The sequence below is a fragment of the Nocardia sp. CA-145437 genome, from assembly GCF_050956485.1.
Lineage (GTDB): Bacteria > Actinomycetota > Actinomycetes > Mycobacteriales > Mycobacteriaceae > Nocardia.
Window position 1 is genome coordinate 112,354 of sequence record NZ_CP191204.1, and the last position, 922,746, is coordinate 1,035,099.

Here is a 922,746-nt window from a genome sequence, read left to right on the forward strand (position 1 = left end):
GTGATGGGCGAGGTGGTGGACCGCTCCATCTTCATGTGGACCGCGGCCCCCAATGTCGAATACGACCACGACTTCGCCAAGAACCCGCTGCGCGACCGCGACAACTCCAAGCTGCTGCACCGGCGTATCGACGTCGACTTCAACGGCTGGTGGACCTGCGTCATCCCGCGCCAGGTGGCCGAGGAGATCGGGCAGCCGCTGCCGCTGTTCCTCAAGTGGGACGACGCCGAATACGGTTTGCGCGCAAGGGAACACGGCTACCCGACGGTCACCCTGCCGGGTGCCGCGGTGTGGCACATGGCCTGGTCCGACAAGGACGACGCCATCGACTGGCAGGCCTACTTCCACCTGCGCAACCGCCTGGTCGTCGCCTCGTTGCACCTGCCCAACGACGGCCGCCCGATGGTGGTCAACACCGTCAAGGCCACCTTGAAACACCTGCTGTGCCTGGAGTATTCGACGGTCGCCATCCAGAACGAGGCGATCCGCGACTACCTCGCCGGACCGGAGAAGCTGTTCGAGCTGCTGCCGACCGCGCTCGGCAAGGTGCACGCCATGCGCAAGGAATACCCGGACGCGGTCGTGGTGCCGTCCTCCACCGAACTGCCCCTGGCCTCGCGGGCCGAGGTCGGCGCGGTCGGCGAGCCGGGCAACCCGATCGCCAAGGTGGTGCGCCTCGGCAAGGGCGTGCTGCACAACTTCCGCAAGGCCAACCCGAAGCATCACGACACCCCGCAGCTGAACGTGCCGACCCTGGACGCGCGCTGGTTCCTGCTCTCGCAGGTCGACGGAGTCACCGTCACCACCGCCGACGGCCGCGGCGTCGTCTACCGTAAGCGGGATCCGCGCAAGGCCAAGGAGCTTTTCACCGAGGCCATGCGCCTGCGGAAGGAGCTGGCCGAGCGCTTCCCGGAGGTGCGCGAGCAGTATCGTCGCGCGCACGCGCATCTCACCAGCCAGGCCGCGTGGGAGAACGTCTTCGGTATCGACGCTTCCGCCGCCCAGACGAGGAATGAGCCCAAATGACGGCTGCACAGCCAGCTTCCGGCGTGGACCGCGGACTGCACGCGGTCCCGGACGCGCCGGCGACTCCGGCCGCACCCCCGGCCGAGGTCAAGATTCTCAACCTGGTGCAGGGCACCATCGGACAGAACCCGGCGGTCGTGAAGGCCGCCCGCGGCATGTCCCATTTCGGTGAGCACTCGCTGGGCTGGATCGGCATCGCCGCGGTCGGTGCGCTGGTCGACAAGCCGCGCCGCCGCCAGTGGGCCGGGGTCGCGGTCGGCGCGTTCGGCGCGCACGCCGCGTCGGTGGTGATCAAGCGGGTGGTCCGCCGCCCCCGTCCGAACGATCCGTCCGTGCAGGTCAACGTGTCGACGCCGTCGAAGCTCAGCTTCCCGTCCTCGCACGCCACCTCGACCACCGCGGCGGCTGTGTTGCTCGGCCGACTGACCGGGCTACCCTTGCCTGCGGTGCTCGTCCCGCCGATGCTGCTCTCGCGGGTGGTCCTCGGTGTGCATTACCCCTCCGACGTGCTGGCGGGTTCCGCGCTGGGCGCAGCATCAGCCGCCGCCGTGCTCGCCGCCGAAAAGAGACTCGCGAAGTGACCGCCCAGGAAGAAGCCATCGTTGACATGAGCGAAGAGCCGACCAGCACCGACCTAGCAGAGGCGGTCGTCAAGGGACCGCCGAAGACGTTGGGCGGCGGCTTGATCAAGGCCATGCGCCCGCGTCAGTGGATCAAGAACGTGCTGGTCCTGGCCGCGCCGCTGGCGGCGGGCAAGACCGCTGCCGGTCAACTGGTGATCGGTGACGCCTCGGTGCTCGGGCACGTGGCCCTGGCCTTCGTGGTGTTCTGCATGGCCGCGTCGGGCATCTACCTGGTCAATGACGCCATGGATGTGGAGGCCGACCGGGCCCACCCGACCAAGCGCTTCCGGCCCATCGCGGCCGGTGTGGTGCCGGTGAATCTGGCCTATGCGCTCTCGGCGGTGCTGCTGATCGGCTCGATCGTGCTGTCCTTCGCGGCGAATTGGCATCTGGCCGTGGTGATGGCGGTCTACGTCGGCATTCAGCTGGCCTACTGCTTCGGTCTCAAGCACCAGGCGGTGCTGGACATCTGCATCGTGTCGTCGGGCTTCGTGCTGCGCGCGGTCGCCGGTGGTGTGTCCTCGGATATCCGTCTGTCGCAGTGGTTCCTACTGATCATGGCGTTCGGCTCGCTGTTCATGGCGGCCGGAAAGCGTTACGCCGAACTGAAGCTCGCGCTCGACACCGGCGCGAAGATCCGCAAGTCGCTGGAGTACTACACGCCTACCTACCTGCGTTTCGTCTGGACCCTGTCGGCCACCGCGGTCGTCGTGTTCTACGGTCTGTGGGCGTTCGAGCAGGATCGCGCCAAGGACACCATCTGGTTCGCCATCTCGATGATTCCGTTCGTCATCGCCATCATGCGGTACGCGGTGGATGTCGACGGCGGCGAAGCGGGTGAGCCGGAAGAGATCGTCCTGGGGGACCGGGTTCTCCAGTTACTCGCACTCGCCTTGATCGGAGCTCTGGGTGTCGCTGTCTATCTCACCTGACGTGGTAGAGGGAGAAGAGCGAGAGACGGGCGCGCCGACGGCACAATTGCCGGTCGGTCGCGCCCGTCGGCGTGCGGATGACTCCGCGCGCGGTGCCTCGCGACTATCCCGAGCCACGTTCATCGGTGGGATCGCACTGACCGCGACACTGTTCGCGGCCGGTGCGTGGCAGCGGCGCTGGATCGCCGACGACGGCCTGATCGTTCTCCGCACGGTGCGAAACCTGCTGGCGGGCAACGGTCCGGTCTTCAATGTCGACGAACGCGTCGAGGCCAATACCAGCACCGCCTGGACCTACATCGTCTACTTCTTCAGTTGGCTGACCCAGGCCCGGCTGGAATACGTGGTGCTCGGGATCGCGCTCACACTGTCGGTGCTGGCCATCGTGTTCGCGATGCTCGGCACCGCCCGGCTGTGGGGCGGAACGGGTTCCGCGCTGCTGCTTCCCGCGGGCGTGCTGGTCTACATCGCCCTGCCCCCGGCGCGCGACTACGCCACCTCCGGACTGGAGTCCTGCCTCGTCATCTTCTGGCTGGCGGTGCTCTGGTGGGGGATGGTGCGCTGGAGTCAGGCCGAGAAGGTGCGCCCCGCGGGCTTTCTCGCACTCGTCTTCTTCGCCGGATTGGCCCCGCTGATCCGCCCGGAGATGACACTGGTCGGCGCGCTCGCGCTGCTCATGCTGTTCTGCGCCCCGGTGCCCGAGACCCGCTTGCGGCCCTGGCTGTTCCGGGTGCTGATCGTGGCGGTCGCGGGTCTGCTGCCCGTGGCGTACCAGATCTGGCGGATGGGCTACTACGGCCTGCCCTACCCGAACACCGCGGTGGCCAAGGACGCCGGCGGCGCGAAGTGGGGCCAGGGTCTGGCGTATCTCTGGGATCTGGTCGGGCCGTACTGGCTGTGGTTGCCGCTGCTGGTGCTGCTGGTGGCCGGTGTGGTGGTCGGGCGGCAGCGCCGCGACCAGCTCTCCGGGTCCGATCCCGCGGGCGAATCCCGGAAACCCGGATGGCGCGGGCGGATTGACAGTTTCAGCCACTGGCTGCGGACCCCCGCCGCGGTGGTCACGCTCATGCTGGGCAGCGGATTCGTGCTCACCGTCTACGAGATCCGGGTCGGCGGCGACTTCATGCACGGTCGCATGCTGCTGCCGCAGGTGTTCTGCCTGATCCTGCCTGTCGCGGTGCTGCCGCTGCGGCTGCCGCGCACGGTGGCGGCGGGCGCGACCGGAATGCGCCGCATGGACTGGGCTTTCGTGATCGTGCTGGCCGCGTTCGCCGGAACCACGGGGTGGGCGCTGTTCGCGGCCGACACCACCGCCATCACGACCGGCACCAAGATCCGGGCCAACGGCATCGTGGACGAGCGCATCTACTACGTGCTCAACACCGGCCACGATCACCCGATCCGCGCCGAGGACTACCTGGACTATCCGCGCATTCGCGCCATGGTCCGGGACATCGGGAATTCGCCGGACGGCGCGCTGCTGCTCAGCTCGCCCTCGTTCACGAACTGGTATCTGGTGCCCGCGCCGGTCCCCGAGGGCAATCAGGAGCACGTGGTGTTCTTCCTGAATCTCGGCATGACCAGCATGAACGTGCCGCTGAACGTCCGGGTCATCGATCAGATGGGCCTGGCGTATCCGCTTGCCTCGCACACCGATCGGCTGACCGACGGCCGCATCGGCCATGACAAGAACCTCTACTCCGACTGGGTGGTCGTGGACACCGGCATGGTGGACAAGCATCCGTGGATGCCGTGGTTCCTGGACGAGAAGTGGACCACCCAGGCGCGAACGGCGCTGTCCTGCCCCGCCACCCAGGACATGCTGGCCTCGGTGCGCGGGCCGCTGACCTTCGACCGCTGGCGGCACAACGTGGTGCAGTCGCTCGATTTCGCCAAGTACCGGATCGATCGGGTCCCGAAGTACGAGATCCAGCGCTGCGGATTGGTCGACCCGACCGAGCCGCCGAAGTAACCGGACCACATGGCAGCCCCGTATCCCTCGCGGATACGGGGCTGCTTTGCGCTGGATAGCAATTAGTTTGGGCGTTTTGTCACGAACTGAAGATGAAATTTGAAATTCTGTCTCAATTAGGTAACGCCTGGTGGGGGGTTCCGCGATACGCTACTCGGCAGGCCGCTGCGGGTGATCTTCCTATGTGTCACAGCGGATGTCATGAGTTTGGAAGGGCCGGAACAACACGATGCCTAGCGCTGCCACCACTGTGCGTGGGAAACGGGGAACTCGACCGCGGCGAGCGTGGTTCACGAGGGCGACATTCGGCCTGGCCATGGCGCTGATGCTGCCGTTCGGCGCGTCGGTCGCCGGCACCGGCGGCACCGCGCAGGCGGCTCTGAATCCGGCCGGTTTCGATTTCTACGTGGATTCCGCGATGGGCCCGATCAAGTCGCGCGTCTTCCGCGCCAATGACGGCAACACCAATCGCGTGGTCTACCTGCTCGACGGCATGCGCGCCCGCGAGGACCTCAACGGCTGGGAGATCGAGACCAACGTCGCCCAGGCGTTGATGGACGCCAATATCAATGTGGTGATGCCGGTCGGCGGCGCGTCCAGCTTCTACGCCGACTGGACCCAGCCCAGCACCTTCCTGGGCATGAAGCCCGGCACCGCGCCGGGCGACGTGACCGGTTCCGGCGCCTCGTCGGTGTTCTCGGGTGGTCCGGGCAAGTCCTACACCTACAAGTGGGAAACCTTCATCACCAGCGACCTGCGCAACGCGCTGCGGGATCGGCTGGGCTTCAGTCCGAACCGCAACGGCGTGGTCGGCGTGTCCATGAGCGGCAGTGCCGCGCTCATGCTGGCGGCCTTCCACCCGGACCAGTTCAGTTACGCCAGTTCGAATTCGGGTGTGCCGAATATGAGCACGCCCGGCATGCGGGCGGCGATCCGCGCCGCGATGCTGGACTGCGGCGGTTACAACGTGGATGCCCTGGCTTCGTCGGAGGCCAAATGGCAGCACCTCGATCCGGCCGTGTTCGCAACGCGGTTGAAGGCCAACAACACCCGGCTGTGGATCTCCGCGGCGAGCGCCATTCCGGGTGGCGGTGACATCTCCGCGATGGCGACCAAGGAGGGCATGGGCATCGAGGCGGTGGCGCTGGCGAGCACCCGGATGTTCCAGGCCCGCTTGGCCGTTGTCGGTCTCGGCAATGTCGCCTACGACTTCCCGCCCACGGGCATCCACAACTGGCACACCTGGGAGCCGCAACTCATCAAGCAATTGCCCGATCTCTCCTCACACATCGGGTGACGAGCCGAGTTTTGTCTCGAGTCCTGTATTAATGAGCAGCTCAGGGCACATTTCCGGAAAGATGTGGCGCCCGTCACTTCTGTCACAAACCGATAACGAACAGTTCGCTAACGCACGATAGGCTCCCCGAGACCTTCCGCCGGGCGATGACCGAACCGGCGGGATTGCACGGAATGAACAGGACACGAAAGGCCGGACGAAGGCATGCGAGGCGAGTGGGTTAGACGTCCAGTGATGGGCGGCGGATGGTTGAAACGATCGGCACTCGGGCTCGCCGCGGCCCTCATGGTTCCCCTGGGCGCGTCGGTGGCCGGAGTCAGCGGCGTCGCGCACGCCGCCTTCAACCCCTCCGGGTTCGACTTCTGGGTCGACTCGGCCAGCATGGGCCCGGTCAAGACCCGTGTCTTCCGTGCCGCTGACGGCAACACCTCGCGGGTCGTCTACGCCCTCGACGGCATGCGTGCCACCCAGATCCTCAACGGCTGGGAGAACGACACCGAGGTCGTCCGCGCGCTGACCGCCGCGAACATCAACGTGGTCATGCCGGTCGGCGGCGAGTCCAGCTTCTACGCCGACTGGGCCGAGCCCAGCTCCATCCTCGGCATCGGCGGCGGCAGCGGCTCGGCCGGTTCCTCCTCGGGTTCCGCCTCGGGCTCGCAGTCGGGTTCCGGCGCGTTCGGCCTGTTCGCCGGCGGCCCCGGCAAGAGCTACCGCTACACCTGGGAAACCTTCATCACTCAGGACCTGCGCAACGCGCTGCGGGACCGGCTGGGCTTCAACCCCAACCGCAACGGCGTGTTCGGCCTGTCCATGGGTGGTTCGGGCGCGCTGACCCTGGCCGCCTACCACCCGGACCAGTTCAGCTACGCGGGCTCGTTCTCCGGCTACCTGAATGTCTCCGCGCCGGGCATGCGTGAGGCCATCCGCGTCGCCATGATCGACGCCGGCGGCTACAACGTGGACTCGATGGCCCCGCCGTGGGGTCAGCAGTGGCTGCGCATGGACCCGTTCGTGTTCGCGCCGCGCCTGATCGCCAACAACACCCGCCTGTGGATCTCCGCCGCCAGCGCCATCCCGGCCGCCGGCGACGTCTCCGGCGTCATGTCGGTGATCCAGGGCATGCCGCTGGAGGCGCTCGCGCTCGCCAACACCCGGGCCTTCCAGGTCCGGATGGCCACCCTGGGCGCGCAGAACGTCACCTACGACTTCCCGGCCAGCGGTGTGCACAACTGGCGGAACTGGGAGGCCGAGGTCTACCGCATGATCCCGGACCTCTCCAACAACATCGGCTAGAAAACCGCGCTCAGCGCGTAAAGTCCCCCGGGCGTAGGTCAAGATCTGGACTCGCCCGGGGGACTCGTGCGTCGACACGCCCGACACGCCGACGCGGACGTCCGATACTTGAGCAGTTTCGAAGAGAAGATCGTTCTGCTGGATCGTCTGTGCTCCGATGAGAGGCTGGGTCGATGCTGGTGCGTGGCTTCAAACGAACTGTGCTGGGTATCGCGACGGCGATGCTGCTGCCATTAGGCGCCGGGGTGGTCGTCTCCCCGCCCGCATCAGCCGGATTCAATCCGTCGGGATTCGACTTCTGGGTCGATTCTCCCGAGATGGGCCCGATCAAGTCCCGGATCTTCCGCGCCGCCGACGGCAATACCAACCGCGTCGTCTACGTGCTCGACGGCGAACGCGCCCAGGGCGACCTGAACGGCTGGGAGATCAACACCAATGTCGCCGAGGTTCTGCAGGGCTGGAACATCAATGTGGTGATGCCGGTCGGCGGCCAGTCCAGCTTCTACGCGGACTGGGATTCACCCAGTTCGTTCTTCGGCCTGCGGCCCGGCAGCGGCTCGTCCGCGGCGAATTCCGGATCCGGCATGACCGAGGCGCTGGGTGGCGGTGAGGGCAAGAGCTACCGCTACACCTGGGAATCGCTGCTCACCAATCAGCTGCGCTGGGCATTGCGGGATCGCCTGGGCTTCAATCCGAATCGCAATGGCGTGTTCGGATTGTCGATGGGCGGCAGTGCCGCGCTCACCTTGTCGGCGTACCACGCCGACCAATTCAGTTTCGCCGGATCATTCTCCGGTTATCTGAACATTTCCGCGCCGGGTATGCGCGAGGGCATTCGCGCGGCCATGATCGACGCCGGCGGTTACAACGTCGACTGCATGGCGCCGCCGTGGGGTCCGCAGTGGTTGCGCATGGATCCCTTCGTCTTCGCGCCCACCCTGATCGCGAACAACACTCGCGTCTGGGTCTCGGCCGGCAGCGGCCTGCCGATGCAGCAGGACCTCCAGATTCCGTTCGGCGCGGCCGCCGACCGCATCGTCCGCGGCACCCCGCTGGAGGCGTTGGCGCTGGCCAATACCCGCGCGTTCCAGGTCCGCATGATGACGCTCGGCGCGAGCAACGTGGTCTACGACTTCCCGCCCGCCGGACTGCACGCCTGGACCAACTGGCAGGACGACGCGTACCGGATGATTCCGGACATGTCGGCGAATATCGGCTGACGTCCGAAATCCGCGCCACCGCAACACGGTTCGACACGAGTTCGCCCGATGTTCGATCAGCGGCATGAGACCGAGTCTCATGCCGCTGTTTTGTTGTGCCTGGTCGGAGCGCCTCGGAGGCATTGCCCGGCACATCGGAGAGATTGCCGGCCAGCGGGATTGGGGGGCTGTCGATTACCGGCTGAGCTGTTGTCATAGGAATGGCGAATAGACAGGTGAGTGACACAAGTCACTGGTACCGAATCGCTGTTTGCGCATAGGCGAAATGCGAGTTCGTGTACGCATCGGATGCGCTTCCCGTCAGTGCCGCGACACTCGGGAGTCGGCGTGTTTCTCATTGTGCCGAAAGATCATTCGGTCCTGTTGCCGAGAGTGGGCTCCGTGACATATTGTCACGCGGAACCAATCTGATGAGGTTGTCGGGGATCTCGCTGTCCGGTGATGTCGCGGCCGATGTCGGCTGCACTCATGGGGCGGGTTGGCCGTCAGCAGCGAAGTAGCCGGAGTAAAAGAAAGCAGGATTCATGAGGTTCGGCAGGAACGGGGGGAGTACTGCGGCGCGTCCGACACGCGGTGCGGGTACATGGATGAGGCGGACGCTGGTCGCATCGGTCGCCGCTCTCGCACTGCCGGTGGTGGTGGGCGGCGCTCCGGCGCAGGCCCTGCCCGCTCATGGCATCACCCACCGGATGAACCCGGGCGCCACCGAGGACCTGATGGTTCCCTCGAGCATGGGCCCGATCAAGGTCCAGGTCCAGTGGGCCCGCAACGGCGGCAACGGCGCGCTCTACATGCTCGACGGCATGGCCGCGCGTGACGACCGCAACGCGTGGAGCTTCGAGACCAACGCCAATCAGCAGTTCTCGAACGACGACATCACCCTGGTGATGCCGGTCGGTGGTCAGTCCAGCTTCTACACCGACTGGCTGGCCCCGAGTAACACCAACGGCCAGAAGTTCACCTACAAGTGGGAGACCTTCCTGACCAAGGAGCTGCCCGCCTTCCTCGAGGGCTACGGCGTCTCCCGCACCAACAACGCGGTCGTCGGTCTGTCGATGAGCGGTGGCGCCGCGCTCGCGCTGGCCGCCTTCCACCGCGACCAGTTCAAGTGGGCCGGCTCGTACTCCGGCGCGCTGAACGTCTCCGCCCCCGGTATGCGGGAGGCCCTGCGCGTGGCCGTCCTGCGCTGGGGCGCCTACAACATCGACTCGATGGCGCCGCCGTGGAGCCCGCAGTGGCTGCGCATGGACCCGTTCGTGTTCGCCCCGCAGCTGCGTGGCCTGCCGATGCGTATCTCGGCCGGTGGCGCGCTGCCCGGTGAGTTCGACCGGCCGGCCAATGTCGGCGCGGTGTTCGACACCGGCGTCGGTATGGGCATCGAGGCGGTCTGCCTGCTCAACACCCGCTCGTTCCAGGCCCGCCTGGCGCAGCTGGGCATCCCGGCGGACTTCGACTTCCCGGCCACCGGCACCCACTCCTGGAAGTACTGGGAGGCCGAGCTGTGGAAGTCCCGCATCGGCATCCTGCAGGCGCTGCACGCGATCTGATCTTCCGATAGCCCGAATGCCGGTCACCCCTCGGGGTGACCGGCATTCGCCGTTTCCCGGACGGGTTCGAAAGCTAATGTGGCACAGGTGGTATCGCGACGACGGCGCTCGTGCCGGATCAGGGGGACGGTCGCCATCGCGGCGGCCGTCGCGATAGTGCTCACCGGCGCTCCGGCCGCCGCGGAGCCGGCGCCCGCCGCGGCGCCCGTCATCAGTCAGGTCACCCCGCTGGGCGCGAGACGTGTTGCGCTGTGGGTGGATTCGCCCGCCATGCACGGGCGGGTGCAGGTACAGCTGTTGCTGCCGCGCGATTGGGACGCGCGGCCCGCCGCCAAGTTCCCGGTGCTGTTCCTGCTGGACGGAACGCGGGCCGGCGATCAGGAGAGCGGATGGACGAAAGAGGCTGGGGCACAGTCGTTCTACGCTGACAAGAACGTGGTGGTCGCCCTGCCCGTCGGTGGCGCGGCGAGCTACTACACCGACTGGAGACAGGCTTCGGAAGGCAAGACCAATCGGTGGGAAACGTTCCTCACCAAGGAATTACCGCCGCTCCTCGAACGCGACTGGCGCACCACCGATGTGCGCGGCATCGCTGGACTGTCGATGGGTGGTTCGGCCGCCATGACGCTGGCCGCGCGGAACAAGGGCTTCGCGCGTTTCGCGGCCTCGTTCTCCGGGCTGCTCACGGCCACGACTATCGGTATGCCGCAGGCGATCCAGCTCGCGCAGCGGGCGGCGGGGGAGAACAACGCCGACTTCATGTGGGGGCCGCCGGGCGCCGCGGAGTGGTCCGCGCACGATCCCTATGAACTGGCCGAACGACTCAAGGGCGTCAGCCTCTACATCTCCAGCGGCAGTGGGTCCGGGGGTGTCCGGGGTGGCGCCACGATCCCCGGCGTGAGTACCGACTGGTCGGGTACGGCGCTGGAGATCCTGGCGCGCATGTCATCCCGGCAATTCGCCGCGAAACTCGACAAATTGAGCATTCCGGTCTCGGTGAACTACCGGGCGGCCGGCACCCACGCTTGGCCGTACTGGGATTTCGAGATGCGACAGTCCTGGCCGCAGGTCGCGGCCGCGCTCGGCGTGGAGCAGTGATCGAAATACACGCCTGCTGAACGGGATACCCGCCGGTTCCCTCCGATACCTCCGAGCCGACTGTAGAGTGCACCGTTGTCCGTGACTCCCGTCACGTCGGTGTGGTTCCCCCTGCGGTTCAGGAGATCGATCTCTATGGCAGTACAGGGCGCTTCGTCATGCCCACAGCACGGTTCGGTTCGGCTCACCACGCGCGCTCGCGTCCGGAGGTTCTGGCGGCGCGCCCTGGTCACGGCCCTGGCGGTGGCCGCGCTCCCGGCATTGGCCGGGCCCGCGGCCGCCATGCCCACGCACCCGGTGCATCGCACTCCCGAGGGCGGATTCGAGGAGCTGTACGTGCCCTCGAGCATGGGCCCGATCAAGGTTCAGGTGCAGTGGGCGCGGCACGGCGGCAACGCCGCGCTGTACCTGCTCGACGGGCTTCGTGCCCGAAATGACTTCAATGCCTGGACTTTCGAGACGGATGCCTTGAAACAGTTCGCCGAGGACAACGTCACCCTGGTGATGCCGGTCGGCGGTCAGTCCAGCTTCTATACGGACTGGCGCGCGCCCTCCTCGACCAACGGGCAGAAGCTCACCTACAAGTGGGAGACCTTCCTGACCGAGGAGCTGCCGGCGTTCCTCGAGGGCTACGGCGTCTCCCGCACCAACAACGCGGTGGCCGGACTGTCCATGGGCGGCTCGGCGGCACTGGCGCTGGCCGCCTACCACCGCGACCAGTTCAAACACGCGTCCTCGTTCTCGGGCTACCTGAACATTTCCGCGCCCGGTATGCGGGAGGCGATCCGGATCGCCATGCTCGACGCGGGCCGTTTCGACGTGGATTCGATGGCGTGGCCGTGGAGTCCGCAGTGGCTGCGCATGGACCCGTTCGTATTCGCGCCGCAGCTGCGCAACCTGCCGCTGTACATCTCCGCCTCGTGGGGCGTGCTCGGCCCGCACGACAATCCGGACTCGGCGATCGGCACGTTCAACACCGTGAATGCCGTTGCGCTGGAGTCCTTGTCGATGGTGAACACCATGTCGTTCATCGGCCGCATGGAACAGCTGGGCATCGACGCGCACTACAACCTGCCGGTTCAGGGCACCCACTCCTGGGGCTACTGGCAGGACCAGCTGGCCGACGCCCGGCCCGACATCCTGGCCGCGCTGGGGGCTTGACGCTCGGCCCGGACCGGCAACTGGGCGTTTGCTGCGGAACGGCAGATTTGCGTGTGTCCTACCGGAACTCACACGGTTCCGGAGGTACAACACTAATGTGGCTGGAGTTGTCCGTGGGATCAGAACAGGGCGCATGCGTAGGATGGCATGCGCCATGGCAGCGGTATTTCCGCTGGCAGCTGGCACTTTCTTAGTGCCGGGGGCGGCAAGCGCCGCCCCCGAGGCCCCGGCTCCGGCGGCCTCGGTCCAGAAGATGAACTGGCTGAACGACCACCGGGTCAACGTGTGGGTGAACTCCCCCGCGACCGGTTCCCCACTGCAGATTCAGCTTTTGCTGCCGCGTGACTGGAACACCAAACCGGACGCCAAATTCCCGGTCGTCTACATGCTCGACGGCCTGCGCGCGACCGACGACGAGAACGGCTGGACCAAGGACGCGGGTGCGGCCGGCTTCTACGCCGACAAGAACGCCCTGGTGGTGCTGCCCATCGGCGGCCAGTCCAGCTTCTACGCCGACTGGCTGGCCCCCGACAACGGCCACAACTACCAGTGGGAGACCTTCCTGGTGAAGGAACTCCCGCCGCTGCTGGAGAACCAGTTCCGGGCCACCGATGTGCGTGCGGTGGAGGGCCTCTCGATGGGCGGCACCGCCGCCATGATGCTGGCCGCGCGCAATCCGGGCTGGGTCCGCTCGGCGTCCTCCTACTCCGGATTCCTCACCCTGACCTCGCTGGGCATGCCGCAGGCGGTCAACTTCGCCATGCACGACGCGGGCGGCTTCGACTCGTCGAAGATGTTCGGTCCGCCCTCCAGTGCCGCGTGGAAGGAACACGACCCCTACGAGCAGGCCGAGAAGCTCAAGGGCACCGCGCTGTACGTCTCCAGCGGCAACGGCGTCGCGGGCGCCACCGACCCGCTGTCCGACATTCCCGGCATCAGCACCAACTACGCGGGCCTCGGGCTCGAGGTGCTGTCGCGGCTGAGCACCCAGAACTTCGTGGCCAAGCTCAACAAGCTGAACATCCCGGTCTCGGTGAACTACCGCCCCTCCGGCACCCACACCTGGCCGTATTGGGACTTCGAGATGCGTCAGGCCTGGCCGCAGACCGCGGCCGCGCTCGGCGTGGACTCCACCCCGCCCAACTGCAGGACCGGCGGCGCGATCGCCCCGGTGGTGCAGGGCAACAACTGGCTCGGCGACTGCCTGACCGGCGAATACCCGATGACCGGTGGCGTCGGCCAGGACTTCCGCGGCGGCCGGGTGATGTTCTCCCAAGGCACCGGCGCACAGCCGGTCGCGGGCGCGATCGGCGGCAGCTACGCCGGACTGGACGGCGCGAGCGGCGCTCTCGGCTTCCCGACCGGCGGCGAGGGCGGGCTGCCCGACGGCCGCGGCCGGGTGCAGCACTTCCAGAACGGATCCATCTACTGGACCCCGCAGACCGGGGCCCAGGCGGTGCGCGGCGCGATCCTCGGCGAATGGGCCCGGCAGGGCTTCGAGCAAGGCCCCGCGGGCTACCCGAACGGGCAGGAGGCGCGCACGCCCCAGAAGGACGGCGTGGTCCAGAGTTTCGAGAACGGACCGGTGTACTTCACCGCCAAGACCGGCGCGCACCTGGTGCAGGGCCTGATCCTGGGCAAATACTCCCAGCTCGGATTCGAGAGCGGCCCTTACGGTTTCCCGACCAGCGGTGAGCAGGGGCTGCGCGACTTCGGCCGCTACAGCGCCTTCGAGGGCGGCAATATCTACTGGAGCCCGCTCTCGGGCGCCTGGGGCGTGCGCACCGGCCAGATCATGGACGCCTGGGGCGCAACCGGATTCGAGAACGGACCGCTCGGCTTCCCGATCTCCGACGAGGGGCAGTCCCCGGGCGGCCTGCAGCAGACCTTCCAGGGCGGCACCATCACCATCCGCGACGGGCGCGCCGTCGCGGCCACCTTCGACGGGCGGCCCATCGCCATCCCCGGCAGCGAGGCCCCCAAACCCGACCCGGCCCCGGCGGCGGCTCCGGCCGCCACCCCGGCTCCGGCTCCCGCGAACGCCCCGGTTCCGTCCCCGGCCGAGGTTCCCGTCCCGGCGGCGGCCGCACCTGCCCCCGCGGCGCCCGCCCCCGCTCCGGCGGCAGCCGCCCCCGCGCCGGCTCCGGCTCCGGCCGCCGCTCCGGCTCCGGCCGGGGTCCCCGCGGCGGTCCCGGCTCCGGCGGCGGCTCCCGTCCCGGCCCTGGAACCCACTCCGGCCGAGCCGCCGGCCCCGGCGCCCATCCCCGCGCTGGGCCCTGAAGTCCGTCCCAACTGAGACTTTTCCGACGAACAGGCCCTAATCGGCCCTAAGAAACGGATGAGGGTCCGTTGTGGTTCGGGCTCCGCGTCCGGGTTGCGGCTAGCCTGGGGGCGACCTTTGCCCTTGGACAGAAATAGGATGCGAATAGATGCACGGAACCCGTGGAAAGGTATTCGGCGTGGTGGCCGCCCTCGCCGCCGCCGGCCTGCTCGCCGCGTGCGGTAGCAACGACTCGACCGCCAAGAGCACTCCCACGCTGAGCGCCACCAAGACCACGGCCGCCGCCTCCGGTGCCGCCACGCCGTCGGCCGACCAGCAGGCCCCCTCGGCCGCGCCCGACGGCGGGACCTCCGAGCGCCCGGACCCGATCCCGAGCCAGTTCCTGACCACGCCGCCCGGGTCCCCGGCGCTGACGGACAAGGAGAAGGGCTTCCTCGAGGAGCTGAAGAAGGCCGGCATCACCCCGGGCTCCTCGGACATCGCCATCACCGCGGCGAATCTGGTCTGCCAGGGCAAGGCGGAGAACGCGCCGCAGGACCAGATCATCACGTACGTGACCGCCATCGCCGGCTCCGACCCGGCCTTCGATCCGGCCAAGATGTCGGTCGAGCAGGCGGGTAAGACCTACTACGACGTCGCCACGAAGAGCTACTGCAACAAGTGACGACACGACGCCGAAACGGACGACGCCGGACCCGGCCCGTAGGTTGCCTGCTCCTCGCCATCGCCGCGATCGTGATCGTGGTCGTGGTGGCGCTGCTGCTGTGGTACCTGCTGGCCGGCCGGCTGCGGCTGCCCGGCCCCAAGCCGCCGGGACCCACCCGTCCGAGTTCGCAGCCGGCCGCCTGTCCGGATGTGCTGCTGCTGTCCATTCCGGGCACCTGGGAGTCGAACGCCACCGACGACCCCTACAGTCCGACCGCGAACCCGGCGTCGCTGATGTTGAACATCTCCAACCCGATTCGGGCCAAGTTCCCGAACGAACGGCTCGAGGTCTACACCGTTCCCTACGTCGCCCAGTTCTCGAATCCGGTCGCCATTCCGCCGGACGGGCAGGCGTCGTACAACAACAGCCGGTCCGAGGGCGCCAAGCGGGCTTCGGAGAAGCTGGCCAAGACCCACGCCGACTGCCCGCTCACCACCTTCGTGCTGGCGGGCTTCTCGCAGGGCGCGGTGATCGCGGGTGACGTGGCCGCGCAGATCGGCGCGGGCAAGGGCCCGGTGCCCGAGGACCTGGTGCTGGGTGTGACCACCATCGCCGACGGCCGCCGCGATATCGGCGACCCGGGCGAGGCCACGGCCATCGGACCGTCCCCGGCGGGCGTCGGCGCGGAGATCGCGCTGCGGGGGCTGAACGTGCCGGGCATCACCATGACCGGACCGCGCGGCGGCTTCGGCAAGCTGTCCGACCGGGCCTTCACCATCTGCGCCGCAGGCGATTTGATCTGTGATTCGCCTCGGCAGGCGCTCAACCCCGGGAACATCCTCGGCAGCCTGAACATCCTGGTCAAAGCCGCGGGCAACCCGGTCCACAGCCTGTACAACGGCTACCAGGTGGACGACAACGGGACCACCGCCACCCAGTGGACGGTGAACTGGGCCTCCGGTCTCATCGAAAACGCCCCGCACCCAGCGCATACGTGAGTGAATGGTGACCCCCACCGACCAACCCCCCAGTTTGGGGGTCACCCGGTAAAGTGCTCCGGGTTGCGACACTGCCGAGACCCGGTGGGTGCGGCAACTCACATCCCTGTCCTAGTTGTGTCCTATCCGGGGCGCTCCCCACCCATTTGGAGGCATTCGCGCCGGTGAAGCCATAGTCCAGTGGTGTGAGCTGGGAGATGTTCGGCCGCTCCGAAGCATGGCCGGATCGCTCCTCTGTAACATGTCCCTGGCTCGAGAACATCTAGCCAATAGACGGTCACCGCGCAGACCGCAACGAAATTCTGCAGGTTGTCTCTCATGGAGCTCCCGCGGGCGAACACAGTCGGGGCCTCACAGGTAACAGCGGCAAGCAGCCGTTCCATGCCGCGTGTGCCTCGGAGGAGAAGAAGGAATGGACGAGACTTTCGACGATTACCTCGACGAAACGGGGAACATCACGATTCCCGAGGGACGTACCCTCGTCGACTACGTCGAGATGCACACTGCGGGCAATGACGCGAACGACCTTGCCTACCGCTACATCGACTACTCACGCGAGCGCGACGGTGAGTATCAGGACCTCACTTGGAGCCAGTTCGGCACCCGGCTGCGCGCGGTGGCCGCCCGACTGCAGCAGGTGACCAAGCGGGGCGATCGGGTCGCGATCCTGGCCCCGCAGGGCCTGGATTACGTCATCTCCTTCTTCGCGGCGATCTACGCGGGCACCATCTCGGTGCCGCTGTTCGATCCGGACGAGCCGGGCCACACCGACCGGCTGCACGCCGTTCTCGGTGACTGCACGCCGTCGGCGATCCTCACCGCGAGCTCCTCCGCCGCCGGTGTGCGGCAGTTCTTCCGCGCGCTGCCCGCGGCCCAGCGCCCGCGCATCATCGCGGTCGACGCCATCCCCGATAGTGTCGGTGAGTCCTGGATCCGCCCCGACATCCGCGTGGACGACATCGCCTACCTGCAGTACACCTCCGGCTCCACCCGCGTGCCGGCCGGTGTCGAGATCACCCACCGCGGTGTCGGCACCAATGTGCTGCAGATGGTGAACGCGCTGGATCTGAACGAGAACTCGCGCGGTGTGACCTGGCTGCCGCTCTACCACGACATGGGTCTGCTGACGGTGATCCTGCCCGCCGTGGGCGGCAAGTACATCACCATCATGTCCCCGGCCTCCTTCGTGCGCCGCCCCTCGCGCTGGATCAACGAGCTGGCCGCGGTCTCCGACGGCGCCGGAACCTTCGCCGCCGCACCGAACTTCGCGTTCGAGCACGCCGCCGTGCGCGGTCTGCCCAAGGCGGGCGAGTCGCTGGACCTGTCCAACGTGCTCGGCCTGATCAACGGCTCCGAGCCGGTGACCACCACTTCTATGAAGAAGTTCAACGAGGCGTTCGCCCCGTACGGCCTGCCCAAGACCGCCATCAAGCCGTGCTACGGCATGGCCGAGGCCACCCTGTTCGTGTCGGCCACCCGGCACGAGGACGAGGCCAAGGTCATCTATGTGGACCGCACCGAGCTCAACGCCGGTCGCGTGGTGAAGGTCGAGCAGGGCACCGAGAACGCCATCGCCCAGGTCTCCTGTGGTTACGTCTCGCTGTCGCAGTGGGGCGCCATCGTGGACCCGGAGACCGTCGACGATCCCGAGGGCGCGCGTGAGCTCCCCGAGGGTCAGGTCGGCGAGATCTGGTTGCACGGCAACAACATCGGCATCGGCTACTGGGGCCGCGCCGAGGAGACCCAGAAGACCTTCCGGAACCGCCTCACCAACCGCCTGCCCGAGGGCAGCAACGCCGGCGACGTCCCGCTGGACGGCAACTGGCTGCGCACCGGTGACTACGGCGTCTACGTGGACGGCGAGCTGTACATCACCGGCCGCGTCAAGGACCTGGTCATCGTGGACGGCCGCAACCACTACCCGCAGGATCTCGAGTACTCCGCCGAGGAGGCCTCGACCATGCTGCGTGCCGGTTTCATCGCCGCCTTCGCGGTGCCGGCCAACCAGCTGCCCGCCGAGGTCTTCGCGCAGGACAGCCACTCCGGTCTGAGCTACGACGCCGACGATGCCAGCGAACAGCTGGTGATCGTGGCCGAGCGCGGCCCGGGTGCGGGCAAGGCCGATCCGGGTCCGATCGCGGACGCGGTCCGCGCGGCCATCTCCACCCGGCACGGTGTCACCGCACGTGACATCCTCCTCGTGCCCGCCGGGTCGATTCCGCGCACCTCCAGCGGCAAGATCGCGCGTCGGGCCTGCAAGGCGGAGTACATCGGCGGGACGCTGCGGGGTGGTTACAAACAGCAGGCATTCCCCGATGCACCAGACGAGGAGTGAGACGACAGTCTCATAGTTGGATGGCGCGAGCCGATAAGGTTCGCGCCATTCATGCATGAAAACACCGCCGCGCACCGTAAGCAGACAGGTAGCTTGAGGAACTGATGGCTGAGAACGAGGGCACGGACCCCACCCAGACGACCGGTGAAGCGTCGACGCCGGATGCCGCGAAGAAACCCGCGGTGACCGACATGTCGGTGGCGGACCTGCGGGAGTGGTTGCGCCGCTGGGTCGCCGACGCGACCGGGCAGCCGATCGACAACATCACCGTGGACCGGCCGATGGAGGAATTCGGCCTGGCGTCCCGTGACGCTCTCGCGCTGGGCGGCGACATCGAGGAGCTCACCGGGGTCGTGCTGAACGCGACCATCGTGTACCAGCACCCGACCATCGGTTCGTTGGCGGAACGAATCATCAACGGGGAACCCGACCTTCCGGCCGACGCGGCCGACGACTCGTTCTACACCCAGGGCTTCCAGCCCGGCGAAGCGCACGACATCGCGATCGTCGGCTTGTCCACCCGTCTGCCGGGTGCGGGTGATACACCCGAATCCACCTGGGAATTCCTGATCAACCGCGGCGACGCCATCCGCGACCTACCCGAGGGCCGCTGGTCGGAGTTCCTGACCGATCCCCGCGTCGCGGAGCAGGTCGCCAACTCGAACGTCAAGGGTGGTTACCTCGACCAGTCCGTTCTCAAGAGCTTCGACGCCGAGTTCTTCGCCACCTCGCCGGTCGAGGTCGAGCGGATGGATCCGCAGCAGCGGCTCGCGCTCGAGCTGACCTGGGAGGCGCTCGAGCACGCCAGGATTCCCGCCAACACGCTCAAGGGTGAGCAGGTCGGCGTCTTCATCGGCTCCACCGGCAACGAGTTCGGCATCATCGCCGGCATGGCGGCCGGGAACGTCGATCCGGGCACGCCGCTCTCCGCTGAGGGCTACGTCATCATGGGTGCGGTTTCGGCCATCATCCCGAACCGCGTCTCCTACTTCTTCGACTTCCGTGGCCCGTCGGTGGCCGTCGACACCGCGTGCTCGTCGTCGCTGGTCGCGGTGCATCAGGCCGTCCGGGCGCTCCGCGGTGGTGAGGCCGATGTGGCGCTGGCCGGCGGCGTGAACGTGCTGCTGTCCCCGGCCGCGACGCTCGCTTTCGACGCCAATGGCGGTGTGTCGAAAGACGGTCACATCAAGGCGTTCTCATCGGACGCCGATGGCATGGTGCGTTCCGAGGGCGCCGGTCTCGTGGTCCTCAAGCGCCTGGCTGACGCCGAGCGCGACGGCGACACCATCTACGCGGTCGTCAAGGGCTCCGCGATCAACAGCGACGGCCGTTCCAACGGCCTGCTGGCTCCCAACCCGGACGCCCAGGCCGAGGTGCTGCGCCGGGCCTACCGCGATGCCGGGATCCTGCCGTCCATGGTCGATTACCTCGAGGCGCACGGCACCGGTACTCCGATCGGTGACCCGATCGAGGCGGATGCGCTCGGCCGGGTCCTGGGCCGGGGCCGCGAGGCGGACAAGCCCTTGCTGCTGGGTTCCGCCAAGACCAATTTCGGTCACCTCGAGGCCGCCGCGGGCGCGGCGAGCCTCGCCAAGGTGATCATGGCGTTGCAGCACAACGTCATTCCGCCGCACATCAACTACGCCGGTCCGAGCCCCTTCATTCCGTTCGACCAGGCGCACCTGAAGATCACCGATCAGGCGACCGAGTTCCCGCGCTACAGCGGTAAGGCCACGATCGGCATCAACGGCTTCGGTTTCGGTGGCACCAACGCGCACGTGGTCGTCCAGGAGTACATCCCGGCCACCACCGCGACCGAGGCGCCGGAGACCGCCGATCTCGACAACGAGACCACCGGCGTGATCTCCGAGGCCGAGGCCATCGTGGAAGCCACTGCGCCGGAACCGGAGTGGGGCAATCGCGAAGAGCCGATGCCGCTCATCATTCCGGTGTCGGGCTACCTACCGTCGCGCCGCAAGCGCGCCGCGAAGGATCTGGCCGACTGGCTGGAATCCGACGCGGGGCAGGCGACTCCGCTCGAGGATGTGGCCCGGGTGCTGGCCAAGCGCAACCACGGCCGCTCCCGCGGTGTGGTCGTCGCCAAGACCCACGAGGAAGCCATCGCGGGCCTGCGCGCCATTGCCGAAGGCAAGCCCGGCAACAGCGTCTACACCGCCGATTCCCCGGCCGCCCGTGGCGCGCTCTGGGTGATGGCCGGTTTCGGTGCGCAGCACCGGAAGATGGGCAAGCAGCTCTACCAGGAGAATTCGATCTTCCGCAAGGCCGTCGACCAGGTCGACGAGCTGGTGGTGGACGAGGCCGGGTACTCGGTTCGGGAGATGATCCTGGACGACGAGCAGGACTGGGACATCGGCACCGGTCAGGTCGGCACCTTCACCATTCAGGTGGGTCTGGCCTCGGTGCTGCGCGCGCACGGCGCCGAGCCCGAGGGCGTGGTCGGTCACTCGCAGGGTGAGGTTGCGGGAGCGTACATTTCGGGCGGTCTGCCGCTCGAGGACGCGGTCCGGGTGATCTGCGCGCGTTCGCGGCTGATGGCCGAGGGCGAGGCCATGATCACCGACGATCAGGTCCGCAACATGGCCCTGGTGGAGTACTCCGCCGAGGACATCGCCAGGCTGCAGGAGACCGAGTTCCCCGACATCGAGGTCGCGGTCTACGCCGCCCCCACCAACACGGTGATCGGCGGCATGCCGGACCAGGTGCACGCGATCGTGGCGCGTGCCGAGTCGGAGGGCAAGTTCGCCCGCGTGCTGCAGACCCGCGGCGCGGGTCACACCTCGCAGATGGACATGCTGCTGGGTGAGCTTGCCGCGGAACTGGCCGGCATCGAGCCCACCAAGCTCAAGCGCGACCTGTACTCCACCGTGCACGCGGCGGCCGTCTACCGCGGCGGCAACCCGCCGGTGCACGACGTGGACTACTGGGTCATGAACATGCGTGGCTCGGTGTACTTCACCAATGCCATCCGCCAGGCCGTGGACAACGGCATCACCACCTACCTCGAGCTGGCCCCGAACTCGGTGGCGCTCATGCAGGTGATGGGCACCACCTTCGCGGCGGGCGTGCACAACGCCGCGCTCATCCCGACGCTCAAGCGTAAGGAGGACGAGGTCGCCGGTGTGGTCTCCGCGCTGGCGCAGCTGTACGTGCAGGGTCACAAGGTGGACCTGGCCTCGCTGCTGCCCGCCGGTGATTTCGCCGCCGTACCGCGCACCGCGTTCCTGCGTAAGGAGTACTGGCCCAGGGTGACCGGCGGCTTCGGCGGCTCGGGCAACGCCGGGGTCCCGGGTGCGCACGTGTCGTTGCCGGACGGCCGCCACGTCTGGGAGGTGCAGGCCTCGGCCGTCACCGATCTGGCGGCGCTGGTGAATGCCGCTGCCGCGCAGGTGCTCTCGGATGTCACCGTCGGCGCCTCGCTCGCACACGAGGCGATTCCGGCCGATGGCACCCTGACCACGACGCTCACCCCGCATCCGGGCGGCGCGTCGGTGTCGGTGCACGCCAACGCCGGCAACGCCTTCCGTCCGCTCTTCGACGCCGTCGTCACCTCCGGCGCCCCGCTGCCGGAATCGGCTGTGGCGCAGCCGGCCGTGGCCGTCGAGTCGGCTCCGTCAGTTGAGGTTGCCGAGGCGGCCGGTGAGCGCTGGGATCCCAACGGCACCCAGACCATCGAGGCGCGCCTGGCCATCATCGTGGCCGAGTCCATGGGTTACGCGGTCGAGGACCTGCCCATGGAGATCCCGCTCATGGAGCTGGGCCTGGACTCGCTGATGGCCATGCGCATCAAGAACCGCGTCGAGTACGAGTTCGACATCCCGCAGCTGCAGATCCAGGCGGTGCGTGACGCCAGTCTGCTCGAGGTGGGCAAGGTGCTGCGCTACGCCATCGAGCACCGCGAGCAGCTCGAGGACATCGCCGCCCGTCAGGCGGCCGGTGAGGACATCGCCGTCGACGCCGACTTCGTCTCCGCCGCCCGGGCCGCCATGGCCGCGGGCCAGGATCCGGCCGCGCTGCTGCCGAAGACCGAGACCACCTCGCCGGTGGCCGAGGCCGAAGCGATCGTCGCGGAACCTGTTGTCGCCGATCACGAGGCGTCCGCGCCGATCGCCGAGACCGACGGCGACAATGTGCCCCCGCGCAACGGCGAGGAGCGTCTCGCGTTCGCGACCTGGGCGCTGGTGACCGGCAAGACCGCGGGCGGCATCTTCAACCAGCTCCCCGCGATCGATGACGACACCCTGGCGAAACTGGTGGCGCGCCTGTCGGAGCGGGTCAAGGCCGAGGTCGACCCGGAGCTGGTGAAGGCGTGCAAGACCATCGAGGACCTGTCCCGCGTGGTCGTCGAGTACCAGGGCAAGAGCTCGGATCTGGACGGTTTCGTGCGCACGCTGCGCGCGAAGGAAGCCGGTTCGGACGCGGTGCCGGTCTTCGTGTTCCACGCCTCGGGCGGTAACACGCTGGTGTACGAGCCGCTGCTCAACCGGCTCCCGGCCGGTACCCCGATGTTCGGTCTGGAGCGCGTCGAGGGCACCATCGAAGAGCGTGCGCGCCAGTACATTCCGGAGATCCGCAAGAAGCAGCCGGAGGGCCCGTACATCTTCTACGGCTGGTCGCTGGGCGCGGTGTTCGCGTTGAAGGTCGCCGAGATCATGCGGGCCGAGGGCTCGGATGTGCGCGAGGTCGGCCTGATCGATCTGGCGCTGCCGGTGGAGCCGTTCGACGATTCGGCCGCGGAGCGGGTGGAGCGGATTCGCCGCTACCAGACCTTCGCGCAGAAGAACTACGGCTTCCTGGGCGAGCTCGATCAGGAACAGCTCGAGGAGCTGGCCGCGGCGTCGGACGCCGAGCAGATCGACATCATCATGGAGCTGCTGAAGTTCGCCGGGGTCGACATTCCGGGCGGCGTCATCGAGCACCAGCGCACCTCGTGGATCGACAGCAAAGAACTGGAGAAGATCGAGCCGACCAAGTACGACGGTCACGTCACCCTGTACCTGGCTGATCGATACCACGATGGAATGATCGAGCTGGAGCCGCGTTTCGCCGATCGCCGGCCGAACGGCGGCTGGTCCGAGCACATTCCGAATCTGGAGATCATCCACATCCCGGGCGATCACATCCAGATCATCGATGAGCCCCGGATCTCCACCATCGGCGCCGATCTCGCCAAAAAACTTGCGGAGATCGACACCACCGGGAAATAGCACCACCGTGACGCCGGTTCTGCGAAAGTAGGTTTTTGCCGAGAGGAGTCCAGTGAGCACCACCGCCGAAAAACTCGCCGACCTTCGACTCAAGCTCGACATCGCGAGGGAACCGGCGGGTGATGCGGGAATCGCCAAGCGGGCGCGGAAGTCCATTCCTTCCGCCCGCGACCGCATCGATATGCTGCTGGACTCCGGAACTTTCGTGGAAATCGGTGCGCTGGTGCGCAATCCGGGTGACAAGAAGGCGCTCTACGGCGACGGCGTGGTCACCGGGCACGGCCTGGTGGACGGCCGCCCGGTGGCGGTCTTCTCGCACGACCAGACCGTGTACGGCGGTTCGGTCGGCGAGATGTTCGGCCGCAAGGTCGCGGGCATCATGGAATTCGCGGCCAAGGTGGGCTGCCCGGTGGTCGGCATCAACGACTCCGGCGGCGCCCGCGTGCAGGAGGCGGTGACCTCGCTGGCCTGGTACGCGGAGCTGGGCAGACGCCAGGAACCGTTGTCCGGCTTGGTGCCCCAGATCTCGATGATTCTGGGCAGCTGCGCGGGCGGCGCGGTGTACGCGCCGATCAATACCGACGTCGTGGTCGCCACCGAAGAGGCGTACATGTTCGTCACCGGTCCCAAGGTGATTCGCGAGGTCACCGGCGAGGATGTCAGTCTCGAGGAGCTGGGCGGCGCGAATTCCCAAGCGCAGTACGGCAATATCCACCACGTGGCCCGGGACGAGAAGGCCGCGTTCGAGTGGGTGCGTGACTACCTGAGCTACCTGCCCTCCAGCTGCCAGGAGGTGCCGCCGGTGGTGAATCCCGGTCTGGAGCCGGAGATCACGGAGTCGGACCGGGAACTCGAGGCCATCGTGCCCGACGCCGACAATGCCGGCTACGACATGCACGAGATCCTGCTGCGCATCTTCGACGACGGCGCCTTCCACGAATTCGGTGAATCCGCGGGCCGCAATGTGATCTGCGGTTTCGCGCGGGTCGACGGACGCAGTGTCGGCGTGGTCGCCAATCAGCCCCTGGTCTACGCGGGTGCGCTCGACGCCCGGGCCTCGGACAAGGCCGCACACTTCGTGCGGCTCTGCGACGCCTTCGAGATTCCGCTGGTCTTCGTGGTGGATACGCCGGGCTTCCTACCCGGTGTGGAGCAGGAGAAGATCGGCGTCATCAAGCGGGGTGGCCGGTTCATCTTCTCGTTCGTGGAGGCGACGGTCCCGAAGGTGACCGTGGTGATCCGCAAGTCCTACGGCGGCGGGTACGCGGTGATGGGTTCCAAGCAGCTGGGCGCGGATGTGAATCTGGCCTGGCCGACGGCGCGGATCGCGGTCATGGGCGCGGAGAGCGCGGTGTCGCTGATCGGTGCGAAGACCTTGGCGGCGGCGCCGGAGGATCAGCGTGCCGCCATACGCCAGCAGATGATCGATTTCTACAACGCGACGGTGGCGACGCCGTGGGTGGCGGCCGAGCGCGGCTATATCGACGCGGTCATCGAGCCGTCGAGTACCCGGCTGGAAATCCGGCGGGCGTTGCACTTGCTCAAGGACAAGAGAATTCCTCGCAACCCGCGTAAGCATCACCTGCTTCCGTTGTAGATTCCGAAACCGTTGCGGGTCGCTCCCGTGTGTGAAAAGCTCGCATTTCATTTTGAAATGCGAGCCTTGGGAGCGAAGCACTAATGGCTACCCGTCGAATTCGGCAACTCATCATCGGTGGCGCGGCCACCGCCGCCACCGCCGCCGCGATCATGACCGCGCCGGCCGCGTCCGCACAGACCTACGGCATCATCTTCCCCGGCGGCCTGGCGCACGTCGGCACCACGTACAACCTGACCGTGCACGTCGCCGCCCCGAACGCGGGCACCCAGGTGGGCTTCTGGGTGCTGAACCCGGGCAGCAGCACGGTCGTCAGCCTCGGCACCGTTCCGGTCGACTCCTCCGGCAACGCCGTGCTGGCGTGGTCCCCGACCGCGGCCGGCACGTACTCCTTCACCGCCAACGACGATCTGACCGTCGGCCCCAACGGCGGCTCGACCCTGGGTGTCCAGGCCACGGCCGTCCCCGAGGGCAGCATGGGCGGCACCGGCAGCTTCAGCGCGATCCCGGTCATCGGCGGGCCGCTGGTGGCCCTGATGAAGCTGATGGGCCTGGTCTAGGCGGCTCGCCGATTGCGCTGAATCTATCGGCTGTAAGGCATGAATGTGAGAGCCTTCAGCTATGAGTACCTCACCGCTGGCGCTACTCGAAGGCGGGCCGGAAGGCCTCGAAACACGGATCGTTCGGATCACTCCACCGGGAGTCGAACTGCGGGTCGCGTACGGGAACGGGTACGAGCGTTTCAAAGTGACGTCACGGTGGCAGGACACTCCGGACGGCAGTCTGCCCGTCTACGAGTGGGTCGCCCACGTCGACGCCGAGAAGTAGCCGCCGGAACTCGATCGCCGTACGACATGGCAGTGGCCGCCCGCTTCGTCGCGGGCGGCCACCGAATGCCTGACGCCTCGGGTCAGAAGACCCGCATCTTGCCCGGTGACCAGAACCCGGAGCGGTTCACCACGTGGGTGTCGATCTGCGCGGGCTTGGGGAAGTCGCCCTTGCCCGGATCGGCCGGGTTCGAGTAGTACGGCACGTACTGCTCCAGCGAACCCCAGTCGCGGTCGTAGTTGTCCTTCAGGTACGTCGGAACCGTCTTCGACGACGCGAGCATCTGCGCCCAGCCGAGCGGGCCACCGAATTCCTGCGCCTGCCAGGTGTTCGTGGAACTGATCGCGAGCGGGCGATCCGGCAGGATGCGGTACCCGGGGGCCGCGTCGACCACGCCGTTGTGGTGGTCGAACGGGTGCTGGCACGGGAACTGCAGGCCCACCGCCCAGTCCAGCAGGATCGGCTGGGTCCGGCCCAGGTAGCTGTCGAGCGACACCAGCTTGGGCACCCGCGGCGGCGTGAACGCCAGCCACTGATCACCGATCAGGATCGGGTCGTTGGCCCGGATGCGCACCACATTGGCGTCGTCGGACAGCGCCGAGAACGGGATGCGCAGATTCCGCCAGGACGGGGCCGGGCCGATGTCGAGCGGCCGGTAGGCCCGGATCTCACCGAGGCTGCCGTCCGGATTCCGGTGCGCGTACTCCAGGAAGATGTCCTGGCCGTAGGTCATATTTCCGGTGTCGTCGAACGACATCGCGCGCCCGGCTGCCGAGATGACGATCAGCGGGGAGTCGTCCGAACGCTGCGGCAGCTGGTACCAGCTCGAGGTGAGCGAGGCGGGCTGCTGCACGCCGTCCTGGTAACTGCCCATCACCGGGGTGGTGGCCGGGTCCAGGCCGAACGGCAGCGCCACGGTCGATCCGTTGACGCCCTGCGCGCCCTTGCCGCCGCCGGTGCCCGCGTTCTGGCCCTCCTCGAAGGCCGGGCCGACGGTCTGGGTGGAGGTGTTGCCGGTACCCGGCTTCACCTCGACGGCGTCCGCGTCGAGCTTGGCGGCGACCCCGTTGGGGGCGAAGCCGACGGGGTTCTCCCCGGCCAGCGGGTCGCCGTTCAGCGGCGGGTGGGCGGGATCGATGATCGGAGTCAGGTTGCCGCTGTTGACATTGCCCTCGACGAGCACGTCATTGGCCAGGCCGCAGGTCTTGCCGGTGACCGCGTCGATGTTCGAGCGGGCCAGCGAGTAGGCCGGGTACTGCTGCACCGCGCCCTTGAGCAGCGACACCACCTCGAAGATCACCATGAGCGCGGCGACCACGGTGAGCGGAATCGCGGCGAACCTGCGGATCCGCTTGCCGCGCTGAGTCTTCCCGGTCGCCATCGGCTTGGCGTAGCCCTCGCGCAGCGACTGCCACGCCACCACCGCCAGTGCCAGCCCGAACAGCATGAGCATCAGGGTGTTGGACTGGAAGCCGTGCAGGGAGACGGTCTTGTCGTACCACGGCACGCCGTAGCTGGAGACGTACCAGTAGCCGTTGATGCCGGAGAAGGCGACGGCGAGGGTGAACAGCAGCCCGGCCAGGAAGACCGAGCGGTTCTTGCGGGACCGCAGGGCGGTGGCGGACACCGCGACCGCGGTCACCGCTGCCAGCGAGCCCGCGATGCCCGCGTACGAACCGAAGTGGTGGGTCCACTTGGTCGGGTTGAACATCATGAAGAAGATGGTTCCGAAGACCACGCCCATGAGCCGCCAGGTCGGCGCGCTCGCGATGCCCGGCACCTGTCGCCGGCGCAGCAGCACCAGCATGGTGGTCATCAGGCACAGGATCATGAGCAGGAACGCGAAGCGGCGGGCCAGCGAGCCGTCCACCGTCTCGACGAACAGGTAGTAGTAGCGCAGATAGTCCTTGTACCAGGCCAGATTCGGTCCGGTCACCTGTCGCACCCGGTTGGCCTCCATGATCCCGGCGAAGGTCTGATCGGCGAAAACCGCCACCAGCACCAGGGTTCCGGCCGCCGCGATGGGGGCCAGCAGCGCCACGTCTCCGAACTGCTTGCGCCGCCGCACCACGATGGCGACCAGCGGCCGGATGCCGGCGAGCAGGGCCGCCACACACATCAGACCGGTCGGCGCCGCCGCCAGCGTGAACGCCGCCACCAGGACCGCGACCGCGGCGGGCAGCAGTCGCGAGGTCGCGATGGCCCGCTCGATGGAGACCCAGGTCAGCAGCGCGCCCAGGGCCACGATCGGCTCCGAGCGCAGGCCGTTGTCGTAGGGCAGCCAGAAGGCCAGGAACACCAGGCCGCCGGTCCAGAGCGCGACCTTGGAACGCGCCACCGCATTGCCCAGGCGCGGCACCACCTCGCGGCTGATCACCAGCCAGCACAGGATTCCGCAGAGCAGCGCGGGAATTCGCACCCACGGGCTGGCGGTGGAGATCTCGGCGAAGGCCTGGATGACGTAGTAGTACCAGCCGAACGGCGCTTCGGGCACGCCGTACCAACGGAAGTAGTTGGCCAGGTAGCCGGCGTGCGGGGCCGCCCGCACCATGGTCAGGATGTAGCCGTCGTCGGAGGTGTTGGCGCCCACGAAATGCCACAGCAGCAGGGTGCCGATGATGCCGCCGTCCGCCCACGTCGGCTTCAGCCAGTGCGCGGGCAGGATGCGCCGGTGCCCGCGGCCGTCGCTGGTGTCCAGCACCGCGAGCGCGCCCATGGCCAGCAGGGTGAGCAGCACGGCGGCGATGATCGCGACCAGCTTGATCAGCGTCGGCGAGGACGAGTACCGGGAGTCCACCGTCATGTGGAACGAAAGGCCCTCCGGGACGCCGCCTTTCATATCGGTGAAGACGCCCACCACCTGCGGCCGCAGGTCGCCCAGCAGCCGGCCCTCGATCGGCACGGTGACCAGTTCCCGGCCGCCGTCGGGGGTGGTCTTCTCGACCGTGCGGGTGACGCCCTCGAAGACCGCGTAGGTCTCCTTGCTGTCGGAGGTGATGACGAGCTTCGAGCACTCGTTCATCTCCGCGCGGGTGGCGGTGGCCACCACGGCATTCCGATCCAGCACGTCGACGCTGTCGCCGGAGACGCGGACGAACATGGCCTCCAGGTCCGCGCTCTTGCCCTGCGGCGGTGCCGTTGCCAGCAGGATGCCGCCGCGCGGATCCAATTGCCCGACCGCGGAACAGGGGATGGTGACGTTCACGTCGATCGGCACCTGCGACACCAGGGCCGCCTGCACCGGATCCAGCGAACCGCGTTGCGGCCAGCTCACCTCCGCCTGGGTCTGCTGCACCGGCAGGAACGGCGTCGCCAGCGCGAACAGCGCCCCGAGCAGGCCCGCGACGATCGCTATCAGCTTCGCTACCCGGTAATCACGCGGGTTCGCGGGGTCGGTCGCCGGAGGGTTCGGCTTCGTGAGCACTGCGGAGGCGTCTGGCACGGTTGCTGATCGTAGCTCCCCCGCCTCTCCGAGACTTGGCGCACGGCTTGGGAGCCGTTGCCGGATTCGCACGCGTGCCGGCGGTCGTGTGCCAACCCGATTCTGGACGTACCCGACGAGTTACCCTCGGCTCACGAAATCGGTTGTCACCTTCTATTTCGCCTTGATCGGTGAGTCCTTGGCCAGACCGGACCGCGTTTCGGCGGTCACGTCCAGGGTCGGGCGTGAATTCGCGTTCGGGGCATACGGGGTGAACTTCTCGAGGGCGCCCCAGTCCCGTCGCCAGTCGTGGTTCAGGTACGACGGCCGGGTCTCGGACTGCAACAGCAGACCGGTCCAGCCGAGCGGCCCGCCGCCGATATCGTCCTGCCAGGCATTGGAGGCGTCCTGGCCCACGCGGTCGGGCAGGATGCGCCATTCGGGCACCTCGGCCACGCCGTCGTGGTGGTCGAACGGGCGCTGGCACGGGAACGCGAGGCCCACGTGCCAGTCCTCGAGCACCGGGGCCTGATCGCCGACAAGGGAATTCAGCGTCCGCAGCTCGGGCAGCCGGGGCGGGGTGACCGCCAGCCACTGGCGCGGGGTGAGGTCGGCATCGTTGAGGACCAGGCGAATCGCGTTCGCGCCCGCGGGGATCTGGTCCAGCGGGATGCGCAGATTGCGCCAGGACGGGTTCGGGCCGATGTCGATGGGCCGGATCTGGCCGACCTCGCGGACCTCGCCCGCGGCGTCGCGGGTGCCGTACTCGACGATCAGGTCCTGTCCATAGGTCTGGACGCCGTCCTTGTCGAAGGACTTGACGCGGCCCGCCGCGGTCACCACCAGCACCTGGTAGGCCGGGTTGTCGCGCACGGCGTTCAGCTTCTCGGCGTTGTACCACTGGGTGGTGAGCTTCGAAACCTGCTGCTCGCCATCGGTGTAGCTGCCCAGTACGGGGGTCTTGGCCGGATCCAGGCCGAAGGGCAGGGCGACCGAGCTGCCGTTGATACCGGCCTGCTCGCTCTTGCCGCCGCCGGTGCCGGCCCCGGTGGTCTTGGAGGTCTTGTTGCCGGACTTGTCGTTCACCGAGTTGGCGCCGCCGGTGACGGTCTCCTCGGCGTCCGCGGTGAGGTCGGTGGCCACGCCGTTGGGGGTGAACCCGGTGTTCTGCGCGGCCAGGCCGTCGGCGTCGGAGCCGGTCCACGGGTGCAGCAACGACCCCGCGGTGTCGGTCTCCACCAGCACCTCGTTGGCCAGGGCGCACGAATCGCCCTTCAGCGCGCGCAGATTCGACTGGGCGATGGAGTAGGCCGGGTACTGGCCGGCGGCCGCCTTGGCCAGCGACAACACCTCGAACAGCACCAGTACGGCCGCCGCGATGGTGAGCGGCATGCTGGCGAACTTGTCGAAGCCGCGCACCGGCCGCGGCGTCGTGTACGGCTCCCGGAAGTGCTGGTAGGCCGCGATCAGCAGGCACAGCACCGCCAGTCCCAGGAACAGGGTGGAGAAGCCCTTGCCCGCGACCAGCGGGGCCTTGTCGAACCACGGCACGCCGTAGCTGGACACGTACCACCAGCCGTTGGATCCGGTGAAGGTCATGGCCAGCAGGAAGAACACCGCCGCCGTGAACAGCGTCCGGTTGCGCGGCGAGCGAATCCCGTTGACCCCCACCGCGACCGCGGCCAGCGCCGCCAGCGATCCGGCCAGGCCCGCGTACACGCCGAAATGGTGGGTCCACTTGGTGGGCGTGAACATCATCAGGAACAGCGACATGAACACGATGCCCAGCACCCGCGCCGACGGACCGCGCGAGGTGCCCGGGATGCGGCCGTTCTTGCGCAGCATCACCATCACGCACACGCCCAGGCTCAGCAGCATGGCGAGGATGCCGAATCGGCGGGCCAGCGAGCCGTCGGGGGAGAGCATGAGCAGCGAGTCCCAGCGGGTGCGCTCGTCGAACCAGGCCACATTGGGGCCGATCAGGGTGCGCACCCGGGTGGCCTCCATGACCGAGGCCAGGGTCTGATCACCGAAAACGACCACCAGCACCAGGGTTCCGGCCGCGATGCCGGGCGCGAGCAACGCGCCGTAGCGCAGCAGCCACGAACCGCGCTGCTGCCCGGCACGTGTGATGATCACCATCAGCACCGGCCGCGCGCCCGCGATCAGGGCCGCGATGCAAATCAGGCCGGTCGGCCCGGCGGCCAGTGAGAAGGCCGCGATCAGCACGCCGACGGCCGCGGGCAGCAGCCGCCCGGTGGCGATGGCGCGTTCGATGGAGCACCAGGTCAGCAGCGCGCCCGCAGCGATCAGCGGTTCCGGTCGCAGACCGTTGTCGTAGGGCATCCAGGCGGCCAGGAACACCAGGCCCGCGGTCCAGATCGCGACCTGGTCGCGGCGCACCCGGGAGCCCAAGCGCGGCAGCACTTCCCGGCTGATCACCAGCCAGCACACGATGCCGGCCAGCAGCGCGGGCAGCCGCATCCACGGGCTGGAATCACTGATCCGGGTCATCCAGGCCAGTACCTCGTACGGCCACCCGAAGGGCGCCTCGGCGACCCCGAACCAGCGGTAGTAGTTGGCCATGTAACCCGAATACTTCGAGGCCCGGGCCATATTCAGGATGTAGCCGTCATCGGAGGTGTTGGCCCCGATGAAGTGCCACACCACCAGAGTGCCCAGCACCGCGACATCGGCGAGCCGCACCCGCCACCAGTGCGCGGGCAGGAAGCGGCGCGGCTTGCGGCCGTCGGCGGTGTCGAGCAGGTGCAGCGCGTACAGCGACAGCAGGGTGAACAGCACCGCGCCGATGGTCGCCAGCCGTTTGAGCCAGGTCGGGCTGGAGGTGAAGCGCGCGTCGATCCGCACGGTGGCGGAGGCGTTCCCGAGCTGCTCCCGCTTCAGATCGGTGAACAGGCCCACCACCTGCGGCCGGGTGTCGCCGCCGACGGTGCCGACGAACGGCGTCCCGTCCTTGCGCGCGACACCGGTGAATTCCACCCGGGTCTGGGTGGCGTCCGAGCGCACGGTCACGGCGCCGCAGTCGCCGATCTCCGCGACGGGCGCGGACAGCAGCGGAATCAACCGCACGAGCACCGAGAGCACGGGCCCCTTGCCGGGTTCGTCGGTGACCTTGACGACCAGGCCCTTGGTCTCGGCCTGCCCGGAGGCGGCGGGCACCGTCGAGAACAGCGTCCCGCTCGGCGACTCCCGCAGCACCTGGCACGGCAGTGTCACATCGAGGCTCAACGGCACATAGGAGACCAGGGGCGCGGCCACGTCGGCCGTATCCCCTTGCGGCCAATGCAGAGTGGGCCGGTCCTGCTGCACCGGCAGGATCGGTGTGATCACCGCCAGCAGGAATCCGAGAAGACCGGACACCAGGGCGAGGATGCGGATGCGGTGGAACGCTCGGGAGTCTGCGCGCACGAAGAACGACTCTATGATGGTTGTTATCCGAACTGGGCGTGGGGCCGGGCCGGAAGACAAGAGGAATCATGACCGAGCTGCGACCTGGCGAAGTTCTCGCCGGGTATGTGATCGCGCGGCGGGTCGGGGCCGGGGGATCGGGCGTGGTCTACGCGGCCCGGCATCCGCGGTTACCCCGGCTCACGGCTCTGAAGATCTTGAAACGTGACGAGGTCGCCGAAGACGACGAGGTGTGGCGGCGTTTCGAGCGTGAGGCCGATATCGCGGCGCATTTCGACCATCCCAATATCGTGCAGATCTACGACCGCGGCGTCGCCGAGGACCGGTTCTGGATCTCCATGCAGTTCGTGGACGGCGCGGATGCCGGTGAGCTGCATCATATTTCGCCGGAGCGGGCATTGAGCATCGGCGGTGAGATCGGGGCGGCGCTGGATTACGCGCACGGCAAGGGCGTGCTGCACCGGGATGTGAAGCCGTCCAATATCCTCATCGCCGATCCCGAGAGCGGCCGCCCGGAGCGGGCGCTGCTCACCGACTTCGGTATCGCCCGGCTGCGCGACGAGACCACCAAGCTCACCCATACCGGAAATATCTCCGCCACTTTCGCTTTCGCATCACCGGAGCAGGTGAGTGGGAAACCGGTCGGTCCGCGATCTGATCAATACTCGCTGGCCTGTACGCTTTTCGTGCTGCTCACCGACCAGCGGCCCTTCACCGCCGACAATCCGCTGGCCTGGGTGCACGCCCACACGCAGGAGAAGCCGCGGCGGCTGAGCGAACTGAACCCGGCGCTCCCGGAAGCCCTGGACGACGTGTTCGACCGCGCCCTGGCCAAGGACCCGGAGGACCGCTTCGACAGCTGCGTGGATTTCGCCTATGCCGCCACCGAGGCGTACTACTCCGATCCGGCCCTGGCCGTCACCGCCCGTGCGCGCCTGTTGCATCCGCCGCCTCAGAGCATCGGAAAGCGAAGACGGAAACCGCTGTGGCACGGCCGGTTACAGCGGCGTGTGCTGATTCCGGCCGCCGTCGCCGCGGTGACCGCGGCGGGCGTGGGATTCGCGCTCGACCACGGCAACTCGCCATCTCCGCCGACCGCGCGGGGAATGGTGCCCGACCGGTTCGTGGGCACCTGGCTGGCCACCGAGGGCCAGACCAACTACCGGCTCACCGTGCAACAGGCCAAGATCGGCGACCCGGTGCTCTCCAACCGGGTGGACGGCGTGCTGCCCAACGGGTTTCCGTTCCACTGCGAATTCTCCGCCCCGCTCGACCAGGTGCCCGGCGACGGCGACCGGCTCATCATCGGCACCTCCGAGATCGTGGTGCGCGAGCCCTCCAACGCCTGCCGCGCCAACGGGCCGACCACCCTCACCCTGCTGCCCGACGGGCGGGTCAGCCGCAAAACCGATGTGAGCGGCCTGATCACGTACACCAGCGCCGACACCCTGATCTCCTCCTGGGGCCGCGAGGACGCCGCCATCGCCCGCGCCTTCCCCAGCCTGATCGGTCAGCTCGCCGCCAACGGCACCGCGGTCGGCTGGCAGGGCGGGTCCTGCCGTCCCAAGGATCCCGGCCCGGACGAGGCGGTCCAGGGCGCGCACCGGGTGCGCTGCAATGCCGAGGACGCCACCGGTCAGCCGCGCTTCGACTTCCTCGACTTCGACACCCGCCCGGGCAAATCCGTGGCCGCGCTGTTCTTCGGCGGCAATGCCCGCGTCACCCCGGTAACGCATCAGGACGTAGCGGGTGATCTCACCGTCACCACGGCGGCCTCGGTGGATCCGGCCGTCACCCGGGACAGCGAGAGCCAGCACGCGCTGGCCGCGGTCTCCTTCCCCGACGGCGATCCGCGGTCGCGTTTCGTCATGGTGCTGCACTGGCCCGGGCACACGGTGAACAACCTCCTGACCGACTGGCTCGACCGGGCTCCACTGAAGTAGCAGGGCTCCACTGACGTAGGTAGGTGCGCGATCATGGCCGATCCGAAGCCGGGCGAGGAGATCGCCGGATATGTCATCGAACGCTGGATCGGGGCCGGGGGATCGGGCACCGTCTTCGCCGCCCGACATCCCCGGCTACCCCGCCTGGCCGCCCTCAAGGTGTTCAACCGCGACGAGGTGGACGCCGACACCGAGGGCTGGCGGCGCTTCGAACGCGAGGCCGACATCACCGCCCGCTTCGACCATCCGAACATCGTGTCGGTCTACGACCGCGGCGTGGACGCCGGAAGACTGTGGATCGCCATGCAATTCGTGGCCGGCCCCGACGCCGACGGGCTCACCGGCCTGGCCCCCGAACGGGCGCTGCGCATCGGCGACGGCATCGCCTCGGCCCTCGACTACGCGCACGGCCAGGGCGTGCTGCACCGGGATGTGAAGCCCTCCAACATCCTGCTCTCCCCGGCCGCCGACGGCCGCCCCGAACGCGCCCTGCTCACCGATTTCGGCATCGCGCGCCTGCGTGACGAGACCACCCACGTCACCAAGACCGGCGACATCTCCGCCACCTTCGCCTTCGCGTCCCCCGAACAGGTCTCGGGCCGCTACCTCGACCCGCGCACCGACCAATACTCGTTGGCCTGCACCCTTTTCGTGCTCCTCACCGGCACCCGCCCGTTCCTCGCCACCGACCTGGCGGGCTGGATCTACGCCCACACCAGCACTCCGCCCCTGCACGTCACCCAGCTCCGCCCGGACCTGTCCGCGGCCTTCGACCCCGTCTTCGACCGCGCCCTGGCCAAACACCCGGACGAGAGATTCCCCAGCTGCGCCGATTTCACCGACGCCGCCTGGCACGCCTGGCAGACGGGTTCCGCCCGGACCGTCCTGAACCCGGCCGCGGCTGCCCCGAACACCCCACCGCCCGGCTTCGTCACCGACCCGTCCATCCTGCGCTCCCCCCGCACCGACCCCACCCTGCTCCGCTCCTCCCGCACCGACCCCACCGCCCTCGCCGGCGGCTACCGCACCAATCCTGGCGCACCGGCCTACGGCGTCGCCTACGGCGCGCGCACCGGATCCTTCGAAGACGCCGCGCCCCACCGGCATCGAGCCCCCGAACCCGTCCCGGTGTCGACGGGGGTGAGCCGCGGCGTGGTCACCGGCCTCTTGGCCGTGCTGGCCGCCGCCGTGATCGGAGGCAGCGCCATCCTCGTCACCATGAACCTCGAAAGCCACGGAAGATCTACCGGCACACCGCTGTCCGCCGCGGTCCCCACCGTCGCCTCGGCCGCCCCCACCGCCCTCACGACGGTTGCCGCCACCCCACCCGCCCCTGCGGGCCGCGTCCCCTCCGCCTTCGTCGGCGACTGGTCCGGCACCAGCACCGCCAACGCCGACCGCTACCGCCTCTCCATCCGCCAGGGCAACCTCGACGACGTGGTCGTCACCTCGACCGTCCTCCGAGACAACCGCCCCATCTGCGTCTTCGACTACCGCCTCCTCGGCGTCCCCGGCACCGCCGACATCACCGTGGGCGCGGGCAACCTGGTCACCGGCGACGCCGACGGCTGCCTGGTCCAAGGCACCCACGAACTCGTCCTCACCGACGGCCGCATCACCCGCGCCCTCTCCCGCAGCGGCGCCGTCACCTACACCCGCAGCAACTGAGCACCGAAAAGTCCTTGGCGGCACGCTGGTTCGCTCCGGCGCGAATCACGCCGGAGCAACCTACTACACCGAGGTGAGCACGCCGCCGACCCGCTGACGCGGGGTCAGTGCAGGAGGCCGCGGACGTCCCACAGCCAGACGCCGTCGACGTACTTGGCGGGGAAGCCGAGGAGCTGGTCCAGGGTCAGGCGGAGGGTGTCGGCGTTGTCGGTGGGGGGCAGGACGACGACGTCGGCTCGCCAGTAGCGGAGGTCGACCAGGGCGCGGATGCGGTCGGATTCGTCGATCGACGGAATCTTGTTGGACTGCTGGGCTTTCGTCAGCAGGGTTGCGGTGGGGCGGTCGTCGGGGCCGTAGCGGCCCTTCTTGGAGGAGCCGGTGGGGCCGACGAAATAGCCTCCGGCGAGGGGGAATTCGAAGCCGGAGTCGACCTGCCAGCGCAAGGCGCGGGCGTCGGGGGCGGTGGGCGGCGGGGCGATCACCACGGAGCCGCCCGAAACGTAGTGGCGCACCGTTCCGTCGGTGAAGAACGCGGGCGTGGGGGCGCGCTGGACCACCGGCAGGACGGTGGGCGTGAGCGGCAGCAAGGCGAAGACCAGGGCGGCGAACAGGGCCAGCGGGCGCCAGTCGGTGGCGGAGACGCTCCAGTAGTCCAGGGCGCGCTGGGTGGCCAGGACCAGCACCACCGCGATGGCGGGGATGGCGGCCATGGTGAAGCGGGACTCCAGGACCGAATTCAGCAGCGGCACATGGTCGAGCCACTTCCACGGCAGCACGATGCCGGTGTCGCCGAGGCCGATGGTGGCCGAGGCGCCCAGCGACAGGATCGTGAACAGGGCGATCACCGCGGCGGCGGCCCGCACCGCGCGTTCCCGCCACATGAGCGCGACGGCCACCGACACCACGATCCACAGCGGCCAGCCGAAGTACGAGTTCTCCTCGGTCGCGTTGATGGCCACGTTCTGGCCGTGCGAGAACAAGCCGCCCAGGGACTCGGACGGGAACTGGAACAGCGCCTTCAGGTCGTTCTTCATCGGCCCGTGGTCGATGGAACGGTAGGACTGCGGCCCGAAGAACTGCCACCACAGCGGAATATCGGTCAGCGCCACCGTGATCAGCGCCGCCAGCAGCACCGGCGGGGCCAGGCTGCGCACCATCCGCAGCCCGGCCTTCGGGGCGTGCAGGTGGTAGACCAGCGCGAAGAGACCGAACGCGAGCGCGAAGATGAGCAGCGGCTCCTCACCGAGCGCGATCTGCATCGCCACCAGCAGGCCCAGCACGAAGGCGTCCTTGTTGCGGCGACCGCGGGTCACCTCGGTGCCCGCGGCCGCGCGCCGCGCCATCCGAATCACCTTCAGGGCGATCACCGGCAGCAGCGCCAGCAGCACGAAATTCGGGTGGGCGTTGGCGTGCGAGATCATGGCGGGCGCGAACCCGCAGAACAGGCCGCCCACGGCCGCAGCGAATTTGGACGAGACCAGCTCGCGGGAGAACAGCCAGTACCAGGCGAACGCGGTGCCGCACAGGCCCAGCGTGAGGACCAGCACGAACGTGACCGTCGGGCCGAACAGCAGCGTGACCGGGGTGAGCGGCACCCCGACTCCGAACATGGCGGTATTGGCCATCATGTTCACGCCGTCGGGATAGTTCTGCAGCGTGGTGCCCAGCGGATTGTGCAGATGCGAGACATCGTGGGCGGTGACCGCGAAGAACCACTCCCACATGGTCTGGTCCTGGCCGCTCTTGATCAGGTAGCCGCGGTCGGCGTGCATCCACTGACCGGACAGCACCAGCACCGCCAGCGACAGGTACGCGCCCGCGACGAACAGATCGGCCCGTGCCAGGCGTAGCCGTGCGGCCGTACGCTGCGTGCGAGTCAGGTTGGGATTGGCCGTATTCGGCGTGACGCGGTCGAGAACCGCCACCGCCGAGTCCGTTTCGTTCCCCCGATCGGTTTCCCGCCCCTGTGCCAACGCATAACTCCTTGTGCCTTGCAATCAGCGGCCCACGCTACAGCTTCCGGCTGAGATTGCACGGGCAAGTCGAGAAGTTATCCACAGAATCGGACAGTTATCCCCAGGTTCCGCCTCATTTTTGGGGATAAGTGATCCTTGTCTCGCCCGATCTCTCAGACACGCACGACGAGGGTGAACGGCCCGATATCGGTGATGCGGTAGTGCCCGTCATCGAACAATGCCTTGGGCAGCGTAACCGTGATGCGCTTCACATTCGGATCGTTCGGATAGACGTCCTGGGACAGCCGCAGCGAGTAGCCGTCGCCGGAACGCCGGAACAGGAACGCGTCCGGCGCCCGCCACGGGCAGTGCTCGAGCGCGTCGGTCAGCTCCCGCGGCGTCTTCAGCGTGCTCCAGCGCTGGATCTCGGCGGTGCGCGCCGCGAAGTCGGCCAGCGGGTTCGCGTAATGCGAAGTGAGCGCCTGGAATCCGAAGTACGGGTAGATCGCCAGGAAGCTGGTGTCCGCGGTCAGCACCACGCTGCCGTCGCGCGGCCGCCCGGTCTGCTCCAGCAGTTTCGCGTCGATTTCGCGGTAGTAGGAAACCGCCGACGGAGCCCGCTTGTCGGCGCGATCCCCATGGCCGTCGGTATCGGTGTAGGCCGTGGTGATCTCGGTGGCCAGCACCGTCGGAATGCCCTGGCTGAACCCGATCGCCCCGGCCAGCGCCACCGCGGCCGCCGCGATCCGGAACCGGCTCGGCTCGTTCAGTGCCTGATAGACCGCCCGCGCCCCCTCGGCGAACGCGAACACACCTGCCGCCGACAGCAGCGCCAGCAGCGGCGACTCCAGCCGGAACGACAGCAGGGTGGTCCCGGCCGCCGTCGCGGCCATGGACAGCAGGCACCACAGGTAGATGGCGACCACGCCGATGCCCAGCGCCTGCGCGCGCCGCGAACTGCCCGCGCGCAGCACCAGCCAGATGGTTCCGGCCAGGCAGAACACACCCAGCAAATCGAACTCGGTCATCGGCAGCGGCAGCCGCGAACCCGTCTCGGGGAGGTAGTGGAACGCGGAGCCGGAGCCCAGAGATGCCTTGCCGGACAGGAACTTCAGTAGGAACGGGGTCCAGACTGCGAGTGCCAGCACGCCCGCGATGGCACCGATTCCGATGAGCCGGACCAGGATCGGCCAGATGGCCCGCCAGGTGTGCTGCGATCGGATGGCGAGCCCCGCGGCGACGACGGCCATCAGGCACACCGCGAAGACCGCGACACCGAAGTAGAGGCTGTAGAAGGTGGCTCCGAGGCCGAGGAACAGCCCGGTCCCCACCACAGCGCCCCAGCCGCCCGCGGTCGTCTCCGTGTCCTCGCCGGTCTCGGCGGGCCGGTACAGCGCGCCCCAAGCCAGTACCAGCGCGGGTCCCAGCAACAGCGTGAGCACCGCGCTATAGGCCTCGGGCGCACCGTAGGCCAGGGTCACCGCGGTGGTCGCGGCGGCGACAGCGACCGCCCAATCCGCGCGAATCAACTTGGACCACAGCACCAGGGCGACCGCCGAGGCGACCGCCAGACCGATGATCGCGAAGGGCTTGAACGCCTCCCACCCGGCCATGCCGGTCAGGCTCGCGAACCGGCCGCCCAGCCAGAACCAGCCCGCCGGATAGAACGGCGGCAGTTCGGCGTAGTTCATATCGCGCAGCGCCGCGCTGTCGGTCAGCCGTGTCAGATACTGCGTCCGGAACTCCTGGTCCACGGACATGCCGAACAGGTACAGCTTGGTCGCGGCCAGCGGCATCCCGAGCGTCACGGTCACGAAGGCCGAAAGTCCGCCCCAGGACAGCAGTTTCGCGACCCGCCCCCACGTGCGCAGGCGCAGCAACACGACCGCGACCACCAGCATGGCCAGTGCGGCCACCTGCCCGACGGTGGTGAGCGCCCGGGTCACGTTGGAGGAGTTGAACGCCGGCCAGTGCACGACCGAGAACGCCTCGAGCCCGATCGCGGCCACCACGGCCGCCACCACGGCGGCGAGCACGGCCTCCCCGGCCGCACTACCGGCCTGCCGCGCCAGCACCGCCGCTCGCCCGCTCGCCCGCTCGCTCATCCGCACCAGCCCTCCGCATTCGTGTCATGGACCGCCGGTCAGCCTAGCCAGTGCCGCGTGCGCGGACCTCTCGCCGGGGCCGACCCGCCGGAAATGAAAAACGCCGCACCCCGGGACCGGAATGCGGCGTTGATCGCAAACTCGCCTAGATGGGCAGCTTGCGGAAGATCGGACGCGGCACGTGCCGCAGGATCATCATGACGTAGCGGAAAACGCCGGGGGCCCAGACGATTTCCTTGCCCTTCTCCGAGGCGGACACCGCGAGCAGCGCGACGTCTTCCTTGTTCACGGTGAGGCCGTTCTCCTTGGCGTGCGCGGAGAGCCGGGTACGCACCATGCCGGGGCGGATGACCGTGACGCGCGGGCCGAACGGGGCGATCGCCTCGCCCAGGCCCAGGTAGAAACCGTCCAGGCCGGCCTTGGTGGAGCCGTAGACGAAGTTGAAGCGGCGCACCCGCTCACCGGCGACCGAGGACATGGCCAGGATGCGGCCGAAGCCCTGCGCCTTCATCTTCTCGCCGAGCAGCACACCCACCGACACCGCGGCGGTGTAGTTGATCTCGGCCATCATGACGGCCTTGCGCTGGTCCTGCCAGAAGATCTCGCCGTCGCCGTCGATGCCGAACGCGACGATGGCCACGTCGATATCGCTGGTGGCCCAGGCCGCGTCGATCACGGCCGGGTGGCTGCCGGTGTCGAGCGCGTCGAAGTCGACGATCTGGACCTCGGAGGCCCCGGCCGCCTTCATCTGCGACACGGCGTCCTCGCGCAGCGGGTCACCCGGCAGGGCCGCCAGGACGACGCGCGCGGGGCCCTTCTTCAGGTACTCGGCGCAGATCGCCAAGCCGATCTCCGAGGTGCCGCCCAGCAGCAGAATGGACTGCGGGTTGCCTACCGCATTGATCACTGAAGCTCCAGCCTTCTCGCCATATCGGACATGAAAACGCCTGTGGGGTCGACGCTCCGGCGGATCTTGATCCACTCGTCGATCCGGGGGTACATCTTGTGGAAGGTCTCCGCGTCGGTGCGCGAATCCTTGGCAGTGTAGAGGCGCCCGCCGAATTCCAGGACGCGGCGGTCCAGTTCGCGCACGAAGTCGTTGAGACCCGGGCGGACGGGGAAGTCGACGCAGATGTTCCAGCCCTCCATGGGGAAGCTCAGCGGCGCCGGGTTGCCCGGACCAAAGAACTTCAGCACATTGAGCGCCGAATGGTGCCCGGAGCGCTGGATATCGATGATGATCTTGGTGAATTCGTCCAGCGCCTCGGGCGGCAGCACGAACTGGTACTGAATGAATCCGGCGGAGCCATAGGCCCGATTCCACTCCGAGACCACGTCGAGCATGTGGTAGAACTGCGTCAAGTTCATGATCTTGCCGGTGTAATTGCCGCCGAGCGCGTAATACGCCTCGCCGACCATGCCGAGCGTGAACTTGTTCGCCGCGAAATTCGGGAAGATATCCGGCACCGTCAGCAGATTCGGCGCATCGAACTTCAGCGGGTTCTTCCGCAGCTTCTTCGGCAGCTCGTCCAGCTTCGCCAGCCGCCCGCGAGACACATTGGCGCGGCCCAGCTTCGGCGGCGCGCTGATCGCGTCGAACCAGGTGGAGGAGTAGGTGTAGTTCTCCTCCGAGCCGTCCTTGTGGACCGCGATGGTCTCTTCCAGACCGGTGGTCTTGATGCCGTCGGAGATGAAGTAGGCCGTCTCGGTCGGCGTCATCTCGATGGTCGCGCGCAGGATGATGCCGGTCAGCCCGTTGCCGCCGACGGTCGCCCAGAACAGCTTGGCGTTCTTCTTCGGCCCGATGGTCTGCACCTTGCCGTCGGCGGTGAGCAGATCGATGGACCGCACGTGGTTGCCGAAGCTGCCCGCGCTGTGGTGATTCTTACCGTGGATGTCGGAGCCGATGGCGCCGCCCACGGTGACCTGCCGGGTGCCCGGGAGCACCGGAACCCACAGGCCGAACGGCAGCGCCGCCTTCATCAGCTGGTCGAGGGACACGCCCGCGTCCACGTCCACCAGCCGGGAGTCCCGGTCGATGCGGTGGATGCGGTTGAGCGCGGTCATGTCGACGACCAGGCCGCCGGCGTTCTGCGCGTGATCGCCGTAGGAGCGGCCCAGGCCGCGGGCGATGACGCCGCGACGCAGGTGCGCGGGCTTCGAGTCGTTGTCCTCCGCGACCATGGCGACCGCCTTGGCGATCAGTTCCGGGTCGCTGGTGGAGAGCACTTCCGAGGTGGTGGCCGCGGTGCGTCCCCAACCGGTCAAGCGCCGGGTCTGCGTCGGCAGGTCGAACGAACCCTGCTGTGACACGGTGCCCTCTTTTTCTTTGCCGACTACGGGGCTGTCACCGTTCGAGCTGGGCTCGGCGGCGGCCTCGGTAGTGGTCTGAGCTTTCGTGGACATCGGCATAGAGGCTACAGGCATAACCGTTCCGAGGCTTGTGTCCGATGTCGCGGGCATTAGTCTTCTGCGTTGTGACCGCGGAACCCCATCTGCCCCTCCCGCCCGAGCTGCCCCTCGTCGACGAACCGGGTGGCACGGATGTCGATCTCAAGACGCAGATCATTCGCTTCCTGGCGACGGGCATCTTTTCCGCGGTGGTGGACTTCGGCCTGTACACCCTGCTTTTCACGGTGGTGGGCCTGCCCCTGCCGGTGGCCAAGTCGATCAGCTTCATCGCGGGGACCACGACGGCGTACCTGATCAACCGGCGCTGGACCTTCCAGGCCGAGCCGAATCGCAAGCGGTTCCTGGCGGTGATCGCCCTGTACGCGTTGACCTTCGCCTTGCAGGTGGGGATCAACCAGCTCTGCTATTACGCGCTGCCGGACGCCTGGTGGCGGATCGCCCTGGCGTTCTGTGTGGCGCAGGGCACCGCCACCGTGATCAACTTCATCGTCCAGCGCGCGGTGATCTTCAAGATCAAATAGGCGCGGTTCAGGATTCGACGAGGGCGCTGGTCTCTTCCTTGGCGCGGAAGTAGTCGCCGCCCTTGGCGCGCACATTGTCGGTGCCCCACTGCCGGGCCTCCCGCCGCGCGGGCACCAGGTGCGGGATGTGCTTGCGGCAGTGGATGTAGGCCTCCTCCACATCCACCACCACCCAGCGCTCGGGCATGCGGCCGCGGGACTCGGCGGGCAGATCCGGGACGCAGCGGCGCATGAGCGCGTCGTCCACGATGCGGGCGGTGCCGTTGACGTGCAGGCCGATCAGGTCCTGCACGAAGTCGATCATCAGAATGCCGACGTGCGGGTTCTCGAGCACATTGCCGAGGCTGGCCATCACGCCGTTACCGCGGTATTCGGGATAGGCGACGGTGCGTTCGTCGATCACGTGCAGGAACCCGGGATTGCCGGCGCGGAAACTGGCATCGCATTCGCCGTGCTTGTCGGCGGTGGCGATGAAGGCCATATCCATCCGGCGGATGAAATCGATCATCTGGGTATTGAGCCGATCCCGTACCTGATCGGAGTAAAAGCGCTCTGCTCGGTCCTCGGTGCCGTACCGATCCTGCAGTTCCCGCTCGCCGTCGCTGCCGTTTCTGACCCCGGGCATCGTGCGCCCCCTTTGGTAGCTGAAATACCGGATGGAAGAGGCTCGGCCACGAACTACGGCCACCCGAAATCCTATACGGTTTAACTATTTTCGTGTGGCGAATGCGTGAACCGGCATATCTGACCTGGTAGGGGTGCTTCGACTGATGCCGGACAAACCTTCCCGATGCGAGGATCCTCCCGGATGAAACTGCTCACAAGGGACCTTCGTCCCTTAGCTGTGGGGATGCTGCCGGTCATTTCCGGGGTGTGGGTATGCGAGATCCCCAGGGGGCGCGGGGATTTCGCATTCCTGTTTTGTCCATTTTGCAGACCTTCGCGCCGGGTTCGATCGTTTTCATCCCCCTAGCTGGCGCTGATCTTCGGTCCTCGAAACATAAATACCGAAAGGTCTTTTCGAAACGGCTCCGGAATCAGGCCCGCGTGAGCGTCACCGGCACCCCGTTGAACACCGCGTTCCCCGACGGGACATCCACCAGCGAATCATCGGTCAGCACATTGGCGTTCACCCCGGCATGGGTCCGGGCGACCGCCTGCGCGCTGTCCTCGTGTCCCCAGCCGTGCGGCAGGCTCACCACCCCCGGCATGATGTCCTCGGTCGGCTCCAGCTCCACGGTCACCGTGCCCGCCGCCGACTTCACCACGGCCCGCCCGTCCAGCCCCAGCCGCGTCGCGTCCTCGGGATGGATGTGCAGCGTGCACCGGTTCGACCCGCCCACCAACGGCGGAACATTGTGCAGCCAGCTGTTGTTGGAGCGCAGCTGTCGCCGCCCCACCAGCACCATCTCCGGCCGCCGGTCCTCCGCGCGCGCCCGCAGCCGGGCCACGTCGGCCAGCAGTTGCGCGGGCGCGAGCTCCACCTTCCGGGAGGCCGTCCGCAGCGCGCCGGGCAGCCGCGGGCGCAGCGGGCCGAGGTCGATGCCGTGCGGATTGTCCAGCAGTACTTGCAGATTCATCCGACCCGCCCAGTTCTCGGTCGAGTCCCCGGAATCGGGATCGCCCGAAGCGGGCGGCGCCGTGGGCGCGTTCGCCGCGGCCGCCCACTCGCCGAACGGGCCCAGCCGCAGCATCAGGTCCAGCCGCTGCTCGGTGGTGTTCGACCCGAGCAGTTCCCCGCGCCGATCCGCCATCCCGGCCTTGTGCAGGGTCCCGGCGATCACGATCTCGTCGACCACGGTGAGCGGATCCAGCCCCGGTTGGGGCTCCTGCCCGGACACCGCGAGCGCCAGCCGGGCCATCACCTCGGCCTCGGACAGCTCGTCCTCGCCGAGCGGCGCCACCGGCGGCGAGTAGCGGGCGTAGTTCCGCACCGCGAAATTGAGCAGCGCGAAGTCGTAGTGCGGGGACTGTGTGACGCGCGGAGGCGGCAGGATCACGTCCGCGTGCCGGGTGGTCTCGTTGAGGTACCGATCGACGCTCACCATGAATTCCAGGCCCTCGAAAGCGGCATCCAGGCGCGCGCCACTGGGTGCGGACAGCACCGGATTGCCGGCCACCGTCACCATGGCCCGGATCTGCCCCTCCCCGGGCGTCAGGATCTCGTCGGCCAGCGTCGCCACCGGCAGTTCGCCCATGGCCTCGGGCAGCCCGCGCACCCGGCTGCCCCAGCGCCCGGTCCGGAACGGCCGCGACCGCACGATGCCCAGCGCGGCGCCGGTCGCGAACATGGCTCCGCCGGGCGAATCCAGATTGCCGGTCAGCACATTGACCACGTCCACCAGCCACTGCGTGACCGTCCCGAACTCGGCGGTGCAAGTCCCGATCCGGGCGTAGACGGCGGCGGTGGGCGCGGCGGCCAGTTCCCGGGCCAGCCGCACGATGGTCTCGGCGGGCACCCCGGTGCGCGCGGCGACCAGCTCCGGCGGGAAACCCGCCGCGGCGGCGCGGATCTCGTCGAGCCCGTTCACCTCGACCCGGACGTCGGTCAGGTCCTCCGCGAACAGCGTGTGCACGATCCCGAACAGCAGGTAGGCGTCGCTGCCCGGTCGCACGAACAGATGCTCGTCGGCCAGCTTGGCCGTGCGGGTACGGCGCGGATCCACCACCACGAACCGGCCGCCGCGCTGCCGCAGCGCCTTCAATCGACCCGGGAAATCCGGTGCGGTGCACAGGGATCCGTTGGACTCCAGCGGATTCGCGCCCAGCATCAGCAGATAGTCGGTCCGGTCCAGGTCGGGCACCGCCACGGTGAGCGGGTCGCCGAACATGAGCCCGCTCGACACCTGCTTGGGCATCTGGTCGGCGGTGCTGGCGGAGAACAGGCTGCGGGTGGCCAGGGCCCGGATCAGCAGCGGCACGTACAGCGCACCGGCCACGGTGTGTGCGTTGGGGTTGCCGAGGTACAGGCCCACCGCCTGATTGCCGTACGCGGCCGACACCTGCGGCAGCCGTTCCCGGATCACCCCGAAGGCCTCGTCCCAGCTGGTGGCCCGCCAGGTATCGGTGGCGCGATCGCGAATCATGGGCCGGGTGAGCCGGTCCGGGTCGCCGTCCAGGTGGCCGAGCGTCGCGCCCTTGGGGCAGACGAAGCCTTTGCTGAAGGGGTCGGCGTGATCACCGCGCACCGACACGATGCGGTCGCTGCCGTCGAGGGTGAGTTCGAGTCCGCACACCGCTTCGCAGAGCGGGCAGGTGCGCAGCGCGGTCCGGGGGCTGTCCGTGACGTGGGTCATACCCAATGATCGCCCGGCGGCGGATCGGGCGAAACACCTGCGGCGGACGAATCGCGATGGGGGAGCAGGCAATCGCGAGACCTGGGCTGATGCCCGTTAACTCTCAATTCGCAACGTTCGGACCCGGATACGGCGAAACCCGCGAGCGCCGGGGAGCACTCGCGGGTTTCGAGTCGTTCGTGGAGCCGGTGTCAGGAGGCGATACGAGTCGCCTGCGGCCGGGCTCCTTTGGCGGCGGCGCGGACGCCCGCGGCGATGGCGACCACCGGCGGGATCCAGCGGGCCTCGTGCGGGGCGACGCCCCAGCAGGCCGCACCGGCGGACAGCTTGCTCGGCGGCAGCGGGATGCCCGCGCCGTCGGAGTAGACGACCACGCCGGCCTCGCGCAGCGCCTCGATGGCACGTGCGGCCTTGGCCAGGCCGGTGACGAGGTGGATCTCGCGGCGCTCGGCGCCCGGGATCTCGATGACCGGGCCGGTCAGGTCGTTGGCCCGCAGGTAGCGGCGCACGAACGCGGCGGTGTCGCCGGTGACCTCGATGCCCGCGATGTTCTCGTCGGTGACCAGGCAGACGCCATTGGCGGTTTCGGCGACCGTCCAGCCGCGCTGGATGTAGTCCTGCGCAGATTCCGCAACGGCTGACGAAAACGTCGTACGCACTGGTTTCTCCATTCCCCGGTAGATCTAGTTCCTGCTCTGGTGGCGTATCGGAGCGGGGGGTTCGGGGCGTTACACACCCTTTTTCACCTCGAGTCCGGTTCTGTTGCAGAACGTCGTTTGTCCAGTCCGCTTCGGCCGGAACGTGGCCGTGGCTCATCTGAGACACCCGGTTGCCGGACCGGCTCTCGCCTGCGACGACGCGTCAAGGGCGCTATCGCTCGGTTCGGAGCCCGTCATCAGCCGCCGGCGTGACGTGTTCTACAACACACTCTCTCGTCGCGCGGGCCTCCGGCGTTACCGGAGACACTGAATCGGCCGAAACCGGACACACTGAATCGGCCGAACGGGTCTGCGGGAGAGGAGATCGTCGGCATGGCCGAACAGCCGGGGGAGTCGGAACTCGAGGAGCTCGAGAAGCTCGAGGAGCTCATCGAGGAAGGCCGCTGGGCCGCCTTCAAGGAGGCCGCCACCCGTCGCATGTCCCGGCGGCTCGCCGAGGGTGAGGACGCCGAGGAGCCGGTCGAACCCTTCGCCAGCCCAGGAGCTTTCGGCGCGTGGTGCGTGGATGCCGCCCGCGCCCTGCTGGACCTGCAGTTTCACCGCGCCGCCACCCGCACTCTGCTGCCGCTGGCGTACCTGCTGGGCTTGGCGGGCGCTTTCGCGATCCCGATCGTGGGAACCGTAGGGCTCTGGCGAATCTCGGCGTGGCTGGGAATCGTGTTCGCGGTGGTGTTCGCGGTGCCGTTGGGCCTGGTGATCGCCGCGGTGGTGCGCCTGCTACTGGAGTTCGTGCTCAACGCGTCCCGGCTGGCGGCGCGGGTCGAGCATATTTCCGATATGGCCGACGATCTGTTCCAGGCGTTGTCGGATGTGGCGGAACCTGTCAATCAGCTGTCCAAAGATGTTCAGGCAGTGCAATTCTGGCGCTTCCGTCGGCGGTCTTCCCGGAAGTAGCCTGAGTAGCGGCCCGTTATGTCTCCGCCCAGAGCGCGTCACGCGTCCATGGATCGCTGAGTTTTCCTGTGCAACAATGCGATCGCAACACTGGTATAGGGGGACTAATGGCTCTACCGCAGGGGATTACCGGATCGACCGTGCCGCGCCGCCAGCTCGGCCGACACCTGCGCGACCTGCGAAATCGCGCGCGCATGACGACCCGGGTGGCGGCGCAGCGACTGGAATGGTCCGAGGCCAAGATCTGGCGCATCGAAACCGGTCAGACGTCGCTGCGCAGCCTGGATGTCGAGGCCATGTGCCGGATCTACGGCGCGCCGGAGGACGCCATCGAACCGCTCACCGCGCTGGCCCGCGAGACCAAGGCCCGCGGCTGGTGGACCGAGTTCAGCGATGTGATCGACGAGGGCTACGAGGTCTACATCGGGCTCGAGGAAGCCGCCGGAAAGCTGATCAGCTACGAGAACGAGCTGGTTCCCGGGCTGCTGCAGACCGAGCAGTACTACCGCGCGGTGCTGGCGGGGGCCTACCCCGGCATCTCGCCCGAGCAGCTGGACCGCCGCGTCCGGGTGCGGACCGCGCGCCAATCCCTGCTCACCCGTGCCGATTCGCCGCTGCAGCTGGACGTGGTGATCTCCGAGGCCGTGCTGTGGCACCGCGTCGGCGGTGACGAGGTGACCCGCGGCCAGCTCGACCGGCTGCACAAGCTCGGTGAGCTGCCCAATGTCCGGCTGCGCCTGTTGCGCGCCGAGTGCGGCTACCACAACGGCATGGACGCGGGCCGCTTCGTGCTGCTCGAATTCCCCACCGCCGCAGGCGAACCCACCGAACCGCCGGTGGTGTACGTGGAATCGCTGACCGGGTCCTCGTATCTCGACAAGGAGCCCGAGGTGGCCCGCTACCGCGAAGCCTTCGCCTCGGTGAGTTCCATTGCGGTGGACGCGCTTCCGATCATCGAGTCGGTGCGCGCGGCGCTCTAGGGCGCGGGGTCTCTAGCCCAGAGTCTGGGCCAGCACCGCACGGTGCGTGGGCGCGGCCTGCTTGTGCAGTTCGCGCCCTTTTTCCGTCACGCAGACGAAGATCGCGCGGCGATCGTTCGTGCACAGCGTGCGATCCACCAGGCCGTCGCGTTCCAGTCGCGCCACGGTGCGCGAGAGCGCGCTCTGGCTGAGGTAGATGTCATTGGCCAGATCGCTCATCTTGTAGCTGTCGCTGCCGGTTTCGATGAGGCGGTCCAGGGTCTCGAATTCGCTGAGCCCGATGTGGTGGCGGCCCTGCAGTTCCTTCTCCAGGGCGCACGAGGTGGACGCGTGCCGGGCCAGCAGCTCGCGCCACTCACCCACCAGCCCCGACGTCTCGAAAGACGTTGTCACAGGCCGGTCGACGGGCACTGTCGGCTTCGGCATGGGGGTCATCCTAGTCGCTTCGGCAAAATCATGCCACCGCATTAAATGCTTGTGCATTTGATGCGTGTGCATGTACCGTCCTCTCTCGTGACTTCCACCGAGATCCGCCCCGCAGTGAGCGCCGCGGCCGACACCACGCAGTGGACCGCCCGGCTCTGGGGCATGCTCATCACCCTGTGCATCGTGCTGTTCCTCGACGGCCTCGACGTCTCGATGATCGGCGTCGCGTTGCCCTCGATCGGCACCGAACTCGACATCCAAACCTCCACCCTGCAGTGGCTGGTCAGCGGTTATGTGCTCGGCTACGGCGGCCTGCTGCTGCTCGGCGGCCGCACCGCCGACCTGCTGGGCCGTCGCAAGGTCTTCCTGATCGCCCTCGCCGTCTTCGCCCTGGCCTCGCTGGCCGGCGCGCTGGTGAGCTCGCCGGCGCTGCTCATCCTGACCCGCTTCGTGAAGGGCCTGGCCGCCGCGTTCACCGCGCCCACCGGCCTGTCCATCATCACCACGAACTTCCCGGAGGGACCGGCCCGCAACAAGGCGCTGTCCATCTACACCGTCTTCGGCGCGGGCGGTTACTCCATGGGCCTGCTGTTCGGCGGCCTGATGACCGGGCTCGGCTGGCGCTGGACCTTCCTGCTGCCCGTCCCGATCGCGCTCGCCGCCCTGGCCGCCGCCTACGTCCTGGTCCCCAAGGACAAGCCCGCCGAAGAGGGCGGCCACGACCTGCTCGGCGCGCTGCTGTCCACCGCCACCATGCTGCTGCTGGTCTACACCGTCGTCTCCGCGCCCGCCGCGGGCTGGGCCTCGGTCCGCACGATCGGCTCGTTCGTCGCGGTCGCCGTGCTCGCCGCCGCCTTCGTCTACGTCGAGAACAAGGTGCGCTACCCGCTCGTGCGCCTGGGCATCCTGCGCAAGGGCACCTTGGTCCGGGCCAGCCTGGCCATCATCGCGGTCGGCGGCTCGTACTTCAGCTGGCAGTTCATCACCACCCTGTACCTGCAGGACACCCTCGGCTGGTCGCCGCTGAAGCTGGCGCTCGCGCTGCTGCCGGTCGGTCTGCTGGTGGTCGCCTCGGCTTTCGTCTCCGACAAGCTGGTCGACCGCTTCGGCACCGGCCCGATCATCGCGATCACCATGGTGATCATGGGCATCGGCTACCTGCTGTACCTGCGCATCGACACCGCGCCGGACTACCTCACGGTGCTGCTGCCCGCGGTGCTGCTGGTCGGCATCGGCTGGGTCGGCTTCCCGGCCATCAACATTCAGGCCACCAGCGGTATCGACGACGACGAACAGGGCCTGGCGGCCGGTGTGCTGCAGACCGCCATGCAGGTCGGCGCGGCCATCGTGCTCGCGGTGACCACCGCCATCGTCACCTCGTCGGTGCCCAGCCACCCGACCCCGGCCAGCATGCTCGACACCTACCGGCCGGGCCTGCAGTTCGCCGCGGGCGTCGCCATCGTCGGCGCCCTGGTCGCGCTCACCGCCTTCCTGCCGAAGGTCCGGGCTCGCCGGGCGGACCGCGACGCGGAGGTCGAACTGGTCGGCTGACGCTCGTGGTGACTCCGCCCGCAGCTCACACGGGCGGAGTCGTCAAAGAAATCGGGGCGCATCGCATGACGCGATGCGCCCCGATGACGTATTGACCGGCGACGGCTCTCAGCCGTGCGCTGAAGTTCCGGGGAGGCGGGAGAGCTCCGCCAGGCGCGGAGCCGCGGCGTCCTTGTCGGAGCGGACGAAGGTGAGCGGTTCGCCGTTGCGGCCCACGGCCGGCCAGGCGATGGCCAGGTCCGGGTCGAAAGCGTCCAGGTCCCGGTCGAATTCGGGGGAGTACTCGAGCGAGCACAGGTAGTTCACCGTGGAGCCGTCCTCCAACGACAGCAGCGCGTGCCCCAGGCCCTCGGCCAGGAACACCGACTTGCGCTCCACATCGTCGATCACCACCGCGTCCCAGGTCCCGAAGGTCGGGGAGTCGCGGCGCAGGTCGACCACCACGTCCAGGAACGCGCCGCGCACGCAGGTCACGTATTTGGCCTGGCCGGGCGGGGTCTCGGTGTAGTGGATGCCGCGCAGCACGCCCGCCGCCGACGTGGAGATGTTGACCTGCAGCAGATCGAAGGGCCGGCCCGTCGCCTTCTCGAACTCCGAGGCCTTGAACGACTCGTAGAAGACGCCGCGGTCGTCTCCGTGCAGCCGGGGGGTGAACTCCCACGCACCCGGCACCGACAGTTCCCGAATCCGCATGCCTACTCCCAGGTTCGCCCGTGGCCCAGCAGGTCCATCAGGTACTTTCCATAGCCCGAGCGCACCAGGGGTTCGGCCAGCCGGGCGAGTTGATCGTCGTCGATGAAGCCGAGCCGCCAGGCCACTTCTTCCGGCACGCCGATCTTCAGACCCTGGCGTTCCTCGATGGTGCGCACGTAGTTGGCCGCGTCCAGCAGGGAGTCGAAGGTGCCGGTGTCGAGCCAGGCGGTGCCGCGGGCCAGCACCTGCACGTGCAGGCGGCCCTGCTCCAGGTAGGCGCGGTTGACGTCGGTGATCTCGTATTCGCCGCGGTCGGAGGGCTTCAGGTCGCGGGCGATGGCGAGCACGTCGTTGTCGTAGAAGTACAGCCCCGGGATGGCGTAGTTGGAGCGCGGGCGGGCCGGCTTCTCCTCGATGGAAATGGCCCGGCCGTCGGCGAATTCGACCACGCCGTATGCGGTGGGGTCGGAGACCCGGTAGGCGAAGACCGCGCCGCCGTCGAGGTTGTGGAAGGTCTGCAGCTGGGTGCCCAGGCCGGGTCCATGGAAGATGTTGTCGCCCAGCACCAGTGCCGCGCTGTCGTTGCCGATGTGATCGGCGCCGAGGACGAAGGCGCGGGCCAGGCCGTCGGGCTCGGGCTGCACCACATAGGAGATGTTCACCCCGAAGCGGCTGCCGTCGCCGAGCAGCCGGGTGAAGGCGTCCGCGTCCTCGGGGGTGGTGATCACCAGGATGTCCCGGATCCCCGCCAGCATGAGGGTGGACAGGGGGTAGTACACCATCGGTTTGTCGTACACCGGGACCAGCTGTTTGCTCACCCCGCGCGTGATCGGGTGCAACCGCGATCCGGTGCCCCCGGCCAGGATGATTCCGCGCATGTCACGACAGTCTGCCAGTTCTGCCGCGAACCGTGGCGGTCAGGTTCCGACTGGACCTCAGATCGATCACGCCCGTTTACCGGTGGACGAATTCGGCGATAAATGTTGCGTAGGTCACGTTCCCATGGTGTTCTGAAACAACGCTATGTGAGATGTCAGCGCCGACTCTCCGCGCGCCGGGTGCCGAGCCAGCCAATCGGTCCTTCCGGTCGAACGGCTCGGCGCGCCAACAACGAGGTAGGTGCGCGATGGCATTGCCCCATGACGGGACCGCTGCGGCCCGCGACGAAGTCGAGAACCCGGACCGTATCAGCGCCGCCGCGCGCACCCTGACCGCATTCTCCCGTACCGTGATCCGGCCCGCCGGCGACCGCGCGACGGTCACCGTGGGCTCGATGCCGGTCGTCAGCACCGTGATCAACAGCCTCGCCAAACTGCGCCCCAGCCCACGCGGCGTGGAACGGGAGGAAGTGCGGCTCAAGGGCTTCCGCATCGAGATCGTGCGGCCCGCCGGGGCGAGCAAGTCACTGCGCGACGGCGCGGTGCTGTACATGCACGGCGGCGGCTTCTTCCTGTGCGGACTCGACACCCACCGCCCGGTGGTCGCGTCCCTCGCCCGGCGCACCGGACTGCCGGTGGTCAGCGTGGAATACCGGCAGCTGCCCAAGACCGACATCTCCGGATCCGTCGACGACTGCCTCACCGCCTACACATGGCTGCTGGCACACGGGGTTCCGGCCGGCCGGGTGGTGTTCGCGGGCGACTCCGCCGGCGGCTACATGACCTTCGCGACCGCCCTGCGCGCCCGCGATACCGGACTCCCGGTTCCCGCCGGCCTGGTCGGGCTGAGCCCCGCCCTGGACCTGGACTGCACCGAGAAGCGCGCCCACCCCAACTATCACCGCGACGCGCTGATTCCCTTGTCCGCCTTGGAATCCGTGGTGAAGATCGGCGCGGAGGTCGACGGCCGCCTGGATCCCCGGATGTCGCCGGTCAACAATGTGCTCGCGGGCCTGCCGCCCGCCCTGCTCATCGTCGCCGAGGACGAGGTGCTGCGCCGCGACAGCGAGGTGATGGCGCAGCGGATGGCCCAGTCGGGTGTGCCCGCCACGCTGGAGATCTGGCGCGGCCAGGTGCACGCGTTCCCGGCCATCTTCCCCAACATGCCCGAGAGCCGGGCCGCGCTGGCGCACGTCGCGCGGTTCGTCCGCGAACGCGTCGAATCCGGAAGCATCGCCCGCACCGCGTGAATCGGTGATGCGCACATCGTGATTCGATGATGTGGGGCTCGGGGCCGCGGGCCTCGGGTCCCACATCCCCGGACAACGCGAAACCCCCGCCCGGATGATCCGGGCGGGGGTTTCGACGTACAGCGCGCAGCTACTCGGCCGGAGCCGACGTATTACTTGGCCGGAGCCGGGGAGATGTGCGGGCCGTTGATGGTGGTGAAGTACTGGATCGCGGCGGCGATGGCGACCGGCGCGGTGATCAGCAGCTGACCGGCGATGGTGCCCAGGAAGCCGATGGTCGAGGCGCCGACGAGGCAGCCGATGACCGGGCCGGCGCCGAACAGCGCGGCCAGCGGGGCGGAAGCCAGACCGGCGACACCGAAGCCGAGGACGCAGCCGACGGCCGCGGCGCCCAGGCCACCGACCAGGGTCGCCACGGTGGCGCCCAGCGCGATGGTGTCCTTCATGCGGTTCCAGGCGGCCTGCTCACGGTCGTAGTCCGACTTCCAGGGAGCCTGGTCCTCGTACGGCAGGGCGACGTCCTTCACGTTCTGCGGCGTGTAGGTCGCGTGGTCCATGTCGTACTGCGGGGTGAGGGTCGCGGTGTGGTCGGAGATCTCCGCCGCGATCGGGAAGGTGAAGTCGTCCACCTGCAGCTTCAGCGGCATGCCGGCGACGATGTTGCCGTTGGCGGCCTTGATAACGAAGTTGCCGTTCTCGACAGCCATCGAGCCCGCGTCGGTACGGATGATGGTGTTGGTCTCGGAGGTGGTGGCGGTGTAGTTGATCGCACCGGCCTCCTCGGCGGGGGCGGCGTTCACGGTGCCGGCGGTGACGGCCATGGCAGCGGACACCAGCGCCGCGGTGGCGGCGAATTTCCTCATCAGCATTTGTTGAAACCTCATCGAAGAGCTCGGGGGGACAACACGAATCGAAATGGAGGACAGCTAACGAGCGGTGAACCCGTTGTGACCGTTCGTTCAAATTCTGTTCACCAAGTCGATCGCGCGGTTCGTAAGGTAGGGGAAAAGTGCTGCGTAGGAAAGGTTTTCGCGCAGATATACGATTGCCGCAACCGCCCCCTCAGCACGTCCTTGTGACGAAGGTCACACGCGTCTTTGGTGAAGTCGTGACCTTACGAACCCGAATGTCACGGTCGGAGCACCGAATTGCGAAATGTAGACCGAGCGGCCCTCTTTCAATTAAGTGCATTTGTTTCAACGGGATGACCGATTCCGCGCACGCGGGTCGCCCCCCGGGTGTAAGGGATGGCAACTTCCCGGACCCACCGCCGAGGTGCGCCGCGGCCGTCGTAGTGTTTCGGTGTGCGATTGCTCGTAACCGGCGGGGCCGGCTTCATCGGCGCGAACTTCGTTCACCAGACGGTGACGCGGCGCGCGGGTGTCCATGTCACCGTGCTGGACAAACTCACCTATGCGGGCAACCGCGCCTCACTCGACCCGGTCGCGGACCGAATCGAGTTCGTGCACGGCGACATCGCCGATGCCGCGCTGGTGGATCGCCTGGTCGGGGGTGTGGACGCGGTGGTGCATTTCGCCGCCGAATCACACAACGACAATTCGCTGGCCGACCCGTGGCCCTTTGTCCAGACCAATATCGTCGGCACCTATTCGCTGCTCCAGGCCGTGCGCCGTCACCAGGTGCGCTATCACCACATCTCGACCGACGAGGTGTACGGCGACCTGGAACTCGACGATCCGGCGGCATTCGATCAGAACACGCCCTACAACCCGTCGAGTCCCTATTCGGCCACCAAGGCCTCCAGCGACATGCTGGTGCGCGCCTGGGCGCGTTCCTTCGGTGTGCGGGCCACAATCTCCAACTGCTCCAACAACTATGGTCCCTACCAGCATGTGGAGAAGTTCATCCCGCGGCAGATCACCAATCTGATCGACGGCGTCCGGCCCCGGCTCTACGGCGCCGGACATCAGGTGCGGGACTGGATCCACGTGGACGACCACAACAGCGCGGTCTGGGAAATCCTGGAGCGCGGGCGAATCGGCCAGACCTATTTGATCGGCGCCGACGGCGAACGCGACAACAAGTCCGTGGTGGAGCTGATCCTGGAGGCCTTCGGCCGCGCCGCGGACGATTTCGATCACGTCACCGATCGCCCCGGCCACGACCTGCGCTACGCCATCGACGCCTCGCTGCTACGCACCGAGCTGGGCTGGGAACCCGAGTACCGGGACTTCCGCAAGGGCCTGGAAGCCACCATCGACTGGTATCGGGACAACGAATCCTGGTGGCGGCCACAGAAGGCCGCGACCGAATCCGCGTACGCCGACGCGGGCGAAAAGGTGATCTAGACCGGTCCTGACCGACCCGAAACAGCAACGCCGGGGCAATTCGCCCCGGCGTTGATCGTTGCAGGTCACGGATGTTTCGGGTCAGCCCCAGACCAGAGTGGAGTACTTCACCACGGCCGCGATCAGCGCCACCGACGTCGCCGTCACCACGGTGAACGCCGCCGCCCGCGCCGGCACCCGGCCCGCCGCGTCGGCGAGCCGCAAGGGCACCCAGCGCAACAGCACCGCCAGGCCCAGCACCGCGAGCGGCACGAAGTAGCGGCCCTGCACGCCGTCGATGATGAAGTAGCCGACCGGCGTGAAGGACATGTACAGCGTCACGTAGATCATGGCCACGCTGGCCGCGATGGTCAGCAGCACCAGCCAGGTCCGCTTGCGGTCCGCGCCGGTCGGCGAGAAGCGCTCGGCCGCACCGAGGCTCATACCGAAGGCCAGCAGCGCCGCCAGGATGGTGAGGGCGGGCACCTCCACGTAGGAGAAGCCGAGCTCACCGAAGAACTGGGTGAACCAGTGCTGGTCGCGGCGGGCGATGCTGTCGCCGAAGATCCGCAGGAAGTGGAACGGATCGCTGAGGATGCCGTGCAGCTGATCGCCGGGGCGCACCGTGCCCCACTGCTTCTCGGGCCGCATCAGGCTCATGCCGTCACCGGTCGGGGCCGCGATCTTCATCCAGCCCGCGAAGGACACCGCGCCGAGCCCGGCGGCCGCCCACGGCAGCACCCGCTGCCACACCGCGACCCGCTCATCCGCTCCGTCCTGGACAACTCGGCCGAAACCGAAGCGGCGGGCCGGGATCAGCACGGTGAGCATGGCGATCAGCACGTAGGTCGGCTTGCAGACCGGCAGCAGCACGGTGGTGGCCAGCGCGGCCACCGTCTCCGGCTTGCTCAGTCGCTCACCGAGGAACAGCGCCTTCACCACCAGCGCCGACACCAGCATGGCGAGCGCGTTGGTGACGGTGTCCGCGGTGACGGTCCCCGCCTGGAACAGCGCGATGGGCAGCACCGCGACGGTGAAGGCCAGCCACTGCACCCGGTGCCCGCGCAGCACCCGCAGCGCGAATCCCACGATCAGCAGGTAGGCGAGCAGTCCGGCCCAGCGGGTGGCCAGCACCATGCCGCCGACGTTCAGGTCGAGGGCCTCGGCGATCCGGATCCCGGCCGCGGGCGGCAGGTACGGGATCGGGGAGTAGGCCGCGGTATTGGTGAACCACACCGGGGTGGTGTCGGCCGAGACAGCGGCCGAGCCGAGCTGGTCATAGACGTGCGGGTCCAGGACCATGGGGTCCGGCTCGTCCGGGTTGTCCTGGTAGTCGGTGAAGGCGTAGCTCATCAGCGCGTCGATGCTGACCGGCACGTCGCCGCCCCAGGCCGGGCCGCGGTCGTCGTGGATCTTCTGCGGCAGGAGCCCGCCGTGCGCGATCTGATAGGCGCGGCCGAACTGGGTGATCTCGTCGTGGCCCCAGAACGGGGGCGTGAGCACCGACCACACCGCGCCGAAGACGCCCGCGATGAGCACGAAAGCCACGGCGGCCGAACCGAATCGGCGTTCGACGCCGATCGCGGCGCGACGCAGCCCGGCGGTCTTCGACTCGGGCCGCGCGGCCGTGGCCTCGGGTTCGGCCGGGATCTTCTCGGGTGCCGCGATGGTGGTGCTCTCCGTCATCGAACCGAACCGCCGGAGTGGCCGCCGGGTTCGGACTCGCCGACCGCGGCGTACCGCAGGTACATCAGGCGCGCCGCCTCGTGCCGGGAGCGGCGGATGCCGTCCAGGATCAGGCCGGCGGTCCAGGCCAGGCTGCCGAGCAGCAGCAGGGTGAAACCGAGGAACAGGGTCGGGAAGCGCGGGACCTGGTGGGTCTCGTAGAACTCGATCACTATCGGCGTGATGAGCACCAGCGAGACCAGCCAGGACAGCGTGCCGAACAGGCCGTAGAAGGCGACCGGCCGCTCGTGCCGGGCCAGGCCGACGATCAGGCGCAGGATCTTGAAGCCGTCGCTGTAGGTGCGCAGCTTGGATTCGCTGCCCGCGGGCCGGTCCCGGAAGCCGACCGGCACGGCGGTCTGCGGGACGCCCAGGTGCTGCGAGTGCACGGTCAGTTCGGTCTCGATCTCGAACTCGCGCGACACCGCGGGGAACGACTTCACGAAGCGGCGGGAGAAGACCCGGTAGCCGCTGAGCATGTCCTCGACGTTCTCGCCGAACACCTTGCCGACCACGCCGTTGAGCACCTTGTTGCCGGTCTCGTGCCCGGCCCGGTACGCCGACCCGGCCTCGACCTCGCGGCGTACGCCCAGCACGTGGTCGTAGGGGCCCGCGAGCAGGGTGCGGATCATCTCCGGCGCGGCGGCGGCGTCGTAGGTGTCGTCGCCGTCGACCATCAGGTAGACATCGGCCTCGATATCGGCGAAAGCGCGGCGCACCACATTGCCCTTGCCCTTGCGGTTCTCGGTGCGCACGATCGCCCCGGCCGCGCGCGCCTTATCGGCCGTGGCGTCGGTGCTCAGGTTGTCGTAGACGTAGACGACTATGCCCGGGACGGCGGCCTGCAGGTCGGTGACGACCTTCGCGACGGCGGCCTCTTCGTTGTGACACGGCACGATGGCGGCTATACGAAGCTCGGTGGAGTCCACCCGGTCAATCCTCTGATCGGAGGCGAATATGAACACCGGGGAGGGTACCCGACCGTCACAGATATATGGGTGCTGCGGGGTTGGGGTACCGTCGGCCGGTGTCTGCGAACGAGTCCACGGCGGTCAGCGTGTCGTCGCCGAATGCTTCCCTGACCGGGAAGGTCCGGGCCCTGCTGCAGCGCGGCGGAGCCTTCCTGGTGGTCGGCGCGATCGGCTTCGTGGTCGACGCGGGCACCTACAACCTGCTGGTCTTCCTGGGCGATGAGGGGCCGTTGTTCCGCCTCCCGCTGGTCGCCAAGATCATCGCGATCGGGGTGGCCACGGTGGTCACCTATTTCGGCAACAAGTGGTGGACCTACTCCGATCACGACGGCGATACCGGGGCCCGGCACATCCTGACCTATGCCGCGCTGAATGTGATGGCCATCGGACTGCAATTGGGCTGTCTCGGCTTCTCCCGCTACGTGCTGGGACTGGACAGTCCATTGGCGGACAACGTTTCCGGCACGCTGATCGGTCAGGCCGTCGCCATGGGCTTCCGATTCTGGGCCTACGGGAAATTCGTCTTCACCAATCCGGCCTCGGGAACGAATAAGGCCTGACACTGATATTGTCGGGCCGCCGAGCGTGACAGTGGCGGTGCGACCACGTCGGATGAGCCGGTGTCTAAGTATTCAAAGGATGTCGAGGGATTCATGGATGCGTCGGCTGGGCAGGCCGTGACCGAAACCGAGGATCGGAAGGAGACCGGGGAGGCCCCCGTCTCCCTGCGCGCGGAACACGCCGCGCCGGATCGGCTGGTGCTGGCCCGCGGGATCTTCACCGGTCCCGCCACCAAGATCAGCGACGACCTGTACGCGGTGGCCAAGGGCAAGGTCACCCGGGAACGGCGGACCCTGCGCCTGGAGAAGGGCGCGTCGGTCAACACCAATACCTATTTCGGGCGCTTCGCCGCCGCCTACTGGCAGCGCTGGACCACGGTCACCGAGGTCGAGGTGGGCCTGACCCTCGAGGTGACCGGCAAGGTGCGGGTGCGGCTGGCCGCCTCCGACATCGCCGGACACCGCCGGGTGGTGGACACCGCCGTGGTCGAGGAGACCGGCCGGGTGACGCTGCTCGCCCCGCTGGACATGTACGTCGACGGCGGCGCGATCTGGCTGGAGATCGAGGCGCTCGGCGGTGAGGCCGTGATCACCGATCTGGAGTGGACCGCGGCCGCGCCCGAGCGGGTGCGCCCGGTGGCCATCGCCATCTGCACCTTCAACCGGGCCCAGGACTGCGCGAATACCGTTGCGGCACTGGCCTCCGACGCGACCGTGCTGTCGCTCATCGACGCCGTGTACGTGGTCGACCAGGGCACCGACCTGGTGCAGGACCAGGCGCTGTTCACCGAGACCCAGCCCAAGTTCGGCGACAAGCTGCGCTACATCCGGCAGCCCAACCTCGGCGGCGCGGGCGGGTTCACCCGCGGCCTCTACGAGGTGTCGGGCGCCAACGAGCACGCCGACGTCATCCTCATGGACGACGACATCCTGTGCGAGCCGGAAACGGTGTTGCGGCTCAACGCCTTCGCCAATCTGACCGTGGAACCCACCCTGGTGGGCGCGCAGATGCTGTTCCTGTTCAACCCCGACTTCCTCAATGTCGGTGCGGAAGAGACGAATCTGGGCAAGCTGCGCCACGGCCAGAAGGTGGCCAAGGCGCTGCGCAACACCTCCATGCTGAAGAAGCACCAGGAACGCCGCGTCGACGCCGGCTACCAGGCCTGGTGGACCTGCCTGATCCCGGCCGAGGTGGTCAAGAAGATCGGGCTGCCGGTGCCGATCTTCTTCCAGTGGGACGACGTGGAATACGGTCTGCGCGCGCGGGAGAACGGTTTCGTCACCGTCACGCTGCCCAATGCCGCCGTGTGGCACGCCGACTTCTACTGGAAGGACTTCGACGACTGGGCGCGCTACTTCTCCTCGCGCAACTCGCTCATCGTGTCCTCCCTGCACCACGACCTGGACGGCAAGGCGATCACCCGCCAGCTGTTCCGTGAGATCGCCGAGTACCTGGTCGGCATGCAGTACGGCCTGGCGCACACCACCCTGCAGGGCATCGAGGACTACCTGAAGGGCCCGGAGACGCTGCGCGACGGCGGCATCGAGGCGCTGGCCAAGGCCCGCGGCTCCCGCTCCGACTACCCGGAGACCGCCAAGCATCCCGCGGCCACCTCCCCGGTTCCCAACGCCCACCTGCACGTCCGCCGTGCGGGCGGCGAGCCCAGCCACCCGCTGCTGGTGCTCTACAAGCGCGCGCTCAACCAGTGGACCGGCCGCGTCATCCCGGGCCCCGTCGCGGTCACCCGCGAGGACGCCCACTGGTGGCACGTCGGCCTGTTCAACCACGTGGTCGTCACCGATGCCTCGCAGTCTGGTGTCCGAGTTCGCGTGCGCGACAAGGAAACCGCCCGCCGTCTGCTGATCCGCACCTACCGGGTGCTGCGTCAGCTCCGCAAGGAGCTGCCGGACCTGCAGCGCCGCTGGCGGGGTTCGATGCCGGAGCTGACCAGTCGAGAGAACTGGGAACGCCTCTACGGAATCGACAAGACTGCTTGATATTCGGCTGAGCATGGCCCGGGACATCCTGTCCCGGGCCATGTTTCATTTCCGCGACGGGTATTCCGCCTGTCCGCCGATCCGGCTCGCCGAGTCAGGGCGCGGTGAGCAGTGTGCGGGCGGCGGCGGCGAGGTCGGCTTCCAGCCACTCCGGGAGTTCGGGGTCGTGGGCGTGGCGGCGCAGCGCGGCGTAGGGGAGGTCCACGACCGCGCGGCTGACGGCGTCGATCTCGCGGGGCCCGGCGCTGCCGTAGAGGCCGTTCGCGATGCGATCGAGCTGCGCGAACAGGGGTTCGTTCATCCGGGCCAGGCGATCGCGGAACTCGGTGTCGGGCGCGCCGTCGAGCAGGTCGCGCGGCCGCAGGTTGAGCAGCAGTTTGGCGTCGTCGGGGCAGTCCCGGCCGAAGCCCACCGCGGCGGAGGTCATGCCGACCGCCGCCGCGAGCGGATCCGCCGCAGCGGCGGCGGCCAGCACCCGGGACTGGAACCGGTCCAGCGCCCGGATCCAGGCCTCGGTGAGCACGCCGTTGCGGTTGCCGAACCGGTGGTAGAGCGTGCCCACGGGTGCGCCGCTGGCCTCGGCGATGGCGGCGACGCTCGCCGCGCGGGGGCCGTCGCGCAGCACCAGTGCGCGCGCTGCGTCGAGGATCACGTCGGTGTCGTGCTTGCGGGGAGGCGCCATGAACTAGTACGTTCCTTCTATATGGAGCGTTTGCCCTATATCGATGAGCATTCCAGGGTAATCAATGCCGATCGCGCCGGCACGTGGACCGCACTACTGCGCACGACCTGCGAAAACCCTGACGATCTCAACACACTGCCCCGTGGTTTCGTGCTCGACGAGGCCGATCCGCCGCACCGATTGGCCGCCAAGGGCCGGCACTGGTTCTCCCGCTACCGCCTGACCTTCGTCCTCGACGAGGTCGACCCCACCCACACCCGTCTCACCGCGATCAGCCATGCCGCCTTCCCCGGCATCCACGGCCGGATCTATCGGGCTCTGGTCATCGGCACCCGGATGCATCGCCTGGTGGTCCGCGACATGCTGCGCCGGATCTCGGTCGCCGCGGGGCGGCCCGCATGAGTCTCCCCGGGCAGCGGTGGGGCGCCACCGACGCCGAGCTGTCCGCACGCATGCCTTGTGACGCGGAGCTTTCCGGCTCCGTGGTGATCTGCGATCGGGCCGTTCCGGTGGACGCGCCCGCACCGTTGGTCTTCGCCTGGCTCTGTCAGCTGCGCGCGGCCCCGTACAGCTACGACCTGCTCGACAACTTCGGCCACCGCAGCCCCCGGCTGCGCGATCCGGAACTCACCGAACTCGCGCTCGGTCAGCGTTTCATGTCGCTCTTCGAACTGACCGACTTCACGCCTGACGAGCAGATCACGTTGCGGGCCAAGGGCGTAGCGGTCACCTATGCGGTGCGCCCCGAGGCCGGTGCGGGCAGTCGCCTGCACGCGCGCGTTCGATTCCGGGGTCCCGCCTGGCCGCTGGCGCTACCGGTCTTCGGCGATTTCCTGATGATGCGCAAGCAATTGCTCACCCTGAAGGCACTCGCCGAGCGCGAGGCCGTCGCGCCCGGCTGAGATCAGAGGAACAGGTCGGTGGTGAGGGGGCCGTCGCCCGGAGTGACGCGGTACTTGTCCAGGTCGGTGATGCCGTGTGCCGCAAGGACTTCGTCGTCGATGAAGAAGTTTCCCGTGGTGTCCTTGGCGGGGGAGGTGAGGACCAGGTAGGCGGCGTCGGCGTAGATGTCGGGGGTGCGGGAGGTGGAGACCATCTCCTCGCCGCCGAGCAGGTTCTTGACGGCCGCGGTGGCGATGGTGGTGCGCGGCCACAGGGAGTTCACGCCGATGCCGTACTTGCGCAGCTCCTCGCTCAAACCCAGTGTGGTGAGCGACATTCCGTACTTGGCGATGGTGTAGCCGAGGGCCATGCCCGCCCACTTGGGGTCCAGGTTCAGGGGTGGGGACAGCGTCAGGATGTGCGGATTGCGCCCGGCCTGGGCGGAATCCTTCAGCGCCGGGATGCTGAGTTTGGAGAGCAGGAAGCTGCCGCGGCAGTTGATGTCCTGCATGAGGTCGTACTTCTTCATGGGCAGGAACTCGGTGGGGGAGATGTCGATGGCCGAGGCGTTGTTCACCACCATGTCGATGCCGCCGAACCGCTCCTGCGTCTGCCGTACCGCGTCCGCGACGGCCTCGTCATCGCGCACGTCGCCGAGGTATTTGAGGACGGTGCCGCCCGCGGTCTCCAGTTCGGCGGCCGCGGTGTGAATGGTGCCGGGCAGTTTCGGATGCGGCACATCGGTTTTCGCGATGAGGGTGATGTTCGCGCCGTCCGCGGCTGCCCGCTTGGCGATCTCGAGCCCGATTCCGCGACTGCCACCCGACATGATCATGGTCCGACCCGCCAGCGGCTTCTGTGCTCCGGTCATGGATCCACTCCTCTTCTGCTGTTGTCGCCCTGAATCCGATCATCCGCGCCTCACCGGGCCGGCGGGCCGGAACTCTCGCATCTCGGGCAGTAGTGCTGGCACTACCGAGCACCCGGCCGCCGACACGACCGCGATCCGGGTGCTCGGGGCATGGGCCGCACCCGTACGCGTCTTTACCCTCGAAAGGGCCGGAAAACCCGGCCTGAACAGGAGGAATGTCTTCCATGAGCGGATTGCGGCGGCCACGCGGGCGGGCTCTGCTGGCCGGTGTCGGGGTCCTGGCCGTCCTCGCGGCCCAGGCGTGCGGCACCGACCCCGGGAGCGGCGAACCCGCTCGCAAGGAGATCTACCGCACCATCACCCACGCCCTCGACGGCGTGGTCCGCGGCGGCTTCCCGGGCGCGCAGGTCGTGTTCGACGGACCGGACGGTCATCACGTGCTCACCGCGGGCGTGGGTGACCTGGGCACCGGCGCACCGATCCCCGAGGATGCGCGGGTGCGGATCGGCAGCAACACCAAGACCTTCGTCGCCACCGTGGTGCTGCAGCTGGTCGGCGAGGGCACGGTCGAACTGGACGCTCCGATAGAGCGCTATCTACCGGGCGTGGTACGAGGCAACGGCAATGACGGCAACCGCGTGACGGTCCGGCAGTTGCTGCAGCACACCAGCGGCCTGCCCGAGTATCTGGCGGGCCGCGACCCCGCCGCGCCCGGGTCCGGGCAATTGACCGCCGATTCCGATCAACTCCGCCGGTCCCACTACGAACCGGCGGACCTGGTCCGCATCGCCATGGCCATGCCACCGCAATTCGAGCCCGGCGCGCGCTCGGTCTACACGAACACCAACTACATCCTGCTCGGCATGTTGATCCAGCAGGTCACCGGCCGCCCGGCCGCCGCCGAGGTCGAGCGCCGCATCCTGGAGCCGCTGGGCCTGCGCGACACCTACTTCCCGGACTCGCGCGAGACCGGGATCCGGGGACCGCATCCGCGCGGATACCATGAAATCGACGGCCGCCGAGAGGACTTCACCGAGCTGGACCCGTCCTGGGCCGACACCGCGGGCGCGATGATCGCCACGCCCGCCGACCTGAACCGCTTCTTCACCGCCCTGCTCGCCGGGAAACTGCTGCCCGCCGCCCAATTGGCGGAAATGAAGCGGACCGTCCCCTGGGATCGGGGCGAACCCGGTTCCGGCTACGGGCTCGGACTGATCCACCATGCGAGCTCGTGCGGCAAGGAGGTGTGGGGTCACGGCGGCAGCATTCCCGGCTTCGGCACCCACACCGGCGTGGCCGCCGACGGCACCGCCGTGGTGGTCACCGTCAATCAGCTCCTGGCCGACCGGGCCGCTTCCGAGGTCGTGACCAAGGTCTTCGACTCCGCCTTCTGCTCATGAGAGGAACCTCCGTGCGTTTTCGCGAGATCGCCCGCACTCGACGGGGCTTGGCCGCACTGGCGGTGACTGGGCTGGCGGCGGGAGCCGCGCTCACCGCGGCCGCCGTCACCGAGCCTCCTGCGGCCGCGGCGCCCCTGGACCGCTACTACCACCAGCAGCTGGACTGGAAATCGTGCGATATTCCGGAACTCGACGGTATGGGCGGGCAGTGCGCCGACATCACCGTGCCGCTGAATTACGCCGAGCCGCAGGGCCGTACGACCACCGTCGCCCTCTCCCGCATCCCCGCCACCGACCCGGCGCGACGGCGCGGCGTCGTGCTGTCGAATCCGGGCGGTCCCGGTGGCGCGGGCCTGGACTACTTCGTGGATACCAGCAAGGCCCTGACTCCCGAGGTCCGCGCCCGCTACGACCTCATCGGCATGGATCCCCGCGGCGTGGGCCGGTCCGACGCCGTGAACTGCCACTGGCCGACCGGCTTCGGATTGCAGTTCGCGGGAGTCGACGCCAAGGGTTTCGCCGAATCCGTCGCGAGCCAGTCCGATCTGGCGGCACGGTGCGCGGCCGCCGAGGGAGATCGGCTGCCGCACATGACGACTCGCAATACCGCCCGCGACATGGACGTCATCCGCACCGTGCTCGGTGAAAGCCGGATCAACTACGTGGGCACCTCGTACGGCACCTACCTGGGTGCGGTGTACATGCAGATGTTTCCGGACCGGTCCGACCGCATGGTGCTCGACGGCAGTGTCGACCCCGACCGCTACGGCGTGGTCGGCATGGTGCAGGACATGGGCGCACCTAATGAGGCCGCGCTCGACGCCTGGGCGGCCTGGACCGCCGAACGCGACGGTGAATACCACCTCGGCGCGACCGCGGCCGCCGTCCGTGACCTGGTCCAGCGGCTCATCGCGCGCGCCGCGACCCAGCCCATCCGGATCGGCGACTTCGACGTCGACGCGCACTCCCTGCCCCTGGTGCTCTACATCGCCTTCGACTCCCCGCAGAACTACGGCCGTGCCGCACAACAGATCCGGGAACTGGCCGACGCCGCCGACGGGCAGCGGGTCGAGCCGGACGAGAACCTGGCGGGCAGCCTGGCCGTGATACTGCGCGCCCAGCCGCGCGACATGTCACCGTCGATGGCGGTGCTCTGCGGAGATGTCGGCGCGCCCCGCGATCCGGCCTGGTACTGGCGCAACCTCGAGGCCTCGCGCGCCACCCAGCCGGTCTTCGGGGCACTGGCGAACAACATCACGCCGTGCGCGTTCTGGGCCCCGCCCGTCGAATCACCCACGGCCATCGCCAATGCGATGCCGAGCCTGATCGTCCAGGCCACCGGTGACACCCGCACCAGCTATGGCGGCGCGCTCGCCATGCACCGGGCGCTGACCGGCTCCCGCATGGTGACATTGCAGGACGTCGGCATCCATTCGATCCTCGGCCGCTACCCGAACGCCTGCGTCTACGACGCCGTGAACACCTACCTGGCGGACGGCGTCCTGCCCGCCACCGACCTCACCTGCCGCGACGAGTGATCAGCCGGCGTTCAGATAGGCGAGGACGGCCAGCACCCGCCGGTGCCCCACCTCGTCGGCGAACAGCCCCAGCTTGGCGAAGATGCTCCGAATGTGTTTGAGCACAGCGCCTTCGGTGACCACGAGGCGCTCGGCGATCGTGGCATTGTCGAGCCCCTCGGCCATGAGCGCCAGCACCTCCCGCTCGCGCGGGGTGAGGGCCGCCAGCGGGTCGTCGGTCTTGCGCCGCACCAGCAGTTGGGAGATCACCTCGGGATCCATGGCGGTCCCGCCCTCGGCGACCCGGCGCAGCGAATCCAGGAAGCGATCCACCTTCCCGACCCGCTCCTTGAGCAGATAGCCGATCCCGCCCGCCCCATCGCCGAGCAGTTCGGCGGCGTAGCTGTCCTCGACCCAGGCCGACAGCACCAGTACCGGCAGGCCGGGATGAATCTGCCTGGCGCGCACCGCTGCCCGCAGCCCGTCATCGGTGTAGGTGGGCGGCATCCGCACATCCACCACCACCGCGTCGGGCCGGTCGGCGGCGACCACCCGCAGGAAATCGTCGGCATTGTCGACCGCCGCGACCACGTCGATACCGGCGGTCTTCAACAACAGCGCCAGTCCCTCGCGCAGCAGCGCGTCGTCCTCGGCGATCACCACCCGCATGACGCCACCACCTCGTTTACCGGTTCCTTCACGATCCGCACGGCAGCTCCACGCGCACCAGGGTGGGCCCGCCCGGCGGGCTGCTCAGCAGCATCCGGCCGTCCAGCGCCTCGGCCCGCCGCCGGATTCCGGCCAGCCCGCCACCCGCGATCTCGATCGCCGAGCCGATCCCGTCGTCCCGGACCTCGACGACCAACACCTCGGCGGTACCCCCGAGGCCGACTCGGAGCTGCCGGGCCCCGGAGTGTTTGGTCGCATTGGTCAGTGCTTCCGCGATCACGAAGTACGCGGCCCCTTCGACCGCGGCGGGCCGTCGCCGGAATCGAGTGCCCGCGGCCGGGATCGGATCCTGGCCCCGCTGTGCGGCGGCGCGCGGCTCCTCCCCGTCGATATCGAGTGCGCACGGGATCGGCGAGCGGGCGGCCAGCGCCGAAACGGCGCTCGCCAGACCACGATCCGCGAGCACCGGCGGATAGATGCCCCGCACGACGTCCCGCAGTTCGGCGAGTGCGGCCTCCGCGGTGTCCTGTGCCTTGCGCACCAGCTCCCCCGCCGCACCCGGATCGCGTTGCCGCAGTTGGTCCGCCAGTCCGAGCTGCATGATCACCGCGGCGATTCGCGCCTGCGCACCGTCGTGCAGATCCCGTTCGATGCGTCGCAGTTCCGCCCCGTGCGCGTCCAGGGCGGCCGCGCGCGTGGCGGTGAGTTCGGCGACCCGGACCGCCAGCTCGGCCCGCGGGGACCCGAGTAATGTCCGCGCCAGCAGCGCCTGCCAGCGGGCCACGGCGGGAATCTGGAGCACCAAGGCGGCCAAGGGAATCGCGATGAGGGCACTGAGCGCGGCCAGCGGCCACGAATCCACGACGAAACCGAAGCTCTCGACGGTGCCCGGCGGCACGATCCGCCAATACGCCGGTATCGCGAGCTGATTCAGGAAGCCCCAGGGCAGTCCGATCGAGAACAGCGCGACCACCATGCCGGGCACCCCGTGCACGCACAGCCAGGCGATATCCCGCGCGTTTGCCGGATCCTGGAAGGAGGTCGCCAGCCGCTGCTGGAGCCCGCCCGTCATCGGCCGGTAGGCCACCGTGATCGGCGCGCCCAGTCGTTTTCCGGCCCGCCGCCGCTCGAACCCGGTCAGCGGCCGGATCAGCCGCAGGAATTCGGGAATCGCGGGAATGCCGACGCCGATCAGACTGGTGGCCGCCACCAGCAGCACACCGACCGTCGCAAGGACGGCCGCGGCTCCCGTAGCGCCACCGATCAGCAGGTAGCCGATGCTCCCCGGCAGCGCCCGCAGCCGATCCGCCGTCCACCGTCGCGCGCTCGGAACGGCGGCGCCGGAATCACCATCGCCCCGGGCATCCACCGCCGCGCCGCCGGCCCGGCGATCCGGGCCGTGCTCCGGCATCGGGTCGGCAGTCATGCCACCAACCTACTGGCTGTGCAATGGGCACAGTCGGGGCCTTCCGCCGGGTATTGTCCGGCGCCGACCTGGCCGGATTCGGCGCGCCGCGTTGGTTCACTCCGGCGCGCCGCTTCCGGGCCCGGTCAGCGTTGCTTGCCGCCGCGTTCCTTGTACATCCGGCGCTGGCTCTTGTTGATGTCCTTCCACACCTTCTTGCGCTCGGCCTGCAACCGGGCGTCGGTGCGGGAGGCCAGCCAGTCGTTCTCCCGGCTCAGCTTGCGGAAGCTGTCCAGGCGCCGCTGCGGCAGCTCACCGGATGCGATGGCCGCCAGCACCGCGCACCCCGGTTCGGTGCGGTGGTCACAGTCGGCGAACCGGCACAGTCCGGCCAGGGATTCGACGTCGCTGAAGGTGCGGCCCAGACCTGTCGCGGCATCCCAGAGACCGACCGACCGCAGGCCCGGCGTATCGATGAGCGTGCCGCCACCGGGCAGCGGCCGCAGTTCGCGGTGCACGGTGGTGTGCCGGCCGCGCTTGTCGCCTTCGCGGACCGCCTGGGTCGCGAAGACATCCGCGCCGAGCAGGGCGTTGGCGAGCGTGGACTTGCCCGCACCCGAGGGGCCGATCAGGGCGACGGTGCCGGACAGCAGGGAGGTCAGCACATCCATGCCGACACCGCCGGAAGCGCTGACCGCCAGCACGGTCACGCCGGGCGCGGCGGCCCGGACGTCCTCGATCGGAATATCGTGGGCCAGATCGGCTTTGGTGAGCACCACCACCGGTTGGGCGCCGGATTCCCAGGCCAGCGCGAGCAGCCGCTCGATGCGCCCGAGATCGACGTCCCCGTCACCGGCGGTGCACACCAGCACGGTGTCCACGTTCGCGGCCAGCACCTGGTGGGCGGATTTGGCGCGGGACTCGGGCTGCCCGGAGACCGCCGCCCGGACGATCGCGGTCCGGCGCGGCAGCAGGGCTCGCACCGTGCGCCCGCGGTCGATGGCCACCCAGTCGCCGGTGCACAATCCGCTGACCTCGGAATCCGAGCGCGGAAGCTGTGCGCGGACCACCGCGGCCGTCAAACGGCTCTGGTAGTCGGCGGTGGGCAGTGGGGCGGCGATATCGCATTCACTGCGATCCATGCGAATCACGCGGGCGGGAATCAGGTCCTCGCCCAGTAGCGGCAGGTAGTCGGCGGCCAGGGCGGAGTTCCAGCCGTAGGGGGAGAGCAGGTCGAGATCGACCGTAGACATGTGGAGTCCTTCGACGGGCCGAGCCCGGATCATGGACTCAGCGAGGGGAATTCGAGGTGGAGGCGCGCACCGCGCGCGTGAACGCGGGCACGGCAATCCGCACAGTCGTCGTCACGAAACTCCACCTCCCATCTCTCCTCATGCCGTCACCGAGGCGACCGCTCCCAACAAGAACGGGGACAAGCTTGGCAGCCTGTCCCCGTTGTGCGCAACGTATTTTCTCGCCCGGTCCTTCGGGGTTTACCCGGAGAGTCCGAGAGTTGGACTCACCTACGACGAGGGCTTGTCGAACTGCTCCCGGCGGCCCATCCGCTGCAGGCGTAGCCACTCCATCAGCCCGGCCGGGTCCTTCTGCTGCACCAGGAAGAACCACCCGAAGCGGGCGACCTCCTGCGGCAACAGCTTTCGCATGCCCGGCTGAGCCATCAGGTAGCCGCGGTTGCGGTAGGTGAAGTGCCGCTTGACCGGATCGTCCGGGTACTGGGTGTGCATGCGCCCGCCCAGGATCGGCTTGAACTCGGCCGAGCCGTTCGGGTGCAGGTAGGCGGTCTGCAGGCAGGTGCCGAAGGGCAGCCCGGACCGCACCAGCCGCCGGTGCACCTCCACTTCGTCACCGCGCACGAACAGCCGCAGGTCCGGCACGCCGATCTTGTCGACGGCCGTCGCGGACACCAGCGCGCCATTGAACAGCGAGGCGATGCCGGGCAGGAAGTCCTCGTCGCCCAGCTCGGACCGCAGTCGCCGCCACACCACGCCGCGCCGCAGCGGGAAGGCCAGCCGGTCCGGGTCGTCGATATCGGCCACCACCGGCGACACCTCGACCAGCGAGTGCCGTTCGGCGCAGTCGAAGAGGGTGGCGAGCACGTCGGGGCCCTCGGGCCGGCCGTCGTCGTCGGCCAGCCAGACCCAGTCGGCGCCCATGGTGAGCGCGTGCAGCATGCCGAGCGCGAAACCGCCCGCGCCGCCCAGATTGTGTTCCGAACCCAGGTAGGTGGATTCGATGGGCTGCTGCTTCACCAGCTCGCCCACCTCGGCCTCGTTGCCGTTGTCGACCACGATCAGATGGTCGACCGGACGGGTCTGGCTGCTCAGCACCTTCAGCGATTCGGCGAGCAGTTCCCGGCGTTTGTGCGTGACCACGATGGCGACGATGCGGGCCTCGTCGCCGTAAAGGGGGGTGGATGGCTCACTCATGCGGGGTTCCGTTCCGGTTCACGTTCACGTTCCAGATCCCGCAGCACCTGCGCCACGTGATCACCCGCCTCCGGGCCCTCGTAGGCCCGCACCACGTCCTCGATGCCGCCCTGCATGCGCACCTGTCCGTGATCGATCCACATGGCGCGGTCGCACAACTGGGCCAGGAACTCATTGGAATGGCTGGCGAAGACGAGAATGCCAGAGCGCGAGACCAATTCCTGCAGACGCACCCGCGCCTTCTTCATGAATTCCGCGTCGACCGCGCCGATGCCCTCGTCGAGCAGCAGGATCTCCGGATCGATGGAGGTCACCACGCCCATCGCCAGACGCACCCGCATACCGGTCGAGTAGGTGCGCAGCGGCATCGCCAAATAGTCGCCCAGCTCGGTGAATTCGGCGATCTCGTCGATCTTGGACAGCATCTGCTTGCGGGTCTGCCCGAGGAACAGGCCGCGAATGATGATGTTGTCGTAGCCGGAGACCTCGGGGTCCATGCCCACGCCGAGATCGAAGACCGGCGCCACCCGGCCGCGAATCCGCGCGCTGCCGCGGGTCGGTTCGTAGATGCCCGAGAGCAACCGCAGCAGTGTCGATTTGCCCGCGCCGTTGTGGCCGACCAAGCCGACGCGATCGCCCTCCTTCAGCGACAGCGAGATATCCCGCAGCGCCTCCACGACCACCACATCGGATTGGTTGCGTCCGATGGCCCCACCGGCCGAACCCAGTACCGCCTTCTTCAGCGACCGGGATTTGGCGTCGAAGATGGGGAATTCCACCCACGCGTTCTGGGTCTCGATACTCACATGGTCGGTCATTGAGCCTTCACACCCAGTAGGGGACTCGGGAACGGAACTTTTTCATAGCCAGTATCGCGACTATCCAGCCGACGACGGTGATCGCCACCACCACAATCCAGCTGCGCAGGTGGATCGGGTCGCCCAGCAGGGGAGCGCGCACGATTTCCAGGTAGTGGAAGGTCGGCACCAGTTCGGCCAGCTTGGCCCGATCGCTGGCGGTGCCCGACAGCGCCGAGGTCTTCCACATGACCGGGGTGAGCACGAACAACATCAGGGTGGTGCTGCCCAGGATCGGCGCCAGATCCCGATAGCGGGTGCTGAAGATGCCGAACACGATCGTCACCCAGATGGCATTGAGGAACAGCAGCACCAGGGCCGGAATCGCCAGCAGCGCCGACCAGTGCAGATGCCGCCAGATCCCGAACGCGGGCACCATCACCGCGTAGATGATCAGGTTGTGGGCGAAGAACAGGAACTGCCGCCACACCAAGCGGTACACGTGCACGCTCAGCGCCGACGGCAGCTGTTTGATCAAGCCCTCATTCGCGATGAAGACATCCGAGCCTTCGAGAATGCTGGCATTGATCACATTCCAGACGATCAATCCCACTGTCACGTACGGCAGATACGAACTCAGCGACTGCCCGAACAGTGTGGCATAGAGCACGCCCATCGCGGCGGCCTGCAAACCGGTGGCGATGGTGATCCAGAACGGGCCCAGCACCGAGCGCCGGTACCGCTGCTTGATGTCCTGCCACCCCAATGCCAGCCATAGTTCACGCTGGGAGAACCCGTCGCGAAAATCCTTGAAGGCGCGACCGAAGGACTGGGAGTCCGACACCAGCGGCACTATTTCAGTGTCCGGGCGCACGTCGGTCTTCGCCGAGTCAGGGGGAGCAGCAGCAGGCACAGCACCCGACCCTATCTAATGGCAAACGCTTTGCGCGCAGAACCTGCCGCCGACCGCGTTGTATCGGCGGCAGGACGGGCTGTCAGAGGTATTGACCGCCGCCGGAACCCTGCTGTCCGCGGGGGTCGCCGTGGCTCATGCCGGGCGGGAGGGCCTGGCGCATCTGCTCGAGTTGGGCGCGGGCCGCCATCTGCTGGGCGAACAGGGCGGTCTGGATGCCGTGGAAGAGGCCCTCCAGCCAGCCGACCAGCTGGGCCTGGGCGATGCGCAGTTCCGCGTCGGAGGGGATGGTCTCGTCGGTGAAGGGCAGGGCCAGCCGCTCCAGCTCCTCGCGGAGTTCGGGGGCGAGGCCGGTTTCCAGTTCCCGGATGGAGGTGCGGTGGATCTCGCGCAGCCGGGTGCGGGAGGCGTCGTCCAGCGGCGCGTGCCGGACCTCCTCGAGCAGCTGCTTGATCATGGTGCCGATGCGCATGACCTTCGCGGGCTGCTCCACCATGTCGGCGAGCGACTCCTCCTTCTCCTGGGAGTCGTCCAGAATGCCCGAATTATCATCACCGACAACCTGTCCGGTGATCTCCACCGGCTCGCCGCCGATCTGGGCCGCCGCCGGGATGAACAGTGGCTTCCCTTCGGGCCCGATCACGACAATGTTCTCCGGAACCCCATCGGATTGCGTCATGTCTCCCATCCTGCCCAATCCGTACCGAACCCGCTAAGTCACACCCCAACCCGCGAGCATCTGGCGCCGCAGGTGTAACTCCCGCCCCGTGTGAAACGAAGCCGTGGATAGACCGGACAGCGACGTCCCGTCCAGTTTGTTCGGTAGATGCTGGTCGTCCCTTTCTGGGCGGACGCTTCCATCCCTACCGTTACCCAGTCGTGCCCTCTCCCTTTAGAGTGGCCAGCATGACTTACGACGTCGCACGGGTGCGGGGCCTGATTCCGTCCCTGGGCGACGGCTGGATCCATCTAGACCCTCAAGCGGGCATGCTGGTCCCGGATTCGGTATCCCGGGCCGTCTCAACGGGTTTCCGGACCTCCGCGTTCTCGCACTCCAATCGGCACGGCGCGGCCAAGCGCAGCGCCGCGATCCTGGAGGCCGCGCGCGAGGCCGTCGCCGACCTGGTCGGCGGAGATCCGGCGGGCGTCGTGCTCGGCCCGGATCGCGCGGTCCTGCTGGCCTGGCTGGCCGAATCGCTGAGCTCCCGGCTGGGTCTGGGCACCGGGATCGTGCTGTCGCGCCTGGATGACGAGGCGAATGTCGCGCCCTGGCTGCGCATCGCGAATCGCTATGGCGCGCACGTGCGCTGGGCCGAGGTCGAGATCGAGACCTGCGAGATGCCGGCCTGGCAGTTCGAGGAGCTCATCGGGCCCACCGCCCGGCTGGTCGCGCTGACCGCCGCCTCGCCCATCGTGGGCTCCGCGCCCGCGGTCCGGGTGGCCGCGGACCGCGTGCACGAGGTCGGCGGCCTGCTGGTCGCCGACTGCTTCGGCGCCGCGCCCTACGCGCTCATCGACATCGACGAACTCAACGCCGACGTGATCGCCCTGAGCGCACCGGCCTGGGGCGGCCCGCAGATCGGCGCGCTGGTCTTCCGCGACCCGGCCTTCCTGGACCGGATTCCGTCCATGTCGCTGAATCCCTATGCCAAGGGCGCGGAACGGCTCGAGGTGGGCGGCCACCAGTACGCGCTGCTGGCCGGGCTCACCACCTCCATCGACTACCTGGCCTCGCTGGACGAACGCGCCACCGGCACCCGCCGCGAACGCCTGGAGATGTCGATCACCTCGCTGCAGGACTATCACGACCAGCTCTTCGAGCATCTGATGGCGGTGCTGGACACCATCCCGAATCTGACCGTGATCGGCCGCGCCTCCACCCGCATCCCGACGGTGAGCTTCACCATCGCGGGCATGCAGGCGGAGAAGGTCTCCGCCAAGCTGGCCGACGCCCGCATCGGCACGCTGAGCGGCTCCCACGGCGGCAGCCGCCTGCTCGACGCCCTGGGCGTCAATGACGAGGGCGGCGCGGTGACCATCGGACTCGCGCCCTACACAACGACTTTCGAGATCGACCAGCTCGGCCGCGCGCTGGCCGCCCTCGACACCTAGGATCGTGCGGCCACCCAGGCCCTAGACCTCGCGGATCTGCAGGATCACCTTGCCGACGGTCTGCTCGGAGTCCAGCAGCCGGTGCGCCCGCGCCACCTCGGTCACCGGAACCTCGGCCGACACCACCGGCGCCACGGTGCCGTCGGAGATCAACGGCCACAGGTGGCGGCGCAGTTCGGTGATGATCTCCGCCTTCGACCCGCGCCCGTGCTCGGGACGGCGGCGCAGATTGGTGGCGTGCACCGAGCCCCGCTTGCCCAGCAGCACGCCCAGATTCAATTCCGCCTGCACGCCGCCCTGCATGCCGATCACCACCAGATGCCCGTCCTCGGCGAGCGCGTCGACATTGCGCTTCAGATAGGACGCGCCCATATTGTCGAGAATGATGTCGGCGCCCGGATATTCGCTGTGCAGCGTGGTCACGAAATCGTGCTCGCGGTAATTGATCAGTACCGTCGCGCCCAATTCCGCGCACCGGTCCAGCTTGAACTGCGATCCGGCCGTCACCGCCACCCGTGCGCCCAGCGCCCGCGCCACCTGGATGGCGTGCGTGCCGATACCGCTGCCGCCGCCGTGAATCAGCAGCAAGTGCCCGCTGTGCAGGCCCGCGGTCATCACCAGGTTGGACCACACGGTGGCCGCCGCCTCCGGCAGCGCGGCCGCGGCGGCCACGTCCAGGCCGTCGGGTACCGGCAGCAGTTGCGAGGCGGGCGCGTTCACCCGTTCGGCGTAACCGCCGCCGGCCAGCAGCGCGCACACCTGATCGCCGGGACGCCAATCCCGTACGCCGGGACCGACTTCCGCGACGGTCCCGGAGACCTCCAGCCCCAGGATCTCGCTCGCGCCGGTCGGCGGGGGATACAGGCCCTGCCGTTGCAGCAGGTCCGCGCGGTTCACCCCCGCCGCCGTCACATCGATCGCCACTTCGCCCGGTCCGGGCGCGGGCAGGTCGTCCACCTGCGCCCATTTCATGACCTCTGGCCCACCGAAACCGTCGAGTGTCACCGCATACATGAAAACGAGCCTACGACCGAGCCGCACCGATTACTGTCAGGCCACCCTCGGGCGCGGTACAGCATCCTCTCAGCTTCGACCGGCACCGTGTGTGTGGAGGGATTCGAAAGGAGATTCCATGATCACCACCCTGACCGTTCTCGGCGGCATGGTCATCCTGGCCGCCATGGCGATGTCCGGCTTCGTCGCCCACGACGCCCCGCGCGCCCTGGTCCGCGTCCGAAACCGCCGATAGTCCCCGAGTACTTTCGACCCCCTACGCGGCCGGGTCGAAAGTACTAGCGTTCCGGGGCATGAGCAGTTTCGTCGACTTCCAGAACGAGATCTATCTCGCCGGTCTGGCGGGCGCTGTCCCGGCGCTCCCGATGACCGCGGTGGGCCTGGAAGAGCGGGCTCGGGAAGAGCTGGATCCGGCGGCCTTCGCTTATGTGGCGGGCAGCGCGTCCTCCGAACGCACCGCGCACGCCAATCTCACCGCCTTCGAGAAGTACCGGCTGCTGCCGCGTGTGCTGCGCGGCGCGAGCGGGCCCGGCGCGCGTGACCACTCGGTCGAGGTGCTCGGAACCCGTTTGGCCGCACCGATTCTCACCGCGCCGGTCGGCGTGCTGGGTCTGTTGCGCGAGCGCGGCGAGACCCTGGTCGCCGACGTCACCAAGGAACTGGGCATCGGCATGTGCCTGTCCACCGCCGCCTCCTCCACCATCGAGGAGGTCGGCGCCCGGGCCGGGGCCTGGTGGTATCAGCTGTACTGGCCCAATGACACGGAGCTGGCCCGCTCCTTCGTCGAACGCGCCGAGAAGGCCGGCGCCAAGGCCATCGTCGTCACCGCCGACACCCCCGCGCTGGGCTGGCGGCCCCGCGATCTCCGGCACGGCCACCTGCCGTTCCTGCACGGCCAGGGCATCGCCAACTACCTGTCCGACCCGGTCTTCCGGGCCAAGCTGAGCGCCCCGCCGGAGGAGAGCGAGGAGGCGCTGCGCGCGGCCGTGCTCACCTGGTCCGGGCTGTTCGGCAATCACGCGCTGCGCCCGGCGGACCTCGCCCGCCTGCGGGACTGGACCGAACTGCCGATCGCCGTGAAGGGCATCCTGCACCCCGACGACGCCCGCCAGGTGGTGGACGCGGGCGCGGACGCGGTGATCGTGAGCAATCACGGCGGCCGGCAGGTCGACGGGGCGATCGGCGCGCTGGACGCGCTGCCGACCATCGTGGCCACCGTCGGCGATCGCGCGGACGTGCTCTTCGACTCCGGTATTCGCACCGGGTCCGACGTCATGATCGCGCTGTCCCTGGGCGCCAAGGCCGTCCTCTACGGCCGCCCCTGGGTGTACGGCCTGGGCCTGGCGGGCGCGGACGGCGTGCGCCACGCGCTGCGCTGCCTGCTCGCGGATTTCGATGCGGCCATGGGGCTTTCGGGCTGCCGCGGTCCGCACGAGCTGAGCCGCACCATGATCTCGTCCTACCGCGTTTAGCCCGCGCGCGCGGAGGAATCCTGCGGGGGGAAACCGCGCGGGACCGCCGAGCTGAGGAGGGGCGATCACACGCCGTCACAACAATGAGCCGGTGGCCGCGGCCGCGGGCCGGAATACGCTCGAACCGAGGTGGCTCACCCCGGAGCAGCAGCGTGCCTGGCGCGCCTACATGGACGGCAGCCAGCGCCTCATGTCCGACCTCAACCGGCAGCTGCAACGCGACTGCGATCTGTCCCTGGCCGAGTACCGCATTCTGACCAAACTCTCCGAGGCCCCCGGCCGCGCCCTGCGCATGAGTGACCTGGCAGACGGCGTGCTGTCCTCCCGCAGCCGCCTCACCCACCAGGTCCGCCGCATGGAGGCGCAGCGCATGGTCCGCCGCATCGCCTGCGAGGACGACGGCCGCGGTGTGCTGGCCCAGCTCACCGACGAGGGCCTGTGCCGCCTGCGGACCGCCGCGCCCGCCCACGTCGCCGCGGTCCGCCGGTTCTTCGTGGACCTGCTCACCCCGCAGCAGCTGGCCGCGGTGGCCGCGGCCCTGGACCTGGTGAATCTGGCCGCCGACCACCGCGCCGACACCAGGTCGGCCGCCGATCCGGAGTGATCGGCTACGCGGATCTGGAAGCGGCAGGCCGACCGCACGCGCCATCAGTTACCATCAGTCCGCTTGGAAGCGTGGCAGAGCGGCCGAATGCACTCGCCTTGAAAGCGAGCGTTGTGAAAGCAACCGGGGGTTCAAATCCCTCCGCTTCCGCGTGAAGATGCTGGCGGCCAAGGGATTTCAGACCCCTTGGCCGTCGGCATTTCGCATTACCGGGCGGGGAGGTTCGCGAGCCAGTCGCGGATGATCGGGTCGGTGACCTCGGGGTGGGTGAACGGCACCGAGTGGGCCGCGCCCAGCCCCTCGATGGTCTCGACCCGGGTCGGACCGCCCAGCTGCGCGGCCAGTTCCTCGGTCTGGCGGCGGCTGTGGATCTGATCCTGCACCCCGTGCATCAGCAGCGCGGGCGCGGTGATGTCCTTGACCAGGTCGACGATGGACTCACGATCGATGAGGCAGCGTCCGGCCTGCTCGAGCCGACGCCGATCGGAGGCGTTCCACTTGTCGAGCCAGTAGCGGCGCTGTTCGCGGGTGCCGCCGATCATCTGCACCGCGATCGGGGTGGCGATGGGCTCCAGCGGGACGTCGCCCAGGATCCACTGGTTCATGATGATCATCTCGAAGCCAACGGATTCCGCGTCGTCGTAGGCGTCCGCCCGGGTGCCGATCAGGATCAGGCCGCGCACCCGCGCGGGCTGCAGCAGCGCCATGCGCAGGCCGATCCAGCCGCCCTGCAGCAGGCCGCCCACGACCAGCCGGTCCAGGCCGAGGTGATCGATGACAGCCCATGCGTCCCAGGCCAATCGCCAGTTGTCGAACGGCTCGGCCGGGTCCTCGGTGTGGCCGTGGCCGCGCGCGTCGATGGTGACGACCCGGTAGTCCGGGGCCAGCGACGCCTCCTGGGCGGCCCACATCTCGGTGTCCTGGAAGAAGCCGTGCATCAGCAGCACCGCCGGGCCGTCGCCGCCGGTGTCGCGATAGTGGATCTTCGCCCCGTCTTCGGTCGTCACGAACGGCATGCGGCGGCGCCCCCTGTCAGGTCTTCGGTTGCGCCGGTGTGGATTCGAGGCGCGTGCCGACCCTAACAGGAACGTGTTCTAGATGAAGCGCGCGATCGTCGCCGGATCGGTGGCGAACTCCAGGAACGCGTCGTTCTCGTGCGGATCGCCCGCCGTGACGCGCACGCCGTCCGCGCCGTAGGGCCGGATGATGACCCCCGCCTCGGTGCTGGCCGCCCCGTATTCGGCGCTGCGGTCGCCCAGCGGCAGCCAGACGAAGTTGGCGTGACTCACCGGCACCCGGTAGCCCGCCGCCAGCAGCGCGGCGCGCATGCGATCCCGTTCGGCCACAACCGCATCGGTGCGCTCGATCAGCTCCGGCCGCGCCTCCAACGACGCGATGGCCGCCGCCTGCGCCACCCGGCTCACGCTGAACGGGATGTGCACCTTCATCAGCGCGGTGATCACCTCGGGCGCGCCGACCGCGTAGCCGACGCGCAGCCCCGCGAGGCCGTACGCCTTCGAAAACGTGCGCAGCACCAGCACATTCGGGCGCGTGCGGCCCAGTTCGACGCCGTCCGGGAAGTCCACGGCGGGCATCCGCACGTACTCGAAATACGCCTCGTCCAGCACCACCAGGACGTCGGAGGGCACCGTGTCGAGGAACTCCACGAGCTCGGCCCGGCCGCGCGCGGTGCCGGTCGGATTGTTCGGGTTGCACACGAACACCACGCGGGTTTTCGGGGTGATCGCCGCCGCCAAAGCGTCCAGGTCGTGGGTGAATTCATCGTCCAGCGGCACCTGCACCGCCTTCGCGCCCGCCACCTGGGTGACGATCGGGTACGCCTCGAACGAGCGCCACGCGAACAGCACCTCGTCGTCGGGGTTGCGGCAGGTGATCTGCACCAGCTCCTGGCACAGCGCGACGCTGCCGCACCCGGCCGCCACGTTCTCCAGCTCCACGCCCAGGAAATCCGCGATGGCGCCGCGCAATTCGATGGCGTGGTTGTCCGGGTACCGGTTGGACAGCTCGACCGCCTCGGCAATGGCCTTGGTCACCGACGGCAGCGGCGGGAAGGTGGTCTCGTTGCTGGCCAGCTTCACCGCGCCGGGGTGGGTCTTGCCGGCGACGTACGCGGGGATGGCATCGAGGTCCGGGCGAATGTGCGCGCTCACCCCTCCACCCTATGTGCAGTGCCGGCGGGGTCGCCCGGGGGTGTCGTCCGGTTTGCGCGAATGCCGGCCGGGGTTCGCTCGCCCACCCCGAGCCGGGCTCGAATCGCGCTCGGCTGGAGTGTCTCCGGCCCTCCTGACCGGCGGAAAGATTTATCCCGTTTTTACCTAGCACAACTACAGTGGCCCTATGTCGGGCATCTATCGAGAACTGGCCCCTGTGCACGACACCACCGCGATAGCGCTGACCGTGCTCGAACCCGAGGGACACACGCGCGGCGGCATCGTGGTGTTGCACGAATCACGTGAATTCACCGAGCCATTGCTGGAACTCATGCGAGCGCTCGCCGCCGACGGCTGGACCGTCATCGCCCCCGACCTGTTCCACCGCCCCGCCAACGGCAGCCTCGTCGACCGCGTCTTCGGCGACGACCTCTTCGCCGACTTCGACGCCTGCTTCGAGTGGCTCACCGGACACGGCGTCTTCCGCGACTGCATCGGCGTCCTCGGCTTCGACTCCGCCGGCACCGCCGCCGCCCTGGTCGCCACCAACCGCCGCGTCGGCGCGGCCGTCAGCGTCGCCGCCCCCGGCATCGAAACGCCCCTCACCGAGCAGGCCGTCGCCCTGCTCGCCGCCGCGCCCGCCTTCCAGGCCCCTTGGCTAGGCCTGTTCGGCGAGGACGACCCGCGCACGCCGCCCGATCAGGTGGACCGCCTGCGCGAGGCCGCCGCCCGCGCCGACGTCGCCACCCTGGTGGTCACCTACCCCGGTCTCCACCACCGCCCCGACCAACCCGGCTTCGACCCCACCGCCCTCGACGACGTCTCCGTGCTCGACGCACAGACCAGAATCTACGAATGGTTCGACTCGCACCTACGCTGACCAGCCGATTTGGCCTATTGGTCACCCGCTGTGTAATCTTCTGTCCCGGCGGTTCGAAAGGAACCGGCGCCCTCGAAGAGGGGCACCAGGAGGCGTGCCAGAGCGGCCGAATGGGACTCACTGCTAATGAGTTGTCCCTTCACGGGGACCGGAGGTTCAAATCCTCTCGCCTCCGCCACTGCCCGGTACGCCGGGTGGACATTTGAATAGACATGCGCCCGTAGCTCAACGGATAGAGCATCTGACTACGGATCAGAAGGTTAGGGGTTCGAATCCCTTCGGGCGCACAAACAAAGGCCCCACACCAAACGGTGTGGGGCCTTTGGCTTTTGGCGGATGCGGCTACTTCCAGGCGGCGAGGGCGGGGAGGTCGCCGGTGAGGTCGGCGCCGGGGGCGCGGCCGATGAGCCAAGCGGCCAGGGATGCGGCGGGGCCGCTGATCTCGGGGCCCTGAGTGCCCACTGCGCCGGTGTAGCCGGTGTCGGTGGCGATGACCGTGAAGCCCGCTCCGTCGGTGGGCTTCACCTCCCTCAGGGACTCGGCGAGCAGGCGGGTGGTGAAGTCCTCGGGCCAGTCGGCGGGGGTGTAGCCGATGTTCAGGTCGACGTGGTGGATCTCCACCTCCAGCAGGCGCATCCAGATGACGCGGGTCGCGGGGATCTCGCCGCCCATGCGGTTGCGGACGGTGGCGGTCCAGCGGTCGGCGGGCATGACGCGGGCCAGGGCGAGCCAGCGTTCGGCGGAGGCGGTGAGGTCCTCGAGTTGGTCGCGCAGCGCGCGCGGCGCACCGGCCTCGATGTCGGATTCGCGGAGGTATTGGCTTGCGTACTGCGGGGTTTCGATGCCGGTGCGGGCCCACAGCAGCAGGTTGACCAGGCTGTCGGCATTGCGGGAGAGGTGCGCGAGCACGTGGCCGCGGGTCCAGCCGGGCAGGAGGGAGGGGTCGACGAGGTCGGCGTCGCTCAGCGCGGCGACCGCGGGGAGCAGGCGCTCGGTCGCGGCGGCGACGGTGTCGAGCTGGGCGGCGGTGTCGGCGAGGTGCGCGTCGCTGGTCACGGTCCGACCCTAACCGCTGCGGGCGGTCAGCGGCCGGACGAGCGCACGGTGCGCCGGTGCCGGGACGGCGTCCCGGAATCGCGTTCGGCCACAACGATTTGCACGGCCAGCGCCACCAGCCACAGGGACATGGCCCCGACCTGGATGCGCTGCGCGATGCCCAGGCCGTAGTTGCCGGGCAGGTTGTCGGCGATCAGCATCCACGCCGTCACCACCGAGCCGACGATCAGAATCCACAAGCCGGTGTGCCGCAGGATCGGCCAGCGCCGGTACTTGAACGCGGCCACCGTGAACGCGATCATCGCGATGTAGATCGAGAAGACGGCCAGGGTGCTGGTCAGCGCGTGAATCTGGTGCAGCTGCGGGAACAGTCCGGTATCCACATAGCGTTTGGGCGCGCCCGGCTCGTCGGGCACGATCGGCCACTGCGCGTCCGCGATGGTCGCCGCGCCGAAGCAGGCCAGCGCCACCCAGCCGATGGTGGAGTAGAGCCGCCGCGAGAACAGCAGCACGCCGCCCAGCCCCGCCACCACCAGCAGCGAGCCGGAGACGGTGTCACCGGTGGTGAAGACCCAGCGGAACGGTGCGCCCTTCTCGGCCAGCTGGCTGAGGAAGGTGTTGGTCGGGTTGCTCTGGATGGGCAGGATGAATTCCAGGACCCAGGAGGAGTAGCCGAGTCCGGCGACCGCGATCAAGATCGCGATGAACCATCGCAGTACCCGTCGCCATCGCGGCTGGAGCACGGTCGTGCTCGGAGCCGCCTCGGCTAGTTTCTGCTCGGTTGGCATCACCGCGCTCGCTTTCGCTGGCCTCGCTCACTCGTACTGCCCTGCCCGGCAGTTTTCGATTCGCCCGGACTGGTCGGCTGGTCCGGTTGCTACGTCCATTGTCGCCCATTGGTTAACACAGACGTCACACGCCGCGCGACAACGCGGTCATCACCAGGTCGGTAGCCGATTCGGCGGCCTCGTGCTCCCACACCCGCACCACGGTCCAGCCCGCCGCCGCCAGGCGGGCATCGGTGTCGCGGTCGCGCGCCACATTCCCCGCCAGCTTCTCGGACCACCATTCGGCGTTGTTCTTCGGGCGAGTCGCATGCGTCGGACAGCTGTGCCAGAAGCACCCGTCCACATAGACCGCCACCTTCCGCCGCGGGAACACGATGTCCGCCCGCCGCCGTAGTCCCGGCAGCGGCGCCCGGTCCACGAAGTAGCGCTCGCCGCGCCGATGCAATTCCCGCCGCAGGGCCAGCTCCGGCTTCGTCCCCACGCGGCGCTGCTTGGCCATCCGGGCGCTGGTCGCCGCGTCGGTGACCGGCCGCGCATCCGTCATGCGGCCATCCTTGCCGCGCCGGACCAGGCCGGCAAGGTTCACGCGGCCTTGACGGGAGCGCCTCCCATGCGCTCGAGATGGTTCTCGACGTCGTCGAGGAAGCCCTCGGGGAAGCGCAGCGAACCCATCTGGGTGCGGCGCAGGAATCCGGCGGTCGCCCGGGCCGAGAGCAGCCGGGGATCGTCGAGGAACCAGCGCAGGTCCTCGTACGGCGCGTGAACCGGCCAGGTGGACACCGGAACCCGCCGCACCTCCCCGCGATGCCCCCAGGCCGCTGTCGGCCAGCTGCGGCGGGTCAGCGGTTCGCCGTCGGGGACCGGGTCGTCGGCGGGGTCGGTGACGCGCCCGGCGATCCACTCGGCCATGCGCACGCTCACCGCGTTGCCGACCAGCTTCCAGCGATGCCCGGGACGCACGCCCGGGACCTCCAGCGCCGGAGTCGTCCAGTCGCGGTCGAAGCCCTGCAACCGTTCCCCGTCGGTGATGCCCGGCGTCACCAGTTCCCCCGACGGCAGCCGGACAGCGGGCGGGCTGGCGATGCCCAGGCCCGAACCGCCCTTCAGGGTGGGCACCGCGTTCACCGCCCAGCCCAGTCCCCGGTTGCCCTCGGTCCAGTAGAAGCCGCACGGATCGTGCGCCGGATCGCCGACCTCCCGCGGGCCCGCGTCGGTCCCGAACAGGATGGGCCGCGGATCCTCGGTGCGGGAAGCCAGCATCAGCACCCGCTCCCGCCGCTGCGGCAGCCCGAACGCGCGCGCGTCCACCACCCGGTAGGCCCAGGTGTAGCCGAGTTCGGTGAGGGCGTCGGTGATGTGGCGCATGGCCGCGCCGCCGCCGAGTTGCAGCATGAACGGCACGTTCTCGATCAGTAGCCAGCGCGGCCCCCGCTTGCGCTTGACCAGCCGGAACACCTCGTCCACCAAACCCGAACGGGAGCCGGTGATTCCGGCCGTGCGCCCGGCCTGGGACAGGTCCTGGCATGGGAATCCGGCCGCCACCAGCTCGATCCCGGACGGCAGCGCGCGCAGCTTGGTCACGTCCGAATGTAGTGGCACGCCGGGGAAATGCGCCGCCAGCACGGCCTGCGCGCCCGAATCGATCTCGCAGAGCAGTTCACTGCGCCACCCGTGGGCCGCGAGCCCGAGTTCCAGCCCACCGATGCCGGCGAACAGGCCGACCATCCGCGCGCCCGTCACAACAGTCCCTTTCACCCCGGAGTCCCCGTGCCGCAGAGCACGTTACTCGAGTCCCCTCATCGACACCGAGCGCAACGCCCGGCGGAGCCGGACATCCAGAGCCGGTCGCTATCATTCGGGCGATCGGTCAGCGGGCGCCGGCGTGCGGAAACGCCGAGAACCGCTCCGCACCATTGCATGTTGATCACGATGTCCGGTCATGGGAGTGATACCGGCCGGGGATCTCGGACGAACCGGGGCCTGCAACTACGGTTATAGGCGTGACGGATAACGGGAGTGAGGACGCCAAGCCGGTGGCGCCGCGGTGGCCGGCCATTCTCACCTGGCGCGCACACAACGCCTCACGCATGGAATCGGTGCGGGTGGTGGTGAGCGGCAACCGGATTCGCGCCGCGGGCCGGATCATCGCCGGCGACTGCGCGGACCATCCCGCGTTCAGCGCCTCCTACGACCTGGTCACCGATGAATCCGGGGTCACCAAGCGGCTGTCGCTGCGCAGCACGCTGGCCACCGGCGAACGCCACGCCTCGATCGCGCGCGACGAGGAGGACTACTGGCTGATCGACGCCGGAAACACCCATGTGCGCTCCACCTTCGGCGGGGCGCTGGACGTGGACGTGGTGCTGAGCCCGTTCTTCAACACGCTCCCGATCCGCCGCTACGGGCTGGCCCGGGCGAGCGAGGACGTGCAGGTTCCGGTCGTCTACGTGCGGCTACCGGACCTGCTGGTGCAGGAAGCCAGCCTCACGTACAGCAGCGGGCCGGACGGCATCCACGTGCTGTCCCCGGTGTCCTCGGCGACCGTCACCGTCGACCAGGACGGATTTCTCCTCGACTATCCGGGCCTGGCCGAACGGATCTGATCCCGGTCAGTCGAGGGACGTGAGAACGCCGCCGGCGCGCCCGGCGTCGATGAGCTTGGTGAGCCAGTTGCGCTCGCCCAGACTGATGTCGGTGATCGGCCAGCGCTCGTTGTCCTCGTAGTCGGTGCGGGCGTCGTGACCGGCCTCGGTCAGTTCGGTGATGGTGCCGTCGCCGCGCAGGCTGTCGCGGGCCTGGGTGAGCACCTCGAGGGTGTCGTCGAGGACGTCCAGCAGGGCGGCGGCATTGGGTTCGCAGATGGCGCGGACCAGTTCGGGGGAGGTGGCGGCGACGCGAGTGCCGTCGCGGAAGGAACCCGCCGCGAGGCCGAGCGCCAGCGGGCCGCCGTTGGCGCCTTCGATGGCGAGGGCCTCGGCGAGCACGTGGGGTAGGTGCGAGATGCGGGCGACCGCGCGGTCGTGCTCCACCGCCAGCACCGGGACCACCACCGCGCCGCAGTCCAGGGCGAGCTGGGCGACGCGCCGGAAGTTGTCGGCGTGCACGCCCGGGTCCACACTGACCGCCCAGGCGGCGTTCTTGAACAGGTCGGGAGTGGATGCGGCCCAACCGGATTCGCTGGTCCCGGCCATCGGGTGACCGCCCACGTAGCGGGCGCCCAGTTCGTGGCGTTGCACGGCGGCCGCGACCGGGGCCTTCACGCTCACCACGTCGGTGAGCACGCAGTCGGGTGCGAAGGTCTTCACATCGGAGAGCACCGCGTCGATGGCGGGCATGGGCACGCCGACCACGATCAGCGCGTCGCGTTCGGCGGCGCGCGACAGCACCGCCTCCACGTCGCTGATCACGTCGTAGCCGTCCATCCGCGCGGCCTTGGCGCCGACCTCGGACCGGTTGTAGCCGAAGGCCTCGTAGCCGCCGGCGGCGGCGGCCCGCAGGACCGAACCGCCGATCAAACCGGTACCCAGGACGCAGACAGCTGGTTTCGAAGTGCCCGTCATGCGATCAGATTCGCATACGACTTCAACATTTCCCCCGAAGCGGACTACCGTTGCGCGCATGGCAGCACAACGCTCGAGCACGAACAGGGCGGCGTCGGACGACTTCGACGACGTGGAAGGGTTCGCGGTGGCCGTTGTCCGTGAGGAAGCCAACTGGAAGGTGACGTCGCTGAGCGACGCGTCCCTGACCAGTTTGTCCGCGGCCGAAGACGAGTTGCGCGCGCTGCGCAGTTCCGGCGCGGTGTTCGGCCTGATCGACGTCGACGACGAGTTCTTCATCATCCTGCGCCCCGGCCCGACGGGTAGCCGCATCCTGATCTCGGACGCCACCGCTGCCATCGACTACGACATCGCGGTCGACGTACTCGAGGAACTCAATGTCGAGGTCCCCGACATCGACCCCGACGAGATCGACGACGTCGAACCGTGGGAAGAGGGCGACCTCGGCGTCCTCTCCGACCTCGGCCTGCCCGAGCCGGTGCTGGCGGTCATCCTCGCCGAGACCGACCTGTACCCCGACGAGCAGCTCGGCATGATCGCCCAGCGACTCGGCTTCGCCAACGAGTTCTCGGCGGTCCTGGACAAGCTCCCGCGTTGACCGGCTCGCTCGCCGCCGATGAGGCGATGATGCGAGCCGCCATCGCCGCCGCGGCCGCGGCCGACCCGCGCGACGTCCCCGTCGGCGCGGTCGTCTTCGACGCCGACGGCCGCGAACTCGCGCGCGCCGCCAACGCCCGGGAAGCCCTGGGCGATCCCACCGCCCACGCCGAAGTCCTCGCCCTGCGCGCCGCCGCCCGGGTCCACGGCGACGGCTGGCGACTCGAGGGCGCCACCCTCGCCGTCACCCTCGAGCCCTGCACCATGTGCGCCGGCGCCCTGGTCCTGTCCCGGGTCTCCCGCGTCGTCTTCGGCGCCTGGGAACCCAAGACCGGCGCCGTCGGCTCCCTGTGGGACGTGGTCCGTGACCGACGTCTCAATCACCGCCCCCAAGTCCGCGCCGGCGTCCTCGAACCCGAATGCGCCGCTCTCCTGGACTCTTTCTTCCAATCCCACCGCCCCTAGCCTCCTCTCCAGCCGATTTCGGTTTCCGCATGGTCCTCCTGTAAAGTCACCACCGGTGGCGTGTCCGAGCGGCCTAAGGAGCACGCCTCGAAAGCGTGTGAGGGGTAACCCCCCTCCGAGGGTTCAAATCCCTCCGCCACCGCTGAGGAGCCCCTCACCTGTTCACGCAGGCGAGGGGCTTCTTCTATTTATCCGAACCAAAAGGTTTGCTTAAGGCTTGGCTCGCAGGATTGCTTGCAACGCAGAACTTTCCGTGCGAACGAGCAGCCTGGAGGCTTCGATGTCCTACCCGCACAATCAGCCTGGTCAGGCCTACTGGTATCCCGCGCAGCAGGTGCCGCCTCGGGTGGACAGCGCCGCCGGGGTTCTCGCGGGGGTTGCGGCCCTCGGGTTCGGGTTGCTCACCGCGTTGGGAAGTGCTGCGCAGTACCACCTGTGGTGGAGCTATTCGGATGAGATGCGGAAGCTCATGGGTGTGCTGCCGTCGATGGTGTGCGGCCCGATCGCTGCCTTGCTGCTGATCCCCGGCGGCATCTTGCTGCTGCGTCGTACGGCGGTAGGCCGAGTCCTGGTCATTCTCGGCTTCGTTCCGCTCTTCGCCGAACAGGTGCTCGAGTGGCAGAAGCATGTGCCTGCGAGCCCCTTCGTACTGGCCTGGTCGCTCGGCCTCATGGCCCTCTATCTGGGAGTGGTCATCCTCGCCGCCCTACCCTCCGTCACCCGCTGGATCGACGCCCGCTGAATGAATAGGTAGTCCTATCTGTCGGCGCCTACCGGAAATGCGCCAATTAAGTTAAGGGGCAAGGACATTCGGCATGAAGTTGTTTTGAATGACTGCGCTTCAATTTGTCGGTGGGGTGTTGTAACTTCGCGCATGGACGTCGATCGTTAGGGCGTCGAATGAACGAAGGGGTCAGTATGGAGAACACTCGGATTCGGCGGGCGGGCATCGGGATTGCCGCCTTCGCCGCGGTGGCGGCGGGGATCGCGGGGGTGCCGGCGGCATCGGCTGATGCCGTGCAGTGCCCGCAGGGGGTGTGGCCGCAGGTGTCGAGTTCGACGTTGTATGCGGGGCAGACGTATACCTTGACCGCGCCGGCCTGTAGTGGCGCGACCACCGCGTGGTTCTCGGTCTTCTCGAAGACCCAGAACAAGTGGCTGGACCCGCAGAACGTTTCGATGACGTTGAGCCAGAGTGGCGGGAACGCCGTGTTCACGGCGTCGTGGACCCCGACTCAGACCGGTGGCAACGAGATCCACGTGATCGAGCAGAGTGACACCACCACTTTCGTGTCCAACCCGAACACGGTGAACGTGGATACGGCTCCGAGCACCGGAACCGATACGGGCAGTGCCGGTTCCATTCCAGTCATCGGCGGCTTGCTGAAACTGCTCGGATTCTGAACCGAACGGCGAGAGATGTGAGTCCCGCGCTGGGAAACGGTGCGGGGCTTTTCTTTTCAGGGGCGGAGGCCGTCGAGGAGGAGGTCGAGGACTCGGTTGACGGCGGTGGGGTAGGGCTCGTCGGGGGTGGCGTAGATCTGGAGGGTCATCAGGCGGCCGATGTCGGCGGGGGTGACGTCGGGGCGGAGGGTGCCGTCGGCGTGGGCTCGGGTGGTCAGGCTGTCGATGCGGTCGGTGATGGTGGCGCGGACTTCGGTGAGGGTGGGGTCGGCCTTGATGTCGGCGTGGAGGGTGGGTTCGATGGCGGCGGCGAGGGCGCCGAGGCGGAGTTCGGCGCAGGCTCGGAGGAGGCGGGTGAGGGCTTCGAAGGGGGTGGGGGCCTCGCGTTCGGCGGTGGCGGCCAGGTCGGAGAGGGCCGAGAGGTAGGAGTGGGCGGCGGCGGTGATGAGGGCGCCGCGGTCGGGGAATCGGCGGTAGAGGGTGCCGACGCCTACGCCGGCGGCGTCGGCGATGTCCTTCATGGAGACGTTGGCGCCCTGCTCCCGGAAGACGAGCTGGGCGGCGGCCAGGATCTGGTCGCGGTTGTTACGGGCGTCGGACCTGAGCTCGGCCGTTGTCCTCACCTCCGGCAATAAGTGGACGAAATTCTTCCGGTTACTGTACCGTCTGAAAAGTGGACGAAAATCGTCCACTTCGGATGGAGGTGATGACGATGAGCAAGGCTGTGCTGATCTCCGGGGCGGGGATCGCGGGGGCGACGCTCGCGTATTGGCTGGGGCGCAACGGGTTCGATGTGACCGTGGTCGAGCGGGCGCGCGGACAGCGGTCGAGCGGGAACCCGATCGACGTGAAGGGGCCCGCGGTCGAGGTGGTCGAAGCCATGGGGGTGATGCCCGCGCTGCGGGCGGTGGCGTCGGCCGTGGATCGGATGAGCTTCGTGGACGAGACCGGCAGGAAGCGGTCGGGGTTGCGGCTCAGCGCTTTTCAAGGTGGGGCGGGGGATCGGGAGGTGGAGGTCGCTCGGGCGGATCTGGCGGGCATCCTGCTCGAGTCGGCTCGCGACAAGGCCGAAGTCCGCTGGGGAGAGTCGATTTCGGCGATCACGCGGGATGCGGGCGGGGTGGATGTCCGCTTCGAGAGCGGCGGCACCGGCCGCTACGACTATGTGATCGGAGCCGACGGCCTGCATTCGAACGTCCGGCGGCTGGTCTTCGGCGACGAGGCCCGATTCCTTCGCCACCTGGGCATGTACGCCACCACCCTGCCCGTCGACCGGGTCTTCGACGACGACCGTGCGGTGGTCATGTTCAACCGGCCGGGCCGCGCGATCACCGTCCACCCGTCCAAGGGGAAAGCCGTGGCCGCCTTCATGTTCCGGCGGCCCGCTGTTCCCGGCTTCGACCACCGTGACCTCGCGCAACACAAACGCCTGGTCGCCGCCGCCTTCACCGGCCGCACCGGCATCTTCACCGAGCTCCTCGATCGACTCCAGGCCGCCGACGACATCTACTTCGACTCGGTGAGCCGAATCAGCCTGCCGCACTGGTCGATCGGCCGCGTCGCCCTGCTCGGCGACGCCGGATCCTCGCTCTCCCTGTTCGGCGACGGCTCCACCCTCGCCATCGCGGGTGCGCACACCCTGGCCGAGGAACTCATCCGCACACCCGATGACCCCCGGCAGGCTCTGGTGGCCTACGAGCGCCGCCACCGCAAGCTCGTCGAACCCAAGCAGCGCGGCTTCCGCGCGGCCGCCGCCCTCATGGTTCCCGGCACCGCCGCCGGCATCGCGCTCCGCAACGCTGCCGTCCGCTTCCTGCGCTGACGAACAAGGCGTGCAAACGAACTCGGCCCCCACCCGGAATCCGGGTGGGGGCCGAGCGTGCAACGCGTCGATCAGCCGATCGTGGCGTGTTCCTTCGTCTCGGCGGGGACGGTGGACTGCTTCAGCTCGGTGAGCTTGGCGCCCTCCACGTCGATGTCGGGGAGGATGCGGTCCAGCCACTTGGGGATCCACCACGCCGAGTCGCCCAGCAGGGCGAGCAGCGACGGGATGAGCACCATGCGGACGATGAAGGCGTCGAAGAAGACGCCCGCCGCCATGGCGAAGCCCATGGACTTGGCCACCACATTGTCCTGCAGCATGAATGCGCTGAAGACCGAGATCATGATGATGGCCGCGGAGGTCACGACGCGGGCGCCGTGGTGGTAGCCGCTGATCATGGCTTCCTTGGCGGACTTGCCGTGCACGTATTCCTCACGCATGCGGGTCACAAGGAACACCTGGTAGTCCATGGCGAGACCGAATACCAAGCCGATCAACATGATCGGCAGGAAGCTGACCAGCGGGTGCGGTTCGACCAGGCCGAACTTGCCGTCCTGGAAGATGAGCACGGTCGCGCCGAAGGTGGCCGCCATGGAGAGCAGGAAGCCGAGCGCGGCGGTCAGCGGGACCAGGATCGAGCGGAACACCAAGAGCAGCAGGATGAATGCCGCGCCGGCCACGATCGCCAGATACGGGATGATCTTGACGAGCAGTGCCTGCGACACATCCGCGAAGATCGCGGTGGTGCCGGTGATGCCGTATTCCATGCCGTACTGGGACTTCAGCTCGGACTCCGCGTTGCGGGCGTCCTTGACCAGGTCCTTGGTCTCCTTGTTGTTCGGCCCGGCGTGCGGGACGCCGGTGAACATCGCGGCCTGACCGTCCTGGCTGTGCTGGGCCACCGTCAGGTAGTCCATGCCCGGGTAGTGGGCCAGCTTGTCGCGCAACGCGTTCAGCGCCTCGGTCCGCTGGTTCTCCGGGGTCTTGCTGAGGTCGACCACCACCATCAGCGTGCCGTTCGAGCCTTCGCCGAAGCCCTCGGTCTGCAGGTCGTACGCCTTGCGGATGGTGCTGTCGTGCGGCATCGAGTCGCCGCCGGGCAGACCCAGCTGCAGATTCACCGCGGGGGCGGCGAGCAGACCGAGCAGCACCACGGAGATGCCGAGGGTCAGCGCGGGCGCCTTGCCGATGAGACGGGCGAAACGCTGGCCGTTGGTGACCGACGAGTCGTCCTCGGGATCGTGCTGGGCGACCAGCGGCAGCTTCGGCTTGAACAGGAAGCGGCCGAACGCGCCCATGAGCGCGGGCATCAGGGTGACGGCCACCAGCACCGCCATGGCGGCGGAGACGGCGCCGAAGATACCCATCGAGGTGAGGAAGCTGACCTTCACGAAGGTGAGACCGGCCAGCGCGATGATGACGGTCAGACCGGCGAAGATGACGGCCGAGCCCGCGGTGCCGACCGCGGTGCCCGCGGCCTCCTCCGGCGAATTCGACACGGCCAGTTCGTGTTTGTACCGGGAGACGATGAACATGGCGTAGTCGATGGACAGCGCCAGGCCGATCATGGAGGCCAGGATCGGGGTGAAGGTCGGCACGGTCAGCCAGTGGGTGCCGAACATGATGACGGAGATGGCGGTGCCGACACCGACCAGCGCGGTGAGGATCGGCACGAAGGCCGCCACGATCGCGCCGAACGCGATCACCATGACCACCAGCGCCACCGCGATGCCGATCATCTCCGAGGCGCCGCTGGAGCCGCCCGGATCCTGGGTGATGGAACCGATGAGTTCGACCTGCAGGCCGGCCGCGCGCGCGTCGTCACCGACGTTGTAGGCGGCGTCACGGTCTGCCGCGGTGAGGTCGGAGTACTTCGGGATCGTGTACTTGACCTGCATGGTCGCGACCGAGTCCGGGTGCTCCTTGTTCAGCACGTTCAGCGGTGCGCTCGAGCAGTTCGCGGCGAAGGCCGGGTTGGAGCGGTCGGCGGCGAGGCAGTCGATTCCAGCGCGCTCACCGATCTTCTTGGTGATCTCGACCGGGTTCATCAGCGGCGCGGACTTGTCGATGATGTCGAGTGCGCCGAGCTTGGTGACGAAGGCCTGCAGCGCGGCCGCGTTGCCGGGGTCGGTCAGCTTCTGACCGTTCGGCGCGGCGATCACATAGGTGCCGTTGACGGCATTCTGGTCGAAGCCGGCGGAGGCGCCCGGGAAGTGCTCGTCGAGGATCTTGGTGGCCCGCTCGGACGGCAGGTCCGGCATGGTGAAGGAGTCCTGGAACGGTTTGGCCAGCGAACCGCCGACGCCACCGATCACGAACAACGCGGCGATCCACGCCGCGATGACGATCCATTTACGGCGGAAGGCGAACTTCCCCCACCGATAGAGGTATACGGACACGAGGGGTCTCCTGGGCGATGGTTTGTGCGGGCTGAACAGGGGTGCTGGTGTGCGAGCGCGTAGACAACACTGCCGCCGGGAGCTGTCGGCTCCCCGCCTTCACGAAACGAAATCTGCCTACCGTGCGGTAGGTAGACTACCGAGGAGTTAAGCGGAGGAACAACCTCGACTCTAGGTGGCGTTGATCGCATTCAGAGCACGGGTGAGAGGATGAAAGCATGGGTGGCCAGAACGGTTCCGGGACCGTTGTCGCAGGTAGAAGCACTAAAGGCGCGATCCGTGACGCCGCTCTGCAGTTATTCGCCAGCAAAGGGTTCGACCACAGCAGTTTGCGCGAGGTCGCCGATGCGGTGGGAATCACAAAAGCCTCGCTCTACTATCACTATGCCTCGAAGGTCGATCTTCTGGTAGCGATCATCGAGCCGATGTTCGACGAAGTGCGGGATCAGGTCGCGAGCCTCGACAACCTGCCCGCAACTCCCGACAACGTCCGAGCGGTGATTCGCGAGCGCCTGCACTCCACCCTGGCCAACCGTCAGGTGGGCGCGCTGTGCATGCGCGACACGGTCGCCATCGTCAACGCGCTCGGCAATCGCTACCCCGACATGATCGAGTTGCATCACCGCATGTGCCGGTGGATGGCGGGACCCGATCCGGACGCCGACACCCTGTTGCGCGCCGCCGCGACCATGCAGGTGCTCAGCACCGCGATGATGACCCAGGAGATCGTCCCGGACATGGATGTCGACCACGTCGAGACGACCTTGCTGAATGCCGCACTCGGTGTGCTGTATCCAGCGCGATAGGGTTTTCACACCACCGGTCCGATATCAGGAGTTTCCGTGCACATCACCGCGAAGGTCGATTACGCGGTGCGCACCCTCGTCGAAATCGCGAAGGGGCAACCGGATTCGGTGAAGGCCGACGCGATCGTCGCCGCCCAGGACATTCCGCCGAAGGTGCTGGAATCGGTGGTCGCGGATCTGCGCAAGGGCGATCTGGTGATCAGCCGCCGCGGTCCGGACGGCGGTTACCGGCTGGCCCGCCCGGCCGCCGAGATCAGCATCGCGAATGTGATTCGCGCCGTGGAGGGCCCGCTGGCCTCGGTGCGCGGACAGCGGCCGGAGGACGTCAGCTACACGGGCGCGGCCGAACCGCTGCAGCGGGTGTGGATCGGGCTGCGGGTGAACATCCGTTCCGTCCTCGAGCGCGTCACCATCGCCGATATCGCCCATGACCTGCTCCCGTCCTTCCTGGACGAACTGCTGCACGACCCGGACGCCTGGACCCGCCGCCCCCGCCCGGCGGGTGGCGCGGTCGCGACCACACCCGCCCAGCCCACCGCGGGCGAGTGGCGTGATCTGGATCAACCCGACATCTAGGCAGATGGCGGTAGCCTGCCAAGCATCATGTTGATCCGACTTCTACGCACCTCCATGCGGCCCTACCGCAATCAGTTGGCGGGGGTCGTCGTGCTCCAGCTGATCTCGGTCATCGCCATGCTGTATCTGCCCACTCTGAACGCCGACATCATCGACCGGGGTGTCACCAAGGGCGATATCGGCTACATCTGGTCCACCGGCGGCTGGATGCTGCTGGTGACCGCCATCCAGATCGTCGCCCAGGCCGCCTCGGTCTATCTGGGCGCCCAGGCCGCCATGGGCGCGGGCCGCGATATGCGCGCGGCCCTGCTGCACCGGGTGGGCACCTTCTCCGCGCGGGAGGTCGGCGTGTTCGGCGCGCCGTCGCTGATCACCCGCAATACCAATGACATCGGCCAGGTACAGCTGCTGGTGCTGATGAGCGCGACCATCCTGGTGATGGCCCCGATCATGTGCATCGGCGGCATCTTCATGGCGTTGCGCGAGAGCATGCAGCTGTCGTGGCTGCTGTTGATCGCGGTGCCCGCGCTGGCGCTGTCGATGGGCTTCATCATCACCCGTATGGTGCCCGGCTTCCGGCGCATGCAGGACCGCATCGACGCGGTGAACCGGGTGCTGCGCGAGCAGATCACCGGTATCCGCGTAGTGCGGGCGTTCGTGCGGGAACGTCAGGAGACCTGGCGGTTCGGTGTCGCGAACAGCGAGCTGACCGAGCAGTCGCTCTATGTCGGTAAGTACATGGCCCTGATGTTCCCGATGGTCATGCTGATCTCGAACGTCACCACGGTCGGCGTCATCTGGTTCGGCGGCCACTCGATCGACAACGGGGACATGCAGATCGGCACGCTCACCGCGATGCTGGCCTACATCATGCAGATCCTGATGGCGGTCATGATGGCCTCCTTCCTGGCCATGATGGCCCCGCGCGCCGCGGTCTCGGCCGAGCGGATCAGCGCCGTCCTCGACACCGAGTCCTCGGTGTCGGAGCCGCGGCTGCCGCAGGCGTTCACGGACGACCCGGGCAAGGTGGACCTGCGGTTCGCCGAGTTCAAGTTCCCGGGCGCGGAGAAGCCGGTGCTGAAAGCCATCCGCTTCCAGACGGAGCCGGGTACCACCACCGCCATCGTCGGCGCGACCGGCGCGGGCAAGACCACCCTGATCAACCTGATCCCGCGGCTCATCGACGTCACCGACGGCGCGGTCCACGTGGGCGGCACCGATGTCCGGGAGCTGCAACTGGAGACGCTGCGCACCGAGATCGGCCTGGTCCCGCAGAAGGCGTACCTGTTCTCCGGCACCGTCGCCTCGAATCTGCGCTACGGCAAGCCGGACGCCACCGATGAGGAACTCTGGCACGCGCTGGAGATCGCGCAGGCCGCCGACTTCGTGCGCGAGATGCCGCAGGGCCTGGAAACGCCTGTGGCGCAAGGCGGTACGACCGTCTCCGGCGGGCAGCGACAGCGTCTGGCGATCGCCCGCGCGCTGGTGCGCAAGCCGCGCATCTACCTGTTCGACGACTGCTTCTCCGCCCTGGACGTCGCCACCGACATGCGGGTGCGCGAGGCTCTGAAGCCGGAGACCGTCAACGCGTCGGTCATCATTGTGGCGCAACGGATCTCGACCATCCGTGACGCCGATCAGATCGTGGTGCTGGAGGACGGCGCGATGGCCGGCATCGGCACCCACGACCAGTTGCTGCTCGACTGCAACGAATACCGCGAGATCGTGGAATCGCAGTTCAGCGCGGAGGAGGTGCGATGAGGCCCGGAGCCCCCAATCCCGGTGCGCCGGATGCGAAGGCGAAATCCTTCGGCCCGTCGCTGAAGCGCCTGCTGCGCATGCTCGCGCCGGATCGGGCCTATCTGATCGTGGTGTTCGTGCTGGCGGTCGGCTCGGTGGTGCTCAACACCCTGGGTCCGCAGATCCTCGGCAAGGCCACCAACCTCATCTTCGACGGCGTGGTCGGCAAGCAGCTGCCCGCCGGGCAGAGCAAGGACGAACTGGTCGACGGCCTGCGCGCGGGCGGCAACACCACCTTCGCCGACATGCTCGCCAGCATGGACGTGATCCCCGGCACCGGAATCGATTTCACCGCCGTGGGGCAGGTGCTGGCCTGGGTGCTGGCGCTCTACATCGGTTCCGCGCTGTTCGGCTGGCTGCAGGCGCAGCTGCTGATCGTGGTGCTCAACCGCACCGTGAAGCGGATGCGCGCGCAGATCGAGGAGAAGATCCACCGGCTGCCGCTGCGCTACTTCGACTCCATGCCGCGCGGCGACGTGCTCTCGCGCGTCACCAATGACGTCGACAATGTGGCACAGACGCTGCAGCAGACCATGTCGCAGCTGATCATCAACGTGCTGTCGGTGATCGGCATCCTGATCATGATGTTCTGGATCTCCTGGATCCTGGCCCTGATCGCGCTGCTCACCGTGCCGCTGGCGGTCATCGTGACCGCGCAGATCGCCAAGCGCTCCAAGCCGCACTTCGTGGACCAGTGGAAGTTCACCGGCGAGGTGAACGCTCAGGTCGAGGAGGCCTTCACCGGCCACGAGGTGGTCAGCGCCTTCGGTCGCGTGCGCGAGGTGGGGGAGAAGTTCGACGAGACCAACGAGAAGCTCTACGACTCCTCGTTCAAGTCGCAGTTCATCTCCGGGCTGATCATGCCCGCCATCATGTTCCTCGGGAACCTGAACTACGTGCTGATCGCCGTGGTCGGCGGTCTGCGGGTGGCGTCGGGTCAGCTGTCGCTGGGCGAGGTGCAGGCGTTCATCCAGTACTCGCGCGGATTCACCCAGCCGCTCACCCAGATCGGTTCGATGATGAACCTGCTGCAGTCGGGTGTGGCGTCGGCGGAACGGATCTTCGAGATCCTGGACGCCGAGGAGCAGTCGCCGGACCCGGATCCGGAGGACTCGCGGCCGCTGGAGCGCGGGCGGGTCGCCTTCGAGGACGTGTCCTTCCGCTACGAGCCGGAGACCCCGGTCATCGAGAACCTCTCGCTGGTCGCCGAGCCCGGGCACGTGGTGGCCATCGTCGGGCCGACCGGCGCGGGCAAGACCACCCTGGTCAACCTGCTCATGCGGTTCTACGAGGTGGATACCGGCGCCATCACCATCGACGGCGTCGACATCACCGCCATCACCCGAGACCACCTGCGCTCGCGCATGGGCATGGTGCTGCAGGACACCTGGCTGTTCGGCGGCACCATCCGCGAGAACATCGCCTACGGCAATCCGAACGCCTCCGAGGAGGACATCCTCGAGGCCGCCCGCGCCGCCTACGTGGACCGGTTCGTGCACGCGCTCCCGATGGGCTACGACACGGTCATCGACGAGGAGGGCTCCGGCGTCAGCGCCGGTGAGAAGCAGCTCATCACGATCGCCCGCGCGTTCCTGGCCAAGCCGTCCATCCTGATCCTGGACGAGGCCACCAGCTCGGTCGACACCCGCACCGAGCTGCTGGTGCAGCACGCCATGGCGGCGCTGCGCCGGGATCGCACGAGTTTCGTGATCGCGCACCGGCTTTCGACGATCCGCGACGCCGACACCATCGTGGTGATGGAGAAGGGCAAGATCGTCGAACAGGGCACGCACGAGAAGCTGCTCGCCGCCCGCGGCTTCTACCACCGGCTCTACAACGCCCAGTTCGCCGCCGCCCTCACCGACGGCGAGGGCAACAATGTGGACGATCCGGAGCCGGACGCGGTCGCGCTCACCAAATGACCCGACGCTCCACCGGCTCGGCCCGCACACGAAGGTGTGTGGGCCGGGCCACTTTCGTGGAGCGAAGAAAATCACTCGGCTGACGAAGTGAGAGGATAGCTCGGTGTCTGCTGCCTCCGAGTTCTCGTTCAAGGTCGGTGCCCGCCTGGAAGGGCGGCACGGCAGGACCGGTGTGATCAGCACGCCACATGGCGATATTGCGACACCCGCCTTCATTCCCGTCGGGACCAAGGCCACGGTCAAGGCCGTACTGCCGGAGACCATGAAGGAACTCGGCTCGCAGGCGCTGCTGGCCAACGCCTACCACCTCTACCTGCAGCCCGGCCCGGACATCGTGGACGAGGCCGGGGGCGTGGCGGAGTTCATGAACTGGCACGGCCCGACGTTCACCGACTCCGGCGGCTTCCAGGTCATGTCGCTGGGTGTCGGCTTCAAGAAGGTGCTGGCCATGGAATCGGTCGGCGTGCAGGACGACGACGTGATCGCCAAGGGCAAGGAGCGGCTGGCGCACGTCGACGATGACGGCGTCACCTTCCGCTCCCACCTGGACGGCTCCAAGCACCGGTTCACCCCCGAGGTGTCGATGGGCATCCAGCATCAGCTGGGCGCGGACGTCATGATGGCCTTCGACGAGCTCACCACGCTCATGAACACCCGTGGCTACCAGGAGGAATCGCTGGAGCGTACGCGGCTGTGGGCCAAACGCTGCCTCGACGAGCACGAGCGGCTCACCGAGGCGCGCTCGCATCGGCCGTATCAGGCGCTGTTCGGCGTGATCCAGGGCGCGCAGTACGAAGACCTGCGCCGCAAGGCCTGTCGCGACCTCGAGGAGTTGCGGGGCGCGGCCGGAACGGGATTCGACGGCTACGGCATCGGCGGGGCGCTGGAGAAGCACAATCTGGGCACCATCGTCGGCTGGTGCTGCGACGAACTGCCCGAGGGCAAGCCCCGGCACCTGCTCGGCATCAGCGAGCCGGAGGACATCTTCACCGCGGTGGAGAACGGCGCGGACACCTTCGACTGCGTGAATCCCTCACGCGTGGCGCGCAATGCGGCGCTGTACACCGACGAGGGCCGGTTCAATATCAATACCGCCCGGTTCAAGCGCGACTTCACGCCCATCGACGAGACCTGCGACTGCTACACCTGCGCGCACTACACACGCGCCTACATCCATCACCTGTTCAAGGCGAAGGAGATGCTCGCCTCGACGTTGTGCACCATCCACAACGAGCGATTCACGGTGCGTCTGGTGGATCGTGTCCGCGAGAGCATCGACGGCGGCTACTTCGACGAATATCAGGCGGAATTCCTGGGCCGCTGGCGCGGCCGCATCAAAGCCCCTGGGCAATAAGGGAATTCGACACGGCCGCGAGCTTCGGAGGGTCGGTCCGCGTCACTCGTAGATGGCCGAGCGCTCGCGCGGTCGGTAGGAGGGTTCGCGCTTCTTCAGGAAGGCGATGCAGCGGTAGCTGATCGGCAGCACGCACGCCTCGACGAGGGTCTTCCAGAGGAAGCCGACGATCACGTAGTTGACGAAGTCGCCCCAGGTATTGATGCCGATGGCGGTCGCCGCGATCGAGCAGAACACGAGCGTGTCACCGAACTCGCCCGCGACGGTGGAGCCGAGCAGTCGCGCCCACAGATGCTTCTCCTTGGTGCGCTCCTTGATCAGCACCAGCGTGCTGGAGTTCAGGAACTGGCCCACGAAGTAGCCGGTGATCCCGGCCAGCGCCAACTGCGGGGTATTGCCGAGCACGTCCCCGAAGGAGGTCGAGTTCTGCTGCAGGTCTCCGGTGGGCAGTTTGATGACGATCTGGAAGCAGACGATCATCAGCAGCAGCGCCGCGAACCCGTAGTAGACGGTGCGGCGGGTGGCCCGGAAGCCGTACACCTCGCTGAGGATGTCGCCGATGACGTAGGCGATCGGGAAAAGGAAGAACGCGCCGTCCATGGTGATCGGCAGGATGGTCAGCGGGCCCAGGGAGAAGTGCTGTCCGGAGAAGAACTGGACGCCCTTGGCGACGCACACGTTGGAAATCAGCAGGACAGCGGTGAAGGCCACCGCCACCGGCGTGAAATATCCCCCCGCCGCGTCCGCGAATGCGGCGTGTTGCGGCGTGGGGTGTCCAGATCGGTCGGTTTCGACCGTTTCGATATCACTCACGCTCGAAGTATCCCCTGCCTCGACCGCGGGGTATGGATAGCTGGGGTGCCCTAGGCTGGACGAATGACGAATCCTGGCGATTCCGACGAGTGGTGGAAGCAGTACGGCGGTGAGGGCGTCGCGCCCGAGACTCCGCCCGCGGCGCCGCAGCAATCGACGCCGCCTCCGCCTGGCTACACCTCCGCGCCGCAGTATCAGCAGCCGCCGCTGACCCCGCCGCCGCAGCCGGTGTATCCGAGCTATCCGCCGCCGCAGGCGAATCCGACGCCGGGCTATCCGGGCGCGGGTCAGCAACCCACGCCGCAGCCCCCGGGCTACGGCGGCTACCCGGGCTATCAGCCCTACGGGTACGCGGCGCCGACGCAGCAGACCAGTTCACTGGCCATCGCGTCGCTGGTGGTGTCGATCATCGGCATCCCGGCCATGTTCTTCTGCGCCTTTCTACCGGTGGTCTCGATCGTCGGACTGGTGCTGGGGATCGTCGCGTTCAACCAGCTCAAGACGAACGGGCAGCAGGGCCGCGGCCTGGCGCTCGGCGGCATCTGGGTCGGTGCGGCCGGGACGGTGCTGGGGCTGGGCGGGTTCCTGATCTTTCTCATCGCCAGCGCGACGGGCTCCAGCTGACCGACCGGCGCGGTGCGCGAATGATGTGGTGCACCAACGACAATGGGGCGCATCCGGAGAGGATGCGCCCCATTGCGTTCAGCGGAGGGAAGAGCCTCAGCCCTTCAGCACCTGGGTGCCGCCGGCGAACTGGTCGTGCCAGCCCTGCTTGGTCGGGCTCTGCTCGATGGTGATGGCGATGTAGATCGCCATGCCGAGGCCGACCAGCGTGCCCAGGCACGGGACCAGCTGCACGATCATGAACAGGTTGCGCTTGGCGGAGGTGGCCGGGTCCAGCGGCGCGCCGCCGGGGCCGACGACCCGCAGGTTCAGGATCTTCTTGCCCAGCGTCTGGCCGCCCTGCTGGGTCTCCATGAAGATGAAGTAGCCGAAGTAGATGACCGGGACCAGCACGCTCCACAGCCACGCGATGCTGCTGGGCAGCACCGCCTGGATGATGCCCGCCGGAATGCCGATGATCAGGCCGTCGATGATGCGGGCCGCGAAGCGGGTCCACAGGTCACCGGGCTGCGAGCCGCCGAAACCGCCGCCGAAACCGGGCTGGCCGCCGTCCGGGTAGGGCTGGTAGGCAGGCTGGCCGTACGGCTGCTGCTGGCCGTAGGCGTCGGACTGACCGAACGGCTGCTGCGGCTGCTGGCCGTACTGCGGCGGCTGCTGTTGCTGCTGGCCGTACGGGTCGGGCTGCTGCCCGTAGGGCTGCTGGCCGTAAGGCTGCTGCGGCTGCTGGCCGTAGGGGTCGGACTGCCCGTAGGGCTGCTGCTGACCGTACGGCTGCTGTGGCTGCTGCGGCTGGCCGTAAGGCTGCTGCGGCTGCCCGTACGGCTGGCCGCCCGGATACTGGTTGGGGTCGTACCCACCGCTCGTCATTGTTCCGCCGTCCTCGTCGATTTCGTTCGGGATCTGGTCGAGTGCGTACGTTACGGACACCAGCTGGGTTGCAACAACCCGTCGGGGTCGAGTCTCCAGGGTTCTTTGGGGAGGTTTTCCGGCCGGAATCGTTCCAGGACATCGGCCGGCGTGATTGCGCCTTCGTAGCCGAGCGACGCCGCGAGCGCGCTCAGCACGTGTCGCGGGGATTCGCCGAGGGCTGTCCGATCGCGCAGGGTGACCGCCCCGTCGCGCTTGGCGAGCCGTTGCCCGGAGGTGTTGAGCACCAACGGGACGTGGGCGTATGCGGGGACGGGCAGGCCGAGCAAGGTGGCCAGATACGCCTGCCGCGGCGTGGAGGGCAGCAGGTCGTCGCCGCGCACCACCTGGTCGATGCCCTGGTCGGCGTCGTCCACCACGACGGCGAGGTTGTAGGCGGGGGTGCCGTCGCCGCGCCGCAGCACCAGATCGTCCACGGCGCCGCGGTATTCGCCGAGCAGGAGGTCGGTGACGGTGAATTCGGTGCGGTCGGCGCGCAGGCGCAGCGCGGCGGGGCGGCCCTCGTCACGCCGACGCTGCTTCTCCTGCTCGGTGAGGTTGCGGCAGTTGCCGGGGTACGCGCCCATCGGGCCGTGCGGCGCGGTCACCGCCTGCTGTATTTCCCTACGCGTGCAGAAACACTCGTAGGTCAGGTCCGCCTCGGTGAGGCGTGCGATGGCCGTCTCGTGGAGGGCGAGGCGCTGCGACTGCCACACCACCGGCGGGTCCCAGTCCAGGCCGATGGCGGCCAGGTCCTCGAGTTGTCGTTCGGCCGCACCCTTTTTGACGCGGTCCAGATCCTCCACCCGCATGAGGAATTCGCGTCCGGTGGAGCGGGCGAAGAGCCAGGCCAGCAGTGCGGTGCGGAGGTTGCCCAGATGGAGATCGCCGGACGGGCTGGGCGCGAAGCGACCGGCCCCGGGCCGCCGCCCGGGGTGGGCGGCCGTTGCTGGGGCGGGGTCGGTCGGCATGTCTGTCGATGGTAGTTCGCATCCTTCGCAGCGCGGCCGACCCTTCCTTTCTTGCCGGTGCGCCTATCGAGTGCGGCGGGACAAGGGGATTGCGAATTCAGTGGGGGATTGTGAGCCGAGCTCGAAGGTCCGTGTCGGAGATGGGTTTTCCCTGCTCAATGGCCATGAGCAAGGTATGTGCACGGTCCACCAGGCCAGGCGAGTCGATGCCGTAGGGCGCGGATCCGTAGGCGGAGAGGCGTTCGGACGCCCGTTCCAGCAGAGTGCGCGCTCCCTTGGGGTTTCCCCGCTGAATGTGGGTGAGTCCAACGGCAAATTGCGCGAGGCCCTGCCATAGCGACTTCTCCGCGAACGGGCCGTTCTTCCAGGCGGCCTCCAGTACCTCGTGCGCGTTGAAAGCCAGGCCCTCGTCCAGCAGACGTTGGGCATAGTCGAGGGTTTCGGCCGGCGGCAGGTCCAGGTCATCGGGAATGCGGGGAATGCCGGGGCTACCGAAAGGGAGGGGTCGCCCAAAACGGTCACGAGGACGGGCATTCCGGGCACGGCCGTCGTCGTCACGGTCCCGTCCGGCGTCCTCCGGTGACTGCTGGGGCATGGTCCCCATGATTCCCCATGCCCCGCGTGCGCCGGTCCACCCGGGGTACCCGAGGCGTGAGCGAAGGAATTCTCGTGTTTGAAATTCAATAGCCTCAAACCGGGGCTAATTTCTTGCAAATAATTTGCTGGCTAACCTTGCCGCAAATTTGCTGATTGAAAACGAAAGAATGCGATCTCCTAATGACGAACCCTGCTAGGGTTTAGCGCGGGAACGGCCATCGGGGGCGCATTCCCGTCGTGACGTGCAGAGATAGGTTGTACGGAGCGTTTGCGTGCGATCTACGGCGGCCCCGAGGATTCGTGATTTCGAGCGATCCCGCGGTCGCCAAGATCGATGCCAGCAGGATTCCAAGCTTGACGCAGAAAAGGAGCTAGTACCGTGAAGGTGGATTTCACCGGCGCCGTTTGGCGCAAGAGCAAACACAGCGGCCCCAACGGCAACTGCGTGGAGGTCGCTTTTCTCCGCGACGGCAATGTCGCGGTCCGGGACACCAAGGACCGCGGCACCGGGCCGATCCTGGCTTTCACGCCGGGCGAGTGGGATGCCTTCGTAGCGGGCGTTTCCGACGGAGAGTTCAAGCGGGCCTGATCGCACAGCCTGCGGGTGGCCTGCCGCGGCCCCACCGGGAGAAACCAGAAGCCCCCGAGTCCCGGAGACTCGGGGGCTTCACTTTTGCTGAAGGCCGTCGCAGCGGAGCGGTCAGGTGGAGCGCTGCCCGTTGCCGGAGTGCCCGTTGCCCGCGGCGTTCTCCTGCGCCCGCCGCAGCACCGCCAGCTGGGCGTGCTCGGCCGCGTGGTCGTTGGCGGCGTTGAGTTCGCGTTCCTCCGGGGGATCGGCCCAGAAGAACGCGCCTGTGCCGGGACGCCCCGCGAGGCCGAGTTGGTTCATCTTCCGGGGGACGCGGGCGCCCTGATACTCCAGGGGGATCGGATGGCCGTGCTCGTCGACCGGGCCCAGCGGCTGGTGCACTTCGATGTACTCGCCGTGCGGAAGTCGCCGCACCACACCGGTTTCGATGCCGTGCTCGAGCACGCTGCGGTCGGCGCGCTGTAGTCCGATGCACAGCCGGTAGGCCGCGGCGTAGGCCAGCGCCGGGACGGTCAGCAGGCCGATGCGGAAGGCCCAGGTGGTGGCGTTGAGCGAGATGTCGAACTTGAAGGCGATGATGTCGTTGACGCAGGCCAGGGTGAGGATCAGGTAGAAGCTCAGCGACATGGCCCCGATGGCGGTGCGCACCGGGACGTCGCGCGGGCGCTGCAGCAGGTTGTGCCGGGCCCGATCGCCGGTGAGCCGCTTCTCGATCCACGGGTAGGCGATGATCAGCGTGAAGATCAGCGGCATGAACAGCGCCACCGAGAACGCGCCGGGGATGGTGTGCCCGAACGGGTACGCCTCCCAGGCCGGGAACAGGCGCAGGAACCCGTCGGTCCACATCATGTAGAAGTCGGGTTGGGTGCCGGCCGAGACCTGGGAAGGGTTGTAGGGCCCCAGATTCCAGATCGGATTGATCTGCAGCAGTCCGCCCATGAGCGCGAGCGCGCCCAGGGTGAAGGCGAAGAACGCGCCCTGGTCCAGCGAGAAGACCGGCACGATGCGGGTGCCGATCACGTTCTTCTCGCTGCGTCCGGGCCCCGGGTACTGGGTGTGCTTCTGATACCAGACCAGCGCGATGTGAACGACGATGAGCGCCAGCATGATTCCGGGCAGCAGCAGCACGTGCGCGATGTAGAGGCGCGGAATGATGATGGTGCCGGGGAAGTCTCCGCCGAACATGAGCCAGTGCAGCCAGGTGCCGATGACCGGACTGCCCAGGGTGATCCCGGCGAAGGCGGCGCGCAGGCCGGTGCCGGAGAGCAGGTCGTCGGGCAGTGAGTAGCCGAAGAAGCCCTCGAACATGGCCATGATCAACAGCAGCGCGCCGATGACCCAGTTGGCCTCGCGGGGTTTGCGGAAGGCGCCGGTGAAGAAGACCCGGCACATGTGAACGATCATCGACGCGGTGAACAGCAGCGCGGCCCAGTGGTGCACCTGGCGTACGAACAATCCGCCGCGTACGTCGAACGAGAGGTTGAGCGCGGTCTCGTAGGCCCGCGACATGGTGACCCCGCGCAGCGGCTGATAGGAGCCGTTGTAGGTGACGTCACCCATGGAGGGGTCGAAATACAAGGTCAAATAGACGCCGGACAGCAGCAGGATGATGAAGCTGTACAGCGCGATTTCACCGAGCAGGAACGACCAGTGAGTCGGAAATACCTTGTTGATCGATCGTTTCAGGAATGCGGCACCCTGGTACCGCTGATCCATCTCATCGGCTTGTTTCCCAAGTCGACCGGCGATCTTGTTGGTGGTTGCCATAGCGGTCACCCCGCCCCCGGGACAGTGCCAGTGCTTCTACTACAAACGGTAGCACTACCGTCTCCGCAGCGCATCGGGTTTTCGTTATGGTCATCGGGTGAATTCCCTGGCCGCCCGGGACGCCACCATGTACTGGCTGTCCGCGCGCACCCGTAACGATCTGTTTCTGCTCTACTGCTTCACCGACACGGGGTGCGACGCCGAGCGGCTGCGGACGGCCGTCGCGAACCGGGTGGTCCACATCCCGGATTTGCTGGTCCACGTGCTGGACGCTCCCGCGAATATTGCGTATCCGATGTGGGCGACTTGCGAATTCACCACCGATCAGTTCACCGACCACGATCTCGGCGACGCCACCTGGGCGACGCTCACCGACGAACTCGGCACCCTGCTCGGCACCGGTGTGCGAGCGAATGAACGCCCCTGGCGACTGCATGTCTTCCGGAACGTCCGGGACGTCCCGGGATTCGCTGGCGGGGAGTCCGCCCTCGTAGCGGTGCTGCAGCTGTCCCACGCCCTGGCCGACGGGCGTCGCGCCGCCGCCATCGCCCGCGCGCTCTTCGGTGCGGGCGGCGTTCCGACGGCATCCGGGCCGCGTCCTTCGGCCCCGTTCCTCCGCCGTTCCCTGCCCCGCCGCCTGCGCGACACGGCGACCAGCGCCTCCGCCACGGCTCTCGCTCTGCCCGCCATCCCGATCGGCATGGCGCGCACCGTGATTCGCGGCCTGGCCGCCGTCCGCGCCCAGCGCGGCCTGGCGGATCTCACCGCCGCCGGGGAACTCCCGCCCCCGGCCTTCGATGTCGAACCGACCCTCCTGAACGGCACCGGCGCACCCCCGGAAACGCATATCGTGCGCATGCTGGTGTGCGACAAGACCCGCCTGCGCACCCCGGACCATTCGGTCACGGTGGTCGCCCTCACCGCCATCTCCTTCGCTCTCGAACGCTATCTCCGCGACCACGACGCGGCCGTCGCCGAACTCCGCGCCCAGGTGCCCATGGCGGTCGCCGCGCCCGGAACCGACGGCCCGGGCCGTCCCGCCCGCAATGCCTACCGCGACCTCTCGGTCGATCTGTCCCTCGCCGAACCCCTGCCGCGCGCCCGCGCCGACCGCATCGCCGCCGACCTGACCGCCCGCCGCACCCGCGCCGCCCACCCCCTCCAGTACGCGCCGGACGCGGTGACCGCAGTCCTGCCCGCGCCGATCCTCCACCGCGATGTAGCCAAGGTGCCGATCGATCTACTCCCCGAACGAGTTTCGGGTCACACCGTGGTTTCCAGCGTCGACCGCGGTCCCGCGGATCTCGAGTTCGGTGGCGGTGCGGTGCGTTTCACCGCGGGATTCCCGGCCCTGGGCGCGGTCATGCACGTCACCCACGGCGTCACCGGTCTCGGCGACACCGTCACCGTCTCCGTGCACGCCGACCCCGCTGTGATCCCGGGTCCGGACCGCTACTCGGAGCTGCTGGAATCCGCTCTGGACGAGGTCGCGCGCGCATTGCGCTGAACCGCGAATGCGAAAGCCCCCGGCGGACCGAGTCCGGCGGGGGCCTTCGATGCGGAGTTCGGTGGAGAGTTACACCATTCCGTTGATCAGCGGATGCTCGGACAAGCTATCGGGTGCACCCCACTGGGTATGGGTGAGTGCTTCGAAAACACAGATCAACAATAGTTTTCGCGCGCGATGGCCGGAGTGGCCTTCGGATTCGCCACCGACGTCCTGGATTCGCATACCGACCGCCGGGTTGCGGCGCGGTGCGGGTTCCGACAACATCCAGAACATTTCGGGTCCCATCAATGTCGAACGCCCGCCCGTCTCGCTGAACCACCGACCGGAGTAGTCGATCATCAGATCGGTGAATGATTCGACGTTACCGAATGCTTCGGTGAACTGAGTCATCGCACCCGATCGATCCAGACTGTTCTGGATGATCGAAGCCAGCCGGATCGCGATCTCCCGGAACTGATCTACTCCCTGGTCCTGCCACATGTTCATCGCCATACTTCGCTCCAGAAGGGTCGGTGGGGCACTACATTTGCGCAGCGGTCATGTAGAACTGGCGCCGTTCGTCGGCGTCCAGCGGGACGGGCCTGGGCTGGGTGCTGACGCCGGTGGTCTGCCCCAGGGAATATCCGGGTGCCGCGGATTCCAGTGGGTAGAGCCTCGGCTGAGCCGCGGGATAGGGGTCCTTGGCGCGCCCCGTCTCCGCCCAGTCGAACGCCGCATCGTAGAGCTCGGGTGCGGACTCCGGTTCGTCGTGCTCGGCCGCGCCGACTACGTCCTCGAGCTCGTCCTCGAGCTCGGACACCTCGATCTCGTGCTCGAGGCCGGAGGCCTCCAGCTCGGCCGCGTGTTCCGCCGCGACCTGCTTGCCGCGTTCCCAGAGCATCAATGTGAGGTGCACGGCGAACAGCATTGTCAGCGGCATTCCGGCGTAAAGGCACATCGGCACAACGCTGCCGCCGATCTCGTGGGCGTACTGGATATTCCCAGCGATCGAGACGAGGGTCGAGAGAGCGAACAAGGCGGTCGAGTACCACCAGCCGACGCTCCATTGCCGGAATGCGGCGGTGGCGATGATCGAGGCGATCACCAAGCCATCGATGGCGATCGGCACATTCGAGGCGAGATCGGGCGGAACCAGATTACGCACCGAGAGTTGGTGCAACGCGGCAAAAGACATCTGAAATGACTTGACTGCCACCACTGACGTCACCAACAGTGAAGCATGGGCCAGCCGGGGTCTGAACGAACTCAGTCGACGGAGAGTGCCTCCCGTCCCGCGTGACGGGGATACTCGCACTTCGCCATTCGTAGATCCTGCGGTAGTCATCGTCACCATGGCGGCGAGGGTACCGCGCAGTTGGTCGTCGATTGCGCATCGTCTTGTTTTCAGATGCGGTAGGGTCCCGAGTTCTTATCTACGGCCATTGGAATTGGCGAACTATTGCCTGAAATCCCCTCTACCGCAACATGTCACGACTGGCCACATTGTTCTGAAGCGCTGTAATCATCAGTCTATGGGTGTTTCGTGGTGAATATCCGTAATGTCACCATCCAAAAGCGAACGCTCCCAGACGATTGCGGCACCATGACCCACACGACGTTCGGCATCGAACGTCTCGGCATCGGCGATCGGCCGGTTTCGTCGGACGAGGCATCGACCGTGATCGACATGGGCCTGTGGCGCTCGACCCGACCACCCGAGCTGATCCACTTCTCAACCGAGTCCGGAGATTGCATCGACCGGCGGCGTCAGAGTCGTGACGTAGCTAACACCCTGATCGACCGGCCTCCCGAACGAGTCTCGGGTCACATGCGTCAAAACCAGACGTCGACCTCGGCCTCGTCGACCTCGAGCTCGGGGGTGGACCGGTCCGTTTCGCCGCTGCCTGGACCCGCTGGAATCCGCCCTGGACGAGGTGGTCTGCGCATCGCGCCGAGCCGGATCGGGCCCGGATATGCGGAAGGCCCCGGCCGGACTGAGTCCGGCCGGGGCCTTCGAAGCGGAGGATAGGGGATTTGAACCCCTGAGGGCTGTTAACCCAACCCGCGTTCCAGGCGAGCGCCATAGGCCACTAGGCGAATCCTCCGCCGAGCAATATACCGGGTACACCCCTGGTAGAAGCAAATGCAGTGGTCGGCGGCTACTTCTTCTTCAGATTGTTGAGCGCTTTCTGGGCCTGCTCCTTGCATACCTGGGCGATCTCGTCCTTGCTGACGCTCTGGCCCTTGCCCATGCGCAGGCGGATGTTGACCTTCACCGAGGCGTTGTCGTCCTTGACCGCGACCGTGTAGTCGGTGGTGGTGAACGAGGAGTAGTCGTCGACCTTGGCCGCCCAGTAGCCGGCCTCGCCGATGCCGTTCACGTCACCGGCGGTGCGGCCGCTGCCGGTGGTGCCGGTGTCGCTGGTCTTCCAGATGTCGTATTCGGGGCGGTTGTAGGCGCTCGACGAGCCGCTCAGCAGCGAGACGTTGAGGGTGAGGTCGGCGGTGTTGGCGATCGCGTACTTGTCGGTCTTGGAGGTTTCCTCGTTGCCGGCCCGGCAGTCGAAGCGGCCGCCCGAGTAGTCGGTGGGCTTGGTCTCGGAGTGCTCAGGGGTGCCCTTGGAGTTGGCGGCCCACTTGTTGAGCACCGAGGTATCGATCACGGTGCAGCCGTTGGTGATGCCCTCCATGGAGTACTTCCCGGCGGCCTTCTTCTTGTCCCCGCCCAGCGGCGACGGGCTGTCGCTGCCGCTGAGCGCGACCACGCCGATCACCGCGCCGACGATCACCACCAGGCCGATCACCCCGCCGATGATCCAACCGGTCTTGTTGCCGCCTGAGCGCGGCGGCTGCGCCGAATAGCCGTAGCCCCCCTGGCCCGGCGGCGGGACCGGGGGCTGGGCGAACTGCTGCTGCGGGAAGCCGCCGGACAGCGGCTGGCCGTAGGCGTCGGTCATGGGCTGCGGGTAGCCGGGCATCGGCTGCTGCGGGTAGCCGGGCGCGGACTGCCCGGTCGGAAGGGGCTGTGCGGGTGGCGTGTACGGGGGCATGCCGCCGGCGGCGTAGTTGAGCATCGTCGGGTCCGCACCCTGAACCGGCTGGCCCTCCCCGGCGGCGGGCGCGGTGGCCCACCATTGCGCGGTCTCCTGGGCTTTCTGCGGATCGTGCGGCGCACCGGCTCCTGGATCGGAACTCGTCATATCGTCTCTACCCCTCCGGAAAATCGCGGGCGACCCCGCATATCGCAGGCATCGTATCGACCCCGGGCGGCGGCGGGCGCGGTGAGCCGCTACACTGGCCGACGGATCCAGCGCGGCGCGCATCCTGTGAACTCCCCCAGGGCCGGAAGGCAGCAAGGGTCAACGGGCTCTGCCGGGTGCGCTGGGTCCCCTTTCTTTTTCCGGCCCGGTCGTGCGGGTGACGGAAGTACAGATATCCCTGCCGAATCGGATACGCCGCCTAGTAACCTGGGCGGTTGGGTTCGCGGTGCGCGTAACCCTGGACATATCCCACGCCATTGGAAGGGCGCTCAGATGCCTCGGCAGACGCAATTCGGTTTGATGAGCCATGCGGAACTCGTGACGGAACACGAGACGCAGACCGCGAACTACGCGAAGCTCAAGACCGAGAAGCTGACGCTGGACATTACGAGGGGTAAGCCCTCGCCCGAGCAGCTGGACCTCTCGCAGGGACTCCTCGAGCTGCCGGGCGCCGCCGACTACCGTGACGCCAACGGCACCGACGTCCGCAATTACGGTGGCCTGCACGGCCTGCCGGAGCTGCGCGCGATCTTCGGCGAACTGCTCGGCATCCCCGTGTCGAATCTGCTGGCCGGCAACAACGCCAGCCTGGAGATGATGCACGACCTGCTGGTGTTCGCCATGCTGTACGGCACCGCGGATTCGGAGCGCCGCTGGGCGGACGAGCCGGTGCTCAAGTTCCTGTGCCCGGTACCGGGTTACGACCGGCACTTCGCGATCACCGAGTCGCTCGGCTTCGAGATGATCCCGATCCCGATGAAGAACGACGGCCCCGACACCCACCTGATCGCGGAGCTGGTCGCGTCCGACCCCAGCATCAAGGGTCTGTGGGCGGTGCCCAACTACTCCAACCCGACCGGCGTCACGTTCTCCGAAGCCGTTACCCGCGAACTGGTTTCGATGCCGACCGCGGCTCCGGACTTCCGCCTGTTCTGGGACAACGCCTACGCGGTGCACCCGCTCACCGACACCGCCGAGCCGGTGCTCGACGTGCTGGGTATGGCCGCCGCGGCCGGCAACCCGAACCGCCCGTTCGTGCTGGCCTCCACCTCGAAGATCACCTTCGCGGGTTCGGGCGTCAGCTTCTTCGGCTCCTCCACCGCGAACGTGGAGTGGTACCTGAAGCACCTGGGCAAGAAGACCATCGGCCCGGACAAGGTGAACCAGCTGCGGCACCTGCGCTTCTTCGGCGACGCCGAGGGCGTACGGGAGCACATGCAGAAGCACCGGGCCGTCCTGGAGCCGAAATTCAAACTGGTGCTGCGGATTCTGGAGGACCGGCTGGGCGCGTCGAAGGTCGCGTCCTGGACCGAGCCCAAGGGCGGCTACTTCATCAGCCTCGACGTGCTGGAGGGCACCGCCAGCAAGGTGGTGGCGCTGGCCAAGGACGCGGGCATCGCGCTCACCCCGGCCGGTTCGTCCTACCCGTACGGAAAGGACCCGGAGGACAAGAACATTCGCATCGCGCCCAGCTTCCCGTCCCTCGGTGAACTGGAGAAGGCGATGGACGGCCTGGCCACCTGCGTCCTCCTGGCCGCCTCCGAAAAGCTGATGAGCCTGTAGAGCCGACGAAAAAGCGGCGCGTACCCGGAAGGGTGCGCGCCGCTTGCGTTCTCGGTCAGTTCGGCTTGTGCGCCAGCACCGCGAAGATGGTCACCGACAGGTGGATGTCGCCGCTGGCGGCGCCGGCCTCCAGGTCGGCGAGCAACCGATCGCGCTGGGGCTCGCTGATCGCGCCCCGCGCCACCGCCCGATCCGCGACCCGGGCGACCAGTGCGCCCGCCCCGACGCTGCGGTCCTGGATCAGGGCGTGCGAGCCGATGTCGTCGACGACCAGTCCGGCCGCGGCCAGCTGCCCCGACAGGCGGCGGCCCGCGAACGGGTTGGTGGTGCCCGCGATCATGGTCTCGATCACCTCGTGCACCACGTGCCGGTCGCCCGGGTGCACGATGGCCGAGCCCCAGTCGGTGTCCATCACCACGACCCGGCCGCCGGGCCGCAGCACGCGGGCGATCTCCCCGACCGCGCGGGCAGGAGCGGTGAGGTGCTGGAAGACGCGTTCACACAGGGCCACGTCGAAGCTCTCGCTGCCGACGGGCAGGCCGTAGGCGTCGCCGCTGACGAAGGTGGCGGTGGAGCCGGCCTGGGCGGCGCGGCGTTCGGCGGCGGCCAGCAGGTTCGGGTCGGGTTCGACGCCGAGCGCGGTGCCGGTCGGCCCGACCAGCTCGGCCAGGGTCAGCACTTCCGACCCGGTGCCGGAGCCGATGTCGACGGCGCTCTCGCCGGGGCGGGTGGCCAGGGCCTCGTGGGCCCAGGTCCGCAGGCGCCGGATACCCGGCAGCGCTGCCTGTAGATCGTGGACGTCGACGAGCTGGTCCTGTCCGTCACGGTCGAAGCGGTCCGGTCGCAGTCCTGAGTCCGCACCAGGTTGCGGCACGGTTCGCACTGAAGAATTAGCCATGGTGTCGGGCATAGGCCGAGCCTAGTCGTGACCCGCGTCACCGCAACGCAAGATGAATGGGATGATCGATGCATGGTGAGCCGCACGCTGTGTATTGCGCAGGAATCCGATGCCGACGAGCTGCTTTCGACCGATGATTTCGCCCTGTTGGTCGGGATGATGCTCGATCAGCAGTTTCCGATGGAACACGCATTCCGTGGGCCGTGGAAACTGGCCGACCGCATGGGCGGCTTCGATATCCATCGGATCGCCGCCGCCGATCCCGCGGAATTCGAGGAGCTGGCCGCCACCCCGCCGGCCATTCACCGCTACGGCCGTTCCATGGGACGACGGGTCCAGGAGCTGGCCCAGTACATTCTGGACAACTACGGCGGCAATACCGCGGGCCTGTGGACCGACGGCGATCCGGACGGCAAGGAAGTCCTGAAGCGGCTCAAGAAACTGCCCGGCTTCGGTGACCAGAAGGCCCGGATCTTCCTCGCCCTGCTGGGCAAACAGCGTGGTCTGGCCGCCGCCGGCTGGCGCGAGGCGGCCGGCGCGTACGGCGAGGACGGCTCCCGCCGCTCGGTCGCCGACGTCACCGACGCCGAATCCCTCACCCAGGTGCGGGAATTCAAGAAGCAGGCCAAGGCCGCCGCCAAGGCGAAGTAATCTCCCTCACTTCCACGGCATCGAATCAAGCTGGTTTTTAACCTCCAGTTTCACAGGGGGTTCACAGATGCTTGCCGCCGACAGTTCAGTTCTCGGCAGTGGAAGCAGTAAAGAAAATGAAGATGAGGGAATTCGCCGGGATCGCGGCATTGCTGGTCGCGGCGACGGGGGTCACCGCCGGCACCGCGTACGCCGGTCCGGCCAAGGCCGACGACGGCACGATCAACTACACGTCCCAGGTCACCGAGCAGGGCAACACGGTGGTCAGCACCGACGCCGGCTCGCTGGTCGTCGAGGACGGTGCGCTGAAGGTCAAGGCGGCGAATGGAACCACCGTCGCCGGCACCGAATTGAAGTTCCGGATCGACGATTTCGAGTTCCCGATCGCGGCGCAGATCAGCGACCGCACCGCCACCCTGACGCCGCAGGCCGATCTGGCGCACGCGGTGTACAAGCCGGTCGCGCTGCCCTACGAGGATCAGGCGCCGTGGAAGACCCAGTACGACCGTGAGCTGGCCGCCTGGAATCGCCTGACCAGCACCATCTCCGCGGGCGCGACCATCGGCACCGTGGTCGGCGGCCTCGGCGGCGCGGCGCTCGGCTGCGTCCTGGGCGGCGTCGCCTTCGCGACGGCGACGGCCCCGCTGGCCACGCTGTTCGGCGTCGGACCGCTGGCGGGCTGCTTGATCGGAGCCAGCACGGTCGGCTTCCTGGGCACGATCGGCGGTCAGTTGTTCGTCACCGCACCGATCGCGATTGCGGCTGCAGTGCAGTACTTCACGACTATCAACCAGCCGTTTTCCGCGCCCAAGTAGGCATTTTCGGCAACCGATGGGCAAAGGTTCACCGCGCTGGAACCCCACTGCCATGTGGCGTTTGTGAAGGCCGGTTTCCATCACTGGGCCCCGGGGACACACCTGACCTTGTTTCCCGGGGCGCACCGCTCATCTCAAGAGGGATTTTCGAACACATGCGTCTCAAGAACTTCACCGCGGTTTCCGCGCTGGTCATCGCCGCTCTGGGCGTCACCGCCGGCACCGTGAACGCCGCGCCCGCCGCCGATAACAACGGCGTGATCAACTACACCGCCACCAACTCCGAGACCAACACCATCATCCGCACGGATGCCGGTTCCATGGTCGTCGAGAACGGCAACTTCGTCATCAAGGCCGCCAACGGCAATGTCGTCGCCGGCATGCCGCTGAAGGTGCGCGTGGACGATTTCGAGTTCCCGATCGCCGCGGAGATCTCGGACCACACCGCGACCCTGACCCCGCAGTACGACATGGACCACGCCACCTACGCGCCGGTCGCCAAGGATGTCGCCCTCCCCTACGAGGACCAGGCTCCGTGGAAGTCGGACTACGACCGTGAGCAGGCCGCCTGGAACCGCATGAAGGACACCATCTCCCTGGGTGCCACCGTGGCGACCCTGGTCGGTGGCCTGGGCGCCGCGGCCGTCGGCTGCGTCCTCGGCTTCGGCGTCGCCGGTCTGGCCTCGGCCCCGCTGGCTGCCCTGTTCGGCGCGGGCCCGGTCATCGGCTGCCTCGTGGGCGCGGCCACCGTCGGCTTCCTGGGCACCATCGCGGGTCAGCTGCTGATCACCGCGCCGGTCGCCATCGCCGCCGCGATCCAGTACTTCACCACCATCAACCAGCCGCACATCACCGCTCCGGCTCCGGCCAAGTAATACGCGGTCCGAGTTAAGAGCAAGGGGCGCAACAGGCATCAGCGATCACCTCATCGGGACAGCCCGCTCGGCCATTCGGCCGGGCGGGTTTCGCAATTCGGGAGTGTTCACCGTCTGAGCACCCGTGCGACATATTTCGTTCGCGTCGGCCCGTTTCGATCATGCGGTCCAACTACGCGGACTGCCTGATGAGGAAAACCGAGAAATGCGCTTCAAGACTTTCGCCGCGACCGCGGCCCTGGTGTCCGCTGCCCTGGGCGTCACCGCCGGTACCGTCAACGCCGCTCCGGCCGCCGACAACGGCGTGATCAATTACACCGCAACCACTTCCGAGACCAATAGCGTCATCCGGACCGACTCCGGCTCGCTGGTCGTCGAGAACGGTGTCTTCAAGATCAAGGCCGTGGACGGCACCGTCGTGGCCGGTATGCCGCTGAACTTCCGCGTGGACGACTTCGAGTTCCCGATCGCCGCGGAGATCGCCGACCACACCGCGACCCTCACCCCGCAGTACGACATGGACCACGCGACCTACAAGCCGGTCGCCGAGGCCAAGGACGTCAACCTGCCCTACGAGGACCAGGCTCCGTGGAAGTCGGACTACGACCGTGAGCAGGCCGCCTGGAACCGTATGAAGGACACCATCTCGCTGGGCGCCACCGTCGGCACTCTGGTCGGTGGCCTCGGCGGCGCGGCCGTCGGTTGCGCCATGGGCGCGGTCGTCTTCGCCGCCGCGACGGCCCCGCTGGCCACGATGTTCGGTGTCGGCCCACTGGCCGGCTGCTTCATCGGCGCGAGCACCGTCGGCTTCCTGGGCACCATCGCGGGCAACCTGCTCGTGACCGCCCCGGTCGCGATCGCCTCCGCCTACAACTACTTCGTCACCATCAACCAGCCGCACCTGGTCGCGCCGAAGTAAGTCGCACAGCAGCACCCCGAAACCCCGTCCGGCGCCCGCCGGGCGGGGTTCGTCGTTGTAATCGGCGTGAGCCCAATCCTGTCGCCGCGCCGCGGCCGATGCTGGAGTGGATCGATGGGTGACCTGACCTCGATTCACGGCGCGGCAGCCGCGCTCACTCCGGTCGACGGGACCGATCTCCGGAAGACCTTCGCGCACTTCCCCAGCGGTGTGGTGGCGCTCTGCGCCCGGCTCGGCGGAACACCGCACGGGCTGGTGGCCAGCACTTTCGTGCCGGTATCGCTGGATCCGCCCCTGGTGTCGGTGTGCATTCAATACTCGTCGGAGACCTGGCCGCGGCTGGAGCAGGCGAGCCGATTGGGATTGAGTCTGCTCAGCAGCGACCAGGAGAGCGCGGCGCGCGGTCTGAGCTCCAAGCGTGGAGACCGGTTCCGGGATGTGGAGCTGCGGGGCGGGAACGGCAACGCCGCGTTCGTGGCGGGGGCGACGGCCTGGCTGGAAACCTCGGTGTACGAGCAGGTTCCGGCGGGCGATCACGCCGTGGTGCTGCTGCGGGTGCACCGGGTGAGCGTCCGCCCGGAGTCGGAGCCCCTGGTCTTCCATCGCAGTGATTTCCGCGCGCTTTCCGGGAAATCAGTTGAGGTGCAATTGAATTCAGCCTGAGCCGGACCGGCGACAGGGGGTGCCGGGCTTCGTATCGTCATTGTCCATGAGCACCCTGGCGGTATCCGCGCAGACGGTGGCGGCCACCGGAGCCGAGGACGGAGATCTGCCCGTCGTCCGCACCCGCCACCCCTGGCGCTGGGTCACGGGGGTGGTCGCCCTGGTGCTGGTCGCGCAGTTCGCGCACGGTCTGATCACCAATCCGGGCTGGGACTGGGGCACGTTCGCGCGGTACATCACCGCGAAATCGGTGTTGTCGGCGCTGAAAGTGACTCTGGAACTGACTTTCTGGGGCACCCTGCTCGGGTTCTTCCTCGGCGTCTGGCTGGCTGTCGGCCGCCTGTCGACGAATCCGGTGCTGAAGGCGATCGCGTGGACCTATGTCTGGGCGTTCCGCTCGATTCCGCTGATCGTGCAGCTGCTGTTCTGGTTCAACCTCGCTTATCTGTACAAAACGCTGTCGCTGGGAATTCCCTTCGGCCCCGAGTTCGTGCGTTTTCAGACCAATGGCGTGATCAGCGGATTCAGTGCGGCCGTCATCGGTTTGGCGCTGCATCAGGCGGCGTATTCGGCGGAGATCATCCGGGCCGGCATCATCTCGGTGGACGCCGGGCAATGGGAGGCGGCGCGGTCGCTCGGGCTGCCGTGGCGGCGGCAGTTCTTCACTATCGTCGGGCCGCAGGCCATGCGCGGAATTCTGCCGAATGCCGCCAATGAGGTGATCAGTCTCTTCAAGGGCACCTCGATCGTCTCGACCATGGCGATCGCCGAGCTGTTCTATCAGGTCCAGGTGATCTACGGCCGCAACGGCCGCGTGGTGCCGATGCTGATGGTGGCAACCGCCTGGTACATCCTGCTGACCACGGTGCTCAGCGTCATTCAGTTCTATATCGAGCGGCGCTTCGCGAGAGGGACCGGCGATGAGTGACTACGCGATCGAATTGCGCGGCATCCGAAAGTCATTCGGCCGCACCGAGGTGTTGTCCGGCATCGATCTGACGGTCCGTCCCGGCGAGGTCACGGTCATCCTGGGCCCGTCGGGTTCGGGCAAGTCCACCTTGCTGCGCACCATCAATCACCTCGAACAGGTGGACGCCGGCACCGTGCGCGTGGGCGGCGAGCTGGTCGGTTACCGCCGCAAGGGTCGCAAGCTCTACGAACTGCGCGAGCGCGACATTCTGCGGCAGCGGGCGCGCATCGGTTTCGTGTTCCAGAACTTCAATCTCTTTCCGCACCTGACGGTCCGGGAGAACGTCGCGCTGGCGCCGGTGGCCGCCCAGCGGCGCGCCAAGGCCGAGGTGAACACCGAGGCGCTCGACCTGCTGTCGCGAGTCGGGTTGGCGGACAAGGCCGACGAGTACCCGAGCCGACTGTCCGGCGGGCAACGGCAGCGGGTCGCCATCGCGCGGGCGCTGGCGCTGCGGCCGGAGGTGGTGCTGTTCGACGAGCCCACCTCGGCGCTGGATCCGGAGCTGGTCGGCGAGGTGCTCGAGGTGATCCGGGATCTCGCGCGCGCCGGCTCGACCCTGGTGATCGTCACCCACGAGATCGGTTTCGCCCGCGAGGTCGCCGACACCGTGGTGCTGATGGACGCCGGCCGCATCGTCGAGCAGGGCCCGCCCGCGCAGGTGCTCGATGCCCCGACCCATCCGCGCACCAAAGCCTTTCTCGCACACGTCCTCTGACCGATCGACCACGAAGGAACCTCCCATGCCTCAGGCGCACCGTCGCAGACGGATCACCGCACTCGCCGCACTCACCGTGCTCGGCCTGTTCGCGGCGAGCGCCTGTGGCAAGGACGGCGACACTGACGCTCCCGCCTCCAATACCGTCAACGGACTGAGCTACGACCTGTCCCCGGCGCAGTCCGGCCGGGTGCACGCCGCCAAGGTGGACGCTCTCGCGGCGCAGCTGCCCGCCGCCGTGCGGGATCGCGGGACGCTGGTGGTGACCGGATCGGTGGGTGCGACACCGCCGCTGCGCTTCTACGCCACCGACGACCGCACCCCCATCGGTTCCGACACCGACATCTCCTACCTGCTCGCCGACCTACTCGGCCTGAAAGTGGAGACCCGCATCGGGGACTGGGCGCAGAACTTCGTGAAGGTCGACTCGGGTGAGGCGGACGTCTTCATCAGCAATGTCACCGTCACCGAGGAGCGCAAGGAGAAGTACGACTTCGCCACCTACCGCCTGGACAATATCGCGTTGGAAGTGCCCAAGGACGCGACCTGGACCTATCAGGACCGGAAGTCGCTGGCGGGCAAGACGATCGGCGTCGGAACCGCCACCAACCAGGAGCAGCTGCTGGTGAAGTGGAACGAGGACAATATCGCCGCGGGCCTGCCCAAGATCGATCTCGCCTACTACGAGAAGACCAGCGACTACTACCTGGCGCTGTCCTCGGGCCGATTGGACGGCTACCTCGGCCCCAACCCGTCGGCGCAGTATCACGCCGCCTCCGCCGGCCAGACCAAGGTGGTCACCACCCTCTCCGGCGCGGGTGACGCGCTCCAGGCCGAGATCGGGGTCCTCACCAAGAAGGACAACGGTCTGGCCGGTCCGCTGCGGGCCGCCATCCAGTACGCCATCGACAACGGGCTCTACAAGCAGGTGCTGGACCGCTGGGGTCTGGGCGGAGAGGCCGTGCCGCAGTCGCGGATCAATCCGCCCGGACTGCCCAAGAAGAAGGGATGAGCATGTCGCGCAGGGTTTTCCATGTCGGGCAACACGATCCCCTGGCCGCGCCGCTGCTGGCGGAGCTCGCCATCGAGTACAGCAGCCGGTACGGCGGGACGCCGGGGGAGGTGCACGCGGATCTGACCGGGTATTCGGCCAGTCACTTCGCTCCTCCACAGGGCGACCTGTTGATAGTTGTGGATAACGGGGAAACGGTGGCGGGCGGCGCGTTCCAGCGGTACGACGCCGAGACCGCCGAGCTCAAGCGGATCTGGACCGCCGCCGAGCACCGGCGAAAAGGGCTGGGGCGCTTCGTGCTCGATCAGCTGGAGGCCGAGATCGCGCGGCGCGGCTACACGCGCATCTATTTGACCACCGGGCCGCGTCAGCCGGAGGCCGTCGCCCTGTACACGGCGGCCGGATACACCGCGCTGCCGCGTGATGTTCGCAAGGAAGTCGGCTACGTGCACCCATTCGAGAAGTTCCTCGACGCCGGAGAGCAGGCGATTCCGGCATGAAATTCCTGCTGCTGACCTTGATCACCCACACACCGGACCCGGTGACCGGCGGTACCGAGTCGCCGCGGCAGCGGTTGCGGCGGGTCGTCGACAGCGCGCGTCTGGCCGAGGAGCTCGGTTACGACGGTTTCGCGGTGGGGGAGCGGCACGAGGATCCGTTCATCTCCGCGGCCCCGCCGGTGGTGCTCAGCCACCTCGCGGCAGTCACCTCGCGGCTGGCGCTGTTCACCGGGGTCACCACGCTCAGCCTGCTGGATCCGGTGCGCGCCTTCGAGGACTATTCGACGCTGGACAATCTGTCCGACGGCCGGCTGGAACTGATCATCGGGAAGGGCAACGGCGCGGCGCAGGCCAAGCTGTTCCACGTCACCACCGACGACCAGTGGGATCGCAATCGCGAAGGCTACGAACTGTTCCGGAAGCTGTGGGACAGCGACAGCGTCACCTGGTCGGGCCGGTTCCGGCCCGCGCTGACCGAGGCCAAGGCGCTGCCCCGGCCGTTGCAGCCGCGGCTGCGCATCTGGCACGGCAGCGCCACCAGTCGTGAATCCGCGGATTACGCGGCACTGCACGGTGATCCGCTGTTCTCCGCGAACGTCACGTACCCGATCGAGCCGTACGCCGAACTGATCGACCACTACCGGGAACGCTGGGCGGCTTACGGCCATGACCCGGCCGAGGCGCTGGTGGGCGCGGGCACGGCGGGGTTCCTGGTGACCCGGACCTCGCAGGAGGCGCTCGACCGGTATCGGCCGGTCTTCGAGGCGCGGCAGGCGGTGGCGCGGAAGTTCGACGTGCCCATCGTGTTCGCCTCCGTCGAGGACTTCGCGGCCCGGTCCTCGGCGCTCATCGGCAGCCCGCAGCAGGTGCTGGACAAGGTGAGCCGCTATCACGAGCGATTCGGCCACGAGGTCATCCACCTCAGCGCGGACGCGGACGGCCGGACCGAGGCCGAGCACCGCGACAGCCTCGAACTGTTCCAGGCCGAGGTCGCCCCTGAACTGCGCCGCCGCATTCCGAGCCGGCCGCTCGGCGCCGACCGTTACCCCGTTGGAGATCCCCGATGACCCGTTCCCTGCTCGCGCGCACCACCCGCCCCGTGGCCCTGGCGGGAGTGTTCGCCGCCGCCGTCACGCTCGCCGGGTGCGGCGGCGGGGACGCCGCCACCGGCAGCGGTGAGCCGGCGGGTCCGCCGCAGGCGGGCGGCACCCTCCGCTACGGCCTGTCATCGGCCCCGACCTGCTCCGATCCCGCGCAGTCGTCGACCAATCAGACGATCTACGTGACCCGGCAGGTGGTGGACTCGCTGGTCGATCAAGACCCGGAGACCGGTCAGCTGAAGCCGTGGCTGGCCGACACCTGGACCGTCTCCCCGGATGCCAGGTCGTTCACCTTCCATCTGCGCGACGGCGTCACCTTCAGCGACGGCACCCCGCTCACCGCGGACTCGGTGCGCCGGAACTTCGATTCGATCGTCGCGCTCGGCGGCGCGAAGGCGCCGCTGGCCGCGAGCTACCTGGCCGGGTACGCGGGCAGTACGGTGCTGGATCCGCGCACCGTGCGGGTGGACTTCGCCGGGCCGAACGCCCAGTTCCTGCAGGCGACCTCGACCCCGCAGCTGGGCATCCAGTCCGAGGCTGTCGGCAGCGGCCCGTTCACCTACGCCGAGTGGAAGCAGAACGCCTCCGCCACCCTGGCCAAGCGGGCCGGGTACGCCTGGGGCTCCGCGGTTTTCGCCAGTCAGGGCGAGGCGCAGCTGGACAAGATCGTGTTCACCGTGGTCCCCGAATCCGGGGTGCGCACCGGCAGCCTCGCCTCCGGCCAGCTCGACGCGATCAGTGACGCGCTGCCGCAGGATGTGGCGCAGATCGAGGGCGGCGGCGGTCGCGTGCAGTTCACCGCCAACCCGGGCGTCCCGTTCGGCTTGCAGGCCAATGTGACCCGGGGCGTGCTGCGCGATCCGGCGGTCCGGGCCGCGCTGCTGCCCGCCATCAACCGCAAGGAACTGGTGGACACCGTGCTCGGGCCGCAGTTCAAGCCGGCCAGCAGCGTGCTCGCCTCCAAAACCCCCGGCTACGTGGATCTTTCGGCCCGGGTGAAGTTCGACCCGGACGCCGCGAAGAAGCAGCTCGACCAGGCGGGCTGGGTGCCGGGCGCGGACGGCATCCGGGTCAAGGACGGGCAGCGGCTGAGCGCGGGCGTCATCTTCGCCCCCGTGTTCTCGGCCAATCAGGCCATTCTCGAGCTGACCCAGCAGCAGCTGCGGGTGGTCGGCTTCGACCTGCGGCTGGAACCGTCGTCGGTGGCGGAATCGACGGTGCGCCAGAACACCAAGGACTTCGACTTCAACTACTACAACTCGACCCGCGCCGACGGCGACATCCTGCGCACCACCTTCGCCGTCGACCAGCGCAACCTGAACGCTCGCGGCCCCGCCGAACCCCTCGACGCCCTGCTCGCCCAACAGTTGTCGGCCACCGATCCGGCCGCGCGCGCCCGCATCATCGGCGACGCCCAGACCGCGGTCCTCGACCAGGGCCTGTGGATCCCGACCATCGAACTCTCGCAGGCCATCGGCGTCGGCAAGGCGGTGGCCGGGGTGAAGTTCGAGGCCTCGGCGCGACTGCAGTTCCACGACACCTGGCTGGCGCGGTAAACCCATGGGCCGCTACGTGATCGGACGGGTGCTGCAGGCGATCGGCGTGCTGTGGGCGGCGTTCACGCTGTCCTTCGCCGGGCTGTACCTGCTGCCCGGCGACCCGGTGGCGCTGGCGGCCGACGCGGCCACCGGCACGCCCGTCGACGCCGCGGCGATCGCGGAGATGCGGGCCCGCTACGGTCTCGACCAGTCGTTGTGGGCCCAGTACTGGACGGCCTTGTCGCACGCGGTGCGCGGCGATCTCGGTCACTCCATCTCCACCGGTCAGACCGTCACCGGGGCGCTGGGCGACGCCCTGCCCTCGACCCTGGCGCTGGCGGCGATCGGGCTGCTGCTGGCCGTGGCGGCCGGTGGGGCGCTGGCCCTGGCGGCCGCGTACACCGAGCGTCCCCGGTTGCGCGGGCTGCTCACCTCGCTGCCCGCGGTCGGGGCCTCGATGCCGGGCTTCTGGGTGGGATTGCTGCTCCTGCAGCTGTTCTCGTTCCGCTTGAAGCTGGTGCCCGCGTTCGGCGGCGCCGGATTCGGCGGGACCATCCTGCCCGCGATCACCCTGGCCATCCCGGTGGGGGCGGTCATCGCCCAGGTCCTCCACGCGAGCCTGGTCGCGACCTGGCGGCAGCCGTTCGTCGAGGTCGCCTTCGCCAAGGGTGCGTCCCGCTGGTGGGTGCAGCTGCGCCACGTCCTGCGCCCGGCCGCCGCCCCCGCGCTGACCGTGTCGGGATTGTGGACCGGCACCGTACTGGCCGGGGCGGTCGTCACCGAGACGGTGTTCTCCCGCCCGGGCATCGGCCGACTGGCGCAGGAATCGGTCCTGCGCCAGGACATCCCGGTGGTCCAGGGCATCGTCGTGTTCGCCGCCCTCGCCTTCGTGACCGTCAATCTGCTGGTCGATCTCGCCTACCCCCTGCTCGACCCCCGTGTGGTGCACCGGAACTCGACGAAGGAGCGTGCTCATGCCTGACCGTTCGCCGACCCCGCCCCGGCATGTGATCCGCGATCTGCGCGCGCGGCTGCGCGGCTGCTCGCGCGGACCGCGATCGACGCTGCGGGTCATCACTCTGACCCACCCCCTGCTGGATCCGGGCATCGCCTTCTGGGACGCGGATGACGAGTGGTCCGATGTCTGACCTGGCACTCCGACCCGAGTCCGACCGGACGTTCCGCCGCGAGGCCATCGCCGGCGGGACGGCCGCCGCGTCGTGGGCGCGGCGCAATCCGGGAACCGTCGCGGCGGGCGCGGTCGTCGCGCTGGTGTGCGCCTGGGCCGTCGCCCCGGCCGTGTTCGCGAGCGGCGATCCCCTGCGCGGCGTGCCCGCGCAGAAGCTGCGCGGCCCCAGCCTCCAGCACTGGTTCGGCACCGACAATCTCGGGCGCGACCTCTACACCCGGGTGGTGCACGGCGCGGCACTGTCGTTGAGCGCGACCGTGTTCGCGGTGCTGATCGGGCTGGTGACCGGTGCCTTGATCGGGCTGGTCGCGGGTGCGGCGGGCGGCGTGGTCGACACCGCGATCATGCGCGCGGTCGATGTGGTGCTCTCGATTCCCGACATGCTGCTCGCCCTGGCCACCATCACCGTGCTGGGGCTGGGCACCCGCAATGTGGCCATCGCCGTGGGGATCTCGCTGATCGCCAGGTTCGCCCGGGTGATGCGCGGCGAGGTACTGCGGGTGCGCAATGCGCCCTACGTGGAGGCCGCGTTCGCGTCCGGTGTGCACTGGCACATCGTGTTGTTCCGCCACATCCTGCGCAATGCGTACGGGCCGGTGGCGTCCTTGGCCGCCGTCGACTTCGGGGTGGTGACCCTGTTCGTGGCGTCGCTGAGCTTCCTCGGCTACGGCGCGGTGCCGCCCACTCCGGAATGGGGCTCGCTGGTGTCGGAGGGCCGCGGCTACCTGGCCACCGCGTGGTGGCTGACCACCCTGCCGGGGCTGGTCATCGTCGTGCTGGTGCTGTCCACCCAGCGGATCGCCCGCGCCATGCAGAAGGAGGCCCGATGACCGAGCTGTTGAACATCGAGGGGCTACAGGTCGAGTATCGGGGTCGCGGCGGCGCGACACCCGCCGTGCGCGGTGTCTCGCTCGAGATCCGGCGCGGGGAGACGCTCGCGCTGGTGGGTGAATCGGGTTCGGGCAAATCCACTCTCGCGCACGCGGTGATCGGGCTGCTCCACGGCGGCGTGATCACCGGCGGGGCGATCACCTTCGACGGGGAGCGGATCGACCGGGCGTCGCCGCGTGCGCTGCAACGGATTCGCGGCGCGCGCATCGGGCTCGTCCCTCAGGATCCGGGCACCTCGCTCAATCCGGTGCTGCGCATCGGACGGCAGGTGGGCGAGGTATTGCGCGTCCACGACCGGGCCGATCGCCGCACCGCCGACCTCGCGGCAATCGAGATCCTCGACCAGGCTGGGCTGGATCGTCCCGCGTTGCGGGCGCGCCAGTATCCCCAGGACCTGTCGGGCGGACAGCGGCAGCGGGTACTGATCGGGATCGCGCTGGCCTGCGGGCCCGAACTGGTGATCGCCGATGAGCCGACCAGCGCGCTCGATGTCACCGTGCAGCGCCGCATTCTCGATCTACTGGCCGCGCGGACCACGGAATCGGGGACGGCGGTGCTGCTCATCACCCACGACCTGGCGGTCGCGGCCGAACGGGCGGACCGCATCGCGGTGATGCGGGACGGCCTGATCGTCGAGACCGGCACGGCGGCAGAGGTATTGGGCAATCCGCGACACGAGTACACACGGCGGTTGATCGCCGCCGTCCCGAGCCTCGGTGCGGATCAGCCCGCGCGTCCGGTTCGCGAACACGGGACCCCGCTGCTGGCCGCGACCGGTCTGCGCAAGTCCTTCCGTGTCACCAGGGATTTCACCGTCGACGCGGTGAACGACGTGTCCTTGGAGGTCCATCGTGGTGAAACCCTGGCCGTGGTAGGCGAATCCGGTTCGGGCAAGTCGACCACGGCCCGCATCGTCGCCCGGCTGACCCCGCCCGACGCGGGCGCCGTCACCTTCGACGGGCAGGACGTCACCGCCCTGCGCGGTTCGGACCTGCGGGCGCTGCGCCGTCGCGTCCAGGTCGTCTACCAGAACCCGTACGTCTCGCTGAACCCGAAGCTGACGGTCGGACGGATCGTGGCGGAACCCTTGCAGGCGTTCGGTATCGGCGATCGGCGCGGCCGTCGCGCCGCGGTGGCCGAACTGCTGGATCAGGTCGCGCTGCCCGCCGCCTTCCTGGATCGGCGCCCGGCGGAGTTGTCCGGCGGGCAGCGGCAGCGGGTCGCCATCGCCCGCGCGCTGGCCCCGCGCCCCGAACTGGTCGTGCTCGACGAACCGGTCTCGGCCCTGGACGTCTCGGTGCAGGCGCAGATCCTCGACCTGCTCGAACGACTCCAGAGCGAACTGGACCTGGCCTACCTGTTCATTTCCCACGACCTGGCCGTGGTCCGTCGCCTGGCCGACCGTGTCGCCGTCATGCGCCAGGGCGGTGTCGTCGAAATCGGCGCGACCGCCGAGGTTTTCGACCGACCGCGACACGCCTACACCCGTGAACTGCTCGCGGCCGTCCCCCGGGCGGCCACCCCCGATCACCCGCTACCGCTCGAAAGGACAGCCTGATGCCGCATCCGACTCCGCTGCTGCTGGGCCTGGAACTGTCCGGCACCGGCGCGCACCCCGCCTCCTGGCGGCGCGCCGACTCCCGCGCCGAGGACCTCTTCGACGCCCGGTACTGGGTGGACGCGCTGCGCGCCGCCGAGGACGCGGGAATCGAGCTGGCGTTCCTGCCGGACTCCTTCACCCTGCAATCCGCCGGGGCCATCGGCCGCCTGGACGCGGTGGCGGTGGCCGCGCGCGCCGCCGCCGAGACCCGGCGCATCGGCCTGATCCCGCAGGCCTCGGTCACCCACACCGAGCCCTTCCACCTCTCCAAAGCCATTGCCAGCCTGGACTTCGCGGCCGCGGGCCGGGCGGGCTGGGAGGTATCCGTCGGGGCGGGGGAGGCGCGGCTGTTCGGCCGCAAACCCGAACAGGACGACCGCTCCCGCTGGGAGGAGGCGGACGAGGCGGTCGAGGTGGTGACCCGGCTGTGGGACAGCTGGGAGGACGACGCCGAGATCCGCGACCAGGCCACCGGCCGGTTCATCGACCGCGACCGGCTGCACTACATCGACTTCGCGGGTGAGCACTTCTCGGTGAAGGGACCGTCCATCACCCCGCGTCCGCCGCAGGGGCAGCCGCCGGTCGCGGTGCGCGCCGCCGACCCGCACAGCACCCGGGTCGCCGTGCACCGCGCCGACCTGATCCGGATCGCCGCACCGGATCTCGCGACCGCCGCCGCCACCCGCTCCGAACTGCGGTCCGCCATCGCCGCCGCCGGACGCGACCCGAACCGGGTGCGGGTGCTGCTCGACCTCGACATCCATCTCGCCGACACCGCGGACGCCGCCGCCCTCGCGGTCGCCGAACTGGAGGACTGGAGCGCCTCGCCCGCCCCGGCCACCGTCTTCCATATCGGCACCCCCGCGGAACTGCGCGACATCCTGCGCCGCATCGAAACCGACTGCGCCGCTGACGGCGTGGTGCTACGCCCGCTGGCGCTCGCCGCCGCCCTGCCGCAGCTGCAAGCCCTCACCCCCACCCTGCGCGAGCGGCTGGGGCTGCCCCGGCCCGCCGGCCGCTACGCCCACGCCTGAGGAGTCACCGCCATGCCGGATCATCGGATACGCAAGCAGATTCACCTGGCCGCCCACTTCCCGGGCGTCAACCACCACACCGTCTGGACGGACCCGGACTCGGGCAGCCAGATCGACTTCGACTCCTTCGTGCACCTGGCCCGCACCGCCGAACGCGGCCTGTTCGACTTCTTCTTCCTCGCCGAGGGGCTGCGGCTGCGCGAACACCGCGACCGCATCCACGACCTGGACGTGGTCGGCAGGCCCGACACCTTCACGGTGCTCAACGCGCTGGCGGCCGTCACCACCCGCCTCGGGCTGGCCGGGACGATCAACACCACCTTCAACGAACCGTTCGAACTGGCAAAGCAATTCGCCTCGCTGGACCACCTGTCCGGCGGCCGCGCGGCGTGGAACGCCGTGACCTCCTCGGACGCCTTCACCGGCGAGAACTTCCGACGCGGCGGCTACCTGGAGCACGCCAAGCGCTACACCCGCGCACACGAGGTGGTCGAGGCCACCCGCGCGCTGTGGGACAGCTGGCCCGCCGACACCCTCGTGATCGACCGGGAGCGCGGCGTTTTCGCCCAGCCCGTTCCGCAGGCCCGGATCAGCAGCGACCAGTTCGAGATCGAAGGCCAGTTCGTCCTGCCCCGTGGCCCGCAGGGCTACCCGGTGCAGATCCAGGCGGGCGACTCCGACGAAGGCCGCGAATTCGCCGCCGCCAAGGCCGATGTCATCTTCAGCGCGCACGGCGAACTCGAGGACGGGCAGCGCTTCTACCGCGACGTGAAGGACCGGCTCGCCAAGTACGGCCGGGCCCGCGACGACCTGAAGATCCTGCCCGCCGCCGCCTTCGTGCTCGGCGACACCGCCGAGGACGCCGCCGAACGCGCCCGGTACATCCGGCGGCAGCAGGTGACGCCGCAGACCGCCATCGCCTTCCTCGAACAGGTCTGGGGCCGTGACCTTTCCGCCTACGATCCCGACGGCCCGCTGCCCGACATCGACCCGGTGGACGACGCGACCATCACCCGCGGGCGGGTGCGCCACGCCCGTGACCCGCTCGCCGTCGCCGAGGCCTGGCGGGCCAAGGCCGCCGCCGAGCAGCTCTCCATCCGCGACCTCATCATCGCCACCACCGCCCGCCAGCAGTTCGTCGGCACGCCCCGGCAGGTGGCCGCCGAGATCGACCGCTACGTGCAATCCGATGCCGCGGACGGGTTCGTCCTGGTCCCGCATCTGACCCCGGCCGGGCTCGACGAGTTCGTCGACAAGGTCGTCCCGGAGTTGCAGTCCCTGGGCAGCTTCCGCACCGAGTACACCGGCGCGACCCTGCGTGAACACCTGGGCCTGCGCCACCCCCATCACGGCACCGAAGGAGTACGCGCCTCATGACCGCCATCGAAACCACCTACGACCAGCAATGGGCCGCCTTCCGCGCCGAACGCGCCGCCTGGGCGCGCCAACCCCTGGGCTGGCTCAGCCTCACCGGGCTGCACTGGCTGGGGGCCGACCCGGAGACGGTCGACGGGCTGCCCGGCCGGTGGCACGCGGACAGCGAGAACGTCTATGTCACGGTCGATTCGGAACAGTCCGAGCTGTTGCTGGACGGGGTGGCGCTGAGCGGCGAGGCCGCGATCACGCCCGGCGAGGGAGCGCCGGGTCTCCGGGTCCACACCGGTGACCGCATCATCGAGGTGATCCGGCGGACCGGGCGGTTCGCGCTGCGCGTGCACGATCCGGCCGCGCCGGCCCTGGCGGCATTCACCGAGATCCCCGTCTACGAACCGCGGCAGCGGTGGATCGTGACCGGCTATTTCGAGCCCTTCGCGCAGACCCGGGTCGTCACCACCGGCGCGGTCGTGGAGGGTCTGGAGCATCACCACACCGCCACCGGCACAGTCACTTTCGACCTGGACGGCGAGCGGCGCGAACTGGTGGTGTTCGGCAGCGAGGCCCTCGGCCTGCACGTGCTGTTCACCGACGCCACCAGCGGCGTCACCACCTACGGCGGCGCGCGGCGACTGGATCTGTCCCGGCCCGCGGCGGACGGCAGCCTGCTGCTCGACTTCAATCGCGCGGTCAACCTGCCCTGCGCCTTCACCGACTACGCGACCTGCCCGATCGCCCCGGCGGAGAACCGGCTGCCGCTGGCCGTCGAAGCGGGCGAACAGGATCCGCGGCGGGGGCGGTCGCTGTGACCATTCCGCTCTCGGTGCTGGACCTGTCGCCGATCAGCGCGGGCTCGACGCCCCGCCAGGCCCTCCGCAATACCGTCGACCTGGCCCGGCAGGCGGAAAGGCTGGGCTACCACCGGTTCTGGGTCGCGGAGCATCACTTCGTGCGGGTCGCGAGCTCCGCGCCGACGACGCTCATCGGACTGATCGCCGCGGCCACCGACACCATCCGCGTCGGTTCGGCGGCCGTGCAGCTCGGGCATCACACCTCGATCTCCGTCGTGGAGGCCTTCGGCACCATCGACGCTCTCTACCCGGGCCGGTTGGACCTGGGGCTGGGTCGCTCGGGGCAGCGTGCCGAACAGCTGCGATCCGCGGGCGTGCCACCGGTGCCCGCCCCACCGCGGCCCACCGAGGTCCGCGACGGCGTGGTGCTCCCGCCGCCGTTCTACCCCGGTCAGCTGCTCGACTTCACCAGGGTGAAGGCGGCTTTGGAGACCCTGCACCTTCCGGGTTCGCGGCCGCTGCCGTACACCGAGCAGGTCGAGGAGATTCTCGCGCTGCTCGACGGCAGCTTCGTGACCGACGACGGTGTGGAACTGCGCGCCGTCCCGGGTGCGGGCGCGGAGGTGCAGCCGTGGCTGTTCGGCAGCAGCGGCGGCGAAAGCGCGCAACTGGCAGGGCGATTCGGGCTGCCGTTCGCGGCGAACTACCACGTGTCGCCGGGCACCATCGTCGAGACCATGGAGGCGTACCGGGCGGCGTTCCGGCCCTCGGCCCGCTTCCCGCTGCCCTACCTGGTGGTGTCCGCCGATGTACTGGTCGCCGAGGACGACGCCACCGCCCGGCACCTGGCCTCCAGCTACGGGCACTGGGTGTACTCCATCCGCAGCGGCGCGGGAGCGGCCGACTACCTCGATCCCGATACCGCGCCCGCCTTGTCGGGTCCGCAGCAGCGGCTGGTCGACGATCGGGTGACCACCCAGTTGGTGGGTTCCCCGGCCACCGTCGCCGAACGCCTCGACGCCTTGCGCAAGCTGACGGGCGCGGACGAAATCCTGGTCACCAGTGTGGCTTTCGACCACGAGGACCGGGTGCGGTCGCACCGCCTGCTGGCGCGTGAGTGGGGGCTGACCCCGCAGGCACGCGCCGCCTGAGACCACCGCCGCCCGCCCGGAAGGGGACTCCGGGGCGGGTGGCGGTACCCCGCACCGCGCGCACAGGGCCTCGCGCGTGGGGCGGGACCCGGGGCCGGGCCGGATCGTGGACCATCCGGCCCGGCCTCCCGGGCGCGAACCGAGGTTCGACGGATTCAGGCCGCGGCGAACGCCGGCGCGGCGGCCGTTTCGCGATGTCCGGCCGCCCGCAAGACCTGCAACACACCCTGATTGGCGTCGATCAGCTCGCGCTCGCACGCCTCACCGTCCGCGCCGGCAAGCTCCTCCTCGTGCGCTTGCACGGTCAGGTTCCAGCGGTAGCGAAGCGCCGCGATCAGTCCGCCCGGGTCGCCGAATACCGTGGCGTGTTCCGGGCGCCAGGGCAACTCGCCGTCTCGTCGGCGTTCGATCTCCGCGGCCACATCGTGCAGTGCCCGCCACCATGCGTGTGTGCTGTCCCAACTCATTGCTCTCACCTCGATCGATTGTCGATGCCGTCACGATCGCCGGGCTGTGACCGACTCTCCAGATCAGAATCGGTCCGGGCCGCGTCGGACCGCTATTGGGGGAATCACGTACTTCCGGGCACCGGTGGAGTACGCGTAGGCTCCGACAGTGACGCCCAGCGATTGGGAGTTCTCTCCTCCGCTGAACAATCTCCCGACGCCGCTGTCGAGCTTCGTCGGACGTCACGCCGATCTCGCGAAGATCCGGGACCTTTTCCAGACCTATCGATTCATCACCATCACGGGGCCGGGTGGCGCCGGTAAGAGTCGGCTCGCGCTCGAGGTGGCGCTGGCGCGCAGCGATGATTTCGTGGACGGCTGCTGGCTGGTCGAACTCGCCTCGATCACCGATCCCGCGCTGGTGCCGCATGCGATCGCCGGGGCCGTGGGGGTTCCGGAGCACCGCCGGCGTTCCCTCACCGATTCCCTGGCGGTCCGTCTCGAAGCGTCGGCCGCGCTGATCGTGCTCGACAATTGCGAACACGTCGTCGAGTCCGTAGCGAACGTGGTGACAGAGTTGCTGGGGCGCTGCGGCCTGTTGCGGATTCTGGCCACGAGCCGGGAACTCGTCGAGATACCGGGTGAGGGCGTTGTGCGAGTCGGGGGACTCGCGCTGCCGTCAGCGACCGGCGATCAGGATCTCGCGGTCGTGACCGGGACGGAAAGCGTCGCGCTGTTCTTCGAGCGGGCTCGAGCGGTGCAGCCGAACCTGACGATGACCGCGGCGACCGCTGCCGGGGCCGCGCGGATCTGTCGCTATCTCGACGGCCTTCCCCTGGCGATCGAGCTGGCGGCATCGAGAGCCGCATCGCTCGACGTCGAGCGGATCGCGGCCTATCTGGACGACCGGTTCGGGCTGCTGACCGGTGGAAACAGAGCCGTCATCCGGCACCATCGCACACTCGTCGCCACCATGGACTGGAGTTACCGACTGCTGAGTCCCGCAGAGCGGACATTGTTCGACCGACTCGCGATCTTCGCGGGCAGCTTCGGAATCGAGGAGGTGGACGGAGTCGGCTGCGCACGGTCCGACGGGGACTGCGCGGGACTCCTCGCTGGTCTCGTCTCGAAATCGCTGGTCTCGTTCGACCCCGCCGCGGGACCGGTGCCCTATCGCCTGCTGGAGACGGTGAAGAGCTACGGCCGCGCGCATCTGCGCGAATCGGGGGACCTGGGCGAACTGCGGAACGTCCACGCGTCCTACTTTCGCGATCTCGCCGAGCGCGCCGGCGCCGCGTTCCGGACCTACGCGGAACACGCGTGGGCGAACCGGTTGGAGGCCCAGCACCCCGACCTGCGTGCGGCGCTGTCCCACAGCATCGAGTCCGGCGATGCCGACACCGCGATCCGGCTCGCCGGCGCGCTGCCGCACTTCTGGCAGCTGCACGGTCATTTCCAGGAGGGCTTGCGGTGGCTCGCGGCAGCCCTCGCGATATCCGGTGAGGTCGACGAGTGGTTCACCGCCTGGGCCCACGTCGGGGTCGGTGACCTGGCGATGATCCATGGCGACCGGGCGGCCGCGGCGGCGGCGCTCGATGTCTCGGCGGCGACCTTCCGAGGGCTCGACGACGATCGTGGTCTTGCGCGCGCACTGCAATATCGAGGTCTCACAGCAGCGTTCGGCGACGATCTGGCCCCTGCCGAGAGGCTGATCCTCGAGTCCCTGGCGCTCATCACGGCGGCCGGTGAGACCGGGGGGCCGGCCCACGGTTGGGGCCTGGTCATGCTCGCGGGCGTCGAACTCGGGAAGGAAGACTATGTCGCGGCCGCCCGCGATGCCGAGGCGGCCGACCGGATCATGCGGGTGATCGGGGATCGTGAGGCCCTGGGCTGGGCGGCCCTGATTCGTGCGGTCGCGGCGTGGCGCACCGATCGGATCGACGAGGCCACGACCGAGGCGCGGGTCTGCCTGGTCGCCTTCCTCGATGCCGGCGGGCTGTACGGAGCCAGCGTCGGTCTGATGGTGGCGTCCGCCGTCGCGTTGAGCGGTTCCCGGCTCACGCGCATGGCCGAATTGCTCGGCGCCGCCGAGGCTCTCGCCGCCACGATCGGCGCCATGACGGTTCCGTTCGGAATACGGTGGCTGACAGAGACATTCGGCAACGCGGTCGCCACGCTCGGCCCCGCGGCCTTCGCGGAACATCGCCGGATCGGTGCGGATCGGGTGCGATCCGACACCGCCGGATACCTCGCCGAGGTCCTCGACGATCTCGACGTCTCGATTCCACACCGAGCCGGCAAGCCGCTGCTCACCAGGCGTGAGCGTGAGGTGGCGGCGCTGGTGGCGCGCGGCCGGACGAACCGCCAGATAGCCCGGGCGCTGGGGATTTCCGAGCGGACGGCCGAGGTGCACGTGCACAACATCGCGGGCAAGCTCGGGGCGAGCGGCCGTGCCGAGGTCGCCGTATGGTTCGCCACCGATCACGCCCTACGGGGCGGGGAATCGACGTAAGTCCCCGCCGGGATCACCCGGCGGGGACTTCGTGTTCGGTGGGCTAGCGGGTCCGCGTGGCGCGGCGCATGGCCGAGAGCGGGTCGGCGTAGAACGCGCTCACCGAGGTGACCGCCGCCGCGAATTCCTGCACCCGGCCGCCGAATCGGCTGATCCGGAGATCCGCCGCGGGCAGCGTGGTCGACTCGGCGAAGGCCTTGGCGACCCGCTCCATGCCCGGCCGCCAGCCGGTGAACGCCTGGCCGCCCAGCACCACCCGGTCCGGGTTGAACATGTCACGCACCAGAGCCGCTGTGCGGCCGAGGATTTCGGCCCGCTCGATGAGCAGGTCGCGAGCATCGGCATTGCCCGCGTCGGCGGCTCGGTACAGATCGGTGACGGCCGGGCGGCGCGGGGCCTCCGGCTTGGGCAGGATGCCCTTGCGCACGGCGCGCTCCAGCAGGGCGCGCTCACCGATGGTGGCCTCCAAGCAGCCGCGCCGACCGCAGGTGCAATCGGCGTCGGAGCCGGTCGGAAGATGCGCGATGGAGCCCGGGCCATTGGCGGGGGTGTGCACGCGATCGTGCAGAGTGACTGCGACACCGGCGGTTTCGCGGGCGTACACGAACAGGCTGCTACCGGGCCGGTTCTCCTCGGCCGGGTCGCGCGGGGTGAGCAGCAGCTCCGCCGCGGCCATCGCCTCGACGTGCGCGGACACCGAGACCGGCAGGTCCAGCACGCTGCTGAAGACCGCCGCCACCGGCGCGGCCTGCCAGCCCAGGCGAGGATGGTCGACGACCCCGGCCGCCGGATCCACCCGACCGGCCAGCGCGACGCCGGTCCACAACGGCCGCCGCCGGGGCAGCCGGTCCAGGAAGGCCTTGGCGCTGCGGGCCACTATGGTCAGCGCCGCGTCCTGACCTGTTTGGGGCGTGGCGATCTCGAGCCCGCCGAGGATGCGGCCGGACAGGTCCGCGGCCACGATGCGGGTCACGGTGAAGCCGATGTGCACGCCCAGGGTCACGTACGAGTCGGTGTCGACCTCGAACGGCACCCGGGGACGGCCCACCGCGCCGGACGCGGTCAGATCGGCGCGCTCACGCAGCAGCCCGGCCGTAAGCAGCGCGGACACTTGGCGATTCACGGTGGCGATGCTCAGACCCGTGGTCTGTGCGGCGACATCGCGGAAGATCGGGCCGCGGGTGGCGGCACGCAGCACGGCGGCCGCCGGGTTGTCGGTGATCCGCAACTCCGGGGGCACGGCCGGGCGCGCCGGGGCGGGGCGCGCGGTCGCGGTGGAGACGGCGGTATGGGTGCGGTCGAGCGTGGGGCTGGACACTGTGTCGAATCCTTGCTGCGGTCCACCCGGTCGACGGGTGGACGAATGCCTACATGAAGGTTTCAGCGGGTGCAGCGAGGAACCCGGACGACGACCGGCGGAAATGCCTGGTTATCGGGGTCAGAACTCGACTGCGCGACGGCAGGGACAACACAGTTCCCGTTGCCGCGGCAGCCGAACGCCCAGCGCGACGGTCACGTACGTGACCCGCGGCGCGGAAGAAGGGCGACTGGCAGACATAGGATCAAAGTATCATTCCGATCACGGAGAACGGAAGGCAAGCGCGATCCTCCCGGCAGTCCCGGGCCTGTCGCGGCGCGTCGGTGCGAAACCCTCCTGGCAACCTCCGTAGCTACCGAATCTTTTGCGGCGGTTGATATTTCAAGCCATCCGCGGCACGGATCGGATCGGGATCGACGAGTGGCGCACGCCACATTCTCTTCTCATCTCTCGAGAAGCAGCCCGAATCCCACCCCACTCGAGTCCGCTGTCGCGCACACGCATTCCGCTCACTGTGATTCCAAGGCGCGCGCTCCCGGAGCGGGTGGCGCAATACCCCGAATCGACCGCATTCCGGCAGGCCGCGCGCTCGGGCCGGCGGCGCAGAACCGCATCGCCGGCACCGGGGCGCGGTGAGCGGCCCGGGCGGCCCCATTTTCGCCGCTACAGTTCTGAAACCGCAGGTCAACGGCGTGGAAAGGAGTCGATGTGTCACCGGAACCGGTACCGCTGCGCGCCCCCGAACGCCGGGCGGATCGCGCCCGACACGTGGCCGACGTGTTGCGTCAGCAGATCCACGCGGGCGCCTTCGACAACGCGCTGCCCGCCGAAGCGGCGCTGTCCGTGGAATTCGGCGTGTCCCGCAACACCGTTCGCGACGCGCTCGCGCTGCTCAAGGACGAAGGTCTGATCGAGCGCGCCCCGAAGATCGGAACACATGTCGCGCGCCGCAAATACGACCACGGCCTCGATGCGCTGCTCGGTTTGAAGGAGACGCTGCGCGGCCACGGCGAGGTCCGCAACGAGGTGCGCGCCGCCCGCCGGGTCACCCCGCCGCCCGCGGTCGCACGCAAGCTGCGGCTCGAACCCGGTGAACAGGCCGTCTACATCGAGCGGCTGCGCTGGTTCGGCGACCTGCCGCTCAGCCTGGACCTCACCTACCTGGTGCCCGGCATCGGCGACCAGGTCGTCACCCGCGACCTCGAGACCAATGACGTGTTCGCGCTCATCGAGCAGATCAGCGGCGGCCCGCTCGGCTCGGCGGAACTGGCCCTGGAGGCCATCACCGCCGACGCGCACTCGGCCATGACCCTGCAGATGCCCGAGGGCGGCGCGCTGCTGCTGCTCGAGCGCCTCACCTCGCTGGAGGACGGCCGCCCGGTCGACCTCGAGTACATCCGCATGCGCGGCGACCGGATCACCATGCGCGGCAGCCTGATCCGGCCGCCGGAACGCTCACCCGATGCCGACCCGGGCACCGACTGGAGGTTGACCTAGATGGCTTTGGCCGAGAACCGGGCGGATGTCCCGGTGACCATCGACGAATCGCTGTGCATCCAGGGCTGCACGCTCTGCGTGGAGATCTGCCCGCTGGACTCGCTGGCGATCAACCCCGACAACGGCAAGGCGTACATGCACGTCGACGAGTGCTGGTACTGCGGCCCCTGCGCGGCCCGCTGTCCCACCGGCGCCGTCACCGTCAACATGCCCTACCTGCTGCGTTGAGCCCAACCCGCTGAGGAAACCATGAAGTACCGCCCCGCCCGCGTGATCGCCGCGGCCCTCGCCTCCGCCCTCGCCCTGACCGTGTCCGGCTGCTCGCTCGAGAACGCCGGCGATGGTGACACCGTCAAGGTCGTCATCGGCTACCAGTCCAAGACCATCAATACCGTCACCGCCGGAACCCTGTTGAAGGCCAAGGGCTTCCTGGAACAACGCCTGAACGCGCTGAGCGCCAAGGGCGGCGCGAAGTACCAGGTGGAGTGGCAGGACTACGACACCGGCGCGCCCATCACCGCGCAGATGGTGGCCGAGAAGATCGACATCGGCTCGATGGGCGACTACCCGCTGCTCATCAACGGCTCCCGCACCCAGGCCAATGAGCGCTCCCGCACCGCGCTGGTGTCCATCACCGGCTACAACCCCAAGGGCGCGCTGAACATGGTGGTCGTCGCGCCCGACTCCAAGGCGCAGTCCATCAATGACCTGGCCGGGCAGAAGATCTCGGCGAGCGTCGGCTCGGCCGGGCACGGCACCCTGGTCCAGGCGCTCACCCGGGCGGGCATCGACCCCAAGTCGGGAGTGGAGGTGCTCAATCAGCAGCCCCAGATCGGTTCCTCCGCACTGGAATCCGGTCAGGTGGCGGCGCTGTCGCAGTTCGTGGCCTGGCCCGGCCTGCTGGTGTTCCAGAACAAGGCCAAACTGCTCTACGACGGCGCGGAACTCAACGTCCCGACCTTCCACGGCGTGGTCGCCCGCCGCGACTACGCCAAGCAGCACCCGGAGGTGCTCGATGCCTTCCTGCAAGCCCAGCTCGACGCCACCGACTTCATCCACCAGCACCCCCTGGAGGCGGCGCAGACCGTCGCGGACAACGCCGGGCTGGCCCCGGAGGTCGTGTACCTCTACAACGGGCCGGGCGGAACCTCCTTCGACACCACGCTGAAGCCGTCGCTGCTGGGGGCTTTCCAGGGCGATGTGCCGTACCTGAAGTCGATCGGCGACTTCGCCGATCTCGACATCGACAAGTTCGTCGACCCGGCCGCGCTGCGGCAGGCGTACCAGGAACGCGGACTGAACTACGAGGCCGAACTCGCCAACAGCGCCAACCCGCTGCCCGGCTCCGGCGGCGAGCTCTGGCTCACCGGACAGGACACCACCCAGTCGGTCGCCGATCCGACCGCCCTGCTGCGCGCCGTCAAACAGGCTCGGGCACAGGGCAAGACGGTGCGCGCCGCCTACGTGCCGGATGCCGAACTCGGCACCCGCTGGTTCGCGGACAAGGCGATCTGGGTGCGCGACGGCGACAACTACCTGCCCTTCACCACCCCGGCGGCGGCTCAGCGATACCTCGCCAAGCACCCGGCCGGCGCGATCGTCGGATTCGACCAAGCGGTGAACGAGGTCCGGGTATGAGCGCCCCGGCGGTCGCCGCACCGGCGGCGGCCCCCGTCCTCGCCCCGGCCGCACCGCCGGTGGCGCGCCCGCGGGCCGGGCGGGCGGTGTGGCGGTCGCGGATCGTGCGGGCGCTGTCCGTGCCGACCGCCATCGGGGCCTGGGAGTTCTTGACCGCCAACCACATTCGGCTCTGGGTCCGATTCGACACGCTGCCGACCGTCACCCAGATCGTGCGGGCCTTCCGGCATCAGCTCGGCACCGACGCCTACTATCTGGACCTCGGGCAGTCGCTGATCCGGATCCTCAGCGGCTTCGGCCTGGCCGCCGTGATCGGCGTGAGCGCCGGTGTGGCACTGGGCCGTTCCCGCTGGTTCGCCGACACCATGGGACCGCTCACCGAACTGGCGCGGCCCATCCCGGCCATCGCCATCGTGCCGGTCGCCATCCTGCTGTTCCCCGACGACGAGGCCGGGATCGTGTTCATCACCTTCCTGGCCGCCTTCTTCCCGATCCTGGTCGCCACCCGGCACGCGGTGCGGGCGCTGCCCACCATCTGGGAGGAATCCGTCCGCACCCAGGGCGGCAACCGCTGGGACGTGCTGTGGCGGGTGGTGCTGCCGGGCAGCCTGCCCGGCGTGTTCGGCGGGCTCTCCGTCGGCATCGGCGTGGCCTGGATCTGCGTGGTCTCGGCCGAGATGATCTCGGGGCGGCTGGGCGTCGGCTACCGCACCTGGCAGGCGTACACCATCGTCGACTACCCGGGAGTGTTCGTCGGCATCATCACCATCGGCGTGCTCGGCTACACCACCTCCGCCGCGGTGGAACTGCTCGGGCGGCGCGTCACCCACTGGCTGCCGCGCGGCGACGAGGAGGCGAAATGAGCACGGCTGGAATCGGATTGACCCTGGACCGGGTGCGGCTCTCCTACACCGGAGCCCCGATCATCGACGACCTGTCGATCACCGTGCGGCCCGGCGAGATCCTCGTCCTCACCGGACCCTCGGGCTGCGGGAAGTCCACGGTGCTGCGCGCCCTGGCCGGACTGCTGCGCCCCGACGCGGGCCGGGTGCTCGCCGACGACGTCGAGGTCACCGGCACCGACCGCGACCGCGCCGTCGTCTTCCAGGACAACGCGCTGCTGCCCTGGAAGACCGTGCGCGCCAATATCGAACTGGCACTGCGGCTGCGGGGCGCGCCGCGCGCCGGACGCCGGGAACTGGCCGACCGCTGGATCGCCGAGATCGGGCTCACCGGCTTCGCCGACTTCCTGCCCAAATCGCTGTCCGGCGGCATGCGCCAGCGCGTGCAGCTGGCCCGCGGCCTGGCCGGCGCGCCGCGCGCGGTCATGATGGACGAGCCCTTCGGCGCCCTCGACACCCAGACCCGCGACACCATGCAGCGCCTGCTCGTCGACACCTGGGACAGCCACCCCACCACCGTCGTCTTCGTCACCCACGACGTGGACGAGGCCCTGCTGCTCGGCGACCGCATCGCCGTCCTCGGCCGCGCCGGCGAACCCCTGCGCGCCCTGCTGGAGGTCCCCCGGCCGCGCGAGACCGGCGTCGACCGCACCGCCCTACGGTCCGAAATCATTGCCGCCCTGAACCATTCGGGCGAGCTCACGGAGGCAACGAAGTAATGGAAATCCCCGATCTCGACGACACCCTCCGCCTCGACTGCGACGTGCTGGTCATCGGCGGCGGCACCGCCGGCACCATGGCCGCCCTCACCGCCGCCGAGGCCGGCGCGAACGTGCTGCTGCTGGAGAAGGCGCACGTCCGCCACTCCGGGGCGCTGGCCATGGGCATGGACGGCGTCAACAACGCCGTCATCCCCGGCAAGGCCGAACCCGAGGACTACGTCGCCGAGATCACCCGCGCCAACGACGGCATCGTCAACCAGCGCACCATCTATCAGACCGCCACCCGCGGCTTCGCCATGGTGCAGCGGCTGGAGCGCTACGGCGTGAAGTTCGAGAAGGACGCCTACGGCGAATACGCGGTGCGGCGGGTCCACCGGTCCGGGTCCTACGTGCTGCCCATGCCGGAGGGCAAGGACGTCAAGAAGGCGCTGTACCGGGTGCTGCGGCAGCGGAAGATGCGCGAGCGCATCCGCATCGAGAACCGGCTGATGCCGGTGCGGGTGCTCACCGAGAACGGGCGGGCGGTCGGCGCGGCCGCCCTGAACACGCGCACCGGGGAATTCGTGGCGGTCGGGGCCAAGGCCGTCATCCTGGCCACCGGGCCGTGCGGGCGGCTCGGGCTGCCCGCCTCCGGGTACCTGTACGGCACCTACGAGAACCCCACCAACGCGGGCGACGGGTACGCCATGGCCTATCACGCCGGTGCCGAGCTGTCCGGGATCGAGTGCTTCCAGATCAACCCGCTGATCAAGGATTACAACGGCCCGGCCTGCGCGTACGTCGCCAACCCGTTCGGCGGATACCAGGTCAACGCGCTCGGCGAGCGGTTCGTCGACTCGGACTACTGGTCCGGCCAGATGATGGCCGAGGTCAAACGGGAGATCGAATCCGCGCGCGGGCCCATCTACCTGAAGGTCTCACACCTGCCCGACGAAACCCTCGAGGCCCTCGAGGACATCCTGCACACCACCGAACGCCCCACCCGCGGCACCTTCCATGCCAATCGAGGCCACGACTACCGCACCCACGACATCGAGATGCATATCTCCGAGATCGGTTTGTGCAGTGGGCATTCCGCGTCCGGCGTCTGGGTCGACGAGCACGCCCGCACCACCGTGCCCGGCCTCTACGCCGCCGGCGACCTGGCCTGCGTGCCGCACAACTACATGATCGGCGCGTTCGTCTATGGCGACCTCGCCGGAGCGCACGCCGCCGCCACCCTCGACGAGCTGCCCGAACCCGGTGAGCTGCCCGCGGACCAGCTGGCCGCCGCCCACGAGCTGGTCTACCAGCCGCTGCGCCAACCCGACGGGCCGCCGCAGCAGCAGGTCGAATACAAGCTGCGTCGCTTCGTGAACGACTATGTGGCCCCGCCCAAGACGGCCGCCAAACTCTCCCTCGCCATCGAGACCTTCGACCGCATGCGCGGCGACCTCACCGCCATGGGCGCGCGCACCCCGCACGAACTCATGCGTTGTGCCGAGGTCGGCTTCATCCGCGACTGCGCGGAAATGGCCGCCCGCTCCTCGCTCACCCGCACCGAATCCCGGTGGGGGCTCTATCACGAGCGCGCTGACCTGCCCGCCCGCGACGACGTCGAGTGGCGGTACCACCTGAACCTGCGCAAGACCGCCGACGGGGACATGGAGTTCCTGAAGCGGCCTGTCGCACCGTATTTCGTACCCGTGCCGGGGCTCGACGATCTGCCTGGCACCGACACGGCGGTCATCCCGGTCGAGCAGCCCGCCCTGATCGGCACCCCGCCCAACCTCGGGGCCCAGGTGCGCTCGCACGCGCCCACGGGCCGCACGGCGAAAGACGTTGTCGCGCCGCGGATCGCGCTGCTGCTGAGCCTGGACGCGCCCGGCGTCGCGGAATTGCGGCCGTTCCTGTCCGATCCGGATCCACGGGTGCGGGCGAACGCCCTCGCGGTCCTCACCGAGCACACGCCCGACGGATTCGCCGGCGAACTGGTCGCGGCGCTCGGCGACGAGGACGCCGAGGTGCGCGCCGCCGCCGTGGCGGGCCTGCGCGAACTCGCCGAAATCCTGCCCGCCGCGACGGGTCTCGCGGAGCACACCGATTCGCCCGACCCGTTCGTGCGGGCGGCCGTCGTGGATCTGCTGCGTTCGCTGCGCGCCGGGACGGCCGAACTGTTCGGCAAGGCCTCGGTCGACGCCGACCACCGCGTCCGCATCCAGGCCGTGCACGCGCTGGTGTCGCTGGACGACTGGCCCGCGCTGACCGCGGCCGCCCACGACGACAACCGTGAGGTCCGCATCGCCGCGGCCCGCGGCTTGGCCACCATCGGCCAGGGTGGTGTCGACACCGTGCGCGCGCTCACCCTGGACCGCGACCCGCTGGTGCGCGCCGCCGCGTTCACCGCGCTCGCCCGGCTCGGCGGGGACGCCGATACCGTGATCCTGACCGCCGCGCTGGGTGATTCGGCCTGGCAGATCCGGGAGGGCGCGGCGCGCGGGCTGGCCGGGGTCGGCCCGGAGCACGCCGTCGCCGCCCTGAGCGCGGCGCTCACCGATATCCACCCGGACATCCGCAAGGCCGCGGTGCTGACGCTCAGCGTCTGGCCGGAGTCCGAGGCGGCCCGGGTCGCGCTCGAAACCGCCCACGGCGACAGCGATGCCGACGTGCGCGCCTACGCCCGGCGGGCCCTGGCGGTGCACGCCGAACGGTGAGATCGGTTGCGGGCGAACCGGTTACGCGGTGCGGTACATCAACCCGGTCGGCAGGTACCCGGTGGAGACCCCGGGGCTCAACCCGCGATCGACCGCCAAGCACACCACCGCCAGCAGCGGCCACGCGATGAATCCCTCCGGATCCAGGCCGCGCTGCGGGGTGTCCCAGAAGCGGCGGTGGAATTCGAGGCCCTCGACCAGCGCGGTCTCGAATTCGGCCGGGTCGCCGCGCAGCACCGCGTCCAGCAGGCACAGCGCCGAATAGGCGATGGTGAGCGCGTAGTCGTCACCGCCGGCCTGCTGCGCGTCCACCGCGGCCTCGATCCCGTCCACGATGATCGTTTCCGCCGCCGGATCGCCGGTCCAGGCCCGCTGCCACGCATCGGCCCACAGATAGAGGCACTGCTCCCCGGGCTGCCCGGTGCGCGTGGTCACCGCCAGCGGGTGACCGGGGCTGCCCGGCGCGCCCAGCAGATAGGCCAGCAGCTCGCGATCGCGGTCGATCGCGGCGGCCCACAGGCCGTTCAGCAGATCCGTCACCGGCGGGGGCGCCACCACACCGCCGGACGCGGGGACGGTCCACCGCGTGCGCGCGAGTGTCACCGGGATCGGCTCCTGCCCGGCGGGCCGTGCGGCCGAGCGCAGCCGAGCGGTGTAGGCCGCGGCCGTATCCGCGACGGCCTGACGCAGCCGGGCCGACTCGCCGCGCGGATCGTCCAAGCTCAGATAACCGGCGACGGCCCGGGAACTCCAGGCCACGTCGGCGAGCACCGCCTGCGGTTGCGCGGCCAGGAATTCGGCGCGCAAGGCCGTGGTCCGCACCCGGAAGGCGCGGCCGAAACCCGCATCGGTCGGTCGAATAGCTGTTGGATAACTAAGTTCCTGGGCTGTCCGTGCGATATGGCGATCGATCATCGGACTTCGATGATGATCGGTGTGTCCACCAATTTTGCCAATCGATTGCTCACGCTGTGACCATAGCGAATGGCGAACCCTGCTACATCGGTTGGTATATCGGTCGCCGAGGGTGTGTCACCGCTGATTGCCGGGCCGGAACAACCCCTCGACCGCGGTGATGAAGTACGGGAAGTGCGCGCCGAATCGCTGCAGACTCCGATCACCCTCGAACCCGCCGAACCAGTACAGTCCCGGACTCCCGTCCGCCGTCGGATCCAGGTCCCGGAACGTGCGCACCCACTGATCGCCGCGGCGCGCGGCCACCAGGAACGGCAGCGCCCGCGAGAACGCCAGCTCCTGATCCGCCGCCGGAATACGCTGCGGCGCAAGCGCGTCCAGCCCGCGCTGCATGGCCTGCACCCGGCCGGTCAGCTCCCGGCCCATCGCGGTGCGGGACGGCAGATATCGGGGGAGCAGCAGTGCGGCCACCCCGCCCAGCGTGAGCGCGACACCGATCAGGGCGTGCCGCTGCGGACCCAGCGCCAGCGCCGCGGTCGCGGCGAGACCGCCCACGATCAGCGCGATCCCGAGCCAGAACTCGAAACCGCGGCGGGTGCGGTCGATGAACACCCCGGCCGTCACCGCATCGTCGATCAGCGCGGCGCGCACCGCCTTCGCGTCCACCCGCCCGCGGCGCTCGGACAGCAGCACCGCGTCCGCGCCCTCGGGGATCAGCGCCGAATACACGGCGCGCTCATAGTCGGTCAGCTGCTCGTCCGGCGGATTCACCCGGGAGAAGCGCCAATCCGCGTCACCGGCGACCGTCACCCACAGGTAGTTGCGGACCGCCAGATCCACCACGGTCGACGCCATGTCCGGCACATCGACGTGGCCGTCGAGCAGCAGGCCCGCCGTACTCGGCAGCACACCGTCCGGCGAGGTGAACTGCACGTGATCGCCGGTCCGCACCAGCGGATCCAGGGTCTCGGCGGCGACCGGCGCGGAACGCCGCGACCACAACACGTATCCGGCCGCCGCGGCCACCGCCGCGAGCAGCGCGCCGAAGGCGGCCCACACCGGACCGGTCGGCGAGAACGCGTTGGGCGCGTTGTCGTCGCGCACATCGGCATTGGCCCGCACCGTATTCGGCGGCAACTGCAAGGTCACATCGAGAATGTCGCCCTTGTGTAGGTCGGTCTTCTCCAGATGCGCGAAACCGTCCGGCTCGACCCGAATATCGCCGCAGTTCTGCGGATTTCCGGGCGGGCCGACCGTGCATTTGGTGACGCCCATCCGGAAGCTCGGGCTCGACACCGTCACATTGATCGACGCCACATCGGTGTTCAGCACACCGGTCCACTGGAACACCTGCGCGCCGCTCGCGTCACTGACGGTGTTGTGCACGGTGTACTTGAAGGTGGCCGCGCCCGGCCGCGCGGAGATGGTGAACAGATTGTCCGCGACATTCGCCTCGCCGTCCCCCTCGGCGGACACATCGGTCACCTCGAAGGTGCGCAGCACACTCGGGCTCACCTGCACCCGCAGCGGCAGCAACTGCCGAAACTCCCCGCCCTCGGGGACTTTCACGGTTTCGGTGACCCGCAGCAGACCGTCGTCGCCCAGACTCACCTCCGCGGTGATATCCACACCGGCCGGCTGCGCCCACGCGGCCGGCGCCGCCACACCCGCCACCGCGAGCAGCAGCGCGACCAGGGCGGCCCCCCGAAAAATCTGCATGACTGGCACTCTAGCCAGCTTGCTATCCTTCCTCAGCGGCAAGTCGCAGGTCTATGGAGCCGGCAGGCTATCTCTGAGGAACGAGGGGGTGCGGGGGTTGACTCGCCCACCGTCCGAGCACGGACCGACGCCCCCGGGTCGCCGGCCCACGCCGCCTCCTGGAAACCCACAGCCGCACGGCAATCCGCAGCAGCCCGTCCAGCAACCCGGATTCCCGGTGGTCCCGCGCCGTCCGGCAGGTCAGCCCGGGGGCGCGCCCCCGCCCGGATACCAGCCTCAGCCCGGGTATCCGCCGCCACCCGGATATCAACGGCCACCCGGATATTCGCCGCAGCCGGGCCATCAGCCCCCGCCGTACTCCGGTCACCCGCAGCAACCCGGCGCGCCCCGCCCGGGATATCCCGCTCAGCCGGGCAAGGGCCCCGCCCGGCCGGGTTACCCACCGCAGCAGGGCTTTCCGCCGCCACCCGGATACGGACAACCCGGATATCCGTCCACCGGCCAGGGCCGGCCCGCGTATCGCGCGCCCATGCCGCCGCCCACCGCCGCGCCGCCGACCGGCGCGATTCCGGTGGCCCGGCCCGCGCCGCCGAGACGCGGCCGGGTGGGGACGCTCGTCGTGATCCTGGTGCTGCTGGTGTCCGGTGTGCTGCTGCGCACCGCCGTCACCACCGGCCTGAACTCCATCGGTTCCGGTGCGAACGTCAAGACCGGCTATTCCAGCGACGCCGGGGAGAACCACGGTGTCGCGGCCACCGCCGACAATCCGCTGCTGACGAACCCCGATTACACGCTGCTGCCCGCCAAATGCGCGTACTCGCCGTGGGGCACCCAGGTCGAGGTGGCGCGCAAGTTCTTCGAGACCGCGGCCGACTGCCTGCACACGGCGTGGAAACCGTTGTTCGACAAGATCAATCTGCCATTCCCCGCACCCAAGCTGAACGTGTCCGCGGACACCGCGGGCATCACCACCCTGTGCACCGGCAACAGTAGTAACTTCGCGGCCTTCTACTGCTCGGCGGACATGACCATCTACATGCCGATCAGTCAGCTGCAGACCGACATCTTCGGCAACAACTGGGTTGTCTACCTCTCGGTGTTCGCCCACGAGTACGGCCACCACGTCCAGGCGCAGTCGGGCATCCTCGGCAAGGTGCACCAGCAGCGCCGCGATGCCGGATCGCGCAGCGACACCGGGCTGGAACTGTCGCGCCGCACCGAACTACAGGCCCAGTGCTTCGACGGCATGTACCTGTCGTCCTCCTCCAACGGCGGCTCGCTGACCAGCGCCCAGATCGGGGTGGCCCGCAACGACGCCTACCACCGCGGCGACGCACCCGGCGACATGCGCGATCACGGCACCGCGCAGAGCATGGGCGGCTGGTTCGAGATCGGCTACGACAAGGACCGCGCCCTGCAGTGCAACACCTTCAGCGCCGCCGCGAGCAAGGTGAACTGACCGCCGAGACACTCGATCCCCGCCCCTGAAACAGTCGAGCCCTGAAACAGTCGAGCCCCGCCGCGGTACGCGACGGGGCTCGAAACAGCTTCGGGCTCAGTGCCCCAGCGGCTTGCCGATGCGGTTCGGCGAATGTCCGTGCACGCCCTCGGCGTACGCGGTCTCCGCGTGCAGCGCGAAGTCGACGCCGCCCAGCTCGTCCTCCTTGGTGACCCGGAAGCCGATGACCTTGTCCAGCGCCTTGCCCAGCGCGAACGTCACCCCGAAGGCGAAGGCCGCCACCGTCAGCACGCCCACGGCCTGCTTGCCGAGCTGACCCAGCCCGCCGCCGTAGAACAGGCCCGCCGGGCCCTTGGTCATGACGGCCGAGGCCAGGAAGCCGATCAGCAGCGTGCCGACGATGCCGCCCATGAAGTGCACGCCCACCACGTCGAGCGAATCGTCGTAGTTGCCCTTGAACTTCCAGCCCACCGCGAACGAACACACCACGCCCGCGACCAGGCCCACCACCATCGCGCCGATGGTGTTCACCTCACCGCAGGACGGGGTGATGGCCACCAGACCGGCCACCGCACCCGACGCCGCACCGAACGTGGTCGGCTTGCCGTCGCGGCGCGCCTCGACCACCAGCCAGCCCAGCATGCCGAGACAGCCCGCCACCAGCGTGTTCAGGAAAACCGCCGCGGCGGTGCCGTCGGCGGTCAGCGCCGAACCCGCGTTGAAGCCGAACCAGCCGAACCACAGCAGGCCCGCACCCAGCACCACGAACGGCAGATTGTGCGGGCGCATGGCGTCCACCTTGAAGCCCTGACGCGGGCCCAGCACCAACACCATCGCCAGAGCCGAAGCGCCCGAGGCGATCTCGACCACCAGGCCGCCCGCGTAATCCAGCGCGCCCACCTTGCTCAGCCAGCCGTCCGAGGTCCACACCCAGTGCGCGATCGGCGCGTACACGATCAGCGCCCACACCGGCACGAAGATCATCCACGCCGAGAACTTGGTCCGATCGGCGATCGCGCCGCTGATCAGGGCCACGGTCAGAATCGCGAAGGTCAGCTGGAAGGTGACGAACAACAGTTCCGGAACGCCCGCGCCGGTGGTCTTGTCCACCACGTGCACGGTGTCCGGGTTGATTCCGGCGAGCCCGAAATGTCCGAGATCGCCGATGATTCCGCCGCCCGCGTCATCGCCGAAGGCCAGGCTGTACCCGCCGAGCAGCCAGGCCACCGTCACCAGGGGGATCGAGATGAAGCTCATCATCAGCATGTTGAGCACACCGCTGGACCGCACCATCCCGCCGTAGAAGATCGCGAGGCCGGGTGTCATCAACAGCACGAGCGCCGTGGCCGCCAGCAGCCAGGCGGTCGACGCCGCGTCGATGTGGGGTGTCATGCGGTAACTCCTTCTGCGCGTGATCGCGTTGCGTGGAAGTTACCGAAAACTCACGTTAAGGCGCTGTTACAAAAATGAGGAGTCCGATACCTCCCCGTAACAGCGTCAGCTGCGCTGTTCCCTGGCCTTTTTGGCCAGCGCGCGCAATCCCCGCGGGCCGGGCACCGGATTTCCGTCCTCCAGCGCCATCCATTCCGCGGTGACGAGCCACTGCTGCTGGGCGCGGGCGTCGGCTGTGTCGTTGAACACCCGCCGGCCCCGGTCGTCGCGCAGCTCGTAGGCCATGACCGACCAGCGCGGCGGGCGCCCGTTCTCGGCCAGCTGGTCGCGGAGGTACGCCGCCACCAGGGTGCCGATCATGTTCACCGGCCGCAGCGAGACCCGGTTGCCGTAGCGGGCGCCGAAGAAACGCCTTCCGGCGCACAGGGATCGAGGCTCGGCGCTGTAGGCGATCCAGCCCGACCGCTGCGCGCGCTCGATGAGCCACAGGTGCTTGATGGCGGTCGGCGGGATGTCACCCACCCGGTCGCGGATCAGGGCGATCACCGGTTCGGTGAGCAGAATGTCGCGCCGGGTCGGACCGGTGCCGTGCACGGTCCAGTATTCGTCGGTCAACTTGGCCAGGACCCGCCCGAAATCGTCGATGCTGCGCTGCGCCCGGCGGCCCAGCCGCTCGATGCGCTCGGCCTCGGTTCGCATGTCGTTCTGCACCATGTGGGTGCGGATGGCGGCCAGGGTCGGAACCTGGCGGCGCTGCAGCAGTTCCAGAATCGCGCCCGCGGTGGCCGGATCGGCAGCCGCCGACACCGGTAGCGAATCACGCTTGATGTCGTAATCGTGCGGGCTGATGGCCCGGCTGAGCAGTCCGACGGCGGCGCTGTCGTCCGCGAATTCGGTGCTGGAGAGCCAGGCGGTGGCGATGTCGTCGTGCGAAGGCACGGAGCATGTCCTCCGGAGGATTTGGTTGTGCCCCGGTCGGGATGAGGGACCGGCCGGGGCAACCAACCTGATGAAGGTTTGGCTACCGAAGTTGCCGATGTCTACGGTAGCCAAGGGATTGCGATCTTGCCGCACCGAGTCACAGGATCGTTATGTCCGCTCTGTGGAGTTGAAACAGAACGCAGGTCTGTATCTGGTGTGGTTGCAAGAAATGTGGGTTCGACAATTACCGTTTCAAAACAACGCGGAGAATTAGCTATCCGATTTGACGGGGTATCAGTTCGGGTCGGTCGGTTTTGACCGGAGCTCGGGATGGAATGTGAGTTGCATCACATCACGGGGCGGCTGGTGGTTCGGCCGCATGTCACCACCTGTCGGGGCGCACCGGTAACCTCTCCCCGTGGCTCTGTACCGGAAGTACCGACCGGCAACGTTCGCTGAAGTGGTGGGTCAGGAGCACGTCACCGATCCGCTGAGTACGGCGCTCGACACCGGACGGATCAGTCATGCGTATCTGTTCTCGGGACCGCGCGGGTGCGGCAAGACCTCCTCGGCACGCATCCTCGCCCGCTCGCTGAACTGCGAGCAGGGACCGACCTCTACCCCCTGCGGCGTGTGCTCCTCGTGCGTGGCGCTGGGTCCGGGCGGCGCGGGCAACCTCGACGTCATCGAGCTCGACGCCGCCAGCCACGGCGGTGTCGACGACACCCGCGAACTGCGCGACCGCGCCTTCTACGCACCCGCCGAATCCCGGTACCGCGTCTTCATCGTGGACGAGGCGCACATGGTCACCACGGCCGGCTTCAACGCGCTGCTCAAGATCGTGGAGGAGCCGCCCGCCCACCTGATCTTCGTCTTCGCCACCACCGAGCCGGACAAGGTGCTGCCCACCATCCGCTCGCGCACCCACCACTACCCGTTCCGGCTGCTCCCGCCCGCCACCATGCGCGGACTGCTCGGCAAGATCTGCGACCAGGAAGGCGTGCAGGTCGAGGAGTCGGTGTATCCCTTGGTGATTCGCGCCGGCGGCGGGTCCCCGCGTGACAGCCTCAGCGTGCTGGACCAGCTGCTGGCGGGCGCGGGCACGGAAGGCGTCACCTATCCCCGCGCGGTGTCGCTGCTCGGCGTCACCGACGTCGCCCTGATCGACGACGCCGTCGACGCCCTCGCCGATTCCGACGGCGCGGCCCTCTTCGGCACCATCGACCGCGTGGTGGAGGCGGGCCACGACCCCCGCCGCTTCGCCACCGACCTGCTCGAGCGCCTGCGCGACCTGATCCTGCTGCGCGCCGTCCCCGACGCCACCGACCGCAACCTGGTCACCGGCCCCGGCGACGTCATCGACCGCATGCGCGCCCAGGCCGACCGCCTCGGCGCGGCCACCCTGGCCCGCCACGCCGAACTCCTGCACGAGGGCCTCGGCGACATGCGCGGCGCCACCAACCCCCGCCTCCTGCTGGAGGTCATCGCGGCCCGCATGCTCCTGCCCGCGGCCTCCGACGCCGAGACCGCCACCCTCCAGCGCCTCGAACTCCTCGAGCGCCGCATGGCGAGCGGCGCACTCCCCGCCGCGTCGCAGCAGCCCCAGGGCGCCGCGCCCGCTGCCGCGTCCGCGCCGTCGGCCCCGGCCGCAGCTCCGCCCGCCGCGGGAGGCGGCAACGCGCGCCGCGGAGCCGCTGCCCTGGCCGCCATGCGGGCCGAGAAGTCGGGCACGCCAACGCCTTCCGTCGCAGACGAGCCGGTTCCGCCCCAGGCCGCCGCCGCTCCGGCCGCGCCGGATTCGCCCTCGGCACCCGCGGCTCCGGTGGCCCCGGCCGCTCCCGCCACGGAATCGAACGCTCCCATGGCCGGGGACGCCCCGTGCGCCCAGGCCATGCCGCCGAGCGGATCCGGTTCTCCCGCAGTGGATTCCGCGAATCCAGGTCCGACCGGAACCACGGTCCGGCCGCCCGAGCTCTCGCCGGTTGCGAGCCCGGTGCCCGCGATGGCCGCACCGCCGTCCCCGGCCCCCGTGCCGGAGAGCGCCGCCGCCGCAGTGGCCGCGCAGCCTGCTCATCCCGCCGAACGCGCTGCCGCGCAACAGGCTTCACAAGGCTCCGCGACCACCGGGAACATCACGCCGGAGCCCGAGTCCGGGCAAGCGGCGGCGCCGCGGCAACAAGCGCCCGCGGATCCGGTAGCCGCGTCCGCGCCGACGAGCACCGCCGCGGCCGCCGCTCCCGCGCAGCCCGCCGTAGCCGCCCCGCCGTCCGCCCCTGCCGCCGACCACGCTGTCGCGCAGCCCGCTTCGTCCGGCCCGGCGGTCGCCGAAGCCGGTGCCGCCACCGCTGGGCAGGAACCGGCGCAGCCGACCTCCGTGCCGGTTCCGGCTGCCGGCCCCGCCGGTGATGATGTGCTGGCGCAGGTCGAGGAGGCCTGGGCGGATATCCGGGCCAAGGTGCGGGAGTTCGGGGCCGCGGTGCACGCGCTGCTGTCCGGCGCGAGCGTGGCCCGGGTCGAAGGCGAGACGATCGTGCTGGCGCATCAGCACGCGCCGCTGGCGCAGCGGTTGTCGCAGCCGCAGTACCTGGAGGCCGTGCAGTCGGCGGTCAAGGCGGTGCTGGGGCGTGAGCACGGCGTGAAGTGGGAAGTCGGGGGAGCCGGGTCCGGCGGCGCGGCCGCCAAGGCCCCGGCGGGCCGGGCGCCCGCGAGCGCGCCCGCGGAGCCGAAGAAGGCGGCGCAGAAGTTCTCGCGGCCGAGTCAGGCCAAGGCGGCCGCGGCGCCGGTCGCCGAACCGGCTCCGGCGACCGGGTGGGGGAGCGCCCCCGCACCCGCTCCGGCGGCTCCCGCGCCCGCGGATCCGGGGCCGGCGGGCGGGGATTCGTTCGAGCGGGAGAGCGTTCGTTTCGCGCCGCCGGAGGACGATATTCCGCTGCCCGACGGGCCGGACCTTCCGGACGATCCGGGACCGGTGGACTACTCGCCGGTAGGTTATGACGGCGTCCCACCTGCTACTACGCCGGAGGAGGAGCGCGAGATGCTGGAGGAGTCGGCCAAGCCGGTGCCTCCGGAGGAGCGCCGCGACCCGGATGAGGTGGCCCTAGCGTTGTTGGTGCAGGAGTTGGGCGCCACACCTCTGGAGGGTTGACAGTTCCCTCGGGTGCCAACTTAAGTTAACCGGAGTTCGCATAGTTCGGTACTATGATCGGGTGGCCGTGAGTATCGGTTTCGCGAGGTTCTAAGGTATGCCCAGGCGTACGGGTTACCGGAGCGTCAACAAACCGGCTCGGGACGTTGTTTGTACAGCGTCAAAGGCGATCGGTCGTGGGGCCGGTCGGCGAGGTATGGCTACGGCACGGCCCGCACAACGCGGTGACGGCGCACCCAAGAGAGGAAAACTCCGATATGACCACAGAGGCCTACATTTACGAGGCCATCCGCACCCCGCGCGGCAAGAACCGTGGGGGGTCGCTGCACTCGGTCAAGCCGATCGACCTGACCACCGGTCTGGTCCAGGAGCTGCGGAAGCGCTTCCCGAACCTGGACGAGGCTCGCATCTCGGACATCATCCTGGGTGTCGTCTCGCCGGTCGGTGACCAGGGCGCGGACATCGCTCGCACCACCGTGCTGACCGCGGGCCTGCCCGACACCGTCGGCGGCTTCCAGATCAACCGCTTCTGCGCCTCGGGCCTCGAGGCCGTCAACCTGGCCGCCCAGAAGGTGCGCTCGGGCTTCGACGACCTGGTCATCGCCGGTGGCGTCGAGTCCATGTCCCGCGTGCCGATGGGCTCCGACGGCGGCGCCATGTTCATGGACCCGAAGACCAGCTACGACAGCTACATTGTCCCGCAGGGCATTTCGGCCGACCTGATCGCCACCATCGAGGGCTTCACCCGCGATGACGTCGACGCCTACGCCGTGCGCTCGCAGGACCTGGCCGCCAAGGCCTGGAAGAACGGCTACTTCGCCAACTCCGTCGTCCCGGTCAAGGACATGAACGGCCTGACCGTGCTGGACAACGACGAGCACATGCGTCCCGGCACCACCGCCGCCGACCTCGGCAAGCTGAACCCCGCCTTCGCCGGCATCGGCGAGATGGGCGGCTTCGACGCGGTGGCCATGCAGCGCTACACCTTCGTCGAGTCGATCAACCACGTGCACCACGGTGGTAACTCCTCGGGCATCGTCGACGGCGCCGCCCTGGTGCTGGTCGGTTCCGAAGAGGCCGGCGCCGCGTCGGGCCTGACCCCCCGCGCCCGCATCGTGGCCACCGGCACCTCCGGCGCCGACGCCACCATCATGCTCACCGGTCCGACCCCGGCCGCCGAGAAGGCGCTGGCCAAGGCCGGTCTGAAGCGTGAGGACATCGACCTCTACGAGATCAACGAGGCCTTCGCCTCCGTCGTCCTGAAGTTCCAGAAGGACCTGCAGATCCCGGACGAGAAGCTGAACGTCAACGGCGGCGCGATCGCCATGGGCCACCCGCTGGGCGCGACCGGCGCGATGATCACGGGCACCGTGGTCGACGAGCTGCACCGTCGCAACGCCCGCTACGGCCTGATCACCCTGTGCATCGGCGGCGGCATGGGTGTCGCCACCATCATCGAGCGCGTCTGACGCCCACCGACTTTTCTCTAGGGAGACACGAAACACTATGACCGAGAACATGATCGGCTGGGAAAAGGACGCCGACGGCATCGTCGTGCTGACCATGGACGACCCCAACCAGGGCGCCAACACCATGAACCAGCTCTACAAGGACTCCATGAAGGCGACCGTCGATCGCCTCGAGGCCGAGAAGGACGACATCACCGGTGTCGTCATCACCTCCGCGAAGAAGACCTTCTTCGCCGGCGGCGACCTGAAGAACATGATGAAGACCACCCCCGCGGACGCGGCCTCCATCATGGAAGAGCTCACCACCATCAAGGCCGACCTGCGTCGCCTGGAGAAGCTGGGCAAGCCGGTCGTCTCCGCGATCAACGGCGCTGCCCTGGGCGGCGGCCTGGAGATCACCCTGGCCACCCACTACCGCATCGCCGCGGACGTGAAGGGCGTGCAGCTGGGCCTGCCCGAGGTCTCCCTCGGTCTGCTCCCGGCCGGTGGCGGCGTCACCCGCGTCACCCGCATGCTGGGCATCGCGAACGGCCTGATGGGCGTTCTGCTGCAGGGCAACAAGTTCACCCCGGCCAAGGCCAAGGCCACCGGCCTGATCAACGAGGTCGTCGGCTCGATCGAGGAGCTGGTCCCGGCCGCCAAGGCGTGGATCAAGGCCAACCCGGACAAGGGCGTGCAGCCCTGGGACGTCAAGGGCCACAAGATTCCGGGCGGCACCCCGTCCAGCCCCGCGCTGGCCGCCAACCTCCCGGCCTTCCCGGCCAACCTGCGCAAGCAGCTCAAGGGCCAGAACATGCCGGCCCCGCAGGCCATCATGGCCGCCGCGGTCGAGGGCGCGCAGGTCGATTTCGACACCGCGTCGCTGATCGAGTCCCGCTACTTCGTGTCCCTGCTGACCGGCCCGGTCGCCAAGAACATGATCCAGGCGTTCTTCTTCGACCTGCAGCACATCAACAACGGCGGCTCGCGTCCGAAGGACGTGCCGAAGCGTGAGATCAAGAAGGTCGGCGTGATCGGCGCGGGCATGATGGGCGCGGGCATCGCGTACGTCACCGCCAAGGCCGGCATCGACGTCGTCCTCAAGGACGTCACCATCGAGGCCGCCAACAAGGGCAAGGACTACTCGGTCAAGCTCGAGGAGAAGGCGCTCTCCCGCGGCAAGACCACCGAGGAGAAGTCCAAGGTGCTGCTCGACCGCATCAAGCCGACCGCCGACCCGGCCGACTTCGCGGGCGTGGACTTCGTGATCGAGGCCGTGTTCGAGAACCCGGAGCTCAAGGCGAAGGTCTTCGGCGAGATCGAGGACATCGTGGACGCCGACGCGCTGCTCGGCTCCAACACCTCGACCCTGCCGATCACCCTGCTGGCCAACGGCGTGAAGCGGGCCGAGGACTTCATCGGCATCCACTTCTTCTCGCCGGTCGACAAGATGCCGCTGGTCGAGATCATCAAGGGTGAGAAGACCTCCGACGAGGCGCTGGCCCGGGTGTACGACTACACCCTCGCGATCCGCAAGACCCCGATCGTGGTGAACGACTCGCGCGGCTTCTACACCTCGCGCGTGATCGGCAAGTTCATCAACGAGGCCATCATGATGCTCGGTGAGGGCGTCGACCCGCAGACCATCGAGCAGGCCGGTCTGCAGGCGGGCTACCCGGCGGCGCCGCTGAAGCTGTCGGACGAGCTGAACTTCACCACCATGCAGAAGATCTACAAGGAGACCGCCGAGGCCGTGCTGGCCGCGGGCGGCGAGATCGACGCCGCTTCGGGCGCGACCGCCAAGATCCTCGACAAGCTGGTGGGCGAGTTCGACCGCAAGGGCAAGGCCGGCGGTGCGGGCTTCTACGACTACGACAATGGCAAGGCCACCGGTCTGTGGTCGGAGCTGCGCTCCACCTTCGGCACCTCGACCACCCTCCCCGAGGGCGTCACCCTGCAGGATCTCAAGGACCGCATGCTGTTCGCGGAGGCCATCGAGACCCAGAAGTGCTTCGACGAGAACGTGCTGACCTCGACCGCCGACGCCAACATCGGCTCGATCTTCGGCATCGGTTTCCCGGCCTGGACCGGTGGCACCCACCAGTTCATCGTCGGCTACCCGGGTGGACAGGAAGCCTTCGTGGCCCGCGCCGACGAGCTGGCCGCCAAGTTCGGCAGCCGCTTCGAGGTTCCGGCCTCGCTGCGCAAGTAGTAACCGTGCGCGAGCGCTGAACCACCAGCGCTCGAGCATGTGAAATACCCGGCCCGGGTCGCGAATACGCGGCCCGGGCCGAGTGTTGTACGGGTATGTGTACAGCGGTGGGCGCGAGACCGAAACGGTCCACACGCCCGAGCGGTCCGCGCTACGTTGAATATGCGCGGGTGGACACGGTTACTCGTTCCAGGTCGAGGTGGTGGAGATGAACTCACAGGCGCGCCGGGACGGCTCGCGGCGTGAGCAGGCGTCTCCCGAAAACTCCACGCAGGCATACGTTCCCGTGAATATCGACGACGAACTCGAGGCCATGGGCCTGTTCGACGCGGAGGAGATCGGCCGGGGCGGGTTCGGGGTGGTGTACCGCTGTAGCCAGCGCGCCCTGGACCGGGTGGTGGCGGTGAAGGTGCTCTCCGCGGAGATCGACGACGAGAGCCGGGAGCGGTTCCTGCGCGAGGAACACGCCATGGGCCGGTTGTCCGGGCATCCGAACATCGTGGACATTCTCCAGGTGGACGTGACGCCGACCGGGCGGCCCTACATCGTGATGCCGTACGCGACCCGCGGTTCCCTGGAACAGGTGGTGCACGACAACGGGCCGCTGTCCTGGGCGGATTCGCTGCGTGTCGGGGTGAAGCTGGCGGGGGCCATCGAGACCGCGCATCGTGCCGAGGTGCTGCACCGGGACGTGAAGCCCGCCAACGTGCTGTTGAGCCGGTACGGGGAACCGCAGCTCACCGATTTCGGAATCGCGCGCATCCCGGGCGGTTTCCGCACGTCCACGAGTTTGATCACCGGGTCGCCCGCGTTCACGGCGCCCGAGGTGCTCAAGGGCGACGAGCCGACCGTGCGCTCGGATGTGTATGGGCTCGGCTCCACCCTGTTCGCGCTGCTGACCGGGCACGCCGCGTTCGAGCGGCAGGCCGGGGAGAAGGTGGTGGCGCAGTTCCTGCGCATCACCAGTCAGCCGGTGCCGGACCTGCGGGAACTGGAGATCCCGGCGGATGTGGCCGCGGCCATCGAGGCGGCCATGTCGCCGGAGCCGCGGGATCGGCCCGTCAGCGCGGTGGAGTTCGGTGAGCTGCTGCGCGGGGTGCAGGGCGACCACGGTCAGGTGCCCGACGAGATGGCCTTGATCGACGGCGCGGAACTCGGTGCGGACGGCCACGATCCCTCGGCGCCGACGTATTCGACCCAGCGCCGGCACACCGTGGTGACGGCCCCGCGCAACCGGTCGCTGACGCTGCGCCCGACCGGCAATCCGAGCGCGGTGTTCGGCACCGGCAATACGTTCCCGCCCACGGCCACAACGAAATTCCTGCCGCCGACCCCGGCGCGGGAACCGATCGCCCGGCCCCGGCTGCTGGAGCCGCTGCGGTCGGGCGGCCGCCGCCGGCTGGCGGTGATCCACGGCCCGGCCGGATTCGGCAAGAGCACGCTGGCCGCGCAGTGGTGTGCCGAGCTCACCGATCGCGGGGTGCCGGTGGCCTGGATCGGCATCGACCGCGACGACGACAACGAGGTGTGGCTGCTGGCCCACATCATCGCGGCCATTCGCAAGGTGCGGCCGGAGATCGGCGCGGGACTGGAACAGCTGCTGGAGGAGCGGCCCGCCGAGGCGGTGCCGTACGCGGTGTCGGCGCTCATCGACGAGGTGCGGGCCGGCGGGACCCCGGTGGTCGTGGTGGTGGACGACTGGCATCGGATCACCGACGCCGGGGCGCAGCGGGTGATGGCGTCGCTGCTCGACAATTGTTCGCACGAACTGCGTTTCGTCATCACCAGCCGGGAGCGGGCGGGGCTGCCGTTGAGCCGCATGCAGGTGGCCGACGAGCTGATCGAGCTCGGGTCCCCGCAGTTGCGGCTGACCGAGTCGGAGACCCGGGAAATCCTGGTCGACCGGCTGGGATTGGAGTTGAGCGACCGGCAGGTCGAGCAGATCCACACCGCCACCGACGGCTGGCCGGCCGCGATCCAGCTGGCGGGATTGTCGCTGCGCGCGGCGGATCACGATGTCGACCGGCTGATCATCGGGCTGTCCGGTGACAACAAGGCGATCCGGGAGTATCTGGCCGAGAACGTGCTCGGCGCCATCGAGCCGCGCATGCTCGAATTCCTCGGCGCCATAGCGATTCCCGAGCGGGTGAACGCGTCGCTGGCCGAGGCGCTGTCGGGTGCGAAGGACGCCGCGGATCTGCTCGACGAGGCCGAGCAGCGTGAGCTGTTCGTGCACCGGATTCCCGACGATCCGAGCTGGTACCGGATGCAGCCGATGGTGGCTGAGCATCTGCGGGCCCGGCTGGACCGGGCGCAGCCGGGGCAGTTGAAGAAGTTGCACGGCAAGGCGTCTCGGTGGTTCGCCGAACACAATCTGATCAAGCAGTCGGTGGATCACGCGCTGGCCGCCACCGATCTGAAGTACGCGCTGGACCTGGTCGAGAAGGGCGGCATGGATCTGATCGACAGTTCGCGGCTGGCCACCCTGTTCGGCACCGTGTCGAAACTGCCGGTCCAGCAGGTGACTTCGCGGTCCAAGCTGTTGATGGCGCTGGCCCGGGCGAATGTGAATCTGCAGCAGTCCGGGGCGGCGCGGACCGCGCTGGGCCGGTTGTCCAACATGCTGGCCCGCAGCGGCACCGACGATGCCGAGGCGGTGACCCAGCGCTGTCAGGCGGCGGTGCTGGCGGCGGCCGACCAGGTGGCGCGGGACCGCACCGAGGGCGTGCTCGACAAGATCACCGAATGTCTGAAGCTGGCCGACGATCTCCCGGCGTGGACGGTGTCCACGGCCGCGAATCTGGCCTCGTTCGTGCGGCTGTGCGGTTTCGACTTCGAGGGCGCGCGCGACATGCAGGACTGGGCCGCTCCCTTCCACGCGCGGTCGGCCGACCCGCTGGGCGAGGTGTTCGGCCTGTGCGCCCGGGGCGCCGCCGCCTACGAGCAGCTCGATATCGCCACCGCCACACGGTGTTTCGAACAAGCCTGGCAGACCGCCCGCGATCGCGCCGGGTCCCGGTCGGACGCGGTGCGGGTGGCGGCGGCGCTGCTGGGCGAGGTCGCCTACCGCCGCGGCGACCTGGACAGCGCCGAGCGGCTGCTGGATCAGAGCCACGAATTGACCACCCGCGTCGGCCCGGTCGACTTCCTGGTCACCACCTTCGTGAGCGGCGCGCGCGTGAAGGCGGTGCGCGGCGACCTGGCGACCGCCGCGGCTCGCCTGGACGAGGGCGCGCGGATCGCCGCCGACCGTAAGCTCACCCGGCTGGCCGCGCAGGTCCGGGCCGAGCGCCTGCGGCTGGGCCTGCCCGCCGATGCACTGAGCGCGGGCCTGGTCACCGACCCGATGGCGCGCACACCGCGGCATGCCACCGGTGCGGCGGTGCTGACCGCCGAGGCCGAGGAGATCGCCACCATCCGGGCGCTGCTGGCCCGCCACTATCGCGGCGACGACCGCGCCACCGACGACCTGGCCCCGCTCGGCACCGACGACACCGTGGTGAAACGGGCCCGCGTCCTGCACTCCCGGATCCAGGAACAGCACCGGCCCCGGGCCGAACTCGATTCGGCGCTGCTGCTGGCCGAGTGCCTCTCCACGGCGGGCTGGCTCGGGGAGTCGATCGCGACGCTCACGCCGGTGGTGCTGCGGTGCGCCGAGCTGGGCTGGTCGCGGCCGCTGCTGGATGCCGGGCCGGGCGTGCTCACCATCCTGCGGACCATGCGGCACGAGATGCCGTTGGACGCGGACGGTCAGGAGGCGCCGCGTCGCTTCCTGGACTCACTGCTGTAGGACGGGTCGCAGGGTATTCACAGCGTTTCTCGAGGAACGGCGGACACAATCGCCGTCGTGTTCTCGCCGCATGCGCCGTCGCAGTCACCGCCGCTCGGGCCGCCGCCCGCGCCGCACCCGCCCGCCGCCCGCAATGGCTACGGGGGCTTCCACCACGGGGTTTCGCTCTTGCACGGGTGGGTGCCGCAGGTGGTGGCGTTCGTGGCGGTGCTGCTGCTGGTGATCGCGTTCGCGCGGGCGACGCGGCGCTGGTGGGTGCTGTGGATGCCGGTGTGCGCGGTGGGCGGCGTCGCGGCGGCGTGGGCGGCCTGGGATTTCGTGGACGATCAGGGGCTGGCCTCGGATCCGGCCCCGGCGTTGTTGTGGGCGTCGGTCGGGTTGACGGCCGCCGGACTGGTGGCCGCGATCGTCGGACTGCGGACCGGCGGCTGGTGGCAGCGGATCGCGGCGGTGCTGGCGGTCCCCGCGGCGCTGCTGTACACCGGCGTGGTGCTCAACCAGTGGGTCGGCTACTACCCGACAGTGCAGGCGGCATGGGATGCGCTCAACGCGGATCCGCTACCGCACCAGGTGGATCTGGACGAGCTCGCCGCATTGCGCAAGACGGATGTGGGAACCGGGCGCATCGTGGAGGTGGATATTCCGGAGGCGGGCAGCGACTTCCGGCATCGGCGCGAATACGTGTACCTGCCGCCCGCCTGGTTCGCCGGTGACACCCCGCCCACCCTGCCCGCCGTGATGATGATCGGCGGCGAGTTCAACACCCCGGCCGACTGGGTGCGCAGCGGCCAGATCATGCCCGCCGTGGACGCTTTCGCGGCAAAGAACAGCGGGCAGACGCCGGTGCTGGTGTTCGTCGATTCCGGCGGCAGCTTCAACAATGACACCGAATGCGTGAACGGCCCGCGGGGCAACGCGGCCGACCACCTCACCAAGGACGTCCCCGGTTACGTGGAGTCGGAGTTCGGCGTCTCGAAGGACCCGGCGCAGTGGGCGGTGGTGGGCTGGTCCATGGGCGGCACCTGCGCGGTCGACCTGGCCGTCATGCATCCGGACCTGTTCGGCACCTTCGTCGACATCGCCGGTGACCTGGGCCCGACCGCGGGCTCCAAGGAGCAGACCATCAAACGCCTGTACGGCGGAAACGCCGACGCCTGGGCGCAATTCGATCCGCTGACGGTCATGGAGAAGCACGGTCCCTACACGGGCGTGGTCGGCGTGTTCGACGACCTGACCGCGCCCAAGCGCACCAACAACGCGGGCGCGAACGGCGCACCGAACGGACAGCCTCGGAACTTCCCCGGGATGCCCAAGGTGAGCGAGGAACAGATCGGCAAGGGCGGCCGCGACGGCGTCCAGGACGCGAACGAGGAAGGCGCCGCCGAGCAACTGTGCGACGCGGGCCGCAAGGTCGGCATCGACTGCACCGTGCACACGACGGTCGGCGGTCACACCTGGCAGTTCGCCGCCTCGGCCTTCACATCGTCATTCCCCTGGCTGACAGCCCGTTTGGGGATTCCGGTGCCCGGCCTGTCGTCGTGAGAGGGAACGGGCGCGCGGCACCGGCAGCATGCCCGTCCTCCGGAGGTTATGCCTTCCACCAGGGGCGGAGGGGCACGGTCCAGGTCTGGTCCGCGGGGAGTTTGACGCCCAGGATCTGGTGTAGCTGCACCACATTGCGTTCGAACCCCAGCTGGCAGCCCGCCATGTACAGGCCCCACACCTTGGCGGTGCCCTCGCCGACCTCGGCGACCGCGTCGTCCCAGTTCTTCACCAGGTTGTCGCACCATTCGGCGAGGGTGAGGGCGTAGTGCTCGCGCAGGTTCTCCTCGTGCAGCACCTCGAGGCCCACGTTCTGGATCTCGGAGATGATGCGCCCCGAGCCCGCGAGTTCGCCGTCGGGGAAGACGTAGCGGTCGATGAAGTCGCCCGCCTTGGTGATGCGGGTGTTGTCCGGCCGGGTGATGGAGTGGTTGAGGAACAGGCCGCCGACCTTCAGCTTGGACTTGATGTAGTCGAAGTAGGCCGGGTAGTTGTGCACGCCGATGTGTTCGGTCAGGCCGATGGAGGACACCGCGTCGAAATTGCCCTCGCGCACGTCGCGGTAGTCGGAGTGCCGCGCCTCGGCGAGGTCGGACAGGCCTTCCTCGGCGATCTTGGCCTGCGCCCATTCGGCCTGCTCGGCGGACAGGGTCGCGCCGATGACGTGGACGCCCTGCTTGGCGGCGTAGCGCACCATACCGCCCCAGCCGCAGCCGATGTCGAGCAGCCGGTCGCCGGGCCTCAGGTTCAGCTTCTCGAAGACCAGGCGGTACTTGTTCTCCTGCGCCTGTTCCAGCGTCCAGGCCGGGTCCTCGTACGCGGCGCAGGTGTAGGTCATGGACGGGCCCAGCACGTATTCGTAGAACGTGTTGGAGACGTCGTAGTGGTGGTGGATGGCCTCGGCGTCGCGAGTCTTGCTGTGCCGCAGTCCCTCCAGCGCGATGCGCCGCCAGCGCGGCATGGCCTCCTGCGGCGGCGGGGGCACCGGCTTGAGCAGTTCCCAGCCCAGGGAACGGGCGATGACCACCAGCTGCAGCGCGGTGGGACGGCGGAACTTCATGCCCGCCATGGCCTTCAGGAGTTCGTACGGGTCGCCGGGTTCGACGCCGTGGGCGATCAGGTCCCCGGCGATGTAGGCGCGCGCCATGCCGAGGTCGCCGGGCGCGGTGGCGATGTAGTTGACGCCGCGGGGCGTGAGGATCTCGAGGCCGAATTCGGAGTCCTCGGGTCCGGCGGTGCTGCCGTCGTAACAGGTCAGGCGGATGGGCACCGGGCCGTCGAGCAGGGTCGCGAAGATCTCGGCAATACTCAGTTTGGTTCCGAGCTCGGCGAATACGTCGGAACGGTCCTTGTACGTGGTCACTTGCGTTGCACCGCCTTCGAATACAGATCCAGTAGACGAGAATCCGGGTCGTAGCGTTTCTTGAGAGAGGAGTAGGCGCCGCCGCCGTAGTAGAGGCCGGCGAATTCATCCTGGTCGTAGAAGGAGTCCGAATACAGCGATTTGTGACCGTCCAGTTCGGACACTCTGCGTTCGATGGCGCGGTTGGCCACGCCCTCGGGCTGTCCCGGCACGGTCGGCACGGCCGACCAGAAGCCGACGTTCACGTAGGTGCGCTCGGGTTCCAGCGGGTAGAGCGGCCAGGGCCGTTCGCCGTCGCTGTCGCGCAATCGCAACGGGCACAGCCAGATCGGCTCGATCGGGATCTCCCGCAGGAACCATTCCACGAAGTCCGCGGTGTGCTCGAGCGGCACCTCGATGTCCTGCACCACCCGTTCGCGGGGCGGATTCCCGTGCCGCGCCTCGATCTTGTCGCCGATGCCGTACTTGTGGTCGAGGGCGATGAGTTTCCAGTAGAAGCTGGAGCGCCGGTACCGCTGCGGCCAGAAGCGCCGGATGCGCGGGTTCTGCGCGCCGAAGGCCCGCGAGCACCAGAACCAGTCGGTATCCCAGCGCCACAGGTAGTCGTGGATGGTGAGCCGGTCGCGTGTGGGTCGCGGGGAGTCGTGCTGGATGGACCGGTAGTAGATGTCCATGCCGGTGTAGTCGCTGACCGGGCCGGGTTCGTCGGTCTGGCGGCCCAGGATCAGGTAGCTCTCGTCGGCGGTGAAGACCACGCCGTCGAGGTAGTCGACCGGTTCGCCGTCCCAGGCGCGGTCGGCGATGATCCGCGCCATGGCGGCCTCGAGTTCGCGCAGCCGGTGGAAGCGAACGTGCCGCACCTCGACAAAAGGGTCGACGGTTTCCAGCTCGATTTTCAAGCGCGTCGAATAACCCAGCGTTCCATACGAATTGGGGAATCCGCGGTACAACTCCGCGTGCTCCCCGTCGCGGGTCGCGGTGATGATCTCGCCCGCCCCGGTGAGGACGTCCATCTCCAGCACGGATTCGTGCGGTAGCCCATTGCGGAACGAGGTGGATTCGATGCCGAGTCCGGTGACCGCGCCGCCGAGGGTGATGGTCTTGAGCTGCGGCACCACCAGCGGGGCCAGTCCGTAGGACAGCGTGGTGGCGACCAGGTTCTCGTAGGTGGTCATCCCGGCCACGTCGGCCGTGCGGGCTTCCGGGTCGACCGCGATGACCTGCGTCAATCCGGACACGTCGAGTCCGGGTGCGGTGCTGCGGGCGCGGGCCCGGAAGAGATTGGACGTTTTCTTGGCCAGCCGGACATTGGCATCCGGCGGTATGGCGCGGTAGGAGGCCAGGAGGCGATCGACCCCAGCCTGATGCGCGGCGAAACCTGATTCCTGTGCGGCCGGTGCGCGGCCGGCCTTACCCAACAGACTCACTGCCACCCTCGAAAACCTAGCGTGCACCGACCGGTACGGCCAGCAAGAAAGCACCGGCGGGGCGGGTTTTCACACATAGTTTCCCTGTGTGCGGGCAGGCGTGACCTGCCCTGTAGTCAGAGTATTCCCCGTCACACCGTGATGATTCTTACTTTGGCTAACATTTGGCTTACGGTGTGGCGGAGCGGTTTACAGCGGGTCGTCGAGTTCCATCTGCCGGATCTGCGGCAGATACGGGTCCAATTCGCCCGCTTCGAACCGGCACATGCCGATCACGTGCCAGAACTGGCCCGCCGTCAGACCTTCGGTCTTGTAGCGGCCGTCCGGCGTGAACGCCACCCAGCCCTCCGGCAGGCCCAGCAGGGTGGCCCGCGCTTCCGGCGCCGCGTCGGACTCGTCCAGCGCCCACACCATGATCGAGCCGTCATTGCCGCCGCTGGCCAGCAGCCGCCCGGACGGATCGAAGGCCAAGGACCGCACCCGGTTCCGATGGCCGTGCAGGGTGTGCCGGTGCTCGCCCGTGGCGATGTCCCACAGGTGGATCACCAGGTCGTCGCCCGCCGTGGCCAGCAGGCCCGACCGCGCGTCCCGCGCCACGCACCACAGCCGCCCACGATGCAGGTCCAGCCGGTGCAGCGGAGGACCCCCGGCCCGGCTCCAGATCCGGACCGTGCCGTCCCAGGAGATGCCCGCGACCAGGTCGTCGTGCAGGACCACCCCGTAGACGCGATGCCCACCCGCGCCGCTCGGCGTCGGATCCGACAGCGTGCCCACCAGTTCCCCGGACTCCACCGCCCAGAGCCGGATCTGCCCGTCGTCGCAGCCGGTGGCCATGGTCGCGCCGGTGGCGTCGAAGGCGATCGAGCGCACCCGGCCGCGATGGTCGGCACAGACCGCGTGCTCGCCGCCGGTCTCACGGGTCCACAGCGTCACGGTGTCGTCGTCGTTGGCGGTGGCGATGAAGCGGGCGGTCGGGTCGTAGGCGATGGCCCACACCGGCGCGGAGTCGACGGTGATCTCCCGTTCGGCCTCGCCGGTGCCGATATCGGACACCCGCAGCCGCCCGGCATTACCGACCGTCACCAGCTGGGTGGCCCGGGCCGGGCTGAACACCCCCGATTCCACCGTGACCAGCCCGTCCGCGCTGCCCCGCAGGCGGCGGGTGAGCCGCCCGGTGGCGGCGTCCCAGAGCCGGACGCTGCCGTCGTTGCCGAAACCGGCGAGCACTGTGCCGTCCGCGTTGAAGGACACCGCGCGCACGTGCCGCCCGTGTCCGTTGAGGGTGTGCAGGCGTTCGCCGGTGGCGGGATCCCAGACCCGCAGCGCGAACTGGTCGTCGGCGATGGCGAGCTGGGTGCCGTCGGGCCGGAACGCGAACGGCCAGATGGATCCGGTGTGCCCGGTCAGCTTGTGCAGCGGCGCGCCGGTGCGGCCGTCGCGCACGTAGACCGCGCCCGCGGTGTCGCCGGAGGCGAGCATGTCACCACCCGGATCGAAGCCGAGCCAGTGGATGCGGGCACTGCCGTGTTCGGTGCGGTGGTGCCGCCGCACGCCGGTGCCGGTGTCCCACAGCCGGATTCCGCCCGCGAGATCGCCGCTGGCCAGGATGGGTTCGGTCGGGTGGAAGGCGATCGCGTAGACGATGTGCTCGTGCCCGGACAGGTCGTGGACCAGGGTTCCGGTGGCCGGATCCCACAGTCCGAGCACGCCGTCCGCGCCCCCGACGGCCAGCAGCGTGCCCATCGGATCCCAGCAGACGCGGCGGACCGGTCCCGGCGTGGCCCGGAAGCCGCCCAGCTCGGCCCCGGTGCCCAGGTGCCGGATCCGCACCGTCCCATCGTGATACGCGGCGGCGAGCCGGTCGCGGTGGAAGGCGAGGCTGTAGATGCGTTGCGGGCGGCCGTCCGGCGGCGGGAATTCGTGCAGCAGTTCACCGTCGGGGAGTCGCCGGACGCGCAGCGTGCCGGCCGCGTCGCCGGTGGCGAGCAGGGTTCCGGCGGTATCGGTTTCCAGTGGCCAGGGCCAGTTCTCGTGTCCGGTCAGGACCGCCCTGACCGCGCCGCTGGCGGCGTCCCAGATCCGCACGGTGCCGTCGGCCGAGCCGGTGACCAGCACCTGTTCGGTGTAGGCGAGGGCGAAGGTGCGGTCGCGGTGCCCGTGCAGGGTGCGCAGGGTGCGCCCGGTGTCCGCGCCGTAGACGACCACGCTGCCGGAGTCGCAGCCCACGGCGATGGTGCCGCCGTCCGGACTGTAGGCCAGCGGTCGCGGCAGTCGTCCGCTCTGCGCGTCCACGCCATGCTTGACCCCGATGGCGGCGGGAGCGAATTCGGTCAATGGCGGGGTGCCGGGCACACGGCCGGACCCGGCCAGGTCGGTCCCGGCGGGTCGGCCGATGACGTCGAGCAGCGCGGCCCGGGTCCACCGGCTGCCCTCGCCGCGCACGCCGGTGAGGTCGGTGCGGGCCAGGCGGGCCCCGGTCAGGTCGGCGCGGCCCAGATCGGCGCGGACCAGCGAGGCCTGATCCAGGTGCGCCCGGTGCAGGCGGGCTCCACGCAGGTCGGCGTTCTGGAGATTGGCGCTGGTCAGCTGGACTTCGGTCATATCCGCTCCGCGGAGGTCGGTGCCGACCAGGGAGGCCTGGTCGAGTTGCGCGCCCACCAGCCGGACGCCGCGCAGGACGGCCTGGTCCAGCACCGCGCCGGTGAGCCGGGTGGCGGTCATGTTCGCGCCGGTGAAATCGAGCTGCCGCAGATTGCGGAAGGACAGGTCCTCGCGTGACAGGTCGAGGCCGCGCAGGTCCTTGTCGGGGCTGATGCGCAGCCGGGCCGCGACCCGGGCGGCATTGGTGCGGGTGATCTCGTGTTCGTCCGGATCGTCCTGGATGCGTTCGACCCAGGCCTGCAGTAGCTCGACTTCGGCCAGATCGCAGAGGAATTCGACGGCGAGGGGTTCCAGCTGCGCCTGCGCCGGCGGCGCGGGTTCGGCGACCCCCGCGCTCAGCTGGGTGGCGATGGCCTTGGCCACCAGCCAGTCCCGCACCGACGAGTGGATGAAGCCGAAGCGGTTGTCGTCGGTGCGCACGATGAGGCTGCGGGAGCCGAGGGCGTGCACGAACTGCGCCACATTGAGCCGGCTCGCGTCGATCTCCTGCACGGCGGCCTGCGCGACCTCGGTCAGTTCCGTGAGATTCAGGTAGGGCCGCCCGTTCTCCCACACCCGCAGCGCGAAATACGTGACGGCGAGCCACAGTTCGGTGAGGCCCAGGGTGGGCTGGGAGCTGGCACGTTCCGGGGACCGCTCGATCTCGTAGGTGAGCCAGCTGGTCAGGATCTCCTCGTACAGCCGCGTGGGGCCGATGATCCGGCGGGCCCCGGCCGCGGTGCGCAGCCGCTGCTCGTCCAGGTCGGCGATGAAGCTCAGCATGCGCGGATTGCAGGCGAGTTTCAGCAGGCCGGGAATGCCGCGCAGCAGCCGCATGCGGGCGTCGGCCGAGGGCCCGCCGGGACCGTAGCGGTTGACCAGGAAGGCGTGCACCTGCTCGTCGGTGAAGTTCTCCACACTCAGGATGTAGCGGTCCGGGTGCGGGTCCTCGCGGGTGTCGAGGGCCGCCGCGATCTGGTCGTAGGACTTGAAATGCTGTGTGCGCCCGGCCACCACGACCTTGGCCCGCCCCACCGCGGCCTGCAGCAGGGTGGCCATGTGCTCGGCGGCGCTGTCGTAGTTGAGGCGGGTGAGCAGTTCGTCGAAGCCGTCGAACAGCAGCACCACCCGGCCCTGCTCCAGCATGTACCGCAGGGCGCGCAGGTCGATGCGGGATTCGCCGTTGTTGGCCAGGTGCGCCGCCAGCAGGGTGTCCAGGGAGCTGGTGCGATCCAGTTCGCGCAGCTCGATGTGGATGGGCACCAGTCCGGTGGTGGTCTCGGCGATCCGGCGGGTCAGCTCGCGCAGCGCGAAGGTCTTGCCGAGTCCGAAATCCCCGAGCAGCAGCACGAATCGGCCGTCCGCGGCGGTCACCAGGTTCATGAGTTCGGCGACCAGATCGTGCTGCACCTCGCGCCCGCGCGGGGCCAGCATGCGGAAGCGCTGCGGCACATACAGTTCCGGCGGATAGGCCGGGTCGTCGCGGAGACGGACCGACTGTTTGCGCAGGTAGTCGCCGAGTTCGACCATGCCCTGGAAGTCGGTGAAGCTGCGGATCCGCACGCCCTCGGCGGCCGCCCGGTCGGACAGTTCGCGGCTCGGGGCGGGACCGAGGTAGATGAGCTGGGAGCCGGGTCGCGGTTCGGGGCCGAGGAAGGCGTCGAGGACCTGGCCGGTCACTTCGCCCACGTGCGCGCCGATGATGAGCTGTTCGATGACCGGCTCGGAATTCACCGTGACCAGCAGGTAGTGCGGGTCTGCGGTGATGCGGCGGATGCGCGCTCCCGGATAGCGCACCTCGCACACCTCGGCGACCTGCTCCAGCAGCATGTCGTGTGGGCGGGCGGTCTCGTTCGTGCGCGGTTCCGGGCGGGGCGCGGGTGGGGGAGCGGGCAGTTCCCGGGGGGCCCGGCTCTCCAGCGCCACCACGGCATTCGTCCAGGTGAGGGCCTGCGGGACCGGAGGCTCCGGCGGTTCGTCGTAGCGATAGCGGGTGAGTCCGGCATCGGTGATGTGGACCAGTTCGGCCTGACCCGGTGCGGGGGCGGACAGGACGGGCAGCGTGCCGCCCGGGTGCGCGAGCGAGCGTCCCGCCCGGCCGGGGCCGCGCAGCAGCAGGTTCAGGCGCGGACCCAGGCGGCGGAAGGTGCGTTCGGCGTCGCGCAGCACGCCCGCGTCGTAGGGCGAGGTGTTCGGGCCGGGGGCCGGATCGTGGCGCAGCACGCCCAGCCGGAACCAGCCCTGCGCCTCCTGGGCGCGCAGCTGCTCGGCGAACCAGTCCTTCTGTTCGTCGCCGATGGCGCCGTAGTCGTCCTCGGGGCGGTGGGTGGCGGCCATGGTCGAGTTCAAACCGGCCACGACCAGCCGTAATCCGGGGATCGGGAACAGCGTCCAGGGCTGGCCGACATCGAAGACCAGGTGGTCGAGGCCGCGGTAGAGGGTGTTGAACATCTGCTCGAACAGGCGCAGTTTCGCGAAGTAGGGCGCGCGGGGCAGGCGGTCGTTGGCCTCGCAGTCCAGGAAGTGGGCGCGGCAGGCCAGTTTCGAGATGTCGTGGTTGCCGGGGACCACGATCAGCCGGTCGGGTTCGAGTTTGAGCAGCACGCGCAGGCCGGTGAGAAACGCGGTGGCCTTGCGGAATTCGGTCGGATGCGCGGATTCGGTGAGATCGCCGCTGACCACGATCAGATCCGGCGGCGGGGCCTGACGATCCACCAGCTCGGTGACCGCGCCCCAGATGTGGGACTGCAAACCCTCCGGATCGGTGGGGATATCGGCCGACGCCCGCCCGAACCGAGGACCGCCGATATGCAGGATGGACAGCCCCGCGTGGGTGCGAGCCGCGGCCATATCCCCCGGGAAGGCCGGTGGCGACAGCGGTCGGCGGCCCGGCGGTCTGGGCTCCGGTGCCGCGGACCACAAGTCGTCCGAACGCGGGCTCGCCCGCCGCCGCGGCATCCACCGCTCCGACAGCATCCGCTCGACCCGGTCCAGCACCCCCCGCCGCATCTCGGCCTCGTCGGTCACCCCGAACAGGTCCAGGCAGGCGACCCCCGTCGGCAGCCATTCCAGCGAGCAGTCGCTGACCCGGATGGCCAGCAGCTTTCCCGGATCCACGTCCAGCGCGGCCTGCCACTCCCGGTTCGCGTGCCGCGACGACACGTAGTCGCGGGTCAGCACCGCGATCACCAGATCCGCCTCGCGCACCCCGCGCTGCACGAACTCCCCGTAGTTCGCCGCCGGATCGAAGTCCCACGACGACACCAGGGTTCGATACCGCCCCTCGGCGTGTTCGAGCAGCCATCCCAGCCAGATGGCCCATCGCTCGTCGGCCGCCGAATAGCTCGTGAACAGTAACCGCCCGCCCCACCCCGTCACACCGCCCAGTATCCCGCCCCCGAAACCACCCCGCGGCCAATCGAATTGACCTCTTTCCCAATTCTCAGATCATGCGCCCGGCCCGAGCCTGGGATCATTGGCTGATGCCCGAACACGTCGAGCAACTGGGGCAGATCCCATGAACGCCATACAGTTGGCCCTTGCCATGGGCATCACCGCCCCGCTGGCCCGAGCTTTTGCGAAAATACTGGTGGTTCGGATAGCGCTGAAAGGCGTGCCGGCGGAAAACAAGGCCGCGGTGCTGCGTGCTACCGCGGAAATCGTGGGCGATCGGCGGCGCGGGCGGACCCGTGGATAGCCCGATCGTAGATGATGAGCTGCGTGCCCGGTGGAGGCCGAGCGCCCTGGACGTCGTCAGGGTCGGGTTGCTCGTGGCCGGCTTGCTGTGCGTCGCGACCGGTCTGTTGCCGCGGGCTGAGGCGGCGGACAATATGCGGCGGATCGCGCCGCTGCTGTTGTTCCTGGGCAGCGTGATCGTGCTGGCGAATCTGGCGCGGCGGGCCAAGGTGTTCGATGTGATCGCGCACCGGCTGGCGATCATCGCGGGCGGGAACTACGCCGGGTTGTTCCTGCTGTGCGTGCTGTTCGCGTCGGTCACGACGACGGTGCTGAACCTGGACACCACCGCGGTGCTGCTGACACCGGTGATGATCGCGCTGGCCGTGCCCGCGCGGATTCCGCCGCTGCCGCTGGCCATGACCACCCTGTGGCTGGCGAACACGGCGAGTCTGCTGCTGCCGGTGTCGAATCTGACCAATCTGCTGGCCGCGGATCGGGTGGCCTTGGACGCCACCGGGTTCGCGGCCCGCATGTGGCTGCCGCAGTTGCTGTCGATCGCGGTGACCATGGTGTGCCTGTGGTGGTGGTACTGGCGGCGGTCGCAGCGCGGGGCCGAACGGTATGTGGTGCCGGAACCGATCCGGCCCGCGGATCTGCGGGAACGAGTGCTGCTGTACGCGTCCGGGGGCGCGTGCGCGCTGTTCGTGCTGGCGATTCCGTTCGTGGGGGACCGGATCGGGATCGCGGCCACGGCGGCGGCGGCCATCGCGGTGCTGGCCTTCGCGATCTGCGATCGATCAGCGCTGCGGCCGTCCCTGTTGCCGTGGCAGCTGCTGGTTTTCGTGGCGGGCCTGTTCCTGGTGGTGCCGACGCTGTCGCGGTACGGGCTCTCGACGCTGATGGAACACCTGATCGGGCAGGACACCAGCGGGCCGGGCGTGTTCCGGGCCGCCGGGGCGGGTGCCGCGCTGTCGAACATCGTGAACAATCTGCCCGCCTACACCGCGGGGGAGGCGGTCGTGCACGGCGGCCGGGATCAGTTGCTGGCCTTGCTGATCGGCGCCAACGTGGGTCCGGTGGTGACGCCGTGGGCCTCCCTGGCCACCCTGCTCTGCCTGGAGTTCTGCCGCACCCACGAGGTGCGGGTGCCCATGCGGCGCTTCGTGCTGACCGGCCTGGTGCTGGCCGTCGCCGCGACCACCGCCGCGACCGCGGGGCTGCTGCTCACCGGCTAGAACGTATTGGCCGGTCGCAGTGCGTATTCCACGATCTCGGTGACATCGTCGTCGGTGTACACGGCGGGCAGCGGTAGCGCCAGCCGCTCCAGCAGCCGCCGCACCTGCGCGATGCTCGGTTCGGCGGGTGGCCGCAGCTCGCTGTCGCGGCCCAGCGGAACGTGGCGGGCCTGCTTGAAACTCAACGCCAATTCGCGGGTGAGATCGGAGTATTGGGTCTTGCCGCGTTCGAAGAGCAGCGCCGGGGTGTTCGAGCCGCGCTGATTGGTGATGACCACGCTGTCGGACATGTCCCAGCGGTAGGTCGACACCACCGCGGACAGCGCCAGCTCGATGGTCAGCAGCTCGGACTGGGCCCGGTACCAGGAGCAGGCCACCACCGTGGCGAAGGACTGCTTGCGAATCCGGTCGGTGGTCCACGGTCGCCCGGTCGCGTCGCCGCCCGGCTGCAGTGAATTGCGATGCTGCGCCTCGACCTCACACAGCTGCTCGTCGCCGGGGTCCAGGATCTCGACCCGCAGATTCAGCAGGTGCTGTTCGGCCCGTACCCGGCCCAGGAAGAACGGCAGCGTGGTGGCCCGCAGATAGGTTCCGGTGCCGCCCTTGTAGAGCCAGTTGTCGGTGTCGCGGCGGGCCATGGCGTGCGCCTGATCCACCTCCGCGCCGTAGAGCAGGCGCACCGCGGCGGTCTCGCCGACCAGCCGGGCGATCCGGTTGCGGTCCCGCAGCAGCGTCACCGCGAGCAGGCTCAGCACCAGCAGGATGGCATTGCTCACCGGATCGAGCTTGGTGTTCTTGTCGATGAACTCGACGATCACCGCGGTGATCGCGATCACGATGGCGACCACCGCGTCGATATTGAGCCGGAGCCAGGTAGCGAAGCGGGTCATGGGCGGCGTCCTCCCCCGAGAGATGTCACCCAGGATAGGTGCCGCGTAGCATGACCGAGCGGTAACAGGGCAGAGTGCCGGTCAGCCCGCAATCACTAAGGAGCACATGGTGGGACAGGTCAGCGCCTCCAGTTCGATCGTCGTCGCGGCGGATCCGAAGCGCACCCTCGACGCGATCGCCGACTACGAAACGGTCCGGCCGAAGATCCTCTCCTCGCACTACCGCGACTACAAGGTGGTCGAGGGCGGCCAGGGCGCGGGCACCGTCGCGGAGTGGACCCTGCAGGCCACCGAGAAGCGGTCCCGCAATGTGCGCGCGGCCGTCTCGGTCTCCGATTCCATGGTGACCGAACGGGATTCGAACTCCTCCATGGTCACCGCCTGGACCGTCACCCCCTCGGGCTCCGGCTCGCTGGTCACCGTGCGCACCACCTGGAAGGGCGCGGGCGGCATCGGCGGGATCTTCGAGGGCATCTTCGCGCCCCTCGGCCTGAAGAAGATCCAGGCCGAGGTGCTCGAGAACCTGAAGAAGGAACTGGCCTAGTTCGGCTGATCCTGCGCGATATCGAAGAGGTTGCCCTCGGGGTCGGACAGCGTCGCCCACTTCACGCCGTATTCGTCGAAGTCGGCGAGATGCTTGGCCCCGAGCGCGACCGCCTTCGCGATCTCGGCCTGCTGGTCGGGTGAGTGCAGGTCCAGGTGCACCACGTTCTTGCCCGGGTTCTTGTCGGGCACCTTGATGAACATGAGCGTCGGTGTGGCGGCGCCGTTGTCGATGGTGGCGAAGAATTCGGTCGCGCCGTCGTCGACGGGACGCTCGAACAGCTGCGCGTAGAACCCCGCCAGCTCGGCGGCGTTGTCGCAGTCGATGGTGATGTTCCCGAGGGACAGTGCCATGGTTTTTCTCTCCTTTTCAGAGCCGGCCGATCGGCCAGCAGACTTCGGTGCGGTAGTCGGCGGGTTCGGCGTCGCCGGGACCCACCAGGTAGAGCTCGCGCACGGGTTCGGCGAGCGCGGTGTCGTGTTCGGCGACGTGGCTGCCCAGCGCGCCGTAGGTGCGGTCGAATTCTGTGAACGGGCCCGCGTGCACCGCGATGGCGAAGCGGCGGGCCGGGAGGTCCAGCACCGTCGCGGCGTCGAACCGGTCCCGGTGCCGGGGATCGATGGGCACGAAAGTGACGACCTCGCCCCGGTCTTCCTCGAAGAACGAGAGCGCGTAGGTCGCGCCGGCCGGTCCGGCGGGCGCGAGATCGGCGGCGGCCAGCGCCCCGTAGAGCTCCCCGAAACTGTGGTCGCACCATTCATCGCAGTTCTCGCGCGCCACGTCGGCGGACATGGCGATCACGGGATGGCTGGTGATGGAACGGTATTCGACGCTGATCCGGTCGGATGGCAGCAGCAGCGCCTTGAGTGAGGCCACCACGTCGCGGGTGCGCACCAGCTCGGCCTCCATCCGCTCGAGATGCGCGCGGATCGCCGCGTCCCGCGCCACCTGATCCGGGGCGGCCATCACCGCCTTGATCTCCGGCAGCGGCATGTTCAGCTCGCGCAGCCGCTTGATCAGGTGCGCCTGATCCACCTGGGCGGTCGAGTAGAACCGGTAGCCAGAGTCGGGGTCCACCGCGACCGGCTCCAGCAACTCGATCTCGTGGTAGTACCGCAGCGTCTTGATGGTCAGGTAGGTGAGCCGGGAGAACTCACCGATCGGAACCGTTGCCGTCATGCTTTCAGCGAACACCCTCCAGCGAGGGGAGAGTCAAGCGAGCGGTCGCGTGTCGGCGACTAGGCTGGGGTGCGATCACCATCCCCCAGGAAGGACGCGCCGTGCAGCCCGGTGAAGGTTTCGATTTCCAGCAGTTGATGGCCCAGGCCCAGCAGATGCAGCAGGCGGTGATGGCCGCGCAGCAGGAGATCGCGGAGTCCGAGGTCGAGGGCGAGGCCGGCGGCGGCTTGGTGCGCGCCAAGATCCGCGCCACCGGCGAGGTGCTGTCGCTGACCATCGATCCCAAGGTGGTGGATCCTTCGGATGTGGAGACCCTGCAGGACCTGATCATCGGCGCGCTCAACAACGCCATGGACACCGCGCAGAACCTGGCCGCCGAGCGGCTGGGCCCGCTCGCGGGCGGTCTCGGCGGCGCGCTGCCCGGACTCTGAGCGGGGCTGGGTAGGTGTACGAGGGTCCGGTTCAGGATCTCATCGACGAACTGGGCAAACTGCCCGGTGTCGGCCCGAAGAGCGCGCAGCGCATCGCCTTCCATCTGCTGTCGGTGGAGCCGCCGGAGATCGACCGGCTGCAAGCCGCGCTGCAGAAGGTGCGTGACGGGGTGCGGTTCTGCGCTGTCTGCGGCACCGTCTCCGATGGCGAACTGTGCCGTATCTGCGCCGATCCGCGCCGCGATCGCACCATGATCTGTGTGGTCGAGGAGCCCAAGGATGTGCAGGCCATCGAGCGCACCCGTGAATTCCGGGGCCGTTATCACGTGCTCGGCGGCGCACTCGATCCGCTCTCGGGCGTCGGCCCGGATCAGTTGCGTATCCGGGAATTGCTGACCCGCATCGGAAATCAGGATGACGGGGTGGACGTGTCGGAGGTCATCATCGCCACCGACCCGAATACCGAGGGTGAGGCGACGGCCACCTATCTGGTCCGTATGCTGCGCGACTTCCCGGGGCTGAGCGTGACGCGTCTGGCCTCGGGCCTGCCCATGGGCGGCGATCTCGAATTCGCCGATGAATTGACCCTGGGCCGCGCCCTTTCCGGCCGTCGCGCGCTATAGCCGGTCCGGGGGTTTCGGGGGGAACCCCCGGGAGTCGATCAGGTCCAGGTCGGCGGTGCGGGCAGCGCCGCCGGCTGCGGGCACGGAATGTGCTGCACGTTGCGGGGGATATCGGCGCCGGCGCCGCTGGCGTGTAAAGCCACGGCAATGGCGAAGGTGGCCGCCAAACCCGCCACCAGTGCCAGGCCCTTACGCAAGGTCCCGGTTTTCAGGGACGGGCGTAGCTTCATCTTTCGCTCCTCGCCTCGGTGATAATGCGTCGACCTGGAACACCGCGTGCAATTAGCCCTGTGTTGAACTAACTGAAGGCTAGCTTTCCGTCCGCCCCCCGCAGCACATTGTGGGGGGTTGGAACCGGAAATTGAAATCTTCCCGTTATTTCTGGTCAGAACGTTAGACGCTGCCAGTCCAGGGCATCGAATCCCGAACGATCTCCGGTCGCCCAGCCCCAGATCAGGTCGGCGACAATTCGCGGGTCGTTCGCGGTGGCGGCGAAATGCTTGTCCGGAGAGCCGTCCCGGTATTCGAGGTCGTAATGCCCGTCCGGGTGGCGATAGGTCTGGATATAGACCTGATCGGCGGTTTCCGCGATCAGATAGGGACCGGGCTGACCCAGCTCCGGAATCCACAGGTCCACCAGTTGTTTTGTCAGGTAAGGAAATTCGCCCGCCCCGCCGTGGGTGACCGCGGCGGCCACCGATCCGGCCGGATCCGCCAGCCACGACAGCTGCGGATCCCACACCGCGTACCCGTGCGGCGTGCCCAGCTCGAACAGCAGCGAGCGGGTGTGCCCGATGGCGTCGTACTGGGTGGACACGAACAGCGCGTCACCGAGCACGCCGTCGGCGGCGGGCGCGCCCAGGAAGCTGTCGACCTCGGGCAGCTCCGCATTGCGTTTGTCCAGCTCGGCCGCGATCCCGGTGATCGCCTCGCCGGCCGGGCGGCCCTCCTGGCCGGTCAGATGGTCGTCCACCTCGGCGGGGGAGGACGCGACGCCGGAGGGCAGCAGAACGAGGTCGTAACTCACCCGGCCAGGCTAGTGGCTAGCCCGCGCGAGTCCGCCGCCCGGTCTCCGCGCAGGCGCAGCCGCCGGCCGCGTCGCCGCAGTCGGCCACGAACAGGTGCCGGGCCCGATCGGTGTCGAAGCATTCGGATTCGGTGCATTCCACCGGACCCGCGGCGTGCACGATCAATGTCCCGTGACAGTGATCGAGGGCCGATTCGCATAGTGAGCAACCGGCAGGATGCACCGCAACCTCCTTCAGCCGTTCCTATGGTGATAACACTCGCCACCGACAAGCGCGGGAGGACACCGCGTGTCGTCCGAACTGTCGGAAAAACTCCCGCGTGCCTGGGGTCCGCCGTGGTGAACTGGACGGATGGGGATCAAGGTTTCCCTCGAACACCGCACCACCTATTCCTTCGACCGCCCCGTGCGCGTCCACCCGCACGTGGTCCGGCTACGCCCCGCCCCGCACACCCGCACCGCCATCGAGGCGTACTCGATGCGGGTGACGCCGGGAACCCACTGGGTGAACTGGCAGCAGGACGCGTTCGGGAGCTTCCTGGCGCGCTTGGTCTTCCACGAACCGACGCCGGAGCTGTCCATCGTGGTCGGACTGATCGCCGACATGGACGCCATCAACCCGTTCGACTTCTTCGTCGAGGATCGGTCCGAGCACTTCCCGTTCGAGTACTCCCCGCAACTGGCCGCCGACCTGGAGGCGTACCTGCGGCCGGTGGCCGACGGCGAAAACGACGCGGGGCCAGGCGGTCTCGTACGCGACTGGGTGCGCCGCCACACTCCGCGCGACCGGCCCCGCACCATCGAATTCCTGATCGCCGTGAATCAGGCACTGCGCCAGGACGTCGCGTACACGATCCGGATGGAGCCGGGCGTGCAGACGCCCGGCCACACCCTGCGCGCCGGCCTGGGGTCGTGCCGCGACTCGGCCTGGCTGCTGGTCTCCATCCTGCGCGAATTCGGTCTGGCCGCCCGTTTCGTCTCCGGCTACCTCATCCAGTTGGCTCAGGACGTCCCGTCTCTGGACGGCCCCTCGGGCCCGCCCGCCGACTTCACCGACCTGCACGCCTGGACCGAGGTGTACCTCCCCGGCGCGGGCTGGGTCGGCCTCGACCCCACCTCCGGGCTCTTCGCCGGAGAGGGCCACATTCCCTTGGCGGCCACCCCGCACCCGGTGTCCTCGGCCCCCATCACCGGCGCCACCGACCCGGTCACCGCCACCCTCGACTTCTCCAACACGGTCCGCCGCATCCACGAGGACCCCCGAGTCACCCTGCCCTACACCGATTCCCAATGGGAGCGCATCCGCGCCGCAGGCGCCGCGGTCGACGCCCGCACCACCGCCGCCGGAATCGACCTCACCATCGGCGGCGAACCCACCTTCGTCTCGGTCGACGACCAGACCGCCCCCGAATGGACCACCGAGGCCGACGGCCCCGCCAAACGCGACCGCGCCGCCGACCTCGCCGACCGCCTCCGCCGCATCTACGCCCCCGCCGGTCTGATCCAGTACCGCCAAGGCAAGTGGTACCCCGGGGAACCCTTGCCGCGCTGGGAAATCGCCCTCACCTGGCGCGATGACGACGAACCCCTCTGGAGCCACCCCGACCTCCTGACCCAGCCCTCCCCGGCGGCCGCCGAAGCGCCGGGCCCCACCGATGCCCGCGCCGCGCGTGCGCTGATCAGCCACATCGCCTCGGGTTTGGGTCTGCCGGATGGTCAGGTTCGGCCGGCCTTCGAGGATCCGCTGCGCCGGATGGCGGCGAAAGTCGCTGCGCCGTCGGGAGATCCGATCGGATCGGAGGAGGATCTCGCGCCGAGCCGGGATTCGGTGCGGGCCCGCCGCGAGCTGCTGGAGCGGCTCGACACCGCGGTCGGCGAGCCCGTGGCCTCTGTGCTGTCGATGTATCGCCGGGCTGACGAGGCGGGCTGGGCAAGCGCGGACTGGCGGTTGCGGCGCGGCCGAATCATGCTGACCGAGGGCGATTCTCCGGCCGGATTGCGGCTGCCGTTGGGGTCGGTCGCCTGGAACGCGCCGCCGCCGAGTGCGGAGGCGGATCCGTTCGCGCCCCGCAAGCCCTTCGTGGCCGGCGAGCCCGCGGCGGTGGTCGAGTCCGCCGAACGGGCGCCCATCTCCGCGCTGGTCGCCGAGATCCGCGATGGACAGCTGTACGTCTTCCTGCCGCCGATCGGTGAGTTCGGGGCCTTCTGCGATCTCGTCCGCCGGGTCGAGGAAGCGGTGGTGGCAGTGGGCGTGCCGATCGTGCTCGAGGGGTATCCGCCGCCGGTGGACGACCGGCTGCACACGCTGTCGCTGGCTCCCGATCCGGGCGTGCTCGAGGTGAATGTGCAGCCCACCACCGGGTTCGGTGAGCAGTCGCGGTTGCTGGAGAACCTGTACGAACAGGCGCGGCTGGCGCGGTTGAGCACCGAGGCGTTCGATGTGGACGGCACCGATCGGGGGACCGGGGGCGGTAATCACATCACGCTGGGTGGGCGGACGCCCGCGCGGTCGCCCTTGCTGCGCAGGCCGGATCTGCTGGTTTCGATGCTGACCTATTGGCAGCGGCATCCGGCGCTGTCCTATCTGTTCTCCGGCCGGTTCATCGGGCCGACCTCGCAGGCACCCCGGGTGGACGAGGGGCGGGAGGACACGCTCTACGAGTTGGAGATCGCGTTCGCCGAGATCGCGCGGTTGAGCCGGGCCGCGGCGGACGAGGATTCCGCGGAGTCCGTCGCGCCGCCGTGGGCGGTGGATCGGGCCTTGCGGCATCTGCTCACCGATCTCACCGGCAATACCCATCGCGCCGAGTTCTGTGTGGACAAGCTCTACAGTCCGGATTCGGCGCGCGGCCGACTGGGTCTGGTGGAGTTGCGGGGCTTCGAGATGCCGCCGCATTTCCGGATGGCCATGGTGCAGTCGCTGCTGGTGCGGGCGCTGGTGCTGCGGTTCTGGGAGCATCCGTACACGGCGCCGCTCATCCGGCACGGCGCGAATCTGCACGGACGCTATCTGCTGCCGCATTTCCTGCAGGCCGATATCGCCGATGTCGCGGCCGATCTGCGCGCGCACGGTATCGAATTCGAGACCAGTTGGCTCGATCCGTTCTCGGAGTTTCGTTTTCCCCGCTTCGGTTCGGTGGTACTCGGGGATATGGAAGTGGAACTGCGCGGGGCGATCGAACCGTGGAACACCCTGGGTGAACAGACCACCGCATCGGGGACCGCCCGGTACGTGGACTCGTCGGTGGAGCGGCTGCAGGTGCGGGTCACCGGCGCCGACCGGGACCGATACGTGGTGACCTGCAATGGCTTCCCGCTGCCGCTGGTCCCGGCCGGACGCGCGGACGTGCAGGTGGCGGGCGTGCGGTATCGGGCCTGGCAGCCGCCGGAATCCCTGCACCCCACCATCACCGTGGACGCGCCCCTGGTCTTCGACGTGCTCGACCTGGAGACCGGGCTGTCGCGCGGCGGCTGCACCTATCACGTGAGCCATCCCGGCGGCATGTTCTACGCCGGGCCGCCGGTGAACGCGGTGGTGGCGCAATCGCGGCGCAACCGGCGCTTCGAATCCACCGGGCACACTCCGGGTCCGGTCGATCTGGCCGATGTGCGTGCCAAAATGGCCATACAGGCGACGGACGTGGGCGCGCCCGGAATACTCGATCTGCGCCGGGCGCGGACCGTGTGGGGCACGGCCGATGGTCCGCGGGCCCACCCGAACGTCGGCGATCGATAGGCATACCCGGGGAAGTGGTTGTGGTGACAGTGCTCGACGCGGTGCCGCCCGGAGACGCCACGCCGGGAGAACCCGACCGCTGGACCGCTCTGTCCGCGCGCCGGGAAGTGCTGGAGGAGTTCGCGAACTACCGCGCCGCCGCGGCCGACACCGGCGCGCGCGACGCCTGCGGCCTCGCCACCGGCGGCTACTACGACGAACTCGCCGATCGGGACGGCCGTCTGCGCGGCATGTGGGCAGACCTGTCCGCCGACGTCTTGGACCAGGGCCGGGAAGGGCTGCGCCGCATCGACACCCGGGTCCGGCGGCTGGTCGAGGACGACGGCATCACCTATACCGAACTGACCGTCTCCGCGGAACCCGCCACCCCCTCGCCGTGGCGGCTGGACCCGATCCCGCTGCTGCTCTCCGACACCGAATGGGCGGCCCTGGAATCCGGTGTGGTGCAACGCTCCCGACTGCTGGACGCCGTGCTCGCCGACGTCTACGGCCCGCGCCGCACCCTCACCGAGGGCCTGCTGCCACCGCAGCTGGTCTTCGCGAACCGGGGGTATGTCCGTGCCGCGCACGGCATCTCGCTGCCGGGACGGCATCAACTGTTCCTGCACGCCTGCGATGTCAGCCGCTGGAGCGACGGCGGGTTCCGGGCGCTGGCCGACTGGGCGCAGGCCCCGTCCGGCGCGGGCTACGCGCTGGCCGACCGCCGCGTCGTGTCCGCCGCCATCCCCGAGGCGTTCGAACTGGCCAGCCCGCGCCCGCTCACCCCGTTCGTGCGGGCCATGCGGCTGATGCTCATCGAGGCCGCGCCCCGTGCCGCCGACGAAGACCCCGTGGTGGTGGTGCTGAGCCCCGGCGTGCACTCCGAAACAGCCTTCGATCAGGCGTATCTGGCATCGGTGCTGGGCTTCCCGCTGGTCGAGAGCGCCGACCTGGTGGTCCGCGAGGGCCGCCTGTGGATGCGATCACTGGGCACCCTGAAACGGGTCGACGTGGTGCTGCGCCGGGTGGACGCCGAATTCTCCGATCCGCTGGACCTGCGCGCGGATTCGCGGCTGGGCGTGGTCGGGCTGGTCGAGGTGCTGCGCCGCGGCGCGGTCACGGTCGTCAACACCCTGGGCAGCGGGCTGCTGGAGAATCCGGGGCTGGCCCCCTTCCTGCCCCGGCTGTCGCGACGGCTGCTGGACGAGGAGCTCACGCTGCCCGGTGTCGAAGCCTATTGGGGCGGCGATGATTCCGAACGCTCCCACCTGACGGCCAACCTGCACCGGCTGATCCTGCGCTCCACCGTCGACGGCGCCACCGTCTTCGGGCCGGTGCTCACCGCCGCCCAGCGCGCGCAGTGGCGGACCCGGGTGGAGGCCGAGGGCTGGAAATGGGTGGGGCAGGAACCCGCCCGGTTCTCCGTCGCCCCGGCGGTGGACGGCTCGGGCGGACTGGTCGCCGCACCCGTCGCGGTCCGGTTGTTCTCACTGGCCGGCCGGGTCGGATACCGCGTCATGCAAGGCGGATTGGGGCAGCTGCACCAGCGCGGTGGTCCCGCCGGCATGGTGGGGGAGGCCGCCGCCAAGGACGTCTGGGTGCGGGCCACGCCCGCGGAGGTCCCGGCCGTGCCCGCGGTCGAGGTGCCGGAGGAGCGCGAACGCCCGGTGGCGGCCGTCACCCCCGTCGATGTGGTCAGCTCGCCGCGCGTCCTCGACGACCTGTTCTGGCTGGGCCGCTACGGCGAACGCGCCGAGGTCACCGTGCGCTTGCTCGCCGCCATTCACGACCGGCACCAGGACTACCGCTATCGGCCCTGGATGGAGGGCGCGGAGGCGATGCCGGTCCTGATGGAGGCGCTGGCCCGCATGACCGGTACCGCGCTGCCCGCGCCGACCCGGGTCGTCGTCAAACCGGTGCCGGTGCACGAGGATTCGACGGACCGCTCCGGCAGGCGGCGTCCCGGGGTATCGACGTCGCGTGCGCGTCCGGGGACCTCACCGCGATCCGCCGGGCAGCCCGGACCGGAAGCCGCCGGACAGTCGCAGTCCCTGCCCGAGCCCGTGGGCGCGGCGCAGATCTCCCGTCGCCGCGAGTACTCCGACGAACCGACCGTCCCGATCGCTCTGCCCGGCGCCTCCCGCCGCGATCACGACTACCTGGTCTCGCTCACCGTCGACCGTCATGTCACCGGTTCGGTGGCCTTCTCCGTGGAGCGCTACGCCAAGGCCGCCCGCGCCGTCCGTGATCAACTCTCGCCCGACACCTGGATGGTGCTCGGCTCCCTGGACCGCGCCCTGTCGGAATACCGTGACGCGCTGGGTGATCGGGGCGCGGCGCTGTCCGCCGTGCACTCCCGCGCCCTGTCCGCGCTGCTGTCGCTGACCGGCATCGACGCCGAGTCCACGGTGCGTGACACCGGCTGGCACGTCATGGACATCGGCCGCCGCCTGGAACGCGCTCTCGCGCTGGCGGCGCTGATGAGCTCCGCGCTCACCGGCGACCATCCGCCCGAGGCCGGGCGAGTGGTCACCGACGCCGTCCTCCAGGCCACCGTCTCCGCGGTGAGTTACCGCCGCCGCCACCGCGATTCGGTGCGCATCGCCGCCGTGGCGGGTCTGCTGCTGTTCGACGAGCACAATCCGCGCTCGCTGGCCTACCAGCTGCAACGCCTGGACGACGACTTCCAGGCGATACCCGGCGCCTCCGGATCCGCTCGCCCGCAACGACTCCTGGCCGACGCCCAGCGCATGCTGCGCCGCGTCGATCCGGCCGACCTGGAGGCGGTCGACGCCGAAGGGCGCCGCGCCGAGCTGGCCGAGCTGCTCGACGGCGTCCACCTGCGGCTGCGCAAGCTCTCCGAATCCTTCGAGGCGACCCGGCTGTCGGTGCCCTCGGAGATCCAGCCGTTGTGGGGCACCGCCCGGGTGGTGGGCTGATGCGCCGCTACCGGGTGCTGCACCGCACCATCTACGAGTACTCCGACGTGGTCAGCAGTTCCTACGGCCGCGCGTATCTCACCCCGCGCGAGTTCCCGGGTCAGCGGCTGCTCTCCCATGACACGCGGGTGGATCCGGCGCCGTCGGACCGGTCGGTCGGCGTGGACGTGTACGGCAACACCACCCTGTATTTCCACGTCACCGCCGGGCACCGCCGCCTCGAGGTCACCGGCGAATCCCTGGTCGAGGTCGCCCCGCCCGCCGTCCCCACCGCGCAACCACCCTGGGAGCAAGCCCGCCCCGGTGCCGGAAACGGTCCGCTCGCGGTCGAATTCACCCTGGACCTGACCCCGCCCGAGATCACTCCCGAGGTCGCCGCCTACGCCGCCGAGTCGTTCCCGCCCGGCCGTCCCCTGCTGGACGCGGTCCGGGAGCTGACCACCCGCATCCACACCGACTTCGCCTACGAATCCGGCTCCACCACGGTCAGCACCAGCGTTGCCGACGTCTTCGCCGAACGCCACGGCGTCTGCCAGGACTTCGCGCGCCTCGGCATCGCCTGCCTGCGGTCCCAGGGCCTGGCCGCCCGCTACGTCTCGGGCTACCTCTCCACCGACCCGCCACCGGGCAAGGAACGGATGGTCGGCGCGGACGCCACCCACGCCTGGGCCGGCGTCTGGCTGCCCGGCGGGGCGGGTCAATGGATCGGCTTCGACCCGACCAACGACCAATTCGCCGACGACCGCTATGTCACCGTGGCCTGGGGCCGCGACTACGCCGACGTCCCCCCGCTGCGCGGCATCATCTATACCGACGCCCGCGAATCCACCATCACCGTCTCCGTCGACGTCGCCCCGGTCACGCCCGATATCGCCCCCATCTCGCCCGATGTCGGCCCGGCTCGGGCCCCGGAGTGACACACTCGACGATGTGGCCCCCGCCTCCCCTGCTTCCAGGCGTCTATTGCACCCCTGTAAACTCGTGATCATCATGCAGCGGGCACTTCTCCTCGGCCGCCGCGACGGGGTCTGATTCGGACCGGCTCCCGCCGCGGGGATCTGCCGTGCCGGTCTACCCAATAACTGGGATCCAGCCACACCTCGGAGATAAATCGCCATGTCACCCGCTGACGCTTTCGTATCCGGTACGCGCATCATCACCGCGCCGTCCAAGCCCGCGCCCGCTGACCAGCCGGCCTGGAACAAGCAGAAGAACTCCTCCATGCCGGTATTCCGGTACCGGCCGTTCGCCGAGGAGGTCGAGCCCGTCGAGCTGCCCGACCGCACCTGGCCGGACAAGATCATCGACCGCGCGCCCGGCTGGTGTGCCGTGGATCTGCGCGACGGCAACCAGGCCCTGATCGACCCGATGAGCCCCGCCCGCAAGCGCCGCATGTTCGACCTGCTGGTGCGCATGGGTTACAAGGAGATCGAGGTCGGCTTCCCGTCCGCCTCGCAGACCGACTTCGACTTCGTCCGCGAGATCATCGAGGACGGCGCGGTGCCGGACGACGTCACCATCCAGGTACTGACCCAGTCCCGCCCGGAACTGATCGAGCGCACCTTCGAGGCCTGCGCCGGCGCCCCGAACGTGATCGTCCACTTCTACAACTCGACCTCGATCCTGCAGCGCCGCGTGGTCTTCCGCGCGGACCGCGACGCGGTGAAGAAGATCGCCACCGACGCGGCCGCGCTGTGCCTGGAGGTGGAGAAGCGGTACCCGGACACCAACTGGCGCTACGAGTACAGCCCCGAGTCCTACACCGGCACCGAGCTGGACTACGCCCGTGAGGTCTGCGACGCGGTCTCCGAGATCATCGCGCCGACCCCCGAGAAGCCGCTGATCATCAACCTGCCCGCGACCGTGGAGATGGCGACGCCCAACGTCTACGCCGACTCCATCGAGTGGATGCACCGCAACCTGGCTCGCCGCGACTCCATTCTGCTGTCGCTGCACCCGCACAACGACCGCGGCACCGCCGTGGCCGCCGCCGAACTGGGCTACCAGGCCGGCGCGGACCGCATCGAGGGCTGCCTGTTCGGCAACGGCGAGCGCACCGGCAACGTCTGCCTGGTCACGCTGGGCATGAACATGTTCTCCCGCGGCGTGGACCCGCAGATCGACTTCTCGAACATCGACGAGATCCGCCGCACGGTCGAATACTGCAACCAGCTGCCCGTCGCCGAGCGCCACCCCTACGGCGGCGACCTGGTCTACACCGCCTTCTCCGGTTCGCACCAGGACGCCATCAACAAGGGCCTGGACGCCATGAAGGCTGCCGCCGACGCGCAGGGCGCGGACGTCGACGACATCGTGTGGGAGGTTCCGTACCTGCCCATCGACCCGAAGGACGTCGGCCGCACCTACGAGGCCGTGATCCGGGTGAACTCGCAGTCCGGCAAGGGCGGCGTCGCCTACATCATGAAGACCGATCACGGGCTGGTGCTGCCGCGCCGCCTGCAGATCGAGTTCTCGCAGGCCGTGCAGCGGATCACCGACGGCGAGGGCGGCGAGGTCACCCCGAAGGAGATGTGGGACGTCTTCTCCGAGGAGTACCTGACCCCGATCCTGCCGCTGGAGCGCATGCGCCAGAAGGTGACCGCGTCCGAGACCGACGGCGGCGTCGACCACATCGAGGCCGTGGTCAAGGTCGACGGTGTCGAGCACGCCATCACCGGTGAGGGCAACGGTCCGCTGGCCGCCTTCGTCGACGCGCTGGCCACCATCGACTACGACGTGCGGGTGCTGGACTACAGCGAGCACGCCATGTCCTCCGGCGACGACGCCCAGGCCGCGGCCTACGTCGAATGCGCCATCGGCGATCAGGTCACCTGGGGCGTCGGCATCGCCACCTCGATCACGACCGCCTCGCTGCGCGCGGTGGTCTCCGCGGTCAACCGCGCTGCCCGGAAGGCCTGAGTGGCCTGAGCCTCGAGGCTGAGAGAAAACGCAGGTAGGAGAGCCCGTCTCGACTTCGTCGAGGCGGGCTCGCCGCGTCCGGGCGGGTCAACAATGCTAGCGTTGGGTCGCAATAGCGCCGAGCTCTCTGTTCGAGCTGTCGAGCAGATGGGGGACACGTGACTACGAAAGATCAGAATTCGACCTCGAAGCCGATCGTGGCGGAGGACGTCGAAGACATCCTCGACGAGGTGGAAGCGGGCGGGCCCGCCGAGTCGAAGGAATCCGATTCCGAGGAGCAGGCGGCCGGATTCTTTCCGCCGGTACCGGATTCGATCGACCAGACCGTGGTGTATCCCGGCAATGGCGGACCGTTCCCGGGACCCCAGGGGCCGGACGGCCACAATCCCTTCGCGGCCGACGGCCACAATCCGTTCGCGCCGGGCGGGCCCGGACCGTACGGCCCGCCGGGATTCCCGCCCGCCGGCGGCTTTCCGCCGCCGGATGCCGGGCAGTTCGCCCCGCCGCCGAATCCCGGTGCGCCGGGCGGTTTTCCGCCGATCGGCGAAGTGCGTGAGCAGACGCCCTACGGTGAGGTCCGGCAGGAGATCGGCAGCGACGGCATGGTGCGCCGGGTGTTCCCCGAGCAGCAGGCGGGTGAACCAGGGGAGCCGGGCCACTTCGGCGGTCCCGGACAGCCGGGGCAGTTCGCGCCCTCCAACGATCAGCCGGGCGGGCCGATCTACAGCTGGTCGCCGCCCCCGGCCGCGCCGCCGCAGCAGCCGCAGCCGCAGGTCGGTTTCCAGCCGGGCTGGAATGCCCAGCAGCAGCAGGGGATTCCGCCGCAGCAGGGCTCGTTCGGGCAGCAGTACGGTCAGCAGCCGCCGCCGCCCGGACATTCGGTCAATGACCTCAATCTCTTGAAGCGCGCCCGGCGCGCGCCGGGCAGCGGCTGGCGGCGCGCCGTGCACAAGGCGTCCGGCGGTGTCATCAACCCGGGCGAGTCGGCCGCGGACGTGGTGTACCGGCAGTTGGTGGACCGGGTCAACCAGCCGGTGCGGGGGGATTACCGGATCGCCATCCTGTCGCTCAAGGGCGGCGTCGGAAAGACCACCACCACTGTCGGTTTGGGCTCCACCTTCGCGTCGCTGCGCGGTGACCGGGTGATCGCCATCGACGCCAACCCCGACCTCGGGACGCTCGCGCACCGGGTGCCGCGGCAGACCCGTTCCACGGTGCGAAACCTGCTGGAGGACGGGCACATCAGCCGGTACTCCGATGTGCGGGCGCACACCTCGCAGGCGCCGAGCCGACTGGAAGTGCTGGCCTCCGAACAGGATCCGGCCGTGTCGGAGGCGTTCTCCGAGGCGGACTACCGCAAGGCCATCGGCATCCTGCAGCAGTTCTACAACATCATCCTGACCGACTGCGGCACCGGTCTGATGCACTCGGCCATGTCCGGCGTGCTGGATATGGCGAGTTCGCTGGTGCTGGTCACCTCCCCGGCCATCGACGGCGCGCGCAGCGCCTCGGCCACCCTGGACTGGCTCGACCACCACGGCTACCACAAGCTGGTGGAGCGAACCGTGGTGGTGGTCAATGCCTCTCGCAAGGGCTCCTCGACGGTGGACCTGGACCAGCTGCGCAAGCTGTTCCTGGATCGCACCCGGGCCGTGCAGGTCGTCCCGTTCGACGACCACCTGGCCGAGGGCGCGGAGATCGACCTCGAACTGGTCGGCAAGCCCACCCGCCGGGCGCTGCTGGAACTGGCCGCCATGGTGGCCGACGACTTCGGCTATCAGGCTGCCGCGCAAGGCTTCCCGCCCCAGCAGGGTGGCTTCCCGCCGCAGGGTGGCTTCCCGCCGCCGCAGGGCGGTATGCCCCCGCACCAGGGCGGGATGCCTCCGCAGGGCGGGATGCCTCCGCAGGGTGGCTTCCAGCCGGGCGGGTTCCCCCCACAGGGCTGAGCTCCGGCGGGATCCGACGAACGAAAAACCCCGCGGTTCAACGGAACCGCGGGGTTTTGTCTGTCCGGTGCCGTGTGGTGATTCAGCCCTGGACCAGGGGAGAGAGCGCCCGCCCGGCCAGTTCGACCGTGCCTGCCTCGTGCCCGTTGGTGACCAGATTGACGATGATGCCGTCGATGCCGTGATCGAGGACCCGCGACTGGATCTGCTCGGCCACTTCGTCCGGGGTGCCGACGAATTGGCGGTCGGCCGGGGAGTTGCGCAGCGCCTCGTTGGGCAGCGCGCCCAGGTCGGTGATGCCGATGCGGGCCAGCATCTCGGCCTGGGTCTTGCGGGCGCGATCGCCGTCCTCGTCGACGATGACGAAGGCCAGGAAGCTGGTTTCCAGGGTCTTCGGGTCGCGGCCCGCCTCGTCCAGGCGGGCGTGCAGGGCGTCCAGCTTGCGGGGCAGCTCGGAGGCATTGCAAATGATGTTGAGGTGGTCGGCGAACCGGGCCGCCAGCCCGAAGGTCTTCTTCTCGCCGCCGCCGCCCAGCAGGATCGGCAGGTCGTCGCGCACCCGCGGCTCGTTCATGGCGTTGTTGGTCCGATACCACTTGCCGTCGAAGGTGGAGTGCTCGCCGCGCAGCATCGGCGTGATGATCTCCAGGGCCTCCTCGAGCTTCTCGAAGCGCTCGGTGAAGGTGCCGAAGTCGAAGCCGTAGGCCTGGTGTTCGAGCTCGAACCAGCCCGCGCCGATCCCGAGCACGGCCCGTCCCCGGCTCACCACGTCCAGGGTGGTGACGGTCTTGGCGGTGAGCGCCGGGTTGCGGTAGGTGTTGCCGGTCACCAAGGCGGACAACTGGATTCGCTCGGTCGAGGCCGCGAGGCCGGACAGCGCGGTGTACGCCTCCAGCATCGGTTCCTCGGGCGCTCCGAGGAGCGGCAGCTGGTAGAAGTGGTCCATCACGAAGGCCGCGTCGAAGCCCGCCGCCTCGGCCTCGCGCGCCTGCGCCACCACCGCCGGGAAGAGGTCCCGGGGCGCGACCCCGTAGCTGAAGTTCGGCATCTGATACCCGAGTCGAATGCTCATGAGCGCCACCGTAGGACTTGGAGCGCACTCCAAGTCAACCGCTGACATTCCATCCGGTCGCCCGGCGCGGGGTCAGGTGGTGGCGTGCCGGGCGGCGGCCTGGAAGGCGGCGATCACCATGGCGACGGCGGGCCGCCGCTCGGCGTGCGGGCGGGTGGCCAGATCGTAGACGCGGGCGGCGCGCACCCCGGCCAGGCGCAGCATCACCAGGTGCGGGTGGCGGACCGCGTAGCGGGGCATGAGGGCGACACCGTACCCGGTGGCCACCAGCGCCTCGATCACGCTGAACTCGTTGAGGCGCTGCGCGATCCGCGGTTGCACGCCGGTCACGGTGGCGATGGAGCGCAGCACGTCGTCGACCGGGAAACCGGTGCGCACGCTGATCCAGGTCTCGTCGGCGAGTTCCGCGGGCACCACCGCGCCCTGCCGGGCCAGCCGGTGGTCGGGCGCGACCACCACGTCGATGGGCTCCCGCATCAGTACCCGCGACGCCACCCGCGGCCCGGTGAGCGACGGCGCGCGCTCGTCGCGGTGGGTCAGCACCACGTCGTAATCGGCCAGCAATCGCGGCACCTCGCTGGGCGGCACGTCCTCGTCGCTGGCGACCACGTCCACGCCGCCGCCCGCCAGTTCGGCCAGCACGTGCGGCAGCAGTAGCGCGGCCCCGGACGGGAAGAGCGCCACCCGGACCCGTCCGCGCGGCGATCCCCGGTACTCGGCCATCTCGGTGACCGCGCGTTCCATGGCCGCGAGCACCTCGTCCGCGCGCACGACCAGGGCCCGACCGGCATCGGTGAGCCGCACCCGCCGGCCATCCGGCTCGAGCAGCGGCACCCCGGCCTCGCGGGCCAGCACCTTCAGTTGCTGTGAGACCGCGGACGGGGTCATGGACAGGGCTTCGGCGACCGCGGCAACTGTTCCGCGATCGGCCAGTTCCCGCAGCACCCGCAGCCGTTCGAGCGACATCAGCGGCCCGTCGGAGCGGGGTGGTTCGGGGATCGGCACAGTTAAGTTCTACTACATCGTGAGTGCAGAATTATTCGATTGTCCTTATTTATTAGCGCCAGCAATATTCTCGGCATGACCAATCGCGATCGACTGCTCGGACTCGCCGTCGTGGTGCTGTGGGGGCTGAACTTCCTCGCCATCCATGTCGGGCTGGAGCACTTCCCGCCGTTCTTCTTCGCGGGACTGCGGTTCGCCGTCATCGCGATTCCGGTGCTGCTGTTCGTGCCGCGGCCCCGCGTGGCGTGGAAGTGGTTGCTGCTCTACGGGATCGGGTTCGGGATCCTGCAGTTCGCCTTCCTGTTCACGGCCCTGCGGACGGGGATGCCGACCGGGCTGTCCTCGCTGGTGCTGCAGTCGTCCGCGCCGTTCACGGTGCTGCTGGGCGCGGTGTTCCTGAGGGAACGACTGCGGGGGGTCCAGTTGGCGGGGATCGCGGTGGCCCTGGCGGGAATGGCGGTGATCGGCTGGGATCGGGCGCACCACGCGGCCCTGCTGCCCCTGCTGCTGACGCTGCTGGGCGGGTTGGGCTGGGCCTTCGGCAATATCGGGTCGCGGCTGGCCGCGGCCTCGTCGGAGGACGTGAATCCGCTGCACCTCACGCTGTGGATGGCCGTGGTGCCGCCGATCCCCATGTTCGCGCTGTCCGCGCTCACCGAGGGGCCGGCCACCGGCTGGAACGACCTGATCGCGTCGTTCTCGGCGACCGGGTGGCCCGCGTTCGCGGCCCTGGCCTACATCGTGGCGCTGGGCACCATCGCGGGTTCGGGTCTGTGGACGTATCTGATGAGCCGCTATCCGGCGAGCACGGTGGCCCCGCTGTCGCTGGCCGTGCCGGTGGTGGGGATCGCCGCCTCGTGGGCCTTCCTGCACGAGGCGCCGTCGGTATTGTCGCTGGTCGGGGCGGTGATCGTGCTCGCCGGCGCGTTCACCGCGACCTCGGCGGGCCGCCGGGTCGCGGCGGTCGGGGTGGAAGCCGCCACGCCCGGGCCAATTCGACACGCCCAGCCGACACACCGCCAAATTCAGGACCCTGCGCTCGTCGAGGCCTAGCTGAGCAGTCCTGTTTGTTGTTGTTCAGCCGAATTCCGGACCTTCGGGATGAAAATTTCCACCCCAACCGACCATCTGTCTGCGACAGCTCCATAGGATGCTGACCAGGCGTGGGAGGTAACGGGTATGGCAGGACAGCGTTTGTCCGTCACGCGGCGATCGGTGCTGCGTGGAGCAATGGCGGCCGGGGCGATGGCGGGAGCGGTGGCGGCGGGGGCCGCCCGTCCCGGCGTCGCCCACGCGGCCGCTGGACGTCGGGTAGCCGTGCTGGGCGGCGGTGTCGCGGGTCTGACCGCGGCGCACGAACTGGCCGAACGCGGTTTCGAGGTGACCCTGTACGAGCGGCGGGCGCTGGGCGGCAAGGCGCGCAGCATTCCCGTCCCGGGCAGCGGCAAGGACGGGAAGCCGGAACTGTGGGGTGAGCACGGATTCCGTTTCTTCCCCGGCTTCTACCGTCATATTCCAGACACCATGCGGCGAATCCCGTTCGCGGGCAATGCCAATGGTGTATGGGACAACCTGGTCGCGGCGTCGGAGGCGCGCTTCTCGCGCAAGGGCACCGACGACACCATCATTCCGATGGGCAAGGCCGGGAAACCGTGGTCCACCCCCGACAACTTCCGCGAAACAGTCGGGTCCGCGATCACCACCTCCACCAATATGGGCACGGCCGACGCCCTCTACTTCGCCAACCGCCTGCTGGTCTTCAACACCAGCTGCGACGCGCGCCGCAATGGGCAGTGGGACAGCGTGGCGTGGCGGGACTACGTCGGTGCGGGCAAGCGTTCCAACGAATTCCGCATGCTGCTGTCCAGAACGCTCACCACCCTGCTGGTGGCCGCGAAGGACGACAAGGCCAGCACCCGGACCATCGGCAATATGGGCGAGCAGTTCCTGGGCAACCCGTTCGAGACCGGCAATGACGGCCCGCTCGACCGGCTGCTGAACGGCTCCACCAACGAGGCCTGGATCGACCCCTGGGTCAACCGGCTGCGCGAACTCGGCGTCACCTTCGTCAACGCCGAGATCCGTGGTCTGGAATTGGATGGGGCGCGCATTTCCGGTGCGCGGATGGTGGATTCGGCGGGAGCGGCCCAGACAATCGAGGCCGACCATTTCGTGAGCGCGCTGCCGGTCGAGGTGGCCCGCACCTTGTGGACGCCCGAGATCCTGTCGCTGCGACCGGAATTGGCGGGCATGAGCCAGCTCACGGTGGACTGGATGAGCGGTATCCAGTTCTTCCTGCGCCGCCGTACCGATATCGCGCGCGGGCACGTCGCCTACGTGGACTCGCCGTGGTCGCTCACCTCGATCGCGCAGGGCCAGTTCTGGAATCGCACCCCGGTCACCGGTCTGGGTGACGGCACCGTGCAGGACTGCCTGTCGGTCGACATCTCCGACTGGAACACCCCGGGCATCCTCTACGGCAAACCGGCCAAGGAGTGCACGCACGAGGAGATCGCGCGCGAGACCTGGGCACAGCTGGACGCGCATCTCAACGACCGCGGCGAGCTGCTGCGCAAGGACGACCTGCACTCCTGGTTCCTCGACACCGGCATCGCGTGGGACGCGGCGCAGAAGCGCAACACCAATGCCGACCCGCTGCTGATCAATACCGCGGGTTCGCTGGCGCTGCGCCCGGATTCGCATTCCGACAGCCTCCGGAACCTGTATCTGGCGGGCGATTACGTACGCACCAACGTGGACCTCGCCACCATGGAGGGTGCTTCGGAATCGGCCCGTGCGGCGGTCAACAAGCTGCTCGACGTGACCGGTTCGGACGCGCCGCGCTGCAAGCTGTTCACGCTCTACCGCGCCCCCGAGCTGGAGCCGTTCCGGCAGCTGGACACGCAGCGGTACGCGGCCGGGCAGCCGAATCTGTTCGACGCCTAGGGGCATTCCTCACACCGGCGGAAAAGAGCTGGTGTGAGGGCCTCGGGCGGGCGTTGAATCGGGGATATGAGCGAGATCACGGACCCGGTCGAACTGCGTGAACTACTGGGGGAGGTCGCTCCGCGGCCGCGGAACAAGGACCGCTACACCCTGCACGAGCGGGACCGGGAGTGGATCGCGCGCTCGCCGTTCGTGGTGCTGGCCACCAGCGCCGCGGACGGCACCTGCGACGCCTCGCCGAAGGGCGATCCGGCCGGATTCGTGCGGGTGCTCGACGACAAGACCATCGCGATCCCGGAGCGGCCCGGCAACCGGCGCGCCGACGGCTACCTCAATATCCTGAGTAATCCGCATGTGGGCGTGCTCTTCATGATTCCGGGCCGCAACGACACCCTGCGGATCAACGGCCGCGCGCGATTGCTCCGGGACGCACCGTATTTCGACGACATGATCGTCAAAGGCCATCGCCCGATCCTCGCCATCGAGATCGAGATCGAGCAGATCTTCTTCCACTGCGCCAAGGCGTTCATGCGCAGTGACCTCTGGCGGCCGGAGCGGTGGGCGGCCGACACGCTGCCGGGCACGGCGCGCCTGGTCAAGGATGTGCAGCCGGCCACACCCGAGACCGTCGAACAGCTCGAGGAGTACTACAGCGTCGAGAGCTACCAGCAGAAGCTCTACAACGGCTGATTGCGGCGCGTATCACGGCGCGGCCCCCCACACCGCGTGCGCGCCATTTCCCCGTTCCCCATAAACTCGCGGTCGTGGCAGACATCTCGATGCGCGGACAGCTGGCGCTGCGGGCGGCGACGGCGGCGTCGTGGGCCTCGCGGCGGGCCGGGCGGGGCAACGGCTCGATGATCGGCGGGTTGATCGCGCTGAAGATCGATCCCTCGCTCATGACGCAGCTCGGCCGGGGCAAGCGCACGGTGCTGGTGACCGGCACCAACGGCAAGTCCACCACCACCCGCATGACCACCGCCGCCCTGCAGTCGCTGGGCCGGGTCGCCACCCAGGCCGACGGCGCGAACATGGACGCCGGGATCGTGGCCGCGCTCACCGCGCACCGCACCGCCCCGCTGGCGGCCATCGAGGTGGACGAACTGCACCTGCCGCATGTCGCCGACGCCCTGAACCCGTCGGTGGTGGTGCTCCTGAACCTGTCCCGCGACCAGCTCGACCGGGTCGGCGAGATCAATATGATCGAGCGCCGCCTGCGTGAGGGCATGGCCCGGCATCCCGCGGCCGTCCTGGTCGCCAACTGTGACGACGTACTGGTCACCTCCATCGCCTACGACCACCCGAACGTGGTGTGGGTCTCGGCCGGCAGCGGCTGGGCCGTGGACGCCACCAGCTGCCCGCGCAGCGGCGAGCCCATCGTGTGGGAGGGCGAGCACTGGTACAGCACGGGCGCGGACTTCCAGCGCCCGGAGCCGCGGTGGCGGGTCGACGAGGCGGGCCTGCACGGCCCCGACGGCCTGGAACTGCCCCTCTCCCTTGCCCTTCCGGGCCGCGCCAACCGCGGAAATGCCGCTCAGGCGGTGGCCGCCGCGGTCGCGCTGGGCGCGGATCCGGCCGTGGCCGCCGCGGCCACCGGCACCGTGAAGGAGATCGCGGGCCGCTACCGCAGCGTCGACGTGGACGGCCGTAGCACCCGCATGCTGCTGGCCAAGAACCCGGCGGGCTGGCAGGAAGCGCTGTCCATGATCGACCCGGCCGCAACGGGTCTGGTGATCGCGGTCAACGGCCAGGTGCCCGACGGCGAGGACCTGTCCTGGCTGTGGGATGTGCGCTTCGAGCACTTCGAGGGCACCCAGGTGGTGGCCGCCGGCGAGCGCGCCACCGACCTCGCGGTGCGCCTCACCTACGCCGGCGTCGAGCACATCACGGTGGCGGATCCCTTGCACGCCATCGCCTCCTGCCCGCCCGGACGGGTCGAGGTGCTGGCCAACTACACCGCGTTCCGGGACCTGAACCGCGACCTCGAAGAGAAGACGGGCGGCCGCGCATGAGCGGTCAGGCCCGGAGGCGGCAGCGCAGTGTAACCACGGAGGGCCCCGCGAAGGCGCGAGAGGATAGAGCATGACACGAGAATCGACCGTCCGCATCGGCCTCGTGCTCCCGGACGTGATGGGCACCTACGGCGACGGTGGCAATGCCGTGGTGCTGCGCCAGCGGCTGCGGATGCGCGGCTACGACGCCGAGATCGTCGAGATCCCGCTCACCGAGCCGGTTCCCAACTCCCTGGACCTCTATACCCTCGGCGGCGCGGAGGACTCGGCCCAGCGGCTGGCCACCCGCCATCTGCAGCGCTATCCGGGCCTCCAGGAGGCCGCCGGACGGGGTGCGCCGGTGCTGGCCATCTGCGCGGCCATCCAGGTCCTGGGCCACTGGTACGAGACGTCGTCGGGCGAACGCGTCGACGGCGTGGGCCTGTTCGACGTCACCACCGCGCCCCAGGACAAGCGGGCCATCGGCGAGGTCGCGACCCAGCCGCTGGTGCCCGGCCTGTCCCAGCCGCTCACCGGTTTCGAGAACCATCGCGGCGGAACCAAACTCGGTGGCGACGCCAAACCGCTGGCCCGGGTCACCAAGGGCGTCGGCAACGGCGTCGGGGACGGGCTCGAGGGCGTCATCCAGGGTTCGGTGCTCGGCACCTACATGCACGGCCCCGCACTGGCCCGCAATCCCGAGCTCGCCGACTATCTGCTCGGCCGCGCGCTGGGTGTGGATTCGCTTCCGCCGCTGGAGCTTCCGGAGGTCGATCAGCTCCGCCGGGAACGCCTCCGGGCCTGATGGCGGGCTGATTTCGGCGCCGCCCACGGGATCGGGGGCTTGTGCCGCGGCACAGCCGTCTTGAATGTCCGGTTGGTGATCTCTCACGGAGGTGTTGAGGCGATGGCGACCGGCCGGTAATCTCGCGCGCGGTCACGCGTGATGAGGGAGGTGACCGGTTGCGTAGGCGCACCATGTTGAAGGCTGCCGGATTGGCGGCTCTGTTGGCGGGCGTCGGAACGGGTGCCGCTACGCGCGGCGCCGGATCCGCGTCGGCGAATCCGTTGTGGAACGCGCTGTTCGAGGCGTGGGTCCCGGAAATCTTTGCGCCACTGCCGGATCCGCCAGAGCACACCGAGGCCATCGTGATCGGCTCCGGTTTCGGCGCCGCGGTGACCGCGCTGCGACTGGCCGAGGCCGGTATCCAGAACACCGTGCTGGAGCGCGGTTCCCGCTGGCCCAACGACCCGTGGCGGGAGATCTTCACCGGCGACGAGCTGCCCGACGGTCGCGGCTTCTGGCATCGCACCAGCTTCACCGGCATCACCAAGGTCCCGGTGCCGTGCGCGGACTTCGGCGGCGTCCTGGACGTCACCGAGTACCCCGGCATCGATGTGTGGCGCGCCTCCGCGGTGGGCGGCGGGTCGATCGTCTTCTCCGGCGCCATGGTCGCGCCGCCGAAGCACCTGTTCGACCATGTCTTCGGCGGCGTCGTGAACTTCGACGAACTGGACTCGGTGTACTACCCCAGGGTCCGGCAGATGCTGCGGCTGTCCCCGATGCCCCAGGACGTCTACGACTCCGCGCCGTTCGCGCACTCGCGGGTGTGGGACCAGCAGGTGCGGGCCGCGGGGTATACGCCGGAGGCCAACGACTCGATCTTCAACTGGGACGTGGTGCGCGCCGAGCTGGCGGGCAACAGCCGCGCCTCGGCCACCGCGGCGCACAGCAATCTCGGCAACTCCAACGGCGCGAAGTTCGATCTCAACCAGAACTACCTGCGCTACGCCGAGGGCACCGGCCGCACCGGCATCTTCCCGGGCCACCGGGTCGACACCATCGGCCAGGACGCCAACGGCAAATACGTTGTTACCGTGAGCAAGCTGGCCCCGACCGGTCAGGTGCTGCGCACCCGCACCCTCACCTGCGACAAGCTGTTCCTGGGCGCGGGCTCGGTCGGCACCTCCGAACTGCTGGTGCGGGCCCAGGCCACCGGCACGCTGCGCAACCTCAACGAGCATGTCGGCGACGGCTGGGGCACCAACGGCGATGTGGTGCTGGCCCGCAGCTTCAGCTACCCGTCCATGAACGGCGGCGGTGTCCCCAGCGCCAGCCGCATCTTCGACGACGCGGGCATGCCGCTGCACCTCGAGAACTGGTACGTGCCGGGCATTCCCATCGATACCGGCGCCATCGCCTCGCTCGGCATCGTGCTGGACCCGACTCGCGCCCGCTTCGGCTACGACCGCGGCCGCAATGCCGTGGGACTGGCCTGGCCGCACGAGGCGCAGGGTCGGATCGTGGACGCCTGCCGCGCGGTGGATCACAAGGTGGGACAGGCCAGCGGCGCGATGGTGGACTACACCGCCATCGGATTCGACGCGCAGGGCTTCTTCACCGCGCACCCGCTGGGCGGCGCGGTGCTCGGGCGGGCGACCGACGGCTACGGGCGGGTCGTCGGCCATCCCGGTCTGTACGTCATGGACGGCGCGGCCATCCCGGGCAGCACCGCCACGGTGAACCCGTCGCTCACCATCACCGCGATCGCCGAACGCAATATCGAGGCGATCATCCGCGCCGGAAGGTAGCCGGGCGGAAGGCTTTTCGCCGTTGTCCACAGTTCCCCGGGGGGCTGTGGACAAACTTGCGGCGCGGAATGCTGCGATAGGGAAAGACCGGTCGCCCTGAAATCTGCTGTGCGGAACACCGCCTCACCGGGGGTTTGCGCCGACTACGCTGGCGGCGACCGTTCGAGGAGGAAGGGGACGTCGTGACCGAGCTCGGCGCACCGGAGGCCGATGAGTTTCCGCACAAGCCTCCGGCCTTGTGGAGCGACTTCCTCATGCTCGCCCTCGCGGTGGTGTCCGTCGTGCTGGTCGCCTGGATCACCTTCTTCCCGGTGTCCGACCACACCTACCGGTTGATCCGGATCGCGGACTACAGCATCTGCGCGGTCTTCCTGGCCGAATTCCTGTGGCGCTGGCGGCGGGAGGGCTGGAGCTGGACGTTCCCGTTCATCTACTGGTACGAGGTCCTCGGCATGATTCCGGTGACCTCCCCGTTCTTCCGCGGGTTCCGGCTGCTGCGGATCGTGGTGATCGTGGTGCGGCTGGGCCGGGTGGCCGACCGCGCCTTCGGCGACCGGATCACCGCGGCCGTGGTTAACCGGTCGATCGGGGCCATCGTCGAGGCCATCGAACGCCCGCTCACCATCCGGGTGCTCGACGAGGTCGGCGAGGTGATGCGCGCCGGCCACTACACCCGCAATATCGCGAACGCGCTGGAGGAGAACCGCTCCGAGATCGATCAGATGATCGTCGAGGTGATCCGGAGCGATCCGCAGCTGGGCAAGGTGCGCTACATCCCGTTCCACGAGGAGATGATCCGCGGTATCGCGGACGCCAGTTTCCGGGTCGTCTTCCAGGTGCTGGCCGATCCGCGCACCGACGAACTGGTCGCGGACGCCCTGCGCGAGAACATCAATCAGCTCCGCGACGCCGTACACGCGGGCACCCGGGTGCCGGAGTCGATCAACCACCGGATCGCCCCGGGCGCCGGATCGCCCGTATGACCGCTCAGATCGTCCCGTGCCGGATGAGATCGCGCGGCTGGGCGTAGCGCACCACCTCGAACACGATCAGCGCCAGCAGCACCGAGCACAGGATGCCCAGCGCGGCCAGCGCGGGCAGCGCCGAGGCGAGCGGGATGAGTGCCAGCAGGACCCCGGCGGTCACCAGTCGCGGCACCAGCACCTTGCCGGTCGCGTAGTGCCGGAAACCGGCCAGCGCCAGCAGATATGTCGCCACGCCGCCGTACAGCGCGAACAGCGGGATCCCGTGCAGCTGGTCGCTGAGCGAATGCCCTTGGGCCCCACCCACGTAGTTGAGCACCTTCTTCAAACCCAGTGCCATGGCCACGATTCCGGCGATCATCGGGAAGTGCCAGAAGGTGTAGCAGTTGCGGGCGATCTGCACGCGGCGCGCGCCCTGGGCGTGATGCATGGCGCGCTCCACCACCAGCGCGGCCACGTCGAAATAGGCCCACCACAGCAGCCCGGCCACGCCGAGCCCCAGCATCGAGCCGACCGCGATGGGCCACGAGATCGGCAGTCCGGCCACGCCGACGCCGATGGACACGATGGATTCGCCCAGCGCGATGATGACGATCAGGCCGTACCGCTCGGCGAAGTGCGAGGCGGAGTACAGCCGCCATTCGTTGCCCGCGAAGAACGTCCAGCCCATGTCGCACACCAGAGCGGCCAGCCACAGCCCCAGCTGGGCGGCGCCGGTGGTGAGGGCGCCCGCGACGAGCAGCACGGCGGGCACGCTGAGTGAGCCTGCCGCCCAGCGGATCACCTGCCGTCGCAATTGGGTGTCGTGCGTACTCGCCATCCAGAACACGGTCAGGTGGATGAGCCGCACGGCCAGATACGCGATGACGAAGACCAGCGGCCCGTACCAGCCACCCGGCAGATCGTGGAAGGACTCGGGAATGGTGAGCGCGATGATGAACGCCCCGCCCATGGCCACGAACATGGCCACCCGGGCGATGCCCTCGTCGGCCTTGATCACGTTGCCGAGCCAGGAGTAGCCGATCCACGCCCACCACAGCATGGCCAGGATCAGCACGGCGCGCAGCAGATTCACGGCGGTGGTCTCGTGCGCGGCGAAGTCGGTGACCATGGTGAAGGCGAAGACGATCACCAGGTCGAAGAACAGTTCCAGCTGGGTCACCGAGGCGTCCTCGGCGACCGGAGTCATGCGGGTGCGAACCGAACCGGGCATGGCAGACATACTGCCGGTTCGCGCGGGCGAACGGCAGTGTCAGTCGCCAGTGTTCGCCGTCGGCATCAAGCGGGTTCCCGCCACCGGCCTTACGCGGTGCCGAAACCGGGCTCGAAGCCGCGGCCGTAGTCCAGGCGCTGCGCGTAGCCGGGCTGCGGGTAACCGGGCTGGGCGTAGCCGCCCTGCTCGTAACCCTCGGCGTAGGACGCGGGTTCGGCGGCCTCGGCCGGGGCGGCCTCGACCTCGCCGAGGCCCTGCAGGCCGGTCACGGATTCGACGAAGGCGATGAAGTTGCTGATCAGCGCCTCGCCCTCGCGGCGCGCGCTGCGCTTGAGGACCATGCCGGGCACCGGGATCGGCAGGTAGAGCTCGGAGTGGTACCAGACTTCGGTTGCACCGTCCTCGATTTCGGCGAGGTCGAACCAGCTGGTGCCGCCGGCGCCGGCGCTGGACTCGGTGACCCGCCATTCGACGCGGGTCTCGGTGCAGCTGAACTCGACGACCTGCCGGTCCGGCCGGCCCATCAGGTTGGCCGAGACGTAGACCCGCTTCGGGCGGCCGAATTGGTCGCGGCTGGCGACCCGGACGTCCTGGTGCGAGGGCGACCAGTCGGGCATCTGCTCGACCATGAGCAACGCGTCCATCACCTGGTCGGGATCGAGGTCGATCACGAACCGGTGGTCAGTTTTCGTGCGCATATCTACCCTCCACTCGGGGACCGATTGTGACCAGGGTCGCTGCCAGAGTCAACTGCGCATCCCACTACTTCTGACCGACTGGTCGGTCTGATTGGTCGCAATGTCCCAGCTCGGCGTAGAAATCCGCCACGGCTGTAGATAAACCGGAAATCTTGGGAGAAGCCGGTATTCGGACGGCGTGAAGTGACGGCGGTCACATGGCCGGGATGGCTCGTTCCACCGCCGCCTCGATCAGCCGCGCGGCCTCCGCGTCGTCGAAGATCTCGGGCAACGTGAGCCTTTCGACGATGAGCCAGTTCAGGGCCAGGTACAGCAGCAATACGGAGTCGGCATCGCCGGGCAGCCCGGAGTCCAGATGGTTGCGGACATTGAACTCGATGTCGGCGCGCACCCGTTCGGTGAGGATGGCCTGTAGCTCCGGCCGGCGGGTGGCCTCGAGGCGCAGTTCGAGCAGGGCGAGGTAGCCGGTGCGGAACCCGCTGATCCGTGCGACGGTCTCGGCCATCAGTTCGGCGATGGTCTCGCGGGTGCGTGGCCCGGTGAGCAAATGGTCCATCGTCTCGGTGCTGGGTTGTAGCCGTTCATAGAAGCGGTGGCCCGCCTGTACGAACAGTTCGTCCCGATTCGGGAAGTAGTTGGAGGCGGTGCCCGCCGGGACGCCGGCCTCCTTGTCGACCGCGCGGAACGTTAGCCCGCGGGCTCCGTCGCGGGCCAGGACCTCGATGGCCGCGTCGATCAGGGCATTGCGTCGTTCCGGATTCGTTCGGACCATTGACACCACTCCATCTGTAGTACTATGTTCGTAACCACTACGGACACAGTACTACGAATGAGGCGGTACACCATGCGAAATCTCGTCTACTACGTGGCGGTCTCCCTGGACGGTTACATCGCGGGTCCGGAAGGTCAGGTCGACTTCTATCCGGTGGCCGACGACATGGCGGCCTGGTTCAACGAGCGGTACCCCGAGGCTGTCCCGACGCACATCCGCCCGCACGCGGGCCTTCCCGTCGATACGCCCAACAATGAATGGGGCACCGTGCTCATGGGCCGTGGCACCTATGAGCCCGCGCTCGCCGTGGGCATCGCCAGCCCGTACGACCACCTGAAGCAGTACGTCTTCTCCACAACCCTCGCCCCCGTGGACAACCCGCAGGTGGAAGTGGTGGCCGGAGATCCGGTCGAGCTGGTGCGCCGATTGAAGAAGGAAGCGGGTAAGGACATCTGGCTCTGTGGCGGCGCGAACCTGGCCGGGCAGCTGGCCGACGAGGTCGACCGGATGATCATCAAGAGTTACCCGGTGATCGCGGGCGCGGGCCTGCCGCTCTTCTCCGGCGGATTCCGGCCCGCTCGATTCACCGTTACCCAGCGCCGCGAATTCAGTAACGGGGCCCAGGTGACCTGGTTGGACCGGGTGCGGCCGGAATAGCTGGCCGATGGCCGAAAGTGGCCGACGAGAGGTGGGGCGAAATCTCGTGGACCTGGGCCGGTAGTCTTGACCCTCGGTAGCAGCAGTTTGTCGATCTTGGAGGATTTCCGCCGTGGCTCTCGTCGTCCAGAAATACGGAGGATCCTCGGTCGCCACCGCCGAGCGCATCCGGAGGGTCGCCGAGCGGATCGTCGAGACCAAGAAGCTCGGCCACGATGTGGTCGTGGTGTGCTCGGCCATGGGCGACACCACCGACGAACTCCTGGATCTGGCCCAGCAGGTCGCGCCCGCCGCGCCCGCGCGCGAGATGGACATGCTCCTCACTTCCGGTGAGCGCATCTCCAACGCGCTGGTGGCCATGGCCATCCACTCCCTCGGCGCCGAGGCCCGGTCCTTCACCGGCTCCCAGGCCGGTGTCATCACCACCGGCACGCACGGCAACGCCAAGATCATCGATGTGGCCCCGGGCCGAGTGCAGCAGGCGCTCGGTGAGGGCACCATCGTGCTGGTCGCGGGTTTCCAGGGCGTGTCCCAGGACAGCAAGGACGTGACCACGCTGGGTCGCGGTGGTTCCGACACCACCGCGGTCGCGCTGGCCGCCGCGCTCAATGCCGACGTGTGCGAGATCTACACCGATGTGGACGGCGTCTTCTCCGCCGACCCGCGCATCGTCACCGACGCCCAGAAGCTGGACTCCGTCTCCTACGAGGAGATGCTGGAGATGGCGGCCTGCGGCTCGAAAGTTCTGATGCTGCGTTGCGTCGAGTACGCGCGCCGCTACAACGTGCCCGTCCATGTGCGGTCCTCGTACACGGACAAGACGGGCACCATGATTACCGGATCGATGGAGGACATCCCCTTGGAGCAAGCAATCCTCACGGGCGTCGCGCACGACCGCAGCGAGGCCAAGGTGACCGTGGTCGGCATTCCGGACGAGCCGGGCTACGCCGCCAAGGTGTTCCGCGCGGTCGCCGATGCCGAGATCAATATCGACATGGTGCTGCAGAACATCTCCAAGGTGGAGACGGGTAAGACCGACATCACCTTCACCCTGCCCAAGCTGGAGGGCCCGCGCGCCGTCGAGCTGCTCACCAAGCGGCAGGGCGAGATCGGCTTCTCCCAGGTCGTGTACGACGACCACATCGGCAAGGTGTCGCTGGTCGGCGCGGGCATGAAGTCGCACCCGGGCGTGACCGCCACCTTCTGCGAGTCGCTCGCGGACGCGGGCATCAATATCGACCTGATCTCCACCTCGGAGATCCGGATCTCGGTGCTGGTCAAGGACACCGACCTGGACGAAGCCGTGAAGGTGCTGCACTCGGCGTTCGATCTGGGCGGCGACGAGGTCGCCGTGGTGCACGGCGGAACGGGACGCTGACTTGATCGGGTCAGGCGCGGAGGCGGAAGCGCAGCGTAACCACGCAGCGCTCCCGATCAAGTCGAAAGGATACTGAGCGATGGGTGTGCGTGTAGGCGTCGTCGGCGCGACCGGTCAGGTCGGCGCGGTCATGCGAAAGCTGCTGGAGGAGCGCAACTTCCCGGCCGACGAGGTGCGCTTCTTCGCGTCCTCGCGCTCGGCGGGCAAGACGCTGCCGTTCCGCGGCAAGGACATCGTGGTCGAGGACACCGAGACCGCGGACCCGACCGGACTGGACATCGCGCTGTTCTCGGCCGGCGCCACCATGTCCCGGGTGCAGGCGCCGCGCTTCGCGGCCGCCGGTGTCACCGTCATCGACAACTCCTCGGCCTGGCGCAAGGATCCCGAGGTGCCGCTGGTGGTCTCCGAGGTGAACCCGGAGGCGACCCGCAACCTGGTCAAGGGCATCATCGCCAACCCGAACTGCACCACCATGGCCGCCATGCCGGTACTCAAGGTGCTGCACGACGAGGCCGGTCTGCAGCGGCTGATCGTGTCCAGCTACCAGGCGGTCTCGGGTTCCGGCCTGGCCGGTGTGGAGGAGCTGGCCTCGCAGGTGCGCGCGGTGATCGGCGACGCCGAGAAGCTGGTGCACGACGGGTCGGCCGTGGACTTCCCGGCGCCGAACAAGTACGTGGCCCCCATCGCCTTCGATGTGATTCCGCTCGCGGGCTCACTGGTGGACGATGGCAGCGGTGAGACCGACGAGGATCAGAAGCTGCGCAACGAGTCCCGCAAGATCCTGGGTCTGCCGGACCTGCTGGTGAGCGGCACCTGTGTGCGCGTGCCGGTGTTCACCGGGCACTCGCTGTCGATCAATGCCGAGTTCGCCCGGCCGCTCTCGGTCGAGCGTGCGGAGGAATTGCTGGCCAAGGCGCCCGGCGTGCGGCTGACCGATGTGCCGACGCCGCTGGCCGCCGCCGGCCAGGACGAGTCGCTGGTGGGTCGTATCCGCCAGGATCCGGGTGCGCCGGACGGTCGCGGTCTGGCGCTGTTCATCTCGGGCGACAATCTGCGTAAGGGCGCCGCGCTGAACACCATTCAGATCGCGGAAGTTCTTTTGAACAACTGATCAGTTTCTATGATCGGAACTAACCGTTACGGACCGTGCACGTAAAGTGCGCGGTCCGTTTTCGGATATGGTCAATCGGCCCAGAGTTCCGCGCACGGTAGTGGCGCGAGCCGATCGATCGGCATGCCGTCGATGATGACTTCAATGCGATGCGGTCGCAAATGTGCTGCGAGGCGTTCCGCAATTGCTCGCTCGGCGCGGTAATCCAAGATCATTCCGCCGGGAAACCGCAGGCGCACATGGACTTCGTCGGTTTTGGGGGCGGCCGTCATCGTGTGGGCGCCCGGTGGGTGACTGGTTGACCTTTCGCCGCGCGAGAGTTCCGGTTACCCTCGCGTTCGAGGCGAGCGGTGATCGATTGCACCGTCGCCCCGTCGGCAGCGGAGGAATACTTGGTGGCCGCTAGGGCGCACGCCGCCAACCACATTGCCGCGCCGCCGATTCCGGCTCCGAGTAGGAAGAAGAGAAGTTCGCCGGGCATGACCACCTCTTGTCGTCCGTTTGGTTCGACGGGTCCTCTTCAAACGTTAAACACAGAAAAATTGCGGTGCAATAAGAAAAATCCATGTTCCATACTGTGCGCCGTAAGCTCGCCCGGTCTGGAATCCTTGTCGGCAGATCCACCCTTGGAAGGAATGGGCGGAAGGAGAAGGGCATGGTAGACATCGGCGAAACAAGCGGGCGGTGACGGCCGGGAAAGCCGATCAGGCAGAAGGAGTTTGACCCGGTGGCCGAAAGTACCCTTGGGGCACGGGTAGCGGAGTTGCGCCGGCGGCGGGGACTATCGCAGAAAGAGTTGGGCGCGGCGATTCGGCGCTCGGAAAGCTGGGTGTCGCAGGTCGAGCGAGACGTCCTGCCTGTTGAGCGACTGTCCGTTCTGCAAAGACTGGCGGACGTGCTCGGCGTGGCGGTACGCGATCTGCGTCCCGAAGCGGCCGAACCGGTGGCCGCCGACCGCGGCGACGGGCATCGGCCCGGCTCGGCGGTCTTCGAGCAGCTGCGGCTGTTGCTCACCGGACATCCCGCGCTGGACCAGCTCCTCGGAGACGAGGCCGACCGCGTTCCCGAGCCGAACGCGGCGGACGCGAAACTCCCCGAGCTGCAACAGCGCGTGGACCTGGCCTGGCAGCTGGCACACGAATCCCGTTTGGTCGAGGTGGGCGGCAGCCTGCTGGAACTGATCCCGGATCTGGAACACGCCGCGCGGGCGAACACCCCGCGGCGGCCGGAAGTGCTGACCCAGCTCTCGCGCGCCTATCAGGTGGCCGCGACCGCGTTCACCCGTCAGGAGGAGGTCGACGCGGCGTGGGTCGCGGCCGATCGCGCCTTGTCCGCGGCCGAGGAATCCGGTGACGCGCTCAGCGTCGTGGCCGGAACCTACCGCATGGCACAGGCCTTCCTGCGCCTGCAACGACTGGAACAGGCCGAACGGGCGGCACGGGTGTCGGTGGCGGCGCTGGCCGCCCGCGCGGCGGCCGACCACCCGCGGCCGGAAGTGCTGTCGCTCTACGGATCCCTGCAGCTCATGCTGGCGGTGATCGCGGCGACGGACGGGAATCGCACCGCGGCCCGGGCCGGGCTGGCGGCGGCGCGCACCGCCGCCGATCGACTGGGCGAGGGCCGCAACGACTTCGACACCGAGTTCGGTCCGACCGGGGTCGCCGTGCACGCGGTGGCCGTGGCCGTCGAACTGGGTGACGCCGGCGAGGCGCTCGACACCGCGCGCACCGTCGACGCGTCGATCCTGTCGCCGGAACGGCAAGCCCGCTTCCTGGTCGATGTGGCCCGCGCGCACGCGCAGCGGCGGCAGGCGGCGGAAGCGTTGGAGGCGTTGCTCAATGCCGAGCGACTAACGCCCGAACTGGTCCACACCGATCATCGCGCCCGCGAGGTGGTGCGCGATCTGCTGCAGTTCGCCGGCCGCCGACCGGCCGACGACTTACGGGAGCTGGCGGGGCGGGCCGCGGTCACGCCCTAGACGCGGTCGTCGGAGTCAGCGCATCCCCGGGGTGCGCGGGTCGGGGCCGACGCACGCCAGCAGCAGGCAGCCCGGGGGCGCGTCACTGAACGGCGGGGCGAGCGAAAGGTTCAAGCAGGACAACACGGTACAGCCGGGATAGGCGTCCGCGCCGACACCGAAGACCGCCAGTGCGATATCGGTGTCGAAGTACGCGCGGTAGTCCACTCGCAGCGGCGTCTCCACGTACGGGCCCGGATCCGGCATCGGATGGTCGCGGAACCCGGACAGCAGGCGGCGGAAGAACTCGTGCGACGGCTCGTCGCCGTATTGCAGGAGGCCGCCGGGGCCTTGACCGCTGTGCACGCCGAACACGCCGGTCCACACCACCATCAGGTCCAGGTCGGGCACCACGAAGACGTTCTGCAGGCCGAGTCCGGACATGGAATAGGTGTCGGCGGGCAGGAATTCGGGATTCTCCGCGCAGCCCGGGCCGAGCCAGAACAGGTAGCCGTAGCAGCGGTTGGTGGCCGACGGCGTGACGGCCCGATCCAGATAGGCCTCGGAGATGACGGCGCGACCGTTCCAGCGGCCGTGCGTGGCGACCAGCATGCCGAGCCGCGCCAGATCGGCGGGCGGGATGAACAGGTGCGCGTACCCGTAGGTGTGGCCGGAACGGTCCCGCGCCCAGTAGTAGTCGCCGCGCTCGATCCCCAAGGGGCCGAACAGTTCCCGCTGCGCGAAGTCCTGGAGCGGTTCGCCGGTGGCCAGTTCGATCACATACGACAGCAGGTCCACATTGCGCTGGCTGTATTGGAAGGCGCTGCCCGGCGGGGTGTCGAAGGGCACGCCCAGCGCCTGGACCGCGCTGAACGGGTCGAGGGGGACGACACCGGTGATGCCCTCGGTGGCCGCGCCGACCCGCAGGCCCGAGGCCTCCTGCAGCAGGTTCTCCACGGTGATGGCGCGGTGCCCCGCGTCGCCGATGCCCGGCGGCAGATAGTTGTCCAGGGTCGCGTCGATATCGAGTTTCCCGCGGTCCCAGGCGATTCCGGCGAGCAGGGAGACGACGCTCTTGGTGACGCTCCAGACGTTCCACGGCACGGTGTCGGTCTCGGTGTTCGAGGGGCCCGCGCCGATCAGACAGTTGTGCCGAAAGACCTGGACGTTCAAGCGGTTTCGGGTGGCCGCGAAGGCGAGGGCGTCGGCCAGGGGTCCGGGGTCGACCCCGGTGTCCTCGGGTGCGGCGCGCACGAAGTCGCGCCCCGTGGGTTGCGCGCAGTACGCCGGGTCGGTCACCGCTGTCGCGGCCCCTCCGCCGAGGATCACGCTGCCCGCCATCACCACCGTCGCCAACGCGCCGGCCATCCCCCTGCGCATGCGCCGCATGGAGTTCAGGCTAACCCGGAAAGTCGAAGCCGACGCCCAACAAGCGCCTCTCGGCGAGTGGTCGCTCGTGGCGACGAAGGGTGCGGCCCGGGGCTGTTCCGACGCCGGCACTGTGCATCAACCAGGCTCCGTGTCGATCTATTCCAGGTGCGACACTGTGATCTGGGCTATGCCTCGAAACGTTCGCCGCCGCCCTCACCCAGACCCGGCCCAGCACCGGCGCCTGGTTCGAATCCGCGCGCAATGTCGTCGAATTCGCCAACAATGACGGCAGCTACGACGAGCTCGCCGCGTATATGCGCACCCGCAACAACCGCTGATCCCGGATCGCTGATCGGATGAGCGAGAAGATCAAGAAGGCCAGGGTGCTGGCGGATCTCGGGCGCTTCGACGCGGCCCGGGAGATGTTGGGGGAGGTGCTGGCGGGGGATCCGGAGGATCCCGAGGCGTTGGCGGATATGGCCAATCTGGCCTATCGGGAGGGGGAGTACGAGCGGGCGCTGGAGTTCGCGGGGGCCGCGTTTGCGGGTGGCGCCGGACGAGCCGTTCGTGTGGCGGGTGCGGGCGCTGGCGGAATTGCAGTCGAGTCGGGGCGCGGCCGGGGACGAGGGGGCGCGCCCCGTCGTCCGTACCGCGAGCGGAAAGCCGTTGCCCGGGTGCCGGTTCCGCGGCCGAAGTCCGATGGCAGCCGGTTCGGGCGCTGGGCGGCGGTGGTCGGGGTGCTGGTGATCCGGGTGGTGATCGCCGCCCTGGGCTCGGATCACGATTCCGCGCCGACCACGACCGACTACACGCCGCCGCGCTACACCGCGCCGCCGACGTTCCCGTCGTATCTGCGGCAGTACCCGCTCACGGTGCCGCCGATGCCCACCTGGCTCGATCGCCCGCCCACCTATATCCCGCCACCGAACTTCCCGACCTATCGCCCGCCGGCTCCGCGCTAGCGCCCGGACTGTATACGGCTTTGTTTACTGACGAGCCTGCCCGCTTTTCTTGACTAGTTCAAGAAAGCGGAGCAGGCTCGGTTTCATGACCAAGGCGACCACCACCAACTCCGGCGCCCCGGTGCCCAGCGACAACGAATCGCTCACCGCGGGCGCCCAGGGCCCGATCCTGCTGCACGATCACTACCTGATCGAGAAGCTCGCGCACTTCAACCGGGAGCGCGTCCCGGAGCGCGTGGTGCACGCCAAGGGCGCGGGCGCGTTCGGCGAACTGGTGGTCACCGGCGACGTCAGCCGCTACACCAAGGCCGCGCTGTTCCAGCCGGGCACCCGCACCGAATCGCTGGTGCGGTTCTCCACCGTCGCCGGTGAGCAGGGCAGCCCCGACACCTGGCGCGACCCGCGTGGTTTCGCGGTGAAGTTCTACACCACCGAGGGCAACTACGACATCGTCGGCAACAACACCCCGGTCTTCTTCATCAAGGACCCGATCAAGTTCCCCGACTTCATCCACTCGCAGAAGCGCCTGCCCGGCTCCGGCCTGCGCGACGCGAACATGCAGTGGGACTTCTGGACCCTGCGCCCGGAGACCGCCCACCAGGTCACCTGGCTCATGGGCGACCGCGGCATCCCCGCCACCCTGCGCCACATGGACGGCTTCGGCTCGCACACTTACCAGTGGATCAACGAAGCGGGCGAACGCTTCTGGGTGAAGTACCACTTCAAGACCGACCAGGGCATCAAGACCCTCACCCAGGCCGAGGCCGACGAGCTGGCCGGCAAGGACGCCGACTACCACCGGCGCGACCTGTACGAGGCCATCGAGCGCGGCGACCACCCGAGCTGGACGCTGAAGGTCCAGATCATGCCGGTCGCCGAGGCCGAGAACTACCGCGTCAACCCCTTCGACCTGACCAAGGTCTGGTCGCAGCAGGACTACCCGCTCATCGAGGTCGGCCGCTGGACCCTGAACCGCAACCCCGCGAACTACTTCGTGGATATCGAGCAGGCCGCCTTCGCGCCCTCGAACGTGGTGCCCGGCATCGCCTTCTCACCCGACAAGATGCTGCTGGGCCGCGTCTTCGCCTACGCCGACGCGCACCGCTACCGGATCGGCGCCAACCACGCGCAGCTGCCGCCGAACCGCGCCAAGGCTGCCCCGGTGAACTCCTACTCGCAGGACGGCGCCATGCGTTTCGGTCACAACGCGCCGACCGTTCCGGTGTACGCGCCCAACTCCTTCGGCGGTGCGCACGCCGACCCGGCCCGCGCCATCGATGACGGCGCGTGGGCGTTCGACCCGACCATGATCCGCGCCGGCTACGTCACCCACCGCGAGGACAACGACTTCGCGCAGGCGGGCACCCTGGTGCGTGAGGTCATGGACGACGCGCAACGGGATCGCCTGGTGAGCACTGTGGCCGGGCACATCCTGGGCGGCGTTCGCGAGCCGATCCTGGGCCGCGTGTTCGACTACTGGAAGAGCGTGGACGCCGACCTCGGCAAGCGCATCGAAGTGGCTGTCCGCGAACAGCTCTGACCCACTCTCGGGGTCTACCCCCGAACCCGATTTAGGCCCGCGTCGCTTCGGCGACGCGGGCCTTCTGTGTTCCCGGCCAGAATCGAATCGGTGAGCCGTTCGGCCACGGCGGTATCGAGGGGCGCGTGGCCGAGCAGGAAGCGGTACCAGAACACGCCGTAGAACTGGTCGACCATGAGATCGAGGTCGGCGTCATCGGACAGTTCGCCGCGTGCGCGCCCCCGCTCCAGGACCTCCCGGACGGCCTGACGCCGTTGCGCGGTGAAGGTCTCCAGCAATTCGGCCAGGTGCGGGTCCTGCGCGGCCTCGCGAACCAGGGTGCGCAGGGCGGGCGCGGTCGAATCGCTCTGCGCGCCACGGAAGGTCGAGTCGATGATCGCGATCAGGTCGGCGCGCACCGAACCGGTGTCGGGCGTCGGCACGTGCAGGGCCGATCGTTCGGTGAGCGCGTCCAGCAGCAGCGCGCCTTTGGACGGCCACCAGCGGTAGACGGTCTGCTTCCCGACTCCGGCGGCCCGCGCGATGGCGTCGATGGTGACTGGCGCGCCCCCGGATTCGCCGAGCAGCCGGAGCGAGGCATCGAGGATGGCCTGGTGGGTGGCCTCGTTCCGGCGCCGGCCGGTGTGGGGTCGCTCGGAATCGGACTGCGGCCCTGCGGTTTTCATCGACGTCCTCCTGTGGCGCAGCTCACCGTTCCGTCGAGATCAAAAGTCTCGGTTCCGCTGTTGTCGAGACTAGCAGTTCCAACAAACTGGAGGTTCCGGCAATGACCACAACCCAGCGCGTCGTCATCATGGGTGGCAGTTCCGGCATCGGCGAGGCCACCGCAGCCGTCTTCGCGGCCGCGGGCGCCGAGGTCGTCATCACCGGTCGCGACCGGGCCAAGCTGGACGCGGCCGTGGCCCGCATCGGCGGCGACACCACCGGTCACGCCGTGGACGCCACCGACCGGGCCGAGGTCGACGCCTTCTTCGCCGGGCTGGGAACCCTGGACCACCTGGTCATCTCGGTGAGCGGATCGGCCGGTAGCGGCCCGTTCGCCGAACTCGGCCTGGATCAGCTGGCCGCCGGTTTCGACGGCAAGTTCTGGCCGCAGATTCGCATCCTGAAAGCCGCGCTGCCGCACCTGGATTCGCACGGTTCGGTGACCCTGGTGACCGCCGCCTCGGCCCGCTCGGCCTTTCCCGGGACCGCGGGTCTGGCCGCCATCAACGGCGCGCTCAATGCCATGGTCGCGCCGCTGGCGGTCGAGCTCGCCCCGCTGCGGATCAACGCGGTCGCCCCGGGAGTCATCGATACCCCGTGGTGGGACCGGGTTCCCGAGGCGCAGCGCACGGCCCTGTTCGACGGTCTGGTCGCCACCACCCCGGTGGGCCGGGTCGGCCGCCCCGAGGATGTCGCGGCCGCCATTCACCTGCTGGCCGTGAACGGCTTCACCACCGGCGTCGTCCTCGATGTCAACGGCGGGACCAGCCTGGCGTCCGGTCGCTGAATCAGCCCGCGCGGCAGCCTATTTGCCGGCCGCCCGGGTGCGCCGCACTTCCAGCCCGTCGAGGATGAGGCCGAGTTCGTCGTCGAAGAAGTCCTCGCGGGACTGGGCGACGTCGATGTCGCCCATGGTCCGGTGGCGTTTGCTGATGTGCGGATAGCTGCGTGTCGCTTGCTCGGCCAGGGTCATGAAGTTGGTGAACCACTCCTGCTGACTCTGGCCGCTGCGGGCGATGGTGGTGACCATGGCGGTCTCGCCGCTGGTGGTGCCGAGCACGTAGGACCAGACGGCATTGGCGGCGCGGTCGGCGGAGTAGTCGTCGAAGCCGACCGCCGCGAGCAGGGCGAGCATGGTCTCGGACAGGCGCAGCAGGTTCGGGCCGAGGTAGGCGAGTCCGGCGCCGGTCATGGCGGTGCTGATCCACGGGTGCCGCAGGATGGCGGCGCGGATGTCGCGGCCCAGGGTGAGCAGTTCTTCGCGCCAGTTCTCGGCGACGCCGGGGGGTGCGGGGACGTCGCCGAAGGCCTCGTCGATGGCGAGTTCGAGGATCTCGTCCTTGTTGGTGACGTGGGTGTAGAGCGAGGTCGCGCCCGCGTTCAGGCGGCTGCCGAGGCGGCGCATGCTGAGCGCGTCGTAGCCCTCGGTATCGAGCAGGGCGAGCGCCTCGGTGACGATCTGTTCCCGGCTCAGTGCGGGCTGATCCTTGCGCTGTCGTTCCGGTCGGGTCCACACCGACGAGAACTCCTGTGCCTTGGCCGCCATGGCTCTTCCTCCTTTGTCTGCCGAACAGCATAGCCCCAGCTAGAACGCCGTTCGTTCTGCTGTACACCGTTCCCTCTTGCGAACAGTGTACGGAAGTCGTACAGTGTTCGACAACGCCGCACAGTGTGCGGGACCGCTTCTCGAAGGGGACACGACAATGACTGCGAAAGACATGGCCGAGGCGCTGACGGCGCCGGTCGCCCAGCGCGACCCGCGGCGCTGGCTCATCCTGGTGGTGCTCTGCCTGAGCTCCCTGGTGCTGGTGATCGACAATATGGTCCTCACCGTCGCCCTGCCCCAGATCGCCACCGACCTGCACGCCGGCCCGCAGGCGCTGCAGTGGGTGATCGACTCCTACATCCTGGTCTTCGCGGGGCTGCTGCTCACCACGGGCAGTCTCTCCGACCGCTTCGGCCGCCGGCTGGTGATGGTCTTGGGCCTGGTGCTCTTCGGCGCGGCCTCACTGCTGGCCGCCTATGCCACCAGCCCCGAGATGCTGATCGGCGGCCGCGTGATCATGGGCATCGGCGGCGCGCTCATCATGCCGAGCACCCTGTCCATCCTGATCACCGTGTTCGACGAGCAGGAGCGCCCCAAGGCGATCGCCGCCTGGAGCAGTGTCGCCATGATCGGCATGGTCGGTGGCCCGGTGCTGGGCGGCCTCATGCTCGAACACGTGTGGTGGGGCGCGGTCTTCCTGCTGAACGTGCCGATCGCGGCGGTGGCCATCGTGGCGGCCATGACCCTGATGCCGGAGTCCAAGGGCCCGGCTCGCCCGACCGATCTGCCGGGCATGGCGCTGTCCATCGTCGGCACCGTGGCGCTGGTGTGGGGCATCATCGAGTTCCCGACCAAGGGCCTTGCCGGAACCTGGGTTTCGCTGGTGGTCGCCGCGCTCTTCCTGGTGGCCTTCCTGATTCGTGAACTGAAGGCCGAGCACCCGATGGTGCCGCTGCAGCTGTTCCGCAACCGCGTCTTCACCGGATCCAGCTTCTCGCTGGTCCTGGTCACCTTCGCCAATGCCGGTCTGCTCCTGCTGCTGACCCAGTACCTGCAGTTCGTGCTCGGCTACACGCCGATGAAGACCGCGCTGGCCTTCACCCCGCTGGCCTTCGCCGCCCTGGTGGCGCAGGGTGTGGGCGCGGGTCTGGTGCGGAAGCTGGGCGTCCGCCCGCTGACCCTGCTCGGCATGCTGGTGCTGGCCGCCGGTTCGGGCGCCCTGGCCGCGCTCGACACCGACTCGGGCTTCTGGGCCGCGGCCCTCGCCATGGCGCTGGTCGGCGCGGGCGCCGGTCTGGCCATGCCCGCCGCGATCGGCGCGCTGATGGGGGCCATCCCGCCGGAGCAGGCCGGCGTCGGTTCGGCCTTGAACGACACCATCCAGCAGACCGGTGGCGCGCTGGGCGTGGCCGTGCTGGGCGCGATCCTGGCCGGAACCTACACCGACGGAATGCCTTCCGACGCCCCGGCGGCGGCTCGCGACAGCATCGCCGGAGCCTTCGCCACCGGTGACGCCACCCTGCTGAACGCGGCTCGCGACGCCTTCACCCACGCCATGTCGACCACCTTCCTGGCGGGTGGCGCGGCGGTCCTGGCCGCCACGGTGATCGCCTTCTTCCTGATGAAGGGCGCGAAGGCGGCGGCGCCGGAAGGACTTCCGGAGGAGACGGCCGAGCCGGAGCTGGCCGAGGCCCGCTAGCCGACACCGGAAAACGATTCCGCCCCCGGCGTACTAGCCGGGGGCGGAATCGTCTATTTCCTGGTGGCTCAGGCCGACTCGTCCTTGGCCTGCATGCCGAACGAGACCAGCGCCAGCAGTACCCCGATCGCCCCGAGCACGATGCCGAAGCCGGGCTGCATATCGTCAGCCCAGGCCAGGATGATGAAGTGCATATCGGCCTTCTGCAGGAACAGCGAGCCGAAGCCGAGAATCGCCATCCAGATACCCAGACGCAGCATTAGGGAACCCCCCCGATCGAAATGAAATGTGCCGCGACAGCGTATCGGTGGACGGCGACACTGTCAGTTCAGTAATTGCTCGATGCGGGCCGTGCAGAAGCCGGTGATGTTCATTTCCGGTGGCAGTTGTACGCGATGGGTCATGCGCAGCAGCGGAATCGACAGCAGGGCGGCGGAGAAGATCTCCTGGTATTCGAGATCGCGGACCTGGTATCCGGTGCGCTTCTCGTAGCGGGCGATGGTCTCCTCGCGGGTCGGGGTGCCCGGTAGCGGGGGGTGGCCCTCGTATTCGCTGCAGGCCCAGTCCAGGAACAGCAGCCAGGCCAGATCCGATTCGGGCGCACCGAGATGGGCGATCTCCCAGTCGAGGACGCCGCGGACCTGGAAGTCCTTGTCGTAGAGGATGTTCGACATTCGGGCGTCGCCCCAGCACAGGCAGGGCCGCTCCGGCTCGTAGAGGTTGTCGCGAAGGTAGGCGACCGCCCGCCGGTACGTCTCGGGCGGATCCCCTTCGCAGGCCCAGCGCAGGGCTCCTTCGAGGTAGTTCACCCCTTGTTCGACCACCCCGGTCCCGTGCCGGGGGAAGGCGAGGAAGTCCAATCCCAATGCCCGCCAATCCAGTTGGTTGACCGTGGCGATGGTGTCCACGCACCCCCACCACATGCGGGCTCGTTGTTCGGGCGTGGCCTCGAAGTAGTTCCCGGCGGCGTGATACGACGGATAGTCGCTGGGGGCCTGCCCGTCCAGCCGGTGCATGACGAAGTACGGGCTGCCGAGCGGATTGTCCCCGCGCTCGAGCCAGGCCACCTTGGGGACCGGCAGCCCGGTGCCCGCCAGTCGTCGCATGACCAGTACCTGCCGCAGCAGGTCGTAGTCGGGGAACAACGACAGGTCCGGCGGGCGGCGCAGTACCAGGGGAGTGCTGCCGGATTCGTCCTCGACGGTGAAAAGGTAGGTCTCGGTGGCGAATCCGCGCTCGGTACGCGCGAGATCGCGGACGCGAGCCGCGCCGGAGGCCGAAAGATGCTCGCGCACCCGCGGTTCCAGGGCCGCTCCGAGATGCTCGGCGGGAATTCTGGTGGCGGTCACGGTCAGTACCCCTCGTACCCGTACCGCGCGTTGCGGCCCATGAAGACCATTTCGACCAGGCCGTAGCCGACCTTGCCCTCGGTCTCGACCCGGCAGAAGGTCTCGCTGAGCATGCTGACCTGCTTCAGGTCGGCGGTATCGGTGAGGTCGGCGGTGAAGCCGTCGCTCCAGTTCGGGCCCTTCCACAGTCCGGAGGCGTAGCCGCGGTAGTGGTCGTATCCGGCCAGGCCGGGCCAGAAGTCGGAGGCGGGGGTGATGGTGAATTCGCGATCGCGCCCGTCGGCGGAGCGCACCGTGAAGCTGCCGCCGCTGACGATGCGGAAGTCGTCGCGGAAGGTGAGCGCGTGGTCGGTGGTGGCGATGGGGATGGGCTGTCTGCCGGAGTCCAGCGGCGGCAGCACGGTGCCCTCGAAGTGCCAGCGCTGCCCGTCGGCGGTCTCGCGCTGCGCGAAGTGCACCAGTTCGTCGTCGAACTGGAAGATGCCCATGTAATAGAGGACGCCGTCGGGGATGTCGCCGGGCTGCAGGCCCTCGCCCTCGCCGAGGCTGCCGCCGCCACCGCCGTGGCGGGTGCCCCAGGAGTGGTCGCGTCCGAACCACCAGGTGTCGGGGTCGATCTCGAAGCGGGTGCCCTCGACCTCGATCCAGCCCGAGACGCGCCCGTTCTGGTAGTAGCGGCGCGCGTCTTCGCGGACCCGGCCGCGGCTTCGGAAGAAGGCGGGTTCCTGCTCGTAGGCCGGGAATTCGCCCGCGAGTTCGAGCTCCAGCCGGATGCCGTGGTCGTTGTCGCCGAGCGTGGCGCGGACCGTGTGCAGCGGCTCCACGATCTCGTACTTGAACGGTCCGACGGTCCAGTCGGCGATGCCGTCGTAGCGGTCGCCGATCTCGCGGGAGAGCCGGACCACGTGGGCGGTCTTGTTGCCGATGGTGACCATGGCGTACGCGTCGAGCACATTGCGGTTGGGGTAGCGCGCCATACCGGTCATGACGCTGACCTCGCCGGTGGTGTCGAAGCCGTACAGGACGACGCGTTCGGTCCAGCGCAGATCGCTCTGCTGCACGTGGTCGAAAGTGGTGGGGAGCTGGTGGGCGAGTAGTTCGTCCTGGGGCGTCAGCATCGACGGCAGCCTCTCAGCGGTGTGGCCTGCGCCACTCTGAATTAGAATACGAGGCGCAGCGTATTCTAAATAAGGCAGGAATGTAACCTGTTCCAGGAGATTCGCCCGGCCGACCCGAGGGAGACCACGTGACCGCAGCGACAGGGACCGCCCGCACCGGCCCCGGCCGTCCCCGGGATCCGCAGCTGGACGCGCAGGTACTGACCGCCACCCAGGAACTCCTGGTGCGGGACGGCTACCAGGCCACCACCATCGCGGCCGTGGCCCGCCGGGCGGGGGTGGTCACCACCTCGATCTACCGCCGCTGGCCGGGGAAGCGGGCGCTGGTCGAGGACGCGATCTTCGCGCTGGACACCGAGAACCATCCGGTCCCCACCGGCGATCTACGCGCCGACCTCTTGGCGTGGACCCGCCTGTTCCTGAACGCGGCCGCGCATCCCGCCGCCCGCTCGGCCATTCCCGGCCTGCTGTCGGAGTATCACGACGATCGGGAGAGCTACCGCCGCCTGCTCGACGGCGGCGAGCGCCCCACGATTCAGGCGCTGGGCGAGCTGTTGACGGCGGCCGCCGACTCCGGCCAGGCCGCCCGGACCTGCGACACCGAGGCGGTCTTCGAATTCCTGCGGGGTGCGACCCTGATGCGCGCGCTCACCCACGGGATCGAGGATGCCGACCACTTCAGCCGCCGGATCGCCGACGCCCTCTACGCGGTCGCGCAAACCCCCCGATCAGAGTAGGCCCCACCAGTAGATCAGGCAGGCCAGAGCCAGTACGACCAAGGTTTCCATCGTCCATCCCAATCTGCTTGGCGCTCTTGCCTTCCATGATGCCGTCTCTCGAGTCGTGAAGGCCACATTCGCGGATAACAAGATCATTCGACTCGGGTCCACCGGGCGATCGAAGTGCGACGCGCCACGAACCCGCCCGGAGCGAAGCGGAGGGCAGAAAACACAGACCCGCGTGTCCGTCACCCCTCGTGGACGGACTCGCGGGTTCTGCGCCTGCCTGCCACCCCCTTCGCGGCAGGCCGGAAACCCAGCGAGACGCCGATCGATCGGTGTGCTGTGGGCGGCCCGTCACCCGTCGTGGACGGGCCGGCCCCAGCATTCCCGCCCCAGGAAAGGTGGCTCGGTGGGTCCGCCGGTGCGTTCCGGCGTTGGACACAACGATGCCCAGCCGTGCTTGGCACGGCCTTAACAAGATCTTGTAACAGTGAAAAGTCCTGCTAATTACCCCTTTTCGGGGGCTAGTCGACCACGATGACCACCAGCTGGCGGGGTCCGTGCACGCCCTGTACCCGGATCATCTCGATGTCCACCGTCGCGGACGGCCCGCTGAACCAGGTCAGCGGCCGGTGCGGGTCCAGCACGCCGATCATCTCCGGGATCGACGAGGCGATCTGCTCGGCTCCCACCACGCAGACATGGCAGTCGGGCACCAGCGTCGGCGCGCGCCGACCCTGACCGGGGCCGCCGTCGAGCACCACGGTGCCCGAATCGGCGATCGCCGCGGCACAACCGGTGACCACGGCATCCACGGCGTCGAGTTCGGCTGGGGACAACTGTGGATCATCGGAGACGACGCGATTCCCGGACCCGTTCGCCCACTCCGTCAGCCAGGACGCGGGCAGCCCGGCCGGAGCGAGCACACTGGATGCCCCGTGCTCGCGCAGGGCCGACGCGATGGCGGCGGGCAGTGCTGCGGCCCGCACCCGATGCGATTGCGCGCCATAGTGCTTCAGCCGTTCGAGGAACAGCGCGGTGACCGCGGCCGGGTCCCGTTCGTCGATTCCCGGTGCCTGCCTGAGGTATTCGCGCGGCACGGTGGTGGTGCGCTGCGCGGCGGGCAGGTCCGACAGCGCCTCCCGAATGCGGGTGAGTACGACCTCGCGCGCGCTCATCGCGGCCCTCCGTGTCCGTTGCCCTGCACGTTGACCTGCCCATTGCCGACCTGCCCATTGCCATTGCGCCCGCCATTGGTTCGCGCCCACCAGGTCCGGAACGACTCCTTGGGCACGGCGGGCACCAACCGGCTCCGTGTCCATCCCGAAAGCGGCGGCGGCAGATGCTTTTTCGGTGCGATGACGCCCGCGATCCCCGCGGTCTTCACCGCCGCGGCCCAGAGCTGGGGGTGGTACATCATGTGCTCGACCGCGTCGAGTGCCGCGCGTTCGCCGCGGTGCTTCACCGCGGCCGGTCCCTCGGCGATGTCGTTGCGCAGCTCGAGGAGGTTGCCCGTGATGTCGATGCGGACGGGACACACCTCGTTGCACGCGCCGCACAATGTGGACGCGTACGGCAGTGACGCGGTCTGCGGATCGTCCGCGCCTTTGAGCAGCGGGTTCAAGATGGCCCCGATCGGTCCCGGGTACACCGAGCCGTAGGTCTGCCCGCCGGTGCGTTCGTAGACCGGGCAGATGTTCATGCACGCGCCACATCTGATGCAGCGCAACGCTTGTCGACCGAGCGGGTCGGCCAGGGCCCGGGTGCGGCCGTTGTCGACCAGGACCAGGTGGAATTCGCGCGGCCCGTCGCGGTCGGTGACGCCTGTCCAGGTGGACACGTAGGGCGACATGCGTTCGCCGGTGGAGCTGCGGGCCAGCAGTTGCAGGAACACCTCGAGGTCGCGCCAGGTCGGCACCACCTTCTCGATGCCGACCACCGAGATGAGGGTCTCGGGCAGGGTCAGGCACATGCGGCCGTTGCCCTCCGATTCCACCATCACCACGGTGCCGGTCTCGGCGACCAGGAAGTTGCCGCCGGTGACGCCGACCTTGGCGGCCAGGAACTTCTCGCGCAGGTGCAGTCGCGCGGCGTCCGCCAGTTCGTTCGGATCGTCGGTGAGCCCGGCCGGGGCGGGCCGCCCGTGCTTCCCCATCTCCGCGGTGAAGATGTCGCGAATCTGCCTGCGGTTCAAGTGCATCGAGGGCACCACGATGTGGGAGGGCAGGTCGTCGCCGAGCTGCAGGATGATCTCGGCGAGATCGGTTTCGCGGGCGTCGATCCCGGCGGCGCGCAGCGCGTCGTCGAGCCCGATCTCCTCGGTGAGCATGGATTTGGCCTTGACGATCCGAGTCTCGCCGGTGCGCCGCACCAGCTCGGTGACGACCAGGCAGGCCTCGGCGGCGTCGCGCGCCCAGTGCACCACCCCGCCCGCCGCCGCCACCGCGGCCTCCAGCTGCACCAGATAGGAGTCGAGATGGTGCAGCGCGTTGTCCTTGATGGCGGCGGCGCTGTCGCGCAGCTGCTCCCAGTCGGGCCGTTCGCCGACCAGCGCGTCGCGTTTCGCGCGGATGGTGTGGGTGGCCCGGTGCACGGTGGCGCGCAGTTGCGGATCGCGGGTGGATCGTTCGGCGGCCTTCGGGAACGGCGGCCAGCCCACGAAACTCTTGCTCATGACGCCACTTCCGCGGCGGCGAGCGGCAGTCCGGGCATCGGCCCGTCGGCGGTGGTGCGGGCCAGGATCTCCACCAGATGCAGGCTGCGGACGTCGGTCCCGTCCTTGGCGAGCCGCCCGCCGATGTTCATCAGGCACGAATTGTCCACGGCCGTCAGCACATTCGCGCCGGTCTCGCGGACGTGCCGGGCCTTGTCGCCGTTCATCGCGCCCGACACCGCCCCGTTCTTGACCGCGAAGGAGCCGCCGAAGCCGCAGCATTCCTCGGCGGCGGGCAGTTCCACCAGGTCGATGCCCGCCACCGCGCGCAGCAGCGTCAGCGGCCGGTCGCCGATGTGCTGGACGCGCAGGGAATGGCAGGTCGGGTGGTAGGTGACCCGGTGCGGGAAATACGCGCCCACATCGTGGATTCCGAGGTCGTCGGTAATGAATTCGGTGACCTCGCGAATTCTGGGCAGGATGGTCTGGGTGTCGAGGGCGAGCCTCGAATCGCCGGTGGCCTCGGCGACTGTCATGTAGAACTCGCGCGGCGCCTGCCCGCACGAGGCCGACGGCATGATGATGCGGTCGTACCCGCCGAGCACCTTGACGAAGTGCCGCGCCAGTTTCGCGGTGTCGGCGCGGTACCCGGTATTGCAGTGCATCTGCCCGCAGCAGCTCTGTGCCGTCGGGAATTCCACCTCGACGCCGAGCCGCCGCAGCAGTTTCACCGTGGCCTGTCCGGTGCCGGGGTAGAGCACATCGTTGATGCAGGTGACGAAGAGAGCGATACGCATGCGGTCCCTTCCGGAGTGGTGGTCAAACGCGTTGGCGGACTTCGGCGGCCGGTGCGGCCTGGCGCAGCTCGCGACCGATCTCGAGGGTGAAGAGCAGGACGGCGACAGCGGTGAGGGCCCCGCCGGCCGCGCCGACCAGCTGCTTGGTATAGCTGCTCGATAGCGGACCAATCAGATTCCATGCCCAGAAGGTGAGGGCGAAGGCGGCGGTAGCGAGTGTCAGATTTCTCGCGTTCATCCCATTTGTCTAACAGATGCGCAGGTAGAACGGGCTAAATTGGGCCATTTCGGCGCGCCTACGGCCGCCGCGCCGCCGTATCCGCACCATGTCTGCTGTCGGATTGCGCATCTCCCCAGGAGGAGCAATGAAAGTGTGGCGATCCCGCCGGTGTCGCGCGGCCCTGCTGCCGGCCCTGGCGGGTGCGATCGCGGTGGCCGGAATCGTGGCGCAGGCCGGTCGGCCGCTACCCGCCGCCGCCGAACCCGCGAGCGACCTTCCCCTCATCATCGACGTCAGCGCGCCCCCCGACGGGCCGTGCGCCGGCCCGCTGCACGGCACCGCCGCCGTCTACTTCCCACCGGGGGTCGACTCCCATGCGGAGGTGGAGTGGCGGATTCTCGGTGGCGGCCAGCCGATTCGCAGCGGCATCACCGTGGTGGAGAACGACGTGATGGCGGTCGGGTTCGACCTACGCCACGACGAGCTCCCCGCCGACGGCCTGCTCCGCGTCGACGCCCGCGCTCGGATCCCGGGCGGCGACGTCAGCGGCTACGGCAAGCCCTGGAACTTCCGGGTGAGCCGGGATTGCCGCCCGCTGCACGTGGTCTCGGTCGGCGACTCGGTGTTGTGGGGCCAGTCGGTGCTCGGCGGCGTGAGCGCCCCGCGCAAGCACAGCTTCGCCAACGTGGTGGCCGACGCCCTGGGATCCAGGACCGGCCGCGGCGCCACCCTGCACGACTACACCGCCTCCGGCGCCGCCCTGGACGCGCCCGGTGAGCACCCGACCGGCAAATGCCCCGGCGGGGACGCCACTCTCGACGTGTTCTGCCAGCTCGCCAAGGCCACCGGCGACGCCACCGCGAACGGCTACCCGGTCGATCTGGTGCTGATCGACGGCTGCCTCAACGATCTGGACCCGATCTTCGGCATTCCGGTGGGCGTCACGCCCGGCACCCAGGATCTGACGGCCGCCGTGCACCGCGAATGCGGCGGCATGGGCGCGGACGCGGTGAACCCGGCCGCCGCCGTGCCCTATTACAGCGGAGCCGCCCTCGGCTACGGCGGTCGTGGCATGCGGGAGGCGGTGCAGGCCGCGCACCAACTGCCCGGCACGCCGAAGGTGCTGGTGGGCAACTACTTCCACGGCTACGACGGGGATCGGGTGCCGGAGTCGTTGACCCAGCGCTGGTCGGAATTCGTGCGGGTGTCCTCGGAGCTGTTCCGGCAGGCCGTCGCCGACGCCAATGCCACCGCGGGCGAGGGGTACGCCACCGCCGCCGACGGGCTGTTCACCGAGGATGCCGCGGGCGGTCAGGATCCGGCGCAGGTCGTGAAGGAGCCCGCGCAGACGACGCCCCGGGACGTCGCACAGCCCGCCGAGCGCACGCCGGCCCTGAACCCGCTCGGCGACGAGGCGGCGTCGCTGCGCCTGCTGGTCTGCCCGCAGGCCGACGACCTGCCGCAGTGCCGGGCCATCCCGCCCGTGTCACCGCCCGACCTCGAGGTCGCGCGCAAGCACGCCGACGCCTTCCTGATGAATCCCCGGATCAGCGAATGGTTCGGTGGCGGTGAACCGTTCGGTATCGGGTTCACGGCCTCGAAGGTGACCGCCCGGTCCGGCAACGCGGTCAGTTTCGACGCCGAGCGGGCGGGCGGCGCCATTCGCCGGTACGACTGGTACTTCGGCGACGGCTCGCACGAGACCACCACCGATCCGGCGGCCTCGCACGTCTACAACGGGCTCGGTCCGAACCTGCCGCGGCTGGTGGTCACCGATATGACCGGCCGTCGGAGCCTGTACGAGCTGGCCGAGCCCATCACCGTGGGCTGATCAGGCGTGCAGTGTTGATCAGGCGTGCAGGGCGGTCACCAGGTCGGCGATGGCCTCGTCGCCGACCTGGTAGCCGGGGAAGTAGCAGCAGACGCGAGCGGCGGTGTCCCCGAAGCGGTTCCGGATCTGCGCGGCGCATTGGGCGGGCGTGCCACCGACCGTGAGCGCGTCCACCATGGTGTCGTCGATCAGTCCGGCCATCTCCCGCCAACGCCCCTGCTTGGACAGCAGATTGAGCTCGGGCTGCAGATCCGCCCAGCCCTCGACCTCCAGCACCGGGCGGTAGGCGGGCGTGGAACCGTAGAACGCCAGCAGGTTTCGCACCGCCTTGCGCGCCGTGGCCAGCTCTTCTTCCGTATCGCCTAGGGCCACAATGGCTTCCACGATGATCTCGAACGGCCGGGTGGAGTCGCCGCGGCCCTTGCCCACCGCGGCGAGGGTCCGCTCCCGGTAGTGGCGCTCGGTGGTGAACGGCATGACCAGCAGCCCGTCCGCGACCTCGGCGGCCATGGCGGTCATGCGCGGACCCAGCGCGCCGACCAGAACCGGCGGCGGCCCGCACGGATTCGGTCCCGGATCGAATTGCGGCGTCATGAGCGTGTGCTGCCAGAACCGCCCGCGATAGTCGAGGCGCTCCCCGGTCTGCCAGGCCCGCAGAATCGCCTGCACCGCGAGCACCGTGTCGCGCATCCGCTCCACCGGCTCCGACCAGACGCTGCCGTACCGCTTCTCGATGTGCGGGCGGATCTGGCTGCCGAGCCCGAGCCGGAACCGCCCGCCCGAGAGCGCCTGCAGATCCCACGCGGTGTGCGCGAGATGCATCGGGCTGCGCGGGAACGCCATGGCCACATTGGTCATGATGTCGGTTCCGGCGGTGGCGGCCAGGGTGAGCGGCGCGAACACGTCGTGCGCGCCCTCGAAGGTGAACACGCCGTCCACCCCGAGTTCGCGCAATCGCGCGGCGCGCGAGGCGGATTCGGCCAGTGGCGCGTTGAGCCACAGATCGACGGGCAGGGACACCGCTGACTCCTCGGGAGAAAGGACAACAGCCCCGGGCCGAGAGGTAGGAGGCCCGGGGCTGTTGCAGGTCAGCGATGGTCGTGGCCGCTGACCCGCGCGCCGGAGCTACCAGGGAAGTAGCGGTCTCCGGAGCGGCTCGGTGGGATTACTGTCCGCCGTTGATGAACTCGGCGGCCTTCTCGCCGATCATGTAGCTCGGCGCGTTGGTGTTGCCGCCGGTGATGCTGGGCATGATCGAGGCGTCGGCGACGCGCAGGCCCTCGATGCCGTGCACCTTCAGGGTCGGGTCGACGACCGCGCGCTCGTCCACGCCCATGCGGCAGGTGCCGACCGGGTGGTAGATCGAGTGCACGCGGTTGGGGAGTTCGCGGCGCAGCGCGGTCTCGTCCGCCCACTGCTGGCCCGGGAAGAAGTTCTCGGTGACATCGCCCGCGATGCTCTTGTGCGACATGATCTCGCGGATCATCTTGATGCCCTCGACCAGGAACTCGGTGTCCCACGGGTCGGTCAGGTAGCCCGGGTCGATGAGCGGCGAGGCGAACGGGTCCGCCGAGGCCAGCTTCATCTCGCCACGGCTCTTCGGGTAGATGAGCGACGGCATGATGGTGAAGGCCGGGCGGCGGTCCACCAGGTGCAGCTTGTCGGCGTCCTGGTTGGGCGTCGGGTAGCTCCACGGCAGGGTGTGGATCTGCATGTCCGGGTGGTCGCCCTCGGCGAACTTGGTCTTGACGAAGCCGGCGGCCTCGAAGACCGTGCGGCCCATGAAGGAACTGCCCGGGTTGCGCATCTCCTTGAGGATGCCGCGCGCGAAGTAGGTCGGGATGCCGCGGTGGATGGCCTTCTTGGACACGAAGGTCATGGGCACGAACAGGTGGTCGTGCAGGTTCTGGCCGACCGGCAGGTCCGCGACGACCTCGATGCCGTGCTCGCGCAGCTGCGCGGCCGGGCCGATGCCCGAGAGCATGAGCAGCTGCGGGGAGCCGATCACACCACCGGAGACGATGACCTCCTTGGCGGCCTTCACGATCCGGCGGGTGCCGTTCTTCTCGGCGATCTCGACGCCGGTGGCGCGGCCGTTCTCGATGACCACGCGGGTGGCGTGCACGTGCGTGAGCACGGTCATGTGCGAGTTCGGCATGTTGGTGATGAAGCCACGCGAGGAGCTGTAGCGGATGCCGTCCTTGACGGACTGCTGGAAGATCGAGAGGCCTTCCTGCGACTCGCCGTTGTAGTCCTTGATGATCGGCGTGCCGAGGGACTCGGAGGCGGCGGTCATGAACTGCTCGGCGATCGGGGTGATCTCGCGGGGGCGGGTCACCTCGATGGGGCCGCCGGTGGCGCGGTAGTCGTCGGCGCCGTCGACCCAGTTCTCCAGGCGCTTGTAGGCGGGCAGGACCTCGTCGTACGACCAGCCCTTGTTGCCCTCGGCGGCCCAGGAGTCGAAGTTGGCCTTGTTGCCACGCACGTAGAGCATGCCGTTGACCGAGGACGAGCCGCCGAGCACCTTGCCGCGGGTCATCGGGATCTTGCGGTCGTTGGCGTGCTTCTGCGGGACCGAGTACTGCTTCCAGGTCACCAGCTTCTTCAGCTGCGGGACCGTGTGGACCATCGAGATCATGCCGGGGCGGGTGACCAGCTGGGTGTTGTCCTTGCGCCCGGCCTCCAACAGGATCACGCTCGCGCCGGCCTGCGCGAGGCGCCCCGCCAGCACCGCGCCGGCGCTACCCGCGCCAACGACGACGTAATCGGCTTCGGACGTGGAGCCCGGGGAAGGGGTCATATCAGTTACCTCATCTTCGAGTGTGCCTGGCATCACTGTAGAACAGGTTCTAGTCTGCCGACACCCCGGATGGGCTGTCCAGTCCCAAGATCGACTTCGGGTTGGAGGCTGGAAACGCTGCCCTCTGGCCGGTCGGCATGGTTGAATTCCTGTGAAACACGTTCCAATTTCGTGATCTTAGCGGCACCTTGCCCGAGGAGGAACAGTGTCTGTTCCGTCACTGCCCGCCGGCTTCGACTTCACCGATCCCGCGCTCTGGGCCGACCGTAGTCCGGTCGAGGAGTTCGCTCTGTTGCGGCGCACCGCACCCGTCTGGTGGAACGCGCAGACACCCGGGCAGGCCGCCCCCATGGACGACGACGGGTACTGGGTGATCACCCGCCACGAGGACGTCAAGGAGATCTCCCGGCGGCCCGAGCTCTGGTCCTCCCATCGCAAGGGCTCGATCATCCGGATGCCCGCCGACTCCGAACCCGAACAGCTCGAACTCGGCCGCGAAGCGCTGCTGGTGAACATGGATCCGCCGAAACACACCAAGATTCGGCGCATCGTGTCCAAGGGCTTCACCCCGCGCGCCGTCGAGGGCTTGCGGGCCGCGCTCACCGAACGCGCGGAAAAGATTGTGCGGGAGGCGAAATCGACCGGCGGCGGCGATTTCATCGAGCAGGTGGCGTGTGAACTGCCGCTGCAGGCCATCGCCGAACTGCTCGGGGTGCCGCAGGACGATCGATACAAGCTGTTCCACTGGTCCAACCAGCTGATGAACTACGACGATCCGGAATTCGCGGGCCAGAACATGGCCGCCAATGCCGAATTGCTGGGCTACGCCTACAACATGGCCGAACAGCGCCGGGCCTGTCCGGTCGGCGACATCGTCAGCCAGCTGGTGACCGCCGATGTCGACGGCGAGGCGCTGGGCTCCGACGAATTCGGATTCTTCGTCATCCTGCTGTCGGTGGCGGGCAACGAGACCACCCGCAATGCCATCGCGCACGGCATGAAGGCCTTCGTCGACAACCCCGATCAGTGGGAGCTGTACCGGCAGCGCCGCCCGCACACCGCGCCCGACGAGATCGTGCGCTGGGCGACGCCGGTGACGGCGTTCCAGCGGACCGCCACCCAGGACACCGAACTCGGCGGGCAGAAGATCCGCGAAGGCCAGCGCGTCGGATTGTTCTACAGTTCCGCCAACTTCGACGAGGAGGTCTTCGACCGCCCCTTCGAATTCGATGTGCTGCGCGATCCCAATCCGCACGTCGGGTTCGGCGGCACCGGCACGCATTTCTGTGTCGGCGCGAATCTGGCGCGGCTGGAGATCGACCTGATGTTCAATGCGATCGCCGACGCCATGCCGGAAATCCGCGAGGTCGAACCGCCGCAGCGGCTGCGTTCGGGCTGGATCAATGGGATCAAGCATTGGCAGGTCCGCTACTCCTGAACCGGTGACCCCGTCGAACCCGTTCTAGAATTCGGGCTTGTGACCAATCTTCGCGAGATTCCGCTGCGCACCCTGACCGACAAGCCCACCTCGCTGGCCGAGCTGGCCGACGACCAGATCGTGCTGCTGGTCAATGTCGCCTCCAAGTGCGGGCTCACCCCGCAGTACTCGGGCCTGGTCGAACTCCAGCAGACCTACGGGTCGCGCGGGTTCACCGTGGTCGGCGTGCCGTGCAACCAGTTCATGGGCCAGGAGCCGGGCACCGCCGAGGAGATCGCCGAGTTCTGCTCGGCGACCTACGGCGTGGACTTCCCGCTGCTGGAGAAGAGCGACGTGAACGGCGACGGCCGCATCCCGCTGTACCAGGAGCTGACCCAGGTCGCCGACGCCGACGGCGCTGCCGGGGACATCCAGTGGAACTTCGAGAAGTTCCTGATCGGCCGGGACGGCTCGGTGCTGGGCCGTTTCCGCCCGCGCACCGAGCCCAAGGACGCGGCGATCGTCGCCGCGATCGAGGCCGCGCTCTGATCCGCCCCGCGGCAGAGCTCTGATCAGTCCTGGGACGGCCGGGCGCGGCGCCGGTAGCGGACCGCGCACGGCTGTTCCAGCTGGACCACCATCTTGGAGTGGTCGTTGCGGTAGCTGTCGGACGGCTGTGCCAGTTCGAACTCCCAGTCCCGCAACAGGATCGAGAAGATCGCCTTCAGCTGCATGAGCGCGAACGCCGCGCCCACACAACGGTGCCGGCCCGCGCCGAACGGGATCCAGTTCCAGCGGTTGGCCAGATCCTCCTGATTCGGGTCCAGGTAGCGGCCCGGATCGAAATGCTCCGGATCCGGGAATGCCTCCGGAATCCGGTTGGAGACAGCGGGACTCGCCGCCACCAGGTCGCCCGGATCGATGCGGTGGCCGCACACCTCGAACTCCTCGCGCGCCACCCGCATCAGGATGATGAGCGGCGGGTGCAGGCGCAGCGCCTCCTTCAGCACCGCCTCCAGATTCGGAATCTGGCGCAGCGCATGGAAACTCACGTCCGCGCCGTCGGCGTAGAGGGTGTCCAGTTCGGCGACCACCTGACCGAGCACCTCCGGGTGCCGGAGCAGTTCGATGATGGTCCAGGCGGCCGTGCCCGAGGTGGTGTGGTGCCCGGCGAACATCATGGAGATGAAGATGCCGGTGACCTCGCTGGCCGAGAACCGGGGCTGACCCCGCTCGTCGCGCACCGACACCAGCACGTCGAGCATGTCCCGATCGTCCTTGCCGGTCGGCGGATTCGCCATCCGCCCGGCCATGATGTGGCGCACCAGCTTCACGAGCTGGTTGCGGGCCTCGTCGCGGCGGCGGAAGCTCTCGATATCGGCGTACGGGTCGACGTAGCAGTAGGCGTCGGTGCCGCGCTCGAGCTCGTGGTAGAGGTGCGCGAAGCGGTCGTCGAGCTCCTCGCGGAACTTGGTCCCGATCAGGCAGGCCGAGGACGTGTAGATGGTGAGTTCGGCGAAGAATTCGAGCAGGTCGATCTCGCCCTCGTCGCCCCAGCGGGTCAGCATGCGCTCCACCTCGCGGGCGATGGTGGTGGCGTGGCCGCGCATCTGCTCGGCGCGCAGGGCCGTGTTGTGCAGCATTTCCTTGCGCCGCTCGGGTGGGGCGTCGAAGACCACGCCCTCGCCGAAGATCGGCTTCATGAACGGATATGCCGCGGCTTGATCGAGTTCATCGTCGCCGGCGCGGAAGAAGAACTCGTTGGCCTGCGCGCCGGTCAGCAGGATGACATCGCGATCCGCCAATCGGAACGAGCCGATATCACCGCATTCTTGCCGAACCCGAGCCATGAGGGCGATGGGATCGGTGCGGAATTCCTCCAAGTGGCCGTGCTCGTGCTCGCCACCGGATACCGCGCGCGGTTTGACCAGGGTCATCTGTGACCTCCCGGGTAGACACCTGTCCAGACGGTACTACGGAAGGGATTGCACGGCAAGGGATCCCGCGGATTCCCGCGCGAAATCGAAATGGTTATTTCAGGGCCGCAGGATGCGCAGCGCGGATTTCTCCATGCGCTCGGCAATTTCGGCGTAGGACGCGTAACCCATGCCCGCGCGCACCAGCGCGCCCGCGTAGATCATTTCGAGCGTCTCGATGAGTTCGGGATCGGAGTCGGAGCCCAGCGCGTCGATCAACCGCCGCCGGATCTCGCCGCCGATCCGCAGCCGCAGATGCGCGACATCGGGATCGACACCCAGCAGCGCGGCCGTCACGGCGCCCGCGAGCGTGGGCTCGTCGGCCATCAGCATGGCGATCTGCCGCAGCACGGCCAGCACCCGGGCGGTGGAGTCGATGCCCTCCCCGGCGGGTGCGTCCGTGGCGGCGAGCCGCCGCCAGAACATCTCCGCGACCAGGTGTTCCTTCGAGGAGAAATACGTGTACGCGGTCGCCGTGCCGACCCCGGCCTGCGCCGCGACCATGCGCACGGTCAGCCCCGCGAACCCCTCCCGGGACAGCACGTCCATGGCCGCCCGGGTGAGCTTGTCCACGGTGTCGGCCTGCTTCTCGGTGAGCCGCCGGCGGGTGGCCTCCATGCTCACCGCTGAGCGGTCGGAAAGGGGATCAGACACGTGTCCGGATGCTACTATGACTCGGCCCGCCGAGCAACTCGCGGTATGCGTGATCGGTATGAATGAGACCGCACCGGAAAGGCTTTCGAATGCTCCCCGCCGCGCTCTCCGCCACCCAGCGCGAATTGCCCGCACTCATCGAGCAAATCGCCGCCACGCTGCCCTCGGACGAGGCCGCCGCATTGTCCGAGGCCGCCCGCACCTATGCGGGCAAAGGCGCGATCCTGGAGATCACCGCGGGCCCTGGCGATGCCGCCGATGCCTACGCCGCCGCCGTCCGGGAATGGCGCACCCCGCTGCGCCTGCTGCTGATCACCGGCTCCGACTCCGCTGCCGCCGAACGCGCCTACGACGACTGGTCCCACTGGGTGGCGGGCGGCGGCCTGCTGGCACTGCGCGCCGCGGACGAGCTCTACCGCCGCGCCGAGGCCACCGGCAAGTTCCGCACCCTCGCCGCCGCCGGAACCCTGCGCATCCTGCAGCGCATCGCCGCCTGCAACTAGCGGCTCGCCGCCATGCCGGCATTCAGCGCGCGAATGTAGGCGATCGCAAAGTCCGGGAACAATTCCCGCGGGTACGCGCCGCCGTCCAGGCCCCGCAGTTCGACCACCCCGTCCTCGATGCGGACACCGCTGATCCATTCGTACCGGATGCGGGTTCGGCGGCTGCCCAGGTGAATATCGGCCGCGTCCGGCCCGAAGCGCGCCGCCATCACCGTGCCCGGCGCGGCCATGGCCGAGAACAGGGCCAATGTCCGCGCGGGATCGGAATTCCAGCGCCGCCGGTACATCCCGACCAGCGGTGAATCGGCCATGGCGGCCGATCCGGTCAGGCGGACGGCGTGTTCAGACCCATCGGGGCGAGCTTGGCGGCCAGCCGGTCCAGGTAGGCGAGCACCTCGTCCTCGGACTTGTCGGGCAGACCGTAGACGGCGTCGGTGACCCCGGCGTCGGCCCAGGCCGCGAGCTGGTCGGCGTCCGGCTTGCCGGCCAGCGCCACCACACGCGGGGCGCCCTCGCGGCCCGCCTCCTGCCAGTGCTTCAGCAGCAGGGCGGTGGAGGCGGAGATGTCGGACTCGTACGGCGTGGTGATCCAGCCGTCGCCGGAACGGGCGATCCACTTGAAGGTCTTCTCGGTGCCGCCCGCGCCGATCAGCAGCGGAATGTGCGACTGAACCGGTTTGGGCCAGGCCCAGCTGGGGCCGAAGGAGATGAAATCGCCGCTGTAGGAGGCTTCTTCCTCGGTCCAGAGGGTCCGCATCGCCTCCATGTACTCGCGCAGCACGGTGCGGCGCTTGTTGCCGGGGACGCCGTGGTCGGTGAGTTCGTCGGTGTTCCAGCCGAATCCGGCGCCGATGGTGACCCGGCCGCCGGAGAGGTGGTCCAGGGTGGCGATGGTCTTGGCGAGGGTGATCGGGTCGCTCTCGGTGGGCAGCGCCACTGCGGTGGACAACTCGATGCGGGAGGTGACGGCGGCCGCGGTGCCCAGCGCGACCCACGGGTCGAGGGTGCGGGTGTAGCGGTCGTCGGGCAGTTCGCTGGTGCCCGTGTGCGGGTGGGCGGCGTCGCGCCGGATCGGGATGTGAGTGTGCTCGGGCACGTAGAACGAGTCGAAACCGCGGTCCTCGGCGGCCTTGGCGGCGGCCGCGGGCGTGATGCCGCGGTCGCTGGTGAAGAGAACGATGCCGAAACGCATGGGGGAGAACTCCTTTCAGAGCTGCTTGGCGGCGGAGACGCCGGCGCGGCGGCCGAAGAAGCTGCCGTCGCCGAGGGAACAGCCGGAGGCGTATCCGCCGGCGCAGATGCCGGAGGTGACGCGACCCGCGGCGTAGAGGCCGGGAATCGGTTCGCCGGAGACGTGCAGGACCCGCGAGTCCAGATCGGTGCGCAGGCCGCCGAGTGTGAAGCCGCCGGTGTAGCCGCGCAGGTCGTAGGCGCCGAGCGGAGTCCGGATGGGCTTGACCCATTCGGTCTTCTTGTTCTGGAACGGGTCGTCGCCCTGCGCGGCGTGGTGGTTGTAGAGGTCGATGGTCGACTGGAGGGTGTGCTCCGGCAGCCCCATCTCGCCTTCCAGCTCCGCGACGGTCTCGGCGACCCAGGTCGGCGCGATGCGCAGGAACGACATGGACGACTTGGTCTCCATGGCCTCCTCCAGCGCGAGCTCGTCGATCACCAGGTACGCCTTGTTGTCCTGATCCTGCAGCACGGCCTGACCCATGCGCCCGGGGTAGGTGTCCTCGGTGATGAACCGCTGCCCGTGCCCGTTCACCAGGATGCCGCGTGCCACCAGCTGCGGGTCCACCACCAGGGCCACCTCGGTGGCGTCCATGTGGGCGAGGTCCGCGCCGAGCGCCTGCGCCACCCGGATGCCGATGCCGTCGTGCTCCTCGACCGTGGCGGCCGGGCGGCCGGCGATCTTGGGCGCGAACTGTTCCACCATCTCGTGGTTGTAGGCGAAGCTGCCGGTGGCCAGCACCAGGCCGCGCTCGGCACGCACGTGCACCGGCTTGCCGTAGCGGGTGGCGGCCACGCCGACCACACGGCCGGTCTCGTCCACGATGAGCCGCCGCATCCGCACGTCGTACTCGTGCCGCACGCCGAGCTCGTCGGCCTTCTGGGCGAGCGGCTCCATCAGCATGTAGCCGCCGCCCTTCTCACCCAGCTTCTTGTCCTTGGTCCAGGCCAGGTGACCGCGCGGAGCGGGCGGGATCTTGTCCTTGAAGGGGGCGGCGTTCTCGCCGCCGGAGAACATCAGGCCCTCGTCGGCGGGCGGCTCGTAGCCGGGTTCGCCCCAGAACACCTCGTTGAACGGGACACCTTGCGCGACAAGCCAATCGAAGTGCTCGACGCTGCCCTGGCAGTAGTCGTGGATCTTGGCCTTGTCGACGCCGGGGCCCAGGGCCGCGGTGAGGAACGCCTCCATGTTCTCGGCGGTGTCGTCGAAGCCCAGTTTCCGCTGGAGCGCCGTGCCACCGCCGAGATAGATGAAGCCGCCGGACATGGCGGCCGCGCCGCCCCAGCCGCCGGTGCGTTCCAGCACCAGGACATCGGCCCCGGAGCGGGCGGCCTCGAGGGACGCGCACACCCCGGCGATGCCGAAGCCGACGACCACGACGTCGGCCTGGTAGTCCCAGATCTCGACCTCATCGGCCAGAAGCGGGCTGACGCTTGCTGTTTCCGCCATTGTCTCTGTATTCCTCACTGCGGGTTGGGATTACTACTTCTTCTTGTCTTTGGCGAGCGTCTTGCGCACGGCGCCGTCGAGTTTGGTCGCGCTGGGCCAGCCCACGTAGTGGGCGAGGAACACCGTGATCTCGCGCAGCTGATCGGCGTCGAGCTCGCCATTGCGCAGGGCCGCGCCCACCTGGATCTCGAGGATGTCGGCATGCCCCTGCGCGGTGATCGCGCCGAGCAGCAACAGGCGCCGGTCCCGCATGGAGAGGCCGGGCCGGTTCCAGATATCCGCGAAGAGATGATCCGCGGTGACCTCGAAGAACGGGTCGCCGGAGAAGTTCGGCAGGTCGAAGCCGTACACCTCCGACATCTTCTTCAGGCCCTGCTGCCGCTGTTCGGACATCTGCTCGTCGCTCATTTCTGCTCCTTCGCAAGGGATCCTGGCCCCACGCCGAGTCCGTCTCCCAAGTTGTGCAAGGCCTGCCGCGCCAGCGGTAGGTCGAGATCCAACCGGCCCGCCAGATCCAAGGCCAAGGACAGGTCCTTCTCACCGAGATCGCGCACATGCCCGAGGATGGGGAACCAGAAATCGTCCGCCTCGACCGGTGCGGTGGTCTTGCGCAGCATGATCGCGCCGGGCCCGCCGGTGCGCGAGTCGGAATGCCGGACCACCTTGCCGAGGGCGGCGATATCCAGTCCCGCGGCTTCGGCCAGCCGCTGCGCCTCCGCCGCCGCGGTGAAGGCGACGAAGTGGAGCAGGTTGCGCGCCAGCTTCATGCGCGTGCCCGCGCCGACCTCGCCGGCATGGATGACCAGCGATCCGAACCGCCCGAACGGCTCGCGCACCGCTTCGAAGGCGGCGGGACTGCCGCCCACCATGACCGCGAGCGCGCCCTGCTGCGCGGCGGGCGCCCCGCCGCTGATCGGCGCGTCCACGAATTCGACACCGTGCGAAGCGCATTCGGCGCCGAGTTCCACGGCGGTCCGATCGGAGATGGTGGAGTGCACCGCGATCACGGTGCCGGGCTTCGCGGTCCGGAGCAGACCGTCCGGGCCGGTCACCACCGTGCGCACCTGCGCGTCGTCGAGGACGACGACCGAGATGACCCCGCACCGCTCGGCCACGTCCGCGGCGGTCGCGGCGGCGGTCGCCCCCGCGTCGGTGAACGGCAGCAGCGCGTCGGCCCGCATATCGCAGACCACGAGCCCGCCCGGCCATTCGACCAGCCGCTGCGCCATCGGCGCACCCATATTGCCGAGTCCGATGAACCCGACCGAGATGTCCTCGCTCATGGCCGGAACACCTGCCCGCCGTCGACATTCAGCACCTGACCGGTGACCCAGCCCGCGTCGTCGGACAGCAGGTACAGGCAGGCCCCGACCATGTCCTCGGTGGTGCCGAGCCGCTTGAGCGCCATCTGCTTCACCAGCTGATCCACGAACTGCTCGGGCACGATGCTGCGGGTGGCCTCGGTGTCGGTGGGTCCCGGCGCGATGGCGTTCACCCGAATCCTGGAGTGCCCCAGCTCGTGTGCCAGCTGCTGGGTGAGGCTGTTGATCCCGGCCTTGGCCAGCCCGTAGAAGCCGGAGTAGGTCCAGGCGGCGGTGGACGACTGGTTCACGATGGACCCGCCGCCCGCCTTGGCGATGTGTTTGTAGACCGCGCGCGTCACGTTCAGCGCGCCGTCGAGGTTCACGGCCATGAACTTCTTGTAGTAGTCCCACTGCACGGACACCAGCAGGTCGAGCTTCATGTCGCCGTAGATGGCGGCATTGTTGACCAGGTGGTTGATGCCGCCGAACTCGGCGACGGTGAAATCGGCCAGGGCCTTGGCGGATTCCGGATCGGCGACGTCGACCGGCGCGAAGACCGCGACGCCGCCGTCGGCGGTGATCTCCTTGGCGGTCGCCTCGCCCAGTTCGCTGTTCAGGTCGGCGACGACGACTTTCGCTCCCTCGGCGGCCAGCGCCTTCGCGTAGGCCGCCCCGATGCCGCGCGCGGCGCCGGTGACGATGATCGATCTGTCGGTGAATCGGCTCATGTCGGTACTCCTCAGACGCCGGTCGCGATGAGTTTGGTCTCGGTGTATTCCTCGAATCCGAGAACGCCCATTTCCCGGCCCACGCCGGACTGCTTGTAGCCGCCGAAGGGCGCGTCGGCCGAATACCAGATGCCGCCGTTGACGCTGAGCGTCCCGGTGCGCACGCCGTTCACGACCTCGCGCAGCCGCTCGGGATCGCTGCCCCACACCGTGCCGGACAGGCCGTACGGGGAGTCGTTGGCGATGCGGACGGCATCGGCGTCACCGTCGTGCGGGATGACGGTGAGGACGGGCCCGAAGATCTCCTCCTGGGCCACGGTGGAACTGTTGGGCAGGCCCGTGATCAGCGTCGGCTCGACGAACCAGCCGTTCGCCCGGTCGGGCCGCTTGCCGCCGGTGACGATGGTGCCGCCCTCGGCGCGCGCGATGTCGAGATAGCGCTCGATCCGCGCCCGCTGCCGTTCGGAAATGACGGGGCCGCACACGGTTCCGGGCTTGGCCGGATCGCCCGGTTTGATGCCCGCCATGGTGCGGGCGGCGGCTTCGACGGCCTGATCGTGCAGTTCGCGCGGCACCAGCAGGCGGGTGCTGATCGCACAGCCTTGGCCCGCGTGCACGCACACGCCGAACGCCGCGTAACTGGCGGCGGCCGCGATGTCCGCGTCATCCAGCACGATGAACGCCGACTTGCCGCCCAGCTCCAGGAACACCTTCTTCAAAGACGCTGCCGCCGCGGTCATCACGGCCTTACCGGTCTGGGTGGACCCGGTGAACGAGATCATGTCCACCCGCGGATCGGTGACCAGCTGCGCGCCCAGGCCGTGATCGTCGGAGGTGACGATATTGACCACCCCGGCCGGAATGCCGGTCTCCTCGGCGATGATCCGGCCCACGGCCGCCGCGCACCACGGGGTGTCGGGCGCGGGCTTGAGCACCACGGTGTTTCCCGCCGCGAGGGCCGGGCCCAGCTTGGCGAAGTTGATCTGGTGCGGGAAGTTCCAGGGCGTGATCGCCCCGACCACGCCGATGGGCTCGCGCCGCAGCCGGCGCGAGCTCTTGATCCCCATGGGCGCGGCGACCCCGAGATCGGTTTCCCACGCGTAGTTCTCGGCCAGATCGGCGAAGTAGCCGAGATCCCCGACCGGTCCCTCCAGCTGTGGTCCGCTGGTGAGCATGCGGGGCGCGCCCGCCTCGGCGATGGTGATCTCGCGCAGTTCCTCGATGTGCCCGCGCAGGGCGTCACGCAGCTGCCGGAGGCAGGCCGCGCGGAACGCCGGATCGCGGGACCAGTCGGTGGTGTCGAAGGCGGTGCGGGCCGCGGCGATGGCCGCGTCCATATCGGCGGAGTCGGCATTGGCGGCATAGCCGAGGGGTTCCCCGGTGGCCGGGTCGGCGGTGGTGAACACACCGCCGCCGCCGGGCGTCAGCTTGCCGCCGATCAGCAGGTGCGAACCGCCGTCGGGGACGAGATCGCTCGGGCTCATAGGTAGCTCCCATGCTGTCCGGACACGTGTACGGACTATAGGTTCGCGGCTCGGAAACGCGCAAGAACAGGTTTCAGTTTCTGCGGTCCGGCCGATTTTCTTCGCGGGATTCCGTTGTGAGGTGATCCCGTCGCTAGTACCGTACAGACACATGTCCAGCTACGTGTCTCCGTTGCTGGAAAACGTTCGTCAGAGCCGATGAACGAGTTATCGAATACGAGGTGGACCCACCATGACCGCAGCCTCGCTGGAGCCGCTGCTGTTCGACCCCTACGACTACCGCATCCACGAGGACCCCTATCCCGTGTACCAGCGGTTGCGCACCGAGGCCCCGGTGTACCACCACCCCGAGCTGGACTTCTGGGCGCTCTCGCGGCACGGGGACGTGGCGGCCGGCTTCCGGGACAACGTGCGCCTGTCCAGTGCCAACGGGGTCTCGCTCGACCCCGCCGCCTGGGGGCCGCACGCCTGGCGAACCATGTCGTTCCTGGCCATGGACGACCCCCGGCATCTGCGCCTGCGCAAGCTCGTCTACCAGGGATTCACACCCCGGCGGGTGACCGAGATGGGCGCGCGGATCCGCGAGATCACCCTGCGCTACCTCGAACCCGCGCTGGCCGGCGGCGATTTCGACTGGATCGACGCGGTCGCGGGCCAGGTCCCGATGGACGTCATCTCCGAACTGCTCGGCGTGCCCGAAGCCGATCGCGCCGAACTCCGGCGGCTGGCCGACCTCCTGGTGCATCGTGAGGAGGGCGTGCTGGACGTGCCGGTCGCGGCCATGGAGGCGGCCATGAAACTCGCGGGCTACTACAACGAGATCCTCGCCGAACGGAAGCGCAAACGCGCCGACGACCTCACCTCGGCCCTGCTCGACGCCGAGGCCGACGGGGACCGGCTGACCGAGGAGGAGATCCTCGGCTTCATGTTCCTCATGGTGGTCGCGGGCAACGAGACCACCACCAAACTGCTCGGCAACGCCCTGTACTGGGCGGGCCGCAATCCCGAGCAGTACGCCAAGGTCGCCGCCCACCCCGAACTCGTCGAGGACTGGGTCGAGGAGACCCTGCGCTACGACGCCTCCAGCCAGATCCTGGCGCGCACCGCCGCCGAGGACCTCGAGTACTACGGGCAGACCATTCCCGCGGGCTCGAAGGTGCTGCTGCTCATCGGATCCGCCAATCGCGACGACGCCGTCTTCCACGACCCGGACCGCTACGACCTCGAACGCGGCGACAAGGGCGGGCTGATCAGCTTCGGCCGCGGCGTGCATTTCTGCCTCGGCGCGCACCTGGCGCGACTGGAGGCGTCGATCGTGTTGCGCGAGTTCGCCGCTCGCGTCCGCTCGTACGGCATCGCCGACACCGGTATCCAGCGCGTGCATTCGGTGAATGTGCGCGGTTTCGCCCACTTGCCCGTCTCCGTGGAGGTTCGCTGAATGGCCCGCTTCGCACCGCATCCCGCCCGCCGCCCCGCCATCGTCGCGGGCGCGTCCTCCGGAATCGGGGCCGCCACCGCGGAAGCCCTTGCCGCGCTGGGACACCCGGTCGCGCTGGGTGCGCGCCGGGTGGAGATCTGCGAAACCCTCGCCGAGAAGATCCGCGCCGGGGGCGGGGAAGCCTTCGCCGGACGGCTCGACGTCTGCGATACCGCCTCGGTGAACGAATTCGTCACCGCCGCCGAGGCGGCCCTCGGGCCCACCGAGGTACTGATCTCCGGCGCGGGCGACCTCGAATTCGGGCAGGGCTGGGAGATGGATCCCGACCTGTTCGAATCCCAGGTGCGGGTGCACCTGGTCGGCGCGCAACGCCTCGCGCACCGGGTGCTGCCCGGCATGATCGAGCGGCAGCGCGGCGACTTCGTGGTCATCGGCTCCGACTGCGCCGTGCGGGCCCGGCCCGGCGCGGGCGCGTACAACGCCGCCAAGACCGGCGTCGAGGCCTTCGCCACCCAGCTGCGCATGGAACTGGAGGGCACCGGGGTGCGCTCGTCCATCGTGCGGCCGGGCCAGACCCTCACCGGCATGGGCATGCAGGCCACCCCGGAAGTGGTGGGTCCGCTGCTGGAGAACTGGGTGAAATGGGGATTCGCCCGGCACCCGCAGTTCCTGCGGCCCGCCGATCTCGCGGCGGCCGTGTCCGCGGTCGTGTCCACCCCGCGCGGCGCACACCTGGTGCTGGTGGAGGTCCAGCCGGAAGCGCCACTGCGCGAACCGAATCCGGAAGGACCCTGACCATGCGCCTGGTCGTCGATCTCGACCTCTGCCAGGGCCACGCCGTCTGCCAGGACGAGGCCCCCGACCTCTTCGAGGTGCCCAGACAGGGACAGGTGCGGATCCTGCGCGCCGACCCCGGCACCGACCTGGACGCGGCCCGCGCCGCCGTCCGCTACTGCCCGACCCAGGCCCTGTCGCTCGTAGACGACAGCGCTGTCGAAGGAAGGAGACAGCCGTGAGCTGGTCCCGCGACGAACTCGACGAGATGATCCGCCGCTGGGTGGACGAGAACAAACACTGTGAGGCGGCCGGGGACTGGAAACCCCTCGAGCACTTCTACACCGACGACGCCACCTACGGCTGGAACTACGGTCCGCAGCAGGAATTCATGGCCGTCGGGCGCGACGAGATCCGCGATATCGCGCTCGGCCAGGAGATGTTCGGGCTCGAGGGCTGGACGTACCCGTACCAGGAATTCGTGGTCGACGAGCGCACCGGCAGCGTCATCGGATTCTGGAAACAGGTCAACGATCAGCAGCGGGCCGATGGACGGCCCTACAGCCCGGAAGGGCTCGGCGGCAGCTGGTTCCGCTACGCCGGGAACTACCAGTGGAGCTGGCAGCGCGACTTCTTCGACTTCGGCAATGTGACCGCGCTGTTCGTGGAGATGATCTCGAACAACGCGCTCTCGTCCGGCATGCGCAAGCGCATGGAACGGTCCATGTCGGGCGAACCGCTGCCCGGCTGGTACCCGGCCGGGACGGGGCCGGTGCCCCTGTGGTGACCAGCAGATACGCGTCACTCACCAGATCCGAACTGGCCCTGCTGGTTCCGGAACTGCTGCTGTGCGGGCACCTCATCGACCGGTCCGGGATGGCGCACGTGCTCGGCGCGCTCGGCCGGGAGGGCATGACCGCGGTCGCCATCGACGAATGGCAGCTGGCCAGCCCGGTCTACACCCGGCGCATGCGGCGGGCGCTCGGCATCACCGGTGACGGGGTGGACGCCATCTTCAAGGGCTTCCAGCTGGATATCGGCGCGCCACCGCAGTTCATGGACTTCCGCTACCAGGTGATCGACCACGATCACGGGGAATTCCATCTCGACCACTGCGGCGCGCTCGCCGACGTCGAGCCGATGGGCACCGAATTCGTGGTGGCCATGTGCCACGACATCGAGGACCCCACCTTCGATGCGACCGCGCTCGCCACCAATCCGCACGCCCAGGTGCGACCCGTGCACCGGCCGCCCCGCGAACCGGCGGACCGGAAACCGGTGTGCGCGTGGACCGTCACGATCGATCCCGCGCACGAACCGCCGACCCCGCACGAGGACGCGCAGGTGGTGGCCGGATCCGAGGCCGCCGCCACCGTGCTCGACCCCATCGACCCGGAAGATCCCGGGCAGGCGGACTATGCGGGGCCGCTGCTGAGTGACCTGCGGTTCGAGGACTTCTCGCGCTCGGCGCTCATCCGGATCGCCGACGAGGTGTGCCTGCAGCACCACCTGCTCACCCTCGGCTACCGGACCGCGGTGGAGACGCGCACGAAACCGGGAGTGGCGCTGGACATCCTGCGCAAACAGTTCACCGGCATCGCGGGTCTCACCGCCGAACGCATTCGCACCGCGCTCGGGCTCGGCGACGATATGGCGGCGCTGGCCAAGGTGCTGCGCCTGCACCCGGCGCTGAACCCGGCCGCCTATGTCGACATCGACGTGACGGCCGAGACCACCGGCGGGGAGCAACTGGTCGAGCTGCGCATCGGCCGTGGCTGCGGCGCGGTCGACGACGGCGCCTGGCCCGCCCTGCTCGACCCCGACCATCTTCAGCCGCTCGACGCCCTGGTGCGCGGGGTGAACCCGCGTTTCCACGCCCGGGTCCGCGAGGCCGCCGACTGCGGGCTCACCCTCGAAGTCGCTTGCGCCGATCTGCCGTTCCGGGAAGCCGACGAGGTCGCCATCACCCGGTTCAGCTCCGGGGCGGCCTTCACTTTCACTGACCGGGGCACACCGCTGCCGCTCACCGTCCTGTAGCCGGAACACACCAGGAGAAACGGCCATGGCGTGCAACTTCGCCGACCTCTACGAACATTCGGCCGACGCCGTGCCGGACCGGACCGCCGTGATCGAGGGGACACGGCGGCTCACCTTCGCCCAGCTCGACGCCCGCGCCAACCGGCTCGCTCACCACCTGGCGGCGGCCGGGGCCGGGCCCGGCACCCACATCGGGTTCCACATGCACAACAGCATCGAGAGCCTCGAAACCCTGTTGGGCTGCTACAAGATTCGCGCGGTGCCGGTCAATATCAACTACCGGTACCGGGCCGAGGAACTGCGCTACGTCTACGACAACGCCGACCTCGAGATGGCGGTGCACCACCGCTGCTACGCGCCGCTCATCGAGGAGATCCGGGATCAGCTGCCGAAGCTGCGGCACACCCTGGTCGTGGAGGACGACCAAGGGGGAGCGGGACTGCCGAGCCGTTCGCTGCCCTACGAGGAGGCGCTCGAATCAGCCTCCGGCATCCGGGATTTCGGACCGCGCAGCGCCGACGACCACTTCATCATGTACACCGGCGGCACCACCGGTCTGCCCAAGGGCGTCATCTGGCGCCAGGAGGACATGTGGCGGGTGCTCGGCGGCGGCATCGACTTCTACACCGGTGAACCCGTCGCCGACGAATACCAGCAGTCCCGGATGGCCGCGCGGAACGAGTTCCCCATGACCTGGTTCGTGCTGCCGCCGCTCATCCACGCCGCCGCCATGATGCCCACCTTCACCGCGCTGTGGTCGGGCAACGCGGTGCTGTTCCAGCCGCGCTTCGATCCCGACGAGGTGTGGCGGGTGGTGGCGCGGGAACGGCCGCACGTCCTGGTCGTCACCGGCGACGCCATCGCCCGGCCGCTGGTCGACTCGTATCGGGCCGCGCCCGTGGACGCCTCCTCGCTCGTCTCCATCGGGTCAGGGGCGGCGCAGCTGACCCAGCCGGTGAAGAACGCACTGCTGGAACTGTTCCCGAACACCCTGGTCACCGAGTCCATCGGGTCGTCCGAAACCGGTTTCGGCGGAATCGGATTCGCGCAGAAGGACGACGATCCGGCCCGCGCGCCGCGCGTGAGCACCGGTCGAGGCGCGCTGGTGGTCGACGATGACGGGCGGCCCGTCGCACCCGGCGGGGAGGGCTGGGTGGCCAAGACCGGCAATGTGCCGATCGGGTACTACAAGGATCCGGTCAAGACCGGCAAGCTGTTCCGCATCGTGGACGGCGTGCGAATGGTGATCACCGACGATCGCGCGCGCGTCGAATCCGACGGGTCGGTCACGTTGATCGGGCGCGGCAACATGGTCATCAACACCGGCGGCGAGAAGGTCTTTCCCGAAGAAGTGGAAGCCACGCTCAAGGCGCATCCGTCGGTCTACGACGCGGTCGTGGTGGGGGTGCCGCACGAGCGCTGGGGTCAGCTGGTGGCGGCCGTGGTGTCCCCGGCGGACGGCGACATCGACCTGGCGGTCCTGGAGGCCCATGTGCGCGAGCGCCTCGCCGGATACAAATTGGCGCGCCGGATCTGGGTGGCCGGGACCGTCGCCCGGACGCCGAGCGGGAAGCCCGATTACCGGTGGGCGAAGGCATATGTCGCCGAGCGGGCGCCAGACCATGAAAGTAGGTGACCGGTGAGCGGACGAACTGCGTGAAACAACCGGCGCGCCTAGGTGAAACCTGTTCTAATTCGAACATGGTAGATGCCCACACCGTGCTCGGGGAGCGGGTCAGCATGCCGGTGCGGATCCGGCACGCGGACGCGAGTTCGGCGCTGTTCCTCGTCGACGCCCGCGCCGCCGCCGAACTGCTCACCGGCACCGGGCTGGAGCCGCTCACCCTGCTCGGCAAGGCCGTGCTCTCGCTGGCCTTCGTGCGCTACGTCGACGGCGACCTCGGGCCGTACCACGAATTCGCGTTCTCGATCATGGCGAAACAGCCCGGACGCAAGGACAGCACCGGGGCCTACATCCACTGGCTGCCGGTGAACCAGAGCTTCACCTGCGAAGCGGGACAGTCGATCTGGGGCTTCCCCAAGCTCATGGCCGACATCGACATCGCGCCCGACGGGCGCGGGCACCGGTGCGAGGTCCGCGTCGACGGGCAGTTCGTGCTCGCGCTGCGAGTCGCCGACGGCGTCCCGATGCCCGCCGGCGCGGGCGGCGCCTCCATCGACGCCTACACCTCGCGTAACGGAATCCTGCGTCGCACACCCTGGATCATGAACCCCGGCCAGGTCCGGGGACGGCCGGGCGGCGCGCGCATCCACCTCGGAGACCACCCCGTCTCCGATCAACTGCGCGCTCTCGGGCTGCCCGGGCGCGCACTGTTCTCCAGCCGGATCGGCGCGCTCCGCATGACTTTCGAGGACGCCGCAACGGTCTTGCAGACCCAGGAGGTCCGATGAGCCGCACCGCACTGGTCACCGGAGCGGCCAGCGGTCAGGGCCGCGTCGTCGCGCAACGCCTCGCCGCCGCGGGCTGGCAGGTGGCGGCCGTCGACGTGAACGCCGACGGGCTGGCCGTCACCGCCGCCCGCTCGCCCAACACCCACACCTATGAATGCGACGTCTCCGATGCCGCGCAGGTGCGGGCCGTCGTCGACAAGGTGCGCTCGGAACTGGGGACCATCGACCGGCTGGTGCACGCGGCCGGCATCGGCCATGTGCACGCCTCGGTGCTGGACCACGACGTGGCCCTCATCCGGAAGATGATGGACGTCAACTACATCGGGACCGTCAACCTGGTGCAGGCGGTCGTGCCCGCCATGCGGGACGCGGGCGCGGGGACCGTGGTGCTGTTCGCCTCGCTCGTCGGCTGGCTGCCCTCACCCGGCATGGCCGGATACACCGCGTCCAAGCACGCCGTCATCGGCTTCGCCGAGAGCCTCTCCTACGAACTGCACGGCACCGGCGTGCGCCTGCTCGTCCTGTGCCCGCCCGGCGTCGAGACCCCGTTCCTGGACGTGGTCCGCGAGGAGAACGCCAGCGTGCTCGGCAACGCGGTCCCCGTCACCCCGGAATTCGTCGTCGACGCCCTGGAAAAGGCGTTGGCCGCACCGAAGACGCCGCTCTACGTATTCCCCGGAGAGGCTCGGCCCGCCTACTACATGCGGCGATTCCTGCCCGGCGTGGCGCGCGCCATCATCCGGCGCACGATCCGTCCGATCGAGTAGAACCCCCCCGAACGTGGATGCCGGCACGTGCTCCGATCGGCATCCGCTCCGGTGCTGGGCGGCCCGGGCTCTGCGGCCGCCCAGCACCCGTATCCAGCAACCATCCAGCGATAATTCACTAGCGCTATCACTCCCCTCCAGGCACTCTGGGCTCTCTGCAAGCACTAGCCGAGAGGGGATGAATGAGTACGCGCACGTCCGCGGTACGGCTGGTTCTGCGCTATTACGGCCGGGAAATGGCCCGGCGCAAAGCCATCACGATCACGGCCATGCTGGGGCCCGCTCTCGGCAATATCTGCCAGCTCTACATCGCGCCGCTGCTGGTCGCGATCGTCGTCGGCAAGGTCGCCGCCACCGGCGACTCGTCCATCGGCGCGCTCGCACCCTATGTGGTGGGGTTCGGCGCGCTGCTGTTCATCGCCGAGGTGTGCTGGCGCATCGGCATCCACTTCCTGAACCGCTTGGACGCCAACGGGATCGAGAACCTCTACAACACCGCGATGGACGAACTCCTCGCCAAGGACTCCGCGTTCTTCCACAACAACTTCGCGGGCTCGCTGACCAAGCGCGCGCTGAGTTTCGCCACCCGGTTCGAGGACTTCGCCGACACCTTCGCCTTCGAGATCGTCGCCGCCTTCGTGCCGCTGACCTTCGCGTCGGTGGTGCTGTGGCGCTACGACCCGATGCTGGTCATCGTGCTGCTCGGCCTCATCGCCGTCAGCGGCGTGGTCGTCGCCCCGCTCATCCGGCGCCGCCAGCATCTGGTCGACGACCGCGAGGCGGCCATCGCCCTGGTGTCCGGGCACGTCTCCGACACCCTGTCGAACATGCAGGCCGTACGGGCCTTCGCGGCCGAACCCGAGGAGATCGCCGAACACCGGCGACGGGTCGCGGTGCAACGGCGAAAGTCGTTGCTGTCGTGGGATTACAACAATCTCTACATCGACACCGCGATCACCCCGCTGATGGTGATCGTGAACGTGGCCGGGCTGCTCATCGCCCTCGGCGTGGGCGGCGGGCACGCGTCGGTCGAGGTCATCATGGTGTCCTTCACCTACTACTGGAACGCCACCGGGATCATGTTCCGGTTCAACCAGATCTACCGGCGGCTGGAGAGCACCACCACCGAGGCCGCGCAGTTCACCGAACTGCTGCTGGAATCTCCGACCGTGCTCGACATCGCCGAACCGGAACCCTTGCGGCCCAAGGGGGCCGACATCCGGTTCGAGAAGGTGAACTTCGCGCACGCGGGGGCGCAGCCGCTGTTCCGCGGCCTGGATCTGGACGTGCCCAGCGGCGCGCGCATCGGGCTGGTCGGCCGGTCCGGCGGCGGCAAGAGCACGCTCACCCAGTTGCTGCTGCGCATGATGGACATCGACGGCGGCGTGATCCGCATCGGCGGACAGGACATCTCGCGACTACGCCAGAGCGATCTGCGCAGCCTGCTGTCCTACGTGCCGCAGGACCCGGCCATGTTCCATCGGTCGCTGAGCGACAACATCCGTTTCGCCCGGCCCGAGGCCACCGACGAGGAGGTGCGGCGCGCCGCCAAGGCCGCCCACGTCACCGAATTCGCGGACGGGCTGCCCGACGGTATGGAGACGCTCATCGGCGAGCGCGGCGTGAAACTGTCCGGCGGACAACGCCAGCGGGTCGCGCTCGCGCGGGCCATCCTGCGCGACGCCCCGATCCTGCTGCTGGACGAGGCCACCAGCGCCCTCGACTCCGAGAGCGAGATCCTGGTGCAACAGGCGCTCTGGGAGTTGATGGAAGGGCGTACGGCGCTGGTGGTCGCGCACCGGTTGAGCACCGTGGCCGGGATGGACCGGCTCATCGTGCTCGATCGCGGGCGGATCGTCGAACAGGGCAGCCACGAGGAACTGCTGCGCGGAGAAGGCACCTACGCGCAGCTGTGGCGGCACCAGTCCGGCGGATTCCTGGCCGAGGAAGTGGCCGCCCGCTGATGGTTCGAGGTGGTGACGGGAGAGGTTCCGTCGCCACCTCGAATTCCTCAGTTGCCCTGGAAGTTCGGCTTGCGCTTCTCGGCGAACGCCCGCGGGCCTTCCTTGGCGTCATTGCTGCGGAAGACCGGCAGGCCGACCTTGGCGTCGATCTTGAACGCCTCTTCCTCGTGCAGGCCCTCGGTGTCGCGGATGACCTTCAGGATCGCCTGCACGGCCAGCGGGCCGTTGTTGTTGATCAGCTCGGCGATCTCCAGGGCCTTGTCCAGCGCGGTGCCGTCCGGCACCACGTGGCCGATCAGGCCGAAGTTCAGCGCCTCCGCGGCGGTGATGTGGCGGCCGGTCAGCAGCAGCTCCGCGGCCACGGTGTACGGGATCTGGCGCGGCAGGCGCACCGCCGAGCCGCCCATCGGGAACAGGCTCCACTTCGCCTCGGACACACCGAACTTGGCGCTCTCACCGGCGATGCGGATGTCGGTGCCCTGCAGGATCTCGGTGCCGCCGGCGATGGCCGCGCCCTCGACGGCGGCGATCAGCGGCTTGGTCAGACGGCGGCCCTTGAGCAGACCCGGCATGCGGGACGGGTCGAAGGCCGAACCCTCCTTCATGCCGTCCTCGGGCTTGTTCTTGTTCATGTTCTTCAGATCCGCGCCCGCGCAGAACGCGCCACCGGCACCGGTGAGGATGCAGGAGCGGATCTCCGGATCGTTGTCGACCGTGTCCCACGCCTCGGTCATGATGGCCAGCATCTCGCCGGTCAGCGCGTTCTTGGACTTCGGGCGGTTCATGGTGACGATGAGCGTCGCGCCACGCTTCTCGACCAGCGCGTGCGGCTCGGTGTTGGCGGGGGTTTCAGCAGTCGCTGCGGTCATCGCCGACCCTTCTTTCGATATGGACGAACCAAGATTCCGGCACGAAAGTACCCCGCGCCGTTGTCCTAAACAATAACGTGTTCTAGTTTGAACCATGGTGACCGCCGTCACGGGCGGCAAGTAGTGGAGAGAGTCCCATGAGCACAACGAGTAAGGCGAAGCTTCCGCCGCGCGTCACGGAATCCCTCATCAACCGGCTGACCGCGATGGTGACCGCGGGCAAGGCCGGCGAGGCCCGCGAGCCCTTCGAGATGACCGAGGTCTACACCGGCGACGTCGTCGGCTACCTGCCCCAATCCTCCCCCGAGGACGTGGTGGCCGCGGCCGAAATGGCTCGCGCCGCGCAGAAGGAATGGGCCGCCCGCCCGCTCAAGGACCGGCTCGCCGTCTTCGAGCGCGCGCACGAGCTGCTGCTCACCGAGATCGAGACGCTCGCCGACCTGATCCAGATCGGCTGCGGCAAGGCCCGGCGCATGGCCATCGAGGAAGTGTGCGACACCCCGCTGGTGATCGCGCAGTATCTCAAGACCGCCGAGAAGACGCTCAAGCCCAAGAAGCGCTCCGGGCCCATGCCGGTCATCACCTCCTCCACCGAGGAGCACCGGCCGAAGGGCGTCGTCGCGGTCATCGCGCCGTGGAACTTCCCGTTCGCCATCTCCATGTCCGACTCCACCCCGGCGCTGATCGCGGGCAACGGCGTGATCATGAAGCCGGACAACAAGACCGCGCTGTGCACCCTGTACGGCATCGAACTGCTCCAGAAGGCGGGCCTGCCGCGCGGGCTCATCCAGGTGGTCTGCGGCGTCGGCCCCGACGTCGGGCCGACCCTGATCGACAATGTCGAGTTCGTCATGTTCACCGGCTCCACCGCCACCGGCCGCACCATCGGCGAGCAGTCGGGGCGCAACCTGATCGGGTGCAGCCTCGAGCTCGGCGGCAAGAACCCGATGATCGTGCTCGATGACGTCAACTTCGACGAGGCCATCCCGTCGATCCTGTTCGCGGCCTTCGGCAACGCCGGCCAGATCTGCATGCACATCGAGCGCATCTACGTGCAGGAACGCATCTACGACGAGTTCCTGCGCCGGTTCACCGCGGCCGCGGAGGAACTCTCCGGGAAGATGGGCGCCTCCTACGACTTCGCACCCGAGATGGGGTCGCTGGTCTCCGTCGACCACATGAAGCGGGTCGCGGCGCACGTAGACGAGGCACGGGAGAAGGGCGCGACCATCGTCACCGGTGGCAACCCGCGTCCCGACCTCGGACCGGCCTTCTTCGAGCCGACCGTCCTCACCGAGGTCACCAAGGACATGGCGCTGGCCACCATGGAAACCTTCGGGCCGGTCGTCAGCATCTACAAGTACAAGACCGGCGACGAGGCCGTGGCGCTCGCGAACGACACCCCCTACGGGTTGAACGCCGCCATCTGGACCGGAAACTTCGACCGCGCAACGAAACTCGCCGAGCGCATCGAATCCGGCTCGATCAACATCAACGACGGCTTCATCACCAGCTATGCCGCCAAGGGCACGCCGTCCGGCGGCGTCAAGCAGTCCGGCGTCGGCACCCGCCACGGCGCGGCCGGGCTCCTGAAGTACACCGACACCATCAACGTCGGCGTCCAGAAGAAGCAGATCATGGCTTCCCGCTCGTCCATGCCGTACGAGAAGCAGCTCAAGTCGACCCTGGTCACGCTGCGCCTCATGCGTCGCCTGCACCTGGGCTGACGGCTGTAAACCGCTCCACGACACAGGGTCCCGGCCGAATCGGCCGGGACCCTTCGCGTTGGTTCGGGTCAGGGGCGCTGCGCGGTCAGCGACAGCTGGGCGACACCGATGATGTGCGAGCCCATGGAGAACGACGCGACCGCCGGGGTGGCGGTGGCGGGCAGGCCCAGACTCGGGGTGTCCAGGGCCAGGACCGAGATCTGATAGGTGTGCGGACGGTCTCCGGTGGGCGGGCACGGGCCCAGGTAGCCGGGGGCGCCCGCGTCATTGGCGCCCGCGACGCCCGCCGCGCCCGCGGTGAAATCGGTTGCGGTGGCCGGGATATCCCAGTTCAGCCAGTGCCAGAAGCCCGCGCCGGTCGGGGCATCCGGATCGAACATGGTGACCGCGAAACTCTTCGTGCTCGCCGGTGCGCCCGACCATTGCAGGCGCGGGGCGTGATTGGCGGCGGTGCAGCCGAACGCGCCCGCGTAGAAGTCGGCCGGGAAGGCGTGATCGGCGGCGCCGTCCGGGCTGGTGACCGTGAACCGGGCGGCAGCGGCCGGAACCACGGGCCGAACCTGAACGGACGCGGGCGGATTCGTGGTGGGGGCGGCGGGCGTCGAATCCCCGCCGGTGCCGCACGCGGCGGCGGACAGCAGGGCCGCCACGGCGAAGGTCGCGGAAACGGTGCGTGCGATGCGAGTCATGGCGGTTCTCCTCGGGTGCTCGAATGACAGGACGAGCATCCCGAAAGCCGGAACTCCCAGGGAGAGCCTGTGCACCCTGGTATTCCGCGTACCACCCGGCCGCTCTCCTACGCTGGAGCCGAGTGAAGGAGCGCGAGCGTGGACATGACGACATCCGGACAGGAGCTGGGCGCTTTCCTGCGTGCCATGCGCGAGCGCCTGTCACCCGAGCAGGCGGGCCTCCCGGCGGTCGGCCCGCGCCGCACCCCCGGCCTGCGCAGGCAGGAAGTGGCGCAGCTCGCCGCCGTCTCCATCGACTGGTACATCCGCCTCGAACAGGGCCGCGTCGGCACCCCCGGCGCCGCCATCCTCGACGCCCTCTCCGAGGCCCTCCGCCTCACCGACACCGAACGCGCCCACCTCCACCTCATCGCCCGCGGCGCCACACCCCCGGCCCGCACCCCCATCGCCGCCCCGCCCGCCTCGCTCCTGACGATCCTCGACGGCATGCCCGCCCTCCCGGCCTACCTGACCGACTTCCGCCTGGACGTCCTCGCCCGGAACACCGCCGCCGTGGCCCTCTTCGGCACCGGATTCGACTCCGGCGTCAACACCGCCCGCCTGACCCTCCTCGACCCCGGCATCCGCGCCGGCCAACTCGACTGGGACCGCATCGCCCGCGAAACCGTCGGCATCCTCCGCCGCAACCAGGCCCGCCACCCCGCCGACCCCGGCCTGCGCGCACTCATCGACGAATTACGCACGGACAGCCCTGAATTCGCCGACTGGTGGGACGACCACACCGTCCAGGACCGCAGCCACGGCACCAAACGCATCCGCCACCCCGAAGCCGGCGACCTCACCGTCGCCTACGACAGCCTCACCAGCCCCAACGACCCCGACCACACCCTCACGATCCTCACCCCCGCCGACCCCGCCACCACCGCGGCCCTCGACAACCTGCTAGCCACCCACGCGAACCGCCTGGGCGCCAATCGGCTTCGCCCCGTCGCCGGATGACACACGGCCCCGGCTCCGCGAGAGAGCCGGGGCCGCGTCGCGGTCACGCTACTTCTGAGCCGACAGGCTGCTCAGCAGTCCACCGATCACCGGAATCGAACTCGCGCTGCCCGTTCCGCCATTTCCGGCGGTCGGCGGCGCGCAGGTCGTCCCGGCAGGAGCGGTCTGGACCACGGTCACGGTCGGGCCGTTCTCCCCGAAATTGGAGAGCCCCCGATCGGTGCTGTACGGCCACGCGCTGGTCATGAACTCTCCCGGAGCGGTCGGCGTCCACGTCGCCACGACATCCTTGCCCGCCACATACGGAGCCGTCGCGACGATGGTGAAGGCCGAATCGCCGGTCGCCCGCGTCTGGAACGCAAAAGCGTTCTGCCAGGGGACATTGCCGATCAGGATCGTGGCATCGGCGGCCGGCAGCGTCAACGTGTAGGTCGATCCGACGCAATAGGCCGTCGACGCCGAGATGGTCACCCCCTCGGCGGCCGCGGGCGCCGCCGTCGCAACAATGGTGGCCACCGCCACCGCACCTGCCGCCGCGGCAAAGCCGATCCGCGGTCGGGCAAGCATCGACATATTCATTTCTGCACTCCCCATTTGTCGAAAATCCCCCTGTGTCAAGGGGACTGGCGCAGCTTAACGCAGCACACCGACACGCCACCTCGGCCGCCTCGGGCCCTCGAACGCGTATCGTCCCGCCCATGAGCACAGCCGCTGACACGACCGCCGTGACAAACCTGATCGCGCAGTACGCGGAACTGGTCGATGCCGGAGATTTCGCCGGAGTCGGCGCCTTGTTCGCGGAGGGTGAGTTCATCGGCGGCGGTGGCTCGATCCGAGGCAGCGCGGACGTGGAGCGGATGTTCCAGCGCATGGTGATCCGCTACGACGACGGCACCCCGCGCACACACCACGTCACAACCAACATCGCCATCGAATTCGGCGACCCCGCGAATACCGCGACCTCGCGCGCCTACTTCACGGTCTTCCAAGCCCTCCCGGACCTGCCCCTCCAGGCCATCGCCACGGGCCGCTACCGCGACCGCTTCCACCGTCGCGACGGACAGTGGCGATTCGCGGAGCGCCACGTCACCATGCACTTGACCGGCGACCTCAGCCGCCACCTCCGTCGCTGATCGACCCCGGAAAACACAAAACCCCCGGCTCTCGAAAGAGCCGGGGGCCGAGTTGTGTCTCAACCACACAGTCGGGGTGACAGGATTTGAACCTGCGACCTCTTCGTCCCGAACGCTGTTCGGGACCTGCGGCGCGGCTCGGGTAGTGCCGCTGAGCAGCGGCATAGTGCCTGTGCATCCCATCCCGTCCGCTTGTGTCCCAAGCGGTTTGCTGCCTTCCTGCTGCCTGCTTGTCAGCTGATGCTGAATGGGCCGTGGTTCTTCACCCACCAGTTCGCCAGGAGGTCATGGTGTTCCACAACGAGGGCGCAGGCGTGTTTGACCATCTTCGCCCGCCCCTTGGGGATGGCGTTCATCAGTTCGCCTGTCTGGAGATTGATTCGCAGGTCGATGGACGGATCCGTGGTAAAGGTGATGTGCGCATGCGGTGGCTGGTGATCACGGGTATGCACGGTGAGGGTGACTCCTCCCTGGAGGCGAATTCCCTCCGCAGTCAGTGCCGTGACGAACCCGTCCGCGTCGTACGCGACAGGACCTTCGCCGTCCATCTCGTGCATCGCGATCGCGTGTAGCCGCGCAAACACATGCTCAGCGGTGAGGTATCCGGCCGCTTCGGCCTCCGCCCACACCCTGCGAGACCCGATCATGATCGGTTTGTCGTCCGTTTGGCTCCAATACGGATTGTCAGGATGTCGGCTCATCGCACCTTCCAGTTGCAGGTAAGGGCGGCAACGTACCAGCCACGTCCCTGACGACGCACCCCATTTTCGGCGGCGCGCTGCCTACGTCACGACATGCGGACTGCCCGCGCCAGATGTGCTTAGGCGACGAGGTTGGCCCTGGGGTGGTCGGGTGTGCGCCGCCGGGCGGGCAGGTACCCACCTGCCCCATAGGGCCTGCCCTTCTCGCGTAGAGGCTCCGGGGTCAAGGGTGGCCGTAGGCCATCGGCGTGCCGACGCGACGAAGGAGCGCCCTTGAAGCTGGAGGGGCGCGGGAACACAATGCAGGCCCGACCACCCCGGGGCCACGCATCCGGAGGATGCGGAATTCCTAAAAGCGATGGCGGGTGGCGCGACGCTCCGACGTTCCCCGTCCGCGAGGGACGAGCGGGCGGGCCGCACGGCGACGTGCGGCGCGTCGCCGGCGCGCGCCAGCGCGCCCTTGATCCTGTATAGCCAAATTCGGCAAGGACTTTGGTATGTGAGGGGCGGGCCGACGCGCGGATTCTCAGCGCGAGTCTTCTGTGAGAAGGCGACGAGTGAATCCGGCGGCCACGAGGCGCTCGTAGGCTTCCCGGACATCGTCTGGAACGTCTTGTGCGATGGCCCAGCCCTTCGAGGGGTAAACCCAAATCCGTTGTGTATCACCGACGAGCATGTTCACCACACGGTCTACGTCGCCGATGCTGGCGACATAGTCGTCCAGGGCGAGGGGAAGCGATCCGCAGATGACATCGACCTCGGGCCAGCGCATTCGGCAGATGGCGTAGCTCCGGCGCTGCTGGTACGGGCGGGAAATCAGCATGACCGACTTCGTGGATTCGAGACGGTCATGCTCCTTCAGGAGGTCCCGGGTGAAGTCGATATTGTCGCCGGTATTCGTAGCTGCTGGCTCGATGAGGATGGCATCGCTCGGCACCCCACGTTCGATGGCGTGCTCTCGGAAGTGGATGGCTTCGCCTCGGGGAAAGCGGTCCACGGTGGTCGGTGCGTTCGCGCCCGTGAACACGATGAGCGGAAACATGCCCGCGCGGTAGAGATCGGCGGCGTAGGTGGCAACTCCGATGTCATGACCTCCGAGTCCGATACCGACATCGACCGGACGCGGGTCATGGTGCATCTGGTTGAAACCCCAGAGGGTTTCGACCTCCGAGCGGTATTCCGCGGGCAGGGTTGCTGGCATGGGCGTTTCCTCTACTCGGGCAGCTTGAAGTCGTAGGTCCACGAGAATCGGGATGCCGCATGGACGCCACGCGCAAACTCAATCAGGACATCGTTCGCGGTATAGGTACGACGCGTAAGAATCATGACCGGTTCGCCGGCAGGGAGTTCGAGGGTCTCGGTTTCTTCCGGGGTCGGCATCCGGGCGAAGATCGTTTCTGACATGTGGTCGGGCTCGTACCCCTGCAAAGTGAGGACTGAGAACCCGCCACCCGGGCCGGCCGGGCCGGGAGTCGGGTCCACCAGTGGTGTGCCTTCGACCATTTCCGGAAGGTAGTAGCTGGCGAGGGTATGAGTTGGCCGACCGGCGTCACGGACGATGCGAGCGCGCTCGTAGACTCGCGAATCAGCTTCTAGCCCAAAGGCTTCCGCGACTTCGGAATCTGCTTCGAGCAGACTAACCGTCTGAGTCTGATCGGTCCGCTGCCACGGTCTTCCGGACGCTTCGCGGTCAGCGATGAAGGCGACCGTATCGCCGTACTTCCACTTCTTCTTCGAGTACCGCTCGGCCCCGAGCCTCCGCATCGGAGGGCGCTCCCGTACCACGGTCCCGCGGCGGCGGATCGGGGTCACCAGCCCCTCGGCTTCAAGCTGATTGACCGCCTGGCGAACCGTCTTGATGTTGACGCCGTAACGCTCCGCTAACTCCTCCTGTTTGGGAAGCGTTGCGCCAGGCAGGTATTCGCCCTTATTGATGGCTTCGCGCAGGTTGGCCGCAACTTCTCGGTATCCGCTCATGTCGTTCAGGTGCTCTCTCGTGGCAGGTCTGCGGAGTCGTCGGCATTAAGAGTAGCCATAATCCAGCAATTGAGGAATACGGCCAATTAGAACCAGCTCTATTGTTGCTCCGACGTGCCAGTGCTCCAATAGAGCTACCCCTATTGGAGCTATTGGCTCCGGGTTCGAAACCTCAACTAGTGCACAAGGAGTGGAGCCAATGGCTCTCAAGAACTACCGCTTTGGTCTTCCGTTTCGTACGCCGTTCGAGAACGGCTTGGTGCTGATCGGCACCATCGAGCGCAACACCGAGTACAAGCAGGGCGTCCCGGAGGAGAACCGTCGCCAGAAGGTGGACGACGTGACCGGGCTGAAGGAGTGGAAGGCCAAGGTCACCGACCCGACCGAGAAGAACGCCAAGCGCGCCTCGTTCGAGCTGATCTTCCTGGCGGACGTGCAGCCGGTTCCCTCGACGCAGGAGATCGTGCCCGGTACCGGGATGCGCATGATCGAGCTGGAGGGTCTGACCGCGGAGCCGAAGGTGATGGGGCAGGGCGAGTTCAAGTACCTCGGCTACACCTACCGCGCGACCGGGATCGTGGGCGACAACTCCGGCGCGAAGATGCCCCCGATGGACGTGCCGGCCTCCCGTTCGGCCCGTGGTGACAAGGCGGGTGCGTGATGGGCTACATGCGGATGAGTGCCCATTCCGCCTCGACGGTCCGCGAGGTGGAGTACCGCCCGCAGCAGGTGGTGGTCTACGGCAAGCAGAAGCAGTACACGGACACGGTGCTGCCCGCGATCTGGGTGCGGCTCACCGGTGACAGCGAATTGTCGCTGAGCATCGGCATCGACGAGGCCCGCGCCCTGTTCTACGGCCTTGGTGTCGCGTTGGTGGAACACGCTGTGGCCCAGTGCGATCCGCGTGGCGCTTGGGCGGTGGCGTGATGGGCTTCGCCGCGTACCGCCTCTACCTGTCGGCCATGGTGTCCCTCACGGGCGTCGCGATGGTCCCGGTCGCGCTCCTGCTGGCGTTCGGTCCGCGCCCCGACACTCTGGTTGTCGCTCCGGACTCCTCGCTGGTCTCCTCGGCCGCAGAGTGCGTGATGTTCTGCGACCAGCCCACGCTGGCCGCGCCGAGCAACACCGCGCCGGCCAAGAAGTCCGATTGCGCGTTCTTCTGCGACGAACCGCCGATGCCCTCGCATGACGAGATCTGCCGGCTGTTCTCCGGGCAGAAGGAGTGCTGAACGATGTTGTACACGGTTGGGGCGCTCCTGGTGGGTGCCCTCGCCGTACTCCTGCTCTTTCGGCGGACATCGCGGTCCGTCCCGTTCGAGCGGGAAGTTGCGGCGGCTCCGCTGGAGTTGCAGACCGCGGTGAAGCGGTTGGCGGACAACGGGTTCCGTCACCGCATACTCGCCGCTTTGAAGCTGGGTTCGCCCGAGAAGGGCTACCCGCGCCTGATCTGGTGGGACTACACCAATCAGGGTTTGGAAGCGCACCTGATGGTGTTGGGTGGTCAGTCCACCTCGGACTGGACCGGAAAGGACATCCTCGACGCGTGGGCCCACGCGCTGATGGTCCCGAAGGTCACCGCCTACACCCCTGAGCCCGGCCATATCCGCTTGCAGGTGAGGACATCCGATGCCCTCGCTGCCCCGGCAACGTTGCCGGCGGCGGTCCCCGATGACGTGGACCTGCGGGCGGTACCGGCCGGCCTCGGCGAAGACCTCAGCCCGTGGCTGGTGCCGATCCTCTACACACACCTGCTGATCGCCGGCGCGACCGGTTCAGGCAAGGGCGGCGTTGTCTGGGCCATCGTCAACGGCCTCGGCCCGGCCATCCGCTCGGGGCTGGTGGACCTGTGGTGCATCGACCCCAAGGGCGGGGTGGAGTTCGGGCCGGGTGAGGACTTGTTCGTCCGGTTCGCCTACTCCACGGCGGAGGACGCTCTCGCGCTGCTGCGGGAAGCGGTGGAGGTGATGCGGGAACGGCAGGCAGCGTTGCACGCCAAACGCATCCGCAAGCACGTCCCCACCCCGGCGGAACCGCTGATCGTGATCATCATCGACGAAGCAGCGTCGCTGTCGTCCTACGCGCCGCGCGAGATTCGCAACGAGTTCGAGGAGCTGCACGGCCTGCTGCTGTCCCAGGGGCGGGCGTTGGCGATCTCGGTCATCGGGTGCGTGCAGGACCCGTCCAAGGACACCATGCCGCAACGCCAGCTCTACCCGTACCGAGTCGGTCTGCGGCTCGACGAACCCGGCCAGGTCGGCATGATCTTCGGCGCTGGTGCCCGGGACCGCGGAGCGCGGTGCGACGAAATCCCAGACACCACGCCCGGTGTCGCCTACGTGGAACAGGACGGGTCCAGCCGGATCAGCCGGGTTCGCGCGTTCCTGGTCACGGACGACGACGTACCCGAACTCGTGGAACGGTACGCGCCGCGACCCCAACTGTTCGCAATCGACGGCGACACAGACGATTTCGACCCGGAAGGGGAAGCGGCATGAACGGGCAAGTACAGCTGCGGCTGTCCGGCGACCTCGGGGATATCACGATGGTCCTCGCGGAGCTGCTGGCCTCCAAGCAATTCCATCTCGCTGTGGACGAAACCCCGTACCCCAACCGCCGCCAGCCCGGCGTCCGGGTCTACGTGGACCTGACCGTCCCCGCTCCCAAGGAGGGTGGGCTATGAAATCCGGACTCGTCACCATCTCCCACGTCCTGGCCTACTGCACCGAGTGCGGCATCGGTTGGCACTGCGGAGCCGTGGACTGCGAGCGTGAAGCCTGCTGCCTGGGCGATTCCGACGATGCCGCTGCCGCGCGCCTGGACGCCGCCGGCTGGGAAGTCGACCTCACCGCGCACCAATTCCGCTGCCGCAACTGCGCCGTCTTCGGCACCTGCGACGCCTGCGGCCACGGCTTCGGCGGAGGCGGAGTCACCTGCGGCGACGTATGTGAGGCACTGCTGCGGGACCGGGATCAGTCATGACCACCCGAAAGAAGTCGGACACAGAGCCGAAAACCGCTGTGCGGAAAGTCAATCCGATCGTCAAGAAGGCTGCCGAGCAGGTCCAGGCGGCCAAGGCCCGCAAGGTCGCCCGCTGGGGCAAGGACTTCCGCGGCGACTGCTCCGGCCAGTTCGAACTGGACCTGTTCCCGCCCACCCCGAAACCCCGCAGGAGGCGGTCATGACCACCGCGACCACGAAGACCACTGACAATGAGTTGGACGTGCTCGACCTGATCGTCCTGGCCGTGCTCAACACCATCTGGCACACCGCGACCGGACTACTGGTCGGGGCGTGGTGGGCGATCCTGTTCCCGATGTTCTCGGTCCCGCTGGTGACGTCGCTGGCCGTGGGCTGGCGGCTCGGCTGGCCGGCTGGAGCGGCGTGGGCCGGGGTATCGGCCGCGGGGATCATGCTGTGGCGCTGGAAGTGCCCACAGATGTTCGAGCGGGCGGTGGCCTGGCGGGCGCGTTCCCGCTGCCTGACCTGGTGGCGCTACCGCCGGCAGTGGCGGACTCGCATCGATGACTGCGAGCTGACGGTCAGCTTCGGCACTGTGGTCGGCTACCCGGCTGTGCAGGAGATCTGGATCGACGACATCACCGATTGCGTCCATGTGCGGATGCTTCCCGGCCAGAGCCCCGCCGACTGGACCAGCCGCGTCGATCGCCTCGCCCTGGTCTTCGGTGCCCGCGAATGCCAGGCCCGCCTGGTCGGCCCCGGCCTGATGGAACTGGAGTTCTGGCACTGGGACCCGAAGGTCCCGATGGTCCTCGACGACGGCGAGGAGAAGGCGGCATGACCACGGCTGCCGACACCGGGGGCGGTTCCACCGAACAGGATGGGGCCGCCCCCGGCCTCTCCGATCATGAGTCCGCCGCCGCACGCCGTGCCCGACCCTCCATGCGCGAGATCGCGATTGCCGCAGCCGACAACTTCGGCGTCTGCCGCCGGCCGATCCCGATGCGGGTGGAGGAGGCGGACGGGCGCGAACGCTACATCGGCGCACCGTGCAAGAGCACCGTGGCCTCCGTCTGCCCTTCCTGCGCGCACCGTGCGTGGTCGCTGCGGTTCCAGCAGTGCCGCGAGGGCTGGCACGCCGAGACCGAACCCGTGGACGAGAAACGAGAACCAACTCGCGAGCAGACCGAAATGCTCAGTGACCGTGCGGATTTGGTGAGCGAATACCATGCGGCTCGCGATGACGGCGACGATGAAGCCGCGGCGGTTATCCGCGATATGGTGGCCGATCTCGATCGTGAACTCCGTGCTTCCGGTGCCCGCGGCTCGCTACCTGCATTGGACGCCACCCCGAAACCGCGGCGGGCTCGGTCGACTCGTCGGCGGCAGGATTCGCCGAATCTGCCGCGAATGAATGTGGCGCGCACCACCATCGGCGGTGTCCACGCGGGCCGTCGCTACTCGATGTTCGTCACGCTCACCCTGCCCTCCTACGGCCCGGTCCGCTCCGATGGCGCGCCCTGGCACCCGGACGGGTACGACTACCGCGGCGCCGCGCGGGACATCGTGTTCTTCGCGATGCTGTTCGACCGCTGGATTCAGAACCTGCGGCGCGCGGTCGGCTACGACGTGCAGTACTTCGCCACCGTGGAACCCCAGCGCCGCGGCGCACCACACCTGCACATCGCGCTGCGCACCTCGATCCCGCGCAAGCTGCTGAAGCTGGTCACCGCCGCCACCTACCACCAGGTGTGGTGGCCGCACTTCGACCAGCCCGTCTACGGCGGGGACCGCATGCCCGTCTGGGACTACCAGCACGCCACGTTCGTGGACCCGGACGACCGGACACCCCTGCCGGATTGGCAGCAGGCCCAGGACATCCTGGACACCGTGGACGACCTGGAGCCGGCCCACGTGATCCGCTTCGGCGCACAGATCGACATCAAGGGCATCCCCGCGGGCAGCGAGGAATCCAACCGCCACATCGGCTACCTGACCAAGTACCTCGTGAAGTCCATCGGCGAAGTCCTGAACGCCGGCACCCGCCGCGCCGCCGACCACTACGACCGCCTGCACGCCGAACTCCAGACCGTCCCCTGCTCCCCGCAGTGCTCGGTGTGGCTGCGCTACGGCATCGTGCCCAAGGGCGCTACGGAGAAGACGGTCCCGGGCCACTGCAAGGGCAAGGCGCACCGCCGCGAGACCCTGGGCTTGCGCGGGCAACGGGTCCTGGTCTCGCGCCGATGGTCCGGCAAGACGCTCCCGGACCATCAGGCCGACCGCGCCGAATTCGTTCGGCAAGTCCTCGCTGCGGCTGGCATCGAGAAGACCGAAGGCCGGACGGTGAGCATCACCCCGGTCCGACCGGGCGACACTGCGGTTCCGCCTCGTGAGCACCTGATCATGGCCGCGATCTCGCAGCGGTCGGCGTACCGGGTCCAGTACCAGAACGCGCTGGAGTCACTCGGACCTCCTGAGGCGCATGACATTTCGGCAGTACCGACAGCGGCATAGGGAGGAGAACACAATGCAGCTGGTGAATGACGGTCGGCGGAGGCTTCGGAGAGCGGAGCCAGCGGCCTACACGGTGGACGAGGTGGCGGAGCTGCTGGGGGTGTCCCGCGGCAATGCCTATCAGGCGGTCCACGACGGGGTGATCCCCGCGAAGAGGGTCGGGCGTCGCTGGGTGATCTCGCGCAAGGCGTTCCACGAGTGGCTGGAATCGCCGGACAACCTACAGGAAGTGGTGTAGCGCAATGGGATTCATAGAGCGCACCGACTCCGGCAAGTGGAAAGCTTACTGGCGCGAACCGTCCGGGTCGCAACGGTCGAAGACGCTGCCGACGCAGAAGGAGGCCAAGGCGTTCCTCGCGCAGGTGGAACTCTCCAAGTCCACGGGTACCTACGTGTCCCCGCACGCGGGCCGCACGAAGTTCGGTGATCATGCCCGCGAGTGGATGACCGGATGGAACGCGGACCGCACCACGCAGGCCCGGGATACCTCGATCATGCGCACGCACGTGCTGCCGTACTGGGAGGACTGGAAGCTCGGCAAGATCGACCACCTGTCGGTGCAGAAGTGGGTGACCGGGCTATGCGAACAGCGCTCCCGCGCGACGGTGGCCGAGTGCAAGCGCCTGATGGCGGGCGTGATGGCCTCCGCGGTCAACAACCGGCTCATCGGCGTCAATCCAGCTGTGGGAGTTCGGATTCCGATGCGCCGCGTCCGGGACACCGATGAGCGGATCATCACGCAGGACGAGGTTCGGCAACTGCTGCTGCCGAAGGTGAGGCCCGAACGATACCGGGTGCTGATCGCCACCGCGGCCTTCACTGGACTGCGGTGGGGTGAAGCGGTCGGCCTCTGTCGGGACGCCGTGGACCTCGATGCCGCGGTCCTGCGCGTCGTGCGGACGGTGACGGAGGTCGCCGGTGCCACCGAGTTCAAGCCGTTCCCGAAATCCCGTGCGGGCCGGCGGACGGTGCCGCTCCCGAAATGGCTGGTCGTCGAACTGCGCGACTACATGCGGGAGTACCCAGCGGGCGAGCGCGGCCTGATCTTCTCGAACGAGGCCGGGGGTGCGTTGCGCCGCACCCTGTTCCGGTCGCGGGTATGGCGGCCGGCGCTGGTGCGGGCCGGGCTGCTCGGTGAGGTCTCGGAAGTGGACGGCAAGTTCGAGGCCGTCTGGATGGACGAGGACGGCGAGGTGTCCGCAGAGGTGTTCGGCAACTACGAGCAGGCAGTGAAGCAGGTCGCCCGGTACGAGCACGGTGGGCTCCGGTTCCACGATCTGCGCCACTCGTACGGCACCTGGCTCGCGGATGACGGAGTGGAGCCGCACAAGATCGCTCGCGTGATGGGCCACGAGAACATCACCACCACCATGCAGCTCTATGTCCGGCGTACCGATGATGCGGCAGCGATTCGAGGAGTGCTCGGCGATAGCGATGATGGTGAGGCGCACGACGGGGGCGAGGTGCTCGGCGGCTGATGCTGCCTTTTCGCTGCCTTCTCGGGTTCGCCGGATACTCATGGTGATCGTGAAACGAGGAAAGGCCCTGACCAGATGAACCGGTCAGGGCCTTTCAGCTGTGTCTCAACCAACACGTCGGGGTGACAGGATTTGAACCTGCGACCTCTTCGTCCCGAACGAAGCGCGCTACCAAGCTGCGCCACACCCCGTGAAGTGAACCTGCAGTAGCTTAGCGCACCCGTTGTCCAGGTGTTAAATCGGCTGGTCAGAGTGCTAAAGGAGGCGGAAGGTGGCGAAGATTCCGCGGGCCAGGTCGGGGGAGACGGAGCGGTCCACGCCGGTGTCGGCGACTATGACGAGGACCAGGGAGCCGCTGGTGGAACCGGCGCTCACGGCGTAGGTGAAGACCGAGAACGTGGTGGCGCAGCCGGCGGGGGCGGTGAAGGTGCCGGTGGTTTCCAGGAAGGTGCCGTGGAGGGTGTTGTCGCCGGCGTCGAGGGGTTGGGGCGTGCCCGCTTTCGCGGAGGTCCGGGTGGACCAGCCGATGCGGGCGGCGTGGGCGCCGATGTCGGTGGCGGCGGCGGTGGCGTCGGACAGGTCGGAGGTGGAGAGAAACATGGTGGTGCGCACGTTGTTCGGGCAGTAGTCGACGCCCTCCTGGGCGAAACCGGCGGCGGGGATGTGGTCGGCGTCGGTGCCGTATTCGGTGGTGGCGAGGTCGACGGCCCAGTCCTGGGGGACGTCCCAGGCGGCCTTCAGGTCCTTGGGGACCACCACCTGGTAGCCGGGGATGCGTGGGGTCGGGGTGGCGGCCGGGGCGGTCGTGGAGCCGCGCGGAGCGGTGGTGGTCGGTGCGGCCGACGACGGCGGAGTGGCGGGCGTGGGGGTGGAGCCGGAATCGCGCAGGACGAACACGATCGCGGCGATGGCGACGATCGCCACCACGACCGCGCCGATGGCCGCCAGCAGCCACAGGCGGCCGCGATCACCGCGCGGGGGTGGATAGGTGCCGGGAAGAGGCGATCCGGGTGCGACGGCGGCAGGACCGGTGCCGTACGAATTCGCGCCCGAGGGCACCGGATTCGGGCCCGAGGCGTAGGGATTCGGCCCGGACGCGTACGGGTTGCGGCCGGACGCTTGGGGATTCGGTCCAGAGGCGTGCGGACTTCTCCCCGCCACTCGGGGCCTCGGCCCGGATGGGTACCGGGTCGGCCCGGATGATTCAGGGCTCGGTCCGGAGGCATACGGATTCGATCCGGAAACCTGCGGGCCCGCGCCGGAGGAGTGCGGGTTCGAGTCGGGGACAGGGAAATTCGGGGCCGGGTGATACGGCGGCAGCGGCGGGTTGGCGGGGCGGTCGTGGACCGGGCCCTGCCACCAATCGCCGCTGGACGTCGTTCGATCCGGGTCGTCGCCCTGGTCGTCGCGTTCTCCGCTCACCGCGGCCCCCTGTCCGACGAGTCGTGCCGCCTACTGGATCGGGCGGATGCTGGCGAGGATCTTCTTCGCCAAGGTCGCGTCCACCGCCTGCGCCACTCCGGTATCGGCCGCGATCGTGAACACGAAAGCGCCGCTGTCACCGGGAAACGCGAAGGTGTAGATCGAGTAGGTCGATGCGCAACCCGCGGTCGTCGGGGTGGCCGTCCCCTTGGTCTCCAGGTAGACGCCCTGCAACTGTCCGTCCGAGGACTGGAACGACTCCGGCGCGCCGGGCGTGGTGCCGGTGGAGGTGGACCAGCCGATGCGGCCCAGGCGGGTCCCGATGTCGGTGGCGGCCTTGCCCGGATCGGTCTCGTCGGACTGGGTCAGGAAGACGTTGGTGCGCACGTTCTCCGGGCAGTAGTCGACGCCGTCCTGCGCCAGCCCGGCCACCGGCACGGAGTCCGAGCCCTTGCTGAACGAGTCCTGACCGGTGTGGTCCAGCTTCCAGCCCTGCGGAATGTCATAGGCCGCACCGTTGTTCGGGATCGTCACGACCTGATAGCCGGGAATCACCGCGCCCGGCGTACCGGTCGCCTTCGGCGCCGTGGTCTTGCCGGGCGTCGGCTTGCCAGAAGGCGACGGCTTGGCGGTGGTCGAGGTGAGCGCGCTGATCAGCGACGGCGTCGTATTCGACGTGGCCGACGGCGAATTCGAGCCCTTGTTCACCAGCGCGACGATCCCCACCACCGCGACGATCGCCACCAGCAACGCGGCGAGACCACCGAACAGCCAGCCGCGGCCCTTGCCGGCGCCCGGGGGCGGCGGATAGGCCGGCTGTCGCCCGTAACCCGGCTGCTGACCGTATTCCGGCGGCCGGGTGAACGCCTGCGTCGGCGGATACTGCGGCGGCGGAACGTACTGCCCGGCGGGCATCGGCGCGGTCGGCTGATACCCGGGCTGCGGCCACGGCTGACCCGGCGGTTGATTCTGCTGCGGCGCCGGATAATCCGGCTGCCAACCCTGCTCCTGCGCGGGCGGCGTGCCCTGCCACCAGTCCGGATTGGGCTCCGAACCGCCGGCCTCGTTGCGGTGGTTGTCTCCACTGGTCACGATGGCCCCCTACTGAACGACTACATACCGCGCTGTATATCGCGGCGGGAGCCCGGGGCAATATCGCCGCGGGACGATCAGCGTGCGACGGCCTCCGAGGACGCGGCCCGGCCGCGCCCCGACTCGGCCACCGGCTTCTTCGGCGGCGCGCCGACCAGCGTCAGCAGCGTCGCCTCCGGGCGGCAGCAGAACCGGTACGGAGCCCACGGCGAGGTGCCCAGACCGGCCGACACGTGCAGCCGGGTGTGGGCGCCCCAGCGCGACGCGCCCTTCACCCGGGCCCGGTCGATCCCGCAGTTGGTCACCAGCGCGCCGAATCCGGGCACGCACAACTGCCCGCCGTGGGTGTGGCCCGCCATCACCAGGTCGTAGCCGTCGGCCGCGAACCGGTCCAGCACCCGCGGCTCCGGCGAGTGGGTGAGCCCGATGCTCAAGTCCGCCAGCGGATTCGGCGCGCCCGCGACGGTCTCGTAGCGGTCCCGCTTCAGGTGCGGGTCGTCCACGCCCGCGGTGGAGATCTTCACGCCCGCGACCTCGATATCGCGGCGCACGTGGGTCAGGTCCAGCCAGCCGCGCTCGGTGAACGCGGCCCGCATGTCCTGCCAGGGCAGCGGCTCGCCGTAGACGCGCTTGTGGTCCTTCTTGAAGTACTTGAGCGGGTTCTTCGGCACCGGCGCGAAGTAGTCGTTCGAGCCGAACACGAAAATGCCGGGGCGCGCGAGCAATCCGCCCAGCGACTGCACCACCGAAGGCACCGACTTCATGTGCGAGAGGTTGTCCCCGGTGTTCACCACCAGGTCCGGTTCCAGCCGATCCAGCTCGCGTAGCCACGCCTGTTTCAACTGCTGCCCGGGCATCATGTGCAGGTCGCTGATGTGCAGCACCCGCAGCGAAGGCTTGCCCGGTTCCAGCACCGGCAGCGTCGCCTCCCGCAGGGTGAAGGCGTTGCGCTCGATGAGCGTCGCGTATCCGATTCCGGCGACCGCGGCCCCGGCGGCTCCCAGGGCGGCACGGCTGAGGGCGGTGGTCGAGAAGACGGGCATTTGCCCAGAATAGGCGACCCGGCGGAGAAACATCGAGTCAAATGAGCTGGACCACGATAGAAGTCCCTCGTACCGTGTCGCTCATGTCGGAACTCAAAACCACGCTGCGCACGGATATGACCGCCGCGATGAAGAGCAAGGACGCGCTGCGCCTCGGCACCCTGCGGATGCTGCTGTCGGCGATCCAGAACGCCGAGGTCGCCGGACCCGAGGCGCGTGAGCTCTCCGACCCCGAGATCATCGCCGTCCTGCAGAAGGAGGCGAAGAAGCGCAACGAGGCCGCCGTGGTCTACGAACAGGCCGGGCGTGGCGAGCTCGCCGCCAACGAGCGCGCCGAGGAATCGATCATCGACGAGTACCTGCCCACCCAGCTCACCGAGGCCGAGGTCGGTGACATCGCCGACACCGCCATCGCGCAGGTCGCCGAGCAGCTGGGCGAGCGGCCGGGCATGCGGCAGATGGGTCAGGTCATGAAGGCCGCGACCGCGCTGGCCGCCGGGCGCGCCGACGGCACCCGGATCTCCGCGGCCGTGAAGGCCCGCCTCTGAGACGGTCCCGACGGCGGTTCATGCGATACCGCTATTAATACGAAAGGCCCGGAGCGAATGACTCGCTCCGGGCCTTTCGTTCGCGGCTAGCGCGGGATGGGAATCGGGATCGGGATCGGCGGCAACGCCGGGATCGTGATGCCCGGCAGCCCCGGCACGGACGGCGGCGCGTTCGGCGGCGCCGTCACCGGCAGCTGACTGCCGTCGCTGACGTACATGGTGATCACCGAGCCGGGAATCGCCGACCCGTTGGGCGACACGTTCATGACCGTGCCCTTGCCCGCGCCCGGCTGGGTCACCACCGACACCTGGAAGCCCGCGCCGACCAGCGCCGAGTTGGCCTCGGCCTGCTGCATGCCGATCACGTCCGGGATCTGCGAGTTGTTCGATCCGCGCACGTACTTGTCGTCGACCGGCGGCAGCACGGCCGGCGGGAACCGGTCGAGCACGTTCTTCATCGCGCCCAGGTAGGTGCGGGCCGGCTCGTTACCGCCGTACAGGTTTCCGCTGCCGCAGCTGCGCAGCGGGAACGAGCAGATCTCACCGGGCGTCGGGCTGTCGCCGTAGACGTAGGAGGCGCCGGCGAAACCGTTGGTGAAGGCCAGGAAGGCCGAGGACCGGTGACTCTCGGTGGTGCCGGTCTTCGCCGAGGTCGGAATGTTCCAGCCGACGGAATGCGCGGAACCGGCACCGGTGCCGCTCACCACGTCCTGGCCCAGCGCCACCGCGAGGGTATTGGCCAGACCCGGGTCGACCACCTGCTCGCACGCCTGCTGGGTCAGCGGTACCTGCTTGCCGCTGCGGTCGATCACCTCGCGGATCGGGGTGGGCGGGCACCACTTGCCGCCGGAGGCCAGGGTGGCGGCCACATTCGACAGCTCCACCGGGTTGATCGCGACCGGCCCCAGGGTGAACGAGCCCAGGTTCTGGTCCTTGATCATGTCCGAGAGGCTCTGGTTCCCGTGTCCGGAGGTGCCGGGCAGGGTGTACGAGCGCATGCCGAGCCGGACGGCCATGTCCACGGTCGGGGCCACGCCGACGGCCTGGATCAGCTTGACGAAGGCCGTGTTCGGCGAGGTGGCCAGCGCCTCGGTCACCGACATCGAACCCTTGTAGGCGCCCGCGTTCTTCACACAGTACGTCTCGGGCGGACAGCCGGGCGTGCCGGAGTTACCCATGCCCTTGGCGGAGAAGAACGCCGGAACATCGAGGGTGGCGTTGATGCCCAGGCCCTTCTCCATGGCCGCGGCCGTGGTGAAGATCTTGAAGATCGAGCCCGCGCCGTCGCCGACCATCGAGTACGGCTGCGGCTGCACGGTCTGATGCGCGTTGGCGTCCAGGCCGTAGACCCGGCTCGAGCCCATGGCCAGCAGCGGATGTGAATCCTGGCCGGGGGCGATGATGTTCATGACCTCGGCGATGTCGTCGAGGTTCGGGTTGGTGTTGGCGGCCAGCGAGTCCCGCACCTGGTCCTGCACGGCCGGGTCCAGGGTGGTCTTGATCAGGTAGCCGCCCTTTTCCAGCTGATCGCGGCTGATGCCGGCGTTCGTCAGGTACTGCATCGCGTAATCGCAGAAGAAGCCGCGGTCGTTGGCCGCGATGCAGCCGCGCGAGAGGCCCTTGGGCTCGGGCAGCACGCCCAGTCCCGTGTCCTTGGCCTTACGGAACTCCTCCGCGCGGCTGGGCACGTTCTGGATCAAGGTGTCGAGTACGGTGTTCCGGCGCTCCAGCACGCCCGTGGGGTTGGTGTACGGGTTCAGCTTGGAGCTGGACTGCACCATGCCGGCCAGCATGGCCGACTGCGTCATGGTCAGGTCCTTGGCGTCCACGCCGAAGTACGTCTGCGCGGCGTCCTGGATGCCGTAGGAGCCGTTGCCGAAGGGCACCAGGTTGAGATACCGGGTGAGGATCTCGTCCTTGGTGAGGCGCTTGTCCAGCGTCAGCGCCATGCGGATCTCACGGATCTTGCGGGCCGGGGTGGTCTCGGTGGCGGCCCGGCGCTCGGCGTCGGTCTTGGCCACCACGAGCAGCAGGTAGTTCTTCACGTACTGCTGATCGATGGTCGAGCCACCTTGGGAGACCTGGCCGCCGGAGGTGTTGGTCAGGAAGGCCCGGAAGGTGCCCTGCCAGTCCACACCGTGGTGGTCGGCGAAGCGCTTGTCCTCGACCGAGACCAGGGCCAGCTTCATGTTGTTGGAGATCTTGTCGCTGGGCACCTCGAAGCGGCGCTGCTCGTACAGCCAGGCGAAAGGCGTCCCATTGGTGTCCACCATGGTCGAGACCGCGGGCACGCTGCCCTCGACCAGTTCGGCGGAGACGTTGTCGACGGCGTCGGCTGCCCGGTTGGAGATGAACCCGAAGCCACCGGCCAACGGGAACAGCAATCCGGCCAGCAGCACGGCTGCCAAGACGCACGCGCCTGCCAGTCTCCAGAGCGTTCGTGTGATCGGCACGGGCCCTAGCCTAATTGGCCTTTCGGACACTCGGTGTTCGCCCGCCACGGGTGTCCTTTCGTCCCCAAAGGTACGGACTGACCGGTTCTTGGCAACGAATGCGTGGACGGACGTACCAGAAAATCTCGGGACGGTCTTGCGCAGCCGATACACGACTATCTAGATTGAGAACCCAGTGTGATAGAGCTAACACTCAAAGTGGAATGTGGTGCAGAACGCAGTGGGGTTGGGTAACTGCGCGCTGCACTCGCGATTCTGGAGCGCCGTGACCCGGTGTTCGGACTGCAAAGGGGCACACCAAATGCACATGACTACCCCGATCGCTCGATTGGACGTGGAGCAGGCCGAAGCGAGAATCGCCTGGGTTTCCCAGGCCCGATGCAAGGAAGTGGATCCCGACCAGCTGTTCGTGCGTGGCGCGGCACAGCGCAAGGCCGCCACCATCTGCCGGCACTGCCCGGTGCTGATGGAGTGCGGCGCTGACGCCCTCGACAACCGAGTCGAGTTCGGTGTGTGGGGCGGTATGACCGAGCGGCAGCGCCGTGCGCTGCTGAAGCAGCACCCGGAGGTGACGAGCTGGGCGGACTTCTTCCGCGTCCAGCGATCACAGAAGGTAGCGATGTAAGCGAGTATCCCTTACCTAGATCCCCCCTATAAGCAGAACGGATCGAGCCCGCGGGAGCGGGCTCGATCCGTGTCCGGGGTCGGATCGGGCATTTCAAACCAAAGGGTCGAAAGCCGGAATCGAGCCGAGGGCTCGGCGGTCCGCGTCAGGCGGGCTTGGCGCCGGCCTCGACGAGCTGGTCACCGACGGCGCGCAGCGCCTCCAGATCGGCCACCTCGAAGGGCAGCGCGGTGACGGCCACGATGGGCACGCTCGGGTGGGCGCCCGTGAACCGGTGCAGCAGATGCTGTTCCCGCTTGGCGGTGGCGGCCCGATGGGCGTGGATGCGCAGCACCGCGGCCGCGAGCGCCTCCGGCGTCTCCGCCTCGGATTCGGGCGTCGCGCCGTTCTCGGACTCCGGGACCAGGCGATCCGCCGCGACCTGCGCCTGCTCGCCGGACAGCGAGCTCAGGACCGGGTGGGTGCGGTTGAGCACCAGTCCGGCCATCGGCATCTTGTCGGTCGAGAGCCGGTCCACGAAGAAGCTGGCCTCGCGCAGCGCGTCCGGTTCGGCCGCCGCCACCACCAGGAAGTGGGTGCCCGGGCGGGACAGCATCGCGTAGGTGCGGTCGGCCCGATCCTGGAAGCCGCCGAACATGGATTCCAGTGACTGCAAGAAGACACTGGCGTCTTTGAGAAGCTGGCCACCGACGATGGTCGAGACCCCGCGCAGCGCCAGGCTCATCGCGCCCGCGACGAACTTCCCGACGCCGCGGCCCGGGGCCATGATGACCCGGATCATCTTGCCGTTGAGGAAGTTGCCCAGCCGCTTCGGCGCGTCCAGGAAGTCCAGGGCGTTCCGTGAGGGCGGGGTGTCGACCACGATCAGGTCCCACTCCCGCTTGGCCGCGAGCTGGCCCAGCTTCTCCATCGCCATGTACTCCTGCGTGCCACCGAAGGAGGACGCGACGGTCTGATAGATCGGGTTGGCGAAGATCTGCTCGGCCTTGTCCGGGGTGGTGTGCTCGAGCACCATGTCGTCGAAGGTGCGGCGCATGTTCAGCATCATGGCGAACAGTTCGCCCTTGGTCTCGGGCCCGAGCTCGACCTTCTGCGGCACATTGCCCAGATCGCTGACGCCCAGTGACTGGGCCAGGCGGCGGGCCGGGTCGATGGTCAGCACCACGACCTTGCGGCCGGCCTCGGCCGCGCGCAGCGCGATGGCCGCGGCCGTGGTGGTCTTGCCGACGCCGCCGGAACCGCAGCACACCACGATCCGCGCCGACGGGTCGGCGATGATCTTCGAGATATCCAGGGGCACAGTGCCTGCCGGAACGACCATGACTAGCGAACCCCCTGCGCGCTCAAGACTTCGGCCAGCTCGTAGAGCCCGCCCAGATCCATGCCGTCGGTGAGCGACGGCAGATACAGCCGCGAGATGTCGAGCTGGGACAGCTCGGCGGCGCTCTCGTCCTGGGCGGCCAGGCGCGCGGAGTGCTCGACGGTCTCGGCGACCAGGCCCTGGAAATCGGCCTCGGACAAGGTGACTCCGGCCTCGGCGAGCCCGGCCTTCAGGGCGTCGACGTCGACCTCGCCGAGGGCGGCGCGTTCGCGCACGGAGCGCGGCAGGTAGCCCTCGCCGGCCCGGTTCACGATAACCGTGCCGATGTTCAGGTCGTTGGCGGTGAGTTCGGCGACGGCGTCGGCGGTCTCCTGCACCGGCAGCGCCTCCAGCAGCGTGACCAGGTGGATCATGGTCTGCTCGGAGTGCAGCAGTTTGGACACGCCCTCGGCCTGCGAGGCGATCGGCCCGCCGCCGGCGATATCGGCCATGGCCTGGGTGACGTCCAGGAAGCTGGCGATCCGGCCGGTCGGGGGCGCGTCGATGACGATCTCGTCGTAGGCGGGCTTGCCGGACTTGTCGGCGCGCACCGCGCATTCCTTGATCTTGCCGGTGAGGATGACGTCCCGCAGGCCCGGCGCGATGGTGGTGACGAACTCGATGGCCCCGACCCGGCGCATGGCCCGGCCGGCGAAACCCAGGTTGTAGAACATGTCGAGGTATTCCAGGAAGGCGTGCTCGACGTCGAGGGCCAGCGCCATCACCTCGCCGCCGCCGTCCGCGGTGGCGATGCGAGTCTCGGTGGGCGGCAAGGGCGGCAGATCGAACAGTTGCGCGATGGACTGTCTGCCCTCGACCTCGACCAGCAGCACCCGGCGCCCCCCGGCGGCCAGTGCCAGCGCGAGCGCCGCGGCGACCGTCGACTTCCCGGTGCCCCCCTTCCCGGATACGTAATGCAGGCGGGCCTTGTCCGCCCGCTCCGGCCAACCTGCTTCGACCCCCGGCTCAACCGAAACGGGCACTGCTATCGGTACTCCCACGCTCGCGAGCCTATAACTCGTTCCGAATTCCTGCCCACAGGCACGACAAACTGTCTGATACACCACTTCTGGTTCGCGGCCGGCCTCGGCCTGGACCGCGGCGTGGCGGATGGGGTGCGGCACTGCGGGAACCCCGCCGGGGCTACTCTCAGCCCATGAGTGAAGTGACCGTGTGGGAGTACGCGACGGTGCCCCTGTTGACCCATGCCACCAAGGCCATCCTCGACCAGTGGGGTTCCGACGGCTGGGAACTCGTCACCGTGCTGCCCGGACCGACCGGTGAACAGCACGTCGCCTACTTGAAGCGGGCGAAGAGCTGATGACCTGGGCCGAGAACCTGAAGGAGCTCGGGCTCGAACTGCCGGTCGCGCCGAAGCCGGTCGCGGTGTACGTGCCGGGCGTCCGGACCGGCAACTACGTCTACACCTCCGGTCAGCTGCCGTTCGTCAACGGCGAACTGCCGCTGACCGGCAAGCTCGGCGCCGAGATCACCATCGAGCAGGGCGCGGAGATGGCCAAGCTGGCCGCGCTCAACGCCCTCGCGGTGGTGCACGACCTGGTCGGCCTCGACAATGTCGTGCGCATCGTCAAGGTGGTCGGCTTCGTGGCCTCGGCGGCCGGTTTCAACAGCCAGCCGCTGGTCATCAATGGCGCGTCCGAACTGCTGGGCGCGGTCCTCGGCGAGGCCGGGGTGCACGCCCGCTCCGCGGTCGGCGTCAACGAGCTGCCGCTCGACACCCCGGTCGAGGTGGAGCTCATCGCCGAGGTGCGATAGCCCCACCGAAATCCTTTGGGGCACAGAAATGCTTGGGGCACAGTCGAAAGCGTGATGCGTCCAACTCTGGACGCATCACGCGCGGTGCATTAGGACGGAAAAGTATGACGCTCACCCACCCCGCGTACGAACAACTGCGGCAAGTGACTCCGTCCGCCGCCGTGGTCCTGGCCGACAACCCCAGCGGAATGACGTTGCAGGGCACCAACACCTGGCTGCTGCGCGCCCCCGGCGCCACGGAATACGTTGTGGTGGACCCGGGTCCGAAGGATCGCAAGCACACCGAGGCGCTGGTCCGCGCGACCGGCGGCGAGATCGTGCTGACGCTGATCACCCACGAGCACGCGGATCACACCGGCGGCATCGACCACCTGGTGAAGGCCACCGGAACACCGGTGCGCGCCAAGGGCTCCGAATTCCTGCGCGGCTCGGGCACTGTCCTGGCCGACGGGGAGGTCATCGAGGCGGCCGGGGTGCGCATCACCGTGCTCGCCACCCCCGGTCACACCGGGGATTCGCTGAGTTTTCTGGTCGACGGCCCGGATGGCGAGCGAGTCCTGCTCACCGGCGACACCGTCCTGGGGAGTGGGACCACGGTCCTGGAATCCTCCGACGGTGCACTGGCCGCGTACCTGGATTCGCTGAATCGCCTGGTGTCGGTGGCTCCCGGCCGCACCCTGCTCCCGGCGCACGGCCCGGACCATCCGGATGCCGAACCGGTCATCCGCTACTACATCGCGCACCGCGAGGAGCGCCTGAACCAGGTGCGCGCGGCGCTGGAGAAGCTGGGCCCCAACGCCAAAGCCCTGCAGATCGTCGCCGAGGTCTACGCCGATGTCGACAAGCGGCTGTGGCCCGCGGCGCACAGTTCGGTGAAAGCCCAGCTGGCCTACCTGCGTTCGCAGGGCTAGGCGCACAGGTCAGGGCTGGGCACACGAAAACACGAAAGGATCGGGCACCGCTACGGAGGTGATGCCCGATCCTTTCGGCGTATTCGTTTGTCCGTCTCGCGTCAGCGAGCGCGGCGCGCCAGCCGCTCCGAGTCGGAGATCAGCACGCTCTTGCCCTCGAGCCGCAGCCAGCCGCGGTGCGCGAAGTCGGCCAGGGCCTTGTTCACGGTTTCGCGGGAGGCGCCGACCAGCTGGGCGATCTCTTCCTGGGTCAGGTCGTGGGTCACGCGCAGGGCGCCCGCTTCCTGGGTGCCGAAGCGCTGGGCGAGCTGCAGCAGCGCCTTGGCGACACGACCCGGCACGTCGGTGAAGATCAGGTCGGCCAGGTTGTTGTTGGTACGCCGCAGGCGGCGGGCGAGCACCCGCAGCAGCTGCTCGGCGATCTCCGGACGCTGGTCGATCCACGCCTTGAGCGCGTCCCGGTCCATGGTGACGGCTCTGACCTCGGTGACGGTGGTGGCCGTCGAGGTGCGCGGGCCCGGGTCGAAGATCGAGAGCTCGCCGAACATGTCGGACGGGCCCATGATCGTCAGCAGGTTCTCCCGGCCGTCGGGGGAGCGGCGGCCGATCTTCACCTTGCCCGAGGTGATGATGTACAGCCGGTCGCCGGGCTCACCCTCGTTGAAGATGACGTGGCCGCGCGGAAAATCAACGGGCTGTAGTTGTTTGGCGAGAGCGGCCACCGCGGTGGGCTCGACGCCTTGGAAGATGCCTGCTCTGGCGAGGGCCTCGTCCACGAATGTGCTCCTTATGGGAAATGGCTCTGTCCTGGACCGAAACGACTCGGCCGACAGTGCAGTCTACTTTGCATTACCGCCGGGTAGTGATAGACACCACGCGCCGAGCTGATACTCGGGTACGCGGAGCCCCAGTACGCGACACACAACGCAACGTGCGACACGCTTCACACGAATCTACGACACGCCGTGAGACCGGCGTCATGAAGATCGTAAAAAGTGGTCCGGGGCTCGTAGCCACCGGACCACCCGACCGCCGACCCGCCCGGGTCAGCTGGCCTGCGCGACGTCCATTCCCTTGGTTGCGGGCCGGGCCCGCCGGGGACGCGCGGCGGCGGCCGGCAATCCCAGCTTGGTCAGATCGCTGACCTCGGCATTCGTGGCTCGATCGAGGTACTGCTGAACCTCCGGGTCGGGTTCGAGCAACTTGCGAAGTCGATTCTCGACCCGTTCCATCACCAACGCGAACAGCATCAGCGCTATCGGAAACAGCACCACAGCGAGTCCTTGCATAGGCAGCAGTAAACACGCCGAAGGTCTCAGATGGAACACGGCAGACCCGCTGGCCGGTTGTGACGTAGTGCTGGTTCCGTAAGGTGGACGCGTGCGTGTCACTGAATCCAACGCGGCCCTGAGCGGGGCAGACCCGGATAATTCGGGCCTCGCGACAGCGAAATCGGACGCTGCCGCGGTTCCTGCCGAGGCTGCGGTCGGTGTCGCGGATGCGCCATCGTTCACGCGCCCGGCCAAAGCGCGCAAGCGCGACAAAGAGACTCGGACCGGCCTGGTCAGGCGCGCGCGGCGGATGTATCGGGAAATGACACGGGAGTTCCCGGACGCGCACTGTGAGCTTGATTTCACTACGCCGCTCGAATTGGCGGTCGCCACAATTCTTTCCGCGCAGTGCACCGATGTGCGGGTGAACCAGACCACACCGGCATTGTTCGTGAAGTACCGCAGCGCACGCGATTACGCCGGGGCCAATCGCGCCGAGCTGGAGGAGTACATCCGGCCCACCGGCTTCTATCGGAACAAGGCCAATTCGCTGATCGGGCTCGGGCAGGAACTGGTCGAGCGATTCGACGGCGAACTGCCCGGCACCCTGGACGAGTTGGTCACCCTGCCCGGGATCGGGCGCAAGACCGCGAATGTCGTCCTCGGCAATGCCTTCGGGGTCCCCGGCATCACCGTCGACACCCACTTCGGGCGGCTGGTGCGGCGCTGGGGCTGGACCGCCGAGGAGGATCCGGTCAAGGTCGAGCACGCCGTCGGCGCGCTGATCGAGCGCCGGGACTGGACCATGCTCTCGCACCGGGTGATCTTCCACGGCCGCCGCGTCTGCCATGCCCGCAAGCCCGCGTGCGGCGCCTGCCTGCTGGCCAACGACTGCCCCGCTTTCGGGACCGGGCCGACCGATCCGGCCGAGGCCGCCAAACTCGTGAAGGGCCCGGAGACCGAGCACCTTCTCGAACTGGTCGGCCTGTGAGCGCCGAGGCGACGCGGGGCAACACCTGGTGGCGCTGGGTCCTGGCGGCGGTGATCGTCGCCGTGGCGGCCGTTGTCGCGCTGTGGCCGCAGCTCACCCGCACCGATGACAAGAGCACCGCCACCGGGTCGACCACCGCCCCCGCCGAACCGGCGGTCGCCGAGGCCGATCGGGCCGCGGCCGCGCTGGCGTCCTGCCCGCGGCCCACCGGCGCGCCCGTCGGCGACACCCCGCTGCGCGGCATCACCCTGGACTGCCTGGCCGACGGCAAGCCCGTGGACCTGGTCTCGGCGCTGGCGGGCAAGCCCGCCCTGATCAACCTGTGGGCATACTGGTGCGGCCCGTGCGCGGAGGAACTGCCGCTGCTGCAACAGTTCTCGCAGCAGGCGGGGACCGCGCTCACGGTGCTGACCGTGCACAGTGATCCCGGCACCGGCAAGGCGCTGTCGCGGCTGAGCGGGCTGGGCATCCACCTGCCGGGTGTCGTGGATCCGAACTCCAAGGTCCGCGCCGCGGTCGGCGCGCCCGCCGTGCTGCCGATCTCGGTGCTGTTGCGCGCGGACGGCACCGTTGCCAAAGTCGTGGTGCGCCCGTTCCGCAGCGTCGAGGACATTTCCGATACCGTCGCGGCCGAATTGGGAGTCCGGGCGTGAGCGCGGCCGGTCCGCGGTGGTTTTCGGTGAGGGTGTGGTGATGAGACTCGAGGCGTCCAGCAATGGGATTCCGGCCTGGCTGCGCGGGGTGGCCGAGCACGATCCGGCCGACCCCACCGGCGTGAACCCGGTCCTGCGACGCAGTGCCATGCGGCGGTTCGCCGCCGCCGCGACCCGGCCCCGGGACGCGGCCGTGCTGGTGCTGTTCGGCGGTTCCCCGGAGGCGGATCCCGATACGCCGGGCGGGCTTCCGGCCGACGCCGACGTGCTGCTCACCCAGCGTGCCGCCACCCTGCGCCAGCACAGCGGCCAGGTGGCGTTCCCCGGCGGCGGGGTGGAGCCGCAGGACGACGGCCCGATCAGCACGGCCCTGCGCGAGGCCAATGAGGAGACCGGCCTGGATCCGGCGAGCGTGGAGCCGCTCGCGGTGCTGCCCACGATCTTCGTGCCGCCGTCGCGGTTCGATGTGACGCCGGTGGTCGCCTATTGGCGCACGCCCGGCGCGGTGGGCGTGGTGAGCGAGACCGAGGCGGCCCGGGTGGCGCGGGTGCCGGTGCGGGAGCTCATCGATCCGGCCAATCGTTTCGTGGTGCGGCATCCGCTGGGCTATATGGGCCCGGCGTTCACCGTGGACGGAATGCTGGTGTGGGGGTTCACCGCCGGCGTGCTCGCCGGACTGCTGGCGGTATCCGGGTGGGAACACGAATGGGACCATCACGATGTACGTGATCTGCAGGCCTCGCTGGCCGCGGTAGGGATGACATTATGAGCGCCTCTGGCTGGCTCGACCTCGGCATCATCATTCTGGCGTTGCTCGCGGCCACCTCCGGGTGGCGGCAGGGCGCGGTCGCCTCGGCGCTGGCCTTCCTGGGCGTCATCCTGGGCGCGGTGGCCGGAATCCTGATCGCGCCGCACATTCTGAAGCACCTCAGTGAAGGCCGGACGCGGGTGCTGGTGGGCGTGCTGCTCATCGTGGCGCTGGTGATCATCGGCGAGGTCGCGGGCATGGTGCTCGGGCGGGCCGCGCGCGGCGGCATGCGGGATCCTTTCACCCGCAGCGTGGACAGCGTGGTGGGCGCGGGCCTGCAGGCGGTGGCGGTGCTGGCCACCGCGTGGCTGCTGGCGCTGCCGCTGACCAACTCCTCGCAGCCGGGCATCGCGGCCGCGGTCACCAACTCCCAGGTGCTGCGCAATGTCGACCACGTCGCGCCGGACTGGCTGCGCCGGGTGCCGACCGACTTCTCCAACCTGCTCAACACCTCCGGGCTGCCGGACGTCATCGGCCCGTTCGGGCATGTCCCGATCACCGCGGTGGAGCCGCCCGACGCCAGCGTGCTGCAGCTGCCCATCGCCCAGCAGCTGCAGGGCAGCGTGCTGCGCATCCGCGGCATCGCGCCCAGTTGCCAACGGCAGCTGGAGGGTTCGGGCTTCGTGGTGGCCCCGGAGCGGGTCATGACCAACGCCCACGTGGTGGCGGGCACCAACAGCGTCAGCGTGGACACCGCGCGCGGTCCGCTCCCGGCGACCGTGGTGCTCTTCGACTCACAGAAGGACGTCGCGATCCTCTCGGTGCCGGGCCTCAATGCCCAGCCGTTGGCGCTGGCCCCGAAGGACGCCGGCACGGGCGAGAGCTCCATCGTGCTCGGCTACCCGGGCGGCGGGCGCTACACGGCCAGCGCGGCCCGGGTGCGCGAGACGCTGAACCTCAAGGGCCCCAACATCTACCGCGACGCCGACGTCAAGCGCGAGGTGTACACCATTCGCGGTCAGGTCCGGGCCGGTAACTCGGGCGGTCCGCTGGTGGACACCGACGGCCGGATCCTGGGCGTGGTGTTCGGCGCGGCCGTCACCGACGACGACACCGGGTACGTGCTGACCCTCGACGAGGTGAAGCCGGAACTGGATGCGGCGTCGAGCCAGACGACGGCCGTCGGCACCGGCAGCTGCGTGCTGAGCTGATCGAGACCGGCAGCGGCCCCGGCGACCTGATTCGCCGGGGGCCGCTGCCGGTGTATGGGCCGGTCAGGCCAGCAGTTTCGCGATCTCCGCGGTCACCGGTTCCGGATTCTCCTGGTGCGCGTAGTGACCCGCGCCGGGAATCTCGACCATTCGCCGCTCCGGCGACAGCTGCCGTCCCCGGTGGATGGTGCTCGGCAGGATGTAGGGGTCGCGGTCGCCGTACATGGCCAGTGTCGGCACCCGTACGGGCTCGCTCATGGCGGACATGAATCGCCGACCGTCGGGCCGCCATTGGCTGCGGAAGGCCCAGCGCTGGTATTCCAGCGCGCAGTGCGCGGCGCCGGGGATCCGGATGGCGGTGCGCATGCGGCGGGCGGTGTCGGCGAATTCCTCGGTGGCCGAGAACTGTTCGCTGACCCGGTCGCGCAGCAGCAGTTCGATATCGATGCCGTCGTCGCGGGTGAGCCGGTGCTCGGGCAGGCGCGGCAGCTGGTAGCGCAGGAAGCCGGGCAGCCAGGCCGAGCGTTGCGCGTCGTCGCGCAGCACGGCCCGTTTCAGCGCCACCGGGTGCGGGGAGCTGATCAGGGCGATGGACCGCACCACCCGGGGGTGCAGGACCGCGGTGGCCCAGCACACCAGCCCGCCCTCGGCGTGCCCGACCAGGGTGGCCTCGGTGTGCCCGAGAGCCCGGACCAGTCCGGCCACGTCCCCGGCGAGGGTCCAGCCGTCGTAGCCGCGCGGCGGCTTGTCGGTGTCGCCGTAGCCGCGCAGGTCCACCGCGACGGCGCGGTAGCCGCGCGCGGCCAGCCCGGTCAGCTGATGCCGCCACGACCACCAGAAATCGCCGAAACCGTGCAGCAGCAGCACCAGCGGCGTGCTGGTTCCGGGCTGGGCGGGTTCGGGCGCGGCCTCGACGACATGGAAGCGAATGCCGTTGGCGCGCACGTCGCGATGGGTCCACGGCCCGTCATAGCGGACTGCGGACGGATCCGGCTGCGATTTCGACGACACGCCGAAGGAGCGTAATCGAAGGTCTAGGCCCGGGGCTTGCCGACTTCGGCGGAGCCGAATTTATCGGTGCTGCCGACGGTGGCGTCCACCGAGTGCTCGTCGGAGTGGCTGAAGCTGCTCGACAACAGCGTCTGAGTCTCCTTCAGCGAGCCGATGGTCTTCTCCGGCGCGCGCAGTTTGCGCACCTTGAGGTAGCCGAGCAGCGCGAAGGCCGCGACCGCCGCGATCATCAGCAGGAACACCACCAGGAACGCGGCCCAGCGGTACAGCCACACGTCGAGCAGTTCGGCGAGGAAGAAGAAAAAGAAGAAGGAGCTGAACAGCAGGATGGTCAGCGCCAGGATGAAGAAGACGCTGCCCTGCAGGCCCTTCTTGATCTCGCCGGTGACCTCGGTCTTGGCGAGCTCCACCTCGGCGCGCACCAGGGTCGACATCTGCTCGGTGGCGTCGCGGACCAGACTGCCGATGGTGGCCGACTGATGGGCGTCGATATCGGACAACGGAATCGAGGTGACGGTGCGGGTGCGGTTCCCGTCGTAGCCGTTACCGCCCTGTGTGAAGCTCAATTGCTCGACCCTTCTCCATGTCCCGGTAGTACGTTCCGGTGTCACTCTTGACTTTGCAGTGCGCGCTCGTCACGTCGTGCCTGGTGAGCACGGCCACGACGCAACAGTAGCGCCGAACCGGCCAGGGAAGCCGTCAAAGACGTGAGCAACACAGCCGCTTTCGCGAGTTCTGCCGCCGACCCGTCGCCGACGTCTTCCAAGGCCAGTTCTGCCACCAAGAGGCTAACGGTGAAGCCGATCGCGCCCAGTACCGACAGGGCGAACATGTCCCGATACCCGAGAGCACCCGGTCGTTCGGCGATCCTCAACCGCACGGCGAGCCAACTGAATCCGAAGATACCGACTGTCTTGCCGACCAGTAGACCCAGGATGATGGCCAGCGACATCCGGTTGGTGAACAGCTTCGACAGCACGGCCGAATCCAGCGGGACGCCGGAGGCGAACAGCGCGAACAGCGGCACGCACAGCGCCGCGGAGATGGGCTGGAAGAAGTGCTCGAGCCGGGCCGCGGGCACGCAGTGCACGTCCTCGCCGGAATCCGGGCGCACCCGGGTGAGCAGGCCGCACGCGACGCCCGCCAGTGTGGCGTGAATCCCGGCTTCGTGCAGGGCGTACCAGGAGAGCAGGCCCAGCGGCACATAGAGGAACGGCGTGCCGATCCGGAACCGCTGGCCCAGCGCCCAGCCCGCGAAGCACAGGACGGCGATCAGCAGCCACAGCATCTTCAGGGTGGTGGTGAACAGCACCGCGATCAGGATGATGGCGATCAGGTCGTCCACCACGGCCAGGCTGAGCAGGAACACCCTGGCACTGGCCGGAATCCGCGACCCGGTCATGGCCAGCACGGCCAGCGCGAAGGCGATATCGGTGGCGACCGGGATGGCCCAGCCGCGATCCATGCCCGCCACGCCGTGCCCGACCACCATGGCGATGATCGCGGGCATGATCACGCCGCCGACGGCGGCCACGATGGGCAGGGTGGCGCGTTTGCGATCGGCGAGCTCGCCGACCACCAGTTCGCGTTTGAGCTCCAGTCCGGCGACGAAGAAGAAGACGGCGAGCAGGCCGTCCTTGGTCCAGTCGGCGAGCGTGAGGTCCAGGTGGAGGGCGGGAATCGCGAGCTTGGTCTCGACCATGGTCGTGTAGCTCGCGCCCCACGGTGAGTTGATCCAGATGAGCGCGCTCGCGGCGGCGATGAGAAGGAGTGCGCCACCGAAGGTTTCGGTTCTCAGATAGCGCGTGAGCTCCGATCGGACCTGAGCGATCACCGGGTGCACCTTTCAGCCGTACGTTCGACAGAACAGCGGCGTGCACACCACTGACGGGATCAACGGCACAACCGCATGCCGACCAGACTTCCCGGCACACCTTTTGCGCAATTCTAACGGTTTGCCCGGAACTTCTTGACCATCCCATGGCAGCGAGGCCCCCCGATCAGCGATCGGAAGGCCTCGCGCGGGGTGCTACCGGTTACGCCTTGCCGGCTCGGATGGCCTCGAAGACATTGGGGTCCACCAGGGTTGAGGTGTCGCCCAGTTCGCGGCCCTCGGCCACGTCGCGCAGCAGGCGGCGCATGATCTTGCCCGAGCGGGTCTTCGGCAGCTCCGGCACCACGTGGATCTCGCGCGGGCGCGCGATCGGGGAGATCTCGCGGGAGACCTCGGCCTTGAGCTCGGTGATCAGATCCGCGCCGGTGTCCTTGGCCTCGGCGGTCAGGATCACGAACGCCACGATGCCCTGGCCGGTGGTGTCGTCGGACGCGCCGACCACCGCCGCCTCGGCCACGCCCGAGTGCCCGACCAGCGCGGACTCCACCTCGGCGGTCGAGATGCGATGGCCCGACACGTTCATCACGTCGTCGACGCGGCCGAGCACCCACAGGTCCCCGTCCTTGTCGAGCTTGGCGCCGTCGCCGGCGAAGTACCAGCCCTTCTCGGCGTAGCGGGACCAGTAGGTGTCCACGTAGCGCTCGTTGTCGCCCCAGATGCCGCGCAGCATGGACGGCCACGGCTCGTCGAGCACCAGATACCCGTTGGCCTCGGTCTCGCCCAGCTGGACCGGATTGCCCTCCTCGTCAACGACTTTCGCGGAGATGCCGGGCAGCGGGGTCATGGCCGCGCCCGGCTTGGCCGCGGTGAAGCCGGGCAGCGGGGAGATCATGATGGCGCCGGTCTCGGTCTGCCACCAGGTGTCCACGATGGGAGTCCGGTTGCCGCCCACCACATCCCGGTACCAGCGCCAGGCCTCCGGGTTGATCGGCTCGCCGACCGAGCCCAGCAGCCGCAGGCTCGACAGGTCGTGCGCGTCCGGGATCTCGCGGCCCCACTTCATGAAGGTGCGGACCAGCGTCGGCGCCGTGTAATAGATGCTGACGCCGTACTTCTCGATGATCTGCCAGTGCCGGTGCTCGTCCGGGAAGTTCGGGGTGCCCTCGTAGACGATCTCGGTGGCGCGGTTGGCCAGCGGGCCGTACACGATGTAGCTGTGCCCGGTCACCCAGCCGATGTCGGCGGTGCACCAGTACACGTCCTGGCCCGGCTTGTGGTCGAACACCTGGTGGTGGGTGTACGCCGCCTGGGTCAGGTAGCCGCCGGAGGTGTGCAGGATGCCCTTGGGCTTCCCGGTGGTGCCGGAGGTGTAGAGGATGAACAGCGGGTGCTCGGCGTCGAAGGCCTGTGCCTCGTGCTCGGGGGAGGACAGCGCGACCGTCTCGTCCCACCACAGGTCGCGGCCCTCGGTCATCTCGGTGTCGAGGCCGGTGCGGCGCACCACGAGCACATGCTCGACGGTCGACTCGCCCTCGGCGAGCGCCTCGTCCACGGCCGCCTTGAGCGGGGCCGCGGCGCCGCGCCGCCACTGGCCGTCGGTGGTGATGACCAGCTTGGCCGCGGCGTCGTCGACGCGCTGGCGCAGGGCGCTGGGCGAGAAGCCCGCGAACACCACCGAATGGGTCAGGCCCAGGCGGGCGCACGCCAGCATCGACACGATGGCCTCGGGGACCATCGGCATGTAGATGGCGACCCGGTCGCCGGCGACCAGGCCGAGGCCGGTCAGGTAGTTGGCGGCCTTCGACACCTCGGCCAGCAGGTCGGCGTAGGTGAGGTCGCGGGAATCGCCCGGCTCGCCCTCCCAGTGGATGGCGACCTGATCGCCGTGCCCGTCGAGCACGTGCCGGTCCACACAGTTGTAGGCGACGTTCAGCTTGCCGTCGGCGAACCAGGTGGCGAAGGGGGCGTCGGTCCAGTCCAGCACCTGGGTGAACGGCTGATGCCAGTGCAGGCGGCGCGCCTGCTCGGCCCAGAAGCCCTCCCGGTCGGACTGGGATCGAGCATAAAGAGAGGCGTCGCCATTGGCGGCGGCCGCGAACTCAGCGCTGGGCGGATAGGCATCCAGGTGGTCTGCGGATGTCTCGGTCATCTCGTCTCTTCTTCTCTCGCGTGCAAGCCGCGTGGGTGACGACGGCCACGTCCGACCCTAACCGAGTGTGACCTGGGCCGGGCTGCGCTGTCTCGATCGGTGGGGCGGCCCCAGGGGACACACGGTGATGCGATCCCCTGACAAGGGCGGTGACGGTCACTACTGTCCCTGTCACCGACAGCGGCTCGAGGCGGGAGAACGCGTTGAGAATCAGAGGGATCGCCGTGCTGGCCGCCGTACTCGCGCTGATCGCGGGCGTGAGCCTGACCGGATGCGCCGTCACCCCGGTCTACGGCGACATGATCGCCGTCAACGGCACCGAACCGCAGAATCCGCTGATCCCCTCCAATACCAACGAGAACGGCGGCGGGCGCATCGTCGACCGGCTGTTCGCGGGACTGCGCTACATCGACCAGCGCGGCGCGCTGCACGACGAGGTGGCCGAATCCATCGACACCACCGACCAGCAGCACTACCGGATCACCCTGAAGCCCGGGTGGACCTTCAGCGACGGAACACCGGTCACCGCACACTCTTTCGTGGACGCCTGGAACTTCGGGGCGCTGGTCACCAACGCGCAGCTGCAGAGCTACACCTACGGCCCGATCGCCGGATTCGCGGATGTGCAGGCCGATCCGCCACGCGCGCAGACCATGTCGGGGCTGAAGGTGGTCGACGACCTGCACTTCACCGTCGACCTGGTCGCGCCCACCATCGACTTCCGGACCCGCCTGGCCTACGCGCCGTTCTATCCGCTGCCCGCCGCCGCCTTCAAGGACATGAAGGGCTTCGGGGAGCACCCGATCGGCAACGGCCCCTACCGATTCGCCGACGGCAATGCCTGGCAGCACGACGTGCAGCTCACCGTCGTGCCCAATGAGAGCTACCGGGGCGGGCGGCCGCCGCGCAACAAGGGCCTCACCTTCGTGTTCTACTCCAACTTCGACGCCGCCTACTCGGATCTGCTGGCCGACAACCTCGACGTGCTCGACACCATCCCCGACAGCGCGATCGCCGTGTACCAGCGCGATCTCGGCGACCGCGCGATCGAGGCCCCCACCGCGCAGAATCAGTGGCTCGGTTTCCAGCCCACTATGGCCCACTTCGGCGGCGAGGAGGGACGGCTGCGACGGCAGGCCCTCTCGATGGCCATCGACCGCGCGCAGATCGGGCGGAAGATCTTCCACGGCACCCGAATTCCCGCCCGCGACTTCACCTCCGCGGTCCTGCCCGGCTACAACCCGAACCTGCCCGGCTCGAACGTCCTCGACTACAACCCGGCCGAGGCCGTCCGGCTGTGGAACCAGGCCGACGCCATCGCACCGTGGAGCGGGCGCTTCGAAATCGCGTACAACGCCGACGGCGGCCATCAGTCCTGGATCGACGCCCTGGCCAACAGCATTCGCAACACGCTGCACATCGACGCGGTCGGCGCGCCCTACCCGACGTTCAAGCAACTGCGCGACCAGGTCGTGCACCGCACCATCGGCAAGGCCTTCCGCTACGGCTGGCAGGGCGACTACCCGACCATGCTGCAATTCCTCGAACCCGGATTCGTGACCGGCTCGGAGACCAACGACGTGGACTACAGCAACCCGGAATTCGACCGGCTGCTCACCGCCGCCGAAGCCGCTCCCACCGAACAGGAATCGTGGAAGCTGGTGGGGCAGGCCCAATCCGTGCTGCTGCACGACCTGCCCACCATCCCGGTCTTCGACTACATCAACTCCGCCGGTTACTCCAAACGCGTCCGCGACGTGGTCATGACCTGGAACGGCCTGGCCGACTTCGAGAACATCGAGCTGAGGTGACCTGATGGCCTGGTACATAGCGCGGCGGCTGCTGCAGATGATCCCGGTGTTCTTCGGCGCGACGCTGCTCATCTACTTCCTGATCTGGAAGGTCACCGGCGGGTCGGTCACGGCGCTGGCCGGGCAGCGCACGCTGACACCGGCGCTGGAAGCGCAGCTGAAAGCGCAATACGGGCTGGACAAACCGTTCTGGTGGCAATACCTGCACTACCTGAAGGGCATCGTCACCCTCGACTTCGGCACCTCGTACTCGGGACGGCCGGTGCGCGAAGTGCTCGCCCGCGCCTTCCCGATCACCTTCCGGCTGGCGCTGCTCGCGGTGTTCTTCGAGGCGGTGTTCGGCATCGCGTTCGGCGTGATCGCCGGACTGCGCAAGGGCGGCTGGTTCGACTCCACCATGCTGGTGCTCAGCCTGCTCGTGATCGCCATGCCCATCTTCGTGATCGGATTCCTGGCCCAGTTCCTGTTCGGCGTCACCTGGCATCTCGCGCCCGTCACCGTCGGCTCCGACGTGAGCATCCCGCGGCTCGTCCTGCCCGCGCTGGTCCTCGCCTCGCTGTCCTTCGCCTACGTGCTGCGGCTGACCCGGAACTCGGTGGCGGAGAACAAGGACGCCGACTTCGTGCGCACCGCCACCGCCAAGGGCCTGCCGCGGCGGCGGGTGGTCGTGGTGCACGTCCTGCGCAACTCGCTGATCCCGGTGGTCACCTTCGTGGGCGCCGACCTGGGCGCGCTCATGGGCGGGGCCATCGTCACCGAGGGCATCTTCAATATCCCCGGCGTCGGCGGCACCCTCTACCAGGCCGTGGTACGCGGTGAGGCGCCGACCGTGGTGTCCTTCGTGACCGCGCTCATCGTCATCTTCCTGCTCTCCAACCTGATCGTGGACCTGCTCTACGCCGTGCTCGACCCGCGGATCCGCTATGCCTGACGGGAGCGCCGACATGCCCGAAACCTCACCGCCCCGGCGTGATCCGCGACCCGGCCAGGAACGCTGGGTGGCGCCGCCCGACGCCGTCGAAGTGGTCGCCACCGACCGGGTCGACGTGCACGGCGCGCCCGCCGGATTCTGGGGCTCGGCCTGGCGGCAGCTGCGCCGGAAACCGCTGTTCCTGGTCTCGATGGCCATCATCGTGCTGGTGCTGCTGGTCGCCGCGTTCCCGGGCCTGTTCACCGGACAGGATCCGCGGCACTGCGTGGTGGATTTCAGTCTCGCGCCACCGAATCGGGACCACTGGTTCGGCTACGACCTGCAAGGCTGCGACATCTACGCCCGCACCATCTACGGCGCGCGGGCCTCCGTGCTCACCGGCGTCGGGGCCACCCTGCTGTTCCTGCTCGCCGGCGGCAGCCTCGGCGCGCTCGCGGGATTCTATGGGGGACCGCTGGATTCGATCATCTCCCGGATCGGCGAGATCGTGTACGCCATCCCGCTCATGCTGGCCGCCATCGTCCTCATGCAGCTGGCCGGGCACCGCACCATCTGGGTGGTGATCGCCATCCTCGCGGCCTTCACCTGGCCGCAGGTCGCGCGCATCGCCCGCGGCTCGGTCCTCGCCGCCAAGGGTAGCGACTACGTGCTCGCGGCCCGGGCGCTCGGGGTGTCGCGATTCCGGATCCTGGTGCGGCACATCATCCCCAACGCGCTCGGACCGGTCATCGTGGTGACCACCATCTGGCTGGGCGTCTTCATCGTCACCGAGGCCACCCTGTCGTTCCTCGGCGTCGGACTGCCGCCCACCGAAGTGTCCTGGGGCGCGGACATCGCGGCCGGACAGCGGCAACTGCGCGCCGGATCGCTCATCCTGTTCTACCCGGCCACCGCGCTGGCGCTGACCGTGCTCGGCTTCATCATGCTCGGTGACGCGCTGCGCGACGCACTCGATCCGAAGGAGCGGCGATGACCGAGCCCCTGCTCGACATCCGGGACCTGCGAGTGTGTTTCGGATCCGGGGACAACCGGGTCGAGGCGGTGCGCGGGGTGAACCTCACCGTGTACCCCGGCCAGACCGTGGCCATCGTGGGAGAGTCCGGGTCCGGGAAGTCCACCACCGCGCACGCCGTCATCGGACTGCTGCCCGGCGGCGGGCGCGTCGAATCCGGCAGCATCCTGTTCCAGGGGCGGGATCTCGCGGGAGCATCCGAATCGGAGCTGGTCGCGGTGCGCGGCAACGGGATCGGATTCGTGCCGCAGGACCCCATGTCCAACCTCGACCCGGTGTGGAAAGTCGGATTCCAGATCTCGGAAACCCTGGCCGCCAACGGCATCGCGCGCGGACGGGCCGCGCGGCAGCGAGCCGTGGAACTGCTCGCCGAGGCGGGGATCAAGGAACCCGAACGGCGCGTCGGCCAGTACCCCCACGAATACTCCGGCGGAATGCGGCAGCGCGCGCTCATCGCCATCGGGCTCTCGGCGCGGCCGAAACTGCTCATCGCCGACGAACCGACCTCCGCGCTCGACGTCACCGTGCAACGCCAGATCCTCGACCACATCGACGAACTGACCCGCGAACTCGGCACCGCGCTGCTGCTCATCACCCACGACCTCGGGCTCGCCGCCGAACGCGCCGAACACCTGGTGGTCATGTACCGCGGGCGGGTGGTGGAATCCGGACCGGCCGCGGAGATCCTGCGCGATCCCCGCCACGAATACACGCGACGACTGGTGGCCGCGGCGCCCTCGCTGGCGGCTCGGCGCAGCGCCACCACCGCCGAACGCGCCGCCTACCGGAACCTCGCCATCGACGTGGCCGACGCCGAGGCGGCCGACGTGCCCGGCGACATCGTGGTCGCCGAGGGGCTCACCAAGCGGTATCGGGTGCGCGGGTCGGTGCCGTGGAAGCACACGGAATTCACTGCGGCCGACAACGTCTCGTTCCGGCTGCGGCGGGGAACCACCACCGCGCTGGTCGGGGAATCGGGCTCCGGCAAGACGACGGTGGCATCCCTGGTACTCGGATTGGACACGCCCACAGCGGGTTCGGTGCACTTCGACGGCAAGGAGGTCGCCGAGCTCGCCCGCCGGACGCCGCTCGCCTTCCGGCGGCGGATCCAGCCGATCTTCCAGAACCCGTACGGGTCACTGGATCCCACCTACTCGATCCATCGCGCCATCGCCGAACCGCTGCGCACCCACCGCATCGGCACCCGGGATTCGCGCGACGCCCGCGTCCGGGAACTCCTGGACCTGGTGGCCCTGCCGTCCGCCGTGGCCGCCCGCTATCCGCGCGAATTGTCCGGCGGCCAAAGGCAACGCGTCGCCATCGCCCGCGCGCTGGCGCTGGAACCCGAGCTGATCGTGTGCGACGAGGCGGTGTCCGCGCTCGACGTCCTGGTGCAGGACCAGATCCTCGAGCTGCTCAACACCCTGCAGGCCGAATTCGGGCTCTCCTACCTGTTCATCACCCATGACCTCGCGGTGGTGCGGCAGATCGCCGATTCGGTCCTGGTCATGCAGGACGGGAAGGTGGCCGAATCGGCGTCCACCACCGACCTGTTCGCGAACCCGCGGTCGCCGTATACCCGGCGCCTGCTCGAAGCCATCCCCGGCCGCGATCTGCACGTGAGCTGACGGGCCCGGGGCGCGAGGTGGTGGCCGGGGCGCTGGTGACCAGCCAGTAGCCTCGTATCTCGTGACCGACCCGCTGCAGCCCCTCGTCGACCTGCCCGGCGTGCGCGACGCCGCCGACAAGGCCCGTGACGCCCTCGCCGAGGTGCACCGCCACCGGGCGAACCGGCGCGGCTGGCCCACCACCGCCGCCGAGGCCGCCGTCCGCGCGGCCCGCTCCTCGGCCGCCATCGAGGGCGGCACCATCGACCTGCCCGCCGACGGCAACGTCGAGGACCCGATCCTCGCCGGCTCGCTGCGCGTCGGGCAGGCCCTGGACGCGGAGGCCCTCACCAACCTGGTCGGCGTCTGGCAGCGCGCGCCCCTCCAGGCCCTGGCCCGCCTGCACCTGCTCGCCGCGGCCGACATGGTCGAGGATCAGCAGCAGCTGGGCCGTCCGCGCAACGTGCCCGGAGTCGCCGAGCGCCTCGACCTGCTCGCCCAGACCGTCACCACGACCAAAGCGCCCGCGCCGGTCATCGCGGCCGTCGTCCACGGGGAGTTGCTCTCACTGCGCCCCTTCGGCACCGCCGACGGGATCGTCGCCCGTGCCGCCTCCCGGCTCGTCGCGGTGTCCAGCGGTCTTGACCCCCACAGCCTCGGCGTTCCCGAGGTTTTCTGGCTCCGCCGCCGTCAGGCGTATCTGGACGCGGCGGCCTCCTTCGGCATGGGCACCGCCGACGGGGTCGGCGGCTGGGTGATCTTCACCTGCGGCGCGCTCGAGGACGGCGCGCGCGAAGCCCGCTCGATCGCGGACGCGGCCTCGGGGTAAACGCCCCTGACATCGAAAACGCGTGTGCACCACCGTGATTCGAGGTGTCACACGCATTAAGAGCGGGCGGCGTTGTCGCGATTGCGACCTCACCGCCCGCTAGCACGGACTACCCGGTTACCAAGCGTGCTTTTCGGGTTGTGTTCTCTTCGGCCTCGGCGAGCTCTCCGGGATCCGGTGGTTCATCCCCGCATTGGATGCGAGGCCCTCGCCGTCGAAATCCCGGATAACGCAGGCCCACAACTATCCGTGCCCTTGTCGCGGCGTGCTCCGCGTGGGTGCCTGGTGTCCGTGCTGGGAAGGGTGGGATGGGAGGTCGAATCTTCTCTTCCGATCCGATCTTGGCCTTCCGTCCTTCCGTGCCTCCATTGTTACCCCGTGACCGCCGTCACATCAAGACCTGCGGAAACTTTCCAATCCAGGCGTGTCCGCCTCGTTTCACGCCCGGCGAATCGGACGAATGACCGGGTCAGCGTCGCCGGCGCAGCAGCCGGTAACTCAGTGCTCCGGCCGCCACCGCGCTCAAGCCGACCGCGACCGTCGCGGCCACCGTGGTGGTCGTCGGCGCCGGGATCCGGGCCCACAGCGACACCGGGTTGGAGAAGGCCAGTACCGGCCAGCCGCGGGCGGCGGCCTCGCGCCGCAGACCCCGGTCCGGGTTCACCGCGGTCGGGTGGCCGACCACCTCCAGCATCGGCAGGTCGGTCACCGAGTCGGAGTAGGCGTAGCAGCGGTCCAGGTCGTAATCGTAGTGCGCGGCAAGCTTTTCGATCGCTTCGACCTTGCCGGGGCCATAACAGTAGAACTCCACTTCGCCCGCGTACCGGCCGTTTTCGATCACCATGCGGGTGGCGGCGAAATGATCCGCGCCCAGGGCTGCCGCGATGGGGGCCACCACCTCCTCGCCGGAGGCGGAGACGATCACCACGTCGTGTCCCCGAATCCGATGGTCCGCAATGAGATCCGCGGCTTCCGCGTAGATCAGCGGGTCCACGATGTCGTGCAGGGTCTCGGCGACGATCGAGCGCACCTGGTCGACATCCCAGCCCGCGCACATCTTGGTGAGGTGCTCGCGCATGCGCTCCATCTGGTCGTGATCAGCGCCGGACAGCAGGAACAGGAAGTGCGCGTAGCTGCTCTCCAGCACCGCGCGCCGGCTGAGCAGGCCCTGGTCCAGGAACGGCTTGCTGAAGACGAAGGCGCTCGACCGGGCGATCACCGTCTTGTCGAGATCGAAGAAGGCGGCGACTCGTCCGCGTTCGGCTGTCACGGGTCCAGGATATGGTTCCGCGCCGCGCGGCGGGCGTCGTGGGTCGTCCCGCGCGGGTCCCCGATGCGCCGGGGTCCTTCATGCGACTCGGTCGGCGGGCATGGTCGACGTCACGTTCGAACCGGGGTTCGCCGGGGTTAGCCAGCTGGAAGCCGGGCGGTCAGGACGGGAAAAAGACTCGCCGGGCGGACTTGCAATACGGCCGGGGCTTGGGTGTAGTATCGCAGTTACCTGGACATGGTCCAGGCGCGTTCAGCCCGACCCCCCGGGGCTGAACCCGACGGCCCCAGCCTCCTCCCCCCCCGGCTGGGGCCGTCCTCTATTTTCAGGCGGTTTCGGATCCGCCCACGCTTCCCGAATTGTGCACAGGCCGCGTGTTATCCACACCCGCCGTCGGGCCGCTGTCGCCGCTTCGCCAATCAGGCGACGCTGACCTGCATGAACTCCGATGCCGTCACCCCACCCGCGCTCGCGCTGGTCGCCGATCCCCGTCTGCGCGAGGAGATCCGCCGCATCGCCGCCGCGGCCGACCGCCCGCTCGACGAACGCGTGCCACCCCCGGGTCGACACCCCTGGACAGCCGCGTCCGTCATCATCCTCGACACCGCCGCCGCGCATAGCTGCGTATCCGCCGGGCACCCCCGCCGCCCGGGGATCCTCCTGGTGACCGACGGCGAGCCGAGTTTGCTCGACTGGCAAGCCGCCACCGCGGCGGGCGCCGAACAAGTCCTTCCCCTGCCGGCCGCAGCCGACGCCTTGATCGCCGCCTTCGCCGCCCACGACGGCCGCCGTCCCGGCGACGGCGCGGTCCTCGCGGTCGCGGGCGCGGGCGCCGGTGCGGGCGCCTCGGTGCTCGCCGCCGCCGTAGCCCTCACCGCCGCAGGACGTTTCCGCGACCGCACCCTGCTCGTCGACTGCGCGCCCTACGGCGGCGGCCTCGATCTGCTGCTCGGTCTGGAGAAGCACGCGGGCCTGCGGTGGCCCGACCTCACCATCGAACACGGCCGTGTCGCCGCATCGGCGCTGCACGAGGCCCTGCCCAGCGCTTCGGGACTGGCGGTCCTCTCCTGTGGAAGAGCCGCTCCCGCAGGGGAACTCGATGCGGAGGGCTGTGAGATCGATCGCGGCGAGATGGCCGGTCTCCACGGAATCTCCGGAGTGGCAACCGAACTCGGCTCCGGAGCGGAGGCGCCGAGCGGCGCGTGGGCGGATCGCGGTGGGGCGAATTCTCCGCTGGCGCCGGCGGCGGTGCGCGCCGTCCTCGAGGGTGGTCGCGCGGCTGGTGATCTGGTGGTCGCCGACCTGTCCAGTGACCATGGTCCGCACACGGATCAGGTTCTCGATCTGGCGGATCTGGTGGTGCTGGTGACGCAGGCGCGGCTGCGTTCGATCGCGGCGGCGAAGTCCGCGGCGGCCTACCTGAAGGCTCGAAACCCGCATGTGCGCTTGATCATCCGCGGACCGGCCCCCGGCGGCCTCACGCCCACCGACATCGCGGAGACTCTCGCGCTGCCACTGCTGTCGGCCGTTCCCTCCCAGCCGGGGCTGACCGAGCGCCTGGAACGAGGTGGCCTCACCGTGCGCCGTCGCGGTCCGCTCCGCTCCGCCGCCGAGTCCGCGCTGACGGCCTTGTTCACCGGTGGTCCCGGCCATGACCGCGCAGCGCGCCACCCGGGCCCGTTCTGGTGGAGCCTCGCCCGGGCGCGTGGCACCCACGCGGGGCCGCGGGCGTCAGCGCAGGCGGGCCGATGACGCCGGGGTGCGGGCGCTGCCGGTTGCAGCGGGTGCTCGTGGGCATTTGGCCCGATGCGCGCACCTCACGGGCATCGGGCGGGGGTCCGCTGTCGCACGCGCGATCGACCGCCGGGCGATTGACCTACTGCCGTATCGGGTCCGGGCCCGGCTGCCGCTGGCTCGCCTTCGATGTGGAGGTGCGTGATGAGTGAGCTGGTGACGGCCGAACTGCTGGAGCGGGTGCGGGAGCGGCTGGCAGACGGGGCCGCCGATCCGGATCCGGCTCGCGTGGCGGCGGCCATCCGGACCGAGGCCGGCGGGGTGCTGGCCGACACGGATCTGTTGCGCGCCTTGCGAATGCTGCAGACCGAGATGACCGGAGCCGGGGTGCTGGAACCGCTGCTGCACGATCCCGAGGTGGCCGATGTGCTGGTCACCGGACCGGAGTCGGTGTGGGTGGATCGCGGGCGGGGGCTGCGACGCACATCGATCCGATTCCCGGACGACGCGGCGGTGCGGCGCCTGGCCCAGCGGCTCGCACTCGCGGCCGGACGCAGGCTGGACGACGCGCAGCCATGGGTGGACGGTCGATTGCCGGGAATCGGGGCGGCACAGGGGGATTCGTTCGGCGTCCGATTGCACGCGGTGCTCTCGCCGATCGCACACGGCGGCACCTGCCTGTCTCTGCGGGTGCTGCGGCCCGCCACCCTGGGCCTGGATGCCCTCGCGGCGGCCGGGGCGGTGAACTCCGACGCGAAGTCGCTGCTGGAGCGCATCATTCGCGCCCGGCTCGCCTTCCTGGTGGTGGGCGGGACCGGATCGGGCAAGACAACCCTGCTGTCGAGCCTGCTGGCCACGGTCGATCCGGCCGAGCGCATCGTCTGTGTCGAGGACGCGGCCGAGCTCGCGCCGCCGCATCCGCACGTGGTCCGGCTGGTGGCCCGGCCCGCCAATGTCGAAGGCGCGGGCCAGGTCACGATGCGCGACCTGGTCCGCCAGGCGCTCCGCATGCGGCCCGACCGCATTGTCGTCGGGGAGGTCCGCGGCGCGGAGGTGGTGGACCTCCTGACGGCCCTGAACACCGGACACGACGGCGGGGCGGGCACGGTGCACGCGAACTCGCCCGGCGAAGTCCCGGCCCGCCTGGAGGCGCTGGCCGCTCTCGGCGGCCTGCCCGCGGCCGCCCTGCACAGCCAGCTGGCGGCGGCGATCCAGGTGATCCTGCACGTTCACCGCCATCCCGACGGCCGCCGCACGCTCCGCGAGATCGGCCTGGTCACGGCCGACAGTGGCCGGGTGCGGCTCGTCCCCGCGTGGACCGCCGACGATCGTCCGGCCCCGGCGGCGGCCGCCCTGCTGACCCTGCTCGAGGAAAGGACCCCTGATGATTCCCGCGAGTGACGAGTGTTCGGGTTCGTGCGGGTGCCCGCGGCCCGGAGCGGTTCCGCGCGTCCGTCTGGAGAAGACCTACCCGGTTCCGGTCGATAATGCGCCGTGCTGCAATCCATTCGGCCTGCACGGGTCGCGGTTCCCCGGTCTCGGGCTGGCCTGGCCCACGGGATGTAGTCGCTGTGCTGGCGGTGAATCGACTGGGGCACAAGAAGAGTCGCCCGAATCGCTGAGCGAAGGAAACTGATGCTGACCGGCATCGGCCACTCGGCTTCCGTGCTGGTGTGCGTCGCGATCGCGCTGTTCTTGTTGCCGCCGCCCATCGCCCGACGGCGGTTGCGTAGGTTGTTCGATCAACCCGCGGGCGCGCGAAAGGCCCAGTGCACCTGGGTTGTTCGAACACTTCCATTCGCCGCCGCGCCTCTGTTGCTGTTCGCCGGTCCAGGACCTGTGCTGGCCGGGTTGCTGGTGTCCGCGACCCTCGTGACCCGCTTTCGCCGGTCCCGCCGTGAGCGGTCGCGGATCGTCGCCACAGCGCAGCTGCTGGAGGGGTTGGAGGCGGTGATCGGTGAACTGCGCATCGGGGCCCATCCGAGTGCGGCGGCCGCGGTGGCTGCGGTCGAGACCGAGGGCGAGGTGGCCAGGGCTTTCGCGGTCAGCGCCGCGCGCAGCCGACTGGGCGGGTCGGGCGCGGAGGGCCTGCGCCGCCCCGATTCGGTGGTGGCACGGGAACTGTCCCGGGTGGCCGGTGCCTGGCGGGTGGCGGAGCGGCACGGCCTCGCGTTGGCCGAGCTGTTGACGGCCGCGCGTCTGGATCTGCTGGGCCGCAAACGCTTTCGGGACCGCACGGCCGCGGCGCTGGCCGGAGCCCGAGCGACAGCGGTGGTTTTGGCCCTGCTTCCGGTCCTCGGCATCGGCCTCGGACAGCTGATGGGCGCGGCTCCACTGCGGGTGCTGTTCCTGTCCCCGACGGGAACGGCCTTGCTGCCGTTGGGTTCCGCCCTCACCTGTGCCGGTCTGTTGTGGTCCGACGCCATCGCGGGCAAGGTGCTGCGATGAGTCCCGCTGTCGCCGTGCTGGCGGCCCTCGCCCTGCTGGTCCTGCCGGGCCGGGTCGGCGCGGTGCGCAGGCTGCGCCGGATGCGTGGCTCCACGTCGGCGGAACCGCCGATGCCTTCGGCCTTTCCGGCCGATCCGGACGTGCTGGGCGTCGCCTCGGCGCTCGATCTGCTCGCAGCCTGCCTGCGAGCCGGGCTGCCCACCGCACGGGCCGCCGCCGCGGTGGCCGCGGAATCGCCTGAGCCGTTGGCGTCGGTCCTGTCCCGGGTCTCGGATCTGCTGGTGTTGGGCGCGGATCCCGCGAGCGCCTGGGCGCAGGCCACCGAGGGTGTCGCCGACGACGCGGTGGCGGCGCTGGCCCGGATGGCCCGCCGGTCGGCGCGTTCGGGAACCGGATTGGCCACCGCCGTCACCGAATTGGCGGAACACCGCCGCGGGGAGCTCGAGGATGCCGCCGCCGCCCGCGCCGAACGGGCCGGGGTGCTCATCGGCGGCCCGCTCGGCCTCTGCTTCCTGCCCGCCTTCGTATGCCTGGGCATCGTCCCGGTGGTACTGGGTCTCGCGGGCCGGGTTCTGGACGGCGGTCTGCTGTGACCGCCGACGACTGTGTCGGCGCGGAACCGCCGCGCCGCGACGAGGGAGGGAGAAACCGTGGGAACGACCATCCGACACCTGTGCTGGGAACTGCGCGCCCGACTGCTGCGCGCCCTGACCGCCGACTCCGGTATGAGCACCGCCGAGTACGCGATCGGCACCATCGCGGCCGCGGCCTTCGGCGCGGTGCTCTACACCGTGGTCACCGGGAACAGCATCGTGAGCGCGCTGACCGCCATCATCGACCGAGCCCTGAAGACTCCCGTCAAGTGACGTATGCCACACCACCTGATCATGCCGAGGCGGGGATGGCGACCGTTGAGGCGGCGATCGCGCTGGCCGCGCTGGTCGCGGTCGTGATCCTCGGTGTCGGCGCTCTGCTGGCGGTGTCGGCGCAGGTGCGGTGTGTCGATGCCGCCCGTGAGGCGGCCCGGCTCGCGGCCCGCGGCGAGACCGACACCGGCGTCGCGACCGCCCGACGGCTGGCGCCGGCCGGTGCCCGGATCGTCGTCCGGTCCGAGGGGGAGCTCGTGGTGGCCGAGGTGAGCGCCCACGCCGCGCTGGTCCCGGTCACGCTGCACGCGGCGGCGGTCGCGGCTCGGGAACCGGGGGAGTCGCCATGACCGGTCCGCGGCGGGATTCGGGCGGGGTGACGGTGACCGCGTGCCTGGCGCTGATCGGCCTGTTCGCGGTGACGATCCTGGTCGCACAGGTCGGGGTGGCGGTCGCGGCCCGGCATCGGGTGCAGGCCGCCGCGGATCTGGGCGCGCTCGCGGCGGCGGGTGCCCTGGATGGCGGCGTGGGTGCCGCGTGTCGCCGGGCCGCCGAGATCGCGGCCCGCATGGGTGTCCGGTCTGCCGGGTGCGAGGCGCGGGGGTGGGACGTGACGGTGACGGTCGTCGGGCGGGTGTCGCTCGGGCCGCTCGGGGAGCGCGATGTCCGGGCCGCCGCCCGGGCGGGCTTGGGGGATGACCTGGGGTTGCGAGGGGATATCTCGTACCGAGCGGTTGGTTAAAATTGTGATGGCGCGGGCCACATCGGTGGTCGATCAATGCGGAAATTCGATGAAAGCTTTAGCCGAATTGAAGAGGTTTCGATTGCATTGCAATTCGTTGCCCGAGACTCATTCGAATGAATGCACAGGTAAATCCACGAGTGCCATATTCGAGTGGAGCAACCCCTCAGTTAACAGGATGACATCCCTTTTTAATCGACTCGAGGCCTCGGCGTGTCGCCGCCACCCTCCAGCATCCGGATTCGGCCCGATATCTGCCAGTTGACGACGCCGACCGGTTGGTCGGATGGCGCTCCGGTCTCACCGCGGCGACGGCGGCGTCACGGTTCGGGAGTGCCGTCGTCACCTTCGCCCAGATCGGCCAGAACCGCCCGCAGGAGCCGCGCGGCCCCGGCCTTGTCCAGGGGATTGTTGCCGTTCCCGCACTTGGGTGACTGCACGCAGGACGGGCACCCGGCCGCGCAGCCGCAGGAGTCGATCACGCCCAGCGTGGCGGTCAGCCAGTGGCGTAGTCGCAGGAACCCGCGTTCGGCGAATCCGGCCCCGCCGGGATGTCCGTCGTAGACGAATACTGTTGGCAGACCGGTGTCGGCATGTTCGGCCGTCGACACTCCGCCGATGTCCCACCGATCGCAGGTCGCGACCAGCGGCAGCATGCCGATGGCGGCGTGCTCGGCCGCGTGCAGCGCGCCCGCAGCGTGTCGCGCGTCGATCCCGGCCCGGGCCAGCAGGTCCGGCGTGACGGTGTAGTACACCGCCCGGGTGGGCAGGGTCTGGGCGGGCATGTCCAGCGGGATCAGGTCCAGCACCTCGCCGCTGGGCAGTCTGCGCAGGTAGGCGACGACCTGCCGGGTGACCAGCACCTGGGCCAAACCCGTGGTGACCGAGCCGTACCGCCGTTCCTCGGTGACCGCCTCGATCTCCAGGGTGGTGACCGCCCGCGCGCTGGTGCTCCACCCCGGCGTGTCGGCGCGGACCAGGGCGACGCCCTCCTCCAGGTCCAGCTCGTCGACCACATAGCTCTCGCCCTGATGCAGGTGCACCGCGCCCGGGTGCAGGGTCGCGGGGGCGCGCCCGGCGTCGGTGGTGCCCAGCATGCGCCCCGATTCGACGTCCACCACCGCGATCGCGGTGCCGATCCCGCCGCGCACGTCCACCGCGTCGTGCGGGTGCGCGTCGGCCGTCACGAACCAGCGCGCCGACCCGTCCCGCGCCACGCCCGCCCGCCGCCGGATCAGACCCTGTTCGGCCAGGTCGGACAGCAGTTCCCAGGCTTCGAAGGCATGCACTTCGGCATCGCTGAGCGGCTGTTCCAGCGCTGCGCACAGCAGGTGCGGCCCGAGCACGTACGGATTGTGCGGGTCGGTGATGGTCGCTTCCAGCGGCCGCCCGAGCAGCGCTTCCGGGTGGTGCACGAGGTAGGTGTCCAGCGGGTCGTCACGGGCGATGAGCAGCACCAAAGACCCCTGGGTGCGGCGTCCGGCGCGCCCGGCCTGCTGCCAGAACGAGGCGACCGTCCCCGGGTATCCCGCCACCACGACGGCGTCCAGTCCGGCGATGTCCACGCCCAGTTCCAGGGCATTCGTGGTGGCGGCTCCCAGCAACGTGCCCTCCGACAGGGCCGCTTCCAGGGCGCGCCGGTCCTCGGCCAGATATCCGGCCCGATAGGCCGCGACACGCCCGGGCAGTCCCGCGTCCACGTCGGCGAGCAGCCGCCGGGTGTCCATGGCGATGAGTTCCGCGCCGCGCCGGGACCGCACGAAGGTCAGGGTGCGGGCGCCTTCGGCCACCAGATCGGCCATCACGGTGGCCGCTTCCGCTCCCGCCGAACGCCGCAGCGCCGCACCGTTTTCCCCGGTCACGCCGCTGCCGACGAGCGGCGGCTCCCACAGCGCCACGGTCCGCGCGCCCTGCGGCGACCCGTCCTCGGTGACGGCGACACACGGCGCGCCGATGAGTTTCTCAGCGGTGGCGGCGGGGTCGGCGGCCGTCGCGGAGCACAGCACGAAGACCGGATCGGCCCCGTACCGCTCGGCGAGTCGCCGGAGTCGGCGCAGCACCAGCGCCACGTGCGACCCGAAAACCCCGCGATAGATATGGCATTCGTCGACCACGATGTACCTGAGCTGCCGAAACAGCCGCGCCCACCGCTGATGCGACCGCAACATGCCGACGTGCAGCATGTCCGGATTCGTGAAGACCCAGCGCGCGTGCGACCGCACCCACTGCCGGATCTCCGCCGGCGTGTCGCCGTCGTAGGGCGCGGGATGGATGCTCCGCAGCGGATCTTCGCTGGTCAGCTCATTGATCATGCGCAGCTGGTCGGCTCCCAGCGCTTTGGTCGGCGCGAGATACAGCGCGGTGGCCCGCGGATCCTCCTGTAGCGCGGTCAGCACCGGCAGCTGGTACGCCAGCGACTTTCCAGACGCCGTTCCGGTCGACACCACCACGTGCCGGCCCGCCGCGGCGAGGTCCGCGGCCCGGCTCTGGTGGCTCCACGGCTCCGCGACCCCGGCCGCCTGAACTGCGGCGATGACGTCGGGAGATGTCCATTCGGGCCATTTCGTGACCTGCGCCGAGCGCGGTGGTAGCTCACGAACATGAGTGAGGCGGGAGTCACCTGAAACAGGGCCGTTTAGGACACGATTCAGCAACGATCTCCCGTAGCTGATGTCGCTCGCATCTCCGGATCGCGGCGCCGGATCTCGATCAATCATCGAAGCGCCATCGCGACACGCCGAAGGGGTGCGAAACGTGTGTGCGTCCGCCGCTCTACCTGCCATTTCCCTACAGGGTAGCGACCTGCCTCACACCCTGTTTGCCAGATGCTCGCTCTGTTATCCGGAAGCAAACCAACTTCAAGTACGGATTTGGGCATTATGCCCCTCACCTGCGCATTCGCAAGATCAACTTTTTTGCAAATTGTGGGTAACTCCGCTGTTGAATTGCCCGAAGACATGGTTCACTGGTCCCTGGTCGCAAGCTTCTGTGTTCGAGGGAACGGATCTAAAGTCCAAACCATCAGCAGGATCGATGTTGCGAACGGTGTACTAGGTGCTTTCCTGCAGGGGGAACAGAGTACAGCGGTCTCAACGGACCCGGTGGATGAACCCAGTTGTCCGCCGTTCCGGTATGGAAAGAGAAGGAACAGAATGGCACAGGGAACTGTGAAGTGGTTCAACGCGGAGAAGGGGTTCGGCTTCATCGCGCCCGAGGACGGCTCCGCTGACGTCTTCGTCCACTACTCCGAGATCCAGGGGTCGGGCTTCCGCACCCTCGAGGAGAACCAGAAGGTCGAGTTCGAGGTTGGTCAGGGCACCAAGGGCCCGCAGGCCACCGGTGTTCGCGCGCTCTGAGCGAGCCAACCCCTAAGGTTCCGTCCCCCATCGCCCCCGGCGGTGGGGGACGACCCATATCTTGACCCATTACACTCGATCACGATCAGGGGCTACATCGTCGCCGCGCACCAGCCGCGGCCTTTGAACACGGTATAAACGTTGCTGGCAGCGATATCGGACATCGCAGCCGCTTTGCCCCAGCCGCGTAGAGCGCGTACACCAAGCTCCGGCGCGGATCGAGACGAAAGGTGTGTTCGCCGGTGGCAACACGAGACCGCGGTGCAGCGCCGAACCCCGAGGCAGCGCCCGACCAGGGCCGTTCCCTGCGTCGTCTCGTGATCGTCGAGTCGCCGACGAAGGCCAAGAAGATCGCCCCGTATCTGGGCCGCGGTTATGTGGTGGAGGCGTCGGTCGGCCACATTCGGGACCTGCCGCGTGGTGCGGCGGATGTGCCCGCCAAATACAAAGGACAACAGTGGGCGCGGCTCGGCGTCGACGTCGATCATGATTTCGAGCCCATCTATGTTGTCAGCCCCGAAAAGAAGGGGAAGGTCAGCGAGCTGAAGAGCCTGCTGGCCGACGCCGACGAGCTCTACCTCGCCACCGACCCCGACCGCGAGGGCGAGGCCATCGCCTGGCATCTGCTCGAAACCCTCAAGCCCAAGGTGCCGGTCCGGCGCATGGTGTTCCACGAGATCACCGAGCCCGCGATCCGCGCGGCCGCGGCCGACACCCGGGAACTGGACCAGGATCTGGTCGACGCGCAGGAGACGCGGCGCATCCTGGACCGGCTCTACGGCTATGAAGTGTCGCCGGTGCTGTGGAAGAAGGTCATGCCGCGTTTGTCGGCGGGCCGCGTGCAGTCGGTGGCGACCCGGGTCATCGTGCAGCGCGAGCGGGAGCGCATGGCGTTCCGGTCCGCGGAGTACTGGGACATCGCGGCCAAACTGGATGCCGGCGGCAAGGAGGACGGCGGGAATCCGCGGGTCTTCGGCGCACGCCTGGTCAGTGTCGACGGTCTGCGGGTCGCGACCGGTCGTGACTTCGGCGCCGACGGGCAGCTGAAGTCGCAGTCCAACGACTCCGCCGCACCGACCGTTCGCGTCCTGCGCGCCGCCGACGCCCAGCATCTGGCCGAGTCGCTGCACGGCGTAAATCTCTCCGTCAGCTCGGTGGAGTCGAAGCCGTACACGCGAAAGCCGTACGCGCCGTTCATGACCTCGACCCTGCAGCAGGAGGCGGGACGCAAGCTGCGTTTCACCTCCGAGCGCACCATGCGGGTGGCGCAGCGGTTGTACGAGAACGGCTACATCACCTATATGCGTACCGACTCGACGACCTTGTCGGAGTCGGCGATTCAGGCGGCGCGCTCGCAGGCCACCCAGCTGTACGGCGCGGAGTACGTGAGCCCCACGCCGCGGCAGTACACGCGCAAGGTCAAGAACGCCCAGGAAGCACACGAGGCGATCCGCCCCGCCGGTGACACCTTCGCCACCCCGGGCCAGCTGCACAACAAGCTCGACGGCGACGAATTCCGTTTGTACGAGCTGATCTGGCAGCGCACCGTGGCCTCGCAGATGCAGGACGCGCGCGGCACCACGCTGACCGTCCGCATCACCGGTGTCGCGAATTCCGGTGAGGAGTGCGTGTTCTCGGCGTCGGGCCGGACCATCACCTTCGCGGGCTTCCTCAAGGCGTACGTGGAGAGTGTCGACGAGGAGGCGGGCGGCCAGTCCGATGACGCCGAATCGCGGCTGCCCGCGCTGACCGAGGGCCAGGGCGTCACCGCCATCGAGCTGCTGCCGGACGGGCACACCACCAATCCGCCCGCGCGATTCACCGAAGCCTCGCTGATCAAGGCGCTGGAAGACCTCGGCATCGGCCGTCCGTCCACCTACTCCTCGATCATCAAGACCATTCTCGACCGCGGTTACGTGTACAAGCGCGGTAGCGCGCTGGTGCCGTCGTGGGTGGCGTTCGCGGTGATCGGCCTGCTGGAGGAACACTTCGGGCGGCTGGTGGACTTCGACTTCACCGCGGCCATGGAAGACGACCTCGACGCCATCGCCGGCGGCCGCGAGCAGCGCGGAAACTGGTTGTCCTCCTTCTATTTCGGTGGCGATCACGGCGCGCAGGGTTCGGTCGCGCGCGAGGGTGGCCTGAAAAAGATGGTGGGCGAACGACTCGACGGCATCGACGCGCGAGAAGTCAACTCCATCAAGCTCTTCGCCGACGAGGAGGGCCGCGATGTGGTGGTCCGGGTCGGCAAGTTCGGGCCGTATCTGGAGCGCATGGTCGTCAATCCCGATGACCCGGACGGGGATCCGGTCTCGCAGCGCGCCAACCTGCCCGACGATCTGCCGCCGGACGAGCTGACCCCGGAGGTCGCGGAGAAGCTGTTCGCGACGCCGCAGGAGGGTCGCTCGCTGGGTGTGGATCCGGAGTCGGGACACGAAATCGTCGCCAAGGAAGGACGTTTCGGCCCGTACGTCACCGAGGTCCTGCCCGAGCCGGTCGAGGACGCCGACACCGGCGCGAAGAAGACGACCAAGAAGGCGGCCGACAAGCCGAAGCCGCGCACCGGCTCGCTGTTCAAGTCCATGAGCGTGGAGACGGTGACGCTGGACGAGGCGCTGCGGCTGCTGTCGCTGCCGCGCGTGGTCGGTGTCGACCCGGCTTCCGGGGACGAGATCACCTCGCAGAACGGCCGTTACGGGCCGTATCTGAAGAAGGGCACCGATTCGCGGTCGCTCACCGGTGAGGACCAGATCTTCACGGTGACCCTCGAGGAGGCGCTCAAGATCTACGCCGAGCCCAAGCGGCGTGGTGGGCAGGCGGCGAGCGCGCCGCCGCTGCGGGAACTGGGCGTCGACCCGGTGTCGGAGAAGCCGATGGTGATCAAGGACGGGCGTTTCGGCCCGTACGTCACCGACGGCGAGACCAATGCCAGCCTGCGCAAGGGCGACGAGGTCGAGTCCATCACCGACGCCCGGGCTTCGGAGCTGCTGGCGGACCGGCGGGCGCGCGGCCCGGTGAAGAAGGCCGCGAAGAAGACGGCCAAGAAGGCGGCGGCGAAGAAGACCCCGGCCAAGAAGACGGCGGTGGCCAAGACCGTGGTCAAGAAGGCGGCGGCGAAGAAGGCGGCGGCCAAGACGGCCGACGGCGTCACCACCAAGAAGGCCGCGGCGGCGAAGAAGGCCCCGGCCAAGAAGGCCGCGACGAAGAGCGCCGCGTCGGCGCAATCCTGACGATTGTCGGTGCCCTGCCGTAGCGTGCTGTTCGGAACACGCACCAGCGGAAGGGCATTCGATGACGGTCGACCACGAGCGGGAAGAGCTGATCAAGGTTCTCGCGAGCCAGCGGGACCTGCTCCGGATCACTGTCCGGGGCATCGACGACGAACAGGCGCGCCAGCGCACCACGATCAGTGAACTCACCCTCGGCGGGCTGCTCAGTCATTGCGTGAATGTCGAGCGGCACTGGACCACCATCCTGGTCGAGCGGGACCCGAACTCCGAATTCGATGTCTCCCGAATGGATTCCGAGTACCGGCTGGACGCGGACCAGACGGTCGCGGGGTTGCTCACCGAGTGGGAGGCGGTGGCCGAGCACACCGCGAAGCTGATCCGCGAACTACCGAACCTCGAGGATTCGGTGCCGACGCCGACCGCCCCGTGGGCGCCGGAGCGGGAGTGGCTGACCGTGCGCTATATCCTGCTGCACATCCTGCGGGAGATCGCGCACCATTCCGGACACGCGGACATCATCCGTGAGGCGCTGGACGGCGCGAACACGACATATCAGCGCGCGAACTGACACTCGGCGGCGCTGTCGGGGGTGGCCGCTAAGGTGGTCGGCGTGGCGGGTGTCTTCGATCGGCTGGTCGGCCAGGGTGCGGTCGAGTCCGAGTTGACGGCTGCGGCGGTGGCGGCGCGGGGTGGGGCCGGATCGTCGTCGGCCATGACGCATTCCTGGTTGTTCACCGGTCCGCCCGGTTCGGGGCGGTCGGTGGCGGCGCTGTGTTTCGCGGCCGCTCTACAGTGCACGGACGAGGGGACGCCCGGCTGCGGCCGCTGCCACGCCTGCACCACCACCATGGCCGGCACCCACGGCGATGTGCGCCGGGTGGTGCCGGAGGGTTTGAGCATCGGCACCAAGGAGATGCGCGAGATCGTGCAGGTGGCGTCGCGGCGGCCGAGTACCGGCCGCTGGCAGGTCGTGGTGGTGGAGGATGCGGATCGGCTGACCGAGGCGGCGGGCAATGTGCTGCTGAAGGTGGTCGAGGAGCCGCCTGCCCGTACGGTCTTCCTGCTCTGCGCGCCGTCGGTGGATCCGGAGGACATCTCGGTGACGCTGCGATCCCGCTGCCGCCATGTGCATTTGGCGACGCCGTCGGTGGAGTCGATCGCCCGGGTGCTGCGTGAGCGGGACGGGTTGGACGACAAGGTCGCCGGTTGGGCGGCCTCGGTGAGCGGCGGGCACGTCGGTCGCGCCCGCCGGCTGGCCACCGATGACGACGCCCGTGCGCGCCGCCGCCGGGCCCTGGCCTTGGTCGCGGCGACCGCTCGCCCCGCTCAGGCCTATGCGGCCGCTGATGAGCTGGTGAAGTCCGCCGACGACGAGGCCAAGCTGGTCAGCGCCGACCGCGATGAGAAGGAACGCGACGCCCTGGCCACCGCGCTGGGCGCCGGCGGCACCGGGAAGGGCACTGCCTCGGCGACCCGGGGTTCCGCGGGAGCATTGAAAGACCTGGAAAAACGCCAGAAATCACGCGCCACCCGCACCGGCCGCGACGCCCTGGACCGTTCCCTGATCGATGTGGCGGGCCTCTACCGTGACGCGCTGGCCGTCCGTTTCGGCGCGGCCGCCGCCGATTCTTCGGCCGGCGTCACCCTCACCCACCCCGATATGGCCGACCAGATCCGCGAACTCGCCACCGACGTCCGACCTGAAGGCCTGCTCCTTTCCATCCAAGCCGTCCTCGATTGCCGTGAGGCCCTCGAAACCAATGTGAAGCCCCGCTTCGCCCTCGCCGCCATGGTCGCCGCCCTGATGGCAGCCCGTTCCGCCTGACCGCCGAGTGTGGTTGGTCACCGTGAACACACGTTTTCGCGATTCGGGCACGAGACGATAGACTCGCAGCGCCGGAAGGCACGCCGCCTTAGCTCAGTCGGTAGAGCGCTTCACTCGTAATGAAAAGGTCGGGGGTTCGATTCCCCCAGGCGGCTCCAAACAAGCAGGTGGAGAGCGATCGTCGCTCTCCACCTGTTGTCGTTTCGGGATCATCCACCGCTACCTCCCGATCACCAGGGATGTGCCTGTGGCGTGGTGGATTCCGCGGGCTTCGGCGACCCCTGGGCCACCTCCGGTCCCGCCGTGTTCGCCGTTGGTGCAGCCGTCCCCGGTCTCGCTGGGGTCGGTGCAGGTCTTCTCGCCCCCGTCGCTCTCTCCGCAGTTTTCGTTGTCGCAGCCATGGGGCGGGACGGGCGGAGGTGGCACAACCGGCTCGGCGAAACTATCGGACCACCCTCCAGTCCGATCGACCTGCACGACGCCGGACGCCGCACTCGACGCGGCCACGGCTGGAACCGCCGCCGTCGCGGGAACTGCCATCACTACCCCTGCCAGCACGAACGGGGTGAACAGCTGACGTGTGACATTTCGGTAAGTCTGGTTGGTCATCATCATTGCCTTTCGGGCGGACTCGTTGCCGACTGCTGCGACTAATCGATGTCGTCACCTCGCACATCTCGTTCGTGCAACTACTTACGTCGTGACCATCCGGGGGCGTATGTCCAGGGGCGCCGTCCAGGAGATACCCCCATCTGCGATCGCCCTGATCAGAATCCTACTCAGGTGATCAACAGCCCTGAAGCGTGTGGGAGCAGTCGTGACCTGCGGTAATGAAAAAGGTCGGGGGTTCGATTCCCCGGGCGGCGCACAAGAAAAGACCGGGCGGCGCACAAGAAAAGATGAGGACCATCGTGGTCCTCACCTTTGTCGTCGGCGGGTCAGGAGACCAGGCCGCGGCCGGTGGTCAGGGGGAGGTCCATGGCTGTCAGAAGGCCGGGGCGGGCCTGGACTACTGCGGGGATGGTGCTGACCAGGCGGGCGGCGGTGCCGACCACTCCGGCTTCGGCATGGTCGCCGTTGCTGTAGAGCTGAAGGTCGAGGAGGTAGTCGGGTTCGCCCTTGATTTCCACTCGGTAGCAACCTGATCCGGCCGGTTGGGGCCAGTCGGGGGCCAGGTCGGGGTGGAGGCGGGTGACGTGTTCGAGGGTGAGGATTTCGCGGCCGTCACGGATGCCGTGGATCTGGAAGCGGAGGGCCGCGGCGGTGCCTTCCTCGACGGTGTGGGCGCCGATGCGGATCGGTTCCGTCGTGGGGAGGCGCTCGAAATGCTGTGTCACCGAGTCGAGTTCGATGTCGAGGGCGGCGGCGAGCTGACGGATGACGCTGCCCCAGGCGAGGGTGAGGATGCCGGGCTGCAGGAGCAGGGGGAGGTCGTCGAGCTTGCTACCGAAGCCCATGATGTCGAAGACGACCTTCGGATTGTCGTAGGTCGAATAGTCCATGATCTCCGAGCAGATGACCCGGTCGATGCGTTCGGAGCCGCTGGACAGGAGCAGCGGCAGCCAGTCGTTGGCCCAGCCGGGGTCGATGCCGTTGACCCACAGGGACGCGCCGCCCGCCTCGGCGGCCTCGACGATGGGGGCGATGGCCTCGTCGGGGAGGGTGCCGTAAGGGAATTGGAGGAAGACGGGACTGCTGGAGACGACATTGATGCCGGCGCGGAGGAAGGTCTTCAGGTCCTCGACGGCCTCCATCAGGCGGTCGTCGGCCATGGCGGTGTGGACGATGCAGTCGGGCTTCAGGGCCAGCAGGGCCTCGGCGTCCCGGGTGGCCAGGACACCGGTCTCGCGGTCGAGACCGGCCAGTTCCCCGGCATCCTTGCCGGCCTTCTCGGCGCTGGACACCCAGACGCCGACCAGTTCGAGTTCGGGGCGGTTGATGATGGAGCGCAGGGCGCGGCGGCCGACATTGCCTGTGCTCCACTGGACTACGCGGTAGGTCATGGAAAACTCCTGGGGCGCGGCGGATTACAGGTCGGGGATGGGGAGGGCCAGGTTGGGGGCGTCGATGCCGCCGTCCACCTCGAGCACCTTGCCGGTGATGTAGCCGCCCGCGCGGGAGCTCAGGTAGACGATGGCGGCGGCGATCTCCCACGGCTCGCCGAGGCGGTGCAGCGGGGTGGCGTCCTCCATCTGCTGCTTGATCTCCGGCTGCTGCGCAACGACTTCCAGCGCCGAGGTGAGCACCGAGCCGACCGCGATGGCGTTCACCCGGATGCGCGGGGACAGGTCGGCGGCGGCCAGCTTGGTCCAGTGCGCGAGCGCGGCCTTGGCGGTGCCGTAGGCCAGGAAGCCGCGGCCCGCGCTGATGCCCATACGCGAGGAGATGTTCACGACCGAGCCGCCGCCGCTCTTCAGCATGTAGGGGACCGCGGCCTGGGTGAGGGCGTGCGCGGTCGACACGTTGAACCGGAACGCCTCCTCCAGGAACTCGGGGGTGCTGGTGAGGAAGGTGTTGGGCATGGTGCCGCCGACATTGTTGACCACGATGTCGATGCCGCCCAGCTCGGCGGCGGCGGTCTCGGCCAGCGCGGTGACGGCCGAGAGGTCCGACAGGTCCGCGGGGACGGTGACGCAACGGCGGCCCAGCGCGCGGATCTGGCCGGCGACCTCGTCGAGCTGGGCGGCGGTGCGGGCCGAGATGGCCACGTCCGCACCGGCTTCGGCGAGTGCGAGGGCGGTGGCGGCGCCGATGCCGCGGCCCGCGCCGGTCACGACGGCGACGCGGCCGTCCAGTCGGAAGGTGTCCAGGATCATCGCTCAATCAGTCCTTCGAGGGTGGCGACAGTCACTCGACACTTTTAAGCATTAGTTCTTAACCGTCAAGGAGAAGTTCTTTATCCCCAGGTGAACGGCTACAGTGCAGACTGTGGACAAGGAGGGTGGCGGTACTCGAATGGCAGTCACGGGGGCGCGCGAGCGCATCATCCTGGCGGCGGAACAGCTGATCGCCGAGCGCGGGCCGGCGGTGCCGCTGCGCGATATCGCCGCGGTCGCCGAACAGCGCAACAATTCCGCGGTCCAGTACCACTTCGGGTCCCGCGACGGGCTCATCGAGGCGGTGGTCGAACACCGGCTCGCCACCCTGGAGATCCGGCGCCTCGAATTGCTGGCCGAGCAGGCCGGGACCGGCGTGACCAGCGTCCACGACCTGCTCGAAGCACTGGTCATCCCCATGCTCGAACTGGGGGACCGGCACGGGATCCACCATTACGCCCGCTTCCTGGAACAGATCCACACCCATCGAGCCGTCACCGACGCCGCGAATCTGGCCTCCGCCCAGCGCACCTCGGTGCGCGTGATCATGCAGCAGCTCGATCGGGAACTCGCCGACCTGCCGAAACGGTTGCGGCTGCGGCGGTTGCGCGCGTTGCCGACCGTACTGTTCGCGCTACTGGCCGATCACGAACGCGCGGTCGAGGCGGGCAAGGTCGCCGCGGGGGATGTGGATGCCTGGGGAGAAATCGTGGACATGCTCGCGGGCGTGCTCACCGCCCCGGTCGTGGAACGCGCCCCGATCCGCTGAGGCCGCAACACAATCGGGTGTGAACCAGTGCCACCGGGTGCGAAGTTCGGCGCGACCTGGCAGGTGGGCGGTGGCCCGGCTACCGTTGATTCTCGTGGACACCACGGCAGCAGTACCGACGGCGGGAGCCGAACCAGGGCCTACGCGCCCGCGACGGCTCGGCGTCGGACTCCCGCTGCTGAGCGGCGCGGCCGTCGCCGGCGGCCTGGCGCTGCTGCACTTCCGGGACCCGCACGTGCAGGGGGCCTACGGGTTCTGCCCGTTCTACGAACTGACCGGGTACTGGTGTCCCGGGTGCGGCGGCCTGCGCGGCCTGCACAATCTGACCGATGGCCGGTTCCTCGACGCCATCCACAGCAATGTGCTGCTGCTGCCGCTGACGCTCGGCTTCCTCGCCTGGTGGGGCACCTGGCTGGTGCGCGCCTGGCGGGGCCGGGCGACGCCGCCGCGACTACCGCGGATCCTGCCCAGGTCGGCGCTGTGGATCGCGGTGGCCTTCCTCGTCGTGTTCACGGTCGTCCGGAACACGCCATGGGGTACCTGGATCGCGCCCGTCTGAGGCGGAGGATGCTCTTGATATGAGCGAATCGCTGAAGGAACGGGTGCGGAACAAGCTGATCCGCCAGCTCGACGAGGACGGACCGCCCGATCCGGAGCGGCAGGACACCCGGCAGGTATCGGTCCAGAACGATCTGGACCGGCTCGAAGCCGTCAGCGAGGACGACCCGTTCGTCGAGGAGCTCGCGGCTCGCTACATGGTGCCCTGACCCGCTCCCGCGATTCAGAATCCGCAGGGCGCTCCGCCGTCCGCCGAACCGCTGAAGGGCCGGGTTTCCGGGACCGGGTTCCAGTGGCCGTCGGTGCGGGCGTAATCCCAGCTCGGACCATGCTCGACCAGGGTGGCGATCGCGTCGATGAGGCGGTCCACGTCGGCGGCGGTGGTGCCGAGTCCGATGCTGGCGCGCAGCGCGGCGTCCACCCCGAGCCGCGACAGCAGCGGGTGCGCGCAGAACCGTCCGTCGCGCACCCCGATCCCGTGCTCGGCGGAGAGATACGCGGCCACCTGGCCGGGCTCGAATCCGTCGACCGTGAAGGCGACGATGCCGACGGCGTCGGTGCTGTCGCGCCACACCCGCAGGAAGTTCACGCCCGGAACGGTTTTCAGCCCGTAGCGCAGCCGGTGGGTGAGGTACTGCTCGTGCTCGACGACGGTGGTCTCGTCCAGCTCGGCGAGCGCGTCGCAGGCGGCGGCCAGGGCGGCCACCCCGAGCACGTTCGGGGAACCGGCCTCGTGGCGCTGCGGCGCGGGCGCCCACTCCACGCGGTCGGCGGCGACCGAACGCACCGCGCCGCCGCCAGCCAGGTATGGCTCCGCGGCGTCGAGCCAGTCCCGGCGGCCGACCAGGACGCCCGCGCCGAACGGCGCGTACGCCTTGTGCCCGGAGAAGGCCAGGTAGTCGATGCCGGTGGTGCGCAGGTCGATCCGTCGGTGCGGGGCCAGCTGGGCGGCGTCGACCAGGATTCGGGTGCCGCACTGGTGCGCGATCCAGGCCAGCCGTTCCAGCGGCAGCAGTTCGCCGGTCACATTGGAGGCGCCGGTAACCGCCAGCAGCGCAGCGGGTTTCGAGCACAGTTCCGCGACCAGCCGCTGAATGGTCTCCTCGATGGTGTCGGCGACCGGCACCACGCGGCGGCCGTGCCGGGTCCAGGGCAGGAAGTTGGCGTGGTGTTCGACATCCAGCACCACGGTGTCACCGGGCACGCACGCGGCCAGCAGATTCAGCGAGTCGGTGGTGTTGCGGGTGAACACCACGACCTGGTCGTCGGCGGCGTTGAGGAAGCGGGCGACCGAGCCGCGGGCCGACTCGTAGCAGTCGGTGGAGACGCGGGAGGCGTACCCGGCGCCGCGGTGCACGCTGGCGTAGAACGGCAGCAGATCGGCGACCCGGTCGGTGACCTGCCGCAACGCGGGGGCGCTGGCGGCGTAGTCGAAGTTGGCGTAGCCGGTGGTCCCGCCCTGGACCAGCGGAACCCGGAGGTCACAGCCGGACACGGTGGCGAGGGGAGCACAGGTCTGGTCGGCGAAAGCGGTCATCACAAATCCCATCGGATTCAGGGGACCACGCGATCGGAAGACAGGAATCGATCGTGAGTCCGCGCTTGCCGTGCCCGGTCGGGCGACGGCCCGGTCGTCACCCGGAGCACCCCGCCGCGGTGGAGGGTTGCCGACCAGCTAGCCGGGGCTTAGCGCTGGTACTCATGACCTGATTGCAGAGACTGGCAGACGCTTCGCGGGCTTGTCAACCCCCGGCGGCGGTGGTGACGCGGTGTGACCAACGGCACCGGCAGGGCGGAAAAATCATCCGAAAGTTGGAGTGGGTGAGCCGCAAAGTTCGAATCGCGCGATCGTTGCTGGGGCGTAGGGTCGATGAGGAAGTTAGGGTAGCCAAAGTGTGGTGCCCCCGGAGTTGACCACGAGGAGCCCGACCATGTTGGACACGGACACCGCCGCCCCGTTCTCGACGCTCATTCGCACCGCGACCGAGCAGCAGCACAACGAGGCCGAGCACTCCACGTTCATGCGTGACATGCTCACCGGTCAGCTCGGCGTCGACGCCTTCCTTCGCTACACCGGGCAGCTCTGGTTCGTCTACGAGGCTCTCGAAAAGCACTCCACCACACTGGCTTCCGACTCCGTCGCGGGCCCGTTCGTGAAGCCGGAACTGGCGCGCCTGGCCGCGCTCGAGACCGATCTGGCCCACCTCGGCGGCGCGAACTGGCGCGACGAGCTGCAGCCGCTGCCCTCGACCGCTGCCTACGCCGCCCGCATCGAGGAGTGCGCGCAGGAGTGGCCGGCCGGCTACGTCGTCCACCACTACACCCGCTACCTGGGCGATCTCTCCGGCGGCCAGGTCATCCGCGGCACCGCCGAGAAGCTGTGGGACCTGCCCAAGAAGGGCGACGGCGTGCGCTTCTACGTCTTCGACGAGATCACCAATCCGGCCGCGTTCAAGCGCGAGTACCGCGAGGCCCTGGACCAGCTTCCCCTCGAAGGTCCCGAGGTCGATCGCGTGCTCGACGAGGCGCGACTGGCGTTCACGATGAACACCGACCTGTTCCGTGAACTCGGTGCGGAGTACTCCACCTCTCCGCGTATGTAGCGGGCGGCCGAGAGCCGTCGGAGTTGGCAGCCGTGCCAGCGGTTCGGCCTCGGGACAACGGTGGACGCACCCGGTGAGTTACCCGCATCGCACGAGATCAGTTGGTTGCGTCGGGTTACCCGGGGTGTGGCCCGAGCGGCCACTGACATGCTCGTCGGGGGCATGTCAGCGGTGGCGGACTTCATGGTTATCGGGCTTGCGTCCCGGCGCTGTCCTGGGTTGCCATGGAGGGCATGAGTCTTCCGCTGCTGTTGAGTTTCGCGGGGTTGTGCGTGCTGCTGGCGCTCACGCCGGGCCCCGATACCTTTCTGGTGCTGCGATTCTCGATGGCCGGACCGCGACCCGGGATCGCGGCGGCGGTGGGCTCGGCGTTCGGCGGGATCGTCTGGGCGACGGTGGTGGCGGCCGGGGTGGCGGCGCTGCTGGAACAGTCGGCCACCGCGTATCGCACGCTGAAGGTGATCGGCGGAATCTACCTGCTGTACCTGGGGATTCGGGCGCTGGTCGAGCAACGGCGGGCGCGGAACGCGGAGGCCGAGCCCCAGGCCGCGGTGACGCAGGGCATGCCCGCGTCGATGCGCTCGGCGTTCGCTGCCGGATTGCTGTCCTGTGTTTTCAACCCGAAGGTGGGGTTGTTCTACCTCGCGGTGCTGCCGCAGTTCCTGAACGAGGTCACTTTCCTGAACACGCTCACCCTCGGCGCCATCGAATCCAGCATCGCGGCGATCGAGATGATCCTGCTCGCGGTGGCCGCCGCCCGCGCGGTCACGCTGTTGCGGCGGCCGCGGATCCGGGCCCGGCTGGAACAGGCGAGCGCGGCGATCCTGGCGGCGCTGGGCATCGGCACCGCGGCCTCGGCGGCCTGAGGTCAGTCGGCGATCTCGGCGCGGTGATAGGCGCCGTTGTAGTACACCAGCGGGCCGGCCGCGGGCGAGCTCTCGGTGTTGTCGTGCACCTGCGTGACCAGTCCGATCACCAGCGTGTGATCGCCGATCGGGATCAGCTGGTGCACGGTCGCGCGCACCCAGATCGGGGTGCCGTGCAGGACGGGTTCGCCGGAGCCGAGCGTGGCCCACAAGGACTTGTCGGTGAAGCGCTCCTCGGCGGAGCGGCTGAACCGCTGCGCCAGATGCTTCTGATGCTCGCCCAGGAAGTGCACCACCACCGATTCGGCCCCGAGCATGGCCTCGATGCTGGACGAGGTTTCGGCGATATTGAACGAGATGAGCGGCGGCTGCGCCGAGAGCGAGGCGAACGAGGTCGCGGTGAAACCGACCGGACCCTGCGCGGAGTTCAGCGTGACGATGGTGACGCCCGCCGGATAGTGCCGCATGGCGGCACGGAACTGCTGCGCGGTGATGCCGCTCAGGTCGTCGGGCACGTGTAGCTCGGCGCCGGGCGTCGGAGAATCGGTCACGTCAAGAACCTACGTGGTCGCGGGCCCAGGTATTCCACGCTGTTGGAAAACCCCGTCGACGGCGGTCAGTCCACGTCGATGGCCAGGCCCGCGGTGATCCGGACCAGCTCGCCGAAGGTCGTGCGGAACAGGGTGTTCGGATGCCCGCCCGCCGCCCACAGCTCCCGGTACTGGGCCAGCGCGTTGTCGACGAAGGTGGGCAGGTTGGTGGGGTGCCCGAGCGGGGCGACGCCGCCGAGGCGCTGCCCGGTCACCTCCTGGACCATGGCCGCGGGCGCCCGGCTGAGCGTGCCCTCCAGACGTTGCCCGGTGCGCGCCAGATGCACCTGGTGCGCGCCGGAGACGAGCAGCAGGACGGGGTCGTCGTCGAGCAGGAACACCAGGGATTTGGTGATGGCCCCGACGGTGACGCCGACCGCGTCGGCCGCATCGCGCGCGGTGGGGGTGGGTGTGGGCTGGGTGATGATCACCCCGTGATGGCCGCGCGCGATCAAGGTGTCGGAAACCTTCGACGCGACCGGTGGCAGGGACCTGCGCATGGCAACCAGGGTAGAGCGATTGCGGTGGATGTGCGGGGGGATCAGTAGTCGGGGTAGCCCTCCTCGGGGCCCAGCATCGTGGTCAGGCGGGCGGACACGATCGGGGTGAGCTCGTCGACGGTGCGCTCCGAAACCGGCTGGTGCGCACAGGAATCGAAGACCCGTTCCAGATCGACGGCGGACATGGCGCGCAGTTCCGCCGCAGCCGCGGTCTGCAGGGCGGCGTGGCCCGGGTAGGGGCGGCCGTCGGCGATCTTCTGCGCCCAGGTGACATTGCAGCAGCATTCGTACAGGGCATGAATCGCGCGGCGGCGGGGGAGGGCGTTGAAGCGGTCGAGGCCGATTCCGTGATGCATCATCGTGACCTCACACACAGGAGGAGCAGTTTGTGCGGACGCGATAATCGTCCGCCTCCGGCCGCCGTGAAAACGCTGGGACGCAGCAGATTTAGCACAGGGTTTACACCGGCCAACCTACTCGCGGGTAACCCCTATACGCTGGACCAATGACCGAATGGAAGGCTTTCGACGTCGAAAGCAAGGACCACATCGCGACGGTGACGCTCACCGGTCCTGGCAAGGGCAATGCCATGGGCCCCGACTTCTGGCGTGAGCTACCGCTCATCTTCGCCGAGCTCGACGCCGACCCCGACATCCGGGCCATCGTGCTCACCGGCTCCGGGAAGCACTTCTCCTACGGACTGGACCTGCCGGCCATGAGCCCGCTGTTCGGGCCGCTGCTGGCCGACAAGGCGCTCGCCGGGCCCCGCACCGACTTCCTCAAGCACGTCCGCAGCATGCAGGACTCGGTGACCGCGGTCGCCGACTGCGTGAAGCCGGTCATCGCGGCCGTCTCCGGCTGGTGCATCGGCGGCGGACTGGACCTCATCGCCGCCGCCGACGTCCGGCTGGCCAGCGCCGACGCCAAGTTCAGCCTGCGTGAGGCCAAGGTGGCCATCGTGGCCGACATCGGCTCGCTGCACCGGCTGCCGGGCATCATCGGCGAGGGGCACGTGCGCGAACTCGCCTACACCGGCAAGGACATCGACGCCGCCCGCGCCGAGAAGATCGGGCTGGTCAACGACGTCTATGCCGATCAGGAAGCCGTGCTGGACGCCGCCTACGCCATGGCGCGCGAGATCGCGGCCAACCCGCCGCTGGTCGTGCAGGGCATCAAGGACGTCCTGGACCAGCCCAAGCGCGGCAAGATCGCCGACGGCCTGCGCTACGTCTCCGCCTGGAACTCGGCGTTCCTGCCCTCGGAGGACCTGACCGAAGCCATCCAGGCGGTCTTCGAGAAGCGCGACCCGCAGTTCAAAGGCAAGTAACCCCTTCGGGTTACCGCCAAAAAAGGACCCCATGCCTCCGGTTCCCGGCCTATCGTTTTGGTCGGGGCTGGAGGTTTGGCATGGCGACATCCGAAGTGGGCGAAGCGACCGGCGAGGGCGGCTTCACGCATCGGCAGATATTGGTGATCCTCTCCGGGCTGCTGCTGGGCATTCTGCTCGCGGCGCTGGATCAGACCATCGTGTCCACCGCGATCCGCACCATCGCCGATGACCTGAACGGGTATTCGCTGCAGGCCTGGGCGACCACCGCGTACCTGATCACCGCGACGCTGGCCACGCCGCTCTACGGCAAGCTCTCGGACATGTACGGGCGCAAGCCCTTCTACCTGGCCTCCATCACCATCTTCGTGACCGGTTCGCTGCTGTGCACGTTCGCGCAGTCCATGTACGAGCTGGCGGTGTTCCGGGCATTGCAAGGGCTGGGCGCGGGCGGGTTGATGTCGCTGGCGCTGACCATCGTCGGCGATATCGTGAGCCCGCGCGAAAGGTCCAGGTACCAAGGGTATTTCCTGGCCGTGTTCGGCACCTCCAGCGTGATCGGGCCGGTGCTGGGCGGGCTGTTCGCGGGGCAGCACAGCATTCTGGGGATCGCGGGCTGGCGGTGGGTGTTCCTGGTGAACGTTCCCATCGGACTGTTCACGCTGGTCGTGGTGACCCGCGTGCTGCGGCTGCCGCCCCGCGAGAAATCCCGTGACCGCGTGGATTATTGGGGCGCGCTCGCGTTGATCGTCGCCATGAGCCCGCTGTTGATCGTGGCCCAGCAGGGGCGCGAATGGGGGTGGAGCAGCGGGAGATCCGTGGTCTGCTACCTGATCGGCGCGCTCGGTGTCGCCGCGTTCGTGCTGATCGAGCGCGCGCTGGGGGACGCGGCGCTGATCCCGCTGCGCATCTTCGCCGATCGCACCTTCGCGCTCGGCGTGGTCATCTCGTTCGTGGTCGGTGCGGGCATGTTCGGCGGCATCCTGCTGCTACCCCAGTATCTCCAGGCCGACCGCGGTGCGAGCCCGATGCTGGGCGGCTTGCAGATGATCCCCATGGTGCTGGGCATGATGATCGGGTCGGTGCTGTCGGGCCAATTGATCTCGCGCACCGGGCATTACCGGATCTATACGCTGCTCGGCGCGGCCATGATCACCCTCGGACTTTTCCTGCTGCACTATCTGAAGGCCGATACGGCGTTCTGGATCGTGGTCCTGTTCATGTTGTGCGTGGGATTCGGGCTCGGCAATCTCATGCAGCCGCTCATCGTGGCATTGCAGAATGCGTTGCCGCCCAAGGATATGGGTGTCTCCACCGCGTCGGCCACCTTCTTCCGGCAGATCGGCGGCACCCTCGGCGCGGCGGTATTCCTGTCCATCCTGTTCGACCGGCTGGGGACCGATATTCGCGCTCAGCTCGAGGCGTCCAGCACCGACCCGAATTTCCAGAAGGCCGTGGTGAGCGCCGCGCACGACGGAAATCCGGCGGATATGGCACTGGCGCAGGGATTCCTGAACCACGACACCTCGGCGGCACAGAGCGTGTTGAAGGACAGCTCGATCATTCAGAAGCTGAATCCCGTTCTGGCGCATCCGTTCAAGGCCGGATTCGCGGAATCGCTGTCCACGGTGTTCCTCACGACCTCCGCGGTCGCGTTCGTGGCGCTCGTCCTGGTGATGTTCTGGAAGGAAGTCCCCCTCCGCACCACCGCGGGACTGGATTCCGTTCCCGAGTGAAAGCGAAGGGGCGGCACGGAATCCGTGCCGCCCCCCACTCGGCGTGACCTAGTGGCCCTGCTCCTTCAGACGGGCGTAGGCCTCGTCGACGAGCTTCTCGGCCTTCTCGCGGCCCTCCCAGCCCTCGACCTTGACCCACTTGCCGGGCTCCAGGTCCTTGTAGCGCTCGAAGAAGTGCGCGATCTCCTTGCGCTGGAATTCCGGGATGTCCTCGACGTCCTGGATGTGGTCCCAGCGCTTGTCCTTGTTGGGGACCGCGACCAGCTTCTCGTCGGTGCCGGCCTCGTCGCTCATGATGAGCACGCCGACCGGGCGGGCCTCGACCAGCACACCCGGGAACACGGGCTCGGGCAGCAGGACCATGCAGTCCAGCGGGTCGCCGTCGCCGCCCAGGGTGTTCTCGATGTAGCCGTAGTCGGCCGGGTACATCATCGGGGTGTACAGGTAGCGGTCCAGCCGCACGCGTCCGGTCTCGTGATCAACCTCGTACTTGTTGCGCTGACCCCGGGGGATCTCGATGGTGACGTCGAACTCCACGTCATCTCCTTCTTCGGTGGGCGGTAAGGCTGCCGACTCGCCAGCACGTTCGGGGGAACGACTGCGCAACGAGGATAGTGTGGACCGCGGTAGAGCCATCAGCCCCACCACAGGTATCAGGGAGACAGCGGCAGGTGTTTGGTCGGAACAAGCAGAACATCGGTGGTCTGGAGGCCAAGCGGCGCCGCAGAACCTGGATCGTGGTGTCATCGGTGCTGGTCGTCATGCTGGTGGCCGCCACGGCCGTGGTGCTGATCCTGAAGCCCTGGACCGAGGAGTTCCAGCACGGGGGGTTGACGATCGCCGACCCGCCCGCGCCGGTGAAACCGATCCCGCAGGTCGCTCCCGCCCCCGAGACCGCGCCCGCCGCGAGCACCGCCGGTCTGGCGGCCGCCCTCGCGCCCGTCGTCGGCAACCCGGACCTGGGCGCGTTCGCCGCCTCGGTGTCCGACGGGGACACCGGCACGGTGCTGTGGACACTGGACCCGGACAAGGCCATGATCCCGTCCTCCACCGCCAAGATCCTCACCGTCGCGGCCGCCCTGCTGGCGCTGCCCGCCGACCACCGGGTCACCACCAAGGTGGTGACCGGCGCCGCTCCCGGCGAGATCGTGCTGGTCGGCGGCGGCGACCCCACCATCACCGCGCAGCCCGACGGCAAGGGCTATTACCCGGGCGCGCCGCGCCTGCAGGACCTGGTCGCGCAGATCAAGGCCACCGGACAGCGGGTGGACTCGATCACCGTCGACACCTCCGCCTATCCGGGACCGAACTTCGCGCCCGGCTGGGACGCCGCCGATATCGGGGGCGGCTCCATCGCGCCCATGGACGCGGTGATGATCGACGGCGGCCGCCTGGACCCGCTGGTCGAATACTCGCCCCGCACCGCCACGCCGGCTCTCGACGCGGGCCGCAGAATGGCCGCCGAACTGGGCGTGGACGGTTCGAAGGTGAAGGCGGGCAGCGCGCCCGCGACCGCCACCCAGCTGGCCGCGGTGCAGTCCGCGCCGCTGCGGGACCGCCTGCTGCAGGCCATGGTGCACTCGGACAACGTGCTGGCCGAGGCCATCGGCCGCGAGGTCGCGGTGGCCGGCGGGCAGGAGGCCTCCTTCACCGGCGCGGTGACCGCGTTGAACACCGTGCTGCAGGCCGCCGGGTTCGATCTCGCCGGCCTGAAAATGGCCGACAACAGCGGACTCTCGACCGATGACCGGATCCCGCCGCGCCTGCTCAACCGGGTGCTGACGGTGGCCGCGCTGCCCAACGGCGCTGCTCCGCAAGGCAATTCGACCGTCGATCCGGCCGCGGTCACCACTCCCGGCTCCCCACTCGCCCCGCTGCTGGACTATCTGCCGGTCGCGGGCGGCACCGGTTCGCTGGCGAGCCGGTATGTGGACCGCGATCGCGAGGGCGCGGGTTGGATCCGGGCCAAAACAGGAACTCTGTCCGTATCGAGTGCGTTGGTCGGTTATGTGCTGGACCGCGACGGACGCGTCCTGACGTTCGCGCTCATGTCGAACGATCGGCCGCCGGAAGTGAGCCGACCCGCGCTGGACGCCGTCGCCAACGCACTGCGCAACTGTGGCTGCTCCTGACGGGTGGATGAACATGACCGGATCCGACAACCCCGCCGCCCCCGCCCGCACCCGGACCACGCTGACCGGGTCGGTCGACTGGAACGTGGCCGCCCGCACCGGCGCCGCCCTGGTCCCGGCCGGGCCGCGCACCTCCCGGTACTCGGCCGAGCACGCGGTCGCCGAACTCGCCGCCGCCTCGGTCCGCGCCGAAGCGCCGGTGCGTGAGGTCAGCGGGCTCGACGACGGCTCGGTGGTGCCCGACGCGCTGATCGTGGACCGGCCGGGCTGGATCCGGGCCGCCGCCGACTCCATGGCCCAGCTCACCGGCAGCGGCATCGAGCCCGGCGAGAAGGGCAAGCTGGTCGGCAAACCGGCCGGACTGCAGGCCGGGGCCATGCTGGCTTTCCTGTCGACCGCCATCCTCGGCCAGTACGACCCGTTCACCGGGCCGGACGGCACGCTGCTGCTGGTGGCGCCCAACATCATGGCGGTGGAACGCGCACTGGGCGTGCCGCCCAGCGATTTCCGGCTCTGGGTGTGTCTGCACGAGGTCACCCACCGGGTCCAATTCTCTTCCGCCCCTTGGATCGCCGACTACATGCGCCGCAATGTCGAGACCCTGGGCGAGGCGGGCGACGAACCGCTCGCCGACATCCTGGCCCGGCTCGCCGACGCCGTGAAGGAACGCCGCCGCGGCGTCGAAGACCCCGCCGGCGGTGTCATCGGGCTGCTGCGCGCCACCCAGGCCGAACCCCAGCGGCTGGCCCTGGACCGACTACTCATGCTCGGCACCCTGCTCGAAGGCCACGCCGACCATGTCATGGACGCCGTCGGCCCGGCCGTTGTCCCCTCCGTCACCCGAATTCGCGCCGCCTTCGATCAGCGTCGCAAGCGGCCCGCCAACCCGATCCAGCGCTTGCTGCGCGCCCTGCTCGGCATGGACGCCAAGGTCGCCCAGTACGTGCGGGGCAAGGCCTTCGTCGACGAGGTGGTCGACACCGTCGGCATGGCCCGCTTCAACACCATCTGGACCGAGCCGGAAACCCTGCCCCGCACCGACGAGATCGGCGAACCGCAACGGTGGGTCACCCGGGTCCTCGGCTGATCCACGGCCCTCGTCCCGTCCGGAGCGCTTGCGCCACGCCGGAATTCGGGACGTACCCGGCAGGAATCCTCGCCGCACGGCACCGCGCCCCGGCCGCGTGCGACGATCGGGGCGTGAACGAACGGCCCCGACTACCCGAGACGCGCGCGGCGCTGGAGCTGCGCCGCGCCGTCCGGGAGTGGCTGGGCCGCTACGCGCCCGAGGGCGTGGTCCGCGTGGCCCTCTCCGGCGGCGCGGACTCCCTGGCCCTGACCGCCGCCGCCTGCGCCGAAGCCGACGTGGTCGACGCGCTGATCGTCGACCACGGCCTGCAGGACGGTTCGGCCGAGGTGGCGGATCGCGCCGCGGCCACCGCGCTGGGCCTCGGCTGCAGGTCTGCCCGGGTGTTGCGCGTTCAGGTCGAGCGCAGCGCGCCGAACGGGGCGATCCGGTCGGTGTGGCCGGCGGATCCGACCGCGGCGGCCGGACCGACAGCCGAGAACGGGTCGACGCCCGAGGACGGGCCCGTTCCGGCGGCAGAGTGGGCGGCCGGGGAGGAGCCGGCGGGCAGCGGTCTCGTGGGCAACAGGTTCCCGGGCGGGCCCGAGGCGGCCGCGCGGCGAGCCCGATACGACGCGTTGCGGGCGGCCCGCGAAGGCAAGCCGGTACTGCTCGGGCACACGCTCGACGACCAGGCCGAGACCGTGTTGCTGGGCCTCGGGCGCGGGTCGGGGGCGCGATCGATCAGGGGGATGGGGGAGTACGACGAGCCGTGGGGGCGGCCGCTGCTGGGGGTGCGGCGGAGCACGACCCGGGAGCTGTGCGCGGATCTGGGGCTCGACGCCTGGGAGGATCCGCACAACAGCGCGCCGGAGTTCACCCGGGTGCGGCTGCGTGCCGAGGTGCTGCCTTTGCTCGAGGAGGTGCTCGGGGGCGGGGTGGCCGAGGCGCTGGCGCGGACGGCGGCGCAGCTGCGGGAGGACTCGGCGGTGCTGGACGCGCTCGCCGGACAGTTGCTGGCGGCCGCGCGGGCGGACGGCGGGCTGGCAATCGAGACGCTCGCCACTGCCGAACCCGCGATCCGGCGCCGCGTCATTCGCGCGTGGCTGCTCGAGCGTGGCGCAAAATCATTGACGGACAGCAATTTACGCGCGGTGGAGGCGCTGGTCACGCGGTGGCGTGGGCAGGGCGGGGTCGCGGTGGGCGGTTCACCCAGCGGGACGAGGTTGGTTGCCGCGCGGGAACATGGCAGGCTCATACTCGGGTCGGAGTGAACCCGTTTTTTGAAAGAGTCACAGTCGGGTCGACTGAAGGGAAACCAGCGGACGTGTACGGGGACGACATCGCGTCGGTGCTGATCAGCGAGGACGAGATCGCCGCCAAGGTCGAGGAACTGGCCGAACTGGTCGCCAAGCGTTATCCCGCCGATGCCCCCGAGGGTGACCTGCTGCTGGTGGGCGTGCTCAAGGGCGCGATCTTCTTCATGACCGACCTGGCCAAGAAGCTCACCGTGCCGACGCAGATGGAGTTCATGGCCGTCTCGTCGTACGGTTCCTCCACCTCGTCCTCGGGCGTGGTGCGCATCATGAAGGACCTGGACAAGGACATCGCCGGGCGGAATGTGCTGATCGTCGAGGACATCATCGACTCCGGCCTGACGCTCTCGTGGCTGCTGCGCAACCTGTCCAGCCGCAATCCGGCCTCGCTCGAGGTGGTGACGCTGCTGCGCAAGCCCGACGCGCTGCGCACCCAGGTGGACGTGATGGCGGTCGGCTTCGACATCCCGAACGAGTTCGTGGTCGGCTACGGCCTCGACTACGCCGAGCGGTACCGCGATCTGCCGTACATCGGCACCCTGGATCCGAAGGTCTACGGCGGGGAGTAACCGCCGCCTCACCGGCTCGAAAAACAAGCCGCCTTCCACTGTGGGAGGCGGCCTTTTGTCGTATTGTGACCAAACTCACTCGATCGGCTGGTTTGGGGTGCGGGCCGGGGCAGAGCGTTGTTGCTGAAGGTCAGCGCTCGGATCGCTTTCGGATCGCGGATCGAACAAGATCGTGAATCGTTGCTGGTCAAGTGACCGTTCCGGGGTGCGTCGGGGAGTGCTGGTAAATGGCCACGAATTCGCGAGTCCGGTTAACGGAATGTTGAACTGGCGTCATATGCTGTCCGTAACAAACCTGACGGCTGTTTTCTGATCCTGTTGCAAACTTTTGGGTCGGATACGGCTGGAAAATCAAGACCGATTCTGATAGCAAGGGGCTATGGACCCGCATTTGCGCGACCTGCGGTATTTCGTCGCCGTCGCTGAGGAACTGCATTTCACCAACGCGGCGCAACGGCTGCACATCGCTCAACCCACCCTGTCACGACAGATCCGGCAGCTGGAACGCCAGCTGGACGTCGTGCTGTTCGACCGCAACCAGCGCAGCGTGGCCCTGACCGTCGCCGGCAAGGAACTGCTCGAAGGCGCCCGGAAGATCCTCGAACTCTGGGAAGTCACCAATGTCGCCCTGCAGGAGGCCGGTGAGGTGCTGCGCGTCGGCATCCAGTCCTCCATCGGCCGCGGCCTGATCACCGACCTGGAGAGCGCCAGCGGCCACCGGCTCGCCCTGCACTCCGCGTCCTGGACCGACCCGTCCAGCGGCCTCGCGGGCCGCCAGGCGGACCTGGCGCTCATGTGGCTGCCCGTGCCCGACACCAGCCGCTACCGCTGGCAGGTGCTGCGTACCGAGCCGCGCTGGGTGCTGCTGCCCGAGAACCACGCCCTCGCCGGCCAGGAGAGCATCGACTTCGCCGACCTGATCGACGAGCCCTTCGTCGCCATGCCCGCCGAAGCCGGTGCGGCCCGCGACTTCTGGCTCGGCGCCGACTCCCGCGGTGGCCGCCAGGCCAAGATCGGCGCGGAAGCCGCCACCGCCGAGGAACGCCTCGAGGCGGTCAGCCTCGGCCTGGGCGTCTGCCTGCTGGCCGAGAACAACGTCCCCATGTACCGCTGGCCGGGCCTGACCGCCCGCCCGGTGACCGGCCTGGCCCCGTGTGAACTCGCGGTCGCCTGGCGCGCCGACGACGACCGCCCGACCATTCTCGAGTTCGCGGCCCGCGTGCTCGACGGCGGCTTCGCCGAACAGGAACCGCTCGCGGCCGTCTAGGCCCGAGGAAAGGACCGTCCGGGACGGGCGGCGGCAGTGGGTCGGAGGTTGCCGCGGTCGGTCCGGACAGTGTGGGACCGGCACAACGGGGTGCGGGATCGACACGACGACAGCGCCGCGTCACTTCGGTGACGCGGCGCTGTCGTGCGTCCGGGGACGGTCAGGAGACGGTGCCCCGTGTCAGGAGACGGGTGTCCGATCTCGTCAGAGACGGCGTCCGATCTCGTCAGGAGACGGTCCGCTGCCAGGGGTGGGCGGCCTCGATCTGGGCGGCCAGCCGCAGGATGGTGGCCTCGCTGCCGGGCGGGCCGGCGATCTGCGCCGCCACCGGGGTGCCGGAGCGCGGGTGCAGGCCCATCGGAATGGAGATGGCCGGCCAGCCGACCAGATTCCACAGCGGCGTGAACGGCGAGAACTTCACGTTGGCAAGCACATTCGCCAGCCACGGCCGCGAATGCCAGCGGCGGGCGCGCGGCGCGGGGGTGGCCAGCGTCGGCGTGATGACCACGTCGTAGCGCTCGAAGTAGTCGAGCAGCCGCGATTCCACCCGGTCGACCTGCGAGGCCCGCAGCAGACCCGACTTCAGCACCGTCCGGCCCAGCGCCACGTGGGTGCGGGTACGGCGCTGCAGCCGGTCGGGGTGCGGCACGGTCGCGGCCTCGCGGGCGGCATTGGCCAGCCAGCGCAGCAGCAGCGCGAAAGTCACGCCCTGGTAAGGGAGTTCGGCCACGCCGATGATGTGCCCGGCCAGCGAGGCGGCCGCCGCGGCCTTGTCGGCGGCCGCGGTCCAGGCCAGGTCGACGTGGGCGAGCGGCATCGGGGTCGCGGTCGCCAGGCCGATGCGCAGGGTCTGCGGGGTGTCCAGGTCGGCCAGGTCGGGACGGTCGGCCAGCACCGACAGCATGAGCGCGGCATCGGCGACAGTCGTTGCGAGAACGCCGTTTTCGGTCATTCCGGCCCAGGAGTCGATGCCCACGTCCGCGGGCACCAGGCCGCGTCCCGGCTTCAGGCCGACCACGCCGGAGCAGGCCGCCGGGATGCGCACCGAGCCGAGTCCGTCGTTGCCGTGCGCGATCGGCACCATGCCGGAGCCGACCGCCGCGCCGGAGCCACCCGACGAACCGCCCGCGGAGTAGCGGGTGTTCCAGGGACTGCGGGTGATGCTGCCCGGCTCGTCGGTGACGCCCCACAGCCCGAACTCGGGAACGTGGGTGAGCCCGACGACCACCGCGCCCGCCGCCCGCAACCGCCGCACCACGGCGTGATCGGCGGTGGCGGCCAGATCGGACCCGGACAGCGACCCGCCCCGGGTCACCTCACCCGCGACGTCGATGTTGTTCTTGACCGCGATGGGCACCCCCGCCAGCGGCAGCATGTCCAGGTCGGCCCGTTCGGCGACGGCGCGGGCCTCGGCGCGGGCGGCCTCCTCCCGGACCAGGGTGAAAGCGCTCAGCTTCCGGTCGCGGGCGCGAATCCGGGTCAGCGCGGCCTCGACGGCGTCCTCGGGGGACAGGGTGCCGTTCTGGACCGCGGTGGCGACGCCGATCGCTGTGGTCGGATCCACCGGGGGACGGTCGGACGGGGTGTCGGAATCGGGCATGTCGGCTCCCCCGTCTCGCGCGTTTCGCGCCACCGCTTCCTCCTCGGCGGCTTCGGCCGTGGCGATGTCCGCCGCTAATGCCGTGCCCTCGTCGTACATGCTCGTCTTCCCCCGTCGCATCGTGTCGAAATCGGGTGATCCGCTCGTGGCCCGCAAGTTATCATTCCGGCTATTGGTCGGGGATGATGGTGCTGGGTGTGGCGGGTTCTTTGTCCGAAGATCGGAATCCACGACATCCCCGGATCGACCGTGCGGATCGACAACATCCGTGCCGAGCCAGAGGGGTGCGGACATGGCTTCTGGTTCCGACTACCGTTCCGGCGCGTACTCGGCCGGAACCGAATCGAGTGCGGTCGTCGCTTTCGCGGCGGCCTGGGACTCCGCTGCGTCGCCACCCCGCATCGCCGACTATCTGCCCGACGCCAGCACGCTGCGCCGGAGCGCACTGCTGGAGCTGATCCGCGTCGACATGCGTCACCGGTGGCTGCGCCGCACGACCGGGGAACCGGCCACCCCGCCCAAACGACTGCGCGACTACAGCGCCGAATTCCCCGAGCTCGCGGCGGCCGACCTGCCCGCCGGGCTGGTGTACGAGGAGTTCGTCATCCGCCGCCACAGCGGCGAGCGCGTGGATCCGCGCGACTGCCTGCGCGAATACCCGGATCAGGCGAGCGAACTGCGGCAGCTGCTCAATGCCGACGACGAGGACCAGAGCACCCGCCGCGCCGGGCCCGATGAATCCACCCGCGGCGATTTCGAGCTGGACGCGTCCACCCGCGGCGCCTGGCTCGACGAATCCACCCGGCTCCCGGTCGAGGCCACCACCCGCTCCGGTCCGCCGATCGACGGCGACACCACCCGGGTGCCCGACGCGAGCGAGCTGACCCAGTACGAGGACCCCTCGCAGTTGGTCGGCGACCCGGCCGACCCCACCCGCGTCACCGGCGGAGTCGCCACCCCGCCCGACACCGGCGCGCTGCTCGACCGCATCGAGATCGGCCAGCGCATCGATGATTTCGACCTGCTGACCAGTCTCGGTTCCGGGGCGTTCGCCCGCGTCTTCCTGGCCCGGCAACGCTCCTTGCAACGACTGGTCGCGGTGAAGATCTCCGCCGACCACGGCACCGAACCGCAGACCCTGGCCCAGCTCGACCACGACTACATCGTGCGCGTCTTCGACCAGCGGCTGCTCTCGGACGTGCGCACCGAATCCGGGCGGCGGCTGCGGCTGCTGTACATGCAGTTCCTGCCCGGCGGTACCCTGCTCGGGGTGCTGCGCTGGGTGCGCGCCACCCCGCCCGCCGAACGCAGCGGGCAGCTGCTGCTGGACGCGGTGGACGCCGCCATGGAGGAGAAGGGCGAGATCCGGCCCACCGACTCCAGCGTGCGCGCCGAACTGGCCGGGCTGAGCTGGCCGGAAACCGTCGCCTGGCTGGGCCGCAGGCTGGCCGAGGCGCTGGACTACGCGGATTCGCACGGGGTGCTGCACCGCGACGTGAAGCCCGCGAACGTGCTGCTCACCGCCGAGGCCGTGCCGAAACTGGCCGACTTCAATATCAGTTTCAGCCGCAATCTGGACAGTTCCAGCCCGGTCTCCTACTTCGGGGGTTCGCTGTCCTACATGTCCCCGGAACAGCTGGAAGCCTGCCATCCGGCGGCCGCCACCAGCGCCGCCGACCTGGACACCCGGGCCGACATCTTCTCCCTGGGCGTGGTGCTGTGGGAGCTGCTCACCGGGGCCAAACCGTTCGACGACACCACCGCCGGACCCGGCGACCACGGCGACCGCACCACCCTCGAGGCCATGCTCGCCCGCCGCCGCAACGGCGTCGACACCGTGGCCCTGGACCGGGTGCCGCCCGACTGCCCGGCCGCGCTGCGCCGGGTCCTGCTCACCTGCCTCGAACCGTCCCGCGAGCAGCGCTGGAGCAGCGGCGCCATCCTCGCCTCCCAGCTCGACCTGTGCCTGGACGAACGCGCCCGCGACCTGGTCGACCCGCCGCCGCACAGTTGGCGGAAACGGATGCGGCCGTGGCTGATGCCGCTGGTCATCCTGGCCGTGGCGATCCCGAACACCCTCGCCTCGCTGTACAACATCGCGCACAATCGGGCCTTCATCATCAGCCACCTGTCCGAGTCCGCCATGCGTACTTTCTTCCTCACCACCTCGTTGGTGAACCTGGTCTTCTTCCCCCTCGGCACGGCCATCATCGCCTATCTGTGCCGCTCGGTGATCGTGGTGCCGCGCGGCCTGCGCAAAGGCCGCGAATACGACGCCGAGACGCTACGCAGAGCCCGGGCGGACGTCCTGCTGGCCGGGGAACGCATCTCCCTGGTGGTGTTCTCGCTGTGGGTGGTCGCGGGCTTCACCTTCCCGATGGTGCTGCGGATGACCGCCACCGACCTGCCGGCTCGCGGGATCGTGCACTTCCTGGTGTCGCTGGTGGTGTGCGGTGCGATCGCGGTCGCGTACCCGTTCTTCCTGGTCGCCTTCTACCTGGTGCGGTGCATCTATCCGATGTACCTGCGGCACGGGGACATCAGCGGCGAGGACGCGGTGTGGCTGCACCGGCTGGGACGACGCTGTACCACCTATCTGGCGGTGGCGGCGTCGGTGCCGCTGCTGGCGGTCGCGGGCGTGACGTTCCTGCCGCCGGAGGACATTCCCAAGGTGATCGTGGCGGTGCGCGTGCTCAGCGTCGGCGGGATCGCCGCGTTCGTGCTGATCTATGTCATCTTCCGGGCCCTCGAAGCGGACCTGGCGGCGCTGGAACGGGTGGTCGCCCCGGCCCGTTCGGTGCGCGAGACCGGCAAGGCCACGGAATCCGGCGACGGCGGTGACCCGGGTGCCGAGCCGTGAGTGAACTCTCGGCCCGAGCTCTCGCCCGCTTCGCCGCCGACTGGGAATCGACCCTGCGCGGCGACCGCCAGGAACCGCCACCCCTGGCCGGGTACCTGCCCGACGGGCGCGCGGTCCGGCTCGAGGTCCTCACCGACCTGGTCCGCGTCGATATGCGGCAGCGCTGGCGGCGCGCCGGGCTGGAGAAGCGGATCGCGGAGTACCGCACGGAATTCCCGGAGATGGGAACCAGCCCGGACTTCGCGGACCTGGTGTGCGAGGAATACCTGGCCCGCAGCCGCTTCCGGCCCCTCGACGTGGACAGCTTCACCGCCGAATACCCCGAGGTCGCCACCGAGATCCGCCGCCGCTTCACCGGCGAGACCCCGCCGCCCCCGCCCCCGGTGCTGCCCGAGGGCATCGAAACCGGCCGCCGCCTCGACGATTTCGACCTGCTCACCGACCTGGGCGGCGCCGACTACAGCCGCATGTTCCTGGCCCGGCAGCGCTCCATGCAGCGGCTGGTCGCGGTCCGGGTGGAGGCGGGCGCGGACAGCGACACCGACACCGTCGCCCAGCTCGACCACCAGTACATCGTGCGGGTCTTCGACCAACGGCTGATCGCGGACGGCAGCACCGGGAAACCACTGCGACTGCTGTACATGCAGTACGTGCCCGGCGGCACCGCCGAGGGTGTGCTCACCCAACTGCGCCGCGAAGCCAAGACGGCGGGCAATGGCGGCAAACCCGGCGGCCGCGTGATCCACCGCGCCGCCCCCGCCACGAACGGGCTGCCCGACGGTGGATTGCTGCTGCGCGCCATCGATTCCGCCATGGAGGCCAAGGGCGAGAGCCGCCCGTCCGGATCACCGGTGCGGACCGACATCGCCGCCCTGAGCTGGCCCGAAACCGTGGCCTGGGTGGGGAGACGGCTCGCCGAGGCACTCGAATACGGGGAACGGCAAGGGGTGCTGCACCACGACATCCGGCCCGCCAATGTGCTGTTCACAGCCGAAGGGGTGCCGAAACTCGCGGATTTCGCACTGGGGCCGATGTATTGGAGCGCGGGCTTCATCGGGACGCGGGGCGCGACCGCGAATGGTGCTGGGGCACTGCGGTATCGGTCGCCGGAAGCGCTGCGGTCGCTGCTGGATTCGGCCGCGCCGTCACCCGGTCCGGCCAGCGACATCTACTCGCTCGGTGTGGTGCTGTGGGAAATGCTCACCGGCACACTGCCGTTCGACGATCCCGAGGCCGGGGCCGACGCTGGACACGACACCACCGCCGAACCGGGGGCCGGGGCCGAGCGTCGGACCACCCCCGACCCCGGGACCGTGGTCGAGCGTGGGCCCGGAACCGAACGGGGGACCGGTGCTGATCAGCGGGCCGGAGTCGAGCTGGAACCCGCGGCCGAGCCGGTAGCCACCGCCGAAGCGGAGGTCGGGACCGGGGTCGAGGCCGTGCGGGCGATGCTGGCCCGCCGCATGGCCGGGGTGCCCGCGGCGGCGTTGGACACCCTGCCGCCGGATACTCCCGCCACCCTGCGGCGCGTGTTGCTGGAATGTCTGCGCCCCGACGCGTCCCGGCGCTGGCAGAGCGGTGGTCAGCTGGCCGGGCAGCTGGACCTGTGCCTGGATCCCGATGCCCGGGATCTGATCGACCCGCCCGCACACAGTCTGTGGGCGCGGTTGCGGAGCTGGCCGGTGCCGATCGCGATGCTGTGCGTGGGTCTGCCGAACGCACTGGCCAGTTGGTTCAACATCCGGATCAACAAGAGCCTCATCGTGGACGAGCTGTCGGGGCCGGACCAGAGCCGGTTCGAACAGGTGGCGCTGATCAACAATCTGGCAGCCTTCCCGGTGGCCGCGCTGCTGCTGTTGTGGCTGGCGCGGCGGCCGTTGACGGTCTCGTATCGGCTGGGCCGCGGGCACGAGTACACCCCGGATCAGCTGGCCCGTGCCCGCGCCGACACCCTGCTGCTCGGGGAGCGGGTGGTGTGGGTGCCGTTCGCGTTGTGGCTGATAGCCGGAATCGCGTGGCCGCTGGCGCTGGCCGGAGCGGGAGCGCGGCTGCCGCACATGGCTTTCGCGCACTTCTTCACCGCGCAGGTGGTGTGCGCGACCATCGCGCTGGCCTATCCGTTCTTCCCGATCATGGTGTATTCGGTGCGGTCGCTGTATCCGCAGCTATTGGCGCGCGGTTCGGTGGGGCACGAGGATCGGCGGCAGCTGGCGGCGCTGGCGCGGCGCAGCAATTTCTATCTGGCCGCGGCGGCGTCGGTGCCGCTGCTGGGTGTGGCGTCGGTGACCTTCGTGGCGACCGACGATCTGGGGTTGGTGATCGTGCCGCTGCGCATCCTCAGTGTGGGCGGGGTGCTGGCGTTCGCGGTGATCTACCGGTTGTCACGAATGCTGGAAGCCGATCTGGGAGCGCTGGTTCGCGCCATTCCCGAAGACCGGCACTGATTCCCCGTAGGCTCGTGGGGTGGCGATACGTGGCAGTGTCGAAACCTCCTTGGCGGAGTTGGCGGCGCGTGTCCGCCGGCGTGCTGAAGGTCATTCCGGTCGGTTTCTGCTGGGGATCGCGGGCCCGCCCGGTGCGGGCAAATCCACCCTCGCCCGCGGCATCCGCGACGAACTGAACCTCGCCGCCGGGACCGCCATCGCCGAAGTCGCGCCCATGGACGGCTTCCACTTCACCAACGACCGGCTGCGCGCCGCCGGAGTCCTGGACCGCAAGGGCGAACCGGAGACCTTCGACGCCGAAGGCTATGTGGCGCTGCTCCGAGCGCTCCGCGACGCCGCCCCCGGCGCCCCCGTGCCCTGGCCCACCTACGACCGCGACCTGCACGAACCGGTGCCCGGCGGCGTCGTCTTCGACCACCACGGCATCGTCGTCACCGAAGGCAACTACTTGCTCCTCGACGACCGCGCCCACCCGGGCTGGGCCGCCGTCCGCCCCCAGCTCGACGAGGCCTGGTACCTGGACGTGCCGCGCCCGATCATCGAACAGCGCCTGCTGCGCCGACATATTCGCGGCGGCCGCACCCCCGCGGCCGCCCGCGACAAGGTGACGAACAGCGACCTGCGCAATGCGGTCCTGGTCGAATCCACCCGCGGCCGAGCCGATCTGGTGCTCCGCAAAGCAGGTCGTGGCTACCGCATCGACTGAGTGGTTACCGCCCCGGCCGAGTATCGAAGTGCCGCATCCATTCCCGGGTGCCGAGGTAGCGACACGAGGCGCCGGCCACGACGGCCGCCTCGCGCAGGGCCGCCGGGAAGTCCGCGCCGCGTTCATGGAAGTGGCAGAACGCGCCGTGCAGGATGTCGCCCGCCCCGAGCGTATCGATCGCGGGCTCGGCGGGAACCCGGATCTCACCGCGGCCGCCCGGCATCGAATAGCGGATCGGGCCGCCGCCCCCGGTGACCGCCACCAGTGCCGGGCCCATCGCGTGCAGGTGGTCGAAGAGCTCGTCCGCCGAATCCGCCGCTACCCCAGGCGGAGTGAAGGCACCCGAGCAGATCGCGATATCCACGACGGGCAGCAGTTCGGCATGTACCGGTCGCCAGCGTCCGGCATCGAGCACCACCGGCACGCCCGCGTCGCGAGCCGCCGTCGCGAGCCGCACGGCATGGTCGGGATAGTGGCCGTCCACCAGCAGCAGTGACGCGTTCGCGACCGTCTCGGCCGTCGAGTCGTCGAGACCCGGATGGATCCGCGAGCCGTCCAGCGACACGATGGTCCGGGTGGCCGCTTCGGTGGCGACGATGATCGAGGACACCGGCGGTTGCTGATCACCGTCCGGGGTGAGGTCCACGGCGGTGACGCCGTGCTGCCGCAGATCACCCCGGATCAGTTCCGCCAGTGGGTGTTTTCCCAGCGCGGTGATCAGCGCGGGGTGCGCGCCGGACAGGAACGCGTAGGCGACCGCCGCATTGGCGGCCGGTCCGCCCGCGCCGAGGAACAGGTCGGCGGCCTGGGTCTTGGAGTCCTCGGCGGGATACCGGTCGACGGCATAGGCGAGATCCAGTGTCGACAATCCGGCGAAAACCGCACTCCTGCTTCCCATGCCGCCGACCCTACGGCGAGCTAGTCGCGCACCCGGTGCTCGTACGCCTTGCGCGCGTCGCCGTCCACGTCGTCGAGGAAGGCGGTCTGCGAGCCCAGCGCCCGCCCGATGGCGTCACCGACGGCCTGCGGCAGCAGCCCCACGGCCTGTGCGATGATCCCCGCCACCGTGGTGACGCGCGCCTTCGCCCTGGGCGCCACGATCAGCTTGGCGATGGCGTCGGCGATCTCCTCCGGTTCGGCCGCGCGCATCAGCTTGGGCAGTGAAACCCCGGAGCCCAGTTCGGTTTTGGTGAGCGTGGGCAGTACCGAGGAGAACTCGAGTCCGGTGCCCCGGTACTCCTCGCGCAGGGTGTCGGTGAAGCCGAGCACCGCGTGCTTGCTGGCGTTGTAGGTGGCCAGGCCGGGAATGTGGCTCTCGCCCGCCAGCGACGCGATATTGATGACGTGCCCGCGGCCGCGCGGCAGCATGCGGGCGATGGCCAGTTTGGAGCCGAGGATCACGCCGTACACATTGATGTCGAGGATGCGGCGGGTGATCTGGTCCGGCTCGTCCACCACGCGCCCGGTGGGCATGATCCCGGCATTGTTGATCAGCACGTCGATCGGGCCGAGGCGGCGTTCCACCTCGTCGAGGAAGCCCTCGAAGGACTGCTGGTCGGTGACGTCCAGCTTGTCGTAGACGTCGAAATCCCGTGCCGTGCCGGACTCTTTGACGGTGGTCTCGTCGATGTCGCCGATGGCGATCTTCGCGCCGAGCGCCTGCAGCGCGGTGGCGGTGGCCAGGCCGATGCCGCGCGCGCCGCCGGTGATCACCACGACCTTGCCGGCGATGGTTCCGAAGTCGGTCATCACAGCCCCCGCACGGTCTTGACGATGGCGGGCACGTTCAGGCGCCGCAGCCCGCGGGTGCCCGCGGCCCGCATGGCGCTCATGGCGAACATCAGCTTGGGCGGCGAATACGGGAACCACAGCGGTTCCTTGGTCATGGTGGGCAGGATCGGCTTGGTGATGGCCTGCTGGCGGCAGTACTTGCGCACGCCGTTGGGTCCGCCCCAGCGCGCGCCGATGCCGGACTGGCCCCAACCGCCCATGGGCAGTGCGAAGTTGAACAGATTGGCGAACACGTCGTTGATGTTGACCGCGCCCGCGTTCAGCTGGCGCGCAACGCGTTCGGCGCGATCGTTGTCGCGCGACCACACCGACGCGGACAGGCCGTAGATCGAATCATTGGCCAGCCGAATAGCTTCCGCCTCGTTGGCGACCTTCATGACCGGCAGCGTGGGGCCGAAGGTCTCCTCGGTCATGCAGGTCATGGTGTGGTCCACGTCGGCGAGCACGGTCGGCTCGAACAGCGTGCCGACGCCGGTCCGTTTGCCGCCGGTGGTGATTCGCGCACCCGCCTCGACGGCCTCCTCGACGTGCCGCTGGACGATCCGGGCCTGGTTCTCGTTGGCCAGCGCGCCCATGTCGTACTGCGGCTTGCGGCCGTCCACGCCCTGGCGGACCTCCTTGACCGCGGCGGTCAGCTTCGCCAGGAACTCGTCGTACACAGCGGCTTCCACGTACACGCGCTCCACCGAGATACAGACCTGTCCGGCGTTGAACAGCCCGCCGAAGGCGATGCCGTGCGCCGCCCGGTCCAGGTCGGCGTCGGCCAGCACGATGGCCGGGTCCTTGCCGCCGAGCTCCAGGCTGAACGGGATCATCCGCTCGGTGCAGGCCGCGGCGATCTTGCGGCCGGTGGCGGTGGAACCGGTGAACTGGATGTAGTCGGCGTTCCCGACCACGGCCGCGCCGGTCTCGCCCGCGCCGGTGACGACCTCGAACACCGGGGGCGCGCCGATCTCACGCCAGCCGCGCGCCAGTTCGACGGCCGAGAGCGGGGTCACCTCGGAGGGCTTGAGGATGACCGCCGCGCCCGCGGCCAGCGCCGGGATCACGTCGATGACCGGCATGGCCAGCGGGAAGTTCCACGGGGTGATCACGCCGACCACCGGGTACGGGCGGAAGACGGTGGTGAGCTGCTTGACCCGGGCCAGCGGGCTGTGCGGCGAAGGGTGTTCGTCGGCAAGGAATTTCGCGGCGCGGCGGGCGTAGTAGCCGGTGAGGTCGACCGAGAAGGCCGGGTCGATGAGCGAGTCCACGCGGGCCTTGCCGGTCTCGGACTGCAGCACGTCGGCCAGGTGGTCGGTGTTGTCGACCAGCCAGTCCTGGAGCTTGAGCAGCCACTCCTTGCGGCCGTCGGGGCCCAGGGCCTCCCAGGCGGGCTGGTGCGCGCGCAGCTCGCGGACCTTGGTCGCGACGGTGTCGGCCGAGTCGATCGGGACCGTCCCGGCGAGCGCCCCGGTCGCGGGATTGCGGACCTCGAGCTCGGTAGCCGGTGCCGGGGCCTCGGGCTGCGGGGCGGCCTTGGTCGCGGTTCCGGCTGCCTTGCGGGTCCCGGTCTTGCGAGCGGTGCCCGCTGCGGGTTCGGTATTGGTCACGATGTGCCTCTCCCCATGCGCTACGTTGCGATGGCGAGCTGTGTGCCAGCTCACCGGACTATGATCGTGACACAATTTCGCGAGCCCATGCTTGGCCAATCGGGTCAATAGTTCCGGTCGGTTTTGTGCTCGGAGTACAAACCCCGGAGGTGCCCCCGTGACGACGACGCCGAACAGCGCCGAGATCCGGCGATGGATCGCCGATTTCGTCGCCGAGACCCTGCCCGCCGAAACCCTCGAACAGGTCGTCACCCGCCTCGACAACGCGATCATCGCCCGCATCCCCGAACTGTGCGACCGTGATATGCGCCGCGACCTGGCCGCCAGCAGCCGCGCCCACGCCGTCGCCGTGCTCAGCGGCCTCACCCAGGACCGCTTCGACTACCCGGTCCCCGAGGAAGCCCACGCCTTCGCCCGCACCGTCGCCCGCCGCGGCTACGACGTGCGCCTGCTGCTGCGCGTCTACCACTTCGGGCAGGAAGCCTGCATCGACTACATGACCGAGGTGCTCGAACAGCGGCAACTGCCGCGCGATATCGAAAGATCGCTGCTGCTACGGCTTTTCGACCGCACCACGCGCTGGGTCAGCACCTCGGTCGAAACCCTCACCGACACCTACATGGCCGAACGCGAACGCGGCCTGCGCGCCGCTCTCACCCAGCGCGCCGAGATCGTGCGCAGCCTGCTCGACGGGGCCGACGTGGACACCGAGAGCGCCTCGGCCCGGCTCGGATATCGGCTCGGGCAACGGCATCTGGCGCTCGTGGTGTGGACCGACGAGGATGCCGCGCCGTTGCCGTCCGACGGCAGCGGAGAGGCGGTGGGCCGGCTCGACCGGATCGTGGCCCGATTCGCGGGCACGCTCGGCAACGGCAGCCTGCTCACCGTGCCCTCCGGCGCGGCCGCGCTGTGGGCCTGGATCGGCGTGGACGGTGACGGAGTGTCCGTCCCGGCGATTCCCGGGCCGGACGATCCGGTGTGGTCGGTGGACGCGCCCGTGCGCGTGGCGGTCGGCGTGCCCGCCACGCACACCGCCGGATTCCGGGCCAGCCACCGCGAGGCGGTCGCGGCCCGGCAGGTCGCCGAACGGGCCCGGCCCGATACGCCGCGGGTGCTGCACTACTCGGAGGTGGAGGTCGCCTACCTGACGGGCACCGACGAGGCCGCGATGCGATCGCTCATCGAACGGGAACTGGGCGCACTGGCCGCGCCCGACCCGCAGTCGGCGCGATTGCGCGAAACCTTGCATGCCTATCTCCGAGCCCGGCGCAGCCCCGACGCGGCCGCGAAAATGCTCGGCGTGCACAAGAACACGGTGCGATACCGCGTTCAGCGCATAGAAGAACTACTCGGTCACTCACTCGACCAGCGCGGACCTCGGCTGGAGATCGCGCTCGACTGCGTGGCGGTGTACGGCGTGTGATTCGGCGAGCCTCAGCTGGCCTCCTCCGCGACGGCCTCCCGGGCGGCCCGGCGACGGGTGGGCGGTTCGCCCTCCGAGGCTCGGCGTTCCGGTAATTCGGCCAGCAATTGGGTAGTGGCGGCGGCGATTGCCGCGACCGCCTTGTCCACCGCGGTCTTGGTGGCTGTCGTCAATCCCGACACCCCGCCGACTTTCCGCACGTATTCCTGTGCGGCGGCATAGATTTCCTGCTCGGTGGCGGCCGGTGTGAGCCCGCGCAGCAGGGTGATGTTCCCACTCATGCCCCCAGAGGTTAGCGTCGGATTACCCGCTGTGACAGGGCAAGATTCAGACAATTGCGTGACTGTGTCGTGCCGGGTCGCCGGAATTACGGACCGAATGGTTTGCCGATTATTCGCACCCGCCGCGACAGGTGTGGCAGACGCGATCGGCGAATAGGCGGCCACTCCAAGATCGATGGGGAACAATCGGGTTATGCCCGCCCGCGACGTACCCACGCTGACCACATTTCCCTATCCGGAGCTGGACCAGCGCGAAGACGATCATTGGTCCGGTGCGCAGGTCTCGGACGACGAACTGCGCGCACTGGCGCTCGGCGGCTTCTATTCAGCGCGCTGGGACGCCTTCCACGACGCGCTGCTGCTCGGACCCGAACGGGATCACCCCTTGGGTGATCGCCGCGAACTTGCCATCGACACCCTCACCGGCGCCTGGGGCATCACCGACGGCACCGAGGCCATGGCCTCGATGGAACAACTGCTCGACGGCATGCACGGCCCGCTCTACGCGCTCGTGCATCCGCTCGTCATGGCGGCCATCAACTCCCCTGAACGCGACCGCTTCGGCGAACGCGCGGATCGTCATCGCGCCTTCCTACGCCAGGTCGGATCTTTCCGCGGCATGGAGAATCCCGAAGCCCTGGTCCGCGATTACGACATCTGGTCGCAGGCCATCAAACTCGGTCTCACCGATCACCTGGTCCGCCCGCTGCCCACCGATATCCAGGCCTGGGATCTGGCCCGCGTGGTGGCCGTCGCCCGCATGGCCTACACCGCCGGCTACCTCGACGCCGACGTCGCCTGGGACTACCTGATGCGGGCCCTGCCCCCGGCTCAGCGCAAATACCGGAACTGGCGGCAATTCGGCGACGCCTACCTGGCGGGGTGGACCTACTGGCAGGCCTGCGAGGACCTCGCGGAACTGAAATCCGGCGGCGTGGACCGGCGGATGGAATTGCTACGCCTGTGGATGCGGCCGACCAGCCCGTGGCGGCGGATCACGCTGCAGCCGGACGAATGACATCCCCGGTTTGGGGGCCATTCGCCCCCAAACCCGTGCCGCGGTCCGGCGGTGCCGATCAGTCCGGCAGGGATCGGAGAATTCCGCGGCCGTAACGCTGGAACTGCGCGTCGTCGACCATGCCGAGCGAATGCCGCTCGACCAGCAATTCCCACTCCGCGTACAGCTTCGCCACGCCCGGATCGGCCGGCCCGGCCGCACCGTCGGCGACCTCGCGCTGAATGGCGAAATTCAACGCGCCCGCGACCCGATCGGTATCGGCGCGATCGGTGCCGAGGAAATTCCAGATCAGATTGCCATCACTGACCTCGAAACCGTATTCACCCGGCGCCGAGTCCGCCGCGTCCTCGTCGTCGGTGGTGCGAGCCCACAGCAGGGTCGCGATCGGCAGCTCGTGGGCGAAACGCTTGCCTATGCCGAGGGCCACGAAGATCAGCCGCGTGGTGGTGACCGCGAGCAGGCCGGTGGCCTTGGGCGCGGGCGCCTGCGCGGTGACCAGGGCCGTCTCCAGCACGTACTCGCCGGGCGTGACGAACCGCTGCAATGCCGCGATCGCGGGCTTGGCGTCCCGCTTGGGAGCCATGCGCCGCACCGCGCGGTCCACGTCGGCGCGGGCGGGTCCGCCGCGGCCCCAGGAGGGCGCGGGCGGGGTCAGATCGGGGGCGGCCACGTCCAGCCGCTGGGTGGCCAGAATCTGGTTGTTGATCCGCTCGACGATGACGGTCGCGGCGGGCACATCGTGTTCGGCGATGAGCACCGGCAGCGGGGTCCGGTCGGCGGGGACTCCGGTCAGGACCGGGGTGGGGTAGCGGAGATAGATCTCGATGACGACGGCGTCATCGGCGCGCCGGTTCAAACGCACCTTCAGCAGGTCGCTCACCGGCACGTCGAGCACGCGCTCGCCGTCCGTTCCAGGCCGCAGCACCGTCAACCGCCCGTTGCCATGACGCACAATCGCCGTGGGTGTCCGTAGCTCGACTATGTCCATACCCCCTGCGCTCTGTTGTGTCGCCACTCACGATGTAACGACCATGCCATGATTGTGACCACGAGGTCCGACACCAGGGGGTGATCGAACCGACGTGTTGCCGCAAGTGGTCGGGGAACCACCCGCGTTCTCCAGCCGTTTACCTGTTGAACTGCACTAGCTGCCGAACTGCGCGATGTAACGACTAGACCGTACGCGGTACCGTGGCATGTCCGCATCCGTTCGCCGGAACGGGCGTGCCCCGAAAGCACAGCAGGCAACCGGATACACCCCCCGGAAAGGACTGGCCTCCGGCCGACGCTCTATGACCCGCAAGAATGTGTTCCGCAACCTGGCCATAGTCGCGGGCTTTCTGCTCGTGATCTGGTTGGTCAGCTATTTCAGCAACGACACGCGCGGCTGGCATAGCGTCGATACTTCGGTGGCGCTGTCCCAGCTGCAGGACAAGCAGAATGTCGAATCGGTTCAGATCGACGACAAAGAACAGCAGCTGCGCATCACGCTGAAGAATCCCACCGACGCGACCAAGGGCGAGACCAAGCTGCTCGCCAAGTATCCGGGCGGCGGTGAGGTGTCCGCCCAGATGTTCAAGGCCGCGCAGGATTCCGGCGCCAAGGTGAACACCTCGGTCAAGCAGGACTCGTGGCTGAGCCAGATCCTGCTCTTCATGCTGCCCATGGTGATCCTGTTGGGCCTGTTCATCTTCGTGATGTCGCGCATGCAGGGCGGCGGCCGCGGCGGCATGATGGGCTTCGGCAAGTCGAAGGCCAAGCTGCTGTCGAAGGACATGCCCAAGACCACGTTCCAGGATGTGGCGGGCGCCGACGAGGCCATCGAAGAGCTCGAGGAGATCAAGGACTTCCTGCAGCAGCCGGCGCGGTACCAGGCGCTGGGCGCGAAGATCCCCAAGGGCGTGCTGCTCTACGGCCCGCCCGGCACCGGAAAGACGTTGCTGGCCAAGGCCGTTGCCGGTGAGGCGGGCGTGCCGTTCTTCACCATCTCCGGTTCGGACTTCGTCGAGATGTTCGTCGGTGTCGGCGCCTCCCGCGTGCGTGACCTGTTCGATCAGGCCAAGCAGAACAGCCCCTGCATCATCTTCGTCGACGAGATCGACGCGGTCGGCCGCCAGCGCGGCGCGGGTCTGGGCGGCGGTCACGACGAGCGCGAACAGACCCTGAACCAGCTGCTGGTCGAGATGGACGGCTTCGGTGAGCGCACCGGCGTCATCATCATGGCGGCCACCAACCGGCCCGACATCCTGGACCCGGCGCTGCTGCGTCCGGGCCGTTTCGACCGGCAGATCCCGGTCGGCAACCCGGACCTCAAGGGTCGCCGCGCGATCCTGGCCGTGCACTCCAAGGGCAAGCCGATCTCGCCGGAAGCCGACCTGGACGGTCTGGCCAAGCGCACCGTCGGCATGTCGGGCGCGGATCTGGCGAACGTCATCAACGAGGCCGCGCTGCTCACCGCGCGCGTGCACGGCACCGTGATCACCGGTGCGGCCCTGGAGGAGTCGGTCGACCGCGTCATCGGCGGCCCCCGCCGCAAGTCGCGGGTGATCAGCGAGCACGAGAAGAAGATCACCGCCTACCACGAGGCCGGTCACACCCTGGCCGCCTGGGCGATGCCCGATATCGAGCCCGTCTACAAGGTCACCATCCTGGCCCGCGGCCGCACCGGCGGCCACGCCATGACCGTGCCCGAGGACGACAAGGGCCTGATGACCCGCTCGGAGATGATCGCCCGCCTGGTGTTCGCCATGGGTGGTCGCGCGGCCGAGGAACTGGTGTTCCACGAGCCGACCACGGGCGCGTCGTCCGATATCGACCAGGCCACCAAGACCGCGAAGGCCATGGTCACCGAGTACGGCATGAGCGCCCGCCTGGGCGCGGTCCGCTACGGCCAGGAGCAGGGCGACCCGTTCCTGGGCCGGTCCATGGGCATGGGTTCGGACTACTCGCACGAGGTGGCCCGCGAGATCGACGAGGAGGTGCGCAACCTCATCGAGGCCGCGCACACCGAGGCCTGGTCGGTGCTCAGCGACTACCGCGACGAGCTGGACTCGCTGGCCACCGCGCTGCTGGAACGCGAGACCCTGCACCGCAAGGACCTCGAGACCATCCTCGCCACCGTCGAGAAGCGGCCGCGCATCACGGCTTTCAACGATTTCGGTGAGCGCAAGCCCTCCGACCGCCCGCCGGTGAAGACGCCGCGCGAGCTGGCCGCCGAGCGCGGTGAGCCGTTCCCGGAGGAGGAGTCGCGCCCGGCGCAGCCCGCCAACGGGTACCCGGATCCGGCCTACGCCGGGGCGCAGCCGCAGTACGGCGTCGGCTATCCGGCCCCCGCGCCGCAGGGCTACCCGGCGGCGCCGCAGGCTCCGGCCTACCCCCGCCACGGCACGCCCACCCACGGTTCGCGTCCGGACTACGGCGCTCCGGCCGGCTGGTCCGCGCCGGGCTGGCCGCCGCAGGAGGACGAGGGTCAGACCCCGCAGCCGCGCGGCGCGTACGGCGGCTGGGCGCCCGCGGGTAACCAGCGGTATCAGCCGGGCGGTCAGTACCAGCCGGGCTATCAGCAGCCGGAGTCCCCGGCCGCGCCGCCCGCCGCCGGGAATGACGAGGACGAGAAGAACGGTTGGGACGGACCGAACGGTCGTCGCTGACCACGGTCCCGATACGCTCTAGGGGTTCGCGGCCCGGCTCGGGCGAGTTCGTTCGCGGGGCGATTGCCCACGCGAAGGGACTCGCCCGAGTGGCACGGCGACCGCGTCCAGGCCGCGTCTGTATGTGCGGCAAGTCAACACAGGAGGTATCGATTGTCGGCCACCAACAATCGTGTCGTACCCGCCCCGATCGCGCTCGGCACCGGTCGGCAGTTCGATCAGGAGCGTGCCGAGGCCGCTGTCCGCGAACTGCTGATCGCGGTCGGCGAGGACCCGGACCGTCCCGGTCTCGCCGATACCCCGGCCCGGGTGGCCCGGGCCTACCGCGAGATGTTCGCCGGCTTGTTCACCGATCCGTCCGATGTCCTCAACACCACGTTCGAGGAAGGGCACCAGGAACTGGTGCTGGTGCGCGACATCCCCATGTACTCGACCTGTGAACACCATCTGGTGGCGTTCCACGGCGTCGCGCACGTCGGCTACATCCCCGGCCCGCACGGCCGGGTGACCGGTCTGTCCAAGCTGGCCCGTCTGGTCGACCTCTACGCCAAGCGCCCGCAGGTGCAGGAGCGGCTCACCTCCCAGATCGCCGACGCGGTGATGGAGAAGCTGGATCCGCGCGGCGCGATCGTGGTGATCGAGGCCGAGCACCTGTGCATGGCGATGCGCGGCATCCGCAAGCCGGGCGCGTCCACCACCACCTCGGCCGTGCGCGGCATGCTGCAGAGCAATGCCTCCTCGCGCGCCGAGGCCCTGGACCTCATTCTCCGAAAGTGAGCGGGCTGACCATGGCCGAGAGTGGTACGCGGGGGGCCGAATTGGTTGTTCCTCGTGGGGGCCGCTCGTGCGTGGTCATGGGCGTCGTGAACGTCACCAGCGATTCGTTCTCCGACGGCGGCCGCTACCTGGATCCGGGTCTGGCGGTGGCGCACGGGCTCGAGCTGTACGGGATGGGCGCGGACATCGTCGATGTCGGCGGTGAGTCGACGCGGCCGGGCGCTATCCGGATCGATCCGGAAACCGAAGCGGCGCGGGTGGTTCCGGTGATCCGGGAGCTGGCCGCGGCGGGTGTGCCGACCAGCGTGGACACCATGCGGGCCGATGTGGCCGCGGCGGCGATCGCGGCGGGCGTGACCATGGTCAACGACGTGTCCGGCGGTCGCGCCGACGCGAACATGGTGAAAGTGGTCGCGGAGTCCGGGATTCCGTGGATCCTCATGCACTGGCGCGCCGAGGCGGACTACCGGCACGCCGGGGCCGCCGAGCAGTACGACGACGTGGTGTCGAAGGTGTGGGAGGAACTCAACGCCCAGGTCGAGTTCGCGCTCGCCGGCGGCGTCGCCCGGGAGCAGCTGGTGCTGGATCCGGGTCTGGGCTTCGCCAAGAACGCCGACCACAACTGGGAGTTGCTGGGCGGCTTGTTCTATCGCATGACCGAGATGATGGACGCCGGGATCCCGATCCTGATCGGGGCCTCCCGCAAGCGTTTCCTCGGCGCGCTGCTGGCCGAGGGCGAGACCCCGCGTCCGCCCGACGGCCGCGAGGTGGCCACGGCCACGATCTCCGCGCTGGCCGCCGAGCACGGCGCGTGGGGCGTGCGGGTGCACGACGTGCAGTCGTCTCTGGACGCGATTTCGGTGGTGGACGCCACCACCCGGGCCGCGCGGCGGCTGCGGGAGCGGTATCGGCGGGAAGCGGGGCAGTGGCAGTGAGCGGGGACCGGATCGAATTGCGCGGCCTGCGCGTCTTCGGCCACCACGGGGTGTTCGACTTCGAGAAGCGCGACGGCCAGGAGTTCGTCGTGGATCTCACGCTGTGGACCGACTTCTCGGCCGCCGCCGAATCCGACGACATCGCCGACACGATCCATTACGGCGAACTCGCCGAGCAGGTGGTGGCCATCGTGGCGGGCGAGCCGAAGGACCTGATCGAGACGGTGGTCTCGAACATCGCCGACGAGGTGATGGCCGATTCCCGCATCCAGGCGCTGGAAGTGGTGCTGCACAAGCCTTTCGCGCCGATTCCGCATACCTTCGAAGACGTCCGGGTAGTCACGTCCCGCCGGCGCGCAGCAGACCCTGAGGGAGCGGAGGAGTAGCGGTGACCCGCGTAGTCCTGTCCATCGGATCCAATCTCGGCGACCGGCTGGCGCATCTGCGCAGCGTCGTGGAGGCCCTGGGCCCGCGCCTGGTGGCGGTCTCGTCGGTCTACTCGACGCCGCCCTGGGGCGGGGTGCCGCAGCAGGACTACCTGAATGCCGTCCTGGTGGCCGACGATCCGGCGTTGGAGCCCTCGGACTGGCTACGCCTGGGTCAGGAGCTGGAGCAGGCGGCGGGCCGGGTCCGGGAAGTCCGCTGGGGCGCGCGCACTCTCGACGTGGACGTGGTGTCCGCCGAGCAGCGCCGCCGCGACGGCCGGACCGTGGTGCGCAGTCTGGATCCGGTGTTGACGCTGCCGCACCCGCAGGCGCATCACCGCGCGTTCGTGCTGGTGCCGTGGCTCGAGGTGGAGCCGGACGCGGAACTGGAGGCGGCCGGGGCGCTGCGCTCACTGCGAGAGTGGCTGTCCGCCTTGGACGGCGCCGAGGTGCTGGGCGTGCGCCGCACCGAGTTGACGCTGGGCTGGACGCCGCGGTGAAGCCGACTCGCATTCTCGATCTGTGCGCGAACGTGCTGCTGGCCGCGGTGGTGGCGTGGATCGCCACCAATGTGGCGTACTCCAGCTTCCCGCCGATCTCGGTGTTCTCGGGCGCGTCGCTGCTGCCGGTGGCGCTGCTGGAGGTGGTGCTGGCCTTCGTGATTCGGCAGCGTAAGGACAATCACGGGATCGGTCCCGGTTCGGGGCAGCTGCATCCGATCACGGCGGCCCGCGCGGTGGCGCTGGCCAAGGCGTCGGCGCAGGTGGGCTCGCTGGTGGGCGGGATCTGGCTGGGTTTCCTGGTGTGGCTGGCCATGCATTCGGATCTGCGTGCGGCGACGGCGGATACGCCGGGCGCGGTGGTGGGTCTGGTCAGCGGTATCGCGCTGGTCGGGGCGGCGTTGTGGCTGGAGTATTGCTGTCGCGCGCCCATCGAGCCGCCTGACGAGGCGGCTACTTCGTAGCTAACGGAATGACGCTCTTCATCGCCAAGGTCGAGGACGTGCCCGGAAGATCACGCTACGCTGGCGGACATGGTTTCACCCTCCCGTAGCAGTGCTTCCCGTCGCCGCCGGGAGGATGCGGGAAAGTTCTTCACCGGCTTTCTGCTTCTCCTCGGACTGGTTGCCAGCGTTTTCCTGGTCTTCAGTGACAACCTCCACCTGATCCGGGTGGGCCTGGTCGCGGCGCTCTGGGCGGCCGCCATCGGCGCCCTCGCCGCCACCCGTTATCGCAGGGAGGCGGCCGTCGACAAGGCGAAGGTGGGCGACCTCCAGAAGGTCTACCAACTGCAGCTGGAACGCGAGGTTGCTGCCCGCCGCGAATACGAGCTGGGCGTGGAGACCCGGGTCCGCCACGAGGTCGGCGCGGACGCCGCGGAAATGGCCGCGCTGCGCGCCGAACTGACGGTCCTGCGCGAGAGCCTGCAGCGCCTCTTCGACGGCGACCTGCCCTCCGAGCGCCCCGCCCTGCGGGCCGATGCCGTTCGCGTCCAAGAACTTCCGGGCGGCGACACGGTGACGGCTCCGGAAGCGGCGAATGATAACTGGCCGAACGCGGACCCCTGGGACCCGTGGTCGTCGCCCGATCAGGCAGAGGACGAGGACGATCCGCGCGCCCGCATCGCCCCCAAATTCGACCCCTCCCACCCCGAGCCCCCGGCCTTCGCCACCCCTTTCGACGACCCGGTCACCGCCGAAACCTCGATCATCACCGACGCCATGCGCCAGGACTACGAGGCCGAACGCGCCGCCGACCCGGCTTCCGAGCCCCCGGCCGCCGAGCCGGAGGCCCCCGCCGCCACGGCCGCAACTCCGGAGCCCGAACCCGCCAGCAACGGCCACGCCACCGAGAACGGCAACGGCGGCGCCGCCACCCCGGTCCCGCGCCTGGCCCCCGAGCCCGCCGCCGCGGTCCCCGTCGGCCGGGCCACCTCCCGCCGCCGTCGTCGCGACGACAGCGGCGACCCCGAAGGCACCCAGCGCCTCTCGGTCGCCGAGATCATGGCGAACCTGAAGTCGGAGAGCAGCAACTAGAGCGGTCCTCCCATGGCGGGTGTGGGGGCGTGGCCCCCGCGAGTCTCGAGGGGGTTCGGGGGCGGAGCCGGGCCGCGGGGAGGCGGAGGCCCGGGTTGCGAGAGTTGCCTATCCCACACTGGGTAGCTCTGGCGAATCGGCGGCGATATTCTCGCTCTCGTAACGTCCGGTACCCGCATGGCGGGACTGGAACGACTTTCGAGAGGACGAAGTGACCTCGGACAAGGATGTCTGCGGGACCGATCCTGCGCCTGCACGGTTGACGGTGGGAATCGTCTCGGCGGGACGCGTCGGCTCAGCACTGGGCGTGGCACTGGAGCGTGCCGGCCATGTCGTTTTCGGGGTGTCCGCGATTTCGGACGCCTCGGTGCGGCGTGCCACCACGCGCCTGCCGGATTCCCACATCCTGCCGGCCGAGGAGGTGGCGGCCCGCAGTGAACTGCTGGTTCTCGCCGTTCCGGACAGTGAGTTGCCCGGTCTGGTCGCGGGTTTGGCGGCCGCGCGCGCGGTGCGCTCGGGCACGATCGTGGTGCACACCTCGGGTGCGAACGGTGTCGGAGTGCTCGCGCCGTTGACCGAGCTGGGCGCGTTGCCGTTGGCGATTCACCCGGCCATGACGTTCACCGGGCACGACGAGGATGTGGCCCGGCTGGCGAACGCCTGCTTCGGCGTGACCGCCGCGGACGACATCGGCTACGCCATCGCGCAGTCGCTGGTGATCGAGATGGGCGGCGAGCCGGTGCGGGTGGCGGAGGAGAACCGCGCCCTCTATCACGCGGCTCTGGCGCATGGCAGCAACCACCTGGTGACCCTGATCGTGGACGCGGTGGAGGCGCTGCGCGCGGCCCTGTCCGGTCCGGGTCTGCTGGGTCAGCAGATCGTGGACGATCAGCCGAACGGCCTGGCCGAGCGTGTGCTCGCCCCGCTGGCCTCGGCGGCTCTCGACAATGCCCTGCGCCGCGGCCCGGCCGCGTTGACCGGTCCTGTCGCCCGCGGTGACGTGGCCGCGGTGGCCGCGCACCTGGAGGCTTTCGAGGCGCTGGATCCGCGCCTGGCCGCCGGCTATCGGGCCCAGTGTCTGCGCGCGGCCGAGCGTGCCCGCACCGATCCCGCTCTCATCGATCTGTTGGAAGGACCCCGGCCGGGCGGTCAGGGCCGGCGGCGGCGAAGCGAAACCACGGAGGCCCCCGACCGGCCGGAGAAAGGACACTGATGGACCCCAAGCTGATCGGAACCTACAAGCGCGGCGAGCTGACCGTGCACCACGATCCGGCCGTCATGACCAAGGTCGTGAAGGCGTTGCGTTCGGTGGGCCGCCGGGTCGCGCTGGTGCCGACCATGGGCGCGCTGCACGAGGGCCATCTGGAGCTGGTGCGGCTGGCGAGGGTCACCAACACCACCGTGATCGTGTCGATCTTCGTGAATCCGCTGCAGTTCGGCGTGAACGAGGATCTCGACAAGTACCCGCGCACCCTGGACGCGGATGTGGAGCTGCTGCGCGGCGAGGGTGTGGAGCTGGTCTTCGCGCCGAGCGCGCAGGACATGTACCCGTTCGGTCCCCGCACCACCGTGCAGGCCGGTCCGTACGGCGACATCCTCGAGGGCGCTACCCGTCCGGGCCATTTCTCCGGCGTGCTGACCGTGGTGTCGAAGCTGCTCAATATCTGTCAGCCGCACGAGGCGTTCTTCGGTGAGAAGGACTACCAGCAGCTGTCCCTGATCCGCCAGATGGTGGTGGATCTGAACATGGACGTGAAGGTGGTGCCCGCGGCCACCATTCGCGAGGCCGACGGTCTGGCGCTGTCCTCGCGCAACCGCTTCCTGAACCCCGAGGAGCGCGAGCTGGCCACCACCCTGTCGGCCGCGCTGCTGGCCGGCCGGCACGCGGCGGGCCGTGGCCCGGAGGCCGTGCTGGAGACCGCGCAGTCGGTGCTGGATACGGCGCCCGATATCGAGGTCGACTACCTGACCCTGCGTGGCTCCGATTTCTCCGAGGCGTGGCCGACCGGCAATGCCCGGCTGCTGGTCGCGGCCCGGATCGGCAGCACCCGCTTGATCGACAACATGCATGTTCCCGTCGGACAGGCCCTCGACGGCCTGCCCACCGTTCCCGACCAGCCTGCCCAGGCGACCCAGTAGGAAGGCGACGACGATGTTGCGCACCATGATGACGTCGAAGATCCACCGCGCCACGGTGACTCACGCCGATCTGCACTATGTGGGTTCGGTGACCGTGGATCAGGACCTGCTCGATGCCGCCGACCTGCTCGAGGGTGAGAAGGTCAGCATTGTCGACATCACCAACGGGGCCCGCCTCGAGACCTATGTGATCGCCGGTGAGCGCGGTTCCGGCGTGATCGGAATCAACGGCGCGGCAGCGCATCTCGTGCACCCGGGCGACCTGGTGATCCTCATCGCCTACGGCATGATGGACGCGAAGGAGCTCGAGAACTACGCTCCGCACGTGGTTTTCGTCGACGAGCGCAATCGCCCGATCGAGCTGGGCACCGATCCGGCGCACGCCCCGGAGGGCTCGGACCTGATCTCGCCGCGTTCGCTCACGATGGCCTGAGCGGCGGGGCGGGCATGCTGCTCTGTATCGACGTCCGCAACACCAGCATCGAGCTGGGCCTGTTCTCCGGCAGCGGCGAGCACGCGGCCCTGGCCCGGCACTGGCGGATGCACACCAATCCGCTGTTGACCGCGGACGAGTTCGCGCTGCAGGTGCGCGGCCTGATCGGCGCGGACGCCGATCAGGTGGTGGGTGTCGCGGCGCTGTCCACGGTGCCGCCGGTGCTGCGTGAGCTACGCGAGATGCTCTCGCGCTATTGGGGCCATGTGCCGCATGTGCTCGTGGAACCCGGTGTGCGCACGGGTATTCCGTTGCTGGTGGACAATCCCAAAGAGGTCGGCGCGGACCGGATCGTGAATTGTCTTGCGGCGTATCACCGTTTCCAATCCCCGGCCATCGTGGTGGATTTCGGGACCGCCATCTGTGTGGACCTGGTGTCGGCGAAGGGTGAATTCCTGGGGGGCAGTATCGCGCCGGGTGTGGAGATTTCCACCGAGGCGCTGATCTCCCGCAGCGCGCTGCGGCGCGCGGAGTTGACCCGGCCGCGGTCGGTGGTGGGCAAGAACAGTATGGAGTGTCTGCAGTCGGGCGCCATCTTCGGTTTCGCGGGCCTGGTGGACGGCTTGATCGACCGGATCCGCGATATCGACGCCTTCTCCGGCGACGATGTGGCGGTGGTGGCGACGGGTGCGACGGCGCCGCTGATCGTGCCGGAGTCGGAGACCATCGAGCATCACGAGCCGAACCTGACCCTGGACGGCCTGCGGCTGGTGTACGAGCGCAATCAGGCGCGCCGCACCCGCCCCTGAACCGACCGGGCGGAATAAAAGTGACGCAGTCGTCGCCGGGGGGCCTGGTGATTCCCGGCGATCCGCTGTTAAACTCGCCCTCGTGTCTTTCCGTGTGAGCACCCAGGAGTGTTGTCGAGGCTGATTCGCCTCGACGGTCGTCGAGGCTTCGTATAGCCCCCGGCCACTTTCACACTTCTTGGAGATGCGCTCATGCGTTCCTCTGTTCTTTCCTTACCTGTCGATTCGCGTGCCGCCGCCACATCGGGCCTGCTGCCCGAGGTGACCGAGCGCGCCACCGCCTCCGCCCTGCCCACCCGGCTGCGGCCGGCCGACCTGCTGCGCCTGACCGACGAGGGCGCCCAGGACGTGCTGGAGGGCCGCTACGATCACCTGCTGCCCGACGGCGGCCTGTGGCCGACCGAGAACCGCTGGGCCGCAAGGCTTGTCGCGGATGACGAGGTCGACGTCTGGCTGATCAGCTGGGTGGAGGGCAAGTACACCGAACTGCACGACCACGCGGGTTCGCTGGGCGCGCTGACCGTGCTGTCCGGCGCGCTCTCGGAATACCGCTGGAACGGCCGGGACCTGCGCCGCCGCACTCTCACCGCCGGCGACCAGGCCTCCTTCCCGCTCGGCTGGGTGCACGACGTGGTGCGGGCCCCCGAGTCCGAGGCGGGCATCACCGGCCCGCTGAATCCGACCCTGAGCGTGCACGCCTATTCGCCGCCGCTGACGGCCATGTCCTATTACGAGGTCACCGGCCACGGCACCCTGCGGCGCACCCGTTCCGTCCTCACCGACCAGCCCGAAGGCGAACTCGAATGACCCACATGACGATCGACGGCATGCTCGCCCAAGCGCGCCGGCAGCTGCGTCGCCTGCTCCCGATCGAATTGCCGCAGGCCATCGCCCGCGGCGCGATTCTGGTGGATATTCGCCCGCAGGCGCAGCGCCTGCGCGAGGGCACCCTGCCGGGCGCGCTGGTCATCGAGCGGAATGTCCTGGAATGGCGTTTGGATCCGTCCAGTTCCGCGCGTTTGGCAATGGCCGAGCACCACGACGTGGAATGGATCGTCGTTTGCTCGGAGGGCTACACCTCCAGCCTGGCCGCCGCCTCGCTGCAGCAGCTCGGCCTGCGCCGCGCCACCGACCTGGAGGGCGGATATCAGGCGCTCAAGGCCGCCGGCCTGCTGACCGTCGCCGCCTCGGCGCCCCACTTCGAACGCGAGGTCGCCACCCTGGCGTGGCTGTAGCTTTCGAGGGAGGCGGGGGAGTGAAAAAGGTTTCCGCCGCAGGATAGGCTGGGTACCCGTGAGCACCCCTCCCTCCTCTTCTTCTGCAAGCACGACCGTTTCCGCTGGGCAAAAGCGTGCCGCGGCGCCCGCGGTGGAGCATGACGTCCCCGAGCAGATGCGGATTCGCCAGGAGAAGCGGGAACGGTTGCTGGGGGAGGGCCGCGAGGCTTATCCGGTGGTGGTGGACCGCACCCACACGCTCGCCGAAATTCGGGCGGCCTATCCGGAGCTGGCGCCCGATACCCAGACCGGTCAGACGGTCGGGATCGCGGCCCGCGTCATTTTCGTCCGTAATACCGGCAAGTTGTGTTTCGCCACCCTGCAGGAGGGCGACGGCACCAAGCTGCAGGCGATGATCAGCCTGAACGGGGTCGGCGCGGAGTCGCTGGCGGCCTGGAAGGCCGACGTCGACCTGGGTGACTTCGTGTTCGTACGCGGTGAGGTGATCGCCTCGCGCAGCGGCGAATTGAGCGTCATGGCCGACTCCTGGGAGATGGCGGCGAAGTCGCTGCGCCCGCTGCCGGTGGCGCACAAGGAGATGAACGAGGAGTCCCGGGTCCGGCAGCGCTATGTCGACCTGATCGTGCGCCCGGAGGCGCGTGAGATGGCCCGCACCCGCGTCGCCGCGGTGCGCGCGCTGCGAAACGCGTTGGAGCGCAGGGGATTCCTCGAGGTCGAGACCCCGATGCTGCAGACCATCCACGGTGGCGCGGCGGCCCGTCCGTTCGCCACCCACTCCAACGCGCTCGACATGGAGCTGTTCCTGCGCATCGCGCCGGAGCTGTTCCTGAAGCGTTGCGTGGTGGGCGGCATCGAGAAGGTCTTCGAGATCAACCGGAACTTCCGCAACGAGGGCGCGGACTCCACCCATTCGCCCGAGTTCGCAATGCTGGAAACCTACGAGGCGTACGGCACCTACGATGATTCCGCCGTGATGATGCGCGAATTGATCCAGGAAGTCGCGCAGGAGGTCTACGGCACGCAGGTGGTGACGCTGGCCGACGGCACCGAATACGATCTGTCCGGCGAGTGGGCGACCGTCGAGATGTACCCGTCGCTGTCCGAGCAGATCGGTACCGAGGTCACCCCGGAAACTTCCGTGGAGGAATTGCTGGCGCTCGCGGATCGGGTCGGTCTGGAAATTCCGCAGGGTAAGGGCTACGGCCACGGCAAACTGGTCGAGGAACTGTGGGAGCACGTCTACGGCGACAAGCTCTACGCCCCGACTTTCGTGCGCGACTTCCCGGTGGAGACATCGCCGCTGACCCGTCAGCATCGGAGCAAGCCCGGGGTTACCGAGAAGTGGGACCTGTACGTGCGCGGCTTCGAACTGGCCACCGGCTATTCGGAACTGGTGGATCCGGTGATCCAGCGGGAACGTTTCATGGATCAGGCGCGTTTGGCGGCTGCCGGTGACGACGAGGCCATGCGCCTGGACGAGGACTTCCTCGCCGCGATGGAGCACGGTATGCCCCCCACAACAGGAACGGGTATGGGTATCGATCGTTTGCTGATGGCCCTGACTGGCCACGGAATCCGGGAAACGATACTCTTTCCAATTGTGCGGCCGGCCGCCCGTTAGTTCTCCGGATTGCATTTCCGGGCCCTGTTCTGGGACTATCGGAATTAGCGGTATTCTGGCGTCGGGTAATCGGCCTGACTATGTGGGTCGCACGATTTCGAGAGGACGTTCATCTCATGGCAAAGAAGGTCACCGTTAGCTTGATCGACGATGTCGACGGTGAGTCCATCGCGGACGAGACCATCGAGTTCGCTATCGATGGCGTCTCGTACGAGATCGACTTGTCGACGGCGAATGCGGCCAAGCTTCGGGAGGGTCTGGAGACTTGGGTTTCGGCCGCTCGGCGCACGAGCGGACGGCGTCGCACCAAGGTGGCCGGCGCTCCGGCCGCGGGACCGAAGAACCGGGTCTCGATCGACCGTGAACAAAGCGCGGCCATTCGCGAATGGGCTCGCCGAAATGGACACAAGGTGTCCGCCCGTGGTCGTATCTCCGCTGACATCACCGAGGCTTACAACAAGGCCGCCGCTAAGAACTAGTGTCCGCTAGTCGCCGATTCGACTGCCGTCCGGGTGTTCGTGCGACCCGGGCGGCAGTGGTTTATTCATACGCTTTGCGTATAACCAGAGGATCAACTGCGATCTTGCTACTGCCCGGGGTGGCCAGGCACCATTGAAACGTGCAGACGACGTCACTGGCTGGGTGTAGAGAAGAGGTATCGGCACAGTGACCGCTTTCCACGGTTCCTTCCTCCGGGTCAAGGACCAAGAGGGACGCCAGCACGAGTTGATGCTGTCCTCCGACCAGCCCCGGATCACCATCGGCCGCTCCCCGCAGGCCGATCTCTCGCTGTTCTGGGACGCCGAGGTGTCGCGCCTGCACGCGACCGCGGAGTACCTGGGCGCGCACTGGACCATCGTGGACGACGGCCTGTCCCGCAACGGCACCTTCGTCAACGGTGACCGCCTGGTCGGGCGGCATCGATTGCAGCCGGGGGATGTCATCCGGATGGGCACCTCGCGGGTCACCTTCCACGACTTCAGCGGCGCCGCAGGCGATGTCACGCAGACCTCGACGGGCGGGCTGCCCACGCTCCGCTCGCTCACCGAGACCCAGCGGTCGGTACTGATCGCGCTCTGCCGCCCGCTGCGCGGCAACGACGGCTTCGCCTCGCCCGCCTCGAACCAGCAGATCGCGGCCGAACTCTTCCTCAGCGTCGACGCCATCAAGACCCACCTGCGCGCCCTGTTCGCCAAGTTCGGCGTTGAGGACCTGCCGCAGAACCAGAAGCGGGTCCGCCTGGCCAACCTCGCCATGCAGTCGGGCGTCATCTCCGAGCGCGACCTCTGACGGCTGGAATCTGATACCTGCGGGGGATGGTGGACTTCCACGCATGCGTGCGAGCTTGTGAGCCATGGGTTTCCGTGCCCGCTGACGGTTGACTGAATGTAGTTGATCGCCCGGGACCGACACGGGTGGCAGATCCAGTCAGGAGAGACCATGTTCGCACTTCGCACGGCCGCGCTGGTGGCGGCGACGCTGACCACCGGCCTCACCGCCGGCATCTTCTTCGCCTACGCGACCTCGGTGATGACGGCCTTGGGTCAGTCCGACGACCGCACCTTCGTCGATGTCATGCAGAAGATCAACGTGGTCATCATCAACCCGCCGTTCATGCTCGCCTTCATGGGTTCGGTGGGCTTCACCGTGCTGGCCGCGGCCCTGCACCTGGGCAAGGACACCCGCACCACGCTGATCTGGGTCGGCGTCGCGCTGGCGCTCAATGTGATCGCCTTCGCGGTGACCTCCGGCCTCAACGTGCCGCTCAACAACCAGCTGGCCAATGCCGGTGATGTCGGGCAGATCCCGGATCTGGCGGCGGTGCGGTCCCAGTTCGAAAGCTCCTGGGTGGCTTGGAACGTCGTGCGCGCGGTGATCCACACCCTGGCCTTCCTGGTGCTGACGGGTGCCCTGTTCGTGGCGGGCATGCAGCACGCCAAGGCGGACCAGAAGTCGGTGGCGGCTCCGGTGGCGGCCTCGGCTCCGATGTACCCGCAGTACGCCCCGCAGCCCGGATTCCCTTCCGCCCGGCAGTAATTCGGCACGCGATTCCGGCGGTGGCCGGGACCCGATATGCGGCACCACAAGCCGCCTGCGGGTCCCGGCCATCGCCGTTTTCCTGTAGTGAAACCGGTTTCAGAACTTACTCGCCAGTAATCCATCCTCCGTGCTTGTTTCCTGGCTAGGTTGTCGGAACGCGTTCTAATTTGGGAGGGAACATGCAGAGGATGCCCATGCGTGGAACGCCAGGATCACTGCTGATCATGGCGGTGCTGGCGATATTAGGGATCACCGCGAGCGGTACGGCTCGCGCGGAATATCCGGTCACATTCAGCTTCTTCGCGGGTATCCCGAACGAGCTGCTCAATCCGGGCGGCTCGCTCCCCGGCGCGAATGACTGGAACTGCAAGCCGACGGCCGCGCACCCCGATCCGGTGGTGCTGATCCACGGGACCGCGGGCGGCGCGCAGACCAACTGGGGCGCCTACGCGCCGCTGCTCGCCAACGAGGGCTACTGCGTGTACGCCCTGACCTACGGCGCCCTCGACGTCCCGTGGCCGTTGAACGCGCTGGGCGGGATGAAACCGATCCCCGAAAGTGCGGCTCAGCTGGCCGCTTTCGTGAACCGGGTGCTGTCGGCGACCGGCGCCGCGCAGGTCGACTTCGTCGCCCACTCGCAGGGCAACACCGTCGGCAACTACTTCATCAAGCGGCTCGGCGGCGCCGGCAAGGTCAACCACTTCGCGGCCATCGCGCCCCCGTGGCTGGGCATCTTCGGCGACCAGATGAACGTGATCCGGGCCTTCGGCCAGCAGCTCGGCGCGACCGCGGACCAGATCGACAACCTGGCCACCATGGGCGTCATCTGCCAGGCCTGCCCGGAGATGCTCGGCAACTCCTCCTTCATGAACGCCCTGAACGCCGACGGCGTGTTCGACCCGTCGGTCACCTACACCAACCTGGCCTCCAACTTCGACGAGGCGGTGTGGCCGTCGATCGCCCTGGTCCCGGGCGCGAACGTCACCAACGACCTGATGCAGGAGGACTGCGCCCTCGACTTCTCCGATCACATGGCCATCGCGGGCAGCCGCCGCGCGGCCATGATGACGCTCAACGCCCTGGATCCGGCGCACCCCCGTCCGGTCCCGTGCGAGTTCGTCCCGCCCTTCACGGGCGCCTGACCGGCCGGTTCACCGTGAGATTCGGGGCATCGGGAGGGATGACAAGGGTGCGGGGAACGACAACGGTGCGGGGAACATCGGGTTCGCTGTTGATCCTGGCGGTATTGGCGATGCTGGGGATCGCCGCGAGCGGCGCCGCTCGCGCGGAGTACCCGGTCAGCTTCAATTTCTTCGCGGGTATTCCGTACGAGCTCGCCGATCCCGGTGGTTCGCTGCCGGGCTCGAACGACTGGAACTGCAAGCCGTCCGCGGCGCATCCGGATCCGGTGGTGCTGGTGCACGGCACCGCCGGTGGGGCGCAGACCAACTGGGGCGCCTACGCGCCGCTGCTGGCCAATGAGGGCTACTGCGTCTTCGCGCTCACCTATGGCGCGCTGGATGTGCCGTGGCCGTTGTCGGCCATGGGCGGTTTCCGGACCATCGAGGACAGCTCCGCGCAGCTGGCCGCCTTCGTCGCCCGGGTTCGGGTCGCGACGGGAGCTCTGAAGGTGGATCTGATCGCCCATTCGCAGGGCAATATCGTCGGCCAGTACTTCATCAAGCGGCTCGGTGGTTCGGGGCAGGTGGACAAGTTCGTGGCCATCGCCGCGCCGTGGCTCGGCACCTACGGCGACAACATGGCCACGGTGCGGGCCTTCGCCGCGCGCTTGGGGGCCGATACCGCGACCGTGGACGCCGCGGTCAGCATGGGCGTGTGCCCGGCCTGCTCGGAGATGCTGGGCGGGGATCCGTTCATGACGGCCCTGAACGCCGACGGCGTCTACGACCCGACCGTGGCGTACACCAACCTGGACACCCGCTACGACGAGCTGATCGTGCCGTACACGATCGGCCTGGTGCCCGGTCCGAACGTCGCGAACTTCTTCATGCAGGACGGTTGCCCGATCGACTACTCCGACCACCTCGCGATCGCGGGGAGTCACCGCGGGGCGATGATCGCGCTCAACGCTCTCGATCCGGAGCATCCGCGGCCGGTCCCGTGTGAGTTCGTCCCGCCGCTCACCGGATAGCCGACGCGCTCGATTTCCCGGACTGACCGGCTTGTTCGCTGTGGGCGTAGCGAGTTCGGAAACGAGCCGCGCAACTGCCCCGTTATGACTGAATGAGTCGTACTGTCGCCGGTTCGCAATAGGGTGGACGGACGACGTGCGTGACCCCCGGCAACTAGAGTGGAGTCGGGGGATGCAACCCCAGGGCTTCATGGCAGGCTGGCGACCAGAAGGGCAGCACAGGGTCTGAAGCGCCGGATGCCAGTGATGGCGGAGCAGGAGAGTGAGGGAGCGATGTTCGAGAGGTTCACCGACCGCGCGCGGCGGGTCGTTGTCCTGGCCCAAGAAGAGGCCCGGATGCTCAACCACAACTACATCGGCACCGAGCACATCCTGCTGGGCCTGATCCACGAGGGCGAGGGCGTCGCGGCGAAGTCGCTGGAGTCCCTTGGCATCTCGCTGGAGGGTGTGCGTTCGCAGGTCGAGGAGATCATCGGGCAGGGCCAGCAGGCGCCGTCCGGTCACATCCCCTTCACCCCGCGTGCCAAGAAGGTGCTCGAGCTGTCGTTGCGTGAGGCGCTGCAGCTCGGCCACAACTACATCGGCACCGAGCACATCCTGCTCGGCCTGATCCGCGAGGGTGAGGGCGTCGCGGCGCAGGTGCTGGTGAAGCTGGGCGCGGATCTCAACCGCGTCCGTCAGCAGGTCATCCAGCTGCTGTCCGGGTACCAGGGCAAGGAGCCGGTCGAGGGTTCCGGTTCGCGCGGCGAGCAGGGCACCCCGTCCACCTCGCTGGTGCTGGACCAGTTCGGCCGGAACCTGACCCAGGCCGCCCTCGAGGGCAAGCTCGACCCGGTCATCGGCCGCTCGAAGGAAATCGAGCGCGTCATGCAGGTGCTGAGCCGCCGTACCAAGAACAACCCGGTCCTGATCGGTGAGCCCGGCGTCGGTAAGACCGCCGTCGTGGAGGGTCTCGCCCAGGCCATCGTCAACGGCGAGGTGCCGGAGACACTGAAGGACAAGCAGCTGTACACCCTCGACCTGGGTTCCCTGGTCGCGGGCAGCCGCTACCGCGGTGATTTCGAGGAGCGCCTGAAGAAGGTGCTCAAGGAGATCAACACCCGCGGCGACATCATCCTGTTCATCGACGAGCTGCACACCCTGGTGGGTGCGGGCGCGGCCGAGGGCGCGATCGACGCGGCCTCGATCCTGAAGCCCAAGCTGGCTCGCGGTGAGCTGCAGACCATCGGCGCCACCACCCTCGACGAGTACCGCAAGTACATCGAGAAGGACGCCGCCCTGGAGCGCCGGTTCCAGCCGGTCCAGGTGGGCGAGCCGACGGTCGAGCACACCATCAACATCCTCAAGGGTCTGCGCGACCGCTACGAGGCGCACCACCGGGTCTCCATCACCGATGGCGCTCTCGTCGCCGCGGCCACGCTGGCCGACCGCTACATCAACGACCGGTTCCTGCCGGACAAGGCGATCGACCTCATCGACGAGGCGGGCGCGCGCATGCGCATCCGCCGGATGACCGCGCCGCCGGACCTGCGCGAGTTCGACGACAAGATCGCCGAGGCGCGCCGGGAGAAGGAGTCCGCGATCGACGCGCAGGACTTCGAGAAGGCCGCGCGTCTGCGCGACAAGGAGAAGCAGCTCGTCGCCAAGCGGGCCGAGCGCGAAAAGCAGTGGCGCTCCGGTGATCTGGACGTCGTGGCCGAGGTCGACGACGAGCAGATCGCTGAAGTCCTGGCCAACTGGACCGGTATTCCGGTGTTCAAGCTCACCGAGGAGGAGACCACCCGTCTGCTCCGCATGGAGGACGAGCTGCACAAGCGGATCATCGGCCAGGAGGACGCGGTCAAGGCCGTGTCCAAGGCCATCCGCCGCACCCGCGCCGGTCTGAAGGACCCGAAGCGCCCGTCGGGCTCGTTCATCTTCGCCGGTCCGTCCGGTGTCGGTAAGACCGAGCTGTCGAAGGCGCTGGCGAACTTCCTGTTCGGCGACGACGACGCGCTCATCCAGATCGACATGGGCGAGTTCCACGACCGCTTCACCGCCTCGCGTCTGTTCGGTGCCCCTCCGGGTTACGTCGGTTACGAGGAGGGCGGCCAGCTCACCGAGAAGGTGCGTCGCAAGCCGTTCTCGGTGGTGCTGTTCGACGAGATCGAGAAGGCGCACCAGGAGATCTACAACACCCTGTTGCAGGTCCTGGAGGACGGTCGCCTGACCGACGGTCAGGGTCGTACGGTCGACTTCAAGAACACCGTGCTGATCTTCACCTCGAACCTCGGTACCTCGGACATCTCCAAGGCCGTGGGCCTGGGCTTCGCCCAGTCCAACGCGGAGGGCTCGAACTACGAGCGGATGAAGCTGAAGGTCAACGACGAGCTGAAGAAGCACTTCCGCCCGGAGTTCCTGAACCGTATCGACGACGTGATCGTGTTCCACCAGCTGACTCAGGACCAGATCATCCAGATGGTCGACCTGATGATCGGCCGCGTCGCCAACCAGCTGAGGAACAAGGACATGGAGATCGAGCTGTCCGAGAAGGCCAAGAGCCTGCTCGCCAAGCGCGGTTTCGACCCGGTCCTGGGCGCCCGCCCGCTGCGTCGCACCATTCAGCGCGAGATCGAGGACCAGCTGTCGGAGAAGATCCTCTTCGGCGAACTGGGCCCCGGCCAGATCGTGTCGGTGGACGTCGAGGGCTGGGACGGCGAGGGTCAGGGCGAGAACGCGAAGTTCACCTTCGCGTCCAAGGCCAAGCTGACCAAGAAGGCCGACTCGGCCGCCGAGGACAAGCCGGTCGCCGCCCTCGCGGGTGAGGCTCCGGCCGCCGCCTCCGGCGAGTAAGGCTCAGCGAGACGACGGAAGCCCCGCTCCTCCTTCGGGAGGGCGGGGCTTCCGCCATGTCCGGGGCCGAAATTCGGTGGCGGCGCGACTCCGGTGTGGTCGATGCTGGGATGCGATGCTCACCGACGCACAGATTGCCTCCTTCATCACCGACGGTTTCGTGAAGATCGACGGAGCCTTCTCGGCCGAGACCGCTGCCGCGGGCCGGTCGATCCTGTGGCGCGAAACCGGTTGCGACCCCGATGATCCCGTGACCTGGACACAGCCCGTCGTTCGGCTCTGGGACCATGCCGAGGAGCCGTTCGCCCGAGCCGTCACCGCCGCGCCCCTGGTGGAGGCGTTCGACCAGTTGGCGGGCGCCGGCCGCTGGATCCCGCGCCGAAGCCTGGGCAGCTGGCCGATTCGCTTTCCCAGCCCGGAGCCGCCGGGTGACGCCGGCTGGCATGTGGATGTCAGCTTTCCCGGCGACGCCGCGCCCGACGACTATCTGAGTTGGCGGGTGAACGTCTTCTCCCGGGGGCGCTGCCTGCTCATGCTGTTCCTCTTCTCCGATATCGGGGTCGAGGACGCACCGACCCGCATCCGCGTGGGCTCGCACCTGCGTCTGGCCCGGGAGCTGGAATCGTTCGGGGAGGCGGGTACCACGATGTTCGACCTGGCCGACTTCTACACCGCCACGGGGGATCTCCCCGAGGCCTTGGCCACCGGCGCGGCGGGCGATGTCTACCTGTGCCATCCGTTCCTGATCCACGCCGCCCAGCCCAATCGCACCGGCCGCCCCCGATTCCTGGCGCAGCCCCCGCTGCTGTCCCGCGAGCCTTGCGTTCTGGATCGGCCGGACGGCGCGTATTCCCCGGTGGAACAGGCCATTCGGCTGGGTCTCGGCGAGCCGGCGCGCTGAGGTTCAGCGGCTGCGGTCGATCACCGGTGCGAACGCGTCGGCGAGCTCGCCCGGCACCAGGATTTCGTCGATGCCGAGCTTCTCGCGGCGGTGCTCGAGGAGCTCGGCCGCCGCGCCCGGATCGGCGGGCAGCAGAGCGGCCGCGCCGGCGGCGCGCAGCTGATCCACGCTGAGGCCCCGGAACTTGCTCAGATAGGGCGGCAGGATCTCGCCGATGGCGACCAGTTGCAGGCTGAACGGGATCGGACGGTCGGTGCGGTCGCGGACCTGTGCGACGATGTCGGCCAGGTCGTCCTCGGTGGCGGCCGGATCGACGGCGAGGTGGATGCGGTCCGCGATCTCCGCGCAGGCGCCCAGCATGCGCGCACCGGACGCGGCGATGACGACGGGCGGCACGGGCGAGACCTCCGCGCGGACGGCCCGCACGACGTCCACCAGGTGGTCGCGACGCTGGGCCGCGGAACCGAAAGCGACACCGAGCTTTTCGGCTTCGGCGGCCGCATCGGGTCGTCCGGTCCCGAGTCCGAGCTCGAACCGCCCGTCGGAAAGAAGTTGCAGCGCAGCGGTTTCGCGCACGGTGGCGGCTGCCGACCGCATCGGCGCGGCCAGCACGTTGGGTCGTAGCCGCAGGGTGGTGGTGACGGCCGCCGCGGCGGCCAGTGCTGGGAACGGCGAGGGCGTGTAGAGCGTGTCGGGCAGCAGCACGGTGCCGTAGCCCTGCCGCTCGGCGGCCTGTACCGCGTGGATCCAGGTGGCCCCTGACCGGGGCGCGATGACAATGCCGAAGTTCATGCTCATGCCTTCGAGCATGCGCGGATTCGACTGGCGGGGAATCCGCTTCGAGTCGGCTTCGCGACTACGTCCGCGTACGTATCCGGCGGCGACCTAATCGGCGACCGATTCGGGGAGGTTCGCGTGATTGCTACCCTGCCCCGATGTTCGTGGTTCGTTCCTGTTTTCCGGTGTTGACCGGGCTCGCGCTCCTGGCGTCGACGGCGGCGTGCTCGGGCAGCGATGCCGCGTCACCGGCGACGGCCACGCCGCCGACGGGGACGACGACGGCCGCGGCGACCCCGTCGATTCCCACCACCTCCGGCGCCCTGCCGCCCGCCGCGGATGCGCAGGGCTGGCGGGATTCCTTCGCGCGCTGCGGTGATGGCGAACGCCCGGTGCTGCTGATCGGCGCCCTGCTCGGGACCACGCAGCGCTTGGCGGTGTGCGAGGAGCCCGGTGGTCCGCGGGTGCTGCGCGCCGATGTCCCGCAGTTGCGTGCGCAGCCGTTCGAGGCCAAGTTCTTCACCTTCACCGCCAACAGTCAGCAGTTCCTCGCCGCGGACGGCATGAAGCTGGACCTTTCGCGTCAGATGGTGACGATCACCGATGATCCGCAGATGAAACGCGGTGTGGTGCAGAGCTTCACGGTGGGGGAGTACTGGAGCACCTTCTGATCACTGCCAGCCGGGCCGGACCAGACCGGATTCGTAGGCCAGGACCACCAGTTGGGTGCGGTCGCGGGCGCCGAGTTTGACCAGGATGCGGCTGACGTGGGTGCGGGCGGTGGCGGGGCTGAGGTAGAGGCGTTCGGCGATCTCGGCGTTGGTGAGGCCCTCGGCGACGAGGGTCATGACTTCGCGTTCGCGGTCGGTGAGTTCGGAGAAGGCGGCGGCGGGGGCGGGTTTGGCGTGGGTGGCGAATTCCTCGACCAGGCGTTTGGTGACGCTGGGGGAGAGCAGGGCGTCGCCGCCCGCGACCACCCGGACGGCCTTGACCAGGTCGGCGGGTTCGGTGTGTTTGACCAGGAAGCCGGTGGCTCCGGCGCGCATCGCCTCGAAGACGTATTCGTCGAGGTCGAAGGTGGTGAGCACGATGACCTTCACCGCTGCGAGGGCTGGGTCGGCGGCGATGGCGCGGGTGGCGGCCAGCCCGTCCAGGACCGGCATGCGGATGTCCATGAGCACGATGTCGGGGACCAGGGTTCGGGCCAGGTCGACGGCTTGGCCGCCGTGGTCGGCCTCGCCCACCACCGCGATGTCGTCTTGGGCGCCGAGCAGCGCGACGAAGCCCGCGCGCACCAGCGCCTGGTCGTCGGCGATCACCACTCGGATCGGCATCGGTCCTCCTCGAATTCCCAGGTTACGCAGCCGGTTCGGGGTGGGCCAGATGGGTGGGCAGGCGCGCCTTGACCCGGAACCCCCCGTCGGCCTTGGGTTCGGCGGAGAGCTGCCCGCCCAGCGCGTGGGCGCGTTCGGTCATGCCGGTGATGCCGTGGCCGCCGGACGGAGACTGGGGCGCGGGCTGACGCGTGGGCCGGGTGTTGTCGATGGTGAGCTGTAGCCGTTCGGCCGCATAGTGCACGGTGACAAGCACGCTCGCGCCGGGCGCGTGCCGCACCACATTGGTGAGCGACTCCTGCACGATGCGGGCGGCGGCCACGTCGACCACGGCGGGCAGCCGGCGCGGTCCACCGGTGACCATGGTGTGCACCTCGAGTCCGGCGGCACGGGCCGGTCCGGTGAGTTTCTCGAGGTCGGTGATGCCGATGGTGGGCGTGGTGGGGGCGGCGACGGTGGCGGTGCCGCCGCGGATGGACCGCAGCAGGGCGTTGACCTCGCCGAGCGCGTCCTTGCTGGCGGTCTTGATGGCGGCCAGCGCGGTGGCGGCCTGTTCGGGCTTGCGCTCGAACAACTCCAGCGCGACCGAGGACTGCACATTGATCAGCGAGAGGCTGTGCGCCAGCACGTCGTGCAGTTCGCGCGCGATGGCCAGGCGCTCCTCGGTGACCCGCTGTTCCCGCTCCGCCGATTCCAGGGCGTGCTGGGCGCGGGCGCGCTGCCGTTCGGCCTGTTCCTCGCGTGCCGCGGCTTCGGCGCGCTGCCGTCGCGCGATCAGGGCGACGCGCCGCTGCCGCAGCCCTTCGGCGGCGGCCGCCAGCAGGAAAAGCCAAGCGAGCAAACCGAATTCCTGCCAGGCGCTGGTCCGGTACCCGCACCACCCGGGGACCGGCCACACCATGAGCAGATACCCGACGGCGACGAACGGGTAGGTGTACCAACGGGATCCGCGTACGGCGGCGGTCAGGAAGGCGACGACGAGCGATACGAAGATCGGCCCGTATCCATAACCGAACAGTAGGTACGCGACGGTGACGGCCATCGTCCCGTAGAACACCCCCAGCGGGTACCGCCGGCGCAGCAGAAGCAGCACCGGACCTACCGCGAGCAGCACGTATCCGAGCAGGTCGAGGGCGCGCGGCACGTTCTGATGATGATTGGCCAGCGGGCCCGCGCCGAGCTGTACCGCCCCCACCGCCAGAGCCGGGAGCACGTCGCGCCGACCCAGCCTTCCCCCGCGTGTGTCCATAGCTGCACCGTAGCGCCGTCGGCGGGCAGCGGCATCGTGTCGCACCGAAATACGTCCGGATACGGCCCCCGAATACGTCTCGATACGTACACCCGATCACGCGCCGGGACGGATTACTTTCCGTCCCCGGAATCGGATCGTGGAAGCCATGAACGAAGCGATCGCCGTCACCGACCGGCTGACCAAGCGCTACGGCCCCCACACCGCCGTGGACGCGGTCAGCATGAGCGTGCGCCGCGGCGAGATCTACGGGTTCCTGGGCCCCAACGGCGCGGGCAAGACCACCACGCTGCGCATGCTGGCCGGTCTCATCCGCCCGGACTCCGGCGCCGCGACCGTGCTCGGCCGCGCGCCCGGCGACCCGGATGCCTTGCGCCGCATGGGCGTTCTCATCGAGGGCCCCGGTTTCTACCCCTATCTCTCGGGCCGCGACAACCTGCGCGTCCTGGCCCGTTATCGGGGGGTCGGCGACGACGCGGTCGCCGACGCCCTGGCCCGGGTGGACCTCTCCGCCCGCGGCAAGGACAGGTTCCGCACCTACTCGCTCGGCATGAAGCAGCGCCTCGGCGTCGCGGCCGCCCTGCTCGGCCGCCCCGACCTGCTGATCCTCGACGAACCCACCAATGGCCTGGATCCCGCGGGCATGGCCGACATGCGGGAACTCATCACCGGACTCGCCGCCGACGGGCACACCGTCGTGCTGTCCAGTCACCTGCTCAGCGAAGTGCAGGAGATCTGCGATCGCGTCGGCGTCATCTCCGACGGCCGCCTGCTCACCGAATCGACGGTGCGGGACCTGCGCGGCCAGGCGTCCCTGCTCGTCCGCGCCGAGCCCCTGGAGGTGGCGTTCCAGGCCGTGCGCGCCGCGGTGGGGGAGCGATCCGCGCTGCTGACCGCCGCCGGAATCCGCGTCGACGCGGGATCCGCGCAAGCCCCCACGGTGGCGCGCGCGGTCATCGCGGCGGGCGCGGATCTGGTCGAGCTGCGCAGCGACGAAAAGTCCTTGGAAGAAGTGTTTTTCGAGATGACGGAGACAGCCAAATGACCGACCCCGGCGCACCCGGCGACCACGGCGGCGCAGTCACGGATCTGGTGGCCGGCGCCCGAGCCGAACTGCTGCGGCTGCGCAAGTGGCCCGCCTTCTGGATCGTGCTCGGCACCTGGATCCTGCTGAACCTCACCTTCGCCTATCTGTTCAACTACCTGGCCTACACGACCGGCAGCAGCACGCGCATGTCCAATGGTCTGCCCCGCGACGTGCTCCTGCAGCAGATGCTGCCCGCCGCGGTGCCGGAGGTGTTCACGCAGGGCATGGCGCTGTTCGGGGGTGCGCTCATGCTGGTGCTGGGCGCGCTGGCGACGGGCAGCGGGTACGGCTGGGGCAGCTGGAAAACCGCACTCACGCAGGGCCCTTCGCGGGTGGCCGTGATCGGCGCGGTGGTGTCGAGCCTGGCGCTGACGGTGGTCGCGCTGGTGCTGGTCGCCTTCGCGGTCGACACCGGCGTGGCGGCGCTCATCGCGAGCACCCAGGGGCAGTCCCTGGCGCTGCCGTCCCTGGGCCGGATGCTGCTCGGAATCGGTTCGGGCGCGGCGATTCTGGGCATGTGGACGCTGGCGGGCGCACTGATCGGGACCGCGGCCCGAGGTCCCGCGCTGGCGGTCGGTCTCGGCCTGGTGTGGGTGCTGGTGGTGGAGAATCTGCTGCGCGGCGTGGGCGCGATCTTCTCGCCGATCCAGGGGGTCACCGATCACCTGCCGGGTACGGCCGCCGGTTCACTCGCGGGCGCGATGCGCACGGTGAGCGGCCCGGCCACGCCGGGGGTGCTGAGCATCCTCTCGCGCGGCGAGTCCCTGATCGTGCTGGCCGTCTACGTGCTGCTGTTCGCGGGCGGCACGATCTGGCTGGTGCGCCGTCGCGACATGGTGTGAGGCACAAGCGAATACCGTGTGCCGCGACCGTCCACCCGACCCGTGGACGGTCGCGGCGCCGTGTCATGGCCGGGGTGAGTCCAGCACGCCATGCGCGAGCCTCGCGAGTCCGGCGGCGATCTGCCCGGTGCCGAGGCCGCGGTCGCGCTGCTGCCGGTACACCTCGGCGGCGAGCGGGGCGAGGAGGGCGTCCACCAGTGCATCCGGTTCGGCCACACCGGCTTCGGTGAGCAGTGTCCGTACGTGTAGCGCCCAGAATCGGTAGGCGCCGGTGCGGAAGCGCGCGCCCCCGGTCTCCGCGCCGAGCACCAAATGGGCGTGGGTGTCGAGCAATTCGAGCATCGCGGCGTAGAACGCGGTGAGCCGTTCGGCGGGCGGCGCGCCCGGCCCGAGCGGCGGTTCCCCGCGCAACAGCTGTTCCTGCAGCGTCTTCTCGTGTTCGTCGAGCAGGGCCACCGCGATCGAGCCCACGTCCGGGTAGCGCCGGTACAGCGTCCCGCGGCCGACCCCGGCGGCCTTGGCGATGTCGTCCATGGTGACCGTGCGCGGGTCGCGGTCGGCGAACAGTCGCGCGGCGGCGGCCAGCACCTTGGCCCGGTTGCGAGCCGCGTCGGCGCGTTCGACGGGCGCGGCCTGGTCGTCGATGAGCGGTAGGCCGGGGGTGTTCATGCAGCTCACTGTAGCCGCCGAGGTATAAGTGGACAACATGTCCGGTTCAGGTCTACCGTCGGAGAAGTAAACGGACAGCATGTCCACTTGATGGGAGACCAGCTCATGACCGCCCTGCTGCACCTCGACGCCAGCGCCCGCCGCAACTCCGTCAGCCGCCTGCTCGGCGCGACCTTCGCCGACGCCTGGCGGGCCGAACACCCCGACGGCGCCTACGTCCACCGCGACCTGGCCGCCGACCCCATCCCGTTCATCGGCGAGGGCTGGACCGAACTGTGCGACCGTGTCCTCGCGCACGGCAGCACCGACCTGGACCGCCTGGCCGACCTGGTGGACTCACCCGCGCAGCAGCGGGCCTGGGAAATCGTCGAACCCCTGCTCGCCGAGGTCCGCGCCGCCGATGTCGTGCTGATCGGCACGCCGATGTACAACTATTCGATCCCGGCGAGCCTCAAGGCCTGGCTGGACCAGATCACCTTCCCGCGAATGTCGCTGGCCCCCACCCGATTCGTGGTGGTGACCGCCCGCGGCGGCGCGTACTCCCCGGGCGCGCCCAAGGCGATCTACGACTACCAGGAGCGCTACCTGCGCGACTTCTTCGCCGGCCACTTCGCCGTCGAGGACACGGTTTTCGTCAACGCCGAACTGGTGAACGCCCGTCATGATCCGGCGCTGGCCCACCTGCGCGACAAGCACGACGCCTCCTACGCGGCCGCCCTCGACGCGGTCCGCGCGCTCGGTAAGGAGTACTGACATGAACTGGCTCGTCCTGGGTGTGGCCGGCCTGGTGGAGATCGCCTGGTCGCAGTCGATCAAACCGACCCAGAATTTCACCAAGCCGGTCCCGACCCTGGTGTGCTTCCTGCTCGCGGCGGTCGCGGTGTACCTGCTGTCCTACGCCATGCAGTCGCTGCCGGTGGGCACCGCGTACGCGATCTTCACCGGCATCGGGGCGGTCGGGGCGATCGCGCTGGGCGTGCTGGTGCAGAAGGACCCGCTCAGCGTGGGCCGGATGCTGGCGCTGTCCATGATCATCGGCGGCATCGTGCTCGCCCGGGTCACCAATCCCGGGTGAGCGCGGTCCGGGGCGGTATCGTCGCCGCCCATGAACGCTGCGCCCCCGCGGCCACCCGACCTCGCCGCGCGACCGTTCTCGCTGGTCGCCGAACGCATCATGGCCGCCTCCCCGGCCGAGCTCTACCGCATGGCCACCAGACAGTTCGGGACCTGGTTCGCGGACCCGGGTTCGGTGCGCATGCGGCCCGAGGTGAACGAGCCGTTCTACTTCACGGCGGGCGGCGGCCGCCCGCACTACGGGCGTTTCCTCCGCCTGGTCCCGGACAACCTGGTGGAACTCACCTGGATCACCGACGGCACGGCGGGCGCGGAAACCGTGCTCACGGTGGAACTCTCGGCGCACGGCGCGGGCACCGCCCTGCTGCTCACCCACGCCGGGTTCCCCGACGAGCCCGCCCGGGACCGGCACCGGCAGTCCTGGCCGCGCATCCTCGAACAGTGGGACCACAGCGCCGCCGCCGCCGGGTAGGTTCGAGCGGAAGTCGAGTTCCCCCATACGAAAGGACGTAACGATGCCTACACGTTCCGCGCGTACCAGCTGGTCCGGTGGTCTGCAGGACGGTTCTGGTCAGGTCGAGCTGGTCAGCTCGGGCGTCGGCAAGTACGACGTCTCGTTCCCCAAGCGCGCCGCCGACGCGGCCGACGGCACCACCAGCCCCGAAGAGCTCATCGCGGCCGCGCACTCCTCTTGCTACGCCATGGCCCTGTCCGGCGAGATCGGCAAGGCGGGCGGCACCGTGCAGAGCCTCGACATCACCGCCGACGTGACCCTGGGTCCGGACCCGGCCGGCGGCTTCCGCATCTCCAAGATCAAGCTGACCCTGGTCGGCAAGGCCTCCGGCATCGACGAGGCCGGGTTCCTGGCCGCCGCCGCGGCCGCCAAGGCGGGCTGCCCGGTGTCCAAGGCGCTGACCGGCGTCGACACCATCGAGCTGGACGCCAGCTTCGAGGCGTAAGGCGCGAACCGCAACTCGTGAGATCCCGGCCGGCGCCGACGTCGGCCGGGATCGATCGCCAGTGAATCCCGCTCGGTGAGAACGTGTTCGAGATCGCCGTGCGAACCGCACCCGGTCGTGCTGAGGTGTAGCGCGTTGCCGCTCTACGAAAGGGATTCGGTGCACACGAGAACCTGGCTGCTGCTGACCGCTGCCGTCAGCGCCTGCGCGGCCCTGCTCCCGGCGACAGCCGGCGCCGCCCCCGCCTCGAACTTCGACTCGCAAGCCCATCGTGGTGGCCGCGGACTGGTGGTGGAGAACACGCTGCCCGCCTTCGCGCACGCCCTCGAAATCGGTGTGACCACACTCGAAATGGATATCGCGATCACCGAGGACGGTCGCGAGGTCGTCACCCACGACAGCCGTGTCGACGGCGCGAAATGCGCTGACACCGCTCCGGTTTCCGCCGGTGACCCGCAATATCCGTATGTGGGCAAGCTGATCAAGGAACTCACCTTCGACCAGGTGCGCACCCTGGACTGCGGCTCCGCGGCGCAGGCCGACTTCCCCGGGCAGCGCACCGCCCCGGGCGCGAAGATGCCCACCCTGGCAGAGGTTTTCGACCTGGCCCGGCAGCGCGGGGCCGCGGGGATCGCCTTCAGCATCGAGCTCAAGACCAACCCGGCGGGCTCCGATACCCGCCCGGCCGCCGATTTCGTGAGCCGCGCCCTCGGCGAGATCGCCGGTTCCGGCTTCGCCTCCAACGTCAAGATCCAGAGTTTCGATTGGGGCGCTCTGCAACTCGTGCACCGCGCCGACCCGGCGATCCCGCTCTACGCCCTCACCGACCCGACCAAGGTGTACCCCTTCTCGCCATGGCTCGGCGGGCTGCATCCCCTCGCCTACGGCGGCAGCCTGGTCCGCACCGCGAAATCGTTCGGCGCGGCGGCCATCTCACCCATGGAATCCCTGCCGCCGGACGGCTCCGTGCAGATTCCCCTGGTCGGCGCGAGCATGGTCCAGGAAGCCCACGCCAATGGGATGCTCGTCGTGCCGTGGACGCCGAACGACGCCGCCACCATGCGGGCTCTGATCGACAAGGGCGTCGACGGCATCATCACCGACTACCCGGACCGGCTACGCGACGTCCTCCGCGAACGCGGCATGCCGCTGCCGCCCGTGTACGCGTAGCCGGCCGGTCCGGCCGGTGATCAGGCGTTCTTGCCCGCCACATCCAGGACGACCTCGAACTCCAGCAGCGACGCGCCGGTCGAGACGGGCTTGCGCGCCTCGCCCGCGTGCGCCTCGCGCGCCGGGCCGTCCCGCCATGCCGCGAAGGACTCCTCCGAATCCCACTGCGTGACAACGAAGTAGCGGTTGTCGCCGGCGACCGGGCGGAGCAGCTGGAAGCCCAGGAATCCGGGCGAGTTCTCGACCGCGTGCGCGCGGTGCGCGAAACGCTTCTCCAGTTCGGGGCCGGCGCCCTCGGGGACCTCGATTGCGTTGATCTTGACGACTGCCATGCCTGCGAATGTACTCCGGCACTCCGGACGTATCGTTCGGGGCGATGTTGTATGACGAAGGCGGCACCGGGACTCCGATCCTGCTGCTGCATGGGCTGATGGGCAGTGCCCGGACCTGGCGGGCGCAGCTGCCCTGGGTGCGGGAATTCGGGCACGTGTACACGTTCGACGCGGCCGGGCACGGGCGGCCCGCGCCGCCGCGGCTCACCACCGAGGCCTTCGTGGCCGATCTCGCGGCCGCGACCGCGCACATCGACGAGCCGATGGTGGTGATCGGGCACTCCATGGGTGGCCTGCACGGCTGGATGTTCACCGCCGCCCACCCGGACCGGGTCCGTGCGCTGGTGGTCGAGGACATGGCCCCCGACTTCCAGGGCCGGACCGCGGCGGACTGGGCGGCCATGGTCGAGGCGTGGCCGGTCCCGTTCGCGACCGAGGCGGCCGTGCTGGAGTTCTTCGGGCCGGTGGCCGGACGGTACTTCCTGGACTCGTTCCGGCGCGAGCCCGACGGCTACCACCTGCACGGCGAGGTGCCGACCTTCCGGGACATCTCCGAGGAGTGGGGCACCCGCGACTTCTGGGCGCAATGGAAGTCGGTGACCGTGCCCGCGCTGCTGATCGAGGGCGAGTACACCATCACGCCGCCGGGGCAGATGCGGGAGATGGCCGCGCTGCATCCGGACGCCCGGCACGTGGTCATCGCGGACGCCGGGCACCTGGTGCACGACGATCAACCGGCCGTCTACCGGGTCGAAGTCGAGGATTTCCTGCGTCGCGTCCTCGTTTGAGGGCGGGTGCCTTCAGTCGGGTGGGGTGGCCGTCGTATGCTCGGCTCGACCGCGACTCCTGACGGATGGTGACCACGATGATCGACTTCTCGATTCCCGCCGACCTCGCTGCCGAACGCGACCGCGTTCGCCAGTTCGTCATCGACAAGATCGTGCCCTTCGAACGCGACCCGCGCCTGACCGCGCACGGCCCCAACGACGAACTGCGCCAGGAAATGGTGGAGCTGGCCCGCGCCGAGAAGCTGCTCACCATCCAGGCCCCCGTCGAGCTGGGCGGGCGCGGCCTGACCCACGTCGAGCAGGCCGTGCTGTACGAGGCCGCCGGCTGGTCCACCCTCGGCCCGGTCGCCATGAACTGCGCCGCCCCCGACGAGGGCAACATGTTCATGCTGTCCAAGATCGCGAATCCGGAACAGACGCAACGCTTCCTGCGGCCGGTGATCGACGGCCACCAGCGCTCGGTCTTCGCCATGACCGAGCCGGGCGGCGCGGGCTCCGACCCCAACCAGCTCGCCACCGAGGCCGTCTTCGACGGCGAGAACTTCACCATCAACGGCCGCAAATGGCTGATCACCGGTGCCGACGGCGCCAAGACCTGGATCATCATGGCGCGCCTGGCCGCCAACCCGCACCTGCCCGAGGGTCCCACCCTGTTCCTCTGCGACGGCGACACCGAGGGCATCGTCATCGAGCGGATCATGAACACCATGGACCGCAACTACGTCGGCGGCCACGCGGTGGTGAACTTCGAAAACCTGGTGCTGCCCAAGGAATCCGTGCTCGGCGAGACGGGCCAGGCGCTGCGCTACGCCCAGCTGCGGCTGGCCCCCGCCCGCCTCACCCACTGCATGCGCTGGCTCGGCGCGGCCGAACGCGCCCAGGCCATCGCGGTCGACTACGCCAAGACCCGCACCGCCTTCGGCAAGCCGATCGGCGAGCACCAGGGCGTGTCGTTCATGCTGGCGGACAACGAGATCGCGCTGCACCAGTGCCGCCTCACCATCTGGCACGCCTGCTGGCTGATGGATCAAGGCCACAAGGCCCGCCACGAGTCGTCGATCGCCAAGTCCTCCGTCTCCGAGGAACTGTTCAAGGTCACCGACCGCTGCGTCCAGGTCCTCGGCGGCATCGGCATCTCCGACGAGACCGTGGTCGAGATGATCTTCCGCGACATGCGCGCCTTCCGCCTCTACGACGGCCCCACCGAGGTGCACAAGTACGCCATCGGCCGGCAGATCCTCCGCGCCTGAACTGTAGGAACCTGCCCCGAGTCGGGCACAGGGCCTAATATGCACCGCATGAGTTCGGAATTGCTTGTGGACGTCTCGGGTGGCGTCGCGGTCCTGACGCTCAACCGGCCCGCCCAGCAGAACGCGCTGACTCCGGCCATGGCGTCGGAACTCGGTGCGTCCCTGCGCCGCTGCGACAACGATGACGCCATCGGCGCGGTCGTCATCACCGGCACCGCGCCCGCGTTCTGTGCGGGCGCGGATCTGTCGCTCAAGGTCGGCGAGGTCAACGGCCTCATCGACCCGGCGCCGTTCCGGATCCGGAAACCGGTCATCGCCGCCGTCAACGGGCACGCTGTCGGCATCGGCCTGGAGATCGCGCTGCAGTGCGACCTGCGCTACATGGCCCGCGACGCCGTGTACGCCCTCAATCAGGTCCGCCGCGGCGCGCTGGCCGACGGCTTCGCGCACTGGACTCTGCCCCGCCTGATCGGCAGCGCCCGCGCCGCCGACCTGCTGCTCACCGGCCGCACCTTCGACGGCGACGAGGCGTACGCGCTCGGCATCGCCAACTCCTGCCTGCACGCCGCCGAGGTCCTGCCCACCGCCCTCGAGGTGGCCCACGACATCGCCCACGGCTCGGCCCCGCTCCCGGTGGCGCTGTCCAAGCGACTGCTCTGGGAGGCCCCCACCATGGACCCGGACACCGTGGGCCGCTTGGAAACCGAGCTCAACGACTACGTCGCCAAGAGCACCGACGGCGGCGAAGGCGTCGCGGCGTTGAAGGACCGCCGCCCGCCGAAGTGGACCGGCAGCGTCGCGGGGGAATGGCCCGCCTGGGACGGCATCACCGGCGGCGAGCAGCGCCCGGGCCTGGACTGACTCCGGGCGAGCCGGGGTCGGAGGTTCGGGGGCCGAGCCCCCGGGAGTCGCTCACGCGCGTCCGCTGATCACCATCATCAGGAAGATGCTGCCGAACACGACCATCATGAACGTTCCGATGATGCCGAGGACGTAGCCGACCAGGACCTGCACCCGGCCGCCGAAGCGCCCCCCGCCCTCCTCGATGTCGTTGAGTGCGCGGCGGCCGAGGGCCCACGCGATCGGTCCCAGCGCGCCGCAGCAGAACACGCTGAGCGCGCCCAGTAGCAGGACGGCGGTTGCGTGCTCGTGCTCGACGGGGGACCCGAGGGGCGGTTGATCGAAGACCACCGCCAAAGTTTACGGGCGGAAGGCACCGCGCGGCAGGTGGACGCGCGGTGTTCGCTTGGGCCACTTGATTATCGAGGCCGGATGGACCGCGGCCGGTGATGGTCGAGCGACCGATTCGGAACCGGCGCCGTCGGATTCGGCACCGGCTCCACCGGCCTCAGGAGCGGCGCTGCCGCGCGACTTCGGCCAGCACGACGCCCGCCGCCACCGACGCGTTGAGCGACTCCACCGGCCCCGCCATCGGAATGCTCAGGATCGAGTCGCAGTTCTCGCGCACCAGCCGGGAGAGCCCCTTGCCCTCGGAGCCGACCACGATGACCGTCGGTGCGCTGCCGTCGAATTCGTCGAGGGTGGTGTCGCCGCCCGCGTCGAGCCCGACGATCTGATAGCCCTTGTTCGCCCAATCCTTCAGCGTGCGAGTCAGATTCGTGGCGCGCGCGACCGGAAGCCGCGCCGCCGCACCGGCACTCGTGCGCCACGCCACCGCGGTGACACTGGCGCTGCGCCGCTGCGGGATGAGCACACCCTGCCCGCCGAACGCCGCCACCGACCGGATGACCGCGCCCAGGTTGCGCGGGTCGGTGATGTTGTCCAGCGCCACGATCAGCGCGGGCTCGCCGGAGTTGTGCACCCGGTCCACCAGATCGTCGGGGTGCGCGTACTTGTACGGCGGCACCTGCAGCGCCATGCCCTGGTGCATGCCGTTGTGGCTCATCTTGTCCAGGTCGGTGCGCGGCACCTCCAGGATCGAGATCCCGATCTCGGCCGCCGTCTTCACCGCCTCGGAGAGCCGGTCGTCGTTCTCGGTGCCATTGGCGACGTACAGGGCGGTGGCGGGCACACCCGCGCGCAGGCACTCCACGACCGGGTTCCGGCCGAGCACCAGCTCGGGACCCTCGTTGTCCTTGCGGCCCGCGATGGGGCGGCTCGCATTGCGTGACCGGGTGGTGGCGGCGGTCGCCTCGGCCTTGGCCTTCGCCTTCGCGCGCTTGGCGGCGACGTGATAGACGCGGTCCTCGGCCTTGGGCGTCGCCCCCTTGCCCTCGAGCCCCCGCCGGCGCTGCCCGCCGGACCCGACGGTCTGCCCCTTCTTGCTGCCGGTCTTGCGGGTCGCCCCGCGTCGCTGGGAATTGCCTGCCATCACTTCGCCTTCCGTGTCTGATTGCCCTCCGCTTCGCTCCGGGCGGGTTCGCGGCCCCCGAGGTCTCGATTCTTCCCTTCTCCGCTCCTCCGCTTCGCTCCCCCGCTCCGTCGGTCCAGAATCGAGACGGGCCGCGAACTGTCCGCGGGGCGAACATGGTGAGCGGTCTCGGTTGGGCCGTAGGGGAGACCTGCTGGTGGTCGGCTTGGCATGATCTTGCGCTGCCGAGGCAGTAACCCCGGCTATGCCGCGCAGGGGACATAAGAATTGTGCCCTACGCTGGGCCGCCACCCCGAATTCGGTGCGCTCCGCCACACCGCGCGAGCTGTCCGGCGCGGTGCGGCGGCGAGTCCGGTTCCGCCGGGGCGGACCGCTACTTCTTCCCCTTGGCCAAGGCCCACTCCGCGCCCTGCGGCGTGTCGGTGACCTCCACGCCCGCGGTCTGCAGCCGGTCGCGGACCGCGTCGGCGGTGGCCCAATCCTTGTCGGCGCGCGCCTGCTGCCGCCGGTCCAGTTCCGCGCCGATCAGCACGTCCAGCGCGGCGATGGCGTTCGAGTTGTCGGCGGGCGCGGCCCAGTGCGCGTCCAGCGGATCCACGCCGAGAATGCCCAGCATGGCCCGGACCTGACCGGCGAGCATGCGCGCGCCCGAGAGGTCACCGGCATCGAGCGCCTTGTTGCCCTCGCTCACCACGCCGTGAATCGCGGCCAGCGCCTGCGGAACGCCGAGATCGTCGTCGAGTGCCTCGGCGAAGGCCGGGGTCCAGGCGCCGACCGGCACGTCGCCGGTGCGCTCGGCGACCCGCAACACGAACGCCTCCAGGCGCTGGTATCCGGCGGCGGCCTCGGTCAGCGCCTGATCGGAGTATTCGATCATCGACCGGTAGCCCACGCTGCCGAGGTAGTAGCGCAATTCGACCGCGCGCACCCCGACCCGTTCCAGCACATTCGGAATGGACAGCACATTGCCCAGCGACTTGGACATCTTCTCGCCGCCCATGGTCACCCAGCCGTTGTGCAGCCAGTAGCGCGCGAATCCGTCCCCGGCCGCGCGCGACTGCGCGATCTCGTTCTCGTGGTGCGGGAAAACCAGATCCATTCCACCGCAATGAATATCGAATTCCGCACCGAGATAGAACTCGGCCATGGCGGAGCATTCCAAATGCCAGCCCGGCCGGCCGGGTCCCCACGGCGACGGCCAATTCGGTTCACCGGGTTTCGCGGCCTTCCACAGCGTGAAATCGCGCGGATCCTTCTTACCGGTGCCCGCGCTCTCACCCTGATGCACGTCATCGAGCTTGTGCCCGGACAACTTTCCGTAATCGGGGAAGCTCAGCACATCGAAATAAACATTGCCCTCGGAGGCATAGGCGTGGCCGCGCTCGATGAGCCGTTCCATCATCCCGACCATCTGGGTGATGTGCCCGGTGGCGCGCGGCTCCGCGGACGGCGGCAGCACGCCGAGCGTCTCGTAGGCGCGGTCGAAGGCGCGCTCGTGCGTGGCCGCCCACTCCCACCAGGGGCGTCCGTGCTCGGCGGCCTTGGTCAGGATCTTGTCGTCGATATCGGTGACATTGCGGATGAAGGCGACGTCGAAACCGTTGGCGGCCAGCCACCGTCGCAGCACGTCGAAGGCGACGCCGCTGCGCACGTGCCCGATGTGGGGTTCCCCCTGAACGGTCGCGCCGCACAGGTACACCGAGGCTTTGCCGGGGACCAGCGGCGTGAAATCACGCAGGGTCCGCGTCTCGGTGTCGAAAAGGCGCAGAGTCACGACAGAGCATCCTAGCTGTTGGGAAATGGGCGGATTAAGGGTGCGTCAGGCGCGGCAACACAGCAGGGCGGTGGCCACCGCGGCCACGCCCTCGCCGCGGCCGGTGAGGCCCAGACCGTCGGTCGTGGTGCCCGACACCGAGATCGGCGCACCCAGGATCTCACCCAGCACCTGTTGCGCCTCGGCCCGCCGGGGACCGATTTTGGGCCGATTTCCGATGACCTGTACAGCCGCATTGACAATCGAGAATCCGGCCTCGTCGAGCAGTCGCCGGACTTCTTTCAGCATGGCCGCGCCGGACACGCCCTCCCATTCGGGACGGCCGGTGCCGAAGACCGCGCCGACATCGCCGAGTCCGGCGGCCGAGAGCAGGGCGTCGCAGAGCGCGTGGGCGGCGACATCGCCGTCGGAGTGGCCCTCGCAGCCGCTGTCGCCCTCGAACAGCAGGCCCGCCATCCAGCAGGGGCGGCCGGGTTCGATGGGGTGGACATCGCTGCCGATGCCGGTGCGCAGGCTCATCGGATCCATCACGGGGCGATCACCGCCGCGCGTGTCGTGTCCAGCCCGCCTGCGATGTCGGGCGAATCACGGCGGGCGGCCAGGGTATTGGCCAGGACCAGGTCCAAGGGCGAAGTGATCTTGAAAGCGAGGGCGTCGCCGAGCACCGTCTCGACGGTCGCACCCAGCATCTCCACCAACCCCGCGTCATCGGTCGCCTGTGTACCCACAGCGTAGGCGGAGCGCAGCAGCTCGGCGTCGAAGCCCTGCGGAGTCTGGACGGCGCGCAGCTCGGAGCGGTCCGGCGTGCCGGTCACCGCGCCCGAGGCGTCCACGGATTTGATGGTGTCGGCCACCGGCAGGGCGGGCACCACGGCCCGCGCACCCGCGCGCAGCGCGTCCACGACCCGGGTGATCAGGGCCGGGGGAGTCAGGGCCCGGGCGGCGTCGTGCACCAGCACCAGGGTGGCGTCGGGGGCGGCCGCGAGGCCGGCCCGCACCGAATCGGTGCGCTCGGCGCCGCCGGCGACCACGTGCACGGGGACGTCGGAGTCGGGCAGCAGGGCTCGGGTCTGGGCGACGAGTTCGGCGGGCACCATAACCACAACATCGTCGACCGACCCGGAATCGATCAGCCCCTGGACCGCGAGAGTGAGCATGGGACTGCCGCCGACGTGGACGAAGGCCTTCGGCTTGTTCTCACCGAGACGCACGCCCATGCCGGCGGCAGGAACCAGGGCGACGACACGAACGCCGTCGCCGGGTGTTGTTTTCACGGTCAGGAGGCCGCTGCGAGAACCTCGTCGAGCAGGGTCTCGGCCTTGACGTCGTCGGTGCCCTCGGCGAGCGCGAGCTCACCGACGAGGATCTGCCGGGCCTTGGCCAGCATGCGCTTCTCACCGGCGGACAGGCCGCGGTCCTGCTCTCGACGCCACAGGTCGCGGACGACCTCGGCCACCTTGTTCACATCGCCGGAGGCGAGCTTCTCGAGGTTGGCCTTGTAGCGACGGGACCAGTTGGTCGGCTCCTCGGTGTGCGGAGCCCGCAACACCTGGAAGACCCGGTCCAGGCCCTCCTGCCCGACGACATCGCGGACGCCGACATACTCGGCATTCTCCGCGGGAACCCGAACGGTCAGGTCGCCCTGTGCGACCTTCAGGACCAGATACTCCTTTTGTACACCCTTGATGGTGCGGGTTTCGATAGCTTCGATCAGCGCCGCTCCGTGGTGGGGGTAAACGACGGTGTCTCCGACCTTAAAAATCATGTGTCCCGTGCCCCTTTCGATGTTCACAGTTTAACATGCGACTCGGTAACGGCGCGATCAACAGCGCAGGTCAGGGCCACAACGGAGCGGCGGCGGGGGTTGACAGATGACGAATCGTGTGCATCCCGTTGTGGCATAAGGGGATAGCGCATCGCGCTGTTCGCGCGCATATGCGAGTGCGTAGTTCGCATACGCGACCGGGCACCCTCGCATAAACGGCAATGCATCTCTCGAGAACTCGTCTCGGAATCTCTGTCAGGTCCCCTGACACATCCCACCCGGTCGCTCCGTGTGATCTGTGACGCGCCCGGCCGAGAGCGCAGGGCGCCGATGCCGATATCGCACGACGCTCGCAACCGATACCGCGTGACGCGCGCACGACACCGCCCGCGTGTAGCACGGGGGAAGCGACGCACTACTCTCATTGACTACTACTCTCCATAGTGGAGTGAGCCCGGTCGACATGGAGGACACCGTGACTGCCCTGAAAGCCACCACTGCGTCGAAGTCGCGGCGGCGTGCCGTGACAGTTGCTGCACTCGCTGCGGGTGCGGTGCTCGCGCTGTCGGGTTGCGGCGCCGGTCAGATCTCGCAGACCGCCACCCAGGTCGCCGCCGTCAACGGCAGCACCGCCAATGTCGGGTCCATCGCGCTGCGTGACGTGCGGTTCCTGCTGCCGCAGGGCGAGGAATCCGGCAACACCAAGGGTGGCAAGGCCGTGCTGGCCTTCACCGCCGTGAACATGAGCGACAGCAAGACCGACGAGCTGGTCAGCATCACCGCCGAGGGCCTGGGCACGGTCAAGCTCGACGGCAAGATCGAGATCAAGCCGTCCAGCGCCGTCGTCGCCGACAAGCCGACCGCCAAGGACGCGGCTCAGGCCTCCGCCGTGCACGAGCAGAACGCCGGCCAGCCCGCCTCCGACAAGGTCGCGGACCCGAGCGCCAAGCCGATCCTGATCGAGGTCACCGGTCTCGCCAAGGACGTGAACCCGGGCCTGACCTACCCGCTCACCTTCAACTTCAAGGAGGGTGGCACCGTCGTCGTCAACACCCCGGTCGACGCCGGTCCGAACAACCCGCGCCCCGAGCCCGCCAAGGCGGAGAAGAAGGGCGGCGAGCACTGAGCTCGCGCTGAACCTCCGACGGTGCCCGTCCCGGATTCCGGGGCGGGCACCGTCGTATCCGGGCCCGGCGGGGGCTTCGGCGCGTGGTTGCCGGAGTGTGTCGGGGGCCCTGGCTAGGCTGCCCGCGTGGCCAAGGTGAAATCGGTGTATCGGTGTGCGGAGTGCACATGCGAGGTCGCCAAATGGGTTGGGCGCTGCCCGGATTGCGGGGCGTGGGGCAGCATCGAGGAGGTGGCCGCGTCCTCGGGCGCGATGGCCGTGGGGCGGCGGGCCATGCTGCCGAGCACCGCGGCCACGCCGATCTCGAGCATCGACTCCAAGAAGACGCAGTCGCGGTCGACGGGCGTGTCCGAGCTGGACCGCGTGCTGGGCGGCGGGATCATCCCCGGTTCGGTGGTGCTGTTGTCGGGGGAGCCGGGCGTCGGCAAGTCGACGCTGCTGCTCGAGGTGGCGCACCGGTGGGCGCGGGCGCGTGACGAGATCGCGCTGTACGTGACCGCCGAGGAGTCGGCGGGCCAGGTGCGGCTGCGGGCGGACCGGACCGACGCGGTGCACGAAAAGGTGTACCTGGCCGCGGAATCCGATCTGGCGACCATCCTGGGCCACGTGGAGCAGGTGAAACCCAGTCTGCTGGTGGTGGACTCGGTGCAGACCATGCTGGCCGCGGACGCGGACGGCGTGATCGGCGGTGTCACCCAGGTGCGGTCGGTGACGGCGGCGCTCACCTCGCTGGCCAAGGCGACCGGGATCGCGGTGCTGCTGGTCGGGCACGTCACCAAGGACGGCGCGGTGGCCGGTCCGCGCACGCTGGAGCACCTGGTGGACGTGGTGCTGCAGTTCGAGGGGGACAAGCATTCGTCGCTGCGCATGGTGCGCGGCATCAAGAACCGTTTCGGCAGCACCGACGAGGTCGGCTGCTTCGAGATGGTGGAGGCGGGAATCCGTTGCGTGGACGACCCGTCCGGGCTGTTCCTGCATCACCGCACCGACGCGGTGCCCGGGACCGCGGTCACGGTCGCCATGGACGGCAAGCGCCCCATGCTGGGTGAGGTGCAGGGCCTCACCGTGGACACCCAGGCGCCCGCCCCACGGCGCGCGGTGAGCGGGCTGGACTACAACCGCGTTTCCATGGTCCTGGCGGTCCTGCAGAGCCGTGGGGGCGTGTACGTGGGCAAGCAGGACGTCTACGCGGCCACCGTGGGCGGTATGCGGCTCACCGAGCCCGCGGCGGATCTGGCTGTCGCGCTTGCCATCGCGAGCGCCAGCCAGGATCTGGCGCTGCCGACCGGCATGGTGGTGCTGGGTGAGGTCGGGCTGGCGGGCGAGGTGCGCCAGGTGACCGGGCTGACCCGCCGGTTGGCGGAGGCGGAGCGGCTGGGCTTCACCGAGGCCCTGGTCCCGCCGGGCGTGGACCGCACCGGCCGCACCATGACATTGCGGGAGGTGGCCGATATCCGTGCGGCACTGTCGGTTACCGGGCTGCGTCGGCGTCGGCGCGATCAGGAGTCGATGGAAATGGCGGAGTGAACGCCGGAATCGAATAGCGGGAGCGCGAATTCGAAATGGGGGCGGAATTCGATGCGCGAATACCGGAATTCTCCGGAAACGACGAAGGCCGGGATCCGTGCGATCGGATCCCGGCCTTCGGTGTGCTGGGGGCGTCAGGCGATATTGAACGGTTCCGGCTGGCTGCGGACCGAACCGAGCTGGGCCACAACGGTGTACGGCCCGGCCGGGACCTGCAGGCGCTCGCCCGCGCAGCCCGGCTGCGAGCTGGCGCCCGACCAGGTGACCGTGAAGGCGGCCTGCTGGCCGGGGGCCAGGGTGCGGATCTCGGGGGTGCCGTCCGGGTAGCAGTCGGTGCTGGACCACAGCTTGCGCTGGCCGTCGAGGGACTGCACCTGGACCAGCTGCAACCCGGAACCCATGTCGCGTGCGCAGGCGCCGCTGGAGATATTGGTGATGACGATGCCGAATTGCGGCTGCTCGCCGACCTTGTAGGTGGCCTGCCCGACGGTGACCTTCACGGCCAGCGACTGATCGGGGCACTGGGCCTGTGCCACCGGGGCCGCGCCGCTCGACGACGCGGCGGACGGCTTGGCCGAGCTCGGGTCCGCGGTGCCCGTGGCGCTGCCCGAGGGCTTACCGCTGGTCGCCGCACTGGAGCTCGCGGCGGCCTTGGTGTCGGACTTGTGGTCGCCGCCGCCCTTCAGCAGCGCGAAGCCCACCCAGAGCACCAGGGCGAGCCCGATCACCATCGCGCCGATCGCGACCGCGCGTCGACGCCAGTAGATTTCCGGTGGGAGTGGTCCGTTCGGTTCCAGCACGGTGACAACGGTAAGCGCACCGTCCGGGTCACCCCGAGCAGGGTCTCGGCGTGTCGGTCGCGAAAGCGGCTACGGGGCCGGTAAATTCCGGCCCCCGCGGCGGGTCAGACCACTTCGCCGATATTGCCGATGACGCGGTGCAGCTTGATCTGGCCTTCGCCGAGGTTGTAGGTGACGCAGGCGATGGCGCACTCGCCGGTGGCGACCCGCTGGGAGATGATCATCGACCGCTGCATGAGCAGGCGGGCGGTCTCCTCGACATGGCGGGCCTCGAGTTCGTCGACGCCCTCCAGGCCCTCGCGGCGGCCGATCAGGATGGACGGGGTGACGCGTTCGACGACCGAGCGGATGAAGCCGCCGGGCACATTGCCGTGATCGAGGGCGTCGATGGTGGCCCGGACCGCGCCGCAGCTGTCGTGGCCGAGGACCACGATGAGCGGCACGTTCAGGACCTGCACGCCGTATTCGATGGAGCCCAGCACCGAGGCGTCGACGACGTGCCCGGCGGTGCGCACCACGAACATGTCGCCGAGGCCCTGATCGAAGATGATCTCGGCGGCCACGCGGGAGTCGCCGCAGCCGAACAACACCGCGCCGGGCTGCTGTCCGTCGACGAGCTTGGCCCGGTCGATCGAGCCTTGGCCAGGGTGCCGCAACTGGCCGTTGACGAAGCGTTCATTGCCTTCGCGCAGGGCTTTCCACGCACTGATCGGGTTGTTATGCGGCATGTGACCTATTTTCCATAGCCCCTCGGTTACCGGCGAGTCCATGGCGTTACGGCCTGGCAAAGACGGGCCGACCATGTCGGGGCCCGCACGGTGAGCTGCCAGACACGCCGGGAGAGGGCCGTGTGAGGCACGCCGGGGTGGGAAATCCGGCCTCTCCGATATGGATACCATCGCCCATGGCGGTCTGCAGGATTTCCTGTGCCCCAACCTCCTCGCAGGCGTATCCCACATGGTTCGCGGCCGTCTCGATTCCGGACTGCGCTCCGCCTCCCCGCGCTCGGAGCGGGGGAGCGAAGCGGAGGGGCGGAGGAGGGAAGAATCGAGACCTCCGGGCCGCGAACCCGCCCGGAGCGCAGCGGAGGGCAAATGGACATGGACAGCGACGTGCTGATCGACTGGTACCAGGAGACTGCTCGGGATCTGCCGTGGCGGCGGCCCGGAGTGACCGCGTGGCAGATTCTGATGAGCGAGATCATGCTGCAGCAGACGCCCGTGGTTCGGGTGGAGCCGATCTGGCGGGAGTGGGTGGCGCGCTGGCCGGTGCCGTCGGCGATGGCGGCCGCGCCGCAGGGTGAGGTGCTGCGCGCCTGGGGCAAGCTCGGGTATCCGCGGCGGGCGCTGCGGCTGCACGAGTGCGCGCGGGTACTGGCCGCCGAGCACGGCGACGAGGTGCCCGCCGATGTGGATGTGCTGCTGGGCTTGCCGGGCATCGGGGCGTATACCGCTCGCGCGGTCGCGTGTTTCGCGTACGGGCAGCGAGTTCCGGTGGTGGACACCAATGTTCGCCGGGTGGTGGCGCGGGCCGTGCACGGTCGCGCCGAGGCCGGCAATCCGGCGGCCCGCGATCTGGCCGAGACCGAGGAGCTGTTGCCCGCGCGGGTCGATCGGGCCGCGGTCATGTCCGCGGCGCTGATGGAGCTGGGCGCGCTGGTCTGCACCGCCCGGACCCCGGACTGCGAGCGCTGCCCACTGCCCGCGTGCGCGTGGGTGTCGGCGGGCCGTCCGGCCTCGGAGGTGGTGCGCAAGGTGCAGAAGTACGAGGGCACCGACCGTCAGGCGCGCGGACGACTGCTCGATGTGCTGCGGGATTCGTCGGGGCCGGTGGAGCGGGTTCGCCTGGACCTGGCCTGGACTCGCGATCCGGGTCAGCGGGACCGGGCCCTGGATTCGCTGCTGGTCGACGGTCTCATCGAGCAGACCCCCGACGGCTTGTTCGCGCTGGCGGGCGAGGGGAGCTGACCCCGCGCCGCCCGTCCCGGGCCGATGTGTGACGGCCCGGGACGGGCGGGTGGGCACGATCTGCCGCCCCTCATGCGGCAGATCGGGTGGGGTGTGGCCGGTTTCGCGGGATCGCCGCGAAACTCAGGCGGCGATCAGGGCGGTGCGCCGATTGCGGGTGCGGGACCCGACCACGCGGCAGATCAGGTAGATGGTGAACGAGATGGTGGTGACGAAGGTCGAGATCGGGACGCCGGGGGCCAGCGACAGCAGAATGCCGCCGACCGCGGCGATCTCGGCGAAGACGATCGACAGCACCGCCACCCGGACCGGGCTCGCGGTGAGCTGCGCGGCCGCCGCGGCGGGCGTGATGAGCAGCGACAGCACCAGCAGCGCGCCCACGATCTGCACGCCGAAGGCGGCCGTCACGCCGAGCAGCACCGCGAACACGATCGACAGCGCCCGCACCGGAACCCCGCGCGCGACAGCGACTTCCGGGTCCGCGCTGGCGAACAGCAGTGGCCGGTAGACGGCGGCCAGCACCACCAGCACCGCGGCCGTGCAGGTGGCCAGCAGCCCGAGGCCGGAATTGCCGACGCTCACCACCTGGCCGGTGAGCAGCGAGAACTTGGAGCCCGCGCGTTCCGGGCCGAGCCACAGGAACAGCACCGACAGGCCCAGGCCGAAGGACAGCACCACCGCGATCACCGAATCGCGTTCGCGGGCCCGGGAACCGAGCACGCCGAACAGCACGGCGGCCACGACCGACCCGATGATGGCGCCGACGCCGACCCCGATCCCGGCGAGCAGCGCGGCGGCCGCGCCGGTGAGTGACAGCTCGCTGGTGCCGTGCACGGCGAACGCCATCTGGCGGCTGATGATGAGCGGTCCGATGGCCCCGGCCAGCAGGCCCAGCAGTGCGGCGGCGAGCACGGCCTGCTGCACGAAGTCGTAGGCCAGCAGGTGCGTGGTGGTGGACACGTCGAACAGCTGTGAGAACAGTTTGGACAGTTTCTCCATCAGGCCCGCACCTCCGGCCGGCAGTGGGCCGCGCCGGATTCACCGAGCGCGTCCATGGCGTCGCCGGTGCCGACCACGACGAGGCGGCCGCGTACCCGCAGCACGTCGACCTCGGTGCCGTAGAGCTCGGAGAGTGTCTCGGAGGTCATCACCTCGTCGGGCGTCCCGATCCGGAACTTCCCGTCCACCAGGTACAGCACCCGATCCACCAGTGGCAGAATGGGATTGATCTCATGGGTCACGAACAGCACGGCCGTCTCGTGGCTGCGCCGCCGCCGATCGATGAGCTCCGACACCAGCCGTTGATTCGCCAGATCCAGGGACAGCAGCGGCTCGTCGCACAGCAGCACCCGGGGATCGCCCGCCAGCGCCTGCGCGACCCGCAGCCGCTGCTGCTCGCCGCCGGACAGCGCGTCCAGCGGCGCGTACGCGAACTTTTCGGCGCCTACCGCCGAGATCGCCTCCGCGACTTTTCGTTTCCGCTCCCTACGCCCTCGGAACCCGATGCCCCACCGATGCCCGTCCACCCCGAGGCCCACGAGGTCGACCCCGCGCAGCTGTGCCCCGCCCTCGATCGTCTTCTGCTGCGGCACGTACCCGATCGCAGGATTCCCGAGCCGCGCAGGCGATCCCGCCACCTCGGCAGTTCCGGCGCTCAACGCCACCTGCCCCAGCAGCATTCGCAGCATCGAGGTCTTCCCGGATCCGTTGGGCCCCAGCACCGCGATGAACTCCCCGGCTCCGACCTCGAGGTCCAGCCCCTCCCACAAGGTCCGTTCCCCGAACGACAACCGCGCACCCGATAGTCGCACCGCCGGCACGGTGCGGCGCTCCGCGCGACGATCGTCCACGCCCGCCGCATCGGCGCGTGGTTCGGCCGTGCCGGGGGCCGCGCCGGCATCGCGCAGTGCCGCCTGGGGGTTGTCGGTGCAGGTGGCGCGGCCGGAAGGGGTGCGGGGCCGCGCGCCGGTGAGGGCACAACCGGGTTTCGGGGTGGTGACGCCGGGGGTGGCGGGGGCGTCGGGCTTCGCGGACATGCTGGTGCTCCCGGTTGGGGCGGAACGGGTTTCGGAGACGTCGCGGTCGCCGGGCGTGGTGCGTGCGCTCGGCGGTCGCGGGGTGGTCCGGTCGTTCAGCGGGGTTCCTGGGTGGGTGGGTCGGGTGCGGCGGCGGTCAGGCCAGGGCCTTGGCCAGCGACTGGGCGTTCTCGGTCATCCAGGTGACGTAGTCCTTGCCTTCCGGGAGGGTTTCGGTGACCTCGACGACGGCGACGCCGGACTTGTCGGCGGCGGCGCGGAGGTCCTTGGTGAGTTTGTCCTCGGTCTGGATGTTGTAGACGAGGGCGCGAACCTGCTTGGCGTTCACCAGGTCCCGGACGGCGGCCACGTCGGCGGGGGACGGGTCGGTGCCCTGCTCGATGGCCTCCTGGAAGGCGCGCGGGGTCTTGTCGTCGGCCTTGGCGGCGGTGAGCAGGTACGCGGCCAGCGGCTCGGTCTGCAGGACCGGCTGGTTCGGGTGCTCGGCGGCGATCTTGGCGGTGACGGCCTCGATGGGCGCGAGTTTCGCGGTGAACGCGGCGGCGCGGTCGGTGTAGTCCTGCTTGTGGGCGGGGTCGACGGCGCCGAGGGCTTCGGCGATGTGCTCGGCGACATGGCCGACCTGGTGCACGTCGTACCAGACGTGCTCGTTGGCCTCGTGGTCGTGACCGGCGGCCTCGGTCTTGGCGGATGTCGGTGCGGCGGTGGCGCTCTCGTGGGCGTGGCCGCTCTCGGTGGCGATGTCGAAGGCGTTGACGGTCTTCTTGTCCCGGCCCGCGATGGCCTTGTCGATGAATTCGTCGTAGTGGCCGCCGTTGTAGACGACGAGCGCGGCGTCGGTGATCCGGGCGGCGTCGGCGGGGGTGACCTCGAAGGAGTGCGGGTCCACCGTGGGGTCGTCGATGATCGATTCGACCTTCACGTCGGGTCCGGCGACGGCCCGGGTGATGTCGCCCCAGACATTGGTGGAGGCGACGACGGTGAGCTGGTCCGAGGTCTTGGTGCTGCCGCAGGCGGTCAGGGTGGCGACGGTCGCGAGTCCTGCGGCGAACACGGCGAATCCTCGGGCAGAGCTTCTGGTCACGCGGGGCACTCCTGGCACTACGGCTTATCAATAACGAAAACGATTGCCATTTGAATGTAGCGCACGTCCCGGGCGAGTCCCTAGCCCCGATTCGCGGATGTGGTCCGCGACACGAAAGGCCCGGAGAGCAACCTGCTCTCCGGGCCTTTCAGAACTATCGAATGCTCAGGTCAGCGGCTGGTGAAGGCCGCGACCGGCTGGCTCAGCAACTGCGCGCAGCGCAGCAGGCCGAGGTGGCTGTAGGCCTGCGGGTGGTTGCCGAGCGAGCGTTCGGCGACCGGGTCGTACTCCTCGGAGAGCAGACCGGTCGGTCCCGCCACATCCACCAGTTGCGCGAACAACGCCTCCGCGTCCTCCCGCTTGCCGATCAGCAGGTACGCCTCGACCAGCCACGCGGCGCACAGGTGGAACCCGCCCTCGCCGCCGGGCAGCCCGTCGTCGTGGTGGTACCGGTACACGGTCGACCCGCTGCGCAGTTCCGCCTCGGTGGCCACCACGGTCGCCGCGAAGCGCGGGTCGGAGGGCTCGATCAACCCGCTCAACCCGATGTGCAGGGTGGCGGCGTCCAAGTCGGTGCCGTCGTAAGCCGCTGTGTAGGACTGGACTTCGTCGTTCCAGCCCTCGGCCTTGACCTCGTCGGCGATGTTGTCGCGCAGCGGCGCCCACTCCGGGTCGGCCGGGCGGCCGAACTGCTTGGCCAGGGTGAGCGCCCGGTCCACCGTCAGCCAGCCCATCACCTTCGAGTACACGTGGTGGCGCGGATTGCCGCGGATCTCCCAGATGCCGTGGTCGGCTTCGCGCCAGCGCCGCTGCACCGCGGACACCATGGCGTGCACCAGTTCCCAGTCCGCGTCCGGCAGCGCCTTGGCGGGATCGTTGATGCCCTGGCGTTCCCGGGTGTGCGCGAGCTGCGAGATGAGGTCCACGATGGGCCCGAACACGTCCAGCTGGACCTGCATGTTCGCCGCGTTGCCGACGCGCACCGGCCGTGAGCCGGCGTAGCCGGGCAGCTGGTCGATGACGGCCTCGGGCGGCAGGGTCTCGCCGTAGAGGGTGTACAGCGGGTGCAGCCGCTCGGGTCCGGGCAGCGTCTCGAGCACCCGGTGCACCCAGGCCAGCAGGTCCTCGGCCTCGCCGGTGGAGCCGAGCGAGACCAGCGCGGACGCGGTCAGCGAGGCGTCGCGCAGCCAGCAGTAGCGGTAGTCCCAGTTGCGCACGCCGCCAATGTCCTCGGGCAGCGAGGTGGTGGCCGCGGCCAGGATGGAGCCGGACGGCGCGTGCACCAGTCCGCGCAGGGTGAGCGCGGAGCGCTTCATCAGGTCGGGCTTGAGCGGCGGCAGTTCCAGGGTGCCGACCCATTCCGCCCAATGGCGTTCGGCCTCGCGGCGGCGGTCCGCCTCGGGCCGCATGGCGGGCGCGAGATCGGAGGTGCCGCAGCGCAGTTCGAGCACGACCGGACCCTGAGACGGGTCCACGACGGCGCGGGCGGTGTGGTGGTTGCCGTCGTCGATGACCTCCCATTCGACGCCCGGGGAGCGCAGCACCATCGGATCGTTGGTGCCCTCGATCTTGAGCCCGCCGGTGGCGTGCATCAGCCGCACCGGCACCTGCCCGAATTCGGGCCGGGGCGCGAAGGTGATGACCGCCTTGGCGTCACCGGTGATGACCCGGGTGAGGTCGGTGCGCTCGGGGACCACGTCGTGCGGCAGGTAGTCCACGACCTGCAAACTGGACCAACGGGTTTCGACGGTCATGGTGCCGTCGACGTAGCGCTGCGACAGGGGCAGCCCCGCGCGTTCGGGCTGAATGGTGAAGTGCCCCGCGCCCGGTCCGCCCAGCAGATGGGCGAAGACGGCGGCGGAGTCGGGTTCGGGATGGCACAGCCAGGTGATGGTGCCGTCCGGTGTGACAAGGGCTTTGGAGCGAGGGCTGGCCAGCATGGTCAGCCGCTCGATTCGAGGGGCCGAGGCACCTGCCAGCCATGTGCGGCGCTCCTCGAGTAGGAACGCCAGCGCCTTCGACACCTCCTCGGTGCTGGCCACATGGTATTTCGCGAGGGATTCACCGTCGCCGACCTTGATGCCGACGTCGGGTCCGGAGAGGCGCTTGAACGCCTTCTCGTCGGTCACGTCGTCGCCGATGAACAGCGCCGCGGAAGCGCCCTGCTGATGCCGGACGATGTCGAGGGCCGCGCCCTTGTCGGTCTCGACGACCGCGAGCTCGATGACTTCCTTGCCCTCGGTGGTCTGCACGCCGACCCAGCTGGCCGGACCCTGACGCACCTGAACCAGTGCGCGACGGCCGATTTCGGGGCTGGCATTGCGGACGTGGAGGGCCACGCTGGCGGGTTTGATCTCGACCGAGGCGCCCGGGTTGTCCTGAGCGATCTGCGTCAGGGTCGTAGTGACCTCTTGCAGTAGCTGTTTCGCGTCGTTGTCGATGGCGTGCACGAAGCCGACATCGAATTCCGAACCGTGACTACCGATCAGCTGAACCTCGACCGGAAGTCGCGACAGCGCCGCGAGATCTCGCAGGGCGCGGCCCGAGATGACGGCAGCCGTGGTGCCGCTGAGGCCGGCGAGAGCGCGTAAGGCGTTCACCGACTCTCGATGGGGATAGGCCTTGGCCGGGTCGGAGACGATGGGCGCGATGGTCCCGTCGTAGTCCGAAGCGACCAGCAGCCGTGGCACGCGGGCGATAGCCGACAGGGCACGGCGCAGTTCGAGTGACAAATCCTGTGCGCTCACGCATCCAACCTAGTGATCGGAGGAGATTTTTCAGGGCGCGAGTGATGCTACTGGGTCTTGATTGCCCGCTCGTGTGTGCGGTGATACATAGCGTTTACAAGACACTTTCGCGTCCTTCGCACCTTGTGTGAGACACACCCGGGTTGCTCGCTGTTCACCCTGGCTGACCAGCGCTGTTCCAGCAAACTCGGGCCCCGGGAATGCCAACGGGCTGCCCGGCTCTCCGGACCGGGCAGCCCGTCTCGCTTCGCGAACGCAGTAGTGCGTTCGCTACTCCTTGTCGCCGCCGATGAGCAGATCGACGGTCAGCTCCAGGCGCTCGGTGACGTCCGTGGCGGACGCGCGACGGGTCAGCCAGGCGACCAGATTCGACAGCCACACATCGGAGATGACGCGGGCGATGGCGAGCTGGCGGTCGCTGGGGATCTCGTCGGACAGGGCGCGGGCGAAGAACCGGTCCATCACCTTGCCGACCCGATCGACCTCGGCGGCCGCGGACGCGTCGGCGAACATGAAGGCGCGGGTCATGGCCTCGGTGAGCAGCGGGTCGCGCTGCATGGCCCGGGTGACCTGGGTGAGCAGCAGGTGCATGCGCTCCTGCGGGGTGGCCCCGGCCAGCGGCTTGCGGCGGCCCTCGAAGGACTCGAACTCCCGGGCCAGGGCGGACACCAGCAGGTGCACCTTGGACGGGAAGTACCGGTAGAGCGTGCCGACGGCGACGTCCGCGCGTTCGGCGACGGCCCGCATCTGGACCGCGTCGTAGCCGCCCTTGGAGGCGAGTGCGAGGGTCGCGTCGAGGATGCGTTTACGCCGGTCGCGCTGGGCCGCCGAGCTCAGATCCTCCTCGCTGAGGGTGGTGACGGGCGCGGTGCGTCCACCGGGCGCCCCGTCGGCGGCCTGCGATCGGGAGGGACTGGCCATCGGTTGAAAGTCCTTTCGCACGAATCGTTCGGTTCATCTCACCCGGCAGACACGCGCCGGGCACGAGTTCGTACCGCGTCGTCGGGACGGCGCTTGACTTCCGCCCGGCTCGAACATTAGAACATGTTCTAGGAGTGGAAGTCACGCCGGGAAGAAGGTAGGGGTTGTGACCATAGCCACCACTGACGAGCATAAAGCCGTCCAGGAGTCGATGCGCGGATGGGCGTCGGCGGTGCAGCCAATTGCAACAATGCGCTCCGGCGCACCAGATTTCTGGCGCGAATACTGGTCGCGCCTGGCCGATCTCGGGGTTTTCCGGGTCGCGGTTCCGGAAGAGGCCGGGGGCGCGGGCGGCACCGTCGGGGACCTGGCCGTCCTGGTCGAACAGGCGGCGCATGACCTCGTCGGCGGACCGGTTCTCGCGACGGCGCTGGCAGGTCTCGTCGTCGGCGAGGCGCTCGACGAGACTACGCCATGCGGCGTCGCGCTCGAGGGCGAAATCGCGATCTCGGCGAGCGCTTCGGGCGCCGTGGTCTCCGGTGCGTGGGACTCGGTTCCGGGCGCCGCGCCGGGAACCGCCGTGCTGGTTCCGGTGCGTGACGGCGACCGCCACCTGTGGGCGCTGATCGACGCCGACGCCGCCGGACTGACCGTCGAGCCGCTGGACGCGATCGACCAGAGCGTGCCGCTGTCCCGCGTGGTCGTCACCGATGTCACCGTGGCCGCGGACCGGCTGTTCGAGCCCGGCTTCTCGGTGCTGGACCTGGCCGCCACCCTGGTCGCCGCCGAGCTGGCGGGCATCGCGGGCTGGGCTTTGGAGACCGCCACCGAATACGCGAAGGTGCGTGAGCAGTTCGGCCGCCGGATCGGCGAGTTCCAGGCCGTCAAGCACATCTGCGCCTGGATGCTGTGCCGGGTCGAGCAGATTCGCGCGGTGGCCGCCGATGCCGCCACCGCCGCGGACGCCGGGAGCGCCGAGCTCCCGCTGGCCGCCGCGGTCGCGCTGTCGATGTCCCTTGACGCCGCGGTCGAGAACGCCAAGGACTGCATCCAGGTCCTGGGTGGCATCGGCTTCACCTGGGAGCACGACGCCCACCTGTACCTGCGCCGCGCCACCGCGCTGCGGCAGCTGCTGGGCGGCACCGCGCGCTGGCGGGCCCGGGTCACCGAGCTCACCCTGGCGGGCGTGCGCCGCACCGTCGGCATCGACCTGGGCGGCGAGGCCGAATCGGAGTGGGAGACGGGCGGTTTGGACACCGCCGAGGCGGCCGTGCTGGAGGCCGACCTGGCCAAGATCGCGGCCCTGCCCGAGGCCGAACAGCGGCCGGCGCTGGCCGAGGCCGGACTGATCGCCGCGCACTGGCCCGCGCCCTACGGTCGCGGCGCCGGCCCGCTGCTGCGCACCCGCCTCGACGATCAGGTCCGCAAGGCCGGGATCACGCTGCCGGACATCGCGATCGCCAACTGGGCGATCCCGACCCTGCTGCAGTGGGGCACTCCCGAGCAGATCGAGCGCTACGCCCTGCCCACGCTGACCGGCGAGGTCATCTGGTGCCAGCTCTTCTCCGAGCCGGGCGCCGGTTCGGACCTGGCGGCGCTGCGCACGGTGGCCGAGCGGGTCGAGGGCGGCTGGAAGCTGCGCGGTCAGAAGGTGTGGACCTCGCTGGCCGATCGCGCCACCTGGGGTATCTGCCTGGCCCGCACCGATGCGTCCGCGCCGAAGCACAAGGGCATCAGCTACTTCCTGGTCGACATGAAGAGCGCCGGGCTGGACATCCGGCCGCTGGTGGAGATCACCGGCGAGGCGCGCTTCAACGAGGTGTTCCTCGACGACGTCTTCGTGCCGGACGACTGCCTGGTCGGCGAGCTCGGCAATGGCTGGAAGATCGCGCGCTCGACGCTGTCGGCGGAGCGGGTGGCCATGGGCGGCAAGGGAATCGGCGACGAGCTGGAGGCGTTGATCGCCGCCGCGCCGGTCTCGGGCCCGGGCGCCGAACTGGTCGCGGATCGGCTCGGCGGACTCGTCGCGGAGTCGGTTGCGGGAACATTGTTGGAGGCCCGTGCGGCCCGGAAGCTGCTGACCGGCGGGGACCCCGCCGCGGAGAGCAGTGTGCGCAAACTGGTCGGTGTCAGGCACCGGCAGGCGGTGGCCGAGTTCGCCGTCGAATTGTCCGGTGTCGCGGGCGCTCTGGAAACCCCTGTGGTGAAGGAATTCCTGCTCACACGCTGTTTGTCGATTGCTGGCGGTACCGAACAGATTCTGTTGACCGTCGCCGGTGAACGGATTCTCGGGCTGCCTCGCGAGTCGAGCAGCTAGCCCACACTCAACCGGGAGCTTTGAATTGGACTTCACCAGGGACGAGAGCCAGGACGCTGTCGCCGAGGTTGTCGTAAGTTTGCTGGAGCGTGAAAGCGCACGCGATGCCGCGCTCTGGCCCATCATCGCGGAGAGCGGTCTGCTGGCCGTGCCGCTGCCCGAGCGCTTCGGCGGCGACGATATGGGTCTGCTCGAGGTCTCGGCCATGCTCACCGAGCTGGCCACCGACGCCGCGCAGGTGCCCGCCCTGGCCACCCTCGCGTTCGGGGTGCTGCCGCTGAAGGCGATCGGCCTGCCGGATGCCTTGGCGGAGAAGGTGTTCCCGGCCGTGGCCGAGGGTGCGGTGCTGACCGCGGCCCTGCACGAGACCGGCGCGCCGTTCACGGTGAAGCCCGAGACCACCGCGGTGAGCGACGGCGCGACCGTGCGCGTCACCGGCGCCAAGGTGGCGGTGCCCTACGCGGACACCGCGCGCTGGATCCTGGTGCCCACCGACAACGGCCTGGCCGTGGTCGACGGTGACGCCGCCGGCATCACCCGCACCGCGAGCCCGACGTCCGATGGCGTGCCGGAGTTCTCGGTCCGCTTCGACGGCGTCGCGATTCCGGCCGAGCAGCTGCTGCCGGGCGGCCTGACCGAGCTGCACCGCTACGCGCTGGCGGGCCTGGGCTCGGTGGCCGACGGCCTGCTCGGGGGCGTTGTCCGGCTGACCGCCGAGCACGTGCGCACTCGTCAGCAGTTCGGCCGCGCGCTGGCCGAATTCCAGGCGGTCGCGCAGCAGATCGCCGATGTGTACGTGGTCTCGCGGACCCTGCACGCGGTCGCGCTGTCGGCGGCCTGGGCGCTCGCCCAGGAAGACCCCAGCACGGAGCACCTGGAGCGGATCGACGACGATCTCGACGTGCTGGCGTACACGGTGGCCTCGGAACTGCCCGCGGCCATGCAGCAGTGTCACCACCTGCACGGCGGCCTGGGCGTCGACATCACCCACCCGCTGCACCGCTACTACTCACAGGCCAAGGACATCGCCCGCTGGCTCGGCGGCGAATCGTTCCGGCTGGACCGTTTGGGAGCCAGATGTTCATCGAACTGACCGCGGAACAGCGGCAACTGCGCGACGAATTGCGCTCGTACTTCACCGGTCTCGTGACTCCCGAAGAGGAGGCCGAGATGCTGGTGAACCGGCACGGCGACGCCTACCGCGCGGTGGTCAAGCGCATGGGCCGCGACGGCAAGCTCGGCGTCGGCTGGCCCAAGGAGTACGGCGGCCAGGGCTTCGGTCCGCTGGAACAGCAGATCTTCTACAACGAGGCGGTCCGGGCCGATGTGCCCGTGCCCCTGGTGACCCTGCTGACCGTGGGCCCGGCGCTGCAGTCGTTCGGCACCGAGGAGCAGAAGCAGAAGTTCCTGCCCGGAATCCTCACCGGTGACGTGCATTTCGCCATCGGCTACTCCGAGCCGGACGCCGGCACCGACCTGGCGGCCTTGCGCACCTCCGCGGTGCGTGACGCCAACGGCGACTGGATCGTCAACGGCCAGAAGATCTTCACTACCGGCGCGCACGAGGCCGACTACGTCTGGCTGGCCGTCCGCACCGGCACCGTGGAGTCCCGGCACAAGGGCATCACGATCCTGATCGTGGACACCAAGGACCCGGGCTACTCCTGGACGCCGATCATCACCGCCGACGGCGCGCACCACACCAACGCCACCTACTTCGACAATGTCCGCGTCCCCGCGAACATGATCGTCGGCGAGGTCGACGGCGGCTGGAAGCTGATCACCACCCAGCTCAACCACGAGCGGGTCAGTCTGGGCCCGTCCGGCAAGATCGAGCAGCTCTACGAGCGGGTGCGCGAGTGGGCGCAGAAGCAGGGCGTGCTCGGTCAGGCCGAGGTGCGCCGCTCGCTGGGCCGCCTGCACGCCATGACCCGGCTCAACGAACTGCTGAACTGGCAGGTGGCGTCCAATATGGAACGCCCCGACGCCGATCCGCGCGACGTGATCGCCGACGCCTCGGCGACCAAGGTGTTCTCCACCGAGGCGCTGCAGGAAGCCGGCCGCCTGGCCGAGGAGATCGTGGGCCGCTTCGGTGATCCCGCCGACCCGGCCACCGCGGAACTGCTGGTCTGGCTGGACCGCCGCACCAAGCAGAACCTGGTGGTGACCTTCGGTGGCGGTGTCAACGAGGTCATGCGCGAGCTGATCGCTCAGATGGGCCTGCGGCTGCCGCGGGTGCCGCGCTAGATCGCAGAGGAGCAGAGCGTGACGAAGAGTTTCACGGCCGACGAGATCCGCGACGGCCTGGAGAAGATCAAGGCCGACGGCGAGTCCGCGCCCCGCGCGGGCCGCGACCCGATCAACCAGCCGATGATCAACAACTGGGTCGAGGCCCTCGGCGACGCCAACCCGATCTACGTGGACGAGGCCGCCGCGCGGGCGGCCGGGCACCCCGGCATCGTGGCCCCGCCGGCCATGGCGCAGGTGTGGACCATGCTGGGCCTGGGCGGCGTCCGCGCCGACGACGACCCGATGACCCGCACCAACGAGCTGTTCGACGCGGCCGGTTTCACCTCGGTGGTCGCCACCAACTGCGAGCAGGTCTACCACCGCTACCTGCAGCTCGGCGAGCAGGTGACGGTGCGGTCCAGCATCGGTGACATCGTGGGCCCCAAGAAGACCGGGCTCGGCGACGGCTGGTTCACCACCTACCTCACCAACTGGTACGTGGGCGACGAACTGGTCACCGAGATGAAGTTCCGGATGCTGAAGTTCGCGCCCGGGACCGGAAAGACCGAGGCCCCCAAGGAGTCCGAAGGCGTCTCGGCCGAGGATCTCGCCAAGCGCGTGCGGCCGACCGTCTCCAAGGACACCGAGTTCTATTGGGAGGGCGTCAAAGCCGGGGAGCTGCGCATCCAGCAGCGGCCCGACGGCTCGCTGCAGCATCCGCCGGTTCCGGCGCTGTGGAAGCACCACTCCGAGCAGACCGACTACGTGGTGGCCTCGGGTCGCGGCACCGTCTTCAGCTTCGTGGTGCACCACGCCCCGCGCGTGCCGGGACGGCAGCTGCCGTACGTGATCGCCCTGGTCGAGCTGGAAGAGGGCGTGCGCATGCTCGGCGAGCTGACCGGGGTCGACCCGGCCGACGTCGCGGTCGGCATGCCGGTCGAGGCCGCGTTCCTGAAGCTCGACGACGACAACACCGTGCCCTACTGGAAGGCCGTCAAATGACAACCGTCGAACTGTCGGCCGTTCAGGTCGGAACCACGTTGCCGGAGTTGGTGATCCACGCCGACACCACGTTCATCGTGTCGACGGCGCTGGCCACCCGCGACTTCCAGGACGTGCACCACGACCGCGACAAGGCGCTGGCGCGCGGCTCCAAGGACATCTTCGTCAATATCCTCACCGACACCGGTCTGGTGCAGCGGTTCGTGACCGACTGGGCGGGGCCCACGGCCATCGTCAAGTCGCTGTCGCTGCGCCTGGGCGTGCCGCTGTACGCGGGTGACACCCTCACCCTGTCCGGCACCGTCTCGGCCGTCGAGGGCTCGACCGTCACCATCGACGTGGTCGGCAAGGATTCGCTCGGCGACCACATCACGGCGAAAGCCGTTATCTCCCTGCAGGAGGCACAGTGACCGGGCTGAGCCGCGAAGCCGCGATCGTCGGCATCGGCGCGACCGACTTCTCCAAGGACTCCGGCCGCAGTGAACTGCGTCTGGCCGCCGAGGCGGTCACCGCCGCCCTCGCCGACGCGGGCCTGACCCCCGCCGACGTGGACGGCCTGACGACCTTCACCATGGACACCAATACCCAGGCCGCCGTCGCGCGCGCCACCGGTATCCCGTCCCTGAAGTTCTTCTCCAACATCCCGTTCGGCGGTGGCGCGGCCGCCGCGACCGTGCAGCACGCCGCCATGGCGGTGGCGACCGGGATCGCGGATGTCGTCGTGGCCTACCGCGCGTTCAACGAGCGCTCCGGAAACCGCTTCGGCCAGTTCGCCACTCACCTGGCGACCGGCAACCCGAGCTCCTCGGGCGTCGACAACGGCTTTTCCTACACCCACGGCCTGGGCACCCCGGCCGCGCAGGTGGCCATGGTGGCCCGCCGCTACATGCACGTGTACGGCGCGCGCAGTGAGGATTTCGGCCGCATCGCGGTGGCCGACCGCAAGCACGCGGCGGTGAACCCGGCGGCCCACTTCTACGGCAAGCCGATCACCCTCGAGGAGCACCAGGCCTCGCGCTACATCGCGGAGCCGCTGCACCTGCTGGACTGCTGCCAGGAGACCGACGGCGGCGTGGCCATCGTCATCACCTCCGCGGAGCGGGCCAAGGATCTGCCCAACAAGCCCGCGCTGATCGCGGGCGCCGCCCAGGGCTCGGGTGCGGACCAGTACGTCATGACCAGCTACTACCGCGACGGTATGACGGGTCTGCCGGAGATGGGCCTGGTCGGCGACCAGCTGTGGGCGCAGAGCGGTCTGCGTCCGGAGGACATGCAGGCGGGCATCCTGTACGACCACTTCACCCCCTTCGTGCTGATGCAGCTTGAGGAGCTGGGCTTCTGCGGTCGCGGTGAGGCCAAGGACTTCATCGCCGACGGCGCCATCGAGATCGGCGGCCGGTTGCCGCTGAACACCCACGGCGGCCAGCTCGGTGAGGCGTACATCCACGGCATGAACGGCATCGCCGAGGGCGTCCGCCAGATCCGCGGCACCTCGGTCAACCAGGTCCCGGGCCTGGAGAACATCGTGGTGACCGCCGGCACCGGCGTCCCGACCTCGGGCCTGGTGCTCACCGCCAACTGACCTCGATCGAACCCGACCTCGATTCGAGGGGTGACCTCGCGAAGAGGGGACCGGAAGTCCACCGGCGCTGACGCGCCGGTGGACTTCCGCATTTCCGTGGGCGGCGTACATTGGGACGGGATTCGCCTGTGGGGAAGGGTTTGTCATGACCTTGCGAGACCGTCTGAACGAGCTGTCGCCGCTGGGTGGCGCGCCGGTATTCGGGGAGCCGCACGAGACGCCGGACGGGACCACGGTCATCACCGTGACCGAGCCCGGGCTTTTCGGGCCGCGGGCGCGCGGCGTGTTCGTGGTCAGCGGCGGGAACGTCGAGTGGGTGTGCACCGCCAACGGTGAGAGGGTCGCGCTGCTCGGCGTGCTCACCGGGCTGATCGCGGCGGCGTTCGCGACCGCGGCCGTGATCAAGCGGCCGCCGTGGCCCGACACCCGGATCACGATTACGAAGAACCTCTGAGCTGAACGGCGAGTACGCCTTTCAGTTGCGCGACGCTCGCCGCGGTGCCCGGTGTGATCTCGGTGCGGGCGCCGGCGAAGCGGTCGAAGACCAGGCCCTCGATGACCGCGATGAAATCGGCTGCGGCGGTGGCGGGTTCGGCCGCGCCCAAGGTTTCGAACAGGCCGGTGGCGTGCTGGTGGGAGAAGAGGCTGCGCACCAGTCGTGGCCGCAGTTCGGTGTCGCCGAGCAGTTCGAGAATGAGCGCCTGCCGCGCGATCAGATGGTTGCGGCGATGTGCCAGTAGGTGGTCCAGCCAGCCCGCGATGCCGGTCGCGAGCGTGTCCAGGTCGATGTCCTCGCGGGTGCCCGGCAGTGCCGCGGGGGTGATCAGACCGCCTTGTCCGGCCGTGAAATCGGTGCGGGAGCGAGTGGTGATGCGGTCCACGACAGCCTCGATGAGCGCGCGTTTGGTGCGGAAGTAATACGACGTCGAGCCCGCGGGCAGTTCCAGCGCGGTGTCCAGGGCTCGGTGGGTCAGAGCCCGGAGTCCTTGGGCGGCAATGAGATCTATGGCGCTGTCCACGATGAGACTGCGCCGATCGGTTGTGGGAGTGGTCACTTTCGCTCCTCTGCGGCTTCGCGATCCTCTACAACTATAGAGGACGCTCTACAGCAGTAGAGGATGCAGGGAGGTCGTAATGGAAACCCCGGAGATCGTGCTCGATGCCGACCAGCGGCAGGCCGCCGAACGGCTGGACGCCATCGCCGCCCGGGTGGGCAAGCGGTGGCGGTTCCCTGTCGGGCAGCACGGGCCGCGCGGCCTCTACCTGTACGGCGGGCCGGGCCGCGGCAAGACCATGCTGATGAACCGCTTCTTCGAGTCCGTGCGAACGACGCGCAAGCGGCGCTACCACTTCCACGCTTTCTTCGCGCGGCTGAACGCGGGCATCCACGAATACGGCAGTATCGACGCCTCGGCCGCCGCGCTGCTGGGCGACGCCGAGCTGATCTGCTTCGACGAATTCCACGTCCACGACTCGGGCGACGCCCGCCTGGTGGCCCGGCTGCTGGACACCCTGTTCGCCCGGCACATCACGCTGGTGGTGACCTCGAACTACCCGCCGCACGACCTGCTGCCCAATCCCTACCTGCACCCCCTGTTCGCGCCGACCATCGACCGCATCCTCGAGCACCTCGACGTGGTGTCGGTGAACGGGCCGACCGACTACCGCACGCTCGGCGGGCGGCACACCGGATTCGCGGCCGGGCACTACGTGGTCGGCGCCTGTCCCGAGACCGGGGCCGTGGACCTTCCGGTCGCCCACCGGCAGCTGCACGCCCGCACGATCGAAAACGGCGTGATCACCGTCGATTTCGCGGAACTGTGCGGCATCCCGGTGTCGGCCGCCGATTTCCTCGAACTCACCGCCGACCTCCACACCTGGGTGGTGTGCGACGTCCCGCCGCTGGGCACGGTCCCGCCGGACTGGGTGATGCGCTTCGTGAACCTGGTCGACGTGCTCTACGACGCCGACCTCGAACTGTCGGTGTTCGCGGAGGTCCCGCTGGCCGAACTCGGCGGTGAGGTGCGGCGGGTTCCCGATCTCTACCGCACCCTCAGCCGCCTCGGCGAGCTGCGGGAACCGGCCAATCTCGAGGCTCGATAGCCGTTCGGCGAAGCCCCGGTGAACTGGCCGGGGAGATCGACGCGCACGGTTCACGTCCCGGCCATGCGGAGGGGGGCTCGGGTTTCGGGCCGCTTCCTACCGTGGCGTCAGGAGCTGCACCGAACCGGAGGGGACCGATGCGAATCCGCGAGCAGGCAAGGGATTCCGCGCCGCGGAACCCGAGCAGACCGAGTAGCCCCCATATCCGGAACAGCGCCCGCTTGCGGGTGTTGGTTGTCGCCGAGTCCTTTCTTCCCCAGGTCAACGGCGTGACCAACTCCGTGCGGCGGGTGCTGGATCATCTGGCCGCCAAGGGTCACGAAGCCACACTGGTGGCCCCGACCGGACCGGCGAAATACGCCGGGTTCCGCGTGCACGTGGTGCGCGGAGCCCGGCTGCCGTTCTATCGGGACTTCCGGATCGGGCTCGAGACCCGCCGGCGGCTGCGCAAGATCATGCGCGAATTCCGGCCCGACGTCGTGCACATCGCCTCCCCGGCCACACTGGGCTATCAGGCGGCCAAGGTCGCGGGCGAACTCGGGATTCCGACGGTCGCCATCTATCAGACCGATCTGGTGGGTTTCGCGCTGCGCTACGACCTGCCCGGCGGCGTGCGCGCGATGACCGCGCTGACCCGCCGCATCCACCTGCGGGTGGACCGCACCCTCGCGCCCTCCACCGCCAGCCTGCGCCAGCTGGAGCTGATGGGCATCCCGGGCCTGGGTCGCTGGCCGCGCGGCGTGGACCTGCAGCAGTTCGGGCCCTTCCGTCGCTCGGAGGAGCTGCGAAAGCGCCTGGCCCCCAACGGTGAGGCGCTGATCGGCTACATCGGACGGCTCGCGCCGGAGAAGGAGCTCGAGCTGCTCGCCGCGCTGCGCCCGCTGGCCGGCGTGCGGCTGGTCGTCGTGGGCGGCGGCCCGGAGGAGAAGCGGCTGCGCAAGCTGCTGCCGGACGCGGAATTCCTCGGCGTCCTGCACGGTGAGGAGCTCGCCGCCGCGTACGCCTCGCTGGACGTCTTCGTGCACACCGGCCGCCACGAAACCTATTGCCAGGCAGCGCAGGAGGCGCTGGCCTCCGGGGTGCCGGTGGTCGCGCCCAAGTCCGGCGGCCCGATCGACGTGATCACGCCCGGCGCCGGATTCCTCTACCCGCCCGGCGACGCCGATGCCATGACCGCCCTGGTGCGCCGCCTGGTCGAGGACGACCGGCTGCGCGAGCAGACCGCGGCCACCGCGGTGCGCAGCGTGCGCGACCGCTCCTGGGCCGCGGTCAACGACCTGCTCATCCGCCACTACCGCGAGGTGATCGCGGAACGCGCGCAGCCCGATTCGGCGCTGCGGTCCGACCCGGTGCCGGGCGAGGTCCCGGCTGCCAAGGAGGCATCCTGATGCTGCGCATCTCCGTCATCGGCACCGGCTACCTGGGCGCCACCCACGCCGCGGGTATGGCCGAACTCGGATTCGACGTGCTCGGGGTGGACAACGACCCGGCCAAGGCCGCGGCGCTGTCGGCCGGGCGGGTGCCCTTCCACGAACCCGGCCTGCCGGACCTGCTGGCCGGGCACGTGGCCAACGGCCGCCTGCGCTTCGGCACCTCGCTGGTCGCGGCCGCCGAGTTCGCCGACGTCCACTTCCTCTGTGTGGGAACGCCGCCCGGCGTGAACGGGGCCGCGGACCTGTCGCAGCTCTACAGCGCGCTGGACGGCTTGGTGCCGCACCTGACCCGCAACTGCCTGATCGTCGGCAAGTCCACGGTGCCGGTGGGCACCGCCGAGGCGCTCACCGCGCGCATCGCCGAGCTGGCCCCCGAGGGCATCTCGGTGGATCTGGCCTGGAACCCGGAGTTCCTGCGCGAGGGGCACGCCGTCCACGACACCCTGCACCCGAACCGGCTGGTGTTCGGCGTGACCACCCCGGACGCCGAATGGGCGCTGCGGCAGGTCTACGCCACCCCCATCGCCGGGGGATCGCCGGTGGTGATCACCAACCTGCCGACCGCGGAACTGATCAAGGTGTCCGCGAACGCCTTTCTGGCGACGAAGATCTCGTTCATCAACGCCATGGCCGAGCTGTGCGATCTGACCGGCGCGGACGTGACGCTGCTGGCCGACGCGCTGGGCCACGACGACCGGATCGGCCGCAAGTTCCTGGGCGCCGGTCTCGGCTACGGCGGCGGCTGCCTGCCGAAGGACGTGCGCGCCCTGATCGCCCGCGCCACCGAGCTCGGCGCCGGGGAGTCGGTGGCGTTCCTGCGCGACGTCGACGCGGTGAACCTGCGTCGCCGCGAGCGTGTGGTGCGCGAGACCCTCGAACTGCTGGGCGGCGAGCACCGGCCGACCGGCCGGGTGGGCATCCTGGGCGCGGCCTTCAAGCCGCTCTCCGACGACGTGCGCGACTCCCCGGCCCTGGACGTGGCGCGGCGGCTGCACGCGGCGGGCGTCGAGGTGACCGTCTTCGACCCGGCCGCGACGGCTCCGGCGCGCGCGGTGGCGCCGCAGCTGGTGTTCGCGGCCACCCCGGCCGCCGCCCTGCACGAGGCGGACGTGGTGCTGCACCTGACCGAGTGGCGGGAATTCCGGGAGCTGGACCCCGGTTTCCTGCGCGCGGTCGCGCGCGGGCGCGTGATCATCGACGCCCGCAACACCCTGGACCCCGAGCCGTGGCTGGCCGCGGGCTGGGACTTCCGCGCCCTGGGCCGCCTGGTGGAGCCGCGGACGGCCGCCGGCGCGGTCGGCGCTGCGGCCGGGAGCTCCTACCCGGGTCCGACGGCGGTGCGGGACGTGGCCGAACCGGCCCGCGCCCTGCCGCAGCCGTCGCCGCTGACGCGCCTGCGCGCCCGGGTGCGCCGCACGGCCTGACCGCTGTCGATTCCGGCCCTCCCGGTCCCGCTCCGGTACCGCCCGTTCGATCTCGCGGGCGGGCCGCGCTGCCCGCGATCCACCACCGATGGTGATAAGTGGGGTTGCGTGTCGGCTGCCCGGCGCGCCCGGGATGACCTGGGTTTTCGGGGCTGGTGATGTTCGCCGCGCAGGTGGGGGATTTATGCGCGGCGGGTATGTGATTCCAGCTTCCCGATTTTGGTCCTGACGAACCGCTTGGCATGTAACTATGTGCCTGTTTCTGCTGGACTCTGGTTAGGAGTGGTCGTGACTGGGGTGGGGACGGTGGCAACGCGGACGATCGCACTGATCGGTCTCGTCGTGCTGGCTGTCGTCGCACTGCGCGGGTACCTTCCGGGAACCGGAGGACCCGCGGCGCCGCATCCGTCGTCGGCGGTGTCGCTGGCATTGATGCCGGTGCTGCTGCTGGTCTCGATGGTGATCCTGGTGGCGGGTGTGATCAACAGCCGGCACCGGCTGCCGCTCGCCATGCCCGAACCCGATCGCGAGAACCTGGTGCGCGTCCCGGGACTGCGGCGGCTCGGGCTGCTGGTGGTGGTCGGCGTCGCGGCGCTGGCGCTGATCGTGACCGCGGTGCTGTCGATCTACCTGGTGACCCCCGGACGGCACGACGAGAGCGGAACCCAGCCCACCGCGACGCCCGGCACCACGGAACCGCTGGAAACCACCGCGCCCTCGGCGGACTCGGTGCCGGAGCCGTCGCTGAGCGGCACCGCGCTGCTGCTGGTCGGCATCACCGCCACCGTGCTGGTGCTGATCGCCATGACCGGCCTGGTCGTGGTGGCGGTCAACTCGAACCGCCGGCCCGCCCTGACCCGCACCCCGCTGCCGCAGCCCAGCCCCACCGAGGCGGTCTCACTGGCCAAGGTGGCCGAGATGGGCCTGGCCGCCATGATCGCGCCCGGACAGGATCCGCGCACGGCCATCATCGCCTGTTACGTGGCCATGGAAGGCGGTCTGGCGCAGGCGCGGGAGGTCGCGCCGCTGGCCTCCGACACCCCCTCCGAGGTGCTGGCGCGAGCCTTCGACCGCGGCTTCCTGCACGACGCCTCGGCGCGGGAACTGGTGTCGCTGTTCGAGGAGGCGCGGTTCAGTCCGCACTCCATGCTGGAGTGGCAGCGGATGCGGGCCGAGCAGCTGCTGCGTATCGTATTGGCAGATCTCCAGGGGCTGGCCGCATGAAAGCTGTTGTGGCGGGGGAGATCTGGTGGGACCGAACGGGGGATCGGCCATGAATCGGGGCGCGATCGTGACCGGCGCGGTGGTGCTGGTGGTGGTGTTCGAATTCGTCGCGCTCGGCAATCAGCGCGACCTGCTGCCGTTGCTCACCGGCATTCCGGTGGCGGGCGCACTCGGACTGCTGGTGTGGACGCTGGTCGAGCGGTCGCGGCGGCTCGCACCCGTCGAGGAGGACAACGACATCGACAACGGCCCCGTCGAGATGCTGCGCCGCTGGCAGGCGCGCGCCACGATGCTGGCCGACCGGTCCGACGGCACCCGCGCCGACTGGGACCGGCACCTGCGGCCGTTGCTGGCCAAGGAATTCGAGCTGACCAGCGGGCATCGGATGAACAAGAACCGCCGGGCCCTCGAGGTGGCGGGACAGCTGCAGTTCGGCCCCGAACTGTGGCGGTGGGTGGACCCGGCCAACTCGGCGCTGCGCGACGAGGTCAATCGCGCACCCGGCCGTGAAGCCCTCGACGAGATCCTGCGTCGGCTACAAGACATGTGAGATGAGATGCGAGAGTTGCCATGACATCACCGATGGACGTGACCATCAAGCGCACCGACGCCGTACTGCGCGAAGTATCCCGGGTCGTGGTCGGCAAGCGGGACGAGCTGCAGCTGATCATGATCGCGGTGCTGTCCGGCGGCCACATCCTGATCGAGGATCTGCCCGGCCTGGGCAAGACCCTGATCGCGCGCTCCTTCGCGACCGCGCTCGGGCTGAACTTCACCCGCGTGCAGTTCACCCCGGACCTGCTGCCCGCCGACCTGATCGGCTCCACCATCTACGACATGCATTCGGGCCGTTTCAGTTTCCGGCGCGGCCCGGTGTTCACCAATATGCTGCTGGCCGACGAGGTCAACCGCACCCCGCCCAAGACCCAGGCCGCGCTGCTGGAGGCCATGGCCGAGGGCCAGGTCTCGATCGACGGTGAGACCTTCCCGCTGCCGAACCCCTTCATCGTCTTCGCCACCGACAACCCGATCGAGTACGAGGGCACCTACCCGCTGCCCGAGGCCCAGCTCGACCGTTTCGCCATGCAGCTACGGCTCGGGTACCTGTCGGAGAACGACGAGATGAACATGATCCGCCGCCGCCTCGAACGCGGCACGCAACCCGCCCAGATCGGGCAGGTGGTGGACGCCGAGGGCCTGCTGGAGATGCGGCAGTCCGTCGAATTCGTGACCGTGCACCCCGATGTGGTCGGCTACGTGGTCTCGCTCGCCTCCGCCACCCGCGGCCACCCGCAGGTGGAGGTCGGCGCCAGCCCGCGCGCCGAACTCGACCTGGTGCAGATGGCCCGCGCCCGCGCCCTGCTGCAAGGCCGCGACTACGTGGTCCCCGAGGACGTGAAGGCGCTGGCCATTCCCGCCATGGCGCACCGCATCACGCTGCGCCCCGAGATGTGGGTGCGTCGCATCCGCGGCGAGGACGTCATCTCCGAACTGCTGCGCCGCCTGCCCGTCCCGCGCGCCACCACCGCTTGAGGCACGCATGAAGCATCGCGACACCACCGCCTCCGTCGAGGCCGAACTGCGCTGGCGGCCCGCGCCGTTGGTGTTCATGCTCGCCGCGGTGTCGGCGCTCGCCCTGGTGCTGGCGGTGACCCTGGGCAAATGGCAGCTGGTGGTGTTCGCCGCGCCCATGCTCGGAGTACTGGCCTCCGCGCCCTTGCAGCAGTCGCGCACCCGGATCCAGATCGACGGGTCCGGGGTGTTGCGCTGCTTCGAGACCGAGGAGGTGGTGCTGACCGCCGCCGCCTTCGTGGAGAGTGGTCACGCGCTGCTGCGGCTGCACCCGGAACCCCTGCCGGACATGGAGATCCACGTCGAGGAGACGGTCGACTCCGGCGTCTCCCCGGCCGGGCTGCGGCTGGCGCTGTCGGCGGCGCGCTGGGGCCGGTACCCGGTGCCGATGCGGATCACCGCGCTCAGCCCCGCCGGACTGGCGGTGGCCTCGGTGCGGCTGCCCGCGGGGGAGCTGTACATCTACCCGATCACCGACCCGCAGCGGATGCGGTTGCCGCGCACCGAACTTCCCGAACGCATGGGTTCGCACCTGACCCGGCGGCACGGGCCCGGCGTGGAGTACGCCGATATCCGGGCCTACACCCCGGGCGACCAGCTGCGCACCGTCAACTGGCCGGTGAGCGCGCGGCGCGGGCAGCTGTTCGTGACCGAACGCTTCACCAACCGGGCCGCGGACGTGGTGGTGCTGGTGGACACCTCGATGCAGGCCCCCGGCCCGGCCTCGGAGTCGCTGGAGTTGTCGGTGCGCGGCGCCGCCCAGGTGGCGCAGTCCGCGCTGCAGGCCGGTGACCGTACCGCGGTGGTGTGCCTGGGCCGCAACCCGCGCTGGCTGCGACCCGATATCGGCCGCCGCCAGTTCTATCGCATCGTGGACGCGGTCCTCGACGTCGGCGACGAGCACCTCGGCATGCAGGGCTCGCTGGCCCCGCACTCGGCGGTCCCGATCGGCGCGGTCATCGTCGCCTTCTCGACGCTGCTCGACACCCAATTCGCCCTGGCCCTCATCGATCTGCGCAAACGCGGCCACGTCGTGGTGGTGATCGACGTGCTGCGCGGGCCGCCGTTCGGCGAGGGCCTGGACAATACGCTCGCCCGCATGTGGCAGCTGGAACGCACCTCCATGTACCGCGACATGGGCACCGTCGGCGTCGACATCGTGCCCTGGCCCGAGGACACCCGGCTCGACCAGGTGATGCGGCTGCTGCCCGAACACCGCCGCACCGTGAGGGTCCGCCGATGACGAAGTTCCTGGCCGTACTGTCCGGCGTCCTGCTCGCGGGCGCGGTGGCCGTCGTCCTGCCCTGGGCCGCACTGCCGGTGGCGGTGCTGGCCGCGGCGGGCTGGCGCTGGCGGGTCTGCGCGGTGCTGGCCGTGCTGGCCGCCATGGCGGCGCTGACCTGGGTCGGCACCGGGGCGCTGGTCGCCGGCGGCATCGGGCTGGTCGCCACCACCTACCTGCTGAACATCGCCACCGTGTCGGCCCCGGCGGGCGTGGTGCCCACCACGATTCCGTCGGTCGCGGGCGCGCTCCTGTTCACCGTGGCGGCCGGGGCGGCGACCGTGCTGCCCGCCGGACTGACCTGGGTGCCGATCCTCGCGCCGTTCGCCGTGATCGCGTTGTACGCCATGCTGGTGCGCGGGCTGTCGAGCGACCCGGCCGCCTAGCGTCCCGGCGAAAATCGCTTCGAATTCGCGTGCGGGACTGCTTCACTCGCGACCATGAACGACTATCGCATGAACGAGCAACAACTCGTCCGGACCTCCAAGCGGCTGTCCCGGCATCTGCGGCACGCACCCGAGGCGATCGGGCTCACCCTGGACTCGGCCGGCTGGGTGGACGTCACCGCGCTGCTGGCGGGACTGGCCCGGCAGGGCCGCACCGTCACGCGGCCCGAACTGGACGAGGTGGTGGCACGGAACAACAAGCGCCGCTTCGAATTCGACGCGACGGGGACCCGGATCCGCGCGAGTCAGGGGCACAGTGTCGACGTTGACCTGGAGTACCGGGCGACCACGCCGCCCGCACTGCTCTACCACGGCACCGTTGCCGCGGCCCTGCCCGGAATTCGCGCCGAGGGCCTTCGACCCATGCGCCGCCACGACGTCCATCTGTCGGCGGATACCGAGACCGCCGTCAAGGTCGGTTCACGTCGAGGCCGACCCCTCGTGCTGACCGTGGACGCCGCCGCGATGCACCGCGACGGACACGAGTTCCGGGTCAGCGCCAATGGGGTCTGGCTGGTGGCCGCCGTCCCGCCCGGTTACCTCACCGGTCTCTGAGCTCCTGGCAGGGACTCGAGCAGGACGGAATCCACTGTGGGCGAGAACTATTGGAGCGCGGGCGGCATCCGGGTCGGCTTGATCCGGCCGGCGTCGATGAGCGCCCGGAATGCCGCGGCTTTGCGCTGACATTCGGCGACCGGGCAGCGGCGGTGCTGCTGCATGGTGCGGTGGGCTTCCTGGACGCCCAGGGGGTGATCGGGGGCGAGGTGCGACCAGGAGGATGGTGCGGTGGTAGCCAACGCCAAAGCGTTGTGCTCCTTGGTGATTCGATCGCGGATCCGATCCACTGAGAGCCGATCCGGATCCTCGTGGGGGTGGTGCAAGCTCATGATGGCGATTGCCGTGACCACGAGCGTTGCGAGGGTGGCCGTGAACACTTGCCAGGCGGCCATTCGTTCACCTTCTCCATGTCTATCGGATGTAGTCAGTGAGATATTCAGTTGGTTAGCTAGATATTCACCGTATGCCCTGAAACGTTACGCCTCCAGCGTGTCCTGGGTCAGGAACAATCGAATTTCGGCCGCTTTCAGCAACTTCCCCGGTCGTTCCGCCGCGCGGCACGCTGAATGTTTGCGACTATTTCGAGGTGGCGGACGGTCATGCCCAATCGCGCTCCATCACCAGCGCGGCGCTCCTTGTCGAATTCGCGGTCGGTCGGGGCCTGGCCGCCGCTGATCTGCTGCGCCACACCGGAATTCGCGAGCGTGATCTGATCGATGCGGCCGCCGAGATCAGCCTCGCTCAGGAGCTGGCCCTGATGCGCAATGTTGTGGCCGGTGTCGGGGATGAGCCCGGTATGGGGCTTATGGCCGGATTGCTCTGTCATCCACCGAGTCTCGGCGTCCTCGGTTTCGCCCTGATGAGCTGCCCGACCGTGCGCGAGGCCGTGGATCTGGCCCTGCGCTACGCGGACCTGTCGTTCACCGTGGCGCGGCACCACCTGGTCGTCACCGGCGACGACGTCTCGATCATCCGCGACGACAGCGGCGTGCCCGCCGACCTGCGGCGTTTCGCGGTGGAGCGGGATGTGGCCGCCATCTGGACGATTCAGCGGGACGTGATGCCGCTGCGCCCGCCCATCACCCGGGTGGCGGTGGCCTTCCCGCCGCATCCGGTCTACGAGATGTTCGGGGCCGTGCTCGGCGTCGAGGAAGTGGTCTTCGACGCGCAGCGTTCAGTGCTCACCGGACCGTCCAGTATTCAGAAACTCCCACTGCCGCAGGCGAATGTCGCGACCGCCCGCTTCTATGAACGCCAGTGCGCAGAACTCCTGCAACGCCGAAAACACCGCCAGGGCGTCAGTGTTCGCGTCCGGCACCTGCTCATCGCATGCGGAGGAATAGCCGACCAATCGCACATAGCCGCCGAATTGGACATCAGCGTCCGAACATTGCGCCGCCGTCTCGCCGATGAGGGCACCACCTTCCGGGAACTTTCAACCGAAACGGTCGGTTTGCTGGCCGAGGAATTCCTCGTCACCGGCATGACCGTCGAACAGGCCGCACAGCGCCTCGGCTACGCCAGCGTCTCCGCCTTCACCTCCGCCTTCCGCGCCTGGAAAGGCCAGCCCCCCGGACAATTCGCCCGCGAGAACCGCGGCCGCATCGCCGCCCGCTCCGCCACGCGCCCTTGAAACGACCGACCTTGAAACGACACTGGGCCGCAACCGAGTTCGGTTGCGGCCCAGGGGAGAGCGTAGGTCAGGCGTTGGCGGCCGACTTCTCCTTTTCGCGCTGGAGCTCCAGGGCGATATCGATGAGCTGGTCTTCCTGGCCGCCCACCAGCTTGCGCTGGCCGGCGCGGACGAGCATCTCGGCCGCGGAGACGCCGTACCGCTCGGCCTGACGCTCGGCGTGGCGGAGGAAGGAGGAGTAGACGCCCGCGTAGCCCATCATGAGGGCCTGGCGGTCGAGGAGGCACTCGCTCGGCATGGCCGGGCGGACGACGTCCTCGGCGGCGTCGGTGATGGCGAAGAAGTCGACGCCGGTCTTGATGCCGAGCTTGTCGCAGACGCCGATGAAGGCCTCGACGGGCAGGTTGCCCGCGCCCGCGCCGAAACGACGCGCGCTGCCGTCGATCTGGGTGGCGCCCGCGCGCACGGCGTACACCGAGTTCGCGACCGCGAGGCCCAGGTTCTCGTGGCCGTGGAAGCCGACCTGCGCGTCATTGCCGAGCTCGGCGACCAGGGCGGAGACACGGTCGGAGACCTGCTCCAGCACCAGCGCGCCGGCGGAGTCGACGACGTAGATGCACTGGCAGCCGGCGTCGGCCATGATGCGGGCCTGCTTGGCGAGGTTCTCCGGGGTGGTGGAGTGCGCCATCATCAGGAAGCCGACGGTCTCGAGGCCGAGGTCGCGCGCCATGTTGAAGTGCTGGATCGAGACGTCGGCCTCGGTGCAGTGGGTGGCGATGCGGCAGATGCTCGCGCCATTGTCCTGCGAGATCTTGATGTCTTCCTTGACGCCGACGCCCGGCAGCATGAGGAAGGCGATCTTGGCCTGCTTGGCGGTCTCGGCCGCGACCTTGATCAGTTCCTGCTCGGGGGTTTTCGAGAAACCGTAGTTGAACGAGGAACCGCCGAGGCCGTCACCGTGGGTGACCTCGATGACCGGCACGCCGGAGTTGTCGAGGGCGGCGACGATGTCACGGACCTCTTCCACCACGAACTGGTGGCGCTTGTGGTGCGAGCCGTCGCGCAGCGACGTGTCGGTCACCCGGACGTCGAGGTCCGCGGAGAACGGCTTGAGAATGTTCGAATTGCTCACTGTCGGTACTCCTTACACCCGAGCCGAGATGATCTGGTCGGCCAGCACATTGCCCACCTGGGTGGCGGCCGCGGTCATGATGTCGAGGTTGCCCGAGTACGGCGGCAGGAAGTCGCCCGCGCCCTCGACCTCGACGAAGATCGACACCTTCGCCATGCCACCGGAAACCAGCGACGGCTCGTCGAACTGAGGCTCGTTGAGCAGGCGGTAGCCGGGCACGTACTCCTGGATGGCCTTCTCCATGCGGTGCACCGACTCGGTGATCGCGTCGCGGTCGGCGTCCTCGGGGATCGAGCAGAAGATGGTGTCGCGCATGATCATCGGCGGCTCGGCCGGGTTCAGGATGATGATGGCCTTGCCGCGCTTGGCGCCACCGATGTTCATGACACCCGCGGAGGTGGTCTTGGTGAACTCGTCGATATTGGCGCGGGTACCGGGGCCGGCGGACACCGAGGACACCGACGCCACGATCTCGGCGTAGTCGACCGGCACGACGCGGGACACCGCGTGCACCATCGGAATCGTGGCCTGGCCACCGCAGGTGATCATGTTGACGTTCATCTCGTCACGCAGGGTGTCGAGGTTGACCGGCGGGATCACGGCGGGGCCGACGGCGGCCGGGGTGAGGTCGATGGCGCGGATGCCGGCCTCGGCGTACTTCGGCGCGTAGGCGCGGTGCACGTACGCGGAGGTCGCCTCGAACAGCAGGTCCGGCTTCTCCGGCAGCGCCAGCAGCCAGTCCGCGCCCTCGGCGGAGGTCTCCAGGCCCAGGCCGCGGGCGCGCTTGAGGCCCTCGGAATCGGGGTCGATGCCGATCATCCAGCGCGGCTCGATCTTGTCCGAACGCAGCAGCTTGTACAGCAGGTCGGTGCTGATGTTGCCGGACCCGACGATCGCGGCGGTGACTTTGCTTGCAGTCACGGCTTTCTCCTACTCGGTGAGGTCTGTGTCAGTCGGGGCGGCGCTTACGCGAAACCCAGGTGGACGGAACCGAGTCCGGCGAACTCGGCGATGAACTCGTCGCCCGGGCGGGCGTCGATGGCACGGGTGCAGGAGCCGGGCAGCACGATGTCGCCCGCCTTCAACCGCACGCCGAACGAGGCGACCTTGCGGGCCAGCCACGCCACGGCGATGGTGGGGTCGCCGAGCACGGCGTCCGAGCGACCCTCGGCGATGACCTCGCCATTGCGGGTCAGCACGGCGTCGATGGCCTTGATGTCCAGCAGTTCCGGCGCGACGCGGGCCTGGCCGAGCACGTAGCCGGCCGAGGAGGCATTGTCGGCGATGGTGTCGCAGAGGCCGATCTTCCACTCCTTGATGCGGGTGTCGATCAGCTCGATGGAGGGCGCGTAGGCGACGGTGGCCTTGCGGACGTCCTCCTCGGTGCAGTCCTCGCCGGGCAGGTCGGCGCCCAGGATGAACCCGACCTCGACCTCCACGCGGGGGTACAGGTACTTGGAGGTGTCGACCGGAACGTCTTCGTAGACTTCCATTTCCGCGAGCAGGTGCCCGTAGTCGGGCTCGTCGACGCCCATCATCTGCTGCATGGCCAGCGAGGACAGGCCGACCTTGTGGCCCACCACCTTCGCGCCACCGGCGAACCGCTGCCGCATGTTGATCAGCTGGATCTCGTACGCGTCGACCACGTCGATCTCGGGGTGCCGCGCGACCAGCGGGTCGATCGGGGTGCGATCCCGTTCGGCCGCCGCGAGCTCGTCAGCCAGTTCCTTGCGAAGCGCGTCGGTCAGCACGCTGTGTTCCTTCCATCGGGGGTACCGGCCGGTGGCCCTACGGTAACGAGACTAGAAATTGAAACGAGTTTTTGTGAAGAACATCGCTTCAGCAGTCCCATCTGCCAGACCAACATAGACCAAACCAGGATTGATTCTATAACGTGTTCTACATGACTGATCGGGATTACGACGTGGTGGTGGTCGGCAGCGGTGCCGCCGGTATGTCCGCCGCCCTCACCGCTGCGCACCACGGTCTGCGCACGGTGCTCATCGAAAAAGCCGCTCATTACGGCGGTTCTACCGCGCGTTCGGGCGGTGGCGTCTGGATTCCCGGAAACAAGGTGCTCAAGGCCGCCGGCAAGGGCGACGACCTGGACGAGGCGCGGACCTACCTCTACAGCATCATCGGCGACGTGGTGCCCAAGGAGAAGATCGACACCTACATCGATCGCGGCGCCGAGGCCTTCGACTACGTCCTGGACCACTCCGCGCTCAAGATGACCTGGGTGCCGGGCTACTCCGACTACTACCCGGAGGCACCGGGCGGCAAGGCGGACGGCCGCTCCTGCGAGCCCAAGCCCTTCAACCTGAAGGTACTGGGCGCAGAGCGCTTCAATCTGGAGCCGCCCTACAGCAAGGCGCCGCTGAACGTGGTCGTCATGCAGGCCGACTACAAGAAGCTCAACCTGATCCGCCGCCACCCGAGCGGCATCCTGCGCGTGCTGCGCGTCGGCACCCGCTGGGCGTGGGGCAAGGCCACCGGCAAGGCGCTGGTCGGCATGGGCCAGGCGATCATCGCGGGTCTGCGCAAGGGCCTGCTGGACGCGAACGTGCCGGTCCTGCTGAACACCCCGCTGACCGGTCTGGTCATCGAGAACGGCGTGGTCACCGGCGTCGAGGCCACCCAGAACGGCGAGACCGTGCGGTTCAACGCCAAGTACGGCGTGATCCTGGGCAGCGGCGGCTTCGAGCGCAACGCCGACATGCGGCACAAGTACCAGCGTGAGCCCATCACCACCGAGTGGACCACCGGCGCCGAGGCCAATACCGGCGACGGCATCCGCGCGGGCATCGAAGCGGGCGGCGCGATCGACTTCATGGACGACTCGTGGTGGGGTCCGACCACCTTCCGCGGCGAGGGCAAGCCCTGGTTCTGCCTCGCCGAGCGGAACCTGCCCGGATCCATCATGATCAACACGCAAGGTCAGCGATTCGGTAATGAGTCCGCTCCTTACGTCGAGGCTGTGCACACCATGTACGGCGGTGAATACGGGCAGGGTGAGGGTCCGGGCGAGAACGTGCCGTGCTGGCTCGTGTTCGATCAGCGCTACCGGTCTCGCTACATCTTCGCCGGATTGCAGCCTGGCCAGCCGATTCCGTCCCGCTGGATGGAAAACGACCTCATTGTCAAGGCCTCTTCGGTAGAAGCTCTCGCGGAGAAGATCGGCGTCCCCGCCGACAACCTGGCCGCCACCATCGAGCGCTTCAACGGCTTCGCCGAGACCGGCAAGGATCTCGACTACAAGCGCGGCGACTCCGCCTACGACCGCTACTACGGCGACGAGACCATCAAGCCGAACCCGTGCCTCAACAAGCTCGAGGTCGGCCCGTTCTACGCGGTCAAGATGGTCCCCGGCGACCTGGGCACCAAGGGTGGTCTGGTCACCGACAACGACGCCCGCGTGCTGCGCGAGGACGGCACCGTGATCGACGGCCTCTACGCCGCCGGCAACACCTCGTCGCCGGTCATGGGCCACACCTACGCCGGTCCCGGCGCGACCATCGGACCCGCGATCACCTTCGGCTACCTGGCCGCCCTCGATGTCGCCGCCAAGGCGAAGAACGGCGCGCCGGTGACGGCCGACAAGGCGTCCTGAACCGTCCCAACCCGGTTCAGGATCGGGTTGGGCGCGAGTCGGGTCACGTCGAGTCCGCGCCCAACCCACCCACACATCCCGTCGTACCGCTCTATCCCGGCGGGGTGTGTGACGACAACTGAAGAACCCGGATCCGCCATCGCGAACGCTCTTTCCGATGGCGGGTCCGGCGTATAACCACACGTAGAAGTGGAGCCGAGCGCGGTGAACGCGCTACCCGGTCAGCGGGCGCAGGCTTGCGGACTCGGCCGCCGCGTTGAACCATCGGACCCGATTGGGGTCGCGATCACGAGGAGAACTTTTTCATGCCCATCGACTTGAGTGTGGCGCTCGGCGCGCAGATCCCGGCGCGCGAATTCAGCTGGTCGGCCAGCGACGTGCAGACATACAACCTGGCGCTGGGCGCCGGCAACCGCTGGACCGACGCCGCCGAGCTGGCCTACCTCGACGACCGTGAGCCGGCCGTGCTGCCGTCCTTCGCGACCGTCGCGCCCTCGTTCCACGAGACCGAGCCGCCGAAGGTGAAGTTCGACGGCATCGACATCGACCTGGCCAAGGTTGTGCACGGCAGCCAGGAGACCATCGTGCACCGCCCGATCCCCGCCTCGGGCAAGGGTTCCATCTCCGGCCGCATCACCGAGATCTGGGACAAGGGCTCCAACGCCGTCATCTGGCGTGAGGACACCGCCGTCGGCTCCGACGGCGAGCCGCTGTGGACCTCGCGGTCGTCCATCTTCGCCAAGGGCGAGGGCGGCTTCGGCGGCGAACGCGGCCCGAGCGCCAAGACCGAACTGCCCGACCGGGCGCCGGAGTTCGAGGTCCTCACCCCGACCCTGCCGCAGCAGGCGCTGCTCTACCGCATGTGCGGCGACCGTAACCCGCTGCACTCGGACCCGGAGTTCGCCCGCAACGCCGGCTTCCCGAACCCGATTCTGCACGGCCTGTGCACCTACGGCCTGGTCCTCAAGACCGCCACCGACACCGTGCTCGCCTCGGATGTCTCGCGCGTCAAGGGTTTCCGCGCCCGCTTCGCCGGCGTCATGTACCCGGGCGAGACCCTGCGCTCGCGCATCTGGCAGCAGGACGGCGAGCTGGTCATCGCGGTGACCGTCGTCGAACGTGACGACGCCCCCGTCCTCGCGGACGTGGTCCTCACCCACTCCTGACGCTGGTCTCCACCGGGCCGCAACCGACTTCGGTTGCGGCCCGGTTCTGTATCCAGGCATCCACCTTCTATGCATCCTGCCTGATATCCTTGATACAAGTCCGTATATCAGGAGGTGGCTCATGGCTCGAACGGTGATCGACCTTGACGACCAGCTGGTTGCCGATGCGTCCAAAGCGCTCGGGACTACGACGAAGAAGGACACCGTGAACGCGGCCCTTCGCGAGATCCTCGAGATCCGCCGCCGCGCTGTCGCGCTGACCCGGCTACAAGAAGCGGTCGCCGATGGGGCGATCGATGTCGAGATATTCGAGGACAAGCGGAACTACCGCCGGTGAACGGCGCTCAGTTCCTCATCGACACCAGCGCTTTGGTCCCCCTGTTGCGCCAGGAGCCGGATGGGGTGGTGTGGCAGCGAGTCGCTGCTGCCGGGCTGATCGCGATCTGCCCGATCACCGAGCTCGAGTTCTTCTACAGCGCCCGCTCGGCTGCCGATCGTGAACTCCTGATCGAGCAGATCCGAATTCTGTTCGGATGGGAACCGGTCGACGACCGTGCCTACCAGCGAGCGTGGGAGGTGCAGGGTGAGTTGACCAGTCGAGGACAGCAGCGAAGCGCCGGCCCGGTCGACCTCGTCGTCGCGGCAACCGCCGAACTTCGCGGGCTGACGCTGCTGCACCGCGATCGAGACTTCGAGTGCATCGCAGCGATTACAGGCCAACCGCATCGTCGGCTCGGTACTCCCTGAATCTGGATGCGCCCTCACGGTGCTCTGCGAGTTGTCCCCAGCCCTCCCCAATGTGAAAGGCCCCTGTGGATGAAATCCACAGGGGCCTTTCCGATCGTCTGGGTAGTTGGTGTTTCAGGGGCGAAGCCCCTGAGAGCTACCGAGAGTTGGTCATCCTCACAGCCAGGTGTCGAGCGTGGTGGTGGTGAGGAAATGTTCGAGGTCGGCGCGCCAGGGGGCCGGGGTGGTCTTCTCCGGTTCGATGGCCGTGTACTGGCCGCGGTAGAAGAGCAGCGGCCTGCCGGAGTCGGTGGACTCCGACAGGGCCTGTACCCGGCCGATCACGATGTAGTGATCGCCGCCGTCGAGCACGTTGTCCACAGTGCACTGGATCGTGGCCAACGCGCCGTCCAAAACCGGGAGGTCCAGTTCCGAGGTGTGCCAGTCGATTCCGGCGAACTTGTCGGGTTCGCGGGAACCGAAGCGGGCGCACACCGGCTGTTGCTCCTCGGCCAGCATGTTCACGGCGAAGCTGCCGTTGCGTTCGATCGCCTTCCAGGAGCGGGACTCCTTGGTGGGGCAGAACAGCACCAGCGGCGGATCGAGGGACAGCGCGGCGAACGACTGGCACGCGAAGCCGATCGGCGCCCGCTCGCCGCCCTCGTCGTCGAAGGTGGTGATGACGGTGATGCCGGTGCAGAACTGCCCCAGCACATTCCGGAACTGACGCCCATCGATGACGGGGTGCCCGTCGGTCGTCGCTTCCTTGGTCAATTCGGCCTCGGTCATGTTCTGCCGCCCCTTGTAGTCCGTGCTCGCTACTTGAATCCGACGGTGAAGTCGTGGCCCCACAGGCTGACCGCGGTGGATTCCCGCGCGATCCACGAGTGGTCGTCGACTTCGAGTCCCTCACAGCCGAATTCGATGTCGAATCCGCCCGGCGTCTTCATGTAGAAGGAGAGCATCTTGTCATTGATGTGGCGACCCAGGGTGGCCGACATCTTGACCTTCTTACGGTTCGCGCGATCCAGGCAGAGGCCGACGTCGTCGGAGTTCTCCACCTCGACCATGAGGTGCACGATCCCGGTCGGGTTGGGCAGCGGCAGGAACGCCAGCGCGTGGTGGCGCGGGTTGCAGCCGTAGAAGCGCAGCCAGGCCGGGTCGCCGTCGGCGGGACGGCCCACCATCTGCGGGGGCAGACGCATGGAGTCACGCAGGCGGAAGCCCAGCACGTCCTGGTAGAACGCCTGCGCGGCCGCATCGTCGGTGCAGGTGAGGACCACGTGGCCCAGACCCTGCTCCGCGGTCACGAACTTGTGGCCGTACGGGCTCACGAAACGGCGGCCCAGGTACTGCGCACCGTAGAACGCCTCCAGGGTGTTCCCGGCCGGATCCTGGAACCGGATCATGCCCTCGACGCGACGCTCACCGAGTTCTTCCTTGGTGCCCTCGGTGTAGGCGACCCCGGCCTTGGCCAGGCTCTCGCGCAGCTCCTGCAGGCCCTTGGCGTCGGTGACCTCCCAGCCGGAGACCAGCAGGCGGTCCTGCTCGCCGGGCACGATGATCAGACGCGCGGCGAAGTCGTCCATGCGCAGGTAGAGCGCATCGGGGTTCAGCCCGCTGCCCTCCATCATGCCGAGCACCTTGAGGCCGTACTCGCGCCAGGCCGCCATGTCGGTGGCCTCGATGCGCATGTACCCGAGTGCCTTGATACTCATGGTCACTTCTCCTTGACGCCGAGCAGGAAGTCGGTTGCCAGGCGGTTGAACTCGTCGAACTTCTCGAGCTGCGCCCAGTGGCCGCAACCGCCGAACACGTGCAGCTGCACGCGCGGCACCATCTTCAGGGCCACGAGCGCGCCGTCGATCGGGTTCACGCGGTCCTCGCGGCCCCAGATCATCAGCACCGGCTGCCGCAGCTTGAACGCGTCCCGCCAGATCATGCCCTTGGCGAAGTCGGCGCCGGCGAAGGACTTGCCCATGGCGCGGGTGGCGGCCAGGGATTCCGGCTGCGAGGCCGAGGCGAAACGCTCCTCGACGAGTTCCGGCGTGATCAGCTTCTGGTCGAAGACCATGATCCGCAGGAACGCCTCCAGGTTCTCCTTCGTGGGTTCGAAGTTGAACTTGGACAGCAGCTTCACGCCCTCGGTCGGGTCCGGCGCGAACAGGTTGGTGGACAGGCCGCCCGGGCCCATCAGCACCAGCTTGCCGGCGCGGTCCGGGTAGTCCAGCGCGAAGCGGGTGGCCGCGCCGCCGCCGAGCGAATTGCCCAGCAGGTGAACGCGATCGGTGATGCCGAGGGTGTCGAGCAGGTCCTCGAGCGCCGAGGACGAGTGCACGAAGTACTGCGGGTGCTCGGTCGGCTTGTCGGACTGCCCGAAGCCGGGCTGGTCGACGGCCAGGACGTGGAAGTCCTTGGCCAGCACCGGAATGTTCTTGGCGAAGTTCGACCAGGAGCTCGCGCCCGGACCGCCGCCGTGCAGCAGCACGATGGTGGGGCCGTTGCCGACGCCCGCCTCGTGGTAGTGCAGCTTCAGGTCCGGCCGCACCTGCGCGAAGCGCGAGGTGGACTCGTAGGTGATTTCCTCTACGGCGGTCACGGATTACACCATTCCGTCGGTGACCGGCAGGCCGAACGCGTGGGTGCCGTACATGACGTAGGCGCGCTCGGGATCCTGCGAGGCGTGCACGCGGCCGGCGTGGGCGTCACGCCAGAAGCGCTGCAGCGGAGTGCCTTCCACCAGCGCGGTGGCGCCGGCGGCCTCGAAGAGGCGGTCGACGGAGGCGATCACGCGGCCGGTGGCGCGCACCTGGTCGCGGCGGGCGGCGGCACGCATCTCGAACGGGACGTCCTTGCCCGCCACGATGCACGCGTACTCGTCGGCGATATTGCCCGACAGCTGACGCCAGGCGGCGTCGATGTCACTGGCGGCCTCGGCGATCCGGACCTTGGCGAACGGGTCGTCCTTGGCGTTCTCGCCGGCGAAGGCGGCGCGCACGCGCTTGCCCTGGTGCTCGACGTGGGCCTCGTAGGCGCCGTAGCCCATGCCGATGATCGGCGCCGTGATGGTCGCGGGATGGATGCTGCCCCAAGGCATCTTGTACAGCGGATCGGTATTCTGCTCCAGGCCAGGCGATTTCAGTTCGCCCATGGTCCGCATGCTGAGGAAACGGTGCTTGGGAACGAAAACGTCCTTGACCACGACGGTGTTGGAGCCGGTGCCGCGCAGGCCCACGACGTGCCACACATCGTTGACGACGTACTCGCTGCGGGGGATCAGGAACGAGCCGAAGTCGACCGGCTTGCCGTTCTTGATGACCGGACCGCCGACGAAGACCCAGTCGGCGTGATCGGAACCCGAGGACCAGGCCCACGAACCGTTGACGGTGTAGCCCGAGCCGTCCTCGGTCACCACGCCCGCGCCCATCGGGGCGTAGGAGGAGGAGATCCGGACCTCGGTGTCGTTGCCCCAGACCTCTTCCTGGGCCTTCTGGTCGAACAGCGCCAGGTGCCAGTTGTGGATGCCGAGGATGCCGGCACACCAGCCGGTGGAACCGCAGGCGCTGGCCAGCTTGCGGACCTGGTCATAGAAGATCACCGGGTCGCAGGCGTAGCCGCCCCACTGCTTGGGCTGCACGAGCTTGAAGAAGCCGGTCGCCTGCAGATCCTTGACGGTCTGGTCCGGAAGGCGGCGCAGATCCTCGGTCTCCTGGGCGCGCTCACGCAGGGTGGGCAGCAGCGCCTCGACCCGCTCAACTACTTCTTGCGTCATCTCGCCAGTTGCTCCTGCCTGGTGCTGGTACCGGAAGCGGTCTTCGTTTGCCCCTGAGAGTAGAACACGTTCTTATTCCTGTCGAGAACGCGGTTCACGCCCAGCTCAGAGAGCCCCCATCCAGGTAGTTGGTCCTATCGCTGGCAAACGGCCAGCCGATTTTGTAACGTGTTCTAGTACATCCATAGGAGGATCAGGAAATGGCGACAACCCCCCAAGGGCCCCGCGGGAAGGTCCGCGAGATCGACGTGGGCTCCGCGCCCACCCGTTTCGCCCGGGGCTGGCACTGTGTAGGCCTGGCCAAGGACTTCCGGGACGGCAAGCCGCACTCGGTCAACATTTTCGACACCAAGCTGGTTGTTTTCATGAACAGCCAGGGCGAACTGAAGGTCCTGGACTCCTACTGCCGCCATCTCGGCGGCGACCTCTCCATGGGTGAGGTCAAGGGCGACTCCATCGCGTGCCCGTTCCACGACTGGCGCTGGGGCGGCAACGGCAAGTGCACCGGCATCCCGTATGCCCGGCGCGTGCCCCCGCTGGCACGCACCCGCGCGTGGACCACGCTCGAGCGCAACGGTCAGCTGTACGTGTGGCACGACCACGAGGGCAACCCGCCCACCGACGAGGTGACCATCCCCTACGTCGAGGGTCCGTACACCAACGCCGACGGCACCCCGTCGGAAACCCTCAACGACGGCTGGACCGACTGGACCTGGCACTCGCTGCTGATCGAGGGCTCCAACTGCCGCGAGATCATCGACAACGTCGTGGATATGGCGCACTTCTTCTATATCCACTACGCCTTCCCGACGTACTTCAAGAACGTCCTCGAAGGCCACGTCGCCACCCAGTACCTCGAGACCAAGGGCCGTCCGGATGTCGGCAAGGCCGCGGAGAACGGCATCGACGTGCTGCTCAAGTCCGAGGCGTCGTACTTCGGCCCGTCCTACATGATCAACCCGCTGCTCAACATCTACAGCGGCTTCGAGGTCAAGACGGTCCTCATCAACTGCCACTACCCGGTCTCGCAGGACTCGTTCGTGCTGCAGTGGGGTGTGTCGCTGGAGAAGCCGAAGGGGCTGCCCGAGGAGCAGGCGGAGAAGTTCGCCGCCAAGATGACCGAGGGCGTGTCCGAGGGCTTCCTGCAGGACGTCGAGATCTGGAAGCACAAGTCCAAGATCGACAACCCGTTGCTGACCGAGGAAGACGGCCCGGTGTACCAGCTGCGCCGCTGGTACGAGCAGTTCTACGTCGACGTCGCCGACATCGACCCGAAGATGACGCAGCGCTTCGAATTCGAGATCGACACCTCCAAGGCCAATGAGCAGTGGGGTCTCGAGGTCGAGGAGAACCTGCGCAAGAAGGCGGAGGCCGAGGCGGCCGCCACACAGGAGGCGAACGCCTGATGACCACCTGGGCGAAGGCACCCGATTTCGCGGACCGGCCGGAACAGCGAGCGCAGGTGCGCGCCCAGACGGTCGTCGACAAAGAGCACTACATGGAGTCCGGGCTGACGCCGATCGCGTGTCAGACCTGCGGCACCCAGGTGCAGGTGCGCAAGCACAGCCACAACCAGAAGACGGTGCAGTGGACGACCGACCCGGCCGCCACCTGCCCCGTCTTCCGCAAGCTGGCCGAGTCCGGTCCCACCACCGGGAAGCCGGACTCGTGCCCGAACCTCGAGAAGACCATCGACCACGCGGTCGCGGAAGGGATTCTCGGGGTCGACGACTGACGTCTGTCGACCCGCTGGGGTTCCACCCGCGGTGGTGCCCGCCGCGCGCACGCATGGCGGGCACGAGAACCGAAGAGTGGAAACGCCCTCAGTCGAGCCGGAAGTCTTCGAAGTCGAATCCGGGGGAGACGACGCAACTCACCAGCGCGTAGTCGTCTCCCGCCGGCCGGGCGGCCTGGCTGATCCCGCCGGGAACCACCGCCTGGGGGCGCTGCCCCTGCTCGACATCGGGTCCGAGGACGATCTCCTCACCCCCGATGTTCAGCAGCAGGGGACCACCCCGATGCCAGAACCAGATCTCGTCCGAGGCCACCGTGTGCGGTGCGGACTTCTCACCCGGCAGCAGCAGGAAGTAGATCGCGGTGCCACTCGCCCGCGGCCCCGGATAGTCCTCCGGCGTGAATTCCATCGGGCTGCGCCAGGTTTCGCGATACCAGCCACCCTCGGGATGCGGCTGAAGATCCAATTCCACGGCCAGTTTCGGACGGTCGTCGCTCATCGGTTCACTGTATTTCCCCACGTTCCGGGATGTCGGGCGGCGCGAGCGGCCGCTGACCGCGATGAGCGGATGCATGGTTCGATCGTTGTCATCGATGCCCGAAACGCTCATTCCTGAGCTGTATCGTCGAAAACGTGGACCTGCTCAGCGAAGCAATCTCCGCCATTCGGACCGGACACCCCACCTCCGGCATGTTCGTGCGGCACGCGCCGTGGGGGCGCGCGTATCCGGTGGTGCCCGGCTCGGGATTCCATGTGGTGCTGCAGGGTTCGTGCTGGCTGGTGCCGCCCGGCGGGGAACCGATGGCCCTCGGCGTCGGCGATGTGATCTTCATGCCCCGCGGGGCCGACCACCTGCTGGTGGACAGTCTCGACAGCGCCGTCACCGAGCAGGCGCGGCCCGGGGAACCGCGGGAGATCACCGGTCCGGGCGCGCGCTGCGTACTGGTCTGCGGGGCCTACGGGCTCGGGCGGCAGCGCAGCCACCCGCTGCTCGACGAGCTGCCCGAATTCATCCATCTCCCCGCCCGGCGCGGCCGCCACCCCGCCCTGCGCGGAGCGGTGGACCTCCTCGCCGCCGAGATCTCCGAACCACGGGCGGGCACCGACGCCGCCATCCCGGCCCTGCTGGAAACCCTGCTGCTGTTCGCCCTGCGCGCCTGGTTCGACGATCGGGCCGACGCGCCGACCGGCTGGGCCGCGGCCTTCGCCGATCCGGCCGTCGCGACCGCGCTGCGCGCCATGCACGAAGCGCCCGAGCGGGGCTGGGCGGTACCCGAACTCGCCGCCGTGGCGGGTGTTTCGCGGGCCACCCTGGCCCGGCGGTTCACGGCGACGGTCGGTGAGCCGCCGCTGTCCTACCTCACCCGATGGCGCATGCTCACCGCGGCGCGACTGCTCCGGGAGTCCGACACCCCGTTGTCGACCGTCGCCCGAAAGGTCGGTTACCAGAGCGAATTCGCGTTCGCCAAGGCGTTCAAACGCGAATACGGGCTGGCGCCCGGGCAGTACCGGCGCGCGGACGATCAGCTGTCGGTCATCGCGGTGTGAGGCGGTCGCGCTGCTGAACGGCCGGTGAATCCGGAGGCGGAAGGGCGGCGCGGCGGCCTAGGCTGGCAGGCGTGACGGACTGGCGTGCACGCAAGGGGCCGATCGGGGTACTGACGGGCGCGGGCATCTCCACCGATTCCGGGATTCCGGATTTCCGTGGGCCGCGCGGGGTCTGGACCAAGGATCCGATCGCGGAACTGCTCTCCACCTATCAGAACTATGTGGCCGATCCGGAATTGCGGGTACGGGCCTGGCTGGCCCGCCGCGACAATCCGGCCTGGACGGCCACCCCGAACGACGCCCATCGCGCGCTGGCCAGGCTCGCGGCGGAGCGGCAGGTCGGGATCATCACACAGAACATCGACCGGCTGCATCAACGGGCCGGCTCGGACACGGTCGTGGAGATCCACGGCAATATGTTCGAAGTCGTCTGCATCGACTGCGAATTCACCGACTCCATGGCGGCCACACTGGAGCGGGTCGCGGCCGGGGAACCGGATCCCGCCTGCCCGCGGTGCGGTGGAATCCTCAAGGCGGCCACCATCATGTTCGGGCAGCACCTGGATTCGGATGCGATCCGCGCGGCCGTGCAGATCGCGGAGACCGCGGAAATCTTTCTGGCCGTGGGCAGTACGCTCCAGGTCGAGCCCGCGGCCTCGATGTGCGCGGTGGCCGTGGACGCGGGCGCCGACCTGGTCGTGGTGAACGCGGAACCGACCCCGTACGACGAGTACGCCGCCGAGATCGTGCGCGACCCGATCGGTGTCGCGCTACCCCGGTTGGTGTCGGAGATCCTGGGGGACTGAGGGTTTCAGCTGAACGGGGTCTTCGGGCGGGCCTGGAGTTCGCCGTCGATCCACAGGTCGATCTTCTCGTTGTAGAAGCAGGCGAGCCCGGCGATCTTCTGGCTCTCCGGCAGCGGGGTGCGGTAGATCCAGACCAGGTCGGGGAACTCCTCCTCGCCGAGCCGGACCGACCAGTATTCGGCGGTGCCCTTGTACGGGCAGTGCGTCTCGGTATCGGACGGCGTCAGCAGGTCCATCCGGACATCGGTGAGCGGCACGTAGTAGCGCGCCGGCAGACCGGTCTCGAACAGGATGCGCGGGCCGTGCGAATCGGCCAGCACCTGGCCGTTCAGCTCCACGCGCACGTGCCGGGAACTGCCGAGGATGTCCACCCGGGTGTAGGGGTCACGCGGGTGCACGTAGATCGGTTCGTCCTCCTCGAACCATTCCGTCATCGCATGGAAATCCAGTTTCACCAGGTCACGCAATTCCGGGAGCGGGGAATCGAGGTGCCGGACGGCCGCGCCGGCCGCCACGACGCCGTCGGCCACCACATCGAACTCGGTGCCGGTGCCGCGGCTGGGGGACGGGCGGGTCTTGCCATTGGGTTCCAGCTTGGCCCGCAGGTCGGCGACCGGCAGGTAGTAGGTGGGGTAGTGCGGGGACTCCCACACCAGCGTCGGAGTGACGGTGTCCGCGGCCAGGTGGCCGCCGAGGTAGGCGCGTACTCGCTTGGCGCTCGGTTCGACGCGTACTCGGCCGCGCTGAGTCTCGGTCATACCTTCCGACGGTACGCCCGCCATGGAAGCGGCTGGCGGCGAAGCGGATTCGGGAAGTGGGCCGGTGCGTGTCCGGGCCGGTGCCGGAGGCGATTTTCCCCGGCTGACCAGGCTCGATAGGGTGGTCTGGCAATTTATGGGCAACACAAGAAGGTGGCGGTCAGATGTCGGAACCGGTCGAGACGCGTGTGACGGGGCCGGACGGCACGCCGACAGTGGGCTCCGACGCCGCGCCACCCGAGCCGCAGGGCCTGCGCACCGGGCTCCGACGCCGCCACATGACCATGATCGGCATCGGCGGGGCGATCGGCGCGGGCCTGTTCGTGGGCAGCGGATCGGTCATCCAGACCGCCGGGCCCGCCGCCGTGCTGTCCTACGCGGCCGCCGGGCTGGTGGTGCTGGCCGTGCTGCGCGCCCTCGGTGAAATGGTGGTCGCCCGCCCGGTCGCCGGATCGATGGGGGAGTACGCGCGCCTGGCCATGGGCCCGTTCGCCGGATTCACCGTCGGCTGGCTGTACTGGTACCTCTACGTCATCCTGGTCGGGGCCGAGGCGGTGGCCGGTGCGGCCATCCTTGGCACCTGGGTCGACCTGGACCAGTGGGTGCTCTCGGCCGGGCTGCTGGTCATCATGACCGCCGTCAACCTGCTGTCGGTGCGGTCGTTCGGCGAGTTCGAGTTCTGGTTCGCCTCCATCAAGGTGGTGGCCATCGTCGGCTTCCTGGCGGTCGGGCTGGCCTGGATCTTCGGGCTCTGGCCCGGGTCGCAGCCCGGATTCTGGAATCTCACCGGCCATGGCGGTTTCGCACCCAACGGGGTCACCGGCATCTTCTCGGCAATCGTGGTGGTGATGTTCGCCTTCGGCGGTACCGAGATCGTCACCGTCGCGGCCGCCGAGACCGAGGAACCGGCCAAGGCGGTCACCCGGGCCACCAACAGCGTGCTGTGGCGGGTGGGCCTGTTCTACGTGGCCTCGATCTTCCTGGTGGTCACGATCCTGCCGTGGAACGACGCCAAGGTGCTGAAGAGCCCGTTCGTCAGCGCCCTCGAGCACATCGGCATCCCCGCGGCGGGCACCATCATGCAGGTCGTCATCCTGACCGCGGTGCTGTCGGTGCTGAACTCGGCCATCTACGTCTCCTCCCGCATGCTCTACGTCCTCACCCGCGATGGCGACGCCCCCGCCGCCCTGGTGAAACTCAACAAGCGCGGCGTCCCCGCCCGAGCCGTCCTACTCGGCACCATCGCCGCCTGGGGCGCGGTCATCGCCTCCTACGTCTCCCCGGACAAGGTCTTCACCTTCCTGGTGAACTCCATCGGCGTGGTGCTGGCCTTCGTCTACGTGGCGATCATGTGCTCCCAGCTGCGACTACGCGCCCGCCTTCGCCGTGAGGACCCCTCGGCCCTCACCTACCGCATGTGGGGCTACCCCTACGTGAGCTGGGCCGTCGTCATCGCCCTGTTCGCCGTCTTCGTGGCCATGGCCCGCAACCCCGACCAACGCAACCAGCTCATCGCCTCCACCGTCAGCCTCCTGGCAGTGATGGCGATCTACCCCTTGCGCGCCAAGTTCGGCCGCAAACCGCCGGTCCGCGAGGTCGAGGTGCTCCACCACTGACGAAACGGCATGTGACGCACCGAGACTCGTGACGTACCGGGCGATTCCAGACGCCTGCCAATAGATTTCGAACTGGCATTAGATTCGGTGGTTATGTTCGTGGGTGTGATGCGTGCCTATCGACTGCCGACCAACGCCAATCGGGGCAAGGTCGACGCTGATCGCAACCGTGTCGGTGTCGCGCAACCCGCGTGCGGACTACTGGGTGAAGGTATCCACGCTCCGCAAAGGCAAGCCTGTGAGCGTTCCGCTGCAGGGGTACGACCACTTCAGACATGCCCCGGGGCGAGTACGCAATTTCTGTGAGGTCAGCGTGAGCGTCGCAGGAGAAGTATTTTTCGCCTTGGTGAAGGAGTCGGTGCCGTCGCAGCGGCGTGACGAAGGTGTATCGGTCGGTCTGGACTGGGGTCTGAAGAGCGTCTTCACAACCAGTGACGGGGAGCTGCTGGGCCGAAGGCTCTACGGCTGGCTCTGTCTGCGTGATCGTGAGTTGAGCGATCTGGTGGCGGCGCTGCAGCGTCAAGGGATCCGGCCGCGGGATTCGCAGCGATGCTGTTCCGGTTGTGGCTACGTCGACAAGAAGAACAGAACTTCGCAGAAGCGCTTCGTGTGCCGTTTCTGCGGGAAGGCGCTCCAGGCAGATATCAACGCCGCTCGCAATGTCCTCGGACGTTCCGAGGCCGAGAACGGCCTTCGCGATCTTGCCAAGGGGCGGGTCCTCGCGGAGCTGGATCGATCGTTCCGTGCCAGATGGCGGATCGAACCGACCCTCCTCCGCGAGCGATCGACACGCGGGCGCAGTACCGCTACGTCGTCGCCGACGACGTCAACTGGAGTCGCGGGTCAACCCCGCGTCTCCGGATACTGCCGGCACGCCATGGCTATTGGTTGGACTTGATGACAACAGCAGTGCCGTAGGCCGCCACTTCGCTCATGGTGTTGGCGATCTCATTGCAGTCGAACCGCATCGCGATCACAGCGTTGGCGCCGAAGGCGATCGCGTGTTGACACATTCGCATGATCGCTTCATGCCGGGACTGGTAGAGGAGCTGCGTGTATTCATGGATTTCTCCGCCGCCGAGGGCGCGGAACCCAGCGGCGAAGTTTGCGCCCAGGCCGCGGCTGCGGACGGTCAGGCCCGCGACCTCACCGATCACCCGGACGATGTCCTGGCCCGGCACGTCGTTCATGGTGGAGACCAGGATGGGGAACTGCGGGGCCGGGGGCTGCTGCGGCTGCGGCTGGCCCTGCTGCGGGTAGGGCGCCTGACCCTGCGGGGGATAGGGCTGCTGGCCGGGCGCCTGCTGCGGGTACTGCTGCTGGTAGGGCTGCTGCGGCGGCATCGGTTGGTTCATGAGCGGGATGGTACGGGGCCGGGTGGAACGGGTACGGCTTCCCGGTGAACGGGTCGTGGACGGCGAACGGCCCGTGCGCGAGATGCGCACGGGCCGTTCGGGAGTCCGATCCTAGGCCGGGCGGGCCAGGGGGCGGGCCGGGGTGCCGAAGAGCTGGGCGTCGGCGTGGGCGCGCTTGAAGAACAGGTGCGCGTCGTGCTCCCAGGTGATGGCGATGCCGCCGTGCATCTGAACGGTCTCGGAGACCACCGAGTTGAAGGTGTCGATGGCGTGCAGGCGAGCCGCCTGGATGTCGATCGGCTCGACCGCGCCCTCCGCGAGACCCGCGATCGCCAGGTAGCCCAGCGAACGCGCCGACTCCACCAGCACGTACATGTCGGCCATGCGGTGCTTGAGGGCCTGGAAGCTGCCGATCGGGCGACCGAACTGCACGCGCGACTTCGAGTACTCGACGGTCATGTCGAGGCACTGCTCGGCCGCGCCGATCTGCTCGGCCACCATTGCGGCCCAGGCGATCTCGCGCAGGCGGGTGACATCGAGCTGCCCCAGCGGGGTCGCCGCCACGGAGTCGAAGTCGATGCGCGCCAGCTTGCGGGTCGGGTCCTGGGTGACCACGGCGGTGCGGGTGACGCCCGCCGCGTCGCCCGCGACCTCGAACAGGCCGTCGGCGGTGAGCACCAGCAGGGTGTCGGCGAACGCGCCGTCCAGCACGTAATGCGCGGAGCCCGAGAGGGTTCCACCGGTCGACCGCACGCCGAAGGCGTCCCAGCCGTTCGCCGCGGCCCAGCACAGGGCCAGCGTCCGCGCGCCCTCGGCGACCTCCGGCAGCAGCCGCTCGCCGGCCTCGGCGTTCCCGGCCAGCAGCAGCGCCTGCACACCCAGCACGGCCGAGCCGAGCATCGGGGGCGCGGACAGCGTGCGGCCGAGTTCCTCGACCACCAGCAGGGATTCGACCAGGCCGACCCCGATGCCGCCGAACTCCTCCGGAATGGCCAGGGCCGCGACGCCGACCTGCTCGCACAGCAGCTTCCACAGCTGTTCGTCGTAGCCGCGGTCGGTCTCCAGCCCGCGCCGCATGGCCGCGCTGTCACCGTGCTTGGTCAGCACCGCGCGCACGGTGGTGACGAGTTCCTGCTGTTCGGCAGTGAGGCTCATGCCTGCGCTCCCAAGGGGTAGAAGTGATTCGAGTCAGAGGTCCGGTGGCCGGGCCGGTCCGCACCGGCGGCCATGAGCGAGCGGACGCACCGGGCGACGAGCGGGGTGTGTGCCCCACCCGCGCACGGGGTGTCGAGCGTGGCGCCGGCCACCGGGGTGCTCATGCGACGTTCCCGGCCCGGAGCGCCGCGGCGATGCGGGCGCGGTGCTGCGCGGGGGTGCCCCAGGCCGAACGCAGGGCGGTGACCTTGGTCAGCCACAGCGACAGATCGCATTCGGCGGTGTAGCCGATCGCGCCGTGCACCTGCAGCGCGATGCGCGCGGTCTGGTACGCCGCCTCGCCGCAGGCCAGCTTGGCCGCGGAGATGTCGCGGCCCCGGGTCTCGGCGTCCGCGCCCGACTCCAGGGTCAGCGCGGCGCGGTAGAGCAGCGGCAGCGCCATCTCCAGGCCGATGTGGGCATTGGCCAGATGGTGCTTGATGGCCTGGTTGCGGCCGATCGGGGTGCCGAACTGCTGGCGCTGCTTCACGTACTCGACGCTGGTGTCCAGCATCGCCCGGCCCGCGCCGAGCAGCTGCGCGGCGGCGGCCAGGGCGGCGGTGTCGAAGGCGAGATTGATTGCGGCGGAAACGCCTTCGCCCTCGGCGAGGGTCTCGCCCGCGGTCACGGTGAAGAGGCGGCGCGCGGCGTCCACCGAGGTCACCAGGTCACCGGCGGTGCCGAGCGCGATGCGGTCGCCCTCGGCGATCAGCACCAGGTCAGCGATGTCGGCGTCCAGCGCGGTGGCGGCACCGGCGGAGCGGCCCGCGTTGGCACCCGCGGAGGCGGTCACCGCGAGGGTGCCGAGCTTCGCGCCCTCGGCCAGCTCCGGCAGCTTCTCGGCGGCGAGCGCCGAGTCCGGAAGCGCCTGCAGCAGTGCGGGAATCGCGGCGGCGGTCTCCACCAGCGGACCCGGCACGGCGGCCCGGCCGATCTCGGTGAAGGCCACGATCATCTCGACCGGACCGGCGCCGAAGCCGCCGTTGTCCTCGGAGATGGTCAGCCCCAGCGCGCCCGCCTCGGCCAGCTGGCCGATCAGCGCGCGCCCGGCGGCGGCCTCGCCCTCGCCCCACGCCCGGACCAGGCCGGGAGTCTTGGCGGACTCGCCCATCTTGCGCAGGCTGGCGGCGAAATCGTTCTGTTCTGCGGTCAATGCGAATCGCATGTCGTCGTCCTCCCTGTGGCTATCGCGGCAGGCCGAGCAGGCGTTCGGCGATGATGTTGCGCTGGATCTCGTTGGTACCGGCGTAGATCGGGCCCGCCAGCGAGAACAGGTAGCCGTCGGTCCACGCCGACTCCTGCTCCGCGGCCGCGCCGTGCAGATCGAGCGCGGTTTCGTGCATGGCGATGTCCAGATCCGACCAGAACACCTTGTTCACCGAGGACTCCGCGCCCAGCTGGCCGCCATCGGCCAGGCGGGTCACGGTGGCCCAGGTGTTGAGGCGGTACGCCTCCGCGCCCACCCACGCGTCGACCACGCGGTCGGCGGCGGTGGTGTCGGACTCGGCGGCCGAGTCCTTCCACAGCTCGATCAGCTTGCGGGCGGTGGCATTGAACCGGCCCGGCGCGCGCAGCGACAGACCACGCTCGTTGCTCGAGGTCGCCATGGCGACCTTCCAGCCGTTGTTCGCCTCACCGATCACGTCCTGATCCGGCACGAACACGTTGTCCAGGAAGATCTCCGCGAAGCCCGGCTCGCCGTCCAGCTGCGGAATCGGCCGCACCGTGATGCCCTCCGCGGTGAGCGGGAACATCAGGTAGGTGAGGCCCTTGTGGCGCTGCGCCTCCGGGTCGCTGCGGAACAGGCCGAAACCCCAGTCCGCGAACGAGGCCCGCGAGCTCCAGGTCTTCTGGCCGTTGAGCAGCCAGCCGCCCTCGGTGCGCTTGGCGGTGGAGCGGATACCGGCCAGGTCGGAACCGGCCTCCGGCTCGGACCAGGCCTGCGCCCAGATGTCGTCGGCGCGCGCCATTCTCGGCAGGATGCGGGCCAGCTGCTCGGGCGAACCATGCTCGAACAGGGTGGGCGCCAGCAGGAAGATGCCGTTCTGCGAGACGCGACCCGGCGCGCCCGCGGCGTAGTACTCCTCCTCGAAGATGACCCATTCGGTCAGCGAGGCGTCCCGGCCGCCGTACTCGGCGGGCCAGGCCACACACGACAGGCGGGCGTCGGCCAGCTTGGCCTCCCACTCGCGGTGCAGTTCGAAACCGGCCTTGGTGTCCATGGACGGCAGGGGAGCGGCGGGCTTGTTGGCCGCCAGGAAGTCGCGCACCTCGGCGCGGAATTCCTCGGTCTTGCTGTCGAATTCGAGATCCACTTACTTTGCCCCGTCGTTGATGGTGCTGGATTCACGGCTCGCCGTGGTTGCGGCAGCCTTCATGGACTTGGCGTCCATACCGCCCAGAGAGCCCGTGCCGACCTCGGCGTTGTGCGCGTGCGCGAAGTGATGCAGCCCGAACACGGAATCCATGCCCGCGCGCATCCCCATCAGGTCCTCGCACTGGTTGACGGCCTTCTTGGTGAGCGCCAGCCCGAACTGCGGCATCTCCGCGATCTTCTCGGCGAGCGCGAAGGTCTGCGCCTCCAGCTCCTCGCGCGGGACAACGCGATTCAGCATGCCCCACTCGTAAGCCTGTGCCGCGGTGAAGCGCTCACCGGTGAACAGCACCTCCTTGGCGCGGCGCGGACCCAGCACCCACGGGTGCGCGAAGTATTCGACGCCCGGAATGCCCATGCGCACCACCGGATCGGAGAAGAACGCGTCCTCGGAGGCCACGATCATGTCGCAGGCCCACGCCAGCATGAGCGCGCCCGCGATGCACGCGCCCTGCACCATGGCGATGGTCGGCTTGGGGATCTCCCGCCAGCGCCGGCACATGCCCAGGTACACCTCGGACTCGCGCGCGAAGCGCTGATCGCCGCCCGGCCGGTCCACGTGGTCCCACCACATGACGGCCTGGTTCTCGTAGGAGATGTGGTGGTCGCGGCCCTGCGTGCCGATGTCGTGCCCGGCACTGAAATGCTTTCCGGCCCCGGCCAGGACGATCACCTTGACCTCGGCGTCCTCGACGGCCTTGGTGAAGGCGGCGTCGAGCGCGTAGGTCATGACCGAGTTCTGCGCGTTGCGGAAGTCCGGCCGGTTCAGCGTGACGACCGCGATCGGGCCGCGCTTCTCGTAGAGGACGACTTCGCCCTCATCGGGGATGGGCCCCAATTCCTGGCTCACACTGCCTCCTTCTGCGTGCTCGAGCGCCCTGCGTGGTTACGCTGCGCTACCGCCTCCGGGCTGGACTCGATCACGCGGTCTCCTCATCACGTAGGTTGCGCTTCAGCACCTTGCCTGCGGCGTTGTACGGCAGCGCGTCGCGGAATTCCACGAACCGCGGCACCTTGAAGTTGGCCAGCATGGTCTTGGCCTTCGCGATCACGTCCTCGGCGGTGAGCTCCGAGCCCGCCCGGCGCACCACGTACACCTTGCCGACCTCGCCCATGCGCTCGTCGGGCACGCCGATGACCGCGGTCTCGGCGACGCCCTCGATGCGGGCCATGGCCTGCTCCACCTCGGCGGGATACACATTGAAGCCGCCGGAGATGTACATGTCCTTGAGCCGGTCGGTGACCTTCATGTATCCGCGCTCGTCGATCACCGCGACATCGCCGGTGTGCAGCCAGCCGTCCGGGTCGATGGTGGCGGCGGTGGCCTGCGGGTCGTCGAGGTAGCCGCGCATCACCTGGTCGCTGCGCAGCAGCAGTTCGCCGTTGTCGGCCAGCTTCATCTCGAAGCCGTCGATGGGTCGGCCGCAGGTGTTGGCGATGGTCTCGCTGGAGTCCTCGGGGCGGCACATGGTGCCGAAGCCGCCGGACTCGGTCTGGCCGTAGGCGGTCAGCACCACGTCGAAAGTCAGCTCCGAGCGCAGTCTTTCGATGAGCACGACCGGCACGGTCGCCGCACCGGTGACCGCGACGCGCAGGCTGGACAGATCCGCCGCATCCCGCTGGGGGTGATCGAGGATGGTCTGGTGAATGGTCGGCGGGCCGGTGAGCACGGTAATGCGCTCGGCGGCGATCAAGCGCATGGTCTCGGGCACGTCGAACACGGCCTGCGGCACGATGGTCGCGCCGGTGGCCAGGCAGGCGATGATGCCCGCCTTGTAGCCGAAGCTGTGGAAGAACGGCGGCACCACCAGGTAGCGGTCGTCGCTGTTCAGGGTGGCGCAGTCGGCCCAGGCCCGGGCGCTGGACAGCAGCTGGTGGTGCGCGATGAGCACGCCCTTGCTGCGGCCGGTGGTGCCCGAGGTGAACAGGATGTCGGAAAGATCGTCCGGCGATACCGATTCCGCGCGCGCGACGACCTCGTCGAGGCTCACGGTCTCGGCCACCTTGCCCAGATCGGACCAGGCGATGGCGTTCTCCACCGGCGCCTCGCCCTCGACCGGAATCACGACGATGGTCTCGATGCCCAGTTCCGGTGCGTGCGCCCGCAATTCGGCCAGCCGGTCGCGGCCGAGGAAATCGCCGGCGATGAACAGCGCCTTGGCGTGCACCCGCGACAGCGTGTCCGCCGCCTCGTCGGCCACGTACCGCGTGTTCAGCGGCACGATGGTCGCGCCCACGTAGTGGGTGGCCAGCACCGCGGTCACCCAGTGGTGGGTATTGGGCGCCCAGATGCCGATGCGATCGCCGCGTTCGATGCCGCGGGCCATGAGCGCACGGGCGGTCTCACGGACCGAGTCCAGCAGTTGCGACCAGCTCAGTCGCACGGCACCGTCGGCCACGGCGGGCGCGTCACCGTAGGCGTGCGCCGCCGCGTGCAGAGCGAGCGGTGTGGTCTGCGGAGGAGATGTCACTGAGCTTCCTCGCTGTCCGGGAATGGGTCTAACAAAGCAAGTGCTTGGTAGGTTACTCTACCGACGTGAGCATGATCCAGACCCCCGAACCGGCCAGCGGGACTGAGCCCCGCGAGGATGCCGAATTCCGTACCGAGGTGCGGGAATGGCTGGCCGAGAACCTGAACGGCCAGTTCCGCGAGCTGCGCGGTCTGGGTGGTCCCGGGCGCGAGCACGAGGCTTTCGAGGAGCGGCTCGAATGGGACCGCGCCCTGGCCGCCGCCGGGCTGACCTGCCTGGGCTGGCCCAAGGAATGGGGCGGCCGCGACGCCACCCTGCGCCAGCAGGTCATCTTCCATGAGGAATACGCCAAGGCCGACGCCCCGGCCCGGGTCTCGCATCTGGGTGAGGAACTGCTCGGCCCGACCGTTCTGGCCTTCGGCACCGAGGAGCAGAAGCAGCGCTTCCTGCCCGGCATCCGCAATGTCACCGAACTGTGGTGCCAGGGCTACTCGGAGCCGGGCGCCGGCTCCGACCTGGCCGCCGTCACCACCTCCGCCCAGCTCGAGGGCGACGAGTGGGTCATCAACGGTCAGAAGGTCTGGACCTCGCTGGCGCATCTGTCGGACTGGTGCTTCGTGGTCGCCCGCACCGAGAAGGGCTCGACCCGCCATCACGGCCTGTCCTATCTGCTCGTGCCCATGAAGCAGCCGGGCGTCGAGGTGCGGCCGATCATCCAGCTCACCGGGACCGCGGAATTCAACGAGGTCTTCTTCGAGAACGCCCGCACCGCCGCCGATCTGGTGGTCGGGCAGCCCGGCGACGGCTGGAAGGTCGCCATGGGCACGCTCACCTTCGAGCGCGGCATCTCCACGGTAGGCCAGCAGATCCGCTACGCGCGGGAGCTTGCCGATCTGGAGACCGTGGCCAAGGAGAACGGGGCCATCGACAACCCGGTCATCGCCGATCGCCTGGACAAGGCGTGGGTCGGTCTGCGGGTGCTGCGCGCCCACGTGCTGCGCACCCTCGAGTCCGGCCACGACGGCGCGTCGGTGGACGCGCGCACCGCGGCCGGTCAGGCGTCGGTCACCAAGCTGCTGTGGGCCAACTGGCACCGCGACCTCGGCGAGCTGGCCATGGACGTGCTCGGCGCGCCCGGCCTGATCGCCGACGGCGAGGGCGATGACCTGAACGCTTGGCAGCGCATGTTCCTCTTCACTCGCGCGGACACCATCTACGGCGGTTCGAACGAAGTGCAGCGCAATATCATCTCCGAGCGCGTGCTCGGACTTCCCCGAGAGGCTCGACCGTGACCGACCTGTCCAACGCTCCCGAAATCACCCCCGGCCACAACCTGCTCGCGGGCAAGATCGCGGTCGTGACCGCCGCCGCGGGCACCGGCATCGGTTCGGCCACCGCGCGCCGCCTGCTCTCCGAGGGCGCGGACGTGGTCGTCTCCGACTGGCACGAGCGTCGCCTGAAGGAGACCGAGGAGGCCCTGCAGGCCGAGTTCCCGGATCGCCGAGTCGCTTCGGTGCCGTGCGACGTCAGCTCCACCGAGCAGGTCGACGCCCTGATCGCCGGCGCCGTGGCCGCGTTCGGCCGCATCGACGTCATGGTCAACAACGCCGGTCTGGGCGGCGAGGTCCCGGTCGTCGACATGACCGACGAGCAGTGGGACAAGGTCCTCGACATCACCCTCAACGGCACCTTCCGCGCCACCCGCGCGGTGCTGAAGTACTTCCGCGAGGCGGGCCACGGCGGCGTCGTCGTGAACAACGCCTCGGTGCTGGGCTGGCGCGCCCAGCACGGCCAGGCCCACTACGCCGCCGCCAAGGCGGGCGTGATGGCGCTGACCCGCTGCTCGGCCGTCGAGGCCGCCGAGTACGGCGTGCGCATCAACGCGGTGGCCCCGTCCATCGCGCGCCACGCCTTCCTGGACAAGGTCACCTCGGGCGACCTGCTCGACCGCCTGGCCGCCGGTGAGGCCTTCGGCCGCGCCGCCGAGCCGTGGGAGGTGGCCGCCACCATCGCCATGCTCGCCAGCGACTACACCACCTACCTGACCGGTGAGGTCGTCTCCATTTCGAGCCAGCGCGCCTGATTTCGAACGCAATTCCGCAAAGTCCGGCCCCGCCCATGAATGGGCGGGGCCGGACTTTTCTGCATATAGGGAGAAGAACCGCCGCGAACCCGCCCGGAGCGCAGCGGAGGGCAAAAGAAAATCGCTGGCGCGCCGACCCTGTCGTTGTGCAATCCTGGTTTAGGCCGGTACCGCTAGTCGAAGGGCACGACCCATGGGTCCGGATCGCCGACAACAAGCACCTCCAGAACGAGCCCACGAGGAAATGGAACTCGAGCTGGTGCGCGAGGTCGTCCTGGCGCGCCGCAGGCTCGACAATGTCGTTCTGGCCGCACTGACTTTGGGTGCGGAATTACTCGACCACGACTCGGAGTGCGCCACCGCCATGCGCGCGGCGCAGATCCTCGAACAACACGCCGTGGACGAATCCGACGTGACGCGCGATCCGCGTGCCGCGTTGCGGCAGGACATGATTCGCGACCGCGATCGCGCCCGCCGCCTCGGTCTGTCCCGCGCCGCCGGGCATCTGGACACCGAAGCCGAACAACGCCGCCGAAAACGAACAGCCCTGCTGTGCGAGGTGCGGGCCGACCTGCTCGAGGTGGTCCGGACCTGCCGCCGTCTGCGCTACGACCATGTGGCCTTCGCCGACGGGATCGCGCAGGGATTGTGTGCCGCCACCGACAAATTGGTGGTCGGCGCGGATATGGAGACCTACCGCGCGTGGCAGCGCGGCATGGTGCTGAAGCTGATCGAGGAACCTGCGCGGGGAGGCGCCCCACCGCGCGTCATGGCCACCGTGGACGCCGGCCCGGGCCGCGATCCGCTGACCGTCGAATGGGACAGCCCCGAGCGCCGATTGGCTCTGGTGGCGCGCATGGCCCGGGCGGGGATCTCGCCCATTGTCATCTGCGACCGTCTGCTGGCCGACCTGTCGGTGTCCTCACCCCTACGCTTCTCGATGCGCTGAGGAGCGCTTACCGGGAGCACACCTGGACCAAGCAAATGCTTGGTTGTATATTGACGGGGTGACCCAACCAGACCCCTCCAAATCGGCACGTCGCACCGAGCTGCTCGGCCTCGCCGCGAACCTATTCGCGGAGCGTGGCCTGCGTGCTACCACGGTGCGCGACATTGCCGACGCGGCGGGGATTCTATCCGGGAGTCTGTACCACCACTTCGATTCCAAAGAAGCCATGGTGGACGAAATCCTGCGCGGGTTCCTCGACGACCTCTTCGGACGCTACCGCGAGATCGTGTCGGCCGGCGTGCCCGCGCGCGACACCCTCGAGGCCCTGGTCACCGCGTCCTACGAATCCTTCGACCGGTTCCACGCCGCCGTCGCCATCTACCAGGCCGAAGCCAAACGCCTCAGTGGCACTCCGCGATTCGACTACATCGCCGAATACAACAAGGAGTTCCGCGAGCTCTGGCACCAGGTGCTGACCGAGGGCGTCGCCGACGGCAGCTTCCGTCCGGAGATGGACATCGAGCTGGCCTACCGGTTCCTGCGCGACACCGTCTGGGTGTCGGTGCGCTGGTACCAGCCCGGCGGCCGGATCACCGTGGACAACCTCGCCAAGCAGTACCTGACCATCGTTCTCGACGGGCTCACCAGCCCCGACCAGCGCGCCTAGAGCAGTAGGAGTTTTCATGTCAGCACCGTCCCGCCGCCAGTACTCGCCGATGCGTGAGGCGTACGTGATCGACGCCGTGCGCACCCCGGTCGGCAAGCGGGGCGGCTCGCTGTCCGCCGTGCACCCGGCCGACCTGGGCGCCGCCGCCATCAAGGGCCTGCTCGAGCGCCACAACCTGGACCCGGCCGCCGTGGACGACGTGGTGTTCGGCTGCTGCGACACCATCGGCCCGCAGGCCGGCAATATCGCCCGCTCCTCGTGGCTGGCCGCCGGTTACCCCGAGTCGGTGCCGGGTGTGACCGTGGACCGCCAGTGCGGTTCCTCGCAGCAGGCCATCACCTTCGGCGCGCAGGCCATCATGTCCGGCACCGCCGAGGTGATCGTGGCGGGCGGCGTGCAGAACATGAGCGCCATCCCGATCTCCGCGGCCATGCTGGCCGGCCAGCAGTACGGCTTCGACTCGCCGTTCGTCGGCGCGCAGGGCTGGGACCACCGCTACGGCACCGGTGAAGTGTCGCAGTTCAATTCGGCCACCATGATCGCCGAGAAGTGGGACATCTCCCGCCAGGAGATGGAGGAGTGGGCGCTGCGCAGCCACGACCGCGCCCGCAAGGCCATCGTGGACGGCAAGTTCGACCGCGAGATCATCCCGGTCGGCGAGTTCTCGATCGACGAGTGCCCGCGCGAGACCACCCTGGAGAAGATGGCCGGCCTGCAGCCGCTCGCCGAGGGCAGCCGCATCACCGCCGCGCTGGCCAGCCAGATCTCCGACGGCTCCAGCGCCACCCTGCTCGCCTCGGAGTGGGCGGTGCAGGAGTACGGCCTGACCCCGCGCGCCCGCATCCACCACGTGAGCGCCCGCGGCGCGGACCCGATCTTCATGCTCACCGCGCCGATCCCGGCCACCCAGTGGGCCCTGGAGAAGACCGGCCTCACCATCCACGACATGGACGTCATCGAGATCAACGAGGCCTTCGCCTCGGTCGTCCTGGCCTGGATCAAGGAGACCGGCGCCGACCCGGACAAGGTGAACGTCAACGGTGGCGCCATCGCGCTGGGCCACCCGCTGGGCGCGACCGGCGCCAAGCTGTTCTCCACCCTGCTCAACGAGCTGGAGCGGGTGAACGGCCGCTACGGTCTGCTCACCATCTGTGAGGGCGGCGGCACCGCCAACGTCACCATCATCGAGCGCCTGGGCTAGTCCCGCCGCACCGTTTCGAAAGCCGCACACCGGATTACGGTGTGCGGCTTTCGGCATTGCGTGCCCGGCCCGTCGGTTATCGTCGAAGGCGGACCCGTTGACAGTCGGGCATTGTCCAGGGGTTGAGCTGGATGAACGAGAACCTGCCGCGACGGGGGTTCCTCTTGGGGGCCTTCGGAATCGCGGGCATGGGCTACCTGGCCTCGGCCGCGGCCGAACCGTCGCCCCTGCCGCCACCGCCGGTGCCGCTGCCGGCTCTTCCGGCGCCCCCGGTGACGCCGTTCAACTATCACTCGCCGCCGTTGCGGCCTTTCGTCGACGAGCTGCCCATCATCGAAACACGCGCGGCGGCAGGAGAATTGGACGCGATATCGGGGACCCACCGCTACCACCGCGACCTCCCCGAAACCCGCAGCTGGGGCTTCGGGCGGCCGGTGCTCGGCCCGAACCTGGAGGCCGCAAGGGATCGCTTGGCGCGCATCAGGTTTCATAATCGGCTGGGCGAGCACGTGCTGGCTGCGCACGTGGACACCACCATGCACGGCGTGACGGAGGCGGATCGCACCGATCCGCGCTTCACCGTGCATCTGCATGGTGGCGCGAATTCTCCTGGCGCCGACGGACATCCGATGATCGGCTGGCGCAATGGCGGCGGGCCGGCCTTCACCTACGGCAATCGGCAGGAGGCGGCCACCCTCTGGTATCACGACCACGCGATGGGGATCACCAGATTGAACATCCAGGCCGGACTGGCCGGAATGTATTACCTGCGCGACGAATTCGACACCGGCCGTGACGGCAATCCGCTCGGCCTGCCCAGCGGTGAATTCGAGATCCCGCTCATCGTGCAGGACCGAACCTTCAATGCCGACGGCAGCCTGCAACCCATGGTGGCCACCTATATTCCGCAGGGCTACAACCAATCCGGGCAGCTCGGCGACGTGTGCTGCGTGAACGGCTCGGCGTGGCCGCGGCTGGAGGTCCGCCGCACCGTCTACCGGTTTCGGCTGCTCAATGGATCCAATTCACGGCCCTACATCTTCGAGTTCTCCAATGCCCAGCCGTTCTTCGTCATCGGCGGTGACCTGGGGCTGCTCGACGCGCCGGTGACCGCGCCGGGGGTGCGGGTGAGCCCGGGGGAGCGGGTGGACCTGCTCGTCGACTTCCGGGGGATTCGGGACGGGGAGCACGTCGACCTGATCAACACCGCCCTCAACGATTTCGGCAATACCGTGTTCATGGCCCCCGAGTTGCGGTCGATCATGCGTTTCACGGGCGCGGGCGACGGGCCGGCCGCCGATATCCCGCCGATGCTGCGCGGCGGTCCGGGTCTCCCCGATCCGCTCGAACCGATCCACCGGCCGGACTCGGTGCGCACGGTGACCCTGATGGGCCTCAACGACGATTCCCGGCCGGTGTCCTTCTCGACCATGATGGCGCTGAACAACCTGGCCTTCCTGAGCTCGGACATCGATCTGGCGCGGGCCGGGACCACCGAGCGGTGGGACATCGTCAACACCACGCCCTTCGACCACCCCATCCACCTGCACCTGGCCCGGCTGCGGGTGATCGGCCGCCAGCCCATCCTGACCTCCGCCTACATCGCCGCCAACTACCCGCCCAGGTTCGGCACCCGCTGGGCGCCGTCGGCCGACGCCTTCGCCCTGGGGCCCGAACAAGGCCCGCCGCCTTGGGAAGTCGGCTGGAAGGACACCGTCGAGTGTCCGACCGACACCATCACCCGGGTACTGGTGCGGTGGCCGTCGGTGGCGGAACTCGGGTTCGATCCGGATGCCGTCATCCCGGGGCCGCCGGGCGCGGAGGTGGTGGCGCCGCACGCGGACGCGGACATGACCATGCCCGCCGGGATGGCGGAGGCCGAGGAGGTGCGCGGCTATGTCTGGCACTGCCACAACCTCGATCACGCCGATCACGACATGATGCAGCGGATTCGCGTGCTGCCCTGACGGCCGAGTGCGCGAAGTTCTCGATGCCGCACGGCATCTCATCGATCCCTCCTAGGCTTTCCCCATGCCGAATTCGGTGGATGCTCGGTTCGAGGAGGTGGCGCGCCTGGCCCGGCACGTCCAGGACGCCGTCGAGCGGGTCCGCGCCCGCGCCGCGGTGGGCGGCGTGCGCGTCGAGGTGGCGTTCGACGGCCGGATCACCACCCTGGTGTTACCGGATTCCGGTATGGCACAGTCGGTTACGCGGGCTCACGAGCGCGCGTACGCGCGAGCGCGGGAGCGGGTCGCCGCACTGCGCCGCGAGTTCACCGCCGATCCGGCCGTGGCCGCGGCCCTGCGCCGATGGCTACCCGCCGCCGTGGAGCCGTCGAATATCTGTGTCTCACAGAATATTTCCGGATCCGGCTCGGCGGAGGCTCCGAATCCGTACGCGCTGCCCGTCGACATCGGGCGGCGCTACGGCGTGGACCCGCGACGGTGAAGGTTGCGGGGCATTGTCTCCGGAGCGGGTCCAGGCCGTGAATCCGGGCATTGGTGATCTTGAAGCCCACGTGCCCGGCATCGGTCCCGGCCGCGTGGGGTTGTGAACTGGAAGTTTGCTCGGATTATGATGGCCGCGGACGCATTTCGGACCTTCGGGAGAAAGCGGGCAGTTCATGGATTTGGGTGTCCGCTGGACGGTGCACGGCGACGGTCGCACGCCCGCACCGGGAGCCGTGGTGCGGCCCGACGAGCGGCTGTCCTGGCCGCGCACCTTCGGCCTCGGCGCGCAGCATGTGGTGGCCATGTTCGGCGCGAGCTTCGTCGCGCCGGTCCTGATGGGTCTGGATCCCAACCTCGCCATCATGATGTCCGGCGTTGCGACCGCCCTGTTCCTGCTGGCCACTCGCGGCCGGGTGCCCAGCTATCTGGGCTGCTCACTGTCGTTCGTCGGCGTCGCCGCGGTGATCCGGGCGCAGGGCGGCAGTAGCGCCACGGTTACCGGGGCCTGCCTGGTGGTCGGGGCCGCGCTGTTCCTGATCGGCCTGGCCGTGCAGCGCTTCGGCGCGCGGGTCATCCACGCCGCCATGCCGCCGGTGGTGACCGGCGCGGTGGTCATGCTGATCGGCTTCAACCTGGCCCCGGTCACCGCGACGACCTACTGGCCGCAGGACCAGTGGACCGCGCTGCTGGTCATGCTGTTCACCGGGCTGGCGGTGGTGGCGCTGCGCGGCTTCTTCTCGCGCATCGCCATCTTCCTCGGCCTGGTGTTCGGGTACGGGCTGTCCTGGCTGCTGGACCGGGTGTTCGGGCGGATCCACTCCGCCGACGGCAGCGGCAAGGTCACCGACCACTGGCGGCTCGATCTTTCCGGTGTGGCCCAGGCGGATTGGATCGGACTGCCCAGTTTTCATGCCCCGGCCTTCCAGTGGTCGGCGGTCCTGGTGGCCCTGCCCGTGGTGATCGCGCTGGTCGCCGAGAACGCCGGCCACGTGAAGGCGGTCGGCGAGATGACCGGCCGCGACCTCGACGACAAACTCGGCACCGCCATCGCCGCGGACGGCGCGGCCTCCATGCTGTCCACCGCGGTCGGCGGCCCGCCCAACACCACCTACTCCGAGAACATCGGGGTCATGGCCGCCACCCGGGTGTACTCCACGGCCGCGTACTGGGCCGCCGCGTTCTTCGCCCTGCTGTTCGGCCTGTGCCCCAAGTTCGGGGCCATCGTCGCGGCCATCCCCGGCGGCGTGCTGGGCGGGATCACCGTCATCCTCTACGGCATGATCGGCCTGCTCGGCGCGCAGATCTGGACCAATGCCCGGGTCGATCTGCGCAACCCGCTGAACCTGGTCCCGGCCGCGGCGGGCCTGATCATCGGCATCGGCAATGTGAGCATGAAGTTCACCGACACCTTCACCCTGAGCGGGATCGCACTGGGCACACTGGTCGTCATCACCGGCTATCACGTCCTGCGCGTGCTCGCGCCCGCGCATTTCAAGGGGGAGGAGCCGCTGCTGGACGAGGGCACCTCCTCCTACGACGAATCAGGCGGGTAGCGAACGGGGTTCGGCCGTGTCCGCCCCGGCATAGGGGAGTTGCAGGACATACCAGGTGTGGTCGGTCGAATACTCCAGGTACTGCGAGGCGTCCGGATCGCAGGCCAGGCCCTCCACCCGGGTCCAGTCACCGTCACCGGCGGCGATGGTGTCGGTGTAGCGGACGTGCAGGTGGCCATGGAAGAGCAGGTCCGGCCGCAGGGTGCGCACCACGGTCTGGATGCGGTCCTGGTTGGGATAGCACTCGGGCTTGTCCTTGCGGTTCCACTTCGGTCGCGAGGCGCGGGGTTTGTCGTGGGTGAGCAGCACGTCCACCGGCGAGCTGTCGGCCGCGAGCAGCTCGGCCAGCTCGTTGTCGGTCATCTCCTCCTCCGGAAACCACAGCGTGCCCGCGGTATCCGGGCGTTTCGAGGAACCGTAGCGGCGGCGCTTGTCGAGCTGGGCGGCCTTGCGCTCCTCCCAGGCCAGGCGGCGGCCCTTGTCGGTGGAGCGGGCCCCGCCGAACGCGGCGAAGGTGGTGCCCTCCCAGGTCCAGCGGTGTCCGCGGGGCGCGTACCGCAGGTGCTTGCGGCAGATCAGGAAGCCCTCGTCGTCGCGCTGCTCGTCGTAGAGCTCGTGCAGCAGCGAGGTCTTGTCGTGGTTGCCGTCGAGGAAGTACACGGTGATCCCGGCTTTCTTGGCCGCCTTGTTCACCACGTCGAAGTACCGCCGCCCGGCGGGCGTGTGTTCCCAGGCGCCGAAGTCGCCGACCGCGAACAGCTTCGCGCAGTCACGGTGTGCCGCGACCCGCACCAGCTTCAGCGCGTGCTCGGTGTTCCCGTGCAGGTCTCCGACAATCAGGACGTTCCCCATCGCCACATGGTGGCATGACGGAATTAGGCTGACCACATGAATTCTGTGTTGGTCACCGGAGCGGCCCGCGGTATCGGAAAAGCCATCTGCCTGCGGATGGCGCAGCGCGGCTGGCAGGTCTACGCGGGCGTCCGCAAGCTCTCCGACGGCGAGGCCCTGACCGCCGCGAATCCCGCCATCACCCCGATCGTCCTGGATGTCACCGACCCCGACCAGATCGCGGCCCTCGACGCGGTGCTGCCCGCCGACCTCACCGCCGTGGTCAACAATGCGGGCGTCGTCGTCGACGGCCCCGTGGAGCTGCTCACCCAGGCGGAGCTCCGAAACCAGTTCGAGGTCAATGTCTTCGGCGCGGTCGCCGTCACCCAGGCCGTCCTCCCGCGCCTGCGCGCCACCCGGGGCCGGGTGGTCTTCATCTCCTCGCTGTCCGGCCGCATCTCCACCCCCGGCACCGGTGCCTACAACGCGTCCAAATTCGCGCTCGAGGGCCTGGTCGACGCCCTGCGAATGGAACTGCGCCCCTGGGGAATCCGCACCTCGCTGATCGAGCCCGGCCCGATCGCCACCGACCTCTGGTTCGGCGCGACGGATATGGTCGACTCCACCACCGCCCACCTCACCGACGACCAGCGCACCCTCTACGCCGCCCACCTGGCGGGCCTGCGCCGGATGTCCCAGCAGGTCCCCAAGATCGCCGCCCCCGTCGAGTCGGTGGTCAAGGAGGTCGAAAAGGCGCTCACCGCGAAGCGACCGAGCGCCCGCTACATCCCCGGCCTCGCTGGAAAGGTCCAGGTGGTCGCCACCACCCTGACCCCCACCCCGGTGCTGGACGCCCTCTTCGCCCTGGTCGCGGGCATCAGCAAGAAGAAGTAGTAGTCCGAAAAGCGAACCGCCGGTACCCATCGAGACGGGTACCGGCGGTCGAAGCACTTCGGGCGGTGCGTATTACGCGCCGTAGACCGGCTCCGGGGCGACGGCCTTGGCGAGCAGGTCGTTCACGACCGGGCCCAGGTCGGCCGGGTTCCAGCGGGCACCGCGATCGACGGAGACGCCGTGACGGTGGCCGTCCATGACGGTGACCTTGCCGGCCTCTACCTCGAACATACGTCCGGTGACGGCGGCGGACTCGGCGCTACCCAGCCAAACCACCAGGGGGGAGACGTTTTCCGGGGCCATGGCGTCGAAGCCGCCGTCCTCGGGGGCCGCCATGGTCTCGGCGAACACGGTCTCGGTCATGCGGGTGCGCGCGGCCGGGGCGATGGCGTTCACGGTAATGCCGTAGCGACCCATTTCGGCAGCGGCGGTAATGGTCAGGCCCGCGATACCGGCCTTGGCGGCGGAGTAGTTGCCCTGACCGACCGAACCGAGCAGACCCGCGCCCGAGCTGGTGTTGATGACGCGCGCCTGGGGCTGACGGCCCGCCTTGGACTCGTTGCGCCAGTATTCGGCGGCGTGACGCATCGGGGCGAAGTGGCCCTTGAGATGCACCTTGATGACCGCGTCCCACTCGTCCTCGCCGAGGTTGACCAGCATCCGGTCGCGGACGATACCGGCATTGTTCACCAGAACGTCCAGACCACCGAAGGTCTCGATGGCGGTGGCGACCAGGCGACGCGCACCCTCCCAATCGGAGACATCGTCACCGTTCACCACGGCTTCGCCGCCCGCGGCACGAATCTCCTCGACCACCTTCGCGGCACCGGAGTCCGGCTTGGGTGTGCCGTCGAGCTCGGCACCCAGGTCGTTCACCACGACCTTGGCGCCGGCGGCGGCGAAAGCCAGCGCGTGCGCGCGGCCGATGCCCTGACCCGCACCGGTCACGATGACGACGCGGCCGTCGCAGATCTTCTTGTCCGTCATATCGATTACCTCTTCGTGTGTTCGGTCGGTCTAGTGGCCCGAGACGGCGGGGACGTCCGCGGTGGAGGCTTCCAGGAAGGCGGGCTTCTCGCCGCCGCCGTGCACCAGCAGCGCGCTGCCGGTGACATAGGCCGCGAGCGGGGAGGCCAGGAAGGCGGCGGTGCGGCCGATGTCCTCGGGGGTGGCCATGCGCCCCATGGGCACCGTGGCGCTGACCGAGGCGATGCCGTCCTCGTCGCCGTAGTGCAGGTGCGAGGACTCGGTGTTGACCAGGCCGCAGATGACGGAGTTCAGCCGGACCTTGGGCGCCCACTCCACCGCGAGCGACGAAACCAGGCTGTCCACACCGGCTTTGGCGGCGCCGTAGGCCGCGGTGCCGGGGGAGGGCCGGTGCCCGGAGACGCTGGAGATCATCACGATCGAGCCGCCGGTGTCCTGCTTCTGCATGACTTCGTTGGCGATCTGCGAAACCAGTAGCGGCGCGAGCAGGTTCAGCTGCACGATCTTCGAGTGGAAGTTGGCGCTGGCGTCGGCGGCCAGGGCGAAGGGCGCGCCGCCGGCATTGTTCACGACGGTGTCCAGGCGCCCGTACTTCTCGACGATCGTCTCGACGAGCCCGCGCACCGAATCCGTATCGCGCACGTCGCACGGCAGGAAGTCGATGGTGCGGCCATTGCTCTCGACGGGGGTGTCGCCGGGCCGTCGCGCGCAGGCCACCACGGTCGCGCCCGCGTCCAGGAACACCCGGCTGATGCCGGCGCCGACGCCGCGCACGCCGCCGGTGACCAAGACGACCGAGCCGGACAGGTTTACTTCGATTCCCACCGTGCTAACCTACCAAGCACTTGCTTGTTTTGCCAACGATGGGACTCGCGATGGGGATCAACCGTCACACCGAAACCGAGGGCGTCGAAGTCGTCACTGTCGACTACGCCCCGGTCAACGCTCTGCCTTCCGACGGCTGGTTCGCCCTGGCCGACGCCGTCACCCAGGCCGGTAAGAACCCGGAGACCCGGGTCGTGGTGCTGCGCGCCGAGGGCCGCGGCTTCAACGCCGGCGTGGACATCAAGGAGATGAACGCCGACACCGGCCACACCGCCCTGATCCGCGCGAACCACGGCTGCTTCGCCGCGTTCGCCGCGATCTACGACTGTGAGGTCCCGGTCGTCACCGCCGTGAACGGCTTCTGCCTGGGCGGCGGCATCGGCCTGGTCGGCAACTCCGACGTCATCGTCGCCTCCGACGACGCGACCTTCGGCCTCCCCGAGGTCGACCGCGGCGCGCTCGGTGCGGCCACCCACCTGGCCCGACTGGTCCCCCAGCACCTGATGCGGACCATGTTCTACACCGCGGGCACCCTGACCGCGCAGCAGCTGCACCACTACGGCTCGGTCTTCAAGGTGGTGCCGCGCGCCGAACTGGACGCCGCCGCCATGGAGGTCGCCAAGAACATCGCCAACAAGGACGGCCGCGTGATCCGCGCCGCCAAGAAGGCGCTCAACGGCATCGACGTGCAGGACGTGCACCGCTCCTACCGCTTCGAGCAGGGCTTCACCATGGAGCTGAACCTCGCCGGTGTGGCCGACGAGATCCGGGCGCGCTTCGACGACGACCTGGCCGCTCAGAAAAAAGCAAAGTAGAAGGGGCGAATGACTATGCGCGACAAGCGAATGAGCCTCGACGAGGTCGTCGGTGAGCTCCGCAGCGGCATGACCATCGGCATCGGCGGCTGGGGTTCCCGGCGCAAGCCGATGGCGTTCGTGCGCGCCATCCTGCGTTCGGACATCAAGGATCTGACCGTCGTCACCTACGGCGGCCCGGACCTGGGCCTGCTGTGCTCGGCGGGCAAGGTGAAGAAGGCGTACTACGGCTTCGTGTCCCTGGACTCCGCGCCGTTCTACGACCCGTGGTTCGCCAAGGCCCGCACCGAGGGCGCGATCACCGTGCGCGAGATGGACGAGGGCATGGTCAAGTGCGGTCTCCAGGCCGCCGGTGCCCGCCTGCCGTTCCTGCCGATCCGCGCCGGATTGGGTTCGGCCGTGGTCGATTTCTGGGAGGGCGAGCTGAAGACTGTTCAGTCGCCTTACGAGACCGACGGCAAGACCGAGACCCTCATCGCCATGCCCGCGCTGAACCTCGACGCCGCGTTCATGCACCTGGACCTGGGTGACAAGCACGGCAATGCCGCCTACACCGGCATCGATCCGTACATGGACGACCTGTACGCCCTCGCCGCCGAGAAGCGCTACCTCTCGGTCGATCGTCTGGTCGAGACCGACGAACTGGTGAAAGCCGTTCCGCTCCAGTCGCTCATCCTCAACCGCCTGATGGTCGACGGTGTGGTCGAGGCTCCCGGCGGCGCGCACTTCACCTTCTCCGGCAGCTACGGCCGCGACGAGAAGTTCCAGCGCCACTATGTCGAGGCCGCCAAGACCCCCGAGTCGTGGGCCGAGTTCAAGGCCCGCTACCTGGACGTGTCCGAGGCCGAATACCAGGATGCCGTCAAGGCTTTCGCCGAGGAGCAGAAGTAATGAGCGACACCACCACCATCACGCGGGCCGAGGTCTGTGTCGTCGCGTCCGCCGAGATCTTCCGGGGCGCGGGCGAGATCGTGGCCTCCCCGATGTCCACCGTCACCACCATCGGCGCGCGGCTGGCGCGGCTCACCTTCGAGCCCGACCTGGTGCTCTCCGACGGTGAGGCGCGGCTGTTCGCCGAGGTCCCGCCGATCGGCGGCCAGGCTCCGCTCGAGGGCTGGTTCCCGTTCTCCAAGGTGTTCGACGTGGTGCAGTCCGGTCGCCGCCATGTGGTTATGGGCGCGAACCAGATCGACCGCTTCGGCAACCAGAACCTCTCGGCCTTCGGCCCGTTGCAGCAGCCGACCCGCCAGATGTTCGGTGTGCGCGGCGCGCCGGGCAACACCATCAACCACGCCACCAGCTACTTCGTGCCCAAGCACAACAAGCGGGTGTTCGTGGACCAGGTCGACATCGTCTCCGGCATCGGCTACGACAAGATCGATCCCGAGAACCCGGCCTACCGATTCCACCACCTGCACCGGGTGGTCTCGAACCTGGGCGTGTTCGACTTCGGCGGCCCGGACCACACCCTGCGCGCGCTGTCGCTGCACCCCGGTGTGACCGCGGACGAGGTCGCGGAGAACACTTCCTTCGAGGTCGCGGGTCTGGCCGAGGCGGGCGAGACCCGGCTGCCGACCGAGGAAGAGCTCACCATCATCCGGACCGTGCTGGACCCGAAGGGTTTCCGCGAGAAGGAAGTGACGGCATGACCGCCCAGCGTTTGAAGACGCCGCTGACCGAACTGGTCGGCATCGAGCACCCGGTCGTGCAGACCGGCATGGGCTGGGTCGCCGGACCCGGTCTGGTCGCGGCCACCGCCAACGCGGGCGGCCTCGGCATCCTGGCCTCGGCGACCATGGACCTCGACGAGCTCGAGGTGGCCATCGCCAAGACCAAGGCCAAGACCGACAAGCCCTTCGGCGTGAACATCCGCGCCGACCTGTCGGACGCCCCGGACCGCATCGACATGATGATCCGCGACGGCGTGAAGGTGGCCTCGTTCGCGCTGGCTCCCAAGAAGGAGCTGATCGCGAAGCTGAAGGACAACGGCGTCGTCGTGATGCCGTCCATCGGCGCGGCGAAGCACGCGGTGAAGGTCGCCTCCTGGGGTGCGGACGCGGTGATCGTGCAGGGCGGCGAGGGCGGTGGCCACACCGGTTCCGTCGCGACCACCCTGCTGCTGCCGTCCGTCCTGGACGCCGTCGACATCCCGGTGGTCGCCGGTGGCGGCTTCTTCGACGGCCGCGGCCTGGCCGCCGCGCTGTCCTACGGCGCGGCCGGTGTCGCCATGGGCACCCGTTTCCTGCTGACCCAGGACTCCAGCGTGCCGGATTCGGTGAAGCAGGAGTACCTCAAGCGCGGGCTGCAGGACACCGTGGTCTCGCTCAAGGTCGACGGCATGCCGCACCGCGTGCTCAAGACCGAGCTGGTCGAGAAGCTCGAGCACTCGGGCAACATCCGTGGCCTGTACGCCGCGCTGGTCAACGCCGCCAAGTTCAAGTCGATGACCGGCATGAAGTGGACGACGCTGGCCAAGGAGGGCCTCAACACCCGCAAGCACAAGGACCTCACCTGGTCGCAGGTCATCATGGGCGCGAACACCGCCATGTACCTGAAGGCCGGTCTGGTGGAGGGCAACACCGAAGCCGGTGTGCTCGCCTCTGGTCAGGTCGCGGGCATCATCGAGGATCTGCCGACCGTGCAGGACCTGATGGAGCACATCATCACCGAGGCCATCGAGCGCATCGACAGCCTCAACCAGTATCGCGTCACCACCTCGGCCTGACGCCCCCGCACGTGCGCGGCCACCACAGCCCGGCCGCGCACTCCGGATCCGCACACCATCGGATCCATCGCGCGCCGCATGTCCGGCGCACCGAGCCGCTCCCGGAACCTCTCGCCCGGGGGCGGCTTCGCGCGTTAGGGGGACCGGCGATCGGCGTTTCGATGGTTGCTGCGATCTGTCTGAATTGTCGGCAATCTGAACGGCGGTGAAACCTCTCGGTCGCCAGGATTCGGCGGTGAGGTGTGGGGGTGGGGCACCGGTTCGGGTCAATTGGCCTGGGGCGCTTGGTGATATTGGCTACGCGGGGGTATGCGCAGGCGTACGGTTTGTGAGCACCCCTAATGCGATCGGGACTTGTGCGGAATCACGTAGCGACCGGTACGATGGCCGCGTTCCGCAACAGTCCGGCAATCGGGGCGACAGTGTGAGCTCGAAACCTGTCCCGAACCGACTGTCGCGGATCGGGATTCCGCACCCCTGGTGCGGAGAGAAGCCAAGTGCGCGGTATCGATGAGGGGATGGCTGTCGCATGATCGTGGATCGTGCAATGCGACTGGTGGCAGTGATCGCGGCTGTCACCGGTTCGGCACTGCTCGGGCCCGCTGCCGCTGACGCGCAGCCGGGCATCCCACTCGACCCCGCACCCGCCGGGCAGGATCCGGCGCAGCCCCGGTCCGCCGCCCCGCAGTCGCTGCCCGGGGCTCCGCAGTCGCAAGCCGTGGCCGTGCCCGCCGCCCCGGTGGCCGGGCCCCAGGATCTGCTCTCCATTCTGCTCGGCCTCGGAACCGGCTCGGCCGGACTGGGCGTCGGCTCGGCCGCGGTCGGCTCCGCGGGCCTGGGCGGCACCGGTTCGGCGGCGCTCGGTAGCGGTTCGGCCGTAACCGGTTCCGCCGGAGCGGGATTGGGTTCCGCCGTGGCGGGCACCGGTTCCGCGGGCGCCGCCACCGGCTCGGCTGTGCTGGGCACCGGATCCGCCGCCGTCGGTTCGGCCGGACTGGGCACCGGATTGGCGCTGGGCCTGGGCTCGGCGGGCGTCGGCTCGGCGGGCGTCGGCACCGGCTCCGCGCTGCTGGCGCTGCTGCTCGGCACCGGCTCGGCCGCAACGGGTTCCGCCGCGGTCGGCTCCGCGGCCGTCGGCTCGGCCGGCCTGGCCGCCCTGTGCACCGGTTCCGCGGCCGTCGGTTCCGCCGGAATCGGTTCTGCCGGAGTGGGTTCCGCGCTCGCCGGATCAGCCGGTCTGGGCGCCGGCCTCGGCGCGGGCGCGGGTTCGGCCGGCATGGGTTCGGCGGCCGGTTCGGCCGGCGCGGGCTCCGGGGTGGGTTCGGCGGCCGGCGGTTCGTCCGGTGCCGGTTCCGCTGCCCTCGGTTCTGCCGGTGTCGGAGGCCTCGGAGCGGGTTCGGCCGAGCTCGGTTCGGCGGCCATCGGTTCCGCGGCCCTGGGTTCGGCGGGCTTCGGTTCCGCCGCCATCTGCGCCTCACCGCTGCTGCTGTTGCTGATTCCGCCGCCCGCCGCGCCCGCGGCGCCGCCGGTGCCGCTGGAGATTCCGCAGCCGCCGGCGGTCCCGGCGCTGCCCGCGGTGGTGGTCCCGGTGGCCGCGCTGCCCGAGCCCGAAGCGCCGGCCGCACCCACGCCGCCCGCGCCGAAGCCCGCTCCCGTTCTGGCGCAACCGGATCCGGATGTGAAGCCGACCTCGCACAACTCGCCGCTGCCGCCGTGGAAGCCGCTGTCGGTGATCGGCGGCCTGATCGCCATGGCGCTGGCGGGCGCCGGGTCGGGTGCGGTCAGTTTCCAGAGCGCGTCCGCGGCGCAGGGCCGGGTCGACGCCGCGCGCGCGGCATTCTTCGGACCGAGGGCATGAGGGGACCGCGATGACCGAGAGCAAGGCTCATAGCATCGGGTCCTACCGCCGGGTGGCCGCCGCGGTGGACGCGGTGTGCGCGGTGGCGGCCGACTTCGACGCCACCGACCTGGACGAGGTGGTGCTCGCCATCTCCGCCGAGCGGCGGCGGCCGATCGAGATCGCCAGCGCCACACTGGGTCCGGGCGTGTGCGGCCAGCGCCGCAGCTATCCGGACCGGGACGTGATCGTGCTGGCGCAGGCGCTGCCCAGCCGCGAGCACACCCTCGCGCACGAGCTCGGCCACATCGTCTTCGACCATCCGGGCGAGGCGGCGACCGAAGTGGTGCTGGAGGCCAGCGACGATCTGATCGCCTACATGCTCAGCCAGCGCGCGCATCAGAAGGCCATCGATCTGGGCGACGACGAGCAGTGCGAATGGGAGGCGGAGACTTTCGCGAGCATGCTGATGACCCGCCTGCGGGTGTTCAACAGCCGGGGCGCTGGCGTCTCGGTCCTTCGATTCGATGAGGCGCTCGGATGACCGAGTCAGGGCCCGGAGGAGGCAGCTTGCGTAACCACGTAGGGCCCCTCGGGCATCCGAAGGAGGATGCGGCATGACCTTCTGGTTGGTGGCCATGCTGGTGTGGATGGCCTCGGGCGCACGCGTCGGGCGTGTGCTGGTGAAACCGGCGACCACGGCTCGGGTCGCGATCGTGATCGCCGTGGCCGCGGTGGCCTTGGCCGCGACGGTCGGGGTGCCGGAAATCGGTCTGGCCGTGGACCATCTGATACCGAACGGAGTCCATGGTCTGTGGCTGGGCGATCGGGTGGTGACGGCGGCGTGGATCATGTTCGCCACCGCCACCTCGGTGGTGGCGTCGGCCGCGTGGCCGGTGGTGTCGCGTCGCAATCTGCGCCAGATCGCCATGATGATCTACGGCGGCGGCGCGCTCGCCGTGCTGCTGACCCTGCTCTGGTCGGTGACCTTCGGTTGGGCGATCGTGCTGGTGGAGTGCGTGTTCATCGTGATCACCGGTGTGCGCAACCTGGATTGGACCACCCTCGGCCGCGGCATCGCGCTGTACACGACCGGCACCGGGGTGGTCGGCTTGCTGGCGGCCCTGTCGATTCGCCGCGAGGTGAACGACGAGCCCGTGCCGAATCCGGGTGACGCGGGCTGGTTCTGGCCGATCTGGCAGATCGCGGCGCTGCTCATCGCCATCGGCGCGGTGTGGATCGTGATCGAGCTGTGGTGGCGGGCGCGGGTGCTGCTCAGGCAGATTCGCACCCTGCACCGGGTGCTGATCGCACGGTTCCCGGAGGTGGTGGCGCACGAACAGACCGGTTCGGGCACCCAGCTCAAGGCCTCGGACCAGGTCGCGCAGATCATGGACGCGCTCTACCTGCAGTCCGGCGGCGGTGTGGAGCTGGCCGCGGCCGGTCAGCCGCCGGTCTCGGTGGCCGAGCGGGCGCGGCGGGTGGCCGAGTGGGCGCGGAATCCGTTCGGCGAGGCGGTGATCGACGGCCGCTGGATCTCGCCGCCCGCGGGTGTCAGCCCGCGCGGCTGGGTGCAGGCCATCGCCCGCGCCTATGACGCGGCGCCGGCGCGGGCCGCGGTTCCGGGGTCCGCCAAACGGTAGACATTTACTCTTCCATTACCTTTCGAGGCGGGCGGGCATTACCGTCCGGAAGGGCCTCGAAGTTGATCACGCGGAGATCACCGACCGATTTGTGATCTTGTCGCAAATGCGCAAGTCCCGTACCTCGCGTGATTGCCATGGGCGCGGCATTCCGTCGGGCCTTCTCGATGAGACTTCGTATCCGAGGTTTCGTCTCATCGAACCCGCCGTGCGTGGTACGGGACTTTGCTTGTCACTTGAAGTTGTCACTCGTGCTTGTCGCGGTTGGTGCAATGGGGCGAAACACTCACAGTGCACAAAACGACATAGTGCACAAAACAACTGATTCGGCCATCCGGGTGCACCTGGACGGCGTTATGCCAGTTTTGTGCATACTGCACCAGCGCAGGGTTCTGCGCCACATGGCCTCAGCACGCTGAGACCGGTGCAACATCCTTCACGCGAACCGCATGGTCCGGCGGAGACGCCGGTACTGCCCTGCAAGCAGTACCGGCGACCGCCTTATGTCCGGTCTGGAGCGAGCCCTGTAACAAACCAACACAGTGCGGCCTCCGAGCTAGCCGCACTGTGTTGCTCTGTGGCAGTGCTTATTCCGTGCCATCCGGAGGAATTTCGGGCAAACCTTCGCTTGCCCGCAACTTCTCCGCCATAGACGTGAGGAGATTCTGAGATTCTTCGGACAGGTCGAACGCCCTGCTCGACAGACGACGGAGTCCATAGCCCTGCAGCTGGGACAGCAGCTCGAGATCGTGATCGATCTTCGCCGCGTAGATGTCGTTGAAGAAGTAGTCCGGTTTGACCTTGAAGAACTTTGCCAGAGCAGCCACCGTCTCATCCGACGGGTTCGTGCGCTGTCCCGACCGCAACTGCGACAGATACGGTTTCGAGATCGGGTGGCCGGATGCCGTCAAAGCGGCTGCCACCTCTGCGTTCGTGTGCGGCTTACGCCCCGGGGGATGCACGGTTTCGAACAGCTTGTTCAGCCGCGCCGCGAAATCAGCCATTGTGAGCCGCCCAATTCCCTTCGCTGTACTAACAGTCGTTATCTCGGATACGTATCATTGATATTAGCGGCTCAGTAACTGAAAACCTACGCCTGATTCGCGATTTCCTTGAAGCTTCTAGGCGGTGATCCGGTTCACCCACTGTGGCTTGGGCGTTTGCGGGCCAACCCCACGGTTCTTGCCAAGGGCTTAAGAGCCCCGGTTCTGGCCCGTCGCGGGGGTCTTCCCGGACGGGCCACGGGTAGCCATAAGATAGCTGACGGATCATCTTCTTGTCTGTACCGGATTTTGTGTGGCGTACGCCACGTCTCACGGCAGGACGGATGAACGTTCAACCTGGCCGAAAATCATTGAGGGACTAGATCCGTTCGATGATCGTGCCCGTCGCGAGGGCCCCGCCGCAGCACATCAGGATCATGGCCGTGCTCTTGTCGGTGCGCTCCAGCTCGTGCAAAGCCGTTGTGATCAAGCGGGATCCGGTGCTGCCGACCGGGTGGCCCAGCGCGATCGCACCGCCATTGACATTCACGCGATCGAAATCCGGCTTGTGCACCGAGGCCCACGACAGCACCACGGAAGCGAAAGCCTCATTGATCTCGAACAAGTCGATATCGGAGATGCTCATGCCGGAACGCTCGAGCAGCCGCTCGCACGCCTGCACGGGTCCGTCGAGGTGGAATTCCGGCTCGCCACCGACCAGGCACTGCGAGACGATACGGGCGCGCGGACGCAAACCCTCACGCTGCGCGGCCTTTTCGTCCATCAGCAGCACAGCGGCGGCCCCGTCGGAGATCTGCGAGGACGTACCGGCGGTGTGAATTCCGCCCTCCAGCACCGGCTTCAGCTTCGCCAGGCCCTCGCGGTCGGTCGCGCGCAGGCCCTGGTCCTTGCTGATGTCGGCGAACTCGCCGGTGAGGTTGCCCTCCTTGTCGACCTGCGGGGCGTTCTTGATGGTCAGCACCTCGCGGTCGAAGCGGCCCTCGGCCCACGCCTGCGCGGCCAGCCGCTGCGAACGCACGCCCAGCTCCTCGACGTCGTCACGAGTGATGCCGCGCCGCTTGGCGATTCGCTCGGCGGCCTCGAACTGGTTGGGCATGTCGATGTCCCACGACGCGGGGCGGCGCGGCCCGGCGTGCGTTCCGACGTTGGCGCCCAACGGAACATGGCTCATGGACTCGATGCCGCAGGCCATGCCGACCTCGATGGCGCCGGTGGCGATCAGGCCGGCCACCATGCCCGCGGCCTGCTGCGCGGAACCGCACTGGTTGTCGATGGTGACGGCGCCGGTCTGCCACGGCAGTCCGGCGTGCAGCCAGGCGGTGCGGGTGACGTTGTTGCCCTGCTCGCCCACCTGCATGACGCAGCCGCCGACGACCTGCTCGACCAGAGCCGGGTTCAGCTCCGCGCGCTCGAGCACGCCCTGCTGTGCGGCGCCGAGCAGCTCGGCGGCGTGCAGGCCGGCGAGCCAGCCGTTGCGCTTGCCGATCGGGGTGCGCGCGGCCTCGACGATGACGGGAGTACCCATTGTCTTTCCTTCCGGATCAGAACTGCAACGAGTTCACGACCAGTAACGTAAGTCTGTTCCGGACTATTACCTAGTCCCTTCTCTTGTTCTACCCCCTGTGCTTCAATAGCGGTAGAACGTGTTTCAGTTGGTCAAAGGAGACTGCTGGTGGTTGACACTGCAGCCCGGCCCGGAGTGCCGGATGGATTCGACGTCACCGACCCCGAAATTTGGGCGAAGCGAGTGCCGGCCGAAGAGCTTGCCGAACTGCGCAAAACCGCGCCTATCTGGTGGAACCCGAAGTCGCCGGACGTCGGTGGGTTCACCGACGACGGCTTCTGGGTGCTGTCCAAGCATGCCGATGTGAAGACCGTCTCGCGCCGCGACGACGTGTTCTCCACCTATGAGAACACCGCCATCCCGCGGTTCCAGGATGACATCACCCGTGAGCAGATCGATCTGCAGCGTTTCGTTCTGCTGAACAAGGACGCCCCGGAGCACACCAAGCTCCGCAAGATCATCTCCAAGGGCTTCACGCCGCGCGTCATCAACGGCCTGCGCGCCGAGCTGACCGCCCGCGCGGAGTCCATCGTGAAGGCCGCCGTCGAGTCCGGCAACGGCGACTTCGTGGAGCAGGTGGCCGCCGAGCTGCCGCTGCAGGCCATCGCCGAGCTGATCGGTGTGCCGCAGGAAGACCGCATGAAGCTCTTCCAGTGGTCCAACGACATGACCAGCTACGACGATCCGGAATCGAACGCCGACCCGGTGGTCGCCTCCACCGAGATCCTCGGCTACTCGTACCAGATGGCCGAAGCCCGCCGCGCCTGCCCGGCCGACGACATCGTCACCCAGCTGATCAACGCCGACATGGACGGCGAGGCGCTGCTGCCCGAGGAATTCGGCTTCTTCGTCATGATGCTGGCCGTCGCGGGCAACGAGACCACCCGCAACGCCACCACCCACGGCATGATCGCCTTCATGGAGAACCCCGACCAGTGGGAGCTCTTCAAGAAGGAGCGGCCCAAGACCGCCGCCGACGAGATCATCCGCTGGGCCACCCCCGTCAGCTCCTTCCAGCGCACCGCGCTCGAGGACGTCGAGGTCGGCGGCGTGGAGATCAAGAAGGGCCAGCGGGTCATCCTGTCCTACCGCTCGGCCAACTTCGACGAAGAGGTGTTCGAGGACCCGTACACCTTCAACATCCTGCGTGACCCGAACCCGCACCTGTCCTTCGGCGGTACCGGCGCGCACTTCTGCATCGGCGCGAACCTGGCTCGACTCGAGATCGAGATCATCTTCAACGCCATCGCCGACCACATGCCCGACATCTCCAAGCTGGGCGACCCCAAGCGCCTGCGCTCGGGCTGGCTGAACGGCATCAAGGAGTTCCAGGTGGATTACAAGGGCGGCTGCCCTGTAAAGCACTGAGGCACTGATGGTTTGATCCGCCCTGCACCCCTCTCACTCCTCAGGGCGGAGACAAAGAGAAGCGGGCGACTGGATGAATCCAGTCGCCCGCTTCGGTTTTCGAGGCGCTAGGCCTTCTTCGTCGTCGCCATGGCCCGGTCGGTTTCCCAGAACGCGCGCAGGGCAAGGATCTTGCCGTCCTCGTCCACCTTGTAGGTGAAGACGCCTTCGGCATCGATGATGTGCCCGCCCATGGTGGTGCGGATGCGGCCGGTATAGGCCACCTCACGCCCGCACGCGAACGAGTCGTCGAAGAGGAACTCGATCGACTCGGTCTGGGCGATCGCCTTGTCCCAGAACGCCGCGATCGCTTCCGCGCCACGGTGTCCCACGCCCTCGGGATCGAAGAAGGACGGGCCGACGGGATCCTCCACGATGCCGTCGGCGGCGAACAGCGCCACCCAGGCGTCCTTGTCCTTGGCGCGCACCGCGGCCTGCGAGGCCGCGCCCGCCACCCGCGCGGGGTGTTCGGTGGTGGTGGTCATCGCTGCTCGCTCCCGACGACCCACATCGAGAAGTACTGCGAGCCACCGCCGTACGCGTGGCCGAAGGCCTTGCGCGCGTTCTCCACCTGGTAGTCGCCCGCGCGCCCCATGACCTGCTTGGCGGCCTCGGCGAACCGGATCATGCCCGACGCGCCGATCGGGTTGGAGGACAGCACGCCGCCCGACGGGTTGACCGGCAGCTTCCCGCCGATGGCGGTCTCGCCGGCGTCGGTGAGCTTCCAGCCCTCGCCCTCGGGCATGAAGCCCAGGTTCTCCAGCCACATCGGCTCGAACCACGAGAACGGGACGTAGATCTCGGCCGCGTCGATCTCCTCGAGCGGGTTGGTGATCCCGGCCTGCTTCCACAACGCCGCCGCGGCGGCCTGACCGGCCTTCGGGTTCACCTGGTCGCGGCCCGCGTAGGCGAGCGGCTCGGTGCGCATGGCGGTGCCGTGCACCCACGCGACCTTCTTGCCCTGCGCCTCCACGGCCTTGGCCGATTCCTCGTCACCGATCACGATGGCGCAGGCGCCGTCCGAGGACGGGCAGGTCTCGTCGAAACGGATGGGGTCCCACAGCATCTGGGACGCCATCACCGATTCCACGCTGATGTCGGGCTGGTGCAGGTGCGCGAACGGGTTCCGTGCGCCGTTGCGGCGGTCCTTCACCGCGACCATGGCGCCCACGTGCAGCGGGGCGTTGGAGCGGCGGATGTAGGCGCGCACGTGCGGGGCGAAGTAGCCGCCCGCGCCCGCGCCGACCGGCATGGTGAACGGCACCGGGTTCGACAGCGCCCACATGGCGTTGGACTCGGACTGCTTCTCCCACGCCACGGCCAGCACCCGGCGGTGCACGCCGGCCTGGACCTGGTTGGCCGCGACCACCGCGGTGGAACCGCCGACGGAACCGGCGGTGTGCACCCGGAGCAGCGGCTTTCCGGTGGCGCCCAGCGCGTCCGAGAGGAACAGCTCCGGCATCATGGAGCCCTCGAAGAAGTCGGGGGCCTTGCCGATGACCACGGCGTCGATATCGGCCATGGTCAGGCCGGAGTCCGTGAGAGCCCGGTCGATGGCCTCGCGGATCATTCCGGCCATCGATACATCGGACCGTTTGGTCACGTGATGGGTCTGTCCGGTGCCGAGGACGGCAGCTGCGTAGCTCATGAACGTGCCTCCAGGGTGGCCACCAGGTTCTGCTGCAACGCGGGGCCGCTGGCGGCATGCGCCAGTGCGCGATTCGCGGTGCCATTGATGATTTCGCGGGCGGCGAAGCCGATGCGCTCCAGTCCGGCCGCGAACATGGGGTTGCCCGACAGCGCGCCGCCGGACGGGTTGATCCGGGTGTCCCCGTTCAGGCCGATGGCCTGCTTCAGGATCAGCTCCTCGTGACTGAACTGCGCGTGCAGCTCGGCCACATCGAAACCGCTTGCGTCGCCGCCGGTTACGGCGTTCGCCGCCTTGGCCGCGGACTCCGAGACGGTGAGGTCGCGGGCGCCCAGCACGGGGGAGTCGATGTAGTGCGCCATGCCGGTCAGCCAGGCCGGACGCTCGCACAGTTCGCGGGCCCGGTCGCCGACGGCCAGCACGATGGCGGCCGCGCCATCGGTGATAGGGGCGATGTCATGGGCGCGCAGCGGATCGTTGATCTTCGGCGCGGCCAGCAGCTTGTCGATGTCACCGCCGGTGGTGCGGGCGGCCACCGCGGCCATGTCGGCCTCGGTCCAGCGGCCCGCGTCCAGGCCCGCGCGGGCCTGCAGGCCGGCCATCGACAGCGAGTCCACGCCCAGCGGCGCGACCAGGTACGGGTCGGTCTGCAGACCCAGGATCTGGCGCAGGGTACCGGCCGAGGACTTGCCGAAGCCGTAGACCAGCGCGGTCTGCGCCTGTCCGGAGCGGAGTTTCACCCACGCCTCGTACAGCGCCCAGGCCGCGTCCATCTCCACGTGCGACTCGTTGATCGGCGGCACCGCGCCGATGGAGTCGATCGCCGAGATGAACGAGAAGGCCCGTCCGGCAAGGTAATCCGAGGAGCCGGAGCACCAGAAGTCGATATCGGACACGCCGACGCCGAGCTTCTGCTTGAGCTCGTCGAAGCAGGGCGCGAGCATTTCCACGCCATTGGTGGTGCCGAAGGTCTCCGGCACGTGCGGCGCGTGGGCGAAGCCCACCACCGCGATGTCGGTTGCTGTGTTACGCCCTCCCGTCGCCCCGCCGCCACCCCTGGCGGAATCGCTACGCGATGCAGTGTTGGTCATTTCAGCGCCTCTCTACAGGTGGTGCGCGAAGCTGTCGTAGTCGGCGTCGGGTTCGCCGGTCGGCCGGAAGTGGTCGATATTGGCCATGGACAGGCCCCACTCCTCGCGCGGCTTCCACACCGCCTCGATTCGCATGCCCATCCGGACCTCGCTCGCTTCGACGCCGAGCACCAGGTGCAGGAAGGGAATGTCCGCGCCGTCGAGCAGCACGTAGGCGGCCACGTACGGCGGCTTCAGGCGCTGGCCCATGAACGGCACGTTCACGATGCAGAAGGTGGTCACGATGCCCTTGTCGGACACCTCGACGAAGTCGTCGGTCGGCGAGCCGTCGCGCGGGTCGGCGCCGCGCGGCGGGAAGTACACCTTGCCGTCCAGCTTGGCGCGGGCGCCCAGCAGCTTGCCCTCCATCAGGCCCTTCAGGAAGACGGCTTCCTGCGGCGCGGCGGTGTGCTTGACCGAGAAGTCGATCGGGGTCACGATGCCGGTGACCGGCTCCGCCTCGGCGGTGGACGCCGTTGCCGGAGCGGAGGTCTCGCCCGGTTCGAAGGCCACGATGTCGTGGATGTCGCCGGTGCGCTCGGCCGCCCAGCGGGCCCGCACGCGCATGCCGGTGCTGATGTCGGCGGGGCTCGCCACATCCACCGCGTGCAGGATGGCGGTGTCCGCGCCGTCCAACTTGATCAGCGCGTAGGCGAAGGGCCGGTCGAACGGCTGGCTCGGGAGCGGCTCGGCCACCCAGGACCAGGTCTGCACGGTGCCGACGTCGGAGACGTCGACGAATTCCGTCAGTGGTTCGGCGGTCTTCGGATCGTATTCCGCGGGCGGCACGATCACGCGCCCATCGGAACCCCGCACTCCGACGACCTTGCCGGCACGCAATTCCGTGAGGAAGCGCCCGATGGTCGGACCGGTGGAGCGGGTGTAGTCGAATTGCATCCGCAGCGGTGCGGACAGTACTTCGGTGTTCCCCAGAGTCACGAGATCGAGTAGAACAGGTTCTAGTGACGGTGGCAAGAGTACGGGCTGCGGCCCTGACGAACGGTCCCGGATGTTCTAGGAAGGAACCTCCGCGCCTGAGCGGTCAGGCGCGGAGGAGGCAGCGGAGCGTAACCATGGAGCGCTCCGCTCTGGTGCGAAAGGAAATCCAGTAATGCGCTTTGGCTTGCAACTCGGATATTGGGGCGCGCAGCCGCCCGCCAATACGCGGGAGCTGATCGCGGCTGCTGAGGAGACCGGCTTCGACGCCGTCTTCACCGCCGAATCGTGGGGCTCGGACGCCTTCACCCCGCTGGCCTGGTACGGCTCCGACACCAGCCGGGTCCGGCTGGGCACCTCGGTCGTGCAGATGTCGGCGCGCACCCCCACCGCGACCGCCATGGCCGCGCTGACCATCGACCACCTCAGCGGCGGCCGGCACATCCTCGGCCTCGGCGTCTCCGGCCCGCAGGTGGTCGAGGGCTGGTACGGCCAGCCCTTCGCCAAGCCGCTGGCCCGCACCCGCGAGTACGTCTCGATCGTGCGGCAGGTGCTGGCCCGCGAGGGCAAGGTGACCAGTGCGGGCCCGCACTACCCGCTGCCCTACGGCGGTCCCGGCGCCACCGGATTCGGCAAGCCGCTCAAGTCGATCACCCACCCGCTGCGCTCGGACGTGCCGATCTGGCTCGGCGCCGAGGGGCCCAAGAACGTGGCCCTGACCGCGGAGATCGCCGACGGCTGGCTGGCCATCTACTACACGCCGCGGCTGGCCGACATGTACAACGAATGGCTCGACGAGGGCTTCTCCCGGCCGGGCGCGCGGCGCTCGCGCGAGGACTTCGAGATCGCGGCCACCGCGCAGGTCATCCTCACCGACGACCCCAAGGCCGAACTGGATCGGCTGCGGCCGTTCATGGCGCTCTACATCGGCGGCATGGGCGCGGAGGAACTCAACTTCCACGCCGAGGTGTACCGGCGCATGGGCTACGGCGAGCAGGTCGACGAGATCACCCGGCTCTTCCGCACCGGCCGCAAGGAGGAGGCCGCGGCGGTCGTCCCCGACGAGCTGATCCTCGACACCACGATCATCGGCAACGAGGCGCAGGTGCGTGAGCAGCTGAAGGTGTGGGAGCAGGCGGGCGTCACCATGATGCTGGTCGGCGTCCGCGACGTGGCGCAGTTCGAGAAGCTGAAGCCGCTCATCGAGTCGTAAGGACCGGTGCGGTCCGGAAGAGCGCGCCCTGCTGAGCGGGGTGCGCTCTTCCTGTTTGTCCCCAGCCGGGGGTACGTCACCGTACTGTTGTGACAGGGGGCACTTCCGCTCAGTGGGACGGGTGCGAAAACAGTGGCTTGTCACACACAAGAACACGTTCTATTTTGGTCCCTGTGAGCTACAACATTGCGGACCTTGTCGAGCACACCATCGACCTCATGCCGGAACGTGTCGCGCTGGTTGACGACACCCGCTCGGTCACCTACGCCGAGCTGGAGGACCGTGCCAACCGGCTGGCGCACTACCTGCAGGAACAGGGAGTGCAGCCGGGTGACAAGGTCGGCGTCTACTCGCGCAACACCATCGAGGCCGTCGAGGCCATGGTGGCCATCTTCAAGGCGCGGGCAGTCATGATCAACGTGAACTACCGCTACGTTGAGAACGAGTTGCAGTACATCTTCGAGAACTCGGACATGGTCGCGCTGCTGCACGAGCGTCGCTACAGCGACAAGGTGGCCAACGTGGTCCCCAACGTGCCCGCGATCAAGACCGTGATCACCGTCGAGGACGGCACCGACCTGCCGCTGCCCCCGACCGCGATCGAATACGAGGCGGCCCTGGCCTCCTCGCACGGCGAGCGCGACTTCGAGGAGCGCACCTCCGACGACATCATGATGATCTACACCGGTGGCACCACCGGTATGCCCAAGGGCGTCATGTGGCGGCAGGAGGACTGGTGGCGCGTGCTCGGCGGCGGCATCAACTTCTACACCGGTGAATTCGTCGAGGACGAATGGCAGCAGTCCAAGGGCGGCGCCAGCGGCAGCGCCCCGATGGTGCGCTACCCGATCCCGCCGCTGATCCACGGCGGCGCGTTCACCGCGACCCTGCACAGCCTCTTCGACGGCGGCAAGGCCGTCATGCTGCCCGAGTTCAGCGGCCACGGCGTCTGCCGCGCGGTGCAGAACCACGGGGTCAACATGATCTTCATTACCGGTGACGCCATGGCCCGTCCGATCCTGGACGCGCTGGGCGAGGGCAACCCGGAAACCGGTGCGCCCTACGACCATTCGGCCCTGTGGGTGCTGGCCAGCAGCGCGGCGCTGTTCTCGCCCGTGCTCAAGGACGAGTTCATCGAGCGCTTCCCGAACGCGCTCATCACCGACTCCATCGGCGCGTCCGAGACCGGCTTCGGCGGTCTGGCCGTGGCCACCAAGGGCGCCACCCACACCGGCGGCCCGCGCGTGAAGATCGACGGCTCCACCAAGGTCATCGACGAGGAAGGCAACGAGGTCGCCCCCGGCTCCGGCCAGGTCGGCATGCTCGCCCGCACCGGCAACATCCCGATCGGCTACTACAACGACCCGGTCAAGACCGCCGAGACGTTCAAGGAGTTCAACGGCAAGCGCTACTCCATCCCCGGCGACTTCGCCCGGGTGGAGGACGACGGCACCGTCACCATGCTCGGCCGCGGCTCGGTGTCGATCAACTCCGGTGGCGAGAAGATCTTCCCCGAAGAGGTCGAGGGCGCGCTGAAGGCGCATCCCGACGTGTTCGACGCCCTGGTCGTCGGCGTGCCGGACGAGCGCTGGGGCAACCGCGTCGTCGCGGTCGTGGCCTGCCGCGGCGAGGCCCGTCCGACCCTGGAGGAGCTGCGCCCGACCCTGGTCAAGGAGATCTCCTCCTACAAGATGCCGCGCAGCCTGTGGTACGTGGACGAGATCAAGCGCTCGCCCGCCGGCAAGCCGGACTACAAGTGGGCCAAGGCCCAGACCGAAGCCCGCGAGGCCGACAACCACGCCCAGGCGTCGTCGAAGTAGCTCGACCCAGCTCTCCGAACCTCCCGTGCCCGCCTGCTGTCGCAGGCGGGCACGGCCCTAGGTTTGTTGTGGGTTGGTTGCGCCTGCCCGCGACCGCGGTGGGCACGGCCCGTTTGTTGTGGGTTGATTGCGACCGCCTGCGGTCGCAGGTGGGCGCTGCCCGAGATTTGTTGTGGGTGAATAGTGCCCGTCCGCTTTCTGCGGGCGGGCATTCGCTCGTTTCGACGGGTGTTTCTTGTCGGTGGGCTGTGCGAGGCTGTCAGGCATGAGCGAGAAGGTGGGCGGCACCGTATCGGATGATGTACTGCGCTCTTTCGAGGGCCATCGGCGCGAACTGTGCGCCTACGCGTATCGAATGCTCGGATCCTCGTTCGAGGCCGAGGACGCGGTGCAGGAGACCTTCACGCGGGCCTGGAAGTCCTACGACTCGTTCGAGGGCCGGGCCAGCATCCGCTCCTGGCTGTACAAGATCGCCACCAATGTCTGTCTGGACATGCTGGACGGCCCGCAGCGCCGGGCCCGGCCCATGGACCTCAACGGACCCTCCACACCCGATTCGCAGTTGCCCGCGCCGGAGCCGGATTACGTGTGGGTGGAACCGATTCCGAACGCGCTCGCCTTCGGCGCCGACCCCGCCGAGGCCGCCAGCACCAAGGACACCCTGCGCCTGGCCTTCGTTGCCGCCGTGCAGCATCTGCCCGCCAGCCAGCGCGCGATCCTCATCATGCGTGAGGTGCTGCGCTTCTCCGCCGGCGAGACCGCCGACATGCTGAATGTCTCGCCCGCCTCGGTGAACAGCGCTCTGCAGCGGGCCCGCGCCACCATGTCGAAGGTGCAGGAGACCGCCACCGTCTCCGATCCCTTCGACGAGCGCAACGAGCAGCAGCGCAAGCTGGTCGACGACTTCGTGAAGGCCTTCGAGGCCTATGACATGAGCGCCCTGACCGAGCTGCTGAAAGCCGATGTGGCCCTGTCCATGCCGCCGTTCTCGCTGTGGGTGTCCGGCCCCGAGAACGTGGCCGCCTTCATGCTCGGCACCGGCCAGGCCTGCCGCGATTCCCGCATGGTGCCCCTGGAGGGCGCGAACGGCCTGCCCGCCTTCGGCCACTACAAGCCCGGCGACGAGCCCGGCGTCTGGATCCCGTGGTCCATCACCACGCTGGAACTCTCCGGCGACCGCATCTCCGGCCTCACCTTCTTCCTCGACACCGAGAAGCTGTTCCCCCTCTTCGGTCTCCCCATGGAGCTACGCCCGAACTAGGCTCTCCGCCACGGGAGTCCGGGGAGGGGCGCATGACGGTCGAGTTGCACGCGGACGAGCGGTGGGCGCAGAACCTGCGCCGCATGCTGGTGGGAGTCCGGCACGAGGCGGTCATGGCCATCGCCCGCCCGGTCCGGCCGGAGACCGAATACCGCGCGGAGGACACGGTTTTCCGGCAGTTGCACGAGGCCGGAAAGCAGGTGCGGGTGCTGCTGTCGGCCGCGTATGTGAGCAGCCGGGGCCGCCAGTCGGTGCTGCGGCAGTTCACCCTCGGCTCACGGATCCGGGTCACCGACGCCGATTTCTGTAATGCGCTGATCGTCGATCGCGAGCGGGCGGCGCTGTGGTCGGCCGCGCCGGGGGAGGAGCCACGCGGATACCTGGTGGCCGAACCCGCGCTGCTCGGTGTGGTGCACCAGTTCGCCACCCGCACCTGGCATTCCGCGCGCGACCTGCGCGAGCACCTGGAGGTGCGGGACGGCCTGGACGCGGTGGCCCTCGCGGTGGTCGAGCAGCTGTCCACCGGGGCCAAGGACGAGACCGCGGCCCGGGCGCTGGGGTGTCGCTGCGCACCTACCGGCGCTACGTCGCCCAGCTCATGACGCGGTTCGAGGTGAGCACCCGCTTCCAGCTCGGGGTGCGGGTGCGGGAGCTCGGGCTGCTCGGCTGATCAGCCGGCCGCGATGCTGATCAGCGGGGCGCGCGCAGGTCCTCGGGGTGCGCGGCCGCGAACCGTTTGGCGGCGGGATAGTTCGCCTTGCCGCTCGGCTGCCGCATGACGGTGCCGACCAGCCAATAGCCGCGTGGCGCTTTGTATCCCGCGACCTTGGTCCGCACGTGGGCGTCGAGTTCGGCGAGATCGATCGCGGTCGAGGTCCGCGGCTGCACCACCGCGGCGACGGCCTGCCCGAACCGTTCGTGCGGGATGCCGATCACCAGCGCGTCGAAGACGTCCGGATGGGACTTGAGCGCTGTCTCGACCTCCTCGGGGAACACCTTCTCGCCACCGGTATTGATGCACTCCGAACCGCGGCCGAGCAGGGTGACGGTGCCGTCGGCCTCGTAGCGGGCGTAATCACCCGGCGCGACATACCGTTTGCCGTCGACCTCGACGAAGATGGTCTTCGTCTTCTCCGGGTCCTTGTAGTACCCGATCGGCACATGCCCGGTCCGCGCCATCCGGCCGACGGCTCCGGCGACGGGCGGCACGAGGCGGCCGTCGTCGTCCAGCAGCGCGGACTGTGCTCCGAACTTCACCCGCGGGCCCCGCGTGTGGTCGGAATCCTGGGTGACCGTGGACAGTCCGGTGCTGCCGCTCTCCGACGACCCGATCACGTCGGTGACGAACAGGTTGGGGAACGTCGCGAGGTACTCCTGTTTGAGCGAGTGCGAGAACAGCGCGGCGTGACTGCTGAACGCCCACAGGGACGGAACCTCGTACCGCCCTGCGTGATACGCCTCGAGCAGCGGCTTGGCCATGGCGTCGCCGACCACGGTCAGCACATTGACCCGGTGCTTCGCCACCACCCGCCAGACCTCGTCGGCGTCGAACCGCGGCACGAGAACCACTGTGCCGCCCGAGTGCAGGGCGAGGAAGGCCGCCCACTGGGCCGCGCCGTGGATGAGCGGCGAGAGCGGGGCCATGACGATCCCCTCGGGTGCGGATGCGGCGTTCTTCGCCAATTCCCATTCGTCCGAGACGTATTCGCCGGTGACGTGGTTGATGCCGCCGCCGAGCGCCCGCCAGACGTCCTCGTGCCGCCACATGACGCCCTTGGGCAGGCCGGTGGTGCCGCCCGTATAGAGGATGTACAGATCGTCGCCGCTGCGCGGACCGAAATCACGTTCCGGGGACTGCGCGGCGAGGGCGGCGTCGTAATGGGTTCCGATCGCGAGTGTTTCGGTCAGGTCCGGCGCGGACCCGCGGACGGCTTCGACGATTTCGGTGAATTCCGCTTCGTGGATAATTGCTTTCAAATCCGCGTTGCCGACGATATAGCGCACCTCGTCGGCGACATACCGATAATTCACGCTCACCGAGACGGCTCGCAGTTTGTAGGCCGCGAGCATCGTTTCCAAGGCTTCGATGGAATTGCGTGAATAGATGCCGACGTGGTCGCCGGGGCCGATGCCGCGGGCGGCGAGGTGGTGGGCGAGCCGGTTGGCGCGGTCGTCGAGTTCGCGGTAGGTGAGGCGCCGGTCCTCGCAGATGAGGGCGGTCCGCTCCGGGACCGCGTCGACCGCGTGCTCGAACAGGTCTGCAACAGTGAAAGCCATGGGCTCACCCTCGCTTTCGCGGGGGTGGAGCGCGGGTTCATCGGTTGGCAGGAAGCTGTCACGGCCCGGGCGCGCGGAGGGAATGTTCCGCGGGCCGATCCCCTCCTGTCCAGATGTAGACATGAACCCGGCCCGCGGTCCCTCTACCCTCGCCGCCGGGCTGACCAAGATCAAGATCAGCAGGTCACCCGTATTGGGTGGCAGCCGGATTTGCGGATTACCAGAGGACGATGTTCGAGGTGTCGGGATCGGCCGTGGCGGGGTCCGGGTAGCGGGGCGTGAGGCTGAAGAGCTCCACGTCGCGGTTCGGGAACGCCCAGCGCAGGCAGTCCATTTGGTATTCCGTGACCACTCCGGTGGCGGGGTCGCGGAGCAGGAGGGAATCGTCGGCGAGGATCTCGCGCGGGCACGGGGTGTTCCAGATGCGGTCGAACTCGGGGCTCGACCGGCAGGCTTCGCGGATCTCGCGGACGCGTTCGGCCGGGGTGTTCGCCAGGGAGTACTCCGTGAGGGCCCAGACCAGGCGGTGAACGAAATCGGCCCAGTTGACCAGGTATTCGGATGCCCGAGGTTCGTTCATCGTGGCCACGATGACGTTGAGGGGGCGGTCGGGAGCGCCGAGCCGCGGATCCAGCCACGGGAACAGACGGCAGGCCACCGCATTGGCCGCCAGAATATTGTTCTCGGGAACCTGGTGCAGGGAGGCGGGGCCGCGCAGGTTGCGCATGAAGGCCAGCATGCCGTCGGTCACCGAGCCCCCCGCCGCGGCCGACACCGACAGGTCGTCGCCGGTGGCGATCGACCACAGCACCCGCCGCCGGTTCACCGGTATCTCGAAGAGCACGGCCAGTGCGTTGAGCATGCCGGGATGCGGGAGGCGCTGGCCGTTCTCGATCTTCTCGTAGCCGCTGCGGGACATGTGCAGCGCCTCGGCGACGGCGCGCTGGGTCATGCCGTGGCGGAGTCGTTCCCGTTTGAGGTACGCGCCCAGTGATATCCCGTGGGGGCCTTCGGACTCAGGACTATCGGCGCGCATCGATCACACAGGATAAGCCATGTAGAACGGCTCCCACTGGTGGCCGTCGAGGTCGAGGAAGGTGCGGCCGTACATGCCGACCTCGGCTTCCTGGGCCCGGCGGTCCGCACTGACCTCCTCCTGGCCGCCCGCGGCCAGCGCGGCCTCCAGCAGCGCGTCGACCTCCTGGGCGCTGCCCAGGGCGAGCGCGTAGACACTGCCGACGGTGCCGCGGGTGTCGCCCAGCGGGCGGCGGCCGAAGGTGGTGAAGAACTCGTGCGTCAGCAGCATGACGCAGATGTTGTCGTCGACCACGATGCAAGCGGCGCTGCCGTCGGTGAAGTCCTGATTCACCTTCCAGCCGATGGACTCGTAGAAGCGCTTGGACCGGTCCAGGTCGGCGACGGGCAGATTGATGAAGATCATCTTGCTCGGCATGGTGGCGCGTCCCCTCTCATTCGATGTACTGATGAGGACGAAGCGGGTGCGGGAAACTCATCGGTCGTGCGAGAGTTGCCGGTGGAGGTGCCCGATGAGCCACAGCTATCTGATCGCCCTCACCGGCAGCGGGGGAACGGTTCCGCCGGAGCTGGGGGTGGTGCGGCGGCTGGTGCGCCGGGGCCATCGGGTGACGGTGCTGGCGGAGGAATCGCTGGCCGAGGCGGTGGCCGCGACGGGCGCGCGGCTGCGCCCCCGGGCCGGGGCCGGATTCGCGCGCGACACCGCCGACGAGATCGACGCGAATCGGCCCGATCTGGTGCTGGCCTCCTTCTTCGCCTTCGGCGCCATGGTCGCCGCGCAGGCCTGTGAGACGCCGTTCTCGGTGCTGATCCCGGGTGTCTATCCGCTGCCGGTGGAGGGCGGTCCGCCGCCGGGCACCGGCTTCGCGCCCGCGCACGGACCGGTCGGGCGGCTACGTGACCGTTTGGTTGGTTCGCTGGTGCAGCGGCGCTGGGACGAGGAGCTGCTACCCAAGCTCAACGCCCTGCGCTCGGATTTCGGGCTGGAACGTCTGGCGCACTACCAGGATCAGGCGCGACTGGCCCGCCGCCAGCTCGTCTTGTCCAGTGCCGCTTTCGATTTCCCCGGTCAGGGACCCGACGGGGTGCGCTGGGTCGGCCCCATCCTCGACGAACCCGACTGGGTCGCCGACACCACCTGGACTCAGACCGACGGCGGCGATCCGCTGGTGCTGGTCGCGCTGTCCACCACGTTCCAGCGTCAAACCGACTGCCTGCAAAGAATTTCCGAGGCGCTGGGCCAGCTACCCGTGCGCGGCGTCATCACCACCGGACCCGCGATCGATCCCGCCGAACTCCGTGTGCCCCATAATGTGTCGGTCCTGCGCGACGCCCCGCACCGCGAGATCATGCGCCACGCCAGCCTGGTCGTCACCCACGGCGGCCACGGCACGCTGATGAAATCCTTCGCCGCCGATCTGCCGGTCGTGGTCCTCCCGCACGGTCGCGACCACGCCGACAACGCCGCCCGCGTCCGCGCTCACGACGCCGGAATCGTTCTGCCGCGCACCGCCACTCCGCAGCGCATCGCCCGCGCCGTCCGGCACACCCTGCGCACCCCGGCCCACTATCGCGCCGCCGCCGAACTGGGCCGCGCCATCCGCCGCGACGCGCGCGGCGAGGCGCTGCTGCGCGAGCTGGAGCCGTCGCCCGAACACCCCGAACAGGTGGGGGAGCGAGTCTTCTCGGTCCGCGAACTCGAGTCCTGAGCATCCGCGCGACACCGGAGGTTTGGCCGAATTTCGCGCGCCACCGGCCGGATATGGCTGGCACGCTGCGGTTTCTCTGTTTAGCGTGAGCCGCATGGATTTCCTGGCCGTTGTGCGCGAGAAGTTGAACGAGTTCGGCGAACTGATCACGCCGGAGGTCGAGCTGTCCACGCCCGTCCCGTCCTGCGGCGACTGGACCTTCTACGACCTGGCCGACCATGTCGGTCAGGGGAATCTGTGGGTGACCACCGCGGTCCTGGAGCAGCGCGGGGACTTTCAGGGCGAGCCCGCGCCCGAGGACCCGGTGGGACTGCGCACCTGGTACGACGGCACGGCGAAGGCGATGATCGACGCGCTGTCGGTCGATCCCGAGACTCCGGCCTGGACCTTCACCTCGCAGATGCCGCGCAAGGTCGGCTTCTGGCAGCGCCGCCGCGCGCAGGAAACCCTCATGCACCTGTGGGACGGCCAGAATGCGCTGGGCACGGCCGAGGCGTTCGAACCGGCGCTCGCCGCCGACGGCGTGACCGAGGTGTTCGAACTGTTCGCGCCCCGCATGATCCTGCGCGGCCTGGCGAGCGAGCCGACCGCGGGGATCAGCCTGCGCGCCACCGACACCGGCGACAGCTGGACCTACGGCCCGGGCGCGCCGGTGGCCGAACTCTCCGGCACCGCGTCCGATCTGCTGCTGGCGCTGTGGGCTCGCAAGGAGCTCGACGACGCCGCACTGAGCTGGCAGGGGAACTGGGCGGAGGGCAAGCAGGTGCTCGCGGGCCCGCTGGTGCCGTGACGGCGTAAACCGTTCCACAGCACGGAAAACCGCGAGGCGGTGACACGAAAACGGCGAGGCGGTGGCCGGTATGGGAGCCACCACCTCGCCGTCGGCCGCGTTTGCAGGGTCGGCCGAGTCGCCAGGCCCAACCGGGCCGTGGGGTCTCAGGGGCTTGCCCCCCGAGAGTGACGAGAGTTGTTCGTTCTTACTGCGCGGCGGCGAGCAGGGAGCCCAGGGCGCGCAGGTGATCGGTCGCGCCGCCGAGCGCGAACTCGTTGTGCTTGGCCGCCGTGAAGTACTGGTTCACGATGTGGTCGCGGTCGATGCCGACGCCGCCGTGCACGTGCACCACGGTGTGGGCGACGCGGTGTCCGGCCTCGGCGGCCCAGAACTTGGCGGTGTGCACCTCGGCGGTGGCGGGCAGGCCCTCGGCGATCCGCCAGGCCGCCTGCTGCACGGCCAGGCGCACGCCCTGCACGTCGATGTAGCCGTCGGCGAGGCGCTGGGCCACGGCCTGGAAGCTACCGATCTTGCGGTTGAACTGCTCGCGCTCGCGGGCGTAGTCGGCGACCAGTTCCAGGCCCTTCTCGACGACGCCGAGCTGGGTGGCGGCCAGGCCGAGCCAGGCGCGCTCCAGCAGCCAGGTCAGGATCTCGCCGCCCTGTTCGAGGGTGCCCACCAGTTCGGCGGGGGTGCCGGCGAATTCGACCTCGGCCTCGGGGGAGCGGTCGGTGACGATCTGGTCCTCGACGCGCACCGAGGTGTGTGACGGGTCGACCAGGAAGACGGCGGGGGCGCCGTCGACGGTGGCGGACACCAGGATTCGCGCCGCCTGACGGGCGAAGGGCACGGTGGTCTTGAGGCCGGTGAGCTGCCAGCCGTCGCCCGCGATGGCGGTGGTGACGGGCTTGGCCGGCTCCCAGTTGCGCTCCTCGCTCAGCGCGGCGGTGAGGATGACCTCGCCGGTCGCGGCCTGGGCGGCCAGCTCGCGCTGGGCGGCGGAACCGAACTGCGCGAGCGCGCCCGCGCCGAGCACGATCGACCACAGGTAGGGCACGGGGGCGACGGACTTGCCGATCTCGCGCAGGATGGCGGTCTGCTCGAGCACGCCGAAGTCACTGCCGCCCACGCTCTCCGGCAGGGCCGCGGCCAGCACGCCGGTCTCGGCGAGCGAGCCCCACAGGCCGGCGTCGAAGCGCACGGTGCGGTTGCCGTCGGCGTCGGTGTTCTTGTCGAGCTCACGCAGCCGGTCGGCGGTGACCAGCTTGCCGGTGACCTCGGCGGTGAGGCGGGCCAGATCCTGCTGCGCCTCGGTGAGGGTGAAATCCATGATGGGTACCTTGGTTTTCGTGCGATGTGAGGGTCAGGCCCGGAGGTGGCAGCGTGCGTAACCACGGAGGGCCCGCTCACATCGCTGATGGGCACAGCTAGCGCGCGGCGGCGGGCTGCTTGAGGGCGGTCATGGCGATGATGTCGCGCTGCACCTCGTTGGTGCCGCCGCCGAAGGTGAGGATCAGGCAGGCGCGGTGCATGCGCTCGAGGCGGCCGCGCAGCTGCGAGCCCGCCGAGTCCTGGCGCAGGTAGGCCTGCGGGCCGAGGATCTCCATCAGCGCCCGGTAGGCCTCGGTGGCCAGTTCGGTGCCGTACACCTTGGTGGCGGAGGCGTCCCACGGCCGCGGCGCGGCGTCGCCGCCTTGGTCGGCGCGCGAGGCGATCTCCCAGTTGGTCAGCTTCAGGTATTCGACCTTGGCGTGGATGCGGGCCAGCGACACCTGCACCCATTCCTGGTCGATGACGCGCTGGCCGTTGGCGGTCTTGGTGTTGCGCGCCCACTCGGTGACCTGGGCGACGGCCAGGGCCAGCGGCGCGGAGGAGGTCAGCGCGACGCGCTCGTGGTTGAGCTGGTTGGTGACCAGCGCCCAGCCGCCGTTCTCCGGGCCCACCATGTCGGAGTTCTTGACCCGCACGTCCTGGTAGTAGGTGGCGGAGGTGTCCGGACCGGCCATGGTGTGCACGGGCGTCCAGGAGAAGCCCTCGGCGTCGGTCGGCATGATGAACATCGAGATGCCCTTGTGCTTCTTGGCATTCGGGTCGGTGCGCGCGGCCAGCCACACGTAGTCGGCGTAGGCGATGAGGGAGGTCCACATCTTCTGGCCGTTGATGATCCAGTCGTCGCCGTCGCGGACCGCGGAGGTGCGCAGCGAGGCCAGGTCGGTGCCGGCGCCGGGCTCCGAATAGCCGATGGCGAAGTGCAGCTGACCGGCGGCGATCTTGGGCAGGAAGAACTTCTTCTGCTCCTCGGTGCCGTAGTGCATGATGGTCGGCGCGACCGAGTTGATGGTCAGGAACGGCACCGGGGCGCCGGCGATGGCGGCCTCGTCGGTGAAGATCAGCTGATCCATGGTGGACCGGTCCTGGCCGCCGTACTCCTTGGGCCAGCCCAGGGCGAGCCAGCCGTCGCGGCCCATCTCCTCGACGACCTCGCGGTAGACATTGCCCTCGCCGTACTCTCCGGTCTGGGCCGAAAGCGCTTGCCGCCGTTCGGGAGTGATGAGCTTGGTGAAATAGTCACGCAGCTCGGCACGCAGCTGTTCCTGTTGCGGCGTGTAGGCGATACGCATAGCAGTACCTCTAGCCTTCGTTTCTCGGTTCTGCCGATCATCGCACGCGAGTGAAACATGTTCCAGTATTGGTTGCGGTTAGGGCTACTTTGCTGTTCTGGGCGGGGGTCTGCTTGTTAGGCTCGGGCAGAACCTGTGTTGAAGGAGAGAACTATGAAGGTCATCGTCGATTTCGATCAGTGCGAAGCGAACGGGATCTGCGTTGGAATCGCCCCTGACGTGTTCGATCTCGATGACGACGACAACTTGCACGTCAACGAGGTCGCGGTCACCGAGGACAACCGCAAGGACATCGAGTCGTCCGTGGCGCAGTGCCCCAAGGCCGCGCTGAAGCTGGTCTGAGGCCAGCCCCGCCCGCCGGGGCCGGTCCTTGCCCGGCGGGTGGAACACGTTCTAGAGTCGCCCTCGTGAGCGAATCTGATGTGAGTCTTTCCGGCCGGGTTGCCGTCGTTACCGGTGCCGGCGCCGGGCTCGGCCGGGCCGAAGCCCTCGAGCTGGCCCGCGCGGGCGCGTCGATCATCGTCAACGACCTTGCCGAGAACGACGCGGTCAGCGCAACCCTCGCCGATATCCGGGCGCTGGGCGTGAAGGCGGAGTTCGTCGGCGGCAGCATCGCCGAGCGGTCCACCGCCGATGCCATCATCCGTACCGCGGAGGAGTCCCTCGGCGGCCTGGACATCGTGGTCAACAATGCCGGGATCACCCGGGACAAGATGTTGTTCAACATGTCCGACGAGGACTTCGACGCGGTCGTCGCCGTGCACCTGCGCGGGCACTTCCTGCTGACCCGCAACGCGGCCGCCTACTGGCGTGCCAAGTTCAAGGAGACCGGTGCCCCCGTCTACGGGCGCATCATCAACACGTCCTCCGAGGCCGGTCTGCTCGGCCCCGCCGGTCAGGCGAACTACGGTGCTGCCAAGGCCGGTATCACCGCGCTGACCCTGTCCGCGGCCCGGGCGCTGGAGCAGGTCGGTGTGCGCGCCAACGCGATCGCCCCCCGCGCGCGTACCGCCATGACGGAGAACGTCTTCTCCGCGGCTCCCGACGAGGGCCCGGACCCGCTGTCGCCCGATCATGTCGCGCGCCTGGTGGCCTTCCTGGCCTCCCCGGCGGCCGAGAAGATCACCGGTCAGCTGTTCGTCGTCTACGGTCCGATGGTGGCCCTGATGGCGGCCCCCGTCGTCGAGCAGCGCTTCGACGCCGTCGGCGAGTTCACCCGCGAGGGCCTGGCCGAGACGCTCGGCGGCTACTTCGCCGAACGCGCGTCGGACGCCACTTTCTCGGCTTCCTCTCTGAAGGATCTGGGCTGAGGTTTTCACCTCGATTTCCCCGTATGGGGGCCGCGTGTCGTCTTGACGGACCCGGCCCCCGACCCTGCAGTTGATCGCGAGATCGAACATTGGTAGGAATGGGGATCAACTATGTGTGTCGCCTCACAATGCGGCATACGTCTGACGGTTAGGCTCACCTGAACATGTTCTTGAAACTGGACACCGGTTCAGAAAGAGGGCCTGTTCAAAGCATTGGAAACCTTCCCGAACCGTATGAGAACGTGTTCTAATCTTCGGCGGGACCGAGATCACATTCAGATTTCGGTTGCTATCGCTAGGCAGGGGCAGGAGGAATAGCGGGAATGAATGAAGTCCTTGCCGTACCGCTGCGGGCGGTCGGAGGGTTCTTCGAACTCGCCGGCGCGGTCGCTCGCGCTGCAGTACGGCCCCCGTTCCAGCGACGGGAATTCATCGATCAGTCCTGGTTCATCGCCAGGGTCTCCATGTTTCCCACGCTGATGGTGGCGATTCCGTTCACCGTGCTCGTGGTCTTCACGCTCAACATTCTTTTGCGCGAGATCGGTGCGGCCGACCTCTCGGGCGCGGGTGCGGCGTTCGGTGCGATCACCCAGATCGGCCCGATGGTCACGGTGCTCATCGTGGCCGGCGCGGGCGCGACGGCCATCTGCGCCGACCTCGGCGCCCGCACCATCCGCGAAGAGATCGACGCGATGAAGGTGCTCGGCATCGATCCGATTCAGCGCCTGGTGGTTCCGCGCGTGCTGGCCTCGATGTTCGTGGCCTTCCTGCTCAACGGCTTGGTGTCCGCCATCGGCATCCTGGGCGGCTTCGTGTTCTCGGTCTTCTTGCAGGGCGTGAACCCGGGCGCGTTCGTCAACGGCATCACCCTGCTGACCCATCTCCCGGAGCTCGTCATCTCCGAGGTGAAGGCCATGCTGTTCGGTCTCGTCGCCGGACTGGTCGCCTGCTACCTGGGCCTGAACGTCAAGGGCGGTCCCAAGAGTGTCGGCGACGCCGTGAACCAGACGGTCGTGTTCGCCTTCATGGCGCTGTTCGTCATCAACGTCGTGATGACCGCCATCAGCATCAAGTTCGCGGCGCGGTGATCAGATGGCTTTCGTAATCCAATCTCGTTTTCCCAAGGTGACCAAGCGCTTTCAGCGCTTCACCGAGGCGCTCGACTCGGTCGGCAAGCACGCGGTGTTCTACGCGCGCTCGATCGCGTCGGTGCCCAAGGCGCTGGTGCACTACCGCACCGAGACCATCCGGCTGATCGCCGAGATCTCGATGGGCACCGGCGCTCTCGCGGTCATCGGCGGCACCGTCGTGATCGTCGGCTTCCTGACCCTGGCCGCCGGTGGCACCATCGCCGTGCAGGGCTACAGCTCGCTCGGCAATATCGGCGTCGAGGCCCTCACCGGCTTCTTCGCGGCGTTCATCAACGTCCGCATCGCGGCACCGGTCATCTCGGGCATCGGCCTGGCGGCGACGCTGGGCGCGGGAACCACGGCACAATTGGGCGCCATGCGCGTCTCCGAAGAGATCGACGCCCTCGAGGTGATGGCCATCCGGCCCATCCCCTTCCTGGTGGGCACTCGCATGCTGGCGGGCATCCTCGCCATCATCCCGTTGTACTCACTGGCGGTCATCGCCTCGTTCATCGCCTCGCGTTTCGCGACGGTGCAGATCTACGGGCAGTCGGCCGGTGTGTACGACCACTACTTCTCGACCTTCCTGATCCCCAGCGACATCCTCTGGTCCTTCGCGCAGGCGATCTTCATGGCCATGGCGGTCATGCTGATCCACACCTACTACGGCTACAACGCCGCGGGCGGACCGGTCGGCGTAGGCGTGGCGGTAGGTAATGCGGTGCGGGCCTCGCTGATCGCAGTCGTCACGGTGACGCTGATGATGTCGCTGGCCATCTACGGCACCTCCGGCAATTTCCATCTCTCCGGGTAGGGGCGGGACGAACATGGTCCAACAACAAGGCGGGACGGCGAGCCCGATCGGCTCGCCGTTCGTCCAGAAGCCAGCGCCGAAGCGCTACCTCGACCAGGGGTGGGTGGTCCGGCTGGCCGGCGCCGGCCTGGTGCTCGGCCTGGTCGCCGTAGTCGTGTTCTGCCTGGTGAGTTTCGCCGGCGGTTTCACGAATACCGCTATGGTGACCGTCAATTCGCCGCGCGCGGGTCTGGTCATGGATCGCGACGCCAAGGTGAAGATCCGCGGTGTCGAGATCGGCCGGGTCAAGTCGATCGACGAGACGCCCGAGGGCGCGCGCATCGAACTCTCCATGGATCCGGACAAGCTGAAGCTGGTGCCGGCCAACGCGACCGTGGACATCAACTCCACCACCGTGTTCGGCGCGAAGTACATCAACTTCATCGAGCCGCAGAACCCGTCGGGGCAGCTGCACGCGGGAGCCGTGGTGCAGGCCGATGGCGTGACCGTCGAATTCAATACGCTGTTCCAGCATTTGAGCGATGTGCTCAACAAGGTGCAGCCGGAGAAGCTGAACGCCACGCTGACCGCGCTGGGCACCGCCCTGCAGGGCCGTGGCGAGAAGCTGGGCCTGCTGCTGTCGGACAGCGACGAGTTCCTCAAGCAGATCAATCCCTCGCTGCCCACGTTGCAGGAGGACCTGCGCAAGACCGCCTCGGTCACCGGCACCTACTCCGACACCGTCGGGGACCTGCTGCGCGTCACCGACAACATGCAGGTGACCGGCAAGACCATCACCGATGAGCAGGCGCGCGTGGACGATCTGCTGACCAACCTCATCGGGTTGGCCGATACCTCGAACTCGGTGCTGAAGCCCAGCGAGAACGATCTGATCAAGTCGCTGAACCTGTTGCGGCCCACCACGGATCTGCTGTTCGAATACCGGTCGGCGCTGTACTGCACCATCATGACCTTCGGTATGAACGTGCCGCTGATGGACGAGCTCATCGGTGGCAGGTACCCGGCCTTCTCCATGAACGCGGGCATCATGCCCAGCGGTACGCCGTACCAGTTCCCCGAGGACCTGCCGAAGGTGAACGCCACCGGCGGCCCGCACTGCGAGAACACCTTCGACCTGACGGGCGGTCAGAAGGCCAACTTCCTGATGACCGATACCTCGGAGGGCCACATCTGGGCCCCGGCCACGCAGCCGCATCCGTCCAAGACCGTCTTCGAGATCCTGTTCGACCAGCTCCCGGGGGTCGGTAAGAAGTGAAATTCAAACCACACGCCACCACCGTCAAACTCAGCGTTTTCGGCATCGCCATGCTGCTGATCCTGGCGCTGCTGGTGGTCGTCTTCAGCCAGATGCGGTTCGCCCGGGAGACCGGCTATCGCGCGGTGTTCACCTCGTCCTCGGGCATGCTGCCCGGGTCGAAGGTGCGGATCGCGGGCGTCCCGGTCGGTTCGGTGAGCCGGGTCTACGTCGGCAAGGACCACCAGGCGCACGTCGAGTTCGACGTGGACCGCAAGTACAAGCTCTACGCCAGCACCAAGGCGGCCATCCGCTACGAGAACCTGGTCGGCGACCGCTACCTCGAACTGATGGACGGCCCGGGCACCGCGACCCCGCTCCGCTCCGGCGGCTCCATCGATCTCGACCACACCCAGCCCGCGCTGGATCTGGACATGCTGCTGGGCGGGTTCAAACCGCTGTTGCGCGGCTTGAATCCGACCCAGGTCAACAGCCTGACCGAGGCGCTGCTGCAGATCTTCCAGGGACAGGGCGGCACGCTGGTCTCGCTGCTGAACAGCGGCGGCGACTTCGGCAAGACCCTCGCCTCGCGCGATGCCCTGATCGGCAGCGTGATCGAGAACCTGAAGACGGTGCTGGCCACCATCGACGACCGTGACAAGGCCTTCGGCACCACCCTGGACGAATTGCAGCGTCTGGTCAGTGGATTGGCCGCGGACAAGGACCCGATCGGCGCGGCCCTGCCCCGGATCGCCGGAGCCACCGGTGATCTCACCGAACTGCTCAAGGCGGCCCGGCCGGATCTGAAGAACACGGTGGAGCAGTTGGGCCGCGCGGCAACGGTTCTCGACGACGGCCGCGACGAGTTCCAGACGGTGCTCTCGGCGCTGCCGAGTACCTACAAGAAGCTGACCCGCATCGGTGCCTACGGATCGTTCCTGAACATCTACGCGTGCAGCACCGACATCATGTTCACCGGGCCCGACGGCAAGGACGTGCGTCTTGCCCTGCCCGGCAGCCAGTTCGACGGGAGGTGTGGATAGTCATGGGACAACGCGTCATCAATATCGGCGTCGTCGGCATCGTCGTGGTCGTGAGCATCTGCCTCACCGCCCTGCAATTCGATCGGCTGCCGTTCGTCCGCTCGGGCGCGCAGTTCAGCGCGTACTTCGCCGACGCGGGCGGGCTGTTGCCGGGTGATCAGGTCCAGGTGGCCGGCGTGAAGTCCGGCCGGGTGGACACAGTGGCGCTGGACGGCCCGAAGGTGAAGGTCTCCTTCACCCTGGACGAGTCGATCGTGCTGGGCACCAAGACCACCGCCGCGATCAAGACCAACACGGTGCTGGGCCGCAAGTCGCTCGAGGTGGCTCCGGAAGGGGACGGCGCGCTGAAGCGTGATCAGCCGATTCCCTTGGAGCGCACCACGTCTCCGTACTCGCTCAACGACGCCCTGCAGGATCTGTCCGGCACCGTGAAGGACCTCGACATGGACCGGGTCAACCAGACCCTGGACGCGCTGTCGACCACCTTCAAGGACACGCCGGCTCCGCTGCGCTCGGCGCTGGACGGCATCACCCAGCTGTCCAAGAGCATCAACACCCGCGACAAGGCGCTGACGGACCTGCTGGGCAAGGCCCAGGGCGTCACCAAGGTGCTGTCCGATCGGGCCGCGAAGATCAATTCGCTGCTCGTGGACGGCAACAACCTGCTCGGTGAACTGGATGCCCGCCGGGGCGCGATCAGCCAGCTGATCACCTACATCAACGGCCTGTCCAAACAGCTCAGCGGCTTCGTCAACGACAACCAGGCGGCGCTGAAACCGGCGTTGGACAAGTTGAATTCGGTGCTGGCACTGCTGCAGAAGAACAAGCAGAACATCTCCGACGCGCTCGACGCGCTCGGCCCCTACGCCGGTGCGCTCGGTGAGCAGGTCGGCAGCGGTCCGTACTTCCAGGCGTACATCGTCAACTGGAACAGCCCGATGCTGCAGGCTCTTTCCGACGCGCTGGTCTGGCCGCAGAACCTGCCCGAAGCGCTGAAGAACATGCAGAGCGGCGGCCTCCAGCCTCGCCCGCTGATCACGGAGCTGCCGAAATGACGACTGTGCTCGACAAAATCCGCGGTCTGCCGCGCTGGACCCGCGTGGCGGCGATCGTGACGTTGGTCGCGATCGTGGCCGGGGGTGCGTACACCGGGGTCTCCCGGATCGGCAAGCCGCAGATCACCGCCTACTTCCCGTCCACCGTCGGCCTGTACAAGGGCGACGAGGTGCGGATCCTCGGCGTCCGCGTGGGCACCATCGACTCCGTGGATCCCGGCAAGGAGAAGGCCACGGTCAAGATGACCATCGACCGCGGCGTCGACATCCCCGCCGACGCCAAGGCCGTGCTGATCTCCCCGTCCGTGGTGTCGGCCCGGTTCATCCAGCTGGCCCCGGCCTACACCGGCGGCGCGAAGATGCACGACGGCTCGGTCATTCCGCTCGAGCGGACCGCCGTCCCGGTCGAGTGGGACGACATCAAGGCCGAATTGAACAAGCTGGCAACCTCTCTCGGGCCGGTCGGCGAGGACAAGCAGGGCTCGTTCGGGCGCTTGGTCAATACCGCCGCCGACAACCTCGACGGCAACGGCCAGGCCTTCCGCGACACCCTCAAGGAGCTGTCGGCCACGCTGACCACGCTGTCGGACGGTCGCACCGACCTGTTCGGCACCATCAAGAACCTGCAGCAGTTCGTGGACGTGCTCTCCAAGAGCAACGACCAGATCGTGCAGTTCGGCGGCCGGCTGGCGTCGGTGTCCCAGGTGCTGGCGGGCGTATCCGGTGATCTCGGAGCGGGTTTGGACAATCTGGACTCCGCGGTCTCCGACGTGAAGAAGTTCCTCGACGCGCACGGCGGGGCGCTGAGCACGGACCTGGCGCAGCTCGCCGACGTCACCAACACGCTGGTGCAGAGCAAGCCTCAGATCGAACAGGTGCTGCACACCGCGCCGACCGCTCTCGTGAACTTCTATCAGCTGTACAACCCCGCGCAGGGCACGGTCGCCGGCTATCCGGTGTTCGCCGGCTTCAACTCACCCTTGAGCTTCATCTGTGGCTCCATCGACAACATCTCCACCGGCAACGGCCATGAGAGCGCCCAGATGTGCGCGCAGTACCTGGCCCCGGTGATCCAGAACCTGGCGATGAACTACCCGCCGCTGCTCATGAACGACGGCACGGGCGCGACGGCGTTGCCGCGCCAGCTGGTGCCCAGTACGCCCGATGTCGCCGCGCGGTACGCCGGGCAGGGCGAACGGGCGCCGGTCGGGATCCCGAACGGGCTGTCGGGTCTCGCCATTCCGGGAGGGAACTGATGAATACTCGTCGCCGCAGGGTGGCGGGCCTGGCGATCGGTGTCGCGGTCGCTCTGAGCGCCACCGGATGTGATTGGGACGGTCTCAACACCGTCTCCATGCCGGGTTCCGCCGGAACCGGTTCCGATGCTTGGCACATCAAGGTGCAGATGCCGAATGTCACCACCCTGACCCGCAATTCGCCGGTCCTGGTGAACGACGTGACCGTCGGCACCGTCACCGGTATCGAGGTGCAGGACTGGCACGCGCTGGTCAGCATCGGGCTCGACAAGGACGTGAAGCTGCCCGCGAACGCCATCGCGAAGATCGGGCAGACCTCGCTGCTGGGCAGTAATCACGTCGAATTGGCCGCGCCGGCCGATATTCCCGCCACCGGGCAGCTGCACGACGGTGACGTCATCACGCTGGAGCGGGCGGGACAGTACCCGACCACCGAGCAGACGCTGTCCTCGTTGTCGGTGGTGCTCAACGGTGGCGGTATCAGCCAGCTGGAGAACATCACCCACGAGCTGAACACCGCGTTCACCGGCCGCACCGACGCGATCCGCGACCTGCTGCCGCAGCTGAACCAGATGGTCGGGACGCTCAACGCTCAGACCACCGACATCATCAACGCGATGAGCGGGCTCGATCGGCTGTCGGGAACGCTGGTGCAGGAAAAGGATCGGGTGGCCAGCGCCATCGACAACATCCATCCCGCGCTGACCGTGCTCGCGAACAAGCGGGAGCAGATCACCAACGCGCTGACCGCGGCGGGTGACCTCAGCGAGGTGGTCAAACGGATCATCGACAATGCCGGTGACGACCTGAAGGCCGAGATCGCCGATCTGGGACCGACTCTGGAACAGATCGCCAACACCAGCGACAACTTCACCAGGTCGTTGAACATGATGCTGACCTTCCCGTTCCCCTTCAAGTACATCGACCGGTACATCCGCGGCGACTACATGAACGTGAAGATCACCTTCGATCTGACCGCGGCCCGGCTGGATTCCAACTTCCTCACCGGAACCCCGCTGGGTGGACGGTTCGGCGGTGTGGAGGGTGCGCTCGGCCAAGGGGCCGGCGTGGCGGGCGATCAGGGCGATCCCGCCAAGACTCCGCTGCAGCAGCAACCGTCCTCGACCCAGCCGTCGCCGACCGTGCCCGGCCTGCCGGGCCTGAACATTCCGGGCCTGCCCGCCATTCCCGGAATCACCGTGCCGCAAGGGGACCCGGGCAAATGAAACTGAGTCGCTTCGTCAAGATTCAGCTCGCCATCTTCACCGTGCTGACCGTCATCGGCATCACGGTGATGGGTGGGGAGTACGTGAAGCTGCCCGCCATGTTCGGCATCGGCCGGTATGACGTGACGGTGAAGCTGGCCGCTACCGGCGGTCTGTACGAGCATGCCAATGTCGCCTACCGCGGAACCAATGTGGGCAAGGTGGATTCGGTGGTGCTGACCCCGCAGGGTGTCGACGCCAAGCTGTCCATCGAGTCCGACTTCAAGATCCCGTCCGATGTGGACGCCTGGGTCAAGTCGGTCTCGGCCATCGGTGAGCAGTACGTGGATCTGGTGCCCAAGGAAAACCCGCAGGGCGGCAATCTGCGCGACGGTTCGGTCATCCCGGTCGACCGCACCAAGCTGCCGATGGATATCGGCGGCATTCTGGACCGCACCGACCGGCTGCTCTCCAGCGTCGCGGACACCCGCCTGCAGCAGGTGATCGAGCAGGCGTTCCTCGCCTTCAACGGCGCGGGCCCGGATCTGGAACGGCTGCTCGACTCCGCGTCGCTGCTGGTCCAGGAGGCCAAGAACAACACCGATGCCACCAAGGATCTGATCGACAAGATCGGCCCGCTGCTGGACACCCAGATCGAGTCCGACTCCGCCATCCGCGGGTGGACCAAGGACCTGGCCACCGTCACCGATCAACTCCGCGAGCACGATCCGGCTCTGCGCAATGTGATCGACCACGGCCCGGGCGCGCTCAACAAGGCCACCGAGCTGTTCGAGGACTTGAAGCCGACCGTGCCGCTGCTGGCGCAGAACCTGGTCAGCCTCGGCCAGGTCGGCGTCACCTACCACGCCAGCGTGGAGCAGTTGCTGGTCATTTTCCCACCTCTGATCGGTGCGCTGATGACGCTCGCCAAGGGCAGCCCGACCGAGTACGGCGGCAAGGTCGACTTCAAGATCGGCCTCAATGACCCGAAGGGCTGCACCACGGGCTTCCTGGCGCCTGAGGACCGGCGCTCGCCGGCCGACTACACAGGTCCGGTCCCGGAGACTCCGAAGGGGCTGTACTGCAAGATTCCGCAGAACTCCCCGGACGTGGTCCGCGGTGTCCGCAACAACCCCTGTATGGATGTGCCCGGCAAGCGAGCGGCCACGGTGCAACAGTGCCATGACCCCGAGGGCTACCAGCCGCTCGGCGACAACCCGGCCTTCGGTAAGCCGAACCCGGTGGACAACAACGGCAAGCCCACGTTCACTCCGAGTTCGCTGGAGACCGGCGGGCAACCGGGAGCCGCGCCTGCGAGTGTGACGACGAGAACGTACGATCCGAAGAGTGGCACGTATCTCGGGCCGGACGGTGTACTCACCCGCCAGGCCGATATCGGGCCCGATGGTTCCGGCATCGTGCCGGCTAACTGGCAAACAATGCTTCAGGAGCAACAACGATGAGTGATCCCACGGTGGTGAACAGCAAGACCCGGCGGAAGGCCGTGCGGTCAGAAGGACCGCCGGTCCACGACGGGGATGCACCCATAGCGGAGGTCACCACCGTGAAGGCCGCGGGTGTCGAGGCTGCTGCCGCGACCCCCGAGGCCGACGCCCCCGAGGTCGCCGAAACCGACGTCGCCACCGTGAAGACGGTCGTGACGCCGGAAGCCGGCGACGATGCGGGGGACGCCGCGGACGCTCCGGTCGCGGCGGAATCGGCTGAGCCGGCGGACGAGTCGCTCGAGGTGGTCGAGGGCGCTCCGGCGGTCGCGGCCGACGCCGAGGATTCCGAGGCCACCACCGAGGGCGAGGAGTCGAAGGATGGCCGCAAGTGGCCGGTCCTGCTGTTCGGCGCCGCGGCGGCGCTGTGCCTGGTCGCGCTGGCGACCAGCCTGATCTTCTGGATTCCGGCGCACAACGCCGCGGACAAGAACGAGCAGCTGCGCGCGGACTACACCCAGACCGCCAAGCAGGCCGTCCTGAACATCACCACCATCAAGGTGGACACCGTCAAGGACGACATCAACCGGGTGCTCTCGGTGGCGTCGGGCCAGCTCAAGGACGAATACTCCTCCCGCAGCGACGCTTACGCCGATGTCATCAAGCAGGCGAACGTGAAGGCCAGCGGCCAGGTCGTGGAGACCGCCGTCGAGTCCTACGACGACCGCTCCGCCCAGATCCTGGTCGCCGCCAAGCAGAACCTCACCAACGCCGGCTCGGATCAGCCGCAGCAGCGCGTCTACCGATTCCGTGTGACGATCACCCACGACGGTGACCAGTTCACCGCCTCGAAGCTGGAGTTCGTCTCGTGAGCAAGAACCGCATCCGGATCTCGGCCATCGCGGCCGTCATGGTGGCCATGCTGGCGGCAGCCGGCTGGTTCGGCTACGACGCCTGGCACATGAAGCAGCTCGACCACGCCCGCACCGAATCGGTGGACGCCGCGCGCAAGACGGTCGAGTCGATGTTCAGCTACAACTTCAACTCCGTCGACAAGGAGCTGCCCAAGGTCGCCGACGACCTCTCCGGCGGCTTCAAGGACGACTACCTCAAGCTCGTCAACGAATCCATCGCCCCCGGCGCCAAGGAGAAGCAGCTCACCGTCATCGCCTCCACCCAGGCGGGCGGCGTCATCGACGCCGACACCAAGCACGCCAAGGTGCTGCTGTTCCTCAATCAGATGACCACCAGCAAGGACAACCCCCAGGCCACCGCGAGCGGCAGCCGGGTGCGGGTCGACCTGGAGAAGAGCGGCAATCGCTGGCTGGTCTCCGAGGTCACCCCGATCTGACGATCACAGTGTGTAAGGCCGTGGCGCGCGGGATAACCCAGCGCGCCACGGCCTTTTCAGTGCGCGGATTCACGTCAGGGGGCGAGCCGTGGGTGGCGGAACTCTTTGTCCGCGTGCGCTTCCTGCCGTCCAGTCGGGCCGACAACACGCCAATCGCCGAAACGGGTGGATGGGTGCCGGGGCGGGAGACGGTGCGTTAGGCGGTATTTCGAGGACGGTCGATGGGCTAAGTGGAAGCGGACCGTTCAGGATGTAACGCATGGGTACCAAGAACACGCGCTGGACCGCCGCCGACATTCCGGATCTCCACGGGCGCACCGCGATCGTCACCGGGTCCAGTGCCGGCCTGGGGCTCGAGACCGCGCTGCGGCTGGCCGAGCACGGGGCTCGGGTGGTCATGGCGTGCCGCAATGCCGAGAAGGCCGGGGCGGCCGCGGATTTCATCCGCGCGCGGGTGCCGGACGCCGAATTATTGTTCGTGGAGCTGGATCTGGCTTCGCTGGAGTCGGTGGGGAAGGCCGCGGTACGGCTGCACGACGAGGTCGAGCGGGTTGATCTGCTGGTCAACAATGCGGGGATGTTGAGCCGGGCGCGGAGTCTCACCGAGGACGGATTCGAGACGACGTTCGCGACCAATCATCTCGGGCCGTTCGCGTTCACCGGACAGGTGCTGGATTTGTTGCGGGCGGCCCCGGCGGGGCGGGTGGTGGCCGTGACCACAGGGTTCGCCTCCAAGAAGGAGGCCCCGATCGACCTCGATGATCTGTTCTTCGAACGGCGGACCTACAAGGGATTCCAGGCCTACGCGCAGTCCAAACTGGCCAATGTGCTGACCGCGTTCGAGTTGCAGCGGCGGCTCAACGGCACCGATGCCGAGCTGATGTCGATCGCCGCGCATCCAGGGGCGGCCGAATCGGATTTCGCCCAGAACCTCGGGCCCGTCCTCACCTTCCTGTCGCGACCGTCGCTGCGCTGGGTGTTCCGGTTCGCCATGCAGACCGTCGAAATGGGTGCGCTCCCCACGCTGCGGGCGGCCACCGATCCCGCCGTCAACCCCGGAGATCTCTTCGGGCCGACCGGCTTCACCAAGGGCTACCCGATCCTGAACGAACCCAGTGAACAGGCGCTCGATCCGGAACTGGCGGCGCGGGTATGGGAAGCGTCGGAGCGGCTCACCGGAGTCACCTACCCGCTGTAGAACCACGAACGCCCCCTGGAAAATCCAGGGGGCGTTGGGTTTCCGTGGTCAGCGGCTCAGGTCCGGGTCCACGTCGTCGTCGGTGAGCAGGGCGCTGCCCGCGACGCGGTCGGTGGCCAGGGCGTCGAGGAAGGCGCGGGCCCACCGGTCGACGTCATGGGTCAGGACCTGGCGTCGCATGGAGCGCATGCGCCGGCGGCGGGTGTCGCGGTCGTCGTCGATCGCGCCGATCAACGCGTCCTTGACGCTGTCCAGGTCGTGCGGGTTGCACAGGTAGGCCTGCCGCAATTCGGCTGCCGCGCCGGTGAACTCGCTCAGCACGAGTGCGCCGTTGAGGCTGCCCTGGCAGGCCACGTACTCCTTGGCGACCAGGTTCATGCCGTCGCGCAGCGGGGTCACCACCATGACGTCGGCGGCCACGAAGAACGCGATCAGCTCCTCGCGCGGGATGGGGCGGTGCAGGTAGTGCACCACCGGATAACCCACCCGGGCGAACTCGCCGTTGATGCGGCCCACCTGGCGTTCGATATCGCCGCGCATCTGCTTGTAGGACTCGACGCGTTCGCGGGACGGCGTGGCCAGCTGCACCATCACCGTGTCCGCGGGGTCGATGCGGCCGTCGTGCAGCAGCTCCTCGAGCGCGGCGAGCCGGATGTCGATGCCCTTGGTGTAGTCGAGGCGGTCGACGCCCAGCAGGATCGTCTTCGGATTGCCTAGTTCCGCACGGATTTTCGCGGCCCGCTCCCGCACATCGCGGCGGCGCGAATACTCGTCCAGTTCCGCGGAGGTGATGGAGATCGGGAACGCGCCCACCCGTACGGTGCGGAAACCCACCTGCACCACACCGAGTTTCGAGCGCACGCCCACATTGCCGCGCGACGTCGGCTGCCCGGCCAGCCTCCTGGCCAGATACAGGAAGTTCTGCGCGCCGCCCGGGAGATGGAAGCCGATCAGGTCGGCGCCGAGCAGGCCCTCGACGATCTCGGTGCGCCACGGCATCTGCATGAACAGTTCCACCGGCGGGAACGGAATGTGCAGGAAGAAGCCGATGGTCAGGTCGGGGCGGAGCATGCGCAGCATCTTCGGCACCAGCTGCAGCTGGTAGTCCTGGACCCACACGGTCGCGCCTTCGGCGGCCACCTTCGCGGTGTACTCGGCGAAACGCCGATTCACCTGCACGTACGCCTGCCACCACTGGCGGTCGTAGACCGGCCGCACGATCACGTCGTGATACAGCGGCCACAGCGTCGCGTTGGAGAAGCCCTCGTAGTAATCGGCGACCTCGTCGCCCGACAACGGGACGGGATGCAGTTCCAGACCGTCCTCGACGATCGGATCGAGCTCCACGTCCGGGACGCCGGCCCAGCCGACCCAGGCGCCCTTGTTATTGCGCAGTACCGGTTCCAGTGCCGTGACCAGGCCGCCGGGGCTGCGCTTCCAGCGAGTGGTTCCGTCGGGCAGGCGCTCCAGGTCCACCGGGAGCCGGTTGGCGACGACGACGAAACCGGAGCCGGAGCTATCCGGGTGCACGGGTCATTCGCCTCGCGTCGGAGCGATGCCCAGCATCGACAGCAGCATGCGGCATTCGTCGGCGTCGGTGGCGTACGCCGCCACCACCCGCTGCGCCTGGCGCGCGGTTTCGTCGGCCAGCGGCTCCAGATCGTCGTCCGCGATGTCGTTTGCGCCGGTCTTCGCGGCCATCTCATGTCCTCTCGGAGAAGTCTGCTCGGTGCGAGGAGTCCATCGTATCCGCCAGGTAAGTCGGGCCTCGCCGCTGCTCGCATTGCGAGCCCTAACCGCAATGCGAGCGGGGACGAAACATTCCGTCGGCCGGGACCTATACGGTGGACGCAAAGAGAGTGGCAACACCTGATGTGAGGGGTCGCAAGCATGCCGTTGGCGACGGTGAACGGAATCTCGCTGAACTACCAGGTCAAGGGAGACCGGTCCAAGGGCACCGACGTCAAGGGGTCGGCGCCGCTGGTCGTCATGATCATGGGCACCGGCAGCGGCGGTCGGGTCTGGGAACTGCACCAGGTCCCCGCGCTGGTCGCGGCCGGATACCGGGTCTGCACCTTCGACAATCGCGGCATCGCGCCCTCCTTCGAATCGCCCGCCGGGATCACCATCGAGGACCTGGTCCGCGACACCGTCGCCCTGATCGAATTCCTCGGCGAGGGGCCGGTCTTCCTGGTCGGCCAGTCGATGGGCTCGCGGGTCGCGCAGGAAGTCGCGCTCGCTCGCCCCGACCTGGTCCGCAAGGCCGTGTTCATGGCCGGACACGCCCGGCTCGACCAGTTCCAGAAAACTCTCGGACTCGGCGAGCACGACCTCGACGACGCCGGTGTGCGGCTGCCCGCCAAATACGAGGCCGCCATGACCGCCCTGATGAACCTCTCCCCGGCCTCGCTGGCCGACCAGCACGCGGCCCGCGACTGGCTCGACCTGTTCGAATTCACCGGCGGCCCGGTCACCCCGGGCGTGCGGGCGCAGCGCCGCATGGACCACGATTTCGACCGCACCGCGGCCTATCGCGGCATCACCGTGCCCTGCCTCGCGCTGGGCTTCGCCGACGATCGGATGATCCCGCCCTATCTCGCGCGCGAGGTCGCCGATATCATTCCGGGTGCCCGCTACCAGGAGGTTCCCGACGCCGGGCACTTCGGCTACCTGGAACAACCGGAGGTCGTCAATAAGATCCTTGTCGAATTCTTCGTGGCCTGAACGAAGTGCAGGTAACCGCCCAGCGGTAACGCCTGCCTTGCTAGGGTCGAATCAACGTCGGGGGCTCGTTCCAACACTGCGGTGGCTGGACGATCCGTCTACGTACCCGTACACAGCGCCAGTATCCAGTGAGGTGAAATGAGCACCAATCCCTTCGATGACGAAGACGGCCGGTTCTTCGTCCTGGTCAACGATGAGGAACAGCACTCCCTCTGGCCGGCCTTCGCCGAGGTTCCGGCGGGTTGGCGAGTCGTGTTCGGCGAGGACTCCCGCGCCGCATGCGTCGAGTACGTCGAGAAGAACTGGACCGACATGCGGCCCAAGAGCCTGCGTGACGCCATGGCGGCCGACGACGCGGCTCGTCAGGCGGCCCAGTCCTGACACTCAGCGGTTAGTCCGATACTGCGCGAACGACTTCCGAACGCGGCCGTCGATGCCACGAGCGTCGACAGGCCGCGTCCCGGTGTTCGCGGTCAGCATCGTTCCGACCGGGAAGCCGGCTTTTCCGCGCAGCCGGCCACCCCGGTTATGATGGCTCCGCTTTCCGCCTCCTTAGCTCAGTGGTAGAGCACCGCTCTTGTAAAGCGAAGGTCGTCAGTTCAATCCTGACAGGGGGCTCGTGAACGAACGCCGGTCGAGACATCGACCGGCGTTCGTCGTATCCGGGGGTCCCGGCGCGTTCGCAGGAAACTCCCAGGGAAGGACCAGCGTTCTCGCGGGCGCGGCGCAGAATATGAGGCCATGACAGGTGTGCCTGCGCAAGGACGCGAACCCGAGGCCAGAGTGCTCGTCGTCGACGACGAGCCGATGATCGTCGAGTTGCTGTCCGTGAGCCTGCGGTATCAGGGCTTCGAGGTCGCCAGCGCCGCCAGCGGGACCGAAGGGCTGGACCGGGCCAAGACCTTCCGGCCCGACGCCATGATCATCGACGTGATGATGCCCGGCATGGACGGATTCGGGCTGCTGCGGCGGCTGCGGGCCGACGGGATCGACGCGCCCGTGCTGTTCCTGACCGCCCGCGACGACGTGGACGACAAGATCACCGGGCTGACGCTCGGAGCCGACGACTACGTCACCAAACCGTTCAGCCTCGAGGAAGTGGTGGCCCGGCTGCGGGTGATCCTGCGCCGCGCCGGACGGTCCGCGCCGGAGACCAAGTCGTCGCGGCTGCGGTTCGCCGATATCGAGCTCGACGACGACACACACGAGGTGTGGAAGGCGGGCGAACCGGTCGCCCTGTCGCCCACCGAGTTCACGCTGCTGCGGTACTTCCTGGTCAACGCGGGCACCGTGCTGAGCAAACCGCGGATCCTGGACCACGTGTGGCGCTACGACTTCGGCGGCGAGGTCGGCGTGGTCGAGACCTACGTGTCGTACCTGCGCAAGAAGGTCGACACCGGGCCCGATCGGCTCATCCACACGCTACGCGGGGTCGGATACGTGATGCGGGAGCCGCGCGGTCGCACGGCGGCGCAGTGAACGCGGCCGAGGCGGCTCGCGGACTGCGCGGCACGATCGCCGACCGGCTCGCCGCGGTGCCGCTGCGCACCACCCTGGTGCTGGCGCTGGTGTCGCTGGTCGGGTTCGGGCTGCTGGTCTCGGGGATCGCGGTCACCTCGCTCATGCGGAACGTGCTGGTCGAGCGCATCGACCGGCAGCTGTCCGACGCCGCCCACAGCTGGGCCGCGCCCGGCGCGCAACGACCCGAACCGCTGCCCACCGTGCGCGGGCGGGAACGGCCACCACACCTGTACTGGGTGCAGGTGCGTGACGCGGCCGGGCAGTCGACCCTGACCCTGACCGCCGGGGTGCAGGAACCGGACGTGCCCGCCGATCTGGGCAGCAAGCCGCGCACGGTCGGCTCCATCGGGGCCTCGGGTGAGGAATGGCGGGTGCTGCGGACCGTCAACGATCAGGGCACCAGCACCATCGCGCTGCGCATGGACGAGACGAACTCGCTGCTGGACAAGCTGATCGTGCTGCAACTGGTGATCGGCGCGCTGGTGCTGGCGGCGCTGGCCGCGGTGGCGCGCATGGTGATCCGGCGCAGTCTGCGGCCGTTGCGGGAAGTCGAGGGCACGGCCGCCGCCATCGCGGGCGGTGACCTGCATCGGCGAGTTCCGGTGCGCGGCACCGATACCGAGGTCGATCACCTCTCGCAGTCCCTGAACACCATGCTGACCCAGATCCAGCAGGCCTTCGCCGCCACCGAGGCGTCGGAGGAGGCGGCCCGGCGTTCCGAGGCCAAGATGCGGCAGTTCGTCGCCGACGCCAGCCACGAACTGCGCACCCCGCTCACCACCATCAAAGGCTTCTCCGAGCTGTACCGGCAGGGCGCGATCACCGAGCCCGACCTGCTCATGGACCGCATCGAACGCGAATCCAACCGGATGGGGCTGCTGGTCGAGGACCTGCTCATGCTGGCCCGGCTGGACGCGCAGCGGCCCGTCGAACGGCGGTCGGTGGATCTGCTCATGCTGGCCAGCGATGCCGTGCACGGGGCCCGCGCCCTGGCGGCGGCGCAGCATCCGGAAGGGCCGGAACGCAAGATCGATCTCGAAATCCGGCCCGGCCCCGGCACTCTGGAGATCCTCGGCGACGAGACGCGGCTGCGGCAGGTGCTCGCCAACCTGATCAACAACGCGCTGGTGCACACGCCGCCGGACGCGGAGGTGGCCGTGCGGCTCACACCCGCCGCGAGCGAGGTGCTGATCGAGGTGGCCGACACCGGGCCGGGATTGGCGGCCGAACAGGCCGAGCGGGTGTTCGAACGGTTCTATCGCACCGATGTGTCGCGCAGCCGGGTCAGTGGCGGGACGGGGCTGGGACTGTCGATCGTGCAGGCGCTGGTCGCGGCGCACGGGGGAGCGGTGTCGGTGACGAGCGTGCCGGGGGAGGGCACGACGTTCACCGTGCGGCTGCCGCGCGCGGAGTCGTGAACCGGGCTGCGATGTGTCAGCCCTGCGGAGGAGCCGAAGGCTGGCGGGCGGTGAGCCGCGGGCAGTGGCTTCACGCGGCGTGGCTACCGGCGGGTGCGCGCTGTGGGCGCGCACCCGGTCGGGTCACTCCGGGACGTTCGCGCCGTAGCCGAGGTCGCGCAGGGCCTGCTTGATCCTGGTCTGGGCCTCGTCCAGGGATTCGGCGCTGGGCTTCGGGTCGGCGCCGGAGATGTCGAAGTTGCCCATCGAGAAGGCCGGGAACACGTGCACGTGCAGGTGCGGCACCTCGAGGCCGGCGATGAGCAGGCCCGCACGCGGGGCGTCCCACGCGGTGCGCACGGCCTGGCCGATCTTCTGGGCGACACCGGTCAGCCGGGCCATGGTGCCCGGATCGACGTCCTGCCACTGGTCGATCTCCTTGCGCGGCACCACCAGGGTGTGCCCCTGCGTCACCGGGGCGATCGTGAGGAAGCCGACGAATTCGTCGTCCTCCCAGACGAATCGGCCGGGCAGCTGACCGTCGATGATTGCGGAGAAAACAGAAGCCATGAGCTGAGTCTATTGGCCCCTCCGCTCCGCTACGGGGCCGGTTCGGGGCGCTGGAGGTCTCGTTCGGAACCAGACGCGCCCCGAACACCGGGCCGGGCCTCGAACGCATGCCGGACCGCCACCCGGCTCGAAACCCCAGCCCTCTAAGCTGTTCGCCGTGCGCGTACTCGTCATCGGTTCCGGAGCCCGTGAACATGCCCTCGTCCTGGCACTGCGCAAGGACCCGGCGGTGACCGCGGTCTACGCGGCGCCCGGCAATGCCGGCATCGCCCAGCATGCCGAGGTGCGGGCCGTCGACGCCTCCTCCGGCGACGAGGTGGTGGCGCTGGCGCAGGAGCTGGCCGCCGACCTCGTGGTGGTCGGGCCCGAGGTGCCGCTGGTGCTCGGCGTGGCCGACGCGGTGCGCGCGGCCGGGATCCCGGTGTTCGGCCCGTCGGCCGCCGCCGCGCGGATCGAAGGTTCGAAGGCGTTCGCCAAGGACGTGATGAACGCGGCCGGAGTGCGGACCGCGCACAGCGAGATCGTCGATCACCCGGGCGAATTGGACGCCGCGCTGGACCGTTTCGGCCCGACCTGGGTGGTCAAGGACGACGGGCTGGCCGCGGGCAAGGGTGTCGTGGTGACCCCGGACCGATCGGTCGCCCGCGAGCACGGGGCCGAACTGCTCGAGCAGGGCCACCCGGTGCTGCTGGAGTCGTTCCTCGACGGCCCCGAGGTGTCGCTGTTCTGCCTGGTCGACGGCGAGACCGTGGTGCCGCTGCTGCCCGCCCAGGACCACAAGCGGGTCGGCGACGGCGACACCGGCCCCAACACCGGCGGCATGGGCGCCTACACGCCGCTGCCGTGGCTGCCCGAGGCGACCCTGCAGGCCATCGTCGACGACGTGGTCAAGCCCGTCGCCGCCGAGATGGTGAAGCGCGGAGTGCCGTTCAGCGGCCTGCTCTACGCCGGCCTCGCCATCGGTCAGAACGGTCCGGCCGTGGTCGAATTCAACTGCCGCTTCGGCGATCCCGAGACCCAGGCCGTCCTCGCCATGCTGGACAGCCCCCTCGGCGAACTCCTGCACGCCACCGCCACCGGCACCCTCGACCAGGTCGCCGCACCGCGCTGGAAGGACGGCGCGGCCGTCACCGTGGTGCTGGCCGCCGAGAACTACCCGGCCCGCCCGCGCAGCGGCGACGTCATCACCGGCGCCGAATCCACCGGCACCGGAGTCGAATCCGAAGTGCTGCACGCCGGCACCGCGCAGCGTGAGGACGGTGCGCTGGTCTCCGCCGGCGGCCGCGTGCTCGCCATCGTCGGCCAGGGCGCCGACCTGGTCGAGGCCCGCAAGAACGCCTACGAGCGCCTCGCCGGCATCAAGCTGCCGGGCGGCCACTTCCGCACCGATATCGCGCTGGCCGCCACCGAGGGCCGCATCACGGTGCCGGCCGCGAACTGAATCCCGCTCGCCGCGGCCGACCCCGATGCCGCGACCGACGAAAGATCGCCCGCCCGAACCTGGTTCGGGCGGGCGATCTCGTATTCGGCCGGGGCCCAGCCATATTCCGCGCCCCCGGCCCGGATCAGCCGAGGACGATGCCGCGCTGGGCGAGCCAGGCCTGGGGGTCGACGTGCTGACCGTTGATGACGATCTCGAAATGCAGGTGGGGGCCGGTGGAGTCGCCGCGGTTGCCGATGCGGGCGATCTGCATGCCCGCCGGGACGCGTTCGCCGACGGAGACCGAGAAGTCGTACATATGGCCGTAGACCGAGATGGCGCCGTCGTCGTGGCGGATGCGCACCCAGAGGCCGAAGCCCTGGGCCGGGCCCGCGTCGATGACCGTGCCCGCGGCGACCGCGTAGATCGGTGAACCCAGCGGGGCGGCGATGTCGATGCCCGCGTGGAAAGTGCCCCAGCGCGCGCCGAATCCGGAGGTGAACAGGCCCTTCGCGGGCAACGCGAAACCGCCGACACCCGGGAGCACGAATCCTGGCAGCAGCGTCGCGTCGGGAGACGGGGTCAGCCATGGCTGCGGCTGCCCGGCCACGGCGGCTGCCGCCTCGGCCTTGGCGCGTTCCAGCGTTGCCGCCGCGGCCGCCGAGACCACGGCCTGCTCACGCAGGTGTTCACCGTTGTTGATGGCGTCCAGATACCGCTTCGACGATTCCTGCGTGGCCTGGATCTGCAGCGGATACCGCACCGGAATGCGCACCGCCGCACCGGGACTCACCGCGGCATCGGTGGGGATCAACCCGAGCGCCCCATCCGCGCTCGCGAACACGAGTACCGCCGTCATCCCGCCGATCAGCACCCGATGCTGAATACTCCACGCCCGCACCACAGGCCACTGCCGCCGCGCCTCCGCCCGCCCCCGCCGCACCCATGCGACGGCTTCGGCCCACGAGCGCGGCCGCCGCGACCACGATTCGACGGCTCGCGCCCGCACCATCGGCGCGTTCGCCCGCAGATAGGCGATCACCCGCCCGACGAGCTGGACCACCCACAGCCCGGCCCGCTGCGAAGCCGCTCGGATCCGCGACGGTCTTTCGACGTTCGGCAGTGACCGCAGCCCGGGTGTGTAGGTCTCGGTGGCCCGACGCTGACGACGCAGATCGGTGTCCGCGTTCTGCGGCTCGCCGTCTTCGTCGGTGCCGGGTCGAAGGTCGGAGGTGGCCTCGGTGTCCGGCCGCGGCGCATCCGGGGTGGCTTCGGCGGACGAGTCTCCGCGTCGGAGCCTTCGGAGCATCGCGGTCCCGGCTCGTCGCGGTCGACGGCCGTTGTGCGGCGTGGAGGCGTCCGGGGCGGGGGAGGCGGGTGGGTGTGGGTCGGTGGCCCGGGTGTTCCCGGCGGTTGCTGGTCCCCCCTGCACAGCGGCCTCCTCAGGCATTCGCACGACCGTTCCCGGACAGTCGGGGGAGCGGGTGCTCTACCGTCTGTCGGGTGCGTATCGAATCTCGCCGGTCGACCATTCCACCTTTTTACGTGATGGACGTCTGGAAAGCAGCAGCTGAACGGGCTCGGACCCACGGCGACGTGCTGGTGCTGGCCGCGGGGCAGCCTTCCACGCCCGCTCCGGCGGCGGTTTTGCGGGCCACCAAACAGGCCATGGATTCCGAATTGCTGGGTTATACCGAGACATTCGGGGTTCTGGCGTTGCGGGAGGCCATCGCCGAGCACCATCGGAGCACCTACGGGGTGCGGGCGGAGGCGGACGATGTCGTGGTCACGACCGGGTCGTCCGGCGCGTTCACGCTGCTGTTCCTGGCCGCGTTCGACGCCGGGGACACCGTGGTGGTGGCGCGGCCCGGGTATCCGGCCTACCGGAACACGCTGACCGCGCTGGGCTGTGACGTGGTGGAGCTGGACTGCGGTCCGGAGACGCGGTTCCAGCCGACCGTGGCCATGCTGGAGGCGCTGCCCGAACCGCCCGCGGGGTTGATCGTGGCCAGCCCGGCCAATCCGACCGGCACCATGATCGCGCCGGAGGAGCTGGCGGCGCTGGCTCGCTGGTGCGACGAGCACGGGACGCTGCTCATCTCGGACGAGATCTATCACGGCATCGTCTACGACGACACCGAACCGACCTCGTCCGCGTGGGAGACCTCGCGTGAGTCCGTCGTGATCGGCTCGGTGTCGAAGTACTTCTCCATGACGGGGTGGCGGCTGGGCTGGATGCTGGTGCCGCTGTCGCTGCGTCCGGCGCTGCAACGGCTCGCCTCGAACATGACCGTGTGCCCTCCAGCTATTTCTCAGTTTGCGGCGGTGCACGCGTTCGGTCCGGAAGCCAAAGCCGAACTGGACGGTCATGTGAAACGCTATGCGGCAAATCGCCAGCTGCTGCTGTCGGGCCTGCCGAAGCTCGGAATCACCGACCTCGCCCCCGCCGACGGCGCGTTCTACGTTTACGCGGATATCGCTCACCTGACCGATGATTCGATGCGCTGGTGCACCGAGGTACTCGACGCGACCGGCGTGGCACTCGCCCCCGGCATCGACTTCGACACCCGCCACGGCCATCACACCGTTCGCTTCTCGTTCGCCGGAGCCGCCGCCGACATCGAAGAGGCACTGGACCGGTTGGAACGGTATTTGGCCTGATCTGCCAAGAGGATTGAGCGCGGTGGGCAAAATGAACACAGCGCCGCTGATGACTGGCACGATTGCACCGTGACCACTGCGACGACTCCGAAAGGCGAACGGCGTCGCCATGCACTGGTTTGTGCCGCCGCCGAGCTACTGCTCGAGGGTGGCTTCGAGGCGGTCCGGCACCGCTCGGTGGCGACCCGGGCGGATCTGCCGCTCGCGTCGACCACCTACTACTTCGAATCGCTGGAGGATCTGATCGCGCGGGCGGTCGAATTCTCCGGCACCGCCGAACTCGAGGCCATGCGCCGCCGGGTCGGCGAGGTGACGCACCGCCGCCGCGGCGCGGAGGCGACGGTCGAACTGGTGCTGGACCTGTTGGTGGGCCCCGAGATTCAGGACGAGGACGCGCGCGGCCAGTTGATCGCCCGCTACGAACGCTCGGTCGCCTCGGCCCGCCACCCCGAACTACGAGAGGTCCAGCTGCGACTACGCGCCCAGCTGGACGAACTGCTGACCGATGTCCTGCGTCGGTCCGACCGGGTGGTCCGCCCGGAACAGACCCGCCGTCTGGTGGCGGTAGTCGATGGGGCGGTGGTGACCGCGCTCGGTGAGTTCGACCCCCAACCCCGCCGCATGGCACGCGGGGCGCTGCTCGAGATCATCGACATCGTCGCCCCACCGGCTTAACCCGCAGCACACAGCCGGTAAACTGGCACAACGTGAGTCTTGTGCCGAACGTCCTCGCCACCCGTTACGCCAGCCCCGAGCTGGTTCACCTCTGGTCGCCCGAGAACAAGATCGTGCTCGAGCGGCGGCTGTGGCTCGAGGTTCTCCGGGCGCAGGCCGAGCTGGGGATCGATGTTCCGGCCGGTGTCGTCGAGGACTACGAGCGGGTCATCGATCAAGTCGATCTGAAGTCCATCGCCGAGCGCGAGCGGGTCACCCGCCACGACGTGAAGGCGCGGATCGAGGAGTTCAACGCGCTCGCCGGGCACGAGCACGTGCACAAGGGCATGACCTCCCGCGACCTCACCGAGAATGTGGAGCAGCTGCAGATCCGGCTGTCGCTGCAGCACGTGTACGGCCACGGCGTGGCCATCGCGGCGCGGCTGGCCGAGCGCGCGGCGCAGTACCAGACCCTGGTGATGGCGGGACGCTCGCACAACGTGGCCGCGCAGGCCACCACCCTCGGCAAGCGATTCGCTTCCGCCGCAGACGAATTGCTCATCGCGCTGACCCGGCTGCGGGAGCTCATCGACCGCTACCCGTTGCGCGGCATCAAGGGCCCGATGGGCACCGCCCAGGACATGCTGGACCTGCTCGGCGGCGACGCGGCCAAGCTGGCGCAGCTGGAGCAGAAGGTGTCCAAGCACCTGGGCTTCGCGAACGTCTTCACCAGCGTCGGCCAGATCTACCCGCGCTCGCTGGACCACGACGTGATCTCCGCGCTGGTGCAGGTGGGCGCGGGCCCGTCCTCGTTCGCGCACACCATTCGGCTGATGGCGGGCCACGAGCTGGTCACCGAGGGCTTCCAGCCCGGCCAGGTCGGTTCCTCGGCCATGCCGCACAAGATGAACACCCGCTCCTGCGAGCGCGTCAACGGCCTGCAGGTGGTGCTGCGCGGCTACGGCTCGATGGCCGCCGAGCTGGCGGGCGCACAGTGGAACGAGGGCGACGTGTTCTGCTCGGTGGTGCGCCGCGTCGCGCTGCCGGACGCCTTCTTCGCCATCGACGGCATGATGGAGACCTTCCTGACCGTGCTGGCCGAGTTCGGCGCCTACCCGGCCGTGGTGGACCGCGAGCTCAACCGCTACCTGCCGTTCCTGGCCACCACCCGCATCCTGATGGCGGCGGTGCGCGCGGGCGTGGGCCGCGAGACCGCGCACGAGGTCATCAAGGAGCACGCGGTGGCGGTGGCGCTGGCCATGCGTGAGCAGGGCCGCGAGCCCGATCTGCTGGACCGTCTGGCCGCCGACGATCGGATGCCGCTGGACCGGGCCGCCCTGGACGCGGCGCTGGCCGACCGGTCCGCCTTCATCGGCGCGGCCGAGGCGCAGACCGTCGAGGTGATCGCCCAGGTGCAGAAGCTGGTGGACGCCGACCCGGAGGCGGCCCGCTACACTCCGTCGCCGATCCTGTAGGGGTACAACGACTCTCGGATCTCGCCCCCGGCTCCTGAACGGAGCCGGGGGCGAACGAGTATGTGGCGAGTGTTGCGGGATCGGTTCGCCCGGCGGTCGATGGAGCCGCGGCGGCGGCCGGGAGGTGTGTGGTGTGGGATCGGTTCGCCCGGCAGTCGATGGAGCCGCGGTGGCGGCCGGGCGGTGTGTGGTGTGGGATCGGTTCGCCCGGCGGTCGGTGGAGCCGCGGTGGTGGACGGGAGTCGCGGTGGCGGATGGGCAGCGGGTGGCGCGAGCCTAAGCTGCGGGCATGAATCCTTACACGATCTTCGCCGATATCGTTGCCGGTCGGGCCCCGTCCTCGACGGTGTACGAGGACGAGGATTGCCTGGCGTTCATGGACATTCGGCCGGTGACGCCGGGGCATGTGCTGGTGATTCCCAAGGTGCCGGCGCGGAGTCTGGCGGAGCTGGATCCCGCGATGGGCGGCAAGCTGTTTCAGGTGGGGCAGCGGATCGCGGCGGGTCTGCGGGAGTCCGAGGTCGGCTGCGACGGCGTGAACTTCTTTCTGGCCGACGGGGTGACGGCGGGTCAGGAGGTGTTCCATGTGCATCTGCACGTGATTCCGCGCACTCCGGGGGATGGTTTCGGGTTGCGGGCGCGCCCGACTTCCCCGGCGCGTGCGGACCTCGATTATCTGGCGGGATCTATCAAGGGGGCATTGGCCCGAATTGCCCCGAATTCATAGCTGCCGTGCATTACCATATCCGAACCGTCTGGTTTGCCAAGGACACGCCGTAACCGCATTCCCCGGCGTCACGCGAGTTTCTCGAGTTACGTTGGATTGCGATTGTGGTGGGCTGATGGAGGTGGGGAATGCGCAGAAGAGCCGTTGCCGCAGCTGTTTTGGCAATTGCCGCAGGGTTGCTTTATCCGGCGGCCGCGCCACCGACCATCGCCCGCGCCGCCGAGGTGGTCCGGGTCGACCAGTTGAGCCCCACCCGTTCGGCGCTGTTCATCGACTCGGTGGCAATGGGCCGCACGATCCAGGTGCAGGTGCTGCATCCGGTCGGCGGCGGCGAGCGTCCCACCTACTACCTCCTCGACGGTCTCGATCCCGGCGCCGTCCAGAGCACCTGGACCAATGCCACCGACGCGGAGCCGTTCTTCCAGGGCAAGAACGTGAACGTGGTGCTGCCGATGGGCGGCCAGGCCAGCTACTACACCGACTGGGTGTCCGACGATCCGCGCTTCGGCCGCTACCGGTGGGAAACCTTTCTGACACAGGAACTTCCGCCGATCATCGACGGGTATTTCGCCGGTAACGGCGTGAATGCCATCGGCGGCCTGTCCATGGGCGGGATCGCGGCGTTCGTGCTGGCGGTGCGCCATCCGGAGATGTACCGGGCGGTGGCGGGCTACAGCGCCTGCCCGGACACCACCATCGCGCAGGGCGCCATGATGTTCTCGGTGGCCAATCGCGGCGGGAATCCGCTGAACATGTGGGGCGTGCCGGGCGGTCCGGCCTGGGCCGACCACAATCCGGCGGTGCTGACCGAGGCGTTGCGCGGCAAGACCATCTTCCTGTCCACCGGCACCGGCCTGCCCGGTCCGCACGAGCTGGAGATCAAGCCGCAGTTGCCGGAGAACATCTTCTTCGGCGGTCCCATCGAATTCGGGGTGGACGCCTGCGTCACCGCGTTCGAACAGCGGTTGCGTTCGTCGAACATTCCGGCGCGGGTGGAACATTCACCGGTGGGCACGCATTCGTGGTCGTACTGGCAGGACACGCTGCACAATTCCTGGCCGACCATCAGCGGGGCGATAGGGGCCTGAACATGGTCGCCGGCCGGGCTCGAACGGCGTTGAGCCCGGCTCGCTTCGAGCCGGGCTCGGTCGAATCAGGCTCCGGGCCGGTTGAATTCGCCGTCCTTGGCGCCGGCGACGAAGGCCTCCCACTCGCCGGGAGTGAAGACCAGCACCGGGCCGTCCGGATTCCGGGAATCCCGTAATCCGATGTTTCCACTGGCCAGGAAGGCGATTTCGACGCCGTCGGCGCTGTCGTCCCCGCGCCGCCACACCGCGTCGGCTTCGATCACGCGGTTCTTCGCTTCCACTATCGCCTCCCCTGTGCGCAGACCAGCAGGACTGGTCGGTGATGTAGATCGCACTCATCATGCCAGTGTTTGTGAAGGGTTCGGATCGGATATTCCATCTTCTGTCAGCGGAAGGAGGTATGTGGTGCGCACGCCATGGTCCCCGCAACGCGCAGCCCCGGTCTCCGACAGCTGTGCGGTGGTTCCCGAGCGGTTCTCGGTGGAATTGGCCCACAGCATCCTGCGGATCCACCGAAGTTGCCCGACCGACCAATGCGCTCGCCGGAAGGCGGCCGTTTTCTACCTGTACGAGCAGCGTCTGACAGCCCTGCCGAGGCAGCGCCGCGCCCGTTGACCCCCACCGCGGGGTTCCCCACTAAGTTGGTCCCATGGCTTTGGACAGTGGGAGCACGACGTCAGTCAGCGGCGCGGTGGTGGCGCCGATCGCCAAGCGGGTGCCGACGGAGCGCGTGCACCACGGGGACGTCGTCGTCGAAGAGTACGAGTGGCTGCGGGACAAGGAGAATCCCGAGGTCATCGCGTATCTGGAGGCGGAGAACGCCTACACCGAGGCGCAGACCGCGAAGCTGGGCCCGCTCCGGGCGAAGATCTTCGAGGAGATCAAGGGGCGGACCCAGGAGACCGACCTGTCGCTGCCCACCCGCATGGGCGACTACTGGTACTACTCGCGCACCTTCGAGGGCAAGCAGCACGGTGTGCACTGCCGCTGCCCGATCGCCGACCCGGACGACTGGACCCCGCCCAAGCTGGAGGCCGACGTCGAGATCCCGGGCGAGGAGATCGTGCTCGACTCCAACGAGCTGGCCGAGGGCCACGACTTCTTCGCGCTCGGCGCGTACTCGCTGAGCCACGCCGGTGACATGCTCGCCTACTCGGCCGACACGCTCGGCAACGAGCGGTACACGCTGCGCATCAAGAACCTGCGCACCGGTGAACTGCTGGCCGACGAGATCCCGAATATCGCGCCCGGCGCGACCTGGTCGCTGGACGGCACCCACGTCTTCTATCAGACCCTCGACGACTCCTGGCGGCCCGACAGCGTGTGGCGGCACCGGCTGGGCGCCGAGCAGTCCGCGGACGTCCGGGTCTTCCACGAGCCGGACGAGAGCTTCTGGGTCAGCATCGGCGCCACCCGCTCGGAGCAGTTCCTGGTCATCATGACCGGTTCCAAGATCACCACCGAGAATTGGATCCTGGAGGCGGACAACCCCGAGGGCGAATTCCGGGTACTCATCCCGCGCCGGGAGGGCGTGGAGTACTCGGCCGAGCACGCCGTCATCGGCGGCGAGGACAAGCTGCTCATCCTGCACAACGATGTGGTGGACGGTGTGAAGGCCGTCAACTTCGTGCTGGCCGAGGCCCCGCTGGCCGAGCCCGCCGCCATGAAGATCCTGATCCCGCACCGCGACGACGTACGGCTCGAGGACATCGACGCCTTCGCCGACAAGCTGGTGCTGAGCTACCGCCGCGAGGCGCTGCCCCGGGTCGCGGTGTGGCCGCTGACCGCCGACGGCTACGGCGAGCTGAAGGACATCGACTTCGACCTGGCCCTGTTCTCGGCCGGGCTGAGCGCGAACCCGGAGTGGGAGCAGCCCATGCTGCGCATCGGGCTCACCTCCTTCATCACCCCGACCCAGGTGTTCGACTACGTGCCCGAGACCGGTGAACTGCTGCTGCGCAAGGAGCAGGTGGTGCTCGGCGGGTACGACGCCGACGAGTATGTGCAGCAACGGGATTGGGCGGTGGCCGCGGACGGCACCCGGGTGCCGATCTCGCTGGTGATGCGCCGTGAGACCGCGGCCGCGATGGGCGGGGACGCGGTGGCGGAGCCGAAGCCGTTGCTGCTCTACGGGTACGGCTCCTACGAGGCCGCCATCGACCCGTACTTCTCGGTGGCGCGGCTGTCGCTGCTGGACCGCGGCATGGTGTTCGCGGTGGCGCACGTGCGCGGCGGCGGTGAGATGGGCCGGCTCTGGTACGAGCACGGCAAGACCCTCACCAAGAAGAACACCTTCACCGACTTCGTCTCCGTCGCACGGCATCTGGTGGATTCCGGGGTGACCGCGCCGGACCGCATGGTGGCCGACGGCGGCAGCGCGGGCGGCCTGCTCATGGGCGCGGTGGCGAACCTCGCCCCGGAGCTGTTCGCGGGCATCCTGTCCAACGTGCCGTTCGTGGACCCGCTGACCTCCATCCTCGACCCCTCCCTGCCGCTCACCGTCACCGAGTGGGACGAGTGGGGAAACCCGTTGGAGGACAAGGAAGTCTACGAGTACATGAAGTCCTACTCACCGTACGAGAACGTCACGGCCCAGGACTACCCGGCGATCCTCGCCATCACCGGCCTCAACGACACACGCGTGCTTTACGTCGAGCCCGCCAAGTGGGTGGCCAAACTTCGCGCCACCAAGACCGGCGACTCGCAGCTGCTGCTCAAGACCGAGATGAGCGCCGGCCACGGTGGTGTGAGCGGCCGCTACGAGAAGTGGAAGGAAGTCGCCTTCGAGTTCGCGTGGGTGCTCGACACCGCCGGGGCGGCGGACAACTAGCCACACTCGACGGCGGCCGAATCCTCGGCCGCCGTCACTTCTTCCCGGCCTTCTTCTTGGTCTTGGACTTACGCGCCGCGTGTTTGTGCTTGCCGGTGGCGGACTTGGTCTTCGTGCCGGTGGCCGGCTCGCCATCGGTCTTCGCGTGCCCGCCGAGCTCGGCCTTGATCTTCGCCTGGAGCTCCGCGGTGGGCACCGCCGCGTCGGCGTTGTGGGTGAAGCCGCCCGCGTCCTCGCGGGTGAGCGAGGTCGTCAGCGGGTGCTTGTCGAGCACCTTCATGCCGCGCGCCAGGTCGTCGAGCAGCAGATCGGCCATGTCGTGGGTGAATCCGTGCCGCAGCACGGCCCGCATGATGGTCTCGTCCGCACGGTCGGCGGGCAGCGGGTAGGCCGCGATCAGCCAGCCGCGGGTGCGCAGCCGGTCGGACAGGTCGTAGAGGCTGAGCTTCGACGCCTCCGACGTCTTCCAGGAGACCGCTGTGATGCCGTGCCGGGGGTCGGAGTCGTGGATGAGTTCGAACGGCCCGGTCTCGGTGAGCCCCTCGGCCAGATGCTGTCCGGCGCTGTAGATCGCGGTCTGCACATTGCGGTAGCCGGTGCGGCCGAGCCGGATGAAGTCGTAGTACTGGGTGACGGCCTGCCCGCCGGGCCGGGAGAAGTTCAGATTGAAGGTGGGCATATTGCCGCCCAGATAGTCGACGTTGAAGATGAGTTCGTCGGGCAGGTCCTCCTCGGTGCGCCAGATGGCCCAGCCCGCGCCCAGCGGGGCGAGGCCGGTCTTGTGGCCGGAGGCGTTGATGGACTTGACCCGGGGCAGCCGGAAGTCCCAGCGGATCTCGGGCGCGCAGAAGGGGGCGAGGAAGCCGCCGCTGGCCGCGTCGACGTGGATCGGGATGTCGAGTCCGGTCCGGTCCTGGAGTTCGTCGAGGGCCCGGCTGACGCCCTCGACGTCCTCGAACAGGCCGGTGAAGGTCTGGCCGAAGGTCGGCACCACCATGATGGTGTTCTCGTCGCAGTACGCGGCGATGTCGTCGGGGTGCATGGTGTAGCGGTCGCCGCGTAGCGGAATCTGGCGGATCTCCACGTCGAAGTAGCGGGCGAACTTCTCCCAGCACACCTGCACCGGTCCGCACACGAAGTTGGGGATGCCGCGCCCGCCGCGCTTGCGCCAGCGGAATTTCGCGGCCAGTCCGCCCAGCATGGCCGCCTCGCTGGAGCCGGTGGTGGAGGTGCCGAGAGTGCCCAGGGCGTCGGGCGAGTTCCACAGGTCGGCGAGCATGTGCACGCAGCGCTGCTCGAGCTCGGCGGTCTGCGGGTACTCGTCCTTGTCGACGATGTTCTTGTCGAGGCACTCGTTCATCAGCCGCCGGGCCTCGTCGTCGACCCAGGTGGTGCAGAAGGTGGCCAGGTTCATCCGGGAGACGCCGTCGAGCAGCAGTTCGTCGTGCACGATCTGGTAGGCGACCTGCGGGAAGATCTCGTGTTCGGGAAAGCCCCCGTGCGGTGCGCCGCGCTTGATACCGGGCATCGCGAAAACGTCGTCGGGTTCCAGAATGCCGGTCATGAGGCTCCGATCTCGCGCACACCACGGTTTGCCACATCGATGGTAGCCAGATCGTCTCATCGAAACTGGTTCTGCAACCTACCGTTTCGTAATCGAGAGATAGTTGCTGAACGGTTACTATTCAGCCTTGCGGCGGTGAGCGGGTTCGGTGTTCTGCCTGGAAGGGACCAGTGATGACCGGCACGGTGACCAAGGGGGCGACGGCCACCAAGTATGTACGTGGCGATCGTCATCATCACCATCTACTGGGTGGCGGTGTTCGTGTCCTCGTAGGGCGCCGGCATGAAGACTGGGTGACACGGTCGATTCCGACGACCACCACTGACCACGGGAGGATGCCCATGACCGGTACCGTTGAAACCGAGGATGATTCGGCCACGGCCGCCCTGCGCGCGGCGGTGAGGGAACTCATGCCGCGGGCGAAAAGCGATCTCGCCCAGCTCGTCTCGTTCAAGTCGGTGTACGACGCCCGGCAGTTCCCGATCGAGGAATGCGAGAAGACCGCGAAGTGGGTGGCCGACGCCTTCAGGGCGGAGGGCCTCACCGATGTCGGACTGTACGAGACGCCCGACGGCAGCAAGGCCGTGGTCGCGCGCAGCGAGACCCCCGCGGGCGCGCCGACCATCCTGCTGTACTGCCACTACGACGTGCAGCCGCCGCTCGACGACGCCGCCTGGCAGACCCCGGTCTGGCAGCTCACCGAGAAGAACGGCCGCTGGTACGGGCGCGGCGCCGCCGACTGCAAGGGCAATATCGTCATGCACCTGACCGCGCTGCGGGCGCTGCGCAAGGTGTACGGCGACGACTTCCCGGTCGGGCTGGTGCTGGTGTCGGAGGGCTCCGAGGAGCAGGGCACCGGCGGCCTGGAGGAGTTCGTCCCCGGCAATGCCGACCTGCTGCGCGCCGACACCCTCCTGATCTGCGACTGCGGCAACTTCGCGGTCGGCGTGCCCACCTTCACCCAGACCCTGCGTGGCAATGTGAACGTGGTCGTCACCGTCGAAACACTCTCCAGCCCCATGCATTCCGGTATGTTCGGCGGCCCCGCGCCGGACGCGCTCGCGGCCATGATCCACCTGCTGGGCACGCTGCGCGACCCGGAGGGCAACACCACCGTCGACGGCCTGCGCAACGACCAGGTGTGGGAGGGTCACGACTACCCGGAGGCCCAATTCCGTTCCGACGCGGGCGTTCTCGACGGCGTCGGCCTGGTGGGCGGCGGCAGGGTGGCCGACATGCTGTGGGCGCGACCGGCTCTGACCGTGCTCGGCATGGACGTCCCGGCCGTGGTCGGCTCCTCGGCGGCCATCCAGCCGAAGACCCGGGCGCGCCTGAACCTGCGCATCCCGCCGGGCACCAAGCCGGACGAGGCGCTGAAAGCCCTGACCGCGCACCTGAAGTCGCACGCGCCGTGGCACGCGAAGGTGACCGTGGAGACCGAGGCCACCGGCTCGCCGTTCGTCGGCAGCGCCGACGGCCCGGCGCGGCGGGCCATGTCGTCGGCCATGGAGGCCGCCTACGGGCGGCCCGCGACCACCGAAGGGCAGGGCGGCTCGATCCCGCTGTGCACCGTCTTCGCCGACACCTATCCGGAAGCCGAGATCATGCTCATGGGGGTCGAGGAACCCAAGTGCCTGATCCACGCGCCGAACGAGAGCGTCGATCCGACGGAGATCGAGAACATGGCCCTCGCCGAGGCGCTTTTCCTGGCTTCCTACCGTTAGATCAGGTCAGCGGTATTTTTTTCGCGTTCTGCCGTGGGCGTGCCGGAGTCGGTGAACACTTGACTGGTCATATCGGTCAGAGAAGGGAAGGTTCGCCGACTCGAGGGAGCCAGCATGAAGCACGGCAGAACCCCGGCCACCGCGGCCGCGTTCCTCACCACCGTCACACTCTCATCGCTGTTCATCACCTCCGGCACCACCACGGCCGCCCCGGAAGACGTCACCGTCACCGCGAGCCTGGCCGACAGAACCGCCTCGATCGCACTCGACAACGGCAGCTTCGCCGTCGAGAACGGCAATCTCGTCATCCGCGAGCCGGGCGGGCGGGTCGTCCGCACCCTGGCGCTGTACTACAAGGTCGACGACCTCCGGTACCCGATCCGGGCACTGGTCTCCGACCAGTCGGTCGAGCTGACCCCGGAATCCGATCCCGGCCAGGCCATCCTCGACCCCGCCCCCGGCACCCTGCCGATGCCCGACACCCAGCAGCAGCAACAGGACAGGTTCGACACCACCGTCGCGCAGGGCGCGGCCATCGGCGCGCTCGCCGGCGGCATTCCGGGAGCGGGGGCGGGCTGTGTCCTCGGCGCGGGACCGGGCGCGGGCGTCGGAGCCATCGCGGGCGGTGTGCTCGGGTTCATCGCGGGCATCATCGCGGCCGCGCTGCTGGCGCCGATCATCGTCTCCGGCGAGATGGCGCTGGCGCCCGGATTCGCGGCGGCCGGTGCGGCGCTCGGCGTCGCGGGCGGTGCGATCACCGGCACCATCGGCGGCTGCACCCTGGGCGCGGCCATCATCGGCGGCGCGAGCGCCCTGGTCGGTGCTCTGGTGGGCGCCGGGGTCGGGGCGGCGGTCGCGCAGTTCACCACGAATCCGCCTCCGCCGCAGTAGTTTCCAGGAACTCGCGCCGCCGGGCGGTGGCCGCTCCCGCCCGGTGGCGCGGAATCAGAATTCGGCGTTGTCCTCGGGTTCCACGACCCGGAATTCGGTATTGGCCGGACCCATTTCGGCCAGTCGACCGAAATAGATGCCCTGTGCCGCGGGCTCGATGATCCCGTAGTGGATGGGGAAGGCGATGCGGGGATTTACCGCCCGCAGGTAATCGACGGCCTCACTGATACGCATCCACGGTGCGACGGCGGGAATGGCGAGAACCCCGACCGGTGTCGGCGGAACCCACAGTGAATCACCGGGATGGACGAGTTGGGACGGATCTTCCGCGGTGCCGAGTTGGAAGACAGTGTTGTCTATTACCGGGATCTCGGGGTGGATGACCGCGTGCCGGCCACCGCCGCCGGTAATTTGGACGTCACCGACTTTCAGAACATTTCCGGCATGGACCGCCTCCCAGGGCTCACCCCGCTGCAGCGCGGTCTGCGGGTCGGACAGCAGCCTGGCCTGCGGATTCGCCTCGATCAGGGCCCCGATCCGGTTCGAGTCGATGTGGTCGGGGTGCTGATGGGTGACCGCGATCGCGTCCAATCCGGTGATGCCCTCGAATCCGTGCGAGAAATTGCCCGGATCGAATAGGATCTTCGCGCCGTGCAGTTCCACCAGAATGCAGGAATGTCCGAAATGGGCTATGCGCATGGGACAACGGTAGCCCCGCACCGGCCTGGCACGCTCCGTCAGTCGCCCCGGGTCGCGGCGGACCCCGCTGTGGCGCAGGCCACGGACGGGCTGTGGCGCAGGCCACGGACGGTCGGCCCCGGCGCGGCCCGCGCCGCCCAGGCCAACTACGCTGATCAGCGATACCCCCCGCTCGGCCTGGCATGCATGGACCGAGCGCCGCCCCACCAGCTGAGGAGCAACGCGTGGCACGTGTCGTGGTCGAGGTGATGCCGAAGGCCGAGATCCTGGATCCGCAGGGACAGGCCATCGTCGGAGCGCTGGGGCGTCTCGGGCACCCCGGGATCTCGGATGTGCGGCAGGGCAAGCGATTCGAGCTGGACGTCGCCGACGACGTCAGCGACGCCGATCTCGAGCAGATCGCCGAAACGCTGCTGGCCAACGTCGTGATCGAGGACTGGAAGGTCGTCCGGCTGTGAGCGCCCGCATCGGTGTCATCACCTTCCCGGGCACGCTCGACGACGTCGACGCCGCCCGGGCCGTGAAACTGGCCGGATCCGAGCCCGTTTCGCTGTGGCACGCCGATGCCGACCTCAAGCAGGTCGACGCGGTCGTGGTCCCCGGCGGGTTCTCCTACGGCGACTACCTGCGCGCGGGCGCCATCGCCTCGATGGCCCCCGTCATGGGTGAGGTCATCAAGGCCGCCGAGCAGGGCATGCCGATCCTGGGCATCTGCAACGGCTTCCAGATCCTGTGCGAGGCGGGCCTGCTGCCGGGTGCGCTGACCCGCAACGAGGGCCTGCACTTCGTCTGCCGCGACCAGTGGCTGACCGTCGAGCAGACCGACACCGCCTGGACCACCCGCTACGAGCCGGGCGCCCAGATCCTCATCCCCGTCAAGAACGCCGAGGGCCGCTTCCAGGCGTCCGCCGAGGTGCTCGACGAGCTCGAGGGCGAGGGCCGCGTGGTCTTCCGCTACGCGGGCGGCAACCCCAACGGGTCGCAGCGCGACATCGCGGGCATCACCTCCGCGAACCGTCGCATCGTCGGCCTGATGCCGCACCCCGAGCACGCCACCGAGCCGCTCACCGGCCCCAGCGACGACGGCCTGGGCCTGTTCCTGTCCGTGCTGGACAGCCTGGTCTCCGCGTAATCACGCGAGCACGACCGAACAACTAGATTCCGTCCAGGATCTCGAAGTCGATGCCGCCCGCCCTGGCCAGCCAGGTCGGGCGGATCGCTTGTCGGCCCTCGAATCCGAGCTCGCCCCACGGGGTTTCGACGACCGGACGGTCCGCGATCGCGGACTGGATCCGCCGCACGTCCAATGATCCGGCCAGCTCCGCCATGCCGCGCAGGGTGTGGACGGCCTCGTAACTGGTGTTGCTGAAGTTCGTCAGGGAGGGCGCGAAGCCCCCGTGTAGTCGGCGATAGCGGTCCAGCCGCTCCCGGTCGTGCGGGCCGTTCACGAAGAATCCGGACGGCACGAACAGATTGTGGTTGGCGCCGCCGCCCGCGGCCAGCAGCACGTTCTCGTCGACCGCCGGGCTCACCCGGACCTGCTGCGCGGTCCGGCCGGTGCGGGTGAACTGCACATTGAAGCGGGCCACGTCCGCGCCCACCAGCAGCACGATCACCCCGTCCGCCTGATCCAGCCGCGGATCGTCGAGGAAGTCCCGGAAGTCGCGGGTGTTCATGGGCACGAACACCTCCAGCGGGATCAGGTCCGGATCCGTGAGCGCGGCCCGCACGGCCGCCGCCGTGCGCCGCGGCCACACGTAATCGTTGCCGATGATCGCCCAGCGGCGCGCGTCGCAGGAGCGGCGCAGCCAGTCCAGGGCGGGCAGGATCTGATGCCGGGGGTCCGCGCCGATCATGAACAGGCCCGCGGGAGCCGAAGCCGAGTTCAGGCCCTCGTGATCGGTGGCGAACAGATACGGCACCCGCCCCGCGGTCACCCGCTCCACCGCCCGCCGCACCGCCGAGGTGTGCCATCCCGTGACAGCCCGCACCAGGCCGGTGGCCAGCAGCGCGGACACCTCCGCCGCCACCACGGGCGGTTCCCGGCCCCCGTCTATGTGGGTGACGCGCAATTCTCTTCCCAGAATTCCGGTACCGGAGTTGATTTCTTCCAACGCCAGAGAAATGGCCGCCTCACAGGAAGGCCCGAAGATACCGCCGGGACCCTGCTGCGGAACTATGTTGATGATCTCGAAGACGTTCTCGGGATTCCCGTCGAACGGGGACATCGGTTACCCTTCCCCTCGTTCAAGCGGTTTTTCTGACGGGCGGGAAATATGGCGACAATTCTAGGTGGATTTTCCACCTTGCATGGAGCCCTCCGGGCGGCCGAGCGGAGTTGGCTTCGTCACCTGGACGCCGCGCTGTGCGCGCGACGGCTGACCGCCGACCAGTGGTGCATGCTCACCAACCTCTCCGCCGACATCGGCATCACCATGAGTGAACTGGCGACGCGGGCCCAGCTGGCCCCGTCGTCGGCCACCCGGCACGCCGATCACCTGGCCGAGCGCGGACTCATCTTCCGGGTCGCCGCGGCCGACGACCGCCGCCGCATCCTCATCGGATTGAGCCGCCGCGGCGAGGAACTCGTCGCCGAGGTGCGCGCCGAGGAAGCCCGCGCCGAGGCCGACATGCGCCGCAGTCTCGGCAGTGACGACTACCTCGAACTGGTCCGCCTGCTCGGCCGGGTCGCCGAAGCCCCGCTCCCCGGGAACTGAACCGAGGTTCCTTAGTATCGGGGGATGCCTGTTGCCGAGACCACCGCGACCGCCGCCGGCCTGTGTGAATTCATCGATGCCTCCCCGTCGCCGTTCCACGTCTGCCGCACTGTCGCAGCGGAACTCGACGACCTCGGCTTCACCCGGCTCTCCGAATCGGCGCCCTGGCCCTCCAGCAGCGCGGGCCGCTACTACGTGGTGCGCGGCGGCTCGCTGGTCGCGTGGGCGGACGGCGGACCCGGCACGCCCACCGGCTTCCGCGCCGGGCAGGCCACGCCCTTCCGCGTGGTCGGCGCGCACACCGACAGCCCCAACCTGAGGGTGAAGCAGCACCCGGACCTGGCCGTCGCGGGCTGGCAGCTGGTCGGGCTGGAACCCTACGGCGGGGCCTGGCTCAACTCCTGGCTCGACCGCGATCTCGGCATCTCCGGGCGGCTCTCGGTACGCGATGGAAACATGGTGCGGGAGAAGCTGATTCGCATCGACGAGCCGCTCCTGCGGGTGCCGCAACTGGCCATCCACCTCTCCGACGATCGGCGCGGGGTACAGCTGGACCCGCAGCGGCACGTGAACGCGGTGTGGGGGATCGGCGGCGAACCGCGATCGTTCATGGCGTTCATCGCCGAACGGGCCGGCATCGAGGCGGACGGCGTGCTCGGCTGGGAGCTGATGACCCATGATCTGGTGCCGTCCAAGCTGATCGGCCGTGACCTGGATCTGGTGAGCGCGCCCCGGCTCGACAATCAGGGCACCTGCTACGCCGGCCTGCGCGCCTTCCTGGCCGCCATCGCCGAACCCGGCGCGGCGGTGCCGGTGCTGGCCATGTTCGACCACGAGGAGGTCGGCAGCCAATCCGACCGCGGCGCGCAATCGGACCTGCTGCCCACGGTGCTCGAACGCATCGTGCTCACCCGCGGCGGCGGCCGCGCCGAATACCTGGCGGCCCTGTCCGGTTCGATCTGCGCTTCGGGCGACATGGCGCACGCGACCCACCCCAACTACCCGGACCGGCACGAACCGGCCCACCGCATCGAGGTGAACGGGGGACCGGTGCTCAAGGTCAACCAGAACCTGCGCTACGCCACCGACGCCACCGGCGCGGGCGCGTTCGCGCTCGCCTGCGCGCAGGCCGACGTGCCGTTGCAGCGCTATGTGCACCGTGCCGACCTGCCGTGCGGCTCCACCATCGGGCCGATGACCGCGGCCCGCACCGGCATGCCCACGGTGGATGTCGGCGCGGCCCAGCTGGCCATGCACTCGGCGCGGGAAATGATGGGCGCGGCCGATGTGGCCGCGTACGCGGCAGCGCTCGCGGCGTTCCTGACGCCGGAAGCCGTGCGCTGATCCAGTTTCCGAAACGACGAAGGGCCGCCCGCGCGATCCGTGCGGGCGGCCCTCTCGCTTCGGGGTGCTAGGCCCTCGACAGTTCGGCGTCGGCCGCCGCGGGCTTCGGGTGATACGTCAGTGCCGCCACCACGAACACGATCAGCGTGAACAGCACGTAGCTGTTGCCGACGATCTGCTGCCACCAGTTCCAGGTGAGCTCACGGTCGTGGTCGTGCGGGAGCAGCCACATCGGGCCGATCGCGAACATCACCACGGCCGCGCCGACCGCGCCCAGGAACCACGGATTGCGGCGGCCGCGGGAGATCGCGTCGGCGGCCACGATCAGCGCGGGCGCGATCCACACCCAGTGATGCGACCAGGAGACCGGCGAAACCAGCAGCACCGCCGCTGCATTCACCATCAGCGCGGCCACGTTCGAGCCCGCGTCCAGCAGTCGCTTCATCCACAGCGCGGCCAGGGCCACCGCGGCCACCGACAGCACCAGCCAGATCAGCGTGGACATCGAGGTCGAGTAGCCGAGCCGGAACACGAAGCCCTTGATCGACTGATTGCCCGCGTACCAGGGCGGGCCGATGCGGCCGGTATCGGCCAGGGTGTGGAACCAGTACTCCGGCGAATCGTGCGGGAACAGCACGAAACCGACCGCCACCGCGCCGATGGCGGACACGATGAGCGTGATCGCGCCCTTCCAGTCCTTGCGCAGCAGGAAGTAGAGGAGATAGCCGCCGGGGGTCAGCTTCACCGACACCGCGATGCCGATCAGCATGCCGCGCGGCCAGAAGGTCTTGCGCGCCAGGCAGTCCAGCGCCACCGCGGCCATCAGCACCAGGTTGATCTGGCCGAACCCGTAGGTCTGGCGGATCGGTTCCAGCAGTTGCAGCAGCGCGACCGCGCCGACCACGATCGCCAGGCGGGTCTGCCAGGCCAGGGTCGGGCGGATCCGGTCCAGCACCACCCACAGGGTCACGCCCAGCGAGGCGATCGACACCGCCAGCACCGCCCATTCGGCGACCGCCAGCGGCATCAGGGCCAGCGGCGCGAAGAACAGCGCGGCCAACGGGGGATAGGTGAACGGCAGTCCGAGTCCGTAGACCGGCGGCATCGGGCCGTACAGATCCTTGCCGTCGAGCCAGGCCCGCGCACCGTTGCGGTACACCTGCAGGTCGATGTATCCGTGCCAGAGCTTGGCCTGATAGCTGATGAAAGCGGACACCGCGAACAGTGCGACCGCGACCAGGAGCAGCTCTCCCTGCCGTCGAGTCAGCCCCGCAGGCGTGGTCACGGGTTGTTCGGTCGGATCCGCGACCCCGGATCGATCGTTCACCGCCACAGAGTAGCTCCCCCGCCTCCCCGAGACTGCTCCCCCGCCTCCCCGGGACTTCAGCGCACGGCTCGGGTGCCGCGGCCGGACCTGCATGCGGACCGGCGGCCGGGAGCCGAGGCAATTTCGGGCATACCCGGCGAGTTACCCCGGTCGGCGGCAAATCAGTTGGCGCTTCGGCACACGAAACCCGTAGTGGGTGTGGGCGGGGCTGTGAGTGCCGAGAAGTGGTCCCGGACACAGCGATGGGCGGGGTAAGGGCCTGATTTGGTCGGCAATTAGACTCGGTTCGTATCTCGCCGACATCCAGCCACGCGGGCATTCGCTTCCGACCTGCCCGGCCGAAAGGACTCTGGTATTCCCGTGACCAGCCACGTCGATACCGTCAGCAACGCCGCGGCCACCTCGGACCACCCGCAGCCCTACAAGGAACTCGGCCTCAAGGACGACGAGTACGCCCGGATCAAGGAGATCCTCGGGCGCCGTCCCACCGACGCCGAGCTCGCCATGTACTCGGTGATGTGGTCGGAGCACTGCTCCTACAAGTCCTCCAAGGTGCACCTGCGCTACTTCGGTGAGACCACCACCGACGAGATGAAGAAGTCGATGCTCGCGGGCATCGGCGAGAACGCCGGCGTGGTCGACATCGGCGACGGCTGGGCGGTCACCTTCAAGGTCGAATCGCACAACCACCCCTCCTACGTGGAGCCCTACCAGGGTGCGGCGACCGGCGTCGGCGGCATCGTGCGCGACATCATGGCCATGGGCGCGCGCCCGATCGCGGTGATGGACCAGCTGCGCTTCGGCGCGGCCGACCACCCGGACACCCGGCGCGTGGTCGACGGCGTCGTCCGCGGTGTCGGCGGCTACGGCAACTCGCTGGGCCTGCCGAACGTGGGCGGCGAGACCGTGTTCGACTCGTCCTACCAGGGCAATCCGCTCGTCAACGCGCTGTGCGCGGGCGTCATGCGGGTCGAGGACCTGCACCTGGCCTTCGCCTCCGGCCAGGGCAACAAGATCATCTTGTTCGGCGCGCGCACCGGCCTCGACGGCATCGGCGGCGTGTCCGTGCTCGCCTCGGACACCTTCTCCGGCGACGAATCCGGCTCCGGCCGCAAGAAGCTCCCCAGCGTCCAGGTCGGCGACCCGTTCGCCGAGAAGGTCCTCATCGAGTGCTGTCTCGAGCTGTACCACGCCGGACTCGTGGTCGGCATCCAGGACCTCGGCGGCGCCGGCCTGTCCTGCGCCACCTCCGAACTGGCCGCGGCCGGTGACGGCGGCATGCTGGTCGACCTGGACCAGGTCCCGCTGCGCGCCGCCGGCATGACCGCCGCCGAGATCCTGTCGAGCGAATCGCAGGAGCGCATGTGCGCGGTCGTCACCCCCGAGAACGTGGACGCCTTCATGGCCGTCTGCAAGAAGTGGGATGTCAACGCCAACGTCATCGGTGAGGTCACCGACGGCGACCGCCTGGTCATCACCTGGCACGGCGAGACCGTCGTCGACGTGCCGCCGCGCACCGTCGCCCACCAGGGCCCGGTCTACGAGCGCCCGGTGCAGCGGCCCGCGGATCAGGATGCGCTGAACGCGGATTCGGCCTCGCGCCTGAACCGCCCGCAGACCGGCGACGAACTGCGCGCCACCCTGATGAAGATGCTGGCCAGCCCGCAGCTGTGCTCGCGCAAGTGGATCACCGAGCAGTACGACCGCTACGTGCGCGGCAACACCGTGCTCGCCGAGCACGCCGACGCCGGCGTGGTCCGCATCGACGAGGAGTCCGGCCGCGGCATCGCCCTGGCCACCGACGCCTCCGGCCGCTACACCAAGCTGGACCCGTACACCGGCGCGCAGCTGGCGCTGGCCGAGGCCTTCCGCAATGTCGCCGTCACCGGCGCCACCCCGAAGGCCGTCACCAACTGCCTCAACTTCGGTTCGCCGGAGGACCCGGGCGTCATGTGGCAGTTCCAGCAGGCCGTGCGCGGTCTCGCGGACGGCTGTGCGGCCCTGGGCATTCCGGTCACCGGCGGCAATGTGTCCTTCTACAACCAGACCGGCCAGACCGCCATCCTGCCGACCCCCGTGGTCGGCGTGCTCGGCGTCATCGACGATGTGCACCGCCGCATCCCGACCGGCCTGGGCACCGAGCCCGGCGAGACCCTGATCCTGCTCGGCGAGACCCGCGACGAGCTCGACGGCTCCATCTGGGCGCAGGTCGAGCACGACCACCTCGGCGGCCTGCCCCCGAAGGTCGACTTCGCCCGCGAGCAGCTGATCTCCGAGATCCTGGTCTCCGGCTCCCGCGACGGCATGGTCTCCGCCGCGCACGACGTCTCCGAGGGCGGCCTCATCCAGACCGTCGTCGAGGCCGCGCTGGCCGGCGAAACCGCCTGCCGCATCATCCTTCCCGAGGGCGCCGACCCGTTCGTCACCCTCTTCTCCGAGTCCGCCGGCCGCGTCCTGGTCGCCGTCCCCCGCTCGGAGGAAACCCGCTTCACCAAGATGTGCGACGCGCGCGGCCTCCCCTGGGCCCGCATCGGCGTCGTCGACGACGGCTCCGACTCCGTCGAGGTCCAGGGCCTGTTCAAGGCCACCCTCGACGAGCTCCGCGCCGCCCACGAGGGCACCCTCCCCGCCCTGTTCGGCAACGCCGACCACTGAGCGGTCGCCCACGGCGCTGAACCGTAGCGGCCACACAGCCGTAGGAATGATCGAGAGCCCGCCCGGTTCGTCCGGGCGGGCTCTCGCCATCCACGGCCGCGGCCGGTGCGGTACACATGTTGCGCTTTGTGATCTCCCGCCGATATCAGACCTGTTGGTGCTCGGAGGGTTCCCGCGCGCCTTCGACGTATTCACATCGGCTGCAAAGGAATCGAACACCACCATGGCCGCGCCGGTCGTCTTCACCAGCAACTTTTCCGATATGTCGAACGACGAGGGCTTCCAGTGGGACTTCCACTGCGACCGATGCAGAACCGTCTACCAGTCCGCGTTCCAGCAGAACTACCTCTCGCGAGGCCGGGGCCTGCTGCGCGTGCTGCGGGACCTGTTCGGTGACCGTTTCACCGTGCTGAACAAGGCATCCTCGGCCGCCGACAGCTACTCCAACAGCTGGGGCAGCTCGTCCTCGAGCACCAAGGACAAGGCTTTCGCCACCGCCATCAGGGAAGTGGAGCCGAACTTCCGGCTGTGCGGGGGCTGCGGTTCCTGGATGTGCGCGCGCAACTGCTGGAACGAGCAGGTGGGCCAGTGCACGGGTTGTTCACCCCTGGTCCAGCACGAGATCGCGCGGGCGCAGGCCGCCGCCCGCGGTGAACAGATCCAGGAAGCGGCGCGGGGTCAGGACTGGGCCCGGCAGCACGACATCTCCACCCCCGCCCGGGTTCTCTGCCCGACCTGCGGTTCCAACACCACCGGCGGTCGATTCTGCGGAGCCTGCGGCACCGCTCTGGACCTGCGTTCGGGCTGCCGCGGCTGCGGGCATCAGATCCCGGTGGGGTCGGCGTTCTGCTCGAATTGCGGGCAAGGTCAGTAGCATTCGCGGCCGTCGGCGCGGTGGGACCGGCCGCGCGGCGGGGCGATCAATTCAGTTGATCTTGAAAGGATCGTGTTCGGCCATCAGTTTCTCCATGCGCGCCTCGTCGATGCGCTGGTGAACCTTCGACGATTCATGCTGGTCGCGAATGACTTTCGCGAGGGTGAAGCTGCTGCTGACCAGGAACAACATGGCCATCAGGAGGAAGCCGCGCTGCCAGATGTCGAGGGGGAGGTAGGCGATGCCGATGATCAAGGCGCAGAAGCTGATTCCGAAGGCGATCGCGGCCTGCGCCAGAAACGCGGTGGTGGACTTGGTCTGCGCGCCGGGGTTGCTCATGAATCCGAGTGTGGCTGGCGCACCGTCGAATCGACCGAGTACATCTACTCGAGTCGGGTCGGTAGAAGCCGTGTCCGACACGCCCGGGTGATGGCCCCTCTCACACGTGGGGCTCCCCGGATTCGGGCCGGTTGCGTCCATACTTGACGGGTGCTGGACTCCGCCCACGCCCTGACCCGGTTGCGCACACGCGCCGCCGTGGTCGCGCGGCGGGCGGAGGACATCATCGACCTCAATCACACGGGGTTGGTGGTGGCCACCATCTTCTTCGCGTGGTCGGTGACGCCCTCGCTGGTGCCGCGGGATTGGTTGTTCCAGGGCCTGATCTCCGGGCTCAACGCCGCCATCGGGTACGGCGTCGGGTGCGTGCTGCAATGGGCCTTCCGGCGGTGGGTGCGGCCGCGGATTCCGGTCGAGACCCCGCCCGAATGGGTGCGCTACCTGGTGAAGGTCGTCGTGGTCGTGGCGTGCGCCCTGGTGGCGGGCGCCATGCTGGTGCTGTCCGCGGACTGGCAGCGCGAGATCACCAGCCTCATGAACATGGAGGGCACCACCCGCGCCGCGTACCTGCGCACCGGCGGGCTGAGCGTGGCGGTCGGCGCGCTCGTCGTCGCCGTCTACCGGACGCTGCGGGAGGCGGTGCGGTTCCTGGCCCGGTTGCTCAGCCGGTGGGTGAAGGTGCCACCCGCGCTCGCGCCCGCCATCGGGGCGCTACTGCTGACCGTGCTGATCGTGACCCTGTTCAACGGTGTCGCCACCCGGGCCTTCTTCGCGGTCGCGAACTCGGCGTTCAGTGTGCGCAACGACAAGATGAGCGACTTCGCGGTGCAGCCGATGAAGCCGGAGCGTTCCGGGAGTCCGGCCTCGCTGGCCACCTGGGAGACGCTGGGGTCGGAGGGACGGTGGTTCGTCTCGCACGGACCCGATCCGGTGTTGATCAGCGCGGTCACCGGAAAGCCCGCGCGCGAACCGATTCGGGTCTACGTGGGCCTGAAATCGGCGACCCAGGACATGCGTGAGGAAGACATGGCCGTCGCCGAACTCGAGCGCACGGGGGCCTTCGACCGCAAGGTGCTGGTGCTGGCCACCACCACCGGGACCGGCTGGGTGAACGGGGAGGCGGCCGCCGCGCTCGAATACATGTGGGGCGGCGACACCGCGATCGTCGCGTCCCAGTACTCGTATCTGCCGAGCGTGCTGTCGTTCCTGGCGGACCGCGAGAAAGTCGCGGCCAACGGGCGCACCATGTTCGACGCGGTGTACCGGGCCTGGTCGCAACGACCGGCCGACCATCGGCCCAAACTGCTCGTGTACGGGGAGAGCCTCGGCTCGCAGGGCTCCGAATCCGCCTTCGAGGGACTGGCCGATCTGCGCTCCAAGGTCGACGGCGCGCTGTGGGTGGGGCCGCCCAACTCGAATCGACTGTGGCGGCAGTTCGTTCAACGCCGCGACCTGGGCACCCGGGAAGTGGATCCGATCTACGCCGACGGGCTGGTGGTCCGATTCGCCGCCACCGCCGAGGATTTGAATCGGCCCTCGCCGGAGTGGCGCAAGCCGCGCATCGCCTACCTGCAGCATCCGTCCGACCCCATCGTGTGGTGGTCCTCGGATCTCATCTTCTCCCAACCGGATTGGCTGTCCGAACCGCGCGGCGCGGACGTGTCTTCGCAGATGCGGTGGTGGCCGTTCGTCACCTTCTGGCAGGTCGTCGCCGACCTCACCAACGCCCAGGGCGTCAGCGACGGGCACGGCCACCGGTACGGCTCCCTGGTCCTCGACGGCTGGGCCGCCGTCGCCGCGCCGCCGGACTGGACGCCGGTCCTCGGGGAACGCATCCGCACCCAGATCGAGCTCGCGGAGGCGTACGAGCGGGCGGTCAAGTAGCGTGCGCGCCCGGGCCCGCGCGCTGCTGCATCCGAAAGCCCTGGCCGCCATGGTGATACCGCTGATCTGGAGCGACTACCTGCTCCCGGCCCTGCGCTTGGACGTCCGCGGCCGCACCGCCGCCAATACCGGCTACGCGCTCGCGTACACCCTCGCCTTTCGGGGAGACCCGAACTTCCGGTCCCGCCGCGGCATCCGGGCCGGAGCCGTCGCCGCGGCCACCGTGCTGTCCGGCTACGCCGCGGCCCTCGCCATTCCGGCCGCCCGCCGCCACCTGGCCGGACTCGCCGACCGCGGCGCCGGCGTCTCCACCCTGGAATGGACCGCCCTGCACATTCCCGGCGGCACCGTCCTGACCGAGGAACTCGTCTACCGCTCCACCCTGACGCCGCTGCTGGAACGCATGGCGGGCGAGCTCGGAACCGCCGCGGGCGCACTGGTTTTCGGCCTCTCCCACATCCAGCCCGCGCGTGCCGCCGCCGACCCGGTCACCGGCACCGTCGCCCTCACCACGGGGGCGGGTCTGGTGTTCGACCTGCTGCGCCGCCACACCGGCAGCGCCACCGCTCCGGCCCTGCTGCATCTGGCCCTCAATGCGGGCGGAGCCCTCGCCCCTCGACTGGCCCGCCGCCTCGCGCAGTAGCCTCACGGCATGGCGCGACGAGGTGCGGTGGATCCGGCGGCGGTGCGAGCGGCGGTCGCCGCGGTGGGGGAGTGGCTGCGCGACGACTCCGCGCCCGCGCCCGCCCGCACCGAGCTCGCGGCGGCGGTCCGCGGCACCGCCCGGGCGCTCGCGGCCGACGCCCCCGGCCACTCGGTCGAGGTGCGGGTCCCGCCCTTCGTCGCCGTCCAGTGCATCGAGGGCCCCAGGCACACCCGCGGCAATCCGCCCAATGTCGTCGAAACAGATGCTCGGACTTGGCTGTTGCTGGCGACCGGTCTGCTCGACTTCGGCGCCGCGGTGGAATCGGCCGCCCTCACCGCCTCCGGCAGCCGTGCGGGCGAGGTCGCGCGCTGGCTGCCGGTCGTCCCGCTCTGAGTGCTACGCCGCCGCGTCCGGCAGGGTCGCGGGCTTGCGCTCCAAGCCCTTCCGGTCGTAGTAGCGCGTGATGAACAGGCCGAACACCACGCCGATGGTCAGGCCGAGCAGCGCCATCCAGACGCCGCGGGTCAGGCCCGCCTGCCCGTCGCCGAAGAAGTAGAGGATCGAGCGGGTGCCCAGGAACACCTGGTGCATGGGCTCGAACGTGGCCAGCCAGCCGAAGTACTTCGGGGTCGCCTCGATCGGGATGGTGCCGCCCGAGGACGGCAGGCCCAGGATGATGAACACGATCAGGTTGATGATCAGGCCGGCGGTGCCGATCGCGGCCAGCGTCGAGGCGCAGGTGAAGCCGACGGCGGTGATCACCAGCGCGCCGTAGAGGAACAGCAGGAGCGGTCTGTCGATCGGCATGCCGAGCAGCGACGCGATGCCCTCCAGCGCCCCCGACACCACCACCGCCATCACCGCGATCGCCGACCACTTGATCAGCAGCGTGCGCACCCGCGAGATGGACGCACGCGGATAGTGCACGTACCAGGGACCCCACTCGGTCGGCAGGAAGCCGAGAGCGGAGTCGATGAGCTGGTGGATGATCATCGCGCCGACCATGCCGACCAGCAGGAGCAGCAGGCTGTAGAAGAAGGCCGTCAGCCCCTCGCCGGAACCGCCCGGGAGCGGCCGGAACTGCTCGGTCACGATGTCCAGCGGTTGCGCCAGCACCAGCCGGGTCGCGGCCGACAGTTCGGTCGGTGGCGCGCCCGGCGGCGGAGTCAGCTGCTTCGTGACCTGATCGGTCAGCTGCTTGCCGACCTCGGCGTTCACCTGGGTGAGAGCTTGCTCACCGAACTTCTGCACCACCGCGGTCGCGAACGCGCCGGTGCGCGGATTGGTCTGAAGCGTCAGCACCGGCTTGGAGATCTCACCCGGCACCACGCTGCCGACCCCGAGAATGCCGAGCCGCTTGGAGAAGTCGCTGGGAATGATGATGGTGCCGTACACCCGCGCCGACTGCATCTGCAGCTGCGCCTCGTTGATGCCGAGCACCCGCAGATCGATCTTGTCCGCCGGGACCGCCTTGGTGAGACCGTCCGCGACCTGATCGCCGAAGTTCACGTGCCGGACCTGATCGCCGGTCTTCAGATCGTCACCGACATCCTGGTTCACCAGGGCGATCGGGAAATCGTGCAGATTCTTCTCCGGGTCCACGACGTAGTCGAGATACATGACACCCAGGAGCGAGGCCAGCAGCGTGACCACCACGATCGGGAACGCCCACCGGATCGGGCTCAGATGCCTGCGTCGCGGACCGGTTTCCGCGCGACCGGTGCTGTCGGTGCTCGCCACCGTCGCACGCTAACAGCAAACCGCCTGCCATCTCCGTTATCCCAACGGCGGGTTGCCTTGCGGTTACCCGTAGAATGGCTCTCGCCCCCAGCCCGCCGAACAGGGAGCAAACGGTGAATCTCCCCGCCTCCGCCACGACCGTTGATCAGGACGAGAACGAACCGCGCGAAGAGTGTGGTGTGTTCGGTGTCTGGGCACCGGGCGAAGATGTGGCAAAGCTCACGTATTACGGACTATACGCATTGCAGCACCGCGGACAGGAGGCGGCGGGCATCGCGGTCGCCGACGGCTCGCAGGTGCTGGTCTTCAAGGATCTCGGCCTGGTCAGTCAGGTCTTCGACGAACAAACCCTGGCCGCCATGCCCGGCCACGTGGCCGTCGGTCACTGTCGTTACTCCACAACCGGTTCCACCACGTGGGAGAACGCGCAGCCGATCTTCCGCACCACCGCGGTCGGCACCGGAATCGCGTTGGGTCACAACGGAAACCTGGTCAACACCGCCGAATTGAGCGCCCGCGCACGGGAACTCGGGCTGGTCACCGGCCGTCTGGCGGGCGGCATGGCCGCCACCTCCGACTCCGACGTGATGACCGCGCTGCTCGCGCACGCCGCCGCCGACAAGAGCATCGAGCAGGCCGCCATGGAGCTGCTGCCGACCCTGAAGGGCGCGTTCTGCCTCACCTTCATGGACGAGCACACCCTCTACGCCGCCCGCGACCCGCACGGGGTGCGCCCGCTGTGCCTGGGCCGCCTCGACCGCGGCTGGGTGGTCGCCAGTGAGACCGCCGCCCTCGACATCGTGGGCGCCTCGTTCGTCCGCGAGATCGAGCCGGGCGAACTGCTCGCCATCGACGCCGACGGCGTGCGTTCGCTGCGCTTCGCCAACCCCACCCCCAAGGGCTGCGTCTTCGAATTCGTGTACCTGGCCCGCCCCGACTCCACCATCTCGGGCCGCTCGGTGCACGCCACCCGCGTCGACATCGGCCGCCGCCTCGCCGCCGAACACCCCGTCGAGGCCGACCTGGTCATCCCGGTCCCGGAATCCGGCACCCCCGCCGCCGTCGGCTACGCGCAGGGCTCCGGCGTCCCCTACGGCCAGGGCCTGATGAAGAACGCCTACGTGGGCCGCACCTTCATCCAGCCCAGCCAGACCATCCGCCAGCTCGGAATCCGGTTGAAGCTCAACCCGCTTCGCGAGGTGATCCGCGGCAAGCGGCTCATCGTGGTCGACGACTCCATCGTGCGCGGCAACACCCAGCGGGCGTTGATCCGCATGCTGCGGGAGGCGGGCGCCCTGGAGATCCACGTCCGGATCGCCTCCCCGCCGGTCAAGTGGCCCTGCTTCTACGGCATCGACTTCGCCTCGCGCGCGGAGCTGATCGCCAACGGCGCGGGCCCCGACGGCATCGAGGGCGAGAGCCTCGACGACATGGTGGAGGGCGTGCGCCGCTCCATCGGCGCGGACAGCCTCGGCTACATCTCCCTCGACAGCATGGTCGCCGCCACCGAGCAGCCGCGCTCGCGGCTGTGCTGCGCCTGCTTCGACGGCGAGTACCCGATCGCGCTGCCGGTGGAGACCGCCATCGGCAAGAACGTGCTCGAGGGCATGCTGTCCGGCACCACCGAAACCGAGCTGCTGGCCGACAACGCCAACGCCTCGGCGCTGAGTCGCCCCTAGCGCTGAGCGCTGAGTGGCCACCGCGCAAGCGGTCTCGGCGCCCGCTCGCGCAATCGCGAACGGGCGCCGTGGCTTTCCCGTGACAACCCGCCCGCACGCATAACGGGTGGACGGTCGCAACGCCGTGCGCCTCCGGTGCGCAACGGCCCTCCTGCTAGCGTGAGCAGGCATCTATCCGACGATTCGGCTTGGAGCTCTCCCCGACAATGACTGAACAGACCCCCAGTGGTGCCGGTGCCTCGTATGCGGCGGCCGGCGTCGATATCGAAGCCGGTGACCGCGCAGTCGAGCTGTTCGCGCCCCTGGCCAAGAAGGCCTCCCGCCCCGAAGTGCAGGGCGGACTCGGCGGCTTCGCAGGACTGTTCGCACTGAAGGGCGGCTACAAGGAGCCCCTGCTCGCGGCCTCCACCGACGGCGTCGGCACCAAGATCGCGGTCGCGCAGGCGCTCGACAAGCACGACACCATCGGCCTCGACCTGGTCGCCATGGTCGTCGACGACCTGGTGGTCTGCGGCGCCGAACCGCTGTTCCTGCAGGACTACATCGCCGTCGGCAAGGTGGTGCCCGAGCGCGTCGCGCAGATCGTCTCCGGCATCGCCGAGGGCTGCGTCATCGCCGGGTGCGCGCTGCTCGGTGGCGAGACCGCCGAGCACCCCGGCCTGATGGGCGCCGACGACTACGACATCTCCGGCACCGGTGTCGGCGTCGTGGAAGCCGACGCCGTGCTCGGCCCCGACCGCGTCCGCCCCGGCGACGTGGTGATCGGCATGGGCGCCTCCGGCCTGCACTCCAACGGCTACTCGCTGGCCCGCAAGGTGCTGCTCGACATCGACCGCATGTCCCTCACCGGGCACGTCGAGGAATTCGGCCGCACCCTCGGCGAGGAGCTGCTCGAGCCGACCAAGATCTACGCCAAGGACTGCCTGGCCCTGATCGCCGAGACCGACGTGCGCACCTTCTGCCACGTGACGGGCGGCGGCCTGGCCCAGAACCTGGCCCGCGTGCTCCCCGCCGGACTCGTCGCCGAGCTCGACCGCGGCACCTGGAACCCGGCCCCCGTCTTCAAGATGATCGCCCAGCGCGGCCGCGTCGAGCGCCTGGAGATGGAGAAGACCTTCAACATGGGCGTCGGCATGGTCGCCGTCGTCGCGCCCGAGGACGCCGACCGCGCGCTGGCCGTCCTCACCGCCCGCCACATCGACTGCTGGACCCTCGGCACGGTGAAGAAGGCCAAGGACGCCGACGCCGCCCGCGTCGCGCTGGTGGGCGACCACCCGCGCTTCTAGCAGACAGAGAACGGCCCCGGCACTCGCGAGAGTGCCGGGGCCGTTTGTCTTTTCGCCGGTAGGAAGGGGGACCGGCAGTAGTTGTTCGCCGCGGATGCTCAGCGAATGGCCCTGACCTCGGGGCATATCGACGTGCTAAAGGGGAAGGCCATAGTGGGCCTCCCCCTTACACGGCGAAAATCCGAGGTCAGCGACGCCAGTCGTCGTAGTCGTCTTCGTCCCAGCCCGCACGCGAGTCCTTCGCGTCGTGCTCGTCGGAAAGCACAGCACCACTCAGCTGCGTGTCGGAGGGACTCCCCGACAGTTCGCGCTGAAGGCTCGTGAAGTCGGTCGACGGTGAGCTGTACTTGAGCTCACGTGCAACCTTGGTCTGCTTTGCCTTAGCCCGGCCACGGCCCATGGCTGACCCCCTCGCGTCACTGCGGGGCGGCCTGGGGTGGGTTTGGCGGCCCCGTTCGAATTAATACTCTTCCTGACGAACACTTTAGCGTGTGTCAGGCGGTCGCGCTTCCAGGAGTGGGGGATAAACGTCCCGGGGCCGGGACCGGCGACGACCGGGCGATCCTGAAAACCCTGCGGACCGGCGACTACAGGACGCCGGGAATCGCTCGAATGATGCCGACGCGAGCTCCGCCGCCCAGCACCGCGGGCGTTGCCAGCTCAGCGTGCGCATCGGTCCACTCGACCCCCATACGCTGGAGAATGGCCAGCGTCAGCGGAAGCCGCGCGCGATCAGCGCCGTCATCGATCTTGTACGCGAAGGCCGAACCGTCCGGCAGCGCACCCGCGTGCACCCCGTCCGCGCCGATCTTGCACACCAGTCCCGGCGTCGCGGACATAACGCGGAAATCGGGGCCGTCCGTGCCGGAAATCACTCGCGGATGGGCCCGGATCGCGTCCGCGACGCGGCGTTCCGGCGCACCCTCGGGCGCGGTGGCGAAACCCGCGTAGGCGCGGGCCAGATTCACCAGCGACACCGGCACGATGGGCAGGCCGCACCCGTCGATGCCGAGATCGGTCTCCGGCTCACCGGTCACCTCGGCCACGGTGTCCAGCACCGCCTGCTGCAACGGGTGCCCGACCTCGAGATAGCCGCGGGTCGGCCAATCGTTGATCACGCAGGTGGCGAGCATGGCGGCGTGTTTGCCGGAGCAGTTCATGAAGATCCGTCGAGCCGCCTTGTCACGGTCGGCGCCGGCCAGCACCCGGGCCCGGGCCTGCTCCTCGAACGGCAGATCCGGCGGGCACTCCAGGTCGTCCTCGGTGAAACCGAAACGGTCCAGCAACCGCTGCACCAGCTCCACGTGATCGGGCTCGCCGAAATGCGAGGCGGTGGCGATGGCCAGCTCGGCGTCGTCCACCGGTTCGAAACCGTTGCGCAGCAGGGTGAGCGCCTGCAGCGGCTTGTTGGTGGAGCGCGGGAAGATCGGGCCGTGCACCGCACCCACCTCGACCAGCGGCTCACCGTCGGGGCGCAGCACCACCGCGGAACCGCGGTGCACGCACTCGCGGAAACCGGACCGCACCACCTCGACCAGATCGACGCTCATCGGTGCCCCTTCGCTGTCATCGGGCCGCCGCGGCGTGGCGGCGGCGGTGACGGTCGATCTGCATGCGGACATCGTCGGAGAGGGTGGGCTCGGCGGATTCCAGCAATTCCAGGCGCACGGGGTCCGCGCCGGCGAACAGATCGCGGACCGTGACGCCGTGCTCGGGGACGTGCACCACCCGCACCTCGTCGCCCGCGCCGATCCCGCCCTCGGTCAGAACCCGCAGGTAGGCACCCGTATTCGCCTGTGCTGTAAAGCGTTTCACCCACTGCGGTTCACCGGTGCGCCACTGGAAGGTGGCGCACGGGACCCGCGGGGCGGACACCTCGAGCAGGGTGTCGCCGATGGTCCAGCGCTCACCGATCACGGCGTCACTGACAGGGAGCCCGGTGATGCGCAGGTTCTCGCCGAACCAGCCCGCCGCGAGTTCGCGGCCCAGTTCGGCGGACCAGCGCTGCGCGTCCTCCTCGGCGTAGGCGTAGACGGCCTGGTGTGCGCCGCCGTGATGCTTGGTGTCGCACACGTGGTCGCCGTCCAGGCCGAGGGTCCGGACCGGAACCCGGTGCGGCACCGGACGTTTGTCGATGGCGGTGCGGCCCACCTTCGAGGACTTGGCGGGCACCTCGAGGTCGGCGTGCACGACGCAGACGGCCAGCACCCGGCCGCGGGGGGTGGCGGTCATCGGCCGCGCAGCTTCTCGACGGCGAGCCGCCCGGCCTGCGGTTCGTCGTGCGTGGGTACCGAATCCGCGTCGATGGCCGCCGCGCACGGGCCGGCCACCAGTTCGGTATCGACCGGGATGGTGCGTTTGATCAGGGCCAGCGCGATCGGGCCGAGTTCGTAGTGGTCGATCACCGTGCCGAGCGTGCCGACCGCGCGGCCGCCCGCCGTCACCGGATCACCGGGCGCCGGACGGGAATCCGCCGAGCCGTCCAGGTGCAGCAGCACCAGGTGCCGGGGCGGCTTGCCGAGATTGTGCACCCGCGCGACCGTCTCCTGACCGCGGTAGCAGCCCTTGTTCAGGTGCACGGCGCCGTGTTCGGCGGGGCCGCCGATCCAGTTGACCTCGTGCGGAATGGTGCGGTCGTCGGTGTCCAGGCCCAGGCGGGGGCGCAGGGCGGCCACCCGCAGCGCCTCGAACGCCCACAGGCCCGCGGGCGCCGCGCCCGCGTCGCGCAGCGTGGTCCACCAGGCGGCGAGCTGATCGCGGGGGACCAGCAGGTCGAAGGAGTCGGCGGTGGGCCAGGGCATGCGGCGCAGGAAGCCGCCGCCGGGCAGCGGGACCGCGCGGTAGGTGTCGGGCAGAGCGGGCACGCCCAGGGCGGCGACGAGGTCGGCCGCGGCCGGGCCCAGCAGGCTCAGGACCGCGTGGTCATTGGCGTCGACGGGCTTGGCGTCGGCCCAGAACACCATCTTCTGCAGGAAGCTCAGCAGTTCGGGGCCGCGCGCGCCCTCGGTGTCGATCCACACCGTGCCGTCGAGTTCGGTGAGCACGAAGTGGTTCAGCACGCGGCCGTTGAGATCGAGGTCCAGGTTCTCCGCGGACTCCCCGTCACCGAGATCGGCGACGGCCTGACTGGAGATGGTGTGCAGCCAGCTCAGTCGTTCCTTGCCGGTGATCGCGAGCACGAACCGGTGGGAGCGATCCACCACCGCGACCCGCTCCGCCGCCGCGCGCTGCTCACCGAAGGGATCGCCGTAATGCCACGCGACCGCGGCATCCGGTGACTCCGGCAGCCCCGCGACAGCCCCTGGAACCTGCAAGATCGGACTGGCAACCGAGGAGGACACGACTCCACCCTAGCGGCTCGCGGCGACAGGCCTCGAGCGCACGGCTCGGGAGCCGGACCCGGACCGATGTCGTCCCCGGGACGCGCCGGTGGCGCATGTGGGCAGGTTTGACACGCGAGCCCTGCTTCCAGCAGGTCGTGGCAGGTGGCTTGACGGGCCGGGTGGCACGGTATGGCACCCAGGACCCGTCGACTCCCCTAGGCTCATCGCATGGTGGAACGGGTTCTGGTGACACTCGACGGCGCGATCCGGGATCCGGACGCGCCGTTGTTGTATGCGGACGATATCGGTGCGCTGCGGGGCGACGGCGTCTTCGAGACGGTGCTGGTGCGCGACGGCGTGCCGTGCGCGCTGGAAATGCACCTGGCGCGGCTACGGCGCTCGGCGGAGGCGCTGGATCTCCCCGCGCCGGACCTCGAGGCGTGGCGGTTCGCGGTCGAACTGGCCGCCGAGCAATGGGGCAAGGACCGCGAGGGCACCCTGCGGATGGTCCTGACCCGCGGACGTGACAGCGATCACGGCGGAGCGGGCGAACGTCTGGCGACCAAGACGGGGGATCTTGCCGGAGCCGAACCCGCCACCACCGGTTACGTTTTCGTGGTCGGAGTCCCCGGGCGGGTGGAAAAGGCGCGCGCCGAAGGCGTTTCGGTGATCACCCTCTCCAAGGGCATCTCCGTCGACCTGGCCCAGAACGCGCCGTGGCTGCTGATGGGCGCGAAAACCCTGTCGTACGCGACCAATATGTCCGCGCTGCGGTTCGCTCAGCGGATGGGCGCCGACGACGTCATCTTCACCAGCACCGAGCACCGCGTCCTCGAGGGTCCGCGCTCGACCGTGGTCGTGCAGCGCGACAACCAGCTCATCACCCCGCCCGCCCGCAACGGCGTCCTGCCCGGCACCACGCAGCGGGCGTTGTTCGCGCAAGCGGAGAAGGCGGGCTGGGAGTGCCGCTACGAGCCGCTGTTCACGGCCGATCTGATCACCGCGGACGCCGTGTGGATGCTGTCCTCGATCACCCTGGCCGCGCGGGTCAATTCGCTGGACGGCCTGCGCATGTCACCGCCGGACAATGCGGCCGAGATCGTGGAGATGGTGAACCGCGGCATCGCGCTCCCCGGGAGCCTCGCCGACTGGTAGTCCCGATCACGTTCGAGCAAATATCGGGCGTGCTGTGGCGAGGCATACGTTGATCCGCGCCTCCCGACGCGTAGTCTTTGTTACTACGTCATGTCGTAGATCGGCAGGGAGGTCGGATGAGCGTCGTAGATCTGGCGCGCTGGCAGTTCGGAATTACCACCGTCTATCACTTCATCCTGGTGCCACTCACCATCGGCCTCGCACCGCTCGTCGCGGGCATGCAGACCGCGTGGGTGATCACCGGTAAGGAGCACTGGCTCAGGCTCACAAAGTTTTTCGGCAAGCTGTTCTTGATCAACTTCGCCCTCGGCGTCGCCACCGGCATCGTGCAGGAATTCCAGTTCGGCATGGGCTGGAGCGAATACTCCCGCTTCGTCGGCGACGTGTTCGGCGCGCCTCTGGCCATGGAGGCGCTGGTCGCCTTCTTCATGGAATCGACCTTCCTGGGCCTGTGGATCTTCGGCTGGACCCGGCTGCCGAAAAAGCTGCACCTGGCGTGCATCTGGCTCGTCGCCATCGGCACCAACGCCTCCGCCTACTTCATCATCGCCGCCAACTCGTTCATGCAGCACCCGGTCGGCGCGGAGTACAACCCGGAGACCGGTCGCGCCGAACTGCACAGCATCGGGGCGGTGCTCACCAACAACACCACCCTCGCCGCCTTCCCGCACGTGATCGCCGGAGCCTTCCTCACCGCGGGCACCTTCGTGGCCGGCATCGCCGGCTGGTGGATGGTGCGAAATGCCCGCAAGGCCAAGGCGGAAGGCGACGAGGCACTCCTCGAGGACGCCCGCACCATGTGGCGGCCGAGCGCGCGCATGGGCCTGTACGTCGTCCTCATCGCCGCGGTGGCGCTGATCTTCACCGGTGACATCCAGGGCAAGCTGATGTTCAAGCAGCAGCCCATGAAGATGGCGTCGGCCGAATCGCTCTGCCACACCGAGACCGATCCGGACTTCTCCGTGCTGACCGTCGGCACCCACAACAACTGCGACAGCGTGGACCACCTCATCGAGGTGCCCTACGTGCTGCCGTGGCTGGCCACCGGCGAATTCACCGGCGTCACCCTGCAGGGCGTCAAGGACCTCCAGGTCGAGTACAACCAGAAGTACGGCGTCGGCGACTACCGGCCCAATCTGTTCGTCACCTACTGGTCCTTCCGCGCCATGATCACCTGGATGGCCGGCTCGATCCTGTTGGCGCTGGCCGGATTCTGGGTCACCCGCCGCGGCCGGGTCCCGGACCAGACCTGGTTCAGCTGGCTGTCGCTGATCGCGATCGCCACCCCGTTCCTGGGCAATATCTCCGGCTGGATCTTCACCGAGATGGGCCGGCAGCCCTGGGTCGTCGCACCCAATCCGACCGGCGACCAGCACATCCGGATGACGGTGCAGCAGGGCGTCTCCGGGGTCTCGGCGGGCACGATCCTCACCTCGCTGATCGTGTTCACCGCGCTCTACGGGCTGCTGGCCATCGGGTGGTTCTATCTGATGCGCCGCTACGTGATCGCCGGGCCCGAGCAGGCATCCACCCCGGACACCCCGAAGATGACCGGGGAGCCCGTCGAGAAGCTTTCCTTCGCGTACTAGGAGCCGAGGATGAGTCTCCCTGAATTCTGGTTTCTGCTGATCGCGGTCCTGTTCACCGGCTACTTCGTGCTGGAGGGCTTCGACTTCGGCGTCGGCATGCTGATGCCGATCATCGGGCGCGGTGACGAGAAGAAGAAGCGCACCGTGCTCAACACCATCGGACCGGTGTGGGACGGCAACGAGGTGTGGCTGCTCACCGGTGGCGGCGCCATGTTCGCCGCCTTCCCGGAGTGGTACGCCAGCCTGTTCTCCGGGTTCTACCTGGCGCTGCTGCTCATCCTGGTCGGGCTGATCGCGCGGGCCTGCGCCATCGAATGGCGCGGCAAGATCAACGACCCGCGCTGGCGCACCTGGTGCGACATCGGCATCGGCCTGGGCTCCTGGATCCCCGCCCTGGCCTGGGGCCTGGCCTTCGCCAATATCGTGCACGGCGTGAAGCTCAACGAGCGCAAGCAGATCGAGGGCAACTTCTTCGACCTGCTCACCCCGTACGCGCTGCTCGGCGGGCTCACCACGCTGCTGCTGTTCCTGCTGCACGGCGCGATGTTCATCGCCCTCAAGACCGGCAACGAGGTCCGCGACGACGCGCAACGCATCATCCGCGTGCTGTTCGTGCCCACCGCCGTCGTGGTGGCCGCCTTCGGTATCTGGACCCAGCTCGCCCACGGGCACGGCTGGACCTGGATTCCGCTGGCGCTGGCCGTGATCGGACTACTGGTCGCGGGCTTCGCCGCGAGCCAGGGCCGCGACGGCTGGGCGTTCACCGGCACCGCGATCACCATCGCGGCCGCCACCGTGCTGCTGTTCGGGTCGCTGTTCCCGAATGTGCTGCCGTCCACCATCAACGACGCGTTCAGCCTCACCGTCGACGGCCGCGACGGCACCGTCGCCGCCTCCTCCACCCACTACACGCTGGTGGTGATGAGCTGGGTCGCGGTGGCGCTGGTCCCGGTCGTGCTGGTCTACCAGGCCTGGACGTACTGGGTGTTCCGCAAGCGGCTCACCATGGAACAGATCCCGGCGCCGATCGGGCTGCCCATGGAATCCGCGAAGAGCTGAACCCGGGGCGCGCCGCCCCGCCGGAAGGCCCAGGGCGGCGCGCCTTTTCGCAGAGGAGATCGACCATGGCACGACCGGTGGACCCGCGGCTGTGGCGGCACGCCCGCTCCGCCCGCCGGTATCTCGGACTCAGCGTCGGACTCTCGCTGATCACCACCGGATGCATCGTGATCGGGGCGCTCGCCCTGGCCCGGGTGCTCGCGGGGGTCGTCACCGAACCCGAACACCGCCGGATCGGGTCGTGGACGGTCGAATTGGCGGTGTTCGCGGCCGCCGTGCTGTGCCGGGTGGCCGCCACCTGGTGGCAGTCCCGGCTCGCGCACCGAGCCGGGGCGCAGGTCGTGGCCGAACTCGAGACCGCCGCCCTGGCGGCCGGGGCCCAGCTCCCGCCGCGCGAACTGGAGAGCCGCCGTACCGAACTCGCGGTCGTGGTCGGCTCCGGGCTCAGCGGGCTGCGGGCCTACCTCGCGGGGTATCTGCCCGCCCTGATCCTGGCCGCCCTCGTGCCCCCGGTGGTGCTGGCCGTCGTCGCCGTCCACGACTGGGTGTCCGGCGCGATCATCGCCGTCACGCTGCCACTGATCCCGATCTTCATGATCCTCATCGGGCTGCTCACCCAGGGGAAGTCCGCGGACACGCTGGTCGCCACCACCCGGCTCTCGGACCAGCTCCTGGACTTGTTCGCGGGCATGCCGACGCTGCGCGCGCTGGGCCGCGAGACCGGCCGTTCCGCCGGGAACGACCGAGCGCGCCCGGCTGCCCCGGATCCCACTGCGGCAAACGATGATCCGCCGCGCAGCATGGCGGTCCGGGTCCGCGAGCTCGGCGATGCCCTGCACCACCGCACCATGGCGGCGCTGCGCCTGGCCTTCCTGTCCTCGATGGTCCTGGAAATGCTCGCCACCCTGTGCGTGGCCCTGGTCGCCGTCTCCATCGGCATGCGCCTGGTCTTCGGCCACATGGGGCTGTACGCGGGCCTGCTCGCCCTGATCCTCGCTCCCGAGGTCTACCTCCCGCTGCGCGCCGTCGGCGAACGCTTCCACGCCGCCCAGGACGGAATGGCCGCCGCCGAACGGGCCTTCGCGATTCTCGAACCGGGTCCGGGGACCACGCCCGCCGTTCCCGCCGGAACACCGCATCGGAACCTGCTCGGCCACATCGACATCCGCGATCTGAGCGTCGCCGCCCGCGACGGCAACGCCCCCGAAGGACTGTCCGCCACCATCCGCCCCGGCGAGGTCACCGTCCTCACCGGCCCCAACGGCTGCGGCAAATCCACCGCCCTGCAAGCCGTTCTGGGCCTCATCACCCCGGACGCCGGAACAGTCACCATCGACGGCACCCCGGTCCCCGACCTGGACCCCGACGAGTTCTGGTCCCACGTGGCCTGGCTCCCGCAGCGCCCGGTCCTGATCCCCGGCTCCCTCCGCGCCAACCTCGAACTGCTGGGACCGCCCTCGGGCGACGACCAGATCGAAGCCGCCTGCACCGCCACCGGTTTCGACGCCGTCCTCGACACCCTTCCCGCGCGCTGGGACACCGTGGTCGGCGCCGGCGGCATCGGCCTGTCCCTCGGCCAGCGCCAACGCCTGGCCCTGACTCGCACCCTCGCGGCCCCCCGCTCGATCCTGCTGCTCGACGAGCCCACCGCGCACCTCGACGACACCTCCGAGGCGACGGTCCTCGCGGCTCTGGTGGACCGTGCCCGCGCCGGCGCCACCGTCGTCGTGGTGGCCCACCGCCCCTCGGTGCTGGCGATCGCCGATCGTGTCGTCGAGGTTCACGGGGGTTCCGCACCGGCCCTTTCCGCACCGGCCCAGCCCGCACCCGCCGTTGCCGGTGACTCCGGAGGCGGTAACGCCCGACTCGACGAATCCACCCGCGCCCCAGACCGTCGTTCCGGGCCGGGATCCGCGCCCCAGGATTCGAGCCGCGCCCCCGAGGCGAGTGCGCGGCCCATCACGGATGCCGCGTCGAATTCGGCCGGTGCTGTGCGGGACTTCGCGCCGCCCGGACAGGAAGCGGCTGTCGGTGGGCTGTTGCCGAGTGCCGGTCCTGATGTTCGGGGCCTACGCGGCGAGACCGGTCGGACCGATCTGGCTGCCGGTACGGCCGCCTCGGCGGAGGTGTCGGCGCGATGAGGGCGGTGCTGGCCGATTTCCGGCGGATTCGGGAACTGCTGGAGTTGTCGCGGGCGCGGATGGCGCTCTCGATCGGGTGGGGTGTGCTCGCGCTCGGGAGCGGGCTCGGGCTGGCGGCGTTGGCGGCGTGGCTGATCGCCCGGGCGTGGCAGATGCCGCCGGTCCTGGATTTGAGTCTGGCGGTGGTGACCGTTCGGGCGCTGGGTATCTCGCGGGGGCTGTGCCGGTATCTGGAGCGGCTGGCGACGCACGATGTGGCGTTGCGGGCGATGAGTACGGCACGGACCACGACGTATCTGACGTTGGCGGGTGCGGATATCTGGCGACCGCGGCGAACCGGCGGCTCGGCACGGACACGGCTGGGGACGGATGTGGATGAGCGGGAGGGTGATCCGACCGCACTGCGGCGGGGAGAGCTGCTCGGGCGGGTGATGGGCGATATCGACGATCTCGGGGCCGTGGTGGTGCGGGCGTTCGTGCCGATCGCGGTGGCGCTGATCCTCTCGCTGCTGGCGGTCGGGCTGCTGGCGAGCATCTCGTTGCTCGCGGCGGTGATTCTGGCCGTGGCGCTGGGGGTTTCGGGGATCGTCGCGCCATGGCTGTCGGCGCGGGCGGCCCGGGAGGCGGAACTGGCGGTGCGGGCGGATCGGACCGAATTCACGGCCGAGGCGCTCACCGTGCTGGATCACGCGCCCGAATTGCGGGTGGCGGGACGGCTTTCGGAGGCGGTCGGGGCGGCCACGGCGGCCGGCCGGCGGGCCGTGGCCGCCGAGGATCGGGCGGCGTCGCGGAGCGCGTGGGCGGCGGCGGTGCTGCCGCTGTCCATCGGGGCGAGTGTGCTGGGGGCGCTGCTCATCGGGATCGTGCTGTACGGCAGCGGCACTCCGATGCCGACCGCGGGGTTCCAGACTGTCGCGCCCGGCGGCATCACACCGATGGCGTTCACCGTGCTGGTGCTGGTGCCCCTGTCCGCGTTCGAGGCGGTCGCGGTGCTGCCCGCCGCCGCGCAGGCACTGACCACCGGCCGCGCCGCACTGCATCGGCTGGACCGGCTCGAATCCGGTCGGATCGGGGGCGGCGAGCCCGGGGACGAGCGGAGGCCGCTCGAATCGCCCGCCACCGCACCGGCTTTCCCGGACCTGCCTGCGGGCAGGCGGATCGCGGTGGTCGGGCCCAGCGGTGCGGGGAAGACGACAGTGCTCATGGCCTGGGCGGGGTTGTTCGACACACCCCGGCCCGGCGTCACCTTCTTCGCCGAGGACGCGCATCTGTTCGGCACGACCGTGCTGGAGAATCTGCGCGTCGCTCGCGGCGACATCACCGTGGCCGAGGCCGAATCCGCGTTGCGGGCGGTCGGGGCGGGGGAGTGGCTGGACTCGCTCCCGGACGGCGTGGAGACGGATCTGGTCGGCGGCGCCGCCGCGGTCTCGGGCGGTCAGCGCCGAAGGATCCTGCTGGCCCGCGCCCTGCTGTCGCCCGCTCGGGTGCTGCTGCTCGACGAACCCACCGAACACCTGGAGGCGGATGCCGGGGCCGGACTGCTGCGCCGCCTGCTGGACGAGTCGAGCGGCCTGGTGGATCGCGACCGCACGGTCGTGGTGGTCACTCACCAGCTGCCCCCGGACGTCAAGGCCGACACCATCGTTCGCGTCGCGCCCGGCGGCGCGATCGACATCGGTCCCCGTATTCCCGAATCATCGTCCTGACCTGCGTTTTCGCAGTCCGCGAAAATACGTTGCCGCTTCTGCCGGATCCGACTAATTTCGTCGGTACACAGGAAGGAGGTGGTTCGAGAATGATTTCTAGGACGCGTGAGGTGGCTGCCAGCTAGGCGCTACCGCTGCAATCGGATTCCGATCGCGCGAGCCCTCCCGAATCCACGGCAGTCACCCGGCCCCCGAGTTACGGTCCGTCCGACCGGACTTGCGTGAAGAACGTTGCATCCTTCCGCAGGTACAACTCGGGGGTCGTACCTATTCCGCCTCCCCGAGACTTCAGCGGGCGGCTTAGAGCCGTTGGCCCCGGCATTCCGTGCCTGCGCTGGGTGCCGAAACAATTTTGGGGGTACCCCAGGAGGTACCCCCATCGCAACGAAATCAGTTGTCTCGCGCCGAACGGCAGCTTCAGCCGATGTAGCGCTTGAGGCGGGCCGAGAGTCGCGGCTCCAGTGCGCCGTCGGCCGCGATGCGCTCCTCGACGTAGCCCAGGTCGCCGCCCTCGACGATGCCGTAGAGCCGCTTCGCGCCGCCCACCACGATGCCGGACTGGCTGCGGATGACCACGTCGGTGGCCAGCTCCCAGGACGACTGGGTCAGGGCCTGGCCGTAGAACAGCTCGACGATGCCGGTCGAGTGGGTGAGCAGCAGCTCCAGCACCTCGTCGTCGCCGTCGATGCCGACCCGCCAGAAGCCGCTCTCGCGCAGGTCCGGGCCGTCGTACTCGCCCTCGGCGGTCAGCTTCCAGGACCGCGCTTCCCAGGTCAGGTAGTCGCCGCCGTCGTGGGCCACGATGATCTGCTGACCGAAGCGGTAGTCGCCCGTCTCGGGGTCGTTGCCCTCGCCCTCACCGCGCCACACGCCGATCAGCGGCAGCAGCGCGAGCATGGACGAGCTCAGATCGGGGCCCAGCCGCAGATTCGCGGTGTCCACGGGCAGCGGCAGATCGGGGAGCGCCGGAACGTTCAGCCCCCCGGTCGACTTGGCCCGCTCGACCGCCTCCGCGACCGCCTGGTCGCCGCTGCGGCGCGAACCGGCGGCGTCATCGGACGCCGAGCCGTTGGCCACTCCGTTTTCGGTGTTCTCGTGGGCCGGATCTGTCACGACTCGGTGAACAGCCGGTAGAGGACGTACAGACCGAACCAGGCGATCAGCACGGACACGAGTACCAGCAGAATTTCGAAGGTAAGCACCACGTCTCGGAGTCTAATCGCACCGCCGGGATCCGGTGAAAACGACCCCGGGAAAAACGCGCCGACCGACGAGAACGGCCCCGGGATCATGAATCCCGGGGCCGTTCTTGATGTTTCGCTTACTTGGCGACGGTGACGTCCACGTTGTGAATGCCGTTGCCCTCCGGCGACACCTCGGCGGTGCCGTTGCCGGACGCCGACAGCGCGCGCAGGGTCCACGAGCCCGGCGCGGCGAAGAAGCGGAAGTCGCCGGTGCCCGAGGCCACGACCTCGGCGGTGAAGTCGCCGTTGCCGTCCAGCAGGCGGACGAACGCGCCACCGACGGTCTGGCCGTCAGCGGTCAGGACACGGCCGGTGATGACCGTCTCCTTCTCGACGTCGACGCCGGCCGGGATGGCCTGTCCCTGGGTAGGTGCTGCACACATATTGATTACGCTCCCAACTCGATCGGTACACCGACGAGGGAACCGTATTCGGTCCAGGACCCGTCGTAGTTCTTGACGTTCTGGTGGCCCAGCAGCTCCTGCAGCACGAACCAGGTGTGCGAGGAACGCTCACCGATGCGGCAGTAGGCGATGGTCAGCTTGTCGCCGTCCAGCCCGGCCTCCTTGTAGATCTCCGCCAGCTCGGCGTCGCTCTTGAAGGTGCCGTCCTCGTTCGCGGCCTTCGACCACGGCACGTTGATGGCGGTCGGGATGTGGCCCGGACGCTGCGACTGCTCCTGCGGCAGGTGCGCCGGAGCCAGGATCTTGCCCGAGAACTCGTCGGGCGAGCGCACGTCGACCAGGTTCTTGGCGCCGATGGCGTCGACGACCTCGTCACGGAAGGCGCGGATGGACAGGTCCTGCGCGGAGGCCTTGTAGTCGGCGGCCGGACGCACCTTGACGTCCTTGACCAGCGGGCGGCCGTCCAGCTCCCACTTCTTGCGGCCACCGTCGAGCAGCTTCACGTCCTGGTGGCCGTAGAGCTTGAAGTACCAGTAGGCGTACGCGGCGAACCAGTTGTTGTTGCCGCCGTACAGCACCACGGTGTCGTCGTTGGAGATACCGCGCTCGGACAGCAGCGCGGAGAACTGCTCCTGGTTCACGAAGTCGCGGCGGACCTGGTCCTGGAGGTCCTTCTTCCAGTCGAGACGCACGGCGCCCTCGATGTGCCCCAGGTCGTAGGCCGAGGTGTCCTCGTCCACCTCGACCAGGACGACGCCCGGGGTGTTCAGGTTCTCTTCGACCCAGTCTGCGGAGACCAGGACATCGGAGCGAGCCATGTTGTTCCTTTCGGTGCGGTGCCGTGTTCAGGCGTTGCGTTCGTGTGGCTGAGTGATAGGGATGGTCAGGGGCGGAGTCGGGCGACCAGCGGATAGATCTGGCAACCCAGGCAGATGCCGAACGCCGCGTTCAGGAAGGCCGCGAACAGCGCGAATCCGGCGAAGATCGAGCCCGCCACCGTGCTGCCGGCCGCGAAGCCGATCACGCCCAGCACCGCGAAGACCAGACCCACCAGCTGCGCGAACCGCAGCGGGGCAACGGGTTCCAGCTCGGTCGGCGCGCCGTTGCGCGGCGCGACCAGGGCGGCGTAGATCCGGCCGTACGGACTGCGCTTGGGGCCGTTGGCCGCGCCCAAGCCGAAGACCACGGCCTGCACGGCCAGCAGCACGGCGGCCGCGGGGGCCGAGACGGAAGCGAGAATCAGGACCAGGGTGAGCACCGCGGTGGTGATCCAGGCCGCGAACCGGGGACCCCGGACATCGACCTGCTCCACGGGCGGTGCGCTCGTAGTGGTGTTCGACATGGAAGGAAGGACTCCTGCGCTCGAGGATGTATTGGCCAGATCGCCGGAGGATCGACATGATCTCTCAACAGCGGGGGATACAACCGGTCGGCGACAGAGTGATAGAAAGGCCGACCGGCTAGCGGCACAGGCAGCAACAACCACCGAGCCGGCACAGGTCTACCGTGCGGCGTCGGGTGAGCATCAGCTCGCGGTTGGATTGCACGAGAGGGAGTTTACCCAATTTTCGGGGGAAATTGGACCCGGGGTTCGTAATGCTGGTCACTCATCGGTCGCGGCGACCGTCAAAGAGGCCATTGACGTGCGCAGATCCGCGGCCTTCGGAACGCCGGCGATCCGGAAGCGTTCCAATCCTCGAGAATCCAATCCGAAAGTGGTCGGCAGCGAGAGCACGTTCAGCTCCCGGGCGAGCTCCGCGAACTCGTCGATGTCGATCTCCAGATCCAGCGGCGGCAGCTCGGCGTCGGCCAGTTCGGCCACCACGCCCGCGACCACGCGCCGCACGGCCGCGCACGGGCCGCACCAGTCCGCGGAGAAGTGCAGGACGGTCGGCCGGCCCGGGACGACCCCGGCCGCGGCCAGCAGGGTGGCCCGGGTGGATTCCGGTTCGAGCCGCGGCGCGGCGGCGCGCTCGCGCACCCGGCCCTCGTTGCGGCGCAGCAGCAGGCCCACGGCGACCGCCGCGACCAGCATGACCGTCAGGATTCCGAGGGCGATCATTTCTGTAGCCGATCCAGGTCGACGGTCACGTCGCGACCGGTGCCCTCCACCACGATCTGCCCGGCATTGGCCTCCACCGAGGTCGGGGCGATGCCGAACGGCATATTGCGGGTGTCGATGGTGTGGGTGAAGCGGGCGAGGATGGCGGGCTTGTCCTGTTCGGAGATCACGGTCCGATCCTGTTCGGGGAGTACCGAATCGGAGTCGGCCTGCAGATCGCGCCCGGCGATCGATATCGCGGTGATGCGTACCTCGGCGCCCTCGAGGCGCAGTTCGGCCAGCACGTGGACCTTCTTCTTGGTGACCTTCTGCGCGGTGTCGGTGCGCGAATCGGCGACCGCGACGGTGTCGGCGTTCGGGCCGATCGGCACGGTGCCTTCCAGGATGATGATGCCCGTGGTGCTGGGCCCGGTGCCGGCGGCGCTGCCGGAGCCGTCGGACTTGTCGGTGGGCGGGCCGAAGACCTGGAGGTCAGGAATCTTGAACAGCCGTCCGAGCTCATTGGGTTCGATGCGCATGCGGGCCTGCACCTCGTCGACCGGGACCTGCGCCACCTCGCCGTCGACCAGTTGACGCATGGGCAGGCGGACGCCCTTCAGATTGGCCTCGACCATGATCTTGCCCGGAATGTCGGGGCGCATGGCGCGGGCGCGGATGTCCATGTTGATGTACTCACCGCCCAGCGCCTGGGCCACGAACGGGTGGCGAGGCGACTCGTGGAAGGTGATCTCCGGATCGGCGCTCAGATCCGAACCGGTCCGCAGCAGCCGCGAGACGCGGTACTCGGAGTAGGCCGCGACCCCGAAATCGAGCAGCACGACCAGCCCTGCCAGGCAGAGCAATCCGATGAGCAGCCTCCGGAAACGCATAGCTGCACACTAATAGGGGGCCGTCGCCGATCCGCTTCGGATCCACCTACGGGAGTCCGTCGGCAAGGGGCGGACGCTGGTGATTCGCGCCGTCAACCCGCCCGTGGCGGCAGCGGAGGGCAAATACGAGACACCACAGGCTAATGTAGGCAGCGATTACCTGTGATGACCTGCATGGGGTAGTGGCCGACAGCGCGGTAGCCACACACATGCCAGATGGGATGGAGGGCCCCCATGGAGCTGCTCCTGCTGACCTCCGACCCCAACCCCGAGGCGGTGCTGCCGTCGCTGGCGTTGCTGCCGCATCACGTGCGGCCCGCTCCGACGGAGGTGGCGTCCCTGCTCGAGGCGGGATCCGCCGACGTGGCGCTGGTGGACGCGCGTACCGATCTGGCCGCCGCGCGCGGCCTGTGTCGGTTGCTGGGGAGCACCGGCTCGTCGGTGCCGGTGGTGGCCGTGCTGACCGAGGGCGGTCTGGTCGCGGTGAACGCCGACTGGGGGCTGGACGACATCCTGCTACCCGGTACCGGGCCCGCCGAACTGGACGCCCGGCTGCGACTCTTGGTAGCGCGCAACGGCGGTGTGGCCAGCCCGGAGAACACCGGCAAGATCACCCTCGGCGAGCTGGTCATCGACGAGGGCACCTACACCGCGCGACTGCGCGGCCGCCCGCTGGACCTGACCTACAAGGAGTTCGAGCTCCTCAAGTACCTGGCGCAGCACGCCGGCCGGGTGTTCACCCGCGCCCAGTTGCTCCAGGAGGTCTGGGGCTACGACTTCTTCGGCGGCACCCGCACCGTGGACGTGCACGTGCGACGACTGCGCGCCAAGCTCGGCAGCGAGTACGAGTCGCTGATCGGCACCGTGCGCAATGTCGGATACAAGGCGGTGCGCCCGGCGCGTACCCCGGGCAAGGGCGACGCGGTCACCTTCCCCGACTCCGACGGCACCGACGACTCCGAACTGACCTCGGCGAACGGCGCGATCTGATGACCTCCTGGACCGACCGGCCCGATTCCGAGACGGCCGGGCAGGTGCGGGCGCTGCTGGAGCGGGCGACCGCGGCCGACGGCGTGGCCCCGGTGTCGGAGCAGGCGGTGCTCTCGCTGGCCGGAACTGATTCGCCCGCAAGACATCTGGTGGACATCCGGGACGGCGTGGTCGTGGGGTATGCGAACCTCGTGCCCGCGCACGACGAGCACCCGGCGATGGCGGAGGTGGCGGTCGATCCGGCGGCCCGCGGCCGGGGTATCGGCGCAGGTCTGGTGGCTGCCGCGCTCGAGGTAGGGGGTCCGGGCGCGCGTGTGTGGGCGCACGGTGACCTGCCGCCCGCGCGGGCGGTGGCGGCCCGGCTGGGCCTGTCCGTTTCGCGTGAATTGTGGCAAATGCGAAGAGAACTGGCTAACTCGGAGCTACCTGAGCTGACGGTGCCCGCCGAACTCGAACTCCGCACCTACGCCGGGCCTTCCGACGACGCCGAACTCCTCCGCGTGAACGCCTCGGCCTTCTCCTGGCATCCCGAACAGGGCGGCTGGACCCAACGCGATATCGACGCCCGCCGCGCCGAATCCTGGTTCGACCCGAAGGGTCTGTTCATCGCCGTGGATCCGGCCCAGCCGGACCGCATCCTCGGATTCCACTGGACCAAGGTGCATTCCGATGAGACGCCGCCGATCGGCGAGGTCTATGTGGTCGGCATCGACCCCGACGCGCAGGGGCGCGGCCTCGGCCGCCTGCTCACCCTGGCGGGTCTGCACTACCTGAAGGACCGCGGCCTGGACGCCGTCCTGCTCTACACCGAAGGTGACAACACCGCGGCCGTGCACACCTACACCCGGCTCGGATTCACTCGATTCCACATCGACGTCGCCTACTCCAGCGTGTCCTGAATTACGCTCGGCAACGGTGCGGCTAATGTCACACGCCGTGTGCCGCAATCAGGGTGGGTTGTTCATCTCCCGTTCACCTGCCCTGGTCTAACTGTCAACCAGCCGCCCTTACGTTGCAAGTGGGCCGCAGACCGCTGCCCGGTGCGCTAGTTCGCAGCGAACAGCCGCCAAACGCGCCCGTCCGACCGTTGAGGGGTTGGACGTGCAAGTGATTCCCCCGGAGGAATTGGTGAATCTCAAGCGCAGCAGCGCCCTGCTCGGTGTGTTGGCCGCGGCCGGCGCCCTGACCCTGTCGGCCTGTGGCAGTGACAACAACGCCACCGGCGGCGGCGCCAAGATCGATGTCGCCTGCGGCGGCAAGACCTCGCTGAAGGCCAGTGGCTCCACCGCGCAGAAGAACGCGATGGACCGCTTCGTCGCCGCGTACCAGACCAACTGCTCGGGCGCGAAGCTCGACTACACCGGTTCGGGCTCGGGCGCCGGCGTCAACGAGTTCATCGGCAACCAGACCGATTTCGCTGGCTCGGACTCGCCGCTGAACGCCGAGAAGGGCGAGACCGACAAGGCCGCCGCTCGTTGCGCCAGCCCCGCCTGGAACCTGCCGGCCGTCTTCGGCCCGATCTCCGTGGCCTACAACCTGCCCGGCATCGAGGACCTGGTCCTGGACCCGCCGACCATCGCCAAGATCTTCTCCGGTGACATCACCGCGTGGAACGACCAGGCGATCCGGGCCCTGAACACCAACAAGGCCGACAAGCTGCCGTCGGACAAGATCGGCGTGATCTTCCGCTCCGACGAGTCGGGCACCACCGACAACTTCCAGAAGTACCTGACCACCGCCGGTGGCTACACCAAGGGCGCCGGCAAGGCGTTCAACGGTGGCGTCGGCGAGGGCGCCAAGGGCTCGGACGGCACCTCGGCCGCGGTCGCGAACACCAAGTTCACCATCACCTACACCGAGTGGTCCTTCGCCAAGGCGCAGAAGCTGTCCTCGGTGCGCGTGCTGACCACCGCCACCTCCAACGACCCGAAGCCGGTCGAGCTGACCGCCGAGTCCGCGGGCAAGGCCGTCGACGCCGCCAAGATCAAGGGCGAGGGCAACGACCTGGTGCTGGACAACAGCTCGATCTACAAGCCCACCGCCGCGGGCGCGTACCCGATCATGCTGGCCACCTACGAGATCGTCTGCTCGAAGTACAGCGACGCCGACACCGCCAAGGCCGTCAAGGCGTTCCTGACCTCCGCGGTCGGCAACGGCCAGACCGGTCTCGCCGAGGCCGGCTACGTGCCGCTGCCGGACGCGTTCAAGACCAAGCTCACCACCGCGATCAACGCCATCTCCTGATCGCCTGATCGAAACACGATGACCGTGCACGACGACATTGCATCCGCGGGTCTGTCCGTTTCGACCGACCCGCGGGAAGACCGTGCCCAACTGCCGGGGGATACTGCGCTCATGCCGACCGAACCCAGCACCACCCCGGCCGCGGGGCGCGCACCCAAGAAGTTCGGCGCGGAGTTCGCGTTCCGCTCGGCGGCCACGGCCGCCGGCGGGATCATCGTCGCCGCCATCGCCCTGATCGCCCTGTTCCTGCTGATCCGGGCGTGGCCCTCGATCATGGCGAACAAGGCGAACTTCTTCACCACCACCGAGTTCAACGTCAAGGACGAGAACAACCTGCGGTTCGGCATCAAGGACCTGTTCATGGTCACGGTGCTGAGTTCGCTGTTCGCCCTTGCCATCGCGGTGCCGATCGGGGTGGGGATCGCGCTGTTCCTGACGCAGTACTCGCCGAAGGCGCTGGCGCGTCCGTTCTCGGTCATCGTGGATCTGCTGGCCGCGGTGCCGTCGATCGTGTTCGGTCTCTGGGGATTCCTGGTCGTGGCCCCCAAACTGGGGCCCTTCCAGGACTTCCTGAACAAGCACCTGAGCTGGTTGTTCCTCTTCTCCGACGGCAATGTCAGCATTGCCGGCGGCGGCACCATCTTCACCGCGGGCGTGGTGCTCGCGGTGATGATCCTGCCGATCATCACCTCGGTCTCCCGTGAGGTGTTCGGCCTGACCCCGCGCTCGCACATCGAGGCGGCGCAGGCGCTGGGCGCCACCAAGTGGGAGGTCGTGCGCATCACCGTGCTGCCCTTCGGCCGCTCCGGCGTGATCGCCGGTTCCATGCTGGGCCTGGGCCGCGCGCTCGGTGAGACCATCGCGGTCCTCATCGTGCTGCGCACCTCGACCAAGGCGGGCAGCTGGTCGCTGTTCGACGGCGGCTACACCTTCGCCTCGAAGATCGCCTCCGCGGCTTCGGAATTCAGCTCGAAGCTGCCGACCGGTGCCTACATCGCCGCCGGTTTCGTGTTGTTCGCACTGACGTTCGTCGTCAACGCACTGGCTCGGCTCGCCGCCGGCGGGAAGGTCAACGGATGACCACCACACTCGACAAGCCGATCAAGGCGCCGACCTTCCGGCACGTCAGCCCCGCTCGCCGGATCAAGAACAACCTCGCCACCGGCCTGGTCTGGTTGTGCTTCGGCCTCGCGCTGGTGCCGCTGCTGTGGGTGCTGTTCGTGGTGCTGCAGAAGGGCGGGGCCATCGTGGCCTCGGCCGGCTGGTGGACCAAGTCGCAGAACGGCGTGCTGCCGGATCAGCGCACCGGCGGTGTCTATCACGCCATCTACGGCACCATCGTGCAGTCCGGCATCGCCGCGGTGATCGCGGTGCCGCTGGGCATCATGGCCGCGGTCTACCTGGTCGAGTACGGCCGGGGCTGGCTGGCCAAGACCACCACCTTCATGGTCGACATCCTCGCGGGTGTGCCCTCGATCGTGGCCGCGCTCTTCATCTTCGCGCTGTGGATCGCCACCTTCGGCAACCCGCAGAGCGCCTTCGCGGTGTCGCTGGCCCTGGTGCTGCTGATGCTGCCGGTGGTGGTGCGCAGCACCGAGGAAATGCTCAAGCTGGTTCCGGACGAACTGCGTGAGGCGTCCTACGCGCTCGGTATCCCGAAGTGGAAAACCATTGTGCGGATCGTCATTCCGACCGCCGCGCCCGGCATGATCTCCGGCATGCTGCTGGCCGTCGCCCGTGTCATGGGTGAGACCGCGCCGGTGCTGGTGCTGGTGGGTTACTCGAAGGCGATCAACTTCGATGTCTTCAACGGCAATATGGCCTCGCTTCCGCTGCTGATGTACCAGGAGCTGTCGAACCCCGAGCCCGCCGGCCGCGAGCGCATCTGGGGTGCCGCGCTGACCCTGATCCTGATCATCGCGCTGCTGTACCTCGCCGCCGCGGCGGTCAACAAGCTGCTCACGCGGAACCGATAGAAGGAAAGACTGATGGCCAAGCGAATTGACGTCAAAGACCTCAATATCTACTACGGCAAGTTCCACGCGGTCGCCAATGTCGGGCTGACGGTGCTGCCGCGCAGCGTGACCGCGTTCATCGGTCCGTCCGGTTGTGGCAAGTCGACCGTGCTGCGCGCGCTCAACCGCATGCACGAGGTGACCCCGGAGGCCCGCGTCGAGGGCGCGGTGTTGCTCGACGGCGAGGACATCTACGGCGCCACCGTCGACCCGGTCGGCGTGCGCCGCACCATCGGCATGGTGTTCCAGCGGCCGAACCCGTTCCCCACCATGTCGATTCGCGACAATGTGGTGGCGGGTCTGAAGCTGCAGGGCGTGCGCAACAAGGGCCGGCTGGACGAGGTGGCCGAGCAGTCGCTGCGCGGCGCCAACCTCTGGAACGAGGTCAAGGACCGCTTGGACAAGCCGGGCGGCGGCCTCTCCGGTGGTCAGCAGCAGCGTCTGTGCATCGCCCGCGCCATCGCGGTGTCGCCGGACGTGCTGCTCATGGACGAGCCGTGTTCGGCCCTGGACCCCATCTCCACGCTCGCGATCGAGGACCTGATCACCGAGCTGAAGAAGGAGTACACCATCGTCATCGTCACCCACAACATGCAGCAGGCCGCGCGGGTGAGTGACCAGACCGCCTTCTTCAACCTGGAGGCGCAGGGCAAGCCGGGCAAGCTCATCGAGATCGACGAGACCGAGAAGATCTTCTCGAACCCGTCGCAGAAGCAGACCGAGGACTACATCTCGGGTCGCTTCGGATAGTCACAGACCTTCCGGCGTCTGACGGCCCCTGCCCTTGCGGCAGGGGTCGTTTTCTATGTCCCGGGTGGTTGTGTGCAACCGTCGGTAACAGTTAGTCTGGCGCTCGTTGGTAAACCGATTGGTTTAGTACAAGGAGGTGTCGGATGACCGTCTCAACGGCGAGCCCGAAATCCGGACGGGCCGCGGCGGAACTGCCGCAACGGGCGAAGATCGCGGCCTTGGTCGCCATCTGTCTCGCGGAACTGCTCGTGGTCCTGGACAACACGCTGGTCAATGTGGCCCTGCCGTCCATGGCCGTCCAGCTGAAGGCCGACATGAGCGGCCTGCAATGGATCGTGGACGCGTTCACCCTGGCCTTCTCCGGCCTGCTGCTCGCCATGGGACACCTCGGCGACCGCTACGGGCGACGGCTGTTCATGATCATCGGACTGGGCGGCGTCGCGGTCATGTCCGCGGCGGGCGCGCTGTCCTCCGGACTCGGCCAGGTCATCGCGGCCCGCGCCGGCATGGGCGTGTTCGCGGCCGTGGTCTTCCCGGCCACGCTGGCCCTGCTCACCAATATCTTCACCAAGTCCCGCGAACGCGCCGCCGCCATCGCGCTGTGGACGGCCATGGCCGGGATCGCCGTCGCCATCGGGCCGACCGTGGGCGGCTGGCTGCTCGAATACTTCTCCTGGCACTCGGTGTTCTGGATCAATGTCCCGGTGGCGCTGATCGCCATCGGCGCGGTCCTGGCCACCGTGCCGGAATCCCGTGCCCCGCACGTGGATCGGCTCGACCGGGTCGGCATCGTGCTCTCCCTGGCCGGCATCACCGCCCTGGTGTGGTCCATCATCGAGGCCCCCAAGCACGGCTGGTTCGCCACCGAAAGCCTTGCGGGCTACCTGCTCTCGGCCGCCCTGCTGGCCGCGTTCGTGGCCTGGGAACTGCGGGTGCCGGCGCCCGTGCTGAACATGCGGCTGTTCCGCAACCGCCGATTCGCGCTGCCGTCGCTGGCCATCACGGTGTCCTACTTCTCGGCGTTCGGATTCCTGTTCCTGATCACGCAGTACTTCCAGGGCGTGAAGGAATTGTCGCCGCTCGAATTCGGCATCCACTCACTGCCTTTCGCGGTGGCCGTCGGCTTCGGCGCGCCCATCGCGACCATGCTGGCGCAGCGGCTGGGCACCACCGCCATGGTGGTGTCGGGGCTGCTGATCCTGGCGGTGGCCATGTACATCGCGGGCCGGACCACCGTCGACACCCCGTATCTGGGGCCGGTGGTGGTGTCCATGATCCTGATGGGCCTGGGATTCGCGGTGGTGCAGGGTCCGGCGACCGAATCCATCATGGGCGCGGTGCCCGTGGAGGAGGCCGGCGCGGGCTCGGCGGTCAACGACACCACGCGGGAGGTGGGCGGAGCGCTCGGTGTGGCCCTGCTGGGGTCGATCATGACCTCGGTGTACGCGGACAGGATCAGCGGCCGGATCGCGGCGATTCCCGCGCAGATCATGAATCCGCAGCAGAAGGAGCTGGCGAGCAATACGCCGATCAGCGTCCTGGAGATCGTGAAGGCCCCGGTGAATCCGCTTGTCGCACCGGCGAAAGCGGATCTGATTCACGCCATGAAGGTCGCGGCCATGCAGGGCGCCGAGGCCGCGTCATACGTCGCGGTCGGCACCCTGGTCGTGTGCGCGGTCATCGTGGCCGCGACCTTGCCCTGGCGTCCCGAACGGGGTCGTTCGGTCCTGATGGGCTGGCGTGAGTCCGACGAGGACTAGATCGATTCCTTCTCGGAATCCGGGTCCGGGGGCAGCACGCCGGTGACGAGGAAGACGACGCGGCGGCCGATCTCCACGGCGTGGTCTGCGAAGCGCTCGTAGTAGCGACCCAGCAGCGCCACGTCCACGGCCGACGCGACGCCGAACTGCCAGTCGCGGTCCATGATCAGCGTGAACAGGTGCTTGCGCAGGTCGTCCATCGCCTCGTCGTCGTCGGTGAGCTTGGCGGCCCGCTCGGGATCGCGGGTCTCCAGCACCTCCTTGGCGGTGGCGCCCATCTTGACCGCGACGCGGCCCATCTCGGCGAAGTAGCTGTTGACGGCCTCCGGCACGGCGTGGGCCGGGAAGCGGCGCCGGGTCATCTTGGCGACGTGCAGGGACAGCACGCCCATCCGGTTCACGTCGGAGACGATCTGGATGGCGCTGACGACCTGCCGCAAATCACCGGCGACCGGGGCCTGCAGCGCGAGCAGCGCGAAGGCCTTCTCCTCGGCCAGGGTGATCATCTCGGCGATCCGGTCGTACTCGCTGATCACCTGCTCCGCGAGCTCGAGATCGGCGGTGAGCAGGGACTGGGTGGCCCGCTCCATCGCCGATCCGGCGAGCCCGGCCATGCCACCGAGCAGATCGGCGAGCTCGGCCATTTGTTCGTTGTAGATGACACGCATGAGTCAAGACATTAGTGCGCGTCTTTGACCAAGTCACCAACGGTGGGTTAATCGTAGGTTCCGGTCGGTTCCGGCAACGTCGCCGCAGCTCCGACCGGTCCGGGGGCAGCCTACTTGCAGAGGTCGTCGGCGGCGTTCACATGCTCGAGGTCGGACGGCAGTGTGACCGGAGCCGCACTGGGGCCGCCCGCGTCGCTCGGCGTGTCGGGCAGCGTCTGCCCGAAGGTGGTCGGGGTCTTCACGGTGCCCGAGAAATCGGACCCCACCACGACCTCGACGATGCTGCCCAGCCCGCTCGCCGGTTCCAGGATCGCGCCCGGAATCGCGCTGGCCACGGTTCCGGCGTCGGCCTCGTGGCCGCTGGAGTAGCGGACCTTGGTCTTGGCGGAGACGCCGTCGGCGTAGTTGCCGGTGCTGTAGATCTGGAAGCCCTGCGCGGCCAGCTTGGTCGCGGTGGTGCCCGCGATGCCGCCCTGGCCGGAACCGTTGGACACCTGCACCGAGACCGTCTGCGGATCCACCGCGGCCGGTTGGGGTTTGGCGACGGGCACGCCGGCGGGGGCCGCCGGGGGCTCGGACTTCTTCTCACCGGGCAGCGGCTGGTCGTCGATGACCGCGCGGAAGATGGCCTTGATGTCGGATTCGCGCGGGATCTCGTTGCCGTACGAGGTGGTGCCCGCGGTCGGGACGGTCAGGAAGGTGATGCTCCCGGCCTGCATCTTTTGCATGGAACGGCCCAGCGTGAGCAGGTCCTTGGTGGTGACGCTGTCCATGAAAGAGTGCTTGGCGAAGGCGTTGATGAATCCGTCGAGCTTGGTCGGGTCGAACAACACCTTGCTGGACAGGGCGCTGCGCAGCAGGGACGACAGGAATCGCTGCTGCCGGTTGATCCGGTCGTAGTCGCTGCGCTCCTCGCCGTACACGTGGCGGGCGCGCACGTAGTCCAGGGCGGTGGAACCGTTGACCGTCTGCTTGCCCGGCGTGGTGAGGACGGTACCGAGGACCTCGTCGACCAGCGGTTTGGTGGTGCACACCTCGACACCGCCGACCACGTCGACCATGGACTCGAACCCGGCGAAGTCGATGCCGACGAAGTGGTTGATCTTCAGGCCCGACATCTTGGTGATCACCTTGGTCAGGCACTTCGGCCCGCCCAGCGCGTAGGTGGCATTGAGCTTGTCGCCGTCCGCGGCCGGGAACTTCTGGCTGGAGTAGGCGGCCTTCTCGTTGTCCCAGCCCTCGCAGATCGGACGGGAGACGTCCAGGTCGCGGGGGAAGGACACCGCGACCACACGGGACCGGTTGGCCGGGATGTTGACCAGCATGACGGTGTCCGAGCGCGCGCCCTCGGCGTCGTCCACACTGCCCGCGCCGAGAGTGCTGTTGGTGCCCGCCCGGGTGTCGGTGCCGACGATCAGGAAGTTCTCGTCGCCGTTCTGCCCATCGGCGTCGACGACGTCCGTGCTGTTCGGATCGAGCGCGACGACCTGCTGGAAGTTGCCGTCCTTGGCGCGCAGGTAACTCCAGCCGCCCGCCGTCACCAGCAGCGCGAGCACCGCGAACATCGCGGTGGCGCCGCGGGCCACCAGGCCGGCGCGCCGGCTGCGGCGCCGTTGGGTGCTCGACACCCGTCTGGCCGGTGCGGAACCCACGGAGGCGGGCAGCGCGGTGGTCGGATAGTCGGCGGGCGAGGCGACCCGGCGGCCCAGCAGGGCGCGGGCGCGCGCGGCCGTGGTCGGGGCGGCGGGGATGGCCTCGGTCACCGGGGGTAGTTCGTCGGTGACCAGATCGGCGGTCGGGTCGGCGCGGCGTACGGTCCGGCCGCTGCCGGCGCCCGGCGCGGCCGCTACCCGGCGGAGGTGGCTGTCGTCGCGCACGGTGCGCTGCGAGCCCGTGCCGGGCTGGTTTCCGGCGGGCGGGGGCTGGGTGCCCGGTGCGGGCGGGGGAACGACGGGCCGGGCGCCGGTGGCGGGTGCGCCGTTCGGCGGGGGCACGGGCGCCGGTGCGGCCGGTTCTCGTTCGGCCGTGCCGTTGGTGGCCGCCGGTGCGTTCGGCTTGCCCGCGTCGGTGCGCGGGCGGCGGCGCGTCTGGCGCTCGCTGTCCACCCGTTCGACCAGGTCCTGCACGGAGATGGGAGCGGCGGCGGAGTCGGCGTCGTCGGTGTGCCGGGAGCGGCGGCCCGCGCGCGACGGATCGTCCCCGTCCGCGGAGTAGCGCTCCCAGGGGGCGCGACCTCCGGGCCGTGGCGTACGCCCGTACCGATCGTCACCCACCAACGAACCTCACTTTGCTCTTGATGCCGAGGGCCATGATAACGATTTCGCCACGGTGAACCACTCGAACATGTGTCCACCCAGGTAGATCCGTTTTTTCTGCTTTGTCGGGATGCTTCGACCGCTGGGACGAACGTTCCGCAAAGTGTGCCAGGGCCTCGGCCGTACGCCCGGGAGCTGGGCCGGACATTGACCGGATCGTGCCGGATGGCCGGCGGCGACAGGCGGCTGGACCGCGGCGGTCGCTAGCCGCCGGAATGCATGACGTCGGCGGCGGTCGGGACGGTCGCGTCCTCCGGATCGTCGAGCCAGCCGTCGGGCAGCGCGACCTTCGTCTGCGGGGAGCCCTGCCGCCCGCGCGGTCCGAGCGCGTCCTCCGGGAACGGCACGTCCGGATCCAGCTGCCCGACCAGATCCCCGATCTGAGCCAGGCTGGTCACGGTGGCGAACTGCCGCCGCAGCGCGGAGCCGACCGGGAAGCCCATCAGATACCAGGCCATGTGCTTGCGGATGTCGCGCATGGCCTTGTCCTCGCCGTCGTGTTCGACGAGCAGGGCGGCGTGCCGGTGGAGGATCTCGCCGACCTTGCCGAGCGTGGGTCCGGCGGGAATGGGCTCGCCGCGCAGGGCCGCGCCGAGTTCACCGAACAGCCACGGCCGGCCCAGGCAGCCGCGGCCCACCACGACGCCGTCGCAGCCGGTCTCGGCCATCATGCGCAGCGCGTCGTCGGCGCTGAAGATGTCGCCGTTGCCGAGCACCGGGATGGTGGTGACGGTCTCCTTGAGCCGCGCGATCGCCGACCAGTCGGCCTGCCCGGAGTAGAGCTGGGCGGCGGTGCGGGCGTGCAGCGAAACCATCGCCGCGCCTTCCTCTTCGGCGATCCGGCCGGTGTCGAGGTAGGTGGTGTGGTCGTCGTCGATGCCGATGCGGAATTTGAAGGTGACCGGCACGTCGCCCGCGGCCGCGACCATTTCGCGCACGATCTCGCGGAACAGCCGCCGCTTGTAGGGCAGGGCGGAGCCGCCGCCGAGGCGGGTGACCTTGCGGACCGGGCAGCCCAGGTTCATGTCGATGTGGTCGGCCCAGCCCTCGCCGACGATGATCCGCACGGCCTCGCCGAGGGTCTTGGGGTCGACGCCGTAGAGCTGCATGGAGCGCGGCGATTCGTCGGGGCCGAAGGCCATCATGTTGAGGGTCTTCTCGTTGCGCTCGACGACCGCGCGGGCGGTGATCATCTCGCACACGTACAGCGATGTGGCGCTGCCGAATTCGCGGCACAGGGTGCGGAAGGCGACATTGGTGATGCCCGCCATCGGGGCCAGCACGACCGGCGGATCGAGCGGGTAGGGCCCGATCCGCAGCTCGGTCTTGGGGGCCCCGACCTGGTCGGTCTCGAGGGCGTGGAGCGAGGCAGTCACGCCTCCCAGTCTCTCATCCGCGCGGTGGCGGCCAGAGCCGCCCGTCCGCTCGAGTGCCCCCGGTCACAGCGTCAGCGGGCGGCGGGCCGGGTGCCGGGCTGGAACGTGAAGCCGATGGCCTCCATGACCGGCTTGCGCTGGGTCTTCTGGATGGCGGCGATCCGCCACTCGCCGTCGGTGTCGCGCACGACGGTGTAGGTGACGAGCTTGCCGAGCTTCTTGGGCTGCTTCTTGCCCACGTCCCCGGCCGACACGACGACGACGGTATCGGCGCCGTAGCGGCGGATGTCGAGGGTCTCGCCCCACATCCGGGTGCCCTTCAGGAACGAGTCGAACAGCGCCTGATGGGCCCGGCCGATCTCCGCGCCGCCGTGGTACACGGTCCCGGCGAAGGTGACGTCGGTGGCGTCGGCGGTGAAGCAGTCGCCGTAGGCGGCGCCGTCGCCGGCGTTCCAGGCCGCGGCGACACGGTCGAGCAGGGTGCGGATGGCGTCGAAATCGGTGCTGCCGTTCATGGTTCAATCCCCTTCAGGTGTTTGCTGCTCCTGAAAAGTATCTTCTCACAAGAAATATCTTCCTTCAAGAAGAGAATTGATTCGGAGGCGTCCCATGCTGTCGGACCCCGCACGAGCCAGTGCGATCTATCGCCGCTACCTCAGCGCCCTGGTGCTGCACGCCCAGGCCGGGGCGCGGGCCGTCGGACTCGGCGCGACCGATCTGTACGCCCTCAACATCCTCGACCTGAACGGCGCCATGACCCCGGGTGAACTGGCCGCTCGCACCGGACTCACCACCGGGCCCACCACCCGCCTCATCGACCGCCTGGAGCAGGCGGGTCATGTGCGCCGGGTCCCCGATGCCGCCGATCGCCGCAAGGTCCTCATCGAACCGATCCCCAACCCCGGCGACCTCGAGCGGGTGCTCGCCCCCGCGCGCCGCAAGGTCGGCGAGATCCTGCTCGGCTACACCCCCGAGCAGCAGGAAGTGCTGTTCGACTACTTCGAGCGCGCGGGCCTGGCGTTCCAGGAGGCGGTCGACGAGATCGACTGACCCGGAGGCGACGACGGCCCCCCGGGATCGGAATCCCGAGGGGCCGTGCCGAATTCGAGCCGGGTCAGGCGTTGGCCGCGGCCAGGTCCCGGTCGCGCTTGGCGGCCTCGCGGGCCAGCATCTTGTCGCGCTGCTCCTCGAACTTCACGACGTCCTTGCCGAGTCGCTCGAGGAAGAGGCCCAGACGCTCGCGGGTCTCCTCGCCGCGCGCGGTGAAGTCGGTGCGCTCGAAGATCTGCCACTTCTTGAGCACCGGGTTCACCACCTCTTCGAGGTGCTGGCGCAGGTCGTAGATGCCGTGCTTGGCCATCAGCACGCCGTTGCGGCGGAAGTTGGGCATGCCGGCGCCGGGCATCTGGAAGTTCTCCAGGATCATGGTGATCGCCTCGAGGGCCTGGTCCGGGCAGAGATCCAGGGCCGCGCCGCACATGTTGCGGTAGAAGATCATGTGCAGGTTCTCGTCGGCGGCGATGCGCTGCAGCATGCGGTCGGCGATGGGGTCGTCGCAGACGCGGCCGGTGTTGCGGTGCGAGACGCGGGTGGCGAGTTCCTGGAAGGTCACGTACGCCACCGAGTGCAGGAAGCCGGCGCTGCCGGTCTGCTCGAGCTGCTCGGTGGGGGAGGCGAACCCATTGGTCATGTGGATCATGCGGGCCTGCTCGAGGGCGACCGGGTCGACGCCGCGGGTGACGACCAGGTAGTCGCGCATCACGATGCCGTGGCGGTTCTCCTCGGCGGTCCAGCGGCCCACCCAGGTGCCCCAGGCGCCGTCCTGGGAGAAGTTCTCGGCGATCTCACGGTGGTAGGAGGGCAGGTTGTCCTCGGTGAGCAGGTTGGTGATCATGGCCGCCTTGGCCAGTTCACTCAGCTTCGACTGCGACGGATCCCAGTCCTCGCCGCCCATGGCCGCGAAGTTGCGGCCCTCGTCCCACGGCACGTAGTCGTGCGGGTGCCATTCCTTGGCCAGGGAGAGGTGGCGATTGACGTTCTCCTCGGCAACCGGCTCCAACTCCGTCAGTAGCTCGAGTTGAGTCAGATCCTTTGCCATACATATGCCCTTCGTGTCGTGCCTCGTGCTGTCGTACCCTCGCCGGCCTGCCGCCGCGGCCCATACCTTACGTGACCGTAGGGTGATGTGAAACTCATCTGTGCGCCATTGCGAGCTTGGTGAGGGATGTCATAAGAAGCGCGGCCCGCAGCGTTAGGGGGTCTATCGCTGTGGGCCGCGCTTCGTTAGCCGTGCATCAGCAATGGATGCGAGATCACTTCTTCCCGAGCAGACCGCCCAGGACGCTGCCGAGGACGCCACCCGCGTTCTGGCCCATGGCCTTGCCGAGGATATCGCCCAGACCGCCCGCGCCGCCCTGACCGCTGGTGGCCCCGCCGAGCAGGCCGCCGAGGATGTCGCCGAGACCGCCGCCGCCGGCCGCGCCGGGCTGAGCGGCCGCGCCGCCCCCGCCGAGCATCTTCTTGCCGAGGTACGCCAGCACGATCGGCGCGAGCATCGGCAGCAGCTTGCTCATCAGGTCGCCGCTGATATTGCTGCCGCCGACATTGCCGAGAGCGCTGATCACCGTGTTCTTCTCGGCGCCGAAGGTCTGGTCGACGATCTGGCTACCCGTCGAGGTATCCACCTGGCTCATGTCGACACCGCCGTCGAGCAGACCCAGCGGCTGGTTGGCGACCTCGTTCTCGAGATTCAGGCCGACCTCGGGGTTGCCGGCCTGTGCCTGGAATCCGCCGAGCAGGACGGGCACGGCCGCGTCGACCGCGGTCTTGGCGGTGGCCTCGTCGACGCCGAGCTGTTCGGCGATCTGGGCGATTGGAACTTGAGAGAGCAGGTCATCGAAGGAAGTCATGAACTCCGCCTGTGGTGATGGATTCCCGGGAAAAGCCCTACCGGGGTCACGCTAGGTGAAACCCGGACAGATTGCTACAGATTCGCGGATGTGGCCAGGGCCCGGAACGGCTGTTCCGGGCCCTGGCGCGACTGTGCCCCCACCAGGGCTCGAACCTGGGACCTGCGGATTAAAAGTCCGTAGCTCTACCAACTGAGCTATAGGGGCGTGCGGGACGTCAGTTTAATGGGCCGGGCCCACAAGTGTTAAACGAGTATCCGATTGCGCTCTGGCAGACGATATTTGCGCAGGTCATGGTGGTGGCGTCGAGCGCGCGGCGGGCCGGGGAGGGGCGCTCCGGCGGCGCGATCGGCGTGACGGGCCGTGCCGACGGTGTGACCGGCCGTGCCGATCGCGGGGGCTCGGCGAGCCATGGCGGCGCGTTGGGGGGACGATGTGGCGCTGTGAGGGTGCGGACCGGTCGGTGCGTCACCGCGACGGGGCAGAGCCGGGGTGCCACGGGGGTCGGCGCGGAGTGTGGGCGGGGTGAGGTGACGGTGTGGTCCCGTCGTGCCCGGATCCGTCCGGGCGGCCGTTCGCGCGCCCGCGGACGCGTGTCGAGCTCGGCCCCGGATGGCCCCGGCAATCGCCTTGCCACTCAGTTTGTTTCGTGGCCCTCGAGTGTGAATATCATCCAATGGTGATGCGTGGCAAGCTTTTTGGGGTGGGGGGAAGCGGCCGGTCCGGTCCGAGCCGGGCGCGGGGTGGCGGCTCGGCGGTGCCGCGAGCCGGGTGGCGTCGGCGCGCGTTCCCGAGATCGCCGGGGCGAACTTCGGTGAGATATGGGCGAATTCGTCGTTTCGGACCAATCGTCCATACGATTGCTGCGGAATTGCGGTTTTCGTTAGGAGGTGTGCTGGCTAACTGACTTTCCGGTACATGTCACGCTGGGTGAACTTTCCGGGTACGGTGACCGACTGGTGAATTCCCGAGGAGCTGGGATTGCCCCGGCGGCACGGGATTCGGCTTATCGTTGATATGCCCGAACGTGTCGCGACCGGTCCGGCCGATCGCGGCTCCAACAGATGAAGCTGCGGGGAGGCGGACCAGGACGACGTGAACGCCCGGGCGTGCACCCCGCGCGGTGCGCCGGGTGGGAAAACCTATACCAGTTGGTGTGTTTCAAGTTTTTCGCGCTTTTCCGTACCAAGAGTTTGGTAATTCCGGGCGTAGCCCGTTTTGAAGTATTTGAAAAACACGTAACTTCGCGTCGAGGCCGTACCGCGGTCGGCGACGGTTAGCTAGCTTCGGAGGCGTTTCGAGCATGGCACGGCAGCAAGAGCGGGCCCGCCGGACACGCGCGGCGATCATCAGGTCCGCCGCCGTTGAGTTCGGGAAGAGCGGCTATGCCGCTGCATCGCTCAACCGCATATTGGAAGGTTCCCGGGCGACCAAGGGGGCCATGTACTTTCACTTCGACTCCAAGGAGGACTTGGCGCGCGCGGTGCTGGAAGCGGCGGTCGACCGCTACCGGGCATCGACCGAAAGGTGGCTCACCCGAACCGATCTCGGCCCACTCGACGTGCTGCACGGCATGATCGACGAGATCGCGTTGCGGCTCGAGAACGACATCATCATCCAGGCCGAGTTCCGGCTCATCATCGAGCCGGAGTTCTATCGCGACATCCAGGCCGGCGGCGGCCGCATCCTCGGGCGCGCCATCCGGCAGCTCGCGGTCCGGGCCGCGGAGCACAAACAGCTGCGGTCGGATTCGGATCCGGACCGGTTCACCCGCACCCTGGCGGCGGCCCTGGCGGGCCAGCGCTACATCGCCGATGTGCTCACCGGTCCGGCCGATCTGCGGGCCCGGTTCGCCGAGGCGCTCGAGGTGATCGTCGACGCCACCGCGACACCGGAGTGGGCCGAGGAGTTCCGCCGCGTGGGATGGCGGGTGTCCGCCCGGCTCGAAGATCTCAACTTGGGACTCTGACCAGCTGATTTGGGAATCACGCGGAGCCTGTCATAAGCTATCTCCGCTCCCAACGGAAGCCGTTGAGCAAACGGTCCGGAGAAATCCGGCGGGCCCCCTTCGTCTAGCGGCCTAGGACGCCGCCCTTTCAAGGCGGTAGCGCGGGTTCGAATCCCGTAGGGGGTACAACGATGGTGACATCGTTGTCGGAGCATGTAGCAAGGCCCTGTGGCGCAGTTGGTTAGCGCGCCGCCCTGTCACGGCGGAGGTCGCGGGTTCGAGTCCCGTCAGGGTCGCAAGATCTTTTTGCGACAGCAAGAAGCGCACGAAACTTGGCATTCGAATCGGGTGCCTTTCGGCCAGGTAGCTCAGTTGGTACGAGCGTCCGCCTGAAAAGCGGAAGGTCGCCGGTTCAATCCCGGCTCTGGCCACTCGATCGCAGGGAGCCCCTGCTCGCGGACTACGCGAGCAGGGGCTCTCTTCGTCTCTCTTGTGGGAACCGAGCCCACACACCCCAGCCGGAGGGCTCCGCCCCCGGACCCCCGCTCCCGCCGCGGTTCGATCCGAATCGTTCTGCCGTTGCGTGTTTTGTCGTATGCGCGTCCGATCTTGGTGGAATGCTGGGTTGCATGGCTGAGGACAACCAGTGGTATTACTGCATCTCCCATCACAAGGCGGAGCAGGGAAAGACCTGCTGGGTCGGGGACCGGATGGGGCCGTATCCGGATCAGGCGACAGCCGAGCGGGCGTTGGATATTGTGCGAGAACGAAACCGGCGTGCCGACCAAGAGGACGACTGACGCTCGGGTGACGGGGGTGACCGCGCCGACACGGTGCGCTCACGAGGCACTCAGGCGGACCAGGTACGGTTTCTGAGCCAGAAGACGACCGATCGGGAGGGCGTACCTTGAAGGTCACCGTGGTGGTGCCGACCTACAACGAGCGGGAGAACCTGCCCGTTGCGGTGGAGCGGCTGACCGCACTGCCGGTGGAGGACCTGCATGTGCTGGTGGTGGACGACAATTCACCGGACGGCACCGGCGAGGTCGCGGACAAGCTGGCCGCCGATCTGCCGAACGTGGTGAGCGTGCTGCACCGGACGGAGAAGGACGGCCTGGGCCGCGCCTACATCGCCGGCATCACCAAGGCGCTCGACGAGGGCGCGGACGTGGTGATCCAGATGGACGCCGACCTGTCGCACCCGGCCGAGGTCATTCCCGCCATGCTCGACAAGCTGAAGACCACCGACGCCGGCGTGGTGCTCGGATCCCGGTACGTCCCCGGCGGTTCCACGGCCGAGGAGTGGAAGTGGTACCGCAAGGCGCTCTCCGCCTGGGCCAACTTCTACGTCAACATGATCCTGCGCCTGGGCGTGAAGGACGCCACCGCCGGGTTCAAGGCGTGGAAGGCGGACACGCTGCGCGCCATCGACGTGGCCTCGATCAAGTCGAACGGTTACTCGTTCCAGGTCGAGATGAACTACCGCACCGTCAAGAAGGGCATCTCCATCGCCGAGGTGCCGATCCGCTTCGAGGAGCGCACCCTGGGCGCCTCGAAGATGAGCCTCAAGGTGCAGTTGGAGTCCGCGGCCATGCCGTGGAAGCTGCTGTTCGGGCGGGCCGTCTAGAACTGTCCGGTCCCGCTAGGAGTCACCGGTATCGCCGGGCCAGTGGAGCAGGGTGTCGACGAACAACTGTCGGACCTGCTCCACTTCTGTATCCAGGCGCGCCGGGTCCCAGCCGCTGACATCGATCGGCGGTAGGACGGCCACGTCCACGACGCCCTTGCGGACGATCGCGGAGTTGCGCCACGCGATCTCCCCGGCATTGCGGATCACCACCGGGATGATCGGCACGCCCGCCTGCATGGCGATATGGAACGCGCCCTTCTTGAACGCTCCCACACGCGGCGTCAGGGAGCGGGTGCCCTCGGGGGCGATCACCACCGACAGTCCGCCCCGCAAGGTCTCGACGACCGGCTCCAGCGCGGCCTTCGCGGCGGCGGAGTTCGCACGGTCGATGAAGGTGACCTCCACGAACCGCATGAGGGGCCCGAAGACCGGGTTCTTGGTGATCTCGCGTTTGGCGACGCCGGTGAATCCGGTGCCCAGCACCTCGGCCAGCACCACGATGTCGAACTGGCTCTGGTGGTTGAAGACGAACACCGCCGGTCGGGGCGCGCGGGCGTGTTCCGCGCCGGTCACCCGCACCGTGACCCGGGTGCCGCGCAGGGTCGAGTCGGCGGCGTGGGTCATCATCGAATCCGCCATCTGGCGGCGCTGTTTCGTGTGTGCCTTGGCGGCCACGCCGAACAGCGCTCCGCCGAGTAGACCAGTGAATCCGGCCAGGGTGCGGGCGTAGTCGGTGGCCTTGGGGGCCTGCCGGGGCCGGAAATGCAGGACCGGCCACTCCTTTTCGGCCGCCTCGAGCACGACGCGCGGGTCCGGGTTGACGGCCACCGGGTGCCCGGCGGTCTGGAGCAGCGGCAGGTCGGCGGCGCTGTCGGCGTAGGCCCAGCTCCGGGTGAGGTCGATGTCGTGGGCGATGGCGAAGCGGCGGACGGCGTCGGCCTTACCGTTGCGCCACAGCGTCTTTCCCTCCACGTGCCCGGTGAGCACGCCGTCCTGCACGGCCATGGCGGTGGACAGCACGTGCGGGATGCCGAGTTCGGCGGCGACGGGTTCCACCTGGTAGCGGCTGATCGAGCTGATCAGGACCAGGGTGTGGCCGGCGGCCTCGTGCTCGCGGACCAGCCGCCAGGCCTCGGGGTAGATGTGCCCGTACACGTTGCGCGCGAACACCTGCCGTCCGAGGTCGACCAGGTCGGCTTCGGGCACTCCGGCCCAGTCGTACATGGCCGATTGCAGGAAGCGTTCGTATTCGCCTTCGCTGCGGGCGCCGCGGATGCTGCCGAGCAGGCTGGCGGTGAGCGCACCGCGGGCGCTGCCGCGGCGCAGCAGGCGGCGGGCGAGCGGGGGCGGGTTGAAGCCGTGCACGACGGTGCCGCCGAAGTCGAAGATGGCGGCGACCCGCGGGCCCTGCGGTCCGGTGCGCACGGCCTCGAGGGCGGTGGCGAGATCCTGTGCGCCGATGGGCCGCTGGGTGACGCCGACGCCGGGTCGCAGGGTCGGGTTGGTGCGTCCCGCCGCGCGGCCCCGGACCCGGTGGGTCACAGCGCTTCCATCCGGTTGGACGGGTCCAGGGTGGCCGCGCGGGTGATGCGCTGCCCGATGGCGCGCAGTTCGGCGGCGAAGGCGCTGCGTCGGGCGGCCAGGTCGGCCGGATCGCCGGCGGGGGTCAGCAAGCCGTGGTTGTCGGCGAGTTTGACGGCGCTGCCGAACAATTCCGAGGACACCGATTCGGGGCTGTGCAGGCGTTGTTGCAGCAGCATCTGTTTGCCGACCTGGAGGCATTCGTCGATGAGGGCCTTGCGGTCGACGGGGTCGACCGGGTCGCGGGCGGCGAGCCGTTCGGCCACCACCAGTTGCGCGTCGAAGAAGGAGCGCAGCACGCGGTGGGCCATCATGAAGCCGGAATCGGCGAGCCGGGCCAGGATCTCGGAGCCGAGGGTGCCCGCGGCGGTCCGGTGATGCCATTCGGGGTCCACGCGCAGCATCTCGGCGGTGAGCTGGGTGGTGAATTCGGCGCGTTCGGGGAAGAAGAACTCGAACTTGAGCAGGTCGCGCAGGCGGTAGGCGGCGTCCCACCCGGCGCGCAGCTGGTCGCCGTCGGGGGCTTCGACGCCGGTGAGGACGGCGAGTTCGAGGATGGCGCGGTTCACGAACCAGTGCACGGCGCTGTTGCGGTAGAACGCGGCCTCGAGGTGCGCGCCCGCGTTGATGGCGTACACCGGTTCCAGTCCGGCCCGGTACACGGTGACGACGGTGGCGACGGCCAGCTGTTCGAGGACCACGGCGAGCCCGTGATCGTCGCGCAGCGTGTCGAGTTCGCCGGTCGGCAGGCCGCGGCTCTCGATGTAGCCGAGCACGGGCGCGATGGCGTTGCGGAGTTCGGGCCGGGTCAGCGCGCGTTCGTGGACGCCGAGCAGCACCAGGGTGGTGAGCGCGTTGACGGTGATCGGGGTGACCTCGTTGATGCCGACGGCGACCTCGAAGGCCAGCCGCTGCACGGCCAGCTGCTCGCGTTCGACGGCTTGTTCGGTGCCCGGATCCTGGTGTCCGGTCAGCGGATCCCCGTTGGCGGCCAGGCGGTCGCGGGCCGAGAGCGGGGTGCCGAAGCGTACGTACACGTGCCCGGCGGAGTGCTGCTGGTTGCGGACGTAGCGGGCCAGCCAGGCGAGGCCCTCGGGTTGTTTACGGCCGCCGGTCTGTTCGTCGGCGATGGCCCCGATCTCGTTGAGCCGTTCGTAGGTGATGGAGACCGGCACCAGCATGACGTCGTCGATGCGTTTCGAACGCAGCGCCGCCGCAAGGTAGTTCAGCAGCCCGTAGCGCGGCGGCCGGAGTTTGCCGGTGCGGGTGCGCCCGCCCTCGAAGTACCACTCCAGGTTGAAGCGTTTGGTGAGCAGGTAGGCGAAGTACTCCTCGACGACGGCCTTGTAGACCTCGTCGTCGCCGAAACTGCGGCGGATGAAGACGGTTCCGGTGCGCCGGGCGATCGGCCCGATCGGCCAGAACTTGAGGTTGGCGCCGCCGACCACGTGGTTGGGCGGGAAGTCGTTGCGCGCCAGGATGTCCCCGAGCACGAAGGCGTCCACGTAGGAGCGGTGCGAGGGCAGGAAGACCAGCGGATAGCGGCGGTTGAGCGAGCGCAACCGGTCGAGTCCGGTCTCGTCGGCGTCGACGTTCCAGGTGGAGGCGTGGACGGGCCGCATGGCCTGGGTGAACAGGTCGGAGACGAGGCGGCTCTGGGCGGCGACGAGTTCGCGCAGGCCCCGCTCGGCGCGCCGGTAGACCTCGCGTGGGGGGAGTCCGGATTCGAGGGCGATGGCGTCGAGCCGGCGCAGGAATTCGGGGGAGTCCAGGATCTCCTCGACCACCAGTCGCGGCACCTTGTACCGGTCGCCGATGACGGCGCGCTCGGCGCGTTCCAGCGCGACGATGCCCGCGCGCACGATGGCCCGCCCGAAAGCGTCGGGCACGATGGCGGATCCGGGGTTGTTGGCGCGCAGCTCGCTGAGCCGGGCGGGCTGCCCGGTGAGGATCAGGTGCCGGTCGGGGGCCTTGCCGATGAGCCGCCGCTGCATGAGCCGGTGCGGTTTGCGTGGGTTGGACAGGCTCAGCAGGTCGCTGAAGGTGGTGCGGCGCACGCCGTCTCGTTCGGGCGGCAGCCACAGCACGCGGACCGGTACCACCAGCGGGTCGTCGGCGCGTCCGACGAGGCGGTCGGTGACGGCGGCGGGGTCGAGGTCGATCTGGGTGACGGGGGCGGAGGTGCCGAACTCCTGGGTGATGCCGCCTTCGGCGAGCCAGCCCCCGATGAGTTCGCGTTCCACCCGGGAGGCGGCGTCGACCAGGGCGACCACGGATTGCGGGGCGGTGAGCGCGGCTTCGGGGAGCCGGCTGTCGTGATCGAGCATCTTCGTTCCCTCCGCATGAGCCGCTGCGATCCATTGAAGCCCAAACCGGGGCGGTGGGACGGGAGGTCGGGCAATTCACCGGTCCGACCCGGGGTTTCGCCGTGTTGCGCGGCGGTGGTGACGGACGTCGCGATGCGGGCCTCCCCACGAAGGGAAAGGTAATGCTAACCTCACTCCCGAGTTAGGTAAGCATAACCTTGGAGGTCTGGTGTCGGTCGCTGACGAACGGGTACGGCCCGAGGGGGAGCAGCGGTGGGGAGAGTACGTCACCGATCCGGTCGCGGCCGTCACCGCGCTGGCGGCGGCGGATCGCTTCGGTGAGTACGTGGTCTACGAACGGCCCGGCGAATGGGTTTTCGCCGCCGACCCGCTGGGCGGCGTCGAGCTGGACGCGGGCGAACTGCGGGTGAGCTGGGACGGACAGACCACGGTGGGACCGTGGTCGGGCAATCCGGCGCAGGCCCTCGACCGCGCGCTGGCCGGGCTGCCCCTGGAGGGCCGCAACGCCTTCGGCTGGATCGGCTTCGAGTTCTGCGCCTGGTCGCTGGGCGCGACCGAGCACGTGCACCCGCGGGCCACCCTGGCGCACTTGATGATTCCGCGCATCGAGGTCCGCATCGACGCCGCCGGCGTGCGGGTGTCGGGCGCGACGCCCGCCGAGACCGGCGACATCCACGAGCTGATCGCCGCCGCCCAGGACACCGCGCTGCCCGTCGCGTACCCCGTGGACGTCACCCCGGACCCGACCGGCTATCAGGACCGGGTCGCCGCGGGCGTGGCCGAGATCCGGGACGGCAAGTACCAGAAGGTGATTCTGTCCCGGAAGGTCGATCTGCCCTTCGCGGTCAACATCCCCGCCACCTACCGCCTGGGCCGCGCGAACAACACCCCGGCGCGCTCGTTCCTGCTGCGCCTGGGCGGCCTGGAGGCCGCGGGCTTCAGCCCGGAACTGGTGGCGGCCGTGGATCGCGACCGGGTGGTCACCACCGAGCCGCTGGCCGGGACCCGCGCCTTCGGCCGCGGCGACGACATCGACCTGGCCGCCCGCGCCGACCTGGTGCGCGACCCGAAGGAGATCGTCGAGCACGCCATCTCGGTACAGACCTCGTTCGCCGAGATCGCCGCGGTCGCCGAGCCGGACACCACCGCGGTCTCCGACTTCATGGCGGTCCGTGAGCGCGGCAGCGTGCAGCACCTGGCCTCCACCGTGCGTGGGCGGCTGGCCGCCGACCGCAGCCCGTGGGACGCGCTGGAGATGTTGTTCCCGTCCGTCACCGCCTCCGGCATCCCCAAGGCCGAGGGCGTGGACGCGGTGTTCCGCCTCGACCACGATCCGCGCGGCCTGTATTCCGGTGCGGTGGTGACGGTTTCCCCCGACGGCGCGCTGGAGGCGACGCTGGTGCTGCGCGCGGTCTACCAGTCCGGTGCGGGCGCGTGGCTGCGCGCGGGCGCGGGCGTGGTCGGGCAGTCGCGGCCGGAGCGGGAGTTCGAGGAGACCTGCGAGAAGCTGGGCAGCGTCGCGCCGTACGTGGTGCGGGCCTGATCCCCGAACCGGAGATCTGAGGGTCAGATGGGGAAGTCGACATCCGTCAACCGCTCGGACAGCTCCCAGAGCTGCCGGGCGGTCTTCTCGTCGTGGGAGGCGGCGTTGGAGCTGACCCGGGTCGGGTGGCCGCGCCAGTTGAACCGGTCCGGCCCGTAGTAGGCGCCGGGTTCGATGTCGGCGGTGGCCGCGTACAGGGTTGGCAGCGCGCCCATGTCGGCGCTCTGCGCGATCAGCCGGTTGCCGAGGCCGACCAGCTGTTCGAGCACGTTCTGGGTCTCGGAGCTGATCTCGGTGGCGGCGTAACCGGGGTGCGCGGCGACCGCCAGCTTGGCCGATCCGGTGACCGTGAGCCGCCGCTGGAGTTCGTAGGTGAACAGCAGCACGGCGAGTTTGGACTGCGCGTACGCGCCGAACCGGGAGTAGGCGCGCCGCTCCCAGTTCAGGTCCTCCAGGTCGATGCGCCCGATCAGGTGGGTGAGGCTGGAGGTGTTGACCACGCGCTCCGAGATCCGGTCCAGCAGTAGGCCGGTCAGCGCGAAATGGCCGAGATAGTTGGTGCCGATCTGCAATTCGAAGCCGTCGGCGGTGGCCCGCTTGGGGACCGCCATCACGCCCGCGTTGTTGATGAGGACGTCGGCCCGGTCGATGGCGTCGGCGAAGGCGCGCACGGAGGCCAGGTCGGCCAGATCGAGGGCGCGGATGTGCACGTCCCCGGGCATGGTGGCGGCCACCGCCCGCGCCTTGATCTCGTTGCGGCAGGCCATGATCACGCGCGCCCCGGCGGCGGCCAGGGCGCGCGCGGTGGCCTCGCCCAGGCCGCTGGTCGCTCCGGTGACGATGACGATCCGGCCACTCTGGTCAGGAATATCCGATTCGTTCCACCCACCCATAGGTGAACTCTATGACGGATCGGCTCTCACCGCGCGGCAAGGGCCTTCTTGTCGATTTTCCCGACCGCCGTCACCGGCAGGGAATCGATCTGCCGCAACACATCCGGGAGTTTGTAGGTGGCCAGGCCGCGCTCGGTGAGGAAGGTCTTGACGGCCGCCAGCGACGGCAGCTCGCCCTCGGTCACCAAGAACACGCCGACCTTCTCGCCCAGGGCCGCGTCGGGCAGGCCCACGGCGGCCGCGTGCCGGACGCCGGGATAGGCGAGAAGATGCTCCTCGAGTTCGTCGCAGGAGATGTTCTCGCCGCCGCGGTTGATCACGTCCTTGATGCGGCCGGACACGATCAGGTGGCCGCTGGGCAGGCGGCGCACCAGGTCGCCGCTGCGGTAGAAGCCGTCGGGGGTGAAGGCGCGGGCGTTGTGTTCGGGGGCGCGGTAGTAGCCGCGCAGCGTGTAGGGGCCGCGGGTGAGCAGTTCGCCCTCCTCGCCGTCGTCGACGTCGTGGCCGTGCTCGTCCACCACCCGCACCTCGTCGGCGGGGGCGAGCGGGCGGCCCTGGGTGGTGCACACCAGGTCGTCGGAATCCTCGGCGCGGGTGTAGTTGAGCAGGCCCTCGGCCATGCCGAACACCTGCTGCAGGCGGCAGTCCAGGGCGGGGGTGACCTCGCGGGCGTTCACCTCGGCCAGTTTCGCGCCGCCGACCTGGAGCAGCCGCAGTGAGGACAGGTCCGCGTCCTCCCATTCCACTGCCGCGCACCACAATTGGGCCAGCGGCGGCACCACGGCCGTCACGGTCACCCGGTGCCGTTCGATGGCGGCGAAGGCGCTCTCCGGGCTGGGGTCGGTGACGAACGCCATGGCCCCGCCGGTGGCCACGGTGCCGAGCACGCCGGGGCAGGCGAGCGGGAAGTTGTGGGCGACGGGCAGGGTCGCGAGATACACGTCGTCGGGGCCGAGTTCGCAGACCGCGGCGCTGGCGGTGGCGTTGTAGACGTAGTCGTCGTGGGTGCGGGCGATCAGCTTGGGCAGTCCGGTGGTGCCACCGGACACCAGCATGAGCGCGATGTCGGAGGCGTCCACCTCGGGCAGCGAATCACCGTCGGCGGGAATCGAATCCAGGTCGGTGAACGGCCCCGGGTCGCCCAGGATCAGGATGTGGCGCAGGTCGGGGAGTTGTGGGCGGACCTCGGCGGCCAGGGCGCGGTAGTCGAAGTCGCCGAGCCGGTCGGCCGCGATGTAGGCGACCGCGCCGGAAAGCCGGGCCAGATGCTCGATTTCGGCGCGGCGGTGCGCGGGCAGGGTGAGCACCGGGATGATCCCGGCGCGCAGCAGGCCGAACAGCAGCGGCAGGAACGCGGGGGTATTGGGCAGCTGGACCACCACGCGGTCGCCGGATCGGATGCCGAGCTTCAGGAGGCCGTGCGCCATTCGGTCCGTGGCGCGGTCGAGGTCGGCGTAGGTGGCCGGGGCGCGGCCGGGTTCGTCGCTCAGCAGGGCGGGCCGCTCGGGCCACTGCCGGGCGGCGTCGCGCAGGAGTTCCCCGAGCGGGCGGCCCGCCCAGTAGCCCTCGCGCCGGTACCGCTCGGCGAGGTCGGCGGGGAAGGCGACGAATCCGTCGCGATGGCCCGCGGCGGCGGGTGCGGTCGTTGTCACGGCTCTGACCTCTTGCTGGTAAGGGTGTCCTTGCATAGGTTAGGCAACCCTATCTCAATGGGTTACGCTTCTGCCCATCGATCCCGTCGAACAAGGAGTAGCAGCGGAATGGAGTCACCCCAGGGGCCGTCGGCGAACATCGCCCGGGACGAGATCCGCGCCGCCATCGCCGGACACCTCGGTCTCGACCCGGCCGATATCGCCGACCACGACGACCTCATCCAGCTCGGCCTCGACTCCATCCGCACCATGAAACTCGCGGGCGCATGGCGCAAGCGCGGCCTGGCCGTGAACTTCGCCCAGCTCGCCGCCGAGCCCACGGTCGCCGCCTGGCACGGTCTGCTGAGCGGGACCGGCGAGGAGAGCGCCGCGCAGGCCGATCACGGTGCCGTGGAGGCCGATCACGAGGCCGCGCAGTCTGTTTCGAGTCAGGAGCCGAGCAGCGAGCTCGCCGCGGTCGGTGTCGCGGCGGCCGTTGACCTCGAAACCGACGCCGGCGCCCCGTTCGCGCTCGCGCCCATGCAGCACGCGTACTGGATCGGGCGGTCCGACAGTCAGCAACTCGGCGCCGTCGCCGCCCACCTCTACGTCGAATTCGACGGGGCCGGTGTCGACCCCGCCCGCCTCGGCGCCGCGGTCGAGGCGCTGGTGCGGCGGCATCCGATGCTGCGCACCCGGTTCCGGCCCGACGGCACCCAGCAGACCCTGGAGCGCCCGGGCCGGGACGTCTGGAGCGTCACCGACCTGCGTGACGCCGCGCCGGAGGCGGTGGAGCGGGCGCTGGAGGAGCTGCGGGACCGCCGGACCCACCAGCTGATGGCCGTCGAGGACGGTCAGGTCGTCGATATCGCGCTGACCCGGCTGCCGGAGGGCCGCACCCGGCTGCACCTGGACGTGGACATGCTCGCGGCCGACGCCATGAGCTATCGCATCCTGGTCGCGGACCTGGCGCGCCTGTACCACGGTGAGCAGCTGCCGCCGCAGGACTACACCTTCCGTGAGTACCTGGCCGAACACGCCGGTCCCGCACCGGAACACGCCGCCGACCGCGCGTGGTGGCAGGCCCGTCTGCCCGAACTGCCGGGCGCGCCGGAACTGCCGCGGGCTTCCGAGGCCGCGGTGGCGGAGCCGGGGGAGCGGGCGGCGCGGACCGTGCGGTTGCACCGCTGGCTGTCGCCGGAGGCCAAGGGTCGCGTGTTCGCCGCGGCGCACGCCCGCGGCATCACCCCGGCCATGGCCTTGGCCTCGGTGTTCGCCGAGAGTATCGGCGGCTGGTCGGCGCAGCGCCGGTTCCTGCTGAATCTGCCGCTGTTCCATCGGGAACCGGTGCACCCGCAGGTGGACGGCGTGGTCGGCGACTTCACCTCCTCGGTGTTGCTGGAGGTGGACGTCACCGAGCCGGCTACCGTCACCGAGCGCGCCCGGGCGCTGCAGCGCGAATTGCACGCCGCCGGAGCGCATTCCGGCTACACCGGCCTCGAGGTGCTGCGCGATCTGGGCCGCCTGCGCGCCGAACCGGTGCTGGCCCCGATCGTCTACACCAGTGCCATCAACCTGGGTGAGCTGTTCGCCGACCAGGTCACCGACACCTTCGGCGACCCGGTGTGGATCATCTCGCAGGGTCCGCAGGTACTGCTCGACGCGCAGGTCACCGAAGTTCGCGGCGGTTTGCTGCTGAACTGGGACGTCCGCTCGGACGCCTTCCCGCCGGCCATGGTCGAGACCATGTTCACCCGCTACATCGACGCCGTCCTGCGCCTCGCGGGCAGTGACGAGCCCGCGCCGGACGCCGATGACGACGCCGCCCACACCACCGCCGGTTTCGGAGGCGCGGGATGGGACGCCGAGGCCGCGGTGCGAATTCCCGTGGAGCAGGCGGTGGTTCGCGCCCAGGTCAACGCCACCGACGGCCCGGTCAGCGGTCGCGCGCTGCACAGTGGCCTGTTCGACAACGCCGCCGCGAACCCGGACGCTCCGGCCATCGTCTGGGAGTCCGACCGCGTCGATCCGGCGGGGTCGGCGGACGGCCGTGAATCCGGCTCCGTCGCAAACGTTCTCACGTATCGCGAGCTGGCAGCGCAGGCGCTCGCGGTGGCGGGTGCGCTGCGGGCGGTGGGTGTCCGGCCGGGCGACGCGGTCGCCGTGCAGTTGCCGAAGGGCGCGGATCAGATCCTGGCTACCGTCGGCGTACTGGCCGCGGGGGCCGTGTACGTGCCGATCGGTTTCGACCAGCCCGACCGGCGGCGCGCCGAGATCCTGCGGACCGGCGCGGTCGTCGCGGCGGTGACGACTGGTGGCGAGGTGCCCGGGCTGCCGACCGTGGCATTGCGCGCGGCGCGGGAGTACCCGGAGCCATTGGCGCAGGCCGTGATCCCGGATCCGGAGGCCATCGCCTACGTGCTGTTCACCTCCGGCTCCACGGGGCGGCCGAAGGGTGTGGAGGTGCCGCACCGGGCGGCCATGAACACCATCGACGACCTGAACGAACGCTTCGGGATCGGTGTGGATGATCGCGCACTGGCGCTCTCGGCGCTCGAATTCGACCTGTCCGTCTACGACATCTTCGGTCTGCTGAGCGCCGGCGGCGCGGTGATCGCGCTGGATGAGGGACAGCGCGCGGAGCCGGGCCGCTGGGTAGAACTCATCCGCCGCCACCGGGTGTCGGTGCTGAACTGCGTCCCCAGCCTGCTGGACATGACGCTGGAGGCCGCGGCCGGGAAACCTGTGGACAGTGTGCGCATGGTGATCCTGGGCGGCGACTGGGTGGACGTGGCGCTGCCGGGCCGCCTCGCCGCGGTGGCTCCCGGCTGCCGGTTCGCCGGACTGGGCGGGGCCACCGAGACGGCCATCCACTCGACGATCCGCGAGGTCGTGAATGCCGAGGTGCCGCCGGAGTGGTCAGCCGTCCCGTACGGCACCCCGCTGCGCAATGTGCGTTGCCGGGTGGTCGGCCCGTCCGGTCAGGACTGCCCGGACTGGGTGACGGGTGAACTGTGGATCGGCGGCGAGGGGGTGGCCGCCGGGTACCGCGGGGACCCGGAGCGCACCGCCGACCGGTTCGTCACCCACGACGGCCTGAACTGGTACCGCACCGGCGATCTGGCTCGCTACCTGCCCGACGGCTGCCTGGAATTCCTGGGCCGCGCCGACCATCAGGTCAAGATCCGCGGCTACCGGGTGGAGCTCGGCGAGGTCGAGAGCGTGCTGCGCGGCCTGCCGGGCGTGCGGCACGCCATCGCCGCCGTGGTGGGCGCGGCCGCGCCGAAGCTGGCCGCCGTCCTGGTGGCCGACGACGGCGTCGCCCTGGACGTCCCGGTGCTGCTGGAGGCGGCCGCGAATCTGTTGCCCGCCTACATGATTCCGGATCGGGTGGAGACGCTCGCCGAGCTGCCGTTCACCTCGAACGGCAAACCGGACCGCAAGGCCATCGCCGGGCTGCTGGCCGCGGGCGAGCGGGCGGGTGAATTCGTCGCGCCCCGAACCGATGTCGAGCGTGCCGTGGCCGACATCATCGCGTCGGTGCTGGGCCGCGAGTCCGTCGGCGTGACCGACGACTTCTTCGCCCTGGGCGGCGATTCGGTGCTGGCCACCGCGGTCATCGCCCGCGTGCGGGACTGGCTGGACTCCCCGGACACGGTGGTCGCCGACTTCTTCGCGGCCCGCACGGTCGAGGGGCTGACCGCCCGGCTGCTGGAGCGGGAGCGCCGGACCGGCGCCACCGGCCGGCTCGACGGCGTGGCCCGCCTCTACCTGGAGGTGGCCGCCATGTCCGACGACGAGGTACTCGCCCTCTCCTGAAAAGGCGTGATCCCCGCGCCCTTGTCGCGGGGTGCGGGGATCGGCGGCGGGTGTCTCGGTGCGTGGGCGGCAGCATTCCAGATCAGGACCAGGATGCCCGGCAAACCCGCGGGTATGAGGGTGTCCACGGTCGCGGACGCTACCGCTCACGCAGGTCACAGGGCATGAACAGGACACGGACGCGCCGCGCTCGGCACCCGCTCGGGATGGTCGGCAAATCACGCGTCCGGGAACCGTTCACGCCGACATCGGACGTGGGCGCCTCCGCGCCCCTAGACTCGATCCCGTGAGCGGCTGGGACATCTCCGACATCCCCGATCAAGCGGGCCGGACCTTCATCGTCACCGGGGCCAACAGCGGGCTGGGCGCGGCCACCGCGCGAGCGCTCGCCGGCGCGGGCGCGAAGGTGATCATGGCGTGCCGCAATGAGGTGAAGGCGAGAGCGGTGGCCGATCGGATCGGCCCGAACGCCCAGGTGCGCCGCCTGGACCTGGCCGACCTGTCCTCGGTGCACGAGTTCGCCGACTCGGTCGACGGCGCGGACGTGCTGATCAACAACGCGGGCGTGATGGCGGTGCCGCTCAAGCGCACCGCCGAGGGCTTCGAAATGCAGATCGGCACAAACCACCTCGGCCATTTCGCGCTGACCGGGCTGCTGCTGGACAAGATTCGCGACCGGGTGGTCACGCTGTCCTCGGGCATGCACGCCATCGGCCGCATCGACCTCGAGGACCTGGACTGGGAACGGCGCAGCTATCAGCGCTGGGCCGCCTACGGGCAGTCCAAGCTCGCGAATCTGATGTTCGCGCGGGAACTGCAGCGCCGCCTGACCGCCGCCGGATCGGCGAAGCTGTCGGTGGCCGCGCATCCCGGCTACGCCGCCACCGACCTGCAGGGGCACACCGAGTCGATCTACGACACCCTGATGTCGATCGGCAACAGGCTGTTCGCGCAGAGCGCCGAGATGGGCGCGCTGCCAACGCTGTTCGCCGCCACCGCCGAGGTCGAGCCGGGCGGCTTCTACGGGCCCACCGGGCTGCGCGGCATGCGCGGCTACCCCGGGCCCAGCCCGTCCAGCGCCGCCTCCAAGGACGAGGTGACCGCGCGGCGGCTGTGGGAGCTGTCCGAGCAGCTGACCAAGGTCAGCTATCCGTTCGTGCGCCGCTGAACCGAAGTCCGGGAGCATCGCTGAGCCGAAAGGCGGGGGTTGGTGAGCATTCCATTCGATCGACGGGATCAACTCGACAAGATCCAGCAGGGGTTGATGCAGGGCGAGCAGATCCTCGCCGTGTACGACGCCATCGGTGTGGGCACCGGATTCCTGGGGCTCACCGACCGGCGGGTCATCATCCAGGACAACTCGTTCGTGGGTAAGAAGATCGCGATCACGTCCATCCCCTACGCGCGGATCGCGAGCGTGAGCATCCTGACCAACAAGTCGTTCGCGGGCCAGTTCTTCTCGTCGGGGCACATCGCCATCAGCACCGGGCACCACACCTACGAGGTGGAGTTCCGCGGCGACGACAAGACGCGCCACGTGCACGACGTGATCCTGCACTACATCCTGCACTGACCCGGAAATCCCATCAGGTGGGATGCCCGTCCCAGTCGCCGTGGCGTACGCCACACGCACGAAAAGGGATCTCTGGTACAGTGCCTGGCATGCAGCGTCAGTATTTCTGGTTTAGCCAGCCGGCCCCGGGTGGGTCGAGCGGCGTGACCTCGCGCTGACATCCTCCACCCCGAGCCGGACGAAATCAGACCGGCTCCAAGGGGTTTCGCAATTCTCCGTGGGTCGGCCTGGGACAAGGAAAACCCCCATGACCACCACCGCCGATCTCGACCGGCATGCCGATCTCGATGACCAGCGCACCCTCAGCGTCAGCCCGCTGAGCTCGCCGCGCGAGGTCCGTGCCGCCCACCCGATCGACGACACCCTCGCCGACACCGTGCGCGCCGGCCGCAAGGCCACCGTCGACGTGCTCAACGGCGCCGACGACCGCCTCATGGTGATCGTCGGCCCGTGTTCGGTGCACGATCCCGAAGCCGCCATGGACTACGCCCGTCGCCTGGCCGCCAAGGCCGCCGAACTGGACGACCGCCTGCACGTGGTGATGCGCGTCTACTTCGAGAAGCCGCGCACCACGCTGGGCTGGAAGGGCCTGATCAACGACCCGCACCTGGACGGCAGCTTCGACATCAACACCGGCCTGGACCTGGGCCGCCGCCTGCTGGTCGACATCACCGCGCTCGGACTGCCGGTGGCGTGCGAGTTCCTGGACCCGATCACCCCGCAGTACATCGCCGACCTGGTCGCCTACGGCGCGATCGGCGCCCGCACCGCGGCCAGCCAGGTGCACCGGCAGCTGTCCTCGGCGCTGTCCATGCCGGTCGGCATCAAGAACGGCACCGACGGCGACGTGCAGGTCGCGGTGGACGGCGTGCGTGCCGCGGCCGCCTCCCACGTGTTCCCCGGCACCGACCTGGACGGGCGTTCCGCGCTCATCCGCACCGCCGGCAACCCGGACTGCCACGTCATCCTGCGCGGCGGCTCCAACGGCCCCAACTTCGACGCCGCCTCCTGCTCGGAAGCCCTGCTGCGCCTGGAGAAGTCGTCGCTGCCCCAGCGTCTTGTGGTGGACGCCTCGCACGGCAACTCCAACAAGGACCACAACAAGCAGGTCGACGTGGTCACCGATCTGGCCGAGCGCATCGCGGGCGGCGAGGACACCGTGGTCGGCCTGATGATGGAGTCCTTCATCGTCGCCGGTCGCCAGGACCTCACCCTCGGCAAGCCGGAGGACCTCACCTACGGCCAGTCCATCACCGACGCGTGCATCGACTGGGACACCACGGTCGCCCAGCTGGAGCGCCTCGCCGACGCGGTCGCCCAGCGCCGCGCGGCCCGCGCGTAGGTTCCCGATCCGATAGACCCGCACCCGGGCGCGGCGCTCGCCTCGCGCCGAACGCATCCGGCGTGCACACTGAGTTCGGCGCACACCCAGTCCGGCGGGTGTGCGCCGAACGCTTTTCCGGGTATCGCCGGGTCAGAGGTCCGCGGGCCAGTGCGGGCTCGGGGTGTCCGGATCGGTGCGCAGCCGCCCCGCCACCCAGATGTCGCGGCGGACGCCGCGTTGCATGCCGCCGCCGCGGATCAGGCCCTCGTAGTGCATGCCGATGCGGCGGGCCACGGCCGCGGACGGATGGTTTCCGGTGAAGGCCCGCCATTCCAGGCGCTCGAAGCCCAGCGACTCGGGATCCAGTCCGGCGGCCGCGACCAGGCGGGCCGACCGGGTCATCACACCCGCGCCGCGGGCGGTGGGGGTGAGCCAGAAGCCGATCTCGGCGGTCTCGTCGTCGCGGCGGGGGTAGAGCGGGCTCAGGCCGATCATGCCGACCACCGGGCCGTCGGCCGCCCCGCGCACCGCCCAGGTGGGGCTGCGGGCGGCCCACCCGGGGCCGACGATGTCGTAGATGAACTTCTCCGCGTCGGCGCGATGGTAGGGGACCGGCATGGTGGTCCACGCGCCGATCGAGGGCTCCTGGCACAGGGCCGTGATGGCGTCGATGTCGGAGACGGCGGGCGGCGACAACCAGACCGTGCCGTCGGAGAGGAATTCCGCGTCCATGGGGTCATGCTGTCACGGAATCGGGCGGGCGCCACCGGTAATTCGCGGTGCCCGGCTCGCCCGCCGCCGGAGCCGGGCCCCGGGGTGGCCCGGCGGCGGTCCTGTCGGTGACCGGCTGTAGCTCTGTCGGTGACCGGTCGTAGGATCGGTGCGATGGTTGCCGCTCTCCTTGCCGACTTGTTCGAAACGCATCGGCCGCATCTTGTCTCGGTGGCCTACCGGCTCACCGGGAGCGTGAGCGACGCCGAGGACGCGGTGCAGGAGAGCTGGTTACGGCTCGCCGCGGCCCGGCAATCCGAGATCCACGACCTGCGCGCCTGGCTCACCACCGTGGTCAGCCGGCTCTGCCTGGACCGGCTGCGCAGCGCGGCGGTGCGACGCGAAACCTATGTGGGGCAATGGCTCCCGGAGCCGGTGGTCACCGCGGTGACGCCGTCCAGCACCCCCGATCCGCTGGCCGCGGTGATGCGCAAACAGGAGTTCCGGTTCGCCGCCCTCGTGGTGCTGGACACGCTGACTCCGCCGCAGCGGGTGGCTTTCGTGCTGCACGACGGCTTCTCGGTGCCGTTCACCGAGATCGCCGACATCCTGGACGTTTCCGTCGATGCCGCGCGCCAGCTCGCCACCCGGGCCCGCAAGGCGGTGGCGGACGCGCCGGAACCGGCCGCCGACGCCGAGCACGAGGCCGCGGTGCGGACCCTGCTGGACGCGCTGGCCAGCGGGAACGTGGACGCCGTGGTGGCGGCGCTGCATCCGGACGTGCGTACCGTCGGCGATGGCGGCGGCAAGGTGTCCACCGCGGTCAACGTGGTTGCGGGCGTGGACAAGAACGTGCGCCTGTGGCTGGGGCTGTGGCGCAAGTTCATGCTGGTCGGCGCGGGCGGCGGCCCCGGCGATCCCGCGCCCGGCCGGGAACTGGAACCGGTCCTGGTCAACGGGCAGCACGGCATCCTCGCGCACTCGATCCCGGCCCGGGACGGCAATGCGGGCAATCCGCGGCGGGTGTACGCCTTCACCGTGCGCGACGGCAAGGTGTGGGGCGTCTACGACGTGGTGAACCCGGACAAACTGAGCGGCATCCGGCTCCCGCGCTGACCTGGCTGTGCGGTGAATCACGGCCGCCGGCCGTTCCCGGCGATGGATTAGGCTCCGGACATGCCGCGTATTCCGACCGTCGCCCGCCTGCAGCCGTTCGCGTCGACGATCTTCGCCGAGATGACCGAACTGGCCGTCCGTCACGGCGCGGTCAACCTCGGCCAGGGCTTCCCGGACAGCGACGGCCCCGCGGGCATGCTCGAAGTGGCGCGGCAGGCCATCGCCGACGGCTTCAACCAGTACCCGCCCGGCCGCGGCGTGCCCGCCCTGCGGCAGGCCATCGCCGCCGACCGCGCCCGCCGCTACGGCACCCACTACGACCCCGACAGCCAGGTGCTGGTCACCGTCGGCGCCACCGAGGCCATCGCGGCCACCGTGCTCGGCCTGGTCGAACCCGGCGACGACGTGGTGCTCATCGAGCCCTACTACGACTCCTACGCGGCGGCCATCGCCCTGGCCGGAGCCCGGCGCCGCACCGCCCGGCTGGTGCCCGACGGCGACGGCTTCGCGCTCGACCTGGACAGCCTGCGCGCCGCCATCACCCCGAAAACGCGACTGCTGCTGGTGAATTCGCCGCACAACCCGACCGGAACCGTGCTGTCGCGCGCCGATCTCACCGCCATCGCCGAACTCGCCGTCGAACACGACCTGTACGTCATGTCCGACGAGGCGTACGAGCACCTCTGCTACGACGGGCACGAGCACATCAGCCTGTCCACGCTGCCCGGCATGTTCGAGCGCACCATCGTGATCTCCAGTGCCGCCAAGACCTTCAGCGTCACCGGCTGGAAGATCGGCTGGGCCTGCGCGCCCGCGCCGCTGCTGGACGCGGTGCTGGCCGCCAAGCAGTTCCTCACCTTCGTCGGCGGCGGCCCGTTCCAGCCCGCGGTCGCCCACGCGCTCAACAACGAGCAGCAGTGGGTGGCCGCGCTGCGGGACACCCTCGCCGAGAAGCGACTTCGCCTCTCCGCGGCGCTGTCCGAGGCCGGTTTCGGTGTGAAACGCAGTGACGGCACCTATTTCGTGTGCGCCGACATCACTCCGCTCGGCGCGTCCGACGCCTACGCCTTCTGCCGCGAACTGCCCGAACGCCTCGGCGTGGCCGCGGTGCCGGTCAGCGTCTTCGCCGACGACAAGGCCGCGTGGAATCACCTGGTGCGGTTCACCTTCTGCAAGAAGGAGGAGACCATCGCCGAGGGCGTGCGCCGCCTCCGGGCCGGCCACCAGGCCGAAGCTCTACGCTGATGCCGCACCGCGCGAGGTCCGTCGATCGCGTCGTGTTCAGGCGGTCCGGTCCGTCGGTGCGGGCGCTGCCCGTAGATCGTTCGAGCCGACGCATGTTCGAAGGGCGTGTCGGTGGCCCGCCGTTCGCGGTCCAGTCGGTGATGAGTGGCCCGCGACAGCGGCGGAGTGCGGCCGGAGAATCGGTCGCATGATCGAAGCGAGTGCGGTGCTGGGCGTGGCCGCCGCGGCGCTGGGGCTGGTGCTCACGCCGGGGCCGAACATGATGTATCTGGTGTCGCGGACCGTGTCGCAGGGGCGGCGGGCCGGACTCGTGTCACTGGGCGGGGTGGCGGTCGGATTCGGGGTGTATCTGGCGGCCGCGACGGCCGGGATCACGGCGATCTTCGCCATGGTGCCCGCGCTGTATCTGACGGTGAAGGTCGCGGGCGCGCTGTACCTGGTCTACCTGGCCTGGAAGACCTTGCGGCCGGGCGGGATCGGGCTGTTCGCGCCGACCGAGCTGCCCGCGGATCCGGCTCGGCGGCTGTTCACGATGGGGCTGGTCACCAATCTGCTCAACCCCAAGATCGCCATCCTCTACATGGCGCTGATCCCGCAGTTCGTGGTGCCCGCGCACGGGCGGGTCTGGTTACAGAGCCTGTCGCTGGGCGCGGTGCAGATCGCCATCGCGGTCACCGTGAACGCCCTGATCGTGCTGAGCGCGGGCGCGGTCTCGACCTTCCTGGCCCGGCGGCCGCTGTGGCTGCGGGCGCAGCGGTACGTCACCGGGTCGGTGCTCGGCGGTATGGCCGCCCTGGTGCTCTCGGACCGGGCGCGGCCGGTCCCGGCTTGATCAGACGCGGCCGGTCCCGGCCTGATCAGGCGCTGCCGGTCCCGGCCTGATCAGGCGCGCAGCGGGCCGGGGTAGAGGAACTCGTCGGCCGGACGGTCGGTGCGGTCCAGCCAGGCGGCCAGGAACCCGGTCAGATCGACCGGCGAGCGCGACCCCAGGAAGGTCCGGAACTCCGGCATGGACGCGTTGCCGTACCGGTGCGCCATGACGAAATCACGGACTGCTCCGAAGAACGCGGCGTCGCCCATGGTCCGGCGCAGCGCGTGCAGGAACAGCGGACCCCGGTAGTAGACCGCGGTGAATTCGTTGTCCTTACCGGGGTTCTGGAGCGCGATCTCCCAGAACTTCGGATCGTCATGGTATTTCGCGACGGTGTCGCGGTACTCGGCGTCGACGTCCTTGCCGTCCTTGCGTTCCGACCACAGGTAGTCGGCGGTGTAGCTGGCGAAGCACTCGTTCAGGCAGATGTCGGACCACTGCTTCACCGACATGGAGTCGCCCCACCACTGGTGGGCGATCTCGTGCACCACGGTGCTCAGGTCGGTCCAGGGCGCGTAGATCGGGCGCGACTGCGTCTCCAGCGAGAACTGGAGTCCGGTGTCGACGTAGAGGCCGCCCGCGGTGTCGAACGGGTACGGGCCGTACAGCTCCTCCTGGAAGTCCAGGATCTCGGGCAGCCGCGCCTCCAGGTCCCGGCCCTTGCCCGCGCTCGGCGCGAAGGCGCTCAGCAGCGGAGTTCCATTGGCGCGCCGCTGTTCCAGGAACTCGAACCGGTCGACGGCGACGGTGGTCAGGTAGCCGACCACCGGCTGACGCATCTCCCAGGACACGGTCCGGTTCGCGCCCTGCACGGTGTCGGACACCTTGTCGCCGATCGACATCACCTCCCACTCCTGCGGCACCGTGGCGTGCAGGGTGAAGGTCGCCTTGTCCAGGGGCGTGTCGTTGAGCGGGTACCAGCTGCTCGCCGAATGCGGTTCACCCGCCACGAACGCGCCGCCGCTGGGCGAGAACACCCAGCCCTCGCCCTCGGTGCCGGTCACCTCGCCCGCGTACTCCACCCGCACGGTGAACGGCAGACCCGGGAGCAACGGGATCAGCGGGGTGACGGACAGTTCGTGCTCGCCGTTGCGGTCGAACCAGGCGGGCAGGTTGTTGACGGTCACCTTGGACACCGACGGGCCGCTGTAGTCCAGGTTGAACACCCGCAGGGCCTGGGTCGCCACCGCGTCGACGCGGGTGTCCCCGGTCAGCTGATGCGTCGGCGGGTCGTAGGAGATGGTGACGTCGTAGTGGCCGACGTCGTAGCCGCCGTTGCCGTCCAGCGGGTAGTACGGATCGCCCGCGCCGGGCGCGCCCGTCAGCGGGTCGCTCGAATCCGCCTGCGCGGGAGCCGCGTTCGCGCCCAGCAGCAGTACCGCCCCCACCGTCAGGTACCGCCAGTTCCGAAGCATCCGCTCCAGCCGCCCTTTCCACACACCTACGAGTGCCGACGAGCTGATGCTAATCGGCTGCGGACTCAGCTACCGCTGCCCGACACGGCCACACTCGCCCCCAGGCCGATGATCATCACCCCGCCCGCGCCGCCGACCGCCTCCAGCCGCTTCGGCGAGCGCGCGAACCATTCCCGAGCCGAACCCGCCGCCAGCGCCCACACCGAGTCGGAGACCAGCGCGACGGCGATGAACAGCAGCCCGAGGATCAGCATCTGCACCGGGACCGGTCCGGCGTGCGGGGCCACGAACTGCGGCAGCACCGCGGAGAAGAAGATGATCGCCTTCGGATTGGTGACGCCCACCAGCATCGACTGCCGCAGCGCCCGGCCGGTGCCGACCGGCTCGGCTCGCGCCTGGAACGCCTCCCGCAGCGCACGCCGATCCCGGATCGCCTGCACCCCGAGATAGATGAGATAGAGCGCGCCCGCGAACTTCACGATCGCCAGCGCGATCGCGGACGCGGCCAGCAGCGTGCCCAGACCGGCCGCGACCAGCACCATGACGCCGAGGACGCCCAGGGAATGACCGAGCACGGACAGCAGCGCGGCCCGCCGCCCGTAGGACAGCGCCCGGCCGATGACGAAAAGCACTCCGGGGCCGGGGATTACGATCAGCGCGACGGCCGCGATCAGAAACGCCACCAGATTCGTGACGGGAACCATCACCCCATCCTACGAAGCGGCGCAAGCGGAAATCGCGGGTTCGGAGCGGATCGCTCAGCCGCGCAACTCCTCCGGCAGCTGCTGCGGGTCCAGCAGCAGGCGCTTGGCGTCCGCGCCGCGCACCTTGATGGCCAGATCCAGATTGTCGGTGAGCAGCTTCCACTCGACCTCGTGGATGGCCTCGCGGGCGCGTTCGATGATGTTCAGGTCCCGGGTGCCCCAGGCGATGGGCATGGCGCTCACCGATTGCCACAGGTCGCCGACCGGGCCGGGGGCGCGGTCCACGCGCACGGTCACCGCCGGTACCCGTTCCCCGGTGCGGGCCCGGTGCCCGGGGAGGGAACGGACCGTGCGGGTCACCAGGGCGTAGCGCGGGCCGGGGGCGTTCGGCTTGGCCAGGTCGACCAGGGCCAGCAGGGTGGCCCCGTTCCCGTGGGTCTCCGACACCACCGCGGGCACCAGGTCGCCCGCGGCGTAGAGCTTGTCCACCCGGCCGCGATGCGGCATCCAGTACCCGATGAACGCCGCGGTCACCGCGGCGGCCAGGAAGGCCACCGCCAGCAGCCAGGACCATGGGTGGTTCACCCAGATCAGGAACGCGGTGCCCAGTCCCAGCGCGGTGGCGGCCGTGTATGCCCAGACGCGGAGTCGTCGCAGATACGCGACCACCTCGTTGACCGCCCGAGCATGGTCGCGGTCCACCGCGAATTCGAAGCGCCGCACGTACGTCCCTCCCGCCTTATGGAGGCTCTTCCTCCACTTATCCTATCGTCGGACCCAGCAGGTCGTCCGCATCGGTGATGCGATAGGCATACCCTTGCTCGGCCAGGAAACGCTGCCGGTGCGCGGCATACTCGGCGTCCAGCGTGTCACGTGCGACCACGGAATAGAAGTGAGCCTGGCCGCCGTCGTGTTTCGGCCGCAACAGCCGCCCGAGCCGCTGCGCCTCCTCCTGCCGCGACCCGAAGGTGCCCGAAACCTGCACCGCCACCGAGGCTTCCGGCAGATCGATGGAGAAGTTGGCCACCTTCGACACCACCAGCACCGGGATCTCGCCGCGGCGGAAGGCGTCGAACAGCTCCTCGCGCTCCTTGGTGCGGGTGGAACCCTGGATGACCGGGGCGTTCAGGTGCTCGCCCAGCTCGTCCAGCTGATCCAGGTAGGCCCCGATCACCAGACTCGGCGCGTCCTTGTGCCGGGCCAGGATCGACTCCACCACCGGCAGTTTGGTGCGCGCGGTGGAGCACAGTTTGTAGCGCTCCTCCGGCTCGGCGGTGGCGTAGGCCATGCGCTCGGCATCGGTCAGGGTGACCCGCACCTCGACACAGTCCGCGGGCGCGATCCAGCCCTGCGACTCGATGTCCTTCCACGGCGCGTCGTAGCGCTTGGGGCCGATCAGCGAGAACACGTCGCCCTCGCGGCCGTCCTCGCGCACCAGGGTGGCGGTCAGCCCGAGCCGGCGGCGCGACTGCAGATCCGCGGTCATCCGGAAGACCGGGGCGGGCAGCAGGTGCACCTCGTCGTAGATGACCAGGCCCCAGTCGCGGCTGTCGAACAGCTCGAGATGCCGGTATTCGCCCTTGGTCTTGCGCGTGATCACCTGATAGGTGGCGATGGTGACCGGACGGATCTCCTTGCGCTCCCCGGAGTACTCGCCGATCTCGTCCTCGGTCAGCGAGGTGCGGGCCAGCAGCTCGCGCCGCCACTGCCGCCCGGCCACGGTATTGGTGACCAGGATCAGCGTGGTGGCCTTGGCCTTCGCCATCGCCGCCGCGCCCACCATGGTCTTGCCCGCGCCGCACGGCAGCACCACCACGCCGGAGCCGCCCGCCCAGAACGACTCCGCGGCCAGTTCCTGATAGTCGCGCAGATGCCAGTTGCTGGACTGGTAGTCCAGGTCGATCTGGTGCGCCTCGCCGTCGACGTAGCCGGCCAGGTCCTCGGCGGGCCAGCCGACCTTGAGCAGCATCTGCTTGATGCGGCCGCGCTCGGACGGATGCACGATCACCGTGTCGTCGTCGATGCGCGCGCCCAGCATCGGCTGAATCTTCTTGTGCCGCAGGATTTCCTCGAGCACCGCGCGATCCAGGCTGACCAGGACCAGCCCGTGCGCCGGGTGCTTCATCAACTGCAGCCGCCCGTAGCGGGCCATGGTGTCGACGATGTCGACCAGCAGCGGCTGCGGCACCGCGTACCGGCTGAAGCTGACCAGTGCGTCGACCACCTGCTCGGCGTCGTGCCCGGCGGCCCGCGCGTTCCACAGCGCGAGCGGCGTCACCCGATAGGTGTGCACGTGCTCGGGCGCGCGTTCGAGCTCCGCGAACGGCGCGATGGCCTGCCGCGCCGCGCCGGCCGACTCATGATCGACCTCCAGCAGCAGCGTTTTGTCACTCTGCACGATGAGTGGACCGTCGGTCACGAACACCTCCTGGCTTGATCCGGGCCCGAACGGGCCTTGACCATTCTCCAGGAAGCCGCCGACAAAGCCACGTGACCTGCGTCCCGTGCCCGGATCCATGGCCGATGACGCCGCTGACCGGGCCGATGCGTTTCATCGGATTCCGTGAAAGCGGTCAAGACCAGAGTTCTGGTGGCTACGATCACTCGAAAATTGGACGCTTGTCCATTTGGACGTTTGACCCAAGGGAACTGAAAAGAATGCAGAGACGCTGGACGCGCGGGCTGCTCGCCGCCGCCGTCGCGGGCGGGGTGATGGCCTCCGCGGTCGTCGCGGACGCCGCGCCCACCGCCACCTCGATCGGGCGGATCCACACCGACGGCTCCCACTTCGTGGACGACAGCGGCCGGGTCGTGCTGCTGCACGGGGTCAACAATGTCGACAAGGAACCGCCCTTCCTCCAGGCGGGAGACGGGCTCACCGTCACCGAGGACGACGCGGCGCTGCTGGCCCGCCACGGGTTCAACACCGTCCGGCTGGGCGTGTCCTTCGACGGGCTGATGCCGACCAAGGGCGTCGTCGACACCGCGTATCTGGATCGGGTCGCGGACATCGTGGACACCCTGGCGGAGTACGGGATCCACACCGTGCTGGACAACCACCAGGACGGGTTGTCGAAGGTGTGGGGCGGCAACGGTTTTCCGGAGTGGTCCCTCCACGCCCGCCCGGGGGCGGGGGAGCCCAATCTCGGCTTCCCCCTCTACTACCTGATGCCCAGCATGAACGCGGGCTGGGACGAGGTGTGGAACAACTCCTACGGCGCCCTCGACTACCTCGGCCAGGCGCTCGGCGCGCTCGCCGCGAAGATGAGCGGCCACCCCGGCGCGATGGGCATCGAACTGCTCAACGAGCCGTGGCCGGGGAGCGCGTTCCTGTCCTGCTTCCCCAACGGCTGCCCGGGCTTCGACGTGAAATACCAAGCGGCCATGCAGAAGCTGACCGACGCGGTGCGCGGGAGCAACGGCGACCTCATGGTGCTGTGGGAGCCCAACGTCACCTGGAACGAGACCATGCCCAGCAGCCTGGGCAAGAATCCGCCGATCAGCGCCCCGAACATCGCGTTCGCGCCGCACGACTACTGCATGCCCAGCCAGATGGCCATCTACATGGGCCTGCCCACGTTCCTGCGCGGCCTGTGCCCGCTGCAGCAGGACAAGACCTGGGGCAATATCGACGCCCTCACCGCGCGCACCCAATTGCCCACGCTGGTCACCGAATTCGGTGACGGCGACGCGACGGTGCTGCGCAATACCCTGGTCCGCGCGGACGAGCGGTTCGCGAGCTGGCAGTACTGGCACTACTCCTCGCGCTTCGGGGCGGGCGGGCCGAAGCCGGATCCTTTCCTCGGGGACGTCGGCAAGCAGCTGGTGCGCACCTATCCGCGGGCGACCGCGGGCACGCCCGGGCGGATGATCTTCGATCCGGACACCGGTGACTTCGCCTACCGGTACACCCCGCGCGCGGGGACCACGGAGATCTACGCCTCGGATGTCCACTATCTGGACGGCTACGCCGTGCGGGTCGAGGGCGGCCACGTGACCTCCGCGCCCGGTGCGCGGGTGGTGACGGTGGAGGCCGACGCGTCGACGCCGGTGACCGTGTACATCAACCGTCCGGGCTCGAAGGGCGCGACGGTGCCCACCGGTCCGATCGGGACGGGTTCGGCCAGTGGTTCGGCGAGTGGTTCGGCGGGCAGCGGCTCGGCGAGCGGCTCCGCGGATTCCGGGTCCGGCAGCGGATCGGGATCCGGTTCGGCACAATGATGCGCGAAAGCCAATGATGCACGAAAGCTATTGCCCCGCTTGTGTAACGAGTGGGGCGCGGATATCGACACACGGCAAAGGGGCGCTGTTGGTCACGCGCCCAGTTTTGTCGATCGAGAGGTAACCCATGTTGTATTTCGGCCTGCCGATGCTCAGCACCCTGCCCACCCTGCTCGTGAACCTCTCGTGGCTGGGTATGCGCGGATTGTCCATGCTGCCGCACTGAATCGCGGGCACTGATCGGTGATGTCGTCCGGATATAACCCGGCGTCGGATGCGGGTCCGGGCGGCACACAGGTATTCTCACCGCGTTCACAGCCGTGAACGGTTCGGTGAGAAAGGTTTTCGCTAGTGAAGCTCGCAGGAACGAGGCCGTTGATGCGCCTCGTGCTCGCCCTCGTGGCGGTGGCCGTGGCCGTATTCGCCGTTTCCGGCTGTTCGGCGCTCCAGAACGCCAGCAAGTCCGACACCGCCAAGTCCAAGGTCGGTGACTGCATCAATGTGATCGAGGGCTCGGCCACCGACTCCAAGACCGCGCCCGTCGACTGCTCCGACCAGAAGGCGGTCTACAAGGTCGCCGCGGTCGCGGACAAGAAGACCGACTGCAAGGAAGAGCAGACCTCCTACGAGGAGACCCTCAACGGCGGCACCACGGCCTTCCTGTGCCTGAGCCCCAACTTCAAGAAGGGCTCCTGCTACAACGAGAGCCAGACCACCGGCTACAAGTTCGTGGCGTGCACGGCTCCGGAAGCCTCGTTCAAGGTGATCGACCGGATCGACGGCCAGGCCGACGAGTTCGCCTGCGACCCGAGCACCGCGATCGGGTTCCGCATCGTCCCCGAGCCGAAGACCACCTTCTGCCTGGGCAACCCCAAGGGGTAGGCCCGAGGGTTGCGCCCCCCACGGACCGCCCGGTACTTGTCGGCATCACCAATGCCGTGCGGGTGCCGGGCTTTTCCTATTCCACCAGGGCGACCGAGGCGATGCGGTGCAGGGTGAAGTGGCGGACCGCGCCGGTGACCGGGTCCAGGGCGTCGAGTTGCCCGCCGCCGACCTTGAGCGGCTCCACCACGCGCTGTGAGGCGACGCCCTGGGCGTCCACGTAGCCGATGTGGACGCGGCGGCGGGTGCGGGCGGCCAGCTGGAGCAGGTTGAGGGTGGCCTGGGTGCTGGTGCGGGAGCCGTCGGAGCGAACCGTCTGCCCGGCGCGGGCATGCGCGGCGCGCTCGCTCGCGCGCAGTTCGGCCACCAGGGATCGCAGCTGGTCGGCGCTGGGCGGGTTGGGCCGCCAGTTCGGGTGCGGGCGCTGCCGGGCGGGCAGGCGCGCGCCGCGCGGCCGCAGGTCCACGATGGCGCCCGCGGAATCCTCGCCCGCGGGGCTGAATCCGGCGGCCCGCAAGCGTTCCAGCACCTCGCCCAGCGGGGCCTGGGAGATGGCGACCGTCGGGGCGACCGCGCGCAGGGCCAGTTCCCCGGCGACCGGCGCGGCGAGTACCTCGGCGAGCAGTGTGGGATCGTCGCTGCGCAGGAAACTCTGGGCCATGCCCGCGCGCAGGCGGCCATGACGGCGGGCCACATCGTCGATCAGGTAGGTCAGCGACTGGGGGACCGGGGTGCGGGAGTGGGTGGTGAACAGGTGGTGCAGTTCCGCGGACGTGGCCCCGGCGTCCAGGGCACGGCGCACCGAGGTCTCACTGATCCGGTACACCGTGGCCGCGCCCGCCGATTCGACGTCGGCGACCACGGCGATCCGGTCCTGCAGTTCGGGCACCAGCGGGCCGGGCGCGATGACCGTCAGATCCGCCTGCACCAGCACGTGATCCACCGGTTCGGGCAGCGCGATCGCCATCTCCGATTCGGCGTCCTCCGGACTGCCGTGCAGCAGGGCGCGCCCCGCGGAGGTGACCGCGCCGCGCGCCAGCAGTCCGAGCGCCTCGGCCTCGGCGAGAGTGGCGCGCACCGCCTCCAGCCGGTAGTGGCGGCGCCGGCGCGGCTCCCGCCAGGCCAGGATGCGCCCCAGATCGGCGGCGGAAACCTCGGTGCCGGGCGGGAATTCGGCCAGCAGGCCCAGAACGGCGTGCCGGTCGCGGACCGCGTACACGGTGCGCAGCTCCGCCGAGAGCGCCGCCAGGGGTTTGTCGTTGGCGTCGCGCAGCCCGATCATCCACGGCAGCCGGTCCAGTTCCAGCCAGGCCTGCGCCAGCACCGCCCAGCGGCGCGAGGGCACCACGGCCAGCCAGGCGTCCGAGGTGGTGGTCGGCGTCCAGAAGTCGTCGGTGCCGTCGCCGTCGGGCGCGGGTTCGGGGGTGCCCTTGTCGATCAGGCGCGCGGCGGCCAGGATCTCGGCGAGCAGGCCGAGCCGGTCCTCGTCGATGCCGGTCTGCTTGGCGACCCGGCGCAACTCGCGCACCCCGAGGCCGCCCGACCGCAGCACCGGGGCGGGCGCGCGGCCCAGCACCTCCAGCACGGAGGCGCTGTGCCGCAACAGTTCCCCCACCTCGCCCGCGGCCACCGCGTTGATGTCGGCGGGGGCGTGCTTGGTGGTGTCGGGGTGCGGGGCCGCGAGCGCGTGCGGATCGGTGACCGGCTCGTTGCGCAGCACCTGCCCGACCGAGACCGGCAGCTCCACGGTCTCCTCGTCGATCCAGTTCAGCAGCCGGTGCGCCAGCAGCCGCTGCACCGGACGGTCGTCGGGGGTGCCGGGCGCGGCGTCCCGGGTGCGGCCGCGCGGGCCGGTGCTCGCCAGCTTCTCCAGCAGCGCGCGTTCCTGTGGCGTGGACGCGGCCAGGGCGGCGCTGATCTCGGGTTCGGTGAGCGCGTCCGGCAATTCGGTGGTGCTGCCCAGCGGCCAGGGCAGGGCCTCCTGCGCGGCCGGTGACACGCGCAGGGCGGTGTCGGGACCCCAGACCAGGGCGCGGGCGCGCAGCTTGGCCAGCGCGGCGTTCACGGGCGCGGCGGGCACCCGGTCCGAGAGCAGCTTGCGCAGCGTTTTGGCGGGGAGGGGAGCGCCGTGGCGGCCGTCCCCGGCCCCTTGCACCACAAGGGTTTCGATGACGGCGAAGTCGAGGGTGTTCAGTTCGTCGCCCGCGCGCAGCACCGAGGCGCGCTGTTCGGTGCGGGCGGCCAGCACGGCCATCGAGGCGGGCAGCGGGACGGCCAGGTCGGGACGCAGCTCCAGCAGCGTCACGAGTTCGTCGTCGCCGCGCTTGGAAAGCCACTCGGCCAGCGTCAGATCCGCGGATTTGGCGGATTTCGCGGGCTTGGCCGTGGCCGTGGAATCGGCGGGCGCGTCCGGGTCGCCCGTCGGGGTGGGGGTTTCGGTCACTTCACCCGATCCGTCGGGGAGTGCGGGCGCGGTTCAGCGACCGCCGCGGCCACCAGGCGGTAGACAGGGCCTGGAGTCGTACGCGGCGGTCGCCCGGGAACGAGCGCCGTCAACCGCATATCGGTCGGTACGACGGATCAGCGGTTGACGATGGTGTGCGGGTGCACGTAGGGCAGCTGCTCGACCGGCAGCGGGAACTCCATGTCCTCGCCGTAGGGGGAGAGCCCACCGGAGCGGGTCGAGGAGAGCTCGGTGACCGCGTGATCGCCGTTGGTCTCCGGCCAGCCGTTGTCCACATAGGGTTTGTTCGATTTGTTCACCACGCCGCTCATTCTGGCATGCGCACCTACCGGCCGCCCTCCCCGGCACGGTGTCTGATTGCCTCCGCTTCGCTGCGGCGTGTTCGAGGCCCTGTTACCTCGGTCTTCCCTCCTCCGCTTCGCTCCCCCGCTCCAAGCGCGGGGAGGCGGAGCGCAGTCCAGACCGAGGCGGGCCTCGAACGCGTGGGGAATCCGGCTGCGGGAACGACGAAGGCCCCCATCGTCATTGATGGGGGCCTTCGGAGGGAACAGGGGGGCTGCCTACTGGGGCAGCAGGCCCTTGTTCGCCTGGAAGAAGTTCACGACGCCCGGGTCGAGCTGGGTGCCATTGGCCTTGGTGGCGTTGAGGAAATCCAGTGCGGGCTGGGGGATCTGAATGCCCTGCTGCTGGGCGACCGCGATGGCGCGGTCCACGGCCTGGAAGACTTCCTGCGTGCCGTTGGTGGCGCCGCCGGGGCCGGCCTGCTGCGGAGCCCACTGCGGGACGTCGGACGCGGCGGGCGCGGGGGCCGTGCGCGGGGTGGCGGAGCTGGAGAGGCCGAGGCTCGAGGAGCAGGAGGGCCAAGCGCCCCAGCCCTGCGTGGCGAGTACCTTCTCGGCGACCGCGATCTGCTGTTCACGGGTGGCCTGGTTGGCGGTCGCGGCGTACTCGCCGCCGCCGTGGGCGGTCCAGGTGCCGGGGGAGAACTGCAGTCCGCCCTGGAAACCGTTGCCGGTGTTGATGCCCCAGTTACCGCCGGCTTCGCACTGTGCGAGCTTGTCCCAGTCGGAGTCGGGTGCCGCGCTGGCGTTTCCTGCCATGGCCACTCCCGCGCCGCCGAGAGCGATGCCGGTCAGGGCAACCTTGGCGACAGTGCGGCCGGTGTTGGTCGGCTTGCGATGGCGTCCACTCATTTTCGGGTCTTTCCTCTCGTACGCGCCTGCGAGACCGACTACCGGGGTCGGACTGAGAGGTCGTCCGGCCCGGCGCACTGGCTGTGCGCTATGCCTCGTCTTCGCCCCTCGTTCCAGTTGGGGGTCCGTACCCGCGGGGCGAAGTTCGGTGCGGCGGGCCGGTGGCGCCGGGCTGACCCGGCTGGTGGAGAACATTACGACGCTCGCGGCGAAAAATCACCATTTGGTAACCGTCGTGTCCGTACGGGTCATTCACCGGCGCAACGGGTTCCATCGGGCTTCTGTGCAGGTGGTCACGGCGAGTCTCGGCCGATAGGGGTCTGTCACCACTCCGTGACCGTCTCGTTATGTGATGAAGATCACAGGAATGGCCGGGTAACGAACTGGGCAATCTCAGCGCGCCCGGCGCCCCGACCACAGCGCGTAGACGATCGACAGCAGGAAGCCGAGCGGCGCGCACATGGCGAGCAGGTACAGCCACACCCCCGGCTTCGAATCGGTCAGCAGCCCGACGCCGAAGATGGCGAAGACCGCCAGCAATCCGATCGCGAACAGCCCCATGGCGATGTAGAGCAGCCAGCCCGCGGAACGGCGAGGGGCCTGCTCGGAAGAAGTGTCGGACACCTCTCGACCGTAAAACTGATGTGCTCGGGCTATTCGCACCGGGGTAGACTCGGAGTTCAGTCGCGTCCTGCATAGCTGTGTGGGGCGCGTTCTTTTGCCCGGTTGCTCCGGGCTGGAATGACGAACGGGTGAGCGCAGTGCCGACCGGCAAGGTGAAGTGGTACGACGTCGAAAAGGGCTTCGGCTTCCTGTCCCAGGATGAGGGAGAAGACGTCTATGTTCGATCGTCGGCGCTGCCCGACGGTGTCGAGGCGCTCAAGCCCGGCCAGCGTGTCGAGTTCGGTATGGCCGCGGGTCGCCGTGGCCCGCAGGCGCTTTCGCTGAAGCTCCTGGAGACCCCCACTCTGCGCGAGGAGCGCGGCGGCCGGGGTGAGCGCGGTGGCCGCGGCGGCCGCACCGACGGCGCCCCCATCGACCGCAAGTCCCCGGACGAGCTGCACGGCCTCATCGAGGACATGATCACGCTGCTGGAGACCAAGGTGCAGCCGGATCTGCGCCGTGGCAAGCACCCGGACCGCAAGACCGCCCAGCGCATCGCCGAAGTGGTGCGTGGCGTGGCGCGCGAGCTCGACCACTAGGTCGCACGCGCTCGAAACGGCAATCGGGCCCCGGTGATTCGATCACCGGGGCCCGATTCACGTTGCGGCGGACCCGGTTTCCCGCGGCCGGCCGAGCTCAGCTGAACAGCGCGGGATCGAACGCGGGGGTGTGCACCGCCCAGATGCCGCGGGAGATGACGCCTTCGTTGCCCGCCTCGTCGCGCGCCGGAATGGGCAGGTGCAACTCCATGATGGCCAGCTTCACGCCCTCGTTGGCGGGGGTCTTGATGGTCAGCGTGCGCGGCTTGTCCCACTTGGAGTCCTTGTCGCGCTCCGGCTTGCCGGACAGCTTCCACGGCTCCTTGTAGGTGAGGATCTCCGCGTCGGCCTTGTTGTTCGGCAGGCGGTAGCCGATCAGCAGCTCCCAGGGCGCGTCGACGATCTCCTTGGGCAGCGACAGCTGGATGGTGGAGCCGGGCGGCACGTCGAGGTCGGAGACCGCCTCGGTGGTGTTGCACTTGCCCATCGAGAGGCGTTCCTTGGACACCTCGAGGTCGCAGTACAGGAAGGGCTCGACCGTCACGGACTTGCCGTGCGCGTACGCGGTGATCTCGGGCTCGGACTTGTCGGTGTGGCGGGCGATGACCACGATCGCGGCGAAATAGGCCACGGCCACCACGGCTAGAACCGCCAGCAGAGCGATGATCGTGCGGGCTTTGGGTTGGCTCACCGGGTTTCCTGTCCGTTACTGGGTGGGTTCCCCGCGCCGTGCGCACCGGGAATCTCCTGCTTGGCGTGCTGGGGTCGGTTACCGCCCAAACCGGGCAGCAGCGAATGACCACGGTAGCTGACCACGGTCTGTATCAAGCCCAGCGCCATGATGACGGAGACCACGGCGAACCCCTTCCACCACATGGTCGGCATCCACAGGGTGGGCAGCAGGACGCCCAGCGCGCCGCCGAAGACCCACGCCAGCTGCAGCACGGTCTCGGAGCGGCCGAAACCGGACGCGACCGATTCCGGGGGCAGGTCGTCCTGGATGGAGGCGTCCAGTGACACCTTGGCCAGCGCGCTCGCGCCCGCCGCGATCAGCGTGGCGAGCGCCGCGCCCAGCAGGCTGTCCAGGACCGCCGCGGCGATGGCGGCGGCGACGCAGGCGACGGTGCAGATCAGCACGATCAGCTGGGGGCGGCCGAGTTTCATGCGGGCGCCTGTCGCATTGCCGGTGAAATTGCCGATGGCCGCGGCCGCGCCGACGATGCCCAGCATGGCGATCTGCTGCACGCCGTGCTTGTCGGTGGCCTTGACCACGAACGCCACATAGAAGGTGAGGAAGCCGGTCAGCACGCGCACCGTGCTGTTGCCCCACAGGCCGGTCACCACCGAACGGCCCAGCGGCTGACGGCGTTTGGTGGGCGGCACGTCCCCGGCCCGGCTCGGGTCCAGCACCTCGGTGCGGGAGTCGCCGCCGTGGTAGCCCAGGGTGGCGGGCACTTCGCCCTCGGTGTTCTCCACCCAGGCCGGGATGCGCAGGCTCAGGAACATGCCGGCGGCGGCCAGCGCGGCCGCGAACAGCAGCGCGCCGGTCGAGCCGGTCACCTTGGCGATCAGCGCCGCCACGCCGCCCGCGCACAGGGTGCCGCCGACCAGTCCGAAGACGGTGAGGCGTGAGTTGGTGCGCACCAGGTCGATTCCCGGCGGCAGCACGCGCGGGGTGACCGCGGACTTCAGCACCGAGAACGACTTGCTGAGCACCATCATGCACAGGGCCAGCGGGTACAGCGCCCAGTTGTCGATATTGAAGATGAGCAGTCCGGCCACCAGCACGCGGATCGCGAACGAACCCGCCAGCGCGATCCGGCGGCCGTGCTGCAGGCGGTCCAGCATCGGGCCGATCACCGGTGCGATGACCGCGAACGGGGCGATGGTGATCACCAGGTACAGCGCCACCTTGGTGACCGATTCCGCGGTCGCGCTGGCGAAGAACAACGTATTGGCCAGGGCCACCGCGATGGCGGCGTCGGTCGCGAAGTTCGCCATGGTGGCGTACACGAGCGCGGTGAGGCCGGACTCCTCCGCGCCGTCGGCCTTGGCGGCGCGCTGGAAGGTCGCGAAACCGCTCTGCGTCAGTTCGATGCTGCGCCGCGCCGCGACCCGGGTGACGGTCAGCTTCCGGGGCGGCTTGTGCAGCCCGCCGCTGTCGTGGGCATCGGGGGCGTCGCCGGGTGAAAGCTGCTGCGTATGAGCCGTTTCCGAGGATTCGGCGGTGGTGTCGCGGCCCACGGGTCCGGGCGCGTCGGCGGGTTTCGAGTCGTGACGCTGTGGCCCGCGCGGGTGCGAGTTCTCGGGCTCCTGGGCGTGTCCCGAGTCGGGGTCGTAGCGCACTCGCCGGGTGGTGTTGAAGTCGTGCGGCTGTTGCCAGTTCTCCGGCTCGTCCCCCGTTCCCCGGGACGGCTGGGTCTCGTAGGGCCGGGTCGGCGGGTTGTCACCGGGATCGGATGTGCCGTGGCGGCGTTGCGCCCAGCGCGAGGTCCTGGCCTCCGGTTCGCGCGGTGCGTCGCCGCCGCGGTCGCGCGCGGGTTCGCTGCGCACCCCCGAGGACGGTTCGGCGGGTCGGGTGGGTGCGCGCCGGGTGAGGAATTCCGGCACGTCGTCCTGGTCGCGCGGCGACGCGGGCCGCCGCCCGGCGCGGTTCGCGGGCGGATAGCGGTCGTACCCCGGATGCCGTTCGATCATGGGTGAGTCCTCGTCGCCCCAGCGACCGGGATCGGCACCGGGGTCACGGGGAGCAGTCACGCCCCCAATTCTTGCAGTGCCGTCGGCGTGCGGCTGCACTACCGCCGGTGTGGGACGCCACAAGTTGGAGAGACCGGTCGTTTTTGGTGGGTCAGGCGGGAACGAAGCGGACTTCGTAGGACGTGGGCCACTTCTTTCCGGTGAGCAGGAAGCGATCGGTGCCGGGCAGATGGGCGATGCCGTTGAGAACATCCGTGTCGGGGGTGCGGGCGCTGCCGGGCAGCAGGCCGGAGGCGTCGATGCTCGCCAGTACGTCACCGGTGCCGGGGTCGATGCGCAGGATGGTGTCGGTGGCCCAGGTATTGGCGTAGACGGAACCATCGGGGGCGCAATCCAGTTCGTTGAGGCGAACGTTCGCGTGGCTGGTGAGCGTGACCGTCCCGGTGACGGCGAAGGTCCGCGGATCGCGGAAGGTCAGGGTGGAAGTCCCATCGCTCATGACCACGCGATCACCGCGCGTGCACAGGCCCCAGCCCTCGCCGTCGAAGCGGGCGGTGCGGATCTCGGCCAGGGTGGCCGGGTTTCGGGCGATGGCGAGCCCGTCCTTCCAGGTGAGCTGCCAGAGCACGTCGCCGGCGCGGGTGACGCCTTCGCCGAACAGCGGGGCGGGCAGGTCGGCGCGGGCGAGTTCGGCTCCGGTGTTCAGGTCGGTGGACACCACGGACGAATGGCCGGAGATTCCGGTCCCCTCATAGAGAACCGGCCCATCGGCTTCCAATCCTTCGGTGAACGCGCCCGGGTCGTGCGGCCGTGTCGCGACCACCTCGACACGCCACTTCGGCGTGTTGTCGGTGCTGGTGCAGCCGGTGATGGTCCCGGCCAGGGCCAGGGCCGTGGACAGCGTGATCGTGGCGGCCGCTACCGGTGCACGGCGTTTGCGCTCCATACGGCAAAATGTAGGGCGTGAGCGCGGTTGGAGTTTCGGAGTCCGGTGTGCGGCCGATCCTGGCGGAGGCGGTCCAGCTGGCCCGCCGTGCGCTGCTGGATCTGGAGCCGGTCGGCGTGGGCGCGCATCTGGGCGTGACGGGCGAGGACGAATCCTCGGCCACCCATCACTTCGAGGCCACCCTGCCCGGCTATCACGGCTGGCAGTGGGCGGTCGTGGTGGCGGCCCCGCCGGAGGCGACGGTCGCGACCGTCAGCGAGTCGGCCCTGCTGCCCGGCCCGGACGCCCTGGTGGCGCCCGACTTCATCCCGTGGGACCAGCGCATCCGCCCCGGTGATCTCGCCCCCGGCGACCTGCTGGCCCCGCGGGCGAACGACCCGCGCCTGGTGCCCGGCTATGTCGCCACCGGCGACCCGGCCGTCGACGAGGTCGCGGTCGAGATCGGTCTCGGCCGCACCCGGGTGCTGTCCCGCGAGGGCCGCGAGGAGGCCGCCGACCGCTGGTTCTCCGAATTCGGTCCCGACACCGATATGGCCCGTTCCGCGCCGTCCACCTGCGGCCGCTGCGGTTTCTACGTCCCCCTCGCCGGTTCCCTGCGCGCCGCCTTCGGCGTGTGCGGCAATGCCATGGGCGCGGACGGGCGTGTCGTGCACGTGGCCTACGGCTGCGGCGCGCACTCGGACGTGGAACTGCCCACCGGCAACGGCTCCCCGCTGTACGAGGCGTACGACGACGCCGCCGTGGAATTGATCCCGCTCGCGGAGCTTCGCCCGGAAACCGCCGCGGTAGCGGAAGAATCCGGCGAATCCGGCGCGGCCGAGGGGGCGGAAAACGCTGCGGCCGAGGCTGAATCGGGCGATGCCGCCGAGCCGCAGAGCGCCGCCGAAGGCGAGTCCGCCGCGGCCGGTGAGTCGGAGACCGGTGCCGGCGACCCTGACCCCTCCGCCGACGCCGAGACCGCTCCCGCCGAGGCCGCCGACGAACAGACCGCGACCGAGTCCGCGGATGTGGCGGCCGGTGTGGTGGAAGCCGATGTCGAGGTGACCGAGGTCGCCGTCGCGGAGGACGAGCGTGCCGCCGCGGCGGGGGAGACCGAGGCCGAGCAGGCCGATCCCGGCGTGTTCGAGGCGGTCGATCCGGATGCGGTGTACGACGACGCGTGGGCGGTGACCGCGGTGTCGGTCGAACCGGAGACCGGGTCGGCGGAGTAGCGCCGAGCCCGGTCGTGACACGGCCCGGCGGCGCTGCCGGGCAGCGTGACAGCGGGGCCGATCGACCTCGGGAGCGTCGTCGCGCGGGCGATGACGGTGCTGCCGGTGCGGTCGTGACGAGGCGTGGATTTCGGTGGATCGCGCCGGATCCTGTGTAATACCCCGGATGCTTGGCCTTGGCGTGCCAACAACCGCTTTCGGGAAAGGGCGTACGGCGTGGTCTCGACCGAATTCGAGGATCCGTTCGGCACGGCGGAATTGCGCGCCGGAGTGGTGGCCGCCTGGCGCGGCTCGCCCACCCGGTTGCGGGAGGACGCCGCCACCGAGGCGGATCTGGTGCGGGCCGGCTACCGGGACCGGCTGCTGACCGAGCTGGCCCAGAACGCCGCCGACGCGGCGGTGAAGGCCGGGGTGCCCGGCCGGATCGCGGTCTGGCTGGACGGCCGCACCCTGCACATCGCCAACAGCGGTGCGCCGCTGGACGTCTCGGGCGTGCACGCGCTGACCGCCCTGCGCGCCTCCGGCAAGACCGAGAGCGCGGCCGTCGGCCGGTTCGGGGTGGGTTTCACCGCGGTGCTGACCGTGTCCGACGAGGTGGAGTTCCGTTCGACCAGCGGATCGGTGCGGTTCTCGCGGGGCGAGACCTGGGCGTTGCTCGGCGTGCAGGGCGTCGAGATCCCGGACCAGTCCGGCGATTTCGAGCCGCCCGCGCTGCGCCTGGCCTGGGCCATCGCGGAGCGGCCCGCGGACGGCTTCGACAGTGAGATCGTGCTGCGCCTGCGCGAATCGGCGGACCCGGCCGAGCTGCTCGCCGAGATGCGCGCCGAAGCTCCCGATCTGCTGCTGGAACTGCCCGCCCTGAACAACATTCGCATCGGCGACGACGAGATCGCCAGTACCCGGCGCGAACTGGCGGACCGCCTCACCGAACTCACGGTCACCGGCCCGAATTCCGATGAGCGCCTGTGGTGGCAGTACCGCACCGACCGCGCCCGCTGGCTGCTCCCGGTTCGTGACGGCCGCCCGGTCGCCGCCCGCCCGGACGTCCTGCGCGCCCCCACCCGCTCCGACGAGGAACTCTCGCTGCCCGCGGTCCTCATCGCCGACATCCCCATGCAGCCCGACCGCCGCCGCCTGCTCCCGAGCGCCCGCCCGGCCGACCTCGCGGCCGACTACGCCGCCTTCGCCCGCGCCCTGCCGCCCCGCGACCGCCTGGTGCTGGTCCCCACCCCGGGTTTCGCCCGCAGCGAGACCGACGCGGTCCTGCGCGAAGCCCTCATCGCCGAACTCCGCGACAACGAGTGGCTTCCGGTTCTCACCGTCAGCCAGGATCACGGACCCGCGCTCGCCCCCATGGATTTCGATGCGGCGCTCGCTGATTCCGCCGGTGCCGCGCGACCGGCCGCCGCCCCGGTGCTCGACGATCTCGCTGCCGGAGCTCCGGCCGCCGCATCAGTGGACAGTGCTGCCGTGGGCGGGGATACGCCCGAGGACGGGGACCAGAGCGGAGCCGCCGGGCCTGCCGGGCTCAGGGACGCTGCCGGATCTGCCCCCAAGCCGCGCGCGGCCCGGGCCGCCGAGCCCGAGACGCTGCCGCTGTGGGAGCTCCCCGAGGACGAAGCGCCTTCCGACGCTGTCGAACCCCATGACGCCATCGGCCCGCACGATGTGGTCGCCGGCTACGGCGCGGCCGAGTCCGGCGACCTGGCCGCCGCCGCGGATCTGGCCCGGGCCGCCGACCTGGCCGGGGTCGAGGACCTGACCGTGTCCACCGGCGCAGCCGAATTCGACCCCAGCGGGCTGGGGATGACTGTGGATGAATCGCGCTCGGCCGGAATTCCGGCGGCCGGGGAGGTCCGGATCGGGGTGGCCTCGCCGCGGCGGGCCGGCGTTTTCACCGGTGTGACCACGGAATTGGCGGATCTGCTGGCGGAGATGACCGGACCGCTGGTGATTCCGGAGTTGTCGGGCCGCATGTTCACGGACGCGCTCGCGGCCCTGGATGTGCATCGGATCGGCCTGGCCCGGATCGCGGAGCTGTCCGGCGGCCTGGAACGCGAACCGCAGTGGTGGTATTCGCTGTACGACGCCCTGGAGTCGTTCGCGGTGGATCCGCTGTCGGTGGAGGAGCTGGGCGCGCTGGCGGTGCCGCTGGTGGACGGACGGCTGGTGACGGGTCCGCGCACGGTGGTACTGGATGACCGTCTGGAGCAGGCGATTCCGGTGCACTGGGCGCGGTTGGCGCATCCGGAGGCGGCGCACGAGCTGCTGGGCCGCCTGGGCGCGCGTCCGGCCACGCCGGAGGATCTGCTGAACGATCCGGGCCTGCAGGCGGTGCTGGAGGACGATCCCAGCGATCCGGACACCGTGGACGCCGTGCTGGGGCTGGCCGCCCACTCTCTGGCCGCGCCGGGCGCGCTGCCGTCCTGGCTGGGTCTGATCGAATTGCCGGATGTGGCCGGCGAATTGACGCCCGCCGACGAACTGCTGCTGCCGGGTGCGCCGCTGGATCGGGTGCTGGTCGCGGATTCGCCCTTCTCCACCGTGGATTCGGCCGTCCTGGAGCGCTACGGCTCGGAGGCTTTGCGCGCCATCGGCGTCGGCTGGGGTTTCACCCTGGTCGCCGAGTCCGATCCGACCGGCCCCGATCATCACCTCGACGACGAGGAGACCTGGTGGGAGAGCCTGGTCGAGGATCCGTCCGAGCTGGTGGCGGTCCGCGACCTGGATCTGGTGGACGACGCGGAATGGCCGGAGGCCCTGCGCCTGCTGCTGTCCGAGGAGAGCACCCGCAGCCTGGTCGCGGACCGCGACGGCTACACGGCCTGGTGGCTGCGGCATCACGCGCACATCGACGGCATCCCGCTGGGCCTGCTGCGCCACCCGGACGACACCTTGTTCGCGGGCCTGCTCCCGCAGCTGCCGGGCTTCGGCGCTCAGGATCTGGCGGTGCTGCGCAGTGTCCTCGCCGATCCGGAGGTGCTGACGCCCGCGCTCGCCGAGGAGCTGCTCGACGCACTGGCCGATCCGGCGAGAGTGCCTACGCCCGAATCGATTTCGCAGACCTACCGCCGGTTGGCGGAGGCGTTGGACGCGGGCCGGCTGGACACCGAGGACCTGGTGCTGCCGGGTCAGGTGCGCGCGTTGAGCGGTGAGGTGATTCCGGCCGCCGACGCGCTGGTGCTGGATCGCCCGTGGTTCGGTCCGGCGTTGCCCGCGGATCGCCTGGTGGTCGGGGATATGGCGTGCGCGCGTCCGCTGGCCACCCTGCTGGATCTGCCGCTGGCCTCGGAGGCGGTCACGGCGGAGGTGGTGAGCACGGGTCGTGAGACCAGCTGGACCGCGGATCCGCTGGGTGTGTTGTTGCGCCTGCAGTTCGATATGCCGCTTCCGGCAGGCGATCTCGTGGTGCACGACGAGTTGCGGGTCCGGTTGACGGGCGCGTTCGAGGCCACGGTCGAGGTGGCGTGGTGGCGCGAGGGCGATGTCACCCATGTGCAAGGGCAGCCGCAGAACTTCTCGCGTCGCTGAGATCGGGTCCGGCGCGGGCGATCACGCTGCCCGCGCCGGAGGAGAAGGAGGGGGCCGGGTCAGGCCGCGTGCGCTGCCACGGTGGTGGCGAGGACGTCCAACTGGTCACGGACGGCGGCGCTGTCGTTGTCGACCAGCCAGCGCAGCACGATGCCGTCGATGGTGGCGAGGATGAAGCGGGACAGGGTGCCGACCGGAACGGTCCACTGGCAGTCGGTGGCTTCGCGCGCGTGCTCGAAGATGTCGGCGACCGTGGAGTCGTTGAAGGTGTACTGCTCGCGGGCGATGGCGAGTTTGGCGGGGGTCTGTTCCCCTTCGCGTAGCGCGTAGGTGGTGGTTTCGTAGGTGAGTAGTTGTCGTTCCGGGGTGGCTTCGATGTTGAGCCACATGAGTTCCAGGCCGGCGCGCACCAATTGCTGCAGCGCGGCTTTTCCGGTTCCGACGTCCTGCCATACGGTTTCGTTGGCGTCGACGGAATCACGCAATTCCATCGAAAGCGCCTTGACCAGCTCGGTCATCAGCTGATCTTTGTTTTCGAAACAGTAATGCACCACACCGAGGGAAACACCGGCTGCCTGCGCGACATCGCGGGTGGTAACCCCGGCCACGCCCTTTTTTTCGGCAAGGCCGATGGCTGCCTCGATAAGGTGGGCCCGTCGTTCTTCGACGCTCAATCGGGAGGACACTCCAGGGAGTTAAGCGTCCGAGGCGCGTGCAGTCAATTCGCAGGCTACACAAGTTTGCTTGGCATGCCTGTTGGTCGGATGACCAGTCGCTTCCCTGTGCTAATCCAGACCCCGTTGTGCGCCTTTATCACCCCGACGCGCACTCCGCCGCTGAATCGCGAAGATGGCGTAGCCCAACAGCCCGACGCCCAATCCCATCAGGCACACCGGCCGTGCGGTCGCCCACGCGTCGTTCAGCCACACCGCGACGGTCGCGATCAGGAAACCGATGGCGCCCACCAGGAGTACGGGACGCGGATCGGTGAAGCGCGGCGGAATCTCCGGGACGGTCGGCGGGGTCACCCCCTCAGACTAGAGGGCGCGAGCCGTTCCGGTGGCGCGCCGGGGCGCTCGGCGCTGGACCAGGCGAACAGGCGACTCCCGCGCGGGCGTTCCCGTATCGTTTGCCTCTGTGACAACGCCTTCCGACATTCGAGCGCTCGCCGGTGAACTCTCGCTGGCGGTGGTGCGCTTGACTCGGCATCTGCGAGGCCGGCGGGCCGATGCCCAGATTTCGCTGACGCAGCTGTCCGCGCTCGCCACGCTGAATCGGGAGGGCGCCATGACGCCGGGCGCGCTGGCCGCCAAGGAGCGGGTGCAGCCGCCGTCGATGACCCGGGTCATCGCCTCGCTGTCGGAAATGGATCTGGTGGAACGCAATCCGCACCCCACCGACGGGCGGCAGATCATCGTGTCGCTGTCGGACGCGGGCCGGGCCTTGATAGCGGACGAGAATCAGGCCCGCGAGGCCTGGATGACCGATCAGCTCTCGCAGCTGACGCCCGGTCAGGTCGGCGTGCTCCGCGAAGCGGTCGGCATCATGAAGCAGATCGTCGACGAGTCGGAGTAAGGGGCACCAACTCTCGGAGTCTCGGGGCTTCCCCGAAACCCCTGTCACGCCCGGTTGCCCTAGTAGCCGAAACGTCGGTCGCTGTCGACGATTTCGCGGCCCAGGGGGAACAGCGACACCGGGATCAGCTTGAGATTCGCCCAGGCGAACGGGATTCCGATGATGGTGACCGCGAGCGCGATGCTGGTCATCAGGTGCCCCAGCGCCAGCCACCACCCGGCCACCACGATCCACACGATATTGCCGAGCATGGAGCCCACGCCCGCGTCCGGCTTCTCCACGGCTTCGCGGCCGAAGGGCCAGAGTACGAAATAGGCGATCCGGAACGACGCGATTCCCCAGGGGATGGTGATGATCAGGATGCAGCAGATCAGCCCGGCGATCGCATAGCCGATGGCCATCCAGAATCCGACCAGGACTAGCCAGAGGATGTTCAGAATCAGCTGGATCGGTTTCACCTTTCCAGCATGCCAGCGCGCCCCGGCCGGGCACCACCGGGAAAACCCCGATTTCCGAGTGTGGGCACTGGCCAGTGGTAGGTGCGAACCGGCGATCTTTCCGGTTCATGAAACCCTGCTCTGCTAATGTCGCGCTATCTCTAATTTTGCCAGCTCTATCAGTTGGAACGGCATCTTGAGAAAGTGCAGGCACACTTTGAGCAAAGTCAAGCGACTATCGGTGGGTCTCACGGCCCTGGCGCTCGCCGCCACCGGCTCGCTCGTGGCGTGCAGTAGCGCCGATTCGTCCAGTTCGGATTCGATTTCCAGCTCGAAAGCCTTGGGCGACTCGCTGTCCGAATCGGAACCGGAGCCCAACCCCTATCTCGCCGCCGAGAAATTCGGCATCACCCACATCGACTCCGCGCAGAGCGACAGCTTCCCGGCAGCACCGCCGCGCGGGACGTTCCACATCGACCCGGCGGCGATGCCCCGGGTGCCCGGCGGTCCGGTCAACATCATGACCCTGGCTTCGCCGAACCCGGATTACTGGTGGGTCTCCTCCACCTCGGGCCCGCGCTACGTCGACGTCTCCGGCGGCGGCTTCAAGGAAGTCGCGTCCATGGACACGCCCGGCATCACGCCGATCCCCACCACCGCACTCGATCAGGTGCTGAACCAGCAGTACTCGGACACCGGCCAGATCGAGACCGCCATCGCCCAGGACTGGCCCGGGCAGAACTGGCAGCGGCTGATCAACGGCGTCTACGGGCTGGTGGACAAGGACAACCGCCTCTACTACATCAATCAGAACTCGGAGCTCTTCGTCTTCGGGCTGAAGGACAAGGACAAACCTGCCGACGGCATCCAGGTCGTCGCGCAGCGCGACTTGAAGCCGCTGCTCAGCACCGCCGGCACCTCGCTCGGCATCCCCGAGAACATCGTGGGCCTGAGCATGACCTACGACGGTCACCTGATCGCGCTGGCCTCCCGGGCTGTCTTCGTGTTCAACCGGGACCTGACCGGCGACGCCGTGCAGCTGCGGATCGGCGACGACGAGACCATCTCCAATTCGATGGCCGTGGATCCGGACGGTGGCCTCTACTTCGCCTCCGACAAGATCATGCGCAAGGTGGTCTGGAAGGACGGCAAGCTCTCCACCGAGGAGTCCGACGGCGCCTGGTCCTCGCCCTACGACTTCGGCCGCCAGCCCCCGGCTGTCAAGTTCGGCACCGGCACCGGCTCCACCCCGACCCTCATGGGCTTCGGCAAGGACAGTGACCAGCTGGTCGTCATCACCGACGGCGCAGACCACATGAAGCTGGTCGCCTTCTGGCGCAACAAGATTCCCGAGGGCTTCCAGCAGAAGCCGGGCGCCAAGTCGAATCGGATCGCCGATCAGATCGCGGTCACGGCCGGATTGCCCGAGCCGCTCCCGGAATTCGTGCAGTCCGAGCAGTCGGTGGTGGCGAGCGGATACGGCGCGTTCGTCGTGCAGAACATCGGCGAGGGCGGCTCTCCGGACCGGCTGGTGGACGTGCTGGCCAACGGACCGGTGGCCGCGCCCCCGCACGGTATGCAACGGTTCGAGTGGGACCCCAAGGAACACCGATGGACTTCGGTCTGGGCCCGTGGCGACGTGGTGTCGACCTCCATGGTGCCCGCGATCTCCAGTGGTGCGGGAGTGGTGTTCGTCAACGGCTACTCCAAGGCTGACGGGTGGGAGGTCACCGGCCTGGACTGGAAGACCGGGGAAACGGTGCACCGCACCATCTTCGGGCAATCCAACCTCGGCAACGGCGCGTACGCGCTGATCGAAGCCTTCCCCAACGGCGATCTGCTGTTCAACAGCGTCGGCGGCCCCTTCCGCGCGAAGATCGCCGACCGGTAGGAGCATTCGGCCTCGTCCCAGGGCCGGGTGGGAGTCAGTGGCCGGGCGGCACCCTCGGGTGCGGCCCGGCCACTGCCCGTTCCGGGCTCAGAAGAACCAGCCGACCTCGGCCTCCCGCTCGGCGGTGAATGCCTCGTCGAAGGCCCGCAGCACCGCCGCGTCCTTGGCCTGGATCCGGTTGGCGGCGGCGTAGACCCGGGCCCGGTAGACACCGAAGTAGAGGCTGCCGAGCACGTCGATGCCGAGCTCCAGATCCGGGCCGCGGTCGGTGGGCGCGCATTCGGCGATCCCGTCGCGCACCCGCAGTGCGAAGGTGCCGCCCGCGTCGCGGAACGGATCGTCCACGGCCAGCACCACATCCAGGTCCCGCTGATACGTGCGCGCGGTCAGCGCGGCGGGCACGTCCATGAGGCGGGTCCACAGCGTGTCGTGGCGGCCGACGACCTCGATCAGGCGCGGATCGGTGACCAGGAAGGGGAGCGGATCCCCGTCGTAGGTGCTGGCCTTGATGTCGTGCACCAGGTCCATGCTCAACAGCACCCGCCACAGCGCGATATGGGCTTCCGGTGTGACGGTACGCATTTCGCGGACCGTGGCGGTGTTCTTGTAGTCGTGCCAGGAGCGGCGCAGGATGGCGTACCCGTCCGGGTGGATCAGGAAGAACTGCGGCGCGCCGTCCTCGTTCTGCACCGATTCCGCGAAGATCCGCTGCCGCCATCGGGCTTCGGGGCGCACCTGCGCACCGGGCGTGAGTCGTCGCCAGCGGTCGTAGATCTCGGGCAGGGCCTGCTCGGCCTCGGCCAGGGACGCGACCCGCACGCCGCCGGGATCCGGTGTGGTGGTGCGGAATTCGGCGGTGCGTCCGCGAATCGAGAGGTCGATCTCCTGGATCGAGGGCCCGTAGCCGAAGCGGCCGTAGATGCCGCCCTCGCTGACGGTGAAGATGGTGAGCGGCAGGCCCTCGGCCTCGATGCGCTCGTGCAGCGCGGTGTAGAGCGCCCGCAGAATGCCGCGCCGCCGATGCGTGGGCGCGACCGCGACGCCGGTGACGCCACTGGCCTCGACGGTGCGCGGACCCGGCACCGTGACGGTCATGACGCGGTCGTTGACGTGCCCGACGAGACGATCGCCGTCGACGGCGACCAGGGCTCGTTCGGTGGGGAAGACCTGCGGCCCGAACTCGATGTCCGCCGGACCGCCACGCATGCCGAAGCCCATGTCCATCAGCTGGACCAGCTCCGGCCGTTCCTCAGCTCGTGCCGAACGCACGGTAATGCCATTCGTCGATGCCATTCCCCGAAGATCCCAGGATTTCCGGTTCCCCGCATCCGATTTCTTCGGGGGCCAGCTGCCGCCCCCGCCGCGGCAGCTGACCCCCGTGAGAACAAGAGTGCCGCCCCGCGCCAGCGAGATCCTTAACAAGTCCTTGTCAACGACAGGTCATCGGCAACGAGAAATCCCCGCCGCCACGATGGGGGACGACGGGGATTTCCCGGGAAAAGCGTTCGGGCACAGGACCCGAGGGATCAACGGCCGTTGATCTCCACGTAGTCGCGCTCGCCGTAGCCGGTGTAGATCTGGCGCGGACGGCCGATCTTCAGCGGCTCGCGGTGCATCTCGCGCCAGTGCGCGATCCAGCCCGGCAGGCGGCCCATGGCGAACAGCACGGTGAACATGCGGGTCGGGAAGCCCATGGCCCGGTAGATGACGCCGGTGTAGAAGTCGACGTTCGGGTACAGGCGACGCTCGATGAAGTACTCATCGGTCAGCGCCGCCTCTTCGAGGGCCTTGGCGATGTCGAGCAGCTGGTCGTCGCCGCCGATCTTGGACAGGATGTTGTCCGCGACCTGCTTGACCAGCGTCGCGCGCGGGTCGTAGTTGCGGTAGACGCGGTGCCCGAAGCCCATGAGCTTCACGCCGTCTTCCTTGTTCTTGACCTTGCGGACGAACTCCTTGACGTCACCGCCCTGAGCCTTGATGTCGTCCAGCATCTCCAGCACGGCCTGGTTGGCGCCGCCGTGCAGCGGGCCCCACAGCGCGTTGATGCCGCCGGAGACGGAGGTGAACAGGTTGGCGTCCGACGAACCCACCAGGCGCACGGTCGACGTCGAGCAGTTCTGCTCGTGGTCGGCGTGCAGGATGAGCAGCATGTCGAGCGCCGCGGCGATCTCCGGGTCGACCTCGTAGGGCTCGGCCGGGAAGCCGAAGGTCATCCGCAGGAAGTTCTCGACCAGGGACAGCGAGTTGTCCGGGTAGAGGAACGGCTGGCCGACCGACTTCTTGTACGCGTAGGCCGCGATCGTCGGCAGCTTGGCGAGTAGTCGGATGGTGGACAGCTCGACCTGCTCCGGGTCACGCGGGTCCAGCGAGTCCTGGTAGTACGCCGACAGCGCGTTGACCGCGGAGGACAGCACCGGCATCGGGTGCGCGTTGCGCGGGAAGCCGTCGAAGAACCGCTTCAGGTCCTCGTGCAGCAGGGTGTGCCGGCGGATCCGGTCGGTGAAGTCGTCGAGCTGGGCCTGGGTCGGCAGCTCGCCGTAGATGAGCAGGTAGCTGACCTCGATGAAGGTCGACTTGCCCGCCAGCTGCTCGATCGGGATCCCGCGGTAGCGCAGGATGCCCGCCTCACCGTCGATGTAGGTGATGGCCGACTTGGTCGACGCGGTGTTCATGAAGCCGGGGTCGTAGGTGACGTACCCGGTGCTGGCGAGCAGCTTGCCCAGGTCGATCCCGTCATTGCCCTCGACAGCCTTGGCGACGGTCATCGGGTACTCGCCGCCCGGGTATTGCAGTACCGGCTTGGCGTCGTCGTCGACGTTGATGATGTTCTCAGCGGGCACGGAAGGATCCCTCTCAGGCTTGAAACCGTAGGCATCGACGCGGGTGACACACGATGCGCTTGTACTCAACGCTAGCCGCTGTCCACTACGCCCGAGTAATGAGGGTGTCCCTTGACTACCTCACAGTCACGTCGTTCGCAGGTGAGGCGAGCGGCGGTCATGTGCTATGCGCATGAACACCGGACCTCAGGCGACCGGCACCTCCGAATGGGCACGTGCCACCCGGTAACGCACGAACGCGGGAAATGCCACGACGGCCAGCATCATGCCGACCACGACGAGCACGCCTCCGCCCGCGGCGGCCGCCGCGGTACCCACCGCCGCTGCCGCGAAACCGTGCGCAACATCACCGATGCGCGGTCCACCCGCCACGACAACGATGAACACGCCCTGCAGTCGCCCGCGCATCTCATCGGTCGCCACCGACTGCAGCATGGTGGTGCGCAAGGCCGCCGAGAACATGTCGACCGCGCCGCCGAAGGCCAGGCAGGCCAGCGCGATCCAGAGCGCCAGGGTCATGCTCAGCCCGTGCCCGACCAGGCCCACGGCCAGGCCGAACCCGACCATGCCCAGACCCCACAGCACGATGCAGACCACCACGGCCAGGCCTTGCCGCCGCACCCGTGACAGCCAGCCGGAGAACACCCCGCCCAGCACCGCGCCCACCGACATGGCCGCGAACAACAGCCCCAGAGCCGTTCCGCCCGAAGCGGAATCGCCGAAGCTGTCCTGGGCGATCTGCGGGAACAGGGCGCGCGGCATACCGAACACCATGGCCACCACGTCCACCGCGAAGGAGGCCAGCAGGATGCGCTGGGTGGCCAAATAGGCGAAGCCGTCGAACACCTCACGAAGCCCGGCCCGGCGGGCTTCGCCGTGCGGCGGGATGGGCGGCAGCTTCCAGGTGGCCCACAGCGTGGCCAGCAGCGCGATGGCGTCCAGCAGGTACAGCGTGGACAGGCCCGCGAGCGGAATCAGCATGCCCGCCAGCACCGGTCCGGCGATCGCCCCGAACTGCATGACCGTCATGCTCAGCGAGTTCGCCGCGGGCAGCTGCTCGGACGGCAGCAGGCGCGGGTAGATCGCGCTGCGGGCGGGCTGGTTCATGGCGAAGAACGCCTGCTGCGCCGCGAACAGGATCAGCACCAGCCACACGTTGTTCAGTCCGGCCGCGGCCTGCGCCCAGAACGCGAGCGCGGTCAGGCCGGTGCCGGCGGAGGTGACGAGCAGCATCTTGCGGCGATCCATGGCGTCGGCGAGCGCGCCGCCCCAGAGCCCGAACACGATGAGCGGGATCAGGCCGAACAGTCCGGCCAGGCCGACGTAGGAGGAACTGTGGGTGATGTCGTAGAGCTGTTTGGGGACGGCTACGACGGACAGCTGCGCGCCGATCACGGTGACGATGCCGGTGGTCCAGAGCCTCCGGTAGTCGGGATTCCGTAATGGAGTTATGTCGGCGAGCAGCTTCACCGACTTATTTTGGACCGATCATCCCATCATTTGAACGTGAGATATCCAACTCTTTCGGGGCCTTGCCCGCGGCATCAGGGTTGGAGGGCCCGGGGCATCAGGGTTGGAGGCGTTCGACTTTCATGGCCGACACGTCCGAATTGCCCGGTTCTACGGTCACCCGGATGCGGTTGTGCATACGGCTGCGGCGTCCCTGCCAGAACTCGACCGTCTCCGGCCGGATCTGGAACCCGCCCCAGAACGGCGGCACCGGAATGTCGTCCACCTCGGCGAACCGGGCCTCGGTCGCGGCCATGCGCTCATCCAGTTCGGCGCGCGAGGCGATGGTCCGCGACTGCTCCGAGGCCCACGCCCCCAGACGCGAGCCGCGCGGACGGGACTGCCAGTACACCTCGGTGGCCTCGGCGGGCACCCGCCGCACCGGGCCGCGCACCGTCACCTGCCGCCCCATCGCCTGCCAGACGAATGTGGCCGACGCGTACGGGGTTCGGGTCAGCTGACGGCCCTTGAACGAGTCGTAATTCGTGTAGAAAGTCACACCCTCGGGAGAAAGCCCCTTGCACAACACGGTTCGCGAGGACGGCCGCGGACCGCTCTCGGCGATCTCCACGGTGCTCAGCACCATCGAGTTGGGGTCGGTCAAGCCCGCGCTGGTGGCATCCTCGATCCAATTGCGCAGCAACGGCTCCCAGCCCTCGGCCAGCCAGGTCTCGTCCAGGTCGGTGTCGCGGCGGGGATGGTTGTCGCCCTGATCGACCCCGTACTCGACGCGCAAGGCCGCGATATCGATGTCCACCGGGACTTCGTGCGCCATCGGCCCGGTGGCCAATTTCTCCTGGTCAACCATGGGCCAGACGTTACTCCGGAGTAATGCGGGGGTTAAGCTCCAGGTGATCGGCGTGGCTGCTCAGGGATCGGGCAGTCCGACATGCAAGGAGAGTCACAACATGACTGCCAGCGCTGCGGTACCCAATGTCGTCCCCGACGGCTTCGTGAGCGGTCTCGAAGGCGTGGTGGCCTTCACCACCGATATCGCCGAACCGGACAAGGACGGCGGTGCGCTCCGGTACCGCGGCGTCGACATCGAGGACCTGGTCGGCAACCGGGTCACCTTCGGTGACGTCTGGGCCTTGCTCGTGGACGGCGAATTCGGCCGCGGCCTACCGCCCGCCGAACCGTTCCCGCTCCCCATCCACACCGGCGACGTCCGCGTCGACGTGCAGGCCGGTCTGGCCATGCTGGCCCCGATCTGGGGTTACGAGCCGCTGCTCGACATCGACGACGACACCGCCCGCGAGAACCTCGCCCGGGCCTCGGTCATGGCGCTGTCCTACGTCGCCCAGTCGGCGCGCGGCATCTACCAGCCCGCCGTGCCGCAGTCGAAGATCGACGAATCGGCCACCATTACCGAGCGGTTCATGACCCGCTGGAAGGGTGACCCGGACCCGCGCCACATCGAGGCCATCGACGCCTACTGGGTGTCCGCGGCGGAGCACGGCATGAACGCCTCCACCTTCACCGCCCGCGTCATCGCCTCCACCGGCGCCGACGTGGCGGCCTCGCTGTCCGGCGCCATCGGCGCCATGTCCGGCCCGCTGCACGGCGGCGCCCCGGCCCGCGTGCTCCCGATGATCGAGGCCGTCGAGAAGTCCGGCGACGCACGGGCTCTGGTCAAGGGCATCCTGGACCGCAAGGAAAAGCTGATGGGCTTCGGCCACCGCGTCTACCGCGCCGAGGACCCGCGCGCCCGCGTGCTGCGCGCTACCGCCCAGCGCCTGGACGCCCCGCGCTTCGAGGTCGCCGCCGCACTGGAGCAGGCCGCCCTGGCCGAGCTGCGCGAGCGTCGCCCCGACCGCGCCATCGAGACCAACGTCGAGTTCTGGGCCGCCGTGATCCTGGACTTCGCCGAGGTCCCGGCGCACATGATGCCCGCCATGTTCACCTGTGGCCGCACCGCCGGCTGGTGTGCCCACATCCTGGAGCAGAAGCAGCTCGGCAAGCTGGTCCGCCCGGCCGCCATCTACACCGGCCCGGCCCCGCGCAAGCCGGAGACCGTCACCGGTTGGAACCTGGTGTCGCACAACTAGAGTGCGCTGAACGAACAATGGCCCGCGGCGAGGATTCGCTGCGGGCCATTGCTTGTCGTCCTACGCCTTGACGACGATCGTCCCCATGATCTTGTCGCCGAGGGTCTGCTTCTTCTCGTCCCACAGCGGCCACAGCCAGCCCAGGTAGCAGCAGAGGGTGTTCACCATCTCGGCGAAGTAGCGCACGATGGCCATGCCGAATCCGACCGGCTGGCCGGTCGATTCCTTGAGCAACCGGATGCCCACCACACGCTTGCCGAGTGTCTGGCCGGTGGTGCCCTCCTGGTAGGCCATGAACAGCCCGGCCCCGATCAGCGCCACGAGCCCGATCAGCACGCAGATGAAGCCCAGGGCGTTCATGGTGCCCGTGTCGCAGTAGGTCGAGTAGCGGGTGGTCGTGCAGTTGGGCTCCGAGGTGCCCGCGGTGTTCGCGATGACGTCGAGCAGGATGAAGGGGCCCATCACGACCAGGGTGTCTACCAGGCGGGCGCCCACTCGCGCGCCCCAGCTCGCGTAATTCGCTCCGAACCCCCCGAACGGAGCGTAACCGGGCTGGGGTGCGCCGTAAGCGGGTTGCGGTGCGCCATAAGGAGATTGGGGAGCCCCGTACGCGGGCTGCGGGGCGCCGTAGCCGGGCTGCTGCGGAGCGCCGTATCCGGGTTGCGGTGCGCCGTAGGGCGACTGGGGCGCGCCGTAGCCGGGCGGCGGGGCCGCGTAACCGGGCTGGGGCGCGCCGTAGCCCGGGGCGGGCTGATCGGCGGGCGGGTAGCCGTACCCCGGCTGCTGTTGCGGGTACGGGTTGTTCGGGTAAGTCAATGCGCTTCCTTGCAAAAGGGTCGTTTCGGACAGGCAGGCTACAGTCTGGGGCACCCGGCCCCTCGATATGAAAAGGAAATCGATCACAGTCGCGCACCCGGGACCGGCAGCGCGCGGACGAGGAGACCGGATGGCGCTGGAAATGCGGACACGCTGTGAACGATGCGAGATTGCCGATTTACCTGCTGAGGGTCCCGCGCTGATCTGCAGCTACGAGTGCACCTTCTGTGAATCGTGCGGTCGAACAATGGATTACGTCTGCCCCAACTGCGGTGGCGAATTGGTTGCCAGACCGCGACGGTGGCGAGAATCCTGATTCAGGCCATGGATTGCGCGCCGGGATTCACATAACCTGCTCCGGTGTTCGACGCAGGACTGTCCAGGCGCGGCTTCTTCGCCGCGGGCGCGGCGCTGGCCGCGGGCCTCGTCACCGCCGGATGCGGTGTGGCGAACGGCAACTCGTCCGACCGCATCCTCGATCCACCCCGCGGTGGCGCCGATCCGGCCTCCGCGCCGGCCCGCCTACCCGTCTCCACGGTGTCCCCGGACGCCATCGCGGCCAAGTACGCGGGCCGCACCCCGAAGGCCTGGGGTGTCGACGTCGACGGCATCCTGACCGGCTTCAACCCGACCGGCAAGCAGTTCGCCGTCACCTTCGACGCCTGCGGCGGCCCGGGCAACAACGACATCGACGAGAACCTGCTGGCCTTCCTGCAGGCCCAGCAGATCCCGGCCACCCTGTTCCTGAACAAGCGCTGGATCGACGCCAACCCGGCCCGCGCCGGGCAGCTGGCCGCGAACCCGCTGTTCGAGATCGGCAATCACGGCACCGCGCACTGCCCGCTCTCGGTGAACGGCCGCGCCGCCTACGAGATCAAGGGCACCGTCTCCGCGCAGGCCGCGGTGGACGAGGTGTGGGGCAACCATCAACGCATCGCCGCCCTGACCGGGCGCGGACCCCGGTTCTTCCGCGCCGGCACCGCCCACTACGACGAGGTGGCGGTGTCGATCGTGCAGGACCTGGGGGAGACCCCGGTCGGCTACACGGTCAACGCGGACTTCGGCGCGACCGCCTCGGCCGCGCAGGTGCAGTCGGCCATGTCGGCGGCCAAGTCCGGCGGCATCTCCCTGGCCCACATGCATCGGCCCAAGTCGGGCACCGGTGCCGGCATGCTCGCCGCGCTCCCGGCGCTGAAAGCCAACGGCTTCCAATTCGTGCATCTGCCTTAGTCCTTCGACCCCGCAGTTCTTCGAACCCGCCTCCGGCGCGGCGGTCAGCCGCGCCGCGAGGCCGCCCAGTCGACGGCCACGGATTCGCCGCGGTCGACGGTGAAGAACGCCACATCCAGGTGACGGCCCAGATCGACCAGCTCCAGCGCCGAGAGCGGCACCGGCTGCACCACCCGCACCCGCCACGGGCCGGGCTCGTCCCAGGCGCGCAGTTCCAGATCCAGCCGCAGCACCGGATCATCGCGCCCGGTGTAGTCGGCCGCGACCGGGGCGGCGGCCAGCACCGTGGCCCGGGCGCGACGGCCGTCGGCCAGGATCTTGGTGATATTGGTGCGCGAGGTCTCCTCCGGCGCGGGCAGATACAGCACCACCCGGTCGGGATCGCCGGGATCGACCCGGCAGCAGACGACGTCGCCGGGCTGCATCCACTCCCGATCGGCGGCGCCCGCCCGCTGACGGACCCGGGTCTCGTAGCCGTGCCGGTCCTCGATCTGCACGCGCACCCAGAACTCCGGGGCGGGCTCGTCCGCGCGGACGCCGAGGATGGTGGCCGTCCCCTCGAGACCGTGCAGCAGCAGTGCGCGGCGGGCGGCGTCGTCGAGCACCGGACCGCGGCGGGTCAGGCCGTGCGAGCCGAACTGCGAGGACAGCCGGGCCAGCAGGCCGAGGCGCGGCACATCATCGGGCCGGGTCCGCGGTCGCGCGGAATCCGGGGGCAACCCGGGGACGGAACCGGTCCGCCGGTCGGATGCGGTGCCCGGTCGCTTGTCCGCGGCCATGTCCATGGTGCTGAACCGTAGTGCGTCTGTGGCGCGCCACACAGCATTACCCACCCGCCCGCGAGATTGTTTTTTCCACCCGGACCCGCCCGTGAGCGCGGGTGATAGCACCACTACCCTTGTCGCCATGACCTCTGCGTTCCCGACCATCCCCGACGATCTCAAGCCCGCCGACGGACGGTTCGGTTGCGGCCCCTCCAAGGTCCGCCCCGAGCAGCTGCAGTCCCTGGTGGATACCGGCGCTTCGGTGTTCGGTACCTCGCACCGGCAGAAGCCGGTCAAGGACGTGGTGGCGCGGGTGCGTTCCGGTCTGCGCGACCTGTTCTCCCTGCCCGACGGTTACGAGGTCGTGCTGGGCAACGGTGGCACCACCGCGTTCTGGGACGCCGCCGCCTTCGGCCTGATCCGCGAGAAGTCGCTGCACCTGAGCAACGGCGAGTTCTCCTCGAAGTTCGCCTCGGTCGCCAAGGGCAACCCGTTCATCGGTGACCCGATCGTCGTGAAGTCGGAGCCGGGCGACGCCCCCGAGCCGACCTCCGACCCGTCGGCCGACCTCATCGGCTGGGCCCACAACGAGACCTCGACCGGTGTCGCCATCCCGGTGTCGCGTCCGGCCGGTTCCGAGCACGCCCTGGTCGCCATCGACGCCACCTCCGGCGCGGGCGGTCTGCCGGTGAACATCGCCGACACCGACGTGTACTACTTCGCCCCGCAGAAGTGCTTCGCCTCCGACGGCGGTCTGTGGATCGCGCTGATGAGCCCGAAGGCCCTGGAGCGCGTGGAGGAGATCAAGAACTCGGGTCGCTGGACCCCGGAGTTCCTGTCGCTGCCGATCGCGATCGACAACTCCACCAAGGACCAGACCTACAACACCCCGGCGCTTGCCACCCTGTTGCTGTTCGCCAACCAAATCGAGTGGATGAACGGCAATGGCGGTCTGGACTGGGCCGTGAAGCGCACCGCCGACTCCTCCTCGCGCCTGTACTCGTGGGCCGAGACCAGCGAGTACGCCACCCCGTTCGTCGGTAACCCGGCGCTGCGCTCGCAGGTCGTGGGCACCATCGACTTCGCGGACAGCGTGGACGCCGCGCAGGTCGCGAAGGTGCTGCGCGCCAACGGCATCGTGGACACCGAGCCGTACCGGAAGCTGGGTCGTAACCAGCTGCGCGTCGGCATGTTCCCGGCCATCGACCCCGACGATGTGTCGCAGCTGACCCGCTGCGTCGACTGGGTCGTCGAAAAGCTCGGCTGATCAGTAGAAATGGCATCTGACCGGGCGAACGCGCCTCGCGAAACCCGGTTTCGGAGCTGAGGCGAATCGATCACACTAATGCGGCGCGGAAGTCTGGGAACAGATTTCCGCGCCGCGTGTCTTGCCCCATGATTCACAGAAGTGCACTACTGTTCCAGAACGTGGGCGGTGTCGCGAGCCTAGCTATAGCTGTGAGTTGCGCAGCGAACAGGAGGTAACGGTGCGTGAACTTCGAGTAATCGGATTGACGCCCGATTCCACGCATATCGTATGCATCGACACCGAGAGCGGTCAGAAGTACCGCCTCGCCGCCGACGATAAACTGCGCGCCGCTGCCCGCGGAGATCTTGCCCGATTCGGCCAAATCGAGATCGAAACGGAAGCCACGATGCGCCCTCGCGATATCCAGGCTCGTATCCGTGCCGGCGCCTCGGTGGAGCAGGTCACCGAAGAGTCGGGCATGCCGCTGTCGCGGGTCGAACGATTCGCGTATCCCGTTCTGCTGGAACGCGCCCGGGCCGCCGAGCTGGCACAGAAGGCGCACCCGGTCCGCAACGACGGCCCCGCCGTGGAGACCCTGATCGAGATCGTGTCGGCCGCGTTCGCCGAGCGCGGCCACAATATCGAGGTCGCCGAATGGGACGCCTGGAAGGACGAGAAGGGCTACTGGGTGGCCCAATTGCAGTGGCAGGCGGGCCGTTCGGTGATCGCCGCGCACTGGCGCTACCAGCCCGACGCGCACGGCGGCTCCGTGGTGCCGCTCGACGATCCGGCCTCCGATCTCATCGACCCCGACTTCGGCCGGGCCCTGCGCGGCCTGGCGACCATCCTGCCGGACCAGACCGACCCGGTGGCGGAGGCGGTTCCCGCGCCCGCGGCGCGTGAGGAGCGCGGCTCCGACTACGAGCCCGCCCCGGCGCGAGTCGCCCAGCAGCAGAACGTGGATGACTACTTCGAGCAGCGCGCCGCGGTCGGCGACGGCACCGTGCCGGTGACCACCGCGGCCGCTCCGGCGCCCGCTCCCGCTCCGGCCCCGGCCGCGAAGGAACCGGCGGCCCCGGCGCCGCCCGCGACTCCGGCGGCGGCCGCCCCGGCGCCGCCCGCCACCCCGCCCGCTCCGGCTCCGGCCGCCGAGCCCACGCCGGAACCGGCGCCGGCCCCGGCTCCCGCGCAGCCCGCGGCGAAGTCCAACGCGCAGAAGCCGAATCGGGCCAAGCGTGGCGGCAAGGCGCCGATGCCGTCCTGGGAGGACGTGCTCCTAGGCGTGCGCAGCTCGGGTCACTGACCACTGTCGGTTCGGGTCGCTGACGCTTTGTCGATCTTCACGAATGCCGGAGGGTTGCTGACCTTCCGGCATGTCGTTCGTCGCCGCGCCGCGAAACGGTGTTGGCAACAGCCGCATTTCGGGCTGTCGCGGGGGTAGATTCAATCCTGTTGGCGGGTTGGTCCCGGCCGATCGATGTCGGCCCCGACCGGCCGCTGTGCGTTGCTCGAAAGTAGCCGTGTGCGAGGGAGGTGACGTCGGTGCCATCAACGGTCTCATCCCTGTGGTACGTCGACGCCCCCGATCCGGTGGCCGTGCTGCGCGCGCAACCGGGACCCGATCCCGACGCCGCCTTCGCGCTCGCCCGGCAGCTCAACCCGGATCGGGACGTGGTGCCCGCCGCCTCCGGCAGCATGAAGGTGTGGGCGGGCCCGGACCCCGAATCCGTCTATATCGGTTGCTATCCCGGCGTCACGGTGATGTGTTCCACCCAGGCGGCGCTGCCGCGGCCCACCCGGCTGCCGGAGCTGCTGGTCCGCCCGCTCGCCTCCGAGCAGACCTACCTGATCTCCTACGACCTGTCGCTGGGCTGGGGCGCGTTCGCGCACTGGGAGCGCGGCGAATTCCGCCGCTCCTTCAGCGCGACCCGGGTCAACATCCTCGAGGACGAGGGCATGCCGCGGGTCTGGGAGCGGCCGTACTGGGCGGGCGAGCATCCGATCGTCCTCACCCCCGGTGAACTGCTCGACCCGCAGCTGCTGCCCTTCGATCCGCCCCGCTTCGCGGACGCCGCCAACGAGCAGTGGCTCGGATTCCGTTACCGCGGCCAGACTTCCGCGGACGGCCTGACCCCCGACCAGATCGAGGTCTGCGGATTCTCGCTGTACCCCAAGGGCGAAGCGCCGCGGCTGGACAGCGAACCGGAACCACAGATCGAGCACGGCAACGGCAGACGCGGGCTGCTGGGCTGGCTGCGCGGCCGGGACCGCGTTTCCTGACCGAGCGGCCTGCTCACCCGGCTCAGGACAGCAGCAGGCTCAGCCAGGCCACCAGCACGCCCACGCCCAGTCCCGCGATCACCCAGCGGGTCACCGGAGCGAACCGCCAGCGCCACGCCGTCGGCGCGGCCCCGCCGACCGCGATCAGATTGACCACCACCGACAGCAGCGGATGGATCTGCGCCAGCGCCGCCCCGAAGGCGTACACGCCCGCCGCGGTCAGCGCCGCCACCATGACGACCACGGCGATGCCGCTGGCCCACGGCGTGGGTTCGGAATATCCGTATCCGTACGGTCCGTCGGGCGGATGACTCACTGCGCACGCACTCTCTCGTAGAAGGCCATGGCGGCCGCTGTCGCCACATTAAGCGAATCGGTGCCGGGAGTCATAGGGATGCGGGCCCGAATGTCGCTGGCGCGCATGGTCTCCTCGGTCAGGCCGGGTCCTTCCGCGCCGAGCAGCAGCGCTACCCGGTCGCCGGTCATGGCGGTGGCGAGCGTGCCCGCCTTCGGGTTCGGGGTGAGCGCGACGATCTGGAAACCGCGCTCGCGCAGCACCTCCAGGCCCGCCGGGAACGGCGGCAGCTGGGCGAACGGCACCCGCAGCACGTGCCCCATGGACACGCGCACGGCGCGCCGGTACAGCGGATCCGAGCAGCGGTCGCCGAACAGCACCGCGTCCGCGCCGAGTCCGGCCGCGTTGCGGAAGATGGAACCGATGTTCTCGTGGTCGTTCACGCCCTCGAGGACCGCGACTGTCCGCGCGTCCGCCAGTACTTCCGCGGCGCTGAGTTCACGCGGCCGATAAGCCCCCGCGAGCACGCCCCGATTCAAATGGAATCCGACGACCTCGGCCATCACCCCGGCGCTGGTCCGGTAATACGGAATATCCACGGCCGCGAGATCCTCACGCAGCTGCTCATATCGGTTCGCGACACCGAACAATGCGAACGGCGTGAACCGCGAGGCCAGCATGCGCTGCACCACCACCACGCCCTCCGCGATCACCAGGCCTTTTCCGCCCGGCAGGTCGGGCCGGCGGTCGGCGTTATTGAGGTCGCGGAAATCGGCGACCCGCGGATCGGCGGGGTCGTCGATATCGATCACTTCGGCCACGCGCCCATTTTCGCCTCCGCCCGGGGCGGGCGAATGCGCGGGGCATAGGGTAGATCACGTTCCGATCCCCTAATCGAAGAGGACAGCCCATGAGCAGCAAGCCGGAAATCGAGTTTCAGGACGGTCCCGCCCCCGCCGAGCTCGTGATCAAGGACCTCGTTGTGGGTGAGGGCAGTGAAGCCAAGCCCGGCGACACCGTCGACGTCCACTACGTGGGTGTCGAGTACGACTCCGGCGAGCAGTTCGACGCCTCCTGGGACCGTGGCGAGTCGATCGTCTTCCCGCTGCGTGGCCTGATCCAGGGCTGGCAGGACGGCATCCCCGGCATGAAGGTGGGCGGCCGCCGCCAGCTGACCATCCCGCCGAAGCTGGCCTACGGCGAGGCCGGCGGCGGCCACCAGCTCTCCGGCAAGACCCTGGTCTTCGTCATCGACCTGCTGGACGTCGTGAACTGACGCTTCCGGGTCGCTGAAAAACACGTGCCCGCCGCGCATTCCGCGCGGCGGGCACTGTTGTCTCGGTCGTCGGCTCTCAGACCTTGACCACGATGCTGCCGATGATCTTGTCGGCGAAGGTCTGCCGCTTGGCGTCCCAGATCGGCCACAGCCAGCCGATATAGCAGGCGAGGCTGTCCACGAAGTGGCAGAGCTGGCGGACGAATGCCATACCGAAGCCCAGCACCTGGCCGTCCGCTTCGCGAACGAGCTTGATGTTGAGCATCTTCCGGCCGGGAGTCTGACCGGTGGTGCCCTCCCTGTAGATGAGCCACAGCGCGCCGGCCAAGGCGATGAGGGCGCCGACGAGGATGAGCGCGACCCCCGCGCCGGACAGTCCGCCCGAGCAGTTGGCGCTGTAGGAGGTATCGGTCTGCTCGGTGACGCAGTCGGCGTCCTTGAACCCGATGGCGAAGCCGAGCCCGTAGAAGATGGCCGCGGGCACGAACACGATCAGCCGGTCGATCAGGTACGCGCCGACCCGGGCGCCCCAGCTCGCGTAGGGCGGGGCGGGATAGGCGGCGTAGCCCGGCTGGTAGCCGTAGCCCCCGGGCTGTCCGGGGACGCCGCCGGGCGGTTGCTGCCCGTATCCGGGAGGCGGTTGCTGCCCGTACCCGGGAGGTGGCTGCTGCCCGTACCCGGGTGGCTGCTGCCCGAAGCCTGGCTGCTGCGGCTGCTGCGAGTAGGGATCGTTGCCGTAGGTCATCGGTTCCTCCCCAAGAGGATGCGGGGGTATGGCCCCCGCATTGTCTCCCGAATCGCTAGCCGACGATGGCGTTCATGATGGTTCCAGCGCTGGTGGCGGTCGCGCCGCCCAGCATGGCGTTGGCGACCATCTTGGGCGAGGCCGAGCCGCCGCCCCACTTCTCCCAGGCGAAACGTCCGCCACCGTAGGTGATGGCCGCGATGCCGGACATCTGGGTGAACCAGGTGAAGTACCGGAACATCTTCATCATCTTGTCCGCCATGGGCGGGGTTTCCGCGGTGGGATTGCCGAGTTGGGCGAGAACCGTGCCGTACATGTCGTGTGCGGCGATGAGCATGCTCACGATCGTTTCCTCTCCGATACCGGGCGCTGAGTGGAGCCAAGATGCGGATGAAGCGGACGAGCCACGAAACGGGTCGATTAGAGCAATTCGGGCACAGTGTACTCCGGCGAATCGCCGATCGTTGCGGATTATTTGCGAACGTTATCTCCGAATGATGTCCACGGGGTCGGTGAGGGCGGCCGCGATCGCGGTCTGCTGCGGCACGCCGAGCTGGGGGAGTGCGCCCATGGCCTGGTTGGTCTGATTGCTCAGAAGCTTGGTGACGGACTGCAATTGGGCCACGCCGCCGGTCAGCGCCTGCATCGCGGTGACCAGCTGGGCGCCGGCCTGATCGGCGATCGCGGGAATGCTCTGCGCCAGCGCCGCGCCCTGATTCAACTGGGCGCTTGCGTCATTCAGTCGTCCGGCCGCGTCACGCAGCAGTTGCCCGACCTTGGTATCCGGAGTGACCTGCGTGCCTGTCAGATTCGCGAAGCCGCTGAGCTGGACATCCGCCTGATTCGCGATCGTGCGCAGACCCTGCAGCTGCGTGATCACGCTCGCCAATTGCGGATCCGTGGCGATCGGCAGCCCCTGCAATAACGGCACCACCACGTTCAACCCACCCGACAGCGCGCTCGCCGCCTGCGAGACCTGCCACATGGTGACGCCGGTCGAATCCAGCGCCGTGGCAAGCTGATTCGCCTGCGTGGTCGCCGCCGACAGGGTGGTGTTCAGGGTGTCGATCCCCGAAGTCAGCTGCCCCGCACCGGCTTTCGCCTGCGCCAGGAAATCGGTCAGCTGATCCGCGCCGCCGGAGAACTGCTGTGCGCCGTCCGCGGCCGCCTGCACGCCCGCGCTCAGCATGCCCGACGTCCCGGCGATCTGCGACACCTGCAGACGCGCGGTGTTCATGGTCGAGAACAAGGTGTCCAGCCCGGCCGCGCTGACCTTCTTGGTCACCTCGCTCACCGCGTCGTTGACGAGGTTCGGGTCGGCGCGGTCGTGCGTGGCCACAGTGACCTGCGCCTTCTTCGGCTTGTCGGTGACCAGGGAGTTGATGTCGGCGGTCAGGTCGGCGGGCAGCGTGATCACCGCGGCGTAGTCGGCGGGGCTCGCCTCGTCGACGACCTCCCAGTGCCGGATTCCACTGGCCTGCAGATCTTTCGCGATGCGCGCGCCCAGCGGACCGGAATCACCGTTGACGAGCGCGACCGCCGTGGGCGCGGTCCGCAGGCGGCCGATGCCGACGACGCTCGCCGCGACCGCGGCGGCGAGCAGCAGGACGATCAGGACCCAGCGAGCACGTTTTCCGAACACGATTCAGACCGTAGAGGCCGGGTATGTCCGCTGCTCTGATGGATGTCTGAGAGTTCGGTAAAGACCGGTACGTTCACATCCGCGCGGGTGGCGGCGGCCACGCCCCGCGATCGGGGAGCTCCAGCACCAGCCGCACCCCGCCCAGCATGCCGTCGTCGAAATAGGCCCGGCCGCCGTGCAATTGGGCCTGCTGCGCCACCAACGCCAGACCCAGCCCGGACCCGCCCTTGGTGGCCTGACTGCCCCGGAAGAAGCGCGCGAACACCTGCTCCCGCTCGTGGGCGGGCAGGCCGCGGCCGTTGTCGTCGACGGTGATCACGATGCGTCCGTCGGGCGCGCGATGCGCCGTCACCAGCGCCTCGGTGGCCCCGCCGTGCCGCGCGGAATTGGTGAGCGCGTTGTCCACGGCCAGCCGCAACCCGGTGGGCAGGCCCCGGGTGACGAGCTCGGCGTCGGCCTCGATCCACACCTTCAACTGCGGGAAGTGCCGCATGGCGTCGTGCGCGGCGGCGTCGCACAGCTCGACCACGTCGGTGACCACGTGGTCGCGTTCGTGGGTGAGGTCGCCCGCGGCCAGCCGTTCCAGCGCGGCCAGCGTGGTCTCCACCCGGTTCTGGCCACGTTGCAGGTCGGTGAGGATCTCGCGGCGCTGCTCCTCGTTCAGGTCCAGCGTGCTGAGCACCTCGAGGTCGGTGCGCATGGCGGTGAGCGGGGTACGCAGTTCGTGCGCGGACACCGCGGCGAAATCGCGGGCGGTCTCGAGCGCGGTGGCAGTCTCGGCCTGCGCCCGGTCCACCCGCTCCAGCAGCGTGTTGACGGCCTCGGCGAGCTTGTCCGCCTCCTTCACACCCGAACCGTCCACCGAGAGCGGGACTTCCGATTCCCCGGCGGGCCCGCGCTCGTCGAGGTCCCGGGTGAGTTTCACGATGGGCCGCACCGCGCGCCCGCCGAACAGCCAGCCCAGCCCCGCCGACGCGGTCACCGCGAGCGCCGCGGCCAGATACACCCAGCGCCGCTGCTCGTTGATGGTCTTCTCGGTCTGATTGGTCGGAATGCCCAGGGACACAACCTGTCCCGCGGGCTGCGCCTCGGTGGTGGTGAGCACCCGGTAGGCGTTGCCGTCCACGGTGACGGTGGCATTGCCGACCGGCAGCACCGGCAGCTTCACCGGGGTGCTGGCCAGCGCGCGGTCGTTCATGCGGACCGTCAGCGCCATTTCCTTGTTGGGCGCGAGGATGTCGACCACATTGACCGCGAAGACCGGCTGGATCAGCACCAGCCGCGACACCATCGACAGCTGCTGATCGGCCTGGGCCATATTGCTGCGGCCGATGGCGTAGATGGTGATCCAGCTCAGGATCGCCACGATGATGGTCGCGCCCAGCGCCGCGGCGGCGGCGACGCGCACCCGCAGCGTGTAGGACCAGCGGCGGCGCCTGCCCCCGGACGCGGAAGGGCCCGCCGCGGAAGTCATTTCGGCGCCCGCAGGACGAACCCGACGCCGCGGATGGTGTGCAGCAGGCGCGGGGTGTCCTCGACCTCGAGCTTGCGCCGCAGATAGCCCACGAACACGTCCACCACATTGGTGTCGGCCGCGAAGTCGTAGCCCCACACCAGTTCCAGCAGCCGTTCCCGGCTCAGCACCACCCCGGCGCTGCGCGCCAGCGTGGACAGCAGCTCGAATTCGCGCTTGGTGAGCTCGATCTCGGTGCCGTGCAGCAGCGCCCGATAGCCCGCGACGTCGACCTCCAAGGGCCCCACGGTGATCGCGCCCGGGATCCCGGACGCCGGCGCGTCACTGCGCCGCCGCAGCAGCGCCTTGATCCGCGCCACCAGCTCGGCGAGCACGAACGGTTTGACCAGGTAATCGTCGGCCCCCGACTCCAGCCCGGCGATGCGGTCGTCCACCGAACTGCGCGCCGACAGGACACAGATCGGCACCTCGTTGCCCATGGCCCGCAGCGCGGTCACCACACCCGCCCCGTCCAGGATCGGCATGTTCATATCGAGCACGACCGCGTCGGGGGCGAATTCGTTCACACTGCGTAGGGCGGCCGCCCCATCCCGGGCGATCACCACCCGGAAACCTGACAGCCGGAGCCCGCGCTCGACCGATGCGAGCACATCCTCATCGTCGTCGACGACCAGGACTGTAGGTACCGCTGAGTCCATTTGCCCTCCGCTTCGCTCCGGGCGGGTTGCGTGGTGTGCCACCCGGGGTGGCACACCACAGTATTGCCTGGCGGAGGTCAGTAATTGTGGCAGGAATCGGCGACCTGCTGGATCGTGGCGGCGATTCCACCGGCCCGCGGGTCGGAGGCGGCCTGGTTGGCGGCGTCCGGGTTGTCGCGCAGGTACTGGTCGAGCTCGGCCTGGCGCTCGGCGGGGGAGAGGTCGAACTTGGCCTTCAATTCCGCCTTGTAGCCGGGGTTCTGATCGAGGTACTGGGCCAGCATCGGGGACTTGTCGTGCAGGGCGGCGTCCACCTGGGCGAAGCTGCAGGTGGAGTTCAGGAGCGGCGCAACCAGATCCGCCGGGGAGGCGGAGGCGGTGGCGGGCGCGAAGGCGAGGGCGACGGCGGCGACCGCACCGGCTCCGAAGAGCACACCGGCACGACGATTACGGACGAAGCTCATACAGCGACCTTCTTCTCGGTAGGCACAGCAACGGGGCGCGCGCGATTCCCGCGCGCCCGACCGACGCTAAACGACCGCTCTAGGAAGTCGATGAGCCAATTCTGAAAAGACTCTGAGGCTAGCCCGAGGCGGCTTGATCCCCGGACTGAGCGGCTGGATCGGCGGCGGCCGGGTCCGGGCGGCGGATCGGAGTGGTGGCGACCGCGGCCTCGGCGGCGGCGATGCGCTCCTTGTCCTCCATCAATGTCACCGCGTCGCGGATCTGCTTCTCCAGTGTGGGCAGCATGGCGGCGTCGTCGATGGTCGGCGGCACCTCGAAGGACTCACCCGAGGCGATCTGACGCATGGTGCGGCGCAGGATCTTTCCCGACCGGGTCTTGGGCAGCGAAGTCACCGCGACCACGTCGTAGAGGGTGGCGATGGCCCCGACCCGCTCCCGCACCCGGTCGATGATCTCCGCGCGCAGCCGCCCGGGCTCGATGTCGACGCCGGTCTTGAGCACCACATACCCGATCGGCCGCTGCCCCTTGAGCTCGTCCGGAATGCCGACCACGGCGGTCTCGGCCACGGCCGGATGACCCGAGATGGCCGCCTCGATCCCGCCCGCGGACAGCCGGTGCCCGGCCATATTGATGACGTCGTCGCTGCGGCCCAGGACGAACAGGTAGCCGTCCTCGTCGAAATAGCCGGAGTCGCCGGTCAGATAGTGGCCGGGGTAGGCGGACAGATAGGAGCGCTCGTACCGCTCGTCGTCCTTCCACAGCGTGGTCAGGGTGCCGGGCGGCAGCGGCAGCCCGATGACGATATTGCCCTCGGTGTTCGGGGCGACCGCGTTGCCCTCGGAGTCCAGCACCCGCAGCCGGTACCCCGGCACCGGCACCGCCGCCGAACCGGGCTTGATCGGGAGCTGCTGGAGTCCGAGCGGATTCGCGCAGATGGGCCAGCCGGTCTCGGTCTGCCACCAGTGGTCCACCACCGGGCAGTCGGGGTGGTCGGCGAGCAGGGTGTCCACGGTCCACTCGTAGGTGGCCGGGTCCAGGCGTTCCCCGGCGCAGAACAGTGCCCGCAGGCGGGACAAATCGTGCTGATGGGCGAGCGCCGCGTCCGGGTCGGCGCGGCGGATGGCCCGCAGCGCGGTCGGAGCGGTGAACATCACATCCACCTGGTACTCGTCGACCAGGCGCCAGAAGGTGCCCGCGTCGGGGGTCCCGATCGGCTTGCCCTCGTAGAGCACGGTGGTGGCCCCGACCAGCAGCGGCGCGTAGACGATGTAGGAGTGCCCGACCACCCAGCCGATATCGGAGGTGGTGAGCATGGTCTGCCCCGCGCCGACCTCGTAGATATTGCGCATGGACCAGGCCATGGCGACCGCGTGGCCGCCGTTGTCGCGCACCACGCCCTTGGGTTTCCCGGTGGTGCCGGAGGTGTAGAGGATATAGAGGGGATCGGTGGCGGCCATCGACACCGGATCGGCCGGTTCCGCCCCGATCTGCGCCTCGTCCCAATCGAGCCACCGGGCCACCACGGTCTCGGAGGAGGCGGGCAGCGAGTCGGTGGCGGCCTGCTCGGCCGGAAAGCGAATGGTGGGAAAGCCGTCTCGCTGCTTGACCAGCACGGTTCTCGGGGCGGTGGTCTCGGCGAGGTCGAGGGCGGCGAGCACGATGGGCGGGTATTCGATGCGGCGTCCGGGTTCCAGGCCGCCGGAGGCCGTGATGATCAACACAGGTTCGGCGTCGTCGATGCGGGCCGCGAGTTCGTGGGCGGCGAAACCGCCGAAGACCACCGAGTGCACCGCGCCGATCCGGGCGCAGGCGAGCATGGCGATCACGGCTTCGGGAATCATCGGCATATAGATGACGACGCGGTCACCGGTCTTGACGCCCAGTCGCAGCATGGATCCGGCAAATCGGGCGACTTCGTCGAGCAGCTCCCGATATGTGTAAATCTGCCTGGACCCGGTCATAGCCGAGTCGTATATTAGGGCCGGTTGTTGGGCGCGACCCCCCTCCTGGTCCTCGAAAGAGCCTTCGGGAGTTGTGATCTCGCGCACATGCCGATCCAGCGCATTGTAGGAGGTGTTGAGGCGAGCGTCGGGAAACCACCGCGCCGTCGGGCGGGCAGCGGTATCGAGAATCTGGGTGGGAGACACGTCCCAGCTGATGGATTCGGCCGCGGTGCGCCAGAACTCCGAGGGATCGACCAGGCTCAGCTGATACGCCGGTCGGTACTCCTGCTTAGCGTTCAACCCGGTGACTCCCTAGCTCCGACTTGTGTCCTGAGAAGCGCTGAAGATGCCCGCCTCGATAGATCAGCCTGATTGTGGCAGACTTCACGCGACGTCCGGGCGGGCGCCGCGACCTTTGATTTTGCCTGGAATCGGCAGGTCAGGGACCGGTGGTTGCCAAGAGGTCACACAAGAAGTTATTGATCCGTTAGAATCGCATGTCACATATTTCGGCCGTCATGGACGCAATTTCTCGGCCAGCCGCCGTTCTCGGTCAGCTCCGTCTGTCGAGCCGAGCGTGCGATCGCTCGGAGGCTCGCTGATGGCGCGTGGCTGGGGCCAGTTTGGAAAGTGAGTGGGAGATGCGTGACGCCGCTAGGTCCGGCAGCAATAAGCGCTGGGCGCTGAGCAACTGGGACCTGCGATGGAAGGTCACGGCGGTCCTCGCCGTGCCATTGTTGGTCGCTGTTGTGCTGGGTGCGTCCAGGATCTCGGCGGAGTTCGCCGATTCGAGCAGGCTCTCGACGGCGACCGACCACGTCGGGGTGATCCCGGCGATCACCGGTCTCAGTGCGGACGCGGCGCAGGTGGCCAGTGGCCAGATGGTCATGCTGGGCCCGAACCAGTCCTTGACCTCTGATCCGGAACTCACTCAGCTGGACACCGCGATCTCGTTCGCCGAGAAGGCCGCGAGCCGTCTGAGTGATCTCCCCAACGCTCGTTCCTCGCTGGACGAGATGATCGTGGGCGCCAAGGCGATCCGGGCGCAGGGCCTCGCGCCCTCGAAGTCGATTCCCGACACCGTCGCCCAGGTCGAGCGGATTCGTGGCGACAGCGTGCGCACGGTGGAGTCCATCGTGGCGACCATCGCCGACAAGAACGTGGACCAGTCCAAGCTGCGCCTGGTCGACTCACTGAACACCCGATGGATGCTGTTCAACGAGGTCGCCGGCATGGCGGAGGCGCTACGCAGCAACCCGAAGGATGGCCTCAAGGACATCCAGATCAGTGTCAGCACCGAGCGGCAGATGCTGGCCGTGCTGGCCCACCGCTTCCCGGACGGCGACGCGACCATCGCCGATCTGCAGCGTGGCGCGGACACCCGCGTGCAACTGGTGAACGGCCCGCAGGCGCTGGCCGGTCAGCTGCCGGTGGCCGAGCTGAAGGACTCGCTGGTCGCGAGCATCAACGGCTATCAGTCGATCGCGGCGGGCGCGACCAAGGACATCGTGTCCCGAGTCGACGACCTGGCGGCGGCGGCCCGTTCGGACGCCATCCGCTACTCGATCATCGTGATCGCCACCATCCTCGGCGCCATGGCGCTGGCCGTGCTGATCGCGCGCGCGATGATCGTCCCGCTGCGCCGTCTGCGCCTGGCCGCCCTGCGCGTCGCCGAATACGACCTCGGCCAGGAAGTCTCCGCGCTGCGTGAGGGCGCCGACCCCGAAGACGTTCCACTGGAACCGATGCCGGTGCACACCGACGAAGAGGTCGGCCAGCTGGCTCGCGCCGTCGACGACATCCACGGTCAGGCGCTGCGCCTGGCCGCCGACCAGGCCGCCATGCGTACCCAGGTGAACGACATGTTCGAGACCCTGGCACGGCGCTCCAAGTCCCTTGTCGACCATCAGCTCTCGCTCATCGAGGCGATGGAGTACGACGAGAAGGACCCGCGCCTGCTCGAGAACCTCTTCCGTCTCGACCACCTCGCCGCCCGTATGCGGCGAAACGGCGACAACCTGCTGATTCTGGCCGGCACCAAGCAGCGCCGGACCAAGTCGGCGCCGGTCGAGATCGCCGACGTGCTGCGCGCCGCCATCTCCGAGGTGGAGGACTACGAGCGCGTCAAGCTGGGCGCCACCCCGCGCGGTTCGCTGGTCGAGCCCGCGGCGTCCGACCTCGCGCACCTGTTCGCCGAGCTCCTGGACAACGCGCTGCGCGCTTCTCCGCCGGAGACCGACGTCAAGTTCACCTTCGCCCAGGCCCACGATCAGGGTCTGCTGATCGAGGTCGCGGACCGCGGTATCGGTATGCCCCCGGCCGAGATGGCCGAGATCAACCGGCGACTGGAGGCCGTGGCCGAGGTCGGCCCGGACACCGCGCGCCACATGGGTCTGTTCGTGGTCGGCCGTCTGGCCGAGCGCCACGGCCTGACCGTGCGCCTGCGCCCGACCTTCGACACCGCCCGGGATCCGGGTGTGACCGTCACCGTGCACGTGCCCAAGCCGCTGATCGTCTCGCCGGGTGGCGTCATCTCGGTGCCGCCGCAGCAGGGCCAGCAGCAGCCGGCTCCCGCCCCGGCCCCGACGGCGTCCGCGCCGCAGGGTGCGGGCAACCAGGCCGGAGCCCCGGCCTCCATGCAGATGCGCGCGGTCACCCGCACGGCGACCGGCAATGTGATGGTCACCGTGGATCCGGGTGTGAGCGGGCCGATTCCGGCGGGCACGGCGGCGGGCGCCGCCCCGAGCCCGGCTCCGGCTCCTTCCGCCCCCGCGCCGGCCGCGGCCAGTGCCGCCACCGGTCTGCCCACCCGTCAGCCGGGTGCGCAGGTGCCGGGTGGTCTGCCGACCCGTCAGCCGGGTGTGAACGGCCCGACCGTCAAGCACACCGTCTCCGCGCCGGGTGGCGCGAGACCGGGACTACCCCAGCGGGATCCGGGTGTGAACGGTCCGTCCGCGCCCGCCGACCGCCCGGGGTCGAACCTCCCGCAGCGCGGCCAGGGCGAGCCCCCGGCGCAGCCGCGGGGCGGCCTCGCCGCCAATATGCTCAAGCGTCAAGGTGCTCCGGGCGGCATGCCGCCGCGACCGGGCGCACCGGGGGAGCCGGGACCCGCGCCGCGTGGTCCGGGGCAGGGGGGAGCGCCGCAGCCGGGTCAGACCGGTGCGATGCCGCAGCGCAATCCCTCTGTGGGTCTTCCGCCGTCGCAAGCGCGGGGAGGCGGAGCGGACTCCGCGCCGGGCGCTGCTCCGGCCGGGCCGACTGGCCTGCCGACCCGTCAGCCGGGCGCCAATGGCGCCCCCGGCCGTGAGGCCGGTCTGGGTCAGCCGCAGCGTTCCGCTCCCAGCGGTATGCCGCAGCAAGCGCGGGGTGGCGGAGCGGAGCCGGGTGCGAACGGTGCTCCCGCGCCGCGTGGAGCGGACTCGGGTCCGACCCGCCGGGAGCCCGCCGCCGGTGGTCTGCCGCCGCGTGACGCTGCCGCCGGTGGTCTTCCGCAGCGTGACTCTGCTGCTGGTGGTCTCCCGCAGCGTGATTCGGCCGCTGGTGGTCTGCCGACCCGTCAGCCCGGTGCCAATGGCGCTCCGGCGCAGCGTGGTCCGGGAGCGCCCGGTGGTCTCCCGCAGCGCGGAGCCGCGCCGCAGCGTGACGGGTCCAATGGTCTTGCCGCACAGGATTCGGACAGGCAGGGTCTGCGTCCGCGGGACGGTCTCGCCCCGCGTGACGGTGGTCTGCCCCAGCGTGATGCCGCTCCCGGTGGTCTGCCGCAGCGTGATTCGGCCGCGGGCGGTCTGCCGCAGCGTGGTCCGGGTGGCCTGCCGCAGCGGGACAGCGGTCCTGCCGCCGGTGGTCTGCCGCAGCGTGACGGTGGCCCCGCCGCCGGTGGTCTGCCCCAGCGCGAGGGTGGTCTGCCGCAGCGTGGCTCGAACGGCCTGCCGCAGCGGGATTCCGGTGGCGGCTTGCCGCAGCGTGGTCCGGGTGCCGGTCAGCCGCAGCGCCCGGCCGCCGCGGGTGCCGATTCGCTCTCGGGTGGTCTGACTCAGCGTGATCCGCTGAGTGGTCCGCTCCCGCAACAAGCGCGGAGAGGCGGAGCGGATCCGTTGAACGATCCGCTGCCGCAGCGGGACGGTGGTCTGCCGCAGCGCGGCGCCACCGGTCTGCCGCAGCGGGATCCGGGCTCGGTGTTGCCGCAGCGTCCGTCCCCGATTCCGGGTGTGGGTCTGCCGCAGCGTGATGACGACGGCGTCAAGGAGCCAGGACGCCACAGCTTCCGGTCGAATCCGGCCAAGGCGGCCTCGTTCTTCCAGACGCGTTTGCAGCCGACGGACGCCCCCGGTGACTCGATCATGGGCGGCACGCCGATCTTCGCGGAGATGATGTCGGCGTGGCTCTCCGATCCGAACGCCGATCGGTCCCAGGTGGCCTCGTCCTTCGAATCACCGGGCGACGAGGGCTGGCAGGCCGCACACCGGGTCAGCCAGTCGGCGCCGGAGAAGCGGACGGCCGCCGGTCTGCCGCAACGTGATCCGGGTAACCGACTTGTGCCCGGCGGTGTGAACGGAAACGCTGACAAGGCGGCCCACCGAGACCCAGAATCCATCAGGTCAAGTCTGAGTCGCCACCAGAAGGGCGTCCGGGATGGCCGCGCGATGCAAGCTATGAACCTAACCGGAGATAAAGGAGACCGATGAACCCCGATCTAGGTGGTACGAAGCGTCAGCTGGATTGGCTGGTTTCGAACTTCGCCAATGAGGTTCCCGGCGTTGCGCACGCGGTCCTGGTATCCGCCGACGGCCTGCTGATGGCCGCGAGCGCGCAGCTGCCCGTGGACCGTGCCGAACAGCTGTCCGCAGTGACCGCGGGGCTCGCGAGCCTCTCGGTGGGTGTGTCGAACTTGTTCGAGGGCGGCACCGTGTTGCAGTCGGTGGTCGAGATGGAACACGGCTACCTGCTGCTCATGGCTGTCGGTGACGGCTCGTATCTGGCGGTTCTGACCAACACCTCGTGTGACATCGGTCAGGTCGGATACGAGATGGCGTTGTTGGTCGAGCGAGTGGGCCAGACGGTTCAGGCCACACCTCGCGTCACGATGGGTTCCTGATGGCGGGATGGACATAGACAACGAACGCGTTGGGAGCGCCGAACCGAGCCTGGTTCGCCCGTATTCACTGACGGCCGGTCGCACCCGGCCGAAGGTGGAGCTCGCCTTGGAGGCGCTCGTCGCATCGCATCCGGTCGCCCTCGAGCGGCAGTTCGAACTCACCAATATCGAGACGTCAATCGTGGAGTTGTGCAGAGAATCGCCGTCGGTTGCCGAAGTAGCCGCGCGCCTGGGCATCCCGCTCGGTGTGGCGCGGGTGCTGGTCGCCGACCTCATCGATGCCGGACACGTGCGGGTATCGGCGACATTGAAAGACGATTCCAGCGACGATGAACGTCGCGAGCTGATCGAAAGGGTTCTCAGTGGACTCCGGCGTATTTGATTCGACGACACAGGTCGACACGCGCACCAGCAAGCCCACGTCGGCCAAGATCGTCGTGGCCGGTGGTTTCGGTGTCGGCAAGACCACCCTGGTCGGTGCCGTGTCGGAGATCGTTCCGCTGCGCACCGAGGCGTTGGTGACCAATGCCAGTGTCGGCGTGGACTCCCTGACCGGTGTCCCGTCGAAGGCCACCACCACGGTGGCCATGGACTTCGGCCGCATCAGCCTGGCCGACGACCTGGTGCTGTACCTGTTCGGTACGCCGGGCCAGTACCGCTTCTGGTTCATGTGGGACGACCTGATCAAGGGCGCCATCGGCGCGGTGGTGCTGGTCGACACCCGTCGGTTGGAGGACAGTTTCGCGGCCGTCGACTATTTCGAGGCGCGCAACCTACCCTTCCTGGTGGCCATCAACGAATTCGATGATGCGCCACGGTATCCGGTGGAGGACATCCGCCAGGCCCTGGCGGTGCCCGCGGACGTGCCGATCCTCTCGATCGACGCCCGTCGCCGGGAGCCGGTGAAGCAGGCTCTGGTCGCCGTGACCGAGTACGCCCTGCGCAAGGTCGTGCAGGGTTACTGAGCTGTGTTGAATTGCGGCGGCTCCGCCGCCGCGGTTCGCGGCCCTTGTAACCCCGGCCCTTCCTCCTCCGCTTCGCTCCTCCTCCGTCAGTCCAGGCCGAGGCGGGCCGCGAACCGCGGGTGAGCCGTGTGTAGCTACTCTCATGCCTTATGACAGTCTCGGCGGCGGAGTTGCTGGGCGAATTGCTGGATCCCGGTTCCTTCGTGAGCTGGGATCGGCCACCGGTGCCGGTGGCGGCGTCGCCCGGGTATCGCGGGGATTTGCTGGCCGCCGCGGCAACGGCGGGCACCGATGAATCGGTGCTCACCGGGGAGGGGTTGCTGCGCGGACGGCGCGTTGCCGTGATCGCGTGCGAGTTCGCGTTTCTCGCGGGGTCGGTCGGGGTGGCCGCTGCCGAGCGGATCGTGTCCGCGGTGGAGCGCGCCACCGAGCTGGGCTTGCCGCTGCTCGCCTCACCGACCTCCGGCGGGACCCGAATGCAGGAGGGCACAGTCGCTTTCGTGCAGATGGTGAAGGTGGCGGGGGCGCTGGCCGTGCACAAGGCGGCGGGGCATCCGTATCTGGTGTATCTGCGCGATCCGACCATGGGCGGGGTGTTCGCGTCGTGGGGGTCGTTGGGGCACATGACATTCGCCGAACCGGGTGCGCTGGTCGGCTTCCTCGGGCCGCGGGTCTACCAGGCGCTGTACGGGAAGAAGTTCCCGGAGGGTGTGCAGACGGCCGAAAACCTTTACCGCAACGGCGTTATCGACGGTGTCGTGCCGGTGTCGGTGTTCCGGCGCATCGTGCATCGGGCGCTCACGGTGTTGTGTGACGGTCCGGTCCCGCTGCCCGAAAAGGCCGGTGACGCAATGCCACCCGCGCTCGGGTCGGGTTCGTTTCCGGCGGGTCCACGGGAGCGCGTCGCGGTGCTCGACACCGCTGAGGTGCACGCCTGGCAGACGGTGCTGATCTCCCGGCGCGGGGATCGTCCGGGCATTCGTGAGCTGCTGCGCCACGTGACCGACCGGGTTCCGTTGTCCGGCACCGGACAAGGCGAGCTGGATCGCACGGTGGTGCACGCCCTGGCCCGGTTCCGGGGTCAGCCGTGCATCGTGTTCGGCCACGACCGCGCGGGTCAGTCGCCGGAGCACACCATGGGTCCGGCGGCGTTGCGGGAGGCGCGGCGCAGCATGCATCTGGCCGCCGAGCTGCGCGTTCCGCTGGTCCTGGTGATCGATACCGCGGGTGCGTCGTTGTCCCGGGAGGCGGAGGAACGCGGCCTGGCCCCCGAGATCGCCCGCTGCATCGCCGATCTCGTCACCTTGGACACCCCGACCGTCTCGGTGCTGCTGGGTCAGGGCACGGGCGGTGGCGCCTTGGCCCTCCTGCCCGCCGATCGGGTGCTGGCCGCCGCCAATGGCTGGCTGGCCCCCTTGCCGCCGGAGGGTGCGAGCGAGATCGTCTACCGCGACACCTGGCACGCCCCGGAACTGGCTGCCGCCCAGCGGATTCGGGCGGTCGACCTGCGCGAGGACGGCATCGTGGACCGGATCGTGCACGAGTATCCGGACGCCGCCGAGGAGCCCGCGGATTTCGCGCTGCGCATGGTGGAGGCAATCGCGGGCGAACTGGCCGGTCTGACAGCTCGCTCCCCGGCGGAGCTGCTCGCCGCCCGGCACCTGCGCTATCGGCGACTCGGCCTTCGAACGTAGTTCTCGTCACGTCGAACTTCCATGAAGCTGTCTATTTGCTGCCGCGGGGGCTCGACACGCGGATTTCGGTATAGAGCACTCGGTTGACGCCATGGACCTGCGCTTCTAACTTCGACATGGTGACGTACCGGTTCGAGGCCAGCGACATTCCAGCGATCGTGCTCAGTGATGGCCAGGTGATGCCCAAACTGGGGTTCGGCGTCTACAAGGTCGACGGCGACGACGGGGTCGGCACCATCGTCAAGGCTCTCGAACTCGGGTACCGCAGCCTCGACACCGCGGCCTTCTACGGCAACGAGGAGGAAGTGGGCCGCGCCGTCCACGAGTCCGGTCTGCCGCGTGAGGAGGTGTTCGTCACCACCAAGCTGTGGAACGCCGACCACGGCTACGACGCCACCCTGCGCGCCGTCGACGCCAGCGCCGAGCGGCTGGGTCTGGACGCCATCGACCTGTTCCTCATCCACTGGCCGGTGCCGTCCGCCGACCTCTACGTCGACACCTTCCGGGCCTTGCAGGCGCTCAAGCGGCAGGGCCGCGTCGTCTCGATCGGCGTCTCCAATTTCACCCGGGCGCACCTGGAGCGGGTGATGGCCGAGACCGGTGAGGTGCCCGCCATCAATCAGGTTGAGCTGCACCCGTATTACGCCCAGTCGGAGCTGCGCGCCTTCCACGCCGCGCACGGCATCGTGACCGAGGCGTGGAGTCCGCTGGGCCGCGGCGCGGAGTTCAATGATTCGGTGATCATCGCCCTCGCCGACAAGCTGGGCCGCACGCCGGCGCAGATCATCCTGCGCTGGCACATGCAGCTGGGGAACGTGGCCATCCCGAAGTCCAACACCCCGTCGCGGATGGCGGAGAACCTGGCCATCTTCGATTTCGAGCTGACCGGCCGGGAGATGACCCAGATCGCCGGTCTGGACAAGGGCGCGCGGCAGGGCGGCGACCCGGACGTCTTCGATATGGACGCGCCCGCCTGACGCCTCAGTTCTCCGCGTCGCTGTTCCGGTGGGTCGGAATGCCCAGGTACGAGGTCAGCTCGACGGCCGCCGCCCGGCCCGCGCGGTTCGCGCCGATGGTGCTGGCCGACGGCCCGTAGCCGATCAGGTGGATGCGCGGATCGGCCTCGACCCGGGTGGCGAGGCGACCGCCCATGGTGATGCCGCCGCCGGGCCCGCGCAGTCGCAGCGGGGCCAGATGGTCGAGGGCGCTGCGGAATCCGGTGGCCCACAGGATGACGTCGGCGCGCTGGAAGGCGCCGTCGGCCCAGCGGATTCCGCCGGGTTCGATGTGGTCGAACAGCGGTCGCCGTTCCAATGCCCCGCGGGCGCGCATGGCCCGCACCCGCGCGTCCTCGGGCAGCCCGGTCACCGACACCACCGATCCGGGTGGAAGTCCGCGCCGGACACGGTCTTCCACCATGGCCACCGCGGCGCGCCCGTCCTCGGGCGCGAATTGCCCGGAGCGGAAGACGGGTTCGCGGCGGGTCACCCATGTGGTGCCGGTGACCTGCGAGATCTCGTCCAGCAGTTGGATGGCGGTGATTCCGCCGCCGACCACCACGACCTGCTTGCCCTCGAATTCCGTTGCGGCGCGGTAGTCGTGTGCGTGCAGCTGGCGTCCGGCGAAGGTCTCCGCGCCCCGGTAGTAGGGGATGAACGGCTTGTCCCAGGTGCCGGTGGCATTGACCAGTCCGCGTGCGCGCACCGTCGCACCGGGGTTGAGTTCGGCGTGCAGCAGCCCGTCGACCTCCTGGTTCGGGCAGGTGGCGGCGGTGGCGCGATCGCACACCACGGTCACCGAGATGGGCCGGTGCACGCGCAGGTCGAAGCGCTTCTCGTACAGCTCGAAGTAGTGCGGTACGGCGGTGGCGGCCTGCGCGTTGTCCGATCCGGCGGGCAGGGTCTCCTGGAACGACATGCCGGGCAGGTCGTGCACCCGGTTGACGGTGCTCAATGTCAGTGACGGCCACCGGAATTGCCATGCCCCGCCCGCGCCGGGGGAGTGGTCGACGATCAGGAAGTCCTGTTCGGGTCGCAGCCCGAGCCGCCTGAGGTGGTAGCCGACCGACAATCCGGCCTGTCCCGCGCCGATGACAAGGATGTCGACATCGGGTGTTGCGGTCACGGACCCGACGGTACGCCCACCTACAGTGAAAGCAGATCAATGGGTAGGCAGCCCGATGAGGTGGACAGTGGGGAAGGGACAGATGCTCGGAGTCAGCCGCGATGGCGAGGTCGTGACCATCGAACTGCAGCGTCCGGATCGCCGGAACGCCCTGAACGAGGAGCTCATCGGCCGCCTGCGCGCGGCCCTCGAGGAGGCCGCGGCCTCGGCGCGGGTGATCGTGCTGACCGGTCAGGGGCCGATTTTCAGTGCGGGCGCGGATCTGGACGGGGTGTATTCGGACAGCTTCCTGACCGGTCTGCTGGCCATGCTGCGCACCATCGAGACCATTCCGGTGCCGGTGATCGCGGCGATCAACGGGGGCGCGCTGGGCGCGGGCGTGCAACTGGCCCTGGCCTCGGACCTCCGCGTGATGTCACCGGATTCGTTCATCGCGGTCCCGGCCGCGAAACTCGGTATCTCCGTTGACCGTTGGACCGTGCGACGGCTGTCGTCACTGATCGGTGCCGGTCCGGCGCGCACGATTCTGCTGGGCGCCGAGCGGGTCCCTGCCGCGGACGCCTACAACTTCGGCTTCGCCAACAAGATCGGGACCCTGGCCGACGCGCAGGCCTGGGCCAAGCAGATCGCCGAACTCGCGCCGCTGTCGCTGCGGCATCTGAAGCTGGTCTTCAACGACGACGACACTCGCGGCCCCGACACCGCCGTGCAGAGCGCCGCCCTGGACGCCGCCTGGCAGAGCGCCGACGCGCAGGAGGCGCGCGCGGCTCGCCAGGAGAAGCGGTCGGCGAAGTTCGAGGGCCGATGAACGGGGGGCGCGCGCAAGAGAATGCGCGGAGACTGGTGGGTATGGCAGCGGGCGCTTTCGGTCTTTCCTGGGTGGTTCGGGCGGCATGGGGGATTCCCTCGGCCATGGGTGCGTCGATCTCGGCGATCGCACCGACCGCGCGCGGGGCGACCACCTATCGCAATCGGCAGTTCCACAACACCGAACCGAGCAGTCAGCTCACCGGTTCCCCGCTGGAGCTGCTCTACCAGCTGGCCACCCAGCGCAATAACGGCCGCCCGTCCGGGACCATCCCGCTGGTGACGCCGGAACTGCCGGAGCAGGCCGGGGAACTGGCGGTGACCTGGTACGGCCACGCCACCTGCCTGGTCGAGGTGGACGGCTACCGGGTGCTGACCGATCCGGTGTGGAGCGAGCGGGTGTCGCCGTCGCCGCTGGTGGGCCCGGCCCGCCTGCATCCGGTGCCGTCGCCGTTGTCGGCGCTGCCGCCGCTGGACGCGGTGCTCATCTCCCACGACCACTACGACCACCTGGATCGCGACACCGTGTCCGGGCTGATCGAGGGGCAGGACTGCGTGTTCATCGTGCCCGTCGGCATCGGCGCGCATCTGCGGCACTGGTCGGTGCCGGAGCACCGCATCGTCGAATTGGATTGGGCCGCCTCGGTTTCGTTGTCGGAGCTGCGGCGCGACCACGGTGACGGCACGGACCTGGTGATCACCTGTTCGGAGGCGCGGCACTTCTCGGGTCGCGGCCTGGTGCGCAACACCACGCTGTGGGCGTCGTGGTCCATCGCGGGCCCGACCCGGCGGGTCTACTTCGGTGGCGACACCGGCTACACGAAGGCGTTCGCGGAGGCGGGCGCGCGCCTGGGCCCGTTCGACCTGACCCTGCTGCCCATCGGCGCCTACGACCGGCACTGGCCGGACGTGCACATGAACCCGGAGGAGGCGGTCCGCGCCCACGCCGACCTGTGTGTCGGCGACGCGGGCTTCGGGACGCTGGTGCCGATTCACTGGGCCACCTTCAATCTGGCCTTCCACGGCTGGTCGGAGCCGGTGCGGCGACTGGTCGAGGCGGCGGAGGCGGCCGGGACACGCATCGCCGTGCCGAAGCCCGGCCAGCGGATCGACCCGATTGGCCTCCCACCACGGGATTCGTGGTGGGAAGATGTTCGCCAATGACGGACCGAGAGTGAAGGAGCAGGGCTGTGAGTCTCATGGACACGCTCAAGGGCTTGGTCGGCAAGGGCAAAGAGGTGGCGGCCCAGAACGCCGAGAAGGTTGAGCAGGCGGTCGACAAGGCCGGCCAGGTGATCGACGAGAAGACCGGGGGGAAGTACTCCTCCCAGATCGACAAGGGCGCGGACGCGGTCAAGTCGGCGCTCGGGGCCGACACCGCCGAGGGCGCGGCGGCGGCCCCCGCGGCGGAGCCCGCGCCCGCCGAGGCGGCGGGCGAACCCGCCCCGGCCCCGGAAACCCCGGCAGGCGAACAGCCTCCGGCGTAGTCGTACGGTCATCCACGGGCCGTTCGGGAGTGGCGGGGAAGCTCCGCCGCTTGACCCGAACGGCCCGTTGGCTTTTCACGGGCCTTCCGGGTTGCCGGTTTTCGGCGGGTCCCGGCTCTAAACTGCTGTCATGGGGTCCCGCAGGGATTTCGGGGGCATCGAGGTTGGGCTGACCAACCTCGACAAGGTGCTGTACCCGGCCACCGGGACCACCAAGGGCGAGGTCATCGACTATTTCACCGCCATCGCCCCGGCCCTGCTGCCGCATATCGCGGAGCGGCCGGTGACGCGTAAGCGCTGGCCGAACGGCGTGGACGAGCAGTCGTTCTTCGAGAAGAATCTGGCCGAGCACGCGCCGAAGTGGTTGGAGCGACGCACCGTTCAGCATTCCGACCGCCCGGTCACGTATCCGCTCATCGACACTGTCGCGGGCATGGCCTGGCTCGGGCAGCAGGCGGCCCTCGAACTGCATGTGCCGCAATGGTGTTTCGACGGCCCCGAGGTCGGTGACATCACCCGGCTGGTCTTCGACCTGGACCCCGGGCCGGGCGCCGGACTGGCGCACTGTGCCGAGGTCGCGCTCATCCTCCGCGATGTGGTCCGCGAGGTGGGCCTACCGGCGTACCCGGTCACCAGCGGCTCCAAGGGAATTCACATCTACGTCCCGCTGGACCGCAGGCTCGGCCCGAACGGGGCCTCGGCCGTGGCCAAGCAGGTCGCCACCAATCTGCAGCAGCTGCGCCCCGAACTGGTCACGGCCACCATGGCCAAGTCGGCGCGCGAGGGCAAGGTGTTCCTGGATTGGAGCCAGAACAATCCGGCCAAGACCACCATCGCGCCGTACTCGCTGCGCGGCCGCGCCCAGCCGTGGGTGGCCGCGCCCCGGGCCTGGGCGGAAATCGAGAAGCCGAAGAAACTGCGGCACTTGACCTTCGGCGAGGTCCTGCGCCGCTTCGAGGACCAGGGCGACCTGCTCGACGGACTCGACGAAGCGGTACCGCGACCGGATCGGCTCGATACCTATCGATCCATGCGCGACCCGGGCCGCACCCCCGAACCGGTGCCCCCGGGCGCGCCCGCGGACGGGCCGGGCGATCGTTTCGTCGTGCAGGAGCATCACGCCCGCCGCCTGCACTGGGACGTCCGGCTGGAACGCGACGGCGTGCTCGCCTCCTGGGCCGTGCCCAAGGGTCCGCCCACCGATACCGGCGAGAACCGGCTGGCCGTGCACACCGAGGACCATCCCATCGAGTACCTCACCTTCCACGGGACCATCCCGAAGGGCGAGTACGGCGGCGGCGAGATGACCATCTGGGATTCCGGCACCTACGAGACCGAGAAGTGGCGCGACGACGAGGTCATCGTGTGGCTGCGCGGGCAGCGGCTGACCGGGCGGTACGCGCTCATCCAGACCAATGGCAATCAGTGGCTCATGCATCTGATGAAGGATCAGACGCCGCCGGGGGGCATGGGGAAGGACGGCGCGGGGGCGCAGGCGGTTTCGACCCCGCGGACCCCCGCGCCCATGCCGCGCGGCGTCATGCCGATGCTCGCCACCGCCGGTGACGTGACCACGCTCGACGCGAAACAGTGGGCCTTCGAGACCAAGTGGGACGGGTTCCGGCTGATCGCCGAGATCGAGGACGGAACCGTGACCCTGCACAGCCGCGCCGGGCACATCGTCACCGGGAAATACCCCGGCCTGGCCGTGCTCGGCGAGGAACTGTCCGGCCACTCCGCGGTGCTCGACGGCGAGGCGGTCGTCTTCGACGATCACGGCGGCGCGAATCTCGGCCTGCTGCGCGCGGATTCGGGCCGCGCGGTCTTCCTGGCCTTCGATCTGCTGTACCTGGACGGCACCTCGCTGATCCGCAAACGCTACGACGATCGGCGGCGCGTGCTGGAAGTCCTTGCCGGGCAGGCGCGCTCGCTGATCGTGCCGGCGCAGTTGCCGGGGTCCGGCGCGGACGCGTTGCGCTACAGCCAGGAGCACGGCATGGAGGGCGTGGTCGCCAAGCGGCGCGACTCGGTCTACCTCCCGGGCCGCCGCGGTCAGTCCTGGATCAAGACACGCAATTGGCGGACGCTGTCGGTGGTGATCGGCGGCTACCGGCGTTCGGAGGCGCGGCAGTTCGCGTCCCTGCTGGTCGGCGTCCCGCATCAGGGCGAGCTGTACTACCTGGGCCGCGTCGGCACCGGGTTCGGCGAGCGGGAGATGAGCGATCTCGCCGACCGCCTGCGCCGGCTGGAACGCAAGACCAGCCCGTTCGACAACGAGCTCACCGCCGACGAGCGCCGCGACGCGGTCTGGGTGACGCCGAAGCTGACGGGCATGGTCCGCTTCCAGAACTGGACCGAGACCGGGCGCCTGTGGCACCCGGCCTGGATCCCCGGTTCCGACTAGCTCGACTTCTCCAGCAACGGAATCAGGCTGTCGGAGTCGGTGACGATGGCGTGCCCCTGGAATTCGAAGTCCTCCCAGGCGCGCTGCTTGCCGGGCTCGTCGCGCCCGCCGACCCCGTCGCGGACGACGACCGGCACGAAGCCCAGATCGGTGGAGTGGCACACCGTCGGCGCGATCCCGATCTCCAGCGCGACGCCGACGATGGCGTAGGCCCCGATCCCGAGGTCACGCAGCGTCGAGGCGAGCGGGGTGCCCTCGAACGCCGACATCGACGTCTTGTCGAAGACGACCTCGCCGTCCTGCGGCCGCAGTTCCGGCACCAGCTGGAAGCCCGGGGTGTCGCGCTGCAGGATCGGGACCACCTCGTCGATGGAGTCCTTGCCCTGCCAGGTCATCGCCATCCGCATGGCGAAACTGCCCATGAGCCGCTTGGGCAGGAAGAAGTGCCGCAGGAAGATCACCGGGTAGCCGCCGCGCCGCGCGGCCTCGACCACGCGCACGACGCGCTCGGTGATCGCCGGGCCGTCCTCGAGCTGGCCCAGCACTCCGGCCTGCATGTCGTAGACGATGATCGCCATCTTGTCCGGTGCGCACACATCCTCGAGCGTCTCCGGAATCTCCACACCGTTGCCGCGCCGCATAAGCCCTCCGCAATCGCTTTCCGCCCCACCCTCTTTCGCCACCCTACGCCTGTGCGGAACGGCGCCGGACGGTCAGGCGGCCGCGGCCCGGCCGGGCTTGGGTGCGGGGACGAGCCCGAAGCGGACCAGGCTGTCGGCGGTGTCCAGCAAGGAGTCGGCGACCGGGCGCATGGTCCAGTTCAGTTCGCGGCGGGCCTTGTCCGCGCTGACGGTCTCCTTGCGGCCGAGGTAGCGGACGGCGGTCCGGGCGTCGGCGTTGAAGGTCGCGCTCAGCCGGACCAGCCAGTCGGGCAGGGCGCGGGTGGGGACCTGGTAGCGGCTCGCGAGCAGGCGGGCCATCTCGGGGAAGGCGATGCTGTCGCCCGCGCAGATGTACCGGTTGCCCGCGGCGCCGGGGGTTTCCATGGCGAGACGGTGGGCGACGGCGAGGTCGCGCACGTCGACGGTGGCGAAGTTGAGGCGCGGCACGCCGGGCATGCCCCCGGCGAGCAGGGCGCGGATGCCGTCCACGGAGGTGCCGGCTTCGGCGCGCAGGACGGGCCCGATGATCATGCCCGGATTGATCACGGCCAGTTCGAGTTCCGGGTGTTCGGCGGCGAAATCCCAGGCGGCGCGCTCGGCCAGGGTCTTGCTCTTGGGGTAGGCCTCGCAGGCCGCGAGATCGGACCAGTCGGCCTCGGTGAGCAGGCGGCCCTCGTTCCCGGCCTGGATGGCGGCGATCGAGGAGGTGACCACCACGCGTTCGACGCCACCGGCGGCGGCCGCGCGCAGTACTCGCAGGGTGCCGTCGACGGCCGGGCGGATCAGGTCGTCCTCGTGCTCGGGGGCGTCCGACGGGAAGGGTGACGCGGTGTGCAGCACGTATCGGCAGCCCGCGACGGCCGCCGCCCAGCCCGCGTCCGCGCCGAGATCGGCTTCGACCAGTTCGATGCCGGGCAGCAGCGCGGCCACGTCGGCGGCGCGGGCGGCCGAGCGGACCGTGCCGCGCACTCGATAACCCTGGCCGAGCAATTCCTGGATGACATGCCCCGCGACATACCCCGAAGCACCGGTGACGAGAACGAGATCGGACATCGCCGACTCCAATCTGAGCAGTGTTTAGAATCTAAACAATGTATAGATTGCGAGGCCGCGCGCCGTCAACCCCTTACGCTCATGCCATGCCGCCGACCAAGGACCGCTACCACCACGGAGACCTCCGCGAGGAACTACTGCGCGCCTCCCTGGAACTGATCGAGTCCGAGGGCCTGGCCGCCGTGAGCCTGCGGAAAGTCGCCCGCACCGCCGGCGTCAGCCCCGGCGCGCCCTATCACCACTTCGCCGACCGCGCCGCTCTGATGTCCGCTCTCGCCGCCCGCGGCTTCGAAATCCTCGGCGCGACAATGACATCCGCTCGCGACACCGCCCCCGACCCGCGTGCCGCCCTGATCGCCATGGCCAACCGCTACGTCGAGTTCGCCCGCGACCACGCGGCCTACTTCCGCATCATGTTCCGCCCCGAACTCTCCCAACCCGAGAAACATCCCGACACCGAGGCCGCCGGCGACGCCGCCTTCGCCGTCCTGGAATCCGCGGTCGCCGACGCCGTCGCCTCCGGTTTCCTCCCCGCCGCCGACGCCGAAACCATGGCCCTGGCCTGGTGGTCCCTCGCCCACGGCATGGCCTCGCTCACCGTCGACGGCAAATTCGCCCTTCGCGCCACCCAATCCGGCACTACCCCGGAAGCGTTGACCGACCGCATCACCCGCATCTTCGCCGACCTCATCGACCGGGGCTGAGCGTGATTCAGGCGACCATCGGCTCCGCCGCGGTGGCCGCGGACGTCGGGGATTCCGCCTCATGGAAGCCCGGCAGGTAGCGATCTACGAACGGGATCATCAATTGGATGAGGGGGCCGATGCCGAAGGCGTAGACCACGGTGCCGATGCCGACGCTGCCGCCGAGGACCCAACCTACGGACAACATGGTCGCCTCCAGGCCTGTCCGCACCAGCCATACCGGTCGGCCTGTGCGGCGGACCAGGCCAGTCATCAGGCCATCGCGGGGCCCCGGGCCCATGCCCGCGCCGATGTAGAGGACCGTGGCGATCGCGTTGAGGACGACGGCTGCGGCCATGGCGGCGACGCGGATCGGGAGGCCGTGGAGTTCGGGCAGGAGCCAGAGGCCGGCGTCCACCGAGATGCCGATGACCACGACATTGCTGACCGTGCCCAGACCTGGCCACTGGCGCAAGGGAATCCACGCCAGGAGGACGGCGGCGCCGGTGATCGCGACCACGGTGCCGAAGCTCAGGGGAACGTGGTCGGCTACGCCCTGATGGAAGACGTCCCACGGGTCCAGTCCGAGGGCGGCGCGGATCATGACGGCCATGGAGAGGCCGTAGAGCCAGAGTCCGATGTAGAGGGCGAGGAGGCGGCGCGGCATTGGTCGAGCATGGCGGCAACTGGTATGCAAATGGTAGAACCAGTTGTAAAGAGCTGGACTTCTTGCTGGATATATCTTTTCGTGTGAGAAACCGCGCAACGCCGTAGTTACGGCGCGCGGGACGCCATTGACCGGGCCGGACGGCGGCAGTACCTTGTGGTTCTCCGATGCGCTGGAGTCATCAGGCGAACAGCAGGTCCGTGGGGTCCGGAGCGTCGGGAGGTCGGACGCTGGAGGCGTGATGCGGCGGGATGGCGCATGGTTCGGATCGGGGTGGCGGATCGGGCTGATGGGCGCGGCAACCCTCTGGGCGGTGGCGATCGCCGTGCCCGGTGCCGGGGCGGAGATTCCGGTTCCCGACGCCGATCCCTTCTATTCGACGCCAATCGATCTGGGAGAGTACGGAAACGGGACGATTCTCGATTCCCGGCCGATCGCCGTCCTGGGGCTGCCGCTACCGGTCGCGGGCTGGCAGGTGCGATACCGCACCACCGATTCCGCCGGGCAGGCCGCCGCCGACGTGGCCACGGTGATGGCTCCGATCACCCCGTGGACCGGGCCCGGGGATCGTCCGTTGCTGTCGTATCAGATTGCCGAGGACAGTCTCGGAACCCGTTGCGCCCCATCGTTCGCGCTGGGCGGCGGCCGCGACCTCGCCATCACCAACACCCTGCTCGACGTGCCGTTCCTGGCCGAGGCGCTGCGCCGCGGCTGGGCGGTGGTGGTGTCCGACTACGAGGGCGCGCAGTCCCGATTCTTCGACGGCGTCAACTCCGGCCGCGCGGTCCTGGACGGCGTCCGCGCCGCCAGAGCCTTTGCGCCGCTGGGGATCACCGATGTCAGCCCGCTCGGGGCCTGGGGTTATTCCGGCGGGGCCTTCGCCACCCTGTGGGCCATGCAGTTGCGGGCGAGCTACGCGCCCGAGCTCTGGTTCGCCGGCGTGACCTCCGGCGGAGTCCCGGCCGATATCCCGGCCATCGCCCGTGGCGTGGACGGCAGCGTGCAGGCCGGACTCGGGGTGCTCATCCTGATCGCCATGACACGCAACGATCCCGACTTGGCGGACTCGCTCAATGACAGCGGCCGCGCGCTGATCGCACAGGAATCCGCTTCCTGCGGTAGCGATCTCGTGGCTCACCACGTGTTCCGGCGCATCGACGACTACTCGGCGATCCCGGACATCCTCGGCAGCCAGGCCTTCCGGTCCGTCACCGATCGCCAGGAACTGGGCGGCTGGGCGCCGGACGTCCCGCTGTACCTGTATCACAGCAATTCCGACGACGTGATCCCGTCATCGGGCTTCGGCGACCTCGTCGACCGCTACTGCGCGCTGGGCGCGACCCTCACCGCCGTGCACTCGGGCATCCCGGGCCACAACCCGGCGGCGGTGGGAGAAGCCTGGGGCGCCATGAACTTTCTGACCGACCGCTTCGCGGGCGAGCCGGTCACCGCCGGGTGCACCGTGCGCTGAGGCGCGGCGCACCCGCCGGCCCGGAGTCCTACGCGCCGGGGTTCGCCCACTTGGTGGTGCCGGGCGCCGCGGTCAGCGTGCTGATCAGGTCGACACCCGCGATGACCAGGGCCGGGCCGCCGACCACCAGGGTGCCGATGATCGCGCCGACGGTGGCCGCGACCGGCACCGTCGCGAGGCCGGCGGGACCACCGGCGAAGCCGATGAGACCGACGGCTGCGCCGAGGGCCAGGCCGACGAAGCTGCCGATCGCGGTCGCGATGCCGAACTGGCTGGCGAAGGCCTGCATGGCCAGCTGGTTCTCGGTCAGCGACGCCACCGGGTGCAGCGCCGGGGTGGCCGCCGCGACATCCTTGACCGCGGTCATGTTCAGGACCGTGCCGTCATCGCTGACGGTGGCGGGCACCGGGTAGCTCAGACCGTCCTGGGTGAAGGAGAGCGGCAGTTCGAGCACGGTCGCACCCGAGGCGTCCTTGATATCGACGGCGCCGCCGGACAGTTCGAAGGTGCCATCGGTGAGGGTGGTGACGACGGTGTTGCCGACCAGCTGGGTCTGGTAACCGATATCGGGCACCGTGGCGTCGGCGTGGGCCACACCGGCTCCGGCGATGGCGACGGCCGTGACTACCGGCGCGGTGACAGCGGTGATCTTGCGCAGCATCATGGGTCTTCCAATCTTCATCAGGTTTTTGTGGCAACACACGGCCCGGGTTGAAGAATTCCCCCCTTGTGCGTCCGCCCTGAGCCCGGTTGCTATCAGCAACGCGTTCTACGCGCCTCACGGTAGCGTGCGATGCCGACAACCTGGATAATTTTCGGCCCGCGTCGTCCTATATGACCAGTTCCACGACGATCCCGAGCGCGCACACCAATCCCACCACCACGAGCGCCACCGCGTCGGCGCGTCCCGGCGAGCTGGGCCGGGCGGTCAGCTCGCCGGTGCCGCCGCGGGTCGTGATGGCCTCGCCGAGTTCGCCCGCGCGGCGGCTGGAGACGGCCATGCTCGCGGTCAGAATGTCGACCAGCGGATTCTCTGCGGCGCGATGCAGCAGCGAGTCCTTGGGCCGCAGCCGTCGCGCCGCCCGCAGCAGGCGCATCTCCTCGAGCAGCAGCGGCAGGCCGCGCAGCGTCAGCGCCACCACCACCGCCCACTCGTCGACGGGCACCGCGTGGCGAACCCCGTTGCGGGTCCAGCCGATCCGCTTCAGCGGCGCGCCGAGCCGGGCCAGCGCGGGTGCGACCTCACCCATCGGCGTGGTCCAGGCGACCAGGAACGACGCGCCCAGCAGCAGGAATCCGAACACGATCACCTGCGCGTACCGCAGCAGCGCGGACGACCCGACGGGCGCGTTGATGGCCGCGCCGATCGCGATGCCCAGCCAGAGCAGCCACGGGAAACGCGGCAGCGTGCCCAGCGGCAAGCGGGCCAGCAGGAAGACCGCGATCAGGAACGCGGCCGCCACTCCGAGCAGCGCCCACGACGGGATGAACATGAGCAGCAGGCTGATCGCGAAGACGGCGATCATCTTGGTACCGGCCCACAGTCGATGCACGGGGCTGTCGACGGGGACCTCACGGAGGACGACGCTGCTCATCGGAGACCTCCGGTGAAGTCGTGCGCGTATTGCGCCGCGGCGGTGGTGTTCTCGACGAGCCGGCCGTCGCGCAGGTGGACGGTGCGGTCGCAGACGGCGGCCATATCGGCCACGTCGTGCGAGATGACGATCAGGGTCAGACCCGAATCACGCAGGCGGGCAAGCAGTTCCACCACTCCCGCGCGACCTTCGGGGTCCAGTCCGGCGAGCGGCTCGTCGAGCACCACCACGTGCGGGTTACTGGCCACGATGGCCGCCAGCACCACCCGTTTGGCCTGGCCGCCGCTGAGTTCCTCGATCGAACGGGTGGCCAGGCTCCGGTCCAGGCCGACCTCGTCCAGCGCGCGGGCCACCGCGTAACTGCCGCGGCCACCCCAATCCTCGATCTCGGCGCCCACGTCCTGACGCTGCATCTGCAGCCGGGAATGCTGGAAAGCCAGCTGTACGGCCCCGATTCGCTTGTGCACCGGGCGGGTCGTGCCCATGGGTTCGCGCAGTGTGCAGGTGCCCGAGGTGGGCACGGTCAGCCCGGCCATGATCCACGCGAGTGTCGACTTGCCGGACCCGTTGCCGCCCACGATGAGCAGGGCCTCGCCGCGCCGGACGCTGAGGTCGATATCGTGCAGGGCGGGCGCTTCCCACGGGGTGCCGCGGTTGTAGGTGTGGCCGACGCCGGTCAATTCGAGCACAGGTTCGCCCATCGGCCGACGCCGCGGGTCGCCGACCGGCCGCGGCCAGGCGGGCAGGTGCGCGACCGAGCGGCCCTGTTCGAGATGGATCACCCGGTCGGCGGCGGACGCGTCCGCTTCGTGGTGGGTCACCAGCACGACGGCCATGGGGTGGCGGCGCGGCAGGCGGGCCAGCAGCGCGACCAGGTCGCGGCGGCCTTCGGGGTCGATCATGGAGGTCGCCTCGTCGGCGATGAGCAGGGTGGGCTGCCGGGCCAGGGCGGCGGCGACCGCCAGCCGCTGCTGCTGGCCGCCGGACAGGGTCGCGGTCTCGCGCCCGCCCATGCCGGTCAATCCGACCTCGGCGAGCAGGCCATCGATGTCCACGGCCGCCGCGTCCTCGGTGGGCAGACCCCACACCACGTCGTCGGCGACGAGCACGCCCAGGGTCTGGCTCTCGGGTCGCTGCAACACCATCGCGGTGCCGCCGCGCACGCCGAGGCCCGCCGCGCCCGGGCGGGTCACCGTTCCGGAGGTCGGCGGACGGCCCGCGAGAATCCTGGTGAGCGTGGACTTTCCGGACCCGTTGTGCCCGACCACCGCCACGAACTCGCCGACATCGACGGTCAGGTCGATGCCGTGCAGGGCGTCGGCGCGGGCTCCCCGATAGCGGAAGGTGACGCCGCGCAAGGTAACCGGCAGCGGGGCGACCGGTCGCGGATCGTCCGGCGCGTCGAGCAGGCTGTCCCGGCCCGGCAGCCAGGCCAGCCGATCCAGCACCCGCCCGAGCACGAACCACGAGAACACGCCGCTGACCAGCATCGCGGCCATGATTCCGCCACCCACGAACGCCCACCACCACTGCAGGATGGTGTCGGTGTAACCGGCGATGGCCCGCCCGATCGGCTGCAGCGCCTCCTGTTTCGCCGCGAGACTCTCCAGACCCTCCGCGGTGTTCCGGATGTTGTCGAACACCAGGTCCCGCGACCGCGTGAACGCCAGCAGCATCCCGACCGTGAGCGTCGCCATCACGAACCCGGCCATCGCCGACAACGCCACCACCGCGGGCAGCCCGCCGCGCCGCCGCTTCACCGTTCCGATGATCCCGCCGATGACGGCGACACCGACCAGGTTCTCCGCGGGCAGCAGACCCGCCGCCACGAACGTCACCAGCGTGCCCGCGATGGTGGTCGCCAACTGCGCCCGGAATCGATGCCGATGCGCGAGCAGCCCCATGGGCACGGCGGCCACCAACTGCAGCACCGCCGCGAACGGCACCAGCGACCCGAGGGTCACCAGCCCCACCGTGGCCCCGCCCAGCACGGCTCCGGCCGCCAGCTCGATGGGCCGCAGCGCCCCGTGCGGCAGCGGCGGCCCCTCGGTTCTTCCGGCCTGCGCCACGCCGACGGGCTCGGCCAGGCCGCCGCGAATCCGGTACGAATCGGTCACGCCTACCAGTCTGCCGTGTCCGGGCCCCGACCCCCGCAGACCTCTCACCATCTCCACAGAGTCCGGGCACCACCCCCACAACCACCCTCGTCGGCCACGCCGGGTCCTCGCTGAGCTGCTCGACCGAAAGTTCGGTGACGGAGGGGGCGTCGGCGGGCGGGTTGGGACCGGGGCGTTGGTCGATGGCGCAGGTCAGGGGCGGATGTGTGTGAAGGTGTAGTCGGGGAGATGGAGGTCGCGGGTGCGGCGGCGGTAGCTGCGGGTGGTGCCGGGCCAGTTGTTGGTGATCCGGCCGGAGGCGGTGCGGTACCAGCTGGTGCAGAAGTTCCAGGGGGTGCGGGCCAGGCGGTGCTGGAGGGCGTCGTTGTAGGCGCGTTCGGGGTCGGGGCGGACTTCGAGGTAGGTGCGGGGGTGTTCGCCGAGGAGTTGCAGGGCGCGGCGAATGTAGTGGGTCTGGGATTCGATCATGTAGATGATGGAGCCGACGCCGAGGTTGGTGTTGGGGCCGTAGACCAGGAACAGGTTGGGGAATTCGGGGACGGTGATGCCGAGGTAGGCGTGCGCGCCGCCGTCCCAGGCGTCCTCCAGGTTGCGGGCGCCGCGGCCGCGAATCTTCATGGGCCACAGGAATTCCGTGCCCTTGAAGCCGGTGCCGTAGATGATCACGTCGGCCGCGTGCAGCGCGCCGTCGGCGGTGCGGATGCCTTCGGGGACGATCTCGCTGATGGCGGCGGTCTCCACGGTGACATTGGGTTCGCACAGGGCCGGGTAGTAGTCGTTGGAGAACAGCGCGCGTTTGCAGCCGATCGGAAAGTCGGGGGTGAGCTTGGCGCGCAGCGCCGGATCGGCGACCTGCTCCTCGAGATGCTTCTCCGCGATCCGGGACACGAATCGTGCGATTCCGGGGAACTCGACCAGCCCCAGCGCCAGGAATTCGGCCAGCAGCCACCACGAAAGCCGTTCGGCCACGGGCATTCCCGGTACCGCGACCAGCACGCGCTGATGCACCGGCTTGTAGTCGGTGTCGAACTTGGGCAGCACCCAGGCCGCGGTGCGCTGGAACACCGTCAGGTGCGCGGCCTTCGGCTGGATCTCGGGAACGTACTGGATGGCGCTGGCCCCGGTGCCGATGCAGGCCACCCGCTTGCCGGCCAACTCGACGCTGTGGTCCCACCGCGCCGAGTGGAAGGACTCCCCGGCGAACTGCTCGATCCCGGGTATCGGTGGCATGGCCGGTCGCGACAGCTGCCCGACCGCCGAGATCAGCACATCGGCGGTCCGGGCTGCCCCGTCGGCGGTCCGTACCGTCCACTGCCCGGTCGTCTCGTCGAATTCCGCCTCGCTGACGTCGGCCCCGAACACGATGTGGTCGCGCAGCCCGTGCCGATCGGCGATCCCGCGCATGTACTCCCAGATGTCCTCGCGCGTCGAATACCGCTGCCGCCACCTCGGTTTGGGCTCGTGCGCGAACGAGTACAGCGGCGACGGCACATCGCAGGCCGCCCCCGGGTAGGTGTTCTCCCGCCACACTCCGCCCAGGTCCGCGGCCCGTTCCAGAATGGTGAATTCACGGAAGCCGTTGCGTTGCAGCTCGATCGCCATGCCGAGCCCGCCGAACCCCGCGCCGATGATGATGACCTCGGGCATTGTGGTGCTCCTCACACATCGAAGACTCTTCTCAGGGTAGGAGCGCTCGTCGAATTTAGTGGGCGACCGGATCGAGAATTTCGGCCATAATCAGGCTATGGGCACGGTGCAGGAGGCGGGAATCCGGGATTGGGACTTCCCACGTGGGGTGGCGAGTGTCGCGCTCATGGTCGGTTTCGCACGCGAACACGGGGTCCCGGCGGCGCGCATGCTGCAGGGCAGCGGGCTGAGCGAGAAGCAGCTGGCCAATCCGGACGAGCAGATCGACGCGCACACCGAGCTGGCGGTGATCCGGAATCTGGTGCGTGAACTGGGCGGGCGCCCCAACCTCGGGCTGGAGGTGGGGCGGCGGTACCGGATCACCACGTTCGGGATCTTCGGGTTCGCCTGCGTCAGCAGCCCCACCCTGGGTGAGGCCATCGCCTTCGCCCTGCGCTACCTGGAATTGAGCTTCACCTTCTGTATCCCGGCGGCCCGCTGGCGGCCGGGCGAGTTCGTGGCCCGTATCCACGACGAGGGCGTGCCCGCCGACGTCCGCCGCTTCCTGGTGGAGCGTGATGTCACCGCCATGCACCAGATGATGTCGGACCTCACCGGCAACCGGATCCACCTGTTGCGCGCCGACTTCGACTTCCCCGCGCCCGGCAGCCTCGACATGTACACCGAGATCTACGGCGTGACACCGACTTTCGAGGCCGAACACAACCTGTTCACGATGGACCCGGCGGTCCTGGAACAGCCCCTGCCGCAAGCCAACGAACACACCTGGGCCATGTGCCTGGCGCAGTGCCGCGAGCTGGTGTCGCGCCGCCGCGCCCGCACCGGCATCGCCGCGGAGGTGCGGGAGCGGCTGGTGCCGCGCGGCGGACTGGACGGTTTCGCGGTGCCGCCCGGAATCGACTCGGTGGCACGGGATCTGAACATGAGCACCCGCACCCTGCGTCGCCACCTGGACGCGGCGGGCACCAGTTACCGGCAGCTGCTGGACGAGGTGCGGCGCGCGCTGGCGGAGGAGATGCTCACCGCCACACCGCTGTCGGTCAGTGATGTGGCGATCCGGCTCGGCTACGCGGAGGCGTCGACCTTCATCCACGCCTTCAAACGCTGGACCGCCACCACCCCGTCGGCGTACCGGCGCGGCGCGGTCAGTCCAGCGGTTCGCTGAGCCAGCCGCCCATGGCGATGGGCCGGAACATGGACAGCAGCCGGCCGTCCTCGATGGAGTGGAAGATGATCGACGGGTCGGGCGCGAAGTCGATCGGCACGTGTCCCGGTGCGGCCGTTTCCCATTCGCAGCCGATGGTGGAGGACACGCTCGGCGCGACGATCAGCGGTTTGCCCGCGAACTGGGTCATCAGCCCGGCGTGCACGTGCCCGGTGAGCACCGCCGCGATCCGGTCGTCGCCCGCCACGATCTCGGCCAGCCGTTCCGGATTGGTGAGCCGGATCGGGTCGACCACGGTGGACCGCACCGGCACCGGCGGATGGTGCATGGCGATCAGCACCGTCTGGTCGCCGGGGGTGGCGGCGAGCAGGTCGGTGAGGAAGTCGTAGGTCTCGTCCTCGAGCAGGCCCTCCGGTTTGCCGGGGATGCTGGAGTCGAGCAGCGCCAGGGTGACGCCGTCGACGCGGTAGGACTGGTTGATCGGGCCGGCGCCCTCGGTGCCGGGGAACAGGACGTTGCGCATATTGCCGCGGTCGTCGTGATTGCCGGGCAGGATCAGCACGGGCAGGTCGGCGGTCAGCGCGGCGCGGGCCTGCTGGTATTCCTCCGGCTCGCCCTCGTCGGCGATGTCGCCGGTGACGATGATGACGTCGGGTCGCCGCGGCAGCTCGGCCAGGAAGGCCATCACCCGTTCGGCGCGTTCGACATTGCGCGCGCCCATATTGAAGTGGGTGTCACTGAGCTGAGCGAGCAGAACCATCGGCGTTCGCTTTCTGTCATGGGTCGCAGCGTTGCGCCCGGCTGTGCCGCCGCACCGCGGTCACTCATTAAGGCTAATTGACCTGCCCGGATGTGGTCGCGGTGAGACCCGCCACCCAATATAGCGAACGTCAATCAATGTCCCGGCTATGTGGTGCGGGCCATGAGTTCGCTTGCGCTGCTCAGCAGTTGCCGTGGGTCGTCCACCACGCCGGCGTCGCCGACGCGCCAGAAGTCCGCACCCGGCTCGGCTTCCAGCTCCAGGCGGCCGCCCGGCCGCCAGGACGCGTCCAGCGACAGTCGCCAGGAGTGCAGGTGGGTGCGGGGGAACGCGCCGGACTTGTCGAAGAGCGGGTCGCCGACGATGGGGTGGCCGATCCAGGCCAGGTGGACGCGAATCTGGTGCCGTCGCCCGGTGATCGGGCGCAATGCCAGGACGGTGCTGTCCGCGTCGCGGGCCAGCGTGGTGAATTCGGTGACCGACGGATAATTCTTGCCCGCCAGCACATCCTGCGCGTCCACCCGCCAGGTGTCGCCGTCGCGGCGAATGCTCTCGCGGGGCGCGGCGATGCGCACCCGGTTCTTGCGGCCCACGCTCAACGGCAGGTCGATGACGCCGCGGTCGGGGAGCCCGGTGGAGGCGGTGACGGCCAGGTACGCCTTCTCCACGGTCCGCTTGTTGAACTGACGGGTGAGCTGCCCGTGCGCGGGCAGCTCCTTGGCCAGCAGCACCAGGCCCGAGGTGACCTTGTCGATACGGTGCACCGGGTAGAGCGTCTCGCCCTGCGCGGCGGCCATTTCCACCATGTCGGTGTCGTGGCGTTCACCGGTGACGGAGATCCCGGCGGGCTTGTTCAACGCCAGCACCGCCTCGTCCTCGAGGATCAGGCACTCTTTCCGCAGTTCGGGCCACGACATCACCCGCTCCAGCGTAGCGAGGGCCGACTCCCGGGTCCGCGTCAGGCGACCGCTTGCTCCAGCTCGGCCAGGCCGTTCTCCAGATGGTCGATCATGCGATCGAGGTCCGGCACCGTGCGGCGGCAGCCGACCAGACCGAAATCGAGGTTGTCGCCATTGGTGGTGAGCGTGATGTTCATGGCCTGCGATTCGAAGGGAATCGAGAGCGGATAGTTGGCGTCGAGGCGCGCGCCCTGCAGATAGACCGGCTTGCGCGGGCCCGGCACATTGGAGATCACCAGGTTGAACGGCATGCGCGGCAACGCCTCGAAACCGGGTAGCAGGGAGACACCCAGCGGTGTCATCAGCGCGGCCGACAGCAGCATCGCCTCGAGTTTCGGCAGCTGCGTGAACACCTGCTTGGCGTCGCGCATGGAGGTGCGGATCTGGTCGAGCCGCGCCACCGGGTCGGCGAGGTGGGTGCCGAGGTTCGCCAGGCAGGCCGCGACCATATTGCCCTCGGAGGTGTCGGCCTCGGCGGCATTGCGGATATTGACCGGCACCATGGCGATCAACGGCTCGTCGGGCAGCGCGTCCCGCTCCAGCAGGTAGGCGCGCAGCGCGGCGGAACTCATGGCCAGCACCACGTCGTTGACGGTGGCCCCGGTGGCCTGCCGGACGTCGTTGATCCGTTCCAGCGGCCAGGACCGCACGGCGATGCGCCGGGCCCCGCCGATGGAGGTGTTGAGCAGGGTGCGCGGTGCGGTCATGGGCAGGGTGAGTCGTCCGTCGAGGGCGCCCCGCAACGGCGCGGCGATCGACCCGCTGGCGCGCAGCAGCCGCGGCAGCGCCTTGCCTGCCTGGGCCCACAGGCTTTCGGGTTCGGCGCTGTCGTCGCGCGGCACCGGCGGGGTGCCCCATGGGACGGCGATCCGGGTGTCGAGCGGGTCGTCGGTGAGGGTGCGCTGCAGCAGCCGCATGGCCGAGACGCCGTCGATGAGGGCGTGGTGCATCTTCATGTAGAGCGCGAAGCGGCCGTCGCTCAGGCCCTCGATGATGCGGCCCTCCCACAGCGGCCGGTGCCGGTCCAGCAGGATGCCGTGCAGACGCTCGGTGAGATCCAGCAGATCGCTCATGCCGCCGGGCGCGGGCAGCGCGGATCGGCGCAGGTGGTAGCCGAGATCCACGGTGTCGGCGTGCGACCAGGCGAGGCTGGAGAAGCCGCCCAGCAGCCGGCTCGGTTTGCGGCGGAAGCGGGTGCGCACCTCGGTGCGCGCGGCCATGGCCTCGAACAGTTCGTGGGTGTAGTCGGGGCCCGCGTCGGCGGGCGGCTCGAACAGCTGGAGGCCACCCACGTGCATGGGGTGCTCGCGGGATTCGATGGCCAGGAATATCGCGTCGAGCGGGTTGAGCAGGTCCATGGGAAGCCGCCTTTGCCGGGTTGGGCAGAACTGCCCGGAGCGGATACGGTGCGGCGACGCTGCCCCCCGCTGCGTTAACAGAAAATCAGGCTATCACTGTCTGTGATTCGGCTCTCGTTGAGCCTTTGAGCAAACCTACGGCATCACGTTCGGTCCGGGCCGCGAAGGCCATGGCGACGGTGGTTCGCCGGCCGTGCGCGAACGGGTGCACGCGATGCAGGGTGGTGTCGGTGCGGAGCAGGTAGAGATCGCCGGGGCCGAGTTCCCAGGAGTGGATCGGATTGCGCGTCAGGATCCGGTGCACATCGGTGTCGTAGGGATCGGGGCAGGTGTGCGCCACGGTCTGCACGAAGCCGCCCTCGGCCAGCGGCGGGCACTCCACCACCAGAACCAGTGTGAAAGCGTAAGCGTCCCAATGCCATCGGCCGAGTGCGTCGTCGTGCCGGCGGCGGCTGACGTGGAAGCGTTCGGGTTCGGGGCAGGGCAGGACGGGTTCGGCCGCGATCACGGACAGGCTGTGCCGCAAGGGTTCACAGTCGTAGAGCTGGGGGATGCAGGCGGTGTGGGCCGCGACGTCGGAGCCGGTCAAGTCCACTTGCTGGCGGGTCGGGCTCTCACCCTCGGGGAGCAGCTCGCCCCACTGCCGGTAGTGGTCGAGCAGTGCGAGGGTCTCGGCCGCGAGCACGCGTTTGACCCGGTGTGGGAGCAGGAAACCGAGTCTGGCGATGCCGGTCTCGGCCAACCGTTTTCGCGCGTGGGCCAGAGCCGAGGGATCGACCTCCCTCAGGTGCCGCCGAGCCGTATCGACCGTGTTGTGAACCCGCATCGCGCACGCCCTTTCGGATTCGATTGTATTGCGTTGTCCGGCAACGACTATGGAGTTGGGTTTCCGCTCGATCACGATCTGAAACGAATTCCTTCGCCGGACGCGCCGAATCGGCCCGATATCGCCCGCGTCCCCAGCCCGCGCGGTAGCTTGATAATTGCTATGGCGGATTACGGGCATGAGCTCAGGTTCGGCATCTTCGTCCCGCCCGATGCGGTGCGCGGGCGTGCCCTGCTGCGCCTGGTGCGGCAGGCCGACGACTCCGGGCTGGAAGTGCTGGCCGTCCAGGATCATCCGTATCAGCCCGCGTTCCTCGACACCTGGACCCTGCTGTCCTATCTGGCCGGCGTCACCCGCACCCTGACCCTGATGCCCGCGGTCGCCAATCTGCCGCTGCGCCCGCCCGCGGTGCTGGCCCGCAGCGCCGCCAGCCTGGACCTGCTCAGCGCGGGTCGTGTCGAACTGGGTCTGGGCGCGGGCGCGTTCTGGGATGCCATCGAGGCCATGGGCGGCGCGCGACGCACGCCCGGCCAAGCCCTGAGCGCGCTGCGCGAGGCCATCGGGGTGCTGCGCGCGCTCTGGGGTGAGGCCGACCGCTCCCGCCTCCCGGGCGACTTCTACCCGCTGCGCGGCGCGAAACCCGGCCCGCTCCCGGCACATCCGATCGGCATCTGGCTCGGCGTCTACGGCCCCCGCGCGCTCCGCCTGACCGGTGAACTCGCCGACGGCTGGCTCGGCAGCGCCGCTTACGCTCCGCCCGTCACCCTCCCGGCCCGCATGGCCGCCATCGACGACGCCGCCCGATCATCCGGCCGCATCCCCGCCCTGATCCGCCGCGCCTACGTCATCGACCCCACCATGGGTCCGCCCCAGCTCACCGATCTCGCCCTGACTCAGGGCATCAGCCAATTCCTGCTCCCCGTCGACCCCGAAGGCGAGCGCCCCACCCAGCATTTCGCGGCCGAGACCGCCCCCGCGGTGCGTGCGGCGGTCGCCGCCGCCCGTGCCGGGCACGTACCCCTCTAGGGGGTTCGGGGGCGAAGCCCCTGAGAGTCACGAGAGTTGATCAGGCCCCGAAGAACCGGTTGTGCATGATCTGGCGGATCGGGGAGAGCAGTCCGTCGAAGGCGACGCGGTCCGACTTCACCGTGTGCAGGCTGGCGTCACCGCGTGTGGGGTCCTCACAGATCACCCGTAGTCGTTTGCCGCCGTGATACGCCGCGCCGAGGGTGAGGTTCACGGTCCCGTCGGCCCCGACGACCCCCCACGGCCCGCTCACGTCGTGGCCCGCGATCTGGCACTTGTTGTTCGGCTTCTCGCCGGTGACGTGCGCGGTCACCTCGCCGCGCCCCTGGATGACTGCCCGGGGTTCGCCATGGGCGGTGGTGGCCGACCCCACGGCGAGCAGGAGGCCGAGGCTGCCGACCACGGTGACGGTGAGTACGCGGTTGCGCAGCGATCGAGACATAACACTGATATTGGACCGCGCCATATGAGCTTTTGATGATGTCGGGGCGTGAATCGCGGGTGAACAGCATGCCAAACCTGGGTGGTGGCCGCTGTGAACGTCACGGTTGCCCTGCAGTATCTTGCATTTCGATCCCACTCCGCACCGACCGGAGTGTTTTCGGTCAAGATTGAGTAGCTGTCGGTACGCTGTGCGCCGTTCTATGTGCCCCGATTGGTAGAGCTGGACGGAACCCTCCCGAGGAGGATGTGGTGACTGCGGTATCTCCAAAACCTGAAAAGGACCTCGAGGCGGTCCGGCCTTACCCGCCCCGGAAGCGCTCCAAAGGATCGTTCATCTATCAATTGGTCACCACGACCGACCCCAAGATGCTCGGTCAGATGTACTTGTTCACGTCGATCTCGTTCTTCCTGATCGGCGGTCTGATGGCGGTGCTCATGCGTGGCGAGCTGGCGCGGCCGGGCATGCAGTTCCTGTCCACCGAACAGTTCAACCAGCTGTTCACCATGCACGGCACCATCATGCTGCTGTTCTACGCGACCGCGGTGGTGTTCGCCTTCGCCAATATCATTGTGCCGCTTCAGATCGGCGCTCCCGACGTCGCTTTCCCGCGGCTGAACGCGCTGAGCTATTGGCTGTACCTGTTCGGCGCGAGCATGGCGACCGCGGGCTTCATCACCCCCGGCGGCGCGGCGGACTTCGGCTGGACGGCCTACACCCCGCTGTCGGACATCGTGCACACCCCGGGCGTGGGTGGTGACCTGTGGATCCTCGGCGTCGCCGTCTCCGGTCTGGGCACCATCCTCGGCGGCGTCAACTTCATCACCACCATCGTGGTCCTGCGCTGCCCCGGCATGACCATGTTCCGGATGCCGATCTTCACCTGGAACATCCTGATCACCAGTCTGCTGATCCTGCTGGCCTTCCCGATCCTGACCTCGGCCGCGCTGGCCCTGTTCTACGACCGGCACCTGCACGGGCACATCTACGACCCCGCCAATGGCGGCAATCTGCTGTGGCAGCACCTGTTCTGGTACTTCGGCCACCCCGAGGTGTACATCATCGCGTTGCCGTTCTTCGGCATCGTCTCGGAGATCTACCCGGTCTTCAGCCGCAAGCCGATCTTCGGTTACACCACACTGGTGTACGCGACGATCGCCATCGCGGCGCTCTCGATCGCGGTGTGGGCGCATCACATGTACGCCACGGGCGCGGTGCTGCTGCCGTACTTCTCGTTCATGACGTTCCTCATCGCGGTCCCGACCGGTGTGAAGTTCTTCAACTGGATCGGCACCATGTGGCGCGGCCAGCTCACCTTCGAGACGCCGATGCTGTGGTCGCTCGGCTTCATCGTGACCTTCCTCTTCGGAGGTCTGTCGGGCGTCATCCTCGCGAGCCCGCCGCTGGACTTCCACGTGTCCGACAGCTACTTCGTGGTCGCGCACTTCCACTACGTGCTCTTCGGGACCATCGCCTTCGCCACCTTCGCGGGCATCTACTTCTGGTTCCCGAAGATGTCCGGCCGCATGCTCGACGAGCGCCTGGGCAAGTGGCACTTCTGGACCACGTTCCTCGGTTTCCACACCACGTTCCTGGTGCAGCACTGGCTGGGCAACGTGGGTATGCCGCGTCGGTACGCCGACTACCTGCCGAGCGACGGATTCACCACGCTGAACACCATTTCCACCATCGGCTCGTTCGTGCTCGGCGCGTCGATGCTGCCGTTCGTGTGGAATGTCTTCAAGTCCTACCGCTACGGCGAGGTCGTGACCGTGGACGACCCGTGGGGCTACGGCAACTCCCTGGAGTGGGCGACCTCCTGCCCGCCGCCGCGGCACAACTTCTACGAGCTGCCCCGAATCCGTTCGGAGCGACCGGCTTTCGAGCTGCACTACCCGCACATGGTCGAGCGCATGCGCGCCGAGGCCCACGTGGGCTGGGGTTCGGGCCAGCACACCGTGCACGAGACCGAGAAGGCGTCCACCACCTAGTTCTCCCGCACGCCACCCGGTTCTCCTCGACATCGAGCGCGGCGGTCGTCTCCGGACGGCCGCCGCGCTCGCGCGCTCGGACACCGTCGCGGCGTGATCTCCCGGCCGCGGGCACGGCCTGATCGGACGTCCATATAACGCCTGATCATGCGTCCATTCGCGGCACGAAAGGAATAGCAGCGGACTTGCTGTCTCGGTGCTGTACTGTCCGCAGTCGGAGCGCGAAACCGCCGCGCTCCGGCGCTATCCGCAGGTCTCGACTTCGGGAGGGACAATGCTCGCCGATTCTCCGGATGTTTGCGATGCCGCACCGGCTTTCGTCCGTCGCACCGCCGAGTCCATGGACTCGCCCTACGACTGGCAACGGCAACTACGGCGCTGGAACGACACCAGCACGGCCGTCGCGCTGACCCTGCCCCGGCTGCTGACCCGGGCCGCCTCCTACGACCCGGAGGCCCCGGCCGTGGTGTGCGGGGGCCTGACCCTCAGTTATCGCGAACTGGACGCGCACGCGAACAGATTGGCGCGCAAGCTGATCGGTGCGGGCATCGGCCCCGAGGACGTGGTGGCGGTGGCGCTGCCGCGGTCGCCGGAATGGGTGGTGGCGGTGTGCGCGGTGGCGCAGGCCGGGGCCGCGTTCCTCGCGGTCGACCCGGACGCTCCGATCACCAGGATCGCCCCGATCCTCGCGGATTCCGGTGCGGTCGCGGGGATTACGGCCGATTACCGGCGGGACTCACTGCCCGCGGCGGGCGCCGGTCCGTGGCTGAGCATCGCTCCGATCACGTCCTCGGCCGGGGACGGTGAGGACGCGCTGGAGGTGCTCGACGCGCGGGCCCGGGAACTGGTGGCCGAGGGCGCCGACGCCCCGTTGCGCCGGACCGGCGGAGAGAGCGCGCCCGGCCCGGCCGGGGTGTGGGCGGCTCCGCTCGCGGACCCGATCACCGATGCCGATCGGGTGCGCCCGCTGCATCTGCGGAATCCCGCCTACGTCGTCTACCCGCTCGAATCGAGCGGTGTGGTGCGGGGCGCGACCATGACCCACACCGCGCTCGCCCATCTCGTGGTGACCCAGGCGCAGCGCTGCGACACCGATCCCGACGCCCGGGTGCTGGCCGCCGCCACGCCGGGTCGCGACACGGCGATCTGGGAACTGTTGCTGGCCTTGGCCTCCGGGGCCACCCTGGTGCTCGCCCCCGCGGGGCCGTACGCGGGCGCGGACCTCTACGAACTCATGCTGGACGCCCGGGTCACCCACGCCGTACTGACCCCGTACATCCTCGCCACCCTGCCCGGCGCGGAACCGCTCCCGGACCTGCGGCTGCTGGCCACCACGGGTGCGGCCTGCCCCGCCAAGCTGACCGGAATCTGGTCGGACGGACGGTCGTTCGTGAGCGGCTACGGCTGGGCCGAGACCGGCCTGCACGCCACCGTGAGCCGCCCCCTGACCCCGGTCGCCCCACACGTGGCGGTCTCCATCGGCGGCCCGGTGGTCGGCACCCGCTGCTACATCCTGGACGAGAAACTGAATCCGCTGCCGCCCGGCGTGATCGGCGAAATCTATGTCGCCGGTGCGGGATTGGCCCGCGGCTACCACCGCCGCCCCGCCCCCACCGGCGAGCGCCTGGTCGCCGACCCCTTCGGCGATCCGGGCGACCGCATGTTCCGCACCGGCGAGATCGGCTGCTGGCGCGGCGACGGCGAACTCGACCACCACGGCCGCCTCGGCATGCTCCCCATCGGCCAACTGGTCGGCTACGGCGACGCCACGGTCCTCAACAACACCGCGGCCGTCTGGCGGTGACGGCGGCGCGGACCCGGCCGCTCCTGCGACCGGCGGCTGCGCCCTGCTGTGGGCGCAGTCAGCCCGGTGGCGCGTTCGATCCCGCAGGGTCGCCGCTTCGATAGGGCGTGTCTCGGGTGGATGGTCGGAAATGGCTGCCGCGCAGTGGCTTTCGCTGCGCGGTAGGTGTCGCCTGGTCACGCCTGCTGGGTGGGCAGGACGATGACCTGGCGGAGATTCACATGCGCCGGGCGGCTGGTGGTGTACGCGATCAGGTCGGCGATGTCGGCGGCGCTCAGGGCGTCGACGAGGCCGAACATGCCGTCGAGCTGGCCGCTGATCTCCGGATTGTCGATGTGGGTGCCGAGTTCGGTGTCGGTGAGGCCGGGCTCGATATTGGTGACCCGGACCTTGCGGGCGCCGAGTTCGGTGCGCAGGGTGGCGGAGAGCTGGGTGATGGCGGCCTGGGTGGCCCCGTACACCGAGTAGGCGGGGAAGGTGACGTGCGCGCCGATGGAGGAGATGTTCACCAGGTCGGCGGGGCGGCCCGCGTCCGCGGCGGCGAGCAGGTCGGGCAGGAAGGCGCGGATGATGCGCAGCCGGCCCGCGACATTGGTGTCGAGCATGCGGGTCCACTCGTCCTCGCGGCCGTCGGTGATCGGGTTGGGCAGCATCACGCCCGCCGAGTTCACGACCAGGTCGGCGGGGCCGAAGGCGGCGTGCACGGCGGCGGCCGCGGCGGTCACGCTGGCGGAGTCGGTGACGTCGACGGTGACGGCCAGCGCGGTCCCGCCGTCGGCCTCGATCTTGGCGGCCAGGGTTTCCAGGCGGTCGGCGCGGCGGGCCAGCAGGGCGACGCGGGCCCCGTTGCGGGCCAGCAGCAGGGCGGTGGCCTCGCCCATGCCGCTGGCGGCTCCGACGATGACGGCGGTCCGGCCGGACAGGTTCTCGTAAGTCATGTCCTCATCCTGCGAGCGTTTCCCCTCCCCAACGAGGGTTGCGCTTTTCCTGGGTCTGCCGGTACCAGGATGGGTTCGTACGCTGGATCCCATGCAGAACGACCTCGGTGACTTCCTGAGCTCCCGCCGCTCCCGGATCCAGCCGGGCGACGCCGGACTGCGCGATTACGGCCGCCGACGGGTCCCGGGCCTGCGCCGCGAGGAGGTGGCGCAGCTGGCCGGGGTGAGCGTCGACTACTACATCCGCCTGGAACAGGGCCGCGGCAAACATGTTTCGGACGCCGTGCTCGACGCGGTGGCCCGGGCGCTGCGGCTCACCGATCCGGAGCGGCTGCACCTGTACGCGCTGGCCCGGCCCGGCGGCACCGTCGACGCGCATCCCACCACGGCGTCGGGCGTGTACAGCGACGCCATCCATCCGGGCGTGCGCCTGGTGCTCGACGCTCTCGCCGCACCCGCTTTCGTGTTGGGCAGGCGGATGGATGTGCTGGCCTGGAATGCCCTGGGCGATTCGGTGTCCGGCTTCTCCCGGGTTCCGGCGGGGGAGCGGAATCAAGCCCGCTACCTGTTCCTCGCGCCGGCCGCGCCGGCCTATTACCCGGAGTGGGAGACGGTGGCCGGTGAGACGGTCGCGTTCCTGCGCCGCGACGCGGGCCTGCACCCCGACGATCCGCGCCTCACCGCCCTGGTCGCGGAGCTGTCCGAGCGCAGCCCGGATTTCCGGCGGCTGTGGGCGTCGCATCCGGTCAAGGAGAAGACGCGCGGCGCCAAGCTGATCCAGCATCCCGAGGTGGGCCGCCTCGAACTCGGTTACGAGACCTTGGCGCTGCCCGCCGATCCGGATCAGCTGCTGGTGGTCTACACCGCCGAGCCGGGTTCGCCGACCGCCGAGGCGCTGGCCCGGCTGGCGGGCCTGCGCTCGGTCGGCGTCTGATCCGCGGGCCGGATCTCAGTTCGTCGCAATGGTTTTGCGGTGCACGGGACCGTGCGCGTCCTGGCAGTGCGGGACGTGGTGGTGGTCGTCGTCGGGGCATTCCGCGTGGTCGGTGTAGTCGACCTGCAGCACGCTGTGGTCGATGTGGTGCTTCTCGGCCAGCATGCGGGCGACCGCGGCCCGCACCGCCTGACTGTCCGCGTCCTCGTCGACCAGGATGTGGGCCGACAGCGACGGGGTGCCCGAGGTGATCTCCCAGATGTGCAGGTCGTGTACCTCGATCACGGAGTCGATCGCGGCCATCTCGGCGCCGATCTCGACCGGGTCGAGGTAGGCGGGCGCGGCCTCGAGGAAGATGCGGCCGGAGGCGCGGACCAGGCCCACGCCGGCCTTCACCATGAGCACCACCACGATCAGGGTGGCGATGCCGTCCGCGCGGGCGAAGCCGGTGAGCATGATGATCAGACCGGCGACCGCGGTGGCGATGAAGGCGAACAGGTCGTTGAGGATGTGCTGGTACGCGCCCTCGACATTGAGGCTGGTGCGGTTGGCCTTGCTGATCATCCAGCTGGCCAGCACGTTCACCACGATGCCCGCCAGCGCGGTGACCAGCACCAGGCCGCCGGTGACGTCGGGCGGGTCGATGAGGCGGCGGATGGCCTCGTAGGTGAGCCAGCCCGCGAGCCCCAGCAGGGTGAGGCCGTTGGCCTGGGCGGAGAGGATCTCGGCGCGTTTCCAGCCGTAGGTCATGCGGCCCTCGGCGGGCCGGGCGGCCAGGCGGATGGCCCACAGCGCCAGCACGATCGAGGCGGCGTCGGTGAGCATGTGCGCGGCGTCGGAGAGCAGGGCCAGCGATTGGGCGATCAGGCCGACGACGACTTCGCCGAGCAGGAACACGACGATGACGGCGAGCGCGCCGGCCAGCCAGCGCTTGTCGCTGTCGGCGGTCGCGCCGTGTGAATGCCCGGCGTGATCGTGTCCGTGTGAATGCCCGTGGTCGCTCATAACCCTCCTCCGTTGTCGCTCGAACAAGACCATATGCATAAATCGCTATGTGTGCAATGTTTGTGACACGTTCGATTCGACCGGATTGCCTGAAATGTGCCCAGACCTGGTCATGAGAGATCGCGGAAGGTCATGAGGAACCCGGCGAAGGCGATCACGAACAACGCGAGGAAACCCAGCGCCCGCAGCCACAGCCAGGGCCAGTCCCGGACCCACAGTCCGGTGAGCATGACCCCGACCAGCATCAACGCCCCGTAGAGGGGGGTGCGCTGCGGATGGCGACCCATACCTCCTGCATACGCCATTTCCCGCGATCGGGCATGCGTGACCCGCCGGGTCCATAAAATCGCAAGGGTGGACGCAATCCTGACAACCATCGGTGTCGTCGCGGTGATCGGTCTCTCGGGCGCGGCCTATGCGGCCTTCCTACTGCTACGGGGGCGTAAATAATTCGCTGACAACGGTTTTCGCGTCGTCCACCGATCAGCTCTCCACGCGCGGCCAGGGGTAGAAGGCCAGGTGGATCAGCAGCACCACGAGTCCGGCGAGCAGGATCGCGGCGACCGGGTGCGCGCGTCGCTCCAGGTAGCCGATGGTGCGAAACAGTGTGGGGAACGGGACATCTCGGGTGAAGACCATGGCCAGCACGCTGGGCAGGATGACCCACATCAGGGCGATCAGTCCGTAGAGCACGTACGCGCCCAGGTAGGAGTGCGGGTTCATGCCGCGGTCGGCGATGGCGAACAGGACGCCGAAGGCATAGGTGGCGAAGGCTGCCGTGAGATAGCCCGCGCCCAGGAGCGTGATCACCGAATCCGTCTTGGTGACACGGCCGTTCACGGTGATGGTGCGTCCCGCCACCTGCTGCACGACGGGTTCGGGCGGGGTGGTCAGTTGCGGGACCGCGTAATAGGCGAGCAGCACGATCACCGTCACCACGATCACCCGCACGATCGAATGCTGGGTCTCGAGGTGGCCGATCGTATTGGAGATGGTGGGCCAGCTCGCCAGCCCGAACACCGATGCCAGTTCCGATACGGCGATGGCCAGCGCGGCCAGGCCCCACATGCAATAGCCCCAGAATTCCACCGAGTGACCCGCGGGTGTGGGTACGAGCTTGGGACCGACAACCTCCGTCATGCTGCCGTTGTATCACTAGAATCGGGGTCTACCTGCGAGTATGTGCAGTCGATGCCAGGTTGTCACGGCTCCGACATCTATCGGTACCGGCGGGTCGGTTCGGGTGTGCCGCAGTCGATTAGGACCACGGGGTCCGGTTCTGGCGACCCGCCGGTTCACCGCTACTTACCGTCCGCGGTCAGGCGGCCGGCGGTGCCCCAGCTGTCCGCGGGGGTCTCGTGGATCCAGACCTGCACGGCCTCGGCCGGAATCTGATACGCGTCCACGAACGCGTCGGTGATACGGCGCACCAGATCCCGCTTCAGCTCGACGGTGCGCGGACCCTGCTGCACGGTGACGATCGGCATGACGTGTTCTCCTTCGTGAAATCCATTGGGACTGAGAACAGTTCACCGGAATTCCGGACACCGGCCAATGGGCGGCTCGTTAACGCAGCGATAAGCGATCCTTATCGCTATTCGCCGGCCAGCAGCGCACCCAGCAGGCGCAGATTCGTCGAGGCGGCATCCGCTCGCACGGCCAACGCGATCGGCAGGCTCATACCCGGATCGGTGAAGGGCCGGAACACGACCCGCGGATTGTGCACCTGCCGGGCATTGGACGCGTACACCACCGTCCACATGGGCGAGCCCGCGCCGATGGCGGCGAGGGTGTCCTGCAAGGTGGTCGACGCGGGCGCGGGCGCCGGTTCGAATCCGGCTCGCGCGCACGCGGCCAGCACCAGATCCACGAGGGCCGGATGATTGCGCCGCTCGGTCAGCCGCAGCGGCACCGCGGCCAGGTCGGCCATCCGCACCGAATCCTGGTTCGCCAGTCCGTGTTTGGCGGACAATGCCACCACCAGCGGATCGTCCCAGGCGGGCAGGAAATCCAGGTCCGGGGTCTCGCCGGGTGCGGGGGAGCGCACGAAGGCCGCGTCCAGACTCCCGTCGGCCACCTGCGCCAGGCGGTCACGCACCGGCAGCGCCACCAGCTCCACCCGCACCCCGGGCGCCTGCTCGGCGAAGGTGTCCAGGACCGCGTCCAGCCGTTCGGCGAGCCCGGTCACCGTCCCGAGCCGGAACACCTCGGCCCGGCCGCCCGCCAGCTCCGCGACCGACGCCCGCGCCTGATCCGCAGCGGCCAGCACGGCCCGGGCCGCGGGCAGGAAGCGTTGTCCGGCCTCGGTGAGCAGCACCCGGCGCGGGGAACGGTCCAGCAGCTGCACCCGCAGGTCCCGCTCCAGCCGCCGCACCTGCTGACTGACGGCCGGCTGCGCGATGTGCAGGCGCTGGGCCGCGCGCCCGAAATGCAATTCCTCGGCGACGGTCACGAAGTACCGCAGTTGGCGCAACTCCACGACGCTCAGGCTAGATAGCGGCCGTACCAATCGATCACGCGCCGCCAGGCTTCGGCGGCGGCGGTGGGCTGGTAGCGCGGGCCGGTGTCGTTGAAGAAGGCGTGGTCGGCGTTCTCGGCGACATAGCTGTCGTGCGGCAGGCCGGCCTGGTTCAGGGCGGCTTCGGCGGCGGGCCGGGATGCGTCCACACGGGCATCGAGCGCGCCGTAGACCGCCAGGACGGCGGCCTGGGAGCCGGTGACCTGGCCGCCCTCGGGGAAGGGGCCGTAGAAGGGGGTGGCGGCGGCGAGCTCGGGAGTGCCGGAGGTGAGCAGCAGCCAGGTCAGGCCACCGCCGAAGCAGAAACCGGTGGCGCCCAGCCGTTTTCCGGGCGCCCGCCGCCCCAGCTCGGTCAGGCCCGCGCGCAGGTCGGCGATGAAGCGGTCCTGGGGGATCTTGCTCAAGGCGGCGGTGGCGGCGGCCTGATCGGTGAAGGTGGCGGTGCCGCCCTCCTCGGAGAGCAGATCCACCGCCAGCGCCGAATAGCCCGCGCCCGCGAAACGGCCGGTCACCGAACGGATGTGGTCGGTCAGTCCGCGGTTCTCATGGATGACCAGCACGCCGCCGCGCGGCTGCGCCGCCTCGGCCCAGGCGGCCTGCAGGGTGCGGCCCTCGGGTCCGGCGAAGGTGATGGGCGTGGCCGGTACCGCGTTCGCGGCGCCGGGCGGCGGGGACGACGGGCTCGCGGAAGGTCCGGCGGCGGTCGTGGCGGGAGTCGACTGCCGGGCCGATTCGGCGCAGGAGGCCAGCAGCGCCACCGCGGCCGGCGCTCCCATGCCGAGCAGACCCAACCGGCGCAGCGCCTCGCGGCGGCTGAGCAGGCCCTCGACGTGGTCGGTGGCGATTTCCTCTGCGATATAGCGCTGCAGCGGCGTCATGCCCTCAGCCTAGGCCGACGCACCGCCGAGGTCCCGGAGGGAACGCTGTGGAAATACTCGGGGCACCCGGTGTTCATTCCGGGGACGGGCCCGGACGGGCTACCGGTAGGCGTTGATGTCGAACGCCCCGTTGGACCGCCGGAACGACTCCGCCGAGTCCGGCCACAGCAGGGTGACGCGGCCGGTCTGCTCGTCGCGGTACCAGCTGGTGCAGCGGCCCTGGGTCCAGACGGTGTCGCGGGCGCGGTTCTCGATATCGGCCATGGAGGATTCGACCGCCTCGGGTGTGACCTCCAGGACGGTCTCCGGCACCGCCGCCAGGTGGTCGAAAGCGCTGAGCACGTAGTCGATCTGGGTCTCGATCACGTAGATGGCCGAGTTGTGGCCGAGCGCCGCGTTCGGGCCGTCCAGGACGTACATGTTCGGGAAGCCGTCCACGGTGGTGGAGGCGTGGGCCGCCATGCCGTTGCTCCAGCGTTCGGACAGCAGGGAGGTGCGGCCGTGGATGCGCTTGGCGATGGACGGGCGGGTGGCGTTGAAGCCGGTCGCGAAGACCAGCACCTCGAGGTCGTGGGCCTGTCCGCTCGCGGCGATGGCGAGGCCGTCGCTGATCCGGGTCAGCTCGGTCGATTCCAGCCGGACGTTGTCCTGTTGCAGGGCCGCGTAGTACTCGTCGGAGAACAGGATTCGCTTGCAGCCGATCTCGTAATCCGGGGTGAGCCGCCGCCGCAGTTCCGGATCGCGGACCTGCGCGGCCAGGTGGTCGAGTGCGCGGCGGCTGAGCAGATCGATCTCCGGGTGCCGGCGGCGGCGCGCGGCGATGCTGAGCTCCGCCTCGGCGAACAGCTCGTCCCGCAGCGCGGTGATCGACTGCGGGTCGGCGGCGAACCCGGCCAGCTCGTCGGGGGTGTAGAAGCGGTCCCCGCGCGGCAGCACGTACGGGGCCGAACGCTGGAAGACCACGACTTCACTGGCCTCGCCCGCCAGCCGCGGCAGGATCTGCACCGCCGACGCGCCCGTGCCCACCAGTCCGACCCGCTTGCCGACCAGGGAGACCTTCGGGTTCCAGCGCGCCGAATGCCAACGGCGGCCCCGGAATTCGGTGAGGTTCGCGATCGGCGGGATCTTGGGTTCGGTCAACCGCCCTGTCGCGATGACCAGGTTCGCGGCCGAGAACTCGCCCTGCGAGGTGCGGACCCGCCAGCGTTCCTCGGCTTCGAGCCATTCCGCCTGTTCCAGTGCGCAATTCAGCCGCAGATACGGTTCGAGGGCTTCCTGCTTCACGCAGGAGCGCAGGTAGTCGTGAATCTCGGCGCCCTCGGCGAACACTCGCGACCAGCGCGGGTTCGGCAGGAACGAGAACGAGTACAGGTGCGCCGGAATATCGCAGGCCACACCGGGATAGCGGTTGTCGCGCCAGGTGCCGCCCACATCCTGGGCCTGTTCGATGATCACGAACGATTCCCGGCCACGGCGGGCCAGCTGGATGCCCATGCCGATACCGGCGAACCCCGCGCCGACGATCAGGACGTCGACCTCTTCCGGGGCATGTGCCGCGGTGAAATTCGAAGCCATGGCGTCAGATCCAGCCGTACTGGGTGGTGCGCTGCCGCAGGGTGCGGCCCAGCTCGCCCGCGATCCGCTCGACATCCTCGACGGTGAGGGTCAGTCCGGCCTCGGGACCCGATTCCGGCGCGAGCCGCCCGTCGAGCAGCAGCCCGCCGAAATCGTTGGCGCCGCAGCTCAACAGCTCGACCGCCGCGGTGACACCCAGCCGCGGCCAGGCGGCCTGAATATTGTCGATCCGCCCGTGCAACAGCAGTCGCGCGACGGCGTGAACGGCCCGGGACTGCCGCCGCAGGCGTTCCGGCACCTCGGGCGTGCGGAATCCGGCCGCCGCGGTGACGGGATCCATGGGCATGGCGATGAATTCGGTGAAGCCGCCGGTGCGGTCCTGAATCTCCGCGAGCAGCCGCAGATGCGCGAGCTGCTGCGCGGGCGTCTCGATATGCCCGTACACCATGGTCGCGGTGGAGGTCAGCCCCGCGCGATGAGCGGCCTCGATCACCCGAACCCATTCGCGCACCGGCAGATCCGGCCCGCCCTTGAGCCGGGCGCGGACGTCGTCGTCGAGAATCCGGGCCCCGGTGCCGGGCACCGACCCCAGCCCGGAAGCCTTGGCCCGCACCAGGTATTCGTCCAGCGGCGCCCCGAGCCGAGCCGCACCGTCGAGCAGCTCCTCGGGCCGGAAGGCGTGCAGATGCAGGGGTGCGCTGCCGGTGATGGCCGAGACCAGCGACAGGTAGTCGTCATCGCTGTCGGCGGGCAGCGGGCCCTGCATGCAGATCTCGGTGGCGCCGAGTTCATACGCTTCGGCGACGAGGGCGGCCAGCCGATCCCGCGTGGCCGAGCCCGACACCGCGGCCGTGTCCAGGTTCCGATTCACGACATAGGTAACGGCATCGCCGACACTCTGCTTCCGCAGGGCGTCCGCGAGTTCCCCCAGCCGGTCCAGTTCGGGGCCATCGGTCTCCAGCAGCGCGAGGTACCCCGCGTCCGGCAGGCCCGCGGGATTCCGCTCCGCCTCGGCCAGCCATTCCCGCACCTGACCCACGTCGGGCGACCCGACCTCGGCGATACCACCATCCACGATCGCCACGATACCGCCGCCCCTCCGGACCGCTACCGCGCCCGCTGGTGGCCGGGACTTCGGTCCGGACACGCGTTCGGCCCGGCGCCGCGGGGCGGCGACCGGGCCGGTCAACGTGGTCGGAAGGGTCAGGCGGCGGTGCCCTGGCCGATGCTGACATTACCGAAGGAGGTGTGGGCGTAGACCTGGACGAGGTCCTGGGGCTGGTCGACGGCGGCCAGGCGGTTCTGGACCGAGCCGGACTTGGTGTTGGACTCCAGTTGGGCGGCGCTGCCGGGCTTGATGCCGACGGTGAGGTCGCCCATGGAGGTTTCCAGGCGCAGGACGCCGCGGGCGGCTTCGGTGATGTGGATGTCGCCCTTGGCGACCTTCGCGGTCACCGAGCCCTGGGGGCGATCGACGGTGATGTCGCCGGCGGACACCTCGAGTTCGCAGTCGCCGAGGCCGCCGGCGCCGAACAGGGTGCCCAGGCCGACCGTGCCGGTGAGGCGGGAGCCGGTGGGGACGGCGATGGTGACCGCGATGGTCCCGACGGCGGCGAAGGGGTTGTGGGCGCGCCAGCCGGTGGGGGTCTGCACGGTGAGGACGCCGTCGGTGAAGTCGATCCGGACCTGTTCGGTGGCGCGCACGTCCTCTTTCTTGCCGGGGTTCGCGGGCCGGATGTCGACGACGGATTCGGTGCGGTCGGCGGCGGTGACGGTGACGTTCCCGGCGGCCACGGCGACGTCGACGGTGATCGGGGCGGGGGTCTCGAAGGCGGTCATGACGTGCTCCTCTGGGTGCGATTCCGGCTGGTACCGGGCTGATGGGAGTAACTCTGACGGCCCGCGCTGACAGCGGGCTGACGCTGTCCTGACACGGCCGCTGACACAGGTTCTGCCCCGGTCACGGGTTGACGGCACAATGGTCCGGTGCAGATCAGGATGCTTGGACCGCTCGAGATCCGAACCGAGGACGGTGGATCCCTGGACGTGCCGGGTGTCCGGTTGCGGGCGTTGTTGATCGCGCTGGCCCTCGAACCCGGCCGCGCGGTCGCGAAAAGCGCACTGGTCGACTGGATCTGGGGCGAGCAGCCGCCCGCCGACGCGGCGAACGCCTTGCAGGCGCTGGTGTCCCGGCTGCGAAAGGTGCTGCCGGACGGCGTGATCGACGTGCAGCCGGGCGGCTACCGGCTGGCCGTCGCACCCCGCGCCGTGGACGCGGTCCGCTTCGAACAGCTGCTGGACGCGGCCCGCGGCGGCGTCGAAGCCCAGCAGGCGCAGGCCCTGCGCGAGGCCCTGGAACTATGGCGCGGTGCGCCCCTGCAGGACCTCGGCGCGCAGGAGAACGCGGCTGTCGACGCCGCGATCACCCGCTTCGACGGTCTGCGCCTGGCCGCCGCCGAGGATCTCTACGAGACGGAGGTCCGGCTCGGCCGCGGCGCGGGCCTGGTCGCCGAGCTGACCGAGCTGGTGGATCGAAACCCGGTGCGGGAACGTCTCGCCGGTTCCCTGATGCGCGCGCTCGCCGCCGCAGGCCGCGGCGCGGAGGCGCTGACCGTCTATCAGCGCACCCGCGAGGCTCTCGCCGACGAGCTGGGTGTGGACCCCTCGCCGGAACTGTCCGCGCTGCATGTCGCGCTGCTGCGCGGCGAGGTGGGCGCGCAGCGTGAGGAGGATCGCCGTACCAATCTGCGCGCCGAGCTGACCAGCTTCGTCGGCAAGCGGGCGGACCTCGACGCCGTGCGGGAACTCGTTGCGGCACACCGGCTCACGACGGTGACCGGTCCCGGCGGTTCCGGTAAGACCCGGCTGGCCACCGAGACCGGGCGCGCCATGCTCGCCGAGCTGCCGGACGGGGCGTGGCTGGTGGAGCTGGCATCGGCGGGCGCGAGTGGCGATCTCGCCCAGTCAGCGCTGGCCGCGCTCGGCCTGCGCGACGCGCTGCTCGGCGGCGCGCCCAACGCGGAACCCGTCGACCGGCTCATCGCGGCCGTCCGCGACCGCGACATGCTGCTGATCCTCGACAACTGCGAACACGTCATCGAGGCCGCGGCCGCCTTCGCGCACCGCATGCTCGGCGAGTGCCGGCGGTTGCGCATCCTCGCGACCAGCCGTGAGCCCCTGGGCATCACGGGTGAGGCGCTCTGGCAGGTCGAGCCGCTGGCCCTGCCGGCCGGGAACGCCGACGCCGCCGAGATCGAATCCTCCCCGGCCGTCCAGCTGCTGCGCGACCGGGCGAGCGCGGTCCGCAAGGATCTCGCGGCCGATGCCCGCACCTTGTCGACCATGGCCCGGGTGTGCCGGGCGCTGGACGGGATCCCGCTGGCCATCGAACTGGCCGCCGCGCGCCTGCGCACCATGTCCCTCGAGCAGCTGGCTGACCGTCTCGACGACCGCTTCCGGCTGCTGACCGGCGGCAGCCGCACCGCGATCCCGCAGCACCGCACCCTGCGCGCGGTGGTCGACTGGAGCTGGGAGCTGCTCACCGCCGCCGAGCGAAAGGTCTTGCGCCGCTTGGCCGTGTTCTCCGGCGGCGCGACGCTGGAAGCGGCCGAGCAGGTGTGCGCGGCCGCCGAGTTCGGCGCGGAGACGGCGGTCGAGCAGTGGGAGGTGCTCGAACTGCTGACCACGCTGACCGAGAAATCCTTGCTGCGCACCGCGGGTGACGACGAGCCGCGCTATCGCATGCTCGACACCATCAAGCAGTACGCCCGCGATCGTCTCGTCGAAGCGGGGGAGTCCGACGCCGCGCGCCGCGCGCATCTCGCCTGCTTCACGGCGCTGGCCGCGACCGCGGAACCGCATCTGCGCCGCGCCGAACAGGTGCGGTGGCTGGCGGTTCTGGACGCCGAGTACGACAACATCGCGGCCGCCATGCGCGGCGCTCTCGCCGCCGCGGACGCGCCCGGCGCGCTGGGGCTGGCCGCCGCCGCGGGGTGGTACTGGTGGCTCAGCGGCCACAAGGCCGAGGGCCTGGAACTGGTGAGCGCCGCCGCGGCGCTGCCCGGCGAGGCGGTCGACGCCGAGACCCGGGCCACCGTGTACGGGCTGGTCGTGCACTTCGCGACCTCCGGCCCCGGCGACCAGCATCAGGTGGAGGAGTGGATCCACAAGGCGAGCGAGGTCAGCCAGGGCATCCAGGCCAGTCATCCGGCCCTGGCCTTCCTCGCGGCCCTGGAACGAATGTTGCAGGGGCCCGACGAGTTCCTGCCGGCCTTCGAAGCGCTGCTCGACGACGCGGACCCGTGGGTGCGGGCGCTGGCCCGGTTGCAGACCGGCAAGCTGCGGGTCGTGCTCGGTCAGGACGGGGAGCGGGCCGACGAGCAGCTGGAGTTGGCGCTGGCCGAGTTCCGGGCCATCGGTGAACGCTGGGGCATGTCGTTCGCGCTGACCGAGCTGGCCGACCGGATCGCCATGCGCGGCGAATTCGGCCGCGCGTGCGCGTATTTCGAGCAGGCGGTGGCCGCGGCCACCGAGGTCGGCGCGATCGAGGACGCCGTCCGGATGCGATCACGCCAGGCCCAGTTGTACTGGCTGCTCGGTGATTTCGAGGCGAGCGCGGTCGCGTTGACCGAGGCGCAGCGGTACGCGGATCAAGCGGCGTGGCCGAGTGGCCTGGCCGAACTGGCCTTGGCGCGAGCGGAACTGGCCCGCTGGAACGGCGACGGCGCGGAGACCGAGCGTCAGATCGCGTTCGCGACCATGATGTTGGGTGAGGATGTGGGTCAGCCCTTCATGAGCGCCCTGATCCACGATCTGCGCGGCTATCTGGCCGAGGACACCGTCGCCGCCAGAACGGAACGCGCCGCGGCTTTCCAGGCGGCGACCGCCGGCGGGCACGCCCCCCTGCTGGCCCGGATCATCGTCGGCATCGCCGATCTGGCCCTGCGCGACGGCCAGGCCGAGCAGGCCGTGCGACTGCTGGCGGCAGGTGACGCGGTACGCGGCCTGGCCGACCGCTCGCATCCGGATGTGGCCCGAATCGAGCAGACGACACGAAGCCGCCTCGGTGAAGACGGCTTCACCGAGGCGGCGGGGGAGGGGGCGCGGGCGGACTGGCACGAGCTGGCCCGGGTCACGCTCGCTTGCTGAAAGTGGCTCGCGACCACAGGTATCCGACGATGGCGAACCCGGCGCACCAGGCCAGCGCGGCGGCGGTGTAGCCGCCCGACGGATGACCGGTCAGGAAGCCGCGCAGGGCTTCGATGATCGGCGTGAAGGGCTGGTACTGGGCGAACTGCCGCACGCCCTGGCCCATCTGGTCGGCCGGGACGATCGCGCTGCTGACGAAGGGCAGCATGATCAGCGGCACCACCGACATGCCCGCCGACTCGGGGGTCTTGGCCGCCATGCCCAGCGCGACGGTCAGCCAGGAGGCCGCGAACGAGGTCGCCACCATGACGCCGACCGCGCCCAGCCATTCGGTGGCCGAGGCCGGGGACCGGAAGCCCAGGGCGAAGGCCACGCCGAGCACGGCGGCGATGGCGATCAGGTTGGTCAGCATGGTCGCCACCACGTGCCCGGTCAGCACCGCGCCGCGGGAGACGTCCATGACCTTGAACCGGTTGATGATGCCCTTGGCCATGTCCGAGCTGACCGACACCGCGGTGCCGGAGAGTCCGTAGCTGATGGCCAGCAGGATCATGCCCGGTGTCGCGTAGTTGATGTAGTCCTCGCCGACATTGAAGGCGCTGCCGAACACGTAGACGAAGATCAGCAGCATCATCACCGGCATCAGCGCGGCATTGAAGATGGCGACGGGGTTGCGGGCGATGTGTTTGAAGTTGCGGCGCAACATGATCGTGGAGTCGCCGAGCGAGGCGCTCAGGCCGCCGGTGGCGCCGGTGCGGTCGGTCGCGGTGGATTCGGTGGAAACGATGGTGCTCATGCTGCGTCGGCCTCCGTGGTGGCGTGCCCGGTCAGGGCAAGGAAAACGTCGTCGAGATCGGGGGTGTGGATGGAAACGTCGGTGGCTTCGATCGAGTGGTCGGCGAGCCGGTTCAGCAAGGCGCGCAGGGCATTCGACCCGCCGTCGCCCGGCACCTGGAGGGTGAGGGCCTCGTGGTCGGCGGTGCCGTCGGGCAGGATCCGGGCGGCCGCTTCCAGCTGCGCGCTGTCGCGGAACCGGAGCTGCAGGTAGCTGCCCGGCACCCGGCGCTTGAGGTCGTCGGGCGTGCCCTCGGCGACGATGCGCCCGCCGTCGAGTACCGCGATCCGGTCGGCCAGCTGGTCGGCTTCCTCGAGGTACTGGGTGGTGAGGAAGATGGTGACGCCGTCGGAGGTCAGCTCGCGCACGATCTCCCACATGGTGCGGCGGCTGCGCGGGTCCAGTCCGGTGGTCGGCTCGTCGAGGAAGACGATGTCCGGCTTGGTCACCAGGGTCATGGCCAGGTCCAGTTTGCGGCGCATGCCGCCGGAGTAGGTCGAGGCCGGCTTGCGTGCCGACTCGGTCAGCTCGAACCGCTCGAGCAGGCCGGCGACCACCCGCTTGCTCTCGCTGCCGCGCAGGCGGTGCAGGTCCGCCATGAGCCGCAGGTTCTCCTCGCCGGTGAGCAGGTCGTCGACCGCCGCGAACTGACCGGTGACCCCGATCGCCGCCCGCACCGCGCGGGTCTCGGTGGCGATGTCGTATCCGGCGACGCGGGCCGTCCCCCCGTCGGCCCGCAGCAGGGTGGTCAGCACGTTGACCGTGGTCGTCTTGCCCGCCCCGTTCGGCCCGAGCAGCGAGAAGATGCTGCCGGTCGCGATGGTCAGATCGATGCCGTCGAGGATCGTCTTGTCCCCGTACGCCTTCCGCAGCCCCGAGGCCGCGATTGCTGTGCTGTTCATGGGGAGAACTTTCGACCCGGCGCCTGATATCGGCCTGATGCCGACCTGATACGGCTCCTGACACTCCTGACACGGCATTGGACCTGGGTTTACCGGCGACGGAGACCCGATCGGACTACCGTTCAGTCATGGCAAGCAGGGACATCGTGGTGAGCGTCGGGGATGACGACTGGCTCACCCTCAGCGATGCCGCCGAATGCGCGGGGATGAGCGTGGCGGCATACGTGGCCTGGGGAGTTCGGGTGCTGGCGTTCCAGGCGCGTCCGGGCGGCTCGAAGCGCCGGCCGTCGACCTCGCCGTCGGCGACCCGGCGTCGTGCGAAGAGCGCCGACGAGACCGAGTCGATGGCCTGGGCCGAGACCTTCTCCGAGCGACTATCCCACCGCGCCGACCGCTACCGAGGCCCCGCGGTGGGCTTCGACGAGCGGTGACCACCGGGTTGCCCGTAACCCCGAAGGGCATGGTGCGGGTGCCGGGCGGCAGCTTCGCCATGGGCTCGGAGGACTTCTTCCCCGAGGAGCGACCGGTCCACACCGTGACCGTCGAACCGTTCTGGATCGACGAGCACCCGGTGACCAACGCCGAGTTCCGCCGCTTCGTGAAGGCGACCGGGTATGTGACGGTTGCCGAAAGACCCTTGGACCCAGACGATTTCCCAGGCGCGGATCCCGCCGACCTGGTGCCCGGCGGACTGGTCTTCCAGCGCACCACCGGACCGGTACGCCTCGACGACTACCGGCGGTGGTGGGCATACGTACCCGGCGCGTCGTGGCGGCATCCGCGCGGCCCGGCCGGCAGCCTCGACGGCCTCGACCGTCATCCCGTCACCCAGATCGCCCACGAGGACGCCACCGCCTACGCCGCCTGGGCGGGCAGATCGCTCCCGACGGAAGCCGAGTGGGAATTCGCCGCCCGCGGCGGTCTCGACGCCGCCACCTACGCCTGGGGTGACGAGTTCGAACCACGCGGCCGCCGCATGGCCAATACCTGGACGGGCCGCTTCCCGTGGGAATTCCTCCCCGCCCGTGGACAATCCGAACAGCCCGGCACCACCGCCGTGGGCACCTATCCGCCCAACGGTTACGGCCTGTCGGACATGACCGGCAATGTCTGGGAGTGGACCAGCGACCTCTTCACCGCTGACCACCGGCGTCCCGCGCCCGCCTCGTGCTGCGCGCCCGCCAACCCGATCGCCACGGAATCCGATACGGCGGAACGCTTTCCGCGTCGCGTCACCAAGGGCGGCTCGTTCCTGTGCGCACCCAACTACTGCCTGCGGTATCGACCGGCGGCCCGGCAGGGCCAGACCGAGGACACGTCCACCTGCCACCTCGGCTTCCGGACGGTCATGCGTGACGGCGCGAACGACGGCCGATCTCGGTGACCGGCGGTTCGTCGTAGAGCCATTCCCGGGCGATCCGGTGCCAGTTGCCGGTCGCTCCGAGTTGGCCGAGTGCCGCGAAGGTGAGCAGGTCGGCGCGGCGGGAGAAGACGTGCTCGGGCGGCAGGAGCTGGCGGCGCATGCCGCGGAAGTCGGCCGAGCGCGGGTCGACGGCGTGGACGACGGCGGCCGTGGCGAGTTCCGGGGTGATGGTGATCTCCTCGTCGAGGAGATGCCATCCGGCCGCGGCCCACACGTATTCGAAGCACTCCTGGGGCGTGACGCCCGCGGCCGGGTCGATGATGCCGCGGTTGGTCCACAGGTCGTACAGGTCCTGGGGCCGGTTCTCGGCGGCGGCGCGCAGGGCGGTGCGTTCGAATTCGACGTGCCGCGGGTCCATCCGGTGGTAGAGGCCGAAATCCACGAAGCCGATGCGGCCGTCGGCGGCGAGCAGCATATTGCCGGGGTGCGGGTCACCGCAGAACTCGTCGTCGGTGAAAAGGCCGGTGATGTAGAAGCGGTAGATGAGTTCGCCGAGGCGGTCGCGGTCGGCGGCGGGCAGGGTGCGGATGTGCTCGAAGGGGGAGCCGTCGATGAATTCGGTGACGAGAACGTGTGGCGCGCAGAATTCTTCGATGCTGTCGGGGACCACGATGTAGGGGTGGCCGCGGTAACGGGCGGCGACGCGGTGCTGGGTGCGGGCCTCACGCACGTAGTCGAGTTCGGTGCCGATAGTGCGGGCGATCTCGTCGAGGACACCGCCGTCGGCGGCGCTGGGCAGCGCGGATTTCCAGAGCCTGCTGAAGAATTCGAGATTGCGCATGTCCGCGGCGACGGCGTCGTCGACGCCCGGATACTTGGCCTTCACCGCCACGGTGCGGCCGTCGTGCAGGGTGGCGCGGTAGACCTGCCCGATGGAGGCGGCGGCGACCGGGGTCTCGTCGAATTCGGCGAAGACGCGGGACAACGGACCGAGATCGTCCTCGATGACCTTGCGCATGGCCGCGAAATCCACGGCGGGGGCGCGGTCGCGCAATTCGGCGAGCTTGGCGCGGAACATCTCCCGATGCGCCTCCGGGATCAGGTCGACCTCGAGCACCGAGAGCATCTGGCCCAGCTTCATCGCCGCGCCCTTCATCCCGCCGAGGACGGTGACCAGCTGTTGCGCCGCCTGCAACGTGGACCGTTCGGCGAGGACGCGCCGGGCCTCCTCGGTGCGGCCGATCATCTGCACACGGGTTCCCGCTCCGCGCAGGGCTTGCCCGGCGGCCAGCGTGCCCAATCGGCCGCCCCGGGCCACCCGGCCGCCGCGTACTCGACGGGTCATGGATGGCACCTCCGTGTGGGCCTTCGAGCCTGTGTGGCAACAACATACAGCCGGGTCGCGCTCGCAGCCCTAAGATGAGCAAAGCTCATTTTCGCCGCACAGCAGGGAGGCTGTGATGCCGCCGAAGGCAGCGCGACAGCGTCGTGGACCCACCCAGGAGCGGTCGAAGGCCACCCGCGCGCACATCCTCGACACCGCCGCGCGGCTGTTCGGCGAGCGCGGCATCGCCGACACCTCCACCAATCGGATCGCGGCCGAGGCCGAGGTCAGCATCGGCACCGTCTACCGGTACTTCGCCGATCGCGGCGTCATGGTCGACGAACTGCTCGAGCAGCTGCTGCAACGGGTCGAGAACCGCTTCACCCAATGGCTTTCCGGGCTGCCGCCGCAATCGGAGACGCAGACCCTCCGGTCGCGCACCGACGTGGTGACCGGACTGCTGGAGATGTTCACCCAGGAACCGGTCGCGAACGCGAAGCTGGTGCGGGCCCTGGTCGGCGGCGTGCAGTTCTACAACAGCGGCCTGCCGGAGTTCGAGCCGCGGCTGCGGCTGCTGGTCAAGGTGCTGCTCATCCAGCTGCTCGGCCCGGGCAACGACCACAAATACGATGTGATGGCCGCGGTGCTGGTCAATACCGGATTCGCCGGGGTGATGCGCGCGTCCGCGCTCGAGGTCGGCAGTGACGAGCGGCAGGAGGTCGTCGCCATGACCGGGTACATGATCGCGGCGTGGATCAGCGCCGAAATGGACGGCAGCCCGGCGGACACCACCCGATGACGGTGATGGCGATGTCCGCCGAGCCCCCCGACCGCGGCGTCTACAATCCGCCGCCGCCGCCGATCACCCACGGATTGAAGGTGCACTGCAGCGTCGGGAACAGCTCCGGATCCAGTGCCCGTAAGGCGATCGACAGCGCTCGCGGCGAGTACATGAGCGTCAGATGGTCGGAGACATCCTGCTCACAGCCGTCCTGGAGCACGATATTGTCCACGCGCGCACCCGGACCCGCCTTCAGATAGGTCAGCTCCGACGGGTTGGTGATCTCGTCGTAGCGGGTGCCGACCACCGTGTAGTCGATGCCCGGCACGGTGTCGCCGCCCGCGTTCAGCTTGGTGATGAAATCCGATCCGATGGTCTGTTGGATACCGGCGTGCCCGACGAACAGCTCCACGAAGCCGAGCACGTCGATACCGAAGTTGTTGATCGCCCGGCCCAGCGCGCCGATCCCGTCGAGCGAGGTGCCGTGATGCGTCGCGCCATAGGTGATCAGGTGTTTCACCTTCGCGCCGCCGCCCTCGAACTTGGTGTACCAGCCCGACATCGGCCCGCCCTGCGAATGCGCGACGAGGTCGACCTGCGGTGCGCCGGTCGCCGTCAGGACCCGATCCACGAACACGGCGAGCTGTTTCGCCGAATCCTGGATGTAGCCGGTGCCCATCACGCCCGGCAGCACCGAACCCAGCCCGCCGCCCTGCACCAGGCCGGAACGGCCGTAATTGAAGGTGAAGGTGCAGAATCCGGCGTCGGTGATGGGCTTGCTCATGTACGCGAAACCGTTGTAGGCGTTCATCCAGGTGCCGTGCACCAGCACCACCGGACGCGGATGCGCGGCGGTCGGCTTGCAGTTCCAGTCATTGGTGCCGGGCGGCGCGACATCCGGATTGGCCAGGCCGTACCCGAACGCGGCCAGCCAGGACGTCATGGGCGGACCGGAGCCGACGGTGTCGGAGGCGTAGCCGCCCGACAGTCCGGTGCTGGATCCCGAACCGCCGAAACAGTTTCCGGAGCCATTGCCCGAGCCGGCGCCGCTCCCGGAGGTGCAGGCCGATCCGGTGCCGCCGCTGCCGGAGGGTTCGGCCGCCGCGTTCCCGGCGAATCCGAGCGTCAGCAGTGACACTCCCACTATGACCAGTGCCCGTAGCGCGTGCGGGCGGGTTCTTCGTCTCATGAGGGCGAACCTAGGAGCGGAAACGCTGGTCGGGCCGGTGCTGAACGGGAGTTTGGAAAGCAGCCCGAATCGGCGGTGGCGCAGCCATGGCGCGCAACAAAGGGTGCGCCGATGCGGGGGTTCTCCGTCACAGACCCGGTTTCGCGCGGTGGTGACTCTTCTGAATCTGACGAACGAACGCGCGAGTAGCCAGGCGGGCGGCGAATCATCGTTCGGGTGAACACAGATGCTCGGAGCACGGCCGCGGAGCAGGCGCGTGCGCTGGTCGGGCACCACTATCGGTGCGCGGGTTCGTTTCCGGTGGAGCGCGGCAGGATTCGGGAGTTCGCGCGAGCCGTGCAGGCTTACCATCCCGCGCATTGGCAGGAATCCGCGGCGGCGCGCTGGGGTTTCGACGCACTCGTCGCCCCGCCGACCTTCGGGGCGCTGGTGTGGCAGCAGGCGCGTCGCGAAGTCCTCGAACGGTTGATCACCGGATATCGGGCGGACCGGGTCGTCCACGTGGACCAAACCCTCGAGATCGGTCGTCCGTTACTCGCGGGGGACGTGCTGAACTGCGATTTCTCCATCGAATCATTCCGCCATTTCCGGTCTTTCGATGTCGTGACCGTCTCCGGCGCGCTCACCGATCAGCACGGGAAGCCGGTGCAGACCTGCTCCACGGCTCTGCTGGTCGGGGGTCGCGAGACCGGCGGCGCGCCGGCCCGCACCCGGCCGGTCGCCAGGGCGGGTCTCACCGAATACGCCGACCCGGTGGTCCGGGCGGCCGTCCGGCGCAGCGGGCAGCCGCGAGCGGAGGGCCCGCACATCGATTTCGACGATCTGGCCGTCAATACCGTCCTGCCCACGGCGGGAGCCACCGTGACGGCACGCGATCTGGCGAACTACGCGCTCGCGGTGGGGGATACGGAGGTCGACCGCCGTCGGTTCACCGCGTCGGGGCGGCCCGTGCGGGTCGCGCCCGGGCAGCTGGTGCTGGCGCTGGCCACCGGGTATGTCAGTTCGTGGACCCGGGATCCGGCCGCGGTCGTCAAGTTCTGGGCCGAATTCGCCAATCACGTGCACTATCTCGCGGTTCCGCGTTTCGAGGGCGCGGATATCGAGTTCAACGGCCGCGTCATCGCCTGTGACCGGCGGCGGCGGACCGCGACGATCGCGATCGACGCCCGATCGCAGGGGCGCAAGCTGTTCGGTTACGCCACCGCGGAAGTGTCGTTCGCGGCTACTCGCGGTCGGTGAAGGAGCGCGCGATCAGGGCCGCCCGCAGCTGCCACAGACCAGAGGTCACCGTCGGGTCGAAACCGGTGATCTGGCAGATGCGTTTGACCCGGTAGTCGACGGTGTTGGTGTGGATGTGCATCAAACGCGCGGTGCGGCGGCGGTTGAGGTTCGTGCTGATGTGGCAGCGCAGGGTTTGCAGCAGTTCGGGATGCGGGTCGAGCGGATCCAGGAGGGCCCCGAGGGTTTCGCGGCCCAGGCCGGGCCGGGTGAGCTGGTATTCCAGCGCCATATCGGTGAATCGGTAGAGGCCCGGTTCGCAGGCCAGGCGGTGCACGATGTCCAGGAGTTCGTGGGCCCGGTCGGCGGCCGACGGGATATCGGACGGTGCGGCGACGACCACCGTCGCGGTGATGGGAACGCGCGCGGCCGCCGACAATTGTGTGAGCAGTTCGTCGAGTTGTTCGGTGATCGGGCTCGTGGTGGGCAACAGGACGGTGCCGCCGTCCACGCTCAACAGCGCCAGCGCGGATTCTCCGCAGCGTGTGGCGAGTTCGGCCTGCACGCGGCGTAATTTGCGGCGGGCCACCACTTTTCCGTCCAGCATCGGATGCTGTTCGTCCGGATGCCGCGGAATGTCCAGGGCCACCACCGAATACTCGGCCGCGATATCGATGCCGCATTCGCGGGCCATGGTGGAGGTCGGGTGGCCGCCCAGCAGCGCCGAGGTGAGGGTGTGCACGGCATTGTGGTGTTCGCTGACCACCGCCCGGAGCTCACTCACGTACGCCCGCGCCACCGTCGCGCTGATGGTGTCCAGCAGCTCCACCACCAGTCTGGCGGCGTCCATCAGGTGCGCGTAATCCTGTGCGGTGGCCCCGGAGGTGATCAGGTCCATCCCGACCTTGAATCCCTCGTGGACCGAATGCAGCACGGTGTCGATCGGCACCCCCTCCCGCGCCCACCCCGCGGCGGCGTCCGACAGCCGCTCGACCTTCGCGGGAATGTCCTTGCCGTCCAACATGCTGACGGCCAGCTCCAGGCAGACCCGGGTGACCCGGGTGACGTCCCCGGAGATCACATCCCCGGGCAGGGTGCCGCACGGGATCACGGTGTCGACGAAATGCCCCACCAATTGCCGGGACAGCGTGCGCACGTCCTGCAGCGGCCCGGACATGGGACGGCCCGACACGGTCAGCCCGGTGCGGAGCGCTGGGTCGGTTGTCATCATCGACTCCCTTCCGAGGTGATCTACCGCAAGTTCACGGTGATTCGAACTCTAAAGTGACCACCAGCTCACCTTCTACTCCCTTTCGAATCACCCCTCCGAGCCCCCGGAATACCCTGCCCCACCTGCGTATTCTTCCTCCGGATACAGCAAATCCCGCCGCTCCCGGTCCATCGGAGCAGCAGGATTGCTCACTTTTCGACAGGACTACTTGGGATTGGTCACCTCGGTCGGGAAGTCCCGATCCGGCGTCACCGTATGACCGTCCGCACCCAGCGTGAGCGTCACGACCACCGGCCCACCCGAAGGACAGCAGCTGGGGTCACTCCCCGCCAGCCACCGGTACTGCACCTGCACACTGCGGTCCGAGGACCCGACCACCGACGTGTAGGACGTCGACTTCTTGGTCGCGGTCCCCAGGAACCCGGCCTGGTTGAACAACATCACCTGCCACGGCGAACTGGCCGTCCCATGCGGCGTATCCGCCAGCACCCACATCAGCGCCGGACAGGACCCCACCTTCGCCTCGGTCCCGCTCTGCGCGGAGAACCCCTCCCCGCCCACATTCGCCCCGAGCTTCCCCAATGCCGCCGTCACCACCGGCGACTTCAAATCCACGCAATTCCCCCCACCCGCCGTAGCGGGCACCCCGTCCCCCGCGGGCTTCGTCACCCCCGGCGACTGTTCCCGACCCGGTGTCTGCTCCCCACCTGTCGGCTGCACGCCCCCGGGCGCACCCACCGTGGTGGTCGTTACCCCACCCGGCTTGGGCCCGGTAGCCCCGTCCTGACAAGCAGTAGCCAGCCCCAACGCCGCCACCGCCACACCAATCCCGACGATCTTTTTCATGACCAGTCCTCTCCCCTCGGTATTACCCGGTTATTCGCGGACCATCCGAGAAACGTTGCGCGATCGGCCGTGTCACACATCCTCGGGTTGCGTCGTCACCTTGACGAAGCCGACTGAAACGCACCACGTTCCAGGTCCCGGCTGAACCACTCGCTGAGGGCGGCTATCGCCCTCTCCCGCAAGGAAATTGGAGTCTGTCATGTTCATCGCGTATGTGATCGTCACCGTCGTGGCCGCCGCTTGGGTGGGGTTCTCGGCCTTCTCGCTGTACCGCCGGGCCGAGTTCGTGGTCGACCCGCTGCGTCAGTATTCGGTGCCCGAGGCGTGGTGGACCCCGCTGGCCCTGGCCAAGGCGGCGGGCGCGTTCGGGCTGATCGCCGGACTGTTCATCCCCTTCGTCGGGGTGGCCGCTGCCATCGGGTTGATCCTGTACTTCGCGGGTGCGGTGATCACCATCATTCGGGCTCGCCACTTCGGCAGCATCCCGTTCCCCCTGCTGTACCTGGTGCCCGTCGCCGTGGCCATGGGCCTGGGCTTCGCCGCCTGACCGAAACCAACCACCAACCCGTCAATCGAGAGAAGAGAAGATCATGGAACCGCGTTTCAACCTGTACGCCAATGACATTGCCGCCAAGTTCAACAAGCGACTGGTCACCGCCGCCCGTGTGATCGACGAGTCCAGCCTGCCCAAGGCCACCCAGGAGCTGGTGAAGATCCGTTCCTCGCAGATCAACGGCTGCGGGATGTGCCTGGACATGCACACCAAGGACGCCGCCCACGCCGGCGAGACCCCCGTCCGCCTGGCGATGATCGCGGCCTGGCGCGAATCCACCGTCTTCACCGACCCGGAACGCGCCGCCCTCGCCCTCACCGAGGAAGGCACCCGCCTGGCCGACACCTCCTCCGCCATCTCCGACGACACCTGGGCCCAGGTCCGCAAGCACTACGACGACGACCAGATCGGCGCCCTGATCTCTCTCATCGCGACCATCAACGCCTGGAACCGCCTCAACGTCCTCGCGGGCATGGCCGGCGGCTCCTACACCCCCGGCCAGTGGTAACCCGCCCTCACCCCGAAAGATCACCGCTCTCGAGGAACTCCTCGACAGCGGTGATCTTCACTGTCCACTCCGAGACGGCCTCCCCATCCTCTCCGACCGTCACCCGAGCCCCCACCGACCGCCAAGGCGCACCCGGATCGAATTCATGCCCGAGCTCGCCCAAGAAGATGAGCTGATTCTGTGCGTGAACAACATCCCCATCCCGATACAGTGTCCAAACCTCCACGAAATTAGAGGTTTTCGGATCACCCATCGTCACGGGCAGGCACGCCACCGACTCCCCGCCGACGATCCGCCGCAGCCCCGCCGCCCAACTCGCCCGATAGTCGTCCACACCCCAGTACCCGATCGGCGCCTGGAAATACTCCGCGTCGTCGCCCAGCCGAATGACGCCTCCTACCAGCGCAGGATCGCATCGCGCCCGTGGATCGCCGAACTCGATGCCGAATGTCCCCATCTCACTTCCTGATCCGTCAGAAGCCGGTCACGCCCTTGGCGAGGGCGGTGGTGCCCATGACCATGAACACGACGGCGATGACGGTGTGATTGTTCGCCTGTAGCCAATTCTTCAGGCGGGCGAGGGCGCCGCGCAGTTGATCGGCTGCGACGGCGTATCCGCCGACGGGGACGAGCACCGAGGCTGCGCCCAGGAGGACGAAGACGGTCAGGGCCGCTGCCGTACCGGTCGGATTCAGGTCCGCGGTGCCGATGGTGACTCCCGCGGTGATGCACAGGAGCAGGTTCTTCGGATTCAGCAGGGACACCAGCAGTCCGAAGCCCGCGGCCTTGGCGACCCCGAGTTCGTCGATGGCCTTCATCCACCCCGGAATCGAATCGTCCTTGCGACTGCCCCACTGGCGCACCGCGATGTACACCAGCAGCAGGCCCATGACGGTCTTGATCACCGAGGCCGCGATCGACGGCTGGCTCGCCGACCGCATCAAACCCGATGCCGCGGCGGCGGTGACGAGGCCCGTGACCGTCACGATCCCCGTCACCCACCCGAGTGCGAAGCCCGCGCTCGCCCGTCCGGCATTGGCGGACAACAGCATGAGGATGGCCGCCACCACCGGAATGGGCGAGAGCGCCACACCGATCGCCAAGGGCAGCAGGTCTGCGATCACGAGGCCATCGACGCGAGATTGCGCCAGAAGTTGACGAGGCTGTCGGTGCCGCCGAACAGGGTCGTGAAGTTGGTGGAGTCGGCCATCACGATGTCACCGGCGCGAACATCGTTGGGCGGCAACCACAGCAGGGTGTTGAACTCGGTATTGCCCGCCTCGATGAACGGATGCGGGCGGGACAACTCGATCGGCTGCCGGGCGAGCAGTCGCACCGAATCGCTCTCCGGCTCGGTGAGCTGGTAGTGCGGCAGGTGCGGGTGGAAGTTGAACGTGGTGACGTTGTCGAGCAGGCGCGGCGTGTCCAGATCGCGGAACGCCGTGAGCGGCGCGATCGACTTGGTGCCCTCGACGACGGCCGGACGCAGGCCGTACACATTGTGGACGGGGACGTTCAGGGCCGTCATCAGCGAACGCGTGTACGCGCCGAACCGCTGCTGGCGCGGAACCAGCGGGTCACCGTGGTGCTCGAACTCCACCTGACGCTGCGCCAGGTCATCGGTGAAACCGACATCGTGGTGCGGAGCGAGCAACAGACAGGTGCCCTCCCGCTGCAACCACTGCTGGATGGCGGCGATCTCCTCCGGCGCCGCCGCCTCTTGCGCGAGCAGGTGATCCAGGCCGAAGACCATGAGGGTGTCGGTGTCGGCCAGGATGCGCTCGTCGATCGGAAGCTTGTATCCGGCCTGGTCGATGCGCTGGAACACCGCCACCGGATGCCCGGTCACCTCGTCGGCCAGCTGCTGGAAGTGCAGGGTCGAGCGGTGGAACAGTTCGAGGGTGCCCGCGATGCCCTGCAGGAAGTGGGCGGCGTCGTATTCGGGGGTCTCGTAGGCGGGCCAGAGGACCTGGCGCACCTCGGTCATGGTGGAGAAGCGGTTGTCCAGCTCGGCCGGATTCCGCTGGGACTCCCAGGGATAGCTCCAGGTCCAGTAGATGCTGATGCGGCGTTTGCCCGGCGTGTAGGGGCGGGCCACGTGGGACTGGTTATAGGTTCGGGCCGGAGTGAACGAGCTCATGCTTCCTCGCTGTCGGTGAGAGTGGTCAGGTAGCGCAGGGCCCGCAGCCCCGGCAGGAAGAAATAAGCGCCACCGGTCACGGTGGTGAACGCGGGAATTCCCTTGATGGTCTTGCGAATCGGGCGCTTCGGAATCTTGTATTCCAAGGTGCCGTCCTGATTGCCGATGATCGGATCGCGCTCGTTGCCGAGTTCGTGGAACGTCTTGTCGTTGACCCACACGTTCTGGGCGAACTCGAACTGACGCACCAGGCTGGCACACAGGATGAAGGCTGCGATCCCGCGATCCGCACCGTCCTCGGGCGTGCCCTCGGGCAGATGCGGACCGTAGGTGGCGCCGCGCCGAATCATGCGGCGGCGCTGGATGTTCACGCCGGTATCGCGCGGATTCATGCGGCGCATGTGGGAGCCGAGCGGTACCGCGTAGCCGTGCGGATCCATCTCCTTGTAGTTGAAATCGTTGTTGCGCGACAGATCCGCGCCCAGCTCCGGGTCATCGGTTTCCGGAGCGAGGACCAGCGGCGCGCCACTGCGCCACCGGCCCATCAGCTTGGCCGCCACCATTTCCTGCTCGTCGGCGGTCGCGCCGTGCTCGGCCAGGAAGTCGCGGAACCGCCCCACATGCTCGCGTAGTCGGCGGTAGGCCATGAAGGTGCCGTTGCGCGAAAGTACTTCGGGCCGTGGCTGTTCCTTCGGTTCGCCTCGCTCGTCGGGGTAGCCCAGGATGAATTCCCCGGCCTTCACCGGCGCGCCGCTGCCAGGGGTGGGTTCCTCGCCGCTGCCCTCGATCACGGGCTGCGACAGGCGATCCCGGTAACCGAAGTGGTCGTGCGCGTAGTCGAACGGCGGCACCGCCTCCAGATCCAGCGAGGACAGCACGGTCACGCCCGGGAAGGCGGCGAGCAGGGCATTGTGGTCGGCCACCCGGCGTTCGCGTTCGGCGGCGTCGCGGGCGAAGAGGATCACGATGGCGTGCAGATCCTCGCCCGCTGTGCCGTCGACCCAATGGTCGGGATGATTGGCGCCCTCATCGCCCAGAACCTCCGCCCGGGCGGCCATGCCCTGGCGGAATTCCTCCGGAAAACTGGCCAGCGCGTCCGCCGGGACGCCCAGGGCGCGCAGGCCGTTCCAGGTGAAAGCCACGGACACCCACTGCTTGTCGGTATCGACCGACTCCTGGAGATCGGCGGCCGAGGGTACCCGGTCGGTCATGGCCGCGAGCCATGCGCGCGCCCCGGCCGGGTCGGCGAAAGAGAGGAATTCGTAGCGCCCGGTCAGAGCGGGCACCCGGGTCAGCAGGATGTGCTGGATATCGTCGAATTCGAGCACGATCGATCCCGCTACTGCATCTCGTCGAGCATGTTCGAGAATGCCGACTTGAGTCGCAGGGCCTTCTTGATCTCGTCCGAGGTCACGTACGGGTATTCGCCGTACTCGAGGAAGCTCGGGAACTGGTGTTTGCGGAAGAATTCGATGGCGGCGGTGCGGTTGGTGCGCCAATCCTCAGGAAAGCCTTCGAGATTGACGAATGTGGTGGTGAGGCCCGTGGACAGGAACAGGTCCAGAGCGTCCTCGAGGTACTTGTCGAAGTCGGTGTCGAAGATGCCCTGGTACTGGAATGTGAGGCCGTCGCCGATATCGAACAGCACCCAGCGCAGGTAGTGCAGGCGTAGGGGCGCGAGCACGGTCGGGTCCTGTTCGACCGCGGTCTGGATGACCTTGCCGTGCTCCCGGATCGCGGCTTCGTGGCCGGGCTTCACCTTGGCGATGATCGAGAATCCGTAGTTGGCGGGGGTGCGGGGATAGACCGGTCCGTATCGCCCCTGCTCGAATTCGAAATATCCCGTCTCCGGGAGTGCCATGGCGGCAGGCTTGGACCAATCCTCGTTGCTTGTGGCCACGTTCTCGTCCTTCCACTTCGATCTGGCTGCGGTAGCTGGAACATAACCAACTGTAGGGAGGGGACATGTCGATCGCTTATCATTGCGGGACAGAAGATTGATCATTTGGGGACATCGGAGAGACGTTGAAACCGCTGGCCCGTTACGCGGCACTGAATGAGTACGTTGACCTGGGTACATCGCTGGGAATCGACCCGGTGGGGTTATTGCGCGCATCGGGTCTGGATCCCGCCGGGCTGAGCTTGCAGGACCGATGGGTTCCCGCCGCGGCGATAGCTGACCTCCTCGAACGCTCGGCCGCCGCGGCCGACTGCCCCGATTTCGGGTTGCGCCTGGCCGCCCGCCGCCGCTTCGCCAACCTGGGTCCGCTGAGCCTGGTCATCCGCGAGGAACCCGACGTGCGCAGCGCGCTGACCGTGATGTCGCGGCACGAGGACACCTACAACGAGGCGCTGCGCACTCGCCTGACCGAACAGAACGGCCTCGCCACCATCCGCCTGACCCTGGATACCGGCCAGCCCGGCGAGACCCGCCAGTCCATCGAACTGGCCGTGGGCGTCCTGCACGGCCTGCTCGCTGGTTTCCGCGGCGCCGCGTGGCAGCCCGTCGAGGTCCGCTTCACCCACCCCGCCCCGCCCGACCCCCGCGCCCATTACCGCGCCTTCGGCCCACACGTCGCCTTCGGCCAGGACTTCAACGGAATACTCACCTACACAAGCGATCTCGACGCCCCCAACGCCATGGCCGACCCCCAGCTGCGCGCCTACACCCAGCAGCTCCTGGACCCCGTCCTCCCCATCCGCCCGGTCACCACCGCCGAACGCGTCCGCGAACTCATCGAACTACTCCTCCCCACCGGCCGCTGCTCGATCGACAATGTCGCCCGCAGCCTCGGCGTCGACCGCCGCACCATCCACCGCCGCCTGGCCGCCGAAGGCGAAACCTTCACCTCCCTCCTCGACTCCACCCGCGCCGAACTGGCCCGTCACCTGGTCGCCAACCCCCGCCGCTCCCTCACCGAGACCGCCGGCCTCCTCGGCTACTCCGCCCCCGCCAACTTCTCCCGCTGGTTCCGCCGCCACCACGGCTGCAGCCCCGCCGAATGGCGTCGCGCGCGAATGGCGACCGATATCCCTTGACCTCCCGAATCGGGGATATCCGGGCCTCCGGTCGGATACGCTGCGCGGTTGAGTTGAAAAGATCGCGCTTCAGTGTGGATTCGGGGTGTCAATAGTGTCTGTTGGGTCGCTGGGTAATGGCCGACGGTGGATGTGCGCCGCCATCGCGGCGCTCGCGGTCACCACGGCGACGGCGGGCAGCGTCGCCGCGGACCCGGCTCCGGCGGGCAAAGAGCTCGTGGTGCTGGGGGATTCGTTCTCCGCCAACGACTGGGACCATTTCGAGGGCAAGAACGACTGCAACCGTCACGGCGCCACGGCCTGGCCGGTGCAGCTCGCCACACTGATGGGCGTGCACGGAACCGAACAGGTATCCGACCCGTCATGCCCCGGCGCGTCGATCGACAGCGGCCCCGGCTGGACCATGGCTCAGCAGGCACAGCGGGCGGACAAAGAGGGCGCTTTCGGGCCGAACACCAAACTGGTGACACTGCAATTCGGGATGAACGATAAATGGGGAACGTCGGATCAGACCCTGTTCACGTCGCTGCAGTCCTGCGTTTTCAACCTCGAACTGGGCTGTGACCCGGACTCGGTCGAGCAAGGCCGCATGACCGACTACACCGGCGTCTCCGGCGCCCTGATGGCCAAGCGAATGAGCAACGCCGTCACCTACATCAAGTACTACGCGCCGAACGCCCGCATCGTCCTGGTCGGCTACCCGGAGGTCTTGACCCCGGGCAGCACCGCCATCTGCCTCTCCGTCCTGGGTGTCGCGCCGTTCGTCAACCCGCGCGGCCGCGCACTGGTGGAATTCCTCGATCGCATCGACGTAGCTCAGCGAGAAGCCGCCCAGCTGCTGGGCATCGACTTCTTCGACGCCCGCGCCCTCTCCGCCGGCCACGACCTCTGCTCCCCGCAGCCTTGGCTGAACGGAATCCTGGACCCCCGCACCGGAATCGACGGCCTCCCCTTCCATCCGTCGACCCAGGGCGACACCGTCCTCGCGAACGCGATCCACAGCCGATACGGACACTGACCGTGGGTCTTCGGCGGTGGATGTGCGCGGCCATCGTGGCGTTCGCGGTCACCACGGCGACGGCGGGCGGCGGCGCGGCGGATCCGGCTCCGGCGGGCAAAGAGCTTGTGGTGCTGGGGGATTCGTTCTCCGCCAACGACTGGAATCATTTCGACGATTCGTACGGCTGCAATCGTCACGGGCCCACGGCCTGGCCGGTGCAGCTGGCCAGACTGATGGATGTGTACGGGACGGAGCAGGTGTCCGACACGTCGTGTCCGGGCGCGTCGATCGACAGCGGGCCCGGATGGACCCTGGGTCAGGAAGCGGCGCGGGCGGAGGCGGCGGGCGCTTTCGGGCCGAACACCGAACTGGTGACACTGCAATTCGGGATGAACGACACATGGGGAACATCAGCTCGGACGCTGTGGAGTTCCTTGCATTCCTGCGTATTCAACCTCGAACAGGGTTGTGACCCGGACTCCGTCGCCCAGGGGCGAATGACGGATTACACCGGTGTCTCCGGTGCGCTGATGGCCCATCGCATGAGCAATGCCGTCACCTATATCAAGTACTACGCCCCGAACGCGCGCATCGTCCTGGTCGGCTACCCCGAACTCTTCGCCCCGGGCAGCAGCACCATCTGCCTCTCCATCCTGGGCGCGTCGCCATTCATCAACCCGCGCGGCCGCGCGCTGGTCGAGTACCTCGATCGGATCGACCTGGCGCAACAAGAAGCCGCCCAGCTGCTGGGCATCGATTTCTTCGATACCCGCGCCCTCACCGCCGGCCACGACCTGTGCTCGCCGCAGCCTTGGCTGAACGGAATCCTGGACCCTCGCACCGGAATCGACGGCCTCCCCTTCCATCCGTCGACCCAGGGTGACGCTGTCCTCGCGAACGCGATTCACAGCCGATACGGACACTGATCCCGCGCCGACGACGCCGGCGCGGGATCAGTGCGAGAAGGACCTAGGCTAGCGGCCATCTCCCACCGGCGGCTTGTCTGCAACAGCAACGATGTAGTCCAGCCAAGGGGCCCAGAACGAAGCTCCTCGTGGGCCGAAAAAGCCCCGAATCAACGGATTGATTCTCCTCATCTCCGGCTGCCTGAGCTTACGGCTGACATACTCCGCATAATGCGGGTAGACGTGATCGCGGATGGAGTGGACTCGCACATTTTCGAATCCGGCGGCTATGAGCGCTTGGCGGTATTCCTCCGCATTGGTGTGATTCTGGCGGGCGGTCGTGAATATTCCGCGCACCACTATGCCCGCGGGGCGTAAACGGCTGGTCCTGCTTGCGAGCGGCACAACATCGGCGGTCACCAACCGGCCGCCAGGCGCCAGGACTCGGAATGCTTCATCGAAGAATCGTGGACGCGACGGAAAGTGCAGCGCCGATTCGAGCGCGGTCACTTTCGTTGCGGACGCATCGGGCTGAGGCAGATCGCTCGCGGACCCGTGCACATAATCCACGATATCGCTGAGTCCTCGTTCGGCGGCCCGTGTGGTCGATATCTCGATCTGTTTCGCGGATATATTTACGCCTGTAATCCGCTTCGGGCCGAATTCATCCGCCCAGAGAAAATCTTGATCGCCGAATCCGCAGCCGACGTCGACCACCACATCGTCCGACCCGAGGCTCGCTTCGGTCGCTACCAGCCGGGCCAGCGCCGCGCCCGCTTGATCGAACGTTTGGGGGCTGTCCTTCCAGTAGCCCAGATTGAAGAACATCGATTCTTCGCCCAGCCAGTTGGATGCGGTGAGAATATCGTCGTACAGCCGACTGAATCGACGAGGAATCGCGGGCACGAAGACCAAGGACGCGAACCACCCCCATTCGCGAACCCATCGCATAATGCGTCGGGTCGAGCTCTCGGAGTCGCGAAACTCCATAACTGTCATGATGCTGCCCCCTCCAGGCGATGGAACCCCGCCGATATGCGGGGCCACTCGCCGATGCTAGCAGTCTGTCCACGCCGTTGTCAGAACATGTTCATGAGGCAACTTCGGGTCGTGAGAGGGCATGGTAAGGGCTCCTACATGGGTGTTCGCGTGGCGACCCTTGCATCGAACAGGAACCTGTTCTACGTTTGGTGAAGCGGTTCTGACCGGCCCGACGATCCTGCCGGGCCAGATCCGAGGGGTGGGAAATCACGTATGAGGAGTCATATGTCGGCGTTCGCGGCGTTTCAGGTATTGGATGCGTACGCCCATCGATGCGAATGCGGTGTCGACCCTTTCCGTCGCTGATGCCATTCGCGACAATTTCGTGGTTTATCCCTCTGTGTATATCTGCGGCAATACATCGCAACTCAACTTCACACGACTTGGCTAGGGGATTGGTATGACTCGGGTATATCCAGAGCGCGCTGAGCTTCTCGATGACGAACCCGAGCGGACGCAGCCGATCGCGATAGTGGGTACGGGCTGCCGGTTTCCGGGCGGGGTGGAGTCGTCAGATGACCTGTGGCAGTTGGTCATCGACGGTCGTGATGGCCTCTCGGAGTTTCCGGCGGACCGCGGCTGGGACCTGGAACACCTGTACGACCCGGAGCCGGGTGTGCCGGGCAAGTCCTATGTGCGCGTGGGCGGATTCCTCCACCAATCATCCGAGTTCGACGCCGAGTTCTTCGGGATCAGTCCTCGCGAGGCGTTGGCGATGGACCCTCAGCAGCGAGTGCTGCTGGAAACCGCTTGGGAGGCGCTGGAATCAGCGGGCATCGACCCCTCCGCGCTACGCGGAAGCGACACCGGGGTGTTCTGCGGGGTGATGCACAACGACTATGGGGTCGGCGTCGGCGGGCAGGTTCCGGTCGACGTCGAGGGCTATCAATTGACCGGCGGTTCATCCAGTGTGGTGTCGGGTCGGGTGTCCTACGTGTTGGGGTTGGAGGGCCCGGCGGTTTCGGTGGACACTTCGGCCTCGTCATCGTTGGTGGCGCTGCATCTGGCAGTCCAGGCGTTGCGGTCGGGGGAGTGTTCGCTGGCGCTGGCCGGTGGTGTGACGGTGATGTCCACACCCGCGACGTTCGTCGAGTTTTCCCGGCAGCGGGGGCTCGCTGTCGATGGTCGGTGTAAGCCGTTCGCCGATGCCGCCGACGGGACAGCCTGGGGTGAGGGCTCGGGTGTGCTGGTGCTGGAACGGTTGTCGGATGCCCGACGCAACGGGCATCGGGTGCTGGCGGTGGTGCGGGGTACCGCGGTCAATCAGGATGGTGCGTCGAATGGGTTGACCGCGCCGAACGGGCGCTCCCAGCAGCGAGTGATCCGGCGAGCGTTGGCCAATGCCGGGGTGTCCGCCGCCGAGGTCGACGTGGTGGAGGCGCACGGCACCGGGACCAGGGTGGGTGATCCGATCGAGGCGCGGGCGTTGCTGGCCACCTACGGGCAGGACCGGCCGGCGGATCGGCCGGTGTGGCTGGGTTCGGTCAAATCGAATATCGGGCACACGCAGGCGGCTGCCGGTGTGGCCGGGGTGATCAAGATGGTCCAGGCGCTGCGGCGAGGAATTCTGCCCAAGACACTGCAGGTGGATTCGCCGTCCACACAGGTGGATTGGACCGCCGGGCGGGTGGAACTGCTCACTGAGCAACGCGACTGGCCGATGGTCGATCGGCCGCGTCGTGCCGCGGTGTCGGGGTTCGGTGTCAGCGGCACCAATGCCCACGTCATCCTCGAGCAGGCGCCGGAGTCGGTGACCGAACCGGTGACCGATCCCGCGATCGGTGGAGACGGGTCAGTGGCGTGGGTGGTGTCGGGTCGGAGCCCGGAGGCGTTGGCGGGGCAGGCATCTCGGCTGTCGGACTACCTGGGCCGGCATCCGGATGTGGATCCGGTGGATGTGGCGGTGACATTGGCGGGTCGGTCGCGTTTCGATCATCGCGCGGTGGTCGTGGGCGGGGACCGAGCGGCGTTGCTGAGCGGTTTGGCGGCGGTGGCCGACGGGTTGCCTGGTGGTGATGTGGTGTCGGGGATCGCACGTGCGCACGGCAAGACGGCGTTGGTGTTTCCGGGTCAGGGTGCGCAGTGGCTGGGGATGGGGCGGGAGTTGCTGGTTTCCTCGCCGGTGTTCGCGCGGAAGATGGCCGAGTGTGATCGGGCGTTCGCTCCCTTGGTGGAGTGGTCGTTGCCGGATGTGCTTGCCGCCGATGACGCGGAGTGGCTCGAGCATGTCGAGATCGTGCAGCCGGTGTTGTTCGCGATGATGGTGTCGCTGGCGGAGTTGTGGCACTCGGTCGGTGTCATACCCGATGCGGTGGTGGGTCATTCCCAGGGAGAGATCGCCGCAGCGCATGTCGCGGGCGGGTTGTCGCTCGAGGATGCCGCCCGGATCGTGATCGGCCGGTCGGCGGCATTGTCGGCGTTGGCGGGTCAGGGCGCGATGGCGTCGGTGTTCACGTCGCGGGAGCGGGTCGAGGAGCTGCTCGAGGGGTTCGACGGGTTGACGGTGGCGGTGGTCAATGGCCCGGGGTCGACGGTGGTTTCCGGTGCGATCGCGTCGGTGGAGTCGTTGTTGGGTGAGTGTGAGCGACGTGGTGTTCGTGCCCGGCGGGTGGCGGTGGACTACGCCTCGCACTCGGCCCAGGTCGACCAGCTCCGTGATCACCTGATGCGGGCGCTGACCACAGACCGGACACCACCACGCGAGACCGGATCGCCGCGGGCGGCGTTCTATTCGACTGTCACCGGTACGGTCCTGGATCCGGCCGTGCTGGACGCGGACTATTGGTACCGGAATCTGCGGGACACGGTGTGTTTCGAGCAGGCGCTGCGGGCATTGCGCGCGGACGGGTACACCGTGTTCGTCGAGGCGAGCCCGCACCCGTTGCTGGGTGTCGACATCGAACAGATCTGTGAGGCTTCGGCTTCCGATGGTGGCCCGGATCCGGTGATCGTGGGTTCGTTGCAGCGCGACCAGGACGGTGTTCTCGCGTTCACCCGCTCGATGGCTCGCTTGGATGTGGCGGGTGTGGGTGTCCAGTGGGATGCGGTGTCGGGGGGCCGTGGGCGACGTGTGGAGTTGCCGGGCTATGCGTTCCAGCGCCGCCGATATTGGTTGAGTTCGTCGGGGGTCGGTGCTGCGTCGTCGTCGGGGCCGTCGGAGGCCGGGCATCCGGCGGAACGTCGCGTCCCGGAGGCTGTGATGGGTCTGCGGCAGCGGTTGGCGGGGCTGACCGACGCCGAGCGAAAAGCGTTGGTGCTGGGCATTGTTCGCGGTCAGGCCGCCGACGTGCTGGGTCACGACAGTGGTGTCGCTATCGATGCCGGCCGTAATTTCCGGGATCTGGGTTTCGATTCCTTGACCGCCGTCGAGGCGCGCAACCGGTTGAACACGGTCACCGGGTTGCGATTGCCCGCGTCCCTGGTCTTCGACTATCCGACACCGGACGCGGTGACCGCGCACATCCTCTCCCAGCTCACCGACACCGATATCGCCGCGGCTTCGGAATCGGCATCGCTGATGCCACTGTCGTCGTCGGAACCGGTGGCGATCGTGGGAGTGGGGTGTCGGTTTCCGGGCGGGGTGTCTTCCGCGGAAGAGTTGTGGCAGTTGGTGGTTGACGAGCGTGATGTGATCTCGGGGTTCCCGACCGACCGCGGCTGGGACGGAGTGTTCGATCCGGCGCCGGGCGTGGAGGGCAAGTCGTACACGAATGAGGGCGGATTCCTGTACGACGCGGCCGAGTTCGACGCCGGGTTCTTCGGGATCAGTCCGCGTGAGGCGATCGGGATGGACCCACAGCAGCGGATCCTGCTGGAAACGGTGTGGGAGGCACTCGAACACGCGAGGATCCGCCCTGCGACGCTGCGGGGCAGCGACACCGGCGTGTACGTCGGTGTGATCGACCAGTCCTACGGTGTCGGCGCGGGTGGTGGTGACGGGGCCGGGGACGGCGGGTTCACCGGTGTGACAGCGAGTGTGGTGTCGGGTCGGGTGTCGTATGTGCTCGGGTTGGAAGGCCCTGCGGTGTCGGTGGATACGGCGTGTTCGGCGGGTCTGGTGGCGTTGCATCAGGCGGCGGCGGCGTTGCGGTCGGGGGAGTGTTCGCTGGCCTTGGCCGGTGGTGTGACGGTGATGGCGACGGCGGGAATGTTCGTCGAGTTCTCGCGGCAGCGGGGGTTGGCCCCGGATGGTCGGTGCAAGCCGTTCGCGGAGGCGGCCGACGGGACGGCGTGGGGTGAGGGCTCGGGTGTGCTGGTGCTGGAGCGGTTGTCGGATGCGCGACGCAACGGGCACCGGATCTTGGCGGTGGTGCGTGGTTCGGCGGTGAATCAGGATGGCGCGTCGAATGGGTTGACCGCACCGAATGGTCCTTCGCAGCAGCGGGTGATCCGGCGCGCGTTGGACAATGCCGGGGTGTCGGCCGCCGAGGTCGATGTGGTGGAGGCCCACGGCACCGGGACCAGGTTGGGTGATCCGATCGAGGCGCAGGCATTGCTGGCGACTTATGGTCAGCGCGATCGTGATTCGGAACCCGTGTGGTTGGGTTCGGTCAAATCGAATATCGGGCACACCCAGGCGGCTGCGGGGTTGGCCGGTGTGATCAAGATGGTGCAGGCCCTGCGCCACGGGGTGCTGCCCAAAACCCTGCACGTGGACGCGCCGTCCTCGCAGGTGGATTGGACCGCGGGACACGCCGATCTGCTGAGTCGGGCACGGGACTGGCCGGAGGCCGATCGTCCGCGACGGGCCGCGGTGTCGGCGTTCGGGATCAGCGGCACCAATGCCCACGTCATCCTCGAACAAGCGCCTGTCAGCGAGCCGGCGCCGCAACGGCAGACACCGATGGATGGGTCGGTCCCGGTGGCCTGGATGGTGTCGGCAAGAACCCGGGATGGGTTGGCGGAACAGGCATCTCGGTTGTCGTCCTACCTGGGGCGGCGTCCGGATGTGGACGCGGTGGATGTGGCCGCGACGTTGTCGGGGCGTTCGCGGTTCGATCATCGCGCGGTGATCGTGGGCGGGGATCGGGCGCAGTTGCTGGACGGGCTCGACGCGGTCGCTCGGGGGCTACCCGCCGGTGCCGGCGCCGTGGTGTCGGGGGTTGCCGGCAGCCACGGTAGGACGGTGCTGGTGTTCCCGGGGCAGGGTGCGCAATGGCTGGGGATGGGACGGGAGTTGCTGACTTCCTCGCCGGTGTTCGCGCAGGCCATGACCGAGTGCGATCGGGTGTTCTCCACGTTGGTGGACTGGTCGCTGCTCGAGGTGCTCGACGGTGGCGAAGGTGCGCCCTCGCTGGAGCGTGTCGAGATTGTGCAGCCGGTGTTGTTCGCGGTGATGGTGTCGCTGGCGCGGCTGTGGCGTTCGGTCGGTGTGGAACCCGATGCCGTGGTGGGTCATTCCCAGGGAGAGATCGCCGCGGCCCAGGTGGCCGGTGTGTTGTCGCTCGAGGATGCCGCCCGGATCGTGATCCTGCGCTCGGCGGCGTTGACGGCGTTGGCCGGTCGGGGCGCGATGGTGGCGGTCGGGCTCTCGGTCGAGCAGGTCGAGCGACTGCTCGAGCGGTTCGACGGGTTGGCGGTGGCTGTGGTCAACGGCCCGGGATCGACGGTGGTGTCCGGTGACATCGGGCAGATGGAGTTGTTCCTGACCGAGTGCGAGCGACTCGATGTCCGCGCCCGTCGGATCGCCGTGGATTATGCCTCGCATTCCCCCCAGGTCGAGCAACTCCGCGAGCACCTGCTCGGCGCACTCACCGAAATCCGGCCGCGTTCACAAGATTCCACCGGTTCGAGAGGTTCGTCGGGGGTGGCGTTCTATTCCACTGTCACCGGCACGATCCTGGACCCGGCCGAATTGGATGCCCGGTACTGGTTCCGCAATCTGCGGGAAACGGTGCGTTTCGAGCAGGCCGTGCGGGCATTGCGCCGCGACGGATACAGCGTGTTCGTCGAGGCCAGTCCACACCCCCTGCTGACCGTCGACCTCGAACAGATCTGTGCGGCAGCCGATCCCGACGGCGGCGTTCCCCCGAACACCCATGACCCGGTGATCGTGGGTTCGCTGCTGCGTGGCGAGGATTGCGCGGTCGCGTTCACGCGTTCGATGGCCCGGTTGGACGTGTCGGGTGTGGATGTGGCGTGGGATGCGGCGGGCCAGGGGCGTGGTCGCCGAATCGAGTTGCCCACGTACGCGTTCCAGCGTCACCGCTATTGGCTGACCTCGACCGGGACCGGTGACGCGGCGGCGTTGGGGTTGGCCGGGGCCGGGCATCCGCTGTTGGGTGCGGTGATGGTGTCCGCGGACACGGGTGCGGTGGTGTTGACGGGTCGGTTGTCGTTGGCGTCGCAGCCGTGGCTGGGTGATCACGCCGTCGGCGGGGTGGTGTTGTTCCCCGGAACCGGGTTCGTGGAGTTGGCGATGCGGGCCGGGGAGGAAGTCGGCTGCCCGGTGTTGCGGGACCTGACACTGACGACCCCGTTGGCGTTGACCGCCGAGACCGCGGTGCAACTGCAGGTCGTGGTCGATGACAATGACGGGCAGGGTGTACGGCGGGTGATGGTGTATTCCCGTGCTGCCGGTGACCCGCAGGCGGGTTGGGTCACTCATGCCGAGGGGGCGCTCGAACCGCAGGGTGCCGATCTCGCGAATTCGGTTGCCGCCGGAGCGATGTCGGAGGGGTTGGCGGTCTGGCCGCCCCGCGGCGCGGTGGCGGTGGGGGTGGACGATCTGTACGCGGTGCTGGCGGAGCTCGGATATGACTACGGTCCGACTTTCCAGGGGTTGCGGTCGTTGTGGCGTCGTGGCGAGGAGTTGTTCGTCGAAGCGGCACTGCCGGATTCGGTGCGTGATGCGTCGGGGTTCGGGCTGCATCCGGCCTTGCTGGATTCGGTGCTGCATGCCGCGGTGATGGCCGGTGCCGATGGCGAGGTGATGTTGCCGTTCGCGTGGTCGGAGGTGACGCTGCATGCGGTCGGCGCATCGGTGGTGCGGGCCCGGATCGCGCCGACTGATTCCGGCGCCGGCGTGGTGGCGATCGAGGTTGCCGACACCGCCGGTCGCCCGGTGCTGACGGCCGGGTCGTTGACCTTGCGGCCGGTGTCGCCGGGACAATTGGGCGCCGCGAGTACGCGTGAGCGGTTGTGCGCGGTGCGGTGGACACCCGCGCCGGCTCCGATCCCGAGTGCGGGGTCGACGCCGGAGTCTCGGGTGTTCACCACGGTCGAGGAATTCTTTGCCTGGACGCGCGACGAGACCGCGTCGGTGCCGCCGGTGGTGGTGCTGGACCGGCGTGCGACCGTCGACACGGCTGAGGATGTGCCGCGGCGAGTGCATCGGGCGACCGGTGAGGTGCTGGTCGGGTTGCAGGCCTGGCTGGGTGAGCCGCGGTTCTCCGCCAGTGTGTTGGTGGTGTCGACCTGCGGGGCGGTCGCGCGTGCGGGTGAGCGGATCACTGATCTGGCCGGCGCCGCGGTGTGGGGTCTGGTGCGTTCGGCACAGTCGGAGGACCCGGGCAGGGTCGTGCTCCTGGACACCGATCACCCCGACGACATGCCGGTGGCGACTCTGGCCGAGGTGTTGGCCTGTGGTGAACCCCAAGTGGTGGTCCGCGGCGGGGTGCTGCACTCGGCCCGACTGACCCGGCTGACTGATTCGCCGGGTCTGGTTGTGCCGGAGTCGGTGTCGTGGCGACTGGAAGCCGGTGACGACACCGTCGATGGACTCGAGCTGAACCCGTGCGGTGCCGCGGATCGACCATTGGGGGAGGGGCAGGTCCGTGTCGCGGTGCGGGCCGGTGGCCTGAACTTCAGAGACGTTCTCATCTGTCTGGGTACGGTGGCCGCGGAGAACACCCTGATGGGCATGGAAGCCGCCGGGGTGGTCGTCGAGGTCGGCCCGGAGGTGGCGGGTTTCGCCGTCGGAGACCGGGTGATGGGGCTGATCGAAGACGGTCTGGGGCCTTTCGTGGTGACGGATCAGAGATTGATCGTCCGCATGCCCGAGGGGTGGTCGTTCGCCGAAGCGGCCACGGTTCCGATTGTGTTCCTCACCGCCTATTACGGGCTCCGGGATTTGGCTCGGGCTCAGCCGGGCGAGACGTTGCTGGTGCACGCGGCTGCCGGCGGCGTGGGTATGGCGGCTACCCAGTTGGCCCGATACTGGGGAATCGAGGTCTACGGGACCGCGAGCCAGGGCAAGTGGGACACCTTGCGCTCCCTGGGATTCGATGAGCAGCACATCGGTGATTCCCGGTCTCTTCATTTCGGAGAACAGTTCATGGCGGCCACGGGTGGTCGTGGTGTGGACATCGTTCTGGACTCGCTGGCCGGGGACTTCGTCGATACCTCTTTGCGGCTGCTGCCGCGCGGCGGTCGTTTCCTGGAGATGGGCAAAACCGATATCCGCGACGGCGGAGAGATCGCCGCTCGCTATCCGGGAGTGCGCTATCGAGCGTTCGACCTGTGGGATGCCGGGCCGGATCGGATCGCGGAGATGCTGGCCGATCTCGAGGCGATGTTCGACAGGGAAGTGATCGTCCCGCTGCCCGTCCGGACATATGACATTCGACGTGCGCAGGACGCGTTCCGATACTTCGGTCAGGCGCGTCATATCGGAAAGATCGCCCTGTCCATCCCGGCCGGTCCCGGTGGCGTGGATTCGGGTGTGGTGTCGGCGGTTTCGGCGGGCACGGTGCTGGTGACCGGTGGGACCGGGGGATTGGGGGCCATGGTGGCCCGGCACCTGGTGGCCGAGTACGGGGTGCGGTCGCTGGTGCTGGCGAGTCGCCGTGGTCCGGCGGCACCGGGGGCGGCGGAGTTGGTCACGGAGTTGTCCGGCCTGGGTACGCGGGTGCGGGTGTCGGCGTGTGATGTGTCGGATCGGGGGGCGCTGGTGGACTTGTTGGCCACGGTTCCCGAGGATGCTCCGTTGACCGGTGTGGTGCATACCGCGGGTGTGCTCGACGACGGTGTGGTGGTGTCGTTGAGCCCGGATCGGGTGGACGCGGTGTTGGCGGCCAAGGCGGATGCGGCGTGGCATCTGCACGAGTTGACCCGTGAGTCGGATCTGGGGTTGTTCGTGTTGTATTCCTCGGTCGCGGGTGTGCTGGGCACCGCGGGGCAGGGCAACTACGCGGCCGCGAACGCGTTCCTCGACGGGTTGGCCGAGTGCCGCCGTGGCGAGGGCCGGACGGCGGTGTCGATCGCGTGGGGTTTGTGGGCCGCGGGCACCGAGATGACCGGACACCTCGGCGAGGCCGACACCACCCGTCTGGGTCGGGGTGGGGTGGTGGCGATGTCGGACGACCAGGGTTTGGCGTTGTTCGACGCCGCTGTGGCGCAACATCATGCGGGTGTGGTCGCTGCCCGCATGGACATGGCCTCGTTGGCCGCCGGTGCGCGCGCCGGCACGCTGGCTCCGTTGCTCGAGGGCTTGCTGCCGGGGGTCCGTCGCGTCCCGGAGGTTGTGGTGGGTCTGCGGCAGCGGTTGGCGGGACTGACCGACGCCGAACGAAAGGCGTTGGTGCTGGACACTGTTCGAGGTCAGGTCGCCGCCGTGCTGGGTCACGACAGTGGTGTGGTCATCGACGCCGGCCGCAATTTCCGCGATCTGGGTTTCGATTCGCTGACCGCCGTCGAGGCGCGCAACCGGTTGAACACCGTCACCGGGTTGCGGTTGCCCGCGACACTGGTCTTCGACTATCCGACACCGGACGCGGTGACCGCGTACCTCCTCACCGAACTCACCGACACCGATGTCTCCGACTCTCTTTCGCGCCTGGAGAAAGAGGTCATGGACATGATCGACGGCAAGAGAATGACCAGCGAGTTCTACTCGAAGCTACTGAACTTGACTCGAATCGCCAGTCGGGCGAACGAGGATCGGGATGCGTCCCCGTCGGAGGACATCATGGCCATGAGTGATCAAACATTGCTTGATCTGCTCGAGGATGAATTCGGTATCTCGTGAAGAATGAGCGCTCGGCATCGCCCCTGATCCGGCGAGACCTCCCGCATCCCCCTCGGCGTGTGCCCCTCTTGGGCGATATCACCCGTATCGACCGCTATCGTCCCATTCAAAATGAAATGGCCCTGGCCGCATCGCTCGGTCCCATCTTCGAACGGAAGGTCCTCGGCCTGCACTTCATCTACGTGACAGGCGCTCGGCTCGCTGCCCAGTGTTCGGATGAAAAGCATTGGGAGCGTGCGCTGTACGGGCCCGTGCTCGAGTTCCAGCGGTTCATGCCGGACGCTCTGTTCGTGGTGGATTCCGACAATCCGCTGTGGGGCCAGGCGCGCCGCATTCTTACTCCGGGATTCGCGCAGAAGGCAATGCGGAGCTATCACCGGGCCATGCAGTCGGTCGCCGATGATCTCGTCGCGGAATGGTCCGCCGGTGACGGCGTGATCGATACGTATTCGGCCATGACGCGGGCCGCGGGGGAAGTCATCGGCCGTGCCGGATTCACCAGGGATCTGGGGCTCTTCCATGATGCGCCCGACAGTGCCGATTCTCGGGCGTTCATCGATTCCCTCGGGGACCTACTGCGAATGGCGTCGGACGCCGGCCTTGCCTTACCCATCGTCGGCCCACTGCGACGGCGGCTGGTCGAACCCAGAGTGCGCCGCGATGTCGAGGTGATACATAGCTTTTCCGACAGAATCATCGCGGAACGACAAGCTCACCCGACGGATGATGAGGATCTGCTCAACCTCATGCTCACTGCTACCGACCCGGAAACCGGCCGACGGTTGCCGACGGACAACGTGCGCGAGCAAGTGCTGACCTTCATGGCGGGAGGCTACGAAACCACAGCCGCACTGCTCGAATCTGTTCTGTACTACATCGCCGCTGACCGGGAACTGCAAGAGCAACTCCGCGCCGAGGTTTCGGCGCGCGGCGGGTTCGACCACAAGGCGATAACCGGGATGCGCCTGATTCGACAGGTTCTCAACGAGTGCCTGAGACTATGGCCGCCGGCGCCGGGCTACTTCCGGAGAGCCCGCACCGACCAGGATCTCGGCGGGTATCGGATCCCTGCCGGGCAAATGGTTTTCGTCCTCGCCCTGGCCGCACATCGCGACAAGGACGTTTGGGGTCCTGACGCCGACGTCTTCGATCCGTCGCGCTTCGAACCCGACCGTTTGCGCGGCCATCCCGACCGGTTCTTCGAGCCGTGGGGCACCGGGCCGCGTAGCTGTATCGGCCGTCAGTTCGCGCTCCACGAAGCCACCTTGCTGATCGCCCGCATTCTGTCCGCTTTCGACCTGAGCACCGACGGCGCACCGCTGGTCATGAGGGAGCGTGGGACGATGCGACCCGAGCCGTATCAGCTGAAGGTCACACCCCGGGCCGGCCGATGAGGCCGGCCCGGGTCGACTACTCCGCGCCGAAGTCGTAGTCGGCGAACGGAAAATGTCGGCCACGCCACCGTGTTTCGAGCGCACCGGCAGGCCGGAAATAGGGCGTGTCACCGTGCGAGTTGCGGTAGTAGGTCGGAACACCCTGCGTCTCGATGTAGCTCCGCAGGAACTGACCGCGCTTGCGAATCTCGGCATGGTAGGCGGCGTGCGCCCGTTGGCTCACCTCGACGGTCGACGCCCGCCGGCGTCGCGCCTCGGTGATCGCTCGAATAGCGTGTGATGCAGTCGTTTCCACCATCCCGTGCCATCCGATATCGGACAACGCGTACGGTCCGACCAGCATCCAGCGGTTCGGCAGGCCGGCTACCGCCACACCCTCGTAGGCCTGTACTCCATGGGCGCCGTAGAACTGGCCGAGATCGAATCCGTCCCGCCCGACAACGGCGCCTGGCGCGTAACTTTCCGGATCGGTGTGCATCTCGTAGCCGGTCGCCAGCACGATGACGTCGTATTTGCGCTCGGTGCCTTCGCTGGTCCGGATGCCCTGCTCGGTGAACTGCTCGATGTCGTCGGTGACCAGGCGAACATTGTCGCGATTGAACACCGCCGGATATCCGGTCGACAGGGTGAGTCGCTTCGCCAGGGGCCCATAGTCGGGTGTCAGCGCGGCGGCCGTTTCGGGGTCGTCGATGGTCCGCCGAAGATACGCTCGGTACAGCCGCTTGGCGAAGGCATCGAAAGCCGCCATCAGCGGTTTCATCACCCTCAGGGGCACATAGGTGGCCAGTCTGGCGATGGGTTCCAACCCCAGCAAGATGATCCCGGGCTGGGCCGCTGCCACAGCCCGCACTCGCAAGGCGGCTTGGAGTCGGCGCGGGACCGGGTAATTGGGTTTGGGTAGGCACCACACGGGCGTCCGCTGGTAGACATCGAGGTGACTCACCTCGGGCGCGATCGCGGGCGTGATCTGCACGGAACTCGCACCGGTACCGATCACGGCCACCCGCTTACCCGCCAGGTCGAGCGCATGGTCCCAGGTGGCCGGGCTCTGCACCGTACCGGTGAAGTCATCGAGACCCTTGATGCCACTGTCGACTTTGGGTCGCAGAAAGGCGCCGACCGCGCTGATCACGAACCTGGCGGTAATGATCTCGTTGTCAGCGGTGTGCAATACCCATCGGCGGTGGGTCTCGTCCCAGACTTCGCGGACGACCTCGGTGTGGAACCGCAGATGCCGATAGAGACCGTAGCGGCGAGCGACATCCTGGTTATACGCCTGAATCTCGGCGCCTGTCGGGAACAGCGTCGGCCAATCGGCCTTGCGCGCGAACGAGTACTGGTAGATGAACGCGGGTACGTCCACGCTGATCCCCGGGTAGGAGTTTTCGCGCCAACTGCCGCCGACCTCGCCCGCGCGTTCCAGAATGGTGAACTCTTCGATCCCCGCGCGCTTGAGTAGCGCACCCGCCGCGATACCGCCGGGACCCGCCCCGATCACCACGATCTCGTGATCGGGTTGCGATGTCGTAGTGCTCATTACGTCTCCCTCACTGAATAGGTCGGCTGCCGGCGCTCAGCTGCGTGAGCCATTGGTCTATGAGCTGTGCCGCACCGTGATCCGCGTCCACGGTCCGGACCGTCTGCGCGGTCGACCACTCTCCTGCCGGCCACTCATCGAGGCTCTGACGCACGGGCGACGATCGCGTGAACTCGACGACGAGCGCCGCACAGTCCAGCGGCTTGTGTTCGATCTGCATCGCCAGGTCGAACCACCAACCGAATGCGGTCAACCGTGCGGTGGTGAAGCCGGCGAGGTCGGGAATCGTCGCGTCCAGCTCGAGCATGTGGCTCCCGCGGCCGTTCAATCGGCGTTCGTTCGCCTCGCGGGTGATGAGGCCGTCCAGGATGACCAGGCCCCGCAGCCGGGCATTTCCTTGTTCCACCAGCCGAGCCGCCACCGCGTGGGCGATGTTTCCCCCTACCGAGTAGCCGCCCAGCACGAATTCGTCCTGGCCGACCGTATCGAGGACCGTCTTGACAATGCTGCCGATGGCGGCGTCGAGCGATGCGGGGAGCGGCTCATCCGGAGCGTATCCCGACAGCGGGATGGCCGAGACCCGGCGGTGACCGCCCACCTGGGCGGCGAGCCGCGTGTACTGAACGGATCCCCCGAGGAATTCCGGGGCATTGATGAATACCAAGTGCGGCAGCACATCCCCGCCACTGACTCCGATGCCGATCGGCATTCCCTCGGTGAAGTGGTCGAACCGCGGACGGAGTTTCGCTGCCGCTCGCAAGAGCGCCACACCCTGCGTGAACCTGTTGTCCGCGATCGCCTGCCGGATGACGCCGACCAAAGAGTCTTCGGGAGCAGCGGGTTCCGCCGGCCGCATCGGCGCCGCCACGGTCTCCCCATCGGATCCGAGCAGTTCGTGCAGAATGTGCCGGGCGAGGGCGGCCGGGGTGGGGTGGTCGAAGATCAAGGTCGCGGGCAGTCGCAGTCCCGTGATCGCATTCAGTCGGTTACGGGCCTCGACCGCGGCCAGCGAATCGAAACCCAACTCCCGGAAGTTGCGAGCCGGATCGATCGCGTCGCGACCATCATGGCCGAGCACAACCGCCATCTGGTCTCGCACCACGTCCAGCAGCATCGGCAGTCGCTCGACGTCGGCCAGCGCTGAAACCCGCTCTCGCAGATCACCTCCCGGCTCCCGCGACAGCGCCAGCACCGAACGGCGGCCACTCGAGACCAATCCCCGCAGCAGCGGGATCAATGTCCCAGCCCTGACCTGCGCATCCAGCGCCCCACGATCCAGCTGCGCCGCAACCACCGCGGCACGGTCCGTAGCGATCGCGGCGTCGAACAGCGCCAGACCCTGCTCGGTCGAGATAGGTGACAGCCCAACACGACTCAGCCGAGCGGTGTCGGTATCAGCGAGATGCCCGGTCATCCCGGTATCGGAAGCCCAGAACCCCCACGCGATCGAAGTCGCGGCCAGCCCCCTCGCACGCCGATGCTCGGCCAACCCGTCCAGGAACACATTCGCGGCCGCGTAGTTGCCCTGCCCCGCATTGCCCAACACACCCGCCATCGACGAGTAGAGCACGAACATCCCCAAATCCATACTGCTCGTCGCCTCGTGCAGATACCACGCGGCATCGGCCTTCGCCGCCAGCACCGGGTCCATCCGGTCCGGTGTCAGTGACGCGATCACACCGTCATCGAGCACAGCGGCCGCATGCACCACGCCCGTCACAGGAAACTGTTCAGGTACCGCCGCCAACAGCTCGGCCACCCCATCGCGAGTCGCGACATCACAGGCCACGATCCGCACCCGAGCACCCAGCTCGCTCAACTCCGTCACCAACAGCGACGCTCCCGGTGCGGCCGCACCGCGGCGACTCGCCAATACCAGCGACCGCACCCCATGGTTCGTCACCAGATGCCGTGCCAGCACCGCACCCAAACCGCCCGTACCGCCGGTGACCAGCACTGTCCCAGGGCGGACGATCTTCCCGGAATCGCGGTCCGGAAAAGGTATCCGCGTCAATCGGGCTCCATGCACGACACCGGCACGGATGACCACCTGGGGTTCGCCCGAAACCATGACTGCCGCCAGCGCTTCGGCGGTCAGCGCATCAGTGTCGGTGTCGACCAGGACGATTCGGCCGGGAGCCTCCGACTGAGCCGAACGCACCAGACCCCAGACCGCAGATCCTGCGACATCAGTGACGTCGTGCCCAGCCTGGCCGACCGCGCCACGAGTGACCACAACCAGGGTGCTTGTCGCGCATCGCAACTCGCCAAGCCAGGACTGCAACACGCCCAACATCTCGTGCGTCGCATCGCGGACCCGGCCCGGCACATCCTCGCCCGCGCCGGAACCGGCCACGCCACGGTCGAATACGACTACCGCGGGTACGGGTACGTCCTGGTTCTGCACCCGGTTCCCGAAAACCTCACCATCGGTGAAGGACTCGGCATCAACAAACGAGCTGGCCTGCGCCGCGATGGGCGTCCACTGCACTTCATGCAACCCGTCCCGCGCCGAGACGGCGTCCAGCTGTGCGGCGGATACCTCCTGCACGGTCATGGACCGCGTCGTGAGCACCCTCCGGCCGGACGCATCGGCGACCTGGATCGATACTGCGTCGATATCGCCGGGGACCGGGGTCAGACGCGCCCGCAGCAGCGACGCTCCGGTCGCCTGCAACGTCACCCCCTGCCAGCGGAAAGGCAACGTCACTCGTCCCGGATCGGGATCGACATCGACGAGTTGTCCGTGCAGCACCGACTCCAGCAAGGCCGGATGCACCGCGAACCGCGACACATCGGTCAGCGTCTCGGGCAATTCGACCTCCACGAAAAGTTCCGCGCCAGAACGCCATACCGATCGCAACCCCTGGAATGCCGGTCCGTATTCGTAACCGGCGACAGTCAACCGGTCATACAGACCATCCATGGGCACGGCGACCGCGCCATCGGGCGGCCACACTGCCAAGCCCGAATCCGGTTCCGGCACACCCTCGATACCCAACGCGCCCTGTGCGTGCAGAACCCATATGCCGTCGGCGGCCTCGGCGCGGGAATACACCGACACCGACCGGCAGCCGAACTCGTCGGCGTCGTCCACCACGACCTGCAACTGCATCCCGACCTCGTCGGGCAGTACGAGAGGCGTCAGGAGAGTCAGCTCCTGCAGCAGCGCGCACCCCACTTCCGCTGCCGCACGCAACACCAACTCCACGAAAGCGGTCTCCGGCAACAGCACGAACCCACCCACGGCACGATCGGCCAGCCACCGATGGGTTGCCAGGCCGACACGGCCGGTCAGTACCACACCGTCCCCGTCCGGGGGCGCCACCACCGCCCCCAACAGCGGATGATCAGCCGCCGACAACCCCAATGACGACGCATCCCCACCACTCGAGCCGCCATCCATCCAATACCGGCGCCGCTGAAACGCATACGTCGGCAAAGACACCTCGGTCCCCTGCGCAGGTCCCAGCAACGCCGCCCAATCCACGCCCACACCGGACACTTCCAACTGCGTCGCCGACAGGAGGAGATCGTCCATGTCCCCCGCGTCACGTCGCAGCGAACCCACCACGGTCACGGGATCGGCGCCCACCCGAAGATCACACAGTTGCTCGATACCGACCGTGAGCAGCGGATGCGGACTGACCTCGACGAAGACGTCGTACCCGTCCTCCAGCAGGGCCTGAGCCGCTTGTTGGAAACGCACCGGTTCTCGCAGATTCCGGAACCAGTAGTCCGCGTCCAACTCCGTGCCGTCGAGCACACCACCGGTCACGCTGGACCAGAACGCCACGTGTGAGGATCCGGGCCGAAGTTCGGCCAGCACCTTCAGCAGTGGTTCGCGGAGCACGTCGACCTGCGGCGAATGAGATCCGTAGTCCACCGGGATCCGGCGTGCGTGAACGTTGTCCCGTGCAGAGGCTTCCAGGAAATCCTCGAGCTGCGCTGCCGCGCCGGACACCACCGTCGCCTGCGGGCCGTTCACCGCGGCCACCGACAATTCGTCGTATCCGGTCAGCAGTGTGGTGACTCGGTCGACCGGCAAGGACACCGCCGCCATCCCACCCTGCTCGGTCAAGGCGATCAACGCGGCCGACCGCAGGACCACCACCCGAGCGGCATCCTCGAGAGACAAGACCCCGGCCACACACGCCGCGGCGATCTCGCCTTGGGAATGACCCACGACCGCGTCCGGGACGACACCCACCGAGCGCCACAGCTCGGCCAACGACACCATCACCGCGAACAGCACCGGTTGAACCACGTCGACGCGCTCCAGCGGCGGCGCTCCTTCCGCGCCCGCGAGCACGTCGAACAACGACCAATCCACCAGCGGCGAGAACGCGGCATCGCACTCGGCCATCTTCCGAGCGAACACCGGCGAGCGGTCCAGCAGCTGTCTGCCCATGCCCAGCCATTGAGCCCCCTGACCAGGGAACACCAGCACCGTTTTGCGTGACACCCCGGCCACGCCCGTCACCACGCCGGGCCTCGGAGTCTGCTCCAGCAGCGCAGTCAGCCCCGCGAGCAACTGTTCACGATTCGCACCCACCACCGCCGCACGGTGGTCGAACCGGGACCGCTGAGACACCAACGACCGCGCCACGTCGTGCGCGTTCATCGATGGGTCACCGGCCACGAAATCCCGCAGACGCCGCACCTGCCCGGCCAACGCCTCCGGCGTCCGGCCCGACACCACCCACGCCGTCGACCCGTCCCCACCGGCACCGGTCACGGGGTCGGTCCCCGACTCCGGCGCCTGTTCGAGGATGACGTGGGCATTGGTGCCGCTGATACCGAAGGCCGATACCGCGGCGCGACGCGGCCGGTCGACCGTCGGCCAGTCGCGTTGCTCGGTGAGCAGTTCCACCCGCCCGGCGGTCCAATCCACCTGTGTGGACGGTGTATTCACGTGCAGTGTCTTGGGCAGGATTCCTCGCCGCAGCGCCTGGACCATCTTGATCACCCCGGCCACGCCGGCAGCCGCCTGGGTGTGCCCGATATTGGATTTGACCGAACCCAGCCACACCGGCCGATCCTGCGGCCGGTCCTGCCCGTAGGTGGCCAGCAGCGCCTGCGCCTCGATCGGATCACCCAACGTGGTTCCGGTCCCGTGCGCCTCGACCGCGTCGACCTCGGCGGCGGATATCCCGGTATTGGCCAGCGCGCGCCGGATAACCCGCTGCTGCGAAGGGCCATTCGGTGCGGTCAACCCATTGGACGCACCATCCTGATTGACCGCGGTGCCTCGCACCACCGCCAGCACCTGATGCCCGTTGCGTTGGGCATCGGACAATCGTTCCAGCACCAGCACGCCCGAGCCTTCACCGAACGCCGTCCCGTCGGCGGCGTCGGCGAACGGCTTACACCGACCATCCGGCGCCAACCCACGCTGCCGGGAAAACTCCACAAACGTTCCCGCGGTGGCCATCACGGTGACGCCACCGGCCAGCGCCAGCGAACATTCCCCCGCACGCAACGCGGCCACCGCCTGATGCAGCGCCACCAGGCTCGACGAACACGCCGTATCCACCGACACCGCGGGGCCTTCCAACCCCAACGCATACGACACCCGGCCCGACGCCACACTGGGCGCGGCGCCGGTCAACCGATACCCCTCCGACCCACGATCCGCCCCGAGTCCGACTATCCCGCCATAGGTCTGCCCCATGACACCGACGAACACGCCAGTGTCACTGCCGCGCAACGAATCCGGCTTGATGCCCGCCCGCTCCAAAGCCTCCCACGCCGTCTCCAGCAGCAGCCGCTGCTGAGGATCCATCGCGATCGCCTCTCGCGGACTGATCCCGAAGAACTCCGGATCGAAATCACCTGCCTCGTAGACGAACCCGCCCTCCCGCGCATACGACTTTCCCGCCATACCCGGCTCCGGGGAGAACAAGCCCGACTGATCCCACCCACGATCAGAGGGCCACGCCGACACCACATCACGACCCTCGGCAACCAGACGCCACAGATCATCCGGCGACTCCACGCCTCCCGGAAAACGACACCCCATACCCACGATCGCTACCGGCTCCGAGGCTTGCTGCGTCAGCTCCCGCAGCTTGGCCCGGCTTTCCTGCAGCTCGGCTGTGACCCGTCGCAGGAGATGTTGCAGCTTCTGCTGATCGACCATTTTGGAACCCCTATTCCAAAGAGCAAGAACCCAATCCGGATACAGACATGGGTATACCGAACTCGGCGTTCAACAAAGCGGCAGTCTCATCAGCTGTCGTCGAATCAAGATAGGTCAACCGAGTCGAATTCGACTAGGTGATGAATCCGCTCGAGATCTCCGGAAAGTCGAGCGAGTGCGTGGCTTCCGAGGTTGGAACGCCATCCGGATCGACCTGCGAGATCGGCTCGAGCTCAACAGGATCCGTCGCGAGCATCAAGTCGCACTCGACTTCCGTCCGCGCCATTCGCTCGGCATTGCCGTCGCCCGGTTCATCCGCCCCACCCTCACTAGCTAACTCGCCCAGTGCTTCTCAGCATCATGCAAGAACACGTTCTAGTCAAGCGATGGACGGCGCCAGTTCCTCGTGGCATGCTGGCGACGCGCCGTGGAGCAGGGACGAGTGCTCCCGGAGCTAGTTCATTGCGGACCGTCAGCGAGGCACTGGCAACGCCATACATGCCAGTCGCAGTAACAGGTTCTACACCTCGGGGGGTGCCGCAGCCGCAATCCTGAAAGAAGCAGCCATGAATGAGAATCACACCGTCGAGTGGTCCACATTTCCCGCTCCCGCGTCATTACCCGAAGTGGCGCCCTGCGACTGGACGGAAGCGCTGAACGGGCCCGATATCGACAATACTCAGGTCATAGTTCTGGACTGCCGCAGAGACGAATCCGGTGCGCTCCCAACGGATACGCACGCCATGACGCAGAAGGTGTCGGACGCTTTGCGGTCCTGGTCCGGACAACAACGCTTCGATGCCAGTACCTTCCTGGTGCTCACGCGCGGCGCGATTTCGGTATCGGCTGACGAGGCTGCGGACCCGACGGGATCGGCGATATGGGAGCTGGTGAAGTCGGCTCAATCCGAGAACCCGGGGCGGATCGTTCTCGTCGACACCGACTCCCTCGACAAAGGTCTCGGGGATTTGTTCGGGCTCATGGCCGTACGGAACATGACCGTCACCGCGGTCGCCAGCGGCGAACCGCAACTCGCCATACGCGGAGCCACCCTGTTCGCACCTCGACGCAACGGGGTCGGACACGCCCCCGACCGGGCCACCGCGGTGAGCGCCCCATCCACGGAACCATCTATTGTCCGCATGTTCAGACAGGCGGTCGCCGACGACAGGTTCGCCGACGGCTTGGAGTTCCTCCTCGCGGCTGCGCAACTCCGTCCGGCGTTCGACCACTACACCGAAGGAATACCGAAGGGCATCGGACTCAGTGGAGGCACGCCCCACAACAGTGGCGGCGATACCCTGCCCCACGTGGTATTGATCTCCACCCCGGCATTCCTCGGCGGATATATTCAGTACATTCTGCTCGCCGCTCATCTGGGTGGTCACCGCCGCGTCTCGGTCATCCCACTCTCGGGATATGAGCCGGATGAGCCCTTGCCGGCGTCGCTCGACGCCGCCATCGACAGTATCGCCAGGACCGTCCTCGACACCGTCGGTGACGACGAATTCGTCCTGGCCGGCATGTCGGGAGGCGGAAACCTCGCCCACGCCACCGCAGCTCGATTGCTGGAACAAGACAACACCCGGTTGCGCGGATTGATCATCTTCGATTCCTTCATCGCTCGGGAGGCGAACGATCGCCAAATGGGAACCGCGAGAGACGCCGTGGTCGATACGGAAGCCATGATTCCCGACCTCGCCGGCTTCACCACCGAACGCTTGACCGCGCTGGCCTGCTGGCTCGACCTCTTGCTGCAACTCGAGTATCAGCCTGTCGAATGCCAGGCGCTCGTCATCAAATGCACGAAACCGTCACCGACGCACAACCTCAACGAGTGGCCCATCGAAACATGGTCAACCGAACAGACTGTCCAGACCGTGGACACGGAACACGTGGCACTGTGCAGCACCGAGTCGCATACGACCGCCCAGATCGTTGACCAATGGTTGCGGCAGTTGAGCCCAACCAACGGCTAACCTCGTCCGCTGTCCGTCGGTGCGGCCGGCTGAAAGGAATCCCCGTCCCGCACCGAAATCGATGGCATCCACTTCCATCCCTGGACCCAGAGCACACCGTCCTCGCGAACGCCAGGATGGTGCCGCTGTGGCGGTGGGCCAGAAGGCGCACCGAATATCGTTCTGATCTGTGGGTATTCGAGACCGGGGATTCGGTCAGGAGGGCACGACGCCGACGCGCTGTGCCAGCTTGCCCAGGTCTCCGCTCGTGAGATCCCGCTTCGCCGTGCGCATCATGTGCCCGACCAGCTCACGGACGGGCGGCATGGTGCGGACGTGCTGGGGTGCGGCGTGCTCGGCCCGAAGCAGGGAGTGCATCGACTCGCGGTAGTCCTTGCGCATGGCGTGTGCCTTGCCGATCTCCACGAAGTACTGCGCGCGCCGCCCTTCATTGGGTAGATCCGCGGGTTGCAAAGTCGGTGCGAGCGCGAGTACTTCGCTCGGCTCACGGCGTTCCATCGCCGCCGACATCCGCCACAGCGCCACATTCGCCGGGCCGAACGATTCATTGCGCGCCACAGAGGTATTCGGCCGGGCGCTGCTCAGCCTGCCCGCCGTCTCCGCCGCCTCAGCCAGATGGGGCTCCGGATCGCCACCCAGGGTCGCCGCGACCATCGACGCCTGGAGGTGCAGCATCCCATACGTCTCGATCTCGCCCAGCGTGCGAACCTCGGCGGCGATCCGCTCCGCCGTCTCTGTCGCCGTGGCCAGGGCGGCGGGCAGAGCACCCGGGCGCGACAACATGATCTGTGCCCGGCTGAATGCGGCGGCGGCGATCGGCGCGGCCCCACCGATATGGTTCGCCGCCCGCTCCGCCTCCAGCGCCGCTGTCCAAGCGAGCGCGTGATAGCCGCGCGCTCGTAACGCGGAGGCGACGCCATAGGCGACCGTGCCCAGCACATCCCAGGCCCGCTCCGCGTGGTCGGCCTTGGCCTCACCGACGTGTCGGTAGGCGTCGGTGAGCATCGGGACCAGCATCGGCCCGAGCGTCGCGTAATCGCAGTTGTTGCGCAGCTTGGTGGCCCGGTGTGCGTCCGCCGCAAGCTGGTCCAGGGTGCGTGGCGGGCGGGTGTCCGTGACGTTGCCCCGCGTCCACAGGACCGTTTCCAGATCCGGTACGGCGGTGTGGAATTCGGCCGTGGACGGGTCCAGCTTGTCTTGTTCGTGCCCGGTCAGATCACCCAGGGTCACGCCCAGCGCCGCCGCCAGGGCCAGCAGGGTACGTCGCGAATCCACCGGGCGCTCACCGGATTCGTACTTGGCGATCGCGCCGCGTGAGAGCCCCGTCCGGTCGGCCAGCACCTGTTGCGTGATGCCGCGCCGCTTCCGGATCGCCTTGACTCGTTGCCCGATGAACAGATCTTCGCCGGTCATGTGCCCGCTCCCTCCGTACCCCTGACAAAGCTCAGATTACGTGCGTTGGCAAGCCCTTGTCCCGCAGCGGGACAAAGTCACCTGACCAGGGTGTCAAGGTCAAACGGTGGGTATCCGCAGCCGGTCCACCTGGCGTTCGGTACCCGCCCTACAGACGCATTGGCGACCAAAGGGGGTAGTGATGGCAACCGGGTCCATGGCGGAGGCGGCGGTGCTGGGCGTGCTCGCGCCCGGCGGGATGTTGACCGCCGCCCAGATCAGCGAACAGGCCCAGATCACCGGGTGGTCGGCCCGCCGGGCGATCGGGCAACTGGAATCACGCGGCCTGGTGACGGCCGCCCCGTACGCGTCCCGCTGGTCGATCACCCCCAGGGGACGCGCGGCCTGGACCACGAAGTTCCGCAGGTACGCCCGATGAGCCGCCGAAAGGTGCGGCCCGCAAGGCAATCCGGACCGCCCAGTATCGAACCCGAAGGCCGCTACCTCCAGTGCTCGGATGGGTCGTGGTTTGTGGTTGGGGCGGACGGGTGGCCCGTGCCGATGGATGAGTACCTGGCGCAGCTGCGCGAACTGGCGGCCGACGTCACAGCCCTCGAATCTCTGGGCGTGGTCGCCGCCGACGCGCCGAGCATGAATGAAATCACCTGTGGTGCAGAGGAGTCCGAGCGGAAGGAGTCAGAGCGATGATCACCTACCTGGTCCACCACGAGACCGCCCTGTTCTGGGGATGGATGCTGGCGTTCCTGATCCCCGGCGCGGCCCTGCTCCGCGCCGCGCTCTGGCCTCAACGAATGCCCCCGGAGAACAGTGTGGGCGCGATCAGAGCACGGATCGAACGGGAGCGCTGGACCCCCGCCCCCGACCAGACCCGACCGTGGCCGGTGACAGCCACAAGGCCCGCCCGAAGGCCGGCGTCACATCGCAGCGCAGCCTGATATCGCCCAGACAGACGAACGCCCCGCCGGGACCTAACCGGCGGGGTGCTCGCGTGTTCAGGGTAAGCGCTCGGCCGGGGCCGTCGGCCATATCCGGCGCTGATGGTGTGCCCTCGGCAGGATTCGAACCTTGACACCGAACCGGCGAGCTAGCGGCTCGAGCGGGGCGCCATCGCGAGCTCCCCACGGCGGGCAGCCCGCCGCCACCGCTGTCCGGATTCGATGGCACGCCTGATCTTGCGCACACTGGGTACCTGCGTGAGCAGGTGCAGCTGATACCGCCACGGCATTTGCCGCCCGTGCCGGACCGACATCGCATAGGCGAACTGCACGGCGCCGCGATCGAGATATCGGTCGGCGTGTTCGAACCAGACCATGCTGGTACGGGCGGCGGCCTGTATCGGGCGCAGGGCGGCGCGCCGCTGCGCATCGTAATTCTTCAGTGCGTCGGCGACCTCGGCATGCTCGTACAGGTTCTGTGCGAGCACGACAGCGTCGACGATTGCCAACCGGGTGCCTGAGCCGATGGTGAAGTGCGTCGTGTGCGCCGCATCGCCGAGCAGCACCACGTTGTCGTGATACCAGGTCTTGTTGGTCACCTCGGGAAATCGGCTCCACCTAGCGAATTCGCCTCGTGTCTTGCTGATCAACGAGTGACCGTCGAGAGGGCGGCCGAAGATGTTCTCCAGAACCCGCACGTTCTCCAGATCGTCCAGGGAATCGAATCCCAGTCCATGCCAAGTCCGCGGTTGGCATTCGACGATGCAGGTGCTGATTCTCCCGGCAATCGACGGGTAGGCGTGAAACCAGATCCAACCGGCCGAGGTGTGTTCGAAGGCGAAGGTGAATCGGGTGAAGACCTTGTCCGTGCCGAGCCAGATATATCGATTCTCGCCGAGTGTGACCGACGTGCCGAAACGATGATCACCCAGCTGTCGTATCCGGCTGTTCGCGCCGTCGGAGGCGACGATGAGATCGAAATCGTCGAAGCCGGACAGATCATCCACGTTTCGCCCGTGCTGGACATCGACGCCCAGGTCCCTCGCCCGTCGCGAAAGCACGTCGAGCAAGGCCGCGCGCCCCATGCTGAACCCGTAGCCCCCGAAATGCGCGGTCTCGTTGTCGCACACATGGATTGCCTGTTCACGCCATACGACCGACCCGGCACGCACCGCCTGGGCGCTGTCGGGGTCATTCCGATACAGAATGTCGAGCAGGTCGTCCCAATACACGACGCCCCAGCCATAGGTGGATCCGGGAGGATCGCGGTCGATCACCGTGATGTCATGGGCCGGGTCGCGGCGCTTCATCGAAATAGCGAAGTACAACCCGGCCGGCCCGCCACCGACACATACGATCTTCATCTCGTCACCGGCTCCAGCCGAGTTGGTCGAACCTGGCTTCACATGGTGGTACTCGATGCGACCGAGCCCGGCACGCTGTGCGTGTCCGGGCTCGATCACCAGCGCTAGAAGCTGCCCCAGCCACCGGGTAGCCACCAGCCGGGATTCCATCCCCAGCCGTTGCCGCCACCCCAACCCCAGCCGTTGCCACCCCAACCCCAGCCGTTGCCGCCCCAACCCCAGCCGTTGCCACCCCAACCCCAGCCGCCACCGCCCCAGCCGTGGCCGCCGCCCCAGCCGGGGCCGTTTCCCCAGCCGCCGCCCCAGCCATGGCCGCCGCCCCAACCAGGGCTGTCGACTTGCTGGGTTACAGACGTTGGCGTGGTTGCTTGCGCGGTTGGCGCTTTTGCCGCGGCTGCGGCGACCGGAATCGCGGCGAGTGCGGCTATACCGGCGGCAGCCGCCAGCCGGGTGAACCTTGTGCGTGAACTCTTTCTCTCGGTCATGATAGGGCTCCAAAAATGCTGTCCCGACCTGCTGGAAGTCTACGCGGTTTCGCCGAACTCCAGAAGACATAGCATTGACCCATATATAATGCCCGCCGCGTCCCGCTGGCCGCCGGCTCAGCTGCTACAGCAGCCGCCCCCACAGCAGCCGCCGCCGACATCGTGGTCGCGAGGTTGCGTAGGCTCGCCGCGGCTGCGCGGGTCGTCGACGACGAGGATCTGGCCGACCGGTATTGAACACGTCGGAAGGCATTGCGGCGCTACCGATGCCAGCCGCGCAGCATCGGCCATCGCTGTCCACACCGAAGTCCGCTCGGCATCGTTGTGATGATCAGGATCCGGATCTGATGAAACCGCCACCGGCTCGCGGGGTCGGTCGGGTCGCGCCCCGCACGCCGAAGGCGCTGGCGCCGTGCGTCGTTCATCCAGGGTTTGACGTCGACCAAGGCGAGACATTGCAACGGACACGTAGGTGTCCGGCGTTGGCGCGGGCCTTGCTCCGACTTGCGCCTGGATGTCCAGTTCTGCGACCGGCGCTCATGCTGAACTGGCACGTATCTGGTATTCAAACGGGCCGGTGCGCAAGTGTGCGGGTCAGGATGTGCCCTCGGCAGGATTCGAACCTGCGACACCCGCTTTAGGAGAGCGGTGCTCTATCCCCTGAGCTACGAGGGCTGACCGCCCGGCCGTGGCCGGGTCGTCGGCAGTCTACCTGGTTGGGGGCTCGGGGGTCGCATCCGCTGGGTCAGCGGCGGGAGGCTTCGGATTCGAGGTAGTCGGCGGGGGTGAATCTGGTTGTTTTCCAGCGGAACAGGAGGGTGGCGCCGGGCCAGTTGTTGGTGATGCGGCCCGAGGCGTTGCGGTACCAGCTGGAACAGAAGTTCCAGGGGGTGTCCTTCAGGCGGCGCTGCAGCCAGTCGTCCCAGGACCGCTCCGCCTCGGGGGTGGCGGCCAGGTAGCGGCCGGGGCGGCGGGACAGGTAGGAGATGGCCTGTCGGATGTAGCGGGACTGGGACTCCAGCATGTAGATGATGGAGCCGGAACCGACGTTGGTGTTGGGGCCGTACATGAGGAACAGGTTCGGGAAACCGGGGACCGACATGCCCAGGAAGGCGCGGGCGCCCTCGGGGGACCACTCGTCGGCCAGTTTGCGGCCGTGCAGGCCGTAGATGTGCATGGGGGCCAGGAACTCGGTGCCCTTGAAGCCGGTGCCGTAGACGATCACGTCGACCGGATGCTCGACACCGTCGGCGGTGCGAATTCCCTTGGGGGTCACCGCTTCGATGGCGGTGGTCTCCACCGTCACATTGGGCTGCGACAAGGCGGGAAAGTACTCGTTCGAGAACAGGCCGCGCTTGCAGCCCGCCGCGTAGTCGGGGGTCAGCTTGGCGCGCAGCGCCTCGTCGGGAACCTGCTTCGCGCGGTGCCGGTCGGCGATGGCGATCACCGGGGTCTTGATCGCCGGAATATCGGTGAGCGCCAACGCCATCACCTCGAAGAACGTCCAGATGGCGAACCGCTCGGCCAGCCGCGCGCCCGGCACGTACTCGAACAGGGCGTGATGCAGCGGGGTGTACTCGACGTCGAACTTGGGCAGCACCCACGCGGCCGAACGCTGGAACAGCGTGAGGTGGTCGACCTTCGGCTGGATCGCCGGAATATATTGAATGGCACTGGCTCCCGTACCGATGCAGGCCACCCGCTTACCGGTCAGATCCACCGAATGATCCCATTCGGCCGAATGGAACGCCGCGCCCGTGAAGGAATCGATGCCGGGCAGATTCGGCATGGCGGGCCGCGACAGCTGTCCGACCGCGGGAATCAGCACGTCCGCCAGATGGGTGACGCCGTCGGCGGTGCGGACCCGCCACATCGCGCTCGACTCGTCGAACTCGGCGTCCAGCACCTCCGCCCCGAACTCGATCTTGGCCGGCAGACCGTGCTTCTCCGCGACCGTGCGCATGTACGCGTGGATATCGGCCTGCTGCGAGAACCGCCGCGGCCAATCCGATTTCGGCTCGAACGACCACGAGTACAGCGGCGACGGCACATCGCAGGCCGCGCCCGGATAGGTGTTCTCCCGCCAGACCCCGCCGAGGTCGGCGGCCTTCTCCAGAATGGTGAAGTTGGTCAGGCCATGGCGCTGCAATTCCAGCGCCATACCGAGTCCGGCGAAACCGGCACCGATGATCAGAATGGACGGCTCTCGCTGCATACCGGCAACGGTAGAGCGCATTACCGCTGGTCATGCAGACATCGCCGGTCAGTGAATCGGTATTTTCGGCCACCGGGGGTTGTGAGCCCGGGTTCGGATGCCGATTGTTGCCGGAATGCCGTTCTCACCGCCCACTGTCCGGGTCAGTGAGCGCAGTCTGACCTGCGACGCTGTCCCCGACTGGACAGCCCGGTGTCACACTCCCTATATTCACGGAAGTCTTTGCTCCAATTTGCTTGTCCTGGTTAGTGATTGGCTATTCTGCGCCGCCGCAGGGGGCGTCGTCAGCGCGCCGAGTCGCTGATCAGGACCGCGGGGCCGGCTGGTCGTCGTGTTGGGCGGCGGCGGGTCGGCGACGGGCTGCGGACGGCGAGGGTGGGTTCGTCGTCCGCAGCCCGAGACCTCGTCCCCTGACCCGGGACGACTTCCTCGCAGCTCATGTCCGAATTCGGCTAGGCTCGCCGCAAGTGACTCAGTTCACGTCACTCGTAGGCACATGCAAGGAGCGGTTGGGAAATGTTGAGCACCATGCAGGACGAGCAGCTGTCGCTGGCGACACTGCTGCGCTACGCGTCCACCTTCCAGGGCGACAGTCATGTCTCCACCTGGACCGGCGACGGATTGCGCACCCAGACCTATCGTGAGGTCGGCCAGGACGCGGCCCGGCTCGCCAATGCCCTGCGTGACCTGGGCGTCGGCGTCGGAGACCGGGTCGGCACCTTCATGTGGAACAACAACGAGCACATGGTCGCCTACATCGCGGTCCCCGCGATGGGCGCAGTCCTGCACGCCCTGAACATCCGACTGTTCCCCGAACAGCTGGTGTTCGTGGCCAACCACGCCGAAGACCAGGTCGTGATCGTCGACGGCTCGCTGCTGCCGATGTTCGCCCAATACCTGCCCAACCTGAAGACCGTCCGCCACGTGATCGTCGCCAATGGCGACGCGGCCGCGCTCCAGGCTCCCGAGGGCGTCACCGTGCACTCCTACCGCGAGCTGCTCGACGCCCAGTCCGACAACTACGACTTCCCGGTCATCGACGAGCGTTCCGCGGCCGGCATGTGCTACACCTCCGGCACCACCGGCGACCCCAAGGGCGTCGTCTACTCGCACCGCTCCAACTGGCTGCACGCCATGCAGGTGATCTCGCCCAACGGCATGGGCTTCGACGCCTCCGACACCGTGCTCGCCATCGTGCCGCTGTTCCACGCCAACGCCTGGGGCATCCCGTACGCCGCCATGATGTCCGGCGCCAATGTGCTCATGCCCGACCGCTTCCTGCAGCCCGCCCCGCTGCTGGAGATGATGGCCGCCGTCAAGCCCACCTTCGCGGCCGCCGTGCCCACCATCTGGGGTGGCGTGCTGGCCGGGCTGCAGGCGCAGCCGCAGGACATCTCGCATCTGCGCACCTGCGTGGTCGGCGGCGCGGCCGTGCCGCCGTCGATGATGCAGGCCTTCCAGGAGCGGCACGGCGTCAAGCTGCTGCACGCCTGGGGCATGACCGAGACCTCCCCGCTGGGTTCGGTCGCGCACCCGCCCGCCGGCGCCGAGGGCGACGAGGCCTGGAGCTACCGCTACACCCAGGGCCGCTTCCCGGCCGGCGTGCAGGCCCGCCTGGTCGCCGACGACGGCTCGGTGCTGCCCAACGACGGAGAAGCGCTGGGCGAGTTGGAGGTTCGCGGACCGTGGATCACCGGCTCCTACTACTCGCCGTCCGGCGGCGAGGTGGACCCGGACAAGTTCCACGACGGCTGGCTGCGCACCGGCGACGTCGGCAAGATCAGCCCCAACGGCTACCTCACCCTGGTCGACCGCTCCAAGGACGTCATCAAGTCCGGCGGTGAGTGGATCTCCTCGGTGGACCTGGAGAACGCGGTGATGGGCCACCCGGCCGTGGCCGAGGCCGCCGTCATCGGCATCCCGGACGAGAAGTGGGACGAGCGTCCGCTGGTCGCCATCGTGCTGGCCGACGGCTCCGCGGCCAAACCCGAAGAGCTGCGCGACTTCATCGCGCCGAAGTTCGCCAAGTGGCAGCTGCCCGAGCACTGGGCCTTCATCGCGGAGGTGCCCAAGACCAGTGTCGGCAAGTTCGACAAGAAGCGGCTGCGCGCCCAGCACGCCGACGGCTCGCTGACCGTCGTCACGCTGGCCTGATCGCTGTACCCGAAATACGGCTCGAGCCGCGTCCCCCTGGGGCGCGGCTCGAAAACAGGCGCCTGACCGGCGCGAATTCCTCCATATATAGATCAGTCCCCGGTAGTCTCCATCGAATTCGGAGTATCAGTCGTCGCTGATTACTCTCCATCCGACTGGCTTGCCGGGGGCCTGGCCGGATTCCTCGAACATGCCACCCATGTCTTTCGACGTCTCGTCAGACACTATGGCTCGCCCCGGTGTTCCGGTGTGAATTCAAGTGTCCCGCCGTGGGGATCGCCAGTCAATAGCTTGCGGCTATTTGTCCTTGACAGCGGACAATCCGTAGAGCACCGGGACGATCGGATCCGCGGGCGGGAGCCGCCACCAGCCGGTCTCGGTCGGCACCATCTGCGGCCAGCGCGGCCACGGCAGGGTGTCGGTCTCGGTCAGTCCGGTGATGCGCAGGCCCGCCTCGAGCAGCGCGGTGACCACCTCACCGAGACCGTGTCGCCATTCGTAGGCGGTGGTATCGGAGGTGAGGTCCGGGCCGTCGGTGTAGGTGTGCGCGCTGTCGCGGCGTTGCGCGCCGCGCCCGGCCAGATAGTCGTCGTGCAGGACGAGCTGACTCGGGTCGATCTCCGGCGGCGGCGTGGGTCCCAGCGCGTGCAGCAGCGGATGGAATTCCACCAGATAGAACAGCCCGCCGGGTCGCAGCAGGTCGGCGACCACCCGCGCCCAGCGGGTCAGGTCCGGCAGGTAGCAGAGCGCGCCCTTGCCGGTGTAGACGACGTCGAAACTCTTCTCACCCAGGGCCTCTCGCGCGTCGTACACGTCGGCGCACACGTATTCGACGGCGTCTCCGGCCAATTCGCGGGCGTGCCGCACGGACTCGGGCGAGAAGTCCAAGCCCACCGCGCGAGCGCCCCGGCGCGCGAATTCGATTGTCTCCGTGCCCAGATGGCATTGCAGATGGGCGACATCGAGGCCGTCCACATCCCCCAGGGCGTCCCATTCGAAGGGCGCGAACCAGTAGCTCGCATCGTGATCACGGTAGAAACGGCTGGCGGCGTGGATGCCGGCGCGGGCATCCCAGTTCCGCCGATTCGCCGACAACGGATCTGTCACGGTCGCCATGATAGGCAGTTCCGGTCGCGGTCCCGGGCCCGTACGGTTAGTTTGAGGGCAGATGCCCGCAATCCGCAGGGGTGGACGAGGAGGTCCGGGGTGGAATCGAAACAGGGTGGTCAGGCATGACATTCGGGCTGATCAAGTCGGTGGGGGAGCGGGCCTACCTGGAGGCCGAATCCGCGCGCCTGGCCATGGAAGCCGGGTTGGCGCGACTGGAATCCCCGGCCGTATTGCTGGCCGCCGCCACCGCCATGCTGCGCTACGGCACCCTGGCCGCCGGGCTGCGGCTGTCGGCGGCGCGCTACGGCAGCCGCACCGCCGTCATCGACGAACTGGGCGAACTCACCTTCGCCGACCTCGAGGACCGCTCCAACCGGCTCGCCAACGCCTGGCGCGAACGCGGGTTGAAACCGCGTGAGGGCGTGGCCGTGCTGGCCCGCAATCACCGCGGCCTGCTCGACGCCATCTTCGCCGCCGCCAAGTGCGGGACCCGGATCATCCTGCTCAACACCGATTTCGCGGCCCCGCAGATCCGCGACGTCGCCACCCGCGAGGGCACCGACCTGCTCGTCTACGACGACGAGTACGCCGAACTGCTCGGCGAGGTGCACCCCAAGCGCGGCAGCTACCGGGCCTGGACCGAGGAGCCGCGCGCGGACAGCCTCGAACACCTCATCGCCACCGGCTCACCGGACGCGCCGCCCGCGCCCGGGGCCGAACCCAAGATCATCCTGCTCACCAGCGGCACCACCGGCACCCCCAAGGGCGCGCCCCGCGCGGAACCGAAATCGCTGCTGTCCCTGGGCGGTCTGCTGTCCAAGGTCCCGTTCCGGGTGAACGAGGTGACCGAATGCTGCGCCCCCATGTTCCACACCCTCGGCTTCGCCTGCGCCGTACTGACCCTGGGCTTCGGCTCCACCCTGGTGATCCGCCGCCGCTTCGACCCGCAGGCCGCCATCGACTCCATGGCCCGGCATCGGGCCACCACGGTGATCGCGGTGCCGGTCATGTTGTCGCGCATGATGGATCTGGGCGGCCAGGCGCTCACCGGGCGCGACCTGTCCGCGCTGCGCATCGTGTTCGTGGCCGGATCCCAGCTCGGCGCGCAACTGTGCCGGGAGGTGACGGCGGCGTTCGGACCGGTCGTCTACAACCTGTACGGGTCCACCGAGGTCGCCTACGCCACCATCGCCACACCCGCCGATCTGGCCGAAGAGCCCGGCTGCGTGGGTAAACCGGTGCTGGGTGCGCGTGTGGAGATCCTCGACGAGCGCGGGCGGGCCGTGCCCAACGGCGCGACCGGGCGCATCTTCGTCGGCAACAGCATCCAGTTCGAGGGCTACACCGGCGGCGGAAACAAGGAATTCGTGCGCGGGCTCATGTCCTCCGGGGACGTCGGCCACTTCGACGCCGCGGGACGGCTTTTCATCGACGGCCGCGACGACGACATGATCGTCTCCGGCGGCGAGAACGTCTTCCCGGCAGAGGTCGAGGAACTGCTCTACACGCATCCGGCGGTGCGGGAAGCGGCGGTCATCGGGGTCGCGGACGCGCAATTCGGCGCGCGGCTCAAGGCTTTCGTGGTCGTCCACGAGGGTCGGACCTGCACCGAGCCCGAGGTCAAGGAGTTCGTGAAGGACAACCTGGCCCGGTACAAGGTGCCGCGCGAGGTGGTGTTCCTCGCCGAACTGCCCCGCAACCCCACCGGCAAGGTGCTCAAGCGCAAACTCCAGGAGGTCTGAGCCGCAGGCGCATCCGGCACCTGCCCTTCCGGCGGACCGCGCCGTATGCTGAGCATCGCAGTACGCGGTCGAGCCAGGGGAGGACAGGTGCCGGGGGCAGGTAATCTCGGCCACTATCGGCTCGTCGAGCTGCTCGGTCGCGGCGGCATGGGGCAGGTGTGGCTGGCCGAGGACACCCGGCTGGAACGGGAAGTGGCCCTCAAACTGCTCCCCGCGGAACTCGCCGCCGACGAGGACTACCGGCGGCGCTTCGAACGCGAAGCCCGGCTGGCCGCCCGACTACGCGGGCCGCACGTGGTGCCCATCCACGCCTTCGGAGAACTCGACGGACGGCTCTACATCGATATGGAGCTGATCGACGGCTCCGATCTGGGCAAGACCCTGCGCGCGGAGGGCGCGATGACGCCCGGGCGGGCTGTCGAACTCGTCTCGCAGATCGCCGAGGCCCTCGACATCGCGCACAAGGCCGGGCTGGTGCACCGGGATGTGAAGCCCTCCAACGTGCTCACGCTGCCCAACGGCTTCGCCTACCTCATCGACTTCGGCATCGCCCGTGGCGTCGGCCAGGCCACCATCACCGGCACCGGTGTGGCCGTGGGGACCTGGGCCTACATGGCGCCCGAACGCTACTCCGGCACCGAGGACCTGCGCTCCGACGTCTACTCCCTGGCCTGCCTGCTGTACGAAACCCTCACCGCCGCGAAACCTTTCGCCCATGCCGACCCGGTCCAGCAGATGGCCGCCCACCTCACCACCGACCCGCCCCGCGCCGCCGACCGCAACCCCCGGGTCTCCGCGGCCCTCGACGCCGTCATCGCGCGCGGCATGGCCAAGGATCCCGACCACCGCTTCTCCTCCGCGGGCGCGCTGGCCGCCGCCGCCCGCACCGCCCTGGAATCGACCCCGGCCCCGCGTCAGGCCCCGCACCGCCGGGCCGAACCCACCGCGAAATGGGATGGTGCGGACCGCTTCCCGAGCCACACTCCCACCCCCGCATCCCAGTACACGCCCTACACCCCGCCTCCGGGATCGGCGAACCCCGGGTCGATCCCGGGCCGGGATTCGGGCCCGAGCTCGGCGTCGGGCCCCGGCTCCGACTCGGCGTCCGGCCCCGGTTCGACGCCGGGCCCTGGGCCGGGCGGCCCGGCGTCCTACGGCCGCTCAGCAGTGGGCCCGGCACCGGCGCCGCGAACCAGAACTCCTTCGGGCGCAACACCTCCGCCGAGCCGGCTGAACGCCGGTGCGACACCGCCGCCGAGCCGGTTCGGCGCCGGTACGCCGCCACCGCCCGGCCGAATCGCCGCAGGTGGGGCACTTCCGTCGACCGGAATGGGCGCGAGTGGAGGCATGTCGCCTGGGATGGGCTCGGGCGCAACGCCACCCCCCGGTGTTATGGGTTCGGGCGGTACGCCGCTGCCCGGCGTGATGGGCGGGAGTGCGACGTCGCTGCCGGGCGTGATGGGTGGGGGCGCCGCGCCGCTGCCGGGCGGGACCGCGGCGGGCGTGGCGAGGCAGCCGGGCGGCATGGGTTCGGCTGGGCGGGTCGAGCAGCCGATGACCGGCGCGCTGGGGTTCGCGTCGCCGCATGCCGCCGGCTATGGCGGGGCGGTGGCGAAGCCGGTGCGGCGGCAGGGGATTCGGCCGTGGCAGCCGGTGTGGTGGGCGGTGCTGGGGTTAGGGGTGCTGTTCTTCGGGATCATGAGCGTCGGCGTGCTGGCGGTGACGTTCTCCGAAGGATTCGACGGCTGGCTGGAGACGTTGATCGCGTACCTGATCTTCGTCGCGCCGTTCGCGGGATCGATCTGGGTGACGGTGCTGGAGGTGCGCCGGTTCCGGGCGCGGGGGTAGCGCGGAAACGGCGCGACCGGGTCGCGGTCGCGCCGAATCCGCATGGGGCGCTCAGCAGTTGCGCAGTTCCGGGCTCTGGTTGAGCAGCTGGGCCCGGGTGGAGATGAAGGTGGAGTAGGTGTCGCCGCCGACCGAGGCGAGCGGGAAGGCCGCGACCCGGTGGCAGTTCTGGAAGGCGAGCTTGATGCCGAAATGGCGCTCCAGGCCGCCGCGAATGGCATCGGAGGCCATGGCCCGCAGCAGCTGACCGCGGGCCGTCTCGTCCGGCGGCGCGATGGTGTTGTCGGCGTATTCCGCCGTGCCGGAACGCAGATCGTCGGCTACCCGGCTGACGACCTCGTAGGCGTAGGGCAGCGAGTGACGGACGCATTCGACGAACTCTGCGTCGCTGACTTCACCGCGTTCGGCGCGCTCGAGTAGTGCGGTGGGTACATCGAGTGACATAACGCTCTCCTCATGGGATGGCGGAAGGTGTCAGCCGATTGTAGATGGAATCCGTTGTCAATAAGTCTGGATTCGCGACGAAAGTGCCCGCTCCAGAGCCTTTTTCGCGTCCGCGGTCAGGGTTCGGACCAGCTCGCCCGCCGGTAGCTCCAGCGCCAGCGCATGCGCCTGACCTGCCCAGAGATTCACCGCGTCGGCATTGCCCTCGGCCCGCGCCGCCGCCCGCAAAGGCCCGGTGGCGTAATGGATCTCGGGATAGGCGACCGGAGCGTCCTGATGCTCCACCAGGAATCGATTCCGCAGTCCGCGCGCCCGGCGTCCGGTGAAGGCGCGGGTCAGCATGGTCGGGGTGTCGGCGATGATCGCCGCGCGCACCACCGGCGCGGTTCCCGCCTCGGGGCAGCGCAGGAACGCGGTGCCCAGCTGCGCGGCGGCCGCCCCGGCCGACAACGCGGCGGCCACGCCCGCGCCGGTCGCGATGCCGCCCGCCGCCACGATCGGGGCGTCCACCGCGTCGCGCAGCAGTTGCAGCAGCGTCAGCAGGCCCAGGGGGTCGGTGAGATCGTCGGCCGGATCGTCGACGAACACGCCGCGATGCCCGCCCGCTTCCGCGCCCTGCGCGATCAGCGCGTCCGCACCCGCGGCCACGGCCCGGCGCGCTTCGGCGACGGTCGTGACCGTCACCCACACCTCGGTCCCGGCCGCCCGCAGCCGCGCGATCTCCGCGACGGACGGGCAGCCGAAGGTGGTCGACACCACCGGGACGGGGTCGGCGGTGAGCAGATCGAGTTTGGCGTCCCAGTCGTCGCTGTCGTAGCGGGGCTCGCCGACGGGGAACTCGGCGGCCAGGCCGCCGACATACGTCTCGAACCGATCGGTCGGACTCGGTTCGGAGGGATAGAAGAGATTCACCCCGAACGCGCCGGCGGTGAGCGCCCGCGTCGCGGCGATCCGCGCGGCCAGCTCACTCGCGGGCAGATATCCGGCGGCAACGAAGCCCAGCCCGCCCGCGTCGGTCACGGCGGCGGCCAGCTCCGGGGTGGACGGCCCCCCGGCCATGGGTGCCAGGACGATCGGCGTACGCAACTCGTCGAGAACCATCTCACCATTGTGCCTTTTCGGTTACGGTTTGTGATCAAGGGTTCGAGTGCTCGAGCTGGCGTTATCGCACAGAAGGTTGCGAAATGGTCACAAGCGAGTACTGTTTCCATCACAGCGATGCCGAATCGTTACCGGACCCTCCGAACGCTAGGACTTGCAGTGCCGCATCACCGAACGACCGCGAACTCCGTATCAGTCATGGATTTGCTTGGTGATTCCGGTGCTGTCCGCACTGGCGTCACCTCGCGCAGGCGGCACCGGGCCGAGCCCTCCGCCGCCGACAAGGTCAAGACCGCCGCCAGTTTCGCGGTCGCGGCCGGTGCGCTCATCGGCACCGGATCGCAGCTGGTCCCCGCTCTCGCGCACGCCGCCCCGCTGCTCCCCACGCACGACGAGAAGGCCGCCACGGTCGCCGAGGACGTCGCCCCCGTCGCGGCGACCGCCGATCTGAAGCAGGCCAAGGACGTGGCGGCCCCCATCGCCGAGCCCGCCCCCGAGGCCCCGGTCGCGGCCCCCGCGCCGAACCCGGCCCCCTTCGGCCTGCAGAACCTGCCGCCGGAGATCTCCAACCCGCTGGCGCAGGCCGAACAGACTCTGAAGTCCCTTCAGCAGCAGCTCAACCCGGGCCCGAGCGTGGTGAAGCCGGTCAACGGCCAGCTCTCCTCCGGCTTCGGCATGCGCTGGGGCGCAATGCATTACGGCATCGACTTCGCCGACCCGATCGGTACCCCCATCCACTCGGTGATGGGCGGCACGGTCATCGATGCCGGCCCGGCCTCGGGCTTCGGCCTCTGGGTGCGCGTCAAGCAGGACGACGGCACCACCGCGGTCTACGGACACGTCAACGACATGTACGTGAACGTGGGCCAGCGTGTGAACACCGGCGATGTCATCGCCTCCGTGGGCAACCGCGGCAACTCGACCGGTCCCCATCTGCACCTCGAGATCTGGGACGCCGCCGACAACAAGATGGATCCGCTGCCATGGCTAGCCAGCAAGGGCGTTCTCATGCAGCAGCAGTGGGGACCGGACCAGTAGATCGTTCACCGGCCCCCGCGATGACCGGGCGTTTTCCGGACCGGCGTCTGCCGGTGGGTGCGGTGACGACACTGGACGAACTCTTCGACCCTGCCTCGGTGCACGGCCGTTCCTACGCGGTGCTGGTTCAGCACCCGCGTTCGACCGTGCTCGAGGTGGCCGAGCGGCTGACCGTGCCGCCCCGCGTGGCCGAGTCCGCGCTGGAGGCGCTGTGCCAGCTCGAGGCCGTGGTCCGGCTCACCGACGGCAAGGGCGTGGTGCGCTTCGACGCGCACGCCCCGGAAGCCTTGTCGGAGGCCGAGACTCGCCGCCGTAATCAGGACATGCTGCGCATGCAGTCGGCCGCCGCGCGCCTGGGCGAGACCTTCCGCTCGGTGCGTCGCACCACCGACGCCGACGGTGCGGTGGTGGCCGTCTACGAGCGCCGCCAGCTGCTGGCCGACTTCGAGGACCTGCAGCACACCGCGCACGCCACCGTGAAGGTGGTGGAACGCGGTCCGTTCCTCTCCGATGTGGAGACCGAGGAGCGGATGTTCGAGCTCAAGACCTCGCGCATCGCGGCCGGCATCGACTACCGGACCCTGTACCAGGAGACCATCTACCAGGATCCGGAGCGGCTGCGCCACGTGCTGGCCACCAACGCCGTTGGCGCGCAGGCGCGCACGCTCGCCGACCCGCCGATGAAACTGATCGTCGCCGACGACCGCCGCGCCGTGCTGGTGCTGCACACCGACGAGCGCCGCGGCGACCCCATGGGCGTCCGCGTGGGCCCGTCGCCCACCCTGGACCTGCTGGTCAAGACCTTCGACGCGCTGTGGCTGACCGCCACGCCGATCTCGGTGAACCCGTCCGAGGCGCTCGACGATCGGGACAAGGCCATCCTCACTCTGATGAGCATGGGCGCGACCGACGACACCATCGCGCGCCGGCTGGGCCTGTCGCGTCGAACGGTGGTGCGCCGCACCGCGAGTCTGCTCGAACGGCTGGGCGCGAGCACCCGTTTCCAGGCCGGAGTGCAGGCGACACGCCGCGGCTGGCTCTAAGGGTCTGTGGCGCAAGTCACCTCACAGCAACACTTCTCGCTGGTCAGCGATATTCATCATGCATGGCAGCTCGGGGCAGTTCGCGAGCATCGATATGATTGTTTCCGTCCGCTGACCTTTTGACGTCCCGGGAACAGACGTCAGTTTTCGTGGGTCCGCCGAGTGTCTTCGGCTGCGGAAAAGACCAACCCGAGAGGTGAATGCACGCGTATGGATACTGCCCGCCGTACAGCTCGCGGTAGTCGTCGGCGTCGGTCCGGCAGCCCACTCTTCGGGCAGTTGCTCACCGCGGCGGTCGAATCCGCCGGTGACGCCATCGCCATCCGTTTCAACCCGACCGGGGATCCGGCCGCTCAGCGCGAGATCAGTTACCGAGAGCTGGACGCGCGCTCCTCGCAGCTGGCCAGGGAACTGATCGCCCGCGGGGTCGGCCCGGGCGACATGGTCGCCATCGGCATCACCCGCTCGATCGAATCCGTGCTGGCGGTCTGGGCCATCGCCAAGACCGGCGCGGCCTATGTGCCGGTCGACCCCGCGTATCCGGCCGACCGCATCGAACACCTGCTCACCGACTCCGGCGCGGTGCTGGGCCTGACCACCCGGGAGTACCGCGCGGGCCTGGGCGACGCCGCCACCTGGATCGAACTCGACGATCCGGCGCAGGCGCAGCGCATCGCCGCGCACCCGGACCACCCGATCTCCTACGCCGACCGGGTGGGCACGCTCACCGAGCAGCACCCCGCGTACGTCATCTACACCTCCGGTTCCACCGGCAAGCCCAAGGGCGTGGTGGTCACCCACACCGGCCTGGCCGGGCTGGTGGCCGCCGAACGTGAGCACTACGCGGTCTCCGCGGATTCGCGGGTGCTGCACGTCTGTTCTCCCAGCTTCGACGTCTCGGTGCTGGAACTGCTGCTGACCTTCACCGCGGGTGCGACCCTCGTCATCGCGCCCGCCGGTGTCTTCGGCGGTGTGGAACTGGCCGACCTGCTGGACCGCGAGAGCGTCACCCACGTGTTCATCACGCCCGGTGCGCTGGAATCGGTGGATCCGGCCGGGCTCAGCGAGCTGACCACCGTCGTGGTGGCCGGTGACAAGTTCGGCCCGGAACTGGTGTCGCGCTGGGCGACCGATCAGCGCTCCTTCTTCAACGGCTACGGCCCCACCGAGGCGACCATTCTCGCCACCTCCAGCGCCCCGCTGCTGCCGGGCAAGCCCATCACCATCGGCGCCGCCATCGCGGGTGTCGGTGCGTACGTGCTGGATTCGCGGCTGCGGCCGGTGCCGGACGGCGTGGTCGGCGAGCTGTACCTGTCGGGACCCGCACTGGCGCAGGGATACAAGGGCCGTCCCGGCCTGACCGCCGAGCGTTTCGTGGTGAGCCCGTTCGGCGAGGCCGCCGGATCCCCGGGTTCGCGGCTGTACCGCACCGGTGACCTGGTGCGCCGCAATCCGGCCGAATCCGAGCAGCCGGGCGTCATCGAATACCTGGGCCGCTCCGACTTCCAGGTCAAGATCCGCGGTCTGCGTATCGAATTGGGCGAGATCGACAATGCCCTGAGCGCACACCCGGACGTGGATTTCGCCGCGACCCTGGGCCGGGCGCTGCCGTCGGGCGCGACCGCGCTGGTCTCGTATGTGCTGCCCCGCCCGGGCGTGACCGTGGACACCGCGGCACTGGCCGCGCACGTCGGCGAGTCGCTGCCCGCGTACATGGTGCCCACGGCCATCGTGGTGCTGGCCGAGATTCCGCTGACCCCGGTCGGCAAGCTGGACCGGAATGCCCTGCCGGAGCCGGTGTTCGCGGCCCGCGAGTTCCGCGCCCCGGCGACCCGCGCCGAGGAAGTCATCGCGGAAGTGTTCGCCGCCTTGCTGATTCCCGACAATCCGGACGCCCGGGTCGGTGCCGACGACGACTTCTTCGAACTCGGCGGCAACTCGCTGCTCGCCGCCCAGGCCGCCGCCCGCATCGGCACCGCCCTCGGCGTGCGGGTGCCGGTGCACGTGCTGTTCGACGGCTCCACCGTGGCCGAACTGGCGCGCCGCCTCGAGGGTGAGACGGCCCCGGCCGCCACCGGGCCCGCGCTCGGCTCGCTGCCCCGCCCGAACCGGGTGCCGCTGTCCTTCGCGCAGCAGCGCATGTGGTTCCTCAACCGCTTCGACCCGAACAGCGCGGTCGACAACATGCCCCTCGCGGTGCGGCTCACCGGCGCCCTCGACGTGGACGCCATGCGCGCCGCCGCGGCGGACCTGGTCGCCCGCCACGAGGTGCTGCGCACCATCTACCCCGAGGTCGACGGCGAGGGCTTCCAGCAGGTGCTGCCCGCCACCGACCCGCGGGCCCGGCCCGAACTGCCGGTCACCGAGATCGACGCCGCGGAGATCGCCGACCGGGTCGCCGAGGTGGTCGGCGCGGGCTTCGACGTCACCGCCGCGCCGCCGCTGCGCCTGCGTCTGCTGCGCCTCGCGCCCGACGAGCACGTGCTGGTCGCCGCGATCTATCACATCGCCGCCGACGGCGTCTCGATCGGCGTGCTGGCCCGGGACCTGGTCACCGCGTACGCGCAGCGCATGAACGGGGCCGCTCCGCAGTGGGCCCCGCTCCCGGTGCAGTACGCCGATTACGCGGTGTGGCAGCGGGAATCGCTGGGCAGCGAGGACGACCCGGATTCGCCGCTGGCCCGCCAGATCGCCTACTGGCGCGAGAACCTCGCCGACCTGCCCGACGAACTGGTGTTGCCCTGGGATCGGCCGCGGCCCGCCGTCGCCTCCTACCGCGGCGGCAACCACAACTTCCGGCTCGACGACGAGATCTACGCCGCCGCACGCCGATTCGCCGAAACCCACAACACCACGCTGTTCATGGTGGTGCACACCGCGCTCGCGGTGCTGCTGGCCCGGCTCTCCGGCACCCGCGACATCGCCATCGGCACCCCGGTGGCCGGGCGCGGCGAGGCCGAACTCGACGATCTGATCGGCATGTTCGTCAACACGCTGGTGCTGCGCAGCGACATCGACCCCGCCGCCTCCTTCACCGACCTGGTGGCGGCGGTGCGCGAGAACGACGTGCGCGCCTTCGGCCACGCCGACGTGCCGTTCGAGCGCCTGGTGGAACTGCTGGACCCGGCCCGCTCCCAGGCCCGCAACCCGCTGTTCCAGGTCATGCTGACCTTCCAGAACATGGCCCCCACCCGGCTGGAACTGCCCGGCCTCACGGTGGCGGGCGCGGACCTGGAGATCCCGTTCGCCAAGTTCGACCTGCAGCTCACCCTGCAGGAATCGCTCGACGAGCGGGGCCACGCCACCGGCATGGCCGCCGAGTTCTCCTATGCCATGGACCTTTTCGACGCCGCCACCGTCGCCGAACTGGCCGCCCGCTTCCAGCGGGTGCTGGCCGCGCTGACCGCCGACCCGGCCGCACCGGTCGGCGATCTGGCGCTGTTCTCCGCCGGGGAACGGCAGCGGGTGCTGACCGATTGGAACGCCACCGGCTTCGACGTGGCGGCCACGCTGCCCGAAGGCGCCGCGGCGACCCTGGTTTCGCGGTTCGACGCCCAGGTGGCGGCGACCCCGGACGCTGTCGCCCTGGTGTTCGCGGACGAGACGCTGACCTACCGTGAGCTCGCGGAGCGCTCCAACCGCCTGGCGCGACTGCTGATCGCCGAAGGTGTCGGGCCGGAATCACTGGTGGCCCTGGCCCTGCGGCGGTCGACCGAGTTGGTCGTGGCCATGTACGCGGTGCTGCAGGCCGGCGCGGCCTACGTGCCGCTGGACCCGGACCAGCCCGCCGACCGCATCGGCCACATCCTCGACACCGCGCGGCCGCGACTGCTGCTCATCGCCGAGGCGGACGAATTCGAGGCCGGGGCAAGGGATGTCGCCACGCTGTCGGTCCAACGGGCCGAGGCGTCCGCACGGGCCCTCAGCGGCGCGCCGATCACCCAGGCCGAGCGCGTCCGACCGCTGCGCCCCGAGCACACCGCCTACGTCATCTTCACCTCCGGCTCGACCGGCCGTCCCAAGGGCGTCGCCGTCGAGCACCACGCCATCGTCAACCGCCTGGTGTGGATGCAGCACGAATACGCGCTGACCGCCGAAGACGCTGTGTTGCAGAAGACTCCGGCCACCTTCGACGTGTCGGTGTGGGAGTTCTTCTGGCCCTTGCAGACCGGTGCGCGCCTGGTGGTCGCCAAGCCGGACGGCCACCGCGACCCGGTCTACCTGGCGCAGATCATCGCCGAACAGCGCATCACCACCGCGCATTTCGTGCCGTCCATGCTGTCGATGTTCGTCTCGGCCCTGGGCGAGACCGGCGCACTGGTTCGCGCGTCTCGTTCTGGACCGAGTGGAGCGGAGGGAGGGAAGAACGAGACCTCCAGCGCCGCGAACCCGCCCCGGAGCGAAGCGGAGGGGCAGATCGAACACCGCCTGCGGCAGGTGTTCGCCTCGGGTGAGGCGCTGCCCGCGCCGACCGCACGGCAGTTGCGTGAGCTGACCGGTGCGCGGCTGCACAACCTGTACGGCCCGACCGAGGCCGCGGTCGACGTCACCTATCACGAGGCCGTCGACGCCGACACGGTGTCGATGCCGATCGGGCGGCCGGTCTTCAATACCCGTGTCTACGTGCTGGATTCCCGCCTCAACCCGGTCCCGGCCGGCGTCGCGGGCGAACTGTATCTGGCGGGTGTGCAGCTGGCGCGCGGCTATGTCGAGCGCCCGGACCTGACCGCGGACCGCTTCGTCGCCGACCCGTTCGGCACCGGTGAACGCCTCTACCGCACCGGCGATCTGGTGAAGTGGACCGGCGATGGCGAGCTGGAGTACCTGGGCCGCACCGACTTCCAGGTGAAGCTGCGCGGTCTGCGCATCGAACTCGGCGAGATCGAGGCCGCGCTGCTGGCGCAGCCGGGTGTCGCGCAGTCGGTGGTCGTGGTGCGCGCCGACGCGCACACCGGCGACCAGCTGGTGGGCTACGCCGTCGCCGCCGACACCACCCCGGAGGAGCTGAAAGCCGGTCTGGCCCGGTCGCTTCCGGCGTACATGGTGCCCAACGCCGTCGTGGTGCTCGACGAGTTCCCGCTCAACGCCTCCGGCAAGCTGGACCGCAAGGCGCTCCCGGCCCCGGTGTTCGAGGCCAAGAGCTTCCGGGCCCCGTCGACCCCGATCGAGGAGATCGTGGCCGGGGTGTTCGGCGAGCTGCTCGGCACCGACCGGGTCGGCGCCGACGACGACTTCTTCGAACTGGGCGGCAACTCGCTTATCGCCACGCGGGCGGTGGCGCGGATCAACGCCGCCCTCGACACCACCGTCGCCGTGCGCGAGATCTTCGAGACCGCAACGGTTTCCGGGCTCGCGGCGCGTATCGTGCCGGGCGCGGGCGCCGGGGCGCGGCCGGCGCTGGTGGCGGGGGAGCGGCCCGCCCGCGTCCCGCTGTCGCTGGCGCAGCAGCGCATGTGGGTGCTCAACCAGCTCGACCCGGATTCCCCGGTCTACAACATCCCGATGGTCATCCGGCTCACCGGCGCACTCGACGTGCCGGCCCTGCGCCACGCCGTCGAGGACGTGCTCACCCGCCACGAGGTGCTGCGCACCCGCTACCCGGAGACCACGCCGGGCGGCCCCGCCTTCCAGGAGATCCTCTCGGTCGCCGACGTGCTGCCGCAGGGTCTCGAGGTGGAGCGGGCCACCGATATCGGCGGCCGGATCGGCGTGCTGGTCGGCACCGGATTCGATGTGGCGCAGCGGGTTCCGGTGCGGGTCCGGCTGATCACCGGCGACGACCCGGACGACTACCTGCTGGTCCTGGTGGCCCACCACATCGCCGCAGACGGCGCCTCCATGGCGCCGCTGGCCCGCGACCTGATGACCGCGTACCTGGCGCACGCCGCGGGCGAGGCCCCGGCCTGGCAGCCGCTCGCGGTGCAGTACGCGGACTACGCGGTGTGGCAGCGGGCCGCGCTCGGTCTCGAGGACGACGCCGATTCGGCGGCCGCCGCGCAGATCGCGTTCTGGCGCGATCAGCTGGCCGGACTGCCCGATCGCCCGATGCTGCCGCTGGACCGGCCGCGCCCGGCGGCGGCGTCCATGCGTGGCGCGCTGCTCGACTTCACGCTGTCGCCGCAGGTGCACACGGGCCTGAATCGCCTGGCGCGCCAGCACAACGCGTCGCTGTTCATGGTGGTGCACGCGGCGGTGGCGGCCTGGCTGTCACGGCTGTCGGGCAGCACCGACGTCGTGCTCGGCACCGCCGTCGCGGGCCGCGGCGAACGCGCGCTCGACGATCTGGTCGGCATGTTCGTGAACACGCTGACGCTGCGGACCCACGTGGATCCGGCCGCGTCGTTCGACGAGCTGGTCGAGCGGGCCCGCGAGACCGACCTGTCGGCGTTCGCGCACGCGGACATCCCGTTCGAACGGGTCTCCGAGCTCACCGCCCGCACCACCGCGAATCCGCTGCTCCAGGTGGTGCTTTCGCTGCAGAACACCGAGACCCCGGTGCTGGAACTGCCGGGCCTGACCGTGGCCGCCGTCGACACCGACCTGGCCACCGCCAAATTCGATCTGCAGATCAGCGTCGAACCGCGCCCCGGCGTGGACGGCGCGACCGGTGAACTGGCCGTCATCCTCAACTACGACACCGAGCTGTTCGAGGAATTCTCGATGGCGTCGTTCGGCCGGGCGCTGGAACGGATGCTCACCGCCGTCGCCGCCGACCCGCAGCTGCCGGTCGGCGACATCGAGCTGCTCGACGCCGCGGAATCGGTTGCGGTGCAGGCGATGTCGCAGTCCGCGCCGGAACCGGCCGGGCTCGCCGTGCGCGGTGCGGCGCTGTCCCAGCTGCTCACCACCGCCGCCGAGGACGACCCGGACGGCCCCGCGCTGGTGTGGGGCGAGGAGGCGCTCACCTACTCCGAACTCGACGCCCGCTCCTCGCGGCTGGCCCGGGTGCTCATCGCCCGCGGCAGCGGACCCGGCACCGGAGTGGTGCTGCGCCTGGACCGCGGCGTGGACCAGGTGGTCGCCATCTGGGCGGTGCTCAAGGCGGGCACCATGATGGTGCCGTTCGCCGCCGCCGAGACGCCCGGCCAGGACGTGAAGGTCGGCATCACCGTCGGCCGCGCGCCCGAGGGCGTGCGCGGCATCGACTGGGTGGTGCTCGACGATCCGGAGACCGCGGCCGAGGTCGCGGCCGAATCGGCGCGACCGGTCACCTACGCCAACCGGATTCGCGCGCTGCGCGGTGACGATCGGGCTCGGACCTCGGCGGACGGGACGCTCACCTACGACGGTCTGGCGGCCGCCGTGGACCGCGCCCGCGGTCTGGACCTCACCTTCGAATCGCGCACCTTCCATCACGGCGCCGCGGATTCCGTGCTGGCCATGATCGAAGCGGTCGCGGCCGGAGCGGTCGGGGCGTCAGTGGTGCTGGTGCCGTCCGAGCCCGGTGCGGAACTGTCGGACGCGCTCGCCGACGAGTGGGTCACCCACGTCTTCGCCGAGGCCGATCGCCTCGGCGAGCTGGATCCGGCTCCGCTCGAGGATCTTCGGGCCGTCGTACTCGACGCCCCCACCGCGGCCGCCGGGCCGTGGGCACAGACCGCCACCGTGGCGGTGCTGCCGGACCCTGGGACGGTGCCGCCGGAGTAGCGGAGACGCTGCTGCCGCGTTTGCGTCGCGGTAGCCCTCGTGCAGAGCGGTCCCTCGGGACCGCGTCGGCGCCGGCGGAATTCACCTCCCGCCGGCTCCGTTGGTAGCCATCGCGAATGGCTATGGCGCAGATCACATCATGCAACGCCGTGTCGCTGCCATCGATAGTCCTTCCAGTTCGAGCGGTCGGACCTGCCGTGCGCGGCTATGCTGTGCCGGTTCGTCCGGCTGCGCAGGCTCTGTCGGCTCGAGCTGGTCGAAGATCTTCGACGCGTGTGGATTGCTGTATCTGTGAGGTGAACAACTGTATGGAAACTGCCCGCAGATCAGCTCGTGGTAGTCGGCGACGCCGTTCCGGCAGCCCGTTCTTCGGCCAATTGCTCACCGCCGCGGTCGAATCCTCCGCCACCGCCGTCGCCGTCAGCTTCAACCCCACCGGGGATCCCGCGGACCTGGTCGAGCTCACCTACCGCGAACTCGACGAGCGGTCCTCGCAGGTCGCTCGCGAGCTGATCGCGCTGGGCGTGGGTCCCGGCGACGTGGTGGCCATGGCCATCGCGCGCTCGGTGGAATCGGTGCTCGCGGTGTGGGCCATCGTGAAGACCGGCGCGGCCTACCTGCCGGTGGACCCCACCTATCCGGCCGACCGGATCGAGCACATGCTCACCGACTCCGGCGCGAAATTCGGCGTCACCGTGGCCGCCCACCGCCGCGGTCTCGGAACCACCGCCTACTGGGTCGAACTCGACGATCCGGCCCGCGCCGAACGCATCGCCGCCCGGCCCTCGCACCCCATCTCCTACGCCGACCGCACCCGGCCGCTGACCGAACAGCACCTGGCCTACGTCATCTACACCTCCGGATCCACCGGCAAGCCCAAAGGCGTGGCCATCGACCACGCCGGCCTGGCCGTGCTGGCCGCCCGCCGGGAACACCGTGGCATCACCGAGGATTCACGGCTCACCCAGCTCATCACCCCCAGCTTCGACTTCTCCATCGTCGAACTGCTGTGGGCGTTCAGCGCGGGCGCGACCCTGGTGGTGGTGCCGCCGCACGTGTTCGGCGGACCGGAACTGACCGAACTGCTACGCCGCGAACGCATCACCCACCTCTGCATCACCCCGGCCGTGCTGGAATCGCTGGATCCGGCGGTGCCGCAGGACCTGCAGGCCGTCATGTGCGGTGGCGAGCGGGTGCCGTCCGCGCTGGTGGACCGCTGGGTCACCCCCGACCGCGAGTTCTTCATCGAGTACGGCCCGAGCGAGGTCACCGCCATCGCCACCGCCACCGACGCGCTGCAGCCCGGCGGCGGCACCCACATCGGCTCGCTGCTCCCCGGCATCGGCGCGTACGTGCTGGACGCGGGCCTGCGGCCGGTGCCGCCCGGCGTGATCGGCGAACTGTATCTGGCGGGTCAGGCGCTGGCCATGGGCTACCTGAACCGGCCCGGGCAGACCTCGGAACGCTTCGTCGCGAGCCCCTACGGCGAACCCGGGCAACGGCTCTACCGCACCGGCGACCTGGTCCGCCGCCGCGAGGACGGGACCTTCGAACACCACGGCCGCACCGACTTCCAGGTCAAGATCCGCGGCCTGCGCATCGAACTCGGGGAGATCGACAGCGCGGTGACCGCGCACCCGGACGTCGACTTCGCCGTCACCCTCGGCACCACCCTGCCGACCGGCGCCGCCGCCCTCGTCACCTACGTGCTCCCCACCCCCGGCGCGACCGTGGACGTCGCGGCCCTGACGGCCTTCGCGGGAGAATCGCTGCCCGCCTACATGGTTCCCGCGGCCATCGTCGCCCTCGACGAGATCCCGCTGACCCCGGTCGGCAAGGTCGACCGCACCCGCCTGCCCGCACCGGTCTTCGCCGCCCGCGCCTTCCGGGCCCCGGCCACACCCGCGGAACAGGCCATCGCCGAGATCTTCTCGGGCCTGCTCACCCCGCCCGGCGCCGACCCGGTGCGGGTCGGCGCCGACGACGACTTCTTCGAACTCGGCGGCAATTCGCTGCTGGCCGCGCAGGCCGTGGCCCGCATCGGGAACGCGCTCGACGCGCGGGTGCCGGTGCGGGTGCTGTTCGACGCCTCCACGGTGTCCGCGCTGGCCCGGCTGGTCGAGGACGAACTCACCACCGGGAACGCCGCGCCCGCACTGGTCGCCGGGCCGCGCCCGGACCGGGTGCCGCTGTCCTACGCGCAGCAGCGCATGTGGTTCCTCAACCGGTTCGATCCGGCCGGCGCGGTCGACAATGTCCCGCTCGCGGTCCGGCTGTCCGGCGCGCTCGACCTGGACGCCATCCGCGCCGCGGCCCGGGACCTGGTGGAACGGCACGAAGTGCTGCGCACCATCTACCCGGAGGTCGACGGCGAGGGCTACCAGCAGGTGCTGGCCCGCACCGATTCCCGTGCGATCCCGGCACTTCCGATCGACGACATCGACCTCGCCGACCTGACCGCGCGGGTCATGGAACTCGGCGGCACCGGCTTCGACGTCACCGCCGAACCGCCCCTGCGACTGCGCGTACTGCGGCTGGGACCGGACGAGCACGTCCTGGTCTGCGTGGTCCACCACATCGCCGCCGACGGGTTCTCCATGGGACCGCTGGTGCGGGACCTGGTGACCGCCTACGTCTCCCGCAGCTCCGGCGACGCGCCGCGGTGGCAGCCGCTGCCGGTCCAGTACGCCGACTACACGCTCTGGCAGCGGGCCGCGCTCGGCAGCGAGGACGACGAAAGCTCGGCCATCGCACGGCAGCTCGCGTTCTGGCGCGACACCCTCGCCGAACTGCCCGACGAACTGGTGCTGCCCGCGGACCGCCCGCGCCCGCCGGTCGCGTCCTATCGCGGCGGCACCTTCCGCTTCGAGCTGGCCGACGACGTGTACGCGGGCGTGCGGCGACTGGCCCGCGCCCACAACGGCACCACCTTCATGGTCGTGCACGCGGCGCTCGCGGTGCTGCTGGCCCGGCTGTCCGGCACCCGCGACATCGCCGTGGGCACCCCGGTCGCGGGCCGCGGCGACGCCGAACTCGACGACCTCATCGGCATGTTCGTCAACACCCTGGTGCTGCGCACCGACGTCGACCCGGCGCTCGGCTTCACCGAATTGCTGGGCCGGGTCCGCGAATCCGACCTGCGCGCCTTCGGCAATGCCGACGTGCCCTTCGAACGACTGGTGGACCTGCTCGAACCGGCCCGCTCGCAGGCCCGCAACCCGCTGTTCCAGGTCATGCTGTCGTTCCAGAACCTGGCGCCCGCCGACCTGCGCCTGCCCGGCCTGACCGTCTCCGGCGCGGACCTCGAGGTGCCGTTCGCCAAATTCGACCTGCAACTGACCGTGCAGGAACGGGTCGACGAACACGGCGACGGCACCGGTATGGCGGCCGAATTCTCCTACGCGCTGGACCTGTTCGACGAGGCCACCGTCGCCTCCTTCGCGCGCCGGTTCGCCCGCGTGCTCGAGCTGGTGGGCGGCGACCCCACCGGCCCGGTGGGCGACCTGGCCCTGCTGTCGGAGGAGGAACAGCGCCGGGTCCTCACCGACTGGAACGCCACCGGCTGCGATGTGGTCGCGGCCGTCGGCCTGCCGCGCGGCAGCGCGCCGACCCTGGTCTCGATGTTCGAGGCGCAGGTGGCGAGTACCCCCGATGCCGTGGCGCTCGTGTTCGAGCACGAACGCCTCACCTACCGCGAGCTCGCCCAGCGCGCCCGCCGCCTCGCCCGCGAACTGGTGGACGAGTACGGCGTCGGACCGGAAACCCTGGTCGCCCTGGCCATCCGGCGCTCCACCGAACTGGTGGTGGCCATGTACGCCATCGTCGAGGCGGGCGCGGCCTACGTGCCGCTGGATCCCGAACAGCCGCACGATCGCATCGCGCACATTCTCGACACCGCCCGACCGCGCCTGGTGCTCACCACCCGCGCCGACCAATTCGACGGCGGGGACGGCAGGTCCACCGTGCTGGTCGAGGACGCCGAGGAACAGGCGCGGCATCGCTCGGCCGAACCGATCGGCGAGTTCGACCGGGTCCGACCCCTGCGGCCCGCACATCCCGCCTACGTCATCTTCACCTCGGGGTCGACCGGTCGCCCCAAGGGTGTGGCGGTGAGCCACGCGGCGATCGTCAACCGCCTGGTCTGGATGCAGGCGCAGTACCGGCTGACCTACACCGACGTGGTGCTGCAGAAGACCCCGGCCACCTTCGACGTGTCGGTGTGGGAGTTCTTCTGGCCGTTGCAGACCGGCGCGCGCCTGGTCGTCGCCCGGCCCGACGGGCACCGGGACCCCATGTACCTGGCCGAGGTGATCGCCGAACAAGGCGTCACCACGGCGCATTTCGTGCCGTCCATGCTGACCGTGTTTCTCTCGTCGCTGGGGGAGAACGAGACCTCCGGCGCCGCGAACCCGCCCGGAGCGGAGCGCAGGGCGATCAAGCTCCGTCAGGTGTTCGCCTCCGGCGAGGCGCTGCCCGCGCCCACCGCGCAGCGACTACGGGAGCTCACCGGTGCGCGACTACACAACCTGTACGGTCCGACCGAGGCGGCGGTCGACGTCACCTATCACGAAGTGACCGATGCCGACACGGTGTCGGTGCCGATCGGGCGGCCAGTCTTCAATACCCGCCTCTACGTGCTGGATTCGCGCTTGCGGCCGGTCGCGCCCGGCGTCGCGGGCGAGCTGTACCTGGCCGGCGACCAGCTGGCCATCGGGTATGTGGCCCGCCCGGACCTGACCGCCGACCGCTTCGTCGCCGACCCCTTCGGCCACGGTGAGCGTATGTACCGCACCGGCGACCTGGTGAAGTGGACCGCCGACGGGGAGATCGAATACCTGGGCCGCACCGACTTCCAGGTGAAACTGCGCGGTCTGCGCATCGAACTGGGGGAGATCGAGGCCGCACTGCTGGCGCAGCCCGGCGTCGCGCAATCGGTCGTGGTGGTGCGGTCCGATGCCGTCACCGGCGACCAGCTGATCGGCTACGTGGTTCGCGAACCCGGCGTCGACGTCGACCCGACGGCAGTGAAAACGGCTGTCGCGCAGCAGCTTCCGGCCTACATGGTGCCGTCCGCGGTCGCCGTGATGGAAGCCTTCCCGCTCAACGCCTCCGGCAAGCTGGACCGCCGGGCGCTGCCCGCCCCGCTGATCCAGCCCCGCCGATTCCGCCCGCCCTCGACCCCGATCGAGGAGATCGTGGCGGGCGTCTTCGCCGACCTGCTCGGCGTCGACGGAGTCGGCGCGGACGACGACTTCTTCGAACTCGGCGGCAACTCGCTCATCGCCACCCGCGCGGTCTCCCGCGTCAACGAGGCCCTCGAGGGCACCGTCACCGTGCGCGAACTCTTCGAGACCCCAACGGTTTCCGGCCTGGCGGCCCGCATCGTTCCGGGCGCGGCGGCGGGCACCCGGCCCGCGCTGGTGGCGGGGGAGCGGCCCGCCCGCATCCCGCTGTCACTGGCCCAGCAGCGCATGTGGGTGCTCAACCAGCTCGACCCGGAGTCGGCGGCCTACAACATCCCCATGGTCATCCGGCTGACCGGCGCACTCGATGTCGAGGCGCTGACCCTGGCCGCGGAGGACGTGCTGACCCGGCACGAGATCCTGCGCACCCGCTACCCGGAATCCGAGCCCGGCGGCGCGCCGTACCAGGAGGTGCTCTCGCTCACCGAGGCGCTGCCCGGCGGCCTCGAACTGCGACGCACCGGCGATATCGGCGCGTGCGTCCAACAGCTGGTCGGCACCGGATTCGATGTGGCGCAGCAGGTTCCGGTGCGGCTGCGGCTGCTCGCCGGTGACGCGCCCGACGACTACCTGCTGATCCTGGTCGCCCACCACATCGCGGCCGACGGCGCCTCCTTCGCCCCGCTGGCCCGCGACCTGATGACCGCCTACCTGTCCCGCGCCGAGGGCGAAACCCCCGGCTGGACCCCGCTGCCCGTGCAGTACGCCGATTTCGCGCTCTGGCAGCGCGCCATGATCGGCGTCGACACCGACGAGAACTCCGTCGCGGCAGCGCAATTGGCGTACTGGCGTGAACAGCTCGCGGATCTGCCGGTGCGGCCGCCGCTGGCGCTGGACCGGCCCCGCCCGGCCGCGCCGTCCATGCGGGGCGCGCTGGTCGACTACGTGGTGCCCGCCGAGATCCACGCCGAACTGAATCGCATCGCGCGCCGCCACAACGCGTCGCTGTTCATGGTCATGCACGCGGCCCTCGCCGTACTGCTGGCCCGGCAGTCGGGCAGCTCGGACATCGTGATCGGCACCGCGGTCGCGGGCCGCGGCGAACGGGTGCTCGACGGTTTGGTCGGCATGTTCGTCAACACCCTCACCCTGCGCACCGCCGTGGACCCCGGCGCCTCCTTCGACGACCTGGTCGCCGCGGCGCGCGAAACCGATCTGTCGGCCTTCGCGCACGCGGACCTGCCCTACGAGCGGGTGGTGGAGGCGGTCGCGCCGGGCGCGGGTCCGCTGCTGCAAGTGGTGCTGGCCCTGCAGAACAACGAGGTCGCCGAACTCGAACTGCCGGGGCTGACCGTCTCCGCCGTGGACGCCGACCTGACCGCCGCCAAGTTCGATCTGCAGATCGGCGTCGAGGCGCACCCGCCCGCCGCCGACGGCACCCCCGGCGATCTGGCCGTCGTCTTCTCCTACGCCACCGACCTTTTCGACGAGTCGACCATCGAGGCGCTGGGCGCGCGACTGCTGCGGGTGCTGGCCGCCGTAGCCGCCGACTCGCACATGCCGGTCGGCGATATCGATCTGCTGGACTCGGCCGAACGCTCCCGCGTCCAGGCCGCGCCCGCCCCCGTGCCGGTGGTCACCACCACCGCCCACGGCGCCGCGCTGCCGCAGTCGCTGTCGGTCACGGTCGAGGACGATCCGGACGGCCCGGCCCTGGTTCACGGCGACGAATCCGTCACCTACCAGGACCTCGACGCCCGTTCCTCCCGGCTGGCCCGCGTCCTCATCGGGCGCGGCTGCGGGCCGGGCACGGGCGTGGGCCTGCGCCTGGACCGCGGTGTCGACCTGGCCGTGGCCACCTGGGCGGTGCTCAAGGCCGGTGCCGCCGCGGTGCCGCTGGCCTCCCTCGACCGGCTGCCCCCGGCCGGACTGGATATGAAGGTCGGTCTCACCACCGGGACGCCCATGGCGGTCTCCGGCATCGACTGGCTGGCCCTCGACGATCCGGGTGTGGCCGCCGAGATCGCCGCCGAATCCGCGCGGCCGGTCACCTACGCGCACCGCACCCGCGCCCTGCGCGGCGACGACACCGCCTTCGCCGCCCCCGGGCGGGCCTCCCTGGGCTACGACGCGGTGGCGGCCCTGGTGGACCGGATTCGCGGCGAGTCGGAGCTGACCTTCGAATCCCGCACCTTCCGGACGGGCGCGGTGGACCACCCCTTCGCACTGCTGGAGGTGATCGCCGCTGGCGGTGTCGGGGCCTCGATGGTGCTGGCCGGGCCGGGCGCCGACCTGACCGGGACGCTCGCCGACGAATGGGTCACCCACCTGTTCGCCGAACGCGACGGCGTCGGCCGGGTGGACCCCGCCGAGCTGGAGGATCTGCGGGCCCTGGTGGTGGACGCGCTCCCGGTCCCTTCGCAGTGGTCCGGTCACACCGTGATCGCCCTTCCCGGGGCGGGTGGGGTGTGCTGACCACGGGTTGACCTCCCGGAGTGGCTCTCCCGCCCGCCGGGCTGAATACTCTGGGGAAGCCCCGCGTGAACCCGCCGTCTCCGAGGGCGGCGAACCGCCCTGCCACCGGCAGGGCGGAGTAACGCGGTCTACGTGGATCCGATGAAGTTTGTCGGTGCACGCGGCGGTAGAGCAACACGGACAGGATGAGGACAAGCTGCATGATTCGGGTGGTCGGGGACCGGAAGAACGAGCTCGTGGCGGTGCAGGCATGACCCGCACGGCTCGCGTACGCCCGACCCGGACCCGCCGCGGACCGCACGTCCCTACCCTGCCGCAACTCATGGCCACCGCCGTGGAGGCCAACCCGGGCGGCACCGCCGTCGTCCTGGCCGACGCCGACGCCGCCCTGGCGCGTCTCGGCTACGGCGAACTCGACGAACGCTCCAACCGGTTGGCCCGGCTGCTCATCGCGCGCGGCATCGGCCCGGAGGATCTGGTCGCGGTCGGCATCCGCCGCTCGGTGGAGTCCGTCGTCGCGGTCTGGGCGGTCGCCAAGACCGGCGCCGGTTTCGTGCCCGTCGACCCCAGCTACCCGGCCGACCGCGTGCTGCACATGGTCACCGACTCCGGCGCGGTCCTCGGCCTGACCGTCGCCGACACCCGCTCCACGCTGCCCGCCGCCGTGCCGTGGCTCGACATCGACACCGACGAGTTCCTGGCCGCCGCGAACACCTACTCGGCCGAACCGGTCACCAATGCCGACCGGGTGCGCCCGCTGCGCGCCGAGCACACCGCCTACGCCATCTACACCTCCGGTTCCACCGGGCTGCCCAAGGGCGTCGTGGTCACCCACACCGGCCTGGCCGCGCTCACCGCGGAGATGCGGGAACGCTTCGGCATCGGCGCGGAGTCGCGGGTGCTGCACGTGGCCACCCCGTCGTTCGACGCCTCCATCATGGAACTGCTGATGGCCGTGGGCGCGGCGGCGACCCTGGTGGTCACCGTGCCCGACGTGTACGGCGGCCCGGAGCTGGGCGCGCTGATCGCCCGCGAGGGCGTCACGCACGGCCTGATCACGCCGTCCGTGCTGGCCTCGCTGGATCCCGAGCAGCTGACGGGCATGGAGTCCATCGTCGGCGGCGGCGAGGCGGTGTCGCCGGAGCTGGTGCGCCGATGGTCGACGGGCCCGTCGGGCAACCGCCGGTTCTTCAACGCCTACGGCCCCACCGAGGCCACCATCGCCACCAATATCTCCGATCCGCTGGCGGCGGACCGGACGGTCACCATCGGTGCGGCGATCCGTGGCGCCACCGCGCATGTGCTGGACGAGCGGCTGCGGCCGGTCCCGGCCGGAGCGCCCGGTGAGCTGTACATCGCGGGCGCGCTGCTGGCCCGCGGCTATCACGCCCGCCCCGAACTGACCTCATCCCGCTTCGTGGCGAATCCGTTCGAGGCAAACGGTTCCCGGCTCTACCGTACCGGCGACCTGGTGCGCGCCAACGCCGCCGGTGAACTGGAGTACCTGGGCCGCAACGACTTCCAGGTCAAGATCCGCGGCCTGCGCATCGAACTCGGCGAGATCGACGCCGTGCTGGCGGGCGACGATTCGGTCGACTTCGCGGTGACCATCGGCCACGAGGTGAACGGGCGCGCCACCGCGCTGGTCTCGTACGTGCATGCCGCACCGGGCTATTCGATCGACACCCCGCAACTGTCCGAGCTGGCGGAACGGGCGCTGCCCGCGCACATGGTGCCCGCCGCCATCATGGAGCTCGACGAGATCCCGCTGACCCCCGCGGGCAAGCTGGACCGCCGCGCGCTGCCCGAACCGCAGCTCGAGATCGGCGAGTACCGCGCGCCGGAGACCCCCGCGCAGCAGGCGGTGGCCGAGGTCATCGCCGAGGTGCTGCGCCTGGACCGGGTCGGGCTCGACGACGACTTCTTCAGCCTCGGCGTGGATTCCATCACCGCCATCCAGATCGTGTCCCGGGCGCGTGCCCGCGGCCTGGGCTTCAAGCCGCGCGAGATGTTCGCCGCCCGCACCGTGGCCGCCCTGGCCGAGGTCGCGGTGCCGGTCGAGAACGCCACCGCCACCGAGGAACTCGCGACCGGCCCGCTGGTCGAGCTGGACCCGGCCGACGAGGCACGGCTGCGCGAGCAGTACCCGAACCTGTCCGAGGTGTGGCCGCTGACGCCGCTGCAGTCCGGCATGCTGTTCCACGCCCGCCTGGCCGAATCCTCGGTCGACGCCTACATGGTGCAGTTCGCCCTCGACGTGGCCGGTGAGATCGACGTGGCGCGCGTGCACGCCGCCGCCCGCGCCATGCTGGAACGGCACGTCAACCTGCGGGCCGTCTTCGCCGAGGACGGCGCGGGCAATCCGCTGCAGGTCATCCTCGACGACGTCGAACTGCCCTGGCAGTACCTGGATCTCAGCGACCGCGAACCCGCCGAGGCGCTGGCCGAGACCGACCGGCTGATGGCCTTCGACGTGGCCCGCCACTTCGACATGGGCGCGGGCCCGCTGCTGCGCATCACGCTGTTCCGGACCGCCGCTGACCGCTACCGGGTGTGCGTCACCAGCCATCACATCCTCATCGACGGCTGGTCCATGCCGCTGCTGGTGCAGGACATGCTGCTGCTCTACGCGGCCGACGGCGACGCCTCCCGGATCCCCGCGGTGCGTCCCTACCGCGACTACCTGGCCTGGCTGGCCGCCCGCGACCACGGCGCGGCGCGCGAGGCCTGGCGCGAGACCCTCGCCGGATTCGATGACCCGACCCCGCTGGCGGCGGTCGACCCCTCCCGCGAGATCACCTCCGGCATCGGCGAAATCACCTTCACGCTGTCCGAGACCGACACCGCGACCCTGACCAAGGTGGCCCACGACGCGGGCGTCACGCTCAATACCGTCGTGCAGGCCGCGTGGGGTCTGCTCATCGGCCGCAGCACCGACCGCGACGACGTGGTCTTCGGCGCCACCGTCTCCGGCCGTCCGCCGCAGCTGGCGGGCATCGAGACCATGATCGGCCTGTTCCTCAACGCCATTCCGGTGCGGGTGCGGCTGCACGCGGGCGACACCCTCGCGCAGGTGCTGCGGTCGCTGCAGGACGAGCAGGCCGCCCTGCTCGACCACCACTACGTCGGGCTGGGCGAGATCCAGGAGATCGCGGGCGTCGACGGGCTTTTCGACTCCATCGTGGTGTTCGCCTCGTTCCCGGTCGACGAGGAGTCGCTCGACGACGCCGCCGCGCCCATCGACGGCGCGGGCATCCTCGGCGCGTCCGCGACCAACGGCACCCACTACCCGCTCACCGTCATGGTGCAGCCGCGCGGCAAGGGCCTCGGCTTCGGCGTGAAGTACCTGCGCGACCTCTTCGACGAGGACGCCGCGCAGGCCATCGCCGACCGGCTCGCGGCGCTGCTCGGCCGCATCGCCGCCGATCCGCGGGCCCGCGTGGCCGAGATCGACGCGCTGCTCGACGGCGAACGGCGCGCGCTGGCCGAGGTCAACGCCACCGAAGTGCCCGAGCTGCAGGACGATTCGACGCTGCTCACCCTGTTCGACGCCCAGGTGGCCCGGACGCCCGACGCCCCCGCCGTCGTCTTCGACCGCATCAGCCTCACCTACGCCGAGCTCGACGCCCGGTCCCGTCGCCTGGCGCAGGAGCTCACCCTGCGCGGTGTCGGCGCGGAATCCCGGGTGGCCGTGGCCATGCGGCGCAGCATCGACCTGGTCGTGGCCGTCTACGCGGTGCTGCGGTCCGGCGGCGCGTACGTGCCGGTCGACCCCGATCATCCGGCCGAGCGCAACGAGTATGTGCTGGCCGGATCCGCGCCGGTGTGCGTGCTCACCCGCGCCGCCGACGACTTCGAAACCGCTTCCGGCGTCCCGCTGTTCTTCGTGGACGCGCTCGCGGGCGCGGACCAGTTCGTCGAGGTGGCCCCCGCTCCGGTGCGCCCGGACAATACCGCCTACGTCATCTACACCTCCGGCTCCACCGGCCGCCCCAAGGGTGTGGTGATCACGCACCGGCAGATGGCCAACCAGTTCCGCTGGTCGCAGCGCACCTACCCGCACCGTCCCGGCGACGTGGTGCTGCACAAGACGCCGATCACCTTCGACATCTCCACCTGGGAGCTGTTCTGGCCCTTGCAGACCGGCGCGACCGTGGTCGTCGCCGAGCCGGACGGGCACCGCGACCCGGCCTACATCGCGCGCGTGATCGACGAATACGCGGTCACCTCCGTGCATTTCGTGCCGTCCATGCTCGACGCGTACCTCGACGGCGCGGCTCGGCGGCACCCCTCGCTGCGCTGGGTGTTCGCCGCCGGTGAGGCGCTGTCCGCCGAGAGCGCCGCGAAATTCGCTGCGGCGCTGCCGGACACGAAGCTGGTGAACTGGTACGGCCCCGCCGAGGCCACCGTGGTCACCGCCCATCCGGCCGAGCGCACGCACGGCGTCGCGGTGCCGATCGGTGGCCCCGTCGCCAACACCCGGGTCCTGGTGCTGGACCGGCAGCTGCGCCCCGTGCCGTTCGGCGCGGCCGGCGAACTGTATGTCGCCGGTGTGCAATTGGCGCGCGGCTACCTCGGCGCGCCCGCGCTGACCGCCGAACGCTTCGTCGCCCACGAGGGCGGGCAGCGGCTCTACCGCACCGGCGACGTGGTCCGCTGGGTGCCGTCCGGCGGTGCTGAGCCCGCCGGCTCGGCCGGCACCGCTGAGCTCGCCGGCTCGGCCGGCACCGGCCACGCCCTGGAATACCTGGGCCGCAGCGACTTCCAGATCAAGCTGCGCGGCCAGCGCATCGAACTCGGCGAGATCGAGACCGTGCTGCTCGGCCACCCCGCCGTGCACCGCGCCGCCGTCTCCCTGGTGCGCGGGGAGACCGGCGACCGCCTGGTCGGCTACGTCGTTCTCGAGGACGACGCGCAGGTGACCGATACCGACCTGCTCGCCCACACCCGCGAATCCGTGCCCTCCTACATGGTGCCCTCGGCCGTGGTGCGCCTGGAGGCCATGCCGCTCAACGCCTCCGGCAAGCTCGACCGCAAGGCGCTGCCGGTGCCGCAGTTCCAGGCCCGCGAATACCGCGAGCCCGCCACGGCCGCCGAGCAGACGGTGGCCGAGATCTTCGCGACCGTGCTGCGCGCCGACCGCGTCGGCGCCGACGACGACTTCTTCCAGCTCGGCGGCAACTCGCTCAACGCCACCCAGGTGGTGGCCCGCCTGGGCGCGGCCATCGGCGCCCGGGTCCCGGTCCGCGCCCTGTTCGAGCACCCGACCGTCGCCGAACTCGCGAATTCCCTGGACGCGCTGGCCGATTCGGCCGTCGCCGGCACCGCTCCGCTGCGGCCCATGCCGCGCCCGGAGCTGATCCCGCTGTCCTACGCGCAGCAGCGCATGTGGTTCCTCAACCGGCTCGACCCGGAGGCCGCCACCTACAACTTGCCCACCGCGCTGCGCGTCACCGGCCCACTGGACGTGCCCGCGCTGCGCGACGCCGTGGCCGACCTGGTGGCCCGGCACGAGGTGCTGCGCACCTACTACCCCGAGCACGACGGCGTCGGCCACCAGCTGATCCTGGCCATCGACGCGCCCGACGCCATGCCGTCGCTGCCGGTCGTGCAGGTCACCGAAGCCGATGTGGCCCAGGTGGTCTCGGAGGCCGCGTTCGCGCCGTTCGACGTGACCGTCGCGCCGCCGCTGCGGCTGCGCCTGCTGCGTCTGAGTGACGACGACCACGTGCTGGTGTGCGTGGTCCACCACATCGCCGGTGACGGCTTCTCCGGCGGCCCGCTCACCCGCGACCTGATGACCGCCTACTTCGGCCGCATGCGGGGCCGCGAGCCGGAGTGGTCGCCGCTGCCGGTGCAGTACGCGGACTTCGCGCTGTGGCAGCGCGAGAGCCTCGGCGACGAGCACGATCCCGCCTCGCCGCTGGCCCGCCAGTTCGACTTCTGGCGTGACACCCTCGCCGGACTGCCCGACCAGCTGGAACTGCCCACCGACCGGCCCCGCCCGGTGGTGGCCTCCGGCCGCGGCGCGGTGCACGTCTTCGATATCGATCCGCACGTGCACGCCGCCCTGAACCGGGTCGCGCAGCAGCACAACACGACCCTGTTCATGGTGCTGCACGCCGCCTTCGCGGTGCTACTGGCACGCGTGTCGGGCACCCGCGACATCGCCATCGGCGCGCCCATCGCGGGCCGCGGCGAGGCCGCCCTGGACGAGCTCATCGGCATGTTCGTCAACACCCTGGTGCTGCGTACCGAGATCGACCCGAACGCCGGTTTCGCCGAATTGCTGACCGCGGTCCGCCGCACCGACCTGGCCGCCTTCGAGCACGCAGACGCGCCGTTCGAACGCATCGTGGAACTGCTCGATCCGCCGCGCTCGCAGGCCCGGCACCCGCTGTTCCAGGTGTCGATGACGCTGCAGAACATGACCCCGGCGGTGTTCGAGCTGCCCGGCGTCACCGTCTCCGACGTCGACCTGACCGTGCCGGTCGCCAAGTTCGACCTGGACCTCACCCTGGTCGAGCGCACCTCCACCGACGGTGTGGCGCAGGGTATCTCGGCCGCGTTCACCTACGCGACCGACCTGTTCGACGCCGACACCATGGACCGCCTGGCCGAGCGACTGCGCCGCACCCTGGTCGCCGCCGCCACCCACCCCGAACGCGCCGTCGGCGACTTCGACCTGCTGGCCGTGGACGAACGCCAGCGGGTGATGACGGACTGGAACGCCACCGCCGTCGATCTCACGGCCGGGCAGCACGCCTGGAGCTCCACGCTGCTCTCGCAGTTCGAGACCCAGACCCTGCGCACCCCCGACGCGATCGCGATCGACAGTGGCGGCGAGCGGGTCACCTACGGCGAGTTCGCGGCCCGCGTGCACCGCCTGGCGCGCCGCCTGATCGCCGAGGGCGTCGGCCCGGAAACGCTGGTGGCCCTGCACATCCGGCGTTCGCTGGACTTCGTCACCGCCGCCTACGCGGTGCTGTCGGCGGGCGGCGCGTACGTGCCCCTGGACCCGGACCAGCCCGCCGAACGGGTCGCCCACGTACTCGACACCGCCGACCCGGTGTGCGTGCTCACCACCTCGCGCGACAGCTTCGACGCCGGCGAGCGCCGCGTGCTCGAGGTCGACACCGCGATCCTGGCCGGCTACGCCGAATACCCGGTCACCGACGGGGAACGCCGGGCGCCGCTGCGGCCCGAGCACACCGCGTACGTCATCTTCACCTCCGGCTCCACCGGCCGCCCCAAGGGCGTCGCGGTGCCGCACGCCGCCGCGGTGAACCAGATCCGCTGGATCACCGGCGAATACGGGATCGGCCGCGACGACGTGGTGCTGTTCAAGACCCCGGCCACCTTCGACGTCTCGGTGTGGGAACTGTTCGCCCCCTTGGCCACCGGCGGCCGCATGATCGTCGCCACCCCCGACGGCCACCGCGACCCGCAGTACCTGGCCGACGTCATCGCCGCCCACAACGTCACCATCACCTCGTTCGTGCCGTCCATGCTGCGGATGTTCGCCGCCACCGCCGACCCGCAGCGGATCGGTTCGCTGCGTGCGCTGCTGGTGGCCGGTGAGGCCTTCACCTCCGACGCCGTGGACGCCTTCCGCGCGATCAGCCCGGCCGCCCTGCACAACCTGTACGGGCCCACCGAATTCACCGTGCACGCCACCGCCGCGCCCGTCCGCGCCGACGTGGCCGGGGCCGTGCCGATCGGCGGTCCGGTCTGGAACGCCCGCGCCTACGTGCTCGACGCGCGCCTGCACCCGGTCGCCCCCGGCCTGGTGGGCGAGCTGTACCTGGCGGGCGCGCAGCTGGCGCGCGGCTACGTCGGCCGCCCCGACCTGAGCGCGGAACGCTTCGTGGCCAGCCCCTTCGGCCGCGGCGAGCGCATGTACCGCACCGGCGACCTGGTGAAGTGGAACGCCGACGGCGACCTGGTCTACCTGGGCCGCAGCGACTTCCAGGTGAAGCTGCGCGGCCTGCGCATCGAACTCGGCGAGATCGAGGCCGCCCTCACCGCGCACGACTCCGTGGACCAGGCCGTGGTGGTGCTGCACTCCTCCGAGCACACCGGCGACATGCTGGCCGCCTACGTGGTGCCCGCCGCCGGCGGCGCCATCGATCAGGACGCGCTGCGGGCCCACCTGGCCGCCCGGCTGCCGTCCTACATGGTGCCCGCCGCCACAGTGGTGCTCGACGCCATGCCGGTCAACGCCAACGGCAAACTGGACCGGAAGGCCCTGCCCGCACCGGAATTCGAGGCGCGCGAGTTCCGCGCCCCCGTCTCCACGGTCGAGCTGGCCGTCGCGGCGGTCTTCGCCGAGACCCTCGGACTGGACCGGCCCGTCGGCCTCGACGACGACTTCTTCGCCCTCGGCGGCAACTCGCTGGTCGCCACCCAGGTGGTGGCCCGCATCAACACCGCGCTCGAATCCGGGCTCGGGGTGCGCGACCTGTTCGAGGCCACCACCGTCGACGAACTGGCCCGGCGCGTACTGACCGGCAGCGGCGGCCGTCGCCGTCCGCCGCTGGTCGCGGGCCCGCGACCGGAGCTGGTGCCGCTCTCGCTGGCCCAGCAGCGGATGTGGTTCCTCAACCAGTTCGACACCGCCGCAACCGCTTACAACCTGCCGATGGCCCTGCGCCTGGACGGCGAACTGAACGTCGAGGCGCTGCGCCAGGCCGTCGCGGACCTGGTGGCCCGTCACGAGACCCTGCGCACCGTGTACCCGCAGCGCGGGGGAGCGGCCCACCAGGTCGTGCTGCCCGCCGAGCAGGCGGTGCCGGAGCTCACCGCCGAGCCCGCCGCGGCCGCCGACCTGCCCGAGCTGATCGGCACACTGCTGGCCACCGGCTTCGACGTCACCCGCGAGATCCCGCTGCGCGTCCGCCTTTTCGAGGTGGAACCCGCCGTGCACGTGATCGTGCTGGTCGCCCACCACATCAGCGCCGACGGCTGGTCCATGGGCCCGCTGGCCCGCGACCTGATGACCGCCTACATCGCGCGCTCGGCCGGGGCCGCGCCCGCGTGGACCCCGCTCACCGTCCAGTACGCCGACTACAGCCTGTGGCAGCGCACCGTCCTCGGCTCGGAAACCGATGAGCAGAGCCTGATCTCGGAGCAGGCCGCCCACTGGCGCACCGCGCTGGCCGGGCTGCCCGACGAGCTCAACCTGCCCGCCGACCACCCGCGCCCGCCGGTGTCCAGCTTCCGCGGCGGCCTGGTGCCTTTCCACATCGACGCCGAACTCCAGCAGGGTCTGGCGCGCATCGCCCGCGAGCAGAACGCCACCCTGTTCATGGTCGTGCACTCCGCGCTGGCCCTGTTCCTGGCGCGCCTGTCCGGCACCGACGACATCGCCATCGGCACGCCCGTCGCGGGCCGCGGCGAGGCCGCCCTCGACGACGTCATCGGCATGTTCGTCAACACCCTGGTGCTGCGCTCGCACGTGGACGGCGGACTCCGCTTCCACGAACTGCTCGCCGCCACCAAGGAAGCCGACCTGCAGGCCTTCGCGCACGCGGACCTGCCGTTCGAGCGGCTGGTCGAGGTGCTCAACCCCGAGCGGTCCACCGCCCGCAACCCGCTGTTCCAGGTCATGCTGGCCTTCCAGAACACCCCCGACAGCGACTTCGAGCTGCCCGGACTGCGGATCAGCGCCCTGGACTCCGGGATCCAGACCTCCCAGTTCGACCTGTCGCTGACCGTCCGCGAAGGCGACGCGGACAGCGGCCTGCACGCCGTGTTCACCTACGCGCGCGACCTTTTCGAACAGCGCACCGTGGAAGTGTTCGCGGAGCGCTTCGTCCGGCTGCTCGAGGCCATCGTGGACCGGCCCGTCACCGCCATCGGCGACCTGCCGCTGCTCGACGCCGACGAGTACGAACTGCTCACCCACGTGCACGGCGACGAGGTGATGGCCACCGCGCTGCTGCCCGAGCTGCTCACCCGCGGCGTCGCCCTGGGTCGCGACCGCGTCGCCATCCGCTACCGCGGGCACTCCATCAGTTACGGCGAACTCGACGACTACTCCTCGCAGCTGGCCCGGGTGCTCATCCGGCACGGCGTCGGCCCGGAGAAGCTGGTCGCCGTGGCCTTCCCGCGCTCGTTCGAGATGGTGGCCGCGGTGCTCGCCATCGCCAAGGCCGGCGGCGCGCACGTGCCCGTCGACCCCGCCTACCCGGCGGACCGGGTGCGGCACATGGTCTCCGACTCCGGCGCCGTCATCGGCATCACCAGCAAGGCCTTCCAGCCCACGCTGCCCGGCGAGGTCGAATGGCTGTGCCTCGACGACGCCGCCACCGACCGCCGGTGCGCGGCCGAGTCCCCGGAACCGGTGACCGACGCCGATCGCGTCGCCCCGATCCGCATGGCCAACCCGGCCTACGTCATCTACACCTCGGGCTCCACCGGAATGCCCAAGGGCGTCACCGTCACCCACGCCGGCCTCGGCGGCCTCAGTGACTACGCGACCGGTCTCTACGACCTCGACGCCGAACACCGGATGCTGCACATCTGCTCGCCCAGCTTCGATCCCTCGGTGCTGGAATGGATCTGCGCGTTCTCCACCGGCGCGACCCTGGTGATCGTGCCCCGCGACATCCTCGGCGGACCCGAACTCGCCGAACTCATGCGCCGCGAGAACGTCACTCACGCGATCATCACCCCCGCGGTGCTGGGCACCGTCGACCCGGCCGGGCAGTCGCAGATGGAAGTGGTGTCGGTCGGCGGCGACGTGACGCCGCCGGAACTGGTGGCCAAGTGGAAGACCGGAAATCGCGTCTACCACAACGCGTACGGCCCCACCGAGACCACCATCATCTCCACCTACGCGCAGCTGGAACCGGGCCGCCACATCACCATCGGCTCCCCGGTGCACGGCATGTCGGCGCTGGTGCTGGACTCCCGCCTGAACCCGGTGCCGCCGGGCGTCGCGGGCGAGCTGTACCTGTCCGGCGGAGCGCTCGCACGCGGCTACCGCAATAGGGCCGCGCTCTCGGCGGAACGGTTCGTCGCGAACCCGTGGGGTGAACCCGGCTCGCGCATGTACCGCACCGGCGACGTGGTCCGCTGGTTCGCCGAACCCGAACTCCGGGACGGCAATCTGGCCGGGACCCGGGTCGGCTGGGAGCTCGACTACGTCGGGCGCTCCGACTTCCAGGTCAAGGTGCGCGGATTCCGCATCGAACTCGGCGAGATCGACGCCGTGCTGGCCACCCACCCGGGGGTCGACTTCGCCGTCACCGTGGGCCGCAAGAACCACGCGGGCGTCACCGTCCTGGTGTCGTACGTGCTGGCCACGCCCGGCCACTCACCCGACCCGGACCTGCTCACCGAGCACGCCGCGCGGACCCTGCCGCCGCACATGGTGCCCGCCGCCATCCTGGTCCTGGACGAACTGCCGCTCACCCCGGTCGGCAAACTGGATCGCAAGGCCCTGCCGGAACCCGAACTGCGCCAAGGCGAATACCGCGCCCCGAGCAGTCCGCTCGAGGAGACGGTGGCCGCCGCCTTCGCCGAGGCCATCGGCCTCGACCGGGTCGGCGCCGACGACGACTTCTTCAGCATCGGCGGCAACTCGCTGCTGGCCACCGGCATCGTCGCCAAGCTGCGCGAGCTCACCGGCGCCGAGGTCCTGGTGTCCTGGTTCTTCACCGAGCCCACGGTGGCCGGGCTCAGCGCCCGCATCGCCGCGGCGCTCGAGGGCGAGCACGACTTCGACGCCGCGGCCGACTCGGCCCTCGGTGTGCTGCTGCCCATCCGGGCCACCGGCACCCGCGTGCCGCTGTTCTGCGCGCCGCCCATGGTCGGCATGGCATGGCCCTACGCCGGACTGTCCCGGTTCCTGCCCGAGGACCAGCCGATCTACGGTCTGCAGTCCCCGGCCCTCACCGCGGACGACTACCGGCCCGAATCGCTGACCGAGGTCGCGCGCACCTACATCGAGGCCATGCGCGAGGTCCAGCCCGAGGGGCCGTACCGGCTGCTCGGCTACTCCCTCGGCGGCGTGCTCGCGCACGCCATCGCCACCGAACTGCGGGCCGCCGGCGACCGGGTCGACCTGCTGGCCGTGCTCGACGCCTACCCGGGCGCCGAATTCGACAGCTTCCGCGAGGATCTGCGCGCGCAGTTCGCGGAATTCGGGGTCGGCGAGGACGCGCTGCCCGCGGGCGATCTGCAGGACCTCAGCGACGAGGCGCTGCACGCCCTGCACGCCGCCATCCCCGCCGAGCTGGCCGTGCTCACCGTGGACCGGCTGCGGCGCATGTACCGCGGCGCGGTCCGCACCGTGGAACTCGGTGCGCGCTACCGGCATTCGGTGCTCGACACCCGGATGGACCTGTTCTCCGCCGAATTCGGCCGCGAGGACGGCGAACCGCACAGCGCCGGGGACTGGCGGCCCTACGTCACCGGTCGCATCGCCGAACACGTTGTCCCGGTGCGGCATCAGCTCATGTGCACCCCGGAGGCGTTCGCCGTCATCGGCCCGCGCCTGGCCGAGCTCATCGAGCGTGCCGACCGTGGCGAAACGCCGGAAACCGCCGAACCCGAGGACAACTCGGCGACGGTGGACAAAGCTGAACCGGTGGAGAGCGCCGAACCGGCGAACAACGCCGACTCGATGAACAACGCCGACGACTGGGCCATCACCCAGGTGCTGCCGATCATCCGGCCCGAGGACCTCGCGCCGCCGGTCAAACTGCACGATCCCGCCGAGCCCGCGCGCTCGGTGGGCTCCGAACCCGATATCGCGTTCGAGCCCGACGCGGCCTTCGAACCCGATGTCGCCGTCGAACCCGATGTCACCGGAGAACCGGACGTCGCGTTCCGGCCGGAGCCGGAGACCGCCGCGCCGCGGTACGACGCGTCGGCGGTCTCGGAATCCGGGCCCACCGCGTCCCGCGACGCCGGTGCGGCGGATCAGCCCGCGACCGAACCGGATTCGGCCACCGACACCCCCGTCGCGCCGAGCGCCGGCCGCCCCGCGGTCCCGGTGTCCGCGGCGTCCGGCCCCGCGCTGAGCGCGGTCGGCGAGGTGTCGCCGCTGCCCGCCGGAGCCATCGGCCTGCTCGAGGTGGAGCCGTCCGGCATCTGGGTCCGGGCCATCACCCTCGACATCGCCGCCGGCATCTCCGGCACCCGCGTGCGCCGTTCGGTCGCCGGTCTCCTGGACCGGCACCCCGGCCTGTGGGCGCGTCTGCGCCGTGACGGCGACACCGTGGCGTTGGACATTCCCGCCGTGCAGCCGCGCGGCGCCGCGGTGGTGTGGCAGATCGACCCGAACGTCGAGGCCGTCGGTGACCCCATCGAGGCCGTGATCCACGCCGCCGCAGCCGAACTCGACCCCGAGCGCGGCTACAACATGCGCTTCGTCCTGCTCGAGAACGGGGCCGCGGGCAGCGACGCCGGCGACCGTCCCGCCGCCGTGCTGGTGGTGGTCGCGAACGGCCTGGTGGTGGACGACGCCTCGTGGCGCACCGTCATCGAGGACCTCACCGCCTCCTGGTCCGGCGGCCACGCCACCCCGCACAGCGCCGACGCGCACCCGCGCGGCGTCGCCCGGTCCCTGGCCGACCGCGCCGTGGACGACGCCACCGTCGACGAATTGGACTGGTGGCGTCAGGCGCTCGCGGGCGTGACCGAGGGCATCTCCCCGGACCTGGTGCTCGGCGAGGCCGACTCCGGCAGCCGCGGGCGGGTCTCGGTGGCCATCACCGGGGAGGGCGCGGCGGCCGTCGACGCCGTCGCCCGCCGCTACCACGCCAGCATCGACGAGGTGCTGCTCGCCGCGCTGGCCGCGACCCTGCTCGACCCGGACTCCGAAACGCTGCGTGACACACTGGGTTCGGTGGTGCGCCTGATCGCCGACGGCCGCGTCCCCGGCGACCGGGACGGGCTGCGCACGGTCGGCGCGTTCAGCACCAGCTACCCGTTCCCGCTCCGGCTCGAGGGTCTGGACCTGGCCGAGGTGCGCTCCGGCGGCCCCGGTGCGGGCTCGGTCATCGAGCAGATCCGGGATTTCGCGCGCGAAGTGCCCTCGCACGGTGTCGGATTCGGGCTGCTGCGGTACCTGAACCCGGACACGGTCGCCGAGATCGCGGTATTGCCGTTGGGCCGCATCGGCTTCCGCTATCGGGATCTGCGTCCCGCCGAGGTCTACCCGGAGCCGGTGGCGGCCGACCTGTACCTGGACGTCACCGTCGACACCAGTCAGGACGGGCTCGTCGCCCGCTTCGACTTCGTCGGCGCGGTATTGACCCTGGACCAGGTCAAGCAGCTGGTCGAGGGCTGGGTGCAGGCGCTGGCCGGACTCGCCGACCACGGTCGCTGAGCGGGTGACGACACAGCGGCCGAACTGTCGACAGCACAGCCGCTGAGCTGGACACAAGCGGAAATCGATGGGCGACGCGCGGCGGGCCGATGGGTCGCGCCGCGCGACCCGCCCGTAACATTGCGGCTGTTGCGGCGATGGGATAAGCCGTATGGTCTGTCGGGGGTCGAGACAACCGGAATACCGGACCGGGTGGTCTCCGACCAGCAAACGACACGAGATGAAGGTGCGAAACATTGATTCGTCGACATGTCCGGAACGGCCGGCGCGGGGCGCGAGCCGCCGCCTTCCTCGCCGCCACAGCGGTTCTCACCGGTCTCATGACCGGTGTCGGCGGCGGTTCCGCCTCCGCTGACCCGATCATCGACGGCAAGAAGCTGCTGGCCGACCCGGTCTCGGCGGACGGTTCGAAGATCACCAAGGCCGAGATGAAGGACGACCGGAACATCCGGCTCTACGTCTACTCCGCGGCCATGAGCGCCACCTACCCGGTCGACGTGCAGCGTCCCGCCGACACCTCGGTCCCGCGCCCGACCCTGTACCTGCTCAACGGCGCCGGCGGCGGTCAGGACGACGCCTCCTGGGTGAAGAAGACCAATATCGTCAACGGCTTCCTCGGCGACAAGAACGTCAACGTGGTCCAGCCCATCGGCGGCAAGTGGTCCTACTACCAGGACTGGAACAACGACGACCCGACCCTGGGCCGCAACAAGTGGACCACCTTCTTCAGCGAGGAACTGCCCCCGCTGATCGACGCCGCGCTCGGCACCAACGGCGTCAACGCGATCGCCGGCATCTCCACCTCGGGCACCACCGTGCTCACCCTGGCCGAGGCCAAGCCGGACCTGTACAAGTCCGTCGCCGCCTACTCCGGCTGCGCCCAGATGGCGGACCCGCAGGGCCAGGAGTTCATGCGACTGACCGTCGAGACCTGGGGCGGCGGCAAGCTGGAGAACATGTACGGCCCGTCGAACTCGCCCGACTGGGCGGCGCACGACCCGGTCATCAACGCGGACAAGCTGCGCGGCATCAACCTCTACATCTCCTCCGGTAGCGGTCTGCCCGGCCAGTACGACACCCTCAACGGCCCCTACGCGCTGCCCGGCGCCTACGGCCTGGCCAACCAGATGATCATCGGTGGCGTCATCGAGGCGGGCACCAACTTCTGCAGCCACAACCTCGCGAACAAGCTGAACTCGCTGGGCATCCCGGCCACCTACAACTTCCGGCCGACCGGTACCCACTCGTGGGGCTACTGGAACGACGAGTTCATCGCGTCGTGGCCGCTGCTCGCCCAGGGTCTCGGCGTCTAGAGACCCACGCGCACACCGTGATACGGCCCGGCACCGGAAGGTGCCGGGCCGTTCGCCGTTATGGCTGTGGTCACAGCTCGCACGGAAGGGCTAAACAAAAAGTTCGGGAACCCGTAAACTCATCTTGTGAGTACCAGCGTGGCCGATAAGAGCAGCACCCCGTTCCAGCGAGCGCGGTCGGCCAGTGTGCTGCTGGGCCCCGCCTTCGTCGCCGCGATCGCCTATGTCGATCCCGGCAATGTCGCCTCCAACATCAGTGCCGGCGCCGAATACGGCTATCTGCTCGTGTGGGTCGTGGTGATGGCCAACATCATGGCCGGGCTGGTGCAGTTCCTGTCCGCCAAACTCGGCCTGGTGACCGGCCGCTCCCTCCCGGAAGTGGTGCGCGCCAAGGCCGGTCGCTGGGTGCGGCTCAGCTATTGGGCCCAGGCCGAGACCGTCGCGGTGGCAACCGATCTCGCCGAGGTCGTCGGCGGCGCCATCGCGCTCAACCTGCTGTTCGGACTGCCGCTCATGGTCGGCGGCATCATCACCGGCTTCGTGTCGATGATCCTGCTGCTCATCCAGAACCATCGCGGGCAGCGGCCCTTCGAACGCGTCATCACCGGACTGCTCGGCATCATCGCCATCGGATTCCTTGCCTCCGTGGTCATCTCACCGCCCTCCGCGTCCGGTACCGTCGGCGGCCTGGTGCCCCGCTTCGCCGACTCCGGCAGCGTGCTGCTGGCCGCCGCCATGATCGGCGCGACCGTCATGCCGCACGTGGTCTACCTGCACTCCGGCATGGCCCGAGACCGGCACGGGCACCCCGAGGTCGGCGCGGCCCGAAATCGCCTGCTGCGCATCACCCGCTACGACGTCGCCCTGGCCATGCTGCTCGCGGGCACCGTGAACCTGGCCATGCTGCTCATGGCCGCCAAGACCCTGCGCGGCCGCGAGGGCGTCGACACCATCGAGGGCGCGCACGCCGCGGTACAGGACGTGCTCGGTCCCGTCGCGGGACTGCTGCTCGCGGTCGGACTGCTCGCCTCCGGGCTGGCGTCCACCTCCGTCGGGGCCTACGCGGGCGCGATGATCATGCAGGGCCTGCTGCACCGGCACATCCCGCTGGTGGTGCGCCGCGTGATCACGCTGATCCCCGCCCTGGTGGTGCTCGCGGTCGGCATCGATCCCACGCGGGCGCTGATCATCTCGCAGGTGGTGCTGTCGTTCGGGATCCCGTTCGCGCTCATCCCGCTGGTCCGGTTCACCAGCGACCCGGAACTCATGGGGGAGAACGTCAATCACCGTGTCACCACCGGGTTGGCCTGGCTGGTGGCCGCCATCATCACCACGCTCAACGTGGCGCTGATCTACCTGACGGCCACCGGAAAGGGCTGACGCCGGGCGCTATTCGGCGAAGACGGCCTTGCGCTTCTGCAGCATGGCCGCCGCGCCCTCGGCGAAATCGTCGGAGCCCAGCAGTTCGCACTGGCCCGTCTTCTCGGCGGCCAGCGCGGCCTCGAGCGAGGTCAGTGCGGCCGCGTTGAGGGCGCGCTTGGTGAGCTCCAGCGCCCGGCGCGGGCCGTGCGCCAGCTTGGCGATCACCGCCTCCACCTTGGCGTCCAGTTCCTCGTCGGCGTACACGCCCGCGATCAGACTGTGCTCCAGGGCCTTTCGGGCCGGGAGCCGCTCGCCCAGCAGCGCCATCTCGGCGGCCAGCGGACGTCCGGCCGCGGCCGCGACCAGCGCCGCCGCCCCGCCGTCGGGCATCAGGCCGATATTGATGAAGGCCAGCAGCAGGTAGGAGTCCTCGGCGGCGTAGGTGAGATCGGCGGCCAGCGCGAACGCCACGCCCACCCCGGCGGCCGCGCCCTTGACCCGGGCGACGACCGGGATCGGCGCGTCCACGATGGCGCGGATCATCCGGTTGGCCACGTCCATGGTCATCTCGGGCGTGACGCCGCGGGTCTTCTCCTCCGGGGCGGAGGACAGGTCGGCGCCGGTGCAGAAGTCGCCGCCCTCACCGGTCAGCACGATGACCCGGACCGCAGGATCCGCCGAGGCCGCGAGCACGGCATCGCCCAGGCCCGCCATGGTGTCGTAGCTGAGCGCGTTCTTGCGTTTGGGATTGGTGATGGTGATGCGCAGGATCCGCCCGTCCCTGATCGCGGTGTACCCCGGCGTGCTCGTGGTCATCGGGCGCTCCCCAGATATATCTGCGGCCTGGCCGCATGCTGTGTGTTCGGCTTTGCGAATTGTGGTTAACTTAGGAGCGTTCGTCCGGCACTGTCAACAGCCGGTGTCATCGAGAAGGAGAAACTGTATGGTCGCCGATCGCAGCGAGGCCGCCCTCGCTACCGGGCGACCGGCCGGTACTCCCGACGGGGAATCCGGCCCCCGCCGCCGCCCCAAGAACCGCAAGGCGCAAATCGTACGAGTAGCGGCGCGAGCCTTCGCCGAACGCGGCTACCACCCGGTCGGCGTCGACGAGATCGCGGCCGAGGTCGGCATTTCCGGCCCCGCCCTCTACCGCCACTTCCGCAACAAGTACGCCCTGCTGGTCGCCGCCGCCGAAATGGGCGCGCAGCAATTGCTCGACGCCGCCAAGGCCGCCGACAATCCCGGCCTGGAACCGGAACCACGACTCACCGCGCTGATCCGCGGCGTCGCCGAGTACACCATCGACGTGCGCCGCGAGGGCGGCCTGTACCGGTGGGAACGCCGCTACCTGGAACGCGAGGACCGCGCCCGCATCCGGGTCATCTACACCGAACTGCACGACACCGTCGCCGCCGCCATCGCCGCGCTCTACCCCGACGCCGATCCGGCCGACACCCAGCTGCGGGCCGCCGCCCTGCTCAGTGCCATCGGATCCATCACCGCGCACCGCACCGCGCTGTCCACCACCCGGCTGGTCAACCTGCTCACCGAGATCTGCTGGGACATCCTGCGCGCCGACCTGCCGCCCGCGCCCGCCCCGGCCACCGGCGAGCCGCTGGTGCGCGGCCTGCCCGTCATCTCCAAGCGCGAGCAGCTGCTCACCGAGGCCATCCGCATCTTCGGCCGGCAGGGCTACCACGAGGCCAGCATCGAGGAGATCGGCGCGGCCGCGGGCATCAACGCCTCCAGCGTCTACCGCTATTTCGCCAGCAAGGCCGACCTGCTCGCCGCCGCCTTCCACCGCACCGGCGAACGCGTCGCCATCGCCAACAACGAGGCCCTCGCCGAGGCCACCAGCCGCTCGGACGCCGCCGTGCGGATCGCGGACCGATTCGCCCGCATGACCTTCGCCATGCCGGAGATCCTGCCGGTCTACTTCTCCGAATTCTCCAATCTGCCCGCCTCCGAACAGCATCGGCTGCGGTCCGTGCAGCGGCAGAACGTCCTGGAATGGGCGAATCTGCTCGACGGCGACCAGGTCGAGGCCCGCTTCCGGGTGCACGCCGCCATCGCCCAGGTCATCGACGTGGGTCGGCGCATCCGTTTCGACGGACGGCCGGAGAACCTGGCCCGGGTGAGCGCGCTCATGCGCGCGGTGCTGCTGGGCGCGCCCGCCGCCGAATAGGTCGGGCCCACCGCCGAATCGGCTTCGGCGGCAGGCCCTCCCGAATCCTCAGACCCGGTGCCGCATCCGGAACAGCGCCCGCGCCACCCGCAACCGGCGCGGATGCTTCTCGAACGTGCCCGAGGTGATCTGGTCCGGCGGGTGCTTCTCGGTGATCGTCTGCGGCCGCGTGAACTCCCGCAGCGTGCGCGGATCCCGGATCCGGCCGGGACCGTTCACGCCGTACACCGGGGCCGCGTTCACCGTGATCAGCTCACTGCGCAGCCGGGTGGCGAACTCCGGGACCGAGCGGACGTCGCGGGTGAACACCGAGACCGTGCGCGGCTTCCGATCCGCGTTCACGCGATCGGCGGCCTCGTCCATGGTGGCCACCCGATTCACCACCAGCACCGGGCCCACGGGCTCGCCGGTCACCGCGGCGCTGTTCTCCGGCACCTCGGTCAGCACGATCGGCTCGATGTAGGGCTCGCGGATCGATTCCAGGCTCCCGACCACCAGCCGCGCGCCCCGGGTCACCGCGTCGCGCACCTGGCGGCGCACCACGTCGATCTGGGCGTCCACGATCATCGGCCCGTAGGAGGCGCGCCGGTCCGCGCCGGGCCGCAACCGCCGGGCCTGATCGGCGACCAGCTCCAGGAACGGCTCGTACACCGAGTCGGCCACGTACACGCACTGCACCCCGGCGGGCTGCTGGCCCGAATTGGCCATGGCGCCGTACACCGCCGCGGCCGCGGCGCTGTCGAGCTTGGCGTCGACCTGGACCACCATCGACCCACGCCCGCCCGGCTCGATGACCAGGGGAGTGGACGCCTCGGCGGCCAGCGCGGCCACCTCGCGCGCCCCCGCGCCCGACCCGGCGTAGGCGAGCTTGTCCACCGGCGCGCGGCACAGGGCGGCGGCGGTGCCGCTGTCGCCGGTGACCACTTGCAGCACCGGCTGATTCGGGGCCAGGTGATTCCAGGTGTCGGCCAGCCACGCGCCCACGCCGGGCGTGAGTTCACTGGGTTTGAACACCACCGCGTTGCCCGACGCCATCGCGCTGGCGATCGAATTCATCGGGGTGAGAACGGGATTGTGCCAAGGCCCCAGCACGCCGACCACACCCAGCGGCAGGTAGCCGATGGTGCCGGTCGGTTCGCGGCGCAGCGTGGCGCCCAGCCGGGTGGTGCGGCCCAGCGTCCGTTCGGCATGTCGCGCAACCCAATCCAGGTGCTCGACGGCCAGGGTGACCTCGATGGCCGCGTCGATGCGCGGCTTGCCGGTCTCGCGGCTGATCAGTTCCACCAGGTCGCGGGTGCCGCGGGCGAGGCTGCGCTTCCAGTCCAGCAGCCAGCGTTTGCGGGCGTCGAATCCCAGTGCCGCCCACCATTGTTCGGCGCTGCGGGCGGAGCGCACGGTGCGGGTCAGTTCGCCCGCCCCCATACCTGCGTATTCGCCCACGACTTCCCCGGTTCTGGGGTCGTAGGACGTGAGTACCTTGGATCTGCGCGCGCCGGCGCGTCCTGCTGCCGGCTGCGCCGACTCGGCCATGGTCAACCTCTCGTGGCCTGTGAATGTCTCTCCCCGCCAAGGCCAGACTATGGTTCGAGGCGCAGATGCGACAAGGTAGCGAAATCGCCGCATACCGCCCGGTCTGCGCCTGGATCAGCGGCTATTCGGCGGCCCCTCGGTTTGTGACCAAGGGCACAGTTTGAAATTCGCTGCTTCGGCAAAGAAACGGCCTGCCGCGCGGCACGCCGGTAACATCACGGCCGGCGGTGTGGATCATCCCGGCGGGCGGTAACTACCGCCCCCGCGCGATGTGGGGACCCGCCGCCCCGGGGCGACATCGTTCAGCCCGACCAGCCGATAGTGGAGAGTTGATGCCCAGCTTGGACAGACCGGAACCCGTAGCAGCCGACGATCCGGCCGTTTTCGTCGAAGACATTCGCAAGTCCTTCGGCGATGTGCACGCGCTGCAAGGGGTCAGCTTCACCGCCGCCCGCGGCCAGGTCCTCGGCATCCTCGGCCCCAACGGGGCGGGCAAGACCACCACGGTCAAGATCCTGTCCACCCTGCTGCGCCCGGACTCCGGCGTCGCCCGCATCGCCGGGCACGACGTCCGCACCGATCCGGCCGCCGTGCGCCGGTCCATCATGATGACCGGCCAGTACGCCGCCCTCGACGAGAACCTCTCGGGCCGCGAGAACCTCGAACTCTTCGGCCGCCTCATGGGCCTGCCCCGTAAGGCCGCCCGGCAGCGCGCCGACAACCTGCTCGAGGAATTCGACCTCACCGGCGCCGGCCGCCGCGCGGTCCGGCACTACTCCGGCGGTATGCGCCGCCGCGTCGACATCGCCTGCGGCCTCGTGGTCCGGCCCGAGGTGGTGTTCCTCGACGAACCCACCACCGGTCTGGATCCCCGCTCGCGTCAGGGCGTCTGGGACCTCGTCACAGCGCTCAAGACCCAGGGCATCACCGTCCTGCTGACCACGCAGTACCTCGAAGAGGCCGACGTGCTCAGCGACAACATCATCGTCATCGACAAGGGCACGGTCATCGCCGAAGGCACCGCCGACGCCCTCAAGGAGAAGACCGGCGGCAGCTACTGCGAGGTCGTGCCGCTCGACCCGACCCAGCTGACCAAGGTCGCCGACGCCCTCGGCGACCTGGTGCCCGCCGCGGTCCGCGCCGAACTCTCCGGCGACCGGCTGTCCATCCCCGCCCCCGAGGGCGCGGCCACCCTGTCCGAGGCGCTGCGCCGGCTCGACAGCGCGGCCGTCCAGCTCGCCGACATCGGCCTGCGCCGCCCCTCGCTCGACGACGTCTTCCTCACCCTCACCGGACACTCCGGCACCAAGGAGACCGTCGGCGCGGAAGGCGCCGCGTGACCGCGCCCGCGGCGAACGCCGCCGATCTCTTCGCCGGGGTGCCCCCGGCCCGGCCCAACAGCTTCGCGCAGTGGCGGGCCCTGACCGGGCGCGTGGTCTGGGTGATGTTCACCAAGGGCGAGATGCTCATCGCGGTCATCGTGCCGCTGGTCTTCACCCTCGGCTTCTACCTGCCGCTGCGCTACGTGATGAAGTTCCAGGGCATCGACTACGCCCAGTTCGTCATGCCGATCATCGTGCTGCAGACCATGTCCTTCACCATGATGTCCAACGCGCAGCTGGCCGCGTTCGAAGCCATGACCGGACTCAACACCCGCATGCAGACCATGCCCATCGGCAAGATGGTGCCGCTGGTGTCGCGATTGTCCGCGGGCTTCGTGCGCTCGGTGGTCTCGCTGATCGCGGCGCTGGTCTGGGGACATCTGATCGGATTCCACTTCGTCGCCGGCTGGGGTCAGGCCGCGCTGTTCTGCGGGTTCTCCCTCGCCGTCGGCACCATCCTGGCCATCGGCGCCGACGGGCTCGGGTCGCTGACCAAGAGCCCCGAATCGCTGAGCCAGGCCCTGACCCTGCCGACCCTCATCTTCGGCATGCTGTCCTGCGGCTTCGTGCCGGAGAACGGATTCCCGGTGTGGGTGCGGCCGTTCGTGCGCAACCAGCCCATCTCGCAGTTCTCCTTCGCACTGCGCGACATGGCTCAGCACGGGGTGACCTGGAATGTGTTGTGGGTGCCGCTGGTGTGGCTGGGCGGCCTGCTGGTCGTCTTCCTGCCGCTGGCGGTCTGGGCGAGCGTGAGGCGGTCATGAGCACGGCGACCACGGCCGAGACGGCCGTCGAGAAATCCGGGGACCCGGTGACCCAACCCGATTCGTGGGCGGGGCATGAGCCGCTGCCCGTGGTGAAACCCCGCTCGGAACGCGCGCTCTCGGTGTGGGCGCAGCAGAGCGTGATCCAGTGCAAGCGCATGCTCATCGGCTGGATGCGCGACCCCGCCACCACCATTCAGACCCTGGTCTACCCGGCCGCCACGCTGATCATGTTCCGGATCGTGCTCGGTGACTCGATCACCATGGCCACCGGCATGCCCAGCATCTACGGCACCGTGCCGATGGTCATGCTGGTCGCGGCCATGTCCGGATCGGTGGTGAGCGCGCTCGGCTTCAAGGTGGAGAAGGCGACCGGTCTGCTCGGGCGGTTCTACACCATGCCCATCCACCGCGCCGCCGGGCTCACCGGACGACTGATGGCCGAGGCCATTCGCGTGGTGATCACCTCGCTGTTCGTGCTCGCGGTGGGCGTCGCGCTGGGCTTCCGGTTCTGGTACGGGCCCGCGGCTTCGATTGCCATGCTGGCGATTCCGGTGCTGTTCGCACTCGGATTCGCGGTGCTGGTGACGGCGCTGGCCACCCTGACCGAAGGCGTCATGCTGGTGTCGCTGGTGGGCATCATCAACACCCTGCTGATGTTCTTCAACTCCGGGTTCGTGCCGGTCTTCGCCTACCCGGTGTGGTTGCAGAAGACGGTCGAGAACCAGCCGATGAGTACGGCCATCGACGCCATGCGCGGCCTGTCCTACGACGGGCCCATCGCGACCCCGCTGTGGAAGACCGCCGCCTGGGCGATCGGCATGATCGTGGTGTTCGCCTACCCCGCCATCCGCGGGTACCGGCGCGCGGCCGAGACCGGAGCCTAGACACGACGGAAACCGGCGGGCGGACACGCCCGACCGGTTTCCCCGGGTGCGACCCTCGGGGTTCCAGTGGCGTGCGTCACGTTAAGGTGGCCCCCATGTCATACCTGGTGACCGGGGCGACTGGGTTCATCGGTCGGTTTCTCGTACCCGAACTCCTGAAGCGTGGCGCGGACGTTCACGTCCTGGTGCGACCGGGCGAGGACTCGGTGCTGCGCTACAACCGCTGCCTACGCGACTGGGGCGACCGCGACCGGGTCCACCCGGTCCGCGGCGACCTCGCCGCGCCCGGCCTCGGCGTCGACGCGAGCTGGATTGCCGCGCACCGCGGTTCGATCGACCACGTCTTCCACCTGGCCGCCGGGTTCGACGCCACCGGCGCGGGCGGCGGCACCCTGCGGGTGGCCGAACTCGCGGGCGCGCTGGAAGCGGGACGACTGCACCATGTTTCGACCATGCGCGTGGCCGGGGCCTGGGAGGGCGTGTTCACCGAGGACATGACCGATGTCGGCCAGCTGCTGCCCACCCCCCACCAGCGCGCCATGCTGCGCGCCGAACAGGAGGTGCGCGACCAGACCGCGGTGCCCTGGCGGATCTACCGCCCGGCCATCGTGATCGGCCACTCCCGCACCGGCGAGATCGACCGCATCGACGGCCCCTACTACTTCTTCCGGCTCCTGCGCATGGCCGCGCAACTGCCGCGCATCCTGCCCGTGGTGGCGCCCCAGCTCGGCGAAACCAATATGGTGCCGGTCGATTTCGTGGCCCGCGCGCTCGACCACATCGCGCACCGGAACGGCGACGGGCCGGACACCTACCACCTGGCGGACCCGCGCGAGCAGAGCGTCGCCGAGGCCTTCAACCTCTTCGCCGACGAGGCCGGCGCCCCGCACCTGATCGAGGTGATGCCCAAGCAGACCCTCGACGTCACGCTGCGGGTGCCCGGCATGGGGTGGGCGCTGCGTCAGATCGGCATCCCGATGGAGGTCATCGAGGACTGCGAGTTCGCCTGCCGCTTCGACTCCCACAATGCCGCGGCCGCCCTCGCCGGGACCGATATCAAGGTTCCGCCGCTGGCCGCCTACGCGGGGGTGGTGTGGAAGTACTGGATCGAGAACTGGGTCTGAGGCGGGAGTCCGCGTCTGGGCCTCAGGGCGTGTCGTCCCCGGGTAGCAGGCTGTCCGGGGGCAGCAGCAGATCGTCCAGTGTGCGGGCCCGCCCGTAATCCCAACCGACCCAGCGGTTTCGATTGGTCCAGCCGACCAGGTCGTACCGCCACGTGAACGGCCAGGTGGTCGCGACCGTCATGAACAACGCGGTCCCCAGCGCCGAGTAGTCGTCGTGCGCCGACAGCAGGGCGCGCTGCTGCCGCGGCGGCCGGGTGAAGAACGCCTCGAACATGGCGATGGACTGCGCGGTGGTGAGCCGCCCCAGCCCGTACACGCCGCGCATGCGCATCCAATAGACCAGCCGCGCCTGCCAGGGCCACAGCGCCTCGATCGGATCGGTGCCGCGCTGCACCGCGTCCAGCGCGGTGTCGACCAGCGCCAGCGAATCCGCCACGCAGTACCCGGTGATCGGATGCATCATGCCGCCGCGCGAACCGAACGGAATCACCGCGCCGCGACCGGCTTTCGGCGGCAGTTCGTCGAGCGGATAGTGGGCGGCCTCGGTCGGCTCGTCGCCGCGCAGCCGAATCCCGTGCGCCGCCAGCCGATTCAGGGTGCGCCGCCGCAATTCGTGCTGCGGCATGCCGCCGCGCAGGCCCAGGCTGGTCTCCTCGAAGATGACCGTGCCGTCGCCGAGTGGCACCGAGTACAGGAACGACGGCGGCTCGTCCGGGCCCGCGCCGTTCTCGTCGCGCCAATCCAGCAGCAGCCCTTCACCGGCGGTGACCATGGGCGCGGCGATGTCCTCGTCCACGAAGATGCCGTGCGCGCTGGCCGTGCGGCGCGCGCCCGGCGTGGCCTGCCCGCGGGTGTCGAAGACGGTGGCCGCGCGCACCTCGGTGCCGTCGGCCAGCTCCACCCGGTGCGCCTCGACGGTGCGGGCGCGACCGGTGATCACGATGGCGTCGTCGAGCGGGAGCGCGTCGAACAGGCCCTGCTTGGACAGCACGCAGTAGGGCCGCGGAATCCGGTGCTCGGTGGTGGTCCACACCGCGGGGGCCTCGATCCGGCTGGCGATGGCGCCGTGCCCCAGCCAGTGCGGCAGTTCGTCCACCCAGCAGGAGAAGGTCGGGGCCCACAGCCGCGTCGGCCGCGGATCCACCGCGACCACCCGCAGGCCCGCCACCATGGCGCGGTGCGCCAATGCCCGACCCGTGGGACCGAGCCCCACCACACACACGTCGGCGGCCCTGCCGACCTCCCGGCCACTCATACCCGCATTCAAACAGCCGGGACCGGTGCACGCCAGGTCGGTCCCGACTTCGCACCCCCTATTACTTGGGCGTCACCCAGGTGGTGATGTCGGCGTGCACGACCTCGAGCCCGGACCGGTCGTAGATCGACACCGGCACCACGAGTTCACGACCCTCGGTGATCTGCGCGAAGTCGGGAACCTCGTCCAGCTGCGCGACCGCCCGCAGGCCCGAGTTGGCCTTGGCCAGGTACTGCACGTTCATGGCCTTGGGGATCCAGCGGTGGGTGTCGGGCACGGTGGCCTCCGACAGCATCCCCATCGCCACCTCGGCCAGGTTGCACGCGGCGATGGCGTGGAAGGTCCCCAGGTGATTGTGGATGCCGAACCACTTGGGCGCGGTCACCTCGCACAGGCCAGGTTCCAGCCGCACCACGCTCGGCAGCACGGTGCCGAAGTACGGCACCCGGGCCACCATCCCGAGCGAGAACAGCGTGTGCCCGATCCGGTTGTCCGGAAGCTTCTTCCACCCACGATACGTAGCGGTCTCTTTGCCCATGGCCCGTATCTTACTCAAAAGTAAGTTCCATGGAAGTGCCGTGTCGTATAGGTCGTCGGATCGGTCGGCGGGTTGCCTCGCCGCGCGAAACCAAATGGTTGCTAGTTATCTGGGAGCCCTGCGCCGCGAGCGCGGCGGGGAGTCGGTGCCACTCGGACCGGCTATCGGGGAAATAGAGGAGTTCTCGACATCATGCGTATTCGCACCGCGGTGGCCACCGTCGGCATCGCACTCGCGGGGGCGGCCGCCGCACCGCATCCGCCGGCTCGGCCGCCGCCTTCACGCCGTACTCCAACCCGGGTGAGGGCATCTTCCTCGGCGTGGACCTGACCCACGACGAGACCGTGGCCCTGTCCAACAGCTGGATCCCGGCGGCCATCACCCAGATCAACGGCGGTCACAATATGATCGCCCCCGATCCGACCTACTCCGATCTGGTGGTCGACGGCCGCCCGCACGGGAGCATGACCCAGGTCGTCGGCGAGGCCGCCGACGTTCCGGGCGGACAGGTCGGGCTGTACCTGGTGGATCCCGCCCGGTTCCGCGGCGGCAACTTCCTGCTGATCCAGGATCTCGGCGGCTGGGACTATTACCTGCGCCACATGCACGACAACTGAGGGTGAAATGGCCGGTGCGCGAACCGAATTCCGCACCGGCCCGCACGCGGCCCGAGCCGGGGGGCTCGACCGGGTGTGACCAGGGCCATTGGCCCGGGGGCGGGGGAGGGGGCGATTTGAAGTGGGGCGGGGCCTCGAGGCATACTGTTCGGGTTGCCCACACCGGGTTGCGTCTTTTCCGTTGGATCGGCGCTGGTGGTGGGTGAGAAAGACCCAATTTTGCACCCCGCTGATTTGCGGCGTGGGTGCGTCCGGAACACTGTTCCGAGGCTTGTAAGGATTTTGGTCCGGGGCCGAGGAATGAGCGGCGCAGCGACACGCCCGACCGCGTGGACCGGATGAACCATGACAGATGAACAGCGGCGATGGATCGGGCCCGAGGGCCTAGGTCGTGTGGTGGCTGATGCGTCTTCGTGTGTTCGGCAGTGCAAATGAGGGTGGTTCGGGAGTGAAAGCTCCTGGATCACAACGCAAGCGGAGAAAAGGACACTCAGCGTGGCGGGACAGAAGATCCGCATCAGGCTCAAGGCCTACGACCATGAGGCGATCGACGCGTCCGCGCGCAAGATCGTCGAGACGGTGACCCGTACCGGTGCCCGTGTGGTCGGCCCGGTGCCGTTGCCCACCGAGAAGAACATCTACTGCGTCATCCGGTCGCCGCACAAGTACAAGGACTCGCGCGAGCACTTCGAGATGCGTACGCACAAGCGGCTTATCGACATCCTCGACCCGACGCCGAAGACGGTTGACGCCCTGATGCGTATCGACCTGCCGGCCAGCGTCGACGTCAACATTCAGTGACGGGGACTTCGAATATGACTGACAACAAGAGCCGTCCGGCCGCGGGCATCCTGGGCACCAAGCTCGGCATGACCCAGGTCTTCGACGAGAAGAACCGCGTCGTTCCCGTGACCGTCGTCAAGGCGGGCCCGAACGTCGTTACCCAGATCCGTACCCAGGAGCGCGACGGCTACGCCGCCATCCAGGTCGCGTACGGCGCCATCGACCCCCGCAAGGTGAACAAGCCGGTCTCCGGTCAGTTCTCCAAGGCCGGTGTCACCCCTCGCCGCCACATCGCCGAGCTGCGCGTCGCCGACGTCGCCGCCTTCGAGGTCGGCCAGGAGATCAACGCGGACGCCTTCGAAGAGGGCAGCTACGTCGACGTGACCGGCACCTCCAAGGGCAAGGGCTTCGCGGGCACCATGAAGCGCCACGGCTTCCGTGGTCAGGGTGCCTCGCACGGTGCGCAGGCCGTGCACCGTCGTCCGGGTTCCATCGGTGGTTGCTCCACCCCGGGCCGTGTCTTCAAGGGCATGCGCATGTCGGGCCGTATGGGTAACGACCGCGTCACCACGCAGAACCTCTCGGTCCACAAGGTGGACGCCGAGAACGGCCTGCTGCTGATCAAGGGCGCGATCCCGGGCCGCACCGGCGGCATCGTGATCGTCAAGAGTGCAGTGAAGGGTGGTGCCCGGGCATGAGCACCGAGACCAAGACCAACCTGACGCTCACGGTCAAGGCCGCTGGCGGCAAGACCGAGGGCACCGTCGAGCTCCCCGCGGAGATCTTCGACGTGACCGCGAACATCGCGTTGATGCACCAGGTCGTCGTGGCCCAGCAGGCCGCGGCTCGCCAGGGCACGCACGCCACCAAGACCCGCGGCATGGTCCGCGGTGGTGGCAAGAAGCCGTACCGCCAGAAGGGCACCGGCCGTGCGCGCCAGGGTTCGACCCGTGCGCCGCAGTTCGCCGGCGGTGGCACCGTCCACGGCCCGCAGCCGCGTGACTACACCCAGCGTCTGCCCAAGAAGATGAAGGTCGCCGCGCTGCGTGGCGCTCTGTCGGACCGGGCTCGCAACGAGCGCATCCACGTGATCACCGAGCTGGTGGCGGGTCAGACCCCGTCGACCAAGGCGGCCAAGTCCTTCCTCGCCGAGCTGTCGGAGCGGAAGAACATCCTGGTCGTCGTCGGCCGTGAGGATGTCACCACGTGGAAGAGCGTGGCGAACCTGCAGGGCGTGCACCCGATCGCCCCCGACCAGCTGAACACCTACGACGTTCTCAAGAGCGACGAAATCGTGTTCTCGGTCGAGGCGCTCAACGCCTTCGTGCACGGCCCCGCCGAAGCTGCACAGGAGGAGAGCAAGTGACCACCATCGCCGACCCGCGCGACATTCTGCTGGCGCCGGTGATCTCCGAGAAGTCCTACGGACTGATCGAAGAGGGCACCTACACCTTCATCGTGCACCCGGATTCGAACAAGACGCAGATCAAGATTGCTGTCGAGAAGGTTTTCGGCGTCAAGGTGACCAGCGTCAACACCGCCAACCGTCAGGGCAAGCGCAAGCGGACCCGCTTCGGTTACGGCACGCGTAAGAGCACCAAGCGCGCGCTCGTCACCATCTCGGCCGACAGCAAGCCCATCGAGATCTTCGGAGGCCCGGTCGCGTAAGCGGCGGGGACTTCAGAAAGGCAGAAGAACTCATGGCAATTCGTAAGTACAAGCCGACAACCCCGGGCCGCCGCGGTGCCTCGGTCTCGGATTTCGCCGAGATCACCCGCGCGACCCCCGAGAAGTCGCTGCTGCGTCCGCTCACCAAGACCGGTGGCCGTAACGCGCAGGGTCGCATCACCACCCGTCACAAGGGTGGCGGTCACAAGCGCGCCTACCGTCTGATCGACTTCCGTCGCCTGGACAAGGACGGCATCCCGGCCAAGGTCGCTCACATCGAGTACGACCCGAACCGCACCGCCAACATCGCGCTGCTGCACTTCGCCGACGGCGAGAAGCGCTACATCATCGCGCCCAAGGGCATCGCCCAGGGCACGAAGATCGAGTCGGGCCCCGGCGCCGACATCAAGCCCGGCAACAACCTGCCGCTGCGCTCGATCCCGACCGGTACCACGGTTCACGCCGTGGAGCTGCGTCCGGGTGGTGGCGCCAAGCTGGCTCGTGCCGCGGGCATGTCCATCCAGCTGCTGGGTAAGGAAGGCGCCTACGCCGTCCTGCGTATGCCCTCCGGTGAGATCCGTCGTGTCGATGTGCGCTGCCGCGCCACCATCGGCGAGGTCGGCAACGCCGAGCAGTCGAACATCAACTGGGGTAAGGCCGGCCGTATGCGGTGGAAGGGCGTTCGCCCGACCGTCCGTGGTGTGGTCATGAACCCGGTCGACCACCCGCACGGTGGTGGTGAGGGTAAGACCTCCGGTGGTCGCCACCCGGTCTCCCCGTGGGGCAAGCCCGAGGGCCGCACCCGTAAGCCCAACCGTCCCAGCGACAAGCTCATCGTCCGCCGCCGCGGCAAGAAGCGTTAAGGAGGAGGTTAGACATGCCACGCAGCCTGAAGAAGGGCCCGTTCGTCGACGAACACCTCCTCAAGAAGGTGGACGTCCAGAACGAGAAGGGCACGAAGCAGGTCATCAAGACCTGGTCGCGTCGTTCCACCATCATCCCCGATTTCATCGGCCACACGTTCTCGGTCCACGACGGCCGCAAGCACGTGCCGGTGTTCGTGTCGGAGAACATGGTTGGACACAAGCTCGGTGAATTCGCGCCGACCCGCACGTTCAAGAGCCACGTCAAGGAAGATCGGAAGAGCAAGCGGCGATGAGCACTGAAACTCAGAACCCGACCGCGCGCGCGACCGCCAAGCACGTTCGCGTGACGCCGATGAAGGCGCGTCGCGTCGTGGACCTGGTCCGTGGCCGTAGCGTGCAGGACGCGCTGAACATCCTGAAGTTCGCGCCGCAGGCCGCGAGCGAGCCGGTTGCGAAGGTTGTCGCCTCGGCGGCGGCCAACGCCGAGAACAACCTCGGCCTCAACCCGGCCACCCTCGTCATCTCGACCGCGTTCGTCGACGAGGGCGCGACCATGAAGCGTTTCCAGCCGCGTGCCCAGGGCCGCGCGTTCCGGATCCGCAAGCGCACCAGCCACATCACCATCGAGGTCGAGAGCGTGCCCACCGCCGGCGCTGCCACTCGTAGCCGCCGGAAGGGAGGGGCAAAGTAAATGGGACAGAAGATCAATCCCCATGGCTTCCGCCTCGGTATCACCACCGACTGGAAGTCGCGTTGGTACGCGGACAAGCAGTACGCGGACTACGTGAAGGAAGACGTCGCGATCCGCAAGCTCCTCGCCACCGGCATGGAGCGGGCCGGCATCTCGAAGGTCGAGATCGAGCGCACCCGTGACCGCGTGCGTGTGGACATCCACACCGCGCGCCCGGGCATCGTGATCGGCCGTCGTGGCGCCGAGGCCGACCGCATTCGCGCCGAGCTGGAGAAGCTCACCAAGAAGCAGGTTCAGCTGAACATCCTCGAGGTCAAGAACCCCGAGTCGGACGCTCAGCTGGTTGCTCAGGGTGTTGCCGAGCAGCTGTCCAACCGTGTGGCGTTCCGTCGCGCGATGCGCAAGGCCATCCAGTCGGCCATGCGTTCGCCGAACGTCAAGGGCATCCGTGTGCAGTGCTCCGGCCGTCTCGGCGGCGCGGAAATGTCGCGCTCGGAGTTCTACCGTGAGGGTCGCGTGCCGCTGCACACGCTGCGCGCCGACATCGACTACGGCCTGTACGAAGCGAAGACCACCTTCGGCCGCATCGGCGTGAAGGTCTGGATCTACAAGGGCGACATCGTCGGCGGCAAGCGCGAGGTCACCGCTGTGGCCCCGTCCGGCCGCGACCGTGACGACCGCCCGCGTCGCGAGCGTCCGAGCCGCCCCCGTCGCAGCGGTGCCCAGGGCACCACCGCGACCAGCACTGAGGCCGGCCGCGCCGCCACCGCTGTGGCGGAGGCTCCGGCAGAGAATCAGGAGGGCTGACCTATGTTGATGCCCCGCAAGGTCAAGCACCGTAAGCAGCACCACCCCGGCCGTTCCGGCATGGCGAAGGGCGGCACCGCGGTGACGTTCGGTGAGTACGGCATCCAGGCTCTCGAGCCGGCCTACGTCACCAACCGTCAGATCGAGTCGGCTCGTATCGCGATGACCCGCCACATCAAGCGTGGCGGCAAGGTCTGGATCAACATCTACCCGGACCGCCCGCTCACCAAGAAGCCGGCCGAAACCCGCATGGGTTCCGGTAAGGGTTCGCCGGAGTGGTGGATCGCGAACGTCAAGCCCGGACGCGTCATGTTCGAGCTGTCGTACCCGACCGAGGAGATCGCTCGTGAGGCCCTGCGCCGCGCGATGCACAAGCTCCCGATGAAGTGCCGGATCGTGACCAGGGAGGAGCAGTTCTGATGGCTACCGCCAACCCGACTGCAGAGCTCCGCGAGCTCGACAATGAGGCGCTCGTCGCCAAGCTGCGCGAGTCCAAGGAAGAGCTGTTCAACCTGCGCTTCCAGATGGCGACCGGTCAGTTGCAGAACAACCGCCGCCTGCGCGTGGTCCGCCACGAGATCGCGCGCATCTACACGGTCATGCGCGAGCGCGAGCTCGGCCTGGCCTCCGGTCCTGAAGGCAAGGGAGACGCCGCATGAGCGACGTAAAGGGCCCGGCCAAGACGCCGGCCAACCAGGAGGAGCGGGGCCAGCGCAAGACGCGCATCGGCTACGTCGTCTCCGACAAGATGACCAAGACCATCGTGGTCGAGCTGGAAGATCGCGTGAAGCACAAGCTTTACGGCAAGATCATCCGCACCACCTCGAAGGTGAAGGCTCACGACGAGAACGAGATCGCCGGCATCGGCGACCGCGTGCAGCTGATGGAGACCCGTCCGCTGTCCGCCACCAAGCGGTGGCGTCTGGTCGAGGTCCTGGAGAAGGCCAAGTAGCCTGCTCCATGACTTGAACCAAGTCATTGATCACCGGTCCGCTTCCCTGTGGGGAAGCGGACCGGTGTGTTTTCGGGGGGAGAGTGCGGGAACCGCTTGCCATTCGGGAAGCGGTTCCTTTCTTTTTGTCCGGGTACTGGCCGGTAATGCCAAACCTGGGCGAGTGTGACCAAACTGAAACCCCATATGTCCAAATGGAATTGGCGTGTCGCCCGGCAGAAGCGTTAGCGTGTACGAGCTATGAGGGATGCTGCGACAACAACTTCCGGGGCTTGGCGGATCGACGACCGGACCGCGGTGACTTTCCGCGACGCGGCCGTGGCCTGGTCCCTGGCCGCCCACGAGGTACTGGCCGAATGTGCTTCCGGCTACGGACATTTCGTCACAGTGAACGAACTGGCCGAGCGTGTTCAGGAGATGTCGGGCATTCGCACCGACGCGCCGACCCGCACCTGGATGGACGCCATCCTGCGCAAGGTCGCGCGGCGCTGCCACAATGCCGGCGAGCCGCCGCTGACCGCCCTGTGTGTCAAGCAGAATCACAAGGTCAGTGACAGCTACAAGTACGTGCTGGAGCTGGCGCATCTGCCGGTTCCCGCCGATCTCGAGGTGCATGCCGCGTACGCCCGGTGGCAGTGCTACGCCGCCTACGGCGCGGACATCCCGACCGACGGTGGCATTCCGCCGCTGATTCCGCGCAATGGCGGCGCGCCGCGCCGGGTCACCGCGGCGGCCGCGGCGCCGGTGGCCAAGCCGGAGCCGGAGGCGCGGAAGGCCGTGTGTGTCAACTGTTTCACCGAGCTCCCGGCCAATGGTGTCTGCTACTACTGCTGAGAATTCCGGCACTGCTGACAATTCCTGCTGAGCAGACGTTCCGGACCGATCATTCTCGAGGGCCTGTTCCACCCGCTGCCGGCCTCGGCGGCGTATCCGGATTCGGATACGGCTAATCGAGCGCGATCGGTGAGTCTGCATGCTCGACAATGTTTTACCGATCGCCATTGTTGGAGTCGGCCCCCGAGGTCTGAATGTTTTCGAACGTGTTTGCGCCAATGCTCGCCAATTAGGTATCACCGCCGGCGTCGAGCTGGTGGTCACCGACTCGAATAGGGTCGGCACCGGCTCGGTCCGGCGGACCGACCCGTCGTCGCACCTGCTCATGAACACCGTCGCCGAGCAGGTCATGATATTCACCGACGACACCGTCGAGATGGCGGGTCCGGTCGAACGGGGCCCCGCCTCTACGAGTAGTCGAACTTCCTGGCCAAGATCGGCAGTTTCGCGGGGCTGCCCACCGCCGCCTTCGGTGCGGCCATGCGAATTTCCCCCGCCACCTATCCCCGCGCGCCCACTACGGCCGTTACCTGCGCTGGGCATTCGAACGTACCCATGATCGATACGCCGAATGAGTGCGGGTCGGCGAAATCGTGGCAACCGTGGTGGATATGCGCGACGGCCCCGGCGGTTTCCAGGACTGTGAGGTCCTGTCCGGGGCCGGTGAGTTCCTACTTGGGGCCGAAGAGGTTCTTGGGCGGACGGTTGCTGGCGGCGCGGCGCGCGGCGTCCTTCTCCTTGACCCGTTCGGCTTCCTTGCGGACGGCCACCAGGTTCTCGCGTTCGCGGACCAGCCATTCCGGCGGGTCGGCGAGGAGGGCGGTGATCTCCTCGGCGGTGAGTGCGTCGGACACCCCCGCGCGGCCCAGGCCGGAGTTGGAGATGCCGAGTTTCCGGGCCACCACGTCGCGCGGGAACGGGCCGTTGGCGTACAGGTCGGTCAGCCACTGCGGCGGGTTGGCGCGCAGTTCCTCGAGCTGGGCGCGGGTGATGGGTGAGCTCTGGAACTCCTCCGGGGTAGCCGGGAGGTAGATGCCGAGTTTGTTCGCCGCGGTCAGCGGCTTCATGGTCTGGGTGTTCTTGTCCGGGCTCACCCGTCCAGCGTATCGGGCGGGTGGGGAGAACCCGCTGGCCGGTGCAATAACCTGGACCCCATGACAGGTCAGGGCCGGTTGGAGTCCATCGACGTGACGCGCCTGCGCTGGTTCGTCGCGGTTGCCGAGGAATTGCACTTCGCCCGGGCGGCGCGTGGCCTGGGCATTTCCCGGCAGCGTTTGAGCGGCACGGTCATCGAGCTGGAGGAAGAGCTCGAGACCAAGCTGTTCGTGCCGGGCGCGCAGCCGACCCAGTTGAGCGAGGACGGTCGCGCGGTGCTGGAGCAGGCCCGGGCGCTGATCGCGGCCGCCCCGCCGGAACCGGTCGCCGCGCCGGAGGTGGTGGATCGCCTGCGCGTCGGTTTCGTCCCGGGCGTGACCGTCACCAAGTGGGAGCGCATCTGGGGTGAGCGTTTCCCCGAGGTCGCCCTCGACCTGATCCCGGTGCCGATGAAGGAGCAGGAGACGGCGCTGCGCACGGACGCGGTCGACATGTGCTTCGTGCGCCTGCCCATCGACCGCGACGGCATGAGCGCGATCCCGCTCTACCGGGAGGTCCCGGTGGTCGTGGTCCCCAAGGACCACCCGATCGCCCTGTTCGATCAGGTCGCCACCGCGGATCTGGCCGACGAGCGCATGCAGGACGCCGCCGACCTGGACGACGCGGCCATGACCATGGAACTGGTGGCCGCGGTGAGCGGCGCCGCCATCGTCCCCCATTCGATCGCCCGCCTGCACCACCGCAAGGACCTGGTCTATCGCACGGTCACCGATGTGCCCGAGACCGAGATCGCGCTGGCCTGGCCCGCCGCCGCCACCACCGAACTGGTGGAGGAGTTCGTCGGCGTGGTCCGCGGCCGTTCCCAGCGCAGTTCCCGGTCGCCGTCGGGCCAGCAGCCGGACAAACAGGCCAAGCAGCAGTCCGCGCCGAAGCGCAAGCCCGCCCCCGCGAAAAAGCCCGCGGCCGCGGCCAAGTCGAAGCAGGGGGCCGCGCGGAAGCCGGGTAAGCGGCGCGGTCGCTGACCGGTTCAGGGGTCGACCTGGAGAAATCTCAGGGTCGACTCAGGGTTGCTCTATACGTATACGTCTACTTATAGTGACGTAAGACGGTGTTCCGCCGTCGGGAATCGCTGAGATCGATTGCGGCGCACCGGATGTGAGTTCCGGGGTGTCGTGTCGTACACGCATGCCCATATAAGCATCTACGAATGATTCGGAGCGTCTCATGGCCCTCGAAATGGACAAGCCCGCCACCGACCTGGTCCCGGATTCGCAGCCCGAGGGCATGCGCGAGATCACCCTCCGCGTCGGCCCCGGCGGCGGCCGCACCCAGCGCTTCGTCGGCCGCTCGCTGGCCGACGGTCGCAAGGTCACCGGGGAGGGCAGCGAATCGGTCCAGGTCTTCCTGAGTCGCAAGGGAAAGCTGGTCGTGCACCGGCACTTCCTCGATTGGACCGACTTCGCGCGGGCCACCAGGACGGTCGCGGAGGAACGGAAGGACGAGTACCTCACCGTCCGGAAGGGTTCCGATCGGTCGGATCTCTCGCTGATGGCGGAATGGCTCAAAGGATTTGGGGGGTGGCGGGAATTCCTTCAGTTGGGTAAGGATGGATACGGCGACTTCACCGTCGACATCGTGGACTCGCCGGGGGAATTGCGTGATCTTGTTCCGGCGAAGGTCTACCGGATCGTCGCCGATGCGCTGGAGAACCCGGCATCCCAGGTCCTCGACATCTGAATAGCGCGGCCGAAACCCCGAAAGGACTTCTCCCGCATGTTCTCCGGACTAGGACGCCTGGTCGTCCGCTTTCCGTGGCTGGTGATCGGCGCATGGCTGATCGCGATCGTGGCGGTCGTCGCCACGGCCCCCAAGCTCACGGCCACCACCGAGCAATCAGACTTCCTGCCTTCGCACTACGAATCCGTCCAGGCGATGGAGTTGCAGCAGAAGGCCTTTCCCAACAGCAACACCCCGGCCGCGCTGATCGTCTTCGAGCGCTCCGACGGGGCCCCGCTGACCGATCAGGACACCGCTGTCATCTCGTCGGCCGCGACCAAGCTGTCGGACAAGCACATCAAGGACGTCACCGCTGTTCAGGCGCTGCCGCCGTCGCAGACCAAGGCGATCGGCGTGGTCGCGGTCGCCATGGAGAAGGCGGCCGACGCGGCGGCCAAGAACCAGACCGACGCCGTCAAGGCGCTGCGTGACGCTCTGAAGGAGCAGGTGTCCGGCACCGATCTGAAGGCCGGCGTCACCGGCACCGCGGCCCAGATGCTGGATCAGCAGGATTCCAGTGAGAAGGGCCTGGCCATCATCGGCATCGCGACCGTGGTGCTGATCCTGGTGCTGCTGCTGGTCATCTTCCGCAGTCCGATCATCGCCTTGCTGCCGATCATCGTGATCGGGATGGTGTCCGCGCTGGCGAACGGCGTGATCGCCTCGGCCAGTGCGGCATTCGACCTGAAGATCGACAACTCGGTGCAGTCGCTGCTGGTCGTGGTGCTGTTCGGCGTCGGCACCGATTACATCCTGTTCCTGATGTTCCGCTTCCGGGAGCGCCTGCGCGCCGGGGAGGACCCGAAGACGGCCATGGTCAGTTCGGTCGAGCGGGTCGGCGAGGCCATCACCTCGGCCGCGGCGGCGGTGATCATCGCCTTCGGCGCGCTCACCCTGTCCACCCTGGGCATGTTCCGGTCGATGGGCATCGCGCTGGCCATCGCGGTGGCGGTGGCGCTGCTGGCGGGTCTGACCCTGGTCCCGGCCATCGTCTCGCTGTTGGGCACCAAGGTGTTCTGGCCGTCGAAGGCCTGGCAGACCGAACCCGAGGGCGCGCGGTTCCGGGCGGTCGGCAATGCGCTGGGCAAGCGTCCGGCGGTGTTCGCCGCGGTCTCCGGCGGCGTGCTGCTGGTGCTGGGCGTCTTCGCGCTGGGCTTCAACCCGACCTTCGATCTGAGCTCCGGTTCGACTTCGAACGCGGCCGAATCCACCGTGTACGGCAAGGAATTGCTCAAGGGCATGCCCGCGGGCAGCACCCAGCCGTCACAGGTCTACCTGCGCGCCGAGCAGGGGACGCTGAACCAGGGTGAGCTCGACGCCTTCCGGACGGCGCTCACCGGCGTGAGCGGTGTGGGCCAGGTGTCGCCGGCGACGCTGTCGAAGGACAGCGCGGTGGCCGAGTTCCAGGTGACCCTCGCCGACAAGCCGGAATCCGATGCCGCGCTGGAGACCGTGAAGGGTCCGCTGCGCGATACCGCGCATGCCTCGGCCCCGGTCGGCACCACCGCGGTGGTGGGCGGTATGACCTCGGTGTTCGTCGACTTCCAGCACGCCATGAACCGTGACTACATGGTGGTGTTCCCGGTCGCGGGCATCCTGATCATGATCGTGCTGGCGCTGCTGCTGCGCAGTGTGGTCGCGCCCTGGTACCTGATGGCCTCGGTGTTCCTGGGCTTCGCGGCGACGCTGGGTTCGGCGGTGCTGGTGTTCCAGCGCATCCAGGGCGAGCAGGGTCTGATCTTCCAATTGCCGTTGATCATGTACCTGTTCGTGGTGGCGCTGGGCACCGACTACAACATCCTCATGGTGGCCCGTTTGCGGGAGGAGGCCCGCGAGGGCAACGATCCGCACGCCGCCGCGGCGCTGGCGGTGCGGCACACGGGTCCGACGGTGGCGGCGGCCGGTGTCATCCTGGCGGGCACCTTCGCCTCCATGATGCTGGCGGGCAATTCGGTGCTCTCCCAGATGGGTTTCGCGATCTCGCTGGGTATCACCATCGCGGCGTTCGTCATGGCGATGTTCTTCACGCCCGCGGTGACGGCTCTGGTCGGCCGCTTCGCCTGGTGGCCCGGACACGGCGGGGATGCCGAACAACCGCAGGTGTGGGACACCGAATGGTCGGAAACCGATGTGGTGAGCGGACAATCGCGCCACTGAGGTTCGAATAGGTAGCCGAATGGACCGGCCCGCTTCTCCTTTCGAGAAGCGGGCCGGTTCGCTGCTGCACGACGTGCCGCTTGATCGACAACCGCCGCGAGTCCAGTGCCGGGTCGCGATCCGGGGTGGGAACACCCGGCCTGATCAGGTCTGACAGAAACACGTTTCACTTTTTTCGCGAAAGTGCCTCGCGCTGAACTGGACAACCGATACAGTTCGGCCCGACGCACAGACTCGGTTCGGCGTGGCCCAACCCGCCGAACCGACCCCGGGCCGGCTGACCATAATCCTCTGTTCCCAGGTCAGCCGGCCTCCTCTTCTTTCGCCGGAGGGGCCGCCGCTAGCGCACGGTCACGTGCCACACCACCGCGGCGGCCAGCGCGCCCGCGCCGTTCACCGCCCAGTGCAGCGCGATCGGCGCGAGCAGGCTCCCGCTGCGCCGCCGCAGCCAGGTGAAGACCATGCCCGCCCCGGCCGTCGCCAGCACCGCGAGCCCGATCCCGAGGATCTGCCCGGCCGGGCCGCTGCCCAGGAATCCGGTGAGGCCCTTGTTGCCGCTGGTCAATCCCAGTGACGAGGCGATGTGCCAGAGCCCGAACAACATCGACCCGGCGGCGAACACGCCGCGCGCGCCGACCACGCGGTCCAGCGTGCCGTGCAGCACCCCGCGGAAGGCCAGCTCTTCCGGAATCGCGGTCTGCAGGGGGATGACGATCATGGACGCGATGAGCGCGCCCGAGACCGCGGCATAGCGGTCGTTCAGGAAGAACGGCCGGGTGACGGGCAGGGCCGCGCCGATGGCCACGGCCGCCAGCACCACGCCCACGGCCGCCAGCGCCCAGAGCGAGCCGCGCCGCCACTGCGAGGGGGAGAGTCCCAGCTCCGCCCAGCCCAGTCCGCGACGCCGGACCATGGCCACCAGCACCACCGCGGCAATCGGCACCGAGAGGATGCTGGCCCACTGGTTGGTGAAGTGCGCGATGAGGTTGGTGCAGGTCAAGACGATGACAACGACGGCAACGTCCACATAGGCGTGCAGCTTGTGGCCGGGCGGGGTGGGCGCTTCCGGCAGTGCCACCGCCGCGCCGTTATCGTTTCGAGACATCCTGGCCAGTGTACGAGCGAATTCTTGGAATCCGCTTCGATTGTGGTTAATCGCTCGCCCAGCCCGCGTGGTCGTCCCAGGCCCGCAGGGTGCGCGCGGTTTCGAAACGCCGGGGCTCGCGGGTGACGGGGTCGGGGAACTCCAGCGCCGATGCCAGCAACTGCAGCGGCCGCGTGTAATTGTCGACCGGCTTGTCGGTGAGCTCGGGATAGAAGTCGTCGCCCAGGATCGGGATCCCGAGGCTGTTCATATGGATGCGGATCTGATGGGTGCGTCCGGTCCGGGGCCGCACCCGGTAGCGGCCCAGCCCGTCCCGGTGGTCGAGGAGTTCGATCAGTGTCTCGGCATTGGGCTCGCCCTCGGTCTCGTAGGCCTTGAGCACCTGCCGTTCCTTGACGATGCGGCTGACGACCGTGCGCGGCAGGTCCAGGCTGGGATCGAAGCGTGCGATGGCCTCGTACTCCTTGTGGACCAGGCGGTTGTGGAACATGGTCTGGTACGCCCCGCGCCGAGCCGGATTGATGATGAAGAGCACGAGTCCGGCGGTCACCCGGTCCAGCCGGTGCGCGGGCACCAGATCCGGCAGGTCCAGATCGCGGCGCAGCTTCACCAGGGCGGTCTGCAGGATGTGCTGGCCGCGGGGGATGGTCGAGAGGAAGTGCGGTTTGTCCACGATCAGGATGTCCTCGTCGCGGTGGACGATGCCGATCGGGAAGGGGACCTCGGTCTCCTCGGGCAGATCGCGGTGGAACCACACCGCGCCGCCGGGCACGTAGGGGGTGTCGAGGGCGATGGGTCCCGCCAGGTCCACGATGCCGCCCTCGCGCAGCAGTTCGTCGATGCGTTCGGGCCGGACCCGGGGCAGCCGTTCCACGAGGTGGTCGCGGATGGTCGCCCAGTCGCCCTCCTCGGGTAGCCGCAACCGGGCCGGATCCAATCCGTGCCGCTTCGGTAGCGGTGGTTGCTGCCTGCGTCTCACCTGGGAAACCCTAGCCCCCGGGTATGTCCGGATTGCGGGGTACGGTGGGCCGACGCCCGGAATGTCCGGGTCAGCGCCGTGATCGGGGGTCTCGTGTATCCGAACGACCAACAGCCTCAGGGTGTGCCGGGCCAGCCCGGTCAGCCGCAGCCGGGCCAGTACGGCTATCCGCAGCCCGGGCAGCCGGAATACGGCCAGCCCGCGTATGGACAGCCGGACTACGGACAGCAGCAGCCCTTCTACGGTCAGCCCGACTACGGCCAGCCTCAGCCCGCGTACGGCCAGCCGGAATACGGCCAGCCCGGGTATCAGCCGATGCCGCCCGGCTATCCGGTGGCGCCGCCGCCCGCGCAGGGTACCAATGGTTTCGCGATCGCCGCGCTGATCTTCGGTCTGCTCGGGACCTGTCTGCTCGCCATCCCGTTCGGCGTCATCGCGCTGAATCAGACCAAGCAGCGCAATCAGGCCGGTCGGGGTCTGGCCATCGCCGGTCTGATCGCCTCGGGTCTGTGGGTCGTGTTCGCTGTGGTCATCGTGGCCATCGCGGCGGTGACCGATTCGAACACCACGGCGTCGCAGGACAATACGACCCGCACCTCGGCCCTGTCGGATTCGCCGACCTCCATCTCCATCGACGAGGTGAAGACCGGTGACTGCGTGCAGACGGTGGAGGAGAACAACCACATCCGCAAGGTGACCGTGCTGTCCTGCGATTCCCCGCACGACGGCGAGGTGATCACCCAGGTGCACCTGCCGGGTTCGTGGCCGGGTTCGGGTGACGCGTCCTTCGACAAGGCGAGCGAGGCCTGCCAGGTGCAGCTGGACAAGCTGCTGGCCTCGAGCCCGGTGGTCGAGCAGCTGGAGTCGTTCATCCTGTATCCGGCGAACGAGACCCAGTGGAACAAGTCGAACGGCCGCGCGACCTGCATGGTGCACAACGCGGACGGTTCGAAGTTGACCACGAAGGTGCCGCGCTGACCCTCGGTGTGGTCGTCAAGCAAAAGTTAGCCTAACCTATCTTCTCGCCGGTGTTCGTGGGAGCGCCGGACGGATGAAGGTGGAAGGCGGACTGATGACGGTCGAGTCACCGCCCGCGGTCGAGGCGGGCCCGGAGCCGAGCGGGCCCGACGCGAAGGCCGAGGCGAAAGCGCGGCGGCAGGCAGAAGCCGCCGCCCGCAAGGAGATCCTCGCGCCGGTGCGCGGGCCGCTCACGGCCGCCGGGCTGATCGTGGCCGTGGCCGCTGTCTGCTCGGTGGTCCCGTTCCTGCTGATCGTCTCGGCCTGCCGGGAGCTGCTGCGGGAGGTCCCCGACACCGATCGGGTGTGGCGGCTGCTGCTGATCGCGGTGCTGGTCCTGGTGGCCCGCGCGATCCTGCAGGCGGTCGCGTTGACCTGGTCGCACGCCGTGGACGCGCGCTATCAGCTGACCCTGCGCCGGTTGCTGGCCGACAAGCTGACCCGGGTGCCGCTGGGCTGGTTCGGCGCCCGCGCCTCCGCCGACGTGAAGAAGTACCTGCAGGACGACGTCGAGGCGCTGCACTATCTGGTGGCGCACGCGCGCCTGGACTTCATCGGTTCGGTGACCGCGCCGCTGGTGACCCTGGTGTACCTGGCCACCGTCGACTGGCGGTTGACCCTGGTCCTGCTGATCCCGCTGATCGTGTACGCGCTGTGCATGCGCGCCATGCTGGACGAGCCCGGCCGTGAGCGGCTGCTCGCCTACAACGCCGCCGAACAGCGCACCCGTGCCGCCACCGTGGAATTCGTGGACGGCATCCAGGTGGTGCGGGCCTTCGGGCGAGCGGGCAAGGCGCACAGCGAGTTCCGCGCGGCCGTCGAGGAGCAGACCGACCGGCTGCGGCGGCTGAAGCTGCCCGTCATGACGGTGCAGTCGATCTCGGACACCGTGGTCTCCCCGGTGTTCGTGATGCTGCTGGTCGTGGTGGCCGGGCTGGCGGGTGTCGGCCTGGATTGGCTGGAGCCCCTCGACCTGCTGCCCTTCCTGCTGGTCGGGCTGGGCCTGGGCAGTTCGCTGCTGGGCCTGGGCTACGGCACGCAGGCGCTGCGCACGGCCGGTGACGCCGCGCTGCGTCTGCACGAACTCATGCGGACCCCGGAATTGGCCTCCGGCACCGGGGAATCCGCGGCGCCGGACGTGCCCGCGGGCCTGATCCGTTTCGAGGGCGTGAGCTTCGGCTACCGCGCCGATCATCAGGTGCTGCGCGGCGTCGACCTCGAGCTGGCGCCCGGCACCATGACCGCCCTGGTGGGCCCGAGCGGCTCCGGCAAGTCCACGCTGGCCAAGCTGCTGCCGCGCTTCTACGACGTGGACAGCGGCCGGATCACCCTCGGCGGCAGGGACATTCGCGACATCCCGAGCGCGGAGCTGTATCGCACGGTCGGCTTCGTCTTCCAGGACGTGCGCCTGATCCGCGGCACCATCGCCGACAATCTGCGGCTGGCCCGCCCCGAGGCCGACCTCGCCGAGCTGGAACGCGCGGCGCGTGCCGCCCGGATCCACGACCGCATCACGGCGCTGCCGCGCGGCTACGACTCCGAGATCGGCGTGGACGTCGTGCTGTCCGGCGGTGAGGCGCAGCGGCTTTCGATCGCCCGCACGCTGCTGGCCGACACCCCGATCCTGGTGCTGGACGAGGCCACCGCCTTCGCCGACCCCGAATCCGAGGCCGCCGTCCAGGACGCGCTGGCCGAGCTGGTGGCGGGCCGCACGGTCCTGGTGATCGCGCACCGCCTGCACACCATCACCGGTGTGGACCGAATCCTGGTGCTGGAGAACGGAACCCTGGTCGAACAGGGCGACCACGCGAGCCTGCACGCCGCGGGCGGCCTGTACCAGCGGCTCTGGGAAATCAACGCGGCGGCCCTGGCCGATGTCGCGGCCACCGACCGTCCCGCTCAGCGGGTTCGCGCCGATGCCGAGGAGGCCCTCCGATGATCCGCAAGGTGCTCGGCCTGGTGCCGGGCGAATTCGCCGCGCTGACACCGCGATTGCTGCTGGCCATCGTGGCTCAGGCGTTGTCGCAGGCGGCCGCGTACGTGCTGCTGGTGCCCGTGCTGAAGGCCCTGTTCGCCCAGGATCTGGGCCGGGCCTGGTGGTGGACGCTGTGGCTGGCGCTGGCCGTGGCCGGGGTCGTGGTGTTCGGCTACCTGCAGTCGGTGCTGGGCTTGCGGGTCGGCGTGGGTATGCAGCACGGCCTGCAGACCCGGCTCGGTGATCATCTGAACGCGTTGCCGCTGGGCTGGTTCGACGACCGGCACGCGGGCGAGCTGTCGCGGGTGATGGTCGAGAACGTCCGCGAGGTGCAGGGCCTGATCGCCTATCTGCTGGCGAAGATGCTGACCGGCGTGCTGGTTCCGCTGGGTGTCGCGCTGGGCATGCTGTTCGTGGACTGGCGGATCTCGCTGGCCATGCTGGTGACCGCGCCGGTGCTGTTCCTGGTGAATCTGTGGGCCAACCGTTCCTATGTGACCGCCGACGAGCGCATGCACGAGGCCGCGACCGAGGCGAATGCCCGGGTGCTGGAATTCGCTCAGGCGCAGCCGATGCTGCGTTCGCTCGGGGCGGTCGGCGCCGGCAATCGGGCGCTGGACGCGGCCCTGGCGCGCCAGCGCACCGCCGCCAACGGTCTGCTCGTCGCGGCGGTTCCCGGTCTGATCGGTTTCGCGCTGGTGGTGCAGGCCGTCTTCCTGGTGCTGGTGTACCTGGTGGTGGGCCGGGCCACCGACGGCGCGATCTCGGCCGCCGCGGCGATCGCCCTGATCGCGGTGAGCGCGCGTTTCATCGAGCCGCTGACTCAGGCCGCCCAGCTGGGTGGCGCGTTGCGCACGGCCGCGGCCGCCGCCGACCGGGTGAGCGCGCTGCTGGCGGAACCGGGACTGGCACAGCCGGATTCGCCGGTCGAGCACGCTGCCGCGCGGGTCGAGTTCGACGGCGTCACCTTCGGTTACGGCCCGGGCAAGACGGTCCTGGAGGACATCTCGTTCACCGCCGCTCCCGGCACGACGACGGCCATCGTCGGTCCCAGCGGCGCGGGCAAGTCCACACTGCTGCGCCTGGCGGCCCGGTTCCACGACGCGGATTCGGGCCGGGTCTCGGTCGGCGGCCACGATGTCCGCGACCAGCCCGCCGAGTCGCTGCTGACCCGGCTGGCCCTGGTCTTCCAGAGCGTCTACCTCTTCGATCGCTCTGTGCTGGAGAACATTCGGGCGGGCCGCCCGGACGCCTCCGATGACGAGGTCCTCGCGGCCGCGCGCACCGCACGGGTGGACGAGATCGCCGAGCGCCTGCCCGACGGCTGGCAGACCGCGGTCGGTGAGGGCGGTTCGGCGCTGTCCGGTGGTGAGCGCCAGCGGGTTTCGATCGCGCGCGCCCTGGTCAAGGATGCCCCGATCGTGCTGCTGGACGAGGCGACCAGTGCGCTGGATCCGCACAACGAGGCGGCCGTGGTGCGCGGTGTGCACGAACTCACCCGGGGCCGGACGGTACTCGTGGTGGCGCACCGGCTGGCGACCATCGCGCACGCCGATCAGATCCTGTTCATGGATGCCGGACGCATCGTCGAGCGCGGCACCCACGCGGAGCTGATCGCCCTCGACGGCCGCTACGCCGCCTTCTGGAACGAGCGCACCCGGGCGTCGGGCTGGCGTCTGGCTCGGGTCTCCGCCTAGCGGAACGGCCCCGGATCCCTTGGGGTCCGGGGCCGTTCGTGCGGACGAACCAGCCGATCGTCAGAGGCCGCAGGGCATCGCGGCGGTGGCGAGGAGGCGGGAAGTACGAGGCATGTGTTCTGTCCGATCTTTTCGTCTCAGCGCTTCGCAACCGCTGTCGAGCAAGATAAGGTAAGGCTATGCAAACCTAAGGTGGTTGGCAGGTTGTGCGAGGCAGGCAACAGTTGAGCAACTGGGACGGAGAACCGGTGGAAACGCTTCTGGTGGTCGGAGCGGGGCCGAAAGCCCTGGCGGTAGCGGCCAAGTCACGGGTGCTGCGGGACCTGGGCCTGCCCGCGCCGCGGGTGACGGTCGTCGAAGCGCGGACGGTGGGCGGCAATTGGCTGCCGACCGGCGGCTGGACCGACGGACGCCACCGCCTGGGCACCAGCCCGGAGAAGGATGTCGGCTTCCCGTACCACTCCACCTGGGCCCGTGGCCGCAACCGCGAAATCGACGAGGCCATGCGGGCGTTCAGCTGGACCGCCTTCCTGGTCGAGCACGGCACCTACGCCGAGTGGATCGACCGCGGCCGTCCCAGCCCGCAGCATCACGTGTGGGCGAAGTACCTGGGGTGGGTGGCCAAGCGCTGCGATATGGACCTGGTCCAGGGCTCGGTGACCGGTATCGCCGCCGCGGCCGACGGCTGGCTGGTCTCGGTCACCGACGCCGACGGCGGGGTCGACGAGATCGATTGCGACGCCGTCATGATCACCGGCCCCGGCCGCAGCGACCGCGCCCTGGCCGAGCACCCGAAGGTGCTCAGCATCTCCGAGTTCTGGGACCTGGCGGGCCGCCGCGAGCTGCCGCCGTCCTCGCGCGTCGCGGTGATCGGCGGTGGCGAGACCGCGGGTTCGGCGCTGGACGAGCTGGTCAACCATGACATGCTGACGGTCTCGGTGATCTCGCCCAAGGCCACGCTGTACACCCGTGGGGAAAGCTATTTCGAGAACTCGCTCTACAGCGATCCGACCAAGTGGGCCGGGCTGGGCATGGCCGAGCGCCGGGATGTCATCCGGCGCACCGATCGCGGAGTGTTCTCGGTGCGCGTGCAGGAGAGCCTGCTGGGCGACAACCGGGTGCATCACTTGCAGGGCCGCGTCGTGAGCCTGGCCGAGCAGGACGATCGGGTCGCCCTGACCCTGCGCAACGATCTGCGCCCGGATCAGGTGCACACCTTCGATCTGGTGGTGGACGCCACGGGCGGGCAGCCGCTGTGGTTCCTGGATCTGTTCGATTCCGCCGCAACCGATCTGCTGGAGCTGGCGGTCGGCGGTCCGCTCGAGCACGGGCGGCTGGAGGCGGCCATCGGTTACGACCTGGCGGTGTCCGGGCTGGACGCCAAGCTGTATCTGCCGAATATGGCCGCCATGGCGCAGGGTCCGGGTTTCCCGAATCTCAGCTGCCTGGGCGAGCTGTCGGACCGGATCCTGCAGCCGGTGGTGAATCCCGGTCCGCGCTACCGGATCTCGGGCAGGTCCGCCGCGGTCCGCGGCAGCGTGTAGAGCGAGATCCGACGGTCCGGTCGAATGTCGAAGTCGCCGAGGTGCTGCCACCCGATCTTCTCCAACGCCTTCCGCATGGGGGCGTTGCGGTGATCGGGTTCGCAGAGCAGCCGGCGGCATTCGGGTTCGGCCGCCAGGACCGCCTGGCCGAGCTGCCGCATCCAGTCCGACATGACGCCGCGGCCCAGCAGATTGGTGTCCGCGGTGGCGATGTGGAAGCCCATGTCGTGGGCTTCGGCGTCGTAGAGGCGAGCGATCTCGTCCTTGGCGGGCCGGTACAACTCCACATAGGCGACCTCGCGATTGCCCAGGTCGGGCCGGTCGAGTGCGGTGAAGTCGTATTCGAGAACGCAGGGGCGGGAGAAGGTTCCGGCCAGCTGGGTCGCGCAGTCGAGGCGGCGGCGGTCGGCGTCCCAGGCCTGTTCCCAGGTCTCGAGCAGGTGCGGCCGGTGCATCCATTCGGTGATGGTCTCCGGATCGCCGGATTCGACGTCCACCAGGCGCAGCGTGAACGGCGCGGGGAACTCGGGCACCACGGGTGCGGGGGCGCTGCGGATGTGGTCCGGAAGGTCCGTGAGTTCGCGCGCGAGGACGTAGGTCGTCCGGTTCATCGCTGTGGCGCTCCGTTCGTCGGTTAGCTTGATCACCCTGATTGGTAAGGCTAGCCTATACTAACTAGGCGGTGTTACGGTTGCCCGGACATTGCAAGGGGGACAAGCAGAACCGGCGGCTGACGCGGTCGGGCGGGTCGTAGGAGAGCGGGAAAATGGCACGGGAACTCGGCTGGATCAGGCAATTTCAGGCCCCGAGTGCGGAATCCGCGCCACCGCTGCTGATCTTCCCGCACGCGGGTGCGGGCGCTTCGGCCTACCGGGTCTTCGCCAAGAAGATGGCCGCCGACTTCGATGTCGTGGTGTTCCAGTATCCCGGCCGCCAGGACCGCGCCCGCGAGGCCGCGGCCGAAACGCTGCAGGACATGGCCGCCGGAGCCTTCGAGGCCTTCCGGGACTCCGCGCACGACTCGGGTGCGCCGCTGACCATCTTCGGCCACAGCATGGGCGCGATCGTCGCCTTCGAATTCGCCCGGCTGGCCGAGGCCGCGGGGTTGACCGTGCAGTTGCTGGCCGCCTCCTCGGCCGCCGCTCCCGCGCGCATCGCCGATCTGCCGAACCACCCCACCGACGACGAGGCGCTGCTCGACCACATGTCGGCGCTCAACGGCACCGGCGCGGAGGTGCTGGGCAGTCGTGACGTGCTGCGCATGGCGCTGCCGGTGATGAAGGCCGACTACCGCGCCTTCGACGCCTACTCCTGCCCGGCCGAGGTCGCCGTGGACGCCCCCATTCACGTGCTCGGCGGCGACGAGGACGAATTCGTCGCGCCGCGTGACCTGTTCGCGTGGGAGGGCCACTCCCGCGCGAGCATCCGGGTCACCATGTTCGCGGGCGGCCACTTCTATCTGGACCAGCACGTGGACGGCATCGCCGAACTGCTCGTCGCGGAGAAGAGCGTCGTCGCGTGACCGGAGTGGACTCCGGCGATCCGATCGTGATCGTCGGCATGGGTATCGAGGCGCCCGGTGGCGTGGACACCCTCGCGGAATTCTGGTCGGCGCTGGCCTCGGGCCGTGAACTGCTGGGGCCGTTCCCGCGGGACCGGGACTGGCCGCTGGCGGAACTGCTGAGCCTGGGCGCCCAGGACGGCTGGGGCGCGGTCCCCGATGCGGGCGGCTTCCTCACCGGCGCGACCGAGTTCGATCCGCTGTTCTTCGGCATCACCCCGCGCGAGGCGGTCGCCATGGACCCGCAGCAGCGGGCCGGCATGCGGGTGGCGTGGCGGGCGCTCGAGCAGGCCGGGATCAATCCCGCCGCGGTGGAGGGCGATGCGGCGGGCTGCTGGATGGGCGTCTCCGTGATGGAGTACGGGCCCCGGGTGGCCTCGGTCAACGAGCACAGCGGCTACCGGGTCACCGGGACCGCGCTGGGCGCGGTGGCCGGGCGCATCTCGCACGGGCTGGGCCTGACCGGGCCCTCGATCAGCGTCGACACCGCGTGCGCGTCCGCGCTCACCGCCGTGCACCAGGCCGCCGCCGCCATCCGGGCGGGCGAGTGCGAGTGGGCGCTCGCGGGCGGGGTGTGCGTCATGGGTTCGCCGGGCGCGTTCTACGAGTTCTCCAAGAACAACGCCCTGGCCTCCGACGGCCACTGCCGCTCCTACGCCGCCGACGCCACCGGAACACTGTGGGGTGAGGGCGCGGGAGTCGTCGTGCTGGAACGGGAGTCACGGGCGCGCGCGCTCGGACACCGGGTGTACGGACGGCTGCTGGGCTCGCGTGTCAATCACAACGGCAAGGGTGCGCCGATCGCGGTGCCCAGCGCGGCCGCGCAGGAACGACTGATCCGCGACACCCTGGCGGTGTCCGGCATCACCGCCGAGCAGGTCGGGCTGATCGAGGGCCACGGCACGGGGACCCCGGTCGGCGACCCGCTGGAATTGGCCGCTCTCGCCGCGACTTACGGCGTCGAACGCGCCGACACCCCGCGTCTGGGCTCGGTGAAGTCCAACGCCGGTCACGCACAGGCGGCCTCGGGTCTGCTGGCCCTGATCAAGGTGCTGCTGGCCGGGATGCACGGGCAGATCCCGCCCACCCTGCACGCCGAGCGTCCGACCGGCGAAATCGATTGGGAAGCCACCAGTCTGCGCCTCGCCACCGAACTCGAACCGTGGTCCGCCGCGGACGGCGTGCGCTACGCGGCCGTGTCCTCGTTCGGTGTCGCGGGTACCAACGCGCATGCCCTGGTCGCCCTGCCCGAGCTGGAGGAAAGCGATGTGTAGCCACCGGCTGCCCGATGGCAGCATCCCCGTCCTGCTCTCGTCCGACACCGCCGACGGCGTGCGCGCCGAGGCCGCGGGCATCCTGGACTTCCTGGAGTCGCGGCCCGCGGTCACCCCGGAACGGGTGGCGGACATGCTGTTCCGCACGCGCACCGCCCGCCGGTACCGGGCGCTGGCCATGGTCACCGGACGCGAGGAACTGATCGACGCGCTGCGCGCCGTCGCCGCCGGGACCGCGCATGCCGCGGTGGTGGCCGGCGACGGTCCCGCCACCGCGCGCCGGATCGGCTTCGTGTTCCCCGGCCAGGGCAGTCAGCGCCCCGGCATGGGCAAGCTGTACTACGAGCTGTCCCCGGCCTACCGGGCGGCGGTCGACGAGTGCTCGGGCCTGCACGCCGAACGTTTCGGCCACGACCAGCCGCTGCACTACCTGCTCGGCGCCGAGGGGCGGTACCAGGACACGGTGTGGGAAGTGCAGCCCGCCTTGATGTTCCACATGGTCGGTCTGGCCGCCATGTGGCGGGCCGCGGGCGTCGAGCCCGCCGCCACCGTCGGACACAGCCAGGGTGAGCTGGCCGCGGGCGCGGTCTCGCGGGTGATGTCGGTGCGTGACGCCGTGCTGGTGGTCACCCACCGCGCGCGCCTGGTCGAGCGGCTGTCCCCGCGCGGCTTCTCCATGGCCGTGCTGGCCATGGACCGCGAGGACTGCGAGGCGCTGCTGGCGCGGAACTCCGGCTGGGCCGAGCTGTCGGTGGTGAACGCCCCGCACATCATGGCCATCTCCGGTGACCGCGAGACCATCACCGACATGGTCGCCGCGGCCACCGCCCAGGGCCAGTTCGCCCGCGAGATCGGTGTCGCCTACCCGGCCCACACCTCGATCGTGGCCGAGTTGCGCGAGGAGTTCGAGGGCTTCCTCGGCGGCGAGATGAGCAGCGCGACCTTCCTCGACACTCGAATCCAGTGCTATGGAGCGACATTGGGCGCGCCCATCACCGCCGACCTGATCCAGGAACAGTACTGGTACTGGAACCTGCGCAATCGCGTCCGCTTCGACCGCGCCGTGGTGGCGGCGGCCCGCGACGGCATCGACACCCTCATCGAGGTCGTCGAGCATCCGGTGCTGCAGCTGGCCCTCCAGGAGAACCTCACCCTGGTCCCGCCGGACCCGGCCCGCGGCCCCCGCGACGTCAAGGTCCTCGGCACGTCCCTGCGCACCGCGACCACGCTGCGCGAATTCACCCGCAACCTGGCGACCGTCGCGGTCCACGACCTCGGCTACGACTGGAGTGCCCTGCGCACCGACGCCGTCCCGGCGCTCCCGCTGCGCGACTTCCCGCACACGGTCATGAACCCCAAGCGTCTGTGGGCGAACCCGGGCTACGCCCCCGACAAGGTGACCGCCCCCGCCCCGGCCGTGCCGAAACCCCAACGCCTGGTGGAGAAGTGGAGCCCGTGGGAACGACGCTCCCTGACCGCCCCGCGCCGCCTGGCCTTCGTCGACCCGACCGGCCGGTGCGCCGACCAGCTCTCCGCCCTGCTGGCGGCCGCCGACCGCTACGGCGCCACCGCGACCGCGCTGACCGTGACCGCATCCGATTCGGCCGCGGCTCCGCTCGCGTCCGCCATCGGCGCGTCCAGCCGCCCGACTTCGGAGCGGATCGAGTCGAACCCCCGGGGAACCGGCCGCGTCGATGTCGGCTCGGTGCTCGATTCGGCCGCAACGGTCGCCGTCACCGGGAACGGTGGGCCGGGTACGGCCGACCGCGCACTCGGTGAGGCGCGGTCCGCTGCGGCCGTCTCGGCTGATTCGGCGTCGACGTACGACAGCGTCGTGATCCTGTGGCCCGCGCTGTCGGAAGGCGGCTCGGCGAGCGCGGTGGCCGAGCTGAGCGAGTTCTTCGCCGGGCGAGCCTGGCTCCCCGCACTGGACCGCCTGCGCCCGGGCGGTGACTGCTGGCTGGTGACCAGCGGCGGCGAGTCGGTGGTGCCCGAGGACCAGCTGCCGCAGCTGTTCCACGGCGCGGTGGCCTCCGGATTCCGGTGTGTCGGTGTGGAGAAGCCCGGACTGCTGTTCCGGCACCTGGATCTCGCGGCCGACGCCGGAGTCGCGGATGCCAAGCGCCTGGTCGCGGCGTTGCACACGGCGGGTGAGCCGGAGGTGGCGTTGCGCGGCACCCAGGTGTTCGTCAAGCGACTGGTCGCCGACGAGTCCGAGCCGGGTGCGGCCGCCGATCTGGATCATGTGCTGATCGTGGGTGGCACCGGCAAGCTCGGCCTGTTGTTCGCGGAGCATTTCGCCCGGCAGGGCTCGGGCCGGGTCACCCTGGTCAGCCGGTCCGGCGAATCCGGTGCGGCCGCCGCGGATTTGGCGCGGGTGCGAGCCGCCGGAGCCACCGAGATCGTGGTCGAGGCCTGTGATGTGAATGCCGCCGACGATGTGGCGCGCCTGGCGTCGGGGTTGGGGGAGCGGCCGGTGAGCCTGCTCGTCCACGCCGCCGTCAACTATGTGGACGCGGGCATCGAGGAGATCACCGCCGACATGGTGGCCACCGCCGCCGCGTCGAAGGTGCTGGGCCTCGAAGCCGTGCTGGACGCGGTGCCGCTGAGCGCGACCGGCCGGGTGCTGCTGTGCTCGTCCATGGCCGCGACTCTCGGTGGGCGTGGGCAGATCCTGTACGCGGTCACCAACCGGATGCTGGACGTGCTCGCCCGCCGTGCGCGGGAGCGCGGCATCGACTGCTCGTCGCTGGAGTGGGGCCTGTGGAGTGTCGCAGGTCCGCTGGACGAGGCGGGCATGGCGCGGGTCGAGGGCGCCGGGGTCTTCCCGATGCATCCCGCCGACGCGATCGCCGCCGGATTCACCGGGCAGCCGACGGACGCCATCGTCATCTCCGCGGACTGGTCGTTCCTGCGCGATGTCATGGGAGCGTTCGGCCAGGCGTCGGTGCTCTCGGAAGTGCCGGAGCCGGAACCGGTCCCGGTGAACGCCGCCGCGGAACCGGAAGCGCCCGTCACGGCCGAGGTCGTCGCGCCGGAGCCCGCCACTCCCGCCGCACCCGCGCCGGTCGTCGCCGACCGTCCGCTGGCGGATCAGGTGCTCGCCGAGCTCGAACGCGTCATGGGCATCGACACCGGCGACAGCATCGACCGCTCGGTGCCGCTGGTCGCCCTGGGCCTGGACTCGTTGCAGGCCTTGGACTTCCGCAAGCGCGTGCGGGCGTCGCTGGACCGGGATCTGCCGGTCGCCGCGATTCTCGGCGGCGCGTCACTCGACGATGTCGTGCTGCTCATGGCAGCGAACACCAACTAAGGGCTAGGGGCCAGATTTCATGTCAGACACCGATGCCACCGTGGCCGGAACCTCCGTCGCCGACCGCCGCCGGGAACTGTTGCGGCGCAAGCTGGCCGAGCAGGGCCTGGCCGTCGACACCGCCGCCCCGGTGCGCCGCACCGCGGCGGGGGAGCGGCGGCCGCTGTCGGCCGGTCAGCGCCGCATGTGGTTCCTGCAGACCCGTGATCCCGAGGACACCACGCTGAACATCTGCGTGGCGTACCGGTTGACCGGCGCGCTGGACGAGGAGCGGCTGCGGCAGGCGGTGGCGTCGGTGTTCGCCCGGCACGACGTGCTGCGCACCACCTTCGGTGTGGACGAGAACGGCGAGCCCTTCCAGGTGTTCACCGATGAGATCACCCTGCCGTGGCAGTCCCACGATCTGACCGAGCTGGCCGAGTCCGCCCGCCCGGTGCGGGTGGAGGTGCTGGCCCGCCGCGAGTTCGGCCGCCCCTTCGATCTGGCCACCGAACTGCCGCTGCGGATCACGCTGGCGCGCACCGGAATCCAGGAGTGGGTGCTGTTGCTGTCGGCGCACCACGGCTGCTGGGACGATGACGCCTGGGGCGTGTTCTTCACCGATCTGAACGCCGCCTACAACGGCGCCGCGCCGACCGCCCCGCCCGCGCAGTTCGTCGACCTCGAGGTCCTCGACGCCCCCGCCGACGACGAGGCGGACATCGCCTATTGGCGAAACACCCTGCGTCCCTTGCCCGAACCGCTCGAGCTACCCGGCGCGGCCGTGGCCGCACCCTCCAAGCGCGCCGACCGCTGCACCGTGGCGCTGCCCGCCGACCTGCTCGGCCGGGTGGACGCCTTCGCCCGTGAGCACGCGGCCAGCCCCTTCATGGTGCTGCTCGCCGGGTACGCCGCGCTGATCCAGCGCTACACCGCCGCCGAGGACTTCCTGGTGTCCATCCCGGTCACCAACCGCCGCTCGGCCGCCGCCGAACAGCTCATCGGCTATTTCGGCAACACCCTGCTGCTGCGCGAGACCTTCGCCCGCACCGAGACTTTCGCCGTTCTGGTCGAGTCCACCAAGCGCACCTGCCTGGACGCCTTCGCGCATCAGGCCGTCGGCATCGACCGCGTCGTCCGCGAGGTGAACCCGGAGCGGGTCGCCGGCCGCGACGGCATGGATCAGCTGGTGCGGCTGGGCTTCAGCGTCCGCAAGAGCGCCGACGGGTTCGCGTTGCGCGAGGTTTCCTCGGTGCAGCTGGACGAGCTGGGCGCGCCGACCGCGCAGGTGCCGCTGGCCCTGGCCGTCGTCACCGAGAGCGCGCACGGCGCGGTGCTCGAGGCCGAGTACCAGGTGGACGTGCTGTCCGAGCCGCTGGTGCGGCGCATGCTGGAACACTTCGTGCGCCTGCTGGATCGGGCGCTGAGCGCGCCCGCCGCCCGCCTCGCCGACCTCGACATGCTGGGCGGCGCCGACCGCACCGCGATCCTGGAGCAGTCGCGCGGCGCGCAGGCGCCCTCGGACGAGACCACCATGGTCGACCTGTTCGAGGCCGCCGTGGCCGCCGGACCCGAGACCCTCGCCCTGGTCTCGGAGGACACCGAACTCACCTACGCCGCCCTGAACCGCCGCGCGAACCGCCTGGCGCACTGGCTGATTCGCGAGGGCCTGGGCGGCGAGGACATCGTCGCCCTGCGCATGAGCAATTCGGTCGAGTTCATCGTGGCCGTCTACGCCGTGCTCAAGGCGGGCGCGGCCTACCTGCCCATCGACCCCGCCTACCCGGACGACCGCATCGACTATCTGGTCGCCGACGCCGCCCCGCGGCTGGTGCTGGGCCGGGTCGAGCTCGACGCCGCGGAGGAGGCCGCCGCCGGGCTGCCCGACGCCGACCCCTCGGACGCCGACCGCGTCCGCCCGCTGCTCCCGGCCAACCTGGCCTACGTCATCTACACCTCGGGCTCGACGGGCAAGCCCAAGGGCGTCCCGGTCTCGCACGCCGCGATCGCCGAGCACGTGGTCAGCTTCACCGCCGAATGGGGCATGACGTCGGAAGACGTACTGCTGCAGTCGTCCTCGGTGTCCTTCGACGCCTCGCTGCTCGACATCTTCGTCACCCTCGCGCTGGGCGCGCGCCTGATCGTGCCCAAGCCGGAGGCGTTCCGCGACATCCGCTACGTCGCCGATCTGATCACCCGCCGCGGCGTCACCGTGCTGCACATGGTGCCGTCCATGCTCAGCACCTTCCTGCTGCTGCCCGAGGTGAGTGAATGGCGGGCGCTGCGTCACGTCCCGGTCGGCGGTGAGGCGCTGCCGGGTGAGGTGGCCGACAAGTTCGCGACCGTCTTCGACGCCGAACTGCGCAACCACTACGGCCCGACCGAGGCCGTCGTGTGCGCCACCCATCAGCCGGTGTCGGGCCCGCAGGGCACCGGGATCGTACCGATCGGCGTCCCGAATCAGAACGTGCACGCCTACCTGCTCGACGAGGCCCTGCAACTGGTGCCCGCGGGCGTGGTCGGCGAGATCTACCTGGGCGGTGCGCAATTGGCGCGCGGCTACCTGGGCCGCCCGGCCCTCACCGCGAGCCGTTTCGTCGCCGACCCGTTCACCCCGGGCGCGCGCCTGTACCGCTCCGGAGACCTGGCCCGCCGCAACGAGTTCGGCGAGATCGACTTCGTGGGCCGCGCCGACGAGCAGGTGAAGGTGCGCGGCTTCCGGATCGAACTCGGCGAGGTGGAGTCCGCGCTGGCCGCGCACCCGGCCGTCGGCCACTGCGTGGTCGTGGTGACCGAGGATCCGGCCGTCGGCGCCCAGCTGGCCGCCTACCTGGTGCCCGCCGCCGGCGCGACCGTGGACGTGGAGCAGGTCCGCGCCCAGGCCGCCGCCGCGCTGCCGGAGTACATGGTGCCCAGCGCTTTCGCCGTGATCGACGAGATCCCGCTGACCGTCAACGGCAAGCTGGACAAGCGCGCGCTGCCCGCCCCGGCCCCGGCCGTGGAGCGCGTGCACCGCGCGCCCGCCACCGCCACCGAGCGCCGCCTGTGCGGGATCTACTCGCACCTGTTCGGTGTCCCGGTCGTCGGCGCGGACGATTCGTTCTTCGAACTCGGCGGCCACTCGCTGCTGGCGGCCCGCCTGGTCGCGCAGATCCGCGCGGAGTTCGGTGTCGAGCTGGATGTGCGCATCGTGTTCGACACCCCGACCCCGGCCGGGCTCGCGGCCGGTCTGGTCGCCCGGTTCCGTGACGAGTTCGGCATCGACCTGGACGCCATGGACGACGAGGACGAGACCGCCGAGCCGGTCGAAACCGTGGTCCCCGCACCGGTTTCCGGCCGTCCCGCCGTGACCGAACGGGAGCGCCCGGAGCGGCTGCCGCTGTCGTACTCGCAGCTGGCCATGTGGTTCCAGTACCGCATGGAGGGCCCCAGCGCGGTCGGCAACCTGCCCTTCGCCGTGCGCTTCGAGGGCGGCCTCGACATTCCCGCGCTGCGCGCCGCGCTCACCGACGTGGTGGCCCGGCACGAGGCGCTGCGCACCGGATTCGGTGAGCGGGACGGCATTCCGTACCAGGAGATCCGAGCGGCCGGTGAGGTCGCGCTCGACGTGACCGGCGTCGACCCCGAACTGCTGGCCGACGAACTCGCCGAGATCGGCCGCTACGCCTTCACCGTCGAATCCGAGCCGCTGCTGCGCGCCCGGCTGCTGGTGCTCGACCCGAGCACCCAGGTGCTGTCGCTGCTGGTGCACCACATCGTGGCCGACCACGCCTCGCTGGGCATCCTGCTCGACGACCTGATCGCCGCCTACCGTGCCCGCGTCGAGGGCGGCCGGGCTCCGGAGTGGACTCCGCTCGCCGTGCAGTACGCGGATTACGTGCTGTGGCAGCACGACGTCTTCGGGCCGGGAACGGATTCCGCGGCGCGCGACTACGGCCGGGCGCAGCTCGAGCACTGGCGCGGCGCGCTGGCCGACGTCCCGGACCAGATCGACGTCGCGCCCGACCGGGCCCGCCCCGCGGTGCTCGGCAAGCGCGGCGAGGTCGCCACCTTCGCCGCCCCGGCGGCCCTGCGCACCGGGCTCGCGGCCCTCGCCGAGTCCTGTGGCGCAACGGAATTCATGGTTTACCAGGCCGCCGTCGCGACCCTGCTGCACAAGCTGGGCGGCGGCTCCGACATCGCTCTCGGCACCCCGGTGGCCGCCCGTGTCGACCCGGCCACCGCGCCGCTGGTCGGCCTGTTCGCCAATATGGCGGTGCTGCGCAACGACCTGTCCGGCACGCCGACCCTGCGCGATACCGTGCGCCGGGGCCGCGAGGTGGTGCTGGACGCGCACGCGCACCAGGAACTGCCGATCGAACGCCTCGTGGAGGCGCTCAACCCGGCGCGTTCCCGCTCTCGCAATCCGCTGTTCCAGAGCATGCTGCACTTCCGCGGCGCGGACTGGGCCCCGGCGACGGTGACCGTGGCCGGCGCCACCACCGCCACCGTGCTGCCCGTCGACTTCGACGTGTCGTTCCTGGATCTCAATATCTCGGTGAACGTCACCGGCGACGGCGGGCTGGCCGTGCGTGTGGTCGCCAACGCCGACCTGTACGAGCCGGAGACCGTGCGGCTCATCGGGTCCGCGCTGGTCGCCACCCTGGAGGCGTACGCGACCGCGCCCGACCGCACCGTGGTCGAGCTCGAGGTGCTGCCGGTCGCCGACCTGGACCGGCTGCTCGCGCCGCCCGCGCCCGCCGCGCGGACCCTCGCCGTGGCCACCGGCGACCACGCCGCCACCGAACGCGCCCTCATCGACCTGCTCGAGGAGCTGCTCGAGATCGACGATGTCGAGGCCGACGACAACTTCTTCGCCCTCGGCGGCGACAGCGTCATCTCCATCCAGTGGTCGGCCCGCGCCACCGCGCTCGGCCTGGCGCTCACCCCGCAGCTGGTGTTCGAGCACCTCACCATCGCCGAACTGGCCGCCGCGGTCGATGCCGCCGAACCCGTTGCCGCGCAAGCGGAGTCGATTCCACAGGAGGAATCCGCGCCCCTGAGCGCCTCCGGCCTCGACGCCGACGCCCTCGCCGCCCTGACCGCCTCCTGGGGAGCCCGATGACCGCCGCCGCTGGAACCCCGAGCGCCGCCGCCCCGCCGCGGATCGAGGACGTCCTCGCGCTGAGCCCGCTGCAGGAGGGCCTGTTCTCGCTGTCGCGGCTCGCCGGCGACGGAATCGACCTGTACACCATGCAATTCGTGGTGGACATCGACGGCCCGCTCGACACCGGCCTGCTTCGCCGCAGCGCCCAGGCCATGCTGGACCGGCATCCCAACCTGCGCGCCGCGTTCTGGGACGAGAACGTGCCGCGGCCGGTGCAGATCGTGCCCGCCCACGCCGAGATGCCGTGGACCGAACAGGACGCGCGGCCCGAGGAATTCGACGACCTCGCCGCCGCCGAACGGCGCGTCCCGTTCGATCTGAGTCGTGGGCCCGCCCTGCGCGTGCTGCTGCTCACCGTGCCCGGGACCGGCGCGCGGCGCATGATCCTCACCGCCCACCACATCCTGATGGACGGCTGGGCGGTGGCGATCTACTTCACCGAGCTGCTGGCCGTCTACCAGGCGGGCGGATCCGCCGCGGCACTGCCGAAACCGCGTCCCTACCGCGACTACATCGCCTGGCTCGGCGCGCAGGACACCGCGGCCGTCACCCAGCGCTGGACCGACTACCTGGTCGAGCTGACCGGCCCGCTGCTGCTGGCGGGCGGCGCGCCGATCGCCGCCGACGCGGTGCCGGAGAAGACCCGCCTGCTGCTGTCGGCCGCCGACACCGCGGCCGTCCGGTCCTGGGCGGGCGCCCACGGCCTGACCCTCAATACCGCGGTGCAGTTCGCCTGGACGGTCCTGCTCGGCCGCCTCACCGACCGTCGCGACGTCGTCTACGGCACCACCATTTCCGGTCGCCCCGACCAGCTTCCGGGCGTGGAGGGCATGGTCGGGCTGTTCATCAACACCGTGCCCGTCACCCACCGCCTGGACCGCGAGCTGTCGGTGGTCGAGCAGTGCGCGCGCCTGCAGCGCGAATGCGCGGCCATGCGCGACATCGGCTACGTGAGCCTGTCGTCGGTGCAGCGCGCCGCGGGGCACGGCACGCTCTTCGACACCCTGTTCGTGTTCGAGAACGCGCCCATCGACGACGCCATCCGCACCGTCACCGCCCCCGACGGGGCCCGGTTCCGGCCGGTCGAGATGGAATCCCTCGCGCACTACCCGCTCACCGTGGTCGCCCACATGAGCGGCGACGAACTGCTGGTCCAGTTCGAGGCCATGCCCGCCGCCCTGCCGTACCTGCCCGCCGAGGGTCTCGGCGAGCGGCTGCTGGCGGTGCTGCGTCAGCTGCCCGGAATCGGGTCGGCCACACCGGATGCGCTCAGCGTGCTCACCGCCGACGAGCGCGCCGCGTTCGCCGCCGCCGAGACCCCCGGCGTGGATTCGGCCGAGCCCGCCGATTCGGTGTGGGAGCTGTTCGAGCGGCAGGTCGCGGCGACACCGGAAGCCGTTGCGCTCCAGGACAGTTCCGGACTCCGGCTGACCTACCGGGAGCTGCGGGAGCTGGCCGCCCGGCAGGCGGTCGAGTTCGCCGAGCGGGGTGTCGGCGCGGAAAGCGTTGTCGCGCTGGTCATGCCGCGCTCGCCGCGCTCGATCATCGCGCTGCTGGCCGCGTTCGCCGCGGGCGGTGCGTATGTGCCGGTGGACATCACCCTGCCCGCCTCCCGCATCGAATCGATCCTGCGGCAGGCGAGCCCGGCGCTGGTGGTCACCGACGCCGCCACCCGTGGCGACCTCGATCCCTCGGGCACCCTGCTGACCGGGCCCGTTCTGGTGCTCGACAATTCCCCTGTAGCGCAGGGCCTTTCGGACGAGCCGGTCGGCACCCCGCAGGTCGTCCGTCACCCGGATCAGCTCGCGTACCTCATCTTCACCTCCGGCTCGACCGGCGAACCCAAGGGCGTCGCCGGAACCCAGGCCGCGCTCATGGCCTACTTCGCCGATCACCGCGACCGGGTCTACCGCCCTGCCATGGCGCGGCTGGGCCGCCCGCTGCGCATCGCGCACGCCTGGTCGCTGAGCTTCGACGCCTCCTGGCAGCCCATGGTCGGCCTGCTGGCCGGGCAGGCCATCCACCTGTTCGACGCCGTGGAGATGCGCGACGCGCACCGGTTGTGCGCGGGCATGATCGCCCGCGACATCGACATGATCGACACCACCCCGTCGATGTTCGCGCAGCTCAACGCCGCCGGACTGGTCGACCGCGAACTGCCGGTGCTGGCACTGGGCGGCGAGGCCATCGACGCCGCGCTGTGGGCGCGACTCCGCGAGCTGGCCCCGAGCGCCGGCAGCGGACGCGGCGGGACCGCGGTGTACAACTGCTACGGCCCGACCGAGACCACGGTCGAGGCCGTGGTCGCCCCCATCGCCGAGTTCGAGACCCCGACCATCGGCACCCCCAACGCCGGAATGTCGGGCTATGTCCTGGATTCCATGCTGCGCCCGGTTCCCGGCGGCGTCGTCGGCGAGCTGTACCTGTCGGGCCCGCAGCTGGCCCGCGGTTACATCGGCCGCGCGGCAACGACTTCGGACCGTTTCGTGGCCGACCCGTTCCGGCCCGGCCGCCGCATGTACCGCACCGGTGACCTGGTCCGTCACCTGCCGCACGGCGGCCTCGGCTACCTGGGCCGCGCCGACGCGCAGGTCAAGGTGCGCGGCTACCGCATCGAGATCGGCGAGATCGAGACCGCGCTGCGCCGGCTGCCCGGCGTGGACACCGCGGCCGTCACCGTGGTCCGCCGCGCGGGCGGGGCGAGCCTGGTGGGCTTCGTGGTCGGCGAGCCCGATCGGGTCGTGGACCCGGTGCGCACCCGCGCCGCGCTCTCGGAGAGCCTGCCCGCCTACATGATTCCGGCCCGGGTGCTCACGCTGCCGCAGCTGCCGGTCAACGCCAACGGCAAGCTCGACGGTCCGGCCCTGACCCGGCTGGCCGAGGCCGCCCTGGCCGACACCGGCTCCGACACCGCGCCGCGCACCGCCACCGAGAAGGAACTCGCCGAACTGCTGGCCGAGCTCTTCGACGGCCGCGCGCCCGGCGTGGACGACGACTTCTTCGCCCTCGGCGTGGACAGCATCGTCGCCATCTCCCTGGTCAACAAGGCCCGCCGCCGCGGTCTCACCCTGACCCCGCGCATGGTCCTGGCCACCCCCACCATCCGGGAACTGGCCGCCGCCCTCGACGCGGCCGAGACCGCCGCCGCCGAGAAGGTCGCGGATTACGGTGCGGTGCCGCCGCTTCCGGTGGTGTCGTGGATGTACGAGTACGGCAACTACCGCCGCTTCACCCAGACCGCGCTGCTGCGCTTGCCCGCCGGCATCGACCGGCAGGCCATCGAGGCCGCACTCCAGGGTGTGCTGGACGGCTACGACACGCTGCGCTCCACCCTCACCGATACCGGCGACGGCCCGCGCCTGGTCACCGCGCCGCCCGGCACGGTGCGGGCGGCCGACATCCTCACCCACATCGCCGATCCCGCCGACACCGCCCAGGCCGTGCACGGCGCGGCCCGGGTCCTGATGGACGAGATCGACCCGCGCACCGGCGATATGGTGCGCGCGGCCTGGTTCTCCGGCACCGATCAGGGTGACGTCCTGCTGCTCACCATCCACCACCTGGCCGTCGACGTGGTGTCGTGGCACCTGCTGATCGCCGCCCTCGGTGAGGGGGCCGCGCTGCCGGAGTCCACCTCGTACCGGGAGTTCTCCCGGCGGATGGCCGAGCGCGCCGAGTCGGCGGAAATCCTGTCCCAGAGCGCGTATTGGCGTGATCAGCTGGACGCCCCCGACCCGGCCATCGGCCGCCGCATCCCGTATCCGGACACCGACACCTGGTCGTCGCTGCGGGTCGCCACGGCCATCACCCCGGTCCCCGTGACCGAACGGGTACTGGCGTCCCTCACCCGCGACGAGGGCGTGCGCGAATTCCTGCTCACCGCCCTCACCGTCACCCTGGCGAGCTGGCGGCGCGAGCGCGCCCAGGATCCCGCGCACGGCGCGCTCATCGCGCTCGAGGGTCACGGCCGCGCCGACGACCTGCTCGACACCGACACCAGCAACACCCTCGGCTGGTTCACCACCGTGTTCCCGGTCCGCCTGGGAGCGGGCGCGACGGTGGACATCGAACGCGCCGAACAGGATCCGGCGGCGGCGCGCGCCCTGCTGGACGCGGTGACCGCGCAGCTCGCCGCGATCCCGAACGGTGGCTCGGACTACGGTTTGCTCCGCTACACCACCGGAGTGCCGGAGCTGGCCACCGCGCGGCACCCGCAGGTCGAGTTCAACTACCTGGGCCGCGTGGACCTCAGCGGCCAGGCCGCCGACTCGTGGTCGCTGCTCACCGGCCCGCTCAACGAGTCGCTGCCGCTGGATCCGGAACCGGACCTGCCGCTGCGCTACGCCCTCGATGTCATCGCGGGCATCGGCTCGACCCCGGAAGGCCCGCAGCTGACCACGAATTGGCGCTGGAGCGAGACCCTGTTCACCGAGGCGGAAGCCACCCGCCTCACCGAACTGTGGCAGCGCAGCCTGGCCGCGCTGGCGGCCGCCACATAGCGGAAGACGAGACGACATCGGCCGCCGACCTCGACAGGGTCGGCGGCCGTTCGTCTCCGGTAACCGATCAGGCGGCGGCGGATTCGCCGCGGTGACCGTGATGCGGTGCGGAGAGCCGCCGCTCGATGGCCGACGGCGCCGCGGCAGCGACGGACCCCTCCAGATCGAGCAGCAGCCAGCCGTCGCGCGTCCAGCCGCCGTGGATATCGGTCCGCGCCAGGCGTCCGCCCGGCACGAACGGGTCGTTGACGAATCCTTCGGCGGCGCCGTCCAATTCCAGCGCCAGCGCCGAACCGCCCAGGTACACACGGCCGGACCGGCCCGGCGGCACCAGCCGCAACGCGTCGTCCAGCACCAGCAGCCGAGCGCCGGGAATCGGCCGCACCCGCCCCGAACCGTCCAGGGGTCCGCGTGCGGCCACGCCCGCGTATTCCGGTGTGGTGTAGGCGAATCCGGTGCAGGAGCCCGGAGCCAGTTCGTGCAGCAGCGCCGACAGCGCCGCCGGGCAGTCGTTCCCGAACACGTCCCAGCGGCGCACGGTGGGCAGCGCGGGGGAGGGGAGGAAGGCGAGGTTGGCCAGGGTGTCGGCGTCGGCCACCACGTGGGTGGCCGCGCTCAGCGCGATGAGTTCGGCGAGGGCGCCCGCGTCGGCGCGCTGCGGGGCCGTGGCCAGGACCAGCGTCGCCCCGTCGGCCAGTGCGGCCAGCAGTTCGACCGCGGCGTCGGTGGTGTCCCAGCGGGTGGCCAGCAGTCGCGAATCCGGCGAGCCGTAGGCGCGGTCGATCTGGCAGGAGCGCTGATCGGCGGCCACCGCGCGGCGGTCGTCGGCGGCCGCGGCCACCGCGACCGGTTTCAGCCCGGTGCCGGTGGGGCCCAGTTCGGCCAGCACCGTGCCGAATTCGGCGGCGCTGGCGATATCGCAGAGGATGCGGGCCAGATCGTCGAGGGTGGGTCCGGCCGTGCCGGTCACGCCGCCGTCGAGCCGTTCGTAGAGTTCGGCGTAGGTGAGGATGTGCCCGCCGCAGCGGACGGCCGTGCGCAGTGACGGCACGCGGCGCCCGCAGTCGATGAGCATGGAAACCGAGGGGACGTCGTACAGTTCGACCCCATTGGCCCATTCGTCCGCGAGCCGGTGACGCTCGACGGCGGACAGTGAATCCGGCACCGCACGCTCCATCGTTCCAAACCCCCGGTACTAACTTATGCAAACCTAACCTAATCCATGAAGAGCACGATCGGCCACCCCTTCGGGGATCGAATCGGCGACAACGGTCTGCAACTCGGGAGAAAATTAGGCTAGGCTCACCTACCGCTCGGCCGTTTCGGCCGGGCACGCTCGGTCGATCCGGTCGGGCAGAGCAGACAGGAGAGCACGATGAAGTCGCGGTCGTTCACCGCAAAAGCCGCCCTGGCGGCGGTCGCAGGCCTGCTCGCGCTCGGGCTCACGGCCTGCGGATCCAGCTCCGACGACACGGCCTCGGGTGGCGGCGCCCCGGTCACCATCACCCACGCGCACGGCCAGACCACGGTCGAGGGCACCCCGACCCGCATCGTCGCCCTGGGCAACCAGTGGCTCGACACCACGCAGGCGCTCGGCGTCACCCCGGTCGGCTACATCGACAACATCGCGGTCCTCAGCAAGGGCGCCCCGCCCTGGGAGCCGGCCGCCCTGTCGCAGTCCAAGGCCCTCTCGACCACCGGCAGTCTGGCCGAACAGGTCGCCGCGCTGAACCCGGACCTGATCCTGGCCGACCCGTTCATCGCCGACGCCAAGACCTACGGCGACCTGTCCAAGGTCGCGCCCACCCTGCCCGGCCTCACCAAGGAAGCCGTGACCCCGTGGGCCGACCAGGTGCACGCGCTGGGCCAGGTACTGCACCAGACCGCCGCCGCCGACAAGGTGGTCGCCGACCTCAACGGCCGCATCGACGGCATCGCGCAACGCAATCCGGGCCTGAAGGGCAAGACCTTCGTCAGCTCCTGGCTGGCCGGGCCGTCGCAGCTGATGGTCCTCACCGACCCGAAGGACGGATCCAGCCGCCTGTTCACCCAGCTCGGCATGACCATCCCGCAGCGCCTGGTGGACCAGGGCGGCAACGGCGGCCGCCTGGCCCTGTCGCCGGAGCGCCTCGACGAACTGAACGCCGACCTGCTGCTGGCCGGCTACTCGCCCGGCTTGGACGAGAAGTACCGCGCCCTGCCCGGGTACAACGACCTGCCCTCGGTGAAGAAGAACTCCATCGTCTTCCTCACCGTCCAGGAGATCAGCGCCATCAACCAGCCCACCCCGCTGGCCCTGCCCTACCTGCTCGACAAGCTCGAACCGGCCCTGGCCAACGCCGCCAAATGACCCGCGCCGACCACCGCTACGCGCTGCGCCCCGGCGTCACCTGCCTGACGATGCCGGGCGGCGCGGTCCTGCTGAACCCGCCCCGCAACGAGAAGCTGACGGGCCTGACCGCACCCCAGAGCCAGGCCCTGAAGACCCTCAACCGCGGCCCGGCGACCCTGACCCAGCTGGAGCCCGAATCCGATTCGGTGACACCGCTGCTCGACCGCCTGACCGGCGCGGGCTGGCTGGAGGTCACCGTCCGTGACGGCGATCGGGATCTCTACACCCTGCGCCCCTTCGCCACCCCGCCCGCCCGTCCGGCGGGCGCGTCGGCGGCCCCCCTCTCGAAATTCACGGTGATCCACCGTGATTCGGAGGGCCTGGTGCTCGAGCACCCCACCTCGTGGTGCGACCTGCGGGTGCACGACCCGCGCCTGCTCGCCTTGGCCGGCGGTGCGAGCCCGTCCGAACTCGGCCTGCCCGAGCATCTTTCGGCCCGCATCGCCGCCGACCTGGCCTGGGGCGGCTTCACCGCCGACCCGTCCACCGAGTCCGGCGACTTCACCACCCGCAGCTGGAGCGCCCCCGACCTGTGGTTCCACCGCCGCAGCACGCTGGGCTCCCGCACGGTCACCTGGGACAACTTCGGCCCGACGGCGTGGGCGAAGGACGAGTTCCCGCAGGTCCCCGCGCACCGTCCGGCCTACCCGGGCGAGTCGGTCGCGCTCCCGGCCCCCGATCTGGCCGCGCTGCGCGCCTCGGACCCGTCCCTGACCGCCGTCGTCGAGGACCGCCGCTCCTGCCGCGCCTTCGACGACAGCAACCCGATCACCCTGGCTCAGCTGGCGGAACTGCTCTACCGCACCGCCCGCACCCGCTCGGTGGAACGGACTCCCGACGGCGGCGAACTCCCGTCCCGCCCTTACCCTTCGGGCGGCGGCGTTCACGAGCTGGAGCTCTACCCGGTGGCCCGCACTGTCGAGGGCCTGCCCCCCGCCATGTACCACTACGACTCCTTCGAGCACGTCCTGCGCCCCGTGGCCCCCGCCGATTCCCCCGAGGTCGAGCGTCTGCTCCGCACCACGACGGCGACCCTGGCCAATGCGTCCGAACCGCAACTGCTGCTGTTGATCTCGGCGCGCGCGGGCCGGGTCATGTGGTCCTACGAGTCGGTCGCCTACGCCAACATGCTCAAACATGTGGGCGTCCTCATGCAGACCCTCTATCTGGCGGCCACCGCCATGGGTCTGGGCGCGGTGGCCCAGGGCTTCTCCGACACCGCCGCGTTCACCGCCGCCGCCGGCGTCTCCGAACTGGAGGAATGCAACGTGGGCAGCGTCATCCTGGGCACCCCCGCCGCCTGAACCGGTTGTCGGACCTGCCTGGGAGGATCGATCGCATGACGGTGACCGGGGATGATGTTCGGGCGGTGGCGCTTTCGCTGGCGCGCACCGCCGAGCAGTTCGAATGGCAGATGCCGACCTTCCGGGTCGCGGGGAAACTGTTCCTGACCCTGCCGGAGAACGAGACCTCGATGGCCGTCCGATGCCCGATCGCCGACCGCGACGAACTGGTGCGGGCCGAGCCGGACAAGTTCTGGATCGCCCCGCACGAGGCGGGCAACGCCTGGGTCCGGGTTCGCCTGGCGGCCTTGGACGATCGCGACGAGCTGGAGGCCATCGTCACCGACTCGTGGCGGCAGGCCGCGCCCCGGGAGTTGACGGACCCGGCCTGAGCGGCCGGGTCCGCGCGGGTCAGAAGGTGACGCGCTGGTCCTCGGGCAGGAAGAGCTTGTCGCCGGAGGTGACGCCGAACGTGCTGTAGAACTCCGGCAGGTTGCGGACGACCTGGTTGCAGCGGAATTCGTCGGGGGAGTGGGTGTCGGAGAGACCCTCGGCGGTGAGCTCGGGGGTCTGCTTCGCACGCCAGCCCCGGGCCCAGGACAGGAACATGGTGCGGTAATCCGGGTTGTCATTGCCGGCGCGCTTCTCGGCGAGCCGGTAGGCGGCCAGGGCGATCTGGAGTCCGCGCAGGTCGGCCAGGTTCTCACCGAGCGTGAGTTTGCCGTTCACCTTGTTCTCGGGCGACACCCCCTCGGGGACCAGGCCGTCGTACTGGGCGACCACCTTGGCCGCGCGGGCTTCGAAGGCGGCCTTGTCCTCCGGCGTCCACCAGTCCCGCAGATTGCCGTCGCCGTCGTACTTGCGGCCCTGATCGTCGAACCCGTGTCCGATCTCGTGGCCGATGGTCGCGCCGACCGCGCCGAAGTTCACCGCCAGCTGCGCGTCCTTGTCGAAGTACGGCGGCTGCAGATACGCGGCGGGGAAGACGATCTCGTTGTTGGGCGGCGAGTAATACGCGTTGACGGTCTGCGGGCTCATGCCCCACTCGGACTTGTCGACCGGCTTGCCGAGCCGGTCCCAGTCCTTCTTGTTGTTGAACGCGTTGATGGCGAGCAGGGATTGGACGAGCTTGCCGCGGGTGACGGTCAGCTTCGAGTAATCGTCCCACTTGTCCGGGTACCCGATCTTGACTCGCATCTTGTCCAGTTTGGCCAGGGCCGCGTCCCGGGTGGGCTGCGTCATCCAGGCCGAGGCGCGGAAGTTCTCCCGGTAGGCGTTCAGCAGATCGTCCACCATCCGCTTGACCTCGTCCTTGGCCGAGGCCGGGAAATGCTTGTCCACGTACAGCTTTCCCAGCGATTCCGGCAGCGAGGAGTTCACCAGGTTGACGCCGTACTTCCAGCGTTCCTGCCGCTCCTGCTGTCCGCGCATGACCCGCCCGGCGAACTGGAAGTAGGCGTCGTTGATCGCGATCGGCAGGTAGGGCGCGTAGGCCCGAACCACCGACAGCTTCAGATAGTCGCGCCAGATCGCGATATCGGTGTCGGCCCAGATCTGCCCGGCCGCGGTGATGTAGGACGGCTGCGCGACCACCACTTCCGCGAACAGGTCCTTGGGCCGGTCGGTGCATCCGGCCAGCCACGGCTCGAAGTCGAAGCCGCGGCCGAGTTCGGTCAGCTGCTGCCAGGTCATGCGGTTGTAGGAGGCGTCGGCGTCGCGGCGGCGCACCCGATCCCAGAAGACGGCCGCGATGCGGGTCTCCAGGTCGAGGATCCGCTGCGCCATTCCGCTCGGATCGGCGAACCCGGCGCCCTTGGCGATCGCTTCCAGGTAGACCCGATACCCCTTCAGCTTCTCGGCGTACTGCGGTTTGCTGTAGTAGTCCTCCTCCAGCCCGAGCCCGGACTGCGAGATCCCGGGGATGTAGGCGTTGGAGTTCTTGCGGTCGATGCTGACGCCGATCCCGATCAGCCCGCCGATCGGCAACGCGCCCATCACCTTCGCCAGATCGGGCTTGGTCGCGGCCTTGTCGACCTGGTCGAACAGCTCCTGCAGCGGCTGCATCCCGAGCTTCTCGACGGTGTCCCAGTCGACGCGCGCGTCGTAGAGGTCGCGGATCTTCTGCGCGTCCGAACCCGGTTCCGGGTCCTTGATCCCGTCGATGATCTCCCGCAACTGGTTCAGCGTGCGCTCGTTGGCCTCGCTGATCGCACCGAAGGCGGGCTTGTCCGGCGGCAGCTGGTACTCCCGCAGCCACTTGCCGTTGACGTACCGGTACAGGTCGTCCTGCACCCGGACCGCCTCGTCCGCTCCCGAGAGATCCGGCCCCGTCACCGTTTTCGCCGTCGAATCCTTGCTACAGGAGGCCAAGGCGGCCGCGGCCGGAACCAGCCCGAGGGCGATCAGGAATGCGCGGCGATCCAAGCGCGCCGAACCCGACGAAGTCACAGGCACTACCTCTCGTGAAGCTGCGATACCGACGCGAGGCTACCGGGGAAGGCAGCCCCGCGCGGGGTGTCGCGAGCTCAGAGGGTGACGCGCTGGTCCGGCGGCAGGAACGCTTTGTCGCCTTCCTTCACGTCGTAGGTGCTGTAGAACTCGCCGAGATTGCGCACCACCTGGTTGGATCGGAACTCCGGGGGCGAGTGCGGATCATTGGCGAGCTGCTGTTCCAGCGACTGGTCGGTCATCTTGGTCCGCCAGGTCCGGCCCCAGGATTCGAACATCGGCTTGTAGTCGGGCGTCGCGGTCCCCGCGCGCTCCTGCGCCATGCGGTACGCGGCCAGCGAGATCTCCAGTCCGCGCAGGTCGGCCAGGTTCTCTCCGACGGTCAGCTCACCGTTCACGTGCTGATCGGCGGGCAGACCCTCCGGCACCAGCGCGTTGTACTGCGCGATGAGCTGCTCGGTCTTGGCCTGGAAGGCGGCCTTGTCCTCCGGGGTCCACCAGTCCTTCAGGTTGCCGTCCCCGTCGTACCTCGCGCCCTGATCGTCGAAGCCGTGCCCGATCTCGTGGCCGATGACCGCGCCGCCCGCACCGTAGTTCACGGCGGGCGCGGCGTTCGGGTCGAAGAACGGCGGCTGCAGGAATGCCGCGGGGAAGACGATCTCGTTGCCGCTGGGGTTGTAGTAGGCGTTCACCGTCTGCGGCGGCATGCCCCACTCCGACTTGTCCACAGGCGTCCCCAGCCGGTCGAACATGCGCTTGGCGTCGAAGGCCGCGGAGGCGCGCAGGGATTCGATCAACCGGTCGCGGGTGACGGTGAGCTTGCCGTAGTCCTCCCATTTGTCCGGGTAGCCGATCTTGGCGTCGATCTTGTCCAGCTTGGCGATGGCCGCCGCCCGGGTGGGCGCCGACATCCAGGACGAGTTCTTGAAGTTGTCCCGGTAGGCCGCGCGCAGATCGTCGACCATCTCCAGCGCCCGCTTCTTGGCCTCGGGCGGGAAGTGCTTGTCCACGTACAGTTTTCCGAGCGCCTCGCCGACCGTCTCGTTCACCGTGGACACCGCGGACTTCCACAGTTCGGGCCGCTGCTGCAGGCCCGCCATCTCCCGGCCGAAGAAGTCGAAGTTCGGATCGGCGATGGCCTTGGGCAGATAGGTGGCGAAGCCGCGCACCAGCGCCAGCTTCAGATAGTCACGCCAGGCGGGGATGTCGACCTCGGCCCACAGTTGCGCCGCGCCCGTGATGAACGACGGCTCGCCCACATTGACCTTGCCGAACAGGTCCTTGGGCCGGTCGGTGGTGCCCGCCAGCCAAGGGTCCCAATCGAATTGCGGCCCCAGCGCGGTCAGGTCCGCCCACGTCGTCAGGTTGTAGGTGGCGTCGGTGTCGCGCAGTTTCACATTGTCCCAATGGAATCCGGCGATTCGTTTCTCCAGGTCGACCACCCGGTCGGCCAGGGCGGTGGGGTCGGCGAACCCGGCGCCCGCCGCGATGCGCTGCATATAGGTCCGGTACTTGGCGAGCTTGTCGGCGTTCTCGGGCTTGCGGTAGTACTGCTCGTCCAGCCCGAGCCCCGCCTGCGAGACCTCGGCCAGATAGGCGTTGGAGTCCTTCGGGTCGGGCCCCACCCCGATCCCGATCAATCCGACCCCGGGCAGCGCGCCCATCACCTTGGCCAGTTCGGCCTTGGTCGCGGCCCGGTCGATCTGCTCGAACAGATCGTTGAGCGGTGTGATGCCGAGCTGCTCGATGACGTCCTTGTCCATGCGCCCGTCGTAGAGGTCGCGGATCCGCTGCGCGTCGGATCCGCCCTTCGGGTCGCGGATACCCTCGATGATCTCCTTGAGCTGCTGCTCCACTCGTTCCTGCACCTCGTCGAAGGTGCCGAAGGACACCTTGTCCGGCGGCAGCTGGTACTCGCGCAGCCATTTCCCGTTGACGAACCGGTACAGGTCGTCCTGCGGCCGGATCGCCGGATCCGATCCGGCCATATCGGGCCCGATGAGCGAGGCCGGTTTCCCGGCCTTGGCGTCGTTCTTGTTGCAGGAGGCCAGCACGGCCGCGGCGGGCACCAGCCCCAGCGCGATCAGGAAGCCACGGCGGTCGAGAGCAGGACGCTCGGAAGTCAACGCGAATCTCCTCTACCGGATAATCGGATTGCTCGTACGTTGCTCGAGCCGACGCTAGTGGACCCGGCTGAGGAACCCCTGAATCCGCGCCGAACCCCCTGATTTGGGTACGACCTGGGCCTTCGTTAGACTGTTGCGGTTGCCTGCGGGAGCTATGCCCGCACTTCGGCCGCGAACCCACGGTGGTTGTTCTCCCAGTTCGGTGAAAAACCGCTGGCAGGCGCGCGTCGCAGGGCAACTGACCATGCCCGTCGGGTCGGCAATCCGGCGTGCATTTCGTCCAGGTCTAGGAGGAGCTGAAGTGATTCAGCAGGAGTCGCGACTGCGCGTCGCCGACAACACGGGTGCGAAGGAAATCCTCTGCATCCGCGTGCTCGGTGGTTCGTCGCGTCGCTATGCCGGCATCGGTGACATCATCGTCGCCACTGTCAAGGACGCCATCCCCGGCGGCAACGTCAAGAAGGGCGAGGTCGTCAAGGCCGTCGTCGTGCGCACCGTCAAGGAGCGTCGTCGCCCGGATGGCTCGTACATCAAGTTCGACGAGAACGCCGCGGTGCTCATCAAGGCGGACAACGATCCGCGTGGCACCCGCATCTTCGGCCCGGTCGGCCGTGAGCTGCGTGAGAAGCGCTTCATGAAGATCGTCTCGCTGGCCCCGGAGGTGCTGTAACCATGAAGGTGCACAAGGGCGACACGGTCATCGTGATCTCGGGCAAGGACAAGGGCGCCAAGGGCAAGGTCATCCAGGCCTTCCCGGCGACCGGCAAGGTCCTCGTCGAGGGCGTGAACCGCATCAAGAAGCACGTCGCGGATTCCGCGAACCAGCGTGGCGCCAGCTCGGGCGGCATCGTCACCCAGGAAGCGCCGATCCAGGCCTCCAACGTGATGGTCGTCGACTCCGACGGCAAGCCGACCCGCGTGGGCTACCGCACCGATGAGAACGGCAAGCGGGTCCGCATCTCCCGTCGCAACGGGAAGGACATCTGAGATGACTTCTACCGAGAACAAGGTTCAGCCCCGCCTGAAGACCCGCTACCGCGAGGAAATCAAGCCGGCCCTGAACAACGAGTTCAACTACGCCAACGTGATGCAGATCCCGGGCGTCGTGAAGGTCGTCGTGAACATGGGTGTCGGTGACGCCGCCCGTGACGCGAAGCTGATCAACGGTGCGGTCGCCGACCTCACCCTGATCACCGGCCAGAAGCCCGAGATCCGCAAGGCCACCAAGTCCATCGCGCAGTTCAAGCTGCGTGAGGGCATGCCGATCGGCGCGAAGGTCACCCTGCGCGGCGACCGCATGTGGGAGTTCCTGGACCGTCTGATCTCGATCGCTCTTCCGCGTATCCGCGACTTCCGCGGTCTCTCGCCGAAGCAGTTCGACGGCCACGGCAACTACACCTTCGGTCTCTCCGAGCAGTCGATGTTCCACGAGATCGACGTCGACAAGATCGACCGTCCGCGTGGTATGGACATCACCGTGGTGACCACCGCGACCAACAACGAAGAAGGCCGCGCCCTGCTGAAGGCCCTCGGCTTCCCGTTCAAGGAGAACTGATCCATGGCTAAGAAGGCTCTGATCAACAAGGCCAACGCCAAGCCGAAGTTCGCGGTGCGCGCCTACACCCGCTGCCAGCGCTGCGGTCGTCCGCACGCTGTGTACCGCAAGTTCGGCCTGTGCCGCGTGTGCCTGCGCGAGATGGCCCACCGCGGCGAGCTCCCGGGCGTCCACAAGTCGTCCTGGTGAGCCGAAGCTCCTCGTGAGCTGACAACTCCACACCCGAAGGCCCCCACCGTGATTCGTCCCGGTGGGGGCCTTCGGCATTGTCGTCGACCCTCATTTCTCGCAGCTGCTCCCCGACCAGTTGACCCCGCCGGTGATCACGGCTGGGCGGTGACCCACGCTGTTACGGCGTCGAGGAACTCCGGGCCGCCCGTGACGTATCCGCCGATGGTTGCGCCGATCAGCGCACCCACGGGAATGGTGAGCCCCCACAGCAGGAACACGCACGCCCCGAGGAGGCCGCCCACAATGGCACCGGTGACGACGCCGGGCAGGTTTTTGTCGATCTGTTCCTTCAGGCGGTCGTAGGAGCTGATGTTCTTCAGTTGCGCGGTATCTTCCGCTGTTGGGGTCGGTGTCAGCGTCAAGGTGCGGCCGTCCGCACCGATGTGCTGCACGAGCGGAATCGAACGCCCGTCGACGGCGAACTGTTGCGGCATTTCGGTCATCGCCGCTCCGTTGCCGGACTCGAGCACCACCGCGCCGTTCCGCGCCATCTCGAACTTGCCATTCTGAACGGTGGTCGTGATGACCTTGTCGACTGGCGAAATGGTGATCTGGTAGCCGATTTCATGATCCAGACCGGAAATGATGCCCGCCGCAGCCGGCTGCTCGGCGACAGCCGGCTCTGCATGGGCGGTTGCCGCGGTAATTCCCACGGCCGAGATGGCCATGAAAACGACAGCGGTGATCTTCTCGAACTTCACTCTTCGAATCCCTCCACTCAGCTGCCCCTGATGGGGCGGACCGCACCAGACCTTAGGCGTCGAATTCGCCGGTGTGTGGTACGCCACACGCAGTGGGACACCTTACTCGCCGGCGGTGTCCGGAAATACTGAACCGCTCGGATTTGGTCGTTGCCACGCCCGGCGCACCAAATGTGACGATTTATCCGAAAAGGGTGGTTACGGGCAGGGTTTCGGATGTGCTGGGGGTACCGGTTTCGGCGCGACTTTTCGCCTGGCCGGCCATTCCGTGATCGGACGCTAAACTCGGTTCGCCAACCCACCGCGAAATACGTGGCCGAGGCCGCAGAATTCCGTGGGTTTCCCGGAATTGCCCGGATTTGCGGTTGACCCGGACTGATTTCTGCGCGGCTGGGTGGTTGGCGGCGGTGGCTCCCGGTGCGATTCGATCTCGACTTGCTGAAAGGTCTTGTCCTCGTGGGTGTTGGAGATCCGTACGCGATCACGTCCCCTGAGCGTCGCCCCCGAAGTTCGCTGAATGATGTGTGGGGTGTTGTCGCGACGGTGATCGTCGCCGTACTCGCGGTCACGGCGGCCTCTGCTTCGGGTGTCGCGGGCGCTGAACCGGGAGATCCGTTGGCGCGCTTTCATCAGCAACATCTCGACTGGCGTACATGCGAGGACGCGGCCCTGACGGCGGAGGGTGCGGCCTGCACGGATGTCACCGTGCCACTCGATTACGGCAGGCCGGACGGGCCGAGCATCACCATTGCGGTCTCGCGGATCCCGGCCCGCGACATGGCACACCGTCGCGGTGTGCTGCTGACCAACTCGGGCGGACCGGGCACGCCTGGGCTCGATGCGTTCGATCTCGTCGGTGATGTTCTCGAACCGGATGTGCTGAGCCACTATGACCTGATCGGATTCGACCCGCGGGGAGTCGCCCGTTCCGGGCGGCACCAGCGGTGCGGATGGCCGGTCGCCGGCTCGATCCGCTCGGCCGGTGTCGGGTTCCCCGGATTCGTCGCCGAAACAGTCCTGCAGGCACAGCTGGCCGCCGATTGCCTGGTGGGCGATCGGGACTGGATGCGGCAGCTCAGCACTCGCAACACCGCCCGCGACATGGACGTGATCCGTGCCGCACTGAGTGAGGACCGCATCAGCTATTACGGCGTGTCCTACGGGACCTATCTGGGTGCGGTCTACGCCCAGCTGTTCCCCGATCGATCCGATCGCATGGTGCTCGACAGTGTCATCGATCCGCGGCGCTACTGGCTGGGGTTGCAGCAGGACTGGGGGCCGGCGGTGGAAGCGGCCTTCGACGACTGGGCCGGCTGGGTCGCCGCTCGTGACCAGCAGTACCACCTCGGCGACTCCGCGACCGCGGTACGTCGTGGAGTCGAGGACCTGATCGACCGTGCGTCGCTGTCGCCGATCGTGGTCGAGGGCTTCGGTTTCGACGATCATCTCCTGCCGAACCTGCTGTGGACGATGTTGCGGGACGCGCGATTGAACGAGGCTCTGGCGTCATCGGTACGGGCCGTCACCGACGCGGCCGACGGACGCACGCCGCAGGTGCCCCCACAGCTGCACCAGCAGATCGAGGCCGAGAAGCAAGGTGAGGATTCGGTGATGGTGCAGATCTGGTGTGCGGACGCACCGATGCCCGCCGACCCCGCCTGGTATTGGAACGCGATCCAGGCGGCGCGTCCGAGCCAGCCGATCTTCGCCGCACTGGCCAACAATATTCAACCCTGCGCGTTCTGGTCACCGCCCCCGGAACCGCCGACCGTGGTCGACAACGCCGTGCCCGCACTGATCCTGCAGGCCACCGGCGACAACCGGACGCCCTACCCCCATGCCGTAGCACTCCACCAGCAGATGTCGGGGTCACGCTTGATCACCTTGACCGACACCAGGATCCACATGGTGCTGCGCCCGGGTCTGAGCACCTGCATCCTCGACACCACCAACCGCTACTTCGGCGATGGAACCTTCCCGGCGGAAGACCGCACCTGCGCGCCCACCACACCACTCGAGTAGGCACGTATAACCGGGCCGTACCGCAACCGCCGCTGGCCTGGCATTCGATTCCTGCGCGATGTGGCCCACCACGGCGAACTCGCGGGCGTCCAGGAGTCGCCCGGCGCCCGGCTCGCGGTGAGCTGAACGGCTCCAAAGCCGAAGTCCCCCACCGAGATATGTCTCCCGGTGGGGGACTTCGGCAGTGTGCCGCAGGCGGTCACAGGCCGGCGGCTACCTCCTGCAGCTGCGCCATCCCGATCGGCGCGAATTCCGCCATCCCCGAGGCCGCCATGCCGTCCCGATCCGCGACGGACTGGAACACCGACAGTGACGTCACCCGCGTCTTGCCGTCTTCCTCGTCGAAGGTGACCGATTCCAGGCACACGTGTCCGGGCGTGCCGTCGAACTCGAAGGTGTTCACGATCCGGTCGGCGCTGACCTCGTGGTAGACGCCGCGGAATCCGTATTCGTTGCCCGCGGGATCGACGTGCACGATGTGCCACGATCCGCCCGTCACCGGCTCGAACCGCTCGACTTTGCTGGTGAGCTCGCGCGGCCCCCACCAGCGCACCATCAGGTCCGCTTCGGTGTAGGCGCGGTACACGGCGGCCTTGGGCGCGTCGATCAGGGCGACGGTGGTGGCCACATGGCTGTCGGGCTCGGCGGTGAAGGTGGTTTCCGGGTTGCTCATCGTCTCGTCCTGTCTCTCGAGTTTCTCGATCCCGGGCCGCGTCGGTGCGGCCTCGAAACATTGGACGACGCGAACCACTCGAATTAATCGCTTCAGCTGCCGCGACCGGGGCCATCGTCGACCCGGACATCGGTTTCCGGATCCAGGCAGATCGCCACATCGGTTGGTTCGGTGTCCGCGGGCGTGGTGGTCGCCGGGACCGTGGTGCTCGGGGCCGGTGTGGTGGTGGTCGGCCGCAGGGTCGCGAGGGCGGTCGGCGGCAGGGAGGGATCGGTTGGCGTCCCCATCATTCCGGGCATGAGCCGGTCCTTCCCCCATCGTCAGACCGGGGAGCCTAGCAGTGCCGGGCGCGAGCTCATCGATTCCGGCGAAAGCGGATCCGTGATGACCGATTGCGCGGCCGATTCGAATCGGTATCGGCGCAGCTACTTTCGATCCGAGACCGCGAGCCCGCACCGAGGTTCGTCTCGGTGGGGCTCGCGGCGTTCAGGTCCCCGTTGACCCGGACGATTCGGGACGACCTGGCCCTCCCCTCCAATGGCGGCCAGGGCGCCACCGAGGGTCAATCCTGTCAATCGGCCGATCCCGGGAGCAAGATCGGGAGCTGTCCCAACCTGGTGGTAGCGTCGGGCGCTCTACCCCCAATTCGGGGGAGCTCAATCTCGCACGGCCGCAAAGGGTTCACACATGCAGTTCGACAATGGGGTCGACGTCGAAATGCCGACGCTGGCGGCGTTCGTGAAGCGCCTGCGGTTGCGTCGAGGCTGGACCCAGCGTGAGTTCGCGCAGCACGCCCACCTCGGTATCGGCACCGTGCAGAAACTCGAGCAGGGCGACAAGGTCAGCGTGGGGGACCGCGCGTTGTCGGCGCTGGCCGACGCCGTCTGCGACAACGAGCACGAGCGTGAGCATCTGCGCGCCCTGGGCGGCCGCCCCGGTTTCGCGCTCGGTGAGGCCGCCTCCGCCGCCGACATGTCGGCGCTGCTCGACCAGCTCACCTCGATTCCCGCTGCCTGGGTGGTGAATTGGGGTGTGGCCGCCGCGAACGACCAGTACCGCCGTCTGATGCCCGGTATCGCCGAGGCGCCCAGCATCGCCCACTGGCTGTTCGGCGATCCCCGTTCCCGGCTGGTGTTCCCGGACTGGCAGACCGAGGCCGCGTACATGGTGGGCATCCTGCGCCACTATTACGTGGCTGCCCCGGCCCTCGGGGCCACCGAGAACACCAGCGTCACCGCCGATATCGTCCGGGAGTTGTCCGGCCGTCACCCGGATTTCCGCCGCTTCTGGGCCGCCGGCGACGTCTACGTCCGCCGCCCCGACAGCGATCGCCGCGTCTGGTCCCCGGCCACCGCGACCATGACGGCGTGGCGCGAATCCCTGATCCCCGCCGCCTCGGGCTGGCTGGCCATGTGCTTTCCCACCGCCCCCGCGACCTGATCTCCGAAGATTCCCGATCCGCGCCCGTCCCCGACCTACACTCGAGGTCGCTCGAGTGGAAGGACGCACAGCCATGCCGGTGGAAGTTGTTGGGGACGTCCGCAAATGGCTCGAGGAGCCCCGTTTCTGGACGGTCGGCACCCTGAACGAGGACGGCTCCCCCCAGCTGACCCCCATGTGGGTCGGCCTCGAAACCGTCGACGGCACAGAGCACATCGTGATGAACACCTCCGTGGGCCGCGTCAAGGAACAAAACCTCCGCCGCGACCCCCGCCTCTCCCTCTCCAGCTTCGACCCGGACCAGCCCTACGACCGAGTCGAAATCCGCGGCCGCGCAGTCGGATTCATCGAGGGCCAGAAAGCGATCCACATCATGGACCGTCTGGCGCAGAAGTACCTGAACGCCGAAACCTTCCCCTGGCTGATCGACGGCGAGACCCGGGTCGCGGTCCTCATCCTCCCCGACCGCATCCACCGCACCATCGGCGTCGAACCCTTCCGCCCAGGAATCCTCCCCGACGGCCGGGTCCTGTAGGTTTGCTCGTGTAGGGCATCGGTCCAGTTACGGTGCCCCATTACGGGGTTGAGGGGGAATCGATGGCCGAAGACCTGGATCTGCTGGCGGAGAAGATCAGACAGGTCGATGATGCGATCCTTCAGGTGCGAGGACGCGCTCAGGCGTCGGAGGGGCTGGTCATCGTCGAATCGGACGCCTATGGGGCGATCACGGATCTGCGAATCTCCCCGTACGCCATGAGCGCTGATGCGGACCGGCTCGCCGGGGTCATCGTGCAGTGCCACCGCACCGCCCGGCAGCGCGCCGAGGCCGAAGCCGCTCGCGTCCACGCGCAGCTGGAGGCGAACGCCCGGCGCACGGCCGCACCCGCCGCCCAGGCTCCCGCCGCCCAGGATTGGGAAGAGCCTGCGCCCCTTCGCATCACGTTCGGGATCTGAGCCCGTGCAATTCGATACCGCGAAGATGCGGCAGCTCGCCACCGACCAGCGGACCGCGGCGGAGGCCATCGCGAAGCTCGCGGAGGGCGGCGCGGAAGGCCGTAGCGGCGTCGCCATCAACGACCGCGAATCGGCGCGGACCAAGATGCCGCACTGCGACCTGGCGACCCGGACCGAGGAATCGCTGAAGGCCATGGATCGCGTTCTCGCCCTGCACGCCAAGCGACTCCGTGAGTTCGCCGACGCGACGGACGGGGCCGCCAACGCCATCGACAAGACCGAAGCGATCAACGCCGACGCGTTCAAGGCGATCAAATGACCGACGACGACAAACTCAAGATCTCGGAGGTGCTGGCCTGGGACCCGTCGGCGCTCAGTCTGGTGGTCGCGAAGGTGCAGCAGGCGGCGACCACCCTGGAACAGCAGGTCACCGACGCCGACGGCAAGGTGCAGAAGTCAGGCGACTACTTCGGCGACCAGGCCGGTCAGGGCGCGCAAAACAGTGTCCGCCAAGTTCAAGACCGACGGCACCACGACGGCCGACTCGTACCGGACCATGGCCCGGGTCGTCGACGACGCGAACCACGAACTCGCGGTCAAGATCGCCACGCTGCGGTCCGTGGTCGAGGAGGTCAAGGAATCGAAGTGGGATCTGTTCTACAAGGACACCACCGGTGACGTGCAGTCGCGAAAGTCCAACTGGGAGACCGCGACCAGCACCTCCCCGTACGGCGCCGCCGCGGTCGCGCTGAAGACGGCGGCCCAGATGTCCTTGGGCGGTGATCTCACCCAGGCGTTCTACGACGTCAAGGAGATCGACAAGCTCGCCGCGCAGGCGGTGGCGCGCTGTCTCGAGACGCTGACCGACTCGGTGAAGCTGGCAGTGGTCGGGATGCCGACGGACGCGGATCTGGCTCGAATCCTGAAGGACTACCAGACAGCCGTGTCGACGTCCGGTACCACGCTCTGGCCCGACAACACCCTCCTGAACATCCTGAGGCTGAAGTACCCCGACCTGGAACCCATCGAGATGACCGGCGAGGAAGCCGCAGCATTGGACGAGCTCGCCAATCCGCTCCACGGTGGGAATCCGGCCAATGCACTGAAGTTCTTCGAAATCAAGAACGAAGCGGAAGCCCTCGGCGGAGGCAAGGATCCGAGCGCGAACAAATACACCCAGGAGAAGGCCAGTTCGACCGCCGATGGTCAGGCGGACGCCTTGCGTCACTCGTATTGGAACGCGCGCATGAGCCAGGAGTTCGGCGAGGACTGGACCACGAAGTATGCGACCGCGCACGAGAAGACCGCGGGCAACCCACCGGCTCGTGAGGCGATGGACCTCTACAACAACGAACAGGGACGGATCATCGCGAGCCAAAACCCGGGTGCCACTCCCGAACAGCTGAAAGCGAAGATCATCGAGTCGATCGACAACGGTCGGATGGTGGTTATCGCCGCGTCCCCGGACGGTGGGGCTCCTCAGCTCGCGAAGAGCAATATCCCGGTGATGGATACCGCCGTCATTGCCGGAGCCGACATTCCATTGCCTCGTGGAAAGTTCTGATCCGATGAAGATTATGCGTCTCGCGTTGATCGCCCTCATCGTGCCGATGGCCGGTGCGTGTTCTGTCGTCTCGCATGATTCGAGTACGCAGAGCTGCGCGGGCGAGTTCGACCTCACCGAGCTCAGGGAGCCACTCGGATCGAGTGTCGCGCTGCTCGCGGAGATGCAGCGCGCCAAGCGCGACAGACAGCCCGCTCGGATGGAAGACCTCACCCGCGCGGCCGGTTGGGCCGACGGCTGGGATCTCATGGCGGATGTGCATTCGAGCACCCGCGAGCCCGTGCTGAACGGGTTGACGCAAACACCCGGGTACTGCTGGAAAGACCTTCCCGCGGTGAGGGAACCGGTTCCCGAAGGGTTCTATCTCTTCTTCAAGGACCGTGTCCCGGTGCAGCGGGTCGACTGGCGTGCTGATTCCGCGCCGCTCAATCTGCGGACCGGTACGACGCTGACGCCTCAGACCCAGTTGGCCGTCAGCGGTCCGGGGCTCGCTCCGGCGTGACGTCCCGCCGGCTCACTGTTCTGATCATGTCCGTGACACTGATGGTGTCGGCGGTGATCGGGCTTGGCATCGCCGGAGTCTGCTGGAAACTCTCGCACTTGGTGCAGCCCGTGCCGGAGGAGAAGACCGAATCGTGGGGCGACTACTGGCCTCTCGTGACGTCGTTCTACCAGATGCTTCCGTCGAAACCGAGCGGCACGGGGTGGGCCGGGGCCCACTGTGCGGCTGTGGGTTCCATTGCCGTGCGGCCGGGAGATCCGGTTCCGGTCCGGCAGATCATCTGCGACGACCCCAACGACCTCACAACCGTGTTCACCGAATACGCGAATCCGGCCGATCTGAAGACCTACCTCGACGCCCATACGGTTCGTGTTCGCGAGCGCGAAACCCCCGGTGGCTCAATGGCTCTCCTGCGCCCTACCGACTCATCGGCCAACTTCGTCATGGCCTCCTGCCCGGGCACGGAACTCGAGGGCCAGACAATGCTGGTCGAGGCCTCATCGCCGGGACGAACATTCGATGATCTGTATGTCAGCTGGTGGTTGTGGACCCAGATCAAGTGAGCGCCCGCCCGGATGGGTTGACCGCCGCCGCGATTGGCCGTCGCGGCACCGGCGCGCTAGCGTGACGATTCGTCGGAAATGACGGTTTCTAATCGGGGGTGGGTTCCGTATGCGCTGGGTGCTGGCCGTGGCGGCGGTGTTGTTGGCTCTGTTCACAACAGGGTGTGGGCTCATCGATGGCTCCGCGAACAATGTCTCGCAGGGCGACTGCCTGAAGAAGTCCGGTGACGAGGGCTTCGACAAGGTGTCGTGCTCGGCATCGGACGTGGGCTTCGTGGTGCTCGACCGCGCCGGCAGCGGCAAGGCCCACAACCGGTGCGTGGATGTGCCGGGTACCGAGTACGTATATACGGACAAGGGCAGTGGGTCGATCTGCGTCGGGATCAAGGGTGCTGATCCGGCTCACGCGGCGAATGCGGCTCAGAAGGGTGATTGCCTCACCGATACCCAGGGCAGTGCCGTGCAGAAGGTGGCGTGCACCGACCCGACCGCTGTCTATCGTGTCCTGGCCCGCCCCGACGGCTCCGAGTTCATGACGGATTCGGCGTGCAAGAGCGTCGCGGGCACGCAGACCACGTACAGCTACCTGCTCAAGGCGAAGAAGGGTATCGGCGCGTTCGGGACCGGCATCGTATTCTGTTTGATCGCAAAGGATTCCGACGCGACCCGCACGATCGACAACGCGAAGGTCGGCGACTGCCTGAAGAAGACCGGCGCCAACGACGTCGAGATCACCGGCTGCACCGCGCCCGACGCGAAGTACAAGATCCTCAGCTCGGTGCTCGACAAATCCTTCTGCGACCGCGTCACTGGCTCCATCGCCAGCTACTCCTATCAACAGGCCGGCGAGATCATGCCGAAGGTCTACTGCCTCGGATCGCCCCGTTGATGTGACGCGGACCTCGATTTGGTCGCTGATCAGGGGTTGTCTACACTAGACCGGTTGCTCGGGCACAGCTGTGTCCGCACGCGTTCTCGCGTGCGGCGTTGCTCCGCAGCACAAGCGAATCATCCGGTCGGGCGTTCCCGGCTGGACCGCCCCGAATTGTCGTAGGCCCACGACCGCCGATCTCAGACGGTGCTGAATGGGAACCGCGGCAGGAAGGTACCGGTCAAACACATGACCATGACTGATCCCATCGCAGACTTCTTGACCCGTCTGCGCAACGCCAACTCGGCGTACCACGATCAGGTGAAGGCGCCGCACTCGAAGCTCAAGGTGAACATCGCCGAGATCCTCAAGCGCGAGGGCTACATCGCCGACTTCCGCGTCGAAGATGCGCCCGTCGGCAAGAACCTGATCGTCGACCTGAAGTACGGCCCGAGCCGTGAGCGCTCCCTGCAGGGTGTGCGCCGCGTGTCGAAGCCGGGCCTCCGGGTTTACGCGAAGTCCACCAACCTGCCCAAGGTGCTCGGCGGCCTCGGCGTGGCGATTATCTCCACGTCCTCCGGTCTGCTCACTGACCGTCAGGCCAAGCAGCAGGGCGTGGGCGGCGAAGTCCTCGCCTACGTCTGGTAAGGGAGGTAGGAACAATGTCGCGTATCGGTAAGAAGCCGATCCCGGTTCCCGCCGGCGTCGAGGTGACCATCGACGGCCAGAACGTGACGGTCAAGGGTTCCAAGGGCACCCTGTCCCACGTTGTCGCCGAGCCGATCACCGTCGCCCGGGCTGAGTCCGGTGAGCTCGAGGTCGTTCGTCCGAACGACGAGCGTCAGAACCGCTCGCTGCACGGCCTGACCCGCACCCTGATCAGCAACATGATCGAGGGCGTCACCAAGGGTTACGAGAAGAAGATGGAAATCTTCGGCGTCGGTTACCGCGTCGCTGCCAAGGGCTCGAACCTCGAGTTCGCCCTGGGTTACAGCCACCCGGTTCCGGTCGACGCCCCCGAGGGCATCACCTTCGCGGTGGAGTCCCCGACCAAGTTCTCGGTGTCCGGCATCGACAAGCAGAAGGTCGGCCAGATCGCCGCGGTGATCCACGGCCTGCGTAAGCCCGATCCGTACAAGGGCAAGGGCATCCGCTACGCCGGCGAGGTCGTTCGCCGCAAGGTCGGAAAGACGGGTAAGTAAGCCATGGCACAAACCGAAAAGCAGAAGGCCGCTCGTAAGCCGATCGGCAAGGACGCCTCGACCTCGCGCCGCCTGTCGAAGACGCGTCGTCACTTCCGTCTGCGCAAGAAGGTCGTCGGCACCACCGAGCGTCCGCGCCTGGTGGTCAACCGCTCCGCGCGCCACCTGCACGCCCAGCTGATCGACGATTCGGCCGGCAAGACCATTGCCGCCGCGTCGACCATCGAGGCCGATGTGCGTGCGCTCGAGGGTGACAAGTCCGCCAAGGGCGCCAAGGTCGGCGAGCTCATCGCCGCCCGCGCCAAGGCTGCCGGCGTCGAGGCGGTCGTGTTCGACCGTGGTGGTCACGACTACCACGGCCGTATCGCGGCTCTCGCCGACGCCGCCCGTGAAGGTGGGCTGAAGTTCTGATGATCAACACTGCGAACGAAGGGAACGTCTGATGCCGGGACGTCAGCGGCGTGACGGCGGAAACAACGGTCCCGCCGGACAGAACAGTGGCAGCGACAACCGCGATCAGCGTGGTGGCGGTCGTGGCCGTCGCGACGACAATCGTCGGGACAATGCCGCCGAGAAGAACCAGCTCGAGCGCGTCGTCGCGATCAACCGCGTCTCCAAGGTCGTGAAGGGTGGTCGTCGCTTCAGCTTCACCGCCCTCGTGATCGTCGGTGACGGCAACGGTCTCGTCGGCGTTGGCTACGGCAAGGCCAAGGAAGTTCCCGCGGCCATCCAGAAGGGTGTCGAAGAGGCTCGCAAGAACTTCTTCCGCGTTCCGATGATCGGCTCCACGGTCACCCACCCGGTTCAGGGTGAGGCGGCTGCCGGTGTCGTCATGCTGCGTCCGGCTTCGCCCGGTACCGGTGTGATCGCCGGTGGCGCGTGCCGTGCCGTTCTGGAGTGCGCCGGCATCCATGATGTTCTGGCCAAGTCGCTCGGTAGCGACAACGCCATCAACGTCGTGCACGCCACGGTTGCGGCTCTGAAGATGCTGCAGCGTCCCGAAGAGGTCGCGGCCCGTCGTGGCCTGCCGATCGAGGACGTGGCCCCGGCCGGCATGCTGCGTGCGCGCGCGGGACAGGGAGTCTGATATGGCACAGCTGAAAGTGACCCAGGTCAAGTCCAGCATCGGCGCCAAGGCGAATCAGCGCGAGTCGCTGCGCACCCTCGGGCTGCGCAAGATCCGCCAGTCCGTGACGCGTGAGGACAACGCGCAGAACCGCGGCCTGATCAACGTCGTGCGCCACCTCGTGGAAGTTGAGGAGGTCTAAGCATGACCATCAAGTTGCATCACCTGCGTCCTGCCCCGGGTGCCAAGACCGAGAAGACCCGTGTGGGTCGCGGTGAGGGCTCCAAGGGTAAGACCGCGGGCCGCGGTACCAAGGGTACGAAGGCTCGCAAGAACGTCCCCGTCCGCTTCGAGGGCGGTCAGATGCCGATTCACATGCGTCTGCCCAAGCTCAAGGGCTTCACCAACCCGTTCCGCACCGAGTACCAGGTCGTGAACGTCGGTGACATCGCCCGCGTGTTCCCTCAGGGCGGAACCATCGGCAAGGCCGAGCTGGTCGCCAACGGCCTTGTTCGCAAGAACGAGCTCGTGAAGGTGCTCGGCGAGGGCGAAATCGCTGTGGCCGTGCAGGTTTCGGCCGACAAGTTCTCCGGCTCCGCCAAGGAGAAGATCGCCGCGGCGGGTGGCACTGCCACCGAGCTGGCCTGACGGTAACCTGAAGTAGCAACGGCACCGGGCGAGTCGCGAGCTCGCCCGGTGCCGCTGTTAAAGTTCAAGTGTTGTCTGCCAACACCCCGTCATGGTTCTCGGCGTTCTTTCGCTGAATCCGTGGCCTGACCTATGTCGTTAGCCAGGAGGATCTGTGCTTTCCGCCTTCGTGTCGGCTTTCCGGACCCCGGACTTACGGCGGAAGATTCTCTTCACGCTGGGACTGATCGCGCTCTACCGGCTCGGTGCGTCGCTGCCTTCGCCGGGCGTCAGTTACAAGAACGTTCAAGAGTGCGTCAATCTGGTCAACGGCGGTGACTCCGCCGGCATCTACCAGCTGATCAACCTCTTCTCCGGCGGCGCGCTGCTGCAGCTGTCCGTGTTCGCGATCGGCATCATGCCGTACATCACGGCCAGCATCATCATCCAGCTGTTGACCGTCGTGATCCCGCGGTTCGAGGAACTGCGAAAAGAGGGTCAAGCGGGTCAGAACAAGATGACCCAGTACACGCGCTATCTGTCCGTGGCGCTGGCGATCCTGCAGTCGACCGGTCTGGTCGCGCTCGCCTCCCGCGGTCAGCTGCTGCGTGGCTGCCCCAAGGACATTCTCGACGACACCTCTATCTTCGGCATGATCATCATCGTGCTGGTCATGACCGCGGGCGCGGCCCTGGTCATGTGGTTCGGCGAGCAGATCACCGAGCGCGGCATCGGTAACGGCATGTCGCTGTTGATCTTCGCGGGTATCGCCGCCCGCATCCCCTCCGAGGGCAAGATGATCTGGGACAGCCGCGGCGTGGGCATCTTCGCCCTGGTCTGCGCGGCCGCCCTGGTGGTCATCGTCGGCGTCATCTTCGTGGAGCAGGGCCAGCGCCGGATTCCGGTGCAGTACGCCAAGCGCGTGGTCGGCCGGAAGATGTACGGCGGTTCCTCGACCTATCTGCCGCTGAAGGTCAACCAGGCGGGTGTCATCCCGGTGATCTTCGCGTCCTCGCTGCTGTACCTGCCGAACCTGCTGGCGCAGCTGACCCAGAAGAGCACGGGCAATCCGGCCAAGTGGCAGGAGCTGATCCAGAAGTATCTGGTCAACCCGAGCAACCCGGTCTATGTGGCGATCTACTTCGCCCTGATCGTGTTCTTCACCTACTTCTACGTCGCGATCACCTTCAACCCGGAGGAGCGCGCGGACGAGATGAAGAAGTTCGGCGGCTTCATCCCGGGCTACCGGCCGGGCAAGCCGACCGCCGATTACCTGAACTATGTCCTGAGCCGGATCACCCTCCCCGGCTCCATCTACCTCGGTGCTGTCGCTGTTCTGCCGAACCTGCTCCTCGGGATCGGGGCCTCCGGCGGCGTGACGAATCTGCCGTTCGGTGGTACCGCGGTGCTGATCATTGTGAGCGTCGGCCTCGATACCGTGAAGCAAATCGAGAGCCAGTTGATGAACCGAAACTACGAAGGGTTCCTGAAGTGAGACTCGTACTGCTCGGACCGCCGGGCGCCGGTAAAGGCACCCAGGCCGAACTGTTGTCGGAAAAGCTCGGTGTTCCGCACATCTCCACTGGAGCCCTGTTTCGCACGAACATCGACCAGCAGACCGCGCTGGGCAAGGAAGCCCAGGGGTACATCGACGCCGGCAACCTGGTGCCGTCGGACGTGACCAACCGCATGGTCGAGGCCCGTATCGCCGAGCCGGACGCCGTCAACGGCTTCATCCTGGACGGCTACCCGCGCACCGTGGATCAGGCCGAGGCGCTGGAGAAGATGCTGAAGGGCATGGGCAAGGAGCTCGACGCCGTGCTGTCCTTCGTGGTCGACGAGGACGTGGTGGTCGAGCGCATGCTGGCCCGCGGCCGCGGCGACGACACCGAAGAGGTCATTCGCAACCGCATGCGCGTCTACCGCGAGGAGACCGAGCCGCTGCTGGTGCACTACGACGGCCAGGTCGTGTCGGTCGAGGGCGTCGGCGAGATCGAGGACGTCAACGCGAACGCGCTCAAGGCCCTGGGTCGCTGAATGGTCTTCGGCCGTAAGAGCAAGCGGGTGGTGCCTTTCCGCACCGCCGGTGAACTGGATGCCATGGCGGCGGCCGGCGCTATCGTCGGCCGCGCGCTGGTGGCGGTGCGCGCTGCCGCCAAGCCCGGGGTTTCGACCCTGGAGCTGGACGAGGTGGCCGAGCAGGTCATCCGTGAGGCCAACGCGATCCCGTCGTTCAAGGGCTACCACGGCTTCCCGGGTTCGATCTGCTCGTCGGTGAACGATCGTGTGGTGCACGGCATCCCGTCCAAGGGCGACATCCTGTCCGAGGGCGATCTGGTCTCCATCGACTGCGGCGCCATCCTCGACGGCTGGCACGGCGACTCGGCGTGGACCTTCGGCGTCGGCACCATCATCGAGGCGGACCGCCTGCTCAGCGAGGCGACCAAGCTCTCGATGGAGGCCGGCATCGCCGCCATGATCCCCGGCAACCGCCTTTCGGACGTCTCGCACGCCATCGAGCAGGGCACTTACGCCGCGGAGAAGTTGCACGGCCGCAAGTACGGCATCGTCGCCGGCTACGGCGGTCACGCCATCGGCCGTGAGATGCACATGGACCCCTTCCTGCCGAATGAGGGCGCTCCCGGCAAGGGTCCCGAGCTGCGCGTCGGCTCGGTCCTGGCCATCGAGCCCATGCTCACCCTCGGCACCACGGAAACCCATGAGCTGGACGATCATTGGACTGTCGTCACCGACGACGGTTCCCGTGCCGCGCACTGGGAGCACACGGTCGCGGTGACCGAGAACGGTCCCCGCATCCTGACTCTCCGCCCGGAGTAACCCTCCGCCGCAATCCGCTTCCGCACCCGCCTCGGCCTCGCCGCGGCGGGTGCGGTCGTTTGCGCGGGTTACGATCGAGGTCGCAGTGGTCCAGGGGAGGGGATTGTCTTGACGGGTATCGGTGTGTCCGGCCTGGCCGCGGGAATCGATCCGGCCCCAGCGGGTTCGCGGATCGCGGTGATCGACTTCGGTTCGGCCGCGTTGACCGTCGCGCTGCTGACAGTGTCGGCGGATGGCTCGACGCGGGTGATCGACTCTCGCGACCTCCCACCGGTTTCCGCCGCGGATCTCACGGAGTCGGGCTTGCCGCCGGTGGTGAGCGCTGCGGTCGATGTCCTGCGCGGCGCCGGTATCACCTCGCCGGACGATATCCATTCGCTGTACCTCTCGGGGTTCGCCGCGCATAATCCACTGGTACAGACGGCATTCCGGCCCCTGTGCGCGGGTCAGCGCGTGAAGCGGCTTGTGCCGCAGCCGGTTCCGTTTGCCGCTGCTGGGCGGATGAGCCCGGCGGGTCGGCCGAGCTCGAGTTCGAATCTCCCGCTGATCATTTTCGCGGTCCTGGTGGTCATCGTGGTGGTGGTCGGAGTGGTGGTCGCCATGGGCGGTGGTGACCGGCGTGCCGCACCGGATTACCCCACGGTCCCGATAGGGCGTGAGGCAGGGTCCAAGCAGGGGGTGGTCGACAGCGCGGCCGGACGGCTGTACGTGGCGGACGACATGGCCAAATCCGTAGCGGTGGTCGACACCGCGAATCGCACAGTGGTCAGCCGGATTTCCTTCCAGGACGAGATCGTGGGGATCGCACTCGATCCGGAGTCGCACCGGCTGTACGTGGCGTCGCTGGGCGACCATGGTCATGCGCATTCCGAGATCCATGCTGTGCTGTGGGTTGTCGACACCACCACCAACGGCGTGGTCGCCACGATCGAGACCGGTCAGGTGGGGCGGGGTGTAGCGGTCGACCCCGGCACCCACCTGGTGTATGTCACGAATGAGCGGTTCCTCGGGTACCAGCTGGACCCGAAGACGGTGAACGTCAATGCGGCGGCATGGCTTTCGGTGATCGATCCGCAGTCCGCGGCCGTGGTCACGTCGGTCGAGCTCGGGACGTCCGCCGGGGAGGTGGTGATCGATCCGGCTACTCGGGTCGCCTACGTCGCGGGTTCGCGCTACGACCAGGTGCGAGGGAGCAGCAACGGCGTCATCGTGGTCGACTTGGCGTCGAATCAGGTTGCGGGACAGATCACCGTCCCGGATGCCGGTCTGCTCCAGATCGCCGCGGATTTCACCGCGAATACGCTCGTCCTGGTCGGCAGTGACGCGATCCGCCTCGCCGATACCGCGACTCGGACTGTCGACGCCACCCTCCGGGTGGTGGGCGCATCCGGTTCCATCGGCGTGGACCCCGTGAGGCACGTCGCCTATGTCGCCGACAATGGTCGGGACGGCTACCGGTTGCTGACCGTCGAACTCGCGGAACGTCGCCTGGGCGACGCCTCGATCGAGATGGGCATGAAGTTGCTCGTGGGTTCGGCCGCCGATCCGCGATCGCGAGCCATCTACGCGTTCGTGGCCGGCACGGTCATGTTCGTCCCACCCCCGCAGTAATCCGGCCGGCGTCGCCCCGGGCCCGCCGATTCCTTGGGCGTGGCAGCTCAGGGCCGGGCCCCGGTCCTGGTTCTATGAGGCCATGGCCGACAAGGTTGTTCTCATCACCGGGACTTCCACCGGTATCGGGCTGGCGGTCGCCGCGGCGGCGGTCCGGGCCGGATACCGGACGGTCGCGACTCTCCGAAATCCGGACAAGGCGGGCCCGGTCCGTGAAACCGGCGCCGACGTGCGGCGGCTCGACGTGACGGACTCCGCCTCGATCACCGAGTGCATCGACGGCGTCGTCGCGGACTACGGCCGCCTGGACGCCGTCGTCAACAATGCCGGGGTCTCGGTGTTCGGCACGGTCGAGCATCTCCCCATGTCGGAGATCCGCCGCGCCATGGACGTCAACTACTTCGGCGTCGTCGAGGTCACCAAGGCCGCCATGCCGCACCTGCGCGCCACCAAGGGCCGCGTGGTGACGGTGACCAGTGTCGGCGGCGCTGTCGGCCAGCCCTTCAACGAGGCCTACTGTGCCGCGAAGTTCGCCGTCGAGGGCTTCATGCAGAGCCTCGAACCGGTGGCAGCCACGGTCGGCGTCGGCGTCAGCATCATCGAACCCGGCGCGGTGACAACGGAATTCGTCGCCAACGCGCACATCGATCCGGCGGCGGTAGTCGCGGAGGCGGGCCCCTACGCCCCCGCCCTCAACGCCTATATCAACCGCACGCGCAGCGCCTATTCCACCGGCCAGACCGCCGACCAGGTGGCTGCCGTGGTCATGTCCGCCCTCACCGCCTATCCGATCGTCTTCCGTTGGCAGACCTCGGACTACGCCCGCTCCTTCGTCGCCTCCAGCCTCTCGGACCTGGACGGCTCGATCGTCGCGGGCATCACTTCCCACTGGATTCGCTGATCGGCCCTACCCTTCGAGCAAGAGGGTGACCGGTCCGTCATTGACCAGTTCGACCTGCATATGCGCCCCGAATCGCCCGGTCTCGACGGTGGCGCCGAGCTCCCGTAGCGCGGCCGCGAACGTCTCCACCAGCGGCTCCGCCACCGCGCCGGGCGCCGCCGCGTTCCAGGAGGGTCGCCTGCCCTTGGTGGTGTCGGCGTACAGCGTGAACTGACTGATCACCAGGATCGGCGCCGCCAGATCGGCCGCCGATCGTTCCCCGTCGAGGATCCGCAGCCGGAACAGCTTGTCGGCCAGAGCTTTCGCGGTGGAGTCGGTATCGGCGTGGGTGGCCCCGACCAGCGCGACCAGACCCTGCGGCGAGCCGTGCGCCGCGGGGTCGATACGCCCGACCACCTCGCCGTCCACACTGACCTGCGCTGACGTGACCCGCTGCACCAGTACCCGCATGACCATGGATCTTCCCAGATGGGCCATGGTGTCGCGGCGCGGCTACCCCGGAGCGATCACCCTGCCCCGAATTTCCTTGTGCGCCATCGGGAGTTCACGACAGTAGGCTGTGCTGGCACAGACACGTGAAGAACCGGGCGGAGCGATAGTAGTCACCGATGGCACCTGATAATACGAAAACACCTGTGTGGGGCTCGGGCTTGAAGGCGCAGATCGGCGCGCACACGTTGCAGTTCGACCCCAAGGACGCGCAGACCGCGATGACGGCGGCCTCGACGCTGGCCGAGTCGATGCGCGCCTATCAGAAGGCGGTCACGGACTTTCATCTCGACTCGTTGCCGAATATCGGTTCCTACCCGTCGGGCTCGGAGCTGGCGGCCGGGCTGAACCGGCGAGGGATCGAGCTGCGCGACGCGCTCGGAACCCACATCGACATCCTGACGAACATGGTCGACATCTTCCGTGAGGCGGCGCAGGCGTACCGGTACGCGGACAATGTGTCGGCCGATCAGCTCAAAGCCGCGCAGAAGAACATCGACTGGGCCGGTGATTACAAGATCTCGGCCGACACCGCGAAACTCGATGTCGATCCGAAGAACTACGAGAAGCAGGCGGGCGGGTACGGCGACGGCTTCCGCGAGGATCTGAAGAAGTGGGCCGAGAACGACAAGAAGACGAAGGACCACTTCGAGATCAATTGGGAGGACAAGAACATCCAGGAATGGCCCCCGATGATCGCGTTGCACGACACGCTCACCAAGACCGGCGCCCAGGGGGACAAGTACCGGACCGCGGGTGAGGCGTACGCGGGCATGGCCGAGAAGATCAATACGAAGGTCGGCGCCTACGTCAACACGATCGGCGGTTTGAGCAACAGCTGGCTCGGTGCCGGTGGTCAGGCCGCCCGCGCCGCGGTCGACAAGTACGGCCAGGATCTGGCGCCGCTCGTCGACACCATGAAGATCATGGGTCAGCTGCTGAACTACACGGGCAACTGGATGAACAGCTGCGGCTACCTGATGCCGGCGAAAGCCACGGACGGCTGGTATCTCTCCTGGTTCCGCGGCTCCGACCTGGAGGAGGCTCGCGACCATTTCGGGGATTACTACCTGAAGCCGGGTAAGCACACGCTGTCGGTGATGCCGGTGATGCCGGGACCGCGCATCGACCAGGCTCCGGCGCCGAAGGACGGCGACAAGCCGAAGGACGGCGACACGCCGAAGGACGGCGACAAGCCGAAAGATGGCGACAAGCCGAAGGACGGCGACAAGCCCAACGAGGGTGACAAGCCGAAGGACGGCGACAAGGGTCATCAACAAGGTGGTGCCGGCGGTAACAGCGGCGGCGGCGGTGCGAACAGCGGCGGCGGCGGTGCGAACAGCGGCGGCGGCGCGAATCATCCTCAGACGCAGAATCATCCGAAGGGCAACGATAAAGACCAGAAGAAGCACGACAAGGACAAGAACCACCAGAACCCGAACGACAAGAACCACCAGAATTCGAACGGTTCGAAGCCCAACGGTTCCAACCCGAACGGCTCGAATCCGAACGGTTCCAACCCCAACGGTTCCAGCCCCAACGGTTCCAATCCGAATTCGACGACGCCGCAGGGCACCTCGCCCAACGGCTCCTCGGGTAGCGGGGACAGCTCGCAGCTGACGGGTGCGCTCACGTCACTGCTCACCGGCATGAACTCGGGCATACAGACGCTGTCGCAACAGTTGCCGACCATGCTGCAGCAGTTGCAATCTGCCATGCAGTCGAGTGACACCGCCGCGCTGGCCCATCTCTTCGGGGTGCCGGAGGACAAGATCACCACCGCGTTCGCGGCGATCGAGAAGGATCCGGCGAAGCTGGCGCAGCTGGGGCAGTTGCTCGGTGTCACCGGGGCGGAGACTCCCCAGGTGGCGAATCCCGCTGCCGAGGTGCGTGCCCAGGCGCTGCCCGGACCGGATGGCGCGGTGCGGGCATCCGGCCAGGTCGCGGGTACTCCGTCGTTCACCAATCTGTTCCGCACGGGTTTGGATGCGGTGCCGGCGGCGCCGATCGGCACGCCGGAGGGCGCGATGGTCGCGTCCGGCGCCGCTGGTGCGGAGCCGGTCGCCGGTCCCGTGGATTTCGTGCGCAGGCTCGAGCATGGCCTCGAGCAGGCGTTCGAGGCGCCGACGGTGACGGTTCCGGTGGCTGAGCAGTGATCTGGGATTTCAGCGACGACGAGTTCTTCGTGCTGTGCGAGCGGTACCTCGATGGCAAGGTGCCGTTCCCGCTGGTGTACACCAGCCACACCCAGTACGAAGAGGCCGCCAGGCGCAGGCATGTCGAGGTGACGGAACAGCTCGGGCCAGCGGTGTTCGCGGAGCTCGAGCCGGTGTTCGAGCTGCTCCGGAATCCCGAGCTCACGATCGGGGCCCACGCTCGGCGTGAGGACGATCTCGACAATCCGGAGCGCAGGATTCGCGCGCACCTGGCTCGTCGTGGCCGTCGTGCCGTGATGGTCACCATGAAGCCCGGCGAAACCATTTACCACAGTGGCGGATTCACGCTGACCGAGTGCGATCCCGAGGATCTTCCGGGCTTGATCGTCGCGCAGCTGCCCGTGACCGAACCGGGGCGCGGGCCCGCGGTGCCGCTGGTGACGGAGCCGGAGGAACGGGACCCGTACGAGGTCAGGCAGTCGTTCGCTTTCGATTCGTTCGAGGAGACCAACGAGAGTCTCAGTGCCGCTTTCTGGGCCAAGCCCATCGAGTGGAACGGATTCATCCGGGTGATGCAGGGCCGGTCCATGTACGGACCGCGTGGCCATATGGAATCGCTGCTGGTCTGGCGGGATCTGCCGATGGATGGGCGCTACGCCTTCGAGATGGGCCGACCGGGCACGCACGCGGTCGCCACCAGCTCGCAACAGCTGACGAACCGGATCGATGACCTGATGCGGGAGGTCCTCCAGCACATGGAGGCTCGGGGCGAAGTACTGGGGTGACGGGTTCGGGCGGGGTATCCCTCCGCCCGAATCGGCACTCGCCGTTCAGCTTCCGGCTACTACTCGGTTGCCAACGCCTGACAGGGTGTCTTCCCATGAGCGGTCGGCTGGAAGCTTACGAGGATCTGTTGACCAAAGCGGCTGGTAAGACGGACAAGGTGCGCGATGGCATTGAAAAAGTCGTCAGCACACTGACTTCGGCGGCCGATGGGCGGGGAACGCCGTGGGGGAACGACACGCTCGGCGGCAACTTCGCCAAGGGGGAGCAGGGGTATCTCGCCAGCCGCACGAACATCATCGAGGGTGCGGACAATATGGCCGGCACTTTCGGTAACTTCTCGGACGGCCAGCTGAAGGCCGCCGCGGAGCTGAAGAAGATGGATCACGGCAACGGCGACGGGTTCGAGTGAGCCGATCATGGTGAACGAGCGGGCGAAGGCCGATTTCTCGGACATTCTCGACGACTTCCGTGATCAGATGCGCAATATCACCCAGTTGCAGCAGCAGCGGGCGGCGATCACCGCGTCCGCGAGCGTGCGCGGCAAGCGGGTGACCGTCACCGTCAATGCCGATGGCACGGTGATCGAGACCAAATTCGCCGCGGACATCGACGATCTCGACTACCAGGAGATCGCCAAGGCGGTGACCGAGGCCGCGCAGCAGGCGTCCGCGGAGGTGGCGCGGCGCAGCCGGGAGATCATGGCCCCGGTGTCGCAGAACCGCAATCGCCTGCCCAGGCTGTCCGAGCTGGTGCCGGACATGCCGGATCTGTCCGAGGCGTTGCGGATTCCGGAACCGCCGGTGGTGTCGACCGCCCCGCCGAAGGCGCCGGAACGTCGTGCGGCGGAGCCGAATTCGGATTACGCGCTTCGAAATCGTGGTGGGGCCACCGATTCCGGATGGTGACACCGCCTGCACCGGTGGGTTAGCGGCGCATGACCCTGCACCTGCCTTCGGAACTCGAATGGCTCGGCTACCTCGTGGGCGTGGAATGGCCCGAGGGCGACGAGGACCAGATGTGGGCGCTGGCCGAGGACTGGCGCAATGCCGCCGCCGGCCTGCGCGATCAGATCTCGTCCATCACCGATGCCAAGTCCGCGACCCTGGCCGCCTATGTGAACGGCGACGGGCGCGACGAGATGGCGCAGCTGTTCGACAAGCTGGCCGCACCGGCGAGTGGCGACGGCACGGGCAATTCGATCCTGGATCTGGCCCAGCACTTCCAGCAGCTGGGTGATTCGGTCGAGGAGACCGGCACCGAGATCCAGTACACGAAGCTGATGTTCTACTCGTCGATCGCGATGGCGGCCGGCGAGATCATCATCGCCTGGTTGTGGCCGCCGACCGCTCCGATGGTTGAGGCGATGATCGTCGCGTTCACGCGTGTCGCGGTGCGGGTGATCGGCCGCGCGGCGCTCGACCGCATCCTCGCCATCGCCGCCCGGATGGGCATCACCGCGGTCGTGAAGTTCGCGATGCGCCACATCGTGATGAACACCCTGCTGGGCACTGTGCAGGACTACGGGATTCAGCAGTACCAGGTCGACACCGGGCACCGGAAGGGCGTCAACTGGACGCAGGTCGGTGTGACGTCGATCAGCTCTGCTGTCGGTGGCGCGGTCGCGGGCCCGATCGGTGGTGCGATCGGCAATTCGCTCGGTCAGCGTGGCATGAACCGCTATCTGACGGGCCTGATCACCGGCACCACCGCCGGATTGGTCGGCGGCGGTGCGGGTTTCGTCGGCGCGACGGCCGCGCAGTTCGGATTCGACGCGGCGCAGCACGGCTGGGACCAGGCCGTCGACAACCTGAAGAACACCCACTTCGACCCCCGCATGCTCACCGGAGGAATGTTCCAGGGCGGGCTGTCCGGTGTCAATCACACTGGTGCACACACTGTTTGGGAGCCGAAGGTCACGCGTATGTCGGCGGGGATCAATCCCCGCGACCTCACCCTGGTGGGTTCGCGCCCGGATGGTCCGGGCGGCGATGGGACCGGCGGCAGCCATGACCCGGGGACCAATGGAACGAATGGATCCAACGGCTCCAATGGATCTCATCCGCAGGGTGGCCCCGGCTCGGACGGATCCCACGCGCAGGGTGGCCCCGGCTCCGATGGATCCCACACCCAGGGTGGCCCGGGCTCGGACGGCCCCCGCACGCATCCGGCCTCGGTCGACGGCGGGGAACCGAGCGGCGACGCAGGCGCACGCCCGACCGGCGACGGCAGCACCGCGCGCCCCGACACGAATGGTCAGGGCGGTGGCGGCGTAACCACCGATTCCCGCATTACTGATCGAGCCACCCCCACCGATCCGGGCGGCGCCTCCCAGACCGGTCCGGCGAACAACTCCGGGTCGACCCCGCAAACCCACGTCGGCACGGACGCCAACAGCGCGGGCGGCGCAGCGGCCAGCCATCCGCAGGCGGGCGCACCCGAGTCCACCGCCCCGGTCCAGAGCGGCATCCAGGGCGGAGGCCTCCACGACACCTCCACTGCCGCACCGACTTCCACCGCGGCCACGAACGGCAGTTCGACCGCCGGGGCGTCCTCGACGACCGGTGGTACGTCCAACGCCGGTGGTTCTTCGACCGTCGGTGGTACGTCCAACGCGGGTGGCTCATCCAACGTCGGTGGGTCGTCGAACGCGGGTGGCTCATCCAACGTCGGTAGTTCGTCGAACACGGGTGGCTCATCGAACGCCGGGGCATCGAACGCTGGTGGCGGCCCGTCGAATACCGGTGGGGCGTCGTCGAATACCGGTGGCCCGTCCAACACTGGAAGCGGGTCGTCGAATTCGGGCGGCGGAGCTGCTACGCACGCGGCGGCTTCCACCTCGGGTGGCGGCTCGTCTGCTTCGGATGGCTCCGCACGCGCCGGATCGACTGGGGGAGCGGCGGATCCGGTGTCCGGCGGTGCCCGAGCCGGTGCCTCGGCCGCCCCCTCGGGGGCGACGCCCGGCGGATCGGCTCCGGCATCAGGAGCCTCGTCCCCCGCCGGCGCGACCAGCGCGAGCGGCTCACCGTCGCCGTCCAGCGTCGCCGCCTCCTCCAGTGGCAACGCCGCCCCGGGCTCGACCACCTCCGGCTCCACGGCCCAGCACGCGGGCAGCGCGGCGCAATCCGCCACCCCGGACCAGCGAGCAGCCGCCCCCCGCGCAGGTGATGGCGCCACTCCGAAGGCCGCCGAGGCCCCGCGCGCCGATGCCGCGAGGTCTGACACCCCGCGTGCCGAGGCCCCGCGCGCCGACGCGGCGAAGTCCGATGCCTCTCGGGTCGATGCTCCGAAGTCTGATGGCGCGCGCACCGACGCTCCGAAGTCCGACAGTCCGCCTGCCGACACCGCACGACCCGACAGTCCGCGCGCCGACAGCCGCCAGGGCAGCTCGGACAGCCACGCGGATACTCCGGAGTCGCCCTCCTCCGAGCCGCGTTCCGAGTCCACCGGCGAGAATTCCAATCCCACCGACCGCCCGGGTGCCCGGCCCGAAGGCAACCCGTCCGAAGCCGCCGCTCGCCCGGCCGATCACGAAACTGCGCCGGAGTCCGAAAAGGCCAGTGGTAGTGGTGATTCCAGCGAGGCAGTCGAGCGTTCCGCCGACTCCATGCCGCCGCGCGAGGACACCAACGCGACCACCGATCGCCCCTCCGACAAGCCGGAGGCCACCGAAGCCCACCGCGCCGGTGAGCCCACCGAATCGCGTCAGCCGGTCGACGATCACGCTGACGAACTGTCCGCCGACCGCGACCCGGCCGACCGCGACCACGCGGACGAGCATCCGGAATCGCGCCGTCCCACCGACGAGCCGGCCGATGTACGCCCCGACGACCAGCCGGATGCGCGTGGCGAGGACGACACGCCGACCACCCGCCGTGAGGATGAGCCGACGGGCCGCCGTGACGACGCCCCGGCCGCCCGGCTCGACGATGAGCCCTCGGCCCGGCGTGAGGACGAGTCGTCCGGTCGCCGTGAAGATGAGCCGTCCACCCGCCGTGAGGATGAGCCGACGGGCCGCCGTGACGACGCCCCGGCCGCCCGGCGTGACGATGAGCCCTCGGCCCGGCGTGAGGACGAGTCGTCCGGTCGCCGTGAAGATGAGCCGTTCAACCGCCGTGAGGACGAGCCGACCCTCCGGCGCGAGGACGGGCCGGAGACCCGGCGCGACGATCCCGCCGTCCGCCGCGATGGTGAGCCGGAAGCCGCTCGCGGTGATGAGCCCGCCACGCGTCATGCGGACGATCCGGCGGTTCGGGACAGTGGCGATGTGCGTCCTCGCGATGAGGCCGCGCGCGAGGACGCGGCCGCGCCTCGGGATGAGGACACGCCCGCGGAGGCGGCGGATCGGCCGCTGCGGGACGGCCGCGAGCCGGCTGCCGACGAGCCGGTGCGCGAACCGGATTCGAACCGTCACGAGGACGTTCCCGCGGAGGAGAAGCGGCCCGCGGCGGAGCAGCCGCGATCGGATACCTCCGAGCCTGTGCATGACGACCCGTCGCATCGGGACTCGATCAGCCGGGATCGCGGCGACCGCCCGGGATCGGAATCGGCCGGCCCCGACCGCGATTCGCATTCGTCGGATCGTGACCATCGAGTCGAGGATGGGGCGACGCCCGAAGACGGCTTCGTCGTCGCACCGATTCCGCTGGGCGACGGACCCGAGGGTCGAGCTCACGAGGGCGAGCGCCGCGCGCCGGGTGAGCGGCACGCGGGCGACGAAACCCCTTCCGCGGCGCAGGATCGCCCCGGTTCCTCCGACCGCGGCGATACTGGGCGTGGAGCGCCGCCCGAGCGCACCGATGGACACAAGGCGCACCCCGGCACCCTTGACGATCCCTCGAACACCGCTGTCCGCGATGATGATTCGACCGAGCCCGCTCCGAATGATCCGGATGTCGCCCGCGCGAAGAACCGCGGCCGCTGCGGCGAACTGGCGCTGCGCCTGCTGCGTGAGATCACCGGCAACGAATCCATCCGCCCGCCCACGCGCCGGGTCGGTCCCGAGGGGATGAGCCTCGAGGAACTGGTCTCGGGTGCGGGCGGCAAGTTGCAGGACTTCCCGAAGAACCTTGATCGACCGGACCGGCCGAGTGGCCATGACGCGATCGCGAAACGCCTCCTCGAGTTGGGCGACGGCGCGTCCGCCCTGGTCGTCGACCGTTATGCCGGACCGGTCGACGAGCACGGTGTGGGCGCGCACGCCTACCTGATGGTCAATGAGGGCGGCGAGATCGTGGTCAAGGACCCGGCCGCCGGTCTGGAGCACGGTTTCCCGCCGCAGGTGCCCAAGGAGACCGCGGGCGTTCACGCCATCTTGTTCGACGCCGACGGCAAGGCTTGGCATCCGCTGAAGGATTCGGTGCGAGCCGGGCTGTTGCACCTGGCGGATGCGCATTTGCGTGTCGGTGAGGCGGACCGGCTGCCGGGCGACGATTCGAATCCCGATGAACCGGTGCGATTCCTGCGCACCTCCGATGAGATGCGCGTGGATTTCGCGCGCGCCGGTGAGTACGGGCACGAAGTCTGGTCGGACGCCCACTCCCAGTTGACCGACGAGCAGCGCGCGGCACTGAGGTCCTACAGCGACGACACGCGCGAGGAGAACTCGCGCCCGAGCGCCTCGGACATCGAGGCCGCCCTGCGCGGCGATCGTGCGATGACTCCCGAGATCGCCGAGGCCATCCGGGATATCGACGGCGCGCTCGCCCTGCGGCCGTTGCCGGAGCCGGTGATGGTGACGCTCAACTCCGGCGCCAATCCGTTCGGTGTTCCCGTCCACGAGTTGCCCGGGACGGTTCAGCACCTGCCGGGCTACGTCAACGCCATGATCGGCGCGGTGCCGTCGATGGACGGCATCCACCACCACGTCGAATTGGTCGTGCCCGCCGGAACACCCGCCCTGCATCTGGGCGACCTGTCCCAGTACGGCACCCACCTGCCGATGGTCCTGATGGCCCACGGCCTCGAAGTCCACATCGACTCGGTCGAACCCCGCGGACCGGGCCACTACGGCATTCGCGGCACCGTGGCCCCGATCGACGCTGATGCCAGCCCCCACCCCACCCGCCCCGGCGCACCGCACACCGACACCACCCGCCCCGACGCATCGCGTACGGACACCACCCACCCGGACCTGCCGCGCCCCGACGCCCACACCCGCGAGGATGTCCGTCGTCCCACGGACACTCGTGAGGATGTCGCCCGTCTCCAGGACGTACGTGAGGCAGCTCTCCAGCCGCAAGAGGCGCGGGACGATGCTGCGCGGCCGCAGCAGCGGCATGACGCCGACAATGATTCCGGTGCAATCGATTCCGGAGACGCGTCCGATTGGTCGCACCGGCCGCAGGACGACTGGGCGAAGCTGGATCGCGAGGGTATCGCCGAGAAGCTGCACCAGGATTGGGATCTCGAGGTCACCGGCTTCGACAACAAGCATGTCGATGTCGAGGTGATGCGCGAGTTCGCTCGCGCCGTCGACGATATGTTCCGCCGCTTTCCGGACACCGAGCTGGTGGAAGTCCGGATCGCCCCGCTCGACGACGACACCGTGTTCGCCGAGGTGGACCCGGGCCGTGATGGGGACGGCCATTTCGCCGACACCCTCACTCTCAATGAGCGTTTCGCGCGCAACCCCGCCGATTTCGCCCACCGGGTCCGGCTCGCCGAGGAGAACGGTCACCTGGTCCCGGGTTCCGGTGACCGCCCGCTGTATTCGACGATCGTGCACGAGTTCGCGCACGCCATCGACTTCACCACGCAGATGCATGCCCGCCTCGACGCCTTCGAGGCGCTGGAACGTCACTTCCAGCGCACCTACGGCGGCGATTACGAGGAGTTCCTGGGCTGGCTGCACGATGAGCTGAGCGGCTACAGCTTCGACGAGAACGGCATGTACGACCACGCGGAGGCGCTGGCCGAGGCCTTCACCGACGTTGTTCTCAACGGCGACCTGGCCGGTGAGCCCGCTCAGATCCTCCACGACCACCTGGAGCAGGTCTACCGGAACTATCTCGCCGACAACCCCGTCCACGGGCACGAGACGCCTGAGCACCGGGCCCGCCCCGTCGGCGACGATCCGGGCCCGGCCGCCCGCCGCGACCGCGAGCCGAACCCCGAGCGCCCAGCGCCCGAGTCGCACGCATTGCCCCGCACCGACAACGACGGATCGACCAGCGAGAAACCGTCGCACGAACCAGAATTCGTGTTGCAGCCGCCGGAACCTGTCGACGTGCCGGCGGTCGTCGACCATTGGACCGACCTGGATCGCCAGGGTGTGCTGGATCGGATCAACAACGACCTCGGTATCGAGACAGTCGGCTTCCACATCGTCGGCGAGCTGGAGACGCTGCGGGAGTTCGGTCGCGCTCTGGAAGAGGGGATCGCCGACAACCCGGGCATCAAGCCGCGCCGCGCCGAAATCGGGCCGATTCCTGGGGATCCCGACGTCATCGCCACCGCGTTCGGCGCGCGGCAGGCGGATGGGAGCGGACCGTGGCGGCCCGACCGGATCGTGTTCAACGACCGGTGGGCGTTGGATCCCGCGGGTTTCGAACAGGGGATTCGGGAGGCGGTCGCCGCTCGATTCCATGTGCCGAACACCGACGCCCGGCCGATCTACGCGGTGATCGTGCACGAATACGGCCACCTGGTGGATTACCACGGCCAGATGCAGGCTCGCGAGAACCTGATGAAAGCCCTGGCCGACCGGTATGTGGAGTCCAATGCCGGCGCCGACTTCGCCGAGTTCACCAACTGGCTGCGCGGCGAGCTGCCCGGATACGCCTTCGACAAACACGGCATGCTCGACGCGGGGGAGGCCCTGGCCGAGGCATATCGCGATGTGAAGCTCAACGGCGACAACGCTTCCGACCTGTCGAAGATGATGGTGGACCGGTTGCACGCCGCCGCGCGCGACGCCGCACCCCTGCATGCGCAGGACCCGGCGCACTCGCCCGAACACGGTTCCACCGAGAACCTCCACGACCGGCTCAGCCCTGAGGGCAGGTCTGGGGATCTGCCGGAAACGGCTGACAACCACCGGGATTCGATCCCGCCGGAGGATTCGGCACCTCACGAGGGCGCCCCCGATCCTGCTCCCGCCCACCCGCCCGCGGATTGGTCGCCACGCCCGGACGATTTCTGGGCGGAGCTGGATCGCGACGGAATCATCCGCGAGATGAAGGATCTGTTCGGCGTCACCAGGTTCGAGGGCTTGGACAATACGTCCGTCGATCCGGAGGTGCTGCGCGAGTTCGCCCGTGCGCTCGACGATGCCACGGCCCAGAACAAGATCACCTTGCGCGGCATCGAGATCGGCGAGCCGGTCTTCGAGGACTCGCTCGCTGAGGCGACGAGCATCCGAACCCCGGACGGCCATATCGTCACCGAGAAAATCGTGGTGCGTCTGGAGCACGCGCTGGATCCGGCTCGGATGGCCGAGATCGTGCGGAACGGCGAGGCCGGTGGCGCGTTCCCGAGGGGGGCCGGCGAGCGCCCGATGTACTCGGTCTTCCTGCACGAAATCGGTCATGCGATCGACCACGCCGGAAACCGCGCGGCTCACGCCGAACTCGCGAACGCGCTGCTGGACCACTACCTGCGCACGCACGGCGACACCACGGCCGTCGAGTATCTCGGCTGGCTCTCGCAGCTGTCGGATTACAGCTTCAACGCCGACGGCTCGATCAACCACGCCGAGGCGCTGGCGGAAGCCTTCGTCGACGTCACCCTGAACTTCGATCACGCCACCGAACCCGCCCAGGTCCTCCACCGCCTGCTGACCGACCGCGCCGCCGAGAACGCCCACATCATCCGCGAGCTCCCGGCCGAACCGGCCACACGGACCGGCGACGAGCCACCCGGCACCCCGACGACCGAGGTACACCACGACGCCATGCGGGGCGACTCGCGCCCCGACGCCGTGCGGGCCGATGATCGCCCCGAGCCGATGCGGTCCGAGGACGACGGAAAGCCCTCGCGGGAGCCCGATCTGGTGCTGTCGCCGCCCGAGCCGCCCGAGGTTCCGGCGATCGACGACCACTGGACCGGCCTGGACCGGCAGGGCGTCGTCGACCACATTCAGAACGAGCTCGGCATCCCGACGGTCGACTTCCATTACGCCGGCGACGTCGAAACGCTGCGCGAATATGGCCGCGCCCTCGAGGACATGCTGGCCCAGCACCCGGGCGTGAAGCCCAACCGGGTCGAGATCGGGTTCATCCCCGAGGACGCCGACGCCATCGCCGCTGTCTACCCGGGACGCGAGGACGGCCGGTTGGTCGCGGATCGCCTCGTGCTCAACGCCCGGTGGGCCATGGACGCCGCCGGCCTCGACGCGCTGATTCGCGCGAATGTCGAGAGCGGCCACCATGTGGCGGGATCCGATGCGCGGCCGGTGTATTCGGCTATCGTCCACGAGTTCGGGCACGTCATGGACTTCGCTGGTGGACGTGAGGCCCGGTACGAACTGACCGAGGCCCTCGCGGCGCACTTCGAGGCCACCCGCGGCGCTCCGCTGGACGCCCAGGCCTTCACCGAATGGCTGCATCAGTTGCCGGAGTACGCCTTCGACAAGAACGGCGGCTTGCACGAAGGCGAGGCGCTGGCGGAAGGTTTCCGCGACGTCATGCTGAACGGCCGCGACGCGGCCGAGCCGTCACAGGTGATGTACCAGATGCTGCGCGTGGCCGCGCAGGACTCGGGCGTACTGCAACCGCATGGCCTGCCGGAGCATCGTTCCGCGCCCGCCGAGCACCAGTCCCCCTCCGCCGAGCGCCAGTCTGTGCCCGCCGAGCGCCAGTCCGCGCCTGCCGCGGACCAGTCCATGCCTGCCGCGGACCGGTCCACGCCCACCGATCGCGGCGCGGGGATCGCTGATGCCGATCGCCATTCCGGTACGGACGGCTCGGACCTGCTGGGACCGCGTGACCAGTCCGGTGATTCGTCGGACTCCAACGACCCCAACCGGCCCGAGCGTCCTGACGGGAACCAGCCCGACCCGCGCGAATCCAACGAGCCGCCCGTCGGCGCCGAGGAACCGCTCGCGCCCGGTTCCCCGAGCGCCGCGGAACCGGGCCCCGAATCCCGCACTCCCGCAAGGGAACCGCAGGTAGGCGACGAGCGCTGGTTCGACCAGCGAATGGCCGAGCACGCCGACTTCGCCGCGGACATGGAGGCCAAGCACGCCCGCTTCCTGCACGAGATGGCAGATTCCGCACCTCCCGGCAGCACCGAGGAACGACTGTTCCGCGAGCAGGCCCGCGAAGTCGACGACATGGCCCGCGGCTCTGCCGAACGCGCCGAACGACTCTGGGCCGACCTCGGCGGCCGCCCCGACCCCGCGCCGGCTACGCGACTCGCCGGTGAGGGCGGCGCCACAGCCGAGCCGCGCACCGGGCAGAACCCCGAGACCGCGTCGGCGGGCGACGGCCAGCCGCCGAACGATGGACCCCCGCGCCGCGCTGCCGCCACCCCGGACGATCCGGATGCCTGGTTCAACGAACAGCGCGCCATCCAGGCCGACTGGGTCGCCCACATGGATGCCGAGCGCGCCAAGTGGTTCCACGACATGGCCGACCAGCTCGAGCCCGGCAGCCAGGCGGAGCGGGAGGCCCGTTTCGAGGCCCGCATGGCCGATGCCGAGGCCCGCCTGTCGGCTCTGCGCGCCGAGTACATGTGGGACTTCGCGGGCGGTCGCCCCGAACCCGCTCCCGGCGAAGCCGCAGCCAAGCAGCCGGCGAACAGCTCCGGCGAGCCGTCCCGCGCCTCGGCCCGCCCCACCCTTCCCGGCCCTTCCGCCCCGGTGCCGCCCTCCACGACCGCCCCGCGCTCGGGCGACGCCGGCAGGTCGGACGGCACCCAGACCGGCTCGCGGTCGAAACCGTTGGGCACGAACCCGAACGAGACCCCGACCGTCGAGGTCAAGCGCACGGGCGCGAACCCGGATGAGACTCCTACTGTCGAGGTCAAGCGTCCGGAGCAGTCGAATCCGGATGAGACTCCGACTGTCGAGGTCAAGCGTCCGGAGCAGACGAACCCCGATGAGACGCCGACCGTCGAGGTGAAGCGTCCGGAGCAGTCGAATCCGGATGAGACTCCGACCGTCGAAGTGAAGCGTCCGGAGCAGACGAACCCCGATGAGACGCCGACCGTCGAGCTGAAGCGGCCCGAGCAGACGAATCCGGATGAGACTCCCACCGTCGAGATCCCGCGCCAGGAGGCGGAGTCGCCCAAGCCGCCCGCCGATCCGGCCGAGGCGTCACCCGGATTGCAAGCGGCTCTCGATCGACTGCGCGCGGCGGACGCTGAGGCCGGGGAGCGCCCGCGCAGCCTGGAGGACCAGGTCTATGGCGCGCGCCTCACCGACGCGCTCGGTGTGGTCGAGGCGCTGGCCAAACGCCCGGACGCGCTGTCCGCGCTGCGGCATCTCGCCGAAACCGCTGCGGCCGAGGGTTTCTTCCACGATCCGGCGAATGGTCTCGGCACGCGTCCGCACGCACCCGAGGGCGGGGAGCCGCGCGCACTCACCCTCGAGGAGTTGCGCACCGAACTCCTGCACCGTCTCGGCCTGCCCGAATCCACGCCGGATGATCAGCTGCCGCGAATCGTGGGTGACGAGCAGCTGCGGAATCTGTTGCGCGCGGGCGGAATCGAGGCTCTGCGCGAGGCGGTCTTCCGTCACGATGACACGACCGGCCCGGAGCGCGAGCGCGCCGCCCGCACCCGCGACGGCTGGGCGGACCTGCTCGGCGTCGACAAATCCCTCCTCGATCCGGCCCGCACCACCCCCGAACAGCGTCGTGCGGTCCTCGACGAGCTCCGCGCCGAAACCCTGCGTCACGCCGGCGATGTCGCGGACCTCATGGTCGCGAGCTTCCACCACCCGACTTCGGACCACGCCCATGTGGTCCTGGAGGCCGACGGCGAGCGCGTCCACATCCGCGTCACCGAGGACGCTGACGGCAACAAGCGCGCCGAGGTCATCCAGCGCCCCGACCTGCCTCGCGAAACCCCGGCGGAGACAAAGGAACCGGAGAAGAAGCCCGGCTGGCTGAAGCGCACGTGGCGGCGCATGATGCACGGCTACCACGGTCAGTCGCCGAAGTACCCGTCCGGTTCGGGCAACGACTCCAAGGGCCAGACCATGCTGGCGATGGAGATCGGCTACGTCACCCACGACGAGGCGCTACTGCATCTCAAGGACAAGTTCAACCCCGCGCGCATCCTCAAGGAGACCGCGACCCTGTGGAAGGAGCGCGAGCGTCTCCCGCTGGTCAAGCATCTGACCGCGCGGGTCGCCGATGTCGCCGGGACCCTGATCCCGATGCGCACCCGCGACGGCGGCGAGTACCGCCCATGGGTCACCGAGGCCGATCCGCGGATTCGCGCCGAGGTGGAGGAGACCCTGCGCGGCGCGAACATGCCGATCGAGTCGGAAATGCCGGAGCCGCAGCACGAGCCGCTCGACCGCGGCCCCGTCCTCGATCCGCCCGCGCCCCGCGAGTGGAGCTCCGACCTGCCGCAGCCGCTGGTCGACGCGGTCACGACGCGCGACGCCGCCCTGGCCGACCTGGTCCGCCTGGCTCGCGGACTGGAGATCGACATCCCCGACGACAGCCCGGAAACCCTGCGTCGCGTGGTGGACGAGGCCGTCTACAAGCTCATGCGCCGCGCGGGCGCGATCGAGGCGTTGCGCGATGTCAGCGAGCGCTGGCTCATGGAGGACGCGCAGATCCCGTTCAGCCGCGAGGTCAGTATCTTCGACAAGGATCCGCTGGGCCGTTACCTGCGGGAATTCGCGCGCGCCGAGGCGCTGCGCACGGAGGAGGAGAAGGCCGCGCGCCGCCGCGCGGAGGCGGGCGTCGGCCCGGACGACGATTCGCTGGAGTTCCGTCCCCGCCGTCCGCGCGCCTCCTTCCTGGATCTGCAGGGCGTCAACAATGGCGGTGAGTGGCCGCGCCACTTCGACGACGCGGACGAGGAACTGTCCAGCCGGCGCGAGGGCCGCCTGTTCGAGGACGCGTTGCGCCGCGACCAGATTCAGGACGAGCGCTCGAACTGGGCGCAGTTGCTCGACATCGGATTGGACCGGCTCGAAACCGAGAAGGACCTGCGGGAGGCCATCGCCGAGGCCCGGGTGGGCGTGCGCGACCGGGCGGACGGCATCCTCGAACTCGACGCGGCCGTCAAGCATTTCATCGACCTGGACTCCGCGGCCCGGCAGCACGCCGCCGATCTGGCCGACGCGGCCGCGCACGACTGGGTGAACGAGCACGACGGCGTCATGCTCGATCCGGAGCGCGGGCTGGCGGTGCTCCCGGGCGAGCCGCGCCGCCTGGTGGTGATCCGCGGCGAAGCGGATCACGATGTGCGCCTGGTCGATGCGCTGTCCGCCCACCCGGAGATCCGGGAGCAGCTCAACCGCGGTGAACTGCGGCTGGACTACCGCGTGGTGGGTCTGGACGGCAACGACCGGGTCCACGTCATCGAGGTGGACCCGCCGCAGATCCGATTCCACGACGTCGAGGTCGACGGCGAGCGCACACCGGTCGCGTTGCTGCGCAACGGCCTCGAGCCGTGGCGCATCGTGCAGCCGGCACCGGAGGTCAGGGCCCCGCACGCCGAACCGGCCGCCGAGCCCGCCGCGCCGCGCGATCCGGCCGTGGTGCGCGCCGAACGCAACGCGGTGGCGGCCCGCCTGTCGGTCTACGACATGGATCTGGGCGCGAACCTGGACCGGACCATCGCCGACCTGCACCATGACAATGCGTTGCGCGCCGCCCAGATCGAGGGCATGGCCGACTTCATTCGCAGCTCGGACGCGATCGACAACTTCCACGACCTGGACCGCACCCTTCAGCAGCTGGCGCACCGCCTCGGCCTCGACCCGGACACGCTGTCGCCGCAGAAGCTGGCCGAGGCGATGGCCGATCCGAACGTGCGCAAGGTGCGCCGCCTGCAGGCCGTCGACGACCTCATCAAGTACGCGAAGGTCCTGCGCGAGAACATCGACGAGAAGGCGGTGCTCGCGGCCCGCAAGGAGCTCGCGAACCGGCTCGACGTGGAGCCGGACGACCTGTCCCCGCGTAAGCCGAAGACCAAGGACGGCGAGGTCATCGGGTTCACGACGGACCCGAAGAACACCGACAAGCACGCGTTGCTGGACGCGATCCACAATCTGCTGCGCGATTCCGCCGACCGCCCGGAACTGCTGGCGGCGTTGCTCGAATACAGCAGTGTGCTGGGCGACCTGGACCCGTTCCGCCAGAACCTGCGCTACGACCCGCTGACCGACCCGCGCGCCGTCGACGGCGAACTGCCGATCCACGACGGCGACGCTCCGGCGGCGTTGCGCGCGTTCATGAACGATTCCATCGGCGAGCCGCCGCTGTCCGACAACCCGTCGGCGGCGGCCACCGTGTGGTCGCGCCTGCTCGGCGTGCACATGAACGACTTCGCCCGAACGGTCAAGATCTACACCGAGCAGCTCGGCGGCCTGCACGACCGAGTCACCCCGAAGCAGTTCGCGGATGTGCTGACCACGCTGCGCGAGACCGGCGACTCGACGGTGGCCTACGAGCGCTACCGCGACAGCGCCGCCGACCCCACCAAGATCCTGACCAAGGACCAGCTCGCCGATCTGGTGCGCGGTGTCCGCAACGCGCGGTACGCCGAGGTGTACGAGGCCTACCGCGACGGCAAGATCGAGAAGCACGAGCGGCTCAGCGCCAAGGAACTGGCCGCCACCATCGACGAACTGCGCGCCGACGTCCGCGCCCGCGAGGCCGACATCAAGCTGCTGGAGAAGCTGGCCGCCGAACACGACGCGCTCACCAAACCGCGCCCGCCCGAGGGCCCGCCGCGTGACCCGCGCGCGGTCGCCACGGATCTGGCCGCCGCCCGGCACGAACTGCAGATCGCCGCCGAGGGGCGCGACTACGCGCAGGGCCGGGCCTATCGGGAGAACCCGGGCCCCGGCTTCCGGCCGCTGCACGAAGGCGATCTGACCCCCGAGCGGATGCCCGGCACCAACGACTATCTCGCCAACCGCCCGTCCGAAGAGGGCGGACAGCTGCCGGGTCTGGAGCAGCGCCTCACCGATCTGACCGCAGCCGTCGAGGAACACGACGGCGCGCAGTCCCGGGTCGACGACCTCGAGTCCGAGATGCGTCGCGCCGTCGAGGCCGGTGTCGGCCCGGACGAGTCGCCGGTCGACGCGTGGCGGCGTGAAGTCGACACGGCGCGAGCCGAATTGGAAGAGCTCGTCGCCGCCGACCCCGGCTTGGCGCGGCAGGGTCTCGACCGCACGCTCGCGGACATCGAACGCCTGTCCCGCATGCCCCAGCAGTGGGGTGACGTGTTCACCGACGAGCTGGTCCCGCTGCGCGACGCCGCGCACCGCTACGAACAGGCCCGAGAATTCCTGGCCGCCGCCGAGTCCGACGCCGCCGCAGCGGCACGCGCCGCGGAGACCCCGGAGCAAACCGCAGCACGCGAATTGGCTTCTGCCCGAGATGATCTCGCGAACGCAGCCCCGGTCGATCGTCAAGCCGCTCAGGACCGCGTCTCCCGCTGGGAAGCCGAGCACCGCCTCCTCGAAGCCCGGGCCGCCCACGCGGCCGACACCCCGCACCAGGCCGCCGAACGCGCTCGCACGGCCGCGCACGACGACCTCACCCGAACCGTCGAGGACTTCCGCCGCACCACCGGCCTGGACGTCACCGAAGCCGAACTCGCCCCGGAACACCTGCGTGACACCGTCAACCGCCTGCTCCCCGAGGCGCGCGGCACTCTGCCCGAGGTGGTCGGAGCTTTCGATCGACTCGAGAACGCGGCTCGCGCCCTGCACCGCGCCGACGCCCTGACCGAGTGGGTCGACGCCCATTTCCCGGAATCCGGCCACACCGGTCGCGAGGGCGAGGACCCCGGCGCCTCCGGAGCCTCCACTCGCCCGCAAGGCCCGACCCAGCCCAACTCCGACCCGTCCTCCGCCGCCCGCGATCCGGAAGGTGATGGTCAGGATGGCGGATCGAATCCGGTGACGCACAACGACTCCGGCGAGACCGACGTCGATCAGTCCTTCGCGCGGCGTGTGGAGGAAGCGATCGCGGCGGGTGAGGCCGAGGTGGTGGTCCTCAGCACCGGTATCGGGCGGATGGCCGAACGCGTCGAGTTGGTCACCTTCGCTACCGAGCCGCCGACGCAGCTGATTCGCAAGGTTGTCACCAATCCGCAGCACGCCCAGGCCGAGGCGCTGGTCTCGCTGGTCGGCCAGGCGGTCGGCGCGAATGTGCCGAAGGTGCACCGGGTCGAGGACCGGGTGGTGTACATGGAGGTGATGCCCGGCGAGGCCGGAGCGGACCGTTTCACGACGCCCATGTCCGCGGGTCTGGACGCGGTGCTGGCGACCCCCGACGGCCGCCGGCTCGGCCTGCTCGACGTGCTTGTCGGCATCCCCGATCGCAACCTCGCCAACTGGCTGATCACCGCGGACGGGCACATCAGCGGTATCGACCACAGCCTGGCCTTCGGCGGCGGCCGCCGCGGTGACGAACTGTCGACCAGCCTCTTCGCCCGCCACTACGCGACCGAGGGTTCTGACGGCGAAATCACGTGGCACGACCATGATCTGAGCGCTTCGGACATGCCCGGCATGCGTACCCGCCTGGAGGGCCTGGCCCCCGAATTCGCCGCCCTGGGCCGCGACGACTGGCACCGCGCCCTGATGGATCGCTTCGACGAGGTCCAACGCCATGCCCGCGCCTCCGACGAGGGAAGCGCCGGCGACGAAGGCGACCAGGGCCCCACCCCGGCGCGCCCGAGCGACCCGAAGCCGCTCGGCTCCAGCCCGACGGCGGCCACCCCTCCGATCGGTGTGACCCCGCCCGGCTCGGGTGGCGGCGGCAAGGAGCCCCCGAACCGAAACTCCTCCACCCCACCAAATCCCCACCCCGACGAGCCTGGCAACTCCGGTCAAAACGGCGACCAGAACTCCACCCCGCCGTCGAAGCCCGGCGACGGGCAGACCGCGAAACTGCCCGCGGGCAGCGAGGACCCGACGGTCAATCTGTCGGCGGGCGGCGAGGATTCGACCAAGAAACTGCCGGAGGGCAGCGAGGACCCGACCGTCAAGAACCCGCCGCCGGGCGAGGCGTCGACGTCGAAGATGTTCGAGGGCAACGACGACGCCACGGTCAACCTGTCGCGCGAGAACGCCTCGAACGAGCAGAGTTTCGAAGGCAACGAAGACCCGACGGTCAAGAACCCGCCGCCCGCTGAAGCGTCGTCCTCGAAGCCGTTCGAAGGCAACGAAGACCCGACCGTGCAGATGGAGCGCGGCAGCGAGGCCAAGCCGCCGGGGAGCGAAGACCCGACTGTCGAGCTGCCCAAACCGCCGGGCAGTGAAGACCCGACCGTCGAGCTGACCCGGCCGAGCGAGGCCGCGACGCTGGAATTGCCGCGGGTGGAAGAGGAAGTGCTGCCGGTGGATCCGGTGGCGGACTCCCCGTCGCTGCAGGCGGCGGCCCGCTTCCTGCGGGACGCCGTCAACGACCCGCTGGCCCCCGGCCGCGAGGTCAACGCGGTGCTGTTCACCTCGCGATTGATGGACGCGCTCGGCCTCGAGACCGCCGCGGCCCACCTCAACGATCCGCTCGCCCATTTCCGCGAGATCGCCGAAATGGCCAAGGCGCGAGGCTTCTTCGGCGACCCGGATGACGCCACCCCGCCGCTGCCCATGCGTGAGGGCGACGACTATCGGCCGCTGACGCCCGAGGAGCTCTACGGTTCCGAGGAGTACTGGCGCACCGAGGCGGATCCGGAGACGCTGCGCGCCATCGAAGCGCATCTGCGCGAGACCGGCCTGGACCGCCGGCTGGCCGAGCTCGGGGCCGAGGAGCCGACCCGGGCCCTCGACCCGGCCGCTACGAGGCGCGAATTGCCCTCGAGCACAGCGCATCCCGAGGGCGGCGGCGAGCCGGTCCGGGAACGCCCGCTGGAAACCTGGTCGCAGCGCCCGCACGATCCGGAGGGCGCCGAATCCCGGGTCTTCACCCTCGAGGAGCTGCGAAACCGTCTCGCCGGCGAGTTCGGCCTGTCGGAGGAGAACCTGCAGCGGCGGAACCTGCCGGAGCTCGCGGGCGACCTGCAGTTCCGGAACATGTTGCGGATCGGTGGACTCGAGGCACTCGACCATGTGCTGAGCAGTCACGACGCCGCCTCCGGCGCCGAACGCGAGCACCTGGCCCGGGTGCGCGACGAGTGGGCGCGCCTGCTCGGCATCCCCGAATCCGCCCTGGATCCCGCGCACACCACCGTCGAGCAGCGTGACGCTGTGCTCACCGCCGCCCGCTCCGAGACCCTGCGCCGCGCGATGGATGTCGCCGACCTCATGGTCGCCGCCCTGCACGATTCCGAACACGCGCATGTGGTCCTGGAGACCGACGGCGAACGCCTGCATGCTCGCATCGTCGAATCGCCGGACGGCACCAAGCGTGTCGAGCTGGTCCCGCGGCCCGAGCTCGGTCCGCTCCGTCCCGCGGCGAAGCCGTCGCCGAGCTGGATCGACAACCTGCTGCAGCGCCTGCAACAGGGCTACCACGGACAGTCGCCGAAGTATCCGTCCGGTTCGCGCCTGGATTCCTCCGGAATCTCCCTGCTGACACTGGAGTTCGGCTATAACGTCCTCCACGACCACGACTTCCTCGGGATGAAGCCCAACTTCAACCCGGTGCGCATCGGCAAAGAGATCCTGACCCTGTGGGAGGGGCGCGAGCAGCTGCCGTTCGTGCGTCGTCTCACCCGCCGGGTCGCCGACATCTCCCCGCCGCAGATCCCCATGCGCACCGCGGACGGGGGCGAATACCGCCCGCACGTCACCGAGGCCGATCCGCTGCTGCGCGCCGAGGTCGAGGAGTCGCTGCGCGTGGCGGAGATGACCATCGAGTCGGAGCTGCCCGAGCTGCGGCATGAACCGGTCGATCCGGTGACCGCCGAGCCCGAGCCGCACGACTGGGGCACCGATGTCCCGCAGCCGCTGGTGGACGCCGCGGACGCCCGCGACGCCGCGCTGGTGGACCTCGTGCACCTGGCCCGGGAGCTCCGCATCCCTCTCGCCGATGCCGATCCGCAGACCGTGCGGGCAGCGGTCGAGGAGGCGAGGTACCGGCTCATGCGTCGCGGTGGCGCGGTCGAGGCGCTGCGCGATGCCGGGCAGCGCTGGCTGCTCGAGAACGAGGTCATTCCGTTCAGCCGCGAGATCAGCATCTTCGACAAGGATCCGCTGGGCCGCTTCCTGCGCGAGTTCGCCCATGCCCGCGGCATCGAGCTGGAGGAACTGAAGGCGCGGGTCCGCCGTGAGGAGGCGGGCGTCGGGCACGACGATCCGCCGCTGGAACTCCGTGCGCGCGAACCCCGCCCGTCCCTGCTCGAGGTGGAGGGCGTCAACAATGGCGGCGAATGGGTGCCGCACTTCGATGATGTCGACGAGGAGCTGGTCGAAACCCGCGAGGGCACGCTCTTCAAGCACGCGCTGCGACGCGACCAGATGCAGGACGAGCGCTCGAACTGGGCGCAGCTGCTCGATATCGGACTGAACCGGATCGAGACCCAGGAGGATCTGGACCACGTCATCTCGGACCAGCGCATGCGCGTCCGTGACGGCCGCGCCCGGATGCTCGAGTTCGCGGCCCTGGCCGACCGTTTCCTCGGCGCGGACGACCAGCTCCGCGAGCGCGTCCACGAGGTCTCCGATCGGGCGGCCCGGGATTGGGCCGACGCCAACGGCGGCGTCATGCTCGACCGCGAACACGGTGTGGCGCTGCTCCCGGGCGAGAACGGCGGCCCCGAACGCCTGGTGGTGATTCGCGGCGACGGTGAGCACGACACCCATCTGGTGGACGCGCTCGCCGCGCACCCCGACGTGCGGCGAATGCTGAATCACGGTGAGCTGCGGCTGGATTACCGCAATGTCGGGCTCGACGAGCACGGCAACGTCCACCTGGTCGAGGAAGCCGCGCCCACCGTGCGGTTCCACGACGTGGATGTCGACGGCCACCCGCGACCGGTCGCGGTCATGCGTGAGGACGGCCGGGGCCTGCGGCTGGTGGAGCCCACACCGGAACCGGTCGCCACACCGCACGAGGCGAACAATGAACCGGCCGTACCGCGCGATCCGGATACCCTGCGGAACGAGCGCAATGCGGTGGCGCGCCGACTGTCGCTCGAGGTGGAGTTCGACCTCGGCGAGAATCTGGGCCGCACCATCGAGTCGCTGCGGCAGGAGCTTTCGCTGCGCGCCTCGCAACTGGAGGGCATGGCCGATTTCATCCGCACGTCGGATGCCATCGACACCTTCAACGATCTGGACGGCGCGCTGGGCAATCTCGCGAACCGCCTCGGCCTGGACCCGGAGCAGCTGTCACCGCGTGCGGTGGCCGAGGCGTTCGGCGATCCGCGGTTCCGGATGGGGGAGCGGCGGCATCAGGCGTTCGCGGACCTGATCAAGTACGCGGACGTGCTGCGCAAGAACGGGCACGAGACGGCTGTGCTCGCCGCCCGGGATCGGCTGGTGCGCCTGCTCGACGTCGATCGGGAGAATCTGCACGCTCCCAAGGCCGTCAAGGACGCCGAGAAGGTCGAGATCATCGGGTTCGAGCCGGACCCGAAGACCACGGTTCCGGACGCGATCGCCAGGGCCTTCGAGAACATGGCCTTCCGGCCGGACGAGCGCCGGGCACACGCCATCGACGCGCTGACCGACTACATCGAAGCGATCGGCGCGCTCGACCCGCACCGGGAGGGGCTGCGCTACGACCCGAGTACGGATCCGCGGGCCGTCGACGGCGAGCTGCCCGTCCACGATCCGAAGGGTCGCGAGCTGCTGAGCTCGTTGTACGGCGACTTCGTCGGCGAGCCGCCGCCCGCGAGCGAGCTGATCCAGGCCGGAGAGGTCTGGTCGCGCCTGCTGGGGGTGGACACCTCCAGCATCGACAAGACGGTCAAGATCTACCAGGAACGCCTCGGCAGCCTGCACGATCGGATGAGTCCGGCGCAGCTGCGGGAGGTGCTGCGCACGCTGACCGACACCGCCGGTGACTCGGCGGCGGCCTATCAGGGCTACCGCGACAGCGTGACCGATACGCGGAAACTGCTCAGCTCCGAACAGGTTTCGGAGATCGTGCGGGTCGTGCGCAAGGCGCGCAGTATCGAGGTATACGAGGCCTACCGCGACGGCAAGATCGAGAAGCACGAGCGGCTCAGCCCGAAGGAGTTCTCCCAGGCGGTCGAGGTCATGCGCGGGGAGATTCGGGCCCGCAAGGCCGATATCGACCTGCTCGAACGACTCGCGGCCGAGCATCACGACCTCACCAACCCGCCGGAACCCCAAGCGCCGCCCCGTGATCCGCGCACGGTCGGACCCGAACTCGCGGCGGCCCGACACGAGCTGCAGATCGCCGAGGAGGGCCTCGACTACGCCAAGGGCCGCATGTGGCGTGAGCGCGAGGGGGAGGAATTCCGCCCGCTCGCCAACAGCGATCTGACCCCGGACAATCTGCCCGGCACGCAGGACTACCTCGCCAACCGCAACCGCGCGGAGGGCGGCGAGCTGCCGGGCAACGAGCAGCGAATCGACGACCTGTCCACGGCGGCAGCGGAATTCGACCGGGCGCAGCACCGGGTACAGGACCTGGAGACCGAACTGCGCCGCGGCATGGAGGCGGCCACCGAGCCCGGCGAGACGCCCGCCGACGCCTGGCGGCGAGAAGCCGAATCCGCGCGCGCCGACCTGGAGGCGCTGGTCGCCACCGACCCGGCCGCGCCCCACGGCATCGACCACGCCATCGACCAGATCGAACGCCTCTCCCGCATGCCGCTGGCCTGGGGCGAGATCTGGACCGACGAACTGGTCCCGCTGCGCGACGCCGTGCACCGCTACCAACGGGCCGACGAGTTCCTGGCCGCCGCCCGCACCGCCGAGGCCGATGCCGCCGCTGCGGCGGCACGCGCCGCGGAGACACCCGAGCAGACCGCGGCCCGCGAACTCGCGACCGCCCGAGACGAACTCGCCGCCGCCGAAGCGCAGGGCGACACCGCCCGCCGCGACGCGGCCGCCGATCGCGCCGCCCGATGGGAAGCCGAGCAGCGCCGCATCGCCGATGCCGTGGCCGCCGACGCGGACACGCCCCAGACGGCCGCCCACCGTGCCCGCGAGGAGGCGCACACCGAGCTGCGCGCGGCCATCGAGAACTTCCAGCGCGCCACCGGGCTCGACGTCACCGAAGCCGCACTGTCCCCGGATCGCCTGCGCGCCACCATCACCGACCTGCTCGGCCAGGCCCGCGGCAACCTTCCAGACGTGGTCCGCGCCTTCGACCGCCTCCAATCAGCGGCAGAGGCCTTCCACGCCGCCGACACCGTCGCCCACTGGGTCGACAACCACTACCCCGACCCGGTGCGCGCCATCGACCCCGGCGAAGGCGAACCCGGCGGCGGCCCGAAGCGCCTCGGCCCCGGGACCCCGCCCACCGACCCCACCGGTGGCGCCCCCGCCCACCCCGGCCCCACCAAACCCGGCACCGACCCGGCCACGACAGCCAAGCAGCCCGAATCCGGCGCGCAGCCGATCACGCATTCGTCCACCACCACAACCCATTCCGGGGTGGAGGAGTCCGCCGGCCCGCACCACAACGGCTCGGGTCAGACGGGCGAGCAGACCCATACCGCGCCGGAACAGAACGCCGCGCCCGAGCACACGAGTGCACCGACCGGGTCGAACTGGGTGGTCGTCGAGCCGGGAACCGTTCATACCTGGTCGGATCCGGCGTTGGCGGCCTGGGCCGACGGCGCGATGGCTCAGGCCCGCGCTGCGGCCGAGCGGCACGATCTGATGATGACCGACCTGCACGCGATTGCGCGGGAGCTGGGCGTGAATCCGGATGGGCATGAACTGGGGATACTGAAGGACCTACTGATGTCGCGGGTGAACGAGGAGTCGCTGCGCCAGCAACAGCTCGGCCTGACGCCTCCGGGAACACCCGCCGAGGAAGGAATAGCGCGAAAGCACGCCACCGACCAGCGGGTTCGAGAGCTGGCGGACTACGGCAAACGAATTGCCCGGGCCACCAGCAAGGACGAGCAAGAGGCGCACGCCTTCCACAGAGCAGTCCAGGAGGCGGCGGCGAAGGACATCCTCACCACTCTCGGGGCGGAGATGTGGGGGAGCGGCGTCGGGATCGTGCACGGCAAGAACGACATCGCCGTCGTCGTCTCCCCGAACCCCGACCCCCTTGCCTTTCTCGGGCGGGAGCGTCAGGAAGTCCTTGCCAGGGACAACATTCTGCTTGTCGCAAAACTGCTCACCGTCGATCTCGACGGCACCATTCACGTCCACGACCTCGACCTTCCGAACCTCCCGCCGGCCCCGGAATCCACCCCGCATTCAGGCCCCCCGACCAAGCCCCCGGCCAGCCCAGGGTCCCCTGGTCGACCCGGAGGCCCTGGCAATCCCGGGACGCCCGGTCAGCCGGGAGGTTCCGGCCATCCCGGCACCCCTGTGCATCCTGGTGCGCCCGGTCAGCCCGGAGTTCCCGTGACCCACAGTGCCTCTGGGCAATCCGTTGCCTCGGTGCATCCCGGCGTTGCTGGGCAATCCGGCGGTGCCGTCGAACCGACCAGCGCTGGCGGCCGAGGCGATGCCGCCCACAGCTCGCAGCCGACCTCGTCGACTTCGCCCACGCCGGAGCCGCCGACAGCGGTGGTCGTCTCCGAGGTGATCACACCTCCCGCTGATGTCAACGGCGCAGTCATGTTCGAAGGCGACCTGCCCTCGAACGCCGATTCCCGTCCGCTCTACCGCGGCGTCCCGCGCCTGCTGCCCGATGGTTCGGTGAGTCCCGCATACCTCGACGGCCTGCGTGGAGTGGTCGCGGCCCGTGGCGACGCCGATTTCGACTACGAAGGCCACATCTCTCACCCCTCCAGCGAGAGCGATGCCACCTCCTGGACCCGCGATCGCGCGATCGCCGAACACTTCGCCCATGACGACGGCCTCATCATGGAATGGCGCACCGGCGCACCCCCCGAAGACGCCACCTGGCGCTTCAAACCCACCTACGACCTCGACGACCTCCTCCACCAGGTCCTCATCCAGGGCACCCTCATCGACGCCCGCGCCATCCGCCACCTCCCGTCCGCCCCAACCCCCGAAACATCCCCCACCCCACCGACCCCCGAGCCCCCGACACGCCCCACCCCGCCCCCGTCCGCCGTCACCACGGCCAGCCCATCCCTCGGCATCGACCCACCCACTCCCGCAAAACCACACGCGAACAACGCCTCCCAACTGCCGCCTGCCGAATCACCGCACGGTTCGGACAACCCAGGCGCGCCCGGTGACTCCACGTCCGCGGAGACGATTCAGCCCGCCGGTGCGGGAGAGCGCGGCAGCACCGACGGCACCGCAAAGCCGCAGGACGACAACGCTTCCCCGCTTCCGGCTCCCCAAAAGTCTGAGGCCTCCGGCGACACATCAGTTCCCGCGAAGCCGACGCCTCCGACCGGAGACGATTCCAGCGGTTCGGAAAGCCAGGGTGCGCCTGGCGATCCGGCCAAGCCCGCTTCGGGTGATTCCGACGGGTCCGATGATTCCGGTGCGGCGGGTGACCCCTTGCACGTCGGTGCAGGTGATTCCGATGGGTCGGGTGCATCAGGCGACCCGATGCAGCCGGATCAGGGTGATTCCGATGGCGCGACCGATGGTTCCGAGCCCGCGGGTGCGGGGGAGTCCAGTGGTTCCGGCGGAACCGGCGAGCATGTCGGTTCCGGGCGTTCGAATGCGGATGATCCGGATGAATCGGGTTCCGGCTCGCCCTCGGAACCGGATGCGGGCGACGGCGACCGCTCCGATGGCGACGCCTCGGCCAACGACGACACCCCATTCCGCTACAGCCCGAACTGGCGCTCGCACCTGCCCCTCGTGCCGCACCAGTTCGACCCGGAGTTCCCCGACTACACCCCGAAGCCCCCGGAGCAGCCCGCCCCGTGGACCCTGCCCCCGGACCCCAACCCACCCCACACTCCTCCGCAGCCGCACCAGCCGACGCCACATCAGCCGACGCCGCAGCCGCACCAGCCGCAGCCGACGCCGCACCAGCCGACGCCGCAGCCCCATCAGCCGACGCCGCCGCAGGTGCCGGTCCCGCCGAATACGCCGCAGCCGCCTCATATCCCGCAGCCGCCGAACCTTCCGCAGCCCCCGCACATCCCGGGTGCGCCGCAGCAGCCGACCCCGCCGCAGTGGCCGCAACTGCCGCCCAACCCCGGCGCGCCGCAGTGGCCGACGAATCCTGGGATGCCGCAGGTTCCGACGAATCCGGGCATGCCCCAGGTCCCGGTGAATCCGGGCTGGCCGCAGTTGCCTCATCAACCGGGAGGTCAGCCGGGAGATCCGGGGCTGCCGCAGCAGCCCTCGCGGCCTGGCGTGCCGAACTGGCCTACGAATCCCGGTCTGCCGCAGGTCCCGGCCGACCCGGGTTGGCAGCATCAGCCGGGCGTGCCGCAAACGCCCTCGAATCCGGGTGGGTCGCATTTGCCGCAGTGGTTGACGGATGCGATGGGGTCTCGGATGCCCGCGCAGCCGGAGGTGCCGCAGCAGGGGCATCCGCATACCGATCCGGGTATGCCGCGATGGGTGGCGGATTCGTCCGATGGCGGGAATCCGGGTGTGAATGGCGGCGGGCACGCGAGTGCCAACGGCGGCAACGGGATTGGCAACGGTGCCGGCCAGGGGTTCCCTGGTGGCGCGCCGATGATGCCGCCGCAAGGGGCGCCGGGTGGTGGGAACGGGAATGGGTCTCGTGGCAACAGCCGGTTCCCGCGGGCGTCGGGGCGTCCTGCTTCCGGTGGGCAGATCTATCTGCGGTCGCATTCCGGGTTCGGCGAGTACGCGTTGATGGATCCGATGACGGGGCAGTTGAGTGCCGCGCCGGTCGGTACGGGTGCGCCCGCGGGTGTGTTCGATGAGCTGGATGGTTTGCGGGTTGTTTTCTACCGCGATCCGGCGGCAGGGTTGGTCTTGCGCGTCGGTGATCAGGTGATCGAGTTGGATCGGCTGGCGGCGGGGGCGCTGTGGGAGCGTTCGGGGCAGGGCTTCGTGCGTCTGGTGATCGGAGGTCCGGGCGATGTGCGGTGTGAGCTGCGGTACAGCGAGCGGCCGGCGGACTCGGACCTGGGATTGCTGATTCGCGATGTGCTGTCGGATTCGTCGCGCCGGCTGGGGATCTTCGGATGACGGCCGGCGAGGTGTTCGCCGATTTTTACGGTTTCGGCAACCGCACGGTTGTCCCGGGTATGTGATGCTGACAGTTGGTTTTCGGAACGGATGAGGAGGTTCGACGTGCGCGGTGAACGCCCGAGCGAAGAGCAGCTGCGGCGGAATTTCGACACGATCCTGGCCGATGTGCGGGAGGGGCGTGGTGTGCGGACCGCGTCCGGTCTGGATTCGCCGACCGAGAACGCCCTGTGGGCGATCGCGGAGGCGTACCCGAACGCGACGGAGGACCTGGTGACCGCCGCCCGCGAGTCCTTCGCCGGCCAGCTCGACGGCAGCAATGCCGCCCGCTGGCGCGCGGACCTGGAGCGCCGGTTCGCCGAGCGCAAGCCCGCGTCGGACAGTTAGCGACGATCCCCGCGTGACCGTATCTCGCGAGTTCAGTGAAAACCGATCCGGCACACCGGATTCCGATCAGCAGCCCGAATCTGTCGCGGTCGCGCCCGATTCGGCCGCACCCGCCTTCGGGATCGAAAAGGCCGTCGATTACGACAGCCCGCAGATCCACCCCCTGTCCGCGGTCCTGGGCGAGGATCCTTCCTCGGACCCGAACGAAACCCCGGATGTCCCCACGGAACCCAGCCCCGATGTCGGCTTCAGCATGGCCGCCGAGGAACTCGACGTTCCCGAGCGCGCCCGCCGCCTCGCCCACCGTATAGCCGCCGAACTGCAGGAGCTGGCCCCCGAGGGCTGGACCCAGGTCCGCGCCGCCTTCGCCCTGGCCGCCTCCGGCCGGCGCTCCCGCATCCTGTACGCGGACGACGACGAGCGCCAGGCCCTGGTGCCCGCGACCGACACGATCATGACCCTGGTGGCCGCCCATCGCCTCCTCTCCGCCGAACTCGGCGACCCCTGGTGGCGACTGGAACTGGACCTCACGTCCGAGGGCGCGCTGAGCGTCGACCACGACTACGGCGACGACCCGTTCCCGGACGACCAGCTGTTCTCCCCGCAGGAATACCTGGCCGACCTGGAGGCCACCCCGCGCGAGTCCCTCCCGACCTGGCTGGCCGCCTATGTCGGTCACGGCAACCGCCAGTCCCGTTCCCCGCGTCAGGCGGCGGAGCAGGGCCGCGCGGATCGCGAATCCGGTTATCTCCCGGTGGTTTCCGAGGACGACTTCCCGCCGTTCCCCTTGTTGTGGTCGCGCTGGGCGGCCATCGCCGCCGCGTTCGTGGCGGTCGGCTCGGAGTGGGGCCCGCGGGTCCTGCCGTCCTTCGGCTGGTTCGAGGGTGCCCGCCGCTCCGGTTCCTCCCTGTACGAGCTGCCCGGCGGCCGCGCGGTGCTGTCCGGCGGTGTCTGGAACGCGCCGGAACTGGATGTCGCCTACAACAGCAAGACGCCGCTCCCGCGCCTGTACGCGGGCGCGCCCGAGTGGGTGGCGAACCCGGTGCTGAACACTCGTGCGGGCGGCGGCCTGCTGAGCTTCTGCTACTGGTGGGAGCGCGGCCGCTGGTATCGCGGCGAGTCCCCGTCGGCCGCCGATGTCGCGGTCGCTGTGCCCGGCATCTGGACCGCCGGCACCGTCGCCGATGTGATCTGCGACCTGCTCACCGAGCATCCGTCAGAGGAATTGCGTTCGGCCGTCACGAGTTTCGTCGATGGCGCGCAGCGCCGTGATGTCACTCACGCCCAGTTGTACGAAGTCTTCGGCGACGCCGCCGATCTGGACGCCGTGCACTACCAGCTGGCGCTGGCGGGCGTGGCCCGGCTGGGCCCGGAGCCGATTCCGCAGTCCGAGGCCCTCGAGATCGTGCGCCACCACCTCGACACCGAGGGCATCGACCCCGCCGCATTCCCGCCCGATCGCCAACGCGTGGAACGGCTTACGGTCGGCTGGCTGGTGTACGTTCCGGTGGAGCCGGAGGAGGTCGTGCTGGATCGCGCGCTCTTCTATGTCGCTGATGACGGCGTGGTGGAGGCGGCCACCTCCAGCACGCCGCCGTCGGTCTACCTGTCCGGTTTCGAACAGCGCTTCCGCCAACGGCATTCGTAGTGGGATCGCGGCCGACGAGTGGAGTATCGGTGAGATCTGGCCGTATCGTCGGAGTGTCGCGCGAGATTAGGAGTGGGACGTGAGTGAGGACGGCAGGAATCCCTGGCCCGGCCTGGCGCAGCAGGCGCACGCGGGCAATCTCGAGCTGAAACCGGGAGCCGCGCGCGAGGGCGCGAGACTGGCCGCCATCGCGGCGAACGCGCTGATCTATGCCAAGAGTTATCAGGATATTCTCACCACGCACAAGGGCTTCAGTGACAACGAGCATCTCTATCAGGTCCTGATTCTCAAGAAGCGTTTCAACGAGCAGGGTTTGGCGCTCGGCCCGATCCTGGATCGTTACATCGAGCTGGTGAACGGCATGGCCGACACCATGATTCAGGCCGACAAGACCTACGACGTCGCCGAGGTGGACTCCAAGACGAAGTTCGACCAGTTGAAGAAGGCTGCCGACGCCAAGGACACCGACCCGGCCAAACCGTCCCTGGACCACGGCAAGATCTTCGACCTCGGTGGAGACTCCGCGCCGCGCATCGACCAGCACGCGAAGGGCAATGAGGGCCTGTACAAGGTCGCCCATGAGCAGGGGCACTACGAAGCGATCGATCCGGAGAACCCTTACGCGCACCATGACCTCGACTGGTTCTATGAGGCGGGCGCGGGCATGGACCCGCAGACGGTGGCGAATTTCAGTGCCACCTGGGCGAAGGTCGCCAAGAAGGTCGACGACAGCTTCGACGCGCTGACCAAGCAACTCACCAAGATGGTGGACGACAAGGACTGGTCGAGTGCGGGCGCGCAGAGCGCGGTGGACGCCGCCAACACCTTCAAGAAGCAGGCGACCGACCTCACCGACAACCTGCGTTCGATGGCGGAAAACCTGAAGTACGTGTCGGGTTGGCTGGAGAACACCAAGGTCATGATGCCCCGCAACAAGCCGACCGACTTCGATTACGACCACTACCAGCGCATGGAGAACATGATCAAGGCCGCGCAGCTGGCCTTTCAGCACTGGTATGTGCCCGGGCTGACCGGCGCGGGTCAGGCCGTCCCGCGGCTGACCGATCCCACCGCCCCCAAACCCCACCTCGATGGCCCGGGCGGGCGGTCGAACAACGGTGGTGGCGACGGCCGGAGCGGCGGTAACGGCGGCGGGCAGAACCGTGCAGGCGGCGCGAGCATGCCGAATCTCGGCAACATGCCGAACAACAAGATCAACCCGAACGGTGTCGACCCCAACGGCACGAACCCCAAGGGCACGAGCCCCAACGGAATCGATCCGAATGGGACGAACCCCAACGGAATCGATCCGAACGGCACGAACCCCAACGGCACCAACCCGAATGGGACGAACCCGAACGGCACCAATCCCAACGGCACCAATCCGCAAGGGAATCCGTCCGGGACCAACCCGAATTCGAACTCCGGCCAGTCCAGTCAGGGCATGTCGCAGCTGTCGAGCGCGCTGCAGCAGGGCATGCAGGGCCTCACGAGCCTGCAGACCACCGAGCAGCAGAAGAAGCAGCAGCAGGAACTGAAGGACAAGCTGAAGGACTCCCCGCTGGCGGGCATGCCCAACCTCGAAGATCTGAAGAAGGGCCTGGGTGGTGGCGGCGGAGGCGGTGGCGGCGGTGGTGGCGGGGCGCCCAAGCCGATGCTCGAGACCTCGCGCCTGTTCCCGCGTGCCGCGCTGGCCGAAACCGCGGAATCGACCTCGATGGGCGTGGCCCGCGCGGGCGTCGCGGCGGGCTCCACCGGCATGGGCGGTATGGGCGGCGGTGGCGGTATGGGCCCGATGGGGCACGGCGCCGGCGGTCAGGGTCAGGGCGGCAAGGACCACAAGCGCCCCGAATTCCTGGATTCCTCAGAGTATCTGGACGAGGCGATGGGCACCGCGCCGGTGGTGGCCAAGCCGGTGGTCGAGGGCTGACGGTGCGATCCTGGTCTTTCACCGATCTGGAGTTCCTCGTGCTGTGGGAGGAGCTCGGCGAGGAGCATCTGCCCGAGCCGATGTTCTTCACCAGCCGCGCGCCGTTGTGGAGTGCTTTCCAGGACAGCAAGATTCACGCGCGCGACAGTCTGCGTGATCGCCACGACCAGGATCTGGCCGAGGTGCTGCGCGCGCTGCACACCCCGGATGTCCGGATCGAGCTGCGCGGCTGGGATCTGGGCGACCGGGTCGTACCGGAGTCCAGCCTTCGGGTGATGGGGGTGCGTTCGGGCGACGCGGGCTACTTGCTGATGCAGCATCCTGGCGAAACCGCCGGGCCTGTCTCGGGATTCACCATCACCGAGTTCTGGGCCAACGAGCTGGCCGAGCAGGTGGTGCGCCTGCTGCCGGAGGCGCCGGCGGGCCGTAGCGGCGATCGCGTGCTCGCCGAGGCCGAGGACGTGGTGGACACCGACTACGGTTTCGGCCTGTCCCCGGCGCACGAGACGCTGGAGGGCGGCGTGGTGGACCGTGCCGCGGAGTTCCTGGCGATCACCGCCTCGACCGCGGGCACCATCGATGTGGTGCAAGGCCGTTCGCGTTTCGGCCCACGCGGCATCACCCGGCACCATCTGCAATGGCGCGACCTCGCCGAGGACGGCCGCTATCTGATCACCGCCGACCATCCACCCGTGGCGATGGCCGCCGATCACCGCCGCGTGGTGACCGAAGTGAACACCCGGATCGCCGAAGTGGTCCTGGCGGTCGCCGACGAATGGGAGACGAACCGATGACCGCAGACGAATTCCCGAGCGAGTTCACGCTGTCCTCCCGGACCGGTGCGATCGTGGTCACCACCACCGAACAGGGCCTGCCCCGGGCGGTTTCGGTGGAACGGGACCGCCTGCGCCAGGACCCGGAGCTGCTGGCCTCGGAGATTCTGCGCCTGTGCAAGCAGTCCGCGGCCCGCGCCGGTGTCGAGCGACGTGCCCAGCTGCGGGCCGCCGGGCTGTCCCCGGAACTGCTGGCGCTGACCGGCTTGCCGACCACCGACGATGTGACCAGGCAGGAGTACGTCGAGGAGCAGGACTATGAGACCGAACCCGACAGCTGGCTGCGCCCGATCTGAGCATGTGTGAATACGCGTGTGAAATATACAGTGCGGCAAGTTGATCCGCCGCACCCTCGATCACCTGGGGAATACCCGGTGTTCACCGGGCCGTTGGTCAATTAGTGAACTCTTCGTTATGCCGGGCGATTCACCGCTCTGTATAGTTCGAACCGAAATGATCTTCCTGATGGGGGTCTCATGAGCCATCTCGTTGCCACTCCGGACGCGATTCGCGCTTACGGCGATGCTTCGGCCGCCATGGCCACCGCGGTGGCGAGCGCCGCCGCGGTCGACCAGGTCGCCACGGTCGCCGCACTGGTACCGGTTTTCGGCCTCATCGGCCAGGACTTCCTGCTGAGTTACGCGGGCGCGCAGGGCAATCACCTGTCGTCGGTGGCGGAGCTGGCGGCCGTGCACGCCGGGACCGCGGTCACCGCGCACGAGGCCGCGGCGTCCTACGAGGCCGTCGACGGCGCCGCGGGCGTCGACTTCCTGTCGCTATCGCGGGACCTGTGAGTACGCCCTTCGACCAGGGTTCGACGGGAGCCGCGCAGGCCGCTCCCACGGTGGCGAGCGGGCAGTCGGTGGCGGATGCCCTGCGCGACACCGCTTTCGCGCCGCTGCTGGACTCGCCGGTCGCCGAGGTGCTGTCGACGCTGGGTTTGCCCGCGCTGCCGCAGATTCCGGCGCTGCCCCCGATGCCGGACATGCCGCCGCTGCCGACCCTGGATCTGACCGCGCTCACCAAGCCGCTCACCGATCTGGCCTCCACCTTCGGCACCGGCCAATTGGGTCAGGGCCTGGACGCGTCGCAGATGCTCTCGGGTGTCTCCTCGGCATTGCAGCAGGTGATGTCGATCGCGCAGTCGGTGATGTCGCTGGCCAATTCGAACTCCTGGGAGGGTTCGGGTGCGGCGGGCGCTGCCGAGAAGGGCGCGGCCGCGCAGACCAATGCGCTGGAACTGGAAACCCAGAACGGGCACCAGAAGACCGTCATGGCCGGTGCCGCGGGCTCGGTGGCCGTGGGTAGCGCGATGATGTCGGCCGTCATCACCAAGTTCGTCACGGGCGTCACCCTGGCCGCCCCGTTCATCGCCACCCCGCCGGGCCAGGCGTTCCTGCTGTCGCTGGCGAGTGAGACGGCCGCCGAGGCCACCGCGGTGGTGGCCAAGACCCGCACCGAGATGACGGTGCACAGCGCGAACATGACCACCGCCGGGCACAAGGTGAAGGTCACCGACGCGCCGAAGGGCGTGGACTCGCTCTCGCAGGTCACCCAGCTGTTGAGCGCGATCGCGCCGTTGAGCAGCGTCGCGGGGCAGGGCGCGCAGACCCTGCAGCAGTTGCAGTCGATCAGTCAGCCCTCGACCGTGCAGTCGGCGCCGGAGACCGAACCGAAGACCACGCAGCCGGGTCCGGGCGGACTCGGTGGCGGCGGCGGGCTCATGCCGATCGGTGGCCTGGGCGGCGGCGCGGGCGCGGCCCCCCTGGGCCAGACCAGCCCCCGGACCATGAGCGCGACCACCACCCCGCCGGTCGCCGTACCCGCCCCGGTGCCCGGTGCCGGCGGCGCCGGTATGGGCGGAGGCATGGTGCCGCCGCCGATGGGCGCCGCGGGCGCGGGCGCCGGGCTGGCCGGCGACGCCGACGAGGAAGTGCGCACCAACCTGGTCACCGGTGAACACGGCGACGAGGTCGTGGGCGAGCTGGGCTACACGGGCGTGCCGGTGATCGGCGCGGTCGGCACCAACGGCCCGCGTCCGGCACAGTGATCCACAGCGCGGACCGGTGATCGACACCGCGGAAACCGGCTCGGTGTCCGTCGGTGCGACACGGTAGGATTCGCGGCGAAAGGGAGGGACGATGAGCGAATTCAACTTGGGCGGTGTGCGTTTCGACGCGGACACGGTGCTGGCCGCCGCCGCTGACCTGGAAGCCGTGGCCGATCGTCTGGAGGCCGCGCTCGGTGCGGACGCTTCGGCCCTGGCCGTGCCCGCCGCGGGCTCGGACAAGGTGTCGCTGTCGGCCGCCGAGACCCTCAGCGCCGTCGGCGCGTCCTTCGTGGACCAGAGTGGCGGCGGCATCGACGAATTGCGCAAGCTGGCCGCCGTCGTGCGGCAGCAGGCCGCCACCTTCGGCAAGGTCGAAACCGACAACTCGACCGACTTCACGAACCTCTGACCGATCGCGGTGGAGACCGCGGGATCACTCCGATTCGCGTGAGCGAGACTCCATCTCGCTCAGCATCTGGTCCGCCTGCGCGTGCCACCGGGCGGCGTTGCTGCCGTCCAGCTGGCCGACGAAGGCTTGGCGCGCGGCCTCCACGAGGTCATCGGTGGCATTCGGATGGGCGCGGGCGACAGCTCGGAGTGCGGTGCGGGTCTCCTCGTCGAGCCCGGTCGAGCTGCGCAGCCCCTGTCCGGCCAGCGCGCGCGCCAGCATGCTCTCGAAGTTCAGCTTCAGTTGTTCCTGGCTGGGACGGCCATGCCGCACGTCCGTCTCCTTCTGCTTCGGCGTCCGGGCCATCGTATCGAGCTGCCCGATACCCGCGGTGTGCCCGGCTCGCGTTCCGGGATCTCAGAGTTCGAAGTGCCGGGGCTCGCCGGAGGTCAGCTGCCAGTCGTCGGCGAGCAGTGCGTCCAGTGCCGCCTGGAGCAGCGCGTGCTCCGCGCTCCCCGCTTCGAGCCACCGTCCCCAGTGCACATCGAGTGTGAGGACCAGGATGCTGTCGAACCAGATCCTGAAGGTGACCGGTGGCAGGTAGGGGGCCGCGTCGGGGAGCGGGCCGAGCCATGTGGTTCCGTCCGCCCCGGTGGTGACGGGGAGGTTCAGGGTGTCGTCCCACAAGGTGACCGGGAGAACGTCCGAGCTCGGCGCTTCGTCGGTCCGTACGAAGCGGGTGGTCGCACCCAGCGGGGCGATGCTCTCGAACATCACGAAAAACCCTGGCGGGCAAGTGATCGTATTCAGCGCCTGCCGGTAGGTGCTGATCAGGTCCGGATCGGTGAGGACCGGAAACCGTGTGACGACAGCCGGTTGCGGGCCGTCGCCCTGCGGCAGCGGCGTATCCGTCCGCAGGACTTCCCAGTACTGGTCGGAGGGCCGCGGGTCGTCCACATTGATGTAGGTGCCTTCGATCGCGCAGGTGAACCACAGATCGAAGCCCGTGGGGCGCACGACATTCGCCAGATGGTCGCGCACGCGCAGCGCATCCGCGAACAACGCCTCGGAGCTCTCGACGTCCACCGGAAAGCTGCGCGTCAAGGTCAAACTCTCACCATGCGGCCGATACTCGCTGAATCCGATCACTGAACCTTTCTCCATCCCTCACCGTCTCGGACGATCTGTCCCAGCAGGTTGCCATTCTCGTCCACGAAGCGAACGGCATCGAGGTTCGCCAGGTTCGGGTGCAATTTCTTGTTGACGGTGAAACTCTTGGCCAGCTCGTCGAGGAGGTTGCCCGTCTTGCGGACATTGCCGTTCGGGTCGACGATTTCATAGTCCCATCCGTTCGCGCCGAACCTCCGTTCGTTGCCGCCGCCCAGCGGCTGGACGCGACCTTCCGGTGGGCTCTCGGGCATGACCACCGTGGTCTCGGCGGACGGTATCCGGTCCGGCACCGGCGCTACGGCCTTGTCCGCGCCGTGCAGTGCGGCGCCGTGCATGCTCGTCGCCTGCTCGGGCAGATGTTTCATCCGTTCGATCTCGACCCGTCGCTCGACCGTCGTCGACCCATTGTTCGCGGTGCGTTCGACGAGGATGTCGAACGACTTGTCCCCGGATACACCGGGATTGAACCGGACGCTCAGCTCCGGGTGGCCCTCGATCTCGCGGGCCAATCGGTCGAGTTCGGTGAGCTCGGCGGCCTTGTCGAGTACCTGGTCCATATCGCTGGCTCGGGCGCGCGGGGCGGTCTCTCCCATCCAATCCTCGAGCCCTCCCACATTGCCGCCGTCGACTTCGCGGTTCACCAGGTCCGTGAACTTCTGCGCCAGGTCGGGACGCCCCGCGTTCTCGAGCGCGCTCACAATGTCTTGGGCGTCCTGGTGGAAGTTCCCTTGGTATCCCGGGAGCGGCTTGATCGGCTCGGGAGCGGGCGGGTTGACATCCTCGGGACGGGGCAGCAGATGGTCGTGATTCTGCTCCACATACTCGGCGAGCGCCGCGTCGTGCTCGGTGAACGACTGCCACGCCGGGCCCCGGTGGTCCTGCTCGCGCAGGCCGATGCTGTCGGCGAGTTCACCGAATTTCGCACGTAGTCCGGGCAATTCGTGAGCTCGGGCCGGATCGTTGGTGGCCGCGAAGATGTCGTTGACGTGCGCGCGGACCTGCTCGAATCGATCTCTCAGCTGCTCGTGGCCGGGAGGGGCTTGCTCCGCGAGAGGCAGGAAATCACGCGCGTATTCCGCGAGGTAGGTGGACAGCGCCTGGTCGTGTTGGTCGAACAGCTGCCACATGGCACCGCTGTTCTCGGCGTCGCGCAGACCGAGACCGTCGAATTGTTCCGCGAATCGCTCACGAAGGTTCGTCGATTCGTCGGCTCGGGCGGGATCGGCGTCGGCGCGATCGATTTCCGCTGCCAGGCTGCGCAGGTTATCGAAGCCGTCGCGAAGTTCCGGTGTCAGCTGGCCGCTGTCACGCAGCTGTTCGCCGATCGGCGGTTCGGGCCGGTTCGGGTCGGCGGGCGTCGAACCGGGGTCTCGAGGTTCGTCAGGGATGCCGCCGCGGGCCCTGGCCCGTCTTTCCGGGGGTTCCTGTCTCGTCGGCGCGTGCTCTTCCGGTAGCCCCTGCTGCGTCGCCTCCCAGAATCGGCCGCTCACAGTGCGTTTGAGTTCGGTGCTGAGCGCCGCCTCCTCCGGGTGCATGGCGCGGTTCTCGTCCTTGGCCAGGGCCTTGAAGTCGCGTTGCACCTCGTAGAGCGCGTGTTCGTAGCTGGCGACGGCGTCGATGTGGCTCAGATGCAGGCGAAGTTCGGCGATGTGGCCGTTCTCCAACTGGACTTTCATCTGCAGGTCGCGGTAGCCGGAGGGCGTGGGGTGGTCGAAGCGGTCCTCGAATTCGACGATCCGCACCCGGGGATCGTTCTCGATCATCTCGAGCGCGCGGTAGGCGTCGGAGACCTGGTCGAAGACGATCTTCGCGCCGACCAGGTCGGTCAAGCGGGAGACGTCGCCGTCGTAGCCTTTGATCTTGTCCCAGGCGCGGGTCTCGTCCTTCGGGGCGTCGCGCCAACCGGGCGTGCCCTCGGTCTCCTGCGCGATGTCCCGGACGACGTCATTGAGCGCGTCCTGCGACGCCCGCCAGATGTCGTACTGCTTCCGCAGGAACTCGCGCTGGTATTCCGGGTCGTCGATTCTGCCGTAGTCGAATTCGGGCTGCCTGCGGCTCGATTCGGGCACGTCGCCGATCGCGTCCCGGATCTCGTGCGACATCGCCCGCTCCGCCGGGGTCAGCGGGGTCGGCTCGATGTGAACCGGTTCCGCCAGCGCCGATTCCGGTCCGCGCTCCGCGACCGCCTTGACGGCATCGTGCAGGACCGGCAGGCCATCGGGGTGGGTGAGCAGTGACGCCAGTGTTTTCGGGCGTTCCAGCAGCGAGCGTTCGAGGTGCTCGTTGCTCCGGAGCATGTCGGCCAGCTCGGGATGCTGGGGGAGCAGATCCCGGATGACGGCGCTGACCGGCGTGTCGACACCGTCGATCGAGGTGGTGATGCCGAGTTCGTCCGCGCGGTCCAAGGCGGCCGACACCCGAGGCTGCTCCAGGTAGCTCTCGACATCGGGTGCGGAGGGGCCGCCGGCTTCGGGCGATTCGGGCGCGGTGGCGCGGCCCTCGTGTTCGCCGTTCGGCTCGGATGAACCGGGAGACTTCCCCTTTCGTGCACGCGGGTCCTGGCCCGCGTCGTCGGGACGATGCGAGAAGCCGTCCGGGGTGCTGCCGTGGTCGCGGGCGCTGTCGAGGAGGTGGTGGTACAGGACCCGGGCGGGCTCGGTAGCGCCTTCACCGTGATACTCGACGTCGGTGAACGCCTCGGCCACCGCTTCGGGGCCGTCGAATCTGCCGTTCTCGTCGAAGCTGTAGCCGCTGAGCTGATCCAGCCATTCGTGGAAGGCGTCCTTGTCCATCCCGCCGCGGGTGGCCTCGAAATGGTCCGCCAGAGCCTTGTAGGCGGTCAGCTCGGCGTGTTCCTGGGACTCGATGGCGAGCACATGGCCGAACTCGTGCACCAGGGTCGAGTGGATCGGGCGGTCGGCCGATCCGGGAACCAGATGGCCGTCCGCCTCGTCTTCCGCGATCTCGCGGGCCATCCGTTCGGGATCGAGTGCGTAGTCCCGGTCCAGGACCACCTCGTCGGTGTACATGCGGCCCGACGGGCTGTGCCCTTCGTACGTCGCGGCGTAGGTGCCGGGGTCGCCGATCGAGTCGATCGACACCTTGCGCAGATCCACGTCCGGGTAGCGGGTCAGCATCTCGTCGATAGCGCGGGCGAACTCGCGCGCCACCTCGGGGTCGAGCAGTGGATGGTCGAACCCCGACACTTCGAGGTCCCACCGCTTCGCCAGTTCGTCCGCGACCTGGTTGCTGTCCCGGTTCGACCACTCGTCTTCGGGACGCTTCGACCAATCACCCTCTGCTGGATCAGGTTTCGACGGGTCTGCCGGTGTGTGCGAATCCTGCGCGTCAGTGGTTTTCGAGTTCTCGTGGCCGCGGGCCCGCGCGCCGTCGCGAGCGTCGTGCTTCGCCGCGTCAGGGGAATGCGTCCTGGCCTCGTGCTCACCCGGCATCGTTGTCACGACGAGAGCGGGCGCGATTTCGTCGTGTACCGGGGAGTCCCTGGGTGCGGGAGCTTCCGGCGCCGGGTCGCTGCTGTCGGGGCGTCCGCTGTCTCGGTGCTCGTTCTCGCGCTGAACCTCTGTTGCCGGCTGCTGTCGCGGTTCGTGCTGGGCGTCAGGCTCTTTCGGTGTCTGCTCGGCCCGATCCGGTAGGGAGTCCTCGGGCCGTTGTCCTTCGGGCGCGGGATCCCTCCGCGATGGGTCCGTTTCGGGTGACTTGCCCGTGGGGTCGGTGCGGTCGACCGGTTTCCCCGTCGGAGACTGCTCCGGCTTCGTGGCGGATTCCGTTGGAGTTGACCGTGTTTGGGTCTCGGAGGCGGCTTCCGCGGGTCGGGCCTCGGGGGTGCGGCCTAGTGGCGCGGCTCTGTCCTGGGCGCCCGCCGCGACATTGCCGCGGTGGTCGGTCGCCGCCGTCGATGCGCGCGGCCCCTCACCGGCTTGTGGTGCGGGAGTGCCGGCCCGCGGTGCGGCCGTGTCGGCCGGCTTGGCGGTTGTCTCGCCGAGCTTGGTACCGGTCTCACCGGTCTTCGGGCTCGTATCGCCCAGCTTCGGGCCCGTATCGCCGGTCTTCGGGCCCGAGTCGCCGGCTTTCGGTCCCGCATCATTGAGCTTCGTGCCGGCGTCGCTGTTCCGCGAACCTCCGTCGCCCGTTGTAGTCGCATTGGTCTGGAGATCATTGCGCGGAGCTTCCGAAGCCGGCGCTGCTCGCTCCCCGGTACGGGCGTCGGCCGGTTCGTGGCTGACCGGTTGTTCGGACGCCGCGGCGGGGTGAACATCGTGTGGTGCACCGCGTCCGGGCTGCTCGCCCGCCACCTGAACCTCCGGCGCGGGGGAGTGGACCTCCGGTGCGGGGGCATGCGGGGCACTGCCGTCGGGACTGGGCCTCGCCGTGGTCGCGGTGTCGCTGGGAGCGCTGTGGCCGTTCTCCACCCCATGGTTCGCTCCGCCGCCGACGCCCATGGCCAAGCCGCCGATCAACAGCTCGGTGTGGAAGGTCTTGTCGACCTTGCTCCAGTCGCCACCGTTGTCGTAGAGCTGGGTGGCGAGTCCGGTCCCGTACATGCCGACGGCGCCCATGCCGCCGCCGACGCCGCCGGCGATGGCTCCGCCCAGCCGCGACGGGAGCCGCGTATCCCTCAGCAGGTCGCCCACTTTCGCGTGGAACGGCGCGCCGACGGCGCCGCCCACGCCCCACATGAGACTGGTCTGGAAGGTCTGCTTGAGGTTGAAGCCGTCGTCGCGGTGGCCCTCCAGGATCTGGATGAACTGCGTACCGGCATCCAACCCGGCCCCCATCGTGCCCGCGCCGAGACCCGCGACCAGGGACTTTCCGCCGTACTTCAATGCGGTGTTGAGCAGCGGCCGCGTCGCCGCCTGCGCGGCGAGCTTTTCGCCCAGCGGCACCGTGATCTCGCGAAGCAGCGGCTGGGCGAGGGTTTCCAGGGCGGCCCGGGCTCGGAGCAGCCCGATCCGCTCCATGACCTTTTCGGCGAAGATGCGCAGGGTCCCGCGCGCGGTGAGCAGCACTTCCGGTACGAGCGCCTCGCCGAACAGGGTCGCGCTCAGCTGGAGCACGGTGTACAGCGTGAGCAGCGCGAAGATCTCCGACTGGATCTTGGCGTACTCGATTTCCGTTGCGGTGGCGCGCGTATCGTGGCCGAGCTGGTTCAAGCATTCGACCAGCTTCTGGATGGAATAGTCCTTGCCGTCGAACAGCGTCGCGAGCTCGGCGCTGACTTTCACCGCGCCGTCGCTGTCATAGAACTGGGGCAGCCTGCCGGTGACGGCCCTCAGGTCGGGTTCGAGCTTTTCCAGGTCGGCCGCGGCCTTCTTCCAGGCGTCACCCAGATCGAAGAGTGCGTCCTGATCGCCCTTCGGATAAGACATTCCGAAGTTGAGGGCCGCCATCAGCCAGTTCGGTAGGTGGTCTCCAACCCAGGTCCATCCGGACAATCATCGGCTCCACTTCGCAGCTGATCGTAAGGTCCGGGCTCCCAACCGGATTGGAAGATTCTCCGATTCACCCTACCCAGAGTGCTTCTGCCGGTCCAATTCTCGCGAGACTACCGGGCGTCGCCCACCCAGGTATAGCGGAAGGTCGGAGCCTCGCCCGCGGTTCGCCGCGCGAATTCCTCTTCCCACGTCCGGAAAGTCGTGCGGTAGAGGTCGGCGATCCGGTCCCGCTCCTCGGAGGCGAGTCGCCGCCGTTCCCGCTCGGCACGCTCGAATATATCTGTCGCCTGGCGGTACATATCGAATATCGCGCCGTCGCCGCGGAGATACGTGCTGCGCGCTTCTTCGGTCGCGCGGATGAACCGCTCTTCGGTCAGCTCCGAGAAGTCCAGATCCGCACCAGGTTTCAGAACCGCGTCGATATCATCCGCCGACGCCGGTTCGAAGGCACCGGTCCGGATGTTCAAACGCTGCCCGACCACGATGCCGTGCTCGGGCTCCTCGAGGCGAATGGTGCCGTTGCGGAACCGGAAGAAGGATGGCGACTCTTTCAACCAGAGCATTGGCCTGCCTTTCGGGATCTTCCGCGCGGTCGAGCCACATCATCGCATCGGCGGGCGCCGGCCGATCATTCGCCCGGTGTCGATCACCAGCCGGGTGTCGCGGCATCCGAATGCGCCCGGGCCTTGGGATCGTGCTCGAACTCCTCGACATTCTCGAATCGCGGCCCGGCGTCGGCGTCGGGTTCCCGGCGTTCGGCGGCATTCGGCGGCGCCATCGAAACCTCAGGGGGAGTGGGCATCATGGCCTGGATATCGGGCATGAGCGGGAAGACCTCGGACAGCGTCGGCATCTTCGCCTTCTCGGCCTGCAATGCCGCCAGGATCTCCTGCGACTTCTCCCTTACCTGGACGGCGGCTTCCTGCGCGGCCGCGGTGACGGCGGCGGCGATCTCGGAATAGGTCAGTTCGTCGATGTCATCGGAGAATTCGGTCTTGATCACGGCACCGTCGGCATTGACGGTGACCGTGACCCGTCGCCCACCGGCACGCGCGCTCGCTGTCAGCCGGGCTCGGTCCCGCTGTGCCCGTGCGACGGCGGCGAAACTGCCCTGCACCATCTCGGCCAGATCGGCCAGCTGCGCTTTCGCGACCTCGTTCGTCATCGATCAGAAGCCGTTCTTGTTGGCCTCATCCATGTTTTCGAGCTTGGTCGCGCCGTCGCGCAAGCCCTTCGAGTACTGCGCCAGCAGCGTCGTCTTCGACCCGAGTGCGGCCAGCAGACCGGGCTTGCGCGCGTCGTATCCACTCTCGCCCTCGGCGAACTGGTCGCCGAATTCGTCATGACCCCAGACGCCTTCATGAGCGTCCGCGGCCGCGGTGATCGCGTTGAGAATGTCGGTGACCTTGGTGTTCACGTCATCGAGTCCACCTGCTACGGAACGCATTCCGGCGATCTCGACCTCTACCTTGCTCACGTCGAACCCCCAATGTTCATCTGACCATCAGGTTGCGATCATATACGCGACTACTCGGCGACACCTGCCAAGATCAGTTGAAAATAGGCGCTGTCGAGATCGATGTCGGGGCCCACCAGCGCGCGGGACAGCAGTGTGCGCGTCACGGTGCCGGTATCGGCTGCGGCTATCAGCGCCGTGAGCCAGGACGACGCATTGCCGTCGAATACCTGTGTCAGCACGTCGTAGACGGCATCGTCATTCCATACGCCGGGGAGCGCGTCCTGCACACCGTTCGCGTCCGGGGACTCACCGCGATACCACGCGTTTCCATCCCACCAGTAGCAGAACGACATCAAACCGTTTGCCGCCCTGGGGCTCAACACCGGATCCGCGACCCAATCCGGAGCCCCCCGATAGAACTGCGGCATCGCCGCGCCGCCGTTGTACACGGCATCCAGCTCCGGTGCGTTCCAGATGCCACCGGACAGCACCGCCCGCCCGTGCGGCAGCCGATGCAGCGTCGAACCGCTGCGAGTTCGGCCCTCGAACCAGCCGAGGGCGCTCGTAACTCGCGGTCCGAGTGGAGATTTCACTGCCACGAACGCCGCGGAGATCAGTGCCCACCGCGCCCACAGGACTGGGAGCGGCGGAAGTCCCTCTCCGGCCGGAACCGCCGTGGCGTCGGCCTGCGCCGCCGCGAAGGCGGCACTCGGATTCCGCGCCTGCCGATCACCATGTCCGATATACGCCGCCAGCCAGATCGGCAGCCGCTCGCGCGGATACTCCAGCAGGTCGGCGAGGTACGCCTGGGGTGGGAACAGCTGCTGCTCGGGGAAAGGCTCAGCGCCGTAGTCGTATTCGATCCGTGCCGGGCCGGTCGTGGTGACAGCGGCGAGAAACCGCCACCAGGGCCCTTCGGCCGACGCCGCCGCCAGCTGCCGAGCCTCCCGCAGCAATTCGACCGCACGCCTCGACAGCGGCACCTGCGCGATGCGCTGTCCGTCCGACACGATGACCTGCGCGGCCTCATCCGTGACGGTCATCGCGATGGCCGCTTCCAGCCGATCGAACCCGTCCGGGATCAGGGCAAGAAGTTCGTCGGCTACCCGATCGGCCATCTGCTCAGCGGTACTGCTGCCCGACTCGGGCGCCGCGACTGCCGCAGCCATCCGGAAACCGACATCCGGCGACTCGGCGGTCGAATTGTCTTGACTCACACTGTTCCTCGTTACCCAATCAGCTTCCGGTGATCACCTGAATAGCAGCCTGCTGAGCCGCGTCGCCGATCTCACCGACCCGAAACCCGCGATCCGCGATGTGCCGCACCAATTCCGGCTCCGGCGCCAGTCCATGCTTGTGCAGATAGTGCGGCACCGCCCCCGCCCACACCCACACCCCATCGGTCCGGAAGTTCAACGGCACATCCCGATCCCCAGGCGCGAACTCATCCTGCTCGAAACTCCGTGCCGCCAACACGATCGGCGCCGACTCCAGATACGCCAGCACGGCCGTTCGCGTATTCCCCTCCACCGCGGGCCGATCCACGACAGGCCGCCCGTCGGCATCCTTGCCGTCATAGACGCGCGCCATCCGCGGCGGTAGCACGGCAGCCGGTGTCGGCTCGATCTTGACGGTCGCCTCCACCGCGGGCGCGGGTTGCGCGCGTGCGAAGGGATTAGCCGGGGGAGTGGGTGCGAACGGATTCGTCGGCGGAACGGGTGCGAAGGGATTCGCCGCCGGAGCAGGCGCGGACGGATTCGTTGAGGAGGCGGGCGCAAAGGGATTCGCCGCCGGAGCGGGGGCGAAGGGATGGGGCGCCGGCGCGAACGGGTTGGGCGCGGCGTTCATCGGTGCATAGCTCGCCCGAGGCTGGGCCGCCGCGCGTGGTCGCGCCGACTGCGCCACCAGCCCCGCCACGGCCGCGGCGAAGGACAGCAACAGCGCCAGCACCATCATGACGAGACCGATGCCCAGGTATTCCCAGAAGTTGAGCCCCATGATGGTGAAGGTGGAAATCAGCCCGTTGATTTCGTCCGTGAATATGAGCGCGGCGGCGGCCGCACCTGCCGCGCGCACTGCCGGATTCCGCGCACCCGCACCCGTGAGCAGTGCAATCGCCACCACGACCACCACGATCAGAATGAGTACGAAATGCACCAGCAGCAGCGGCGCCGATCCGTCCGAGTTCGTGCGCCAGATGGACCTGAAGTATGAGCTGTCGCTGATCGCCGGCTTGAACGACCCCGCCAGTTCGACAACGGCCGCGACAAGCAAGAACACACCCGTCACCCGGTCCGCCGCCCCACCGGCGGCCCCCTGGGTCTCCTGCAGCGCAACGCTTTTCGAAACCACCGCATCCCGCAGCCCACTCACCAGACCCCCGATCGCAACCAGCATCGCCAGCACGAGCACCCAGAATCCAGCCGCCGGTGAGATGTTCTCCTTGAACCCCTGCGCATAAGCCATCACGTCCCCCGACGAGATCGCCAGCACCATCCCACCCGCGAAGGCCGCCACCCAGAACAGCACACTGCGCCGAGCACCCACCCCCACCACGAGCAATATCCCCGTCACACCCGCCACGAGCCCGATCAGCACATACGGCACAGCGGAGAACCAGTCGGCAAGCCCGGATCCCCCGTTCCCCTCCCATACCGACGTTTCCCACGACCGGCCACCGAACTGAACGCTCGCCACAGGCGCCCACAACACCGCGAACACCAACACCGCCGCCGCGATCAACAACCCCCCGGTGACCCGCCCCGCACCCGCGGCCCCCGCCCCGCCCTCACCCATGACGCCGTCATTCCGCATATAGCTCATAACTCCGCCCATCCCTCCCCATGTGATCCTGCGACCCTAATTGCCCAGCTCTCCCGACGCCAACGAGAGCATCAGCCGCGTCGGAGCTAGCGTTCGATCACCGACATCGAGTTGCCGCGGTTATTGATGACGTAGAGAGTGTGGGTGGACGGATCCACTGCCGCGTCACACGGCGATTCGCCGACTCCGATGGTGGACATGACCACATGGGACAGACCGTCGATCACGGAAACCGTGCTGCTGCCGGAGGTCACGTAGACGGTGTGGGTGTCCTTGTCGAACGTGACTGCCTTGGCTGATTCAGGTCCTCCGTGACCAGCATCCCCTGCGAGGTTGATGGTGGCGATGACAGCGCGGGATGCCGTGTCGATCACCGATACCGTTCCGTCGTCGTAGTTGGTCACGTATGCGGTGTGGGTGGTGGGGTCCGCTGCCACCTGCCGGGGACTCTTCCCGACATTGATGGTGGCTGTGACCTTCTGGGATGGTGTGTCGATCGCGGAGACGGTATTGCTCTTCGTATTGACCGCGTACAGCGTATGGGCGTTTGCGTCCAGGGCCAACTGATCTGAATAGTCGCGGACGGGAAAGGATGACCGGACGGTGCGAGCGACGGCGTCGACCACAAATATCCTCACGCTGCTGCTGGTGTAGAGCGTATGCGTGTCCGGGTCGACCGCTATTCCCTGGAGAAACGACGCATCCTTGACGGCAATTCCATTGATGACGGTCCGGGTCTCCGTGTCGATCATCGTGATGAACCCGGATCCCAGAGTGAAGAGGGTGTGGAGGCCCGGATCGAGAGCCATTCCCCACACATTCGATTGCCCGACATCGATGGTCGCGGTCACGGTATGGGAGACCGTGTCTACTGCCCAGACTCGCCCGAGTCTGTTGTTGCCGACAAAGGCGGTATGGGTGGCCGCGTCTACGGTCACGTACTCCGGCATCTCCCCTACCTTGTAGGTCGGGACCTGCGGTGGGTGCGCCAGGGAGTAGTCCTGCGGTGGTTCTGGGCGTGTCGCGTACCAGCTGATCGGTGCTGCCACCGCGGTGGCGACAGCCAGGCTGAGCAGGATGCGGCCACGCCGCACCTTCTTCTTACCACTATCCGGTGGCGCATCGGTGGTCTCGCCGGTGCGCTCGCTGCGCCGCGAGTCCGGAACAGATTCGACGAGAACGGTTTCGGGTTCCCACCAACGATCCTCATCGGCGTGATTCAGTTCCGGGGGCCGCGGTGCCTGGAGCGTTGGCGCGGTTGGTGCCCTCAGGTCGGTAGAGACAGCCAGGGCGTTGCGGGCAGCTGTCGCCAGCTCTGCCGCTGTTTGATACCTCTGTGCGGGATCCTTGGACATGCCCCGCGCGATGACGTCGTCGAACGCCGCCGGCACGTCCGGCCGGACCACGCTCGGCCGAGGCGGAGGGCTGGTCAGGTGCGCGGTGATCTGTTGTTCCAGACTGGCACCGGGGAAAGGCTGTGAGCCGGTGAGGCATTCGTGCAGGACGCACGCAAGTGCATACACATCCGACCGAATGTCGGCCACACCTGCCAGGCGTTCCGGGGACATGTAGGCGAAGGTGCCGATCGCCGCGCCGGTGCTGGTCAACCCAGCCTCGGCGGCGGAGCGTGCGATACCGAAGTCGATGAGATACACGAAGTCGTCCGCGCACAACAACATGTTGGAGGGCTTCACATCCCGGTGCACGAGCCCATTCGCATGCGCGGCAGTCAACGCAGCCGCGACCTGTCCTACGACCGACACCGCCAACGCCGGTGGCATCGAACCACGCTGGGCGAGTACAGTATCCACGCCTTGCCCCTGCACCAGCCGCATGTCCAGATACATACGTCCGTCGATTTCACCGTACTGGTGGATCGGAATCACGTGCGGGTCGTTCAACCCCGCCGCCGCGCGTGATTCACGTCGAAACCGCTCCCGGAATTCACGATCGGCAGCCGAGTGCGGCGGCAGAACCTTCAGCGCGACGATCCGGTCACTACGGGTGTCGAACGCCTCGTAAACCTGCCCCATCCCACCTTCGCCGAGCAGACGGCGCAGCCGGTAGTGCCCGAACGGAGTCCCTTTGTCCACGAACGCCCACATCCCCCGTCGTACTGCCTGATTCGCGTTGCAAATGGTATCGGGTCACCAACTGTCTGCGCCGATTCGGCCCGGTGTGATGTCGTCGGCTCCTCGACATCGGTCAAGGTCATGTGCCTCGGCCGAGGACGGATCGACTAAAACAAGGAGGAGATTGCGCGCATCGTTCGAGAAGTGGGGCAGCGTCGCAAGCCCCGGTCGCCACACTTGGGTGAGGTAAGGCGTGCGATCGAGTAAGCCGCAGCCGATTTGCGGGGCCGGGCCACTCGCCGCTCGGGTCGCTAGGCTCGGGTGCGCAACGTCAGGGGAGTGGGGATGACAATCGTTTCATGGCAATTGCCGCTGGTCTTCGGTCTGGTCCTCATCCGCCTGCTGGCCCCGGGCTGGCTGATCATGCTCACCCTCTGGACGCTCGGCCTGCCGGCTTTCGTGGTCTGCGCGCCTCTGCTGTGCGCCGCGGCCTTGTCCACCGCTGATCAGCATTCGCTACTGAAGATCGCGGACATCCTGCTACTGATCGCGGCCTTCACCGTGCCCGACGGCGGAGACAACAGCGGGTATCGCATCCCGTTGTTGACCCTGGTCAAAGGCGATCCCTCGATCGACGAGAAGAACCTGATAGGTAGAGGACTGGTTTGGATCGGTATGGCCAGCGTCCTGGCCTACGTCATCGCCCTCCTCGTCATGTGGCTCCAGATCGGTGAGTTACATGGTTGGGTGTCAACGGGATTCGAGACGTGACTCGGGAAGGGCGCAGGCCTTCAATCGGACTTAGGGAATCCGGTCTCTGAACGATCAGCGCGACAGAGACGTCAGGATTTCCCGGGTGAAACTCATCGCGGCATCGTTGGCCGTCGCCGGGCCGGAGTCTCTTGCGCGGCTATCGCCGAATCCGCTGGCGGTGATGCGCACGCAGGCATTCGCCTGCCGCACGACGATATCCGCGCGCGGGTACCCGCCGTTCTTGCCGAATACGCCTGTGATGAGCCATCCCTGGTCGACGGCTGGTCCATTGTCGCCGAGTCGCGAAATCTCCTGCTGTGACTGGTTCGCATAAGTCGGCGCTGCTGTCACCATCTCCTGCCGACCGGTGGTGAAGCAGTCTTTCGCGCCCGATTCTCCGGCCTCCACGGTCACCGTCGCCTCGACGGTCGAGAGGAGACCGGTGCTGCCGGACCAGCGCAGATATCTGTTCGAAGCATCCCGGTCGTAAGCGTTGCATGCCGTACCGGGCAGGTAAGCCGCTACCGTCCCCGCCGGAACCATGTCGCATCCCTTCGGTGCGCTGGAGAGGGAGATGTTCGGCGCGCTATCCCTCGAAATAGTAATGGCGGCAACGATTCCCACACCGAGTATCAGCACCGCTCCGGCGATGAGGACGGCTCGCATTTCTTTGGACAGGTTCGGCAGTGGAGCCGATCGTCCGCCCTGCCGCCGCCCCATCGCCTCGAACGCCGCGTCGGGGAACAGCTCGCGCGGCAGGACGATGCCGCGGGTGCCCCTCTCGCGCAGGAAGATTCCTCCACCGATCCTGGCGAGATCCTTGATCCCGTTGTAGGGGATGGTGGTGGTGCCGGTAGTCAGCGCCAATTCCAGTGCGTCGCGGTGAAATATGACCGATATCGAGGTGCCGGGGGCGGTGTAGGCGGCGATCGCCGGGTTCCGTCTGACCATCGCGACAGCGGTGAGCAGGGCGCAGACAACGATCGCGATCGCGAGGATGAAAAGATAGAACAGCGGCAGGGTAGCGGGGCTCCAACCGGGTTTACCGGCGGAGACGAAGAACTCGAGAAAACGCCGCGACAGCAGGATCAGGGGGATTAAGGCCAGGCCGCCCCACAGGGAGGGCGAGCGCCAGCGAGCCAGGGCCTGGACGCGACTCAAACGCATGGTGGTCTCGGAGTCCGCGATGGTGGTGACCTCGAGCGAATGGCCGGTCGGAGCCGAATCTTCGGCATGCGAAGGCTGCCACGACTGGTTCATTCGTCCCCCATTTGACTGAGCAGTTCTGTCCGGACCCTACCGGTCGACCCCCGGTGACGCGACTGCGTGACGGCAACGAGACGACCGGCTGATCCGGCTCACTCGCTCCCGGAGTGCTCGGTCCGAGCCTCCCGCGCCTGTTGGACGGTTAGTCTCCACCGGTGCGGATAGATCTGTCCGCCCCGGGGGCATCGGTTCGCCCGCCCGAACCGACTGGTCGCACATCTCGCCTAAGGAATCTCGGCGAACATCATGATTCGGCACATCGTGTGGAACGAGACCTTCTGCAGCACGTCAGTCTCCCCCCGATCGACGACCTCGACTGTCACGTACCGACTGGCGGACGGCCCCTGGGTGCTGTGATGAGTCAGGGATTCTCTGGCGTGTCCCTGACAGTCATCGGCCTCTGGTCTTCGTTCCCGGCTTGTAGCGGACCATCGCCCGAATAGCGGAACGAGGGTGGTTCGCCTGCGGCACGGCGGGCGAATTCTTCTTCCCACATGTCGAAAGTTCTCCGGCGCAACGCCGCGACAGTCCCGCGCTCCTCGGCGGTCATCCGTCGCCGCTCCTGCCGGACTTGGCCGAGCATTCCGTCCACCTGCCGATAGATGTCGAAGATCGGTCCCTCACCGCTCAGGTAGTAGCTTCGAAACTCCTCGGTGGTCTTGACGAACTCCTCCTCGGAGAGGGCGGCATAATCCAAGTCCGCGCCGGGCCGGAACACGGCGTCGATGTCTTCTCGCGTGGCAGGCTCGAAGGCGCCCGTGTCGATGTTCAGCTTCCGGCCGATCACCCGATCGAAGGCGGGCTCTTCCAATCGGATGGTGGCATTGCGGAACCGGAAGTACGACGGGGATTCTCGGAGCCAGAGCACGGGCAGCCTCTCGGATATGTGATGGTCAGCGGTGGGCCAGGACTTCGGCAAGACGCTGCATCAGCCACGATCGGAAGACCGTGTAGTCGACGGTACGAGTAAGGGAGACCTGGCAATCGCCGGGCGTCATTCTTCCGATCTCATCGAGTTCCACGCCCACGCGACTGGTTCGTAGGAAGGAGCGCCCCACCGCTTGCGCCAGTGTCAAAGCATCGTGCTGCATGGTGCCCGGGTAGAAGTTCGCGAACCACTGATCCAAATGCGAACGGATCAGTCGGCCCGCAGGGCCGGACTCGGCGAGCAACTCGTATTCGGGTGAGCCGGAGGTGATTTCATTGGCCGGATGGAACGTGACCTCCGAGGGCACGATCCATGTCCGCAACCCGGCGTGCAACACCTTTCGCGCCGCAGCCACATCGAGTCGAATATTGTGCTCGGCACGATCGGCATGCCTGTAGTTCAGGCCACCGCCCATCTGTGTGACGATGAGTCGTCCTGTGGCGTCCGGAATCTCGGCGACCACCGTCGACAGGTTCGACATGGGTCCGATGCCGAGCCATCGCACCTTGCCGTCGTTCGTCGCCAGGACCTGCCGGACAGCGGCGAGTACGTCTTTGCTCTGATTCGGCACGTCATGCGGAACGAGACCTTCTGCCGCCCAGTACCTCTCATTGCCGAGGTCGATGCCCGCGACCACTGGGACATCGGATCGACCGAGTAGATCCAGCAGATGTCGCGCGAGTCGGGCACGCCTTCCACCGTGTTCGTCGCTGGTGATGACCAGAGCCAACTCCTGCCGCCCGGCGGCGACCGTTAGGGCGATGGCATCATCCGGGTCGCCTCCGACGTCGGTATCGACAATCAGCGGCATGGTCGACAGCGGTGGAAGCATGTCAGGCAACGCGGACAGAGCGTCGGCCCTGTCGTGCAAGCCGACACTCCTGGCCTGATCGATCAGCGCATCGCGAATCCGATTCGGAGACAGCTCCGCGCGGTCCTTGTTATCCGGCATGCTCAGCCGTCCTCCAACTGCTTGGACGTGTAGTTCGGTAGGGGCCGCGGGTGCCCGACCGGGCAGCTCGGCGGCGGTGAGGTGCACGTTGTTTGCGATGCTGAAAGGTGGCTCGGCATGGCCCATCGTGCATTCGCTGGGCAGTTGGACCGCAGCAGCGCTGCGCGCTCGTAGGCAGACTGAGATCGAATGCTCACCGAGTTCGAGGGGCGTTCGTAGTCGGCACGATCACAGGATTCAGTCTTCGGACTTTTCCGGGGACTCGTAATGGGCACGCAGCTCGCCCGGCGCGATGGTGTTCTCCAGGGTCACAGGTCCAAATCCCTTGGTGAACTTTGGATTGCCATCGACGATGCGCTCGGAGTCGCCCAAGGCCTGACGGGCACGCATATCGGCCGCTACCTGCCGATCGATCTCGTGTAGCCGCTCGACAGTGATTCCCATCCGCGCGGCGGTCTGTTCGTCGATCTCTCGTTGCTTATCGGGTTCAGCGGGATTCATCCAGGGCGGCAAAGGAGGTTTCGTCATGAGCTGTTCCCCTGGTCAGAAGTAGGCCGCGATCGCCGCGTCGAACCGCGGATCGGCCACGTCGACATCGCTGTTGGGCCGGTAGTTCCGGCTCCGGACATGATGAAGAAATTCGGCCGGAACCTCCACCGCATAGTTCTCCACGTAATGAATCGAGTCGACCCGCCAGATCCACTCCCCGTCTGACACCAGCGACGGCCCGCTACGGATCGATTTGGTCGGATCGAGCAGATCGGTGACATCGCCCAACACGTCGAAGACCGGCGTGCCAGCCTTCATGTACGCCACCACCAGGTATTGATCCTCAACCTGGTGATCGGAGGTGGAGTCCAGCAGCGCCGGCAGCTCCGCGTGCGTGTTCGGATACATCTCCCGGTATAGCCCGACGGGTTTGAGCCCGCCCGCGGTCTTCGCTCCGGTCACTGTGCAACCCCCGACATTGCATGTCTATGGACGCCGCCCAGGGTACCGGTCGAGTGGGCAGACTCGCGTGTGAGGAATCCAGCGAAACCGATCATCCACGTCCGATTACGGTCTGGTTCAGGATTCTGTCGGCGAGGTCGGAAGCAACGTCGGCGAGTGGGATCCCTTCCCGGGACGAGCCGAAGGCTGAACCAGGCCGCAGGCGGGCATCGAGCTCCCGGAGAAGCGAGCCGATGATCATCCCTTGTCTGCCGGTGAGTTCGACAATCCGTTCGGGTGCGCCGGCGTCGAACCCTCGCGTGTGGCGGTCAGCAGCGAGTTCCTGGCGCAGATCGTGGGCTTCGGAACCGAGTTCGACAGGCCGGGTTGGTGTTCGGGTGTAGTCGAGACAGCCGCGCAGATGGCGGGCGGGGTCCTGAACGGGACGGGCGTCGGTTGCGGCAGCTGTCGGCTCGTTCCCTTCGAGAGCCAGATGTAAGTCGATCAGCGCCGCGCGAAGTCCCTCAGGATCATGTTCGGCGTTCGGTAACGCATCAAGAACACGGATTGCGACGATGCGCAGTTGTTCGTATCGGGATCGGGAGTCTGTGGACGTCATCGGTGGCGGCTCCTCACGAATGTGCAGCGGGAAGATTCCGGGCGGTTCGGGTCGCTTGGTCGATCATGGCCAGGGAGGCTTCGACCGCCTCCGGTATCCGGTTGTGCTGGTGGACTATCCGCTGCAACTCTGCGGCTCTATGGCGGGTGGCGGGCATGTCGGCATACAGCTGCCGCAGAACTGCGACCCATCGGTCGAGCGGGACAGGCTCACCGACCTGTTGGTGGATCAGCATGGTGCCTGTGAGGTCGGCTGGATATCTGTCGACTAGATACAGGCCGATCGCGCTGATGTCGGGAACGAGTAGCGGCACACCAGCGACCGTGGCGGCGAGTGCGGCGTCGTCGAATTCGGTGGCCCGGACAGGAACTACAACCACGTCGGCATCGCGGAGATCAGCCATGATCTCGGCGATGCCGGTTGTGTAGGGACGAACATCGACCGGACCGGCGGCAGCGTCAGACAAGAAGAGCTGGACACGCTCGAGCATAAGTTGCGGTACGCCACGAACGATGAGGTTGACCGGAACTCCGGTTTGCCTGAGTTGACTTGTAATTCGTGCCGCAGCCATCGCATTGTCCGCTGAGCCTTCCACGCGGCAGAAGGTCGCGATTGTGAGCCCGGCCGAGTCCGGTGCGCGAGTTGGTTCGCCGGAAGTCATTGCCGCCCTAGGAATGTTTGGTCAAGTACCGACCACGCGAGGTCGGTCACGACGTCGGCCAACTGCTCGCCGTCTCGACTGGGTCCGAACGCTGCTCCAGGACGCAACCGGGACGCCAATTCGAGCAGGAGCCCCCCCGAGGCAATCCCCTGCAACTCGGTCAGCTCCACGTTGGCATCACCCATGTCAGGATCGGCCTCCTCGATACTGCGGCCGGTCGTCAGCGATTCGCGCAGTGAGGCAGCGTGTTCAGCAAGAGTGATCCGGCGGGGAGTCGAGCCGTCGTAGCCGAGTAGCGACAGAAAATGGCGAGCCGGATCTCGACCGGAGTCGTCAGACGGCAACTGCTCGTCACGCCTGTCCAAGATCGCCTTGTGCATTTCGGCGAGGCGTATGCGTAGAACTGCCGGATCACCGGCCGGATCGCCGAGAACGGCGAGAACCGAAGTGCACGCAGCACGGAGCCGGTCATATCGCTCGACATGCTCGGCCTCGGTCACGCGCCGTATGAAATTCTCCGCCTGTTCACGCAGTTCAAGCGGTGCCGGCTGCCACGTCGGGCTGGTCATGAAAATAGCCAGCTTGTCCCGCTTCTCGACCTCGGCCGCAGAAGGATGGACGCCGATCACCGGCCAGAGTTCCTCGAGATTCTGGGCCGGTAGGTCCCAGTGAGTTGTCCGCAACCAGTTCTCATTCCACCACGTGGTCTCGTAGCTTTCGCGGTGGGGTGGCGCAGTCACCTTGAAATCGGTGATTTCCAAACCGGAGTCGAGTACGGCGGTTGTGAAAATTTTCCTCCAGCGGGCGATTTCCTGATCGCTCAGATCAATATCATCGGCGGCGGAAATCAGGATGGACCACTGGTCCTCGGAATGGCGCCATAAATTGAGCATCAATGAGGAATCGCCGTCGTGGCTGATGTCTCGCCAGCCGAAATCCTCGTCCTGCCAGTCGCTCAGCCTGCCCATCTTGGTCAGCCCCAGCTTGGCGCGTATCTGCTCGAGTCGCTCCTGGTCGAGGTGTCCGTGCAAGTCGAGCCTGCAGCGTGGACGCCGTCGTTTCAGCCTCTTCATGCGTCGTTCGATCCTCATCTACTCGGGCATTTCGCAGTGTGGCTCAATGATCGTCGTGCTCTACCTGTGTTCTGGGTCGGCCGGTTGATGGATGACATCCAAGGTGGCCGTTCCCGGTCGTGCCCAGGCGACGTACTCGAACTGCCACAGACAGCCTATCCCGGTCTGTGGATAAGCCAGGATCACTTCCCTCGGGAACCGTGCGGCGAGGATCACACCCGGTCGGTCGAGACCTGCCAGCCAGTCCGATGCGATGTCGCGGTGGCTGGTCCACGAAGAAATTGGCCTTTGTTCCGGCATCGCGATAACGGTGCCGGGTGGTTGTGCGGCCCAATCCGGGAATTTCTGAGGGTCCCAGGAGACGCCGCGGTAGAGCACGAGGCTATTGACGCCTTCCCCCGCGAGCTTCTGTTGCGTCTGGTCATACTGGATGCGGAGCAACTCGCGATGGATATCGCCGTAACTTTCGACTTCTTGGTCGACCCGAGCGCGCAGCTCGTCGGTCATCTCCCAGCCCATAACGTCACGAAGCCCGAACTCGATGATCGCGGCCTCTTGGATCGCCAATGACTTCACATTGACGCCGTTGGAGTCGTGGGCCCAGGCCATGACCAGTTCGCTGACGGCCATCTCTCGCAGCACCCGCTCGGTGTGTGGACTATCCATGGGCAGTAACCGATCGGGTGCGTGGTGTGAATTACCCGAGTCGAGTTCGGACCGGTGCAGCATGGTCCCGCCCATCGACGGAAAGGCGGGATTGGAGAGCGCTACAACGTAGTCGGGGTCGCCGAGCCGCTCTGACATCCTCGGATCGACGTTCTTCGCCCGCGCTGCTTCGATCAAGCGATCGGTCGGTGCGTTTATTCGATCGGTAATCGATCGGATGACATGGGTTTTCGCGATCTCGGAGCGGGTAACCAGGCCGTGGTCGGTCATGACCGCACCGCCGAGATCCTGTGACCACGATCGTTCGGCGGTGGCCGTCGGATCGACCGCGGTCGCGTGTCCGGGGGTGAGGCTGCCATCGGACTCGATCGGCACGGACAACCGTCCTCGGTCCTGAACAATCCAGTCGGTATCCTGGAAGTGCACCTGGAAACCGAGATGCGATACGTCAGCAGGACCGGTGCCATCGAAGACGGCATAGGACATATCCCGGCCTGTGCGGGCGCTCCACTCCTTCGCCCAGCTGTCGAGATGGGGGTACTCGTCTTCGATCAGCTTTTTATTCAGGTATCCGTGGTCTTTCGACAATTCGCCGACGTATCCGGCGGGATCCCACGAAGCGCGTGCGCGCTCAAACATCGCATTTGAGGAGATATTGATATCGAAGTCGCTCGGCTCTTCGAGCCCGAGTTTGTACATCGAGTCGTATGGGCGGCTCAACGGACGGCTCGGGTCCTCACCCAGCCATTCCTGAAGCTTGGCACGGGCTTCGGGGTGGTCAGCGAGCTCCTCCAATGTGGGGAGCTTCTTATGCACCCCGGAGAAGAAGTCGGCAGCCGAACCTCGCAACCGAATGTCCACGCCTTGGGTATCGATACCATCGCGGTGCAGAGCCTCCAGTAGCGAAGTCCGCCACTCCCGGTAGGTTTCAGGAGTCATGCCCAGCGGTGCCTCACGCGCCATCCAGGCTTCGACCTGCTCATGGGTCAACCCGAGGAATTCCAGGTCGCGGGGCTGGACCTCGTACCCCGTGACAGGGTCGGTGGGCCAGGGGTGGGCGAAGTTGCCGGGCAGCTCCGATGTTGGTTGGTGCGCCAGGTCCGTGGAATCCGGCAGTACGTCGTGGCGGTCGATAGCGTTGACGAGTTCTTCGGCCGCGGTACTCCACGTTCGGTTCTGGGTCTGCAGATGCTGCTGGAGTTCGAGAGCGCGTGCCCGCGCTTGTTCGGGATCGGCGAGTACGGTTTGTAGCTTGTCGACCCATCGATCGACTGCCACTGGTTCTTCGAATCCCTGCTCGACGACGCTGTGTTCGGCGATGTGCTCGGGGAACCGGCCGACATCACCGATGAATCGACCCGCACCGCTGGTGCTCGGAAGCAGTACTGGAACGCCGGCACCGGCTGCCTCCAGTCCGACAAGTCCGAAGCCTTCGGCGCGCGACGGCATGATCACGACATCGGCTTCACGCATATCGGCCAGGATTTCGGACCGATCGATCGTGAAGGGTCGTACATCGACGTGGTGTCGCGCAACCGCGGAGAGGTCCGTTCGGGATAGATCGATGAGGTCCGGTGGAACACCCCGGACTATCAGATCGACCTCTACCCCGCGGGCGTTGAGTTCACGTATCATCTCGGCCGCCTGCAGCGCGCCCTTCTGGGGGCTGTCAGCTCGGCCGAACATCAGGATCTTCCGCCGCCCGTCGCCGACTTCGGGCGGAATCTGTTCCTCGAAAGGGACTCCGGGGATCATCTCGTGGATCACGGGGTCATTGCCCGACATATCGGCTAGTCGACCGGCTTCCTCGGCCAGGGTCGGGCCGACGCCGACCACGACGTCGGCGGTGGACACCAGATCCTTTTCCATCGACTGGAATTCGAGGCCCAGCTCGGGCTTCTCCGCGACGCGGCCGAGAGCGTCAGTGACCATATGGACGACGTGGACCAATTTCGCGTCCGGATACATCGCATCCCGGATTTCACGTGCGGCGAATCCGGAGAAACGGCTGTGTCCGACAACGGCGTCCACGTCGGCGGGCAGGTCACCGAGGTTGGAGGTGAGCTGCTCCTGTTTGCTGACGGCGGGATCGAAGGAACGAGGACCAACGATCGTGATCCCTTCGCCCCCTTCGGCTCCCGTGACCGGATGGCCTACCCGGACGATGACCTCATGGCCAGCCGCAGCCAGCCCTTCCGATAGGTTCTTGTTGACTGAGACGACGCCGCCCTTGTGCGGATCCCACTCCGTGCACACCAGAAGGATTCGACGACGACGTTCGGTCGGATCCAGTGACTGGTCGGCTTGTTCTCTCGGTTGTGTGATACGAGTTGACGGCGAATCGGGGGGCGCTTTTTTGCCATCGGCCCCCAGGGTGTTCCAGTTCTCGCTCGGGTCCTCCTCGTACTTCGGGGGGAGTCCATCCGTCTGATCGGCAGGTTTGTGGGCTGTGGGTTTCGGGGCGGTCCCGTCGGTTTCGGTGGTGGGATGGAAGGTACGCCATTCGGCGTCCTTGGCGAGGACCGCGGGGGAGTCGGGGATCGCGCGGACGCCTACCACGTCCGAAGGGGCGCGGACGGGGACGCCGAGTTCGTTGGCGATGTACTGGGCCCAGCCCACGTCGTTGCCGCTGTGGCAGGAGAGGAGACGTACCGGGGTGCCTTCCACGTACTCAGGGTTGTTGCGGATCGCCTCCAGTACCCGGTGCGGGGCGACCTCGATACCGCCCTCGGCGGTGGGTTTTCCGAAACGGTCGCCGTGAACGACGACGTCATGTCCGCCCTCGTTGCGTACGTTGTCGTAGACGCGCTGGACGTCGGGGGATTCGCCAAGGGCAGTCCGGTTCGGGCCATGGCGGACGAGCAGTTCCTCGGGCGGGTGAACATCTGCCTCCTGCACCGAGGTCTGGTCGTTCGAGGGTGTCTCGCGGTCGGTGTGAGTTCCCGGCGCCCCGTGGGTCGGTGTGTGCTCAGCAGACTCGTACAGGTAGACGCGCGTGACTCCGAACAGACCCGCGTTCGGGTCTTCCACCACGCCGCGGACTTCGAAGGTAGTGCCGCGCTTGAACAGCACTTCCTTCTCGTGCGGTCGCGCGGAAATCGCGCTGATGTCGCGGCCGCTTTCCGAATGCATGATGAACTCGACATTGCTGGTAAAGATTCGGCGGGGATCCCGCGACGTGCTGGTCAGCGAAGGCTCGGTGACTTTCGCTCCGGGGACGTAGCCGGCGAGTTGATCAGCGCTGAGATATGTTCCACGCCAGGCTGTTCCGATGTACTCGGGTAGCTTATCCAGTCCCGTCGCGATATCGGTGACGAGCTTCTGCTGCTCCGGAGAGAGCTCGAGCTCGTTGCGTAGACGGTGGTTCAGATCACTGAAGACATCCGCGTCCGGATCGGTGTAACGGTGCAACGCGTCGCGTTCCTCGGGGGTAAGCGCTGACGTAGCCTCGGAAGCTGGAATCTCGTTGTGTGGCTGTGTATCCGGATCGTGGGCGGTACTCGGCTCGTCCTTCGGGGGCTCGGAATGGGACTGTTCGTTCGGTTCACGTCCCACCGGTTCTGTGCCGGCTTCGGCATGAGCATCGGCGAGATCCTCAGGCCGAGGCAGCAGATGCTCGTGGTTCTGCTCGACGTACTTCGCCAGCGCGACATCGTGTTCGTGGAACAACTGCCACGCGGAAACCCATCCCTCCCGATCGCGCAGCCCGAGCTGATCGGCAAGTTCGGCGAATCGCACACGTAGCGAGGGTAATTCGGGCGTCCGTGCAGGATCGCCGTGCGCTGCGAAGATGTCGTTGATGTGCCCCCGAAGCTGTTCGAAACGATCCTGAAGATACGGGGTCAGCGTTGACGGACGATCCGGATCAAGCTGTGTCTTTCCCTGCGGATTCCCGTCGTCTAGTACTCGATCGTCAGGTACCCGGGCCAGGTCTCTGTCCGACGGTTGGCTGCCTGGACCGCGTTCGTCGCCCTGCTGATCAGATCGGGATTGGTGTCCACGGTCGTCTGGATCTGTCGGCTTTCCCGGTTCACGATCAGACGGAGTTCCGTGGTCGGTTCCGGCGGTTCGGTCAGGGACTCCGCTGTCACCAAGTACTCGACCTCGGTCCGATCCTCCCGCGCCTGTTGGATGGTTAGTCTCCACCGGTACGGATAGATCTGTCCGCCCGGGGGTAGCGGTTCGCCCGTCCGAACCGACTGGTCGTACATCTCGCCCCATGTCAGCGGATGCATCGCGCTGCCGTGGCTGGTCACCACCCCGGTGAGGGGGTTCACTATCAGGCAGCCCCCGGTCCCCGGTGTTCTCGCTGCCTGGTTCGCCTCGTCCGGCGTGAGGATCCTCCAGCAGACCCAGGCGTGCTCCGTCCGGCGCATGCCCATTTGCTGGTTCTCCGGGACTATGTGGGCCTGTCGGAGATACTGTTCCACCTGTTCCCTGGTGAGCAGCTCCTGCACCCTTGATTCCTCCGTTCGGATCGACTTCGATGAAGCTCAGTGCGGCTGATCTTGCCACCATGGATGCCGGTGGTGTGTCCGACATGGTTCGCATCTGCGGGTCCCACCACACTGGACCGGACGCACCACGTGGATAGACGACCACTGTTGCGTGGGAGCCTGCGAATATCGGATATCCGTTGGCGTCGTACGCGAGGTTGCCGTTCGCGTCGAGGGCATGCCATACGTTGATGACCAGGGCGGACGAGAGTTCGCCCTTCTGGCTGATGTGATCGTGCAACCACGCGAATTGGTCCGCGATGTGGGTGGGACCGTTGACAGGCCAACTCAGTTCGTGGTCTCCGAGCCAGTACTTCGCTCGGTCCACACCACCTTCCTCGCCCAGCCCGTTGAACGATCCGTCGGCGAGTTCGTCCTTGAAGCGGGGGAGCCCGACCTGGGGGTCCCCGTGGAACGAGGACAATGCGGAGAGGCTCTGGTCGAGGCAGTTGTACTGGCGGACGGGTTCGTGCGGGCCGCCATCATTGATCAGCTCACCGTACGGATTGGTGCGGGGGTCGGCACCGACCAGGAATCGGTCGCCGTCGCGCAGGGCGTCCTCGACATCCCACTGGTACTGCTGGTGTTCCAAGTCGCCCAACCGGTTGGGGCCGATGGTCCGCGTATCGGGCAGCCCGGTCAACGCATTGCCGGTATTGGCGTGAGCGATGTCATTGCTGATGTGTCGCAGGTCGATATCGGTCAGCCCGTGGTCTTCCTTCGACAGCCCGAGATGTTCGCGCAGCCGTTCCGCCAGCACTTCCCTTGGTGTATCGCGGTTCAACACGTGCGGGTCCGCGGCTTCGTGGGGATCTCCGACCGCCGCTTTCAAATGCGCGGCCACGGGGTCATCCACGAATTCGAGTTCCACTCGAAGCTGATCACCGCTCAGCAGCCGTTCGCCGGTGTTGAAAACACGGTCCGTTGTCGCGTGCAGGTTGTCGACGACCTCCCGCAGGTGCGCGGTCGACACGTTCCCGACCTCGTCGAGATGCACTCGGACCGTGAGTGTCGTCAGTTTCTCGTCGGGGCCGTAGCTATAGCGGCGTGCTTCGTATACCGTTGTGGCGCTGGGTGATCCGTTGTCATGTGGCGTGACAACGGTCGGTTTGGTGGCCTCGGCGTTCTGTTCCTTGTAGAAGCCCTCGAACTCAGCCTTCGCCTTGGCAAGCGCGGGATCGGGCTCAACACCGGTCACCTTGTCGATGCGACGTCGAACCTCGAGAGGATGCTCGGCGGCCGGATGCGTCGTCGGTGTGAAGATCAGCGCCGGTTCGTCGAGTGCGGGCATGGCGTGCTCGGATGGATGGTCCAGTCCAGGGATCCCGGGATCCGCATGAGGGCCCCCATGGTCGCCGTCCAGCGGGTAGGTACCCGGATCTGCCTTGGCAATTGGCTGGTCGCTGCCCTCCGGCTGAGCACGCGGCTCCAGTGGTCCTTCGGCTGGCAGGTCGGACAGTTTCTTCACAGCTTCGTCGACGACGCTCGGTGTTCGATCCACCGGTGACCGGTCGACGGGGACTTCGCGCACAGGTGAAGGATTCGCGGGCACGGCAGCCGGCTCGGCGCGCACGGGCCGCACCTCGGGATCCAACGTGACAGGTCTGACCTCAGGGGCTCGGCCCGCCGGGACTTGTGCAGGCTTGTCCTGCACGCTCGCAACGAGATTCGCCTTCTGGTCGCTAGGCGTCACATTCGTGACGCGCGCCGGGCTGTCCGCCGCCGGACGACCAGGCGCTTCCTTGGGTACGGCCGACTCGCTCGGCCGGTCACTCGCTGCTGGTCGTGCTCCGTTGACCGCGGGCTTTGCTGCCTCAGCGGTCGGCCGGCCCGCCTCGCCGCTGCCAGGCCGGGTCTCCGGCTGATGGCCTTTTGGTTCTACTGTTGTTGCCGCGCCGTTGTTCGACGATTGGCCGTGCACAGCGGAATCCGAGTGCGTCCCGCCGCCCTGCTGGTGCGTGTTCAGTGTCTGCGGGGTTACGGCCTTGTCCACGGCCGCGGACTGCACGGTGGACTGTTTCGGACCGGCTTCGACACCGGCCTGGATTTCGGCGGCTCGTTCGTGGAGTCCGTGCGCGCCGCCACCTGCGGCGCCCATGAACAGGCCACCGGCGAGTAGCTGCCCGCTGAATTCCTTGTTGACCTTGTCCCAGTTCCCATTACTGTCATAGAGCTGGGTGCCGAGTCCGGCCGCGTACATGCCGCCCGCGCCGACAACACCGCCGACGATGCCACCAGTGAGGCGGCCGCCGATCGTCTTCGGAACGTCCTTGCCCAGCAAGCTCAAACCCTTGTTGGTCAGGTCGTGCCCCAGTCCGCCCGCCGCGCCGCCCGCGCCCCATTGGATGGCAGTTTGGAAGGTCTGCTTGAGGTCGAAGCCGCCGTCGCGGTGGCCCTCCATGATCTGGACGACCTGGGAGCCCGCGTCGAGCCCAGCCCCCATAGCCCCACCCTTGAGCGCCGCGACCGGGTAGCGGACGGAGGCAGGGGTTTTAGCGATGGTTTCGTTCAGCGCCTTCCACTTGTTGAGCGGTGTACCCAGCTTCTCTACGGTCGGCGCGAGCCGTTCGCCTACCTGCGTGATCGCCTTGCCGGCAGGCATGATGATCTCGCGAGACAGCGGTGCCGCCAGCTCTTTCAGGCCCGATCGGGCCATGAGCGCGCCGATTCGCTCGGCGATTTGCGCGGAGAACCTCGCGAGTACTCCGCGTGCCACCGCGAGGTAGGGAGTGACCGCGGCCCAGCCGTAGAACGACGCCAGCAGCGAATAGACCGTCCACAGCGTCAGGGCCGCGAAGATCTCCGCCTGAATCTTCGCGAACTCGATTTCGGTTGCGGTGGAACGCGCGTCGTGGCCCAGATTCTCCAGACCTTCGATCAGCTTCGGGAGAGAGTGGACGTCATTGGCGTCGAAGAGCTTGGCGAATTCGGCGAGCGCGGCGGTCGCGCCGTCACCCTCGTAGTACTGCGGGACCCTGTCGGTGGCGCTCTTGATCGACGGCTCGAGTTTCTCGAGTTCTGCGGCCGCGTGTTTCAACCCGTCACCGAGGGCGAACAGCGCGTCCTGGTCGCCCTTCGGATAGGCCGCCCCGAAGTTGAGCCACTGCATCAGCCAGTCGGGGAATAGATGATCCCCGGCGTAAGTCGTCCAACCCACGTGCGGTCCCGTAGTTCGCTAGGTCACCACTCCGGAGCGGAGATCGAGGATCTGCTGGAGCCGTCGTGATCCCATTCCTCGACATCGGCGAAGCGAACGACCGGGTCGGGCCCTGGCGCGATGCGCTCTGGAGAACCAGGAGGCGCGGTCGATACCGTCGGCAGCGTCGGCATCATCGCCTTCATGTCCGGCATCTCGGGGAAGAACTCCGAGAGCGTCGGAATGCGCGACTGATCTTCCTGGGCCCTGTTCAGAATCTCCTGTGCCTTCTCCTGCACCTTGGCCGCGGCTTCCTGGGTCGCGGCGGTGACGGCGGCGGCTATCTCGGAGTATTCGAGATCGTCGATGTCATCGGAGAAGTCGGTCTTGATCACGATGCAGTCGGCATTCACCGTGATGGTCACCCGGCGCTCGGCCGCGTGCGCGGTCGCGGTGAGCCGTGCGCGTTCCTCTTGTGCACGGGCCATCGACGCGATGCCGCCCTGTAGCAACTCCATCAAGTCGGATAGCTGCCCTTTGGCTGCTTCGTTCGTCATGATCTGCTCCTCCCCAGCCCACCGGGCACCCGCGACGGGTCGCGTGGGCTCGTGTACTGGCTAGGACTTGAAGCCGTCGGCGTTGACCTGCTCGGTCTCGTCGAACTTGTTGGCGCCCTGCTGCAGACCGCTCGAGTACGCCCGAAGCCGTTGCGACATTGAGACGAGTGTGTCCGCCAAAATGGGCTGCCGCTTGGTGTAACCGCCGTCACCGGCGGTGAACTCCGAGCCGTATTGGTCGGCGCCCCAGGAGCCGTCGCCGGCCTTCACCGCGGCGTCGAATGCGGCCTTGACAGTGTCCAGGGCGGACGCCGCGCTATCGAGATCGTTTGCTGTCGACCGCATTCCAGCGACCTCGACCCGCACCTTGTTCGTCATGGTCAACCCCCCGGTAGCAAGCTTCAGAGCAATCCTCGGTGATCATATACGCCGGGCGGTAGAGAGGGCGACGCCAATACCTCGAATGTCCCTGCGCCTATTCGGGTATCACGACTCCGGCCAGTAGTAGTTGGTAGTAGGCATTGTCGACGTCGGTCGCCGTACCGCTGAGGATCGCTGCGGCGAACTGGCGGGTCACGGTGCCGGCTTCAGCCGCGGCTACCAGCTCTGCCGCGGCGTCGGCGGCAACCTGCGCATTCAGTTTTGTAATGACATCGGCAGCGGCGGCGCTGGTCCATATGCCAGGTAGTGCTGGACCCAGCTCGGTGGCGGTTGGCGACTCACCACAGCGCCACGCCGAACCATCCCACCAATAGCAAAATGACAGCAACCCATTTGCCGCACGTGGATTCAGCACAGGGCCGGCGACCCAGTCAGGCGCGCCGCGATACAGCTGCGGTATATCGACGCCGTCGTTGTAGGTGGCGTCCAACCGCGGATCGTTCCACAATCCACCGGAAAGCACAGCACGACCGTGTGGCAGCAGATGTAGCGTCGCCCCGCTGTGTGAATTCCCCTCGAACCAGCCGAGCGCGGTCGTGACCCGTGGACCCCGCTGCGAATCGGCGGCAACGAACGCCGCGGCGATAGCGGCCCACCGTGCCCACATCAAAGGTAGGGCGGGAAGGTCGCTTTCGGCTCGTGGCGTGAATGCGCCATCGCCCGTTCGCGAATTCGCGGCATGGCTAGGTGTCCGCACCTGGCGATCCTCATGACCGAGGTAGGCGGCCAGCCATACCGGCAGCCGCCGACGTGGATACGTCTGAAGGTCCGCCAGATACGCCTGCGGCGGAAACAACTGCTGATCCGGAAACGGCTCAGCCCCATGGTCGAACTCGATTTCCGTCGAACCGCTCTTGTCGACCGAGGCCAGCACCCGCCACCACGGCCCCTTCTCCGACCCAGCCGACTGGTGCCGAAGCTCTCTCAGCAATCCGATGGCCCGCGCAGACAGCGGCACCTGGACAGCATGTTCGGCATCCGACACCACAACCCGCGCCGCCTCATCGCTGACGGTCATCGCGATGGCCGCATCCAGCCGATCCCAACCTTCAGGTAGCAGTGAGAACAGCTCCGCGGCAACTTGCTCCACCAGTGGAAGAGGCTGCGTCGAGCGATCCTGCGCCTCCACTGAATCGGTCGGTTCCGCCAGTCGGAATCCCACATCGGGTGATTCCGCAGTTGAATTGTCCTGACTCACACTGTCCTCGGTATCCACACCATCGGGCTCTCGACCTGCCCGAATCTAGCCGACTCTTGTACGTGGCGGCGTCCCACCGTTGGCCCGGCCGAGCTCCTGCCGGTATGGTCCCGATCGGTATCGCTCGGTCGAGGGGGAACGATGGACCAGTCAGAACAGTCTTCGATTGCGCCGGACTCGCTTGGCCTCCCGCTCGAGGCGTCCGTCGTATCGGATGCGGAAACCACTCGGCGCCTGAGTCGAGTTCTGGCGCTGGCGCGACTGCGGTCCCCATACACCTGGGGATTCGTCCTTGTGCTTCCGCTGATTCTGATGTCACGTCGTTTCATCGAAGTCTTCATCGCGGCCAATTCGCCAGGATGGAACGTCTCGGACCTGTTCGTGTCGTACTTCGGATTGCTGGCGGTAGCAGTCGTCATGTTCCTGCTCCTCACCAGCGTCCAGCTGATCAAACGCAATGCGAGCATCGCGGCCTACACAGCTCCCAGCACTACGATCTCGGCCCGCTTCCAACAGGATTCGCTGGAACTGATCCTGACGACGGGCACCACCACGATCCCGTACAGCCAGGTCAAGGACCTGTTCGCCATCGGCGGCGGAGTCTTCTTGCGAGAGAAAGGCACTCGGGGTCTGGCGCTCCCGCGCAGCCTCTTCCCGGGCGCGGCATTCGAGCTCATGGGGCGTCGGCTTCCCGGTGCAGTCGCAGGAGTGTCGACCAGCAATCGCCGAAGTGTATTGGCAGTTGTCGGCGCGGTGGGCCTGGTTGTGGTCATCATCGCTGTCGCGGTGTTCGTTCGCCGAGGTGGCGATGACCGTTCGGATTGGGCCGCAGGAATGCCAAACCCATGCTTACTCTCCGACAGTCAGATGGCGGAATTCGGCTTGAACGGCGGTGATCTTCGCGACACTTTGCCGGACGCACGGCAATGCAGCTGGGAAAAGCTCGATCGCAACAACACGGAATTCCTCTTCGCTTTCCTTTCTATTACTCAGAAGCCTTATGGGGGTCGTGAAGGATGGCAGCCCTATCGGCTCGGCAAGCCGGGCAAAGGTGTTGACGGACAGAAATTCATATCCTTGCCCGAGATGGGCGCCAGCGCCTACTCCTGCGAGATCAGCTGGAAAGCGTCGTACGGGTATGTCGACGTCTTCATGAATGGCGGCTACGGTAAACATGTCGATCGAGAAGCCGTGTGCCGACGAGTGGAGAATATAGCCGCCCTCGCCTTCGTGAAGTTTCCGCGTTGATATCCATAGATAACGGTAGTTACGAATCGCTGGTAGGGGCGTAGGTATGGGTGACCTGCTCAATAGATGGAATCAATTGAATCAGCAGGTTTCTGCTGAGAGTAGCAAAGGGACTCTGAAGTTCGATTCGGAAGTAGCAACCCGGCTCGCTCAGTTGTGTGCATTCATGACCCACGGAATAGACCAGGTCAGCGCAAATATTGAACACGTCACAAAACTCCCTGACTTTGGAGCCCGAGACGGCGGAACGTTAGCCTCGGGCCATTCGCTTGCCCAAAAATTCATCAACGCCGCCAATGACCTGCACGACCGCGTGCTGGTAGAGCACAAGAACATTCTGTCAGCGATGGGGCAGACCTTTCTTTCGGCCATAGTGACTATGGAAGCTCAGGAGGGTGACTCTGCGAGTCGCTTCTCGAGTATTCTGAAAGAAGTTGAAAACGGTAAAGCTTTCGACGGTAAGCCGGTCTTATATAAGCCTGAGTCGAACAAGCCATATAACTGGACTACCAGGCAGGATAGGGACAGTTTGTCGCCGGGTGGTAAAGGCGTATATGTCGGTGAAGATAACGTTGGAAAGACGGGAAAGACGGAGAGCGTTCATTACACCCCCGAGTTTTCGGATAAGCTCGAGGGGCTGCACGAACTGACCGATCTTCAGAAGCGGATCACCGGCGAGCGGGACTCCTCCGACGTGAATCCAGAGCGTGGAGAGAGTCTATCCTGGAACGATCTCTACGCGAATTTCGGATACCTGCCCAATAGTTCGAAAACGGTTCTAGCTGCTTCCAATAGCTGGAAGGGATTCGCGGATGTGCTGAAGGCTGAAGCGACCCGCTTTACCGACGGCTTTGCGGCCGAATTCGGAAAACACCGTTTCAGTGGCGAGGCGGCCCAGGCGGCGGTGCAATCGGGCAAAGACTATGGTGCGCAACTCTCGTCATTGATCGAGGCGCTGAACATCATCGGCGAGAATCTTCGGATATCTGCAAGCTGGATGGAAAAGACTCATTGGTATATGCCGCAGGTTGATGAGAAGACTTTCCTCAGCATGCACAAATCCCAGAAGATCTTCCTCACCGAATATAATGCGGATCAAACCAAATGGAATGAGTGGTATGTAGTCGGCGCGACGGCGTCCAGCAACTGCATCCCTACCCTGCCCTCGGTGGACGGCTCGAAGTCTCCGATGGCGCCCGCACCAGCGCCGGTGAAGCCTCCGGGTGACAACCCTGATCCCAACGCTGAAAAGCCGAAGCCTACTGGCGATCCGAGTGGGACCCCGGGGTCGCCGAGCGGTAGTCCAGCTTCGCCCTCCGTTCCGGATACCAAGCAGCCCGAGGACAAGCAGCCGGAAGACAAGAAGCCGACGACACCGACCGACAAGCAGCCGACCGACACCAAGAACACGGATCTCTCGACACTCGCGTCGACACTATCCACGATCGCTCAGCAGGGCGTCTCCATGGTCGAGACCCTGGCAAAGGATGGCTCTTCGCTGGTCCAATCGCTGCTGTCCTCGCAGCAGACGACGACCACTGCTCAGCAGCAGCTGCAGCAGCAGCTCGCCGCGCTGACGACCACGCCGGTGACCCCTTCCTCGCCCACATCGCCGGGAGGTTCACCGTCTTCGCCCGGTTCGCCCGGCGGGCCGAGTTCGACGCCCGTGCGGGAGAATCCGCAGAGCAAGCTCTTTCCGCGCGCCGGGTCTCCGTCCACGGAAGAGAGCAAAGAGACGGCTACTGCATCCAGGGCTGGGTTGGCCACGACCTCATCCACCACTAGTGGTTCGGGTATGTCCGGCATGCCGATGAGCGGAGCCGGGGCAGGTGGCGCGGGCCAAGGGGGCGGCAAGGAGCACAAGCGACCCGAGTATCTCAAGTCCGCGGACAACTTCGCGGAAGCGCTGGGTGTGCTACCCGAGGCAGTCACGCCTGTCGCAGATGTGGAGAAGTAGGGCATGTGGAGTTTGGACGACATAGAGTTCTACGCCTTGTGGACTGAACTCGCCAATGACGTACTACCACTTCCGTTCACGTTCACATCCAGGGCTGCTGGTCGCAATGAATTCGAATCGGACATGCAGGCTGCCAGAGTGGCCTTGAGGGAACGAGTCGGGCGTTCGCTCGATCCCGTCATGGAGGTAATCCGAAAGCCGGATCTGTCCGTCGTCATATGTGGTTGGGACGAGGAAGATCCGATGAGCCCTTCCGGACAGGTCCGTGTCTTTGCCGCCCGCCGGGGAAGCCACGGCTATGTCGTGAAGTGTGCCATGGGCAAAACCTATTGGTATGACCGCAGATACACGATCGTCGAATGCGATCCGCTCAGGCTGGCCGATGAGGTCGTCGCCGCGCTTCCTGAAGTCGGCCCCGGCACTCGGGGGGACGTTGTGCTGGGTTCGGGTCGATCCAGCGACCGGGACATCAGCTTCAGCCCCTCGTCTATCAAGGACTCGATGGTCGTCTCGACGGTGGACCGCGCTCGAGAGTTCGAGCGACTCCCATCGACTGGTATCGGGGAGATCATTGTCTCCCAGGGTGAATCGGTGTTCGGTCCTCGAGGTATCAAACGCCATGAACTGAGGTGGCGGGACATTCGCGACGATGGCCGGTACGTGATCACTGACCAGGAACCGCCCATCGCTGTCGCTGCGGACACCCAGCGTGCTGTGAGCGTCGTGAACTCGTGCATCGCCTCAGTGATCCGGGTGATCAAGGATGAGCGGGAAATGAGTTGGCGGCAATAGGTACGGCCGCAGCTGTTCGGGTGCGGAAATGAGCATGACAAGGCGGTTGTCGTATGGTAGTCATACGCCAAGCTAACTGGGAGGGAGTTCGCCGTGACTGAGGTGGGGGCGGTCGGTTCTGGCGCTGGTGAGGGGGATTGGGCCTCGCTGGTTGTCGCCAATACGACCGGGTCGATTCGGGTGCGGACTACCAATCAAGGTCTGCCGCTCGCCGTGAAGGTTGAATCGGCTGAGTTGCATCGGGATCCGGGGCAGTTGGCGGGGGAAGTGTTGCGGCTTTGTCAGAAGGCTGCCAATCGGGCTGGGCTCGCGCTGCGAAAGCAGTTGGAGGAGGCCGGGGTTGATGCGGCGGGGCTGGCTCGGGCGGGGCTTCCCACCGAGGCGGATGTGGCTCGGCAGGAGATTGTCGAGGAGCAGGACTACGATACTGAGCCGCAGAGTTGGCTCAGGACGGTGTGAGAGGGGGGCTCGTGGTTTCGTCGATGGATGAGTTGCAGGAGCAGGTGCGGCGGCAGCTGTATCGGTTTCAGGACTTGGCGGATCAGATGGCCGCGGTTCGGGGGCGCGAGACCTCCGAGGACGGGGCCGTGACCGCGGAGGTCGACGGGAACGGGGCGCTCAAGGACTTGCAGTTCAGTAGTGCCGTGTCGCGGATGACGCCGGCGGAGTTCGAGCAGGCCGTGGTGACGACGGCCGCGCAGGCGGCGCGGCGGGCGTTCGAACGGCGAGCCGAGATCGTCGACCGGTTCAATGAGGAGATGGCCGAGTAGGCCGGTCTGTTAACAGAACTTTGCGCCAGAGTTTGCATCTTGCGGTCTGGCACAAGAAATTTCGTGCTTGTAGTCTGAGCAAGATCATAGGTAGTGGGAGGGACACTGATGGCTGATCACGTGGCGGCGGAATTCACGCCCATCTTGGCGTACGGCACCGAGAAGGCCGGTATCGCGGCGCAGGTCGCGGGGGCGGCGGCCGCGGACGTGGGTACCGCTATGGCGCAGGCGGTTCCGGTCTTCGGGTTGATCGGTCAGGAGTTTCTCGCGGCATTCGCGGTCGCGCAGGGCAACTTCCTGATGTCGTCGGCGGAGATCGCCGCCGTGCACGCGAACACCGCGACCGCGGCGTACGCGGCCGTCGGCACCTACGGAACCAATGAGGTGACCTCGGCGGCCAGCTTCCTATCGACGATGCTGTGACCAACCCGTCGAATCCGACTGTGCTGGACGGGCTCCGCAGCAGTCCGATCGGTCCTTACCTCGACACGCCGGTCACGGACGTAGTGAGTCAGCTGGGATTGCCGCAACTGCCGCAGATCCCGCAAATCAGCCTGCCGGATCTGTCGGGGCTGCAGCTGCCTACGCTGCCGACCATCGATCCGACCGCGCTGATCCAGCCGGTCACCAGCCTGCTGCAATCGTTCGGGACGGGGAGCCTGGGCAACAGCAGCTTCAACCCGGCGACCATCCTCACCTCGCTGGTCAGTGCGCTGACTTCGGCCATGTCGGCGAGCAAGTCGGCGACCAGCACGGTGATGAACACCTGGAACAGTGAGGCCGCGACCAAGGCGCAGGCGACCAGCAACCAGGTCGAAGCGCAGAGCGGCACCGTGGCCGCCCAAGGCGCGCAGCAGCACGCCATCCTGCTCTCCGCCGAAGCCATAGTCGCCGAGGGCTACGCCGAAATGTCCGCGCTCATAGGGCAATTCATCGCCCAGGTGACCGCGGCGACCGCGCTGATCGCCACTCCCGCCGGGATCCCGTGGCTGATCGCCACCGCGACCGAGACCATCAACGCGGGTCTGGCCATCGCGGCCAAGACCAAGGTGCAGCTCGCGGGCAGCACCGCGGAGATCCTCGAGGCCGGGACGAAGATCATGATCGCGGGCGCGCCCGTCGCGTCCAACATCTCGAACCTGGTGAACATGGTCGGCACCGCGTTGCAGCCCATCTCCAGTGTCGCGCCGACGGTCGCCGAGAAGGTGGTCGAGAAGGGCGCGACGGTGCTGTCCAGCGGCGTCAGCGATCTCAGCTCCGCGCTGACCAGCAACAACAACACCAATACGAACAACAACACCAACAAGACCACCACCACGACGCCCTCGACGACCACCACCAAGACCGACGAGGCCAAGAAGACCGAGAACCCGGACGGCACCAAGACCGACGGTGGCGGCGGCAGCCCGCTCAGCACCATCTTCGGCGGCGGCGTGCCCACCACCACGACGCCCTCCACCACGGTGGGCGCCAACCGGATTCCCACCGGCGAGGTCAGCAACACCGGCGCCGGAATACCGAAGACCACCACCGAGCCCAACGGCCGCACCACCGCGACCAACTCGCCGGGCATGACGGGCGCCGGCGCCGCCGGACGCGCGGGCGCCGCCGACGAGGAATCCACCTCGGACCGCTCGGGTTTGGTCACCGGCGCACACGGCGACGAAGTGGTCGGCGTCATCGAAGGCGTGGTGCTGCCGGTCGTCGGCGCCATCGAGGCCATCGAGGAGCCACCGGACAAGGCCCTCACACTCTGATTTTCGAATTGCCAGGGGACACAGGAGGATTGGCATGAGCATCAACGCATTCGACGGTCTGCGCTTCGACGCCTCGACCGCCCGCGACGCCGCGGCCCAGCTGGACGCGCTCGCCGACCGCATCGCCAGCGGGCTCGGCGTGGAGCAGGCGAAGCTCGACTTCGCGCCCGCCGGCTCCGACGAGGTGTCGCAGCGCGCCGCGCAGACCCTCAACACGGTCGCCGCGTCCTTCGTGGCCTCCGGCGGCGACGGCGTCACCGAACTGCGCAACCTCGCCTCGACGCTGCGCAGCCAGTTCGACGCCTTCGGCAAGGTCGAGGAACAGTCCGTTCTCGGCTTCGCCGGCTGAGCGGAGACCCTCCTCGATGCTGGAACCGACGAAACCCGGCTTCACCGAGACGGTTTGGGAATCCAAGCCGCCCGAAGAGCTGGCGCGCGAACTGGTGACGGGCGCCGGGGCGATCCCCGCCGCCGAAGCCGGACTCGCGTGGACTCGACTGAGCGCGGGTTTCGCCGCCGCCGCCGTGGAGTACGAGAGAATTCTCGTAATCCTCGACAGTGCTTGGGAATCCAAGCACAGCGGGCCCTTCATCGAACGCATCAAAGCCCTGCGTGACTGGATGGGGGCCTCCGCCTCCGCGGCTGCCGGTAATGCGGTGCAGGCCGAAACACACGCGGCCGCATACGAACTCGCGAAACTGACCATGCCCGACGTCGACGAGGTCGAGAAGCTCAAGGATCTGCAACAGCTGATGCAGCAGCTCGGTCTCGCGGGCGGGATGCCTCTACTGGGCGGGCTCGCCAAGACCGACATGGACGCCGACGCCGCCAAGGCGCAGGCGGCGCGGGTCATGCGGACCTACGAGGCGGCCACCGAATCGCTGGCCAAGCCATGGGAACACCAGGCTCCGCCGCAGGTCACCGCCGGACTGACGCCTGCCGAACAACCGGTCGCGCCGGTCGAGGCGGAAACACCCGCGGTTCCGGCGCCGTCGATGCCGAACCTCAACCTCGGCTCGCTCAACCTGCCGCCCATGCCGCTGACGCAGGTGCGCGCCACCACCGTCGAAGCCAAGGAGACCACCACGCAACGGGTTGTGACGCAACCGGTTACGGTGCAGCAGAGCGGGACCACCATGGCCCCTACCCCGATGGGGAACACGGGTCAGTCCAGCGATGAGGAGCACACGCCGCGGGCCGGGCTCGTCGGCGCGCCCACCAGCGACAACGAACTGGGCCTCACCTCCGGCATGCAGGTCGCGCCCGCCGTCCTCGGCGGCCTCGACCCGGCCGCCCAGCGCGCGCCCGTCGACATCGCGTTCAATGTGGGCAGCGGATCCGAAAAAGTCTCCAGTACAGCGGAATCCGCCGACAGTCAGGGGTCGGCCACATGACCACCCTCACCAACGACGGCCTCATCGCGCTAGCCGGCCACCTAGGCGTGCAGACCCTGCCGCTCGTCCTATCCGTCGGGCCGCGCCAGGAGACCTACCAGGACTGGCAGGACGCCCAGGAACAGGCCCGCGCCGACCTACGCGCCCGCCGCATCGTCGACGCCCACGGCGACGTCGACACCGACACCGCCGCAACACTGTTCACCCTCGCTCAACCCGACCGTGAGCTAGCCATGCGGGTCCACACCGCCGACGGCCAACTACGCGTCTGCGTCGCCCGCCGCGCCGACAGTCACGCCGTCGCCGTCCGCCGCGGCGACACCCTCGACCTACATCCCCTATGGTCCGACGGCTCCGGCGACTCCCTCGCCCGTCCCCTCCTCGACGCCCTCGGCCCCTGCCACCCCGCCGATCTCGCCGCCTTCAGCGCCGAATCCGCCGACCTGGCCGAACGCCTCGACACCGCAACAACTTCCGAAGACTACGCGAGCACCGTCTACACCCTCGGCGTCCCCGACACCGACGCCACCGCCTACGGCCTCGCCCTCTCCGCCACCCACTCCTACGCCGAAATCGTGGCCTACGCCTACGCCGACGGCGTCACCGACCGATCGCCCGGAGCCGTCGCGGTCTACGACACCGCACGAGGCCGCATCGTGGCCGCACCGGGCGTCGCCCCGGACCAGCAACTCTGGTCCACGCTGACACCGGGCAGTGATCACCGTATCGCGCAGTCGATCTCGGCTCTGATCGACTCGCTGCCCGGGGGGAGGTGGCTGTCGTGAGTCACCCGTGACTTCGCAGCTGACGCCCCGAACCGGTGATGCCGCAGCGCATCGCCTATCCATTTCCGAAGAAAAGGCAAGGTACAGACGATGGTTGCAAACGAAGCGGAACTCGCGAAGGCCGCGCAGTCCCACATGGCCGACGTGGTCGCGTCGATCAAGGACGTGCTGAAGAAGATCACCGACCGGGTCGACTCGTCCAAGGGTCACTTCGCCGGTGAGGCGGCCGACGCGTTCAACTCTGCTGCGGTGGCGTGGGACGACGAGGCTCAGAAGCTGAACAAGGCGATGGACGAGTTCCAGGAGAAGGTCGGCTCCGGTACCGACGTCTTCCAGAACGTCGACATCACCAACAAGGACGACTTCGCGAAGGCTCTCACGAACCTCGGGTGACGGCCGCAGGGCCTGAACGAATTCTCCGACTTCTCCAACTCTTGCAAAGGAAAAGAAATGCTTTACGACAAGGCTGGGATGACCACCCTCGTGGCGGATCTCCGTCAGTTCCACAGCGACCTGGTCGCGATTGCGGGTGACGGCACCTCCAAGGTCGACACCTCCAGCGACCTCGGGCAGGCCGTCGAGCGGCTGAAGAAGGCTTGGTCGGACCCGAACAGCGGTGCCGAGAACGGTGCGCTGGAAGCCGTGGTTGCCGCGAAGAGCGACTGGGACAACGCCTACGCGGACAAGTGCCTGTCGACCCTGGACGCCGTCGCGCACGCGGTCGAAAGCGCCCTTTCGAATGCGCTCGCCGCGGACGCCAAGGTCGGCAACTCCTTCATGTAGCGAGACGCCGGTGCCACTTGCGAAAGCGCACCCTTCGCGAAGGAGGGTGCGCTTTCGTCGGTCGGCGCCCAGTACTCTACGTGTCCGTAACTCCGGGTTCGACGAAGGATTTGGTTAGTGCCAGCCCAATTGACCACCCGTGCCCAGGTCAATGGGTACCGATTTCTACTGCGCCGCCTCGACCACGCACTGATCCGCCGAGATGTCCGCATGCTGCACGACCCCATGCGGTCGCAGTTCCGATCGCTGATGGTCGGCACGGTCCTGGCCGTGCTCGTGGTCGCGGGCGCGGCAATCATGGCATTCATTCGTCCGCAAGGCTCCATCGGCGACGCCAACATCGTGATGGGCAAGGACAGTGGCGCACTGTATGTCGTTGTCCGGGACAAGGACGACAAGACCAAGATGACCCTGTACCCGACGCTGAATCTCGCGTCGGCGCGGTTGATCTCGGGTACCAGCGAGTCACCGAAATCGGTCAAGGACAGCAAGCTGAATTCGGTTCCGCGTGGACCGATCCTCGGAATTCCCGGTGTTCCGGCCGCCCTTCCCGGTACGGGACAGGGTGAGCGCTCCCAATGGACTCTGTGCGACAAGGTGCCGCTGTCGGCTTCCGGTGGCGCGGCTTCGTCCTCGGGGGCGGAAACGACTGTTATCTCTGGGAGTCTGGAGCTCAGCGACCGGGTGAAGGTAGCCGACAAGGGCTCGGCGGTCTGGGCGAACAAGGGTGGCAAGGACTACCTGATCTACGACGGCAAGATCGCGGAGTTCGATCGGGCCAAGGATTCGATCGCGCAAGCGCTCGGGGTGAGTGGCAAGCGGCCGCGCCCGGCGACGACCGATCTCATCGGTGCGGCGGTCAGGGTTCCGCCTCTGGTTCCTCCCACGGTTCCGCATGTCGGCGAGAACGGCCTCGGCAAGCTGAACGGCGTGCCGGTCGGCGGCATCATCAAGGTCGCTGCGCTGGATGGATCGGATCGAACCGATCTGTACATTGTGCTGGCGGACGGCGTGCAACGGATCTCCGCGTTCACCGCACAGGTGATTGGCTCCGACAACTCCCAGGGCATGAACGGCTTCAAGGCGATTACCCCGGACGTGCTCAACGGCATCCCGGTCGTCCATTCCTTGCCCGTCGACGACTTCCCCGAGTCCACTCCGAAGATCATTACCGCGGAAGACAACCCGGTCACCTGCATCACCTGGGCCAAGAAGAGTGGTCTCGGCAAGGAACAGCCGGATGCGACCGAGGGGCCCTCGGACCGGGCCACGGTTCAACTACTCGTCGGCACGCGTCTGCCATTGCCTGATTCACGGAAGCCGGTCGATCTCGCTACCAAGGACGGTTCTTCCGGTGACCGGGTGGACGCCGTCTACGTGCCGCCGACCACTGGTGAATTCGTGCGAACCACCGGCATCGAGCCGGGCAGTCAGCGCCGGGAGAGCCTGTTCTACATCGCCGACAACGGGATTCGATACGGCATTCCTGATATCGCAACGGCTCAGACACTCGGACTGGGAAGTGCACCGCACCTGGCCCCGTGGGAGATTATCGGCCAGCTTGTCCCCGGCCCGACGCTGTCCAACAAGGACGCTCTGAAGAACTGGGACACGCTGCCGACTCAGTAAGGAGCAGGTCCGGTGGGTTGATCACCGGACCGGTGCTACTTGACTCGCTTGCGTAAGATCGGCAGAAGTTTGTCGAGTAGCACCTGCTCCGAATTGGCCGACCACTGCCGAATGGCGGCAACCGTAGTCGGATCGTCGACGACGATGACCGACGCCGTGGTCCCCGCTACCGAGGCCGGGAGATTGACCAATCCGCCACCGCCCGCGTCGGTATCACTCCTGACGGCGAGCAGGTATCCCGACGTCACCTGCGACAGCGCGGCGTACTGAGAGTCCGATCCCGATTTGATGGGCCGGGGATTCGGTTCATCTCCCTTGGCCAGGAAATTCGGGTTGTAGCTGAACCCGAGGTCTTCGAGGAACTTCGACTGAGCGCTGGGCTTCAGCTGAACATCCATCTCCGCCGAGTAGCCGCTCTTGCCCGAGATATCCATTACAACAATGCTTTTCCCGTTGAAGGCGGGATTGTCGCTACGGGCCTCGGCCAACGCGCTTCGGTCACCGCTGGACGTCGAGTCGCTCATCGCCCAGATTCCTGTGCCTGCGGCCAGCGCGACGATCGTCGCGGCAACGCCTCCGGCAAGCCACCGACGTTTACGGGCATCCTGCTTCACAGACGTCGAGGCAGCGGATTCTGTCCGTGACGCTGTCGCCGGAACAGTGTTCCGGGCGTGTGGCACGGTCTGCATCGAGAGACCGGAAACCCCATACTCGAGCGCCGACTTCAGCGCGGCCGTGAACTCGTGGCAGGACTCGAAGCGATCTGCAGGATTCTTCGCCATGGCCACGGCGATCACATCGTCCACCGCAGCCGGCAGCGTGGGGTCGACGGCGGTGATACGCGGTGGTGGTTCGCTGAGGTGCCCCATCATCACCACGGCCGGTTGGGTGCCCGGATACGGATTCTGCCCTGTGACCAGACGGAAGAAGGAGCAAGCGAGACTGTAGATATCGGCACGATGATCGAGCCGATCTCCACTCAATTGCTCCGGCGAGGCATAGGCGATCGTGGCTACGAAGCCACCCGCTTGAGTGAGCTCGCTGGCATCCTCGGTCGACTTCGCGACGCCGAAATCGGTCAGTAGTACACGTTCTTCGCCGCCGTCGCCCATCGACAGCAGGAAATTGGCGGGCTTCACATCCCGATGCAGCAGGCCTCGACGGTGTGCATGGTCGAGGCCCCGGCCGACCTCGGTCACGATGTGCAGTGCTCGCCACGGGGTTATCGACCGAGGGTCTCGTTCCGCGGCAGCGGCCGCGTCGATGCCATTGACGTACTGCATCGCGATCCAGAGCTGACCGTTGTCCTCGCCGCGGTTGTAGATTGCGACGATATTCGGATGGTCCAGAGCCGCAGCGAGATTCGCTTCACGCTCGAACCGGGCCCGGTACTCCGCATCCTGGCTGTATTGCGGGCTCAGTACCTTGAGCGCATCCCATCGCGGCAACTCGGGATGCCGAGCCAGGAAAACCGTGCCCATGCCCCCCGATCCGAGCTGACGCTCGATGCGGTAGCCGCGGATAATGGTGCCCGCTCCGATATTCATCCGGATTCCTCACATGAACTGGCTTTTGGCCAGCAAGGCGTACTGTGCTGCGGCGCGCTGCTGTACGTCGACCAATTGGGGACTGGCTACTCGGGCGACGTACCGGCCGTAGTGCAGAGCGCAGACGTAGACGGTGCTGGATGCCGGGAGATCGAAGGCGTACCAAGCCTCCTCGAACTTGTCCTTGGGCTCGGCGCTGCACGAGATATCAGGGACGTTGGCCGGCGCCTCGGCCGAGCCGCTCGCCGTTTGCTTGATTCCGGACCACAGCGTGGCGGCTGCCTGGGCATCCCGCGTACGGAACACCTGGCCACCCATAGTGGCGTTGGAGACACGGTCGACGCCGTTGTCGTCGAGCAGTCGATTCCATGTGGCCTGGTCGTCGACATAGTGGAGATGGCCTCGGGGGGTGTGGGTAGCCTCGCTGACCGGATGAGGACGGAGGTACTCCTTGGGGTGGAGAGTTCTGCGCTGCATCTCGTCAGGGTCGTAGTCGAGACGGAGAATCTCGTGCGGCGACAGGGCCGGTGCCTTGTCGAGCAGCGGCAATTGCGCTGCGAAGACTTGCTGAGCCAGTGTCCGCAGCCCATCGAGATCGGGTTTGGGCTGTGCGACATAGACATTCACGGCGTACTGGCCATACGCCATCGTTGCGGCCATCGACGGAATGCCTGGGCGCCAGTGGGCCTTCGCGTCCGGCTGTTTGTCCAGGGCGATGTGGACGTTCTGATCGGCCGAGACCCCGAAGTCCGCAGCCTCCATCTGGTCGGCGGCCGCTCGAGCACGTTCTCGGTCGGGGAACTGCAAGACGGTCACATTGAACGCGGTGGCTTCCGGATCGCCCAGGGCGCCATCGAATGGGTTGAAGTTACCGGATCGATCGCGTTGACGTGATTTGGGTAGTTCGCGAGTGCTTGCGGCTGTCGAGAAGCCGAACATCATTCCGTTGCTTTCCAGCACGGGACGGACAGCTCCCGCCAAGACCTGAGTAGCCTTCGCTGTGGCCAAGTTGTCCATGGACAGCGCTAGCACGTTGTGACCGAATTTCGGGTCGACGTCGGCGCCGACCACGACATTGTCGGCCAGTCGCCCCAAAGCTAGAGCCCGGGCGTCGAGTGCTGTGTGCTGATAGGAGAACCGCACGTCGAGCGGTTCGGTCGGGTAGTTGCCGACGGTGAGTTGCTCCAGGCTGATCTCGCCAGCGGCCGCGGCCCCTTTTACCGTGCTGGCGCACCCCGCGACCGAAGTGGCGGCCAGAAGAACCGCGAGGGCACCGATGATCGATCCGCCGGACGAACGGTGAGAACCGAACTTCTTCACAAGTCCCCCTACTTGTTATTGGCCAGGATGGCGTACTGCGCGGAGATCCGCTGATACACATCCTGCTGTTGCTGTGACCACACCGTCGCTGCGTACCGTCCGTACGCGACGTAGCAATGGAAAGGGGCCGCGTGTTCGTCGGGTCCGTGGTACTTCACGCAATGTGCGTTCGGAAGCCCCGCCGGGGGGTCGATCCGCTGTTGATATCTCGAGGCCGACGCGCTGTCGAGGAATGCCTGAGCTGAATCGGAATCCTTGGCCCGAACCAGAAATCCCGCACCGTCACTGATGGAATCCACGCCGGTGTTGTCGAAGAGATCCCGGTACTTGGCCGGATTCTCGACGACGTGCAACATGCCGTGTCGGTCGAGGGTCCCGGTGAAGGCCGCCGAGGTCTGGTCTCCGGCCGGACGTGGCAGGGTGAGCCGGAGCATGCCATCTGGGTCCAGCGGAAGACTGGCGAGTTTGTCCGGCGGTGTCGGCTGGAACGTCTTCAACCGCGCTGTGGTCACATCGATTGCTTTGTCGGCCAATGCGAGAGGCGCGGGCTCGGGAGCCACTCCAAAACTGTGCTCGACGGATCGATTCTCGATCAGATCGAACATGGTGAAGATGACGAACTTCCCGGTGGGATACCAGGATGCGAGCCGCTGTTCCGTTGGAGCCCAGATGATCTGGGCAGCAGGATGTTGTGCCGATTGGATCGGATCGACCGCCGCGCCGTCCTGCGACAGCCAGAAGCCACGACGGACCAGTGCATTTGCGGCGTTGGCCGCGGCGGCGTCGCTATCGAAGATCATGACCGCATTGGTCAGCATATAGCCCAGGAAGACATCGTCGGCGGGACGTGCACTCGTCGCGAATCCGACGACGAATCCGGCCGCGTCTTCGGCGAAGTGATCGACGTTCAGAATTCCGTCATATGTGTTCGGTTCGGTGAAGATGTGTATGTCGGACCCATTACGGCCAAGGGCTGGGTCGATCTCCGAACCTAGCGGCAGAATATTGCCGAGTCGGGCTCCTTCGAGGATGCGAGCCTGCTTGGCGGGGTCCGCCACAGTCGGGTCCTGCGGTTTCGTCGGGTAACTGCCGGTATCGAGCTTGCTGAGTTCAGCCGGTTTATCCTCGGCCGCATGTGATTCGGACCCGCACCCCGCGCTCGCCAACACCGAAACCGCCAGCGCTGCCGCTGCTGCCGCGCGCACCCCGAGACAGGCCGACCGTAGTCGGCCATGGCCATGACGCATGTCGAAACATCCCCCCGATACCGAATTGCCTGTCGTGCCCAGCTTCTGGTGTGCAGAAGTGTACTGGCTGGTCTAGATGTGAGGCGCGCCATGGGAATCCGCTGGGGGACATCTCACAGGCGCGCTTCGGAGGTCAGCGGCGGGCGGTGGCTCCTGTCAGGTAGTGCTGTTCCGCCGGGGTGGTGACCATCATGGCGGTGGTCATGGTGGCGGGGGTGTGGACGGAGATGGTGTGGGGGGCGTCCGGGTGTTGGACGATCGTGACGTCGGCGTCGGGGTGGTAGTCGGGGGAGATGGTGTCGTGGACGGTGACTACCGTGGCGGAGCCGGGGGGTGCGGTGGCGGGGACGCCGTCGAAGACGATGACGGTGGCGGCGGGGGTGGGGAGGCGGCCGGAGACCGTGGTGCCTCGGGAGCTGTGGGTTACCGAGGAGGCCAGGGAGAGGGCGTGGGGGGCGGCGATATTGGTGACCATGCCCTGCCAGGCCCAGGGGCGGGCGGTGTGGACTACCGCGCCGGCGCCCAGGGCGATGGCTCGGATGATGACCTGCTGGGCCAGTTGGAGGCTGGCGATGATGTCGATGCGGCGGGAGCCGTCGCCGATGAGGGGGACAGCGATGCCGCTGCCGGTGGCGTCGGCGCCGATGAGCTGGCCGCAGCCGGCGGTGGGCATGGTGATGTCGGTGAGGACGTCGACCGGGCCGCGGTAGCCGGAGGGGCGGATCTCCTGGGTGCCGTAGGACAGGATGTCCATGAGGGCCCAGAGTTGGCGGCGGGGGAGTTCCTTCAGGCCCGCCACGGGGGGTTCGCCGTGCTCGTAGGGGGTGTCGTAGCGGACTCGGGCGTCCACCTCGACGATGGCGGCGGGCTGGCCGGGCTTGGCGCCGGGCTCGGGGACCGGCTGCAGGCGGACGGTGACGGTGGTGGCGAGGCTGCGGACCGCCCAGATCTTGGCCAGGCCGTCGGAATTGAACAGCTGCGGATCGATCTGGTAGCTGGTCAGGTGAATACCGTTGTGCTCCAAGTTGTCCGGGTGCTCGGTGAACTCGGCGACGGGGATGCCGCGGGTGAGTTCGCGCAGGGCGGTGGACATTTCGGAGGTGGTCAGGACCGAAGCCGTGATGCCGTGCCCGGCCAGGCGGTTCGCGACCCGGCGGGTGGCGACCAGGGCCGAACGGAGCGCGCCCTCGGGGCCGCCGCCGCGATTGTCGACCGCCTTGGCGTTGTCGAGCGGGTTCAGGCGCAACACCAGCCACATGGTGCGGTGCGCGATCGCGGGCAGCGGGCCCAGGATCTCGTCGTAGAGCCGGCCCAGCGGGGCGATGCTGGCCGCGTAGCCGGAGATCACCGCTTCGGGGCTGGCGGTGCGGGTGCCGGTGCTGATGACATCCACCGAATGCAGCTCGACATCGTATTGGCGCAGGCAGGCCGCGATCTCGTTGAGCGGCAGCAGCTGATCGGTGCTCAGCGAGCCGCGCCGCAGCAGGGTCAGGGTGTCCGGCGGCGGGTCGATGCGGAGCATGGTGGTCAGCAGGGTGCCGTCCCAGCGCAGGCCGCAGCTGCCGCCGTCGGGGAGCGGGACGTCGACCGCGGCGTTCTCGTCGAGATTCGCGCGGCGGGCCTGCTGCCAGCGGTAGGTCGCCCAACGGCCCAGCCGCAGGCCGATCGGGACGCCGCCGACCGGGATCAACAGGATCAGAGCGGGAATCAGACCGGCCGGGAGCGCACCCCACCACGGGGCCTTCAACGCCACCGCGATCAGGGAGAGCGCGACACCCAACAGGGCGGTCGGAATCACCAGGCGCAGCGGCAGGTTCCGCAGCAGCCACACGTCGTCCGAACGTAGCTCGGAGGCAACGGTATTCGCGGCAGCCGTCGCGTCGGGCTGCGGCGCGCGACGCCTGCGAGACCGGGCCTCGGGCTCCGCGGTGGCCGAGCGGTCCGGCTGCGCTCCCGACGATTGCGGTGCAGCCGGTGCAGCCTGAGGGGCCTGCGGCTGTGGAGCCGGAGCCGGTGGCGGCACCGGCCGCGGTGGCGCCGCGACATTCGAGGTGCGGTTCAGGAAGTCGTCGAACTCGCGCCCGAAAACGCTTCCCGCACTGGATGAGTGGCCGGGAACACCCTGCGCTTGGCCGGGATGACCGTGCGTCTGGCCGGGATGACCGTGCGCTGGGCCAGGACTGCCGTGCCCCTGGCCGGGATCACCGTATGCCTGGCCGGGACCGTACGGCTGCCCCGGATCGCCATACCCCTGGGGCGGACGGCCCTGCCGCTCGCTCCCACCATTTCCGCCCGGCTGATAGCCGCCCGCTCCCCGCGGAAAGTCGTTCACAGTTCAGTTGCCCCTCAGTCGGCGGCCGACGCCAGATTCAGCGAGGTGAGCAGGGTGCTCAACGCGGCCTTCATGTCGGGACCCTCGATGCGCATGAGCACCGATTCGTCCACGGCGCTCAGATCGATGGATTCGTCATTGGCCAGCCGGAACTCGCGTTCCTCCTCGGCCGCCTCGATCAGATTGCGGATGAAGCGGCCGTTGCCGGCCACGTCGACCCCGCGGCGCGGTTGCCCGCTCTGATCGGTGCTCTCCATCGTGTAGAGCTTCTGACAGGTGGTGATCAGCGCCGCCAGCGCGTCCTCGGACAGGTCCGAATCTCGTTTGGAAGCAACGACTTCGCCGATCGCGCCGAGTTCCTCGGCGGTGTAGGACGGGAACTGGAGCCGCTTGGCGAAGCGGGACGCCAGACCATCGTTGGCGGCCAGGAAGCGGTCGATCTCGCCGTCGTATCCGGCGATGATCACCACCAGGCGGTCGCGGTCGTTCTCCATGCGGGCCAGCAGGGTGTCGACGGCCTCGCGGCCGAACGCGTCACCGCCGGAGAGCCCGGTCTGGATCAGGGTGTACGCCTCGTCGATGAACAGCACGCCGTCCATGGCGGTGTCGATCAGGGCGTCGGTCTTGATGGCGGTGGAACCCAGGTGCTGGCCGACGAAGTCGGAGCGCTTGGTCTCGACCACCTTGTCGGTCTTGAGAATGCCCAGGCCGCAATAGATCTTGGCGACCACGCGCGCGATGGTGGTCTTACCGGTACCGGGCGGACCGGTGAAGGCCAGGTGCTGGCCGCGCGCGGAGCTCGAAAGCCCCTTCTCCGCCCGGATCTTCGCCAGCTGCGCACTCGACTGCAGCTTGGCCACCTGGGTTTTCACCGCCGCCAGGCCGATCTGCTTGTCCAGCTCGGCGCGCGCCTGGGCCAGGATCTCCTTGGCCCGGTCCTCGTGCTCGGCGGCCTGCTTCTCCTCCAGCGAGGGCGCCGACGCCGGATCCCAGCGGTCGGTGCGGGCCTCGATCACCTCACGGGTGGTGAGGGTGATGCGGTAGGTGCGGTCGCGCATGGCCGCGGTGTTGGCGTCGAAATCCGGTGCCTGCGAATACACCTTCTCGAACAGCGCCTGCGCCTCCTCGGCCGCGCCGTTCTCGCGCAGGCACAGGCCGCGGCAGAACATGGCCGCGGTGCGGGCCGCCGGAATCGGGCCCGCCTCGGCGGCCTCCATGCGGCGGATCGCCTCACCGAACAGGCCCAGCTGCGCGCAGGCCGTGCCGACCATCACATGCGCGCCCGCGGCCAGATACGGGTCCTCCCAGCTGTCGGAGCCGTTGAGGACGGTCATCACGTCCGGCCAGCGCTGGGTGTTGTAGTGCAGGATGCCGCGCACGTATTTGGCGATCCGGCCGTCGATCTCGAAGTCCGGTTCCGAAGCCCGTGCCCGGCGGTGCTTCTCGAGTTCGTCGAGGACCTGCTCGGCCTCGTCGTACTGCTTCTCCGAGATCAGGTGCGCCGCCCACGCCAGGTGGGTCTCGGTGAAACTGGCCAGCGGATAGTCGATGTAGAGGCCCGGCAGAAAACGTCCAGCAAGCGTCCGCGGCGGCAGGCCCAACCGGCGCTGTTCCCGTCCCAGCGAGACGGTGCTGCACTTGTACAGGTTGCTCAGAACATCCGTGGTGACCTCACCGGCGGCGGCCCGGCCCAGCCAGGCGTCGGCCATGGTGGGGTCCCACTCGGTGGCGCGCTGGAACGCCAGTTTCGCGTAGTCGAGGTCCCGGTTCGATTCCTGGCCCTCGATGCTCAACCCCAAGGACAGCACTCCCGCATCGAAGGCGCGTTGGGCCTGGCGAGTGTCGATCATCCTAGTCGAACCCCGAATTCGTCGAACCTGGTTGGTCTTTCGTTCACTTTCCCCACCCACACCGCGCGAATCGCACGGCTGCGGACAGTCGGATACATTATGGTTAACCGCCCTGGGCGGGCAACTGTTGAGAGCTATAGGGGAGCAGTTCAGCAAGTGACAGCACAGTCGATCAGCGGCCCGCGGGCGGCTGAACCCGAATTGTGCCGAGTGTCCGTCATCGGGGGGAATACCCAGCTCGACGTCGGTCTGCCGGCCAACGTGCCGATCGCCGCGTTCATCGGTGATCTGGTGCGTCTCATCGAATCCCGCAATCCCGATCCGATCGGCGGCGATGAGGGTGGCACGCCACTCCAATCGCAGCATTGGACACTGGCCAAATTGGGCCGCGACATGATCGCGCCCAGCCAGACCCTCAATGACGCCGAGATCTACGACGGCGAATTGCTGGTGCTGCGCGCGGTTTCCGCGAAGGAAGCGCCCGCGCTGTTCGACGACGTGATCGACGCTGTGTCGAGACTCACGGCCGAGGAGTTCCGCAGCTGGTCGCCGAGCGCGGCCCGCTGGACCGGTCTGGTGGGCGGAGTGTCGGCGGTGCTGTTCGCGGTGCTGCTGGCGCTGCTGTCGCGGTCGGACGGCGACAAGTTCGTCGCACCGCCGCTGCTGCTGCTCGGCGCGATCGGGGCCCTCGTCGCCGGGGCGATCGCCATGCGCAAGTACGCCGACGAGCTGACCGCCACCGTGCTCACGCTGTGCATGCTGCTGCTCACCTTCGGTGGCGCGGCGCTGGCCGTGCCCGGTTCGCTGGGCAGTCCGCACCTGATGCTCGGCGCGGCCGCGACCCTGCTGCTCGCCGTGGTCGGCTACCGCATCATCGGGGCCGGCGCCGCGGTGGTGTCCGCGGTCGTGACCGTGGTGCTGCTGTCCGGACTCGGCGCCGCCGTGCGCATGATCTGGGACGCCGGAGTGCCGAAAGTGGCTGCGGGCGTACTGGTCGCGTCGATCGTCGTCCTGTCGATGGTGCCGCGACTGGCCGCCATGCTGGCCCGACTACCCGTGCCGCCGGTGCCCACCGCCGGCGCGGCCATCGACCCGGCCGACCACGAACCCCGCCCCACCATCGAGGGCATCGGCGCGATCGGCGCCACCGTGCTGCCGTCCGCGCACGGACTCGGGCAGCGCGCCCGCACGGCCAATCAGTTCCAGACCGGCATCGTGGTCGGCAGCGCCATCGGCGCCGTCGCCGGTGCGCTGGGCACGGCCGATCCATTGAATTCCGGCCGCTGGCAGGGCATTGCGCTCGCCGTGGTCGTCTCGATCATCCTCTGCCTGCGCGGACGCTCGTTCGCCGATCTCACCCAGGCCGCCACCCTGATCGTCAGCGGCTGCGTCACCTTCATCGGGCTGGCGGTGCTGCTCGCGGTCGCCGACGACGGCATGCCGCTGCTCTCGGCCGGACTGCTGCTGGCCTTCGCGGTGGGCGCCATCGGATTCGGCGTGATCGGCCCGCACGTCGAGGTCACCCCGGTCACCCGGCGCTTCAACGAGATCTTCGAGTACGGCTTGATCTGCTCGATCGTCCCGTTGGTGCTGTGGATCATGGACGTCTACTCGACGGCCCGGAACATATGATCGCGCGTCCCGGAAACTGGGCGCGAACACTGTGTGCGGCAGCGATTCTCGGCGGTGCGCTGCTGGGGCCGCAGGCCCCGGTCGCGAATGCGGCTGTCAGCCGGCCCAATCCCGACCTGTCCCATCTGGGGGAGGCGCAGGGGCTGGCGGGTAAGCCCGCGCCGCCGGTGCCGACGCAGAAGAACGCCGTCTGCGTGGAACAGTCGCTCAAGGGCGACGCGCCGCGCGACGAACCCGTCGCGCAGAAGGTGCTCGACCTGCCCGCGGTGTGGCGGGCCAATCCCGGCCCGAACCGCAAGGGCGCGGGGCAGAAGGTCGCGGTCATCGACACCGGCGTCAACCGGCACCCCCGGCTGGCGAACCTCCAGGGCGGCGGCGATTATGTCTCCGACGGAGACGGCACCAGTGAGGACTGCGACGGCCACGGCACCTTGGTGGCGGGCATCATCGGCGCGCAGCCCGGCCCGGACGACGCCTTCGTCGGCGTCGCGCCGGACGCGGAGATCCTGTCCATCCGCCAGCTCAGCGACGCCTACAAGGCCAAGGACTCGGCGGGCGGGGACACGCCCGGCAGCATGAGCAAGTCCGGCTACGGCAATATGCAGACGCTGGCCGCGGCCGTGGTGCGCGCGGTGAACATGGGCGCCACCGTCATCAATATCTCCGAGGACGCCTGCACCGCCGCGGGCGGCGACACCGCCGACGCGGTGCTCGGCGACGCGGTGCGCTTCGCCTTCGAGCAGAACGTCGTCGTGGTGGTGGCCGCGGGCAACGTGGACCAGAACAGCGGCTGCGGAACCCAGAACGACACCTACACCGACAGCCGGACCAGCTGGAGCAAGGTCAAGACCATCGCCAGCCCGGCCTGGTTCGACAAGTACGTGCTCCCGGTCGCCTCGATCGACCCCAACGGCAGCCCGTCGAGCTTCTCGCTCTACGGCCCGTGGGTGGGTGTCGCGGCCATCGGCACCAATATCGTCTCGCTCGACAACAAGCCGGGCGGGACCGGACTGGTCAACGCCACCGGCGTCGACTCCGGCCAGAAGGCGCTCAACGGAACCAGTTTCGCCGCACCCTATGTGGCGGGCCTGGCGGCGTTGGTGCGGGCCAAGAACCCGGACTGGTCCGCGCGGCAGGTCATGAACCAGATCATGCTGACCGCGCACCAGCCCGGCACCGGCCGCGACGATCGCATCGGCGCGGGTCTCATCGACCCCGTCGCCGCGCTCACCACCGTGTTCCCGGCGGACGTGCTCACCGCCGAGACGCCCGAGCTGCCGATCCACGCCGACGCCGACAAGTCCCACGCCTTCCCCAAGCCTGTGCAACCCGCCGGCCCGCCGCGCCTGCCGCGGCTGGTGGCCACCGTCGGCACCATCGTCTGCCTGTCCGCGCTGGGAATCGGTCTCGCCGTGTCGATTCCGTTCCGGCGCCGGCGCACCGACGACGAGCTGCCCGACCTCGACTAACGACGACCGGAGAACTACCCCATGGCTACCGAAGGTTTCGTGCGCCGCCCCCGCATCGCGCCACCGCGCGCGCCGGGCGGCGAAATGGCGCTGACGGCCCCGCCGGAGATTCCGCGTCCGGTGCCCGCGCCACTGATGAGCAAGCTGATGCCGGTCGTGATGATCGTCGCCATGATCGGCATGCTGGCCATGTTCGCCATGATGGGACGGTCCGTGCTGACCAACCCGTACATGATGATGATGCCGATGATGATGGTCATGTCCATGGGCGGCATGCTCATGGGCCAGCGCGGCAGCAACAAGAGCTCCGGCGAACTGAACGAGGAACGCAAGGACTATTTCCGCTACCTCGACCAGACCCGCCGCGAAGTCCGGCGCACCGGGCAGAAGCAGCTCGAGACGCTGATCTGGAGCCACCCCGAACCGGCCGACCTGCCCTCGATCGTGGGCTCGCGGCGCATGTGGGAGCGGCGGCCCGCCGACCCCGACTTCGGCCACGTGCGGGTCGGCATCGGCACCCACCGGCTCGCCGCCAAGCTGGCGCGGCCGGAGACCGGACCGCTCGAGGACCTGGAGCCGGTGTCCACCGTGGCGTTGCGTCGTTTCGTGCGAACGCATTCCGTGGTGCACCACCTGCCGACCGCGGTGTCGCTGCGCGCCTTCCCCGCCATCAATGTGGAGGGCCCGGCCGAGGACGCGCGCGGGCTGGTGTGGTCGATGCTCATGGAGCTCACCGCGTTCCACGGACCCGACCACGTCGCCGTCGCCATCGTCACCGCCGAACCCGACTGCGAGGCCTGGGCGTGGGCGAAATGGCTACCGCACGTTCAGCATTCGAGCGAACGCGACGGCATGGGCGCGTCCCGCATGATCTACGGCTCGCTCGGCGAGCTGGAGACCGCGCTCGCCGACGACCTGCTCGAGCGCGGCCGGTTCATGCGCAACCCGCAGCCCACCCAGGGGCGGCTGCACCTGGTCGTCATCATCGACGACGGATATGTCAGCGGCAGTGAACGTTTGATCAGCGAATCCGGTCTGGACGCGGTCACCGTCATCGACCTGAGCGCCGCCGAGAACAGCCTCGCCGCGCGACGCGGCCTGCAGCTCGTCGCCACCGGCGGCGAGGTGTTCGCCAAGAGCGCGGCGGGCACCGAGAAGTTCGCCAACGCCGACACCGTGACATTGGCCGAGGTCGAGTCCTTCGCGCGGAGTCTGGCCCGCTTCCGGATCGCCACCGCGGCGCAGATCGTCAGCCTCGGCGACAACACCACCGCCAGCGACCCGGGCCTGATGAACCTGCTCAAGATCCCCGACGCCGCGCAGATCGACCCCGCCAAGGTGTGGCGTCCGCGCGCCGGGCGTGAGCGACTACGCGTGCCGATCGGCATCACGCCCGACGGGACGCCGGTCGAGATCGACATCAAGGAATCCGCCGAGAACGGCATGGGCCCGCACGGCCTGTGCATCGGCGCGACCGGTTCGGGCAAGTCGGAATTCCTTCGCACACTAATTCTTTCGATGGTAACCACGCACTCGCCCGACCAGCTCAACCTGATCCTGGTCGACTTCAAGGGTGGCGCGACCTTCCTCGGCATGGACCCGCTGCCGCACGTGGCGGCGGTCATCACCAACCTCGAGGAGGAGCTCGAGCTCGTCGACCGTATGCGCGACGCGCTCGCCGGTGAGATGAACCGGCGTCAGGAACTGCTGCGCTCGGCGGGCAACTTCGCCAATGTCGTGGAGTACGAGAAGGCGCGCGCGGCCGGGGTGCCGCTCGATCCACTGCCCGCGCTGTTCGTGGTCATCGACGAGTTCTCCGAATTGCTCTCGCAGAAGCCGGATTTCGCGGACCTGTTCGTCATGATCGGCCGACTGGGCCGGTCGCTGCACGTGCACCTGCTGCTTGCCTCGCAGCGGCTCGAGGAGAACAAGATGCGGGGTCTGGACTCGCATCTGTCGTACCGCATCGGTCTGCGGACCTTCTCGGCCAACGAGTCCCGCGCCGTGCTGGGCATCACCGACGCC

The 922,746-nt window shown here is 68.7% G+C and carries 778 protein-coding genes, 14 tRNA genes, 1 other RNA gene, 5 pseudogenes and 1 riboswitch (2 of these 799 cut by a window edge); of the genes and pseudogenes, 480 read left to right on the forward strand and 318 right to left on the reverse strand.

Annotated features, from left to right (window positions below; all coding sequences use genetic code 11):
* From ACQPYY_RS00535 to ACQPYY_RS00620, 18 genes and pseudogenes are all read left to right on the forward strand, one after another.
* Positions 1 to 1,026: the 3' portion of a glycosyltransferase gene (locus tag ACQPYY_RS00535; protein WP_433592402.1), read on the forward strand. The gene continues 930 nt to the left of window position 1, outside the view; only the last 1,026 of its 1,956 coding nucleotides appear in the window; the start codon falls outside the window, past its left edge; its stop codon occupies positions 1,024 to 1,026.
* Entirely contained in the window at positions 1,023 to 1,607 is a 585-nt protein-coding gene (locus tag ACQPYY_RS00540; protein ID WP_357275130.1) for a phosphatase PAP2 family protein, read from the forward strand. The genes ACQPYY_RS00535 and ACQPYY_RS00540 overlap by 4 nt, the downstream gene beginning before the upstream one ends.
* A gap of 26 nt (positions 1,608 to 1,633) precedes the next feature.
* On the forward strand, positions 1,634 to 2,581 hold the full coding sequence (locus tag ACQPYY_RS00545) for a decaprenyl-phosphate phosphoribosyltransferase (RefSeq protein ID WP_387300974.1): 948 nt from the start codon (positions 1,634 to 1,636) through the stop codon (positions 2,579 to 2,581).
* Between the two features lie 46 nt (positions 2,582 to 2,627).
* The gene (gene zomB / locus ACQPYY_RS00550) at positions 2,628 to 4,553 is read left to right on the forward strand and encodes a flagellar motor control protein ZomB (RefSeq protein ID WP_433594804.1); all 1,926 of its coding nucleotides are present in this window, start codon (positions 2,628 to 2,630) and stop codon (positions 4,551 to 4,553) included.
* A gap of 316 nt (positions 4,554 to 4,869) precedes the next feature.
* Positions 4,870 to 5,850, forward strand: a complete 981-nt coding sequence (locus tag ACQPYY_RS00555; protein ID WP_379103189.1) for an alpha/beta hydrolase — start codon at positions 4,870 to 4,872, stop codon at positions 5,848 to 5,850.
* 204 nt (positions 5,851 to 6,054) lie between these two features.
* On the forward strand, positions 6,055 to 7,143 hold the full coding sequence (locus ACQPYY_RS00560; protein ID WP_379103191.1) for an alpha/beta hydrolase: 1,089 nt from the start codon (positions 6,055 to 6,057) through the stop codon (positions 7,141 to 7,143).
* 221 nt (positions 7,144 to 7,364) lie between these two features.
* On the forward strand, positions 7,365 to 8,363 hold the full coding sequence (locus tag ACQPYY_RS00565) for an alpha/beta hydrolase (RefSeq protein ID WP_433592403.1): 999 nt from the start codon (positions 7,365 to 7,367) through the stop codon (positions 8,361 to 8,363).
* A gap of 587 nt (positions 8,364 to 8,950) precedes the next feature.
* Positions 8,951 to 9,910 carry an alpha/beta hydrolase gene (locus ACQPYY_RS00570; protein ID WP_357275140.1) on the forward strand — a complete coding sequence of 320 codons (960 nt, stop codon included), beginning with the start codon at positions 8,951 to 8,953 and terminating at the stop codon, positions 9,908 to 9,910.
* Between the two features lie 87 nt (positions 9,911 to 9,997).
* Entirely contained in the window at positions 9,998 to 11,008 is a 1,011-nt protein-coding gene (locus ACQPYY_RS00575; RefSeq protein ID WP_433592404.1) for an alpha/beta hydrolase, read from the forward strand.
* Positions 11,009 to 11,143: 135 nt separating this feature from the next.
* Positions 11,144 to 12,169: an alpha/beta hydrolase gene (locus ACQPYY_RS00580; RefSeq protein WP_433592405.1), complete on the forward strand. Its 1,026-nt coding sequence runs from the start codon at positions 11,144 to 11,146 to the stop codon at positions 12,167 to 12,169.
* Between the two features lie 142 nt (positions 12,170 to 12,311).
* A pseudogene (locus tag ACQPYY_RS00585) lies at positions 12,312 to 14,096 on the forward strand (alpha/beta hydrolase-fold protein); the annotation flags it as partial.
* Positions 14,097 to 14,598: 502 nt separating this feature from the next.
* Positions 14,599 to 15,114, forward strand: a complete 516-nt coding sequence (locus ACQPYY_RS00590) for a DUF732 domain-containing protein (protein WP_379103200.1) — start codon at positions 14,599 to 14,601, stop codon at positions 15,112 to 15,114.
* A complete protein-coding gene (locus tag ACQPYY_RS00595) occupies positions 15,111 to 16,094 on the forward strand; it encodes a cutinase family protein (protein WP_433592406.1) in 984 nt (327 codons plus the stop codon). Before ACQPYY_RS00590 ends, ACQPYY_RS00595 begins: the two co-directional genes overlap by 4 nt.
* Before the next feature lie 412 nt (positions 16,095 to 16,506).
* Positions 16,507 to 18,429: a long-chain-fatty-acid--AMP ligase FadD32 gene (fadD32, locus tag ACQPYY_RS00600; protein ID WP_433592407.1), complete on the forward strand. Its 1,923-nt coding sequence runs from the start codon at positions 16,507 to 16,509 to the stop codon at positions 18,427 to 18,429.
* Between the two features lie 104 nt (positions 18,430 to 18,533).
* Entirely contained in the window at positions 18,534 to 23,654 is a 5,121-nt protein-coding gene (gene pks13, locus ACQPYY_RS00605) for a polyketide synthase Pks13 (RefSeq protein ID WP_433592408.1), read from the forward strand.
* 52 nt (positions 23,655 to 23,706) lie between these two features.
* Positions 23,707 to 25,251, forward strand: a complete 1,545-nt coding sequence (locus tag ACQPYY_RS00610) for an acyl-CoA carboxylase subunit beta (protein WP_433592409.1) — start codon at positions 23,707 to 23,709, stop codon at positions 25,249 to 25,251.
* An 83-nt stretch (positions 25,252 to 25,334) separates the two neighbouring features.
* Positions 25,335 to 25,811: a hypothetical protein gene (locus tag ACQPYY_RS00615; protein WP_379103210.1), complete on the forward strand. Its 477-nt coding sequence runs from the start codon at positions 25,335 to 25,337 to the stop codon at positions 25,809 to 25,811.
* Between the two features lie 61 nt (positions 25,812 to 25,872).
* On the forward strand, positions 25,873 to 26,079 hold the full coding sequence (locus ACQPYY_RS00620) for a DUF5988 family protein (RefSeq protein WP_357088157.1): 207 nt from the start codon (positions 25,873 to 25,875) through the stop codon (positions 26,077 to 26,079).
* An 82-nt stretch (positions 26,080 to 26,161) separates the two neighbouring features.
* On the opposite strand, the gene ACQPYY_RS00625 is transcribed toward ACQPYY_RS00620, so the two are convergent.
* The gene (locus tag ACQPYY_RS00625) at positions 26,162 to 29,521 is read right to left on the reverse strand and encodes an arabinosyltransferase domain-containing protein (protein ID WP_433592410.1); all 3,360 of its coding nucleotides are present in this window, start codon (positions 29,519 to 29,521) and stop codon (positions 26,162 to 26,164) included.
* A gap of 153 nt (positions 29,522 to 29,674) precedes the next feature.
* Entirely contained in the window at positions 29,675 to 32,929 is a 3,255-nt protein-coding gene (locus ACQPYY_RS00630; RefSeq protein ID WP_433592411.1) for an arabinosyltransferase domain-containing protein, read from the reverse strand.
* Between the two features lie 68 nt (positions 32,930 to 32,997).
* Between ACQPYY_RS00630 and ACQPYY_RS00635 the strand changes: the two genes are divergently transcribed.
* Both ACQPYY_RS00635 and ACQPYY_RS00640 read left to right on the forward strand, forming a co-directional pair.
* A complete protein-coding gene (locus ACQPYY_RS00635) occupies positions 32,998 to 34,872 on the forward strand; it encodes a serine/threonine-protein kinase (RefSeq protein ID WP_433592412.1) in 1,875 nt (624 codons plus the stop codon).
* Between the two features lie 33 nt (positions 34,873 to 34,905).
* The gene (locus ACQPYY_RS00640; RefSeq protein WP_433592413.1) at positions 34,906 to 36,540 is read left to right on the forward strand and encodes a protein kinase domain-containing protein; all 1,635 of its coding nucleotides are present in this window, start codon (positions 34,906 to 34,908) and stop codon (positions 36,538 to 36,540) included.
* 104 nt (positions 36,541 to 36,644) lie between these two features.
* Here the strand turns inward: ACQPYY_RS00640 and ACQPYY_RS00645 are convergent, their stop codons facing one another.
* The 4 genes from ACQPYY_RS00645 to ACQPYY_RS00660 form a co-directional block, all read right to left on the reverse strand.
* Entirely contained in the window at positions 36,645 to 38,465 is a 1,821-nt protein-coding gene (locus tag ACQPYY_RS00645; RefSeq protein ID WP_433592414.1) for a glycosyl transferase, read from the reverse strand.
* 203 nt (positions 38,466 to 38,668) lie between these two features.
* Positions 38,669 to 40,600 (reverse strand): galactan 5-O-arabinofuranosyltransferase, encoded by a 1,932-nt coding sequence (locus ACQPYY_RS00650; protein WP_433592415.1) that lies wholly within the window; start codon positions 40,598 to 40,600, stop codon positions 38,669 to 38,671.
* A 145-nt stretch (positions 40,601 to 40,745) separates the two neighbouring features.
* Positions 40,746 to 41,507 (reverse strand): decaprenylphospho-beta-D-erythro-pentofuranosid-2-ulose 2-reductase, encoded by a 762-nt coding sequence (locus ACQPYY_RS00655; protein WP_433592416.1) that lies wholly within the window; start codon positions 41,505 to 41,507, stop codon positions 40,746 to 40,748.
* Positions 41,504 to 43,006 carry an FAD-binding oxidoreductase gene (locus tag ACQPYY_RS00660; RefSeq protein ID WP_379103228.1) on the reverse strand — a complete coding sequence of 501 codons (1,503 nt, stop codon included), beginning with the start codon at positions 43,004 to 43,006 and terminating at the stop codon, positions 41,504 to 41,506. Before ACQPYY_RS00660 ends, ACQPYY_RS00655 begins: the two co-directional genes overlap by 4 nt.
* A gap of 44 nt (positions 43,007 to 43,050) precedes the next feature.
* On the opposite strand from ACQPYY_RS00660, the gene ACQPYY_RS00665 reads away from it, so the two are divergent.
* Positions 43,051 to 43,533: a GtrA family protein gene (locus ACQPYY_RS00665; RefSeq protein ID WP_433592417.1), complete on the forward strand. Its 483-nt coding sequence runs from the start codon at positions 43,051 to 43,053 to the stop codon at positions 43,531 to 43,533.
* Positions 43,534 to 43,540: 7 nt separating this feature from the next.
* Here ACQPYY_RS00665 and ACQPYY_RS00670 read toward each other — a convergent pair whose 3' ends face one another.
* From ACQPYY_RS00670 to ACQPYY_RS00680, 3 genes are all read right to left on the reverse strand, one after another.
* Complete coding sequence (locus ACQPYY_RS00670) at positions 43,541 to 44,158, reverse strand: pyridoxamine 5'-phosphate oxidase family protein (protein WP_379103233.1); 618 nt, start codon at positions 44,156 to 44,158, stop codon at positions 43,541 to 43,543.
* Between the two features lie 412 nt (positions 44,159 to 44,570).
* Positions 44,571 to 46,829: a molybdopterin-dependent oxidoreductase gene (locus tag ACQPYY_RS00675; RefSeq protein ID WP_433592418.1), complete on the reverse strand. Its 2,259-nt coding sequence runs from the start codon at positions 46,827 to 46,829 to the stop codon at positions 44,571 to 44,573.
* Positions 46,830 to 47,020: 191 nt separating this feature from the next.
* Entirely contained in the window at positions 47,021 to 47,488 is a 468-nt protein-coding gene (locus tag ACQPYY_RS00680; RefSeq protein ID WP_379103238.1) for a hypothetical protein, read from the reverse strand.
* A 372-nt stretch (positions 47,489 to 47,860) separates the two neighbouring features.
* On the opposite strand from ACQPYY_RS00680, the gene ACQPYY_RS00685 reads away from it, so the two are divergent.
* Positions 47,861 to 48,442, forward strand: a complete 582-nt coding sequence (locus ACQPYY_RS00685; RefSeq protein WP_379103240.1) for a DUF4282 domain-containing protein — start codon at positions 47,861 to 47,863, stop codon at positions 48,440 to 48,442.
* Positions 48,443 to 48,549: 107 nt separating this feature from the next.
* Positions 48,550 to 49,422: a helix-turn-helix domain-containing protein gene (locus ACQPYY_RS00690; protein ID WP_357275186.1), complete on the forward strand. Its 873-nt coding sequence runs from the start codon at positions 48,550 to 48,552 to the stop codon at positions 49,420 to 49,422.
* 12 nt (positions 49,423 to 49,434) lie between these two features.
* Here ACQPYY_RS00690 and ACQPYY_RS00695 read toward each other — a convergent pair whose 3' ends face one another.
* Positions 49,435 to 49,848, reverse strand: coding sequence for a MarR family transcriptional regulator (locus ACQPYY_RS00695; protein WP_357275189.1), 414 nt, complete (start codon positions 49,846 to 49,848; stop codon positions 49,435 to 49,437).
* Positions 49,849 to 49,908: 60 nt separating this feature from the next.
* Here ACQPYY_RS00695 and ACQPYY_RS00700 point away from each other — a divergent pair, with 60 nt between their 5' ends.
* On the forward strand, positions 49,909 to 51,399 hold the full coding sequence (locus ACQPYY_RS00700; RefSeq protein WP_379103243.1) for an MFS transporter: 1,491 nt from the start codon (positions 49,909 to 49,911) through the stop codon (positions 51,397 to 51,399).
* A gap of 108 nt (positions 51,400 to 51,507) precedes the next feature.
* Here the strand turns inward: ACQPYY_RS00700 and ACQPYY_RS00705 are convergent, their stop codons facing one another.
* Positions 51,508 to 52,092 (reverse strand): dTDP-4-dehydrorhamnose 3,5-epimerase family protein, encoded by a 585-nt coding sequence (locus tag ACQPYY_RS00705; protein WP_379103245.1) that lies wholly within the window; start codon positions 52,090 to 52,092, stop codon positions 51,508 to 51,510.
* A gap of 2 nt (positions 52,093 to 52,094) precedes the next feature.
* On the reverse strand, positions 52,095 to 52,970 hold the full coding sequence (gene rfbA, locus ACQPYY_RS00710) for a glucose-1-phosphate thymidylyltransferase RfbA (RefSeq protein WP_357275195.1): 876 nt from the start codon (positions 52,968 to 52,970) through the stop codon (positions 52,095 to 52,097).
* A 248-nt stretch (positions 52,971 to 53,218) separates the two neighbouring features.
* On the opposite strand from rfbA, the gene ACQPYY_RS00715 reads away from it, so the two are divergent.
* Positions 53,219 to 54,220 carry an alpha/beta hydrolase gene (locus ACQPYY_RS00715; protein ID WP_379103247.1) on the forward strand — a complete coding sequence of 334 codons (1,002 nt, stop codon included), beginning with the start codon at positions 53,219 to 53,221 and terminating at the stop codon, positions 54,218 to 54,220.
* A 152-nt stretch (positions 54,221 to 54,372) separates the two neighbouring features.
* Here the strand turns inward: ACQPYY_RS00715 and ACQPYY_RS00720 are convergent, their stop codons facing one another.
* Positions 54,373 to 55,089 (reverse strand): hypothetical protein, encoded by a 717-nt coding sequence (locus ACQPYY_RS00720; protein ID WP_357275200.1) that lies wholly within the window; start codon positions 55,087 to 55,089, stop codon positions 54,373 to 54,375.
* A 435-nt stretch (positions 55,090 to 55,524) separates the two neighbouring features.
* Here ACQPYY_RS00720 and rfbB point away from each other — a divergent pair, with 435 nt between their 5' ends.
* Positions 55,525 to 56,529 carry a dTDP-glucose 4,6-dehydratase gene (gene rfbB / locus ACQPYY_RS00725; protein ID WP_433592419.1) on the forward strand — a complete coding sequence of 335 codons (1,005 nt, stop codon included), beginning with the start codon at positions 55,525 to 55,527 and terminating at the stop codon, positions 56,527 to 56,529.
* Positions 56,530 to 56,610: 81 nt separating this feature from the next.
* On the opposite strand, the gene ACQPYY_RS00730 is transcribed toward rfbB, so the two are convergent.
* The gene (locus ACQPYY_RS00730) at positions 56,611 to 58,194 is read right to left on the reverse strand and encodes a DUF2142 domain-containing protein (protein ID WP_433592420.1); all 1,584 of its coding nucleotides are present in this window, start codon (positions 58,192 to 58,194) and stop codon (positions 56,611 to 56,613) included.
* Complete coding sequence (locus tag ACQPYY_RS00735; RefSeq protein ID WP_379103254.1) at positions 58,191 to 59,162, reverse strand: glycosyltransferase; 972 nt, start codon at positions 59,160 to 59,162, stop codon at positions 58,191 to 58,193. Before ACQPYY_RS00735 ends, ACQPYY_RS00730 begins: the two co-directional genes overlap by 4 nt.
* A 98-nt stretch (positions 59,163 to 59,260) precedes the next feature.
* On the opposite strand from ACQPYY_RS00735, the gene ACQPYY_RS00740 reads away from it, so the two are divergent.
* On the forward strand, positions 59,261 to 59,764 hold the full coding sequence (locus ACQPYY_RS00740) for a GtrA family protein (RefSeq protein ID WP_433592421.1): 504 nt from the start codon (positions 59,261 to 59,263) through the stop codon (positions 59,762 to 59,764).
* Between the two features lie 93 nt (positions 59,765 to 59,857).
* On the forward strand, positions 59,858 to 61,762 hold the full coding sequence (locus tag ACQPYY_RS00745) for a glycosyltransferase (protein WP_433592422.1): 1,905 nt from the start codon (positions 59,858 to 59,860) through the stop codon (positions 61,760 to 61,762).
* Positions 61,763 to 61,856: 94 nt separating this feature from the next.
* On the opposite strand, the gene ACQPYY_RS00750 is transcribed toward ACQPYY_RS00745, so the two are convergent.
* On the reverse strand, positions 61,857 to 62,444 hold the full coding sequence (locus ACQPYY_RS00750; RefSeq protein WP_433592423.1) for a TetR/AcrR family transcriptional regulator: 588 nt from the start codon (positions 62,442 to 62,444) through the stop codon (positions 61,857 to 61,859).
* A gap of 21 nt (positions 62,445 to 62,465) precedes the next feature.
* Between ACQPYY_RS00750 and ACQPYY_RS00755 the strand changes: the two genes are divergently transcribed.
* Positions 62,466 to 62,846: a hypothetical protein gene (locus tag ACQPYY_RS00755; RefSeq protein ID WP_433592424.1), complete on the forward strand. Its 381-nt coding sequence runs from the start codon at positions 62,466 to 62,468 to the stop codon at positions 62,844 to 62,846.
* Positions 62,843 to 63,346 (forward strand): hypothetical protein, encoded by a 504-nt coding sequence (locus tag ACQPYY_RS00760; protein WP_433592425.1) that lies wholly within the window; start codon positions 62,843 to 62,845, stop codon positions 63,344 to 63,346. The genes ACQPYY_RS00755 and ACQPYY_RS00760 overlap by 4 nt, the downstream gene beginning before the upstream one ends.
* Positions 63,347 to 63,348: 2 nt before the next feature.
* On the opposite strand, the gene ACQPYY_RS00765 is transcribed toward ACQPYY_RS00760, so the two are convergent.
* Entirely contained in the window at positions 63,349 to 64,197 is an 849-nt protein-coding gene (locus ACQPYY_RS00765) for an SDR family oxidoreductase (RefSeq protein ID WP_433592426.1), read from the reverse strand.
* A 224-nt stretch (positions 64,198 to 64,421) separates the two neighbouring features.
* On the opposite strand from ACQPYY_RS00765, the gene ACQPYY_RS00770 reads away from it, so the two are divergent.
* Both ACQPYY_RS00770 and ACQPYY_RS00775 read left to right on the forward strand, forming a co-directional pair.
* Entirely contained in the window at positions 64,422 to 65,597 is a 1,176-nt protein-coding gene (locus ACQPYY_RS00770) for a serine hydrolase domain-containing protein (protein ID WP_433592427.1), read from the forward strand.
* 11 nt (positions 65,598 to 65,608) lie between these two features.
* A complete protein-coding gene (locus ACQPYY_RS00775) occupies positions 65,609 to 67,135 on the forward strand; it encodes an alpha/beta hydrolase (protein WP_433592428.1) in 1,527 nt (508 codons plus the stop codon).
* Here ACQPYY_RS00775 and ACQPYY_RS00780 read toward each other — a convergent pair whose 3' ends face one another.
* The 7 genes from ACQPYY_RS00780 to ACQPYY_RS00810 all read right to left on the reverse strand — a co-directional run bounded on the left by ACQPYY_RS00780 (position 67,136) and on the right by ACQPYY_RS00810 (position 74,024).
* Positions 67,136 to 67,783, reverse strand: a complete 648-nt coding sequence (locus ACQPYY_RS00780; RefSeq protein ID WP_433592429.1) for a response regulator — start codon at positions 67,781 to 67,783, stop codon at positions 67,136 to 67,138.
* A 28-nt stretch (positions 67,784 to 67,811) separates the two neighbouring features.
* Positions 67,812 to 69,209, reverse strand: a complete 1,398-nt coding sequence (locus ACQPYY_RS00785) for a sensor histidine kinase (RefSeq protein ID WP_433592430.1) — start codon at positions 69,207 to 69,209, stop codon at positions 67,812 to 67,814.
* 125 nt (positions 69,210 to 69,334) lie between these two features.
* Positions 69,335 to 70,441, reverse strand: coding sequence for a ribosome small subunit-dependent GTPase A (gene rsgA / locus ACQPYY_RS00790; RefSeq protein ID WP_433592431.1), 1,107 nt, complete (start codon positions 70,439 to 70,441; stop codon positions 69,335 to 69,337).
* Positions 70,442 to 70,711: 270 nt separating this feature from the next.
* On the reverse strand, positions 70,712 to 71,635 hold the full coding sequence (gene glfT1 / locus ACQPYY_RS00795) for a galactofuranosyltransferase GlfT1 (protein ID WP_379103275.1): 924 nt from the start codon (positions 71,633 to 71,635) through the stop codon (positions 70,712 to 70,714).
* Complete coding sequence (gene wzt, locus ACQPYY_RS00800; protein ID WP_379103277.1) at positions 71,632 to 72,453, reverse strand: galactan export ABC transporter ATP-binding subunit Wzt/RfbE; 822 nt, start codon at positions 72,451 to 72,453, stop codon at positions 71,632 to 71,634. Before wzt ends, glfT1 begins: the two co-directional genes overlap by 4 nt.
* A 7-nt stretch (positions 72,454 to 72,460) precedes the next feature.
* Positions 72,461 to 73,285 (reverse strand): galactan export ABC transporter permease subunit Wzm/RfbD, encoded by an 825-nt coding sequence (gene wzm / locus ACQPYY_RS00805; protein WP_379103279.1) that lies wholly within the window; start codon positions 73,283 to 73,285, stop codon positions 72,461 to 72,463.
* Positions 73,286 to 73,427: 142 nt separating this feature from the next.
* On the reverse strand, positions 73,428 to 74,024 hold the full coding sequence (locus tag ACQPYY_RS00810; protein WP_433592432.1) for a bacterial proteasome activator family protein: 597 nt from the start codon (positions 74,022 to 74,024) through the stop codon (positions 73,428 to 73,430).
* A 227-nt stretch (positions 74,025 to 74,251) separates the two neighbouring features.
* On the opposite strand from ACQPYY_RS00810, the gene ACQPYY_RS00815 reads away from it, so the two are divergent.
* Positions 74,252 to 75,457 carry a cysteine desulfurase-like protein gene (locus tag ACQPYY_RS00815; RefSeq protein ID WP_357088066.1) on the forward strand — a complete coding sequence of 402 codons (1,206 nt, stop codon included), beginning with the start codon at positions 74,252 to 74,254 and terminating at the stop codon, positions 75,455 to 75,457.
* Positions 75,458 to 75,478: 21 nt separating this feature from the next.
* Here the strand turns inward: ACQPYY_RS00815 and ACQPYY_RS00820 are convergent, their stop codons facing one another.
* The gene (locus tag ACQPYY_RS00820; protein ID WP_379103283.1) at positions 75,479 to 76,471 is read right to left on the reverse strand and encodes an NAD(P)H-quinone oxidoreductase; all 993 of its coding nucleotides are present in this window, start codon (positions 76,469 to 76,471) and stop codon (positions 75,479 to 75,481) included.
* A 293-nt stretch (positions 76,472 to 76,764) separates the two neighbouring features.
* Here ACQPYY_RS00820 and ACQPYY_RS00825 point away from each other — a divergent pair, with 293 nt between their 5' ends.
* From ACQPYY_RS00825 to ACQPYY_RS00835, 3 genes are all read left to right on the forward strand, one after another.
* Positions 76,765 to 77,943 carry an alpha-hydroxy-acid oxidizing protein gene (locus ACQPYY_RS00825; RefSeq protein WP_433592433.1) on the forward strand — a complete coding sequence of 393 codons (1,179 nt, stop codon included), beginning with the start codon at positions 76,765 to 76,767 and terminating at the stop codon, positions 77,941 to 77,943.
* 169 nt (positions 77,944 to 78,112) lie between these two features.
* Positions 78,113 to 78,547, forward strand: coding sequence for a MarR family winged helix-turn-helix transcriptional regulator (locus ACQPYY_RS00830; RefSeq protein WP_433594805.1), 435 nt, complete (start codon positions 78,113 to 78,115; stop codon positions 78,545 to 78,547).
* 65 nt (positions 78,548 to 78,612) lie between these two features.
* A tRNA-Ser gene (locus tag ACQPYY_RS00835) sits at positions 78,613 to 78,697 on the forward strand.
* Positions 78,698 to 78,753: 56 nt separating this feature from the next.
* Here ACQPYY_RS00835 and ACQPYY_RS00840 read toward each other — a convergent pair.
* Positions 78,754 to 79,554, reverse strand: a complete 801-nt coding sequence (locus tag ACQPYY_RS00840) for an alpha/beta fold hydrolase (protein ID WP_433592434.1) — start codon at positions 79,552 to 79,554, stop codon at positions 78,754 to 78,756.
* An 87-nt stretch (positions 79,555 to 79,641) separates the two neighbouring features.
* On the reverse strand, positions 79,642 to 80,718 hold the full coding sequence (hisC, locus tag ACQPYY_RS00845) for a histidinol-phosphate transaminase (protein ID WP_433592435.1): 1,077 nt from the start codon (positions 80,716 to 80,718) through the stop codon (positions 79,642 to 79,644).
* A gap of 187 nt (positions 80,719 to 80,905) precedes the next feature.
* On the opposite strand from hisC, the gene ACQPYY_RS00850 reads away from it, so the two are divergent.
* The 3 genes from ACQPYY_RS00850 to ACQPYY_RS00860 all read left to right on the forward strand — a co-directional run bounded on the left by ACQPYY_RS00850 (position 80,906) and on the right by ACQPYY_RS00860 (position 81,885).
* Entirely contained in the window at positions 80,906 to 81,598 is a 693-nt protein-coding gene (locus ACQPYY_RS00850) for a dienelactone hydrolase family protein (RefSeq protein ID WP_379103303.1), read from the forward strand.
* Positions 81,599 to 81,686: 88 nt separating this feature from the next.
* Positions 81,687 to 81,776, forward strand: a tRNA-Ser gene (locus tag ACQPYY_RS00855).
* A 36-nt stretch (positions 81,777 to 81,812) separates the two neighbouring features.
* A tRNA-Arg gene (locus tag ACQPYY_RS00860) sits at positions 81,813 to 81,885 on the forward strand.
* A 55-nt stretch (positions 81,886 to 81,940) separates the two neighbouring features.
* Here ACQPYY_RS00860 and ACQPYY_RS00865 read toward each other — a convergent pair.
* The 4 genes from ACQPYY_RS00865 to ACQPYY_RS00880 all read right to left on the reverse strand — a co-directional run bounded on the left by ACQPYY_RS00865 (position 81,941) and on the right by ACQPYY_RS00880 (position 85,167).
* Positions 81,941 to 82,654, reverse strand: coding sequence for a maleylpyruvate isomerase family mycothiol-dependent enzyme (locus ACQPYY_RS00865; protein WP_433592436.1), 714 nt, complete (start codon positions 82,652 to 82,654; stop codon positions 81,941 to 81,943).
* Positions 82,655 to 82,680: 26 nt separating this feature from the next.
* Positions 82,681 to 83,442, reverse strand: coding sequence for a DUF998 domain-containing protein (locus tag ACQPYY_RS00870; RefSeq protein WP_433592437.1), 762 nt, complete (start codon positions 83,440 to 83,442; stop codon positions 82,681 to 82,683).
* A 124-nt stretch (positions 83,443 to 83,566) separates the two neighbouring features.
* Positions 83,567 to 83,986, reverse strand: a complete 420-nt coding sequence (locus ACQPYY_RS00875; protein ID WP_433592438.1) for a very short patch repair endonuclease — start codon at positions 83,984 to 83,986, stop codon at positions 83,567 to 83,569.
* A 38-nt stretch (positions 83,987 to 84,024) separates the two neighbouring features.
* Positions 84,025 to 85,167 carry a DNA cytosine methyltransferase gene (locus tag ACQPYY_RS00880; RefSeq protein WP_433594806.1) on the reverse strand — a complete coding sequence of 381 codons (1,143 nt, stop codon included), beginning with the start codon at positions 85,165 to 85,167 and terminating at the stop codon, positions 84,025 to 84,027.
* A 275-nt stretch (positions 85,168 to 85,442) separates the two neighbouring features.
* On the opposite strand from ACQPYY_RS00880, the gene ACQPYY_RS00885 reads away from it, so the two are divergent.
* Complete coding sequence (locus ACQPYY_RS00885; protein ID WP_379103344.1) at positions 85,443 to 86,045, forward strand: putative glycolipid-binding domain-containing protein; 603 nt, start codon at positions 85,443 to 85,445, stop codon at positions 86,043 to 86,045.
* Between the two features lie 6 nt (positions 86,046 to 86,051).
* Here the strand turns inward: ACQPYY_RS00885 and ACQPYY_RS00890 are convergent, their stop codons facing one another.
* Entirely contained in the window at positions 86,052 to 87,002 is a 951-nt protein-coding gene (locus tag ACQPYY_RS00890; protein WP_433592439.1) for a prephenate dehydrogenase, read from the reverse strand.
* 58 nt (positions 87,003 to 87,060) lie between these two features.
* Here ACQPYY_RS00890 and ACQPYY_RS00895 point away from each other — a divergent pair, with 58 nt between their 5' ends.
* The 5 genes from ACQPYY_RS00895 to ACQPYY_RS00915 all read left to right on the forward strand — a co-directional run bounded on the left by ACQPYY_RS00895 (position 87,061) and on the right by ACQPYY_RS00915 (position 89,468).
* Positions 87,061 to 87,600, forward strand: a complete 540-nt coding sequence (locus ACQPYY_RS00895; RefSeq protein WP_379103348.1) for a tRNA adenosine deaminase-associated protein — start codon at positions 87,061 to 87,063, stop codon at positions 87,598 to 87,600.
* A gap of 26 nt (positions 87,601 to 87,626) precedes the next feature.
* Positions 87,627 to 88,064, forward strand: coding sequence for a nucleoside deaminase (locus tag ACQPYY_RS00900; protein WP_433594807.1), 438 nt, complete (start codon positions 87,627 to 87,629; stop codon positions 88,062 to 88,064).
* A gap of 54 nt (positions 88,065 to 88,118) precedes the next feature.
* Positions 88,119 to 88,206, forward strand: a tRNA-Ser gene (locus tag ACQPYY_RS00905).
* A 138-nt stretch (positions 88,207 to 88,344) separates the two neighbouring features.
* The gene (locus tag ACQPYY_RS00910; protein WP_379103350.1) at positions 88,345 to 88,806 is read left to right on the forward strand and encodes a hypothetical protein; all 462 of its coding nucleotides are present in this window, start codon (positions 88,345 to 88,347) and stop codon (positions 88,804 to 88,806) included.
* 176 nt (positions 88,807 to 88,982) lie between these two features.
* A complete protein-coding gene (locus ACQPYY_RS00915) occupies positions 88,983 to 89,468 on the forward strand; it encodes a hypothetical protein (protein ID WP_433592440.1) in 486 nt (161 codons plus the stop codon).
* A 56-nt stretch (positions 89,469 to 89,524) separates the two neighbouring features.
* On the opposite strand, the gene ACQPYY_RS00920 is transcribed toward ACQPYY_RS00915, so the two are convergent.
* Positions 89,525 to 90,091 carry a TetR/AcrR family transcriptional regulator gene (locus ACQPYY_RS00920; RefSeq protein ID WP_433592441.1) on the reverse strand — a complete coding sequence of 189 codons (567 nt, stop codon included), beginning with the start codon at positions 90,089 to 90,091 and terminating at the stop codon, positions 89,525 to 89,527.
* A gap of 89 nt (positions 90,092 to 90,180) precedes the next feature.
* On the opposite strand from ACQPYY_RS00920, the gene ACQPYY_RS00925 reads away from it, so the two are divergent.
* On the forward strand, positions 90,181 to 91,290 hold the full coding sequence (locus ACQPYY_RS00925) for an FAD-dependent monooxygenase (RefSeq protein ID WP_433592442.1): 1,110 nt from the start codon (positions 90,181 to 90,183) through the stop codon (positions 91,288 to 91,290).
* Positions 91,291 to 91,361: 71 nt separating this feature from the next.
* Here the strand turns inward: ACQPYY_RS00925 and ACQPYY_RS00930 are convergent, their stop codons facing one another.
* Positions 91,362 to 93,689: an MMPL family transporter gene (locus tag ACQPYY_RS00930; RefSeq protein ID WP_433592443.1), complete on the reverse strand. Its 2,328-nt coding sequence runs from the start codon at positions 93,687 to 93,689 to the stop codon at positions 91,362 to 91,364.
* A 218-nt stretch (positions 93,690 to 93,907) separates the two neighbouring features.
* Between ACQPYY_RS00930 and ACQPYY_RS00935 the strand changes: the two genes are divergently transcribed.
* The 5 genes from ACQPYY_RS00935 to tgt all read left to right on the forward strand — a co-directional run bounded on the left by ACQPYY_RS00935 (position 93,908) and on the right by tgt (position 100,147).
* Positions 93,908 to 94,495 carry a TetR/AcrR family transcriptional regulator gene (locus tag ACQPYY_RS00935; RefSeq protein WP_433592444.1) on the forward strand — a complete coding sequence of 196 codons (588 nt, stop codon included), beginning with the start codon at positions 93,908 to 93,910 and terminating at the stop codon, positions 94,493 to 94,495.
* A 36-nt stretch (positions 94,496 to 94,531) separates the two neighbouring features.
* Positions 94,532 to 95,071, forward strand: coding sequence for an RrF2 family transcriptional regulator (locus tag ACQPYY_RS00940; protein ID WP_379103362.1), 540 nt, complete (start codon positions 94,532 to 94,534; stop codon positions 95,069 to 95,071).
* A 27-nt stretch (positions 95,072 to 95,098) separates the two neighbouring features.
* Positions 95,099 to 96,832, forward strand: a complete 1,734-nt coding sequence (locus tag ACQPYY_RS00945) for an ABC transporter ATP-binding protein (protein WP_379103364.1) — start codon at positions 95,099 to 95,101, stop codon at positions 96,830 to 96,832.
* Positions 96,829 to 98,793: an ABC transporter ATP-binding protein gene (locus ACQPYY_RS00950; protein ID WP_433592445.1), complete on the forward strand. Its 1,965-nt coding sequence runs from the start codon at positions 96,829 to 96,831 to the stop codon at positions 98,791 to 98,793. Before ACQPYY_RS00945 ends, ACQPYY_RS00950 begins: the two co-directional genes overlap by 4 nt.
* A gap of 103 nt (positions 98,794 to 98,896) precedes the next feature.
* Positions 98,897 to 100,147 carry a tRNA guanosine(34) transglycosylase Tgt gene (gene tgt / locus ACQPYY_RS00955; RefSeq protein WP_433592446.1) on the forward strand — a complete coding sequence of 417 codons (1,251 nt, stop codon included), beginning with the start codon at positions 98,897 to 98,899 and terminating at the stop codon, positions 100,145 to 100,147.
* Between the two features lie 42 nt (positions 100,148 to 100,189).
* Here tgt and ACQPYY_RS00960 read toward each other — a convergent pair whose 3' ends face one another.
* The gene (locus tag ACQPYY_RS00960; RefSeq protein ID WP_433592447.1) at positions 100,190 to 100,960 is read right to left on the reverse strand and encodes a queuosine precursor transporter; all 771 of its coding nucleotides are present in this window, start codon (positions 100,958 to 100,960) and stop codon (positions 100,190 to 100,192) included.
* A 63-nt stretch (positions 100,961 to 101,023) separates the two neighbouring features.
* On the opposite strand from ACQPYY_RS00960, the gene ACQPYY_RS00965 reads away from it, so the two are divergent.
* The gene (locus ACQPYY_RS00965; RefSeq protein WP_433592448.1) at positions 101,024 to 101,584 is read left to right on the forward strand and encodes a DUF4190 domain-containing protein; all 561 of its coding nucleotides are present in this window, start codon (positions 101,024 to 101,026) and stop codon (positions 101,582 to 101,584) included.
* A gap of 96 nt (positions 101,585 to 101,680) precedes the next feature.
* Here the strand turns inward: ACQPYY_RS00965 and ACQPYY_RS00970 are convergent, their stop codons facing one another.
* The 3 genes from ACQPYY_RS00970 to ACQPYY_RS00980 all read right to left on the reverse strand — a co-directional run bounded on the left by ACQPYY_RS00970 (position 101,681) and on the right by ACQPYY_RS00980 (position 104,056).
* Positions 101,681 to 102,451, reverse strand: coding sequence for an RDD family protein (locus ACQPYY_RS00970; RefSeq protein WP_379103377.1), 771 nt, complete (start codon positions 102,449 to 102,451; stop codon positions 101,681 to 101,683).
* Between the two features lie 50 nt (positions 102,452 to 102,501).
* Entirely contained in the window at positions 102,502 to 103,461 is a 960-nt protein-coding gene (gene gluQRS / locus ACQPYY_RS00975; protein WP_433592449.1) for a tRNA glutamyl-Q(34) synthetase GluQRS, read from the reverse strand.
* A gap of 97 nt (positions 103,462 to 103,558) precedes the next feature.
* Entirely contained in the window at positions 103,559 to 104,056 is a 498-nt protein-coding gene (locus ACQPYY_RS00980) for a DUF309 domain-containing protein (protein ID WP_379103381.1), read from the reverse strand.
* Between the two features lie 381 nt (positions 104,057 to 104,437).
* Between ACQPYY_RS00980 and ACQPYY_RS00985 the strand changes: the two genes are divergently transcribed.
* Complete coding sequence (locus ACQPYY_RS00985) at positions 104,438 to 104,647, forward strand: DUF397 domain-containing protein (protein WP_379103383.1); 210 nt, start codon at positions 104,438 to 104,440, stop codon at positions 104,645 to 104,647.
* Positions 104,648 to 104,758: 111 nt separating this feature from the next.
* Here ACQPYY_RS00985 and qcrB read toward each other — a convergent pair whose 3' ends face one another.
* Positions 104,759 to 106,414 (reverse strand): cytochrome bc1 complex cytochrome b subunit, encoded by a 1,656-nt coding sequence (gene qcrB / locus ACQPYY_RS00990; protein WP_433592450.1) that lies wholly within the window; start codon positions 106,412 to 106,414, stop codon positions 104,759 to 104,761.
* 97 nt (positions 106,415 to 106,511) lie between these two features.
* Between qcrB and ACQPYY_RS00995 the strand changes: the two genes are divergently transcribed.
* Positions 106,512 to 107,921: a WS/DGAT domain-containing protein gene (locus tag ACQPYY_RS00995; RefSeq protein ID WP_433592451.1), complete on the forward strand. Its 1,410-nt coding sequence runs from the start codon at positions 106,512 to 106,514 to the stop codon at positions 107,919 to 107,921.
* A gap of 69 nt (positions 107,922 to 107,990) precedes the next feature.
* Here ACQPYY_RS00995 and ACQPYY_RS01000 read toward each other — a convergent pair whose 3' ends face one another.
* From ACQPYY_RS01000 to ACQPYY_RS01015, 4 genes are all read right to left on the reverse strand, one after another.
* Positions 107,991 to 108,416 (reverse strand): hypothetical protein, encoded by a 426-nt coding sequence (locus tag ACQPYY_RS01000; protein WP_379103389.1) that lies wholly within the window; start codon positions 108,414 to 108,416, stop codon positions 107,991 to 107,993.
* A gap of 28 nt (positions 108,417 to 108,444) precedes the next feature.
* The gene (locus ACQPYY_RS01005; RefSeq protein WP_433592452.1) at positions 108,445 to 109,257 is read right to left on the reverse strand and encodes a DUF2637 domain-containing protein; all 813 of its coding nucleotides are present in this window, start codon (positions 109,255 to 109,257) and stop codon (positions 108,445 to 108,447) included.
* A gap of 665 nt (positions 109,258 to 109,922) precedes the next feature.
* A tRNA-Ser gene (locus tag ACQPYY_RS01010) sits at positions 109,923 to 110,008 on the reverse strand.
* A gap of 54 nt (positions 110,009 to 110,062) precedes the next feature.
* On the reverse strand, positions 110,063 to 111,103 hold the full coding sequence (locus ACQPYY_RS01015; RefSeq protein ID WP_433592453.1) for a hypothetical protein: 1,041 nt from the start codon (positions 111,101 to 111,103) through the stop codon (positions 110,063 to 110,065).
* Between the two features lie 100 nt (positions 111,104 to 111,203).
* Here ACQPYY_RS01015 and ffs point away from each other — a divergent pair.
* Positions 111,204 to 111,298: signal recognition particle sRNA small type (ffs, locus tag ACQPYY_RS01020), an RNA gene on the forward strand.
* A 138-nt stretch (positions 111,299 to 111,436) separates the two neighbouring features.
* Positions 111,437 to 112,726: an aminotransferase class I/II-fold pyridoxal phosphate-dependent enzyme gene (locus ACQPYY_RS01025; RefSeq protein ID WP_379103395.1), complete on the forward strand. Its 1,290-nt coding sequence runs from the start codon at positions 111,437 to 111,439 to the stop codon at positions 112,724 to 112,726.
* Between the two features lie 55 nt (positions 112,727 to 112,781).
* Here the strand turns inward: ACQPYY_RS01025 and ACQPYY_RS01030 are convergent, their stop codons facing one another.
* A complete protein-coding gene (locus ACQPYY_RS01030) occupies positions 112,782 to 113,600 on the reverse strand; it encodes a methyltransferase domain-containing protein (RefSeq protein WP_379103397.1) in 819 nt (272 codons plus the stop codon).
* A 99-nt stretch (positions 113,601 to 113,699) separates the two neighbouring features.
* Between ACQPYY_RS01030 and ACQPYY_RS01035 the strand changes: the two genes are divergently transcribed.
* The 19 genes from ACQPYY_RS01035 (at position 113,700) to ACQPYY_RS01125 (ending at position 131,412) form a co-directional block, all read left to right on the forward strand.
* On the forward strand, positions 113,700 to 114,275 hold the full coding sequence (locus ACQPYY_RS01035; protein WP_357088749.1) for an HhH-GPD-type base excision DNA repair protein: 576 nt from the start codon (positions 113,700 to 113,702) through the stop codon (positions 114,273 to 114,275).
* A gap of 116 nt (positions 114,276 to 114,391) precedes the next feature.
* Positions 114,392 to 115,090, forward strand: coding sequence for a hypothetical protein (locus ACQPYY_RS01040; RefSeq protein ID WP_379103399.1), 699 nt, complete (start codon positions 114,392 to 114,394; stop codon positions 115,088 to 115,090).
* Positions 115,091 to 115,245: 155 nt separating this feature from the next.
* Positions 115,246 to 115,965 carry a hypothetical protein gene (locus ACQPYY_RS01045; protein ID WP_379103401.1) on the forward strand — a complete coding sequence of 240 codons (720 nt, stop codon included), beginning with the start codon at positions 115,246 to 115,248 and terminating at the stop codon, positions 115,963 to 115,965.
* A 205-nt stretch (positions 115,966 to 116,170) separates the two neighbouring features.
* On the forward strand, positions 116,171 to 116,884 hold the full coding sequence (locus ACQPYY_RS01050) for a hypothetical protein (RefSeq protein WP_379103404.1): 714 nt from the start codon (positions 116,171 to 116,173) through the stop codon (positions 116,882 to 116,884).
* 114 nt (positions 116,885 to 116,998) lie between these two features.
* Positions 116,999 to 117,547 carry a flavin reductase family protein gene (locus ACQPYY_RS01055; protein ID WP_433592454.1) on the forward strand — a complete coding sequence of 183 codons (549 nt, stop codon included), beginning with the start codon at positions 116,999 to 117,001 and terminating at the stop codon, positions 117,545 to 117,547.
* Between the two features lie 46 nt (positions 117,548 to 117,593).
* On the forward strand, positions 117,594 to 118,475 hold the full coding sequence (locus tag ACQPYY_RS01060; RefSeq protein ID WP_433592455.1) for an amino acid ABC transporter permease: 882 nt from the start codon (positions 117,594 to 117,596) through the stop codon (positions 118,473 to 118,475).
* Positions 118,468 to 119,232, forward strand: a complete 765-nt coding sequence (locus ACQPYY_RS01065; protein ID WP_433592456.1) for an amino acid ABC transporter ATP-binding protein — start codon at positions 118,468 to 118,470, stop codon at positions 119,230 to 119,232. The genes ACQPYY_RS01060 and ACQPYY_RS01065 overlap by 8 nt, the downstream gene beginning before the upstream one ends.
* Positions 119,233 to 119,257: 25 nt before the next feature.
* The gene (locus tag ACQPYY_RS01070) at positions 119,258 to 120,244 is read left to right on the forward strand and encodes a transporter substrate-binding domain-containing protein (RefSeq protein ID WP_433592457.1); all 987 of its coding nucleotides are present in this window, start codon (positions 119,258 to 119,260) and stop codon (positions 120,242 to 120,244) included.
* Entirely contained in the window at positions 120,241 to 120,744 is a 504-nt protein-coding gene (locus ACQPYY_RS01075; protein WP_433592458.1) for a GNAT family N-acetyltransferase, read from the forward strand. Before ACQPYY_RS01070 ends, ACQPYY_RS01075 begins: the two co-directional genes overlap by 4 nt.
* Positions 120,741 to 121,811 (forward strand): LLM class flavin-dependent oxidoreductase, encoded by a 1,071-nt coding sequence (locus ACQPYY_RS01080; RefSeq protein ID WP_433592459.1) that lies wholly within the window; start codon positions 120,741 to 120,743, stop codon positions 121,809 to 121,811. The genes ACQPYY_RS01075 and ACQPYY_RS01080 overlap by 4 nt, the downstream gene beginning before the upstream one ends.
* Positions 121,808 to 123,400 carry an ABC transporter substrate-binding protein gene (locus ACQPYY_RS01085; protein WP_433592460.1) on the forward strand — a complete coding sequence of 531 codons (1,593 nt, stop codon included), beginning with the start codon at positions 121,808 to 121,810 and terminating at the stop codon, positions 123,398 to 123,400. Before ACQPYY_RS01080 ends, ACQPYY_RS01085 begins: the two co-directional genes overlap by 4 nt.
* A 4-nt stretch (positions 123,401 to 123,404) precedes the next feature.
* Positions 123,405 to 124,364: an ABC transporter permease gene (locus tag ACQPYY_RS01090; RefSeq protein WP_433592461.1), complete on the forward strand. Its 960-nt coding sequence runs from the start codon at positions 123,405 to 123,407 to the stop codon at positions 124,362 to 124,364.
* Entirely contained in the window at positions 124,357 to 124,530 is a 174-nt protein-coding gene (locus tag ACQPYY_RS01095) for a hypothetical protein (protein WP_357275333.1), read from the forward strand. The genes ACQPYY_RS01090 and ACQPYY_RS01095 overlap by 8 nt, the downstream gene beginning before the upstream one ends.
* Entirely contained in the window at positions 124,523 to 125,401 is an 879-nt protein-coding gene (locus ACQPYY_RS01100) for an ABC transporter permease (protein ID WP_433592462.1), read from the forward strand. Before ACQPYY_RS01095 ends, ACQPYY_RS01100 begins: the two co-directional genes overlap by 8 nt.
* Positions 125,398 to 127,020 (forward strand): dipeptide ABC transporter ATP-binding protein, encoded by a 1,623-nt coding sequence (locus ACQPYY_RS01105; protein ID WP_433592463.1) that lies wholly within the window; start codon positions 125,398 to 125,400, stop codon positions 127,018 to 127,020. Before ACQPYY_RS01100 ends, ACQPYY_RS01105 begins: the two co-directional genes overlap by 4 nt.
* Positions 127,020 to 128,096: an LLM class flavin-dependent oxidoreductase gene (locus tag ACQPYY_RS01110; RefSeq protein ID WP_433592464.1), complete on the forward strand. Its 1,077-nt coding sequence runs from the start codon at positions 127,020 to 127,022 to the stop codon at positions 128,094 to 128,096. Before ACQPYY_RS01105 ends, ACQPYY_RS01110 begins: the two co-directional genes overlap by 1 nt.
* Positions 128,097 to 128,108: 12 nt before the next feature.
* Entirely contained in the window at positions 128,109 to 129,473 is a 1,365-nt protein-coding gene (locus tag ACQPYY_RS01115) for an NtaA/DmoA family FMN-dependent monooxygenase (RefSeq protein ID WP_433592465.1), read from the forward strand.
* The gene (locus ACQPYY_RS01120) at positions 129,470 to 130,279 is read left to right on the forward strand and encodes a DUF1684 domain-containing protein (protein WP_433592466.1); all 810 of its coding nucleotides are present in this window, start codon (positions 129,470 to 129,472) and stop codon (positions 130,277 to 130,279) included. The genes ACQPYY_RS01115 and ACQPYY_RS01120 overlap by 4 nt, the downstream gene beginning before the upstream one ends.
* Complete coding sequence (locus ACQPYY_RS01125) at positions 130,276 to 131,412, forward strand: LLM class flavin-dependent oxidoreductase (RefSeq protein ID WP_433592467.1); 1,137 nt, start codon at positions 130,276 to 130,278, stop codon at positions 131,410 to 131,412. Before ACQPYY_RS01120 ends, ACQPYY_RS01125 begins: the two co-directional genes overlap by 4 nt.
* Before the next feature lie 155 nt (positions 131,413 to 131,567).
* On the opposite strand, the gene ACQPYY_RS01130 is transcribed toward ACQPYY_RS01125, so the two are convergent.
* Entirely contained in the window at positions 131,568 to 131,879 is a 312-nt protein-coding gene (locus ACQPYY_RS01130; RefSeq protein ID WP_433592468.1) for a hypothetical protein, read from the reverse strand.
* A 148-nt stretch (positions 131,880 to 132,027) separates the two neighbouring features.
* On the opposite strand from ACQPYY_RS01130, the gene ACQPYY_RS01135 reads away from it, so the two are divergent.
* Complete coding sequence (locus ACQPYY_RS01135) at positions 132,028 to 134,370, forward strand: ATP-binding protein (RefSeq protein ID WP_433592469.1); 2,343 nt, start codon at positions 132,028 to 132,030, stop codon at positions 134,368 to 134,370.
* A gap of 43 nt (positions 134,371 to 134,413) precedes the next feature.
* Here the strand turns inward: ACQPYY_RS01135 and ACQPYY_RS01140 are convergent, their stop codons facing one another.
* Complete coding sequence (locus tag ACQPYY_RS01140) at positions 134,414 to 135,688, reverse strand: ROK family protein (protein WP_433592470.1); 1,275 nt, start codon at positions 135,686 to 135,688, stop codon at positions 134,414 to 134,416.
* Between the two features lie 708 nt (positions 135,689 to 136,396).
* Here ACQPYY_RS01140 and ACQPYY_RS01145 point away from each other — a divergent pair.
* From ACQPYY_RS01145 to ACQPYY_RS01170, 6 genes are read left to right on the forward strand one after another with little or no spacing between them, the layout of a single operon-like run.
* Positions 136,397 to 137,185 (forward strand): GntR family transcriptional regulator, encoded by a 789-nt coding sequence (locus tag ACQPYY_RS01145; protein ID WP_379103444.1) that lies wholly within the window; start codon positions 136,397 to 136,399, stop codon positions 137,183 to 137,185.
* Positions 137,186 to 137,413, forward strand: coding sequence for a 4Fe-4S dicluster domain-containing protein (locus ACQPYY_RS01150; protein ID WP_357087910.1), 228 nt, complete (start codon positions 137,186 to 137,188; stop codon positions 137,411 to 137,413).
* Positions 137,414 to 137,434: 21 nt separating this feature from the next.
* Positions 137,435 to 138,823, forward strand: coding sequence for an ABC transporter substrate-binding protein (locus ACQPYY_RS01155; protein WP_433592471.1), 1,389 nt, complete (start codon positions 137,435 to 137,437; stop codon positions 138,821 to 138,823).
* Complete coding sequence (locus ACQPYY_RS01160) at positions 138,820 to 139,686, forward strand: ABC transporter permease (RefSeq protein ID WP_433592472.1); 867 nt, start codon at positions 138,820 to 138,822, stop codon at positions 139,684 to 139,686. The genes ACQPYY_RS01155 and ACQPYY_RS01160 overlap by 4 nt, the downstream gene beginning before the upstream one ends.
* Positions 139,683 to 140,444 carry an ABC transporter ATP-binding protein gene (locus ACQPYY_RS01165; RefSeq protein ID WP_433592473.1) on the forward strand — a complete coding sequence of 254 codons (762 nt, stop codon included), beginning with the start codon at positions 139,683 to 139,685 and terminating at the stop codon, positions 140,442 to 140,444. Before ACQPYY_RS01160 ends, ACQPYY_RS01165 begins: the two co-directional genes overlap by 4 nt.
* Positions 140,444 to 143,140, forward strand: coding sequence for a fumarate reductase/succinate dehydrogenase flavoprotein subunit (locus tag ACQPYY_RS01170; RefSeq protein WP_433592474.1), 2,697 nt, complete (start codon positions 140,444 to 140,446; stop codon positions 143,138 to 143,140). Before ACQPYY_RS01165 ends, ACQPYY_RS01170 begins: the two co-directional genes overlap by 1 nt.
* Positions 143,141 to 143,161: 21 nt before the next feature.
* On the opposite strand, the gene ACQPYY_RS01175 is transcribed toward ACQPYY_RS01170, so the two are convergent.
* Together ACQPYY_RS01175 and ACQPYY_RS01180 are read right to left on the reverse strand one after the other, a co-directional pair.
* Entirely contained in the window at positions 143,162 to 143,962 is an 801-nt protein-coding gene (locus ACQPYY_RS01175) for an immunity 49 family protein (protein ID WP_433592475.1), read from the reverse strand.
* Positions 143,963 to 144,172: 210 nt separating this feature from the next.
* Positions 144,173 to 145,774, reverse strand: a complete 1,602-nt coding sequence (locus ACQPYY_RS01180) for a DUF2207 family protein (RefSeq protein ID WP_433592476.1) — start codon at positions 145,772 to 145,774, stop codon at positions 144,173 to 144,175.
* Between the two features lie 529 nt (positions 145,775 to 146,303).
* On the opposite strand from ACQPYY_RS01180, the gene ACQPYY_RS01185 reads away from it, so the two are divergent.
* On the forward strand, positions 146,304 to 147,233 hold the full coding sequence (locus ACQPYY_RS01185; protein ID WP_433592477.1) for a neutral zinc metallopeptidase: 930 nt from the start codon (positions 146,304 to 146,306) through the stop codon (positions 147,231 to 147,233).
* A 96-nt stretch (positions 147,234 to 147,329) separates the two neighbouring features.
* Here ACQPYY_RS01185 and ACQPYY_RS01190 read toward each other — a convergent pair whose 3' ends face one another.
* Both ACQPYY_RS01190 and ACQPYY_RS01195 read right to left on the reverse strand, forming a co-directional pair.
* Positions 147,330 to 148,625 (reverse strand): ammonium transporter, encoded by a 1,296-nt coding sequence (locus tag ACQPYY_RS01190; RefSeq protein ID WP_433592478.1) that lies wholly within the window; start codon positions 148,623 to 148,625, stop codon positions 147,330 to 147,332.
* 105 nt (positions 148,626 to 148,730) lie between these two features.
* The gene (locus tag ACQPYY_RS01195) at positions 148,731 to 149,564 is read right to left on the reverse strand and encodes a hypothetical protein (protein ID WP_433592479.1); all 834 of its coding nucleotides are present in this window, start codon (positions 149,562 to 149,564) and stop codon (positions 148,731 to 148,733) included.
* Between the two features lie 400 nt (positions 149,565 to 149,964).
* On the opposite strand from ACQPYY_RS01195, the gene ACQPYY_RS01200 reads away from it, so the two are divergent.
* From ACQPYY_RS01200 to ACQPYY_RS01220, 5 genes are all read left to right on the forward strand, one after another.
* Complete coding sequence (locus tag ACQPYY_RS01200; RefSeq protein ID WP_433592480.1) at positions 149,965 to 152,691, forward strand: DNA polymerase III subunit gamma and tau; 2,727 nt, start codon at positions 149,965 to 149,967, stop codon at positions 152,689 to 152,691.
* A gap of 257 nt (positions 152,692 to 152,948) precedes the next feature.
* Positions 152,949 to 154,160 carry an acetyl-CoA C-acetyltransferase gene (locus ACQPYY_RS01205; protein WP_379103466.1) on the forward strand — a complete coding sequence of 404 codons (1,212 nt, stop codon included), beginning with the start codon at positions 152,949 to 152,951 and terminating at the stop codon, positions 154,158 to 154,160.
* 37 nt (positions 154,161 to 154,197) lie between these two features.
* Positions 154,198 to 156,351 (forward strand): 3-hydroxyacyl-CoA dehydrogenase NAD-binding domain-containing protein, encoded by a 2,154-nt coding sequence (locus ACQPYY_RS01210; RefSeq protein ID WP_433592481.1) that lies wholly within the window; start codon positions 154,198 to 154,200, stop codon positions 156,349 to 156,351.
* 208 nt (positions 156,352 to 156,559) lie between these two features.
* Complete coding sequence (locus ACQPYY_RS01215) at positions 156,560 to 160,141, forward strand: protein kinase domain-containing protein (protein ID WP_433592482.1); 3,582 nt, start codon at positions 156,560 to 156,562, stop codon at positions 160,139 to 160,141.
* A 57-nt stretch (positions 160,142 to 160,198) separates the two neighbouring features.
* Positions 160,199 to 161,683: an alpha/beta hydrolase gene (locus ACQPYY_RS01220; RefSeq protein ID WP_433592483.1), complete on the forward strand. Its 1,485-nt coding sequence runs from the start codon at positions 160,199 to 160,201 to the stop codon at positions 161,681 to 161,683.
* A 46-nt stretch (positions 161,684 to 161,729) separates the two neighbouring features.
* Here the strand turns inward: ACQPYY_RS01220 and ACQPYY_RS01225 are convergent, their stop codons facing one another.
* The 3 genes from ACQPYY_RS01225 to ACQPYY_RS01235 form a co-directional block, all read right to left on the reverse strand.
* Positions 161,730 to 163,046, reverse strand: a complete 1,317-nt coding sequence (locus ACQPYY_RS01225; RefSeq protein WP_433592484.1) for a class I SAM-dependent methyltransferase — start codon at positions 163,044 to 163,046, stop codon at positions 161,730 to 161,732.
* Positions 163,043 to 164,473, reverse strand: coding sequence for an FAD-binding oxidoreductase (locus ACQPYY_RS01230; RefSeq protein WP_433594537.1), 1,431 nt, complete (start codon positions 164,471 to 164,473; stop codon positions 163,043 to 163,045). Before ACQPYY_RS01230 ends, ACQPYY_RS01225 begins: the two co-directional genes overlap by 4 nt.
* Before the next feature lie 189 nt (positions 164,474 to 164,662).
* Positions 164,663 to 170,491, reverse strand: a complete 5,829-nt coding sequence (locus tag ACQPYY_RS01235; RefSeq protein WP_433592485.1) for a pentapeptide repeat-containing protein — start codon at positions 170,489 to 170,491, stop codon at positions 164,663 to 164,665.
* A gap of 139 nt (positions 170,492 to 170,630) precedes the next feature.
* Between ACQPYY_RS01235 and ACQPYY_RS01240 the strand changes: the two genes are divergently transcribed.
* Both ACQPYY_RS01240 and ACQPYY_RS01245 read left to right on the forward strand, forming a co-directional pair.
* Positions 170,631 to 170,810: a hypothetical protein gene (locus ACQPYY_RS01240; protein WP_433592486.1), complete on the forward strand. Its 180-nt coding sequence runs from the start codon at positions 170,631 to 170,633 to the stop codon at positions 170,808 to 170,810.
* A 73-nt stretch (positions 170,811 to 170,883) separates the two neighbouring features.
* On the forward strand, positions 170,884 to 172,026 hold the full coding sequence (locus tag ACQPYY_RS01245) for an SLC13 family permease (protein WP_433592487.1): 1,143 nt from the start codon (positions 170,884 to 170,886) through the stop codon (positions 172,024 to 172,026).
* Here ACQPYY_RS01245 and ACQPYY_RS01250 read toward each other — a convergent pair.
* On the reverse strand, positions 172,023 to 172,916 hold the full coding sequence (locus ACQPYY_RS01250) for a hypothetical protein (protein WP_433592488.1): 894 nt from the start codon (positions 172,914 to 172,916) through the stop codon (positions 172,023 to 172,025). The two genes, ACQPYY_RS01245 and ACQPYY_RS01250, sit on opposite strands and share 4 nt — an antisense overlap.
* 109 nt (positions 172,917 to 173,025) lie before the next feature.
* Between ACQPYY_RS01250 and ACQPYY_RS01255 the strand changes: the two genes are divergently transcribed.
* The gene (locus tag ACQPYY_RS01255) at positions 173,026 to 173,460 is read left to right on the forward strand and encodes an SRPBCC family protein (RefSeq protein ID WP_357275397.1); all 435 of its coding nucleotides are present in this window, start codon (positions 173,026 to 173,028) and stop codon (positions 173,458 to 173,460) included.
* Here the strand turns inward: ACQPYY_RS01255 and ACQPYY_RS01260 are convergent.
* Positions 173,457 to 173,813, reverse strand: coding sequence for a VOC family protein (locus tag ACQPYY_RS01260; RefSeq protein WP_379103487.1), 357 nt, complete (start codon positions 173,811 to 173,813; stop codon positions 173,457 to 173,459). The two genes, ACQPYY_RS01255 and ACQPYY_RS01260, sit on opposite strands and share 4 nt — an antisense overlap.
* 16 nt (positions 173,814 to 173,829) lie before the next feature.
* Positions 173,830 to 174,639: a MerR family transcriptional regulator gene (locus ACQPYY_RS01265; protein ID WP_433592489.1), complete on the reverse strand. Its 810-nt coding sequence runs from the start codon at positions 174,637 to 174,639 to the stop codon at positions 173,830 to 173,832.
* A 101-nt stretch (positions 174,640 to 174,740) separates the two neighbouring features.
* Between ACQPYY_RS01265 and ACQPYY_RS01270 the strand changes: the two genes are divergently transcribed.
* Positions 174,741 to 175,070: a YbaB/EbfC family nucleoid-associated protein gene (locus ACQPYY_RS01270; RefSeq protein WP_357275404.1), complete on the forward strand. Its 330-nt coding sequence runs from the start codon at positions 174,741 to 174,743 to the stop codon at positions 175,068 to 175,070.
* Between the two features lie 14 nt (positions 175,071 to 175,084).
* The gene (gene recR, locus ACQPYY_RS01275) at positions 175,085 to 175,693 is read left to right on the forward strand and encodes a recombination mediator RecR (RefSeq protein ID WP_379103495.1); all 609 of its coding nucleotides are present in this window, start codon (positions 175,085 to 175,087) and stop codon (positions 175,691 to 175,693) included.
* A 38-nt stretch (positions 175,694 to 175,731) separates the two neighbouring features.
* On the opposite strand, the gene ACQPYY_RS01280 is transcribed toward recR, so the two are convergent.
* From ACQPYY_RS01280 to ACQPYY_RS01290, 3 genes are all read right to left on the reverse strand, one after another.
* The gene (locus ACQPYY_RS01280; RefSeq protein WP_357275408.1) at positions 175,732 to 175,923 is read right to left on the reverse strand and encodes a hypothetical protein; all 192 of its coding nucleotides are present in this window, start codon (positions 175,921 to 175,923) and stop codon (positions 175,732 to 175,734) included.
* Between the two features lie 155 nt (positions 175,924 to 176,078).
* A complete protein-coding gene (locus tag ACQPYY_RS01285; protein ID WP_379103497.1) occupies positions 176,079 to 176,720 on the reverse strand; it encodes a hypothetical protein in 642 nt (213 codons plus the stop codon).
* A 16-nt stretch (positions 176,721 to 176,736) separates the two neighbouring features.
* Positions 176,737 to 176,880, reverse strand: coding sequence for a hypothetical protein (locus tag ACQPYY_RS01290; RefSeq protein WP_379103500.1), 144 nt, complete (start codon positions 176,878 to 176,880; stop codon positions 176,737 to 176,739).
* 192 nt (positions 176,881 to 177,072) lie between these two features.
* Here ACQPYY_RS01290 and ACQPYY_RS01295 point away from each other — a divergent pair, with 192 nt between their 5' ends.
* From ACQPYY_RS01295 to ACQPYY_RS01315, 5 genes are all read left to right on the forward strand, one after another.
* The gene (locus ACQPYY_RS01295) at positions 177,073 to 180,456 is read left to right on the forward strand and encodes a DUF2126 domain-containing protein (protein WP_433592490.1); all 3,384 of its coding nucleotides are present in this window, start codon (positions 177,073 to 177,075) and stop codon (positions 180,454 to 180,456) included.
* Positions 180,457 to 180,479: 23 nt separating this feature from the next.
* Complete coding sequence (locus tag ACQPYY_RS01300) at positions 180,480 to 183,374, forward strand: circularly permuted type 2 ATP-grasp protein (RefSeq protein ID WP_433592491.1); 2,895 nt, start codon at positions 180,480 to 180,482, stop codon at positions 183,372 to 183,374.
* Positions 183,374 to 184,291 (forward strand): transglutaminase family protein, encoded by a 918-nt coding sequence (locus ACQPYY_RS01305; protein ID WP_433592492.1) that lies wholly within the window; start codon positions 183,374 to 183,376, stop codon positions 184,289 to 184,291. The genes ACQPYY_RS01300 and ACQPYY_RS01305 overlap by 1 nt, the downstream gene beginning before the upstream one ends.
* Before the next feature lie 199 nt (positions 184,292 to 184,490).
* Positions 184,491 to 186,293 (forward strand): 2-isopropylmalate synthase, encoded by a 1,803-nt coding sequence (leuA, locus tag ACQPYY_RS01310; protein WP_379103507.1) that lies wholly within the window; start codon positions 184,491 to 184,493, stop codon positions 186,291 to 186,293.
* 158 nt (positions 186,294 to 186,451) lie between these two features.
* Positions 186,452 to 188,239, forward strand: coding sequence for a MinD/ParA family ATP-binding protein (locus ACQPYY_RS01315; protein ID WP_433592493.1), 1,788 nt, complete (start codon positions 186,452 to 186,454; stop codon positions 188,237 to 188,239).
* 82 nt (positions 188,240 to 188,321) lie between these two features.
* On the opposite strand, the gene ACQPYY_RS01320 is transcribed toward ACQPYY_RS01315, so the two are convergent.
* Both ACQPYY_RS01320 and ACQPYY_RS01325 read right to left on the reverse strand, forming a co-directional pair.
* Complete coding sequence (locus ACQPYY_RS01320) at positions 188,322 to 189,311, reverse strand: LLM class F420-dependent oxidoreductase (RefSeq protein ID WP_433592494.1); 990 nt, start codon at positions 189,309 to 189,311, stop codon at positions 188,322 to 188,324.
* 72 nt (positions 189,312 to 189,383) lie between these two features.
* The gene (locus ACQPYY_RS01325) at positions 189,384 to 190,277 is read right to left on the reverse strand and encodes a LysR family transcriptional regulator (protein WP_379103786.1); all 894 of its coding nucleotides are present in this window, start codon (positions 190,275 to 190,277) and stop codon (positions 189,384 to 189,386) included.
* A 114-nt stretch (positions 190,278 to 190,391) separates the two neighbouring features.
* Here ACQPYY_RS01325 and ACQPYY_RS01330 point away from each other — a divergent pair, with 114 nt between their 5' ends.
* From ACQPYY_RS01330 to ACQPYY_RS01360, 7 genes are all read left to right on the forward strand, one after another.
* A complete protein-coding gene (locus ACQPYY_RS01330; protein WP_433592495.1) occupies positions 190,392 to 191,369 on the forward strand; it encodes an EamA family transporter in 978 nt (325 codons plus the stop codon).
* Between the two features lie 126 nt (positions 191,370 to 191,495).
* Positions 191,496 to 193,262 carry a hydroxysqualene dehydroxylase gene (locus ACQPYY_RS01335; RefSeq protein ID WP_433592496.1) on the forward strand — a complete coding sequence of 589 codons (1,767 nt, stop codon included), beginning with the start codon at positions 191,496 to 191,498 and terminating at the stop codon, positions 193,260 to 193,262.
* A 66-nt stretch (positions 193,263 to 193,328) separates the two neighbouring features.
* Positions 193,329 to 193,952 (forward strand): pyridoxamine 5'-phosphate oxidase family protein, encoded by a 624-nt coding sequence (locus ACQPYY_RS01340; RefSeq protein WP_433592497.1) that lies wholly within the window; start codon positions 193,329 to 193,331, stop codon positions 193,950 to 193,952.
* A gap of 89 nt (positions 193,953 to 194,041) precedes the next feature.
* Entirely contained in the window at positions 194,042 to 195,274 is a 1,233-nt protein-coding gene (locus ACQPYY_RS01345) for a MurT ligase domain-containing protein (RefSeq protein ID WP_433594538.1), read from the forward strand.
* 70 nt (positions 195,275 to 195,344) lie between these two features.
* The gene (locus tag ACQPYY_RS01350; protein ID WP_357275433.1) at positions 195,345 to 196,058 is read left to right on the forward strand and encodes a type 1 glutamine amidotransferase; all 714 of its coding nucleotides are present in this window, start codon (positions 195,345 to 195,347) and stop codon (positions 196,056 to 196,058) included.
* Between the two features lie 173 nt (positions 196,059 to 196,231).
* Positions 196,232 to 197,845 carry a GMC oxidoreductase gene (locus tag ACQPYY_RS01355; protein ID WP_433594539.1) on the forward strand — a complete coding sequence of 538 codons (1,614 nt, stop codon included), beginning with the start codon at positions 196,232 to 196,234 and terminating at the stop codon, positions 197,843 to 197,845.
* Between the two features lie 182 nt (positions 197,846 to 198,027).
* The gene (locus tag ACQPYY_RS01360; protein ID WP_433592498.1) at positions 198,028 to 198,828 is read left to right on the forward strand and encodes an ion transporter; all 801 of its coding nucleotides are present in this window, start codon (positions 198,028 to 198,030) and stop codon (positions 198,826 to 198,828) included.
* Between the two features lie 4 nt (positions 198,829 to 198,832).
* On the opposite strand, the gene ACQPYY_RS01365 is transcribed toward ACQPYY_RS01360, so the two are convergent.
* From ACQPYY_RS01365 to ACQPYY_RS01375, 3 genes are all read right to left on the reverse strand, one after another.
* The gene (locus ACQPYY_RS01365) at positions 198,833 to 200,041 is read right to left on the reverse strand and encodes a low temperature requirement protein A (protein WP_433592499.1); all 1,209 of its coding nucleotides are present in this window, start codon (positions 200,039 to 200,041) and stop codon (positions 198,833 to 198,835) included.
* A gap of 89 nt (positions 200,042 to 200,130) precedes the next feature.
* Positions 200,131 to 200,739 carry an SRPBCC family protein gene (locus ACQPYY_RS01370; protein WP_379103526.1) on the reverse strand — a complete coding sequence of 203 codons (609 nt, stop codon included), beginning with the start codon at positions 200,737 to 200,739 and terminating at the stop codon, positions 200,131 to 200,133.
* A 193-nt stretch (positions 200,740 to 200,932) separates the two neighbouring features.
* Positions 200,933 to 201,511: a TetR/AcrR family transcriptional regulator gene (locus tag ACQPYY_RS01375; RefSeq protein ID WP_433592500.1), complete on the reverse strand. Its 579-nt coding sequence runs from the start codon at positions 201,509 to 201,511 to the stop codon at positions 200,933 to 200,935.
* Positions 201,512 to 201,583: 72 nt separating this feature from the next.
* On the opposite strand from ACQPYY_RS01375, the gene ACQPYY_RS01380 reads away from it, so the two are divergent.
* The 3 genes from ACQPYY_RS01380 (at position 201,584) to ACQPYY_RS01390 (ending at position 204,657) form a co-directional block, all read left to right on the forward strand.
* Positions 201,584 to 202,168, forward strand: a complete 585-nt coding sequence (locus tag ACQPYY_RS01380; RefSeq protein ID WP_433594540.1) for a dihydrofolate reductase family protein — start codon at positions 201,584 to 201,586, stop codon at positions 202,166 to 202,168.
* A gap of 112 nt (positions 202,169 to 202,280) precedes the next feature.
* On the forward strand, positions 202,281 to 203,546 hold the full coding sequence (locus ACQPYY_RS01385; RefSeq protein WP_357275449.1) for an aspartate kinase: 1,266 nt from the start codon (positions 202,281 to 202,283) through the stop codon (positions 203,544 to 203,546).
* A gap of 79 nt (positions 203,547 to 203,625) precedes the next feature.
* A complete protein-coding gene (locus ACQPYY_RS01390; RefSeq protein ID WP_379103531.1) occupies positions 203,626 to 204,657 on the forward strand; it encodes an aspartate-semialdehyde dehydrogenase in 1,032 nt (343 codons plus the stop codon).
* A gap of 71 nt (positions 204,658 to 204,728) precedes the next feature.
* Here the strand turns inward: ACQPYY_RS01390 and ACQPYY_RS01395 are convergent, their stop codons facing one another.
* A complete protein-coding gene (locus ACQPYY_RS01395) occupies positions 204,729 to 204,929 on the reverse strand; it encodes a hypothetical protein (protein WP_379103533.1) in 201 nt (66 codons plus the stop codon).
* Between the two features lie 455 nt (positions 204,930 to 205,384).
* On the opposite strand from ACQPYY_RS01395, the gene ACQPYY_RS01400 reads away from it, so the two are divergent.
* On the forward strand, positions 205,385 to 206,635 hold the full coding sequence (locus tag ACQPYY_RS01400) for a helix-turn-helix domain-containing protein (protein ID WP_433592501.1): 1,251 nt from the start codon (positions 205,385 to 205,387) through the stop codon (positions 206,633 to 206,635).
* 15 nt (positions 206,636 to 206,650) lie between these two features.
* Here the strand turns inward: ACQPYY_RS01400 and ACQPYY_RS01405 are convergent, their stop codons facing one another.
* The gene (locus tag ACQPYY_RS01405) at positions 206,651 to 208,003 is read right to left on the reverse strand and encodes a serine hydrolase domain-containing protein (protein WP_433592502.1); all 1,353 of its coding nucleotides are present in this window, start codon (positions 208,001 to 208,003) and stop codon (positions 206,651 to 206,653) included.
* Between the two features lie 338 nt (positions 208,004 to 208,341).
* Here ACQPYY_RS01405 and ACQPYY_RS01410 point away from each other — a divergent pair, with 338 nt between their 5' ends.
* The gene (locus ACQPYY_RS01410) at positions 208,342 to 208,947 is read left to right on the forward strand and encodes a tetratricopeptide repeat protein (RefSeq protein ID WP_433592503.1); all 606 of its coding nucleotides are present in this window, start codon (positions 208,342 to 208,344) and stop codon (positions 208,945 to 208,947) included.
* Positions 208,948 to 209,032: 85 nt separating this feature from the next.
* Positions 209,033 to 210,487, forward strand: coding sequence for a catalase (locus ACQPYY_RS01415; protein WP_433592504.1), 1,455 nt, complete (start codon positions 209,033 to 209,035; stop codon positions 210,485 to 210,487).
* Positions 210,488 to 210,501: 14 nt separating this feature from the next.
* Here ACQPYY_RS01415 and ACQPYY_RS01420 read toward each other — a convergent pair whose 3' ends face one another.
* Complete coding sequence (locus tag ACQPYY_RS01420) at positions 210,502 to 211,152, reverse strand: TetR/AcrR family transcriptional regulator (protein WP_433592505.1); 651 nt, start codon at positions 211,150 to 211,152, stop codon at positions 210,502 to 210,504.
* A gap of 101 nt (positions 211,153 to 211,253) precedes the next feature.
* Between ACQPYY_RS01420 and ACQPYY_RS01425 the strand changes: the two genes are divergently transcribed.
* The gene (locus ACQPYY_RS01425; RefSeq protein WP_433592506.1) at positions 211,254 to 211,979 is read left to right on the forward strand and encodes an SDR family oxidoreductase; all 726 of its coding nucleotides are present in this window, start codon (positions 211,254 to 211,256) and stop codon (positions 211,977 to 211,979) included.
* An 18-nt stretch (positions 211,980 to 211,997) separates the two neighbouring features.
* Here ACQPYY_RS01425 and ACQPYY_RS01430 read toward each other — a convergent pair whose 3' ends face one another.
* Positions 211,998 to 212,738, reverse strand: a complete 741-nt coding sequence (locus tag ACQPYY_RS01430; protein WP_433592507.1) for a TetR/AcrR family transcriptional regulator — start codon at positions 212,736 to 212,738, stop codon at positions 211,998 to 212,000.
* Between the two features lie 157 nt (positions 212,739 to 212,895).
* On the opposite strand from ACQPYY_RS01430, the gene ACQPYY_RS01435 reads away from it, so the two are divergent.
* Positions 212,896 to 214,437, forward strand: coding sequence for an MFS transporter (locus ACQPYY_RS01435; protein WP_433592508.1), 1,542 nt, complete (start codon positions 212,896 to 212,898; stop codon positions 214,435 to 214,437).
* A gap of 68 nt (positions 214,438 to 214,505) precedes the next feature.
* On the opposite strand, the gene ACQPYY_RS01440 is transcribed toward ACQPYY_RS01435, so the two are convergent.
* The 3 genes from ACQPYY_RS01440 to ACQPYY_RS01450 all read right to left on the reverse strand — a co-directional run bounded on the left by ACQPYY_RS01440 (position 214,506) and on the right by ACQPYY_RS01450 (position 216,904).
* On the reverse strand, positions 214,506 to 214,697 hold the full coding sequence (locus ACQPYY_RS01440; RefSeq protein WP_379103551.1) for a hypothetical protein: 192 nt from the start codon (positions 214,695 to 214,697) through the stop codon (positions 214,506 to 214,508).
* Positions 214,698 to 214,760: 63 nt separating this feature from the next.
* Positions 214,761 to 215,786 carry a phosphotransferase family protein gene (locus ACQPYY_RS01445; protein WP_433592509.1) on the reverse strand — a complete coding sequence of 342 codons (1,026 nt, stop codon included), beginning with the start codon at positions 215,784 to 215,786 and terminating at the stop codon, positions 214,761 to 214,763.
* Between the two features lie 2 nt (positions 215,787 to 215,788).
* Positions 215,789 to 216,904 (reverse strand): hypothetical protein, encoded by a 1,116-nt coding sequence (locus ACQPYY_RS01450; RefSeq protein WP_433592510.1) that lies wholly within the window; start codon positions 216,902 to 216,904, stop codon positions 215,789 to 215,791.
* Between the two features lie 128 nt (positions 216,905 to 217,032).
* Between ACQPYY_RS01450 and ACQPYY_RS01455 the strand changes: the two genes are divergently transcribed.
* Positions 217,033 to 217,641, forward strand: coding sequence for a TetR/AcrR family transcriptional regulator (locus ACQPYY_RS01455; protein WP_379103557.1), 609 nt, complete (start codon positions 217,033 to 217,035; stop codon positions 217,639 to 217,641).
* A 509-nt stretch (positions 217,642 to 218,150) separates the two neighbouring features.
* Here the strand turns inward: ACQPYY_RS01455 and ACQPYY_RS01460 are convergent.
* The 4 genes from ACQPYY_RS01460 to ACQPYY_RS01475 are packed head-to-tail and all read right to left on the reverse strand — an operon-like array spanning position 218,151 to position 221,314.
* A complete protein-coding gene (locus tag ACQPYY_RS01460) occupies positions 218,151 to 218,804 on the reverse strand; it encodes a LutC/YkgG family protein (protein WP_433592511.1) in 654 nt (217 codons plus the stop codon).
* Positions 218,801 to 220,300 carry a lactate utilization protein B gene (locus ACQPYY_RS01465; protein WP_433592512.1) on the reverse strand — a complete coding sequence of 500 codons (1,500 nt, stop codon included), beginning with the start codon at positions 220,298 to 220,300 and terminating at the stop codon, positions 218,801 to 218,803. The genes ACQPYY_RS01460 and ACQPYY_RS01465 overlap by 4 nt, the downstream gene beginning before the upstream one ends.
* Complete coding sequence (locus ACQPYY_RS01470; RefSeq protein WP_433592513.1) at positions 220,297 to 221,076, reverse strand: (Fe-S)-binding protein; 780 nt, start codon at positions 221,074 to 221,076, stop codon at positions 220,297 to 220,299. The genes ACQPYY_RS01465 and ACQPYY_RS01470 overlap by 4 nt, the downstream gene beginning before the upstream one ends.
* Before the next feature lie 22 nt (positions 221,077 to 221,098).
* Complete coding sequence (locus ACQPYY_RS01475) at positions 221,099 to 221,314, reverse strand: hypothetical protein (protein WP_433592514.1); 216 nt, start codon at positions 221,312 to 221,314, stop codon at positions 221,099 to 221,101.
* A gap of 127 nt (positions 221,315 to 221,441) precedes the next feature.
* Between ACQPYY_RS01475 and ACQPYY_RS01480 the strand changes: the two genes are divergently transcribed.
* Positions 221,442 to 223,127 carry a PKD domain-containing protein gene (locus ACQPYY_RS01480; protein WP_433592515.1) on the forward strand — a complete coding sequence of 562 codons (1,686 nt, stop codon included), beginning with the start codon at positions 221,442 to 221,444 and terminating at the stop codon, positions 223,125 to 223,127.
* Positions 223,128 to 223,145: 18 nt separating this feature from the next.
* Here the strand turns inward: ACQPYY_RS01480 and ACQPYY_RS01485 are convergent, their stop codons facing one another.
* Together ACQPYY_RS01485 and ACQPYY_RS01490 are read right to left on the reverse strand one after the other, a co-directional pair.
* Entirely contained in the window at positions 223,146 to 224,141 is a 996-nt protein-coding gene (locus ACQPYY_RS01485; RefSeq protein ID WP_433594541.1) for a TIGR03617 family F420-dependent LLM class oxidoreductase, read from the reverse strand.
* A 151-nt stretch (positions 224,142 to 224,292) separates the two neighbouring features.
* Positions 224,293 to 225,927 carry a GMC family oxidoreductase gene (locus ACQPYY_RS01490; protein WP_379103569.1) on the reverse strand — a complete coding sequence of 545 codons (1,635 nt, stop codon included), beginning with the start codon at positions 225,925 to 225,927 and terminating at the stop codon, positions 224,293 to 224,295.
* Positions 225,928 to 226,132: 205 nt separating this feature from the next.
* Between ACQPYY_RS01490 and ACQPYY_RS01495 the strand changes: the two genes are divergently transcribed.
* Positions 226,133 to 227,365 (forward strand): cytochrome P450, encoded by a 1,233-nt coding sequence (locus ACQPYY_RS01495; RefSeq protein ID WP_433592516.1) that lies wholly within the window; start codon positions 226,133 to 226,135, stop codon positions 227,363 to 227,365.
* A 63-nt stretch (positions 227,366 to 227,428) separates the two neighbouring features.
* A complete protein-coding gene (locus ACQPYY_RS01500) occupies positions 227,429 to 227,893 on the forward strand; it encodes a glutathione peroxidase (RefSeq protein WP_433594542.1) in 465 nt (154 codons plus the stop codon).
* A gap of 23 nt (positions 227,894 to 227,916) precedes the next feature.
* Here the strand turns inward: ACQPYY_RS01500 and ACQPYY_RS01505 are convergent, their stop codons facing one another.
* The gene (locus ACQPYY_RS01505) at positions 227,917 to 229,281 is read right to left on the reverse strand and encodes a cytochrome P450 (RefSeq protein WP_433592517.1); all 1,365 of its coding nucleotides are present in this window, start codon (positions 229,279 to 229,281) and stop codon (positions 227,917 to 227,919) included.
* A gap of 99 nt (positions 229,282 to 229,380) precedes the next feature.
* A complete protein-coding gene (locus ACQPYY_RS01510; RefSeq protein WP_379103797.1) occupies positions 229,381 to 229,944 on the reverse strand; it encodes a TetR/AcrR family transcriptional regulator in 564 nt (187 codons plus the stop codon).
* Between the two features lie 119 nt (positions 229,945 to 230,063).
* Here ACQPYY_RS01510 and ACQPYY_RS01515 point away from each other — a divergent pair, with 119 nt between their 5' ends.
* Complete coding sequence (locus tag ACQPYY_RS01515) at positions 230,064 to 230,477, forward strand: hypothetical protein (RefSeq protein WP_433592518.1); 414 nt, start codon at positions 230,064 to 230,066, stop codon at positions 230,475 to 230,477.
* Here ACQPYY_RS01515 and ACQPYY_RS01520 read toward each other — a convergent pair.
* From ACQPYY_RS01520 to ACQPYY_RS01550, 7 genes are read right to left on the reverse strand one after another with little or no spacing between them, the layout of a single operon-like run.
* Positions 230,474 to 230,788 carry a hypothetical protein gene (locus tag ACQPYY_RS01520; protein WP_433592519.1) on the reverse strand — a complete coding sequence of 105 codons (315 nt, stop codon included), beginning with the start codon at positions 230,786 to 230,788 and terminating at the stop codon, positions 230,474 to 230,476. The genes ACQPYY_RS01515 and ACQPYY_RS01520 overlap by 4 nt on opposite strands.
* A gap of 14 nt (positions 230,789 to 230,802) precedes the next feature.
* Positions 230,803 to 231,669, reverse strand: a complete 867-nt coding sequence (locus ACQPYY_RS01525) for an LLM class F420-dependent oxidoreductase (protein ID WP_379103578.1) — start codon at positions 231,667 to 231,669, stop codon at positions 230,803 to 230,805.
* Between the two features lie 15 nt (positions 231,670 to 231,684).
* On the reverse strand, positions 231,685 to 233,157 hold the full coding sequence (locus tag ACQPYY_RS01530) for an FAD-dependent oxidoreductase (protein WP_433592520.1): 1,473 nt from the start codon (positions 233,155 to 233,157) through the stop codon (positions 231,685 to 231,687).
* Positions 233,158 to 233,190: 33 nt separating this feature from the next.
* Positions 233,191 to 233,565, reverse strand: a complete 375-nt coding sequence (locus ACQPYY_RS01535) for a carboxymuconolactone decarboxylase family protein (protein WP_433592521.1) — start codon at positions 233,563 to 233,565, stop codon at positions 233,191 to 233,193.
* A complete protein-coding gene (locus ACQPYY_RS01540) occupies positions 233,562 to 234,440 on the reverse strand; it encodes an NAD(P)-dependent oxidoreductase (protein WP_433592522.1) in 879 nt (292 codons plus the stop codon). Before ACQPYY_RS01540 ends, ACQPYY_RS01535 begins: the two co-directional genes overlap by 4 nt.
* Positions 234,437 to 235,189, reverse strand: a complete 753-nt coding sequence (locus ACQPYY_RS01545) for an SDR family oxidoreductase (protein WP_433592523.1) — start codon at positions 235,187 to 235,189, stop codon at positions 234,437 to 234,439. The genes ACQPYY_RS01540 and ACQPYY_RS01545 overlap by 4 nt, the downstream gene beginning before the upstream one ends.
* 11 nt (positions 235,190 to 235,200) lie before the next feature.
* Positions 235,201 to 236,673 carry an aldehyde dehydrogenase gene (locus ACQPYY_RS01550; RefSeq protein WP_379103588.1) on the reverse strand — a complete coding sequence of 491 codons (1,473 nt, stop codon included), beginning with the start codon at positions 236,671 to 236,673 and terminating at the stop codon, positions 235,201 to 235,203.
* Between the two features lie 232 nt (positions 236,674 to 236,905).
* Between ACQPYY_RS01550 and ACQPYY_RS01555 the strand changes: the two genes are divergently transcribed.
* The 9 genes from ACQPYY_RS01555 to ACQPYY_RS01595 all read left to right on the forward strand — a co-directional run bounded on the left by ACQPYY_RS01555 (position 236,906) and on the right by ACQPYY_RS01595 (position 246,065).
* The gene (locus ACQPYY_RS01555) at positions 236,906 to 238,111 is read left to right on the forward strand and encodes a cytochrome P450 (RefSeq protein ID WP_433592524.1); all 1,206 of its coding nucleotides are present in this window, start codon (positions 236,906 to 236,908) and stop codon (positions 238,109 to 238,111) included.
* Positions 238,112 to 238,906: an SDR family oxidoreductase gene (locus ACQPYY_RS01560; protein ID WP_433592525.1), complete on the forward strand. Its 795-nt coding sequence runs from the start codon at positions 238,112 to 238,114 to the stop codon at positions 238,904 to 238,906.
* A gap of 2 nt (positions 238,907 to 238,908) precedes the next feature.
* Positions 238,909 to 239,127 (forward strand): ferredoxin, encoded by a 219-nt coding sequence (locus tag ACQPYY_RS01565; protein ID WP_379103594.1) that lies wholly within the window; start codon positions 238,909 to 238,911, stop codon positions 239,125 to 239,127.
* Between the two features lie 26 nt (positions 239,128 to 239,153).
* Positions 239,154 to 239,672 carry a nuclear transport factor 2 family protein gene (locus tag ACQPYY_RS01570; protein ID WP_433594543.1) on the forward strand — a complete coding sequence of 173 codons (519 nt, stop codon included), beginning with the start codon at positions 239,154 to 239,156 and terminating at the stop codon, positions 239,670 to 239,672.
* Positions 239,669 to 240,922, forward strand: coding sequence for a hypothetical protein (locus ACQPYY_RS01575; RefSeq protein WP_433592526.1), 1,254 nt, complete (start codon positions 239,669 to 239,671; stop codon positions 240,920 to 240,922). Before ACQPYY_RS01570 ends, ACQPYY_RS01575 begins: the two co-directional genes overlap by 4 nt.
* Positions 240,923 to 240,947: 25 nt before the next feature.
* Entirely contained in the window at positions 240,948 to 242,558 is a 1,611-nt protein-coding gene (locus ACQPYY_RS01580; RefSeq protein WP_433592527.1) for an acyl-CoA synthetase, read from the forward strand.
* Between the two features lie 65 nt (positions 242,559 to 242,623).
* Positions 242,624 to 243,334, forward strand: a complete 711-nt coding sequence (locus ACQPYY_RS01585) for an acetoacetate decarboxylase family protein (protein ID WP_379103601.1) — start codon at positions 242,624 to 242,626, stop codon at positions 243,332 to 243,334.
* A complete protein-coding gene (locus tag ACQPYY_RS01590; RefSeq protein WP_433592528.1) occupies positions 243,331 to 244,101 on the forward strand; it encodes an SDR family NAD(P)-dependent oxidoreductase in 771 nt (256 codons plus the stop codon). Before ACQPYY_RS01585 ends, ACQPYY_RS01590 begins: the two co-directional genes overlap by 4 nt.
* Positions 244,102 to 244,283: 182 nt before the next feature.
* On the forward strand, positions 244,284 to 246,065 hold the full coding sequence (locus ACQPYY_RS01595) for an ABC transporter ATP-binding protein (protein WP_433592529.1): 1,782 nt from the start codon (positions 244,284 to 244,286) through the stop codon (positions 246,063 to 246,065).
* A gap of 47 nt (positions 246,066 to 246,112) precedes the next feature.
* On the opposite strand, the gene ACQPYY_RS01600 is transcribed toward ACQPYY_RS01595, so the two are convergent.
* Entirely contained in the window at positions 246,113 to 246,934 is an 822-nt protein-coding gene (locus ACQPYY_RS01600; RefSeq protein ID WP_357087710.1) for a crotonase/enoyl-CoA hydratase family protein, read from the reverse strand.
* A 137-nt stretch (positions 246,935 to 247,071) separates the two neighbouring features.
* Between ACQPYY_RS01600 and ACQPYY_RS01605 the strand changes: the two genes are divergently transcribed.
* Positions 247,072 to 248,661, forward strand: a complete 1,590-nt coding sequence (locus ACQPYY_RS01605; protein WP_433592530.1) for a succinic semialdehyde dehydrogenase — start codon at positions 247,072 to 247,074, stop codon at positions 248,659 to 248,661.
* Between the two features lie 68 nt (positions 248,662 to 248,729).
* Here ACQPYY_RS01605 and ACQPYY_RS01610 read toward each other — a convergent pair whose 3' ends face one another.
* Positions 248,730 to 249,350 (reverse strand): YbhB/YbcL family Raf kinase inhibitor-like protein, encoded by a 621-nt coding sequence (locus ACQPYY_RS01610; protein ID WP_433592531.1) that lies wholly within the window; start codon positions 249,348 to 249,350, stop codon positions 248,730 to 248,732.
* Between the two features lie 144 nt (positions 249,351 to 249,494).
* Here ACQPYY_RS01610 and ACQPYY_RS01615 point away from each other — a divergent pair, with 144 nt between their 5' ends.
* Positions 249,495 to 250,349 (forward strand): helix-turn-helix transcriptional regulator, encoded by an 855-nt coding sequence (locus tag ACQPYY_RS01615; protein WP_379103801.1) that lies wholly within the window; start codon positions 249,495 to 249,497, stop codon positions 250,347 to 250,349.
* 48 nt (positions 250,350 to 250,397) lie between these two features.
* On the opposite strand, the gene ACQPYY_RS01620 is transcribed toward ACQPYY_RS01615, so the two are convergent.
* Complete coding sequence (locus ACQPYY_RS01620; RefSeq protein WP_433592532.1) at positions 250,398 to 250,967, reverse strand: hypothetical protein; 570 nt, start codon at positions 250,965 to 250,967, stop codon at positions 250,398 to 250,400.
* A gap of 80 nt (positions 250,968 to 251,047) precedes the next feature.
* Here ACQPYY_RS01620 and ACQPYY_RS01625 point away from each other — a divergent pair, with 80 nt between their 5' ends.
* Positions 251,048 to 251,482 carry a nuclear transport factor 2 family protein gene (locus ACQPYY_RS01625; protein ID WP_433592533.1) on the forward strand — a complete coding sequence of 145 codons (435 nt, stop codon included), beginning with the start codon at positions 251,048 to 251,050 and terminating at the stop codon, positions 251,480 to 251,482.
* Between the two features lie 233 nt (positions 251,483 to 251,715).
* Here the strand turns inward: ACQPYY_RS01625 and ACQPYY_RS01630 are convergent, their stop codons facing one another.
* The 3 genes from ACQPYY_RS01630 to ACQPYY_RS01640 form a co-directional block, all read right to left on the reverse strand.
* Positions 251,716 to 252,183, reverse strand: coding sequence for a hypothetical protein (locus tag ACQPYY_RS01630; protein ID WP_433592534.1), 468 nt, complete (start codon positions 252,181 to 252,183; stop codon positions 251,716 to 251,718).
* 526 nt (positions 252,184 to 252,709) lie between these two features.
* Positions 252,710 to 253,384, reverse strand: coding sequence for a YdcF family protein (locus ACQPYY_RS01635; protein ID WP_433592535.1), 675 nt, complete (start codon positions 253,382 to 253,384; stop codon positions 252,710 to 252,712).
* Positions 253,385 to 253,395: 11 nt separating this feature from the next.
* Positions 253,396 to 254,160: a GntR family transcriptional regulator gene (locus tag ACQPYY_RS01640; RefSeq protein WP_433592536.1), complete on the reverse strand. Its 765-nt coding sequence runs from the start codon at positions 254,158 to 254,160 to the stop codon at positions 253,396 to 253,398.
* A 199-nt stretch (positions 254,161 to 254,359) separates the two neighbouring features.
* Here ACQPYY_RS01640 and ACQPYY_RS01645 point away from each other — a divergent pair, with 199 nt between their 5' ends.
* From ACQPYY_RS01645 to ACQPYY_RS01695, 11 genes are read left to right on the forward strand one after another with little or no spacing between them, the layout of a single operon-like run.
* A complete protein-coding gene (locus ACQPYY_RS01645; RefSeq protein ID WP_433592537.1) occupies positions 254,360 to 254,821 on the forward strand; it encodes a hypothetical protein in 462 nt (153 codons plus the stop codon).
* A 14-nt stretch (positions 254,822 to 254,835) separates the two neighbouring features.
* Positions 254,836 to 255,087 carry a hypothetical protein gene (locus ACQPYY_RS01650; RefSeq protein ID WP_433592538.1) on the forward strand — a complete coding sequence of 84 codons (252 nt, stop codon included), beginning with the start codon at positions 254,836 to 254,838 and terminating at the stop codon, positions 255,085 to 255,087.
* Positions 255,087 to 255,389 carry a hypothetical protein gene (locus tag ACQPYY_RS01655; RefSeq protein WP_433592539.1) on the forward strand — a complete coding sequence of 101 codons (303 nt, stop codon included), beginning with the start codon at positions 255,087 to 255,089 and terminating at the stop codon, positions 255,387 to 255,389. The genes ACQPYY_RS01650 and ACQPYY_RS01655 overlap by 1 nt, the downstream gene beginning before the upstream one ends.
* Positions 255,390 to 255,392: 3 nt before the next feature.
* Positions 255,393 to 256,655 (forward strand): FtsK/SpoIIIE domain-containing protein, encoded by a 1,263-nt coding sequence (locus ACQPYY_RS01660; RefSeq protein ID WP_433592540.1) that lies wholly within the window; start codon positions 255,393 to 255,395, stop codon positions 256,653 to 256,655.
* Positions 256,652 to 256,840, forward strand: a complete 189-nt coding sequence (locus ACQPYY_RS01665) for a hypothetical protein (RefSeq protein WP_433592541.1) — start codon at positions 256,652 to 256,654, stop codon at positions 256,838 to 256,840. The genes ACQPYY_RS01660 and ACQPYY_RS01665 overlap by 4 nt, the downstream gene beginning before the upstream one ends.
* Positions 256,837 to 257,139, forward strand: a complete 303-nt coding sequence (locus ACQPYY_RS01670) for a hypothetical protein (RefSeq protein WP_433592542.1) — start codon at positions 256,837 to 256,839, stop codon at positions 257,137 to 257,139. The genes ACQPYY_RS01665 and ACQPYY_RS01670 overlap by 4 nt, the downstream gene beginning before the upstream one ends.
* Positions 257,136 to 257,342, forward strand: a complete 207-nt coding sequence (locus ACQPYY_RS01675) for a hypothetical protein (RefSeq protein ID WP_433592543.1) — start codon at positions 257,136 to 257,138, stop codon at positions 257,340 to 257,342. Before ACQPYY_RS01670 ends, ACQPYY_RS01675 begins: the two co-directional genes overlap by 4 nt.
* Positions 257,339 to 257,959, forward strand: coding sequence for a hypothetical protein (locus ACQPYY_RS01680; protein WP_433592544.1), 621 nt, complete (start codon positions 257,339 to 257,341; stop codon positions 257,957 to 257,959). The genes ACQPYY_RS01675 and ACQPYY_RS01680 overlap by 4 nt, the downstream gene beginning before the upstream one ends.
* Positions 257,956 to 259,632, forward strand: coding sequence for a replication initiator (locus ACQPYY_RS01685; RefSeq protein WP_433592545.1), 1,677 nt, complete (start codon positions 257,956 to 257,958; stop codon positions 259,630 to 259,632). Before ACQPYY_RS01680 ends, ACQPYY_RS01685 begins: the two co-directional genes overlap by 4 nt.
* Positions 259,633 to 259,645: 13 nt before the next feature.
* Positions 259,646 to 259,870, forward strand: coding sequence for a helix-turn-helix domain-containing protein (locus ACQPYY_RS01690; RefSeq protein ID WP_433592546.1), 225 nt, complete (start codon positions 259,646 to 259,648; stop codon positions 259,868 to 259,870).
* A gap of 4 nt (positions 259,871 to 259,874) precedes the next feature.
* A complete protein-coding gene (locus ACQPYY_RS01695) occupies positions 259,875 to 261,110 on the forward strand; it encodes a tyrosine-type recombinase/integrase (protein WP_433592547.1) in 1,236 nt (411 codons plus the stop codon).
* 117 nt (positions 261,111 to 261,227) lie between these two features.
* Here ACQPYY_RS01695 and ACQPYY_RS01700 read toward each other — a convergent pair.
* The 4 genes from ACQPYY_RS01700 to ACQPYY_RS01715 all read right to left on the reverse strand — a co-directional run bounded on the left by ACQPYY_RS01700 (position 261,228) and on the right by ACQPYY_RS01715 (position 264,667).
* A tRNA-Pro gene (locus ACQPYY_RS01700) sits at positions 261,228 to 261,301 on the reverse strand.
* A gap of 64 nt (positions 261,302 to 261,365) precedes the next feature.
* Positions 261,366 to 262,271 (reverse strand): hypothetical protein, encoded by a 906-nt coding sequence (locus tag ACQPYY_RS01705; RefSeq protein WP_433592548.1) that lies wholly within the window; start codon positions 262,269 to 262,271, stop codon positions 261,366 to 261,368.
* Between the two features lie 291 nt (positions 262,272 to 262,562).
* Positions 262,563 to 263,624 (reverse strand): hypothetical protein, encoded by a 1,062-nt coding sequence (locus ACQPYY_RS01710; RefSeq protein WP_433592549.1) that lies wholly within the window; start codon positions 263,622 to 263,624, stop codon positions 262,563 to 262,565.
* A 77-nt stretch (positions 263,625 to 263,701) separates the two neighbouring features.
* The gene (locus ACQPYY_RS01715; RefSeq protein ID WP_379103618.1) at positions 263,702 to 264,667 is read right to left on the reverse strand and encodes a metallophosphoesterase; all 966 of its coding nucleotides are present in this window, start codon (positions 264,665 to 264,667) and stop codon (positions 263,702 to 263,704) included.
* A gap of 83 nt (positions 264,668 to 264,750) precedes the next feature.
* Between ACQPYY_RS01715 and ACQPYY_RS01720 the strand changes: the two genes are divergently transcribed.
* The gene (locus tag ACQPYY_RS01720) at positions 264,751 to 265,215 is read left to right on the forward strand and encodes a GatB/YqeY domain-containing protein (RefSeq protein ID WP_357087687.1); all 465 of its coding nucleotides are present in this window, start codon (positions 264,751 to 264,753) and stop codon (positions 265,213 to 265,215) included.
* Between the two features lie 86 nt (positions 265,216 to 265,301).
* Here ACQPYY_RS01720 and ACQPYY_RS01725 read toward each other — a convergent pair whose 3' ends face one another.
* On the reverse strand, positions 265,302 to 267,668 hold the full coding sequence (locus ACQPYY_RS01725; RefSeq protein WP_433592550.1) for a penicillin-binding protein: 2,367 nt from the start codon (positions 267,666 to 267,668) through the stop codon (positions 265,302 to 265,304).
* Between the two features lie 301 nt (positions 267,669 to 267,969).
* On the opposite strand from ACQPYY_RS01725, the gene ACQPYY_RS01730 reads away from it, so the two are divergent.
* Entirely contained in the window at positions 267,970 to 268,293 is a 324-nt protein-coding gene (locus ACQPYY_RS01730) for a WhiB family transcriptional regulator (RefSeq protein ID WP_033089817.1), read from the forward strand.
* 145 nt (positions 268,294 to 268,438) lie between these two features.
* Here ACQPYY_RS01730 and ACQPYY_RS01735 read toward each other — a convergent pair whose 3' ends face one another.
* Together ACQPYY_RS01735 and ACQPYY_RS01740 are read right to left on the reverse strand one after the other, a co-directional pair.
* Positions 268,439 to 269,614 carry an ArsA family ATPase gene (locus tag ACQPYY_RS01735; protein ID WP_433592551.1) on the reverse strand — a complete coding sequence of 392 codons (1,176 nt, stop codon included), beginning with the start codon at positions 269,612 to 269,614 and terminating at the stop codon, positions 268,439 to 268,441.
* A gap of 2 nt (positions 269,615 to 269,616) precedes the next feature.
* Complete coding sequence (locus ACQPYY_RS01740; protein WP_379103626.1) at positions 269,617 to 270,636, reverse strand: ArsA-related P-loop ATPase; 1,020 nt, start codon at positions 270,634 to 270,636, stop codon at positions 269,617 to 269,619.
* A 173-nt stretch (positions 270,637 to 270,809) separates the two neighbouring features.
* Here ACQPYY_RS01740 and ACQPYY_RS01745 point away from each other — a divergent pair, with 173 nt between their 5' ends.
* The 3 genes from ACQPYY_RS01745 (at position 270,810) to ACQPYY_RS01755 (ending at position 272,340) form a co-directional block, all read left to right on the forward strand.
* Positions 270,810 to 270,974 carry a DUF4177 domain-containing protein gene (locus ACQPYY_RS01745; RefSeq protein ID WP_213558954.1) on the forward strand — a complete coding sequence of 55 codons (165 nt, stop codon included), beginning with the start codon at positions 270,810 to 270,812 and terminating at the stop codon, positions 270,972 to 270,974.
* Positions 270,974 to 271,429, forward strand: a complete 456-nt coding sequence (locus tag ACQPYY_RS01750) for a RidA family protein (protein ID WP_433592552.1) — start codon at positions 270,974 to 270,976, stop codon at positions 271,427 to 271,429. Before ACQPYY_RS01745 ends, ACQPYY_RS01750 begins: the two co-directional genes overlap by 1 nt.
* Before the next feature lie 104 nt (positions 271,430 to 271,533).
* On the forward strand, positions 271,534 to 272,340 hold the full coding sequence (locus ACQPYY_RS01755; RefSeq protein WP_379103631.1) for an MBL fold metallo-hydrolase: 807 nt from the start codon (positions 271,534 to 271,536) through the stop codon (positions 272,338 to 272,340).
* Positions 272,341 to 272,441: 101 nt separating this feature from the next.
* Here ACQPYY_RS01755 and ACQPYY_RS01760 read toward each other — a convergent pair whose 3' ends face one another.
* On the reverse strand, positions 272,442 to 273,116 hold the full coding sequence (locus ACQPYY_RS01760; RefSeq protein ID WP_019044571.1) for a Crp/Fnr family transcriptional regulator: 675 nt from the start codon (positions 273,114 to 273,116) through the stop codon (positions 272,442 to 272,444).
* A 270-nt stretch (positions 273,117 to 273,386) separates the two neighbouring features.
* Positions 273,387 to 273,614, reverse strand: coding sequence for a hypothetical protein (locus ACQPYY_RS01765; protein ID WP_379103633.1), 228 nt, complete (start codon positions 273,612 to 273,614; stop codon positions 273,387 to 273,389).
* Between the two features lie 307 nt (positions 273,615 to 273,921).
* On the opposite strand from ACQPYY_RS01765, the gene nth reads away from it, so the two are divergent.
* The 4 genes from nth to ACQPYY_RS01785 are packed head-to-tail and all read left to right on the forward strand — an operon-like array spanning position 273,922 to position 277,214.
* Positions 273,922 to 274,602 carry an endonuclease III gene (nth, locus tag ACQPYY_RS01770; RefSeq protein ID WP_433592553.1) on the forward strand — a complete coding sequence of 227 codons (681 nt, stop codon included), beginning with the start codon at positions 273,922 to 273,924 and terminating at the stop codon, positions 274,600 to 274,602.
* On the forward strand, positions 274,599 to 275,255 hold the full coding sequence (locus ACQPYY_RS01775) for a TlpA family protein disulfide reductase (RefSeq protein WP_379103635.1): 657 nt from the start codon (positions 274,599 to 274,601) through the stop codon (positions 275,253 to 275,255). The genes nth and ACQPYY_RS01775 overlap by 4 nt, the downstream gene beginning before the upstream one ends.
* A gap of 40 nt (positions 275,256 to 275,295) precedes the next feature.
* Positions 275,296 to 276,024, forward strand: coding sequence for an NUDIX hydrolase (locus ACQPYY_RS01780; protein WP_379103637.1), 729 nt, complete (start codon positions 275,296 to 275,298; stop codon positions 276,022 to 276,024).
* A complete protein-coding gene (locus ACQPYY_RS01785) occupies positions 276,021 to 277,214 on the forward strand; it encodes a MarP family serine protease (protein WP_379103640.1) in 1,194 nt (397 codons plus the stop codon). Before ACQPYY_RS01780 ends, ACQPYY_RS01785 begins: the two co-directional genes overlap by 4 nt.
* Positions 277,215 to 277,277: 63 nt before the next feature.
* Here ACQPYY_RS01785 and ACQPYY_RS01790 read toward each other — a convergent pair whose 3' ends face one another.
* From ACQPYY_RS01790 to acs, 4 genes are all read right to left on the reverse strand, one after another.
* On the reverse strand, positions 277,278 to 278,225 hold the full coding sequence (locus tag ACQPYY_RS01790) for an alpha/beta fold hydrolase (protein ID WP_433592554.1): 948 nt from the start codon (positions 278,223 to 278,225) through the stop codon (positions 277,278 to 277,280).
* A 23-nt stretch (positions 278,226 to 278,248) separates the two neighbouring features.
* On the reverse strand, positions 278,249 to 278,791 hold the full coding sequence (locus ACQPYY_RS01795) for a phage holin family protein (protein ID WP_357275585.1): 543 nt from the start codon (positions 278,789 to 278,791) through the stop codon (positions 278,249 to 278,251).
* A 41-nt stretch (positions 278,792 to 278,832) separates the two neighbouring features.
* A complete protein-coding gene (gene nhaA / locus ACQPYY_RS01800; protein WP_433592555.1) occupies positions 278,833 to 280,059 on the reverse strand; it encodes a Na+/H+ antiporter NhaA in 1,227 nt (408 codons plus the stop codon).
* Positions 280,060 to 280,261: 202 nt separating this feature from the next.
* Positions 280,262 to 282,208, reverse strand: a complete 1,947-nt coding sequence (acs, locus tag ACQPYY_RS01805; protein WP_433592556.1) for an acetate--CoA ligase — start codon at positions 282,206 to 282,208, stop codon at positions 280,262 to 280,264.
* Between the two features lie 209 nt (positions 282,209 to 282,417).
* Here acs and ACQPYY_RS01810 point away from each other — a divergent pair, with 209 nt between their 5' ends.
* The 5 genes from ACQPYY_RS01810 (at position 282,418) to ACQPYY_RS01830 (ending at position 288,398) form a co-directional block, all read left to right on the forward strand.
* Entirely contained in the window at positions 282,418 to 284,019 is a 1,602-nt protein-coding gene (locus tag ACQPYY_RS01810; protein WP_433594544.1) for a peptide ABC transporter substrate-binding protein, read from the forward strand.
* Positions 284,020 to 284,023: 4 nt separating this feature from the next.
* Positions 284,024 to 284,950 (forward strand): ABC transporter permease, encoded by a 927-nt coding sequence (locus ACQPYY_RS01815; RefSeq protein WP_433592557.1) that lies wholly within the window; start codon positions 284,024 to 284,026, stop codon positions 284,948 to 284,950.
* A 13-nt stretch (positions 284,951 to 284,963) separates the two neighbouring features.
* Positions 284,964 to 285,923 carry an ABC transporter permease gene (locus ACQPYY_RS01820; RefSeq protein ID WP_433592558.1) on the forward strand — a complete coding sequence of 320 codons (960 nt, stop codon included), beginning with the start codon at positions 284,964 to 284,966 and terminating at the stop codon, positions 285,921 to 285,923.
* A complete protein-coding gene (locus ACQPYY_RS01825; protein ID WP_433592559.1) occupies positions 285,920 to 287,590 on the forward strand; it encodes a dipeptide ABC transporter ATP-binding protein in 1,671 nt (556 codons plus the stop codon). Before ACQPYY_RS01820 ends, ACQPYY_RS01825 begins: the two co-directional genes overlap by 4 nt.
* Positions 287,591 to 287,651: 61 nt before the next feature.
* On the forward strand, positions 287,652 to 288,398 hold the full coding sequence (locus tag ACQPYY_RS01830; RefSeq protein WP_357087649.1) for an oxidoreductase: 747 nt from the start codon (positions 287,652 to 287,654) through the stop codon (positions 288,396 to 288,398).
* Between the two features lie 469 nt (positions 288,399 to 288,867).
* On the opposite strand, the gene ACQPYY_RS01835 is transcribed toward ACQPYY_RS01830, so the two are convergent.
* Positions 288,868 to 289,668, reverse strand: a complete 801-nt coding sequence (locus ACQPYY_RS01835) for an HAD family hydrolase (RefSeq protein ID WP_379103658.1) — start codon at positions 289,666 to 289,668, stop codon at positions 288,868 to 288,870.
* Positions 289,669 to 290,106: 438 nt separating this feature from the next.
* Here ACQPYY_RS01835 and ssd point away from each other — a divergent pair, with 438 nt between their 5' ends.
* From ssd to ACQPYY_RS01870, 7 genes are all read left to right on the forward strand, one after another.
* Entirely contained in the window at positions 290,107 to 291,420 is a 1,314-nt protein-coding gene (ssd, locus tag ACQPYY_RS01840) for a septum site-determining protein Ssd (RefSeq protein ID WP_433592560.1), read from the forward strand.
* Between the two features lie 186 nt (positions 291,421 to 291,606).
* On the forward strand, positions 291,607 to 292,803 hold the full coding sequence (locus tag ACQPYY_RS01845; RefSeq protein ID WP_433592561.1) for a TadA family conjugal transfer-associated ATPase: 1,197 nt from the start codon (positions 291,607 to 291,609) through the stop codon (positions 292,801 to 292,803).
* Positions 292,804 to 293,259: 456 nt separating this feature from the next.
* Positions 293,260 to 293,850 (forward strand): type II secretion system F family protein, encoded by a 591-nt coding sequence (locus tag ACQPYY_RS01850; protein WP_433592562.1) that lies wholly within the window; start codon positions 293,260 to 293,262, stop codon positions 293,848 to 293,850.
* Positions 293,847 to 294,443, forward strand: a complete 597-nt coding sequence (locus ACQPYY_RS01855) for a type II secretion system F family protein (RefSeq protein ID WP_433592563.1) — start codon at positions 293,847 to 293,849, stop codon at positions 294,441 to 294,443. Before ACQPYY_RS01850 ends, ACQPYY_RS01855 begins: the two co-directional genes overlap by 4 nt.
* A gap of 78 nt (positions 294,444 to 294,521) precedes the next feature.
* A complete protein-coding gene (locus tag ACQPYY_RS01860; RefSeq protein WP_379103805.1) occupies positions 294,522 to 294,716 on the forward strand; it encodes a DUF4244 domain-containing protein in 195 nt (64 codons plus the stop codon).
* A 35-nt stretch (positions 294,717 to 294,751) separates the two neighbouring features.
* Positions 294,752 to 295,066: a TadE family type IV pilus minor pilin gene (locus tag ACQPYY_RS01865; protein ID WP_433592564.1), complete on the forward strand. Its 315-nt coding sequence runs from the start codon at positions 294,752 to 294,754 to the stop codon at positions 295,064 to 295,066.
* Positions 295,063 to 295,458 carry an Rv3654c family TadE-like protein gene (locus tag ACQPYY_RS01870; protein WP_433592565.1) on the forward strand — a complete coding sequence of 132 codons (396 nt, stop codon included), beginning with the start codon at positions 295,063 to 295,065 and terminating at the stop codon, positions 295,456 to 295,458. The genes ACQPYY_RS01865 and ACQPYY_RS01870 overlap by 4 nt, the downstream gene beginning before the upstream one ends.
* A 320-nt stretch (positions 295,459 to 295,778) precedes the next feature.
* Here the strand turns inward: ACQPYY_RS01870 and ACQPYY_RS01875 are convergent, their stop codons facing one another.
* Positions 295,779 to 298,175 (reverse strand): DEAD/DEAH box helicase, encoded by a 2,397-nt coding sequence (locus tag ACQPYY_RS01875; protein ID WP_433592566.1) that lies wholly within the window; start codon positions 298,173 to 298,175, stop codon positions 295,779 to 295,781.
* Positions 298,176 to 298,610: 435 nt separating this feature from the next.
* On the opposite strand from ACQPYY_RS01875, the gene ACQPYY_RS01880 reads away from it, so the two are divergent.
* The 5 genes from ACQPYY_RS01880 (at position 298,611) to ACQPYY_RS01900 (ending at position 304,027) form a co-directional block, all read left to right on the forward strand.
* The gene (locus ACQPYY_RS01880) at positions 298,611 to 298,814 is read left to right on the forward strand and encodes a cold-shock protein (RefSeq protein WP_029925108.1); all 204 of its coding nucleotides are present in this window, start codon (positions 298,611 to 298,613) and stop codon (positions 298,812 to 298,814) included.
* A 242-nt stretch (positions 298,815 to 299,056) separates the two neighbouring features.
* Positions 299,057 to 302,044 (forward strand): type I DNA topoisomerase, encoded by a 2,988-nt coding sequence (gene topA / locus ACQPYY_RS01885; RefSeq protein WP_433592567.1) that lies wholly within the window; start codon positions 299,057 to 299,059, stop codon positions 302,042 to 302,044.
* Between the two features lie 61 nt (positions 302,045 to 302,105).
* Positions 302,106 to 302,612, forward strand: coding sequence for a DinB family protein (locus ACQPYY_RS01890; protein ID WP_379103674.1), 507 nt, complete (start codon positions 302,106 to 302,108; stop codon positions 302,610 to 302,612).
* Between the two features lie 42 nt (positions 302,613 to 302,654).
* Positions 302,655 to 303,869, forward strand: a complete 1,215-nt coding sequence (locus ACQPYY_RS01895) for a DNA polymerase III subunit delta' (RefSeq protein ID WP_433592568.1) — start codon at positions 302,655 to 302,657, stop codon at positions 303,867 to 303,869.
* Between the two features lie 82 nt (positions 303,870 to 303,951).
* Positions 303,952 to 304,027 (forward strand) — tRNA-Thr (locus ACQPYY_RS01900).
* Positions 304,028 to 304,807: 780 nt separating this feature from the next.
* Here ACQPYY_RS01900 and ACQPYY_RS01905 read toward each other — a convergent pair.
* Positions 304,808 to 305,872, reverse strand: a complete 1,065-nt coding sequence (locus ACQPYY_RS01905; protein WP_433592569.1) for an NAD(P)H-dependent amine dehydrogenase family protein — start codon at positions 305,870 to 305,872, stop codon at positions 304,808 to 304,810.
* A 24-nt stretch (positions 305,873 to 305,896) separates the two neighbouring features.
* Positions 305,897 to 306,685, reverse strand: coding sequence for an SDR family oxidoreductase (locus tag ACQPYY_RS01910; protein WP_379106233.1), 789 nt, complete (start codon positions 306,683 to 306,685; stop codon positions 305,897 to 305,899).
* Positions 306,686 to 306,824: 139 nt separating this feature from the next.
* Here ACQPYY_RS01910 and ACQPYY_RS01915 point away from each other — a divergent pair, with 139 nt between their 5' ends.
* From ACQPYY_RS01915 to ACQPYY_RS01925, 3 genes are all read left to right on the forward strand, one after another.
* Positions 306,825 to 307,454 carry a TetR/AcrR family transcriptional regulator gene (locus ACQPYY_RS01915; RefSeq protein ID WP_379106231.1) on the forward strand — a complete coding sequence of 210 codons (630 nt, stop codon included), beginning with the start codon at positions 306,825 to 306,827 and terminating at the stop codon, positions 307,452 to 307,454.
* A 94-nt stretch (positions 307,455 to 307,548) separates the two neighbouring features.
* Positions 307,549 to 308,013, forward strand: a complete 465-nt coding sequence (locus ACQPYY_RS01920) for a DUF2752 domain-containing protein (protein ID WP_379106229.1) — start codon at positions 307,549 to 307,551, stop codon at positions 308,011 to 308,013.
* A gap of 19 nt (positions 308,014 to 308,032) precedes the next feature.
* Positions 308,033 to 308,221: a hypothetical protein gene (locus ACQPYY_RS01925; RefSeq protein ID WP_379106227.1), complete on the forward strand. Its 189-nt coding sequence runs from the start codon at positions 308,033 to 308,035 to the stop codon at positions 308,219 to 308,221.
* A gap of 14 nt (positions 308,222 to 308,235) precedes the next feature.
* Here ACQPYY_RS01925 and ACQPYY_RS01930 read toward each other — a convergent pair whose 3' ends face one another.
* The gene (locus ACQPYY_RS01930; protein ID WP_433592570.1) at positions 308,236 to 309,549 is read right to left on the reverse strand and encodes an aminotransferase class V-fold PLP-dependent enzyme; all 1,314 of its coding nucleotides are present in this window, start codon (positions 309,547 to 309,549) and stop codon (positions 308,236 to 308,238) included.
* A gap of 56 nt (positions 309,550 to 309,605) precedes the next feature.
* A riboswitch (SAM riboswitch) is annotated at positions 309,606 to 309,719 on the reverse strand.
* 224 nt (positions 309,720 to 309,943) lie between these two features.
* Between ACQPYY_RS01930 and ACQPYY_RS01935 the strand changes: the two genes are divergently transcribed.
* Both ACQPYY_RS01935 and ACQPYY_RS01940 read left to right on the forward strand, forming a co-directional pair.
* Complete coding sequence (locus ACQPYY_RS01935; RefSeq protein WP_433592571.1) at positions 309,944 to 310,615, forward strand: heme oxygenase (biliverdin-producing); 672 nt, start codon at positions 309,944 to 309,946, stop codon at positions 310,613 to 310,615.
* A gap of 233 nt (positions 310,616 to 310,848) precedes the next feature.
* Complete coding sequence (locus ACQPYY_RS01940) at positions 310,849 to 311,481, forward strand: LysE family translocator (protein WP_433592572.1); 633 nt, start codon at positions 310,849 to 310,851, stop codon at positions 311,479 to 311,481.
* Positions 311,482 to 311,483: 2 nt separating this feature from the next.
* On the opposite strand, the gene ACQPYY_RS01945 is transcribed toward ACQPYY_RS01940, so the two are convergent.
* From ACQPYY_RS01945 to ACQPYY_RS01955, 3 genes are all read right to left on the reverse strand, one after another.
* The gene (locus ACQPYY_RS01945) at positions 311,484 to 311,948 is read right to left on the reverse strand and encodes a flavin reductase family protein (protein WP_379106274.1); all 465 of its coding nucleotides are present in this window, start codon (positions 311,946 to 311,948) and stop codon (positions 311,484 to 311,486) included.
* Between the two features lie 149 nt (positions 311,949 to 312,097).
* A complete protein-coding gene (locus ACQPYY_RS01950; RefSeq protein ID WP_433592573.1) occupies positions 312,098 to 312,571 on the reverse strand; it encodes a YbaK/EbsC family protein in 474 nt (157 codons plus the stop codon).
* Between the two features lie 41 nt (positions 312,572 to 312,612).
* A complete protein-coding gene (locus ACQPYY_RS01955) occupies positions 312,613 to 312,930 on the reverse strand; it encodes a 2-oxo-4-hydroxy-4-carboxy-5-ureidoimidazoline decarboxylase (protein WP_433592574.1) in 318 nt (105 codons plus the stop codon).
* 146 nt (positions 312,931 to 313,076) lie between these two features.
* Here ACQPYY_RS01955 and ACQPYY_RS01960 point away from each other — a divergent pair, with 146 nt between their 5' ends.
* Positions 313,077 to 313,898, forward strand: a complete 822-nt coding sequence (locus ACQPYY_RS01960) for a crotonase/enoyl-CoA hydratase family protein (RefSeq protein ID WP_433592575.1) — start codon at positions 313,077 to 313,079, stop codon at positions 313,896 to 313,898.
* A gap of 80 nt (positions 313,899 to 313,978) precedes the next feature.
* The gene (locus ACQPYY_RS01965) at positions 313,979 to 315,634 is read left to right on the forward strand and encodes an MDR family MFS transporter (protein ID WP_433592576.1); all 1,656 of its coding nucleotides are present in this window, start codon (positions 313,979 to 313,981) and stop codon (positions 315,632 to 315,634) included.
* A 48-nt stretch (positions 315,635 to 315,682) separates the two neighbouring features.
* Here ACQPYY_RS01965 and ppa read toward each other — a convergent pair whose 3' ends face one another.
* Positions 315,683 to 316,171 (reverse strand): inorganic diphosphatase, encoded by a 489-nt coding sequence (ppa, locus tag ACQPYY_RS01970; RefSeq protein WP_357275651.1) that lies wholly within the window; start codon positions 316,169 to 316,171, stop codon positions 315,683 to 315,685.
* Between the two features lie 134 nt (positions 316,172 to 316,305).
* On the opposite strand from ppa, the gene dacB reads away from it, so the two are divergent.
* The 5 genes from dacB (at position 316,306) to ACQPYY_RS01995 (ending at position 321,984) form a co-directional block, all read left to right on the forward strand.
* Entirely contained in the window at positions 316,306 to 317,766 is a 1,461-nt protein-coding gene (dacB, locus tag ACQPYY_RS01975; RefSeq protein WP_379106212.1) for a D-alanyl-D-alanine carboxypeptidase/D-alanyl-D-alanine endopeptidase, read from the forward strand.
* A gap of 13 nt (positions 317,767 to 317,779) precedes the next feature.
* Entirely contained in the window at positions 317,780 to 318,853 is a 1,074-nt protein-coding gene (locus tag ACQPYY_RS01980; RefSeq protein WP_433592577.1) for a zinc-dependent metalloprotease, read from the forward strand.
* Between the two features lie 113 nt (positions 318,854 to 318,966).
* Positions 318,967 to 320,106 carry a tRNA lysidine(34) synthetase gene (locus tag ACQPYY_RS01985; protein WP_433592578.1) on the forward strand — a complete coding sequence of 380 codons (1,140 nt, stop codon included), beginning with the start codon at positions 318,967 to 318,969 and terminating at the stop codon, positions 320,104 to 320,106.
* A 53-nt stretch (positions 320,107 to 320,159) separates the two neighbouring features.
* Positions 320,160 to 320,717 carry a hypoxanthine phosphoribosyltransferase gene (gene hpt, locus ACQPYY_RS01990; RefSeq protein ID WP_379106205.1) on the forward strand — a complete coding sequence of 186 codons (558 nt, stop codon included), beginning with the start codon at positions 320,160 to 320,162 and terminating at the stop codon, positions 320,715 to 320,717.
* A gap of 379 nt (positions 320,718 to 321,096) precedes the next feature.
* Complete coding sequence (locus ACQPYY_RS01995) at positions 321,097 to 321,984, forward strand: LysR family transcriptional regulator (RefSeq protein ID WP_357275660.1); 888 nt, start codon at positions 321,097 to 321,099, stop codon at positions 321,982 to 321,984.
* Between the two features lie 226 nt (positions 321,985 to 322,210).
* Here ACQPYY_RS01995 and ACQPYY_RS02000 read toward each other — a convergent pair whose 3' ends face one another.
* Complete coding sequence (locus tag ACQPYY_RS02000; protein ID WP_433594545.1) at positions 322,211 to 323,584, reverse strand: amidase; 1,374 nt, start codon at positions 323,582 to 323,584, stop codon at positions 322,211 to 322,213.
* 292 nt (positions 323,585 to 323,876) lie between these two features.
* On the opposite strand from ACQPYY_RS02000, the gene ACQPYY_RS02005 reads away from it, so the two are divergent.
* From ACQPYY_RS02005 to ACQPYY_RS02015, 3 genes are read left to right on the forward strand one after another with little or no spacing between them, the layout of a single operon-like run.
* Positions 323,877 to 326,444, forward strand: a complete 2,568-nt coding sequence (locus ACQPYY_RS02005) for a serine/threonine-protein kinase (protein ID WP_433592579.1) — start codon at positions 323,877 to 323,879, stop codon at positions 326,442 to 326,444.
* Positions 326,441 to 328,888: a protein kinase domain-containing protein gene (locus ACQPYY_RS02010; protein WP_433592580.1), complete on the forward strand. Its 2,448-nt coding sequence runs from the start codon at positions 326,441 to 326,443 to the stop codon at positions 328,886 to 328,888. Before ACQPYY_RS02005 ends, ACQPYY_RS02010 begins: the two co-directional genes overlap by 4 nt.
* 19 nt (positions 328,889 to 328,907) lie before the next feature.
* Positions 328,908 to 329,594: a nucleoside/nucleotide kinase family protein gene (locus ACQPYY_RS02015; protein WP_433592581.1), complete on the forward strand. Its 687-nt coding sequence runs from the start codon at positions 328,908 to 328,910 to the stop codon at positions 329,592 to 329,594.
* A gap of 4 nt (positions 329,595 to 329,598) precedes the next feature.
* Here ACQPYY_RS02015 and ACQPYY_RS02020 read toward each other — a convergent pair whose 3' ends face one another.
* Genes ACQPYY_RS02020 through ACQPYY_RS02030 form a run of 3 tightly spaced genes read right to left on the reverse strand, consistent with a single transcriptional unit; the run spans position 329,599 to position 332,977 of the window.
* On the reverse strand, positions 329,599 to 330,492 hold the full coding sequence (locus tag ACQPYY_RS02020; protein ID WP_433592582.1) for a PfkB family carbohydrate kinase: 894 nt from the start codon (positions 330,490 to 330,492) through the stop codon (positions 329,599 to 329,601).
* 20 nt (positions 330,493 to 330,512) lie between these two features.
* Positions 330,513 to 331,343 (reverse strand): SDR family oxidoreductase, encoded by an 831-nt coding sequence (locus tag ACQPYY_RS02025; protein WP_433592583.1) that lies wholly within the window; start codon positions 331,341 to 331,343, stop codon positions 330,513 to 330,515.
* Positions 331,343 to 332,977: an aldehyde dehydrogenase family protein gene (locus ACQPYY_RS02030; protein WP_433592584.1), complete on the reverse strand. Its 1,635-nt coding sequence runs from the start codon at positions 332,975 to 332,977 to the stop codon at positions 331,343 to 331,345. The genes ACQPYY_RS02025 and ACQPYY_RS02030 overlap by 1 nt, the downstream gene beginning before the upstream one ends.
* 157 nt (positions 332,978 to 333,134) lie before the next feature.
* On the opposite strand from ACQPYY_RS02030, the gene ACQPYY_RS02035 reads away from it, so the two are divergent.
* Positions 333,135 to 334,400, forward strand: a complete 1,266-nt coding sequence (locus tag ACQPYY_RS02035; RefSeq protein WP_433592585.1) for a PucR family transcriptional regulator — start codon at positions 333,135 to 333,137, stop codon at positions 334,398 to 334,400.
* A gap of 11 nt (positions 334,401 to 334,411) precedes the next feature.
* Here the strand turns inward: ACQPYY_RS02035 and ACQPYY_RS02040 are convergent, their stop codons facing one another.
* Positions 334,412 to 334,681 (reverse strand): DUF2277 family protein, encoded by a 270-nt coding sequence (locus ACQPYY_RS02040; protein ID WP_433592586.1) that lies wholly within the window; start codon positions 334,679 to 334,681, stop codon positions 334,412 to 334,414.
* A gap of 193 nt (positions 334,682 to 334,874) precedes the next feature.
* Between ACQPYY_RS02040 and ACQPYY_RS02045 the strand changes: the two genes are divergently transcribed.
* Complete coding sequence (locus ACQPYY_RS02045; RefSeq protein WP_357087511.1) at positions 334,875 to 335,699, forward strand: DUF1266 domain-containing protein; 825 nt, start codon at positions 334,875 to 334,877, stop codon at positions 335,697 to 335,699.
* A 58-nt stretch (positions 335,700 to 335,757) separates the two neighbouring features.
* Here ACQPYY_RS02045 and ACQPYY_RS02050 read toward each other — a convergent pair whose 3' ends face one another.
* Complete coding sequence (locus tag ACQPYY_RS02050; protein WP_433592587.1) at positions 335,758 to 336,687, reverse strand: hypothetical protein; 930 nt, start codon at positions 336,685 to 336,687, stop codon at positions 335,758 to 335,760.
* 304 nt (positions 336,688 to 336,991) lie between these two features.
* Here ACQPYY_RS02050 and ftsH point away from each other — a divergent pair, with 304 nt between their 5' ends.
* The 21 genes from ftsH (at position 336,992) to ACQPYY_RS02155 (ending at position 357,686) form a co-directional block, all read left to right on the forward strand.
* Positions 336,992 to 339,349, forward strand: a complete 2,358-nt coding sequence (ftsH, locus tag ACQPYY_RS02055; RefSeq protein WP_433592588.1) for an ATP-dependent zinc metalloprotease FtsH — start codon at positions 336,992 to 336,994, stop codon at positions 339,347 to 339,349.
* A gap of 153 nt (positions 339,350 to 339,502) precedes the next feature.
* Positions 339,503 to 340,126, forward strand: coding sequence for a GTP cyclohydrolase I FolE (gene folE / locus ACQPYY_RS02060; RefSeq protein ID WP_433592589.1), 624 nt, complete (start codon positions 339,503 to 339,505; stop codon positions 340,124 to 340,126).
* 77 nt (positions 340,127 to 340,203) lie between these two features.
* Positions 340,204 to 341,061 (forward strand): dihydropteroate synthase, encoded by an 858-nt coding sequence (gene folP / locus ACQPYY_RS02065; RefSeq protein WP_433594546.1) that lies wholly within the window; start codon positions 340,204 to 340,206, stop codon positions 341,059 to 341,061.
* Positions 341,052 to 341,447 (forward strand): dihydroneopterin aldolase, encoded by a 396-nt coding sequence (folB, locus tag ACQPYY_RS02070; RefSeq protein ID WP_433592590.1) that lies wholly within the window; start codon positions 341,052 to 341,054, stop codon positions 341,445 to 341,447. The genes folP and folB overlap by 10 nt, the downstream gene beginning before the upstream one ends.
* 2 nt (positions 341,448 to 341,449) lie before the next feature.
* Positions 341,450 to 341,986, forward strand: a complete 537-nt coding sequence (folK, locus tag ACQPYY_RS02075; RefSeq protein ID WP_357275692.1) for a 2-amino-4-hydroxy-6-hydroxymethyldihydropteridine diphosphokinase — start codon at positions 341,450 to 341,452, stop codon at positions 341,984 to 341,986.
* Positions 341,983 to 342,450 (forward strand): DUF3180 domain-containing protein, encoded by a 468-nt coding sequence (locus tag ACQPYY_RS02080; RefSeq protein WP_379106176.1) that lies wholly within the window; start codon positions 341,983 to 341,985, stop codon positions 342,448 to 342,450. The genes folK and ACQPYY_RS02080 overlap by 4 nt, the downstream gene beginning before the upstream one ends.
* Before the next feature lie 69 nt (positions 342,451 to 342,519).
* The gene (locus ACQPYY_RS02085) at positions 342,520 to 343,521 is read left to right on the forward strand and encodes a DUF6779 domain-containing protein (protein ID WP_433592591.1); all 1,002 of its coding nucleotides are present in this window, start codon (positions 342,520 to 342,522) and stop codon (positions 343,519 to 343,521) included.
* Between the two features lie 211 nt (positions 343,522 to 343,732).
* Complete coding sequence (locus ACQPYY_RS02090) at positions 343,733 to 344,734, forward strand: Rossmann-like and DUF2520 domain-containing protein (RefSeq protein WP_433592592.1); 1,002 nt, start codon at positions 343,733 to 343,735, stop codon at positions 344,732 to 344,734.
* Positions 344,734 to 345,660 (forward strand): pantoate--beta-alanine ligase, encoded by a 927-nt coding sequence (gene panC / locus ACQPYY_RS02095; protein WP_433592593.1) that lies wholly within the window; start codon positions 344,734 to 344,736, stop codon positions 345,658 to 345,660. Before ACQPYY_RS02090 ends, panC begins: the two co-directional genes overlap by 1 nt.
* A gap of 13 nt (positions 345,661 to 345,673) precedes the next feature.
* Positions 345,674 to 346,093, forward strand: coding sequence for an aspartate 1-decarboxylase (gene panD, locus ACQPYY_RS02100; RefSeq protein WP_357087483.1), 420 nt, complete (start codon positions 345,674 to 345,676; stop codon positions 346,091 to 346,093).
* 14 nt (positions 346,094 to 346,107) lie between these two features.
* Complete coding sequence (locus ACQPYY_RS02105; RefSeq protein ID WP_433592594.1) at positions 346,108 to 346,902, forward strand: type III pantothenate kinase; 795 nt, start codon at positions 346,108 to 346,110, stop codon at positions 346,900 to 346,902.
* A gap of 192 nt (positions 346,903 to 347,094) precedes the next feature.
* Positions 347,095 to 347,709 (forward strand): cysteine dioxygenase, encoded by a 615-nt coding sequence (locus ACQPYY_RS02110; RefSeq protein WP_357087477.1) that lies wholly within the window; start codon positions 347,095 to 347,097, stop codon positions 347,707 to 347,709.
* Positions 347,710 to 347,714: 5 nt separating this feature from the next.
* Positions 347,715 to 348,137, forward strand: a complete 423-nt coding sequence (locus ACQPYY_RS02115; RefSeq protein ID WP_433594547.1) for a rhodanese-like domain-containing protein — start codon at positions 347,715 to 347,717, stop codon at positions 348,135 to 348,137.
* A 157-nt stretch (positions 348,138 to 348,294) separates the two neighbouring features.
* The gene (gene lysS / locus ACQPYY_RS02120; protein ID WP_433594548.1) at positions 348,295 to 349,761 is read left to right on the forward strand and encodes a lysine--tRNA ligase; all 1,467 of its coding nucleotides are present in this window, start codon (positions 348,295 to 348,297) and stop codon (positions 349,759 to 349,761) included.
* Between the two features lie 116 nt (positions 349,762 to 349,877).
* Complete coding sequence (locus tag ACQPYY_RS02125) at positions 349,878 to 350,240, forward strand: histone-like nucleoid-structuring protein Lsr2 (RefSeq protein ID WP_357087475.1); 363 nt, start codon at positions 349,878 to 349,880, stop codon at positions 350,238 to 350,240.
* Between the two features lie 187 nt (positions 350,241 to 350,427).
* Positions 350,428 to 351,051 carry an FHA domain-containing protein gene (locus ACQPYY_RS02130; RefSeq protein WP_379106162.1) on the forward strand — a complete coding sequence of 208 codons (624 nt, stop codon included), beginning with the start codon at positions 350,428 to 350,430 and terminating at the stop codon, positions 351,049 to 351,051.
* Positions 351,052 to 351,201: 150 nt separating this feature from the next.
* Complete coding sequence (locus ACQPYY_RS02135) at positions 351,202 to 351,798, forward strand: DUF1772 domain-containing protein (protein ID WP_433592595.1); 597 nt, start codon at positions 351,202 to 351,204, stop codon at positions 351,796 to 351,798.
* A gap of 197 nt (positions 351,799 to 351,995) precedes the next feature.
* Entirely contained in the window at positions 351,996 to 352,943 is a 948-nt protein-coding gene (locus tag ACQPYY_RS02140) for an esterase/lipase family protein (RefSeq protein WP_433592596.1), read from the forward strand.
* A gap of 38 nt (positions 352,944 to 352,981) precedes the next feature.
* Entirely contained in the window at positions 352,982 to 353,953 is a 972-nt protein-coding gene (locus tag ACQPYY_RS02145; protein WP_433592597.1) for an esterase/lipase family protein, read from the forward strand.
* A gap of 273 nt (positions 353,954 to 354,226) precedes the next feature.
* The gene (locus tag ACQPYY_RS02150) at positions 354,227 to 356,785 is read left to right on the forward strand and encodes an ATP-dependent Clp protease ATP-binding subunit (RefSeq protein ID WP_379106153.1); all 2,559 of its coding nucleotides are present in this window, start codon (positions 354,227 to 354,229) and stop codon (positions 356,783 to 356,785) included.
* Between the two features lie 115 nt (positions 356,786 to 356,900).
* The gene (locus ACQPYY_RS02155) at positions 356,901 to 357,686 is read left to right on the forward strand and encodes a phytanoyl-CoA dioxygenase family protein (protein WP_433592598.1); all 786 of its coding nucleotides are present in this window, start codon (positions 356,901 to 356,903) and stop codon (positions 357,684 to 357,686) included.
* A gap of 3 nt (positions 357,687 to 357,689) precedes the next feature.
* Here ACQPYY_RS02155 and ACQPYY_RS02160 read toward each other — a convergent pair whose 3' ends face one another.
* Positions 357,690 to 358,484: an LLM class flavin-dependent oxidoreductase gene (locus tag ACQPYY_RS02160; protein ID WP_433592599.1), complete on the reverse strand. Its 795-nt coding sequence runs from the start codon at positions 358,482 to 358,484 to the stop codon at positions 357,690 to 357,692.
* Positions 358,485 to 358,621: 137 nt separating this feature from the next.
* On the opposite strand from ACQPYY_RS02160, the gene ACQPYY_RS02165 reads away from it, so the two are divergent.
* Positions 358,622 to 359,134, forward strand: coding sequence for a hypothetical protein (locus tag ACQPYY_RS02165; protein WP_433592600.1), 513 nt, complete (start codon positions 358,622 to 358,624; stop codon positions 359,132 to 359,134).
* Here ACQPYY_RS02165 and ACQPYY_RS02170 read toward each other — a convergent pair whose 3' ends face one another.
* A complete protein-coding gene (locus tag ACQPYY_RS02170) occupies positions 359,135 to 359,797 on the reverse strand; it encodes a response regulator (RefSeq protein ID WP_379106143.1) in 663 nt (220 codons plus the stop codon).
* Between the two features lie 22 nt (positions 359,798 to 359,819).
* On the reverse strand, positions 359,820 to 361,046 hold the full coding sequence (locus ACQPYY_RS02175) for a sensor histidine kinase (RefSeq protein WP_433592601.1): 1,227 nt from the start codon (positions 361,044 to 361,046) through the stop codon (positions 359,820 to 359,822).
* Between the two features lie 148 nt (positions 361,047 to 361,194).
* On the opposite strand from ACQPYY_RS02175, the gene ACQPYY_RS02180 reads away from it, so the two are divergent.
* Both ACQPYY_RS02180 and ACQPYY_RS02185 read left to right on the forward strand, forming a co-directional pair.
* Positions 361,195 to 362,091, forward strand: a complete 897-nt coding sequence (locus ACQPYY_RS02180) for an ABC transporter ATP-binding protein (RefSeq protein WP_433592602.1) — start codon at positions 361,195 to 361,197, stop codon at positions 362,089 to 362,091.
* A complete protein-coding gene (locus ACQPYY_RS02185; protein ID WP_433592603.1) occupies positions 362,088 to 362,975 on the forward strand; it encodes an ABC transporter permease in 888 nt (295 codons plus the stop codon). The genes ACQPYY_RS02180 and ACQPYY_RS02185 overlap by 4 nt, the downstream gene beginning before the upstream one ends.
* 63 nt (positions 362,976 to 363,038) lie before the next feature.
* Here ACQPYY_RS02185 and ACQPYY_RS02190 read toward each other — a convergent pair whose 3' ends face one another.
* Positions 363,039 to 363,644, reverse strand: coding sequence for a TetR/AcrR family transcriptional regulator (locus ACQPYY_RS02190; RefSeq protein ID WP_433592604.1), 606 nt, complete (start codon positions 363,642 to 363,644; stop codon positions 363,039 to 363,041).
* A 90-nt stretch (positions 363,645 to 363,734) separates the two neighbouring features.
* On the opposite strand from ACQPYY_RS02190, the gene ACQPYY_RS02195 reads away from it, so the two are divergent.
* From ACQPYY_RS02195 to ACQPYY_RS02215, 5 genes are all read left to right on the forward strand, one after another.
* The gene (locus ACQPYY_RS02195; protein WP_433594549.1) at positions 363,735 to 364,397 is read left to right on the forward strand and encodes an FMN-dependent NADH-azoreductase; all 663 of its coding nucleotides are present in this window, start codon (positions 363,735 to 363,737) and stop codon (positions 364,395 to 364,397) included.
* Between the two features lies 1 nt (position 364,398).
* Complete coding sequence (locus tag ACQPYY_RS02200; RefSeq protein ID WP_433592605.1) at positions 364,399 to 364,719, forward strand: DMT family transporter; 321 nt, start codon at positions 364,399 to 364,401, stop codon at positions 364,717 to 364,719.
* Between the two features lie 30 nt (positions 364,720 to 364,749).
* The gene (locus ACQPYY_RS02205) at positions 364,750 to 365,190 is read left to right on the forward strand and encodes an SRPBCC family protein (RefSeq protein ID WP_433592606.1); all 441 of its coding nucleotides are present in this window, start codon (positions 364,750 to 364,752) and stop codon (positions 365,188 to 365,190) included.
* A 43-nt stretch (positions 365,191 to 365,233) separates the two neighbouring features.
* Positions 365,234 to 365,677 (forward strand): OsmC family peroxiredoxin, encoded by a 444-nt coding sequence (locus tag ACQPYY_RS02210; protein ID WP_433592607.1) that lies wholly within the window; start codon positions 365,234 to 365,236, stop codon positions 365,675 to 365,677.
* A 159-nt stretch (positions 365,678 to 365,836) separates the two neighbouring features.
* Positions 365,837 to 366,847, forward strand: coding sequence for a glycerophosphodiester phosphodiesterase family protein (locus ACQPYY_RS02215; RefSeq protein ID WP_433592608.1), 1,011 nt, complete (start codon positions 365,837 to 365,839; stop codon positions 366,845 to 366,847).
* Positions 366,848 to 366,867: 20 nt separating this feature from the next.
* On the opposite strand, the gene mhuD is transcribed toward ACQPYY_RS02215, so the two are convergent.
* Positions 366,868 to 367,179 (reverse strand): mycobilin-forming heme oxygenase MhuD, encoded by a 312-nt coding sequence (mhuD, locus tag ACQPYY_RS02220; RefSeq protein WP_357087432.1) that lies wholly within the window; start codon positions 367,177 to 367,179, stop codon positions 366,868 to 366,870.
* A 44-nt stretch (positions 367,180 to 367,223) separates the two neighbouring features.
* Between mhuD and ACQPYY_RS02225 the strand changes: the two genes are divergently transcribed.
* The 3 genes from ACQPYY_RS02225 (at position 367,224) to ACQPYY_RS02235 (ending at position 370,078) form a co-directional block, all read left to right on the forward strand.
* Complete coding sequence (locus ACQPYY_RS02225; RefSeq protein ID WP_433592609.1) at positions 367,224 to 367,967, forward strand: alpha/beta fold hydrolase; 744 nt, start codon at positions 367,224 to 367,226, stop codon at positions 367,965 to 367,967.
* A gap of 77 nt (positions 367,968 to 368,044) precedes the next feature.
* A complete protein-coding gene (locus ACQPYY_RS02230; protein ID WP_379106119.1) occupies positions 368,045 to 369,217 on the forward strand; it encodes an acyl-CoA dehydrogenase family protein in 1,173 nt (390 codons plus the stop codon).
* Positions 369,218 to 369,265: 48 nt separating this feature from the next.
* Positions 369,266 to 370,078: an enoyl-CoA hydratase/isomerase family protein gene (locus ACQPYY_RS02235; RefSeq protein ID WP_379106117.1), complete on the forward strand. Its 813-nt coding sequence runs from the start codon at positions 369,266 to 369,268 to the stop codon at positions 370,076 to 370,078.
* A gap of 51 nt (positions 370,079 to 370,129) precedes the next feature.
* Here the strand turns inward: ACQPYY_RS02235 and ACQPYY_RS02240 are convergent, their stop codons facing one another.
* The 6 genes from ACQPYY_RS02240 to carD form a co-directional block, all read right to left on the reverse strand.
* Positions 370,130 to 370,408 (reverse strand): DUF4190 domain-containing protein, encoded by a 279-nt coding sequence (locus tag ACQPYY_RS02240; RefSeq protein WP_357275752.1) that lies wholly within the window; start codon positions 370,406 to 370,408, stop codon positions 370,130 to 370,132.
* A 157-nt stretch (positions 370,409 to 370,565) separates the two neighbouring features.
* A complete protein-coding gene (gene rlmB, locus ACQPYY_RS02245; protein ID WP_357275754.1) occupies positions 370,566 to 371,549 on the reverse strand; it encodes a 23S rRNA (guanosine(2251)-2'-O)-methyltransferase RlmB in 984 nt (327 codons plus the stop codon).
* A gap of 373 nt (positions 371,550 to 371,922) precedes the next feature.
* On the reverse strand, positions 371,923 to 373,323 hold the full coding sequence (gene cysS, locus ACQPYY_RS02250; RefSeq protein WP_379106114.1) for a cysteine--tRNA ligase: 1,401 nt from the start codon (positions 373,321 to 373,323) through the stop codon (positions 371,923 to 371,925).
* A 45-nt stretch (positions 373,324 to 373,368) separates the two neighbouring features.
* Complete coding sequence (gene ispF, locus ACQPYY_RS02255; RefSeq protein WP_379106264.1) at positions 373,369 to 373,836, reverse strand: 2-C-methyl-D-erythritol 2,4-cyclodiphosphate synthase; 468 nt, start codon at positions 373,834 to 373,836, stop codon at positions 373,369 to 373,371.
* A gap of 14 nt (positions 373,837 to 373,850) precedes the next feature.
* Positions 373,851 to 374,597, reverse strand: coding sequence for a 2-C-methyl-D-erythritol 4-phosphate cytidylyltransferase (gene ispD, locus ACQPYY_RS02260; protein WP_379106112.1), 747 nt, complete (start codon positions 374,595 to 374,597; stop codon positions 373,851 to 373,853).
* 2 nt (positions 374,598 to 374,599) lie between these two features.
* Positions 374,600 to 375,088, reverse strand: a complete 489-nt coding sequence (gene carD / locus ACQPYY_RS02265; RefSeq protein ID WP_019931623.1) for an RNA polymerase-binding transcription factor CarD — start codon at positions 375,086 to 375,088, stop codon at positions 374,600 to 374,602.
* 475 nt (positions 375,089 to 375,563) lie between these two features.
* On the opposite strand from carD, the gene ACQPYY_RS02270 reads away from it, so the two are divergent.
* A complete protein-coding gene (locus ACQPYY_RS02270) occupies positions 375,564 to 376,214 on the forward strand; it encodes a hypothetical protein (RefSeq protein WP_379106109.1) in 651 nt (216 codons plus the stop codon).
* Between the two features lie 126 nt (positions 376,215 to 376,340).
* Complete coding sequence (gene radA, locus ACQPYY_RS02275; protein ID WP_379106107.1) at positions 376,341 to 377,741, forward strand: DNA repair protein RadA; 1,401 nt, start codon at positions 376,341 to 376,343, stop codon at positions 377,739 to 377,741.
* Between the two features lie 134 nt (positions 377,742 to 377,875).
* Here the strand turns inward: radA and ACQPYY_RS02280 are convergent, their stop codons facing one another.
* Entirely contained in the window at positions 377,876 to 378,541 is a 666-nt protein-coding gene (locus ACQPYY_RS02280) for a DUF4232 domain-containing protein (protein WP_379106105.1), read from the reverse strand.
* Between the two features lie 104 nt (positions 378,542 to 378,645).
* On the reverse strand, positions 378,646 to 379,269 hold the full coding sequence (locus tag ACQPYY_RS02285) for a carbonic anhydrase (RefSeq protein ID WP_379106103.1): 624 nt from the start codon (positions 379,267 to 379,269) through the stop codon (positions 378,646 to 378,648).
* 366 nt (positions 379,270 to 379,635) lie between these two features.
* Here ACQPYY_RS02285 and ACQPYY_RS02290 point away from each other — a divergent pair, with 366 nt between their 5' ends.
* Entirely contained in the window at positions 379,636 to 380,508 is an 873-nt protein-coding gene (locus tag ACQPYY_RS02290; RefSeq protein ID WP_433592610.1) for an A/G-specific adenine glycosylase, read from the forward strand.
* 123 nt (positions 380,509 to 380,631) lie between these two features.
* Here the strand turns inward: ACQPYY_RS02290 and ACQPYY_RS02295 are convergent, their stop codons facing one another.
* The 5 genes from ACQPYY_RS02295 to kstR all read right to left on the reverse strand — a co-directional run bounded on the left by ACQPYY_RS02295 (position 380,632) and on the right by kstR (position 387,296).
* Positions 380,632 to 381,507 carry a metal ABC transporter permease gene (locus ACQPYY_RS02295; protein WP_433592611.1) on the reverse strand — a complete coding sequence of 292 codons (876 nt, stop codon included), beginning with the start codon at positions 381,505 to 381,507 and terminating at the stop codon, positions 380,632 to 380,634.
* Positions 381,507 to 382,328 carry a metal ABC transporter ATP-binding protein gene (locus ACQPYY_RS02300; protein ID WP_379106262.1) on the reverse strand — a complete coding sequence of 274 codons (822 nt, stop codon included), beginning with the start codon at positions 382,326 to 382,328 and terminating at the stop codon, positions 381,507 to 381,509. Before ACQPYY_RS02300 ends, ACQPYY_RS02295 begins: the two co-directional genes overlap by 1 nt.
* 352 nt (positions 382,329 to 382,680) lie before the next feature.
* Complete coding sequence (locus ACQPYY_RS02305) at positions 382,681 to 383,628, reverse strand: metal ABC transporter solute-binding protein, Zn/Mn family (protein WP_433592612.1); 948 nt, start codon at positions 383,626 to 383,628, stop codon at positions 382,681 to 382,683.
* A 170-nt stretch (positions 383,629 to 383,798) separates the two neighbouring features.
* The gene (gene otsB / locus ACQPYY_RS02310; RefSeq protein WP_379106095.1) at positions 383,799 to 386,375 is read right to left on the reverse strand and encodes a trehalose-phosphatase; all 2,577 of its coding nucleotides are present in this window, start codon (positions 386,373 to 386,375) and stop codon (positions 383,799 to 383,801) included.
* A gap of 270 nt (positions 386,376 to 386,645) precedes the next feature.
* Positions 386,646 to 387,296 (reverse strand): cholesterol catabolism transcriptional regulator KstR, encoded by a 651-nt coding sequence (gene kstR / locus ACQPYY_RS02315; RefSeq protein WP_357087396.1) that lies wholly within the window; start codon positions 387,294 to 387,296, stop codon positions 386,646 to 386,648.
* A 166-nt stretch (positions 387,297 to 387,462) separates the two neighbouring features.
* On the opposite strand from kstR, the gene ACQPYY_RS02320 reads away from it, so the two are divergent.
* The 7 genes from ACQPYY_RS02320 (at position 387,463) to ACQPYY_RS02350 (ending at position 394,880) form a co-directional block, all read left to right on the forward strand.
* On the forward strand, positions 387,463 to 389,613 hold the full coding sequence (locus tag ACQPYY_RS02320; protein ID WP_433592613.1) for an acyl-CoA dehydrogenase: 2,151 nt from the start codon (positions 387,463 to 387,465) through the stop codon (positions 389,611 to 389,613).
* A gap of 25 nt (positions 389,614 to 389,638) precedes the next feature.
* Positions 389,639 to 390,706 carry an acyl-CoA dehydrogenase family protein gene (locus tag ACQPYY_RS02325; protein ID WP_433592614.1) on the forward strand — a complete coding sequence of 356 codons (1,068 nt, stop codon included), beginning with the start codon at positions 389,639 to 389,641 and terminating at the stop codon, positions 390,704 to 390,706.
* Complete coding sequence (locus tag ACQPYY_RS02330; protein WP_379106088.1) at positions 390,691 to 391,860, forward strand: acyl-CoA dehydrogenase family protein; 1,170 nt, start codon at positions 390,691 to 390,693, stop codon at positions 391,858 to 391,860. The genes ACQPYY_RS02325 and ACQPYY_RS02330 overlap by 16 nt, the downstream gene beginning before the upstream one ends.
* Positions 391,861 to 391,878: 18 nt before the next feature.
* Positions 391,879 to 392,844, forward strand: coding sequence for a bifunctional MaoC family dehydratase N-terminal/OB-fold nucleic acid binding domain-containing protein (locus ACQPYY_RS02335; RefSeq protein WP_379106085.1), 966 nt, complete (start codon positions 391,879 to 391,881; stop codon positions 392,842 to 392,844).
* Positions 392,841 to 393,254 carry a MaoC family dehydratase gene (locus ACQPYY_RS02340; RefSeq protein ID WP_357275795.1) on the forward strand — a complete coding sequence of 138 codons (414 nt, stop codon included), beginning with the start codon at positions 392,841 to 392,843 and terminating at the stop codon, positions 393,252 to 393,254. The genes ACQPYY_RS02335 and ACQPYY_RS02340 overlap by 4 nt, the downstream gene beginning before the upstream one ends.
* On the forward strand, positions 393,251 to 394,426 hold the full coding sequence (locus tag ACQPYY_RS02345; protein WP_433592615.1) for a lipid-transfer protein: 1,176 nt from the start codon (positions 393,251 to 393,253) through the stop codon (positions 394,424 to 394,426). Before ACQPYY_RS02340 ends, ACQPYY_RS02345 begins: the two co-directional genes overlap by 4 nt.
* A 145-nt stretch (positions 394,427 to 394,571) precedes the next feature.
* On the forward strand, positions 394,572 to 394,880 hold the full coding sequence (locus ACQPYY_RS02350) for a hypothetical protein (protein ID WP_433592616.1): 309 nt from the start codon (positions 394,572 to 394,574) through the stop codon (positions 394,878 to 394,880).
* Here the strand turns inward: ACQPYY_RS02350 and ACQPYY_RS02355 are convergent.
* Positions 394,864 to 395,481: a TetR/AcrR family transcriptional regulator gene (locus ACQPYY_RS02355; RefSeq protein WP_433592617.1), complete on the reverse strand. Its 618-nt coding sequence runs from the start codon at positions 395,479 to 395,481 to the stop codon at positions 394,864 to 394,866. The genes ACQPYY_RS02350 and ACQPYY_RS02355 overlap by 17 nt on opposite strands.
* A gap of 79 nt (positions 395,482 to 395,560) precedes the next feature.
* Between ACQPYY_RS02355 and zapE the strand changes: the two genes are divergently transcribed.
* The 9 genes from zapE (at position 395,561) to ACQPYY_RS02400 (ending at position 404,465) form a co-directional block, all read left to right on the forward strand.
* Complete coding sequence (gene zapE / locus ACQPYY_RS02360) at positions 395,561 to 396,529, forward strand: cell division protein ZapE (protein WP_433592618.1); 969 nt, start codon at positions 395,561 to 395,563, stop codon at positions 396,527 to 396,529.
* A 269-nt stretch (positions 396,530 to 396,798) separates the two neighbouring features.
* Positions 396,799 to 397,917, forward strand: a complete 1,119-nt coding sequence (locus ACQPYY_RS02365; protein WP_433592619.1) for a glycosyltransferase family 4 protein — start codon at positions 396,799 to 396,801, stop codon at positions 397,915 to 397,917.
* A gap of 2 nt (positions 397,918 to 397,919) precedes the next feature.
* Positions 397,920 to 399,386 carry a UDP-glucose dehydrogenase family protein gene (locus tag ACQPYY_RS02370; protein ID WP_433594550.1) on the forward strand — a complete coding sequence of 489 codons (1,467 nt, stop codon included), beginning with the start codon at positions 397,920 to 397,922 and terminating at the stop codon, positions 399,384 to 399,386.
* 306 nt (positions 399,387 to 399,692) lie between these two features.
* Positions 399,693 to 400,610, forward strand: a complete 918-nt coding sequence (locus tag ACQPYY_RS02375; protein WP_433592620.1) for a DUF4129 domain-containing protein — start codon at positions 399,693 to 399,695, stop codon at positions 400,608 to 400,610.
* A gap of 49 nt (positions 400,611 to 400,659) precedes the next feature.
* On the forward strand, positions 400,660 to 401,160 hold the full coding sequence (locus tag ACQPYY_RS02380; protein WP_379106072.1) for a hypothetical protein: 501 nt from the start codon (positions 400,660 to 400,662) through the stop codon (positions 401,158 to 401,160).
* A gap of 20 nt (positions 401,161 to 401,180) precedes the next feature.
* The gene (locus tag ACQPYY_RS02385) at positions 401,181 to 402,143 is read left to right on the forward strand and encodes an AAA family ATPase (RefSeq protein ID WP_379106070.1); all 963 of its coding nucleotides are present in this window, start codon (positions 401,181 to 401,183) and stop codon (positions 402,141 to 402,143) included.
* A 7-nt stretch (positions 402,144 to 402,150) separates the two neighbouring features.
* The gene (locus ACQPYY_RS02390) at positions 402,151 to 403,425 is read left to right on the forward strand and encodes a DUF58 domain-containing protein (protein ID WP_379106068.1); all 1,275 of its coding nucleotides are present in this window, start codon (positions 402,151 to 402,153) and stop codon (positions 403,423 to 403,425) included.
* The gene (locus ACQPYY_RS02395) at positions 403,422 to 403,850 is read left to right on the forward strand and encodes a hypothetical protein (RefSeq protein ID WP_433592621.1); all 429 of its coding nucleotides are present in this window, start codon (positions 403,422 to 403,424) and stop codon (positions 403,848 to 403,850) included. Before ACQPYY_RS02390 ends, ACQPYY_RS02395 begins: the two co-directional genes overlap by 4 nt.
* Positions 403,851 to 403,904: 54 nt before the next feature.
* Entirely contained in the window at positions 403,905 to 404,465 is a 561-nt protein-coding gene (locus ACQPYY_RS02400; protein ID WP_433592622.1) for an RNA 2'-phosphotransferase, read from the forward strand.
* A 47-nt stretch (positions 404,466 to 404,512) separates the two neighbouring features.
* Here ACQPYY_RS02400 and ACQPYY_RS02405 read toward each other — a convergent pair whose 3' ends face one another.
* Complete coding sequence (locus ACQPYY_RS02405) at positions 404,513 to 404,860, reverse strand: hypothetical protein (protein ID WP_433592623.1); 348 nt, start codon at positions 404,858 to 404,860, stop codon at positions 404,513 to 404,515.
* A gap of 194 nt (positions 404,861 to 405,054) precedes the next feature.
* On the opposite strand from ACQPYY_RS02405, the gene ACQPYY_RS02410 reads away from it, so the two are divergent.
* Positions 405,055 to 406,101, forward strand: a complete 1,047-nt coding sequence (locus ACQPYY_RS02410; protein ID WP_433592624.1) for an AraC family transcriptional regulator — start codon at positions 405,055 to 405,057, stop codon at positions 406,099 to 406,101.
* 67 nt (positions 406,102 to 406,168) lie between these two features.
* On the opposite strand, the gene dmpG is transcribed toward ACQPYY_RS02410, so the two are convergent.
* The 3 genes from dmpG to ACQPYY_RS02425 are packed head-to-tail and all read right to left on the reverse strand — an operon-like array spanning position 406,169 to position 408,984.
* Positions 406,169 to 407,233 (reverse strand): 4-hydroxy-2-oxovalerate aldolase, encoded by a 1,065-nt coding sequence (dmpG, locus tag ACQPYY_RS02415; protein WP_246598189.1) that lies wholly within the window; start codon positions 407,231 to 407,233, stop codon positions 406,169 to 406,171.
* Positions 407,234 to 407,245: 12 nt separating this feature from the next.
* Positions 407,246 to 408,154: an acetaldehyde dehydrogenase (acetylating) gene (locus tag ACQPYY_RS02420; RefSeq protein ID WP_213558314.1), complete on the reverse strand. Its 909-nt coding sequence runs from the start codon at positions 408,152 to 408,154 to the stop codon at positions 407,246 to 407,248.
* Positions 408,155 to 408,198: 44 nt separating this feature from the next.
* On the reverse strand, positions 408,199 to 408,984 hold the full coding sequence (locus tag ACQPYY_RS02425; RefSeq protein WP_379106057.1) for a 2-keto-4-pentenoate hydratase: 786 nt from the start codon (positions 408,982 to 408,984) through the stop codon (positions 408,199 to 408,201).
* 143 nt (positions 408,985 to 409,127) lie between these two features.
* On the opposite strand from ACQPYY_RS02425, the gene kstD reads away from it, so the two are divergent.
* The 4 genes from kstD (at position 409,128) to ACQPYY_RS02445 (ending at position 412,756) form a co-directional block, all read left to right on the forward strand.
* On the forward strand, positions 409,128 to 410,843 hold the full coding sequence (kstD, locus tag ACQPYY_RS02430) for a 3-oxosteroid 1-dehydrogenase (RefSeq protein ID WP_379106055.1): 1,716 nt from the start codon (positions 409,128 to 409,130) through the stop codon (positions 410,841 to 410,843).
* A 305-nt stretch (positions 410,844 to 411,148) separates the two neighbouring features.
* Positions 411,149 to 412,009 (forward strand): MaoC family dehydratase, encoded by an 861-nt coding sequence (locus ACQPYY_RS02435; RefSeq protein WP_379106052.1) that lies wholly within the window; start codon positions 411,149 to 411,151, stop codon positions 412,007 to 412,009.
* 121 nt (positions 412,010 to 412,130) lie between these two features.
* Positions 412,131 to 412,346, forward strand: a complete 216-nt coding sequence (locus ACQPYY_RS02440; RefSeq protein WP_379106050.1) for a type II toxin-antitoxin system VapB family antitoxin — start codon at positions 412,131 to 412,133, stop codon at positions 412,344 to 412,346.
* On the forward strand, positions 412,343 to 412,756 hold the full coding sequence (locus tag ACQPYY_RS02445; protein ID WP_433592625.1) for a PIN domain nuclease: 414 nt from the start codon (positions 412,343 to 412,345) through the stop codon (positions 412,754 to 412,756). The genes ACQPYY_RS02440 and ACQPYY_RS02445 overlap by 4 nt, the downstream gene beginning before the upstream one ends.
* Before the next feature lie 156 nt (positions 412,757 to 412,912).
* Here the strand turns inward: ACQPYY_RS02445 and hsaB are convergent, their stop codons facing one another.
* Genes hsaB through hsaA form a run of 4 tightly spaced genes read right to left on the reverse strand, consistent with a single transcriptional unit; the run spans position 412,913 to position 416,507 of the window.
* Positions 412,913 to 413,524: a 3-hydroxy-9,10-secoandrosta-1,3,5(10)-triene-9,17-dione monooxygenase reductase subunit gene (hsaB, locus tag ACQPYY_RS02450; RefSeq protein ID WP_433592626.1), complete on the reverse strand. Its 612-nt coding sequence runs from the start codon at positions 413,522 to 413,524 to the stop codon at positions 412,913 to 412,915.
* A 29-nt stretch (positions 413,525 to 413,553) separates the two neighbouring features.
* Complete coding sequence (hsaC, locus tag ACQPYY_RS02455; protein WP_379106044.1) at positions 413,554 to 414,453, reverse strand: iron-dependent extradiol dioxygenase HsaC; 900 nt, start codon at positions 414,451 to 414,453, stop codon at positions 413,554 to 413,556.
* Positions 414,454 to 414,455: 2 nt separating this feature from the next.
* A complete protein-coding gene (gene hsaD / locus ACQPYY_RS02460; protein ID WP_433592627.1) occupies positions 414,456 to 415,334 on the reverse strand; it encodes a 4,5:9,10-diseco-3-hydroxy-5,9,17-trioxoandrosta-1(10),2-diene-4-oate hydrolase in 879 nt (292 codons plus the stop codon).
* A 3-nt stretch (positions 415,335 to 415,337) separates the two neighbouring features.
* Positions 415,338 to 416,507, reverse strand: a complete 1,170-nt coding sequence (gene hsaA, locus ACQPYY_RS02465; RefSeq protein ID WP_379106041.1) for a 3-hydroxy-9,10-secoandrosta-1,3,5(10)-triene-9,17-dione monooxygenase oxygenase subunit — start codon at positions 416,505 to 416,507, stop codon at positions 415,338 to 415,340.
* Between the two features lie 200 nt (positions 416,508 to 416,707).
* On the opposite strand from hsaA, the gene ACQPYY_RS02470 reads away from it, so the two are divergent.
* Positions 416,708 to 417,913: a Rieske 2Fe-2S domain-containing protein gene (locus tag ACQPYY_RS02470; RefSeq protein ID WP_433592628.1), complete on the forward strand. Its 1,206-nt coding sequence runs from the start codon at positions 416,708 to 416,710 to the stop codon at positions 417,911 to 417,913.
* Complete coding sequence (locus ACQPYY_RS02475) at positions 417,913 to 418,242, forward strand: hypothetical protein (RefSeq protein ID WP_357282806.1); 330 nt, start codon at positions 417,913 to 417,915, stop codon at positions 418,240 to 418,242. The genes ACQPYY_RS02470 and ACQPYY_RS02475 overlap by 1 nt, the downstream gene beginning before the upstream one ends.
* An 88-nt stretch (positions 418,243 to 418,330) precedes the next feature.
* Here ACQPYY_RS02475 and ACQPYY_RS02480 read toward each other — a convergent pair whose 3' ends face one another.
* Positions 418,331 to 418,741: a cupin domain-containing protein gene (locus ACQPYY_RS02480; RefSeq protein ID WP_357282804.1), complete on the reverse strand. Its 411-nt coding sequence runs from the start codon at positions 418,739 to 418,741 to the stop codon at positions 418,331 to 418,333.
* Positions 418,742 to 418,875: 134 nt separating this feature from the next.
* Here ACQPYY_RS02480 and ACQPYY_RS02485 point away from each other — a divergent pair, with 134 nt between their 5' ends.
* Together ACQPYY_RS02485 and ACQPYY_RS02490 are read left to right on the forward strand one after the other, a co-directional pair.
* Positions 418,876 to 419,790: an AraC family transcriptional regulator gene (locus ACQPYY_RS02485; protein WP_433592629.1), complete on the forward strand. Its 915-nt coding sequence runs from the start codon at positions 418,876 to 418,878 to the stop codon at positions 419,788 to 419,790.
* A gap of 71 nt (positions 419,791 to 419,861) precedes the next feature.
* Positions 419,862 to 420,596: an SIR2 family NAD-dependent protein deacylase gene (locus ACQPYY_RS02490; protein WP_433592630.1), complete on the forward strand. Its 735-nt coding sequence runs from the start codon at positions 419,862 to 419,864 to the stop codon at positions 420,594 to 420,596.
* A 5-nt stretch (positions 420,597 to 420,601) separates the two neighbouring features.
* Here ACQPYY_RS02490 and ACQPYY_RS02495 read toward each other — a convergent pair whose 3' ends face one another.
* Entirely contained in the window at positions 420,602 to 421,354 is a 753-nt protein-coding gene (locus ACQPYY_RS02495; RefSeq protein WP_379106032.1) for a DUF427 domain-containing protein, read from the reverse strand.
* A gap of 164 nt (positions 421,355 to 421,518) precedes the next feature.
* Between ACQPYY_RS02495 and ACQPYY_RS02500 the strand changes: the two genes are divergently transcribed.
* Positions 421,519 to 422,970, forward strand: coding sequence for an amino acid permease (locus tag ACQPYY_RS02500; RefSeq protein WP_433592631.1), 1,452 nt, complete (start codon positions 421,519 to 421,521; stop codon positions 422,968 to 422,970).
* Positions 422,971 to 423,082: 112 nt separating this feature from the next.
* Entirely contained in the window at positions 423,083 to 423,868 is a 786-nt protein-coding gene (locus tag ACQPYY_RS02505; protein WP_433592632.1) for a zinc ribbon domain-containing protein, read from the forward strand.
* On the opposite strand, the gene ACQPYY_RS02510 is transcribed toward ACQPYY_RS02505, so the two are convergent.
* The 6 genes from ACQPYY_RS02510 to ACQPYY_RS02535 form a co-directional block, all read right to left on the reverse strand.
* Positions 423,852 to 424,325 carry a YbjQ family protein gene (locus ACQPYY_RS02510; RefSeq protein ID WP_433592633.1) on the reverse strand — a complete coding sequence of 158 codons (474 nt, stop codon included), beginning with the start codon at positions 424,323 to 424,325 and terminating at the stop codon, positions 423,852 to 423,854. The genes ACQPYY_RS02505 and ACQPYY_RS02510 overlap by 17 nt on opposite strands.
* A 111-nt stretch (positions 424,326 to 424,436) precedes the next feature.
* Complete coding sequence (locus ACQPYY_RS02515; protein WP_433592634.1) at positions 424,437 to 425,480, reverse strand: acyl-CoA dehydrogenase family protein; 1,044 nt, start codon at positions 425,478 to 425,480, stop codon at positions 424,437 to 424,439.
* Between the two features lie 160 nt (positions 425,481 to 425,640).
* Positions 425,641 to 426,684, reverse strand: a complete 1,044-nt coding sequence (locus ACQPYY_RS02520; protein ID WP_433592635.1) for an acyl-CoA dehydrogenase family protein — start codon at positions 426,682 to 426,684, stop codon at positions 425,641 to 425,643.
* 19 nt (positions 426,685 to 426,703) lie between these two features.
* Positions 426,704 to 427,834, reverse strand: coding sequence for an acyl-CoA dehydrogenase family protein (locus ACQPYY_RS02525; RefSeq protein ID WP_433592636.1), 1,131 nt, complete (start codon positions 427,832 to 427,834; stop codon positions 426,704 to 426,706).
* The gene (locus ACQPYY_RS02530) at positions 427,835 to 428,743 is read right to left on the reverse strand and encodes an enoyl-CoA hydratase (protein WP_433592637.1); all 909 of its coding nucleotides are present in this window, start codon (positions 428,741 to 428,743) and stop codon (positions 427,835 to 427,837) included.
* A 70-nt stretch (positions 428,744 to 428,813) separates the two neighbouring features.
* Complete coding sequence (locus tag ACQPYY_RS02535) at positions 428,814 to 430,364, reverse strand: FadD3 family acyl-CoA ligase (protein WP_379106018.1); 1,551 nt, start codon at positions 430,362 to 430,364, stop codon at positions 428,814 to 428,816.
* A 71-nt stretch (positions 430,365 to 430,435) separates the two neighbouring features.
* Between ACQPYY_RS02535 and ACQPYY_RS02540 the strand changes: the two genes are divergently transcribed.
* The 8 genes from ACQPYY_RS02540 (at position 430,436) to ACQPYY_RS02575 (ending at position 439,267) form a co-directional block, all read left to right on the forward strand.
* Positions 430,436 to 431,656, forward strand: a complete 1,221-nt coding sequence (locus ACQPYY_RS02540) for an acyl-CoA dehydrogenase family protein (RefSeq protein ID WP_433594551.1) — start codon at positions 430,436 to 430,438, stop codon at positions 431,654 to 431,656.
* Positions 431,653 to 432,447 carry an SDR family oxidoreductase gene (locus ACQPYY_RS02545; RefSeq protein ID WP_433592638.1) on the forward strand — a complete coding sequence of 265 codons (795 nt, stop codon included), beginning with the start codon at positions 431,653 to 431,655 and terminating at the stop codon, positions 432,445 to 432,447. The genes ACQPYY_RS02540 and ACQPYY_RS02545 overlap by 4 nt, the downstream gene beginning before the upstream one ends.
* A gap of 244 nt (positions 432,448 to 432,691) precedes the next feature.
* The gene (locus tag ACQPYY_RS02550) at positions 432,692 to 433,396 is read left to right on the forward strand and encodes a hypothetical protein (protein ID WP_379106013.1); all 705 of its coding nucleotides are present in this window, start codon (positions 432,692 to 432,694) and stop codon (positions 433,394 to 433,396) included.
* A 58-nt stretch (positions 433,397 to 433,454) separates the two neighbouring features.
* A complete protein-coding gene (locus tag ACQPYY_RS02555) occupies positions 433,455 to 434,063 on the forward strand; it encodes a TetR/AcrR family transcriptional regulator (RefSeq protein WP_379106011.1) in 609 nt (202 codons plus the stop codon).
* 49 nt (positions 434,064 to 434,112) lie between these two features.
* Entirely contained in the window at positions 434,113 to 435,264 is a 1,152-nt protein-coding gene (locus tag ACQPYY_RS02560) for an acetyl-CoA C-acetyltransferase (RefSeq protein ID WP_357089965.1), read from the forward strand.
* Between the two features lie 131 nt (positions 435,265 to 435,395).
* Entirely contained in the window at positions 435,396 to 437,231 is a 1,836-nt protein-coding gene (locus tag ACQPYY_RS02565) for a multicopper oxidase family protein (protein ID WP_433592639.1), read from the forward strand.
* 64 nt (positions 437,232 to 437,295) lie between these two features.
* On the forward strand, positions 437,296 to 437,712 hold the full coding sequence (locus ACQPYY_RS02570; RefSeq protein WP_433592640.1) for a hypothetical protein: 417 nt from the start codon (positions 437,296 to 437,298) through the stop codon (positions 437,710 to 437,712).
* A 175-nt stretch (positions 437,713 to 437,887) separates the two neighbouring features.
* Entirely contained in the window at positions 437,888 to 439,267 is a 1,380-nt protein-coding gene (locus ACQPYY_RS02575) for a uracil-xanthine permease family protein (protein ID WP_433592641.1), read from the forward strand.
* Here the strand turns inward: ACQPYY_RS02575 and ACQPYY_RS02580 are convergent.
* The gene (locus ACQPYY_RS02580; protein WP_433592642.1) at positions 439,256 to 440,119 is read right to left on the reverse strand and encodes a metallophosphoesterase family protein; all 864 of its coding nucleotides are present in this window, start codon (positions 440,117 to 440,119) and stop codon (positions 439,256 to 439,258) included. The genes ACQPYY_RS02575 and ACQPYY_RS02580 overlap by 12 nt on opposite strands.
* Positions 440,120 to 440,155: 36 nt before the next feature.
* On the opposite strand from ACQPYY_RS02580, the gene ACQPYY_RS02585 reads away from it, so the two are divergent.
* Entirely contained in the window at positions 440,156 to 440,992 is an 837-nt protein-coding gene (locus ACQPYY_RS02585; protein WP_433592643.1) for an SDR family NAD(P)-dependent oxidoreductase, read from the forward strand.
* 72 nt (positions 440,993 to 441,064) lie between these two features.
* On the opposite strand, the gene ACQPYY_RS02590 is transcribed toward ACQPYY_RS02585, so the two are convergent.
* Entirely contained in the window at positions 441,065 to 441,979 is a 915-nt protein-coding gene (locus tag ACQPYY_RS02590; RefSeq protein ID WP_379105997.1) for an SDR family oxidoreductase, read from the reverse strand.
* Between the two features lie 30 nt (positions 441,980 to 442,009).
* Positions 442,010 to 442,804, reverse strand: coding sequence for an SDR family oxidoreductase (locus ACQPYY_RS02595; protein ID WP_433592644.1), 795 nt, complete (start codon positions 442,802 to 442,804; stop codon positions 442,010 to 442,012).
* Positions 442,805 to 442,854: 50 nt separating this feature from the next.
* Here ACQPYY_RS02595 and ACQPYY_RS02600 point away from each other — a divergent pair, with 50 nt between their 5' ends.
* From ACQPYY_RS02600 to ACQPYY_RS02630, 7 genes are all read left to right on the forward strand, one after another.
* Positions 442,855 to 443,619 (forward strand): enoyl-CoA hydratase family protein, encoded by a 765-nt coding sequence (locus ACQPYY_RS02600; RefSeq protein WP_379105993.1) that lies wholly within the window; start codon positions 442,855 to 442,857, stop codon positions 443,617 to 443,619.
* 15 nt (positions 443,620 to 443,634) lie between these two features.
* Positions 443,635 to 444,510 carry a CoA transferase subunit A gene (locus tag ACQPYY_RS02605; protein ID WP_379106253.1) on the forward strand — a complete coding sequence of 292 codons (876 nt, stop codon included), beginning with the start codon at positions 443,635 to 443,637 and terminating at the stop codon, positions 444,508 to 444,510.
* Positions 444,510 to 445,268 carry a CoA-transferase subunit beta gene (locus ACQPYY_RS02610; RefSeq protein ID WP_379105990.1) on the forward strand — a complete coding sequence of 253 codons (759 nt, stop codon included), beginning with the start codon at positions 444,510 to 444,512 and terminating at the stop codon, positions 445,266 to 445,268. The genes ACQPYY_RS02605 and ACQPYY_RS02610 overlap by 1 nt, the downstream gene beginning before the upstream one ends.
* Positions 445,265 to 446,344, forward strand: coding sequence for an NAD(P)H-dependent flavin oxidoreductase (locus ACQPYY_RS02615; protein WP_213558286.1), 1,080 nt, complete (start codon positions 445,265 to 445,267; stop codon positions 446,342 to 446,344). The genes ACQPYY_RS02610 and ACQPYY_RS02615 overlap by 4 nt, the downstream gene beginning before the upstream one ends.
* 547 nt (positions 446,345 to 446,891) lie before the next feature.
* A complete protein-coding gene (locus tag ACQPYY_RS02620; RefSeq protein WP_433592645.1) occupies positions 446,892 to 448,202 on the forward strand; it encodes a hypothetical protein in 1,311 nt (436 codons plus the stop codon).
* Positions 448,203 to 448,212: 10 nt separating this feature from the next.
* Positions 448,213 to 448,725, forward strand: a complete 513-nt coding sequence (locus tag ACQPYY_RS02625; RefSeq protein ID WP_357089776.1) for an ImmA/IrrE family metallo-endopeptidase — start codon at positions 448,213 to 448,215, stop codon at positions 448,723 to 448,725.
* 73 nt (positions 448,726 to 448,798) lie between these two features.
* Positions 448,799 to 449,824, forward strand: a complete 1,026-nt coding sequence (locus ACQPYY_RS02630; RefSeq protein ID WP_433592646.1) for a hypothetical protein — start codon at positions 448,799 to 448,801, stop codon at positions 449,822 to 449,824.
* A 587-nt stretch (positions 449,825 to 450,411) separates the two neighbouring features.
* Here ACQPYY_RS02630 and ACQPYY_RS02635 read toward each other — a convergent pair.
* Both ACQPYY_RS02635 and ACQPYY_RS02640 read right to left on the reverse strand, forming a co-directional pair.
* Positions 450,412 to 450,828, reverse strand: coding sequence for a helix-turn-helix domain-containing protein (locus ACQPYY_RS02635; RefSeq protein WP_011207048.1), 417 nt, complete (start codon positions 450,826 to 450,828; stop codon positions 450,412 to 450,414).
* Between the two features lie 358 nt (positions 450,829 to 451,186).
* Entirely contained in the window at positions 451,187 to 452,353 is a 1,167-nt protein-coding gene (locus tag ACQPYY_RS02640) for a steroid 3-ketoacyl-CoA thiolase (protein ID WP_357282764.1), read from the reverse strand.
* Between the two features lie 147 nt (positions 452,354 to 452,500).
* On the opposite strand from ACQPYY_RS02640, the gene ACQPYY_RS02645 reads away from it, so the two are divergent.
* Complete coding sequence (locus ACQPYY_RS02645) at positions 452,501 to 453,760, forward strand: cytochrome P450 (protein ID WP_433592647.1); 1,260 nt, start codon at positions 452,501 to 452,503, stop codon at positions 453,758 to 453,760.
* A 107-nt stretch (positions 453,761 to 453,867) separates the two neighbouring features.
* Here the strand turns inward: ACQPYY_RS02645 and ACQPYY_RS02650 are convergent, their stop codons facing one another.
* From ACQPYY_RS02650 to ACQPYY_RS02665, 4 genes are read right to left on the reverse strand one after another with little or no spacing between them, the layout of a single operon-like run.
* Positions 453,868 to 454,284 (reverse strand): nuclear transport factor 2 family protein, encoded by a 417-nt coding sequence (locus tag ACQPYY_RS02650; protein WP_379105980.1) that lies wholly within the window; start codon positions 454,282 to 454,284, stop codon positions 453,868 to 453,870.
* Positions 454,281 to 455,447, reverse strand: coding sequence for a thiolase domain-containing protein (locus ACQPYY_RS02655; protein WP_379105978.1), 1,167 nt, complete (start codon positions 455,445 to 455,447; stop codon positions 454,281 to 454,283). Before ACQPYY_RS02655 ends, ACQPYY_RS02650 begins: the two co-directional genes overlap by 4 nt.
* Positions 455,444 to 456,538 carry a thiolase domain-containing protein gene (locus tag ACQPYY_RS02660; RefSeq protein ID WP_433592648.1) on the reverse strand — a complete coding sequence of 365 codons (1,095 nt, stop codon included), beginning with the start codon at positions 456,536 to 456,538 and terminating at the stop codon, positions 455,444 to 455,446. Before ACQPYY_RS02660 ends, ACQPYY_RS02655 begins: the two co-directional genes overlap by 4 nt.
* Positions 456,539 to 456,550: 12 nt before the next feature.
* Complete coding sequence (locus ACQPYY_RS02665) at positions 456,551 to 457,474, reverse strand: Zn-ribbon domain-containing OB-fold protein (RefSeq protein ID WP_433594552.1); 924 nt, start codon at positions 457,472 to 457,474, stop codon at positions 456,551 to 456,553.
* Positions 457,475 to 457,688: 214 nt separating this feature from the next.
* On the opposite strand from ACQPYY_RS02665, the gene ACQPYY_RS02670 reads away from it, so the two are divergent.
* The 4 genes from ACQPYY_RS02670 (at position 457,689) to ACQPYY_RS02685 (ending at position 462,409) form a co-directional block, all read left to right on the forward strand.
* Entirely contained in the window at positions 457,689 to 458,726 is a 1,038-nt protein-coding gene (locus ACQPYY_RS02670) for an LLM class F420-dependent oxidoreductase (RefSeq protein WP_379105976.1), read from the forward strand.
* 173 nt (positions 458,727 to 458,899) lie between these two features.
* A complete protein-coding gene (locus ACQPYY_RS02675) occupies positions 458,900 to 460,546 on the forward strand; it encodes an acyl-CoA synthetase (RefSeq protein WP_433592649.1) in 1,647 nt (548 codons plus the stop codon).
* Between the two features lie 265 nt (positions 460,547 to 460,811).
* The gene (locus tag ACQPYY_RS02680; RefSeq protein WP_379105972.1) at positions 460,812 to 461,807 is read left to right on the forward strand and encodes a sigma-70 family RNA polymerase sigma factor; all 996 of its coding nucleotides are present in this window, start codon (positions 460,812 to 460,814) and stop codon (positions 461,805 to 461,807) included.
* Positions 461,808 to 461,839: 32 nt separating this feature from the next.
* Positions 461,840 to 462,409: a hypothetical protein gene (locus ACQPYY_RS02685; protein WP_433592650.1), complete on the forward strand. Its 570-nt coding sequence runs from the start codon at positions 461,840 to 461,842 to the stop codon at positions 462,407 to 462,409.
* Between the two features lie 88 nt (positions 462,410 to 462,497).
* Here the strand turns inward: ACQPYY_RS02685 and ACQPYY_RS02690 are convergent, their stop codons facing one another.
* From ACQPYY_RS02690 to ACQPYY_RS02700, 3 genes are all read right to left on the reverse strand, one after another.
* The gene (locus ACQPYY_RS02690) at positions 462,498 to 464,084 is read right to left on the reverse strand and encodes an acyl-CoA synthetase (protein WP_433592651.1); all 1,587 of its coding nucleotides are present in this window, start codon (positions 464,082 to 464,084) and stop codon (positions 462,498 to 462,500) included.
* A gap of 217 nt (positions 464,085 to 464,301) precedes the next feature.
* Positions 464,302 to 465,120 (reverse strand): helix-turn-helix domain-containing protein, encoded by an 819-nt coding sequence (locus ACQPYY_RS02695; protein WP_433592652.1) that lies wholly within the window; start codon positions 465,118 to 465,120, stop codon positions 464,302 to 464,304.
* Between the two features lie 3 nt (positions 465,121 to 465,123).
* Entirely contained in the window at positions 465,124 to 465,537 is a 414-nt protein-coding gene (locus ACQPYY_RS02700; RefSeq protein ID WP_433592653.1) for a VOC family protein, read from the reverse strand.
* Between the two features lie 94 nt (positions 465,538 to 465,631).
* On the opposite strand from ACQPYY_RS02700, the gene ACQPYY_RS02705 reads away from it, so the two are divergent.
* Entirely contained in the window at positions 465,632 to 466,828 is a 1,197-nt protein-coding gene (locus ACQPYY_RS02705) for a glycosyltransferase (RefSeq protein ID WP_379105962.1), read from the forward strand.
* A gap of 94 nt (positions 466,829 to 466,922) precedes the next feature.
* The gene (locus ACQPYY_RS02710; RefSeq protein WP_433592654.1) at positions 466,923 to 467,618 is read left to right on the forward strand and encodes a maleylpyruvate isomerase family mycothiol-dependent enzyme; all 696 of its coding nucleotides are present in this window, start codon (positions 466,923 to 466,925) and stop codon (positions 467,616 to 467,618) included.
* 187 nt (positions 467,619 to 467,805) lie between these two features.
* Here the strand turns inward: ACQPYY_RS02710 and ACQPYY_RS02715 are convergent, their stop codons facing one another.
* Together ACQPYY_RS02715 and ACQPYY_RS02720 are read right to left on the reverse strand one after the other, a co-directional pair.
* Positions 467,806 to 468,930: an acyl-CoA dehydrogenase family protein gene (locus ACQPYY_RS02715; RefSeq protein ID WP_433592655.1), complete on the reverse strand. Its 1,125-nt coding sequence runs from the start codon at positions 468,928 to 468,930 to the stop codon at positions 467,806 to 467,808.
* A gap of 97 nt (positions 468,931 to 469,027) precedes the next feature.
* On the reverse strand, positions 469,028 to 470,221 hold the full coding sequence (locus tag ACQPYY_RS02720) for an acyl-CoA dehydrogenase family protein (protein ID WP_357282739.1): 1,194 nt from the start codon (positions 470,219 to 470,221) through the stop codon (positions 469,028 to 469,030).
* 153 nt (positions 470,222 to 470,374) lie between these two features.
* Between ACQPYY_RS02720 and ACQPYY_RS02725 the strand changes: the two genes are divergently transcribed.
* From ACQPYY_RS02725 to ACQPYY_RS02785, 13 genes are all read left to right on the forward strand, one after another.
* Positions 470,375 to 470,563 (forward strand): ferredoxin, encoded by a 189-nt coding sequence (locus ACQPYY_RS02725; protein ID WP_213558270.1) that lies wholly within the window; start codon positions 470,375 to 470,377, stop codon positions 470,561 to 470,563.
* 65 nt (positions 470,564 to 470,628) lie between these two features.
* Positions 470,629 to 471,531, forward strand: a complete 903-nt coding sequence (locus tag ACQPYY_RS02730) for a 3-oxoacyl-ACP reductase (protein WP_379105955.1) — start codon at positions 470,629 to 470,631, stop codon at positions 471,529 to 471,531.
* 323 nt (positions 471,532 to 471,854) lie between these two features.
* Positions 471,855 to 472,619, forward strand: a complete 765-nt coding sequence (locus ACQPYY_RS02735; RefSeq protein WP_357282736.1) for an MlaE family ABC transporter permease — start codon at positions 471,855 to 471,857, stop codon at positions 472,617 to 472,619.
* Between the two features lie 4 nt (positions 472,620 to 472,623).
* A complete protein-coding gene (locus ACQPYY_RS02740; RefSeq protein ID WP_379105952.1) occupies positions 472,624 to 473,475 on the forward strand; it encodes an MlaE family ABC transporter permease in 852 nt (283 codons plus the stop codon).
* A 13-nt stretch (positions 473,476 to 473,488) separates the two neighbouring features.
* On the forward strand, positions 473,489 to 474,730 hold the full coding sequence (locus ACQPYY_RS02745) for an MCE family protein (protein WP_379105950.1): 1,242 nt from the start codon (positions 473,489 to 473,491) through the stop codon (positions 474,728 to 474,730).
* Positions 474,727 to 475,752 carry an MCE family protein gene (locus ACQPYY_RS02750; protein ID WP_379105948.1) on the forward strand — a complete coding sequence of 342 codons (1,026 nt, stop codon included), beginning with the start codon at positions 474,727 to 474,729 and terminating at the stop codon, positions 475,750 to 475,752. Before ACQPYY_RS02745 ends, ACQPYY_RS02750 begins: the two co-directional genes overlap by 4 nt.
* A gap of 2 nt (positions 475,753 to 475,754) precedes the next feature.
* Positions 475,755 to 476,807 carry an MCE family protein gene (locus tag ACQPYY_RS02755; protein WP_379105946.1) on the forward strand — a complete coding sequence of 351 codons (1,053 nt, stop codon included), beginning with the start codon at positions 475,755 to 475,757 and terminating at the stop codon, positions 476,805 to 476,807.
* Positions 476,804 to 478,063, forward strand: coding sequence for an MCE family protein (locus ACQPYY_RS02760; protein ID WP_433592656.1), 1,260 nt, complete (start codon positions 476,804 to 476,806; stop codon positions 478,061 to 478,063). Before ACQPYY_RS02755 ends, ACQPYY_RS02760 begins: the two co-directional genes overlap by 4 nt.
* On the forward strand, positions 478,063 to 479,289 hold the full coding sequence (locus ACQPYY_RS02765) for an MCE family protein (RefSeq protein ID WP_433592657.1): 1,227 nt from the start codon (positions 478,063 to 478,065) through the stop codon (positions 479,287 to 479,289). Before ACQPYY_RS02760 ends, ACQPYY_RS02765 begins: the two co-directional genes overlap by 1 nt.
* Positions 479,286 to 480,731: an MCE family protein gene (locus ACQPYY_RS02770; RefSeq protein WP_433592658.1), complete on the forward strand. Its 1,446-nt coding sequence runs from the start codon at positions 479,286 to 479,288 to the stop codon at positions 480,729 to 480,731. The genes ACQPYY_RS02765 and ACQPYY_RS02770 overlap by 4 nt, the downstream gene beginning before the upstream one ends.
* A complete protein-coding gene (locus ACQPYY_RS02775) occupies positions 480,728 to 481,582 on the forward strand; it encodes a hypothetical protein (RefSeq protein WP_433592659.1) in 855 nt (284 codons plus the stop codon). The genes ACQPYY_RS02770 and ACQPYY_RS02775 overlap by 4 nt, the downstream gene beginning before the upstream one ends.
* Positions 481,579 to 482,061 carry a h domain protein gene (locus ACQPYY_RS02780; protein WP_433592660.1) on the forward strand — a complete coding sequence of 161 codons (483 nt, stop codon included), beginning with the start codon at positions 481,579 to 481,581 and terminating at the stop codon, positions 482,059 to 482,061. The genes ACQPYY_RS02775 and ACQPYY_RS02780 overlap by 4 nt, the downstream gene beginning before the upstream one ends.
* Before the next feature lie 259 nt (positions 482,062 to 482,320).
* A complete protein-coding gene (locus ACQPYY_RS02785) occupies positions 482,321 to 483,259 on the forward strand; it encodes an oxidoreductase (RefSeq protein WP_433592661.1) in 939 nt (312 codons plus the stop codon).
* 48 nt (positions 483,260 to 483,307) lie between these two features.
* Here ACQPYY_RS02785 and ACQPYY_RS02790 read toward each other — a convergent pair whose 3' ends face one another.
* Together ACQPYY_RS02790 and ACQPYY_RS02795 are read right to left on the reverse strand one after the other, a co-directional pair.
* The gene (locus ACQPYY_RS02790; protein WP_379105932.1) at positions 483,308 to 484,789 is read right to left on the reverse strand and encodes an alpha,alpha-trehalose-phosphate synthase (UDP-forming); all 1,482 of its coding nucleotides are present in this window, start codon (positions 484,787 to 484,789) and stop codon (positions 483,308 to 483,310) included.
* Positions 484,790 to 484,792: 3 nt separating this feature from the next.
* On the reverse strand, positions 484,793 to 484,960 hold the full coding sequence (locus ACQPYY_RS02795; protein WP_167659823.1) for a hypothetical protein: 168 nt from the start codon (positions 484,958 to 484,960) through the stop codon (positions 484,793 to 484,795).
* 189 nt (positions 484,961 to 485,149) lie between these two features.
* On the opposite strand from ACQPYY_RS02795, the gene ACQPYY_RS02800 reads away from it, so the two are divergent.
* The 5 genes from ACQPYY_RS02800 to ACQPYY_RS02820 all read left to right on the forward strand — a co-directional run bounded on the left by ACQPYY_RS02800 (position 485,150) and on the right by ACQPYY_RS02820 (position 488,922).
* A complete protein-coding gene (locus ACQPYY_RS02800) occupies positions 485,150 to 485,983 on the forward strand; it encodes an alpha/beta fold hydrolase (protein WP_379105930.1) in 834 nt (277 codons plus the stop codon).
* Positions 485,984 to 486,121: 138 nt separating this feature from the next.
* Complete coding sequence (locus ACQPYY_RS02805; protein WP_019931522.1) at positions 486,122 to 486,364, forward strand: MbtH family protein; 243 nt, start codon at positions 486,122 to 486,124, stop codon at positions 486,362 to 486,364.
* A 165-nt stretch (positions 486,365 to 486,529) separates the two neighbouring features.
* Positions 486,530 to 486,601, forward strand: a tRNA-Thr gene (locus ACQPYY_RS02810).
* Positions 486,602 to 486,724: 123 nt separating this feature from the next.
* Positions 486,725 to 487,462, forward strand: coding sequence for a response regulator transcription factor (locus ACQPYY_RS02815; RefSeq protein ID WP_357282717.1), 738 nt, complete (start codon positions 486,725 to 486,727; stop codon positions 487,460 to 487,462).
* Complete coding sequence (locus ACQPYY_RS02820) at positions 487,459 to 488,922, forward strand: sensor histidine kinase (protein WP_379105928.1); 1,464 nt, start codon at positions 487,459 to 487,461, stop codon at positions 488,920 to 488,922. Before ACQPYY_RS02815 ends, ACQPYY_RS02820 begins: the two co-directional genes overlap by 4 nt.
* Positions 488,923 to 489,045: 123 nt before the next feature.
* Here ACQPYY_RS02820 and ACQPYY_RS02825 read toward each other — a convergent pair whose 3' ends face one another.
* Positions 489,046 to 489,471 carry an HIT family protein gene (locus ACQPYY_RS02825; protein ID WP_379105926.1) on the reverse strand — a complete coding sequence of 142 codons (426 nt, stop codon included), beginning with the start codon at positions 489,469 to 489,471 and terminating at the stop codon, positions 489,046 to 489,048.
* Positions 489,472 to 489,628: 157 nt separating this feature from the next.
* On the opposite strand from ACQPYY_RS02825, the gene purD reads away from it, so the two are divergent.
* Positions 489,629 to 490,912, forward strand: coding sequence for a phosphoribosylamine--glycine ligase (gene purD, locus ACQPYY_RS02830; protein ID WP_433592662.1), 1,284 nt, complete (start codon positions 489,629 to 489,631; stop codon positions 490,910 to 490,912).
* Positions 490,913 to 491,036: 124 nt separating this feature from the next.
* Here the strand turns inward: purD and ACQPYY_RS02835 are convergent, their stop codons facing one another.
* Entirely contained in the window at positions 491,037 to 491,903 is an 867-nt protein-coding gene (locus ACQPYY_RS02835) for a M23 family metallopeptidase (protein WP_433594553.1), read from the reverse strand.
* Positions 491,904 to 492,394: 491 nt separating this feature from the next.
* Between ACQPYY_RS02835 and ACQPYY_RS02840 the strand changes: the two genes are divergently transcribed.
* The 5 genes from ACQPYY_RS02840 (at position 492,395) to ACQPYY_RS02860 (ending at position 497,496) form a co-directional block, all read left to right on the forward strand.
* Positions 492,395 to 493,552: a pyridoxal phosphate-dependent aminotransferase gene (locus ACQPYY_RS02840; protein ID WP_433592663.1), complete on the forward strand. Its 1,158-nt coding sequence runs from the start codon at positions 492,395 to 492,397 to the stop codon at positions 493,550 to 493,552.
* Between the two features lie 69 nt (positions 493,553 to 493,621).
* Entirely contained in the window at positions 493,622 to 494,227 is a 606-nt protein-coding gene (locus ACQPYY_RS02845; protein WP_357089689.1) for a TetR/AcrR family transcriptional regulator, read from the forward strand.
* Positions 494,228 to 494,259: 32 nt separating this feature from the next.
* Entirely contained in the window at positions 494,260 to 495,681 is a 1,422-nt protein-coding gene (gene purB, locus ACQPYY_RS02850) for an adenylosuccinate lyase (protein WP_433592664.1), read from the forward strand.
* A gap of 289 nt (positions 495,682 to 495,970) precedes the next feature.
* Positions 495,971 to 496,408: an HIT family protein gene (locus tag ACQPYY_RS02855; RefSeq protein ID WP_433592665.1), complete on the forward strand. Its 438-nt coding sequence runs from the start codon at positions 495,971 to 495,973 to the stop codon at positions 496,406 to 496,408.
* Positions 496,409 to 496,536: 128 nt separating this feature from the next.
* Entirely contained in the window at positions 496,537 to 497,496 is a 960-nt protein-coding gene (locus ACQPYY_RS02860) for an alpha/beta hydrolase (protein WP_379105913.1), read from the forward strand.
* Positions 497,497 to 497,561: 65 nt separating this feature from the next.
* Here the strand turns inward: ACQPYY_RS02860 and ACQPYY_RS02865 are convergent, their stop codons facing one another.
* Positions 497,562 to 497,777 carry a DUF397 domain-containing protein gene (locus ACQPYY_RS02865; RefSeq protein WP_379105911.1) on the reverse strand — a complete coding sequence of 72 codons (216 nt, stop codon included), beginning with the start codon at positions 497,775 to 497,777 and terminating at the stop codon, positions 497,562 to 497,564.
* Between the two features lie 368 nt (positions 497,778 to 498,145).
* On the opposite strand from ACQPYY_RS02865, the gene ACQPYY_RS02870 reads away from it, so the two are divergent.
* Entirely contained in the window at positions 498,146 to 500,326 is a 2,181-nt protein-coding gene (locus tag ACQPYY_RS02870; RefSeq protein ID WP_433592666.1) for a S9 family peptidase, read from the forward strand.
* A 34-nt stretch (positions 500,327 to 500,360) separates the two neighbouring features.
* Here the strand turns inward: ACQPYY_RS02870 and ACQPYY_RS02875 are convergent, their stop codons facing one another.
* Positions 500,361 to 501,890 carry a glutamate decarboxylase gene (locus ACQPYY_RS02875; RefSeq protein WP_433592667.1) on the reverse strand — a complete coding sequence of 510 codons (1,530 nt, stop codon included), beginning with the start codon at positions 501,888 to 501,890 and terminating at the stop codon, positions 500,361 to 500,363.
* A 341-nt stretch (positions 501,891 to 502,231) separates the two neighbouring features.
* Here ACQPYY_RS02875 and ACQPYY_RS02880 point away from each other — a divergent pair, with 341 nt between their 5' ends.
* Both ACQPYY_RS02880 and ACQPYY_RS02885 read left to right on the forward strand, forming a co-directional pair.
* Entirely contained in the window at positions 502,232 to 503,614 is a 1,383-nt protein-coding gene (locus tag ACQPYY_RS02880; protein WP_433592668.1) for a dipeptidase, read from the forward strand.
* A gap of 114 nt (positions 503,615 to 503,728) precedes the next feature.
* Positions 503,729 to 504,505, forward strand: coding sequence for a hypothetical protein (locus ACQPYY_RS02885; protein ID WP_433592669.1), 777 nt, complete (start codon positions 503,729 to 503,731; stop codon positions 504,503 to 504,505).
* 54 nt (positions 504,506 to 504,559) lie between these two features.
* Here ACQPYY_RS02885 and ACQPYY_RS02890 read toward each other — a convergent pair whose 3' ends face one another.
* Positions 504,560 to 505,204 (reverse strand): MBL fold metallo-hydrolase, encoded by a 645-nt coding sequence (locus ACQPYY_RS02890; RefSeq protein ID WP_379105901.1) that lies wholly within the window; start codon positions 505,202 to 505,204, stop codon positions 504,560 to 504,562.
* Positions 505,205 to 505,428: 224 nt separating this feature from the next.
* Between ACQPYY_RS02890 and purS the strand changes: the two genes are divergently transcribed.
* Together purS and purQ are read left to right on the forward strand one after the other, a co-directional pair.
* Positions 505,429 to 505,662 (forward strand): phosphoribosylformylglycinamidine synthase subunit PurS, encoded by a 234-nt coding sequence (gene purS / locus ACQPYY_RS02895; protein ID WP_357089657.1) that lies wholly within the window; start codon positions 505,429 to 505,431, stop codon positions 505,660 to 505,662.
* A complete protein-coding gene (gene purQ, locus ACQPYY_RS02900; RefSeq protein WP_379105899.1) occupies positions 505,659 to 506,336 on the forward strand; it encodes a phosphoribosylformylglycinamidine synthase subunit PurQ in 678 nt (225 codons plus the stop codon). The genes purS and purQ overlap by 4 nt, the downstream gene beginning before the upstream one ends.
* Before the next feature lie 22 nt (positions 506,337 to 506,358).
* Here purQ and ACQPYY_RS02905 read toward each other — a convergent pair whose 3' ends face one another.
* Positions 506,359 to 507,432 (reverse strand): substrate-binding domain-containing protein, encoded by a 1,074-nt coding sequence (locus ACQPYY_RS02905; protein WP_433592670.1) that lies wholly within the window; start codon positions 507,430 to 507,432, stop codon positions 506,359 to 506,361.
* A gap of 78 nt (positions 507,433 to 507,510) precedes the next feature.
* Between ACQPYY_RS02905 and ACQPYY_RS02910 the strand changes: the two genes are divergently transcribed.
* Both ACQPYY_RS02910 and ACQPYY_RS02915 read left to right on the forward strand, forming a co-directional pair.
* Positions 507,511 to 507,921, forward strand: a complete 411-nt coding sequence (locus tag ACQPYY_RS02910; protein ID WP_379105895.1) for a MarR family winged helix-turn-helix transcriptional regulator — start codon at positions 507,511 to 507,513, stop codon at positions 507,919 to 507,921.
* A gap of 24 nt (positions 507,922 to 507,945) precedes the next feature.
* Positions 507,946 to 509,265 carry a M18 family aminopeptidase gene (locus ACQPYY_RS02915; RefSeq protein ID WP_433592671.1) on the forward strand — a complete coding sequence of 440 codons (1,320 nt, stop codon included), beginning with the start codon at positions 507,946 to 507,948 and terminating at the stop codon, positions 509,263 to 509,265.
* Positions 509,266 to 509,332: 67 nt separating this feature from the next.
* On the opposite strand, the gene ACQPYY_RS02920 is transcribed toward ACQPYY_RS02915, so the two are convergent.
* Complete coding sequence (locus tag ACQPYY_RS02920; RefSeq protein ID WP_433592672.1) at positions 509,333 to 510,592, reverse strand: glycosyltransferase 87 family protein; 1,260 nt, start codon at positions 510,590 to 510,592, stop codon at positions 509,333 to 509,335.
* Positions 510,593 to 510,952: 360 nt separating this feature from the next.
* On the opposite strand from ACQPYY_RS02920, the gene purL reads away from it, so the two are divergent.
* Together purL and ACQPYY_RS02930 are read left to right on the forward strand one after the other, a co-directional pair.
* Positions 510,953 to 513,247 (forward strand): phosphoribosylformylglycinamidine synthase subunit PurL, encoded by a 2,295-nt coding sequence (gene purL / locus ACQPYY_RS02925; protein WP_379105888.1) that lies wholly within the window; start codon positions 510,953 to 510,955, stop codon positions 513,245 to 513,247.
* Between the two features lie 223 nt (positions 513,248 to 513,470).
* Entirely contained in the window at positions 513,471 to 514,121 is a 651-nt protein-coding gene (locus ACQPYY_RS02930) for a double zinc ribbon domain-containing protein (RefSeq protein WP_433592673.1), read from the forward strand.
* 51 nt (positions 514,122 to 514,172) lie between these two features.
* On the opposite strand, the gene ACQPYY_RS02935 is transcribed toward ACQPYY_RS02930, so the two are convergent.
* The gene (locus ACQPYY_RS02935) at positions 514,173 to 514,460 is read right to left on the reverse strand and encodes a YiaA/YiaB family inner membrane protein (RefSeq protein WP_379105884.1); all 288 of its coding nucleotides are present in this window, start codon (positions 514,458 to 514,460) and stop codon (positions 514,173 to 514,175) included.
* Positions 514,461 to 514,610: 150 nt separating this feature from the next.
* On the opposite strand from ACQPYY_RS02935, the gene ACQPYY_RS02940 reads away from it, so the two are divergent.
* The 3 genes from ACQPYY_RS02940 to ACQPYY_RS02950 are packed head-to-tail and all read left to right on the forward strand — an operon-like array spanning position 514,611 to position 517,383.
* The gene (locus ACQPYY_RS02940) at positions 514,611 to 516,344 is read left to right on the forward strand and encodes an alpha/beta hydrolase (protein ID WP_433592674.1); all 1,734 of its coding nucleotides are present in this window, start codon (positions 514,611 to 514,613) and stop codon (positions 516,342 to 516,344) included.
* Between the two features lies 1 nt (position 516,345).
* Entirely contained in the window at positions 516,346 to 516,987 is a 642-nt protein-coding gene (locus ACQPYY_RS02945; RefSeq protein ID WP_433592675.1) for a lysostaphin resistance A-like protein, read from the forward strand.
* 9 nt (positions 516,988 to 516,996) lie between these two features.
* Positions 516,997 to 517,383 carry a sterol carrier family protein gene (locus tag ACQPYY_RS02950; RefSeq protein ID WP_379105878.1) on the forward strand — a complete coding sequence of 129 codons (387 nt, stop codon included), beginning with the start codon at positions 516,997 to 516,999 and terminating at the stop codon, positions 517,381 to 517,383.
* Positions 517,384 to 517,386: 3 nt separating this feature from the next.
* Here ACQPYY_RS02950 and ACQPYY_RS02955 read toward each other — a convergent pair whose 3' ends face one another.
* Positions 517,387 to 518,730: a YhgE/Pip domain-containing protein gene (locus ACQPYY_RS02955; protein WP_433592676.1), complete on the reverse strand. Its 1,344-nt coding sequence runs from the start codon at positions 518,728 to 518,730 to the stop codon at positions 517,387 to 517,389.
* A gap of 74 nt (positions 518,731 to 518,804) precedes the next feature.
* Between ACQPYY_RS02955 and purF the strand changes: the two genes are divergently transcribed.
* Both purF and purM read left to right on the forward strand, forming a co-directional pair.
* The gene (gene purF, locus ACQPYY_RS02960) at positions 518,805 to 520,409 is read left to right on the forward strand and encodes an amidophosphoribosyltransferase (RefSeq protein WP_379276305.1); all 1,605 of its coding nucleotides are present in this window, start codon (positions 518,805 to 518,807) and stop codon (positions 520,407 to 520,409) included.
* Positions 520,410 to 520,615: 206 nt separating this feature from the next.
* On the forward strand, positions 520,616 to 521,695 hold the full coding sequence (gene purM / locus ACQPYY_RS02965) for a phosphoribosylformylglycinamidine cyclo-ligase (protein WP_357198442.1): 1,080 nt from the start codon (positions 520,616 to 520,618) through the stop codon (positions 521,693 to 521,695).
* 187 nt (positions 521,696 to 521,882) lie between these two features.
* On the opposite strand, the gene ACQPYY_RS02970 is transcribed toward purM, so the two are convergent.
* The 4 genes from ACQPYY_RS02970 to ACQPYY_RS02985 form a co-directional block, all read right to left on the reverse strand.
* On the reverse strand, positions 521,883 to 522,095 hold the full coding sequence (locus tag ACQPYY_RS02970) for a DUF3073 domain-containing protein (RefSeq protein ID WP_213558229.1): 213 nt from the start codon (positions 522,093 to 522,095) through the stop codon (positions 521,883 to 521,885).
* 187 nt (positions 522,096 to 522,282) lie between these two features.
* Positions 522,283 to 523,245 (reverse strand): asparaginase, encoded by a 963-nt coding sequence (locus ACQPYY_RS02975; RefSeq protein ID WP_379105872.1) that lies wholly within the window; start codon positions 523,243 to 523,245, stop codon positions 522,283 to 522,285.
* A gap of 16 nt (positions 523,246 to 523,261) precedes the next feature.
* Complete coding sequence (locus tag ACQPYY_RS02980; protein ID WP_433592677.1) at positions 523,262 to 523,927, reverse strand: MOSC domain-containing protein; 666 nt, start codon at positions 523,925 to 523,927, stop codon at positions 523,262 to 523,264.
* Positions 523,924 to 525,036, reverse strand: coding sequence for a YgfZ/GcvT domain-containing protein (locus ACQPYY_RS02985; RefSeq protein ID WP_433592678.1), 1,113 nt, complete (start codon positions 525,034 to 525,036; stop codon positions 523,924 to 523,926). Before ACQPYY_RS02985 ends, ACQPYY_RS02980 begins: the two co-directional genes overlap by 4 nt.
* A 210-nt stretch (positions 525,037 to 525,246) precedes the next feature.
* Here ACQPYY_RS02985 and ACQPYY_RS02990 point away from each other — a divergent pair, with 210 nt between their 5' ends.
* The 5 genes from ACQPYY_RS02990 to cydC all read left to right on the forward strand — a co-directional run bounded on the left by ACQPYY_RS02990 (position 525,247) and on the right by cydC (position 532,668).
* On the forward strand, positions 525,247 to 526,173 hold the full coding sequence (locus tag ACQPYY_RS02990; RefSeq protein ID WP_433592679.1) for an aminodeoxychorismate lyase: 927 nt from the start codon (positions 525,247 to 525,249) through the stop codon (positions 526,171 to 526,173).
* A gap of 116 nt (positions 526,174 to 526,289) precedes the next feature.
* Positions 526,290 to 527,762, forward strand: coding sequence for a cytochrome ubiquinol oxidase subunit I (locus ACQPYY_RS02995; RefSeq protein ID WP_433592680.1), 1,473 nt, complete (start codon positions 526,290 to 526,292; stop codon positions 527,760 to 527,762).
* A gap of 9 nt (positions 527,763 to 527,771) precedes the next feature.
* Positions 527,772 to 528,821 carry a cytochrome d ubiquinol oxidase subunit II gene (gene cydB / locus ACQPYY_RS03000; RefSeq protein ID WP_433592681.1) on the forward strand — a complete coding sequence of 350 codons (1,050 nt, stop codon included), beginning with the start codon at positions 527,772 to 527,774 and terminating at the stop codon, positions 528,819 to 528,821.
* Positions 528,822 to 528,886: 65 nt separating this feature from the next.
* Positions 528,887 to 530,962: an ABC transporter ATP-binding protein/permease gene (locus ACQPYY_RS03005; RefSeq protein ID WP_433592682.1), complete on the forward strand. Its 2,076-nt coding sequence runs from the start codon at positions 528,887 to 528,889 to the stop codon at positions 530,960 to 530,962.
* Positions 530,959 to 532,668, forward strand: coding sequence for a thiol reductant ABC exporter subunit CydC (gene cydC, locus ACQPYY_RS03010; protein WP_433592683.1), 1,710 nt, complete (start codon positions 530,959 to 530,961; stop codon positions 532,666 to 532,668). Before ACQPYY_RS03005 ends, cydC begins: the two co-directional genes overlap by 4 nt.
* 417 nt (positions 532,669 to 533,085) lie before the next feature.
* On the opposite strand, the gene ACQPYY_RS03015 is transcribed toward cydC, so the two are convergent.
* The 6 genes from ACQPYY_RS03015 to ACQPYY_RS03040 form a co-directional block, all read right to left on the reverse strand.
* Positions 533,086 to 533,745 (reverse strand): FABP family protein, encoded by a 660-nt coding sequence (locus tag ACQPYY_RS03015; RefSeq protein ID WP_379106249.1) that lies wholly within the window; start codon positions 533,743 to 533,745, stop codon positions 533,086 to 533,088.
* 244 nt (positions 533,746 to 533,989) lie between these two features.
* Positions 533,990 to 534,295 (reverse strand): DUF1416 domain-containing protein, encoded by a 306-nt coding sequence (locus ACQPYY_RS03020; protein WP_379105858.1) that lies wholly within the window; start codon positions 534,293 to 534,295, stop codon positions 533,990 to 533,992.
* A 5-nt stretch (positions 534,296 to 534,300) separates the two neighbouring features.
* Positions 534,301 to 535,134 (reverse strand): sulfurtransferase, encoded by an 834-nt coding sequence (locus ACQPYY_RS03025; protein ID WP_433592684.1) that lies wholly within the window; start codon positions 535,132 to 535,134, stop codon positions 534,301 to 534,303.
* A gap of 65 nt (positions 535,135 to 535,199) precedes the next feature.
* Positions 535,200 to 535,658 (reverse strand): DUF4395 domain-containing protein, encoded by a 459-nt coding sequence (locus ACQPYY_RS03030; RefSeq protein ID WP_379105853.1) that lies wholly within the window; start codon positions 535,656 to 535,658, stop codon positions 535,200 to 535,202.
* Positions 535,659 to 535,919: 261 nt separating this feature from the next.
* Entirely contained in the window at positions 535,920 to 536,378 is a 459-nt protein-coding gene (locus tag ACQPYY_RS03035; RefSeq protein ID WP_433592685.1) for a thioredoxin family protein, read from the reverse strand.
* Positions 536,375 to 537,247 carry an LmeA family phospholipid-binding protein gene (locus tag ACQPYY_RS03040; protein WP_379105849.1) on the reverse strand — a complete coding sequence of 291 codons (873 nt, stop codon included), beginning with the start codon at positions 537,245 to 537,247 and terminating at the stop codon, positions 536,375 to 536,377. Before ACQPYY_RS03040 ends, ACQPYY_RS03035 begins: the two co-directional genes overlap by 4 nt.
* 234 nt (positions 537,248 to 537,481) lie before the next feature.
* Between ACQPYY_RS03040 and ACQPYY_RS03045 the strand changes: the two genes are divergently transcribed.
* The 7 genes from ACQPYY_RS03045 (at position 537,482) to ACQPYY_RS03075 (ending at position 545,006) form a co-directional block, all read left to right on the forward strand.
* The gene (locus ACQPYY_RS03045) at positions 537,482 to 538,237 is read left to right on the forward strand and encodes a winged helix-turn-helix transcriptional regulator (RefSeq protein ID WP_357089585.1); all 756 of its coding nucleotides are present in this window, start codon (positions 537,482 to 537,484) and stop codon (positions 538,235 to 538,237) included.
* Complete coding sequence (mshD, locus tag ACQPYY_RS03050) at positions 538,237 to 539,136, forward strand: mycothiol synthase (RefSeq protein ID WP_433592686.1); 900 nt, start codon at positions 538,237 to 538,239, stop codon at positions 539,134 to 539,136. Before ACQPYY_RS03045 ends, mshD begins: the two co-directional genes overlap by 1 nt.
* A gap of 229 nt (positions 539,137 to 539,365) precedes the next feature.
* Positions 539,366 to 540,481 (forward strand): phosphate ABC transporter substrate-binding protein PstS, encoded by a 1,116-nt coding sequence (gene pstS, locus ACQPYY_RS03055; protein ID WP_357282826.1) that lies wholly within the window; start codon positions 539,366 to 539,368, stop codon positions 540,479 to 540,481.
* A gap of 111 nt (positions 540,482 to 540,592) precedes the next feature.
* Positions 540,593 to 541,561 (forward strand): phosphate ABC transporter permease subunit PstC, encoded by a 969-nt coding sequence (pstC, locus tag ACQPYY_RS03060; protein ID WP_379105844.1) that lies wholly within the window; start codon positions 540,593 to 540,595, stop codon positions 541,559 to 541,561.
* Positions 541,558 to 542,457 carry a phosphate ABC transporter permease PstA gene (pstA, locus tag ACQPYY_RS03065; RefSeq protein WP_379105842.1) on the forward strand — a complete coding sequence of 300 codons (900 nt, stop codon included), beginning with the start codon at positions 541,558 to 541,560 and terminating at the stop codon, positions 542,455 to 542,457. Before pstC ends, pstA begins: the two co-directional genes overlap by 4 nt.
* A 12-nt stretch (positions 542,458 to 542,469) precedes the next feature.
* Positions 542,470 to 543,246, forward strand: a complete 777-nt coding sequence (gene pstB, locus ACQPYY_RS03070; RefSeq protein WP_357282645.1) for a phosphate ABC transporter ATP-binding protein PstB — start codon at positions 542,470 to 542,472, stop codon at positions 543,244 to 543,246.
* 143 nt (positions 543,247 to 543,389) lie between these two features.
* The gene (locus ACQPYY_RS03075; protein WP_433592687.1) at positions 543,390 to 545,006 is read left to right on the forward strand and encodes an MFS transporter; all 1,617 of its coding nucleotides are present in this window, start codon (positions 543,390 to 543,392) and stop codon (positions 545,004 to 545,006) included.
* On the opposite strand, the gene phoU is transcribed toward ACQPYY_RS03075, so the two are convergent.
* From phoU to ACQPYY_RS03095, 4 genes are all read right to left on the reverse strand, one after another.
* Positions 545,003 to 545,674: a phosphate signaling complex protein PhoU gene (gene phoU, locus ACQPYY_RS03080; protein ID WP_379105837.1), complete on the reverse strand. Its 672-nt coding sequence runs from the start codon at positions 545,672 to 545,674 to the stop codon at positions 545,003 to 545,005. The two genes, ACQPYY_RS03075 and phoU, sit on opposite strands and share 4 nt — an antisense overlap.
* Positions 545,675 to 545,784: 110 nt before the next feature.
* Entirely contained in the window at positions 545,785 to 547,947 is a 2,163-nt protein-coding gene (locus ACQPYY_RS03085; RefSeq protein WP_433592688.1) for an LCP family protein, read from the reverse strand.
* 245 nt (positions 547,948 to 548,192) lie between these two features.
* A complete protein-coding gene (dusB, locus tag ACQPYY_RS03090; RefSeq protein ID WP_433594554.1) occupies positions 548,193 to 549,308 on the reverse strand; it encodes a tRNA dihydrouridine synthase DusB in 1,116 nt (371 codons plus the stop codon).
* Positions 549,309 to 549,436: 128 nt separating this feature from the next.
* On the reverse strand, positions 549,437 to 549,880 hold the full coding sequence (locus ACQPYY_RS03095) for an SgcJ/EcaC family oxidoreductase (RefSeq protein ID WP_379105831.1): 444 nt from the start codon (positions 549,878 to 549,880) through the stop codon (positions 549,437 to 549,439).
* A gap of 94 nt (positions 549,881 to 549,974) precedes the next feature.
* Here ACQPYY_RS03095 and ACQPYY_RS03100 point away from each other — a divergent pair, with 94 nt between their 5' ends.
* Complete coding sequence (locus ACQPYY_RS03100; protein ID WP_357089559.1) at positions 549,975 to 550,415, forward strand: MarR family winged helix-turn-helix transcriptional regulator; 441 nt, start codon at positions 549,975 to 549,977, stop codon at positions 550,413 to 550,415.
* A 64-nt stretch (positions 550,416 to 550,479) separates the two neighbouring features.
* On the opposite strand, the gene ACQPYY_RS03105 is transcribed toward ACQPYY_RS03100, so the two are convergent.
* The 3 genes from ACQPYY_RS03105 to ACQPYY_RS03115 form a co-directional block, all read right to left on the reverse strand.
* A complete protein-coding gene (locus ACQPYY_RS03105; RefSeq protein WP_357282633.1) occupies positions 550,480 to 551,463 on the reverse strand; it encodes an acyl-ACP desaturase in 984 nt (327 codons plus the stop codon).
* A 214-nt stretch (positions 551,464 to 551,677) separates the two neighbouring features.
* The gene (locus ACQPYY_RS03110; protein WP_433592689.1) at positions 551,678 to 552,274 is read right to left on the reverse strand and encodes a DUF937 domain-containing protein; all 597 of its coding nucleotides are present in this window, start codon (positions 552,272 to 552,274) and stop codon (positions 551,678 to 551,680) included.
* A gap of 134 nt (positions 552,275 to 552,408) precedes the next feature.
* A tRNA-Lys gene (locus ACQPYY_RS03115) sits at positions 552,409 to 552,481 on the reverse strand.
* A 1,096-nt stretch (positions 552,482 to 553,577) separates the two neighbouring features.
* Between ACQPYY_RS03115 and ACQPYY_RS03120 the strand changes: the two genes are divergently transcribed.
* From ACQPYY_RS03120 to ACQPYY_RS03145, 6 genes are all read left to right on the forward strand, one after another.
* Positions 553,578 to 554,243, forward strand: a complete 666-nt coding sequence (locus ACQPYY_RS03120) for a TetR family transcriptional regulator (RefSeq protein WP_379105826.1) — start codon at positions 553,578 to 553,580, stop codon at positions 554,241 to 554,243.
* Between the two features lie 92 nt (positions 554,244 to 554,335).
* Positions 554,336 to 554,408 (forward strand) — tRNA-Glu (locus ACQPYY_RS03125).
* Between the two features lie 36 nt (positions 554,409 to 554,444).
* Positions 554,445 to 554,518 (forward strand) — tRNA-Asp (locus ACQPYY_RS03130).
* 61 nt (positions 554,519 to 554,579) lie between these two features.
* Positions 554,580 to 554,653 (forward strand) — tRNA-Phe (locus ACQPYY_RS03135).
* Between the two features lie 198 nt (positions 554,654 to 554,851).
* Complete coding sequence (locus tag ACQPYY_RS03140) at positions 554,852 to 555,022, forward strand: hypothetical protein (protein ID WP_379105824.1); 171 nt, start codon at positions 554,852 to 554,854, stop codon at positions 555,020 to 555,022.
* A 125-nt stretch (positions 555,023 to 555,147) separates the two neighbouring features.
* Complete coding sequence (locus tag ACQPYY_RS03145; protein WP_379106245.1) at positions 555,148 to 555,849, forward strand: polyprenol monophosphomannose synthase; 702 nt, start codon at positions 555,148 to 555,150, stop codon at positions 555,847 to 555,849.
* A 15-nt stretch (positions 555,850 to 555,864) separates the two neighbouring features.
* Here ACQPYY_RS03145 and ACQPYY_RS03150 read toward each other — a convergent pair whose 3' ends face one another.
* Together ACQPYY_RS03150 and ACQPYY_RS03155 are read right to left on the reverse strand one after the other, a co-directional pair.
* On the reverse strand, positions 555,865 to 557,394 hold the full coding sequence (locus ACQPYY_RS03150) for an HAD-IB family hydrolase (RefSeq protein ID WP_433592690.1): 1,530 nt from the start codon (positions 557,392 to 557,394) through the stop codon (positions 555,865 to 555,867).
* Positions 557,391 to 559,760 carry a glycerol-3-phosphate 1-O-acyltransferase gene (locus tag ACQPYY_RS03155; RefSeq protein ID WP_433592691.1) on the reverse strand — a complete coding sequence of 790 codons (2,370 nt, stop codon included), beginning with the start codon at positions 559,758 to 559,760 and terminating at the stop codon, positions 557,391 to 557,393. Before ACQPYY_RS03155 ends, ACQPYY_RS03150 begins: the two co-directional genes overlap by 4 nt.
* A gap of 208 nt (positions 559,761 to 559,968) precedes the next feature.
* Between ACQPYY_RS03155 and ACQPYY_RS03160 the strand changes: the two genes are divergently transcribed.
* Positions 559,969 to 561,303 carry a salicylate synthase gene (locus tag ACQPYY_RS03160; RefSeq protein ID WP_433592692.1) on the forward strand — a complete coding sequence of 445 codons (1,335 nt, stop codon included), beginning with the start codon at positions 559,969 to 559,971 and terminating at the stop codon, positions 561,301 to 561,303.
* 23 nt (positions 561,304 to 561,326) lie between these two features.
* Here the strand turns inward: ACQPYY_RS03160 and ACQPYY_RS03165 are convergent, their stop codons facing one another.
* Both ACQPYY_RS03165 and ACQPYY_RS03170 read right to left on the reverse strand, forming a co-directional pair.
* A complete protein-coding gene (locus tag ACQPYY_RS03165) occupies positions 561,327 to 562,196 on the reverse strand; it encodes an oxidoreductase (protein WP_433592693.1) in 870 nt (289 codons plus the stop codon).
* Positions 562,197 to 562,222: 26 nt separating this feature from the next.
* Positions 562,223 to 563,848 (reverse strand): (2,3-dihydroxybenzoyl)adenylate synthase, encoded by a 1,626-nt coding sequence (locus tag ACQPYY_RS03170; RefSeq protein WP_433592694.1) that lies wholly within the window; start codon positions 563,846 to 563,848, stop codon positions 562,223 to 562,225.
* A gap of 108 nt (positions 563,849 to 563,956) precedes the next feature.
* On the opposite strand from ACQPYY_RS03170, the gene ACQPYY_RS03175 reads away from it, so the two are divergent.
* The 4 genes from ACQPYY_RS03175 to ACQPYY_RS03190 all read left to right on the forward strand — a co-directional run bounded on the left by ACQPYY_RS03175 (position 563,957) and on the right by ACQPYY_RS03190 (position 570,561).
* Entirely contained in the window at positions 563,957 to 567,646 is a 3,690-nt protein-coding gene (locus tag ACQPYY_RS03175; protein WP_433592695.1) for an amino acid adenylation domain-containing protein, read from the forward strand.
* 286 nt (positions 567,647 to 567,932) lie between these two features.
* Positions 567,933 to 568,814 (forward strand): oxidoreductase, encoded by an 882-nt coding sequence (locus ACQPYY_RS03180; RefSeq protein WP_379105809.1) that lies wholly within the window; start codon positions 567,933 to 567,935, stop codon positions 568,812 to 568,814.
* A 42-nt stretch (positions 568,815 to 568,856) separates the two neighbouring features.
* Entirely contained in the window at positions 568,857 to 569,219 is a 363-nt protein-coding gene (locus ACQPYY_RS03185; RefSeq protein ID WP_433592696.1) for a PH domain-containing protein, read from the forward strand.
* Between the two features lie 247 nt (positions 569,220 to 569,466).
* Positions 569,467 to 570,561 carry a 3-deoxy-7-phosphoheptulonate synthase gene (locus ACQPYY_RS03190; RefSeq protein WP_433592697.1) on the forward strand — a complete coding sequence of 365 codons (1,095 nt, stop codon included), beginning with the start codon at positions 569,467 to 569,469 and terminating at the stop codon, positions 570,559 to 570,561.
* A 132-nt stretch (positions 570,562 to 570,693) separates the two neighbouring features.
* On the opposite strand, the gene ACQPYY_RS03195 is transcribed toward ACQPYY_RS03190, so the two are convergent.
* Entirely contained in the window at positions 570,694 to 571,275 is a 582-nt protein-coding gene (locus tag ACQPYY_RS03195; protein ID WP_379105804.1) for a GNAT family N-acetyltransferase, read from the reverse strand.
* 153 nt (positions 571,276 to 571,428) lie between these two features.
* On the opposite strand from ACQPYY_RS03195, the gene sigJ reads away from it, so the two are divergent.
* From sigJ to ACQPYY_RS03210, 3 genes are all read left to right on the forward strand, one after another.
* Positions 571,429 to 572,370, forward strand: coding sequence for an RNA polymerase sigma factor SigJ (sigJ, locus tag ACQPYY_RS03200; RefSeq protein WP_379105802.1), 942 nt, complete (start codon positions 571,429 to 571,431; stop codon positions 572,368 to 572,370).
* Positions 572,371 to 572,430: 60 nt separating this feature from the next.
* Positions 572,431 to 573,615 carry a pyridoxal phosphate-dependent aminotransferase gene (locus ACQPYY_RS03205; RefSeq protein ID WP_433592698.1) on the forward strand — a complete coding sequence of 395 codons (1,185 nt, stop codon included), beginning with the start codon at positions 572,431 to 572,433 and terminating at the stop codon, positions 573,613 to 573,615.
* A 187-nt stretch (positions 573,616 to 573,802) separates the two neighbouring features.
* Positions 573,803 to 574,447, forward strand: a complete 645-nt coding sequence (locus tag ACQPYY_RS03210) for a LysE family translocator (RefSeq protein ID WP_433592699.1) — start codon at positions 573,803 to 573,805, stop codon at positions 574,445 to 574,447.
* 50 nt (positions 574,448 to 574,497) lie between these two features.
* Here the strand turns inward: ACQPYY_RS03210 and ACQPYY_RS03215 are convergent, their stop codons facing one another.
* The 4 genes from ACQPYY_RS03215 to ACQPYY_RS03230 all read right to left on the reverse strand — a co-directional run bounded on the left by ACQPYY_RS03215 (position 574,498) and on the right by ACQPYY_RS03230 (position 579,024).
* Positions 574,498 to 575,901: a M1 family metallopeptidase gene (locus ACQPYY_RS03215; RefSeq protein WP_433592700.1), complete on the reverse strand. Its 1,404-nt coding sequence runs from the start codon at positions 575,899 to 575,901 to the stop codon at positions 574,498 to 574,500.
* A gap of 65 nt (positions 575,902 to 575,966) precedes the next feature.
* A complete protein-coding gene (locus ACQPYY_RS03220; protein WP_357089508.1) occupies positions 575,967 to 576,605 on the reverse strand; it encodes a LysE family translocator in 639 nt (212 codons plus the stop codon).
* 54 nt (positions 576,606 to 576,659) lie between these two features.
* Positions 576,660 to 577,328: a DUF3239 domain-containing protein gene (locus tag ACQPYY_RS03225; RefSeq protein WP_433592701.1), complete on the reverse strand. Its 669-nt coding sequence runs from the start codon at positions 577,326 to 577,328 to the stop codon at positions 576,660 to 576,662.
* 37 nt (positions 577,329 to 577,365) lie between these two features.
* Complete coding sequence (locus ACQPYY_RS03230; RefSeq protein ID WP_357282590.1) at positions 577,366 to 579,024, reverse strand: DNA repair helicase XPB; 1,659 nt, start codon at positions 579,022 to 579,024, stop codon at positions 577,366 to 577,368.
* Between the two features lie 239 nt (positions 579,025 to 579,263).
* Here ACQPYY_RS03230 and ACQPYY_RS03235 point away from each other — a divergent pair, with 239 nt between their 5' ends.
* The gene (locus ACQPYY_RS03235) at positions 579,264 to 580,826 is read left to right on the forward strand and encodes a cellulase family glycosylhydrolase (protein WP_433592702.1); all 1,563 of its coding nucleotides are present in this window, start codon (positions 579,264 to 579,266) and stop codon (positions 580,824 to 580,826) included.
* A gap of 378 nt (positions 580,827 to 581,204) precedes the next feature.
* The gene (locus ACQPYY_RS03240; RefSeq protein ID WP_357282585.1) at positions 581,205 to 581,708 is read left to right on the forward strand and encodes an LppU/SCO3897 family protein; all 504 of its coding nucleotides are present in this window, start codon (positions 581,205 to 581,207) and stop codon (positions 581,706 to 581,708) included.
* A 76-nt stretch (positions 581,709 to 581,784) separates the two neighbouring features.
* On the opposite strand, the gene ACQPYY_RS03245 is transcribed toward ACQPYY_RS03240, so the two are convergent.
* From ACQPYY_RS03245 to ACQPYY_RS03260, 4 genes are all read right to left on the reverse strand, one after another.
* Positions 581,785 to 584,058 (reverse strand): helicase-associated domain-containing protein, encoded by a 2,274-nt coding sequence (locus tag ACQPYY_RS03245; protein WP_433594555.1) that lies wholly within the window; start codon positions 584,056 to 584,058, stop codon positions 581,785 to 581,787.
* A 230-nt stretch (positions 584,059 to 584,288) separates the two neighbouring features.
* Positions 584,289 to 584,483: a hypothetical protein gene (locus tag ACQPYY_RS03250; RefSeq protein ID WP_379105784.1), complete on the reverse strand. Its 195-nt coding sequence runs from the start codon at positions 584,481 to 584,483 to the stop codon at positions 584,289 to 584,291.
* A 249-nt stretch (positions 584,484 to 584,732) separates the two neighbouring features.
* Positions 584,733 to 585,365, reverse strand: a complete 633-nt coding sequence (locus tag ACQPYY_RS03255) for a transglycosylase family protein (RefSeq protein ID WP_379105782.1) — start codon at positions 585,363 to 585,365, stop codon at positions 584,733 to 584,735.
* A 393-nt stretch (positions 585,366 to 585,758) separates the two neighbouring features.
* Positions 585,759 to 585,989, reverse strand: a complete 231-nt coding sequence (locus ACQPYY_RS03260; RefSeq protein ID WP_433592703.1) for a hypothetical protein — start codon at positions 585,987 to 585,989, stop codon at positions 585,759 to 585,761.
* 137 nt (positions 585,990 to 586,126) lie between these two features.
* On the opposite strand from ACQPYY_RS03260, the gene ACQPYY_RS03265 reads away from it, so the two are divergent.
* Positions 586,127 to 586,567: a cold-shock protein gene (locus tag ACQPYY_RS03265; protein ID WP_379106240.1), complete on the forward strand. Its 441-nt coding sequence runs from the start codon at positions 586,127 to 586,129 to the stop codon at positions 586,565 to 586,567.
* A gap of 97 nt (positions 586,568 to 586,664) precedes the next feature.
* Here ACQPYY_RS03265 and ACQPYY_RS03270 read toward each other — a convergent pair whose 3' ends face one another.
* The 3 genes from ACQPYY_RS03270 to ACQPYY_RS03280 form a co-directional block, all read right to left on the reverse strand.
* Positions 586,665 to 587,258, reverse strand: coding sequence for a DUF2771 family protein (locus ACQPYY_RS03270; protein ID WP_379105778.1), 594 nt, complete (start codon positions 587,256 to 587,258; stop codon positions 586,665 to 586,667).
* Complete coding sequence (locus tag ACQPYY_RS03275; protein WP_433592704.1) at positions 587,255 to 589,324, reverse strand: MFS transporter; 2,070 nt, start codon at positions 589,322 to 589,324, stop codon at positions 587,255 to 587,257. The genes ACQPYY_RS03270 and ACQPYY_RS03275 overlap by 4 nt, the downstream gene beginning before the upstream one ends.
* Positions 589,325 to 589,415: 91 nt before the next feature.
* The gene (locus ACQPYY_RS03280) at positions 589,416 to 590,210 is read right to left on the reverse strand and encodes a glutaminyl-peptide cyclotransferase (RefSeq protein ID WP_433592705.1); all 795 of its coding nucleotides are present in this window, start codon (positions 590,208 to 590,210) and stop codon (positions 589,416 to 589,418) included.
* A 17-nt stretch (positions 590,211 to 590,227) separates the two neighbouring features.
* On the opposite strand from ACQPYY_RS03280, the gene ACQPYY_RS03285 reads away from it, so the two are divergent.
* Together ACQPYY_RS03285 and ACQPYY_RS03290 are read left to right on the forward strand one after the other, a co-directional pair.
* Positions 590,228 to 591,421: a DUF3027 domain-containing protein gene (locus ACQPYY_RS03285; RefSeq protein ID WP_433592706.1), complete on the forward strand. Its 1,194-nt coding sequence runs from the start codon at positions 590,228 to 590,230 to the stop codon at positions 591,419 to 591,421.
* A 216-nt stretch (positions 591,422 to 591,637) separates the two neighbouring features.
* Positions 591,638 to 594,952, forward strand: a complete 3,315-nt coding sequence (locus ACQPYY_RS03290; protein ID WP_433592707.1) for a sacsin N-terminal ATP-binding-like domain-containing protein — start codon at positions 591,638 to 591,640, stop codon at positions 594,950 to 594,952.
* Positions 594,953 to 595,011: 59 nt separating this feature from the next.
* Here the strand turns inward: ACQPYY_RS03290 and ACQPYY_RS03295 are convergent, their stop codons facing one another.
* Positions 595,012 to 595,626 carry a TetR/AcrR family transcriptional regulator gene (locus ACQPYY_RS03295; protein ID WP_433592708.1) on the reverse strand — a complete coding sequence of 205 codons (615 nt, stop codon included), beginning with the start codon at positions 595,624 to 595,626 and terminating at the stop codon, positions 595,012 to 595,014.
* Between the two features lie 111 nt (positions 595,627 to 595,737).
* On the reverse strand, positions 595,738 to 595,980 hold the full coding sequence (locus ACQPYY_RS03300) for a DUF2530 domain-containing protein (protein ID WP_379105768.1): 243 nt from the start codon (positions 595,978 to 595,980) through the stop codon (positions 595,738 to 595,740).
* 109 nt (positions 595,981 to 596,089) lie between these two features.
* Here ACQPYY_RS03300 and ACQPYY_RS03305 point away from each other — a divergent pair, with 109 nt between their 5' ends.
* Positions 596,090 to 596,527 (forward strand): MarR family winged helix-turn-helix transcriptional regulator, encoded by a 438-nt coding sequence (locus tag ACQPYY_RS03305; protein WP_357282564.1) that lies wholly within the window; start codon positions 596,090 to 596,092, stop codon positions 596,525 to 596,527.
* A gap of 59 nt (positions 596,528 to 596,586) precedes the next feature.
* Here ACQPYY_RS03305 and ACQPYY_RS03310 read toward each other — a convergent pair whose 3' ends face one another.
* Entirely contained in the window at positions 596,587 to 596,976 is a 390-nt protein-coding gene (locus tag ACQPYY_RS03310) for a YccF domain-containing protein (protein ID WP_433594556.1), read from the reverse strand.
* A gap of 205 nt (positions 596,977 to 597,181) precedes the next feature.
* On the opposite strand from ACQPYY_RS03310, the gene ACQPYY_RS03315 reads away from it, so the two are divergent.
* Positions 597,182 to 598,855 carry a hypothetical protein gene (locus ACQPYY_RS03315; RefSeq protein WP_433592709.1) on the forward strand — a complete coding sequence of 558 codons (1,674 nt, stop codon included), beginning with the start codon at positions 597,182 to 597,184 and terminating at the stop codon, positions 598,853 to 598,855.
* 87 nt (positions 598,856 to 598,942) lie between these two features.
* Here the strand turns inward: ACQPYY_RS03315 and ACQPYY_RS03320 are convergent, their stop codons facing one another.
* The 4 genes from ACQPYY_RS03320 to pdxH form a co-directional block, all read right to left on the reverse strand.
* On the reverse strand, positions 598,943 to 600,148 hold the full coding sequence (locus ACQPYY_RS03320) for a GNAT family N-acetyltransferase (RefSeq protein WP_433592710.1): 1,206 nt from the start codon (positions 600,146 to 600,148) through the stop codon (positions 598,943 to 598,945).
* A gap of 233 nt (positions 600,149 to 600,381) precedes the next feature.
* Positions 600,382 to 601,695 (reverse strand): citrate synthase, encoded by a 1,314-nt coding sequence (locus tag ACQPYY_RS03325; RefSeq protein ID WP_357282557.1) that lies wholly within the window; start codon positions 601,693 to 601,695, stop codon positions 600,382 to 600,384.
* 186 nt (positions 601,696 to 601,881) lie between these two features.
* On the reverse strand, positions 601,882 to 603,165 hold the full coding sequence (locus ACQPYY_RS03330) for an MFS transporter (RefSeq protein ID WP_379105758.1): 1,284 nt from the start codon (positions 603,163 to 603,165) through the stop codon (positions 601,882 to 601,884).
* 97 nt (positions 603,166 to 603,262) lie between these two features.
* Positions 603,263 to 604,012, reverse strand: coding sequence for a pyridoxamine 5'-phosphate oxidase (pdxH, locus tag ACQPYY_RS03335; protein ID WP_433592711.1), 750 nt, complete (start codon positions 604,010 to 604,012; stop codon positions 603,263 to 603,265).
* A 100-nt stretch (positions 604,013 to 604,112) separates the two neighbouring features.
* On the opposite strand from pdxH, the gene ACQPYY_RS03340 reads away from it, so the two are divergent.
* Positions 604,113 to 605,252, forward strand: a complete 1,140-nt coding sequence (locus tag ACQPYY_RS03340; protein ID WP_433592712.1) for a citrate synthase 2 — start codon at positions 604,113 to 604,115, stop codon at positions 605,250 to 605,252.
* A gap of 60 nt (positions 605,253 to 605,312) precedes the next feature.
* Here ACQPYY_RS03340 and ACQPYY_RS03345 read toward each other — a convergent pair whose 3' ends face one another.
* A complete protein-coding gene (locus ACQPYY_RS03345; RefSeq protein WP_433592713.1) occupies positions 605,313 to 606,068 on the reverse strand; it encodes an RDD family protein in 756 nt (251 codons plus the stop codon).
* 142 nt (positions 606,069 to 606,210) lie between these two features.
* Here ACQPYY_RS03345 and ACQPYY_RS03350 point away from each other — a divergent pair, with 142 nt between their 5' ends.
* Positions 606,211 to 606,384 carry a DUF1272 domain-containing protein gene (locus ACQPYY_RS03350; RefSeq protein ID WP_433594557.1) on the forward strand — a complete coding sequence of 58 codons (174 nt, stop codon included), beginning with the start codon at positions 606,211 to 606,213 and terminating at the stop codon, positions 606,382 to 606,384.
* A 44-nt stretch (positions 606,385 to 606,428) separates the two neighbouring features.
* Entirely contained in the window at positions 606,429 to 607,298 is an 870-nt protein-coding gene (locus ACQPYY_RS03355) for a polysaccharide deacetylase family protein (protein ID WP_379105749.1), read from the forward strand.
* Between the two features lie 44 nt (positions 607,299 to 607,342).
* Here ACQPYY_RS03355 and ACQPYY_RS03360 read toward each other — a convergent pair whose 3' ends face one another.
* Positions 607,343 to 608,083, reverse strand: a complete 741-nt coding sequence (locus ACQPYY_RS03360; RefSeq protein ID WP_379105747.1) for a hypothetical protein — start codon at positions 608,081 to 608,083, stop codon at positions 607,343 to 607,345.
* Positions 608,084 to 608,204: 121 nt separating this feature from the next.
* Between ACQPYY_RS03360 and serC the strand changes: the two genes are divergently transcribed.
* The 3 genes from serC (at position 608,205) to ACQPYY_RS03375 (ending at position 611,591) form a co-directional block, all read left to right on the forward strand.
* A complete protein-coding gene (gene serC / locus ACQPYY_RS03365) occupies positions 608,205 to 609,329 on the forward strand; it encodes a phosphoserine transaminase (protein ID WP_379105744.1) in 1,125 nt (374 codons plus the stop codon).
* 220 nt (positions 609,330 to 609,549) lie between these two features.
* Positions 609,550 to 610,614 carry a septation protein SepH gene (gene sepH, locus ACQPYY_RS03370; protein ID WP_433592714.1) on the forward strand — a complete coding sequence of 355 codons (1,065 nt, stop codon included), beginning with the start codon at positions 609,550 to 609,552 and terminating at the stop codon, positions 610,612 to 610,614.
* 239 nt (positions 610,615 to 610,853) lie between these two features.
* Positions 610,854 to 611,591, forward strand: coding sequence for a DUF6928 family protein (locus tag ACQPYY_RS03375; RefSeq protein ID WP_433592715.1), 738 nt, complete (start codon positions 610,854 to 610,856; stop codon positions 611,589 to 611,591).
* Between the two features lie 22 nt (positions 611,592 to 611,613).
* On the opposite strand, the gene ACQPYY_RS03380 is transcribed toward ACQPYY_RS03375, so the two are convergent.
* Both ACQPYY_RS03380 and ACQPYY_RS03385 read right to left on the reverse strand, forming a co-directional pair.
* Complete coding sequence (locus ACQPYY_RS03380) at positions 611,614 to 611,907, reverse strand: DUF2537 domain-containing protein (protein WP_433592716.1); 294 nt, start codon at positions 611,905 to 611,907, stop codon at positions 611,614 to 611,616.
* Positions 611,904 to 612,707 carry a TrmH family RNA methyltransferase gene (locus tag ACQPYY_RS03385; RefSeq protein ID WP_433592717.1) on the reverse strand — a complete coding sequence of 268 codons (804 nt, stop codon included), beginning with the start codon at positions 612,705 to 612,707 and terminating at the stop codon, positions 611,904 to 611,906. The genes ACQPYY_RS03380 and ACQPYY_RS03385 overlap by 4 nt, the downstream gene beginning before the upstream one ends.
* Before the next feature lie 89 nt (positions 612,708 to 612,796).
* Between ACQPYY_RS03385 and ACQPYY_RS03390 the strand changes: the two genes are divergently transcribed.
* Positions 612,797 to 613,162 (forward strand): FKBP-type peptidyl-prolyl cis-trans isomerase, encoded by a 366-nt coding sequence (locus ACQPYY_RS03390; protein WP_379105733.1) that lies wholly within the window; start codon positions 612,797 to 612,799, stop codon positions 613,160 to 613,162.
* Positions 613,163 to 613,238: 76 nt separating this feature from the next.
* On the opposite strand, the gene ACQPYY_RS03395 is transcribed toward ACQPYY_RS03390, so the two are convergent.
* The 7 genes from ACQPYY_RS03395 to ACQPYY_RS03425 all read right to left on the reverse strand — a co-directional run bounded on the left by ACQPYY_RS03395 (position 613,239) and on the right by ACQPYY_RS03425 (position 620,430).
* The gene (locus ACQPYY_RS03395) at positions 613,239 to 613,907 is read right to left on the reverse strand and encodes an RDD family protein (protein ID WP_379105731.1); all 669 of its coding nucleotides are present in this window, start codon (positions 613,905 to 613,907) and stop codon (positions 613,239 to 613,241) included.
* Positions 613,908 to 613,962: 55 nt separating this feature from the next.
* Entirely contained in the window at positions 613,963 to 614,244 is a 282-nt protein-coding gene (locus ACQPYY_RS03400) for a hypothetical protein (protein WP_357089931.1), read from the reverse strand.
* 147 nt (positions 614,245 to 614,391) lie between these two features.
* Positions 614,392 to 615,549: a hypothetical protein gene (locus tag ACQPYY_RS03405; protein WP_433592718.1), complete on the reverse strand. Its 1,158-nt coding sequence runs from the start codon at positions 615,547 to 615,549 to the stop codon at positions 614,392 to 614,394.
* A gap of 73 nt (positions 615,550 to 615,622) precedes the next feature.
* Positions 615,623 to 617,023 (reverse strand): sensor histidine kinase, encoded by a 1,401-nt coding sequence (locus tag ACQPYY_RS03410; protein ID WP_379105727.1) that lies wholly within the window; start codon positions 617,021 to 617,023, stop codon positions 615,623 to 615,625.
* Positions 617,020 to 617,721, reverse strand: coding sequence for a response regulator transcription factor (locus ACQPYY_RS03415; RefSeq protein WP_433592719.1), 702 nt, complete (start codon positions 617,719 to 617,721; stop codon positions 617,020 to 617,022). Before ACQPYY_RS03415 ends, ACQPYY_RS03410 begins: the two co-directional genes overlap by 4 nt.
* Before the next feature lie 77 nt (positions 617,722 to 617,798).
* The gene (locus tag ACQPYY_RS03420) at positions 617,799 to 618,185 is read right to left on the reverse strand and encodes a hemophore-related protein (protein ID WP_357282520.1); all 387 of its coding nucleotides are present in this window, start codon (positions 618,183 to 618,185) and stop codon (positions 617,799 to 617,801) included.
* A 118-nt stretch (positions 618,186 to 618,303) separates the two neighbouring features.
* Entirely contained in the window at positions 618,304 to 620,430 is a 2,127-nt protein-coding gene (locus ACQPYY_RS03425; protein WP_433592720.1) for an AMP-binding protein, read from the reverse strand.
* Between the two features lie 341 nt (positions 620,431 to 620,771).
* Between ACQPYY_RS03425 and ACQPYY_RS03430 the strand changes: the two genes are divergently transcribed.
* From ACQPYY_RS03430 to ACQPYY_RS03455, 6 genes are all read left to right on the forward strand, one after another.
* Positions 620,772 to 624,815, forward strand: coding sequence for an ATP-binding protein (locus ACQPYY_RS03430; protein WP_433592721.1), 4,044 nt, complete (start codon positions 620,772 to 620,774; stop codon positions 624,813 to 624,815).
* On the forward strand, positions 624,812 to 625,225 hold the full coding sequence (locus ACQPYY_RS03435; protein WP_029930951.1) for a roadblock/LC7 domain-containing protein: 414 nt from the start codon (positions 624,812 to 624,814) through the stop codon (positions 625,223 to 625,225). The genes ACQPYY_RS03430 and ACQPYY_RS03435 overlap by 4 nt, the downstream gene beginning before the upstream one ends.
* 7 nt (positions 625,226 to 625,232) lie before the next feature.
* Positions 625,233 to 625,607 (forward strand): DUF742 domain-containing protein, encoded by a 375-nt coding sequence (locus tag ACQPYY_RS03440; protein ID WP_033085504.1) that lies wholly within the window; start codon positions 625,233 to 625,235, stop codon positions 625,605 to 625,607.
* The gene (locus ACQPYY_RS03445) at positions 625,588 to 626,190 is read left to right on the forward strand and encodes a GTP-binding protein (protein ID WP_174391578.1); all 603 of its coding nucleotides are present in this window, start codon (positions 625,588 to 625,590) and stop codon (positions 626,188 to 626,190) included. The genes ACQPYY_RS03440 and ACQPYY_RS03445 overlap by 20 nt, the downstream gene beginning before the upstream one ends.
* Positions 626,191 to 626,339: 149 nt before the next feature.
* Positions 626,340 to 627,884, forward strand: a complete 1,545-nt coding sequence (locus ACQPYY_RS03450; protein ID WP_433592722.1) for a carboxyl transferase domain-containing protein — start codon at positions 626,340 to 626,342, stop codon at positions 627,882 to 627,884.
* 116 nt (positions 627,885 to 628,000) lie between these two features.
* Entirely contained in the window at positions 628,001 to 628,861 is an 861-nt protein-coding gene (locus ACQPYY_RS03455; RefSeq protein WP_433592723.1) for an aldo/keto reductase, read from the forward strand.
* Between the two features lie 4 nt (positions 628,862 to 628,865).
* On the opposite strand, the gene ACQPYY_RS03460 is transcribed toward ACQPYY_RS03455, so the two are convergent.
* Positions 628,866 to 630,008 carry an NAD(P)-binding domain-containing protein gene (locus tag ACQPYY_RS03460; protein WP_433592724.1) on the reverse strand — a complete coding sequence of 381 codons (1,143 nt, stop codon included), beginning with the start codon at positions 630,006 to 630,008 and terminating at the stop codon, positions 628,866 to 628,868.
* A gap of 82 nt (positions 630,009 to 630,090) precedes the next feature.
* Here ACQPYY_RS03460 and ACQPYY_RS03465 point away from each other — a divergent pair, with 82 nt between their 5' ends.
* The 4 genes from ACQPYY_RS03465 (at position 630,091) to ACQPYY_RS03480 (ending at position 634,706) form a co-directional block, all read left to right on the forward strand.
* Positions 630,091 to 630,816, forward strand: a complete 726-nt coding sequence (locus ACQPYY_RS03465) for an enoyl-CoA hydratase (protein ID WP_433592725.1) — start codon at positions 630,091 to 630,093, stop codon at positions 630,814 to 630,816.
* 41 nt (positions 630,817 to 630,857) lie between these two features.
* Entirely contained in the window at positions 630,858 to 631,979 is a 1,122-nt protein-coding gene (locus tag ACQPYY_RS03470) for an MBL fold metallo-hydrolase (RefSeq protein WP_433592726.1), read from the forward strand.
* Positions 631,980 to 632,014: 35 nt separating this feature from the next.
* Positions 632,015 to 632,302 (forward strand): antitoxin, encoded by a 288-nt coding sequence (locus ACQPYY_RS03475; protein ID WP_433594558.1) that lies wholly within the window; start codon positions 632,015 to 632,017, stop codon positions 632,300 to 632,302.
* Positions 632,303 to 632,432: 130 nt separating this feature from the next.
* Positions 632,433 to 634,706: an ATP-dependent DNA ligase gene (locus tag ACQPYY_RS03480; RefSeq protein WP_433592727.1), complete on the forward strand. Its 2,274-nt coding sequence runs from the start codon at positions 632,433 to 632,435 to the stop codon at positions 634,704 to 634,706.
* Here the strand turns inward: ACQPYY_RS03480 and ACQPYY_RS03485 are convergent.
* Both ACQPYY_RS03485 and ACQPYY_RS03490 read right to left on the reverse strand, forming a co-directional pair.
* A complete protein-coding gene (locus ACQPYY_RS03485; RefSeq protein WP_379107396.1) occupies positions 634,703 to 635,347 on the reverse strand; it encodes a cysteine hydrolase family protein in 645 nt (214 codons plus the stop codon). The genes ACQPYY_RS03480 and ACQPYY_RS03485 overlap by 4 nt on opposite strands.
* Before the next feature lie 72 nt (positions 635,348 to 635,419).
* Positions 635,420 to 636,421 carry an SDR family oxidoreductase gene (locus ACQPYY_RS03490; protein WP_433592728.1) on the reverse strand — a complete coding sequence of 334 codons (1,002 nt, stop codon included), beginning with the start codon at positions 636,419 to 636,421 and terminating at the stop codon, positions 635,420 to 635,422.
* Between the two features lie 86 nt (positions 636,422 to 636,507).
* Between ACQPYY_RS03490 and ACQPYY_RS03495 the strand changes: the two genes are divergently transcribed.
* Positions 636,508 to 637,125 (forward strand): TetR/AcrR family transcriptional regulator, encoded by a 618-nt coding sequence (locus ACQPYY_RS03495; protein WP_379107398.1) that lies wholly within the window; start codon positions 636,508 to 636,510, stop codon positions 637,123 to 637,125.
* A gap of 7 nt (positions 637,126 to 637,132) precedes the next feature.
* Here the strand turns inward: ACQPYY_RS03495 and ACQPYY_RS03500 are convergent, their stop codons facing one another.
* Complete coding sequence (locus ACQPYY_RS03500) at positions 637,133 to 637,771, reverse strand: YczE/YyaS/YitT family protein (RefSeq protein ID WP_433592729.1); 639 nt, start codon at positions 637,769 to 637,771, stop codon at positions 637,133 to 637,135.
* Between the two features lie 289 nt (positions 637,772 to 638,060).
* Here ACQPYY_RS03500 and ACQPYY_RS03505 point away from each other — a divergent pair, with 289 nt between their 5' ends.
* Entirely contained in the window at positions 638,061 to 639,242 is a 1,182-nt protein-coding gene (locus ACQPYY_RS03505) for a lipase family protein (protein ID WP_433592730.1), read from the forward strand.
* Positions 639,243 to 639,270: 28 nt separating this feature from the next.
* Here the strand turns inward: ACQPYY_RS03505 and ACQPYY_RS03510 are convergent, their stop codons facing one another.
* The 4 genes from ACQPYY_RS03510 to ACQPYY_RS03525 form a co-directional block, all read right to left on the reverse strand.
* On the reverse strand, positions 639,271 to 639,924 hold the full coding sequence (locus tag ACQPYY_RS03510; protein ID WP_433592731.1) for an ammonium transporter: 654 nt from the start codon (positions 639,922 to 639,924) through the stop codon (positions 639,271 to 639,273).
* Positions 639,925 to 640,072: 148 nt separating this feature from the next.
* The gene (locus ACQPYY_RS03515) at positions 640,073 to 640,837 is read right to left on the reverse strand and encodes an energy-coupling factor transporter transmembrane component T family protein (protein ID WP_379107404.1); all 765 of its coding nucleotides are present in this window, start codon (positions 640,835 to 640,837) and stop codon (positions 640,073 to 640,075) included.
* Positions 640,834 to 642,906, reverse strand: coding sequence for an ABC transporter ATP-binding protein (locus ACQPYY_RS03520; protein WP_433594559.1), 2,073 nt, complete (start codon positions 642,904 to 642,906; stop codon positions 640,834 to 640,836). The genes ACQPYY_RS03515 and ACQPYY_RS03520 overlap by 4 nt, the downstream gene beginning before the upstream one ends.
* Before the next feature lie 240 nt (positions 642,907 to 643,146).
* Positions 643,147 to 644,601 carry a flavin-containing monooxygenase gene (locus ACQPYY_RS03525; protein ID WP_433592732.1) on the reverse strand — a complete coding sequence of 485 codons (1,455 nt, stop codon included), beginning with the start codon at positions 644,599 to 644,601 and terminating at the stop codon, positions 643,147 to 643,149.
* 97 nt (positions 644,602 to 644,698) lie between these two features.
* Here ACQPYY_RS03525 and ACQPYY_RS03530 point away from each other — a divergent pair, with 97 nt between their 5' ends.
* On the forward strand, positions 644,699 to 645,766 hold the full coding sequence (locus tag ACQPYY_RS03530) for an AraC family transcriptional regulator (RefSeq protein ID WP_379107407.1): 1,068 nt from the start codon (positions 644,699 to 644,701) through the stop codon (positions 645,764 to 645,766).
* Here ACQPYY_RS03530 and ACQPYY_RS03535 read toward each other — a convergent pair.
* From ACQPYY_RS03535 to ACQPYY_RS03550, 4 genes are all read right to left on the reverse strand, one after another.
* Positions 645,747 to 646,526 carry a metallophosphoesterase gene (locus tag ACQPYY_RS03535; RefSeq protein ID WP_433592733.1) on the reverse strand — a complete coding sequence of 260 codons (780 nt, stop codon included), beginning with the start codon at positions 646,524 to 646,526 and terminating at the stop codon, positions 645,747 to 645,749. The two genes, ACQPYY_RS03530 and ACQPYY_RS03535, sit on opposite strands and share 20 nt — an antisense overlap.
* 146 nt (positions 646,527 to 646,672) lie before the next feature.
* On the reverse strand, positions 646,673 to 647,443 hold the full coding sequence (locus ACQPYY_RS03540) for an RluA family pseudouridine synthase (protein WP_433594560.1): 771 nt from the start codon (positions 647,441 to 647,443) through the stop codon (positions 646,673 to 646,675).
* Between the two features lie 41 nt (positions 647,444 to 647,484).
* Complete coding sequence (locus tag ACQPYY_RS03545) at positions 647,485 to 648,843, reverse strand: WS/DGAT/MGAT family O-acyltransferase (protein WP_379107411.1); 1,359 nt, start codon at positions 648,841 to 648,843, stop codon at positions 647,485 to 647,487.
* Positions 648,844 to 648,928: 85 nt separating this feature from the next.
* The gene (locus ACQPYY_RS03550) at positions 648,929 to 649,669 is read right to left on the reverse strand and encodes a HalD/BesD family halogenase (protein ID WP_433592734.1); all 741 of its coding nucleotides are present in this window, start codon (positions 649,667 to 649,669) and stop codon (positions 648,929 to 648,931) included.
* A 162-nt stretch (positions 649,670 to 649,831) separates the two neighbouring features.
* On the opposite strand from ACQPYY_RS03550, the gene ACQPYY_RS03555 reads away from it, so the two are divergent.
* On the forward strand, positions 649,832 to 650,695 hold the full coding sequence (locus ACQPYY_RS03555; protein ID WP_433592735.1) for an LLM class flavin-dependent oxidoreductase: 864 nt from the start codon (positions 649,832 to 649,834) through the stop codon (positions 650,693 to 650,695).
* A gap of 40 nt (positions 650,696 to 650,735) precedes the next feature.
* Here ACQPYY_RS03555 and ACQPYY_RS03560 read toward each other — a convergent pair whose 3' ends face one another.
* Positions 650,736 to 651,137 carry a hypothetical protein gene (locus ACQPYY_RS03560; RefSeq protein WP_379107414.1) on the reverse strand — a complete coding sequence of 134 codons (402 nt, stop codon included), beginning with the start codon at positions 651,135 to 651,137 and terminating at the stop codon, positions 650,736 to 650,738.
* A 251-nt stretch (positions 651,138 to 651,388) separates the two neighbouring features.
* Here ACQPYY_RS03560 and ctaD point away from each other — a divergent pair, with 251 nt between their 5' ends.
* Together ctaD and ACQPYY_RS03570 are read left to right on the forward strand one after the other, a co-directional pair.
* Complete coding sequence (ctaD, locus tag ACQPYY_RS03565; protein ID WP_433592736.1) at positions 651,389 to 653,128, forward strand: aa3-type cytochrome oxidase subunit I; 1,740 nt, start codon at positions 651,389 to 651,391, stop codon at positions 653,126 to 653,128.
* 274 nt (positions 653,129 to 653,402) lie between these two features.
* Positions 653,403 to 654,932: an AMP-binding protein gene (locus tag ACQPYY_RS03570; protein ID WP_433592737.1), complete on the forward strand. Its 1,530-nt coding sequence runs from the start codon at positions 653,403 to 653,405 to the stop codon at positions 654,930 to 654,932.
* Positions 654,933 to 655,108: 176 nt separating this feature from the next.
* Here the strand turns inward: ACQPYY_RS03570 and ACQPYY_RS03575 are convergent, their stop codons facing one another.
* Positions 655,109 to 655,870 (reverse strand): SDR family oxidoreductase, encoded by a 762-nt coding sequence (locus tag ACQPYY_RS03575; RefSeq protein ID WP_379107417.1) that lies wholly within the window; start codon positions 655,868 to 655,870, stop codon positions 655,109 to 655,111.
* A 91-nt stretch (positions 655,871 to 655,961) separates the two neighbouring features.
* Between ACQPYY_RS03575 and ACQPYY_RS03580 the strand changes: the two genes are divergently transcribed.
* Positions 655,962 to 656,804, forward strand: a complete 843-nt coding sequence (locus ACQPYY_RS03580; RefSeq protein ID WP_433592738.1) for a helix-turn-helix transcriptional regulator — start codon at positions 655,962 to 655,964, stop codon at positions 656,802 to 656,804.
* A 15-nt stretch (positions 656,805 to 656,819) separates the two neighbouring features.
* Here the strand turns inward: ACQPYY_RS03580 and ACQPYY_RS03585 are convergent, their stop codons facing one another.
* The 5 genes from ACQPYY_RS03585 to ACQPYY_RS03605 all read right to left on the reverse strand — a co-directional run bounded on the left by ACQPYY_RS03585 (position 656,820) and on the right by ACQPYY_RS03605 (position 659,610).
* Positions 656,820 to 657,809, reverse strand: a complete 990-nt coding sequence (locus ACQPYY_RS03585; RefSeq protein ID WP_433592739.1) for a cation diffusion facilitator family transporter — start codon at positions 657,807 to 657,809, stop codon at positions 656,820 to 656,822.
* A 110-nt stretch (positions 657,810 to 657,919) separates the two neighbouring features.
* Positions 657,920 to 658,096 (reverse strand): hypothetical protein, encoded by a 177-nt coding sequence (locus tag ACQPYY_RS03590; protein ID WP_379107420.1) that lies wholly within the window; start codon positions 658,094 to 658,096, stop codon positions 657,920 to 657,922.
* Positions 658,097 to 658,292: 196 nt separating this feature from the next.
* A complete protein-coding gene (locus ACQPYY_RS03595) occupies positions 658,293 to 658,949 on the reverse strand; it encodes a hypothetical protein (RefSeq protein ID WP_379107421.1) in 657 nt (218 codons plus the stop codon).
* Between the two features lie 161 nt (positions 658,950 to 659,110).
* Positions 659,111 to 659,296, reverse strand: coding sequence for a 4-oxalocrotonate tautomerase DmpI (dmpI, locus tag ACQPYY_RS03600; RefSeq protein ID WP_036545806.1), 186 nt, complete (start codon positions 659,294 to 659,296; stop codon positions 659,111 to 659,113).
* A 107-nt stretch (positions 659,297 to 659,403) separates the two neighbouring features.
* The gene (locus tag ACQPYY_RS03605) at positions 659,404 to 659,610 is read right to left on the reverse strand and encodes a hypothetical protein (RefSeq protein WP_379107422.1); all 207 of its coding nucleotides are present in this window, start codon (positions 659,608 to 659,610) and stop codon (positions 659,404 to 659,406) included.
* On the opposite strand from ACQPYY_RS03605, the gene ACQPYY_RS03610 reads away from it, so the two are divergent.
* Positions 659,582 to 659,658 (forward strand) — tRNA-OTHER (locus tag ACQPYY_RS03610). The two genes, ACQPYY_RS03605 and ACQPYY_RS03610, sit on opposite strands and share 29 nt — an antisense overlap.
* Positions 659,659 to 660,162: 504 nt before the next feature.
* Here the strand turns inward: ACQPYY_RS03610 and ACQPYY_RS03615 are convergent.
* The 5 genes and pseudogenes from ACQPYY_RS03615 to ACQPYY_RS03635 all read right to left on the reverse strand — a co-directional run.
* Positions 660,163 to 660,288: pseudogene (locus tag ACQPYY_RS03615) on the reverse strand (LysR family transcriptional regulator); the annotation flags it as partial.
* A 5-nt stretch (positions 660,289 to 660,293) separates the two neighbouring features.
* A complete protein-coding gene (locus ACQPYY_RS03620; RefSeq protein ID WP_433592740.1) occupies positions 660,294 to 661,205 on the reverse strand; it encodes a dienelactone hydrolase family protein in 912 nt (303 codons plus the stop codon).
* A gap of 99 nt (positions 661,206 to 661,304) precedes the next feature.
* Positions 661,305 to 662,780 (reverse strand): flavin-containing monooxygenase, encoded by a 1,476-nt coding sequence (locus ACQPYY_RS03625; protein WP_379107424.1) that lies wholly within the window; start codon positions 662,778 to 662,780, stop codon positions 661,305 to 661,307.
* Positions 662,781 to 662,784: 4 nt separating this feature from the next.
* Positions 662,785 to 663,855 carry an FO synthase gene (locus tag ACQPYY_RS03630; protein WP_433592741.1) on the reverse strand — a complete coding sequence of 357 codons (1,071 nt, stop codon included), beginning with the start codon at positions 663,853 to 663,855 and terminating at the stop codon, positions 662,785 to 662,787.
* Between the two features lie 128 nt (positions 663,856 to 663,983).
* Positions 663,984 to 664,619, reverse strand: coding sequence for a DUF4097 family beta strand repeat-containing protein (locus ACQPYY_RS03635; RefSeq protein WP_433592742.1), 636 nt, complete (start codon positions 664,617 to 664,619; stop codon positions 663,984 to 663,986).
* 147 nt (positions 664,620 to 664,766) lie between these two features.
* On the opposite strand from ACQPYY_RS03635, the gene ACQPYY_RS03640 reads away from it, so the two are divergent.
* Positions 664,767 to 667,928, forward strand: coding sequence for a BTAD domain-containing putative transcriptional regulator (locus ACQPYY_RS03640; protein ID WP_433592743.1), 3,162 nt, complete (start codon positions 664,767 to 664,769; stop codon positions 667,926 to 667,928).
* Here ACQPYY_RS03640 and ACQPYY_RS03645 read toward each other — a convergent pair.
* Both ACQPYY_RS03645 and ACQPYY_RS03650 read right to left on the reverse strand, forming a co-directional pair.
* Positions 667,912 to 668,724 carry an ABC transporter permease gene (locus ACQPYY_RS03645; protein ID WP_379107428.1) on the reverse strand — a complete coding sequence of 271 codons (813 nt, stop codon included), beginning with the start codon at positions 668,722 to 668,724 and terminating at the stop codon, positions 667,912 to 667,914. The genes ACQPYY_RS03640 and ACQPYY_RS03645 overlap by 17 nt on opposite strands.
* Positions 668,721 to 669,665 (reverse strand): ATP-binding cassette domain-containing protein, encoded by a 945-nt coding sequence (locus tag ACQPYY_RS03650; protein ID WP_379107429.1) that lies wholly within the window; start codon positions 669,663 to 669,665, stop codon positions 668,721 to 668,723. Before ACQPYY_RS03650 ends, ACQPYY_RS03645 begins: the two co-directional genes overlap by 4 nt.
* Before the next feature lie 128 nt (positions 669,666 to 669,793).
* Here ACQPYY_RS03650 and ACQPYY_RS03655 point away from each other — a divergent pair, with 128 nt between their 5' ends.
* Both ACQPYY_RS03655 and ACQPYY_RS03660 read left to right on the forward strand, forming a co-directional pair.
* Entirely contained in the window at positions 669,794 to 670,096 is a 303-nt protein-coding gene (locus ACQPYY_RS03655) for a hypothetical protein (RefSeq protein ID WP_433592744.1), read from the forward strand.
* A gap of 29 nt (positions 670,097 to 670,125) precedes the next feature.
* The gene (locus ACQPYY_RS03660; protein ID WP_433594561.1) at positions 670,126 to 671,049 is read left to right on the forward strand and encodes a formylglycine-generating enzyme family protein; all 924 of its coding nucleotides are present in this window, start codon (positions 670,126 to 670,128) and stop codon (positions 671,047 to 671,049) included.
* On the opposite strand, the gene ACQPYY_RS03665 is transcribed toward ACQPYY_RS03660, so the two are convergent.
* Positions 671,012 to 672,373, reverse strand: a complete 1,362-nt coding sequence (locus ACQPYY_RS03665; protein WP_433592745.1) for an ABC1 kinase family protein — start codon at positions 672,371 to 672,373, stop codon at positions 671,012 to 671,014. The genes ACQPYY_RS03660 and ACQPYY_RS03665 overlap by 38 nt on opposite strands.
* Positions 672,374 to 672,488: 115 nt before the next feature.
* Between ACQPYY_RS03665 and ACQPYY_RS03670 the strand changes: the two genes are divergently transcribed.
* Positions 672,489 to 673,151, forward strand: coding sequence for a TetR/AcrR family transcriptional regulator (locus ACQPYY_RS03670; protein WP_379107434.1), 663 nt, complete (start codon positions 672,489 to 672,491; stop codon positions 673,149 to 673,151).
* A gap of 40 nt (positions 673,152 to 673,191) precedes the next feature.
* Here ACQPYY_RS03670 and ACQPYY_RS03675 read toward each other — a convergent pair whose 3' ends face one another.
* Complete coding sequence (locus tag ACQPYY_RS03675; RefSeq protein WP_433592746.1) at positions 673,192 to 674,322, reverse strand: esterase/lipase family protein; 1,131 nt, start codon at positions 674,320 to 674,322, stop codon at positions 673,192 to 673,194.
* Positions 674,323 to 674,538: 216 nt separating this feature from the next.
* Between ACQPYY_RS03675 and ACQPYY_RS03680 the strand changes: the two genes are divergently transcribed.
* Positions 674,539 to 675,561, forward strand: a complete 1,023-nt coding sequence (locus tag ACQPYY_RS03680; RefSeq protein WP_433592747.1) for an FAS1-like dehydratase domain-containing protein — start codon at positions 674,539 to 674,541, stop codon at positions 675,559 to 675,561.
* Here the strand turns inward: ACQPYY_RS03680 and ACQPYY_RS03685 are convergent.
* A complete protein-coding gene (locus tag ACQPYY_RS03685; RefSeq protein WP_433592748.1) occupies positions 675,545 to 676,768 on the reverse strand; it encodes a PucR family transcriptional regulator in 1,224 nt (407 codons plus the stop codon). The two genes, ACQPYY_RS03680 and ACQPYY_RS03685, sit on opposite strands and share 17 nt — an antisense overlap.
* A gap of 207 nt (positions 676,769 to 676,975) precedes the next feature.
* Complete coding sequence (locus ACQPYY_RS03690) at positions 676,976 to 677,386, reverse strand: LppP/LprE family lipoprotein (protein WP_357089305.1); 411 nt, start codon at positions 677,384 to 677,386, stop codon at positions 676,976 to 676,978.
* Between the two features lie 430 nt (positions 677,387 to 677,816).
* Here ACQPYY_RS03690 and ACQPYY_RS03695 point away from each other — a divergent pair, with 430 nt between their 5' ends.
* Positions 677,817 to 678,164, forward strand: a complete 348-nt coding sequence (locus tag ACQPYY_RS03695; protein WP_433592749.1) for a DoxX family protein — start codon at positions 677,817 to 677,819, stop codon at positions 678,162 to 678,164.
* A 43-nt stretch (positions 678,165 to 678,207) separates the two neighbouring features.
* Positions 678,208 to 678,678 (forward strand): carboxymuconolactone decarboxylase family protein, encoded by a 471-nt coding sequence (locus ACQPYY_RS03700; RefSeq protein WP_379107439.1) that lies wholly within the window; start codon positions 678,208 to 678,210, stop codon positions 678,676 to 678,678.
* Between the two features lie 7 nt (positions 678,679 to 678,685).
* Here the strand turns inward: ACQPYY_RS03700 and ACQPYY_RS03705 are convergent, their stop codons facing one another.
* The 5 genes from ACQPYY_RS03705 to ACQPYY_RS03725 are packed head-to-tail and all read right to left on the reverse strand — an operon-like array spanning position 678,686 to position 682,679.
* Entirely contained in the window at positions 678,686 to 679,135 is a 450-nt protein-coding gene (locus ACQPYY_RS03705; RefSeq protein ID WP_433592750.1) for a hypothetical protein, read from the reverse strand.
* A 16-nt stretch (positions 679,136 to 679,151) separates the two neighbouring features.
* Complete coding sequence (locus ACQPYY_RS03710; RefSeq protein WP_433592751.1) at positions 679,152 to 679,802, reverse strand: GAP family protein; 651 nt, start codon at positions 679,800 to 679,802, stop codon at positions 679,152 to 679,154.
* Positions 679,799 to 680,818, reverse strand: coding sequence for a hypothetical protein (locus ACQPYY_RS03715; protein ID WP_433592752.1), 1,020 nt, complete (start codon positions 680,816 to 680,818; stop codon positions 679,799 to 679,801). Before ACQPYY_RS03715 ends, ACQPYY_RS03710 begins: the two co-directional genes overlap by 4 nt.
* Positions 680,815 to 682,146 (reverse strand): Dyp-type peroxidase, encoded by a 1,332-nt coding sequence (locus ACQPYY_RS03720; RefSeq protein WP_433592753.1) that lies wholly within the window; start codon positions 682,144 to 682,146, stop codon positions 680,815 to 680,817. Before ACQPYY_RS03720 ends, ACQPYY_RS03715 begins: the two co-directional genes overlap by 4 nt.
* Positions 682,147 to 682,157: 11 nt before the next feature.
* A complete protein-coding gene (locus ACQPYY_RS03725; protein ID WP_433594562.1) occupies positions 682,158 to 682,679 on the reverse strand; it encodes a hypothetical protein in 522 nt (173 codons plus the stop codon).
* Positions 682,680 to 682,843: 164 nt separating this feature from the next.
* Here ACQPYY_RS03725 and ACQPYY_RS03730 point away from each other — a divergent pair, with 164 nt between their 5' ends.
* From ACQPYY_RS03730 to ACQPYY_RS03740, 3 genes are all read left to right on the forward strand, one after another.
* Complete coding sequence (locus ACQPYY_RS03730; protein ID WP_433592754.1) at positions 682,844 to 683,857, forward strand: AraC family transcriptional regulator; 1,014 nt, start codon at positions 682,844 to 682,846, stop codon at positions 683,855 to 683,857.
* Positions 683,858 to 683,951: 94 nt separating this feature from the next.
* Positions 683,952 to 684,875, forward strand: coding sequence for an SGNH/GDSL hydrolase family protein (locus ACQPYY_RS03735; protein WP_433592755.1), 924 nt, complete (start codon positions 683,952 to 683,954; stop codon positions 684,873 to 684,875).
* 2 nt (positions 684,876 to 684,877) lie between these two features.
* Positions 684,878 to 685,783, forward strand: coding sequence for an SGNH/GDSL hydrolase family protein (locus tag ACQPYY_RS03740; RefSeq protein ID WP_433592756.1), 906 nt, complete (start codon positions 684,878 to 684,880; stop codon positions 685,781 to 685,783).
* A gap of 48 nt (positions 685,784 to 685,831) precedes the next feature.
* Here ACQPYY_RS03740 and ACQPYY_RS03745 read toward each other — a convergent pair whose 3' ends face one another.
* Positions 685,832 to 686,752 carry an SAM-dependent methyltransferase gene (locus ACQPYY_RS03745; protein ID WP_433592757.1) on the reverse strand — a complete coding sequence of 307 codons (921 nt, stop codon included), beginning with the start codon at positions 686,750 to 686,752 and terminating at the stop codon, positions 685,832 to 685,834.
* Between the two features lie 505 nt (positions 686,753 to 687,257).
* Here ACQPYY_RS03745 and ACQPYY_RS03750 point away from each other — a divergent pair.
* Positions 687,258 to 696,770 (forward strand): annotated as a pseudogene (locus tag ACQPYY_RS03750) (type I polyketide synthase); the annotation flags it as partial.
* A complete protein-coding gene (locus ACQPYY_RS03755) occupies positions 696,767 to 698,164 on the forward strand; it encodes a cytochrome P450 (RefSeq protein WP_433592758.1) in 1,398 nt (465 codons plus the stop codon). The pseudogene ACQPYY_RS03750 and the gene ACQPYY_RS03755, both read left to right, overlap by 4 nt.
* 16 nt (positions 698,165 to 698,180) lie before the next feature.
* Here ACQPYY_RS03755 and ACQPYY_RS03760 read toward each other — a convergent pair whose 3' ends face one another.
* The 3 genes and pseudogenes from ACQPYY_RS03760 to ACQPYY_RS03770 all read right to left on the reverse strand — a co-directional run.
* Positions 698,181 to 699,701, reverse strand: a complete 1,521-nt coding sequence (locus ACQPYY_RS03760; protein ID WP_433592759.1) for a flavin-containing monooxygenase — start codon at positions 699,699 to 699,701, stop codon at positions 698,181 to 698,183.
* A 10-nt stretch (positions 699,702 to 699,711) separates the two neighbouring features.
* Positions 699,712 to 702,765 (reverse strand): SDR family NAD(P)-dependent oxidoreductase, encoded by a 3,054-nt coding sequence (locus ACQPYY_RS03765; protein WP_433594563.1) that lies wholly within the window; start codon positions 702,763 to 702,765, stop codon positions 699,712 to 699,714.
* Positions 702,760 to 705,843, reverse strand: a pseudogene (locus tag ACQPYY_RS03770) (type I polyketide synthase); the annotation flags it as partial. The pseudogene ACQPYY_RS03770 and the gene ACQPYY_RS03765, both read right to left, overlap by 6 nt.
* Positions 705,844 to 706,409: 566 nt before the next feature.
* Between ACQPYY_RS03770 and ACQPYY_RS03775 the strand changes: the two are divergent.
* Positions 706,410 to 707,822 (forward strand): thioesterase domain-containing protein, encoded by a 1,413-nt coding sequence (locus tag ACQPYY_RS03775; protein ID WP_433592760.1) that lies wholly within the window; start codon positions 706,410 to 706,412, stop codon positions 707,820 to 707,822.
* Positions 707,823 to 708,017: 195 nt separating this feature from the next.
* Here ACQPYY_RS03775 and ACQPYY_RS03780 read toward each other — a convergent pair whose 3' ends face one another.
* Entirely contained in the window at positions 708,018 to 709,235 is a 1,218-nt protein-coding gene (locus ACQPYY_RS03780; protein ID WP_433592761.1) for a helix-turn-helix domain-containing protein, read from the reverse strand.
* A gap of 181 nt (positions 709,236 to 709,416) precedes the next feature.
* Here ACQPYY_RS03780 and ACQPYY_RS03785 point away from each other — a divergent pair, with 181 nt between their 5' ends.
* The 3 genes from ACQPYY_RS03785 to ACQPYY_RS03795 all read left to right on the forward strand — a co-directional run bounded on the left by ACQPYY_RS03785 (position 709,417) and on the right by ACQPYY_RS03795 (position 710,170).
* Complete coding sequence (locus ACQPYY_RS03785) at positions 709,417 to 709,653, forward strand: hypothetical protein (protein WP_379107454.1); 237 nt, start codon at positions 709,417 to 709,419, stop codon at positions 709,651 to 709,653.
* Between the two features lie 122 nt (positions 709,654 to 709,775).
* A complete protein-coding gene (locus tag ACQPYY_RS03790; protein WP_433592762.1) occupies positions 709,776 to 709,922 on the forward strand; it encodes a hypothetical protein in 147 nt (48 codons plus the stop codon).
* Entirely contained in the window at positions 709,919 to 710,170 is a 252-nt protein-coding gene (locus tag ACQPYY_RS03795) for a hypothetical protein (protein WP_433592763.1), read from the forward strand. Before ACQPYY_RS03790 ends, ACQPYY_RS03795 begins: the two co-directional genes overlap by 4 nt.
* A 149-nt stretch (positions 710,171 to 710,319) precedes the next feature.
* Here ACQPYY_RS03795 and ACQPYY_RS03800 read toward each other — a convergent pair whose 3' ends face one another.
* From ACQPYY_RS03800 to ACQPYY_RS03810, 3 genes are all read right to left on the reverse strand, one after another.
* The gene (locus ACQPYY_RS03800) at positions 710,320 to 711,684 is read right to left on the reverse strand and encodes an FAD-dependent monooxygenase (RefSeq protein ID WP_379104983.1); all 1,365 of its coding nucleotides are present in this window, start codon (positions 711,682 to 711,684) and stop codon (positions 710,320 to 710,322) included.
* A gap of 937 nt (positions 711,685 to 712,621) precedes the next feature.
* A tRNA-Arg gene (locus ACQPYY_RS03805) sits at positions 712,622 to 712,694 on the reverse strand.
* A 70-nt stretch (positions 712,695 to 712,764) separates the two neighbouring features.
* Entirely contained in the window at positions 712,765 to 714,234 is a 1,470-nt protein-coding gene (locus tag ACQPYY_RS03810; protein WP_433592764.1) for a flavin-containing monooxygenase, read from the reverse strand.
* Between the two features lie 516 nt (positions 714,235 to 714,750).
* Here ACQPYY_RS03810 and ACQPYY_RS03815 point away from each other — a divergent pair.
* Positions 714,751 to 716,388 (forward strand): long-chain fatty acid--CoA ligase, encoded by a 1,638-nt coding sequence (locus ACQPYY_RS03815; RefSeq protein ID WP_433592765.1) that lies wholly within the window; start codon positions 714,751 to 714,753, stop codon positions 716,386 to 716,388.
* A gap of 297 nt (positions 716,389 to 716,685) precedes the next feature.
* On the opposite strand, the gene ACQPYY_RS03820 is transcribed toward ACQPYY_RS03815, so the two are convergent.
* Positions 716,686 to 717,504, reverse strand: coding sequence for a class I SAM-dependent methyltransferase (locus tag ACQPYY_RS03820; RefSeq protein WP_433592766.1), 819 nt, complete (start codon positions 717,502 to 717,504; stop codon positions 716,686 to 716,688).
* Positions 717,505 to 717,620: 116 nt separating this feature from the next.
* Here ACQPYY_RS03820 and ACQPYY_RS03825 point away from each other — a divergent pair, with 116 nt between their 5' ends.
* Together ACQPYY_RS03825 and ACQPYY_RS03830 are read left to right on the forward strand one after the other, a co-directional pair.
* Positions 717,621 to 719,240, forward strand: a complete 1,620-nt coding sequence (locus ACQPYY_RS03825) for an acyl-CoA synthetase (RefSeq protein ID WP_433592767.1) — start codon at positions 717,621 to 717,623, stop codon at positions 719,238 to 719,240.
* Between the two features lie 87 nt (positions 719,241 to 719,327).
* Complete coding sequence (locus ACQPYY_RS03830) at positions 719,328 to 721,088, forward strand: protein kinase domain-containing protein (protein ID WP_433592768.1); 1,761 nt, start codon at positions 719,328 to 719,330, stop codon at positions 721,086 to 721,088.
* Between the two features lie 51 nt (positions 721,089 to 721,139).
* Here ACQPYY_RS03830 and ACQPYY_RS03835 read toward each other — a convergent pair whose 3' ends face one another.
* Together ACQPYY_RS03835 and ACQPYY_RS03840 are read right to left on the reverse strand one after the other, a co-directional pair.
* Positions 721,140 to 721,532: an SCO5389 family protein gene (locus ACQPYY_RS03835; RefSeq protein ID WP_379104997.1), complete on the reverse strand. Its 393-nt coding sequence runs from the start codon at positions 721,530 to 721,532 to the stop codon at positions 721,140 to 721,142.
* Between the two features lie 57 nt (positions 721,533 to 721,589).
* Positions 721,590 to 722,633: a nitronate monooxygenase gene (locus ACQPYY_RS03840; RefSeq protein WP_433592769.1), complete on the reverse strand. Its 1,044-nt coding sequence runs from the start codon at positions 722,631 to 722,633 to the stop codon at positions 721,590 to 721,592.
* 198 nt (positions 722,634 to 722,831) lie between these two features.
* Between ACQPYY_RS03840 and ACQPYY_RS03845 the strand changes: the two genes are divergently transcribed.
* From ACQPYY_RS03845 to ACQPYY_RS03875, 7 genes and pseudogenes are all read left to right on the forward strand, one after another.
* Complete coding sequence (locus ACQPYY_RS03845) at positions 722,832 to 723,671, forward strand: M23 family metallopeptidase (RefSeq protein ID WP_433592770.1); 840 nt, start codon at positions 722,832 to 722,834, stop codon at positions 723,669 to 723,671.
* Positions 723,672 to 723,733: 62 nt separating this feature from the next.
* A complete protein-coding gene (locus ACQPYY_RS03850) occupies positions 723,734 to 724,714 on the forward strand; it encodes a helix-turn-helix transcriptional regulator (RefSeq protein WP_379105003.1) in 981 nt (326 codons plus the stop codon).
* Between the two features lie 210 nt (positions 724,715 to 724,924).
* Positions 724,925 to 732,361, forward strand: a complete 7,437-nt coding sequence (locus ACQPYY_RS03855) for an amino acid adenylation domain-containing protein (protein WP_433592771.1) — start codon at positions 724,925 to 724,927, stop codon at positions 732,359 to 732,361.
* 308 nt (positions 732,362 to 732,669) lie between these two features.
* Positions 732,670 to 740,019, forward strand: a complete 7,350-nt coding sequence (locus tag ACQPYY_RS03860; RefSeq protein ID WP_433592772.1) for an amino acid adenylation domain-containing protein — start codon at positions 732,670 to 732,672, stop codon at positions 740,017 to 740,019.
* Positions 740,020 to 740,341: 322 nt separating this feature from the next.
* Positions 740,342 to 754,360: pseudogene (locus tag ACQPYY_RS03865) on the forward strand (amino acid adenylation domain-containing protein); the annotation flags it as partial.
* Positions 754,361 to 754,680: 320 nt separating this feature from the next.
* The gene (locus ACQPYY_RS03870; RefSeq protein ID WP_379105684.1) at positions 754,681 to 755,673 is read left to right on the forward strand and encodes an alpha/beta hydrolase; all 993 of its coding nucleotides are present in this window, start codon (positions 754,681 to 754,683) and stop codon (positions 755,671 to 755,673) included.
* A gap of 126 nt (positions 755,674 to 755,799) precedes the next feature.
* Positions 755,800 to 757,053: an Nramp family divalent metal transporter gene (locus tag ACQPYY_RS03875; RefSeq protein ID WP_433592773.1), complete on the forward strand. Its 1,254-nt coding sequence runs from the start codon at positions 755,800 to 755,802 to the stop codon at positions 757,051 to 757,053.
* A 9-nt stretch (positions 757,054 to 757,062) separates the two neighbouring features.
* Here the strand turns inward: ACQPYY_RS03875 and ACQPYY_RS03880 are convergent, their stop codons facing one another.
* Positions 757,063 to 757,851 carry an enoyl-CoA hydratase-related protein gene (locus tag ACQPYY_RS03880; RefSeq protein WP_433592774.1) on the reverse strand — a complete coding sequence of 263 codons (789 nt, stop codon included), beginning with the start codon at positions 757,849 to 757,851 and terminating at the stop codon, positions 757,063 to 757,065.
* Positions 757,852 to 757,978: 127 nt separating this feature from the next.
* On the opposite strand from ACQPYY_RS03880, the gene ACQPYY_RS03885 reads away from it, so the two are divergent.
* Positions 757,979 to 759,220, forward strand: a complete 1,242-nt coding sequence (locus tag ACQPYY_RS03885) for a TetR/AcrR family transcriptional regulator (protein WP_433592775.1) — start codon at positions 757,979 to 757,981, stop codon at positions 759,218 to 759,220.
* A gap of 48 nt (positions 759,221 to 759,268) precedes the next feature.
* On the opposite strand, the gene ACQPYY_RS03890 is transcribed toward ACQPYY_RS03885, so the two are convergent.
* Entirely contained in the window at positions 759,269 to 760,750 is a 1,482-nt protein-coding gene (locus ACQPYY_RS03890) for an aldehyde dehydrogenase family protein (RefSeq protein ID WP_433592776.1), read from the reverse strand.
* A gap of 332 nt (positions 760,751 to 761,082) precedes the next feature.
* On the opposite strand from ACQPYY_RS03890, the gene ACQPYY_RS03895 reads away from it, so the two are divergent.
* From ACQPYY_RS03895 to ACQPYY_RS03910, 4 genes are all read left to right on the forward strand, one after another.
* Positions 761,083 to 762,090 carry an ATP-binding cassette domain-containing protein gene (locus ACQPYY_RS03895; protein WP_433592777.1) on the forward strand — a complete coding sequence of 336 codons (1,008 nt, stop codon included), beginning with the start codon at positions 761,083 to 761,085 and terminating at the stop codon, positions 762,088 to 762,090.
* Entirely contained in the window at positions 762,087 to 762,896 is an 810-nt protein-coding gene (locus ACQPYY_RS03900) for an ABC transporter permease (RefSeq protein WP_357089192.1), read from the forward strand. Before ACQPYY_RS03895 ends, ACQPYY_RS03900 begins: the two co-directional genes overlap by 4 nt.
* Entirely contained in the window at positions 762,893 to 763,783 is an 891-nt protein-coding gene (locus ACQPYY_RS03905; protein ID WP_379105019.1) for an ABC transporter permease, read from the forward strand. The genes ACQPYY_RS03900 and ACQPYY_RS03905 overlap by 4 nt, the downstream gene beginning before the upstream one ends.
* 95 nt (positions 763,784 to 763,878) lie before the next feature.
* Positions 763,879 to 764,907, forward strand: a complete 1,029-nt coding sequence (locus tag ACQPYY_RS03910) for an SDR family oxidoreductase (protein ID WP_379105021.1) — start codon at positions 763,879 to 763,881, stop codon at positions 764,905 to 764,907.
* A gap of 22 nt (positions 764,908 to 764,929) precedes the next feature.
* On the opposite strand, the gene ACQPYY_RS03915 is transcribed toward ACQPYY_RS03910, so the two are convergent.
* Together ACQPYY_RS03915 and ACQPYY_RS03920 are read right to left on the reverse strand one after the other, a co-directional pair.
* Positions 764,930 to 766,162 carry a lycopene cyclase family protein gene (locus tag ACQPYY_RS03915; protein WP_433592778.1) on the reverse strand — a complete coding sequence of 411 codons (1,233 nt, stop codon included), beginning with the start codon at positions 766,160 to 766,162 and terminating at the stop codon, positions 764,930 to 764,932.
* Positions 766,163 to 766,223: 61 nt separating this feature from the next.
* Positions 766,224 to 766,700, reverse strand: a complete 477-nt coding sequence (locus tag ACQPYY_RS03920; protein WP_357285062.1) for a hotdog fold domain-containing protein — start codon at positions 766,698 to 766,700, stop codon at positions 766,224 to 766,226.
* Between the two features lie 320 nt (positions 766,701 to 767,020).
* Between ACQPYY_RS03920 and ACQPYY_RS03925 the strand changes: the two genes are divergently transcribed.
* The 14 genes from ACQPYY_RS03925 (at position 767,021) to ACQPYY_RS03990 (ending at position 774,477) form a co-directional block, all read left to right on the forward strand.
* On the forward strand, positions 767,021 to 767,317 hold the full coding sequence (locus ACQPYY_RS03925) for a hypothetical protein (RefSeq protein ID WP_433592779.1): 297 nt from the start codon (positions 767,021 to 767,023) through the stop codon (positions 767,315 to 767,317).
* Between the two features lie 495 nt (positions 767,318 to 767,812).
* The gene (rpsJ, locus tag ACQPYY_RS03930; protein WP_040804197.1) at positions 767,813 to 768,118 is read left to right on the forward strand and encodes a 30S ribosomal protein S10; all 306 of its coding nucleotides are present in this window, start codon (positions 767,813 to 767,815) and stop codon (positions 768,116 to 768,118) included.
* 14 nt (positions 768,119 to 768,132) lie between these two features.
* Positions 768,133 to 768,798 carry a 50S ribosomal protein L3 gene (gene rplC, locus ACQPYY_RS03935; RefSeq protein ID WP_357285067.1) on the forward strand — a complete coding sequence of 222 codons (666 nt, stop codon included), beginning with the start codon at positions 768,133 to 768,135 and terminating at the stop codon, positions 768,796 to 768,798.
* On the forward strand, positions 768,795 to 769,466 hold the full coding sequence (gene rplD / locus ACQPYY_RS03940) for a 50S ribosomal protein L4 (protein WP_357089175.1): 672 nt from the start codon (positions 768,795 to 768,797) through the stop codon (positions 769,464 to 769,466). Before rplC ends, rplD begins: the two co-directional genes overlap by 4 nt.
* Positions 769,463 to 769,768, forward strand: coding sequence for a 50S ribosomal protein L23 (gene rplW, locus ACQPYY_RS03945; RefSeq protein WP_067712168.1), 306 nt, complete (start codon positions 769,463 to 769,465; stop codon positions 769,766 to 769,768). The genes rplD and rplW overlap by 4 nt, the downstream gene beginning before the upstream one ends.
* 32 nt (positions 769,769 to 769,800) lie before the next feature.
* On the forward strand, positions 769,801 to 770,631 hold the full coding sequence (rplB, locus tag ACQPYY_RS03950; RefSeq protein WP_379105029.1) for a 50S ribosomal protein L2: 831 nt from the start codon (positions 769,801 to 769,803) through the stop codon (positions 770,629 to 770,631).
* A 14-nt stretch (positions 770,632 to 770,645) separates the two neighbouring features.
* Entirely contained in the window at positions 770,646 to 770,927 is a 282-nt protein-coding gene (gene rpsS, locus ACQPYY_RS03955; protein WP_019931198.1) for a 30S ribosomal protein S19, read from the forward strand.
* Positions 770,924 to 771,325, forward strand: coding sequence for a 50S ribosomal protein L22 (gene rplV, locus ACQPYY_RS03960; RefSeq protein ID WP_213558069.1), 402 nt, complete (start codon positions 770,924 to 770,926; stop codon positions 771,323 to 771,325). Before rpsS ends, rplV begins: the two co-directional genes overlap by 4 nt.
* A complete protein-coding gene (rpsC, locus tag ACQPYY_RS03965) occupies positions 771,326 to 772,132 on the forward strand; it encodes a 30S ribosomal protein S3 (RefSeq protein WP_033091021.1) in 807 nt (268 codons plus the stop codon).
* Positions 772,133 to 772,135: 3 nt separating this feature from the next.
* A complete protein-coding gene (gene rplP / locus ACQPYY_RS03970) occupies positions 772,136 to 772,552 on the forward strand; it encodes a 50S ribosomal protein L16 (RefSeq protein WP_213558068.1) in 417 nt (138 codons plus the stop codon).
* Complete coding sequence (gene rpmC / locus ACQPYY_RS03975; RefSeq protein ID WP_040804215.1) at positions 772,552 to 772,791, forward strand: 50S ribosomal protein L29; 240 nt, start codon at positions 772,552 to 772,554, stop codon at positions 772,789 to 772,791. The genes rplP and rpmC overlap by 1 nt, the downstream gene beginning before the upstream one ends.
* Positions 772,788 to 773,084, forward strand: a complete 297-nt coding sequence (gene rpsQ / locus ACQPYY_RS03980) for a 30S ribosomal protein S17 (RefSeq protein WP_213558067.1) — start codon at positions 772,788 to 772,790, stop codon at positions 773,082 to 773,084. The genes rpmC and rpsQ overlap by 4 nt, the downstream gene beginning before the upstream one ends.
* Before the next feature lie 240 nt (positions 773,085 to 773,324).
* The gene (locus ACQPYY_RS03985; RefSeq protein WP_379105037.1) at positions 773,325 to 773,918 is read left to right on the forward strand and encodes a hypothetical protein; all 594 of its coding nucleotides are present in this window, start codon (positions 773,325 to 773,327) and stop codon (positions 773,916 to 773,918) included.
* 139 nt (positions 773,919 to 774,057) lie between these two features.
* Entirely contained in the window at positions 774,058 to 774,477 is a 420-nt protein-coding gene (locus tag ACQPYY_RS03990; RefSeq protein WP_433592780.1) for an FAD/NAD(P)-binding protein, read from the forward strand.
* A 112-nt stretch (positions 774,478 to 774,589) separates the two neighbouring features.
* Here the strand turns inward: ACQPYY_RS03990 and ACQPYY_RS03995 are convergent, their stop codons facing one another.
* Positions 774,590 to 775,012 carry a DUF5997 family protein gene (locus ACQPYY_RS03995; RefSeq protein WP_357285076.1) on the reverse strand — a complete coding sequence of 141 codons (423 nt, stop codon included), beginning with the start codon at positions 775,010 to 775,012 and terminating at the stop codon, positions 774,590 to 774,592.
* A 60-nt stretch (positions 775,013 to 775,072) separates the two neighbouring features.
* On the opposite strand from ACQPYY_RS03995, the gene ACQPYY_RS04000 reads away from it, so the two are divergent.
* The 3 genes from ACQPYY_RS04000 to ACQPYY_RS04010 all read left to right on the forward strand — a co-directional run bounded on the left by ACQPYY_RS04000 (position 775,073) and on the right by ACQPYY_RS04010 (position 778,946).
* Entirely contained in the window at positions 775,073 to 776,035 is a 963-nt protein-coding gene (locus ACQPYY_RS04000; RefSeq protein ID WP_433592781.1) for a LysR family transcriptional regulator, read from the forward strand.
* Between the two features lie 202 nt (positions 776,036 to 776,237).
* Positions 776,238 to 776,750: an EXLDI protein gene (locus ACQPYY_RS04005; protein ID WP_379105042.1), complete on the forward strand. Its 513-nt coding sequence runs from the start codon at positions 776,238 to 776,240 to the stop codon at positions 776,748 to 776,750.
* Positions 776,751 to 776,786: 36 nt separating this feature from the next.
* Positions 776,787 to 778,946 carry an MMPL family transporter gene (locus ACQPYY_RS04010; RefSeq protein WP_433592782.1) on the forward strand — a complete coding sequence of 720 codons (2,160 nt, stop codon included), beginning with the start codon at positions 776,787 to 776,789 and terminating at the stop codon, positions 778,944 to 778,946.
* Between the two features lie 340 nt (positions 778,947 to 779,286).
* Here ACQPYY_RS04010 and ACQPYY_RS04015 read toward each other — a convergent pair whose 3' ends face one another.
* A complete protein-coding gene (locus tag ACQPYY_RS04015) occupies positions 779,287 to 780,051 on the reverse strand; it encodes a CPBP family intramembrane glutamic endopeptidase (RefSeq protein ID WP_379105046.1) in 765 nt (254 codons plus the stop codon).
* Positions 780,052 to 780,097: 46 nt separating this feature from the next.
* Positions 780,098 to 781,030 (reverse strand): pseudouridine synthase, encoded by a 933-nt coding sequence (locus ACQPYY_RS04020; RefSeq protein ID WP_433592783.1) that lies wholly within the window; start codon positions 781,028 to 781,030, stop codon positions 780,098 to 780,100.
* A 123-nt stretch (positions 781,031 to 781,153) separates the two neighbouring features.
* Between ACQPYY_RS04020 and ACQPYY_RS04025 the strand changes: the two genes are divergently transcribed.
* From ACQPYY_RS04025 to ACQPYY_RS04040, 4 genes are all read left to right on the forward strand, one after another.
* Positions 781,154 to 782,008: a DUF4190 domain-containing protein gene (locus ACQPYY_RS04025; protein ID WP_433592784.1), complete on the forward strand. Its 855-nt coding sequence runs from the start codon at positions 781,154 to 781,156 to the stop codon at positions 782,006 to 782,008.
* A gap of 94 nt (positions 782,009 to 782,102) precedes the next feature.
* Positions 782,103 to 783,986: an ABC transporter ATP-binding protein gene (locus ACQPYY_RS04030; protein WP_433592785.1), complete on the forward strand. Its 1,884-nt coding sequence runs from the start codon at positions 782,103 to 782,105 to the stop codon at positions 783,984 to 783,986.
* Positions 783,983 to 785,719, forward strand: coding sequence for an ABC transporter ATP-binding protein (locus ACQPYY_RS04035; RefSeq protein ID WP_433592786.1), 1,737 nt, complete (start codon positions 783,983 to 783,985; stop codon positions 785,717 to 785,719). The genes ACQPYY_RS04030 and ACQPYY_RS04035 overlap by 4 nt, the downstream gene beginning before the upstream one ends.
* A gap of 248 nt (positions 785,720 to 785,967) precedes the next feature.
* On the forward strand, positions 785,968 to 787,263 hold the full coding sequence (locus ACQPYY_RS04040) for a SidA/IucD/PvdA family monooxygenase (protein WP_379105057.1): 1,296 nt from the start codon (positions 785,968 to 785,970) through the stop codon (positions 787,261 to 787,263).
* Here ACQPYY_RS04040 and ACQPYY_RS04045 read toward each other — a convergent pair.
* On the reverse strand, positions 787,218 to 787,874 hold the full coding sequence (locus ACQPYY_RS04045) for a GNAT family N-acetyltransferase (RefSeq protein ID WP_379105059.1): 657 nt from the start codon (positions 787,872 to 787,874) through the stop codon (positions 787,218 to 787,220). The genes ACQPYY_RS04040 and ACQPYY_RS04045 overlap by 46 nt on opposite strands.
* 155 nt (positions 787,875 to 788,029) lie before the next feature.
* Between ACQPYY_RS04045 and ACQPYY_RS04050 the strand changes: the two genes are divergently transcribed.
* The 5 genes from ACQPYY_RS04050 to ACQPYY_RS04070 are packed head-to-tail and all read left to right on the forward strand — an operon-like array spanning position 788,030 to position 803,035.
* Positions 788,030 to 788,785: a thioesterase II family protein gene (locus tag ACQPYY_RS04050; protein ID WP_433592787.1), complete on the forward strand. Its 756-nt coding sequence runs from the start codon at positions 788,030 to 788,032 to the stop codon at positions 788,783 to 788,785.
* A 5-nt stretch (positions 788,786 to 788,790) separates the two neighbouring features.
* A complete protein-coding gene (locus ACQPYY_RS04055) occupies positions 788,791 to 790,098 on the forward strand; it encodes a polyketide synthase (protein ID WP_433594564.1) in 1,308 nt (435 codons plus the stop codon).
* Positions 790,091 to 793,411 carry an SDR family NAD(P)-dependent oxidoreductase gene (locus tag ACQPYY_RS04060; protein ID WP_433592788.1) on the forward strand — a complete coding sequence of 1,107 codons (3,321 nt, stop codon included), beginning with the start codon at positions 790,091 to 790,093 and terminating at the stop codon, positions 793,409 to 793,411. Before ACQPYY_RS04055 ends, ACQPYY_RS04060 begins: the two co-directional genes overlap by 8 nt.
* A 19-nt stretch (positions 793,412 to 793,430) precedes the next feature.
* The gene (locus tag ACQPYY_RS04065; protein ID WP_433592789.1) at positions 793,431 to 798,494 is read left to right on the forward strand and encodes an amino acid adenylation domain-containing protein; all 5,064 of its coding nucleotides are present in this window, start codon (positions 793,431 to 793,433) and stop codon (positions 798,492 to 798,494) included.
* A complete protein-coding gene (locus ACQPYY_RS04070; RefSeq protein WP_433592790.1) occupies positions 798,491 to 803,035 on the forward strand; it encodes an amino acid adenylation domain-containing protein in 4,545 nt (1,514 codons plus the stop codon). Before ACQPYY_RS04065 ends, ACQPYY_RS04070 begins: the two co-directional genes overlap by 4 nt.
* A gap of 67 nt (positions 803,036 to 803,102) precedes the next feature.
* Here ACQPYY_RS04070 and ACQPYY_RS04075 read toward each other — a convergent pair whose 3' ends face one another.
* Positions 803,103 to 804,200, reverse strand: a complete 1,098-nt coding sequence (locus ACQPYY_RS04075) for an AMP-binding protein (protein WP_433592791.1) — start codon at positions 804,198 to 804,200, stop codon at positions 803,103 to 803,105.
* A gap of 210 nt (positions 804,201 to 804,410) precedes the next feature.
* Here ACQPYY_RS04075 and ACQPYY_RS04080 point away from each other — a divergent pair, with 210 nt between their 5' ends.
* Genes ACQPYY_RS04080 through ACQPYY_RS04090 form a run of 3 tightly spaced genes read left to right on the forward strand, consistent with a single transcriptional unit; the run spans position 804,411 to position 807,102 of the window.
* The gene (locus ACQPYY_RS04080; protein ID WP_379105072.1) at positions 804,411 to 805,385 is read left to right on the forward strand and encodes an ABC transporter substrate-binding protein; all 975 of its coding nucleotides are present in this window, start codon (positions 804,411 to 804,413) and stop codon (positions 805,383 to 805,385) included.
* Positions 805,382 to 806,731: a SagB family peptide dehydrogenase gene (locus ACQPYY_RS04085; RefSeq protein WP_433592792.1), complete on the forward strand. Its 1,350-nt coding sequence runs from the start codon at positions 805,382 to 805,384 to the stop codon at positions 806,729 to 806,731. The genes ACQPYY_RS04080 and ACQPYY_RS04085 overlap by 4 nt, the downstream gene beginning before the upstream one ends.
* 35 nt (positions 806,732 to 806,766) lie before the next feature.
* Entirely contained in the window at positions 806,767 to 807,102 is a 336-nt protein-coding gene (locus tag ACQPYY_RS04090) for an MmcQ/YjbR family DNA-binding protein (RefSeq protein ID WP_357285126.1), read from the forward strand.
* 19 nt (positions 807,103 to 807,121) lie between these two features.
* Here the strand turns inward: ACQPYY_RS04090 and ACQPYY_RS04095 are convergent, their stop codons facing one another.
* Together ACQPYY_RS04095 and ACQPYY_RS04100 are read right to left on the reverse strand one after the other, a co-directional pair.
* Complete coding sequence (locus ACQPYY_RS04095) at positions 807,122 to 809,158, reverse strand: M13 family metallopeptidase (protein WP_379105077.1); 2,037 nt, start codon at positions 809,156 to 809,158, stop codon at positions 807,122 to 807,124.
* A gap of 77 nt (positions 809,159 to 809,235) precedes the next feature.
* On the reverse strand, positions 809,236 to 811,284 hold the full coding sequence (locus tag ACQPYY_RS04100) for a M13 family metallopeptidase (protein ID WP_433592793.1): 2,049 nt from the start codon (positions 811,282 to 811,284) through the stop codon (positions 809,236 to 809,238).
* 301 nt (positions 811,285 to 811,585) lie between these two features.
* Between ACQPYY_RS04100 and rplN the strand changes: the two genes are divergently transcribed.
* From rplN to ACQPYY_RS04120, 4 genes are read left to right on the forward strand one after another with little or no spacing between them, the layout of a single operon-like run.
* The gene (gene rplN, locus ACQPYY_RS04105; protein ID WP_033090674.1) at positions 811,586 to 811,954 is read left to right on the forward strand and encodes a 50S ribosomal protein L14; all 369 of its coding nucleotides are present in this window, start codon (positions 811,586 to 811,588) and stop codon (positions 811,952 to 811,954) included.
* Positions 811,955 to 811,956: 2 nt separating this feature from the next.
* The gene (gene rplX, locus ACQPYY_RS04110; RefSeq protein ID WP_357089127.1) at positions 811,957 to 812,271 is read left to right on the forward strand and encodes a 50S ribosomal protein L24; all 315 of its coding nucleotides are present in this window, start codon (positions 811,957 to 811,959) and stop codon (positions 812,269 to 812,271) included.
* Between the two features lies 1 nt (position 812,272).
* Entirely contained in the window at positions 812,273 to 812,839 is a 567-nt protein-coding gene (gene rplE, locus ACQPYY_RS04115; protein WP_040855261.1) for a 50S ribosomal protein L5, read from the forward strand.
* 3 nt (positions 812,840 to 812,842) lie between these two features.
* Positions 812,843 to 813,028, forward strand: coding sequence for a type Z 30S ribosomal protein S14 (locus tag ACQPYY_RS04120; protein ID WP_029923637.1), 186 nt, complete (start codon positions 812,843 to 812,845; stop codon positions 813,026 to 813,028).
* A gap of 134 nt (positions 813,029 to 813,162) precedes the next feature.
* Here the strand turns inward: ACQPYY_RS04120 and ACQPYY_RS04125 are convergent, their stop codons facing one another.
* A complete protein-coding gene (locus tag ACQPYY_RS04125) occupies positions 813,163 to 813,771 on the reverse strand; it encodes a hypothetical protein (RefSeq protein WP_379105082.1) in 609 nt (202 codons plus the stop codon).
* Positions 813,772 to 814,188: 417 nt separating this feature from the next.
* Between ACQPYY_RS04125 and ACQPYY_RS04130 the strand changes: the two genes are divergently transcribed.
* Positions 814,189 to 815,793, forward strand: coding sequence for an alpha/beta fold hydrolase (locus ACQPYY_RS04130; protein ID WP_433592794.1), 1,605 nt, complete (start codon positions 814,189 to 814,191; stop codon positions 815,791 to 815,793).
* A 199-nt stretch (positions 815,794 to 815,992) separates the two neighbouring features.
* On the opposite strand, the gene ACQPYY_RS04135 is transcribed toward ACQPYY_RS04130, so the two are convergent.
* The gene (locus ACQPYY_RS04135) at positions 815,993 to 816,466 is read right to left on the reverse strand and encodes an SRPBCC family protein (RefSeq protein WP_433592795.1); all 474 of its coding nucleotides are present in this window, start codon (positions 816,464 to 816,466) and stop codon (positions 815,993 to 815,995) included.
* Positions 816,467 to 816,558: 92 nt separating this feature from the next.
* On the reverse strand, positions 816,559 to 816,765 hold the full coding sequence (locus ACQPYY_RS04140; RefSeq protein ID WP_433592796.1) for a hypothetical protein: 207 nt from the start codon (positions 816,763 to 816,765) through the stop codon (positions 816,559 to 816,561).
* Positions 816,766 to 817,153: 388 nt separating this feature from the next.
* Here ACQPYY_RS04140 and ACQPYY_RS04145 point away from each other — a divergent pair, with 388 nt between their 5' ends.
* From ACQPYY_RS04145 to ACQPYY_RS04235, 19 genes are all read left to right on the forward strand, one after another.
* Positions 817,154 to 817,906, forward strand: coding sequence for a helix-turn-helix transcriptional regulator (locus ACQPYY_RS04145; protein WP_433592797.1), 753 nt, complete (start codon positions 817,154 to 817,156; stop codon positions 817,904 to 817,906).
* Between the two features lie 73 nt (positions 817,907 to 817,979).
* Positions 817,980 to 818,441: a PPOX class F420-dependent oxidoreductase gene (locus tag ACQPYY_RS04150; protein ID WP_433592798.1), complete on the forward strand. Its 462-nt coding sequence runs from the start codon at positions 817,980 to 817,982 to the stop codon at positions 818,439 to 818,441.
* 62 nt (positions 818,442 to 818,503) lie between these two features.
* A complete protein-coding gene (locus ACQPYY_RS04155; RefSeq protein ID WP_433592799.1) occupies positions 818,504 to 818,860 on the forward strand; it encodes a YbaB/EbfC family nucleoid-associated protein in 357 nt (118 codons plus the stop codon).
* 4 nt (positions 818,861 to 818,864) lie between these two features.
* Positions 818,865 to 819,179: a hypothetical protein gene (locus ACQPYY_RS04160; protein ID WP_433592800.1), complete on the forward strand. Its 315-nt coding sequence runs from the start codon at positions 818,865 to 818,867 to the stop codon at positions 819,177 to 819,179.
* Positions 819,180 to 819,362: 183 nt separating this feature from the next.
* A complete protein-coding gene (locus tag ACQPYY_RS04165) occupies positions 819,363 to 820,424 on the forward strand; it encodes a DUF6973 domain-containing protein (RefSeq protein WP_433592801.1) in 1,062 nt (353 codons plus the stop codon).
* Between the two features lie 4 nt (positions 820,425 to 820,428).
* Positions 820,429 to 820,926 carry a hypothetical protein gene (locus ACQPYY_RS04170; RefSeq protein ID WP_433592802.1) on the forward strand — a complete coding sequence of 166 codons (498 nt, stop codon included), beginning with the start codon at positions 820,429 to 820,431 and terminating at the stop codon, positions 820,924 to 820,926.
* 26 nt (positions 820,927 to 820,952) lie between these two features.
* Positions 820,953 to 821,489: a hypothetical protein gene (locus tag ACQPYY_RS04175; RefSeq protein WP_433592803.1), complete on the forward strand. Its 537-nt coding sequence runs from the start codon at positions 820,953 to 820,955 to the stop codon at positions 821,487 to 821,489.
* A gap of 109 nt (positions 821,490 to 821,598) precedes the next feature.
* The gene (locus ACQPYY_RS04180; protein WP_433592804.1) at positions 821,599 to 822,378 is read left to right on the forward strand and encodes an LppU/SCO3897 family protein; all 780 of its coding nucleotides are present in this window, start codon (positions 821,599 to 821,601) and stop codon (positions 822,376 to 822,378) included.
* A gap of 231 nt (positions 822,379 to 822,609) precedes the next feature.
* Positions 822,610 to 823,008, forward strand: coding sequence for a 30S ribosomal protein S8 (rpsH, locus tag ACQPYY_RS04185; protein WP_213558035.1), 399 nt, complete (start codon positions 822,610 to 822,612; stop codon positions 823,006 to 823,008).
* A 14-nt stretch (positions 823,009 to 823,022) separates the two neighbouring features.
* Positions 823,023 to 823,562 carry a 50S ribosomal protein L6 gene (gene rplF / locus ACQPYY_RS04190; protein WP_033087353.1) on the forward strand — a complete coding sequence of 180 codons (540 nt, stop codon included), beginning with the start codon at positions 823,023 to 823,025 and terminating at the stop codon, positions 823,560 to 823,562.
* 3 nt (positions 823,563 to 823,565) lie between these two features.
* Positions 823,566 to 823,973, forward strand: a complete 408-nt coding sequence (rplR, locus tag ACQPYY_RS04195; RefSeq protein ID WP_357089108.1) for a 50S ribosomal protein L18 — start codon at positions 823,566 to 823,568, stop codon at positions 823,971 to 823,973.
* 31 nt (positions 823,974 to 824,004) lie between these two features.
* Positions 824,005 to 824,649 (forward strand): 30S ribosomal protein S5, encoded by a 645-nt coding sequence (gene rpsE, locus ACQPYY_RS04200; protein ID WP_433592805.1) that lies wholly within the window; start codon positions 824,005 to 824,007, stop codon positions 824,647 to 824,649.
* 1 nt (position 824,650) lies between these two features.
* Positions 824,651 to 824,830, forward strand: a complete 180-nt coding sequence (rpmD, locus tag ACQPYY_RS04205; protein WP_040804320.1) for a 50S ribosomal protein L30 — start codon at positions 824,651 to 824,653, stop codon at positions 824,828 to 824,830.
* 2 nt (positions 824,831 to 824,832) lie between these two features.
* Positions 824,833 to 825,276: a 50S ribosomal protein L15 gene (rplO, locus tag ACQPYY_RS04210; RefSeq protein WP_357285164.1), complete on the forward strand. Its 444-nt coding sequence runs from the start codon at positions 824,833 to 824,835 to the stop codon at positions 825,274 to 825,276.
* A 154-nt stretch (positions 825,277 to 825,430) separates the two neighbouring features.
* Positions 825,431 to 826,750 (forward strand): preprotein translocase subunit SecY, encoded by a 1,320-nt coding sequence (gene secY / locus ACQPYY_RS04215; protein WP_357089100.1) that lies wholly within the window; start codon positions 825,431 to 825,433, stop codon positions 826,748 to 826,750.
* A complete protein-coding gene (locus ACQPYY_RS04220) occupies positions 826,747 to 827,292 on the forward strand; it encodes an adenylate kinase (protein ID WP_357285167.1) in 546 nt (181 codons plus the stop codon). Before secY ends, ACQPYY_RS04220 begins: the two co-directional genes overlap by 4 nt.
* Complete coding sequence (gene map, locus ACQPYY_RS04225) at positions 827,293 to 828,093, forward strand: type I methionyl aminopeptidase (RefSeq protein WP_379105099.1); 801 nt, start codon at positions 827,293 to 827,295, stop codon at positions 828,091 to 828,093.
* A gap of 108 nt (positions 828,094 to 828,201) precedes the next feature.
* Positions 828,202 to 829,704: a YncE family protein gene (locus ACQPYY_RS04230; RefSeq protein ID WP_433592806.1), complete on the forward strand. Its 1,503-nt coding sequence runs from the start codon at positions 828,202 to 828,204 to the stop codon at positions 829,702 to 829,704.
* Between the two features lie 82 nt (positions 829,705 to 829,786).
* The gene (locus tag ACQPYY_RS04235; RefSeq protein WP_433592807.1) at positions 829,787 to 830,605 is read left to right on the forward strand and encodes an SDR family NAD(P)-dependent oxidoreductase; all 819 of its coding nucleotides are present in this window, start codon (positions 829,787 to 829,789) and stop codon (positions 830,603 to 830,605) included.
* 6 nt (positions 830,606 to 830,611) lie between these two features.
* On the opposite strand, the gene dtd is transcribed toward ACQPYY_RS04235, so the two are convergent.
* Positions 830,612 to 831,055 (reverse strand): D-aminoacyl-tRNA deacylase, encoded by a 444-nt coding sequence (gene dtd / locus ACQPYY_RS04240; protein WP_433594565.1) that lies wholly within the window; start codon positions 831,053 to 831,055, stop codon positions 830,612 to 830,614.
* A gap of 158 nt (positions 831,056 to 831,213) precedes the next feature.
* Between dtd and ACQPYY_RS04245 the strand changes: the two genes are divergently transcribed.
* The 13 genes from ACQPYY_RS04245 (at position 831,214) to ACQPYY_RS04305 (ending at position 867,577) form a co-directional block, all read left to right on the forward strand.
* Positions 831,214 to 833,250 (forward strand): hypothetical protein, encoded by a 2,037-nt coding sequence (locus ACQPYY_RS04245; RefSeq protein WP_433592808.1) that lies wholly within the window; start codon positions 831,214 to 831,216, stop codon positions 833,248 to 833,250.
* Entirely contained in the window at positions 833,247 to 834,035 is a 789-nt protein-coding gene (locus ACQPYY_RS04250) for an ESX secretion-associated protein EspG (RefSeq protein ID WP_379105108.1), read from the forward strand. The genes ACQPYY_RS04245 and ACQPYY_RS04250 overlap by 4 nt, the downstream gene beginning before the upstream one ends.
* 95 nt (positions 834,036 to 834,130) lie before the next feature.
* Positions 834,131 to 834,445 carry a hypothetical protein gene (locus ACQPYY_RS04255; protein ID WP_379105110.1) on the forward strand — a complete coding sequence of 105 codons (315 nt, stop codon included), beginning with the start codon at positions 834,131 to 834,133 and terminating at the stop codon, positions 834,443 to 834,445.
* Positions 834,446 to 834,452: 7 nt separating this feature from the next.
* Entirely contained in the window at positions 834,453 to 834,941 is a 489-nt protein-coding gene (locus tag ACQPYY_RS04260; protein ID WP_433592809.1) for a YbaB/EbfC family nucleoid-associated protein, read from the forward strand.
* Between the two features lie 29 nt (positions 834,942 to 834,970).
* A complete protein-coding gene (locus tag ACQPYY_RS04265; protein WP_433592810.1) occupies positions 834,971 to 860,320 on the forward strand; it encodes a hypothetical protein in 25,350 nt (8,449 codons plus the stop codon).
* Between the two features lie 105 nt (positions 860,321 to 860,425).
* Positions 860,426 to 860,707, forward strand: coding sequence for a hypothetical protein (locus ACQPYY_RS04270; protein ID WP_379105116.1), 282 nt, complete (start codon positions 860,426 to 860,428; stop codon positions 860,705 to 860,707).
* A gap of 13 nt (positions 860,708 to 860,720) precedes the next feature.
* The gene (locus ACQPYY_RS04275; protein ID WP_433592811.1) at positions 860,721 to 862,355 is read left to right on the forward strand and encodes a hypothetical protein; all 1,635 of its coding nucleotides are present in this window, start codon (positions 860,721 to 860,723) and stop codon (positions 862,353 to 862,355) included.
* Positions 862,356 to 862,434: 79 nt separating this feature from the next.
* Positions 862,435 to 864,285, forward strand: coding sequence for a WXG100 family type VII secretion target (locus ACQPYY_RS04280; RefSeq protein ID WP_433592812.1), 1,851 nt, complete (start codon positions 862,435 to 862,437; stop codon positions 864,283 to 864,285).
* Positions 864,286 to 864,287: 2 nt separating this feature from the next.
* A complete protein-coding gene (locus ACQPYY_RS04285) occupies positions 864,288 to 865,079 on the forward strand; it encodes an ESX secretion-associated protein EspG (RefSeq protein WP_433592813.1) in 792 nt (263 codons plus the stop codon).
* Positions 865,076 to 865,414, forward strand: coding sequence for a hypothetical protein (locus tag ACQPYY_RS04290; RefSeq protein ID WP_379105124.1), 339 nt, complete (start codon positions 865,076 to 865,078; stop codon positions 865,412 to 865,414). The genes ACQPYY_RS04285 and ACQPYY_RS04290 overlap by 4 nt, the downstream gene beginning before the upstream one ends.
* Before the next feature lie 180 nt (positions 865,415 to 865,594).
* On the forward strand, positions 865,595 to 865,912 hold the full coding sequence (locus ACQPYY_RS04295; RefSeq protein ID WP_357089064.1) for a type VII secretion target: 318 nt from the start codon (positions 865,595 to 865,597) through the stop codon (positions 865,910 to 865,912).
* Complete coding sequence (locus ACQPYY_RS04300; RefSeq protein WP_433592814.1) at positions 865,909 to 867,168, forward strand: hypothetical protein; 1,260 nt, start codon at positions 865,909 to 865,911, stop codon at positions 867,166 to 867,168. The genes ACQPYY_RS04295 and ACQPYY_RS04300 overlap by 4 nt, the downstream gene beginning before the upstream one ends.
* Before the next feature lie 91 nt (positions 867,169 to 867,259).
* Complete coding sequence (locus ACQPYY_RS04305) at positions 867,260 to 867,577, forward strand: PE family protein (RefSeq protein ID WP_433592815.1); 318 nt, start codon at positions 867,260 to 867,262, stop codon at positions 867,575 to 867,577.
* A gap of 24 nt (positions 867,578 to 867,601) precedes the next feature.
* On the opposite strand, the gene ACQPYY_RS04310 is transcribed toward ACQPYY_RS04305, so the two are convergent.
* The 9 genes from ACQPYY_RS04310 to ACQPYY_RS04350 form a co-directional block, all read right to left on the reverse strand.
* Positions 867,602 to 867,889: a hypothetical protein gene (locus tag ACQPYY_RS04310; RefSeq protein ID WP_433592816.1), complete on the reverse strand. Its 288-nt coding sequence runs from the start codon at positions 867,887 to 867,889 to the stop codon at positions 867,602 to 867,604.
* Positions 867,890 to 867,973: 84 nt separating this feature from the next.
* Positions 867,974 to 868,660 carry a hypothetical protein gene (locus ACQPYY_RS04315; protein ID WP_433592817.1) on the reverse strand — a complete coding sequence of 229 codons (687 nt, stop codon included), beginning with the start codon at positions 868,658 to 868,660 and terminating at the stop codon, positions 867,974 to 867,976.
* Between the two features lie 41 nt (positions 868,661 to 868,701).
* Positions 868,702 to 874,113 (reverse strand): hypothetical protein, encoded by a 5,412-nt coding sequence (locus ACQPYY_RS04320; RefSeq protein ID WP_433592818.1) that lies wholly within the window; start codon positions 874,111 to 874,113, stop codon positions 868,702 to 868,704.
* A 176-nt stretch (positions 874,114 to 874,289) separates the two neighbouring features.
* On the reverse strand, positions 874,290 to 874,742 hold the full coding sequence (locus ACQPYY_RS04325; protein WP_433592819.1) for a hypothetical protein: 453 nt from the start codon (positions 874,740 to 874,742) through the stop codon (positions 874,290 to 874,292).
* Positions 874,743 to 874,825: 83 nt separating this feature from the next.
* Positions 874,826 to 875,344, reverse strand: coding sequence for a YbaB/EbfC family nucleoid-associated protein (locus ACQPYY_RS04330; RefSeq protein ID WP_357285218.1), 519 nt, complete (start codon positions 875,342 to 875,344; stop codon positions 874,826 to 874,828).
* Between the two features lie 3 nt (positions 875,345 to 875,347).
* The gene (locus tag ACQPYY_RS04335) at positions 875,348 to 875,656 is read right to left on the reverse strand and encodes a hypothetical protein (RefSeq protein WP_357285220.1); all 309 of its coding nucleotides are present in this window, start codon (positions 875,654 to 875,656) and stop codon (positions 875,348 to 875,350) included.
* A gap of 50 nt (positions 875,657 to 875,706) precedes the next feature.
* Positions 875,707 to 876,855, reverse strand: a complete 1,149-nt coding sequence (locus ACQPYY_RS04340) for a hypothetical protein (protein ID WP_433592820.1) — start codon at positions 876,853 to 876,855, stop codon at positions 875,707 to 875,709.
* Between the two features lie 19 nt (positions 876,856 to 876,874).
* A complete protein-coding gene (locus ACQPYY_RS04345; RefSeq protein WP_433592821.1) occupies positions 876,875 to 878,461 on the reverse strand; it encodes a hypothetical protein in 1,587 nt (528 codons plus the stop codon).
* An 86-nt stretch (positions 878,462 to 878,547) separates the two neighbouring features.
* The gene (locus ACQPYY_RS04350; protein ID WP_433592822.1) at positions 878,548 to 880,554 is read right to left on the reverse strand and encodes a serine/threonine-protein kinase; all 2,007 of its coding nucleotides are present in this window, start codon (positions 880,552 to 880,554) and stop codon (positions 878,548 to 878,550) included.
* A 324-nt stretch (positions 880,555 to 880,878) separates the two neighbouring features.
* Between ACQPYY_RS04350 and ACQPYY_RS04355 the strand changes: the two genes are divergently transcribed.
* A complete protein-coding gene (locus ACQPYY_RS04355; RefSeq protein WP_433592823.1) occupies positions 880,879 to 881,304 on the forward strand; it encodes a hypothetical protein in 426 nt (141 codons plus the stop codon).
* Between the two features lie 54 nt (positions 881,305 to 881,358).
* Here ACQPYY_RS04355 and ACQPYY_RS04360 read toward each other — a convergent pair whose 3' ends face one another.
* The 12 genes from ACQPYY_RS04360 to ACQPYY_RS04415 form a co-directional block, all read right to left on the reverse strand.
* Positions 881,359 to 882,546, reverse strand: coding sequence for a YcxB family protein (locus ACQPYY_RS04360; protein ID WP_433592824.1), 1,188 nt, complete (start codon positions 882,544 to 882,546; stop codon positions 881,359 to 881,361).
* 367 nt (positions 882,547 to 882,913) lie between these two features.
* Positions 882,914 to 883,420, reverse strand: coding sequence for a hypothetical protein (locus ACQPYY_RS04365; RefSeq protein ID WP_433592825.1), 507 nt, complete (start codon positions 883,418 to 883,420; stop codon positions 882,914 to 882,916).
* Between the two features lie 25 nt (positions 883,421 to 883,445).
* Positions 883,446 to 884,432, reverse strand: a complete 987-nt coding sequence (locus ACQPYY_RS04370) for a nucleoside hydrolase (protein ID WP_433592826.1) — start codon at positions 884,430 to 884,432, stop codon at positions 883,446 to 883,448.
* 237 nt (positions 884,433 to 884,669) lie between these two features.
* The gene (locus ACQPYY_RS04375) at positions 884,670 to 884,960 is read right to left on the reverse strand and encodes a hypothetical protein (protein ID WP_433592827.1); all 291 of its coding nucleotides are present in this window, start codon (positions 884,958 to 884,960) and stop codon (positions 884,670 to 884,672) included.
* 15 nt (positions 884,961 to 884,975) lie between these two features.
* Positions 884,976 to 885,383, reverse strand: coding sequence for a hypothetical protein (locus tag ACQPYY_RS04380; RefSeq protein WP_433592828.1), 408 nt, complete (start codon positions 885,381 to 885,383; stop codon positions 884,976 to 884,978).
* A 91-nt stretch (positions 885,384 to 885,474) separates the two neighbouring features.
* Complete coding sequence (locus ACQPYY_RS04385) at positions 885,475 to 885,981, reverse strand: hypothetical protein (protein ID WP_433592829.1); 507 nt, start codon at positions 885,979 to 885,981, stop codon at positions 885,475 to 885,477.
* 13 nt (positions 885,982 to 885,994) lie between these two features.
* Positions 885,995 to 886,642: a hypothetical protein gene (locus tag ACQPYY_RS04390; protein WP_433592830.1), complete on the reverse strand. Its 648-nt coding sequence runs from the start codon at positions 886,640 to 886,642 to the stop codon at positions 885,995 to 885,997.
* Entirely contained in the window at positions 886,639 to 887,715 is a 1,077-nt protein-coding gene (locus ACQPYY_RS04395; protein ID WP_433592831.1) for a hypothetical protein, read from the reverse strand. Before ACQPYY_RS04395 ends, ACQPYY_RS04390 begins: the two co-directional genes overlap by 4 nt.
* A gap of 60 nt (positions 887,716 to 887,775) precedes the next feature.
* Complete coding sequence (locus tag ACQPYY_RS04400) at positions 887,776 to 896,034, reverse strand: toxin glutamine deamidase domain-containing protein (RefSeq protein WP_433592832.1); 8,259 nt, start codon at positions 896,032 to 896,034, stop codon at positions 887,776 to 887,778.
* A gap of 23 nt (positions 896,035 to 896,057) precedes the next feature.
* Positions 896,058 to 896,570 (reverse strand): YbaB/EbfC family nucleoid-associated protein, encoded by a 513-nt coding sequence (locus ACQPYY_RS04405; RefSeq protein ID WP_433592833.1) that lies wholly within the window; start codon positions 896,568 to 896,570, stop codon positions 896,058 to 896,060.
* 60 nt (positions 896,571 to 896,630) lie between these two features.
* Complete coding sequence (locus tag ACQPYY_RS04410; protein ID WP_433592834.1) at positions 896,631 to 896,948, reverse strand: WXG100 family type VII secretion target; 318 nt, start codon at positions 896,946 to 896,948, stop codon at positions 896,631 to 896,633.
* Positions 896,949 to 897,045: 97 nt separating this feature from the next.
* A complete protein-coding gene (locus ACQPYY_RS04415; RefSeq protein ID WP_433592835.1) occupies positions 897,046 to 898,227 on the reverse strand; it encodes a hypothetical protein in 1,182 nt (393 codons plus the stop codon).
* Between the two features lie 123 nt (positions 898,228 to 898,350).
* On the opposite strand from ACQPYY_RS04415, the gene ACQPYY_RS04420 reads away from it, so the two are divergent.
* From ACQPYY_RS04420 to eccB, 13 genes are all read left to right on the forward strand, one after another.
* Positions 898,351 to 899,457: a hypothetical protein gene (locus tag ACQPYY_RS04420; protein WP_433592836.1), complete on the forward strand. Its 1,107-nt coding sequence runs from the start codon at positions 898,351 to 898,353 to the stop codon at positions 899,455 to 899,457.
* A gap of 46 nt (positions 899,458 to 899,503) precedes the next feature.
* Complete coding sequence (locus ACQPYY_RS04425; RefSeq protein ID WP_433592837.1) at positions 899,504 to 901,414, forward strand: hypothetical protein; 1,911 nt, start codon at positions 899,504 to 899,506, stop codon at positions 901,412 to 901,414.
* Positions 901,415 to 901,417: 3 nt separating this feature from the next.
* Entirely contained in the window at positions 901,418 to 902,206 is a 789-nt protein-coding gene (locus tag ACQPYY_RS04430) for an ESX secretion-associated protein EspG (RefSeq protein WP_433592838.1), read from the forward strand.
* 93 nt (positions 902,207 to 902,299) lie between these two features.
* A complete protein-coding gene (locus ACQPYY_RS04435; protein WP_379105178.1) occupies positions 902,300 to 902,665 on the forward strand; it encodes a hypothetical protein in 366 nt (121 codons plus the stop codon).
* A 23-nt stretch (positions 902,666 to 902,688) separates the two neighbouring features.
* The gene (locus ACQPYY_RS04440) at positions 902,689 to 902,976 is read left to right on the forward strand and encodes a YbaB/EbfC family nucleoid-associated protein (RefSeq protein ID WP_379105180.1); all 288 of its coding nucleotides are present in this window, start codon (positions 902,689 to 902,691) and stop codon (positions 902,974 to 902,976) included.
* Positions 902,977 to 903,084: 108 nt separating this feature from the next.
* Positions 903,085 to 903,399, forward strand: coding sequence for a hypothetical protein (locus tag ACQPYY_RS04445; RefSeq protein WP_379105182.1), 315 nt, complete (start codon positions 903,085 to 903,087; stop codon positions 903,397 to 903,399).
* Entirely contained in the window at positions 903,396 to 904,733 is a 1,338-nt protein-coding gene (locus ACQPYY_RS04450) for a hypothetical protein (protein WP_433592839.1), read from the forward strand. Before ACQPYY_RS04445 ends, ACQPYY_RS04450 begins: the two co-directional genes overlap by 4 nt.
* Positions 904,734 to 904,767: 34 nt before the next feature.
* Positions 904,768 to 905,082 carry a PE family protein gene (locus ACQPYY_RS04455; protein ID WP_433592840.1) on the forward strand — a complete coding sequence of 105 codons (315 nt, stop codon included), beginning with the start codon at positions 904,768 to 904,770 and terminating at the stop codon, positions 905,080 to 905,082.
* Between the two features lie 16 nt (positions 905,083 to 905,098).
* On the forward strand, positions 905,099 to 906,127 hold the full coding sequence (locus ACQPYY_RS04460) for a PPE domain-containing protein (RefSeq protein ID WP_433592841.1): 1,029 nt from the start codon (positions 905,099 to 905,101) through the stop codon (positions 906,125 to 906,127).
* Positions 906,124 to 906,912 carry an ESX secretion-associated protein EspG gene (locus ACQPYY_RS04465; protein WP_433592842.1) on the forward strand — a complete coding sequence of 263 codons (789 nt, stop codon included), beginning with the start codon at positions 906,124 to 906,126 and terminating at the stop codon, positions 906,910 to 906,912. Before ACQPYY_RS04460 ends, ACQPYY_RS04465 begins: the two co-directional genes overlap by 4 nt.
* 90 nt (positions 906,913 to 907,002) lie before the next feature.
* Positions 907,003 to 907,305 carry a WXG100 family type VII secretion target gene (locus ACQPYY_RS04470; RefSeq protein ID WP_357282343.1) on the forward strand — a complete coding sequence of 101 codons (303 nt, stop codon included), beginning with the start codon at positions 907,003 to 907,005 and terminating at the stop codon, positions 907,303 to 907,305.
* 57 nt (positions 907,306 to 907,362) lie between these two features.
* A complete protein-coding gene (locus ACQPYY_RS04475) occupies positions 907,363 to 907,695 on the forward strand; it encodes a hypothetical protein (RefSeq protein WP_357282342.1) in 333 nt (110 codons plus the stop codon).
* A 117-nt stretch (positions 907,696 to 907,812) separates the two neighbouring features.
* Positions 907,813 to 909,324, forward strand: a complete 1,512-nt coding sequence (gene eccB / locus ACQPYY_RS04480; RefSeq protein WP_433592843.1) for a type VII secretion protein EccB — start codon at positions 907,813 to 907,815, stop codon at positions 909,322 to 909,324.
* A 35-nt stretch (positions 909,325 to 909,359) separates the two neighbouring features.
* Here the strand turns inward: eccB and ACQPYY_RS04485 are convergent, their stop codons facing one another.
* The 5 genes from ACQPYY_RS04485 to eccA all read right to left on the reverse strand — a co-directional run bounded on the left by ACQPYY_RS04485 (position 909,360) and on the right by eccA (position 917,620).
* Complete coding sequence (locus ACQPYY_RS04485) at positions 909,360 to 910,871, reverse strand: serine/threonine-protein kinase (RefSeq protein WP_433592844.1); 1,512 nt, start codon at positions 910,869 to 910,871, stop codon at positions 909,360 to 909,362.
* A 9-nt stretch (positions 910,872 to 910,880) separates the two neighbouring features.
* Positions 910,881 to 912,191 carry a DUF7373 family lipoprotein gene (locus ACQPYY_RS04490; protein WP_433592846.1) on the reverse strand — a complete coding sequence of 437 codons (1,311 nt, stop codon included), beginning with the start codon at positions 912,189 to 912,191 and terminating at the stop codon, positions 910,881 to 910,883.
* 8 nt (positions 912,192 to 912,199) lie between these two features.
* Positions 912,200 to 913,396, reverse strand: a complete 1,197-nt coding sequence (locus tag ACQPYY_RS04495) for a DUF7373 family lipoprotein (protein WP_433592847.1) — start codon at positions 913,394 to 913,396, stop codon at positions 912,200 to 912,202.
* 175 nt (positions 913,397 to 913,571) lie between these two features.
* Positions 913,572 to 915,269, reverse strand: a complete 1,698-nt coding sequence (eccE, locus tag ACQPYY_RS04500; protein ID WP_433592848.1) for a type VII secretion protein EccE — start codon at positions 915,267 to 915,269, stop codon at positions 913,572 to 913,574.
* A 515-nt stretch (positions 915,270 to 915,784) separates the two neighbouring features.
* A complete protein-coding gene (gene eccA, locus ACQPYY_RS04505; protein ID WP_379105204.1) occupies positions 915,785 to 917,620 on the reverse strand; it encodes a type VII secretion AAA-ATPase EccA in 1,836 nt (611 codons plus the stop codon).
* 210 nt (positions 917,621 to 917,830) lie between these two features.
* Between eccA and eccD the strand changes: the two genes are divergently transcribed.
* The 3 genes in view from eccD to eccCa are tightly spaced (at most 21 nt apart) and all read left to right on the forward strand, a layout consistent with a single transcriptional unit that may run on beyond the window.
* A complete protein-coding gene (gene eccD / locus ACQPYY_RS04510) occupies positions 917,831 to 919,252 on the forward strand; it encodes a type VII secretion integral membrane protein EccD (RefSeq protein WP_433592849.1) in 1,422 nt (473 codons plus the stop codon).
* Positions 919,213 to 920,721, forward strand: coding sequence for a type VII secretion-associated serine protease mycosin (gene mycP / locus ACQPYY_RS04515; protein WP_433592850.1), 1,509 nt, complete (start codon positions 919,213 to 919,215; stop codon positions 920,719 to 920,721). Before eccD ends, mycP begins: the two co-directional genes overlap by 40 nt.
* A gap of 21 nt (positions 920,722 to 920,742) precedes the next feature.
* Positions 920,743 to 922,746, forward strand: partial view of a type VII secretion protein EccCa gene (eccCa, locus tag ACQPYY_RS04520; protein ID WP_433592851.1) — the 5' end (the start) only. 2,019 nt of this gene lie beyond the right edge of the window; the window shows 2,004 of its 4,023 coding nt (coding positions 1-2,004); it begins with the start codon at positions 920,743 to 920,745; the stop codon falls past the right edge of the window.

What these genes read in the sequence shown, in the direction of transcription:
- ACQPYY_RS04010 (WP_433592782.1), top strand. Translation starts at nt 776,787, where the DNA reads ATGTTCTCCGGACTAGGACGCCTGGTCGTCCGCTTTCCGTGGCTGGTG.
- ACQPYY_RS03360 (WP_379105747.1), bottom strand. Translation starts at nt 608,083, where the DNA reads ATGGACATGGCCGCGGACAAGCGACCGGGCACCGCATCCGACCGGCGG.
- ACQPYY_RS04470 (WP_357282343.1), top strand. Translation starts at nt 907,003, where the DNA reads ATGGTTGCAAACGAAGCGGAACTCGCGAAGGCCGCGCAGTCCCACATG.
- ACQPYY_RS02680 (WP_379105972.1), top strand. Translation starts at nt 460,812, where the DNA reads ATGAGCGAGAAGGTGGGCGGCACCGTATCGGATGATGTACTGCGCTCT.
- ACQPYY_RS02885 (WP_433592669.1), top strand. Translation starts at nt 503,729, where the DNA reads ATGAAGCACGGCAGAACCCCGGCCACCGCGGCCGCGTTCCTCACCACC.
- ACQPYY_RS02295 (WP_433592611.1), bottom strand. Translation starts at nt 381,507, where the DNA reads ATGGAGAAACTGTCCAAACTGTTCTCACAGCTGTTCGACGTGTCCACC.
- ACQPYY_RS02475 (WP_357282806.1), top strand. Translation starts at nt 417,913, where the DNA reads ATGACCACCTGGGCGAAGGCACCCGATTTCGCGGACCGGCCGGAACAG.
- ACQPYY_RS01630 (WP_433592534.1), bottom strand. Translation starts at nt 252,183, where the DNA reads ATGAGCCGACATCCTGACAATCCGTATTGGAGCCAAACGGACGACAAA.
- ACQPYY_RS03685 (WP_433592748.1), bottom strand. Translation starts at nt 676,768, where the DNA reads ATGACAACCGACCCAGCGCTCCGCACCGGGCTGACCGTGTCGGGCCGT.
- ACQPYY_RS00810 (WP_433592432.1), bottom strand. Translation starts at nt 74,024, where the DNA reads ATGACGCAATCCGATGGGGTTCCGGAGAACATTGTCGTGATCGGGCCC.
- ACQPYY_RS03240 (WP_357282585.1), top strand. Translation starts at nt 581,205, where the DNA reads ATGCGCCTCGTGCTCGCCCTCGTGGCGGTGGCCGTGGCCGTATTCGCC.
- ACQPYY_RS01015 (WP_433592453.1), bottom strand. Translation starts at nt 111,103, where the DNA reads ATGACGAGTTCCGATCCAGGAGCCGGTGCGCCGCACGATCCGCAGAAA.
- cydB (WP_433592681.1), top strand. Translation starts at nt 527,772, where the DNA reads ATGAGTCTCCCTGAATTCTGGTTTCTGCTGATCGCGGTCCTGTTCACC.
- ACQPYY_RS02205 (WP_433592606.1), top strand. Translation starts at nt 364,750, where the DNA reads ATGAACGCTGCGCCCCCGCGGCCACCCGACCTCGCCGCGCGACCGTTC.
- ACQPYY_RS01670 (WP_433592542.1), top strand. Translation starts at nt 256,837, where the DNA reads ATGAAATCCGGACTCGTCACCATCTCCCACGTCCTGGCCTACTGCACC.
- ACQPYY_RS00720 (WP_357275200.1), bottom strand. Translation starts at nt 55,089, where the DNA reads ATGCTGATGAGGAAATTCGCCGCCACCGCGGCGCTGGTGTCCGCTGCC.
- ACQPYY_RS02825 (WP_379105926.1), bottom strand. Translation starts at nt 489,471, where the DNA reads ATGGCTTCTGTTTTCTCCGCAATCATCGACGGTCAGCTGCCCGGCCGA.
- ACQPYY_RS00715 (WP_379103247.1), top strand. Translation starts at nt 53,219, where the DNA reads ATGGCATTGCCCCATGACGGGACCGCTGCGGCCCGCGACGAAGTCGAG.
- ACQPYY_RS00765 (WP_433592426.1), bottom strand. Translation starts at nt 64,197, where the DNA reads ATGACCGGAGCACAGAAGCCGCTGGCGGGTCGGACCATGATCATGTCG.
- map (WP_379105099.1), top strand. Translation starts at nt 827,293, where the DNA reads ATGGTCTTCGGCCGTAAGAGCAAGCGGGTGGTGCCTTTCCGCACCGCC.
- ACQPYY_RS04030 (WP_433592785.1), top strand. Translation starts at nt 782,103, where the DNA reads ATGACGGTCGAGTCACCGCCCGCGGTCGAGGCGGGCCCGGAGCCGAGC.
- ACQPYY_RS03250 (WP_379105784.1), bottom strand. Translation starts at nt 584,483, where the DNA reads ATGAGCGGCGTGGTGAACAAATCGAACAAACCCTATGTGGACAACGGC.
- ACQPYY_RS03175 (WP_433592695.1), top strand. Translation starts at nt 563,957, where the DNA reads ATGGAGTCACCCCAGGGGCCGTCGGCGAACATCGCCCGGGACGAGATC.
- ACQPYY_RS02580 (WP_433592642.1), bottom strand. Translation starts at nt 440,119, where the DNA reads ATGGGGAACGTCCTGATTGTCGGAGACCTGCACGGGAACACCGAGCAC.
- ACQPYY_RS03475 (WP_433594558.1), top strand. Translation starts at nt 632,015, where the DNA reads ATGGACACGCTCAAGGGCTTGGTCGGCAAGGGCAAAGAGGTGGCGGCC.
- ACQPYY_RS01655 (WP_433592539.1), top strand. Translation starts at nt 255,087, where the DNA reads ATGGGCTTCGCCGCGTACCGCCTCTACCTGTCGGCCATGGTGTCCCTC.
- ACQPYY_RS01340 (WP_433592497.1), top strand. Translation starts at nt 193,329, where the DNA reads ATGAGCGAGATCACGGACCCGGTCGAACTGCGTGAACTACTGGGGGAG.
- hsaB (WP_433592626.1), bottom strand. Translation starts at nt 413,524, where the DNA reads ATGACCGAGGCCGAATTGACCAAGGAAGCGACGACCGACGGGCACCCC.
- ACQPYY_RS00825 (WP_433592433.1), top strand. Translation starts at nt 76,765, where the DNA reads ATGAGCAGTTTCGTCGACTTCCAGAACGAGATCTATCTCGCCGGTCTG.
- ACQPYY_RS02585 (WP_433592643.1), top strand. Translation starts at nt 440,156, where the DNA reads ATGAATTCTGTGTTGGTCACCGGAGCGGCCCGCGGTATCGGAAAAGCC.
- ACQPYY_RS01875 (WP_433592566.1), bottom strand. Translation starts at nt 298,175, where the DNA reads ATGATTGATCGAGATCCGGCGCCGCGATCCGGAGATGCGAGCGACATC.
- ACQPYY_RS01335 (WP_433592496.1), top strand. Translation starts at nt 191,496, where the DNA reads ATGGCAGGACAGCGTTTGTCCGTCACGCGGCGATCGGTGCTGCGTGGA.
- ACQPYY_RS00900 (WP_433594807.1), top strand. Translation starts at nt 87,627, where the DNA reads ATGATGCGAGCCGCCATCGCCGCCGCGGCCGCGGCCGACCCGCGCGAC.
- ACQPYY_RS01380 (WP_433594540.1), top strand. Translation starts at nt 201,584, where the DNA reads ATGCGAAATCTCGTCTACTACGTGGCGGTCTCCCTGGACGGTTACATC.
- ACQPYY_RS00745 (WP_433592422.1), top strand. Translation starts at nt 59,858, where the DNA reads ATGGATGCGTCGGCTGGGCAGGCCGTGACCGAAACCGAGGATCGGAAG.
- ACQPYY_RS01730 (WP_033089817.1), top strand. Translation starts at nt 267,970, where the DNA reads ATGCACATGACTACCCCGATCGCTCGATTGGACGTGGAGCAGGCCGAA.
- ACQPYY_RS01075 (WP_433592458.1), top strand. Translation starts at nt 120,241, where the DNA reads ATGAGCATGTCGCGCAGGGTTTTCCATGTCGGGCAACACGATCCCCTG.
- ACQPYY_RS01370 (WP_379103526.1), bottom strand. Translation starts at nt 200,739, where the DNA reads ATGCGCACGAAAACTGACCACCGGTTCGTGATCGACCTCGATCCCGAC.
- ACQPYY_RS02440 (WP_379106050.1), top strand. Translation starts at nt 412,131, where the DNA reads ATGGCTCGAACGGTGATCGACCTTGACGACCAGCTGGTTGCCGATGCG.
- ACQPYY_RS03920 (WP_357285062.1), bottom strand. Translation starts at nt 766,700, where the DNA reads ATGGGCAAAGAGACCGCTACGTATCGTGGGTGGAAGAAGCTTCCGGAC.
- ACQPYY_RS03760 (WP_433592759.1), bottom strand. Translation starts at nt 699,701, where the DNA reads ATGAGCACTACGACATCGCAACCCGATCACGAGATCGTGGTGATCGGG.
- ACQPYY_RS03215 (WP_433592700.1), bottom strand. Translation starts at nt 575,901, where the DNA reads ATGCTTCGGAACTGGCGGTACCTGACGGTGGGGGCGGTACTGCTGCTG.
- ACQPYY_RS02140 (WP_433592596.1), top strand. Translation starts at nt 351,996, where the DNA reads ATGCGTGGAACGCCAGGATCACTGCTGATCATGGCGGTGCTGGCGATA.
- ACQPYY_RS01585 (WP_379103601.1), top strand. Translation starts at nt 242,624, where the DNA reads ATGGTAGATGCCCACACCGTGCTCGGGGAGCGGGTCAGCATGCCGGTG.
- ACQPYY_RS02685 (WP_433592650.1), top strand. Translation starts at nt 461,840, where the DNA reads ATGACGGTCGAGTTGCACGCGGACGAGCGGTGGGCGCAGAACCTGCGC.
- ACQPYY_RS02110 (WP_357087477.1), top strand. Translation starts at nt 347,095, where the DNA reads ATGCGTTCCTCTGTTCTTTCCTTACCTGTCGATTCGCGTGCCGCCGCC.
- ACQPYY_RS02935 (WP_379105884.1), bottom strand. Translation starts at nt 514,460, where the DNA reads ATGAGCAACCCCGGCGCGCAGACCAAGTCCACCACCGCGTTTCTGGCG.
- ACQPYY_RS01390 (WP_379103531.1), top strand. Translation starts at nt 203,626, where the DNA reads ATGGGTGTGCGTGTAGGCGTCGTCGGCGCGACCGGTCAGGTCGGCGCG.
- ACQPYY_RS02995 (WP_433592680.1), top strand. Translation starts at nt 526,290, where the DNA reads ATGAGCGTCGTAGATCTGGCGCGCTGGCAGTTCGGAATTACCACCGTC.
- ACQPYY_RS00965 (WP_433592448.1), top strand. Translation starts at nt 101,024, where the DNA reads ATGACGAATCCTGGCGATTCCGACGAGTGGTGGAAGCAGTACGGCGGT.
- ACQPYY_RS04370 (WP_433592826.1), bottom strand. Translation starts at nt 884,432, where the DNA reads ATGCCGGATAACAAGGACCGCGCGGAGCTGTCTCCGAATCGGATTCGC.
- ACQPYY_RS00685 (WP_379103240.1), top strand. Translation starts at nt 47,861, where the DNA reads ATGGCCGAACAGCCGGGGGAGTCGGAACTCGAGGAGCTCGAGAAGCTC.
- ACQPYY_RS01680 (WP_433592544.1), top strand. Translation starts at nt 257,339, where the DNA reads ATGACCACCGCGACCACGAAGACCACTGACAATGAGTTGGACGTGCTC.
- ACQPYY_RS03280 (WP_433592705.1), bottom strand. Translation starts at nt 590,210, where the DNA reads ATGGAGCGCAAACGCCGTGCACCGGTAGCGGCCGCCACGATCACGCTG.
- ACQPYY_RS01520 (WP_433592519.1), bottom strand. Translation starts at nt 230,788, where the DNA reads ATGGCCGATTCACCGCTGGTCGGGATGTACCGGCGGCGCTGGAATTCC.
- ACQPYY_RS03020 (WP_379105858.1), bottom strand. Translation starts at nt 534,295, where the DNA reads ATGTGTGCAGCACCTACCCAGGGACAGGCCATCCCGGCCGGCGTCGAC.
- ACQPYY_RS00945 (WP_379103364.1), top strand. Translation starts at nt 95,099, where the DNA reads ATGTTGATCCGACTTCTACGCACCTCCATGCGGCCCTACCGCAATCAG.
- ACQPYY_RS01820 (WP_433592558.1), top strand. Translation starts at nt 284,964, where the DNA reads ATGCCCGAAACCTCACCGCCCCGGCGTGATCCGCGACCCGGCCAGGAA.
- ACQPYY_RS03555 (WP_433592735.1), top strand. Translation starts at nt 649,832, where the DNA reads ATGGCGGATTACGGGCATGAGCTCAGGTTCGGCATCTTCGTCCCGCCC.
- ACQPYY_RS01945 (WP_379106274.1), bottom strand. Translation starts at nt 311,948, where the DNA reads ATGCGGCACTATCCGGCGGGCGTCACCATCGTCACGCTGAACTCCGCG.
- ACQPYY_RS03775 (WP_433592760.1), top strand. Translation starts at nt 706,410, where the DNA reads ATGAATGAGAATCACACCGTCGAGTGGTCCACATTTCCCGCTCCCGCG.
- ACQPYY_RS02930 (WP_433592673.1), top strand. Translation starts at nt 513,471, where the DNA reads ATGGCCGCGCCGGTCGTCTTCACCAGCAACTTTTCCGATATGTCGAAC.
- ACQPYY_RS02800 (WP_379105930.1), top strand. Translation starts at nt 485,150, where the DNA reads ATGCCGTTGGCGACGGTGAACGGAATCTCGCTGAACTACCAGGTCAAG.
- ACQPYY_RS01665 (WP_433592541.1), top strand. Translation starts at nt 256,652, where the DNA reads ATGAACGGGCAAGTACAGCTGCGGCTGTCCGGCGACCTCGGGGATATC.
- ACQPYY_RS02480 (WP_357282804.1), bottom strand. Translation starts at nt 418,741, where the DNA reads ATGAGCGACGACCGTCCGAAACTGGCCGTGGAATTGGATCTTCAGCCG.
- ACQPYY_RS00665 (WP_433592417.1), top strand. Translation starts at nt 43,051, where the DNA reads ATGTCGCGGGCATTAGTCTTCTGCGTTGTGACCGCGGAACCCCATCTG.
- ACQPYY_RS01250 (WP_433592488.1), bottom strand. Translation starts at nt 172,916, where the DNA reads ATGACCCGCTTCGCTACCTGGCTCCGGCTCAATATCGACGCGGTGGTC.
- ACQPYY_RS01185 (WP_433592477.1), top strand. Translation starts at nt 146,304, where the DNA reads ATGCCGCCGCCCACCGCCGCGCCGCCGACCGGCGCGATTCCGGTGGCC.
- ACQPYY_RS00590 (WP_379103200.1), top strand. Translation starts at nt 14,599, where the DNA reads ATGCACGGAACCCGTGGAAAGGTATTCGGCGTGGTGGCCGCCCTCGCC.
- ACQPYY_RS03700 (WP_379107439.1), top strand. Translation starts at nt 678,208, where the DNA reads ATGGAACCGCGTTTCAACCTGTACGCCAATGACATTGCCGCCAAGTTC.
- ACQPYY_RS03530 (WP_379107407.1), top strand. Translation starts at nt 644,699, where the DNA reads ATGGGCACGGTGCAGGAGGCGGGAATCCGGGATTGGGACTTCCCACGT.
- ACQPYY_RS01040 (WP_379103399.1), top strand. Translation starts at nt 114,392, where the DNA reads ATGAAGATGAGGGAATTCGCCGGGATCGCGGCATTGCTGGTCGCGGCG.
- ACQPYY_RS03780 (WP_433592761.1), bottom strand. Translation starts at nt 709,235, where the DNA reads ATGACCGGCGAAGATCTGTTCATCGGGCAACGAGTCAAGGCGATCCGG.
- ACQPYY_RS01660 (WP_433592540.1), top strand. Translation starts at nt 255,393, where the DNA reads ATGTTGTACACGGTTGGGGCGCTCCTGGTGGGTGCCCTCGCCGTACTC.
- ACQPYY_RS01160 (WP_433592472.1), top strand. Translation starts at nt 138,820, where the DNA reads ATGAGCGCCCCGGCGGTCGCCGCACCGGCGGCGGCCCCCGTCCTCGCC.
- ACQPYY_RS02765 (WP_433592657.1), top strand. Translation starts at nt 478,063, where the DNA reads ATGAATACTCGTCGCCGCAGGGTGGCGGGCCTGGCGATCGGTGTCGCG.
- ACQPYY_RS02235 (WP_379106117.1), top strand. Translation starts at nt 369,266, where the DNA reads ATGAGTTCGGAATTGCTTGTGGACGTCTCGGGTGGCGTCGCGGTCCTG.
- ACQPYY_RS02835 (WP_433594553.1), bottom strand. Translation starts at nt 491,903, where the DNA reads ATGGTGCGGGCGCGAGCCGTCGAATCGTGGTCGCGGCGGCCGCGCTCG.
- ACQPYY_RS02775 (WP_433592659.1), top strand. Translation starts at nt 480,728, where the DNA reads ATGAGTGATCCCACGGTGGTGAACAGCAAGACCCGGCGGAAGGCCGTG.
- ACQPYY_RS01845 (WP_433592561.1), top strand. Translation starts at nt 291,607, where the DNA reads ATGAGTGAGCTGGTGACGGCCGAACTGCTGGAGCGGGTGCGGGAGCGG.
- ACQPYY_RS04345 (WP_433592821.1), bottom strand. Translation starts at nt 878,461, where the DNA reads ATGAGCTATATGCGGAATGACGGCGTCATGGGTGAGGGCGGGGCGGGG.
- mshD (WP_433592686.1), top strand. Translation starts at nt 538,237, where the DNA reads ATGACCTCCTGGACCGACCGGCCCGATTCCGAGACGGCCGGGCAGGTG.
- ACQPYY_RS00695 (WP_357275189.1), bottom strand. Translation starts at nt 49,848, where the DNA reads ATGCCGAAGCCGACAGTGCCCGTCGACCGGCCTGTGACAACGTCTTTC.
- ACQPYY_RS03660 (WP_433594561.1), top strand. Translation starts at nt 670,126, where the DNA reads ATGGTGCGGGTGCCGGGCGGCAGCTTCGCCATGGGCTCGGAGGACTTC.
- ACQPYY_RS03910 (WP_379105021.1), top strand. Translation starts at nt 763,879, where the DNA reads ATGTCATACCTGGTGACCGGGGCGACTGGGTTCATCGGTCGGTTTCTC.
- ACQPYY_RS03715 (WP_433592752.1), bottom strand. Translation starts at nt 680,818, where the DNA reads ATGAGCTCGTTCACTCCGGCCCGAACCTATAACCAGTCCCACGTGGCC.
- ACQPYY_RS03695 (WP_433592749.1), top strand. Translation starts at nt 677,817, where the DNA reads ATGTTCATCGCGTATGTGATCGTCACCGTCGTGGCCGCCGCTTGGGTG.
- ACQPYY_RS03840 (WP_433592769.1), bottom strand. Translation starts at nt 722,633, where the DNA reads ATGGTTCTCGACGAGTTGCGTACGCCGATCGTCCTGGCACCCATGGCC.
- ACQPYY_RS00770 (WP_433592427.1), top strand. Translation starts at nt 64,422, where the DNA reads ATGAGCGGATTGCGGCGGCCACGCGGGCGGGCTCTGCTGGCCGGTGTC.
- ACQPYY_RS02085 (WP_433592591.1), top strand. Translation starts at nt 342,520, where the DNA reads ATGGTTTCACCCTCCCGTAGCAGTGCTTCCCGTCGCCGCCGGGAGGAT.
- ACQPYY_RS01635 (WP_433592535.1), bottom strand. Translation starts at nt 253,384, where the DNA reads ATGCCAGCAACCCTGCCCGCGGAATACCGCTCGGAGGTCGAAACCCTC.
- ACQPYY_RS04120 (WP_029923637.1), top strand. Translation starts at nt 812,843, where the DNA reads ATGGCTAAGAAGGCTCTGATCAACAAGGCCAACGCCAAGCCGAAGTTC.
- ACQPYY_RS01410 (WP_433592503.1), top strand. Translation starts at nt 208,342, where the DNA reads ATGAGCGAGAAGATCAAGAAGGCCAGGGTGCTGGCGGATCTCGGGCGC.
- ACQPYY_RS00570 (WP_357275140.1), top strand. Translation starts at nt 8,951, where the DNA reads ATGAGGCGGACGCTGGTCGCATCGGTCGCCGCTCTCGCACTGCCGGTG.
- ACQPYY_RS01120 (WP_433592466.1), top strand. Translation starts at nt 129,470, where the DNA reads ATGACCGCCATCGAAACCACCTACGACCAGCAATGGGCCGCCTTCCGC.
- ACQPYY_RS01090 (WP_433592461.1), top strand. Translation starts at nt 123,405, where the DNA reads ATGGGCCGCTACGTGATCGGACGGGTGCTGCAGGCGATCGGCGTGCTG.
- ACQPYY_RS01715 (WP_379103618.1), bottom strand. Translation starts at nt 264,667, where the DNA reads ATGCCCGTCTTCTCGACCACCGCCCTCAGCCGTGCCGCCCTGGGAGCC.
- ACQPYY_RS03585 (WP_433592739.1), bottom strand. Translation starts at nt 657,809, where the DNA reads ATGAGCGACCACGGGCATTCACACGGACACGATCACGCCGGGCATTCA.
- ACQPYY_RS04440 (WP_379105180.1), top strand. Translation starts at nt 902,689, where the DNA reads ATGGATGAGTTGCAGGAGCAGGTGCGGCGGCAGCTGTATCGGTTTCAG.
- ACQPYY_RS01550 (WP_379103588.1), bottom strand. Translation starts at nt 236,673, where the DNA reads ATGAGCCCGAGCGATCTCGTCCCCGACGGCGGTTCGCACCTGCTGATC.
- ACQPYY_RS01025 (WP_379103395.1), top strand. Translation starts at nt 111,437, where the DNA reads ATGCCTCGGCAGACGCAATTCGGTTTGATGAGCCATGCGGAACTCGTG.
- ACQPYY_RS02740 (WP_379105952.1), top strand. Translation starts at nt 472,624, where the DNA reads ATGGCTTTCGTAATCCAATCTCGTTTTCCCAAGGTGACCAAGCGCTTT.
- ACQPYY_RS04325 (WP_433592819.1), bottom strand. Translation starts at nt 874,742, where the DNA reads ATGCTCTGGTTGAAAGAGTCGCCATCCTTCTTCCGGTTCCGCAACGGC.
- ACQPYY_RS02540 (WP_433594551.1), top strand. Translation starts at nt 430,436, where the DNA reads ATGATCCAGACCCCCGAACCGGCCAGCGGGACTGAGCCCCGCGAGGAT.
- pdxH (WP_433592711.1), bottom strand. Translation starts at nt 604,012, where the DNA reads ATGGTTGACCAGGAGAAATTGGCCACCGGGCCGATGGCGCACGAAGTC.
- ACQPYY_RS04175 (WP_433592803.1), top strand. Translation starts at nt 820,953, where the DNA reads ATGTCCGTGACACTGATGGTGTCGGCGGTGATCGGGCTTGGCATCGCC.
- ACQPYY_RS01880 (WP_029925108.1), top strand. Translation starts at nt 298,611, where the DNA reads ATGGCACAGGGAACTGTGAAGTGGTTCAACGCGGAGAAGGGGTTCGGC.
- ACQPYY_RS03025 (WP_433592684.1), bottom strand. Translation starts at nt 535,134, where the DNA reads ATGGCTCGCTCCGATGTCCTGGTCTCCGCAGACTGGGTCGAAGAGAAC.
- ACQPYY_RS01165 (WP_433592473.1), top strand. Translation starts at nt 139,683, where the DNA reads ATGAGCACGGCTGGAATCGGATTGACCCTGGACCGGGTGCGGCTCTCC.
- ACQPYY_RS03140 (WP_379105824.1), top strand. Translation starts at nt 554,852, where the DNA reads ATGGCTGAGGACAACCAGTGGTATTACTGCATCTCCCATCACAAGGCG.
- ACQPYY_RS01555 (WP_433592524.1), top strand. Translation starts at nt 236,906, where the DNA reads ATGACCGCAGCCTCGCTGGAGCCGCTGCTGTTCGACCCCTACGACTAC.
- ACQPYY_RS01325 (WP_379103786.1), bottom strand. Translation starts at nt 190,277, where the DNA reads ATGTCGCTCGAACGGCTGCGGGTGCTGCGGGAACTGGCCGATCGCGGA.
- ACQPYY_RS04235 (WP_433592807.1), top strand. Translation starts at nt 829,787, where the DNA reads ATGGCCGACAAGGTTGTTCTCATCACCGGGACTTCCACCGGTATCGGG.
- serC (WP_379105744.1), top strand. Translation starts at nt 608,205, where the DNA reads ATGACCTCTGCGTTCCCGACCATCCCCGACGATCTCAAGCCCGCCGAC.
- ACQPYY_RS00870 (WP_433592437.1), bottom strand. Translation starts at nt 83,442, where the DNA reads ATGCCAACCGAGCAGAAACTAGCCGAGGCGGCTCCGAGCACGACCGTG.
- ACQPYY_RS01570 (WP_433594543.1), top strand. Translation starts at nt 239,154, where the DNA reads ATGATCCGCCGCTGGGTGGACGAGAACAAACACTGTGAGGCGGCCGGG.
- ACQPYY_RS01435 (WP_433592508.1), top strand. Translation starts at nt 212,896, where the DNA reads ATGACTGCGAAAGACATGGCCGAGGCGCTGACGGCGCCGGTCGCCCAG.
- ACQPYY_RS04410 (WP_433592834.1), bottom strand. Translation starts at nt 896,948, where the DNA reads ATGACGAACAAGGTGCGGGTCGAGGTCGCTGGAATGCGGTCGACAGCA.
- ACQPYY_RS01375 (WP_433592500.1), bottom strand. Translation starts at nt 201,511, where the DNA reads ATGGTCCGAACGAATCCGGAACGACGCAATGCCCTGATCGACGCGGCC.
- ACQPYY_RS01675 (WP_433592543.1), top strand. Translation starts at nt 257,136, where the DNA reads ATGACCACCCGAAAGAAGTCGGACACAGAGCCGAAAACCGCTGTGCGG.
- ACQPYY_RS03880 (WP_433592774.1), bottom strand. Translation starts at nt 757,851, where the DNA reads ATGACCACGAGCACGCCGGGGTACACCGCGATCAGGGACGGGCGGATC.
- ACQPYY_RS02500 (WP_433592631.1), top strand. Translation starts at nt 421,519, where the DNA reads ATGTCGGAACCGGTCGAGACGCGTGTGACGGGGCCGGACGGCACGCCG.
- ACQPYY_RS04390 (WP_433592830.1), bottom strand. Translation starts at nt 886,642, where the DNA reads ATGACTTCCGGCGAACCAACTCGCGCACCGGACTCGGCCGGGCTCACA.
- ACQPYY_RS01615 (WP_379103801.1), top strand. Translation starts at nt 249,495, where the DNA reads ATGACGACATCCGGACAGGAGCTGGGCGCTTTCCTGCGTGCCATGCGC.
- ACQPYY_RS04455 (WP_433592840.1), top strand. Translation starts at nt 904,768, where the DNA reads ATGAGCATCAACGCATTCGACGGTCTGCGCTTCGACGCCTCGACCGCC.
- rpmC (WP_040804215.1), top strand. Translation starts at nt 772,552, where the DNA reads ATGGCTACCGCCAACCCGACTGCAGAGCTCCGCGAGCTCGACAATGAG.
- ACQPYY_RS03100 (WP_357089559.1), top strand. Translation starts at nt 549,975, where the DNA reads ATGCTGTCGGACCCCGCACGAGCCAGTGCGATCTATCGCCGCTACCTC.
- ACQPYY_RS01050 (WP_379103404.1), top strand. Translation starts at nt 116,171, where the DNA reads ATGCGCTTCAAGACTTTCGCCGCGACCGCGGCCCTGGTGTCCGCTGCC.
- ACQPYY_RS01460 (WP_433592511.1), bottom strand. Translation starts at nt 218,804, where the DNA reads ATGAGCGCGCGCGAGGTCGTACTCACCCGCATTCGGGAGGCGCTGTCG.
- folP (WP_433594546.1), top strand. Translation starts at nt 340,204, where the DNA reads ATGGGCGTCGTGAACGTCACCAGCGATTCGTTCTCCGACGGCGGCCGC.
- ACQPYY_RS02975 (WP_379105872.1), bottom strand. Translation starts at nt 523,245, where the DNA reads ATGAGCGTCGATCTGGTCGAGGTGGTGCGGTCCGGTTTCCGCGAGTGC.
- ACQPYY_RS01590 (WP_433592528.1), top strand. Translation starts at nt 243,331, where the DNA reads ATGAGCCGCACCGCACTGGTCACCGGAGCGGCCAGCGGTCAGGGCCGC.
- ACQPYY_RS03440 (WP_033085504.1), top strand. Translation starts at nt 625,233, where the DNA reads ATGGACATAGACAACGAACGCGTTGGGAGCGCCGAACCGAGCCTGGTT.
- ACQPYY_RS03155 (WP_433592691.1), bottom strand. Translation starts at nt 559,760, where the DNA reads ATGCTCGATCACGACAGCCGGCTCCCCGAAGCCGCGCTCACCGCCCCG.
- ACQPYY_RS03340 (WP_433592712.1), top strand. Translation starts at nt 604,113, where the DNA reads ATGACTGCCAGCGCTGCGGTACCCAATGTCGTCCCCGACGGCTTCGTG.
- ACQPYY_RS01855 (WP_433592563.1), top strand. Translation starts at nt 293,847, where the DNA reads ATGAGTCCCGCTGTCGCCGTGCTGGCGGCCCTCGCCCTGCTGGTCCTG.
- kstR (WP_357087396.1), bottom strand. Translation starts at nt 387,296, where the DNA reads ATGGCCAGTCCCTCCCGATCGCAGGCCGCCGACGGGGCGCCCGGTGGA.
- nth (WP_433592553.1), top strand. Translation starts at nt 273,922, where the DNA reads ATGTATCGGGAAATGACACGGGAGTTCCCGGACGCGCACTGTGAGCTT.
- ACQPYY_RS00545 (WP_387300974.1), top strand. Translation starts at nt 1,634, where the DNA reads ATGAGCGAAGAGCCGACCAGCACCGACCTAGCAGAGGCGGTCGTCAAG.
- ACQPYY_RS01095 (WP_357275333.1), top strand. Translation starts at nt 124,357, where the DNA reads ATGCCTGACCGTTCGCCGACCCCGCCCCGGCATGTGATCCGCGATCTG.
- ACQPYY_RS02630 (WP_433592646.1), top strand. Translation starts at nt 448,799, where the DNA reads ATGACCTTCTGGTTGGTGGCCATGCTGGTGTGGATGGCCTCGGGCGCA.
- ACQPYY_RS03350 (WP_433594557.1), top strand. Translation starts at nt 606,211, where the DNA reads ATGCGGACACGCTGTGAACGATGCGAGATTGCCGATTTACCTGCTGAG.
- ACQPYY_RS01155 (WP_433592471.1), top strand. Translation starts at nt 137,435, where the DNA reads ATGAAGTACCGCCCCGCCCGCGTGATCGCCGCGGCCCTCGCCTCCGCC.
- panC (WP_433592593.1), top strand. Translation starts at nt 344,734, where the DNA reads ATGGACCCCAAGCTGATCGGAACCTACAAGCGCGGCGAGCTGACCGTG.
- ACQPYY_RS00980 (WP_379103381.1), bottom strand. Translation starts at nt 104,056, where the DNA reads ATGCCCCAGCAGTCACCGGAGGACGCCGGACGGGACCGTGACGACGAC.
- ACQPYY_RS04045 (WP_379105059.1), bottom strand. Translation starts at nt 787,874, where the DNA reads ATGAACCGGACGACCTACGTCCTCGCGCGCGAACTCACGGACCTTCCG.
- ACQPYY_RS01180 (WP_433592476.1), bottom strand. Translation starts at nt 145,774, where the DNA reads ATGCAGATTTTTCGGGGGGCCGCCCTGGTCGCGCTGCTGCTCGCGGTG.
- ACQPYY_RS01745 (WP_213558954.1), top strand. Translation starts at nt 270,810, where the DNA reads ATGAGTGAAGTGACCGTGTGGGAGTACGCGACGGTGCCCCTGTTGACC.
- ACQPYY_RS03105 (WP_357282633.1), bottom strand. Translation starts at nt 551,463, where the DNA reads ATGGCAAAGGATCTGACTCAACTCGAGCTACTGACGGAGTTGGAGCCG.
- ACQPYY_RS02230 (WP_379106119.1), top strand. Translation starts at nt 368,045, where the DNA reads ATGATCGACTTCTCGATTCCCGCCGACCTCGCTGCCGAACGCGACCGC.
- ACQPYY_RS02040 (WP_433592586.1), bottom strand. Translation starts at nt 334,681, where the DNA reads ATGAGTGGGAACATCACCCTGCTGCGCGGGCTCACACCGGCCGCCACC.
- ACQPYY_RS03870 (WP_379105684.1), top strand. Translation starts at nt 754,681, where the DNA reads ATGACCGGTGTCGGCGGCGGTTCCGCCTCCGCTGACCCGATCATCGAC.
- ACQPYY_RS00950 (WP_433592445.1), top strand. Translation starts at nt 96,829, where the DNA reads ATGAGGCCCGGAGCCCCCAATCCCGGTGCGCCGGATGCGAAGGCGAAA.
- ACQPYY_RS01605 (WP_433592530.1), top strand. Translation starts at nt 247,072, where the DNA reads ATGAGCACAACGAGTAAGGCGAAGCTTCCGCCGCGCGTCACGGAATCC.
- ACQPYY_RS02950 (WP_379105878.1), top strand. Translation starts at nt 516,997, where the DNA reads ATGGCGCGACGAGGTGCGGTGGATCCGGCGGCGGTGCGAGCGGCGGTC.
- ACQPYY_RS02870 (WP_433592666.1), top strand. Translation starts at nt 498,146, where the DNA reads ATGGCTTTGGACAGTGGGAGCACGACGTCAGTCAGCGGCGCGGTGGTG.
- ACQPYY_RS02905 (WP_433592670.1), bottom strand. Translation starts at nt 507,432, where the DNA reads ATGTCCCCGTTCGACGGGAATCCCGAGAACGTCTTCGAGATCATCAAC.
- ACQPYY_RS04445 (WP_379105182.1), top strand. Translation starts at nt 903,085, where the DNA reads ATGGCTGATCACGTGGCGGCGGAATTCACGCCCATCTTGGCGTACGGC.
- hsaC (WP_379106044.1), bottom strand. Translation starts at nt 414,453, where the DNA reads ATGAGTATCAAGGCACTCGGGTACATGCGCATCGAGGCCACCGACATG.
- ACQPYY_RS02050 (WP_433592587.1), bottom strand. Translation starts at nt 336,687, where the DNA reads ATGGACATAGTCGAGCTACGGACACCCACGGCGATTGTGCGTCATGGC.
- ACQPYY_RS03040 (WP_379105849.1), bottom strand. Translation starts at nt 537,247, where the DNA reads ATGCGTTTCCGGAGGCTGCTCATCGGATTGCTCTGCCTGGCAGGGCTG.
- ACQPYY_RS01950 (WP_433592573.1), bottom strand. Translation starts at nt 312,571, where the DNA reads ATGCGCAGGTCCCTGCCACCGGTCGCGTCGAAGGTTTCCGACACCTTG.
- ACQPYY_RS01465 (WP_433592512.1), bottom strand. Translation starts at nt 220,300, where the DNA reads ATGAGCAAGAGTTTCGTGGGCTGGCCGCCGTTCCCGAAGGCCGCCGAA.
- ACQPYY_RS01980 (WP_433592577.1), top strand. Translation starts at nt 317,780, where the DNA reads ATGACCGGATCCGACAACCCCGCCGCCCCCGCCCGCACCCGGACCACG.
- ACQPYY_RS03590 (WP_379107420.1), bottom strand. Translation starts at nt 658,096, where the DNA reads ATGGGTCGCCATCCGCAGCGCACCCCCCTCTACGGGGCGTTGATGCTG.
- ACQPYY_RS01150 (WP_357087910.1), top strand. Translation starts at nt 137,186, where the DNA reads ATGGCTTTGGCCGAGAACCGGGCGGATGTCCCGGTGACCATCGACGAA.
- ACQPYY_RS04070 (WP_433592790.1), top strand. Translation starts at nt 798,491, where the DNA reads ATGACCGCCGCCGCTGGAACCCCGAGCGCCGCCGCCCCGCCGCGGATC.
- ACQPYY_RS04430 (WP_433592838.1), top strand. Translation starts at nt 901,418, where the DNA reads ATGTGGAGTTTGGACGACATAGAGTTCTACGCCTTGTGGACTGAACTC.
- pstC (WP_379105844.1), top strand. Translation starts at nt 540,593, where the DNA reads ATGCCGACCGAACCCAGCACCACCCCGGCCGCGGGGCGCGCACCCAAG.
- ACQPYY_RS02005 (WP_433592579.1), top strand. Translation starts at nt 323,877, where the DNA reads ATGGCTTCTGGTTCCGACTACCGTTCCGGCGCGTACTCGGCCGGAACC.
- ACQPYY_RS01130 (WP_433592468.1), bottom strand. Translation starts at nt 131,879, where the DNA reads ATGAGTTGGGACAGCACACACGCATGGTGGCGGGCACTGCACGATGTG.
- ACQPYY_RS01905 (WP_433592569.1), bottom strand. Translation starts at nt 305,872, where the DNA reads ATGACCTACCGCGTAGTCCAGTGGAGCACAGGCAATGTCGGCCGCCGC.
- ACQPYY_RS03625 (WP_379107424.1), bottom strand. Translation starts at nt 662,780, where the DNA reads ATGGCTTCGAATTTCACCGCGGCACATGCCCCGGAAGAGGTCGACGTC.
- ACQPYY_RS03855 (WP_433592771.1), top strand. Translation starts at nt 724,925, where the DNA reads ATGGATACTGCCCGCCGTACAGCTCGCGGTAGTCGTCGGCGTCGGTCC.
- acs (WP_433592556.1), bottom strand. Translation starts at nt 282,208, where the DNA reads ATGACCGAGACATCCGCAGACCACCTGGATGCCTATCCGCCCAGCGCT.
- ACQPYY_RS01405 (WP_433592502.1), bottom strand. Translation starts at nt 208,003, where the DNA reads ATGCGGCGCATGCGCAGGGGGATGGCCGGCGCGTTGGCGACGGTGGTG.
- rplV (WP_213558069.1), top strand. Translation starts at nt 770,924, where the DNA reads ATGAGCACTGAAACTCAGAACCCGACCGCGCGCGCGACCGCCAAGCAC.
- ACQPYY_RS01785 (WP_379103640.1), top strand. Translation starts at nt 276,021, where the DNA reads ATGAGCGCCTCTGGCTGGCTCGACCTCGGCATCATCATTCTGGCGTTG.
- ACQPYY_RS04000 (WP_433592781.1), top strand. Translation starts at nt 775,073, where the DNA reads ATGACAGGTCAGGGCCGGTTGGAGTCCATCGACGTGACGCGCCTGCGC.
- ACQPYY_RS01610 (WP_433592531.1), bottom strand. Translation starts at nt 249,350, where the DNA reads ATGACTCGCATCGCACGCACCGTTTCCGCGACCTTCGCCGTGGCGGCC.
- ACQPYY_RS03485 (WP_379107396.1), bottom strand. Translation starts at nt 635,347, where the DNA reads ATGCGGCGCGGCAACGGTGTGGAGATTCCGGAGACGCTCGAGGATGTG.
- ACQPYY_RS02470 (WP_433592628.1), top strand. Translation starts at nt 416,708, where the DNA reads ATGGCGACAACCCCCCAAGGGCCCCGCGGGAAGGTCCGCGAGATCGAC.
- pstA (WP_379105842.1), top strand. Translation starts at nt 541,558, where the DNA reads ATGACCACCACACTCGACAAGCCGATCAAGGCGCCGACCTTCCGGCAC.
- ACQPYY_RS01910 (WP_379106233.1), bottom strand. Translation starts at nt 306,685, where the DNA reads ATGATCCTGGACACCTTCCGACTGGACGGCCGCGTCGCCGTCGTGACC.
- ACQPYY_RS01735 (WP_433592551.1), bottom strand. Translation starts at nt 269,614, where the DNA reads ATGGTCGTTCCGGCAGGCACTGTGCCCCTGGATATCTCGAAGATCATC.
- ACQPYY_RS03515 (WP_379107404.1), bottom strand. Translation starts at nt 640,837, where the DNA reads ATGAGCAGCGTCGTCCTCCGTGAGGTCCCCGTCGACAGCCCCGTGCAT.
- ACQPYY_RS02025 (WP_433592583.1), bottom strand. Translation starts at nt 331,343, where the DNA reads ATGACCGACTTCGGAACCATCGCCGGCAAGGTCGTGGTGATCACCGGC.
- ACQPYY_RS01505 (WP_433592517.1), bottom strand. Translation starts at nt 229,281, where the DNA reads ATGACCCTGGTCAAACCGCGCGCGGTATCCGGTGGCGAGCACGAGCAC.
- ACQPYY_RS01045 (WP_379103401.1), top strand. Translation starts at nt 115,246, where the DNA reads ATGCGTCTCAAGAACTTCACCGCGGTTTCCGCGCTGGTCATCGCCGCT.
- rplR (WP_357089108.1), top strand. Translation starts at nt 823,566, where the DNA reads ATGGCACAAACCGAAAAGCAGAAGGCCGCTCGTAAGCCGATCGGCAAG.
- ACQPYY_RS04290 (WP_379105124.1), top strand. Translation starts at nt 865,076, where the DNA reads ATGACCGCAGACGAATTCCCGAGCGAGTTCACGCTGTCCTCCCGGACC.
- ACQPYY_RS01365 (WP_433592499.1), bottom strand. Translation starts at nt 200,041, where the DNA reads ATGCCCGGTTCGGTTCGCACCCGCATGACTCCGGTCGCCGAGGACGCC.
- ACQPYY_RS02400 (WP_433592622.1), top strand. Translation starts at nt 403,905, where the DNA reads ATGAACGACTATCGCATGAACGAGCAACAACTCGTCCGGACCTCCAAG.
- ACQPYY_RS02650 (WP_379105980.1), bottom strand. Translation starts at nt 454,284, where the DNA reads ATGACCACCACCACCGAACACCCCGCGCGGGTGGCGGGCGCGGCCTCG.
- ACQPYY_RS02710 (WP_433592654.1), top strand. Translation starts at nt 466,923, where the DNA reads ATGGATTTCCTGGCCGTTGTGCGCGAGAAGTTGAACGAGTTCGGCGAA.
- ACQPYY_RS02795 (WP_167659823.1), bottom strand. Translation starts at nt 484,960, where the DNA reads ATGGCCGCGAAGACCGGCGCAAACGACATCGCGGACGACGATCTGGAG.
- hsaA (WP_379106041.1), bottom strand. Translation starts at nt 416,507, where the DNA reads ATGACGCAAGAAGTAGTTGAGCGGGTCGAGGCGCTGCTGCCCACCCTG.
- ACQPYY_RS03495 (WP_379107398.1), top strand. Translation starts at nt 636,508, where the DNA reads ATGCCGCCGACCAAGGACCGCTACCACCACGGAGACCTCCGCGAGGAA.
- panD (WP_357087483.1), top strand. Translation starts at nt 345,674, where the DNA reads ATGTTGCGCACCATGATGACGTCGAAGATCCACCGCGCCACGGTGACT.
- fadD32 (WP_433592407.1), top strand. Translation starts at nt 16,507, where the DNA reads ATGGACGAGACTTTCGACGATTACCTCGACGAAACGGGGAACATCACG.
- ACQPYY_RS01560 (WP_433592525.1), top strand. Translation starts at nt 238,112, where the DNA reads ATGGCCCGCTTCGCACCGCATCCCGCCCGCCGCCCCGCCATCGTCGCG.
- ACQPYY_RS03430 (WP_433592721.1), top strand. Translation starts at nt 620,772, where the DNA reads ATGCGTGACGCCGCTAGGTCCGGCAGCAATAAGCGCTGGGCGCTGAGC.
- ACQPYY_RS03860 (WP_433592772.1), top strand. Translation starts at nt 732,670, where the DNA reads ATGGAAACTGCCCGCAGATCAGCTCGTGGTAGTCGGCGACGCCGTTCC.
- ACQPYY_RS04395 (WP_433592831.1), bottom strand. Translation starts at nt 887,715, where the DNA reads ATGAAGAGGCTGAAACGACGGCGTCCACGCTGCAGGCTCGACTTGCAC.
- ACQPYY_RS02150 (WP_379106153.1), top strand. Translation starts at nt 354,227, where the DNA reads ATGTTCGAGAGGTTCACCGACCGCGCGCGGCGGGTCGTTGTCCTGGCC.
- ACQPYY_RS02855 (WP_433592665.1), top strand. Translation starts at nt 495,971, where the DNA reads ATGAATCCTTACACGATCTTCGCCGATATCGTTGCCGGTCGGGCCCCG.
- ACQPYY_RS02385 (WP_379106070.1), top strand. Translation starts at nt 401,181, where the DNA reads ATGACATCACCGATGGACGTGACCATCAAGCGCACCGACGCCGTACTG.
- ACQPYY_RS04085 (WP_433592792.1), top strand. Translation starts at nt 805,382, where the DNA reads ATGACCCGCGCCGACCACCGCTACGCGCTGCGCCCCGGCGTCACCTGC.
- ACQPYY_RS04475 (WP_357282342.1), top strand. Translation starts at nt 907,363, where the DNA reads ATGCTTTACGACAAGGCTGGGATGACCACCCTCGTGGCGGATCTCCGT.
- ACQPYY_RS01755 (WP_379103631.1), top strand. Translation starts at nt 271,534, where the DNA reads ATGACGCTCACCCACCCCGCGTACGAACAACTGCGGCAAGTGACTCCG.
- ACQPYY_RS00830 (WP_433594805.1), top strand. Translation starts at nt 78,113, where the DNA reads ATGGACGGCAGCCAGCGCCTCATGTCCGACCTCAACCGGCAGCTGCAA.
- ACQPYY_RS01890 (WP_379103674.1), top strand. Translation starts at nt 302,106, where the DNA reads ATGACGGTCGACCACGAGCGGGAAGAGCTGATCAAGGTTCTCGCGAGC.
- ACQPYY_RS01350 (WP_357275433.1), top strand. Translation starts at nt 195,345, where the DNA reads ATGACACGAGAATCGACCGTCCGCATCGGCCTCGTGCTCCCGGACGTG.
- ACQPYY_RS04155 (WP_433592799.1), top strand. Translation starts at nt 818,504, where the DNA reads ATGGCCGAAGACCTGGATCTGCTGGCGGAGAAGATCAGACAGGTCGAT.
- ACQPYY_RS02405 (WP_433592623.1), bottom strand. Translation starts at nt 404,860, where the DNA reads ATGGCCGCCTGGCAAGTGTTCACGGCCACCCTCGCAACGCTCGTGGTC.
- ACQPYY_RS02020 (WP_433592582.1), bottom strand. Translation starts at nt 330,492, where the DNA reads ATGGGAAGCAGGAGTGCGGTTTTCGCCGGATTGTCGACACTGGATCTC.
- ACQPYY_RS01470 (WP_433592513.1), bottom strand. Translation starts at nt 221,076, where the DNA reads ATGCGTATCGCTCTCTTCGTCACCTGCATCAACGATGTGCTCTACCCC.
- wzt (WP_379103277.1), bottom strand. Translation starts at nt 72,453, where the DNA reads ATGACCGACCATGTGAGTATCGAGACCCAGAACGCGTGGGTGGAATTC.
- ACQPYY_RS03045 (WP_357089585.1), top strand. Translation starts at nt 537,482, where the DNA reads ATGGAGCTGCTCCTGCTGACCTCCGACCCCAACCCCGAGGCGGTGCTG.
- ACQPYY_RS00850 (WP_379103303.1), top strand. Translation starts at nt 80,906, where the DNA reads ATGTCGGGCATCTATCGAGAACTGGCCCCTGTGCACGACACCACCGCG.
- ACQPYY_RS03575 (WP_379107417.1), bottom strand. Translation starts at nt 655,870, where the DNA reads ATGACTTACGAGAACCTGTCCGGCCGGACCGCCGTCATCGTCGGAGCC.
- ACQPYY_RS03800 (WP_379104983.1), bottom strand. Translation starts at nt 711,684, where the DNA reads ATGGAATCCCGGCTGGTGGCTACCCGGTGGCTGGGGCAGCTTCTAGCG.
- ACQPYY_RS02340 (WP_357275795.1), top strand. Translation starts at nt 392,841, where the DNA reads ATGACAACCGTCGAACTGTCGGCCGTTCAGGTCGGAACCACGTTGCCG.
- ACQPYY_RS02045 (WP_357087511.1), top strand. Translation starts at nt 334,875, where the DNA reads ATGCCCGCCCGCGACGTACCCACGCTGACCACATTTCCCTATCCGGAG.
- ACQPYY_RS03470 (WP_433592726.1), top strand. Translation starts at nt 630,858, where the DNA reads ATGGCAGCGGGCGCTTTCGGTCTTTCCTGGGTGGTTCGGGCGGCATGG.
- ACQPYY_RS04180 (WP_433592804.1), top strand. Translation starts at nt 821,599, where the DNA reads ATGCGCTGGGTGCTGGCCGTGGCGGCGGTGTTGTTGGCTCTGTTCACA.
- ACQPYY_RS01100 (WP_433592462.1), top strand. Translation starts at nt 124,523, where the DNA reads ATGTCTGACCTGGCACTCCGACCCGAGTCCGACCGGACGTTCCGCCGC.
- ACQPYY_RS04140 (WP_433592796.1), bottom strand. Translation starts at nt 816,765, where the DNA reads ATGCCCGGAATGATGGGGACGCCAACCGATCCCTCCCTGCCGCCGACC.
- ACQPYY_RS03465 (WP_433592725.1), top strand. Translation starts at nt 630,091, where the DNA reads ATGCTCGGAGTCAGCCGCGATGGCGAGGTCGTGACCATCGAACTGCAG.
- ACQPYY_RS02435 (WP_379106052.1), top strand. Translation starts at nt 411,149, where the DNA reads ATGCCCATCGACTTGAGTGTGGCGCTCGGCGCGCAGATCCCGGCGCGC.
- ACQPYY_RS02395 (WP_433592621.1), top strand. Translation starts at nt 403,422, where the DNA reads ATGACGAAGTTCCTGGCCGTACTGTCCGGCGTCCTGCTCGCGGGCGCG.
- cydC (WP_433592683.1), top strand. Translation starts at nt 530,959, where the DNA reads ATGAGGGCGGTGCTGGCCGATTTCCGGCGGATTCGGGAACTGCTGGAG.
- ACQPYY_RS03455 (WP_433592723.1), top strand. Translation starts at nt 628,001, where the DNA reads ATGGTGACGTACCGGTTCGAGGCCAGCGACATTCCAGCGATCGTGCTC.
- ACQPYY_RS04050 (WP_433592787.1), top strand. Translation starts at nt 788,030, where the DNA reads ATGGCACGGGAACTCGGCTGGATCAGGCAATTTCAGGCCCCGAGTGCG.
- ACQPYY_RS01545 (WP_433592523.1), bottom strand. Translation starts at nt 235,189, where the DNA reads ATGAGCCGATTCACCGACAGATCGATCATCGTCACCGGCGCCGCGCGC.
- ACQPYY_RS02990 (WP_433592679.1), top strand. Translation starts at nt 525,247, where the DNA reads ATGGTGGAACGGGTTCTGGTGACACTCGACGGCGCGATCCGGGATCCG.
- rpsH (WP_213558035.1), top strand. Translation starts at nt 822,610, where the DNA reads ATGACCATGACTGATCCCATCGCAGACTTCTTGACCCGTCTGCGCAAC.
- ACQPYY_RS01540 (WP_433592522.1), bottom strand. Translation starts at nt 234,440, where the DNA reads ATGAGCGAGGACATCTCGGTCGGGTTCATCGGACTCGGCAATATGGGT.
- ACQPYY_RS01440 (WP_379103551.1), bottom strand. Translation starts at nt 214,697, where the DNA reads ATGCTGCGTCTGGGTATCTGGATGGCGATTCTCGGCTTCGGCTCGCTG.
- sigJ (WP_379105802.1), top strand. Translation starts at nt 571,429, where the DNA reads ATGGTTGCCGCTCTCCTTGCCGACTTGTTCGAAACGCATCGGCCGCAT.
- ACQPYY_RS02200 (WP_433592605.1), top strand. Translation starts at nt 364,399, where the DNA reads ATGAACTGGCTCGTCCTGGGTGTGGCCGGCCTGGTGGAGATCGCCTGG.
- ACQPYY_RS01280 (WP_357275408.1), bottom strand. Translation starts at nt 175,923, where the DNA reads ATGAAGCTACGCCCGTCCCTGAAAACCGGGACCTTGCGTAAGGGCCTG.
- ACQPYY_RS01215 (WP_433592482.1), top strand. Translation starts at nt 156,560, where the DNA reads ATGAACTCACAGGCGCGCCGGGACGGCTCGCGGCGTGAGCAGGCGTCT.
- ACQPYY_RS03670 (WP_379107434.1), top strand. Translation starts at nt 672,489, where the DNA reads ATGCCGCCGAAGGCAGCGCGACAGCGTCGTGGACCCACCCAGGAGCGG.
- ACQPYY_RS01650 (WP_433592538.1), top strand. Translation starts at nt 254,836, where the DNA reads ATGAGTGCCCATTCCGCCTCGACGGTCCGCGAGGTGGAGTACCGCCCG.
- ACQPYY_RS03005 (WP_433592682.1), top strand. Translation starts at nt 528,887, where the DNA reads ATGGCACGACCGGTGGACCCGCGGCTGTGGCGGCACGCCCGCTCCGCC.
- ACQPYY_RS04150 (WP_433592798.1), top strand. Translation starts at nt 817,980, where the DNA reads ATGCCGGTGGAAGTTGTTGGGGACGTCCGCAAATGGCTCGAGGAGCCC.
- ACQPYY_RS03540 (WP_433594560.1), bottom strand. Translation starts at nt 647,443, where the DNA reads ATGTCGTGGCCCGAACTGCGGAAAGAGTGCCTGATCCTCGAGGACGAG.
- ACQPYY_RS01965 (WP_433592576.1), top strand. Translation starts at nt 313,979, where the DNA reads ATGGCGACATCCGAAGTGGGCGAAGCGACCGGCGAGGGCGGCTTCACG.
- ACQPYY_RS02180 (WP_433592602.1), top strand. Translation starts at nt 361,195, where the DNA reads ATGAACGAAGCGATCGCCGTCACCGACCGGCTGACCAAGCGCTACGGC.
- ACQPYY_RS03510 (WP_433592731.1), bottom strand. Translation starts at nt 639,924, where the DNA reads ATGAAGATTGGAAGACCCATGATGCTGCGCAAGATCACCGCTGTCACC.
- ACQPYY_RS02695 (WP_433592652.1), bottom strand. Translation starts at nt 465,120, where the DNA reads ATGCGCGCCGATAGTCCTGAGTCCGAAGGCCCCCACGGGATATCACTG.
- ACQPYY_RS00880 (WP_433594806.1), bottom strand. Translation starts at nt 85,167, where the DNA reads ATGGTCGGCCTGTTCGCCGGCATCGGTGGGCTGGAACTCGGGCTCGCG.
- ACQPYY_RS03705 (WP_433592750.1), bottom strand. Translation starts at nt 679,135, where the DNA reads ATGGGGACATTCGGCATCGAGTTCGGCGATCCACGGGCGCGATGCGAT.
- ACQPYY_RS01330 (WP_433592495.1), top strand. Translation starts at nt 190,392, where the DNA reads ATGACCAATCGCGATCGACTGCTCGGACTCGCCGTCGTGGTGCTGTGG.
- rsgA (WP_433592431.1), bottom strand. Translation starts at nt 70,441, where the DNA reads ATGTCTACGGTCGATCTCGACCTGCTCTCCCCCTACGGCTGGAACTCC.
- ACQPYY_RS00875 (WP_433592438.1), bottom strand. Translation starts at nt 83,986, where the DNA reads ATGACGGATGCGCGGCCGGTCACCGACGCGGCGACCAGCGCCCGGATG.
- ACQPYY_RS01000 (WP_379103389.1), bottom strand. Translation starts at nt 108,416, where the DNA reads ATGGCGATGAACATGTGGCAGGACCAGGGAGTAGATCAGTTCCGGGAG.
- gluQRS (WP_433592449.1), bottom strand. Translation starts at nt 103,461, where the DNA reads ATGCCGACCGACCCCGCCCCAGCAACGGCCGCCCACCCCGGGCGGCGG.
- ACQPYY_RS03985 (WP_379105037.1), top strand. Translation starts at nt 773,325, where the DNA reads ATGAGGGATGCTGCGACAACAACTTCCGGGGCTTGGCGGATCGACGAC.
- ACQPYY_RS00925 (WP_433592442.1), top strand. Translation starts at nt 90,181, where the DNA reads ATGAGCAAGGCTGTGCTGATCTCCGGGGCGGGGATCGCGGGGGCGACG.
- ACQPYY_RS03435 (WP_029930951.1), top strand. Translation starts at nt 624,812, where the DNA reads ATGAACCCCGATCTAGGTGGTACGAAGCGTCAGCTGGATTGGCTGGTT.
- ACQPYY_RS01430 (WP_433592507.1), bottom strand. Translation starts at nt 212,738, where the DNA reads ATGGCGGCCAAGGCACAGGAGTTCTCGTCGGTGTGGACCCGACCGGAA.
- ACQPYY_RS01995 (WP_357275660.1), top strand. Translation starts at nt 321,097, where the DNA reads ATGGACCCGCATTTGCGCGACCTGCGGTATTTCGTCGCCGTCGCTGAG.
- ACQPYY_RS03490 (WP_433592728.1), bottom strand. Translation starts at nt 636,421, where the DNA reads ATGTCCGATCTCGTTCTCGTCACCGGTGCTTCGGGGTATGTCGCGGGG.
- ACQPYY_RS01490 (WP_379103569.1), bottom strand. Translation starts at nt 225,927, where the DNA reads ATGACCCCTTCCCCGGGCTCCACGTCCGAAGCCGATTACGTCGTCGTT.
- ACQPYY_RS01450 (WP_433592510.1), bottom strand. Translation starts at nt 216,904, where the DNA reads ATGCTGACGCCCCAGGACGAACTACTCGCCCACCAGCTCCCCACCACT.
- ACQPYY_RS00620 (WP_357088157.1), top strand. Translation starts at nt 25,873, where the DNA reads ATGAGTACCTCACCGCTGGCGCTACTCGAAGGCGGGCCGGAAGGCCTC.
- rpsC (WP_033091021.1), top strand. Translation starts at nt 771,326, where the DNA reads ATGGGACAGAAGATCAATCCCCATGGCTTCCGCCTCGGTATCACCACC.
- ACQPYY_RS00890 (WP_433592439.1), bottom strand. Translation starts at nt 87,002, where the DNA reads ATGACGGGCACTTCGAAACCAGCTGTCTGCGTCCTGGGTACCGGTTTG.
- ACQPYY_RS04485 (WP_433592844.1), bottom strand. Translation starts at nt 910,871, where the DNA reads ATGAATATCGGAGCGGGCACCATTATCCGCGGCTACCGCATCGAGCGT.
- ACQPYY_RS03815 (WP_433592765.1), top strand. Translation starts at nt 714,751, where the DNA reads ATGTTGAGCACCATGCAGGACGAGCAGCTGTCGCTGGCGACACTGCTG.
- ACQPYY_RS03075 (WP_433592687.1), top strand. Translation starts at nt 543,390, where the DNA reads ATGACCGTCTCAACGGCGAGCCCGAAATCCGGACGGGCCGCGGCGGAA.
- rplB (WP_379105029.1), top strand. Translation starts at nt 769,801, where the DNA reads ATGGCAATTCGTAAGTACAAGCCGACAACCCCGGGCCGCCGCGGTGCC.
- ACQPYY_RS00650 (WP_433592415.1), bottom strand. Translation starts at nt 40,600, where the DNA reads ATGAGCGAGCGGGCGAGCGGGCGAGCGGCGGTGCTGGCGCGGCAGGCC.
- leuA (WP_379103507.1), top strand. Translation starts at nt 184,491, where the DNA reads ATGTCACCCGCTGACGCTTTCGTATCCGGTACGCGCATCATCACCGCG.
- ACQPYY_RS03095 (WP_379105831.1), bottom strand. Translation starts at nt 549,880, where the DNA reads ATGAACGGCAGCACCGATTTCGACGCCATCCGCACCCTGCTCGACCGT.
- ACQPYY_RS04265 (WP_433592810.1), top strand. Translation starts at nt 834,971, where the DNA reads ATGACCCTGCACCTGCCTTCGGAACTCGAATGGCTCGGCTACCTCGTG.
- ACQPYY_RS02620 (WP_433592645.1), top strand. Translation starts at nt 446,892, where the DNA reads ATGCGACTGGTGGCAGTGATCGCGGCTGTCACCGGTTCGGCACTGCTC.
- ACQPYY_RS04080 (WP_379105072.1), top strand. Translation starts at nt 804,411, where the DNA reads ATGAAGTCGCGGTCGTTCACCGCAAAAGCCGCCCTGGCGGCGGTCGCA.
- rpsQ (WP_213558067.1), top strand. Translation starts at nt 772,788, where the DNA reads ATGAGCGACGTAAAGGGCCCGGCCAAGACGCCGGCCAACCAGGAGGAG.
- ACQPYY_RS04425 (WP_433592837.1), top strand. Translation starts at nt 899,504, where the DNA reads ATGGGTGACCTGCTCAATAGATGGAATCAATTGAATCAGCAGGTTTCT.
- ACQPYY_RS03545 (WP_379107411.1), bottom strand. Translation starts at nt 648,843, where the DNA reads ATGGACCTGCTCAACCCGCTCGACGCGATATTCCTGGCCATCGAATCC.
- ACQPYY_RS01190 (WP_433592478.1), bottom strand. Translation starts at nt 148,625, where the DNA reads ATGACACCCCACATCGACGCGGCGTCGACCGCCTGGCTGCTGGCGGCC.
- ACQPYY_RS03655 (WP_433592744.1), top strand. Translation starts at nt 669,794, where the DNA reads ATGGCAAGCAGGGACATCGTGGTGAGCGTCGGGGATGACGACTGGCTC.
- ACQPYY_RS01005 (WP_433592452.1), bottom strand. Translation starts at nt 109,257, where the DNA reads ATGGTGACGATGACTACCGCAGGATCTACGAATGGCGAAGTGCGAGTA.
- ACQPYY_RS04005 (WP_379105042.1), top strand. Translation starts at nt 776,238, where the DNA reads ATGGCCCTCGAAATGGACAAGCCCGCCACCGACCTGGTCCCGGATTCG.
- ACQPYY_RS01345 (WP_433594538.1), top strand. Translation starts at nt 194,042, where the DNA reads ATGCGCGGACAGCTGGCGCTGCGGGCGGCGACGGCGGCGTCGTGGGCC.
- ACQPYY_RS00760 (WP_433592425.1), top strand. Translation starts at nt 62,843, where the DNA reads ATGAGTCTCCCCGGGCAGCGGTGGGGCGCCACCGACGCCGAGCTGTCC.
- rplF (WP_033087353.1), top strand. Translation starts at nt 823,023, where the DNA reads ATGTCGCGTATCGGTAAGAAGCCGATCCCGGTTCCCGCCGGCGTCGAG.
- glfT1 (WP_379103275.1), bottom strand. Translation starts at nt 71,635, where the DNA reads ATGAGTGAGCCATCCACCCCCCTTTACGGCGACGAGGCCCGCATCGTC.
- ACQPYY_RS03795 (WP_433592763.1), top strand. Translation starts at nt 709,919, where the DNA reads ATGATCACCTACCTGGTCCACCACGAGACCGCCCTGTTCTGGGGATGG.
- ACQPYY_RS03635 (WP_433592742.1), bottom strand. Translation starts at nt 664,619, where the DNA reads ATGACCGCCTTCGAGACCCCCGCCCCGATCACCGTCGACGTCGCCGTG.
- ACQPYY_RS00730 (WP_433592420.1), bottom strand. Translation starts at nt 58,194, where the DNA reads ATGACGGAGAGCACCACCATCGCGGCACCCGAGAAGATCCCGGCCGAA.
- purM (WP_357198442.1), top strand. Translation starts at nt 520,616, where the DNA reads ATGACTGAACAGACCCCCAGTGGTGCCGGTGCCTCGTATGCGGCGGCC.
- ftsH (WP_433592588.1), top strand. Translation starts at nt 336,992, where the DNA reads ATGACCCGCAAGAATGTGTTCCGCAACCTGGCCATAGTCGCGGGCTTT.
- ACQPYY_RS03785 (WP_379107454.1), top strand. Translation starts at nt 709,417, where the DNA reads ATGGCAACCGGGTCCATGGCGGAGGCGGCGGTGCTGGGCGTGCTCGCG.
- mhuD (WP_357087432.1), bottom strand. Translation starts at nt 367,179, where the DNA reads ATGGCAGTCGTCAAGATCAACGCAATCGAGGTCCCCGAGGGCGCCGGC.
- ACQPYY_RS01645 (WP_433592537.1), top strand. Translation starts at nt 254,360, where the DNA reads ATGGCTCTCAAGAACTACCGCTTTGGTCTTCCGTTTCGTACGCCGTTC.
- ACQPYY_RS02565 (WP_433592639.1), top strand. Translation starts at nt 435,396, where the DNA reads ATGAACGAGAACCTGCCGCGACGGGGGTTCCTCTTGGGGGCCTTCGGA.
- dtd (WP_433594565.1), bottom strand. Translation starts at nt 831,055, where the DNA reads ATGCGGGTACTGGTGCAGCGGGTCACGTCAGCGCAGGTCAGTGTGGAC.
- ACQPYY_RS02210 (WP_433592607.1), top strand. Translation starts at nt 365,234, where the DNA reads ATGCCTACACGTTCCGCGCGTACCAGCTGGTCCGGTGGTCTGCAGGAC.
- ACQPYY_RS01565 (WP_379103594.1), top strand. Translation starts at nt 238,909, where the DNA reads ATGCGCCTGGTCGTCGATCTCGACCTCTGCCAGGGCCACGCCGTCTGC.
- ACQPYY_RS02115 (WP_433594547.1), top strand. Translation starts at nt 347,715, where the DNA reads ATGACGATCGACGGCATGCTCGCCCAAGCGCGCCGGCAGCTGCGTCGC.
- ACQPYY_RS02970 (WP_213558229.1), bottom strand. Translation starts at nt 522,095, where the DNA reads ATGGGCCGTGGCCGGGCTAAGGCAAAGCAGACCAAGGTTGCACGTGAG.
- ACQPYY_RS02125 (WP_357087475.1), top strand. Translation starts at nt 349,878, where the DNA reads ATGGCAAAGAAGGTCACCGTTAGCTTGATCGACGATGTCGACGGTGAG.
- ACQPYY_RS01240 (WP_433592486.1), top strand. Translation starts at nt 170,631, where the DNA reads ATGAACGCCATACAGTTGGCCCTTGCCATGGGCATCACCGCCCCGCTG.
- ACQPYY_RS01925 (WP_379106227.1), top strand. Translation starts at nt 308,033, where the DNA reads ATGAGCGAATCGCTGAAGGAACGGGTGCGGAACAAGCTGATCCGCCAG.
- ACQPYY_RS01395 (WP_379103533.1), bottom strand. Translation starts at nt 204,929, where the DNA reads ATGACGGCCGCCCCCAAAACCGACGAAGTCCATGTGCGCCTGCGGTTT.
- ACQPYY_RS01295 (WP_433592490.1), top strand. Translation starts at nt 177,073, where the DNA reads ATGGGGATCAAGGTTTCCCTCGAACACCGCACCACCTATTCCTTCGAC.
- ACQPYY_RS01955 (WP_433592574.1), bottom strand. Translation starts at nt 312,930, where the DNA reads ATGATGCATCACGGAATCGGCCTCGACCGCTTCAACGCCCTCCCCCGC.
- ACQPYY_RS02290 (WP_433592610.1), top strand. Translation starts at nt 379,636, where the DNA reads ATGGACATGGACAGCGACGTGCTGATCGACTGGTACCAGGAGACTGCT.
- ACQPYY_RS01825 (WP_433592559.1), top strand. Translation starts at nt 285,920, where the DNA reads ATGACCGAGCCCCTGCTCGACATCCGGGACCTGCGAGTGTGTTTCGGA.
- rlmB (WP_357275754.1), bottom strand. Translation starts at nt 371,549, where the DNA reads ATGGCAGGCAATTCCCAGCGACGCGGGGCGACCCGCAAGACCGGCAGC.
- ACQPYY_RS03990 (WP_433592780.1), top strand. Translation starts at nt 774,058, where the DNA reads ATGCTCGACAATGTTTTACCGATCGCCATTGTTGGAGTCGGCCCCCGA.
- ACQPYY_RS00820 (WP_379103283.1), bottom strand. Translation starts at nt 76,471, where the DNA reads ATGTATGCGGTGACACTCGACGGTTTCGGTGGGCCAGAGGTCATGAAA.
- ACQPYY_RS02890 (WP_379105901.1), bottom strand. Translation starts at nt 505,204, where the DNA reads ATGCGCATAGCCCATTTCGGACATTCCTGCATTCTGGTGGAACTGCAC.
- ACQPYY_RS01065 (WP_433592456.1), top strand. Translation starts at nt 118,468, where the DNA reads ATGAGTGACTACGCGATCGAATTGCGCGGCATCCGAAAGTCATTCGGC.
- ACQPYY_RS03665 (WP_433592745.1), bottom strand. Translation starts at nt 672,373, where the DNA reads ATGACCCGTCGAGTACGCGGCGGCCGGGTGGCCCGGGGCGGCCGATTG.
- ACQPYY_RS03255 (WP_379105782.1), bottom strand. Translation starts at nt 585,365, where the DNA reads ATGAGTGGACGCCATCGCAAGCCGACCAACACCGGCCGCACTGTCGCC.
- ACQPYY_RS01515 (WP_433592518.1), top strand. Translation starts at nt 230,064, where the DNA reads ATGCTCCCCGCCGCGCTCTCCGCCACCCAGCGCGAATTGCCCGCACTC.
- ACQPYY_RS01105 (WP_433592463.1), top strand. Translation starts at nt 125,398, where the DNA reads ATGACCGAGCTGTTGAACATCGAGGGGCTACAGGTCGAGTATCGGGGT.
- ACQPYY_RS01085 (WP_433592460.1), top strand. Translation starts at nt 121,808, where the DNA reads ATGACCCGTTCCCTGCTCGCGCGCACCACCCGCCCCGTGGCCCTGGCG.
- ACQPYY_RS00700 (WP_379103243.1), top strand. Translation starts at nt 49,909, where the DNA reads ATGCGTGTGCATGTACCGTCCTCTCTCGTGACTTCCACCGAGATCCGC.
- ACQPYY_RS00565 (WP_433592403.1), top strand. Translation starts at nt 7,365, where the DNA reads ATGCTGCTGCCATTAGGCGCCGGGGTGGTCGTCTCCCCGCCCGCATCA.
- ACQPYY_RS02690 (WP_433592651.1), bottom strand. Translation starts at nt 464,084, where the DNA reads ATGGCTTTCACTGTTGCAGACCTGTTCGAGCACGCGGTCGACGCGGTC.
- ACQPYY_RS02705 (WP_379105962.1), top strand. Translation starts at nt 465,632, where the DNA reads ATGAGCCACAGCTATCTGATCGCCCTCACCGGCAGCGGGGGAACGGTT.
- ACQPYY_RS04035 (WP_433592786.1), top strand. Translation starts at nt 783,983, where the DNA reads ATGATCCGCAAGGTGCTCGGCCTGGTGCCGGGCGAATTCGCCGCGCTG.
- ACQPYY_RS04305 (WP_433592815.1), top strand. Translation starts at nt 867,260, where the DNA reads ATGAGCGAATTCAACTTGGGCGGTGTGCGTTTCGACGCGGACACGGTG.
- ACQPYY_RS03030 (WP_379105853.1), bottom strand. Translation starts at nt 535,658, where the DNA reads ATGTCGAACACCACTACGAGCGCACCGCCCGTGGAGCAGGTCGATGTC.
- rfbA (WP_357275195.1), bottom strand. Translation starts at nt 52,970, where the DNA reads ATGCGCGGAATCATCCTGGCCGGGGGCACCGGATCGCGGTTGCACCCG.
- ACQPYY_RS01695 (WP_433592547.1), top strand. Translation starts at nt 259,875, where the DNA reads ATGGGATTCATAGAGCGCACCGACTCCGGCAAGTGGAAAGCTTACTGG.
- ACQPYY_RS03560 (WP_379107414.1), bottom strand. Translation starts at nt 651,137, where the DNA reads ATGTCTCGATCGCTGCGCAACCGCGTACTCACCGTCACCGTGGTCGGC.
- ACQPYY_RS03620 (WP_433592740.1), bottom strand. Translation starts at nt 661,205, where the DNA reads ATGACGCCGCTGCAGCGCTATATCGCAGAGGAAATCGCCACCGACCAC.
- ACQPYY_RS01690 (WP_433592546.1), top strand. Translation starts at nt 259,646, where the DNA reads ATGCAGCTGGTGAATGACGGTCGGCGGAGGCTTCGGAGAGCGGAGCCA.
- dmpI (WP_036545806.1), bottom strand. Translation starts at nt 659,296, where the DNA reads ATGCCGATCGTCACCGTGCAGCAGGGTCCGCGCACCGTCGAGCTGAAG.
- ACQPYY_RS02600 (WP_379105993.1), top strand. Translation starts at nt 442,855, where the DNA reads ATGGGGATCAACCGTCACACCGAAACCGAGGGCGTCGAAGTCGTCACT.
- rplE (WP_040855261.1), top strand. Translation starts at nt 812,273, where the DNA reads ATGACTTCTACCGAGAACAAGGTTCAGCCCCGCCTGAAGACCCGCTAC.
- ACQPYY_RS03400 (WP_357089931.1), bottom strand. Translation starts at nt 614,244, where the DNA reads ATGCTCATCGCCGCACACGACATGTACGGCACGGTTCTCGCCCAACTC.
- ACQPYY_RS04170 (WP_433592802.1), top strand. Translation starts at nt 820,429, where the DNA reads ATGAAGATTATGCGTCTCGCGTTGATCGCCCTCATCGTGCCGATGGCC.
- ACQPYY_RS04065 (WP_433592789.1), top strand. Translation starts at nt 793,431, where the DNA reads ATGTCAGACACCGATGCCACCGTGGCCGGAACCTCCGTCGCCGACCGC.
- ACQPYY_RS04060 (WP_433592788.1), top strand. Translation starts at nt 790,091, where the DNA reads ATGTGTAGCCACCGGCTGCCCGATGGCAGCATCCCCGTCCTGCTCTCG.
- ACQPYY_RS01110 (WP_433592464.1), top strand. Translation starts at nt 127,020, where the DNA reads ATGCCGCATCCGACTCCGCTGCTGCTGGGCCTGGAACTGTCCGGCACC.
- ACQPYY_RS01750 (WP_433592552.1), top strand. Translation starts at nt 270,974, where the DNA reads ATGACCTGGGCCGAGAACCTGAAGGAGCTCGGGCTCGAACTGCCGGTC.
- ACQPYY_RS01320 (WP_433592494.1), bottom strand. Translation starts at nt 189,311, where the DNA reads ATGAGCATTCGACTCGGGTATCAGATGCCGAACTTCAGCTACGGGGTC.
- ACQPYY_RS00675 (WP_433592418.1), bottom strand. Translation starts at nt 46,829, where the DNA reads ATGACCCACGTCACGGACAGCCCCCGGACCGCGCTGCGCACCTGCCCG.
- ACQPYY_RS04320 (WP_433592818.1), bottom strand. Translation starts at nt 874,113, where the DNA reads ATGTCTTATCCGAAGGGCGATCAGGACGCACTCTTCGATCTGGGTGAC.
- ACQPYY_RS02185 (WP_433592603.1), top strand. Translation starts at nt 362,088, where the DNA reads ATGACCGACCCCGGCGCACCCGGCGACCACGGCGGCGCAGTCACGGAT.
- ACQPYY_RS02665 (WP_433594552.1), bottom strand. Translation starts at nt 457,474, where the DNA reads ATGCAATTCGACTACACCCGCTCCACCGGTCCGACCATCGGGCGCTTC.
- ACQPYY_RS04465 (WP_433592842.1), top strand. Translation starts at nt 906,124, where the DNA reads ATGACCACCCTCACCAACGACGGCCTCATCGCGCTAGCCGGCCACCTA.
- ACQPYY_RS01625 (WP_433592533.1), top strand. Translation starts at nt 251,048, where the DNA reads ATGAGCACAGCCGCTGACACGACCGCCGTGACAAACCTGATCGCGCAG.
- ACQPYY_RS02770 (WP_433592658.1), top strand. Translation starts at nt 479,286, where the DNA reads ATGAAACTGAGTCGCTTCGTCAAGATTCAGCTCGCCATCTTCACCGTG.
- lysS (WP_433594548.1), top strand. Translation starts at nt 348,295, where the DNA reads ATGCGGATTCGCCAGGAGAAGCGGGAACGGTTGCTGGGGGAGGGCCGC.
- ACQPYY_RS01535 (WP_433592521.1), bottom strand. Translation starts at nt 233,565, where the DNA reads ATGAGCGACGAGCAGATGTCCGAACAGCGGCAGCAGGGCCTGAAGAAG.
- ACQPYY_RS03195 (WP_379105804.1), bottom strand. Translation starts at nt 571,275, where the DNA reads ATGGACGCGGAATTCCTCTCCGACGGCACGGTCTGGTTGTCGCCGCCC.
- ACQPYY_RS02560 (WP_357089965.1), top strand. Translation starts at nt 434,113, where the DNA reads ATGCGTGAGGCGTACGTGATCGACGCCGTGCGCACCCCGGTCGGCAAG.
- ACQPYY_RS00780 (WP_433592429.1), bottom strand. Translation starts at nt 67,783, where the DNA reads ATGCGGGTGGTGATCGCCGAGGACGACGCGCTGCTGCGCGAGGGACTG.
- ACQPYY_RS01960 (WP_433592575.1), top strand. Translation starts at nt 313,077, where the DNA reads ATGACCGAATGGAAGGCTTTCGACGTCGAAAGCAAGGACCACATCGCG.
- ACQPYY_RS02380 (WP_379106072.1), top strand. Translation starts at nt 400,660, where the DNA reads ATGAATCGGGGCGCGATCGTGACCGGCGCGGTGGTGCTGGTGGTGGTG.
- rplP (WP_213558068.1), top strand. Translation starts at nt 772,136, where the DNA reads ATGTTGATGCCCCGCAAGGTCAAGCACCGTAAGCAGCACCACCCCGGC.
- ACQPYY_RS03165 (WP_433592693.1), bottom strand. Translation starts at nt 562,196, where the DNA reads ATGGGTGGGTGGAACGAATCGGATATTCCTGACCAGAGTGGCCGGATC.
- ACQPYY_RS01780 (WP_379103637.1), top strand. Translation starts at nt 275,296, where the DNA reads ATGAGACTCGAGGCGTCCAGCAATGGGATTCCGGCCTGGCTGCGCGGG.
- ACQPYY_RS03505 (WP_433592730.1), top strand. Translation starts at nt 638,061, where the DNA reads ATGGGCGCGGCAACCCTCTGGGCGGTGGCGATCGCCGTGCCCGGTGCC.
- ACQPYY_RS00895 (WP_379103348.1), top strand. Translation starts at nt 87,061, where the DNA reads ATGGCAGCACAACGCTCGAGCACGAACAGGGCGGCGTCGGACGACTTC.
- ACQPYY_RS03915 (WP_433592778.1), bottom strand. Translation starts at nt 766,162, where the DNA reads ATGAGTGGCCGGGAGGTCGGCAGGGCCGCCGACGTGTGTGTGGTGGGG.
- ACQPYY_RS00540 (WP_357275130.1), top strand. Translation starts at nt 1,023, where the DNA reads ATGACGGCTGCACAGCCAGCTTCCGGCGTGGACCGCGGACTGCACGCG.
- ACQPYY_RS01355 (WP_433594539.1), top strand. Translation starts at nt 196,232, where the DNA reads ATGTTGAAGGCTGCCGGATTGGCGGCTCTGTTGGCGGGCGTCGGAACG.
- ACQPYY_RS02000 (WP_433594545.1), bottom strand. Translation starts at nt 323,584, where the DNA reads ATGCCCGATTCCGACACCCCGTCCGACCGTCCCCCGGTGGATCCGACC.
- ACQPYY_RS00755 (WP_433592424.1), top strand. Translation starts at nt 62,466, where the DNA reads ATGGAGCGTTTGCCCTATATCGATGAGCATTCCAGGGTAATCAATGCC.
- ACQPYY_RS02105 (WP_433592594.1), top strand. Translation starts at nt 346,108, where the DNA reads ATGCTGCTCTGTATCGACGTCCGCAACACCAGCATCGAGCTGGGCCTG.
- ACQPYY_RS01170 (WP_433592474.1), top strand. Translation starts at nt 140,444, where the DNA reads ATGGAAATCCCCGATCTCGACGACACCCTCCGCCTCGACTGCGACGTG.
- ACQPYY_RS02640 (WP_357282764.1), bottom strand. Translation starts at nt 452,353, where the DNA reads ATGGGTACTCCCGTCATCGTCGAGGCCGCGCGCACCCCGATCGGCAAG.
- ACQPYY_RS04260 (WP_433592809.1), top strand. Translation starts at nt 834,453, where the DNA reads ATGGTGAACGAGCGGGCGAAGGCCGATTTCTCGGACATTCTCGACGAC.
- ACQPYY_RS01720 (WP_357087687.1), top strand. Translation starts at nt 264,751, where the DNA reads ATGTCGGAACTCAAAACCACGCTGCGCACGGATATGACCGCCGCGATG.
- ACQPYY_RS03905 (WP_379105019.1), top strand. Translation starts at nt 762,893, where the DNA reads ATGAGCACGGCGACCACGGCCGAGACGGCCGTCGAGAAATCCGGGGAC.
- ACQPYY_RS00785 (WP_433592430.1), bottom strand. Translation starts at nt 69,209, where the DNA reads ATGACTGCCGACCCGATGCCGGAGCACGGCCCGGATCGCCGGGCCGGC.
- ACQPYY_RS03320 (WP_433592710.1), bottom strand. Translation starts at nt 600,148, where the DNA reads ATGGCATCGACGAATGGCATTACCGTGCGTTCGGCACGAGCTGAGGAA.
- ACQPYY_RS03745 (WP_433592757.1), bottom strand. Translation starts at nt 686,752, where the DNA reads ATGGAGTTTCGCGACTCCGAGAGCTCGACCCGACGCATTATGCGATGG.
- ACQPYY_RS01055 (WP_433592454.1), top strand. Translation starts at nt 116,999, where the DNA reads ATGGGTGACCTGACCTCGATTCACGGCGCGGCAGCCGCGCTCACTCCG.
- ACQPYY_RS02510 (WP_433592633.1), bottom strand. Translation starts at nt 424,325, where the DNA reads ATGAACCAACCGATGCCGCCGCAGCAGCCCTACCAGCAGCAGTACCCG.
- ACQPYY_RS02745 (WP_379105950.1), top strand. Translation starts at nt 473,489, where the DNA reads ATGGTCCAACAACAAGGCGGGACGGCGAGCCCGATCGGCTCGCCGTTC.
- ACQPYY_RS02285 (WP_379106103.1), bottom strand. Translation starts at nt 379,269, where the DNA reads ATGCCGCATAACAACCCGATCAGTGCGTGGAAAGCCCTGCGCGAAGGC.
- ACQPYY_RS00560 (WP_379103191.1), top strand. Translation starts at nt 6,055, where the DNA reads ATGCGAGGCGAGTGGGTTAGACGTCCAGTGATGGGCGGCGGATGGTTG.
- ACQPYY_RS04460 (WP_433592841.1), top strand. Translation starts at nt 905,099, where the DNA reads ATGCTGGAACCGACGAAACCCGGCTTCACCGAGACGGTTTGGGAATCC.
- ACQPYY_RS02550 (WP_379106013.1), top strand. Translation starts at nt 432,692, where the DNA reads ATGGAACTCGAGCTGGTGCGCGAGGTCGTCCTGGCGCGCCGCAGGCTC.
- rpsS (WP_019931198.1), top strand. Translation starts at nt 770,646, where the DNA reads ATGCCACGCAGCCTGAAGAAGGGCCCGTTCGTCGACGAACACCTCCTC.
- ACQPYY_RS03210 (WP_433592699.1), top strand. Translation starts at nt 573,803, where the DNA reads ATGATCGAAGCGAGTGCGGTGCTGGGCGTGGCCGCCGCGGCGCTGGGG.
- qcrB (WP_433592450.1), bottom strand. Translation starts at nt 106,414, where the DNA reads ATGGCAACCACCAACAAGATCGCCGGTCGACTTGGGAAACAAGCCGAT.
- ACQPYY_RS01210 (WP_433592481.1), top strand. Translation starts at nt 154,198, where the DNA reads ATGACCGAGAACATGATCGGCTGGGAAAAGGACGCCGACGGCATCGTC.
- ACQPYY_RS02760 (WP_433592656.1), top strand. Translation starts at nt 476,804, where the DNA reads ATGACGACTGTGCTCGACAAAATCCGCGGTCTGCCGCGCTGGACCCGC.
- ACQPYY_RS02670 (WP_379105976.1), top strand. Translation starts at nt 457,689, where the DNA reads ATGCGCTTTGGCTTGCAACTCGGATATTGGGGCGCGCAGCCGCCCGCC.
- ACQPYY_RS03725 (WP_433594562.1), bottom strand. Translation starts at nt 682,679, where the DNA reads ATGGCACTCCCGGAGACGGGATATTTCGAATTCGAGCAGGGGCGATAC.
- ACQPYY_RS03420 (WP_357282520.1), bottom strand. Translation starts at nt 618,185, where the DNA reads ATGAGCTTCGTCCGTAATCGTCGTGCCGGTGTGCTCTTCGGAGCCGGT.
- ACQPYY_RS02805 (WP_019931522.1), top strand. Translation starts at nt 486,122, where the DNA reads ATGAGCACCAATCCCTTCGATGACGAAGACGGCCGGTTCTTCGTCCTG.
- ACQPYY_RS01940 (WP_433592572.1), top strand. Translation starts at nt 310,849, where the DNA reads ATGAGTCTTCCGCTGCTGTTGAGTTTCGCGGGGTTGTGCGTGCTGCTG.
- ACQPYY_RS02495 (WP_379106032.1), bottom strand. Translation starts at nt 421,354, where the DNA reads ATGACCGAGACTCAGCGCGGCCGAGTACGCGTCGAACCGAGCGCCAAG.
- ACQPYY_RS01425 (WP_433592506.1), top strand. Translation starts at nt 211,254, where the DNA reads ATGACCACAACCCAGCGCGTCGTCATCATGGGTGGCAGTTCCGGCATC.
- ACQPYY_RS00615 (WP_379103210.1), top strand. Translation starts at nt 25,335, where the DNA reads ATGGCTACCCGTCGAATTCGGCAACTCATCATCGGTGGCGCGGCCACC.
- ACQPYY_RS02145 (WP_433592597.1), top strand. Translation starts at nt 352,982, where the DNA reads ATGACAAGGGTGCGGGGAACGACAACGGTGCGGGGAACATCGGGTTCG.
- ACQPYY_RS02195 (WP_433594549.1), top strand. Translation starts at nt 363,735, where the DNA reads ATGGGAGACCAGCTCATGACCGCCCTGCTGCACCTCGACGCCAGCGCC.
- rplC (WP_357285067.1), top strand. Translation starts at nt 768,133, where the DNA reads ATGACTGACAACAAGAGCCGTCCGGCCGCGGGCATCCTGGGCACCAAG.
- ACQPYY_RS01525 (WP_379103578.1), bottom strand. Translation starts at nt 231,669, where the DNA reads ATGCGTTTCGGCATCGTTCTCTTCACCAGCGACCGCGGCATCACGCCC.
- ACQPYY_RS02720 (WP_357282739.1), bottom strand. Translation starts at nt 470,221, where the DNA reads ATGCGTATCGCCTACACGCCGCAACAGGAACAGCTGCGTGCCGAGCTG.
- ACQPYY_RS03845 (WP_433592770.1), top strand. Translation starts at nt 722,832, where the DNA reads ATGGATTTGCTTGGTGATTCCGGTGCTGTCCGCACTGGCGTCACCTCG.
- ACQPYY_RS00640 (WP_433592413.1), top strand. Translation starts at nt 34,906, where the DNA reads ATGGCCGATCCGAAGCCGGGCGAGGAGATCGCCGGATATGTCATCGAA.
- ACQPYY_RS04420 (WP_433592836.1), top strand. Translation starts at nt 898,351, where the DNA reads ATGGACCAGTCAGAACAGTCTTCGATTGCGCCGGACTCGCTTGGCCTC.
- rpmD (WP_040804320.1), top strand. Translation starts at nt 824,651, where the DNA reads ATGGCACAGCTGAAAGTGACCCAGGTCAAGTCCAGCATCGGCGCCAAG.
- ACQPYY_RS01930 (WP_433592570.1), bottom strand. Translation starts at nt 309,549, where the DNA reads ATGACCGCTTTCGCCGACCAGACCTGTGCTCCCCTCGCCACCGTGTCC.
- zapE (WP_433592618.1), top strand. Translation starts at nt 395,561, where the DNA reads ATGGAAACCCCGGAGATCGTGCTCGATGCCGACCAGCGGCAGGCCGCC.
- ACQPYY_RS02785 (WP_433592661.1), top strand. Translation starts at nt 482,321, where the DNA reads ATGGGTACCAAGAACACGCGCTGGACCGCCGCCGACATTCCGGATCTC.
- ACQPYY_RS03650 (WP_379107429.1), bottom strand. Translation starts at nt 669,665, where the DNA reads ATGAACAGCACAGCAATCGCGGCCTCGGGGCTGCGGAAGGCGTACGGG.
- rpsE (WP_433592805.1), top strand. Translation starts at nt 824,005, where the DNA reads ATGCCGGGACGTCAGCGGCGTGACGGCGGAAACAACGGTCCCGCCGGA.
- ACQPYY_RS01600 (WP_357087710.1), bottom strand. Translation starts at nt 246,934, where the DNA reads ATGACCGCAGCGACTGCTGAAACCCCCGCCAACACCGAGCCGCACGCG.
- ACQPYY_RS02625 (WP_357089776.1), top strand. Translation starts at nt 448,213, where the DNA reads ATGACCGAGAGCAAGGCTCATAGCATCGGGTCCTACCGCCGGGTGGCC.
- rplO (WP_357285164.1), top strand. Translation starts at nt 824,833, where the DNA reads ATGACCATCAAGTTGCATCACCTGCGTCCTGCCCCGGGTGCCAAGACC.
- ACQPYY_RS01640 (WP_433592536.1), bottom strand. Translation starts at nt 254,160, where the DNA reads ATGAGCGGATACCGAGAAGTTGCGGCCAACCTGCGCGAAGCCATCAAT.
- ACQPYY_RS00910 (WP_379103350.1), top strand. Translation starts at nt 88,345, where the DNA reads ATGTCCTACCCGCACAATCAGCCTGGTCAGGCCTACTGGTATCCCGCG.
- ACQPYY_RS04405 (WP_433592833.1), bottom strand. Translation starts at nt 896,570, where the DNA reads ATGACGAACGAAGCAGCCAAAGGGCAGCTATCCGACTTGATGGAGTTG.
- ACQPYY_RS02735 (WP_357282736.1), top strand. Translation starts at nt 471,855, where the DNA reads ATGAATGAAGTCCTTGCCGTACCGCTGCGGGCGGTCGGAGGGTTCTTC.
- ACQPYY_RS01420 (WP_433592505.1), bottom strand. Translation starts at nt 211,152, where the DNA reads ATGAAAACCGCAGGGCCGCAGTCCGATTCCGAGCGACCCCACACCGGC.
- ACQPYY_RS00635 (WP_433592412.1), top strand. Translation starts at nt 32,998, where the DNA reads ATGACCGAGCTGCGACCTGGCGAAGTTCTCGCCGGGTATGTGATCGCG.
- ACQPYY_RS01580 (WP_433592527.1), top strand. Translation starts at nt 240,948, where the DNA reads ATGGCGTGCAACTTCGCCGACCTCTACGAACATTCGGCCGACGCCGTG.
- ACQPYY_RS03595 (WP_379107421.1), bottom strand. Translation starts at nt 658,949, where the DNA reads ATGACGGAGGTTGTCGGTCCCAAGCTCGTACCCACACCCGCGGGTCAC.
- ACQPYY_RS03120 (WP_379105826.1), top strand. Translation starts at nt 553,578, where the DNA reads ATGGCACGGCAGCAAGAGCGGGCCCGCCGGACACGCGCGGCGATCATC.
- ACQPYY_RS04245 (WP_433592808.1), top strand. Translation starts at nt 831,214, where the DNA reads ATGGCACCTGATAATACGAAAACACCTGTGTGGGGCTCGGGCTTGAAG.
- ACQPYY_RS01080 (WP_433592459.1), top strand. Translation starts at nt 120,741, where the DNA reads ATGAAATTCCTGCTGCTGACCTTGATCACCCACACACCGGACCCGGTG.
- ACQPYY_RS01060 (WP_433592455.1), top strand. Translation starts at nt 117,594, where the DNA reads ATGAGCACCCTGGCGGTATCCGCGCAGACGGTGGCGGCCACCGGAGCC.
- ACQPYY_RS02815 (WP_357282717.1), top strand. Translation starts at nt 486,725, where the DNA reads ATGACAGGTGTGCCTGCGCAAGGACGCGAACCCGAGGCCAGAGTGCTC.
- ACQPYY_RS02915 (WP_433592671.1), top strand. Translation starts at nt 507,946, where the DNA reads ATGCCTGTTGCCGAGACCACCGCGACCGCCGCCGGCCTGTGTGAATTC.
- ACQPYY_RS00750 (WP_433592423.1), bottom strand. Translation starts at nt 62,444, where the DNA reads ATGGCGCCTCCCCGCAAGCACGACACCGACGTGATCCTCGACGCAGCG.
- ACQPYY_RS03220 (WP_357089508.1), bottom strand. Translation starts at nt 576,605, where the DNA reads ATGGTTCCCGTCACGAATCTGGTGGCGTTTCTGATCGCGGCCGTCGCG.
- phoU (WP_379105837.1), bottom strand. Translation starts at nt 545,674, where the DNA reads ATGCGTGTCATCTACAACGAACAAATGGCCGAGCTCGCCGATCTGCTC.
- ACQPYY_RS02715 (WP_433592655.1), bottom strand. Translation starts at nt 468,930, where the DNA reads ATGGATTTCACCCTCACCGAGGCGCAGCAGGATCTGGCCCGCCTCACC.
- eccA (WP_379105204.1), bottom strand. Translation starts at nt 917,620, where the DNA reads ATGATCGACACTCGCCAGGCCCAACGCGCCTTCGATGCGGGAGTGCTG.
- ACQPYY_RS00970 (WP_379103377.1), bottom strand. Translation starts at nt 102,451, where the DNA reads ATGACGAGCGGTGGGTACGACCCCAACCAGTATCCGGGCGGCCAGCCG.
- ACQPYY_RS01205 (WP_379103466.1), top strand. Translation starts at nt 152,949, where the DNA reads ATGACCACAGAGGCCTACATTTACGAGGCCATCCGCACCCCGCGCGGC.
- ACQPYY_RS01415 (WP_433592504.1), top strand. Translation starts at nt 209,033, where the DNA reads ATGACCAAGGCGACCACCACCAACTCCGGCGCCCCGGTGCCCAGCGAC.
- ACQPYY_RS02170 (WP_379106143.1), bottom strand. Translation starts at nt 359,797, where the DNA reads ATGCCGATCCGAGTGGTGATCGCCGACGACCAGGCGCTGGTGCGCGCG.
- ACQPYY_RS03390 (WP_379105733.1), top strand. Translation starts at nt 612,797, where the DNA reads ATGAGCAGCAAGCCGGAAATCGAGTTTCAGGACGGTCCCGCCCCCGCC.
- ACQPYY_RS03395 (WP_379105731.1), bottom strand. Translation starts at nt 613,907, where the DNA reads ATGACCTACGGCAACGATCCCTACTCGCAGCAGCCGCAGCAGCCAGGC.
- ACQPYY_RS02875 (WP_433592667.1), bottom strand. Translation starts at nt 501,890, where the DNA reads ATGACCGGCATTCTGGAACCCGACGACGTTTTCGCGATGCCCGGTATC.
- ACQPYY_RS01595 (WP_433592529.1), top strand. Translation starts at nt 244,284, where the DNA reads ATGAGTACGCGCACGTCCGCGGTACGGCTGGTTCTGCGCTATTACGGC.
- ACQPYY_RS02880 (WP_433592668.1), top strand. Translation starts at nt 502,232, where the DNA reads ATGACCGGTACCGTTGAAACCGAGGATGATTCGGCCACGGCCGCCCTG.
- ACQPYY_RS01865 (WP_433592564.1), top strand. Translation starts at nt 294,752, where the DNA reads ATGGCGACCGTTGAGGCGGCGATCGCGCTGGCCGCGCTGGTCGCGGTC.
- ACQPYY_RS03500 (WP_433592729.1), bottom strand. Translation starts at nt 637,771, where the DNA reads ATGCCGCGCCGCCTCCTCGCCCTCTACATCGGACTCTGGCTCTACGGC.
- ACQPYY_RS03885 (WP_433592775.1), top strand. Translation starts at nt 757,979, where the DNA reads ATGGTCGCCGATCGCAGCGAGGCCGCCCTCGCTACCGGGCGACCGGCC.
- ACQPYY_RS03890 (WP_433592776.1), bottom strand. Translation starts at nt 760,750, where the DNA reads ATGGCCGAGTCGGCGCAGCCGGCAGCAGGACGCGCCGGCGCGCGCAGA.
- ACQPYY_RS02135 (WP_433592595.1), top strand. Translation starts at nt 351,202, where the DNA reads ATGTTCGCACTTCGCACGGCCGCGCTGGTGGCGGCGACGCTGACCACC.
- ACQPYY_RS02155 (WP_433592598.1), top strand. Translation starts at nt 356,901, where the DNA reads ATGCTCACCGACGCACAGATTGCCTCCTTCATCACCGACGGTTTCGTG.
- ACQPYY_RS00815 (WP_357088066.1), top strand. Translation starts at nt 74,252, where the DNA reads ATGACTTACGACGTCGCACGGGTGCGGGGCCTGATTCCGTCCCTGGGC.
- ACQPYY_RS03550 (WP_433592734.1), bottom strand. Translation starts at nt 649,669, where the DNA reads ATGCGGGTTCACAACACGGTCGATACGGCTCGGCGGCACCTGAGGGAG.
- ACQPYY_RS02575 (WP_433592641.1), top strand. Translation starts at nt 437,888, where the DNA reads ATGGATTTGGGTGTCCGCTGGACGGTGCACGGCGACGGTCGCACGCCC.
- ACQPYY_RS00690 (WP_357275186.1), top strand. Translation starts at nt 48,550, where the DNA reads ATGGCTCTACCGCAGGGGATTACCGGATCGACCGTGCCGCGCCGCCAG.
- ACQPYY_RS04375 (WP_433592827.1), bottom strand. Translation starts at nt 884,960, where the DNA reads ATGACGAAACCTCCTTTGCCGCCCTGGATGAATCCCGCTGAACCCGAT.
- ACQPYY_RS03035 (WP_433592685.1), bottom strand. Translation starts at nt 536,378, where the DNA reads ATGATCGCCCTCGGAATCCTGACGGTCATGCTGGTCGCGGCGGTCGCC.
- ACQPYY_RS03675 (WP_433592746.1), bottom strand. Translation starts at nt 674,322, where the DNA reads ATGAGACGAAGAACCCGCCCGCACGCGCTACGGGCACTGGTCATAGTG.
- ACQPYY_RS02615 (WP_213558286.1), top strand. Translation starts at nt 445,265, where the DNA reads ATGACCGCCCAGCGTTTGAAGACGCCGCTGACCGAACTGGTCGGCATC.
- ACQPYY_RS02330 (WP_379106088.1), top strand. Translation starts at nt 390,691, where the DNA reads ATGTTCATCGAACTGACCGCGGAACAGCGGCAACTGCGCGACGAATTG.
- ACQPYY_RS02605 (WP_379106253.1), top strand. Translation starts at nt 443,635, where the DNA reads ATGCGCGACAAGCGAATGAGCCTCGACGAGGTCGTCGGTGAGCTCCGC.
- ACQPYY_RS02590 (WP_379105997.1), bottom strand. Translation starts at nt 441,979, where the DNA reads ATGACGGACAAGAAGATCTGCGACGGCCGCGTCGTCATCGTGACCGGT.
- ACQPYY_RS00935 (WP_433592444.1), top strand. Translation starts at nt 93,908, where the DNA reads ATGGGTGGCCAGAACGGTTCCGGGACCGTTGTCGCAGGTAGAAGCACT.
- carD (WP_019931623.1), bottom strand. Translation starts at nt 375,088, where the DNA reads ATGATTTTTAAGGTCGGAGACACCGTCGTTTACCCCCACCACGGAGCG.
- ACQPYY_RS02165 (WP_433592600.1), top strand. Translation starts at nt 358,622, where the DNA reads ATGTTCGTGGTTCGTTCCTGTTTTCCGGTGTTGACCGGGCTCGCGCTC.
- ACQPYY_RS01685 (WP_433592545.1), top strand. Translation starts at nt 257,956, where the DNA reads ATGACCACGGCTGCCGACACCGGGGGCGGTTCCACCGAACAGGATGGG.
- ACQPYY_RS02350 (WP_433592616.1), top strand. Translation starts at nt 394,572, where the DNA reads ATGACCTTGCGAGACCGTCTGAACGAGCTGTCGCCGCTGGGTGGCGCG.
- ACQPYY_RS02190 (WP_433592604.1), bottom strand. Translation starts at nt 363,644, where the DNA reads ATGAACACCCCCGGCCTACCGCTCATCGACGACCAGGCCGCGCCCGTC.
- ACQPYY_RS03190 (WP_433592697.1), top strand. Translation starts at nt 569,467, where the DNA reads ATGACCACCACCGCCGATCTCGACCGGCATGCCGATCTCGATGACCAG.
- ACQPYY_RS00660 (WP_379103228.1), bottom strand. Translation starts at nt 43,006, where the DNA reads ATGTCCACGAAAGCTCAGACCACTACCGAGGCCGCCGCCGAGCCCAGC.
- ACQPYY_RS01115 (WP_433592465.1), top strand. Translation starts at nt 128,109, where the DNA reads ATGCCGGATCATCGGATACGCAAGCAGATTCACCTGGCCGCCCACTTC.
- rplD (WP_357089175.1), top strand. Translation starts at nt 768,795, where the DNA reads ATGAGCACCGAGACCAAGACCAACCTGACGCTCACGGTCAAGGCCGCT.
- ACQPYY_RS04355 (WP_433592823.1), top strand. Translation starts at nt 880,879, where the DNA reads ATGACAATCGTTTCATGGCAATTGCCGCTGGTCTTCGGTCTGGTCCTC.
- ACQPYY_RS01815 (WP_433592557.1), top strand. Translation starts at nt 284,024, where the DNA reads ATGGCCTGGTACATAGCGCGGCGGCTGCTGCAGATGATCCCGGTGTTC.
- ACQPYY_RS04360 (WP_433592824.1), bottom strand. Translation starts at nt 882,546, where the DNA reads ATGAACCAGTCGTGGCAGCCTTCGCATGCCGAAGATTCGGCTCCGACC.
- ACQPYY_RS03825 (WP_433592767.1), top strand. Translation starts at nt 717,621, where the DNA reads ATGACATTCGGGCTGATCAAGTCGGTGGGGGAGCGGGCCTACCTGGAG.
- ACQPYY_RS04015 (WP_379105046.1), bottom strand. Translation starts at nt 780,051, where the DNA reads ATGTCTCGAAACGATAACGGCGCGGCGGTGGCACTGCCGGAAGCGCCC.
- ACQPYY_RS01265 (WP_433592489.1), bottom strand. Translation starts at nt 174,639, where the DNA reads ATGACGGCAACGGTTCCGATCGGTGAGTTCTCCCGGCTCACCTACCTG.
- ACQPYY_RS01475 (WP_433592514.1), bottom strand. Translation starts at nt 221,314, where the DNA reads ATGAACGCGAGAAATCTGACACTCGCTACCGCCGCCTTCGCCCTCACC.
- ACQPYY_RS03205 (WP_433592698.1), top strand. Translation starts at nt 572,431, where the DNA reads ATGCCGCGTATTCCGACCGTCGCCCGCCTGCAGCCGTTCGCGTCGACG.
- ACQPYY_RS03820 (WP_433592766.1), bottom strand. Translation starts at nt 717,504, where the DNA reads ATGGCGACCGTGACAGATCCGTTGTCGGCGAATCGGCGGAACTGGGAT.
- ACQPYY_RS00555 (WP_379103189.1), top strand. Translation starts at nt 4,870, where the DNA reads ATGGCGCTGATGCTGCCGTTCGGCGCGTCGGTCGCCGGCACCGGCGGC.
- ACQPYY_RS01915 (WP_379106231.1), top strand. Translation starts at nt 306,825, where the DNA reads ATGGCAGTCACGGGGGCGCGCGAGCGCATCATCCTGGCGGCGGAACAG.
- ACQPYY_RS03525 (WP_433592732.1), bottom strand. Translation starts at nt 644,601, where the DNA reads ATGCCCGAGGTCATCATCATCGGCGCGGGGTTCGGCGGGCTCGGCATG.
- ACQPYY_RS03110 (WP_433592689.1), bottom strand. Translation starts at nt 552,274, where the DNA reads ATGACTTCCTTCGATGACCTGCTCTCTCAAGTTCCAATCGCCCAGATC.
- ACQPYY_RS03450 (WP_433592722.1), top strand. Translation starts at nt 626,340, where the DNA reads ATGACAGTCTCGGCGGCGGAGTTGCTGGGCGAATTGCTGGATCCCGGT.
- ACQPYY_RS02635 (WP_011207048.1), bottom strand. Translation starts at nt 450,828, where the DNA reads ATGGCTGATTTCGCGGCGCGGCTGAACAAGCTGTTCGAAACCGTGCAT.
- pstB (WP_357282645.1), top strand. Translation starts at nt 542,470, where the DNA reads ATGGCCAAGCGAATTGACGTCAAAGACCTCAATATCTACTACGGCAAG.
- ACQPYY_RS00915 (WP_433592440.1), top strand. Translation starts at nt 88,983, where the DNA reads ATGGAGAACACTCGGATTCGGCGGGCGGGCATCGGGATTGCCGCCTTC.
- ACQPYY_RS01870 (WP_433592565.1), top strand. Translation starts at nt 295,063, where the DNA reads ATGACCGGTCCGCGGCGGGATTCGGGCGGGGTGACGGTGACCGCGTGC.
- ACQPYY_RS04090 (WP_357285126.1), top strand. Translation starts at nt 806,767, where the DNA reads ATGACGGTGACCGGGGATGATGTTCGGGCGGTGGCGCTTTCGCTGGCG.
- ACQPYY_RS03810 (WP_433592764.1), bottom strand. Translation starts at nt 714,234, where the DNA reads ATGCAGCGAGAGCCGTCCATTCTGATCATCGGTGCCGGTTTCGCCGGA.
- purF (WP_379276305.1), top strand. Translation starts at nt 518,805, where the DNA reads ATGGCTCTCGCCCCCAGCCCGCCGAACAGGGAGCAAACGGTGAATCTC.
- ACQPYY_RS04385 (WP_433592829.1), bottom strand. Translation starts at nt 885,981, where the DNA reads ATGACGTCCACAGACTCCCGATCCCGATACGAACAACTGCGCATCGTC.
- ACQPYY_RS03410 (WP_379105727.1), bottom strand. Translation starts at nt 617,023, where the DNA reads ATGACTTCCGCGGCGGGCCCTTCCGCGTCCGGGGGCAGGCGCCGCCGC.
- ACQPYY_RS03895 (WP_433592777.1), top strand. Translation starts at nt 761,083, where the DNA reads ATGCCCAGCTTGGACAGACCGGAACCCGTAGCAGCCGACGATCCGGCC.
- ACQPYY_RS02755 (WP_379105946.1), top strand. Translation starts at nt 475,755, where the DNA reads ATGGGACAACGCGTCATCAATATCGGCGTCGTCGGCATCGTCGTGGTC.
- ACQPYY_RS00580 (WP_433592405.1), top strand. Translation starts at nt 11,144, where the DNA reads ATGGCAGTACAGGGCGCTTCGTCATGCCCACAGCACGGTTCGGTTCGG.
- ACQPYY_RS04145 (WP_433592797.1), top strand. Translation starts at nt 817,154, where the DNA reads ATGCAGTTCGACAATGGGGTCGACGTCGAAATGCCGACGCTGGCGGCG.
- ACQPYY_RS01530 (WP_433592520.1), bottom strand. Translation starts at nt 233,157, where the DNA reads ATGGCGGAAACAGCAAGCGTCAGCCCGCTTCTGGCCGATGAGGTCGAG.
- ACQPYY_RS02225 (WP_433592609.1), top strand. Translation starts at nt 367,224, where the DNA reads ATGTTGTATGACGAAGGCGGCACCGGGACTCCGATCCTGCTGCTGCAT.
- ACQPYY_RS02655 (WP_379105978.1), bottom strand. Translation starts at nt 455,447, where the DNA reads ATGAGCTACGCAGCTGCCGTCCTCGGCACCGGACAGACCCATCACGTG.
- pks13 (WP_433592408.1), top strand. Translation starts at nt 18,534, where the DNA reads ATGGCTGAGAACGAGGGCACGGACCCCACCCAGACGACCGGTGAAGCG.
- ACQPYY_RS04255 (WP_379105110.1), top strand. Translation starts at nt 834,131, where the DNA reads ATGAGCGGTCGGCTGGAAGCTTACGAGGATCTGTTGACCAAAGCGGCT.
- ACQPYY_RS03570 (WP_433592737.1), top strand. Translation starts at nt 653,403, where the DNA reads ATGCTCGCCGATTCTCCGGATGTTTGCGATGCCGCACCGGCTTTCGTC.
- ACQPYY_RS00670 (WP_379103233.1), bottom strand. Translation starts at nt 44,158, where the DNA reads ATGCCCGGGGTCAGAAACGGCAGCGACGGCGAGCGGGAACTGCAGGAT.
- ACQPYY_RS03235 (WP_433592702.1), top strand. Translation starts at nt 579,264, where the DNA reads ATGCAGAGACGCTGGACGCGCGGGCTGCTCGCCGCCGCCGTCGCGGGC.
- ACQPYY_RS03835 (WP_379104997.1), bottom strand. Translation starts at nt 721,532, where the DNA reads ATGTCACTCGATGTACCCACCGCACTACTCGAGCGCGCCGAACGCGGT.
- ACQPYY_RS02860 (WP_379105913.1), top strand. Translation starts at nt 496,537, where the DNA reads ATGCGCAGAAGAGCCGTTGCCGCAGCTGTTTTGGCAATTGCCGCAGGG.
- ACQPYY_RS02160 (WP_433592599.1), bottom strand. Translation starts at nt 358,484, where the DNA reads ATGAGCATGAACTTCGGCATTGTCATCGCGCCCCGGTCAGGGGCCACC.
- ACQPYY_RS02700 (WP_433592653.1), bottom strand. Translation starts at nt 465,537, where the DNA reads ATGCCGAGCAAGATGATCTTCATCAATCTGCCCGTCGCCGACCTGGAC.
- ACQPYY_RS01260 (WP_379103487.1), bottom strand. Translation starts at nt 173,813, where the DNA reads ATGGCACTGTCCCTCGGGAACATCACCATCGACTGCGACAACGCCGCC.
- ACQPYY_RS03645 (WP_379107428.1), bottom strand. Translation starts at nt 668,724, where the DNA reads ATGAGCACCATCGTTTCCACCGAATCCACCGCGACCGACCGCACCGGC.
- ACQPYY_RS01935 (WP_433592571.1), top strand. Translation starts at nt 309,944, where the DNA reads ATGTTGGACACGGACACCGCCGCCCCGTTCTCGACGCTCATTCGCACC.
- ACQPYY_RS04135 (WP_433592795.1), bottom strand. Translation starts at nt 816,466, where the DNA reads ATGAGCAACCCGGAAACCACCTTCACCGCCGAGCCCGACAGCCATGTG.
- ACQPYY_RS02610 (WP_379105990.1), top strand. Translation starts at nt 444,510, where the DNA reads ATGAGCGACACCACCACCATCACGCGGGCCGAGGTCTGTGTCGTCGCG.
- ACQPYY_RS03580 (WP_433592738.1), top strand. Translation starts at nt 655,962, where the DNA reads ATGCAGAACGACCTCGGTGACTTCCTGAGCTCCCGCCGCTCCCGGATC.
- ACQPYY_RS02390 (WP_379106068.1), top strand. Translation starts at nt 402,151, where the DNA reads ATGAAGCATCGCGACACCACCGCCTCCGTCGAGGCCGAACTGCGCTGG.
- ACQPYY_RS03790 (WP_433592762.1), top strand. Translation starts at nt 709,776, where the DNA reads ATGGATGAGTACCTGGCGCAGCTGCGCGAACTGGCGGCCGACGTCACA.
- ACQPYY_RS02725 (WP_213558270.1), top strand. Translation starts at nt 470,375, where the DNA reads ATGAAGGTCATCGTCGATTTCGATCAGTGCGAAGCGAACGGGATCTGC.
- ACQPYY_RS00705 (WP_379103245.1), bottom strand. Translation starts at nt 52,092, where the DNA reads ATGCGGATTCGGGAACTGTCGGTGCCGGGTGCGTGGGAGTTCACCCCC.
- ssd (WP_433592560.1), top strand. Translation starts at nt 290,107, where the DNA reads ATGAACTCCGATGCCGTCACCCCACCCGCGCTCGCGCTGGTCGCCGAT.
- ACQPYY_RS03415 (WP_433592719.1), bottom strand. Translation starts at nt 617,721, where the DNA reads ATGGACTCAGCGGTACCTACAGTCCTGGTCGTCGACGACGATGAGGAT.
- ACQPYY_RS01305 (WP_433592492.1), top strand. Translation starts at nt 183,374, where the DNA reads ATGCGCCGCTACCGGGTGCTGCACCGCACCATCTACGAGTACTCCGAC.
- ACQPYY_RS02660 (WP_433592648.1), bottom strand. Translation starts at nt 456,538, where the DNA reads ATGACCAACACTGCATCGCGTAGCGATTCCGCCAGGGGTGGCGGCGGG.
- ACQPYY_RS03480 (WP_433592727.1), top strand. Translation starts at nt 632,433, where the DNA reads ATGGGGTCCCGCAGGGATTTCGGGGGCATCGAGGTTGGGCTGACCAAC.
- ACQPYY_RS02980 (WP_433592677.1), bottom strand. Translation starts at nt 523,927, where the DNA reads ATGACCGCCACCCCCCGCGGCCGGGTGCTGGCCGTCTGCGTCGTGCAC.
- ACQPYY_RS04330 (WP_357285218.1), bottom strand. Translation starts at nt 875,344, where the DNA reads ATGACGAACGAGGTCGCGAAAGCGCAGCTGGCCGATCTGGCCGAGATG.
- ACQPYY_RS02175 (WP_433592601.1), bottom strand. Translation starts at nt 361,046, where the DNA reads ATGGACACACGCGGGGGAAGGCTGGGTCGGCGCGACGTGCTCCCGGCT.
- ACQPYY_RS03535 (WP_433592733.1), bottom strand. Translation starts at nt 646,526, where the DNA reads ATGGTTCTGCTCGCTCAGCTCAGTGACACCCACTTCAATATGGGCGCG.
- ACQPYY_RS01480 (WP_433592515.1), top strand. Translation starts at nt 221,442, where the DNA reads ATGAAAGTGTGGCGATCCCGCCGGTGTCGCGCGGCCCTGCTGCCGGCC.
- ACQPYY_RS01070 (WP_433592457.1), top strand. Translation starts at nt 119,258, where the DNA reads ATGCCTCAGGCGCACCGTCGCAGACGGATCACCGCACTCGCCGCACTC.
- rplX (WP_357089127.1), top strand. Translation starts at nt 811,957, where the DNA reads ATGAAGGTGCACAAGGGCGACACGGTCATCGTGATCTCGGGCAAGGAC.
- ACQPYY_RS02520 (WP_433592635.1), bottom strand. Translation starts at nt 426,684, where the DNA reads ATGCGATTCGCATTGACCGCAGAACAGAACGATTTCGCCGCCAGCCTG.
- ACQPYY_RS04295 (WP_357089064.1), top strand. Translation starts at nt 865,595, where the DNA reads ATGAGCCATCTCGTTGCCACTCCGGACGCGATTCGCGCTTACGGCGAT.
- ACQPYY_RS02570 (WP_433592640.1), top strand. Translation starts at nt 437,296, where the DNA reads ATGCCGAATTCGGTGGATGCTCGGTTCGAGGAGGTGGCGCGCCTGGCC.
- ACQPYY_RS02515 (WP_433592634.1), bottom strand. Translation starts at nt 425,480, where the DNA reads ATGAGCCTCACTGCCGAACAGCAGGAACTCGTCACCACCGTGCGCGCG.